The 872,491-nt window shown below is 69.2% G+C and carries 965 protein-coding genes, 11 tRNA genes, 1 other RNA gene and 4 pseudogenes (2 of these 981 only partly in view); 509 read left to right on the forward strand and 472 right to left on the reverse strand.

Features of this window, described 5'->3' with window-relative positions:
• The 21 genes from N0B31_RS02710 to N0B31_RS02810 form a co-directional block, all read left to right on the forward strand.
• Positions 1–158, forward strand: the 3' portion of a protein-coding gene (locus tag N0B31_RS02710) for a hypothetical protein (RefSeq protein WP_260594254.1). The gene continues 103 nt to the left of window position 1, outside the view; only the last 158 of its 261 coding nucleotides appear in the window; the start codon falls outside the window, past its left edge; its stop codon occupies positions 156–158.
• Positions 155–943 carry a hypothetical protein gene (locus N0B31_RS02715; protein ID WP_260594255.1) on the forward strand — a complete coding sequence of 263 codons (789 nt, stop codon included), beginning with the start codon at positions 155–157 and terminating at the stop codon, positions 941–943. Before N0B31_RS02710 ends, N0B31_RS02715 begins: the two co-directional genes overlap by 4 nt.
• Positions 940–1,524, forward strand: coding sequence for a hypothetical protein (locus N0B31_RS02720; RefSeq protein WP_260594256.1), 585 nt, complete (start codon positions 940–942; stop codon positions 1,522–1,524). The genes N0B31_RS02715 and N0B31_RS02720 overlap by 4 nt, the downstream gene beginning before the upstream one ends.
• Complete coding sequence (locus tag N0B31_RS02725) at positions 1,517–2,158, forward strand: hypothetical protein (RefSeq protein WP_260594257.1); 642 nt, start codon at positions 1,517–1,519, stop codon at positions 2,156–2,158. Before N0B31_RS02720 ends, N0B31_RS02725 begins: the two co-directional genes overlap by 8 nt.
• On the forward strand, positions 2,155–2,730 hold the full coding sequence (locus N0B31_RS02730) for a hypothetical protein (RefSeq protein ID WP_260594258.1): 576 nt from the start codon (positions 2,155–2,157) through the stop codon (positions 2,728–2,730). Before N0B31_RS02725 ends, N0B31_RS02730 begins: the two co-directional genes overlap by 4 nt.
• Positions 2,727–3,551 (forward strand): ATP-binding protein, encoded by an 825-nt coding sequence (locus N0B31_RS02735; RefSeq protein WP_260594259.1) that lies wholly within the window; start codon positions 2,727–2,729, stop codon positions 3,549–3,551. The genes N0B31_RS02730 and N0B31_RS02735 overlap by 4 nt, the downstream gene beginning before the upstream one ends.
• Before the next feature lies 1 nt (position 3,552).
• Positions 3,553–3,699 (forward strand): hypothetical protein, encoded by a 147-nt coding sequence (locus tag N0B31_RS02740; RefSeq protein ID WP_260594260.1) that lies wholly within the window; start codon positions 3,553–3,555, stop codon positions 3,697–3,699.
• 107 nt (positions 3,700–3,806) lie between these two features.
• Positions 3,807–4,094 carry a hypothetical protein gene (locus N0B31_RS02745; protein WP_260594261.1) on the forward strand — a complete coding sequence of 96 codons (288 nt, stop codon included), beginning with the start codon at positions 3,807–3,809 and terminating at the stop codon, positions 4,092–4,094.
• A 2-nt stretch (positions 4,095–4,096) separates the two neighbouring features.
• Complete coding sequence (locus tag N0B31_RS02750; protein WP_260594262.1) at positions 4,097–4,627, forward strand: hypothetical protein; 531 nt, start codon at positions 4,097–4,099, stop codon at positions 4,625–4,627.
• The gene (locus N0B31_RS02755) at positions 4,628–5,353 is read left to right on the forward strand and encodes a hypothetical protein (protein ID WP_260594263.1); all 726 of its coding nucleotides are present in this window, start codon (positions 4,628–4,630) and stop codon (positions 5,351–5,353) included.
• Positions 5,354–5,364: 11 nt separating this feature from the next.
• Positions 5,365–5,640, forward strand: a complete 276-nt coding sequence (locus N0B31_RS02760; RefSeq protein ID WP_260594264.1) for a hypothetical protein — start codon at positions 5,365–5,367, stop codon at positions 5,638–5,640.
• Positions 5,641–5,745: 105 nt separating this feature from the next.
• Positions 5,746–6,129 (forward strand): hypothetical protein, encoded by a 384-nt coding sequence (locus tag N0B31_RS02765; RefSeq protein ID WP_260594265.1) that lies wholly within the window; start codon positions 5,746–5,748, stop codon positions 6,127–6,129.
• Positions 6,119–6,508, forward strand: coding sequence for a hypothetical protein (locus N0B31_RS02770; protein WP_260594266.1), 390 nt, complete (start codon positions 6,119–6,121; stop codon positions 6,506–6,508). The genes N0B31_RS02765 and N0B31_RS02770 overlap by 11 nt, the downstream gene beginning before the upstream one ends.
• 68 nt (positions 6,509–6,576) lie before the next feature.
• Positions 6,577–6,807, forward strand: coding sequence for a hypothetical protein (locus N0B31_RS02775; protein ID WP_260594267.1), 231 nt, complete (start codon positions 6,577–6,579; stop codon positions 6,805–6,807).
• 1 nt (position 6,808) lies between these two features.
• Positions 6,809–7,729: a hypothetical protein gene (locus N0B31_RS02780; RefSeq protein WP_260594268.1), complete on the forward strand. Its 921-nt coding sequence runs from the start codon at positions 6,809–6,811 to the stop codon at positions 7,727–7,729.
• An 81-nt stretch (positions 7,730–7,810) separates the two neighbouring features.
• Complete coding sequence (locus N0B31_RS02785) at positions 7,811–8,092, forward strand: hypothetical protein (RefSeq protein WP_260594269.1); 282 nt, start codon at positions 7,811–7,813, stop codon at positions 8,090–8,092.
• A 39-nt stretch (positions 8,093–8,131) separates the two neighbouring features.
• A complete protein-coding gene (locus N0B31_RS02790; RefSeq protein WP_260594270.1) occupies positions 8,132–8,257 on the forward strand; it encodes a hypothetical protein in 126 nt (41 codons plus the stop codon).
• Entirely contained in the window at positions 8,257–8,871 is a 615-nt protein-coding gene (locus N0B31_RS02795) for a hypothetical protein (protein WP_260594271.1), read from the forward strand. The genes N0B31_RS02790 and N0B31_RS02795 overlap by 1 nt, the downstream gene beginning before the upstream one ends.
• The gene (locus N0B31_RS02800) at positions 8,871–9,347 is read left to right on the forward strand and encodes a hypothetical protein (RefSeq protein ID WP_260594272.1); all 477 of its coding nucleotides are present in this window, start codon (positions 8,871–8,873) and stop codon (positions 9,345–9,347) included. The genes N0B31_RS02795 and N0B31_RS02800 overlap by 1 nt, the downstream gene beginning before the upstream one ends.
• 2 nt (positions 9,348–9,349) lie before the next feature.
• Positions 9,350–9,610 (forward strand): hypothetical protein, encoded by a 261-nt coding sequence (locus N0B31_RS02805; RefSeq protein ID WP_260594273.1) that lies wholly within the window; start codon positions 9,350–9,352, stop codon positions 9,608–9,610.
• Positions 9,607–9,744 (forward strand): hypothetical protein, encoded by a 138-nt coding sequence (locus N0B31_RS02810; protein WP_260594274.1) that lies wholly within the window; start codon positions 9,607–9,609, stop codon positions 9,742–9,744. The genes N0B31_RS02805 and N0B31_RS02810 overlap by 4 nt, the downstream gene beginning before the upstream one ends.
• Positions 9,745–9,988: 244 nt before the next feature.
• On the opposite strand, the gene N0B31_RS02815 is transcribed toward N0B31_RS02810, so the two are convergent.
• The 6 genes from N0B31_RS02815 to N0B31_RS02840 all read right to left on the reverse strand — a co-directional run bounded on the left by N0B31_RS02815 (position 9,989) and on the right by N0B31_RS02840 (position 13,435).
• Positions 9,989–12,379 (reverse strand): helix-turn-helix transcriptional regulator, encoded by a 2,391-nt coding sequence (locus N0B31_RS02815; protein ID WP_260594275.1) that lies wholly within the window; start codon positions 12,377–12,379, stop codon positions 9,989–9,991.
• Entirely contained in the window at positions 12,372–12,776 is a 405-nt protein-coding gene (locus N0B31_RS02820) for a hypothetical protein (protein WP_260594276.1), read from the reverse strand. Before N0B31_RS02820 ends, N0B31_RS02815 begins: the two co-directional genes overlap by 8 nt.
• Positions 12,776–12,973 carry a hypothetical protein gene (locus N0B31_RS02825; protein ID WP_260594277.1) on the reverse strand — a complete coding sequence of 66 codons (198 nt, stop codon included), beginning with the start codon at positions 12,971–12,973 and terminating at the stop codon, positions 12,776–12,778. The genes N0B31_RS02820 and N0B31_RS02825 overlap by 1 nt, the downstream gene beginning before the upstream one ends.
• Positions 12,970–13,179, reverse strand: coding sequence for a hypothetical protein (locus tag N0B31_RS02830; RefSeq protein WP_260594278.1), 210 nt, complete (start codon positions 13,177–13,179; stop codon positions 12,970–12,972). The genes N0B31_RS02825 and N0B31_RS02830 overlap by 4 nt, the downstream gene beginning before the upstream one ends.
• Complete coding sequence (locus N0B31_RS02835) at positions 13,176–13,310, reverse strand: hypothetical protein (protein WP_260594279.1); 135 nt, start codon at positions 13,308–13,310, stop codon at positions 13,176–13,178. The genes N0B31_RS02830 and N0B31_RS02835 overlap by 4 nt, the downstream gene beginning before the upstream one ends.
• A 53-nt stretch (positions 13,311–13,363) precedes the next feature.
• Positions 13,364–13,435, reverse strand: a tRNA-Ala gene (locus tag N0B31_RS02840).
• A gap of 147 nt (positions 13,436–13,582) precedes the next feature.
• On the opposite strand from N0B31_RS02840, the gene N0B31_RS02845 reads away from it, so the two are divergent.
• From N0B31_RS02845 to N0B31_RS02865, 5 genes are all read left to right on the forward strand, one after another.
• Positions 13,583–13,867 carry a hypothetical protein gene (locus N0B31_RS02845; protein WP_260594280.1) on the forward strand — a complete coding sequence of 95 codons (285 nt, stop codon included), beginning with the start codon at positions 13,583–13,585 and terminating at the stop codon, positions 13,865–13,867.
• 166 nt (positions 13,868–14,033) lie between these two features.
• On the forward strand, positions 14,034–14,501 hold the full coding sequence (locus N0B31_RS02850) for a 30S ribosomal protein S15 (RefSeq protein ID WP_260594281.1): 468 nt from the start codon (positions 14,034–14,036) through the stop codon (positions 14,499–14,501).
• 6 nt (positions 14,502–14,507) lie between these two features.
• On the forward strand, positions 14,508–15,638 hold the full coding sequence (locus tag N0B31_RS02855) for a hypothetical protein (protein WP_260594282.1): 1,131 nt from the start codon (positions 14,508–14,510) through the stop codon (positions 15,636–15,638).
• Positions 15,635–15,943 (forward strand): KEOPS complex subunit Pcc1, encoded by a 309-nt coding sequence (locus tag N0B31_RS02860; protein ID WP_260594283.1) that lies wholly within the window; start codon positions 15,635–15,637, stop codon positions 15,941–15,943. The genes N0B31_RS02855 and N0B31_RS02860 overlap by 4 nt, the downstream gene beginning before the upstream one ends.
• Positions 15,936–16,580, forward strand: a complete 645-nt coding sequence (locus N0B31_RS02865; protein ID WP_260594284.1) for a 30S ribosomal protein S3ae — start codon at positions 15,936–15,938, stop codon at positions 16,578–16,580. Before N0B31_RS02860 ends, N0B31_RS02865 begins: the two co-directional genes overlap by 8 nt.
• A 64-nt stretch (positions 16,581–16,644) precedes the next feature.
• Here N0B31_RS02865 and N0B31_RS02870 read toward each other — a convergent pair whose 3' ends face one another.
• Positions 16,645–17,061 carry a cupredoxin domain-containing protein gene (locus N0B31_RS02870; RefSeq protein ID WP_260594285.1) on the reverse strand — a complete coding sequence of 139 codons (417 nt, stop codon included), beginning with the start codon at positions 17,059–17,061 and terminating at the stop codon, positions 16,645–16,647.
• A gap of 111 nt (positions 17,062–17,172) precedes the next feature.
• Between N0B31_RS02870 and N0B31_RS02875 the strand changes: the two genes are divergently transcribed.
• The 3 genes from N0B31_RS02875 to N0B31_RS02885 all read left to right on the forward strand — a co-directional run bounded on the left by N0B31_RS02875 (position 17,173) and on the right by N0B31_RS02885 (position 21,057).
• Positions 17,173–17,901, forward strand: coding sequence for a protein sorting system archaetidylserine synthase (locus tag N0B31_RS02875; RefSeq protein WP_260594287.1), 729 nt, complete (start codon positions 17,173–17,175; stop codon positions 17,899–17,901).
• A gap of 123 nt (positions 17,902–18,024) precedes the next feature.
• A complete protein-coding gene (locus N0B31_RS02880) occupies positions 18,025–19,347 on the forward strand; it encodes a HEAT repeat domain-containing protein (protein ID WP_260594288.1) in 1,323 nt (440 codons plus the stop codon).
• A gap of 69 nt (positions 19,348–19,416) precedes the next feature.
• On the forward strand, positions 19,417–21,057 hold the full coding sequence (locus N0B31_RS02885) for a phospholipase D-like domain-containing protein (protein WP_260594289.1): 1,641 nt from the start codon (positions 19,417–19,419) through the stop codon (positions 21,055–21,057).
• Positions 21,058–21,063: 6 nt separating this feature from the next.
• On the opposite strand, the gene N0B31_RS02890 is transcribed toward N0B31_RS02885, so the two are convergent.
• Both N0B31_RS02890 and N0B31_RS02895 read right to left on the reverse strand, forming a co-directional pair.
• Entirely contained in the window at positions 21,064–21,531 is a 468-nt protein-coding gene (locus N0B31_RS02890) for an FAD synthase family protein (protein WP_260594290.1), read from the reverse strand.
• Positions 21,528–22,019 carry a JAB/MPN domain protein-containing protein gene (locus tag N0B31_RS02895; protein ID WP_260594291.1) on the reverse strand — a complete coding sequence of 164 codons (492 nt, stop codon included), beginning with the start codon at positions 22,017–22,019 and terminating at the stop codon, positions 21,528–21,530. Before N0B31_RS02895 ends, N0B31_RS02890 begins: the two co-directional genes overlap by 4 nt.
• 218 nt (positions 22,020–22,237) lie before the next feature.
• On the opposite strand from N0B31_RS02895, the gene han reads away from it, so the two are divergent.
• Together han and N0B31_RS02905 are read left to right on the forward strand one after the other, a co-directional pair.
• Complete coding sequence (gene han, locus N0B31_RS02900; protein WP_260594292.1) at positions 22,238–24,151, forward strand: Hef-associated nuclease; 1,914 nt, start codon at positions 22,238–22,240, stop codon at positions 24,149–24,151.
• 92 nt (positions 24,152–24,243) lie between these two features.
• On the forward strand, positions 24,244–24,630 hold the full coding sequence (locus N0B31_RS02905) for a DUF7344 domain-containing protein (protein WP_260594293.1): 387 nt from the start codon (positions 24,244–24,246) through the stop codon (positions 24,628–24,630).
• 42 nt (positions 24,631–24,672) lie between these two features.
• On the opposite strand, the gene N0B31_RS02910 is transcribed toward N0B31_RS02905, so the two are convergent.
• Both N0B31_RS02910 and ribH read right to left on the reverse strand, forming a co-directional pair.
• Positions 24,673–25,845, reverse strand: coding sequence for a pyridoxal phosphate-dependent aminotransferase (locus tag N0B31_RS02910; RefSeq protein ID WP_260644040.1), 1,173 nt, complete (start codon positions 25,843–25,845; stop codon positions 24,673–24,675).
• A gap of 2 nt (positions 25,846–25,847) precedes the next feature.
• A complete protein-coding gene (gene ribH / locus N0B31_RS02915) occupies positions 25,848–26,258 on the reverse strand; it encodes a 6,7-dimethyl-8-ribityllumazine synthase (protein ID WP_260594294.1) in 411 nt (136 codons plus the stop codon).
• A gap of 314 nt (positions 26,259–26,572) precedes the next feature.
• On the opposite strand from ribH, the gene N0B31_RS02920 reads away from it, so the two are divergent.
• The 4 genes from N0B31_RS02920 (at position 26,573) to N0B31_RS02935 (ending at position 31,589) form a co-directional block, all read left to right on the forward strand.
• Positions 26,573–28,387, forward strand: a complete 1,815-nt coding sequence (locus N0B31_RS02920; protein ID WP_260594295.1) for a flippase activity-associated protein Agl23 — start codon at positions 26,573–26,575, stop codon at positions 28,385–28,387.
• Between the two features lie 65 nt (positions 28,388–28,452).
• Complete coding sequence (locus N0B31_RS02925) at positions 28,453–29,544, forward strand: hemolysin family protein (protein ID WP_260594296.1); 1,092 nt, start codon at positions 28,453–28,455, stop codon at positions 29,542–29,544.
• Positions 29,545–29,602: 58 nt separating this feature from the next.
• Positions 29,603–30,805: a 5-(carboxyamino)imidazole ribonucleotide synthase gene (locus tag N0B31_RS02930; protein WP_260594297.1), complete on the forward strand. Its 1,203-nt coding sequence runs from the start codon at positions 29,603–29,605 to the stop codon at positions 30,803–30,805.
• A 49-nt stretch (positions 30,806–30,854) separates the two neighbouring features.
• Positions 30,855–31,589, forward strand: a complete 735-nt coding sequence (locus N0B31_RS02935) for a hypothetical protein (protein WP_260594298.1) — start codon at positions 30,855–30,857, stop codon at positions 31,587–31,589.
• A 32-nt stretch (positions 31,590–31,621) separates the two neighbouring features.
• On the opposite strand, the gene N0B31_RS02940 is transcribed toward N0B31_RS02935, so the two are convergent.
• Positions 31,622–31,813 (reverse strand): hypothetical protein, encoded by a 192-nt coding sequence (locus tag N0B31_RS02940; protein WP_260594299.1) that lies wholly within the window; start codon positions 31,811–31,813, stop codon positions 31,622–31,624.
• An 82-nt stretch (positions 31,814–31,895) separates the two neighbouring features.
• Between N0B31_RS02940 and purE the strand changes: the two genes are divergently transcribed.
• The 7 genes from purE (at position 31,896) to N0B31_RS02975 (ending at position 38,074) form a co-directional block, all read left to right on the forward strand.
• The gene (gene purE, locus N0B31_RS02945; protein ID WP_260594300.1) at positions 31,896–32,513 is read left to right on the forward strand and encodes a 5-(carboxyamino)imidazole ribonucleotide mutase; all 618 of its coding nucleotides are present in this window, start codon (positions 31,896–31,898) and stop codon (positions 32,511–32,513) included.
• Between the two features lie 96 nt (positions 32,514–32,609).
• Positions 32,610–33,017 carry an NADH-quinone oxidoreductase subunit A gene (locus N0B31_RS02950; protein ID WP_260594301.1) on the forward strand — a complete coding sequence of 136 codons (408 nt, stop codon included), beginning with the start codon at positions 32,610–32,612 and terminating at the stop codon, positions 33,015–33,017.
• A 2-nt stretch (positions 33,018–33,019) separates the two neighbouring features.
• Positions 33,020–33,694: an NADH-quinone oxidoreductase subunit B gene (locus N0B31_RS02955; protein ID WP_260594302.1), complete on the forward strand. Its 675-nt coding sequence runs from the start codon at positions 33,020–33,022 to the stop codon at positions 33,692–33,694.
• Complete coding sequence (locus N0B31_RS02960) at positions 33,691–35,376, forward strand: NADH-quinone oxidoreductase subunit D (RefSeq protein ID WP_260594303.1); 1,686 nt, start codon at positions 33,691–33,693, stop codon at positions 35,374–35,376. Before N0B31_RS02955 ends, N0B31_RS02960 begins: the two co-directional genes overlap by 4 nt.
• Positions 35,376–36,458: a complex I subunit 1/NuoH family protein gene (locus N0B31_RS02965; protein WP_260594304.1), complete on the forward strand. Its 1,083-nt coding sequence runs from the start codon at positions 35,376–35,378 to the stop codon at positions 36,456–36,458. Before N0B31_RS02960 ends, N0B31_RS02965 begins: the two co-directional genes overlap by 1 nt.
• Positions 36,455–36,916, forward strand: a complete 462-nt coding sequence (locus N0B31_RS02970; protein ID WP_260594305.1) for a NuoI/complex I 23 kDa subunit family protein — start codon at positions 36,455–36,457, stop codon at positions 36,914–36,916. The genes N0B31_RS02965 and N0B31_RS02970 overlap by 4 nt, the downstream gene beginning before the upstream one ends.
• Before the next feature lie 228 nt (positions 36,917–37,144).
• Positions 37,145–38,074: a hypothetical protein gene (locus N0B31_RS02975; protein ID WP_260594306.1), complete on the forward strand. Its 930-nt coding sequence runs from the start codon at positions 37,145–37,147 to the stop codon at positions 38,072–38,074.
• On the opposite strand, the gene N0B31_RS02980 is transcribed toward N0B31_RS02975, so the two are convergent.
• Together N0B31_RS02980 and N0B31_RS02985 are read right to left on the reverse strand one after the other, a co-directional pair.
• Positions 38,068–39,003 (reverse strand): hypothetical protein, encoded by a 936-nt coding sequence (locus N0B31_RS02980; RefSeq protein WP_260594307.1) that lies wholly within the window; start codon positions 39,001–39,003, stop codon positions 38,068–38,070. The genes N0B31_RS02975 and N0B31_RS02980 overlap by 7 nt on opposite strands.
• Positions 39,000–39,488: a hypothetical protein gene (locus N0B31_RS02985; RefSeq protein WP_260594308.1), complete on the reverse strand. Its 489-nt coding sequence runs from the start codon at positions 39,486–39,488 to the stop codon at positions 39,000–39,002. Before N0B31_RS02985 ends, N0B31_RS02980 begins: the two co-directional genes overlap by 4 nt.
• A gap of 160 nt (positions 39,489–39,648) precedes the next feature.
• Here N0B31_RS02985 and N0B31_RS02990 point away from each other — a divergent pair, with 160 nt between their 5' ends.
• Genes N0B31_RS02990 through N0B31_RS03015 form a run of 6 tightly spaced genes read left to right on the forward strand, consistent with a single transcriptional unit; the run spans position 39,649 to position 45,685 of the window.
• On the forward strand, positions 39,649–39,921 hold the full coding sequence (locus tag N0B31_RS02990; RefSeq protein ID WP_260594309.1) for an NADH-quinone oxidoreductase subunit J: 273 nt from the start codon (positions 39,649–39,651) through the stop codon (positions 39,919–39,921).
• Positions 39,918–40,268 (forward strand): NADH-quinone oxidoreductase subunit J, encoded by a 351-nt coding sequence (locus N0B31_RS02995; RefSeq protein WP_260594310.1) that lies wholly within the window; start codon positions 39,918–39,920, stop codon positions 40,266–40,268. The genes N0B31_RS02990 and N0B31_RS02995 overlap by 4 nt, the downstream gene beginning before the upstream one ends.
• Positions 40,268–40,573: an NADH-quinone oxidoreductase subunit NuoK gene (gene nuoK / locus N0B31_RS03000; RefSeq protein ID WP_260594311.1), complete on the forward strand. Its 306-nt coding sequence runs from the start codon at positions 40,268–40,270 to the stop codon at positions 40,571–40,573. Before N0B31_RS02995 ends, nuoK begins: the two co-directional genes overlap by 1 nt.
• 3 nt (positions 40,574–40,576) lie before the next feature.
• On the forward strand, positions 40,577–42,625 hold the full coding sequence (gene nuoL / locus N0B31_RS03005) for an NADH-quinone oxidoreductase subunit L (protein WP_260594312.1): 2,049 nt from the start codon (positions 40,577–40,579) through the stop codon (positions 42,623–42,625).
• Positions 42,626–44,191, forward strand: a complete 1,566-nt coding sequence (locus tag N0B31_RS03010; protein ID WP_260594313.1) for a complex I subunit 4 family protein — start codon at positions 42,626–42,628, stop codon at positions 44,189–44,191.
• On the forward strand, positions 44,192–45,685 hold the full coding sequence (locus N0B31_RS03015; RefSeq protein WP_260594314.1) for an NADH-quinone oxidoreductase subunit N: 1,494 nt from the start codon (positions 44,192–44,194) through the stop codon (positions 45,683–45,685).
• A gap of 18 nt (positions 45,686–45,703) precedes the next feature.
• Here the strand turns inward: N0B31_RS03015 and N0B31_RS03020 are convergent, their stop codons facing one another.
• Complete coding sequence (locus N0B31_RS03020; RefSeq protein ID WP_260594315.1) at positions 45,704–46,780, reverse strand: hypothetical protein; 1,077 nt, start codon at positions 46,778–46,780, stop codon at positions 45,704–45,706.
• A gap of 113 nt (positions 46,781–46,893) precedes the next feature.
• Between N0B31_RS03020 and N0B31_RS03025 the strand changes: the two genes are divergently transcribed.
• Both N0B31_RS03025 and N0B31_RS03030 read left to right on the forward strand, forming a co-directional pair.
• Positions 46,894–48,390 carry a DHH family phosphoesterase gene (locus tag N0B31_RS03025; RefSeq protein ID WP_260594317.1) on the forward strand — a complete coding sequence of 499 codons (1,497 nt, stop codon included), beginning with the start codon at positions 46,894–46,896 and terminating at the stop codon, positions 48,388–48,390.
• Between the two features lie 79 nt (positions 48,391–48,469).
• Positions 48,470–49,285: a CBS pair associated ParBc domain-containing protein gene (locus N0B31_RS03030; protein ID WP_260594318.1), complete on the forward strand. Its 816-nt coding sequence runs from the start codon at positions 48,470–48,472 to the stop codon at positions 49,283–49,285.
• 15 nt (positions 49,286–49,300) lie between these two features.
• Here the strand turns inward: N0B31_RS03030 and N0B31_RS03035 are convergent, their stop codons facing one another.
• Positions 49,301–49,756, reverse strand: a complete 456-nt coding sequence (locus tag N0B31_RS03035; RefSeq protein WP_260594319.1) for a hypothetical protein — start codon at positions 49,754–49,756, stop codon at positions 49,301–49,303.
• A gap of 89 nt (positions 49,757–49,845) precedes the next feature.
• Here N0B31_RS03035 and N0B31_RS03040 point away from each other — a divergent pair, with 89 nt between their 5' ends.
• Positions 49,846–50,901, forward strand: coding sequence for an ABC transporter ATP-binding protein (locus N0B31_RS03040; RefSeq protein ID WP_260594321.1), 1,056 nt, complete (start codon positions 49,846–49,848; stop codon positions 50,899–50,901).
• The gene (locus N0B31_RS03045; protein ID WP_260594323.1) at positions 50,898–51,689 is read left to right on the forward strand and encodes an ABC transporter permease; all 792 of its coding nucleotides are present in this window, start codon (positions 50,898–50,900) and stop codon (positions 51,687–51,689) included. The genes N0B31_RS03040 and N0B31_RS03045 overlap by 4 nt, the downstream gene beginning before the upstream one ends.
• Positions 51,690–51,774: 85 nt before the next feature.
• Here N0B31_RS03045 and N0B31_RS03050 read toward each other — a convergent pair whose 3' ends face one another.
• The 5 genes from N0B31_RS03050 to N0B31_RS03070 all read right to left on the reverse strand — a co-directional run bounded on the left by N0B31_RS03050 (position 51,775) and on the right by N0B31_RS03070 (position 55,557).
• A complete protein-coding gene (locus N0B31_RS03050) occupies positions 51,775–51,957 on the reverse strand; it encodes a hypothetical protein (RefSeq protein ID WP_260594325.1) in 183 nt (60 codons plus the stop codon).
• Between the two features lie 4 nt (positions 51,958–51,961).
• A complete protein-coding gene (locus N0B31_RS03055) occupies positions 51,962–52,540 on the reverse strand; it encodes a prolipoprotein diacylglyceryl transferase (protein WP_260594326.1) in 579 nt (192 codons plus the stop codon).
• Positions 52,541–52,664: 124 nt separating this feature from the next.
• Positions 52,665–53,423, reverse strand: a complete 759-nt coding sequence (locus N0B31_RS03060) for a cytochrome b family protein (RefSeq protein ID WP_260594327.1) — start codon at positions 53,421–53,423, stop codon at positions 52,665–52,667.
• Between the two features lie 165 nt (positions 53,424–53,588).
• A complete protein-coding gene (locus N0B31_RS03065; RefSeq protein ID WP_260594329.1) occupies positions 53,589–54,212 on the reverse strand; it encodes a plastocyanin/azurin family copper-binding protein in 624 nt (207 codons plus the stop codon).
• Positions 54,213–54,273: 61 nt separating this feature from the next.
• Positions 54,274–55,557 carry an amidohydrolase gene (locus tag N0B31_RS03070; protein ID WP_260594331.1) on the reverse strand — a complete coding sequence of 428 codons (1,284 nt, stop codon included), beginning with the start codon at positions 55,555–55,557 and terminating at the stop codon, positions 54,274–54,276.
• 102 nt (positions 55,558–55,659) lie between these two features.
• On the opposite strand from N0B31_RS03070, the gene N0B31_RS03075 reads away from it, so the two are divergent.
• Positions 55,660–55,944, forward strand: coding sequence for an amphi-Trp domain-containing protein (locus N0B31_RS03075; RefSeq protein WP_260594332.1), 285 nt, complete (start codon positions 55,660–55,662; stop codon positions 55,942–55,944).
• Between the two features lie 4 nt (positions 55,945–55,948).
• Here the strand turns inward: N0B31_RS03075 and N0B31_RS03080 are convergent, their stop codons facing one another.
• The gene (locus tag N0B31_RS03080; protein WP_260594335.1) at positions 55,949–56,272 is read right to left on the reverse strand and encodes an uS10/mL48 family ribosomal protein; all 324 of its coding nucleotides are present in this window, start codon (positions 56,270–56,272) and stop codon (positions 55,949–55,951) included.
• Positions 56,273–56,372: 100 nt separating this feature from the next.
• Between N0B31_RS03080 and N0B31_RS03085 the strand changes: the two genes are divergently transcribed.
• Positions 56,373–56,831 carry a hypothetical protein gene (locus N0B31_RS03085; protein WP_260594336.1) on the forward strand — a complete coding sequence of 153 codons (459 nt, stop codon included), beginning with the start codon at positions 56,373–56,375 and terminating at the stop codon, positions 56,829–56,831.
• A gap of 9 nt (positions 56,832–56,840) precedes the next feature.
• Here N0B31_RS03085 and N0B31_RS03090 read toward each other — a convergent pair whose 3' ends face one another.
• Entirely contained in the window at positions 56,841–57,608 is a 768-nt protein-coding gene (locus N0B31_RS03090) for an enoyl-CoA hydratase/isomerase family protein (RefSeq protein ID WP_260594337.1), read from the reverse strand.
• An 89-nt stretch (positions 57,609–57,697) separates the two neighbouring features.
• Here N0B31_RS03090 and N0B31_RS03095 point away from each other — a divergent pair, with 89 nt between their 5' ends.
• The gene (locus N0B31_RS03095) at positions 57,698–58,198 is read left to right on the forward strand and encodes a DUF5797 family protein (RefSeq protein ID WP_260594339.1); all 501 of its coding nucleotides are present in this window, start codon (positions 57,698–57,700) and stop codon (positions 58,196–58,198) included.
• Between the two features lie 25 nt (positions 58,199–58,223).
• Here the strand turns inward: N0B31_RS03095 and N0B31_RS03100 are convergent, their stop codons facing one another.
• From N0B31_RS03100 to cyoE, 3 genes are all read right to left on the reverse strand, one after another.
• Complete coding sequence (locus N0B31_RS03100) at positions 58,224–58,454, reverse strand: SelT/SelW/SelH family protein (RefSeq protein WP_260594341.1); 231 nt, start codon at positions 58,452–58,454, stop codon at positions 58,224–58,226.
• Between the two features lie 42 nt (positions 58,455–58,496).
• Positions 58,497–59,192 (reverse strand): DUF7546 family protein, encoded by a 696-nt coding sequence (locus N0B31_RS03105; RefSeq protein WP_260594343.1) that lies wholly within the window; start codon positions 59,190–59,192, stop codon positions 58,497–58,499.
• Positions 59,193–59,283: 91 nt separating this feature from the next.
• A complete protein-coding gene (cyoE, locus tag N0B31_RS03110; protein ID WP_260594345.1) occupies positions 59,284–60,678 on the reverse strand; it encodes a heme o synthase in 1,395 nt (464 codons plus the stop codon).
• A 135-nt stretch (positions 60,679–60,813) separates the two neighbouring features.
• Between cyoE and coxB the strand changes: the two genes are divergently transcribed.
• From coxB to N0B31_RS03160, 10 genes are all read left to right on the forward strand, one after another.
• Positions 60,814–61,605, forward strand: a complete 792-nt coding sequence (coxB, locus tag N0B31_RS03115) for a cytochrome c oxidase subunit II (protein WP_260594347.1) — start codon at positions 60,814–60,816, stop codon at positions 61,603–61,605.
• Positions 61,606–61,733: 128 nt separating this feature from the next.
• On the forward strand, positions 61,734–62,588 hold the full coding sequence (locus tag N0B31_RS03120) for a cytochrome c oxidase subunit 3 (protein WP_260594349.1): 855 nt from the start codon (positions 61,734–61,736) through the stop codon (positions 62,586–62,588).
• A 75-nt stretch (positions 62,589–62,663) separates the two neighbouring features.
• Positions 62,664–64,052, forward strand: coding sequence for a hypothetical protein (locus N0B31_RS03125; protein WP_260594350.1), 1,389 nt, complete (start codon positions 62,664–62,666; stop codon positions 64,050–64,052).
• Positions 64,052–64,303 (forward strand): DUF7410 domain-containing protein, encoded by a 252-nt coding sequence (locus N0B31_RS03130; protein ID WP_260594352.1) that lies wholly within the window; start codon positions 64,052–64,054, stop codon positions 64,301–64,303. The genes N0B31_RS03125 and N0B31_RS03130 overlap by 1 nt, the downstream gene beginning before the upstream one ends.
• A gap of 62 nt (positions 64,304–64,365) precedes the next feature.
• The gene (locus tag N0B31_RS03135) at positions 64,366–65,232 is read left to right on the forward strand and encodes a hypothetical protein (RefSeq protein ID WP_260594353.1); all 867 of its coding nucleotides are present in this window, start codon (positions 64,366–64,368) and stop codon (positions 65,230–65,232) included.
• A gap of 57 nt (positions 65,233–65,289) precedes the next feature.
• Positions 65,290–65,712 carry a DUF7541 family protein gene (locus tag N0B31_RS03140; protein WP_260594354.1) on the forward strand — a complete coding sequence of 141 codons (423 nt, stop codon included), beginning with the start codon at positions 65,290–65,292 and terminating at the stop codon, positions 65,710–65,712.
• 64 nt (positions 65,713–65,776) lie between these two features.
• Positions 65,777–66,145: a DUF6684 family protein gene (locus tag N0B31_RS03145; protein ID WP_260594355.1), complete on the forward strand. Its 369-nt coding sequence runs from the start codon at positions 65,777–65,779 to the stop codon at positions 66,143–66,145.
• 161 nt (positions 66,146–66,306) lie between these two features.
• Complete coding sequence (ctaD, locus tag N0B31_RS03150; protein WP_260594356.1) at positions 66,307–68,130, forward strand: cytochrome c oxidase subunit I; 1,824 nt, start codon at positions 66,307–66,309, stop codon at positions 68,128–68,130.
• A gap of 260 nt (positions 68,131–68,390) precedes the next feature.
• On the forward strand, positions 68,391–68,687 hold the full coding sequence (locus N0B31_RS03155; RefSeq protein ID WP_260594358.1) for a DUF7520 family protein: 297 nt from the start codon (positions 68,391–68,393) through the stop codon (positions 68,685–68,687).
• A 95-nt stretch (positions 68,688–68,782) separates the two neighbouring features.
• Positions 68,783–69,208 carry a universal stress protein gene (locus tag N0B31_RS03160; RefSeq protein WP_260594360.1) on the forward strand — a complete coding sequence of 142 codons (426 nt, stop codon included), beginning with the start codon at positions 68,783–68,785 and terminating at the stop codon, positions 69,206–69,208.
• Positions 69,209–69,226: 18 nt separating this feature from the next.
• Here the strand turns inward: N0B31_RS03160 and N0B31_RS03165 are convergent, their stop codons facing one another.
• Positions 69,227–70,843, reverse strand: coding sequence for a class I adenylate-forming enzyme family protein (locus N0B31_RS03165; RefSeq protein ID WP_260594361.1), 1,617 nt, complete (start codon positions 70,841–70,843; stop codon positions 69,227–69,229).
• An 84-nt stretch (positions 70,844–70,927) separates the two neighbouring features.
• Between N0B31_RS03165 and N0B31_RS03170 the strand changes: the two genes are divergently transcribed.
• Positions 70,928–71,776, forward strand: a complete 849-nt coding sequence (locus N0B31_RS03170) for a DUF7537 family lipoprotein (RefSeq protein ID WP_260594363.1) — start codon at positions 70,928–70,930, stop codon at positions 71,774–71,776.
• Positions 71,777–71,842: 66 nt separating this feature from the next.
• On the opposite strand, the gene N0B31_RS03175 is transcribed toward N0B31_RS03170, so the two are convergent.
• The 9 genes from N0B31_RS03175 to N0B31_RS03215 form a co-directional block, all read right to left on the reverse strand.
• Entirely contained in the window at positions 71,843–72,553 is a 711-nt protein-coding gene (locus N0B31_RS03175) for a thioredoxin family protein (RefSeq protein WP_260594365.1), read from the reverse strand.
• Positions 72,550–73,293 carry an ABC transporter ATP-binding protein gene (locus N0B31_RS03180; RefSeq protein ID WP_260594367.1) on the reverse strand — a complete coding sequence of 248 codons (744 nt, stop codon included), beginning with the start codon at positions 73,291–73,293 and terminating at the stop codon, positions 72,550–72,552. Before N0B31_RS03180 ends, N0B31_RS03175 begins: the two co-directional genes overlap by 4 nt.
• Positions 73,290–74,147, reverse strand: coding sequence for an ABC transporter ATP-binding protein (locus N0B31_RS03185; protein WP_260594368.1), 858 nt, complete (start codon positions 74,145–74,147; stop codon positions 73,290–73,292). The genes N0B31_RS03180 and N0B31_RS03185 overlap by 4 nt, the downstream gene beginning before the upstream one ends.
• Positions 74,147–75,562, reverse strand: a complete 1,416-nt coding sequence (locus N0B31_RS03190) for a branched-chain amino acid ABC transporter permease (RefSeq protein ID WP_260594370.1) — start codon at positions 75,560–75,562, stop codon at positions 74,147–74,149. The genes N0B31_RS03185 and N0B31_RS03190 overlap by 1 nt, the downstream gene beginning before the upstream one ends.
• On the reverse strand, positions 75,559–76,509 hold the full coding sequence (locus tag N0B31_RS03195) for a branched-chain amino acid ABC transporter permease (RefSeq protein ID WP_260594371.1): 951 nt from the start codon (positions 76,507–76,509) through the stop codon (positions 75,559–75,561). The genes N0B31_RS03190 and N0B31_RS03195 overlap by 4 nt, the downstream gene beginning before the upstream one ends.
• Positions 76,510–76,629: 120 nt before the next feature.
• Positions 76,630–78,048 carry a substrate-binding protein gene (locus N0B31_RS03200; protein WP_260594372.1) on the reverse strand — a complete coding sequence of 473 codons (1,419 nt, stop codon included), beginning with the start codon at positions 78,046–78,048 and terminating at the stop codon, positions 76,630–76,632.
• Positions 78,049–78,292: 244 nt separating this feature from the next.
• Positions 78,293–80,284, reverse strand: coding sequence for an acetate--CoA ligase (gene acs, locus N0B31_RS03205; RefSeq protein WP_260594373.1), 1,992 nt, complete (start codon positions 80,282–80,284; stop codon positions 78,293–78,295).
• A 69-nt stretch (positions 80,285–80,353) separates the two neighbouring features.
• On the reverse strand, positions 80,354–82,408 hold the full coding sequence (locus tag N0B31_RS03210; protein ID WP_260594374.1) for a bacterio-opsin activator domain-containing protein: 2,055 nt from the start codon (positions 82,406–82,408) through the stop codon (positions 80,354–80,356).
• Positions 82,409–82,613: 205 nt separating this feature from the next.
• Entirely contained in the window at positions 82,614–84,518 is a 1,905-nt protein-coding gene (locus N0B31_RS03215; RefSeq protein WP_260594375.1) for an acetate--CoA ligase, read from the reverse strand.
• A gap of 105 nt (positions 84,519–84,623) precedes the next feature.
• Between N0B31_RS03215 and N0B31_RS03220 the strand changes: the two genes are divergently transcribed.
• Positions 84,624–85,544 (forward strand): ABC transporter ATP-binding protein, encoded by a 921-nt coding sequence (locus N0B31_RS03220; RefSeq protein WP_260594376.1) that lies wholly within the window; start codon positions 84,624–84,626, stop codon positions 85,542–85,544.
• Complete coding sequence (locus N0B31_RS03225) at positions 85,541–86,362, forward strand: ABC transporter permease subunit (protein ID WP_260594378.1); 822 nt, start codon at positions 85,541–85,543, stop codon at positions 86,360–86,362. Before N0B31_RS03220 ends, N0B31_RS03225 begins: the two co-directional genes overlap by 4 nt.
• A 20-nt stretch (positions 86,363–86,382) precedes the next feature.
• On the opposite strand, the gene N0B31_RS03230 is transcribed toward N0B31_RS03225, so the two are convergent.
• Complete coding sequence (locus N0B31_RS03230) at positions 86,383–88,083, reverse strand: acyl-CoA mutase large subunit family protein (protein ID WP_260594379.1); 1,701 nt, start codon at positions 88,081–88,083, stop codon at positions 86,383–86,385.
• Between the two features lie 92 nt (positions 88,084–88,175).
• Here N0B31_RS03230 and N0B31_RS03235 point away from each other — a divergent pair, with 92 nt between their 5' ends.
• Positions 88,176–88,619 carry a DUF6653 family protein gene (locus N0B31_RS03235; protein WP_260594380.1) on the forward strand — a complete coding sequence of 148 codons (444 nt, stop codon included), beginning with the start codon at positions 88,176–88,178 and terminating at the stop codon, positions 88,617–88,619.
• A 67-nt stretch (positions 88,620–88,686) separates the two neighbouring features.
• On the opposite strand, the gene N0B31_RS03240 is transcribed toward N0B31_RS03235, so the two are convergent.
• Positions 88,687–90,057: a geranylgeranyl reductase family protein gene (locus N0B31_RS03240; RefSeq protein WP_260594381.1), complete on the reverse strand. Its 1,371-nt coding sequence runs from the start codon at positions 90,055–90,057 to the stop codon at positions 88,687–88,689.
• Between the two features lie 105 nt (positions 90,058–90,162).
• On the opposite strand from N0B31_RS03240, the gene N0B31_RS03245 reads away from it, so the two are divergent.
• Positions 90,163–90,504, forward strand: a complete 342-nt coding sequence (locus N0B31_RS03245; RefSeq protein WP_260594383.1) for a 2Fe-2S iron-sulfur cluster-binding protein — start codon at positions 90,163–90,165, stop codon at positions 90,502–90,504.
• Between the two features lie 18 nt (positions 90,505–90,522).
• Here the strand turns inward: N0B31_RS03245 and N0B31_RS03250 are convergent, their stop codons facing one another.
• Together N0B31_RS03250 and N0B31_RS03255 are read right to left on the reverse strand one after the other, a co-directional pair.
• Entirely contained in the window at positions 90,523–91,026 is a 504-nt protein-coding gene (locus N0B31_RS03250; RefSeq protein ID WP_260594385.1) for a hypothetical protein, read from the reverse strand.
• A gap of 28 nt (positions 91,027–91,054) precedes the next feature.
• The gene (locus tag N0B31_RS03255; protein ID WP_260594387.1) at positions 91,055–91,594 is read right to left on the reverse strand and encodes a DUF7344 domain-containing protein; all 540 of its coding nucleotides are present in this window, start codon (positions 91,592–91,594) and stop codon (positions 91,055–91,057) included.
• A 289-nt stretch (positions 91,595–91,883) separates the two neighbouring features.
• Here N0B31_RS03255 and N0B31_RS03260 point away from each other — a divergent pair, with 289 nt between their 5' ends.
• From N0B31_RS03260 to N0B31_RS03280, 5 genes are all read left to right on the forward strand, one after another.
• Entirely contained in the window at positions 91,884–94,115 is a 2,232-nt protein-coding gene (locus N0B31_RS03260; RefSeq protein ID WP_260594388.1) for a hypothetical protein, read from the forward strand.
• 9 nt (positions 94,116–94,124) lie between these two features.
• Entirely contained in the window at positions 94,125–95,150 is a 1,026-nt protein-coding gene (locus tag N0B31_RS03265) for a hypothetical protein (RefSeq protein WP_260594390.1), read from the forward strand.
• A 184-nt stretch (positions 95,151–95,334) separates the two neighbouring features.
• Positions 95,335–96,159 (forward strand): rhomboid family protein, encoded by an 825-nt coding sequence (locus N0B31_RS03270; protein ID WP_260594392.1) that lies wholly within the window; start codon positions 95,335–95,337, stop codon positions 96,157–96,159.
• Positions 96,160–96,211: 52 nt separating this feature from the next.
• Positions 96,212–97,357: a S26 family signal peptidase gene (locus N0B31_RS03275; RefSeq protein ID WP_260594394.1), complete on the forward strand. Its 1,146-nt coding sequence runs from the start codon at positions 96,212–96,214 to the stop codon at positions 97,355–97,357.
• Positions 97,354–98,505, forward strand: a complete 1,152-nt coding sequence (locus tag N0B31_RS03280) for a DUF5305 domain-containing protein (protein WP_260594396.1) — start codon at positions 97,354–97,356, stop codon at positions 98,503–98,505. Before N0B31_RS03275 ends, N0B31_RS03280 begins: the two co-directional genes overlap by 4 nt.
• Positions 98,506–98,529: 24 nt before the next feature.
• Here N0B31_RS03280 and N0B31_RS03285 read toward each other — a convergent pair whose 3' ends face one another.
• From N0B31_RS03285 to N0B31_RS03305, 5 genes are all read right to left on the reverse strand, one after another.
• Entirely contained in the window at positions 98,530–99,981 is a 1,452-nt protein-coding gene (locus tag N0B31_RS03285; protein WP_260594397.1) for an amidase, read from the reverse strand.
• Positions 99,982–100,051: 70 nt separating this feature from the next.
• Positions 100,052–101,407 carry a protein kinase domain-containing protein gene (locus N0B31_RS03290; protein WP_260594399.1) on the reverse strand — a complete coding sequence of 452 codons (1,356 nt, stop codon included), beginning with the start codon at positions 101,405–101,407 and terminating at the stop codon, positions 100,052–100,054.
• A gap of 289 nt (positions 101,408–101,696) precedes the next feature.
• On the reverse strand, positions 101,697–102,767 hold the full coding sequence (locus N0B31_RS03295) for an NAD(P)/FAD-dependent oxidoreductase (RefSeq protein WP_260594400.1): 1,071 nt from the start codon (positions 102,765–102,767) through the stop codon (positions 101,697–101,699).
• An 80-nt stretch (positions 102,768–102,847) separates the two neighbouring features.
• Positions 102,848–103,177 (reverse strand): transcription factor S, encoded by a 330-nt coding sequence (locus tag N0B31_RS03300; RefSeq protein ID WP_260594401.1) that lies wholly within the window; start codon positions 103,175–103,177, stop codon positions 102,848–102,850.
• 76 nt (positions 103,178–103,253) lie between these two features.
• Entirely contained in the window at positions 103,254–103,481 is a 228-nt protein-coding gene (locus N0B31_RS03305) for a DUF5789 family protein (RefSeq protein ID WP_260594402.1), read from the reverse strand.
• 115 nt (positions 103,482–103,596) lie between these two features.
• Between N0B31_RS03305 and N0B31_RS03310 the strand changes: the two genes are divergently transcribed.
• Positions 103,597–104,628 (forward strand): hypothetical protein, encoded by a 1,032-nt coding sequence (locus N0B31_RS03310; protein WP_260594404.1) that lies wholly within the window; start codon positions 103,597–103,599, stop codon positions 104,626–104,628.
• On the opposite strand, the gene N0B31_RS03315 is transcribed toward N0B31_RS03310, so the two are convergent.
• Positions 104,623–105,120 carry a LabA-like NYN domain-containing protein gene (locus N0B31_RS03315; RefSeq protein WP_260594406.1) on the reverse strand — a complete coding sequence of 166 codons (498 nt, stop codon included), beginning with the start codon at positions 105,118–105,120 and terminating at the stop codon, positions 104,623–104,625. The genes N0B31_RS03310 and N0B31_RS03315 overlap by 6 nt on opposite strands.
• 151 nt (positions 105,121–105,271) lie before the next feature.
• Between N0B31_RS03315 and N0B31_RS03320 the strand changes: the two genes are divergently transcribed.
• From N0B31_RS03320 to N0B31_RS03365, 10 genes are all read left to right on the forward strand, one after another.
• Positions 105,272–105,613 carry a glutaredoxin family protein gene (locus N0B31_RS03320; RefSeq protein WP_260594408.1) on the forward strand — a complete coding sequence of 114 codons (342 nt, stop codon included), beginning with the start codon at positions 105,272–105,274 and terminating at the stop codon, positions 105,611–105,613.
• A 174-nt stretch (positions 105,614–105,787) separates the two neighbouring features.
• On the forward strand, positions 105,788–106,432 hold the full coding sequence (locus N0B31_RS03325) for a DUF7110 family protein (RefSeq protein WP_260594410.1): 645 nt from the start codon (positions 105,788–105,790) through the stop codon (positions 106,430–106,432).
• 157 nt (positions 106,433–106,589) lie between these two features.
• Positions 106,590–107,558, forward strand: coding sequence for a phosphoadenosine phosphosulfate reductase family protein (locus N0B31_RS03330; protein WP_368389214.1), 969 nt, complete (start codon positions 106,590–106,592; stop codon positions 107,556–107,558).
• Between the two features lie 204 nt (positions 107,559–107,762).
• Positions 107,763–108,116, forward strand: a complete 354-nt coding sequence (locus tag N0B31_RS03335) for a hypothetical protein (protein ID WP_260594412.1) — start codon at positions 107,763–107,765, stop codon at positions 108,114–108,116.
• Positions 108,117–108,164: 48 nt separating this feature from the next.
• The gene (locus tag N0B31_RS03340; RefSeq protein ID WP_260594413.1) at positions 108,165–109,121 is read left to right on the forward strand and encodes a phosphoadenosine phosphosulfate reductase family protein; all 957 of its coding nucleotides are present in this window, start codon (positions 108,165–108,167) and stop codon (positions 109,119–109,121) included.
• Positions 109,122–109,222: 101 nt separating this feature from the next.
• Positions 109,223–110,014, forward strand: a complete 792-nt coding sequence (locus N0B31_RS03345) for an aldo/keto reductase (RefSeq protein WP_260644042.1) — start codon at positions 109,223–109,225, stop codon at positions 110,012–110,014.
• A gap of 82 nt (positions 110,015–110,096) precedes the next feature.
• On the forward strand, positions 110,097–110,243 hold the full coding sequence (locus tag N0B31_RS03350; RefSeq protein ID WP_260594415.1) for a hypothetical protein: 147 nt from the start codon (positions 110,097–110,099) through the stop codon (positions 110,241–110,243).
• A 136-nt stretch (positions 110,244–110,379) separates the two neighbouring features.
• Positions 110,380–112,338 carry a 3-hydroxyacyl-CoA dehydrogenase/enoyl-CoA hydratase family protein gene (locus tag N0B31_RS03355; RefSeq protein ID WP_260594416.1) on the forward strand — a complete coding sequence of 653 codons (1,959 nt, stop codon included), beginning with the start codon at positions 110,380–110,382 and terminating at the stop codon, positions 112,336–112,338.
• On the forward strand, positions 112,335–112,784 hold the full coding sequence (locus N0B31_RS03360) for a PaaI family thioesterase (RefSeq protein ID WP_260594417.1): 450 nt from the start codon (positions 112,335–112,337) through the stop codon (positions 112,782–112,784). Before N0B31_RS03355 ends, N0B31_RS03360 begins: the two co-directional genes overlap by 4 nt.
• Positions 112,781–113,263: a MaoC/PaaZ C-terminal domain-containing protein gene (locus tag N0B31_RS03365; RefSeq protein ID WP_260594418.1), complete on the forward strand. Its 483-nt coding sequence runs from the start codon at positions 112,781–112,783 to the stop codon at positions 113,261–113,263. Before N0B31_RS03360 ends, N0B31_RS03365 begins: the two co-directional genes overlap by 4 nt.
• A gap of 13 nt (positions 113,264–113,276) precedes the next feature.
• Here the strand turns inward: N0B31_RS03365 and N0B31_RS03370 are convergent, their stop codons facing one another.
• The 4 genes from N0B31_RS03370 to N0B31_RS03385 all read right to left on the reverse strand — a co-directional run bounded on the left by N0B31_RS03370 (position 113,277) and on the right by N0B31_RS03385 (position 116,172).
• Positions 113,277–114,527, reverse strand: a complete 1,251-nt coding sequence (locus N0B31_RS03370; protein WP_260594420.1) for a digeranylgeranylglycerophospholipid reductase — start codon at positions 114,525–114,527, stop codon at positions 113,277–113,279.
• Positions 114,528–114,737: 210 nt separating this feature from the next.
• Positions 114,738–114,929 (reverse strand): DUF7333 family protein, encoded by a 192-nt coding sequence (locus tag N0B31_RS03375; RefSeq protein WP_260594422.1) that lies wholly within the window; start codon positions 114,927–114,929, stop codon positions 114,738–114,740.
• 59 nt (positions 114,930–114,988) lie between these two features.
• A complete protein-coding gene (locus N0B31_RS03380) occupies positions 114,989–115,777 on the reverse strand; it encodes a hypothetical protein (RefSeq protein WP_260594424.1) in 789 nt (262 codons plus the stop codon).
• Between the two features lie 197 nt (positions 115,778–115,974).
• Positions 115,975–116,172 (reverse strand): DUF5800 family protein, encoded by a 198-nt coding sequence (locus N0B31_RS03385; RefSeq protein ID WP_260594425.1) that lies wholly within the window; start codon positions 116,170–116,172, stop codon positions 115,975–115,977.
• A 115-nt stretch (positions 116,173–116,287) separates the two neighbouring features.
• Here N0B31_RS03385 and N0B31_RS03390 point away from each other — a divergent pair, with 115 nt between their 5' ends.
• The 3 genes from N0B31_RS03390 to N0B31_RS03400 all read left to right on the forward strand — a co-directional run bounded on the left by N0B31_RS03390 (position 116,288) and on the right by N0B31_RS03400 (position 118,806).
• Positions 116,288–116,986 carry a phosphoglycerol geranylgeranyltransferase gene (locus N0B31_RS03390; RefSeq protein ID WP_260594427.1) on the forward strand — a complete coding sequence of 233 codons (699 nt, stop codon included), beginning with the start codon at positions 116,288–116,290 and terminating at the stop codon, positions 116,984–116,986.
• 135 nt (positions 116,987–117,121) lie between these two features.
• Positions 117,122–117,769: a helix-turn-helix domain-containing protein gene (locus N0B31_RS03395; RefSeq protein WP_260594428.1), complete on the forward strand. Its 648-nt coding sequence runs from the start codon at positions 117,122–117,124 to the stop codon at positions 117,767–117,769.
• A 56-nt stretch (positions 117,770–117,825) separates the two neighbouring features.
• The gene (locus N0B31_RS03400) at positions 117,826–118,806 is read left to right on the forward strand and encodes a hypothetical protein (RefSeq protein WP_260594430.1); all 981 of its coding nucleotides are present in this window, start codon (positions 117,826–117,828) and stop codon (positions 118,804–118,806) included.
• A 42-nt stretch (positions 118,807–118,848) separates the two neighbouring features.
• Here N0B31_RS03400 and N0B31_RS03405 read toward each other — a convergent pair whose 3' ends face one another.
• The 7 genes from N0B31_RS03405 to N0B31_RS03435 form a co-directional block, all read right to left on the reverse strand.
• Positions 118,849–120,255, reverse strand: coding sequence for a class II fumarate hydratase (locus N0B31_RS03405; protein ID WP_260594431.1), 1,407 nt, complete (start codon positions 120,253–120,255; stop codon positions 118,849–118,851).
• Between the two features lie 47 nt (positions 120,256–120,302).
• Entirely contained in the window at positions 120,303–121,250 is a 948-nt protein-coding gene (locus N0B31_RS03410; protein WP_260594433.1) for an ROK family protein, read from the reverse strand.
• Positions 121,251–121,305: 55 nt separating this feature from the next.
• Entirely contained in the window at positions 121,306–123,042 is a 1,737-nt protein-coding gene (gene pyk, locus N0B31_RS03415; protein WP_260594435.1) for a pyruvate kinase, read from the reverse strand.
• Positions 123,043–123,105: 63 nt separating this feature from the next.
• Positions 123,106–123,366 carry a BolA family protein gene (locus tag N0B31_RS03420; protein WP_260594437.1) on the reverse strand — a complete coding sequence of 87 codons (261 nt, stop codon included), beginning with the start codon at positions 123,364–123,366 and terminating at the stop codon, positions 123,106–123,108.
• 67 nt (positions 123,367–123,433) lie between these two features.
• A complete protein-coding gene (fen, locus tag N0B31_RS03425; protein ID WP_260594439.1) occupies positions 123,434–124,417 on the reverse strand; it encodes a flap endonuclease-1 in 984 nt (327 codons plus the stop codon).
• Positions 124,418–124,481: 64 nt separating this feature from the next.
• Positions 124,482–125,402: a DUF7260 family protein gene (locus tag N0B31_RS03430; protein WP_260594440.1), complete on the reverse strand. Its 921-nt coding sequence runs from the start codon at positions 125,400–125,402 to the stop codon at positions 124,482–124,484.
• A 45-nt stretch (positions 125,403–125,447) separates the two neighbouring features.
• Positions 125,448–126,011, reverse strand: a complete 564-nt coding sequence (locus N0B31_RS03435; protein ID WP_260594441.1) for a GNAT family N-acetyltransferase — start codon at positions 126,009–126,011, stop codon at positions 125,448–125,450.
• Positions 126,012–126,078: 67 nt separating this feature from the next.
• Between N0B31_RS03435 and N0B31_RS03440 the strand changes: the two genes are divergently transcribed.
• Both N0B31_RS03440 and N0B31_RS03445 read left to right on the forward strand, forming a co-directional pair.
• A complete protein-coding gene (locus N0B31_RS03440) occupies positions 126,079–126,495 on the forward strand; it encodes a DUF3054 domain-containing protein (RefSeq protein WP_260594443.1) in 417 nt (138 codons plus the stop codon).
• A 142-nt stretch (positions 126,496–126,637) separates the two neighbouring features.
• A complete protein-coding gene (locus N0B31_RS03445) occupies positions 126,638–127,042 on the forward strand; it encodes a hypothetical protein (RefSeq protein ID WP_260594445.1) in 405 nt (134 codons plus the stop codon).
• On the opposite strand, the gene N0B31_RS03450 is transcribed toward N0B31_RS03445, so the two are convergent.
• On the reverse strand, positions 127,027–128,313 hold the full coding sequence (locus N0B31_RS03450; protein WP_260594446.1) for an MFS transporter: 1,287 nt from the start codon (positions 128,311–128,313) through the stop codon (positions 127,027–127,029). The two genes, N0B31_RS03445 and N0B31_RS03450, sit on opposite strands and share 16 nt — an antisense overlap.
• A 292-nt stretch (positions 128,314–128,605) precedes the next feature.
• Here N0B31_RS03450 and N0B31_RS03455 point away from each other — a divergent pair, with 292 nt between their 5' ends.
• A complete protein-coding gene (locus N0B31_RS03455; RefSeq protein WP_260594447.1) occupies positions 128,606–128,848 on the forward strand; it encodes a DUF8015 family protein in 243 nt (80 codons plus the stop codon).
• Between the two features lie 135 nt (positions 128,849–128,983).
• Positions 128,984–129,982, forward strand: a complete 999-nt coding sequence (locus N0B31_RS03460; protein WP_260594448.1) for an ornithine cyclodeaminase family protein — start codon at positions 128,984–128,986, stop codon at positions 129,980–129,982.
• On the opposite strand, the gene N0B31_RS03465 is transcribed toward N0B31_RS03460, so the two are convergent.
• From N0B31_RS03465 to N0B31_RS03485, 5 genes are all read right to left on the reverse strand, one after another.
• Entirely contained in the window at positions 129,983–130,270 is a 288-nt protein-coding gene (locus N0B31_RS03465) for a hypothetical protein (RefSeq protein WP_260594449.1), read from the reverse strand. It lies immediately after the preceding gene.
• Positions 130,271–130,384: 114 nt separating this feature from the next.
• The gene (locus N0B31_RS03470) at positions 130,385–131,416 is read right to left on the reverse strand and encodes a presenilin family intramembrane aspartyl protease PSH (RefSeq protein ID WP_260594450.1); all 1,032 of its coding nucleotides are present in this window, start codon (positions 131,414–131,416) and stop codon (positions 130,385–130,387) included.
• A 54-nt stretch (positions 131,417–131,470) separates the two neighbouring features.
• A complete protein-coding gene (locus tag N0B31_RS03475; protein WP_260644043.1) occupies positions 131,471–131,698 on the reverse strand; it encodes an H/ACA ribonucleoprotein complex subunit GAR1 in 228 nt (75 codons plus the stop codon).
• A gap of 5 nt (positions 131,699–131,703) precedes the next feature.
• Positions 131,704–131,982: a signal recognition particle subunit SRP19 gene (gene srp19, locus N0B31_RS03480; protein ID WP_260594451.1), complete on the reverse strand. Its 279-nt coding sequence runs from the start codon at positions 131,980–131,982 to the stop codon at positions 131,704–131,706.
• A gap of 55 nt (positions 131,983–132,037) precedes the next feature.
• Positions 132,038–132,592, reverse strand: a complete 555-nt coding sequence (locus tag N0B31_RS03485) for a tRNA (cytidine(56)-2'-O)-methyltransferase (protein ID WP_260594452.1) — start codon at positions 132,590–132,592, stop codon at positions 132,038–132,040.
• Positions 132,593–132,680: 88 nt separating this feature from the next.
• Here N0B31_RS03485 and N0B31_RS03490 point away from each other — a divergent pair, with 88 nt between their 5' ends.
• On the forward strand, positions 132,681–133,634 hold the full coding sequence (locus N0B31_RS03490; protein ID WP_368389215.1) for an NAD-dependent epimerase/dehydratase family protein: 954 nt from the start codon (positions 132,681–132,683) through the stop codon (positions 133,632–133,634).
• Between the two features lie 165 nt (positions 133,635–133,799).
• Here the strand turns inward: N0B31_RS03490 and N0B31_RS03495 are convergent, their stop codons facing one another.
• Both N0B31_RS03495 and N0B31_RS03500 read right to left on the reverse strand, forming a co-directional pair.
• The gene (locus N0B31_RS03495) at positions 133,800–134,129 is read right to left on the reverse strand and encodes a BsuPI-related putative proteinase inhibitor (protein WP_260594454.1); all 330 of its coding nucleotides are present in this window, start codon (positions 134,127–134,129) and stop codon (positions 133,800–133,802) included.
• 57 nt (positions 134,130–134,186) lie between these two features.
• Positions 134,187–135,332, reverse strand: coding sequence for a S8 family peptidase (locus N0B31_RS03500; protein WP_260594455.1), 1,146 nt, complete (start codon positions 135,330–135,332; stop codon positions 134,187–134,189).
• Positions 135,333–135,451: 119 nt separating this feature from the next.
• Here N0B31_RS03500 and N0B31_RS03505 point away from each other — a divergent pair, with 119 nt between their 5' ends.
• The 4 genes from N0B31_RS03505 to N0B31_RS03520 all read left to right on the forward strand — a co-directional run bounded on the left by N0B31_RS03505 (position 135,452) and on the right by N0B31_RS03520 (position 138,043).
• On the forward strand, positions 135,452–136,177 hold the full coding sequence (locus N0B31_RS03505; protein WP_260594456.1) for a DUF2797 domain-containing protein: 726 nt from the start codon (positions 135,452–135,454) through the stop codon (positions 136,175–136,177).
• Positions 136,178–136,239: 62 nt separating this feature from the next.
• Positions 136,240–137,256 (forward strand): DUF7490 domain-containing protein, encoded by a 1,017-nt coding sequence (locus N0B31_RS03510; RefSeq protein ID WP_260594457.1) that lies wholly within the window; start codon positions 136,240–136,242, stop codon positions 137,254–137,256.
• A complete protein-coding gene (locus N0B31_RS03515) occupies positions 137,253–137,537 on the forward strand; it encodes a DUF8060 family membrane protein (protein ID WP_260594458.1) in 285 nt (94 codons plus the stop codon). The genes N0B31_RS03510 and N0B31_RS03515 overlap by 4 nt, the downstream gene beginning before the upstream one ends.
• 77 nt (positions 137,538–137,614) lie before the next feature.
• A complete protein-coding gene (locus N0B31_RS03520; RefSeq protein WP_260594459.1) occupies positions 137,615–138,043 on the forward strand; it encodes a hypothetical protein in 429 nt (142 codons plus the stop codon).
• A 51-nt stretch (positions 138,044–138,094) separates the two neighbouring features.
• Here N0B31_RS03520 and N0B31_RS03525 read toward each other — a convergent pair whose 3' ends face one another.
• From N0B31_RS03525 to N0B31_RS03540, 4 genes are all read right to left on the reverse strand, one after another.
• Positions 138,095–139,195: a glycosyltransferase gene (locus N0B31_RS03525; protein ID WP_260594460.1), complete on the reverse strand. Its 1,101-nt coding sequence runs from the start codon at positions 139,193–139,195 to the stop codon at positions 138,095–138,097.
• A gap of 45 nt (positions 139,196–139,240) precedes the next feature.
• Positions 139,241–140,305 carry a glycosyltransferase family 4 protein gene (locus N0B31_RS03530; RefSeq protein WP_260594461.1) on the reverse strand — a complete coding sequence of 355 codons (1,065 nt, stop codon included), beginning with the start codon at positions 140,303–140,305 and terminating at the stop codon, positions 139,241–139,243.
• Between the two features lie 55 nt (positions 140,306–140,360).
• On the reverse strand, positions 140,361–141,341 hold the full coding sequence (locus N0B31_RS03535; RefSeq protein WP_260594462.1) for a tocopherol cyclase family protein: 981 nt from the start codon (positions 141,339–141,341) through the stop codon (positions 140,361–140,363).
• A gap of 60 nt (positions 141,342–141,401) precedes the next feature.
• A tRNA-Gln gene (locus N0B31_RS03540) sits at positions 141,402–141,506 on the reverse strand.
• Between the two features lie 303 nt (positions 141,507–141,809).
• Between N0B31_RS03540 and N0B31_RS03545 the strand changes: the two genes are divergently transcribed.
• The 6 genes from N0B31_RS03545 (at position 141,810) to N0B31_RS03570 (ending at position 148,528) form a co-directional block, all read left to right on the forward strand.
• Complete coding sequence (locus N0B31_RS03545; RefSeq protein ID WP_368389261.1) at positions 141,810–142,274, forward strand: DUF1269 domain-containing protein; 465 nt, start codon at positions 141,810–141,812, stop codon at positions 142,272–142,274.
• A gap of 87 nt (positions 142,275–142,361) precedes the next feature.
• The gene (locus N0B31_RS03550; protein WP_260594464.1) at positions 142,362–143,726 is read left to right on the forward strand and encodes a TIGR00341 family protein; all 1,365 of its coding nucleotides are present in this window, start codon (positions 142,362–142,364) and stop codon (positions 143,724–143,726) included.
• Between the two features lie 367 nt (positions 143,727–144,093).
• Complete coding sequence (locus tag N0B31_RS03555) at positions 144,094–145,215, forward strand: succinylglutamate desuccinylase/aspartoacylase family protein (protein WP_260594465.1); 1,122 nt, start codon at positions 144,094–144,096, stop codon at positions 145,213–145,215.
• Between the two features lie 12 nt (positions 145,216–145,227).
• Positions 145,228–146,640 (forward strand): DUF1254 domain-containing protein, encoded by a 1,413-nt coding sequence (locus tag N0B31_RS03560; protein ID WP_260594466.1) that lies wholly within the window; start codon positions 145,228–145,230, stop codon positions 146,638–146,640.
• Positions 146,641–146,646: 6 nt separating this feature from the next.
• On the forward strand, positions 146,647–147,528 hold the full coding sequence (locus tag N0B31_RS03565; protein WP_260594467.1) for a bile acid:sodium symporter family protein: 882 nt from the start codon (positions 146,647–146,649) through the stop codon (positions 147,526–147,528).
• Positions 147,529–147,598: 70 nt separating this feature from the next.
• The gene (locus N0B31_RS03570) at positions 147,599–148,528 is read left to right on the forward strand and encodes a bile acid:sodium symporter family protein (protein WP_260594468.1); all 930 of its coding nucleotides are present in this window, start codon (positions 147,599–147,601) and stop codon (positions 148,526–148,528) included.
• Between the two features lie 64 nt (positions 148,529–148,592).
• Here N0B31_RS03570 and N0B31_RS03575 read toward each other — a convergent pair whose 3' ends face one another.
• The 3 genes from N0B31_RS03575 to N0B31_RS03585 form a co-directional block, all read right to left on the reverse strand.
• Entirely contained in the window at positions 148,593–150,911 is a 2,319-nt protein-coding gene (locus N0B31_RS03575; RefSeq protein ID WP_260594469.1) for an arylsulfatase, read from the reverse strand.
• A gap of 406 nt (positions 150,912–151,317) precedes the next feature.
• Positions 151,318–151,767 (reverse strand): metal-dependent transcriptional regulator, encoded by a 450-nt coding sequence (locus N0B31_RS03580; protein ID WP_260594470.1) that lies wholly within the window; start codon positions 151,765–151,767, stop codon positions 151,318–151,320.
• A 28-nt stretch (positions 151,768–151,795) separates the two neighbouring features.
• Positions 151,796–152,278: a ferritin-like domain-containing protein gene (locus N0B31_RS03585; RefSeq protein ID WP_260594471.1), complete on the reverse strand. Its 483-nt coding sequence runs from the start codon at positions 152,276–152,278 to the stop codon at positions 151,796–151,798.
• A 139-nt stretch (positions 152,279–152,417) separates the two neighbouring features.
• Here N0B31_RS03585 and N0B31_RS03590 point away from each other — a divergent pair, with 139 nt between their 5' ends.
• A complete protein-coding gene (locus N0B31_RS03590; protein ID WP_260594472.1) occupies positions 152,418–153,410 on the forward strand; it encodes a DUF7972 family membrane protein in 993 nt (330 codons plus the stop codon).
• A 113-nt stretch (positions 153,411–153,523) separates the two neighbouring features.
• Here N0B31_RS03590 and sufD read toward each other — a convergent pair whose 3' ends face one another.
• The 7 genes from sufD to N0B31_RS03625 all read right to left on the reverse strand — a co-directional run bounded on the left by sufD (position 153,524) and on the right by N0B31_RS03625 (position 159,969).
• Positions 153,524–154,744 carry a Fe-S cluster assembly protein SufD gene (sufD, locus tag N0B31_RS03595; protein WP_260594473.1) on the reverse strand — a complete coding sequence of 407 codons (1,221 nt, stop codon included), beginning with the start codon at positions 154,742–154,744 and terminating at the stop codon, positions 153,524–153,526.
• Complete coding sequence (sufB, locus tag N0B31_RS03600; protein ID WP_260594474.1) at positions 154,745–156,175, reverse strand: Fe-S cluster assembly protein SufB; 1,431 nt, start codon at positions 156,173–156,175, stop codon at positions 154,745–154,747. It lies immediately after the preceding gene.
• A 37-nt stretch (positions 156,176–156,212) separates the two neighbouring features.
• A complete protein-coding gene (locus tag N0B31_RS03605; protein ID WP_260594475.1) occupies positions 156,213–157,127 on the reverse strand; it encodes an ABC transporter ATP-binding protein in 915 nt (304 codons plus the stop codon).
• 169 nt (positions 157,128–157,296) lie between these two features.
• Positions 157,297–157,587, reverse strand: a complete 291-nt coding sequence (locus N0B31_RS03610; protein WP_260594476.1) for a DUF7111 family protein — start codon at positions 157,585–157,587, stop codon at positions 157,297–157,299.
• 88 nt (positions 157,588–157,675) lie between these two features.
• Positions 157,676–158,074: a VOC family protein gene (locus tag N0B31_RS03615; RefSeq protein WP_260594477.1), complete on the reverse strand. Its 399-nt coding sequence runs from the start codon at positions 158,072–158,074 to the stop codon at positions 157,676–157,678.
• A gap of 74 nt (positions 158,075–158,148) precedes the next feature.
• Positions 158,149–158,775 carry a hypothetical protein gene (locus tag N0B31_RS03620; RefSeq protein WP_260594478.1) on the reverse strand — a complete coding sequence of 209 codons (627 nt, stop codon included), beginning with the start codon at positions 158,773–158,775 and terminating at the stop codon, positions 158,149–158,151.
• 51 nt (positions 158,776–158,826) lie between these two features.
• On the reverse strand, positions 158,827–159,969 hold the full coding sequence (locus tag N0B31_RS03625) for an acyl-CoA dehydrogenase (protein WP_260594479.1): 1,143 nt from the start codon (positions 159,967–159,969) through the stop codon (positions 158,827–158,829).
• A gap of 228 nt (positions 159,970–160,197) precedes the next feature.
• Between N0B31_RS03625 and N0B31_RS03630 the strand changes: the two genes are divergently transcribed.
• Positions 160,198–161,202, forward strand: coding sequence for a hypothetical protein (locus N0B31_RS03630; RefSeq protein WP_260594480.1), 1,005 nt, complete (start codon positions 160,198–160,200; stop codon positions 161,200–161,202).
• Here the strand turns inward: N0B31_RS03630 and N0B31_RS03635 are convergent.
• Both N0B31_RS03635 and N0B31_RS03640 read right to left on the reverse strand, forming a co-directional pair.
• Positions 161,199–162,059, reverse strand: a complete 861-nt coding sequence (locus tag N0B31_RS03635) for a 3-hydroxyacyl-CoA dehydrogenase family protein (protein WP_260594481.1) — start codon at positions 162,057–162,059, stop codon at positions 161,199–161,201. The two genes, N0B31_RS03630 and N0B31_RS03635, sit on opposite strands and share 4 nt — an antisense overlap.
• Positions 162,060–162,114: 55 nt before the next feature.
• Positions 162,115–163,065 carry an alpha/beta hydrolase gene (locus N0B31_RS03640; protein WP_260594482.1) on the reverse strand — a complete coding sequence of 317 codons (951 nt, stop codon included), beginning with the start codon at positions 163,063–163,065 and terminating at the stop codon, positions 162,115–162,117.
• Between the two features lie 97 nt (positions 163,066–163,162).
• Between N0B31_RS03640 and N0B31_RS03645 the strand changes: the two genes are divergently transcribed.
• The 3 genes from N0B31_RS03645 to N0B31_RS03655 all read left to right on the forward strand — a co-directional run bounded on the left by N0B31_RS03645 (position 163,163) and on the right by N0B31_RS03655 (position 166,643).
• On the forward strand, positions 163,163–163,957 hold the full coding sequence (locus tag N0B31_RS03645; protein WP_260594483.1) for a class I fructose-bisphosphate aldolase: 795 nt from the start codon (positions 163,163–163,165) through the stop codon (positions 163,955–163,957).
• Position 163,958: 1 nt separating this feature from the next.
• A complete protein-coding gene (locus N0B31_RS03650; RefSeq protein ID WP_260594484.1) occupies positions 163,959–164,828 on the forward strand; it encodes a class 1 fructose-bisphosphatase in 870 nt (289 codons plus the stop codon).
• A gap of 78 nt (positions 164,829–164,906) precedes the next feature.
• The gene (locus N0B31_RS03655) at positions 164,907–166,643 is read left to right on the forward strand and encodes an acyl-CoA carboxylase subunit beta (RefSeq protein WP_260594485.1); all 1,737 of its coding nucleotides are present in this window, start codon (positions 164,907–164,909) and stop codon (positions 166,641–166,643) included.
• A 117-nt stretch (positions 166,644–166,760) separates the two neighbouring features.
• Here N0B31_RS03655 and N0B31_RS03660 read toward each other — a convergent pair.
• The 4 genes and pseudogenes from N0B31_RS03660 to N0B31_RS03675 form a co-directional block, all read right to left on the reverse strand.
• A pseudogene (locus N0B31_RS03660) lies at positions 166,761–167,175 on the reverse strand (DoxX family membrane protein).
• A gap of 44 nt (positions 167,176–167,219) precedes the next feature.
• Positions 167,220–167,801 (reverse strand): PH domain-containing protein, encoded by a 582-nt coding sequence (locus tag N0B31_RS03665; RefSeq protein ID WP_260594487.1) that lies wholly within the window; start codon positions 167,799–167,801, stop codon positions 167,220–167,222.
• Positions 167,798–168,391 (reverse strand): PH domain-containing protein, encoded by a 594-nt coding sequence (locus N0B31_RS03670; RefSeq protein WP_260594488.1) that lies wholly within the window; start codon positions 168,389–168,391, stop codon positions 167,798–167,800. Before N0B31_RS03670 ends, N0B31_RS03665 begins: the two co-directional genes overlap by 4 nt.
• A gap of 81 nt (positions 168,392–168,472) precedes the next feature.
• Complete coding sequence (locus N0B31_RS03675; RefSeq protein ID WP_260594489.1) at positions 168,473–168,943, reverse strand: MaoC family dehydratase; 471 nt, start codon at positions 168,941–168,943, stop codon at positions 168,473–168,475.
• An 86-nt stretch (positions 168,944–169,029) separates the two neighbouring features.
• On the opposite strand from N0B31_RS03675, the gene N0B31_RS03680 reads away from it, so the two are divergent.
• Both N0B31_RS03680 and N0B31_RS03685 read left to right on the forward strand, forming a co-directional pair.
• The gene (locus tag N0B31_RS03680) at positions 169,030–169,890 is read left to right on the forward strand and encodes an HpcH/HpaI aldolase/citrate lyase family protein (protein ID WP_260594490.1); all 861 of its coding nucleotides are present in this window, start codon (positions 169,030–169,032) and stop codon (positions 169,888–169,890) included.
• A gap of 96 nt (positions 169,891–169,986) precedes the next feature.
• Positions 169,987–171,246 carry a Glu/Leu/Phe/Val family dehydrogenase gene (locus N0B31_RS03685; protein ID WP_260594491.1) on the forward strand — a complete coding sequence of 420 codons (1,260 nt, stop codon included), beginning with the start codon at positions 169,987–169,989 and terminating at the stop codon, positions 171,244–171,246.
• 246 nt (positions 171,247–171,492) lie between these two features.
• Here N0B31_RS03685 and N0B31_RS03690 read toward each other — a convergent pair whose 3' ends face one another.
• Complete coding sequence (locus N0B31_RS03690; protein ID WP_260594492.1) at positions 171,493–171,954, reverse strand: NUDIX hydrolase; 462 nt, start codon at positions 171,952–171,954, stop codon at positions 171,493–171,495.
• A 145-nt stretch (positions 171,955–172,099) separates the two neighbouring features.
• Here N0B31_RS03690 and mvaD point away from each other — a divergent pair, with 145 nt between their 5' ends.
• Together mvaD and N0B31_RS03700 are read left to right on the forward strand one after the other, a co-directional pair.
• Positions 172,100–173,077 (forward strand): phosphomevalonate decarboxylase MvaD, encoded by a 978-nt coding sequence (mvaD, locus tag N0B31_RS03695; RefSeq protein WP_260594493.1) that lies wholly within the window; start codon positions 172,100–172,102, stop codon positions 173,075–173,077.
• 72 nt (positions 173,078–173,149) lie between these two features.
• The gene (locus N0B31_RS03700; protein WP_260594494.1) at positions 173,150–173,914 is read left to right on the forward strand and encodes a CPBP family intramembrane glutamic endopeptidase; all 765 of its coding nucleotides are present in this window, start codon (positions 173,150–173,152) and stop codon (positions 173,912–173,914) included.
• A gap of 16 nt (positions 173,915–173,930) precedes the next feature.
• On the opposite strand, the gene mmsA is transcribed toward N0B31_RS03700, so the two are convergent.
• Positions 173,931–175,400, reverse strand: a complete 1,470-nt coding sequence (gene mmsA, locus N0B31_RS03705) for a CoA-acylating methylmalonate-semialdehyde dehydrogenase (RefSeq protein ID WP_368389262.1) — start codon at positions 175,398–175,400, stop codon at positions 173,931–173,933.
• An 82-nt stretch (positions 175,401–175,482) separates the two neighbouring features.
• Here mmsA and N0B31_RS03710 point away from each other — a divergent pair, with 82 nt between their 5' ends.
• Complete coding sequence (locus N0B31_RS03710; protein WP_260594496.1) at positions 175,483–176,646, forward strand: NAD(P)/FAD-dependent oxidoreductase; 1,164 nt, start codon at positions 175,483–175,485, stop codon at positions 176,644–176,646.
• Between the two features lie 6 nt (positions 176,647–176,652).
• Here the strand turns inward: N0B31_RS03710 and N0B31_RS03715 are convergent, their stop codons facing one another.
• The 5 genes from N0B31_RS03715 to msrA form a co-directional block, all read right to left on the reverse strand.
• Positions 176,653–176,889, reverse strand: coding sequence for a hypothetical protein (locus N0B31_RS03715; RefSeq protein WP_260594497.1), 237 nt, complete (start codon positions 176,887–176,889; stop codon positions 176,653–176,655).
• A gap of 60 nt (positions 176,890–176,949) precedes the next feature.
• Complete coding sequence (locus N0B31_RS03720; RefSeq protein ID WP_260594498.1) at positions 176,950–177,309, reverse strand: hypothetical protein; 360 nt, start codon at positions 177,307–177,309, stop codon at positions 176,950–176,952.
• 217 nt (positions 177,310–177,526) lie between these two features.
• Positions 177,527–178,327, reverse strand: coding sequence for a BtpA/SgcQ family protein (locus tag N0B31_RS03725; protein WP_260594499.1), 801 nt, complete (start codon positions 178,325–178,327; stop codon positions 177,527–177,529).
• Between the two features lie 116 nt (positions 178,328–178,443).
• Positions 178,444–179,307, reverse strand: a complete 864-nt coding sequence (locus N0B31_RS03730; RefSeq protein ID WP_380628442.1) for an SDR family oxidoreductase — start codon at positions 179,305–179,307, stop codon at positions 178,444–178,446.
• 54 nt (positions 179,308–179,361) lie between these two features.
• Positions 179,362–179,898 carry a peptide-methionine (S)-S-oxide reductase MsrA gene (gene msrA, locus N0B31_RS03735; RefSeq protein ID WP_260594501.1) on the reverse strand — a complete coding sequence of 179 codons (537 nt, stop codon included), beginning with the start codon at positions 179,896–179,898 and terminating at the stop codon, positions 179,362–179,364.
• A 169-nt stretch (positions 179,899–180,067) separates the two neighbouring features.
• Here msrA and N0B31_RS03740 point away from each other — a divergent pair, with 169 nt between their 5' ends.
• Together N0B31_RS03740 and N0B31_RS03745 are read left to right on the forward strand one after the other, a co-directional pair.
• The gene (locus N0B31_RS03740; RefSeq protein WP_260594502.1) at positions 180,068–180,991 is read left to right on the forward strand and encodes an NAD-dependent epimerase/dehydratase family protein; all 924 of its coding nucleotides are present in this window, start codon (positions 180,068–180,070) and stop codon (positions 180,989–180,991) included.
• A 184-nt stretch (positions 180,992–181,175) separates the two neighbouring features.
• The gene (locus N0B31_RS03745; RefSeq protein ID WP_260594503.1) at positions 181,176–181,820 is read left to right on the forward strand and encodes a DUF7344 domain-containing protein; all 645 of its coding nucleotides are present in this window, start codon (positions 181,176–181,178) and stop codon (positions 181,818–181,820) included.
• 160 nt (positions 181,821–181,980) lie between these two features.
• On the opposite strand, the gene N0B31_RS03750 is transcribed toward N0B31_RS03745, so the two are convergent.
• From N0B31_RS03750 to N0B31_RS03760, 3 genes are all read right to left on the reverse strand, one after another.
• Positions 181,981–183,138 carry a hypothetical protein gene (locus N0B31_RS03750; RefSeq protein WP_260594504.1) on the reverse strand — a complete coding sequence of 386 codons (1,158 nt, stop codon included), beginning with the start codon at positions 183,136–183,138 and terminating at the stop codon, positions 181,981–181,983.
• Positions 183,139–183,416: 278 nt separating this feature from the next.
• The gene (locus tag N0B31_RS03755; RefSeq protein WP_260644044.1) at positions 183,417–183,728 is read right to left on the reverse strand and encodes a PadR family transcriptional regulator; all 312 of its coding nucleotides are present in this window, start codon (positions 183,726–183,728) and stop codon (positions 183,417–183,419) included.
• A 245-nt stretch (positions 183,729–183,973) separates the two neighbouring features.
• Entirely contained in the window at positions 183,974–184,207 is a 234-nt protein-coding gene (locus tag N0B31_RS03760; protein ID WP_260594505.1) for a hypothetical protein, read from the reverse strand.
• A gap of 127 nt (positions 184,208–184,334) precedes the next feature.
• Between N0B31_RS03760 and N0B31_RS03765 the strand changes: the two genes are divergently transcribed.
• On the forward strand, positions 184,335–184,814 hold the full coding sequence (locus N0B31_RS03765) for a CopG family ribbon-helix-helix protein (RefSeq protein WP_260594506.1): 480 nt from the start codon (positions 184,335–184,337) through the stop codon (positions 184,812–184,814).
• A gap of 1 nt (position 184,815) precedes the next feature.
• Here the strand turns inward: N0B31_RS03765 and N0B31_RS03770 are convergent, their stop codons facing one another.
• Positions 184,816–185,388 (reverse strand): SprT-like domain-containing protein, encoded by a 573-nt coding sequence (locus tag N0B31_RS03770; protein ID WP_260594507.1) that lies wholly within the window; start codon positions 185,386–185,388, stop codon positions 184,816–184,818.
• Positions 185,389–185,484: 96 nt separating this feature from the next.
• Positions 185,485–185,559, reverse strand: a tRNA-Arg gene (locus N0B31_RS03775).
• Positions 185,560–185,650: 91 nt separating this feature from the next.
• On the opposite strand from N0B31_RS03775, the gene N0B31_RS03780 reads away from it, so the two are divergent.
• Genes N0B31_RS03780 through N0B31_RS03790 form a run of 3 tightly spaced genes read left to right on the forward strand, consistent with a single transcriptional unit; the run spans position 185,651 to position 188,255 of the window.
• Positions 185,651–186,028: a hypothetical protein gene (locus tag N0B31_RS03780; protein ID WP_260594508.1), complete on the forward strand. Its 378-nt coding sequence runs from the start codon at positions 185,651–185,653 to the stop codon at positions 186,026–186,028.
• The gene (locus N0B31_RS03785) at positions 186,025–186,543 is read left to right on the forward strand and encodes a hypothetical protein (RefSeq protein ID WP_260594509.1); all 519 of its coding nucleotides are present in this window, start codon (positions 186,025–186,027) and stop codon (positions 186,541–186,543) included. The genes N0B31_RS03780 and N0B31_RS03785 overlap by 4 nt, the downstream gene beginning before the upstream one ends.
• A 2-nt stretch (positions 186,544–186,545) precedes the next feature.
• Positions 186,546–188,255 carry a hypothetical protein gene (locus N0B31_RS03790; protein ID WP_260594510.1) on the forward strand — a complete coding sequence of 570 codons (1,710 nt, stop codon included), beginning with the start codon at positions 186,546–186,548 and terminating at the stop codon, positions 188,253–188,255.
• On the opposite strand, the gene N0B31_RS03795 is transcribed toward N0B31_RS03790, so the two are convergent.
• A complete protein-coding gene (locus N0B31_RS03795; protein ID WP_260594511.1) occupies positions 188,250–189,437 on the reverse strand; it encodes a geranylgeranylglyceryl/heptaprenylglyceryl phosphate synthase in 1,188 nt (395 codons plus the stop codon). The two genes, N0B31_RS03790 and N0B31_RS03795, sit on opposite strands and share 6 nt — an antisense overlap.
• 119 nt (positions 189,438–189,556) lie before the next feature.
• On the opposite strand from N0B31_RS03795, the gene N0B31_RS03800 reads away from it, so the two are divergent.
• The 3 genes from N0B31_RS03800 to N0B31_RS03810 all read left to right on the forward strand — a co-directional run bounded on the left by N0B31_RS03800 (position 189,557) and on the right by N0B31_RS03810 (position 192,324).
• Positions 189,557–190,675 carry a hypothetical protein gene (locus N0B31_RS03800; RefSeq protein WP_260594512.1) on the forward strand — a complete coding sequence of 373 codons (1,119 nt, stop codon included), beginning with the start codon at positions 189,557–189,559 and terminating at the stop codon, positions 190,673–190,675.
• 77 nt (positions 190,676–190,752) lie between these two features.
• Entirely contained in the window at positions 190,753–191,163 is a 411-nt protein-coding gene (locus tag N0B31_RS03805; protein WP_260594513.1) for a CoA-binding protein, read from the forward strand.
• 270 nt (positions 191,164–191,433) lie between these two features.
• On the forward strand, positions 191,434–192,324 hold the full coding sequence (locus N0B31_RS03810) for a GIDE domain-containing protein (protein WP_260594514.1): 891 nt from the start codon (positions 191,434–191,436) through the stop codon (positions 192,322–192,324).
• Here N0B31_RS03810 and N0B31_RS03815 read toward each other — a convergent pair whose 3' ends face one another.
• Positions 192,325–192,636 carry a DUF5798 family protein gene (locus tag N0B31_RS03815; RefSeq protein ID WP_260594515.1) on the reverse strand — a complete coding sequence of 104 codons (312 nt, stop codon included), beginning with the start codon at positions 192,634–192,636 and terminating at the stop codon, positions 192,325–192,327. It abuts the gene before it with no gap.
• A gap of 105 nt (positions 192,637–192,741) precedes the next feature.
• Here N0B31_RS03815 and N0B31_RS03820 point away from each other — a divergent pair, with 105 nt between their 5' ends.
• Positions 192,742–193,146, forward strand: coding sequence for a DUF7548 family protein (locus N0B31_RS03820; RefSeq protein ID WP_260594516.1), 405 nt, complete (start codon positions 192,742–192,744; stop codon positions 193,144–193,146).
• A gap of 86 nt (positions 193,147–193,232) precedes the next feature.
• An RNA gene (ffs, locus tag N0B31_RS03825) (signal recognition particle sRNA) lies at positions 193,233–193,543 on the forward strand.
• Between the two features lie 35 nt (positions 193,544–193,578).
• Here the strand turns inward: ffs and N0B31_RS03830 are convergent.
• From N0B31_RS03830 to N0B31_RS03845, 4 genes are all read right to left on the reverse strand, one after another.
• Entirely contained in the window at positions 193,579–193,887 is a 309-nt protein-coding gene (locus N0B31_RS03830) for a hypothetical protein (protein ID WP_260594517.1), read from the reverse strand.
• A 193-nt stretch (positions 193,888–194,080) separates the two neighbouring features.
• Positions 194,081–195,010, reverse strand: coding sequence for a mechanosensitive ion channel family protein (locus N0B31_RS03835; protein WP_260594518.1), 930 nt, complete (start codon positions 195,008–195,010; stop codon positions 194,081–194,083).
• The gene (locus N0B31_RS03840) at positions 195,007–195,255 is read right to left on the reverse strand and encodes a YhbY family RNA-binding protein (protein WP_260594519.1); all 249 of its coding nucleotides are present in this window, start codon (positions 195,253–195,255) and stop codon (positions 195,007–195,009) included. The genes N0B31_RS03835 and N0B31_RS03840 overlap by 4 nt, the downstream gene beginning before the upstream one ends.
• A gap of 64 nt (positions 195,256–195,319) precedes the next feature.
• Positions 195,320–195,601, reverse strand: a complete 282-nt coding sequence (locus N0B31_RS03845) for a ribonuclease P protein component 4 (RefSeq protein WP_260594520.1) — start codon at positions 195,599–195,601, stop codon at positions 195,320–195,322.
• Positions 195,602–195,712: 111 nt separating this feature from the next.
• On the opposite strand from N0B31_RS03845, the gene N0B31_RS03850 reads away from it, so the two are divergent.
• Positions 195,713–198,142 carry a DUF7527 domain-containing protein gene (locus N0B31_RS03850; RefSeq protein ID WP_260594521.1) on the forward strand — a complete coding sequence of 810 codons (2,430 nt, stop codon included), beginning with the start codon at positions 195,713–195,715 and terminating at the stop codon, positions 198,140–198,142.
• A 13-nt stretch (positions 198,143–198,155) separates the two neighbouring features.
• Here the strand turns inward: N0B31_RS03850 and N0B31_RS03855 are convergent, their stop codons facing one another.
• Positions 198,156–198,461, reverse strand: coding sequence for a hypothetical protein (locus N0B31_RS03855; RefSeq protein ID WP_260594522.1), 306 nt, complete (start codon positions 198,459–198,461; stop codon positions 198,156–198,158).
• A gap of 195 nt (positions 198,462–198,656) precedes the next feature.
• Between N0B31_RS03855 and N0B31_RS03860 the strand changes: the two genes are divergently transcribed.
• Genes N0B31_RS03860 through N0B31_RS03875 form a run of 4 tightly spaced genes read left to right on the forward strand, consistent with a single transcriptional unit; the run spans position 198,657 to position 201,391 of the window.
• Positions 198,657–200,030: an adenylosuccinate synthase gene (locus tag N0B31_RS03860; protein ID WP_260594523.1), complete on the forward strand. Its 1,374-nt coding sequence runs from the start codon at positions 198,657–198,659 to the stop codon at positions 200,028–200,030.
• Between the two features lie 47 nt (positions 200,031–200,077).
• Positions 200,078–200,524: an arsenic resistance N-acetyltransferase ArsN2 gene (arsN2, locus tag N0B31_RS03865; protein WP_260594524.1), complete on the forward strand. Its 447-nt coding sequence runs from the start codon at positions 200,078–200,080 to the stop codon at positions 200,522–200,524.
• Positions 200,525–200,569: 45 nt separating this feature from the next.
• Complete coding sequence (locus N0B31_RS03870) at positions 200,570–200,764, forward strand: methytransferase partner Trm112 (protein ID WP_260594525.1); 195 nt, start codon at positions 200,570–200,572, stop codon at positions 200,762–200,764.
• A gap of 57 nt (positions 200,765–200,821) precedes the next feature.
• The gene (locus N0B31_RS03875) at positions 200,822–201,391 is read left to right on the forward strand and encodes a DUF7524 family protein (RefSeq protein WP_260594526.1); all 570 of its coding nucleotides are present in this window, start codon (positions 200,822–200,824) and stop codon (positions 201,389–201,391) included.
• A gap of 57 nt (positions 201,392–201,448) precedes the next feature.
• Here N0B31_RS03875 and N0B31_RS03880 read toward each other — a convergent pair whose 3' ends face one another.
• The 4 genes from N0B31_RS03880 to N0B31_RS03895 form a co-directional block, all read right to left on the reverse strand.
• Positions 201,449–201,802 (reverse strand): DUF7344 domain-containing protein, encoded by a 354-nt coding sequence (locus tag N0B31_RS03880; protein WP_260594527.1) that lies wholly within the window; start codon positions 201,800–201,802, stop codon positions 201,449–201,451.
• Positions 201,803–201,903: 101 nt separating this feature from the next.
• Entirely contained in the window at positions 201,904–202,596 is a 693-nt protein-coding gene (locus tag N0B31_RS03885) for a nitroreductase family protein (RefSeq protein WP_260594528.1), read from the reverse strand.
• A gap of 115 nt (positions 202,597–202,711) precedes the next feature.
• Positions 202,712–203,152 carry a universal stress protein gene (locus tag N0B31_RS03890; RefSeq protein ID WP_260594529.1) on the reverse strand — a complete coding sequence of 147 codons (441 nt, stop codon included), beginning with the start codon at positions 203,150–203,152 and terminating at the stop codon, positions 202,712–202,714.
• Between the two features lie 64 nt (positions 203,153–203,216).
• Complete coding sequence (locus tag N0B31_RS03895) at positions 203,217–205,076, reverse strand: ATP-binding protein (RefSeq protein WP_260594530.1); 1,860 nt, start codon at positions 205,074–205,076, stop codon at positions 203,217–203,219.
• A gap of 127 nt (positions 205,077–205,203) precedes the next feature.
• Between N0B31_RS03895 and N0B31_RS03900 the strand changes: the two genes are divergently transcribed.
• Positions 205,204–205,551, forward strand: a complete 348-nt coding sequence (locus N0B31_RS03900) for a DUF7113 family protein (protein WP_260594531.1) — start codon at positions 205,204–205,206, stop codon at positions 205,549–205,551.
• A 117-nt stretch (positions 205,552–205,668) separates the two neighbouring features.
• On the opposite strand, the gene N0B31_RS03905 is transcribed toward N0B31_RS03900, so the two are convergent.
• On the reverse strand, positions 205,669–206,931 hold the full coding sequence (locus N0B31_RS03905; protein ID WP_260594532.1) for a DNA double-strand break repair nuclease NurA: 1,263 nt from the start codon (positions 206,929–206,931) through the stop codon (positions 205,669–205,671).
• Between the two features lie 140 nt (positions 206,932–207,071).
• On the opposite strand from N0B31_RS03905, the gene gpmI reads away from it, so the two are divergent.
• Positions 207,072–208,595, forward strand: coding sequence for a 2,3-bisphosphoglycerate-independent phosphoglycerate mutase (gene gpmI, locus N0B31_RS03910; protein ID WP_260594533.1), 1,524 nt, complete (start codon positions 207,072–207,074; stop codon positions 208,593–208,595).
• 9 nt (positions 208,596–208,604) lie between these two features.
• Here gpmI and N0B31_RS03915 read toward each other — a convergent pair whose 3' ends face one another.
• A complete protein-coding gene (locus N0B31_RS03915; protein ID WP_260594534.1) occupies positions 208,605–210,200 on the reverse strand; it encodes an amidohydrolase in 1,596 nt (531 codons plus the stop codon).
• A gap of 95 nt (positions 210,201–210,295) precedes the next feature.
• Here N0B31_RS03915 and hmgA point away from each other — a divergent pair, with 95 nt between their 5' ends.
• The gene (hmgA, locus tag N0B31_RS03920; protein ID WP_260594535.1) at positions 210,296–211,519 is read left to right on the forward strand and encodes a hydroxymethylglutaryl-CoA reductase (NADPH); all 1,224 of its coding nucleotides are present in this window, start codon (positions 210,296–210,298) and stop codon (positions 211,517–211,519) included.
• 42 nt (positions 211,520–211,561) lie between these two features.
• On the opposite strand, the gene N0B31_RS03925 is transcribed toward hmgA, so the two are convergent.
• From N0B31_RS03925 to N0B31_RS03940, 4 genes are all read right to left on the reverse strand, one after another.
• Positions 211,562–212,020: a hypothetical protein gene (locus tag N0B31_RS03925; RefSeq protein WP_260594536.1), complete on the reverse strand. Its 459-nt coding sequence runs from the start codon at positions 212,018–212,020 to the stop codon at positions 211,562–211,564.
• Positions 212,021–212,084: 64 nt separating this feature from the next.
• Positions 212,085–212,609 carry a DUF5817 domain-containing protein gene (locus N0B31_RS03930; RefSeq protein WP_260594537.1) on the reverse strand — a complete coding sequence of 175 codons (525 nt, stop codon included), beginning with the start codon at positions 212,607–212,609 and terminating at the stop codon, positions 212,085–212,087.
• A gap of 73 nt (positions 212,610–212,682) precedes the next feature.
• Positions 212,683–213,225, reverse strand: a complete 543-nt coding sequence (locus N0B31_RS03935; protein WP_368389227.1) for a hypothetical protein — start codon at positions 213,223–213,225, stop codon at positions 212,683–212,685.
• 183 nt (positions 213,226–213,408) lie between these two features.
• Positions 213,409–213,987 (reverse strand): DoxX family membrane protein, encoded by a 579-nt coding sequence (locus N0B31_RS03940; RefSeq protein ID WP_260594539.1) that lies wholly within the window; start codon positions 213,985–213,987, stop codon positions 213,409–213,411.
• A 141-nt stretch (positions 213,988–214,128) separates the two neighbouring features.
• Here N0B31_RS03940 and N0B31_RS03945 point away from each other — a divergent pair, with 141 nt between their 5' ends.
• The 8 genes from N0B31_RS03945 to N0B31_RS03980 all read left to right on the forward strand — a co-directional run bounded on the left by N0B31_RS03945 (position 214,129) and on the right by N0B31_RS03980 (position 221,089).
• On the forward strand, positions 214,129–214,470 hold the full coding sequence (locus N0B31_RS03945; protein WP_260594540.1) for a cupin domain-containing protein: 342 nt from the start codon (positions 214,129–214,131) through the stop codon (positions 214,468–214,470).
• On the forward strand, positions 214,471–215,364 hold the full coding sequence (locus N0B31_RS03950; protein ID WP_260594541.1) for a hypothetical protein: 894 nt from the start codon (positions 214,471–214,473) through the stop codon (positions 215,362–215,364).
• A gap of 1 nt (position 215,365) precedes the next feature.
• Positions 215,366–216,220, forward strand: coding sequence for a hypothetical protein (locus N0B31_RS03955; protein WP_260594542.1), 855 nt, complete (start codon positions 215,366–215,368; stop codon positions 216,218–216,220).
• 41 nt (positions 216,221–216,261) lie between these two features.
• On the forward strand, positions 216,262–217,176 hold the full coding sequence (locus N0B31_RS03960; RefSeq protein ID WP_260594543.1) for a hypothetical protein: 915 nt from the start codon (positions 216,262–216,264) through the stop codon (positions 217,174–217,176).
• 158 nt (positions 217,177–217,334) lie between these two features.
• Positions 217,335–218,621, forward strand: coding sequence for a tRNA (N(6)-L-threonylcarbamoyladenosine(37)-C(2))-methylthiotransferase (locus N0B31_RS03965; RefSeq protein ID WP_260594544.1), 1,287 nt, complete (start codon positions 217,335–217,337; stop codon positions 218,619–218,621).
• Between the two features lie 72 nt (positions 218,622–218,693).
• Positions 218,694–219,233, forward strand: coding sequence for a ferritin (locus N0B31_RS03970; RefSeq protein WP_260594545.1), 540 nt, complete (start codon positions 218,694–218,696; stop codon positions 219,231–219,233).
• 72 nt (positions 219,234–219,305) lie between these two features.
• On the forward strand, positions 219,306–220,235 hold the full coding sequence (locus N0B31_RS03975; RefSeq protein WP_260594546.1) for an acetamidase/formamidase family protein: 930 nt from the start codon (positions 219,306–219,308) through the stop codon (positions 220,233–220,235).
• Positions 220,236–220,276: 41 nt separating this feature from the next.
• Positions 220,277–221,089: a hypothetical protein gene (locus N0B31_RS03980; protein WP_260594547.1), complete on the forward strand. Its 813-nt coding sequence runs from the start codon at positions 220,277–220,279 to the stop codon at positions 221,087–221,089.
• Here N0B31_RS03980 and N0B31_RS03985 read toward each other — a convergent pair.
• From N0B31_RS03985 to N0B31_RS04010, 6 genes are all read right to left on the reverse strand, one after another.
• A complete protein-coding gene (locus tag N0B31_RS03985; protein WP_260594548.1) occupies positions 221,078–222,895 on the reverse strand; it encodes a site-2 protease family protein in 1,818 nt (605 codons plus the stop codon). The two genes, N0B31_RS03980 and N0B31_RS03985, sit on opposite strands and share 12 nt — an antisense overlap.
• Positions 222,896–222,920: 25 nt before the next feature.
• Positions 222,921–223,493, reverse strand: a complete 573-nt coding sequence (locus tag N0B31_RS03990) for a hypothetical protein (RefSeq protein ID WP_260594549.1) — start codon at positions 223,491–223,493, stop codon at positions 222,921–222,923.
• A 62-nt stretch (positions 223,494–223,555) separates the two neighbouring features.
• Complete coding sequence (locus N0B31_RS03995) at positions 223,556–224,467, reverse strand: diacylglycerol/lipid kinase family protein (RefSeq protein WP_260594550.1); 912 nt, start codon at positions 224,465–224,467, stop codon at positions 223,556–223,558.
• The gene (locus tag N0B31_RS04000) at positions 224,464–226,086 is read right to left on the reverse strand and encodes an MmgE/PrpD family protein (protein WP_260594551.1); all 1,623 of its coding nucleotides are present in this window, start codon (positions 226,084–226,086) and stop codon (positions 224,464–224,466) included. Before N0B31_RS04000 ends, N0B31_RS03995 begins: the two co-directional genes overlap by 4 nt.
• A 42-nt stretch (positions 226,087–226,128) precedes the next feature.
• Positions 226,129–227,226, reverse strand: coding sequence for an ATP-binding protein (locus N0B31_RS04005; RefSeq protein WP_260594552.1), 1,098 nt, complete (start codon positions 227,224–227,226; stop codon positions 226,129–226,131).
• 90 nt (positions 227,227–227,316) lie between these two features.
• Positions 227,317–228,009, reverse strand: coding sequence for an SOS response-associated peptidase (locus tag N0B31_RS04010; protein ID WP_260594553.1), 693 nt, complete (start codon positions 228,007–228,009; stop codon positions 227,317–227,319).
• A gap of 160 nt (positions 228,010–228,169) precedes the next feature.
• Between N0B31_RS04010 and N0B31_RS04015 the strand changes: the two genes are divergently transcribed.
• From N0B31_RS04015 to N0B31_RS04025, 3 genes are read left to right on the forward strand one after another with little or no spacing between them, the layout of a single operon-like run.
• Positions 228,170–229,540, forward strand: coding sequence for an isochorismate synthase (locus N0B31_RS04015; RefSeq protein WP_260594554.1), 1,371 nt, complete (start codon positions 228,170–228,172; stop codon positions 229,538–229,540).
• Positions 229,537–231,384, forward strand: coding sequence for a 2-succinyl-5-enolpyruvyl-6-hydroxy-3-cyclohexene-1-carboxylic-acid synthase (gene menD / locus N0B31_RS04020; RefSeq protein WP_260594555.1), 1,848 nt, complete (start codon positions 229,537–229,539; stop codon positions 231,382–231,384). The genes N0B31_RS04015 and menD overlap by 4 nt, the downstream gene beginning before the upstream one ends.
• A gap of 27 nt (positions 231,385–231,411) precedes the next feature.
• Complete coding sequence (locus N0B31_RS04025; RefSeq protein WP_260594556.1) at positions 231,412–231,657, forward strand: DUF8066 domain-containing protein; 246 nt, start codon at positions 231,412–231,414, stop codon at positions 231,655–231,657.
• Here N0B31_RS04025 and N0B31_RS04030 read toward each other — a convergent pair.
• Positions 231,654–232,514, reverse strand: a complete 861-nt coding sequence (locus N0B31_RS04030; protein ID WP_260594557.1) for a J domain-containing protein — start codon at positions 232,512–232,514, stop codon at positions 231,654–231,656. The two genes, N0B31_RS04025 and N0B31_RS04030, sit on opposite strands and share 4 nt — an antisense overlap.
• Before the next feature lie 145 nt (positions 232,515–232,659).
• Here N0B31_RS04030 and N0B31_RS04035 point away from each other — a divergent pair, with 145 nt between their 5' ends.
• The 3 genes from N0B31_RS04035 to N0B31_RS04045 all read left to right on the forward strand — a co-directional run bounded on the left by N0B31_RS04035 (position 232,660) and on the right by N0B31_RS04045 (position 235,493).
• A complete protein-coding gene (locus N0B31_RS04035) occupies positions 232,660–233,577 on the forward strand; it encodes a 1,4-dihydroxy-2-naphthoyl-CoA synthase (RefSeq protein ID WP_260594558.1) in 918 nt (305 codons plus the stop codon).
• Between the two features lie 273 nt (positions 233,578–233,850).
• Positions 233,851–234,546 carry an SDR family NAD(P)-dependent oxidoreductase gene (locus N0B31_RS04040; RefSeq protein ID WP_260594559.1) on the forward strand — a complete coding sequence of 232 codons (696 nt, stop codon included), beginning with the start codon at positions 233,851–233,853 and terminating at the stop codon, positions 234,544–234,546.
• A 77-nt stretch (positions 234,547–234,623) separates the two neighbouring features.
• Positions 234,624–235,493, forward strand: a complete 870-nt coding sequence (locus tag N0B31_RS04045; RefSeq protein WP_260594560.1) for a ZIP family metal transporter — start codon at positions 234,624–234,626, stop codon at positions 235,491–235,493.
• Here N0B31_RS04045 and N0B31_RS04050 read toward each other — a convergent pair.
• The 3 genes from N0B31_RS04050 to N0B31_RS04060 are packed head-to-tail and all read right to left on the reverse strand — an operon-like array spanning position 235,490 to position 236,408.
• Positions 235,490–235,654 carry a DUF8143 family protein gene (locus tag N0B31_RS04050; protein WP_260594561.1) on the reverse strand — a complete coding sequence of 55 codons (165 nt, stop codon included), beginning with the start codon at positions 235,652–235,654 and terminating at the stop codon, positions 235,490–235,492. The two genes, N0B31_RS04045 and N0B31_RS04050, sit on opposite strands and share 4 nt — an antisense overlap.
• Entirely contained in the window at positions 235,654–235,872 is a 219-nt protein-coding gene (locus N0B31_RS04055; protein WP_260594562.1) for a zinc ribbon domain-containing protein, read from the reverse strand. Before N0B31_RS04055 ends, N0B31_RS04050 begins: the two co-directional genes overlap by 1 nt.
• Positions 235,873–235,898: 26 nt before the next feature.
• A complete protein-coding gene (locus N0B31_RS04060) occupies positions 235,899–236,408 on the reverse strand; it encodes a GNAT family N-acetyltransferase (RefSeq protein WP_260594563.1) in 510 nt (169 codons plus the stop codon).
• Between the two features lie 102 nt (positions 236,409–236,510).
• Here N0B31_RS04060 and N0B31_RS04065 point away from each other — a divergent pair, with 102 nt between their 5' ends.
• Positions 236,511–237,050, forward strand: coding sequence for a hypothetical protein (locus tag N0B31_RS04065; RefSeq protein WP_260594564.1), 540 nt, complete (start codon positions 236,511–236,513; stop codon positions 237,048–237,050).
• 15 nt (positions 237,051–237,065) lie between these two features.
• Here N0B31_RS04065 and N0B31_RS04070 read toward each other — a convergent pair whose 3' ends face one another.
• The 3 genes from N0B31_RS04070 to N0B31_RS04080 are packed head-to-tail and all read right to left on the reverse strand — an operon-like array spanning position 237,066 to position 239,032.
• On the reverse strand, positions 237,066–237,830 hold the full coding sequence (locus N0B31_RS04070) for a Nif3-like dinuclear metal center hexameric protein (RefSeq protein WP_260594565.1): 765 nt from the start codon (positions 237,828–237,830) through the stop codon (positions 237,066–237,068).
• Positions 237,831–237,834: 4 nt separating this feature from the next.
• Positions 237,835–238,641 (reverse strand): agmatinase, encoded by an 807-nt coding sequence (gene speB / locus N0B31_RS04075; RefSeq protein ID WP_260594566.1) that lies wholly within the window; start codon positions 238,639–238,641, stop codon positions 237,835–237,837.
• A gap of 16 nt (positions 238,642–238,657) precedes the next feature.
• Positions 238,658–239,032, reverse strand: a complete 375-nt coding sequence (locus N0B31_RS04080) for a translation initiation factor IF-5A (protein WP_260594567.1) — start codon at positions 239,030–239,032, stop codon at positions 238,658–238,660.
• A 63-nt stretch (positions 239,033–239,095) separates the two neighbouring features.
• Here N0B31_RS04080 and N0B31_RS04085 point away from each other — a divergent pair, with 63 nt between their 5' ends.
• The 5 genes from N0B31_RS04085 (at position 239,096) to N0B31_RS04105 (ending at position 243,566) form a co-directional block, all read left to right on the forward strand.
• The gene (locus N0B31_RS04085; RefSeq protein WP_260594568.1) at positions 239,096–239,746 is read left to right on the forward strand and encodes a dienelactone hydrolase family protein; all 651 of its coding nucleotides are present in this window, start codon (positions 239,096–239,098) and stop codon (positions 239,744–239,746) included.
• Between the two features lie 150 nt (positions 239,747–239,896).
• Positions 239,897–241,558: a CTP synthase gene (pyrG, locus tag N0B31_RS04090; RefSeq protein WP_260594569.1), complete on the forward strand. Its 1,662-nt coding sequence runs from the start codon at positions 239,897–239,899 to the stop codon at positions 241,556–241,558.
• Positions 241,558–242,475 carry a glutamine-hydrolyzing GMP synthase gene (gene guaA / locus N0B31_RS04095; RefSeq protein WP_260594570.1) on the forward strand — a complete coding sequence of 306 codons (918 nt, stop codon included), beginning with the start codon at positions 241,558–241,560 and terminating at the stop codon, positions 242,473–242,475. Before pyrG ends, guaA begins: the two co-directional genes overlap by 1 nt.
• Positions 242,476–242,545: 70 nt before the next feature.
• Positions 242,546–242,866 (forward strand): DUF7126 family protein, encoded by a 321-nt coding sequence (locus N0B31_RS04100; protein ID WP_260594571.1) that lies wholly within the window; start codon positions 242,546–242,548, stop codon positions 242,864–242,866.
• A gap of 145 nt (positions 242,867–243,011) precedes the next feature.
• Positions 243,012–243,566 carry a fasciclin domain-containing protein gene (locus N0B31_RS04105; protein ID WP_260594572.1) on the forward strand — a complete coding sequence of 185 codons (555 nt, stop codon included), beginning with the start codon at positions 243,012–243,014 and terminating at the stop codon, positions 243,564–243,566.
• A 10-nt stretch (positions 243,567–243,576) separates the two neighbouring features.
• Here N0B31_RS04105 and N0B31_RS04110 read toward each other — a convergent pair whose 3' ends face one another.
• The 3 genes from N0B31_RS04110 to N0B31_RS04120 form a co-directional block, all read right to left on the reverse strand.
• Positions 243,577–244,281 (reverse strand): MBL fold metallo-hydrolase, encoded by a 705-nt coding sequence (locus N0B31_RS04110; protein ID WP_260594573.1) that lies wholly within the window; start codon positions 244,279–244,281, stop codon positions 243,577–243,579.
• Positions 244,282–244,344: 63 nt separating this feature from the next.
• Complete coding sequence (locus tag N0B31_RS04115) at positions 244,345–245,172, reverse strand: aldo/keto reductase (protein ID WP_380627046.1); 828 nt, start codon at positions 245,170–245,172, stop codon at positions 244,345–244,347.
• 47 nt (positions 245,173–245,219) lie between these two features.
• The gene (locus N0B31_RS04120) at positions 245,220–245,609 is read right to left on the reverse strand and encodes a DUF7975 family protein (protein WP_260594574.1); all 390 of its coding nucleotides are present in this window, start codon (positions 245,607–245,609) and stop codon (positions 245,220–245,222) included.
• 140 nt (positions 245,610–245,749) lie between these two features.
• Here N0B31_RS04120 and N0B31_RS04125 point away from each other — a divergent pair, with 140 nt between their 5' ends.
• The 6 genes from N0B31_RS04125 (at position 245,750) to N0B31_RS04150 (ending at position 251,636) form a co-directional block, all read left to right on the forward strand.
• Positions 245,750–246,325, forward strand: a complete 576-nt coding sequence (locus tag N0B31_RS04125) for a DUF2150 family protein (RefSeq protein ID WP_260594575.1) — start codon at positions 245,750–245,752, stop codon at positions 246,323–246,325.
• Between the two features lie 77 nt (positions 246,326–246,402).
• Positions 246,403–247,683 (forward strand): hypothetical protein, encoded by a 1,281-nt coding sequence (locus N0B31_RS04130; RefSeq protein ID WP_260594576.1) that lies wholly within the window; start codon positions 246,403–246,405, stop codon positions 247,681–247,683.
• Between the two features lie 14 nt (positions 247,684–247,697).
• Positions 247,698–248,639 (forward strand): hypothetical protein, encoded by a 942-nt coding sequence (locus N0B31_RS04135; protein WP_260594577.1) that lies wholly within the window; start codon positions 247,698–247,700, stop codon positions 248,637–248,639.
• An 81-nt stretch (positions 248,640–248,720) separates the two neighbouring features.
• Entirely contained in the window at positions 248,721–250,058 is a 1,338-nt protein-coding gene (gene hmgB, locus N0B31_RS04140; RefSeq protein ID WP_260594578.1) for a hydroxymethylglutaryl-CoA synthase, read from the forward strand.
• 140 nt (positions 250,059–250,198) lie between these two features.
• A complete protein-coding gene (locus N0B31_RS04145) occupies positions 250,199–250,798 on the forward strand; it encodes an NUDIX hydrolase (protein WP_260594579.1) in 600 nt (199 codons plus the stop codon).
• Between the two features lie 124 nt (positions 250,799–250,922).
• Positions 250,923–251,636, forward strand: a complete 714-nt coding sequence (locus tag N0B31_RS04150; protein WP_260594580.1) for an SDR family NAD(P)-dependent oxidoreductase — start codon at positions 250,923–250,925, stop codon at positions 251,634–251,636.
• 9 nt (positions 251,637–251,645) lie between these two features.
• On the opposite strand, the gene N0B31_RS04155 is transcribed toward N0B31_RS04150, so the two are convergent.
• Positions 251,646–251,858, reverse strand: a complete 213-nt coding sequence (locus tag N0B31_RS04155; RefSeq protein ID WP_260594581.1) for a hypothetical protein — start codon at positions 251,856–251,858, stop codon at positions 251,646–251,648.
• 277 nt (positions 251,859–252,135) lie between these two features.
• Between N0B31_RS04155 and N0B31_RS04160 the strand changes: the two genes are divergently transcribed.
• Together N0B31_RS04160 and N0B31_RS04165 are read left to right on the forward strand one after the other, a co-directional pair.
• Positions 252,136–252,312, forward strand: coding sequence for a DUF7317 family protein (locus N0B31_RS04160; RefSeq protein ID WP_260594582.1), 177 nt, complete (start codon positions 252,136–252,138; stop codon positions 252,310–252,312).
• Between the two features lie 179 nt (positions 252,313–252,491).
• Entirely contained in the window at positions 252,492–253,412 is a 921-nt protein-coding gene (locus tag N0B31_RS04165; RefSeq protein ID WP_260594583.1) for a hypothetical protein, read from the forward strand.
• Positions 253,413–253,451: 39 nt separating this feature from the next.
• Here the strand turns inward: N0B31_RS04165 and N0B31_RS04170 are convergent, their stop codons facing one another.
• The 3 genes from N0B31_RS04170 to N0B31_RS04180 all read right to left on the reverse strand — a co-directional run bounded on the left by N0B31_RS04170 (position 253,452) and on the right by N0B31_RS04180 (position 255,073).
• On the reverse strand, positions 253,452–253,565 hold the full coding sequence (locus N0B31_RS04170) for a rubrerythrin-like domain-containing protein (protein ID WP_260594584.1): 114 nt from the start codon (positions 253,563–253,565) through the stop codon (positions 253,452–253,454).
• Positions 253,566–253,669: 104 nt separating this feature from the next.
• Positions 253,670–253,990 carry a DUF7977 family protein gene (locus tag N0B31_RS04175; RefSeq protein WP_260594585.1) on the reverse strand — a complete coding sequence of 107 codons (321 nt, stop codon included), beginning with the start codon at positions 253,988–253,990 and terminating at the stop codon, positions 253,670–253,672.
• A gap of 18 nt (positions 253,991–254,008) precedes the next feature.
• The gene (locus N0B31_RS04180) at positions 254,009–255,073 is read right to left on the reverse strand and encodes a zinc-binding dehydrogenase (RefSeq protein WP_260594586.1); all 1,065 of its coding nucleotides are present in this window, start codon (positions 255,071–255,073) and stop codon (positions 254,009–254,011) included.
• A gap of 83 nt (positions 255,074–255,156) precedes the next feature.
• Between N0B31_RS04180 and N0B31_RS04185 the strand changes: the two genes are divergently transcribed.
• Entirely contained in the window at positions 255,157–255,753 is a 597-nt protein-coding gene (locus N0B31_RS04185) for a MogA/MoaB family molybdenum cofactor biosynthesis protein (protein ID WP_260594587.1), read from the forward strand.
• Positions 255,754–255,755: 2 nt separating this feature from the next.
• Here the strand turns inward: N0B31_RS04185 and rtcA are convergent, their stop codons facing one another.
• Positions 255,756–256,772 carry an RNA 3'-terminal phosphate cyclase gene (gene rtcA, locus N0B31_RS04190; protein WP_260594588.1) on the reverse strand — a complete coding sequence of 339 codons (1,017 nt, stop codon included), beginning with the start codon at positions 256,770–256,772 and terminating at the stop codon, positions 255,756–255,758.
• A 75-nt stretch (positions 256,773–256,847) separates the two neighbouring features.
• Here rtcA and N0B31_RS04195 point away from each other — a divergent pair, with 75 nt between their 5' ends.
• Positions 256,848–257,546: a 5-formyltetrahydrofolate cyclo-ligase gene (locus tag N0B31_RS04195; protein ID WP_260594589.1), complete on the forward strand. Its 699-nt coding sequence runs from the start codon at positions 256,848–256,850 to the stop codon at positions 257,544–257,546.
• 75 nt (positions 257,547–257,621) lie between these two features.
• Here the strand turns inward: N0B31_RS04195 and N0B31_RS04200 are convergent, their stop codons facing one another.
• The gene (locus N0B31_RS04200) at positions 257,622–257,954 is read right to left on the reverse strand and encodes a cupin domain-containing protein (RefSeq protein WP_260594590.1); all 333 of its coding nucleotides are present in this window, start codon (positions 257,952–257,954) and stop codon (positions 257,622–257,624) included.
• Between the two features lie 25 nt (positions 257,955–257,979).
• Complete coding sequence (locus N0B31_RS04205; RefSeq protein ID WP_260594591.1) at positions 257,980–258,768, reverse strand: HpcH/HpaI aldolase family protein; 789 nt, start codon at positions 258,766–258,768, stop codon at positions 257,980–257,982.
• A gap of 148 nt (positions 258,769–258,916) precedes the next feature.
• Between N0B31_RS04205 and N0B31_RS04210 the strand changes: the two genes are divergently transcribed.
• The 3 genes from N0B31_RS04210 to N0B31_RS04220 all read left to right on the forward strand — a co-directional run bounded on the left by N0B31_RS04210 (position 258,917) and on the right by N0B31_RS04220 (position 261,491).
• A complete protein-coding gene (locus tag N0B31_RS04210) occupies positions 258,917–260,056 on the forward strand; it encodes an acyl-CoA dehydrogenase family protein (RefSeq protein ID WP_260594592.1) in 1,140 nt (379 codons plus the stop codon).
• Complete coding sequence (locus tag N0B31_RS04215; RefSeq protein WP_260594593.1) at positions 260,053–260,910, forward strand: alpha/beta fold hydrolase; 858 nt, start codon at positions 260,053–260,055, stop codon at positions 260,908–260,910. Before N0B31_RS04210 ends, N0B31_RS04215 begins: the two co-directional genes overlap by 4 nt.
• A 62-nt stretch (positions 260,911–260,972) precedes the next feature.
• On the forward strand, positions 260,973–261,491 hold the full coding sequence (locus N0B31_RS04220; protein WP_260594594.1) for a MarR family transcriptional regulator: 519 nt from the start codon (positions 260,973–260,975) through the stop codon (positions 261,489–261,491).
• A gap of 22 nt (positions 261,492–261,513) precedes the next feature.
• On the opposite strand, the gene N0B31_RS04225 is transcribed toward N0B31_RS04220, so the two are convergent.
• Positions 261,514–262,443, reverse strand: a complete 930-nt coding sequence (locus N0B31_RS04225; protein WP_260594595.1) for an ArsA family ATPase — start codon at positions 262,441–262,443, stop codon at positions 261,514–261,516.
• Between the two features lie 77 nt (positions 262,444–262,520).
• Between N0B31_RS04225 and N0B31_RS04230 the strand changes: the two genes are divergently transcribed.
• Positions 262,521–263,273: a CPBP family intramembrane glutamic endopeptidase gene (locus N0B31_RS04230; RefSeq protein ID WP_260594596.1), complete on the forward strand. Its 753-nt coding sequence runs from the start codon at positions 262,521–262,523 to the stop codon at positions 263,271–263,273.
• A 77-nt stretch (positions 263,274–263,350) separates the two neighbouring features.
• Here the strand turns inward: N0B31_RS04230 and carB are convergent, their stop codons facing one another.
• From carB to N0B31_RS04285, 11 genes are all read right to left on the reverse strand, one after another.
• A complete protein-coding gene (gene carB / locus N0B31_RS04235; RefSeq protein ID WP_260594597.1) occupies positions 263,351–266,599 on the reverse strand; it encodes a carbamoyl-phosphate synthase large subunit in 3,249 nt (1,082 codons plus the stop codon).
• 109 nt (positions 266,600–266,708) lie between these two features.
• Positions 266,709–267,173 (reverse strand): DUF7529 family protein, encoded by a 465-nt coding sequence (locus tag N0B31_RS04240; RefSeq protein ID WP_260594598.1) that lies wholly within the window; start codon positions 267,171–267,173, stop codon positions 266,709–266,711.
• A gap of 46 nt (positions 267,174–267,219) precedes the next feature.
• Complete coding sequence (locus tag N0B31_RS04245; protein ID WP_260643955.1) at positions 267,220–268,251, reverse strand: ABC transporter ATP-binding protein; 1,032 nt, start codon at positions 268,249–268,251, stop codon at positions 267,220–267,222.
• Between the two features lie 74 nt (positions 268,252–268,325).
• Positions 268,326–269,543 carry an ABC transporter ATP-binding protein gene (locus N0B31_RS04250; RefSeq protein WP_260594599.1) on the reverse strand — a complete coding sequence of 406 codons (1,218 nt, stop codon included), beginning with the start codon at positions 269,541–269,543 and terminating at the stop codon, positions 268,326–268,328.
• A complete protein-coding gene (locus N0B31_RS04255) occupies positions 269,540–270,601 on the reverse strand; it encodes an ABC transporter permease (protein WP_260594600.1) in 1,062 nt (353 codons plus the stop codon). The genes N0B31_RS04250 and N0B31_RS04255 overlap by 4 nt, the downstream gene beginning before the upstream one ends.
• The gene (locus N0B31_RS04260; RefSeq protein ID WP_260594601.1) at positions 270,601–271,593 is read right to left on the reverse strand and encodes an ABC transporter permease; all 993 of its coding nucleotides are present in this window, start codon (positions 271,591–271,593) and stop codon (positions 270,601–270,603) included. Before N0B31_RS04260 ends, N0B31_RS04255 begins: the two co-directional genes overlap by 1 nt.
• Positions 271,594–271,625: 32 nt before the next feature.
• Positions 271,626–273,260, reverse strand: a complete 1,635-nt coding sequence (locus N0B31_RS04265) for an ABC transporter substrate-binding protein (RefSeq protein WP_260594602.1) — start codon at positions 273,258–273,260, stop codon at positions 271,626–271,628.
• A gap of 102 nt (positions 273,261–273,362) precedes the next feature.
• A complete protein-coding gene (locus N0B31_RS04270; RefSeq protein ID WP_260594603.1) occupies positions 273,363–273,596 on the reverse strand; it encodes a hypothetical protein in 234 nt (77 codons plus the stop codon).
• A 259-nt stretch (positions 273,597–273,855) separates the two neighbouring features.
• Positions 273,856–274,389, reverse strand: coding sequence for a DUF5815 family protein (locus N0B31_RS04275; protein ID WP_260594604.1), 534 nt, complete (start codon positions 274,387–274,389; stop codon positions 273,856–273,858).
• 118 nt (positions 274,390–274,507) lie between these two features.
• The gene (locus tag N0B31_RS04280) at positions 274,508–275,356 is read right to left on the reverse strand and encodes a DUF7847 domain-containing protein (protein ID WP_260594605.1); all 849 of its coding nucleotides are present in this window, start codon (positions 275,354–275,356) and stop codon (positions 274,508–274,510) included.
• A 44-nt stretch (positions 275,357–275,400) separates the two neighbouring features.
• Positions 275,401–275,817 (reverse strand): DUF7124 domain-containing protein, encoded by a 417-nt coding sequence (locus N0B31_RS04285; RefSeq protein WP_260594606.1) that lies wholly within the window; start codon positions 275,815–275,817, stop codon positions 275,401–275,403.
• Between the two features lie 261 nt (positions 275,818–276,078).
• Here N0B31_RS04285 and N0B31_RS04290 point away from each other — a divergent pair, with 261 nt between their 5' ends.
• Positions 276,079–276,645, forward strand: coding sequence for an HD domain-containing protein (locus N0B31_RS04290; protein WP_260594607.1), 567 nt, complete (start codon positions 276,079–276,081; stop codon positions 276,643–276,645).
• Between the two features lie 48 nt (positions 276,646–276,693).
• Positions 276,694–277,824 carry a carbon-nitrogen hydrolase family protein gene (locus N0B31_RS04295; protein ID WP_260594608.1) on the forward strand — a complete coding sequence of 377 codons (1,131 nt, stop codon included), beginning with the start codon at positions 276,694–276,696 and terminating at the stop codon, positions 277,822–277,824.
• Between the two features lie 9 nt (positions 277,825–277,833).
• On the opposite strand, the gene N0B31_RS04300 is transcribed toward N0B31_RS04295, so the two are convergent.
• On the reverse strand, positions 277,834–278,586 hold the full coding sequence (locus N0B31_RS04300; RefSeq protein ID WP_260594609.1) for a DUF7979 domain-containing protein: 753 nt from the start codon (positions 278,584–278,586) through the stop codon (positions 277,834–277,836).
• Positions 278,587–278,706: 120 nt separating this feature from the next.
• Between N0B31_RS04300 and tgtA the strand changes: the two genes are divergently transcribed.
• Positions 278,707–280,203 carry a tRNA guanosine(15) transglycosylase TgtA gene (gene tgtA, locus N0B31_RS04305; RefSeq protein WP_260594610.1) on the forward strand — a complete coding sequence of 499 codons (1,497 nt, stop codon included), beginning with the start codon at positions 278,707–278,709 and terminating at the stop codon, positions 280,201–280,203.
• Positions 280,204–280,237: 34 nt separating this feature from the next.
• Here the strand turns inward: tgtA and N0B31_RS04310 are convergent, their stop codons facing one another.
• Positions 280,238–281,215: a DUF6199 family natural product biosynthesis protein gene (locus tag N0B31_RS04310; RefSeq protein WP_260594611.1), complete on the reverse strand. Its 978-nt coding sequence runs from the start codon at positions 281,213–281,215 to the stop codon at positions 280,238–280,240.
• Positions 281,216–281,305: 90 nt separating this feature from the next.
• On the opposite strand from N0B31_RS04310, the gene arcS reads away from it, so the two are divergent.
• From arcS to N0B31_RS04325, 3 genes are all read left to right on the forward strand, one after another.
• On the forward strand, positions 281,306–283,063 hold the full coding sequence (gene arcS, locus N0B31_RS04315) for an archaeosine synthase subunit alpha (RefSeq protein WP_260594612.1): 1,758 nt from the start codon (positions 281,306–281,308) through the stop codon (positions 283,061–283,063).
• 57 nt (positions 283,064–283,120) lie between these two features.
• Entirely contained in the window at positions 283,121–283,510 is a 390-nt protein-coding gene (locus N0B31_RS04320; RefSeq protein ID WP_260594613.1) for a DUF7971 family protein, read from the forward strand.
• Positions 283,511–283,628: 118 nt separating this feature from the next.
• On the forward strand, positions 283,629–284,090 hold the full coding sequence (locus N0B31_RS04325; protein ID WP_260594614.1) for a hypothetical protein: 462 nt from the start codon (positions 283,629–283,631) through the stop codon (positions 284,088–284,090).
• 1 nt (position 284,091) lies between these two features.
• Here the strand turns inward: N0B31_RS04325 and N0B31_RS04330 are convergent, their stop codons facing one another.
• Positions 284,092–284,886, reverse strand: a complete 795-nt coding sequence (locus tag N0B31_RS04330; protein WP_260594615.1) for an N-acyl homoserine lactonase family protein — start codon at positions 284,884–284,886, stop codon at positions 284,092–284,094.
• A 9-nt stretch (positions 284,887–284,895) separates the two neighbouring features.
• Positions 284,896–286,110, reverse strand: coding sequence for a sensor histidine kinase (locus tag N0B31_RS04335; protein WP_260594616.1), 1,215 nt, complete (start codon positions 286,108–286,110; stop codon positions 284,896–284,898).
• A 186-nt stretch (positions 286,111–286,296) separates the two neighbouring features.
• Here N0B31_RS04335 and N0B31_RS04340 point away from each other — a divergent pair, with 186 nt between their 5' ends.
• Positions 286,297–286,911 (forward strand): hypothetical protein, encoded by a 615-nt coding sequence (locus N0B31_RS04340; RefSeq protein ID WP_260594617.1) that lies wholly within the window; start codon positions 286,297–286,299, stop codon positions 286,909–286,911.
• Between the two features lie 14 nt (positions 286,912–286,925).
• On the opposite strand, the gene N0B31_RS04345 is transcribed toward N0B31_RS04340, so the two are convergent.
• A complete protein-coding gene (locus N0B31_RS04345) occupies positions 286,926–287,339 on the reverse strand; it encodes an Lrp/AsnC family transcriptional regulator (protein WP_260594618.1) in 414 nt (137 codons plus the stop codon).
• Positions 287,340–287,444: 105 nt separating this feature from the next.
• Between N0B31_RS04345 and carA the strand changes: the two genes are divergently transcribed.
• Both carA and N0B31_RS04355 read left to right on the forward strand, forming a co-directional pair.
• Positions 287,445–288,527 (forward strand): glutamine-hydrolyzing carbamoyl-phosphate synthase small subunit, encoded by a 1,083-nt coding sequence (carA, locus tag N0B31_RS04350; protein ID WP_260594619.1) that lies wholly within the window; start codon positions 287,445–287,447, stop codon positions 288,525–288,527.
• A 68-nt stretch (positions 288,528–288,595) separates the two neighbouring features.
• Positions 288,596–288,883 carry a hypothetical protein gene (locus N0B31_RS04355; RefSeq protein ID WP_260594620.1) on the forward strand — a complete coding sequence of 96 codons (288 nt, stop codon included), beginning with the start codon at positions 288,596–288,598 and terminating at the stop codon, positions 288,881–288,883.
• Here N0B31_RS04355 and N0B31_RS04360 read toward each other — a convergent pair whose 3' ends face one another.
• On the reverse strand, positions 288,884–289,309 hold the full coding sequence (locus tag N0B31_RS04360) for a hypothetical protein (RefSeq protein WP_260594621.1): 426 nt from the start codon (positions 289,307–289,309) through the stop codon (positions 288,884–288,886).
• A gap of 47 nt (positions 289,310–289,356) precedes the next feature.
• Positions 289,357–290,319 carry a ribose 1,5-bisphosphate isomerase gene (locus tag N0B31_RS04365; protein WP_260594622.1) on the reverse strand — a complete coding sequence of 321 codons (963 nt, stop codon included), beginning with the start codon at positions 290,317–290,319 and terminating at the stop codon, positions 289,357–289,359.
• Positions 290,320–290,425: 106 nt separating this feature from the next.
• On the opposite strand from N0B31_RS04365, the gene deoC reads away from it, so the two are divergent.
• Complete coding sequence (deoC, locus tag N0B31_RS04370) at positions 290,426–291,070, forward strand: deoxyribose-phosphate aldolase (protein WP_260594623.1); 645 nt, start codon at positions 290,426–290,428, stop codon at positions 291,068–291,070.
• Positions 291,071–291,085: 15 nt separating this feature from the next.
• On the opposite strand, the gene N0B31_RS04375 is transcribed toward deoC, so the two are convergent.
• A complete protein-coding gene (locus N0B31_RS04375; protein WP_260594624.1) occupies positions 291,086–292,327 on the reverse strand; it encodes an outer membrane protein assembly factor BamB family protein in 1,242 nt (413 codons plus the stop codon).
• 90 nt (positions 292,328–292,417) lie between these two features.
• Here N0B31_RS04375 and N0B31_RS04380 point away from each other — a divergent pair, with 90 nt between their 5' ends.
• The 3 genes from N0B31_RS04380 (at position 292,418) to mce (ending at position 296,071) form a co-directional block, all read left to right on the forward strand.
• Entirely contained in the window at positions 292,418–293,470 is a 1,053-nt protein-coding gene (locus N0B31_RS04380) for a type IV pilin domain-containing protein (protein WP_260594625.1), read from the forward strand.
• A 94-nt stretch (positions 293,471–293,564) separates the two neighbouring features.
• Positions 293,565–295,244: an acyl-CoA mutase large subunit family protein gene (locus tag N0B31_RS04385; protein ID WP_260594626.1), complete on the forward strand. Its 1,680-nt coding sequence runs from the start codon at positions 293,565–293,567 to the stop codon at positions 295,242–295,244.
• A gap of 440 nt (positions 295,245–295,684) precedes the next feature.
• Entirely contained in the window at positions 295,685–296,071 is a 387-nt protein-coding gene (gene mce / locus N0B31_RS04390; RefSeq protein WP_260594627.1) for a methylmalonyl-CoA epimerase, read from the forward strand.
• On the opposite strand, the gene N0B31_RS04395 is transcribed toward mce, so the two are convergent.
• Together N0B31_RS04395 and N0B31_RS04400 are read right to left on the reverse strand one after the other, a co-directional pair.
• A complete protein-coding gene (locus tag N0B31_RS04395; protein ID WP_260594628.1) occupies positions 296,068–296,643 on the reverse strand; it encodes an NUDIX hydrolase in 576 nt (191 codons plus the stop codon). The genes mce and N0B31_RS04395 overlap by 4 nt on opposite strands.
• A gap of 164 nt (positions 296,644–296,807) precedes the next feature.
• Positions 296,808–297,716: a KaiC domain-containing protein gene (locus N0B31_RS04400; RefSeq protein ID WP_380628445.1), complete on the reverse strand. Its 909-nt coding sequence runs from the start codon at positions 297,714–297,716 to the stop codon at positions 296,808–296,810.
• Positions 297,717–297,760: 44 nt separating this feature from the next.
• Here N0B31_RS04400 and N0B31_RS04405 point away from each other — a divergent pair, with 44 nt between their 5' ends.
• A complete protein-coding gene (locus N0B31_RS04405) occupies positions 297,761–298,582 on the forward strand; it encodes an NAD(+)/NADH kinase (protein WP_260643956.1) in 822 nt (273 codons plus the stop codon).
• An 86-nt stretch (positions 298,583–298,668) separates the two neighbouring features.
• Positions 298,669–299,640 carry a GTP cyclohydrolase MptA gene (gene mptA / locus N0B31_RS04410; RefSeq protein WP_260594629.1) on the forward strand — a complete coding sequence of 324 codons (972 nt, stop codon included), beginning with the start codon at positions 298,669–298,671 and terminating at the stop codon, positions 299,638–299,640.
• Positions 299,641–299,830: 190 nt separating this feature from the next.
• Here the strand turns inward: mptA and N0B31_RS04415 are convergent, their stop codons facing one another.
• Complete coding sequence (locus N0B31_RS04415) at positions 299,831–300,097, reverse strand: HAH_0734 family protein (RefSeq protein WP_260594630.1); 267 nt, start codon at positions 300,095–300,097, stop codon at positions 299,831–299,833.
• A gap of 169 nt (positions 300,098–300,266) precedes the next feature.
• Between N0B31_RS04415 and N0B31_RS04420 the strand changes: the two genes are divergently transcribed.
• From N0B31_RS04420 to N0B31_RS04440, 5 genes are all read left to right on the forward strand, one after another.
• Positions 300,267–300,755 (forward strand): hypothetical protein, encoded by a 489-nt coding sequence (locus tag N0B31_RS04420; protein WP_260594631.1) that lies wholly within the window; start codon positions 300,267–300,269, stop codon positions 300,753–300,755.
• A 144-nt stretch (positions 300,756–300,899) separates the two neighbouring features.
• Positions 300,900–301,181 (forward strand): 50S ribosomal protein L44e, encoded by a 282-nt coding sequence (locus N0B31_RS04425; protein WP_260594632.1) that lies wholly within the window; start codon positions 300,900–300,902, stop codon positions 301,179–301,181.
• Positions 301,181–301,354, forward strand: a complete 174-nt coding sequence (locus N0B31_RS04430) for a 30S ribosomal protein S27e (protein ID WP_260594633.1) — start codon at positions 301,181–301,183, stop codon at positions 301,352–301,354. The genes N0B31_RS04425 and N0B31_RS04430 overlap by 1 nt, the downstream gene beginning before the upstream one ends.
• A 112-nt stretch (positions 301,355–301,466) precedes the next feature.
• Positions 301,467–302,267, forward strand: coding sequence for a translation initiation factor IF-2 subunit alpha (locus tag N0B31_RS04435; protein WP_260594634.1), 801 nt, complete (start codon positions 301,467–301,469; stop codon positions 302,265–302,267).
• A 3-nt stretch (positions 302,268–302,270) separates the two neighbouring features.
• A complete protein-coding gene (locus tag N0B31_RS04440) occupies positions 302,271–302,459 on the forward strand; it encodes an RNA-protein complex protein Nop10 (protein WP_260594635.1) in 189 nt (62 codons plus the stop codon).
• A gap of 46 nt (positions 302,460–302,505) precedes the next feature.
• On the opposite strand, the gene N0B31_RS04445 is transcribed toward N0B31_RS04440, so the two are convergent.
• Positions 302,506–303,060, reverse strand: a complete 555-nt coding sequence (locus N0B31_RS04445; protein ID WP_260594636.1) for a DUF4981 domain-containing protein — start codon at positions 303,058–303,060, stop codon at positions 302,506–302,508.
• Between the two features lie 120 nt (positions 303,061–303,180).
• On the opposite strand from N0B31_RS04445, the gene N0B31_RS04450 reads away from it, so the two are divergent.
• The 3 genes from N0B31_RS04450 (at position 303,181) to N0B31_RS04460 (ending at position 304,904) form a co-directional block, all read left to right on the forward strand.
• Complete coding sequence (locus N0B31_RS04450; protein ID WP_260594637.1) at positions 303,181–303,933, forward strand: proteasome assembly chaperone family protein; 753 nt, start codon at positions 303,181–303,183, stop codon at positions 303,931–303,933.
• 153 nt (positions 303,934–304,086) lie between these two features.
• Positions 304,087–304,692 carry a J domain-containing protein gene (locus N0B31_RS04455; RefSeq protein WP_260594638.1) on the forward strand — a complete coding sequence of 202 codons (606 nt, stop codon included), beginning with the start codon at positions 304,087–304,089 and terminating at the stop codon, positions 304,690–304,692.
• Positions 304,692–304,904: a hypothetical protein gene (locus tag N0B31_RS04460; RefSeq protein ID WP_260594639.1), complete on the forward strand. Its 213-nt coding sequence runs from the start codon at positions 304,692–304,694 to the stop codon at positions 304,902–304,904. The genes N0B31_RS04455 and N0B31_RS04460 overlap by 1 nt, the downstream gene beginning before the upstream one ends.
• A 70-nt stretch (positions 304,905–304,974) precedes the next feature.
• On the opposite strand, the gene N0B31_RS04465 is transcribed toward N0B31_RS04460, so the two are convergent.
• On the reverse strand, positions 304,975–305,748 hold the full coding sequence (locus tag N0B31_RS04465; protein ID WP_260594640.1) for a DUF7839 domain-containing protein: 774 nt from the start codon (positions 305,746–305,748) through the stop codon (positions 304,975–304,977).
• Between the two features lie 102 nt (positions 305,749–305,850).
• On the opposite strand from N0B31_RS04465, the gene N0B31_RS04470 reads away from it, so the two are divergent.
• Positions 305,851–306,549 (forward strand): metallophosphoesterase, encoded by a 699-nt coding sequence (locus N0B31_RS04470; RefSeq protein ID WP_260594641.1) that lies wholly within the window; start codon positions 305,851–305,853, stop codon positions 306,547–306,549.
• Between the two features lie 2 nt (positions 306,550–306,551).
• Here the strand turns inward: N0B31_RS04470 and N0B31_RS04475 are convergent, their stop codons facing one another.
• A complete protein-coding gene (locus tag N0B31_RS04475; RefSeq protein ID WP_260594642.1) occupies positions 306,552–307,844 on the reverse strand; it encodes an NAD(P)/FAD-dependent oxidoreductase in 1,293 nt (430 codons plus the stop codon).
• Between the two features lie 111 nt (positions 307,845–307,955).
• On the opposite strand from N0B31_RS04475, the gene N0B31_RS04480 reads away from it, so the two are divergent.
• Positions 307,956–309,146: a threonine synthase gene (locus tag N0B31_RS04480; protein WP_260594643.1), complete on the forward strand. Its 1,191-nt coding sequence runs from the start codon at positions 307,956–307,958 to the stop codon at positions 309,144–309,146.
• Between the two features lie 320 nt (positions 309,147–309,466).
• On the opposite strand, the gene N0B31_RS04485 is transcribed toward N0B31_RS04480, so the two are convergent.
• From N0B31_RS04485 to N0B31_RS04500, 4 genes are read right to left on the reverse strand one after another with little or no spacing between them, the layout of a single operon-like run.
• Complete coding sequence (locus N0B31_RS04485) at positions 309,467–311,728, reverse strand: amino acid permease (protein ID WP_260594644.1); 2,262 nt, start codon at positions 311,726–311,728, stop codon at positions 309,467–309,469.
• Positions 311,729–311,733: 5 nt separating this feature from the next.
• Positions 311,734–312,153, reverse strand: a complete 420-nt coding sequence (locus N0B31_RS04490) for a universal stress protein (protein WP_260594645.1) — start codon at positions 312,151–312,153, stop codon at positions 311,734–311,736.
• A 7-nt stretch (positions 312,154–312,160) separates the two neighbouring features.
• A complete protein-coding gene (locus tag N0B31_RS04495) occupies positions 312,161–312,310 on the reverse strand; it encodes a hypothetical protein (RefSeq protein ID WP_260594646.1) in 150 nt (49 codons plus the stop codon).
• Between the two features lie 8 nt (positions 312,311–312,318).
• Entirely contained in the window at positions 312,319–313,098 is a 780-nt protein-coding gene (locus N0B31_RS04500; protein WP_260594647.1) for an AsnC family transcriptional regulator, read from the reverse strand.
• 450 nt (positions 313,099–313,548) lie between these two features.
• On the opposite strand from N0B31_RS04500, the gene N0B31_RS04505 reads away from it, so the two are divergent.
• Complete coding sequence (locus tag N0B31_RS04505) at positions 313,549–315,795, forward strand: amino acid permease (RefSeq protein WP_260594648.1); 2,247 nt, start codon at positions 313,549–313,551, stop codon at positions 315,793–315,795.
• 213 nt (positions 315,796–316,008) lie between these two features.
• Complete coding sequence (locus N0B31_RS04510) at positions 316,009–316,293, forward strand: hypothetical protein (RefSeq protein WP_260594649.1); 285 nt, start codon at positions 316,009–316,011, stop codon at positions 316,291–316,293.
• A 78-nt stretch (positions 316,294–316,371) separates the two neighbouring features.
• On the opposite strand, the gene N0B31_RS04515 is transcribed toward N0B31_RS04510, so the two are convergent.
• Positions 316,372–317,367, reverse strand: a complete 996-nt coding sequence (locus N0B31_RS04515) for a phosphate uptake regulator PhoU (RefSeq protein WP_260594650.1) — start codon at positions 317,365–317,367, stop codon at positions 316,372–316,374.
• 419 nt (positions 317,368–317,786) lie between these two features.
• Here N0B31_RS04515 and phoU point away from each other — a divergent pair, with 419 nt between their 5' ends.
• On the forward strand, positions 317,787–318,461 hold the full coding sequence (gene phoU / locus N0B31_RS04520; protein ID WP_260594651.1) for a phosphate signaling complex protein PhoU: 675 nt from the start codon (positions 317,787–317,789) through the stop codon (positions 318,459–318,461).
• A 257-nt stretch (positions 318,462–318,718) separates the two neighbouring features.
• On the opposite strand, the gene N0B31_RS04525 is transcribed toward phoU, so the two are convergent.
• Positions 318,719–319,447, reverse strand: coding sequence for a GNAT family N-acetyltransferase (locus tag N0B31_RS04525; RefSeq protein ID WP_260594652.1), 729 nt, complete (start codon positions 319,445–319,447; stop codon positions 318,719–318,721).
• A 250-nt stretch (positions 319,448–319,697) separates the two neighbouring features.
• Positions 319,698–320,459, reverse strand: coding sequence for an alanyl-tRNA editing protein (locus tag N0B31_RS04530; RefSeq protein WP_260594653.1), 762 nt, complete (start codon positions 320,457–320,459; stop codon positions 319,698–319,700).
• Between the two features lie 193 nt (positions 320,460–320,652).
• Here N0B31_RS04530 and N0B31_RS04535 point away from each other — a divergent pair, with 193 nt between their 5' ends.
• Positions 320,653–321,348: an HD domain-containing protein gene (locus tag N0B31_RS04535; protein WP_260594654.1), complete on the forward strand. Its 696-nt coding sequence runs from the start codon at positions 320,653–320,655 to the stop codon at positions 321,346–321,348.
• A 7-nt stretch (positions 321,349–321,355) separates the two neighbouring features.
• Here the strand turns inward: N0B31_RS04535 and N0B31_RS04540 are convergent, their stop codons facing one another.
• Together N0B31_RS04540 and N0B31_RS04545 are read right to left on the reverse strand one after the other, a co-directional pair.
• Entirely contained in the window at positions 321,356–322,033 is a 678-nt protein-coding gene (locus N0B31_RS04540; RefSeq protein WP_260594655.1) for a LysE family translocator, read from the reverse strand.
• Positions 322,034–322,234: 201 nt separating this feature from the next.
• Complete coding sequence (locus tag N0B31_RS04545; protein ID WP_260594656.1) at positions 322,235–325,063, reverse strand: DNA-directed DNA polymerase; 2,829 nt, start codon at positions 325,061–325,063, stop codon at positions 322,235–322,237.
• A 160-nt stretch (positions 325,064–325,223) separates the two neighbouring features.
• Between N0B31_RS04545 and N0B31_RS04550 the strand changes: the two genes are divergently transcribed.
• The 3 genes from N0B31_RS04550 to N0B31_RS04560 all read left to right on the forward strand — a co-directional run bounded on the left by N0B31_RS04550 (position 325,224) and on the right by N0B31_RS04560 (position 326,249).
• Positions 325,224–325,382 (forward strand): DUF7331 family protein, encoded by a 159-nt coding sequence (locus tag N0B31_RS04550; RefSeq protein ID WP_260594657.1) that lies wholly within the window; start codon positions 325,224–325,226, stop codon positions 325,380–325,382.
• 63 nt (positions 325,383–325,445) lie between these two features.
• Positions 325,446–325,814, forward strand: coding sequence for a DUF7322 domain-containing protein (locus N0B31_RS04555; protein WP_260594658.1), 369 nt, complete (start codon positions 325,446–325,448; stop codon positions 325,812–325,814).
• Between the two features lie 3 nt (positions 325,815–325,817).
• Positions 325,818–326,249 (forward strand): DUF7346 family protein, encoded by a 432-nt coding sequence (locus tag N0B31_RS04560; RefSeq protein ID WP_260594659.1) that lies wholly within the window; start codon positions 325,818–325,820, stop codon positions 326,247–326,249.
• A gap of 15 nt (positions 326,250–326,264) precedes the next feature.
• Here the strand turns inward: N0B31_RS04560 and N0B31_RS04565 are convergent, their stop codons facing one another.
• The 4 genes from N0B31_RS04565 to N0B31_RS04580 form a co-directional block, all read right to left on the reverse strand.
• Positions 326,265–326,420, reverse strand: coding sequence for a hypothetical protein (locus tag N0B31_RS04565; RefSeq protein WP_260594660.1), 156 nt, complete (start codon positions 326,418–326,420; stop codon positions 326,265–326,267).
• A gap of 38 nt (positions 326,421–326,458) precedes the next feature.
• Positions 326,459–329,149, reverse strand: a complete 2,691-nt coding sequence (gene rad50, locus N0B31_RS04570) for a DNA double-strand break repair ATPase Rad50 (protein ID WP_260594661.1) — start codon at positions 329,147–329,149, stop codon at positions 326,459–326,461.
• Complete coding sequence (mre11, locus tag N0B31_RS04575) at positions 329,146–330,558, reverse strand: DNA double-strand break repair protein Mre11 (protein WP_260594662.1); 1,413 nt, start codon at positions 330,556–330,558, stop codon at positions 329,146–329,148. Before mre11 ends, rad50 begins: the two co-directional genes overlap by 4 nt.
• Positions 330,559–330,629: 71 nt before the next feature.
• Complete coding sequence (locus N0B31_RS04580) at positions 330,630–330,890, reverse strand: helix-turn-helix domain-containing protein (protein ID WP_260594663.1); 261 nt, start codon at positions 330,888–330,890, stop codon at positions 330,630–330,632.
• Between the two features lie 178 nt (positions 330,891–331,068).
• On the opposite strand from N0B31_RS04580, the gene pan1 reads away from it, so the two are divergent.
• Complete coding sequence (gene pan1 / locus N0B31_RS04585; RefSeq protein ID WP_260594664.1) at positions 331,069–332,286, forward strand: proteasome-activating nucleotidase Pan1; 1,218 nt, start codon at positions 331,069–331,071, stop codon at positions 332,284–332,286.
• Positions 332,287–332,316: 30 nt separating this feature from the next.
• On the opposite strand, the gene N0B31_RS04590 is transcribed toward pan1, so the two are convergent.
• Positions 332,317–333,918, reverse strand: coding sequence for a long-chain-fatty-acid--CoA ligase (locus N0B31_RS04590; RefSeq protein ID WP_260594665.1), 1,602 nt, complete (start codon positions 333,916–333,918; stop codon positions 332,317–332,319).
• Between the two features lie 136 nt (positions 333,919–334,054).
• On the opposite strand from N0B31_RS04590, the gene N0B31_RS04595 reads away from it, so the two are divergent.
• Positions 334,055–334,336 (forward strand): DNA-directed RNA polymerase subunit L, encoded by a 282-nt coding sequence (locus N0B31_RS04595; RefSeq protein WP_260594666.1) that lies wholly within the window; start codon positions 334,055–334,057, stop codon positions 334,334–334,336.
• An 18-nt stretch (positions 334,337–334,354) separates the two neighbouring features.
• Here the strand turns inward: N0B31_RS04595 and N0B31_RS04600 are convergent, their stop codons facing one another.
• From N0B31_RS04600 to hisF, 3 genes and pseudogenes are all read right to left on the reverse strand, one after another.
• Complete coding sequence (locus N0B31_RS04600; protein WP_260594667.1) at positions 334,355–334,612, reverse strand: hypothetical protein; 258 nt, start codon at positions 334,610–334,612, stop codon at positions 334,355–334,357.
• Positions 334,613–334,616: 4 nt separating this feature from the next.
• Positions 334,617–334,709, reverse strand: a pseudogene (locus tag N0B31_RS22720) (hypothetical protein); the annotation flags it as partial.
• A gap of 162 nt (positions 334,710–334,871) precedes the next feature.
• Positions 334,872–335,687, reverse strand: a complete 816-nt coding sequence (hisF, locus tag N0B31_RS04605) for an imidazole glycerol phosphate synthase subunit HisF (protein WP_260594668.1) — start codon at positions 335,685–335,687, stop codon at positions 334,872–334,874.
• Positions 335,688–335,792: 105 nt separating this feature from the next.
• On the opposite strand from hisF, the gene N0B31_RS04610 reads away from it, so the two are divergent.
• From N0B31_RS04610 to N0B31_RS04620, 3 genes are read left to right on the forward strand one after another with little or no spacing between them, the layout of a single operon-like run.
• Positions 335,793–336,272 (forward strand): nuclear transport factor 2 family protein, encoded by a 480-nt coding sequence (locus N0B31_RS04610; RefSeq protein ID WP_260594669.1) that lies wholly within the window; start codon positions 335,793–335,795, stop codon positions 336,270–336,272.
• 56 nt (positions 336,273–336,328) lie between these two features.
• The gene (locus N0B31_RS04615; RefSeq protein ID WP_260594670.1) at positions 336,329–336,499 is read left to right on the forward strand and encodes a DUF7550 family protein; all 171 of its coding nucleotides are present in this window, start codon (positions 336,329–336,331) and stop codon (positions 336,497–336,499) included.
• 40 nt (positions 336,500–336,539) lie between these two features.
• The gene (locus N0B31_RS04620; protein WP_260594671.1) at positions 336,540–337,511 is read left to right on the forward strand and encodes an ornithine cyclodeaminase family protein; all 972 of its coding nucleotides are present in this window, start codon (positions 336,540–336,542) and stop codon (positions 337,509–337,511) included.
• Here the strand turns inward: N0B31_RS04620 and N0B31_RS04625 are convergent.
• Both N0B31_RS04625 and purL read right to left on the reverse strand, forming a co-directional pair.
• The gene (locus tag N0B31_RS04625; protein ID WP_260594672.1) at positions 337,508–338,875 is read right to left on the reverse strand and encodes a hypothetical protein; all 1,368 of its coding nucleotides are present in this window, start codon (positions 338,873–338,875) and stop codon (positions 337,508–337,510) included. The two genes, N0B31_RS04620 and N0B31_RS04625, sit on opposite strands and share 4 nt — an antisense overlap.
• 43 nt (positions 338,876–338,918) lie before the next feature.
• A complete protein-coding gene (gene purL / locus N0B31_RS04630; RefSeq protein ID WP_260594673.1) occupies positions 338,919–341,087 on the reverse strand; it encodes a phosphoribosylformylglycinamidine synthase subunit PurL in 2,169 nt (722 codons plus the stop codon).
• Positions 341,088–341,190: 103 nt separating this feature from the next.
• On the opposite strand from purL, the gene N0B31_RS04635 reads away from it, so the two are divergent.
• Positions 341,191–341,874, forward strand: a complete 684-nt coding sequence (locus N0B31_RS04635; protein WP_260594674.1) for a PHP domain-containing protein — start codon at positions 341,191–341,193, stop codon at positions 341,872–341,874.
• A 1-nt stretch (position 341,875) separates the two neighbouring features.
• A complete protein-coding gene (locus N0B31_RS04640) occupies positions 341,876–343,078 on the forward strand; it encodes an asparagine synthase C-terminal domain-containing protein (protein WP_260594675.1) in 1,203 nt (400 codons plus the stop codon).
• Here N0B31_RS04640 and N0B31_RS04645 read toward each other — a convergent pair.
• The 3 genes from N0B31_RS04645 to N0B31_RS04655 are packed head-to-tail and all read right to left on the reverse strand — an operon-like array spanning position 343,070 to position 344,879.
• Positions 343,070–343,570 carry an NUDIX hydrolase gene (locus tag N0B31_RS04645; protein ID WP_260594676.1) on the reverse strand — a complete coding sequence of 167 codons (501 nt, stop codon included), beginning with the start codon at positions 343,568–343,570 and terminating at the stop codon, positions 343,070–343,072. The genes N0B31_RS04640 and N0B31_RS04645 overlap by 9 nt on opposite strands.
• A 37-nt stretch (positions 343,571–343,607) precedes the next feature.
• Complete coding sequence (locus N0B31_RS04650; RefSeq protein ID WP_260594677.1) at positions 343,608–343,856, reverse strand: hypothetical protein; 249 nt, start codon at positions 343,854–343,856, stop codon at positions 343,608–343,610.
• Between the two features lie 48 nt (positions 343,857–343,904).
• Positions 343,905–344,879 (reverse strand): transcription initiation factor IIB, encoded by a 975-nt coding sequence (locus N0B31_RS04655; RefSeq protein WP_260594678.1) that lies wholly within the window; start codon positions 344,877–344,879, stop codon positions 343,905–343,907.
• A gap of 194 nt (positions 344,880–345,073) precedes the next feature.
• Here N0B31_RS04655 and gatC point away from each other — a divergent pair, with 194 nt between their 5' ends.
• The 6 genes from gatC (at position 345,074) to N0B31_RS04685 (ending at position 349,579) form a co-directional block, all read left to right on the forward strand.
• On the forward strand, positions 345,074–345,349 hold the full coding sequence (gene gatC / locus N0B31_RS04660; protein ID WP_260594679.1) for an Asp-tRNA(Asn)/Glu-tRNA(Gln) amidotransferase subunit GatC: 276 nt from the start codon (positions 345,074–345,076) through the stop codon (positions 345,347–345,349).
• Positions 345,349–346,626, forward strand: coding sequence for an Asp-tRNA(Asn)/Glu-tRNA(Gln) amidotransferase subunit GatA (gene gatA, locus N0B31_RS04665; RefSeq protein WP_260594680.1), 1,278 nt, complete (start codon positions 345,349–345,351; stop codon positions 346,624–346,626). Before gatC ends, gatA begins: the two co-directional genes overlap by 1 nt.
• A 61-nt stretch (positions 346,627–346,687) precedes the next feature.
• Entirely contained in the window at positions 346,688–347,275 is a 588-nt protein-coding gene (locus N0B31_RS04670; protein ID WP_260594681.1) for a metallophosphoesterase family protein, read from the forward strand.
• 82 nt (positions 347,276–347,357) lie between these two features.
• Positions 347,358–347,642 (forward strand): hypothetical protein, encoded by a 285-nt coding sequence (locus N0B31_RS04675; RefSeq protein WP_260594682.1) that lies wholly within the window; start codon positions 347,358–347,360, stop codon positions 347,640–347,642.
• An 80-nt stretch (positions 347,643–347,722) separates the two neighbouring features.
• Positions 347,723–349,225 carry an FAD-binding domain-containing protein gene (locus N0B31_RS04680; RefSeq protein ID WP_260594683.1) on the forward strand — a complete coding sequence of 501 codons (1,503 nt, stop codon included), beginning with the start codon at positions 347,723–347,725 and terminating at the stop codon, positions 349,223–349,225.
• 48 nt (positions 349,226–349,273) lie between these two features.
• Entirely contained in the window at positions 349,274–349,579 is a 306-nt protein-coding gene (locus N0B31_RS04685; RefSeq protein WP_260594684.1) for a ubiquitin-like small modifier protein 1, read from the forward strand.
• Positions 349,580–349,686: 107 nt separating this feature from the next.
• Here N0B31_RS04685 and N0B31_RS04690 read toward each other — a convergent pair whose 3' ends face one another.
• The 3 genes from N0B31_RS04690 to N0B31_RS04700 are packed head-to-tail and all read right to left on the reverse strand — an operon-like array spanning position 349,687 to position 352,248.
• Positions 349,687–350,607 (reverse strand): GNAT family N-acetyltransferase, encoded by a 921-nt coding sequence (locus N0B31_RS04690; protein WP_260594685.1) that lies wholly within the window; start codon positions 350,605–350,607, stop codon positions 349,687–349,689.
• 2 nt (positions 350,608–350,609) lie between these two features.
• Positions 350,610–351,860, reverse strand: coding sequence for a Glu-tRNA(Gln) amidotransferase subunit GatD (gene gatD, locus N0B31_RS04695; RefSeq protein WP_260594686.1), 1,251 nt, complete (start codon positions 351,858–351,860; stop codon positions 350,610–350,612).
• A 49-nt stretch (positions 351,861–351,909) separates the two neighbouring features.
• Positions 351,910–352,248: an avidin-fold protein gene (locus N0B31_RS04700; protein ID WP_260594687.1), complete on the reverse strand. Its 339-nt coding sequence runs from the start codon at positions 352,246–352,248 to the stop codon at positions 351,910–351,912.
• A 120-nt stretch (positions 352,249–352,368) separates the two neighbouring features.
• Here N0B31_RS04700 and N0B31_RS04705 point away from each other — a divergent pair, with 120 nt between their 5' ends.
• A complete protein-coding gene (locus N0B31_RS04705) occupies positions 352,369–352,902 on the forward strand; it encodes a DUF8526 domain-containing protein (RefSeq protein ID WP_260594688.1) in 534 nt (177 codons plus the stop codon).
• Between the two features lies 1 nt (position 352,903).
• On the opposite strand, the gene N0B31_RS04710 is transcribed toward N0B31_RS04705, so the two are convergent.
• From N0B31_RS04710 to N0B31_RS04720, 3 genes are all read right to left on the reverse strand, one after another.
• Positions 352,904–353,575: an ArsR/SmtB family transcription factor gene (locus tag N0B31_RS04710; protein WP_260594689.1), complete on the reverse strand. Its 672-nt coding sequence runs from the start codon at positions 353,573–353,575 to the stop codon at positions 352,904–352,906.
• A 38-nt stretch (positions 353,576–353,613) separates the two neighbouring features.
• Positions 353,614–354,636 (reverse strand): DUF7096 domain-containing protein, encoded by a 1,023-nt coding sequence (locus N0B31_RS04715; protein WP_260594690.1) that lies wholly within the window; start codon positions 354,634–354,636, stop codon positions 353,614–353,616.
• A gap of 96 nt (positions 354,637–354,732) precedes the next feature.
• Positions 354,733–355,362 (reverse strand): DUF1405 domain-containing protein, encoded by a 630-nt coding sequence (locus N0B31_RS04720; RefSeq protein WP_260594691.1) that lies wholly within the window; start codon positions 355,360–355,362, stop codon positions 354,733–354,735.
• A 121-nt stretch (positions 355,363–355,483) separates the two neighbouring features.
• Between N0B31_RS04720 and N0B31_RS04725 the strand changes: the two genes are divergently transcribed.
• From N0B31_RS04725 to coaBC, 7 genes are all read left to right on the forward strand, one after another.
• Positions 355,484–355,837, forward strand: coding sequence for a DUF5802 family protein (locus N0B31_RS04725; RefSeq protein WP_260594692.1), 354 nt, complete (start codon positions 355,484–355,486; stop codon positions 355,835–355,837).
• 51 nt (positions 355,838–355,888) lie between these two features.
• Positions 355,889–356,770: a Vms1/Ankzf1 family peptidyl-tRNA hydrolase gene (locus N0B31_RS04730; RefSeq protein ID WP_260594693.1), complete on the forward strand. Its 882-nt coding sequence runs from the start codon at positions 355,889–355,891 to the stop codon at positions 356,768–356,770.
• Positions 356,771–356,847: 77 nt separating this feature from the next.
• The gene (locus N0B31_RS04735) at positions 356,848–357,885 is read left to right on the forward strand and encodes an N-acetyltransferase DgcN family protein (protein WP_260594694.1); all 1,038 of its coding nucleotides are present in this window, start codon (positions 356,848–356,850) and stop codon (positions 357,883–357,885) included.
• Complete coding sequence (locus tag N0B31_RS04740; RefSeq protein WP_260594695.1) at positions 357,882–358,937, forward strand: dipeptide epimerase; 1,056 nt, start codon at positions 357,882–357,884, stop codon at positions 358,935–358,937. The genes N0B31_RS04735 and N0B31_RS04740 overlap by 4 nt, the downstream gene beginning before the upstream one ends.
• Positions 358,938–358,961: 24 nt before the next feature.
• Complete coding sequence (locus N0B31_RS04745) at positions 358,962–359,417, forward strand: PaaI family thioesterase (RefSeq protein WP_260594696.1); 456 nt, start codon at positions 358,962–358,964, stop codon at positions 359,415–359,417.
• A gap of 43 nt (positions 359,418–359,460) precedes the next feature.
• Positions 359,461–360,231, forward strand: a complete 771-nt coding sequence (locus N0B31_RS04750) for an FAD-dependent oxidoreductase (RefSeq protein WP_260594697.1) — start codon at positions 359,461–359,463, stop codon at positions 360,229–360,231.
• Positions 360,232–360,306: 75 nt separating this feature from the next.
• Positions 360,307–361,467, forward strand: coding sequence for a bifunctional phosphopantothenoylcysteine decarboxylase/phosphopantothenate--cysteine ligase CoaBC (gene coaBC, locus N0B31_RS04755; RefSeq protein WP_260594698.1), 1,161 nt, complete (start codon positions 360,307–360,309; stop codon positions 361,465–361,467).
• A gap of 42 nt (positions 361,468–361,509) precedes the next feature.
• On the opposite strand, the gene N0B31_RS04760 is transcribed toward coaBC, so the two are convergent.
• A complete protein-coding gene (locus N0B31_RS04760) occupies positions 361,510–361,863 on the reverse strand; it encodes a DUF6713 family protein (RefSeq protein WP_260594699.1) in 354 nt (117 codons plus the stop codon).
• Between the two features lie 125 nt (positions 361,864–361,988).
• Complete coding sequence (locus N0B31_RS04765) at positions 361,989–362,660, reverse strand: helix-turn-helix domain-containing protein (protein WP_260643957.1); 672 nt, start codon at positions 362,658–362,660, stop codon at positions 361,989–361,991.
• Between the two features lie 135 nt (positions 362,661–362,795).
• Here N0B31_RS04765 and N0B31_RS04770 point away from each other — a divergent pair, with 135 nt between their 5' ends.
• The 3 genes from N0B31_RS04770 to N0B31_RS04780 are packed head-to-tail and all read left to right on the forward strand — an operon-like array spanning position 362,796 to position 364,727.
• A complete protein-coding gene (locus N0B31_RS04770; RefSeq protein ID WP_260594700.1) occupies positions 362,796–363,470 on the forward strand; it encodes a metal-dependent hydrolase in 675 nt (224 codons plus the stop codon).
• A complete protein-coding gene (locus N0B31_RS04775) occupies positions 363,470–364,234 on the forward strand; it encodes a metal-dependent hydrolase (RefSeq protein ID WP_260594701.1) in 765 nt (254 codons plus the stop codon). The genes N0B31_RS04770 and N0B31_RS04775 overlap by 1 nt, the downstream gene beginning before the upstream one ends.
• Positions 364,227–364,727: a GNAT family N-acetyltransferase gene (locus tag N0B31_RS04780; RefSeq protein WP_260594702.1), complete on the forward strand. Its 501-nt coding sequence runs from the start codon at positions 364,227–364,229 to the stop codon at positions 364,725–364,727. Before N0B31_RS04775 ends, N0B31_RS04780 begins: the two co-directional genes overlap by 8 nt.
• On the opposite strand, the gene N0B31_RS04785 is transcribed toward N0B31_RS04780, so the two are convergent.
• The 4 genes from N0B31_RS04785 to N0B31_RS04800 form a co-directional block, all read right to left on the reverse strand.
• Positions 364,722–365,303, reverse strand: coding sequence for a DUF7978 family protein (locus N0B31_RS04785; protein ID WP_260594703.1), 582 nt, complete (start codon positions 365,301–365,303; stop codon positions 364,722–364,724). The two genes, N0B31_RS04780 and N0B31_RS04785, sit on opposite strands and share 6 nt — an antisense overlap.
• A gap of 50 nt (positions 365,304–365,353) precedes the next feature.
• Entirely contained in the window at positions 365,354–366,259 is a 906-nt protein-coding gene (locus N0B31_RS04790; protein WP_260594704.1) for a hypothetical protein, read from the reverse strand.
• A gap of 62 nt (positions 366,260–366,321) precedes the next feature.
• Positions 366,322–366,918, reverse strand: a complete 597-nt coding sequence (locus N0B31_RS04795; protein WP_260594705.1) for a GNAT family N-acetyltransferase — start codon at positions 366,916–366,918, stop codon at positions 366,322–366,324.
• Between the two features lie 117 nt (positions 366,919–367,035).
• The gene (locus N0B31_RS04800) at positions 367,036–367,185 is read right to left on the reverse strand and encodes a hypothetical protein (protein ID WP_260594706.1); all 150 of its coding nucleotides are present in this window, start codon (positions 367,183–367,185) and stop codon (positions 367,036–367,038) included.
• Positions 367,186–367,491: 306 nt separating this feature from the next.
• Here N0B31_RS04800 and N0B31_RS04805 point away from each other — a divergent pair, with 306 nt between their 5' ends.
• Positions 367,492–368,979: a replication factor C large subunit gene (locus tag N0B31_RS04805; RefSeq protein WP_260594707.1), complete on the forward strand. Its 1,488-nt coding sequence runs from the start codon at positions 367,492–367,494 to the stop codon at positions 368,977–368,979.
• Positions 368,980–369,006: 27 nt separating this feature from the next.
• On the opposite strand, the gene N0B31_RS04810 is transcribed toward N0B31_RS04805, so the two are convergent.
• The 5 genes from N0B31_RS04810 to N0B31_RS04830 form a co-directional block, all read right to left on the reverse strand.
• Entirely contained in the window at positions 369,007–369,939 is a 933-nt protein-coding gene (locus N0B31_RS04810; protein ID WP_260643958.1) for an amino acid ABC transporter permease, read from the reverse strand.
• A 50-nt stretch (positions 369,940–369,989) separates the two neighbouring features.
• The gene (locus tag N0B31_RS04815; protein WP_303655784.1) at positions 369,990–370,832 is read right to left on the reverse strand and encodes an amino acid ABC transporter ATP-binding protein; all 843 of its coding nucleotides are present in this window, start codon (positions 370,830–370,832) and stop codon (positions 369,990–369,992) included.
• Positions 370,829–371,593 carry an amino acid ABC transporter permease gene (locus N0B31_RS04820; protein WP_260594708.1) on the reverse strand — a complete coding sequence of 255 codons (765 nt, stop codon included), beginning with the start codon at positions 371,591–371,593 and terminating at the stop codon, positions 370,829–370,831. The genes N0B31_RS04815 and N0B31_RS04820 overlap by 4 nt, the downstream gene beginning before the upstream one ends.
• A gap of 4 nt (positions 371,594–371,597) precedes the next feature.
• Positions 371,598–372,464, reverse strand: a complete 867-nt coding sequence (locus N0B31_RS04825) for a transporter substrate-binding domain-containing protein (RefSeq protein ID WP_260594709.1) — start codon at positions 372,462–372,464, stop codon at positions 371,598–371,600.
• 69 nt (positions 372,465–372,533) lie between these two features.
• Positions 372,534–373,310, reverse strand: a complete 777-nt coding sequence (locus N0B31_RS04830; protein ID WP_380628448.1) for a COX15/CtaA family protein — start codon at positions 373,308–373,310, stop codon at positions 372,534–372,536.
• A gap of 150 nt (positions 373,311–373,460) precedes the next feature.
• On the opposite strand from N0B31_RS04830, the gene N0B31_RS04835 reads away from it, so the two are divergent.
• Positions 373,461–375,713, forward strand: a complete 2,253-nt coding sequence (locus N0B31_RS04835) for an NADP-dependent malic enzyme (protein WP_260594711.1) — start codon at positions 373,461–373,463, stop codon at positions 375,711–375,713.
• Positions 375,714–375,935: 222 nt separating this feature from the next.
• Here N0B31_RS04835 and N0B31_RS04840 read toward each other — a convergent pair whose 3' ends face one another.
• From N0B31_RS04840 to N0B31_RS04850, 3 genes are all read right to left on the reverse strand, one after another.
• Positions 375,936–377,432, reverse strand: a complete 1,497-nt coding sequence (locus N0B31_RS04840) for a class I adenylate-forming enzyme family protein (protein ID WP_260594712.1) — start codon at positions 377,430–377,432, stop codon at positions 375,936–375,938.
• Positions 377,433–377,498: 66 nt separating this feature from the next.
• Positions 377,499–378,491: an o-succinylbenzoate synthase gene (gene menC, locus N0B31_RS04845; RefSeq protein WP_260594713.1), complete on the reverse strand. Its 993-nt coding sequence runs from the start codon at positions 378,489–378,491 to the stop codon at positions 377,499–377,501.
• Positions 378,488–379,441, reverse strand: coding sequence for a 1,4-dihydroxy-2-naphthoate polyprenyltransferase (locus N0B31_RS04850; RefSeq protein WP_260594714.1), 954 nt, complete (start codon positions 379,439–379,441; stop codon positions 378,488–378,490). The genes menC and N0B31_RS04850 overlap by 4 nt, the downstream gene beginning before the upstream one ends.
• 112 nt (positions 379,442–379,553) lie before the next feature.
• Between N0B31_RS04850 and N0B31_RS04855 the strand changes: the two genes are divergently transcribed.
• Together N0B31_RS04855 and lwrS are read left to right on the forward strand one after the other, a co-directional pair.
• Positions 379,554–379,832, forward strand: coding sequence for a 4a-hydroxytetrahydrobiopterin dehydratase (locus tag N0B31_RS04855; RefSeq protein WP_260594715.1), 279 nt, complete (start codon positions 379,554–379,556; stop codon positions 379,830–379,832).
• A 4-nt stretch (positions 379,833–379,836) separates the two neighbouring features.
• Positions 379,837–380,242, forward strand: a pseudogene (gene lwrS / locus N0B31_RS04860) (LWR-salt protein).
• A 73-nt stretch (positions 380,243–380,315) separates the two neighbouring features.
• Here the strand turns inward: lwrS and N0B31_RS04865 are convergent.
• Together N0B31_RS04865 and N0B31_RS04870 are read right to left on the reverse strand one after the other, a co-directional pair.
• Positions 380,316–381,053 carry a hypothetical protein gene (locus N0B31_RS04865; protein WP_260594716.1) on the reverse strand — a complete coding sequence of 246 codons (738 nt, stop codon included), beginning with the start codon at positions 381,051–381,053 and terminating at the stop codon, positions 380,316–380,318.
• Between the two features lie 89 nt (positions 381,054–381,142).
• Positions 381,143–383,131 carry an ester cyclase gene (locus tag N0B31_RS04870; RefSeq protein ID WP_260594717.1) on the reverse strand — a complete coding sequence of 663 codons (1,989 nt, stop codon included), beginning with the start codon at positions 383,129–383,131 and terminating at the stop codon, positions 381,143–381,145.
• A gap of 138 nt (positions 383,132–383,269) precedes the next feature.
• Here N0B31_RS04870 and N0B31_RS04875 point away from each other — a divergent pair, with 138 nt between their 5' ends.
• Positions 383,270–383,920 carry an HAD family hydrolase gene (locus N0B31_RS04875; RefSeq protein WP_260594718.1) on the forward strand — a complete coding sequence of 217 codons (651 nt, stop codon included), beginning with the start codon at positions 383,270–383,272 and terminating at the stop codon, positions 383,918–383,920.
• 15 nt (positions 383,921–383,935) lie between these two features.
• Here the strand turns inward: N0B31_RS04875 and N0B31_RS04880 are convergent, their stop codons facing one another.
• On the reverse strand, positions 383,936–384,352 hold the full coding sequence (locus N0B31_RS04880; protein WP_260594719.1) for a hypothetical protein: 417 nt from the start codon (positions 384,350–384,352) through the stop codon (positions 383,936–383,938).
• 125 nt (positions 384,353–384,477) lie between these two features.
• Here N0B31_RS04880 and pyrF point away from each other — a divergent pair, with 125 nt between their 5' ends.
• On the forward strand, positions 384,478–385,275 hold the full coding sequence (gene pyrF, locus N0B31_RS04885; protein WP_260594720.1) for an orotidine-5'-phosphate decarboxylase: 798 nt from the start codon (positions 384,478–384,480) through the stop codon (positions 385,273–385,275).
• Here pyrF and N0B31_RS04890 read toward each other — a convergent pair.
• A complete protein-coding gene (locus tag N0B31_RS04890) occupies positions 385,263–385,526 on the reverse strand; it encodes a hypothetical protein (protein ID WP_260594721.1) in 264 nt (87 codons plus the stop codon). The two genes, pyrF and N0B31_RS04890, sit on opposite strands and share 13 nt — an antisense overlap.
• A 13-nt stretch (positions 385,527–385,539) precedes the next feature.
• The gene (locus tag N0B31_RS04895) at positions 385,540–385,758 is read right to left on the reverse strand and encodes a hypothetical protein (RefSeq protein ID WP_260594722.1); all 219 of its coding nucleotides are present in this window, start codon (positions 385,756–385,758) and stop codon (positions 385,540–385,542) included.
• A gap of 177 nt (positions 385,759–385,935) precedes the next feature.
• Between N0B31_RS04895 and N0B31_RS04900 the strand changes: the two genes are divergently transcribed.
• Positions 385,936–386,493: a DnaJ domain-containing protein gene (locus N0B31_RS04900; RefSeq protein WP_260594723.1), complete on the forward strand. Its 558-nt coding sequence runs from the start codon at positions 385,936–385,938 to the stop codon at positions 386,491–386,493.
• Positions 386,494–386,511: 18 nt separating this feature from the next.
• On the opposite strand, the gene N0B31_RS04905 is transcribed toward N0B31_RS04900, so the two are convergent.
• A complete protein-coding gene (locus N0B31_RS04905) occupies positions 386,512–387,399 on the reverse strand; it encodes an MBL fold metallo-hydrolase (protein ID WP_260594724.1) in 888 nt (295 codons plus the stop codon).
• Between the two features lie 53 nt (positions 387,400–387,452).
• Here N0B31_RS04905 and N0B31_RS04910 point away from each other — a divergent pair, with 53 nt between their 5' ends.
• Genes N0B31_RS04910 through N0B31_RS04930 form a run of 5 tightly spaced genes read left to right on the forward strand, consistent with a single transcriptional unit; the run spans position 387,453 to position 393,270 of the window.
• Positions 387,453–388,166 carry an HAD-IIB family hydrolase gene (locus tag N0B31_RS04910; protein WP_260594725.1) on the forward strand — a complete coding sequence of 238 codons (714 nt, stop codon included), beginning with the start codon at positions 387,453–387,455 and terminating at the stop codon, positions 388,164–388,166.
• The gene (surE, locus tag N0B31_RS04915) at positions 388,163–388,930 is read left to right on the forward strand and encodes a 5'/3'-nucleotidase SurE (protein WP_260594726.1); all 768 of its coding nucleotides are present in this window, start codon (positions 388,163–388,165) and stop codon (positions 388,928–388,930) included. The genes N0B31_RS04910 and surE (N0B31_RS04915) overlap by 4 nt, the downstream gene beginning before the upstream one ends.
• Before the next feature lie 55 nt (positions 388,931–388,985).
• Positions 388,986–390,200: a molybdopterin molybdotransferase MoeA gene (locus N0B31_RS04920; protein WP_260594727.1), complete on the forward strand. Its 1,215-nt coding sequence runs from the start codon at positions 388,986–388,988 to the stop codon at positions 390,198–390,200.
• Between the two features lie 51 nt (positions 390,201–390,251).
• Positions 390,252–392,144 (forward strand): molybdopterin biosynthesis protein, encoded by a 1,893-nt coding sequence (locus tag N0B31_RS04925; RefSeq protein WP_260594728.1) that lies wholly within the window; start codon positions 390,252–390,254, stop codon positions 392,142–392,144.
• 49 nt (positions 392,145–392,193) lie between these two features.
• Entirely contained in the window at positions 392,194–393,270 is a 1,077-nt protein-coding gene (locus N0B31_RS04930) for a DHH family phosphoesterase (RefSeq protein WP_260594729.1), read from the forward strand.
• A 22-nt stretch (positions 393,271–393,292) separates the two neighbouring features.
• On the opposite strand, the gene N0B31_RS04935 is transcribed toward N0B31_RS04930, so the two are convergent.
• Positions 393,293–393,676, reverse strand: a complete 384-nt coding sequence (locus tag N0B31_RS04935; protein ID WP_260594730.1) for a DUF7993 family protein — start codon at positions 393,674–393,676, stop codon at positions 393,293–393,295.
• Complete coding sequence (locus tag N0B31_RS04940) at positions 393,676–394,116, reverse strand: DUF2240 family protein (RefSeq protein ID WP_260594731.1); 441 nt, start codon at positions 394,114–394,116, stop codon at positions 393,676–393,678. Before N0B31_RS04940 ends, N0B31_RS04935 begins: the two co-directional genes overlap by 1 nt.
• A gap of 95 nt (positions 394,117–394,211) precedes the next feature.
• On the opposite strand from N0B31_RS04940, the gene N0B31_RS04945 reads away from it, so the two are divergent.
• Positions 394,212–394,583, forward strand: coding sequence for a 30S ribosomal protein S8e (locus N0B31_RS04945; protein ID WP_260594732.1), 372 nt, complete (start codon positions 394,212–394,214; stop codon positions 394,581–394,583).
• A gap of 123 nt (positions 394,584–394,706) precedes the next feature.
• Here N0B31_RS04945 and N0B31_RS04950 read toward each other — a convergent pair whose 3' ends face one another.
• Together N0B31_RS04950 and N0B31_RS04955 are read right to left on the reverse strand one after the other, a co-directional pair.
• Entirely contained in the window at positions 394,707–397,016 is a 2,310-nt protein-coding gene (locus N0B31_RS04950) for a CARDB domain-containing protein (protein ID WP_260594733.1), read from the reverse strand.
• On the reverse strand, positions 397,013–397,936 hold the full coding sequence (locus N0B31_RS04955; RefSeq protein WP_260594734.1) for a right-handed parallel beta-helix repeat-containing protein: 924 nt from the start codon (positions 397,934–397,936) through the stop codon (positions 397,013–397,015). Before N0B31_RS04955 ends, N0B31_RS04950 begins: the two co-directional genes overlap by 4 nt.
• A gap of 127 nt (positions 397,937–398,063) precedes the next feature.
• On the opposite strand from N0B31_RS04955, the gene gatE reads away from it, so the two are divergent.
• On the forward strand, positions 398,064–399,944 hold the full coding sequence (gene gatE, locus N0B31_RS04960; RefSeq protein ID WP_260594735.1) for a Glu-tRNA(Gln) amidotransferase subunit GatE: 1,881 nt from the start codon (positions 398,064–398,066) through the stop codon (positions 399,942–399,944).
• Here gatE and N0B31_RS04965 read toward each other — a convergent pair.
• The 3 genes from N0B31_RS04965 to N0B31_RS04975 all read right to left on the reverse strand — a co-directional run bounded on the left by N0B31_RS04965 (position 399,941) and on the right by N0B31_RS04975 (position 402,193).
• Positions 399,941–400,399, reverse strand: coding sequence for a hypothetical protein (locus tag N0B31_RS04965; RefSeq protein WP_260594736.1), 459 nt, complete (start codon positions 400,397–400,399; stop codon positions 399,941–399,943). The two genes, gatE and N0B31_RS04965, sit on opposite strands and share 4 nt — an antisense overlap.
• The gene (locus N0B31_RS04970; RefSeq protein WP_260594737.1) at positions 400,399–401,670 is read right to left on the reverse strand and encodes a right-handed parallel beta-helix repeat-containing protein; all 1,272 of its coding nucleotides are present in this window, start codon (positions 401,668–401,670) and stop codon (positions 400,399–400,401) included. The genes N0B31_RS04965 and N0B31_RS04970 overlap by 1 nt, the downstream gene beginning before the upstream one ends.
• Positions 401,671–401,758: 88 nt before the next feature.
• Positions 401,759–402,193: a halocyanin domain-containing protein gene (locus N0B31_RS04975; RefSeq protein WP_260594738.1), complete on the reverse strand. Its 435-nt coding sequence runs from the start codon at positions 402,191–402,193 to the stop codon at positions 401,759–401,761.
• Positions 402,194–402,280: 87 nt separating this feature from the next.
• Between N0B31_RS04975 and N0B31_RS04980 the strand changes: the two genes are divergently transcribed.
• Positions 402,281–403,339 (forward strand): DUF7350 domain-containing protein, encoded by a 1,059-nt coding sequence (locus N0B31_RS04980; protein WP_260594739.1) that lies wholly within the window; start codon positions 402,281–402,283, stop codon positions 403,337–403,339.
• 1 nt (position 403,340) lies between these two features.
• Here N0B31_RS04980 and N0B31_RS04985 read toward each other — a convergent pair whose 3' ends face one another.
• From N0B31_RS04985 to N0B31_RS05000, 4 genes are all read right to left on the reverse strand, one after another.
• A complete protein-coding gene (locus N0B31_RS04985) occupies positions 403,341–404,087 on the reverse strand; it encodes an RNA methyltransferase (protein WP_260594740.1) in 747 nt (248 codons plus the stop codon).
• Positions 404,088–404,280: 193 nt separating this feature from the next.
• Positions 404,281–404,805 (reverse strand): DUF8114 family protein, encoded by a 525-nt coding sequence (locus N0B31_RS04990; protein WP_260594741.1) that lies wholly within the window; start codon positions 404,803–404,805, stop codon positions 404,281–404,283.
• Between the two features lie 65 nt (positions 404,806–404,870).
• Positions 404,871–405,752, reverse strand: coding sequence for a beta-keto acid cleavage family enzyme (locus N0B31_RS04995; RefSeq protein WP_260594742.1), 882 nt, complete (start codon positions 405,750–405,752; stop codon positions 404,871–404,873).
• A 61-nt stretch (positions 405,753–405,813) separates the two neighbouring features.
• On the reverse strand, positions 405,814–406,620 hold the full coding sequence (locus N0B31_RS05000; protein WP_260594743.1) for an enoyl-CoA hydratase/isomerase family protein: 807 nt from the start codon (positions 406,618–406,620) through the stop codon (positions 405,814–405,816).
• Positions 406,621–406,764: 144 nt separating this feature from the next.
• Here N0B31_RS05000 and N0B31_RS05005 point away from each other — a divergent pair, with 144 nt between their 5' ends.
• Positions 406,765–408,585 carry an acyl-CoA dehydrogenase family protein gene (locus N0B31_RS05005; RefSeq protein WP_260594744.1) on the forward strand — a complete coding sequence of 607 codons (1,821 nt, stop codon included), beginning with the start codon at positions 406,765–406,767 and terminating at the stop codon, positions 408,583–408,585.
• 162 nt (positions 408,586–408,747) lie between these two features.
• Here the strand turns inward: N0B31_RS05005 and map are convergent, their stop codons facing one another.
• On the reverse strand, positions 408,748–409,638 hold the full coding sequence (map, locus tag N0B31_RS05010; protein ID WP_260594745.1) for a type II methionyl aminopeptidase: 891 nt from the start codon (positions 409,636–409,638) through the stop codon (positions 408,748–408,750).
• A 194-nt stretch (positions 409,639–409,832) separates the two neighbouring features.
• On the opposite strand from map, the gene N0B31_RS05015 reads away from it, so the two are divergent.
• The gene (locus N0B31_RS05015) at positions 409,833–410,588 is read left to right on the forward strand and encodes a metallophosphoesterase family protein (protein ID WP_260594746.1); all 756 of its coding nucleotides are present in this window, start codon (positions 409,833–409,835) and stop codon (positions 410,586–410,588) included.
• 96 nt (positions 410,589–410,684) lie between these two features.
• On the forward strand, positions 410,685–412,844 hold the full coding sequence (gene ppk1 / locus N0B31_RS05020) for a polyphosphate kinase 1 (RefSeq protein ID WP_260643959.1): 2,160 nt from the start codon (positions 410,685–410,687) through the stop codon (positions 412,842–412,844).
• Between the two features lie 12 nt (positions 412,845–412,856).
• Here the strand turns inward: ppk1 and N0B31_RS05025 are convergent, their stop codons facing one another.
• Positions 412,857–413,735, reverse strand: coding sequence for an isoaspartyl peptidase/L-asparaginase (locus tag N0B31_RS05025; RefSeq protein ID WP_260594747.1), 879 nt, complete (start codon positions 413,733–413,735; stop codon positions 412,857–412,859).
• A gap of 179 nt (positions 413,736–413,914) precedes the next feature.
• On the opposite strand from N0B31_RS05025, the gene icd reads away from it, so the two are divergent.
• The 9 genes from icd (at position 413,915) to corA (ending at position 422,325) form a co-directional block, all read left to right on the forward strand.
• Positions 413,915–415,174, forward strand: a complete 1,260-nt coding sequence (gene icd / locus N0B31_RS05030) for an isocitrate dehydrogenase (NADP(+)) (RefSeq protein WP_260594748.1) — start codon at positions 413,915–413,917, stop codon at positions 415,172–415,174.
• Positions 415,175–415,281: 107 nt separating this feature from the next.
• Complete coding sequence (locus N0B31_RS05035) at positions 415,282–416,016, forward strand: proteasome assembly chaperone family protein (RefSeq protein WP_260594750.1); 735 nt, start codon at positions 415,282–415,284, stop codon at positions 416,014–416,016.
• Positions 416,017–416,275: 259 nt separating this feature from the next.
• Complete coding sequence (locus N0B31_RS05040) at positions 416,276–417,304, forward strand: lysylphosphatidylglycerol synthase domain-containing protein (protein WP_260594751.1); 1,029 nt, start codon at positions 416,276–416,278, stop codon at positions 417,302–417,304.
• 91 nt (positions 417,305–417,395) lie between these two features.
• Positions 417,396–418,256, forward strand: coding sequence for a response regulator (locus N0B31_RS05045; protein ID WP_260594752.1), 861 nt, complete (start codon positions 417,396–417,398; stop codon positions 418,254–418,256).
• Positions 418,257–418,364: 108 nt separating this feature from the next.
• A complete protein-coding gene (locus tag N0B31_RS05050) occupies positions 418,365–418,844 on the forward strand; it encodes a DUF7523 family protein (protein WP_260594753.1) in 480 nt (159 codons plus the stop codon).
• A gap of 71 nt (positions 418,845–418,915) precedes the next feature.
• Positions 418,916–420,397, forward strand: coding sequence for a cysteine--tRNA ligase (gene cysS / locus N0B31_RS05055; RefSeq protein ID WP_260594755.1), 1,482 nt, complete (start codon positions 418,916–418,918; stop codon positions 420,395–420,397).
• 79 nt (positions 420,398–420,476) lie between these two features.
• On the forward strand, positions 420,477–421,124 hold the full coding sequence (locus N0B31_RS05060; RefSeq protein ID WP_260594757.1) for a DUF6517 family protein: 648 nt from the start codon (positions 420,477–420,479) through the stop codon (positions 421,122–421,124).
• Positions 421,125–421,171: 47 nt separating this feature from the next.
• Positions 421,172–421,360, forward strand: a complete 189-nt coding sequence (locus N0B31_RS05065) for a hypothetical protein (protein WP_260594758.1) — start codon at positions 421,172–421,174, stop codon at positions 421,358–421,360.
• Positions 421,357–422,325: a magnesium/cobalt transporter CorA gene (gene corA / locus N0B31_RS05070; protein WP_260594759.1), complete on the forward strand. Its 969-nt coding sequence runs from the start codon at positions 421,357–421,359 to the stop codon at positions 422,323–422,325. Before N0B31_RS05065 ends, corA begins: the two co-directional genes overlap by 4 nt.
• Here the strand turns inward: corA and N0B31_RS05075 are convergent.
• From N0B31_RS05075 to N0B31_RS05100, 6 genes are all read right to left on the reverse strand, one after another.
• Entirely contained in the window at positions 422,322–423,554 is a 1,233-nt protein-coding gene (locus tag N0B31_RS05075; protein ID WP_260594760.1) for a tripartite tricarboxylate transporter permease, read from the reverse strand. The two genes, corA and N0B31_RS05075, sit on opposite strands and share 4 nt — an antisense overlap.
• A 116-nt stretch (positions 423,555–423,670) precedes the next feature.
• A complete protein-coding gene (rpl12p, locus tag N0B31_RS05080) occupies positions 423,671–424,015 on the reverse strand; it encodes a 50S ribosomal protein P1 (protein WP_260594761.1) in 345 nt (114 codons plus the stop codon).
• 6 nt (positions 424,016–424,021) lie between these two features.
• A complete protein-coding gene (locus tag N0B31_RS05085) occupies positions 424,022–425,092 on the reverse strand; it encodes a 50S ribosomal protein L10 (protein ID WP_260594762.1) in 1,071 nt (356 codons plus the stop codon).
• Positions 425,089–425,727, reverse strand: coding sequence for a 50S ribosomal protein L1 (locus N0B31_RS05090; protein ID WP_260594763.1), 639 nt, complete (start codon positions 425,725–425,727; stop codon positions 425,089–425,091). Before N0B31_RS05090 ends, N0B31_RS05085 begins: the two co-directional genes overlap by 4 nt.
• A gap of 143 nt (positions 425,728–425,870) precedes the next feature.
• Complete coding sequence (locus tag N0B31_RS05095; protein ID WP_260594764.1) at positions 425,871–426,542, reverse strand: TMEM165/GDT1 family protein; 672 nt, start codon at positions 426,540–426,542, stop codon at positions 425,871–425,873.
• A 195-nt stretch (positions 426,543–426,737) separates the two neighbouring features.
• A complete protein-coding gene (locus N0B31_RS05100; RefSeq protein WP_260594765.1) occupies positions 426,738–427,226 on the reverse strand; it encodes a 50S ribosomal protein L11 in 489 nt (162 codons plus the stop codon).
• Positions 427,227–427,455: 229 nt separating this feature from the next.
• Here N0B31_RS05100 and N0B31_RS05105 point away from each other — a divergent pair, with 229 nt between their 5' ends.
• On the forward strand, positions 427,456–428,091 hold the full coding sequence (locus tag N0B31_RS05105; RefSeq protein ID WP_260594766.1) for an METTL5 family protein: 636 nt from the start codon (positions 427,456–427,458) through the stop codon (positions 428,089–428,091).
• Between the two features lie 6 nt (positions 428,092–428,097).
• Here N0B31_RS05105 and N0B31_RS05110 read toward each other — a convergent pair whose 3' ends face one another.
• Both N0B31_RS05110 and N0B31_RS05115 read right to left on the reverse strand, forming a co-directional pair.
• Positions 428,098–429,771: a rhomboid family intramembrane serine protease gene (locus N0B31_RS05110; protein WP_260594768.1), complete on the reverse strand. Its 1,674-nt coding sequence runs from the start codon at positions 429,769–429,771 to the stop codon at positions 428,098–428,100.
• A gap of 56 nt (positions 429,772–429,827) precedes the next feature.
• Positions 429,828–430,838, reverse strand: a complete 1,011-nt coding sequence (locus tag N0B31_RS05115) for a quinone oxidoreductase family protein (RefSeq protein ID WP_260594769.1) — start codon at positions 430,836–430,838, stop codon at positions 429,828–429,830.
• Between the two features lie 75 nt (positions 430,839–430,913).
• Between N0B31_RS05115 and N0B31_RS05120 the strand changes: the two genes are divergently transcribed.
• Complete coding sequence (locus N0B31_RS05120) at positions 430,914–431,180, forward strand: hypothetical protein (RefSeq protein WP_260594770.1); 267 nt, start codon at positions 430,914–430,916, stop codon at positions 431,178–431,180.
• A gap of 17 nt (positions 431,181–431,197) precedes the next feature.
• Here N0B31_RS05120 and N0B31_RS05125 read toward each other — a convergent pair whose 3' ends face one another.
• Positions 431,198–432,280 carry a phosphotransferase family protein gene (locus tag N0B31_RS05125; RefSeq protein ID WP_260594771.1) on the reverse strand — a complete coding sequence of 361 codons (1,083 nt, stop codon included), beginning with the start codon at positions 432,278–432,280 and terminating at the stop codon, positions 431,198–431,200.
• A gap of 136 nt (positions 432,281–432,416) precedes the next feature.
• Here N0B31_RS05125 and N0B31_RS05130 point away from each other — a divergent pair, with 136 nt between their 5' ends.
• Positions 432,417–433,631, forward strand: a complete 1,215-nt coding sequence (locus N0B31_RS05130; RefSeq protein WP_260594772.1) for an acyl-CoA dehydrogenase family protein — start codon at positions 432,417–432,419, stop codon at positions 433,629–433,631.
• 118 nt (positions 433,632–433,749) lie between these two features.
• Here the strand turns inward: N0B31_RS05130 and N0B31_RS05135 are convergent, their stop codons facing one another.
• Complete coding sequence (locus tag N0B31_RS05135) at positions 433,750–434,172, reverse strand: CoA-binding protein (RefSeq protein ID WP_260594773.1); 423 nt, start codon at positions 434,170–434,172, stop codon at positions 433,750–433,752.
• A 57-nt stretch (positions 434,173–434,229) separates the two neighbouring features.
• Complete coding sequence (locus N0B31_RS05140) at positions 434,230–434,622, reverse strand: hypothetical protein (protein WP_260594774.1); 393 nt, start codon at positions 434,620–434,622, stop codon at positions 434,230–434,232.
• Between the two features lie 77 nt (positions 434,623–434,699).
• On the opposite strand from N0B31_RS05140, the gene N0B31_RS05145 reads away from it, so the two are divergent.
• From N0B31_RS05145 to N0B31_RS05155, 3 genes are all read left to right on the forward strand, one after another.
• Positions 434,700–435,551 (forward strand): MBL fold metallo-hydrolase, encoded by an 852-nt coding sequence (locus N0B31_RS05145; protein ID WP_260594775.1) that lies wholly within the window; start codon positions 434,700–434,702, stop codon positions 435,549–435,551.
• A gap of 103 nt (positions 435,552–435,654) precedes the next feature.
• Positions 435,655–436,944: a coiled-coil domain-containing protein gene (locus tag N0B31_RS05150; RefSeq protein ID WP_260594776.1), complete on the forward strand. Its 1,290-nt coding sequence runs from the start codon at positions 435,655–435,657 to the stop codon at positions 436,942–436,944.
• Positions 436,945–437,004: 60 nt separating this feature from the next.
• On the forward strand, positions 437,005–437,895 hold the full coding sequence (locus N0B31_RS05155; protein ID WP_260594777.1) for a phosphoribosyltransferase HisG-related protein: 891 nt from the start codon (positions 437,005–437,007) through the stop codon (positions 437,893–437,895).
• Between the two features lie 48 nt (positions 437,896–437,943).
• Here the strand turns inward: N0B31_RS05155 and N0B31_RS05160 are convergent, their stop codons facing one another.
• From N0B31_RS05160 to N0B31_RS05170, 3 genes are all read right to left on the reverse strand, one after another.
• The gene (locus N0B31_RS05160; protein ID WP_260594778.1) at positions 437,944–438,597 is read right to left on the reverse strand and encodes a helix-turn-helix domain-containing protein; all 654 of its coding nucleotides are present in this window, start codon (positions 438,595–438,597) and stop codon (positions 437,944–437,946) included.
• Positions 438,598–438,907: 310 nt separating this feature from the next.
• Positions 438,908–439,945: a tyrosine-type recombinase/integrase gene (locus tag N0B31_RS05165; protein WP_260594779.1), complete on the reverse strand. Its 1,038-nt coding sequence runs from the start codon at positions 439,943–439,945 to the stop codon at positions 438,908–438,910.
• Positions 439,942–440,370: a DUF5805 domain-containing protein gene (locus N0B31_RS05170; protein ID WP_260594780.1), complete on the reverse strand. Its 429-nt coding sequence runs from the start codon at positions 440,368–440,370 to the stop codon at positions 439,942–439,944. The genes N0B31_RS05165 and N0B31_RS05170 overlap by 4 nt, the downstream gene beginning before the upstream one ends.
• Positions 440,371–440,712: 342 nt before the next feature.
• Here N0B31_RS05170 and N0B31_RS05175 point away from each other — a divergent pair, with 342 nt between their 5' ends.
• Together N0B31_RS05175 and N0B31_RS05180 are read left to right on the forward strand one after the other, a co-directional pair.
• Positions 440,713–440,925 (forward strand): hypothetical protein, encoded by a 213-nt coding sequence (locus N0B31_RS05175; protein WP_260594782.1) that lies wholly within the window; start codon positions 440,713–440,715, stop codon positions 440,923–440,925.
• Between the two features lie 81 nt (positions 440,926–441,006).
• Positions 441,007–441,657, forward strand: coding sequence for a dolichyl-phosphate hexose transferase (locus N0B31_RS05180; protein WP_260643960.1), 651 nt, complete (start codon positions 441,007–441,009; stop codon positions 441,655–441,657).
• Positions 441,658–442,052: 395 nt separating this feature from the next.
• On the opposite strand, the gene N0B31_RS05185 is transcribed toward N0B31_RS05180, so the two are convergent.
• The 3 genes from N0B31_RS05185 to N0B31_RS05195 form a co-directional block, all read right to left on the reverse strand.
• On the reverse strand, positions 442,053–442,406 hold the full coding sequence (locus N0B31_RS05185) for a winged helix-turn-helix transcriptional regulator (RefSeq protein ID WP_260594783.1): 354 nt from the start codon (positions 442,404–442,406) through the stop codon (positions 442,053–442,055).
• 164 nt (positions 442,407–442,570) lie between these two features.
• Positions 442,571–443,335 (reverse strand): hypothetical protein, encoded by a 765-nt coding sequence (locus N0B31_RS05190; RefSeq protein WP_260594784.1) that lies wholly within the window; start codon positions 443,333–443,335, stop codon positions 442,571–442,573.
• A gap of 6 nt (positions 443,336–443,341) precedes the next feature.
• Complete coding sequence (locus tag N0B31_RS05195; RefSeq protein ID WP_260594786.1) at positions 443,342–444,190, reverse strand: hypothetical protein; 849 nt, start codon at positions 444,188–444,190, stop codon at positions 443,342–443,344.
• A gap of 107 nt (positions 444,191–444,297) precedes the next feature.
• Here N0B31_RS05195 and N0B31_RS05200 point away from each other — a divergent pair, with 107 nt between their 5' ends.
• Both N0B31_RS05200 and N0B31_RS05205 read left to right on the forward strand, forming a co-directional pair.
• Complete coding sequence (locus tag N0B31_RS05200) at positions 444,298–445,752, forward strand: hypothetical protein (protein ID WP_260594787.1); 1,455 nt, start codon at positions 444,298–444,300, stop codon at positions 445,750–445,752.
• Positions 445,752–447,179 (forward strand): argonaute/piwi family protein, encoded by a 1,428-nt coding sequence (locus tag N0B31_RS05205; protein WP_260594788.1) that lies wholly within the window; start codon positions 445,752–445,754, stop codon positions 447,177–447,179. The genes N0B31_RS05200 and N0B31_RS05205 overlap by 1 nt, the downstream gene beginning before the upstream one ends.
• A 15-nt stretch (positions 447,180–447,194) precedes the next feature.
• Here N0B31_RS05205 and N0B31_RS05210 read toward each other — a convergent pair whose 3' ends face one another.
• A complete protein-coding gene (locus N0B31_RS05210; RefSeq protein ID WP_260594790.1) occupies positions 447,195–447,920 on the reverse strand; it encodes a 3'-5' exonuclease family protein in 726 nt (241 codons plus the stop codon).
• A 127-nt stretch (positions 447,921–448,047) separates the two neighbouring features.
• On the opposite strand from N0B31_RS05210, the gene N0B31_RS05215 reads away from it, so the two are divergent.
• Positions 448,048–448,404 carry a DUF8216 family protein gene (locus N0B31_RS05215; RefSeq protein ID WP_260594791.1) on the forward strand — a complete coding sequence of 119 codons (357 nt, stop codon included), beginning with the start codon at positions 448,048–448,050 and terminating at the stop codon, positions 448,402–448,404.
• Between the two features lie 16 nt (positions 448,405–448,420).
• Here N0B31_RS05215 and N0B31_RS05220 read toward each other — a convergent pair whose 3' ends face one another.
• Positions 448,421–449,422: a Cdc6/Cdc18 family protein gene (locus N0B31_RS05220; RefSeq protein ID WP_260594792.1), complete on the reverse strand. Its 1,002-nt coding sequence runs from the start codon at positions 449,420–449,422 to the stop codon at positions 448,421–448,423.
• A gap of 204 nt (positions 449,423–449,626) precedes the next feature.
• Between N0B31_RS05220 and N0B31_RS05225 the strand changes: the two genes are divergently transcribed.
• The 4 genes from N0B31_RS05225 to N0B31_RS05240 are packed head-to-tail and all read left to right on the forward strand — an operon-like array spanning position 449,627 to position 456,327.
• Positions 449,627–452,356 carry a DUF6079 family protein gene (locus N0B31_RS05225; RefSeq protein ID WP_260594793.1) on the forward strand — a complete coding sequence of 910 codons (2,730 nt, stop codon included), beginning with the start codon at positions 449,627–449,629 and terminating at the stop codon, positions 452,354–452,356.
• Positions 452,349–453,281, forward strand: coding sequence for a hypothetical protein (locus N0B31_RS05230; RefSeq protein ID WP_260594794.1), 933 nt, complete (start codon positions 452,349–452,351; stop codon positions 453,279–453,281). Before N0B31_RS05225 ends, N0B31_RS05230 begins: the two co-directional genes overlap by 8 nt.
• Position 453,282: 1 nt before the next feature.
• Complete coding sequence (locus tag N0B31_RS05235; protein ID WP_260594795.1) at positions 453,283–455,928, forward strand: DUF1156 domain-containing protein; 2,646 nt, start codon at positions 453,283–453,285, stop codon at positions 455,926–455,928.
• 6 nt (positions 455,929–455,934) lie between these two features.
• Positions 455,935–456,327 carry a DUF8076 family protein gene (locus tag N0B31_RS05240; RefSeq protein WP_260594796.1) on the forward strand — a complete coding sequence of 131 codons (393 nt, stop codon included), beginning with the start codon at positions 455,935–455,937 and terminating at the stop codon, positions 456,325–456,327.
• A gap of 24 nt (positions 456,328–456,351) precedes the next feature.
• Here N0B31_RS05240 and N0B31_RS05245 read toward each other — a convergent pair whose 3' ends face one another.
• Complete coding sequence (locus N0B31_RS05245) at positions 456,352–456,783, reverse strand: winged helix-turn-helix transcriptional regulator (RefSeq protein ID WP_260594797.1); 432 nt, start codon at positions 456,781–456,783, stop codon at positions 456,352–456,354.
• A gap of 273 nt (positions 456,784–457,056) precedes the next feature.
• Here N0B31_RS05245 and N0B31_RS05250 point away from each other — a divergent pair, with 273 nt between their 5' ends.
• Positions 457,057–458,961, forward strand: coding sequence for a hypothetical protein (locus N0B31_RS05250; RefSeq protein WP_260594799.1), 1,905 nt, complete (start codon positions 457,057–457,059; stop codon positions 458,959–458,961).
• Between the two features lie 588 nt (positions 458,962–459,549).
• Here the strand turns inward: N0B31_RS05250 and N0B31_RS05255 are convergent.
• From N0B31_RS05255 to N0B31_RS05275, 5 genes are all read right to left on the reverse strand, one after another.
• Positions 459,550–461,742, reverse strand: coding sequence for a DUF7846 domain-containing protein (locus N0B31_RS05255; protein ID WP_260594801.1), 2,193 nt, complete (start codon positions 461,740–461,742; stop codon positions 459,550–459,552).
• A gap of 43 nt (positions 461,743–461,785) precedes the next feature.
• A complete protein-coding gene (locus N0B31_RS05260; RefSeq protein WP_260594803.1) occupies positions 461,786–463,042 on the reverse strand; it encodes an ABC transporter ATP-binding protein in 1,257 nt (418 codons plus the stop codon).
• A complete protein-coding gene (locus tag N0B31_RS05265; RefSeq protein WP_260594804.1) occupies positions 463,035–464,660 on the reverse strand; it encodes an ABC transporter permease in 1,626 nt (541 codons plus the stop codon). Before N0B31_RS05265 ends, N0B31_RS05260 begins: the two co-directional genes overlap by 8 nt.
• A 1-nt stretch (position 464,661) precedes the next feature.
• The gene (locus N0B31_RS05270; protein ID WP_260594806.1) at positions 464,662–465,837 is read right to left on the reverse strand and encodes an iron ABC transporter substrate-binding protein; all 1,176 of its coding nucleotides are present in this window, start codon (positions 465,835–465,837) and stop codon (positions 464,662–464,664) included.
• A gap of 103 nt (positions 465,838–465,940) precedes the next feature.
• A complete protein-coding gene (locus N0B31_RS05275; RefSeq protein WP_260594807.1) occupies positions 465,941–467,110 on the reverse strand; it encodes an alpha-1 4-glucan-protein synthase in 1,170 nt (389 codons plus the stop codon).
• Positions 467,111–467,441: 331 nt separating this feature from the next.
• On the opposite strand from N0B31_RS05275, the gene N0B31_RS05280 reads away from it, so the two are divergent.
• From N0B31_RS05280 to N0B31_RS05300, 5 genes are read left to right on the forward strand one after another with little or no spacing between them, the layout of a single operon-like run.
• Positions 467,442–468,185 carry a beta-ketoacyl-ACP reductase gene (locus N0B31_RS05280; protein ID WP_260594808.1) on the forward strand — a complete coding sequence of 248 codons (744 nt, stop codon included), beginning with the start codon at positions 467,442–467,444 and terminating at the stop codon, positions 468,183–468,185.
• A 1-nt stretch (position 468,186) separates the two neighbouring features.
• Positions 468,187–469,779 (forward strand): acyl-CoA carboxylase subunit beta, encoded by a 1,593-nt coding sequence (locus N0B31_RS05285; protein WP_260594809.1) that lies wholly within the window; start codon positions 468,187–468,189, stop codon positions 469,777–469,779.
• Positions 469,776–470,213, forward strand: a complete 438-nt coding sequence (locus N0B31_RS05290; RefSeq protein WP_260594810.1) for a DUF8022 family protein — start codon at positions 469,776–469,778, stop codon at positions 470,211–470,213. Before N0B31_RS05285 ends, N0B31_RS05290 begins: the two co-directional genes overlap by 4 nt.
• 42 nt (positions 470,214–470,255) lie before the next feature.
• Positions 470,256–471,410, forward strand: a complete 1,155-nt coding sequence (locus N0B31_RS05295) for a thiolase family protein (RefSeq protein ID WP_260594811.1) — start codon at positions 470,256–470,258, stop codon at positions 471,408–471,410.
• 1 nt (position 471,411) lies between these two features.
• Positions 471,412–471,786 carry an OB-fold domain-containing protein gene (locus N0B31_RS05300; protein WP_260594812.1) on the forward strand — a complete coding sequence of 125 codons (375 nt, stop codon included), beginning with the start codon at positions 471,412–471,414 and terminating at the stop codon, positions 471,784–471,786.
• A gap of 11 nt (positions 471,787–471,797) precedes the next feature.
• Here the strand turns inward: N0B31_RS05300 and N0B31_RS05305 are convergent, their stop codons facing one another.
• A complete protein-coding gene (locus N0B31_RS05305; RefSeq protein WP_260594813.1) occupies positions 471,798–472,562 on the reverse strand; it encodes a DUF7547 family protein in 765 nt (254 codons plus the stop codon).
• A 97-nt stretch (positions 472,563–472,659) separates the two neighbouring features.
• On the opposite strand from N0B31_RS05305, the gene N0B31_RS05310 reads away from it, so the two are divergent.
• The gene (locus tag N0B31_RS05310; RefSeq protein WP_260594814.1) at positions 472,660–473,358 is read left to right on the forward strand and encodes a DUF7504 family protein; all 699 of its coding nucleotides are present in this window, start codon (positions 472,660–472,662) and stop codon (positions 473,356–473,358) included.
• 55 nt (positions 473,359–473,413) lie between these two features.
• Complete coding sequence (locus tag N0B31_RS05315; RefSeq protein ID WP_260594815.1) at positions 473,414–473,578, forward strand: DUF7331 family protein; 165 nt, start codon at positions 473,414–473,416, stop codon at positions 473,576–473,578.
• A 123-nt stretch (positions 473,579–473,701) separates the two neighbouring features.
• Here N0B31_RS05315 and dpsA read toward each other — a convergent pair whose 3' ends face one another.
• The 4 genes from dpsA to N0B31_RS05335 all read right to left on the reverse strand — a co-directional run bounded on the left by dpsA (position 473,702) and on the right by N0B31_RS05335 (position 475,848).
• Complete coding sequence (gene dpsA, locus N0B31_RS05320; RefSeq protein WP_260594816.1) at positions 473,702–474,247, reverse strand: DNA starvation/stationary phase protection protein DpsA; 546 nt, start codon at positions 474,245–474,247, stop codon at positions 473,702–473,704.
• A 95-nt stretch (positions 474,248–474,342) separates the two neighbouring features.
• On the reverse strand, positions 474,343–474,480 hold the full coding sequence (locus tag N0B31_RS05325) for a hypothetical protein (RefSeq protein ID WP_260594817.1): 138 nt from the start codon (positions 474,478–474,480) through the stop codon (positions 474,343–474,345).
• Between the two features lie 26 nt (positions 474,481–474,506).
• The gene (locus N0B31_RS05330) at positions 474,507–475,160 is read right to left on the reverse strand and encodes an SOUL family heme-binding protein (RefSeq protein WP_260594818.1); all 654 of its coding nucleotides are present in this window, start codon (positions 475,158–475,160) and stop codon (positions 474,507–474,509) included.
• 118 nt (positions 475,161–475,278) lie between these two features.
• A complete protein-coding gene (locus N0B31_RS05335) occupies positions 475,279–475,848 on the reverse strand; it encodes a hypothetical protein (RefSeq protein ID WP_260594819.1) in 570 nt (189 codons plus the stop codon).
• Between the two features lie 99 nt (positions 475,849–475,947).
• Here N0B31_RS05335 and N0B31_RS05340 point away from each other — a divergent pair, with 99 nt between their 5' ends.
• A complete protein-coding gene (locus N0B31_RS05340) occupies positions 475,948–476,424 on the forward strand; it encodes a YbaK/EbsC family protein (protein ID WP_260594820.1) in 477 nt (158 codons plus the stop codon).
• Positions 476,425–476,452: 28 nt separating this feature from the next.
• Here N0B31_RS05340 and N0B31_RS05345 read toward each other — a convergent pair whose 3' ends face one another.
• On the reverse strand, positions 476,453–477,118 hold the full coding sequence (locus N0B31_RS05345; RefSeq protein ID WP_260594821.1) for a hypothetical protein: 666 nt from the start codon (positions 477,116–477,118) through the stop codon (positions 476,453–476,455).
• A gap of 81 nt (positions 477,119–477,199) precedes the next feature.
• Between N0B31_RS05345 and N0B31_RS05350 the strand changes: the two genes are divergently transcribed.
• The 3 genes from N0B31_RS05350 to N0B31_RS05360 all read left to right on the forward strand — a co-directional run bounded on the left by N0B31_RS05350 (position 477,200) and on the right by N0B31_RS05360 (position 481,398).
• Entirely contained in the window at positions 477,200–479,362 is a 2,163-nt protein-coding gene (locus N0B31_RS05350) for an acetate--CoA ligase family protein (protein WP_260594822.1), read from the forward strand.
• The gene (locus tag N0B31_RS05355) at positions 479,359–480,426 is read left to right on the forward strand and encodes a phosphotransacetylase family protein (protein ID WP_260594823.1); all 1,068 of its coding nucleotides are present in this window, start codon (positions 479,359–479,361) and stop codon (positions 480,424–480,426) included. Before N0B31_RS05350 ends, N0B31_RS05355 begins: the two co-directional genes overlap by 4 nt.
• Positions 480,427–480,555: 129 nt before the next feature.
• A complete protein-coding gene (locus N0B31_RS05360) occupies positions 480,556–481,398 on the forward strand; it encodes a class I SAM-dependent methyltransferase (RefSeq protein ID WP_260594824.1) in 843 nt (280 codons plus the stop codon).
• Positions 481,399–481,480: 82 nt separating this feature from the next.
• Here the strand turns inward: N0B31_RS05360 and N0B31_RS05365 are convergent, their stop codons facing one another.
• Positions 481,481–481,675: a hypothetical protein gene (locus N0B31_RS05365; RefSeq protein WP_260594825.1), complete on the reverse strand. Its 195-nt coding sequence runs from the start codon at positions 481,673–481,675 to the stop codon at positions 481,481–481,483.
• 226 nt (positions 481,676–481,901) lie between these two features.
• Between N0B31_RS05365 and N0B31_RS05370 the strand changes: the two genes are divergently transcribed.
• A complete protein-coding gene (locus N0B31_RS05370; RefSeq protein WP_260594826.1) occupies positions 481,902–483,245 on the forward strand; it encodes a S8 family serine peptidase in 1,344 nt (447 codons plus the stop codon).
• A 36-nt stretch (positions 483,246–483,281) separates the two neighbouring features.
• Here the strand turns inward: N0B31_RS05370 and trxA are convergent, their stop codons facing one another.
• Positions 483,282–483,677: a thioredoxin gene (gene trxA, locus N0B31_RS05375; protein WP_260594827.1), complete on the reverse strand. Its 396-nt coding sequence runs from the start codon at positions 483,675–483,677 to the stop codon at positions 483,282–483,284.
• Positions 483,678–483,947: 270 nt separating this feature from the next.
• On the opposite strand from trxA, the gene N0B31_RS05380 reads away from it, so the two are divergent.
• From N0B31_RS05380 to N0B31_RS05390, 3 genes are all read left to right on the forward strand, one after another.
• A complete protein-coding gene (locus N0B31_RS05380) occupies positions 483,948–484,733 on the forward strand; it encodes a helix-turn-helix transcriptional regulator (protein WP_260594828.1) in 786 nt (261 codons plus the stop codon).
• A 26-nt stretch (positions 484,734–484,759) separates the two neighbouring features.
• Positions 484,760–485,875, forward strand: a complete 1,116-nt coding sequence (locus tag N0B31_RS05385) for a pyridoxal phosphate-dependent aminotransferase (RefSeq protein ID WP_260594829.1) — start codon at positions 484,760–484,762, stop codon at positions 485,873–485,875.
• 199 nt (positions 485,876–486,074) lie between these two features.
• Entirely contained in the window at positions 486,075–486,359 is a 285-nt protein-coding gene (locus N0B31_RS05390) for a PRC-barrel domain-containing protein (RefSeq protein WP_260594830.1), read from the forward strand.
• A gap of 1 nt (position 486,360) precedes the next feature.
• Here N0B31_RS05390 and N0B31_RS05395 read toward each other — a convergent pair whose 3' ends face one another.
• Complete coding sequence (locus tag N0B31_RS05395) at positions 486,361–487,428, reverse strand: citrate/2-methylcitrate synthase (RefSeq protein ID WP_260594831.1); 1,068 nt, start codon at positions 487,426–487,428, stop codon at positions 486,361–486,363.
• 42 nt (positions 487,429–487,470) lie between these two features.
• The gene (locus N0B31_RS05400; RefSeq protein ID WP_260594832.1) at positions 487,471–488,922 is read right to left on the reverse strand and encodes a DHH family phosphoesterase; all 1,452 of its coding nucleotides are present in this window, start codon (positions 488,920–488,922) and stop codon (positions 487,471–487,473) included.
• Between the two features lie 123 nt (positions 488,923–489,045).
• Here N0B31_RS05400 and N0B31_RS05405 point away from each other — a divergent pair.
• The 3 genes from N0B31_RS05405 to N0B31_RS05415 all read left to right on the forward strand — a co-directional run bounded on the left by N0B31_RS05405 (position 489,046) and on the right by N0B31_RS05415 (position 489,692).
• Positions 489,046–489,119: transfer RNA gene (locus tag N0B31_RS05405), tRNA-Lys, on the forward strand.
• Between the two features lie 221 nt (positions 489,120–489,340).
• Positions 489,341–489,520 (forward strand): hypothetical protein, encoded by a 180-nt coding sequence (locus tag N0B31_RS05410; protein ID WP_260594833.1) that lies wholly within the window; start codon positions 489,341–489,343, stop codon positions 489,518–489,520.
• Positions 489,521–489,569: 49 nt separating this feature from the next.
• Complete coding sequence (locus N0B31_RS05415; RefSeq protein ID WP_260594834.1) at positions 489,570–489,692, forward strand: hypothetical protein; 123 nt, start codon at positions 489,570–489,572, stop codon at positions 489,690–489,692.
• Between the two features lie 12 nt (positions 489,693–489,704).
• Here N0B31_RS05415 and guaB read toward each other — a convergent pair whose 3' ends face one another.
• Complete coding sequence (gene guaB, locus N0B31_RS05420; RefSeq protein ID WP_260594835.1) at positions 489,705–491,186, reverse strand: IMP dehydrogenase; 1,482 nt, start codon at positions 491,184–491,186, stop codon at positions 489,705–489,707.
• A gap of 473 nt (positions 491,187–491,659) precedes the next feature.
• Between guaB and N0B31_RS05425 the strand changes: the two genes are divergently transcribed.
• Positions 491,660–492,583, forward strand: a complete 924-nt coding sequence (locus N0B31_RS05425) for a DUF5794 domain-containing protein (protein ID WP_260594836.1) — start codon at positions 491,660–491,662, stop codon at positions 492,581–492,583.
• 75 nt (positions 492,584–492,658) lie between these two features.
• A complete protein-coding gene (locus N0B31_RS05430) occupies positions 492,659–492,883 on the forward strand; it encodes a DUF5795 family protein (protein ID WP_260594837.1) in 225 nt (74 codons plus the stop codon).
• Positions 492,884–492,961: 78 nt separating this feature from the next.
• Here N0B31_RS05430 and N0B31_RS05435 read toward each other — a convergent pair whose 3' ends face one another.
• A complete protein-coding gene (locus N0B31_RS05435; protein ID WP_260594838.1) occupies positions 492,962–493,327 on the reverse strand; it encodes a 2Fe-2S iron-sulfur cluster-binding protein in 366 nt (121 codons plus the stop codon).
• A gap of 81 nt (positions 493,328–493,408) precedes the next feature.
• On the opposite strand from N0B31_RS05435, the gene N0B31_RS05440 reads away from it, so the two are divergent.
• A tRNA-Trp gene (locus N0B31_RS05440) sits at positions 493,409–493,587 on the forward strand.
• Between the two features lie 177 nt (positions 493,588–493,764).
• Here the strand turns inward: N0B31_RS05440 and N0B31_RS05445 are convergent.
• On the reverse strand, positions 493,765–494,658 hold the full coding sequence (locus N0B31_RS05445) for a mechanosensitive ion channel family protein (RefSeq protein WP_260594839.1): 894 nt from the start codon (positions 494,656–494,658) through the stop codon (positions 493,765–493,767).
• 187 nt (positions 494,659–494,845) lie between these two features.
• Here N0B31_RS05445 and N0B31_RS05450 point away from each other — a divergent pair, with 187 nt between their 5' ends.
• Positions 494,846–496,465, forward strand: coding sequence for an FAD-binding oxidoreductase (locus N0B31_RS05450; RefSeq protein WP_260594840.1), 1,620 nt, complete (start codon positions 494,846–494,848; stop codon positions 496,463–496,465).
• Here the strand turns inward: N0B31_RS05450 and N0B31_RS05455 are convergent.
• A complete protein-coding gene (locus N0B31_RS05455; protein ID WP_260594841.1) occupies positions 496,462–496,818 on the reverse strand; it encodes a DUF3179 domain-containing (seleno)protein in 357 nt (118 codons plus the stop codon). The two genes, N0B31_RS05450 and N0B31_RS05455, sit on opposite strands and share 4 nt — an antisense overlap.
• 102 nt (positions 496,819–496,920) lie before the next feature.
• On the opposite strand from N0B31_RS05455, the gene N0B31_RS05460 reads away from it, so the two are divergent.
• The 5 genes from N0B31_RS05460 to N0B31_RS05480 all read left to right on the forward strand — a co-directional run bounded on the left by N0B31_RS05460 (position 496,921) and on the right by N0B31_RS05480 (position 501,666).
• Positions 496,921–497,436: a hypothetical protein gene (locus N0B31_RS05460; protein WP_260594842.1), complete on the forward strand. Its 516-nt coding sequence runs from the start codon at positions 496,921–496,923 to the stop codon at positions 497,434–497,436.
• A gap of 64 nt (positions 497,437–497,500) precedes the next feature.
• A complete protein-coding gene (gene dinB / locus N0B31_RS05465; protein WP_260594843.1) occupies positions 497,501–498,772 on the forward strand; it encodes a DNA polymerase IV in 1,272 nt (423 codons plus the stop codon).
• 68 nt (positions 498,773–498,840) lie between these two features.
• Positions 498,841–499,182, forward strand: a complete 342-nt coding sequence (locus tag N0B31_RS05470) for a hypothetical protein (RefSeq protein ID WP_260594844.1) — start codon at positions 498,841–498,843, stop codon at positions 499,180–499,182.
• A 36-nt stretch (positions 499,183–499,218) separates the two neighbouring features.
• Positions 499,219–501,150 carry an ATP-binding protein gene (locus N0B31_RS05475; RefSeq protein WP_260594845.1) on the forward strand — a complete coding sequence of 644 codons (1,932 nt, stop codon included), beginning with the start codon at positions 499,219–499,221 and terminating at the stop codon, positions 501,148–501,150.
• A 42-nt stretch (positions 501,151–501,192) separates the two neighbouring features.
• Complete coding sequence (locus tag N0B31_RS05480; protein ID WP_260594846.1) at positions 501,193–501,666, forward strand: HPP family protein; 474 nt, start codon at positions 501,193–501,195, stop codon at positions 501,664–501,666.
• Between the two features lie 6 nt (positions 501,667–501,672).
• Here the strand turns inward: N0B31_RS05480 and tpiA are convergent, their stop codons facing one another.
• On the reverse strand, positions 501,673–502,317 hold the full coding sequence (tpiA, locus tag N0B31_RS05485; RefSeq protein ID WP_260594847.1) for a triose-phosphate isomerase: 645 nt from the start codon (positions 502,315–502,317) through the stop codon (positions 501,673–501,675).
• Positions 502,318–502,389: 72 nt separating this feature from the next.
• Complete coding sequence (locus N0B31_RS05490) at positions 502,390–502,617, reverse strand: hypothetical protein (RefSeq protein WP_260594848.1); 228 nt, start codon at positions 502,615–502,617, stop codon at positions 502,390–502,392.
• 96 nt (positions 502,618–502,713) lie between these two features.
• On the opposite strand from N0B31_RS05490, the gene N0B31_RS05495 reads away from it, so the two are divergent.
• Positions 502,714–502,884 (forward strand): hypothetical protein, encoded by a 171-nt coding sequence (locus N0B31_RS05495; protein ID WP_260594849.1) that lies wholly within the window; start codon positions 502,714–502,716, stop codon positions 502,882–502,884.
• A gap of 6 nt (positions 502,885–502,890) precedes the next feature.
• Here the strand turns inward: N0B31_RS05495 and N0B31_RS05500 are convergent, their stop codons facing one another.
• From N0B31_RS05500 to hisC, 5 genes are all read right to left on the reverse strand, one after another.
• Positions 502,891–503,124 (reverse strand): DUF7511 domain-containing protein, encoded by a 234-nt coding sequence (locus N0B31_RS05500; protein ID WP_260594850.1) that lies wholly within the window; start codon positions 503,122–503,124, stop codon positions 502,891–502,893.
• 103 nt (positions 503,125–503,227) lie between these two features.
• On the reverse strand, positions 503,228–503,767 hold the full coding sequence (locus N0B31_RS05505) for a multiprotein bridging factor aMBF1 (RefSeq protein WP_260594851.1): 540 nt from the start codon (positions 503,765–503,767) through the stop codon (positions 503,228–503,230).
• 61 nt (positions 503,768–503,828) lie between these two features.
• Positions 503,829–504,476, reverse strand: a complete 648-nt coding sequence (locus N0B31_RS05510) for a CDP-alcohol phosphatidyltransferase family protein (protein ID WP_260594852.1) — start codon at positions 504,474–504,476, stop codon at positions 503,829–503,831.
• A complete protein-coding gene (locus N0B31_RS05515) occupies positions 504,473–505,027 on the reverse strand; it encodes an adenylate kinase family protein (protein ID WP_260594853.1) in 555 nt (184 codons plus the stop codon). The genes N0B31_RS05510 and N0B31_RS05515 overlap by 4 nt, the downstream gene beginning before the upstream one ends.
• Positions 505,024–506,106, reverse strand: a complete 1,083-nt coding sequence (gene hisC / locus N0B31_RS05520; RefSeq protein WP_260594854.1) for a histidinol-phosphate transaminase — start codon at positions 506,104–506,106, stop codon at positions 505,024–505,026. Before hisC ends, N0B31_RS05515 begins: the two co-directional genes overlap by 4 nt.
• A 127-nt stretch (positions 506,107–506,233) precedes the next feature.
• On the opposite strand from hisC, the gene N0B31_RS05525 reads away from it, so the two are divergent.
• A complete protein-coding gene (locus N0B31_RS05525; protein ID WP_260594855.1) occupies positions 506,234–506,899 on the forward strand; it encodes a 2,5-diamino-6-(ribosylamino)-4(3H)-pyrimidinone 5'-phosphate reductase in 666 nt (221 codons plus the stop codon).
• On the opposite strand, the gene N0B31_RS05530 is transcribed toward N0B31_RS05525, so the two are convergent.
• The 4 genes from N0B31_RS05530 to N0B31_RS05545 form a co-directional block, all read right to left on the reverse strand.
• Positions 506,892–507,437, reverse strand: coding sequence for a hypothetical protein (locus N0B31_RS05530; protein WP_260594856.1), 546 nt, complete (start codon positions 507,435–507,437; stop codon positions 506,892–506,894). The two genes, N0B31_RS05525 and N0B31_RS05530, sit on opposite strands and share 8 nt — an antisense overlap.
• Positions 507,438–507,532: 95 nt before the next feature.
• Positions 507,533–507,817, reverse strand: a complete 285-nt coding sequence (locus N0B31_RS05535; RefSeq protein ID WP_260594857.1) for a DUF7545 family protein — start codon at positions 507,815–507,817, stop codon at positions 507,533–507,535.
• Positions 507,818–508,013: 196 nt separating this feature from the next.
• Entirely contained in the window at positions 508,014–509,105 is a 1,092-nt protein-coding gene (locus tag N0B31_RS05540; protein ID WP_260594858.1) for an NAD(P)/FAD-dependent oxidoreductase, read from the reverse strand.
• Positions 509,106–509,198: 93 nt separating this feature from the next.
• The gene (locus N0B31_RS05545) at positions 509,199–509,897 is read right to left on the reverse strand and encodes a hypothetical protein (RefSeq protein ID WP_260594859.1); all 699 of its coding nucleotides are present in this window, start codon (positions 509,895–509,897) and stop codon (positions 509,199–509,201) included.
• Positions 509,898–510,038: 141 nt separating this feature from the next.
• Here N0B31_RS05545 and N0B31_RS05550 point away from each other — a divergent pair, with 141 nt between their 5' ends.
• From N0B31_RS05550 to N0B31_RS05595, 10 genes are all read left to right on the forward strand, one after another.
• Positions 510,039–511,004, forward strand: a complete 966-nt coding sequence (locus tag N0B31_RS05550; RefSeq protein ID WP_260594860.1) for a ferritin family protein — start codon at positions 510,039–510,041, stop codon at positions 511,002–511,004.
• 49 nt (positions 511,005–511,053) lie between these two features.
• Positions 511,054–511,338, forward strand: a complete 285-nt coding sequence (locus tag N0B31_RS05555) for a DUF357 domain-containing protein (protein ID WP_260594861.1) — start codon at positions 511,054–511,056, stop codon at positions 511,336–511,338.
• Positions 511,335–511,796, forward strand: coding sequence for a GNAT family N-acetyltransferase (locus N0B31_RS05560; protein ID WP_260594862.1), 462 nt, complete (start codon positions 511,335–511,337; stop codon positions 511,794–511,796). Before N0B31_RS05555 ends, N0B31_RS05560 begins: the two co-directional genes overlap by 4 nt.
• Before the next feature lie 84 nt (positions 511,797–511,880).
• Entirely contained in the window at positions 511,881–512,408 is a 528-nt protein-coding gene (locus tag N0B31_RS05565) for a DUF7504 family protein (RefSeq protein ID WP_260594863.1), read from the forward strand.
• 31 nt (positions 512,409–512,439) lie between these two features.
• Positions 512,440–513,204: a fumarylacetoacetate hydrolase family protein gene (locus tag N0B31_RS05570; RefSeq protein WP_260594864.1), complete on the forward strand. Its 765-nt coding sequence runs from the start codon at positions 512,440–512,442 to the stop codon at positions 513,202–513,204.
• 60 nt (positions 513,205–513,264) lie between these two features.
• Complete coding sequence (locus N0B31_RS05575) at positions 513,265–513,678, forward strand: DUF1648 domain-containing protein (protein WP_260594865.1); 414 nt, start codon at positions 513,265–513,267, stop codon at positions 513,676–513,678.
• Between the two features lie 57 nt (positions 513,679–513,735).
• The gene (locus N0B31_RS05580; RefSeq protein WP_260594866.1) at positions 513,736–514,305 is read left to right on the forward strand and encodes a gluconate 2-dehydrogenase subunit 3 family protein; all 570 of its coding nucleotides are present in this window, start codon (positions 513,736–513,738) and stop codon (positions 514,303–514,305) included.
• Complete coding sequence (locus tag N0B31_RS05585; protein WP_260594867.1) at positions 514,302–515,966, forward strand: GMC family oxidoreductase; 1,665 nt, start codon at positions 514,302–514,304, stop codon at positions 515,964–515,966. Before N0B31_RS05580 ends, N0B31_RS05585 begins: the two co-directional genes overlap by 4 nt.
• 169 nt (positions 515,967–516,135) lie before the next feature.
• Positions 516,136–516,573, forward strand: a complete 438-nt coding sequence (locus tag N0B31_RS05590) for a hypothetical protein (RefSeq protein WP_260594868.1) — start codon at positions 516,136–516,138, stop codon at positions 516,571–516,573.
• A gap of 160 nt (positions 516,574–516,733) precedes the next feature.
• Positions 516,734–517,207, forward strand: coding sequence for a type IV pilin domain-containing protein (locus N0B31_RS05595; protein WP_260594869.1), 474 nt, complete (start codon positions 516,734–516,736; stop codon positions 517,205–517,207).
• Here N0B31_RS05595 and N0B31_RS05600 read toward each other — a convergent pair whose 3' ends face one another.
• The gene (locus N0B31_RS05600; RefSeq protein ID WP_260594870.1) at positions 517,208–518,530 is read right to left on the reverse strand and encodes a cytochrome P450; all 1,323 of its coding nucleotides are present in this window, start codon (positions 518,528–518,530) and stop codon (positions 517,208–517,210) included.
• 43 nt (positions 518,531–518,573) lie between these two features.
• Positions 518,574–519,062 (reverse strand): CopD family protein, encoded by a 489-nt coding sequence (locus N0B31_RS05605; protein ID WP_260594871.1) that lies wholly within the window; start codon positions 519,060–519,062, stop codon positions 518,574–518,576.
• A 113-nt stretch (positions 519,063–519,175) separates the two neighbouring features.
• On the opposite strand from N0B31_RS05605, the gene yqeC reads away from it, so the two are divergent.
• The 3 genes from yqeC (at position 519,176) to mobA (ending at position 520,907) form a co-directional block, all read left to right on the forward strand.
• The gene (gene yqeC, locus N0B31_RS05610; RefSeq protein ID WP_260594872.1) at positions 519,176–519,898 is read left to right on the forward strand and encodes a selenium cofactor biosynthesis protein YqeC; all 723 of its coding nucleotides are present in this window, start codon (positions 519,176–519,178) and stop codon (positions 519,896–519,898) included.
• Positions 519,895–520,179, forward strand: a complete 285-nt coding sequence (locus tag N0B31_RS05615) for a hypothetical protein (protein ID WP_260594873.1) — start codon at positions 519,895–519,897, stop codon at positions 520,177–520,179. The genes yqeC and N0B31_RS05615 overlap by 4 nt, the downstream gene beginning before the upstream one ends.
• A 95-nt stretch (positions 520,180–520,274) precedes the next feature.
• Positions 520,275–520,907 carry a molybdenum cofactor guanylyltransferase gene (gene mobA / locus N0B31_RS05620; RefSeq protein ID WP_260594874.1) on the forward strand — a complete coding sequence of 211 codons (633 nt, stop codon included), beginning with the start codon at positions 520,275–520,277 and terminating at the stop codon, positions 520,905–520,907.
• 61 nt (positions 520,908–520,968) lie between these two features.
• Here the strand turns inward: mobA and N0B31_RS05625 are convergent, their stop codons facing one another.
• Entirely contained in the window at positions 520,969–521,634 is a 666-nt protein-coding gene (locus N0B31_RS05625) for an O-methyltransferase (RefSeq protein WP_260594875.1), read from the reverse strand.
• Between the two features lie 227 nt (positions 521,635–521,861).
• On the opposite strand from N0B31_RS05625, the gene N0B31_RS05630 reads away from it, so the two are divergent.
• From N0B31_RS05630 to N0B31_RS05640, 3 genes are read left to right on the forward strand one after another with little or no spacing between them, the layout of a single operon-like run.
• The gene (locus N0B31_RS05630) at positions 521,862–523,145 is read left to right on the forward strand and encodes a Single-stranded DNA binding protein (protein ID WP_260594876.1); all 1,284 of its coding nucleotides are present in this window, start codon (positions 521,862–521,864) and stop codon (positions 523,143–523,145) included.
• Positions 523,142–524,638, forward strand: a complete 1,497-nt coding sequence (locus N0B31_RS05635) for an RPA family protein (protein WP_260594877.1) — start codon at positions 523,142–523,144, stop codon at positions 524,636–524,638. The genes N0B31_RS05630 and N0B31_RS05635 overlap by 4 nt, the downstream gene beginning before the upstream one ends.
• Position 524,639: 1 nt before the next feature.
• On the forward strand, positions 524,640–525,401 hold the full coding sequence (locus tag N0B31_RS05640; protein ID WP_260594878.1) for a metallophosphoesterase: 762 nt from the start codon (positions 524,640–524,642) through the stop codon (positions 525,399–525,401).
• Here the strand turns inward: N0B31_RS05640 and N0B31_RS05645 are convergent.
• Complete coding sequence (locus N0B31_RS05645; protein WP_260594879.1) at positions 525,398–525,664, reverse strand: hypothetical protein; 267 nt, start codon at positions 525,662–525,664, stop codon at positions 525,398–525,400. The two genes, N0B31_RS05640 and N0B31_RS05645, sit on opposite strands and share 4 nt — an antisense overlap.
• 99 nt (positions 525,665–525,763) lie before the next feature.
• Between N0B31_RS05645 and N0B31_RS05650 the strand changes: the two genes are divergently transcribed.
• Positions 525,764–528,661 carry a DEAD/DEAH box helicase gene (locus N0B31_RS05650; protein WP_260594880.1) on the forward strand — a complete coding sequence of 966 codons (2,898 nt, stop codon included), beginning with the start codon at positions 525,764–525,766 and terminating at the stop codon, positions 528,659–528,661.
• 105 nt (positions 528,662–528,766) lie between these two features.
• Here the strand turns inward: N0B31_RS05650 and N0B31_RS05655 are convergent, their stop codons facing one another.
• Positions 528,767–528,940: a hypothetical protein gene (locus tag N0B31_RS05655; RefSeq protein WP_260594881.1), complete on the reverse strand. Its 174-nt coding sequence runs from the start codon at positions 528,938–528,940 to the stop codon at positions 528,767–528,769.
• A 36-nt stretch (positions 528,941–528,976) separates the two neighbouring features.
• A complete protein-coding gene (locus N0B31_RS05660; RefSeq protein WP_260594882.1) occupies positions 528,977–530,164 on the reverse strand; it encodes an ABC transporter permease in 1,188 nt (395 codons plus the stop codon).
• A gap of 180 nt (positions 530,165–530,344) precedes the next feature.
• Here N0B31_RS05660 and N0B31_RS05665 point away from each other — a divergent pair, with 180 nt between their 5' ends.
• Complete coding sequence (locus N0B31_RS05665) at positions 530,345–531,283, forward strand: ABC transporter permease (RefSeq protein WP_260594883.1); 939 nt, start codon at positions 530,345–530,347, stop codon at positions 531,281–531,283.
• A gap of 26 nt (positions 531,284–531,309) precedes the next feature.
• On the opposite strand, the gene N0B31_RS05670 is transcribed toward N0B31_RS05665, so the two are convergent.
• Entirely contained in the window at positions 531,310–533,490 is a 2,181-nt protein-coding gene (locus N0B31_RS05670; RefSeq protein ID WP_260594884.1) for an AAA family ATPase, read from the reverse strand.
• Positions 533,491–533,642: 152 nt separating this feature from the next.
• Here N0B31_RS05670 and N0B31_RS05675 point away from each other — a divergent pair, with 152 nt between their 5' ends.
• The 15 genes from N0B31_RS05675 (at position 533,643) to N0B31_RS05745 (ending at position 550,478) form a co-directional block, all read left to right on the forward strand.
• Entirely contained in the window at positions 533,643–534,773 is a 1,131-nt protein-coding gene (locus N0B31_RS05675; RefSeq protein ID WP_260594885.1) for a hypothetical protein, read from the forward strand.
• On the forward strand, positions 534,770–535,837 hold the full coding sequence (locus N0B31_RS05680) for an ABC transporter permease (protein ID WP_260594886.1): 1,068 nt from the start codon (positions 534,770–534,772) through the stop codon (positions 535,835–535,837). The genes N0B31_RS05675 and N0B31_RS05680 overlap by 4 nt, the downstream gene beginning before the upstream one ends.
• Before the next feature lie 3 nt (positions 535,838–535,840).
• Positions 535,841–536,539 carry an ABC transporter ATP-binding protein gene (locus N0B31_RS05685; RefSeq protein ID WP_260594887.1) on the forward strand — a complete coding sequence of 233 codons (699 nt, stop codon included), beginning with the start codon at positions 535,841–535,843 and terminating at the stop codon, positions 536,537–536,539.
• A gap of 32 nt (positions 536,540–536,571) precedes the next feature.
• Positions 536,572–536,706 (forward strand): DUF7128 family protein, encoded by a 135-nt coding sequence (locus N0B31_RS05690; protein WP_260594888.1) that lies wholly within the window; start codon positions 536,572–536,574, stop codon positions 536,704–536,706.
• Positions 536,707–536,781: 75 nt separating this feature from the next.
• A complete protein-coding gene (locus tag N0B31_RS05695) occupies positions 536,782–538,206 on the forward strand; it encodes an FAD-dependent oxidoreductase (RefSeq protein ID WP_260594889.1) in 1,425 nt (474 codons plus the stop codon).
• A gap of 176 nt (positions 538,207–538,382) precedes the next feature.
• On the forward strand, positions 538,383–539,684 hold the full coding sequence (gene purD / locus N0B31_RS05700; RefSeq protein ID WP_260594890.1) for a phosphoribosylamine--glycine ligase: 1,302 nt from the start codon (positions 538,383–538,385) through the stop codon (positions 539,682–539,684).
• A 69-nt stretch (positions 539,685–539,753) separates the two neighbouring features.
• Positions 539,754–541,982 (forward strand): PAS domain S-box protein, encoded by a 2,229-nt coding sequence (locus N0B31_RS05705; protein ID WP_260594891.1) that lies wholly within the window; start codon positions 539,754–539,756, stop codon positions 541,980–541,982.
• A 58-nt stretch (positions 541,983–542,040) separates the two neighbouring features.
• Positions 542,041–543,960 (forward strand): DEAD/DEAH box helicase, encoded by a 1,920-nt coding sequence (locus tag N0B31_RS05710; RefSeq protein WP_380627170.1) that lies wholly within the window; start codon positions 542,041–542,043, stop codon positions 543,958–543,960.
• Positions 543,961–543,980: 20 nt separating this feature from the next.
• Positions 543,981–544,310: a 4Fe-4S dicluster domain-containing protein gene (locus N0B31_RS05715; RefSeq protein ID WP_260594892.1), complete on the forward strand. Its 330-nt coding sequence runs from the start codon at positions 543,981–543,983 to the stop codon at positions 544,308–544,310.
• Positions 544,311–544,444: 134 nt separating this feature from the next.
• Positions 544,445–545,296, forward strand: a complete 852-nt coding sequence (locus N0B31_RS05720) for an electron transfer flavoprotein subunit beta/FixA family protein (RefSeq protein ID WP_260594893.1) — start codon at positions 544,445–544,447, stop codon at positions 545,294–545,296.
• Positions 545,297–545,299: 3 nt separating this feature from the next.
• On the forward strand, positions 545,300–547,030 hold the full coding sequence (locus N0B31_RS05725; RefSeq protein ID WP_260594894.1) for an electron transfer flavoprotein subunit alpha/FixB family protein: 1,731 nt from the start codon (positions 545,300–545,302) through the stop codon (positions 547,028–547,030).
• Positions 547,023–548,684 carry an FAD-dependent monooxygenase gene (locus N0B31_RS05730; RefSeq protein ID WP_260594895.1) on the forward strand — a complete coding sequence of 554 codons (1,662 nt, stop codon included), beginning with the start codon at positions 547,023–547,025 and terminating at the stop codon, positions 548,682–548,684. The genes N0B31_RS05725 and N0B31_RS05730 overlap by 8 nt, the downstream gene beginning before the upstream one ends.
• Positions 548,681–549,037 (forward strand): DUF8055 family protein, encoded by a 357-nt coding sequence (locus N0B31_RS05735; protein ID WP_260594896.1) that lies wholly within the window; start codon positions 548,681–548,683, stop codon positions 549,035–549,037. The genes N0B31_RS05730 and N0B31_RS05735 overlap by 4 nt, the downstream gene beginning before the upstream one ends.
• Before the next feature lie 73 nt (positions 549,038–549,110).
• Entirely contained in the window at positions 549,111–549,842 is a 732-nt protein-coding gene (locus N0B31_RS05740) for a GNAT family N-acetyltransferase (protein WP_260594897.1), read from the forward strand.
• Between the two features lie 180 nt (positions 549,843–550,022).
• Positions 550,023–550,478, forward strand: coding sequence for a MaoC/PaaZ C-terminal domain-containing protein (locus N0B31_RS05745; RefSeq protein ID WP_260594898.1), 456 nt, complete (start codon positions 550,023–550,025; stop codon positions 550,476–550,478).
• Position 550,479: 1 nt separating this feature from the next.
• Here the strand turns inward: N0B31_RS05745 and N0B31_RS05750 are convergent, their stop codons facing one another.
• Genes N0B31_RS05750 through tmcA form a run of 3 tightly spaced genes read right to left on the reverse strand, consistent with a single transcriptional unit; the run spans position 550,480 to position 553,480 of the window.
• A complete protein-coding gene (locus N0B31_RS05750) occupies positions 550,480–550,635 on the reverse strand; it encodes a DUF8014 family protein (protein WP_260594899.1) in 156 nt (51 codons plus the stop codon).
• Between the two features lie 44 nt (positions 550,636–550,679).
• The gene (locus tag N0B31_RS05755; RefSeq protein WP_260594900.1) at positions 550,680–551,234 is read right to left on the reverse strand and encodes a DUF456 domain-containing protein; all 555 of its coding nucleotides are present in this window, start codon (positions 551,232–551,234) and stop codon (positions 550,680–550,682) included.
• On the reverse strand, positions 551,231–553,480 hold the full coding sequence (gene tmcA, locus N0B31_RS05760) for a tRNA(Met) cytidine acetyltransferase TmcA (protein WP_260594901.1): 2,250 nt from the start codon (positions 553,478–553,480) through the stop codon (positions 551,231–551,233). Before tmcA ends, N0B31_RS05755 begins: the two co-directional genes overlap by 4 nt.
• Positions 553,481–553,755: 275 nt before the next feature.
• On the opposite strand from tmcA, the gene rpl7ae reads away from it, so the two are divergent.
• From rpl7ae to N0B31_RS05815, 11 genes are all read left to right on the forward strand, one after another.
• The gene (gene rpl7ae / locus N0B31_RS05765) at positions 553,756–554,118 is read left to right on the forward strand and encodes a 50S ribosomal protein L7Ae (protein WP_260594902.1); all 363 of its coding nucleotides are present in this window, start codon (positions 553,756–553,758) and stop codon (positions 554,116–554,118) included.
• A gap of 1 nt (position 554,119) precedes the next feature.
• Positions 554,120–554,344: a 30S ribosomal protein S28e gene (locus tag N0B31_RS05770; RefSeq protein WP_260594903.1), complete on the forward strand. Its 225-nt coding sequence runs from the start codon at positions 554,120–554,122 to the stop codon at positions 554,342–554,344.
• Positions 554,344–554,757 (forward strand): 50S ribosomal protein L24e, encoded by a 414-nt coding sequence (locus tag N0B31_RS05775; protein ID WP_260594904.1) that lies wholly within the window; start codon positions 554,344–554,346, stop codon positions 554,755–554,757. Before N0B31_RS05770 ends, N0B31_RS05775 begins: the two co-directional genes overlap by 1 nt.
• Positions 554,754–555,233: a nucleoside-diphosphate kinase gene (ndk, locus tag N0B31_RS05780; protein ID WP_260594905.1), complete on the forward strand. Its 480-nt coding sequence runs from the start codon at positions 554,754–554,756 to the stop codon at positions 555,231–555,233. Before N0B31_RS05775 ends, ndk begins: the two co-directional genes overlap by 4 nt.
• Positions 555,234–555,388: 155 nt before the next feature.
• Positions 555,389–556,015 carry a YIP1 family protein gene (locus N0B31_RS05785; RefSeq protein WP_260594906.1) on the forward strand — a complete coding sequence of 209 codons (627 nt, stop codon included), beginning with the start codon at positions 555,389–555,391 and terminating at the stop codon, positions 556,013–556,015.
• Positions 556,016–557,263, forward strand: a complete 1,248-nt coding sequence (locus N0B31_RS05790; RefSeq protein ID WP_260594907.1) for a COG1361 family protein — start codon at positions 556,016–556,018, stop codon at positions 557,261–557,263.
• A gap of 3 nt (positions 557,264–557,266) precedes the next feature.
• Complete coding sequence (locus N0B31_RS05795) at positions 557,267–557,767, forward strand: hypothetical protein (protein WP_260594908.1); 501 nt, start codon at positions 557,267–557,269, stop codon at positions 557,765–557,767.
• Positions 557,754–558,413 (forward strand): ABC transporter ATP-binding protein, encoded by a 660-nt coding sequence (locus N0B31_RS05800; protein WP_260594909.1) that lies wholly within the window; start codon positions 557,754–557,756, stop codon positions 558,411–558,413. The genes N0B31_RS05795 and N0B31_RS05800 overlap by 14 nt, the downstream gene beginning before the upstream one ends.
• Entirely contained in the window at positions 558,410–559,552 is a 1,143-nt protein-coding gene (locus N0B31_RS05805; RefSeq protein ID WP_260594910.1) for an ABC transporter permease, read from the forward strand. The genes N0B31_RS05800 and N0B31_RS05805 overlap by 4 nt, the downstream gene beginning before the upstream one ends.
• The gene (locus N0B31_RS05810) at positions 559,553–559,792 is read left to right on the forward strand and encodes a hypothetical protein (RefSeq protein WP_260594911.1); all 240 of its coding nucleotides are present in this window, start codon (positions 559,553–559,555) and stop codon (positions 559,790–559,792) included.
• Between the two features lie 43 nt (positions 559,793–559,835).
• Positions 559,836–560,102 (forward strand): hypothetical protein, encoded by a 267-nt coding sequence (locus tag N0B31_RS05815; protein WP_260594912.1) that lies wholly within the window; start codon positions 559,836–559,838, stop codon positions 560,100–560,102.
• Between the two features lie 74 nt (positions 560,103–560,176).
• Here the strand turns inward: N0B31_RS05815 and N0B31_RS05820 are convergent, their stop codons facing one another.
• From N0B31_RS05820 to N0B31_RS05875, 12 genes are all read right to left on the reverse strand, one after another.
• Positions 560,177–561,274, reverse strand: a complete 1,098-nt coding sequence (locus tag N0B31_RS05820; RefSeq protein WP_260594913.1) for a methionine synthase — start codon at positions 561,272–561,274, stop codon at positions 560,177–560,179.
• Positions 561,271–562,263: a 5-methyltetrahydropteroyltriglutamate--homocysteine methyltransferase gene (locus N0B31_RS05825; RefSeq protein WP_260594914.1), complete on the reverse strand. Its 993-nt coding sequence runs from the start codon at positions 562,261–562,263 to the stop codon at positions 561,271–561,273. The genes N0B31_RS05820 and N0B31_RS05825 overlap by 4 nt, the downstream gene beginning before the upstream one ends.
• A 58-nt stretch (positions 562,264–562,321) precedes the next feature.
• Complete coding sequence (locus tag N0B31_RS05830) at positions 562,322–562,906, reverse strand: HemK2/MTQ2 family protein methyltransferase (protein WP_260594915.1); 585 nt, start codon at positions 562,904–562,906, stop codon at positions 562,322–562,324.
• Positions 562,903–564,102: a mechanosensitive ion channel family protein gene (locus tag N0B31_RS05835; RefSeq protein ID WP_260594916.1), complete on the reverse strand. Its 1,200-nt coding sequence runs from the start codon at positions 564,100–564,102 to the stop codon at positions 562,903–562,905. Before N0B31_RS05835 ends, N0B31_RS05830 begins: the two co-directional genes overlap by 4 nt.
• A complete protein-coding gene (locus N0B31_RS05840; RefSeq protein ID WP_260594917.1) occupies positions 564,099–564,953 on the reverse strand; it encodes a 16S ribosomal RNA methyltransferase A in 855 nt (284 codons plus the stop codon). The genes N0B31_RS05835 and N0B31_RS05840 overlap by 4 nt, the downstream gene beginning before the upstream one ends.
• 87 nt (positions 564,954–565,040) lie before the next feature.
• Positions 565,041–565,631, reverse strand: coding sequence for a DUF655 domain-containing protein (locus N0B31_RS05845; protein ID WP_260594918.1), 591 nt, complete (start codon positions 565,629–565,631; stop codon positions 565,041–565,043).
• 60 nt (positions 565,632–565,691) lie between these two features.
• Entirely contained in the window at positions 565,692–566,048 is a 357-nt protein-coding gene (locus N0B31_RS05850) for an RNA polymerase Rpb4 family protein (protein ID WP_260594919.1), read from the reverse strand.
• Positions 566,045–566,338, reverse strand: coding sequence for a 50S ribosomal protein L21e (locus tag N0B31_RS05855; protein WP_260594920.1), 294 nt, complete (start codon positions 566,336–566,338; stop codon positions 566,045–566,047). Before N0B31_RS05855 ends, N0B31_RS05850 begins: the two co-directional genes overlap by 4 nt.
• A 67-nt stretch (positions 566,339–566,405) precedes the next feature.
• Positions 566,406–566,948, reverse strand: coding sequence for a DoxX family protein (locus tag N0B31_RS05860; protein ID WP_260594921.1), 543 nt, complete (start codon positions 566,946–566,948; stop codon positions 566,406–566,408).
• A gap of 146 nt (positions 566,949–567,094) precedes the next feature.
• Positions 567,095–567,343, reverse strand: a complete 249-nt coding sequence (locus N0B31_RS05865; protein WP_260594922.1) for a DUF7331 family protein — start codon at positions 567,341–567,343, stop codon at positions 567,095–567,097.
• A 251-nt stretch (positions 567,344–567,594) separates the two neighbouring features.
• Entirely contained in the window at positions 567,595–567,861 is a 267-nt protein-coding gene (locus N0B31_RS05870; protein WP_260594923.1) for an elongation factor 1-beta, read from the reverse strand.
• Between the two features lie 2 nt (positions 567,862–567,863).
• Positions 567,864–568,043: an HVO_2753 family zinc finger protein gene (locus N0B31_RS05875; protein WP_260594924.1), complete on the reverse strand. Its 180-nt coding sequence runs from the start codon at positions 568,041–568,043 to the stop codon at positions 567,864–567,866.
• A 182-nt stretch (positions 568,044–568,225) separates the two neighbouring features.
• On the opposite strand from N0B31_RS05875, the gene N0B31_RS05880 reads away from it, so the two are divergent.
• The 4 genes from N0B31_RS05880 to N0B31_RS05895 all read left to right on the forward strand — a co-directional run bounded on the left by N0B31_RS05880 (position 568,226) and on the right by N0B31_RS05895 (position 573,124).
• Complete coding sequence (locus tag N0B31_RS05880; protein ID WP_260594925.1) at positions 568,226–568,672, forward strand: ester cyclase; 447 nt, start codon at positions 568,226–568,228, stop codon at positions 568,670–568,672.
• A gap of 60 nt (positions 568,673–568,732) precedes the next feature.
• The gene (locus N0B31_RS05885) at positions 568,733–570,766 is read left to right on the forward strand and encodes a hydantoinase/oxoprolinase family protein (protein ID WP_260594926.1); all 2,034 of its coding nucleotides are present in this window, start codon (positions 568,733–568,735) and stop codon (positions 570,764–570,766) included.
• Positions 570,763–572,484, forward strand: a complete 1,722-nt coding sequence (locus N0B31_RS05890) for a hydantoinase B/oxoprolinase family protein (protein WP_380627184.1) — start codon at positions 570,763–570,765, stop codon at positions 572,482–572,484. The genes N0B31_RS05885 and N0B31_RS05890 overlap by 4 nt, the downstream gene beginning before the upstream one ends.
• Positions 572,485–572,659: 175 nt before the next feature.
• Complete coding sequence (locus N0B31_RS05895; RefSeq protein WP_260594927.1) at positions 572,660–573,124, forward strand: MaoC/PaaZ C-terminal domain-containing protein; 465 nt, start codon at positions 572,660–572,662, stop codon at positions 573,122–573,124.
• On the opposite strand, the gene N0B31_RS05900 is transcribed toward N0B31_RS05895, so the two are convergent.
• Both N0B31_RS05900 and N0B31_RS05905 read right to left on the reverse strand, forming a co-directional pair.
• Positions 573,121–573,681, reverse strand: coding sequence for a type IV pilin domain-containing protein (locus N0B31_RS05900; RefSeq protein WP_260594928.1), 561 nt, complete (start codon positions 573,679–573,681; stop codon positions 573,121–573,123). The two genes, N0B31_RS05895 and N0B31_RS05900, sit on opposite strands and share 4 nt — an antisense overlap.
• A gap of 32 nt (positions 573,682–573,713) precedes the next feature.
• The gene (locus N0B31_RS05905) at positions 573,714–574,355 is read right to left on the reverse strand and encodes a helix-turn-helix domain-containing protein (protein ID WP_260594929.1); all 642 of its coding nucleotides are present in this window, start codon (positions 574,353–574,355) and stop codon (positions 573,714–573,716) included.
• A gap of 87 nt (positions 574,356–574,442) precedes the next feature.
• Here N0B31_RS05905 and paaA point away from each other — a divergent pair, with 87 nt between their 5' ends.
• The 12 genes from paaA (at position 574,443) to N0B31_RS05965 (ending at position 582,282) form a co-directional block, all read left to right on the forward strand.
• Positions 574,443–575,393: a 1,2-phenylacetyl-CoA epoxidase subunit PaaA gene (gene paaA / locus N0B31_RS05910; protein WP_260594930.1), complete on the forward strand. Its 951-nt coding sequence runs from the start codon at positions 574,443–574,445 to the stop codon at positions 575,391–575,393.
• A gap of 2 nt (positions 575,394–575,395) precedes the next feature.
• Positions 575,396–575,740 carry a phenylacetic acid degradation protein PaaB gene (locus N0B31_RS05915; protein ID WP_260594931.1) on the forward strand — a complete coding sequence of 115 codons (345 nt, stop codon included), beginning with the start codon at positions 575,396–575,398 and terminating at the stop codon, positions 575,738–575,740.
• A complete protein-coding gene (gene paaC / locus N0B31_RS05920; RefSeq protein ID WP_260594932.1) occupies positions 575,740–576,585 on the forward strand; it encodes a 1,2-phenylacetyl-CoA epoxidase subunit PaaC in 846 nt (281 codons plus the stop codon). The genes N0B31_RS05915 and paaC overlap by 1 nt, the downstream gene beginning before the upstream one ends.
• Positions 576,585–577,001: a 1,2-phenylacetyl-CoA epoxidase subunit PaaD gene (paaD, locus tag N0B31_RS05925; protein ID WP_260594933.1), complete on the forward strand. Its 417-nt coding sequence runs from the start codon at positions 576,585–576,587 to the stop codon at positions 576,999–577,001. The genes paaC and paaD overlap by 1 nt, the downstream gene beginning before the upstream one ends.
• Before the next feature lies 1 nt (position 577,002).
• Positions 577,003–577,173, forward strand: a complete 171-nt coding sequence (locus N0B31_RS05930) for a PaaD-like zinc ribbon domain-containing protein (RefSeq protein WP_260594934.1) — start codon at positions 577,003–577,005, stop codon at positions 577,171–577,173.
• A 59-nt stretch (positions 577,174–577,232) separates the two neighbouring features.
• Complete coding sequence (locus tag N0B31_RS05935) at positions 577,233–577,799, forward strand: hypothetical protein (RefSeq protein WP_260594935.1); 567 nt, start codon at positions 577,233–577,235, stop codon at positions 577,797–577,799.
• Between the two features lie 67 nt (positions 577,800–577,866).
• A complete protein-coding gene (locus N0B31_RS05940; RefSeq protein ID WP_260594936.1) occupies positions 577,867–578,367 on the forward strand; it encodes a GNAT family N-acetyltransferase in 501 nt (166 codons plus the stop codon).
• 51 nt (positions 578,368–578,418) lie between these two features.
• Positions 578,419–579,279 (forward strand): NOP5/NOP56 family protein, encoded by an 861-nt coding sequence (locus tag N0B31_RS05945; protein ID WP_260594937.1) that lies wholly within the window; start codon positions 578,419–578,421, stop codon positions 579,277–579,279.
• Entirely contained in the window at positions 579,272–579,907 is a 636-nt protein-coding gene (locus N0B31_RS05950; RefSeq protein WP_260594938.1) for a fibrillarin-like rRNA/tRNA 2'-O-methyltransferase, read from the forward strand. The genes N0B31_RS05945 and N0B31_RS05950 overlap by 8 nt, the downstream gene beginning before the upstream one ends.
• An 84-nt stretch (positions 579,908–579,991) precedes the next feature.
• Entirely contained in the window at positions 579,992–581,065 is a 1,074-nt protein-coding gene (locus N0B31_RS05955) for a glutamate--cysteine ligase (protein WP_260594939.1), read from the forward strand.
• A gap of 50 nt (positions 581,066–581,115) precedes the next feature.
• Complete coding sequence (locus tag N0B31_RS05960) at positions 581,116–581,643, forward strand: winged helix-turn-helix domain-containing protein (protein ID WP_260594940.1); 528 nt, start codon at positions 581,116–581,118, stop codon at positions 581,641–581,643.
• Positions 581,644–581,775: 132 nt separating this feature from the next.
• Complete coding sequence (locus N0B31_RS05965; RefSeq protein WP_260594941.1) at positions 581,776–582,282, forward strand: phosphopantetheine adenylyltransferase; 507 nt, start codon at positions 581,776–581,778, stop codon at positions 582,280–582,282.
• Positions 582,283–582,369: 87 nt separating this feature from the next.
• On the opposite strand, the gene N0B31_RS05970 is transcribed toward N0B31_RS05965, so the two are convergent.
• Positions 582,370–583,725 carry a ribonuclease J gene (locus N0B31_RS05970; protein ID WP_260594942.1) on the reverse strand — a complete coding sequence of 452 codons (1,356 nt, stop codon included), beginning with the start codon at positions 583,723–583,725 and terminating at the stop codon, positions 582,370–582,372.
• A gap of 346 nt (positions 583,726–584,071) precedes the next feature.
• On the opposite strand from N0B31_RS05970, the gene N0B31_RS05975 reads away from it, so the two are divergent.
• Entirely contained in the window at positions 584,072–585,523 is a 1,452-nt protein-coding gene (locus N0B31_RS05975; protein WP_368389219.1) for an NAD(P)/FAD-dependent oxidoreductase, read from the forward strand.
• A 230-nt stretch (positions 585,524–585,753) separates the two neighbouring features.
• Here N0B31_RS05975 and N0B31_RS05980 read toward each other — a convergent pair.
• Both N0B31_RS05980 and N0B31_RS05985 read right to left on the reverse strand, forming a co-directional pair.
• Positions 585,754–585,837: transfer RNA gene (locus N0B31_RS05980), tRNA-Leu, on the reverse strand.
• 40 nt (positions 585,838–585,877) lie between these two features.
• Positions 585,878–586,393: an MOSC domain-containing protein gene (locus tag N0B31_RS05985; RefSeq protein WP_260594943.1), complete on the reverse strand. Its 516-nt coding sequence runs from the start codon at positions 586,391–586,393 to the stop codon at positions 585,878–585,880.
• Between the two features lie 82 nt (positions 586,394–586,475).
• Here N0B31_RS05985 and N0B31_RS05990 point away from each other — a divergent pair, with 82 nt between their 5' ends.
• From N0B31_RS05990 to N0B31_RS06005, 4 genes are all read left to right on the forward strand, one after another.
• Positions 586,476–586,784: a transcription initiation factor IIB family protein gene (locus tag N0B31_RS05990; RefSeq protein WP_260594944.1), complete on the forward strand. Its 309-nt coding sequence runs from the start codon at positions 586,476–586,478 to the stop codon at positions 586,782–586,784.
• A 382-nt stretch (positions 586,785–587,166) separates the two neighbouring features.
• Entirely contained in the window at positions 587,167–588,210 is a 1,044-nt protein-coding gene (idsA3, locus tag N0B31_RS05995) for a geranylfarnesyl diphosphate synthase (RefSeq protein ID WP_260594945.1), read from the forward strand.
• 102 nt (positions 588,211–588,312) lie between these two features.
• Positions 588,313–588,495, forward strand: a complete 183-nt coding sequence (locus tag N0B31_RS06000; RefSeq protein ID WP_260594946.1) for a hypothetical protein — start codon at positions 588,313–588,315, stop codon at positions 588,493–588,495.
• Between the two features lie 63 nt (positions 588,496–588,558).
• On the forward strand, positions 588,559–589,194 hold the full coding sequence (locus N0B31_RS06005) for a DsbA family oxidoreductase (protein ID WP_260594947.1): 636 nt from the start codon (positions 588,559–588,561) through the stop codon (positions 589,192–589,194).
• Positions 589,195–589,200: 6 nt separating this feature from the next.
• Here the strand turns inward: N0B31_RS06005 and N0B31_RS06010 are convergent, their stop codons facing one another.
• The gene (locus N0B31_RS06010; RefSeq protein ID WP_260594948.1) at positions 589,201–589,323 is read right to left on the reverse strand and encodes a hypothetical protein; all 123 of its coding nucleotides are present in this window, start codon (positions 589,321–589,323) and stop codon (positions 589,201–589,203) included.
• Positions 589,324–589,413: 90 nt separating this feature from the next.
• Between N0B31_RS06010 and N0B31_RS06015 the strand changes: the two genes are divergently transcribed.
• Positions 589,414–591,123: a glutamate--tRNA ligase gene (locus N0B31_RS06015; RefSeq protein WP_260594949.1), complete on the forward strand. Its 1,710-nt coding sequence runs from the start codon at positions 589,414–589,416 to the stop codon at positions 591,121–591,123.
• A gap of 9 nt (positions 591,124–591,132) precedes the next feature.
• Here N0B31_RS06015 and N0B31_RS06020 read toward each other — a convergent pair whose 3' ends face one another.
• A complete protein-coding gene (locus N0B31_RS06020; protein WP_380627197.1) occupies positions 591,133–592,092 on the reverse strand; it encodes a type IV pilin domain-containing protein in 960 nt (319 codons plus the stop codon).
• A gap of 111 nt (positions 592,093–592,203) precedes the next feature.
• Positions 592,204–592,509, reverse strand: a complete 306-nt coding sequence (locus N0B31_RS06025; protein WP_260594951.1) for an antibiotic biosynthesis monooxygenase family protein — start codon at positions 592,507–592,509, stop codon at positions 592,204–592,206.
• Between the two features lie 76 nt (positions 592,510–592,585).
• On the opposite strand from N0B31_RS06025, the gene N0B31_RS06030 reads away from it, so the two are divergent.
• Positions 592,586–593,125 carry an acyltransferase gene (locus tag N0B31_RS06030; RefSeq protein ID WP_260594952.1) on the forward strand — a complete coding sequence of 180 codons (540 nt, stop codon included), beginning with the start codon at positions 592,586–592,588 and terminating at the stop codon, positions 593,123–593,125.
• 6 nt (positions 593,126–593,131) lie between these two features.
• Here the strand turns inward: N0B31_RS06030 and N0B31_RS06035 are convergent, their stop codons facing one another.
• A complete protein-coding gene (locus N0B31_RS06035; RefSeq protein ID WP_260594953.1) occupies positions 593,132–593,938 on the reverse strand; it encodes a mechanosensitive ion channel domain-containing protein in 807 nt (268 codons plus the stop codon).
• Between the two features lies 1 nt (position 593,939).
• Positions 593,940–594,749, reverse strand: a complete 810-nt coding sequence (gene dacZ / locus N0B31_RS06040; protein WP_260594954.1) for a diadenylate cyclase DacZ — start codon at positions 594,747–594,749, stop codon at positions 593,940–593,942.
• 154 nt (positions 594,750–594,903) lie between these two features.
• On the opposite strand from dacZ, the gene N0B31_RS06045 reads away from it, so the two are divergent.
• Positions 594,904–595,722 (forward strand): alpha/beta fold hydrolase, encoded by an 819-nt coding sequence (locus N0B31_RS06045; protein WP_260594955.1) that lies wholly within the window; start codon positions 594,904–594,906, stop codon positions 595,720–595,722.
• Positions 595,723–595,822: 100 nt separating this feature from the next.
• Positions 595,823–597,244, forward strand: a complete 1,422-nt coding sequence (locus N0B31_RS06050; RefSeq protein ID WP_260594956.1) for a carotenoid oxygenase family protein — start codon at positions 595,823–595,825, stop codon at positions 597,242–597,244.
• 29 nt (positions 597,245–597,273) lie between these two features.
• Here the strand turns inward: N0B31_RS06050 and N0B31_RS06055 are convergent, their stop codons facing one another.
• Both N0B31_RS06055 and N0B31_RS06060 read right to left on the reverse strand, forming a co-directional pair.
• Positions 597,274–598,098, reverse strand: a complete 825-nt coding sequence (locus N0B31_RS06055; protein ID WP_260594957.1) for an SDR family oxidoreductase — start codon at positions 598,096–598,098, stop codon at positions 597,274–597,276.
• Between the two features lie 98 nt (positions 598,099–598,196).
• Positions 598,197–599,723 (reverse strand): class I adenylate-forming enzyme family protein, encoded by a 1,527-nt coding sequence (locus tag N0B31_RS06060; protein ID WP_260594958.1) that lies wholly within the window; start codon positions 599,721–599,723, stop codon positions 598,197–598,199.
• 100 nt (positions 599,724–599,823) lie between these two features.
• Between N0B31_RS06060 and N0B31_RS06065 the strand changes: the two genes are divergently transcribed.
• A complete protein-coding gene (locus N0B31_RS06065; protein WP_260594959.1) occupies positions 599,824–600,951 on the forward strand; it encodes a sensor histidine kinase in 1,128 nt (375 codons plus the stop codon).
• 62 nt (positions 600,952–601,013) lie between these two features.
• Complete coding sequence (locus tag N0B31_RS06070) at positions 601,014–602,150, forward strand: acyl-CoA dehydrogenase family protein (RefSeq protein WP_260594960.1); 1,137 nt, start codon at positions 601,014–601,016, stop codon at positions 602,148–602,150.
• A gap of 28 nt (positions 602,151–602,178) precedes the next feature.
• Here the strand turns inward: N0B31_RS06070 and N0B31_RS06075 are convergent, their stop codons facing one another.
• Positions 602,179–603,075 (reverse strand): MBL fold metallo-hydrolase, encoded by an 897-nt coding sequence (locus N0B31_RS06075; RefSeq protein ID WP_260594961.1) that lies wholly within the window; start codon positions 603,073–603,075, stop codon positions 602,179–602,181.
• Between the two features lie 87 nt (positions 603,076–603,162).
• On the opposite strand from N0B31_RS06075, the gene N0B31_RS06080 reads away from it, so the two are divergent.
• On the forward strand, positions 603,163–604,707 hold the full coding sequence (locus N0B31_RS06080) for a class I adenylate-forming enzyme family protein (protein ID WP_260594962.1): 1,545 nt from the start codon (positions 603,163–603,165) through the stop codon (positions 604,705–604,707).
• 17 nt (positions 604,708–604,724) lie between these two features.
• Here N0B31_RS06080 and N0B31_RS06085 read toward each other — a convergent pair whose 3' ends face one another.
• Both N0B31_RS06085 and mvk read right to left on the reverse strand, forming a co-directional pair.
• Positions 604,725–605,456, reverse strand: coding sequence for an isopentenyl phosphate kinase (locus tag N0B31_RS06085; RefSeq protein ID WP_260594963.1), 732 nt, complete (start codon positions 605,454–605,456; stop codon positions 604,725–604,727).
• Entirely contained in the window at positions 605,453–606,439 is a 987-nt protein-coding gene (gene mvk, locus N0B31_RS06090) for a mevalonate kinase (RefSeq protein WP_260594964.1), read from the reverse strand. Before mvk ends, N0B31_RS06085 begins: the two co-directional genes overlap by 4 nt.
• Positions 606,440–606,547: 108 nt before the next feature.
• Here mvk and N0B31_RS06095 point away from each other — a divergent pair, with 108 nt between their 5' ends.
• The 3 genes from N0B31_RS06095 (at position 606,548) to N0B31_RS06105 (ending at position 608,120) form a co-directional block, all read left to right on the forward strand.
• The gene (locus tag N0B31_RS06095) at positions 606,548–607,084 is read left to right on the forward strand and encodes an NUDIX domain-containing protein (protein WP_260594965.1); all 537 of its coding nucleotides are present in this window, start codon (positions 606,548–606,550) and stop codon (positions 607,082–607,084) included.
• The gene (locus tag N0B31_RS06100) at positions 607,081–607,623 is read left to right on the forward strand and encodes an NUDIX domain-containing protein (RefSeq protein ID WP_260594966.1); all 543 of its coding nucleotides are present in this window, start codon (positions 607,081–607,083) and stop codon (positions 607,621–607,623) included. Before N0B31_RS06095 ends, N0B31_RS06100 begins: the two co-directional genes overlap by 4 nt.
• A 65-nt stretch (positions 607,624–607,688) precedes the next feature.
• Entirely contained in the window at positions 607,689–608,120 is a 432-nt protein-coding gene (locus tag N0B31_RS06105) for an NUDIX domain-containing protein (RefSeq protein WP_260594967.1), read from the forward strand.
• A gap of 152 nt (positions 608,121–608,272) precedes the next feature.
• Here the strand turns inward: N0B31_RS06105 and rpsB are convergent, their stop codons facing one another.
• The 15 genes from rpsB to N0B31_RS06180 form a co-directional block, all read right to left on the reverse strand.
• Complete coding sequence (gene rpsB / locus N0B31_RS06110; protein ID WP_260594968.1) at positions 608,273–609,064, reverse strand: 30S ribosomal protein S2; 792 nt, start codon at positions 609,062–609,064, stop codon at positions 608,273–608,275.
• Positions 609,061–610,263, reverse strand: a complete 1,203-nt coding sequence (gene eno / locus N0B31_RS06115; RefSeq protein WP_260594969.1) for a phosphopyruvate hydratase — start codon at positions 610,261–610,263, stop codon at positions 609,061–609,063. Before eno ends, rpsB begins: the two co-directional genes overlap by 4 nt.
• Positions 610,260–610,460 carry a DNA-directed RNA polymerase subunit K gene (locus tag N0B31_RS06120; RefSeq protein WP_260594970.1) on the reverse strand — a complete coding sequence of 67 codons (201 nt, stop codon included), beginning with the start codon at positions 610,458–610,460 and terminating at the stop codon, positions 610,260–610,262. Before N0B31_RS06120 ends, eno begins: the two co-directional genes overlap by 4 nt.
• A gap of 5 nt (positions 610,461–610,465) precedes the next feature.
• Complete coding sequence (locus tag N0B31_RS06125) at positions 610,466–610,660, reverse strand: DNA-directed RNA polymerase subunit N (RefSeq protein ID WP_260594971.1); 195 nt, start codon at positions 610,658–610,660, stop codon at positions 610,466–610,468.
• Positions 610,661–610,666: 6 nt separating this feature from the next.
• Positions 610,667–611,065: a 30S ribosomal protein S9 gene (locus N0B31_RS06130; RefSeq protein ID WP_260594972.1), complete on the reverse strand. Its 399-nt coding sequence runs from the start codon at positions 611,063–611,065 to the stop codon at positions 610,667–610,669.
• On the reverse strand, positions 611,059–611,496 hold the full coding sequence (locus tag N0B31_RS06135) for a 50S ribosomal protein L13 (RefSeq protein WP_260594973.1): 438 nt from the start codon (positions 611,494–611,496) through the stop codon (positions 611,059–611,061). Before N0B31_RS06135 ends, N0B31_RS06130 begins: the two co-directional genes overlap by 7 nt.
• Positions 611,493–611,846 carry a 50S ribosomal protein L18e gene (locus N0B31_RS06140; RefSeq protein ID WP_260594974.1) on the reverse strand — a complete coding sequence of 118 codons (354 nt, stop codon included), beginning with the start codon at positions 611,844–611,846 and terminating at the stop codon, positions 611,493–611,495. Before N0B31_RS06140 ends, N0B31_RS06135 begins: the two co-directional genes overlap by 4 nt.
• 180 nt (positions 611,847–612,026) lie before the next feature.
• A tRNA-Leu gene (locus tag N0B31_RS06145) sits at positions 612,027–612,111 on the reverse strand.
• 132 nt (positions 612,112–612,243) lie between these two features.
• A complete protein-coding gene (locus N0B31_RS06150) occupies positions 612,244–613,029 on the reverse strand; it encodes a DNA-directed RNA polymerase subunit D (RefSeq protein ID WP_260594975.1) in 786 nt (261 codons plus the stop codon).
• Between the two features lies 1 nt (position 613,030).
• On the reverse strand, positions 613,031–613,429 hold the full coding sequence (locus N0B31_RS06155) for a 30S ribosomal protein S11 (RefSeq protein WP_260594976.1): 399 nt from the start codon (positions 613,427–613,429) through the stop codon (positions 613,031–613,033).
• Complete coding sequence (locus N0B31_RS06160; RefSeq protein WP_260594977.1) at positions 613,426–613,950, reverse strand: 30S ribosomal protein S4; 525 nt, start codon at positions 613,948–613,950, stop codon at positions 613,426–613,428. Before N0B31_RS06160 ends, N0B31_RS06155 begins: the two co-directional genes overlap by 4 nt.
• Positions 613,951–614,466 carry a 30S ribosomal protein S13 gene (locus tag N0B31_RS06165; RefSeq protein WP_260594978.1) on the reverse strand — a complete coding sequence of 172 codons (516 nt, stop codon included), beginning with the start codon at positions 614,464–614,466 and terminating at the stop codon, positions 613,951–613,953.
• Between the two features lie 18 nt (positions 614,467–614,484).
• Positions 614,485–614,569, reverse strand: a tRNA-Ser gene (locus tag N0B31_RS06170).
• Between the two features lie 158 nt (positions 614,570–614,727).
• Positions 614,728–614,973, reverse strand: a complete 246-nt coding sequence (locus N0B31_RS06175; protein WP_260594979.1) for a DUF7976 family protein — start codon at positions 614,971–614,973, stop codon at positions 614,728–614,730.
• Positions 614,970–616,010 carry an Mrp/NBP35 family ATP-binding protein gene (locus N0B31_RS06180; protein WP_260594980.1) on the reverse strand — a complete coding sequence of 347 codons (1,041 nt, stop codon included), beginning with the start codon at positions 616,008–616,010 and terminating at the stop codon, positions 614,970–614,972. Before N0B31_RS06180 ends, N0B31_RS06175 begins: the two co-directional genes overlap by 4 nt.
• Positions 616,011–616,136: 126 nt before the next feature.
• On the opposite strand from N0B31_RS06180, the gene N0B31_RS06185 reads away from it, so the two are divergent.
• Both N0B31_RS06185 and psmA (N0B31_RS06190) read left to right on the forward strand, forming a co-directional pair.
• Positions 616,137–616,814, forward strand: coding sequence for an Ntn hydrolase family protein (locus N0B31_RS06185; protein WP_260594981.1), 678 nt, complete (start codon positions 616,137–616,139; stop codon positions 616,812–616,814).
• A complete protein-coding gene (gene psmA, locus N0B31_RS06190; protein WP_303655786.1) occupies positions 616,811–617,551 on the forward strand; it encodes an archaeal proteasome endopeptidase complex subunit alpha in 741 nt (246 codons plus the stop codon). The genes N0B31_RS06185 and psmA (N0B31_RS06190) overlap by 4 nt, the downstream gene beginning before the upstream one ends.
• Before the next feature lie 18 nt (positions 617,552–617,569).
• Here psmA (N0B31_RS06190) and N0B31_RS06195 read toward each other — a convergent pair whose 3' ends face one another.
• Positions 617,570–618,631, reverse strand: a complete 1,062-nt coding sequence (locus N0B31_RS06195; protein WP_260594983.1) for a winged helix-turn-helix domain-containing protein — start codon at positions 618,629–618,631, stop codon at positions 617,570–617,572.
• 143 nt (positions 618,632–618,774) lie between these two features.
• Here N0B31_RS06195 and moaA point away from each other — a divergent pair, with 143 nt between their 5' ends.
• Together moaA and N0B31_RS06205 are read left to right on the forward strand one after the other, a co-directional pair.
• A complete protein-coding gene (gene moaA, locus N0B31_RS06200; protein ID WP_260594984.1) occupies positions 618,775–619,770 on the forward strand; it encodes a GTP 3',8-cyclase MoaA in 996 nt (331 codons plus the stop codon).
• Positions 619,771–619,840: 70 nt separating this feature from the next.
• Complete coding sequence (locus N0B31_RS06205; protein ID WP_260594985.1) at positions 619,841–620,713, forward strand: CAP domain-containing protein; 873 nt, start codon at positions 619,841–619,843, stop codon at positions 620,711–620,713.
• A 13-nt stretch (positions 620,714–620,726) separates the two neighbouring features.
• Here the strand turns inward: N0B31_RS06205 and N0B31_RS06210 are convergent, their stop codons facing one another.
• The 3 genes from N0B31_RS06210 to N0B31_RS06220 form a co-directional block, all read right to left on the reverse strand.
• The gene (locus tag N0B31_RS06210) at positions 620,727–622,772 is read right to left on the reverse strand and encodes a PKD domain-containing protein (RefSeq protein WP_260594986.1); all 2,046 of its coding nucleotides are present in this window, start codon (positions 622,770–622,772) and stop codon (positions 620,727–620,729) included.
• 147 nt (positions 622,773–622,919) lie between these two features.
• Positions 622,920–623,489 carry a HalX domain-containing protein gene (locus tag N0B31_RS06215; RefSeq protein ID WP_260594987.1) on the reverse strand — a complete coding sequence of 190 codons (570 nt, stop codon included), beginning with the start codon at positions 623,487–623,489 and terminating at the stop codon, positions 622,920–622,922.
• A 76-nt stretch (positions 623,490–623,565) separates the two neighbouring features.
• Complete coding sequence (locus N0B31_RS06220) at positions 623,566–624,030, reverse strand: DUF7960 family protein (protein ID WP_260643963.1); 465 nt, start codon at positions 624,028–624,030, stop codon at positions 623,566–623,568.
• Between the two features lie 152 nt (positions 624,031–624,182).
• On the opposite strand from N0B31_RS06220, the gene N0B31_RS06225 reads away from it, so the two are divergent.
• Positions 624,183–625,220, forward strand: coding sequence for a tyrosine--tRNA ligase (locus N0B31_RS06225; protein ID WP_260594988.1), 1,038 nt, complete (start codon positions 624,183–624,185; stop codon positions 625,218–625,220).
• A 1-nt stretch (position 625,221) separates the two neighbouring features.
• Here N0B31_RS06225 and N0B31_RS06230 read toward each other — a convergent pair whose 3' ends face one another.
• Positions 625,222–625,587: a winged helix-turn-helix transcriptional regulator gene (locus N0B31_RS06230; protein WP_380627213.1), complete on the reverse strand. Its 366-nt coding sequence runs from the start codon at positions 625,585–625,587 to the stop codon at positions 625,222–625,224.
• Between the two features lie 136 nt (positions 625,588–625,723).
• Between N0B31_RS06230 and N0B31_RS06235 the strand changes: the two genes are divergently transcribed.
• Positions 625,724–626,167 carry a DoxX family protein gene (locus N0B31_RS06235; RefSeq protein ID WP_260594989.1) on the forward strand — a complete coding sequence of 148 codons (444 nt, stop codon included), beginning with the start codon at positions 625,724–625,726 and terminating at the stop codon, positions 626,165–626,167.
• Between the two features lie 183 nt (positions 626,168–626,350).
• Positions 626,351–626,590, forward strand: a complete 240-nt coding sequence (locus N0B31_RS06240) for an HVO_2901 family zinc finger protein (protein WP_260594990.1) — start codon at positions 626,351–626,353, stop codon at positions 626,588–626,590.
• A 62-nt stretch (positions 626,591–626,652) separates the two neighbouring features.
• Here N0B31_RS06240 and N0B31_RS06245 read toward each other — a convergent pair whose 3' ends face one another.
• Positions 626,653–627,054 carry an SRPBCC family protein gene (locus tag N0B31_RS06245; RefSeq protein ID WP_260594991.1) on the reverse strand — a complete coding sequence of 134 codons (402 nt, stop codon included), beginning with the start codon at positions 627,052–627,054 and terminating at the stop codon, positions 626,653–626,655.
• Positions 627,055–627,151: 97 nt separating this feature from the next.
• On the opposite strand from N0B31_RS06245, the gene N0B31_RS06250 reads away from it, so the two are divergent.
• From N0B31_RS06250 to N0B31_RS06265, 4 genes are read left to right on the forward strand one after another with little or no spacing between them, the layout of a single operon-like run.
• Positions 627,152–628,111: an ABC transporter ATP-binding protein gene (locus N0B31_RS06250; protein ID WP_260594992.1), complete on the forward strand. Its 960-nt coding sequence runs from the start codon at positions 627,152–627,154 to the stop codon at positions 628,109–628,111.
• Positions 628,108–629,943, forward strand: coding sequence for an ABC transporter permease (locus N0B31_RS06255; RefSeq protein ID WP_260594993.1), 1,836 nt, complete (start codon positions 628,108–628,110; stop codon positions 629,941–629,943). The genes N0B31_RS06250 and N0B31_RS06255 overlap by 4 nt, the downstream gene beginning before the upstream one ends.
• The gene (locus N0B31_RS06260) at positions 629,936–630,997 is read left to right on the forward strand and encodes an ABC transporter permease (RefSeq protein WP_260594994.1); all 1,062 of its coding nucleotides are present in this window, start codon (positions 629,936–629,938) and stop codon (positions 630,995–630,997) included. The genes N0B31_RS06255 and N0B31_RS06260 overlap by 8 nt, the downstream gene beginning before the upstream one ends.
• A 47-nt stretch (positions 630,998–631,044) precedes the next feature.
• Entirely contained in the window at positions 631,045–632,019 is a 975-nt protein-coding gene (locus N0B31_RS06265; RefSeq protein WP_260594995.1) for an aldo/keto reductase, read from the forward strand.
• Positions 632,020–632,053: 34 nt separating this feature from the next.
• Here the strand turns inward: N0B31_RS06265 and N0B31_RS06270 are convergent, their stop codons facing one another.
• Positions 632,054–633,160, reverse strand: a complete 1,107-nt coding sequence (locus N0B31_RS06270) for a PGF-CTERM sorting domain-containing protein (protein WP_260594996.1) — start codon at positions 633,158–633,160, stop codon at positions 632,054–632,056.
• 154 nt (positions 633,161–633,314) lie between these two features.
• Between N0B31_RS06270 and N0B31_RS06275 the strand changes: the two genes are divergently transcribed.
• Complete coding sequence (locus tag N0B31_RS06275) at positions 633,315–633,968, forward strand: helix-turn-helix domain-containing protein (RefSeq protein ID WP_260594997.1); 654 nt, start codon at positions 633,315–633,317, stop codon at positions 633,966–633,968.
• Between the two features lie 25 nt (positions 633,969–633,993).
• Here the strand turns inward: N0B31_RS06275 and N0B31_RS06280 are convergent, their stop codons facing one another.
• Both N0B31_RS06280 and N0B31_RS06285 read right to left on the reverse strand, forming a co-directional pair.
• Entirely contained in the window at positions 633,994–634,623 is a 630-nt protein-coding gene (locus N0B31_RS06280) for a hypothetical protein (RefSeq protein ID WP_260594998.1), read from the reverse strand.
• 78 nt (positions 634,624–634,701) lie between these two features.
• Entirely contained in the window at positions 634,702–635,607 is a 906-nt protein-coding gene (locus N0B31_RS06285) for a DUF4349 domain-containing protein (RefSeq protein WP_260594999.1), read from the reverse strand.
• 117 nt (positions 635,608–635,724) lie between these two features.
• Here N0B31_RS06285 and N0B31_RS06290 point away from each other — a divergent pair, with 117 nt between their 5' ends.
• The 3 genes from N0B31_RS06290 to N0B31_RS06300 all read left to right on the forward strand — a co-directional run bounded on the left by N0B31_RS06290 (position 635,725) and on the right by N0B31_RS06300 (position 638,695).
• On the forward strand, positions 635,725–636,465 hold the full coding sequence (locus N0B31_RS06290) for a YqjF family protein (RefSeq protein ID WP_260595000.1): 741 nt from the start codon (positions 635,725–635,727) through the stop codon (positions 636,463–636,465).
• A 215-nt stretch (positions 636,466–636,680) separates the two neighbouring features.
• Positions 636,681–637,166, forward strand: a complete 486-nt coding sequence (locus N0B31_RS06295) for a PH domain-containing protein (RefSeq protein ID WP_368389229.1) — start codon at positions 636,681–636,683, stop codon at positions 637,164–637,166.
• On the forward strand, positions 637,163–638,695 hold the full coding sequence (locus N0B31_RS06300; RefSeq protein ID WP_260595002.1) for a PH domain-containing protein: 1,533 nt from the start codon (positions 637,163–637,165) through the stop codon (positions 638,693–638,695). The genes N0B31_RS06295 and N0B31_RS06300 overlap by 4 nt, the downstream gene beginning before the upstream one ends.
• A 34-nt stretch (positions 638,696–638,729) precedes the next feature.
• Here the strand turns inward: N0B31_RS06300 and N0B31_RS06305 are convergent, their stop codons facing one another.
• Positions 638,730–639,761 carry a hypothetical protein gene (locus N0B31_RS06305; RefSeq protein WP_260595003.1) on the reverse strand — a complete coding sequence of 344 codons (1,032 nt, stop codon included), beginning with the start codon at positions 639,759–639,761 and terminating at the stop codon, positions 638,730–638,732.
• Between the two features lie 236 nt (positions 639,762–639,997).
• Positions 639,998–640,336, reverse strand: a complete 339-nt coding sequence (locus tag N0B31_RS06310) for a VOC family protein (RefSeq protein ID WP_260595004.1) — start codon at positions 640,334–640,336, stop codon at positions 639,998–640,000.
• Positions 640,337–640,457: 121 nt separating this feature from the next.
• Here N0B31_RS06310 and N0B31_RS06315 point away from each other — a divergent pair, with 121 nt between their 5' ends.
• Positions 640,458–640,910: a pyridoxamine 5'-phosphate oxidase family protein gene (locus N0B31_RS06315; RefSeq protein ID WP_260595005.1), complete on the forward strand. Its 453-nt coding sequence runs from the start codon at positions 640,458–640,460 to the stop codon at positions 640,908–640,910.
• Here N0B31_RS06315 and N0B31_RS06320 read toward each other — a convergent pair.
• Entirely contained in the window at positions 640,907–641,617 is a 711-nt protein-coding gene (locus N0B31_RS06320; RefSeq protein ID WP_260595006.1) for a cytochrome c biogenesis CcdA family protein, read from the reverse strand. The genes N0B31_RS06315 and N0B31_RS06320 overlap by 4 nt on opposite strands.
• Before the next feature lie 3 nt (positions 641,618–641,620).
• The gene (locus tag N0B31_RS06325) at positions 641,621–642,121 is read right to left on the reverse strand and encodes a TlpA family protein disulfide reductase (RefSeq protein WP_260595007.1); all 501 of its coding nucleotides are present in this window, start codon (positions 642,119–642,121) and stop codon (positions 641,621–641,623) included.
• Positions 642,122–642,223: 102 nt separating this feature from the next.
• On the opposite strand from N0B31_RS06325, the gene N0B31_RS06330 reads away from it, so the two are divergent.
• Together N0B31_RS06330 and N0B31_RS06335 are read left to right on the forward strand one after the other, a co-directional pair.
• On the forward strand, positions 642,224–643,477 hold the full coding sequence (locus N0B31_RS06330; RefSeq protein ID WP_260595008.1) for a DUF3179 domain-containing protein: 1,254 nt from the start codon (positions 642,224–642,226) through the stop codon (positions 643,475–643,477).
• A 55-nt stretch (positions 643,478–643,532) separates the two neighbouring features.
• A complete protein-coding gene (locus N0B31_RS06335; RefSeq protein WP_260595009.1) occupies positions 643,533–644,393 on the forward strand; it encodes a DUF7537 family lipoprotein in 861 nt (286 codons plus the stop codon).
• Between the two features lie 24 nt (positions 644,394–644,417).
• On the opposite strand, the gene N0B31_RS06340 is transcribed toward N0B31_RS06335, so the two are convergent.
• Complete coding sequence (locus N0B31_RS06340) at positions 644,418–646,097, reverse strand: potassium channel family protein (protein ID WP_260595011.1); 1,680 nt, start codon at positions 646,095–646,097, stop codon at positions 644,418–644,420.
• 86 nt (positions 646,098–646,183) lie between these two features.
• On the opposite strand from N0B31_RS06340, the gene N0B31_RS06345 reads away from it, so the two are divergent.
• The 5 genes from N0B31_RS06345 to N0B31_RS06365 all read left to right on the forward strand — a co-directional run bounded on the left by N0B31_RS06345 (position 646,184) and on the right by N0B31_RS06365 (position 651,829).
• Positions 646,184–646,453: a CDGSH iron-sulfur domain-containing protein gene (locus N0B31_RS06345; protein ID WP_260595012.1), complete on the forward strand. Its 270-nt coding sequence runs from the start codon at positions 646,184–646,186 to the stop codon at positions 646,451–646,453.
• Positions 646,454–646,504: 51 nt separating this feature from the next.
• Positions 646,505–649,063, forward strand: a complete 2,559-nt coding sequence (locus N0B31_RS06350; protein WP_260595013.1) for a penicillin acylase family protein — start codon at positions 646,505–646,507, stop codon at positions 649,061–649,063.
• On the forward strand, positions 649,060–649,401 hold the full coding sequence (locus tag N0B31_RS06355) for a hypothetical protein (RefSeq protein WP_260595014.1): 342 nt from the start codon (positions 649,060–649,062) through the stop codon (positions 649,399–649,401). The genes N0B31_RS06350 and N0B31_RS06355 overlap by 4 nt, the downstream gene beginning before the upstream one ends.
• A gap of 99 nt (positions 649,402–649,500) precedes the next feature.
• Entirely contained in the window at positions 649,501–651,357 is a 1,857-nt protein-coding gene (locus N0B31_RS06360) for a DUF262 domain-containing protein (RefSeq protein WP_260595015.1), read from the forward strand.
• 61 nt (positions 651,358–651,418) lie between these two features.
• The gene (locus N0B31_RS06365; RefSeq protein WP_260595016.1) at positions 651,419–651,829 is read left to right on the forward strand and encodes a hypothetical protein; all 411 of its coding nucleotides are present in this window, start codon (positions 651,419–651,421) and stop codon (positions 651,827–651,829) included.
• Positions 651,830–651,857: 28 nt separating this feature from the next.
• Here the strand turns inward: N0B31_RS06365 and N0B31_RS06370 are convergent, their stop codons facing one another.
• Both N0B31_RS06370 and N0B31_RS06375 read right to left on the reverse strand, forming a co-directional pair.
• Entirely contained in the window at positions 651,858–652,451 is a 594-nt protein-coding gene (locus N0B31_RS06370; RefSeq protein WP_260595017.1) for a DJ-1/PfpI family protein, read from the reverse strand.
• 98 nt (positions 652,452–652,549) lie between these two features.
• Complete coding sequence (locus tag N0B31_RS06375) at positions 652,550–653,341, reverse strand: HAD-IIA family hydrolase (RefSeq protein ID WP_260595018.1); 792 nt, start codon at positions 653,339–653,341, stop codon at positions 652,550–652,552.
• A gap of 306 nt (positions 653,342–653,647) precedes the next feature.
• Here N0B31_RS06375 and N0B31_RS06380 point away from each other — a divergent pair, with 306 nt between their 5' ends.
• The 3 genes from N0B31_RS06380 to N0B31_RS06390 all read left to right on the forward strand — a co-directional run bounded on the left by N0B31_RS06380 (position 653,648) and on the right by N0B31_RS06390 (position 655,981).
• Positions 653,648–653,806 (forward strand): hypothetical protein, encoded by a 159-nt coding sequence (locus N0B31_RS06380; RefSeq protein ID WP_260595019.1) that lies wholly within the window; start codon positions 653,648–653,650, stop codon positions 653,804–653,806.
• A gap of 96 nt (positions 653,807–653,902) precedes the next feature.
• Positions 653,903–655,150, forward strand: coding sequence for a type III ribulose-bisphosphate carboxylase (gene rbcL, locus N0B31_RS06385; protein ID WP_260595020.1), 1,248 nt, complete (start codon positions 653,903–653,905; stop codon positions 655,148–655,150).
• 42 nt (positions 655,151–655,192) lie between these two features.
• Positions 655,193–655,981, forward strand: coding sequence for a class I SAM-dependent methyltransferase (locus tag N0B31_RS06390; protein ID WP_260595021.1), 789 nt, complete (start codon positions 655,193–655,195; stop codon positions 655,979–655,981).
• Positions 655,982–656,035: 54 nt separating this feature from the next.
• Here N0B31_RS06390 and N0B31_RS06395 read toward each other — a convergent pair whose 3' ends face one another.
• On the reverse strand, positions 656,036–656,239 hold the full coding sequence (locus tag N0B31_RS06395) for a DUF7835 family putative zinc beta-ribbon protein (protein ID WP_260595022.1): 204 nt from the start codon (positions 656,237–656,239) through the stop codon (positions 656,036–656,038).
• Between the two features lie 281 nt (positions 656,240–656,520).
• On the opposite strand from N0B31_RS06395, the gene N0B31_RS06400 reads away from it, so the two are divergent.
• Both N0B31_RS06400 and N0B31_RS06405 read left to right on the forward strand, forming a co-directional pair.
• A complete protein-coding gene (locus N0B31_RS06400) occupies positions 656,521–657,057 on the forward strand; it encodes an HIT family protein (protein ID WP_260595023.1) in 537 nt (178 codons plus the stop codon).
• Positions 657,058–657,172: 115 nt separating this feature from the next.
• Entirely contained in the window at positions 657,173–658,117 is a 945-nt protein-coding gene (locus N0B31_RS06405) for a cation diffusion facilitator family transporter (protein WP_260595024.1), read from the forward strand.
• Positions 658,118–658,126: 9 nt separating this feature from the next.
• On the opposite strand, the gene N0B31_RS06410 is transcribed toward N0B31_RS06405, so the two are convergent.
• Entirely contained in the window at positions 658,127–658,450 is a 324-nt protein-coding gene (locus N0B31_RS06410; RefSeq protein WP_260595025.1) for a hypothetical protein, read from the reverse strand.
• A gap of 127 nt (positions 658,451–658,577) precedes the next feature.
• Here N0B31_RS06410 and N0B31_RS06415 point away from each other — a divergent pair, with 127 nt between their 5' ends.
• The 3 genes from N0B31_RS06415 to N0B31_RS06425 are packed head-to-tail and all read left to right on the forward strand — an operon-like array spanning position 658,578 to position 661,718.
• Positions 658,578–658,934 (forward strand): Hsp20/alpha crystallin family protein, encoded by a 357-nt coding sequence (locus tag N0B31_RS06415; protein ID WP_260595026.1) that lies wholly within the window; start codon positions 658,578–658,580, stop codon positions 658,932–658,934.
• Between the two features lie 11 nt (positions 658,935–658,945).
• Positions 658,946–660,607: an ABC1 kinase family protein gene (locus N0B31_RS06420; protein ID WP_260595027.1), complete on the forward strand. Its 1,662-nt coding sequence runs from the start codon at positions 658,946–658,948 to the stop codon at positions 660,605–660,607.
• 49 nt (positions 660,608–660,656) lie between these two features.
• Complete coding sequence (locus tag N0B31_RS06425) at positions 660,657–661,718, forward strand: aminotransferase class I/II-fold pyridoxal phosphate-dependent enzyme (protein ID WP_260595028.1); 1,062 nt, start codon at positions 660,657–660,659, stop codon at positions 661,716–661,718.
• Positions 661,719–661,748: 30 nt separating this feature from the next.
• Here the strand turns inward: N0B31_RS06425 and N0B31_RS06430 are convergent, their stop codons facing one another.
• From N0B31_RS06430 to N0B31_RS06455, 6 genes are all read right to left on the reverse strand, one after another.
• Positions 661,749–662,912 (reverse strand): PAS domain-containing sensor histidine kinase, encoded by a 1,164-nt coding sequence (locus N0B31_RS06430; protein WP_260595029.1) that lies wholly within the window; start codon positions 662,910–662,912, stop codon positions 661,749–661,751.
• Between the two features lie 120 nt (positions 662,913–663,032).
• Positions 663,033–663,872, reverse strand: coding sequence for a PspA/IM30 family protein (locus N0B31_RS06435; RefSeq protein ID WP_260595030.1), 840 nt, complete (start codon positions 663,870–663,872; stop codon positions 663,033–663,035).
• A gap of 81 nt (positions 663,873–663,953) precedes the next feature.
• Entirely contained in the window at positions 663,954–665,888 is a 1,935-nt protein-coding gene (gene thrS, locus N0B31_RS06440; protein ID WP_260595031.1) for a threonine--tRNA ligase, read from the reverse strand.
• 79 nt (positions 665,889–665,967) lie between these two features.
• Positions 665,968–666,597, reverse strand: coding sequence for an RAD55 family ATPase (locus N0B31_RS06445; protein ID WP_260595032.1), 630 nt, complete (start codon positions 666,595–666,597; stop codon positions 665,968–665,970).
• Between the two features lie 103 nt (positions 666,598–666,700).
• On the reverse strand, positions 666,701–667,171 hold the full coding sequence (locus N0B31_RS06450) for an HTH domain-containing protein (RefSeq protein ID WP_260595033.1): 471 nt from the start codon (positions 667,169–667,171) through the stop codon (positions 666,701–666,703).
• 108 nt (positions 667,172–667,279) lie between these two features.
• Positions 667,280–668,977 (reverse strand): class I adenylate-forming enzyme family protein, encoded by a 1,698-nt coding sequence (locus tag N0B31_RS06455; RefSeq protein ID WP_260595034.1) that lies wholly within the window; start codon positions 668,975–668,977, stop codon positions 667,280–667,282.
• A 124-nt stretch (positions 668,978–669,101) separates the two neighbouring features.
• On the opposite strand from N0B31_RS06455, the gene N0B31_RS06460 reads away from it, so the two are divergent.
• Positions 669,102–669,638: a type II toxin-antitoxin system RatA family toxin gene (locus tag N0B31_RS06460; protein ID WP_260595035.1), complete on the forward strand. Its 537-nt coding sequence runs from the start codon at positions 669,102–669,104 to the stop codon at positions 669,636–669,638.
• Positions 669,639–669,662: 24 nt separating this feature from the next.
• On the opposite strand, the gene N0B31_RS06465 is transcribed toward N0B31_RS06460, so the two are convergent.
• The 5 genes from N0B31_RS06465 to N0B31_RS06485 all read right to left on the reverse strand — a co-directional run bounded on the left by N0B31_RS06465 (position 669,663) and on the right by N0B31_RS06485 (position 672,861).
• Positions 669,663–670,226 (reverse strand): plastocyanin/azurin family copper-binding protein, encoded by a 564-nt coding sequence (locus N0B31_RS06465; protein ID WP_260595036.1) that lies wholly within the window; start codon positions 670,224–670,226, stop codon positions 669,663–669,665.
• A 60-nt stretch (positions 670,227–670,286) separates the two neighbouring features.
• Positions 670,287–671,333 carry a patatin-like phospholipase family protein gene (locus N0B31_RS06470; RefSeq protein WP_260595037.1) on the reverse strand — a complete coding sequence of 349 codons (1,047 nt, stop codon included), beginning with the start codon at positions 671,331–671,333 and terminating at the stop codon, positions 670,287–670,289.
• Positions 671,330–672,187 carry an SDR family oxidoreductase gene (locus N0B31_RS06475; RefSeq protein WP_260595038.1) on the reverse strand — a complete coding sequence of 286 codons (858 nt, stop codon included), beginning with the start codon at positions 672,185–672,187 and terminating at the stop codon, positions 671,330–671,332. Before N0B31_RS06475 ends, N0B31_RS06470 begins: the two co-directional genes overlap by 4 nt.
• 81 nt (positions 672,188–672,268) lie before the next feature.
• Positions 672,269–672,547, reverse strand: coding sequence for a UPF0058 family protein (locus N0B31_RS06480; protein ID WP_260595039.1), 279 nt, complete (start codon positions 672,545–672,547; stop codon positions 672,269–672,271).
• 101 nt (positions 672,548–672,648) lie between these two features.
• Complete coding sequence (locus tag N0B31_RS06485; RefSeq protein WP_260595040.1) at positions 672,649–672,861, reverse strand: ribbon-helix-helix domain-containing protein; 213 nt, start codon at positions 672,859–672,861, stop codon at positions 672,649–672,651.
• Positions 672,862–673,038: 177 nt separating this feature from the next.
• Here N0B31_RS06485 and N0B31_RS06490 point away from each other — a divergent pair, with 177 nt between their 5' ends.
• The gene (locus N0B31_RS06490) at positions 673,039–673,638 is read left to right on the forward strand and encodes a sulfite oxidase-like oxidoreductase (protein WP_260595042.1); all 600 of its coding nucleotides are present in this window, start codon (positions 673,039–673,041) and stop codon (positions 673,636–673,638) included.
• 21 nt (positions 673,639–673,659) lie between these two features.
• Here N0B31_RS06490 and N0B31_RS06495 read toward each other — a convergent pair whose 3' ends face one another.
• Together N0B31_RS06495 and N0B31_RS06500 are read right to left on the reverse strand one after the other, a co-directional pair.
• A complete protein-coding gene (locus tag N0B31_RS06495; protein ID WP_260595043.1) occupies positions 673,660–674,970 on the reverse strand; it encodes a phosphoribosylamine--glycine ligase in 1,311 nt (436 codons plus the stop codon).
• A 75-nt stretch (positions 674,971–675,045) separates the two neighbouring features.
• A pseudogene (locus tag N0B31_RS06500) lies at positions 675,046–675,699 on the reverse strand (phosphoribosylamine--glycine ligase); the annotation flags it as partial.
• Positions 675,700–675,852: 153 nt separating this feature from the next.
• Between N0B31_RS06500 and N0B31_RS06505 the strand changes: the two are divergent.
• A complete protein-coding gene (locus N0B31_RS06505) occupies positions 675,853–676,608 on the forward strand; it encodes a competence/damage-inducible protein A (RefSeq protein WP_260595047.1) in 756 nt (251 codons plus the stop codon).
• Positions 676,609–676,626: 18 nt separating this feature from the next.
• On the opposite strand, the gene N0B31_RS06510 is transcribed toward N0B31_RS06505, so the two are convergent.
• Positions 676,627–677,886, reverse strand: coding sequence for a site-2 protease family protein (locus tag N0B31_RS06510; RefSeq protein ID WP_260595048.1), 1,260 nt, complete (start codon positions 677,884–677,886; stop codon positions 676,627–676,629).
• 166 nt (positions 677,887–678,052) lie between these two features.
• On the opposite strand from N0B31_RS06510, the gene N0B31_RS06515 reads away from it, so the two are divergent.
• Positions 678,053–678,661 carry an MBL fold metallo-hydrolase gene (locus N0B31_RS06515; RefSeq protein WP_260595049.1) on the forward strand — a complete coding sequence of 203 codons (609 nt, stop codon included), beginning with the start codon at positions 678,053–678,055 and terminating at the stop codon, positions 678,659–678,661.
• Positions 678,662–678,748: 87 nt separating this feature from the next.
• Positions 678,749–681,406, forward strand: coding sequence for a PAS domain S-box protein (locus N0B31_RS06520; protein WP_260595050.1), 2,658 nt, complete (start codon positions 678,749–678,751; stop codon positions 681,404–681,406).
• 14 nt (positions 681,407–681,420) lie between these two features.
• Here N0B31_RS06520 and N0B31_RS06525 read toward each other — a convergent pair whose 3' ends face one another.
• Positions 681,421–681,570, reverse strand: a complete 150-nt coding sequence (locus N0B31_RS06525; protein WP_260595052.1) for a 50S ribosomal protein L40e — start codon at positions 681,568–681,570, stop codon at positions 681,421–681,423.
• Between the two features lie 91 nt (positions 681,571–681,661).
• On the opposite strand from N0B31_RS06525, the gene N0B31_RS06530 reads away from it, so the two are divergent.
• A complete protein-coding gene (locus N0B31_RS06530; protein ID WP_260595053.1) occupies positions 681,662–682,711 on the forward strand; it encodes an enolase-like domain-containing protein in 1,050 nt (349 codons plus the stop codon).
• Here N0B31_RS06530 and N0B31_RS06535 read toward each other — a convergent pair whose 3' ends face one another.
• On the reverse strand, positions 682,712–683,248 hold the full coding sequence (locus tag N0B31_RS06535) for a DUF367 family protein (RefSeq protein ID WP_260595055.1): 537 nt from the start codon (positions 683,246–683,248) through the stop codon (positions 682,712–682,714).
• Between the two features lie 87 nt (positions 683,249–683,335).
• Here N0B31_RS06535 and N0B31_RS06540 point away from each other — a divergent pair, with 87 nt between their 5' ends.
• Positions 683,336–683,662, forward strand: a complete 327-nt coding sequence (locus tag N0B31_RS06540; protein WP_260595057.1) for a nuclear transport factor 2 family protein — start codon at positions 683,336–683,338, stop codon at positions 683,660–683,662.
• 163 nt (positions 683,663–683,825) lie between these two features.
• Entirely contained in the window at positions 683,826–684,704 is an 879-nt protein-coding gene (locus N0B31_RS06545) for a universal stress protein (RefSeq protein WP_260595059.1), read from the forward strand.
• A 9-nt stretch (positions 684,705–684,713) separates the two neighbouring features.
• On the opposite strand, the gene serS is transcribed toward N0B31_RS06545, so the two are convergent.
• Positions 684,714–686,096 carry a serine--tRNA ligase gene (gene serS / locus N0B31_RS06550; RefSeq protein WP_260595060.1) on the reverse strand — a complete coding sequence of 461 codons (1,383 nt, stop codon included), beginning with the start codon at positions 686,094–686,096 and terminating at the stop codon, positions 684,714–684,716.
• A gap of 155 nt (positions 686,097–686,251) precedes the next feature.
• Here serS and N0B31_RS06555 point away from each other — a divergent pair, with 155 nt between their 5' ends.
• From N0B31_RS06555 to N0B31_RS06570, 4 genes are all read left to right on the forward strand, one after another.
• Complete coding sequence (locus tag N0B31_RS06555) at positions 686,252–687,130, forward strand: helix-turn-helix domain-containing protein (protein ID WP_260595061.1); 879 nt, start codon at positions 686,252–686,254, stop codon at positions 687,128–687,130.
• 60 nt (positions 687,131–687,190) lie between these two features.
• Complete coding sequence (locus N0B31_RS06560) at positions 687,191–688,099, forward strand: MBL fold metallo-hydrolase (RefSeq protein WP_260595062.1); 909 nt, start codon at positions 687,191–687,193, stop codon at positions 688,097–688,099.
• 93 nt (positions 688,100–688,192) lie between these two features.
• A complete protein-coding gene (locus tag N0B31_RS06565; protein WP_260595064.1) occupies positions 688,193–690,169 on the forward strand; it encodes a cation:proton antiporter domain-containing protein in 1,977 nt (658 codons plus the stop codon).
• Positions 690,170–690,247: 78 nt separating this feature from the next.
• Positions 690,248–691,945 carry an aldehyde ferredoxin oxidoreductase family protein gene (locus N0B31_RS06570; protein ID WP_260595065.1) on the forward strand — a complete coding sequence of 566 codons (1,698 nt, stop codon included), beginning with the start codon at positions 690,248–690,250 and terminating at the stop codon, positions 691,943–691,945.
• A gap of 46 nt (positions 691,946–691,991) precedes the next feature.
• Here N0B31_RS06570 and N0B31_RS06575 read toward each other — a convergent pair whose 3' ends face one another.
• From N0B31_RS06575 to N0B31_RS06595, 5 genes are all read right to left on the reverse strand, one after another.
• Positions 691,992–692,456, reverse strand: a complete 465-nt coding sequence (locus N0B31_RS06575) for a PaaI family thioesterase (RefSeq protein ID WP_260595066.1) — start codon at positions 692,454–692,456, stop codon at positions 691,992–691,994.
• Between the two features lie 53 nt (positions 692,457–692,509).
• Positions 692,510–692,965 carry an HTH domain-containing protein gene (locus N0B31_RS06580; RefSeq protein ID WP_260595067.1) on the reverse strand — a complete coding sequence of 152 codons (456 nt, stop codon included), beginning with the start codon at positions 692,963–692,965 and terminating at the stop codon, positions 692,510–692,512.
• A 182-nt stretch (positions 692,966–693,147) separates the two neighbouring features.
• A complete protein-coding gene (locus tag N0B31_RS06585; RefSeq protein ID WP_260595068.1) occupies positions 693,148–694,200 on the reverse strand; it encodes a BtrH N-terminal domain-containing protein in 1,053 nt (350 codons plus the stop codon).
• A gap of 54 nt (positions 694,201–694,254) precedes the next feature.
• Complete coding sequence (locus tag N0B31_RS06590; protein ID WP_260595069.1) at positions 694,255–695,394, reverse strand: thiolase family protein; 1,140 nt, start codon at positions 695,392–695,394, stop codon at positions 694,255–694,257.
• Between the two features lie 102 nt (positions 695,395–695,496).
• A complete protein-coding gene (locus N0B31_RS06595; RefSeq protein WP_260595070.1) occupies positions 695,497–695,799 on the reverse strand; it encodes a DUF7526 family protein in 303 nt (100 codons plus the stop codon).
• A 114-nt stretch (positions 695,800–695,913) separates the two neighbouring features.
• Between N0B31_RS06595 and N0B31_RS06600 the strand changes: the two genes are divergently transcribed.
• Positions 695,914–697,023: a pyridoxal-phosphate-dependent aminotransferase family protein gene (locus tag N0B31_RS06600; RefSeq protein ID WP_260595071.1), complete on the forward strand. Its 1,110-nt coding sequence runs from the start codon at positions 695,914–695,916 to the stop codon at positions 697,021–697,023.
• A gap of 19 nt (positions 697,024–697,042) precedes the next feature.
• Here N0B31_RS06600 and N0B31_RS06605 read toward each other — a convergent pair whose 3' ends face one another.
• From N0B31_RS06605 to N0B31_RS06615, 3 genes are all read right to left on the reverse strand, one after another.
• The gene (locus tag N0B31_RS06605; protein WP_260595072.1) at positions 697,043–697,411 is read right to left on the reverse strand and encodes a hypothetical protein; all 369 of its coding nucleotides are present in this window, start codon (positions 697,409–697,411) and stop codon (positions 697,043–697,045) included.
• Between the two features lie 170 nt (positions 697,412–697,581).
• Complete coding sequence (locus tag N0B31_RS06610) at positions 697,582–698,445, reverse strand: 2-oxoacid:ferredoxin oxidoreductase subunit beta (RefSeq protein ID WP_260595073.1); 864 nt, start codon at positions 698,443–698,445, stop codon at positions 697,582–697,584.
• Positions 698,442–700,214: a 2-oxoacid:acceptor oxidoreductase subunit alpha gene (locus N0B31_RS06615; RefSeq protein ID WP_260595074.1), complete on the reverse strand. Its 1,773-nt coding sequence runs from the start codon at positions 700,212–700,214 to the stop codon at positions 698,442–698,444. The genes N0B31_RS06610 and N0B31_RS06615 overlap by 4 nt, the downstream gene beginning before the upstream one ends.
• 166 nt (positions 700,215–700,380) lie before the next feature.
• Between N0B31_RS06615 and N0B31_RS06620 the strand changes: the two genes are divergently transcribed.
• Positions 700,381–701,034, forward strand: coding sequence for an FAD-dependent oxidoreductase (locus tag N0B31_RS06620; protein ID WP_260595075.1), 654 nt, complete (start codon positions 700,381–700,383; stop codon positions 701,032–701,034).
• A gap of 22 nt (positions 701,035–701,056) precedes the next feature.
• Here the strand turns inward: N0B31_RS06620 and N0B31_RS06625 are convergent, their stop codons facing one another.
• The 4 genes from N0B31_RS06625 to N0B31_RS06640 all read right to left on the reverse strand — a co-directional run bounded on the left by N0B31_RS06625 (position 701,057) and on the right by N0B31_RS06640 (position 705,566).
• Entirely contained in the window at positions 701,057–702,583 is a 1,527-nt protein-coding gene (locus tag N0B31_RS06625; protein ID WP_260595076.1) for a glutamate-cysteine ligase family protein, read from the reverse strand.
• Positions 702,584–702,650: 67 nt separating this feature from the next.
• Positions 702,651–703,733: a DR2241 family protein gene (locus N0B31_RS06630; RefSeq protein ID WP_260595077.1), complete on the reverse strand. Its 1,083-nt coding sequence runs from the start codon at positions 703,731–703,733 to the stop codon at positions 702,651–702,653.
• Positions 703,734–703,792: 59 nt separating this feature from the next.
• Positions 703,793–704,599 (reverse strand): tetratricopeptide repeat protein, encoded by an 807-nt coding sequence (locus tag N0B31_RS06635; RefSeq protein ID WP_260595078.1) that lies wholly within the window; start codon positions 704,597–704,599, stop codon positions 703,793–703,795.
• 85 nt (positions 704,600–704,684) lie between these two features.
• Positions 704,685–705,566 (reverse strand): CbiX/SirB N-terminal domain-containing protein, encoded by an 882-nt coding sequence (locus N0B31_RS06640; protein ID WP_260595079.1) that lies wholly within the window; start codon positions 705,564–705,566, stop codon positions 704,685–704,687.
• Positions 705,567–705,673: 107 nt separating this feature from the next.
• Between N0B31_RS06640 and lipP1 the strand changes: the two genes are divergently transcribed.
• Together lipP1 and N0B31_RS06650 are read left to right on the forward strand one after the other, a co-directional pair.
• A complete protein-coding gene (gene lipP1, locus N0B31_RS06645) occupies positions 705,674–706,666 on the forward strand; it encodes a LipP1 family hormone-sensitive lipase (protein WP_260595080.1) in 993 nt (330 codons plus the stop codon).
• Positions 706,667–706,760: 94 nt separating this feature from the next.
• A complete protein-coding gene (locus tag N0B31_RS06650) occupies positions 706,761–706,940 on the forward strand; it encodes a zf-TFIIB domain-containing protein (RefSeq protein ID WP_260595081.1) in 180 nt (59 codons plus the stop codon).
• 94 nt (positions 706,941–707,034) lie between these two features.
• Here the strand turns inward: N0B31_RS06650 and N0B31_RS06655 are convergent, their stop codons facing one another.
• From N0B31_RS06655 to dph2, 3 genes are all read right to left on the reverse strand, one after another.
• Positions 707,035–708,084 (reverse strand): cell division protein FtsA, encoded by a 1,050-nt coding sequence (locus N0B31_RS06655; RefSeq protein ID WP_260595082.1) that lies wholly within the window; start codon positions 708,082–708,084, stop codon positions 707,035–707,037.
• A gap of 126 nt (positions 708,085–708,210) precedes the next feature.
• Entirely contained in the window at positions 708,211–709,098 is an 888-nt protein-coding gene (locus tag N0B31_RS06660; protein ID WP_260595083.1) for a cell division protein CdpA domain-containing protein, read from the reverse strand.
• A 168-nt stretch (positions 709,099–709,266) separates the two neighbouring features.
• On the reverse strand, positions 709,267–710,319 hold the full coding sequence (dph2, locus tag N0B31_RS06665) for a diphthamide biosynthesis enzyme Dph2 (protein WP_260595084.1): 1,053 nt from the start codon (positions 710,317–710,319) through the stop codon (positions 709,267–709,269).
• Positions 710,320–710,625: 306 nt separating this feature from the next.
• Between dph2 and N0B31_RS06670 the strand changes: the two genes are divergently transcribed.
• From N0B31_RS06670 to N0B31_RS06685, 4 genes are all read left to right on the forward strand, one after another.
• On the forward strand, positions 710,626–711,030 hold the full coding sequence (locus N0B31_RS06670; RefSeq protein ID WP_260595085.1) for a YlbF/YmcA family competence regulator: 405 nt from the start codon (positions 710,626–710,628) through the stop codon (positions 711,028–711,030).
• Positions 711,031–711,286: 256 nt separating this feature from the next.
• Positions 711,287–711,763: a GNAT family N-acetyltransferase gene (locus tag N0B31_RS06675; protein ID WP_260595086.1), complete on the forward strand. Its 477-nt coding sequence runs from the start codon at positions 711,287–711,289 to the stop codon at positions 711,761–711,763.
• A 48-nt stretch (positions 711,764–711,811) separates the two neighbouring features.
• Positions 711,812–712,570: an SIR2 family NAD-dependent protein deacylase gene (locus N0B31_RS06680; protein ID WP_260595087.1), complete on the forward strand. Its 759-nt coding sequence runs from the start codon at positions 711,812–711,814 to the stop codon at positions 712,568–712,570.
• 60 nt (positions 712,571–712,630) lie between these two features.
• Positions 712,631–713,035 (forward strand): cupin domain-containing protein, encoded by a 405-nt coding sequence (locus N0B31_RS06685; protein ID WP_260595088.1) that lies wholly within the window; start codon positions 712,631–712,633, stop codon positions 713,033–713,035.
• Here N0B31_RS06685 and N0B31_RS06690 read toward each other — a convergent pair whose 3' ends face one another.
• A complete protein-coding gene (locus tag N0B31_RS06690; protein ID WP_260595089.1) occupies positions 713,036–713,314 on the reverse strand; it encodes a glutaredoxin family protein in 279 nt (92 codons plus the stop codon).
• Positions 713,315–713,415: 101 nt separating this feature from the next.
• Between N0B31_RS06690 and N0B31_RS06695 the strand changes: the two genes are divergently transcribed.
• A complete protein-coding gene (locus N0B31_RS06695; protein ID WP_260595090.1) occupies positions 713,416–713,892 on the forward strand; it encodes a redoxin domain-containing protein in 477 nt (158 codons plus the stop codon).
• Between the two features lies 1 nt (position 713,893).
• Here N0B31_RS06695 and N0B31_RS06700 read toward each other — a convergent pair whose 3' ends face one another.
• The 4 genes from N0B31_RS06700 to N0B31_RS06715 form a co-directional block, all read right to left on the reverse strand.
• Entirely contained in the window at positions 713,894–714,172 is a 279-nt protein-coding gene (locus N0B31_RS06700; RefSeq protein WP_260595091.1) for a hypothetical protein, read from the reverse strand.
• Between the two features lie 7 nt (positions 714,173–714,179).
• Positions 714,180–715,406, reverse strand: coding sequence for an acyl-CoA dehydrogenase family protein (locus N0B31_RS06705; RefSeq protein ID WP_260595092.1), 1,227 nt, complete (start codon positions 715,404–715,406; stop codon positions 714,180–714,182).
• 151 nt (positions 715,407–715,557) lie between these two features.
• Positions 715,558–715,989, reverse strand: a complete 432-nt coding sequence (locus N0B31_RS06710) for a universal stress protein (RefSeq protein ID WP_260595093.1) — start codon at positions 715,987–715,989, stop codon at positions 715,558–715,560.
• 54 nt (positions 715,990–716,043) lie between these two features.
• Entirely contained in the window at positions 716,044–717,681 is a 1,638-nt protein-coding gene (locus N0B31_RS06715) for a long-chain fatty acid--CoA ligase (RefSeq protein ID WP_368389230.1), read from the reverse strand.
• A gap of 249 nt (positions 717,682–717,930) precedes the next feature.
• Here N0B31_RS06715 and N0B31_RS06720 point away from each other — a divergent pair, with 249 nt between their 5' ends.
• Complete coding sequence (locus tag N0B31_RS06720; protein WP_260595095.1) at positions 717,931–719,103, forward strand: CaiB/BaiF CoA transferase family protein; 1,173 nt, start codon at positions 717,931–717,933, stop codon at positions 719,101–719,103.
• The gene (locus N0B31_RS06725) at positions 719,100–720,119 is read left to right on the forward strand and encodes an LLM class flavin-dependent oxidoreductase (RefSeq protein ID WP_260595096.1); all 1,020 of its coding nucleotides are present in this window, start codon (positions 719,100–719,102) and stop codon (positions 720,117–720,119) included. Before N0B31_RS06720 ends, N0B31_RS06725 begins: the two co-directional genes overlap by 4 nt.
• Before the next feature lie 2 nt (positions 720,120–720,121).
• Here N0B31_RS06725 and N0B31_RS06730 read toward each other — a convergent pair whose 3' ends face one another.
• The 4 genes from N0B31_RS06730 to N0B31_RS06745 form a co-directional block, all read right to left on the reverse strand.
• Positions 720,122–721,042 carry a DMT family transporter gene (locus N0B31_RS06730; protein WP_260595097.1) on the reverse strand — a complete coding sequence of 307 codons (921 nt, stop codon included), beginning with the start codon at positions 721,040–721,042 and terminating at the stop codon, positions 720,122–720,124.
• 50 nt (positions 721,043–721,092) lie between these two features.
• Entirely contained in the window at positions 721,093–721,875 is a 783-nt protein-coding gene (locus N0B31_RS06735; RefSeq protein ID WP_260595098.1) for an SDR family NAD(P)-dependent oxidoreductase, read from the reverse strand.
• A 91-nt stretch (positions 721,876–721,966) separates the two neighbouring features.
• A complete protein-coding gene (locus tag N0B31_RS06740; protein WP_260595099.1) occupies positions 721,967–722,665 on the reverse strand; it encodes an HAD family hydrolase in 699 nt (232 codons plus the stop codon).
• Positions 722,666–722,740: 75 nt separating this feature from the next.
• Positions 722,741–723,733 carry an MBL fold metallo-hydrolase gene (locus N0B31_RS06745; protein WP_260595100.1) on the reverse strand — a complete coding sequence of 331 codons (993 nt, stop codon included), beginning with the start codon at positions 723,731–723,733 and terminating at the stop codon, positions 722,741–722,743.
• Positions 723,734–723,917: 184 nt separating this feature from the next.
• On the opposite strand from N0B31_RS06745, the gene N0B31_RS06750 reads away from it, so the two are divergent.
• From N0B31_RS06750 to N0B31_RS06765, 4 genes are all read left to right on the forward strand, one after another.
• Entirely contained in the window at positions 723,918–724,703 is a 786-nt protein-coding gene (locus N0B31_RS06750; RefSeq protein WP_260595101.1) for an SDR family NAD(P)-dependent oxidoreductase, read from the forward strand.
• A gap of 3 nt (positions 724,704–724,706) precedes the next feature.
• Complete coding sequence (locus N0B31_RS06755; RefSeq protein ID WP_260595102.1) at positions 724,707–725,720, forward strand: TIGR04024 family LLM class F420-dependent oxidoreductase; 1,014 nt, start codon at positions 724,707–724,709, stop codon at positions 725,718–725,720.
• A gap of 84 nt (positions 725,721–725,804) precedes the next feature.
• Entirely contained in the window at positions 725,805–726,548 is a 744-nt protein-coding gene (locus N0B31_RS06760) for a response regulator (RefSeq protein ID WP_260595103.1), read from the forward strand.
• A gap of 58 nt (positions 726,549–726,606) precedes the next feature.
• Entirely contained in the window at positions 726,607–728,298 is a 1,692-nt protein-coding gene (locus tag N0B31_RS06765; RefSeq protein WP_260595104.1) for a thiamine pyrophosphate-binding protein, read from the forward strand.
• A 139-nt stretch (positions 728,299–728,437) separates the two neighbouring features.
• Here N0B31_RS06765 and N0B31_RS06770 read toward each other — a convergent pair whose 3' ends face one another.
• The 3 genes from N0B31_RS06770 to N0B31_RS06780 all read right to left on the reverse strand — a co-directional run bounded on the left by N0B31_RS06770 (position 728,438) and on the right by N0B31_RS06780 (position 730,585).
• A complete protein-coding gene (locus N0B31_RS06770; protein WP_260595105.1) occupies positions 728,438–728,713 on the reverse strand; it encodes a DUF7521 family protein in 276 nt (91 codons plus the stop codon).
• Positions 728,713–729,084, reverse strand: coding sequence for a winged helix-turn-helix domain-containing protein (locus tag N0B31_RS06775; RefSeq protein ID WP_260595106.1), 372 nt, complete (start codon positions 729,082–729,084; stop codon positions 728,713–728,715). The genes N0B31_RS06770 and N0B31_RS06775 overlap by 1 nt, the downstream gene beginning before the upstream one ends.
• Positions 729,085–729,157: 73 nt before the next feature.
• Positions 729,158–730,585, reverse strand: a complete 1,428-nt coding sequence (locus N0B31_RS06780; RefSeq protein ID WP_260595107.1) for an FAD-binding oxidoreductase — start codon at positions 730,583–730,585, stop codon at positions 729,158–729,160.
• 248 nt (positions 730,586–730,833) lie between these two features.
• On the opposite strand from N0B31_RS06780, the gene N0B31_RS06785 reads away from it, so the two are divergent.
• Positions 730,834–731,742, forward strand: a complete 909-nt coding sequence (locus N0B31_RS06785) for a plastocyanin/azurin family copper-binding protein (RefSeq protein WP_260595108.1) — start codon at positions 730,834–730,836, stop codon at positions 731,740–731,742.
• 31 nt (positions 731,743–731,773) lie between these two features.
• Here N0B31_RS06785 and N0B31_RS06790 read toward each other — a convergent pair whose 3' ends face one another.
• Complete coding sequence (locus N0B31_RS06790) at positions 731,774–732,154, reverse strand: DUF7522 family protein (RefSeq protein WP_260595109.1); 381 nt, start codon at positions 732,152–732,154, stop codon at positions 731,774–731,776.
• Between the two features lie 137 nt (positions 732,155–732,291).
• Between N0B31_RS06790 and N0B31_RS06795 the strand changes: the two genes are divergently transcribed.
• Positions 732,292–733,263, forward strand: coding sequence for a quinone oxidoreductase family protein (locus N0B31_RS06795; protein ID WP_260595110.1), 972 nt, complete (start codon positions 732,292–732,294; stop codon positions 733,261–733,263).
• A 9-nt stretch (positions 733,264–733,272) separates the two neighbouring features.
• On the opposite strand, the gene N0B31_RS06800 is transcribed toward N0B31_RS06795, so the two are convergent.
• From N0B31_RS06800 to N0B31_RS06830, 7 genes are all read right to left on the reverse strand, one after another.
• Positions 733,273–734,217 (reverse strand): MBL fold metallo-hydrolase, encoded by a 945-nt coding sequence (locus N0B31_RS06800; RefSeq protein WP_260595111.1) that lies wholly within the window; start codon positions 734,215–734,217, stop codon positions 733,273–733,275.
• Between the two features lie 17 nt (positions 734,218–734,234).
• A complete protein-coding gene (locus tag N0B31_RS06805) occupies positions 734,235–735,515 on the reverse strand; it encodes an MFS transporter (protein WP_260595112.1) in 1,281 nt (426 codons plus the stop codon).
• Positions 735,516–735,579: 64 nt separating this feature from the next.
• A complete protein-coding gene (locus N0B31_RS06810; RefSeq protein ID WP_260595113.1) occupies positions 735,580–736,266 on the reverse strand; it encodes a 6-hydroxymethylpterin diphosphokinase MptE-like protein in 687 nt (228 codons plus the stop codon).
• 148 nt (positions 736,267–736,414) lie between these two features.
• A complete protein-coding gene (locus N0B31_RS06815; protein ID WP_260595114.1) occupies positions 736,415–737,557 on the reverse strand; it encodes a dihydropteroate synthase in 1,143 nt (380 codons plus the stop codon).
• A 66-nt stretch (positions 737,558–737,623) separates the two neighbouring features.
• Positions 737,624–738,925, reverse strand: a complete 1,302-nt coding sequence (locus N0B31_RS06820) for an MFS transporter (protein WP_260595115.1) — start codon at positions 738,923–738,925, stop codon at positions 737,624–737,626.
• A gap of 110 nt (positions 738,926–739,035) precedes the next feature.
• The gene (locus tag N0B31_RS06825; RefSeq protein ID WP_260595116.1) at positions 739,036–739,440 is read right to left on the reverse strand and encodes an OsmC family protein; all 405 of its coding nucleotides are present in this window, start codon (positions 739,438–739,440) and stop codon (positions 739,036–739,038) included.
• A 77-nt stretch (positions 739,441–739,517) separates the two neighbouring features.
• Positions 739,518–740,255, reverse strand: coding sequence for a metal-dependent hydrolase (locus N0B31_RS06830; protein WP_260595117.1), 738 nt, complete (start codon positions 740,253–740,255; stop codon positions 739,518–739,520).
• Between the two features lie 131 nt (positions 740,256–740,386).
• Between N0B31_RS06830 and N0B31_RS06835 the strand changes: the two genes are divergently transcribed.
• The 5 genes from N0B31_RS06835 (at position 740,387) to N0B31_RS06855 (ending at position 743,364) form a co-directional block, all read left to right on the forward strand.
• Entirely contained in the window at positions 740,387–740,662 is a 276-nt protein-coding gene (locus tag N0B31_RS06835; protein ID WP_260595118.1) for an ArsR/SmtB family transcription factor, read from the forward strand.
• 67 nt (positions 740,663–740,729) lie between these two features.
• Positions 740,730–741,044 (forward strand): DUF8036 family membrane protein, encoded by a 315-nt coding sequence (locus N0B31_RS06840; protein WP_260595119.1) that lies wholly within the window; start codon positions 740,730–740,732, stop codon positions 741,042–741,044.
• 157 nt (positions 741,045–741,201) lie between these two features.
• The gene (locus tag N0B31_RS06845; protein WP_260595120.1) at positions 741,202–741,897 is read left to right on the forward strand and encodes a DUF7282 domain-containing protein; all 696 of its coding nucleotides are present in this window, start codon (positions 741,202–741,204) and stop codon (positions 741,895–741,897) included.
• Positions 741,898–742,144: 247 nt separating this feature from the next.
• Positions 742,145–743,128, forward strand: coding sequence for a transcription initiation factor IIB (locus N0B31_RS06850; protein WP_260595121.1), 984 nt, complete (start codon positions 742,145–742,147; stop codon positions 743,126–743,128).
• A 59-nt stretch (positions 743,129–743,187) separates the two neighbouring features.
• On the forward strand, positions 743,188–743,364 hold the full coding sequence (locus N0B31_RS06855; RefSeq protein WP_260595122.1) for a DUF7836 family putative zinc-binding protein: 177 nt from the start codon (positions 743,188–743,190) through the stop codon (positions 743,362–743,364).
• On the opposite strand, the gene N0B31_RS06860 is transcribed toward N0B31_RS06855, so the two are convergent.
• Positions 743,361–743,765, reverse strand: a complete 405-nt coding sequence (locus tag N0B31_RS06860) for a translation initiation factor IF-2 subunit beta (protein ID WP_260595123.1) — start codon at positions 743,763–743,765, stop codon at positions 743,361–743,363. The two genes, N0B31_RS06855 and N0B31_RS06860, sit on opposite strands and share 4 nt — an antisense overlap.
• Before the next feature lie 160 nt (positions 743,766–743,925).
• Here N0B31_RS06860 and N0B31_RS06865 point away from each other — a divergent pair, with 160 nt between their 5' ends.
• Complete coding sequence (locus N0B31_RS06865; RefSeq protein WP_260595124.1) at positions 743,926–744,165, forward strand: UPF0058 family protein; 240 nt, start codon at positions 743,926–743,928, stop codon at positions 744,163–744,165.
• Positions 744,166–744,212: 47 nt separating this feature from the next.
• On the opposite strand, the gene N0B31_RS06870 is transcribed toward N0B31_RS06865, so the two are convergent.
• Positions 744,213–744,728, reverse strand: a complete 516-nt coding sequence (locus N0B31_RS06870; RefSeq protein WP_260595125.1) for a DUF555 domain-containing protein — start codon at positions 744,726–744,728, stop codon at positions 744,213–744,215.
• 98 nt (positions 744,729–744,826) lie between these two features.
• On the opposite strand from N0B31_RS06870, the gene N0B31_RS06875 reads away from it, so the two are divergent.
• Together N0B31_RS06875 and N0B31_RS06880 are read left to right on the forward strand one after the other, a co-directional pair.
• Positions 744,827–745,744, forward strand: coding sequence for a DNA-3-methyladenine glycosylase family protein (locus tag N0B31_RS06875; protein ID WP_260595126.1), 918 nt, complete (start codon positions 744,827–744,829; stop codon positions 745,742–745,744).
• A gap of 2 nt (positions 745,745–745,746) precedes the next feature.
• The gene (locus tag N0B31_RS06880) at positions 745,747–745,905 is read left to right on the forward strand and encodes a hypothetical protein (RefSeq protein WP_260595127.1); all 159 of its coding nucleotides are present in this window, start codon (positions 745,747–745,749) and stop codon (positions 745,903–745,905) included.
• 12 nt (positions 745,906–745,917) lie between these two features.
• Here N0B31_RS06880 and N0B31_RS06885 read toward each other — a convergent pair whose 3' ends face one another.
• Positions 745,918–746,721 carry a hypothetical protein gene (locus N0B31_RS06885; protein ID WP_260595128.1) on the reverse strand — a complete coding sequence of 268 codons (804 nt, stop codon included), beginning with the start codon at positions 746,719–746,721 and terminating at the stop codon, positions 745,918–745,920.
• Positions 746,722–746,806: 85 nt separating this feature from the next.
• On the opposite strand from N0B31_RS06885, the gene N0B31_RS06890 reads away from it, so the two are divergent.
• The 3 genes from N0B31_RS06890 (at position 746,807) to moaC (ending at position 749,125) form a co-directional block, all read left to right on the forward strand.
• Positions 746,807–747,097 carry an acylphosphatase gene (locus N0B31_RS06890; RefSeq protein WP_260595129.1) on the forward strand — a complete coding sequence of 97 codons (291 nt, stop codon included), beginning with the start codon at positions 746,807–746,809 and terminating at the stop codon, positions 747,095–747,097.
• A 70-nt stretch (positions 747,098–747,167) separates the two neighbouring features.
• A complete protein-coding gene (locus N0B31_RS06895; protein WP_260595130.1) occupies positions 747,168–748,625 on the forward strand; it encodes an NAD(P)H-hydrate dehydratase in 1,458 nt (485 codons plus the stop codon).
• A complete protein-coding gene (gene moaC, locus N0B31_RS06900; protein ID WP_260595131.1) occupies positions 748,622–749,125 on the forward strand; it encodes a cyclic pyranopterin monophosphate synthase MoaC in 504 nt (167 codons plus the stop codon). Before N0B31_RS06895 ends, moaC begins: the two co-directional genes overlap by 4 nt.
• A gap of 7 nt (positions 749,126–749,132) precedes the next feature.
• Here the strand turns inward: moaC and hflX are convergent, their stop codons facing one another.
• Positions 749,133–750,437: a GTPase HflX gene (hflX, locus tag N0B31_RS06905; RefSeq protein ID WP_260595132.1), complete on the reverse strand. Its 1,305-nt coding sequence runs from the start codon at positions 750,435–750,437 to the stop codon at positions 749,133–749,135.
• 113 nt (positions 750,438–750,550) lie between these two features.
• Here hflX and N0B31_RS06910 point away from each other — a divergent pair, with 113 nt between their 5' ends.
• Positions 750,551–750,886 (forward strand): FUN14 domain-containing protein, encoded by a 336-nt coding sequence (locus N0B31_RS06910; protein ID WP_260595133.1) that lies wholly within the window; start codon positions 750,551–750,553, stop codon positions 750,884–750,886.
• Between the two features lie 149 nt (positions 750,887–751,035).
• Here the strand turns inward: N0B31_RS06910 and N0B31_RS06915 are convergent, their stop codons facing one another.
• The 5 genes from N0B31_RS06915 to N0B31_RS06935 form a co-directional block, all read right to left on the reverse strand.
• Positions 751,036–751,761, reverse strand: coding sequence for a ribosome assembly factor SBDS (locus tag N0B31_RS06915; protein WP_260595134.1), 726 nt, complete (start codon positions 751,759–751,761; stop codon positions 751,036–751,038).
• Between the two features lie 234 nt (positions 751,762–751,995).
• Positions 751,996–752,739: an archaeal proteasome endopeptidase complex subunit alpha gene (psmA, locus tag N0B31_RS06920; RefSeq protein ID WP_260595135.1), complete on the reverse strand. Its 744-nt coding sequence runs from the start codon at positions 752,737–752,739 to the stop codon at positions 751,996–751,998.
• Between the two features lie 2 nt (positions 752,740–752,741).
• Positions 752,742–753,227: an Rpp14/Pop5 family protein gene (locus tag N0B31_RS06925; protein ID WP_260595136.1), complete on the reverse strand. Its 486-nt coding sequence runs from the start codon at positions 753,225–753,227 to the stop codon at positions 752,742–752,744.
• 13 nt (positions 753,228–753,240) lie between these two features.
• Complete coding sequence (locus N0B31_RS06930) at positions 753,241–753,900, reverse strand: class I SAM-dependent methyltransferase (protein ID WP_260595137.1); 660 nt, start codon at positions 753,898–753,900, stop codon at positions 753,241–753,243.
• Positions 753,881–754,594, reverse strand: a complete 714-nt coding sequence (locus N0B31_RS06935) for an RNase P subunit p30 family protein (RefSeq protein WP_260595138.1) — start codon at positions 754,592–754,594, stop codon at positions 753,881–753,883. The genes N0B31_RS06930 and N0B31_RS06935 overlap by 20 nt, the downstream gene beginning before the upstream one ends.
• Before the next feature lie 77 nt (positions 754,595–754,671).
• Here N0B31_RS06935 and N0B31_RS06940 point away from each other — a divergent pair, with 77 nt between their 5' ends.
• Positions 754,672–755,520, forward strand: coding sequence for an SDR family NAD(P)-dependent oxidoreductase (locus N0B31_RS06940; protein WP_260595139.1), 849 nt, complete (start codon positions 754,672–754,674; stop codon positions 755,518–755,520).
• Positions 755,521–755,526: 6 nt separating this feature from the next.
• Here N0B31_RS06940 and N0B31_RS06945 read toward each other — a convergent pair whose 3' ends face one another.
• Positions 755,527–755,985, reverse strand: coding sequence for an RNA-binding protein (locus tag N0B31_RS06945; RefSeq protein ID WP_260595140.1), 459 nt, complete (start codon positions 755,983–755,985; stop codon positions 755,527–755,529).
• 6 nt (positions 755,986–755,991) lie between these two features.
• Positions 755,992–756,186: a DUF1918 domain-containing protein gene (locus N0B31_RS06950; RefSeq protein WP_260595141.1), complete on the reverse strand. Its 195-nt coding sequence runs from the start codon at positions 756,184–756,186 to the stop codon at positions 755,992–755,994.
• Positions 756,187–756,356: 170 nt separating this feature from the next.
• On the opposite strand from N0B31_RS06950, the gene N0B31_RS06955 reads away from it, so the two are divergent.
• On the forward strand, positions 756,357–756,923 hold the full coding sequence (locus N0B31_RS06955; RefSeq protein WP_260595142.1) for an NUDIX hydrolase: 567 nt from the start codon (positions 756,357–756,359) through the stop codon (positions 756,921–756,923).
• Positions 756,924–756,930: 7 nt separating this feature from the next.
• Here the strand turns inward: N0B31_RS06955 and N0B31_RS06960 are convergent, their stop codons facing one another.
• Positions 756,931–757,809 (reverse strand): beta-galactosidase, encoded by an 879-nt coding sequence (locus tag N0B31_RS06960; protein ID WP_260595143.1) that lies wholly within the window; start codon positions 757,807–757,809, stop codon positions 756,931–756,933.
• 241 nt (positions 757,810–758,050) lie between these two features.
• On the opposite strand from N0B31_RS06960, the gene N0B31_RS06965 reads away from it, so the two are divergent.
• Positions 758,051–758,419: a hypothetical protein gene (locus N0B31_RS06965; protein WP_260595144.1), complete on the forward strand. Its 369-nt coding sequence runs from the start codon at positions 758,051–758,053 to the stop codon at positions 758,417–758,419.
• 152 nt (positions 758,420–758,571) lie between these two features.
• On the opposite strand, the gene pyrI is transcribed toward N0B31_RS06965, so the two are convergent.
• The gene (gene pyrI, locus N0B31_RS06970; protein ID WP_260595145.1) at positions 758,572–759,039 is read right to left on the reverse strand and encodes an aspartate carbamoyltransferase regulatory subunit; all 468 of its coding nucleotides are present in this window, start codon (positions 759,037–759,039) and stop codon (positions 758,572–758,574) included.
• The gene (pyrB, locus tag N0B31_RS06975) at positions 759,036–759,944 is read right to left on the reverse strand and encodes an aspartate carbamoyltransferase (protein ID WP_260595146.1); all 909 of its coding nucleotides are present in this window, start codon (positions 759,942–759,944) and stop codon (positions 759,036–759,038) included. The genes pyrI and pyrB overlap by 4 nt, the downstream gene beginning before the upstream one ends.
• A 220-nt stretch (positions 759,945–760,164) precedes the next feature.
• Between pyrB and N0B31_RS06980 the strand changes: the two genes are divergently transcribed.
• On the forward strand, positions 760,165–760,791 hold the full coding sequence (locus N0B31_RS06980) for an RAD55 family ATPase (RefSeq protein WP_260595147.1): 627 nt from the start codon (positions 760,165–760,167) through the stop codon (positions 760,789–760,791).
• A gap of 649 nt (positions 760,792–761,440) precedes the next feature.
• Here N0B31_RS06980 and N0B31_RS06985 read toward each other — a convergent pair.
• Positions 761,441–762,421: an FKBP-type peptidyl-prolyl cis-trans isomerase gene (locus N0B31_RS06985; RefSeq protein WP_260595148.1), complete on the reverse strand. Its 981-nt coding sequence runs from the start codon at positions 762,419–762,421 to the stop codon at positions 761,441–761,443.
• 144 nt (positions 762,422–762,565) lie between these two features.
• Between N0B31_RS06985 and cyaB the strand changes: the two genes are divergently transcribed.
• The 4 genes from cyaB to N0B31_RS07005 are packed head-to-tail and all read left to right on the forward strand — an operon-like array spanning position 762,566 to position 765,799.
• Complete coding sequence (gene cyaB, locus N0B31_RS06990; protein WP_260595149.1) at positions 762,566–763,126, forward strand: class IV adenylate cyclase; 561 nt, start codon at positions 762,566–762,568, stop codon at positions 763,124–763,126.
• A 59-nt stretch (positions 763,127–763,185) separates the two neighbouring features.
• Positions 763,186–764,403, forward strand: a complete 1,218-nt coding sequence (locus N0B31_RS06995) for a methionine adenosyltransferase (protein WP_260595150.1) — start codon at positions 763,186–763,188, stop codon at positions 764,401–764,403.
• A 58-nt stretch (positions 764,404–764,461) separates the two neighbouring features.
• Positions 764,462–764,935 carry a DUF5804 family protein gene (locus N0B31_RS07000; protein WP_260595151.1) on the forward strand — a complete coding sequence of 158 codons (474 nt, stop codon included), beginning with the start codon at positions 764,462–764,464 and terminating at the stop codon, positions 764,933–764,935.
• A gap of 30 nt (positions 764,936–764,965) precedes the next feature.
• A complete protein-coding gene (locus tag N0B31_RS07005) occupies positions 764,966–765,799 on the forward strand; it encodes a hypothetical protein (RefSeq protein ID WP_260595152.1) in 834 nt (277 codons plus the stop codon).
• Here the strand turns inward: N0B31_RS07005 and N0B31_RS07010 are convergent.
• The gene (locus tag N0B31_RS07010; RefSeq protein ID WP_260595153.1) at positions 765,796–766,776 is read right to left on the reverse strand and encodes a PLP-dependent cysteine synthase family protein; all 981 of its coding nucleotides are present in this window, start codon (positions 766,774–766,776) and stop codon (positions 765,796–765,798) included. The genes N0B31_RS07005 and N0B31_RS07010 overlap by 4 nt on opposite strands.
• Positions 766,777–766,882: 106 nt before the next feature.
• On the opposite strand from N0B31_RS07010, the gene N0B31_RS07015 reads away from it, so the two are divergent.
• Both N0B31_RS07015 and N0B31_RS07020 read left to right on the forward strand, forming a co-directional pair.
• The gene (locus tag N0B31_RS07015; protein ID WP_260595154.1) at positions 766,883–767,308 is read left to right on the forward strand and encodes a DUF488 family protein, N3 subclade; all 426 of its coding nucleotides are present in this window, start codon (positions 766,883–766,885) and stop codon (positions 767,306–767,308) included.
• Positions 767,309–767,366: 58 nt separating this feature from the next.
• The gene (locus N0B31_RS07020) at positions 767,367–767,768 is read left to right on the forward strand and encodes a thioredoxin family protein (RefSeq protein ID WP_260595155.1); all 402 of its coding nucleotides are present in this window, start codon (positions 767,367–767,369) and stop codon (positions 767,766–767,768) included.
• Between the two features lie 119 nt (positions 767,769–767,887).
• On the opposite strand, the gene N0B31_RS07025 is transcribed toward N0B31_RS07020, so the two are convergent.
• Positions 767,888–770,035 carry a thioredoxin domain-containing protein gene (locus N0B31_RS07025; RefSeq protein ID WP_260595156.1) on the reverse strand — a complete coding sequence of 716 codons (2,148 nt, stop codon included), beginning with the start codon at positions 770,033–770,035 and terminating at the stop codon, positions 767,888–767,890.
• A gap of 121 nt (positions 770,036–770,156) precedes the next feature.
• On the opposite strand from N0B31_RS07025, the gene N0B31_RS07030 reads away from it, so the two are divergent.
• Positions 770,157–771,833, forward strand: a complete 1,677-nt coding sequence (locus tag N0B31_RS07030; protein ID WP_260595157.1) for an acetate--CoA ligase — start codon at positions 770,157–770,159, stop codon at positions 771,831–771,833.
• Positions 771,834–771,846: 13 nt separating this feature from the next.
• Here N0B31_RS07030 and N0B31_RS07035 read toward each other — a convergent pair whose 3' ends face one another.
• On the reverse strand, positions 771,847–772,095 hold the full coding sequence (locus tag N0B31_RS07035) for a DUF7508 domain-containing protein (protein ID WP_260595158.1): 249 nt from the start codon (positions 772,093–772,095) through the stop codon (positions 771,847–771,849).
• A gap of 1 nt (position 772,096) precedes the next feature.
• A complete protein-coding gene (locus tag N0B31_RS07040) occupies positions 772,097–772,567 on the reverse strand; it encodes a DUF5796 family protein (protein ID WP_260595159.1) in 471 nt (156 codons plus the stop codon).
• Positions 772,568–772,694: 127 nt separating this feature from the next.
• Here N0B31_RS07040 and N0B31_RS07045 point away from each other — a divergent pair, with 127 nt between their 5' ends.
• From N0B31_RS07045 to N0B31_RS07065, 5 genes are all read left to right on the forward strand, one after another.
• On the forward strand, positions 772,695–773,567 hold the full coding sequence (locus N0B31_RS07045) for a shikimate kinase (protein WP_260595160.1): 873 nt from the start codon (positions 772,695–772,697) through the stop codon (positions 773,565–773,567).
• Positions 773,525–773,845 carry a chorismate mutase gene (locus N0B31_RS07050; RefSeq protein ID WP_260595161.1) on the forward strand — a complete coding sequence of 107 codons (321 nt, stop codon included), beginning with the start codon at positions 773,525–773,527 and terminating at the stop codon, positions 773,843–773,845. The genes N0B31_RS07045 and N0B31_RS07050 overlap by 43 nt, the downstream gene beginning before the upstream one ends.
• A 153-nt stretch (positions 773,846–773,998) precedes the next feature.
• Entirely contained in the window at positions 773,999–774,247 is a 249-nt protein-coding gene (locus N0B31_RS07055; RefSeq protein ID WP_260595162.1) for a hypothetical protein, read from the forward strand.
• 216 nt (positions 774,248–774,463) lie between these two features.
• Positions 774,464–774,781 (forward strand): hypothetical protein, encoded by a 318-nt coding sequence (locus N0B31_RS07060; RefSeq protein ID WP_260595163.1) that lies wholly within the window; start codon positions 774,464–774,466, stop codon positions 774,779–774,781.
• A gap of 530 nt (positions 774,782–775,311) precedes the next feature.
• Positions 775,312–776,514, forward strand: a complete 1,203-nt coding sequence (locus tag N0B31_RS07065; protein ID WP_260595164.1) for a hypothetical protein — start codon at positions 775,312–775,314, stop codon at positions 776,512–776,514.
• Positions 776,515–776,695: 181 nt separating this feature from the next.
• On the opposite strand, the gene N0B31_RS07070 is transcribed toward N0B31_RS07065, so the two are convergent.
• The gene (locus N0B31_RS07070) at positions 776,696–777,436 is read right to left on the reverse strand and encodes a class I SAM-dependent methyltransferase (RefSeq protein ID WP_260595165.1); all 741 of its coding nucleotides are present in this window, start codon (positions 777,434–777,436) and stop codon (positions 776,696–776,698) included.
• Between the two features lie 241 nt (positions 777,437–777,677).
• On the opposite strand from N0B31_RS07070, the gene N0B31_RS07075 reads away from it, so the two are divergent.
• The 3 genes from N0B31_RS07075 to N0B31_RS07085 are packed head-to-tail and all read left to right on the forward strand — an operon-like array spanning position 777,678 to position 779,362.
• Positions 777,678–778,514 (forward strand): VOC family protein, encoded by an 837-nt coding sequence (locus N0B31_RS07075; protein ID WP_260595166.1) that lies wholly within the window; start codon positions 777,678–777,680, stop codon positions 778,512–778,514.
• Between the two features lie 60 nt (positions 778,515–778,574).
• Entirely contained in the window at positions 778,575–778,844 is a 270-nt protein-coding gene (locus N0B31_RS07080; protein ID WP_260595167.1) for a hypothetical protein, read from the forward strand.
• The gene (locus N0B31_RS07085) at positions 778,841–779,362 is read left to right on the forward strand and encodes a GNAT family N-acetyltransferase (RefSeq protein ID WP_260595168.1); all 522 of its coding nucleotides are present in this window, start codon (positions 778,841–778,843) and stop codon (positions 779,360–779,362) included. Before N0B31_RS07080 ends, N0B31_RS07085 begins: the two co-directional genes overlap by 4 nt.
• Here the strand turns inward: N0B31_RS07085 and N0B31_RS07090 are convergent.
• The 5 genes from N0B31_RS07090 to N0B31_RS07110 all read right to left on the reverse strand — a co-directional run bounded on the left by N0B31_RS07090 (position 779,359) and on the right by N0B31_RS07110 (position 784,190).
• On the reverse strand, positions 779,359–779,856 hold the full coding sequence (locus N0B31_RS07090; protein WP_260595169.1) for a hypothetical protein: 498 nt from the start codon (positions 779,854–779,856) through the stop codon (positions 779,359–779,361). The genes N0B31_RS07085 and N0B31_RS07090 overlap by 4 nt on opposite strands.
• A gap of 41 nt (positions 779,857–779,897) precedes the next feature.
• Complete coding sequence (gene surE, locus N0B31_RS07095) at positions 779,898–780,683, reverse strand: 5'/3'-nucleotidase SurE (protein ID WP_260595170.1); 786 nt, start codon at positions 780,681–780,683, stop codon at positions 779,898–779,900.
• A gap of 76 nt (positions 780,684–780,759) precedes the next feature.
• Positions 780,760–782,172 carry a small ribosomal subunit Rsm22 family protein gene (locus tag N0B31_RS07100; protein WP_260595171.1) on the reverse strand — a complete coding sequence of 471 codons (1,413 nt, stop codon included), beginning with the start codon at positions 782,170–782,172 and terminating at the stop codon, positions 780,760–780,762.
• Positions 782,169–782,942 carry a prephenate dehydrogenase/arogenate dehydrogenase family protein gene (locus N0B31_RS07105; RefSeq protein ID WP_260595172.1) on the reverse strand — a complete coding sequence of 258 codons (774 nt, stop codon included), beginning with the start codon at positions 782,940–782,942 and terminating at the stop codon, positions 782,169–782,171. Before N0B31_RS07105 ends, N0B31_RS07100 begins: the two co-directional genes overlap by 4 nt.
• Positions 782,943–783,014: 72 nt before the next feature.
• On the reverse strand, positions 783,015–784,190 hold the full coding sequence (locus N0B31_RS07110) for a M24 family metallopeptidase (protein ID WP_260595173.1): 1,176 nt from the start codon (positions 784,188–784,190) through the stop codon (positions 783,015–783,017).
• Positions 784,191–784,291: 101 nt separating this feature from the next.
• Here N0B31_RS07110 and aroA point away from each other — a divergent pair, with 101 nt between their 5' ends.
• The gene (gene aroA, locus N0B31_RS07115; protein ID WP_260595174.1) at positions 784,292–785,596 is read left to right on the forward strand and encodes a 3-phosphoshikimate 1-carboxyvinyltransferase; all 1,305 of its coding nucleotides are present in this window, start codon (positions 784,292–784,294) and stop codon (positions 785,594–785,596) included.
• Positions 785,597–785,826: 230 nt separating this feature from the next.
• A complete protein-coding gene (gene aroC / locus N0B31_RS07120; protein ID WP_260595175.1) occupies positions 785,827–787,056 on the forward strand; it encodes a chorismate synthase in 1,230 nt (409 codons plus the stop codon).
• 15 nt (positions 787,057–787,071) lie between these two features.
• On the opposite strand, the gene N0B31_RS07125 is transcribed toward aroC, so the two are convergent.
• The 4 genes from N0B31_RS07125 to N0B31_RS07140 all read right to left on the reverse strand — a co-directional run bounded on the left by N0B31_RS07125 (position 787,072) and on the right by N0B31_RS07140 (position 791,334).
• On the reverse strand, positions 787,072–788,625 hold the full coding sequence (locus tag N0B31_RS07125) for a hypothetical protein (RefSeq protein WP_260595176.1): 1,554 nt from the start codon (positions 788,623–788,625) through the stop codon (positions 787,072–787,074).
• 63 nt (positions 788,626–788,688) lie between these two features.
• Complete coding sequence (locus tag N0B31_RS07130) at positions 788,689–790,257, reverse strand: hypothetical protein (RefSeq protein ID WP_260595177.1); 1,569 nt, start codon at positions 790,255–790,257, stop codon at positions 788,689–788,691.
• A gap of 38 nt (positions 790,258–790,295) precedes the next feature.
• A complete protein-coding gene (locus N0B31_RS07135) occupies positions 790,296–790,904 on the reverse strand; it encodes a class I SAM-dependent methyltransferase (protein WP_260595178.1) in 609 nt (202 codons plus the stop codon).
• Positions 790,905–791,121: 217 nt separating this feature from the next.
• Positions 791,122–791,334, reverse strand: coding sequence for a hypothetical protein (locus N0B31_RS07140; protein WP_260595179.1), 213 nt, complete (start codon positions 791,332–791,334; stop codon positions 791,122–791,124).
• Between the two features lie 57 nt (positions 791,335–791,391).
• On the opposite strand from N0B31_RS07140, the gene N0B31_RS07145 reads away from it, so the two are divergent.
• Both N0B31_RS07145 and N0B31_RS07150 read left to right on the forward strand, forming a co-directional pair.
• Complete coding sequence (locus tag N0B31_RS07145; RefSeq protein ID WP_260595180.1) at positions 791,392–792,123, forward strand: hypothetical protein; 732 nt, start codon at positions 791,392–791,394, stop codon at positions 792,121–792,123.
• 46 nt (positions 792,124–792,169) lie between these two features.
• Positions 792,170–792,254 (forward strand) — tRNA-Ser (locus tag N0B31_RS07150).
• Positions 792,255–792,471: 217 nt separating this feature from the next.
• Here N0B31_RS07150 and N0B31_RS07155 read toward each other — a convergent pair.
• Positions 792,472–793,122: a helix-turn-helix domain-containing protein gene (locus N0B31_RS07155; RefSeq protein WP_260595181.1), complete on the reverse strand. Its 651-nt coding sequence runs from the start codon at positions 793,120–793,122 to the stop codon at positions 792,472–792,474.
• Between the two features lie 244 nt (positions 793,123–793,366).
• Between N0B31_RS07155 and N0B31_RS07160 the strand changes: the two genes are divergently transcribed.
• Positions 793,367–793,675: a DUF5785 family protein gene (locus N0B31_RS07160; RefSeq protein ID WP_260595182.1), complete on the forward strand. Its 309-nt coding sequence runs from the start codon at positions 793,367–793,369 to the stop codon at positions 793,673–793,675.
• A 45-nt stretch (positions 793,676–793,720) separates the two neighbouring features.
• Entirely contained in the window at positions 793,721–794,917 is a 1,197-nt protein-coding gene (locus N0B31_RS07165; RefSeq protein WP_260595183.1) for an alpha/beta hydrolase family protein, read from the forward strand.
• Between the two features lie 26 nt (positions 794,918–794,943).
• Here the strand turns inward: N0B31_RS07165 and udk are convergent, their stop codons facing one another.
• Complete coding sequence (gene udk / locus N0B31_RS07170; RefSeq protein ID WP_260595184.1) at positions 794,944–795,585, reverse strand: uridine kinase; 642 nt, start codon at positions 795,583–795,585, stop codon at positions 794,944–794,946.
• A 114-nt stretch (positions 795,586–795,699) separates the two neighbouring features.
• On the opposite strand from udk, the gene N0B31_RS07175 reads away from it, so the two are divergent.
• The 3 genes from N0B31_RS07175 (at position 795,700) to N0B31_RS07185 (ending at position 798,469) form a co-directional block, all read left to right on the forward strand.
• Positions 795,700–796,461, forward strand: coding sequence for a GTP cyclohydrolase III (locus N0B31_RS07175; RefSeq protein WP_260595185.1), 762 nt, complete (start codon positions 795,700–795,702; stop codon positions 796,459–796,461).
• 84 nt (positions 796,462–796,545) lie between these two features.
• Positions 796,546–797,124 carry a CBS domain-containing protein gene (locus N0B31_RS07180; protein ID WP_260595186.1) on the forward strand — a complete coding sequence of 193 codons (579 nt, stop codon included), beginning with the start codon at positions 796,546–796,548 and terminating at the stop codon, positions 797,122–797,124.
• A 115-nt stretch (positions 797,125–797,239) separates the two neighbouring features.
• Complete coding sequence (locus N0B31_RS07185; RefSeq protein WP_260595187.1) at positions 797,240–798,469, forward strand: ABC transporter substrate-binding protein; 1,230 nt, start codon at positions 797,240–797,242, stop codon at positions 798,467–798,469.
• A gap of 312 nt (positions 798,470–798,781) precedes the next feature.
• On the opposite strand, the gene N0B31_RS07190 is transcribed toward N0B31_RS07185, so the two are convergent.
• The 4 genes from N0B31_RS07190 to N0B31_RS07205 are packed head-to-tail and all read right to left on the reverse strand — an operon-like array spanning position 798,782 to position 802,926.
• Positions 798,782–799,537 (reverse strand): ABC transporter ATP-binding protein, encoded by a 756-nt coding sequence (locus N0B31_RS07190; RefSeq protein ID WP_260595188.1) that lies wholly within the window; start codon positions 799,535–799,537, stop codon positions 798,782–798,784.
• On the reverse strand, positions 799,534–800,421 hold the full coding sequence (locus N0B31_RS07195; RefSeq protein WP_260595189.1) for an ABC transporter ATP-binding protein: 888 nt from the start codon (positions 800,419–800,421) through the stop codon (positions 799,534–799,536). The genes N0B31_RS07190 and N0B31_RS07195 overlap by 4 nt, the downstream gene beginning before the upstream one ends.
• The gene (locus N0B31_RS07200; protein ID WP_260595190.1) at positions 800,414–801,733 is read right to left on the reverse strand and encodes a branched-chain amino acid ABC transporter permease; all 1,320 of its coding nucleotides are present in this window, start codon (positions 801,731–801,733) and stop codon (positions 800,414–800,416) included. Before N0B31_RS07200 ends, N0B31_RS07195 begins: the two co-directional genes overlap by 8 nt.
• A complete protein-coding gene (locus N0B31_RS07205) occupies positions 801,730–802,926 on the reverse strand; it encodes a branched-chain amino acid ABC transporter permease (protein ID WP_260595191.1) in 1,197 nt (398 codons plus the stop codon). The genes N0B31_RS07200 and N0B31_RS07205 overlap by 4 nt, the downstream gene beginning before the upstream one ends.
• 178 nt (positions 802,927–803,104) lie before the next feature.
• Between N0B31_RS07205 and N0B31_RS07210 the strand changes: the two genes are divergently transcribed.
• Together N0B31_RS07210 and N0B31_RS07215 are read left to right on the forward strand one after the other, a co-directional pair.
• Positions 803,105–804,292 (forward strand): phosphoglycerate kinase, encoded by a 1,188-nt coding sequence (locus N0B31_RS07210; protein WP_260595192.1) that lies wholly within the window; start codon positions 803,105–803,107, stop codon positions 804,290–804,292.
• Positions 804,289–804,738: a GNAT family N-acetyltransferase gene (locus N0B31_RS07215; RefSeq protein WP_260595193.1), complete on the forward strand. Its 450-nt coding sequence runs from the start codon at positions 804,289–804,291 to the stop codon at positions 804,736–804,738. Before N0B31_RS07210 ends, N0B31_RS07215 begins: the two co-directional genes overlap by 4 nt.
• A gap of 3 nt (positions 804,739–804,741) precedes the next feature.
• Here the strand turns inward: N0B31_RS07215 and N0B31_RS07220 are convergent, their stop codons facing one another.
• Genes N0B31_RS07220 through N0B31_RS07235 form a run of 4 tightly spaced genes read right to left on the reverse strand, consistent with a single transcriptional unit; the run spans position 804,742 to position 808,140 of the window.
• Positions 804,742–805,296, reverse strand: a complete 555-nt coding sequence (locus N0B31_RS07220; RefSeq protein WP_260595194.1) for a hypothetical protein — start codon at positions 805,294–805,296, stop codon at positions 804,742–804,744.
• Complete coding sequence (locus N0B31_RS07225; protein WP_260595195.1) at positions 805,289–806,503, reverse strand: DUF5305 family protein; 1,215 nt, start codon at positions 806,501–806,503, stop codon at positions 805,289–805,291. The genes N0B31_RS07220 and N0B31_RS07225 overlap by 8 nt, the downstream gene beginning before the upstream one ends.
• Before the next feature lie 40 nt (positions 806,504–806,543).
• The gene (locus N0B31_RS07230) at positions 806,544–807,539 is read right to left on the reverse strand and encodes a signal peptidase I (RefSeq protein ID WP_260595196.1); all 996 of its coding nucleotides are present in this window, start codon (positions 807,537–807,539) and stop codon (positions 806,544–806,546) included.
• Positions 807,540–807,558: 19 nt separating this feature from the next.
• Positions 807,559–808,140 carry a hypothetical protein gene (locus N0B31_RS07235; RefSeq protein WP_260595197.1) on the reverse strand — a complete coding sequence of 194 codons (582 nt, stop codon included), beginning with the start codon at positions 808,138–808,140 and terminating at the stop codon, positions 807,559–807,561.
• Positions 808,141–808,288: 148 nt separating this feature from the next.
• On the opposite strand from N0B31_RS07235, the gene N0B31_RS07240 reads away from it, so the two are divergent.
• The 3 genes from N0B31_RS07240 to N0B31_RS07250 all read left to right on the forward strand — a co-directional run bounded on the left by N0B31_RS07240 (position 808,289) and on the right by N0B31_RS07250 (position 810,731).
• A tRNA-Thr gene (locus N0B31_RS07240) sits at positions 808,289–808,362 on the forward strand.
• A 177-nt stretch (positions 808,363–808,539) separates the two neighbouring features.
• Positions 808,540–809,979: an APC family permease gene (locus N0B31_RS07245; protein WP_260595198.1), complete on the forward strand. Its 1,440-nt coding sequence runs from the start codon at positions 808,540–808,542 to the stop codon at positions 809,977–809,979.
• Positions 809,979–810,731: a universal stress protein gene (locus N0B31_RS07250; protein WP_260595199.1), complete on the forward strand. Its 753-nt coding sequence runs from the start codon at positions 809,979–809,981 to the stop codon at positions 810,729–810,731. Before N0B31_RS07245 ends, N0B31_RS07250 begins: the two co-directional genes overlap by 1 nt.
• A 218-nt stretch (positions 810,732–810,949) precedes the next feature.
• Here the strand turns inward: N0B31_RS07250 and N0B31_RS07255 are convergent, their stop codons facing one another.
• On the reverse strand, positions 810,950–813,343 hold the full coding sequence (locus N0B31_RS07255; protein ID WP_260595200.1) for a DEAD/DEAH box helicase: 2,394 nt from the start codon (positions 813,341–813,343) through the stop codon (positions 810,950–810,952).
• Positions 813,344–813,346: 3 nt separating this feature from the next.
• The gene (locus N0B31_RS07260; RefSeq protein WP_260595201.1) at positions 813,347–813,574 is read right to left on the reverse strand and encodes a UPF0058 family protein; all 228 of its coding nucleotides are present in this window, start codon (positions 813,572–813,574) and stop codon (positions 813,347–813,349) included.
• 119 nt (positions 813,575–813,693) lie between these two features.
• On the opposite strand from N0B31_RS07260, the gene N0B31_RS07265 reads away from it, so the two are divergent.
• Together N0B31_RS07265 and N0B31_RS07270 are read left to right on the forward strand one after the other, a co-directional pair.
• On the forward strand, positions 813,694–814,497 hold the full coding sequence (locus N0B31_RS07265) for a hypothetical protein (RefSeq protein WP_260595202.1): 804 nt from the start codon (positions 813,694–813,696) through the stop codon (positions 814,495–814,497).
• The gene (locus tag N0B31_RS07270; protein ID WP_260595203.1) at positions 814,494–814,772 is read left to right on the forward strand and encodes a hypothetical protein; all 279 of its coding nucleotides are present in this window, start codon (positions 814,494–814,496) and stop codon (positions 814,770–814,772) included. The genes N0B31_RS07265 and N0B31_RS07270 overlap by 4 nt, the downstream gene beginning before the upstream one ends.
• A 1-nt stretch (position 814,773) precedes the next feature.
• Here the strand turns inward: N0B31_RS07270 and N0B31_RS07275 are convergent, their stop codons facing one another.
• Entirely contained in the window at positions 814,774–815,217 is a 444-nt protein-coding gene (locus N0B31_RS07275; RefSeq protein WP_260595204.1) for a CBS domain-containing protein, read from the reverse strand.
• Between the two features lie 112 nt (positions 815,218–815,329).
• Here N0B31_RS07275 and N0B31_RS07280 point away from each other — a divergent pair, with 112 nt between their 5' ends.
• A complete protein-coding gene (locus N0B31_RS07280) occupies positions 815,330–815,734 on the forward strand; it encodes a DUF5658 family protein (RefSeq protein WP_260595205.1) in 405 nt (134 codons plus the stop codon).
• A gap of 168 nt (positions 815,735–815,902) precedes the next feature.
• Here N0B31_RS07280 and N0B31_RS07285 read toward each other — a convergent pair whose 3' ends face one another.
• The 3 genes from N0B31_RS07285 to glmU all read right to left on the reverse strand — a co-directional run bounded on the left by N0B31_RS07285 (position 815,903) and on the right by glmU (position 818,269).
• Complete coding sequence (locus tag N0B31_RS07285; protein WP_260595206.1) at positions 815,903–816,088, reverse strand: DUF7576 family protein; 186 nt, start codon at positions 816,086–816,088, stop codon at positions 815,903–815,905.
• Positions 816,089–816,154: 66 nt separating this feature from the next.
• A complete protein-coding gene (locus N0B31_RS07290) occupies positions 816,155–817,018 on the reverse strand; it encodes an SDR family oxidoreductase (RefSeq protein ID WP_260595207.1) in 864 nt (287 codons plus the stop codon).
• Positions 817,019–817,084: 66 nt separating this feature from the next.
• Complete coding sequence (gene glmU / locus N0B31_RS07295; RefSeq protein ID WP_260595208.1) at positions 817,085–818,269, reverse strand: bifunctional sugar-1-phosphate nucleotidylyltransferase/acetyltransferase; 1,185 nt, start codon at positions 818,267–818,269, stop codon at positions 817,085–817,087.
• Positions 818,270–818,476: 207 nt separating this feature from the next.
• Here glmU and N0B31_RS07300 point away from each other — a divergent pair, with 207 nt between their 5' ends.
• Entirely contained in the window at positions 818,477–818,674 is a 198-nt protein-coding gene (locus tag N0B31_RS07300) for a XapX domain-containing protein (RefSeq protein WP_260595209.1), read from the forward strand.
• Between the two features lie 192 nt (positions 818,675–818,866).
• Here N0B31_RS07300 and N0B31_RS07305 read toward each other — a convergent pair whose 3' ends face one another.
• The 5 genes from N0B31_RS07305 to N0B31_RS07325 all read right to left on the reverse strand — a co-directional run bounded on the left by N0B31_RS07305 (position 818,867) and on the right by N0B31_RS07325 (position 823,578).
• Positions 818,867–820,696, reverse strand: coding sequence for an FAD-binding protein (locus N0B31_RS07305; protein WP_260595210.1), 1,830 nt, complete (start codon positions 820,694–820,696; stop codon positions 818,867–818,869).
• Between the two features lie 72 nt (positions 820,697–820,768).
• Entirely contained in the window at positions 820,769–821,665 is an 897-nt protein-coding gene (locus N0B31_RS07310) for a succinate dehydrogenase/fumarate reductase iron-sulfur subunit (protein WP_260595211.1), read from the reverse strand.
• Entirely contained in the window at positions 821,662–822,027 is a 366-nt protein-coding gene (locus N0B31_RS07315) for a succinate dehydrogenase/fumarate reductase transmembrane subunit (protein ID WP_260595212.1), read from the reverse strand. Before N0B31_RS07315 ends, N0B31_RS07310 begins: the two co-directional genes overlap by 4 nt.
• 1 nt (position 822,028) lies before the next feature.
• On the reverse strand, positions 822,029–822,421 hold the full coding sequence (gene sdhC, locus N0B31_RS07320; RefSeq protein ID WP_260595213.1) for a succinate dehydrogenase, cytochrome b556 subunit: 393 nt from the start codon (positions 822,419–822,421) through the stop codon (positions 822,029–822,031).
• Between the two features lie 131 nt (positions 822,422–822,552).
• On the reverse strand, positions 822,553–823,578 hold the full coding sequence (locus N0B31_RS07325) for a succinylglutamate desuccinylase/aspartoacylase family protein (protein ID WP_260595214.1): 1,026 nt from the start codon (positions 823,576–823,578) through the stop codon (positions 822,553–822,555).
• A 125-nt stretch (positions 823,579–823,703) separates the two neighbouring features.
• On the opposite strand from N0B31_RS07325, the gene N0B31_RS07330 reads away from it, so the two are divergent.
• Positions 823,704–825,053 (forward strand): RimK family alpha-L-glutamate ligase, encoded by a 1,350-nt coding sequence (locus tag N0B31_RS07330; RefSeq protein ID WP_260595215.1) that lies wholly within the window; start codon positions 823,704–823,706, stop codon positions 825,051–825,053.
• 16 nt (positions 825,054–825,069) lie between these two features.
• Here N0B31_RS07330 and N0B31_RS07335 read toward each other — a convergent pair whose 3' ends face one another.
• Entirely contained in the window at positions 825,070–826,377 is a 1,308-nt protein-coding gene (locus N0B31_RS07335; protein WP_260595216.1) for a DUF2238 domain-containing protein, read from the reverse strand.
• Positions 826,378–826,481: 104 nt separating this feature from the next.
• Between N0B31_RS07335 and N0B31_RS07340 the strand changes: the two genes are divergently transcribed.
• Both N0B31_RS07340 and N0B31_RS07345 read left to right on the forward strand, forming a co-directional pair.
• On the forward strand, positions 826,482–827,093 hold the full coding sequence (locus N0B31_RS07340) for a metal-dependent hydrolase (protein ID WP_260595217.1): 612 nt from the start codon (positions 826,482–826,484) through the stop codon (positions 827,091–827,093).
• On the forward strand, positions 827,090–827,677 hold the full coding sequence (locus tag N0B31_RS07345) for a DNA-3-methyladenine glycosylase family protein (protein WP_260595218.1): 588 nt from the start codon (positions 827,090–827,092) through the stop codon (positions 827,675–827,677). The genes N0B31_RS07340 and N0B31_RS07345 overlap by 4 nt, the downstream gene beginning before the upstream one ends.
• Here N0B31_RS07345 and N0B31_RS07350 read toward each other — a convergent pair.
• The 7 genes from N0B31_RS07350 to N0B31_RS07380 form a co-directional block, all read right to left on the reverse strand.
• Entirely contained in the window at positions 827,674–828,564 is an 891-nt protein-coding gene (locus N0B31_RS07350) for a pyridoxamine 5'-phosphate oxidase family protein (protein WP_260595219.1), read from the reverse strand. The two genes, N0B31_RS07345 and N0B31_RS07350, sit on opposite strands and share 4 nt — an antisense overlap.
• 142 nt (positions 828,565–828,706) lie before the next feature.
• Positions 828,707–829,315, reverse strand: coding sequence for a serine O-acetyltransferase (gene cysE / locus N0B31_RS07355; protein ID WP_260595220.1), 609 nt, complete (start codon positions 829,313–829,315; stop codon positions 828,707–828,709).
• A gap of 245 nt (positions 829,316–829,560) precedes the next feature.
• The gene (locus N0B31_RS07360) at positions 829,561–831,408 is read right to left on the reverse strand and encodes an acetyl-CoA carboxylase biotin carboxylase subunit (RefSeq protein ID WP_260595221.1); all 1,848 of its coding nucleotides are present in this window, start codon (positions 831,406–831,408) and stop codon (positions 829,561–829,563) included.
• 109 nt (positions 831,409–831,517) lie between these two features.
• Complete coding sequence (locus N0B31_RS07365; RefSeq protein ID WP_260595222.1) at positions 831,518–831,781, reverse strand: DUF8022 family protein; 264 nt, start codon at positions 831,779–831,781, stop codon at positions 831,518–831,520.
• Positions 831,781–833,325, reverse strand: a complete 1,545-nt coding sequence (locus N0B31_RS07370; protein WP_368389231.1) for an acyl-CoA carboxylase subunit beta — start codon at positions 833,323–833,325, stop codon at positions 831,781–831,783. Before N0B31_RS07370 ends, N0B31_RS07365 begins: the two co-directional genes overlap by 1 nt.
• A gap of 81 nt (positions 833,326–833,406) precedes the next feature.
• Positions 833,407–834,246 (reverse strand): response regulator, encoded by an 840-nt coding sequence (locus tag N0B31_RS07375; RefSeq protein ID WP_260595224.1) that lies wholly within the window; start codon positions 834,244–834,246, stop codon positions 833,407–833,409.
• 269 nt (positions 834,247–834,515) lie between these two features.
• Positions 834,516–835,475 carry an NADPH:quinone reductase gene (locus tag N0B31_RS07380; RefSeq protein ID WP_260595225.1) on the reverse strand — a complete coding sequence of 320 codons (960 nt, stop codon included), beginning with the start codon at positions 835,473–835,475 and terminating at the stop codon, positions 834,516–834,518.
• 131 nt (positions 835,476–835,606) lie between these two features.
• Here N0B31_RS07380 and panB point away from each other — a divergent pair, with 131 nt between their 5' ends.
• From panB to sucD, 3 genes are all read left to right on the forward strand, one after another.
• A complete protein-coding gene (panB, locus tag N0B31_RS07385; protein WP_260595226.1) occupies positions 835,607–836,437 on the forward strand; it encodes a 3-methyl-2-oxobutanoate hydroxymethyltransferase in 831 nt (276 codons plus the stop codon).
• A 157-nt stretch (positions 836,438–836,594) separates the two neighbouring features.
• Positions 836,595–837,743 carry an ADP-forming succinate--CoA ligase subunit beta gene (sucC, locus tag N0B31_RS07390; RefSeq protein WP_260595227.1) on the forward strand — a complete coding sequence of 383 codons (1,149 nt, stop codon included), beginning with the start codon at positions 836,595–836,597 and terminating at the stop codon, positions 837,741–837,743.
• The gene (gene sucD / locus N0B31_RS07395; protein ID WP_260595228.1) at positions 837,740–838,609 is read left to right on the forward strand and encodes a succinate--CoA ligase subunit alpha; all 870 of its coding nucleotides are present in this window, start codon (positions 837,740–837,742) and stop codon (positions 838,607–838,609) included. Before sucC ends, sucD begins: the two co-directional genes overlap by 4 nt.
• Positions 838,610–838,647: 38 nt before the next feature.
• On the opposite strand, the gene N0B31_RS07400 is transcribed toward sucD, so the two are convergent.
• The 3 genes from N0B31_RS07400 to N0B31_RS07410 all read right to left on the reverse strand — a co-directional run bounded on the left by N0B31_RS07400 (position 838,648) and on the right by N0B31_RS07410 (position 841,993).
• The gene (locus N0B31_RS07400) at positions 838,648–839,202 is read right to left on the reverse strand and encodes a hypothetical protein (RefSeq protein ID WP_260595229.1); all 555 of its coding nucleotides are present in this window, start codon (positions 839,200–839,202) and stop codon (positions 838,648–838,650) included.
• A gap of 25 nt (positions 839,203–839,227) precedes the next feature.
• Positions 839,228–840,862, reverse strand: coding sequence for a lipopolysaccharide biosynthesis protein (locus N0B31_RS07405; RefSeq protein WP_260595230.1), 1,635 nt, complete (start codon positions 840,860–840,862; stop codon positions 839,228–839,230).
• A gap of 63 nt (positions 840,863–840,925) precedes the next feature.
• The gene (locus tag N0B31_RS07410; protein WP_465270154.1) at positions 840,926–841,993 is read right to left on the reverse strand and encodes a DUF7972 family membrane protein; all 1,068 of its coding nucleotides are present in this window, start codon (positions 841,991–841,993) and stop codon (positions 840,926–840,928) included.
• Between the two features lie 43 nt (positions 841,994–842,036).
• Here N0B31_RS07410 and N0B31_RS07415 point away from each other — a divergent pair, with 43 nt between their 5' ends.
• Positions 842,037–842,363 (forward strand): hypothetical protein, encoded by a 327-nt coding sequence (locus tag N0B31_RS07415; RefSeq protein ID WP_260595232.1) that lies wholly within the window; start codon positions 842,037–842,039, stop codon positions 842,361–842,363.
• A gap of 73 nt (positions 842,364–842,436) precedes the next feature.
• A complete protein-coding gene (locus N0B31_RS07420) occupies positions 842,437–843,231 on the forward strand; it encodes an SDR family NAD(P)-dependent oxidoreductase (RefSeq protein WP_260595233.1) in 795 nt (264 codons plus the stop codon).
• 163 nt (positions 843,232–843,394) lie between these two features.
• On the opposite strand, the gene N0B31_RS07425 is transcribed toward N0B31_RS07420, so the two are convergent.
• Positions 843,395–844,363, reverse strand: a complete 969-nt coding sequence (locus N0B31_RS07425; protein ID WP_260595234.1) for a hypothetical protein — start codon at positions 844,361–844,363, stop codon at positions 843,395–843,397.
• A gap of 140 nt (positions 844,364–844,503) precedes the next feature.
• Here N0B31_RS07425 and N0B31_RS07430 point away from each other — a divergent pair, with 140 nt between their 5' ends.
• Complete coding sequence (locus N0B31_RS07430) at positions 844,504–845,820, forward strand: cytochrome P450 (RefSeq protein WP_260595235.1); 1,317 nt, start codon at positions 844,504–844,506, stop codon at positions 845,818–845,820.
• A 4-nt stretch (positions 845,821–845,824) separates the two neighbouring features.
• Here the strand turns inward: N0B31_RS07430 and N0B31_RS07435 are convergent, their stop codons facing one another.
• Positions 845,825–846,754: a DUF1028 domain-containing protein gene (locus N0B31_RS07435; protein ID WP_260595236.1), complete on the reverse strand. Its 930-nt coding sequence runs from the start codon at positions 846,752–846,754 to the stop codon at positions 845,825–845,827.
• Positions 846,755–846,793: 39 nt separating this feature from the next.
• On the reverse strand, positions 846,794–847,351 hold the full coding sequence (locus N0B31_RS07440) for a DUF7528 family protein (RefSeq protein ID WP_260595237.1): 558 nt from the start codon (positions 847,349–847,351) through the stop codon (positions 846,794–846,796).
• Positions 847,352–847,499: 148 nt separating this feature from the next.
• Here N0B31_RS07440 and N0B31_RS07445 point away from each other — a divergent pair, with 148 nt between their 5' ends.
• Together N0B31_RS07445 and N0B31_RS07450 are read left to right on the forward strand one after the other, a co-directional pair.
• Entirely contained in the window at positions 847,500–848,213 is a 714-nt protein-coding gene (locus N0B31_RS07445) for a DUF7117 family protein (protein ID WP_260595238.1), read from the forward strand.
• A 204-nt stretch (positions 848,214–848,417) separates the two neighbouring features.
• Positions 848,418–848,645, forward strand: coding sequence for a DUF7385 family protein (locus tag N0B31_RS07450; protein WP_260595239.1), 228 nt, complete (start codon positions 848,418–848,420; stop codon positions 848,643–848,645).
• On the opposite strand, the gene N0B31_RS07455 is transcribed toward N0B31_RS07450, so the two are convergent.
• The 4 genes from N0B31_RS07455 to N0B31_RS07470 are packed head-to-tail and all read right to left on the reverse strand — an operon-like array spanning position 848,632 to position 851,161.
• Positions 848,632–849,144 (reverse strand): NUDIX hydrolase, encoded by a 513-nt coding sequence (locus N0B31_RS07455; protein WP_303655785.1) that lies wholly within the window; start codon positions 849,142–849,144, stop codon positions 848,632–848,634. The genes N0B31_RS07450 and N0B31_RS07455 overlap by 14 nt on opposite strands.
• Entirely contained in the window at positions 849,141–849,620 is a 480-nt protein-coding gene (locus N0B31_RS07460) for an NUDIX hydrolase (RefSeq protein WP_260595240.1), read from the reverse strand. The genes N0B31_RS07455 and N0B31_RS07460 overlap by 4 nt, the downstream gene beginning before the upstream one ends.
• 27 nt (positions 849,621–849,647) lie before the next feature.
• The gene (locus N0B31_RS07465) at positions 849,648–850,523 is read right to left on the reverse strand and encodes a tetrahydrofolate dehydrogenase/cyclohydrolase catalytic domain-containing protein (protein ID WP_260595241.1); all 876 of its coding nucleotides are present in this window, start codon (positions 850,521–850,523) and stop codon (positions 849,648–849,650) included.
• 59 nt (positions 850,524–850,582) lie between these two features.
• On the reverse strand, positions 850,583–851,161 hold the full coding sequence (locus N0B31_RS07470) for a hypothetical protein (protein ID WP_260595242.1): 579 nt from the start codon (positions 851,159–851,161) through the stop codon (positions 850,583–850,585).
• Positions 851,162–851,278: 117 nt separating this feature from the next.
• On the opposite strand from N0B31_RS07470, the gene N0B31_RS07475 reads away from it, so the two are divergent.
• Positions 851,279–851,647 carry a hypothetical protein gene (locus N0B31_RS07475; protein ID WP_260595243.1) on the forward strand — a complete coding sequence of 123 codons (369 nt, stop codon included), beginning with the start codon at positions 851,279–851,281 and terminating at the stop codon, positions 851,645–851,647.
• Positions 851,648–851,669: 22 nt separating this feature from the next.
• Here the strand turns inward: N0B31_RS07475 and glyA are convergent, their stop codons facing one another.
• Positions 851,670–852,935: a serine hydroxymethyltransferase gene (gene glyA, locus N0B31_RS07480; RefSeq protein WP_260595244.1), complete on the reverse strand. Its 1,266-nt coding sequence runs from the start codon at positions 852,933–852,935 to the stop codon at positions 851,670–851,672.
• A 137-nt stretch (positions 852,936–853,072) separates the two neighbouring features.
• Here glyA and N0B31_RS07485 point away from each other — a divergent pair, with 137 nt between their 5' ends.
• The 4 genes from N0B31_RS07485 (at position 853,073) to N0B31_RS07500 (ending at position 859,261) form a co-directional block, all read left to right on the forward strand.
• A complete protein-coding gene (locus tag N0B31_RS07485) occupies positions 853,073–855,067 on the forward strand; it encodes a hypothetical protein (RefSeq protein WP_260595245.1) in 1,995 nt (664 codons plus the stop codon).
• A 249-nt stretch (positions 855,068–855,316) separates the two neighbouring features.
• Positions 855,317–856,132 carry a transcriptional regulator TbsP gene (gene tbsP / locus N0B31_RS07490; RefSeq protein ID WP_260595246.1) on the forward strand — a complete coding sequence of 272 codons (816 nt, stop codon included), beginning with the start codon at positions 855,317–855,319 and terminating at the stop codon, positions 856,130–856,132.
• 138 nt (positions 856,133–856,270) lie between these two features.
• Positions 856,271–858,004, forward strand: coding sequence for a YcaO-like family protein (locus tag N0B31_RS07495; protein ID WP_260595247.1), 1,734 nt, complete (start codon positions 856,271–856,273; stop codon positions 858,002–858,004).
• 93 nt (positions 858,005–858,097) lie between these two features.
• On the forward strand, positions 858,098–859,261 hold the full coding sequence (locus N0B31_RS07500) for a DUF63 family protein (RefSeq protein ID WP_260595248.1): 1,164 nt from the start codon (positions 858,098–858,100) through the stop codon (positions 859,259–859,261).
• A gap of 81 nt (positions 859,262–859,342) precedes the next feature.
• Here N0B31_RS07500 and N0B31_RS07505 read toward each other — a convergent pair whose 3' ends face one another.
• The gene (locus N0B31_RS07505; RefSeq protein WP_260595249.1) at positions 859,343–860,143 is read right to left on the reverse strand and encodes an inositol monophosphatase family protein; all 801 of its coding nucleotides are present in this window, start codon (positions 860,141–860,143) and stop codon (positions 859,343–859,345) included.
• Between the two features lie 113 nt (positions 860,144–860,256).
• On the opposite strand from N0B31_RS07505, the gene N0B31_RS07510 reads away from it, so the two are divergent.
• Positions 860,257–860,523 (forward strand): DUF8072 family protein, encoded by a 267-nt coding sequence (locus N0B31_RS07510; RefSeq protein WP_260595250.1) that lies wholly within the window; start codon positions 860,257–860,259, stop codon positions 860,521–860,523.
• A gap of 230 nt (positions 860,524–860,753) precedes the next feature.
• Here N0B31_RS07510 and N0B31_RS07515 read toward each other — a convergent pair.
• Positions 860,754–860,837: transfer RNA gene (locus tag N0B31_RS07515), tRNA-Leu, on the reverse strand.
• Between the two features lie 89 nt (positions 860,838–860,926).
• On the opposite strand from N0B31_RS07515, the gene N0B31_RS07520 reads away from it, so the two are divergent.
• Positions 860,927–861,244: a DUF7501 family protein gene (locus tag N0B31_RS07520; protein WP_260595251.1), complete on the forward strand. Its 318-nt coding sequence runs from the start codon at positions 860,927–860,929 to the stop codon at positions 861,242–861,244.
• A 52-nt stretch (positions 861,245–861,296) separates the two neighbouring features.
• Positions 861,297–861,731, forward strand: coding sequence for a hypothetical protein (locus N0B31_RS07525; RefSeq protein WP_260595252.1), 435 nt, complete (start codon positions 861,297–861,299; stop codon positions 861,729–861,731).
• 48 nt (positions 861,732–861,779) lie between these two features.
• Here the strand turns inward: N0B31_RS07525 and N0B31_RS07530 are convergent, their stop codons facing one another.
• Complete coding sequence (locus tag N0B31_RS07530; RefSeq protein WP_260595253.1) at positions 861,780–862,469, reverse strand: DUF4013 domain-containing protein; 690 nt, start codon at positions 862,467–862,469, stop codon at positions 861,780–861,782.
• Between the two features lie 103 nt (positions 862,470–862,572).
• Here N0B31_RS07530 and N0B31_RS07535 point away from each other — a divergent pair, with 103 nt between their 5' ends.
• A complete protein-coding gene (locus N0B31_RS07535; protein WP_260595254.1) occupies positions 862,573–863,088 on the forward strand; it encodes a DUF309 domain-containing protein in 516 nt (171 codons plus the stop codon).
• 59 nt (positions 863,089–863,147) lie between these two features.
• A complete protein-coding gene (locus N0B31_RS07540) occupies positions 863,148–863,930 on the forward strand; it encodes an enoyl-CoA hydratase/isomerase family protein (protein ID WP_260595255.1) in 783 nt (260 codons plus the stop codon).
• A 144-nt stretch (positions 863,931–864,074) separates the two neighbouring features.
• Here N0B31_RS07540 and N0B31_RS07545 read toward each other — a convergent pair whose 3' ends face one another.
• Positions 864,075–864,401 carry a ribbon-helix-helix protein gene (locus N0B31_RS07545; protein ID WP_260595256.1) on the reverse strand — a complete coding sequence of 109 codons (327 nt, stop codon included), beginning with the start codon at positions 864,399–864,401 and terminating at the stop codon, positions 864,075–864,077.
• A 105-nt stretch (positions 864,402–864,506) separates the two neighbouring features.
• On the opposite strand from N0B31_RS07545, the gene N0B31_RS07550 reads away from it, so the two are divergent.
• The 8 genes from N0B31_RS07550 (at position 864,507) to N0B31_RS07585 (ending at position 870,632) form a co-directional block, all read left to right on the forward strand.
• Positions 864,507–865,442 (forward strand): hypothetical protein, encoded by a 936-nt coding sequence (locus tag N0B31_RS07550; protein ID WP_260595257.1) that lies wholly within the window; start codon positions 864,507–864,509, stop codon positions 865,440–865,442.
• A gap of 85 nt (positions 865,443–865,527) precedes the next feature.
• A complete protein-coding gene (locus N0B31_RS07555; protein ID WP_260595258.1) occupies positions 865,528–866,472 on the forward strand; it encodes an HhH-GPD family protein in 945 nt (314 codons plus the stop codon).
• Positions 866,469–866,654 carry a hypothetical protein gene (locus tag N0B31_RS07560; RefSeq protein ID WP_260595259.1) on the forward strand — a complete coding sequence of 62 codons (186 nt, stop codon included), beginning with the start codon at positions 866,469–866,471 and terminating at the stop codon, positions 866,652–866,654. Before N0B31_RS07555 ends, N0B31_RS07560 begins: the two co-directional genes overlap by 4 nt.
• A gap of 60 nt (positions 866,655–866,714) precedes the next feature.
• Complete coding sequence (locus N0B31_RS07565; RefSeq protein ID WP_260595260.1) at positions 866,715–867,290, forward strand: NADPH-dependent FMN reductase; 576 nt, start codon at positions 866,715–866,717, stop codon at positions 867,288–867,290.
• Between the two features lie 145 nt (positions 867,291–867,435).
• On the forward strand, positions 867,436–868,020 hold the full coding sequence (locus N0B31_RS07570; protein WP_260595261.1) for a thymidine kinase: 585 nt from the start codon (positions 867,436–867,438) through the stop codon (positions 868,018–868,020).
• Between the two features lie 43 nt (positions 868,021–868,063).
• Positions 868,064–868,393: a hypothetical protein gene (locus tag N0B31_RS07575; protein ID WP_260595262.1), complete on the forward strand. Its 330-nt coding sequence runs from the start codon at positions 868,064–868,066 to the stop codon at positions 868,391–868,393.
• Between the two features lie 27 nt (positions 868,394–868,420).
• Positions 868,421–869,074, forward strand: coding sequence for a YIP1 family protein (locus N0B31_RS07580; RefSeq protein WP_260595263.1), 654 nt, complete (start codon positions 868,421–868,423; stop codon positions 869,072–869,074).
• Positions 869,075–869,129: 55 nt separating this feature from the next.
• Positions 869,130–870,632 (forward strand): RtcB family protein, encoded by a 1,503-nt coding sequence (locus tag N0B31_RS07585; protein ID WP_260595264.1) that lies wholly within the window; start codon positions 869,130–869,132, stop codon positions 870,630–870,632.
• Between the two features lie 132 nt (positions 870,633–870,764).
• Here N0B31_RS07585 and N0B31_RS22670 read toward each other — a convergent pair whose 3' ends face one another.
• A complete protein-coding gene (locus N0B31_RS22670) occupies positions 870,765–870,923 on the reverse strand; it encodes a DUF7563 family protein (RefSeq protein ID WP_438271176.1) in 159 nt (52 codons plus the stop codon).
• Between the two features lie 69 nt (positions 870,924–870,992).
• Positions 870,993–871,328, reverse strand: coding sequence for a DUF7969 family protein (locus N0B31_RS07590; RefSeq protein WP_260595265.1), 336 nt, complete (start codon positions 871,326–871,328; stop codon positions 870,993–870,995).
• 132 nt (positions 871,329–871,460) lie between these two features.
• On the opposite strand from N0B31_RS07590, the gene N0B31_RS07595 reads away from it, so the two are divergent.
• Positions 871,461–872,315, forward strand: a complete 855-nt coding sequence (locus N0B31_RS07595) for an eIF2B alpha/beta/delta subunit family protein (RefSeq protein ID WP_260595266.1) — start codon at positions 871,461–871,463, stop codon at positions 872,313–872,315.
• A 1-nt stretch (position 872,316) separates the two neighbouring features.
• On the opposite strand, the gene N0B31_RS07600 is transcribed toward N0B31_RS07595, so the two are convergent.
• Positions 872,317–872,491: the end of an HAD family hydrolase gene (locus tag N0B31_RS07600; protein ID WP_260595267.1), read on the reverse strand. The gene runs 476 nt beyond the window's last position; 175 of the gene's 651 nt are visible here — the last part of the coding sequence; its start codon lies off the right edge, out of view; the stop codon is at positions 872,317–872,319.

An 872,491-nucleotide genomic window follows, 5' to 3' on the forward strand; every position in this document is an offset into this window, starting at 1 on the left:
GCTGCTGGTGGACGTTCGACGTCGGGGACTACGACGACCTGGACGGGGCCCTCGCCCGTCGACGGGCGGACGGTGACCCCTTCGGGCCGGGGACGCGGGCACTCGTCGTCTGCGCGCCGACGCTCTCCCGGCAGGCCGACGGGGGTGCCGGCGCGTGACGACGGAGATCGAGTTCGGCCGTCGGGACGTAGCCGAGTCCATCCGCGAGGACCACCCCGAAGCGCTCGCCGAGGGTGACGACCGGCGGCTCAAGACGGTCACCTTCGCGGACGATGCCCCCGAGCGGGTCGTCCAGGAGGCCCGGCAGAGCGCCGCGCAGGACCGTGGCGACCAGCAGAGTGTGAAGGAACAGGCCAGCCTCACGGCCGAGGAGAAGCGCCGACTCGACTTCTCGAAGGACGGGTCGAGCGTCCTCAAGGCCCAGTGGGTGAAGGGGACCCTCCGCGCTGCGGGGGTGAAGGACTGGACTGCCTACTACGACCCGGAACTCACCGTCGACGAGCACGCCGGCCGTGCCGAGGAGTGGAAGGCCGACCAGCGTGGGAGCGAACGCCTCGACGCCGAGGAGGACGAGGACGTCACCGCCGCCCGCATGGCGCGACAGGCCGAGCGTGGGCAGTCCCAGCAGTGCAACCACGCCCGCGACGAGTGTCGCTACGGCGACTCCGAAGCCTGCGAGTTCCTCGGCGAAGCGTGCGGGCTCCCCGAGGAGGAGATCGAGGCGATCATGGACGCCGACGCAGCGGCCCAACCGGACACCGACCTCTCCGGTCGGCAGCTGGGAGCGCTCGACCGACTGTGGACGTCGTATCGGACCGGGCTCGCGCGGGCCCGTGAGGCGGCAGCGGGTATCAACGAGATACGCGGGCAGGTGGACCAGGACCCGCTCGCGTTCGAACAGCTGGGCGGTGCGACCATCACGAAGGAGGACCTCGAAGTATGACCGACAACGAGCTACCGTGCCGTATCGACACCTGTGGGTTCGAGGGATCCAGCCCCGCCTCGCTCCGGTCGCACGTGACCGGGAAGACCGACGAGGACCATCGCGAGGCCGCCGAGGACCAGGCGTGGACCGAGTGGTATCCCGAGGCGTTCGGGCTCGACGAACCTCCCGAACCCCCCACCGAAGGGGGGTCGGACCCCACCGACGAGGGGTCCGAGGGAGGGGGTTCGACCCCCGAGGAGGGGGACGACGAGTACGCCGCCCAGTACGAACCTCCCACCGAAGGGGGCGAATCGGGGGACGGCGATGGGGACGGAGACCCTCACGACGACCCCGCTGGAGGGGGGTCCGATGGGGGTAGCGACGAGGGTTCGTCAGGGTCCAGTGGGGGTTGGTCCGACCTTCTCTGGATAGTCGTTCCGCTCGGTGCCCTCGTGGCCCTCCTCGCTGGGGGGTCCAACAGGGGGTCGAGCGAGGGTGGCGGTGGGGAGTCGACCCCCACACCGGAGCCCTCGGAATCAGGTGACGTGACGGACGACGACACCGCTACGGCATCGACGGGGGTGCCCACCTTTGAGTGACCCTGAGGACGCCGACGACGAACCTCTCGACGACCCCTCTGAAGCGGGGGTCGATGGGGGTTCGTCGAGGGACGAACGCCCGGAGATCGAGGACGACGAGCGGGCCGAGATAGACCTGAGTGGGGTCGACCCCGCCGACATCGAGGCCGCCGTCTCCGGACCTACCGACGAACCCCCCTCGGATGGGGGCGAACCGGGGGACGGCGATGGGGACGACGAACCTCCCGAAGACCCCTCTGAAGGGGGGTCGGACACCCCCTATTCGGGGGTCGAGGGTGGGGGTTCGACGGGGGCTGACGGGTCTTCGAAGACGTCGACGTGGGGCGACCAGTACGTCTCGCTCCTCGCGGTGTTGCTCGGCGCCGTCGTCGACGAGCACGGAGAGGGTGACCCGGCCGAGGTCCGCGCCGAGGTCGAGTCCCTCGCGACCCAGCCACCCATCCGGCTGAACGAGGACGTCGACCGGCTCGTCGCGGAGATGGGTGGGACCGAGGACCTCCCACCAGGGCAGGCCATCGCGGTCGGGTCCGGTGTGGTCGCGGTGTCGGTCCTCGCGAAGGACTCGGCCGTGCTCGGGTCGGCCCTCGAGAGCATCCGTGACGGTGCCGGCCCCGCTGGAGGTGGTGACCTGTGAGTCTCGGCCTCGACCGGCTCCAGGAGCTCCGGCAGATCGCGCAGAACCCACGGCAGTCCGAGCACCTCCGGGAGGCGGCGGGCGTCATCGCTCACATCGAGGCCGAGCAGCGCCGGACCGCTCGCGAACTCCACGACGTCCTCGACGTCCCCGGCGAGGCGCCGGCACTCATCGACGAGGACGCGCGGGTCGACCAGCTCTGTGACCTCCTCTCGGCACGAGTGTCGGGGAACCTCCAGTCGTACTGGCTGGAGCACCACGTCCCCGACCACGTCAGCGAGGCCGACGACGCCGAGACCGTCCGCTACGTCGGGATGGACGCCGCCGAGTGGAACGCGACGTGTCGAGAGTGGGCCGAGAACTACCGCGAGCAAGGGGTCGACGGGGGCACGACGGAGATCGCTGACGCGCACATCCGGCGGACGTGGGACGTGCCCCTCGAGGAGTTCGAGGAGCTGGTGGTGAACGTCACGCCCCAGCGGGTCCTGCAGGAGGGCGCAACCGGGCCCTCCCAGCGGACGCAGGAGGCGTACGAACGGGCCGTCGACCACGCGGCCGGTGAGAGCGAGTGAACCTCGGGATGTTCGCGGGCTCGGGGTGGGGCAAGTCGTTCGGAGCGAGTGCGCTCGCCGAGCGGAACACGAGCAAGTACGACGGCGTCGTCGTCCTGGACTACAAGGACGAGTACCGGGGACTCTGCTCGAAGGAGCACGGGCCGGCGCCGTTCGTCCACTGGCAGGCCGGCAAGGTCGAGCGTGAGCTCTGGACCGACGACCAGTATCGCGACCTTCTCGAGAACGGGCACGTCGTGGTGGCTCGGAACTCGCGGCATTTGGACAACGAAGGGTGGAGGGAGGTCGTCGCGAACATCGTTCGGGTTGGGCGTCGACAGATGCGCGACCATCGCCTCCTGTTCCTAATCGACGAAGCCCACCGGGTCGCCCCGCAGTCGGGGAGCTATCCAGAGGTGATCGGCGGGCTCGCGACGACCGGGCGTGGTGAGCAGAAGTCGGCGGCGTGGGTGTCTCAGCGGCCGGCCTCGGTCGACAAGGACGTGTTCGGGAACTTCGATGCCCGGTTCTTCGGCGGGTTCAAAGACAAGAACGACCTGAACGCCATCGACGCCATCACCGAGTACCCCAAGGAGGTCCACCAGCCCGGTGGGTCGCGGGTCCCGTCGCTGCCGGAGGAACTCCACGCCCCGGATGCGGGCGCGGTGAGCGTCCGGAAGTGGTCGAAGGAACTGCCCGACGGGTCGAAGGTGACGACGAACAGCGAGTGGATCTACTCCGACGACGACGGGGAGCTCGCCCGGCTCCAGTCTGCCGAAGACTGGAACCCGAAGTGCGACCACGTCGGCGCCTCCGGGGTCGGTATCGACGTAGGACTCTGAGATGAGCGAGACACACGTGACCCTCTACGGCGACGCGGCGAGCGAGTTCGACGACCTGGCCGAGCGCCTCGAGGAGGAACTCGGGATCGAGACGAACGCGGGCGTAGTCCGATACCTCCTCAGACAGGAAGGGCCACGTCATCGGTAGCCCGCGGGACCCGCGTGGTCCCCGCGGTCGCCGCGTCTCGCGCCGTCTTCCCAACTCTCAGTTTGTCGGTTCTTCAACCGGAGCGACCCGCTACGACCCGATGTAGCATGGAGTTTGGAGATGCCTTCGGTAAACTCGCAGACGAACAGTTCCTCATGGACGCCGGCGCGGCGCTCGGCGGCTACATGAGCGCGAACCTCGCCCAGCAGTACGGTCCCAACGTGGCGATGGGCTACACGGTGCCGCCCGAGGTGTACGACGCCGGTGTCGTGGTCGGCGCCGAGCTCGCGCTCTCGGGCCGGATGAAGCGCCACGTCCAGGTCGGCGGCGGCGTCGCCCTCGGTGAGGACCTCGCCCGGCGGACGGGTGTGCTGGCCCGCATCGGAGGTAACTGAGCATGGCGAACGAGACCAACCTCTTCATCAACAACGGTGCGACCGGTGAGGCGGTCGAGAAGCTCACGAACACCCCCTCGGCTCCGGGCGCGACGCCCATCGTGAAGATCTCTCCCTCGCGAGGGCTGTTCCTCCGTATCGCCAACCAGGTGGCGAAGGGGAGCAACGTCGGCGTCCCGGTCTACATGGACCTGTACGACTCGAACGGCGACCCGATTCCGCCGAACTCGGCGGTGTTCTTCGCCCTCGAGGTGCAGGGGATGGAGCAACCGGTGAAGGTCAGCGCGAAGAAGTCCAACCTCTCGTTCTACGTCGCGAACGACATCACGACCCAGCGCGACGAGGACAACATCGACAACGCGAAGATCGTCCTCCAGCGCCCGGAGACGTCCGCGACGGACGAGCCGATCCAGGCGATCAACGTCCGGGACATCGACGCGATGTACTTCCAGCTCGAGGCGAGCGCCGCCGTCGACTGGTCCCAGTCCGAGTGGCAGGTCGACAACCAGGCCGTTCGACAGGGTGAGCGGTAGATGTTCAGCAACGGTGTGCGCCGGCGTCTGAGTGACCTCGGGCGCCGGCGAGACGAACTCAGCCCCGACGACTTCGAGACGGCGGTGAACTCGCAGGGGAAGGACTCGGTCGTCGCGACGCTCCAGGCCGACGCCGTGCTCGCGCTGATGAGTGGCCGGGCTCACCCGCTGAAGCTCGCCGTGCCGGCCTACGAGTCGTTCACGACCGACGGGACGGCCGACAACACGGAGACGTTCACCCTCACCCACGACATCGTCGACTCGCCCGACACGCTCGACGCGGTCGTGTGGCTCGACGGGACCTACTACGGTACGCCGGACAGCATCGACTACTCGACCGGCGACATCGACGTGACCGACTCGGGGACGAACTCCACTGTTCACGTCTACTACGTCTCGGGGAAGGCCGCCACGCTGAACCTCCGGAAGGTGGCGGCCGACGGGAACACTCGCGAGGACCTCTTCACGGTGAACCCGGCGCTGGTCCACCAGACGAACCAGGCCGAACAGCCCGAGTTCCTCACGCTCGACGAGTCGCAGGCCCAGCCGTTCGTCGCGGCGGACATGAGCCTCGAGGTCGTCGTCAACGCCCCCTACACCGTCCGGTACACGGACCCGGACGGCGACGGGACCGAGCCGACGAACGCGCTACTGTCCATCCCGGTTCAGCGTGGCGAGGGTGTCATCGACGGGCTCGCCCCCGAGATCAAGGCGCACATGCGGTGAGGTGACCTATGATGACCGCTGAGTACCGTGGACCGTTCGAGATGGTGGGTGCATCATCGGCAGCATCGACCTCAACGCTGGCGTCGTCGATGACGACGACTGCTACACCAGCACCGACGATGGGCGGACAGCTTGGCACGACTGTCAACGTCGAGTCGGTCCCACAGTCGCCCGTTGACGCGTTCTTCGAGCAGACTAGCTGGAAACGCGAGGACGTCGAGTTAGTGTTGAATGGCCTCTCGGTCGTTGCAGTGTTGGTCGCGACTTACTGGAAGGTGAGTTCCTGATGTCCGACCGAAAGACTACAATTGAGATCGAGATCGAGGACGTCACCGAAGAAGAAGAGCGAACGCTCCGCGAGCGCGCCGGAATGGACGGACAAGGAGGCCACAATGGTTGACGTCGTCCCGTCGCCGGAACCAGATGCCCGGCCGTTCAACGAGCCCGCGAGCGTGACGCTTGACCCTGGCCAGAAAGCGACGGTCAGGTTCACACCAGAACAGCGGGTGACGGAGTTCACGCTTCCAATCCTCGCCATCTCAAAGGCCCGAAACACGCTGTACCAGGCTCGTATCGACGACACGATTCGGTTCGGACCGGCGCCAGCGCCGCCGACTGACATCGACGATATGGGAGTGACGTTCCTCCCGGCACTCTCGTTCAGTCAGTCGCTGGAGGTGGAGATTACGCGAGTCTCGGCTGCTGCCGGAACTCAGACGTACTTCATTCAGCCGGTCGGCTGGGAACCTACTGGAGGTGAATCCAATGGCGCTTGATACTGCCACAGAGGTTGAGCAGCTCAAACGCGTTCAGGATTCCGAGGGAACCGTCACGGCTCCAGCAAACGAGGACCTGCAGCAGGCGATACGTGACCGGCTCTCGAATGCTGACGGCATCTTCGCCGACGCGGTCGACCCGACGACGGACGCGGCGGGCGAGGACCTGCCGAGCAACAGCGTGAAGGACGGCTGTGAGGTGGCCATCGTCGCGGACCCGAATAACGCCGGCCCGATCTACTTCGGGCCGCAGGGCGGCGTTGTGGTGCCGCTCCCGGCTGGTGGAGCGACCACCCAGCGAGTGAAGGATACGAACAGTATCCGGGTGCGGGCGTCGCAGGCTGGCGACACCGTTTACGTGGTCGGGGAGGTGGCCTGATGGCGGGATACGCTGCTGGCGGCCGCGGACCGAGTGGAGTGCGTGGCCCTGATGGCGGTCTCGGTCGGATGCCCGACCACGAGGGTGACGCCGAACCCACCGCCCCCGCGTTCGCAGCGGTGTGGCTCGACACGTCGGGCGACACGCCGGTTTTGAAGGTCTACGACGGGCAGGACTGGCACGCCGAACCCACCGAGGCGACGCTCCCGTTCGGGCTCCGGGCTCGGAAGGAGAACCCCGGCCGCGGCCGTGGTCGAGGTCGCGGCAACGGTCGCGGCGCCGGCAAGGGGGTGAAGTGAGATGGCGGGCTACGCCTCTCCGGGCGGCGGTGGGTTCGACTACGTCCAGCCGGGTGAGCCGAACAACCCGCAACTCGGCGATCTCTGGTTCGACACGGACGCCGGGAGCGACGGGAGCGGCGAGGCGAAGGTGTTCGACTCGACCGGCTGGGTGGTGACGGGCTACGCCTCGCACACTGACCTGATGGACATCGGGGCGGATGACCACCACTCGCCGGTGACGGTGAGCGACCCACTCACGGAGAACGGCACGCAGGGGCTCGGGCTCTCTATCGGTGATGGGGTGACGCTCTCGGGTGGGGCACTCGTGGCGGCGCTCTCGACCGGCCTCACTATCGACGGTGGCGGGAACGTTCGAGTGGCGCCGGAGGGCATCACGAACGCACTCATCGCGGCCGACGCGGTCGGATCGAGCCAGATACAGGCGGGTGCTGTCCGCCACGGGACCGAAGCAGACACGCCGAGCGACGCTCACCACTCTCGATACACGGACGGCGAGGCGAGCAACGCGGCGCCGGTGCAGTCGGTGGACGGGCAGACTGGTGACGTAGACACCGGGCCGTCGTTCCGGTATGTCACCGGCCAGCGAAGCGCCGACTGGTGGGACGGGAGCGACGGGACGAACGCCTACATCGGGAGCAACGACACCGTCACCAACGAAGTGACACATCCCTTCTACGGGGCCACCGGTTTCAGACTCGAACTCGACCCATCCTCATCCGTTGACGTGGCCGACTTGGAGGTGTTGGACGCTGACGGTAGCATCGTCTACACCTTCGACTCGGCCGAACTGTCCAACGCGGTGGGTGGGTCGACAGAGGTGACGCTTGGCTCTCCGGTGTCGTTCAAGGGGTTCCGGGCGGGCACGAACAGTTCCACAACGCTATACGTGACTTCACTCGCCCCGAGAGAGCCGCTCTAACTACGGCCCGGAGGGGCCGGCAACCCTCCGATACCAACCAATGACAGAGAACACGACGCTGGCGGTCAGGAGCCGCTTGGAATGATAGACAAGGAGTTCCCCCACGACACCGAGCCGGACGGGGACGTGAGCCTGCCGCACCACTTCTGGATAGGGGTGGCGGCGGCGGTGTTCTCGTTCTGGTCGGTGTGGCCGGCCTATCCGGCGGTCGGCGCAGTCGGGACACTGGTGGGCCTGCTCGTGGCGCTCGACGACGCTGTCGAGCACGCGTTCGGGGTGGCGACACCGATCGACCAGCTGTGGAATCGGTGGCTCCGCGACATGGTCGTTGGACTCGACGAGCGAATCCGAAGAGGCGAATAAAAGTACGGCCTGCCGAGGCCGGCAACTCGGCACTGAACCATGAACAACGGAAAATCCGCGCTCGGCGGGGTCGGACTGGTGGCGCTGCTGGCCGCCTCGGGCTCTGCCGGCGCAACGACAGAGGCACAGGTCGGCGGCCAGCCCGCCGTGAAGGTGATCGACTGATGGCCCAGCTCAACTGGAATCTAGGCGGTGGTGGGTCATCCTCTTCCGACGACGGAGGCGGGAGTACGAGCTCCGACAGCGGGAGTACGGTCAGCTGGGACGACTATGGTGACGGGCTCGCTGACTCGGGCGGGTCGAGCACCGACGCGTACACGGATGACCCGCGAACGAATGCCGACAACTGGGATGGCGATTCGGACGACGGTGGAAGCGACGACAGCGTGACGTTCGAAGACCTCGGCTACGGCGAGACCTCTGGTATCGACAATGGGGGTTCGAGCAGCGGGTCGGATAGCGGTAGCAGTTCGTCATACAGCCAGTACAACGACGCGCGTCAGGACCCGGACAACTGGGACGGTGACCCGTCGACGGGCGACAACGATGGCATCGACGATGAGGACGGTGACGTTCAGGAGCAGGCCAGCGCGTGGGACGAGTTGAACGTCTCGGCAAACGAGGGGACAGGCGGAGCGACACAAGACGGGTCCACGCCGGGCGAGAGCGCCCAGCCGTTCTTCGTCCCCATCGCACCCGATACAGGATCGATGTCGCCGGGACTGCTCGTGGGGGCTGGCCTCCTCGGGGCCCTCCTACTCAGCGGGGGCGGTGGCTGATGGGTATCGCGAGCAGTATCGAGGAAGACCTCGAGGCGAACGGCATCGATCCGGCCGACGCGGGGTACCAGGAGTTCGATGACGGCGACACCTGGGACGGGTCCAACGACTGGTGGAGCGGGCTCGTCGAGACCGCACAGAACCCCATCGACAGGGCGACAAACCCTTACGACACGGTAGCTGGTGCCGCCGACGCTGCAGCCCTTGGCTTCGATGAGGGGTTCGGCGGGCTCTACTCCCTCGTAGATGATGAGTCCGGCAACACCGCCGGCTCGGGCCAGTCGGAGATGTGGACGCCAACGGAGGGGAACGTCGACCAGACGGTCGAGGATTTCCAGAACGCGGCCGAGGCGGCTACGCCGGGGTGGCTCGACTGGACGCTGAACAATCAAGAGTTCGTCGTCGGCCTGCTGCTCGTGCTAGCGTTCGCGGCGGCGACGAACGGCACTGTCGACGTCGGCGGGGTGACCGGCTGACGATGGTCCTCGCGTTTGTCGACGTGGGGTGGCTCGGCTCGCCCGTCGATGTCGGGACGTTCGTCGTCGTGGTGACGATGTTCGTCTACGAGCTCCGACCGCGGACGCGGAAACTCGCGGCGGCGGTGGTCGCACTCGCGCGTGAACACCTGCGCGTCGACGCGGACCGGCTCCAGGACGAACTCGATGTCGACGAGTCCGAGGTGAAGGCGGTCCGTGCGACCATCGTTCGCGACGGCCGGGAGGACGGTGGTGGGTCGTGATCGAGTACGGATGGCTGCTCGAGCAGCGGGTACCGTGGTGGGCGTTCCTGCTCGCCCTGCTCACACGACCGTCGCAGTGGTCGACGACGGTGTGGTCGGTCGTCGAGGACCGGATGGGTGGTCAGAGTGAGTGACCTCCACGATCTCCCTCGCGGTGCTCGCGAACGCCCAGCCCTCCCCGGTCCGCACGGAGCGCAGCTGAAGGTGATGCGGATGGCTGGCGACATCACGTTGGTCGACCCGTCGAACTCCTCGGCGTGGATTACCGCCGACCCCGACGACATCGTCGAAGTCGGTACGAAGAGCGGCTTACCTGTCGTCGACGAGTGACGAAGCCGGGGCTGTCGGACCGCCGCGTGACCGACCGTTTTCTCGCTGCTACTCCTCGGCCGGTGGTGGATTAGCAGCACCTCGCCAGTCCCAGACGGACCCCGCCGACCCACTCTGAGCCTCTGGCGTGTCGTCGACGGTAGCGTGGACGATGTTGGGGTCTAGAATCGAGACGGCGTAGGTATAGGGTCCTCCTACGACATCCGGCGCGGGGTGAGGGTCGCGGTCGTGTTTGAGGTCGTAGTCGACCGTGCTGTCCGGGATGGTCTCATCGGCAGCGTAGAGCGTCGCTCCGTAGCGTCCTTCGCCCTCGTATAGGTCGATGAGGTTCTCCTCGGCGAGTCGCTTCAACGTCCGCGTGGCGTGGCGCTTCGAAACACCACTCGCGTCGGCGAGCTCTTGTGCCGATACCTTCTCCGAGCTCGCACGGAGCTCCTCGAGGACGGCCCGCTGTTTGTCGGTCGCGAGCCACGACACGCCGGGGACTTGGACGTCCGCGAAACCGGGAGGAATCGCGTCGGTCCTCACGAACACCGTGGCGCTGGACTCCGGGTCCTCCGGACGCCTAGCGTACCGTCCGGCCGCCTGCGCGGTGTGGCTCTCTCGAACGGACGCGAGGACGGCCTGCGCCGTCTCGGCGTCTTCGCCGACGAAGCCGCGGCCGCGGGCCCGCTTGTGACCGACGCCGTCGCAGGACGAGCAGCCCTCGCCGTCACACGAATCGCAGGGGGTCTCAGACCGTTCGACGGTGGCGTCACAGTCGAGTTCGGCGACCAGATCGAGAACGTACCCGTCGCCGGGGTCCAGACAACCGAGCACGAGGCCGATGGACTCGTCGGCGAAGTCGTTTCGGCTCTTCTCCTCGCCGTAGTGCATCGTCTCGGGGTCGTCGACGCCAACGTCCTCGAGAAGCGACCCGACGCGCTGCTCGACGGACATCGTGGTGATGGCCGTCGCGAGCCCGGCGCCGTACTTGGCGCGGAGATGTTCGACGAGCGCGCCGGTGCCACGCTCGTCGAAGTAGCGACCGGAGGCGAGCGGGCGAGTGGCGTCGCCCACCTGGACGACACGGAGCCCGCGCTCATAGCGGCGCCAGAGCCGCCGCTCGTCGGGGGCGAGGACCTGCTTCGGCTGGATGTACGGCAGGGTATTCGCCTGCCAGACGGGCCTCGCAGGGTGAGCGTCGAGCCCGAGCAGGCTCCGTGCGAGCGAGAAGTCGGGCGTCACTCGGACGGTGCGAACGTCGTTCTGTTCGTCGAGGACGACGGTCAGCCACTCGCGGTTCCAGCTGTCGTCGTCGACGGCGCCGGCGTCGAGGCGTGGGGGCTCGATAGGTGTCTTACCGACACGCCGGCCGTTGGCCCGCTGCTCCGCGTTGAAAATGGCCCGCGTTAGCCCCGGCGCGAGCGTGTGAGCGTGGTTGGCTTCGAAGTACCACTCCCGCTCGGGCTCCTCCGCGAGGAGCTCCTGGAGGCGGTCACGTTCGGCGGCCGCGTCGCCGCGGTAGTCCTCATGTCGCGAGAGACCGATGAAGGACTCCCAGCTGGTCACGGGCGCGTCGATCTCCTGCAGGTAGCTCGCGACGATGTTCCGAACCTCGCCCGTGGTGAGGTCTTCACAATAGTCGGGGCGCTCGTCGATGACGACGTTCGTCCCCATCCGCATCGAGGGTACGTGCGCGAACTGATGAGTGCCGATGACGAGCGGGTGGTCGCCTTCGCGAAGGTCTTCCCATTGCTGGATGGCGGGGCAAACGCCCTCCTCCTCGCAGGGGAGGGCGCCGGACTGGTCCATGTGTTCCTCGAGGTAGCGGTGGACGGCAGAGAACGCGAGTCCACGCCCATCGCACATCGCGCTGATCCAGTGGGACGCGGCCTGCCCGTTGATCGTGATGGGGTCGTGGTCGAGGTCCGCGCAGCCCTCGTCCTCGTCGGGCGGGTCAAAGTCGCCCGCAGCGACCGGGCACGCTTCGTGCCTACTCTGGAGGACGATATGCTCACCACCATACTCGCGGGCGGCCTCAGCCGCCTCGTCTCTCGCGTCGCGTGTGGCCGAGAGGTGGACGACCGGCTTCCCGCCGGTGATGTCGTCCCGTGCGCCCCAGCGGGTTCGAGCGATAGTGCCGCTCTTGCCGAGGGCGGTGGGTGCGTCGACGACACGGTCGTCTTCGTTGCGCATCACCGTCGCGATGGTGTCGAAGAGATGGTCGCGAGCGACGTCGGTGGACGGCCATGAGAGTCCCCGCTTCCGGGCGGCGCGCCGACGCTCCTCGGGGTCGAGAGCATCCAGCTGCCCGAGCGGGAGTGTACTGGACGGCTGGAGGTCGGTCCGTTCGTCGTCGTCGCTAGGGGTGTCCTCGAGTTCGTGCCGCTGACTCTGGATGGACGTCTCGGCCGGGTCGTTGGTGTAGTCGATGAACGTGTCCCGCCCATCAGACATCGTCTCTCACCTCGCGAATGACCCGCAGTATGGGGTCGGGGACGTCGTCGATGCGGACGGGGATCCACGCCTTCGGGGTGTCCTCGAGCCGCGCCGGAACACCGACGTAGTCGGTCCATCCAGCGGCGCCGGCGTCGTCGACGACATGGACGAACCAGAGCTGGTTGCTGTGGTTGGGGCAGTTCCAGCCGCGCGAGCGGAGGGTGTCGGTGCCCTTCGCGAAGGCGCTGCGGACGCTGTCGGGGACGAGCCGGTCGACTGGCAGGTCGACCACTGCGGTACCTTGCCCTATGAGTGGGAACCCGCAGATGGGACAGCACTCGTCGTCGGTGACCGTCCGGATGGCCGGCGGAAGGGTGGTGGACGTCGACGTCGAGGATGCGTCTGCGCGCGACATCAGGGTCCCTCCGAACCGGACTTGCGGCAGTCGGCGCAGACGATACCCTCGCCGGACGTGATGCCGCCACACTCCGGGCAGTCGGCCCACTCGGGGTCGGCACCGTACCGAGCAGCCTCCTCGGCGCGCTCCATCCGGGCGCACTCCCGACAGAGCCCGCGTCGCGGGGTGTGACCGCCGCAGGCGTCGCAGGTCACAGGCTCACCCCCTCTGCGAGCGCGTGGTTGTGGCGACCGCCAGCGAGGGCGGCGGCGACGTGAACGGTGGTCGCCGGGCCGTCAGCGATGGCCGTGGCGGCCCGCCAACGGCGCTCGAAGTCGGCGTCCCAGCCGTGGCGTGAGCGCATCAGCGACCACCAGAGGTCGTCGAGGCGTTCGTGAAGAGAGCGGACGCCGAGGTTCACGGCGAACACCTCCCATCGTCGAGGGCCTCGCAGCGCTGCTCGTCTTCCTCGATTTCGACGCCACAGTAGTCACAGACCGGATTTTCGAGGTCTTCGACGTCGAGGCGCAGCCGGCGCTGTGCCTCAGACATAAACATCACCCCAAAACCGCAAGAAGGCGGCCGCTATGGGGGTTTTATATCGATGGACTCGCCGGGATTTGAACCCGGGGCCTCTCCCATGCCAAGGGAGTGATCTACCGCTGATCTACGAGCCCGTACCTCCACGGTAGCCGAGGTTCGTGAATAAACCTACCGGAACGTGAACGGCCACGCACACCGGTACCGTGACACGGTTTCACTTTCGCTCCACTAGGCCCGCCTACTTGCCGTGGACGCTCGTATGGAGCCCCGAGGTCCCACCCATGAGCACCAGACGGGACACCACCACCGACGGCGACGGACGACTGCACGAGGGCCAGCGCGTACGGGCTCGTTACCGTGGCGGGGCTGTCGAGGGCGAGGTTCTCGAAGTTCGACGGGCCGGCGATGCCACGCGCGTCGTCCTCGACGTCGACGGCGAGGCGGAACTCGACACGGACGCGAGCCGCGTCGAGCCGGTCGGGCCGCGCTGCCCCCGGTGTGAGGCGTCGCTCCCGCGGCGGCGGGCCTACCGCTGCGGGGCGTGTGGCGCGGACCTGGTCCAGTAGCGTCGAAGAGAAAGCCATTAGTGCGCGCTCCGGTTCGGTACCGGTGGGAAGAGCACGGCCGCAAATCTGACTCGTCGTCTTTCTGGCGACTTGGGATTGCGGAAGTGCGACTACGCATACCGGCACGTGCCGGTCCGCCAGCGGTCTGTGCCTTCCAACCAGCACTATGGCACGAATGCACACCCGCCGTCGGGGCTCGTCCGGTTCGGACCGCCCCGTGGCAGACGAACCGCCGGAGTGGAGCGACGTCGACAGCGAGGACATCGAGGCCCGCGTCGTCGAACTGGCAGAGCAGGGGCACGACCCGTCCCAGATCGGGATGAAACTGCGTGACGAGGGCGTGAAGGGCACGCCCGTCCCGAACGTCAAACTGGCGACCGGGAAGAAGGTCACCGCGATCCTCGAGGACAACGACGCCAAGCCCGACCTGCCGGAGGACCTCCGGAACCTGATGGAGCGGGCCATCCGCCTGCGCCGTCACATGGAGGAGAACAACAACGACGCGCAGAACAAGCGCGCGCTCCAGAACACGGAGTCGAAGATCCGACGCCTCGTCTCGTACTACCGCGGCGACGAACTCGACGAGGAGTTCACCTACTCCTTCGACGTGGCCGTCGACCTGCTCGAAGGCTGATCGTCGATGTCCGCCGCCGACCGTCCAGCGTCCGCCCCCGCCGCCAGCGACGTGGCCGCGGCGTGCCGCGAGGCCGGCCTCGTCCGCCTCGTGGGTACCGCCGACGGCGACGCCCTCGCCGCGGTGGGCGTCCTCGCCCGTGCCCTGCGCGCGGTCGACGTTCCCTTCCAGGCGAGCGTCGCGCCCGTCCCGGACCCGGGCGAGACCGACGCGGACCTGACGGTGACGGTCGGGACGGACAGCGGCGACCTGTCGTTCACGGCAGTCACGACGAGCGCACCCGCCTACGCCGCGGCCCGCGAACTCGCCGGTGCGGACGCCGACCCCGTGTTGGCGCTGGCCGGCGTGGTCGCCTCGGGCGCGGTACCGGGCGAGACCGGCGGTGATCTGCTCGACGCGGCGAGTCTCGACCGACGACCCGGACTCGGGATTCCAGTCGCAGACCCGGCCGACGGACTGGCGCACTCGACGCTCGTCCACCTGCCCACCTCGGGCGACGTGGACGAGACACGGGTGACGCTGACCGACGCGGTCGGCACGCTCGAGGACCCGGACGAGACGACCCACCGCAGACTGGCCTCGTTCCTCGCGCTGACGGCAGTGCGTGGGACGCCGGTGCGGACGGCCGACGTGGTCGAACGCGCGCTCCACCCCTACGTGGGCGAGGCGTGTCCGTTCGCGACGCTCGCTGGCTTCGCGGACGTCCTCGACGCTGTCGCTCGGGAGCGCCCCGGCACCGGCGTCGCGCTGGCGCTGGGCCACGACGCCCGCGAGGCGGCGCTCTCGGCGTGGCGCGGGCACGGGACGCTCGCCCACGCGACGCTCGAGTCGGCCGACACGGGCCGGTACGACGGCCTGTTCGTCGTCCGCGCGGACGACGAGACGCCGCTCGGGACGGTTGCGCGGCTGGCGCGCGACTTCCGCTCGCCCGAACCGGCCGTCCTCGTCGTCGACGAGACGCGGGGCGCGGCCGCGCTCGCCGGTGCTCCCGGCGTGTGCGAGTCGCTCGACCGCGCGTGCTCGGCGCTCGGCCCGGACGGAGCCGTCGTCGGCCGGGGTGGCCTCGCACACGCCCGCTTCGACGCCGACACCGTCTCGACGACCGACCTCGTGACCGCGGTCAGGGAGGCAGTATGACCGGGGCCGACGCCGACGAGCGGTCGGAGCGACCGGAGCGAGCGACCCGCCGGGCGACGCTGCGGACGACGCACGCCGACGCGACGGCCGTCGCCCGCGCGCTCGCACCGGACAACACCGCCGAGATGCACACCCGCGTCGAGGGTTCCACCGTCGTGACGACGGTGGCACGCGAGACGACCGGTGGACTGCGCTCGACCGTCGACGACTACGTGACGAACATGCAGGTGGCCGACGAACTCCACACGGACGCACAGACCGAAGAACGTACACACACCGACACCAACACAGACACCAATGAGTGAACGAAGCGTCTCCAAGCGAAAGCAGGAGAAGCGGTGGTACACCGTGCTCGCCCCGGAGCAGTTCGACCGGGCCGAACTCGGCACGACCCCCGCAGACGACCCCGAACAGCTCTACGACCGAACCATCGAGACCACGCTCGGCGAACTGAACAACGACGCCGGCGAGAACAACACGAAGCTCACGTTCCGCATCGTGGACGTCGGCTCGGACTCCGCGTACACGGAGTTCGTCCGCCACGAACTCACACGGGACTACCAGCGCTCGCTCGTCCGCCGCGGCTCCTCGAAGATCGCCGCCTACGAGACGGTCCGGACGACGGACGACTACCGCGTCCAGCTCCAGCCCGTCGCGTTCACGACGAAGAAGGCCGACCACTCCCAGGAGCGCGCCATCCGCCGGCTCATGATCGACATGGTCCGCGAGGCCGCCGAGGAACGCACCTTCGAGGAGCTCGTCGCGAGCGTCGTCGAGGGACGGCTCTCCTCGGCCATCTACGCCGAGGCGAAGGAGATCTACCCGCTGCGCCGCGCGGAGATCATGAAGACGACCCTCGAGGCCAGCCCCGAGGAGATCGAGGCCGAGGAAGAGGCCAGCGTCGCCGTCGACACCGAGGACGTCGCTGTCGACGAGGAGTAACCGAACCCCGATCTCGTTTCTTCACCCGCCGCCGAGCGACTGCGCTCTCCCGGGTCGCGTGCTACTACTCGGTGACGACGACGGTCCCGACCATCCCGGCGCGCTCGTGTGGGATACAGAAGTAGGGGTGTTCACCGGGCGTCTCGAACGTGTACGACCAGGACTCACCGGGCGGGACGTTCCCCCACGGGTCGGCGCTGGCGAACGCACTCCGGGCGGCCTGCTCGCTCTCGAAGCCACCCGAGGCCCAGTAGGTCGCTCGCTCGGGGAGCGCCTCCTCGTAGGCGGTGATGGAGTGCCCGCGCGACCCGTTGTTCACCCACGTCAGGGTGTCGCCGACGGCGACCTCGACGCGCTGTGGGATGTACGCGTTCTTCGCCATCTCGACGTCGCCCTGGGTGCCGCCCCCGGCGAGCGAGCACCCGGCCAGGGAGGCCAGTGCGCCCGTCCCGATCGCCGCGAGGAACGCCCGTCGTTGCATGGTCGGGCGTAGGGGTCGACCGGGTATAGGCGGCGTGGTTCGAGTGTCGAACCCCGTAGAACCGGCACCCGAAACGAACGTACTAAGAAACGGCCTGCCGACGGGACGGCCATGCGTGTCAGTCCACGGTTTGTCGGCCGCCTCGGGGTGGCCGACGCGATAACCGTGGCGAACGCCGCGCTCGGGTTCGTGGCGGCGGCCGTCGCCACCGTGCACCCGACGATCGCGGCTCGCCTCATCCTGTTGGCCGCCATCGCCGACGGTCTCGACGGCGTCGTCGCCCGCAAGCGCGGGGGGACCCCCGCCGGCGAGTACCTCGACTCGCTCGCGGACGTGGCCTCGTTCGCCGTCGCGCCCGCCGTGTTCGTCTTCGCGCTCGCTCGCGGGGAGTTCGTCGCGGGCGGTGCCCTCGCCGACGCCTCCGTCCTCCTCGCGCTCGCGGTGCCCGCGGCGTTCGTCGCGATGGCCGTCGTCCGACTCGGCCTCTACACCGCGTACGACCTCGGCGATTCGTACACGGAGGGCGTCCAGACGACGCTCGCGGCGACGCTGCTCGCGACCCTCCACCTCGCCGACGTCGCGGGGCTCGTCGGCGTGAGCGAGGGCGTGCTCCTCCTCGCGGTGGCCGGCCTCTCGGTCTACCTGATGGTCGCGCCGATCACCTACCCGGAGCTGTTCGCGCGCGACGCGCTCCTCCTCGGGGGGTTACAGGCGCTCGCACTGCTGTTCCCGGCGTTCGCGGGGCGGGTGTTCCCGCGTGCCCTCCTCCTGTTCGCGCTGGCGTACCTCGTGCTCGCGCCCCGGTTCTACTGGCGCTCCACGGGGTCTGCGGACCCGTAATCCTCGCGGCTCGCGTGTCGGTCGCTCGCGCACCCTGCCGCTCGCCTAGTGCGAGGCCTCCCGCTGGTCGACCTCGCGGCTGAGACCGCAATCCCTTTGCCCCGACCTGCCGCACTCGGGGACATGAGCAACGGGGACGACGAGGACGCTCCCGACGATGCCGACGCGCCGGACGAGTCCACCGACGAGGTGGCCGTCGACGTCGACCGGGAGGAACTGGACGAGCGACTCGACGCCGCGAGCGAGGCCATCGAGGCCGCCGAGACCGAGGCAGACCTCGACGAGGTCGAGTCGGACATCGACGCCATCGCGGCCGACCTCGAAGCGGCCAGCCTCCCCGAACCGGAGGACGAGGACGAGGAGGACCCGACCGAGGCCGTCGAGGCCCGACTCGAGGCGGTCCGCGAGGAACTCGAGGAAGCGCGCGGTCCCTACGCAGAGGACGTGGTCGCGGACATCGAGTCCGCGCAGGAGACCATCGAGAGCGGCGAGTGGACCGAGCAGGGCGAGGACGAGGTCGCCGAGGCCGTCGACGCGTTCCTCGAGTCGGTCGCAGAGCCGCTCGACGCCGAGTACGACGTGGGTGCCGGGCTCGACGAGCACGTCGAGGTCCTGGGCGTGGTCGCGGAGGACGTCTCCGAAGCCGGGCTCGACGCCGACGAGGACGCCGACACCATCGCCGACCTCCTCGACGCGACGGACGCCCTCGAGACCGGCCTCGACGAGGCACAGGAGTGGGAGGACCTCACGGTGGTCCAGCAGATGCGCGCGAACGGGTTCTACGACCGGCTGAACTCGCGCAACCGGAAGGACTACCCGCCGGAGCTGTCGGTCGTCCGCATCGCCGAGAAGGAGAACGACCCCGAGCGGGTCCTGATGGCGATGGACCGCTTGACGTCGAAGTTCATGCAGGAGAACTGTCTCGAGGCGCTCAAGCGGATGGGCTCCCCGGAGGCCTACGACGACCTGATGGCGAAGGTCCAGAAGCGTGACTTCGACGCCATCGAGGCCATCGGCAAGATCGGGCCGGAGGCCGACGAGGCGACCGAGACGCTCCACGACTACATCGACGGGGAGGCGAACCCGCCGCTCCAGAAGGTCGTCCTCCGCGCGCTCGGCGAACTCGGGAACGAGGAGTCCACACAGCCGGTCGCCGACCGCCTCGTCGCGGAGGACCCGGAGGTCCGGTCGCAGGCAGCCCGTGCGCTCGGTCGCATCGGAGACACGCGCGCCATCGACCCGCTCGCCGACGTGCTGGCCGACGACGAGAACGACTCGGTCCGCGCGGCCGCGGCGTGGGGGCTGAACGCCATCGGTACCGAACGCGCCCTCGAGGCGGCCGCCGAGTACGCCGACGACCGCTCGTACATCGTCCAGACCGAGGCCGAGGCCGCCCACGAGGCGCTCGGCGACGACGGCGAGCCGGAACCCGAAGCCGCGGCCTGAAACGGCACGGCCGAGTCCGACTGACCCCCCGGCCGAACCTTCTTGTCGGATAGCGGGACCAGACGTCCCGTGTCGTCTCCCACGCCGACGCCCGTCGTAGCGCTCGCGTTCGCCGGACTCCTCGCTCTCGGAGCCGTGGCACCGGCCGTCGCTCTCGGACCGACCGAGCGGATCGACGACGGGCCGCGCATCACGGCTGCCTACCCCGACCCACTCGCCGATGCCGACGTCGGCGAGTTCGTCGTCGTCAGTCACGCGCGCAACACCACCCTCTCCGACGGCGAGGGGTCGGTTCGCGTCCCCGCCGACGGCACGGTCGCCCTCTCGGCCGCGCCGAACCGGACGCGGAACCTGACCGACCACCGGGTCGTGGGCGTGGACCTGCCGAGTCTCGCGAACGGTGGCGAGGTGCTGACGCTCACGCGCGACGGCGAGCGCCTCGCCCGCGTCGAGTACGACACCGCGAGGGAGGGGTCGGTCCGTCGCTGGCGGTACGACGGGGACGGTCGGGACGGGTGGGTGCCGCTCGGACGGACGGACCGCCCGGTCGTCGACACCGAGGGCGGGTCGGCGACGGCGTTCGTCCTCCCCGACGCACCTGGCCCGCCCGTCGAGACGCTGCGACGGGCCGACGAGCGCGTCCTGCTCGCCGGGTACACGTTCGCCTCCGAGCGGGCGACGCGGGCGCTCCTCGAGGCCCACCGTCGTGGTGTGGCCGTCCGCGTCCTGCTCGACGGGGGGCCGGTCGGCGGCATCTCGCGGCGGTCGGCCCGACTGCTGGACCGGTTGGCCGCCGCGGGCGTGGAGGTGCGGGTCCTCGCGGGACGGGCAACGCGCTACCGGTTCCACCACGCCAAGTACGCCGTGGTGGACGACCGCGCGCTCGTCCTGACCGAGAACTGGAAGCCCGCCGGGACCGGCGGGAACGGGTCTCGCGGCTGGGGGGTCCGACTGCGTGACCCCGAGGCGGCGGCCGCGCTGGCGGCGACGTTCCGGGCGGACGCCGGGTGGCGCGCGGCGGTGCCGTGGCACGAGTTCCGCGCGGGCCGGTACTTCGACCACCGTCCGCCGGCCAACGGTACGTTCCCGTCTCGTGTCGCCCCCACGACGGTCTCGGTGTCGGGGGCGAGCGTCCTCGTCGCACCGGAGAACGCCGGCGACGCCGTCGTCTCCCGACTCGACGCGGCCGAGGAGTCGGTCCGGGTCCTGCAGGTGTCGGTCGACGGTCCCGACCAGCGATTCCTCCGGGCGGCGGTTCGGGCCGCAGGGCGCGGCGTCGAGGTTCGGCTCCTGCTCTCGGGAGCCTGGTACGTGCGCGAGGAGAACCGTGCGCTGGCCGACCGGCTGAACACGCGCGCCGACCGGGAGGACCTGCCGCTCACGGTGCGACTGGCACGCCCCGCCGGCCGGTTCGAGAAGGTCCACGCGAAGGGCGCCGTCGTCGACGACACGGTCCTGCTCGGGTCGCTGAACTGGAACCCGACGTCGGCCCGCGAGAACCGCGAGGTGGTCGTCGCGCTGGAGAGTGCGGGGGCCGCCCGCTACTTCGCTGGGGTGTTCGACGAGGACTGGGCCGCGGCGGGAGCCCCCCGCGACACGGGACCGGCACAACGGTTCCCGGTCGGACTGCTGGGTGCCGTCGCCGTCGGGGCGCTCGTGGCGCTCCTCGTGGCGAGTCGGCTGGAGTTCGGCGGTGGGCGGGGGTTCTGAACCGGGCTACGGACAGCGCGTCTCGCAGATGCGGTCGACGATACGACCCGTCGAGAGGAGTTCGTCGTCGCGGACGGTCTCGCGCGGTGAGGCGCGCCGGACGTCACACTCCAGTCCGCGGGCCGCGAGCGCGCCGGCCACGTCCTCCTCGTCGTGGTACTGGTCGTGTCCGAGGACGATACAGTCGGGGTCGATGCGTTCGATGGGGACGAAGAAGTCCTCGAGGTGGCCGAGGTGGGCCTCGTCGACGGGGTCCAGTGCCGCGACCATCTCCCGGCGCTGTTCGTCCGAGAGCACGGGTGGCTCCTTGTGGGTCACGTTGGCCGCGCGTGCGAGGATGACGTGGAGTTCCTCGCCCATCGACTTGGCCTCGTGGAGGTAGTGGACGTGGCCGGGGTGGAGGATGTCGAAGGTGCCCTGGGCGACGACCCGACCGTAGGCCGGCCCGCCGTCACGGTCCTCGTCCCCGCTCATCGTCTCTCCTCGTCCAGTTCCGCGTCGATGTCCGCCTGCGAGAAGTCGAAGAACGCCTCGTCGCGCACGTCCACGTCGAGGACGGGCAGGTCGACCGGTTCGCCGTCGCGGTCGAACGCCTGCCACGAGTCGCGGGTGTAGGGGTAGCCGACGATGATGTGGACCTGTCCCTTGCCGAAGGTCATCAGGTCGGCGTCGCTCGGGCGGAGGACGCCGTTCGGGTGCGAGTGGACGGAGCCGGCGGCGCGCACGTCGTTGGGGATCATGTTGGTGTCGACGGTCGCACTGACGGGGTTGGACTCCGTCCCGGGGATGACGAGGACGTCGGTGAGGACGGTACCGTCCCGGTCGAGACCGAGTTTGCGGGCGTCCTCGCCACGGAGGAAGCCCATGTACTCGTCGGGGTGGGCGTCCTCGCTCGCCTCGATGGCGAACTCGAGGGCGTCGGCGGCGATACCGATGACACCCGACGACCGGAACAGGCGCATATCTGAAGGTCGGCCGGCCGCCAACTAAGCGTTCCGTTCGGTCGCTAGTGGTGGCTCGTGGACCCTCACTCGCTTCGGCTGCCGAGGCACAGACGTGCTCGCGGGTCGCTGCGCTCCCCGCTCGCCGGTCCGAGGAATCTCACTCGCCTCGCTCGTTCGGTTCCTCGTCCTCGCTCCGAGTGACAACGCTTAAACTCGGAGATGCCCGCTATCGGGTAATGACGCACTCTTCCGACGCCGGCGGCGCCGGCGAGACGGTCCCTGACCGGGGGACCACTGTCTACGACCTCGCTCCCGGTTGCACCTTGGAGGACGTGTCGGCCGGAAATCACTACCACGCGACCGTCAACGGTGTCGTCGAGTACGGTGTCTTCGTCGACCTCTCGGCGAGCCTCTCCGGGCTCGTCCACGTCTCGGAACTCGACGGGACCTACGACGTCGGCGACGAACTAATCGTGGAACTGCTCGAGGTCCGCGAGAACGGCGACCTCTCGTTCGCCGAACGGGACCTGGACGACTACGTGACCGAGTCCGTGGACGCCGGCGGCGACGTCGACGTGGCCGACCTCCGGGACTCCGTGGGACGGACCGTCACCATCGAGGGCCGTGTCGTGCAGGTCAAGCAGACCGGCGGACCGACCATCTTCCACGTCGCCGACGGCACCGGTATCGTCCCGGGCGCGGCGTTCGAGGAGGCCGGCGTCCGTGCGCACCCCGAGGTCGGCCGCGAGGACGTCGTCCGCGTCGTGGGCGAGGTCGAGACCCGCGACGGCGCACTCCAGCTGGAGGTCGAGTCCCTCTCGCGCCTCCGTGGTGAGGCCGAGGCCGAGGTGACCGACCGACTGGAGGCCCGGCTGGAAGAGCGGGCCGAACCCGCCGAGGTCGACCCGCTCGTGGAGTGGGAGGCGTTCGAGAAACTCCGCCCCGGGCTGGAGGCCATCGCCAGCCGGCTCCGCCGTGCGGTGCTCGGCGGCCGCCCCATCCGGATGCGACACCACGCGGACGGCGACGGGATGTGCGCCTCCATCCCGCTGCAGGCGGCACTCGAGAACTTCGTCGCCTCGGTCCACGAGGACCCCGACGCGCCGCGACACCTGCTGAAGCGGCTCCCCTCGAAGGCGCCGTTCTACGAGATGGAGGACGTGACGCGCGACCTGAACTTCGCGCTGGAGGACGAGGAGCGCCACGGCCAGCGCCTCCCGCTCCTCCTGATGCTCGACAACGGCTCGACGGAGGAGGACACGCCGGCGTACCGCGCGGTCAAGCAGTACGACATCCCGGTCCTCGTCGTCGACCACCACCACCCCGACCCGGACGCGGTGGCGCCGCTCGTCGAGGAGCACGTCAACCCCTACCTCCACGACGAGGACTACCGCATCACGACGGGGATGATGTGTGTCGAACTCGCGCGGCTCATCGACCCCGACCTGACCGAGGACCTGCGGCACATCCCGGCCGTCGCGGGCCTCTCGGACCGCTCGCGCGCCGAGACGATGGACGAGTTCCTCGCGCTGGCCGACGAGGCCGGCTACTCCGAGGACGACCTCGAACGGGTCGGCGAGGCGCTCGACTACGCCGCACACTTCCTCCGGTACAACGACGGCCGCTCGTTCATCAACGACGTGCTGAACGTGGCGTGCGACGACGAGGAGCGCCACCGCGAACTCGTCGAGTTCCTCTCCTCGCGTGCCGAGCGCGACGTACAGCGACAACTCGGCGACGCGATGCCCCACGTCGAACACGAGGACCTGCCCAACGGCGCGCACCTCTACCGCCTCGACGTGGACGAGCACGCCCACCGGTTCACCTACCCGGCGCCCGGTAAGACGACCGGTCGGATCCACGACGAGAAGGTGCTGGAGACGGGGGACCCGGTCATCACCATCGGCTACGGGCCGGACTTCGCGGTGCTCCGTTCCGACGGCGTCCGCCTCGACATCCCGCAGATGGTGACGGAACTCTCCGAGGAACTGCCCGGCGCCGGCGTCTCTGGTGGGGGGCACCTCGTCGTCGGCTCCATCAAGTTCGTCTCCGGCACCCGCGAGACGGTGCTGGACGCGCTGGTGGAGAAGATGGGCGAGGCGGAACTCGACGAGGAGCTCCGTTCGACGCTCGTCCGGGACGACGACTGAACGGCGCCTTCGTGTTGGTTTTCTAACTGGATTCTCGTCCGGCTTTACGATTCAGGCTAGCCGTTTAGCCGGGAGGAGCCCGAGGAGGCCTCATGGTCGAGCACAACGAGAGCGGCCGCCCCGCCGAGGCGAGTGCCGACGTCCACGCCCTGCGCTGTGGCCGGGCGGTGATGGAACTGTCGCTCGACGCGGTGTTCACCGTCCTCGCCACTCGACGCCGACGGGTCCTCCTCCGAGTGCTGGCCGACGCCGACGCCTGCAGTATCGACGACCTCGTCGAGTGGGTGACGACCCGCGAGCGACAGCTCGGTGACGGCGACCCCGACCGCGAGGTGGTGCGCGCCGAACTCGAGCGGGTGCACCTCCCGATGCTCGCGGACCACCGCATCGTCGACTACGACGAGCGCGGGGGCGACGTCCGGTACTACGGCCACCCGGTGGTGGAGGAGTACCTCCAGCACGCGGCGGGCTTCGAGTGAGAGCTGGGTACGGACCGCGTGGGAGAGCGCGGGGACCGTCCCTCAGAACAGGTCCGCGTCGACGAGCCGCTCGACGGCCTCGCGGAGCCGCTCCTCGCTCGCGGCGTAGGAGATACGGGCGTGCCCCGGCGCGTTGAACGCGCTCCCCGGCACCGTGGCTACGTGGGCCTCCTCGATGGCGGCCTCGCACCACGCGTGGTCGTCGTCGGGGTCGCTGCCGGCCCTCGAGCCGTCGACGGGGAGCATCATGTAGAACGCGCCGTCGGGGACGGCGACGTCGACGCCCGCCTCGTCGAGGCGGTCGACGAGCATCTCGCGGCGCTCGTCGAACGCGTCACGCATCTCCGTGACCGCGTCGTCGGTGTTCGTGAGCGCCTCCACGCCCGCGTGCTGCACGAAGTTCACTGCGCAGGTCACCGAGTGGCTGTGGAGTTTGCTGGCCTGCTCGACGATGGGCTTCGGTGCGGCGAAGTAGCCCAGGCGCCACCCGGTCATCGAGTAGGCCTTCGAGAAGCCGTTGAGCGTGACCGTCCGGTCACCCATCCCGTCGAGGCTCCCGAGCGAGGTGGCCTCGACGCCGTAGGTGATCTCCTTGTATATCTCGTCGGAGATGACGGTGACGTCGTGTTCGACGGCGAGGTCACGGACGCCCTCCAGCGCGGCGTCGGAGAAGACGGCACCCGTCGGGTTCGACGGGGAGTTGACGACGAGGAGCTCCGTGTCGTCGGAGACCGTCTCGGCGAGGTCGTCGAGTGCGGGCTCCAGCTGGAAGTCGTGGGGCGCGAGGTCCACGCGCGAGAGCGAGCCGCCCGCGAGCTTCGCCATCGCCTCGTAGCTGACCCACGCGGGGTCGAGCAGGACGACCTCGTCCCCGTCGTCGATGAGCGTCTGGAACACCTCGTAGAGTGCCTGTTTGCCGCCGGGCGTGACGATGATCTCGTCGGTGCCGTAGTCGAGGCCGTCGGCCGCGAGCTTCTCGCTGATGGCCTCGCGGAGCGCGGGGATGCCGTTCGAGGACGTGTAGCCCGTGTGCCCGGCGTCCATCGCGGCCTTCCCGGCCTCGACGACGTTCTCCGGAGTGGGGAAGTCAGGTTCTCCCACCGAGAGGTCCACCACGTCCACCCCGTCGGCCTCCAGTTCCCCGGCGAGGTTGGAGATGGCGATGGTCGCGGACGGTTCTACTCTGCCGACGCGTGCTGCGAAGTCGAATTCCATTGTCATGCGAGTGCCTCCACCATGTCGATGGCGCTGTCTACCGCTTCCGCCCCCTTGTCGGTTCGCTCTACCGCTTCGGCCGCGGACTGCCCCGGCCCGGTGATGCCGAGCGTGACGGGGGTGTCCCGGTCGAGCGAGACCCGACTGATCTGCTGGGCCGCGGCGTGCCCGATTGCCTGGTCGTGGTCCGTGTCGCCGGTGATTATCGCACCGAGCACCGCGACGGCCTGCACGTCCTCGCGCCGTGCGAGGCGGTCGGCCGCGAGCGGCGTCTCGTAGACCCCCGGCACCTCGATGGTGTCGACGATCTCGGCGTCGCGTGCGGCGGCCGCCTCGCGGGCGGCGTCGGCCATCCGATGCGTGACCGGCGCCTCCTTGTTGTACTGGGAGACGACGAGTCCGAGTCTGACCATGTGCCACGGGTCGAAAGCAGGGGTGAAAGTCGTGCCGTTTCCTGCAGTCCGCTCGTGGCTCGTCGGCGACCGTGCCAGCGTGGCCGACGGCACGGAACCGCCCGACACGGCTCCGGTCAGCTGTGCTGCTGGTTCGGACAGGTCCCTCGACCTGTCAGCTCTCGTACTGCTCGGCGAGAACCACGACCTCTCGGGTCTCCGAACGGTCGCGGGTTCCCGAGCCGTGCGAGGGGTTCGCTCGCCGGCTGTCGGGGGTTCTACCCCCGGTCCCAACCAGAAACGTTCTAACCCCGGCGACCACCAACAGGGACCAGATGGCCGCCCGAACCGACGACAGCGACTACCTCCACTCGCTCTCGGTCCTCGACCGCGTACCCTACCTCGGCGACGCGGACGACGCCACCCGCGGTGTCGTCCTCACCGTCGTCGCCGGACTCCTCCTCCGACTGGTCGCGCTGGGTGCGCGCCCGGCCCACTTCGACGAGGGACGGGTCGCGTACTTCACCGAGTACTTCGTGCGCACCGGTGCGTTCGAGTACCGCTCCATCATCCACGGCCCGTTCATCCAGCACGTCAACGCCGCGCTGTTCCCCGTCCTCGGTCCCACGGACTTCGCGTCACGGCTCGTCGTCGCCCTCGTCGGCGCGGCCCTCCCCGCCACCGCCCTCCTCCTGCGACACCGCCTGCGCGACACGGAGACCGTCGCGCTCGCGCTGTTCCTCGCACTCAACCCCGTCCTGCTCTACTACTCGCGGTTCTCGCGGTCGTCCATCCTCGTCGCCGGGTTCATGTTCGGCGCGTTCGCGCTGTTCGTCTACGCCTACGACACCCGCGACGTGCGCCCGTTCTACCTCGGGACGCTCCTGGTGGGCTTCGGCTTCGCCTCGAAGGAGAACGCCATCCTCTACGTGCTCTGTTGGCTCGGCGCCGGTGCGCTCGTCGCCGACCGCGCGCTGTTCGGCCCCCGCGACTACGACGGGGGGAGCGACCGCGTCCGGGCGCTCTACGCCCGAACACGTGACCGGGGCGACGGCGAGACGGTCGTCCGCGTGGCCTCGCACGCCATCCTCGCGAGCGTCCTGCTCCTCGTCGTCGTCCTGTTCTTCTACGCCCCCCGTGGGGCCGGGTCGCCGGTCGAGGTGGGCGGCCAGCCCGTCGGCCTGTACGGCCTGCTCTCGAATCCCGGTGCGTTCGGGGGGGTGCTGGACGCCACCATCGGCGACATCGAGAAGATCGCCTACTGGTTCGAGCAGTCGGGGAGCGAGGGCGGCGAGGCGCTGACCGTCAGTGGACTCGTCGACAAGTTCGTCAACTTCGGCGGGCAGACCCTCGAGACGTACGCCTACTACGCGGCCGCGCTCGGGACGTTCGGCGTCCTCGGGTTCCTGTACGAGCGGTACGGCGCCGCGCGCCCCCGGCCGTTCGTGATGTTCGCGTCCTACTGGGCGTTCGCGTCGGCCATCGGCTATCCCATCGGGACGGACATCTACGGCGCGTGGATCACGGTGAACGTCCTCGTCCCGCTCGCCATCCCGGCTGCGGTGACGCTGGCCGCACTCTACCGCGTCGGCTGGGAGTCGTTCGCCGACGACGACCGGGTCTCGGTCGGTCTGGTCGCCGTCCTCTTCCTGCTGGTCGGCGGGCAACTGGCCGTCGCCACTGCCAACGGCGTCTACCTGAACGACGACACGGCCGACGGGATGGTCCAGTACGCCCAGCCGAGCGACTCGATGCGGCAGGCGACCGAGGCGATGCGCGAGGCCGAGCGGAGCGGCGCCGACCCCGCCGTGCTCGTCTACGGTGACCTCTACGTCGACAACGAGGACGACTTCGTCGGGCTCGGGAACGACGACATCAGGGTCCCGCTGCACCCACAGTGTATGAAGTTCTTCCCGTCGCTCTCGCTCCCGTGGTACCACTACAAGGACGACATCGGTACGGTGTGTGCGAGCAACAGCACACAGTTCGACGAGGCCTACGCCGGTGAACCACCGGTCGTCCTCGCGCCCGTCGTCCACGAGTCGTTCCTCGACGAGCGACTCGAGGGCTACGAGAAGTCGACGTTCTACCTCCGGACCGCCGCGGGCGACCGGAAGGAGACACTACTGTACGTCCGGGCCGAGGAGTGACCCTGTCGGGGACGAGACAACAGTTTCTAACGTCGCCGGCGACTCACACCGAGCACTGATAGCCGATGAACGCAGTCGAGATCGGGCTCCGCCTGACCGCCGGCGTACTGCTCATCCTCGCCAACGGCTTCTTCGTCGCCATCGAGTTCGCGTTGACGCGTGCGCGCCAGTTCACGGAGGAGGAGTTCGTGGACGGCGACGCTCGACTCGAGCGAGCCTGGGAGATGACCCAGGACCTCGAACTCTACCTGACGACCTGTCAGGTCGGCATCACCGCGTCGAGTATCGCGGTCGGTATCGTCGCGGAACCCGCACTGGCGGCGCTGTTCGAACCGCTGTTCGGCGGCACGCCGCTGGCGACCATCGGGGCCGGCGCGCTCATCGCGTACTTCATCATCAACCTCGTCCACCTGACCCACGGCGAGCAGACCCCCACGTACCTCGGGGTCGAGCGCTCGCGGTGGGTCTGTCGCTACGGAGCCGCGCCGCTCTACTACTTCTACGTGATCATCTCGCCCATCATCACGCTGGGTGACTGGGTGGCGAAAGGGACCCTTCGCCTGTTCGGCGTCGAGATGACCGGCGCGTGGCTCGAGGCCGAGGAGGACGCCATCGAGTCGCGCGCCCAGCTCCGCAACCGCGTCAGTTCGCTGCTCGAGCGCGGTGAACTCTCCGGGGAGCGGCACGACGAGGTGCTGGCCGCGCTGGAGGCCGGGACGACCGAGGTCCGCGAGGTGATGGTGGCCGAGGAGGACGTGGTCGCGCTCTCGACGGCCGTGTCGGTCGAGGAGAACCTCGAACGGATGTCCGGCACACCCCACACCCGATTTCCACTCGTCGGCGACGACGCCGACGACTTCGTCGGTATCGTCTACGTCCCGAGCGTGGTCGAGCACGTCGACGCCCTGAAAGACGGCGAGCTGTCGTTCGCCGACATCGCGGCCCCGCCGATGACCATCTCGGCGAACACCTCCATCAGCGACGCCATCGACCAGTTCCAGGCCGAGAGTCAGGAACTCGCGCTGGTGCTCTCGGAGGGTGAGGTGGTCGGTCTGCTCACGGCCACCGACGCGCTGGAGGCCGTCGTGGGCGACCTGGAGGACCCGCTCGACGGGTCGTCCGGAGCGGGGACCGACGCCGGGGCCACCCCCTCCTGACCGACGCGCCCCGTCGAGAAACGAAACCGATAGGCCGGCCCGCACGGACGCCCCGCCTATGGAACTCACGTCGCCCGGTCCGACCCTCGGCGTGGTCGGAGGCGGGCAACTCGGCCGGATGCTCGGCGAGGCGGCCGGACCGCTCGGCGTCGAACTCGTCGTCTCCGACCCGACTCCCGACTGCCCCGCGAGTCCCGTCGTCCGCGACCAGGTCGTCGGCGCGTTCGACGACTACGAGACGCTCCGCGAACTCGCCGAGCGCGCGGACGTGCTGACCTACGAGATCGAACTCGCGGACCCGGACACGCTCGCGCGGGTGAGCGAGGAGACGGGGACACCGGTCCACCCGGACCCGGACACCCTGCGGACGATACAGGACAAACTCCGACAGAACGAGTCCTACGCCGCGGCGGGGATCCCCACCCCGGAGTTCCGTCGCGTCGACGACGTCGCGGACCTCCGTGCCGCGGGCGAGGAGCTCGGCTGGCCGGTGATGCTGAAGGCCCGCGAAGGCGGGTACGACGGGCGCGGGAACCTCCCCTGCGAGGGCCCCGAGGACGCCGACGCCGCGCTCGCCGAGGTCGGCGGGGAGAACGCCGTGGCCGAGGCGATGGTCCCGTTCGAGCGTGAACTCGCGGTCATCGGCTGCCGCGGCCCGGACGGTATCGACACGTTCCCCGTGACCGAGACCGTCCACCGGGAGGAGATACTCCGTGAGAGCGTCTCGCCGGCGCGGACCGACGAGGCGACGCTGGAACGCGCCGAGGAGGTGGCGCGTGAGGTACTGGGGACGCTCGACGGTCGGGGCGTCTACGGCATCGAACTGTTCGAGTGCGCGTCGCCACGCGACGCGGATGCGAGCATTGAGCGGAGCGACCCGCGAGCGGGTGACATCCTCGTCAACGAGGTCGCCCCCCGCCCACACAACTCCGGCCACTGGACCATCGAGGGGTGTGACGTCTCGCAGTTCGAACAGCACGTCCGCGCGGTGGTCGGCCTGCCGCTCGGGAGCACGCGCCGACGCGCGCCCACGGTGTCGGCGAACATCCTCGGGGACGTGGACGAGACACGCCCCGCACGACTCGCCGGGGCGGACGAGGCGCTCTCGGTCCCGCGGCTGGCGATGCACTGGTACGGCAAGCGCGACGTGCGGCCGCTGCGGAAGATGGGCCACGTCACGTTGTCCGGCGAGGGAGACGAGGACGTGGACGAACTACTCGACGCGGTGCGCACGGTCCGCGACGGTCTGACGTTCCGCTGAGTCCCGGCGAGCGACAAGATTCTTGCCGGGCGACCTGCACCTCCCCACGATGGCGCCCTCCACCCGCCGCCTGCTGCTGGTCCTCCTCGTCTCCGTCGCCCTGTTCGCGAACCCGGTGTGGCTGTTCCCGAACGAAGGCGAGACGCGCTACACGTACGAGCGGAGCGAACTCGTCCCGCAGGGCGACGACGTCGAGTACGACCCGGTCGTCGACCCGAATCACGGTGGCTACTCCAACGACCTCTCGGGGGTCGGTTGCGAGTCGGTGTTCGGACAGCGGACAGACCGTGACCTGAGCGAGCGGGTCTGCGCGTTCGAACAGTCCGTCGCCGACGACGGCCCCGTGACCGTCGCCGGGTACGACAGAGTCGGTATCCGTGTCGGCTACGTCGAACTCGACGACGGCTACTACCATCGGACGCTCGGCGGGGGGAACGGGACGGCCACGCTGACACTCGAACCCCTCCCGGCCGAGCAGGTACTGGCGAACGTGAGCGGTGACGGCGTCTCGGATGTGGCGGCAGACCGGGTCCAGCGCTCTCGTGTGGCTCTGCGGGCCGTGGTGTCCGGTGAACCGGTCGAGAGCCCCCAGAACCCGAGCGACGTGGCTGTCGGACAGGTCTACGCGCTCGGCGGCGACTACTACGCTGCGTTCGTCACCGGAAGCGAGTCCATCGGGTCGCCCGTCCCCGACCCGGTGCGACTGCTCGCGTCGTTCGTCGGCTTCGTCGGTGGGCTGAGCGCGCTCCTGCTCGGCCTCGCGAGGCTCCCCGTCGAGGAGTAGCGAGAGCACGGTGTCGACCGACCGCGGCCGACTCAGTCGGCCGACGAGTCCGGCGTCGCGTCCGGCAACAGGCGGTAGAGTCCCGTGGCGAAGACGAGTGTCAGGACGGTGCCGACGACGACGGGCACGAACCCGGTCGGGTCCGGACCGAGCGAGAGTCCGAGGCCGAACGCGGTCGGGAGCGCGACGAGCACGGCGAGGACGGCTCTGAGTGGAGGGCGCACGGAGCGGACTGGCGCGGGGACGGACAAAATCCTGGCGAACCGGACCACAACCACGATTACCTCCCCGCTCGCGCCCCCTCGTATGAGCGACGCCGTGCAGTCTCTGGTCGACGACCTGCGTGCCGAAGCCGAGCGCGACCGCCCGACCGAGGAGACCCCCGAGGTCGGTATCGTGATGGGGTCGGACTCGGACCTGCCCGTGATGGACGGGGCGTACGACGCCCTGACCGAACTCGGGTTCGAGGAGGTCACCGACGACGACGACCCGCCCGAGGCGCGATTCACGTTCGAGACCTACGTCGTGAGCGCGCATCGCACGCCCAACCTGATGTACGCCTACGCGGAGACCGCTCGGGAACGGGGCCTCGACGTGCTCATCGCCGGCGCCGGGGGCAAGAGCGCGGACCTGCCGAACATGACGGCGAGCATCGCGTACCCGCTGCCCGTCATCGGGGTCCCGGTCCAGGAGAAGAGCGTCTCGTCGGTCATCGGGATGCCGACGGGCGCGCCGCTGGTGGCGGTGGACGCGGGCAAGTCGTTCAACGCCGCGCTGTCCGCCGTGCAGGTGCTCGCCCGCGCGCACCCAGAACTGGAGACGCGGCTGGAAGCGTACCACGAGGCCCTGCAGGACGGCGTCGGGACGGTCTCCCGGGAACTCCACGAGCGTGGCACCGCGACGTTCCGAGCCTCGCGGAAGTGACCGTCTGTCGGGAGCGGACCGGTTCCGCGAAACCGCGCGCACGCGGCGTTATCAACTCTTATGTACGGGTGCTACTAACGTCGCTACGATAGAGCCGTGAGCAATCCATGGATCGCTATCGGTGCGCTCGCGCTGGTGGGACTCCTCGTACCCCTCGTCATGGTGGGTGCGTCGAGTCTCCTCCGCCCGAGTGTTCCGGAGCAAGGTAAACGCGCCGTCTACGAGTCCGGCGAAGTCCCGACGGGCAACACGCGCATCCGCTTCAACATCCAGTACTACATGGTGGCGCTGTTGTTCGTCATCTTCGACATCGAGACCGTCCTCATCTTCCCGTGGACGGTCATCTACCGGGACGCCGTGTCCTCGGCCGGCATCGTGCCGGTACTGGTACCGATGCTCGTGTTCATCGGCGTCCTCGTCGTCGGTCTGGCGTGGGCGTGGCGTAACGGCGCCGTCCGCTGGGTCAAGAGCCCGCGGGCGGACCGCAGAGAGACCGCAGAGTAACAATGAGTTCCGAAGACATACAGACGACGCAGGAAGCCCGCATGGGCGAGGGCGTCGACAACCGATTCAACTCGAAACTGCGTGAGGCGTTCGGCTCCTCGCCGTTCATCCTCACGAAGTTCGACAAGTTCATGAACTGGGTGCGGGGCTCCTCGATGTTCATGCTGCAGTTCGGCATCGCCTGCTGCAGCATCGAGATGATGCACACCTACGCGGTCAAGCACGACCTCGACCGCTTCGGTGCCGGTGTCCCCCGCGCGTCGCCGCGCCAGGCGGACGTCATCATCGTTCCGGGGACCATCGTCTCGAAGTTCGCCCCGCGGATGAAGCGCGTCTACGACCAGATGCCCGAGCCGAAGTTCGTCGTCGGGATGGGCTCCTGTACCATCTCCGGTGGCCCCTTCCAGGAGGGCTACAACGTCATCAAGGGTGCCGAGGAGGTCATCCCGGTGGACATCCACGTCCCCGGCTGCCCGCCCCGCCCCGAGGCGCTGGTCTACGGCATCGCGAAACTCCAGGAACGTATCGCCAACGGCGAGACGTCGCCGGTCACGGTCAAGCCGTACGAACTCGAGCAGTTCGGTGACCTCGACCGCGACGAACTCGTCCAGCACCTCGCCAGCGAGATCGACGAGGAGGACCTCGTCATGCGCTACAACTGGGCCGATTCGCCATGAGTCTGGAACGACCAGAGCGACCCGACAGCGGCGACCTCGTCGGCGTGACGGAGGACGGCATCGACTACGAGGCGCTCGAGGAACTGCTCGGCGACCTCGTCATCGGTCGCGAGAGCCACGTCAACGCGGAGGCGTTCGTCGTCCGACCGGACGAGGTCGCCACCGCGCTCGGCACGCTCCGGAACGAGGCGGGCTTCGACCACCTCTCCTGTGTCACCGCACAGGAGTACGAGGACCGCTTCGAGTCCATCTACCACCTCCGGAAGTTCGACGAGCCGACCCACGAGGTCGGTCTCGTCGTGCCGACCGCGAAGGACGACCCGCGCAGCCAGTCCGGCAACTCGGTGTTCCGCACCGCCGACTGGCACGAGCGCGAGGCCTACGACCTCGTCGGCATCCAGTACGACGACCACCCGGACCTCCGGCGCATCCTGTTGCCGGAGACGTGGCAGGGCCACCCGCTCGGGCTGGATTACAACCCCGAGAAGCCCCAGATCGTCACGCTCCGCGAGCACGCGAACCCGCTGGAGGAGGACCACCGTTCGGGCGAGAACAGCGACACGATGTTCGTCAACATCGGGCCGCACCACCCCGCCACGCACGGTGTTCTGCACCTGAAGACGACGCTCGACGGCGAGCAGGTCGCGGACGTGGAACCGGACATCGGCTACCTCCACCGCTGTGAGGAGCAGATGTGCCAGCAGTCGACGTACCGTCACCAGATCATGCCGTACCCGGACCGCTGGGACTACATCTCGGCCGGCATCCTCAACGAGTGGGCGTACGCCCGCGCCGCCGAGGACATGGCCGACATCGAGGTCCCGGAGTACGCGCAGGTCATCCGGACGATGTCCGCCGAACTCTGCCGCATCGCGGCGCACCTGCTCGCGGTCGGCACGTTCGCGCTCGACGTCTACGGCGACTTCACGGCCATCTTCATGTACTCCACCCGGGACCGCGAGGTCGTCCAGAACATCCTCGAGGACCTCACGGGTCAGCGGCTGATGTTCAACTACCTCCGTCTCGGTGGCGTGGCGTGGGACCTCCCCGAGCCCCGCGAGGAGTTCTTCGAGAAGACGCGCGACTTCCTCGACGAGCTCCCCGGTCGGCTGGAGGAGTACCACGACATGATCACCTCGAACGAGATCTTCCAGATGCGGTGTGTCAACACCGGCGTCCTCTCGCCCGAGAAGGCCAAGTCGTACGGCGCGACCGGACCGGTCGCCCGTGGCTCGGGCATCGACTACGACCTCCGCCGCGACGACCCGTACGGGTACTACGACGAACTCGACTGGGACGTCGTCACAGAGGACGGCTGTGACAACTACAGCCGGGTCCTCGTCCGGATGCGCGAGGTCGAGGAGAGCGCGAAGATCATCGAGCAGTGCGTGAACCTGCTCGAGGACTGGCCCGAGGAGGAGCGGACCATCCAGGCCAACGTCCCGCGCACCCTCAAGCCCGACCCGGACACCGAGATCTACCGGGCGGTCGAGGCCGCGAAGGGTGAACTCGGCATCTACATGCGCTCGGACGGCACGGACAAGCCGGCGCGGTTCAAGATCCGGTCGCCGTGCTTCTCGAACCTGCAGACGCTCCCGGAGATGTCCGAGGGTGAATACGTGCCCGACCTCATCGCCTCGCTCGGCAGCCTCGACATCGTGCTCGGGGAGGTGGACCGGTGATGCCGGTCGACCCCGTGGTCGCACAGACCACCGTCGACACGCTCGGGAGCCTGCTCGGACTGGGCGAACTCAGCCCGCTCGAGGACTTCCTGCTCTCGTTCGTCGTGGCCGGTGGAATCGTCACGTTCCTGCTCACGCTCGTGGCGGTCTCCGGCATCTGGGGCAAGCGGAAGATCACGGCGGCGTTCACCGACCGCATCGCGGTCAACCGCATCGGACCGTTCGGCCTCCTCATCATCGTGGCCGACGCGGTGCGACTCCTCTCGAAGGAGCTCATCGTCCCCGAGGGCGTCGACCGTCCCGCGTGGGACATCGCCCCGTTCGTGATGGTGTCGAGCGCGCTGCTCGGCTTCGCCGTCATCCCGATGGGGAGCGGCATCCAGCTGGCCGACCCCGAGGTGGGACTGGCCTACGTCTTCGCGGTGGCGTCCATCGCGTCCGTCGGGCTCGTCATGGCCGGCTACTCCTCGAACAACAAGTACTCGCTGCTCGGCGGCCTGCGCGCCGTCGCACAGAACCTCGCCTACGAGATTCCGCTCATCCTCACGGCTGCGTCGGTAGTCATCTTCGCCGGCACGCTCCAGATGAGCGGCATCGTCGAGGCGCAGAACGTGGCGCTCGTCGACCTCGGCGGTTTCGGCATCAAGTCCTGGTACGCGTTCGTGAACCCGTTCGCGTTCCTGCTGTTCATGGCGGCGAACCTCGCTGAGGTCGGCCGGAACCCGTTCGACATCCCGGAGGCACCGACCGAGATCGTCGCCGGGTGGCAGACCGAGTACTCCTCGGTCTACTTCGTGCTGGCGTACCTCTCCGAGTTCATCCACATCTTCCTCGGCGGGGCCATCATCACGACCATCTTCCTCGGCGGCCCGACGAGTCCCATCGTCGGCCTCGAGATCCTGCCCGGCTTCGTCTGGTTCGTCATCAAGATCCTGGCGGTGTACCTGTTCACCCAGTGGATGCGCTCGGCCATCCCGCGTGTCCGCATCGACCAGCTCATCGAGATCGGCTGGAAGGGGATGCTGGTGCTCTCGTTCGCGAACCTCGTGCTCACGGCGGTCATCGTGGGGCTGATAGTATGATCGGACTACTCAAATCGATGGCAACGACGATGAAACACGCGCTCGACGGGAACACGTTCACCGTGGAGTACCCGGAGACGGCCCCCGAGGTCAGTCCCCGGTTCCGCGGTGTCCACAAGTTCTCCCAGGAGCGCTGCATCTGGTGTCGCCAGTGCGAGAACGTCTGTCCGAACGACACCATCCAGATCGTCACGGACGACCAGCGCAACGGCGAGCAGTACAACCTCCACATCGGCCAGTGTATCTACTGCCGGCTGTGCGAGGAGGTCTGCCCCGTCGACGCCATCCTGCTCACGCAGAACTTCGAGTTCACGGCGGACACCAAGGACGAGTTCGCCTACAACATGGAGCAGCTGAAGAACGTCCCCTGGTACAAGGACATCGACCCGCTCGCCTCCCGCGAGCCCGACCGCGGTGCGTGGATCGGGGAGGGTGAGGGGGAAGTGGACTACCAGTAGACGACCAAACTTTTCTCGTCGGGTTCGCGCGAAGCGCGAACCGCTCTCTGCTCGCGGGCGCGCAGCGCCCGCTCGCATGGTACGTGGTGGCTCCGCCACCACGCTCCTCGAAAACCTTGGATTCAGAACGCGCGGCTCGCTGGCGCTCGCCGCGGGTAGCTACACTCGACTGCCCCAGCACCGCTACCGCACCGGAGATTTATCAAGGAGAGCGCAGCATCCGAGAGTATGCCCCTCCGTGTTGCCCTCCGCCTCCTGGACGACCGGTACGACGGCCAGCCAGCCGTGTGGCTCGTCGGCCTCGCGTTCGGTCTCGTCCTCGGCGCGGGCTACGCCCTGCTGTTCGTCGTCGACTCGCCCGTCACGAACGCCGTCGGCTACGCCGCGTTCGTCCTGCTCGTCGCTCCACTGTTCGGCGCGGCGCTCTGGCCGTACGCGCGGGGTGAGCCGCCCGGATCGCTCCGGACCCTCGTGCGCGACTCGCTCCAGCGGTACCCCCGCCTGCTCGGTGCCCGCGTGGCCTACACGCTCCTGTTGCTCGCGGCCGCCCTCGCGCTCGTGTCGCTCGCAGGCGTGCTGGCGACGCTCGCGTCCGCCGGGAACTACCTGCTCGGCGGCGGCGCGACGACGCTGGGTGAGCGCGCGGCGACGGGGACGGCCGCCCTCGTCGCTGCCGCGCTGGTACTTGTCGGTCTGAGCGTCGCTCGTGTGCTGTTCGGTTTCCTCGACGCGGCCGCGCTCGAGCGAGGGACCATCCGCGGGGTGCTGGACGAGGCACTCTCGGCGGTCCTGCGCGCACCGGGTCGCGTCGTGGCCGCCACGGCTGGCCTCGCCGTCTACCGCGTCGGGGTCCCGCTCGTCTTCTACTTCTTCGTCGCCACGAACGTCGACACGTACCGGTTCGTCGAGCGAGCGTTCCAGAGTCCACGGCTGGCCATCGTCCCGCCCGACGCCCCGTCGTACGCCTCGGCGCCCGACCCATCACTCGCCCCCGAACTGCTGGCCGGCCTCGTGCTCGTCGACGTGCTGGTCACGACGGCCGTCTGGCCGGTGGCGCTCGGGTACCACTTCACGCTGTTCGAGACGATCCGGGCCCACCGTGCCGAGGACGACAGAGAGACGGCGTCGGCGCCGTCGACGGCGCCCGAGGCTCAGTAGTGCAGGAGGTCAGCGAGCAACTGCTGCAGCGTCGGTGACGCGCCTGCGGGCTGGCGTACCTCCGCGGTGCCGTACTGGTCCACGCGCGTCTCCACCTCGTACTCGACGGTCTCCTGCCCGAAGGTCTCGCCCGCCTCACGCGGGGGCACGTCGTAGCGGAGGACGCGCCGTTCGCGGATGGTCCGGAGCCGGCCCGTCTCCGCGTCGACGGTGACGCTGATGCGACTGCCGTCGAGCAGTTCGGCGCCGAACGGTATGGGCCGCGTCTCGAAGTGCTGGTCGGCCTCGTCGATGACGTAGGTGCGGGTGCCGTTCGACCGGTCGGCGACCCGCCACGAGGCGTCGTGGGGGACGAACACGTCGCCGTAGAGTTCGCGGACGTTCTCGCGCGCTACGTCCGCGGCCCGGTTCGGGTCGACGAACCGCGGCGGAGCGTTCGAGTCGGGTCCGTACACCGTCGCGTTCGCGTCCGCACCGACCCCCACCTCGCTGACGAAACCCCCGTCCGTGTGGTATATCACGGTCCGTCCCGGCCGTTCGAGGATGCCTGCGTGGAGGAACGCCCCGAACGAGTGGAACTGCGTCGAGCGGTTCACGGGGTCGCTCCTGCCCGGCGTCGCGTAGGTGTCGTAGACCGCGAGGTGCTGTTTCTCGGAGAACTCACGCAGGTGCGTGTACTCGGCGTGGAGGTCGCGGTCACCCGTGTCGTCGACGACGTACACGCGCGTGACGAGGCGGTGGTCGAGGACGTTCAGCAGACGCCCGGACTGCTGGACCACCTCGCGCGGCGGCTGGTCCGTGTCGACGGTGGTCTCCCCCGCCGGATACGGGGCCCCGACGTCGGCGATGCGGACGCCCGCGGTGATACCACCGAGCGCGAGGCAGACGAGCAGGACGGCGACGACCTGCCGCGAGGTTGGGCGGTTCATCCGTCCTCCGTCGCCGTCCCGTCGGCCGTCGGCCGAGGTGTCGGGGTGGGTGTGGGCTGCTCCTCGGCCCGGTAGACGTCGAGCGAGACGGAGTTCTCGCCGTCGGGGCCGGTCCAGACGACCCGGACGTCGCCACGGGACGGGGCGGGGACGCGGATCTCGTCGCCGACGCCGACCGGGAACGACTGGGTGGCCCCCCCGTCGTCGGAGTCGTCCGCTCGGACGTCGGTCCCGGCCCAGAGGCGCGAGTTCGCGCGCTCGTCTCGCGGGTCGACTCTGACCACGAGGGCGCCGGTGTTCTCGGCGGTGAACTCGTTACCGGCGGCGTGTCGAACGCGGTAGGCCGAGTCCCCGGGGAGATACTCGTACTCGGCTCGGAGCTGTGGTTCGTTGGCGTTCGCGCCGGGAGTCCGTGGACTGCCACGGAGGGGTAGACAGCCGGCGAGGGCTGCGGACCCGGCGGCGAGGAGGGCGCGACGGTCCATGCGGTGGACACCCTCCGGTTCGTGAAAGTCCTGTGGGTCGATACGTGCGCTGGGACGGTGTGGACGGGCCCACGACGGGGAGAGTGAGGCTGTTTTCGGCCGCCCGCACGCACGCGGGAAACAGCAAGCTTGAAACCGATTCTCCGTAAGGTGGTACGTAATGGCTCTACTGGAGACACTGACGTTCGCGCTGTTCGCGCTGGTGACGGCCGGCAGCAGCCTGGGCGTCGTGTTGGTCCGGGACGTCTGGCACGCGGCCCTGTTGTTGGGCGTGGCGCTGACCAGCGTCGCCGTCCACTACGTGATGCTCCGCGCGGAGTTCCTCGCGGCGATGCAGATACTGGTGTACGTGGGTGGGGTACTCATCCTCATCACGTTCGCCGTGATGCTCGTCCGTGAGCAGGGCCCCGAGACGGAGGTGACCCGCGCGTGACGACGCGCCCCCGACTCGAACGGAACAAGCGACAGGCCGTCGGCCTGCTCGCGTTTGTCCTGTTCGGCGTCCTCTCGGCGGTGTTCCTCGCCGCCGAGTTCGGAACCCCGGCCGGCTTCCCCGGCGAGGGTTCCATCACCGCCTCCATCGGGTACGCGATGTTCAACCTCGCAGGCGGCGCGTTCGACGCCGAGGGGTTCCTCATCGTCTTCCTGGTCATCGCGCTGGTACTGGACGCGGCGCTCGACGCCGCTGTGATGCTCGGCAGCCGCGAGACGGAGGAGGGAGGGTTCCTCCCCCTGACCGACGGCGGCAAGGACGACGAACGGAAGGGGGGTGACCGCTGATGGCGGTCCCGACCGAGTACTACCTCGTCCTCTCGGCGGCCGTGTTCTGTATCGGCCTGTTCGGCATCCTCACGCGACGGAACGCGCTGATGTTCCTGATGAGCGTGGAGCTGATGTTGAACGCCGCGAACATCAACCTCGTCGCGTTCTCGTTCATGCACGGGAACCTCACGGGACAGGTGTTCAGCCTGTTCACGATGGCGCTGGCGGCGGCCGAGGTGGCCGTCGGCATCGGCATCATCCTCGTGCTCTACCGCAACTTCGAGGACGTCGACGTGACCAAGGCGACGACTCTGAGGTGGTAAACTATGGCAGAAGGAATCTTCGCGTTCGTCCCGGCTATCGCCGCGTTGCCGTTCGTCTCGTTCCTGCTCGCGCTCGTCGCGGGCAAGTACCTCCCCAAGCGCGGTGCCATCGCCGGCATCGCGGCGATGACGGGGTCACTCATCATCTCGGTGCTCGCACTCCTCTCGGTGGCCGGTATCATCGGTGAACCGGGCATCAGTCAGGAGGTGCTCTACCAGTGGACGATCGGACAGGGGACGTTCGACCTCCACTTCGGCATCCTCGTCGACCAGCTCTCGGCGCTGATGCTGGTCATCGTCTCGCTCGTCTCGCTGCTGGTCCACGTGTTCTCTCTGGGCTACATGAACGACGAGGGCGAGACCGGCCTCCCGCGGTACTACGCCGAACTCGGCTTCTTCTCGGGGTCGATGCTGGCGTTCGTGATGGCCGACAACCTCCTGATGGCGTTCATGTTCTTCGAACTCGTCGGGCTGGCGTCGTACCTGCTCATCGGCTTCTGGTTCCGCGGGCCGTCGCCGCCGTCGGCCGCGAAGAAGGCGTTCCTCGTCACCCGCTTCGGTGACTACTTCTTCCTCATCGGCGTGATCGCCGTCTTCGCCACGTTCGGCACCGCCGGGTTCGCCGGCAGCGAGGGGTTCCCCCACCTCGCCGAACAGGCGCTGAACGGCGAGCACTCGGTGACCACGTTCTTCGGCCTCGGTGAACAGGCGTGGTTCACCGTCGTGGGCCTGCTCGTCCTCGGTGGCGTGATGGGCAAGTCCGCGCAGTTCCCGTTCCACACGTGGCTCCCGGACGCGATGGAGGGTCCGACCCCCGTCTCGGCGCTCATCCACGCCGCGACGATGGTCGCCGCCGGCGTCTACCTCGTCGCCCGGATGTACGGCTTCTACGCGGTCTCCCCGACGGCACTCGCCGTCATCGCGTTCGTGGGTGGGTTCACCGCCCTGTTCGCGGCGACGATGGGCGTCGTCAAGGAGGAGATCAAGCAGGTGCTCGCGTACTCCACCATCAGCCAGTACGGCTACATCATGCTCGCGCTGGGGACGGGTGGCTACATCGCGGGCGTCTTCCACCTCACCACGCACGCCATCTTCAAGGCACTCCTGTTCCTCGGGGCTGGCTCGGTCATCATCGCGATGCACCACAACGAGGACATGTGGGACATGGGTGGGCTGAAGGACAAGATGCCGGTGACCTACTACGCGTTCCTCTCCGGGTCGCTGGCGCTCGCGGGCATCATCCCGTTCTCCGGCTTCTGGTCGAAGGACGAGGTGCTGTTCGAGGCGCTCATCCACGGCCTCGGCAGCCCGCTCCTGCTCGGCGCGTGGGCGATGGGCCTGCTCGCTGTCTTCTTCACCGGCTTCTACACCTTCCGGATGGTGCTGCTCACCTTCCACGGTGAACCCCGGTCGGACACCGCGCGTGACCCGCACGGCGTCCGCTGGAACGTGAAGGGGCCGCTCGCGGTGCTCGGGACCCTCGCCGCGGTCGTCGGCGTCATCAACCTCGTGCCCGTCGAGAAGTTGACGGGGGCGAACATCGACTTCCTGCACGACTTCCTGAACGCGGACTCGGCGAACGCGGCGTTCGTCGGCTTCCACCACTACGAGGTCCTGCTGGAGGAACAGGCCGGCATCGCACCGTCCTACATCGGTGGGGAGATAACCACGCTGCTCGCGTCGGCCGCGCTCTCGCTCGGTCTGGCGCTCGCGGGTGCGGGCCTCGCGTTCGCGCTCTACCGCGGTCCCGAGCCCGAGCGTCACACGGAGAAACTCGGTTCGGTCAGAGACTTGCTCTTCAACAACTACTACCAGGACGAGTATCAGGTCTGGCTGGCACAGGACGTCGGCGTGGGCATCGCCCGCGTCGCCGACCGGTTCGACCAGGGGGTCGTCGACGGGGCGGTGAACTTCGTCTCCTCCGTCTCCCTGTTCTCCGGTGACCGCCTGCGGCGCATCCAGACCGGCATCGTGTCCAACTACGCGGCCCTCGTCACCCTGGGGCTCGTACTGCTGCTGGTGGCGTTCGGCGTCACCGGGGGGTGGTTCTAGATGCTGATCGAACTGCTGCTGGCGCTCTGCCTGCTCGGGGCGGGGGTCGTCTTCTTCCTCCCCGACCGGTTCGCGCCGAAGGCGTCGCTCGGCATCTCGCTCGCGCCGCTCGCCGTCTCGCTGTACATGTACGCCGTCTACGACGGCACGGGCAACGCGCTCATCGACGGCTCTGGCTCCATCGCCTTCGAGTCGATGGCCGAGTGGATCGCCGTCGGCCCCTACGCGCTGAACTGGCACGTCGGGCTCGACGGCGTCTCGATGCCACTCGTCCTGCTCTCGACGGTGCTGGTCCCGCTGGCCATCCTCGCCTCGTGGACCCCCATCGACGACCGCGAGAGCCAGTTCTACGGGCTCGTCCTCTTCATGGAGGCGGCCCTCATCGGTGTGTTCGCCGCGCTGGACTTCTTCGTCTGGTTCGTCTTCTGGGAGGGCGTCCTCATCCCGATGTACTTCCTCATCGGCGTCTGGGGCGGCCCGCGCCGGAAGTACGCGGCGATCAAGTTCTTCGTCTACACGAACGTCGCGTCGCTGGTGATGTTCATCGGGTTCTTCGGGCTCGTGTTCGGGCTGGGTGACAGCATCACGACGCTCGACATGCCGGCCATCGCCGGGGCGCTCCGCGCGGGCGAACTCGCCGCGCTCGGGCCCATCGGGCCGGAGCTGCTGGCGGTGCTCGCGTTCTTCGCGATGTTCGTCGGCTTCGGCGTGAAGGTGCCCATCGTCCCGTTCCACACGTGGCTGCCGGACGCTCACGTCGAAGCCCCGACGCCTATCTCCGTGCTGCTGGCGGGGGTACTCCTGAAGATGGGGACGTACGCGCTGCTCCGGTTCAACTTCACGATGCTGCCCGGCGTCGCCCAGGACTACGCGGTGGTCATCGCCGCGGTCGCCGTGATCTCGGTCATCTACGGCGCGATGCTCGCGCTGGCACAGCAGGACCTCAAGCGCATCGTCGCGTACTCCTCCGTCTCGTCGATGGGGTACGTCATCCTCGGACTGGTCGCGTACACCACGTACGGCTTCGGTGGCGCCACGTTCCAGATGGTCGCCCACGGCCTCATCTCGGGGCTGATGTTCGCCTGCGTCGGCGTCATCTACAACGTCACGCACACGCGCATGGTCGGGGACATGTCCGGACTCGCGGATCGGATGCCCATCACGACCGGCGCGTTCGTCGCGGGGGCGTTCGGCTACGCCGGACTCCCGCTGATGGCCGGGTTCGCCGCGGAGTTCTTCATCTTCGTCGGCGCGTTCCAGTCGACCGTCATCCCGAACGACGGGATGGCTATCATGACGGGAGTGGCGATGTTCGGCATCGTCATCGTGGCGGGCTACCTGCTCTGGGCGATGCAGCGGACGCTGTTCGGCCCGTTCAGTTACGACGGTGACTACGAGATCCGCGAGGCAGCGCGCCACGACGTGGTGCCGCTGCTGACGCTCATCGTGCTCATCGTCGCGCTGGGCACGTTCCCGAACGACATCTTCTTCGACATGATTCAGGATGCGATCAACCCCGTCATCGACATGGGTGGCGTGGTGCTGGACTACGGAGGTGGTGCATAGATGGCGATAACCCCCGACTGGGCCGCGATGGCGCCGGTGCTGGTGCTCGCCGTGTTCGCGCTGCTGCTGTTCGTCGTGGACAGCATCGACCCGGACTCGACGAACAACCCGCTGCTGGCGGGTATCGCGGCGCTCGGGAGTGGGACGGCGATGATCGTCGCCCTCGTCTACCTCCTGAGCGGGGTCGGCCAGACGGACGGTGCCATCTCGCTGTACGGCGGACAGCTCGTCGTCGACGGGATGTCGCTCCTGTTCATCGTCATCTTCACGAGCGTCGCCACGCTCGTCCACGTCGGCTCCATCGACTACCTCGCGGACCTGGAGTACCAGGCCGAGTACTACATGCTCGTCACCCTGGCCACCCTGGGGATGAGCCTGATGGCGACCGCGGGGTCGCTCGCGACGGTGTTCGTCTCGCTCGAACTCGCCTCGCTCCCGTCCTACGCACTCGTGGCGTTCCTCAAGAACAACCGCGGGAGCGTCGAGGCCGGCCTGAAGTACTTCCTCATCGGTGCGCTCGCGTCGGCCATCTTCGCCTACGGCATCTCGCTGGTGTACGGCGTGGCGGGTGCGCTGAACCTCGAGGCCATCGCCACCGCCGTGGCCGGCACGGAACTGGTCGGCATCCTCGGCGTCGGCATCCTCATGATCACGATGGGGTTCGCGTTCAAGACGGCCAGCGTCCCGGTTCACTTCTGGGCGCCGGAGGCCTACGAGGGTGCGCCCGCACCCATCAGCGCGTTCATCTCGTCGGCCTCGAAGGCCGCCGGGTTCGTCGTGCTCTACCGCGTGTTCGTCGTCGCGTTCCCCATCTCGGCGGTCGCGTCGGCCATCGACTGGGTCCTGCTGTTCCAGGTGCTGGCAATCGTGACGATGACTGTCGGGAACTTCGCCGCGGCCACGCAGGAGAACGTGAAGCGGATGCTGGCGTACTCCTCCATCGGCCAGGCCGGCTACGTCCTCATCGGCGTGGCCGCCCTGACCGGCGTGGGTGACCAGTCACTCGCGTTCGGCGCCGGGATGCTCCACATGCTCGTCTACGGCTTCATGAACACGGGCGCGTTCCTGTTCATCGCCATGGGCGAGTACTGGGGGCTCGGCCGCCGGTTCGAGGACTACAATGGCCTCGCGAAGAAGGCGCCCGTCGCCTGCGTCGCGATGACCGTGTTCATGTTCTCGCTCGCGGGCCTGCCCATCGGCGGCGGGTTCCTCTCGAAGTACTTCCTGCTGCTCGGGACGGTCAGCGCGGGGGTCTGGTGGCTCGGCGCGGTGCTGGCCATCAACAGCGCCCTGTCGCTGTTCTACTACAGCCGCGTGGTGAAGGCGATGTGGATCGAGGAGCCGAACGGCAATCTCGAAGCCATCGACCGGCGTGGATACCCCTCGGGCCTCTACGCCGCCGTGATCGTCGCGGGCGTCGTCACCGTCCTCCTGCTGCCCGCCATCGGGCTCTTCTCGGGGACGGCGTTCGACGCTGCCGCCGCGCTGCTGTAACCCGGCCGACCAACCTTCTCACAGTCCGCTCGCACCCGTCAGCACCGCGTCCGCGCCGAACGCCCCCAGCAGCGCGATGGCGGGGAGCGGGTAGAGCCAGTAGGTGACGAACGGGCGGACCACGAGCGGCAGACTCGATGCCACCAGCAGCGCGACCAGGAGGTGTGGGGTCCCCCAGGCAGTCAGTGGTCGGTCGCGCATCGCGACGATGGCGCGACCCAGTCCCCACAGCGAGAGCGCGAGCACCACCCACAGCTGGAGGTGCATCCGGAGCGTGTAGCGCCACCACGTCCCCGTCGAGACGAAGACGGAGGGGCCGTACGAGAGGAGGTACGGGGCCGCGGACCCGACCGTCGCACGGACCGCCCCGATGAGCGACGGCCAGCCCCACACCGTGAGGACGGCGCCGTAGACGAGCGTGGTGACCAGTGCGCCGGTGACGAGGAACCGGCCGAGCCACCGTCGCGACCGACCGGCCTCGACGTAGCCGTCGTACGCGACCACGGGGAGAGCGAAGACGGCGTGTTGCGAGCAGAGCACTGCGCAAGCGACGCCGACCCCACGGCTGGTCGGCGACCGGGTGGCGAGCGCGAACAGGGTGCCCGCGACCGCGAGCGACCGGACGTTGACGACGGTGCCGTCCACGAGCGGGAGGGCGAGGAGGAAGAGGAGTGCCGCCAGCGCTCCCGTCCGGGAGTGCCCACGGACGGCGGCAGCCTGCCAGAGGAACGCCGCGGCGAGTCCGTTGGCGAGCGCCACGAGCAGGACGAGCGCGAGGACGTACTCGCCGGTGAGGTACGCGCCGACGTTGAGCAGTTCGAACAGCGGCGGCTTGTTGTCGACCGCGACGCCGGTGTAGAGCGGCGTCCCGGACGCGACGGCGGCGGCGAGGTCGGACCAGACCAGTCGCAGGTCGGGGTGGAGCGACACCTCGCCGGTCGAGAGGCGTGCGAGCCGACGCAGGCCGCCGAACAGGCCCGCGGCGAGCAACAGTGCGAGGAACGCGGTGTGGGTGGGGAGGGCGTCGGGGAAGCGCCGCCGGACCGGGCGTGGCACCGGGGCACTCTGCCCGGTGGGGCTGTCGGAGGGGACCATCGACGACGATTCGACGGGTGGGCCCCTCTCGGTTCGGGAGAGTGAGACGGCTCTTTAACCCTCCTCGTGGTGACGACGGTGGGTTTTAGACGCGGAGGCCGCTACGTCGGGGCATGACGACCCGGTTGTTCCTCGGCTGTGGCGCGTTCGGGCGCCGTCTCGTCGAAGGCCTCGAGGAGCGACCGGGCAGTCTGCTGGTCCTGACCGACGAGGACAGCCGGGTGACGTCGCTCCGTGAGGACGGGATCCACGCGGAGGCGATGGCCGTCGAAGACCCCGAGGCCGTCCGTGCTCGGGCCGGCGAGGTGGACACCGTCGTCGTGGCCGGCGACGACCCGGAGCGCAACCGTCGCCTGGCGGCCGTCGCCAGCGAGGCGTACCCCGACGCCTTCGTACTCGGCTACGTGGGCGACCACGCGGCACCAGCGGACCGTGCGGCGCTCGACGGACTCGTCGACCGGACGGTGGACCTCGGGAAATCGGTGTCAGACTCGCTGGCGGGGAGTATCGACGAGTCGGGCTACCGGACCCGTCGGCTCCAGCGTGTCCTGCGGCGACTCGACGGGCCGCTCGCCGTCGTCACGCACGACAACCCGGACCCAGACGCCATCGCCTCGGCGGTGGCGCTCGAACGCCTCGCCGAACGGGCCGGCGTCGAGAGCGAGGTGTGTTACTACGGGGCCATCAGCCACCAGGAGAACCGCGCGTTCGTGAACCTGCTCGACTTCCGGCTGACGAACCTCGACCCGGACGCCGACCTCTCGCGGTTCGGGTCGGTCGCGCTCGTCGACCACTCGCGGCCCGGCGTCAACGACGGCCTCCCGCCGGAGACGGACGTGGCGCTCGTCCTCGACCACCACCCGCCGCGCGAGCCCGTCGAGGCGCGGTTCGTCGACCTGCGCTCGAACGTCGGGGCTACCTCGACGCTGCTGACGGACTACCTCCGACGGCTGGAACTCGAACCGAACGAGGAACTCGCCACGGGCCTGCTGTTCGGCATCCGCGTCGACACGAACGACTTCGCCCGCGAGGTGTGTGTCGAGGACTTCGAGGCGGCGTCGTACCTGCTCGAGTTCGCCAACGTCGACACGCTGGCGAAGGTGGAGAGTCCCTCGATGTCACCCGAGACGCTCGACACCATCGGGTCGGCCATCGACAACCGCGTCGTGGAGGCGGACGTGCTGGTCTCCTGCGTGGGGTCGGCGCCGGACCGCGACGCGCTCGCGCAGGCCGCCGACAAGCTACTCGACCTGGAGGACGTGACCACCACGTTCGTCTTCGGCTACACCGACGAGATGGTGTACGCTTCCGCGCGCGCCCGCGGGACGGACATCGACCTCGGGGAGACGCTCCGCGAGGCGTTCGACCAGGTGGGGAGCGCCGGCGGTCACGCGGACATGGCGGGCGCGCAACTCCCCATCGGGATGCTGGTCGACCCGGAGGACGAGGAGCCGTTCGAGGCGGTCCGCGAGGTGGTCGCAGAGCGGTTCTTCGAGACACTGGAGCTCCGCCCGACACGGCGCTCGCCGGACGCGTTCGACGACGGGCGCTACGCGGGCCCCGAGAGCGGCCCCAGACCGGAAGGCCACCTCGGGACCGACGGGAGGTAGTCCGCGGCCGGTCGGCACCGGGCCTCTCGTGACGACGCCGACGCGGGGTTTTTGTCCACGGCTCTCCGACGCTCACTCGATGGACCGTGACGCGAAGCCGCGAGTCAGGGACTACATGACCCGGGACGTCCAGACCGTCTCGGGCGACGACAACGTCGCGGACGTCGCGCTCCGTATCGCCGAATCGGACGGCCACGGGGGGTTCCCGGTCACGAACGGACGCAAGGTCGAGGGGTTCGTCTCGGCTCGCGACCTCCTGCTGGCCGACGACAACGACCCGATATTCAAGGTCATGACCCGCGACCTCGTGGTGGCTCACCCCGAGATGCGCATCAACGACGCCGCGCGCGTCATCCTCCGGTCGGGCATCCAGAAGCTCCCCGTGGTCGACGACGCGGGCAACCTCGTCGGCATCATCTCGAACGCCGACGTCATCCGCTCGCAGATCGAGCGGGCCACCCCGGAGAAGGTGGGGAAACTGAAACAGACCCTCCAGAACATCCACGGTGTCGGCGCGCGCGAGGAACGGCGTACCGTCCGGCTCGACCAACTCACCCCGACACAGACGAAGGTCTACTCGGACGAGTTGGAGGGGCGCACGTACGAACTGGAGAACGGGCTGGCCGAACCCCTCGTCGTCATCGACAACCCGCGCTCGCGCGGGGGGAAGAGTCACCTCCTGCTCGCCGACGGCCACCACCGCGTGAAGGCGGCTCAGCGCCTCGGCATCGAGGAGATGGACGCCTACGTCATCGTCCTCGACGAACCGGTCGACCTCGGGATGGCCGAGACGGCACGCAAGGAGAACCTGGAGACCATCTCGGACATCGAGGAGGTCGACTACGCCCACCACCCGCTCGTGGAGACGACCAAGCGACTGCAGGACCGCGAGTAACGCCCGGTCGGCCCCTCAGTCGACGACCACACCCGCCCTCGCGGCCGCTCGTTCTGCCGCCCCCGCCGTCTCGTAGAGCCGGGTCATCCGCTCGAAGAACAGTGCCATGCCGAAGAGCATCCAGAGTGTCAGGAGCGCCGTCCGCACGGGCCGTCGCGCCAGCGCCGCCCGGAGCGTGAGGAACGGGACCGGTGCGAAGCAGGCGACCAGCAGGAGGCCGACCGGCGAGTTCCCGCCCCGTGCCAGCAGGACCCGCTCGCCGAGGACGACCCGCGTCCCCCACGCGCCGTCGTCGGCCGGTGGGTCGGCCAGCAGCGGTCCCACGCCGACGAGGGCGAGCACCGAACACAGCACGCGCGGGTCGCGCCGGTAGACGGCGAGGACGAGCGTCACGTAGGCTGCGGGGTAGGCGTAGACCGTCGCGGGTGTCGCGTGCCCGGCCCACAGGCGCGTCGTGTCGAGCGTGACCACGAGCGCGAGACGGCCCCCGACCGCATGAGCGTTCGCCCCACGCCTCTCCCACCGGCAACCTTTCACACGCACCGCCCGACTGTACGACAGTGAACGCGAACGGGCAGGTCCCCGCCGCGGTCGACGCGGCCGCCACCTCGGCGCCCGCACTGGTCGTCCGGGACCTCGAGAAACGCTACGGACGCGGTGACGGTGCGGTGACGGCACTCGACGGCGTCTCGTTCGAGGTGGCTCGCGGGTCGGTCGTCGGACTGCTCGGGCCGAACGGGGCCGGCAAGACGACGGCGCTGAAGTCCGCGCTCGGCCTCCTCCTCCCGGACGCCGGTACGGTCTCGGTGATGGGTGTCGACGTCGCCAGCGACCCGAAGCGGGCCTACCGACACGTCGGCGCGATGCTCGAGGGCGCACGCAACGTCTACTGGCGGCTCACTCCCCGCGAGAACCTGCGCTTCTTCGCCTCGCTGCAGGGGCTCCCGCAGACCGAGGCTCGAGCAGCCTACCACGACCAGCTGCTGGAGACGGTGGACCTCGCGGACCGCGCCGGTGACTCGCTCAACGACTTCTCACAGGGGATGAAACAGAAGGTGGCGCTCGCCTGCACGCTGGCACGCGAGACGCCCGTCGTCTTCCTCGACGAACCGACGCTCGGCCTCGACGTCGAGGCGACGCGGAACCTCCGCGAGCGAGTGCGCGCGCTCGCCGACGAGGAGGGCCGCACGGTGGTCCTCTCCAGTCACGACATGGACGTGGTCCAGGCGGTCTGCGACCGCGTCGTCATCATGAACGAGGGGCGCGTCGTCGCGGACGACGAGGTGGACTCCCTGGTGGGGCTGTTCCGCACCCGCGAGTACGCCGTCACCGTCGACGGATCGGCCGACACGGTCCGAGCCGCGCTCGACGGGGCGTTCGAGCCGACGGCGTTCCGGGAGCTAGCCGAGCGGACGGCGTTCGAGGTGACGGTCCCGGACGATCGGTTCTACGACCTGACCGACGCGCTCCGGGGGGCCGGCCTGCAGGTGTCGTCGATGTCGGCCGTCGAACCGGACCTCGAGGAGGCGTTCCTCAGGCTGACCGAGCGCGGCGGCGAGACGCCGCGCACGGCCGAGCGAGTCGCCCCCACGCCGGGGCCGGAGGGCGAGCGATGAGCGTCCGGACGAGCGTGGCCGAGACGGTGGTCCTCGCCCGCGCCGTCGCGTACAAGTCGCTCATCCTGCGGGTCCGCTACGCGTTCAACACGCTGACGAGTCTCCTGACCCTCTACATCTTCTTCGCGCTCCTGTTCTTCGGGGGACGCGCCATCGCGCCGCAGGCCATCGACGACTCGCTGACCGGTATCATCGTCGGCTTCTTCCTCATCCTGACCGCGACGGTGGCGTACGCCGACCTCTCGTGGGAGCTCATCCGCGAGGCCCAGTGGGGGACCCTCGAACAGCTCTACATGTCGCCGCTCGGGTTCGGCCGCGTCGTCACCGTCAAGACGGCCGTAAACCTGCTGTTCGCGTTCGGCTTCGGCGGCGTCCTGCTGGGCGCGATGCTGGTGACGACCGGCGAACGACTGGTCCTGGACCCGCTCGTGGTCGTCCCCGTCGGGCTCCTCTCGGTCTGTACGGCCGTCGGCGTCGGCTACGTGCTCGGTGGGCTGGCGCTCGTGTTCAAGCGCATCGAGAACGTGTTCCAGATCGTCCAGTTCTCCTTCCTCGGCCTCGTCGCCGCGCCCGTGGACCAGTTCCCGCTACTCAAACTCCTGCCGCTCGCGCTCGGTGCCGACCTCCTGCGTGAGGGCATGGGACAGGGGACCCCGCTCTGGGGCCTGCCGACGGGCGACCTCGCCCTGCTGGTCGGCACGGCGGCGGGGTACCTGGTCGTCGGCTACGCGCTGTTCGGACTGCTGAGTCGGAAGGCGCGAGCGGACGGGAAACTCGGGAAGTACTAGCCGCGTCTCGCAGTTCGCTCCGGCGGAGCAAGCTCCACCGACGGTCGAAACGTCGCAGGAAGTCGGCCACAGAGTCGTCGCCTCGTCACCGCATCGTCGCGAGGTCGAACACCGCGTCCGCGTCGACGGCGACGAACGCCGTCATCGCGAGGTCGTCCGACGGCTCGTAGAAGACGACGCCCGACCCACCGGACGGGTGCTCGATGACGGTACGCTCCAGCGGCCGTCGCTCGTCGTCGCGCCGAGCAGGGGTGGAGGTCGTCGTCATCGCCTCACACCTCCGTGGTCGGCGTGGCCGTCGCGGTCTCGGTCGAGTCGCCGTCCTCATCGGTCTCCGGTTCCTCCGTCTCCGGTTCGTCGGTGCTGGTCGCCTCCGCGTCCGCGCCGTCGTCCGGCGTCACGTCGCTGACCGCGGTACCAAAGTCGTCCAGTTCACCGTCGAGGAAGGAGACGATTCGCTGGTTGATCTCGGAGACGTGGGCCGGCACCTGCTCGGGGAGGTCGGCCGGCGGCCCTCGTCGCTCCTGTGCGTCAGCGGCCCCGACGGGGGCCGCCTCGCTACGCGGCGTCTCGGCGTCCGAGGCGTCGCGGGGGTCTGCCATCGCTTCGCTGTCGTCGGCCGCGTCGGACTCGTCGACCGCGCGGGCCTCGACCTCGTCACGGCTCATCCCGTCGTCGCGTGCGTCCGTGGTGTTCGCGTCGACGTCCCCGTCGTCTGTCGGTGCGTCCGCCGCGTTCGAGCCCGCGTCGTCGGGCACGTTTCCGTTACCCGGCGTCGCGGCGACCGCGCCGACCCCGGTCGTCACGACCAGGACGGCCAGCAAGGCCGCGCTGAGCTTGGTCACGTTCATCGCGTCTCGACGTGGCGGATGCGTCCCACTCGAAGGGGTGAATGCGTTCGGTCGGATTCAGGCGTTCGAACGCTTCGAACGGCCGACGAACGGTTTGAACGGACGAGAACGTGGGGTGGCAGCCTCAGCGCGGCGGCCGCAGGCGGTAGTACCGCCGGTTCAGCTCGAACATGTATCCCTCGCGCATCGTCCGGAGGACGGCGTACGTTATGAATCCCGCCACGAACGGCAGGAGGAACGTCAGGTCGAACAGGAGCCGGATGGGTATCGGCACCAGGTTCTGGACGGAGAGGACGCTGATGGTGAGGGCGAACACCACGCCGCCGACACCCACCGCGGCCCAGAACGGTTCCTCGACGGGCCGTCGAGCCGACCCCTTGTTGAGGAAGGGGACGATGGCGATGAAGCCGACGACGACGAGGTTCGCCAGCACCCCGTACGTCCGGTCGGCCAGCAGTTTCTCCCCGCCCAGCAGGGCGAGGTCGGGGTTGAGCGGCCCGAGCTTCAGCAGGCCGAACGACCAGTAGAGGTACCAGTCCGGCAGGATGATTGCCGGGGTCTGCGCGGGGTTCGCGGGCGCCCCGATGTGGGGCGGGAGCGCCGCCGACAGGAGGATGATCATCCCCACAAAGAAGCTCGTGATGGCGAAGTTCCGGACCATCTCGTGGGGCCACGCCGGGAACGCGAGCACGTCGCGTTCGACGTAGTCGGACTCGTTCCTGAGGACCTGGTCCTCGTAGCGCGCCCGCTCGAAGTACTCGTAGGTCAGCCGTGCCAGTCCCTGTGTACGAGCCTTGCGGTCACGCCACGACGGCAGCTCGTCGTCGGGAGGGACCACCGACGGCAGGCCGCCGTCGGGCTCGACGCTCGACTCGGTTCCCATCTCTGTGCCGTCCGGTTACGTGCCCTGCCAACATATACCGTTCGATGAACGGGGTGTAGCGAGGCTCTCTCATGGTTTTGGGACCGACGAGGGGGAAACACGGGGGACGGTAGTACGCGCAGTCGCCGACCAGACACGCCGAGTCCGTGGTCGGGTCCCGCTCGGTCACTCCTCCTCGACGTCGTAGTCGCCGCCGTACTTCATGAAGAAGTACGCGAGCCCGAGGGTGGAGAGCATCGCCGTCAACACGGCGATGGTGAGCGTGCGCGCGCTGTCGGGGACCTCCGGGAGCGAGGGGCCCGGTTCCGGGGTCGGTTCGACGGGGGCGCCCTCCTCCACGGTGATGGACGCGACCATCCCCGCGGACTCGTGGGGGATGCAGAAGTAGTCGTACTGACCGACGACCTCGAATGTGTGTTCGTACGTCTCGCCACCGGCGACATCGCCGCTGTCGGGGTCGCCCGCCGAGTACGACGACCGGGCCGCGCTCTCCTCGGCGAAGCCACCGCTGGCGAAGAACTCGGCCTCCTCGGGGATGTCGTCCTCGTAGGCCGTCACGGAGTGGCCGATGCTCCCAACGTTGTCCCAGACGATGGTGGTCCCCGGCGGGATGGTCGCCGCCGCGGGGTCGAACACCAGCGCGTCGGTCATGTCGATGGTCCGGGTCGCCTGTCCACGTGCCTCTCCAGCCCCGACGGCCGTGCCCGTGCCAGCCGCGGCACCGGCTCCAACCGCCCCTGCCACGCCGCGCATCAACCCACGTCGACTCGTGACTGCCGTCTCCTCCATGAGCGGTCCGAGGGACGCCTGCCGACAAAAGCGTTCGCCCGCCCTGTGCCAGTTCCGTGGCTCAGGCTCGCTCGCTCAACCGCAGTATCGTCCCGGTCAGCGTGTCGACGCCGACCTCGAGTGAGTCCTCGTCGACGTCGAACGTCGCCGTGTGGTGCCCACCGGGGTGGTCCGTGCCGATGCCGACGTAGGTCGCCGCCCCCCCGTTGTCCTGCACGTACTGCATCAGGTAGGTGGCGTCCTCGCTCCCGCCGAGGTCGCCACGCCGCCGGACGCTGTCGACGCCACGGACCCCACCGGCGACCTCGGCGACCACGTCGACCAGTTCCTCGTCGCTGGTGGCCGACGGCGCCTCGCCGACCACCTCCCACGACGCCTCGCAGCCGTGCGACGTCGCGGCCCCCTCCAGCACGGACTCCGCCCGTTCGAGGACGTAGTCGCGGAGTTCGGTCGTCTCGCCACGCGCCTCCATCTCGATGAACGCGTGTTCCGGGACGATGTTGCTCGCCGTCCCGCCGCCCACGCGCCCCGCGTTGATCCGCGTCGCCCCGTCCAGGTGCCGCGGGATGCCGTAGAGGTTCTGCACGGCCGTCGCCATCGCCTGGACCGCGTTGTACCCCTCCTCCGGGTGTTTGCCGGCATGCGCGGGGTGGCCGTCGAAGTCGACACGTAACTGCGTCACCGCGAGGAACCCGTCCATGCCGGCGACGACCTCCCCGCTCGGGAAGTCGAGGCCGACGTGGGCCGCCAGGAGGTAGTCGACGTCGTCGAGGTGGCCCGACTCGGCCATCGCGCGGCCCCCTCCCACGACCTCCTCGGCCGGCTGGAAGAACACCTTCAGCGTTCCGGAGAACCCGCTCTCCTTCACGGCCTCGACGACGCCGAGACCGAACGTGGCGTGCGCGTCGTGGCCGCAGGCGTGCATCTGCCCCTCGTGCTCCGAGCGGAACCCCTCGCCCGCGGGGGCGTGGTCACCCTCCTCGGCCTCGCGCTGTGGCAGGCCGTCGATGTCCACCCGCAGCGCGACGGTCGGCCCCTCGCCGCGTTCGAGGACCGCGAGACAGCCGGTGTAGCCGCCACGCATCGCCTCCAGCAGTTCGGGGTCGGCACCCGCATTGCGCGCGCGGTCCCACGCGACGTCTAGCTCCTCGCCGGCCGGGACGCTCATCCGCAGGTCCGGGTCCATCGCCTCACGGCCGACGTACAGGTGGTCGACGCCCACCTCGCGGAGTTCCTCGACGATACGGGCCGTGGTCCAGAACTCGGTCCACGCCGTCTCTGGCTTTCGGTGCAGTTCGCGACGGAACGCGACGAGTCGGTCGCGTCGGGACGCCTGCTGGCTCATGGGTGCGCAACGGGCGGCGCGGTGATAGAACTGGCGCGTTCACGCGCGGTCCCGGCCGGGGTCACCGACCATCTTATCCCGGTCGGCCGGATACCGGGAGATATGCCCGAAGAGACACTGTTCGAGTCCGAGGCCGACCAGCGCCGTGCCGACGTGGCCGCCTACTTCCGTGCGTTCGCGGAGAAACTGGAGTCCGGGGGCGACGTGACGCTCAGCGCCGCCGGCGAGTCGATCACCGTCACCGTCCCGGACACCGTCGAGTTCGAGGTGGAGGTCGAACGCGAGGGGAAGGAGGGGAAGCCGGGCGAACTCAGCATCGAGTTCGAACTGGAGTGGGACGAGGACGCGGTCGGGGCGGGCGGCGACGGGTCGCTCCGTATCGAGTGAGTCCTCAGCCGGCGTTCTGGACGCGCTCGACGTCCGCCTCGAGGTGGATCCCGTTCGGGTACTCGTCGCCGGCTACCGACCGAGCGAACTCGTCGTGGCCCACGATGGCGATGGTCCGGACGTACACCGTGTAGTGCCACGGGTCGAACGCGTCGGCCTCGTCGTCCAGGCGTTTCTGCATCGGGACGCGGCGCTCCTGCAGGGGTTCGGGGTTCGGCCCACGCATCTCTACCCCCTTCCGGCTCGCACGCTGCTTGATGTCCGTGACGACGCGCTCGAGACTCTCGCGGTCGCCGGACTGGAGTGTGAGTCGGGTGACGAACGGCATTACCGGGAGATACCCGTGCGCGGCCAAAAGCCCACCCCTTCGTCCGCGGACTCGTCACGTGGCCGACGCGACTAACTCCCTGCGTCGCCCACCACGGACGATGCCCTCCCTCGACCAGCGGGTCCCGCTCCGGGACACGCCCCGACACTGGCAGTCGATGCTGGCGCTCGAACTCCTGGCCGTCGGCGCACTCGTCGTCTCGATGCTCGTCACGCTCGCGACTCCAGAGAGCCGGGCCGCCGCGCCGGGCCGCATCTACGAGTCACTCCTCGTGACGGTCGTGTTCGGCCTGCCTGCACTCGCCGCGCTGGCGACGGGTGCACTCGACGGTGGCCTCCTCCGTGCACTCGGCCTCGCGGTGCTCCCGTCGCTCGCGTGGACCGTGACGGTGCCCGCCGGGTACGCGCTTCGGCGGGCGCTCGGCTACGGCCTCCCGATTCCGGACTCGCCGCTGTGGGCCATCGCGGGGACGTTCCTCGCCTTCGGCCTCGTCGGCGGGGTGGTCGGCTTCCTCGTCGGGCGCGTTGGCCTCCTCCTGTGGCGTCGACGGGGAGCCTGACGCCGCCCGCTACTGGAACTCCGCGTCCCGCTTCTCGAGGAACGCCTGCATCCCCTCTCGCTGGTCGGGCGTGCCGAACAGCCCCGACCACGCGCGCCGTTCGAACGCCAGCCCCGAGTCGAGGTCGCCCTCGTGGACCCGGTTGAGCGCCTCCTTCGCCGTCCGCATCGCGAACGCGGGCATCGCGGCTATCTCCTCGGCCAGCTCCGTCGCGCGAGCGAGCGCCTCCCCCTCGGGGACGACCTCGCCGACGAGGCCGATGTCCTGGGCCTTCTCGGCGCCGACCCGCTCACCGAGGAACACCATCCGTCGGGCGTGCTCGTCACCGACGATACGCGAGAGGCGCTGGGTCCCGCCCCAGCCGGGGACGATACCGAGCGTTATCTCGGTCTGGCCCACGAGCGCGTTCTCGGCTGCGACGCGGATGTCGGCCGCGAGCGCGAGTTCACAGCCACCGCCGAAGGCGTAGCCGTTCACCGCGGCGACGACGGGCGCCGGGAACGCCTCGACGGCGTCCATCACGTCGTGCCCGAGTTCCGCGTAGGCCTGTGCCGCCTCGGTGTCGAGGTCCTGCATGTGGGCGATGTCGGCGCCCGCGACGAACGCCTTCTCGCCGGCGCCCGTCAGCACGAGCGCGCGGGCGCGGTCGGCCGCCTCCGCGAGCGCGTCGCCGATGCCCTCGAGGGTCTCGACGTTCAGCGCGTTCATCGCGTCCGGTCGGTCGACCGTCAGTGTCGCCACGTCGCCGTCCCAGTCCAGTCGTACGGTATCGGACATATCCGGTCACTCGAAGGGGGAGGTGATAACGGCTGTCACGCGCGCCCGCCTCCACAACGGAAAATACCCCCCGGCACCTCGGGCCAGATATGGAACTCTCCGAGGAGGCGAAATCGCGGCTCGCCGACGTCGTCACCCTCCAGCCGACCAAGAACGCGGAATTGCAGGAGCGCTGGGGGATGGAGAGCGGCAGCGAGGTCCACCGGTACCTCGAGAACGAACTGAAGGAGTACTACTATCGCGACGAGAACAGCCTCATCCGGGCCACGGCTGAGGCGGCCGAACTGGTCGACGTCGAACCCGGCATCGAGGACGACGGTGAGGGCGGGGCCCCGAGCGTCCTTCGCGTCCCCGACCTCCAGTACCACGTCCTCGCCGTGGTGCCCGACAGTGGCGAGGACTCCATCAGCGTCGTCGCCACGCTCCAGCGACTCCGCGAGGAGACAGACCTCGACCCCGAGGTCGACGACGTCCGCGCGGCGCTACGGAGTCTCGCGAACAAGGGCGCACTCGAGACGGTCAAGCGGACCGTGCCGACCTACCGGCTGGCCGTCGCGCGTGACTCGCTCACCGTCGAACTGGCCGCCTGAGTCGCCCGAGCCGCTCGAACTGCCCTCAGAGCCGCGCGCGGAGGGCCCGCGCCAGTTCGTCCGGGTCGTAGTCACCGTCCTCGTGTTTGTCGTAGAGCGTCTCACCGTCGGCCTCGACCCGGAACACGCCGTGGTCGCCCGTCACGAGCGCGACGCGGTCGAGGTCCTCGCCGAACGTCTCCAGAAAGTGCCGCTGGAGGACGACCGCCCGGTCGAGGAAGCCACACGGCACGCAGTACTCTATCTCGACGTCCATACCGGGACGAGCCGCGCCACGAGCGTAAAGCCGGCGCTCGCGTCAGTCCAGCCGCGCCGTCAGCGCCCGCAGGTCGGCCACGGTCGGGCGCCAGACCAGCAACCCGACGGTGAGGACGAAGACGGCCGTCGAGAGGAGGTACGACTGGGCGTACGCGGCCGTCGCCACGGCGCCGGCGCCGCCGACGAACCCGGAGAGCACGCCCGCGACGACCGGGAGGGTGCAGGAGACACAGGAGAACAGTCCCAGCAGTCCCCCGAGTGCGCCCCCGGTGGCGTCGAGCACCGTCGCGTAGACGAGGTACGCCAGCGCGAGGTAGCCGACCATCTTGAACGGGAGGAGGGCGAACTGGAACAGTTCGCCGCCGTAGATGAGGGCGGGCGCCCACCCCGGTGGGAGCGCGGTGAACTCGAACCGGAGACCGACCGGGACACCGCCCGAGACGCCGTACAGCCCGCCGACGTAGCCCAGCAAGAGGAAGTAGCCCGCACCGAGCACGCGTGCGGCCCACAGTCGGAGCCCACTCGCGTCGGGGAGCCGGGTCCGCCAGACGGCCCAGAGTCCGACGTTGATCCAGACGAACGGGTAGACGTAGAACAGCGGCCGGGTTATCGTCGGCTGGACGACGGCGAGGTAGGCGAACACGACGAGCAGTTCGAGGTTGACCAGCGCCGCGCCGTAGAGGAGGGTCTCGCGGCGCAGCGGGAGGCCGTCCAGCCGTCGCTGGATGGTACTCATTCGTCCCCTAGTTGGTGGTGCGGGCGCTTGAAACTCGCGAAAGCGGGGGCCGCTCCACGACGGTGTCCCGGCACGGCCCGACGACGTCCGCTCAGAACAGGAGGACGTCGACGACGATGGCGACCAGCAGCGTCCCGAGGTAGGCGTTCGAGGCGTGGAACGCGCGGAACGCCGCCCGTTCGGTCTGCTCCCAGTGGAGGCGGACGACGGTCCAGAGGAAGACGGCGCCGAAGACCACGGTCGTCGCGGCGTAGAGCCAGCCGAGCCCGGTCATCGCGGCGAGGGCGGCGGCGCCGACGAGCGTCGCGCCGAGGTAGTAGAGGATGTGCTTGCGGGTCACCGTCTCGCCGCGGACGACGGGCATCATCGGGAACCCGCCCTTCTCGTAGTCGTCCTTGTACGCCAGCGCGAGGTTGTAGAAGTGCGCGGGCGTCCAGAGGAACACGACGCCGGCGAGCGCGACGCCGGCGAGGCCCACCTCACCGGTGACGGCCACCCAGCCGATGAGCGCGGGGAGTGCGCCGGCGGCTCCGCCGATGACCGTGTTCTGGACGGTGTTGGGCTTCAGGAGCAGGGTGTAGACGACGGAGTAGAACACGATGGCGGTCAGCCCGAGGACCGCGGCGAGCAGGTTGACCTGCCAGAACGCGACCAGCGAGAGTGCCGCGAGTGTCAGGCCGAACACGAGTGCGTTCGGCACCGGCACCTCGTGGGTGGCCAGCGGTCGGTCGCTCGTGCGGTCCATCTTCCGGTCTACGTCGCGCTCGAGGACGTGGTTGAACGTGCCGCTCGCCCCGATGGCGAGGACACCGCCGCCGAGCGTGTAGAGGACCGTCCGCAGCCCGAGTCCGTCCGCGCCGGCGGCCAGCACCATCCCGGCTGATGCGACGAGCGCGAGCAGCCACATCAGCCGTGGCTTGGTGAGCTGGAAGTACGCCCAGAGGGTGGCGCGCGCCCGCTCGCCCAACGAGTCGTAGGTCGGCGTCGGGGCTGGCGGCACCTCGCTGGGCAGGTCGGGTTCGGGGACGCTCACCGGCGACTCGTTCACGTCTCCCGTCTCGCGCTCCAGTTGCCACGCGAGCGCCAGCAGGAGCGAGCCGAAGATGGCGACCGCGAGGAGGAGGTGGCCGCCGGAGAGCAGCGCCGGTGCACCGGTCAGGGCGACGAACGCGCCGAACAGGACCTGCATCGGGTAGAGCGCGACGGCCACGAGGAGCGCCCCCCCGACGCGACGTGGGGTGTCCGCACGGTAGCCGAGGACGGCCGTCGCGACGACGAGGACGCCGACGACGGCGGCGACGACACGGTGGCCAGCCGCCACGAGGAACGCCGGGGTGAGCGCCGCCCCCTCGCCGGGGGCACAGAGGGGCCACCCGCCGCAGGCGGCCGCGGCGTCGGCCAGTGCAGCCGTGGCCCCCACGACGAGCAGCGCGTAGACACCAACCGCGGTGGCTGCGAGCGACCGGGTGAAGCGGGTGGTGGACATTCGAGCGACTCTTGGGAACCACGCTACTTAGAGGCCGCGTTTCGACCGACGGGACGCCACCGCCGCCGGTCCCCGAACCCGGCCGCCCACGTCGCTTTCGGCAACTACTTAGGACACAATTCCTAACGCGGAACCATGAGACACCGGCGCGCTGCACTACGGGCGCTCCTCGGGGTCGGGCTCCTCGCGCTCCTCGCCGAGCCCGTCGCCGCACAGACGTCCATCAACTCGGAGCTCATCTCGGGCCTGAACCTCGACCTGCTGTACGTCGCCATCCCCATCACCATCCTGGTAGAGGGTATCCTCATCTACACGGTCATCCGGTACCGGGCAGACAAGGTCGACGAGGCGAAACCCACGCAGGAGAACCGCCGTCTCGAGATCACGTGGACCGTCGCAACCGCCGTCATCCTGCTGTTCGTCGGCTTCGCCGCCTACCAGGTGCTCGGCGTCGCCGCCGTCGGCGGCGTGACCGCTTCCACCAATCCGAACGCTCAGCCGGCCGCCGTCACCGAGGACTTCGACGGCGCCATCGGCCCGAACCCCGAGGAGACGAACGCCGTCCAGATCGACGTCGTCGCCGCGAAGTACTTCTGGGAGTACAACTACGAGACGGAGAACGGCACGGTCTCCGGGACCTCGACCGCGGGTGAGGCGTTGAAGATCCCCACCGACCGCCCGGTCTACCTCCACATCACGTCGACCGACTGGCTCCACGCGTTCCACGTCCCCGACCTCGGGCTGAAGCAGGACGCGTTCCCCGGCCAGTACAACACCATCAAGACCGTCGCCTATGAGGAGGGCTCCTACCAGCTCTACTGTGCGGAGTACTGTGGTGTCGGTCACTCCGGGATGCTCGGACAGGTCGATGTGGTCTCCTCCGAGGAGTACGAGGAGTACCTCGACTCGAAGCAGTCCGAGGAGTGAACTGACGCTCCGGCGGTCTCGACCACTCTCGCTTCTCGCGTTCGTCCCCGTCCGACAGCGACGCTTCTTGCCGCGATCCCCGCCCGCGAGTAGGAGGGTTTTTGCCCGCCGACTCGTAACCGCGGACCATGAGTCACGAATCGGAAGAGGGTGGCCACGCCCACCACCTCCCGGCGGTCGAGGACTGGCCCCGTGGGTTCGGTGAGGCATCATGGTGGCCGTTCATCACCGCCATCGGCGCCTCGGTCATCTACGTCGGCATCGGGCTGTTCGTCCTCGCGCAGGGTGAGAACCCGTTCGTCCCGGAGATATACGGTCCCGCGGCGGCCGTCGCGGGCGTCGCCGTGTTCCTGATCGGCCTCTACGGCTGGGTCTACCACGCCTTCGTGAAGGCCTACTGGGACGGTGCCGGCCACGGGAGCGGCCTGAAGTTCGCGATGCTCCTGTTCCTCGGGAGTGAGATAGCCACCTTCGGTGCCGGGTTCGTCTACTACTTCTTCATCCGCGCGGACGCGTGGACGAATCTCCCCGAACTCGTCGTCTCGGGCAACATCTTCGGCAACCTCGTCATCGCCAACACCATCCTGCTCATCATCTCGAGCGTGACGCTGCACTACTCGCACGTCGCGCTCATCCGCGGTGACCGCCAGCGCTTCGTGGGCCTGCTCGGCGTGACGCTCCTGCTGGGCATCGTCTTCCTCGGCGGGCAGGTGTACGAGTACTACGAGTTCATCGTGCACGAGGGCTTCACCATCACCGAGGGTGCCTACGCCTCGGCGTTCTACGGCCTGACCGGCCTCCACGGCCTCCACGTCTCGCTCGGGGCAGTGCTCCTGCTCATCGTCTTCATCCGGAGCCTGTACGGGCAGTACTCCCCCGAGCGCCACACCTCCGTCTCGACGGTGTCGATGTACTGGCACTTCGTCGACGTCGTCTGGGTGTTCCTCGTCGTCGTCCTGTACGTCGGGGCCGTCCTCGGCTGAACGGTTCGACCCGCACCCGCACCGCACGGCCGTCGTTCGCAAGATACAGTTCCTCGCCGGCACTACTCCAGCCAGATGCGTTCCCGTCCCCGCACTCGCACCGTCGTGCTCCTCGTCTCGCTCGTGGGAGCCGTGGCACTCTCGGGGACAGCGCTGGCGCACGGCGGGAGTCTGCGCTCGTCCCCCGCCCGCTCGCTGTCCATCCCACTCTGGCTCTTCCTCGCGACTGGCGGCGGCGTCGTCGGCGCCTCCTTCCTGCTGGCCTCGTTCGTCACCGACCGGGCGTTCATCCGCTCCGTGGAGGAGTACCGGCGGTCGGTGAGCCTCTCCGAGACCGTGGTCCGCGGACTCGTAGTGGTCGGCCGTGCGGTGGGCGTCCTCGGCCTCGTCGCCGTCGTCGGCGTCGGCCTGTTCGGCCCGCGCGAACCGCTGGCGAACCTCGCCGTGCTCGTCGTCTGGGTGGCGTGGTGGGCCGGGTTCACGATGACGACCTACACGCTCGGGAACACGTGGCCGGTCCTGAACCCGTGGCGGACCATCGCCTCGGTGCTCCCGTCGCTCGACCGGCCCTATCCCGAGCGGGTCGGGGCGTGGCCCGCCGTCGCCGGCCTGCTGGGACTCATCTGGCTGGAGGTGGTGAGTCCGCTCGCCGACGCCCCACGACTGCTGGCCGGCGTGGTCGTCGCCTACACCGTCGTCACGCTGGCGGGCGCCGTCTACCTCGGGACCGACCGCTACTTCGAGCGCGTCGACCCCGTCTCACGTGTGTTCCGCTACTACGGCGCGGTGGCGCCGCTCTACCGGGACGACGACGGTCGACTCCGGTTCCGCATCCCCGGAACGGGCCTCGAGAGCGAGACGCTCGTCGACTCCCGCTCGGAGGTGGCGTTCGTCGTCGCGTTGCTCTGGGTGACGAGCTACGACGGCCTCGTGGCGACGCCGCCGTGGGGAGACGTACTCCGGCCGCTCGTGGGGCTCGGGGCCCCCGCGGCCCTGCTCTACCCGCTCGCGCTCGTGGCCGGGTTCGCCCTGTTCCTCGTCCTGTTCCGGGTGGCGGTCCGACGGGGCCGAGAGTCGGCCGAGTCGTACCTCGACGTCGACCTGCTGGCGCGCCGGTTCGCCCCCTCGCTCCTGGCCATCGCCGCCGGCTACCACCTCGCGCACTACCTCGGGTACTTCGTCGAACTCCTCCCGACGCTGCTCGGGGTGCTGACGGCCCCGCTCTCCCCCCCGGCGCCGCGGGCCATCGTCCTCCCGGTGTGGTTCGACGGGTTCGAACTCGCGTTCGTCCTGCTCGGCCACCTCGTCGCCATCTGGGTGGCCCACGCCGTCGCGTACGACCTGTTCCCCTCGCGGATGCAGGCCATCCGCAGCCAGTACGCGCTCACCGCCGTGATGGTGTTCTACACGATGACCTCGCTCTGGATCGTCTCCCGACCGTACGCGGCCCCACCGTTCGTCTGATGACGGGGGAGGAGCCGAGCGCCGACCGGGTCGAGTGTCCGTACTGCGAGGCGGCGTTCGCCCGCGAGCGACACCGCGACCTGCACGTCGGACAGGCCCACGACGAGGCGCTGACTCACGCCGAACGGGAGGCCTACGAGGCCGCCGAGGACGCCGAGCGCGAGGACCTCAGGCTGTTCCGGCTGAAGGCGCTGGCGGCGCTCGTGCTCGTCTACTTCGGCTTCCTCATCCTGTACGCGTTCTCGCTGTAGCGAGGCCCACGCCTTGGCACCCGCCAAGCAACGGGGAAACCCGCTGGGAACCGTGACTGTCCATGACAGGGCGTGGACTGCTCGTCGTGGTGGCGTTGCTCGTCGTGACCAGTGGCTGTGTCGGGCTCGGCGGTGGCGGTGACGCCCCGGCCGCGACCCCGTCGGCCAGTGCCTCGGGTGGCTCGGGCGGTTCGGGTGGCTCGTCCGGGAGTGGCTCCGGTAGTCCCGGTGGCTCGTCCGGCGGTGGCTCCGACGGGGGGCGCGGCGGCGACCCGGTGGCCGGCTTCCAGCCAGTCGACGACTTCGACGACGTGCAGACCGAGGCCCAGATGGCGGACTACATCGACCGCTCGCCGTTCCCCGTCTTCCGCCCCGGCGAGTACTTCGTCTACGAGGGGACCAACGGGTTCCAGTCCGAGGACGACACGGGGATCCCGGTCCGGATGGAGATTCAGAGCGTCGAGGGTGGCGAGTGGCTGGACGCGGACCTCGAGGTGACGCTCACGCGGGGCGAGGAGACGGAAACCTACAGTTCGGCGGACGGGTCCATCGGTCGCATCCTCCTGAGCCCGGAGCTGGCGCTCACGCAGAACGGTCGAGGGTGGATCTGGCTCTACCGGTACAACGTGGTGACGAACGTCGACCCGCGCATCTCCGAACTCTCCGTGGGCGACACGTGGCGCTACGAGAGCCCCGACCGGGAGTCCGACGAGCCACCGAGCGGGTTCACCTTCGAGGTGACCGAGCAGCGCCAGTACGCCGGGCAGTCCTGCTTCGTGGTCGACACCTACCGCTTCGAGGGCGAGGAGTCGACGCTGTTCTCGAACACCTGTGTCGCCACGGACGTCGGGATGCCGCTGTACTACGTCGTGTACCAGGACGACGGGGAGGTGCTCCTCGAGATGGAGCTGGTCGAGTACCGGCGCTGACCGGCCCTCCCTGTCCGGGACCGACGCGCCTTTGAGCGCGTGACCCTACACGCGGGTATGGAGCAGCGTGCGGACACCGACACCGGGGGCGGCGTCGAGACGCCCAAGAAGATGAGTCCGTGGCCCCTGTTCGTCGCCGTCGGCCTCGCCGTGGCCGAGGTGGGTATCGTCATGGAAGGGTTGTACCCCGTGGCCGTCGCCGGCCTGTTGCTGTTCGTCGGGAGCGTGGCCGGCATCGTCCACGAGGCCGGCTACGTCGCGCGGCCGTGGAAACTGCTCGGGGCGCTCGGGGCACTCCTCGTCCTCGCGGGCGTGGGCGTGCTCTACTCACAGGTGGGTACGGACCTACTGAGCGCACTCGCGAGCGACAGCGTGGTCGTGGTGCGTGGCTACGCCATCCTCGGCGCGGGTGTCATCGCCGTCTTCGGCGGCTTCGCCGGCCGTTTCGTCGTCGACGCGGACCCGAGCGTCCCGGAGTGACCAGCCCCCCCAGCGTCGTCCGCAAACAGTAACGTCTTACTTCCCCTCTCCAAACGGTCCGGTAATGCCACAAGAGTCCCGCACCTTCGACCGCGAGACGCTCCTCGACCTGACGGTCAACGCCATCCCGCTCGGCATCATGTTGTTCTTCGTCGTCCTCTTCCTCGTCGTCAACCCGTTCGGGACGGACCTCGCCGCGCAGGCTATCCAGATGACCATCGTCATCGTGACGTTCGTCGCGCTGTTCATCCTCACCTACGTCTCCGGGAAGGCCATCTCGGAGTCCGAGAAGGAACTGGAGGCGATGCAGGGACTGGAGGCCGTCTCGGAGAGTGTCGGGGCCGAGGAGGTCGAGGCCGCCGAGGAGACCGAGGCCGAGGCGGACGACGAGGTCGAGGAGGCTGAGGCGGGCGCCGAGGAGACCGAAGAGTAGTCCGTTCCTCGACCGCCGCTCGTCGCTGAACAGCGCACCTGCGGCCGCCCCCTCGGCTGGCGGCGGCCGGTGCTCATTCTTGCCGCTTTCTCGCCCCAGAGGAATCGGCCACCCGCACGGCGTTCGCAACCTTTCTAACCCCTCAGTCCTCACCGTGGTGTATGGCAGGAGAGCAGCTAGCGTTGACTGTCCTCATGGGGGTTCTACTGGTGGGCATCGTCGCCCTGGTGAGCCGCTACGGGGACCTGCGCTCGTACACGCCCCTCGCTGGTGGCGCCGGTTACGGCGGCGAGACCAGCCACGGGCACTCGGAGAAGCCAGCCGGTCTCATCCGCTGGTTCACCACAGTCGACCACAAGGACATCGGCATCCTGTACGGCCTCTACGGCACCATCGCCTTCCTCTGGGGCGGTGCCGCCGTCATGCTGATGCGTGTGGAACTGGCCGCACCGGGGTTCGACGTCATGCAGGCGCAGTTCTACAACAGCCTGCTCACGTCCCACGGCATCACGATGCTGTTCCTGTTCGGGACGCCCATCATCGCGGCGTTCTCGAACTACTTCGTCCCGCTCCTCATCGGCGCGGACGACATGGCGTTCCCGCGCATCAACGCCATCGCGTTCTGGCTGCTGCCCCCGGCGGCAGTCCTCATCTGGGCCGGGTTCTTCACCGCGCCCCTGACGGGCAACGAGATCGCGCCCGCCCAGACGAGCTGGACGATGTACACACCGCTGTCGGCCGAGCAGGTCAACCCCGGCGTCGACCTGATGCTGCTGGGTCTACACCTGTCCGGTGTCTCGGCGACGATGGGTGCGATCAACTTCATCGCGACCATCTTCACCGAGCGCTCGGAGAAGGTCAACTGGGCCAACCTCGACATCTTCAGCTGGACCATCCTCACCCAGAGCGCGCTCATCCTGTTCGCGTTCCCGCTGCTCGGGAGCGCGCTGGTGATGCTGCTGCTCGACCGGAACTTCGGGACGGCGTTCTTCGCCGTCGACGGTGGTTCGCCCATCCTCTGGCAGCACCTGTTCTGGTTCTTCGGCCACCCCGAGGTCTACATCCTCGTGTTGCCGCCGATGGGGCTGGTGTCGTGGATCCTCCCCAAGTTCGCGGGCCGCAAGCTCTTCGGCTTCAAGTTCGTCGTCTACTCCACGCTGGCCATCGGCGTCCTCTCGTTCGGTGTCTGGGCGCACCACATGTTCAGCACGGGCATCGACCCGCGCATCCGTGCGAGCTTCATGGCCGTCTCGTTGGCCATCGCGATACCATCCGCAGTCAAGACGTTCAACTGGATCACGACGCTCTGGAACGGGAAGATCCGACTGACCGCCCCGATGCTGTTCTGTATCGGGTTCATCAGTAACTTCGTCATCGGTGGCATCACCGGCGTGTTCCTCGCGGCCATCCCGGTGGACCTCGTGCTCCACGACACCTACTACGTCGTCGGGCACTTCCACTACGTCGTGATGGGGATGATCGCCTTCGCCGGCTTCGGTGCCATCTACTACTGGTACCCCATCGTCACCGGCAAGATGTACCAGCGGACGCTGGCGAAGTGGCACTTCTGGCTCTCGATGGTCGGGACGAACATCACGTTCTTCGCGTTCCTCCTGCTGGGCTACCTCGGGATGCCCCGGCGCTACGCGACGTACAACTTCGACGCCGCTATCGCGCCGCTGGCCGAGGTCACGAGCCTCCACCAGATCGCGACCGTGGGCGCGTTCATCCTCATGATCGGCCAGCTCATCTGGCTCTGGAACCTCGTCTCCTCGTACTACGAGGGGCCGACGGTCGAGGACGGCGACCCGTGGAACCTCAAGGAAGACGGCATGTTCGGCCGCGAGTTCCAGTGGTTCGAGGCACAGCTCGCCCGCGCTGACGGTGGCGAGGTCGAGGACGAGGAACTCGTCACCGACGGCGGCCGCATCGTGAACGAGAACCTCACCGCTGCGGTCCGCCGCGTCGCTGACGACGACGAGTAACCCGCCCACCGTTCGCTGTTCTCCACTCGCTTCGCCTCCTGCAGAGCGCCAGCGCTCCCGACGAGACGACCGTACGAACGAGACCGCTCGGGGACGCTACGCTCGCCCTCAGACCGACGTCAGGACGAGGACGATTCCGGTCACGAACATCATGATGGCTACCCCGCCGAGGACGCCGACGAGCAGGTCCTTCTCCTCCATACCCCGTGTTGGTGGAGCGAGGTCAAAAGGCTAATCCTCGGCGGCTCCGTAGTCGTGATGTGAGCGATTCGACCAGTACGGAGGAGGGGTTCACGGGCGTGGACGAGCCGACTGTCGGCCTGTCGGGCCGCCGGCTCGTGGCCACGCTCTACGTTATCGTGGTCGGCATCGCGACGTTCACGGGGTTCGTCCTCGGGGTCATCGGCCCCCGCGACCTCGACCCGCAACTGTTCGGCTTCGTCGACATGCCGCCGACGCCGCTCGGGATGGCGGCCTACGGGGGCATCACGCTGGCGACGGTGCTCGGTGTCCTCCTCGTCGGCGTGATGTTCGTCTCGAGTCGGTACGTCGACTGATCCTCCACGGACGGGCTGTGTATTGCGTGAGACGTAGACACACGTAGCGGCTCGCCCGTCGAATTGCCGATTCCGTCGGGTGAATCACAAGACGGATGACCGACGCTCTCGAATCTGAGACCATGTACCACGTGGTGATGGGGGTCGCCCCGGAGGACGACACGCTCGGGGAGAAACTCGAGGCGGTGCTGGACCTCCCCGGTGAGGTGCGCGTGAGCGTCGTCCACGTCACCGACGACCCGGACGACATCGAGTCCGTCCCGAGCGTCGCCCGGGCGCTCGACACGCTGGGGACGGCAGGGGTGGACGCGAGGGCGGTCACACGGCCCGGCGACCCGCCACGGGCCGTCCTCGACGTGGCCACCGAGGAAGACGCCGACTGCATCTGTGTCGGTGCCCGGCGCCGGACGCCGGCCGGGAAACGGGGGCTCAGGCCGGGTGCGCAGCGCATCGTCGTCACCGCGGACCAGCCGGTCCTCGTCGTCGGTGACCTGCCGGAGAACGAGACGCCGCGATCGTAGGCCGTCGCCGGTCGACGACTATCCCTGGCCGATCATCCGCTCTTCCTCGTCCCACTCGCGCTTGCGGAGCTCGTACTTCTGGACCTTCCCCGTGGCCGTCGTGGGGAGCTCCTTCACGAACTCGACGCGCCGCACGCGCTTGTAGGAGGCCAGTTCCTCCCGCGTGAACTGCTTGAGTTCCTCCTCCGTGACGCCGGGGTTCTCCGGGTCGCCGTTCGCCGGGACGACGAACGCCTTGACCGTCTCGCCGTACTTGTCCGAGGGGGCGGGGATGACCGCCGCGGCACCGACCGCCGGGTGGTCGTACAGCGCGTCCTCCACCTCGATGGAGGAGATGTTCTCCCCGCCGGAGATGATGAGGTCCTTCTTGCGGTCCTGGATGGAGATCATCCCGTTCTCGTTCATCGTGGCGAGGTCACCGGTGTGGAACCAGCCCTCGATACGGTCGTTGAACGCCTCGTGGGTCTCCTCGGGCTTGTTCCAGTACTTCTCCATCACCTGGTTGCCACGGACGACCACCTCGCCGATGTGCTTGTCGTCGCGTGGCACCTGCTCGCCGTCCTCGTCGACCACGCGGATCTCGGTCCCGAGGTAGGCCATCCCCTGCCGCTTCTTGACGTCGAAGCGAGCGGCGTCGTCGTCGTCGAACAGGCGACGAGCGTTGCTGGTGGTGATGAGCGGCCCCGTCTCGGTCAGCCCGTAGACGTGGATCATGTACCAGCCGAACTCGTCCTCGATGGTGCGGATGGTGGCCTCCGGCGGGGCCGACCCCGCCGTGGCGACGCGGACGTCGGCCGCACCCTCCGTGACGACGTCCTCGTTGGCCCCGTGGTACTCGAGGAGCATGTTCAGCACCGTCGGCGCGGCACACATGTACGAGACGTCCTCGTCCCGGACCGTCTCGAATATCCACCCGGCGTCGATACCGCGGGTGCAGACGTGTTTCGCGGCGTTGCCGGTGATGGCGAAGATGTGGCCCCAGCCGTTGGCGTGGAACATCGGCAGCGTCCAGAGGTAGACGTCGTCGTCCGAGATGTCCTGGTGGCTGGAGATGAGGTACGCGTGGATGGTCTCGGTCCGGTGGGTCCGACAGACCCCCTTCGGGTCGCCCGTGGTGCCCGAGGTGTAGTTGATGGTACAGATCTCGTCCTCGGACATCTCGGGGCGGTCGTAGTCCCCGTCGGCCGCTTCGACGAGGTCGTCGAACGACTGCCAGTCGCCGTCCACCTTCTCCGTGTCGTTCGTGATGAAGGTCTCCGTCGGCACCTCGTCGCGTATCTCCTCGATCTTGTCGGCGTAGTCCCAGTCGGCGTAGATGGCGTCCACCCCGGCGTCGTTCAGGATGTACGTGTAGTCCTTCGGCGTCAGCCGGTAGTTGAGCGGGGTGTGGACGCCGCCAGCCTGGAAGATACCGTACGCGGCCTCGAGGTGGTAGTGTGTGTTCGGGTCCAGGACCGCGACTCGGTCACCCTTCTCGATCCCGTGGTCCTGCAGCACCTCGGAGAACGCGTCCGAGCGTGCGCCCAGCTCCGCGTAACTGTACCGTTCACCGGTCGTTGCGACGACCGCCTCGGCCTCGGGGTAGTTGTCCCGCGCCCGGTCCAGGAACTCGGTCACCAGGAGTGGTTTTCGCATGACTGTCCCTAGCCACCGGTCCCCAAATAATAAAACCGGCCTCTAGGGGGTACGCGTATATCGGCGGCCGCCGACCACCCACCCATGGGACGCGTGTCGGTAGCCGCCCTCGCACTCTGTCTGCTCCTCTCCGGGTGCAGCACGCTGTCGCCGAACCCCGAGCCACGGCCGGGGACGACGACGGCCACGCCCGCCCCCGTCCCGACGGCCGGACCGGACGGCACCCTCGCGCCCGGCCTGACCCGCGAGGGGGTGGTCGACGCCCGGACGCTCGCGGTGGCCCACGTCGCCAGACTCGCCGACCGGTCCTACACCCTGACCGCGACACGCACCACGCGGTACCCGAACGGGACGCTCCGGGAGCGACTCGAGTTGAACCTCTCGCTCGGCGCCGACCGGTCGTACCTCGCGCACGCCGAGACGGCCGGCCCGCGCGCACCGGTGTTCCTCGGGCGGCCCCCCGCGTCGGCGGCGTTCTGGTCCAACGGCTCGGTGTACACCCGACGGCTGACCCACGCCGGGAGCACCACCTACACCACGTTCCAGCCGACGAACGGGGCCGGGACGTGGCAGTACTGGGCCCGAACCGTCCCGTTCGGCGGCCGAGGCGGGAACCCTCGCGAGTTCCTCACCCGAACGTTCACCGCCATCCCCACCCGGACCACCGGCCGTGCCGTCGACAGTGGACCGACCACCTACACCGTCGTCGGGACGCGCGCCACAGCACCCATCGAACTCGGCGTCGAGGACCCACGCGAGGTCGACCTCCGTGCGGAGGTGACCGCCGACGGACTCGTCCGCTCGCTGACGCTCACCTACGTCGGCACCGTGGACGGCCGAACCGTCGAGGTGACCCGCCGGCTCCGCTACGACCGGGTCGGCGCGACGGACGTGACCCGTCCGCCGTGGGTGGACCGGGCGCTCTCGGAGTAGCGGGGAGCGGAGGAAGACAGTCGGCCACGGGGTGTGGCCGAGCGAGTCGGTCGGTCGGGCCGACGCTCAGTTCGTCGCCGCTTCGCCGAACGCCGAGGTGAACAGTTCCTCGAGTTGTTCGGGCGTGCGCCGCCCGCTCACCGCGTCGAGGAGTGCTCCGTCGGCGAAGGTGAGCGTGGCGGGCGCGGCGTCCACGTCGAACGCGCGCCGGAAGTCGCTCACCGACTCGCCGTCGACGCCGGCCACCGCGACGCCGTTGGGGACGGCCGAGAGGATGGCGTCGAGGTCGTCCTTCATCCGGTCGCACGGCTCGCAGTGGAGTCTCCAGACGAAGACGACGGCGTCCTCGTTCGCCTCGAGGAACGCCTCGTAGTCCTCGTCGTCGACCTCGGGCATCGCCTCTGGCACCGGTGAGGTGGCGGAGACGCCCGCCACCAGCGTGGCGAGGTGCAGCAGTTCGTCGCGCGACACCTCCACGTCGGGCGCCTGACGCTTGAAGTAGCCTCGCAGCGAGAGGAACGCCACCAGCTCCGCGCGCGTGATGCCGAGCTCAGTGGCCGTCTCGGCGGCCTCCTCGTCGCTCATGTCGAACAGGTCGGCGAGCGTCCCGTGGAACACCTCGTCGCTCGCGTCGCCGTAGGTGTCGTGGTAGACGCCACGCTCGGCGTCGTAGGCCTCGCTCGCCGCGAGGCGGTCGGGGTCGTCGCGCTCCTCGACCAGCACGCCGCAGTCGAGGAGGAACTCGTACCGTTGTGCTGTGGTCCGTTCCTCGTTCATACGCCTAGGTACCGCTGTCTCGTCTCCTCGTCTTCTCGCAGGTCCTCCGAGTGGCCCTCGTAGACGATGCTCCCCTGGTCGACGATGTAACACCGCTCGGCGATCTTGATGGCCGCCGCGGCGTTCTGCTCGACGAGCAGGACCGTGGTGCCCTCCTCGCTGATGCGCCGGATGGCGTCCTCCACGTCCTCGATGATCTTCGGCGCGAGTCCCTCGTAGGGTTCGTCGAGCATCAGCAGTTTCGGGTTCTGTCGGAGCGCCCGTGCGATGGCGAGCATCTGCTGTTCACCACCCGAGAGCGTGCCTGCCATCTGGTTCTGCCGTTCGTCCAGCCGCGGGAACGCGTCGTACATCTCCTGCAGGGGACGAGCCTCGTTCACCTGTCCCAGCGCGCGGCCGACGAGGTTCGAACGGTTGCGCGACACCTCCGCGAGGTGGAGGTTCTCCTCCACGGTGAGGTTCGGGAAGATGCGCCGTTCCTCCGGGACGAGGCCGATGCCGGACATCGAGACGTCCTCTGTCGGGCGGCCGGCGATGGTCTTACCCTCGAACCGTATCTCGCCGTCGCGGACGTCCGGCGGCGCCGCCCCCGCGATGGAGCGCAGCGTCGTGGTCTTGCCCGCGCCGTTCCGACCCAGCAGGGCGCAGACCTCGCCGTCGGCGATCTCCATCGAGAGGTCCCTGAGGATGTGACTCTGGCCGTAGTAGGCGTCGATGGAGTCGACCTCCAGCAGGCTCACAGTTCGACACCTCCGAGGTACGCCTCCTGGACGTCGGTGTTGTCCTGTACCTCCTCCGGGGTGCCGTCGGCGATGATGGCCCCGCGATTGAGGACGGCGATGCTGTCGGCGATGCGGAAGATGATCTCCATGTCGTGTTCGACGAGGACGATGGTCAGGCCGAGTTCCTCCTGCAGCCGCTCGACGAGGTCGACCGTCGACTGCGTCTCCTCGGGGCTCATCCCGGCGGTCGGCTCGTCCATGAACAGCAGGTCCGGCTCCGAGGCGAGGGCGATGGCGATCTCCAGCCGGCGCTTGTCGCCGTACGGGAGGCTGCCGGCCTCCACGTCGTCCGAGCCGTGTAGTTCGACGGCCTCCAGCATCTCCGTGGCCGTCTCGTCCACCTCCGTGAACGAGTCACGCTTCCGGAGGAAGTTGAGCTGGAACGAGCCGTGCTCGTTCGCCAGCGCCGCCATCTGGACGTTCTCGCGGGCGGTCATCCCTGGGAAGATGGAGGCGGTCTGGAACGACTTGCTGATGCCCTTCTGGACCACCTCGTGCGGCTCGGAGCCCGTGATGCCGTACTCCTTGCGGAGTTGCTCGATGCGCTGTCGTTGCTGCTGGTCACGTTCGTCGTCGGGGACCTCGCGGATCTCGTGGAGGTCCGCGGCGTCCTCGTCGGACAGGTCGTAGTAGACGTGCCCCTCGGTCGGTTCGAGGAGGCCGGTGACGAGGTTGATGGTCGTCGACTTGCCGGCGCCGTTCGGGCCGATGATGGCCTTCGTCTCGCCGCGTTCGACCGTCAGGTCGACGTCGTCGACGGCCGTCAGCCCGGAGAAGCGCTTCGTGAGCCCTTCCATCTCGAGGAGCCCCATCAGCTCCCACCTCCGACACCGACGAGCGAGAGCATCCCACGGACCCGGCTCGTTACCCCACGACCGACACCGCGGAGCCATGTGGCGATGCCGCGCCCGACACCGCGGAGCCAGTCGGTGAACGCGCCCGGCGCCTCACTCGGGTTCCGGACCGCCCAGACGAGCGACTCCACCGCGCGAACCAGGAACTTCTTCAGGTCCACCAGTGCGCCGTAGGCACCGCGTGGGAACACCCACACGATGAAGACGAAGACGGCGCCCAGGATGAGCCGCCAGAGCGACCCGATCTCGCCGATCACGGGTATCGTCGCCCCCGAGATGACGTTCGCGATGTACTCGAAGATGAACGCCCCGAACACCGGGCCGATGAGCGACCCCGTACCGCCGAGGACGGTCATGATGACGAAGTCCCCCGACTGGATCCAGTAGAGTGCCGTCGCCGGGTGGATGAACGACTCGTGCATCACGAACAGCGCCCCGCCCATACCGGCGAACGCGCCACTGATGATGAAGGCCATCAACTTGTAGCGGAACACGTTCAGGCCGACGAACTCGACGCGCTGCTCGTTCTCTCCGAGCGCCTCGAAGATGAGGCCGTACGGGGAGTTGACGATGCGGTTCGCGACGGTCAGCGCGAGCAGGAACAGCACCGCGACGAACACGTACTCGATGGGGACGTAGTCGAGCGAGACGAGGAACGGAATCTCGAAGTTCCCGATCACGGGCAGGTAGAGCGCGCCGAACTGGGAGACCGGTTCGCCGAAGTCGACCATCCCGAGCAGGCTCCCGACGTTCACGTCGCTGAACCCGTTGTCACCGTTGGTGATGCCCGACCCCGGCCCGAGAGCGAAGAAGTAGAGCATCTGCCCGAACGTCAGGGTCAACACCGCGAAGTAGACGCCGGACCGCCGGATGGACATGAACCCGATGGGCCACGCCAGCAGCGTCGCCAGCGCCGTCCCGAACACCAGCATCGCGATGGGCGAGGTGATGCCGGGCATCGTCGCCGAGAAGCCGGCGAAGGATATCTCGGCCGTCGAGGAGAGCAGCGCGGCGCTGTAGGCGGCGGTGCCGAAGAACGCCGCGTGCCCGAACGAGAGCAACTCCGTGTACCCCAGCAGGAGGTTGAAGCCGATGACGATGATGCCGTAGATGAGCACGAGCGACGCGAGGCCCTCGTACCCGCCGATACCGGGGTCACCCAGCGACTCGTTGAGCATCCCCATCCCCTCGATGAGGAGGTACGGGAAGACGACGAGGAACAGCGCACTCCCGATGACGACGGAGAACTCGTTCTCACGGAGCGAGCGGTAGGCCTCGCCGATGGGGCCGCCGATCGACCCCGAACCGGAGTCGGCGTCGTCGACGACCGTCCCGCCGTCCGTCTCCACCGGCGTGTCGCCGTCCCGGCTCATTCGCCCACCTCCGCGCTCCCGAACAGGCCCTCGGGGCGGAACAGGAGGACGCCCGCGGCCACCGCGTAGAGGACGATCTGTGCCCACTGCGAGGCGAGCACCGTCATCGCCGCGATGGTGATGCCGAGGACGAAGCCGCCGAAGATGGCGCCCACGACGCTCCCCGCGCCCCCGACGACGAGGACGAGGAACGCCGGAATCAGCGCCTGTTCCGTCCCTATCTGGGGACTGACCGTCTGGAACGAGACGCCGATGAGGCCCGCGAACGCGGCGAGTGCTGCCCCCATGGCGAACACGAGGCTGTACGAGCGGTTGATCTTGATGCCGAGCAGACGGACCATCTCGGAGTCCTGTGTGCCGGCCTGCACCACCAGCCCGAAGTCCGTCTTCTCGATGACGAGGTAGGTCAGGCCGATGACCACCAGCGCGATGAGGACGATGTAGAGTCGCCACTGCGGGTAGTTACCGACGATAGGCAGTTCGATGGGTCCGCCGACGCTGATGCCGAGCACCTGTTCCGGCGTCGCGGGCTGGAACGTGCTCCCGCCCATCAGGAACTTGACAACCTCCTGAACGATGAGCGCCAGGCCGAAGGTGACCAACAACTGGTCCGTCTCCGGGCGGTCGTAGAACGGTTCGGCGACGTAGCGCTCCATCAGGAGCCCGACGACGAAGCCGAAGATGGGGACGAGCACCATCGCCGCCGCGAAGCCCAGTCCCAGTCCCACGGTGGTCACGCCGATGCTCTCCAGATAGCCTGTCGAGAGTGTCGTCTCCCGGATGACGTACATCCCTGCGTAGCCGCCGATGAGGTAGAGCGCCCCGTGGGCGAGGTTGAGGAACTTCATCGTCCCCAGGATGATGGTCAGTCCGATACCGAGCAGGGCGAAGATGGCCCCCTGCTGCAGGCCGTTGAGGACGACTTCCACTGCCGTCTCTAGTACCATCGCGCGACCACCTCCAGAGTGAATCCCGCGCGCGTTCGAGTCGTATGTCGTAAGTGTATCATAGGTTCGTAGTTGGTGTCTGCGCCCGGCAAAGAACGGGGTGCGGGCCGAACGGTGCGTCTACTCGTCGCCGTACTCGCCCAGCTCACACTCGGCGGCCGGTCCCTCGTCCGGACCGTAGCCGAGGTCGTCGCGCGGTGTCTGGTTGACCACGTTCAGCAGGTCGAACTCGGAGTCACGGTCGCCCGGGGCCTTCCCCTGCACGACCAGCACGTCACGGAACGCCTGGTGGTCCGAGCCACGCATCAGCTCGCCACCCAGCCCGGCGTTGTCGAACTCGTAGTCCTCCATCTCGCGGATGACCTCCGGCGGGTAGAACGTCCCCGCACGCTCGACCGCCGCCGCGTACTGCATCGTCTGGGTGTACGCCAGCCGGGCCGCGTAGGACGGCGGCTGGTCGTACTCCTCCTGGAACGACTCGACGAAGCTCTGCGTGTACTCCTCGTCGAGCTTCCAGTTCCAGTCGGCCGTCCCGAAGATGCCCTCGATGGAGTCGCTCGCCGCCTGCGCCATCAGGCGGTTGTACAGCGGGACGATGATCTCGAGACGCTCGTCCAGCCCAGCCTCGATGGCCTGCGGGAGCGAGTTCGCCGCGTCCAGCCCGTAGTGGTTCAGCACCAGCACGTCGGCGTCGTCCGGGACGTCCGACAGGTACGAGGAGTAGTCCGACGTCCCGAGCGGCGTCGGGACGGAGTCGATCTGACTCCAGCCCGCCACGTCGGTGAAGAACTGCTCCATCGACGCCTGCTGGGTCTGGCCCCAGGTGTAGTCGGCGTACAGCTGGTAGAAGTTCAGGTCCTCGCCGTAGGCGTCACGAACCACGGGGGCGAGCGCCTGTCCGGTCATGTACGCGTTGAACATCTCACGGAACGAGTACCGGACACACGCGCTGCCGGTGGTGTCGTTCGAGTGCGTGAGACAGCACTGGAACTGGACCTTCTCCTCCTGACATAGCTCCTGGACTGCGATGGCCACACCGGAGGAGGACCCTCCGGTGATCATGATGGCGTCGTCACGGCTGATCATCCGCGAGGCGGACTGGCGAGCCGTGTCGGGGTCCGTCGCGGTGTCACCGTTCACCGACTCGACGGTCTTCCCGAGCACGCCGTCGCCCGAGAGGTCGTCCCACTGGTCGACCCAGCCGCCACCGTTGTTCAGGTGCTGCTTCGCGAGGTCGTAGCCCCGAAGCTCGTCCTCGCCCTCCTGGGAGTACGACCCCGATTGCGGGACGTTGAACCCGAAGGTGACCGTGTCTCCCTCGACGGGGAAGTTGCCGAGCGACGGGTACTCGGTCGAGCCCCCGTCGTCGCCGCCACCGCCGTTGCCGTCGTCGTCGCCGCCACCGCCGTTGCCATCGTCACCGCCCCCGCCGTCGTTCTGTCCGCCCTGGGTACATCCCGCCAGTCCGGCGAGACCGACGGCCCCCGCGGCCGCCGAACCCTTCACCACATCGCGCCGTGTAGGTCGACTGTCTTCCATAGCGACACCCGTTGCCATGGCATATCCCAACATAAATGCCCTCCCTAAAGATTACAACCCGTTCTACGACGGCTCCCTCGGCACCCCGTCCTGACGGCGGCTGGAGGTGGTCGGGGGCGGTGACAGGGTCGAAAGTGGTGTCGCGGGGGCGCGCGGCGCCCGCCGTCAGTCTGCGCGGTGCCGACTCAGTCGGCCACGCGGTGCCGACTCAGTCGACGAGGATGGTGAGTCTCGGCGTCCTCCGTCAGTCGCCGTGGATCTGCTCGCGAATCTGCTCGGGCACGGAGGGGTCCCGCAGCGTCGTCGTGTCCCCGAGTTCCTCGCCGTTGGATATCTCCTCGAGCAGGCGGCGCATGATCTTCCCCGAGCGCGTCTTCGGGAGTTCGTCGACGAAGATGACGTTCGCGGGCCGCGCGAACTTCCCGATCTCCTCCTCGACGGCGCCGACGATGTCCGCCTTCACGGCGTCGCTCCGCTCGACACCCTCGCGGAGGATGACGTAGACGTCCGGCACCTCGCCCTTCTCGGCATCCTTGCGGGGCGCGACGGCCGCCTCCGCGACAGCCTCCACCTCGCTCACGGCGGACTCGAGTTCCATCGTCCCGAGGCGGTGTCCGGCGACGTTCATCACGTCGTCGAGCCGCCCGAGGATGCGCCAGTAGCCGTCCTGGGCCTGGACGGCACCGTCGCCGGCCTTGTAGTTCCAGTCGGTCCAGTCGTCCGAGTCGGTGTCGGAGAAGTCCTCCCAGTACGTGGAGATGAACCGCTCGTCGTTGCCGTACACCGTCTGGAGCATCGACGGCCACGGCCGCTCGATGATGAGGTTCCCCGCCTGCCCGCTGGCCTCGGGGAGCTTCTCGCCCTGGTCGTCGACGAGCGCGGGCTTGATGCCGGGGGCGGGCTTGCCGGCGCTACCGGGCTTCATGTCGTCCAGCGCGGGCAGGTTCGTGATGAGGTGGCCCCCGGTCTCGGTCTGCCACCAGGTGTCGACGATGACGGCGTCCTCGTCCCCGATGTGCTTGTAGTACCAGAGCCACGCCTCCGGCTGGATGGGTTCGCCCACCGTCGTCATGTGCCGGAAGTCGAAGTCGTAGCTCTCGGGGTACTCCTCGCCCCACTTCATGAACATCCGCACCGCGGTGGGGGAGGTGTGGAAGATGTCCACGTCGTACTTCTCGGCGATCTCCCAGATGCGGCCCTTGTGCGGGTGGTCCGGCGTGTCCTCGTACATCACCGAGGTGGTACCGAGCGCGAGCGGGCCGTAGACGATGTAGGAGTGCCCCGTGATCCAGCCGATGTCCGCGGCACACCAGTATGTGTCCTCGGGCTTGATGTCGAGCACGTTCTTCGACGTCGCGGCCGCGTACGCGAGGTAGCCACCGGTCCGGTGCTGGCACCCCTTCGGCTTGCCCGTGGTCCCCGAGGTGTACATCAGGAACAGCGGGTCCTCGGCGTCGCGCGAGACTGGTTCGACCGTCTCGAGGGCGTGCTCCTCCAGCAGCGAGTCGACCTCGACGTAGTCGTCGTCGACGTCGGCCTTCGCTTCGTCGTGCCGGTTCCACTGGAGGACCGTCGGGTCGCGGTCGGTCTGTTTCAGCGCGTCGTCGGTCTTCTCGATGTGTTCGAGGAAGTCGCCGCGGCGGTAGTAGCCGTCGATGGTGACGATGTAGTCGGACTGCGCCGAGTCGACGCGCTCGGCGAGCGCCTGCGCGGAGAACCCGGCGAAGACGACCGAATGGGGCGCACCGATGCGGGCACACGCGAGCATCGTGATGGGCAGCGCGGGCACCATCGGGAGGTGGACGGTGACCACGTCGTCCTCCTCGACACCCTGCGCGCGGAGTGCGGCGGCCATCTCGTTGACCCGGCGGTAGAGGTCCTGATAGGTGATGTTCTCCTGCTCACCGTCGGTCCCCTCCCAGAGCAGCGCCGTCTGGTTCTTGCGCTCCTCCAGGTGCCGGTCGACGCAGTTGTACGACGCGTTGAGCTTACCACCGACGAACCACTCGAAGAACGGCGGGTTCGAGCCGTCGAACGTCTGGTCCCACGACTCGTCCCAGTCGAGCAGTTCGGCGTAGCGCTCGAATCCGTCGGGGAACTCGTCCAGCTCGTCGTGGATGGCCGGGTCCGTCGCGTTGGCCTGACCGACGAACTTCGTGGGTGGCCGGAAGTACTCCTGTTCCCTGAGCCGTGCCTCGATGGTGGCAGACGCCTCGGGATCCTCTGAGTCGGACATGACGTATCAGCTACGGTCCATCTGGCTAATGAAGGGGGGGTCTAACTAATGTAACCACCTCGCACGGTCTCACTCCGCGTCGTCGAAGAACGTGGCCAGCAGTTTCCGCTGTCCGCGACGGAGGTGGTTGTGGAGCGTGGGCGAGGAGACGCCGATGGAGTCCGCGAGGTCCTCGGCCGTCGACCCACGAGGCCAGTCGAAGTAGCCCGCGTGGTACGCCGCCTGCAACACGGAGCGCTGGCGGTCCGTGAGCTTGCCGTCGAGCGAGCGCTGGAACTCCGTCGGCGTCCGCACCGAGGGTTCCGCCTCACGCTTGGCGACGAGATTTGCCGACGGCGACCCGTCGGCGACGTGTTCCGCGATGGCTCGGACGTCGGCGCAGGGGGCCACCTCGCAACGCATCCGGGCGTGTCCGTCCTCCGCGACGAGTTCGCGGACGTTCGCGCCGTACTCGACGACGTTCCCGGCGAGCGACGCCTCGTCGACCGTCACCTCGAGGACGCTCTCCTCGCGGTGGTCGGCCACCAGCCGCGCCCCGGCCGCCGCCTCGCGGGTGAACGCCAGCACCTCGTCCGGCGGTGCCCCGCTGACGGTGACGTAGAACAACAGCGAGTCCTCGTCCAGCGGGACGAGCCCGGCGACGGTGAACGAGCAGTCGAGTTCGGCAGACCCGGCGACGAACAGCGAGTCGTGGTCGTCGGATCGGAACTCGAGCTCGAGCAGTTCGTCCGCCAGCAACAGGCGTTTCCACTCGACGGCCGCGACGGCGCTCGACACCCGGCCGCCGAGGTTCTCGAGGGCGGCCCGCTCGGCCGGCGAGGGGGAGACGGGCGTCCCGACGACGAGCACCCCCGTCGAGCCGCCCTCGTGGTGCAGGGGCACCCGGACGAGCCAGCACCGACTCTCGCCGTCCCGGTCGACCGCCGAACACCGAACCGCGTCCGGGACTGCCGGCGCGTCGGCGTCGGTCGTTTCGGGGTGGTGGCGGAGCCGCTGGGCCGCCTCCGTCCCGATTCCGCTCGACGCGACCAGTTCTCCAGGGCCGTCGGTTTCGGAACGGCTCACCCACGCGAACTCGATGGGTCCGGCCGCCGCGAGCGTCTCACACGTCACGCGGAAGATGGCCGACTCCGTCGAGACGTCGTCCAGCGCCTCGTGGACTCCCGCGGCCGCATCCTGGACCGCGCGCAACCGGGCCAGTTCGGCGCCGTCGCCCGTACTCGTCTCCGGGTGCACCGTCAGCAGGAAGCCGTCACTCGCGCCGTCTCGCTCCGCGAGTGCCGTGAGCGTCAGGCGACCGGCGGTCGACTCCGTCTCCTCGCCGACCGTCGCCTCGCCGACCCACGTCTCGCTGGCGAGTGCCGTCTCCCAGAGGTCGGCCCACGTCGCGTCCGCCGGCCAGACGAGCCGCCGGACGTCGAGCCCGGTGGACTCTCGGTCGCCCACGAGTGCCTCGAACCGGGGATTGGCGTGCACCACGGCCCCCCCGCCGTCCAGCAACGCGACCGGGTGTTCGAGGCGGTCGAACGCGGCACGGAAGCGGTCGTCGCCGCCCTCCGTGGCACGCGCGAACGCCGCCGCGACGGCCGCACCGTCGGGGTCGCCGTCGGGTGCGAGCGCGTCGAGTCGACGCCACCCACCGACGGCCATCACCACGGCGGGGTCGACGCCGCGTTCCAGCAGCCACCGGCCGTATCGCCGGCGCAGGTCCGCGCTGGAGACCGATCGCAGGCACTCGTCGCCCGCGTCGGCCGCGCTGTCGGCCACCTCGCCGACGAGCATCTGGAGGCGTCGCGGGGTCACGTCGAACAGGGGCTCCGACTCGTCGACGCCGTTGCTGGCCGCGTAGCGCGAGAGTTCACGCTCCAGGTCCGGCGGGAGGTAGGCCGTCCGGACGGTGTCGCCCGACTCGTCGCGGACCGTCAGCAGGTAGTGGACCCGTCCCTCGGCGATTCGAGCGGTGACATCGGCGGGCATGAGACTACTCATCTCGGCGGGGCGCAACCCCGCCTCACCCGCGAGGCGGACCACCAACCGCTCCCGGTAGGTTCGGGTCGCGCGGAGGAGTCGGCTGTACCGGCCCTCGAGCGGCGACCGGCCGACGTCCGACTCCGTCTCCGACATGCTTCGGGCCTTACTGGTGAGACGAAATAAAACCACCGTGTACTGCCGCCGACACGTTCAGGGGGGTCCGAGACACCTGCTCGGCGATGGCAGGTCCGTCCCCTCGCCGGTTCGAGCTCTCGACTCTGGGTCACAGCAGGGCAGAGACGCCGACCCGACGGGGCTACTCGCACGAACGGTTTCGCCGTCCAACGGCGACGCGAAATCAGTCGCCGTCGCCCGACACCGTCTCCAGTTCCCCGACGGCCTCCGGGTTGCGCAGCGCACTCGTGTCGCCGTAGGACTCGCCGTCGGCGACGGCCGACAGCAGCCGCCGCATGATCTTGCCCGAGTGAGTCTTGGGGAGGTCCGGGGCGACGACGATGCGCGCGAACTGGGTGTCCTCGCCCAGTCGCTCCGCGACGTGGTGGTCGATGCGCTCTGTGAGCGCCGCGTCACCCTCCACACCGCGCTCGGTGCAGACGTAGACCACGGCACGACCACCCTCCTGGTGGGACTCGACGACGGCCGCCTCGGCGACTCCCTCGACCTCGAGGACGACGCGTTCGATGGTCGCCGGACCGTAGTCGGTGTCGCCGACGGTGACGGTGTCGTCCTCGCGTCCGAGGAAGGTGACGTACCCCTCGTGGTCGAGGATGGCCCGGTCGCTCGTGACGTACGCCCAGTCCTCGCCCTCGGCGGCGGCCGCCTCGGTCAGCCCGCGGTGCATCCCCGGCCAGGGTGCCGTCACCGCGAGGTGGCCGGGTTCCCCGCGCGCCACGGACTCGCCGCCCGCGTCGACCACGTCGACCTCGACGCCGGGGATGGCGGGCCCGGCACTCCCCGGTTTCGCCCGGTCGACGCCCGGGAGCGTCGAGACGAGGATACCCCCGGTCTCGGTCTGCCACCACGTATCCACGACGGCACACTCCTCACCGCCGACCGACTCGTAGTACCACTCCCACGCGCGGGCGTCCATCGGCTCGCCGACCGAGCCGAGCAACCGGAGCGACGAGAGGTCGTGTGCCGACGGGTGTTCCGCGCCGTGTTTCATGAACGAGCGGACGGCCGTCGAGGCGGTGTAGAACACGTCGACGCGGTTGCGGTCGACGAGCTCCCACACCCGGTCGCGCTCCGGGTCGTCCGGCGCGCCCTCGTAGAGCATCGTGGTCGCGCCGAGCGCGAGCGGGCCGTAGACGATGTAGGAGTGCCCCGTGATCCACGCCACGTCCGCGGCACACCAGTAGGTGTCACGCGGCTCGATGTCCAGGACGGCGTGGCTCGTCCACGCTACGTGCGAGAGGTACCCTCCAGTCGTGTGCGTGACACGGTCGGGCTCGCCGGTCGTCCCCGAGGTGTAGGTGACGAACAGCGGGTCCTCGGCGGCGCGTTCGACCGGGTCGACCCGGTCGCCAGCGTGGGCGTCGACGAGGTCCTCGTAGTCGTGCTGCCCCTCGGAGAGGTACGGGTCGTCGAGCCGCGGCACCACCACTGTCTCGACGGGGTGCTCGACGCTGGTACGGGCGTTGTCGGCCTTGTTCTTCTGGTTGACCGCGCTCCCGCGCCGGTAGTAGCCGTCGCAGGTGACGAGGTAGCCCGAACCCGTCCGTTCCAGTCGCGCGCGGAGTTCGTCGGCCGAGTAGCCCGCGAAGACGACGTTGTGGAGGGCACCCAGTCGCGCGCAGGCGAGCATCGTGATGGGTAGCTCCGGGATACCGGGCATGAACAGCGTCACGACGTCGTCCTCGCCGACGCCGAGGCCACGGAGCGCCGCAGCTGCCGCGTTCACCTCGTTGTAGAGGTCGAGGTAGGTGTAGACCCGCGTCTCGCCGTCGGCCCCCTCCCACCGGATGGCGACGGAGTTCTTCCGCTCGGCGAGGTGGCGGTCGACGCAGTTGTACGCGGCGTTCAGCTGGCCGCCAGCGAACCACGTCAGCGACTCCGCCTCCCTGTCCAGCACCGTCTCGTGGGGGCTCGACCACTCGAGGAGGTCGGCCGCCCGTCGCCACGCCTCGTGGCCCTCGCGTTCGAAGGCCTCCCTGACCTCGCTGGTCACGTTCGCCGTCTCGACGAACGAGGCCGGGGGCTCGACACGTCGTGGTCGCTCGCGGCCGTCGGTCCTCCCTGTCACGCCTCCCGATTCGGAAATCTGTCCGATAAAAGTTCTGTCAAACCACGGCTTCGAACCGGCCGGCGAGGACAAGACCTATGCTCCGACTCGACGGGCGTCCGACACGTGCCCTCCCAGCCAGCCATCAGCGTCGACTCGCTCACCAAACGGTTCGGCGACGTCCACGCCGTCGACGACCTCTCGTTCGAGGTCGAACGCGGCGAGGTGTTCGGTTTCCTCGGTCCCAACGGCGCCGGCAAGTCGACGACCATCAACTGCCTGCTCGACTTCACGCGCCCCACGAGCGGCTCGGTCTCCCTGTTCGGGCTCGACGCGGTCGGCGACAGCGTCGCGGTCCGCGAACGAACCGGGTCGCTCCTCGAAGGATACGGCGTCTACCCGTCGCTGACCGCGCGCGAACACGTCGAACACGCGGTCGCCGTCCGCGATGCGAGCGACGACCCGGACGAACTGCTCGAACGGGTCGGCCTCTTGGCTGCGGCCGACCGCCGGGCCGGCGACTTCTCGAAGGGGATGTCCCAGCGCCTCGCCATCGCCGTCGCCCTCGTCGACGCCCCCGACCTGCTGATACTCGACGAACCCTCGACCGGGCTCGACCCGAACGGCGCGCGCCGTCTCCAGACCATCGTCCACGAGGAGGCCGACCGCGGCGCGACCGTGTTCTTCTCCTCGCACATCCTCGAACAGGTCGAGGCCGTCGCCGACCGCGTCGGCATCCTGCTGGACGGCCGCCTCGCCACCGTCGGCGACGTGGACGACCTGCGCCGGGAACTCGGCGCCGGCACTACCCTCCGAGTCCGGGTCTCGGACGTCCCGGACGGGCTGCTGGTGGACCTGCGCTCCACACCGGGGGTGACCGACGCCGTCCGCGAGGATGGCCACCTCGAGGTGGCGTGCGAGGACGGCCGGACGAAACTCGACGTGCTCTCGCGCGTCGACGCGGCGGGTGTCTACGAGGACTTCGGACTGCGCGAGGCGTCGCTCGGTGACGTCTTCTCGGCCTACACGGAGGCGGGTGACGCGTGACCTGGAGCGACGTGGTCCGCCGGGACATGCGGAGCGCCTACCGGTCGCGAGCGGCCCCCACGGTGGCGGTGTTGCTCCTCCTGGCGAGCGTCGGCGTCGCCGTCGGCATCGTCGTCATCTCGGCGACGCGACCCGACAACTCAGCGGGGAGCGTGGTGCTCGGGTCCGTCCTCTCGTTCGTCGTCCCCGTCGTCGCCCTCGTCGGTACCTACGGCGCCATCGTCGGCGAACGAACCACGGGGAGCGTGCGGTTCCTCCTCGGCCTCCCGAACTCACGCGCCGACGCCTACCTCGGGAAGTACGTCGCCCGGTCGCTGGTGGTGCTGGTCCCGCTGCTCGTGGGGACGCTCGCCGCCGCGGCCGTCGTCGCGTTCGGCTACCGTGACGGGTCGTTCCTCGACACGATGGTCCTCGGACTCGCAGGCATCCCCTTCGCGCTGGTGTTCGTCGGGGTCGGACTGACCTGCTCGGCCATCGCGGACTCGGACACCCGTGCGGTGGCCGCGGCCATCGGCGCGTTCATCCTGTTCCGTGTCGGCTGGCCCGCCCTCCAGTTCGTCCTGCTCTCCCGACTTGACGACCAGTACCCGCGCCCGGAGTGGTACTTCGAACTCGGGCGGATCAACCCCATCAACGCCTACGTCGCGGTGACGGCGGCTCCGACGAACGTGGAGTTCCACCCGCTGTTGACACGCCCCGGGCCGAACGTGGACAGCGTCGTCGTCGAACCGTGGTTCGGCGCGGCGGTCCTCCTGGGGTGGGCGCTGCTCGCGCCGGTCGGTGGCTACCTCTACTGGCGACAGCGTGACGTGCTCTAGAAGGGGGCCGCAGGACCGACTCAGGCCAGTCCGATGCGCTCCTGGTACGCGCCGTGGTGTTCCTGGAACACCTGCATGATCTCGCCCATCGTGGCGTAGGCCTTCACCGCGTCGATGATGGCCGGCATCACGTTCTCGTCGCGCTCGATGGCCTCGTCGAGCGCGCCGAGCGTCCGCTCGACCTCGTCGTCGTCGCGCTCCTCCTTGACCGCCTCCAGCCGGGCGAGCTGTTTCTCGGAGATCTCGTCGTCCACCTTCAGGATCTCGGGGGAGGTGTCCTCGTCACTCACGTACCTGTTGACCCCCACCATCACCTCCTCCTCGCTGTCGACGCGCTTCTGGTACTCGTAGGAGGCCTCCTGGATTTCGCGGTGGAAGTAGCCCTCCTCGATACCGGCGAGGACGCCGTCGCGGACCGACCCGTCGCCGAGTTCGCGTATCTCCTCGATGTACGCCAGGATCTCGGCCTCCATCTCGAACGTGAGCTTCTCGATGGCGAAACTGCCCGCCATCGGGTCGACGATGTCCGCGACGCCGGACTCCTCGGCGATGATCTGCTGGGTCCGGAGCGCCACCCGGACCGCGTCCTCGCTCGGCAGTGCGAGTGCCTCGTCGTAGCTGTTGGTGTGGAGCGACTGGGTCCCGCCGAGGACGCCAGCGAGTGCCTGCAGGGTCACCCGGATGATGTTGTTCAGCGGCTGCTGGGCGGTGAGCGACTGGCCAGCGGTCTGGGTGTGGAACTTCAGGCGCCGGGCGGCGTCGGCCTCCGCGTCGTACCACTCCTTCGTCTTCTCGGCCCAGATGCGCCGGGCGGCACGGAACTTCGCCACCTCCTCGAAGACGGAGTTGTGCGAGTTGAAGAAGAACGACAGGAGGGGGGCCACCTCGTTCGCGTCGAGTCCACGCTCCATCGCGTCCTCGAGGTAGGCGAAGCCGTCCGCGAGCGTGAACGCGGCCTCCTGTGCCGCGGTGCTACCGGCCTCGCGGATGTGGTAGCCCGAGACCGAGATGGGGTAGAACTTCGGGGTGTTCTCCACGGCGAACTCCACGGTGTCGGTCACCACGTCCAGCGAGGGTTCGGGCGGGATGACCCACTCCTTCTGCGCGATGAACTCCTTCAGCATGTCGTTCTGGAGGGTGCCGCGGATCTCCTCGCGGGGGACGCCCTGCTGGTCGGCCAGCGCGATGTACATCGCGTAGATGACGGCCGCGCTCGGGTTGATTGTGAACGACGTGCTCACCTCGCCGACGTCGATGCCGTCGAACAGCACCTCCATGTCACGGAGCGTGTCCACGGCCACGCCCTCCTTGCCGACCTCGCCCTCGCTCATCGGGTGGTCCGAGTCGATTCCCATCAGCGAGGGCATGTCGAACGCCGTCGAGAGACCGGTCTGCCCCTCGTCGACGAGGTAGTGGAACCGCTCGTTCGTCTCCTCGGCGGTGCCGAAGCCGGCGAACTGCCGCATCGTCCACGTCCGGCCGCGGTACATCGTCGGGTACGCGCCCCGCGTGAACGGCGGCTCACCGGGCATCCCGAGATCCTCGCTGTAGTCGAGGTCGGCGATGTCGTCGGGTGTGTAGACGCGGTCCACCTCGTGGTTCGAGACGGTGGCGAACCGCTCCTTGCGCTCGCCGTGCGCGTCGAGGACCGGGCCGAGGGTCTCCTCCTCCCACTCCTCGCGCTCGGCCCGTATCTCTGTCAGGTCGTCCTCGTCGAACATGCGCGGCACTTCGGAGACCTCGCGTATCAAGTTTAGTGTGCGGGCCGGCAGTACCGGACACGCTTTTGCCACGCCGCGCCACCACTCCCGCTGTGTCAGACCGCTCCCTCCTCCCCGGATCCGTCTGGAACCGCCACGCCAACCCCAAGAGCGGGTGGTCGCGACTGCTCACGACGCCCGTCCTGATGGCGGCCATCTACCTGCGCAAGCCGCGTCTCCTCCTCGCCACGCTCGCGTTCCTCGTCGTCAACCCCGTCCTGTTCCCCGAACCGACCGAGGACCAGCAGGACGAGTTCATGTACCGCGTCGTGCGCGCCGAGGAGGCGTGGACCGACTCCGGCCGTCCGCTGTTCGGGCTCGAGTACCCGCAACTGCTGAACGGGCTGAACGTCTTCGCTTCCGTCTACGCCCTCTACGCCGCCCTCACCCGCGACCCGAAGGGCACCGTCGTCGGCACCGCGGCCACGATGGTGCTGAAGCTCTGGTTCGTCGGGGAACTGGTCCGGTGGTACGACGGACAGCAGGACACGGCGTGACGACTGGAGACCGCAGGCTACGCATGGCGATGCGAAGCGGCGCCGAGAGCGGTTCGAGAAGCGGGCCCTAGTACTTGGGCTCCGCGCCCAGCGTGCCGTACACCTCGTCCATCAGCGTGTCACGCTGCGCGCGCCACGTGTCGAACCCGGCTGGCGTGGACGGGTACGTCTCGTAGTGTGCGAGCAGTTCGTCGGCCTTCTGCTTGGCCTTGTAGAGGTCGAACATCGTCCCCCAGTGGCCGCGGGACTTCCAGAGCGTCTTGAGCGCGAGCAGCGGGCCAATACCCGTCGACCCGGAGTAGAGCGCCTCGGAGAGCTGCTCGCCGGGGAGTGCCGCGAGCATGCTCATCAAGTCGTCGAGGTCGTACGCCGTCGAGAAGATGTTGTAGACGTCGAGGGCGGCGTACCGCCCGCCGAAGTGCTCCATCACGCGCTCGTTGTAGTTCCAGAGGCGGTCCTCCGAGTAGTCCTCCTCGGCGAGCGCCTCGAGGACCTGCTCGGCCGCGTAGGTCGCGGAGTACGCGGCGCCGGCGATGCCCCCGCCCGTGGTGGGGTTGACGTGGGCGGCGGCGTCACCGGCGGCGATGAACCCGGGCGCCGTGGCCGAGTCGTACGGGCGGCGGGTCGGGAGCGACGCGCCCAGTTTGTCCTTCACCGTGGCATTCTTGAACTCGGGCCGCTGGCGGACGTCGCGCTTGAGCGCCTCGACGAGCTTCATCGGCTCCTCGTTCATCTGGAAGCCGAGGCCGACGTTGATCTCCGTGGGCGTGCGCGGGAAGTACCAGAGGTAGCCCGCCGCACGCTCGGTCGGCTTGAACACGAGCGCGTCGTGGTAGTCGACCGGCTCGTCCACCGTGAGGACCTCGCGGTACGCGGAGGAGAACTGCGAGAACCGGACGTTGGTGTCGAACGTGGCGTGCGAGAGGTCGACCTTGTCCTGCAGGAGTGAGAGCGCACCGGTCCCGTCGATGACGAAGTCGGTCTCGTAGGTGACCGGGTCGCCCTTCTGCATGGCCTTCAGCCCGGTCACGCGGCCGTCGTCGTCCTGCACGACGTCGTTGACGACGGTATCGTAGTGGAACTCGGCGCCCCTCTTCTTCGCGCCCTCGATGATGAGTCGGCCGTACTTGTAGCGGTCGATGACGCCGAGTTCGCCCGGTACGGGGATGTCGAGGACGGCGTCCTCGGAGGGGATCTCGAAGCGGCCGTGGTCGACCACCGAGTTCGTGATGGCCGGCTCCAGTTGCGACTTCGGGATGGTTTCGGGGAAGTTATCCGCCCCCTTCAGGGCGTCACCGCAGGCGATGTGGCCCGCCTCGTCCTCGTCCTTCCGTTCGACGACGACGACGTCTACCCCCTCGTCGGCCAGTTTCGCGCTGGCGTAACAGCCGACCGTCCCGGCGCCCACGACGGCGACGTCGGGCGTGTAGGTGGTCATTGGTCACTCTCGTGACCCGACCGGCAAAACTCTTTATAGCCGAGTAGCCGCCGGGTGGCGACGGACTCTGACAAGAGTTTTGTGCGGGTTCGACCAAGCGCGAACATGACCGACTACGAGGTGGAGTTCGTCGGGACGGGCGAGACAATCACCGTCTCCGACAAGCAGACCATCCTCAGCCGCTGCATCGAGGAGGGCATCGCGCAGGAGTACTCCTGCCGGGTGGGGATGTGTCTGGCGTGCTCGGCGGAGATCGTCGAGGGCGAGGTCGAACAGGCGGTCGCCGTCGCGCGCGGACTGACCGAGGAGGAGGCCGAGCGCTACGCGCTGACGTGCATGGCACGACCCGCCTCGGATCTGAAACTGGACCGGGGGAAGTATCCGCCGAGCATCGAGGACGACGCGGCAGACGGCCCCGAGGCCGGTGCGGCGTTCGACGACGACTGAATCGGAGCCGCGTCTCCTCTACGTCGTGCTGGACGACGGACAGTCGACTTCGACGCCAGAGACCTCCTCGCTCGTCTCGATAGAGACGCCCTCGCCGCTCCCCACGATGTCGAAGGTCACGGTGGTCGTCCCGTCGCTCTGCACGTCGTTCGAGCCCGAACAGTAGAGGCCGACGGACTCCGTCGACCCAGTCCCGAGGCTCGTCGGATGCGTGACGGAGAGGTCACTCCTATCGACGTTCGTGTCGCCGACGCTGTCGATGGTGACCCCCAGCGTGTCGAGCGGACTCTCGAACGTGTTCGTGAGCTTCAGCACGGTCACGGCGTCGTCCTCGGTCGCCCCGTTCGCTACCGTGCCCGTCCCCACGTCGTCGATAGAGAGCAGCGCGCTGTCGTCGCTGGCGGTCCCGATGTCGACGGCCCTGTCGGCGGCCAGCGAGGTCACCCCGTAGGTCGCAGAAGCCAGGAGCAGTACACCGACGGCTGCGAGCACCAGGCCCGCACGGCGTTGGAGGTCCTTCATCGGATGGTGGAGGTAGCTGTCGACCGCATCACTCTTCGAGTTCCGGCGGCAGCGCGTCGGTTCCGAGACGACGCTCTCGGTCGGTCAGGAGGTGGGCGAGGGCCGAGAACGCGAACGCGAGGACGACGATGGCCGCCCACCCGAGGCCGGAGACGAGGCCCTCGGTCGCCCCCGTCAGCCAGACGCCCGCGAGGAGCGCGCTCGAGACGGCGGTCAGCCCGAGGTAGTACTCGCTCCACGGGATGTCGTCACCGTCGACCACGTCGACGTACACCTCGAGTTCGTCCGCGCGCTCGCCGAGTTCCACGACGCCGTCCTCGAACTGGACGACGTCCGCGTCGTCGAGCTTCGGGAGGTGCGTCTGCTGGAGCGACGTGTACACGCGCTTTCGCTCGGCTGACGTGATCTCGGCCACCGACTTGCCGTTCTCCCACGCGGCCACCTGCTCGGCCAGGTCGCCGAGCGGGACCGCATCCTCCACCCGCTTGCAGTGATGCCACGTGTACCGCCGTCTGTGGTTGCTCAACAACTCGAACGTCCGACTCGGATCCGACTGACTCGTTCCCACTGACTGAATCCCCCTACTGAGTCACATGATAATTCAGGCGTTGAAGAGTGTTACGCATACGACAAGAGGGGGGATTTCAATGGCCTCTCATCGCCGGTTGAACCACCGGTTAAACGGCGACCCAGGCACCTTCAGGCGGTGCCATCCGTTCTTCTGTCGCCCCAATACAAAGTCCGTATAGTGGGATGGTCGCACCAAGTGTCCACCGGAACCACGGCCGACCGACCGGGCAGTCGGGCGGGGTGTGGCGGGGCACGTTCAACCAACCATGAAATTCAACCGACGCAACGTGCTGATCGGTCTCGGTAGTATCGCGGCGGGCGCCGGCACCCTCGCGGGGACGGGCGCGTTCACGAGTGTGACGGCGACGCGTGACGCGGTCGTCAACGTGGCTGGCGACGCGGGCGCGCTGCTCTCCATTCAGGCTGCGGACAGCCCGAACGGGGACGCGTACGTCTCGACCAACTCCAACGGCGAGGTCGGCCTTGACCTCTCGACGGACAGCGGGTCCGGCGTGAACCCCAATGCCGTCACGCAGATTGACGAGGTCCTGCGCGTGATGAACCAGGGAACCCAGCCCGTCGGGTTCTACGTGGAGGACACGGACGGTAATGGTTCGAACTCCGACGTGGTCACGTTTGAGGCGAATGGAGACTCTGTCGAGGGGAGCGGCAACGCCGTCGTGCTTGAGGTTGGTGAGTCGCTCGTCCTCGATATCGAGGTCGATACCGAAGGGGAGCCAGACCTGAGTGACACGCAGATTCTGTCAACCGTGACGTTCTATGCGGACTATGCGCAGTCGCAGACTGCACCCGGTCAGGACGGCGTGCTTTACGTCTCCAAGACAGCTGACGACGCCGACTTCCGCTCGATTGCGGCTGCGGCGAACGCAGTCTCCACGGGTGAGACTATTCTGGTCGACGACCAGACCTTCGAAGAGAACGTTCTGGTAGATGTGGACCGCGTCGCCTTCCGCCCGGCTTCTGATAGTGCCTCGCCGACGCTCGTCGGCGGTATTGCCTTCGGACCAAATACGCGGGGACACACGGTGACCGGCTTCACGTTTGATATCACCGACCCCTCGACCGGCGTAGACGAACCGAGCTCCCTCGGCGGAGCGTCTGCATTCCGACCTAACGGTGCCGCTATCAACATCGGTCATGCGAGCGACGTGATTGTCACGGCAAACACCGTACTCGGGGCTGGGAAATCGAACACCGATGGTTCGACGGCCATCTCGTTCGACGACACTACGTCGAGCTTCGACCTCGGTGTGGGCGCTACTGTCGCTAACAACGAGTTCGTCGACCTTTACAGCGGCTCCTGGGCAGGTGGTGACCAGATTACCTTCGAAGGGAACACGTTCCGCAACTGCGGTGCCGCCATCGGCGGCACGGAAGGGGGTTCAGTCGAGGTCGTTCGCAATATCTTTGACGCGTGTGGTCTCGAAGGTGTGTTCGGAGCCGTTGACGCTGGCGGCGCAGCCGGTTCGATGACTGTCAGCCAGAACGACTTCCTCTCCAACTGCAAAAACGCGGTCAATAACTACAGTGGCGACGTACTCGATGCCCGCAACAACTTCTACGGGGATGCCAGCGGTCCGGATAGTGACCCGGTAATCACTGATGCTGACTCCTCAGTCAAGGCTAATGGTGACGGCGTGAGCATCGGTGATGTTGCCGCTGGCCCGATTAATTTCGCACCCTTCCGGAATGAGCGTGTGTTCCCAGCAACTGTTCGTGTCGGATCATCCTCAGAGGCAGACTATGCCTCGATAGGGGAAGCGCTCGACAACGTGCTAGCAGGTGCGACAATCTTGGTTGAGGATGGCACGTATTCTTACTCTACCAACGTTACGGTCGGCGTGTACGGCGTGACAATCAAAGCGGCATCTGGAGCATCTCCGACGCTTGATCTGACCGCAGGCAGTACCTTTGAGCTGATGGAGGCAGTAACCGTCAGTGGATTCACGGTGGAAGGTACCCGTAGTGGTCAGGGCTTTGATGGAAGTTCTGGTAACCTTGCCTTCTCGATCCAGGGTGACGACGTGACCGTTGAAGACAACTCCATTAGCGGATTCTACGGAGGAGTTCAATCCCTATCGAACACGGTCCGTGCGACCGTGAAGGCCAACACGATCGACAACACCGGATTCGCCATCGCTGTGCAGGGAGACTCTTCATACTCGAATAGCAATTTCAGCGGTGATACCATCGTCGGGAATACAGTGACGGCTGCTGAGCTCCAAGGCATCGCCGCTACGTATACCGGTGAGACAGAGATTCGGAACAACGATGTTGAAATTGACTCTACTGGACTTTCGGACGCCCAGTCATTCGACAACAACCGTGGAATAGAGATATCAGGTGCCGATGTCGTGGTGACCGGTAACGTCGTAGACAGCATTCAGTCACGTGATGCTGACTTCTTCCTGGCCGGGGACGCAACGAACAGGGTCTCTGATTTGAAAGCCGACAACACGATCGAGGACAGCACCGCCAATATTGTTGACAATCGCTAAGATTCGGTAATGCAAACCCGAACGCTCCACGTCGCCGCCTTGGTCGCCCTCGTCCTAGCCGCGGCCATCGGCACCGGAGCGTTCACCCCGGACCCCGTCGCGGACGGCGTCACCGTCGAGCCCGCGCCGGGGCCAAACGGGGAGTACGCGAGCATCTCGGAGTCGGGCGAGCTCCGCATCGCCATCACGGACCAGGGGGTCAGCCCGGACGCCACGACCTACATAGACGACGTGTTCGTGGTCACGAACGGTCGCGAAACGACCACTCGGTTCCACGTCGAGGACGGCGCCGAGGAGGTGCGGTTCTACGACTCGGCCGACCGCGAGTTCGTCTCGAGTGCGGAGGACCGCGCCACGCTCGGCCCGGGCGAAGAGCTCTCTGTCGGGATGGTCGTCGACGCCACCGACGTCGCCAGCGAGACCATCGTCCTCGAGCAGATCACCATCGTCTCGGGCATCCAGACACCGGCCCCGACCGAGCCGTCCGGACCGCCACCGACGGAGGTGCCACCGACCGCCCCGCCGACTCAAGGGGGCAACGGCGGTGGCGGTGGCGGTGGCGGCGGTGGCGGCGGTGGCGGCGGTGGCGGTGGAGGCGGTGGTGGCCTCCCGCCCGCGCCGCCCGTGGTGACGACGCCGACGGCGACGCCGGTGCCCACACCGTCGACGACACCGACGGTGACTCCGAGCGCGACGCCGACGGCCACGCCCACCACGACGGTCCCGCCGACGGACCCGGTGACGGCCACACCCACGCCCTCGCCGACGCCGACCCCGACGGCCACGCCGACGCCGACCCCGACGGCCACGCCGGAGGTCGCGACGGCGACGCCGGACGAGCGGACCCCGACCGGCACCGTCGAGCCGCCGACGGCGACGCCCGACGACGGACCCGGCGGGCCGCCGGACGACCGCACGCCGCAGGGGCCGCCGACGGCGTTCGGCTTCCCGCTGGAGCTCGTGGCGGCCACCGGCGGGGCGGTGGTGCTCGGCGGTGGTGCGGTGTACCTCTACCGTGCGGGCTACCTCGGCTGACTCGGGGGGCTGACCCCTCCGGGTCGTCGAGTCGCGTGCCGGCACCCGAGGCACGGCGTCGCCCGCGAGAGTGCTGGAGGTCGATACCTGCCCACGACAGTCTGACGAGGGCCGGCGCAGCCCGGTTCTCGCCACTGAGAATCGGCGCGGTACCGTTTTCGCCGGGGTCTCCGAACGCCGGGACATGGCGACGTCTTCCGAGCGACCGAACCGATTCGGGACGGGGGACTCGGTGCCGGTCGGTCCGCTCGCCACCGTTGCCGTCCCGCTCGCGTTGCTCTGGGTCCACTCGCTGCCGGTCGGAACGCGCCAGTCGCTGGCGCTCGCGTTCGGCGACCCCACGCTCTCGACACTGTTCACGGCACACTTCGTCCACCTCTCGGCCGGGCACCTGCTCTCCAACCTGATAATCTACGGGCTGGTCGTCCCGATGGCGTACCTGCTGGCCCGTCGGACGGACGACCTGCGGGCGTTCCGCCGGGGGTTCCTCACCGTCCTCCTCGTCTTCCCGCCGGCGCTCTCGGGCCTGAGCGTCGCGCTCGGGCGTCCGGCGCTCGGCTACGGGTTCTCCGGGCTGAACATGGCGCTGTTCGGACTTCTGACGATGTTCCTCGGCCGGTTCCTCGCGCGACGACTCGGCGTGGGCGTCGACCGGCGGGGCCTCGTCCTGTTCGGTGCCGGTATCGTCCTCGTGGTGCTCCAGTCGCTGCCGACGACGGCCGTCTCGCTCTCGGTCGCGGGCGCGGCGGCCTGTCTCTCCCTGGCGTCCGTCGTGAGTCGGCACCGCCGTCGCTCCGCCGAGGGGCCGACGCTCGGGTCCCGGTCGGGTCGGGGCGGCGACGCAGAACTGGCGGCCGTCGCGGGGGTGCTGTTCTGTGTCCTGCCGGTCGTGGCGTTCTCCCAGCCCACGAGCGTGAGCGCAGGTCTGGGGCTGTACGTCCACTTCCTCGGGTACGCGCTCGCGTTCACGGTGCTCTACGCCGCGGACGCCGCGGGACTCCTCGCGTAACGTCACCTACTTGTCCATCCGCACGAACGTTCGCCCGTTCAGGTGGGACGACGTGAGTGAGCGCTGGTCCGTGGGGGGTCTCGTACAGTCGGCAGCCGTGCTCGTCGTCCTCGTCGTCGTGGCCGGCAGTCTGCTCGGCCAGCCGTTGCTCCTCAGTTACGTCGAGACGGGGAGCATGGCGCCGACGATGGAACCGGGCGACGGGTTCGTCGCACTCCCGCCGGCGCTGGCCGGCGACGTCGGACCGGACGACGTGGTGGTCTACGAGGCCAAGCAGTTGAACGGCGGCGGCCTCACCACGCACCGCGTCGTCGAGGAGACGACCAATGGCTACGTCACCCGGGGCGACGCGAACCCGTTCACCGACCAGGACGGGAGCGAACCGCCCGTCACCGACGGCCAGATACGTGCCGTCGCGCTGCAGGTCGGCGGGAGCGTCGTGACCGTCCCTGCGCTGGGGACGCTCGCGACAGGTCTCCAGGGCGCGTTCGGCGGCCTCCAGCGCACGCTCTCGGGACTCGTCGGCACGGACGTCCCGACCACTGCCGTCGGGCTGTTGCTCCTCGGCGGTGGCGTCGCGCTCTACGGACTCGACGACGGGACGGGCCGCGAGCGCCCGACCCGCGATCGCGGAGCCGGCGGCACGGACGCGCGGGTCCTCGTCCTCGTCCTGACGCTCGTCGTCGTCGTCCCGCTCACGGGGTCGATGGTACTCCCCGGTGGCCCACAGGACCTCGGCATCGTCAGCGCGGAGAGCGACTCGCCTGCCGGCCACGTCGTCGAGGCGGGGACGACCGAGGAGCGGACCTACCAACTGTCGAACGCGGGGCTGCTCCCGACCGTCGTCTACCTCGAACCGGCCAGCGAGGGGCTGGTGGTGTCGCCGGAACGGACCGTCCTCGACGGGGCCGCCGAGCGGGACGCCACGCTCGCCGTCTCGGCACCGCCGGAGACGGGCTACTACGTCCGCAGTCTCGTCGAGCACCGGTACGTCGCCGTCCTGCCACTCGCTGTCCTCGATTCCCTCTACCGCGTCCACCCGTGGGCCCCCATCGTCGCCATCGATGCCGTCGTCGGTGGCGGTTTCTACCTGCTCGGGACGGTCCTCGTCGGCGGGGGCTCGGTCCGCCTCCGCCGTCGCTCGCGCGGCGCCGCTCGTGATTCGTGGCTTGGGACTGTCCGGAGGCGGTTGGGATGAGCGGGCGTGAGAGCGTCCGCCTGCGACGGGCCGTCGGTGACCGCTTCGGCGCGCTCGTGGGACTCCTGCTCGTCCTCGCACTCGTCGGCGGTGCGTTCACCTACACGACCCACGTCGAACCCGGGACGCACGTCGAGGAACGGACCGTCTCCTCGTGGGAGTCCACCGCCGGTTACGCCCACTCCGCGACGGTCACCAGCGAGAACGGCGTGTTCGGCGTGGGGCGGACCCTCTCGGACCGGGCGCTCTACTTCGACGCCATCACGCCGACGCTCGACGGAGAACTCCGGTACGGCTACGAGGCCACCGGCGAGGGCGAACTCACCGTCCGTTCCTCGAGCACCCTCGTCGTCCGGGCGGTCGGCGAGCGCGACGACCGGGAGGTGGTCTACTGGCGCGTGAGCGAGCCGCTCGGTCGCCCGTCGTCGTCGACCATCGCCCCGGGCGAGACATTCACCGCCCCGTTCGGCACGAACGTGAGCGCGCTCAAGGAGCGAGTCGCCCGTATCGAGACGGAGCTCGGAGGCTCGCCCGGCACGCCGGAGGCCAGTGTCCTGACCCGTGTCCGGGTCAGCGGGACGGTCAACGGCGAACAGGTGAGTCGCTCGCGCGAGTTCACGATGACGCTCACCCTCGACGAGGGGGGGACCTACCGGGTACTCGGTGACGAGGAGATCACGCGCACCACCAACAGCACGGAGCGCGTCGTGGTCCGAGACGAGTACGGGCCTCTCCGCCGCGCGGGGGCACCGGCGCTGCTCGCACTCTCTCTGCTCGGGCTGGTCGGCCTCGTCGCGGCGCGCTCCACTGATCGGCTCGAGGTCACCGAGGCCGAACGCTCGCGTTCGGCGTTCGAGCGCGCTCGCGAGGAGTTCGACGAGTGGATCACTCCGGCAGACGTCGACCCCCCGACGGACCCCGTCCGGGTCCACACACTCGAGGGACTCGTCGACCTCGCCATCGACACGGGCGAGCGCGTCCTCGAGGCTCCCGAGCGTGAACGGTACTACGTGTTCGGCCAACAGGACTACGTCTACGAGGCGCCCGCACCGTTCGCCGACGGCGAACCGGGGGCCGCCGAGTCGACCACCGACACCGACGACGAGGGGGACGGAGGCGACGATACCCCTGTCGAGGACGCGTCCTGACCGCGACGTTCCTCGTGCACCGACCTACGATTCGACCCGTGGGTACGCCCCTGCCCACGGGTTCTCCCGCTCGAACAGCGCCGCGACGTCGAGCAGGCGCGACTCCGAGTAGCGTGGCCCGACCAGCTGCATCCCCACGGGCAGCCCGTCGACCAGTCCGGCCGGCACGTTGACGACGGGGTGGCCGGTCATGTTGAACACCCACGAGAGCATCCAGTCCATCGGGAGGCCGGAGACGTTCTGGCCGTCTATCTCGGTCGGGAACGGTTCGTCGTGCGAGAGCGTCGGCGTGGCGAGCGTGGGACAGACGAGCGCGTCGTACCCCGAGAGCGCCGACTCGACGGCGTCGTACAGCGCCGTGCGGACCTCGTCAGTCTCGCGGTACGTCGTCGCGTCGTAGCCACGACCCATGGCGAGCGTCTGGACGAAGGTGTCCGAGACGTCGTCGGCGTCGTCGCCCGTGAAGTCGAGGCCGTGTTCGTGCTGGACGGCGTCCGCGACGACGGCGAAGTGGACGGTGGCGGCGACGCCGTAGGCGTAGGTCAGGTCGCCACGGTCCGGCCCGTCGAGTTCGGCGGGGTCGACCGTCGCACCCGCGTCCTCGACGGTGCCGAGCGCGTCCGCGACGACCTCGCGGACGGCCTCGTCGACGGCGAACGTCTCCAGCGTCGGCGAGTGGGCCAGTCGGAGTCCCTCGGGGTCGGCCGGCGAGACGTCGTCGTAGCGGTCGGGCTTCGGGACGCTGAACGGGTCGCGGTCGTCACGGCCAGCCATCACCTCGAGCAGGAGACCGAGGTCCTCGACCCAGCGGGCCATCGGGCCCAGCACGCCGAACGGGGTGTGGGAGCCGAACGCATTGGGTCGCGCCTCGCGCGGGATCAGCCCGTGGGTGGGCTTGACCGAGGCGACCCCGCAACACGAGGCCGGCGTCCGCAACGACCCGCCGACGTCCGACCCCGTGGCGAGAGGGACGAGGCCCTCTCCGAGCGCGGCCGCCGACCCGCCCGAGGAGCCCCCCGCGTTGCGCTCGGGGTCGAACGGCGTGCCGGTCGGCCCCTGCAGTTCGTTGTACGTCCGCGGGGTGTGTCCGAGTTCGGGCGTGTTCGTCGTCCCGACGACGATGGCGCCGGCGTCCTCGAGTCGCTGCACGGCGACGCTCGTCTCCGCGGCGACGTTGTCCTCGAGGGCGGCGATGCCGGCCGTGTTGGGGACGCCCGCCTTCGTGTACGAGAGGTCCTTGATGGCGACCGGGACCCCGTGGAGCGCCCCGAGGTCCTCGCCCGCGTCGACGGCGCGCTCGGCGGCGGCGGCCCGCTCACGCGCCGCCTCGTGCAGCACGTTCACGAACGCGTTGGTACGGTCGTTCAGTGCCTCGATGCGGTCGAGGCTGGCCTCGACGAGGTCGACCGGCGACACGTCGCCGGCCCGTACCGCGGTCGCGAGGTCCGTCGCACTCCGGTGGAGGTCGATGGGCATGTCCGGGCCGACTCGTGGCTGACTGATAACTGTTGGCGCACCGGTGGGTGCCTCGGCCGCACAGCACCGCTCAGCGCGTCGAGAACGCGTCCGGTGGCCCGCAGGCCGGCGCGTCGGACCAGTGGGCCTTCATCGCCGAGCGGGTGTTGTAGACCGTCGAGCCACAGCCCGGACAGGGGACGCGCCAGCCGCGCTTGGGGTACGAGAGCCACGGGTAGGACCCGTCTCCCGAGGCGACGGGGACGCCGTTGACGGCGGTCACCGACTCGGAGGCGAGGGCGGCCCAGAGTGGGTGGTCAGAGCGGTCCTCGCGCCGGTGCTCGGGTGCCTCGGCGATGGCGCGCTCGGTCCGCTGGACGACGATGGCCCAGTCGTCGGCCGAACAGGTCGCCCGGTCGGGCACCGTCTCACTCGGGCCGTCACACCGGTCGGCGTCGCGCCAGTGGTCGCGGAACGACTCGAACGTGTTCGTCACCGAGCGCCCGCAGGCCGGGCAGGGGGCGGTCCACTCCGCCCGGTCGCCGTCGAACAGCGGGAAGGCGACGGGACTCTGCTCGCGCCCACCGCCGGAGACGTGTTCGGACTCGAGCAGCGCGGCGAGCTGGCTCCGGAACGCGGCCACCGAGTCGTAGCGGTCGACGGGACGCTTCGCGAGCGCCGGTCCCAGCAGTTCGTCCACGCTGTCCGGCAGCGACGGCCTGACCGTGCTCGGGGGGATCGGTCTGGACTCGACCACGTCGCGTCGGGCGGTCGGGCCCTCGAACGGTGCCTCGCCGGTCAGGAGTTCGTAGAGCGTCACGCCGAGCCCGTGGACGTCGACGAGCGGTCCCGCCGGGTCGTATCGCTCCGGCGCGACCTGTTCGGGGGCGCGGTACGGCGTCGCCGTGCCGTCGGCCGCGAGCGGCCCCGCGATACCGAGGCCGCCCAGCCGCGGGAACCCCCACTCGGCGGTCGGCTGGTGGTGGACCCACGCGGGTGAGAGCGCGCCGTGGACCGTGCCGTGCTCGTGGGCGTACACCAGCGCGTCGGCGAGACAGACCCCGACCCAGAGCGCCTCGGCGAGGGGCAGTGCCTCACGGTCGGCGTAGGACCCGCCGGCGGGGGTGGCGACCCACGGCCGTGGCTGTTTCCCAGACGCCACGATGGGGAGGACGTGGTCGTGGTCGTCGACCGCGCGCCAGCGGTCCACGGCGGCGACGAACTCGCGGGCCGGGACGGTGCTGCGGCGGTCGAGTTCCGCGAGGCGGACGGGGACGCCTTCGAGCGTCACTGCCGTGGCCGTGAGCCGGCCGGGCCAGGGCGCTGCGGCCGATTCGTCGGCCTCGTCCGCGCGCTCGAAGTCGGTATACGCCGCCCGCTGTGTGGGGACCGTCGGGCAGACTTCCGGACCCGGCGCGGCGGCGATGTCCATCGGACCACCTGTCATCACCTCGCTCTTGGGCGCGATACGGTTTAGCCTCTCGGAGTGGCGTGGACGAGGGACCAGCGTCGAGAGACACGGTGCGGTCGCGGTGCGGTCACTCCCGGAACGCTCACCCGGCCCGAGCAGAGCGGGACCTTCGGTCCCGCCGGCAGACGGCGGCTGCGCCGCCGTCGACGAAGCGAGGGCCGCCGTTTGAATCGAACGTCTTCGAGGTAGCGTGGTGGCGGAGCCACCACGTACCATGCGAGCGGCTTGCGCCGCAGGCGCGAACCCGACGAGGAACGTTTCGTGGTCAGTCGTCGGCGGTCGCCGTCTCGTCCTCGCTCTCCTCGGCGTCGGCCCGCGGCCCGCCGGCGTGGCCCTCGTGGTGGACCGCGATGTCCTGCAGGCGCTCCGAGACGGCCGGGACGTCGTCGGCCGACAGGCCGCCCCGGGCCTCGATGTCCTCGAGGCTCATCGGGAACGTGCGGGCGTCGTAGTGGATGCCGATGCCGGCTTTCGCGCCCATCCCGAGCGCGACCGGAATCTGGTTGTGGCCGGGGACCACGTCGCCGACGGCGAACACGTTTTCCACACTCGTCCGGCCGTGGTCGTCGACGGCGATGGTGCCGTCGTCGTTGACGTCGGCGCCGAGCGAGGCCGCGAGGTCGGTGTTGTAGTTCGAGCCGTACATCGGGAACCCACCCTTGTACTCGCGGCGGGTGCCGTCCTCGAAGACGAAGGCCTCGAGCCAGCCGTCGTCGTCCTTCTCCATCGACTCGATCTCCTCCTCGACGATGTCGACCGGGTGCGCCCGGAGTTGTTCGTCGGTCTCGTCGCTCCACGTCGGCTCGTCGCCCCGCAGGAGGAGGTCGACCTCCGGCGTGAAGTTGAGCATGATCATGGCGACGTGGGCGGCGGCCTCGCCGTGGCCCATCACGTACACCGACTCGTCGACGAACATGTAGGCGTCGCAGTGGAGACAGTAGTGGAGTCCCTTGCCCGTGCGCGGGAGCGGCGGGTCCGGCCGGGCGTCGGAGAAGCCGGTGGCGAAGACGACGAACTCCGAGACCACCTCGACGTTGCCGGCAGTGAGGTGGAACCGGCCGTCGTCGAGGCGCTCCACCTCGGTCACGAAGTCCTGGTGGTAGTCGGCCCCGTAGGACTGCACCTGTTCGACGCCGGTGGCGAGGAACTCGTTGCCCGAGATGTCCTCCGTCACGCCGACGACGTTGTGCGTGTCGAGCATCATCGCGGCTCGACCCCCGCCGCGGTTGATGACCGCGGTGTCGTGGCCGAGTCGTGTCGTGTACAGCGCCGCCGTCAATCCGGCGGGTCCGCCACCGACGACCGTCACCTCGTACTCCTTCGGCTGGTCACTCATCGACCCACGGTAGGAACGGGACCCCTATCAAAGGCGGGTAAGGTTGACGTAACCCACGGGCTGGCTCCGCGTCCCGGCGTCTAGTGGTCGTCTTCGCGCCAGTTCTTCCCGCACTTGACGCAGGTGAAGAAGCGCGTCTCGGACTCGTCGGCCGACCGGAGCTGTTTCATCTGGTAACGCGCCCGGTCGGAGTCACAGTCGGGGTTCGGGCAGACGACCTCCGTGGTCGGACCGATCTCGGCGTCGTCCACCTCGGACATGTCCACGACGCCACCGTCGCTCTGCCCCTCGGTGGTCGTCATGGCCTCCTCCTTCGCGGCGTCGCGTAGCTTCTCGAACCCGCACGAACGGCAGACCCAGTGGTCGCCCTCCGTGTGCATCATCGAACCGCACTCGTCACAGAACTCCATGGTGGCCCCCTTGTGGAGCGGCGTTTCTAAACGCACCGTTTCCACGCCGGCCTGCTCGTCGCGCTCCCGCCGTGACTCACTCCTCGTCCGGCGGGACGTAACTGTGTATCTCCTCGCGGAGTTCCTCCCGGTCGTCGAACGATTCGGCGCCGACCATCGACACGAGTTCCCCGAGATCCGTCTCGCCACCCCCACGCTGGACGGCGACGCCGTCCAGGGCCGCGGCTGCCTCCTCGCGGCTGAGGGGGTAGTCGAGCCCCTCGAGAACCTCCTCTACGTCCGCGATTCCGACCTCGCTCGCCATGTCTTCTGGCTTGCCGCCGATGTATAAATCTCTGTGGGTCGTTATCACGATGCGTAAGCGCCGTCCCCGACTCGTCACCCGAAGGGTCTTACACGCCGACGCGATACCCGTGGCTGTGCCCTCACGTCGGTCGGTGCTGGGGTGTTGTGGCCTGCTCGGTACCGCCACGCTCGCCGGATGTGCCGACCTCTCCGACGTCACACGTGGCCCGCCGCCGTACAGTCGGTGGGTGTACGACCCGACCGAGCGGTTCGGCGCCGAGCGGGTGGGGTACGCCTCGCTCGACGTCGAGCGGTTCGCGGCGGCCCGCGACGGCCTCCCGGAGTCGGTGACCGGCCTCCTCGACCGGTTCGACCGGCAGGTGGGGAGCGTCGACCTCGGCGACCTCACCCGGCTGACCGCGGTGGGCTTCGGGTCCCTCGAGGCCGGGCGGGCGGGATTGACCCTCGTGGCCGAGGGGTCGTTCGACCCCGGCGCGCTGCGCGAGGAGTACCGGATGCGGCGCGACGACGAGTGGACACGCCTCGACCCCCGGGGCGACCACGACTGCTGGGCGTACGAGGCGCCGTTCCTCGCGTCCCTCCCGGAGTACCGCGGACCGGACCAGGAGCGCGCCCCCTCGGTGACGGCGGGGGTGGCACTCGCCGAGGAGAGCGTCGTCGTCGGCGCGACGCTCGCGACGGACCTCCGGGGCCGCGCCGCGATGTACGCGGCCCTCGACGCGGCGGCGGACCCCGCCGCACGCTACGTGACTGTCGACCGACCAGCCCGCGACGTGAGCGACACGCTCGAGGACGAGCCGTTCGTCCTCGGGGTGAACGAGGCTGTCGTCGAGGCGCTGGCCGCCGAGGTGCCGGCGGACCAGCCACTCCTCCGGGAGGTGCTCGACGGCCTGCGGGCCATCGGCCTCGGGACGCGCGCGGGCGAGGAGCCGTCCACGACGCTGGCGCTGGTGTACGACCCGGGTGAGTTCGCGTCGCTGGACACCGTCCGCACGGTGGTCGAGGAGGTCGCCGACGGCGACGACGTCGGCGACGACGGTGCGCGGGTCAGCGTGGGCCTCGCACAGGGGGGTCGCGTGGTCGTCGTCAGCGCGGCCATCGGGCCGTCTGACCTACTGGCCGGGCTCGACGGCGTCGACCTATAACAGGTACCGGTCCTCGTTCTCGCTCATGTCGACGAAGGAGTCGGCAGCCTCGCGGAGTTCCTCGGCGGTGGAGGAGCCGAAGCCGAACACCTCGACGCGGACGCCTTCGTGGCGCAGGTGCGAACAGAGCCGCGAGAAGTCGCCGTCGCCCGAGCAGAGGACGAGCGCGTCGACGTGGGTGGCGAGCGTGACGGCGTCCAGCGAGATACCGACGTCCCAGTCGGCCTTCTTCGAGCCGTCGCCGAACGTCTTGATGTCCTTGATCTTCGCCTCGAAGCCGATGTCGCGGAGGGCGTCGAAGAAGTCCTCCTCGTTGGGTGAGTCCGCACGGATGACGTACGCGATGGCCCGGACGAGTTCGCGGTCCTGGACGGCCGAGTCGAGGAGCGCGGTGTAGTCGACGTTCCGCGAGTAGAGGCTGTGAGCGGTGTGATAGAGGTTCTGCGAGTCGGCCAGCACGGCGACGCGCTGGGTCGGGTGGATGGGGGGCACTTACCGGGAGTCGTTCGGTATCGGGCAAAGATGTTTGCATGCGAGGTCGGGAGGCTGGCGCGGGACGGTGGGGTCAGGCACCCCCGCAGACCCCACTCGAGCCGGTCCGACAGGCACAATCCATAAGCGCGCCCGAGACTACCGACCTATCATGACGTTCGACCCCAACCAGAGCCTCCCGCAGGAGGAGGTCGACGACATCGTCGACGAGGCCATCGAATCGAACGACGTGGTGCTGTTCATGAAGGGGACGCCGATGATGCCGCAGTGTGGCTACTCGGACCGGGCGCTGCGCCTGCTACAGGAGTACCGCGAGGAGTTCGAGACGGTCGACGTACTCCAGTCGCTGGACGAGTTCCGCGTCGCTCTGGAGCGCCACTCCGGGTGGACGACCACTCCCCAGACGTTCGTGAACGGGGAGTTCGTGGGGGGGAGTGATATCCTGATGGAACTTCACGAGCGCGACGAGCTCGCGACGACGCTCGAGGCGTAGCGGAGACGCCCGGAGACGGCCGTCACGGGGGCGAGAGACGGTACCCGGTGGGACCGCCCCGTGGTGTGTCATCTCTTCACGTCCCTAAGGGTAGGTGATATATGTGAGGAACCCCTAGAATCGATGAGCACCCGCAGTCAGGGAGGTGCCTCGAACCCCTGGGACAGGGAAACTATGACAAGCCGCGTATTCAGACTCCACTCGACACTTGAACTGCTACTGGAAGACGTACACGAGTACTTCGAGGACCCAGACCTGCCGGTAGACATCGCCGACGTAGAGATAACCCGACGGAACAATACCCTCATCGTCAGCGCTGTCGCCGCCGAAGACAACATCTCGAAGTACACCCCGACGGCCCAGCTGAAGGCCAGCGTCACCGAGAACCGCGTGTACGAACACGACGACGGCACCTGGCACGAGGAGCCGCCGGAGACCGAACCCGGGTTCGGAGGAGGCTCCAGCTCCTCGGGCTCCGGCTCCGGGTCCGGCCCCCAGTGGGGGGCGTTCGGTGAACAGGAAGAGGAAGAGGAGCCCCCGAACTCCAAACTCGTCGAGTACGCCTGCTTCAAGGGCGACCGCGAGACCGTCCTGCAGAACACCGCGCTCCAGTACCCGATGTTCGAGGTCCTCTGTGGCCTCGCGAAGACGGCCGACAAGGGGTCGCTGACCGCCATCGCGGCGGTCGACGACGAACTGAAGGCCGTCCGCATCGTGGACGGCGAGGAGCGCACGGCCCAGATCAAGGTCGTCGAGGACCCGACCGAGAAGGACAACTGTACGGTCAACTGGCGGGACAACAAGTTCATCTCCAGCTGAGCTCCACCGCTTCTTTCGACCAGCACCTCCCAGAGGAGTCCCGCTTCGCGCGTGCGCCCGCACGCGAATGCGCGCACTCTACCCCCGCCTCAGGACGCCCAGGGACCGGGATAGAGGGAAAGACACTTACACCTCCTAATTAGATATAATTACGAAGATGAGCGAGTTTCCCGACTACCTCGACGTCGACTACACCGACGGTGAGGGTGAGTCCGCGGCGGACTACCCGAGCGTCGAACACAAGATCGAGAAGGCCATCGAGGTCACCAAGACGGGCCTCGAGCAGTACGAGAACCCCGCCATCATGTGGACGGGTGGGAAGGACTCCACCCTGACGCTGTACTTCGTGAAGGAGGTCGCCGAGCGGTTCGACCTCGACCTGCCGCCCGCGGTGTTCATCGACCACTACCAGCACTTCGACGAACTCCTCGACTTCGTCGACCACTGGGCCGAGGAGTGGGACCTCGACGTGGTGTTCGCCCGCAACGAGGACGTGGGCGAGTACGTCGAGGCCAACGACCTCACGCCGGGTGACGACATCCCCATCGAGGACCTCTCCGAGCACAACCAGCACCACGTCCGGAACATCCTCGAGTACGAGGAGGACAGTTTCCCGTTCCTGCTCGACACCTACGTCGGGAACCACCTGCTGAAGACGGTGGCGCTGAACAACACGCTGGAGAGCCACGACATCGACGGCATCATCTCGGGCATCCGCTGGGACGAGCAGGAGGCCCGCGCCGACGAGACGTTCTTCAGCCCGCGTCACGACCCGGACATCTACCCCCCGCACGACCGCGTCCAGCCCATCCTGCAGTTCGACGAGGCCGACGTCTGGGAGGCGTTCTGGTACTTCGTGGTCCCGGAGACCGTCGAGGCGTACCCGGACGAGGGCTACGTCCCGCAGGACTACGACGACCTGCCGAACGGCCTGACCCACGAGGACATCCCGGTCTCGCCGAAGTACTTCGAGGGGTTCCGCTCGCTCGGGAGCGAGATCTCCACCGAGAAGTCCGAGCAGAAGCCGGCGTGGCTGCAGGACCTCGAGAACACGACCGAGCGCGCGGGCCGTGCGCAGGACAAGGAGGACCTGATGGAGCGCCTTCGGGACCTCGGCTACATGTGAGGACAGGCGAAACCACCTCCGCCCCACGTTCCACTTTCTTCGGCCGACGTGCGTGTTGCAGCGGCAGCCAGCAGACGCGCGAGTCACGGTACGTGCTGAACTGCACAGCGACAGCCCACGCGTCTCCCTTGCCGACTCGTCTCGGGACGACTCCTCGTCGCCGGGTCACTCGCCATCTCCGTCGTCGTCTTCACACGACCGGACGTGGTCGACGGGCCGAATCCCATCGTCGTGGGCTACGCCTCGTGCATGCTGGCCGCACTCGGGGGCGCGCGGCTGGGCGCCGCACCGCGCCGCTGGCTCGGCCACGACGGCCGGTCGGCACGGGTCGGGGCAGACCTCGCACGCGTGGCACTCGTCGCGGGCGTCACGCAGGGGACGGGGTGGCTCCTCGACCCCGACCTCTTCGGAGCCGGTGTCCTGCGGCCCTTCGTCTGGTTCGTGCTGGTCCCCGGTGTCACCGTCGTCGCCCTCCGTGAAGCGGGGCGGTTGCTCGTGCGAGGACTCCGCCGGTTCGGCGGGGGGCAGGGCGATACTGCAGCCCCGGCGCACGACTGAGCGAGCGCCAACCGCACCGAGTTGTCCCCGGCCCACCTTCTCGGGTCCATGAGTACCCACCGTCCCTTCCCCGAGTACGTCACCGTCGACTACGGCCTCGGGCGTGGCGAGTCCGCCGCCGACTACCCGGCCCTCGAAGCCAAGCTCGAACGCGGTGTCGAAGTCGTCCGCAGGGCCCTCTCGCAGTACGAGCGCCCGGCGGTGATGTGGACCGGTGGGAAGGACTCCTCGCTCGTCCTCTACCTCGTCCAGCAGGTGTGCGCGGAGGACGACCACGAGGTGCCGCCGGTCGTGTTCATCGACCACCACCAGCACTTCCCAGAGGTGCTCGCGTTCGTCGAGCGGTGGGCCGACCGCTGGCCCCTCGACCTCGTCTACGCGCGGAACGCCGACCCCGCGTTCGACCAGTACGAACCGGGTGACGACATCCCCGTCGCGGAACTGACTGCGCGCAACCAGCGCGAACTCGCCCGCACCGAGTTCGAGGGCGACACCTTCCGCTTCACCGCGGACTCGCTCGGCGGGAACCACCTCCTCAAGACCGTCGCGCTGAACGACGCCATCACCGAGCACGAGTTCGACGGCATCTTCTCCGGCGTCCGGTGGGACGAACAGGAGGCCCGCGCGAACGAGACGTTCTTCTCGCCACGCCACGACACCGAGAAGTACCCACCGCACGACCGGGTCCATCCCATCCTCCAGTTCGACGAGCGGGCGCTCTGGGACGCGATGTGGGGGTTCGTCGTCCCCGACGCCGTCGAGGGGTGGCCCGAGGGCCACATCCCCGAGTCGGCCGAGGACCTCGCCGGCTTCTCGGCCGAGGACCTCCCCGTCTCCCCGAAGTACTTCGAGGGGTTCCGCTCGCTCGGGACCGAGGCGGGCTCGGCGAAGTCCAGCGACGCCCCCGCGTGGCTGCAGGACCTCGAGGGAACCACGGAGCGAGAGGGGCGGGCACAGGACAAGGAGGGGCTGATGGAGCGACTCCGTGACCTCGGCTACATGTAGTGCCGGCCGCGTGAGCCTGTTCCAAAACCGCTTTTCCGTTGGCCACCGTTGGTCGATTCGACATGAGTCAGCAGGAGCACCTGACGCCGGAGACGAAGGGGATGCCGATGCTCGGACTGGGCACGTGGCAGAACAAGGACCTCGACCAGTGTGCGGACTCCGTGGAGGCGGCCCTGGACTTGGGCTACCGTCACGTCGACACCGCACAGATCTACCGCAACGAGAAGGGTGTCGGCGAGGGCATCGCCGCGGCCGACGTGGACCGCGAGGACGTCTTCCTCGCGACGAAGGTCTGGATCGACCAGCTCGCTCCCGAGGACGTGAAACGCTCCACCGACGAGAGCCTCGAGAAGCTCGGCACGGAGTACCTCGACCTGCTGTACGTCCACTGGCCGGCGAAGGCGTACGACCCCGAGGGGACGATGGCGGCGTTCTCCGACCTCGTCGACGACGGGAAGATAGAGCGGATCGGCGTCTCGAACTTCGAGCCCCACCACGTCGACGAGGCCGCCGAGGTCCTCGGCGAGTACCCGTTCGCCAACCAGGTCGAGATCCACCCCCTGCTCCAGCAGGAGGAACTCCGGGCCCACGCCGAGGAGCACGACTACGAACTCGTGGCGTACTCCCCGCTCGCCCGCGGGAAGGTGTTCGACGTGCCCGAGGTCGTGGACGTCGCGGAGAAACACGATGTGAGCCCCGCACAGGTCTCGCTGGCGTGGCTCCGTGCGAAGGACATCACGGCCATCCCGAAGGCCACGAGCACCGACCACATCGAGGACAACTTCGGGTCGCTCTCGCTCGACCTCGACGAGGAGGACGTGGCGGCCATCGACGCCATCGAGACGACCGACCGGCGCGTCAACCCGGACTTCGGGCCCGACGCCTGGAACTGAGCGGACGAACAGGCTCTGTGCGGGCGAGCAGGGTCCGGTCGGAGACGGAACGCCTAAGCCGGTACCCGCGTCAAAGGTTGGCATGAGCGTCTCCGAGTTCCGCGAGAAGTTGACGAGCGACTCCTTCGTGACCGCCGCCGGCACCGTCGCCTCCTACACCGTCATCCTCGTCCTGATGTTCGTCGTCCTGTTCGTCCTGCCGTACCTACTGTTCGCGTTCGTCCTGTAACGCGGTCGACGCCGTCCCGCCCGCCGGCCGACCACTCCGACTGAGTTTACCACCGTTCACCGAAACCGCCTCCGAGGCTAACACCGGTAACCGACCCCGGTGGACTTATGCGGGTTCCCCTGTCACCCTGTGCCGTATGAGCCTGGACGACATCGACCGCGTCACCGTTCTCGGCGCGGGCAACATGGGACACGGTATCACGGAGGTCGTCGCCATCGCCGGCTACGAGGTCACGATGCGCGACATCGAACAGGATCTGGTCGACGACGGTTACGAGTCCATCCAGTGGTCGCTGGAGAAACTCTCCGAGAAGGGACTGATCGACGAGGACCCCGAGGACGTGATGTCGCGCGTCTCCACGGAGGTCGACCTCGAGACCGCCGTCGAGGACGCCGACCTCGTCATCGAGGCGGCGCCCGAGCAGATGAGCCTCAAGAAGGACATCTTCGGCGACCTCGACGAGTTCACCCACGAGGACTGCATCCTCGCGTCGAACACCTCCTCGCTCTCCATCACGGAGATCGCGACCGCCACCTCGCGCCCCGAGAAGGTCTGCGGGATGCACTTCTTCAACCCGCCGGTGAAGATGGACCTCGTCGAGGTCATCTACGGCGAGGAGACCAGCGACGAGACGGCCGAGACCGTCTACGAGTTCACCGAGGCCATCGGCAAGACGCCCATCTACGTCCGCAAGGACGTGAACGGCTTCGTCGTCAACTCCGTCCTCGGCCCGTTCGGCGACGAGGCGGGCTGGATCGTCAGCGCCGGCGAGGCGACCATCCGAGAGGTGGACGCCACGATGGTCCACGAGCGCGGCTACCCGATGGGACCGTTCGAACTCGGTGACCTGACCGGCATCGACATCGGCTACCACGTCCGCAAGGAGGCCGGCAAGGACGTCCCACCCATCGTCGAGGAGAAGGTGGAGGCAGAGGAACTCGGTCAGAAGACCGGGAAGGGCTACTACGATTACGAGGACGGCGACGGCGCCGACTACGGTCCCGACGACGTCTCCGGGGAGTTCGACTGGCTCCGCATCGAGGCTCGCATCATCAACGAGGCGGCGAAACTCATCGGGAACGACGTCGCCACCCCGGAGGCCATCGACACGGGCCTCCGACTCGGTGCCGGCTTCCCCGAGGGGCCGTGCCGCCGTGCGGACAAGCTCGGCCTCGACACCGTCCTCGAGAAGTTGCAGGAGCAGCACGAGGCGACGGGCGAGGAGCGCTACGAGCCGGCCGACTATCTCGTCGACCTCGTCGAGGCGGGCAAGACCGGCGAGGATGCCGGCGAGGGGTTCTACGAGTACGGCGGCGACGACGGCGAGCGCGACTACCAGACGCTCAACACCACCCTCACCGAGGACGGCCTGCTCGAGATCGAGCTCGACCGGCCGGAGCGGCTGAACGCGCTCAACGCCGACCTGATGGACGAGATCGTCCACGTCCTCGACCACGCCGACATGGACGCGGTCCGGGCGGTCTCGTTCGAGGGGACGGGCGACCGGGCGTTCTGTGCCGGCGCGGACATCACCGGTTTCGCCGGCATGGACCCCGCCGACGTGGACGTGACCCCTGTGTTCCAGACGGTCAACGACTTCCCTCGTCCCACGCTCGCGAAGATCCAGGGGTTCTGTCTGGGTGGTGGGCTGGAGCTGGCGCTCGCCTGCGACCTGCGCATCGCCACCGAGGACTCGGAGTTCGGCTTCCCCGAGATCAACCTCGGGCTCATCCCCGGGGGCGGCGGTACCCAGCGAGCGATGCGGATGCTGACCGAGGCCCGCGCGAAGGAGCTCGTCTTCCGCGGCGAGCACATCTCGGCCGAGCGTGCCGAGAACTGGGGCCTCGTCAACCGCTGTGTCACCGACGAGGAGTTCGAGGACACGGTCGACGAATTCCTCGAGGACCTCGTCCACGGCGCGCCCATCGCGCTGCGCAAGGCCAAGGAGGTCATGAACGAGGGCCGCGACCAGGACATCGGCGCCGGCCTCGTGATGGAGAGTCAGGCGTTCGGGCTGCTGCTGACGACCGACGACATGATGGAGGGGGCCAGCGCGTTCATGGAGAAGCGCGACCCCGAGTTCGAGGGCAAATGAGCGAGTCCGAGAGCGTCCCCGAGCGGAACGTGGCGATGCTCCGCGAGACGCTCCACGACCACGGGCTGTTCGAGTGGCTCGACGTGTCCATCGAGGAACTCTCGGCGGGCCGTGCGGTGCTGCGGGTGCCGTTCGACGAGAAGTTCGCCAACCTCGCCAGCGGGACGATGCACGGCGGCGTGACCGCGACGGTCGTCGACACCGCCTCGGGGTTCGCGCTCCGCTCCACGCTGGCCGACCCGAGCGACGCCAACCTCACGACGACGGACCTCAACGTCCGGTACGTCCGGCCGGTCCGCTCGGACCTCACCGTCGAGGCCGAGGTGGTCCGCTCGGGGACGACGATGGGCGTCACGGAGTGTGAGGCCACCGTCGAGCACGAGGGTGAGACGAAGGTGGCCGCGACCGGCGGCACGACCTACCGCCTGTTCCGGGGTGAGGCATGAGCGACGACGAGTGGACGCTCGATGACCCGGACAGCGAGGCCTCGGTCTTCTACGACATCGAGGAGGGGGAGACGGACGTCACGGGCGGCCGCACCCTCACCGAGGCGGACGTGATGAACTTCGCCGGCGTCTCGGGTGACTTCAACCACCTGCACACCGACGCCGAGCGGATGGAGGACTCGATGTTCGGCGAGCGCATCGTCCACGGGACGCTCGTCCTCTCGGCGGCGACGGGCCTGCTCTGGCAGCACCGCTCGCCTGAGGAACGGGCCTCCGTGGTGGCGTTCTACGGGATGGACGAACTCCGCTTCCGCGCGCCGGCCTACATCGGCGACACCATCCACCTGGAGACCACCGTCACGGAGAAGACGGAGAAACCGGACGGCCCCGGTTCGGGGACGGTCCGCTACGACGTGGAGATCAAGAACCAGTCCGACGTGACGGTCATCTCCTGCGAGATGCTGTCGCTCCTTCGCTGAGCCGGCCCCCGGCTCAGCGGATGTTCCACGAGTCGTCCGAGAGCCTGTGCTTCGCGAACTGGGTCAGCAGTCCGATGTCGTCGAGGTGGACGAGTCTCGAGATGGCACGCAGGCTCCCGGCGTTGGCCTTCGACAGGGTGTCGTCGTCGAGTCGCTTCAGGTCGCGCATCAGGCGGTCGTAGCGCTCGTTGGAGGTGAAGTAGAGCAGTTCCGTCATCAGCAGCCGCGGGACGGCCTTCGGCGCGACGTCGTCGTGCCAGAGGTCGTTGTAGAGGTCGATGTACTCCTGTGAGGTGTCGCGGTCGCGGTGGGTGAGACAGGCGTCGATGGTGATGGCTGCGGCCCGTCCGGACTCCATCCCCACGTGGATCCCCTCGCCCCAGAGCGGGTCGATGGTCGGGACGGTGTCGCCGACGGCGATGAAGTTGTCCGTCGTCATCGTCCCCGGCGGCTGGATGTGCGCGGAGCCCCGGTGGGTCTTGCCCGGCAGTCGCTCGGCGTTCTCGAAGCGTGGGTCGGTCTCGAGCCAGTGTTCGAGGTAGCCGTCGACGGTCCGTTCTTGCCCGGCGTACTGCTTGTACGCCTCGTTCTGGATGAAACAGACGCCGACCTTGGCGGTGTCCTCGCCGGTGTGGAAGATCCACGAGTAGCCACCGGGGGCGTACTCGTGGTCGAGTCGGAGCATCATCCCGTCGGTGAGGTCGGCGTAGTCCGGGTGGTCCAGCTGGACGCCCTCGAACTCGTGTTCGATGCCGATGGCCTGGTGGTCACGCTCGAGGTCAGTGACGCCGAGCTGCTTCGCGAGCGGGGCTGCCGGGCCTGTTGCGTCGACCACCACCTCGGCGCGGACCTCGCTGTCTCCGTCGTACTTGACCCCGACCACCTCGCCGCCCTCCATCACCGGCTGTGAGACGCGGCTGTCGAAGCGCACCTCGGCGCCCTTCTCGCGGGCGTCGTCGACGAGGAAGCGCTTGAACTCGGCGAATTCGAGGACAGCACCGGGATGGCGGCGGACGAACTGCTCGTTGGGCGACTCGAGGACGACGTTGTCGGTGAAGTGCATGACCACGTCGTCGGGGACGTTGAACGAGGCGAGCATGGTGGGGAACGTACCGCCGGTGGACTTGTTGCTCGCACGTGGGAATCCGTCCTCGGCCTCTGTCTCGAGGAGGAGGACGTCGTAGCCGCGGCTGGCAGCGTCGCGGGCACACTGCGCCCCGGCGGGACCGGCCCCGGCGACGACCACGTCGTAGTGGTCTGTCACGGGGGACACCCCAGCTCCGTACGGGTTCCGGTACGTCCCGTGTCGGCCTCTGGTCCGAGAGAGACGGCACGGCTCCCGACCGACGTGCCGGTCGCGAGACGCTCGTCCGTTTCCGCTGGCATGTCAGCAAAGTCGCGCGGACGATATTAAAAAACACCCCTTCGTGGGGCCGGTTCCCCCGGACTCGCCTGCGGAACGGCCGTCTCCGTGTCAGTTCGTCGCGCGGTACTCGCCGTAACGCATCCCGAGGAACAGACACACCCCACCGAAGACGAGGACGCTCGGCAGGACCATCATCAGCACTGTACTCGTGGCCATCACGCTCGACCCGACGAGGCCGCCGACGCCGACGACGACCAGGAGGAGGAAGATGCCTAACGTGGTGTTGCGGTCGAACTCCATGGGCTACGTAGGACCGTCCGGAAGAAGGGCGTGTCGTTCCCGGAAGTCGCTCGGGCCGTTCAGGCGTCGCCGGTCTCCGTCCCGCTACCGCCGGACGACTCGTCGTCGCCCTTCGGACGCGCGAGGTCGGCCAGCGAGACGAGCAGGCCGAGCACCCAGCCGAGCGGCACCGCGATGCCGAACCAGAGCAGGACGTACCCCAGCCCCTCGAGTTCGAAGCGCTGGCGGAAGAACTGCTCGACGCCCAGGGACCGCGCAACCGTGTTGAGCAACACCTCGGCGATGGTGACACTACGGGGGAAGATGAGCGTCCCGAGCATCTCGGAGAACAGCGCGGCGACGACGGGCGGGAGGAACAGCGCCGTCATCCCTGCAGGGTAGGCGACGAGCACCGTGCTCGCCCGGCCGCCGCGGGTGGCGCTGGTCACGGCGACGATGCTCGACAGCACCGCGACGATGCTGGCCGCCGCCACGGCGTAGAACCCTCGCGGGTCGAACTGGACGCGGGCGAGTGCCGTCAGGGCGCCCCAGAGCACGACGAAGCCGAGGACGACGCCGACGAGGCCGAGACGGGTCGCCGCCGAGTCGAACCGGCGGGCGTAGAACCGCGTCGCCAGTCCGACCAGCATCAGCGGGTAGAGTACCGCCACGACGAGCGCGCCGAGGGCACCCCAGACCCGGTACTTGACCTTGTCCGCGGAGGTGCGTGGCTTCCACTTGCCAAGGACGGAGTGTTGCTTGCCGCGCTGGCGGGGGAACACCAGTTCCATCCACGTCTCGTGGAGTCGGACCACGTCCACCCGGATCCCGTCGAGGACGCCGTCGCGCTCCCGTGCCTCGGTCGCCATCTACCGAGGGGTGATTCCCGTGCCACGTCAACCTTCCGGCCTTCACGGTCACCGTCGGACGGTTCGCGCCCTACGGCCGCGCCAGGCGGGCGACCCACTCGAGACGGAGCCCCTCGCCGAGGTGGAATCGTGCGGCGCGCATACCGCAGGCCCGCACCGGTTCGCGAAGAAGATTCGGCCGCGTGTGAGCGGTCCCTTCAGGCGAGGATGTCGGCGATACGCTTGGGCTCGCCCGTCAGGGAGGGCTCCTCCTCGACGATCTTGAGCACCTCGTGGTCGGTCACGTCGAAGTAGGACTTGCCGATGGCCTCCTCGACGAGGTCACGTTCGAGACGGAACTCCGTCCCCTCGTAGACCACCTCGACCCCGTCCTCGTCGAACGAGAGTAACGTCATGGCTCGACGTAGGCCACTCGCCGGTAAAAGGATGTGCGTTCGCCGTCGCGCGGTGTCGGGTGCGTGCGCTCGATAAAGACGAAGCCGTTTTGTCGACCCCTGCGGTCGGTGTGGTATGCACCCGTGGGCGGAGTGGAACCACGTCGTCAAACTGGACCCGGACAAGACGCTCGTCGACGGCGAGAGCTTCGAGGCCGTCGCGTCCTCCGGGACGGACGCCATCGCCATCGGTGGGACGACGGGGATGACCGAGGAGAAGATGGCCCGCGTCGTCGAGGCCTGTGGACGGTACGACGTGCCCGTCTACATCGAACCGAGCCACCTCGGAGCGGTCTACCACTCCGAGGCACACGACGGCTACCTCGTCCCCGTCGTGTTCAACGCCGGCGACCCCACGTGGATAACGGGCGCGCACAAGGAGTGGGCTAGACTCGACGGGGAGATCGACTGGTCGCGCACCTACCCCGAGGCGTACGTCGTCCTCAACGAGGACTCCTCGGTGGCCGAGTACACGCAGGCGAACTGCAACCTCGACCCCGACGAGGTGGCGGCCTACGCGACCGTCGCCGAGCGGATGTTCGCCCAGCCCATCCTCTACGTGGAGTACTCTGGTACCCTCGGCGACCCAGCCGTCGTCGAGGCGGCCGCCGACGCCGTCGAGTCGGCCAGCGTCTTCTACGGCGGCGGCATCCACGACTACGACTCCGCTCACACCATGGCAGCGTACGCGGACGTGGTCGTGGTGGGCGATCTCGTCCACGACGAGGGGGTCGAGGCGCTCCGCGAGACGGTCCGCGGCGCCAACGAGGCCTGAACGATCGGTCTAGGCAGAGACCTGTCCTTCCGCCAAGATTATTTAGTGCTGAAGAGGTACGTCTGGCAGAGTGCGAGCGACAAGCGAGCGACTGGACGGGTCCCCCGTCGGACGTGGTCGGGGGAGTGAGCGACCGTGAGTGTCATCGCCGACTTCAGCACGGGGATGGAGGGCCTGGTCCTCGAACAGGCGCTCCAGCGGGTCGACGCCCGACTCGAGGTCGAGCAGGCGTACGCGACCGACCCGGACCACCCCATCCTGTTCTTCTGGGCGACGTGTGACGACCCGGACGCGCTGGAGGCGGCGATGGACGAGGACCCGACGGTGACCAACGTCCACCGCCTGAGCGAGGTCGATGGGCGACGGCTCTATCGGGTCAGGCTGACCGAGGCGGTCGAGACGATTCTCTACACGGTCTGGGTCGAACTTGGCGGCGAGGGTGTCGAGGCGGAGTTCCGCGACGGCCGCTGGTACTCCAAAATACGGTTCCCGGACCGTGGCGCTCTCCGCGAGTACGAGGCGTACGTCACGGCGAACGACCTGCACTTCGAACTGCACCGGGTCTACGACGCCAGCGAGGACGTCACCGGCGAGGACCCGCCGGACGGGCTCACCGAGAGCCAGCGCGAGACGCTGTTGCTCGCCTACGAGCGGGGCTTCTTCGACATCCCCCGGCGAGCGACCGCCGCCGAACTCGCGGAGGAACTCGGCGTCTCACGACAGGCGGTCTCCGAGCGATTGCGCCGGGCCTACGCCACCCTCGTCGAGGAACACGTCGTCTGAGTGGGCCCACTGTCGACGCACGCACTGCTTTTGTCGCTCGGTAGCGAACCGCGAGCGTGCGTGCCGTGCTCCTCGCGCTCTGTCTCGTCCTCGCCGGCTGTGGTGGAGCGCTGGCGCCGGCCGACCCGGACACGCCGTCACCGACGGTGACGCCCGTCGAGGTACCTGCCGACGCACCCTCGGACGCACCCGCTGCACTCCGGGAGGGACTGGACGTGCGAGCGCTCGCACGGGGGCACGCGGCGGCGCTCGCCGGCCGTCCCTACCGCTGGCGGGTCTTCGTCGACCGGCCGACCGGGGAGGTGGCATCCGGGCGCCGGGTCGTCGACGCCCTGACAGTGAGCGTGGCCGGTCCCACCCGGTACCGGAGTCAGCGCTCGGAGACCGTCCTCCAGTCGGGCGTCGGCGTTCGCATCACCCGCACGGAGACGTACGCCGACGGGGAGACGGCCTACACGCGCGTCCGCAACCGCCGCCTCGACACGGTCCGGTACGAGGCTCGCCGGGTCGCCGTCTGCGCGGGCGGCGAGGGACCACCGCTCGACGCGGCCGAGTCAGTCATCGTCCGGTACCTCGCGGTGCGGAACGCGTCCGTCACGTTCGAGTCGACCCGGACCGGCCCGCGGTACCGAATCGTCGATCACGAGGCGACCCACCCGTCGCTGTCGGGCGTCCGGAACTACCGCGTGGAGGCGCTGGTCACCCCGGAGGGCGTCGTCCGCGAGGTGGAGGCGACCTACGACCCCGAGACGCAGCACGGGACGGCGACGGTCACGGCCGGGTTCGCGTACGCCGGCGTGGACACGACGACGGTGACGCCACCGCGCTGGGCCCCGCAGGCGCAGGCGGTGACGGCGGGACTCGACCTCCCGGCGACGGTGCCGGTGGGTACGCCGACGGAGACGCCGACCCACGGCGCCGGCGAGACGGACGTACGCGGCACCGGGACACCGATACCGGCCCTGGACTGTGGCGGCCTCGACTGCGAGACGTTCCCCGGCGGCGAGGCGGTGGGACAGGGACGGTGTGCGGGGTGACGGCGCCGCCACAGGCCGCGCGGTCTATCGGGCCAGTGGCCCCTAGTCGTCTCCGAGGATACCGGGTTCCGTCATCTTCGCCGGGTCGAGCACCTCGGCGGCCTCCTCCTCGGTGAGGTAGCCCTCGGCGACGACGACCTCCATCACGGTCTTGCCCTCGTCGAGCGCCTGCTTCGCCACCTTCGCGGCCTTGTCGTAGCCGATGCTCGGATTGAGGGCGGTGGCGAGCGCCATCGACTGCTCGACCTGCGTCGTGCAGGTCTCGCGGTCGGCCTCCAGTTTCGCGACGAACTTCTCGGCGAACACCTCACTGGCGTTGGTCAGGAGGCGTGCGCTCTCGAGGAAGTTGTGCGCGAGCACGGGCTTGTAGAGGTTCAGGTCGATCTGCCCCTCGGCCGCGCCGGCGGCGACGGCGGCGTCGTTCCCCACGACCTGCTTGTGGACCTGGTTGACGGCCTCGGCGACGACCGGGTTGATCTTGCCGGGCATGATGGACGACCCCGGCTGGTTCTCCGGCTGTTCGAGCTCGCCCAGTCCGTTGCGGGGGCCGCTGGCGAGCAGGCGGAGGTCGTTGGCGATCTTGTTCAGGCTCCCGGCGACGGTCCGGAGCGCCCCGTGTGCCTCGCCCATCGCGTCGTGGGCGGCCTGCGCCTCGAAGTGGTTGTCGGCCTCGCGGAACGCGAGCCCCGTCTCCTCGGCGATGTACTCCGCGGCCTTGGCCGGGAACTCGGGGTGCGTGTTCAGTCCCGTCCCGACCGCCGTGCCGCCGAGGGCGAGTTCGCCGAGGTGGTCGCGCGTGTTCGCGACGCGCACGATACCCTTCTCGACCTGCGTCCGGTAGCCACCGAACTCCTGCCCGAGACGGACCGGCGTGGCGTCCTGCAGGTGTGTGCGGCCGGTCTTGACGACGTCGTCGAACTCCGCCTCCTTCGCGGCCAGCGCGCCGGCGAGTGTCTCCAGCGCCGGGACGAGGTCACGCTCGACGGCCTCGAGCGCCGCGACGTGCATCGCGGTCGGGACGACGTCGTTGCTCGACTGCCCGAAGTTCACGTGGTCGTTCGGGTGGATCTCGCGGGTCCCCATCTCCGCCCCGAATAGCTCCGTGGCACGGTTGGCGATGACCTCGTTGGCGTTCATGTTCGAGGAGGTGCCCGAGCCGGTCTGGAACACGTCGACCGGGAACTGGTCGTCGTGTTCGCCGGCGATGACCTCGTCGGCGGCCTGCACGATGGCCGCTGCCTTCTCCTCGGGGAGCAGGTCGAGGTCGAGGTTCGCCCGCGCCGCGGACTTCTTGACGATGCCGAGCGCCCGGACGAACCGACGGCCGAACGTGATGCCCGAGATGGGGAAGTTCTCGACCGCGCGCTGGGTCTGTGCGCCCCAGTACGCGTCGGCCGGCACCTGCATCTCACCGAGACTGTCCCGCTCCGTCCGGTAGTCCTCGCTCATGCGCGAAGCGACACCACGCGCCACGTAAAATCCTCCGGAACCGACCGCTACCGCGTCTCGTCGGAGCCCGGCAACACCAGCGCGAGCGCGCCCCTGACCACCACGTCCTCGCCGAGCGTGGTCACGCGGACGGTCGGCGGCGCCGTCGCCAGCAGGTCCGGCAGGCGCTCGCGGACCGGGTCGACCACCCGCTCGCTGTTCTCCAGCGCGACCGCCCCACCGAGAGAGACGACCTCCGGCGCGAACGCGTGGACGAGCGTCGCCACCCCGTGCGTGTTCCACCGCACGAGTCGGTCGACGACGGCCTCGCCGAGCGGGTCCCCGCGTTCGTCGGCGGCGAACACGCCCGCCGCGTCCAGCGAGTCGAGGTCGAGGTCGGTGTCGAGGCCCTCGGTCGCGTGGAGGTGCCGGGCGTAGGTCGGGATGTTCTCGCCGCCGGCGTATGCCTCCCAGTGGCCGGCGCCGCCGCACCCGCAGGTGAGCGTCCCCTCGCTGTCGACGACGACGTGGCCCATCTCGGCTGCGTTGCCCTGCCACCCCGAGAGGACGTTCCCGTCGACGCAGGCACCCGCGCCGACGCCCGAGGAGAGCGTGAGGTAGACCGTGTTCTCGGGGGCGTCGGTGAACCGGCGCTCGCCGACGACGCCGGCGACGGCGTCGTTGCGGAGTCGGACCTCGGCCCCGGTCGCCTCGACGAGCGGGTCGACCAGTTCGAACCGGTCGGCCGGGAGGTTCGGCGGGCCGACCACGGCGCCGGCGTCGGTGTCGAGCGGCCCGAGCGTCCCGACGCCCACCGCGGTGAGCGCGTGGGGGTCGAGGGCCGCGTCATCGCACGCCTCGCGGAGCGTCCAGACGATGGCCTCGGTGATGGTGGGACCGTCGGCCTGCGGGGTGCGCCGTCGTGCCCGACCGACGAGCGACCCGCTGGCGTCGGCCACCACGGCCCGCGTGTTCGTCGCGCCGACGTCGATGCCGGCGTAGCGTGCGTCGGTCACGCTCTCCGTCGCGCGGCGCGGGGCGGAATAGCTGTCGGTGTCGGGGCGCGTCGCCTCACGCGCCCGTCGCGTCGTCGTACACCACGCCCCGGTCGCCGTCGACGACGACGCGGGTCCCTGCCTCGGCGGCCGAGAGGTCCGCACCGGCGACCATCGGCACGCCGAGTTCGCGGGCGACGACGGCCGGATAGCTCGTCGTCGCCGGACTCGCGTGGACGATACCGGCCACCGACGAGAGGTCACCCTCGAACTCCCCGTCGAACGAGGCGTCCAGTCTGAGCACGGCGCCCGCGGGGGCCGCCGACAGGTCGCCGTCGCCGGGGACGGGGAACAGCGGCCCCGTCGTCCGACCCCCTGCCACGGCCCGGCCCGTGGCGAGCACCGCCGCCGCGCGGTGGACCTTCAGCGTGTTCGTCGCGTCCGGGCCGTCCGGGCCCGCCACCATCCCAGAGAGGACCACGAGCGTCTCGCCGTGGGCCACGGCCCCACTGTCGACGGCGGCCGTCGTCGCCGTGCGGACCACGTCGTCGACGCTCGTGGAGTCGAGGTCGGCACGCCGTGGCTGGACGCCCCACGTCAGCGCGAGTCGGCACGCCACCCGTTCGGTCGACGTCACGACGACCACGGGTACCGCGGGTCGGTACTTCGCTACCTTCCCTGCGGTGTACCCCGACTCGGAGACGGTGACGACGGCGCTGGCGTCCACGTCACGCGCCAGGTAGCGGGCCGACCGGGCCAGCGCGTCCGTCTGTGTGTCGGCCGCGGCCGGGACGCGCTGTTCGCGGAGCTCCGCGTACTCGTCGCTCGCCTCGACGTCACGCACGATGTCGGTCATCACCTCGACGACACGGGCCGGGTGGTCACCGACGGCGGTCTCCGCCGAGAGCATCACCGCGTCGGTGCCGTCGAGGACGGCGTTGGCCACGTCGCTCGCCTCCGCGCGGGTCGGGCGCCGGGCGTGGACCATCGAGTCCAGCATCTCCGTCGCCGTGATGACCGGGACGCCCGCCTCCCGGCACCGGCGGACCAGCCGCTTCTGGATGAGCGGCACCTGTTCGAGCGGGCACTCCACCCCGAGGTCGCCGCGAGCGACCATCACCCCGTCGGCGGCGGCGACGATGCTCTCGGCGTTCTCCACGGCGTCGGCACGCTCCACCTTCGCGATCACCGGCACGTCGCTCCCGTGGTCCTCCAGCACCGCGTCGACGGCGTAGACGTCCTCGCCGTCGCGGACGAAACTCGCCGCGACGAAGTCGAGGTCCAGTTCCGCCGCGAGCGCCAGTTCCTCGCGGTCGGCATCCGTCACCGAGTCCAGTCCGAGGTCCACGCCGGGGACGTTGACGCCGGACCGCGACTCGAGCGTCCCGCCGGAGTCGACCCGCACGGTGACGGTCTCGCCGTTGACGCCCTCGACGGTCGTCTCGATACGGCCGTCGTCGAGCAGGACCCGGTCGCCACGGCACACGGCCGCCAGCGACGACGAGACGCCCACGCTGTCGGCCGAGGCGTCGTCGCCGGGGACGAGGTCGACGTGGCTCCCGGCAGCGAGGTCGACCGGGTCGGCGTCCGCGGTCCGGACCTCCGGCCCCTGCAGGTCCAGCAGGACCGCGACGTGTCGGCCCGCCTCGCGGGCGACCGACCGGACCGTCTCGACGGTCTCGCGCCGCTCGGCGGTGGTCCCGTGACTCGCGTTGAGCCGTGCCACGTCCATCCCGGCCGCGATCAGGTCACCGACGGTCCTCGGGTCGCGAGAGGCCGGACCGAGCGTACAGACGATCTTCGCGTTGCGCACACCCTCCCCTCACCGCGTGGGGTGGTAGTCTTTTCTCGGTGGGCGCGCCAGTCGGGCGGCGACCTACTCGCCGTCGGCGTGTTCCTCGTACTCTGCCGGCGTGTACGTCTTCAGTTCCAGCGCGTGGACGTCCGTGGTCATGTGCTCGCCGAGCGCGTCGTAGACGGTCTGGTGTTGCTGGACGAGCGAGAGTCCCTCGAACGTGTCGCTGACGACGGTGGCCGCGAGGTGGTCGTCGTCGTGGCTCCCGCGGGCCCGCGTGACCGTGGCTTCGGCACCGTCGAGGTGCTCCTCGATGAGTCGCTCGACTTCCTCGGGGGTCATGCCCGACCGGAGGAACCGCTCCGTCAAGAACGTGGCCACTCTCGACGGTGGGGGTCCGGCCTCGCCGTCAGGTCCACCTGTCGAGGCCGGTCTGCGTCACCGCCTCCTCGATGCGGTCGAACCCGGAGGCGACCTCGTCCTCGGCCACCTCCCACTCCTCGCAGACGTACGCGCGGGCCGCCGCGAGGTCGGGGGCGATGTCCGTGTCGAACTCGTACTCGTCGGTCACGTCGGGGTTCAAGAACAGGTCTCGGATGCGGTCGGCCCCCTCGACGTGCTCGCCGCGGGCCTCCAGCGCCCCCCAGAGGTCGCCGTGTTCGCGGACCAGTTTCACCGCCGTCTTCGGCCCGACGCCCGATATCCCCTCGTTGAAATCCGTCCCCATCAGGATGCCCACGTCCACCAGTTGCTCCCACGTGAGGTCGTGGTCCGCCAGCGTCTTCTCGAAGTCCATCAACTCCGGGTCCCCGCTGGACGTGAGTTGTCGGAGCGTCAGGGGCGCACCGAGCAGGAGCGCGTCGTAGTCCTCCGTGCCGACGTAGTCGACGGCGCCACGGCGGGCCATGTGTGCGGCCTGCGCCTCGCCCTCGGCGGGGGCTTCGATCACCGGGACGTCGAGCCGTTCGAGCAGGCCGCGCGAGGTCTCCTGGATGACGTCCGTGAGTCGCTGGGTGCGTGACTCGAGGGTGGCGATCTCGGCGGCGTCGGCTCCGGACTCCCGTGCCTCGTCGAGCTGGTCCTCGTAGCGCTCGCGCTGTTCGCGCCGCTCTGCCACCTCCGCGTCCTTCAGGCTCGTCGTACCGCCGTCGAAGACGAACACCGGGGTGATGTCGTGTTCGAGGAACTTCCGGAGCCCCGTGACGATGCCGACGAGGTTGGCCACCTCCTCGCCGTCGCTCGTGGTGTAGGCGCTCGTGCGGGTGAACTTCACCGTCGTCGTCAGGTATCGGTAGAGCCAGTTGTGCGCGTCCACGGCGACGACGCTGCCCGAGAGGTCGTCGAACGGGACGGCCTCGATGTGTGCGAGTTGGCGGAGGTCCGAGTTACCCATCGGTGGTCGTTGGCGACCGACGCGCAAGAAACCATCCGTCCGGGGACGGCGGGCCCGCCGCCGGTCAGACCCGGCGCGACATCGCCGTCGCCGTCCGGTCCTGTGCCGCGTGGACGGCGTCCAGCAACTGCGTCGACTCCGCCAGCACCGGGTGGGTGTACGGCTGGCTGTCGTAGAGGTACTCGTGGAGCGCGACCGGGCCACCCATCCGTGGGGCGACCCCGTAGCCGCGGTGGATGTCGCCCTGATTCTCGTCGACGACGCGCTCGAGTGTGGTCTCGGCGGCGTCGAGTCGGTCCCAGCGCCGTCGGAGCGTCTCGTAGGACTCGCTCAGGGTCGGGCCCTCCGTCTCGTCCAGCAGGTCCTCCACCTCGCGCAGGGTGCTGGCGGCCTCCCGGAGCGTGACGCTCTCGGAGTCGAGCGCCCGACACAGGCGTGCCCGCCGCTCGCTCGCCTCCGTCGCCCCCTCGAGCAGCGTCTGGCGCAGTGCGGGACTGAACGTCTGACCCCCCTCGAGGGCGTCGGCGACGCCGTCGCCGAACTCGGCGCCGAGGTTCGTCGGCAGCGACTCGTCGTACTCCGCCTCGTAGTGGTCGACGGCCATCACAGTCTCGCGGTAGGCGTCTCGTACGGTGTCGAGCCTGTCGTCGGGTGGCCTCGAACGCGTCAGCGTCCCGCCGCCCAGCAGTTGGCCGCCGTCGGGGAGGCTGGTGGGTGTCGCGTCGACGGACTCCACCCGGCGCCGGAACCGCTCGAACGCGTCCCGCTCGGCGGCCGCACGCGAGTGCTCCTCGCGGACCACCGCCCGCGCTTCGGGGACGAACGACAGCGCCGCGAGCGCGAAACAGACGAGCGCGAGTACGCCGACGGCGAGGAACGCCTGCGCCAGGACCGCCTCCGAGACACAGCCCACTGGGGTACACCACCCGTGGTTGACGGCGGGCTCCGTCGAGACCAGCGTGCCGACAGGGAACCAAGGAATCATGTTAAGCGGTGCCACGCGCTCCGGGGTCAATAGTGTGACGCCTCACTACGCGTCAGACACTCTCGAATCGTGTGGTTTCGGGACGCCCTGTCGGCCGTCGACGAACTCCCGCTCGGCCGCCGAGAGGTCGCGCGCGGCGTACCTGTCGAGGCCCTCGCGGTAGCGGGCCAGCGACCGGCCGTCGGGTGCGGGGTACTCGAGGACGAGTTCGGCGAGCCCCGTCTCCCGCCCGGTGAACCCGAACCCGGCCTTGTAGAGCGCCTCGTAGGCGTACGGGTTGTTGACCGCGATGCGGAGCGTCTCGTAGCCGCGGTCGGTCGCCCGGTCACGGACGAACGCGCAGAGCCGCGACCCCAGTCCCTCGCCGCGTCGGTCGGCCCGTACCGAGACGTAGCGGAGCCAGAGCGCGCCGTCGGTCCGGTCCTCGCTGAACGACACGACGGCGAGGATGCCCTCGGTGTAGCCCTCCCTCGGGTCCCGCACCGTCACCGGACCGTCGGCGACGACGGCCTTCCCGGACGGGAGGACGAACTTCCCGGCGTAGGCGAACTGCTCGTGGTCCAGCCGCAGCCGGGGACCGGGCGGCCAGCCGAGGAGACGACAGTCCATACTCCCCGTTCGCTCCCGCGCACCTAAAATCGGGCCAGTCAAGTCCGCCGGCGAGCGACCACCGGGTATGTCGGAACCCATCGTCGTGGGCAACCGCCTCGAACTGTCACAGACGACGGCGATACTGGCGGTCGGCGACGTCGTCGCCATCCTCGCGTTCGTCGTCGCCGGGATGCTGCAACACGGGGGCGACCCCGCGAACCTCGTCGAACTGCTCGACACCGCCCTCCCGTTCCTCATCGGGTGGCTCCCGGCCGCGTTCTTCATGGGTCTCTACGCACCCGCGGTGCTCCGGAACACCCGAGAGACGGCGCTCCGGACGGTAGTGGCCTGGATCGTCGCCGACCTCATCGGACAGGGGCTTCGTGCCACCCCCATCTTCGGCGGTGGGTTCGACGTGGCGTTCCTGGTCGTCTCGCTGGTCGTCGGTGGGCTGTTGCTGGTGATCTGGCGAGCCGGTATCGCGCAGCGGACGATCCTGTAGGCCGGTGGATTCTCGTCTTCGATATCTCACGTTCGCTCGTGAACCGCCGTGCCCTCCTCGCACTGCTCGGTCGAGCGCCGTCGCCGGGTGTTCAGGCGTGTCGGGACTGGTCGGCCCGGAGCGTCACGCCGGCCTCACGTAGGTGACGGTCCGGAACCGCGCCACGGTCGCACGTCCGGTCGACCTCGACCTGGCTGCCGGCGACTCGTTCGAGCACGAGTGGCGTGTCGAACTCGACGCCCGAAGCGGTGACTACCGTGACGACTACTCCACGCGACTAGCCTGCGTGTGGCGCCATCCGGTCGGACCCTACTCGCTCCGCGTGACCTACGACGGCGTCGACGGGTGGACCACGCTGTCCCTCGACGAGGTGGTCCGCGAGAACGAGGTGGTCGGCGTCACCGCCCCGCCGGCGAGGCCGAGTGGGACGAACTCGGCCCTGGGGTTCGGTTCAGCAGGACGGTACCCCCGGTCGACGACTGCCGAACGTCGGAGGACGAACCCGGGTCTCCAGGGTGGCCCGGAACGGACTCAGCGCCTCTTGTAGAGCACCACACCCAGCAGTGACGCCGCCGCACCGAACCCCGCGAGCACGAGGAACAGCGCCGTCTCGTTCGCGTAGGTGAGGACGCCCCCGGCGACGGTCCCGCCGAGCGCGCCGATGCCGAACACGCCGAGGTAGGTGTAGCCGTACGAGAGCCCCCGGGCCTCGGGCGGCGTGGACTCGGCGATGGTCGCCTGGTAGAACGGCTGGACCATGAACAGGAAGAACCCGAGCAGCGCGCCGATGACGAGCAGGCCCACGAGGCCGCTGGTGGCGACGGGGAGGAAGACGAGCGCGAGGACGGCGAGCGTCCCGTAGCCCCCGACGAGGCCGAGCGAGACAGGGATGCGGTCGGTGAGCTTCCCACCGACGTACTGTCCGAGGACGCCGACCATGAGCAGACCGGAGTAGAAGTACTGGTCGGGCTGGAGTTCGCGCGGGTAGCCCGCGACCTGGATGGGCTGGAGCTGGTCGAACGAGGAGAGGAGGTCCGGCAGGAAGGTGAGGACACCGCGGTAGTAGAGGCCGGAGAACATCGCCACCCCGAACGCGAAGACGAACAGCGAGGCGAACATCGTCCGCGAGTCGGCGAGGAACTGCGAGAGCGAGGTGATGGAGCCGTCGGCCTTGGCGGACTTGCCGGCGTCCGCGTCCTCCGTCCCCCCGTCGGCCGCCGCGACAGCCGCCGTCTCGTCCACGCTGATGCGGGAGGCGGCGAGCGCCCCGACGAGCGCCGGGACGCCGAGGACGGCCACGACCACGCGCCAGTCACCGGTGAGGAACAGGAGGATGGCGGTGAACAGCGGGCCGAGTGCGATGCCGAGGTTGCCGGCCATCCCGTGGTAGGCGAACGCCGAGCCACGCTCGTCGACGCCCTTCGAGATGAGCGCGAGGCCGGAGGGGTGGTAGACGCTGGCCGCGACGCCCCAGACGAGAAGGGCGAACGCGACGCCGAGCAGGTTCGGCGAGAGCGCGAGGCCGACGAACGAGACGCCCATCCCGACGAGACAGGCGACGATGAGGCGTTTCGACCCGTAGGCGTCCGCGAGCACACCGCCGGGGAGCGCCCCGAGGCCGAACGGCGCGTAGCCCGCGGTGAGTACCGCACCGAGGACGAACGCGGTCGTCTCGAACGACCCCACGAGCGGGACGCTCACCGTCGGGAACTCGGTCGCCCAGACGAGCAACAGCAAGGGGAGCGAGAGTTCGTAGGTGTGGACCATCGCGTGTGCCAGCATCACCAGCCCCGTGATGGCCCGGTCGTTCCGATTCACACCCGGATTCCGGAGGCGAGCGGTTTGAGTACGTCGGTCCAGCACTCCCACTCCATCCCGTGTCGACTGTTCACAACACTCTCTCACGTCGGTGGTAGGACGATTTTTGGCTTCAGCAACCGTTGCCGAATCTGGCCGCTGTCGTGCGATTTCTGTCTATTGTAGTTCTCTGTAACTTATGCAGATGCAATCGAAGGGTTATCTGTTAGCGACGTATGTGTACTCAGTCTACTACCTGCAATCTATGGGGAAACTTTAAGTCAGATACCCTCATAGTTTGTAACAGGTTACTATGAACTACTATGACCTCGTTCTCGGCCTGATTCCGTTCGGACTCGCTTCCATCGCGTCGACGCTGGTCGTCTCCGGCGTCGCCGTGACCGGTGCCGTCGCCATCGCGTCGGTGTTCGCCGCCGGTCTCATCGGCCACGCGATGTTCGTCCGGGCGCCCGTCGACCCGGCACCCGAGCCCGTCGCCGAGGGGCCGGCCCCGGCCCCCGCCACGGCCGACGGCGCCGTCCCGCAGGCCGACTGAACGCGGTCACGGTCTCCCCGTCTCTCTCTCCCGTCCCCGCGCTGTCTCTCCTCCACCGTTCTCCACCACGCCGCCCAGCCGAGGCGTCGCCCGACGGCCCGCAGACCTTTGACCAGCCCCGGCGAACGACCGGGTATGACCGACGTGCGTTTCCTCACCAGCGACGAGATCAGCGGCCTCGCCACGCCCGCCGAGTACGTGGACGCGGTCCGCGAGGGGTACCGTGACCGCGGGAACGGCGCGCCCGCCGAGCCGCGGACGAAACTCGTGAACGCCGACCCGCCGGGGATGCTCACCGGCTACATGGCCGTCCTCCCCTCGCTCGGGGTGATGGGAGGGTACACGTACAGCGCCGGGTTCGGCGACGTCGACGCACACTTCTTCCTGCAGTTGTTCGACAGCGAGTCGGGCCAGCCGCTCGCACTCCTCGACGGAGCCTCGCTCAACCCCTTCAAGACGGGCGCGGCGGGGGCGGTCGGGGTGGACACGCTCGCCCGGCCGGACGCCTCGACGCTCGCACTCGTCGGCAGCGGGGCGCAGGCGGCCGGTCAGCTCCGGGGGGTGAGCGAGGTCAGGGACCTCGAGACGGTGAACGTCTACTCGCCGACCAAGGAGAACCGCGAGGCGTTCGCGGCGGAGTTCAACGACGAACTCGACGCGGCCGTCGCCGCCGTGTCCTCCTCGGACGCGGCCGTCGAGGGTGCCGACATCGTCGTGACGGCGACGAACGCGAGCGAGCCGGTGTTCGACGGCGACCTGCTGGAACCCGGTGCCCACGTCACCGCGATGGGGCAGTACGACGAGGGGAAACGCGAACTCGACACGACGACCATCGAGCGGGCGACGTACGTCCCGGACCTCCGGGCACGGGCGTTCGAGGACGCCGGGGCGTTCCTCTACGCCCTCGAAGCGGGTGTCGTCGACGAGGACCACGTCCACGCCGAACTCGGCGAGGTGGTCGCCGGCGTCGAGTCGGGCCGTGAATCCGCCGAGGACGTCACCGTCTTCGACTCGGGCGGGACGGGCATCGAGACGGTGGCCGCGGCGAAGATGCTCTACGAGAAGGCCGTGGACGCGGGACTGGGACAGACCATCTCGCTCTCGCCGGCGAGCGAGGCGCTCACGGGCCGGTAGTCAGTCGCGGCACTCCGACATCGGCCGGCCACCGTCCGTCGCGGTGGTCCGCTCCTCGGGGCTCACGACGACGGGCAGGCGGAGTCGTACGCGGACGACCCCACCGTCGCCGGCCGCCCGGACGACGAGCGCCGGGACGACGACGATCAGCAGGGGAAGGGCGACGACGACGGTGACGACACCGAGCACGGCGGGGGCCGACAGCAGCCCACTGGTCAGCCACAGGGCGACGATGGCGACGACAGCGGCTTCCGCGAACGCGATGGGAGAGAGGGTACGGGTGGTCATGGTGGCTCTGCGGGGCGGGTGCCCCACGTCCAGTCACAGGGCCGGTCCGGGGATAAGTGTAATCTGGAATATACTTCTGTAGGTCTTCCTACTGAAATCCGTTTCAGTGCCCGTTCAGAGGTACGGTCCCAGTCCGAGCGCCTGCACGAGCGAGACGCCCGCCGCGAGCGACCCGAGCAGGTAGCCACCGATGGCTCCGCCGTTGAGCAGGGGGAGACCGGCGTGCGCCTGCCCCTTCGCCACCTGGTACATCAGGACGACGAGTCCCAGCAGCGTCCCGACCATCGCCGTGAGCGCCGGGAGCGTGAGTGCGAGGCCAGAGACGAGGTAGTCGACGCCACCGGGGGCGAAGAAGCCCGCGGAGGCGACGAGGACGGCGGGCATGACCGCGTCGCCGAGTCCGATGAAGAAGGCGTCCCGGTCCAGTGGGTCGGGCGCCTCGGCGGGTTCGGGACCACCGTCGGGGTCGCTCTCGGTGGCCGTTGCGGCCTCACCGCCGTCAGCCGCGGCAGTGTCCGCTCCCTGCCTGCCCTCGGCGTCCCCATCGCTCTCGAGGAACGAGTACGAGAGCGTGAGCGGGACGACCAGCACCACGGGGAGTTTGAGGTCCATCACGCCGGAAGCCAGCGTGAGCATGTGTTCGGTGCCGTAGACGCTGATGGCGTCGTAGACGGCCAGCACCGTGAGCAGGATGACCGCCGGGAGGACGCCGAAACTGATACCGAACAGCGCGGCGGCCCCGATACCCATCACGATGCCCGCGCCGTCGATGACGTACCACTCGGGGTAGAACAGGAGTCCGGCGGCGAGCGCGAGCGACGGCACCACCGCGAGGACGTTCACCCCCGCCAGCGTCACGAGTGGCGGGACGAGCACGCTGAAGACGTAGAACGCGAGGTAGGTTGCGGAGACGGTGACGAGCAGGCGGATGAGGCCGTCGACGCCGAACCTGAACGCCGCGAGCATCACCGCGGTGGCGACGAGGATGGCGCCGACGTAGACGAAGGAGTTGGTCGGGTCCGAGGGGTCCTCGGTGGCCTGTAGCCCGGCGCTGTCGAACGGGGCGACCAGCGCGAGCGCGCCCAGCTGGACGGTGGCGAAGATGGCGACGATGGCGACCACGGCGAGGAGGGCCCGACGGTCCATGCAGGGTCGAGGAGTGGGCGGGGTTTGGGGTTTGTGTTCTCCGCGCTGTGTCACTCAGCGGGCGTAGAGCTTCGTCCCGAGCAGTCCCGCGAGCGGCACGTCGGGCGCCGTCGACACCGCGAGGTACGGGCGGGAGACGGGGCCGAACACGTCGACCACGCGGCCCACCGTGTCCAGTGACTCGTCGACCACCTGCGCGCCGATGTCGACGTGGTCCTCGCCCGGACAGCGGACGATGGCGAGCCCCTGCGCGGTCCGGACGACCTCGCCCGCGCGCTGCATCGCCATCAGCCTCGGAGGATACCGATGTACGCGGCGACGGCCTGCAGGAGGTCGGCCTTCCCGGCGTCGTCGGCGTTCTGCACCAGCACGCGACCGCGTGGCTCGTACTCGCGGGAGTAGGTCACGTCACGTTCGATGACGGCGTCGTACCCGACCTGCTGGACGGCCTTCGCGATCTCCTCCACCCCGGGGTCCTCCACCGCGAGGTCCAGCGGCACCCGTCGCCCGTCGTTCCGCGAGAGCGCCGCGTCGAAGTAGGCGGGGTAGATGACGTTCTCGACCATACCCGAACTCGTCCGGGGTGCCGGAAGGCCCTTTCGGCCTGCCGTCGGTCCTCGTTCACTCCTCGCCGTCGAGGTCCTCGACCGGCACCACCCGCTTCCCCGTCTCCATCGGGAGGACGCGGCTCTCCCCGCCCTCCCACTCGCGGTCGAGTTCCCGGCCGTCGAACAGGTGGTCGAGGAAGACGGCGAGTCCCGCCACCTCGGAGTGCGGCTGGTTCGTCACGCCGACGTTGTAGTCCGCGGCGTCGTAGACGTCGAACGGCACCTTCTGCGACCCGACGACGACGAGGACCGGGTCGGCCCGGTGGGCCGCTCGGATCTCCTCCTCCACGTCCTGCACCCGTTCGCCGTACATCGTCAGGTGGACGACGACGCCCGACCAGTCCCGCAGGAGGGGCCGCCACGAGTCGGAGAGTTCCACCTCGAACGGGCCGCCGAAGCGGGCGGTGATGTCCTCAATGGTACCCTTCGACTTCGAGGCGTTCCCGGCGATGACGACGCGGTCCGCACCGAGTGCCCGCGCGGTCAGGCCGACGTGGGTGGTCATCCGGTTGTCCCGCCCCGGTCGGTGACCGAGACGGAGCACGCACACCTCCGGGGAGCCTTGCATGTCCTGTCTCTCTCGCGTGGGCGTGGAAAAGCGGCGCGGTGTCGGTGCGTCACGGGACCAGAACGCACTTGCCACGCGGAGACGCCGATTGGGCATGGAACTCTCCGACGCGACGGTCCTCGTCACCGGCGGCGCGGGGTTCGTGGGTTCGCACCTCGTCGACCACCTCCTCCCCGACAACGAGGTCCGCGTGGTGGACGACCTGCACAACGCCCGGCGCGAGTGGGTCCCCGACGGTGCCGACCTGTACGAGGGGGACGTGACCGACCCCGCGGTGCTGGACGAGGCGCTGACCGAGGACGTGGACGTGGTCTTCCACTTCGCGGCGGACAAGTCCGCGGCCCGCGACGACATCGAGCAGTTCCGCGGTAACAACGCGCTGACCGAGGCCGTCGTCGCACGGATGGACGAGGTGGGCGTGACGGACGTCGCGTTCACGTCCTCGTCGGTGGTCTACGGCGAGGCTCCTCGTCCGACCCCGGAGGACTACGCGCCGCTCGAACCCATCTCCATCTACGGCGCCTCGAAACTGGCCGAGGAGTCGCTGCTCTCGGTCTACGCGCACAGCCACGGGTTCCGGGTCTGGAACTTCCGGTTCGCGAACATCGTCGGCCCGCGACTGCAGAAGGGCGCCGTGGTCCCGGACTTCATCGAGAAACTCCGTACCGACCCGGAGACGCTGGAGATCCTCGGGGACGGCCGGCAGGAGAAGTCCTACATGCACGTCGAGGAGTGCGTCGAGGCGATGTGTCACGTCGTCGAACACGCCGACGCACCGGTGAACACGTACAACCTCGGCACCCGGACGACCACCTCGGTGACCACCATCGCCGACATCGTGAGCGACGAGCTGGGCCTCTCGCCCGACTACGAGTTCACCGGTGGTGACCGTGGCTGGACGGGCGACGTCCCCCGGATGCGGCTCTCCATCGAGAAACTGAGCGCGCTGGGGTACGAACCGGAGCAGTCCAGCGACGACGCGGTCCGTCAGTGCGTGCGCGAACTCCTCGACGAGGGTGTGTTCGACGCGAGTGAGGACTGAGAAGAGGCTGGAGACTGCGGTAGCGCGGTGCGGACTGCGGTACACCGGCGTACCCACCCGCGCCGGAGGGGGCGAAGCCCCCGATGGCGCGCCCTTTTGGATCCAAAGTTTTGCCGCGAGTCCGGCGCGGCTCTGCCGCGCCGCACGAGCGTGGAAACGTTTGGTCTAGACCGAGAAGGGCGTCCGCGACCCCACGTCCTGGTCCACCGCCCGTAACTCCGCCTCGGCGGTGTAGTCGCCGGGGGTCGGGTCGGGCCACGACTCCGTGAACGTCGCCGCCTGACCCGGCTGCAGGTCGGAGTACTGGAGGGCCTGCATGAACATCCGGCCGTCCGACCAGCGCCACACCTCCTCGCCGTCGTCGGTGTAGACGGCGAAGTCCGCCCGGCCGGAGTCACGGAAGGTGAGCTCGACGGTCTCGCCGGAAGCGTTCACGACGTTGAATCGGAGCCGCACCTCCGCGCCGACGGTCACCTCCAGCGAACTCTCGAGCATACCCACCGTTGGCTGTCCTCGTACAAATGTCTACGTCGGACGAGGGGGTCGGGGGCGCTACCGGTCGTCGCGCGAGTCGACGCCGAGCGCGGCCGCCACGTCGAGCAGCCCGGCGCCGGACTCGTCGCGTCCGAGGCCGACGTCCTCCGCGGTCGCCTGCAGCCGTTGGCGTGCCTCGTCGTTGGTCAGGCCGCGCGCCAGCAACTGTGCGGCGGCTCCGGAGACGTGTGGGCACGCCATGGAGGTGCCCGAGCGCGTCGTGCAGGCCCCGCCCACGTCGGTCGAGTAGACGCCATCGCCGGGGGCGGCGAGGTCGACGCCCCGGCCGGCCGACGAGAACGACGCGAGCGAGTCGTCGCGCCGGGTCGCGCTCACCGCCACCGTCTCGTCGTACCACGCGGGGGCGTCGAGACAGCCGGTGCAGGGGCCACCGTTCCCCGCCGCGGCGACGAGGAGGACGCCCCGGTCGTGGGCGTAGGCACAGTCCTCCCGGAGCGTGGTCGTGTCGCCGCCGCCGAGGCTGAGCGAGGCCACGTCGACGCCCGCGTCGCCGGCGTACTGGACGGCCGCAGCGATGTCCGAGGTGAGCCCGACGCCCACCGCGTTCAGCGTCTTGTAGGCGTGGAGTTCCACGTCGGGCGCGACGCCGACGACGCCCGCGTCGTCGTCACGCGCGCCGACGATACCCGCGCAGTGCGTGCCGTGACCGTTGTCGTCCTGTCCACCGGGGACGCCCGTCACGCCGCCGACGAACGCCCGACTCGCTAGCGCGTTCACCGGGAGGTCGGGGTGCGCGAGGTCGATCCCCGTATCCACGACGACGACCGTCGCGTCGGCCCCCGTCGCGCCCCGTGCGTGGGCCACCTCGGCGTCCACCCGGTCGACGCCCCACGGGAGCGTCTGCGCCGTCGCCGTCAACTCCACGTCCGGTTCGACGAAGCGCACCCCGGAGCGGCCGGCCAGCTCCGCGGCGACGGCCGTCGGGGTCCGGAGCGTGACAACGTCGAACGCGAACTCGCGGACCACGTCGCCCGCCCGCCGGAGTCGTGTGAGCACCGACCGGTCGGAGTACCCGACGTTCACCTGCACCGTCTCGGTGGCGTCTCCCGTCACCTCGGCCTCGGCGGCACCGGTGACTCCGGCCCCCAGTAGACCGGCCCCCAGGGCACCCAGCACCCGTCGACGACTGGCGTTCGGCGGCATCGGTCCACGAGACCTACGTCGGTACGTAAGGGATTCTGACAACACCGTCCAATCCGCCGGGGCGACGGGGACGGGGGACGAACGGCACCCCTATAGGCCGCTGGGGGCTAGTGAGTGGCGTGCAGGTCGTCGGCTACGAACCGTCGCCCGATGCGGCCGTCGTCCTGGCCGACGGGGGGCGACTCGAACGGGTCGGGCTCGCCCCGGGGACGACGCTCGCGTACACGCTGGGCGAGCGCCACTGCGCGGGGACGGTCCAGGGCGAGCACCACGTCGCCTGCGAGCGGTCGACGGCGCCCTACTGTTCGGTCCACGAGCGCCCGCACTACGACCCGGCGACCTCCGACGAGGAACACGCCGTCTACCTCGCCGCGTTCGCGCCCCACCTGTTCAAGGTGGGTATCACGAAGACCCGACGGCTGGAGACCCGTCTCCGCGAGCAGGGGGCCGACCGGGGTGCGCACGTCTACACCGTCACGGACGGCGAGGTGGCCCTGCAGGTGGAGGACGACGTCTACGCGGACCCACGACTGACCCAGTGGGTGCAGGTGAGTCAGAAGGTGCCGGGCCTCCACCGAACCGTCGACGAACGTGCGTGGACGGCGCTCCTCGACGACTTCACCGTCCACGAGTCGTTCGGGTTCGACTACGGGCTCTCGCTGACCGACCAGCCCGTGCCAGAGACGCTCCTCACCGGGACCGTCAGCGGCGTGCAGGGTCGCGTGCTCGTCCTCGAGCGGGCCGGCACCGTCTACGCGGTCGACCTGCGTGACCTCCTCGGCTACGAACTCACCGACGGGGAGGAGGACCGGGAGTTGCAGTCGAGTCTCGGGGCGTGGGGCTGAGTCGGTCCTCGCCGACCTATCGCCACACAAGACATTTACCCGGAGTGGGGGAACCGCCGTCCATGCGTCCCGAGCGTTACCTCGCGGGGGGCGCGGCCGTCGTCGTGGCGGTCGCCGTCCTCCTCGCGGGACTGGTCCCCGGTATCGTCGCGACGCCCGAGGAGGACGTCCGGCCCTCCAGAGTGGGTGTCGTGGAGACGACGGTCGCGGCCGGCGAGATGGGCGGGTCGACGGCCACCCTCCAGGTCGACTCCCGCCTCTACCACCGCGGCGGCCCGGCCGAGAACCTCACCGTCCACTACCGGGCGGTCGACCTCGACACCGGCCTCGTCGCCACGACAGAGGTGGTCGACGTGGGCACCGTCGAGGACGAGCGGGAGGTGTCAGTCCCGGCGAACGTCACCGTCGAGCGACAAGGTGGCTACCGCCTCACCACCATCGTCTACGAGGACGGCCGCCGCGTGATGGAGGAGTCGACGGAGGTGCGTGGCGTCGGCACCCTCCGGCCCGACTACGCCACGGCCGACATCCAGTTCGAGTCGTTCGACGGCGCTGCCGCCGAGTTCCCCGCGGTGGAGTACCGCATCGCGAGTGTCGACGAGACCCGCAACCGGACGACGCTGAACGTCTCCGCGTACCTCACGAACGAGGGCGACGACCTCGAGGGTGACGTCCGACTGGTCGTGCAGGCGCGGCAGGTCGACTCGAACATCGTCGCCGACCGAGCGACGACGCAGGTGGCCGAGATCAGGCCCGGTCGGACAGCCACCCCGAGCGTCTCGCTGACGGTCCCCAGCCGCTACAACTACTACCTCGACGCGACGCTCTGGCGCGACGGGGTCGTGGTCGGCACCGCCCGTGCCCCGGCGAGTCTGGACCCCACCGAGACGGTGCCGACGAACACGACGACACGCGACTCGGGGCTCCGGGTCGGTGACTTCGACGACGACGGCTCCCGGCCAACGGAGCGACCTCGGCGGACCGCCACCGCGAGCGGTGGGCAGCCCGGCTTCGGACCGCTGCTCGCGCTGGTGGCGCTCGGCGGTGGGCTCCTGCTGACCCGGAGGTGGTCGGCGTGACCGACGGCGAGGCGGCGGCCACCAGCGCCGAGTCGCCTACCGACGACGCTGTGGGCGGTCTCGACACCGACCGGGCCACCAAGCTCCTCGTCTGGGCCGGCGTCGTCCTGCTCGGTCTGACGGCCGCGGTGGCGCTCGCGGGCTTCTACAACGGCGTCACCGGCACCATCCGAGTGTGGGTCTCTGACCCCTACCAGCCCGTGTTCCGCGCGGTGTTCAACCTCGCGCTGTTGCTCGCCGCGCTCGGGGGAATCGGTCTGCTGGTCCGTCGGGCCGACTGACAGGTCCGGTCCCGGGGCCGGTCCCGACCCGGTTCCGTTCCCGTGGCTTTTTCCACCGTGACCCCGAATCCCGTCTCATGGCAGACGACGAACCCGAAGACGCTGGCGCAGAAGGCGACGAGAGTGAGGAGTCGGGCGAGGAGAAGTCGTTCCGCGAGCGCGTCGAGGAGATCCGACAGCAGCGCGCGGAGGAGCGAGAAGAGGGCGAGGCGCCCGAGGACCCCCGCGAACGCATGGAGGAGATGATGGGCGGCGGTCCGGGCGGACCCGGTATGGGCGGCGGTGGCCCGGGCGGCATGGGTGGCGGCGGCAACCCGTTCGCGCAGATGATGGGCGGCATGATGGGCGGCGGCCCCGGCGCGGCGCTCGGTGGCTCCCCCGAGGGCCGCGGTGAGGGGAGCAGCAAGGCCGACGAGGAACTCGTCCGCGAGGTCCGCAAGGTCCGCGACGAGCTGCACGACATCCGTCGCGAGATGGAGCGCATCGCGGAAGCGCTCGAGGACTGAGCGGTCGCTCCACCCACGGTTTCTCTGCTGGCGCCGGCCGGCGAGCCGCGGCTACAGGACGTCGTCGTAGACCTCGGCGAGCCGGTCGACGGCGTGTTCGACGCTCATCTCCTCCCGTCGGTCGAGACACCGCTCGCGGAGTCCCTCCCCGTCCCGGAGCACGCGCTCGATGCCGTCGCGGAAGCCACGGGTGTCGCCGGGCTGGAAGTGGTAGCCCGTCTCGCCGTCGTCGACGGTGTCGGAGAGGGCACCGCTGTCGACGCCGACGACCGGTGTGCCACACGCGTTCGCCTCCAGTGCCACCAGGCCCTGCGTCTCGACGGGACTGGGGAACGCGAACGCCGAGAGCGCGGAGTAGAACGCCGGGAGCTCCTCCCTGTCGAGGAAGCCGAGGAAGCGCACGTCGGCGTCCACGTCGGCCGCGCGCTCCTCCAGCGTGTCGCGGGCGGGGCCGTCACCGCCGAAGACGACGGTGGCGTCGATGCCGTCCACCGCCTCCAGGATGGCCCCGAGGTCCTTCTCGAAGCCGTGACGGCCGGTGTAGCCCACGAGCGGCCCGTCGGGGAGGCCGTGACGCTCGCGGAAGCCGTTGGTCTCGACGGGACGGAAGAACTCCACGTCGACGCCGTTCGGCACCACTTGGACCGGCGCGTCGACGCCGGACTCGCGCAGGTGCTCGCGGGCGGGGGCCGAGGGGACGACCACGGCGTCAACCCGGTTCATGTACCACGTCTCGTAGGCGAGCGCGGTCCGCTCGAGCGACGAGGCGACGCGGCTGGAGGTGAGGTAGTCGACGTACTCGGCGGTCGGCGTGTGGTACGACGCCACGAGGGGCGTGTCCTCGCGCCACGAGAGGTAGCGTCCGGTGAGACCCATCAGGAACGGCGTGTGGGCGTGGACGAGGTCGGCGTCTTTCGCGGGGTCGGGCACGCCTGGAATCCCGACGCGGAAGCCGTCGTAGAACGGGAAGTCGAACCCGCGCACCGGGTACTCGCCGGGAGCCGGGTCGTACGCGGGGGACGCCGGGTAGACCACGTCCATCCGACCGCCACGCTCGGCCCAGCGCTCGCGCCACGTGCGCACCGTGTAGGTGACGCCGTTGACCGTCGGGAGGTAGGTGTCGGTGAACGCGGCGACGGTCGGGAGGCTCATCTGCCGGTGGTTCCACGGTTCGCCGCTAAGGGGTTTCGACTTCGGTCAGGCGACTGGGTCGCCCGCCACGACGTCCTCGTACGCCGTCACGAGCTCCTCGCCCAGCCGGTCCAGCGAGTGCTTGGCGGCCGTCTCCCTCGCGTTCTCACCGAGTCGCTCGCGGAGGTCGGGGTCCGCGGCGAGTCGTTCGAGTGCCTCGCGGTACTCCTCGTGGGTCGAACACAGCAGGCAGTCCTCGCCGTCGGTGTAGTACTCGCGGAAGACGGGGAGGTCCGAGAGGACGACGGCCTTCCCGCAGGCCATCGCCTCCAGCACGGCGATACCCTGATTCTCGTCCTTCGTCGGGAACAGGTAGACGTCGCCCGCCCCGAACCCGCCGCGGATGTCGTCGACCCACCCCGTGAACGTCACGTTCTCGGGGGGGTTCTGGGTCCACTTTCGGACCGTCGGCGAGGCCTGCGGTCCCTCGTCGTAGTGGCCGAACCACGCGAACGCGTGGTCGGTCTCCTGGGCGAGTTCGCAGAAGCGCGTCAGTCCCTTGCGTTCGAAGACGTTGCCGACGGCGAAGACGACCATCCCGTCGAGGTCGTAGCGGTCGCGGTACGCCTCGCGGAGTTCTTCGTGGCCCTCGAGCCGTCCGGCGTCGACCCCGTTCGAGACGGGACGGATGGGCGCGTCGACCGGGTAGGACTCGAGGTTCGACTTCGTGTACTCGGAGGGGCACAGCACGAGGTCGGCCTGCGAGTAGAACCACCGCAGGTACGGTTCGAGCACGGGTGCCACCTCGGAGGAGAACCGGAACGACTCGCCGAAGTCCTCGGCCGTGACGTGGCTGTGGAGGACGAGCGGTACGTCGTTGCGCTTCGCGTGCCGGGCGACGGCCACCGACCCCGGCCCGATGACGTTGCAGTGAGCCACGTCGTAGGCCTCGAAGAACGGGTCCCCGACGGCCCGTCGGAGCGCCGCATCCGGGAGGGTCCCGCCGTTCCACGGCGAGGTCAGCAGGTCCACCTCGGTGTCGGCGAGCGCCTTGCGCTGGTGCATCGTCGCCGTCCCGATCCCCGACCGTTCCAGTCGGTCGGCCAGTTCGAGGTAGTTCAGCACGCGCATTCGTCACCCGATGCGATTCGGGGGCCGGCTATAGCCCTGTTGGCTCGCGCCTGCCTCAGTCCCACGCGGGGCGGTACTCCCCCGAGATGGGTGGCTCGCTCCCCACCCACTCGGCCCGGCCGGCGGGTGACTCCACGGTCACGGGCCCCTCGTCCGCCACCTCGTAGGTCAGCGTCACGTCCGACACCGAGCAGTGGGCGTTGTACCGCAACGTCTCGTCCGGCGCGCAGTAGGCGACCGGCTGCCAGTGCGCCGGGTCCGCACGCACCGTCGCGGTCAGCTCGACGCCCTCACCGCTCGCGCGGAACCGCCAGTGGCCCACGTCGTCGCGCAGGGTTCGGTTGTTCCGCAGCACGTGCACGAGTCGGTTGAGCGGGTAGACCTCGTCACCACGGCGGAACAGGACCGAGAGCGTCCCGTCGAGGTCCAGCGCCTCCAGCGACAGGGCGGGGTCCTCGAACCCGTTGCACTGCACCCAGCGCCACCGCTCGGGTGGGTAGGTCCCGACGGTGTGGCCCTGGTGCCCCGGCGCCTCGTCGAACGCGACGGTGTGGTCGCCGACCGTGACGGTGCCGGAGGTCAGCACCGACTCGTTCCGCGACCAGTGGCTCCCGGCGTCGACGAGTGCCCCGAGCAGTGCCGTCAGCGTCTGGCTCCGCAACGGTGTGAAGACGTACTCGTCCGGGTCGTGTTCGAGGTCCCACGACACCCCCTCCTCCGGGAGTGCCCCCCACGCGGACGAGGACGTGAGTTCGCCGCCCGTGTCCGCGTCGCCGACCTCGAGCGCGAACGGGTCGTCCCGTCGGTGGACGACGCCGAGGGGGAACGAGCGGGAGACGAACCTCGAGTTCTCGCCGTCGGTCAGGGCGGCCCACACGCGTCCCTCGCGTCGGCCCCCGGCCGTCGAGAGCAGCGTGTAGCGGTACCAGAACGCCCGCGAGCCGTCTCGCGGGCCGACGAGCCCGTACCACACCTCCCGGCCGCGCTCCCCCGTCGCCAGCGGCCAGTCCAGCACCGGCGCGTTCGGGTCACTCATGTCAGTAGCGGTGTCGGTAGCGGTGATAAGCGTTGGTGCGGCGGCGAGGGGGAGACTCAGTAGCTCCGAGCGGATTCGAACCGCTGTCATGGGCTGTCTTCCGGCACTACCCGTGAGTACGTCCCGTCCAAAGGCCCATATGATTGGCCACTACACCACGGAGCTTCGTCACCGGATACTGGCCCGGCGTACAATAGCGTTACTTTCGAACACCAGAATCGGGTCGCCCGAACGGGTCCGGGTCGTCGACGTGGAGCGTCGGTGCGGACTCCCACCGCTACGGCCGTCGGTAGGAATATCATACCACAGACAGTCCGGAGTCTGCGACGAACGGTGTGTTCCGCCCACGCCGGGGGGCCCAGCGCGGTATGCCAGCTCCTACCGGGCGGCAGGAGATGTATTACAAAGCCGGCAGCGAGACATTCCGCGGCCCGTATGAGTTCACTTGTGGTACTCGCGTTCGACGACATGGACGGTGCGGAGTCGATGCGCGAACGGATGTACGACTTCCAGCGGCGAGAGCTGATCACACTCGAGGACGCGGCGGTCGTCGTCCGCAAACCGAACGGGCACACGAAGGTCAAGCAGGCCCACAGCCTCGTGGGGTCCGGTGCCCTCGGCGGGGCGTTCTGGGGGACGCTCATCGGCCTGCTGTTCATGGCGCCGTGGCTGGGACTCGTCACTGGCGCGGCGGCCGGTGCGCTCGCCGGGAAACTGGGCGACATCGGTATCGACGACTCGTTCATCGAGCAGGTCAGCGAGACCGTCCAGCCAGGGGAGTCGGCGCTGTTCCTGCTGAGCCGCGACGCACAGCTCGAGCGCATCCGGGAGGAACTCTCGGACGTGGAGTTCGAGATAATCGAGACGAACCTCTCGCCGGACGACGAGACGCAACTGCGCGAGACGTTCGCGGCCGAGGAAGTGGCCGGCTGATGGCGACAGGGGGGTCGCTCGACGGAGTCAGCGTCGGGGAATCGACGAGGCGGGCTGGCCTCGTGAACGACCACTACTCGAACTAGCATGCGACTGATACAGGTCCTCATCCCGGAGGGGACGCGCGAGACGGTCCTCGAGGCACTCGACGAGGAGGGTATCGACTACGCCGTGTTCGACGAGGTCGGTCGCGGTGACTTCGAGGCCATGGTCCAGTTCCCGGTTCCACCCAGCGGGGTCGAGACGGTGATGGACCGACTGACCGACGCGGGGGTCCGGGAGGACGCCTACACCGTCGTGTTGCCGACGGAGACGGTGGTCTCCCAGCGGCTCTCCGCTCTGGTCGAACGGTTCCCAGGACTCCGTATCTCCCGGGAGGAGCTGTACGCTCGGGCGCAGGACCTCGCGCCGGCGAACTCGACGTTCTTCGCGTTCATCCTCCTGAGCACGATCATCGCGACGACTGGGCTGTTGCTGGACTCGGCGGCGACCATCATCGGCGCGATGGTCGTGGCCCCGCTGATGGGGCCGGCCATCTCGGCCAGCGTCGGGACCATCCTCGACGACGTGAACATGACCCGACGGGGCGTCCTCCTCCAGGTGACCGGTCTCCTCGCCGCCATCCTCACCGGGGCCGTCATGGGCTGGCTCCTCCAGCAGACCATCCTCATCCCGCCCGAACTCGACATCCGGACCATCCCGCAGGTCGCCGAGCGGACGAGTCCGAACTTCCTGTCGCTGTTCCTCGCGCTCGGGTCCGGCATCGCCGGCAGCCTGAGCATCATGCGGGGCTCCGGGTCGACGCTGGTCGGCGTGGCCATCGCGGTGGCCCTCATCCCCCCGGCGGCGACCTCCGGCCTCGGCATCGCGTTCGGACTGTGGGGTGTCGCTCTCGCGGCTGCCGTCCTCGTCCTCGTGAACCTGCTCGCCATCAACCTCTCCGCGCTCCTCCTCTTCTGGGTCGCGGGGTTCAAGCCGCTCGAAGCGGGCAAGTTCGAGGGTGTCAGGGCCTCGGTGTTCTCTCGCGTCGTCGTCATCGCCATCGGCATCGCCGTGCTCTCCATCGCCCTCGGAGCGGTCACGTGGACGACCTTCCAGACGCAGTCACTCGAGCGGCAGGTGCAGGTCGACATGGAACAGCGGTTCGCGGAGGCGGACATCGAGGGGGTCGAACTCGTCTCGGTGACGGTCGACTACGAGCCAGCCGACATGCTCGTCGGGGAGCAACCGCAGGTGAACGTGCTCGTCGGCATCCCGAGGGACCTCGATGCCCCACCCGACCTCGCGCAGCGGTGGGACGACGAACTGACCGAGACGCTGGGGCGGGACGTCGTCGTCAGGGTGGGGTTCGTCGAGGCACAGGTCTCGGAGAGCGAACCCCGGGACCCGCCGCTCGGATGGCCGAACCTCGCTGGTGGGGACCGGGCCCACGTCCACCCGACGGCCGCGTGACCGGTTCCGCCATCGACCGAGGGTAGGGTCCCCGTGGCGACGCTCTCGCCCTGACCCGACTCGACCCGTCCCTCGGGGGGCGTACCGGTCCGGCCCCCGGGACGAACGTCGGCTCCGAGGTGCTCCGACCGCGAGTGACAGTTCGAGTACCTGTTCTGTCTCACGATACGGACAGAACGACACCGAGGACCGTTATACAGTTCCTGTACGCAGTTATCAGGATACTTACTAATAGCGCCGGGGCGCTCGGGTCTGCCGTGGACGCTCCGTTACAGGGCACCTTCTGTGGACGACTCCGGTCGCTCCCGGCGAGTCGGCCGTCCACGTCGGCGCCCGGAGCGTCCGTCGCGGCTCAGGAGGACACGAGATGAGTTCCATACACGACACGCCACGGCCGTTCCGTTACGACGCGGAGGTCGACCCCGGCGAGGTTCGGCACATCCAGTACGAAGTGGGTGAGACGTACCTCGGCCGTCCGGTCGAGCTCCCGGTGACCATCATCAACGGCGAACACGCCGGCCCCCGGCTGTGCCTCTCGGCGGCCATCCACGGCGACGAGGTCAACGGCGTCAAGGTGCTCCAGGAGGTCGCCGACCGGTACGACCCGGCCGACCTCCACGGTACCATCGTCTGCCTGCACGTCGTGAACGTGCCCGGCTACATCGCCCAGCAGCGCTACCTCCCCATCTACGACCAGGACCTCAACCGGTCGTTCCCGGGGACTGAGGGCGGCTCGACCGCCTCGCGGATGGCCCGGGTCATCTGGGACCGGTTCGTCAGCAAGTGCGACATTGGGCTGGACTTCCACACCTCGACACGCAACCGGATGACCGTCTTCCACGGCCGGGCGGACATGGAGGACGAGGGCATCCAGCGACTCGTCGAGGCGGCGGGCATCCCGCTCGTCATGTCCGGCCAGGGGAGTTCCGGGATGCTCCGTCGGGTGGCGACGGAGAACGGCACGCCAATCGTCACCGTCGAGATGGGCGAGGCGAACCGCTTCCAGCCGATGCTCATTGACCTCGGCGTGCAGGCCGTCGAGAACGTGCTGGCGGCCTACGAGATGTACCCCGAGGCGACACCACGGCGACCCGAGTTCCAGAAGGTCCTCACGAGCGACGACCAGAAGAAGTGGATCCGGGCCGACCACGGCGGGCTCGTGGAGATGAAGTGGGGACCGCTGCCCATCGTCGACGAGGGCGAGACCATCTGCGTCGTCTCCGACCACTTCAGGACCGAGGAGCACGTGGTCACCGCCCCGTTCGACGGCTTCCTCGCCGGTATCCTGGCGAACCCCCGGGTCCTCCCGGGACACCCGCTCGTCCACCTCGTCGAGATAACCGAGGAGGACCGCGAGCACGTGCGCCGCTCCTACGAACAGGTCGGCTTCGCCAGACACGGCACCTTCCACTGGATGGGGAAGATGGGCGAGCAGTTGGCCGAACCGCTCCTCGAAGACGGACCGGACGAGCACGCGGACGACGACTGACACACCCAACCCATGGCAACTGCTATCGACCCCAAGATCGAATCGCTCGCCGAAGACGCGTACCTGTACGGCCTCCAACAGGTCATCTTCTACGAGACACGCTACAATTACACCCAGAAGGAGGACAGCGACGTCTACGTCGGTATCAACCGGTGGGACCGGCCCAACGACGGCCAGCCGATAACGGCCGACTTCGAGGAGATCGTCACACCGAACGCGACCACGCTCTACGCGATGGCGTTCCTCGACCTCCAGGAGGAGCCGGTCGTCGTCGAGATGCCCGAGGTCACGGACCGGTACTTCTCGCTCCAGATGATGGACCAGTACGGGCAGTACTTCCACTTCGCTGGTAACCAGTTCGACGGCACCGACGCCCGGTCGTACCTTATACTGCCGGACAGGTACGAGGGGCTGGTTCCGGGCGAGTTCCCCACGACCGACGTCGTCGACGCACCGACGAAGACCGTCTTCGCCATCGTCCGCTACGCGCTCCACGATCCGACCGACGACGCCGAAGTCGCCCACGTCAACGACCTCCAGGAGCGGTCGACCATCACCCCGCTGGGCGAGTGGCTCGAGAACGACCACGCGGGCGTGCCACAGGCGGAACGGTCGGTCGTCCCAGGGGACTACGCGACGGTCCCGCGGATGGACGACCTCACGACCCGGCAGGTCGAGAAACAGACCGCGGAGGACTTCTTCACCCTCCTCGACCTCGTCCTGAACGACCCGAGCATGTCGCTCGTCGACGATTCGCTGGCGGAGCGAGAGATGCTCGACCGGCTGGCAGCGGTCGGCATCGGGCCGGGGATGGACTTCGAGTGGTCGGCACTCGACGGCCCCACGCAAGAGGCGTTGACCACCGGGGTCCAGAACGGCTTCGAGACGGTCAAGCGGACGGGCCGAGAGCGGCTCCAGGAGGTGAACGGCTGGATGTCGTTCGGAGCCGTTCGACGGGGGGCCTTCCGGACCGACTGGCTGACCCGCGCGGTCCTCGCCGACTTCGGCTGGGGCGGGCCGGACTGGATCGGCTCGCACACCGCGTTCTGGGGTTTCACCGACGCGAACGGCGACCCGCTGGACGGGTCGAAGCGCTACACCATCACGTTCGACCTGGACGACCTCCCGCCAGCGACCCAGTTCTGGTCGATACCCATCTACGACGAGCAGGGCTACTTCGTCGACAACGAACTCGACCGCTACAGCGTCAACTCGTTCATGCTCGACGAGGGGAGGCTCCACGTCGACGGCGGCGAACTCGTCGTCTACGTCCAGCACGAGAGACCGAGCGACCCCGATGCGGCGGAGAACTGGCTCCCGGCGCCCGAAGAGGGCTTCCGCTTCACGGCCCGGTTCTACGGCCCGCGCTGGTCGCTGATCGACGGGTCGTACGAGATGCCCCCGGTGGTCCCCGAGGCGGAGTGACCGACGATGGCCGTCGTCCTGGAATCGCTCGCGACGCTGTCGGTGCTCGTGTTCGTCGTCACCAGCATGCTGGCGATGGGGCTCAGCCTCACCGTCGGCCAGATACTCGACCCGCTCGGTGACCTGCGGCTCGTGGCGAAGGCGCTGGTCGCCAACTTCGTCCTCGTCCCCATCGTCGCGTACCTGATACTCCTCATGATTCCACTCACGGAGGCACAGTCGGTCGGGCTGATACTGCTGGCGACGGCCGCGGGCGCACCGTTCCTCCCGAAACTCGTTGAGGTGGCGAAGGCCGACGTGGCCTTCGGCGTCGGCCTGATGGTGCTCCTGATGGTGGTGACGGTCGCGTACGTCCCCATCGTGCTCCCGTTCCTCCTGCCCGGCGTGCAGGTGAACCCACTGGAGATCGCCAGTTCGCTCGTCGTCCTGATGCTCCTGCCGCTGGCCGCCGGCCTGTTCGTGAACGCCCGCTACGGCGACACGGCCGAGCGCCTCCAGCCGACCGTGAACCAGGTGTCCACCACCGCGCTCGTGTTTCTGGTGGTGCTGATGCTGGTCCTCAACTTCGAGACGCTACTCAGCGTCGTCGGGACCGGGGTCCTCGTCGCGTTCGCGATACTCATCGCCGTCTCGCTCGCCGTGGGCTGGCTGCTGGGTGGACCGGCGGCGGAGACCAGGCCGGTACTCGGACTCGGCACGGCACAGCGGAACGTCGCCGCCGCGCTCGTGGTCGGGGCGGCGAACTTCGACGACCCGAACGTCGTCGTGATGCTCGTCGTCGGGGCGACGCTGATGGGCCTGCTCATCGTCCTCGCGGGCGAACTGGGACGACGCACCGGGCGACAGCAGCCGTTGCCAATCACAGAGGAGGCGACCTATGAGGACTGACCCGGCCACCGTTCCCCCCGTCACGGTCGGTCGGTGTCGTCACCGGACTCGCATCGGAGGGTGAGCGGTCGTGCTGTCGGCCCTCGGTCCAGTCGTCGACGCGCTGTTCCTCGTGCTGGGCCGTCTCCAGGGGCTCCTCGTCGTGATCTCCATCGTGTGCATCATGGCCGCGATGGGGACCCAGTTGACCCGCGGCGACGTCCTTCGAACCATCCGGGAGTACGCCCTCGTCACGCGCTGGCTGGTCGCGAACCTGCTCGCGGTCCCCCTGTTCGCGCTCGTCCTCGGCGTCGTGTTCGGCCTCCCAGAACCCATCCTCGTCGGCCTGTTGCTCGTCGCCGTCGCGCCCGGTGCGCCGTTCATCCCGCAGCTCGTCGCGATGACCGGCGCGAACTCCCACGAGGCGACCCGGCTGACCGCCGCCCTCACCATCGTCGCCACGATGACCGTGCCGCTGTTGGTCGCGTTCACGCTGGCGCTGCTCGACGTCGATACCCGCTTCGCACCCTGGCGGTTCCTCCTCCCGCTGCTGGTGGTACTCGTGGTCCCGCTGTTCGTCGGTGGGTACCTTCGAGACCGGAGGCCGGCGTTCGCATCGGCACTCGCTCCCCGACTCACGGCACTCTCCAACCTGACGCTGCTCGCGGCGCTCGTCGTCGTGCCGCTCTTGGACCCCGGAGCGACGCTCCGCGTGTTCGCCACGCTGCTCGGGACGGGGGCGCTGCTCGTGATGGCGGTGTTCGTGCTGCTGACGATCCTCGTCGGGTGGGTCGTGGGCGGGCCGACTCGCCAGAACCGACGGATACTCGCACTCGGGACGGCGGGGCGGAACGTCAACGTCGCGCTGTTCATCGCGACGGGTGCGTTCCCCGCCTCGGAGGCGGACGCCAGCATCGTCGCGTTCGCCGTGGTCATGCTGGTCGTGTCACTGCTCGTCGTCTGGTTCTGGCGGCGGAGCCCACTCGCCGAGCGCGTCGGACCGACCGCCGAGCAAGGATGAGCGGGTCGGGACAGTGTGGCCCCGCCCCGGAACCGTCAGCGGGCCACGGCGAGGGCCACCGTCCTCACTCTCTCGCCATGATACGGTCCAGTTCGGCCTCCTCGTGGACGAACGGCTCACCGCTGACGTCCACCGTGACGCGCGCGATATCGCCCGTGAACGCGAACGGCGTCTGCTCGCGGTAGACATCGGTGACGGCGTTCACGCTGTCCTTCCCACAGCTCAACCCGGCGGTGAGGCCGGTCGTGATGGGGGTCGTGACGGGCACCTCGCCTTCGCCGACCTGCCGGTCGTCGTAGAACAACCGGACGGTCCCGGGGACGCCCTTGCCGGTCGAGAGATCCGGTTCACCGGTCGCCTCGAACTCCATGCGGACCGACACGTCGCCCTCCGGAAGCGGCTCGTCGGCGACCACCTCGTACTCGTCGACGCCGACGTAGTTGTGGACGTACACGAGGCGGTTGTCCGTCACGTACAGACTGTAGCCGCCCGACCGGCTCCCGTGCGCGAGCAGGGCGCCTTCCGCACCACCGACCGGAATCGTCAGGTCGGCGGTGATGCTGTGGTCGCGGTTGAACACCTTGACCGCGGCGTTCTCGGGGATGTATTGGCCGCCGGGGTGGTAGACGTACTGCTCGCGCGGTTTCCCGGGTTGGGGGCGGGCCTCGGCGAAGCGCTGGACGCTGCGGCCGTCGAGCGGCAGCACGTCGTGCTTGCCGGCTTCGGTCCACCAGAGCTGGGCGAGTTCGAGCACCTTCTCCGGGTGTTCGCTCGCCACGTCGTTCGCCTCCGCGAAGTCCTCCTCGACGTGGTAGAGCTCCCAGCCCGAGTCCTCTATGGTGGTCGCCGAGAGGGCCTCGGTGGTCATCGGCTCGCCGAACGGCCACGGGCGGACGGCGCGCCAGCCGTCGTGGTAGATCGCTCGGGTGCCGAGCATCTCGAAGTACTGGGTGACGTGCTGTTCGGGGGCGTCGGGTTCGTCGAAGGTGTAGGCGAAACTCGTCCCCTCGATGGGCGACTGAGAGTAGCCCTTGACCTCCTCCGGCGGGTCGATGCCGACCGCCTCGTAGATGGTCGGGGCGACGTCGATGGCGTGGACGAACTGCTCGCGCACCTCGCCACGGGCGTCGATTCCCTCGGGCCACGAGACGACGAGCGGGTCGCTCGCGCCGCCGCGGTAGGTCTCTCGCTTCCAGCGACGGAACGGCGTGTTCCCGGCCCACGTCCACCCCCACGGGTAGTGGTTGAAGTACTCGGGGCCGCCGAGGTCGTCCATCGCTTCGAGGTTCTCCTCGAGGTCCTCGGGGACGTTGTTGAAGAAGCGGTTCTCGTCGACGGAGCCGGTCGGGCCGCCCTCTGCGCTGGCACCGTTGTCCGAGACCAGCATCACGAGCGTGTTGTCCAGTTCGCCGAGTTCCTCGAGGTAGTCGAGTACCTTCCCGATCTGCGCGTCGGCGTGTTCGAGGAACCCGGCGAACACCTCCATCATCCGACTGTAGAGGCGCTGTTCGTCCTCGGAGAGCGAGTCCCAGCGCTGGACGTCCTCGTTCTGCGGCGAGAGTTCGGTGTCCTCGGGGACGACGCCGGCCTTCTTCTGCTGTTCGAGGATCTGCTCGCGAGCCTGGTCCCAGCCCATGTCGAACTCGCCCTCGTACTTCTCGATGTACTCCTCGGGGACCTGGTGGGGGGCGTGACAGGCGCCCGGACAGAAGTACGTGAAGAAGGGTTTGTCGGGGTCGACCTGCTTGGCGTCGCCGATGAACTCGATGGCGCGCTGGGCGAGGTCCTCCGTGAGGTGGTAGCCCTCCTCCGGTCGTGCTGGGGGCTCGGTCTGGTGATTGTCGTGGATCAGCGCCGGCGTGTACTGGTCGGTGTCGCCGCCGAGGAAGCCGTAGAACCGCTCGTAGCCGCGGTTGAGCGGCCACTGGTCGTAGGGGCCGGCGGCGCTCGTCGATTCGGCGGGGGTGAGGTGCCACTTGCCGAGCGCGTAGGTGCTGTAGCCCTCTTCGACGAGGGCCTCCGAGACCATCCCGTTCTCGTGGGGGATGTGCCCGTTGTAGCCGGGGAAGCCCGTTGAAACCTCGGTGATGGCGGCCATCCCGTTCGAGTGGTGGTTCCGGCCGGTCATCAGGCACGAGCGCGTCGGCGAGCAGAGCGCCGTCGTGTGGAAGTTGTTGTACCGCAGCCCGTTCTCGGCGAGGCGGTCGATGTTCGGCGTGTCGATGAGGCCGCCGTAACAGCCCAGCTGGCCGAAGCCGACGTCGTCGAGGGTAATCAGCAGGACGTTCGGGGCGTCCTCGGGGGCGCGAGTCTCCTCGGGCCACCACGGTTCCGATTCGTCGTACGTACGGCCGATGTGGCCGTGAAATTCTCGTTCTGGCATACGTCTATGTCACGGCGCGTTCGGCCGAGCCGAGTCGGCCCCGCTCGGCACCGAACCGCTCGGACCGAGTCTCGAGGCTCCCCGGCGTCGAGCAGGCGTCAGCGCCGACAGCATGCCTTGGCGACAGCCGATTATAGTTATGAAACGCCGATGAGATGTAAGGGGACTCCTACTCTCGAGAGAAGCTCGAATCCTGGCGACACTGTGGGTGTAATCCGCACGCTGAAACACATAGCAGACTGAATCGGGGCCATCCGCTCACGGGGAGGAGTCGACTCGAGGCACACAGCCAGTAATGTAATATTACGATTACTTGGGCCGTCCTGTCGTCGACCCGTCTTCCCCCGGTCGCCGCTCGACGCCGTCGGGACGGGCGGGGGCGACCGGACGGTGACCGGGTCTCGGTTCAGTCGGCCGGTTCGCTCACCTCCAGCCCGAGGTCCTCACAGAGCAGCGAGCAGACGTCCGCCTCGGCGTCGAAGCAGTCCGGGCAGTTCGGCGACCGGTCGATGATGGTGTCCAGTCGCTCGCCGACCCGCTCGTCGATGACGCTCTCGAGCTGGCGGGCCTCCATCCGGAAGTCGTCCTCGACCTCCAGCACCTCGACGAGGAACCGCTCGATGATGCAGTAGGTCTCCAGCGCCGAGCGGGCCATCCGGATGCCGTCGTCGGTCAGCGAGACGCCCTTGTACTTCTCGTGGTCGGCGAGACCGCGCTCCTCGAGCTTCCCGATCATCTCGTTCGCACTCGCGGGTGAGACGCCGAGCCGGTCGGCCACCTTCCCGGTCGAGGCGGGGCCGTCCTCCTGTCGCTGGACGAGGTAAATCGCCTTCAGGTACTGGTTCTGCGTGTTCACGCCGACCACCTGTCGCTGTCGTTCGTGTTCATTCGCGTGCCTCCATCAGTTTCGTGACTCGTTCGACGCCGTCGGCCTCGTCCTCGCGGATACCCCGGAGCACCTCGAGCAGGTGCTCGCGGTCCACGCCGAACCTGACGTCGGAGCTCTCGATGGCTCCGATGAGGTCGTCGTAGAACTTGTAGGCCGTCTCCTCGTTGGCGAGCTGGTCGTACAGCACCCCGTCGGTGTTCGTGTCGGGCTCGTAGCGTGCGGCCACCAGCTGCTCGATCTCCTCGTAGGCGACCGGGTCGGCGTCGAGTTCGTCGACCAGTCGTTCCAGCTGGGCTCGGTGCCCGGCCGACTCCTCGGCGGCCTCCTTCAGCAGTTCGATGGTCGGCTCGTCCAGCTCGTCGTCCAGTCGCTCGTGGTGCTGGTGGGCGCGGGCCTCGACCACCTCCTCCAGCACCATCCCGATCTGGAGGAGCCGTGCGAGCTGGTGGTCCGACGCGACGGGGTACGAGAGGCTCACGCGCTCACCTCGCGGCCTCTCGCCGTCCGGTCGTCGGGCGGTGCGACACTCATGTCCACGGCTGGGGTTCGCGGCGACTTAAGGGGTTCCCTTGGCCGGGTCGCCACGACTTTTTCAGCCGTGCCCGAGAAGGCCCGGTATGTCCGAGGAACCGGCCGACGAGATGCGCGAGCGCTCACAGCGCAGCAGCGCCGCGCTCTACCTCCTGCTCGACGCGGACCGTCGACTGCTCGCGGCCGCCATCCTCGGGTTCGTCTTCGCCGGCGTCGTCGTGTGCTCGCTCGGCTTCCCGGACGCGGCCGCGGCGCTCCGGACCGGCGACCCGCTCGAGACGTCGTTCCAGGCGTTCATCGGGGCCACCGTCACCGGCGTCACTATCGTCCTCACGCTGAACCAGCTCGTCCTCTCGCAGGAGCTCGGTGCGGTCGGCGACCAGCGCGAACGGATGGAGGGCGCGATGGCGTTCCGCGACGACGTGCGCGACCTGCTGGGTGAGACCCCGCCCGCCGAACCCTCCGCCTTCCTCCGAGCGATGGTCGACGCCACGGCCGACCGAGCACGGGCGGTCCGGGACACGGTGACGGACCCGAGCGACGAACTGGCGCGACTGCTCGACTCGACGGAGGAGAACGCCGACACCGTGACCGACCGGCTGGAAGGTACGACATTCGGCGAGTTCGACGTGGTCCGGACCGCGCTCGACTTCAACTACTCGTGGAAGCTCTACACCGCCCGCCGGCAACTCGACGAGGGGGACTGCGACGACGAGACGACCGACGCACTCGAGTCACTCGCCGACGCCCTCTCGCTGTTCGGTCCCGCCCGCGAGCACTTCAAGACGCTCTACTTCCAGTCCGAACTCATCGACCTCTCGCGGACGGTCCTCTACGCCGCCATCCCGTCACTCGTCATCACCGTCTCCGTGCTGCTGTTCGTCGACATCGGCGACTACACCGGGACGCTGCTCGGCGTCGACCAAGGTGTCCTGCTGGTGGCTGCCGCGTCCGCCGTCGCGGTCGCTCCCTTCGCCGTCCTGCTGTCGTACGTCCTCCGTATCGCCACGGTGACTGGGCGGACGCTCTCCATCGGGCCGTTCATCCTCCGGGAGACGGACCGCGACACCGACCAGTAGGCGGGGTGAGAACGGGAGCACCGCGGTGGGTGCCTGAATCGGTGCGTGCCGGGCCGTTCAGACCGTCCGCGAGGCGAGATGTCGGTGGACACGTCCACCGAGGCTCGCGCCACTCACGCGGTGCGGGACGCGAGACGCGCGCGGATGACCTCCAGCAGGTCCTCGCGCAGCTCCTCGACCTCGATCTCGTCGAGCACGGGGACGTAGAACCCCTCGACGAGCATGTTCTTCGCCAGCTGCTCGGGGACGCCGCGGGACTTCATGTAGAACAGCTCCTGCTGGTCCACCTGCCCCACGGTCGCCGAGTGGCTCGCTTCCGTGTCGTGGTTGTTGATGATGAGCTTCGGGGAGGCGTCGGCCTCGCTCTCGTCACTCAGCATCAGCGTGTTCTCGCGCTGGTACGACGAGGTGTCCCAGGCCTCGCGGCCGACGTTCTGGACACCTTCGTAGACCGAGCGCGAGTCGTCGTCGATGACGCCGCGGGTGACGAGGTCCGCGGTCGTGTGTTCGCCCTCGTGCCAGACGCGCGAGTCGATGTCGAAGTGCTGGTCGTCGTGGCCGTAGAACGCCCCGACGATCTTCGTCTCCGAGGAGTCGCCCTCCAGCTCCACCTCGACGCTCGTCTTCGTCAGCCGGGAGCCGACGTTCGCGTCGACGATGTTGCAGGTGCCGTAGGTGTCGGTTACGCCGCGCTTGAGCTGGTAGTTGTACGTCTCCTGGTCGAGGTCCTGCATCGACCCGTACTGGACGTACGCGTTCTCACCCGTGGCGATCTCCGTGATGCCGGAGTAGTAGCGCGCGCCGTCGACCTCGTCGCCGGTCTGCTGGCGCTCCAGGATGGTGACCGAGGAGGACTCCTCGGCGACCACGAGCGTGTAGTTGAACAGCGACCGGGAGTTCATCGTCGTCCGCACCTTCACGTCCTCGGCGTTCACGCCCTCCGGGACGTAGATGACCGTCCCCGACGTGAACAGCGCCGTCGAGAGTGCCGTGAGGTAGTTCGTCTGCGGGTCGACGACGTTCCCGAACGCGGACTCGACGAGTTCGGGGTGCGCGTCGACGGCCTCCGCGAACGGGAGCACCTCGACGCCCGAGGGACCGACCTGGTCCTTCTCGTCGGACTGCGTGAGCGGGTCGACAAACGACTCGAAGTCTAGGTCCGCGAGGTCCGTCCACTTGCGCCCCGGCGTCTTGATGACCGCCGGGAACGCGAGGTCGTCGAGCGCCTCGAGGGCGTCCAGCCGCTGCTGGAGCAGCCACTCGGGCTCGTCGCGCCCCTCGCTGATCTCTCGTACCGTCCCTTCGGACAGGACGGACTGGAGTCCCGTGCTCATCTATCCGAGCGAGCCCTCCATCTCGAGTTCGATGAGGCGGTTGAGTTCGACCGCGTACTCGATGGGCAGTTCCTCCGTGATGGGCTCGATGAACCCGGCGACGATCATCTGCTTGGCGTCGTCGTCGTCCAGTCCGCGAGACTGGAGGTAGAAGACGTCCTCGTCGCCGATCTTGCCGACGGTCGCCTCGTGGGCCACGTCCACCTTCGACTCCTGGATCTCCATGTAGGGCATGGTGTCCGAGGTGGACTCGTTGTCGAACATCAGCGCGTCACACTCGACCGACGTGCTGGAGTTCTCCGCCCCGTTGGCGATGTGGACGAGGCCACGGTAGTTCGTGCGGCCGCCGTCCTTCGAGATGGACTTGGACTCGATGGTCGACTTCGTGTTCGGCGCGTTGTGGTAGACCTTCGCGCCGGTGTCGATGTTCTGGCCCTCGCCCGCGAACGCGATGGTGATGTGATTGTCCGTCGCCCCCGGGCCCTTCAGGATGGACGCCGGGTAGAGCATCGTGGCCTTCGAGCCCATGCTGCCCGAGACCCACTCCATCGTGCCGTCCTTCTCGACGATGGCGCGCTTGGTGTTCAGGTTGTAGGTGTTCTTCGACCAGTTCTGCACCGTGGAGTACTGGACGTGGGCACCCTCCTTGACGAACACCTCGACGCCCCCGCTGTGGAGGTTGAAGTGGCTGTACTTCGGGGCCGAACAGCCCTCGATGTAGTGGACCTCGCTGTTCTCCTCGGCGATGATGAGCGTGTGCTCGAACTGGCCCATCCCCTCGGAGTTCATCCGGAAGTACGCCTGGATGGGCATCTCGACGGTCACGTCCTCGGGGACGTAGACGAACGAGCCGCCCGACCAGATGGCACCGTGGAGCGCGGCGAACTTGTTGTCGCTCGGCGGGACGCACTTCGTCATGAAGTACTCCTGGACGATGTCGGGGTGCTCACGCACAGCCTTGTCCATGTCCATGAAGATGACGCCCTTCTCCTCCCACTGCTCCTGCATGTTCTGGTAGACGATCTCCGACTCGTACTGGGCGCCGACGCCCGAGAGCGCGTTGCGCTCGGCTTCCGGGATGCCCAGTTTGTCGAACGTGTCACGGATCTCGTCCGGGAGGTCCTCCCACTTCTCCGCGCCGCCACGGGTCTCGATGTCCGGGCGGATGTACGGGACGATCTCGTCGATGTCGACCTCTGAGAGGTCCGGCTGGCCGGGCCAGTCTGTCGGCATCGGCATCTGCTGGAACTGCTTCAGCGCGCGCAGGCGACGCTGGAGCATCCACTCGGGTTCGTCCTTGTCCTCCGAGATGACGCGGATGGTCTCCTCGGTGAGGCCCTTCTCGGACTTGAAGGCGGACTTCTCCTCCTTCTTGAACTCGAAGCGAGCCTCGGTGTCGGTCTCTTTGAGGTGGTCTTGATCTGAACTCATGATTTCGTGTTGGTGTGGTGTGTGGGTGTGTGGACGTTCACGCGGTCTCGTACACTTCCTCGCGGACCCAGTCGTACCCCTTGTCCTCGAGGTCCTCGGCGAGCGAGGCGTCGCCGGACTTGGCGACCTTGCCGTCGAGCATCACGTGGACGTGGTCGGGTTCGACGTAGTCGAGGATGCGCTGGTAGTGGGTGATCTGGAGGATGCCGGTCCCCTGCTCGTCGCGCAGTGCGTTGATGCCCTGCGAGACGTCCTGCAGGCGGTCGATGTCCAGCCCGGAGTCGATCTCGTCGAGCACCGCGATGCTCGGTTCGAGGATGGCGGCCTGGAGCACCTCGTTCTGCTTCTTCTCGCCACCGGAGAAGCCGGCGTTCAGGTAGCGGTGGGCGAACTTTTCGTCCATGTCCAGCTGCGCCATCTTCTCCTGGAGGAGCTGCTGGAACTCCGCGACGCCGACCTCGCCGTCGTCGGGGTTGCCCTCCATCGGGGAGGTGTCGTAGCCGACCTCCTCTTCTTCCTCGTCGTCGGTCTCGTCGTCGTCCTCGAAGAGCTCCTCGCGTTCCTCGAGCTTGGCGTTGAGCGCCGTGCGGAGGAAGTTGACCATCGTGACTCCCTCGATCTCCGCGGGGTACTGGAAACCCAGGAAGATGCCGAGCGCCGCGCGCTCGTTGGGCTCGAGGTCCAGCAGGTTCCACGTACGCTTGTCCTCGGGGATCTCGAAGTCGTCGCCGAAGTCACCCTCTTCCAGGTGGAGGAGTACCTCGCCGTCGGTCACTTCGTAGGCGGGGTGTCCGGCGATGATCTTCGCCATCGTGGACTTGCCAGACCCGTTCGGGCCCATCAGCGCGTGAATCTCACCGGACTTCACCTCGAGGTCGACGCCACGGAGGATGGTCTCGCCACCCTCCTCGGCGACTTCCGCGTGGAGGTTCTTGATTTCGAGCGTTGCCATGGTGTTAGGTCAGCCGAAACCTAGGGCGAAGAGGGGTTAATGGTTTCGGGTTCGTCCGTTCTGCTTCGTTCCTCGGAAAGAAATTTTGGCCCTGCGAGAACGAGACACGGGAGTGCCACCAAGCAGCCGGGAGTCGTGACACCCACAACACGCGTCAGCCCCCCTGCGGTTACATCCCCATGTCGCGTGCCGCCTCGGGGATGGGGAGGTCGGTGACGCCGACACCGAGCAGCTCCGCCGCGTGGTCGAGCGCCATGTCGAACCCGTAGTACCGCTCCAGCTCGTCGTCGTCGGCGGTCGGTCGCACCTTCAGCATCGCGTACCCCTCGAGGTTCTGGGCGACGGCGGCGGTCCGGCCGTCGCGGTCGAACTCCAGCAGTCGCTCCTCGGCGGTCTCCCGGTAGCGGGCGGTGATGCCGTCGGCCGCCGCCGTCGTCTCGGCCTCGTCGGACTCACTCATGCCACGGGGTAGGGCCGGGGGGTACCCCAACCCATCGGTTCCGGCGGGTCGGACCGCCTGTCCCGGCCGGGGCGCCCCCGCCGCGCCGTCAGGCCGCTTCCATCAGGTCGTGGACGTTGCCGTACGGGTCCTCGAAGGTTATCTCGGTTCCCCAGGGGTTCTCCATCGGTTCGCCGTGGAACGTCACCCCGGCGTCCAGCAGCCGTTCGTACTCGGCGTCGAAGTCGTCCGTCTGGAAGACGAGGTTGACGTGGCCGCCCACCTGCGACCCGACCCGCTCGCGCTTTGCCTCGTTGTCGGCCTCGACGAGTGCTAGCTGCGGGAACTCCTCGCCCGGCGGCGAGACGGTGAGCCACCGGCCGGCCTCCCCCTCCATCTCGAACTCGTCGTCGTCGCGGACGACGAGGCCGAGCGTCTCCGTGTAGAATTCGAGCGCCTCGTCCTGGTCCTCGACGAGTATCGTCACGTGTGTGATGTCGGTCAACATCTCGTCCGGAGGGAGGACTCGGCAGGAGATGAACGCGAGCCAGCCGAGCGGAGTGAAAGTGGAACTGCGGGGTCTCACTCGGCCGTGTCGGCCCACAGGGCCGCCCGGTAGTACCGGCCGTCCAAGCGGGCCGGGGCGGTCACGGTGTCGTCGTTGAGGTAGTAGACCTGTCTGCCAGAGCCGGACTGCCGGGCGACGGCCTCGACCACCGGCTCGTAGGCGTCGGCTCTCTCGTCGCGGGTACACCACTCGACCTCCTCGTCGGTAGCACGAGCGACGAGATCTCGGGCCGTCTCGGTGTCGGCCGCGGCGTCGAGGTCCGCGCTGGCTGCCACGCGGGCCGCGTCGGCACCGACGAGTCGCTCGGCCGTGTACTCGGTTTCCGGCCCGTCTTCTTCGTAGTGGACGCGGTAGTGGTCGGCCGTCTCCTGCGACCAGACGACCGTCCGCGTCCCGAGGCGCTCGGCCAGGTCGTCGTCGGCGCGGACCGGGCCGTCGAGGGCGTCCTCGACGACGTCCGCGAACTGCTGGGCGCGGACCACGCCCAGCTGGAGCGCCTCGTCCTCGGTGATGGGTGTCAGTGCGAGCGCGAGCTCGACCCCGCGACAGCCGAACAGGTAGCTCGTGGCGGAGTTACAGCCGGCGAGACCGACGCTGGCACTCGTCGCTGCGCACGCGGAGAGGAGGGCTCTGCGCTTCACGACCGAACTGCCGGCGGCCGGGGTAAGTGTCTTCTGCGTGTCGGGACCGATTCAGTTCAGCAGGTCGTTCGCGATGGTGTTGCGCAGGACCTCGCTAGTCCCCTCGTAGATCTCGTTGAGCTTCGCGTCTCGGTAGAACCGCTCGGCCGGGAAGTCCTTCGTGTAGCCGTAGCCACCGTGGATCTGGATGCCCTCGTTGGCCACCTCGCGGGAGACCTCGCTGGCGTAGAGCTTCGCCTGTGCGGCCTCCTTGATGAACTTCTCGCCGCGGATCTTCTTGTCGGCGGCGTCGTGCATCAGCAGGCGCGCGGCACGGGTCTTCGTGTCCATGTCCGCGAGCTTGTGCTGGATGGCCTGGAAGTTCGAGATGGGCTGGTCGAACTGCTCGCGCTGCTGGCTGTACTCCGTGGCGGCGTCGAGCGCGGCCTGCGCGATGCCGACCGAACGGGCGGCGATGGTGATGCGGCCGCCGTTGAGCGTCTTGAGCGCCTGGACGAAGCCGTCACCCTCCTCGCCCAGCAAGCGGTCCTCGGGGACGTAGAGGTCGTCGAAGCGGAGTTCAGCGGTGGGACAGCCCTTGTCGCCGAGCTTGTCCTCCGTGCCCTCGACGATGAAGCCGTCGTCCTCCTCGGGGCGCACGACGAACGTCGAGATGCCCTTGTTGCCCGCGTCGGGGTCGGTCTTGGCGAAGACAGTGACCGTGTCGGCAACCGAGCCGTTCGAGATCCAGAGCTTGCCGCCGTTGATGTAGTAGCCGTCGCCGTTCTTCTCGGCCGTCGTCTCCATCGCCGGGACGTCCGAGCCGGCACCCGGCTCCGAGAGCGCGAACGCGCCGATGTCCTCACCCTGCGCCAGGGGGGTGAGGTACTCCTCCTTCTGCTCGTGGCTGCCGAACTCGTAGACCATGTTGCCGGCCAGCGAGATGTGCGCGGCGACGATGGTGCCGAGGCCGCCGGAGCCACGGGAGATCTCCTCCAGCGCCATCGGGTAGGCGTGGTAGTCGAGGTCCGCACCACCGTACTCCTCCGGGAACGGCATCCCCATCAGGCCGAGTTCACCGAGTTCCTCCACGAGGTCCCACGGGAACTCGTCGTCGTGGTCGATCTCCGAGGCCACGGGGACGACCTCCTCGTCCACGAACTCGGCGACCATCTCCTTGATCTGCTTCTGCTCGGCCGTGAGGCTGAAGTCCATACCTCAGCCTTCGGCTGTTTTCACTTGACTGTTGCGAGCGAGCGACCCGACACGGCGGGCCACGCCCGCAGTGTCCCGGCGAACGGCAGCAGGAACCGCCACGAGACCCGGTCCAGGACGGTTCATTATAAGTGAACGCCCCTTCGAACGACCGACACAGTGGGGGAACACGAGTACGGTGGCGACCGGCTCTGGGTGAGTCGACTTCCCGAACGAGTGGCAGGCGGTGTGGCCCCGCCGTGGCTCCTGGCGCTGGTGGGGTACAGCGTCCTGCCGGTGGGCATCACGGTGACGCTGTGGGCGACGGCGCCGTCGCCGTGGTCGTCGACGCTCTGGGTCGCGATGGGGTTCGGCCTCCTCTTCAACGTCGTCGCCTCGGTGCTGGTGTGGTACTACGACACGACGGTCCTCCCGGGGTTCTTCGACGAGGTGCGGGAACTGGTCGTCGAGGAATCGATGGCGGACGTCGAGCGACTCGCGGCGCGGCACCAGCGGTTCTTCGCGCGCCGGTGGGCGTACACGGCCGTCCCGTGGACCGTCCTGATACTGACCACCGCGGTGCTGGCGACAGACTTCCAGCGCGCGCTGGGTGTCGCGGGCGCCGGGGACCCCGTCTACCCCATCTACCTCGCGTACTACCTCTGGGGGGGCCTCCTCACGGGCGTCGGGTTCCACGGGATGCTGACGACCGTCCGGTGCATCCGCGAGTTCACCGACGCCGTCGACCTCCGGATCGACCCCTTGCATCCCGACGGTCTCGGCGGACTGGGCGCCTTCGGCTTCCTCGCCATCCGGACCACGCTGCTGACGTCGCTCGGCGCCCTCCTGCTCCCGATGGGGTTCGAGATGGCGGCCGGCCAGCGGCTCGAATGGCTCGTCGGGTCGGCCATCCTCCTGTACACTGTCTTCATCGCCGGGACGTTCGCCTACCCGACCTTCCGGGTCCACAAGGTAGCCGACCGGCTCCGAGAGGCAGAACTGAACCGGTTACGAGCGGAGATACGGGGGCTCCCCGGCCAGCTATCCGCCGCCGGCGACGGAGACACCGCGGCGGTCGACAACCGCGAGCTGGCCGTCCAGCTCGAGATTCAGCGACTCCGACGGGAGTACAGGGAGTACGCCGACGTCAAGCTCTACCCGATGTCCGTCTCCATCCTCGCGCAACTGGTCGGCTCGGTGCTCCTCCCACTGTTCTTCCTCCTGCTCGACCTCGCGCTGTCGCGGGTCCTCTAGTCGTACTCGTAGAACCCGCGCCCCGTCTTCTTCCCGAGGTCCCCCGCCTCCACCTTCCGCTTGAGCAGGTAGGCCGGCGTGTAGCGGTCGCCGAGCTCCTCGTGGAGCGTCTTCGTCGCGTGGAGACAGACGTCGAGGCCGATGTGGTCCGCGAGCTGGAGCGGGCCCATCGGGACGTTCGTCCCCAGCGTCATCCCGCGGTCGATGTCCTCCTTGGTGGCGACACCCTCGTCGTACGCGCGGACCCCCTCGTTGATCCACGGCATCAGGATGCGGTTCGTGACGAACCCCGGCTTGTCGTCGGACTCCCACGTCTCCTTGCCGAGGTCCTCGGCGAACTCGTGTGAGAGGTTCGCCACGGCCGGGTCGGTCCGCTCGCCGACGACGATCTCCACGCCCTTCATGATGGGGACCGGGTTCATGAAGTGGAGGCCGACGACCAGTTCGGGTCGCTCGGTCGCGGCCGCGATGGTCGTGATGGAGAGCGTCGAGGTGTTCGTCGCGAGCACCACGTCTGACTCGCACACCTCGTCCAGGTCCGCGAAGATGTCCCGCTTGACGTCCATCTCCTCGACGGCCGCCTCGACCACGAGGTCGGCGGCCGCGAGGTCCTCGAGGTCGGTGGTGCCGGAGATGCGCGCTCGCACGGCGTCGGCGTCGTCCTCGGACAGCTCGTCCTTGCGGACGAACTGCGCGAGCGAGTCGTCGATGGCGTCCATCCCGCGGTCGACGAACGACTGCTCGATGTCGCGCATCACCACCTCGTAGCCCTGCTGTGCGGCGACCTGTGCGATGCCGTTGCCCATCGTGCCGGCGCCGACGACGCCGACCGTCTCGATGTCTGAGAGTCCTCGCATGTCCGAGGGTGTGACGCCCCCGGGCCTAAGCCTACCGACCAGTCCAGCCGGCAGGTCAGCGCCCGTCGTGGAACGAGGCCACCGCGCGGAACAGTTCATCGTGGCGCTTCTCGAGCGGCAGGAAGTGGGTCCCCCCCGCCACCTCGTGGTAGCCACGGGCCGCGGGGAGCGCGTCGTAGAGCCCGAGTGCGTCCTCCCGCGTGGCGGTGGGGTCGAACGACCCGCGGACGACGAACGACGGGACGGTCACCCGAGACGGGTCGTAGGGTCGCTCGTCGACGGCCGCCGCGAGGTCCACGAGGACGCCGTTCGGCGCCCGCACGGTCGGGACGTTCGCGGGGACGGACTGCCCCGACTCGTGGAGCGCGTCCCAGAAGTGCTCGAACGCGGCCGGGTCCCGGTAGGTGAACGGCTCGACGTGCCCGGGGAACTGGGCCGTCCATCGGTCGAGCGCGTCCTGTCTCGTCACCTCGCGTGCGGGGGCGGGCGGGTCGCCGAGGTCGAACCCCTCGACGAGCGACGGCGCCGGCCGGAACACCGGCGCGAACGCCGTGAACGAGGCGGCGCGCGTACTCGTCTCCGCCAGCAGGTGGCCACAGACGACCGTCCCCCACGAGTAGCCGACGAGGTGGACTCGTGACTCCGGGATGGCCGCCACCGCGGCGGCCACGTCGTCGGCCACCGTCGCGGCCCGGCAGGGTGGGGTCACGTCGCCCGCGTCGGCGTCCACCGCCACCGGCGCTTCACTGGCACCGTACCCGCGCAGGTCGACGGCGTAGGCCGCCCGCCCGCGCGCCGCGGTGTCGGCCAGCCACGAGAACGCCGGGTCGGGGTCGAACACGGCTCGGCCGGGGTAGGTCGCGCCGTGGACGAACAGCACCGCATCGTCCGGGTCCGTCTCGCCGCCCCCCGCCTCGCGGGCCCAGAGCCGTAGTCGCGTCCCGTCCGGTGCCGGCACGTCGCGGGCCACCGTCTCCGTAGCACCCGCCTCCTCGCTCGCGTCCATACCCACCGTGCGACCGAGGGGAGGTAGTGTGTTACGGGACCGTTTCGGCGTTTAGGGTCGGTAGAACTTAGTCGCCGTCAGACGCACCCCCGCCCGTATGATTCCCATCGACGACACCCCGCTGTGCCGGGACGGCAAGGTGCTCATCCTCGCGTACGACCACGGGTTGGAACACGGCCCGGTCGACTTCGACGAGGTGCCTGAGAGCGCGGACCCGGAGCGGACGTTCGAGGCGGCGACCCACCCCGCGGTCACCTCCATCGCGGTCCAGAAGGGTATCGCGGAGGCCTACTACCCCTCCTACGAGGACGACCTCGACCTCCTGATGAAGCTCAACGGCACGTCGAACCTCTGGATGGGCGAGCCGGACTCGGCCGTCAACTGCACGGTCGAACAGGCCTACGACATCGGCGCGTCGTCGGTCGGTTTTACCCTCTACGGTGGCTCGAACAACGAGATCGAGATGGCCGAGGAGTTCGCCACCGCGCAGAAGGACGCCCGCGACTACGAACTCCCGGTCGTCATGTGGTCCTACCCGCGCGGTCAGGGGCTCAAGAACGACACCGCGCCGGGCACCATCGCCTACGCGGCCCGGCTCGCGCTCGAACTCGGCGCGGACGTGGCGAAGGTGAAGTTCCCCGGTAGTCAGTCGGCGATGGAGCAGGCGGTGCGGATGGCCGGCCCGACGAAGGTGGTCATGTCCGGTGGCTCGAAGACGAGCGACCGCGCGTTCCTCGAGGACGTGAAGGAGACCATCGACGCCGGCGGCAAGGGGCTCGCCGTGGGCCGGAACGTCTGGCAGCGCGAGGACCCGACGCGCATCCTCGACGCGCTCGAACAGGTCATCTTCGAGGAGGCGAGCGTCGACGAGGCGCTCGCGGCGGCCGAGTGAGATGACCGTCGAGCGCATCGTCCGGACCGTCGCCGAGACGAGTCTGGAGGTCCGCGAGGGGCTGGCCGGTCGACGCGGCTACGAGGACGAGGAGAACCCGTCAGGCGAGAAGCAGCTCGCGGCGGACCTCTGGGCGGACGAGTTGTTCGAGGAACGACTGCTCGACATCGAGTCCGTCGCCGCCTACGCAAGCGAGGAGCGCTCGGGCGTGGTGGAGGCCGAGCGCACCTCCAACGGCGACGGCCGCTACCACGTCGCCGTGGACCCGCTCGACGGCTCCTCGAACCTCCGGACGAACAACGCGATGGGCGTCCTGCTCGGCGTCTACGACTCGCCACTCCCCGCGCGCGGTCGTGACCTCGTCGCCAGCGCGTACGTCCTGTTCGGCCCGCTGACGACGATGGTCGTCGCCGTCGACGGATCGGTCACCGAGTACGTCCTCGAACGCGACGGCAAGAGCGTGGAGATGCGCACCGTCACGGAGGAGCTCACGCTCCCCGACGAGCCGACGGTGTACGGCTTCGGCGGCCGGGTCCCGGACTGGCCCGCCGGCTTCGAGAACTACGCTCGTGAGATAGAGACCGAGCTCAAACTCCGCTACGGCGGCGCGATGATCGCCGACGTGAACCAGGTGCTCACCTACGGCGGCGTGTTCGCGTACCCCGGGCTGGAGTCGCGCCCCGAGGGGAAACTCCGCCTCCAGTTCGAGGGGAATCCCGTCGCACACATAGTCGAGACGGCTGGCGGGCGCTCCTCGGACGGCGAGCGGTCCCTGCTGGACGTGACGCCCGAGCGCATCCACCAGCGCGTGCCCGTCCACGTCGGCAACACCAGACTGATCGACCGTCTGGAAGCGACGCTCGGCAACTGAGCCGGGCGGAACCTCCCGACGCGCCGTCCCTGCCCCACTCATAGAAAACGGTTTACCGGCAACGCTTGACCCCTCGGTATGCGAATCCGTATCGACGGCGACGCCAGCGTCGAGGAGGCGTCGGCCATCGCGGAGGCCCTCGCCACGCAGGCGGGCCGGGACGTGAAGGTGTACATCGGCGACGCGGAGGAACCCGCGGCGGTGGAGGAGGCGGAACTGGAACTCCCGCTCTCTGACGACCTCGGGCCGACCGACCGGGAGGCCACCCTGCGCGAGGAGATCGACGACATCCTCCGAGGCGGCCCGGAGAAGTACGTCGAGCGACTCCCCGAGCAGAACAAACTGTTCGTCCGCGACCGCCTCGAGTTGTGGTTCGGCGAGGACGGCCTCAGGTTCGAGGACGGCAAGTTCGCCAACTTCGACGCGTGGCACGAGGACGCTCCCGATTCGGCCCCCGACGACCGACTCCCCGCCGACGGGATGATCACCGGCGCGGCGACGTTCGAGGGCCGCGACGTCCACTTCATGGCCAACGACTTCTCCGTGAAGGCCGGGTCGATGGCCAAGCGGGGCACCGAGAAGTTCCTGCGGATGCAACAGCGCGCCCTGAAGTCGGGCAAGCCAGTGCTCTACCTGATGGACTCCTCGGGCGGCCGCATCGACAAGCAGACCGAGTTCTTCGCCAACCGCGAGGGTATCGGGAAGTACTACTACAACCACTCGATGCTCTCGGGGCGGGTGCCGCAGGTCTGTGTCCTCTACGGCCCCTGTATCGCGGGGGCAGCCTACACCCCCGTCTTCGCGGACTTCACCATCATGGTCCGGGACATGAGCGCGATGGCCATCGCCTCTCCAAGGATGGTTGAGATGGTCACGGGCGAGCAGATCGACATGCAGGACCTCGGCGGGCCGGACATGCACGCTCGCGAGTCGGGGAGTGCCGACCTCGTAGCCGACGACGAGGAGCACGCCCGCGAACTCGTCGCGGACCTGATGACGTACCTCCCGGACAACGCCGACGAGAAGCCGCCGCGCTCGGACCCGAAGCCGCCAACGCGCTCGCCGGAGGGTATCGACTCGGTCGTCCCGCAGGAGCCGAACCGTGGCTACGACATGCGCGACCTGATCGAGCGCGTGGTCGACCACGACTCGATGTTCGAACTCCAGCCCGAGTACGGCAAGGAGATACTCACCCTGTTCGCCCGTATCGACGGCCGCCCCGTCGGTATCATCGCCAACCAGCCCGACGAGCGGGCCGGCGCCATCTTCCCCGACAGCGCGGAGAAGGCCGCCCAGTTCGCGTGGAAGTGTGACGCGTTCGACGTCCCACTGCTCTACCTCTGTGACACGCCCGGCTTCATGGCCGGCTCGCAGGTCGAGAAGGAGGCCATCCTGGAGAAGGGGAAGAAGATGATCTACGCCACGAGCGAGGCCACCGTCCCGAAACAGTGCGTCGTCGTCCGCAAGGCGTACGGCGCCGGTATCTACGCGATGTCCGGGCCGGCCTACGACCCGGACTCGACCATCGCACTCCCGTCCGGTGAGATCGGTATCATGGGTCCCGAAGCGGCCATCAACGCCGTCTACGCGAACAAGCTCGCCGCGGTCGACGACCCCGAGGAACGCGCGGAGATGGAACAGCGCCTCCGCGAGGAGTACCGCGAGGACATCGACGTCAAACGGATGGCGAGCGAGGTGGTCATCGACGAGATCGTGCCACCCTCGGAACTGCGCGACGAGCTGAACAACCGCTTCACGTTCTACGAGGGCGTGGAGAAACAGCGGCCGAGCAAGAAGCACGGCACGATCCTCTGAGACCAAACTGTTCCGCTCGGGTCGGCTTCGCCGACCGCTCGCGCAGAACTTTGGATCCAAAAAAAGCGGCCCTCGCTCCGCTCGGGCCTGGGCGGTCCGCTGACCAGACCGCACCTTCTACCGCCGCACCGCCTCCACGAACACCGCCCACGCGAGCATCGCGAGGCCGACGTCGCGGGCTTAGCACGTCCCCGAACTGGCCGGTCGTGACCCAGACGACGGTGAGGTAGCCGATGGTGGCCGTCAGCGACGCCGCGGCCACGAGGGACGCGAACGCCGTGTAGCGGTCGACGAGGAGCGCGAGGCCGAACGCGAGTTCGAGCCAGCCGTTGAGCAGCATGAAGTCGACGGGCGAGAGCAGGATGAACGGCTCCAGCCACGGGACGACATAGAGCGCCCACGCGGCCGGGTCGAGCAGTTTGTGGACGCCAGCGACGAGCACCATCGCGCCGAGGCCGACGCGTGCGATGGTGGCGGCGTCCGGGACCCGCGCCACCGCCGGGCGAGTGACACGACGGAGTCGCTGTTCCATGCGTGGTGTACGGAGGAGTCGCGCAAGAAGCGTCCGGTCGGGACTCAGGTCCGCAGGCGTCCAACGTGAGTGTCGACGACCCGACGGAGTGCCCGCACCTCGTCGAGGACGGCCTCCCACTGCTCGACCGTGCCCGGGACGGGGTCGGCCGCGAGCGCGACGCGCCGGTCCACCAGTGCCCGGACCTCGCGGGGGTCCTCGATGCGGACGAACTGGACCGCGGCCTCACCCCCTGCTGACTCGAACGAGGCCGTCCCGTACCCGAAGATGCCGCCGGTCACGCTCTGGCTGTAAGCCGAGTTCTGCACTCGGTCGAGCCCCATCCGGCGGACCCGTCGGGAGAGGATGCCCGACCGGGCGTAGAGCGCCCGGTCGCTGACCGCGTAGGTGGTCCGGCGGACGTCGAGGACGCCGTAGACCGGCGTCAGGACACCGGCGAGGACGAGCAACGCGCCCACCGCGCGGCCGACCGACCCGACGTCTTGGACACCGCCGAGCATCGCGCCGCCGGTGACGACGAGCGCGAAGCCGCCGACAAACGCCGGAATCGCCGCCGACAGCCGTGGGCTGCCGCTCCAGAGCAGCTCCTCGCTCGCCTCCAGCAGGAGGTCCTCGGTGTCGCTCACGGTTCGTCCTCGGCAGGTGGCCCCGTCTCGGTCGACTCACCCTCCACGGCGGCGCGGATGGCCCGGAGTTCGGTCACGATGTCGTCGAGGACGGCCGCCTTGTCCCGGTCTGTCCCCTCACCAGTGTCCCGTCCCGAGCGGATGCGCTCGTTGATGCGCCGCTGGAGCGCCTGCGGGTCCTCGACGTTGGCGAAACTCATCTCGATGCCGGTGCCGCCCGCGGTGCTCACGTCGACGGTGCCGTAGCCGAACTGGGCCCCGAAGAACGACTGGCGGTAGGAGGTGTCCTGCACCTTGTCGAACTCGATGCGCTGGACGTTCCGCGAGAGGATGCCCGTCTTCCGGTAGAGCGCTGTGGTCGTCACGACGTAGTTCGTGTTCTTGTACGAGAGGTAGGAGCCGACGAGGATGGGGATGCCCACCAGCACGAACGCGAGGGGGATGCCGACGACGAACGCGGGGACGAGCGAGAGCTCGTGGGGCGTATCAGCCCACACGACCTCCTCGTCCTCGTCGAGGGTGAGCCAGTCGAACGACGCGGGGTCGGTCTCGTCGACGGCACCGCCGACCGTCTCCGTGGAGGGTGTCATGTTCGACTCCTCAGCGCCGGGCGGCAAAACCCTTCCCCGCGTCGGCCGCCCTCCACCCACCAGACGAGCCACAGCCGCGTGTCACGCGTCGCGTTTGAGTGAGAGCGCGGTCCGGTCGAACTCACAGACGAGCGTCTCGTCGGTCTCGCCGTCACCGCGGTTCACGGCGAACGCCTCGACGTGCATCGTCACGATGCCGCGTTCCCCGTCGCTCGTCTCGCGTTTATCGGTCACCGTCGACTGCGCCCGGATGGTGTCGCCGTGGAACGTCGGGTTCGGATGTTCTACCTCGTCGTACGAGAGGTTGGCGACGATGGTGCCGTCGGTGGTGTCCGGGATGGTGAGCCCGACCGCGAGCGCCATCGTGTAGAGCCCGTTGACGAGTCGCTCGCCGAACTGCGTCTCGCTGGCGAACTCCGCGTCGAGGTGCAACGGCTGCTGGTTCATGGTCGTGTCGCAGAACGTCTGGTTGTCCGACTCGCTGACCGTCCGGCGCTTCTCGTGTTCGATGGTCTCGCCGACCTCGAACTCCTCGTAGTAGAGCCCAGTCACGCCCGTCGGGTCGACGGAGGGCGAGAAAAGCGTACCGGGGACTCGAGCGACAGAACACCCAAGTCTCGTGCGGGCGAGGCGAACCCATGGCACGACGAAGCCTGCTGTTCTCCCCCGCGGACCGCCCGGAACTCCTGCGCAAGGGACCCGACTCCGGTGCCGACGTGGTCTGTTCCGACCTCGAGGACGCTGTCGCCCCCGAGCGCAAGCCGGCGGCCCGCGAGGGGCTGGTCGACCTGCTCTCCGACCCGTCGTTCGACCCCGACTGCGAGGTCTGCGTCCGCATCAACAGTGACCGGGAGTCGGCCGAGGCCGACCTCGAAGCCCTGCTCGGCGCCGACGCCGACCTCCGCCTGGACTCGCTGATGGTCCCGAAGGCCGAGTCCGCCGCGGCGATCGAGGCGCTCGCCGAGGCAATCGCCCGCTGGGACGTCGACCTGCCACTCCTCGCCATCTGCGAGTCCGCCGCCGGCGTCCTGCACGCCGAGGAGATAGCCGCCGCCGACCCGGTCGACTGCCTCCTGTTCGGCGCGGAGGACCTCTCGGCCGACGTCGGCGCGACGCGGACGCGCGAGGGGACCGAGGTGCTCTACGCCCGTGAGAAGGTCGTCACCGCCGCCGCAGCCGCCGGTGTGGACGCCATCGACACGCTCGTCACCGACTTCGAGGCCACCGATCACCTCCGCGAGGACACCCGGTTCGGCCTCCAGCTGGGCTACGACGGGAAGATGTGCATCCACCCCGCGCAGGTGTCCGTCGTCAACGAGGCCTTCACGCCCGACGCCGAACGGGTCGCGTGGGCCCGCCGCGTCCTCGAGGCGAACGCCGAGGCCGAAGCCGAGGGTCGGGGCGTGTTCCAGGTCGACGGGGAGATGATAGACGCCCCCCTGGTCGCACAAGCCGAACGGGTTCGTGAGCGGGCGGCGGCGGCGGGGGTCTGGGACTGACGGGCGTCGGGCCGCCGTGGCATTAATATTCCTTTAATTCTGCGATATGATATGTAGTCCGTCACCCTTAAGCGGCGAGTCCGCGAGGGGTGGGCTATGACAGACGAAGCGAACCCCTTCGAGTCCCTGCAGGAGCAACTCGACGACGCTGCGGCGTACGTCGACGTATCCCCGGACGTGCTGGAGCGACTGAAGAACCCCGAACGCGTGCTCGAGACCAACCTCTCCATCGAGATGGACGACGGGAACCTCCGGACGTTCCGCGCCTTCCGCTCGCAGTTCAACGGCGACCGCGGCCCGTACAAGGGCGGTATCCGCTATCACCCCGGTGTCACCCGTGACGAGGTGAAGGCGCTCTCGGGATGGATGGTCTACAAGTGCGCCGTCGTAGACATCCCCTACGGCGGTGGCAAGGGCGGTATCGCCGTCGACCCCCGCGAGCTCTCCGACGGCGAACTGGAGCGACTCACTCGCGCGTTCGCGAAGGAACTCCGACCCATCATCGGCGAGGACAAGGACATCCCCGCCCCCGACGTGAACACCGGCCAGCGCGAGATGAACTGGATCAAGGACACCTACGAGAAGCTCGAGAACACCACCGCCCCCGGCGTCATCACCGGGAAGGCGCTCGAGTCGGGCGGCAGCGAGGGCCGCGTCGAGGCCACGGGCCGCTCGACGATGCTCACCGCCCGCGAGGCGTTCGACTACCTCGGCAAGCGCATCGAGGGAGCCAGCGTCGCCGTCCAGGGCTACGGCAACGCCGGCAGCGTCGCCGCCCGCCTGCTCGAGTCACAGCTCGGTGCGAACGTCGTCGCCGTGTCGGACTCCTCGGGAGCCATCTACCACCCCGGTGGGCTGGACGCCGCCGCCGTCCGCAGTTACAAGGACGAGACCGGCTCCGTAACCGGCTACAGCGGCGCGAAGAGGGAACTCACGAACGAGGAACTGCTCACGCTCGACGTGGACCTCCTCATCCCCGCGGCGCTGGAGAACGCCATCGACGGCGAACTCGCCCGTGACGTGCAGGCCGACATCGTCGTCGAGGCCGCCAACGGGCCACTCACCCCCGACGCCGACGACGTGCTGACCGAACGCGACGTGCAGGTCTTCCCCGACATCCTCGCCAACGCCGGCGGCGTCACCGTCTCGTACTTCGAGTGGGTCCAGAACCGACAGCGGTTCTACTGGCCCGAGTCCCGCGTGAACGAGGAACTCGAGCGGCACATCGTCGACGCGTTCGACGGCCTCGTCCGGGCCTACGAGAACCACAACCTGCCGAACTTCCGGATGGCCGCGTACGTGGTGGCGATAGAGCGGGTGGTGAAGGCGTACCGGGAGGGCGGGACCTGGCCCTGAACGTTTTTCAGCTCGGGTTCGCGCCGGAGACGGGAACCGCTCGCGCAAAACCGTCCCCAGAAATCGAAGATTTCTGATGGACCGTCCCCGGAACGGCGGAACCGTTCCGGTGTGCATGGAAGACTCTTCGCGTCTTCCATACTGCAGGAGAGCTCCGCTCTCCCGAACATTCACGAAGGAGGCGCTCCTCGCTCCGCTCGGCGCGGGTGGGTGTGCTGACCGCACCGCTCCGCACCGCCGCTGCGCTCAGTTCTGGTCGTTCACCACGTCCGCTAGCACGCCCACCACCTGCGGGAGCGTCTCTGCCGGTGGTGTCGCCGGGTCCACCCAGTCGTACCCCGTCACGCCCTCCCGGCCGTTCGGCGTGGGCTCGTCTAGCAGCCACGTCTCGTAGATGGTGTAGGTGGAGACGACGCCCGGCTTCGACCGGTGGGCGTACTGGAAGCTCCCCCACGCGTCGGCGACGACGGAGTCACAGCCGAGTTCCTCGACGAGTTCACGCTGGAGTCCGCCGCGCAACGACTCGCTCGGCTCGACACCACCGCCGGGGAGCGTCCAGAACGGGGAGCCGTCGGCGTGGCGCTCCCGGACGAGCAGGACCCGGTCGCCGGTGCGGACGAGGGCTTTCGCCCCGCGCCGTTGCCCGGCGGAGACCGGTCCCGCCCCGGGACCGACGAACCCCTGTGGAGTGAACGACCTGTCAGCCATACCTTGCACGTACTGCGTACCCGATAGTAAGTAGACACCGGGTAATCGGTGCCGAAGCCTCGTTAACACCACCTTACGGACGCCCTCCCCGGTTGGCGCGTCGGGACCCGAACCCCTTAAGCGACTCACGCACGCCTCCTCGGCCATGAAGGCCACCGCTCGCGCCCACCCCATCCAGGGACTCGTCAAGTACCACGGGATGCGTGACGAGGAACTCCGACTGCCGTACCACGACTCCATCAGCCTCTGTACCGCGCCGTCCGCCTCGACCACCACCGTCGAGTTCGGCGCGGTGGACGAGGACGTCGTCGTCATCGACGGCGAGACGGTCGACGGCCGGGGCCTCGAGCGCGTCCTCCACGTCGTCGACCACGTCCGCGACCTCGCGGGCATCGACGACGCCGTCAGGTTCGAGAGCGAGTCGAACTTCCCGACCAACATCGGCTTCGGCTCCTCGTCCTCCGGGTTCGCCGCGGCCGCCGTCGCCGCCTGCGAGGCCGCCGGCCTCGACCTGACCCACGAGGAGATGTCGGCCATCGCCCGCCGTGGCTCCTCCTCGGCCGCCCGTGCCGTGACGGGCGCGTTCTCCCACCTCCGGACCGGGCTCAACGACGAGGACTGTCGCTCCGAGCGCATCCCCGTCCCCGACGAGTTCGAGGAGGACCTCCGCATCGTCGCCTGCGAGATCCCCGCGTTCAAACACACCGAGGAGGCCCACAAGGAGGCCGCGGAGAGCCACATGTTCGAGGCACGGCTGGCACACATCCACGGCCAGATCGCCGAGATGCGCGACGGCCTCCGCCGTGCGGACTTCGACGACGTGTACGGGCTCGCCGAGGAGGACTCGCTCTCGCTGGCCGCGACGACGATGACCGGCCCCGCCGCGTGGGTCTACTGGAAGCCCGAGACGCTGGAGGTGTTCGAGACGGTCCGCGAACTCCGCCGCGAGGCGGACGTCCCGGTCTACTTCTCCGTCGACACCGGCGCGAGCGTCTACCTCAACACCACGCGCGACGCCGTCGACGAGGTCCAGGCGGCCATCGAGGACCTCGGCATCGAGACGCGCGTCTGGAGATTGGGCGGCCCGGCCCGCGTCCTCGACGAGTCCGAGGCACTGTTCTGAGGTGCAGCGCTCGTTCGAGCGCACGCCAAGTGAGCCGCCATAGCCGCACGTGACGTAGATGTCGCCACTATCGTGAGTTCCGTCTCAGACACCCGATACGGCCCCGAACTGCCCGGTGACGACGCGGGACGGGCCCGGACCGGCCGCGGCCGCGTCCGCGCCCTCTTCGTGGCCGTCCTCCTGACCGCCGTCGGTCTCGGCGCCGGTACCCTGCTGGGTGCCGTCCCGGTGGTCGTCGAGGTGGTCCGTTCCGGTACCGCAGAGTTCGGCGTGGGCCTCCTCGTGACCAGCCTCGTGTTCACGATGCTCGGCTACGCGCTCGTGGGCGGGCTGTACGCCCGCCGCTACCTCCGTGTCGAGGTCCGCGTCCCGACGAGACGTGACCTCCTCTGGACCGTCGCGGGCCTGTTCGGCACGCTCGCTGCCATCACCATCCTCGGGCTCGCCGCGTTCAGCCTCGGCCTGCAGGGCGCCCCGAACAGCGTCGGCGTCGCCGGACAGGAGGCACCCGTCTTCCTCCTCGCCGTCGCCGTCCTCTCCATCCTGCTCGTCGGTCCCGCCGAGGAACTCCTCTTCCGCGGGGCCATCCAGGGACGACTCCGCGAGTCGTTCGGCCCGGTCGGCGCCATCCTCGGCGCGAGCATCCTGTTCGGGAGCATCCACCTCGTCGCCGTCGTCGGGACGCTCGGCGAGTCGCTGGTCTCCGTCGGCCTCATCACCGTCGTCTCGCTCGTGCTGGGGTACGTCTACGAGCGCACCCGGAACGTCGTCGTCCCCGCGCTCGTCCACGGGTTCTACAACGCGACGTTGCTGACACTGTCGTACCTCGCGCTCTGAGGTCGGCAGCGCCGACTCAGGCGTCCGGCCAGCGTTCGATGTACACCGTCTGGTCCGTGTAGAACCGCACCGCGTCGTCGGCCTGCGCGTGCAGGTCACCGAAGAACGACGCCTTCTCGCCGCCGAAGTGGAAGAACGCCATCGGGGCCGCGGTGCCCGCGTTGACCGCGAGGTTGCCGGCGTCGGCCTCTCGTCGGAACCGCTGGGCCTCCCCACCGCGGCCGGTGAACAGACTGGCGGCGTTGCCGAACTCGCTCCCGTTCAGCACCGAGAGCGCCTCGTCCATCCCCGACACCGACGTGAGGGCCACGACGGGGCCGAACACCTCCTCGCGGGCCACCCGCATCGCGGGGTCCACGTCGGCGAGGACGGTCGGACCCATGTAGACGCCGTCCTCGTGGCCCGACACCACCACGTCTCGCCCGTCGACGAGCAGGCGGGCGCCCGCGTCGACGCTCTCCTCGACGAACCCCTCGACCCGCTCGCGGTGTTCCTCCGTGATGAGTGCGCCCACGTCCGGGTCGTCCGGACCGTACCCCACCGTCTGGGCCTCGGCCGCCGCTGCCACCTGCTCGCAGAAGTCGTCGTAGACGTCCTCGAAGACGCAGATCACGTCGTTGGCGAGACATCGCTCGCCCGCGCAGGCACAGGCCGAGGAGACGGTCTGCTCCGCGGCGAACGCGAGGTCGGCGGAGTCGCTCACGAGGACGTGGTTCTTCGCGCCGCCCTGTGCCTGTACGCGTTTCCCCGTCGCGGCGGCACGCTCGTAGACGTGTTCGGCCACGGGCGTCGACCCGACGAACGAGACGCCCGCGACACCCGGGTGGTCGAGGATGGCGTTCACGGTGTCCGCCTGGCCGTTGACGAGGTTCACCACGCCGTCGGGGATGCCGGCCTCCTCACAGAGTTCGACGATGCGCCGCGGCGTGTGCGGGTCGCGCTCGCTCGGCTTCAACAGGAGTGCGTTCCCCGTCGCCACCGCGTGGGGCAGGAACCAGAGGGGGATCATCCCGGGGAAGTTGAACGGCGTGATGGCGGCGAACACGCCCAGCGGCTGGCGGATGCCGCTCTCGTCGATGCCGGGCGCCGCCCGCTCGACGATGCCGGAGCCCTGCTTCAGGAGGGTCGGCATCCCACACGCGACCTCGACGTTCTCGATTCCCCGGCGGAGTTCGCCCTTCGCCTCGGAGAACGTCTTGCCGTGCTCCGTCGCGAGCAACGTCGCCAGTTCGTCCTGGTGGTCCTCCAGCAGCGCCTTCAGCCGGAACAGCGGCTGGACGCGCTCCTCGACCGGCCGGCGCGACCACTCCGCGTACGCCTCTGTCGCGGCCGCGACCGCGGCGTCCACGTCCGCCTCGGTGCTGACCGTCACCGCACCCATCGATTCGCCGGAGCCGGGGTCTGTCACGGGTATCGGGTCGCCTGCGCCCGTCGTCCACTCGCCTCCGACGAAGTTCCGAACCGTCCCGGACCGGAGTTCCTCCATTGCCATGTCGCGGCGTATCACGCCACCCGTATAAGTACTCCCGAGTCGGCAGTCTCAAACGCTCGACGGCCCAAGTTCGAGTATGCGCGTCGTCGTCCTCGGAGCCGGATACGCCGGTCTGACCGCCGCTCGCCGTCTCGAACGTTCCCTCCCCGACGCGGAGGTGGTCGTCGTCGACCAGTCGCCGGACCACCTCGTCCAGCACGAGCTCCACCGGGTCGTCCGCCGCCCGTCGCTGGCCGAGGAGATCACCGTCCCACTGGACGCCGTCCTCGCGCGGGCCGAGGTGCGGCAGGCCCGGGTAGCGGAGGTCGACGCCGACGCCGGTATGGTGGAACTCGACGACGGGACGCTCGAGTACGACTACGGCGTCTTCGCGCTGGGGGCGCAGACGGCGTACTACGACCTCCCCGGCCTCGAGGAGCACGCCGTCCCCCTGAAGCGGCTCGAACACGCCCGCGAGATCCGCGACCAGTTCCTGTCGGGGGACGGTCGGCAGGGCGAGACCGGCCGGTCCGACGGCGACCGGCACGCCGTCGTCGGTGGCGCGGGGCTCTCAGGCGTGCAGGTGGCTGGCGAACTCGCCGCGCTGGCCGAGGAGGAGGGGCTGGACGCGACGGTGACGCTCGTCGAGCAGTTCGACGAGGTGGCGCCGAACTTCGACGCCGCGTTCCAGACGGCCGTCCGCGAGGAACTGGAGGCGCGAGACGTGCAGGTCCGGACCGGCGTGGCCGTCGAGCGCGCCACCGAAGACACCGTCGAGCTCGCGGACGGGACCGACCTGCCCTTCGACACGTTCGTCTGGGCCGGCGGCCTGCGTGGTTCGGACCCGGCCCCGGACCGACCCGTCGTCCGCGCGGACCTGCGACTCGGTGAGCGCACGTTCGGCGTGGGTGACGCCGTCCGTGTCGTCGACGCGGACGGCGAGGCGGTGCCGGCGAGCGCGGCCGCGGCCATCAGGTCGGCGCCGGTGGCGGCGACCAACGTGACGCGACTGGCACGCCACGAGGCGAGCGGGGCCGGTGGCTTCCCGCCACGACTGGACCGTTACGACACGAACGTACCGGGGTGGGTCGTCAGCGTCGGCGACGGCGCCGTCGCGCAGGTGGGGCCGACCATCCTCCGGGGACAGGCCGCCCGTGCGGCAAAGGCCACCGTCGGCGCCGGATACCTCGGGTCGCTCGGGGCGGTCTCGAACGCCTCGGACCTCGTCCGCGAGGAACTCGGTCTCGGCGCGGACGACTGAGTCGACTCAGTCGCCGGCCTCGTCTGATTCGTCGGTCGAGACGTCGTCGGGTTCGGTGCTCTTCATCGCGACGACGAGTGCGACAGTGCCGAGCGCGAGGAGCCCACCGAGTAGCGCCAGTTCGAGGACGGTGCCGTCGGCGCCCCCACCGCCGTCGTGGAGGCCGCTCGCGGCGACGACCACCACGAGGACGAGCAGGAGGACGTTCGTGACCGACCGGCGCGTGAGGAGTGGCGGGGACATCTCGGTCGGGAACGCGGCGGCCGCGGGGAAGTCGGTTCAGGCCCGCGGTTCCGGCGCCGGTCAGACGCCCGGGACGCCCGTCGCCTCGAACGAGGTCACGCCGACCGTCGCGAGGAGGTACAGGACGACGAGGACGGCCACCCACGCGACCAGCGCGATACCGCCGGCCGCCAGCCACCCGACGCCGTACCGTAAGCGGATGACGAGCAGGTAGGCGAGGAGCACCAGCACCGGCCCGAGCAGTGGGATACCACCGACGACGGTGTTGACGACGGCCCAGACGATGGCGCCCAGCGCCGCCGTGACGACGGCGTGGCCGTAGTCCTTCGACGACGCGATGACCATCGCACCGACGTGGATGCCGAGGCCACCGATGAGGAGGCTGGCGACGAAGACGACGACGTTGTCGAGGACTGCCATGGCGCCGACACTCGGCCCGCCACACTCAAACTACCGGCCATGTGTGAACCTACTGTTATGTGTGCCTCGTTCACAGGTGTCGTATGGGTCTGGAAGCCTCCGTCTACGGCGCAGCGGCGTTGACGATACTCGGCCTCCTGATCGGTGGGTGGCTGCTGGCGCGTTCGGCCCGCTGGCGGTTCTGAGCGCGGCGCGAGCGAACCGGCCGTGACCGGGGTCAGCTATCGCGCGCGGCGGCCACCAGCGACGCGACGCGCTCCGGGTCGACGGGGGCCGTCGTCTCCCCGCCCTCCTTGAGCGCGGTCCCGACGATGGCGCCGTCGGCGGTCTCGAGGGTCGTCCCCACCGTCTCGGCCGTGACACCGCTCCCGACGAGCAGGGGGACGCCGAGGTCTCCGGTCACCGTCGCGACCCGTTCGAGGTCACTCGCGGCCGTCACCTCGCCCGTCCCGGGCCCGGAGACGACGACGCCGTCCGCCAGTCCGCGCTCGACGGCCTCCCGTGCCTCGCGCGCGACGGCCTCCGCGCCCTCCCCACCCGCACCGAGCGGTACCGAGTGTTTCACCCCCACGTCGGCGAACACAGACACGTCGGCGTCGAGCGTCTCGCGCAGGCGCATCGTCTCGTGGGCCCGGCCCTCGATGACCCCCTGATCGGTGACGCGCGCGCCGACGTGGACGTTGACGCGGACGAACGTGGCACCCGTCGCGGCGGCCACGGCCAGCGCAGACTGCACGTCGTTGCGGAGCACGTTCACCCCGACGGGGCACTCGACGGTGCGCGTGACGGCGTCGACGAGGTGGGTCGTCGAGGCCACGACGTGACGGGGAACCCGGTCCGGGTAGAACGGGGCGTCCCCGAAGTTCTCGACGAGGACGGCGTCGACGCCGCCCGCCTCCAGCGCCCGCGCGTCGGCGAGCGCCCGCTCACGAACCGCCGTCAGCGACCCCTCGTGGCCCGGTGCGCCGGGGAGCGCCGGCAGGTGGACCATCCCGACGATGGTGTTCTCGAAGTTCATACCGTTCCGTATCGTGGGGGCCACAAGAACCCGAGGACCTCCCGTCTCGGTGCGCTCGCCTCGGTGACGGAGAGGGCGTGTCCCTCGATGCGGTTCGGCGGGCGGTCCGCGGTCGGTCAGGCGTAGGTGTGTTTCATGCCGCCGTCCCAGAGCAAGTCACCGCCGTTGAGGTGGCGGGCGTGTTCGGAGAAGCCGAATACGAAGAGATTCCCCACCTCGATGGGCTCTAGCAGCTCCTTCAGCCGGGTGTGTCCCAGCGAGACGTTTCGGACGACCTCCTCGACGCTCGTCCCGCGGCGGGCGGCGGTTTCGGGGAGCTGTTTCGCCACGAGTGCGGTCTTGACCCAGCCCGTCGAGACGGAGAACGAGCGTATCCGGCCCGCGCCCTCGGCTGCGACGGAGGCCGTCAGCCCCCGGAGGCCGAACTTCGCGGTGTTGTACGCCACCTTCCCGCCGGTGACGATGTGACCGTGGACCGAGCACATGTTCCCGACGACGCCCCCGCCCGCGGCCTCGAAGTGGGGCCAGGCGTGTTTCGTCAACAGGAGCGGTGCCCGGAGCATCACGCCGTGGATGTGGTCCCACTGCTCGGTGGGATACTCGCGGATGTCGTCGATGTGCTGGAGCCCCGCGACGTTGGCGAGGTAACGGAGTTCGCCCGCCTCTCCCGCCCGCTCTACGGCCGCCGCACAGTCGGATTCGGAGAGGAGGTCGCCCTCGAACGGGACGATGCGCCCCTCGGCGTCGAGCGCCTCGGCACGCTCACGGACGGACTCGACGCCCTCGGTGTCGAGGTCCATCCCCACGACGCTCAGCCCGTTCGCCGCCAGCGCGAGGGCGGTGGCCCACCCGATGCCGCTGGCCGCGCCGGTCACGAGCGCGACGGTCTCCGGCTCGAAGTTCGGATCCGTGGGTCGGAGGATGTCCTCTACCCTCACTTCCGACGGCCCGTAGCGATCCATCACCTCTTCGACGGTCATGTCTGCCATGGCGGCGATTACCCTGCCGGGTGAGAAATATCCGTAGGGCGAGACTCAGGCCTCGTGCGGGACGACCTTGTCCGCGAACTTCTCGCGCACCTTCTCCAGTTTCGGGGGGATCTGGACCGCGCAGTAGGGCTGGTTCGGGTTCTTCTCGTAGTAGTCCTGGTGGTACTCCTCGGCGCGGTAGAACGTCTCCAGCGGCGCGATCTCGGTGACGATGCCGTCGTACGCCTCGCCCTCCAGTTCCTCGACGAGCGCCTCGGCCGTCGCGCGCTGCTCGTCGTCGTGGTAGAAGATGGCCGAGCGGTACTGACTCCCGACGTCCGGTCCCTGTCGGTCCTTCGTCGTCGGGTCGTGGAGCGCGAAGAACACTTCGAGCAGTTCGCGGTAGGAGATCGTCTCCGGGTCGTACGTGACCTGCACGACCTCTGCGTGCCCGGTGGTCCCGTTGCAGACCTGCTCGTAGGTCGGGTCCTCGACGTGGCCGCCGGCGTAGCCCGACACCACGCGCTCGACGCCGCGCAGTTCCTGCATCGGCGCCTCGATACACCAGAAACAGCCACCGCCGACCGTCGCCTGTGCTGCCATACGCCGTGTAGGGTACGAACGGACTAATGTCGTTCGACCGTGGGTTGGAACGTTCGTAGCGGCGAACCGGCCGTTAATCGCCACCTAATGCGCCCGACATCACCTGTTCGCGGGGGACAGTCCGTTACATCGGCTATAACCAAACCGTCAGGTCGCATCGGTGAGAGCTATGGGACAACCCACACTCTCGGGTCGAAACGTGCTCGTCACGGGGGGAGCCGGGTTCATCGGAAGCCACCTCGTCCGCGCACTGGTCCCCGAGAACGAGGTCAGGGTCCTCGACGACTGTTCGACCGGCGACCCGAGTCGGCTCCCCGACCGGGTGACGTTCGTCGAGGGAGACGTCCGTGACTCGGCGGCGCTCGCCCGCGCCGGCGAGGGCGTCGACCTGATCTACCACCTCGCGGCCAACGTGAGCGTGGAGCGCTCGGTTCGAGAGCCCGTCTGGAGCAACTCGGTCAACGTCGGTGGGACGCTGGCCGTCCTCGAGTTCGCGCGCGAGCAGGGTGCGCGCGTCGTGTTCGCCTCCAGCGCGGCCGTCTACGGTGACCCCGCGGCCCTCCCCGTCGCCGAGGCCGACCCGATGGACCCGCTCTCGCCCTACGGTATCGAGAAGTCCGCCGGTGACGGCTACGTCCGTCGGTACGCGGACCTCTACGACGTGGACGGGGTGGTGCTCCGCTTCTTCAACGTGTTCGGGCCGGGCCAGTCGAGCGAGTACGCCGGCGTCATCACCGCGTTCGTCGAGAACGCGGCCGCCGGACAGCCCCTGACGGTCCACGGCGACGGCCAGCAGACGCGCGACTTCGTCCACGTCGACGACGTGGTCCGGGCCTGTCTGCTCGCGGCCACCACGGACCACGTCGGCGAGGCGTTCAACGTCGGGTCCGGCCGAGCGGTGTCGGTCAACGAACTCGCCGAGACGGTCCTGGAGGCGGCGGGCTCGTCGGCCGGCGTCGTCCACACCGACCCACGGCCGGGCGACATCGACCACAGCCGTGCCGACATCGCGAAGGCGCGAGACCTGCTCGGCTACGAGCCGACGGTGGCGCTGGCCGACGGTATCCGACCACTCCTGGGGGTGCCGCAGTGACACGACGCCCGTGCGATTTAGTGTCCGCGGCGCCGAGATTTTCTCAGAGGGTGCGACATTCCCCCATACGTTATATTCTTCGACCGCATCTGTGTGTTAGCGACCCTGTACCGTCTTCCGAACGCCTGCGACTCGCAGTCGGCCCCCGGAGTCGCGGGGGAGGACTCCCGCGAGGTGACGCCACATGACACAACCCGAACCCCAGCAACAAGACGTGCCAGCCCCGGACGTCGACAGCGACGAGCTCTCGTTGAGTACCACCTTCGAGTTGCTGAAGAACAGACGTCGGCGTGAGACCATCTCGTACCTGCTCGAGCACGACGGGACGAGTACCCTGAGTGACCTCGCGGAACACATCGCCGCGCTCGAGAACGGTATCGAGGTGGTCGAACTCTCCTCGGACCAGCGAAAGCGGGTCTACATCGGGCTCTACCAGTGTCACCTCCCCAAACTCGACAAGGCGGGAGTGATCGACTTCGACAAGAACCGCGGGACCGTCGTCCTGCGCGAGACGGTGGCCGACCAGCTCGTCCCGTACCTCCAGCCCGAGTGCCGGACGGCGAGCGAACCGGCCACGCCGGCCGCGCCAGAGCCGGCCGCCGCGCCGACAGACGACCTCCGGCTGACGGGGGTCGTCGCCGCGGGTATCGGCCTGCTCGCCCTCCTCGCGCTCCTGCCCCTCCTCGGCACCGGTGTGGTCGGCCCCGCCGCAGTGGGACTCCTCGCGGGCGTCGGCCTCGTCGGTGGCGTCCGTGCGTTCCGCGCACGGGTCGACGTGGCGGCCCTCCTCGACCGGCCCGAGCGCGAGACCGAGACGCAGGCGGACTGAGGGCGTCCTCACCGCAGTCTGGGGGCAGTCGGGGCGGCGGGACGGTCCGCGGACGGGGAACGCTTATCGTTGTCAACTGGTAACTAGAGGCGCCCGCCGGCCGACCAGTTCGTGTGCCAAGAACGTGTCGTGCGCCCGGCGGGCTTCTTCGGTCGACCGCTCACTCGAAGGCGAGCGTCGCGGCTCCCTCGCCCTCGAGGGTGAGGCGGCTGACGCCGCCGTCGAACCGGTGGTGGACGGACTCGTCGGTCACGCCCGCGGTCTCGGAGACCCGCGTGCCGCCTCCGAGCGTCGGGTCCGCGTCCTCGTGGAGTCGGCCCTCGGTGCGCAGCGTGTACTCCACGTCGCCGGCGACGAGGAAGTCGTTGCGGGGTGCCGAGAGTGCCGCCGGCGAGACGAGGACGCGCTCCTGGAACAGGCGGGCACTCCCGGCCTCGGTCTCGAACTGGTCGAAGTGGCCGCTGGTCACCCAACCGTCCGCCGCGCTGGTCCGGCCTTCGATGGTGTGGTCGGCGGCGACGGCACCGCCCCCCACCTGCCCGACGGGGGCGTCGGCGTCGAGTCGGTAGTCGACGGGGTCGCCGTGGCGTGACTCGACGCGGACGACGTCGCCGTCCGTCGCGGGGAGCCTGGTGGGCGAGACCGGCCGGCCGTCGACGCGCACGTCGGCGGGACCGGTGAGCGAGAAGGCGGTCACCTCACCCGTGAAGCGGTACTGGTCGATCTCGTCGCGCAGCGACCCCTCGGCCGTCGGGCCGGAGACGTTCGCCGCCGGCGTGTGCGACGGGCCGGAGGCGTCCGGGCAGATGCGCCCCGAGACGGTCACCTCGTAGGAGGCGACGGCGCCGCGGCCGACCACGGAGAGGGTCCTGATACCCCCGCGTCGGTAGCGGTCGATCGACGGCTCGTCGTGTGTGGTCTCGTCGCCACGGTCCGTGACGCCCACGTCCGCGACGGTGACGCTCCCGTCGACGTCGAGTCCCCACTCCACCGGTCTGGACCGCTCGGTCACGAACGTGAACCCGTCGAACAGGAGGTCGCGGCTACCGGTGACCGTGAGGGGCGTCGGGAGCGCCTCTTCGGCGACGAGCAGTCGAACCGCCTCGCGGTCCTCGCCCGTGCCGACCCACGCGTGTCGCTCGACGTCCGCCAGCGTGTGTGGTCGCGCGAGGAGGTACTCGCCGGGTGGGAACTCGATGCGGGTGCCGGTTTCGGTCGCCGCCGCGAGGGCGTCGTCCACGGGGTCGGCGCCGGTCGGGTCGAGACCGAGGTCCGAGACGGCACAGCGGACCCGGTCGTACGTCGGGTCGCTATGCATCCATCCCTCCGGTCCGGCCGTTCTCGCGGGTCCGGACCGCGTTCCAGGCCGTCACGGAGACGACCCGTTCGTGTGCCATGTGGTCTGCCATGCAGGCCAACCGAGGAACGGTCCTTGATTAAACGTTTGCTGGATTATTCGCTCAGGATATCGTGAGTTTCTGTTTCGTTCGGGTGAGACAGACCCGAACCTTACGTGGCAGCCTCGGCCTCGCGTCCCGGTGCCCGCTAGCGGATTCTGGCCGACCGGACGGCCCGTCGGCCCTACCGGCCCGCCCCTCACTCCGGTGGGGTGTCGCCCTCCAGGGACTCCTGCCCCTCTGGGAGTCGTCTGTTCTCCCACGCGCGGCGGTCTCGGAGTGCCTCCCAGCCGGCTTCCGAGAGACTGTAGTAGTTCGTCCGACGGTCGACCTGTCCCTTCCTGATCAGCCCCTCGGTGACGAGGGCGTCGAGGTTCGGGTAGAGCCGCCCGCGGGTTATCTCCTGCCCGGTGTCGGCTTCGAGCTCTTCCATGATGGCGCGCCCAGACGCGTGGTCCATCCCCGAGACGACGTAGAGGAGGTCGCGCTGGAACCCGGTGAGGCTGAACAGTCTCATACTCCGACCTCTATACCCCCGAGACTATCGTTAACACCCCGATAAACCCGGTTATAAGCCTGCTACGAGCCTGATGACTCCGTTCCAGACGCCCCCAGCCCGAGCGGCCGGTCCGGGGGCGGTCCAGTCCGCACCCCGTGGTCGTCGGTCAGTCCGGATGCCGGTCTCTGCTCTCCGGTCTCGGGTCGTCTCGTCGGTCTGCCAGCGGTCGCGCACTCCGGTGTGCGTGCAGGCGGCTCTCAGCGTGCGTCTTCGAGGTCGAGGAGGAGACACGCGGGGACCGCGAGCCACTGTGCCTTCAGTTCGCTGTCGTCGGCGTCCGCCGGATAGATGTAACAGAGCCCCTCGCCCACGTCGTTCCACTCGATAGCGTTCGCCAGCTCGTGTGGTCGGTGTGATCCGTGCCCCAGCGCGGAGACCCCGCTCCCGTCCTCGGCGGACTCGTGTGACGGCCGGTCGGGGGTGCCACTCATGTGATATAAATACGGGGGGCCAACGACTTCGTTATATCTGGTGTAACCCCGAGACGACGTTCGATTGGGTGGGTCATTCACGATCGGATACCTGAAGTTTAATAATGGTGCGCGTTCGAGTTATTACATGGTCGTGGTGAGCGTCTCGATGCCAGAATCCCTCCTCGAGCGGATAGACGAGTTTGCGGACGAACACGGCTACACGGGCCGTTCGGAGGTCGTCCGCGAGGCCAGCCGGAACCTCCTCGGCGAGTTCCAGGACAAGCAACTCGAAGGTCGTGAGTTGATGGGTATCGTGACAGTCTTGTTCGATTACGACACGACCAACGTGGAGGAGCGGATGATGCAACTCCGCCACGAACACGAGTCCCTGGTCGCCTCGAACTTCCACTCGCACGTCGGGGGGCACCGCTGTATGGAACTGTTCGTCCTGGAGGGGTCACTCGAGGACATCTCCGTGTTCGTCGGCAAGATCCGGGCGACGCAGGGGACTCTAAACATCGATTACTCCGTCATCCCGGTCGACGACTTCGGTGTCCCCGGCAGCGACGACGGGGACAGTGCTCGGGGACATCCCGACGGCGAGCACGGTCACGGCGAGGACTGACTCAGCCGTCGAGGTCGCGTTCCTCCACCGCGAGCGGCGCCGAACAGCACCCCGACCGATAGCGTTCGGGCCGTCGAACTGGCTTCGAGCGGCGGTGGCGACGCGCGGTCACGTCTCCACACTCCCGACAGTGGAGCAGGTACCGGGCGGGCGTGAACGGCTCGCAGTGACGCGGGGCGTCGAGGTCGGCCGCTCGCTCGCGGAACGCGGGCCCGTGGTCGGCCGTGCCGAACCGCTGGACCTGTTCGACGTGGACGAGTTCGTGTCGCAGGACCGCGGCCGTCGACTCGACGCCGTGTGTCTCGTGTGCCGCCCACGTCAGTCGTACCGTACAGCGCCGGTGTCGCTCGGGTGTCTCGGTCCAGTCGACCGGGACCCCCACCTCGGCGCCAGGCGGCGGTGTGGACAGCACGGCCCCCGCGCGCCGCTTGGCCCGTTTCGAGACGTCCCACTCGACGAGGGAGAGGTCGACCGAGAGGTCGCAGGCGTCGACGACCCGCGCTGCGTAGGATTCGGCCCACGACAGGAGTTGGTCGGGCGTGGTCGGGTCGGCGTCGACTGGCAGCGTGGGCACGGTACCTCGGTCCGCCGCTGGCGAATTGAGTCTTCGGGGTCGGCACGACGTCCCGTGGATACGTTTCACTCTGGTCGACCTGTGACGCACGAGAAGCGAGCCCTGAGGGATTTGAACCCCCGGCAACTTGGTCCGAAGCCAAGCACTCTGTCCAGGCTGAGCTAAGGGCCCTCGTCTCCCGATATGCGCAAGGGTCGTTTAAATTCCGCGGTTCGGTGGCCCCCCGAAGGATTAAGTACGACTCACCGACAGGTCATCCCGTATGCAGTCGGGGACGGGAGACGTGTGTCGGGTTGTGGTGGGCAGCCTCGTCGTCGCCGCTGGCCTCGGACTGGTCGGGGTCTCGGCGTTCGACGGTGGTATCGGACCGACGCTGGTGGGCTTCTTCGTGTTCTTCGCCGGCTACACGATCTCGCAGGGCGGCCACGCCAGCGGTGGACGGTCGCTCCCGGAACCGTCGGCGACGCTCGCCGGCCGGTTCAGCCTCGTGGGTGTCGGTGGTTTGGCCGCGGCGTTCGGCGTGACGACGTTCGCAGACACCATCGTGGACGCGAGCGCCGCTCGGGCGGCGCTCGCCGGCATCTCGTGCATCGGTGGCTACATGTTCACGCACCTGGGGATCAACGGGAACTTGCTATGACCGACGAGGTGTCGTGGTACGGCTCGCCCGCCCGTGTGGTGTGGTTCACGGGAGGGATGGGGCTGTGTTCGGTGTCGCTCTCGAGCGGCTTCATCTGGGTCTGCGGCGCTCCCTGTGTGACCGACCCGGTGGTCTGGACGGCAGGGCGACGCGTGCCGCTGGCGTTCCTCGCCGCCTTCCTCGCGTGGTGGGGGTACCTGCTGGCCCACCGTGCCGTCACGGGGCGATTCGTCGACAGCGCGAGCCACGGGGCTGGCGAGGGAGCCACCGAAGTGGGTCCGCCGTCGACCGAGTCGCCCGTCGCCCGCACTCGTGCGGCGCTGCGTGGGATGACCCCGCCGACGCGCACCCGGCAAGCGGGGATGCTGTTCGGGCTGGCGGCGCTCGTCGGGGGTATCGTCGTCGGGTTCGTCTACATCCGACAGGGGAACCACCTGCTGACCAACGTTGGGGGTGCGCTGTTCCTCGGCGGGTACGTGCTCGCCCACCAGGCCGAGACGGGGAAACCACTCTGACGATGCCGGGGACGTCGACGACCGAAGACGAGGGGTCGACTGGGGCTGACGGTACGAGTGACGACCACGAGTCCCCCGCGGACGTGTGGGCACGGGGGGACCGGCCGAACCGTAACCACAAGGCGGACGCCGGCGTGGTACCGTTCGACGACCTCCACTTCCACCGCTACTGTGACCTCGTGCCGGTCCGGCTGACCGAGGAGGCACGGACCGACGACGCGGGGTTCTGGGGTCGACTCAGCTCGCTCCCCGACGGCGTGGAGTTCTTCCCGACACCCGACGGGGTAGACGAGGCCGACCGGACCATCCACTACCTGCCGAGTCGTGACAGGAGGGAACCCGAGACGACGGAAGAGGAGCGGGAGGCCGAGCGCCTCCCGCTGACTGGCCTCGTCCGGACGGCGCTGCAGTACACACCGCTGATGGTGACGTGTATCGCGCTCCTGTTCGTCGTGAGCGCCGAACTGGTCCCCCACGTGCAGGGGTTGAGCGTCTACCTCTCGTCGCTCCCGCTCGTCCTCGTCCCCGCGGGGGCGGGTGGGGCGGTGCTCTGGGGCCTCCTCGCGTACCTCGTCGTCGGTGCGGGACTGGTCGAAGGGCGCGAACTCGCGAAGGCCGTGGCCGTCTACGGGCTCGCGGCCGTACTGGCGCTGGGGACGGCCGCCTCGATCTTCTTCGTGCTCACTGCCGAGGACCCCCGGACCCTCGAACCGAACATCGTCTACACGTCGGGGTACCTCATGCTCATACTCGTCGGGGGGGTACTCACCTACGACGCGATGCTGCGGACGGAGCACCTGTTCGAGCACCTCGGCGACAAACTCGTCGTCGAGGGGCCGGACGAGACGGCGTACCCCGCCTACCGTCGGAAGGTGGCGGACCAACTGTCCCACCGGACCACGTTCCCCGGCGGCTACGAGGTGCCGACCTACCTCCTGTTCGCGCCGCTGCTCGTCGCGCAGTTCGCGGCCGTCTGGGCGCTCGCCGGCGACGGCCCGCAGAACCTCTCCTTCTCGGTGACGTTCGGCGTGAACGTCCTGCTGGACCTCGTGCTCGCGGTCATCTACTTCCAGCTGTTCGTCCTCATCAAGTCCTTCCACGACCTCGTCACCGGGACGGTGACACTGTACCGCGACGAGGAGGGCTACCACCACGAGCAGAGCGACGCCGGCGACCGGACCGCCGAGGAGGTGGACCTGCTCTCGTATCGCCCGTTCCACCCCGACGGACGGGGTGGCTTCCGCGACTTCGGGAAGTTCGCCACCCGGGTGAACGTCCTGCTCATCCTCGGTGGTCTCTACGTCACCTACCGTCTCTACGTCCAGGGTGCGCGTGACCTCCCGGCCGCCGAGGTGGCGCTCGACACCGCACTGAGCCTCGACGTGTTCGTGTGGGTGGTCAGTTACGTGGGGCCCGTCGTCGTCCTCATCGTCGTCGCGTTCGCGTGGCTCTACTACTCGTTCTGGACGCTCCACGTCAAGATGGCACACGAACGCGAGCGGGCGTACGTGCAGTGGACGCGCCGCCGGCGCGACGACGAGTCCGACGACCTGCCGCGGGACACGCCCCTCGGCGCCGTGGAGGACGCGGCCGACTGGCAGGAGCGTCGCGCCCCGGCCCCGGTGTGGCCCGTCGACAGCCGACTCCTGGCGTCGCTCGTCTCCTCGAGTCTCGCCCCCCTCCTCCTCGCGCTCCCCCAGTTCCTCCTATAGACCGAGGTGGCCGAACGCGTCGTCGGCCGCCGCCTCCCCGTCGACGGTCCGTTCCAGTTCCTTCGCGAGTCGGCGGGCGGCCGACGAGTCGAGTACTCCGTCGTAGGTCCCGGCGACAACCTCCACGTCGCCCGTCTCCAGCGCCCGTGAGATCTCGACGCCGAGGACGAGGTACTCCTTCGCGACGCGTTCGGGCTCCCGCACCCCGCAGGTGTCGAGGTAGCGCACGGGCGCCCCTTCGGGGTCGAACCGCTCGTCGACGAAGGCCTCGACGTCGGCACGGCCCGCGTCGGCGTCGAGTCCCTCGCGGGCGGCCTCGCGGAGTTCGAGTTCCGCTTCGGCCACGTCGTGGAACACGTCGCCGACGACGACGGCGTCCGCGCCGGCCTCGCGCACCCGTTCGACCCGGTCGAACGAGTCGAGGCCGCCCCCGTACCACACCCGCGACCAGTTCGTGTTGGCGTCTATGGCCTCAAGTTCCGCCGCCGCGTCCGCACCACCGAACGTCCCCGAGTACTCCAGATATATCAGGTCGGACTCGAGGTGCATCTCGGCGGCCAGCGCGCGACGCCCCGCCTCGTCGGCCTCGAGGACGTCCTCCGGGTCGACCCCGCCCTCGCGCGCGGCGGCCGAGTCCGGGTTCTGGATGATGTAGGCCTCGAAGACGGCGTCGGCCAGCAGCCACCCGGTGGCGAACTCGGCCAGCCTGTCCCGGAGGAAGCCGGGAAGCCACGGGAGTTTCTCGCGGATCTCGCTGGGCGCCAGCTCGTCGCGGATGTACTCGGCACCGGCACCCAGCGTCCCGATGAGGGCCTCGCTGTCGCCGTTGAGCACCTCTGGGACCGCGAGGAAGTGACAGGCGTCGCGCGTCGCGTCGGTGACGTGGCGCGGGCCGGACGGCTCGTGGATGGCCGGGACGGGGCCGTACTCCAGCAGTCGGAACGTCTCCTCGGTGTTCTCGCCCGTCACGTCGGCCGACCCACCGACGGAGACGGCGCTCGTGTGGCCGAGATAGAACGGGTACGCCAGCGGCAGGCGCTTGGCCTCCTCGGGGTCGACCTTCGTCACGTGGGTCCACGCGGCCGGCACGCGGTTCGTGTCCACCGGGAGGAACGCCCGGACGCCGAGACGCGCGGTCTCCACCGCACGCCCGACACGGACCGCGAACTCGTCGGCGTTCATCGACCGAACGAGCGGCGGTCACGCTCATAAACGTCCCGAAGCGGAAACGGCAGGTGCCCGGACGCCCGGTCCCGCTGGCGATAGCAACCCCTTTGGACGTGGCGTGGGCACTCCCGCCGATGCTCCGCCTCCGTGACCGCCTCTCCCGGCGGGTGCCGCCACTGGCCCGCGCGTTCGGCCGCTACGTCTCACAGCACAGGGACCCGTACCTCCTCGCCGTCCTCGCCCTCCGAGAGTCCGTCGACGATACGGTCGACAGCGTCACCGCCGACCTGTTCGCCGAGGTGGAGCGTGCGCTCGAACACGAACTGGAGGCCGGTGACCTCGAACTGGTGGATGGTGCCGACGCGGTCCGCTTCGACTACGACACGCGGCTCGTCCTCCCCGCGATGCTGACGCTCGGCCGGGTCCGCGAACTCGCAGGCGACGTGCCCTACCTCCGGCAGGTCCGGCGCGTCGACACCGACCTCGCCCGCGAGGGCGAGCGCGTCACCTACGAGATCATCCGGGCGTTACTGGACGGCGACATGCGCGACGCCATCAACGACGACGAGTACGAGGACTTCGAGACGACGGTCCGACCCCGCGCACGGGCGGCCGAGGTGGCTCAGGCCACCCTCGAGGAGGGCGTGGAGTCGTGGCTCGCTGCCCCCGAGACGCCCGACGGTGTCGCCAGCGCCTACCGCCACGCCGTCTCGCTCTCGGAGGGCCACCAGGACACCGACGAGGCGTTCCGGGACCTGCTCGAACGGCACGCGAACGCCGAGGGCGACGAGCGCGGGCGCCTCGCCGACGAGATCGAAGCTCGCTACAAGTACGCCCCGCCACAGGAGTCGTCGCCGCTGTTCGAGGAGGAGCAGTACGTCCCGTACTTCACCACCCAGTACGAGCGCGTGGGCATCCTCTACGAGGACATGCTGAAGATGTACGAGGCGGCACTCGGGGTGGAGCTGGGCGAGTCGTTCTGCCGCGCCATCGTGCTGATGGTCGTCGCCGCACAGATCGGCCTCGACGACATCGACGACTTCCCGGAGGACCGCGGCGAGCAACTCACCCCCGTCACGGCCGAACTCGCGCTGAAGGGGACGGCGGGACTGGACGACGTGGGGCGGCTGGTCGACCGCTACCTCGACGCCGCGGCCGCGGCGGCCGAGACACACCTCACCGGGATGGCCATCGCGTACATCCGCGAGGAGGCACACGACCGGCTGGCGGCCCTGCGCGCCGAGCTGGACTGACGTCGGGTCCACCGGGCTCTCACGCTCCGCGCACACCCTCACCGTTCTTATATCCAGAGCGTCCCCTATCTGGTGACATGCCCGTCCACGCGGTCGACCAGTTGCGCGAGATACTCGAGTACGACACCATCGCCGTCGTCGGCGCCTCGACCACGCCGGGGAAGGCCGCCCACGGCGTCCCGCAGTACCTCATCGACCACGGCTACACCGTGATCCCCGTCAACCCCTTCGCCGACGAGGTGTTCGGCCTGGAGGCGTACGACTCGCTGGAGGACGTCGAGACGGAGATAGACGTGGTGGACGTGTTCCGCCCCAGCGAGGAGACCGGTCCAATCGTCGACGCGGCCATCGAGCGCGACGACGTGGCGGCCGTCTGGCTCCAGCTCGGTATCCGCAACGACGAGGCCGGCGAGCGGGCGGAGGCGGCCGGCAAACTGTTCGTCCAGGACAAGTGCATCAAGGTCGAACACCAGCGGCTGATGGGCTGAGCGTCCCCGAGTTCAGAGGCGTGTCCGCTGGATTCGCGTCCGGACCCTCCGTCGCCACCTGTATCGAGACGTCCTCACCGAGCGGCCGCCGTACGGCGTCTGTCTCTCCGTGACCGGTGGGACGTCTCGCGCCGGGTCGGGCCAGCGTTCGGGCGACCACCGGTACCGGGCCACGCCGTCGGCGCCGAGGAGAAACACGACCGGCGGGCGGGAGGCCCGGCCCGTCACCACGGGGGCAACACTGAGGGGGGTGGGCCGACCAGTCGGCCTGTGCAGGACTCGTACGGCGTCGTCCTCTTCGTCGCGTTCGCGCTCGTGTTCGTCCCGACGTTACTCGGGGTACTGGCGACGGACGACAGCGCACGGGACCGCCTCGCCTCCCACGGCACCTCCGTGGGCGAGGTGGCTGTGGCCGTGGTCGCCGTTACGGTACTCCTGGCGGGATTGCTCTGGGTGGGCAGCCCCGAGGACGGCGGTGGCTTCGCGTCGCCTGCCGTGGGCCTCTACCTCTCCGCCGTTGGGCTAGTGGTCGCGCTCGGCTACGCGCGACGGCTCTCGTGGCTGGTCCGAGCCGACCGCACCGCGACGGGTGGCGTGGGGGCCGGCCGCGTCGCCGTCACGGGCACCGTCGAGTGTGTGGACCCGTCGGAGACGCCGTTCTTCGAGCGACCGGCGGCAGCGTGGTCGTGGGCGGTGGCGGTGAAGAACCGCCACGGGACGAACTACGAGGGACGGCGCGCGTGGGCCGTCGAACGCACCGGCGTGGGCGGCGTCCCGTTCACGCTGGACGACGGCTCTGGGCCGGTCCGGGTGGACCCGACCGAGGCACGCCTCGAACTCGCCGACGAGCGAACCGAGGACCGCTCGCCGGGCGACGTCCCCGGCCGTGCCGGGACGGTGACGGACCTCGGCATGGGGGGTGAGCGGTTCCGGTTCACGGAGCGCGTGCTCCGCCCTGGCTCGAGGGCGACGGTGGTCGGACGCCTCACCGACGGTGCGTTCGGCGCGAGCGACGAGTCACTCCTCGTCGCCAGCGGTACCGCCTCGGGGCTTCGGCGGCGCCTCGCCGCGCTCGCGGCCGCCCTGGGGGGTGCGTCGCTGGTCGGTGGGTGGCTCTGTCTCCGACTCCTCGTGACGACGCTCGGTGTCTCGCTCCCCTGATTACTGCTCGCCGCCGTCCGTCTCCGCCTCCTCGACGATCGCCTCCTCCGCGTCGGGAACGGGTTCGGCCTCCTCGATGGCCGCCTCGGCGTAGAGCTGGTCGACGTCGATACCCTCCTTCTCCGCGAGCGCCTCCAGCAGGACGGCCTGTCGGTCCACGCGGTGTTCCATCGCGTCGACCCGCGTCCGCGTCTCGGCGACGTCGTCGCGCATCGCGTTGACCTGTGCGCGGACCTCGTTCAGCCGCTCGTAGAGTTTCTCCGCGGTGTCGGCCACCTGCTGAATCTTCTTCGTAGCGCTTCCGAGTCCCATACCTCCCCCGAGCGCCCCCGCGTAGGTGACTGTTGTGGCTCGCACGCCACGGAACACGCCGACTGGGTCCGTCGGGTTCAAGGACTGGCCGGGCGCACTCCGAGTATGGACCCCGTGGAACGCCCGCCGACGGTGGGTATCGTCGCGTGTCTGCTCGTGCTGGCGACGCTGGCGTGGCCCTACCTCTCGGAACCCGTCGCGGCCGTGTCGGCGTACTACGCCACCGCGGCCATCACGCCGCTGGCCGCCGGGCTCCTCGCACTCGTCGCCGTCATCGTCTTCGCCGCCGGTCGGCAGGGCCGCTCGGACCCCGAACTGGTCGCCGGGGCCGGCCTCGTCTTCGGGCTGTTCATCGCCGGTATCGGCCTCTCGTTCGCGTTCTCCGCGCGCATCGACGTCATCGGCGGGTCGAGCGCGTTGCTCTCGTACCAGCGCTGGGTACTGGCCGGCGCGGCCCTGCTGGTGCCGCTGACGTCGGTGTGGTACGCGCGGGTGCTGCGACTGTTCTGACGTGGCGGGCATCGTCCGTCCGTGCGGGAGAACCACGCGGCGACGGCGGTGTCGAAAAGCCCATAAGTGCCACCGGACTACCATCGGACCGGACTAGGCCGGGCAGTTAGGCCACTGCTCTCCCGCCCAAACGGTCTTCAAGGGGGCCGACCACCGAGGGCGTCCGAGCCGACCGGTTCGGGCCCCGCGAGCGGACGTCGAAGCCTCGTCCCACGAGGGCAGCGGTCCGTGCTCTGCCATCTGCAGGGATGGTACGACGCGGTTGACCGCGGGAAATCCACCAGGCGCGGAAGCGAGCAGTGGTACCGTGGACACCTGTCGCCCGTGGGGTCGCGGGGTGGAGGAAGCGAGCGGGATTCCCCGTGCCGGAACGCTCGGGCAATCTCGACGTCCACCATTCATCCAGTCATCGACCGCCGAGCGGCGCGTCGGTCAGTACCAGCCGTGCCCGAGTGCGCCCGTTCGGACGGCGTCGTCCGTGTCGTTCGCGTCCGCTTCACCGCTCGAGTCCTCGACTCCGGCGTCGTCGCTCCCCCCGCCAGTGGCTCCGTCACCTCCGCCGTCGTCCGGCCCGCGGGCGAGGTGTGCGAGCGTGCCACCGAACAGGCCGAGGCTGCCGATGCCCAGGCCGAGCGCTGCGATTCCCTCCACCCCGTAGCCACCCATCGTGTCGATACCGCTCGCGATGGCGTACGCGACGACGAGGAGGCCGAACCGGTACGTGTTGCGTGCGAGGACCATACCGGGATGGGAGTGTGGGGGAGTGAAAAGCCACCGACAATGCGGGCGACTGGAGATGGAGTGCGGGCGGTGCTGTGCGGTCCAGTGCTCTCACCCGCTACGAGCGCCGCAGACGCGAGTGGCGCAGTCGTGGTTCAGTTTCCGTGACGAGGGGTGCCCGCTCCGCGGGCACCCGAGGAAGGAGAACTGGTGGCTAGTCGTCGTCGGCTCTGACCCCGACCAGTTCGGCCGGCGCGGCGATGGAGACGTCGCCCGAGAGGTCCCGCTGCGGGAAGGGGATCTCGATGCCCTCGGCGTCGAACCGCTGTTTCACGTTCTTGACGTACTCCGCGCGGGTGCGGACCCAGTCGGCCCGCGAGGGGTTGGCGATCCAGATGCGCGACTGGAGGCCGACGTAGGAGTCGGCGAGTTCGGTCAGGCGCACGCTGGGTGCCGGGTCGTCGAGTATCTCGTCGTGCTGCTCCGCCTCCTCCACGATGATGTCCGTGGCCGTGTCGATATCGTCGTCGTAGCCGATGCCGAAGACGAACTTCAGCCGGAGCTTGTCCTTCGCGACGGGGTTCTTGATGACGCCGTCGGTGAGCTGGCTGTTCGGGACGGTGAGCAGTTCGTTGTCGAACGTCCGCACGCGGGAGACGCGCAGGGAGATGTCCTCGACGATGCCGGCGTTGCCGTCCCACTCGATCCAGTCGCCGATGCGGAACGGTTTGTCGGTGTAGATGAACACGCCCGCGACGAAGTTCTTGAGGACGTCCTGCATCGCGAAGCCGATGGCGAGGGTGGCCGCGGCGGCGACGGTGGCGAGCGACTGGAGGAAGTTCCCGAAGCCGGCGAGGCCGAACGCCGCGGAGATGGCGACGAAGACCACGATGATGCTGACGATGCGTCGGAGCGGGCGCCGGGCGTGTTCGTCGAGGTCACGACGTTCGAGGACTCGATCGAAGAGCGGGGAGATCAGCGCCTTCCCGGCCGCGTAGATGACGACGAACGCGACGAGGAAGACCACGGCGGCGGCGATGGCGTCGGCGATGCCCGGAGGTACCCCGATGCCGTTCAGGAACTCCGCGACGGTGTCCACCAGCGTGATGGCGTTCTGTAACGGGACGGGCGTGGGCGGGTTCATCGCGTGAACACCGCCGTGTGACCGCGGGTCTGGAACACCTCCGCGCCGGCGAGGTCGGCCAGCCGCTCGGCCAGTTCCTCGCTGGTGGTCCCGCCCCGGGCCGAGCGGAGGAACTTCACCTTCACCATCTCCCGGTCACCCAGCTGTGTCCGCAGTTCGTCGGCCACCGCGTCGACGCCGGCCTTTCCGACCCGTAGCGTGGCGTCCATGTCGTGGGCGCGACGACGGCGTTCCTGCTCGTTCATGTGGCGAGGGGTTCGGGCGGGCCCCCTTTCAACGTTTAGACTTCCACGGTGCGTTCGCCGCCTCTCACTCCGTATCATAGGGGTAGCGCGTCTGCGAGCCACAGTCACACGTCACGACGACGTGGCCCGACCGGGTCCGGACGCGGGCGTTACGGCCGGGACGGAGGTAGACGTCACACCGGTCGCAGGTGAACCGGTCGAACTGCCGTGGCAGCGACAGGCGGTTGCGCTCTGCTACCCGTCGCGCTCGACGGACGTACGACCGCGAGCGGTCGTCCTCCCCCTCGGTGGCCGCTCGCCGGGCCAGTTCGTGCAACCGCTCGATGCGCTCGGCCGCGATACTCACGCCGCGACGTTCCGGGCGGGTGGTCAAATGGGTTCCCACTCGCTCCCCGCAGTCGTGTCTCCTGCCGAGGCCGCCGGAAACTATTTTCCGTCGCCCCCGCCACCTCGTGGCATGAACACCCGTACGGTCGCGGACGTCGAATCCTGGGAGCGCCGCCCCGCCGGCGGTGACCTCGGGTCCGTCGTCGACCGAGGGTTCTCGGGCGCCCTCAAGGCCGGCGACAGTTACGCGTTCGTCGTCGCCGGCCGTCCGGTCGGCGTCTTTGACTACCGCGAGGACCCAGCCGGCGACCCGACCGTCACATCGACCGACGTGGACGCGGTCGCGACCCCCGAGGAGGCCTTCGTCGCCCCGCACGACGCGCTCCCCCTGCTGTACGCGATGCAGGCGACCGGGGGAGAGACCCGCGGTCGCTACTACAGCAACGACACCCCGCTAGCCGAGGTGGACCGCACCCTCAAGGACGGTGGGTTCACCGGCTACGTCGAACTCTCGGAGAACGTGCTCTCGGGCGACTACTACCTCGTCTATCATGGCGGCACCCGCCGTGCGGTGGCGTTCGTGGGCCAGTCACGGCGGCTGAAGACCGACGACGAGGCGTTCGACCTCGCGTGCGACGAAGTCGGCATCTACACCGTGGAACGTGCCTCGCTCCCGAGGCTCTCGTTCCCGGACGACGTGGCGTCGTCCAGTGCCGCCGCCGCGGGAGCGGGCGGGGTCGGCGCCGGGGCCGCCGCGGGTGCGGTGGGCGCGACCGACACTGACGACACCTCGGCTGCCGACGACACCTCGGCTGCCGACGACACCTCGGCCGCGACCGACACGCCGGCACCTGGCGAAGCCGCTATCGACGCCGACCCGACCGAGGTCACCGCAGAGGAGTCGACGCCCGACGAGCCGACGCCAGAGGCCGCCGGGGCGTCGACCGCCGAGTCGTCCGCCACGAGCGGCACGAGCGACATCGACATCGACATCACGCCACGGAGTCGCCGGCAGGCTGAAGAAGCGGAGGCGGCGGCCGACGAGACACGGACGGCGTCGGCCGCGGCTGAGAGCGCCGATCGCCCCGCGTCCGACACGACGGCCGAGGGCGGTCCCGCCGAGGGGGGCCGGACCGACACGACGGACGACGCCGACCTGAACATCCCCGACGACGCCCCCGTCAGGGCGTCCGCGGGGGCGGAGGAGACGGACACCGCCGACCCGGACGACGGCGAGGCCGCCAGTGCCTCCGGCGACGTTGCCGAAGAGGTGAACGACGACGCTGCGCCGACGGCGCCGGACACGGCGACGGCGGCGGCGGACAGCGAGGCGGACCCCGCCGACGCCGCGCCGGCCATCGTCCGCGTGGCCGAGTCCGACGACTCCTCCGAGGAGACCGAGGGTGAGGCCAGTCAGGAGGACGTGGCGGCGGCGACAGCCGCCGTCGACGTCGAGGAGGAGCGGGCGTCCGGGGCGGACGAAGCGGCCGACACCCCCGACGGGGATTCGGTCGACCCGGACCACGTCGTCCCGTCGGTCGACCCCGACCGGACCGCCTCACCGCAGGCGGACCCCACCGAGAACGGCTCGGGCGCGGCCGACACCTCGGTGGCGAACGCCGACGCCTCCGGGACCGCCGAGGCGACGGACGAGACGGTCGAACGCTCCGTCGACACGGTCATCGACGGGGACACCGTGGCCGGTCTGCGGTCGGAGCTGGCGGCCCGGGAGTCCACCGTCGAGGACCTCCGCGAGCGACTCGCTGCGGTGGAGACGGAGAACGAGGACCTCCGCGAGCAGGTCGCGGCGCTCGAACGACGTCTGGAGGCGGCCGGCGCGGCCCCCGACTCGGCCAGCGAGACCCTCTCGCCGGCCGAGGCGCTGGCTGGGACGAGCCTCTTCGTCCGGTACCGGTCGAAACGCGACCCGACGCTCGACGACGTCCTCGATGGTGCAGACCCCGACGCGGTGGCCGAGAACCTCAGACTCGAACACCACACGCAGTTCGACGCCGCGGCGGTCTCCGTCGACGGCCGGGCGTTCGACCCGTTCCTCACCTCGACGCAGGGGTACGCCTTCGTCGAGTGGCTGGTGACGGCGCTGCCGTACGAGATCCGCGATACGGGGAACGCCGACTCGCTGGGGGCGCTCTACGAGTCGCTGCCGGGACTCGACCGCATCGAGTTCGACGGCGAGGTGGACGCGGGTGAGGCGACAGTCACGTTCGACCTCGTCGGGCGCGACCGGATGGGCCAGCCGCTGTTCGTGGCGAACCTCGAGGACGTCCGGAACCCCACCGACGAGCACACGCTGGGGACGCTGGTCAACGACGCGACGGCCGTCGCCGAGCGACACGAGACGCTTGCGGGGTCGTTCGGCGTCACCAGCGCCTACTTCGAGCCGGCGGCGCTCGAGACGGCAAACGAGGCCACCAGCGGGAGTCTCCTCTCACGGAGCAAGCGAAAGTCGTTCGTGAAACTCTCGCGGAACCAGGGGTTCCACCTCTGTCTCGTCGAGGACAGAGACGAGTCGTTCTATCTCTCGGTACCCGAGCTCTGAACGGGCGGTCGCGTCAGCCCTCGATCTCCGGGACGTCGTCGATCTTCATGCCGTCGAGTTTCTCGACGATCTCGTCGAGTTTGCCGTCGAGGTCGCCGACGAACTCGGCGGTGTCCTCGGTGGTGATGGCACCCTGGCTGGACGGTTCGATGAGGTTCTCCTCCTCGAGGACGCGCAGGGAGTAGCGCACCTTGTGGTGTGGGTAGCCGGTCTCGTTCGACATCTTGACGATACCGATAGGCTCGTTCTCGATGACCATCCGCAGAACCTGGAGGTGACGTTCGAGCATATCGACCTCTTTCTCAAGTCGGTCTATCATGGCACTTGTTAACTCGTGTTAGCGTGGTTTAAAAGTTGTCCTCTGTCAGACGCCGAAACCGGCGCCCCCCCGCGATGATGGTGGTGCTACGCCCGTGGTCCGTGGTAACTGTTCCGACGTGACGCGGTTTCGCCCATCCGTCCGAGGTGGACCAATCCGAAATCGGTTTAGGACGGCCCTCGAAACCTCGGCCCGATGACCGTAACCATCGTCGGTTCCCAGCTGGGCGACGAGGGCAAAGGCGGGATCGTCGACGTGTTCGGCGAGGCCGCCGATGTCGTCGTCCGGTACCAGGGTGGGGACAACGCCGGCCACACCGTGGTCCACGGCGACGAGGAGTACGCCCTCTCGCTCGTCCCCTCCGGCATCGTCCGGGGGAAGACGGGCGTCCTCGGCAACGGCTGCGTCGTGAACCCCGCCACCCTCTTCGACGAACTCGACACGCTACAGGAGCGTGGCCTCGACCCGGACGTCCGGGTCGCAGAGCGTGCCCACGCCATCCTGCCCTACCATCGCGTCCTCGACGGTCTCGAGGAGGAGGCCAAGGGTGACGACCTCGCCGCCGGCACCACCGGCCGCGGCATCGGTCCCACCTACGAGGACAAGGTCGGCCGCCGCGGCGTCCGCATCGGCGACCTGCTCGACCCCGAGACCCTGCGCACGCGACTCGAGTACGCCGTCCCGCAGAAGCGACGGCTCGTCGAGTCGTTCGGCTTCGACCCGGACGCCGGCCGCTACGACGACGCCTTCGACCTCGAGGCGCTCTACGAGGAGTACCGTGCCTACGGCGAGCGACTGGCAGAGGAGGGGATGCCGGTCAACTGCGGCGCGTTCCTCGCCGAGCGACGCGACGCGGGCGACCGCATCATGTTCGAGGGCGCGCAGGGCACCCTGCTCGACATCGACCACGGCTCGTACCCGTACGTCACCTCCTCGAACCCGTCCGCCGGCGGCGCCGCGGTCGGCTCCGGCCTCGGTCCGACGGTCGTGGGTCAGGGCGAGGTCGTCGGCATCGTGAAGGCCTACACCTCGCGCGTCGGGACCGGTCCGCTCCCCACCGAACTCGGCTTCGTCGAGGGGCAGACCCCCAGCGACGGCGGGGACACCTCCGCAGAGGCGGAGGAGCTCGCGACGTACATCCGGGACGCGGGTGGCGAGTACGGTACCGTCACCGGCCGGCCGCGCCGGGTCGGGTGGCTCGACCTCCCGATGCTCCGGCACGCCGCACGTGCCAACGGGTTCACCGGCCTCGCCGTGAACCACGTCGACACCCTCGCGGGCCTCGACGAGGTGCAGGTCGGGCACTCCTACACGCTCGACGGGGAGGAGACGCCCACGATGCCGGCGACCACCGAGCAGTGGGCGCGGTGCGAGGCGAACTACCGGACCTTCGAGGGCTGGCCGGAGGCCGACTGGGCCGCCGTCGCCGCCGAGGGGTACGAGGCGCTCCCGGAGAACGCCCGCACCTACCTCGAGTACCTCGAGGCCGAACTCGACGCGCCCGTCTACTGTGTCGGCGTCGGCCCCGGCCGCGACGAGACGGTCGTCGTCGAGTCGCCCTGGGCGTAGACGCTCTCACCCCCGCACTTTTCGAGCTGGCCACCGACACGGCGAGCGTGACGCTCGAACTCGTCCCCGCCGACGGCCCGGCGCGCACGACGCTCCTCGGGTTCCTCCGCGAGGCCGACCTGCCGACCACCGGGGTCCGGGACGGGCCCGGACGCTTCTATCTCGCCGTCGCGGACGACGAGGCCATCGCGGGTGGCGGCGTCGAACCGTACGGTGACGCCGCACTGCTCCGGTCGGTCGTCGTCCGCCCCGATCGACGGGGCGAGGGTGTCGGCGCGACACTCGTCACCCGCCTCCTGGACGTGGCAGGGGCGACGGGCGCCGGGTCGGTCTGGCTCCTGACCGAGACGGCCGAGTCGTTCTTCGCCGGTCTGGGCTTCGAGACGGTCCCCCGCGAGGCGGCGCCAGCGGCGGTCCGCGACAGCCCGGAGTTCGCCACGGTCTGCGACGAGCACGCCGCCTGCATGACCCGCGCACTCGGTGGGAACGTCTGACGCCCACCCGGCACGTTTTTGACTCGGACGGGCGTCGACTGGGATATGAAGGAGTCCTTGCTGGACATCATCTGCTGTCCGCTCGACAAGCACGACCTCGAACTCGAGGCCATCCACCGCGAGGACGACGAGGTGATGGAGGGACGGCTGATCTGTACGGAGTGTGGCGAGGAGTATCCCATCGAGGACGGCATTCCGAACCTCCTCCCGCCAGACATGCGCGAGGAGGCTTCGGCGTAGACACGGGCACTCACCCACCCGAACCATTTTTGAGCGGTCCGAGCGACCCCGTGTGACATGGACACCCTCGCCGCGGACGTGAACCGGACGGGCATCCAGACCCTCTCGGTCCCGGACGCGTTCGAGACGGACGGGTCGTTCACCGTCGAACTCCGTAACCACGGTGAGGCGACCCACGTCCACCTGCACCTCGACGACGCTCTCTCCTCGGTCGCTGAGCTCGATGCGGGGAACCACTACGTCGAGGCCGACGCCACCCGCCCCGTTCGGGTCTCGGTCCGCGACGGTGACCGTGAGGAGACGGTCCGGGGGAAACTGAAGGTCGTCACCGCCTACGGGTCGAACACCCACTGGGTCGACGTGACGCTCACCCCGACCAGGAAACAACCCGTGGAGGTGGACCCCGAACTCTCGAAGCCGCAGGCCAAGCCGGCCTCGGCCGGCGACGGCGGCACCCCGCTCGACCGGTCGGCACTCCTCTCGGCACTCCCGGCGGTCGTCCTGAGCGCGGTCGCCGTCGTGTTCGCGCTGGCGGCCGTCCTCGGCCCCGGCGGGACGGACGCGGTGCTGGCGGTGCTCGCCGTCGTCGCCGGCGCGCTCGCCGCGGGCTACATCGCCTTCCAGTGAGCTCCCCGTCAGCCGTCACCTGACGGCGACGGGCCGCCCGTTCGCCCGTCGCGTCGGTCAGTTGCTCCGCACGTCCCCGAGGTAGCCGCAGGCGGCCTCTGCCGCCTCCAGCAATCCCTCCAGGTTCCGACCGGGGGCGTACTGGTCGCCGCCCTCTCGGACGATCACGCCACTCGAGTCGAGTTGCGGGAGGTGGACCGACTCGAGGTCGCGCTGGATGGACTCTCGCGTCCCGCCGTCGACACGCTCGGGCGGGATGCGCTGTTCGCGCGCGGCCAGCATCGTGCTCAGTGCGCCGGTACTCAACGGGTGGTCGGCCTCGCCCACGGCCGCCGCGACCGCCCACCGCCGCTCCTCGCTCAACAACGAGAACGCCGTCGTCACCGACAGGTCCGCACGGCTGTCGGTCACACTGCCTCCAGTCGTCGTGGGTCGCAACTCGCTCGCATGGCTGGGGGTCAGGAATCCCCACGTATAAATCCGGTGGCTGGACCGACCCCTCCGCTCTCTGGTCAGTCGTCCGCTTCGACGGCGCCAGCGGCGTGGTCTCCCTCGTCGGCGGTCCCGTCGCCCGCCGCGAACGTCTCGTGGTGGACGATCTCTGCCACCGACCGACGGCTCTTCCGCTCGTTCTCGATGTCCGCGGTCCCCTCGGCGGGGTAGCCGAGCGTGACCAGCATGACGGGTTCGTACCCCGCCGGTGCGTCGACGACGTCGAGGACGCCCTCGGGATCGAACCCCTCCATCGGACAGGAGCCGACGCCGAGGTCCCACGCGGCGTACATCAGCGTCATCGCCGCGAGCGAGGTGGACCGCGTCGTCCAGAGCCGGTTCTCGGCGTCCGGCTGGTCGCCCATCCCCTCGACCTGTCCGAGCAGGTCGTCGCGGACCGCCTCACTGGGGAGGTACCCCTTGTCGAGCCAGTCGTCGAACACGCGCTCTGCGTGGGCGGCCGGGTCCGTGTTCCCGAGGACGACGACGGCCGCAGCTGCCTCTTCGACGTGCTCCTGCCCGTACGCGGCCTCGGCCAGCGCCGCCCTGTTCTCGGGTGCCTGCAGGACGACGAACTCCCACGGCTGGAGGTTGTAGCCAGAGGGCGTGAACCTGACACGGTCGAATATCTCCGCCAGCGTCTCCTCGGCTATCGGTTCGTCGCTGTACTCGTGGACCGAGCGGCGGCTCCGGATGAGTTCGTCGGCTTCCATCGACTGACGATTCGCGCGGGGAGGTCATCACCCCGTCCGTGCCGGAACCGACCACCGATTCCAGTGTGGTGTCGTCCCGCAGCCGTCACCGGGTTACGCGGGGGCCACCGACGTGTCAACGGACGACCGTCACCGGGACGGGTGAGCGCCGGACCACCACCTCGGCGACGCTCCCGAGCAACACGCGAGCGACACCACTGCGACCGTGGCTCCCGATGACGATGGCGTCGACGGCCGGGCCGTCCTCGATACTCTCGGGGTACTCGACGATGACACGCGAGGGCTGGCCGACCGCCGTCTCTTCGCGCAACTCGATGTCGGTCCCGGCGACCCGCTCCCGTACCGTCTCGAACAGTTCCTCGGCGGCCGCCTCCTCGGCCTTGAACCACTCCTCCGAGGAGGTGGGGATGCCGACGCTCGCGCCGTAGGTGGCACGGGCCGGGTCGATGACGTGCAGCACCGTCACGGTGGCGTCCGGCTCCGTCTCGACGACGTGGTCGAGGGCGTCCCACGAGGGATCGGAGCCGTCCAGCGGGACGAGGAGATGTCGGGACATGCCTCCCGCTATCACGCAGGGGGACAAAACGCTGGTGGCGTCGGTCGGCACCCCACGAGCGTCGCTACTCGCGGCCGTGCCGGGTCAGACAGGTCGACAACCCCATGATCTCGACCGGTTCGGAGTTGTCCGGCGAGTAGACAACCATCTGCCCCTTCTCCATGTAGGGGACCTTCCCCTCGAGGTTGCTGGGGATGTTCACGGCCTTGATGGCGTCCTCGTCCCCGAGGTTGAGGACGACGGTGGTGTTCACCTGCTTGAACACGGGGTCTGCCACGTCCTGCGGGTCCTGCGTGACGAGGAACAGGCCGAGTCGCTCCTTGCGGCCCTGCTTGGCTGCCTCGGAGAACTTCCCGATGACCTTCCGGGCCTGCACGCTGTCGGCGTCGGTGAGGAAGTTGTGCGCCTCGTCCATCCCGAGGACGACGGGCGTCTCCTTGATACGGTCGTAGCGCGGGTCGTTCGACAGTTTCTCGTCGACGAGCAGGGAGGCCACCGCGAGCACCACCGTCGTCGTCTTCCGGGAGTCGTTGACGTGGTAGGTGGGCACGACGGTCAGCCCTCCGGGACGGACGAACTCGTCGACCATCTCGGTGATGGGCCGGGCGTCCGTGTCGAACACGTCGCCGAAACCGTACGTCCGGCGCTTCACGGCGTCGAACGTGGCCTCGTGTATCTGGCCGGACTCGTGGAGTTCCTCGCGGAGCGTCGGGTCGTCGAGGAACGAGCGGAACTGTCCGTAGGTCCCCGCGTTCCCGTGTTTCGAGAAGAACCGCTTCAGGAGTTGCTGGAGTGCGGGGTACTGGTTGTCGTTGAGTCCGCCGGCGGCGACCAGCCACGGGCGCGAGCGGACCATCGAGAACGGGAGCGTGAACGCCACCTGCTCGGCTCGGTGGTGGTCGGCCGCGTAGGTGGCGTCACCGACCTTCGGGACGAACGCGACGGTGTCGGCCACACCGCCGTGGGCCACGCCCTCGCGCTCGCACTGGCGGGCGAACTCGTCGGTCATCGCCGGGTTGTCGTCGTGCATCTGGGCGTACTCGTCCTGCGGGTCGAACATCACGACGGCCGGCCGGACCGAGCGGTCCTCGACCGGGTAGGTCCGGTCCGCCGCGAGGTACTGTCGGAGGACGTTCTTCGCGCCGTGGGTCTTGCCCGACCCCGTGCCCCCCGCGACGAGCGTGTGCCGGAAGACGAGCGGGTCGCCAGAGTCGTAGTCGTCCTTCAGGCGGTAGTCGATGGTCGGCGGCGAGGCGGCGGTCCGGACCTTCTCGCCCCCGACGGCGAGGTGGCCGAGGAAGACGCCGTCGTCGGGTATCTTCAGACCGGTCTTTATCTCGGCCGGGTCGGTGGCCTGCCCCACCACCGTCTCCGGTTTGGGGACGCGGTCGGCCATCCGGCGTCTCATCTCGCCGCCGTCGTCGTAGAGGACCGCGAGCGGCTCGAGCGACGCCATGAACTTGTAGTCCTGCTCGTCCACGCCGTCGCTCCGCATCGCGCGGCGGGCGTGGATCTCCGTGGCGTCGTCGGACTGGAACTCCTGTGCGTACTCCAGCGCGACGATTCGACAGAACAGTTTCTCGCCGTCGGGGTAGGAGGCGACGAGGTACGAGCCGATGCGCACGAGCGCCCGGTTGCCGACGGTGATGTAGGCGCGCAGGCGGGTGTCCTGCGGGTCCTCGCTGACGACGAGTCCCTCGGCGGCCGAGAGCGTGCCGATGCCGGTGTCGCTCCCGACGGGCGAGACGTCCACCGGCTCGAACGGTTCGTCTGCCTCAGCGTCGGCCTCACCGTTCGCGTCGGCACGGTCGACACCGGCAGTCGAGTCGGTCGCCTCGGCACCCTGCCCGGTCGGTTCGGCGTCCGGAGGGTCGTCCGCGCCGCCGTCGCCGTCGAAGTCCTCGAAGTCGCCGAGGTCGGTCATACGAGAGCCTCCCGCCCCTTCGGCAAAAGGGGTTCGCCGCGGACCGGAACTGATGGCGGTCCACCGGCGGGCGGGTCGACCACCGCACTGCACGCTCCTTATCCGGTGGGACCGCGTAGAAATGTGCATGATGCTCATCCGCGGTCACGCCGGTGGGACGGCGCTGACGGGGACGCTGTACGAACGTGGCGAGGAGCCACCGGCGTTCAAGGGGGCGCCCGACGAGGGCGCGCCGTACGTCTGGGTCTGCGACGCCTTCTACGAGGTCGAGAGCGGCGGCCAGCCCCAGACCATCGGCGACCGCGAACTCAACGTGGCGTTCGAGACGCCGATGCCCCGTGGGTTCGACACCCGCGACGCTGCCGTCGAGGCGGCCAAGGAACACCTTCGCACCCAGTTCGCCCGCGTGGGCGTCGCGGAGAGCGAGGTGGAGATAGAGGTCATCAAACGAGAACCGGGCGTGGAACAGGGGTAAAGCGTCGCGACGTGCCGGTGCACTCACCCGCCGCGAGCGGAGCGAGCGGCGCGTTTTGATACTAAAGTTGTGCCGGAGCGGTTCGCGAGCGGAGCGAGCGAACCCGACGCGAAAAGTTCAGAGGTCGAAGCCGGCACCCACGCCCCACCGCTCGTCGTCGTACGTCGTGTCCATGTCGGCGTCGAGCGCGTCCTCCAGCGCCCGCCGGAGCGCCACCGTCTCCTTCCGCGATATCGAGGCCAGCGAGTCGGCCTTCGCCACCGCCGCGGGCGGCCCGCGGGCCGTCGCCACGTCCTTCAGCACCTGCATCGTCAGCTCCTCGCGCCGGTCCTCGTCCTCGGTGAACGCGCGCGGTGCCTCGACCCGGTAGACAGTGTCGGTCCGGGGGTCGTACACCATGCAGAAGGTGACCTCGTACCGCTCGGGTTCGAAAGCGAGCGTGAGGTCGTACCGCCCCTCGGCCATCGCCCGGTCGGCCGGGCCGCGGGAGACGAACCAGTTGGTGAACGTCAGGGCGTCCTCGTGGCGTTCGTAGTGGCCCTCGGCGTCCCACGCCCCGCGTTCGAGCACCTGCGAGAAGAACGCGGCATCGTTGACCCACGGCGCCGACCCCTGCTTCTCGCGGATGGTGCGCGTGACCAGCCCCGTCATCGGCGTCTTGACGAACCCGAGGACGGGCACGTCACGGCGCATGAACGACTCGACGAGCTGGACGTACTCGCCGATGACCTCGCGGGGGGTCCGCTCGCCAGCCAGCAGGTCGGCGAGTTCGCGGTTGCGGTTCTCCCACGTCAGCAGCCCCTTCGGGTAGATGGGGCCGTCCATCACGAGCAGGTCGTCGACGAGTTCGGCCTGCCCGCGGGCGTGTTCGACCTCCGCGAGGTAGAGGGCGAGTTCGTGGACCACGGGCGTGACCGAGCGGTCCGCGCGGGGGACGTGCAACACGCGACTCTTGACGTAGCCCTCGTCGTCCACCTGCCAGTCCTGGCCGAAGTGGACCGTCGCCTCGTTGGAGTGGACGGCCTTCACGATGGTCCGACAGCGGTGCAGGTCGAGGTCCGAGGGGACGGCCGACATCGCGGCGACGGCCACGTCGACCGTGAGGCCGTTCTTGAACGTCGTCGGGTTGATGGTGCCCGAGTCGAGCCCGTGCTGGGTGGGGAAGTAGTCCTCGCCGAGGGCGGCGTCCTCGACGTCCACCTTCCGGCGGCGCAACTCACCCATCGGCTCCAGCAGGGTCCGTCCGTCCGCGACGAGCGGGTCGAGGAACTCCTCCCAGACCACCTCCGCGAACTCCCGGTGCTCGCGTTCGTCCACCTCGTGACTGATGCTCCCGGCCAGTCGGGTGATGGCCTTGAAGTGCACCGGGTCCAGCGTCATGTCCGCGACTGACTCGCCGTCGGGCAAAAACCCTCGGAGTGCGCGGCGCGACTGGTCCGGCCGGGCCGGCTCCGGTCGGCCAGGAGCGACCGACCCCCGATACCGAAACCGTGTTACGCTCACCGGGACTCCCCCGGGACATGAGAGCGGCGCTCGTGATACTCGACGGGTGGGGCATCGGCTCCGGTGAGGCGACGGGCGACCACCGTGACGCCGTGACGACGGCCGAGACTCCCGCGTTCGACGGCTACACGGAGGAGGGCGCCTTCGGCACCCTCCGCACCGACGGGCGGAACGTCGGCCTCCCCGAGGGCCAGTTCGGCAACAGCGAGGTCGGACACCTCAACATCGGGGCCGGCCGCGTCGTCGTCCAGGACTCCACGCGGGTGAGCGACGCCGTCGCGGAGGGCACCCTCGGCGAGAACGACGCCATCGCGAGTGCGTTCGACCACGCCGACGCGAACGACGGCCGTGTCCACCTCCTGGGCCTCGTCAGCGACGGCGGCGTCCACTCCTCGCAGGAACACCTCCACGCCCTGCTCCGGGCCGCCGCGGCGCGCGACACCGACGCCGTCACCCACGCGTTCACCGACGGCCGGGACACCGCGCCGAAGTCGGGCGCGGGTTACCTCGCGGACCTCCAGTCCGTCGTCGAGGACGCCGGCACCGGCCACGTCGCCTCCGTCACCGGCCGGTACTACGCGATGGACCGGGACGAGAACTGGGAGCGCACGAAGCGGGCCTACGACGCCATCGTCAACCGCGAGGCCCCACACGAGGCCTCCGACCCTGTCACCGCCTGCGAGCGCTCCTACGAGCGCGGCGACACGGACGAGTTCGTCGAACCCACGCTCGTCGCGGGCGGTCCGGCGCTCGCGGCTGGGGACGCGGTCGTCCTCTTCAACTTCCGCGCCGACCGGGCGCGCCAGCTCACCCGGATGCTCGCCGACCTGCGCCCGGAGTGGGCGTTCGACACCACGCCCCCGGAGACGCGACTGGTCACGATGACCGAGTACGACGCCACCTTCGGCCTCCCGGTCGCGTTCGAGCCGAACCAGCCAGAACAGGTCCTCGGCGAGGTGGTCTCGGCGGCGGGCCTCACCCAGCTCCGCGTCGCCGAGACCGAGAAGTACGCCCACGTCACCTACTTCCTCAACGGCGGCCGCGAGGTCGAGTTCGACGGCGAACTGCGCGAGATCGTCCCCTCGCCGGACGTGCCCACCTACGACCTGCAGCCGGAGATGGCGGCGCCGGCGGTGACCGACCAGACGGTCGACCTCGTGGGGCTCGAGGACCCCGACCTGCTCGTGTTGAACTACGCGAACCCGGACATGGTGGGCCATACGGGCGCGTTCGACGCCGCGGTCGCGGCCTGCGAGGCCGTCGACGACTGTCTCTCGCGACTCGTCCCGGCGCTGCGGGACGCCGGTGCGCACGTCCTCCTCACTGCGGACCACGGCAACGCCGACGATATGGGTAGCGTGTCGGACCCGCACACGGCCCACACGACCAACCCGGTCCCGTTCGTCCACCTGCCGCCCGAGGGCGCCAGTGACCGGTCGGTCCGCGACGGCGGCGTCCTCGCCGACGTGGCCCCGACCCTCCTCGAGCTGATGGGACTGGGCCAGCCGGCCGAGATGACCGGCACCTCGCTGCTCGACTGACCCGCGAGTTCAGGCTCGGTAGACGACGCGGCCGTCGACCACAGTCCGCCAGACCTCGACGTCGCCGATCGCCTCGTCGGCCACCGACCACGGCGACTCCTCCAGCACTACGAGGTCCGCGAGGGTACCCGCCTCGACGGTCCCCATCCGTCCCTCGTCGAAGCCCGCGTAGGCGGCGCCGCGGGTGTAGGCGGCGAGCGACTCGGTGACCGAGAGGCGCTGGCCGGCCGCCGGTGCGGTCACGGCCTGCCCCACCCCGTAGAGCGGCCCGAGCGGCATGCTGTCGCTCCCGAACGCGAGGGGGACGCCCGCCTCGGCGAGTGCGCCCAGCGGGTTCGTGCCGCTCGTGCGCCGCGCACCGAGTCGTGACTCGTACAGCCCGCCCTCGCGCGCCCACCGGTGGAAGTTCGGCTGGACGCTGGCGACGACGTCGCTCTCCGCGAACTCCCGAACGTGTGCCTCGTCGAGTATCTCCGCGTGTTCGACCCTGTGGCGGGCTTCGTCCGGTGCCGCCGTGTCGCGGTAGGCGGCGAGCGTCTCGCGGACGGCCACGTCGCCGATGGCGTGGGCGGTGAACTGGAACCCGGCCTCCTCGGCCCGGTCGACCCACTCGCGGAGTTCCTCGGGGGTGACGACCCACTCGCCGTGCCCGTCCTCGTCGCCCTCCTCCTCGGCGTCGGCGTAGGGTTTCGACACCTTCGCCGTCCGCCCACCGATGGAGCCGTCGGTGAACGTCTTGATGGCGCCCGTGCGGACGAACTCGCTCCCGGCGTTCGTCACCAGCCCAGCCTCGCTGACGGCGTCGAGGTGGTCGGTCCAGTAGTTGATGCGGACTCGCAGGACGAGCGAACCCGCCGTGTCGAGTTCGCGGTAGACACGCGCGACGTGTCCACCGCGGACCATGTCGTGGACGGCCGTCACCCCGAGCTCGTGGGCGTGGTCGCGTGCCGCCACGACGCGACGGCGGGTCGTCGCCACGTCCGGTGCGATGGCCTCGTTCAGCACCTCGACGGCGCTCTCGGTCAACACGCCGGTCGGGCGGCCGTCCTCGGTCTGGACGTTCGGGTGGTCGGCCGAGAGTCCGAGGATGTCCAGCGCGATGCCGTTGACCGACGCGGTGTGGAGGTCCTCGCGGAAGGCGACCACCGGGCGCGTCTCGCTGACCTCGTCGAGTTCCTCCCGGCGCAGGTACGCCGTCTCGCCCCACTCGGACTCGTCGTAGCCGTACCCCTGCACCCACCCATCGCTCTCGCGGGCCTCGACCCTGAGTCGGGCGACGGCGTCGGCCCGCGAGTCCGCGCCGCCGAGGTCGGCGTGGACTAGTCGACGACCCACCACCTCCATGTGCGTGTGGGCGTCGACGAACCCGGGCAGGAGGACCCGCCCGCCGCAGTCGACGACGGTGGTGCCCGCCCCTTCGAGGAACTCGACCTCGTAGGCCGTCCCGACGCGGACGATACGGCCGTCCCGCACGGCGACGGCGCCGTCCTCGAACACCCCGTCGTGTGCCTCGGCGTCCGCGACGAGGCCAGCGTGTCCGTCCGGTGGCGCCGCGAGCGTGTGCACTTCCGCGTTCGTGAGGACCAGGTCGGCGGGTCGCGTCATGGAGAGAGGGCCGGCGCCGGCTGGCAAAATGGTTGTGGGGCCCGGTGCGAGACGGTGACGGAACTGATTAGGCACGAGGGGCCGCAGGGCGGGGTATGACCGATACGGACGCCGACGCGGCCGAACTCGCCGAGCGAGTCCGCGACGGCGACCTGCGACTGCACGAACTGGAAGCACACGCGGACGCCGACACGGCCGCGGCGGCCCGTCGTCGCCTGCTCGAGACGGAGACGGGCGCCGACCTCTCGACGAGTGGGGCGTACGCGTTCGACGCCGCGGTGGCCGACTCGGCCATCGAGAACATGGTCGGCGCCACGCAGGTTCCCCTCGGAATCGTCGGCCCCATCGAGGTTGACGGGGGCGCCGTGACGGACACGAAGTGGCTCCCGCTCGCCACGACCGAGGGGGCGCTCCTCGCCTCGGTCAACCGAGGCGTCTCGGCGACGCGGAAGGCCGGCGGTGCGACGGCGCGCGTCCTGAAGTCGAAGATGACCCGCGCGCCCGTGTTCAAGGTCCGCGACGTGGCCGAGGCCGGCGAGGTCGTCTCGTGGGTCCGCGAGAACGAGGCCCACCTCCGCGAGGCGGCCGAGTCGACCACGAGCCACGGCGAGCTCCTCGAGGTCACCCCGTACGTCGTCGGTGACAACGTCTTCCTGCGGTTCGGCTACGACACGAAGGACGCGATGGGGATGAACATGGCCACCATCGCCACGCAGGAGGCCTGCGAGGTGGTCGAAGCCGAGACGCCCGCCGACCTCGTCGCGCTCTCGGGGAACCTCTGTACCGACAAGAAGCCCGCCGCCATCAACGCCGTCGAGGGGCGGGGGCGGACCGTCTCGGCGGACGTGGAGATCCCACGCGAGGTGGTCGAGTCGGTGTTCAAGACCACGCCCGAGGCGATGGCCGAGGCGAACACGCGGAAGAACCTCGTCGGGAGTGCGAAGGCGGGGTCGCTCGGATTCAACGCGCAGGCCGCGAACGTGGTCGCCGCGGCGTTCCTCGCGCTCGGACAGGACATCGCGCAGGTGGTCGAGGGGAGCAACGCTATCACGACGATGGACGTGCGTGACGGGTCGCTCTACGCGAGCGTCACCCTCGCCTCACTCGAGGTCGGGACCGTCGGGGGCGGCACCAAGCTCCCGACGCAGGCCGAGGCGCTCGACGTGGTCGGGGTCCGCGGCGGCGGCGACCCGGCCGGGTCGAACGCCGACGCGCTCGCCGAGGTCATCGCGGTGGCGGCGCTCGGCGGCGAACTCTCGCTCGTCGGGGCGCTCTCGGCGTCGCACCTCGCGAGCGCCCACGAGGAACTGGGCCGGTAGCGAGTCGACGGTCGTTCTGCCCGGTCCGCACCACACCCCCCGTTAGACGAGATTCCGCGACTGCGCCGCGAGCGCCAGCATCCCGCCCACGACGACCAGCACGCCCGCGAGCAACAGCGTCCCCGACCCCACGGCGAGCCCCAGCAAGAACGCGCCGAACCCGACCCCGGCGACGCCGTGGGCCAGCCCCACGAGCCGCTCGCCGCGGGAGAGGAACACCGCCGCGCCGAGGTTCAGCCCGACGACGAGGCTGAGCGCCGAGAGGCCGACCATCCGGACCTCGAGACCGCCGACGGCGACGGGGTCGACGACCGGCTCGACGAGGAAGAACAGGCCCGCGAGGCCGACGAAGGTGCCGACGACGAGGGGGCCGGCGTCGAGGTCACGGAGCGTCACCTCCTCCGATCCGAGGTCGGGGCCGGCACTCGCCCGTGGGTCCGGGTCGTCGCCCGTCACGGTGCGGGCCTCGAGCCGCCGTGTCCGTTCGTCCGCTCCATACACACGGTTGGGGCCAGGTCTTCAAAGGAGTCCCGCCCGCGGCAGCCCGGATGCTGCCACACGCCGGTCAGAGCAGTCGGTAGCGGCCCCCGGACTCGCTGACCTCGCCAGCCCGCGAGAGCTTCTGCAGCGCGCGGTCGACGTACTCGGCGGGGACTCCCGCGTCGGTGGCGTACTCGCGGACCTCCGCCGCCGTGGGTCGGTCCTGTTCCCGGAGGGCGTCGAGCACCACCTCGCGACGGGAGCGCGAGCGATTCTGTCCACGCTCCGCACGTTCGCCCGCGGCGGCCACCTCCGAGGTGTCGACGCCGCTCGCCTCGAGGTACTCGTCCTCGTCGACACCCGCGCGCTCCGCCTCGCGGCCGAGTGTCTCGAAGTCATCGAGGTCCTCCAGCGAGTCGGCGTGGCCGCTCCGGGTCGCGAAGAGTCGGGAGCGAGCCTCGCGGGCCTCGGTGGCGTCGGGCGTCTCGTGGAACTTCTTCAACTTCCCGAAGCGGTGGCGCTTCTCACAGCGCGGACAGGAGGTCGAGTCGGGCCGTCCCTCCACCACCCAGAGGGCGTCACAGTTGCTGCAGCCGACGACCGCGTACATGGCCACGGCTACCGCTCACTGGCAGTTGAACCTGTGGATGACACGGCGGCCGAGAGGAGTGTCACGGCTGGAGTCAGCCCAGGAGGAGCTTCAGCCACCGGTTGTTCTTCACGAACTCCAGTTGCTCCAGATAGGCGTCGACGCCGAGGATGCGACCGGCTCCCATCGCACCGAGACCGAACAGCAGGAACGCGTAGACGAGGTGGTCGTCGACGACCCACCCGTGCGCGACGGGGAGACCCTGCAGGAGGCCACCCGTCAGACTGGCGAGCCAGAAGAACAGCATCATCACGGCACCCCAGAACGCGTTCCAGCGCACGGCGGCCCCGCTGATGAGGCCGAGCCCGGTGAGGGTCAGCCCCCACATGACGAGCATGTCGATGGTCGCGCTCCCGGCCATGCTGGCGAAGAACCCAGCCAGCGGGTTCCCCTCCGGGATGGCGTTGGCGAGATAGCCGGCGGCGGTCCAGTTGTCGCTGGCGTCCGCGTTCAGGTAGGTGACGAGCTTGGTCAGCCCGCCCTGCAACAGGACCCAGCCCATCGTCACCCGCATGAACACCATCGCGTACCCGACCCAGTGCTCGGAGTACTCGAACGACACCTGTCGTCCGAACATCTCCGCTTCCATCCGTGTGGTACCTGTCGACATGGTAAGAGGCAATCGTTGCCTGCATGACTTAGAAGTACCCCCGAGTCGGACTGTACGCCGATCCGGACTCACCGACGGCGTCGCTACGATGGTCGAGCCGTCGAAGAAGCCGCCGAGAGAACCGGGAGAGGAAGACGCTCGGCCGACTGCTCAGCCGAGGAGGTACCGGAGCGCCGGAATCCGCTCGACGAAGTCCATCTTCTCGAGGTAGGCGTCGACGCCGAGGATGCGGCCGGCACCCATCGCACCGAGGCCGAACAGCAGGATGGCGTAGATGAGGTGGTCGTCGACGACCCAGCCGTGGGCCACCGGCAGGCCCTGCAGGAGGCCGCCCGTCAGGCTCGCGAGCCAGAAGAACAGCATCATGACTGCTCCCCAGAACGCGTTCCAGCGCACGGCGGCCCCGATGATGAGACCGAAGCCGGTGAGGGTCAGGCCCCACATGACGAGCATGTCGATGATCGGGCTTCCGGCGAACGCCCCCCAGAGGCCCATCAGGGGGTTCCCCTCGGGGATAGCGTGCATGAGGAAGCCGGAGGCGGTCCAGTTGTCGCTGGCGTCCGCGTTCAGGTAGGTGACGAGCTTGGTCAGGCCACCCTGGAGGAGGACCCAACCCATCGTCACCCGCATGAACACCATCGCGTAACCGATCCAGTGCTCGGAGTACTCGAACGATACATCACGGCCCAGCATCTCGGTCTGCAGCAGTTGACGGTTTTTCGTTGCCATAACGAGTGAGAGATGGCAGAGAAGACCGATATACGGGGGGAGTGAGTCCCACGAGGTGGGAAAGTCTTCGGAGAGAGCCGATCTGAGGGTGGTCCGTGGTCACGGGGGTACGGTTTTGCCGACGGGCGCCGTGGTGTCGTCATGGAACGCGTTCCGCTCGCGGAGAGCGACACGGTCGAGGCCGTCCCGGACGTCCACCTCGCGCAGCTGGCCGCCGGCGAGAGGATGAGCGTCCAGCACTTCCGTATCGACCCCGGTGCCACCGTGCCGGAGCACAGCCACCACCACGAGCAGGCGGGGTTCGTCTACCGTGGCGAACTCACGTTCTCCCTCGCCGACGGTGAGGAGGTGGTGGTCGGTGCGGGTGACGCCTACGACATCGCAGGCGAGGAGGTCCACGGCGCCGAGAACCGCGGCGAGGAGCCCGTCGAGGGGGTCGACATCTTCTCGCCGCCGCGACCGGACCCGGACTGGGCCGAGTGAATGTCGGACCGGCGTGTGCCCCTCGCGCTGGCGACGGTCGTCTGTCTGCTCGTGGCCGGGTGTAGCGGGTTCGCACCGGCCGCCTCGCCCGAGCCGACGTCGCCGACGGCGACGCCCGTGGAGGTACCACGGGCGCCCGACCTCGACGGCGGACGATTGCTGGCCGCCGGCGTGAGCGCGAACGGCGTCTTCGACCCCGAGGCGCTCGCGAGCGCCCACCGCGACCGGCTGGCCACGACGACCTACCACCTCGTCCGGAACCGTACGGTTCGCTACGCGAACGACTCCCGGGCCGCTCTCCGGCCGCGTGAGTCGCTCGACTTCGTCCACGAGGAGAGCGTGGTCGTCCCCGCGGCGGACGCCTACACGTTCACCAAACTGGAGACCTCGCGCCGGGCGTGGACGGCCGCCGCATCCTACGCCCGTGTCGACGTCTGGTTCCACGAACCCGTGGTCCGCAACCGGTTCGTCGACGCCGGCGGCACCGCACGCTACTGGGGGTTCGACGACGAACGGTCCGGCGGGCCACTGGCCGACCCGTCGAGTCACCGTCTCGTCGCGGCCGACCTCGCCGCTGTCGAGACCCGCGTCACCGGCCAGGAGACGGTCGACGACGTGACCCGGTTCCGACTCCGGGGGTCGTCCCGCGCGGACGCTGCGAACCTCTCCACCCCGCCGCTGGCGCGGGACCCCCGGAACGTGACGTTCGTCGGGGTTGTCGACGAACGGGGGCTCGTCGTCTCGTACACGCTGGCCTACGACGCGACGTTCGCCGCCGACGGGTCGCGACTCCGGGTTCGACAGACCCACCGGTTGCGACAGGTCGGCGACGTCGACACCGCCCGACCGTCGTGGCTGCCCGCCGCCAACGAGAGCGTCGTCGGGAGTCGTTGAGATGGCCGTTCGACCCCTCCTCTTCGTGGTCTGCCTGCTCCTGGCGGGGTGTGGGTCGGTCACGGACGGTCCCGGGGGCGCCGACGGCGGCGGGGCCGAAGCGACGCCGACGGTCACGCCGGCCCCGCTCCCCTCCGAGACCCCGTCCGAGGCCACCCCGACGCCGCCAGCGGGGTCGCCCGTGGCCGTCGCGTCACTGCGCGACCTGCCCACAACGCACGCCGCCGCGCTCTCGAACCGCTCGTTCACCGCCGTAGAGCGCCGCGTCGTCCTCGAGGGGGGCGGTGCGCTGTACGACGTCACGACGCGCCTCCGCGTGGACGGCGGGCGCTACCGCTACGAACGCACCCGCATCGCCGACCCCTCCTATCCGGGACCCCAGGGCATCGACACGCTCTCGCTCTACCACGCCGGGAATCGGACCGCGTTCCGCGACGAGGACGACGGCGGCGTCCGCTACGGCGTCGTCGACGGGCCCTTCCGATTCGGGCCGGACGGAGACCAGACTGGACAGGCGTTCCTGGCCGACCTCCTCCCCGCGTTCGGGACGTGGACGGCCGCGCCGGTCGGCGACGCGACGCTGCTGCGCGGGTCTACCCTCGTCGACCCCGAGGCGCTCGAGGTGGACCGCCGGCTCGGGGCCGCAGACGTCGCCTCGGTTCGGATACGTGTCTCCCCGACCGGTCGGGTCTCGTCGCTCGACCTGACGTACGAGGCAACGCTGAACGGGCGGCGCGTCACCGTCCGCGTCGAGCGACGGTACACGGCCGTCGGGTCCACGACCGTCCCCGAACCGCCGTGGCTCGGGCGTGCACTGGGGACCGAGACGCCGAGCGCGTCGATGGTGCGACCGTGAACCGAGCGTCGCGCGGCCCCGGAGTGGGAGCTCTCGCCCTCGTGGTCCTCGTGCTCCTGGCTGGCTGTGGCGGTGGCGTCGACGCAGGGGGTCCGGAGGGGGCAGACGGGACCCGGTCGACCTCCACGGCCACGCTGACGCCCGTCCCCGTCCCCACGGAGACGCCGGACCGGACGGCGACGGCGACTGCCACGCCGATGCCGACCCGGTCCCCGTCGACCCCCGGTGGTGCCCTCGTGGTCCCCGGCCTGACCGCCGGTGGGGTCGCCGACCCGTTCAGGTTCGCCGACGGCCACCGCGATGCCATCGGCGACGGCCCGTACCGCGTCCGGACCAACGTCACGCTCGTCGACGCTGACGGGACGACACTCTACGTCCAGCGGACCCGTCTCCACGTGGGGGCCGACGGCGAGCGCTACGTCTACACCAGTCGGACCGGCACGGACGAGTCGTACCCGGTCACGGCGTTCGCGTCACGGCTCGACCTCTGGTACGACGGTGCGGTGGCGACGTTCCGCATCGAGCGGCCCGACGGCGTGGAGTACGAACGTGTCCCCGCGACCGGGACCGGACCCGTGACGGACCTCACGGGTCACGACAGACTCGTCGGGCTCGTCTCGAACGCTGACCTCCGACTCGTCGGCCGGGGGGTCGACGGGGACTACCGCGTCGCCGGCCAACAGTTCGCCACGCTGTCGGTACTGCGGGTCCCGCCGTTCCTCGCCGCGCCGCGGAACGCCACCCTCTCGATGGTCGTCGCCGAGGACGGCCTCGTCAGGGGCCACCGACTCACCTACACGACGACCTACGAGGGCCAGCGGGTACGGGTGGTTCGCGAGCGAACGTTCGAGCGGGCGGGACCGGTGGCCGAACCGGCGTGGGTCCGGGAGGCGGTGAACGCGAGCCGGCAGTCGCCGACGGAGAGCGAGTCACGGCGGGTGGTGCGGGGACGGTAGGGTGAGCGTCGCCCCGTGTCGCCCACGGGCGCCGCACCTCGCGGCGACCGGACCTCGTCGGCCGCTCCCGCTCGATCCGCCGTGGTACGCGCTCACTCCGTTCGCTCGGAACACGCATCCGTCACCCTCTTGCCCTCCCACCCCGCACTCGAACACAGATGGCCCGGTACCACATCGAGACGTACGGGTGTACCTCCAACCGGGGTGAGAGCCGGGAGATAGAGCGCCGCCTGCGCGACGCCGGCCACCACCGGACACCGCTCGAGGAGGCGGACGTCGCCATCCTCAACACCTGTACCGTCGTCGAGAAAACGGAGCGCAACATGCTCCGACGGGCCGAGGAACTCGAAGCGGAGGTCGCGGACCTCTACGTCACGGGCTGCATGGCGCTGGCGCAGGGCGACGAGTTCGCCGACGCCGGCGTCGACGCGCAGGTCATGGGCTGGGACGAGGTGCCCGAGGCCGTCACCAACGGCGAGTGCCCGACCACGACGCCCGACGCCGAACCCATCCTCGACGGCGTCGTCGGCATCCTCCCCATCGCTCGCGGCTGCATGAGCAACTGCTCGTACTGCATCACGAAGTTCGCCACCGGACGCATCGACTCCCCGCCCGTCGAGGAGAACGTCCGCAAGGCCGAGGCGCTCGTCCACGCCGGCGCGAAGGAGATCCGCGTCACCGGGCAGGACACCGGTGTCTACGGCTGGGACACGGGCGACCGGAAGCTCCCCGAACTGCTCGACCGCATCTGCGACATCGACGGGGAGTTCCGCGTCCGCGTGGGGATGGCGAATCCCGGCGGCGTCCACGGCATCCGCGAGGAACTGGCCGACGTCTTCGCCCGGAACGAGAAGCTCTACGACTTCATCCACCTGCCCGTGCAGTCCGGGAGCGACGAGGTGCTCGAAACGATGCGTCGCCAGCACCGCGTCGACAAGTTCCGCGACATCGTCGAGACGTTCGACGAGCGACTGGACCACTGGACGCTCTCGACGGACTTCATCGTCGGGTTCCCCACCGAGACGGACGCGGATCACCAGCAGTCGATGGACCTCCTCGCCGAGGTGCGCCCGGAGAAGGTGAACGTCACGCGCTTCTCGAAGCGTCCCGGCACCGACGCCGCCGACATGAAGGGTCTCGGCGGGACGCTGAAGAAGGAGCGCTCGAAGGCGATGAGCGAACTCAAGCGCGAGGTCGTGAGCGAGGTCCACCGCGAGATGGTCGGTTCCCGGCGAGAGGTGCTGGTCGTGGAGCAGGGGCACGGGGACAGCGTGAAGTGCCGCGACTCGGCCTACCGTCAGGTGATCGTGCAGGACGCGAGCGAGCACGGCGTCGAACCGGGCGACTTCCTGACGGTGGAGGTCACGGGCGCCCAGCCGATGTACTGCTTCGGCGAACCGGTCGACTCGCTCGCCGAGCGAGAGCCTGCTCCGGCGGACGACTGAGCGTCCGGTGTCGTCGAGGCTGGCAGCCCGACCCAAATAGTGATAGCCCAGCCGAACGTACCGGGACGGGTCATGCTCAAAGAGCCCATCGAGGCCGCGCTGAACGACCAGATCAACGCCGAACTCTCCTCGGAGTACGTGTACCTCTCCATGGCGGCCTACTTCGAGGACAGCGGCGTCCCCGGGTTCGCATCGTGGATGCGGGCGCAGGCAGCGGAGGAGCACGCCCACGCGATGCGGCTCTACGACTACGTCCACGAGCGGGACGGGCGGGTGACGCTCGACGCTATCGACGCCCCGCAGCGTGAGTGGGCGAGCCCGAAGGCCGCCTTCCAGGACGCCTACGAGCACGAAGTGAAGATATCGGGGATGATCGACGACCTCGTCGCCCTCGCCCGTGAGGAGAACGACAACGCGACCGAGAACATGCTCCAGTGGTTCGTCGCAGAGCAGGTCGAGGAGGAGGCCACGGCACGCGACATCCTCGACAAACTCGAACTCGTGGGCCAGGACGGACCGGGCCTGCTGATGGTCAGTCAGGAACTCGGCCAGCGCGGCAGCGGCGGTGGGGCCGGCGACGACGGTGGGCCCGACGCCGAGTCGATGGAGTAGGCGGCCGCAGCAGTCGAACCGTCCGCCATGCCCGGTGGACTCACTTTTGTCTTCGCCCCGTGAGGGGCCGGTATGCCGACACCAGACCACCATCTCTCGCACGAGGATGCCCTCCACCACGACTGGGACCCGACCCGCGACCCCGCACTCACCGTCTCGCCGGGCGAGGTGGTCCGCTTCGACTGTCTGGACGCCAGTGGGGGCCGCCTCTCGCCCGGCACCGGCGTCGAGGAACTCCGGAACGCGGAGTTCCTGGGTCACCCACTCACCGGTCCGGTCGCCGTCGAGGGTGCCGAACCGGGTGACGGGCTCGTGGTGGAACTCCTCTCGGTCGAGACGGGCGACTGGGGCGTGACCTACACCTATCCGGGCGACGACGGCGGGTCCGGTCTCCTGCCCGACACCGCGCCCGACGGCGTGGTCCACCACTGGGACCTCACGGGGGACACCGCCGAGTTCCGCGGCTGCGAGATACCGCTCGCGCCGTTCCCCGGGAACCTCGGGCTCGCGCCCGCTGACGGCCCCTCCTCCACCGTCCCGCCGCGGAACGTCGGCGGGAACCTCGACGTCCGCCACCTCGTCGCCGGGTCCCGGCTCCACCTCCCCGTGGCGGTCGCTGGCGGCCGGTTCTCCATCGGCGACGGCCACGGCGCACAGGGCGACGGCGAGGTCTGTATCACCGCCATCGAGTGCCCGACGACGGTGGACGTGCGGTTCGAGGTCGTGGACGACGCCCCCGAGGTGCCGTGGTTCGAGACGCCCGGCGGAGGGCAGGACTGGCGCGAGGGCCCCGCGCTCTGCACGACCGGCATCGGCCCGGACCTCCACGCGGGTGCGGAGCAGGCGCTCTCGGGGATGCTCGACAGGCTGGAGGAACGTGGGTTCGACCGGCCGGACGCCTACGTGCTCTGCTCGGTCGCCTGCGACCTGCAGGTGAGTCAGGTCGTGAACGCGCCGAACTGGACGGTGACGGCCCGACTGCCCGAGCGGGTGTTGCCGTAGCGGGAGAAGACACTTACCGGCATGCGGACAGGTACTGGTCGATGCCCTCCAGACGTTCGGTGCTGTCGACCTGCGGTCTCGCGCTCGCCGGTCTCGGTGGCTGTGTGGAGGGACCGACCGGCGGCGCCGAGTCTGATACGGTCTCACCTACACCGCCGCCGACTGCCACCGATTCGCCGGTCGACGTGTCCACGCCTCGCGTCCGAGACGCCGTCGTCGGCCACGACTCACCGGATTCGATGACCGCTCGCGACCCCGAGGGGTGGTTCGTCCTCGCGTCGGTCCGTGCGAACGAGTCGGACGACCAGCCACAGCGCGCCGGGGCGTTCTCCCTCGCCCTCGACGACCGGCCGGTCTCGGCGGTCGACCCCCGGACGCTGACGCGCTACCGCGTCGACGGGTTCGGCACCCCGTACCGGCGCGACGACCCCGACGGCTGGGTCGCGTTCGAGGTGTCCGCCGAGGCCGGTGTCTCGACGGCCGAGGTCCGAGTCGGACCCCACCGCTGGCCGCTTCCGGACAGCGTGGTCTCGCGGCTGAACGAGCCGACGCCGAGGTGGTCGCTCGACGTATCCTTCCCCGACCGTCTCGTCACCGGCGAGCGCTTCGAGGTGACGGTCACCGCCCGGAACACCAGCACCGTCCCCGGAACGTTCTGCGGTGCGCTGAACGTCGCCGAACTCCGGTACGCGTACTACCCCTACCCGTTCGCCGAATCCGCTGCCCCGGACGAGACGGCGACGGTCACGCACAGCGACTCGGTGCCCGAGGGTGCGACACACCCGTCGTTCTACCTCCGCACGCAGGCCGGGAGCGAGTCGCGCTCGTACGAGGTACGGGACTCAGAGCAGTAGCGAGACGGCCAATATCACCACGAGCACACCCAGCATCGCCATGGTCAGGCCGATAGCGACCCACTCCGCCCGCTCGGCTGGGTCGGGCCACCCCTGTCGCTCGCCGAGCGCCGCGACGCCCGACCGGACCAGCCGCCCACCGTCGAGCGGGTAGGCGGGGATGCAGTTGAACGCCGCGAGCTGGATCTGGAGCCACGCCGACCAGAACAGCGCGTTGGCGAGGACGAACGCGCCGTCGCCGAGCGGTGCGAGCACCCCCGAGACGACGAACGCCTCGCGTGCCGTGCCGACGAACCCGGCGAACCCGAACGGGGCGAGACCCACCACGCCCGCGAGCGGCAGGAGGAGGAACGCGAACCCGCGCTGGAGGGGGCCGTCGGCCGCCCCCGGCAGGCCCGCCCCCCTGAGCGCGCCGTGATAGGTGTCTGCTGGGTACGGTTCGACCCCGAAGTCGGTCAGGACGAGTCCCGAGACGCCGGGTTCGGGGAAGATACCGAGTATCGGGTCGGACTCACCGCTCGCTTCCGAGGGCTCCCTTCGGTCGCCCTCCCCACCGAGCGTCAGCTCGAACGTGTCGAGGTCGCCCTCCTCGAACGCCTCGACGGTGACCGTCTCACCGGGCTGGCGGTCGGCGAGCGCCCGCCCGAGGTCCGCACGGTCCAGCACGCGCTCGCCGGCGACGCGGACGAGGACGACTCGCCCGTCCGGCGCGGCACCCGCCTCGTCGAGTGGGCCGTCGGGCGCGACTCGACCCGCCAGCCCCGGCTTCAGTGCGTAGCCGCCCGGACTGCCGTCGGGCGCCTCGAGGGTCAGTTCCGCTCGGCGGTCGTCCGCGAGCGCCTCGCGGAACGCCGCCACCGTCGAGACGTTCCGGCCGTCGACGGCGAGGATACGGACGCCCGGTTCGAGGTCGCTCGCCTCGCTCGTCGCGACGACCGTGACGCTCCGCTCGACGGTGACTGCCGGGGCGTCGCGCCGTCCGACGCGGACGGTCCCGGAGGCGTTCGCCAGCGCCGCGTGCAGCGAGTCGTCGTCTCCGACTGCCCGTCCACCGAGGCTCGTCAGCACGTCGCCGCGCTCGAGGCCGGCGTCGGCTGCCGGAGAGTCGGCGAACACGCCACCGACAGCGACACCCGCGACGGGCGCGACGCTCCCGAGCACCACGAGGAGTGCGAGGAAGCAGACGCCGGCACCGACGAGGTTCGCCGCGGGGCCGGCGGCGTAGAGCCGCGCCCAGCCGAGGCGGTGGCCGCGCTCGTGGTCACTGTCGGCCTCGTCACCGCCGTCCAGACCTGCCGGCAGGACGTACGCGCCGGCGGGGACTACCGCGAGGAGGAACAGGCCGACGGACTCCACCTCGATGTCGCCGGCACGCGCGAGGACGCCGTGGGCGCCCTCGTGGACCACCAGGCCGAGCAGGACGCCGAACAGGAGTTCCGGCGCTGCCGCCAGCGGCAGGAACGGGTTGACGCCGGGGACGACCAGCACGCTCCCCGGTGACTCGATGGGGCTGCTGGCGGGGTCGAGGACGGCCGCGACGCCCGCGAGGACGACGCCGACGGCGGCGAGGACGACCAGTCCAGCGACGATGGCGAGACCGGCCGTCCCGAGGAGCCGCCAGAGCCAGCGGGGTCGAGCGACCCGGTCGAGCAGCGTCCGCCCGCGGGTCGAGGAGAGCGTGAGGAACGGGCCGGTGGCCGAGACGCCGGGAGGGAGGCGCTCGCTCCGATCGAGGAGTTCGGCGACGACACCGAACACGAGGAGGCCGAGGAGGACCGCAACCGCCGGCGAGTCGTGGAGGGACACGACTCACCGCGCGGTGCGGTGCCCCTTAGCCCTCCCGCTCGGTCCCGCGCTCCGTCGAGGGGTCGCTGTCGGCACGGACGGCGGGGAGCCCCTCGTCGGACCACGCCACGTCGCCCGAGAGTCGGACCCCGCCGTCGGGTTCGCGTATCTCCGCGCGCCCCCTCGCCCCGCAGGCACAGCGGTACTCGACCCACGCGGCGTCGGTCCGGCCGGGCTCCTCGATGGCGGAGCCGGTGGCGGCCTCGACGGGCTCGTCGCAGGCGGCACACCGGAGCGTGCCGACGCGTTCGGCGTCCACCCACAGCGCCACCGCCGCGTGGACCATCCACTCCCACGACCAGAACCGCGTGTTCCCGAGGACGTGCCAGTCGAGCACCCAGTCCAGCCAGCGGTCGAACGCCCACACGTCCTCCACGCCGGCGTGCTCGAGGAACGAATCGAAGTCCGGGAAGTCGGTGTGTTCACGGACGAAGGTCTCGGTGAACAGTGCGTCGACGACGCCGTCGGGGTCGTCGAGCAGTTCCGTGTCCGCCTCGAGGAGCGCCCGCTCCAGCGTCTCCGCGTCCGGGCCGTCTCGGTCGTCCCGTCGCCCCTGCACGACCCGGGATTGTGGTCCGTGGCGCTTGAGTCCGGCGGTCCCCGCAGTCCAGCCAGAGCGCGTCAGAACCCGGCCGGGTACGCGAACCGGAGCGCACCCGGGACCACGGCGAGGTGGGCCTCGCACACGGGGTCGTCGACGACGGTACCGTCCACCTCGACCGGGAGCCCCGACGGCGACGAGAGGTCGAACGCCGGCGAACGGTGGTAGTGGACGGCGGGGTGCTCGACCTGGCGACCGGCGGGGCCGGCCCGCGTGATGGCGAGGACGTCCCGGAGGTCCGTGGCCTCGACGACCAGCGCGTGGAGGTCGCCGTCTGCCGGCCGTGACCCGGGGAGGAGGTCGAAGCGCGAGCCACGGTACCGCCCGCCGCCGACGGCGACGAGGTGGGCCGGCCCCTCGAACAGCGGCTCCTCGTCCGCTTCGAGCCGGACCTCGACCGGGTCCTCGCGGAGCACTGAGCGGCCCATCCCGAGCAGGTACGCGAGGGGGCCGGGGAGCCACCCGAACGCCTCGCTGGCCTCGACCGCGGCGCGGAACAGCCCCCCGGTGAACCCGAGCAGGAAGTAGCCCGTCTCGCCGTCGGCCTTGTACCGGCCGGCGTCGACGGGTCGGACCTCGAAAGCGCGACCGACTCGGCGCGCGACGGCCCGCCAGTCGTGCTCGCCGTAGCAGTGCCGGTAGAGCGAGTTCCCCCGACCGCCGGGGACGACGTACAGTGGCGGCGGCTCGCGCCCCTCGGCGAGGTACGCGCTCGCCACCTCGCGGACGGTGCCGTCGCCACCGACGACGGCGAGGAGTTCCCGGTCGGCGAACGACCGGCCCGCGTCGTCAGCCTCCCCCGGCCCGGAGAGCACCGTCGCGTCGACACGCCACCCGTCACCGAGCGCGGCACGGAGCGTCTCCAGCATCGTAACCCCACGCCCGTCGCCGGAGACGGGGTTGACGACGGCGCCCGCGCGCCGCTCCGTCACCGGTGTGGCACCTCGGGCGCGGCGGCCGTGCCGCGGGAGACGAGGGCGGCCACCTCCTCGAGTGACACCGGCCCATCGGGGTCACGGAGCGCCTCGACCGCGGGCCGCACGGGGGCGTCGGCCCCGGCGAGTTCCACGAGCGCCCCCTCGCACTTGCGGCGGGCGACGGCACGCGTCTCCGAGAGCGGCCGCCCCGCGAACCCCATCGGGTGTGGGCACTCGGCGGTGACGGACTGCCCGTCGCTGAGGTGGACCGTCACTCGGGCGCCGAGGCGTTTCTCCGCGGCCGAGAGGTCCGTCGGGAGTGGGCGCTTGCGGACGAACCGGAGCAGCGTGGGCAGGTTCGCCACCGTCGCCCCCCCGCCGACGGTCTTCGCGGAGTACGGGAGGACGAGCGGGCCGACCCGACGGAGCATCGCCCCGAGCGGCACCTCCGACCGGAGGGCGTCCGTCGTGAACTCGGCGTCGTGTTCCAGTTCGACCCGGTCGGCGAGCTCCCAGACGTCGCGCTTCCCACGGCGAGCGTCGGCGAACTGCCGGGGCGTGTGCTCCCCGTCGAGGAGGGCGACGGCGACGTTGTACGGCACCGAGAAGTTGAGCGCCGCGAGCGTCGAGTCCGGGCCCCGGACGTACCGACTCGCACGTTCGTCGACCTGCGTGGTGAACAGTGACGTCTCGACGGTGACGTGGCTGACGGGGACGGTCCCGTCGAACCGCCGGTCGAGTTCGCGCCGGGCGTCGAGGGCGGCCTCGACGGGTGCCGAGACGTACGCACAGCCGGGGTGCGCCTTCACCGTCACCGCACGGGTGTGCCAGCGTCCCTCGACCGGGCCGAACCGGTCACCCGCCTCGCGCTCCGGAAGGCCCCCGAGGAACTCCGGGAGCGGGTAGTCCGCGAACGAGTCGAGGAAGCCACCCTCGGCCGTCACCACCTCGCGGTTCCCGGCGAGCCCCTCGCGGGCCGCACCGACGGCGTTCAGCCCCGCGAGGACGGGCTCGGCTGCGGTCAGTACCTTCGCGTCGGAGCCGAGGAACCCCGCGTCGAGCGGCCACGGTGGCTGCGAGAGGGCGATGGCCATCGCGTCGGCGAGCGTATCGGCGTCGTCGCCCTCGACCACGGCCCGACCGACGGCCGCACAGAGCGCGTGGACGTACGCCGTCTGCTGGCCGCGGAAGGGACCGACGGCGGCGGCACTGGCGACGCGGGCGGCCACCTCGTTGGCGGCGACGTGGGCGAGGACCGCTCGACGCCAGTCGGCCCCGGCCACCTCGGCGTACGCGAGGGGGACGAACACGGCCGAGTGACCGGTGTGCCCGCCGAGGACGGTGTCGTCGAAGTCGAGTGCCATCCCGAGCGCGGCGTGGCCGTACGCGGCGGCACGAGGTGCGACGCGGCCGCCACCGAGGAGCGTCGCCTCCCCCGCGGTGTCGAACTCGGCCCGGACGGTTCGGTGGATGCGCTCACCGACCGGGAGCGAACAGGTCCACGCGGCGGCACCGATCGCGCTCAGCCGCTGCGCGCCCGCGGCCCGCCGCACGTCGGGCGGCAGGTCGTGGAAGTGCAGGCCCGTGGCCCATCGAGCGGCCGTCTCGAGGAAGGGTGCATTCTTCTCCGTCATACCGGGAGGAGACCGTCGAGCGTCGAAAACGTGTCGGCGGGGTTACGCCCGGGGCAGGTGAAGTTCGACGGCGGTCGACTCGCCCGGGATCACCTCGAGTCGGCCGCCGGACCGCGAGAGCAGGAGTTCGGCCATGTAGATGTCGACACCCTGGTGGAGGCTGGCGGCGTACCGTTCGCTCCCGCCGGCGTCGGCGTCGGTGTCGTCGGCCACACCGGACGAGAGACGCCGACCCCACCCCGAAGCCCCCCCACCGTCTGCCGCCGTCGACGACCCTCCCTCGTCGTCCCGAACCCTGACGACGACGTCTTCGGGGGTGACGTGGGCCCCGACGACCACGCCGTCGCTCACCCCCGCGCGCTCGAGCACCACCGTCTCGACGGCCTCGGTGAGCGTCTCGTCACCGAGCACCGACAGGTCGGGCACGGGTTCCTCGACGGCGACGTTCGCGGTCCCGTACACGCCCTGCGCCCGCCCCACCGACTCCTCGACGATGGTCCGGAGCCGACGCGGCTTCGGCTCGGGTTGCTCGTTGATGCGGTCCGTGAGCTCGCTCACCCGTTCGACGAGGCCCACCACCTCGTCACCGCGCCGGCGGATGGTCCGGAGTTCGTGGCCCGGCTCCTCGGTGCGGCGTTCGAGTTCCTCGGCGCTGGCGAGGATGATGTTCATCCCGTTGAGGAGGTGGTGTCTGAGCATCCGGTTGAGCACGTCGAGTCGCTCGCGTTCGGCCTCGAGCCGCGCCCGCTGGCGCTGGGAGAGCACGTCGTACAGCCCGATGCCGAGTCCGGCGAGCGCCCCGCCGACCACCGTCTCGGCGACGAGCAGCTCCCCCCGGAGGAGTTCGTACTCTCCGGCCAAGGCGACGACGATCATGGCCGCGAAGCCGCCGACGGTGAGGCTCCCGGCGAGACTCCAGCCGGCGATACGCCGGAACTCGGGGGCGGTCAGGTCGCTCCGGAACGCGAGCCAGAGCCCCGAGACGACGAGTGCGAGGACGAGGCCGATCGGCAACAGCCCCCCGAACACCAGGGCGAAGGGTGAGGGAGTCGGCCCGAGCCCACCGATAGCGACCACGAGCACGACGGCTCCCGCCGTGAGGTAGCCCACCGCACTCCCGAGTCGGAGACCCTCACGCATTGTGGACTCTCGGCGGTACCGGAACTTAAAGGGCGAGTCCCTTTCGGCAGTAGAACCGACCGAAGGCAGACCATCGCGGTCGCCTGCGGCTCAGGGCTCCACCGGCTCGACGAGCGCCGGGGAGTCGTTCGACGGGTCGTTCACCAGTCGCGAGACGGGGTAGGCCCGCATCCGATCGGCGGGGTACGGGTCGAGCAGGTCTCGGGGGTCGTCCTCGGTCAGCCAGCGCTCCTCCTCGTCGGGGGCGAGCACCACGGCCATCCGGTGGTGGAGGTCGGCCACCACCTCGTTCGGCTCCGTCGTCAGTATCGTGAACGTCTCGAGCGGGTCGACGGAGCGGTCCGGCCCGTCACCCCCGAAGTCCCCGAGGCCAGTCTGTTTCTGCGGAGGCGTCCAGCGCTCCCAGAGCCCCGCCATCGCGAACGGTTCGTCGCCCTCGAGTGCGACCCGGTAGGGTCGCTTGCCGTCCTCCGTCGACACCCACTCGTAGAAGCCGTCGGCCGGTACCAGACAGCGCCGGGCGCGGTAGGCCTCGCGGAACGCGGGCTTCTCGTGGACGGTCTCGCTCCGTGCGTTGATAAGGCCCCCCGAGTCGTCGTCGCTCCACGAGGGGACGAGCCCCCACGTCAGGTGGCTCAGGCGGTCGGGGGCCTCGGCCGTGACGACCGGGAGCGACTGACCGGGCGCGGCGTTGTACCGCTGGGGGAACGTCTCCGGGACGACGACGCCGAACCGGTCGGCCAGCTCGGCCGGCGGGGTGAACAGGCTGTATCGGCCGCACATACCACGACCGAGGGGGGCGATGGGGAAGAACCCATCCCCGACGGCCCGCGTGCGGCTGGTCGGTCAGCGTCGTGGCGGCGCCCCACCGGCCGGGACCTTCCGTCCTCGGTGAACCACCGGGATAGTTACCATCAAAACGCTGGAGTCCGAACTACGGGTGATGGAACCACTCCGCGGCGAGGAGGCCGCCTCACGCACGTCGGCCCGTGGGCCGGTCGTGAGCCGAGCCGTCGAACTCTCGTCGGCGCCGCCGGCCCGCGCGGTGCTCGGCGGGGCCGAGGCGCCGCGGCTGTACTGGGCCGCCCCAGCCGAAGCGACGGTGGTGGGGGGCGGCGCCGCCACGACGGTCACCGCCACGGGTGACGACCGGTTCGAGTCGGTCCGTGCGGCCGCGGACGACCTGTTCGCCACTGGCGACGTCCACGCGGGGACGCTCGCCGCTCGTCCCCGCCTGTTCGGGGGGTTCGCCTTCCACGACGACCACGCTGGCGCGCCCCCGTGGGTCGGCTTCCCGGCCGCGGGGTTCGTCCTGCCCGAGACGCAGGTGACCTACACCGACGACGCGGCGTGGCTCACCGTGAACGCCGCTGGACCGGACGCCGACGCCGAGACGGTCGAACGCCGCGTCGAGGAGGAACGCGAGCGACTCGCCGACCTGCCGGACCCCGGCCCGATCGGCCCACCACCCGGCGTCACGAGTCGGGAGCGAACCACCTCACGCGAGGCGTGGCGCGAGTCCGTGACCGCCGCGACCTCGCGCATCCACGCGGGCGAACTCCGGAAGGTGGTGCTCGCACAGGCGCTCCGGACGGACCTCGACTCGCCGGTCTCCGTCCCGGACGTGCTGGCCCGGCTCGGCGAGACGTACCCAGACTGCTATCGCTTCCTCGTCGAGCCCACGGCCGGCGACGGAGAGACGGACACGGCGGGCGGGTTCCTCGGTGCGACGCCCGAGCGACTCGTCGCGCTCCGGGGGCGGACCGTGGAGACGGGCGCGCTCGCGGGGACGACGGGCCGGGGCGACACCCCCGAGGAGGACGAGTGGCTCGCACGCGAACTGATGGACGACGAGAAGAACCGCCACGAACACGAACTCGTCGCGGACGCCATCCGCGAGCAACTCGACCCGTTCGCGGCGAGCGTCGCGGCCGGTGAACGACGCGTTCGACGTCTGGCGACCGTCCAGCACCTCGAGACGCCCATCACGGCAGAGCTGGAGCGTGACGAACACGTCCTGACGCTGGTGAAGGCGCTCCACCCGACGCCCGCGGTGGGCGGCCTGCCGCCGGACCGGGCGCTGGAGACCATCCGGGAGACCGAGCGGTTCGACCGGGGCTGGTACGCCGCCCCTGTCGGGTGGTTCGACGCCGCCGGGTACGGCTCGTTCGCGGTGGCGCTCCGGTCGGCCGTCGTCAGGGACGCCACGGCCACCCTCTTCGCGGGCGTCGGTATCGTCGGTGACTCGGACCCGGACCGCGAGTGGGACGAGGTGGACCTGAAGTACCGTCCGATGCTGGACGAACTGGAATGAGCGGTGAGCGTCGCCCGCCGGTAGCGGACTCCGCCGACTGGCCCGATGCGGTGGCCGACTCGCCGAACGAGAGCACGCTCTGGGGACGCGTCGTCGTCGACGAACTCTACCGCGCTGGCGTCGACGCGGCCTGTCTCGCACCCGGTTCGCGCTCGACGCCGCTGACGATGGCGTTCGCCGACCACCCGGGCGTCCGCGTCTTCTCGCACCTCGACGAGCGCTCGGCGGCGTTCTTCGCGCTCGGCCGGGCGAAGCGGACGGGGCGACCGACCCCCGTCGTCACCACCTCCGGGACGGCGACGGCCAACCTCCACCCCGCGGTGATCGAGGCGAACCAGGCACGCGTCCCGATGCTGCTGCTGACGGCCGACCGGCCGCGCGAACTCCAGCACTCCGGGGCGAACCAGACCGTCGACCAGGAGAAGCTCTACGGCGACGCCGTCCGACACTACCGGAGCCTCCCCGACCCGGCGTTCGACGGCCGGAAACTCCGTGCGGTCCGGACGGCCGTCTCGCGCGCGGTCCACACCGCGAGCGACGGCGCGAACCCCGGACCGGTCCACCTGAACTGTCCGTTCCGCAAGCCGCTGGAGCCGACGCCGACGGACCCGCCCGAGGGGTGGGCCGAGGCGTCGCCGCTCGGGGCGCGTGGCCGTCCGGACGGGACCCCGTTCGTGGCCGTCACCGAGGGGCGGACGGAACTCGCGTCGGCCGACCGCGCGCGCCTCGTCGAGGCCGTCGAGGGGGCCGACGCGGGGGTCCTCGTCTGCGGGCCGGCCGACGCGCCGACCCCTTCCCGCGACGCGATGCGGGGGCTCGCGCTCTCGACCGGGTTCCCGGTGCTCGCCGACCCGCTCTCGGGGCTACGCTGGGGCCAACACGTCGACGCCGACGGGGTGACGGTCTGCGGGGGCTACGACGCGTATCTCGGGGCGCTCGAGACGTACCCGGACGTCGTGCTGCGGTTCGGCGCCTCGCCCACCTCGAAGCCCCTGCGACGGTACCTCGCCGAGGCGGGCCGTCGTGGCGCCCGGCAGTTCGTCGTCGACCCGGCTGGCGGGTGGCGTGAGGCGGCGTTCACCGCGACGGACCTCGTCGTGGCCGCACCGACGCCGCTGGCCGCGGCACTCTCGGGTCGCGTCGAGCGCGAGGCTGGTGGGTTCGAGGTGCGGCTCGCGGACCTGGAGACGGCCTACTGGGACCGGGTGGCCGACGAGTCGCGGTTCCTCGAGGGCGACGTGCTCGGCGACGTGGCGGCGCTCGCTCCCGACCCGTCGACGGTGTTCGTCTCGAACTCGATGCCGGTCCGTGACCTCGACCGATTCGGCCGGCCGCACGACGCCGACCTGACCGTCCTCGGGAACCGCGGGGCGTCGGGCATCGACGGCATCGCGTCGACGGGGCTGGGCGCCGGGAGCGCGAGCGAGGGGCCGCTCGTCCTCGTCACCGGCGATCTCGCGTACTACCACGACTCGAACGGGCTCCTCGCCGTCGCACGGAGCGGCGTCGACGCCACCGTCGTCCTCGTGAACAACGACGGCGGCGGCATCTTCCACCTCCTCCCGGTCGAGTCGTTCGACCCGCCGTTCACCGAACAGTTCACCACCCCGCACGGGCTGGACTTCGAGCCGACCGCCGACCTCTACGGACTCGAGTTCGCCCGCACCGACGACCGTGAGACCTTCCGCGACCTGTTCGCCGAGAGCGTCGCCACCGACGGAACGCAGGTGATAGAGGTCGTCTTCGACGGGGAGGCGAGCCACCGGGGGCGGGAGACGCTCCAGCAGTCGGTCCACGAGTGGGTCCGGAGTCGTGACGGCCGCGACGCCGGCCACAACGACTAACCCGGGCGTCCGAGTAGCCGGCTGCGTATGTCCACCGCCCTCCGTGTCCTCCCCAGCGAACTGCTGTACACGCTCGCTGCCCTCGCCGTCGTCCTCGTCGTGAGCTTCGTCTTCGGGTTCACGAACGTCTTCGGTGCGCTCTCGGCAGCCGTCTCCATCGCCATCTCGCTCGTCGTCCTCTGGCTGTTCTGGCGACTGGTGACGGCGACGGAGCGGATCGCCCGGGCCACCGAGTCGCTCGCGGACGACTCGCTCGCCGGGCACGAGGACTAGAGCGTCGCGCCGCCGACGAGCGCGCTCACGCAGAGTGCGAGCGGCACCGCCGTGAGTAGGAACGCGAGCGCGCCCGAGAGCGACAGCACGCCCAGCCCGGCGACCGAGAGCGCCACCGGCAGGAGCGCCAGCCACCCCCCGAAGACGGGGATGCCGAGCTCCGGCTTCAGCACGAGGTAGGCGACGACGAACAGGGTGCAGACGCCGACGATGGCGTTGACCGGCAGCGGGAACCACGGTGCGACGGTGCTCCCGAGGAAGACGGGGTAGGCGACGAAGACGGCGAGCGCGAGCGGCCCGCTCGCGGGCGTCAGCCGGGACTGCCACGCCTCCAGCAGCGCCGTGGTGAGCCGGACCCACCGGGCGGCGCCCCGCTGTACCGTCCCGTAGTCCTCGGCACGGTCCCGGTCGGTCCGCGTCCGCTCGCTCGCCGTGGTCGCCCCGTAGCCGGGGCGGCCGTGTCGCGTCCATCGGGTACCACGGGTCTCACTGGCCCGCGTGGTTCCCCCGGCATCGGTGGCACTCGCCGCGGTGGCGCCCGGCGCTGTCCCCGTCTCGTTCCGCGCTCGGGCCCCCGGCGCGGTAGAGTCCGGTTCCCGGCCGTCGTCGGCGTCGACCCGTTCGGCCGCGAGGTAGCCCTCGTGGCCCAGTCGGTCGTACCGGCGGCGCTCCGCGGGGTCTCCGAGCACCTCGTGGGCACGCTTGACACGGCGGAACCGGTCGGCCGCGTCGGCGCCCTCGGCCACGTCGGGGTGCGTCTCCTTCACCCGTTCGCGGTAGGCCTCCCGGATGGCGTCGGCGCTGGCGGTCCGCTCCAGCCCCAGCACGCCGTAGAAGTCCCCACCCTCGTCTGCCATCGCCGGGGGTGAGTTCCGTCGGTGCAAAACGCTTGGCCTTCGGTCGCTCGACACAACGGGCTGGCGTCGCGCGACAGTAGCCACCCGCGGAGTGATCACCTCCGCCGCCGAGAACGCTTTTGTCGCCGCCGGGCGTCGCTCAGGCATGGTATCCGAACTGTTCGACCCGGACCGCTGGGAGGCGGTCGACGCGTTCGACTTCCGCGACCTGACCTACCACCGCGCGACCGACGTGGGTGCCGTCCGAATCGCCTTCGACCGGCCCGAGGTCCGCAACGCCTTCCGGCCCGAGACGGTCGACGAACTCTACGTCGCGCTCGACCACGCGAAGCGACAGACGGACGTGGGGTGTGTCCTCCTCACCGGCAACGGCCCCTCGCCCAAGGACGGCGGGTGGGCGTTCTGTTCCGGCGGCGACCAGCGCGTTCGTGGCGACGCGGGCTACGAGTACGAGGACAGCGCGGAGCCGAGCGAGGACGAGACCGAACGAGAGAAGCGTGCCCGACAGGCCCCGCGACTCCACATCCTCGAGGTCCAGCGGCTCATCCGGACCATCCCGAAGCCCGTCGTCTGCGTCGCGCCCGGCTGGGCCGTCGGCGGCGGTCACTCGCTCCACGTCGTCTGCGACATGACGCTCGCGAGCGAGGAGCACGCGAAGTTCCTCCAGACGGACCCCGACGTCGCCAGCTACGACGCCGGCTACGGGAGCGCCTACCTCGCCCGGCAGATCGGTCAGAAGAAGGCCCGCGAGGTGTTCTTCCTCGGTAAGACCTACTCCGCCGATGAGGCCGTCGAGATGGGGATGGCCAACGAGGCCGTCCCCCACGAGGAACTGGAGACAGTCGCACTCGACTGGGCCGAGCGCATCACGTCCAAGTCACCGATGGCCATCCGGATGCTCAAGTACGCGTTCAACGCCGTCGACGACGGGATGATGGGCCAGCAGGTGTTCGCGGGCGAGGCGACCCGACTCGGCTACATGACCGACGAGGCGAAGGAGGGCAGAGACGCGTTCGTGGAGGGGCGGGAGCCGGAGTTCCAGCGGTTCCCCTGGCACTACTAGGCGACCAACCTTTTCTCGTCGGGTGCGCCTTCGGCGCGAAGCGCTCTCTGCTCGCGGGCGCTGCGCGCCCGCTCGCATGGTGCGTGGTGGCGGAGCCACCACGCTACTCGAAAACTCTGGATGCAGAAGGCGGCGCTCGCTCCGCTCGCGCCGGGTGAGCGCTGTGGACGTTCCAGCACCGCCCCGCTCTGCCCCGCACCGCTACCGCCCAGCACCACCCTCCAGACTGGCCGCTTGGGAAACACGGATACGGCGTCCGGGACTCCTCACCCTATGGACAAGACGGTAGCCATCACCGGAGCGAGCCGAGGACTGGGCGCGGCCGTCGCCCGCGCGTTCGGCGCCGAGGGCGCACACCTCGTCCTCTCCGCCCGCGACACCGATGCGCTGGACATGGTCGCCGCGGACGTGTTGGAGGCCGGCGGGAGCGTCTCGACGGTACGAGCCGACGTGCGCGACGAGTTCGACGTCGAGCGGTTCTGCGAGGAGGCCGCCCGAGAGAGCGACGGGGGTATCGACGTCCTCGTCGCGAACGCCGGGGTCTACCACGGCGACGTGGGGCAGACCCGCCTCGCCGACGAGTCCTACAGCGCGTTCGACGACCACCTCCGCACCAACGTCCGGGGCGTCTACGCGACGATCCGGGAGGCCGTCCCCCACCTCGCCCCCGAGGCTCGCGTCCTCGTCCCGTCCGGACAGATCGCCCGTGAGGCCAAGTCGGGCCTCGGCTCCTACGCCGTCTCCAAGGCGGGGGCCGAGGCGCTCGTCCGGCAGTTCGCCGCCGAACTCGAGCAGGCGGTCGGCGTCGTCGACCCCGGTCAGGTGTCGACCGACCTCACCGGCAACGGGCCGGGCCGTGCCCCCGCGGACGTGGCCGGGATGTTCGTCTGGGCCGCGACGGCGGCCGATGCCGAGGAACTCGACGGCGGGGTCCTCGACCTGCGGGCGTGGAAGTCGGCGACACGCTGAGTGCGCACGACGGGTTTCGTGACCCGCACAATCGGTCGAGCAGAGGGCTTATTAACGAGAGAACTCGAGTTGTGAACATGGAGGTCGAGACCGAGCGGGAGGCCACGACGTCGCCGGCGTTCGGCAGGCCGTCGCTGGTCGGTGCCGGGTCCGTCGTGGTGCTCGTGGCGCTGACCGCGGTGGGCTACGCCGTGGGCCTGTGGAAGGTGCTGGTCATCGCGTGGGTCGCGTTCGTCGCGATGGCGGGGTTCGCCCCCTTCGGGGCCCGCGCCGCCGGGACGAACGACGCCCGCCGACTCGTCTGGGGCTACGGGCTCGCTGCAGGGGCGATGGTCACCTCGGCCGCGGTGTTCCTGCTCCCGCAAGCCATCGGACTGGACACCCGCATCGGCGGTTTCGGCGTCGCCGCCGGACTGCTCGTCGGGTACGGCTCACACACGCTGGGGCACCGCCTCGCACACCTCGAGACGCCGTTCGACAAGACGACCGTCGAGATCAGCGCCCACGCGCTCTCCGCAGGACTCATCATCGGGCTGGTCTACGCCGCGATGCCGGGACTGGGACTACTGCTCGGCCTGGCCATCGTCTCGCACAAGGGGCCGGCGGGCTACGCGGCGGCGCGCCGGCTCGCTGGTCGGGGGAAGTCCCCCGCCGTGTTGCTCTTCCCGGCCGCCGGCGTCGGCCTGACGGCCATCCCGATCGCGTTCCTCACACCACCGAGTACCGCCGCCGTCAACGCGGCCATCTTCGGGTTCGCCGCGGGCGTCTTCCTCCACGTCGCGATGGACTTCCTCCCGCGATGCGAGCAGGGGAGCGAGGTGGGCGAGGTTGCGGCGCTCTCCGACGACGCGCACGCACTGCTCGACCGACTCCGGACCCACGCCGTCCTCAGCACGTCGCTAGGGGCAGCCGCCGTCTTCGTCGCGTGGCTCGCCGTCGGCGCTTAACCACGCTCGTCGGTGTCACGGCGAGCGGCGCGCTCTGCGTCCTCGCGCCGCATCTCCTCGCGCTCGTCGTGTTCGGACCGTACCAGCGCGTACAGCGCGAGTGGTGCGGCCAGCGCGAACAGGAGGACGACGAGGACGAACGCCGCCTCGACGGCGGCCATCAGCCGAGGAACACGTCCACGATGTCGTTCGACCCCGGCGTGCTGTCCCGGTAGAGTTCCGAGTACCCGCAGTTCGTACAGGAGACGACCTTGAACGTGTTCGTCTGGATGTCGAAGAACTTCGAGAGGCCGTCGCCGGTGGTCGAGATCTTGCCCACGTCGGTGCCGTCGTGACCGCACTTCGGACAGCCGCGCTCGTCGCTCGTGTTGGGGACCATACCCGCGGGTTCCCGAGCGCCGCGTATCAGTCTTGTGGGCCGAGCGACAGCTCGTAGACGTACTCCCGGTGTTCGACGCCGTCCGTCTCCCCCGCCCGTTCGTCCACCCGCTCGAAGCCGTACGACTCGTAGAACGAGACGCCCACCGGGTTCTCCGCGAGGACGACGAGTCGGAGGCGCTCGGCCCGCACGGGCAGTCGGCCGCGGAGGTGGTCGACGAGGCGGCCACCCACCCCCTCGCCCCACCGGCCGGGGTGGACGTAGAGGCGTCCGAGGTGGTAGGTGCCCCGTTCGCCAGGCTCCGGGCCCGCGTCGGCGACGCCCACGACGGCACCCGCGTCCGTCGCCACGAGGAACGCCCGTTCCTCGGCCACCGCAGCCCCGCGGAGCGACTCGACGCCCCACCACTGGTCGACGACACGGTCGACCCGGTCCGGGCCGAACACGTCGTCGTAGGCGGCGTGCCACGCGGCACGGCCGAGTGCGTGTATCGCCTCCGCGTCGTCGGGGTCGGCTGGACGGACGGTGACGTTCACGTCCCGCGTGACGGACCCCACACCGTTGGTTCTTTCGTGGAGAGTCGACCGCGCGTTCGAGACGCCACGAGACAGTTGCCGGTCCCCTACCCACTCGAGCCCGTGCGACGCCGCGACCTCCTCTGTACCGGTGCGCTCGCCCTCCCTGTCGGACTGGCTGGCTGTCTGGGTGAATCCGTCCCGGTCACGGACGACGTGTCGATGGCCGACCCGCTCGCCACCGACGAGCACCCGGCCAAGTTGCGTGTCGAGACGACGACCACCACCGTGACCGACTACGTCCTCGGGGAACGACCGGCCGTACAGGGTCCCCACGTCACCAGCCAGGACGGCGCGCTCTACCTGATGCCGGTCCACGACGGGAAACCCACGGACCTCGTCGAGCCGGGGTGCTGGGCGCTCACCGAGCACGTCGCCGTCACCACCGAGTACGGCACCGTCGAGGGGCCCGCGGGTGAGTCCATCGCGAGTGAGTCGTTCCCCTACGGCCACGTGGATGCCGAGAGCGACTGTCTGGCGGCGGGCGACCACCGCGTCGGCGTCGGCGGCCGGGCCGCCGAGGACCCGCCCGGTCTCCCCGGGAACGACGACGACGCCACCGAGTTCTCGTGGGGCTTCACGCTGAACGTCCAGGACGGCTGATTCGACCGCGACGACTCAGAGTCCCGTCGGGTGCTCGATGTACGTCGTCTCGAGGCCCTCGTCCCACCCCGTCACCACGTCCTGCAGCGCTCTGACGCCGAACGTCTCGGTGGCGTAGTGGCCGGCGAGGAAGACGTGGATGCCGGCCTCGCGGGCCTCGTGGTACGCCGGCTGTTTCCCCTCGCCGGTGACGAGCGCGTCGACGCCGAGTTCGCGGGCCTCGTCCAGCCAGTCGGTGCCGGCGCCGGTGAGGACGGCCACGTCCTCGATACGGTCCGGGCCGAACTCGAGGACCTGCACACCGTCGTTCTCGAGGGGCTCAAGTCGCTCGGTCAGCGAGTCGACGGTGTGCGGCTCGTCCGCCCGGGCCCGGACCCCGACGGTGGCCGGGCCATCGCGACCGAACCCGTCGACCACCTCCAGTTCGAGGAACTCGGCGAGTCGGGCGGCGTTGCCGAGTTCGCGGTGGGCGTCGAGCGGCAGGTGGACCGCGTACAACGCGAGGTCGTTCGCCAGCAGCGCGTCGAGCCGGTCGTACTCCTTGCCGGTGACGCGGTCGATGCCGCCCCACGAGATGCCGTGGTGGACGACGAGCACGTCCGCGTCGCGGGCGGCGGCCTCCTCGAACGTGAGTTCCACGCCGTCGACGGCGAACGCGGCCGTCGACACGTCGGCATCCTCCGGGCCGACCTGCAGGCCGTTGACGGCGTAGTCGAGGCCGTCCAGTTCCTCGACGTCCAGCAGCTCGTCCAGTCGGTCGGCGAAGGTAGCGAGTTCCATACCCTCACCGACTGGCGGCGTGGTGATAAACGAACTCCCGGAGGAGTTTGCCCGCCAGCGACGCGGCCTGACCGTCGTCCCGGTCGTTGACCTCGACGACGTCGAACGCCGTGGCTCGCGGGGCGACGGCCCGGACCACGTCACGCATCTCGCGGGGGGTGAGGCCGAACGGCTCCATCGTCCCCGTCCCCGGGGCGAAGCCGGGGTCAGCGCCGTCGATGTCGACCGAGAGGTACACCTCGCGGTCCGAGTCGAAGTCGGGGGCCCACGCTGCCACGTCCTCGGGTGCGACGACGGTCACGTCGGCCTCGCTGGCGCGCTCCCACTCCTCGGGCGACCCGGTGCGCGCGCCGAGGACGATGGCCTCGTCGGCCACCTCGAGCGCGTGGCGGGTCGCGGTGGCGTGAGAGAGGGGGTTCCCGTCGTACTCTGCCCGGAGGTCGAGGTGGGCGTCGAGACAGACGAACACGTCGGGGTCCGCCGCGCGCACGCCGGCGACCGAGACGGTGTGCTCGCCGCCGACGAGGAGCGGGACGGTCCCCGCGGCGTGGAGGTCCGAGAGCGTCCCCTCGAGGAAAGTGAGGTACTCCTCGGCGTCGTCCCACGCGCGCTCGTCGCCGGCGTCGTGGACCGCGAGCTCGGTGAAGAACTGGTCGGTGTGGTGGTCGTAGTCGTCGAAGGTGTGGGCGAACCGGCGGACGCGCTCCGGCCCGAAGCGGGTGCCGGGCTGGAACGTCGTCGAGACGTCGAGCGGCGCCCCGAGGACTGCGTAGTCGGCGGTCTCTCGGTCGGCTATCGCCCCGGGAAACATGGTGGGTAGTGCCCGTTCAGACGATCTTCCGCTGGCTCTCGTACTCGAGGAACTCAATCTCGTCGTCCGACGAGGGGCTGAGGTCGTCCGGGACGCGCATCGTGAACGTCTCGTAGGTCTCGAGGTCCATCACCTGCATCTCGCCGCCGGAGGTCGAGAGGACCTGCCCCTGCTTCCGGGTGATGATGGGGACCCAGACCTTCGCGTCGACCGGCTGGGTGAAGTTGCGTTTCTGGTTGTCGAAGACGCCCGTCCCCTCGACACGAGCCTTCGCGCTGCCGTGCTTGCCCGGCTTCGAGGTGGAGTAGGAGGTGATCTTCGAGGGCACGTCGTTTATCATGACGTAGTTGCCCTCCTGGAGTTCACGAACCTCGGTCTGCTCTCTCGCCATACCCGGCCTTCCGGCCATGTGGGTATAAACGGTACGGAACGGCGACGGTGCCCTACACGCGCGATGGGGGCGTTCAAGCGGGTGGGGGGCGAACCGCCGACCGTGTCCGAGACCGTCCTCGTCCCCGGCGCCCGCGACGTGCGGGCCACGGTTGACTCGCCCGACGCCGACGCCTGCGTCGTCGCCTGCCCGCCACACCCGCAGATGGGCGGCACGCGTACCGACCGCCGACTCCGTGCCGTCGCCGATGCCCTCGCACCCGGCGTGGCCTGTCTCCGCTTCGACTACGGCCCGTGGACGGAGGGCCACGGGGAGGTGACCGACTGCCGGAACGCACTCGCGTGGGCGCGGGAGGCGTACGGCGATGAGAGCGGCGAGCGGGTGGGGCTGTTCGGCTACTCGTTCGGTGCCGGCGTGGCGCTGGTCGCCGCGGCCCGTGAGTCCGCCGACGGGACGTGCCCGGCGGCCGTCTCCGTCCTCGCCCCGCCGGACCGACTGAACGACCTCGACGCAGTGGGGGCTGTCCCCGATATCGCGTGCGACCTGCAGGTGCTGTACGGCGAGCGCGACACGACGGTCGATTCGGGGCCGGTCGTCGAGGCGGCCCACGAGCACGGTGCCGAGGTGACGGCGCTCCCGGCGGACCACCACTTCGTCGGCCAGGACCGGAAGGTGGGCGAGGCCGCCGCGGCGTTCCTCCGCGACCGGCTCTGAGCAGACCGCAGGCCGGTCTCCCCCCCGGCGTCCGCCAGCCCCCCGTCGGGCCGTTGTAGAACCGATTACAGGACCGGCCGGTGGGTGCGAGCGCGGCGCAAACGACCCCCGCTCCGAAACGGTTTAGTCCGAAGTCCGCACACGGTCAGTATGCCGACAGAGGGTGTCGCGGAGTACGACCCGACACTGGGGAACAAGTTCGTTTTCGTCACCGGCGGCGTCATGTCGGGCCTGGGAAAGGGCATCACGGCCGCGAGCACCGGCCGGCTGCTCGCCAACGCAGGCTTCGACGTGACCGCCGTCAAGATCGACCCGTACCTGAACGTGGACGCCGGGACCATGAACCCGTACCAGCACGGTGAGGTCTACGTGCTGAAAGACGGGGGCGAGGTCGACCTCGACCTCGGGAACTACGAACGGTTCCTCGATGTGGACATGACGTTCGACCACAACGTCACCACCGGGAAGGTCTACAAGGAGGTCATCGAGAACGAACGGGCCGGTGACTATCTCGGGAAGACCGTCCAGATCATCCCGCACATCACCGACGACATCAAGCGGCGCATCCGGGAGGCCGCCGAGGGTTCCGACGTCTGTCTCATCGAGGTCGGCGGCACCGTGGGCGACATCGAGGGGATGCCGTACCTCGAGGCACTGCGCCAGTTCGCCCACGAGGAAGACGAGGAGGACATCCTGTTCGTCCACGTCACGCTCGTCCCGTACTCGAAGAACGGTGAACAGAAGACCAAGCCGACCCAGCACTCCGTGAAGGAACTTCGCTCCATCGGCCTCCAGCCGGACGTCCTCGTCGGCCGTTCGGAGGACCGCCTCGACCCCGAGACGCGAGAGAAGATCGCCCTGTTCTGCGACGTGCCGACCGACGCCGTGTTCTCGAACCCGGACGTCGAGGACATCTACCACGTCCCGCTGATGGTCGAGGAGGAGGGCCTCGACGAGTACGTGATGGAGCGGCTGAACCTCGCCGCCGACGCGCTGCCCCACAGCGAGCGGGACAACCGCTGGCGGGACATCGTCACGCAGGAACAGACCGGCGAGGTGGACGTGGCACTCGTCGGGAAGTACGCGCTGGAGGACGCCTACATGTCCATCCACGAGGCGCTGAAACACGCCGGCTTCGAGCGCAACGTCAACGTGAACGTCCTCTGGGTCGACGCCGACGAGATGAACGCGGCCCACGAGGACCGACTCGAGCGCGCCGAGGCCATCGTCGTCCCCGGCGGGTTCGGGGCCCGCGGCACCGACGGGAAGGTAGATGCCATCAACTACGCCCGCGAGCACAGCGTCCCCTTCCTCGGACTCTGTCTCGGCTTCCAGATGGCCGTCATCGAGTACGCCCGGAACGTCCTCGGACTGGAGGGGGCGAACAGCGCCGAGATGGACCCGGACACACCCCACCCGGTCATCGACATCCTCCCCGAACAGTACGAGGTGGAGGACATGGGTGGGACGATGCGTCTGGGTGCCCACGAGACGGACATCTCGCCGGGTACCATCGCCCACTCGCTCTACGGTGCCGACTCCTGCACGGAGCGACACCGCCACCGCTACGAGGTGAATCCGGAGTACATCGAGCGACTGGAGGACGCCGGCCTCGTCTTCTCCGGGAAGGCGAACAACCGGATGGAGATACTGGAACTCCCGGCCGACGAGCACCCGTACTTCGTCGGGACGCAGTTCCACCCCGAGTTCCGCTCGCGGCCGGGCCGCGCGAGTCCGCCGTTCGTCGGCCTGCTCGACGCCGCCATGACCGAACAACGTGAGGCTGCCGCGGACGAGGAGGTGACGCTCTGATGGTCGACGCCGAGGCGTTCGTCGAGGAGAAGGTCACCGAGATACGCGAGGCCGTCGGCGACGGACACGCCATCATCGCGCTCTCCGGCGGGGTGGACTCGTCCACCGCCGCCGCGCTCGCCTACGAGGCGCTCGGCGAGGAACTCACACCCGTCTACGTCGACACCGGCCTGATGCGCAAGGGCGAGACCGAGGAGATCCGCGAGACGTTCGACTACATGGAGTCGCTCCGCATCGTCGACGCGCGCGAACGGTTCCTCGACGAACTCGCCGGGATCACCGACCCCGAGGAGAAGCGTCACGCCATCGGCGAGCAGTTCATCCGCGAGTTCGAGACGGTCGCCCGCGAGGAGGACGCGGACTACCTCGTCCAGGGGACCATCTACCCGGACCGCATCGAGAGCGAGGGGACCATCAAGTCCCACCACAACGTCGGCGGCCTCCCGGAGGTCGTGGACTTCGAGGGTATCGTCGAGCCGATGCGCGACCTCTACAAGGACGAGGTGCGCGAGGTGGCCCGCCACCTCGGCCTCGAGTCCGTCATCTCCGAGCGGATGCCGTTCCCCGGTCCCGGCCTCGCGGTGCGTATCGTGGGCGAGGTGACCGAGGAGAAGGTCGAGGTCGTCCGCGAGGCGACCCACGTCGTCGAGGACGAACTCGAGGAACACGACCCGTGGCAGGCGTTCGCCGCGGTCCTCGGGAAGGCGACGGGCGTGAAGGGTGACAACCGGGTCCACGGCTGGGTCGTCGCCGTCCGTTCGGTCGAGTCGCGCGACGGGATGACCGCCCGGGCACAGGAACTCCCGTGGGACGTCCTCCAGCGCATCCAGTCACGCATCACCGGCACGAGCGAGAACGTCTCGCGTGTCGTCTACGACGTGACCCACAAACCGCCCGCGACCATCGAGTACGAATGAGTCGGCGCTCGTGTCCGTCGCGTGATACAGGCGTGGCCCCGATTTATGTGGGTGGGGTGGGGAGTCTCCGATGACCATGGCAGTAGTTGCCGGTCCGGACGAGGACGGTCTGGGGGACGCACTCGAAGTCGGCGGGGCGACGGTGAACCGCGCGGGGGGGACGGCGGCACGCCCGCAACTCGAGGAGGCCGGCATCGTCGACGCGGACCTGTTCGTGTTGACGGACGCGCGCCTCGCCACCTCGATCCCGGTGGCGAAAGACCTCAACCCGGACGTCAGGGTGGTGGTCTACGCCCGGGACACGGTGCCCGAGTTCGCTCGGGGGCAGGCGGGCCACATCGTCGACCCGCGGTTGCTGGACGCGGAGACGGTGGCCGAGGAGTTGCTCTAAGCCGACGCGCCTGGCTCGCTTCGCACTCCCCGTCGATATCGGATCGGGACACGTCCCGGGTAGACTCTCTCGGATTCGGGATATTCGGAGACTCTGCTGGCACGTGACAATCTGTATCTAAATACTCTCGATACGAATACTTGCCGTGCAATCACGACGTACGTTCTTGCAGACTGTCGGTGTTGTGGGCGCAGTTGGTACCCTCGGTGTGGGTGTCACGGCAGCACGACCGCCGCGCGATGGTGACACCATCGTCGACGTGGCCATCGCAGCGAACACGGAGGGTCCGTTCGCCGGCGAGCTCGACACGCTCATCGCGGCCGTACTCGCGGCCGAACTGGACGGCCCCCTGAGTGGGAACCGCCAGCTGACGGTCTTCGCGCCGACGGACGACACCTTCGCTGCGGTGGGGCTCACGGTCGACCAGGACGGTGTTCTCCAGGTGGCCCCGGCGACAGCGGATCTGCTCGCCGACGCGGGGCTCACGCTCGCGGACGTCCTCCTCTACCACGTGCTCCCCGGCCGACGTAAGGCACAGTCCATCCTGCCGGTGTCGGGCGTGCCGACGCTGTTCGGGGCTCGTGTCGAGGTGGACGGAACGACCCTCAACGACGGGCAGGCGAGCATCATCGCCACCGACATCCCAGCCTCGAACGGTATCGTCCACGTCATCGAGGGCGACAGCGTCCTCCTGCCGTAACGGGAACGACCTACTCCTCGATTCTCTCTCCCAACTCCGCCAGCCGAACGGCCCCTGCACGGACGAACGGGGTCCCGTGGCCCATGGCCAGTATCTCGACGGCGGGTTCGCGCTCGGCCAGTTCGTGGATGCTCTCGGTGACGGCCTCCGTGTCGTACGAGAGCGCCCACGGCGACGGCGAGAGCTCGCCGTGGTTCTCCATGACGAGGTCCCCGACGAACGCGACGTTCCGGACCTCGGAGACGTACGCGGTGTGCCCCGGCGTGTGACCGGGGGTGTGGTAGGCGGTGAACGACCCGATCTCGGCCTCGTCGGCGACGAGTTCGGGGTCGGCGTTCGGCTGTGTCGTCACCGGGCCGAGGAGCCGCTGGAACAGCCCCTTGTGGTGGAACGCGGGCGGTTTCTCGCGGCCCATCAGGAACCCGGCGTCGCCGGCACCGACGTAGCAGGTGGCCCCGGAACTCTCGAGCAGGCTGGCCAGTCCCCCGACGTGGTCGACGTCGTAGTGGGTCACGAGGATGCGTTCGAGGTCGGCGACCTCGTGCCCCGTCTCCCGGATCGCCGCGCGGATGCGGCCGCCGTCGCGCGGCGTGCCCGTGTCGACGAGCGTCAGGTCACCGTCGTCGTCGACGAGGTAGGCGTTCACCCTGGTCCACCGGCTCGGGCCGGCACCACAGGGTATCTGCCAGACACCGTCACCGAGTTCCGTAATCATGAGGGTGGGTAGGCCACGCCCTGTCAAGATACTGTCGCAACTCCGGGTGGGTCCGTCCCCCGTTCAGACGCCCAACCGCGACCGGACGGCGCCCGTCAGCGCACGGACCTTCGAGGGTCGTCGGATGCGCTCCATCTCGTCGTCCGTCAACTCGAAGTCGAACACGTCGCGGTTGGCGGCGATGTGCGTCCGGGAGGTGGCCTTCGGGATGACGCTGACGTTGGGGTGCTGGAGACACCAGCGGATGGCCACCTGCGCGGCGGACTTCCCGTAGCGGTCGCCCACCTCGGCGAGGACGTCGTCGTCGAGCACGCCGCCGTGGCCGAGCGGCGAGTAGGCCGTCAGCAGCAGGTCGTGTATCTCGCAGTAGTCGAGGAGTTCACGCTGGTCCCAGTAGGGGTTGAACTGCACCTGGTTCGTCAGGAGCTCGTGGTCGGCGGCCTCGCGGGCGGCGTGGAGGCGGTCCACGTCGAAGTTCGAGACGCCGATGTGGCGAACCTTCCCGTCGTCGACGAGCGTGTCCATCGCTCGGAGCGTCTCGGCCACGGGCACCCGCTGCATCGGGTTGTGTATCAACAGGAGGTCGACGTAGGAGGTGCCGAGTTTCGCCAGCGACTCCTCCGTCGAGCGGCGCACCGCGTCGTGGTCGCGGTTGCCGTTGCCGAGCTTCGTGGTGAGGAACACGTCCTCGCGGTCGACCTCGCTCGCCGCGAGCGCGTCGCCGACCTCGCGTTCGTTGCCGTAGGCCTGCGCGGTGTCGAGGTGTCGGTACCCGAGTTCGAGGGCCTCGCGCACCGCGCGCTCGCAGGACTCGCTCGTGAGCCGCCACGTTCCGAGGCCGAGCGCCGGGACGTCGACGCCCTGTACGGTCACGTCGGGGATGCCGGTCATGCCGGTCCTACGGCCGGCGGGCAAAAAGCGGTGACGCAACCGGCGTCTCAGACGCGGACCACGCGGAGTTCGTAGCCGTCACCGAGGCCGTGGACCTCGCGGAAGGTGGCGTCGACGAACTCCGCGGCGTGTTTCGCGTCGGCGATGACCGAGACGTACACGACGCCGGCGTCGGCCTTGCGCGTCTCCGGCTGCTTGAGTTTGAAGACGGGGAACGACCCGAGGAGCTCGTCGAGGCGCTCGCGGGCCGCGTCGTCGAGCTCGAGACGGAGCACCCGGTCGGTGTACTCGACGACGGGAGCGGCCGAGTCCCCGTCGGCGGCGACAGGGTGGCCCTCGAACCTGACGCCGTCGCTGCTGCGCGCGCGGTGGGCGGTCACGGCGTCGACGGCCAGTCCCAGCCGGTCGGCCGGGTCGGTCGCTTCGAACCGGGTCACGGCGTCCGAGAGGTGGCCGGTCCTCAAAAACCCTCGCGAAGTGGGGGCGAGCGGCGGGATGCGAGTCCTTGGCCTGCCACCGAGACACGCGCTCGGGCCGAGGGAAAAGGCATATCCCCGTGCCACGGTACCTGCCGAGCATGAGCGAATCCGGGGCGTACTACACCGAGGAACGCTGGAACAACTGGCTCGACAGGCTCCGCGAGGAGGACGTCGACCCGGAGGACGAGGACGCCGCGCGACTGTTCTTCAACCTGATGGACGACGCGGCCATCGCGGTAGCGAAGGTGCTGACCGAGCTCGAGGAGGGTGAACTCGACGCCGAGGCCGCCCAGTCGGAACTCGAGCGTATCCGCGAGATCGTGATGACCGAGGTCGAGTTCGACGACGAGGAGAAACTCGTCTTCGTCGACACGATCCAGACGTCGCTCCTCTCCGTGTTCTACGCCGCCGAGGAGTACGTCGCCGCCGGCCCCGCCGAGGAGGGGACACCGGAGGAGTACGTCGAAGCCGCCGCCGACGCCGAGGCCGAGGAGGACGTCGACGCCGCGCTGATGTACTGCGTACAGGCCGGTACCCTCATCATCGACGGCGAGGAGTTCGACACCCGGCTGGCCGAGGAGATAGAGTACGGGTACGTCGCGAACTTCGTCGACGGGCTGACCTCCCTGCAGGAGGCGCTCGCCGACCCCGAACTCGTCGAAGAGGAGGACTGACGTCGCCAGCGTCCCGACCGATTTCACGTCCGACACGTCCGTACTGTTTTTACCGGCCTGCCCTGTAGGTTGAGTGAATGAGGGGCTGGAGCGACGAGCGCGGGCAAGCGATCCAGGTGGGAGCGATCATCCTGTTCGGGTTCCTCGTCGTCGCGTTCGCGGGTTACCAGGCAGTCTCGGTGCCGAGTCAGAACCAGAACGTGGAGTTCCAGCACTCGATGGCGGTCACGGACCAGATGCAGGAGTTCCGTGCGGACACCATCGAAGCGGCGAGTACGGGAGCGACCCGGTCACAGGCGTTCAAACTCGGCACCTCGTATCCGGCACGACTGTTCGCCGTGAACCCCCCGCCAGCGAGTGGTCGGCTCGCGACGACGACGTTCGGTGGCGGGGAGTACGTCCTCGACGCGCCGGGGGCGAGCCTGGAGGACATTTGTGGGTTGAGTACGGGCTCCGGGAACAGCGTGGGTTCGCAGGCGCTTGTGTACGAACCGGACTACAACGAGTACACGCAGGCACCGAACGTGGTCTACGAGAACACGGTCACCTATCGAGAGTTCCCGGGCAAGGTACGACTGGACTCAGGGCAGACGATTATCGACGGAAGCACCCTGACGTTCGTGCCTCTGACTGGGGATGTGAGTGAGTCGGCGAGCGCGACTCGAACAGTGGACATCTTCCCGGGTCCCGCTGGAGTCGAGAACATATCTCCTACCAGTTCATTCCAACTTCGTATTCCGACGGCTCTAACCGCGGATGATTGGCGGACACTACTGTCAGACGAGTTCACTCCTGATGGAAACGTCCAGAGCGTTACCTCGTCAGGAGGGGACGTAGTCGTCACGCTGAGTGGGGGCGAGTATACCGTACTATGCCCCGTGAATGGGCTTGGTAAAACCCCAGCAAACGAACCTTCGCAAGAACTGAACAGAGGGGGAGATGGGGGCTCCAGTTTGAACCCTGGTGATGCGGGTGATGTTCGTCTGGATAGTATCGAACGTAGTGATGATGACAAGGACAATATTGTACTTACGTTCGAAAATACGGGGGATGACGTGAGATTGACCGAGGGACGTTTCAATTTCTACTTCTCTAGCAACCAGAATGGTCCGGAACAGCTAGATGTACTCAACACGACAGCTCCAGAAGTGTTGATGGCAGAGCTTCAAATCAGGGGTGAAACAAAAGATTCGTCTCCGGAGCAGATTTTCTCCGGCGGAGGAAGCAACACTAAGTTGACAATCAGTTTCGATACTTCCGGAAATGCCAAAGTGCAAAAGAAAGACTATTTCGTCGTCCTACTTCGCTTCTCGGACGGTCAAGAATCTCTCTACTTCGTCGATATACCACAGAACTGAGACCACAACAATCTATGAGTGTCGGCTCACAAAGCGGCACAAACTCCCGCGCCCAGACCTCCACCCTCGGCGTCCTCTTCGCCGTCCTCCTCGTCCTCGTCTCGGTCACGGCCGTCTCCGTCGCGGCGCTCGGTACGCTCGACACCGAGGACTCGACGTTCGTCGGCGTGAGCGTCGAGGTGACGACCGACGCCGTCGTCGTCTCCGGGGAGGGAGGAGAGTCGGTGCCCACGAGCGACCTCACGTTGATCGTGGACCGCGACACGACCCAGCGGTACGGCTTCGAGACGCTGACGGCCAACGAACGGTTCGGCCCCGGGGACAGGGTGCGACTGGAGCTCTCACCGCTCGAGTCGTTCGGCGACCTCCTCGGGGTCCGTGTCGTCCACGAGCCGAGCCAGCGGTCACTGTTCACCGACCGGCTGGTGGTCCGGCGGGCGACCCCGGTGCCGGTCGGGGCGGGGCGGCCGGTCGGGGCAGCCTCGGTCACACCGACGAGCACACGGACACCAGTGGGGACGGACTCGCCAGCAGCGACCTCGACTCCCACGGCGACCCCGACGGCCACCGCGACCCTGACAGCGACCGTCACCACGACCCCCATCCCGACACCCACGCCGACGGCGACACCGACACCGACCGAGACGCCGACGCCCCAGGTGCCCACCATCGAGTCGGTGTCGACGGACGCCTACAAGAGCAAGAACACGGACCTCGTCTCCGCGACGGCGAGCCTCTCGGGCGTCGATGGCGACGAGCGGGTCGTCTTCGAACTGCGAGATAGCGAGGGGACGCTGCTCGACGGGGCCACCGACGAAGGGTCGGGCGACGGACGTGTCGCTGCGCTCCTCGGCGCCTCGCGTGGGGACAGGGACAAGCGCTACAGCCTCGTGGTGACGGTGTACGAGGGGGAACGGGTGGTCGACTCCGTGACCGTCGCGCTCGACGCCCCGTGAGCGTCCTCCACACGCATGATTTCGACGACTGTCGATACGAGCGTCGACAACCACTTGTACCGGGACGCGATATCTGCTTGCATGACAGACGTCGGAATCGACGCCATCGAGATACACGCGGGGAAACTCAAACTCGACCTGCCGGGGACGTTCGCGCCGGCGAAGGGCGAGGACCCGGAGAAGTACACGAAGGGGCTGGGGCTCCACGCCTCGTCGCTCCCGGACGTCTACGAGGACATCGTGACGATGGGTGCCAACGCGGCGAGGAAACTGATGGACCGCAAGGGCCTGGAGCCGGCGGACATCGGCCGCATCGACGTGGCGACCGAGAGTGCGTTCGACAACTCCAAACCCGTCTCGACGTACATCGCGGGCTGTCTGGAACAGGTGTACGAGGGTGACTTCCGGCACGCGAACAAGGGCGAGCGGAAGTTCGCCTGCGTCGCGGGGACGCAGGCCATCGACGACGCGTACAACTGGATTCGCGCGGGGCGCAACCGTGGCCGCGCGGCGCTCGTCGTCGCCACCGACACCGCCCTGTACGCCCGCGGCGACGCCGGCGAGGCCACGCAGGGTGCCGGTGCGGTGGCGATGCTCATCGACGAGGACCCGAGTCTGGTCTCGCTCTCGACCGAGCAGGGCTACGGGAGTATGGACGAGACGGACTTCCTCAAGCCGAACCAGCAGTTCCCGAGCGTCGACGGCAAGCGCTCGGTGCAGGTGTACCTCGCCCGCATGCGCGAGGCGCTGACCGACTACGAGAGCGTGGCGACGGACACCCACCCGGACGACTTCGTGATGGTGCCGTTCCACACCCCGTTCCCCGGTATGGTCCGGAAGGCCGCGTTGCTCGGGTACCGACACATGATCCGTGACACGGAGATCGAGGAGGCGCTCGCGGACGAGATCGGGCGTCAACCCCGCCCCGAGGCGTTCGAGGACGACGAGTCGTACCTCGACGCCATCGCCGAGTACACGGACAAACTGAAGGGGACCGACCGGTACCGTGAGTGGTACGCCCGGTCCATCGACCCGACGCTCGAACTCGCCCGGCACGTCGGGAACTGGTACACCGGGTCGGTCCACGTCGCCCGCGCCTCCGGCCTGAAACACGCGCTGGAGAACGACCTCGACATCACCGGGAAGCAGCTCCTCGTCGCCTCCTACGGCTCGGGTGCGCAGGCGGAGGTCCACTCCGAGACGGTCCAGCCCGACTGGGAGGAGGAGATCGCCGGTCTCGACATCGACGACCAGCTCGCGGCACGCCGCGACATCACGTTCGAGGAGTACGAGACGGTCCACGACGTGCACAACCACGACGAGGAGACGGACGTCGACCCGTTCACCTCGCCCGAGGCGGAGTTCGTCTTCGACGGCTGGGGCCGCATGGGCGAGCGCCAGTACCGCTACGTGGAGTAATCGGGCTCGACGCGGTGCGCGCCACGTCGACGACCGTCCCGGTGGCCCCGACCGTGGCTGGTGAGCCGCCCACGTTCTGCCGAACTCGACCGTCCCGCAGAGTCGAAGCTACCTTAACGACCGTGGGTGTCTCCGATGGTATGAGCACGGACACGGACCTCGACCCGGCGACGGGTAGCGAGGCGTCGGCGGAGACGACGGAGCACGAGAACGCGGCGCAGCAGGTGGTCGCCGTCGACTCCGAGGACAACGAGCAGGAGGTCGTGAACCGCCTCAAGGCGCACACCGGTGACGGCATCCGCCACCGCGCCTTCACGGTCCTCGTCTTCGACCGTGACGACAACGTCCTCCTGGCTCAGCGCTCGCCTGACAAGCGGCTCTGGGACACCCACTGGGACGGCACCGTCGCCTCCCACCCCGACCCCGGACAGAGCCAGGAGGAGGCGACCCGAGAGCGACTCGAGGAGGAACTCGGTGTCACGCCCGACCAGTACGACGACCTGCGTATCACGGACAAGTTCGAGTACAAGCGCTACTACCTCGACGAGGGGCTCGAGTGGGAGGTCTGTGCGGTGCTGAAGTGTACGCTCTCGGACCGGACGCTCGACCCCGACCCGGCCGAGGTCGGCGGCTGGATGTGGGTTCCCTACGAGCACCTCTGGAACAACCAGCGGCTCTACCGGCAACTCAGACTCTGTCCGTGGTTCGAGATGGCGATGCGGCGCGACCTGACCGAGTAACCACGCCCGACCCGTGGACACGCTCACGGGGCCTGTCGGGTCAGCGCCGGCCGCGGCGGCGGTGGCCGTCTCGCGGCCGGCCGAGTGAGTACGGCTTTTGCGTCACCGGCACCTCCTGCCGACCGTGACAGACACGGACCTCGACCCGGAGCTCCACGAGACACTCGACGGACAGGTGGCCCTCGTCACCGGTGCCAACCGCGGTATCGGCGCCGAGATCGCCCGACGACTGGTCGACCACGGCGCGACGGTGTACGCCGGCACGCGCTCAGGGTCGAACGAGACACCCGAGGGGACCGAACGGGTCCTCCTCGACGTGACACAGGAGGGTGAGATCGAGGACGTGGTCGACGGCATCTTCTCCGAGGTCGGCCGGCTCGACGTCCTCGTCAACAACGCCGGTGTGTTACACTCGGGTAACGACCTCGTGGCGGAGCCGACCCGCGAGATAGACCGGACACTCGCGACGAACCTTCGCGGCCCGATGCTGACCTGCAAGCACGCGGTCCCGTTGCTCCTCCAGCACGAGGGCGGCAGGGTCGTGAACGTCTCCTCCGGGATGGGGGCGCTGGGCGAGGCCCAGAGCGGCGGGACGCCGAGCTACCGCGTCTCGAAGACCGGCCTGAACGGCCTCACGGCGTACCTCGACGGCGAGTACGGCGGCGAGGGGCTAATCGCCAACAGCGTCTGTCCGGGGTGGGTCCGGACCGACATGGGCGGGGAGAACGCGAGTCGGAGCGTTGAGGCTGGCGCCGAGACACCGGTGTGGCTGGCCCGGTTCGCCCCCGGCGCTCCGAGCGGGAGGTTCTGGCGGGACAAGCAGGCGCTCGACTGGTAGGCGCCCGAATCAGACGCTCCCGCGCGACGTGCCGACGAGGAGGACGCCGACGACGAGGATGGTGACACCGATGGCCCCGAGGATGATCTCGAGTGCCATCGACTCGATGGGAGCGAACGCCATCGCGCCGATGAGCGCCATGCCGATGAGCATCCCCCCCGTGCCGAGTCGGGTCTTCTGTGTCGGGTCGAGTTCCTTGGCCGCGGCGACCGCCTGTGACATACTAGTCGCTTCGCCCGACGGGATATGAACGCCACGCTATCGCGCCGCCACAGGCGTGTTGACAACCATCACACTGCGCGCGAGGGTCGATGCGCTGCCAGTCACGCCGTCTCGGCTCCCGGCAGGCCGAACCTCTCGGCCACTTGTGGACGGATGGCGGGTCTAGAGCGGTTATACGTATTATAACTCACGCGTTTCCACACAAAACCTTGCGTTAGTGGTCTATTATTCTCGCAAGGTTTAAACTACGGCAACACAACGCCGTAGACGTTACCAGATGACCACCGACGCACTGCGGACGGCTATCGTGCTGTACACCAGCGGGACCATCGACGACGCGGCGGCGGCGCGGTACCTCGGTCTCTCCCCGGAGCGGTGGGCGACCTATCGCCGGACGCACGGGCTCACGGCTCCCGGTCGTGACACGACCCGCGAAGACCCGATGGCCGTCTGAGAACCGTCCACGAACTGTTCTGCACAGTTCAGGAGACAGTTAATGCGTGGGTAGTTATCGACGTATACGACAGTCCTCCGGCTATGACACGAGAGTCGGAAACTCCTGTCGACGGTCGGTCTACGGCGCCATCCCGACGGTCCGTCCTCCGGGCCATCGGTGTCGGCGGTGGTGTCGCCATGCTCGGCGGTGTGGCCTCGGCCAGGCCCGGCGAAGGCCGTGGTCGGGGTCGTGGCCGCCCGGACGAGCGTCAGTCCGAGGACGGCCCCGGCGGGTCGAACGGCGCCGACCCGAAGGCGGCCTGTGGGGAGTGCTCCGAGGGCTACTACTACGAGAAGATAGACGGCGCGCCGGAGAAGGGCGACGAGTACACGCTGGAATCCGGCGCCACCATCATCATCACCGACGTCGAGAAGAACGACGACGGTGAGGTCGTCTGTATCAAGTTCGACTCCGACGGCATCGTCGAGAAGCTCTGCATCAAGGGTGGCCCGGAGACGAAGGTGTACGACGACGTCACGCTCGCTGACTACGACGAGAGGTGGTTCTGTGCGCCGGACAACCCGAACTCGGGGAAGAAGTACGAGATTAGCAACGTCGCCTACTGCAACTCGCCCGCCGTGATGTTCCAGGCCGACCTCGTGGTCGGACCGGCCATCTGCCAGTTCGACGAGTCCGAGGGCGTGACCTACAACGCTCAGAACCGCATCCTCAACTCGACGACGTTCGCGTTGCCGGCGGCCGTCGCCAGCGAGACCGTCGGCGTCTCCTGCGCCGGCGGGAGCGGAACCTCCGTGTCGGAGTTCGAGGACAAGGACCAGTGCTTCAGCCCCGACTGGGCGTTCTTCGACGCCGAATCCGACGGGAAGGTGTCGGTCCGGTGGCAGGGGACCGTCGACTGTGACGAGACGCTGCCGCTGACGCTGGCCGTCTACCGACTGCCCGCGTCGGGCGAGATCTACCCGCTCGACGACCAGACGCTCGTGGCCTGCGCGTCCATCGGCGTGGACGCGTCGACCAGCAGCGTCAGCATCGGCGACGGGGACTCCTCGAACGACCTGTACCTGTACGTCACCGACGGCTGCTCGAACACGGTCTGAACGAACGAGAGATCGGCTCGGGCCCACCCGGCCCGCTGGTCACTCGCGACGGACGGCGATGTTGAGGACGACTCCGTCACACTTGGAGCAGACCCCCTGCGCGACGGTCGACAGGTAGCGGGTGCCACACTCGGTGCACTCGTAGTAGTACATGTGCTACCAGACGACACGGACCGAGATGAGCGTGTCGAATCGTGTGGGCGAGAACGACGTTCACGCGCCTCAGACCGTCGTGAACGACAGTTCAGCGGCCGGACTCAGGGCCGGGTCGTCGCCCACACCGCCAGCGCCCCCAGCAACAGCGCCGGGAGCAGCGGCAGGACGAGGAAGGCGTCCCGGTAGCCCAGTCCGATTGTCGTCAGCAGTCCCTGCGCTCGCGGGAGGAAGAAGATGGTCATCGGGATGACGCCGAACGCGAGGAACAGCATCCCGACGAGCACCCACCCACGAGCGCCGAACTCGCGGTCCTCACCGCGGGGCTTCGGTCGTTCGCCGTGCCGGTCGTCCGGGTCGGCGGTCTCCTCCTCGTCGAGTGCCCCCGGTTCGGACCGGAACGTGTCGTCGCTCTCCTCGGCCATTGGCGGCCCTACGTCCGCTCAGTTGTTGTACGCTTCGTGTTCCTCGCCGTACTCGTCGTCCGGGACGACGACCACGGTCCCGAAGCCCTCGCGGTCCTCGAGCATCTCGTGGGCGCGAGCCGTCTCGGACATCGGGAGCACCGCACGGATGCGCGACTCGAACGTGCCGTCCCACACCTTCGCGAGGACGTCGTCCATCTCGCCCTCGGTGCCCATCGTGGAGCCGTAGATCTCGAGCTGCTTCCAGAAGACGCGCGTGAGGTTCGTCTCGGCCATCGGGCCGGAGGTGGCACCGCAGGTGACGATGCGCCCGCCCTTCGCGGCCGTCTTGATGGAGTCGCCCCACGTCGCCTGCCCGACGTGGTCGACGACGACGTCCACGCCACGCCCGTCAGTCTCGCTCAGGATCCAGTCCGCGAAGTCCTCCTGCTCGTAGTCGAGGACGTGGTCCGCGCCGAGTTCCTCCGCGTACTCCAGTTTCTCCTCGCTGGAGCCGGTGGCGTACACCTCGGCACCACTGTTGACAGCGATCTGGAGCGCCGCGTGGCCGACCCCGCCCGACGCCCCGAGGACGAGGACGGAGTCGGACTGGTCCACCTCCGCGCGCGTGACGAGCATCCGCCACGCCGTCTGGAACACGAGCGGTGCGCTCGCGGCCGTCACGAAGTCCACGTGTTCCGGGACGGGGACGAGGTTCTCCTCCGGGACGGCCGCGAACTCCGAGTGCACGCCGCCCATGTGCTCGCCGATGAGGGCGAAAGACTCGCAGAGCGAGGTATCGCCGTCGCGGCAGAACTCACACTCCCCGCAGAACGTGGCCGGCGAGACGGCGACGTGGTCGCCGGGTTCGAACCGGGTCACGTCCTCGCCCACCTCGCTGACGACGCCCGCCGCGTCGCTCCCCGGGATGTGGGGGAACTCACCCGGCGAGGGCATCCCCTTGCGCGTCCAGACGTCGAGGTGGTTCAGGCCGCCCGCCTTCACCTCGACGAGGACCTCGTCGCGACCGAACTCCGGGTCCGGCAGGTCTCCGTACTCCAGTACGTCTGTGTCGCCGTGCTCCTCGTAGTAGACGGCCTTCATATGCCGGGTCGTTGATTGGGCACCCCAAAGGTTTGCCGGTGCCGGCGAGTGTGATTTTTCCCGCTGCCGGTCGAACGCGAGGTATGACCGAGCACTCCCACGGCAGTGACGACGGCCACGAGCACGACCACGACGGCCACGAGCACAACCACCACCACCACGACGTCTCGACGCTGGGGGTGGCTGTCGTCACCGTCTCCTCCACCCGGTCGCTGGACGACGACCCGGCCGGCGACGCCATCGTCGCCGCCTTCGAGGCCGAGGGCCACGAGGCGGTCACCCGCGAGATGCTCCGTGACTCCTACGACGGCATCCAGGAGTCCGTGGAGGCGCTCTCCCGACGTGAGGACGTGGACTGCGTGGTCACCACGGGAGGGACGGGCGTGACGCCGGACGACGTCACCGTCGAGGCCGCGCGCGACATCTTCGGGAAACGCCTGCCGGGGTTCGGCGAACTGTTCCGTCGGCTCTCCTACGACGAGGTGGGTACCCGCGTGGTCGGGACACGCGCCACCGCCGGCCTCGTCGAGGGGACGCCCGTCTTCTGCCTGCCGGGGAGCGAGAACGCGGCCCGCCTCGGCGCCGAGGAGATCGTCGTCCACGAGGCACCGCACCTCGCCGGCCTCGCCACCCGCGACGAGGACGACGAGGACGACGGGCACGACCACTCTCACGACTGACCCTACGCCGACCCGAGGCCGCCGGCAGAGCGCAGGACTGCCGTCCCGTCCTCGCGTCGCTCGACGTGGAGGTCACCGCCGAACGCCCGGACCACCTCGGCGTTCGAGGCGACGTGGTCGGTCACCCGCGGCACCGCGACGGCCCCACCGCAGACGGCGAGCGGGACCATCACCTGGTCGGCGGTGTGGGCGTCGACGGCCGCGGTGCCGTCGCGGAAGGACTCGAACGCCTCGAGTACCGCTTCGGCGACGGCTTCGGAGGACCTCCCTGGCTCGCCGAGCGCGTCGAAGCCGGCGACGGCGTCCGTGAAGGTGGCGCGCAGACAACAGGCCGCCCCCGTCGAGTCCGCCGGCCGGTAGACGGCACGCCGGTCGAGGCCGGGGTGGGACTCTAGAACTCGGTCGGCCATCCGGTCGGCGACGGCGGCCTGCTCCAGGTCGTCGCTCGCGTAGGCGTAGACGGTCCCGCCCTCGAACGCCCCGCGGTCGGTGAGCGTGGCGTCGGCGGGCGACGACGGCGAGAGGTGGAGTGTCGCCTCGCCGCCACCCACCGGGTAGAAGCCGAGGCGAGCCACCTCGTCGCGGTAGCGCACGCCGAACCGAGAGACGACTCGGCGTTTCACCTCGGCGTGGTGCGCCATCGTCGGCGCCCACCGCACGTCCGTCCCGCCGACGACGGTGACCGAGAGCGGCTCGGAGAGGGCGTAGGCGACGGGCAGGAGGGCGTCGAACACGAGCGGGACACTGCCGGCGGTACCCACTTCGACGCGCACGTCCTCCCCGCCCACGGCCCCCGGTTCGAAGGTGACTGTCTCGCTCCCGCGTGCGCCACCCTCCACCTCGGCGTCGCAGACCCGCGCGACGGCCCAGAGCGCTGCCGCGTGCTGTGACTTCAGCCCCGGCTCCGGCCGTGACCCCCTGACGTTCCGCATCCGGAACGCCTCGCCCGTGAGCGCCGAGAGGGCGAGGGCCGTCCGCAGGAGTTGGCCGCCACCCTCGCTCCCGTCCAGTTCGAGCACGGCCGAACGTGAGGCCGGTCGGACGAGAACCCTGCGGTGCGGCCGATTCTTGTACCGCCGCGCCGACCCCGAGGTGTGAAAGAGACCATCCGACAGCGGGTGTGGGACGCCCTCGAGGCGTCCGGTGAGGCTCGCTTCCCCTTCCCACCTCACGGCCGCATCCCGAACTTCGCGGGGGCGCGGGCGGCGACGGAGCGACTCACCGAGACCCCCGAGTGGGAGGCAGCCGACGCGCTGAAGACGAACCCCGACTCCCCGCAACGCCCCCTCCGCCAGCGGGCGCTCGAGGACGGGAAGACCGTCTACATGGCGGTCCCACGGCTCGCCGACGAGCGGCCGTTCCTCGAACTCGACCCGGCCCGCATCGACGACCCGAGCGCCGCCGTCACGCTCTCCGGGTCAGAGGAGTACGGCGTGCAGGTCGGCCCGGACGCCGTCACGGTCGACCTCGTCGTCTCCGGCAGCGTGGCGGTCCGCGAGGACGGCGCCCGCATCGGGAAGGGCGAGGGCTTCTCCGACCTCGAGTGGGGTATCCTTTGGGACCTCGGTCTCGTCGACGCGGAGACGCCGGTGGCGACGACTGTCCACGAGCTGCAGGTCGTCGACGACGAGTGGGCGCCGGACGCCCACGACGTGCCGATGGACCTCGTGGTGACGCCGGAGCGGACGGTTCGGACGGGAGCCGAGGGGAAGCCCGAGGGCGTGGACTGGGTGGCGTTGCCGGCCGAGCGGCTCGAAGCGATGCCGGTGTTACGCGAGTTGGCGCCGGAGTAGTCGGTCTCCGGTGCCGGCCGTGGGCTGGCTCGCGGTTCCACCGCTCGCAATCAGGTGACGCTCGCTACGCTCGCGTCACCCGCTCCCGGGCATCGGTGCCAGCGACGCCGTGAACACCACCACGTCCTCGGTGTCGTTGCGCGCGCCGTGCGGGACGCCGCGTTCGTGGAACACCACGCCCGGCGCCTGCACGCGCTCTTCCTCCTCGCCCTGCAGCACCGTCACGGTCCCCTCGAGGACGTGGAACACGTTCGAGGAGTCGCCGTGTTCGTGGGCGTCCAGCAGCGCCCCGGGGCCGAGTGCGAACGCCTTGACGAGGACGTCGTCGTTCACGACGAGTTCGGCGGTCTGTACCTCCCCCTCCTCGGGGGTCAGCGCGGCCGCGTCACCGTAACGGTCGAGTGACATACCCGACCCGAGGACGCGCCGGGGCTTAGTTCCCGCCCCGGCCGGGGCCGTCGTACGCCGAGACCCACCCCTCGACGGCCGCGGTCAGGGCGCCGGTCGTGGAACCGAGGTTCAGCAACTGGTAGCCGGCGTCGGCCTTCGAGTTCACGTCGTCCATGCCGAAGCCGAGCCCGCCGACGGGGACGTTCGCGTCGAGCGCGGCCTCCAGCACCCGGTCCTCGGCCGCTGCCACGTCCGGGTGCGTCAGTTCGCCGGGGTGGCCCACCGAGACCGAGAGGTCGAGCGGACCGACGAAGACGAACCCGAGTTCCGGCACGTCGAGGATGGCCTCGAGGTCCGCGACGGCCGCGCGGTTCTCGATGGTCACGCCGACCATGGCCTCGCGATCCTCGCGGTCGACGTAGCCCTCGCGCTGCCCCCAGCGACGCGCTCGTGGCGACGCCAACCCACGCTCGCCGGGGTCTCCCTCGATGGTGAACCGGCTCGCACGGACCGCACGCTGGACCTCCGTGGCACTCTCGACGCGCGAGAGGAACACGTTCCGGACGCCGGTGTCGAGCACCTTGCGGACGAGCGCGGGGTCGGCCGTGGGGACGCGAACGAGCAGTTCCGTCCCCGAGCGCTCGGCGGCACGGGCGAACCCCTCGACCGCCTGCGCGTCCCACGGACTCGGCCCGCCGTGCTCGAGGTCCAGCCAGACGAAGTCCACTCCGAGTTCGCCGCAGAGTTCGACCACGGCGGGGCTGTACGTGTTGTCGAGGACGCCGAGTGCGACGTCGCCGGCCTCCAGACGAGCGCGCAGCGTGTCTGACATGGGTGGCGTGTCGGCCCGTGGAGACTTGGCGGTTCTGTCGCCCGACGCCAGCGTGGTAATATACGGGAACCGGCAGGGACCGGTCGTTCGGTTAACAACGTTCGGTCTATCCCCCAAATGTTCTTGTCGTGGAAACCCAAGCGGGGGTATGTCGTTCCAGACTGGTGCGGAGCACGAGGCGATTCGCAAGGCCGTCCGCGAGTTCGGCGAGGAGGAACTGCGTCCGGTCGCGCGCGAACACGACGAGAAGGGGAAGTACCCCGAGGACCTGCGCCGGCAGGCCGCGGAGCTCGACTTCGTCGCCCCCCACATCCCCGCGGAGTACGGCGGCGCGGGGATGAACATGCTGGGGCGGGTCATCGTGACGGAGGAACTCTGGCGCGCGGACCCCGGTCTCGGGAGCGCCATCGGCAGTGCCGGCTTCGGCTCCTCGATGATCGCGGAGTACGGCGACGAGTGGATGAAAGAGGAGTGGCTGACCCGCATCGCCGCCGGCGAGTCGGCCTCCTCGACCTGCATCTCCGAGCCGGCCCACGGCTCGAACGTGGCCGGGATGGAGACGACCGCCGAGAAGGACGGTGACGAGTACGTCATCGACGGCAACAAGATGTGGATCACGAACGGCACCGTCGCCGACGTGGCCGTCGTGATGGCCAAGACCGACCCCGGCGCCGGCCACCGCGGCATCAGCGCGTTCCTCGTCCCCACGGAACTCGACGGCTGGGAGGCGACGAAGATCGACAACAAGCTCGGCATCCGCGCGAGCGACCTCGCCGAGATACAACTCAACGGGGTGCGCGTGCCCGAGGAGAACGTCATCGGCACGGAGAACAAGGGGTTCTACCAGCTGATGGACTTCTTCGCCTCCGGCCGGACCGGTGTCGCCGCACAGGCCGTCGGGGCCGCGCAGGGGGCGCTCGACGTGGCGCTCGACTACGCCGACGAGCGCGAGCAGTTCGACCAGAAGATCGGCGAGTTCCAGGCCATCCGCCACAAGCTCGCCGACATGGCGACCGACACCGAGGCTGCCCGCTCGCTGACCTACCGTGCCGCGGGCGCCGTCGAGGCTGGCAAGGACGACAAGGCCGTCAAGCTCGCGTCCATGGCGAAGTACTTCGCCAGCGAGACGAGCGTCGACGTGGCCGACGAGTCCATCCAGGTCCACGGTGGCTCGGGGTACGTCTCCGACTACCCGGCCGAGCGGTTCTACCGCGACGCCCGCATCACGAAGATCTACGAGGGGACCTCGGAGATCCAGAAGAACATCATCGCCGACCGGCTGTTATGAGCCGTTCGGCAGTCGACCCCGTGGACCACGAGACGTGGTCGGCCGCACAGGAGGAGACGGAGGTCCGCGTCGACGGCCACGACCTGACCGTCGCCTACCGCGACGCGGGGCCCGAGGACGGCAAGCCGCTCGTCTTCCTCCACGGCATCCCGACGTGGTCGTACCTCTGGCGTCGCGTCGCGCCCGCCTTCGAGGACGAACGCCGGGTCGTCGTCCCCGACATGCTCGGCTACGGCAACTCGCAGGGTGGCGACGGCTTCGACCGCTCCATCCGCGCACAGGAGCACATGCTGCAGGCGCTCGTGGAGGACCTCGAACTCGGCGTCGTGGACCTCGTGGCCCACGACATCGGCGGCGGTGTCGCGCTCCGCTACACCGCTCACCACCCGGACCGCGTCGAGGACCTCGTCTGCTCGAACGCGGTCTGCTACGACTCGTGGCCGGTCGAGTTCGTCAACGGCCTTGGCCTGCCGGAGACGGCCGCGATGGAACCCGACGAACTGGAGCCCAAACTCGACTTCGCCTTCGGCGACGGGCTGGTCACGGACGACCCCGACCCCGCGTTCGTCGCGGGGATGAAGGCTCCGTGGATGCGCGAGGACGGCCCGCTGAACCTCTCGCGTGCAGCCGTGGCGACCAACACCAACCACACGACGGAGATCCCGTACGAGCACATCGACTCTCGCGTACTCTGTCTCTGGGGTGAGGACGACGTGATGCAGCCGCTCGCGTGGGGCGAACGGCTGGCCGACGACCTCGACGGGACGGTCGAGACGGTGTCCCCGGCGTACCACTGGGTCGTCGAGGACCAGCCCGACGCCTACGTCGACGCGCTCGCGTCGTTCCTGGTGTAGCCCATGCCGACCCCCACGATTCGACCGAAAGCGACTAGACCGGTCCCCGTGAGGTGCCGCGCATGACCGACGAGGCGCCCGACTGGAAGTTCAAGGAGCGGGACGTGCTGGTGCTACGGGAGCTCTCTCGTGACCCTCAGCTGTCCTCACGAGACCTCGCGCGCATCCTCGACGAGAAGTACGACATCCAGGTCTCGCACGTCACGGTCAGCGAGTCCATCCGCGGGATGCGCCAGCAGGGCGTCTTCCGCGAGGCCGTCATCCCCAACGAGGAGTACTTCCTGTTCGCCCTGTTCGAGTTCAAGTTCGACACGAGCAACTTCGCCGAGGGGTGGCGCCCGGCGATGGAGTACATCCGCGACTCGCCGAACACGCTGTTCTACTTCCTCTCGGACGGCGAGTACCAGTGGAAGTCGGTGATGATGTTCCCGGACCGGACCCGGGAGTCACAGTGGATCCACGACTGCTACAAGGAACAAGGCCACGTCATCGCGAACATCCGCAACAGCGTGGTCCACAACGTGCTGAAGTTCCGGACCGACCCGCGGCTCCTCGACAGCCTCGCCGAGCGAGACGAGTAGCCACGCGTCGGCCCCTCGACCGTCAGTCCCACTCGCGGAGCAGCGACTCCCCCACCGCCTCCAGCGCCTCGACACCCGACGGCTCGTCCATCTCCGGCACCTCCGTCACGGGCAGGTCGAACGTCTCGCGGACCGTCGTCAGTCGCTCGCGGTGGCGGTCACGCTGGCGGACACACCGGTCGCAGTCCTCGTTCACGTCGACGAGGACGCCGTTGGCGACGAGGTCCGACACCTCCACCTGCGCCTCGCCCAGCCGCGAGACCAGCCGCTCGGTCTCGGAGAGCACCAGCGCCTCGGGCCGGAACACGACACGGAAGGTCGTCAGGTCGGGGTCGCGTAACACCTCGGTCACCCGCTCCATCCGCGCCTGCAGGTCGGCGAACGCCTCGTCGGCCTCGTCCTCGCCGCGGAACGCGAACGGGCCGAGCACCACCGTCTTGACGCGGTCGGCGGTCTTCTTGGCCTTCGACCGGATGCCAGCGGCCGTCTCGACGGCGGAGCCGACCGTCTCCGGCAGGTCGAGCAGGCGGAGGGTGTGGCCGGTCGGGGCCGTGTCGAAGACGATGCGCTCCCAGTCGTCCATGTAGAGGCCGAACAGGTCGAGCGCCGCCACCTCGTCGGCGCCCGGCATCTTCGAGCCGAAGAGGTTGTCGAGGCTGTCGTCGCCCACGCGCATCCCGAGCGCCCGCATGTCCGAGGCCAGCGCCTCGCCCATCATCCGGTACGTGTCGGCCCGTACCGAGGGGTCGATCTCGACGGCGTGGAGGTCCGGGGCCACCTCCACGGGCTCGCTCGTCAGGTCCGTCTCCAGAGCGTCACCGAGCGAGTGGGCCGGGTCCGTCGAGAGCACCAGCGTCTCCTCGCCGTGGGCGGCCCGCGCGGCGGCGTACCCGGCGGCACAGGTGGTCTTGCCGACCCCGCCCTTGCCGCCGAACATCGTGTACTCGGACACGACTCCCCGTGGGGGCGCGTCCCGCATGAATCCACCTGCCGAGGTAGGTATTTGCCATCGCCGCCACTACACGGTGTATGGAACTCCCCGCCGCCCTCTGGGAGGGCCCCGGCAAGGTCGCGTTCACGCTCGTCCTCGCGGTGGTGCTCGCCGGCCTCGGTCTCGGTATCGGCTCCGGACTCGTCCGCGCCGCCGCGTTCGGTCTCCGCGAGGCCGGCGTCGCCATCACCCCTGCCCGTGCCATCCTGCTCTCGACCGTCCTCCTCCAGGGGGTGGCGTTCGGTGGTGTCTCGCTCGTCTACCTCCGTGTCCGGAACCTCTCGGTCCGCGAGTGGGTCGGCGTCTCCATCCCGGACCTCCGCGGGTGGCTCACGGTCGTCTCCGGGTGGATACTCGCGTTCCTCGGCGCGATGACGATGGTGTTCGTCGTCGTCCTCACGGGACTGGACCCGGCGGCCAACCAGACGAGCCAACTCGGGACGGCCGACCCGCTCGTGTTCGCGCTACTCGTCCCAATCTCCTTCCTCCTCATCGGCCCCGGCGAGGAACTGCTGTTTCGAGGCGTCATCCAGAACGCGATGGTCGAGAACCTCGGCCGGGTGCCCGGCATCCTGCTGGCCACGCTCCTGTTCGCCGCCGCGCACGTCTTCTCGCTCACCGGGCCGCTGACCGGCCGAGCGACGACCGTGTTCCTGCTGATGGTGCCGGGGCTGGTGCTCGCGGTCACCTACGACTACACGAAGAACATCGTCGTCCCCTCGCTGGTCCACGGGGCCTACAACGCCACGCTGTTCGCGCTGGCGTTCTTCGGGACCGTATTCGGGGGCTGACTCCGGCAGCGACGCTGCCGGGTGAGGCAGAGGCAAGCCGGAACGTCGGTCGACGGCGGGTCGCGCGCGCTCAGGGACTACTCCTCGGGGACGCCCCAGTTCCGGCGCTCGGTGGGGCGCTCGCCCAGCGCCATCACGTCGAGCGGCTCGTCCTCCGTCTCGATGGCCTCCAGTGCCGCGCGGGCCGACGGGACGGTCGAGAAGTAGGTGACGACCTCCTCGACGGCGACCTCCAGCACGTCGCGGTCACGCGAGAGGATGAAGTCGATCTCGCCACGCTGGACGGCGTCGGCCGGGTCGTCCCAGTCCTCGGGGGTCGTCACGTCGAAGTGGCGCTCGGCGACCTCGAGGATGCTGTCGAGGTTCTCGTCGGACTGCGAGAGGCCGCGCAGGCTCTCGAGGTCCACGAGCGCGGTGCCCTCCGTGGGGATGGGTTTGCCGACGGAGTCCTGCGACTTGAGGTAGGCCTTGCCGAACGAGCGGGCCGTCCCCATCACCTCGCCGGTGGACTTCATCTCCGGGCCGAGACGCGGGTCCGAGCCCGGCAGGCGGTCGAACGGGAGGACGACCTCCTTCACCGAGACGTGCTCGGGAATCTGCTCGTGGGCCTTGAGCTCCGAGAGCGAGGCGCCGGCCATCACCTTCGCCGCGAGCTTGGCGATTGGGACACCCGTCGCCTTCGAGACGAACGGCACCGTGCGCGAGGAGCGCGGGTTCGCCTCCAGGACGTACACCTCTCCCTCGCGGACGGCGAGCTGGACGTTCAGCAGGCCGACGGTGTCCAGTGCGCGGGCGATGTCCAGTGTGACCTCGCGGACGCGCTCGAGCGTCTCCTGCGAGAGCGACCGCGGGGGGATCATGCAGGCCGAGTCGCCGGAGTGGACCCCGGCCGTCTCGACGTGCTCCATGACGCCGCCGATGAGGACGTCCTCGCCGTCGGCGACCGCGTCAACGTCCAGCTCCACGGCGTCGGCGAGGAAGTCGTCGACGAGGATGGGTTTGTCCGGCGAGACGCGCACCGCCTCCTCGATGTACTCCTTCAGCTCCTCGTCGGAGAACACCACGTCCATCGCGCGCCCGCCGAGGACGTACGAGGGGCGGACGAGGACGGGGTAGCCGATGTCGTTGGCGAGGTCGAGCGCCTCGGCCTCGCTGGTCGCGGTGCCACCCTCGGGCTGCGCGATGCCGAGGTCGTCCATCAGGCGGTTGAACCGGTCGCGGTCCTCTGCGAGGTCCATCGCGTCGACCGAGGTACCGAGCACCGAGCAGTCGAGGTCACGGCGCTCCAGTTCCCGTTCGAGCGGTTCGCCGATGTTGACGGAGGTCTGGCCGCCGAACTGGACCATCACGCCGTCTGCGTTCGTCGTCTCGATGACGTCGGCCACCTCCTCGGCCGTGATGGGTTCGAAGAACAGGCCGTCGGAGGTGTCGTAGTCCGTCGAGACGGTCTCGGGGTTGTTGTTGACGACGTGGGCGTCGATACCCTGCTCGCGCAGGGCGCGCACGGCGTGGACCGCGCAGTAGTCGAACTCGACGCCCTGCCCGATGCGGATGGGACCGCCGCCGACCACGACGACGCTGTCGACGTCCTCGTCGACGCGCACCTCGTTGCGAGCGATATCCGAGAGGGGGTCGCGGGCTGAGTAGTAGTACGGCGTCGTGGCCTCGAACTCGCCGGCGCAGGTGTCGACCTGCTTGAACCGACGGGCGGTCGACTGCTCCTCGACGTCGGTGACGGGGCCGCCCGCCGGGTCACCGATGCTCGCCACCTGCGCGACGGTCGCGTCGCCCGCGGCGAGCGCGGCGACTTGGTGGTCCGTGTAGCCGAGGTCGGTCGCCTGCGCGAAGTTGCCCTCCTGTGCCGCGGCGGCGCCCTCGGCGACGTTGGCGAACCGCTCGACGTACCACTCGTGGATGTCGGTGAGTTCGACCACGCGGTCGACCGTGTAGCCCCGGTCGAACGCCTCGAACATCGCGTACGGCCGGTCGGGCGAGGGGTTGACGAGCAGGTCGTCCAGCCCCGAGTTCGACAGCTCGCCCCAGTCGACGGCCGGGTCGTACTCGCTCGACCGGAGGGCCTTCAGCAGCGACTCCTCGAACGTCCGACCGATGGCCATCGCCTCGCCCGTGGACTTCATGGCCGTCCCGAGGGTGAAGTCCACGTCGGTGAACTTGTCCTTCGGCCAGCGCGGGACCTTCGTCACGACGTAGTCGATTGCCGGCTCGAACGCCGCCGTGGTCTCGCCGGTGATCTCGTTCTGGATCTCGTGGAGGCGCTTGCCGAGTGCGACCTTCGCCGTCACGCGGGCGATGGGGTAGCCGGTCGCCTTCGAGGCGAGCGCCGAGGAACGGGAGACGCGCGGGTTCACCTCGACGACGCGGTACTCCCCACCGGGCGTGCCGTCGTCCCGCCACGCGTGCTGGATGTTACAGCCGCCCTGGATGCCGAGTTCGCGGATGACCTTCAGCGCCGAGTCCCGCATCTCCTGGTGGCCCTCGTCCGGGATGACCTGCGAGGGCGTGACGACCGTGGACTCCCCCGTGTGGATGCCCATCGGGTCGATGTTCTCCATGTTGCAGATGATGATGCAGGAGTCGTCCGCGTCGCGCATCACCTCGTACTCCAGTTCGACCCACCCGGAGATGGACTCGGTGATGAGCACCTCGGAGTTGCGCGAGAGGCGCAGGCCCTTCCGGACGCGCTCGACGAGTTCCTCCATCTCCTCCACGACGCCCGACCCGCTCCCGCCGAGCGTGTAGGTCGTCCGGGAGATGACGGGGAGGCCACCGACCTCCTCGACGGCGTCCTCGACCTTCTGCCGGAAGCTCTCCTCGTCGAAGTCCGTCACGGACTCACCCTCGTCGAGCGAGATGGTGGTCGAGGCCGGGACGGGTTCGCCGATCTTCTCCATCCGCTGGCGGAACAGGTCGCGGTCCTCCGTCGCGTAGATGGTGTCCAGCGGCGTCCCCATGATGTCCACGTCGAACTCGTCGAGGACGCCCTCCTCGGCGAGCTCGGCGGTGACGTTGAGGCCGGTCTGGCCGCCCAGACCGGCGATGACGCCGTCCGGGCGCTCCTTCTCGATGATCTCCGCGATGGCCTCGACGGTGATTGGCTCGACGTACACCTTGTCGGCCATCTCCGGGTCCGTCATTATGGTCGCGGGGTTCGAGTTGACGAGGACGACTCGGGCGCCCTCCTCTTGCAGCGCCCGGCACGCCTGTGCGCCGGAGTAGTCGAACTCCGCTGCCTGTCCGATCTGAATCGGGCCGCTCCCGATCAGGAGGATGGTACGGTCCTCGGTCGAGAGGTCCTCGTCGGTCATTACTCGGGCCGAGTCAGCACATCGTAATAAGCCCGACGAAACGCTACGAGATTCGTAAGCGAATTTCGAATATCGAATCGAGCAATCGTTACCGCTGCAGACCGTCCCGTCACCCTCCGTCGGGGAAGAAGAGCGTCGCCTCCTCGTGTTCCACGACGAACGAGGTCTGGTCGAGGGTCCGCAACCGCGTCGCGAGATGGCCTACCGACTCAGCCGCCGCCTGCAGGTCCGGAAGCGCAGCGTGGCGGTAGTACAGCGGGACGACCGCAACCCGCTCGCGCGAGGTGTCCTCCAGTGCGACGGCCGTGAACACCACGCCAGCCGCCGAGCCGACGAACACTTGGTAGCTGTCGACGCCGTCCTCAAGCAGGTCGGTCAGTTCACGGAACTGGTCGTCGGGGACCAGTACGTCGAAGCCCGGGAGGTCCCGGTCGACAGTGACACCTCCCGTATCGAGTTCGAGGGCTGTCCAGCCTCGTTCGCGGTACTCGTCGGCCGTTGCACCCACGTCTGCCACCAGTGCGTCCCAGTGCTCGACCGCACCGCTGAGAGGGTGGCCGCCAGAGACGTCCATCTCGTGAGTGGGAGCGACGCACACGCAAAAGCGTTGTCCGTTCCGGTCAGTCGTCCTGCCCGGTGGGCGCCACCCCTTCCAGTGGCTCGCTCTCCCAGTAGGGGTGGTCCTCGTCCACCCTGAAGCACGCCGCGCGCTGCCCGCCTCCCACGTCGTAGTCGCCTGGGTCCTCCTGCCGGCAGGCCTCCCGGGCGTAGGGACACCGCGTGTGGAACCGACAGCCTGCGGGTGGGTCGCGCGGCGAGGGGACGTCCCCTTCGAGCGCGTCGACCCGGCGGCCGTACTCCTCGGTCGAGGCCCGCGGGACGCTCTCCAGCAACGCCTGTGTGTAGGGGTGCTGTGGGTCCTCGAAGATGTCGTCGACAGGCCCCGTCTCGACGATGCGCCCGAGGTACATCACCGCCACGCGGTCGGAGATGTGCCGGACGACCGAGAGGTCGTGCGCGATGAACAGGTAGGTCAGCCCGAACTCCGTCTGGAGGTCCTCCAGCAGGTTCAGGACCTGTGCTTGGACGCTGACGTCCAGCGCCGAGACCGGTTCGTCGAGGACGACGAACTCCGGCTCGAGCGCAAGCGCCCGCGCGATACCGACACGCTGTCGCTGGCCGCCGCTGAACTCGTGTGGGTAGCGGTCGACCTGTGCTGCCGACAGTCCCACCCGCTCGAGGAGGTCCTTCGCACGCTGGCGTCGCTCGGCGCGACCGGCGATTCCGTGGATGTCCAGCGGTTCGGTGATGATGTCGCCGACGGTCATTCGGGGGTCGAGGCTGGAGAACGGGTCCTGGAAGACGACCTGTGCCCGCCGCCGGAACTGTCGGAGTTCGGCGTCGCTCATCGCCAGCAGGTCCTCACCGTCGAACGTGACGGTGCCGTCAGTGGCATCGCGGAGTCGAAGTACCGTCTCGCCGGTTGTGGACTTCCCACAGCCCGACTCGCCGACCAGGCCGAGGGTCTCTCCCTCCTCGACGTGGAACGAGACGCCGTCGACGGCCTTTACGCTAACCGGGTCGCGGCCGAGGGCCCGGTCGATGAGCGTGTCCCGCTCGAAGTAGTACTTCCGGAGGTTCTCGACCTCCAGTAGCGCTCGGTCCTCTGGTCCGCCGCTCCCGTTGCCCGCCTCGTCGGTGCCGAACTCGAACCCATCCTCCTCGCTCACTCCGACTCACCTCCGTCCCCGAAACGGTCCGAGGAGAGTGCGTCTGCCGGGTCGTAGTTACGCTCGGCGAGCACGCAACGGGTGCGGTGTTCCGGGCCGTCACCCACGTCGAACTCGGGGGGTTTCTCCAGACAGTCGACCATCGCCTTCGGACACCGGTCGGCGAAGTAACAGCGGTCACCCATCTCCGAGTCCAGCAGCCCCGGCACGTTCCCCTCGATGGGCTGGAGCCGCGGGCGCGGGTCCTGTAGGTCCGGGATGGAGCCCAGTAGCCCCTGCGTGTAGGGGTGGGTAGGGTTGTCGAACACGTCGGCGAGGCTCCCCCGCTCGACCACCTCGCCAGCGTACATCACGCAGACCCGATCGCACATCCGGGCGACGACGCCGAGGTCGTGGGTGATGAGCACGATGCTCATCCCGCGGTCGTCCTGGATTTCACGCAGCAGTTCGAGAATCTGTGCTTGGATGGTCACGTCTAGCGCTGTCGTCGGCTCGTCGGCGATGAGCAGGTCCGGTTCACCCGCGAGCGCCTGCGCTATCATCGCGCGCTGGAGCATCCCACCGGAGAACTGGTGTGGGTACTCTTCGGCCCGCTCCGCGGGGTCCGGGATACCGACCTGCGAGAGGAGGTCTATCGCACGATCCATGCTCTCCTCGTCGACGTAACTCCGCCCCGGGACCAGTCCGTCGACGATGTAGTTCACCAGGCCGTACCCCTGTGTCCGCGACCGCGTCGATCGCGGGTTCGACCGCGCCCGACGCTGGACCTCCACCGCTTCGGCGATCTGTTCGCCGACGGTGATAGAGGGGTTGAAACTGCTCATCGGGTCCTGGAAGATGGTGCTGAACGCCGGCCCACGGAGCGCGCGCCGGACCCCCTTCGGGACGGTCCGGAGGTCGACGTGGTCGCCGTCGATGCCCACGTCCGGGTCGTCGCCGAACTCCGCTGCGAGGTCCGGATTACGGTACCACACCTCGCCGTCGGTGACCCGACCGGGACTCTCGATTAGGTCGATGACCGAGAGCGCGGTCACGGACTTGCCGGAGCCTGACTCGCCCACGATGCCGAGTATCTCGTTGTCGCGGACGTCGAAGGAGACCCCCTCGACCGCGTTCACCTGCCCCTCTTCAGTGAAGAACCGGGTCTTCAGATTACGTACCCTGAGCAGATCGGTGTCGCCCACGGTCCGCTGAACAGTGGTCTCGCGGCTCACGCGCCACCTCCCTCGCCCTCGATACCGGGGTCGAGGGCGTCGCGCAGCCAGTCACCGAGCAGATTGATGCCGACGACCGAGAGCACGATGGCGAGACCGGGCATCGTGGCGATCCACCACTGGCCGGAGGTGATGTAGTCACGCCCCTGCGAGATGTCGAACCCCCACGAGAGGGTGGTCCCGGAGAACCCCAGGAAGGAGAGCGCACTCTCCAACAGGATGATGGCGGCTATCTGTATCGTGCCGAGGACGAGTATCGGAGTGATGGCGTTCGGAAGCACGTGTGAGCGGATGATGCGCCCGTTCTTGGCCCCGAGCGCGCGGGCGGCCTTGACGTACTCTTGTTCACGCAACGAGAGCGCCTCGCCGCGCGCGACGCGGGCGAACCAGACCCAGTTCACCAGCCCCACGACGATGATCACGGTCCCCGGCAGGGTGAACGTCTCCGGCATCTCACTCGCGAACCCGACTGCGACGAACGGATCCGGTATCGGGACGGCCGCACGGCCCCAGAGCCCGATGAGGGCGATGGCGAGGACGAGGGACGGGAACGCGAGACTGATGTCGGCGACTCGCATCAGTGCGTCGTCGGTCTTGCCGCGGTGGTACCCGGCGAGCAGCCCGACGGGGACGCCGACGAACGCCGCCAACAACGTCCCGAGGACGCCGACCAGCAACGAGGTTCGCGCCCCGTAGATGACCCGCGAGAGCATGTCACGACCGAGCGCGTCCGTTCCGAGTGGGTAGCTGGCGTTCGCCGAGATGGTCCGCGTCTCGTTGACCAATCGTATCTCACCGTCCACGAACTCCGACGTCGTCGTGTTCGTGGTCTTCGAGAATCCCATCGGCGGGAGTTCGGACTGGTTGAGCCGCTGGGTGGTCGGGTTGTGTGGCGCCACGAACGGCGCGAACACCGCGACGAGGATGATGCCGACGACCAGCACCAGCCCCAGCTTGGCCAGCCCGCTCCGGCGGAACTCGCGTTTGAGGTTCCGCTTGACGCGCGGAGAGATGGAGAGTGCGGACCGGAGTGCGCCGAGTAACCTGTCGAGCACCATCAGTCGTACACCACCTGCGGGTTGACGTAGGCGTAGACGGCGTCGACGAGGATGTTCACGACGACGAACCCGGCCCCGATGACGATCAGACTGCCCTGCAACGCCGGCCAGTCACGGAGGTTGATACTGTCGATGACGAGGGTCCCAAGACCCGGCCACGCGAACACGGCTTCCGTGATGACCGCCCCGCCGATGAGGGTCCCCAGCTGGAGCCCGAGGACGGTGACGACGGGGATGAGCGTGTTCCGGAGCGCGTGCTTGTACCGGACCAGCGTCTCGGGGAGCCCCTTCGCACGAGCCGCACGCACGTAGGACTGGCCGAGCTGGTCCAGCATGCCCGACCGGGTGAGCCGGGTGATGAGCGCCGTGAAGTACGTCCCCAGTGTTATGGCCGGGAGTGTGATGAACGTCAGCCACGCGACGAGCGTGTCGAGGAACGGATCTCCCGTCCAGATGGCCGTGACCACGTCGCCGACGTTCACGCCGCGACCGCTCGTCCGGAAGATGTCGAGTTCCACCGAGAACACGAGCACGAGCATGATACCGAGCCAGAAGTTCGGCGTCGAGATGCCCCCCAGCGAGAAGAGCGTCGCGCCGTAGTCGACCGGCTCGTTCCGCCGGGTCGCACTGAGGACCCCTAGCGGGATGGAGATGACGATGGCGACCACCGTGGCGGCCACCGCCAGTTCGAGCGTGGCGGGGAGCTTCGAGAACACCAGCGTGGCGGCCTCCTGCCCCTTGATGTACGAGAACCCCATATCCCCGCGGAGCAGGTCGCCGACGTACTGGACGTACTGGACGTACAGTGGTTGGTCGAGACCGAGCTCCCGAGCGATGGCTCGCCGGGTCTCCTGCGAGGCGTCCAGCGGCGCGATGGCGTTGATGGGGCTCCCGGGAGTGACGAACCGGAGTCCGAACACCACAGTGATTACTCCCCACACGACCAGCACACCCTGTAGGACCCGCTTGAGCAGGAACCTACCGAGTGCCATCCTCACCTCCGACGGGGATGCATATCACGGTGTTATCTGAGCGTGGCGGTGTACGGGTCGATGATCTCATCGTTCCGCGGCTGCCAGTCGATGCGGTTGGAGACGCCGTAGACGCTGAACTGCTGGTGCAGGAACACCCAGGGTGCGAGGTCGTGGATGAACGCGTTCGCCTCCTGCAGTATCGCGGAGCGCTCGTCCGGGTCGGCCGTGCTCTGTGCATCCGCCATGTACTGGTCCACCTGGTCGTTCTCGAGGATGGTCAGCGCCCCGTCTGTCGCCAGCAGCGGGATGATGGTCTGTGCGGCGTCGAACTCGCCGTTACCCCAGCCGAGCAGGTTGAACGCCGGCTTGTCTTCGATGTTCCCGGTCGTCAGGTCCTGGACCAGCGAGGAGAATTCGCGCTGCTGGAGTTCACAGGAGACGTTCGAGAGCTGGTCGATCTGGTCGGCACAGGCCTGTGCGATCTCGACGTCCTTCAGGTACCGGCCGATGGGCGTCTGGAGCGTGATCTCGGCGCCGGCGAAGCCGGAATCCTCGACCAACTGCTCGGCCTGTTCGGGGTCGTACGGGTACGGTTCGATGTCGGGGTTGTGCCCGACGAACGGTTCCAGCGTCGGCTGGCCAGTGGGGGCACCGAACCCGTCCAAGACGTTCTCGATGATGCTGTTCAGGTCGACGGCGTAGTTCATCGCCTGACGGAACTCCTGGGACGTGAACGGCTCGACGTCGTAGCGCATCTGCAGGAAGATGATGCGCGTACTCGGGACCGGGGCGATACGTGCCGAGTCCGAGTTCTGGACCCTGCTGATCTCCTGGGGCGGCACGTTGACCGTGATGTCGCTCTCGCCCTGCAGGATACGGTTGACACGCGTGCTCGACTCGCTGGCCGCGTTCCACGTTAGCGTGCCGACGGGGGCCGCCCCGCGCCAGTGGTCCTCGAACCGCTCGAAGACGACCTCGTTGCCCGAGTCGTAGCTCGCGGCCGTGAACGGACCCGTCCCGTTCGTGTTCCGGTTGATGAAGTCGGTCCCGTTCTCCTCGACCCACGACTGCTGCATGACCTGCCCGTTGGTCGCGAACAGCTGGAATACGATGGGGTTGAGGCCGTCGAAGTTGACGGTCACCTCGCCGTCGCCTGGAACGACCTCACTGACCGCGCCGAGGTCGTTCTTCTGGGCGCTCGCGATGCCGACGTCGTCGAAGACGATCCGTCGGATGCTGTAGGCAACGTCCTCGGCTGTGAGCGGGTCACCGTTGTGGAAGGTGACACCCTCACGGAGCGTGAACCTGACAGTGCCCGGCTCGACGCGCTCCCACTCGCTCGCGATCCCCTCGACGATTCCACCCTGCTTGTCCCGGTCCAGGAGCCCGTCGTAGGCCTGGCTGACGATGTTGTCCGTCGGCGTCTCCGCGTGGTCCTGCGGGTCGAGGCCGGAGTCCATCTGCCCTGCCGTGACCGTCATGTCGAACGTCTCGACCTCCTCGCCGTCGCCACTCTCGGTGTCGGTCTCGGTCGGGGTCGGCTCGGGTGTGGAGTCGTCGCCCGGTTCCGGGGTCGGCTCGGGAGTCTGGTCGCCGTTGCCCGCACAGCCGGCGAGCGCTACGACCGCTCCGGCGCTACCGGTCGCCTTCAGGAACGTCCGTCGGTCCACGTCTTCGCGTGACATACCTCGTATTCACTAGTTCACTCCTATTAAATAGCGAGGGTGCGCTCCGGTCGTTTCGACTCCCTGGTGGATGGAACATCCTCCTCGAGGGCCGTCCCCCGGTCAGTTGAGTTCTGGGACGCGATACCGGTAGGGCTGGCCCTGGATGACCTCGACCTCGCCCGCCTGCGCTCGACGACCGAGGACCGTGGCCACGCGGTGCGGACTCTCGAAGGCGCTCCCCTGCCCGTGTTCCTCGAGCAGGTCGAGTATCTCGCGGGCGGTCAGGGGCTCGTCTGGTTCCGCGTCCGAGAGCACCGACCTGATGCGCTCGAACTCGCCCCGGCGTATGCGCATGTGTATGCACAACACCCCGAATGTCATAGAACCCCGTCAGACAGGCGTCCGACGGCGGTTCGGGCAGAATCGAGGGACGGCGGACCGACGGACACACTCACAGATGTCGGACGGATGTGTCTGGCCGTGGGTGACGCGCCGGGGCGAGCGGCGCGGCGTCGACACCCCGACTCCATAGTGATGGATAGTAGTACTTTCGGTTCGTGGGAAGTATCCACACGGCGCCGGTGTTCGGGTGAGGACCGGTCGAATCGCCCGGCTACACCGCCCGGTCGAACTCGTCCTCGAAGTCCCGCTCCGCGCGGTAGGCCTCGACGAACTCGCTCACGTCGAACTGGAGCATCTGCTCTTCGAACTGTGCCGCGACACTGCCGTCCTCGGCGTGGCTGATGGCGTGTTCCATCAGTTCGACGAGCAACTCGACGACGACCTCGTGGAGCCGCCGGGAGTCGAAGTCTGTCATCCAGACCAGCGTGTAGCCGACGGAGCCGTCCTCGCTCAGGTCGACGCTGGCCACGGCCTCGGGGAACTCCTCCAGCACCATCCCCATCACGTGGACGGTGCCGAACTCGTCCCAGTCGTCGCTGGTGTCGACCGTGACGCGGAGCACGTCGACGATGGACTCGGGGACCCACCGCGAGAGCGGGTGGACGTCCATCACGACAGCGTGTCGCTCCCCGCAGGCGCACTCGTAGTCCCGCAGGCCCATGTCGAGGTCGTGGACGGCGACGGTCCGTCCGCAGGGGAGGTCCAGTTCGGCCGTCTCCCCACCGGGGACGCGCGGTTCTGCCATACCCCCCGTTCGGGGGCCAGCGATTAAAAGGGGGCGATACGTGAGGTGTCGACCATCGGAGGCACCTCGGAGCCAGACGGTGGGCGACACGAGCCGTGGCGTGGTGCCTACGCCCGTCTTAGGGCTCCGGGATGTCGTCCGGGCCGAGCGCACCCACCTCGTCGTCTGCCGGCTCCGCCGCCGTGTGCGTCCGCAGTTGCTGGTAAGCGTTCGTCGTGGCGGCGATACCGAACAGCGCCACGATCGGGCCGACGAGGAGACCGATGGCCGTCCCGACGAGTGTGGGACCGCCGACGGCGGTCACGACGAGGCTGGGGAGGAGCCCGACGATGGCGACGACGACGAGGACGGCCACGAGGCCGAACAGCGTGATGCGGTTCCCCTTCGTCAGCTCGTAGGACTCGGCCAGCGCGTCCACGAAGTTCCTGTCGCGGAGGGCGATCTCCTGTCGCAGGAAGAGGAAGACGACGTAGAGGAACACGCCGGGCAGGACGAACAGGGCGAGGCCGATGGTGACGAGGACGGCGAGGACGACACCCCCCACGAACCCGTTGAGCGTCACCGAGACCAGCCGGTCCGCGGCGTCGGCCGGGAGGGCGTCGGTCGTGTCGCTCGCGAACGCCCGGATGGCGACCATCGTGGCCGCCTCGGCCACGAGGGCGAAGAGGAAGACCACCGCCACCGCGGCGATGGCGGGCACGTCCACCGCGAGCGGCGAGGCCGCCCGCTGTGTCCGGAGTTGCTCGCGGAGCGTCTCGAGTTGTTCGGGGGTGAACGCGCCGTCGGCACCGGTTCCCGCAGTCTCGGCGGCGCGGACGAGCGACTCGAACGCCGCGACGCTGAGCGACTGCTGGGCGACGGTACTGACCGCACCGACCAGCAGGAAGACGACGAACAGCAGCAGCCCGTTGCGTGTCGTGAGCCGCGAGAACCCCTCCTCGACGGCCCGTCCGATATCCAGCGTCATGCCGGAACGCCTCCCGGCGCGGACTTAATGGGTTCGGCCCGGCGTCAGGGCCAGTCGTCGCGCTCCTCGCCGCCCTCGCGCTCGGTGACCGTCTCCGGGTCGCCGAGTTCCCACTCGGCGGCCTCGGCGGCCTGTTCGATGCCGAGGTACTCCCAGCCCACCTCGTCGGCGATGTCGGCGTCCTCGTCGCCCGCGCCGATGAAGACGTGGCGGTCGGTGTCGAACTGCCGCTTGACGTTCTCCAGCGACTCCACCTTGCCCCGTGGCCCGGAGAAGAAGTCCTGCCGGATGCGGTTCTTCCGCGTGAAGTTCGTGACGACGTAGGTGGGCTTGTCACTCACGACGCCGACGTACTCCGACCACGAGCGTGCGTCCGAGAAGACCTCGTCCGGCCGCCGCAGTCGCTTGAGCGATTCCAGCTCGAACGCGAGGGTCATGTCCGAGGAGCCGCCACCTTGCATACCCGTTGGTGGGGTCGGCACCCGGCAAAACGCTTCGGATGCGAGGTGCCGACCGCAGGGAGGCACCTCGTCGTCGTGAGCGGGAGCGCGCCAGCGAGCGACACGCGAACTGCGTGGAGCGGATGCAGTGAGTAGACACGCCGAATCGCGCGATACGCGGGCTTCACGACCATCTGACCCGTGGAGACACTGCGACCGTCCGACCACGGTCACACGGCACCGCCCCACCGAACTAAGCCCACCCCGGCCTCAGGCATCGACATGGACCACGAGACCGTCCGTGAGGTGTTCCCCGAGGCCGACGAGATCGGCGACCCGGCGCTACGTGAGGGCGTCCTCGCGGCGTGGGCGGGCGCCTGTGAGGACGCCGGCGTGGAGACGGCAGAGTCGCTCCGGGCGCTCCCGTGGCTCCCCCCGGTACAGCGGGCCCTCGGCGTCCCCGCAGACGCCGAGCGACTCGTCCCCCACGTCCGGGACGTGACCGCCGGGGCGGTGTCGCTCGCCGGGGCGCTGGTCGCCCGCCGCGAGACGGCCGTCGACACGGACCTGCTGGTCGCTGGCGCGCTCGTCCACGACGTGTCGAAACTCGTGGAGTTCGACGGGATGGACGCCACGCGCACCTACGACCTGCTGGGCCACCCGTACTGGGGGGTCCACGTCGTCGCTCGCGCCGGCCTGCCGGTCGAACTCGCACACGTCGTCCTCTCGCACACCTCGCGGACGGACGTCGACCCAGCCTTCCTCGAAGCCGAACTGGTCCGGCGAGCGGACGAGGCGGCGGCGAACGCCATCCGCCTCGCGTACGTCGACGACCTCCGCGAGGCCTGAGTCGGGGGCGACGGTACACTCTTGTCGTGTGGTATCGCATCGCGTGACATGCCCGCCGAGTCGTTCACCCTCGCGGCCGCACAGGTCCAGCCGGTCTACCACGACAAGGAAGCGACGCTGGAGAAGGCCTGCCGGTACGTCGAACGGGCCGCGAGCGAGGGGGTCGACCTCCTCGCGTTCCCCGAGACGTTCGTCCCCGGCTACCCCTACTGGCGGCGCGCGGTCTCCATCCCGCGCTGGACGGAACTGATGGTCGACCTCCAGAAGGAGAGTCTCACGCTCGACGACCCGGCGCTCGACCCACTGCGAGAGACCATCGCCGAGGCGAACGTCCACGTCTGTCTGGGCGCGACCGAACGCTCCGGGCGACGGGGGAGCGAGACGCTCTACAACTCGATGTTCTGGTTCGACCGGGACGGCCGACTCGTCCGGGTCCACCGGAAGCTCATGCCGACACACGGCGAACGGACCATCTGGGGCCGTGGCGACCCGTCGACGCTCGCGGTCCACGACAGCGACCTCGGGACCCTCGGCGGCCTCGTCTGCTACGAGAACCACATGACGCTCCCCAAGGCCGCGCTCTGCGCGATGGGCGAGGAGATACACACCGCCGTCTGGCCGGGCTACTGGACGCAGGACGGGCACCCGGGCGCGAAGTCCCGGGCCGAGGACGCCGCCGCCAGCGACACCTGCGACATCTACCCCGCGGTCCGACAGTACGCGTTCGAGACCCAGTCGTTCGTCCTGTCGAGTTCGCTCTACCTCGGAGACATGAACCCGCCCGGGTTCGAGGACGGCGAACTCGGGTACGACCTCGCGGCCGGCGGGAGCATGCTCGTCAACCCCGCCGGCGTGGTGAAGGCCGGACCGGTGTTGAACGAGGAGGCGCTCCTGACCGCCGAGTTCGAGCGCGACGAGCGGCGTGCGGTGAAGGCCTACTTCGACGCGATGGGCCACTACACGCGCTGGGACGCCGTCAACCTCGAGGTGAACGACGCCACCTACGAACCCGTTCACGACCACCACGGCGGAGGAGCGGGGGACGCGCGGCGCGTCCGCAGGGTCGGGGACAGCCTCGGTCCCTCGCGGCCGGAGCCCGCCGACCTCGAGGCCATCGCCGAGGAACACGACCTCCCCTACGAGGCGGTCGAGGCCGTGGCCGAGAGCCTGGCCGACTGACCACGCGTCTCAGACACCGCCAGTGGGCTCGGTCCCCCGGCGAGCGACGACCCACCGGTAGACCCGGTGCGTGCCGGCGGCGACGATGGCGAGCCACGTCGCCGCGAGGACGGCCACGCCCACCCAGAACGCCCCGACGACGCGGTACATCTCGAGGTACGGGGCGACCAGCGAGAGGGCAGCGACGACGGCGCCGAAGGCGGTGACGCCGGCCACGTACCGGTCGCTCTCGGCGGCGTAGGCTGCCCGTGCGACCAGGATGCCCAGCGGGATCACCGTCGGCCACGCGAGGAACAGGAGGTTCGAGAACCCGAACAGCGTGGCGTGGTTGATGGTGCCCGTCCGGAAGAGGTAGCGCTCGCCGCCCTTCTCGACGAACTGGAGGGCCTCGTCGGGCCGGAGTCTCGTGCCGTACTCGAACTCCGGCGGGAGGTCCGACTGCGCGTAGCCGTCACAGACGAGGACGAACCCCCGGCAGACGGTGGGTTCGAACACGCCGTCCGGCTCGGCGAGCGCCCGGTCGAACAGGTCCTGCGCGGCGGGAGAGAGCTCCTCGTACCGGTATATCTCGATGTCGGGGTCCGCGGCGTACTCGTCGTAGGTCGCCGAGGACTCGGTGACGATAGCGTGGTCGTACGACGGGTCACCGCGGGTCGTCTCGTACGGCGACGCGAGCGTCCCCGGGTACGCCGCGAGGCCGAGGAGGACGACAGCGACGACGAGCCCCGCGATACGCAGCCGGCGGGCGTCGGGGGAGGGCACGGTCGTCGGTGATTCTGTAGCGGGCTACAAGTGCTTTCTCCACGACACGTCGTCCGCCGTCGGCCGTGGCGGCCCGGAACGGAACCCACAAGCCCGCGCCCCGGAAAACGCCAGCAACGAATGGCACGCGAGATATTCGAGGTGCGCGACTGGGACGGCGCGGCCCGACTGGGCGAGTTGACCGTCCCCAGGGCGGGGGTCACGGTGGAGACGCCGGCGCTCCTGCCGGTGGTCAACCCCCACAAGCAGACGGTCCCGCCGGCCCGCCTCCAGTCGGAGTTCGGCGCCGAGATACTCATCACGAACGGCTACATCCTCTACGGGAGCGACGAGTTCCGCGAAGAGGCCCTCGACGTGGGCCTGCACGACCTCTACGAGTTCGACGGGGCCATCATGACCGACTCTGGGTCGTTCCAGCTGGCCGAGTACGGCGAGATCAGCGTCGACACCGAGGAGATACTGCGGTTCCAGCACGACATCGGGAGCGACATCGGGACGCCCGTCGACATCCCCACCCCACCGGACGTGAGCCGCGAACGGGCCGAGTCCGAACTCGCGGAGACCGAGCGCGCCCTCGCCGAGGCCGAGACCGTCGACGTGGGTGAGATGCTCGTCAACGCGCCGGTGCAGGGGTCGACTCACCCGGCGCTCCGGACGGCGGCAGCCGAACACGCCTACGCCACCGACCTCGACGTGTTCCCCATCGGTGCGGTCGTGCCGCTGCTGAACGCGTACCGGTACGACGACGTGGTCGACGTCGTCGCCGCCGCCAAGCGGGGCCTCGGTGCCGACGCGCCCGTCCACCTGTTCGGTGCCGGCCACCCCATGATGTTCGCGCTCGCGGTGGCGATGGGGTGTGACCTGTTCGACTCCGCCGCCTACGCGCTCTACGCCCGCGACGACCGCTACCTCACGGTCCGGGGGACCGAACTCCTCGCTGACCTCGATTACCTCCCGTGCTCGTGTCCCGTCTGTGCGGCCTCCACGCCCGAGGGCCTCCGCAGCGAGGACGACGACGAGCGGACGCGACTGCTCGCCGAGCACAACCTCCACGTCACCTTCGAGGAGCTCCGCCGCGTGAAACAGGCCATCAGGTCGGGGTCGCTGCTCGAACTCGTCGAGACGCGCGTCCGGGGGCACCCCACGCTGGTCGACGGGTTCCGGGCGATGCTGGCGCACGCCGAGACGCTCGAAGCGACCGACCCGGTCTCGAAGGGCGCGTTCTTCCACCTCTCGGCCGAGTCCGCCGACCGACCGGAGGTGCTCCGGCACCAGGAGCGACTCGAGCGTCTCACCGTGGCGGGTGACACCTGCCTGCTGACGACGGGGTCGGGCAACTCCGACGACCACGACACCACGTGGCGCGTGGTCCCCCCGTTCGGGCCGTTCCCGCGGGCGCTCTCGGAGTCGTACCCGCTCACAGCGGAGGTGCCGGAACGCCTCTCTCGCGAGGCGTACGAACGGGCGGCCGACGGCGTCGCCCGACTGGTCGAGACGAACCCGGACGTGACGTTCACGTTCGCGCATCACCAGTGGCCCGCGTCGGCCGTCGAGCGCGTGCCCGATGGTGTCGAGGTCCAGCGGTACGGGGACGGGACGGACCCGCGGGACCACTGAGTCGGCCACCGCCGTGCGTCGGGTGACGCGTGACTCACGCGAGGTAGGTACTCGCGCCGAGGACGACCGTCGCTCCACCCACCACGAGGAGTCCACTGATGCGGTGGAGCGCGACGTACCAGTCCTCGGGTTCGACCGCGTCCCGATTGCGGAATCCGATCAGTTCGAACGTCTTCTGGAACTGGATGTACCCACGTGGCACGACGAGCAGCGGGACGCCGATCAGTGCGAGGAGGAGGACCGCCAGCGGGACGACCTCCTCCGAGCCGGTGGGGAGGTCGGGTCCCCCGAGGAAGGCCAGCAGTCCGAACGCGAACAGTGGCGAGGCGGCGACCACACCGCCGGTGGTGGAGCCGGTCTCCGCGACGAGCGCGCCGACGAGGACGTAGACGGCCCACGCGAGACCGACGAGCGAGATGCCGACGAGGAGGGGTTCGGCGGTGCCGAGGACGAACTCGCCCGCGCTCTCGCGCACCGCGTCAGGTGTCGCCGGGTACGAGCGGCTCGGCGCCAGCAGGGCGACGGCCGCCGCCCGGACGGGCCAGAGCAGGCCGACCGGGAGGAACGCCCACCCGGCGCGACCGAGTATCGTCGTGAACGACTCGGCTCCGGAGAGGAGGTAGCCCGCGCCACCGACCGAGAGCCAGACGAGGCCGAGCGCGAACGGGGCGCCCAGCGCCGCCGAGAACAGCCGCTGCTGGGCCGCGCCACCGAGGGAGACGTCGACGGTGTCCGGCAGGGTACACTCGCTCGGCGTGTACCAGTCCATGTCGTCGGGCCAGCCCGTCGGCTCGGTACACTCCCGGGTCGACGGCTTCTCCGGGTTGTCGACGGTCGCGGTACCGGACACCACCTCACCGAGGACGAGGGCAGTGCCGGCGAGCGACGCGGCGACGAGGAGCCCGGCGAGGCAGACGACGAGGAGGCCGTCCAACCCGTCGGGCGGGTCGTCCTCGAACGCCGTCCGTGGCCGGACCAGCGGTCGGAGGAGACGGCTGGTGTCGGGGACCATACACGAGGGGCGTGAGGCCGCGGATGAATCTCTTTCGGCCCGCCCACCGTGAAAGGCAAGAGTGTTCCCCCGCCGTCGCCGAACCCGACCATGACCGACCACTTCGAGGTCCACGACCGGGACGGGGCGGCCCGCCTCGGCGAGTTGCGACTCGCCGACCCGCTCCGCACACCGGCACTCGTGGACGAGGTGCTGCGCGACGCGGGGTCGCTCTGGGCTGCCGAACGCGAGGTACCCGAGGGCGACGACGCCCACCTGAGCGTCCTCCCGCACCGCGCCGCCCCGACCGGCACCGACCAGCGAGTCGCCGAGGCCTTCGCGCCCGAGCCGCCCGACGTCGACTACCCCGCCGCGGCCGTCGTCACCGCCGACACCGCCGCCGATCTCGGCGTCGACGCGTACCTCCTCTCCGGTGGACCGGGCCTCGTCGACCACGCCGAAGCGTTCGTCGGCAGCGTGATCCGCACGCGAGCGGCCATCCCCGGCGACACCGCGCTCTACCTCGCCGGCTGTGCCACGCCCGCGAACGTCGCCACGCTCGTCTACGCGGGCGTCGACCTCGTGGACTCGGACTTCGCGCACGTCCGTGGCACCGAGGGCTTCTACCTCACGAGCGACGGCGAGTACTTCCTCGAGGACCTCGACGAGCTCCCCTGTGCCTGCACCGCCTGCCAGCAGGGGCGCGACTCGTTCGGCCCGGAGGACTGTGCGGAACACAACGTGAACGCCCTCCGAGCCGAGCTCGCCACCGTCCGCCAGCGCATCCGCCGCGGGCGGCTCCGTGACTACGTCGAGGGGCAGGCCCGTCACGAGGCGTTCGGGACGAGCGTGTTCCGACGGCTGGACCGCCAGTACGCCTACAGCGAGGAACGGACGCCCGTCTACCGGCGGAACTCGATGCTCGCCGCGAGCGAGGACTCCCTCCGCCGCGTCGAGATACAGCGGTTCGCCGACCGCGTCACCTCGCGCTACGTCCCGCGGTTCGACGACCGGCCGCTCGTCCTCGTGCCCTGTTCGGCCCGTAAACCCTACAGCGAGTCCCAGTCGCACGGCCAGTACCACGACGCCGTCCGCTGGCGCGCGCACATGGTCTCGATGACCTCGCCCATCGGGGTGGTCCCGCAGGAACTCGAACTGACCTACCCGGCTCAGCACTACGACTCGGTCGTCACCGGCGACTGGTCCGCCACCGAGATCGAGTTCGTGACGGACGTGCTCGTGCGCTACCTCCAACGGGCCGACTACCCCGAGGTGATAGCGCACGTCCCACCGGAGGGCTACCGCGAGATATGCGAGCGTGCCGAGGCGCGACTGGACGGGACCGAGTTCACCTACACCGTCGCGGACCACCCGACGACGAGCGACTCGCTGGCGAACCTCGCGAACGCGCTCGGGGGGAACGACCGCTACCCCAAACGCGAACGCGAACACAACACCGTCCGGGCCATCGCGGACTTCTTCCTCGGCGACGGCGCGGGCGAGGAGTTGTTCTCCGAGGACCTCCGCACCGACGGACGCTACCCGAAGCTCCGCGCCCACGAGGGTGGCGAGCACCTCGCCACACTCGTCCCGCAGTACGGGTCGCTCTCGTTCACGCTCGCCGGCGCACGCCACTGGCTGAAGTCGGACGCACCCACCAAGCGCGTGGAGATCGACGCGTTCGTCCCGAAGGGGAGCGTCCTCGCGCCGGGTATCGTGGACGCTGACGACGACGTACGCGTGGGTGACGAGGTGGTCGTGGAGGGCCCGAAGGCGTTCGCCGTCGGCCGCGCGCAGATGCCGGGGCGGGAGATGGCGGAGTCGACACGGGGCGTGGCGGTCGAAGTCCGGCACAGCGAGGAGCGGTAATCGGGGCGGCGTTCCGCGACGACCATCTCTTTGTACCGCGCGCCGCTACCACGGGCCATGGAACCCATCGAACTGACGATTCCGGAGCACGTCCTCGACCTGCTCCCGCAGGACGGACAGAACGCCGCGATGGACATGGAGAAGGCCGTCGAGGGGTACGAACGCCACCTCAACCGGTCGCTGGGGGCGAACGAGGACGCCGAGAAGGCCGCCGACGTCCTCGACGTCGTCGAACACATGGAGTCCCGGATGGAGACGTACGACACCTTCGTCCCCGAACTCCGCGCGTGGGGCCAGTCGCCCGCCTACGCCATCGCGTGGCGGAACCTCCACGGTGAACTCATCTCCCAGATATACCAGCACGATGTGGGCGCGTTGCTGGACCGCGAGCGCAACTACCGCATCGCCGACGACGGCATCCGACTGAAGGACCTGAAGGACGACTGAACGGGCCGCCGGTCGGCCAGAGCGTCTACTGTCACCGTGTGGCAAACGTTCTTGTAGGTGATTCCCCGCAGGTGCCACACCGCGGGAACTAACACGCTCGGACCAGTGGGGTACCACGATGCCCTCCAGACGTGCGGTGTTGACAGCAGTCACGGCGGTCGGGACGACCGGACTCGCCGGGTGTGGTGCCCTGAGTGGTGAGGCGAGCAGCGATGGCGGCGGTCGGTCCTGCGAGTCGAGCGCGGAGGCCCGCGACGAGTCGAGCGACCTGATACAGCAGGCCAGCGCCTCACCCGGCGAGAACGTCGTGTTCCGTACAGTCCTGAACCGGGAGAGCGAGGCGTTCGAGCGGTTCGACAGCCTCACGCTGCGGACCACGACGGGCGACGCGTACCTGATTCCCCGCGAGGAGGGGACGGACCCCGACGCCCCCGCAAGGCGCGTCTACGAGCAGGCGCTCGGTGCGTTCCCCCAGAACGGCCGCATCGAGGTGGTCGCGAACGCCGAGGACGGGGAGACGCTCGACGCACTCACCGTCGAGTTCACCTGCCAGCGACGGACGCCCGTACCGGGTGAGTGAGTCAGAGCGTCGGCCCCAGTTCCTCCATCTGTGCGGCGTCGTGGCCGAAGACAACCGTCGCGTCGTGACGCCGCTCCAGTTCCCGACACAGCGACCGCGACTCGTGCCAGTCACGTGTGCTCCAGAGCAGGCTGGCACCCATCGAGGCGCCCTGCTCGTAGTTGGGTGCGGCGTAGGCCTGGTCGCCGACGACGAGGAGCGTCTCTCTGCCCCGCTCGCACTGCACACCGAGGAGGCCCGGCGAGTGGCCCGGCAGGTGGACCAGTTCCAGCCCCTCGAACAGCGTGTGACGGTGTCGGTCCACGACCCGCCAGTTCAGGTCGCGGTCGAAGTCCCGTTCGAGGTAGGCCTCGTCACCGTCCGGCGCGTCGGTCTTGGCGGAGTAGTAGGCGTACTCCAGCTCGTCCCGGTGGACGTAGACCGGGACGTCTGTCCCCTCGAAGGCGTAGAGACCGCCGGCGTGGTCGAGGTGGAGGTGTGACTGCACGACCGCGTCGATGTCCTCGACCGAGTACCCCGCGTCGGCGAGGTCGTCCTCGATGGGGCGGGCGTCCTCGTGGGTGAACGCGTCGTAGAGCTCGTCAGGCCACCAGTCCGCGCAGTCGGGGTCGGAGCCGGTGTCCCAGAGCACGGTCCCCTCGGGGTGGTCGAACACGAGGTTGTAGACGACGCCGTCCCCGCGGACGAGGTCCGGGTTCGGGTCACTCGCCGTCGCGGTCCGGAAACCGTCGAGGACGAGGTTCGTGTCGGCGGTGATGGTCCCACGGTCGACGACGTGGACCTGATAGTCGGGCATACCCTCGTCTCACGACCCGGTGGCTTGGCCCTGTGGGTCGACGGTGGTCCGGGCGGCGGTCGGTTCGTCCGGTTCGGTCGGCCCACCCTCACCCGTCGCACCTGCCGCCCGCGGGATGGTGACGACGAACTCGGTCCCGGTCTCGTCGGTCCGTTCCAGCCGGAGGTCGCCACCGTAGCGCTGGACGAGGTCCCGCGAGAGCGAGAGTCCGAACCCGTGGTCCCCACCGGTCGGGTAGCTGAACAACTGCTCCTCATCCTCGGGGTCGATACCGTCGCCGTCGTCGAGCACGCTCACATCGGCGTGGTCCGGACCCACGACCGCCGTCACCTCGAGCGTCACCGGCGGGTCGTTGTGGCGGATGCCGTTCTCCATCAGGTTCGTGAACACCCGACCGAGCAGGTCGTTCCCGACCACCTGCACGTCGTCGGGGACGTCAGTCCGGACCGCACCGACCTCGAACCCCGCGACCACGCTCTCGACCTCTCCATCGATCAGGGCTGCCAGGTCGACCGAGCCAGGGTCGACGTCCGTGGGGTCCTGTAGCAGCGTCCGGACCTGCTGGATGAAGACGGCCACCTCGTCGCTCCGGTCGTGGATGGTCCGGAGCCGACGGGTCGCGGTCGGGTCGTCGACGTCCTCGATGAGGATGCCCGCGGTTCCCCGGACGATGGCGATGCCGTTGAGCACCTCGTGGCGGAGCAGGTGGTTCAGGTACTCCATCCGCTCGCGCTCGTGCTTGCGACGTTCGGCCGTGAGCTCCGTCCGCGCCCGTTCCCGGCCCACGTGGTTCGCCCTGACCTCCATCGCGCCGATGAGCAGGCCAGCGGCACTCCCGAACCCGGACGACATCTGGATGACGAGGAACCGCTCGCCGGGGTCGAACCGGGTGCCGATGACGAACATCGTCGCGGTCACGAGCACGGCGAACACGACGGCCGCCCCCGCCGTCCAGCGGAGCAACCGGGGGAGTAGGTCCTCGTCGTACCGCGTCAGGCTCACCCACGCGGTGCCGCTGTAGAGCACGACGAGGGGGATGCCGAGGAGTGCAGCCTCCAGGAACCCCTTCACCCCCAGCATCGTCCCGGCCCGGTGGACCTCCGTGAAGTAGTAGAGGTAGAGCACCGAGAACACGGCGGCGAAGAGGGCCATCCCGTACTTCGCGCGTCGTCGGGGCGTCCCGCTGTCCGTCTGTCCCACGTCGCGGAGTGTCGCGTACTCCACGGGGTATTCGTTGCTATGTTATCTCCAGAACGCTATGTAGCTCTGGAGAACTCACCCGTGTCGTCCGACTGATAGTGCTCTCGAATGCACTATATCTCACTCGGTAGTCGAATGAGTGCACGGTCGTACGAATACGGAACGAGTCACGACGAAGCTTCATTACGCTCCAGCCGGGGACTCCAGACGATGGACGACACAGGTGGGGGGCGGTCGGTGGATAGACCGGGTGGGGACGAGTGGGGCAGGGAAGGACTCGCCTCGCCACGGCTACTGGTGACGCTGTTCGCCGTCGCGTCGATAACATTCTTCGTCGCCTCGGCGGTGACGGAGCAGGTGCCCGAGTTCGCTACCGACGTGGACCTGAAGGCGTTCTTCCTGATCTACCTGCTGGTGGCGCTCGTGCCGTACGGCCTCGCGACGCTCTCGGCGGGTATCGGGATGGCCGTCGGTGAGGGCGCCTACGACATCATCGAGGGGTACGAACTCGACGACCCGTTCGGGTTCGTCGGCTACGTGCTCGGTATCGTCACGTTCGGGTGGGTCCTCCACGTCGCCGGCGACCCGACCGACCGCCGCTGGCAGGTCGCCGCCGCCGTCGCCGGGGCGGGGGTGCAGGCCACCTTCGAGGGCGTCGCGTTCTTCGTTCTCAGCGACGCGGGCCTCCCGGTGGCGCTGTTCAGCATCCTCGGGAACACCGTGACTCACGGGGTGGTGCTCGGTGCGGTCCCGCTCGTGCTGCTGTTGCCGGTCGTTGCCGAGCCCATCGCGCAGGCCATCGGCGTCGAACGAGCGAGCGCCTGAGTCGCCCGAGCGGCTCAGCCGAGTTTCTCCGCGAGGATGAGTCGGGTCTTCGTCGAGACCACCTCGTCCAGCTCGCGGGCGCGGGTGATGAGTTCGTTCAGCGTCCCCGTGTCGGTGGTGTCGACGACGACGACGATGTCCTCCTCGCCCGAGACCTGCCAGACGAAGTCGACCTGGTCCCAGTCGGCGATGGCCTCGGAGATGGCGGTGGTGTCGACGTCGACCGCGACGCCGACCTCGATCATCGCCTTGACGTTCCCGGTCCGGGTCGCCACGGTGAACCGCTCGATGACGCCGTCCTCGACCAGTCGCTCGACGCGGTTGCGGACGGTCCCCTCGCTGGTGCCGACCCGGCCGGCGATCTCCGTGTAGGGCGTCCGCGAGTCACGCCGGAGGATGGCGAGTATCTCGTGGTCGAGGCTATCCATCGGTCTCTGTGGGCCGTTCCAGGTGGTCGCACTTGACGATTACGAATTTCGTAATCTCGCTTCGAAGGGAACGGTTAATGTGGGGTTGTGCATACGATATGCGTAATGAGCGAGAACAGCGAGACGGCCTACCTCGCCATCGAGGGAGGCCGCGTCGTGGAGGCGCGCAGCCGCGCACCGGGACGTACCCGCGGCGAACTGGTGTTCACGACCGCCTACACGGGCTACGAGGAGTCACTGACGGACCCGAGTTACGAGGAGCAGGTGCTCACCTTCTCGTACCCTCTCATCGGGAACTACGGTGTCCGCGAGGAGCGCTTCGAGTCCGACCGGGTCCATCCCCGCGGTGTCGTCGCGCGTGAACTCACCGACGACGTGGCCGAGTGGCTCGAGAGCGAGGGCGTCCCCGCCGTCGACCACCTCGACACGCGTGACCTCGTCACGGGCATCCGCGACGAGGGTGCGATGAAGTGTGGCATCTCCGCCGGTCCCGACGCCTCCGAGGAGGCCGCGCTGGAGGAACTCGAGAACTGCATCGGCATGAGCGACCACACGGACATCGGCTCGCAGGTGTCCATCGCCGAGCGGACGACCTACAACGCAGACGGCGACGGCCCGCGCGTCGCGCTCGTCGACTGCGGCGCGAAAGGCTCCATCGTCGACTCGCTCGTGGAACGCGACGCCGTCGTCGACGTGCTCCCCTACGACGCCACCATCGCGGACGTCGAACACGTCGACCCCGACGTCCTGTTCGTCTCGAACGGTCCCGGCGACCCGGAGAACTTCACGGCCGCCGAGGCGCTCGTCGAGGAGTACGTCGGCGAACTCCCGCTCGCGGGTATCTGCCTCGGCCAGCAGGTCGTCGCCAACGCCCTCGGCGGCGGCACGGAGAAGATGGCGTTCGGCCACCGCGGCGTCAACCAGCCCGTCCGTGACCTCCGCTCGGGCCGCGTCGTGATGACCACGCAGAACCACGGGTACACCGTCGCCGACCCCGGCCCACTCGAGGTGACGCAGGTGAACGTCAACGACGACACGCCCGAGGGTCTGGAGTCGGACGAACTGGAGGTCATCACCCGCCAGTACCACCCCGAGGCCAACCCCGGCCCGCACGACTCGCTGGACTTCTTCGACGACGTGCTCGCGCTCGCCGGCCACGAGAAGCCGGAGACGACCCCCTCGGCGTAACGGGCCCGGTCGCGGAGACCGGCCTGTCGCCAGACGATCCATATACCACGACGCTGCACCGAGTACCGATGGCTCTCGTCCCCTCGCTCCTGACCATCGGTGCGTCCGACCTCGGCGCCGGCCTCCTGTTCCGTGCCGTGGGACGACTGCCCCAGTCCCCCGAGACGCCGCCCGACGAACTGGTCCCGGTCTGGGAGCGACACGCGACCACCCTGGTGGGACTCCCGCTGCTCGTCCTCGGGCTCTCGTCCATCACTCCCGGACCGCTGGCCGTCCCCGGATACGGGGGCGTGGCGCTGTTCCTCGGCATCGTCGTGCTGCCGTGTCCCAACTACACCCCCGCCAGCGTGGGGTAGTCAGTCCCCGCCGCTCTCCTCCTCCCCCTTCTCCTTCCCCCCACCGATCCGCCGGCCGATGTTCTGGAAGAACAGCGCGAACGGCGGGAAGACGACGTTCACGACGCCCAGCAACACGAGCAGCACCCCGGTGAACAGCCAGTCCGTCTCGTTCGTGAAGATGGGGTAGACCCAGACGATGAGCCCGCTCGTTATGAATCCGAGCGACAGCCCCGTCTCCAGCCCCTCGGTGTACTCGAAGACGAGGACGGCGATGCCGAGGAAGCCCAGTCCGCCCACGAGCACCTCGTACGGGTCGGGGAGCACCTGCGCGGCGGCGACGACGATGAGTCCGCTCACCGCAGTACTCACCCCGAGCCGACGGAGCTGGCGCTTCTGTCGCTCGTCGCCCTCTGTCTCCCCGTCGGTCCCCGCGTCGTCTGCCATACCTGTTCCAGCCGCGGCGAGGGATTAGCCCTTCCGCTCGGCCACGGTCAGGGGACGCCGTCGCCCGGTTCCTGCCACGGCGCCTCCACGGCGTCGCCGAACAGTTCGCGCATCAGCGTGACGATGCTCTCGGGCGGGAACTGCCCGCGTTCGGTGACGATGGCGTCGATGTGCCGCGGCGGGGTCACGTCGAACGCCGGGTTCAGCACGTCCACGTCTCCGAGTTCCGCACGCGTCTCGTCGTCTATCACCTCGGCCTCGTCGCGGTGCTCGATCTCCACCGCGGCCCCGGTCAGCGTGTCCGGGTGGATCTTGATGGTCCCGGCGGCAACCACGATGGGGACGCCCCGGTCGCGTGCGGAGACGGCGAGCCCCGCCGTGCCGATCTTGTTGATGACGCTCCCGTCGGCGGCGATGGAGTCCGCCCCGACGAGGACGTGATCGCACTCGTCGAGGTACCGGTGGGCCGCGTTGTCGACGACGAGCGTGACGGGGACACCCATCTCCCGGAGTTCCTTCGCGGTGATGTGGCCCTGCTGACGGGGCCGCGTCTCCTTGACGTACGCCTCGACGTGCTTGCCCTGCTCGACGGCGGCCTCGACACACGCCAGCGCGTCCGTCGAGTGGCAGTGGGTCATCACCACGTCGCCGTCGCGGAGGCGACCGGCGCCGATGCGGCCGAGGCGGTCCTGAGCGCGGTCGAGGTCGTAGCGGAACGTCTCCGCACAGTCGACGACCGAATCACGGAGCGTCGTCACGTCCTCGCCCTGCATCCCGCGGAGGACGTAGCGAAGCGCGTTCGGGAGCGAGACGGCCGTGGGGCGGGTCTCGCGGAGCCGACGGGCGGCCGCACGCATCCCGGCTCGGAACTCGGCGGGGTCCGCCGCCTCGCCCTCGCGGGCCTGCGTGGCCAGTGCCGCCGCGGCCGCGTCCGCGATGGCCGCGGCCCCACGCGTCTCCATCGTCGCGATGGACTCGGCCGTGCGCTCCACGTCGGGGTGAACGTCCATGCTGGCCGTTGCCCCCCGACGGGCAAAAGCCCCGCCCCGTCCCGGCCCACTCCGACACGGACCGCGGACGGCCAACCTTCTTGTCCTCCTCCACCACAACCCCGGCATGGAACTCACACGCGAGGAACTCGCACCCTACATCGACCACACCGTCCTCGGGCCGGAGACGACGCCCGCGGACGTCGAGCGCCGCTGCGAGGAGGCCCACGAGTACGGCACGAACGTCTGTGTCCCCCCGTGCTACCTCGAGGTCCCGGACCGTGAGGCGTGGGACCTGACCGTCGCCACCGTCGTCGGCTTCCCGCACGGCCAGCACGCCCCCGCCGTCAAGCGTGCGGAGGCCGAGCGCGCCTGGGAGGACGGTGCCGACGAACTGGACGTCGTGATGAACGTGGGTCGCCTCAAGGCCGGCGAGGACGACGCGGTCCGGGAGGAACTCGCCGAACTGGTCGCCGCCGTGCCGCTGCCCGTGAAGGTCATCATCGAGACGGCGCTCCTGACCGACGCGGAGAAACACCGGGCCTGCGAGGCCGCCCGCGACGCGGACGCCGCGATGGTCAAGACCTCGACCGGCTTCGCCGACGGTGGCGCGACGGTAGCGGACGTGGAACTGATGAGCGAGTACCTCCCGGTGAAGGCGTCGGGTGGAGTGGGGAGCTACGAGGAGGCGATGGCGATGCTGGAGGCCGGCGCGGAGCGCATCGGCGCGTCCTCCGGGGTGGCCATCCTGGATGGCGCGCCAGCGGAGTAGCCCCACCGCACGCGGTCAGGCCGGGTCGAGCGCGAGGAGTCGCGAGGGACCGTCCGACGACTCGACGGCGGCGAACAGCGCACCGTCCGCGACGGCGATCCCGGCCGGCGATCCCTCGACACCGTGGCGGAACCGCCTCGCCTCGAGTCGAGTCCCGCCGACGCCGACCCCGCCACCGAGTTTGTAGCCGTCGACCGCGCCGCTCCGCCCGACGTAGAGCGTGTCGCCCGCCGCGACCGGACCGCAGGTGAAGTCCACGTCGTTCCCGACATCGACAGTCCACGCCGTCTTCCCCTCGTGGGTATCGAGCGCGTCGAGCGTGGCGAGGTTCGCCCCGTACACTCGCCCGTCGACGGCACAGAGCCCCTCCTGCAGGGTGCCGGACCGTGCGTTGGACCAGTCGGTCCGCCCGGCGTGGGCACCCCCCCGGAGCCTGACGGTGGGACCGCCGAACGTGCTGACGTAGGCGTCACCACCCCGGTCGATGGCCATCGAGAGCACCTTCCCCCCGAGTTTCCGCCGCCACAGACCACGGGGACTGCCGCCGTCGTCGTACATCGCGTACACCTCGCCGGCGGACGTCCCGACGTACGCTCGCTGGCCGAGCCCCCTGTCCGGGGCGTGGAGCGTGGTCACCTCCCCGAACAGGTCGTAGGTCCACTCGCTGTCCCCCTCGTCGTCGAGGAGCGTCAGTCGTCCACGCCGGTCGCCGACGAAGACGTAGGGGACGCTTCCGTCTTCGACCGGGAGCGGCGGCGCCGAGACCGGTCCCACGTCCGCGCGCCACTGGACGCTCCCGTCCTCGACCGAGAGCGCGGCCAGTCCTCGCGCCTCGCGGAAGGTGGCGAACACGGTCCCGTCGCGGACCGCGGGCGAGTGGAACCACGGCTGTCCTTCGACCTCCGGGGTGTAGCGCCACACCTCGTCGCCGCTCTCGGTGTCGTACGCGACCAGCGGACCCGCGGTGGGCAGGAGGACGAGCCCCTCGGCCACGACCGGTCGGTCCGTGATCCACGGGACCTCCGTCGCCCACCGCTGGCTCGTCCCGGACCGTGGGGCGAGGGCGTCCGGTGCGTAGGAGCGACCGGCGGGACCGTTGCCACGCTCCGGCCAGTCGGTCGAGTCGTCGGTGCCGGGTGCGGGGCCGGAGCCACCGACGCCGAGGCCGAGACAGCCAGCGCTCGCGCTCGCGGCCGTCAGGCCGGCGACGCCAGCCAGTAACTCGCGCCTGCGGATGGAGGGTCGTTTCGGGGACATACGCCCGATTCCACGCCTGTCGGGAGAAAGCCTTTGGGAGGGTCAAATCGCCCCCGTACTCTTTTGTCGGGACCTGTCGAACGCCGGGACGTGCCTTCCAGACGAACGTTCCTCGCCGGCGTCACGGTCGGCGTGACCGGCCTCGCCGCCCCGGCGACCGCCCGCCCAGCCCTCGACCGCTCCGCCGCCACGACCGAACTCGACGTGCTCGGCGCCGTCGACACCGTCGCGGCGGTGAGCGAGCGCGTGACCGGGCACCTCGACCTCGCGGCGGTCGAGGCGCTCCGTGACGTCGACCTCGAATCGCTCGACCGCCGGACCGCCGCCGACCTCGACCGGCGTCTCGCGCCGGTCCTCGGTCGCGGACCGGGGCGCGTCGCGGGTCTACGGACGCTCGCGGGTGCCCTCGACGCCGAGGCCGTCGCCGCCCGCCTCGCCACCGGTGTCGCCAGCGAGGGGACACGCCTCCTCGCGGACCTCGGCCCGACCACGGTGTCCACTCCCGACACGTCGTTCGACGCGGACGCCGTCACGGCCGTCTCAGTCACCGAGGGCGAACTCGGCGCCGTCGAGTCGTTCGCCCTCGGCGTGGACGTGGACGGTTCGTTCTGGGCGCGCGTGGACGGTGACGGCGTCTCGGTCGCCGACGCGCGCGGCGTCCTCCGTGCGGTCGGTCTCCCCGCGTCCGTCGTCGACGGCCTGCCGCCAGTCGCCCGCGCCGAGTACGTGGAGTTCCACGGCTCTTTCGAGCGCACCGACGGCGAACAGCCGTTCGTCGTCGCGCTCCTGCTCGTCCTGCTGGCGGCCGTCGTCGGGACGTTCGTGCTCGGTATCGAGGGGGGCGGGGGCGGTGCCCCTCGTGTCCCACAGGTCGCCTTCGAGTACGAGTACGACTCGGGCGGCCCGGTCACCATCGTCCACACGGGCGGCGACCACGTGCCGTCCAGCGAACTGCTCGTCGAGTACACCACGGAGGGGCGGCGACGTGGCGAACGGTGGGCCGACGAGGACGGCGTGGTGCAGGCGGGCGACGACCACACCACCGTCCGCGCACCCGACCCGGGCACGGACCTCCGGGTCGTCTGGGAGAGCCCCGACGGCAGCACGAGCGCGACGCTGGGGCTGTTCAGGGTCCCCGAGTAGGCGAGGGGACACGCGGTCGCCCCTCCGTCGGGTTCTCCCTCCGGTCGGACCCTCGCTACCAACATTCAAGCGCCCCGCCGCGGTAGCCCGGAGCATGTTCGACGAAGACGACCTCGACGCCATCCGCGAGTCCGAGGAGCGGTGGACCGAGGAGACCTACGGCCCGACCGTCGAGCGGTTCGGGGAGCGAAAGGAGACGTTCACGACCGACACCGGAGGGCAGGAGGTAGAACCGCTCTACACCCCGGCCGACGTGGCCGACCTCGACTACGGGGAGGACCTCGGTAACCCCGCCGAGGAACCGTACACGCGCGGCGTCTACTCCACGATGTACCGCGGCCGGCTCTGGACGATGCGCCAGTACGCCGGGATGGGGACCGCGACGGAGACGAACGAACGGTTCCACTACCTGCTGGACGAGGGCCAGACCGGGCTCTCGATGGCGTTCGACCTCCCCACCCAGATGGGCTACGACTCCGACGCCACGATGGCCGAAGGCGAGGTCGGGAAGTCGGGCGTCGCCATCGACTCGCTGGACGACTTCGAGACGGTGTTCGAAGGGATACCGCTGGACGAGGTCAGCACCTCGATGACCATCAACGCCCCCGCGAGCGTCCTGCTGGCGATGTACATCGCCGTCGGTGACCGACAGGGCGTCCCCCGCGAGGAACTCCGTGGGACCATCCAGAACGACATCCTGAAGGAGTACATCGCCCGGAACACCTACATCTTCCCGCCGGAGCCGTCGATGCGGCTCATCACGGACATCTTCGAGTTCTGCGCCGCGGAGACGCCCAACTTCAACACCATCTCCATCTCGGGGTACCACATCCGCGAGGCAGGGTCCACGGCCGCACAGGAGATCGCGTTCACGCTCGGCGACGGCATCGAGTACGTCGAGGCCGCCATCGAGGCCGGGCAGGACGTCGACGAGTTCGCCCCCCAGCTGTCGTTCTTCTTCAACGCACACAACAACATCCTCGAGGAGGCGGCGAAGTTCCGAGCGGCCCGGCGGATGTGGGCCAGCATCATGGAGGAGCGCTTCGGCGCCGAACAGCCCGGCTCCAAGCAACTCAAGTTCCACACACAGACCGGTGGCTCTACCCTCACCGCCCAGCAGATCGAGAACAACGTGGTCCGCGTGGCGTACCAGGCGCTCGCCGCCGTCCTCGGCGGCACTCAGTCGCTCCACACCAACGGGAAGGACGAGGCGCTGTCGCTCCCCACCGAGCAGTCGGTACGGACCGCCCTGCGCACGCAGCAGATACTCGCCCACGAGTCCGGCGCGGCCGACACCATCGACCCGCTCGCCGGGAGCTACTACGTCGAGTCGCTCACGGACGAACTCGAGGCCGAGGCCCGCGAGATACTCGACGAGGTGGCCGAGCGCGGCGGGATGCGCGAGGCCGTGGAGTCCGGGTGGGTCCAGCGACAGATCCAGGACACCGCGTTCGACCGCCAGCAGGAGATCGAGACCGGCGAGCGCATCATCGTCGGCGTCAACGAGTTCCAGGTCGAGGACGACGAGAAGGCCGAGGACATCGAGGAGGTCAGCGAGGCGGACGCCCGCCGGCAGCGCGAGTCGGTCGCACAGGTCCGCGAGGAACGCGACGAGCCGGCGGTCGACGCGGCGCTCGACGACCTCCACGCCGCCTGTGAGGGCGGCGAGAACGTGATGCCACACATCGTCCGTGCGGTGAAGGCGTACGCGACCGTCGGCGAGATCTGCGACACGATGCGCGATTCGTTCGGCGAGTACCGAACCGGAGTCTGACCCGCGTTTCGAGACGCGAGTCCGGCCACGGGTTCATATCTCGGAGCCACCTCCTATCGACTCGATGAACCACCCCCGTCCGTCGCTGACCCCCGAACACGTCGAACGCGAACTCGACTTCGCCGCCACGGCGCTCGACCGGAGCGACTACACGGCCACCCTCGAACACCTCACCAACGCCCGTTCGTACCTGAACCGGGTCCCAGCCCCCGGTGCGAGCGAGTACGCCTTCGTCGCGTTCGCCGCCTCCGACGAGCGACTCGACACCGCGCGCGAGACGGTCGAGCAGGGTCGTGCGGGTGCCCGACAGGACCTCGACGCGGCCCTCCGGTCCCTGCGGTCGGCGACGATACAGGTCGACGACAGGTCGACGGCGCCGGCTCCTGAGACCGGACCGCCACGACCCACGGAGTTTAGACACACCACGCCGACCAGCCGGTATGCAGTTCGACCACGCCGGCATCGCGACCGACGACGCCGACCAGCTCGCCGACCTGTACGGGACACTGTTCGACGCCCCGGTCGCCCACAAGGAGGTGATGGACGACGGACTCCGCGTCGTCTTCCTCGACCTCGGTGACGGCTACTTCGAGTTACTCGAACCGACAGACGGTGGGACCGTCGCTCGCTACCTCGACCGGAACGGGCCGGGCATCCACCACCTCGCGGTCGCCACCGAGGACATCGAGGCCGCGCTGGAGACGGCCCGTGACGCCGGCGTCTCGCTCATCGACGAACAACCGCGGCCCGGTGCCTGGGGACACGAGGTGGCGTTCCTCCATCCGAAGGACACCGGCGGTGTGTTGCTGGAGTTCGTCCAGCACTAGTCCCACGCGTCCCACGTCCAGGGGTGGTCCGCGACGGCCCAGTGCCACCGACTCGGCACCTCCCGGAACCACGCCGCACCGTCCAGTTCGGACTCCTGAACGTCGATGCTCCCGCCGGTCTCGTGGGCGGTGAAGTACACCCAGAGCGTGTGTGCGACGTCGTCACCACCCGACTCGGCCCGGAACGTCGCGCGTCGCACGCGCCGGCAACCGACCACCGAACACTCGACGCCGGTCTCCTCGCTGACCTCGCGTTCCGCCGCCGCCTCGTACGTCTCGCCCTCCTCCCGCCCGCCCCCTGCCGGTCCCCACCCGTCGACGCCGCGACCCATCGCCAGCAGGACGCGAGGGTACGACTCGTCCAGCTCGGGCATCGACTCCGAGAGCGGTCTCGGCTCCTCGCGGACGACCCACGCGTAGCCGCCGCCGGTGTAGCCGTCTGCGGCGTGCGTGAGGAATTCCGCGAACTCGTCCTCCTCGAGGGTGACGTCCTCGTGTTCGAGTACGGGGTCGTACTCGGCTTCGAGCTGCTCGAGACGCCGCTCGACTTCGGTGCGGTTGTAGTGGGTCACGGGCGAGGAGAGCAGTGGGTGGCCGAGCAAAGCAGTTGCGGTCGGCGGTGCGGAGGCGGTACGAGCGCACCCACCCGCTGCGAGCGGAGCGAGCGGCGCCTTTCTTATGAACGTTTTTCTGCGAGCGGTTCGCGCCCGCGGCGCGAACCCGAGCGGAAAACAGTTCAGAAGATGTTCGCCTGCTGGTAGACCGAGATGCCGTCGCCCGTGATCTCGTACGGCTTGGTCTCCCGCGAGTGGTTCGCGTTGCGGATCTTCTGTATCTCGACGGCGAGCCGGGTCTCACGGAACTCGGAGCGGACGTACTGGAGGATGAACACGCCGTCGGTGAGGTACTCGATGATGCCGTGTCGGGAGGCGTAGGGGTTGCCCTCCTTCGCCTCGCTGGTGAGCATCGTGGTCACGCCGGCCTCCTTGAGCGACTTCGTGAAGTCGAAGATCTCCGTGCGCCGCTCGGCCTGGTTCTCGTACATCATCTCGAGCAGCGAGACGGAGTCCAGGACGAGTCGGTCGGCGCCGAACTCGCCGACGAGCCGTGGGAGGTCTCCACGGATGGAGGCGAGGGAGTTGGCCATCTCCACGGGGTCGAGGTCGACGATGGCGAGGTCCTCGTTCTCGACGTGTTCCTCGAACCCCCAGCCCTTCTCGTCGGCGGCCTCGACGACGGCGTCGTAACTCTCCTCCAGCGTGATGTAGACGCCCCGCTCGCCGTTCTCGAGCCCTTCACGGAGGAACTGGAGGCCGAAGGTGGTCTTGCCGGTACCGGCGGCGCCGACGACGACGAGCAGCGAGCGTTCGGGGACGCCCCCCTGGACCATCTCGTCGAGCCCCTCGATACCGACGTCGACGCGGGGGATCTCGGAGTCGAACTCCTCCTCGAACTCGGTGCCACCCTCGCTCCCACCGGCGGCGTCGAACGCGGCGGCGAAGTCCTCTTCCCCGTCGTCGAGGGGGACTTCGGAGTCGACACCGTCCTCGAACCAGTCGTCCGAACCGTCGCTCACGTGGTCACCCCCCGAGTGTCGTTCATGGGCTGTCGTGGAGGTGCCCGTAGTTAGAGTTTGCGCGTCGATTGCCCGGCTTTTTGTGTACCGGCGCCCAAGAGCGGCCGATGAGCGTGCGTGTCGGCGTCGTCGCCCAGCGGTCGAACGCCAGAGCGGCCGAACTGGCGGCCGAGATCCGCCGGGAGTGCGACGCTACCGTCGTCCTCGACGAGGAGGCCGCGGCGTCACTCGACCTCCCGGACGCCGGCGTCGACGTCGCCGAGATGGCCGACTGTGACCTCGTGGTGAGCATCGGCGGGGACGGGACCTTCCTCTACGCCGCCCGCGGCGCTGGGGGGGCTCCAGTCATGGGTGTCAACCTCGGCGAGGTCGGGTTCCTGAACGCCGTCCCGCCCGGAGAGGCCATCGAGACGCTACGCGAGGAGGTGGCGCACATCCGTGAGAACGGCGGCCCGCGTCTCAGCGAGATGCCGAAGGTACTGGCCGAGGGTGACGGGTGGGCGCTCCCGCCGGCGCTCAACGAGGTCGCCGTGATGGGCTCGCAGCGCGGCCGGAACAAGGGCGTGGGCATCGAGGTACGCGTGGACGGGTCGCTCTACGGCGGGACACACGCCGACGGCGTCCTCGTCTGCACCCCCACCGGCTCGACGGCGTACAACCTGAGCGAGGGGGGACCGCTCGTCCACCCCGCAGTCGGCGGATTCACCATCACGGAGATGGTGGCCGACGACCCGATGCCCCCGCTCGTGGTGGACCTCGACAGCGAGGTGACCGTCCGGGTGGAGGAGGCGGAGTCGGCCGTGGTGGTCGCAGACGGCCGCACCGTCCAGGAGGTGCGTCCACCGACGCAGGTGACCCTGACGCGGGCGGCGGACCCCGTCCGGGTGGCCGGCCCACCCCTGGATTTCTTCGCAGCCCTCGGCAAACTTGACTGAAGGGGCCTCCATTCGGGCGATTCGACACTCCCGTACTGTCTCCGGTTTGGCAAGCGTTATTCGGCGGGGACCCGTCTTGTTGACCGATGAGTCAGCAACTGCCGGACGTACAGGCGTCCAGTCCGGACGTCACCGTCGGGCTGAACCGCGTCGGCGTGACCGGCGTGGAGAAACTCGTGAAACTGGACCGGCCGGACCGCCGGCCCATCGTCCTGATGGCCGAGTTCGAGGTGTACGTCGATCTCCCGTCGTGGCGCAAGGGCATCGACATGTCCCGGAACATGGAGGTCGTCGACGAGATACTGGAGGAGGCGCTGTCCGAACCGCAGTTCCGCGTCGAGGACCTCTGTGGTGACGTGGCCGAGCGACTGCTGGAGAAACACGACTACACCTCCCGCGCGGAGGTGCGGATGGAGGCGGAGTACATCGTCCGCGAGGAGGCGCCGGAGTCCGGCAAGCCCACGCAGTTCACCGCCGACATCATCGCGTCGGCGACGGCGAACGGCGGCGGGACCCACGAGGAGATCGGCGCTCGCGTCGTCGGCATGACGGTCTGTCCGTGCTCGCAGGGGATGAGCGAGTCCCGCGCGCGGGACGTGCTGGCCGAGCTGAACGTCGACCAGGAGACGGTCGACGAGTTCCTCGACCAGGTCCCACAGCCGGGGCACTCCCAGCGCGGCCACGCGACGCTCTCCATCCGGTCGAAGGGGTCACCGGACGTGAACCTCCACGACGTCATCGAGGTGGCGCGTGACTCGATGTCCGCGCGCATCTACAACGTCGCCAAGCGTCCCGACGAGGACCACATGACGTTCCACTCTCACGACAACGCGAAGTTCGTCGAGGACTGCGTCCGCTCGATGGCCGAGGGGGTCCTCGAGAACTTCGGGCACCTCCCGGACGACGCCGTCGTCACGATGAAACAGAGCAACGACGAGTCCATCCACCAGCACAACGCGCACGCGGAGCGCGTGGCCGAGATGGGGAACCTCCGCGCCGAACTGAACGGCGGCGAGGGCGCCGACATCGGCAAGGCGAACGGGCACCGGGACGACTGACACCGGCGTGTCGCGCGCGACTCTCGAACCGGAGCGCACCTCCCGTCCCCAGAACGTTTCTTTCGGCGGTCTCGGACTGCGGAGGTGGACCGAGCCGAGGTGACCGTCCGTGGAGACGGGGCTGTCGACCTGCCGAGCGCGCGACTGAGAGCTAGAAGCGTCGAGCAGTGACGAGTGACGGCGGCCGCGCTCAGATGTTGAGCGTACCGCCCTTCTGGACGACAGTGACCGCGTCGGCCTCCGCCTTCTCCACGTCGAGGTGCATCGAGATGTACTCGCGCCGCTCGTAGGTCTCGCGTTCGTCCTCCTCGCCGACCGTACACCAGAGCTGGACCCGGTCGGGGCCGTGCCAGTCGCCCTGCCGCTTGACGCTGAAACAGACCAGTTCCTCTCCGCCGACCTCTATCACGGCGTCCTTTCGGATGCCGGGGTCCCCGTTGATGACGAGGTGGTGCATACCGGCGTTTCGGCAATAGGGTGGTTAAGCGTGTCGAAGGAGGGGACGGGTGCCTCGTCGGCCCTGCTCCCGGCCGTCGGTGGCCACACGTGGCCAGTACGTGTCTCCTCCCGGGACCGTCCGGACTCCCAGAAAAGCAGACATATCGCGGAACGACCAACAGTGACCCATGAGTCCGGAACTCGCCCACCCGCGAGCGGTGGCCCTCGTGCGCACACTGCTCCTCGTCGTCGGTGTCGTCGTCACCGGCGTGGTCCTCGCAGTCACCACGTGGGTCCTGATGCTCGTGACACTGCTCGGGGGGCTGGCGTCAGTCCTGTCGAGTGACCCGGTCGTCGGGCCGGTGCTGGGACTGCTCGCGTTCACACTCCTGACCGCCGGCCTCGTCGTCGGGGTCGTCGTGACCGGCGTGCGTCGGGGTCGCGACTGGGTGGTGCGGCGCGACGAGGTGCCGACGCCAGTCGAGGTCGTGAAGCACCGCTACGTCGCCGGCGAACTCGACGAACCGGGACTGGAGCGGGAACTCGAGGCGGTCCTCGACGACCGCCGGGCGCCGACCGACCAGCCACGCGTGGTCCGGGTCGCCCGACGCGTCCGGCACGTGGGGCGGGTGGGTGGTGGCCGGAGCCGCGAACTCGACGTCGAGGCTCGGCGCTGAGCCGCAGTCCGGGGCGCACGACACCGTCGTCGGCGTCGACGTCGTGCTCGCGGCGGTCCGCAGCGGACACCGCTCACGTGGGTGGCTCCCGGCCTCCAAACCGAACCCGTTTTAGGCCACCGTGCGATAACTCGGGGTAAGACCATGGAGATGCCACGCCGGTTCAACACGTACTGCCCGCACTGCGACGGGCACCGGGAGATAGAGGTCGAGAAAGTCCGACGCGGCCGTTCCTCGGGGACGAAGTGGGACGAGCGGCGCACGCGACGCGCCAAGTCGGTCATCGGGAACGCGGGTCGCTTCTCGAAGGTGCCCGGTGGCGACAAGCCGACGAAGAAGACGAACCTGAAGTACCGCTGCTCGGACTGTGGGAAGGCCCACCTCCGGAAGGGATGGCGCGCGGGCAAACTGGAGTTCCAGGAGTAATGGCTGGGAGCTTCTACCGGGTCAAGTGCCCGGACTGCGAGAACGAACAGACCATCTTCGGCCGCGCCTCGACGGAGGTCGCGTGCGCGGTCTGCGGCCACACGCTCGCCCGCCCGACGGGTGGCGAGGCCGACATCGAGGGCGAGGTCGTCGACGTCGTCGCGGCCCGGTAACCGACGCCGCGGATCTTCTCCTGCCGACACGGCCGCCGAGCGACGCGTGTCGCGTGGGCCGGCCGGCGCGGGTCACGACGTTTTTAACCGGCGAGGTCCCACTCACTCCCATATGAAGTTCAGCGGCTATCCCGACCCCGGTGACCTCGTCGTGGGCGAAGTCGACGAGATCGAGGACTTCGGCGTCTTCGTCGACCTCGAGGAGTACGAGAACAAGCGCGGCCTCGTCCACGTCAGCGAGGTCGCCAGCGGGTGGATCAAGAACCTGCGCGACCACGTCAACACCGGCCAGATTGTCGTCTGCAAGGTGCTCGACGTCGACGAGTCCTCCGAGCAGATCGACCTCTCCATCAAGGACGTCAACGACCACCAGCGCTCGGACCGCATCCAGGAGTGGAAGGCCGAGCAGAAGGCCGAGAAGTGGATGGAACTGGCCTTCGGCGAGGACCTGACCGACGAGAAGTACGCCGAGGTGGCGAACGCCTTCCTCGACGGGTTCGGCACCCTCTACGACGGGTTCGAGCAGGCGGCCATCCACGGCCCGGAGGCGTTCGCGAGCACCGACCTCTCGGACGAGGACGTCGAGACCATCGTCGAGACGGCCCGCGAGAACGTCTCCGTGCCGTACGTCAAGGTGACGGGCTACGTCGACCTGCGCGCGCCCGGACCGGAGGGGGTCGAGGACATCCGCGACGCCCTGGAGGCGGCCGAGGGCAACGGCGAGGTGCCCGACGAGGTGGAACTCGACGTGACCTACGTCGGCGCGCCCGAGTACCGCGTCCGCGTGCAGGCGCCCAATTACAAGACCGCCGAGTCGGAACTGGAACACTCGGTCGCACGTGCCCGCGAGGCCATCGAAGCGGTCGGCGGGAGCGCCGACTTCCACCGCGAGCGCCGGAGCGACGACGAGTAACGCGTGACCACCTCGGACATCCGGGTCTGTGCGGACTGGCGCGCCCACCACGACCGGCCGGTCTACACGCTGGGCGATACCTGCCCGGCGTGTGGCGGCGACGCCGTCCAGAGTTCCCCGGCGCGATACAACCCCGAGGACCCGTACGGGGAGTACCGGCGGCGGGCGAAGCGACGGGCGGGCCGGGACTGAGCCGACCCAGCCACGCACGACGCACCGGTGACGGCCGGTGTTCCCTTCATTCCCGCCTCGACGCCACGCTCTCGACTACGTACTCGGCGCTCCGAAGCTGCTCGGCCCGGTCGCGGGAGTCGCGGTCCCCGGTGAAGCCAGCCACCGTGTCCCAGTCCTCCGGTGCCGGGATGAGACAGAACGCGACCGAGGGGGCGTCCCCACCCGCCCCGATGTACGACCCGTCACCCGGTGGGTCGGCGTCGCCCTGGTCCAGCAGTCGTCCCATCGTCTCGACGGCCGAGTAGCCGAGGACGGCGACCGGGTGGCCGGCTTCGAGCCACGACACCACCTCGTCGGGGGGTGCAGTGGTGTCACTGGCGAGTAGGGTCACCGTGGCCTCCCCCGGGCTGCCCACGAGCGTCACACCCGGCGGTAACTCGAGGTCGAACTCCGGGCCGACGTGGAGTGGCTCCTCGTGGAGATGCGGGTAGGGGACGGGCGTCTCGGTCGGGGTGTCGGTGGGCGTCCCGAGGAGGTCGGCGTCGGCGCTACACCCGGCGAGGCCGAGGCTGGAGACGAGCGCGGCGGTGCTGGAGAGCAGTCGGCGGCGGGACGGCACGGCGTCCAGTACTGGAGCGCCGTACAAGTGTCTTCTCGCCACCAGCACCGCACCGCGTGTCACGGTCGTGGCTTCGCCCGACCGAACCTGACTTGTGACGCCGGCGACTCGACACGGGGTATGGACGAGTTCGACATCGAGGTCCACGCCGACCCCGAGCTGGACGACCCGGTGCTGGTGGAGGGGTTACCTGGCGTGGGCCACGTCGGGAAACTGGCGGCCGAACACCTGCTGGAGGAGTTCGACGGCGAACTGGTGCGACGGGTCTACTCCGAGCACTTCCCGCCACAGGTGACCGTCGACGACGACGGCGTCACGACGCTCGCCTGCGCCGAGTTCCACCACGTGGAGGCGGGCGGGCGCGACCTGCTCGTCCTCAGCGGCGACCACCAGGCCGGTGACGGCGTGGGCCACTACCGGCTGACGGAGTGCTTCCTCGACGTGGCCGGGTCGTTCGGCGTCGAGCGCGCGTTCGCGCTGGGTGGTGTGCCGACTGGCGAACTCATCGAGGAGTACGCCGTCCTCGGGGCGGCCACCGACGCCGCGAACGTCGAGACGCTCGGCGAGGCGGGTGTCGAGTTCCGCGAGGACGAACCCGCCGGCGGCATCGTCGGCGTCTCCGGCCTCCTGCTCGGCCTCGGCGAGCGCCGGGACCTCCCGGTCGCCTGCCTGATGGGCGAGACCTCGGGCTACCTCGTCGACCCCAAGTCCGCACGCGCCGTCCTCGAGGTACTGCAGGAGCTGCTCGGGTTCGACGTGGACTACGCGACGCTGGAAGAGCGCGCCGAGGAGATGGAGGAGGTCGTGAAGAAGATCCAGGAGATGGAGCAGGGTCCGACGCCGACCGACGAGGACCTGCGCTACATCGGCTAGCGACCGAGCAACACGCCCGTCGCGGTCCCCGTTCGGCGGGGCGCGAGGGTGACCGATGGGGCCGGCGTCACCCCCGAGTATCCGCGGGCCCACCGGTCACGACCGTCCGGCCGCTGGCGACGGATTCTTGAACTCCGCTGTCCAATTGACGGTGTGCTCACGGAGGCGCTGACTGGACTGCCCGGCTGGCTGACGTGGGGGTTCGGCATCGGTATCGCCCTGAGCCTCGGCGCTGCCTGCCTGTTCTACGTGGGCGACCGGCTCTTCCCCTCGGTCCAGACCGGTGGGGCGTCACACTCCGGGGACGCCCGCCGCGTGACCGAGATCCGCCAGTACCTCGACGCCATCGGCGAGCGGTACGCCGAGGGCATCCCCATCGAGGGCCACACGGTCGAGTTCTACCTCCCGGAGCGGGACGTGGCCATCACGTTCGACGCGCGGGCGTTCTACGCCCTCGAGCGGTCCGCGACCCACGCAGTCCTCGTCGAACACGAGATGCCGGGGATGTCGCTGGGCTCCCGACTCCCGTTCGAGACACCAGAGGTGGAGTTCGAGACGCCAGCCGAGCCGGACGAGCGAGACACCGTCGAGGGGGCGTACGCAGTCCTCGGGCTCCCGTCGGGTGCCAGCGAGGGGGAGGTCCGGCGTGCGTACCGCGAGAAGGTGAAGGAGGTCCACCCGGACCACGGGGGGTCACACGCCGAGTTCAAGCAGGTCCAGGAGGCCTACGCCGCCGCGAGCGGCCGGGGTGAGGCCTGATGGCGCGCGTCCCCATCACCGAGACCGTCCTCGACCAGCTCCGGGACGTCATCGCCGCGGAGAGCATCCAGGACCCCATCGCACGCTACGACGTGCAGGCCGTGGCTTTCGACCGGGAACACGACGAACTCGTGGAGTTCATCGCGAGCGCAGACGCCTCGACCTACTTCGAAGCCGTCTCGAAGGTCACGGACGTCAGCACGCGTTCCTGAGTCGGCGACACGCTCCCGGAGGTCGACCCAGTGTCCGAGCGAGCGCAGCCGGCGAGAACCGTGTGGGGACTCAGAGGTCGTCGACTTCGTACGCCAGCCCCGCGTCCCTGAGCGCGTCCGTCACCCGTCCCGCCGCGTCGGTCGTCGTCACCACGACGACGTCCACGCCGCGACCCGCGGCGTCGGCCGCGACGGCACCCGCCGCGAACTGGACGTCGACGTCGACACCGGACTCCCGACAGACGACGACGGCCTCCACACCGGCGGTGGCCACGAGTCCAGCCCGTTCTGCCGCCGCGGCGAGGCGGTCACTCGCGGGGGTGACGCCGGTCCGGACCGGCGGGACCTGGAACACGGTGACGTCGCCGGCCTCCATCTCGATGACGCCCTCGAACCCGGTGACGCCGACCACGTCGCCGGCCTCGGCGGCGGTCGTGGCGACGCCCGTGGCGGGACCGGTCGTGCCGGGCGTGGCGTGGAGGAGGCCCTCCTCGACGGAGAGGCTCACGGCCTCGCCCTCGGCGACGGGGGCGGCGGCGATGGCGGCGTCCTCCTGCATCGACCCGAGGACGTCCTCGGTGACGTGGTCGGCGAAGCGGCGCACGTCCGCGGCCTGCTGGAACAGCCAGTCGACGCCCTGTTTCGTCACCCGGTAGCGCGAGCGGGCCTCCTTGTCGACGTACCCCTCCTCGACGAGTTCGCGGATGTACTCGCTGACCGCCTGCGAGGTGACCCCGACGGCGTCGGCTATCTCGGTCTGGTTGACCGCCGGCTGCCGGTCCGCGATCTCGACGAGCACCCGGAACTTCGTCGCGGACCGCTTCCTGTCGAGGACCTCGACCATTGGCGACACCGACGTGGGGGAGCGGCTTAAATCGGGCGTCCGAGCCCTCCCGTCGTGAGTCGTCCCGACACCGATTTCCGGCCCCGCCGAGTACGGAGGGCCGTGTCGCTCACCGACTCGCTAGCGTTCGACGACCGGGCCGTCTACCTCCCCGGGGAGTCGACGCTGGTCTGTGCGGACCTCCACCTGGGGCGCGCGGCCGCCTCCGACGTGCAGAGCGACCTCGGCGAGCACGACGACCTGACCGCCAGGTTCGGCCGCCTCGTAGAGCGGTTCGACCCCGAGGAGGTGGTCGTCGCGGGCGACCTGCTCCACTCGTTCGCCTCGCTCCCACGGGGGGTGACCGAGACGCTCCAGCGACTCGAGCGGAGCGCCCGCGAGGCGGGCGCTCGCATGGTCGTCACCCCCGGCAACCACGACACGATGCTCTCGGGGCTCTGGAACGGGCCGTCGGAGACCGAGTACCGGGTGGGCGAGTGGGTTGTGTGTCACGGCCACGAGGCACCCGAACTCGACGCCGAGCGCTACCTCGTCGGGCACGACCACCCGACGCTGGAGGTCGAGGGCCAGCGTCACCCCTGTTACCTCTACGGGGAGGACATCTACCGGGGCAGCGACGTGCTGATGCTCCCGTGTTTCACGCGACTGGCGGCCGGCGTCGTCGTCAATCGCATGCGAGCCGCGGAGTTCCAGTCGCCGCTCGTGACGGACACCGACCTGCTCCGGCCGCTGGTGCGTGACGAGGGGGCCGGCGAGACGCTGCCGTTCCCGCCGCTCGGGGAGTTCCGCCGACTGCTATAGCCTCAGATGCCGAGGTCGACCAGCGCGACCTCGGCGGCGTTCCGCCCGGAGTAGAGCGCGCCGTGGATGGACGACCAGCGCGTGTAGTCACCGGCGAGGTAGACCTGTCCGCCCGGTGCGCCGAGGTCGGGTAGCGAGTCCCGGAACCCCGGCGGCTGGGCGAACTGCGCGAACTCGACACGGTCGGTGTGGAGCAACTCTAGCGCGTCGAACCGGTGTTCGGGGTACCACGACCGGAGGGCCGCGTCCACCTCCGCGGCGAGGTCGCCGTCGGTCTCCCGGAACAGTTCGGCCTCGGAACGGCCACGCCCGTCGGTGCGACCCACGAACGTCGCCGAGAGCAACTGGCGGTCGTCGGGGGCGTACTCGGGCGCGACGGTCGACATCGGTGCCACGGTGTTGGGCCCCTCGTCCTCGGCGTTCAGGAGGATGCGGTCGCCCGTGTCGAGTCGCCGGTGGCGGGCGACGGCGAAGTGCTGGGTGATGCACCCGCGCGTCTCCGTGGGGGTCTCGACGCCCGTCAGCCGTCCAGCCTCCTTCGGGTCCGTGGCGACGACGACCGCTCGGGGCGAGAACGTCTCGTTCGCGGTCTCGACGGTCGGCCCGTCGCCGTCGAGCGACTCCACGGTCGCGCCCGTCTCGATGGTGGCGCCCGCGGCTCGCGCACTCTCGGCCAACTGCTTCGGGATGGCACCCATCCCGTCGGCGGGGACCGCGATGTCTCCCTCGGTGAGCATCCGGAACGTGTACTCGAAGACGGCGGAGGAGGACCCGAGCGCACGGTCCAGCGTGATGCCGCCGTAGAACGGCTCGGCGAAGTTCTCGACGAACTTCCGCGAGAACCCGTGGTCGTCGAGATACTGCCGGATTGAGGTGTCGGGCGCGCCGAAGATGTCGTCCTCGTCCCGGCCGGAGACGCGCTGTCGGAGCAGCAGCAGGCGGAGCTTGTCGAGGAGCGAGACGTCGCCGTTCAACAGGCTCGTGAGCAACATCCCCGGCCGCTTGAGCGGGTCGACGAACGTGGAGCGACTGCCGGGGCGGGCGATGGTCGCGCCGGGCGAGAAGTACCGCAGGTCGAGCGCGTCGAGGTCCAGTTCGCCCCGGACGGCCGGGTACTCCGCGAACAGGACCTGGAACCCTCGGTCGAACGTGTACCCGTCCTGGTGGTGGCTCCGGACCCGGCCGCCGACCTCGTCGTTCTCCTCGAGGACCAGCACGTCGGCGCCTGCCTGTGCCATCCGACGGGCGGCGACGAGTCCCGCGAGCCCGGCCCCGACGACTACGACCTCTGTCATTGGTCTCCGTTGAACGTTCGGTGAGAAAACGCTACCGAGAGACGCAAGCCCTGCTCCGGTCCGTCGTGCCCCGAACGACGGTTCTTAGTCCGCCCCGCCCGGAGTTCCGCTATGGAGACGACAGCGGCGTTCATCGGCCTCTCGTGTGTCGACTGCGACGCCTCGTTCGACGCGAGCGAGGCCACCCACCGGTGTCCCGACTGTGGCGGCATCCTCGACCCGACGTACGACTACGACGCCGTCGACGTGACCCGCGAGGAACTCGCCTCGCGCCGCGGCGGTCAGTTCCGCTTCGAGGAACTCCTCCCGTTCGGCCGCGACGTGGCCGTCACGATGTACGAGGGCGACACCCCGCTCGTCCCCGCGCCTCGACTCGCCGAGGAACTCGGCGTCGCCGAGGTCTACGTCAAGGACGAGGGGCGAAACCCCACCGGGTCGTTCAAGGACCGGGGGCAGGCCCTCGCCGTCACCGCCGCCGTCCAGCACGGCGCCGAGGACGTGGCGCTCGCCTCGGCCGGGAACGCGGGGCAGGCCGCGGCCGCCTACGCCGCCCGTGCTGGCCTCGACTCGCACGTCTTCCTCCCCTCTCGCGCCTCGTTCGTCAACAAGGCCATGGTCAACGTCCACGGCGGCGAGATGAAGATCGTCGAGGGGCGCATCGACGACGCGGGCGAGGCCTACGAGGCTGCGATGGACGACAACCCGGCGTGGTACTCGCTCCAGACGTTCGTCACCCCGTACCGCCACGAGGGCAAGAAGACGATGTACTACGAGATCGCCGAGCAACTCGACTGGGAGACGCCGGACCACGTCGTCTACCCGACCGGCGGTGGTGTCGGACTCGTGGGGATGTACAAGGCCGCCCGCGAGTTCGCGGACCTCGGGTTCACCGAGGGGACGCCCGCGTTCTGGGCCGCGCAGGCCGAGGGCTGTGCCCCCATCGCGAAGGCGTTCGAGGAAGGCAGGGACGTCCACGAGGCGTGGGAGGTGCCCGACACCATCTGTGGCGGCATCGAGATCCCCGACCCCGGCGCGAGTCCGTGGATACTCGAGGCCCTCCGGGAGTCCGACGGCGGTGCCGTCGCCACCAGCGACGAGGAGATAATGTCCTCCACCGTGACCGTCGCACAGAACGAGGGGCTGGAGATGGGCGTCACCTGCTCCGCCGCCGCCTCGGGCGCGTGGCAACTCGCCCAAGAGGACCGGTTCGACGAGGACGACACGGTCGTCCTGCTGAACACCGCGACGGGGAACAAGGACGCCGACGTCGCGCGGAGCCACCTGATGAGCAAGGGGCTCTGAGGACCGCGTTCCCCTCTTCGGGTGCGCTCCCTGCCCTCGCGGACGCGAACTTCGTGGCAGCACGGTCTTCGTGGAGGTACTCGCGGCCAGCGGGCGGCAGGAACCGAAGACGGCTCTGTCGGAGCCTCCCACGGCGATGCATACGTCGTGCTGCGGACAGAGGGCGTCTCCAGCACGAGTAGTGAGCGTGTCGGTCTAGGGACTGGTCGAGTCGACCCCATGATTGGACTCTGGTAGGCGTCGTAGTCCGGCGTAGATGGTCGAGGAACGTGTTCTCGGTACCAACGGGTCTGGGACAGTCCGACCTCGCTCCCGGTATCTCAGTCACCAAACAGTCGCTCGAACACGCCCCGCTCGCGAGCGCGCTCGGCCATCACTACCGAGCAGTCGATGTCGTCGACCACGTCCAGTACGACCGCGCCCCGAGCGAGCCGCGAGAGGAGCCCTCGCTCCGTCGCTCCGACGAGCACCATCGTGTGGTCGGCCGCAGCCCGCTCGATGGCCGCCTCGACGTCACCCGTCTCGACCCGGAGTGTGGCGTCCGAGAGGTCGTGCGAGTCGGCCCACTGCTCGAGGAACGTCTCGCCCGCACGTTGCTCGTCCGCGACGTGGAGTAGCGTCACCTCGGCGTCGTGCCCCGCCTGGAGCAACTGAGCGAGCTCCGCCGAGAGGTCGGAGTCGGGGCCGCCGGCGGTCGGCACGAGCAGTCGATCGGGGTCGAACCCACGGCCTCTCAACACCACGACGTCACATGGCAGGTCGTTGGCGAGGTCGTCGAACGCGCTCTCGGCTCGGCCCGGTGACCCGTGCACATCCTCGCCCCAGCCCATCACCACGAGGTCGGCCTCGTGGTCGCGAGCCGCGTCGAACACCGCCTCGAAGCGTCGGTGTGAGAAGATTGTGTGGGTCTCGACCTCGACGCCGAACGTCTGTCCGTCCTGCACGGCGGCGTCGAGCGTCTCGTGATAGGCCTCGTCGAACGCCTCGGCGTGATCGGCAGCGTACTGGAGGGCGGTCTGTGCTGGCGCGGTGACGACGTGTACGGCGTCGACGGTACCGCCACGCTGTCTGGCGATGGCGCTCGCGAACGAGACGAGGTCTCGCTCGCTGTCCGGGTTCGACAGGGGCACCATCACCCGGTAGGCGCTCTCGTCGGGCTGGACGGTCTCGGCGGCCGAGACCGCCGCCGCCGGCATCTCGTCCGAACGAGAGAGGACGTACTGACTCAGGACGCCGGTCTTCTCGGCTTGCCCGCGGGCGTAGAGGAGGTACCACGCGAGTCCGCCGACCACGAACACCAGCGAGAGCGCGATCTCGACCCTGTCCATGAACCCGATGAGCCCGAACGACGTGACCGCACCGACGATGGGGACGACGGGGTAGAGTGGTACCTCGAACTCCGGCTGGTAGTCCGGGGTGTCGGCCTCACGCATCACGACGAGGGCGACGTTGAGCAGCCCGTACACGATGAGGTGGAGGACGCTCCCGGCCTTGGCGAGCACCTCCACGTCACCGATGCCGATGAACAGCAGGATGAGCCCGCCGGTGACGGCGATGCTCCGGTAAGGGGTGGCGAAGTTCGGGTGGATGGCGTTGAGTCTGTCCGAGACGAGCCTGTCGCGCCCCATCGCGAAGTTGATGCGCGAGGAGGCGAGGATGGAGGCGTTCGCCGAGGACGCGGTCGCCAGCAGGCCGGCGAAGGTCAACAGCCCCACCCCGACTGCCGCGAGACCCACGGTCCCGAAGACGATCTCGGCGACGTCGAGGACGGGCGTCGTGGTGACCTCCGGGACGAGCTGGTGCCAGTCGACGACCCCCATCAGCACCACCATGATGAGGGCGTACATGACGGTGACGACGAGGACGCTCCCGACGACCGCGAGCGGGAGGTTCCGGCCGGGGTTCTTCAGCTCCTCGGCGACGGTGGTAATCTTCGCGAAGCCGAGGAACGAGACGAACACGAGCCCGGTCGCGGGCAGCACGGCCGCGGCGCCGCCCGTCTCCGCGGGGAAGAACGGTCGTAGCGTCGCCACGTCCGCCCGGAGGAACCCGAGGACGGAGAAGACCGTGAGGATGCCCACGAGGAGGGTCACGATGACCACCTGCACGCTCCCGGTCTCCTTCGCGCCGACGTAGTTGACGCCGACGAACGCCAGCCCGGCCAGCAGCGCACCGACCTGATACTCCGAGAGCCCGAAGCCGCCGACCGCGACGGCCGGCAGCGGCAGGAACGTCGCGAGGTACTCTCCGAACCCGAGCGTGTAGAACGCCGACGCGAACGCCAGCCCCATCCAGTTCCCCCACCCGGCGACGGAGCCGAACAGCGGGCCGAGCGCGTGGTTGACGTAGTAGTAGCTCCCACCGGCCTTCGGCATCGCCGTCCCGAGTTCCGAGGCCGATAACGCGGTGAACAGTGAGATGACGCCCCCGACGACGAACGAGAGCGCGACTGCCGGCCCGGCCGCAGCCGCGGCCTGCCCCGGCAACACGAAGATGCCGGCACCGATCATCGTGCCGACCCCGATGGTCAGCGCCGAGAGCAGGCCGAGGTCCTTCGCCAGCTCTTCGTCGTTCGCAGTCATGCTCCCTACGCCTCCGAATCGGGGTCGGGGAGCGACACGACCGGACGGTTGGCCTGCGTAACGAGGGTGAGCGACCGGTCGCCGGCCAGGAACTGGACGATGCGCGGCCCACCTCGAGGACGGAACGCGATGGCGTCTACGTCCAGTCGGTCACCCGCCTCGACGATGCTCTCTACCACGTCCCGCCGATAGTCGGTCGCCAGTTCCGCGTCGGGGAACCGCTCCCGAAACGCCTCGAGGGACTCGGCAGCGAGCGTCTCAGACTGTTCTACGGGGGTCTTGTCCGGGACGCCGCCGCCCTTCTCGATGACGTGGAAGACGGTCACCCGGCCGGGCTGGTACGGTACGAGCGCCGCAGCGGTGGCCCGCGCGTCGTCCGGGTCAGCCACCGGGACGAGCACGTGGCCGTCGATGACGTCGGTCATGTCGGGTTCAGGTGAGTCGGTAGGTCGCGACCTCCTCGGCACCGCACTCCCCGCACTCGGACTGGTCCTCCGCAACTGTCGTGCCGCAGTTCCGACACTCGCGGAGGACGCGTTCGGCACCGAGGACGCGCCGGAGCAGGATATCGAGGGTCGACATCGGCTTCCCTAGTGAGTGCTCTCGGAGGCTGTTTCGTCAGCCCGGAAGATCGCGAGGGCGTCGGTGTCCTCACCTCGTGAGAGGACGGTCACGATGTCGTCGGGCTGGACGACCGTGTCGCCGTGTGGAGTCAACTCCTCGTCGCCGCGTTCGATGGCGATGACGAGTGTGTCCTGGTCGAGGATGCCCTGCCGAGCGGCGGCCTCCAGCGTGCGCCCCGCGATGGGGGCGTTCGGCTGGACGGTCACCTCGACGACGCTCGCGTCGCCGGTGAGGCTGATGAAGTCGTTCGCCTCGGGCGCCTCGCCCCGGTCGTCGGGGTCGTACGGACTGAACGGAGCGAACAGCTCCTCTTCGACGAGGTCCTCGTCCTCGATGTGGATGCCGATGTCGCTGAGTCGACGGGCGATGCGCCGGAGGTCGTCCGTACTCCCCCCGACCGCGAGGACGTGGAGGTTGCGCCGGCCGGTCATCAAGGTCCGGACGTTGATTACCCCGGGGATGGCCCGGGCCTCGTGAGCGAGCGCCTCGCGCTCGGTGACCGGGACGTCACAGAGATAGAGGTTGGTGAGTTTGCCGTCGGCCAGTTCGAAGTCCACCTGCGCGGTGTAACCGCGGACGATGCCCGCGTCTTCGAGCTTGTGGATCCGGTTGCGGACGGTGGCGCCGGAGACGCCGGCTCGTTCGGCGAGCGCACTGGCCGATGCGTTGCGAGCGTCCTGCATGAGCGTATGGAGTATCCGTCGGTCGAGTTCGTCGAGCCGGTGGTCGCTACGTGGATATGGCATGGGGAGTGGGGTGAGTTCGATATCGCAAATCTAGTTGGACACGTACTACCATAATACTTGCCGCGAGTAGTTCAGATTCTGAAAACGAAGCCACTGCTTCGTACCTCAGCGTCCGCCCCCAACGGCGGTTCGTTCGCATACCCGCTACAGAGGCCCCTGAAACGGGCACATCGGCGACGTAGTTCGACGGCGGTTCACGGACGGTGGGGACTCGACGAGATGCATCTCTCCGCGAGTGCGACCTCTTCTATCACGGATTGAAAGAATCAGGCCACTCAAAATTCGATTTCGAAAATTATGACGGCATATTTATCTACTCGCGTGACCGAGGCGTCTCATGGAAGCGAAACCGGTCCGGGAGGAGGTACGCTGTAGCCGAACCTCCGGGACCCGACCGTCGGGGTCGACGGCTGCGAGGGGTGTCCGAGTCGTTCGCACGGGGGCGAGCTGATGGCCGACGAGGAGCTGGCCAAGGACCTCGGGTTGCTCTCGGCGCTCACCATCGGGATCGGGACGATGATCGGTGCGGGTATCTTCGTCCTCCCCGGCGTCGCTGCGAGTACCGCCGGTCCGATCGTGGTCGTCTCGTTCATCGTGGGTGGGGCGATCGCCCTGGTGAACGCGCTGTCGGTCTCCGAACTCGGGACGGCGATGCCGAAGGCCGGTGGCGGCTACTACTACGTCAACCGCGCGCTCGGCCCGCTGTTCGGCTCCATCGCCGGTCTCGGCGACTGGGTCGGTCTGGCGTTCGCCTCCGCGTTCTACAGCATCGGCTTCGGCCAGTACCTCGCCACGCTGGTCCCGATACCGGGCGTCCTCTTCCTCAACGAGGTACAGGTGGGGGCACTCGTCGCCGGCGCCGTCTTCGTCGGCGTCAACTACGTCGGCGCCAAGGAGACGGGCGGCGTCCAGACGGTCATCGTGACCCTGCTGTTGGCCATCCTCACCCTGTTCGCGATACAGGGCTGGCTCTCGTTCGACTTCGGGACGCTGCTCGGCGACGGTGGCCTGGCACCGCTCGGCTACGGCGCCATCCTCCCGGGGACGGCGCTGGTGTTCGTCTCGTTCCTCGGCTACGCGAAGATCGCGACCGTCGCCGAGGAGCTGAAGAACCCCGGCCGGAACCTCCCGCTCGCGGTCGTCGGGAGCGTCCTCGTCGTCACCGTCATGTACGCGGTGCTGGTGAGCATCATGCTGGGCGTGGTGCCGTGGCCCGAGTTGAGTCAGTCCGCGCCGCTGACGCAGGCCACGCAGCTCGCGTTCCCCGGCGGGTTCGCCGGCATCGCGGTCTCCGTCGTCACGCTCGGGGCGTTGCTCGCCACGGCGTCGTCGGCCAACGCCTCCATCCTCGCGTCGGCCCGCATCAACTTCGCGATGGGCCGTGACCGCATCGTCACCAACTGGCTGAACGAGATCCACCCCTCGTTTGCGACGCCGTACCGCTCCATCCTCGTCACGGGCGCCATCATCGTCGTGTTCATCGCGGCGCTCGGGACTCGCATCGAGGTGCTGGCGAAGGCCGCGAGCGTGCTCCACCTCGTCGTCTACGCGCTGATGAACGCTGCGTTGATCGTCTTCCGCGAGACCGACCCGGAGTACGACCCGGCGTTCCGCGTCCCGCTGTACCCCTTCACCCCGATACTGGGTATCGGGCTGTCGCTGGGCCTGCTCGCGTTCGTCGGCCAACAGGAACTGCTCCTATCGACGGTGTTCGTCGTCGTCGCGGTGGTGTGGTACTTCGTGTACGCTCGCGGCCACGCGACCCGGCAGGGGCTGCTCGGGCGGTACGTCCTCGACCGCAGCGACGACCTCCCGCCGCCCGTCGTCGGTGCGGCGGCGACCGTCGCCCCGAACGGGGCCGGACAGTCGGACGCGCCGACGACGATGGTCGCGCTGTCGAACCCGCGAACCGAGCGGGCGCTGGTGTCGCTCGGCGCCGCCCTCGCGAGACACGACGGCGGACGGGTGCTCGCGACCCACGTCGTCCAGATACCCGACCAGACGTCTCTGGAGGCGGCGGCCGAGCAGCGTGACCGTATCTCGCGGATCTCGGAGAGCCTGCTGGCCGACGCGCAGGCCGACGCCGAACGACTGGGCGTCCCCATCGAGACCCGGACGATCCTCTCTCATCAGGGGCTCGCGGAGGTGTTCGACGCGGCTCGTGACCACGGCGTCGACCGGCTCGTGATGGGACACGGCGGGACGAGACTGGCCGGCGGTCGGGTCGAGAGTCGCCTCGAGGAGTTGACGCACGACCTCCCCTGTGACGTGCTCGTCCTCGACGAGCGGGGGTTCGACCCGACGGAGGTGCTCGTGCCGACCGCCGGTGGTCACTCCTCGGAGCTGTCCGCCGAGGTGGCACGGGCGCTCCGGGAGACGGTCGACGCCTCGGTGACGGTGCTTCACGTCGCCGACGACGCCGAGGACGGGCGTGCGTTCCTCGAGTCGTGGGTCGCCGACCACGGACTGTCGGACGCGGAGTTACTGGTCGAGACCGGCGACGTGGAGGCAGCCATCGGCGACGCCGCGACCGACCGCACGCTCGTCATCGTCGGGGCCACGGAGCGGGGCCTCCTCTCACGGATCGTCGGCAGGTCCCTGCGGCTGTCCGTGCTCGAGGACCTCGACTCGGGTGTCCTGTTGGCCGAGCGACCACACGAGCGGTCGCTCCGGGAGCGGCTGTTCGCCCGGCGGTAGGACGGGGTCGCCCGTCCCCGACCACGGTTCGGCCACGCTCGGTTGGCCGTCGTCACAGGCCGTTCCGAGTCCCCCGTCGACCGATGGGCTGATCTCGAGGTGCTGAGCGCCTGTTCAGCGACGGACGACGATTACATCCGGTCCGCGTCTCCTGAACTGTCCCGTCCCGACTGAGTAGGAAGCTTGAGGGGGGCGACAGGAGAGTCGGGAGTCATGAGTCCGACCGTCCACGAGATTCGGAACGCGATTCGAGTGGCGACCGGTCGCTTCGAACGGGAGTTCGAGGCGTCGTTCACGAAGGAGGAGCTACAGGCGATCTGCGAGGCACTCGAGGTCGAGGTCGACGAGACGGGGCGGCCGTCGACGACGGGGATGCGACGACTCGTCCGGGTGCAGGTCGGCCTCGCGGAGTCGCGGGAGGCGGCTGGCGACTCCACGTTCCGGAAGGCCGACCTCCGAGCCATCGCCGATGAGATAGGGGCGTCGCCCGAGCCGTAGTCGCCAGTCGCCCGATCGGCTCGTCTGCCGTGATTCCCGACCCGAACACCGACGGCGCGCCCCCGACCGCAACGAACGTCAGGGCTTGGGGGCTGCCTTCTGCAGCGCGGTCTCCGCGATGTTGCCCCCGTAGTCCGCGCTCCGGGTGAGCGAGTCGACAACGAGGCCGAGCAGTTGTGCCTGTTGCGGGTCGAGGTCACGGATGGTGGCGTCGACCTCGCGGGCGTGTTCGTCGACCATCGTGACGTTCTCGCGTGCGTCGTTGGCGAGGCGGGTGGCCGTCTCGGACTCGTCCTCGAGCAGGGCGTCCATCGCCATGTCGATGGTCTCGATGGCCTCCTCGTAGAGCTCCTCGAGCGCCGTCGCGGCCCCCTCGGGGACCTCCCCGAGGTCGCGCGAGTGGTTGGCGATCTTCGTGGCGTGGTCGGCCACCCGCTCCAGTTGCCGGGCCGATGAGTGATAGTCGAAGCACGTCTCGCGGTCCAGACCGATCTCGGCGGCCGCACGGGGGTCGCGGAGGACCGACCGGAAGACACGCGAGACCATCGCCCAGAGTCGGTCCACGTCATCGTCGCGCTGGACCACGTCCATCGCGAGGTCGTCGTCGTTCTCCACGAGGGCAGTCACGGCGTCGCCGAGCATCGTGGTCGCCACCAGCCGCATCCGGGTGATGGCGTTGTGCATCGAGAGCTCCGAGGAGTCCAGCAAGTCCTGCAACTGGACCCGCTCGGAGGTCTCGCCGATGACCTCGAGCCCCACGAGGCCCTGCGCAGCCCGGCGGATGTTCCGGCGCTGGGCGGCGGTCACGCGCGCGGTCTCCAGCGTGATGATGTCGAACCCGGAGACGTACATCGTGATGACGGCACGGGTCAGTTGTTCGCCCTCGAGCCCCGTGATGTCGAGTGTGCCTTCGGACTTCTCCTCCTCGCGGCGCGGCGTGAGCAACAGGGCGTCGTCTTCGGGGTGGAACTCGACGACGCTCCCGCCGCTCACGCCGTTGTCCGTCGCCCACGTCTTCGGGAGCGAGACGGTGTACGTCGACCCACCGGTGACCTGGACCTTACGCGTCTCCATACGTTACGGGTCAGGAACGACGCGACATAAATCAATCCATGTTCTATATACGGAGAGTCGAAACGATGTATCTCGGCCAACAATCACGCTCGACCACGATTACTCCCCGAGAACATCGGGGAAACCGAGGCTTCGACCTTCGACTACAGAGTCCTCTCTTGGGGCTCGAAATCTCGGTGTCGAACTGCTATCGGCGCATCTCGTGACCGGGGTTCACAAGTGGGGCTGTGGAGTACTCGTAGGTACTGGGGGGAACCTAGCACTATATAGTTCTCTAGCGAAGTAATATCGGTGCGCGTGACGGGGGGTGTTCGGCGATATCGACGCGATATGGCGGCAACATTTGGTGGTATCATCCCGCCACGATGCGTCCACGTGTGGACCAGTTATGGTGTCGCAGCCAGTGGGCTGTCGTAAGGATGGCTCGCGAACGATTCGCCGCGGCGCTCGACCGACTCCGCGACACCCTCGTCGAGATGGGCCGGCTGGTCGTCGACCGGCTGGACGACGCCGCTGCAGCCCTCGAACACGAGGACGCCGCCCGTGCTCGACGTGTCGTCGAGGGTGACGTCGAGGTCAACCAACTGTACCGCGAGGTGGAGTCCCAGTGCATCGACCTGTTCGCCCTCCAGCAACCCGTCGCGAGCGACCTGCGACGGGTCGCCTCGACGTTCAAGATCTCGACGGACCTCGAGCGGGTGGGTGACCTCGCGGTGAACCTCGCTCAGTACTCGCGGGAACTGAACCGGGACCTCTACGCCGAGGTCGCCCTCTCGGACATCGTCGACGCGGCTCGTCGGATGGTGGCGGACGCCGTCGAACTCTACGCCGAGGACGGCGACGAGTGGCGCTGTCACGAACTGGCGGACCGGGACACGGAACTCGACGCGATGTGTGCGCACGCGGGCCGGGTGGTCACCCTCGCACTCCTCGACCACCAGGCGTCGGCCGACGACGCCGCCGAACGACTCGTCGAGGACGTCTCGACGCTCCTGCTGACGGTCCGTGACCTCGAACGCGTCGGCGACCACGCGGTGAACGTCGCCGCACGGACGCTGTACGTGACGGAGGGGGACGACTCGCTACTCGAATAGAACCTCTTTGCGCGGCGGGTCCGCGCCTGCGGCGCGAACCGCTTGCGCAAACACGTTCACGAGAAAGGCGGCGCTCCCTTCGTTCGCGGATGCTAGCCCAGCCGCAGACTCGCGTCTCGTGGGCTATCGAACACTGGAGTCCTTGCTCCGAATCGGGCAGCGTTCTGCTGTCAGCGTACGCCGAGCGCCCCTCTTTCACGGACGTTTTACGAGGAGCGGTGCGCGAGCGAAGCGAGCGCACCCGACGAGACAACGGTTCAGAGGTAGGCAGCGTCCCACCGCGTCGGCCGCCGCTGGTTCCCGCAGGTGTCACACTCCATCCGGCCCATCGTGTCCATGGAGGTGACGAGGCTCTCGCAGTTCGAACAGAAGAAGCCCCAGCGCTCGGCCCGGTCCTCGTCGCTGTAGACGACTTGGAACTCCCCCTTCGACCCACGGTCCGTGTCCCGGTGGTCGACGAACAGCTCCTGTCCGTCCGGGCCGGTGACGGGGAGGAGTTCCTCCTCCGCGGTCGGTTCGGCATAGATGTTCTCGATGTACTCCTCGCCGTCGATGTCGACGCGGCCCTCGCCGGCCTTCTCCAGCCCGTGGTGCTCGTAGAAGTCGTTGCCCTGTGCGTTGTCCGCGAGGACGCGGCCGCGGACGCTCTCTGCCCCCATCTCGGACAGCGCCGTGACCGTCTCCTCGTAGAGCTCGTCGCCGATCCCCTCGCCACGGTACATCGGGTCCACGTGGAGCCAGAGGATGTCGCCCCGGTCGTTCACGACGGCGCTCTCCGAGAAGGCGACCACCTCGTCGTCGCGCTCCACGACGAGGAGGAGTAACTCCTCGTCCTCGAGCTTCTCCGCGAACGCCTCCTCGCCGTACCAGTTCGCCACCGCACCCTCGATGGCGGAGGGACTCAGCGAGTACGACGCCTCCATCGACCGCTCGGCGACACCATGGACGGCACCCGCATCTCGGGCAGTAGCTTCACGGACCTGCATAACAGGTTGAACTACCGGAGACGGTATAAAACCATACGCGGCGTCCGCTCGATCGGACGTGTATCCACTCGGTGACGACATGGCTACTATTTCCCACCAGTTCTGGTCCGCCCCGGCGACGAACGTGCAGGGAGCCGCAACACCACGGACCCGCCGCCTGCCAGCCCCCCGGAGACGGCCGCCTCGCCCGCCGAGAGGCGGATGGAGGCCCCCACGGTGAACAACCCACCGCGTGTCCTCCAATCGACGGTCACTCGAGTTCGAAGTGGAGTCGCTCGCGGTCGCTCCCGCCCGTCTCGCGTCCCGTGACGCTGACCGTACCCACGGCCGCCGTGTCGGTGACGTGCGTGCCCGCACAGGCCGTCCGGTCGTACACGTCGCCCTCGCCCGGTCCGTCGACCTGCCCGCGCGGCTCCTCCCCGGGCGCGCCCACCTCGACGATCCGAAGCTCGGTGATGCTGTCGGGCAGGAGGTCGATACGGGTCCGGTCGGTGTCGAGTCGCGCCTCGGCCGCCTCGCGGCCCATCGTGTACCAGCGGACCGGCCTGCCGTCGTCGACGAGGTCGTTCATCCGGGCCTCGATGGTCGCCAGGTCGTCCTCGTCGAACCGTCCGTGTTCCACGTCGATGCGGGCGCGGTCGGCGTAGAGCTGGTTCCCGCGAGTCGGGGCGTCGTACGCCGCGAGGAGGAGCGCCGAGAGGAGGTGCTGGGCCGTGTGGTACCGCATGTGGGCCTCGCGGCGTTCCCAGTCGAGGTCGCCAGTCACCCTCGTACCCCCGGGGGGTGCCTCCCCGTCGAGTTCGTGGTAGATGGTGTCGCGCTTCTGGACGTTCGTGACGTTCCACGTCTCTCCCGCTGCGGTGAGTGTGCCGTGGTCGGCGGGCTGGCCACCCCCCTCGGGGTAGAACTGGGTCCGGTCGAGGACCACCCGTGGCGGGTCCGAGAGCGACCGCTCGACGGTCGCCTCGAAGCGGCGCACCGACGAATCCTCGAGATACGACTGCTCGGTCATGGCTCCACCGAGGGGTGCCCCGCACTTCAACGACCCGTCGCTGGTCCCGCCGTGGTGGCGGCCACGGAGCGGGCGAGACAGCCCGCGCGCCCTCGGGTAGGTGTGTCTACCATAACCCTAAAGAGTCGTCTTGGCCACCATTAAAGTAAGATGACTAACGCGAACGCAACTGCGGTCTCTCGGAGGTGGGCTGATGGGCGTCGAGATCCGTGAGTCACCCGTCTCGGACGAGGAGTTCGAGGCGATGAAGCGGTTCGTCCACGACTACCTCGAGGCGAGCGTCGAGAACGAGGAGGAGGGTGGCCGGATGCGCTGGTACCCGTGGCACTCCGCCGAGTACCGGTTCAACCACATCCTCAACGTCACGGAGCTCGCGACCCACATCGCCCGGGAGGAGGGGGCGAACGTCGACATCACCCGTGTGGCCGCGCTGTTCCACGACATCTCCAAGCTAGAGGCCGACCAAGACGTCCACGCCGAGGAGGGCGCCCGCATCGCCCGCGAGTACCTGGAGACCCACGGCGACTACCCGGAGTCGTTCGTCGACCATGTGTGTGCGGCGGTCCGCGACCACTCCTTCCAGGGTGACCTCGCGGACGTGTCGCTCGAGGCCCGCTGTCTGATGGAGGCCGACCTGCTCGACAAGGTGGGCGCCAACGGCACCACGCTGATGCTCCTCCGGATGGGCTACGAGGCCCGGACCCACATGGACGCCAACGAGATGGTCGGTCGCGTCCTCGAACGCGGCGAGGACGCCGTCTCGCGGGTCGTCTCGGACACGGCAGAGACGCTAGCCCACCAGCGCCTGAAACGCGTCCGGTGGTTCAAGGAGTGGCTGGAGGGTGAGGTCGCGGAGATGGAGGTCGGCGCCGACTCCGACCCGCTCTGAGGCCGGGTCAGACCGCCGTGAGCGTGGTCGCCGCGTCGTAGAGGAAGAACACCCCGAAGCCGACGAGCAGCGCTGCACTCAGGTACGCGACGACGGGCGCCAGTCGGTCGACCCGTCGCCGGGCCGCGACGAGCGCCGCCGGGAACCCGGTTATCCAGATGCCGATACCGCCGAACAGACCGACGAGCAGCGCCGGCGTCCCCGTCTCGACGACGAGCAACCCCGCCACGGAGGCACCGACGGCCTCCGCCAGCAGGTCGATGCGGCCCGCCTCGAGCAAACCGACGCCCACCGTCAGCCAGAACAGTATCTGGTACGGATTCGTCAGCGCGAGGACGAACGCCTTACGGAACCCCTTCGACTCCCCCTCTGGTGTCCCCTCCGCCGTGAACGTCTCCGTGGCCTCGGTGGCGGCTCCGTAGGCGAAGTAGAGCATCAGCACGCCGCCGACGCCGACCATCGCGGCTCGAAGCAGGGGTAACTGCTCGACGAACGCGACGACACCCAGCAGCGCGAGGACGAAGAACGCGAAGTCGGCCGTCGCCGCCCCGAGGCCTGCCTTGAACCCGGCGTCCCACCCTCGCAAGACGGACTCCTCGGCGATGATGGCGTTCATGGGTCCGGGCGGAGCCGCGAGCGCGAGGCCGAACACCGTCCCCGCGAGGAGCGTCGTCAGCGTACTCATCTACAGCGGCTACCGGGTGGGTGGGCAAAGGGCTTGCGTGGTGAGAGTTGGTGACACGATCGTGGTGGCGTGCGGGTCACGGTCCGGAGGCGGTGCTGATGCGGACGAGCGTAGCTACCCGCTGCGAGGTGCGAAGCGCCGAGCAGCGCCTTTTTCACCCATGTTGTTGCGCGAGCGAACCCGAGCGCAAGAAGATGGGTCCTACATGAAGGACCCGAGCCCCGTCTGCTCCTGTCCGCTCTTGACCTCCTCCCACGACACGTCCAGCGCCTCCAGGATTCGCTCGATGGGGCCTCGCAGCGTCCGGTCGAGCATCTTGTCCCAGTCCACCTCGAACTCCTCGGGGATCTGGTCGGCGAACTCGAAGCAGATGACGTCCTGTTCGCGCTTGAACTCGCCGTAGAGCGCGTCCTCGGCGGGGTCGAGACCGAGTTCCGACTCGACGCGCTGGAAGAAGTCGTCGTGGACGCGCTCGAGGTAGAGCCGTTTCGGTTTCGAGCCACGGCCGAAGTTGGTGCCGAGGAGCTCGTTCGCGTACTTCGCGCCCCGGACCTGCGCGGTGTCCGTGTCGTAGTCGTCGAGTCGCTTGCCGATGCCGCCCGGGATGCCGATGCGTTCGAGGTCCACGTTCCCCCGCTGGAACTCCTCGATGACGTCGTGGACGTACGTCTTCACCTCGTCCAGGTCCGTGCCGGTCACGACCATCTCGATGACCTCCTTCTGGACCTCCTTGGTGATGGGCGCGATGTCCGAGCGCTTGTACTCGAACCCGGTGATGTCGATGTCGTCGACGTCCTTGCCCTCCTTCCAGACGATGTGTCCGGCGTAGCGTTTCTTCTTGCCCGCTTGGAAGAACCGCCGGTAGAGCTTCTCGAACTCGATCTGGAAGCGGTGCTCCTCGGCGTTCATGCTCGCCGCGAGGTCGGCGTAGGAGGCGTTGATGTTCTCCTCGAGTTGGAACGACTGCTCGATAGCTTCTGACACCGAGAGTTCTTGTCCGAATTCTATCATGACGCTGTCGGTGTCACCATACGCCACCTCGTGGCCCAGTTCCTGCACGCTCTGCTCGGTGAACGAGATGACCTCTCGACCCGTCGCCGTCACCGCGGCGCCCATGTCCTTGTCGTAGAGGCGGAACCGGTCCCAGCCGAGCACGCCGTACAGCGAGTTCATGATGACCTTCACGGCGGCCTGCTGGCTGTCGTAGGTCGCGTACGCCTCGCTCCCGGGCTCGTGCTCGTCCCGGAGCGCCTTCTTGTTCTCGCGCTCTTCCAGCAGGTTGGTGACCATCTCGCGGATGATGCCGTCCGGTTCCTTCCGGAAGTGCATCCCGTTGGGTGCGACGTAGGTGTCGCCGTCGTAGGCGTCGGGGTCGTCGACGTACGTCTCGGGCGAGAGGTTCAGCGTCACCATGCACATCGGGTACAGCGACTTGAGGTCGAGCACGGAGACGTTCTCGCGGACGCCCGTGATGGGGTCGAAGACGGCCCCGCCCTCGTAGTCCTCGCTCTCGACGGCCCCCTTCGACGGGAGCGCGAAGTCGCCGTGGACCTCGTGGAGGATGTAGAGGTCCACCGCGTCGCCGGGTGTGGTCGCGTCCTCGAGCTTGCAGCCCACGAACGAGGCCACCTCCTCCCAGAAGGGGATGACCTCCTGCCGACGGTCGATCTCGACACACAGCTCCACGTCACGGAGGTTGTACTCCAGCAGGCGCTCGGGGTCCTGCTCCCACAGGTCGCCGATGTCGCCCGTGTAGCGTTCCTTGCCGACGCCGAGTTCGGTCTCGCCGACCGCGTCCAGCCGGTAGGACTCCAGTTCGGTGAACTGTCGGCGCTTGTAGGCGTAGAGCAGGTCGAACACCACGCGCCCTTTCACGTTCGGGCCACCCCACCCGGAGTCCCACACCTCGTCCACGCGAGACAGGTGGTCGGACTGGAGCACGTCCGAATCGACCGCGCCGTCGTCGACCAGTCGGTCGATGCGGTCGATGAGGTACGGCATGTCGAAGTCCTCGAAGTTCCAGCCCGTCAGTACGTCGGGGTCCGTCTCCCGGAGGTACTCGACGAAGGCGTGGAGCATCTCGCCCTCGTCGTCGAACGCCTCGACGCGGACGTCGAGCTCGTCCTCGCCGATGGGGTCGTACCCGGAGAGGTCGTCCGGTCCCGCCACGCCGTCGGGTGCGGTGTAGAGCCAGACGACGTACTCGTCGTCGTAGGAGTCGTGCGAGGTGAGACAGACGATGGGCTCCTCGCCGTCCTCGGGGAACCCCGAGCGGTCGTCCACCTCGATGTCGAACGTGTTCACGCGGGGGCTGACCTGCAGGTCGACGGGCGCGATCTCGGTGTGGTGGACCCGGAGCGCCTCCCCGGAGCCCTCGCGAGCCGGCACCGAGACCCCGCTGTTGATGTCCTTGTCGATGAGCAGGCGGTTCGGGAAGAGGATGTCCGCCTCGTAGTGGTCGAACTGGTCGCGGAGCTGGCCCACGTCTCGCGGGGTCTGACCGAACACCTTCACCAGGTCCTCGTCACGGATGGAGCGGTGGACGACGAGTTCGTCGTCGGCGTGTTCCTCGTCGACCAGGTGACCGTCGGCGCGGAGGTCGCCGTAGGTCTCGACGCCGGTCAGTCGGGCCTCCTCCACGATGCGCGAGTCGGTGAGGTCGTCGGTCGTCACGGGGCCGTCGGTGTCCCCGTGGCCGAGGTCCGCCAGCGGCGTGTAGAAGTACGGCCGGAAGCCGTAGACGCGAGCGTGGACGGGTTCTGGAGTGCCGTCCTCGGCCTCCTCGCGACCGAAGACGTGGAGGACCGGGAACTCGTCGTCCCCGTACCCCTCGACGGTGTAGTCGACCTGCGTGACCGAGAACTCGACACGTTCGTCGGTCGGGGGGAACCGCTCCTCGTCGATGTCGACGAGTTCCGCGTGCTGCCCCCCGTTGCCGGCGACGTGTTCGGCCTCGCCCTCGGGCCGCTCGTCGCCTGCGCCGAAGTCCCCGAACGTGGATTGGGCTTCAGAGTCGCCCCCGTCTGTCATGGAATCGGCTTGGGAGCGACGGCTAAAAACCCCGGTGGTCCGGGCGCAGCCACGGGCGTGCACCGGTGGCTCGCGTCACCATTCACCCCGACGCCCTCCGGCACTTCGCGGATTGACTCGGCCCGAAAGGATATACCGTGTCATGCTGTACCAGAGTGCGATGCCAGACACCACCCCTTCGGACGTCGCATCGGACCCGTCGAGCGAGCAGACGGTCGAGTTCTACGAGACCGAGGAGGGTGTGGTCCTCTACGACGCCGACAACCCACTCGGCTGGATACAGTCCCGCTCGGCGCTGGCGGTCGACGCGATGCGCTGAGCAGTCACCGACGACGCGCCGCTCCCCGAACGGTTTTTGACCACGCCACCCCTCCCAGGAGACGTGAGTCCCTTCGAGGAGGACGAGGACGCCTGGCCGGACGAGCCCAAGGAGTTCGACCCCAATAGTCTGGGCCCCGACATCCCGAAGGCACCCGCTGCCCCGAACCTCGCCGACCGTGACGCCCCCCGCGACGTGGCCAACGCGTTCTGGGCAGCCGTCATCTTCGCGAACGTCGGGTTGCTCGGCGTCTCGCTCGGCCCGATGCTCTGGTACTTCGAGGGGATGGCCCAGTTGGGCGGGGGCATCTTCCTCGTCGGCGTCGTCGCGCTCGGGATGACCTACCGCCGGTACTACGCCTTCATGAACCGCGAGAAGCCCGAGGACGTGGACCACGAGACGGACCGCGAGGACGCCCCCGGTGGCGACTGAGCCGTGCAGGTACTCGAAGACGGCGAGGGGACCCGGTACGTCCTCCTCAAGCGATCCGGCGAAAGTTCGCTCGTTAGAGACGTCGAGACGGGTGAGTCGAGGTACCTCCCGAACGAGGAACTCTCCCAGGTCGAGGGTGCGTCCCCGCTCGAGACGGCCGCGACCGCCGTCCCCGAACCCGCCCGACGGGTCCTCCGTGCGACCCACACCGACCCGGCCCTCGGCCTCCTCCTCGAACTCGACGCTCGTGGCCCCACGCCGGTCCGGGCGCTGCTGGACTACGAGATGTGCGAGTCGGACCTCCACGGCACGCTCGCGGAGTTCCGTGCGGCCGGACTCGTCGAGGAGGCGACCGTCTACGGCGAGCGCGGCTACGCCGTCACGGAGACGGCTCGCGCGGGACTGGCGGTCCTGCGCGGCGACGCGCCGGAGTGACTGCGGCGCGGGTCGTCAGCGCCCCTCGAACTGGAGCTCCCGCTCGGGGTCCTCGGCGACGACCCACCAGTGGACGTCGGCCTTCGGGTGTCGGCGCTCGACGTGGTCCTCCAGCTCGGTCGATTCGTCGAAGTCCTTCCCGCAGAGGTTGCATCGGTGGTGGTGCGCCATGTGTCAACGCATGCGACCGAACGTCATGTCACTGACGGTCAGTCGTCTCCCGTCAACTCCGCGAGTGCCGCCGCGTCGATAGCGCCGCCCTCGTGACCCACGGACGAGCGGTTCGTCGTCGTGTCCTTCTCGACGGTGACGAGGTCGTCGGCCGCCCCGACCAGTTCCTCGTCGTGGCTGACGACGAGAATCTGCTCCACGCCGAACCCGCGCATCGTCTCGACCAGCTCGACGAGCTTCGAGACGTGCCCCGAGTCGAGGAACACGGTCGGCTCGTCGAGGATGAGCGGCGGCATCGGCGTCTCCCCCTCGATGCCCTCGGCCAGCAGGCGGTAGATGGCACACCGCAGCGCGAGGTTGAAGATGGCCCGCTCGCCCCCGGACAACTGTTCTGGGTCCAGCGGCTCCCCGTCCTTCTGGAAGACGGTGAGGTCGTACTCGCCGTCGAGTTCGATGCGGGCGTACGAGTCGTTCTGGTAGAGCAGTTCGAACGTCTCGTTCAGCAGGCTCTCCAGCCGGCGGACGTTCCGCTGGCGTAACTCGGCCCGCAGGTCGGCGTACATCTCCTGCAGTTCGTAGGCCTCGTCGTAGAGCGACTGGAGGCGGTCGACGGTGGCTGACACCTCCTCGTGGCGCTGGTGGAGCGACTCCAGCGTCTCGATGTCGTTGCGGACCCCACCGATGGCATCGCGCAGGTCGATCTCGCGCTCGTGGAGGTCCTCCAGCCGGGCGTCGATCTTCTCGAGGTACTGCTCGGCCCGCTCCTTCTCTCCCCGTGCGTGCTCGACCTGGTCCTCGTCGAACTCGTCGGCCAACTCCCGTCTCTCGGCACGCTTCTCGGCCAGGCGCTCGCGCCGGAGGTCGTTCTGCTCCGTCAGGTTCGCCCGCTGCTCGCGCAATCGCGCGACGGCGTCCTCGTGCTCGGTGATTGCCTCGTTCAGGTCGACCACCCGGTCCAGCCGTTCGAGAGCCTCGTCGACGGTCGACTTCTCGGTGTTCAGGTCGCCGATGGCCGTCTTGACGGTCGCCACCTCCTCGCGTGCCTCGGCCGCCGCCTCGCGCGCTTCCGCTGCCTCGGCCTCGAGGTCGTCGGCCTCCTCACGCAACCGCTCGACGGCCGCCGCCCGCTCCTCGAAGTTGCCCGCCTGTTCGTCCACCAGCGTCCGGAGGTTCTCGAGGTTCGACTCCCGCTGGTCGAGGTCGGCCGCCCGCTCGACCCACTCCTCCGCCCGGCGCAGTCGTTCCTCGAGTTCCGTCACGCGTTCGCGTGCCGCCTCGAGTTCGGCCTCCAGGTCGGCGACGGCCTCGCGGTCGTCGTCGAGCGTCTCCACGTGGGGGGAGTCCTCGACGGGCTGGCCACACTCCGGACACTTGCCCTCCTCGCGGAGTCGTTCGGTCTCCGCGACGGCCTCGCGCTTCGCCGTCAGGGTCGCCTCGAGTTCGGCCACTCGCTCGCGGGCGTCGGTCAGGTCGCTGGCGACGGACTCGCGGTGGTCCTCCACGCCGTCACGGTCGACCGGCGCCTCGTCGAACGCCTCCCGGTTCGTGGCGACCGTCTCCTCGAGCGCCGAGAGCTTCTCGCGACGCTCGCTAAGCTGTTCCCGGTCGCTCTCCAGGTCTCGTTCCCGCTCGTCGGCCTCCTCGCGCTTCGACTGGGCTTCCGCCGTGTGTTCCTCCGCACGTTCCGCGGCTCGCTCCGCGGTCGACGCGTGCTCCTGTTTCTCCAGCAGGCGCTCCTGTATCGACTCTCTGACCTCCTCCAGCCGGCTCTCCAGCTCCTCGCGGCGGGCCTCGAGGGCCGCCGACTCGGGACGGTCCAGCTCCGTCTCCGCCAGCACCGACGCGCGCTCCGAACGGCGCTCCTCGGCCGTCTCGCGGTGCTCGGATATCTCGTCGGCCTTCCGCTCGCGCTCCGCCTCGCGCTTCTCGATGGCCGCCTCGAGGTCCGCGATCTCGGACTCCAGTTCCTCGATGTCGGCCTGTGCCTCGCGGTACTCCTCCAGTACGGTCTCGGCCTGCTGGCGTGTCTCCGCCGCTGGTTCCCGCTTGGTCTCCAGTTGCGCGACCTCGTTCTCGACCTCCTTCAGCTCCGACTCGAGCCCGTTCAGTCGCTGGTACAGCTCCTCGTCCTCCTTCTCGGTGATCTGTGACTCCAGTTCCGAGAGCGCACCCCGCTTGTCGTCCCGGACGTGTTTCACCCCGAGGCGAGCGTTCTTCGCCCGCTCGCGGTACGTCTCCAGTTTCCCCAGTTGCAGGAGGTCGTCGATCATGTCCTGCCGGTCGCCCGGCGAGGCGTTGATGAGCTTGTTGACCTCGCCCTGGCGGACGTACGCGCAGTTGACGAACGCCTCGGAGTCCATCCGGAGGAGCTCCGTCACCCGTGCTCGCACGTCGGTGGCGCCGTCCACCGTCTCGTCTGGCCCTTCCAGCACGCAGGTCGTCGTCTGGGCGCTGTCACCGCGGACCCGGATCTCGCGTTCGACGTGGTAGTCGCGGCCGGCGTGGCTGAACCAGAGCTCGATGCGGGCGTCCTCGGCACCGATGGTGACCACGTCGTCCAGCGTCTTGTCGAGCGCCCGGTGGCCGTAGAGCGCGAAGAAACACGCCTCCAGCAGCGAGGACTTGCCCGACCCGTTCGGGCCGTGGATGACGGTGACCCCCGGTTCGAGCACGAGGTCGGCGTCCGCGTAGCACTTGAAGTGCTCCAGTCTGACCCGGTCGAACCTCACGCGAAGTCACCCCAGTCGGTCTGCCCGTCGTCGGCCGCTCCCGTGGACTCCTCGCCATCGTCGGCGTCCGGTGGGGAACCGGCATCGGCCGTCCCGCCGCCGTCCGTCTCCGTGGCCGCCGCGGCGGGGTCCGGCTCCGGTTCCGGCTCGCCGGCGTCTCCGCCCTCGCCGTCGGCCGCGTCGTCGCCGGCCTCCTCTGCGTCCGCGGCCATCCGCTCGGCCGCCGTGCTCGCGTCGGGACCGCCGCCCGTCTCCGTCGCTGTCTCCGGTGCCGGGTCGAACGCGCCATCGGCCTCACCGTCGCCGTCGAGGAGTGCCTCGACACGGGATTCGACCGTCTCCGCGACCGTCGAGTCGGCCACCTTGCTCGCCCGGACCACCTCGTCCAGTTCGCGCGCGGCGGGCGACAGCCCCATCTCGCGGACCCGCTCGCGCACCGCCTCGTCCGGGTCGGCGAACGACACCTCGACACCGCCCGCGTCGTCGAACTCACGCCGGTCCGTGACGCGGACGACCAGCGCGCCCGCCTCTCGGACCTGCTCTTCGACCTGTGCGGGGGCGACAGGCTCGCCCTCGCCATCGATGGAGACGATGGTGACGGCGTCGGTCAGGTCGTACTCGGCGACGCGCTCGCGGACCCGGTCGACCCCCTCGCCCTCGGAGAGGTCGACGTCGACGAACCGGAACTCGCGGGTGGGGAGCCCGCGGCGGGTGATGGTCACCTCGCCGCCCTCGCCGCCCGCTGCGTCGAACGTGACGATGTTGTACCCACGGTCCTCGCGTTCGTCGGCGCTCGCGCGTTCGGTCGACCCGCAGTAGGTGAGCCAGGTCCCGTCCTCGGCCCGCTTGACGCCGGGCTTGTGGTTGTCGCCGAGCAACATCGCGTCGAGGTCGACGGTCGACTCGGCCAGCACCTCCTCGGCGTCCCAGTCGCCGTAGTCGAACGGCTGGAACAGGCCGTGGGTGACGAGTGCGGCGAACGAGGCGTCGTGGTCGGTGAAGCGGTACTCGAGGTCCGGACGCTTGCTCTTGGGGACGTAGTCGAGACCGTAGAATGCCGTGTCGCCGACCACGACCGGGTCGTCGCCGAGGCGCGTGGCCAGTCCCAGCGAGGCGAACAGGTCGAGCCACTGGGCGTCGCGCTTGACCTCGTGGTTGCCGACGACGGCGAGGAAGGGGATGCCGGCGTCGTCGAGGTCGCGGAGGACCGAGAGTGTCCCGAGGATGTCGACGAGTTCCGGGCGGCGGTCGTGGAAGAGGTCGCCGGCGTGGACGACGGCGTCCACGTCGTCCTCGATGGCGTCGTCGACCACGGCCCCGAACGCGTCGAGGAAGTCCTGTCGTCGCTCGGGGGAGTGGTACTGCTGGTAGCCGAGGTGGGTGTCCCCCGTGTGGATTACCCGCGTCATCTGTCGAAGACTGTGCCGTCACCGACCAAAGGGGTTGTGCGACCGGAGCGGAACTGAACGCGGGCGTGACCTCACTCGCCGGCCAGCGTGTAGACCCGCTTTCGCGCGTCCGTGAACGCCACCCGCGAGTGGACGACGCCGGCGTCCTCCAGTCGCGAGAGCGCGTACCGGACCGTCCGGGCCGGCAGGAGCGTCTCGTCAGCGAGGCCGGTCTGCGTGAGCTGCCCCTCGTGTTCCAGCGCCTTCGCCACCAGTTTCGCGCTCGGGGGCAGGTCGCTGACCGCCCCCCAGTCGACCCGTTCGCCCGTCCGTTCGGGCCTGCTCGTGCTCATCGTGCCCGTCGGTTCGTGATTCGATTGGATAATAGTTTCTATTTATATTATTACTGCAGAGTATCAACTCCCCGAAGCGACCTCGGCCGGCGTCCCACCGGCGTCCGCCGATTTCGGGCGTGCGAGCGGCTGACGCTACCCGAAACCTCTTAACACGTCAAGGCCCTACGGAGTGGCAATGACAGAGTCTGTTGATGACGTCGATATGCCGTACGACGAGGACGCGTCACAACAGGATAAGGTGGAAGCCTTAGAGGAGCGCCTCGAAATCCTGGAGTCGCAGAACGAGGAGATGCGCGACAAGCTCCTCGACGCCAACGCCGAGAACAACAAGTACCAGCAGAAGTTGGAACGGCTCACCCACGAGAACAAGAAGCTCAAGCAGTCCCCGCTGTTCGTCGCCACCGTCCAGGAGATCACGGACGAGGGCGTCGTCATCAAGCAGCACGGGAACAACCAGGAGGCGCTCACCGAGGTCACCGACGAGATGCGCCAGAACCTCGCGCCCGACGACCGGGTCGCAGTCAACAACTCTCTCTCCATCGTCAAGATCCTCGACGACGAGACGGACGTCCGGGCCCGCGTGATGCAGGTCGAGAAGAAACCGGAGGTCTCCTACGCGGACATCGGTGGCATCGACGAGCAGATGGAGGAGGTCCGCGAGACCGTCGAGATGCCGCTCAAGTCCCCCGAGATGTTCGACCAGGTCGGCATCGACCCGCCGAGCGGTGTGCTTCTCTACGGCCCACCGGGCACGGGCAAGACGATGCTGGCCAAGGCCGTCGCCAACCAGACCGACGCCACCTTCATCAAGATGGCCGGCTCCGAACTCGTCCACAAGTTCATCGGTGAGGGCGCGAAGCTCGTCCGTGACCTGTTCGAACTCGCGCGCCAGCACGAACCGGCCGTCATCTTCATCGACGAGATCGACGCCATCGCCTCGAAACGCACCGAGTCAAAGACGAGCGGCGACGCCGAGGTCCAGCGGACGATGATGCAGCTCCTCTCGGAGATGGACGGCTTCGAGGACCGCGGCCAGATCTCCATCATCGCCGCGACGAACCGCTTCGACATGCTCGACCCCGCCATCCTCCGGCCGGGTCGCTTCGACCGCCTCATCGAGGTCCCCAAGCCCGACGAGGACGGGCGCGAGATCATCTTCCGCATCCACACGCGGAACATGAACGTCTCCGACGACGTCTCGTTCGAGGAACTCGCCGAGGAGGCAGACGAGGCCTCCGGTGCGGACATCAAGGCAATCTGCACGGAGGCCGGGATGTTCGCCATCCGCGACGACCGCACCGAGGTCCGGATGGAGGACTTCCGCGCGGCGTGGGAGAAAATCAAGCAGGCCGAGAGCGAGGAGGACGACGAGGTCTCGAAGACGTTCGCCTGAGTCGGTGGTCGGTCGGTCCCCGTCGCCCGTTCAGTCCTCCGCCACCGCCGTCCCCTCCGGGTCCACCTCGTCGCTCCGGAGACGGAACTTCTGCACCTTCCCGCTCGGGTTCTTCGGCAGTTCCTCCACGAAGTAGTAGGCCCGCGGGCGCTTGAAGTCGGCCAGCCGGTCCGTCTCCAGCATGTACGCATCCAGCGTCTCTGCGTCCGCCTCGCCGACGATGTAAGCGACGACGCGCTCGCCCCACTGGTCGTCCGGTTCGCCGACCACCGCGGCCTCCACCACCTCGTCGTGGGCGAACAGCACGTCCTCCACCTCGCTCGGGTAGACGTTCTCCCCGCCGGAGATGATCATGTCGTCCTTCCGGTCGACGACGAACAGGTAGCCGTCCTCGTCCTGGTAGCCGAGGTCACCCGTGTAGTACCAGGTCCGCCCGCCCTGCTCCCGGAGCGACTCGGCGGTGGCCTCTGGTCGGTTCCAGTACTCGCGCATCGTACACGGCCCCGAGATCAGTATCTCGCCGACCTCGCCCTGCTCGACGGTGGCGTCGGGGGCGGCGTCCGGTTCGACGACGCGGATGGAGTGGTTGAGCGCGGCCGTCCCCGCAGAGCCCTGCTTCGAGCGCTGCTCGTCTGGGGACTGGAACGTCCCACACGGGCCGATCTCGGTCATCCCGTAGGCCTGCACGTAGTCCTCACAGAGGTGCTCCATGCAGAGGTCGAGCACGCGCTCCGGCATCGGCGCGGCCCCGTAGAGCCCCAGCCGGAGCGAGGAGACGTCGTGGTCCGTCTCGGCCGCGGTCCGGGCGATGGCGTTCCACGCCGTCGGCGCGGCGAACATCAGGGACACGTCGTGTTCCTCGACGGCCGACAGCGTGGCGACCGGGTCGAACTCGTGTTGAATCACGTTCGTCGCGCCGCGGTGGACCCGCGGGAAGAGGTTGGCGTGGAGCTCCGCGCAGTGGTAGAGCGGCAGGATGGAGAGCCCCACGTCCTCCGCACGGACGTTCATCTCCGCGATGCAGAGGAGGCTGTGTTCGACCATGTCGCGGTGCTCGTGGACCACGCCCTTCGGCCGGCCGGTCGTGCCCGAGGTGTAGATGAACGCGTAGGCGTCGTCCTCGGCGACGGTCACGGCGGGCCGGGCGCTGGACCCGGCTTCGAGGAGGCCGTAGAACTCGTGGGCGTACTCGGGAGTATCGGGGTCGTTCCCCTCGTCGCCGGGGGCTGGGACCCAGAGGTACTCCGAGACGGTCTCGAGGTCAGGTCGCGCGCCCTCGACGGCCTCGCGGGTGGCATCCTCGAAGACCACGACCTCGGCGCCGGCGTCGTTCACGATGAACTCCACCTCGCCGGCCGGGAGGCGGTAGTTGAGCGGGTTGAAGACGGCGCCGAGCTTCGCGCAGGCGTAGACCGTGAGCACCATCTCCGAGCCGTTGTGCAGCATCGTCGAGACCCGGTCGCCCTTCTCCACGCCCAGGTCGGCGAGCGCGTTCGCCAGTCGATTCACCCGTTCGTCGAACTCGCGGTAGGTCCAGCGCTGGTCACGCCGTGGGTAGACGACCGCCTCCCGGTCCGGGTAGCGGTCGACGGTCTGCTCCAGCGTGTCGGCTATCGTGGTTCCCGTTCGCATGGCTCATCGTACCGTCGGGCAAGGCCGCCATAAGCCTGGGGGCGGGCCGGTCGGACGGTGGCCGCACCGGCGAGGTTCGGGAGCGGGACGGACACCGGTTCGCAAGGTTGATACGGCCGATTCCAGTATCCCGTGTATGGACCTACGCGTCATCGCGAACCGCGAGAACGAACTCTCCATCGAGATCGCGGGCGAGGACCACACCTTCATGAACGTGCTGAAGGGCGCGCTCCTCGAGACGGAGGGGGTCGCGGCCGCGACGTACGACATGAACCCCGAACAGTCCGGTGGCCAGACCGACCCCATCCTGACGATCAAGACCGAGGGCGGGGCGAAGCCGCTCGACGCCCTCGAGGCCGCCGCGAAGAACGTCAAGGACAAGACCGTCTCGTTCCGCGAGGCGTTCGAGGCGGCCTGAGCACGCGCTCTTCTCTCTCTACGCGCCCACCCAGAACGAGCCGTGCGCCTCGCACCAGAACCACGACTCGTGGAGGCGGGGCGCGTCGTGACCGCAATCGGGGCAGTCGACGGTATCGGCCTCCGCTCGCGTGCTCGCCTCCATCGCACCGTACACCTCGCGCCACCCGCCGGAGGGTGAGTCACGCTCGCGGGGCATCGGTCCCTCCGCGGCCGTCACACTCCGGACAGCCGTGGCGAAGTCGTGGGTCGGTTCGCTCGCGGCCGCACCGCTCACACCGGAAGTAGTAGTGGTCGAGGCGGCCGTACTGGTCGGTGGCGGCGTGCGGACCCGAGACGTGTGGGCCCGGCCGCTCGCGTGCTGAGGCTCTCATGATCGGTGAGTCGGGTGTGTCCTGCCTGACTCGTGGCGAGCGTCCTAGCCGACCGACGGGCAAAAGGCAGCGCCTACCTCGGTGGAACTGAAATATGGTGAGCGTTCTGTCGTGGCCGCGCGGGCCGTAGCCGTCGTCTCGAGACAGTTCCGCGTCGGGGCCTCAGAGGCGGACAGGCACGTCGTGTTCGGCGAGGTACTCCTTGACCTCGCGGATGGAGTACTCGCCGAAGTGGAAGATGGACGCAGCGAGGCCGGCGTCCGCGCCCGCCTCGGTGAACACCTCGTACATGTGTTCCGGGCTCCCGGCGCCAGAGGAGGCGATGACGGGCGTGGAGACGGTGTCACAGACCGCCTTCGTCAGGGGGATGTCGTAGCCATCCTTCGTGCCGTCGGCGTCGATGGAGTTGACGAACAGTTCGCCCGCGCCCCGTGCCTCGCTCTCCTCGGCCCACGAGACGACGTCGACGCCCGTCCCCTCGCGGCCGCCCTTCTTGGTGCACTCGAACCAGACGCTCTCGCCGTCCACGGAGACGTAGTGCTCGCCCTGCTCGTCGTAGCGCCGGCGCGCGTCGACGCTGATGACGATACACTGGCTGCCGAACGCCTCGGCACCCTCGGTGATGAGTTCCGGTCGCTCCAGTGCGCCCGTCGTGATGGACACCTTGTCCGCCCCGGCCCGGAGCGTCTCCTTGATGTCGTCCTTCGTGCGGATGCCCCCGCCGACGGTGAGGGGGATGAACACCTCGTCGGCCACCTCGTTGACGACGTGGAGCATCGTCTCGCGGCCCTCCGCGCTCGCGGTGATGTCGAGGAAGACGAACTCGTCGGCGCCCGCCTCATTGTACTTCTTCGCCATCTCCACCGGGTCACCCGTGTACTCGAGGTCGGTGAAGTTGACGCCGGTGTAGACGGCGGGGTTCCCGTCGTCGTCGAGGTCGACGTCGATACAGGGGATGATCCGCTTGGTGAGCGTCATTCGATACCCGCAGTTGCGACGGCCCGCGTTTGACGGTTTCGGAGAACTGGCGCAGGACAACCGAGAGTTCACCACTACCGAGACTGTAGGTGAATCCAGATACTCATGGCGACCAGAATACACGGCTGGGAACGGGAGTCCACCGACCCGGTCCTCGTTCGGCGGTTCGTGCGGAGCCTGTTCGAGGGTGATGCCGACGGCGCAACCGCGCTGGTGAGCGAGCGCTGCGTGTTCCACGGGTCCTGGGTCGACGAGGGCGACGACGGCGAGGCGGCCGTGGACACGGCGCTGGAGCTGGTCGGCTCGGCCGACGTGGAGCTCGAGACCGTCGAGACCACGGACACCGAGGGGCTCATCTCGGCTACCGTGACGACGAGCGGCCACGGCGGTCCCCCGGTGTCACCCGATCCGGAGGCCACCGCGCTGACCGACGCCGACGCGGAGGTGCCGCCGTTCGCGACCTGTCGTGTCGAGGACGACCGCATCGTCGAGGTCTGGCTCGACGTAGCCCAACTCGGCGACGGGACGAGCGGGCCACTCGGGGCGCTCCTCGGCCGGGTCTCGGCCTGGCTCCACGCCGACTGACCGGGCCCGGGTCGCGTTCCGATAGTACGAAGTTGTGGCACCGTGCAGTGGGTACCATGGCAGACCACGCTGACGACGGCGGACACTCGGACCACCACGAGCACGACGAAGGTCGCTCGACGGCCCCGCAGAGCGCGTACACCGGCCGCGACGTGGCCGTCGGCTGGGTCGTCGCCCTCGTCGGCCTCCTCGTCACGTTCGGCATCCCCATCGCACTGACCATCTGAGCGAGCGACCGTTTTTCTCCCCTGGGGTCGGACGGCCCCCATGCGAGTCATCTCGGACGAGGACGTGGCAGCGGTGCTGTCACTCCCGGAACTGCTGGACGTCTGCGAGCGAGCGCTGCTGGCAGACGGCCGCGGCGAGACGGTGCGCCCGGACCGACCCCACTACCCCCTCGGTGCCGGACTGGACGGCCCAGAACCGCTCGGGACGGGACTGACGATGCCGGCCTACGTCGAGGGGGAGCCCTACGCGGCGACGAAACTGGCGACGGTCCACCCCGACAACCCCTCGCACGGTCTCCCCACCGTCCGGGCACACCTCTCGCTCGTCGACGCGCGGACCGGCGAGCCGGTCGCCCTGCTCTCCGCCGAGCGCCTGACGAACGCCCGCACGGGCTGTATCGGTGGACTGGCGACGCGCGAACTGGCAGTCGACGGCCCGCTCACGGTCGGCGTCCTCGGCGCCGGCGCGCAGGCCCGCTGGCAGACCCGCGCCATCGCCGCCGCACGCGAGGTGGAGGCCGTCCGCCTCTACTCGCCGAGCCACTCGCGCGAGCGGTGCGCCGCGGACCTCCGGGAGCGCGGTCTCGACGCCTCGGCCGTCGACACGCCGCGTACAGCCGTCGAGGGGGCCGACGTGGTCGTCACAGCGACGACGAGCCACGACCCCGTCTTCCCCGCCGACGCGCTCTCGCCCGGGACGCTGGTCGTCGCCGTCGGCGCGTACACGAGCGAGATGCAGGAACTCGACCCGGCGGTGTTCGACCGCGCGGCACGCGTCTTCGCGGACGTGCCGGAGGAGGTGGCCGAGGTCGGTGACCTCCGGGGGACCGGCCTCGACGTGGGCGACCTCGTCCCGCTCTCGTCGGCCCTCGCCGGCGAGGCGGGCCGGGAGACGGACGAGGAGATACTGGTCGCAGAGAGCGTGGGGACGGCCGTCCTCGACGCGGCGGGTGGGGCCCACCTCTACGGGCGAGCGGTCGAGGCAGGACTCGGGAGCGAGGTGTCGCTCTAGTCCACGCGGACGGTCACGGTGGCGTTCGACTCGTCGGGGGCGGGACCGACGCTCGTCGAGGCGTCGACGAAGCCCGCGGGCCCGACCCTGACGACGACGGTTCGAGGGGTCGGTCGGTCGAGCGCGTACGTCCACTCGCCCCGCCAGCGGTCGGGCTCGACCCGCTCGACTCGCGCGCCGGCCCACGCCCGGAAGGCCTCGGCGAAGGCCGTCGCGTTCTCGGCGTCGTCCCACCGGGTCACCAGCGCGTGGCCACGGGCCCCGGACGGGTCGGCGAACGAGATTCGAGTGTCGTTGCCCCAGCCGTCGGCCGCGCGGGCGGCCCGCGTCTGGTCGAGTTCGCTCGCCAGCGACGACCGGAGGAACAGTTCGCCGACACGGGTCCGCGGCGGCGCGAGCGTCCGGTTCCACTCGCCCGGTCCGTCCGCGACCCGGACGTCGAGGGAGACGAGCGCGTCACCGCGACCGGGGTGGAGGACGGCCTCCGTCGTCCGTGGCATCGAGCGGTAGACGCGGTTCAGGCGGGCCGGCGAGTCGACACTCGCGTTCACGTAGGCGTAGCCGAAGCGGTAGGGGGCGAACGCGTAGCGCGAGAGACCCGTCGCGTTCCGGTGGCTGGCGGCGACCCCTGCGGCCGGACTGCGCCCCTCGGTCTGGTAGGTCCGCCAGTAGCGTTCCTGGACGTAGGTGGCCGCCCCCTCGACGACGGCCCGTTCGGCCGCCGACTCGTCGATTGACCCGCCGAACACGAGGCCGAGCGTGCTCACCACGCGCTCGCGGAACTGGACGACGTGGACGTACTCGTGGGCGAGGACGTGTTCGACGTAGACGGCGTCGCCGGTCACGCGCTCGTTCACGTACACCGTACTCGGGTCGGAGACGAACGCCGCGACGGTGCCGTTCCCTCCGGTCCGGGTCAACCCGAACATCCGGTAGAACTCCGGTGGGTCGCTCGTGCCGGCGGGCACCTCGAGTATCTGGACGACGCGCGGGCCGGGGGACTCCGTCTCCAGTAACGCGGCCGTCCGTTCGTACACCAGCGTCGTGTTCACCGGCAGGCTGCCGCCACGGACCTCGATGCGACCGGTCCGTTCCGGCGGACCGAGGACCGGGTCGAGGACGTCCTCGCTCCCGTTCGTGGTGGGAGCCGTGGTCGTCGTGGCCGTCCGGGGCGAGGGTGTGGGGGTGGCCATCGGCGTCGACGTGGCGGTCGGCGTCTGCGGTGTGGCCGTCGAGCTGTCCGGTGGAGTCGTCGTCCCCACGGTCGGTGACGGCGACGGCTCGGCGTACTCGGGCTGGTACCCGACGCCGCCACAGCCGGCGAGGACCACACAGAGCGTCAGGAGGAGGGCGGGGGTGCGCACGACGGCGCTACGCCGCCGCCGCTAATGACAGTTCGGGAAGGGGTCAGTCCATCTCGCGGTCGACGACGGCCCGGAGGTCGACGACGTGCTCGTGTTCGAGGACGATGGTCTCGTCGCCGGCCTCCACCGCGAGCGAACCCGAGCGGTCCGTCGTCCCGACGTGTGCGACGGGCGCGACGCCGTCGAACGCCTCGCGGACGGCGTCGGGGTCCGTGGTCTCGATCACGGCGCGGCCCACGGCCTCGTTGAACAGCACGCGGTGCAGGTCGTCGGCAGCGAGGTCGACGCTCGCCCCGGTCGCGGGTGTCACCATCTCGGCGAGTGCGACGGCGAGGCCGCCGTGGCTCACGTCGTGTGCGGCCCGGACCGATTCGTGGTCGGCCACCTCAGCCAGCGCCGCGACGAAGGCCGGTGCGGTGTCGGCCACGGCGGGGAAGGCGTCCTCCCCGCCGAACTGGGCGAGGTACTCACTCCCGCCGAGGCCGACGCTCTCGCCGGCGAGTGCGCGGTCGCCGACGACGAGGAGGTCGCCCTCCCCGGTGAACGCGCCGGGAGGGGCGTCGAACCCGGAGCGGGTTCCGACCATCGCCAGCGTCGGCGTAGGCGGGATGGGCCCGGTCACGGAGTCGTTGTAGAGCGAGACGTTCCCGCCGACGACTGGCACCGAGAGGGCCGTACACGCGTCGGCGAGTCCCGAGACGATGTCGGAGAAGCCGCCGTACACGTCCGGTTTCTCGGGGTTGCCGCCGTTCAGGCAGTCGACGGCGGCGAGCGGGGTCGCGCCCTTCGCCGCGAGGTTGGTCGCGTTCTCCACGGCGCAGGCTCGGGCACCCTCGTAGGGGTTCGCCGTCGTCCAGTTGGGGTCCGCGCCGGCGGAGATGGCGAGGCCGAGGCCCTCGCCGTCCGCGCCGACGGCCTCCCGGATGGCCATCACGGCCGCGTCGTCGCCGGGCCGGTTCGCCGTCCGGAGCCCGACCTCGTGGTCGTACTGCCGGTAGACCCAGCGTTTCGACGCGGTGTTCGGCGCGCCGACGACGGCCTCGAACGCCTCCCGGAGGTCCGCGTCGGGGAGGGCCGTCTCCGGTTCGGGCTGGGGTTCGGTCGCGAGGTCGTTCAGCGGCGCCCCGTCCGCGAGGTACTCGGCGGGCACGTCGACGACCGTCTCGCCCTCGAACGTGCAGACGTAGTTCCCCTCGGTGACCTCGCCGATGTCGGAGAAGCCGAGGTCGTACTTCTCGGCCACCTCGCGGACCGCGTCGACGTTCTCCGGCCGGACCTCGTAGCACATCCGCTCCTGTGACTCGGCCAGTAGGATCTCCAGCGCGACCATGTTCGGTTCGCGCTGGTGGACGCGGTCCAGTTCGATGCGAGCGCCCTTCCCGCCCTTCGCGATCATCTCGGAGGAGGCTCCTCCGAGGCCCGCCGCGCCGAGGTCACGGGCGCTCTCGACGAGCCGCCGGTCGACGAGTTCCTCGCTCGCCTCGATGAGGAGCTTCTCGGCGTAGGGGTCGCCGACCTGTACCGCGGGTCGGTCCTCCGTCTCGGCGTCCTCGGCGAGGTCCTCACTCGCGAAGGAGGCCCCGCCGAGGCCGTCGCGTCCGGTCGCGTTCCCGACGAGCACGAGGCGGTTGCCCACCGCCTGTGCCTCGGCCGTGACGAGGCGGTCGGTGTCCGTGACGAGGCCCACACACGAGACGTTGACGAGCGGGTTCCCCTCGTAGTCGTCGTGGAACGCGACGCTCCCGCCGACCGTGGGGACGCCGATGCAGTTGCCGTAGTGACTGATGCCCTCGACGACGCCCTCGAAGAGGTAGCGCGAGTGCTCGCGGTCGAACGCGCCGAAGTAGAGCGAGTCCGTGAGGGCGATGGGGTAGGCGCCCATCGAGAGCGTGTCGCGGACGATGCCGCCGACGCCCGTCGCCGCGCCGTCGAACGGGTCGACGTACGACGGGTGGTTGTGGCTCTCGATACCCATCGTGATGTAGACGTCCTCGGCGTCGTCGGCCGTGGGGAGCGCGACGACGGCCGCGTCGTCGCCGGGACCGACGACGACCTGGTCGCCCTCGCTGTCGAACCGGGAGAGGAGCATCCGCGAGGAGCGGTAGGCGCAGTGTTCACTCCAGAGGTTCTCGAACAGCGCTTCCTCGGCGGGCGTGGGGTCGCGGCCCAGTTCGTCGACCACGAGGGCGTGGTCCGACGGGGTGAGGCTCATTGGGCGTGGGTGCGGGAGAGCCGGTGAAAGCGCTTTCCATCAGCCGACGCCCGCGTCGCGGCGGACCGCACCGCTTTTCTTCCACACTCTCTTCCGGACGGTCGTGCTTTCGGTCGAGCTCCACTGTCACTCCGCGCTCTCGTACGACGCACACGACCCCGTCGAACTCCTGCTGGAGCAGGCGGCGGGCGTGGGGCTCGACGCCATCGCCGTCACCGACCACGACGAGATCGACGCGTCGCTCCGGGCGGCGGAACTCGCCCGGAACTACGACCTCGTCGGCATCCCCGGCATCGAGGTCTCGTCGGCCGCCGGCCACGTCCTCGGTCTCGGCGTGCGTGAGGCCATCCCGCCGGGACGCACGTTCGTGGAGACGGTCGACCGCATCCGCGGGCAGGGTGGCATCGCGGTCGTCCCGCACCCGTTCCAGACCTCCAGACACGGCGTCGCGCCCCACGTCACCGAGACGGAACTCGCCTCGGCCGACGCCATCGAGGTCTACAACTCCCGGCTCCTCACGGGGCTGGCGAACCGCTGGGCCGAGTCGTTCGCCGTCGACCACGGCCTGCCGATGACCGCCGGGAGCGACGCGCACATCTCCGAGATGGTCGGACAGGCCGTCACGATGGTCGACACGGACGACCGCGACCCGTGGGCCATCCTCGACGCCGTCCGCGAGGGGAAGACGGAGGTACTGGGCAAGCGGACGCCGTGGCGCATCTCGCTCAAGCAGTTCGGGGGCGGCATCCGCCGTCGCATCGTCAGCGGCGTCCGCCACGCCATCTGAGATGACGTGGCACGTCCACGGCAACCGGCAGGCCGCCGAACGCGGCGCCGCCGACCGGGACCCACTCGTCGGCACAGACGTCGTCTTCCAGCCCTGCCGGGGCTACGCCTACGCCGTGGACCGGGAGGGAGGGACGGCCATCGGCCGTGACGTGCTCGGGCGCTACCCTATCTACTACGACCGGGAGCGGTCGGACCGCTGGGCGTTCGACCCGACGGAACTCGACGCCCCGGAACTCCTTCCCGCCGGGACGATGCGCGTCTTGCCGAACGACCCGGACCACGAGGCCGCCCCGGAGGCGGAACGCCTCTTCGACCTGCCCCGGGGCAGCCCGGACCACGACGACCCCTCGGCGGTCAGCCTGCTCCTCCACCGACGACTGAATGGAGCGTTCGCCGACGTGGAACGCGAGGCGCGACGGGAGGACCACCGCGTCGCCGTGGCCTTCTCGGGCGGCGTGGATTCGGCCGTCGTCGCGGCCGGCCTGCGCGAGGAACGCCGCCGGCAGGCCGCGGACGACGCTGCCCCCGAGCCGAGTTGCTACGTCGTCGGCTTCCCCGACAGTCAGGACGTGGCCGTCGCCCGCGAGACGGCCGCGGCGCTCGACCTGCACCTCCGCGTGGTGGAACTGACCCACGCGACACTCGAGCGGGCGGTGCCAGAGGTGGCCCGCGCCATCGGTCGGACCAACCCGATGGACGTGAGCATCGCCCTGCCGCTCTACCTCGCCGGCGAACGCGCCGCGGCCGAGGGCTACACGCACCTCGCCGTCGGGCAGGGCGCGGACGAACTGTTCGGCGGGTATCAGAAGGTGGTGGACCCCGCGGGCGACCACCGCGTCGAGGCGGAGACGGTCCGCGGGGCACGCCGCGAGACGATGCTGTCGCTCCCCGAGCAGTTGCCGCGGGACGTGCTGGCGCTCCGCGCGGCTGGCGTCGAGCCGGTCGCCCCGTTCCTGGACGACCGCGTCGTCGACCTCGGGCTCCACCTCGCCCCCGAGTGCATCGTCGAGGGCGACCGCCGGAAGGTGGCGCTGCGCGAGGCGGCGCACCACCGACTCCCCGAGGCGGTCGCCGAACGCGACAAGAAGGCGGTCCAGTACGGGTCGAACGTCTCGCGGGAACTCGACCGACTGGCCCGGCGGGCCGGATTCAAGCGCCGGATGGACGACCACGTCGGGCAGTACGTGCGGTCGCTACTCTGAGTCGGCCGGGTCCTCCGCCGCGTCGACCGTCTCGATGGCCCGCAGGCCCGCCTCGACCACGTCGTCCGCGAGTTCGTCCGCCCGCTCGCGCAGGTCGGCCGGCGTGAACCACTCCCACGACTCGGGGTGGGCTTCGTCGTGCCCGTCGGGGTCGATGTCGCGTGACTCGGCGTGGCCGTAGAAGACGAAGTCGACGTGCTGGTGACTCACCCGGCCGTCCGGGTGGACGTCGATGTCCTCCAGCAGGAAGTGCTGTGGCTGCGGGAGCGAACTCGCGGTCTCCGAGTCGAGGTCGCCCGTCTCGGTGACGAGTTCCACGTCGAGTCCCGTCTCCTCGCGGGCCTCGCGGAGCGCGGCCTCGTGGGGGAGTTCGTCGCGGTCGACGTGGCCGCCGGGCGGGAGCCACATCTCGAGTCGCTCGTGCTCGTGCAGGCAGGTGGCGCCGTCGCTCACGACGTAGACGGTGGCGACGAAGTGGCGGGTGGTCTCCATACCGACCCTGCGAGTGCGGGTGGTTTCGGGGTTGTGGTTACGCGCGGAGGTCGGCGAGACTGACGTGCCCCTCGCGCATCGCGACGCGCATCTTCTCGTCCCCGGAGAGTTCGTCCCAGTCCTCCGGACGCTCGTCCTCGGGCACCCGGTCGGCCAGCGCGAGCAACGCCTCCCGGATGAAGTGGCTCCACGCCCCGCACTCCTCGCAGGTACGGACGAGCGTGGGCACGGCGTAGGTCCGCTCCGTGACCGCGCCGCACTCCGCACAGACGTATCGTTCGCTCACGGTCGGAGTTCGTCAGCCGGGGGTTTCAACGTTGGTATAGGACGAGCCTCAGGCCGCGATGCCGCTCTCGGCCTCCAGCAGTTCGTGGTAGCGGTTCCGGATGGTGACCTCGCTGATGTTGGCCACGTCGCTGACCTCGTTCTGCGTGACCTTCTCGTTCGTCAGGAGCGAGGCGGCGTACACCGCGGCGGCGGCGAGGCCGACCGGGGACTTCCCGGAGTGGATTCCCTCGCGCTTGGCCGACTGGAGGAGCTGGCGCGCGCGGCGCTCTGCCTCGTCGGAGAGCCCGAGTTCGCTGGCGAACCGCGGGACGTAGCTCTCGGGGTCCGCCGGCTCGATCTCCAGTTTGAGCTCGCGGACGACGTAGCGGTAGGTGCGGGCGACCTCGTCCTTCTCGACGCGCGAGACGGCCGTGATCTCGTCGAGCGAGCGCGGCGTGCCGGCCTGCCGGGCGGCAGCGTAGAGCGACGACGTGGCGACGCCCTCGATGGAGCGCCCCGGCAGGAGGTTCTCGGAGAGGGCACGTCGGTAGATGACCGACGCGGTCTCGCGGACGTTCTCGGGCAGGCCGAGCGCCGAGGCCATCCGGTCGATCTCGCCGAGCGCCTGCTTGAGGTTGCGCTCCTTGGAGTCGCGGGTGCGGAACCGCTCGTTCCACGTCCGGAGTCGCTGCATCTTCTGGCGCTGGCGGGAGTTCAGGGAGTTGCCGTAGGCGTCCTTGTCCTGCCAGCCGATGTTCGTCGACAGCCCCTTGTCGTGCATCATGTTCGTGGTTGGGGCGCCGACGCGGGACTTCTGGTCCTTCTCGGCCGAGTCGAAGGCGCGCCACTCGGGGCCGTGGTCGATCTCGTCCTCCTCGACGACGAGACCACACTCGGTACAGACCGTCTCGCCGTGTTCGGTGTCCTGTGCGAGGTTGCCGCTGCACTCGGGACAGGTGAGTTCGTCGGTCGGCTCTTCTCGCTCGGGCTGTTCCTCCTCGTCGCGTTCGCGCTGGAAGCGTCTGACGTTGGTGTCCGACATTGGTGGGAGTGGGTGAGAGGGCTCTGGTAGGGTGAGAACGGCGGCGTCTCTCTCGTCTATTAGTTCTCGCTGGAGCAACTTAAATGCTGGGACTCCGGACGGCCGCCTTCGTCGGGTTCCAGCCCCATCGCCGGGTTGTCGCCCCCGGACACGCTTCCGAAATCCTCAATGCCGGGCCGCGTTCGGGTACGGGTATGGATAGACGCGTCGACGACGAGGAGGTCCGTCACGTCGCTTCGCTGGCGCGGGTCGACCTCGACGACGAGGAGGTCGCCCTGTTCGCCGAGCAGTTCGCGGACATCCTCGACTACTTCGACGCCCTCGACGAGGTGCCCGAAGTGGAGAGCGAGGCCGAACTGGACAACGTGATGCGCCCCGACGAGGTCCGCGAGGGGCTCACGCAGGAGGAGGCGCTACAGAACGCACCCGAGACCGAGGACGGGTTCTTCAAGGGCCCGAAGGTGGGATGATGGTGGCCGAGGACCTCAACGCCTTCGTCACCCGCGAGGAGCTCGAGCCGACTGGCGACGGGCCCCTCTCCGGACGCACGGTCGCGGTCAAGGACAACATCTCGACCGAGGGAGTCCGCACGACCTGCGGGTCGAACATGCTCGCGCACTACGTCCCGCCGTACGACGCGACGGTCGTCGAGCGCCTCAAGGCGGCCGGTGCGACCATCGTCGGCAAGACGAACATGGACGAGTTCGGGATGGGCACCACCACCGAGACGTCCGCGTTCGGCCCGACGCAGAACCCCGCCGCGCCCGGTCGGGTCCCCGGTGGCTCCTCGGGTGGGAGCGCGGCCGCCGTCGCCGCCGGCGAGGCCGACCTCGCGCTCGGCACCGACACGGGTGGTTCCATCCGCTGTCCGGCCGCGTTCTGTGGCGTCGTCGGCATCAAGCCCACCTACGGTCTCGTCTCGCGCTACGGGCTGGTCGCGTACGCCAACAGCCTCGAACAGATCGGTCCCATCGCGCCGACCGTCGAGGAGGCGGCCGAACTGCTCGAGGTCGTGAGCGGCCCCGACGAACGGGACGGCACCACCCGTGAACCGGCGGACGGCACCGACTACGCGAGCGCCGCCGACGGCGACGTGGACGGACTCACCGTCGGCGTCCCGACCGAACTGCTCGATGGGGCCGACGAGGGCATCGTCGAGACGTTCTGGGACGCGCTGGACGACCTCGAGGCGCAGGGGGCCGAGTACACCGAGGTCTCCCTGCCCAGCGTCGAGACGGCCGTCCAGGCCTACTACGTCATCGCGATGAGCGAGGCGTCCTCGAACCTCGCGCGGTTCGACGGCGTGCGCTACGGGCAGAGCGGCGGCTACGACGGCAACTGGAACGAGACGTTCGCCCGCTCCCGCGAGGAGGGGTTCGGCGCGGAGGTCAAGCGCCGTATCCTGCTCGGGACCTACGCGCTCTCGGCCGGCTACCACGACAAGTACTACGCCAAGGCACAGGACGCCCGGGCGTGGGTCAAGCGGGACTTCGACGAGACGTTCGCCGACGTGGACGTCGTCGCCTCCCCGACGATGCCCGTCCCACCGTTCGAACTCGGTGAGAGCCTCGACGACCCGCTGCAGATGTACCTCGCGGACGCCAACACGGTGCCCGTGAACCTCGCGAACCTCCCCGCCATCTCCGTCCCGGCGGGCGAGGCCGACGGCCTCCCGGTCGGCCTCCAGTTCGTCGCCCCGGCGTTCGGGGAGCGGACGCTCGTCCGCGCCGGGTCCGCGCTGGCCTGAGAGCCCGTCTCACCCCCGCGGAACGTTCTTGTCGGCGACCCCCCGACGTGGAGGTCCAGCCGTGACCCGCTACGTCGTCTCCGATCACCACTTCACCCACGACAACATCATCCGCTACTGCGACCGCCCCTTCACGTCGGTCGGCGAGATGCACGACGTGATGCTCTCGCGGTTCCACGAGAGGGTCTCGCCGGGCGACACACTGCTCCACCTCGGGGACGTGGCGATGGCGATGAACGACGGGACCGTGACGACCGAGTGGCTCGGTCGGCTCTCCGACGACGCCGTCCTCGTCCGCGGCAACCACGACGCCGGGCTCGACCCCGAGGACGTGCCGTTCCCGGTCGTCCGGTCGTGCGTCGTCGCGGTCGGCGACCGGCGGTTCTACTGCACCCACCGTCCGGCGGACGCGCCCGACGGGTGGGACGGCTGGGTCCTCCACGGCCACCACCACGACAACCACCCCGAGGCGTTCCCGCTGGTCCACCTTGCCGCCCGCCGAATCAACGTCAGCGTGGAGCTGCTGGACTACAGACCGCTCGCACTCCCCGTCCTGTCCCGCCTGCTCGACGCGTGCGAGGCCCTGGACCACGGCCCGGTCCGTAACCACGAGGTCGCTGCCGAACTCCTGGAGCGGTACGACGGCTGAGCCGCACGGCGAGAAGCTCGGGGCGGCGGTCGGTATCGCGGAGGGGGCAAAAATTGATGCTTTCTCGCGCCCGAGTAGTATCATGGTGGTCGCTAACGATGCACACGGGCACACCGACACCGACCCACCCGGGGCCGGCGTCGCCACGCACGTCGGCTGTAGCGTCGCCGGCGCGCTCGTCACCATCGGTTTCGTCGGTGTCGTGGGCGCCGGCACTGTGTTCGCCGCGCTCTCGGCGCTCGAGTACCTCTCGACGACCCTGTTCGTCTGGCTGGTGCTGGTCTGGTGGGTCGTCTGGTGGCTGGCCGCCGAGCTCGTCGTCGGCCGGGTCCGTGGTCGTCGCGCCGGACGGACGAACACTACCTGAGGACGCTCCACGCCGGCCCCGCCGGCACCGACACCGCCGGTGCCCGAACGCCTTTGCGAGCGGCCGCCCTCCTCGTCGTCGTGACCGACATCGCCGTGTGGCACCGCGCGGACCTCCGTCCCACCGACAACGCGGCGCTGGCGGCCGCCGCGCACGACGGCCACCCCGCCCCGCTGTTCTGCTTCGACTCGCAGTTCTACGGCACGGACGGCCTGGCCTGCGACGCCCGACTCCGGTTCCTCCACGAGTCGCTGACCGACCTCCGAGAGCGCTACCGCGCCATCGGGTCCGACCTCGCGCTCGTCCACGCCGACCCCCGCGAGCGAATCCCGGCGCTCCTCGCCGACGGGTACGAGGTGTACGTGAACGCGGACGTGACCGCCCGTTACGGACGTGACCGCGACGCGGACCTGCTCTCCCGCGACGGCGTCTCGGCCTTCGGTGAGGACGGCATCGTCCGGAACGCGGCCGACCCACGGGACGGCTGGGACGACCAGTGCGAGGCCTACTTCGAGGCGGACCCGCACCCGGTCCCGGAGTCGCTGTCGGCGAATCCCCTCGACAGCGAGGTGACCATCGAGGACGTGGAACGCCGGTACGACGTGGTCCCCGAGAAACGCGACGTGCCGACAGGTGGTCGGACCGAGGCCGAGCGGCGACTGGGCGAGTTCGTCGACCGGATCCGTGCGTACCCGCGGGTCGTCTCGCCCCCCGCTGCGGCCGAACGAAACGGTTCGCGCCTCTCCGCCTACCTGAAGTTCGGCTGTCTGTCCACGCGGGAAGTCTACCGACGGGTCCAGCGCGCCCCGGAGTGCCGTGGCCGCGAACTGTTCGTCTCGCGACTCTACTGGAACCGCCACTACCACCAGAAACTGCAGGACTGGGCCGGGTGGGCGGACCGGGCGGTGAACCCCGTCTTCCACGGCCTCTACCGGAGCGAACACGACTCCGAACTCCTGGCCGCATGGAAGGAAGGCCGGACCGGTTTCCCGATGGTCGACGCCTCCATGCGGGCGCTCGTCGAGACGGGATTCCTGAACTTCCGGATGCGGGCGATGTGCGCCTCGTTCCTCACCTACGTCCTCCGGGAGCCGTGGACGCTCGGTGCGGACTTCTTCTACTACCACCTCGTGGACGCCGCGATGGGTATCAACCACACCCAGTGGCAGTCACAGGCGGGGGTCGTCGGCGTCCACTCCGTCCGCGTGTACGACCCCGCGAAGCAGGGCCGGGAATACGACCCCGACGGCGAGTTCGTCCGCGAGTACGTCCCCGAACTGGCCGCGCTGCCGGACGAACACCTCCCGCGACCCGAGAAGGCCCCGCTCGCGGTGCTCGAGGAGGCAGGCGTCGAACTCGGCGCGGACTACCCGTATCCGGTCGTCGACTACGAGCGACGGGCGGCCGCGGCCCGCGAGCGATTCGCCCGCCTCGACGACCGCGCTACGGAGGCGATCCGGACCGACCGGGCGGTGTGGCGCCGCGCCTCGCTCTCGACGGAGCGGCGCGAGCGACTGCGCGACGACGAGGCCGACGCCGGTGGCGAGACCGGGAGCGGACAGGCCAGTCTCGACGAGTTCTGAAGGTGCACGACCGGGAGGCCTAAGCCGCTGCCGTGCCCCACTGCAGCCATGACCACGTGGCGACTGTTCGCAAACCTCGCCGAGGCCGCCGACACCCGAGAGGTGCAGGTGCCGGCCGGTCCCGGTGACACGTTCCGCGACGCGCTCGACCAGTTGCTCGAGGCCCACCCCGACCTCGCCGACCTGATACTCGACGAGGACGGCGACATCCACGACCACATCCGCGTCCTGCGCAACGACAGCAACCCGTTTGTCAGCGACGACGGGTTCGAGACCGTCCTCGAGGAGGGCGACGAACTGGCGCTGTTCCCGCCCGTCAGCGGCGGCTGCCTCGCCTCGGCCTCGGACGAGTAGACGACGGGCGCCGAGGCCGGACGGACAGCAGTGCCCCGCGGTGCCGAGCGCAGCGGCTGGGTCCATCCTTCCCGACTGCACGGGGGAGGGACGAGCGTCCGGGCCGTCTACCGCCGGCCACTCAGGTCCTTCTCCAGCACGAAGTCCGGTTCGTCGGAGAACCCTCCCCGGCCGTACGCCGCGTCGGAGACGTACCGGACCGTCTCCGGGATGAGCACGCGCGTCCGGTCGGCGCCGACGCTCGCCGCGTCCCGCGCGATGGCCGCGAACAGCGCCTTGGCGGCCGCGAGGTCCGACCAGACGCCGACGCCGTACTCCGCCCAGCGTTCGGCCTCCCCCTCGTCGTTCTCCCGTTCGTAGTCCCGGACCCGGAACGTCGTCGCCCGGACCCGCTCGTCCATGTCGTCGACGAGCGAGACGACCGCCGTCTCCTCGGCGGCCCGTTCCAGTTTCTCGAGGGTCAACTCCGAGAGCGCCCACGACTCGCCCGTGTCGAGGGCGAGCCCCCGGAGTTCGTCGCTGGCCGGCGACCGGCGGTAGCAGGTCCACGCCGTCGTCGGGTCGCGGTCCACCACGAGGTCCGCTTCCGCCCGCGCGTCCGGGTCCGGGGTGGGGTGTGCCCACCGGAACTCAGTGCAGGGGTCGAACCCGACCGACCGGGACTGGCCGAGGCCGGCGGCGTTCCACGAGAACACCATGTTCCGACAGACGCTCGCGCCACGCTCGGCGGCCCAGTCGAACAGCGCGTACGTCAACTGCGGGCTGACCTTCTGCCCGCGGTACGCCGGGTTCACGCGCATCGCCTGCGCCCACGCCTCGTGGTCCGAGACGAGGACACCCTGACAGATGCCCGCGAGCACCCCCTCCTCGTCCGGGTCGAGGACGAACGTCCGCTGGTCGTCCCCCTCCGACTCCATCCACGAGTCGTACACGCGGGGGATGTAGTCGCCGCCGCGGTCGGGCCAGGTGTTCTCCGTGAAGGCGACGACCGCCTCGCGGTCCTCGGGGGTCGCCTGTCGGACCTCCATCGTCACAGCCAGGGCGTCGACCGGTCCTGTATCTCGCCGGCCAGCGAGGTGCGGACCGTCTCGCGCACCGCGGCGTCGTCGACGTTCGCCAGCGTCCACATCAGTTTCACCACCATCGTCTCGGGCAGGGTGTCCTCGCCCTCGACGACGCCGGCGTCGAGGAGGTCGCGACCCGTGTCGTAGACGCGGTCACAGACACGTCCCTCGAGACACTGGCTGGTCATCACGACGGTGGTGCCGTCCTCGACCATCTCCCCCAGCCGCTCGACGAGGTCCGTGTGGACGTGGCCCAGCCCGGTCCCTTCGACGACGAGGCCGGCCTTCCCCTCGTAGACGTCGAGGACGGCCGGGTCCATCCCCGGCACGAACTTCAGCAGTTCCACCTCGCGCTCGAGGTCCGGCGCGACCTCGAGTTCGACGGCGCCACGCTCGGTGTACTCGCGGCGGAACGTGACCTCGCCGGTCTCGTAGTCCACCTCACCGAGCGGCTTCGCGCCGACCGTCTCGAAGGCGTCGCGCCGCGAGGTGTGGTTCTTCCGGACGCGGGTGCCGCGGTGCAGCGCACACGCGTCGTCGGACTCCGAGGCGTGCATGCAGACCATCACCTCGGCGGCGTCGGCCTTCGCGGCCTCGACCGCACAGACGGCGTTCATCACGTTGTCCGAGGAGGGCCGGTCGGCCGAGCGTTGACTCCCCGTGAACACGATGGGCACCGGCGTCTCCAGCATGAACGAGAGCGCGCTGGCGGTGTACTGCATCGTGTCCGTGCCGTGCATCACGACGACGCCGTCGGCGCCCGCTTCGATCTCCTCGCGTACCGCCTCGGCGAGATCTGTCCAGATGTCGGGGTCCATGTTCTCCGAGAGGATGTTGGCGACGACGCGCCCCCGGTAGTTCGCCCGGCCGGCGAGGTCAGGCACCGCCCGGAGGACGTCCTCGGCGTCGAACTGTGCCGTGACGGCGCCCGTGCGGTAGTCGACGGTCGAGGCGATGGTCCCGCCGGTAGAGATGAGCGAGACGGTCGGCAGGTCGTCGTCGAAGGCGACTTCGGAGGTGCCGCCGACGTTCTGGGCCCGTTCGACGTCGCGGACGCCGGACTCGAGTATCTCGACGTCGGCGTCCGCGCGGTCCACGCCGACGTTGTAGCCGCCGTCCAACTTCACGACGAGGTGGTCGGCCGTCGTCGACGGTAAGAGGACGCCCTCGTAGGTCGTCCCGCTCCGTTCGACACGGACCCGGTCTCCCGCGTTCATGGACGAGGCTTCCCCGGCACCGGACTTGAAAGCACCTATGGTCGGGCGACTACGCCGACTCGACCTCGTCGAGGACGGGCGATGTGTCGCTGCCCCGTGAGTCGAACGCCGCCTCCTCCCGGATACGGACGCGGCCGTCGTCGTGCCGTTCGAGACGGTTCAGCGAGTACCCCTCCTCCCGGCGGCCGTCGCTCCGGATCTGGAGGTAGCGGATCCGGAGGTCGGCGCCGTCTCTGACGCCGGCGAGGACCCCCACCACCACCGGCCCACCACGGTACGTCGCCCACACGAGGCCGTCGTCCTCGCGGAACTCGAAACGGACTGCTCCGCTCCCCGCTCGTCCCCCCGCGGGGCGGAACGTCCGCCCGTCCAGTGATTGCCTGCGCATACACCACCAGCGAGCGGGGGCGTGGTATGTCTTGTGTTGCCACTGGGACAGTTCGGCCCACGGGACGCCTCCGGCCGTCCCGGGAAAAGACCGATGTACTCGCGGCCCCTCCCGATGTTCGTGAGCGACACGGACGAACTGCTCCGGGAGGTCGAACGGCAGACGGACTCTGACATCCGGAGCGACGACGGTGGCAGCGAGCGTCACGCCGGGAGCGACGCCTCGGCCGCGTCGACCCAGCAGGAATCAGAGGCCGCCACAACGTCGGGGGGAATCCGGTCGCGACTCCCCGATCGGCCGTCGGTTCCGACGCTCCTCACGCCGCGTGGCCTGCTGCTCTCGGTAGTCCTGACCGTCGTCGGCTTCCTGCTCGGGGGGTTCGTCCCGCTGGTGGGTGGCGTCACGGGCCTGCTCGGTATCGGCGTCGCGGGCTTCGTGCTCGGCCTCGTCGGGAAGGGGCGCTACCTCGAACTCGCGCTCTCGGGGGCCGCGACGGGCGCCGTCGCGTTCTTCCTCGACAGACTCGTCCTGTCCGTGGTCGCGGACTTCGCCCTCCCGCTGACGCTGGTGGGCGGTACCGCGGGGCTGGTGGCCGCGGTGCTCGGCCTCTACTTCGGTCGTGACCTGCGAGACGGGCTGACCCGGAGCGTCTGAGTCACTCCTCGCGGAGCGACCAGCGGTCACCGTCCGACTCGACGACGCCGTGGCGCGCGAGCGTCTCGAGTGCCTCCTCGACCATCTCGGGCGAGGCGTCCACCCGGTGCGAGAGCTTCGGCACCGTCTCGGCGCCGTTCGCCATCGCGGCCAGCACCTCCGCGTAGAACCGGCCGTCGAGACTCCCGTGGCCGTCGAACGACTCGGAGAGACGGTCCATCACGTCCGTGATGCGGCCCTGCACCCAGCGCTGGGCCATCGAGAGTTCGTTCTCCAGCCCCTCGAGCCGGTCGAGCTCGCCCGCGAGGGCGTGGGCGTCGCTGGGGTCGTCCTCGAGTGAGCTCGAGACGTCGAGCGAGAGGTAGCGACATCGGCCGAAATCGAGCCCGCGGGAGGCCGGATACGCGGACTTCGTCCCGAACCCGTACGGCGTGACGTTCACCTCGAGCCTGAGGTTCCGGGCGATGGAGAAGTACTTGCGACGCTGGCTGTCGACCCGCGACTCGACGAGCCCCGCGTCCTCCAGTTTACGCAGGTGGTCGATGACCGCCTTGGGACTCACGCCGAGGTACTCGCTGATCTCCGTGACGTAACAGGGCTTCCGCGCCAGCAACCGCAGGATACGTCTGCGGTTCTCGTTCCCCAGGAGGTCGAGCAGCGCGGCTGAGTCCATCGGCCACGGGTACGGTCCCGAGAGGAAAAAGGGTGACTCTACTCGGTCGACGCCGTCTCGGCGTCGTCACCGCCGTCCTCCGTGTCCTCACCGCCATCCTCGGTGGCGGTGTCGGTCGGCGTGGCCGTCGGTTCGGCGGTCTCGGTGTCAGCGTCGCTCGCGTCGGACTGGCCGCGCTTGGGCGGGTCGCCCTGCGGGTCACGCTCGTCTGCGGCCGGTCGGTCCGAACTGCCGTCGCCCGTGGACGGCGGGCCCGCGTCGCCGGAGCGACCGGGGTCGTCGCCCTCGGGGACCGCCGTCTCGTCGACGGCCTCCGTCTCGTTCTCGACGTCGACGCCGTCTTCGCGGTCCGGCCCTCGGTCACGGTCCGGCCCACGGTCACGGTCCGGCCCACGGTCGCTCGGCGGGCCGTGTTCGTCGTCCCGGTCGACCAGTCCACGGGCGAGTTCCGACACCTCGGGCCCGGTCAGGTTCCGCGCTTCGGTCCGGAGTTCGTCGAGCGCCGTCCCGTCGAGGCTGACGTTGGCCCGCCGAGCGACGTCCTCGGTCTGCGAGATGGAGGCGTTCAGGCTCTCCGATTGCTCGGCGAGTCGGGCCGCCTCCGCTCGCTCCCTGACGGTCACGTTCTCGCCGCCGAGGAGGTCGGCGCGCTCCTCGCGGAGTTCGGCGATACGCCGGTCGATCTGTGCGGCCCGCTGGCTGACGAGTCGGGCCCGCTCGGAGGCGTTCGACCGTTCGAATCTGGCCTCGAAGAGCCCGTCTTCCACCTCGTTCTCGGCGTCCGCGGCGCTGGTCTGCATGAACGAGGAGACGACCGCCCCGAACGTGGGCGGCTCGCTCGTCGCGTTCGTCTCGTTGGCCCCGCTGGTGGCGTTCGTCGAGTCCTCGGCCGTCGTGGTCGGTGCTGGCGTCTGCGTGGTGGTCGTGTTCCCGTCCCCCTCCTGCATCGCCGGCACCGCCGCGTCCCCCGACGCGACCGGCGCGGCGACGGCGCCGACGGCACCAGTGGCGACGACGAGCAGGGCCGCCACCAGTACCGTCAGCATCGTGAGTCGATTCATCTCTATCCAGAACTATCCCTTCTCCCACCTAAAACACGGTACTCCGTTCGTTCGGTTCACGTCTCGTCGTGACGAACGCAGACCGTCCAATAGCGTTCAAGCGGCTGTCTCGTCGGCTCGTTCGAACACGACGGCCGCGAGGCCGACGGTGAGGAACGTGAGCGCGAACGTGGCCACCGCGAGCGCCGGCCCGGCCTCGTAGCGCAGCGGCGGGTGGAGCCCGAAGCCGTAGTCGACCACGTCGTTCACCAGCGAGATGACCAGCGCGAACGCGAGCGCCCCACGGGTGGTGTGTGAGTAGTGCGGGACGAGCAGCGCGAGGCCGACGAATCCGAGGTGACTCAGCATCACGCCCCAGTAGCCGTAGAGGTCCGGGAAGTACGCCGAGAAGCCGAGGTTGAGCGCCACGGCCGTCCACAGTCCGAACTTCACGAGCCAGACGAACGCGAGCGTGTGGAGGTAGACCAGCGGCGTGTTGCTCGGGGCACCCTCCAGTCGGCGCCCGAGGTTCGGCAGGAGCGTCAGGAACGACGCCGTGACGAGTGCCGTCGCGACGGGCGAGTCCGCGAACAGCGGCCAGAGGAACGTCGACACCGACGCGAGGCCACGGTCGACGTAGAACCGGAAGCCGACGAGGGTCAGCGCCGTCGTCAACACGAGGAGGAGGACCAGCGTGGCCGTCCCCTCGAGGTACTCGCGGGCCACGCGCTCGGGCAGGGGGTTCACGCCAGCCACGTCGGGACGGACCCGCAAAGTCGTGTCGCCACGACGCCGACGGGGTTCTCGTCCCCGAGAAACGCGGGACAAGACTCATATACTCGTATGTTCTGTGTCAACAGGTAACACGATGTTCGAACCGTTCTCCGGGGCGTACTACCTCGGACGACTCTACCTGGAACCGCACGACGCCGAGCGCGTCGTGATGCAGCGCGCCCAGCACGAACGGGTGAACGAACAGCTCTACGGCGGCGAGGACGCGGCCATCCGCCGCCTCGACCACCCACTGGTGATGAAGGTGGGGAACGCCCACCTGTCGGTCCACGGGGCGGACGACGTGCCCGAGCGGACGCTCGGCTTCCCGCCGGGGCTGCTCGAACGCCTCGACGTCGACGCCCCCACGCTGAGCGAGGTGCTCCTCGCCAAGGCCGAACGGGCCGAGCAGTTGCTCTCCCTCGGCGGCACCGACACCGCGGCGGTCTGACCGCACGACCGGAGCAGGGGACTTTACTCCCCTCCCGGCGTCGGCCCGGTCATGCTGGACCGCCTGCTCGGTCGGGAGCCACTCAAGGAGCGAATCGCGGACCTCGAGGAGGACCTCCACCACACCGAGCGCGAGCTGGAGGCGGAACGCGACCGACGGAAGGCGGCCGTCACCGACCGACAGCGGGCCGACGAACGGGTGAACCGACTGGAGGACCGGGTGGCGGAGCTGGAGGACCGGGTGACCGACGCCGACGAGGGGGCCGACCTCTCGTTCCGGCACGAGGAGTCGCTCCGCGGTGGCCGGCTCGACGCCGTCCTCGGCCGGCTCGAGTCCGTCGAGAGTGACCCTGAGGGCCTCCTCAGCGCCTACGTCGACGGTGAGGTTCCCGACCACGTCGTCGAGACGCTCGGCGACCGGACGCCACTCGTCAGGCGAGCCGAACCGTGTCTCGTCTACGCGGACGACGCCGGCCTGCTGGCCGTGGCGCTCGACCCACCCGTCGCCCCCGAGCCGTTCCTCGACTGGGCCGACACGTTCCGGGTCGAACGGTCGTGGTTCGAGCCGCGCGGTCGGCACGCCGTCGGCCTCGTCCGTGCCGACCTGTTCGCCCTCGGGGTGTACGAGGACGGCGAGCGTGTCTCGTTCGAGGGATTCACCTCGGACGTGATGGGCGAGCACTCGAAGGGGGGCTTCTCGCAGGCCCGGTTCGAGCGCATCCGCGACGGGCAGATCGACGACCACCTCGACCGGTGTCGTGAAGCGCTCGCGGCGGTCGACGCACCGCGCTATCTCACCGGCGAGCGAGTCGTCCTCACGGAGTTCACCGACCTCGCGGCCGTCACGCGCCCCGTCGACGCCACGGGGAAGCCCGAACCCGCGCTCGAGGACGCCGTCCACGAGTTCTGGACAGCACGGCTGGCCGGGCTGTAGCGACCCGGTCAGGACGGCTCCGCTGGCCGGGCTCTGAGCCGGCACAGAACTAAGCGCCCCCCCCGAGTCCACCCGGTATGACCGAGACCACCGACCGGCGGCGCGTCCTCGTCCTCGCCCACGAGGGGTTCCCGGACCGGGCGAAGACGGCCGTCGGTCTGCTGCGCTACGGCCCGCACGAGGTGGTCGGGGTCCTCGACCGCGAGATCGCCGAGTCGAGCCCCGACGCCCGCGTGAGCGACTACCTCGACGACGTGCCCGACGCCCCCATCCTCGGCCGGGCGGACGAGGCCGACGCGTTCGACACGCTCGTCGTCGGCGTCGCCCCGATCGGCGGCGGATTCGACCGCTCGTGGCGTCCGGACGTCCGGCGGGCCATCGAGTCCGGCGCGGACGTGTGGGCCGGCCTCCACTACCTCCTGAACGAGGACGAGGAGTTCGCACGGCTCGCGGCGGAACACGACGTCGACCTCTGGGACGTGCGCGAGCCACCGGCCGACCTGACCGTCTCGGACGGGGAAGCCGGCGACGTGGACGCGACCGTCGTCCTGACCGTGGGGTCGGACTGCTCGACGGGGAAGATGACGACGACGATGGAGCTCTACGAGGCGGCCCGCGACCGCGGCTGGGACGCCGGGTTCGTCCCCACCGGCCAGACCGGCGTGATGGTCGCCGGCGACGGAATCGTCGTCGACCGCACGATATCGGACTTCACCGCCGGCGCCACCGAACGCGGCGTCCTCGCTGCGGCCGACCACGACTACGTCTTCGTGGAGGGGCAGGGCGCCATCACGCACCCGGCGTACTCCGGCGTGACGTGTGGCATCCTCCACGGTGCGATGCCGGACGCGATGGTGCTCTGTCACGAGGCCGGCCGTGAGGCCGTCCATGGCTACGAGTCGTTCCCGCTCGCGGCTCCGGAGACGCTCGTCTCGCTCTACGAGGACCTCGCCAGACCCGTCCACGAGGGCCGAGTCGTCGCGGGAGCGTTGAACACTCACCACCTCGACGAGGCGGCGGCCCACGACGCCGTCGAGGGCTTCGCCGACTCCGCGGGCGTCCCGACCACGGACCCGGTGCGGTTCGGCGTCGGGGAGGTGCTCGACGCACTATGAGGCTCGAGACCGACGTCGAGCGTGTGCGGCTCGAGACCGCCGAACCGTTCGGCATCTCACGCGGCACGACCACGGGGACGCAGAACGTCGTCGTCCGCATCGGGGACGGCGAGCACGTCGGACTCGGGGCGGCCGCGCCCTCGACGCGCTACGGCGAGACGGCGGCGACGGTGGAGACGGTCCTGCCCGACCTCCTCGCCGTCGTGGAGGACGTGGCCGACCCGCACGCTATCGACGCGGTCCACGCGGGCATGGACCGGGTCGTCCGTCGCAACCCCGCGGCGAAGGCAGCCGTCGACGTCGCGCTCCACGACCTCGCGGCCAAGCGCGTCGGCCTCCCGCTCTACCGCCACCTCGGACTCGGGACCGACGGGGTGACCTCCTCGTACACCGTCTCGCTGGCCGACGCGGAGACGATGGCCGACCGGGCGCGCGCGGCCACCGACGCCGGTTACGAGGTGCTGAAGGTGAAACTCGGCGCGGGAGACGGCGCCGACCGGGACCGGTTCGACGCCGTCCGGGCCGCCGCCCCTGGGGCGACCGTCCGCGTCGACGCCAACGAGGCGTGGACCCCCAAGCAGGCCGTCCGGAACGCCGCGTGGCTGGCCGACGGCGACGTGGAGTTCCTCGAACAGCCGGTGCCCGCGTCGGACCCGGAGGGGCTGCGGCAGGTCTACGAGCACGCGCCGCTCCCCGTCGCCGTCGACGAGTCCTGTGAGGTGGCGAGCGACGTGCCGCAGGTCGCCGACCGGGCGGACGTGGTCGTGGTGAAACTGATGAAGTGCGGCGGTGTCAGACCCGCTCTGGAGGCCATCCACGCGGCCCGCGCCCACGGCCTCGAGGTGATGCTCGGCTGTATGCTGGAGACGAACGCTGCCATCGCCGCCGGTGCACACCTCGTCCCGCTGCTCGACTACGCCGACCTCGACGGCTCACTGCTCCTCGCGAGCGACCCGTACGACGGCGTGCCGATGCCGAACGGGACCCTCGAACCGACCACCTTCGACCGGCCGGGGACCGGCGCGCGCCCGGCGACGAACGGTGACGGCTAAGTCGCGGGCCGCGTTCGGGCTGCCGTGAGCGACACAGACACCGACAGCGACACAGAGCACTTCCGGCGACTCGAACGGATGTTCCACGACGCGCCCTGCAACCAGGCGTACGAGCACGTCGACCTGACCGTCGGCCGCGGGGAGGCGGAACTCGTCCTCCGGGCGGAGGAGTCGATGCACCACCCCGGCGGCGGCGTCCACGGGACGTACTACTTCAAACTCCTCGACGACGCCGCGTTCTTCGCGGCCAACTCGCTGGTCGAGGACGTGTTCGTCCTGACGACGGAGTTCAACCTCTACCTCGAACGGCCCGTCTCGACCGGCGACATGGTCGCACACGGCGAGGTGGTCAACGACAACCCCCGCCAACTGCTCGCGGAGGCCGTCGTCCACGACGCCGACGGGAACGAGATCGCACGCGGCACCGGGTCGTTCAGTCGGTCGTCGGTCGAACTCGACGAGTCCATCGGGTACCGCTGAGCGAACCGACAACCCGAGGTGGGTCGGGGGCCTCGGGGGCAGCATGAACGACGTGACCGACGCGACGGACGCGTTCGACACCACGGTCTGTATCGTCGGAGCGGGGGTCTCCGGCCTCACCTGCGGGACGTTCACGGCTCGCGCGGGGCTAGAGACGCTCCTCGTCGACGGCGGGGAGTCCATCCTCCGGCGGAACGCCCACCTCGAGAACGTCCCCGGCTTCCCCGCCGGGGTGAACGCGCGGACGTTCCTCGACGGGAGCCGCGAGGCGGCTGCGGACGCTGGCTGTCGGTTCGTGGAAGGGCGAGCCGTCGCCACCACCGAGCACGAGGAGGGGTTCACGCTCGAACTGGACGACGGCCGCACGGTCGAGACCCGATTCCTCGTCGCGGCCTCGTGGGCCGACGCCGCCTATCTCCCCGACGCCGTGGAGACGGACCAGCGGGGGAGCAAGACGTACGTCACCGCCGACGAGTACGGCCGAACGTCCCTCGAGGGTGTCTTCGCCGCTGGACGACTGGCCGGCAAGCCCCACCAGACCGTCGTGGCGGCCGGCCACGGCGCGGAGGTGGGCCTCTCCGTCGTCGAGGCGAGCGAGGTGCCGTTCTACCACGACTGGGTCGTGCCCGAGGGGTACTTCACCGACCGCGACCGCCCGGAGCCGCCGGGCTGTGAGGAGATTCCCGCCGAGGAGTGGTCCGAGCGCGAGCGCGTGGCCCGCGAGCGGATGCGTGCCTTGCTCGCGGAACCACACCCGGACGACCCGACGCCACACCCGTCGCTGGCGGCGTCGGACGGGACCGACGAGCGGTAGCCGGTCGCCGAACGCGGCCGGACCCCGACGACCGACGGCGGACGGTTTTTGTCCGGGGGCGACGGAGCGGTTCCTATGCTAGAGGGCGTCAACGTCGCACTCGGGGTCAGTGGCTCCATCGCCGCCGTGAAGACGGTGGAGTTGGCCCACGAACTCAGACGACAGGGGGCCGAGGTCCGCGCCGTGATGACGGGGGCGGCGCAGGGTATCGTCCACCCGTGGTCACTGGAGTTCGCCACCGAGAACGACGTGGTCACAGAGATAACGGGGCGGGTCGAACACGTCGAACTCTGCGGGCGCGAGGGGTGGGCCGACGTGCTCCTCCTCGCTCCGGCGACGGCCAACACGGCCGGCAAGATAGCGGGCGCCGTGGACGACACCCCCGTCACCACCTGCGCGACGGTGGCCATCGGCGCCGGGATGCCCGTCGTGGTGGCGCCCGCGATGCACGAACCGATGTACGACCACCCCGGTGTCCTCGACGCGCTCGACACGCTGGAGTCGTGGGGCGTCTCGATGGTCGACCCGCGGATCGAGGAGGGGAAGGCGAAGATAGCCACGGAGGCCGATATCGTCCGCGAGGTGGCCCGCGCGGCGACGCCCGACACCCTCGCCGGCAGGCGCGTCGTCGTCACCTCCGGCGGGACGAGCGAACCCATCGACCCGGTCCGGGTCATCGCGAACCGCGCCTCGGGCCGGACGGGGCGGGCGGTGGCCGCTGCCTGCTACGTCGCCGGTGCGGAAGTCGTCCTCGTCCACGACGGCCCCGAGATGCCCTACGCGACAACGGAACAGGTGGAGACGGCCGCCGAGATGCTCGCGGCCGTGGAGGACCACGCACCCGACGCGCACGCCCTCGTCTCGGCCGCCGCCGTCTCGGACTACACCGTGGAGGCCAGCGACGAGAAGGTGCGTTCGGGACGAGACCTCACCCTCGACCTCCAGCCGACGCCGAAACTGGTCGACACGGTCCGGGAGGCCCACCCCGATCTCGCCATCGTCGGGTTCAAGGCTGAGACCAGTGGGGACGACGAGGCGATGGTCCAGCACGCACGCGACCTGCTCGAGCGCGTGGGGATGGCGTTCGTCGTCGCCAACGACGCGAGCGTGATGGGCCGGGACGACACCCGCGTCCTCGTCGTCCGCGAGGCCGAGCTCCGGGAGTTCGAGGGGTCGAAGACGGCGCTCGGGACGCTCGTCGCGGCGGAGCTGGCGAGCGAACTCGGCGGCGAGTGAGGCTCGGGGCCCGCCACATCCACGACGGTATCCTCGACGGGGTCACAGCACGAGGAGGAGGTGGAGTGCCCCGAGCGACGAGCCACCGAGGATCCAGACCCACGAGAACCGACTCTCGAACTGGAGCAGGGGGTGTTCACGGAGCCCGACGTGTAACAGCCCGTGGACGATGGCGAACGCGTCGAAGCCGACCTGGAACGGGAGCGACGCCACGTACCACAGGATGAGGACGACCAGCGGGACGTGGAGCGTGGTGAACAGTCGATAGCCGAGTTCGTCACTCACCGGCACGGGGGCGACGAAGAACCGCCACTCCCGCTGACGGACCGCGTCGAGTTCGTGGACGAACAGGAACGAGACCACGGTCAGGAACAGAGCCTGGGTGACGGCAGTCATACGACGACCCCGTGGAGTGGAGACTTAGGGGTTTGGCGGGCACGGGCGGCGTTCACCACCGTGTGCGGCCCTCCGTTCGGGTCGCTCCCGGAACCCACGTACCGGAGCACCCCGGCGGAGCGTGCTCAGGGGAGCGCACGCAACCGCTCCAGCATCTCCTCCAGGTCGAGGTCCGTCACCGCGAGCGAGAAACCGTCGGCCCGCGCGAGGCGCGGGGCGTGCTCCCAGAGCGACTCCGGCGTCATCCCGTGGAGGAGGACGGCACTCGGCGTGGGCGTGACGACGCGCATCGCCACCAGCGGCGACTCGCCGCGCGTGACACGAGTGAACACGAGCGCCCGGTTCGTCGACTGGCCGTAGAGGCGGTAGAACTCCTCGCTGGAGAGGCGCGTGATGGCCTCGATAGAGTCGATGACCGTGTGACCGGCGACCGTCGTCGCCTTCCCCTCGGCGACCTCGGTGGCGTCGACGGCGTCGTAGAACCGCGAGAGCGGGATGGTCGCCGGGTACTCCCGCAGGTCGTGGACGATGTCCGAGTCGAAGCCCGCGGAGAGCACGCGCCCGAACTGCCGCACGTGGTGGCCACCACGGCGCTCGTCGATGGTCAGCAGGGCCTCGACGAGACGGCGGACGACGCCGATACCCGGTGAGGTCCGTCGGCCGGCCTCGTAGTCCGAGACGACGGAGGGCGAGACGTCGAGTTCGGCCGCGAGGTCGGTCTGGGAGACCTCGAACTCCGTGCGCCACTTGCGGAGCGTGGCACCGGGGTCGGCGGAGAGGGTGACCTCTCCGGCCATCTTCTCGGCGAGTTCGCGGCGTGGGTCCGACACGGGCGTCGAGAGCGGTCTGCAGGCGATAAGCCTCACGGTCGTTGTCCCCCACCGGTGCATCCCGGGGAGAGGTTTATCACCGCCGACTCCACATCTCCGCCGATGCCACCGACGCTGGTCCACGCGGCGCTCGGGGCGATGCTCGGCGCGGCGCTCCTCGAGGACGCGTACAGCCGCCGAGCGCTCGGTGTCGTCGCCCTCGCCGCCGCCCTCCCGGACCTCGACGCCCCACTCTCCCTCCTCGTCCCCGGGCTGCACGGCGCGGCGCTCCACACTCTCTTGCTCCCGCTGGGGCTCGCAGCGCTGCTCTACTGGGACGCCCGGCGCGCCCGGCCGTGGCTGATCGCACGGTTCGGCCCGACCGCGCTCCACGTCGCCGCCGTCGCGCTGCTCGCGTGGGCCGTCGCCGGCACCGGCCTCGACCTGCTCAACCTCGCCGCGGCCAACCCCGTCTGGCCGCTCGACTCGATGTTCTACTCCGTGACCGGGAAACTGGAGTACACGACGGCGCAGGGCGTCGTCCAGACGTTCTACAACTACTCCCCGCAGGGGATGTACACGCACTACGTCGGACAGCGTGGCGCTCCCCCGAAGTTCTGCAACCCGAACGCGTGGAATCCGACGTGCACGGCGACGCCACCGGCGGGCGTCGAACGCATCCTCCCCGCCATCCAGGGTGGCTGGCAGGTGCTGCTGCTCGGAGCGGGCGTGGTCGTCGTCGTCGCCCGTGACCGTCTCGCCCGGCGTGCGCTCGACACGGACGGGGTGGACCGCTGATGCCATCGAGCGTCGTCCACGTGGGGTTCGCGCTCCTCCTCGCCGCGGGCCTGCTGGGGTCGGCCTACGACCGGCGGGCACTCGCTGTCGTCGCCGGCGCCGTGGTGTTCGCCGACCTCGACGTGTTCACCTCGCTCGTCGTGGAGGGCTCACACCGCGCGATGTTCCACACGCTGCTCGTCCCCCTGTTCGTCGGGACGTACCTCTACGCCGACACCCACTGGCGGGAGTCGTCACTCGTCCGGGCGCGCGTCGGGGACCGCGGCGTACGGGTCGCGTGGGTCGCCATCGCCGCCTTCTGCCTGTCGGCCGTCGGTCTCGACCTGTTCACGGCGGCTGGAGTCAACCCGTTCTACCCCCTGTTCGACCAGTTCTACGCGTTCAACGGTCAGGTGACGTGGTCGTCCGTGGACGGACTGACGCAGACGTTCGTGCAGGTGGGCCAGCAGTCGCCCGACTCCACGGCGGGTGGCGGGGCCGGGAGAACGACGGTGGACGTGGGACAGAAGGGGACCTCGCAGGAGTACCGCGTCGGGAGCGGCATCGACCCGTCGCGTGGCCCCGAACCCGCGAACGTCGAACGGGTGTTTCCCGTCGTCTACAACGGCTGGCAGACGTTCCTCACGCTGACGGGGCTCCTCGTGACGACCGTGAAACTCCGTGGCCTCCCGGCGTGGACGGCCGCGCGGACAGGCCGTGGGCAGGGCGAGGTTCCAAGTACCGAGCCGTCCGAGACGGGTGACGTGGAGGCCACCGATGACTGACAGTGTCGTGCGGGCGTACGACCCGAAGACGGACGCGGAGGCGCTCTGGGAGTTGAAACGCCGCTTCGAGCGTGAACTCGGGGCTGGAGGCGGGCCGGAGAAGTCCGCGACGTACGACGCGAAGCTCGACGCCGACTACCGCGAGCGCTACCTGGCGTGGGTGGCACGGTGCGTCGCCGACGAGGAGTGCCTGTTCGTGGCCGAGGCCCGCGGCGATGGGGCGGGACTCGACGGGTACGTGTTCATGCTCCCGGAACGGCTCGCGATGGTCTGGGACGCCGCCGTCGTCAACGAGGTGTACGTCTGTGCGAGTCGACGGGGGAGTGGCCTCGCAGATGCGCTCTTCGAGCGGGGGCTGGCCCACGCCCGCCAGCAGTCACTCCCGCTGGACCGGGTGGTGCTGGACGTGGACCGCGAGAACAGCCGTGCCCGCGCGTTCTACGCCAGACACGGCTTCGAACACTGGGGCGAGATGGTCGCCCGCGACCTATAGCTGCGGCGACGACGATTCGGCGGACGACCCTCCCGTGAGCGAGGCGACGACGGCGCCGACGGCACCGAAGACGACGGGGTAGACCACACCAGCCAGCAGCACACCCGTCACGAGGTCCGGGGTCACGTTCTCCGTGGCGAACAGGAAGACGCCGACCACCGACAACAGGCCGTAGCCGAGGACGACGGTGACCCCGCTCAGGGCGGCGTCGGCCGTGTCGAGGTCCGATGCACCCACGTACCGGCCGACGGCGAGGCCGGCGACGAGGAGCAAGAGCGGCGGGACGACGTAGAGCAGCGGCGTGAAGCCGTTCTCACCGCCGATGGCGTTGGTCGCGCCGCCACCGAAGAACCCGAGGTCGACGACAGTGTTCACGAAGTGCGCGTTGAAGAACACCCAGCCGACGGCCTGCCAGACGCCGATCTCGGCCGCCTCCAGCACGCGTCCGAACAGGGAGTTCTGGATGTCGCCGCTGGCGACGAGGTAGGTACACAGGTACGACAGTACCCACGCCGCGACCCCCGCGGCGGCACCGACGCCGACTGGCAACTCTCGGTCTCCGACTGAGACAGACATCGTGTCTCGTCCCTCGAGCGGCGACGGAAAGAAAGTTCTGGCCGAACCCGTCAGTCCGCGTCGCGTCGGTCGGGGTCGGTCTCCGCAACGATGGTCTCGACCCGGTCCTCGTAGGCGGCCTCCCACTCGCGGTAGACCCCGTAGGAGGGTTCCCGGTCGCGGAAGTCGCCCTCGAGGTCGGCGAGCGAGTCGGGGTCTGGCGCGAACTCGGGGTCACGGCCCCGGACCGCGTCGAGTGCGCGGGCCAGCGCGGGTCTGTCGTCGCCGTCGGGGACCTCGTGGGCGACGATGCCGACGCTCCAGCGGACCAGCATCGCGAACATCAGCACGTTGGCGAGGAGGTAGACGAACGCCGGCGTGAGGGGGTCGTACCCCTGCAGCGTGACGAGACCGAGGAGCGTCGTTCCGACGACCTCGCGGACGTAGAGCCACAGGCCGAGCGCCCCCAGCACGAGGAAGAACCCGAGGTAGCCCAGCAACTGCGCCCGTCGGTGGGTCTGGTGGACCGCCGGCGTGTTCCCGGTCCGGAGCCAGAGTTCCCAGGTGAGGTACGGTCCCTCGAGTTCGCGGTTGATCTTGCTCTCGAGGAACGAGAGGAAGTCCCCGGCCCGCATCATCCGGCTCTGCTCGGTGAGCCAGAGAGAGGTGGAGACGATGACGATGGGCGGGATGGAGGCGACGATGAGCTGTGTCACCAGTGGGTCGCCGTCCGAGAGCGCGGGGAGGACGCCGCTGAACTGCAACCCGTAGACGATGCCCACGACCACCGCGCCGCCGAGGATGATCTGGTTCTGGAAGTCGATGCTCTGGGAGATCTCCTCGCGGAGGGTCCGGTAGAGGTCCATCATCACCTCGACGCGCTCGTCCATCTCGAACGTCGACGCGCCGTTGGCTGACGGGTGGCCCCCCCAGTGCCCGCTCCCCACTCGTCCCGCCTCCGTCTCGTCCCCACTCATCGACAGGAACACACACCGCCCACGTCATAAACCCGACTACTACGGCCGGATTCCGAGTCCCGTCACGCCTCTCCCTCCCGCTCCTCGGCGGTGACGGTGAATCGATAGACGTCGGCCGGGCCGTCGGGGTACCGTTCGTGGTTCCGCAGGACCCCCTCCTCGCGCCCGCCCGCTCGCTCCACGTACTCCGAGATTGCCCGGTAAGAGTTCTCGTTGCCCACGGCACAGGTCACGGCCACGCACTCGAGGTCCAGCCGTTCGAACGCCACCCCCATCAGCGCGTGGGCGCGTTCACCGGAGTACCCGCGACCCCAGAACGGCTGCCGGAGCCACGTCCCGAGCGTCGCCACCGAGCGGTCCCAGTCGACGCCGAAGCCCCCGAGACCGGCGAACTCGCCCGCACCGTCCTCACCCGCCCGCGGGTAGAGGGCGTACTGGACACCCTCGCCCGTGGCGAACTGCTCGGCACAGGCGTCGAGGAACTCGCGGGTCTCGTTTGGGTGGCGGTGGGGGTCCCACGTCAGGAACTCGGTCACCCGGTCGATGCTCGGGGCACCCTCACGGACGTGTTCGTACAGGTCGAGCGGGTCCAGCGTCTCCCCGGTCAGCGCACGGAGGTGCAGGCGGTCGGTCTCGAGCTCGGCGGGGAACAGCGACATGCTCGCACCCAGACGGGGGGCCGTCAAAACGGTTGGCCGGGCGTGTCACGGCGTTCCGTGCCGTGCCGACGCGACCGCTCGGCGGTGGAGTACGGACGGCGAACAGTGGACAGCAGGTCAGCGGCGGCCGGAGGAGAGCGAGGTGGCGACGTCGAGGACGAGGCCGAGCGGGACGACCAGCGTCTCCGCAGCAGTCGTTACGTTCGGCCGGGGTCGTCGACTCCGGCGGCGGGATTCGGCGTCGTCCTCACGTTCCGTGTGCGGCATGGTCTCAATGATGACACACCAGTACTTAAACTATGTGTCGGATTCACGTAGGGGGACGCACGTACTGGTACAAGAACCCCCGATATGTGTATTATATATACTCGAGCACACAGTTTATATCCATAATATCGTCGGGATTCTAGGTGGGGCTGCGGTACCGTCGGCCGTTCGTCGAGAACGGCAGGTCGGCGCTCGCCGGACCCTCCGTCTGACGCACGTCGTGCGGTAGCCGGTGCGGTCGCGTCGCGACCACGGGCAGCCCCTCGGAAGAAGTAGGTATAACCGTGGGCCAGCGCTAGCCCGTGTATGACCGACTGGACGGAGACGTACCGTCCGACCACGCTGTCGGACCTCCGGGGCAACGACAAGGCCCGCGAGAGCCTCCACTCGTGGGCCCGCTCGTGGGGCGACCACCGCGAGGCCGCCGTCATCCACGGCTCGCCGGGGGTCGGCAAGACGAGTGCGGCCCACGCGCTTGCCAACGACATGGGGTGGGACGTGATGGAACTGAACGCCAGCGACTCGCGGACCCGCGACCAGATCGAGAAGGTCGCCGGTGGCGCCGCGATGAACCGCTCGCTGACGGGCACGGGTCGACAGCTCGTGATACTGGACGAGGCGGACAACCTCCACCAGCACAAGGACCGCGGCGGCGCCCGCGCGATGACGGACCTCGTGAAGTCGGCGAACCAGCCCATCGTCCTCATCGCCAACGACTACTACGACATGAGCCGGGGGCTGCGGAACGCCTGCCGCGAGATCGAGTTCCGGGACGTCTCGGCCCGCTCCATCCTCCCCGCCCTGCGAGACATCTGCCGGCGCGAGGGGGTGCAGTACGACGACGAGGCGCTCGAGCGTATCGCCGAACGCAACTCGGGCGACCTGCGCGGCGCCATCAACGACCTGCAGGCGGTCGCGGAGGGCCGGGACCACCTCACCGTCGCGGACATCTCCACCGGGAGCCGCGACCGGTCGGTCGGCATCTTCGAGTTCCTCGACGGCGTGTTGAAAGAGGAGGGCGCGCAGGAAGCGCTCCAGTTGGCGTACGACGCCGAGGAGAACCCCGAGGACCTCCTGCAGTGGGTCGAGGACAAGGTGCCGATGGTGTACGAGGGCCAGGAACTCGCCGACGCGTACGAGTTCATCTCGAACGCCGACCGCTGGCAGGGTCGCGTCCGGGCGACGCAGAACTACTCCTACTGGCGCTACATCTCCGACAACGTCGCCGCGGGCGTCGCCAGCGTCCGGCGCTCCACGCGCGGCGGGTGGACCCGCTACGGCGGGTACCCCTACCGCTCCTCGCGCGACGCGACCCGCGACCACGTCGCCCAGCAGATCGCCGAGGCCGAGGGCGTCAGCATCGCCACGGCTCGCCGCGAGTACCTCCCGTTCCTCGCCTCGATGGTCGAGTACTGCAAGCCCCGCGAACTCGCCGTCGCCATCGCCGCCCGCTACGAACTCGACGCCGAGCACCTCGCGTACGTCTCCGGGTCCGGCAAGGACACGAACAAGGTTCAGGAGATAATCGAGGACGCCGAACGCCTCCGCGAGGAGCAGGCCGTCGAGCACTCCGGCGGCGCGTTCGCCCCGGGCGAGCGTGAACTCGACGACGACGCCGTCGAGGTGGAGATAACGGACGACGGTGGGGAGGCGGACGCGGACGCCGAGGACGACGGACAGGCGACGCTGTTCGACTCGGACGATGGGGCGGCCGACGACGACGCGGTGGCAGCCAACGACGCGGAGGACTCAGAGGAGGACGACCAGCAGTCGGGGCTCTCGGACTTCATGTGAGCGCCGGGAGAGCGGGTCGGGTCGCGCCTAGCGCGCTCGACCCGTCCCCAGCCCCGGGATGGACGTGCGTTCCTCGACGACGCCCATCACGAGCGACGCCGACAACACCATCGCGAGGTAGAACAGCGCCGCGACGGAGTATATCTCGACGTAGCGGTACGTGTCGCCGCCGATGTCCCGCGCGTAGAAGAACAGCTCGCCGACGGTGATGAAGCTCGCCAGCGAGGAGTACTTGATGAGGTAGACGAGTTCGTTCGACCACCCCGGGATGGCGAACCGGAGCCCCTGCGGCAGGACGACGTGCCGGATGCCGCCCAGTTTCGAGAGCCCGATGGACCGCGCGGCGGTGAGTTGCCCGGAGTCGACGGACAACAGCGCCGACCGGATGTACTCGGACTGGTAGGCTGCGGAGTTGATGGTGAAGCCGATGAACGCGACCCAGACGGCCGTCCCAGGTATCCACCCCGTCCCGACGCCGGGGACCTCGCGGACGTACTGCGTCAGCGAGAGGCCGAAGTAGAGGACGAACAGCTGCGCGAGCAGCGGCGTCCCGCGGATGAGTTCGGTGAAGCTCAGCGACACCCACCGCGTCGCCCGGTTCCCGTAGACGCGGGCGACGCTCAGGGGCACCGCCAGCACCAGTCCGGCGAGGATGGAGACGACGGTGAGGACGACGGTGAGCCACGCCCCCGCCGCCAGTTGTGGGAGCGCCTCGACACCGAACGCGAGGAAGTCGAACCCGCCAGCGAACCAGTCGAGGACACCGTCGAGCGGCGCTGGTGCGGCGGCGTTCCGGAGTGCCTCGCCGGCCGTGACGAACTGCTCGCTCGGGAAGAACGACTCCCGGGCGCTCACGTTCGTCCCGGGGACGACGACCCAGTCGTAGACCCAGCGGACGCCGAGCCACGCCCAGAACGGGACGAGTACGGCCAGCAGGCGGGCGCGGCCGCCGAACTCCAGACTGACACCGCGACTCTCCGCCGCGGACTCCGCGGGGGCGGACTCCGTGCTCACGGTCCTTCCCCTCGCCTCGTTTCACTCGGCTCACCATCGTCGGACTCCCGACGGCCGTCCGACGAGGATCGCGGTCCTGCGGACCGCTCACCCTCGTCGTGCAGGCCGGTCAGCCGCTCCAGGAACTGCGCGGTCCGTTCCTCCTCCGGTGCGTCGAACAGCTGGTCCGGGAGCCCGCGCTCGACCACCTTCCCGCCGTCGAGGAACGAGAGCGTGGAGGCGACCTCGCGGGCGAAGCCCATCTCGTGGGTGACGCAGAGCATCGTCATGCCCTCGTCGGCGAGGTCGCGCATCACGGTCAGGACCTCCCCGATGAGCTCCGGGTCCAGCGCCGACGTGGGCTCGTCGAACAGCATCAGTTCGGGGTCCATCGCCAGCGCGCGGGCGATACCGACGCGCTGTTTCTGCCCGCCAGAGAGTTCGCCGGGGTAGGAGTCGGCCTGGTCGGCGAGTCCCACCCGTTCGAGGTGGGCCATCGCGTCCTCACGTGCCGCCGCCTTCTCCATCCCCCGGACCTCCCTGAGCCCGAGCGTGACGTTCCCCAGCGCGGTCCGGTGGGCGAACAGGTTGAAGTCCTGGAACACCATCCCGACACGCCGGCGCAGGTCGTTCTCGTCCATCGCGTAGGCGTCCTCACCGTCGAGGTAGATGTGGCCAGAGTCGATCTCTGTTAGCCGGTTCACGCATCGCAACATGGTCGACTTCCCGCTCCCGGACGGCCCGATGACGACCTCGACGTCGCCGCGGTCCATCCCGAAGTCGATGCCCCGGAGCACTCTCTCGTCCCCGTAGGACTTGTGGACGTCCTCGAACCGGAGGAGGTCGGTGTCGGCGCTCATCGCGACCCCTCCCCGGGGATGGTGAACCGCTCACCGAGGGCGTCGAGCCCCCGGTTGGTGACGAACGTGAGGACGAAGTAGACGGCAGAGACGGCGAGGATGACCTCGAACACGGCCGTCGACTCCTGGACGAAGAGGTTGAACCCGGTCGTCAGCAGCTCCGCGAGACCGATGAAGAAGGCCACGCTCGTGTCCTTCAGGACGATGGTGTACTCGTTCTGGAAGCCCGGAATCGAGCGCCGGAGCGCCTGTGGCACCACGACGTGCCGGATGGCACCGAGCTTCGAGAGGCCGACCGAGCGGGCGGCCTCCATCTGGCCCTCTCCGACGCTCTGGATGGCGCCGCGGAAGATCTGTGCCTGGTAGGCGGCCGACCGTAACCCGAGCCCCAGCGTCGCCGCGAAGAACGCGTCCAGTCCGAACTCCGTCCCGAGCACCGACACCCGTCCCCCGGGCAGCGGGATTGGGAGGACGAAGAACGTGAACGCGAAGATGACGACGATGGGCGTCCCTCGGAGGAGGACACCCACGTTCCGGACGAGGTCCGCGAGTCGCCCCTTCCCGTACACCTCGACGATACCCGCCGGGAGGCCCGCGAGGACGCCGACCGCGACGCTCGTCAGCGTGAGCAGGATGGTGATGGCGGTGCCCGCGAGCAGGAACTCCCGGTTGCGCCAGACGAACTCCCAGTCGGACTGCTGGAGCGGGACGAGCAGGTCAGCGAACGCGGGCACCGCCGGACTCAGCACGAGCGACTCCATCGGTCTACTCGCTACCGAACCACTCGTTGCGGAGTTCCTCGTAGGTGCCGTTGTCCCGGACCGCGGCGAGACCGTCGTTGATGGCCTGCTGGCGTGCACTGTCGTTCTGGCGGACGCCGAATCCGTAGCGCTCGCCCGTCTCGTAGACGAATGCGACCGTCACGTCGCGCTGGTCGGCGAACGTCGCCCCGACCGGCTGGTCGAGGACGATGGCGTCGATGTTGCCGTTCTCGAGGTCCTGCACCGCGAGCGTGTAGTTGCCGTAGACCCGCTTGTTCGACTCCTGGAGCTTGCCCTCCTCGATGAGCTGGGTGTCGACGACACCCTCGCCGGTGGTCCCCTCCTGGACGCCGACCATCCGACCAGAGAGGTCGTCGAGCGACTCCGGCACGAAGTCGCCACCCTCCAGCACGATGACGGACTGGTCGGCCGAGTAGTACGGGTCCGAGAAGTCGATGACCTGGTCGCGCTCGTCCGTGATGGTCATCGCCGCGGCGATGGCGTCGATGCGCTCGTCACGCAGCGCGGGAATGAGCGCGTCGAACTCGAACTCGCGCCACCCGCCGAACTCGTACTCCGTCTCCGCGACGATGGCCTCGAACAGTTCGACGTCGAACCCGGTCAGTTCGCCGTCCTCCTTGATCTCGAACGGGGGGAACCCGGGCGCCGTGCCTGCGACGATCTGCGGGGCCGGGGTCTCGGTCGGCGTGGCGGTGTCGGTGTCGCCACCGTCGCCGTTCCCGTCACCGTTCCCGTCACCGTCTCCCCCGCCATTGCCGCCGTCACTCGTGCACCCGGCCAGCGTCGCGGTCACGCCCGCGGCGCCGACTGCCTTCAGGTACGACCGCCGGTCGATGTCTCTGGATACCATACACCTCAGTACAAAAAGGGCGCGTTAGTAGTTTACCCTCCAGCCCGGAACCCCGGACGACCGTCTGGTTCAGTCGTCGCTCGGCGCTCTGCCGGACCGCACGACGGCCGGCCCCGAGCCTCGACGGACGGCCACGAGCGCCACGACCACGGCCACGAACGCGAGCACAGCGCCCGCGAGCATCAGCAGTTCGCCGGTCCCGCCGTAGGCCTGCCGTCCGACGACCAGCTCGGCGAACAGCAGCGCGGCGGCCCCACCTGCCAGCGACCGGACCCGTCCTGTCGAGGTGAGTGTGGTCGCCACGAGCGCGGCGTAGGCCGTCATCCCGACGGCGTAGAACCCGACCTGCACGAGCTCGCTGTAGACGAAGACGAGGCGAGGCGAGAGGGCGACGTAGACCGGGAACAGCACCGCGACGAGCAGGAGTGCGGTCTCGCGGCGCGAACGGAGGTCGACCACGGGGTCCCACGCCCACGTCGCCGCCGCGAACAGGAGCGTCAGGATGGTGAACGCCGTGACGAAGTGCGCGAGCAGGATGAGCAGTTCGTACTGCGTGACCGTGAGCGCCCCGAGGACGATCTGGGAGGGGAGGACGAGCGTCGCCCCGGCCAGCGCGTAGCGCACCTTCCGGTCGACGCCCTGCCGGAACGCCCGTATCGTCGTCCCGAGGACGACGAACCCGGTCACCATCGCCCAGAGGCGGTGGAACCACTCGACGAACGAGGGCCAGTTCGCCGGGAAGAGGCCGAACACCGCGCCGTCGCAGAGCGGCCACCGGCCCGCACAGGTCAGCCCCGCGCCGTCCGCGGCGGTGTAGACGCCGAGGAGGACGAGGACGAACGTCAGGCCAGCCGAGAGCCCGGCCAGTCGGCGTGTCAGTCGGTCCATACCCGCCCTCGGGACTGCGACGACAAATGTCGTTCGTTCGCGGAGACGGACCGGCGACCCGACCACGGTACAGCATACCTTTTTGATGGTTCGCACCGCCGTCGAGGCATGGGACTCGACGAGGACTCTCTCGACTATCACCGGCAGGAACCGCCGGGCAAACTGGAGATCTCGACAACGAAACCGACCAACACGCAGCGTGACCTCTCGCTCGCGTACTCGCCGGGCGTCGCCGCGCCGTGCCGCGAGATCCGCGACGATCCGGACGAGGCCTACTCCTACACCGCGAAGGGGAACATGGTGGGCGTCGTCTCGAACGGCACCGCCGTCCTCGGCCTCGGTGACATCGGCGCGCAGGCGTCCAAGCCCGTCATGGAGGGCAAGGGCGTCCTGTTCAAGCGCTTCGCCGACATCGACGTGTTCGACATCGAACTCGATCAGGACGACCCGGACGAGTTCATCCGGTCCGTAGCGGCGATGGAACCCACGTTCGGTGGCGTCAACCTCGAGGACATCAAGGCGCCGGAGTGCTTCCAGATCGAGGAGGAGCTCCGCGAGCAGATGGACATCCCCGTCTTCCACGACGACCAGCACGGGACCGCCATCATCTCCGGTGCCGCGCTGCTCAACGCCTGCGAGATAACGGGCAAGGACATCTCCGAACTCGACATCGTCTTCTCCGGGGCCGGCGCGAGCGCCCTCGCCACGGCCCGATTCTACGTCTCGCTCGGCGCGGACCGCGAACGCATCACGATGTGTGACTCCTCGGGCATCATCACGCAGGAACGTGCCGATGCGGGCGAGGTGAACGAGTACAAGCGCGAGTTCGCCACGGCCCGCGAGGGGGGCGACCTCGCGGACGCGATGACGGACGCCGACGTGTTCGTCGGCCTCTCTATCGGTGGACTCGTCGACGAGGCGATGGTCCAGTCGATGGCCGATGACCCCATCATCTTCGCGATGGCGAACCCCGACCCGGAAATCCCGTACCCGGACGCGAAGGCCGCCCGCGACGACACCGTCATCATGGCCACGGGGCGCTCGGACTACCCGAACCAGGTCAACAACGTCCTCGGGTTCCCGTTCATCTTCCGTGGGGCGCTGGACGTGCGTGCCACCGAGATCAACGAGGAGATGAAACGCGCCGCGGCGCAGGCGCTCGCCGACCTCGCCCGGCAGGACGTGCCCGACGCCGTCGTCAAGGCCTACGGCGACCAGCCGCTCCAGTTCGGCCCGGAGTACCTCATCCCCAAGCCGCTCGACCCGCGGGTCCTGTTCGAGGTGGCGCCCGCCGTCGCACAGGCCGCCGTCGACAGCGGCTGTGCCCGGAAGGAACTCGACGTGGAGCAGTACGTCGAGCGCCTCGAAGCGCGCCTCGGGAAGTCCCGCGAGATGATGCGGGTCGTCCTGAACAAGGCGAAGTCACAGCCCAAGCGCGTCGTCCTCGCCGAGGGCGACGACGAGAAGATGATCCGCGCGGCCTACCAGCTCGTCGAGCAGGGGATCGCCGAACCCGTCCTCATCGGCGACCGCGAGGAGATCTGGGAGACGAGTCAGGACCTCGGGCTCGACTTCGACCCCGAGGTCGTCGACCCCGAGGAGGGGAACCTCGACGCCTACGCCGAGCGGCTCTACGAACTCCGCCAGCGCAAGGGCGTGACCCGCCGCGAGGCCGACGAACTCGTCCAGGAGGGCAACTACCTCGGCAGCACGATGGTGGAGATGGGCGACGCCGACGCGATGCTCACCGGCCTGATGCACCACTACCCGTCGGCACTCCGCCCGCCGCTCCAGGTCATCGGCACCGAGGAGGACGTGGACTACGCCGCCGGTGTCTACATGCTGACGTTCAAGAACCAGGTCGTCTTCTGCGCGGACACCACGGTCAACCAGGCACCCGACGAGGAGGTGCTCTCCGAGGTGGCCAAGCAGACGGCCAAGCTCGCCCGGCGGTTCAACGTCGAACCCCGCGTGGCGATGCTCTCGTACTCGGACTTCGGGAGCGTGAACAACCCCGGCACGGCGAAGCCCCGCGACGCCGCCGAGATGCTCCGGGAGGACCCCGAGGTGGACTTCCCGGTCGACGGCGAGATGCAGGCCGACACGGCCGTCGTCGAGGAGATGCTCACCGGCGACTACAGTTTCAACGAACTCGAGGAACCCGCGAACGTCCTCGTGTTCCCCAACCTCGAAGCGGGGAACATCGCCTACAAACTGCTCCAGCGCCTCGGCGGCGCGGAGGCCATCGGCCCGATGCTCGTCGGGATGGACAAGCCCGTCCACGTCCTGCAGCGCGGCGACGAGGTGAAGGACATCGTGAATCTGGCGGGCGTGGCGGTGGTGGACGCGCAGGACGACTGACCTCTCTTTACTCCTCGGGCTTCCTCGCTCGCTGCGCTCGCTTCGGGGAGCCACTCGTCGCAAAAACGCGGAGAAAAACTGCGCCCCTCGCTACGCTCGGGGCGGGTGGTGAGCGGTCCGCAGGACCGCGAGTCTCGGCAGGCGAGTGATAACGAGTCTACCGGTGGACCTCGCTCGCTGACGCTCGCTCGGACAGGGGCGGCGACCGCACCGCACGCGTTTTCACTCGTGCGCCGGCGCGGCCTCCAGCAGTTCCCGCGCAGCCTCCCGGTCCACCGTCCCCGACGCCGTCCGCGGGAGTTCGTCGGTGAACACGACCGTCTTCGGCTTCTTGAACCCGGCCAGACGGCCGTCGAGGAACTCGAGGAGTTCGTCCTCCGCCACGTCGCCGACGACGAGCGCGGCGACCCGCTCGCCCCACTCCTCGTCCGGCAGGCCGAGGACGGCCGCGTCCGAGACCATCGGGTGGTTCCGGAGGACGTCGAGCACGTCGCCGGGGTCGACGTTCTCGCCGCCCGTGACGATGCGGTCGTCCGCCCGGTTGAGGACGAACAGGCGACCGTTCTCGTCGCGGTAGCCCACGTCGCCCGTCCGGAACCCGTGGGTGCAGAACGACTCACGGGTCGAGGCCACGTCGCCGTAGTACCCCGCGGTGACGGTCGGACCGGAGACGACGATCTCGCCCGTCTCGTCCGTCCCGACCGGCCGGTGGTCCTCGTCGACGATGGTCACGTCGGTGAACACGAGCGGGTTCCCGACCGTCCCGACTGCCTCGCGGGCCTCCCGCGGGGTCGCGGTGGCGATCTGCGAGGAGGTCTCGGTCATGCCGTAGGTGGGCGCGACGGGCACGTCGCGTTCGAGACAGTCCCGGAGGAGCGTGCGCGGCGCCTTGGCCCCGCCGAGGAGGACGAACCGGAACGAGTCGGGGAAGGGGTCGTCGTCGTACGTGTCGAGGATACGTCGCAGCATCGTCGGGACGAGCGAGGTACAGGTCGCCCCGGTCCGGTGCATCGCCTCGACGGTCCGTTCGGGGTCGAACCCACCCCCCGACCCCTCGACGACGACACTCGTCCCGTAGAGTACCGACCGATACACCGGTGCCAGCCCGCCCATGTGGTACATCGGGAGTGGGTCGTACCACCGGTCCTCGGGGAGGACGCCGAGGCGGAAGGCCGAGGCGCCGGCGCTGACCGCGAGGTTCGTCGCGGTGAGCGCGACGGCCTTCGGCGTCCCCGTCGTCCCCGAGGTGAACAGCATCACCTGTACGTCGTTGGGCGTCAACGCCGGGAGGTCGTAGGTCTCCGGCGAGACGCCGAGGAGGTCCCGGGTCCCGGCGTCTTCGTCGAGCGAGACGACGGGGACCTCGTTCGACTCCGCCGCGGGGACCGCCCGCTCGGCCGCCTCGGCGTCCGTCACGAGCGTGGAGAGGTCCGCACGGTCGACCCGTTCGGTGAGTTCGGCGACCGTCAGTCGCGCGTTCAGGGGGACGAGGACCGCACCCACCCGCATCGTCGCGTGGACGAGGTCGACGAACGACGGCCCGGTCTCGCAGACGACGCCGACGTGGTCGTCGACACCCACGCCCAGCCCGGCCAGCCGCCCCGCGACCTCCTCGACACGCTCGTCGAGGGCCGCGTACGTCGTGGTCGTGCCGTCGACACCGTGGACCGCGGGCGCGGTCGGTGTCGCGTCTGCACGATGGGCCAGCCAATCCCGCATACCGTCGCACTTGGGGAGAGGGGGACTATTGAACTTTCGACGTGCGCGCCGGGGAGGACCGGTCGTTCAACACACCCCGGGGTGGGTCGGGACCGCGACGGCGCCCTCCGCCACCGGGACGGGGTCGGGGTCGAGGAGGTCCGTCGCCAGCAGGGCGCCCGTCCCGAGCCCGCAGGCGGGGACCGAGGGGAGCGACGCCGCGAGGTGGACCGCCGCGGCGCGGGCGTAGGCCCCGTCGATGGTCGTCGTGACGACGGTGTCGACGCCAGCCTCGTGCGCCCGGCGTGCGACGGTCCGGGCCGCGACGGGGCCGCCGAGCGTCATCGGCTTCAGCACCACCGTGTCCGCGGCGTCGGCCGCGAGGACGGCGTCGAGGCCGTGCGCCGCGAGGCTCTCGTCCAGCGCGATGCCCACGCCCGCCCCTCGGAGTGCCGCGTGTCCCGAGAGGTCGGCGGCGGACAGCGGCTGTTCGAGGTACGCGAGGTCGAGGTCGGCCGCCCACTCGACGACGTCTGCGGCCGTCTCGCGGTCCCACGCCTCGTTGGCGTCGGCCCGGAGTTCCACGGCCGGGCAGGCGTCCCGGACCGCCGCGAGTCGCTCCCGGTCGCGGGACTGCTCGCCGACGCCGACCTTGATCTTCACCGCGGGGAACCCCGCCTCGACGGCCTCCCGGGCCGCCGCTGCTGTCTGCGCCGGCGTGTCGTCACCGACGGTGGCGTTCACGGGGACGCTCGCTGCGGGGGCGTCCTCGCCGAGCCACGCGGCCAGCGACTCGCCGTTCGACCGCGCCTCGCAGCCCGCGACGGCCATCTCGACGGCGTGTCTCGCGGCAGGGTGGTCGCCCATCTCGTCGAGCGCGGAGACGGGGTCCGCGACGGCCTCGAGTGCCGCCCGACACTCCTCGAGCGACTCGGTCCACCCCGGCAGGGGGGTCGCCTCGCCGACGGCCGTCTCCCCGGCGTGCTCGACGTGGACGAGGAACCCCTCTCGTGCCTCGATGGGGCCGTTGGCGGTGCTCAGCGGCCGTGTCAGCGACAGCGAGAACGGCTCGACCCTCATAGGAGCGCCGGGAGCGCGAGCCCCAGCGCGAACAGCACCGAGTGCGCGAACAGGAGCTTGCCCGTCGTCTCGAGCGCCGGGTTCAGCGCGGCCCCCTCGGTGCGGCTCAGGACGGTCCGGGAGAGCGAGACGGCCAGCGGGAGCGTCAGGAGCGGCAGGAGCGTCGCGAGCGAGTAGCCCGTCAGCGCGAAGACGACCGGGACGACGTAGGCCGTCCCGACCATCAGCAGGAACTCGGCCCGGGCGCCGCGGTAGCCGAGCATGACAGCGAGGGTGCGTTTCCCCGTCGCAGCGTCGGTCTCCCGGTCGCGGATGTTGTTCACGACGAGGATGGCCGTCGAGAGGCCGGCGGCGGGGAGCGACGCGACGATCGCCGCGAGCGGGACGGTGTCCGGCGGAATCCAGAGGGGGAACGCGCTCCCCGCCGCGGCGGCCTGCACGTAGTAGGTCCCGGCGACGGCGACGACGCCGAAGTAGATGAACACGAACAGGTCGCCCAGTCCCCGGTAGCCGTAGGGGTACGGCCCACCCGTGTAGAGCACGCCAGCGGCCACCCCGGAGAGCCCGACGACGACGATGGGGAGTCCACCGACGTAGACGAGGTAGACTCCGACGAGGACGGCGAGCGCGTAGGTGAGCCACATCGCGCGCTTGACCCGCTCGGCGTCGATGATGCCTCCCGCGGTGACGCGGGTGAACCCCTCGCGGTCCTCGGTGTCGGCGCCCTTGACGGCGTCGTAGTAGTCGTTCGCGAAGTTGGTCCCGACCTGCAGGAGGAGTGCCCCGACCAGCGCGAACAGGGCGGGCAGCGGGGCGAAGACGCCCGCGCCGACCGCGAGACCGGCCCCGACGACGACGGGGGCGGCCCCGGCCGGGAGGGTCTGTGGTCGGGCGGCCATCAGCCACGCCTCGGTTCGCGTGACGTCCGCCGCGGCCGGCTCGTTCGACATTACTCCCACTTGGGCGGCGCGTGATTTAGCGACTGTGGTCCCGGTGGCCACAGTGGCCTCCGTGGCTCCTGTCGCACCCACACTTATGCTCGCGTCGCACCAACGACCTGTCATGGCAGACCTGCTCTCCGAGGCCGAGATCGAGGCACAGAAACCCGCCGACTGGACGGTCGAGGGCGACGAACTCGTCCGGACCTACGAGTTCGACTCCTACCTCGAGGGCGTCGGCTTCGCCGCGGGGGCCGGCGGCCTCGCCGAGGAGGCGTTCCACCACCCCGAGCTCACCATCGGGTGGCGCGAGGTGGAGGTCCGGCTCACGACCCACGACGCCGGCGGCATCACCGAGAATGACACGGACCTCGCCGCCCGGTTCGACGAGCTCGCCGACTGAGCCGATGTCCGAGACCGACCACGGGGCACCGAGCGCCGAGTACCTCTTCCGGATACGGTTCAGGGTCGAGTCAGCCGACCCGGACGTCGCGCTCTCGCCGGACCGCTTCGAGTCGGTGCTGTCGAGACGGGCGGCCACGCCGGGCGAGGACGGCTGGCTCTTCTTCCGAGACAACCTCTGGCGCGGCGAAGGGGGGCGACGAGAGGTACCTCCGGGAACTGGCAGAGGACTCGCTCGGCGTCCCCGTCGAGTCCGTCGACTTCCGGGAGTTGCGGACCGACCCCGAGTACCTCGACGCGCTCCGAGCGGCCGTCGCCGACGACCTCTCGCTGTTCAAAGCGGACTCTGTCGACGAAGTGCTGAAGAAGTACCTCGGGTCGAGTATCCACGTGCGGCGCGGCCGGGAGTGACGGCGACCGGCCGCGCGCGACCGGGAACGACCGGTCGTTCACCGGCACCCTCCAACCGTGCCACCACGGCGGGTCATCGGGACTGTGGGATCCGCTCGGCACCGGCGACCCGGTCCGCTCCCGCGGTGTCACCAAGCGAGCCGAGCCGTCGGAAGTGGACAGCCGCGAGCACGGTCGCCACCGGGAACGTGAGTGCCCAGACCCCGAGCGATAGGAAGCTCACCGCCTCGGCCGCGGGCACGTGTCCCGCGGCGCCGAGGACCACCACGCCCACGAGGCTCGCGGCCCCGTTGAGGACGAACAGCCGCCGAACCCAGACGGCCAGTCGCCCGCCGCCGAAGGCGAAGCCACCGAACAGCATCGCGATGCCCATCAGACCGTAACCGACGCCCTCGAGCGTGCCCGTGAGGCTGTGTGGACTCCCGACGACGAACAGGTCGAGCCCCTCCGTGGCCCCCGCGGCTATCGCCTGTGGGACGAACGTCGCCAGCACGAAGTAGTTCGCACCGAGGATAGCGCCGTAGGCCGTCGCGAAGCCGAACCCGAGGAGACTCCACACGCGTCGGCCCCTCGGCGTCGAGACGTGGACCGCCACCCAGAACGGCGCGAAGGTCAGCGCGAGGAGCAGCGGGGGGACCACCCACGCCAGATACGGACCAGGCTCGAAGGCGGCCGCGTACGCATCGATGCCGTTCCACGCCCCCAGTCCACTGATCCACGGGACGAACGCGAGCACGAACCAGACGGCCCACGTCGCGAGCAGGGCCCCCGTCACTGCTCCCACTATCGTCTCTGGTCTCTCGGAGTTCATGTCGACAGGTGCGACGAGGTATTGGTTAAACAGGCGACATGAATCTCGCCGGCTGAGAACGGCCGCGGCGTGGAGCGGGGAGCGACAGGTCAGACCACCTCCCCCGGTGCGTCCCAGGCCACCTCCGCCGAGGCGGTCACGCCGAGCTGGTGCAACAGCCGGATGGTGTCCTCGACGACGCCCGTCTCCACGATGCGGCCGTCGTCGACGTGGTGGACGACCATCCGGGCGACGTCTACCGTCTCGCCGGTCGGCTCGACGTCGAGGAACCGGCCGTCGTGAGTCCCCCGGAGTCGCTGGCGGAGGAAGACCTTGTCACCCTCCGAGACGGTTTCCTCCACGGTGAGCCGCAGGTCGGGGAACCCCTCGCGGTAGCGTTGGACGAACTTCCAGTAGGCGTCGCGCCCGCGCAGCTCGCGGGCGCTGTCGAGGTAGAGGACGCTGTCGGCAGCGAGGACGCGGTCGAGTGCGTCGCGGTCGCCACGGTTCCACACCGCCTCGGTCAGCCGGTCCACGATGTCGCGGTTCTCGGTCGGTGCCGAGAGCTGTGTCACCACCGGCGTGGCCGCCACCCGGGCGGTCGTCGAGAGCCGCTCGGTCACGTCCGCGACACCGACCTGTCGGAGCAGCCCCCACCCCTCGTAGAGCGTCCACATCGTCGTTATCTTGCCATCGTCGAGGTGCAGCATCGACATCCCCGAGAGCGACACCGGGCGGTCGCTCGGCTCGGTACCGAGGAACGGCCCCGTGTTGGTTCCGGTGGCCCGCCAGCGAATCGCCACCCGGTCGGGCTCCGCCGCCGTCTCCTCGATCCGGAACGAGAGATCGGGTATCGCCTCGCGCATGGTCCGTGTGAACGACACGTACTCCGCGAGCCCGTACGGCGTCACCTCGGCCTCGGACTCGCCGGCCAGGAATCGGCGAACCTCGACGAGATTGGAGGGCGAGTGGACCGTCAGCGACGGGGCCACCAGTCCGTCCCAGTCGGCCTCGCCCTCGTTCCAGACCTCCCGGACCGCCCGCTGGACGGTGCGACGGTCCCGCTCGACAGCGAGGAACCGACCAGCCTGTTCGCGGCCGTGGTCCCACAGCTGGTCGAGGAACTCGTGCGACCGGTCCAGTTTCGTGGCGTAGTCGAGTGACCGGTCCGGCGAGACCATCGACTCGTCCAGCTCGACGGTCTTGACGGCTATCGGACGGAACGCACCGACCGTCTCGCCCGCGGCCGCCGCCTCGTTCAGCAGGCGGACGAACTCGAGCTCCTGGTTGATGGAGAGGTTACCGCCGAGCTCGTTGCGGCGGTCGAGTATCTCCTCCGTGCGCCGAGGGACCCGGTCCTCGCGCTGGGGGTTGATCTGGACGACCCAGAGCTCGTCCGGCCGCTCCAACCGACCGGGCGTAGCCCTGAACAGCTCGCCCAGCGGCGGGTTCTGCGAGAAGAGCCCGTCCCAGTAGTACCGGACTGTGCCGTCGGGTTCGGTGACCGGCGCGGCCTCGAAGAGGTTCGGGACGGCCGTCGACGCGAGCACCGCGTCGTGGGTCACGTCCCGCTCCGTGAACGTCCTGAACGTGCCACGCTGGACGTCGACGGCACCGACGTCGAGCCGCGGTGGCGGCGAGTCGGGGTCGACCCCGTCGACGAGGTCGGCGAGGTCGGCGGCCGGCACCGCCCGTTCGAGCGTCCGACGCATGGTCCCCCGACCGAGTTCCGAGGCTGGCGTGTCGTAGGGACTCACCGACGGCATCGGCACGCCCATCCCTTGCGTTCGGGCGAGGCCCACCCCCAGCGCGTTGACGAACCGTTCCGGCGGCGAGTCCACGGCGATGTCGTCCCAGACCTGTCGGAGCAGCCGCCGAGCCTCCACCCGACCCTCGGAACCGGACTCGCTGGCGAGTGCGTACCACGCGGTGAACGCACAGATGGCGCCGCCCGAGGTGCCGCTGAGTCCGACCACGTCGAACGCCACGTCGGTCTCCTCCAGCAGTCGGTCGAGCACGCCGGCGGTGAAGGCGGTGTGGCTCCCCCCGCCCTGACAGGCGACGGCGACTCGCGGCGGTCGAGACTCTCCACTGGACATGCCGGGACGGGGGTGCAGCGCGCGTATCAAGATAACTCAGGGGCCGGAGACGGTCACGGACCCGGTAGATTCTCGCGAACGGCGAGCCGGCGTGGGCGAGAAAGTTCTTATCCGGTGAGCCGCTACGGTTCGGTTCCGATGGTGCACCGCGACTACGACTACTGGGTCCTCGACCTCGACGGGACCCTCATCGACGTGGAGCCGGACTACGTCCACGAGGTGGTCGGTCGCGTGGGCGACCGCCTCGGCCACGGCTTCACAGACGAGCAGGCCGAGCGGGTCTGGCACTCCCTCGGCGGTGACCCGAACGCCGCGCTCGAGTCGTGGGGGCTCGACCCGCAGCGGTTCTGGGAGATCTTCCACGAGGAGGAGGACCCGGAGGCACGCGCCGACGCCACCTTCCTCTACGACGACGCGGCCCGATTCGCCGAGGTGGACCGCCCCCTCGCGCTCGTGACACACTGCCAGGAGTACCTCACGGACCCGGTCCTCGACGGACTCGACATCCGCGACTGGTTCGACACTGTCGTCTGCTGTACGGACGAGACGGGATGGAAACCCGACCCGACCCCCGTGGAGCTGGCCCTCGCACGCATCGACGCCCGCACGGAGGGTGAGGGAATCCTCGCGGGCGACGGCCCGCACGACGTGGGCGCGGCGTGGAACGCCGGCCTCGACGCGGTCCACGTCGAGCGCCACGGCCACCACCGACGCGGGATGTGCGTCCTCGGTGACCACCGCGTCTCCTCGTTCGACGAACTCTGGAGTGGGGACACCGCGGCCGACTGACGGGGCCGGCGGCGTTCAGACCGCGCTGACGAGCGCCTCGCCGACCCGCCAGCAGACCACGGCGACGACCACGGGCAGGACGAGCACCGCGACGAGTCCGGGGACGGCGACGCCGAGGAGCACGTCGACGGTGACCAGCACCACCACGCCGACGAGCACGGAGCCCCCCAGCAGGTAGCCGACGACCCGGAGGACGGTGCGCTGGGCACCACTGAACACGGGGTCGTCGTCGCCGGTGAGCGCGAGCCCCAGGACGGCGAGGAACACGCCGGCGAGGACGCCGAGGCCGAGGAAGAGGACGGCGAACCCGCCGGGGATGTCACGCCCGGCGGGTGGCGGTGGTGGGAGCGTCGCGAGGCTCCGCACGGAACCGACGACGAGGAGGACGCCGACGGCGACGAGGAGCCAGCGGAGGGCATCACGGATGCGCACGTCCCCGCTCGTGGACCTGCCGGCATAAGCCTTCCAGCCGTGGGGACGGCGCTCGGACAGGCCCTGCCGCCGGCGCCGCGCCGAGGATGGGAACGCTTGTAATCGCCCGCTCTGACCCCCCTTCGATGAGCTTCTTCGACACGCTCGCGGCCCGTATCGACTCCGCCGACAGCGTCGTCTCCGTCGGCCTCGACCCGGACCCCGCGAAACTCCCGGACCACCTCGCGGACCACGACCTGCCGCGGTGGGCGTTCAACCGTCGCATCATCGACGCCACGCACGAGCACGCGGCCTGCTACAAGCCGAACGTGGCGTTCTACGAGGACAGCGACGGCTGGCGCGCACTCCGCGAGACCGTCGCCTACGCCCACGGCAAGGACGTCCCCGTCCTCCTCGACGCCAAGCGCGCCGACATCGGGAACACGGCCCGGCAGTACGCGAATCTGCTGGACCACGCCGACGCCATCACCGTGAACCCCTATCTCGGTCGGGACTCGCTGGAGCCGTTCCTCGCCCGGGAGGACAAGGGGATAATCGTCCTCTGTCGCACCTCGAACCCGGGCGGCAAGGACTTCCAGAACCTCACGGTCGGCAACGACAAGAAGCTCTACGAGTACGTCGCCCAGCGCTGCTCGGAGTGGAACGAGCGCGGGAACGTCGGTCTCGTCGTGGGGGCGACGGCGCCGGAGGAGCTCGAACGGGTGCGTGAACTCGTCCCGGACCTCCCGTTCCTCGTCCCCGGCGTGGGTGCGCAGGGCGGTGACGCCGAGGCGGCAGTCGAGTACGGCCTGAACGCCGACGGCGTCGGCCTCGTCAACTCCTCGCGCGGCATCATCTTCGCCGGCGAGGGCGAGAACTTCGAGGCCGCGGCGCGCCAGTCGGCCAGGCGACTGAAGGACCGACTGAACCGCTACCGGGACTGAGTCTCGCTCGGGCCGTCCCCCTGACGGTCCGTACCGACGAACCGGCCGATCGCGAGTCCCCCGCCCGTCGCGAGGAGGCCGTACCAGAAGGCGTACCGCTGGCCCGTCTCTCCCCAGACCACCTCGAAGAGGCTCTCCGTCGGACCGATGCGGCCGCCCGAGGCCAGCGCCATCGTCAGGAGTCCCGTCGTCGACAGGACGAGTGCCACACCGGCGACCACCTTCCGTCGGAATGCGTCCGTGGCGCTCACGCGACGCGCACCCTCAGAACCGGTACTCTCCGACGCCGTCCGGGTGGTCTCGCTCGTCCCGGTCGCCGCCACGCTCGTGGGCCTCCCGGTGACCGTACACCTCGGCGTAGCAGGCCGTGCAGTACCCCGTCTCCTCGTCCACGTGCTTCGCGCAGACCAGTTTGCCGCAGCGCTCGCAACCGCCGACCACCTCCCGTCGCTCACACACCTCGCAGAGGCCGGAGACACTCATGAGTCGTGCTAACGCGCGAGTGGGTTTGAACCCTCGCCTCGGTCGGGGAGCTCGTTCGACCACGCTGCTCGCGTGTCGGTCGTTCCTCCCTCCCGCTCACTGGTCCGTGGTCTCGCTTCGCTCGACCACGCTGCCGCCGCCGAGACGCTTACTTCGGGGGAGGCCCAACGGGGAGACGTGAAGAACCAGCGCCTGGTGCTCGCGTTGGCCGCCGTCTTCGCCGGCATGACCGTCCTGATGGTCGTGCTGGCGGCGGCGTTCCGCGACCCCGTCCCGCTGTTCGTCGCCGCGCTGTTCGGTGCGGCGACGTACTTCTTCTGGTACCACGCGACGGGGCGCATCGCCAGCGGCATCTACGAGCGGGTGGAGCGACAGGCCCGCACGAACGCCAACGGCGGGTCACCCGGCGGCCGCGGCGGATTCGGCGCCGGCCCGCGCGAGGACTGGGAAGCGCCGGGCGGCGACGACCGGTGGGAACGCGTGCGACAGCAGGCCCGCCAGCAACGCCGCCGTGCGCGGGCCGACGCACAGGGCCGCCGTCGCGCCCCCTCGACCACCAGCGGGCCCTCCCGCTCGCAGGCACGACAGGTGCTCGGCGTCTCCGCGGACGCCGACCAGGCGACGGTGAAGAAGGCCTACCGCGAGCGGGTGAAGGAGGCACACCCCGACACCGAGACCGGGAGCGAGGAGGAGTTCAAGCGCGTCAACAAGGCCTACGAGCGACTCAGCGAGTAGCCCTGGGCACCCCGCTCGTCAGTCGTCGTCGCGCTCGCGGAGGTAGTTCAGGACGCCTGCGACGTCGCGCTGGACGGTGGGTGACTGCCACTCCGCCCCCGTCACCGCCAGTATCTCGGAGACGCTCGGGCGCTCCGCCCTGTGCTCGTCGACGAACGCGACCCACTCGGGGAGCATCGCCTCGTAGTGGTCGAGCTCCGCGACGGCCTCGTCGGGTGCGCCCGGCCCGTAGTGGCCGTAGAGGTTGCGAGCCGGCTCCAGCGCACGGAGGCGCCGCACCGTCTCGAGATTCGCCTCGAGGTCGAACGACGGTGGGGGCGTCGTCGGGCGCATCTCGCCCTGCTGGTACATCCCGGCGGCGTCGATGGAGAACAGCCCGCCGGTGGTCTCGTCGAACGCCGCGAAGTGGTGTGGGGCGTGGCCCGGCGCGTCGACGAAACGCAGCGTGTGGTCGCCCACGTCGAGGCGCTCGCCGTCCTCGACGACGACCGCGCGGTCCTCGGGGACGAGGTCGGGGTCGCCGTAGGCGTCCTCGGTCCCCATCGCGCGGTCGACGCTCCGCTTGAGCGCCGCGAGTCGGTCGGCGTCCGTGACGTAGTCGTACCCCTCGGGGTGCAGGTAGAACGTCGCGTTCGGGAACTCGCGGGCGAACTCGCCGGCGCCACCAGCGTGGTCGAGGTGGACGTGCGTGACGAGGACGTGCCGGACCTCGTCGCGGTCGATACCGAGGTGATCGACCGCCGCGTAGGTCTGCGAGGTGGTGTTCGCCGCGCCCGTGTCGACCACGACCGGCTCCGCGCTGTCGAGGACGTACTGCGAGAGCGCGCCCTCGAACCCGTACAGCAGGGTGTCGACGGTGTACGTGTCCGCGAGGCCCTCGACGGGCACCGCGGGCGTGTCTGTCATACGAGACGCTAGGCGACCGCAGGGCTTGATACTACGGGCCTCCGAGTCCGGCTGTGACCGACCTGCCGCCGCTTGCCGTCGACATCGACGGCACCCTGACCGACGCCGAGCGTCGACTGGACCCGCGGGTGTTCCCGGTGCTCCGCGAGTGGGCCGCCGAAGCGCCCGTCGTCGTCGCCACCGGGAAGGCGCTCCCCTACCCGGTCGGCCTGTGTGAGTTCCTCGCCATCCCGATCAACGTCGTCGCGGAGAACGGCGGCGCCGTCTACGTGGCGAGCGCCGACGAACTCCGCTTCACCGGCGACCGGGCGGCCGCCGAACGCGTCGCCGAGGACTACGCCGAGGCGGGCCACTCGCTGGGGTGGGGGACCGTCGACTTCGTCAACCGCTGGCGCGAGACGGAACTCGCCGTCGCGCTGGAGCAGCCCGAGTCGCCGCTCCGCGAGGCCGCCGACCGCCACGGGATGCGCGTCATCGACACCGGGTTCGCCTACCACGTGACCAGTCCCGAGGTGAACAAGGCCCGTGGACTGGAGGCCGCCGCGGACGCGCTGGACCGCTCCCCGGCCGAGTTCGTCGCCGTCGGTGACTCCGAGAACGACGCCGAACTGTTCGAGGTGGTCGGCGAGAGCTACGCCGTGGCCAACGCCGACGAGACGGCGCTCGCCGCGGCCCACCACGTGACCGACGCGGGCTACGGCGACGGCTTCCTCGAAGCGACCGACCGGGTCCGGGCCGAGTTCGCGGCGGGGGGCGACAGCGCGTGACCGACCCTCGAATCCTCCTGACGAACGACGACGGCATCGACGCACCCGGACTGCTGGCGACCCGCGACGCACTCGCCGACTACGACGTGACCGTCGTCGCCCCCACAGTGGCCCACGACGGGGCGTCGCGCTCCGACACCCGCGGGTTCGGCGTCTCGGAACACGACCTCGGCTACGTCGTCGACGGCACACCAGTCGACGCCGTCCACTTCGCCCGGACCGTCCTCGAACCCGCGTTCGACCTCGTCGTCTCGGGCTGTGACGCCGGCCCGAACCTCGGTGCCCACCGGCTCGGGCGCTCGGGGACCGTCGGCGCGGCCATCGAAGCCGCCCACCTCGGCGTACCGGCGGTGGCGTGCTCGCTCTACGACCCCGCGGTGGGGAGCCGCGAGTTCGAGCGGGCCGACTTCGAACCAGTCGGGCCGACCCTCCGGTTCCTCGTCGAGACCGTCGCTGCCGGCGGCCTGCCCGCGGCGTGTGACTACCTGAACGTGAACGTCCCCGCGACCGAGGACGCCCCACTCCGTGCCACCGAACCCGTCCACGACTTCGACGTGGAGATCGAGCGGCACGCCGACGGCTACCACGCCCGCGACCGGTTCTACGACCCGCTGGCCGAGGGCGCCGTCTCCGACCCCGTGGGCACCGACCGCCGGGCCGCGGCCGACGGCGAGGTGTCGGTGTCGCCACTGACGGTCCGGCAGTCGACGCCGGCACTCGAGGCACTCGAGGAACTGCTCGCCGGGCACGGCGGCGGAGCGTAGGGGCGCGGCCGCTGGGACCCACCCATTTTACCCCCGTCCCGCCGAAGCGGACGGTATGACAGACGTCTCCGAGAGCGGCTTCAAGGAGGTGACTCGTGTGGCCGAGGCCCGCGAGCGCCTGCTGGAGGCCGTCTCACCCCACGGTCGAACCGACCGGGTCCCGCTCCGGGTGGCCGACGGCCGCGTCCTCGCCGAGTCCGTCGTCGCCGACCGGAACGTCCCGCACTACGCCCGTGCCGCGATGGACGGCTGGGCCGTCCGCGCCGCGGACACGTTCGGCGCGGGTGACCGGTCGCCGGCGGTCCTCCGCGAGTCCGAGGGGCGCGTCGGGCCGGACGAGGCCGTCCGGGTCCACACCGGGAGCGAAGTTCCGGACGGTGCCGACGCCGTCGTCATGGTCGAGGACACCGAGCGGTTCGGTGACGAGGTCGAGGTGTTCGACGCCGTCGCTGGCGGCGAGAACGTCGCCCCCGCGGGCGAGGATGTGGAGGCCGGCCAACCACTCTACGAGGTGGGTCACCGGCTCCGACCCTCCGACCTCGGCCTCCTGAAGGCCGTCGGCATCACCCGAGTCGAGGTGTACGAACAGCCGACGGTCGGCGTGGTCCCCACCGGCGAGGAGCTCGTCGAACACGACCCCGAACCGGGTGAGGTGATCGAGACGAACGGCCTGACCGTCTCGCGCTACGTCCGTCGCTGGGGTGGGCGCGCGGAGTACCGGAACGTGGTGACGGACGACGAGTCGGCACTCCGTGCGGCCATCGAGCGCGACCTGACGAAGGACGTCGTCGTCACCACCGGCGGTTCCTCGGTCGGCGAGCGCGACCTGATACCCGAGGTGGTCGCGGACCTCGGCGAGGTGCTGGTCCACGGGGTCGCGCTGAAACCCGGCCACCCCTGTGCACTCGGCGTCGTGCGCGACACGCCGGTCGTGATGTTGCCGGGCTATCCGGTCGCCTGCATCGTCAACGCCGTCCAGTTCCTGCGGCCCCTCCTGAAACACCTCGAGGGGGGGACACTCCCACCCCACCCCACGCGGCCCGCGACGCTGACGAGGAAGGTGGCGAGCGAACCGGGCGTCCGGACGTTCGCCCGCGTCCGTCTCGAGGCGGGCGACGGCGAGGTGCTGGCGACGCCGACGCGTGCCTCCGGGTCTGGCGTCCTCTCGAGCGTCGCGCTGGCCGACGGCTGGGTCGTCGTCCCCGAGGGGCTGGAGGGGTACGACGAGGGGGCGGAGGTGGCGGTGGAGGACTGGGAGTACGCGCCCTGACCGGCGTCCGTCGCGGCACCCTTCTTGTGGCCCCCGGCCGAACGCTCCCCCATGCCCGACCGCAAGCAGTTCCGTGACCTCGCGCCGCCCGAGCGGGCCCACGAGGCCATCGGCTCGCTCTCGCTCTCGCCAGCCCCCGAGACGGTACCGCTCGAGGACGCCGCCGGTCGCGTCCTCGCCGACCGCGTGGACGCCACGCTCGACGTGCCGGGCTTCGACCGCGCGAGCGTCGACGGGTACGCCCTGCGCGCCGCGGACACGTTCGGCGCGGACGAGGCCGACCCGGCCCGGCTCGAACTCGTCGGTGAGGTCCACGCCGGCACCGAACCCGACGTCGAGGTGGCCGAGGGCGAGTGTGCAGAGATATCGACCGGCGCCGTCGTGCCGCCGGGCGCCGACGCCGTCGTCATGGTCGAGCGAACCGACCGGGACGACGACGCGGTCCTCGTCCGCACGTCGCTCGCGCCCGGCGACCGCATCATGTTCGCGGGGGCGGACATCGCCGGCGGCGAACGCGCGCTCGGTCCCGGGACGGAACTGACGGCCCGCGAGATCGGCCTGCTCTCGGCGCTCGGCGTGGACGAGGTGCCCGTGCGTGGCCGGCCGACGGTCGGTATCGTCTCGACGGGCGACGAACTCGTCCGCCCCGGCCAGCCGCTCGACGCCGACCGCGGCGAGATATACGACGTGAACAGTTACGCCGTCGCGGCCGGCGTCCGCGAGGCGGGTGGCGAGCCGCGACTCTACGAGCACGCTGGCGACGACTACGACGCGATGGAGGCCGTGCTCCGCGAGGCCGCCGCCGAGTGTGACCTCGTGCTCTCCTCGGGGTCCACCTCCGCCTCGGCCGTCGACGTCATCTACCGGGTCATCGAGGACAGCGGCGAACTCCTCCTCCACGGTGTCGCCGTGAAGCCGGGGAAGCCGATGCTCGTCGGTCGACTCGCCGAGTCCGCGTACGTGGGCCTCCCCGGCTACCCCGTCTCGGCACTGACCATCTTCCGGACGTTCGTGGCGCCGGCCATCCGTGAGGCGGCGGGGCTGCCCGAACCGCGGACCGCCACCGTGGAGGGGCGGATGGCCGTCTCGGAGCGCTACGCCGAGGGACGGCTCCGACTGATGCCCGTCGGACTGGTGGCGGACGGGGACGGCGAGACGCTCGTCTACCCCGTCGACAAGGGGAGCGGCGCGACCACGTCGCTCGTCGAGGCCGACGGCGTCGTCGAGGTGCCTGCCGACACCGAGCGACTGGACGAGGGTGAGACGGTGACCGTGCAGTCGTTCTCACCGAACGTCCGCACGCCGACCGTCTACGGCGTCGGCGAGGACGACCCCGCTCTCTCGCGTCTGCTCGACCGCGTCGAGCGGCCACGGTACCTCGCGCTCGGGTCGCGGGAGGGCCTGCGCCGCCTGCGTAACGGCGTCCCCGACGTCGCGGTGACGAGCGCGCCCGGCGACCCCGGTTTCGACGCCGACGAACTCGGCGCGTGGAACCGCGAGTGGGGGCTGGTCGTCCCCGCGGGGAACCCGGACGGTGTCTCGGGGCTGGGCGACCTGGTCGACAGCGAACTGCGGTTCGTCAACCGGACCTCGAACGCCGGCCTGCGGACGACGCTCGGGAACGCGCTCGCCGACCTCGCCGCGGAGCGGGATGTGGACCGACACGACCTCGTCTCGGCCATCGAGGGGTTCGACGCCGGCGTCCGCGCCCACGAGTCGCCGGCCCGGCGGGTCAGTGCCGGGAAGGCGGACGTGGGCCTCGGCCTGCGCGCGACGGCCGACTCGCTCGGGATGGGGTTCGTGCCCTGCGGCACGGAACGGGTCCGCCTGCTCGGGAACCCGGACCGGGTGGCGAAACCGGGCGTCAGGGCGCTGGCCGAGGCTGTGGCCAGTGGAGACGACGTCTTCGACGCGCTGGCAGGCTACGACGCCGACCGCGACTGAGGGAGTTCGCCGGGGGAAACGGCTTGTACCGTCGGTACAGAGGTGGGCTATGGCCGACCTCGACGTGGGGGTGGACACGCCGACTGGTCCAGACCCCCAGCGGCTGTGGGACCTGCTGTCCGAGGCGGACGAGATCACCATCGTCTGTCACAACAACCCCGACCCGGACTGTCTGGCCAGCGCGCTGGCACTCGGGCGTATCGCCGCCGCGGCCGGCATCGACGAGCGTCGCATCCTCTACTCGGGGAGCATCTCTCACCAGCAGAACCGGGCGTTCGTCAACCTACTGGAGGTGGAGTTGCTGGAGTTCGACGCCGAGAAGGTCACCGACCGGCCCGAGGACTCACTCCTCGCCTTCGTCGACCACTCCGTACCGGGCGTGAACAACGAGGTACCCGAGGGGACGCTGGTCGACGTCGTCGTCGACCACCACCCCGCCGAGAACGTGCAGGGGCGGTACGTCGACCACCGCGAAGGGATCGGCGCCAGCGCGACCATCCTCACCGAGTACCTGCGGGCGCTCGACGTCGAGACGGACGGCGCCCTCGCCACGGCCCTCCTGTTCGCCATCCGGCGCGAGACGCTCGGGTTCCTCCGTGGAGCGACGACGGCGGAGTACCTCGCCGGCGCGTTCCTCCACCCCACCGCGGACCGTGATCTCCTGCGGCGGCTCTCCTCGCCGGCCGTCAGCGGCGCCACCGTCGACGCCATCGCGGACGCCATCAGCAACCGCGAGGTTCGGGGGGCGGTGCTCATCTCGCACGTCGGTCGGACACGCGAGCGCGACGCGCTCCCACAGGCGGCCGACTACCTCGCCACGCTGGAGGGTATCGAGACGGCCATCGTCTTCGGCATCATCGACGACGCCATCCAGATCAGCGGCCGCTCGACGGACGCCCGGACCAACATCGGCCAGGTGCTCCACGACGCATTCGAGGGCGTGGGGAGCGCCGGCGGACACCGAGAGATGGCGGGCGGTGAGATACCGCTCGGCATCTTCGCCGGCGAACCCGACGACGACCATCTCGTCCGGATGGTCGAACGCGTCGTGACGAACCGGCTGGTCGACGCGCTCAACCTCTCCGACGTCGACCACGACTGGCCCGACGAGGAGGAAGAGGACTGAAGCGCGTGGCCGTGGGTGCCCGTCAGTCGGCCGCCGCGCAGAGCACCGCGAGGACGCGCTTCGCCTCGACGCCCCGCTCGACGAACACCACCGTCCGCGGCGGCTCCGTCGCCTTCGGCCTGACGCGGAGCCCGGCCTCGCGTGCCGCGTCGACGGCCGCGTCCACCCCCAGTCGGAACTCGACGCGCGCCCGGTCGTCGTGGACGAACACGTCCGCGAGTCGCTCGCTCGCCTCGCCGTCGAGCGCGACGTCGACACCGTACGCGAACTCGCCGAACTCGCTCCCCTCGACGTCGTGGACGTCGACGACGGCACAACGTCCGAGCGCACCACGTTCGTGGCCCCGGACCTCGCTCGCGAGGAGCTGGGCGATCCGCCGGCCGTCCCGCACCTCGTCGACGACCATCAGAGGTCACCGAGCGCCCGCTCGGCGAGGTCGTCCACGTCGACGCCACGCCGACGGGCGTAGAGCACCCCCGCGGCCTCGATACTCACGCCGAGGTCGGCCTGCAGGCGGTTCATCGCCGCCACTGCCTCCTGTTTCTCGACGCCGGTCCCCGTGACGGCGTCGAGGACCCGCTGGAACGTCGAGCGCTGCTGGAGTACCGACTCGTCGGGCTGGAACTCCTCGGGCATCGACACCTCGCGTGGGTCGAACGTGGCGACGAGGTCGCCGTCGTCGCGGTCGACGAGCCCCTCGCTGACGGCGATGTCGACGAGGCGCTTCGCCTGGTCCGGCGTGAACCAGTCGCGCTTGAGCGAGAGGTCGACGACGAACTCGTTCTCCCCGACGCGCTCCCCGCCGGTGCGGCGGAACGGGGCCGCGACGGTGACCCGGAGGCTCATACCGGCCGGTCGGCGTGCCCGGGCAAGAATCGGTCGGTACCGGACCCGAACGCCGAGTCGAACGATTCAAGGCCGTGACCGTCCCCTTCGTATCCATGAAGAGCCACGGACGCTCCGGCAAGAAGCGAACCGGCGGTCGACGGCGTAACGTCCACAAGAAAAAGAAACACGAACTCGGCGACTCCCCCACCGAGACCCGCGTCGAGGACCGCAAACTGAAGGTCGTCGAGACGCGCGGCGGCAACACGAAGGTCCGTGCCCTCCGCACGGACGTCGCGAGCGTTGCCGACGGCGACGAGGTCGTCCAGGCCACCATCGAGAACGTCGCCGAGAACGGCGCGAACCCGAACTACGCCCGCCGGAACATCATCACCCGCGGCGCCATCATCGAGACGTCCGCCGGCACGGCGCGCGTCACCTCCCGTCCCGGTCAGGACGGACAGGTCAACGCCGTCCTCGTCGAGTAACGCCGGTCTGTCGTCCACTTCCTCTCGAGACCGTGAGCCGCCAGCGACGGCGCTCGCCGTGTGTGCACGGGGACGAGCGCACGGACGGAGGAACTTCCCCAACGGAACGACGGACGGTGCCGGTCAGTCCTGCAGGACGAGGTAGGCACCACCACCGATGGCGACGACCGCTCCGGCCAGTCCCACCGCCGATGTCGGGCCCTCACCGAGCCCCGCGGGCGCCAGCGGCGTGCCGCCCACCGACTGCTCGCCGCGCTCGGGCCCGGCCGTCCCGGTCGGCGTCCCGGTGTCCGACACCGAGGGCTCCGGTCGCTCGGACCCTGCCGGCGTGGCGGTGGCCACCGGAGTCGTCGTCTCGCCCGGCTCGCCCCCGCCACCGCCGTCGTGGTCGCTGTCCGCCGCCGGGGTGGACGTGGCCGTCGGTGTCGCGCTGGCGCTGGGCGTCGCCGTCGCGCCGGGTGTCGGCGTCCCGTCGGCGTCGGTGCCGTCACCCGCGCTCTCGTCCGCCGCCGTCACGGTCAGGGTCCCTGCCACCACGTCGTCGGTCCGTACCTCGTAGGTCCCGGCGTCGACGAAGGTACGCTCGAACTCGATGGTCTCGCGCTCCCCGGGGTCGAGCGTGACGAACCGGCTCTGGACGAACCGCTCGCCGACGTAGAGTTTCACCTCGTGTTCGCCACGGGCGTCGCCCTCGTTCTCGACGGTCACCGTCACCCCGACCGTCTCACCGACCGCCATCTCGCTCCGGTTCAGAGCGCTGTCGACGACCGTGATGTCGGCACTCCCATCGCCGCCGCTCGCTGGGGCACTGCCGCCACCGCCCCTGCTCCCGGTGTCCCCACCGTCGCCGGTCGGGGTGGGCGTGGGCGCGGGGGTCTCGCCCGTGTCACCCTCGTCGCCCCCCGGCGTGGGGGTCGCCGTCTCGGTCGGCGTGGGGGTGGGCGTCGACGTCGGTGTCGGCGTAGGCGTCGGGGTCCCACTCCCGCCGGAATCGCCGTCCTGCGATTCCAGCACTACGAACTGACTGAACGAGGATACGTCGGCCGTGACGCTGTTCGCGTCCGGGTCGACACCCTCGAAGTAGGTCCACTCGCCGTCGAACTTTCCGAGGACCAGCGCCGACTCGCCGCCGACGGTGGCCTCGTCGTACCCGAGTGTCACCGTCGCCCGGGCCTCGTCGCTCGTGGCCGAGACGTTCACCGAGGACCCGACGGCGTCGTACCCCTCCTCGGCCGGCTCCGGGTCGTCGACGGGCGACAGCGTCACGTCGCGGGCGCCGGTCAGCGTCACTGCAGTCCCACCCACGTCGACGGGGCCGATGTCGGCGACGGTGCCGTCGACGAGAGCCACCTGCTCCCCGCGGTTGTCCCGCGCCGTGGTGTCGGTCAGTGTCGCGCCGTCGACGTTCGAGAGGAGGACACCGACGCCGTCGACGGCCTCGCTGGCACCGAAGCCGAAGAGTGGTTCACCACCGATGGACTCGCGGCCGTTCGCCTCTACGGTCACCCCGCGGAGCGTCAGGTCGGTGGAGTCGTTCGCGGCGACGCCGACGTTCACGTTCCCGGAGGCGTTCACGTCCGCAACGGTCGCGCCATCGACGCCGAACAGGGCGACCCCGCGAGCGAACCCCCCCACCTCGAGCCCGCGGACGGTGACGTTGGTGCCCGCGTCGTCTGGGTCGACGAGGACGCCGGTGCCGGTGTCGTCCCCGGCCAGTCCGTGCCCGTGGCCGAGGAGCCGCACGTCGCCGCTCGTGACCGTGAGACACGTCCCCGAGACGCCAGTGAGGTTCGCGTCGATGACGTACTCGCCGGGCGCGTCGATGGTGGTACACTCGACGATGGCTCCCTCGAGGTCACCGAGTGGCCCGAACACGTCGCCGCCCGCGACGTCCGCGGCCGGGTCGGTGAGGTTCGCCGAGACGGTGTTCGCGTCCGGGTCGGCGGTCGACTCGAACGTGGTCCAGTCGCCATCGGCGTGGCGCGAGACGCGCAGTGTCGGCTGGACGACCGACGAGGCGTCAGACTCGGTGTAGGAGACGACGACGTCGAGGTAGCCGCCGCCGGTCGTACCGCCGAGCCCGCCACCCCCACCAGCGGTGGTCGTCGCGTCGAAGAACGCACCGACGGTCCGCTCGCCCGCCGGCCGGTCACCCTCCGGCACGGGTGCCGGACCGACGGCGACGTCAGTCCCCGTGAACTCCAGCGTCGCGCTCTCGAGGACGAGGTCCGTCGCCGTCACGGCACCGGGGTCGTTCGAGAGGTGGGCCGCCCACGCGCCGTTGTCGGTGGCCTCGACGCCGTTCAGCGCGGCGTCCGACCCACCGCTGACGCCCACTCCGTGCCGGTCGTTGGAGGTCACGACGGCCTCGGAGACGGTCGGTCGGGTCGCGTCGGTGAGGTTGACACCGTCGCGGTTCTCGCGTGCGGTCACCGTCGCCACCGTCGTGCGCAGCGTCCCGTCGACGCGGACGCCGTCCCCCCGTTGGCCCGGGCGGTGACCTGCCGCACCTCGAAGCCGGCGGCCTCGTCCCCGCCGACGACGTGGACGCCGTGAGTGGTGCTCCCCGTGACGGTGACCCCCTCGACGACGGTACCCGGCGCGCTGGTGGAGACACCCACGCCGTCGCCGTCGACGTTCGGGTCCGCCCCCGTGGCGCTCACGGTCGTCCCGTCGACGTGCGGCCCGCTGCCGCCGGTCACTCGCACGCCGAACTGGCCCGAGTCCGCGATGGTGCCGCCGCGGACGACGCTGCCCCCGCCGTCGCTGTCGATGCGGATGCCGGCCGTCCCGTGGCTCCGGACGGTGAGGTCCGCGAGGAGGGTGTCGCTCGCGCCCGTCGTGTAGACGCCCGTGTCGCCGTTCTGCGTCACCGTCGAGTCCTCGAGCGTGGCGTCGCTCGTGCCGAACATCGCGACGCCGACCTCGCCGTTCCGGGTCGCGGTGAGCCGCTGTCCGGTGAAGCCGTCACCCCGGACGCGCAGGCCCTGTTCCCAGCCGTGGAGGGTGAGGTCCGTGACGGTCACGTCGTCGGCGCCGGGTTCGACGACGAGACCGTAACTCGGCGAGTCCTCGTCGACACCGTCGACGGTGTGGCCCGCGCCGTCGATGGTGACGCCGGCGGCGGTGACGGTGAGACACGACGCCGCGTTGCCCACGGTGAGGTCGCCCCCGAGTTCGTAGCTCCCGGCCTCGTCTATCGTCCCACACTGCGTTATCGTCCTCCCGTCCACGCTCGTGTCCGCGGCTGCCGCCGGCGCGACGGCGACCGACACCCCTCCCAGGAGGGCCACGATGAGCGCGAGGGAGAGCCAGAGCGTCGCGACGGCGCCCCTGGTGCCTCGTCTCGTCATGACGCGATAGCTGACGTACCCTACAAAAGGGGTTCTGACAACCCCGTCGAATCGTCCGGCAACATCGCCCGGTTCGACGGGGTGGAGACGGTGCGTTTTTTGCCCCCGCACGTCGCACCTCGGAGCAATGAGTACCCCCGACGCCGCCGGCCTCCCGGAGTACGACTACCGGGACCTGGGTCTCGTCGCCGGCCTCGAGATCCACCAGCAACTCGATACGGCGACCAAACTGTTCTGTGACTGCCCGACCGAGCGCCGAGACCCCGAGGTGTCCGTCCGGTCGTTCACTCGCTACCTCCACCCGACCCGGTCGGAACTCGGCGAACTCGACGACGCGGCCGTCGAGGAGTCGCGCGTCGACCGCGAGTTCGAGTACCTCGCGTTCGACTCCACCTGTCTGGTCGAGGAGGACGACGAACCGCCCCACCGACTCGACGCTGAGGCGCTCTCGGTCACGCTGGAGATCGCCCAACTGCTGGACATGGACGTGGTCGACCAGGCGAACGTGATGCGCAAGATCGTCGTCGACGGCTCGAACACCTCCGGCTTCCAGCGCTCGACGCTCGTCGCCACCGATGGGCAGATACAGACGAGCGACGGTCCGGTCGGCGTCACCGACATGCTGCTCGAGGAGGAGTCGGCCGCCCGCATCGAGGAGCACGAGGACGGGGTCACCTACGGACTCGACCGACTGGGCATCCCGCTCGTCGAGATCGGCACCGCGCCGGACATCAACACGCCCGAGCAGGCCCGCGAGGCCGCAGAGCGCATCGGGATGCTGCTGCGGTCGACGGGGCACGTCAAGCGTGGACTGGGGACCATCCGGCAGGACGTGAACGTCTCCATCGCCGACGGCGCCCGCATCGAGATGAAGGGCGTCCAGTCGCTGGAGGACATCGAGGCGCTCGTGGCGTTCGAGGCCCACCGGCAGGTCCGTCTCGTCGAGATAGCCGAGGAACTGGCCGACCGGGACGCCGAGGTGGGCGAACCGCAGGACGTCACGGAGGTGTTCGCGGACACCGACTCCGGGGTCATCGCCGGGGCGAGCAGGGTCACGGCCGTCCCGCTCTACGGCTTCGAGGGGCTGGTCGGTGCCGAGATACAGCCCGACCGCCGGCTCGGCACCGAGTTCTCGGACCACGCCAAGCGCAACGGGGCGGGCGGCATCTTCCACACGGACGAGCTCCCAGCCTACGGGGTGACCGAGGCGGAGGTCGCGGCGCTGGCGGAGGCCGTCGGCGCGGGCGAGGGTGACGCCGTGGCCCTCGTCGCGGCGAGCCACGAGGTGGCCGAGCAGGCCATCGACGCCGTCGCCGAGCGGGCGAAGACAGCCCTCGACGGGGTCCCCGAGGAGACCCGCGGCGCGAACGACGACGGCACCTCCCGGTACCTCCGGCCGCTCCCCGGCGCAGCGCGGATGTACCCCGAGACGGACGTCCCGCCGGTCGAGCCCGACCCGACGGAGGTCGAACGTCCGGAACTCCTCACCGAGAAGATCGTGCGATACCAGGAGGAGTACGGTCTCGACGCCGGCCTCGCCGAGCAGGTGGCGTACGGACGCCGGATGACACTGTTCGAGCGAGCGGTCGACTCGGGCGTGGACGCGACGCTCGCTGCCGGCACGCTGGAGTCCACCACCACCGAACTCCGGCGCGACGACGTGCCCGTCGAGAACCTCGCGGACGACCACTACCTCGCGGTGCTCGAACTCGTCACCGGCGGCGAGCTCGCGAAGGAGGGCGTCGGCGAGGTGCTGACGGTCCTCGCCGAGGACCCGTCCCTCTCCGCCGAGGAAGCGGTCGAGGCGGCCGGCCTCGCTGGCGTCGAAGAGAGCGAGGTCCGCGAGGCCGTCGCCGAGGTCGTCGAGCGCAACGCCGAGCAGGTCGAGGAACAGGGGATGGGCGCGTTCTCCGCCCTGATGGGCGAGGCGATGGGTGCGCTCCGCGGGAAGGCGGACGGCGAGGTCGTCAGTGAGGCGCTCCGCGAGGAGATCGGCAAGCGGAGTTAGACGCCCAGCCGTGCCCGTATCCGCGGCAGGAACGGCCCGGTACCGAGCCGGTAGGCGACGAGTGCCGGCACCGCCGCGAGGGCGAAGAACACGACGAAGAGGACGAGGTCGGCGACCGAGAGGACGTGTGGCCACAGGGACCCCACGCCGGCTCGGCCCGACTCGACGAGGAACGCGAGTTCGTACAGGAACGGCGTGAACGCGAGCAGAACTGCGAGCGCGTAGAGCCCACCGGCGACGACGGTACGTCGGTCGGGCTGGTCGTAGAGCGCGTACCCCGACGCGAGGGCCGCGACGGCGAAGCCGAGGAACCGGCCGCCGAAGTCGGCGACCATCCACGACGTGTAGAGACCGAGGAGCGCCGCGAACCCGACGACGAGGCCGGTCGTCAACGCGTCGTGCGTGTGGTCGAAGACCGGGAACACGCGGTCGGCGAGGGAGTCACGGGTCGCCATCAGGTGTCACCTCCTCGCTGGACGGCCTCGCGTGGCGGCGCCGTCTCCGCGTCCGGCATCGACTCGAGTTCGTCGAACGGCGGTTCGGGCGCAGTCCGCCAGTCGCCGCGGGGGGCCTGCCCCTCGTCGAGCTGCGTGAACTGCTCGAACAGGACGGCCGTGACCCACGGGTCCCCACCGACGAGTCGGGTCCCACCGTTCAGACCGGCCGGCCGAGACGTCTCGGCGTCGTTGTCCCGGAAGACGTTCCCGCCGTCCTGCGGCGCGCCGACGGCGAGGTCCGCACGCCCGGAGTCCGTCACCGTGTTGCCCGAGAACGTGTTACCCCGCGGTGGGTAGAGGTTCTCGTCGACCATCGGGACGGCGGCCACGCCGAAGTTGAGGTGGTCGCGGACCGTGTTGTTCCGCACCTCGTTGTTGATGCCGCCGGCGACGAGGATGCCGGTCCCGAACGCGGCGTAGCCGAACGCCTCGTCGGGCGCGTCGGCGTTGTTGTTCGACTCGACGAGGTTGTTCTCGATGCGGGCGGCGTCCTGCGGCGGGTCGGCCTCGCTGTCGAGTGAGTTCGGGACGACACCGCCCATGTTGTGCCGCCACACCGAGTCCGCGACCGTGAGGTAGCCGCCGGCGTTCGTCCCCGAGTAGCCAATGGCGTTGTGCTCCGAGCGGACGTTCTCGATGCGGGCGTGACAGGGCTTGCACTGGCCGATGTAGAACCCGGAGTCCGTGTGCCCCGAGGCGTAGCAGTGGGCGTACTTCCCGTGCTGGGAGTCGATGTTGTAGATGCCGTACACCTGATTGTTGTAGGCGGTGAGGTACTCCCCGCGCCACCCGGACACCGACGACCAGAAGAAGCCGTTGCGCCGGTAGTGACGCGCGGTCATGTTCTCCAGGACGACGTCGTCGCTGGTGACAGTGACCCCGTCCTGTCGCTCGAACTCCCCGTCCAGTATCACCTCGTTTCGGTCGGTGCCGCGGATGGTGAGTCGGGGCGTGTCGAGGACGCGGACGTTCTCGCGGTAGACACCCGGCCCGACGAGGACGAGGTCCTCCGGGGCGGCTGCCTCCACGGCCGCCTGGATGGTGTCGTACTGCTCGGGCACCCGGTGGACGGTGTAGTCCTCGTACGCGCGGGGTGGGTCCCGGGGCGGCTGGGCAGCGGGGTACGCTTGCCCCCCGTCACGGGACTGGCCAGCGACGACCGCCCCACCCGCACCTACGAGTCCGGCCGCACCGACCGCCCTGAGCACGTCGCGCCGGCGGAACGTCACGACGACACCCCCGTGTGAAACGTGGACATGGTAGTCGCGGGAAGGTTCGTCGCCTCGCTGATAAGTGTAGCCCCCCCAGATAGACGTACTACTCCGGGACGGCCCGGACACCGCCCTTCATCCCGAGCGACCGGTGTGGTTCGCAGAAGTAGCGGTACAGGCCCACCTCCTCGAACGTGTACTCGAAGGTGGTGCCGGCCTCCTGCTGGAGTTCGCTCTCGAAGGCTCCGCCCTCGTCGACGACGTTGTGGAGGCCGCCCCGGCCGGTCCACTCCCACGTCACGGTCGTCCCGACGGTCACGCGGATGGCGGGGGGTTCGAACGCCAGTCCGTCTTCACCACCGACGGAGACGCTCACCGCCGTCTCGCCGGTCAGGTCGGTCTCCCCCTCGTAGTTACCCACGCCGTCGAACCAGTCACCGTAGGGGTCGTCCGGACTCTCCCCACCGCCGCCATCGCCGCCCCCGAGACACCCGGTCAGCGGGAGCGTCCCCGCGAGGGCGAGGTACGTACGTCGTCGCATACACCCACGTGGGCGAGGGTCGGTGTTAGGCGTTGCACCTTCGATGGACGCCACAACGGGTAAGCCGTCGGACACCACTCTGTCGGTATGCGACGGCGGACACTGCTCCGAGTCGCGGGTCTCGGCGGCGCGGTGGGCGTCCTCGGTACCGCCGGGTGTCTCGACAGAGGCGGGGCGGGCGACCGCGGCCCCGGGACGCCCCCGCCCCCGCTCGAGGACCCGCCCACCGCCGTCTACCGCCCGTCGAATGTCTCTGGCACGCGACTGGTCGGGGTCGCCGACGACGGTCCGTTCCGGTTCGGGCTCCTCTACTCGCTCCCGAGCCGGTTCTGGGAACTCGTCGGCCAGACGGGCTACCGCCGTGACCCCACGCCCGAGGACAGCATCCACCTGATGGCGACGGTCTGGGACCCCGATTCGGGTGTCGTCCTCCCCGAGGTCGGGCTGACGACGGAGGTCAGACGCGACGGCGACCTCGTCACCGAGGAGGCGGTGTACGCGATGCTGTCGCAACGGCTCGGGTTCCACTACGGCGACAACTTCGCGCTCCCCGGCGACGGCGAGTACACCGTTCGGCTCCGGGTCGGTGGCCTTCAAATCCGGCGGACCGGGGCGTTCGCCGACCGGTTCGCCGACCCAGCGACCGTGGAGGTACCGCTCCAGTTCGAGGCCGCCGACCGGGCAGGGCTCGAACGCCGGCCGGTCACGGACGCCGGACGCCCCGGTGCCGTCGAACCATCGCCAGTCGTCGACGTGCCGAACGCCGTCGCACGGTCCCCGTCGGCGCTCCCCGGCACCCACCGGGGGCAGGTCCGCACGGGCGATGCGGTGCTGGACGTGCTGTCACTCGACGGGGAGGCGGCGGCGCAGTTCGAGGCCGAGACCTACCTCGCGGTGGTGGTACGAACCCCGTACAACGGGATGGTGTTGCCCGCGATGGGGCTCCGGGTGACGCTCGACGGTGCCGAACACCGGCTGCTCCGGACCGTCGACCCCGATCTCGGGTACCACTACGGCGTGGCCGTCGACGACCTCCGACCGGGGGCTCGACTCACCCTCACCACGACGACACCGCCGCAGGTGGCGCGTCACGAGGGGTACGAGACCGCGTTCGTGGAGATGCCGCCCGTCTCGCTCACGCTGTAGTCTACGGTCTGTCCTCCTCGTCGACGAGCCGTTCGGGGTGTTCGAGGAGCCCCGACGCCCGGCGGAAGAGTCCGCGGACCGTGCTCGTCTCGCGTCCGGTTGGGTGGGCCCGCCCGAGGAGGCGTCGCCAGAGTCGCATCGTCTTCTCGCGTTTCTCGACGGGGTGGTTGACGTTCGCGAGGAACCGTTCCAGCTCCTCGTAGAGCCCCTCGAGCTCCGGCTCGCTGGCGCGCTCGATGGCGTCCGGGAGTTGCGTCTCCGCGACAGTCACGTCTCGGAGCTCGTACAGGACGATGGTCGCGGCCTGCCCGAGGTTGAGGACGGGATAGTCGGCGCTGGCCGGGATGGAACAGACCTCGTCGAGTCGGGCGAGTTCGTCGTTGGTCAGCCCCACGCGCTCGCGCCCGAAGACGACGCAGGTGTCGGTCTCCACCGCTCGCAACGAGTCGGCCAGTTCGACGGGCGTGACGAACGGGTATCGGACGTGCCGGCGCTCGTCCTCGTTCGTCACGGCTGTGCAGCCGACAGTGTGGAAGTTCTCGACGAGGTAGTCGAACCCGACCTCGCGGGCGTTCGGCAGGACGTCCTCGCGGGCGTGCCCGGCGAAGCCGTACGCCTCGCCGTCGGGGTCCAGTTCGGGGGGGTCGACGAGGTAGAGGTCAGAGAGGCCGAAGTTCTTCATCGCGCGGGCGATGGTGCCGACGTTGCCGGGGGTCTCGGCGTCGACGACGGCGACGGCGATGCTCATAGGCCAGCTACCCGTCGGGTGGGCAAAAGCGGCGCGGACCACAGGCGCGCCGTGCTGGACTCACACGGGTGGCGAACAGCCGGTACGTGTCGTCTCCCACCGGGAGTACCGGACTCCCGCCTCGACCCGGGTGGGACGGTGCTCACCGCACGAGCGGTCTGGTCCCGGCTTCCGTGATGAACGTTCGCCGCGGTCAGATGTCGAGGTCACTGAAGTCCGCGCCGAGCGCGTCGAGTTCCTCGTCGTCCATCTTCTCGAGTTCCTCCTCCAGCGTCGGCATCTCGACGTCCGGGTCCGGTTGCGGAACCGAGTCGGGGTCCGTGTCGACGTGCTCGACGCCGCCGTAGCCCTCCGGCGCTCGGCCGCCGTCGGCGAACCACTCGTGGAACGCGTCCTGGAACTCGTCAGTCCCGCGGTACTCGCTCCCGCCGGCCTCACGGAACCAGTAGAGGAAGTCACGCTCGTGCTGGTTACAGAGGACCACCTCTCCGAGCGGCTCCCCGTAGACGACACGGGCGACCTTGCACCGCTCGATGTTCTCGTCGCCGTGGACGAGCCAGCAGGCGTCACAGGGGTTGCCGGCGACGACGGTCAGTCGGACGAGCCGTTCCCGCGTCTCGTCGGACATCTCGTGGACGGGGCGCATCTCGCCGTCCTCGTCGAACACCTCGTCCTCGTCGAAGCGCCAGCCACGGAGCGCGATGGAGACCTTGCCCATACCCGCCCTACCGGTTCGGGGGCTAAAAGCGGCGCGTCACGGCGCCGTGAGGCGACCCGCACCGGTCAGCGCTCGATACCCATCATCTCGGCCGCCTCGTCCGGCGTCGCCGGTTCGCGCCCGACGTTCCGGCTCATCTCGGCGGCCTTCGCCACGAGTTCGGGGTTCGTCGACATCTCCCCGTTCGGGAGGTAGAAGTTGTCCTCGAGACCGACGCGGACGTTCCCGCCCATCGCCAGCGCCGCCGAGACCAGTTGCCACTGGTCACGCGAGATGCCGATGACCTGCCACGTCGCGTCGTCCGGTAACTGCCGGACCTGGTGGGCGAGGTTCTCCACCGTCGGTGGGATGCCGCCGAGTACGCCCATCACGAGCGAGAAGTCGATGGGTGCCTCGAGTTCGCCGTTCTGCACGAAGGGCCGGATGTTCCCGACGTGACCGGTGTCGAAGCACTCCAGTTCCGGCTTGACGCCGTTCTCCCGCATCGTCGTCAGGAACTCCCGGATCTCGTTGAACGGGTTCTCGAACACCATGTCGAAGACGAAGTCGTCGCGCGACTCGCTGTACTTCGCGTAGTTCATCGACCCCATGTTCAGCGCCGCGATGTCCGGCTGGACCTCGCGGATGTACTCCAGTCGCGTCTCGACGGGTTCGTGCAGCGCGCCCGTCGAGAAGTTGATGAGGATGTCCGTTCGGTCGCGCACCTCGTCGGAGATGCGCTGGTAGACGTCCGTGTCGAACGTCGGACTCCCGTTCTCGGTGCGGGCGTGAATGTGCGCGATGGCGGCCCCCTTCTCGCGGGCGGCGGCCGCATCCTCGGCTATCTCCTCGGGCGTGTACGGGATGGCCTCGCACTGGTCGCGGGTCGTGAGCGCGCCCGTGAGCGCGGCGCTGATGACGGTCTTCTCCGGGTGGTTCCCCTTGATGGACTCCTGGTCTATCGGCATGGTGGTGTGTCGTGGTGTCGTGTCTCTGGTGGCTGGTCGGCGAACGATGCTCTGCGGGCGGTCAGCGGCCCTTCCACTCCGGGTCCTCGCCGGTCAGGAAGGCGTTGATACCCTCCTCGGTGTCCTCAGACATGGCGATGAGCGCGATTATCTCGCGCATGTACGAGAGCGCCTCGTCGAACCCCATGTCGCGCTGCGTGTAGAACGCCTCCTTCCCCATCTCGATCATCACGGGCGAGGAGGAGGCGAGGTCGTCGACCAGCGTGTCGAGTTCGTCCTCGAACGCATCGTCGGCGACCACGTCGGTGGTGAACCCGATCTCCTGTGCTTTCTGCGCGGGGATGTGCTCGCCCGTGAACAGCAACCGGAGGCCCTGCTTCTCGTTCACCGTGCGCATGATGGGGACGAGCGCCTGTGCGGGGAACAGCCCGATGTCGACCTCGGGCGTGCCGAAGGTGGCGGACGCGGTGGCGAGGACGAGGTCACACGAGGCAGCGAGTCCCATCCCGCCCGCGAGGCAGTAGCCCTCGACGGCGGCGACGACGAGGGCGCCCGTCTCCGTCATCTGCTCCATCAGGTCGGCGAGCCCGGAGAACCCCGCGCGGTAGGCCTGCGCACCCTGTCCGAAGGAGGAGGCCATCGACTTCAGGTCACCGCCGGCACAGAAGTTCCCGCCCGCGCCGCGGACGACCACCACGCGCACGTCGGACTCGTCCGCGTGGTCGAGGACCGCCCCGAGCCCGTCGAGGACGTTGTCGTTGAGCGCGTTGCGCTGGTCGGGCCGGTCGATGCTGGCCCGGAGGACGAGGCCGTCGTCCGAGACCTCCACGGCGAGGTCCTCGTTCGAGAGTTCGTGGGTGTCCGCCATGGGTGTGAGTGATTGGCACTCCGAAAGAGCGTTTCGGAATCGGTGAAACGATAAACTCGTTCAATCTTTTACACCGCGGGTGGCGTGGTCCCACCGCCTCGGACCGAACCGACGATTTATGTCCGTCGTTTGCAACCACCCCGTATGGACGACGGCCCCATCGACTACGGCCAGTACGAGCGGGGGAGCGACTGCAACTACTGGGACCTCGACGGCACCCTTCGCTTCGAGGCCGAACGGCTCTACCCGGACGACGAGTTCGAGTGGGCCGAACCGGTCCTCCGCGACTGGGGGGAGGCCATCGGCCACCGTCTCGCCGCGGCCGCCGCCGAGGCCGACCGGACCGGGATGGAACTGCGCACCTACGACCGGGACGGCGAGGTGGCCAACGAGGTGAAGTACCCCGCCGAGATCGAGGAACTGGAGTGGACCGCCTACGAGGAGTTCGGGCTGACCCACGACGCGTTCCACGCCCCGCCGGGCCGCGACGAACCGCTCGGCCTCCAGCACACCCTGACGATGCAGACGTTCCTCTCGTTCGTCGGCGCGGGGTTCGTCTGCCCGGCTTCCATGACCACGGGCGCCGCCATCGTCCTCGACAAGTACGACGACGGCTCCCTGCAGGCGTACCTCGACGGCCTCACCGCGCGCAACCACGAGGACCACATCGAGGGTGCGATGTTCCTCACGGAGAAGCAGGGCGGGAGCGACGTGGGCGCCAACGAGGTGCGCGCGGAACCGCAAGACGACGGCACCTACGAACTCTACGGCGAGAAGTGGTTCTGCTCGAACATCGACGCACAGGGCGCACTCGCGCTCGCTCGCACCCCGGACGCCCCGGAGGGGACGAAGGGGCTCTCGCTGTTCCTCGTCCCGCGCGTGAAGCCGGACGGGGAAATCAACGATTCCCTGTTCCGCCGTCTGAAGGACAAACTCGGGACCCTCAACGTCCCAACGGGGGAGATAGAGTTCCGGGGCGCCGAGGCGTACCTCGTCGGGGAGGAGGGGGCCGGCTTCAAGTACATGGCCGAGATGATGAACTTCGAGCGCCTGACGAACGCCACCGGCGCCGTGGGCATAATGGGACGGGCGCTGCTGGAGTCGAAGGTCCGGGCCGCCAACCGCGAGGCCTTCGGGAACCCCATCCAGGAGTACCCGCTGATGCAGCGCGACCTCGTGGAGATGACGGTCGATTACGAGGCGGCCGCGGCGTTCACGTTCGCTGCCACCCGGTTCTACGACCAGTACACCCGCGAGGAGGGCGAGGCCGCCGCGAGCGACGTCTCCGACGAGGCGGCGTTCAGACTGATGCGCCTGCTCGTCCCCGTCGCGAAGTACAAGACCGCCCGGATGTCCGTCGACACCGCCTCCTACGCGATGGAGGTGCTCGGCGGCAACGGCTACGTCAACGGCTGGGCCACCGAGCAACTGTTCCGTGACGCGCAGGTCCTCCCCATCTGGGAGGGCACCTCGAACATCCTCTCGCTCGACGTCCTCCGGGTGCTGAACCGCGAGGCCGCACACGAGGCACTCATCCCGTGGGTCTCGGACCTGCTCGAGGTCGAGCACCCCTACCTCCAGTCCGTCGCCGCGGACGTGCAGGACCGCTTCACGCAACTGCAGGAGGCCCTGCTCACCCTCGCCACCGAGGACGAGGACTACGCGCAGTACCACGCCAAGCGCCTCGCGGACCTCCTGTTCGACGTGGTCTCCGCGGCCGTCCTCGTCGACGAGGCGCAGGACGCTCTCGACGCGGCCGACGACGCCCGGAAGGCCGTCGTGGCCCGGTCGTTCGTCGACTCCCGCTTCGGCGACGACTACGCCTACGGCGTGAAGTCCGGCGACCGCTCTGGTATGGAGGAGTTCGACGTGGTGGCCCGGTACGCCCGGAAGGACCCGGCGGACCTCGACGTGGCGGACGGCGAGGAGAGCGAGGAGACGGCGCCAGCCACGGACGACGACTGACAACCACTTTCTACACCTCCTTCGGCGCTCGCGGAGCGAGCGCCTCGGTCGGGCAAAAGCGAAGGCGTACGCTGGCCCGAGATTCCCGTGGGGGCAGGCGTTGGTTCTGCTGTCGCAGGGGAGTGCCGTCCCTTCTCTACAGAGAACTGAAGGCGAAGAGCCCTACCGCGAACGCGTCGTTATGTCGCACCCGTCCTCGGTCACGATGATGGTGTGTTCCTTCTGGCTCACGAACTTCCCGTCGGCCTCCTTCAGGACGGGGTAGCCGTGGACGATGTTCTTCTGCTTGAGGCGGCGCAGCGCCATCTCCGCGCGCGGAGTGTCGAGCCACCGGGTGGCGAACGGGAGCGTCTTGAACTCCTCGACGATGGTCTCGAGGGCCTGCCGGGAGGCCCGGTCGCGGACCGACGCCTCGCGCTCGAGCGAGTAGATCTGCTCGTCGCTCCCCTCGTGTACCTTCCCGCCGCCGTCCGTGGCGAACGGCTCGATGGCGACCACGTCGCCGACCTCCAGTTCGACCCCCTGCGAGACGGCGCGGTTGGGGATGTTCGGCGAGGTGTGTTGCTCCCAGTGGCCGAGTCCGTGGCCGGTGAGATTGACGACGGGGTTGTAGCCGTAGCCGTCGATGACGTCCTCCACCTCGGCGCCGATGTCGCCAGTCTGGACGCCGGGTTCGACCACCTCGAGGGCCGCTTCGAGGGCCTGCTCGGCCGCCTCGACGAGCTCCGTCTGGCCGGTGAAATCAACCGTGACGGCGGTGTCCGCCAGCCACCCGTCGATGTGGACGCCGATGTCGAGTTTCACCATCTGCTCGCCGACGGTGCGCTCGTCGCCGGGAGCGGCCGCGCCGTGGGCCGCTTCCTCGTCGACACTCACGTTCACCGGAAACGCCGGGGTCCCGCCGAGTTCGCGGATGCGGTCCTCCGCCCACTCCGATATCTCGAGGTAGCCGGTCCCCACCTCGAGTCGTTCTGCGGCCTCGTCGCGCACCTGGGCCAGGATACGCCCGGCCTCGCGGTGCTTCTCGTACTTGGCGTCGTCCAGCGCGCTCATTGGGCCGGGGTTCGCCCCTCCCGGTCAAAGGGGTTGCGTCTGTCACTCCGCCCCTCGCGCACGCCGCGGTCGTCCCGGGGCGCGAGCGGAGCGACGCCCGAACTCGCGACTATCGAGACCCTGAGCGTGGTATATAGTGTCGAACGTAGAGGTCCTAGAAATCGCTTAACGTGACCACGGCGTCGGAGCAGCCAATGCAGACGGAGGTATCCGTCCGGGAGGCCGACTCGAAGGCGACGGCAGAACACGGCAGACTCGCCGACTCCGACCTGTCGCCCGAGGTTGCACCGCTGCACCACCGTGTCGACGCCGACGCGTGGGACGACATCTTCCTCGTCGGCGACGTCCACGGGTGCATCACCGAACTCGAGACGCTCCTCGCCGAACTCGAACCGACCGACGACGACCTCGTGGTCTTCGTCGGCGACCTCGTCCGGAAGGGGCCCGACTCCGCCGCGGTGGTCGAGCGCGTCCGCGAGGCCCAGAACTTCCGCACCGTCCGGGGCAACAACGAGCAGAAGTTCGTCGACGGGACGAAACACCGCCCCGAACTCGAGCCTCATCAGGAGTGGTTCGAGGCGCTCCCCGCGGCCATCTCGTTCGACGATGTCCTCGTCACCCACGGCGGGGTGGATCCGCGACGACCGCTCTCCGAGCACGGCCTCTACGACCTGCTCGAGACCCGCGCGGTCCCGCCGGAGAACGGCTACGACGGCCCGTTCTGGTTCGAGATCCACGAGGCACGCCCCCGCGTCTTCTTCGGCCACACGGTCCTCGACGCGCCCGTCGTCACCGACGGTGCCGTCGGGCTCGACACGGGCTGTGTCTACGGTGGGGAACTGACCGCCTACGACTACCGGGCCGACGACCTCGTCAGCGTCCCGGCCGAGCAGACCTATCGGGACCGCGCCCAGCGCAAGATTCTCGACCTCCCGGCGATTCAGGCCTGAGTAGTGACCGACCAGGAGGAGACCACGGCACCGGACGAGCCACCGGCCGACGACGTCATCAGCGACGGCTCGCTGGCCGACGGCCGCGCCCGGTACCTGCAGTGCGAACCGCACCCAGAGAGCGGTGCCACCGTCGACCTCTCGGACCCGTCGCTCTACCTCAACCGCGAGCTCTCCGAACTCGCGTTCCACCAGCGGGTGCTCTTCGAGGCCCTCGACGACCGGAACCCCCTGTTGGAGCGGGTGAAGTTCCTCGCCATCCTGACGAACAACCTCGACGAGTTCTTCATGAAGCGTATCGGTGGGCTGAAACAGCAGATCGAGGCCGAGGTGAGCGAACTCTCGCCCGACGGCCGGACGCCGCGAGAGCAGTGGGCGGCCTCGCTCGAGACCTGCCGCGAGATGTTCGAGACCCAGTCGGCCTGCTACCACGACGCGGTCCACGGACTGTTGGGGGAGGCAGGTATCGACATTCTCGGGCACGAGGACCTGACCGACCGGGAACGGGCGTCGTTGCGGTCGTACTTCGAGACGGACGTGCTCCCCACGCTGACGCCGCTCACGTTCGACCCGGCGCACCCGTTCCCGTTCATCTCGAACCTCTCGCTCTCGCTCGGGGTCCGGACCCGGCGCGAGGGTGAGGTGCCGAAGTTCTCCCGCGTCAAGATCCCGGAGAACCGCCCCCGGCTCGTGCGCATCCGCGAGGAGTGGACGGACCGAGCCGACGGCCGCGAGCGGTACGTCCCCCTCGAGCGCGTCGTCGCTGCGAACCTCGACCTGCTGTTCCCCAACGTCGAGGTGCTCGACCACACCACGTTCCGTGTCACGCGGAACGCCGAGGTGCGCCGGAACGAGGACGTCGCCGAGGGGCTCATCGAGATGATCGAGGGCGTCCTCCGCGAGCGCCGGTTCGCGACCGTCGTCAGACTCGAGGTGGAGGCCGGCACGCCCGAACCGGTCCGTGACCTCCTGCGCGAGCAACTGGACGTGGACGAGCGGGAGGTGTTCGAGCGGCCCGCCCCGCTGGACTTCCGTGACCTGATGCGCCTGGTCGAACTCGACCGCCCGGACCTGAAACTGCGGGAGTGGCGGCCACGGCTCCACCCCCGCCTCCAGCCGAATGGCGATGACGACGACGAGGAGCGTGGCCTGTTCGAGGAGGTCCGCCGGGGGGACGTGCTCGTCCACCACCCGTACCACTCGTTCGAGGGGACCGTCCAGCACTTCTTCGAGGCGGCCGCCCACGACGAGGACGTCCTCGCCATCAAGGCGACCATCTACCGGACCGCACACGACTCGCAGGTCATCGAGTCGCTCATCGAGGCGGCCCGCAACGGCAAGCAGGTGGCGGTGATGGTCGAGTTGAAGGCCCGCTTCGACGAGGAGAACAACCTCCGGTGGGTCCGCCGTCTGGAGGAGGAGGGCATCCACGTCGCCTACGGGACCATCGGGCTGAAGACCCACACCAAGACGGCGCTCGTCGTCCGCGACGAACCCGACGGCGTCCAGCTCTACTCCCACGTCGGCACTGGCAACTACCACTCCCAGACCGCCAAGACGTACACCGACCTCGGACTGCTGACCGCGGACGAGGACGTCGGGCAGGACCTCACCCGTCTGTTCAACTTCTTCACCGGCCACTCGATGCACGAGGAGTACCGCGACCTGCTGGTGGCCCCGGGCAACATGCGCGAGCGGTTCACGGCCCTCGTCCGGCGCGAGGCCGAGCACGCCGCCGCCGGCCGGGAGGCACGCATCGTCGCGAAGATGAACTCGCTCGAGGACCCCGCGATGGTGGCCGAACTCTACCGTGCCTCGATGGCCGGCGTCGACGTCGACCTCGTCGTCCGTGGCATCTGTCGGCTCCGCCCCGGGCTGGAGGGTGTGAGCGAGAACGTCACCGTCCGGTCGGTCGTCGGGCGGTTCCTCGAACACTCCCGCATCTTCCGGTTCCACGACGACGGCGACCCGGCGTACTTCATCGGGAGCGCCGACTGGATGACCCGGAACCTGGACCGCCGGGTGGAGGCCGTCGTCCCCGTCGAGGACCCCACCCTGCGTGGGGAACTGGACGTCGTCCTCGAGACGCTGCTGGCCGACAACCGCAAGGCGTGGGAGATGGACGCCGACGGCAACTACGAGCAGGTCAGACCGGGCGACGACCCGGTCGTGAACACCCACGAGGTGCTGATGTCGCGGGCCGAGCGCCACGCGCTCGCCGGCGACCGGAGCGGCTTCCCGCACCTCGAACGGTAGGCCGAGCCACGCTCAGTCGTCGCTGGCGACGGCCGTCTGCATCGCCTCGCTGTTGTACGCGCTCCCGTGGGCGCCGTCGTTGCTCATCACGATGACGCCGGCGTCGCTCCCGGTGAGGTCCTCGAACTCCTCGATGGCGAGGGTGGCGGCGTCCTGCGGATCCCGGCCCCGTTCGAGGTGGTCGACGGCCCGACGGGCCAGCGTGACGCGGGCGATGTCCTCGCCGGCCCCCGTCGCGCTCGCGCCACCCAGCCGGGCGCAGTAGAACCCCGACCCGACCTGCGGCACGTCGCCGACCCGCCCCGCGAGCGCACACCAGCGACCGCCCGTGGACGTGGCGGCAGCCAGTCGGTCACCGTCTCGAGCGACGGCGCCGACGGTGTCGTGGCCCCAGCGACCGTCGCCATCTCCGCCGAAGCGCTCGTGCACGAACTCGAGGTGCTCGCGGGTGTCGAAGGACTGGGGGGCGTCCGCCTCGGCCCACCGTTCGCGCGAGGCGTCGCTCCAGAGGTCCACGTCGGTCTCCACGTCGAACGCCTCGGCGAGGTCGACGGCGTGGACCCCCGAGACGAGGACGTGTGGGGTCTCCTCCTTCACGACCCGCGCCACGTCGACAGCGTGTTCGACGCCGGGCATCGCGCTGGCCGCGCCCACCTGCCGGTCGTCGGTCATCAGGCCGGCGTCGGTCCGGACGACGCCGTCGGACTGGACCGCCCCGCCAGTCCCGGCGTTGAACCTCGGGTCGGCCTCCAGCACCCGGACGGCGGCGACGACGGCGTCGGTCACGCGCTCGGTCGCGGCCCCCGCCGCAGCCGCCTCGTCGAGCACGCCCTGTCTCTCCTCGGGCTCGTCGACGGGGCCACCGGCCCCGCCGTGGACGATGAGTTGCACGGCCGCTACCACTCGACCCGCCCGTTTGAACGCTCCCCTCTGTCCACGGCTCTCACGGTGCTCGGTACAAGAACGCACCGTTGATGACCGGCCGAACGGGGAGTAACCCTCACGGTCGTTCGTGCAACTCTTGCCGAGAGAGCGGAATCCCTTTGACGGAGACGGCTGAATCCGACGATATGGCTTACCAGCAGGTCGAAGTTCCCGAGGCTGGCGAGAAGATCGAGGTGACGGACGACGACGAACTCGTCGTCCCGGACGAGCCCATCATCCCCATCATCCACGGAGACGGCATCGGGACCGACGTAGGACCCGCGGCCCAGACCGTCCTCGAAGCCGCCGCGCAGGCGACGGGTCGTGACATCCACTGGATGCGCGTCTACGCCGGCGAGTCGGCTCGCGAGCGCTACGACGGCGAGAACCTCCCCGAGGACACGCTGGCGGCGATGCGTGAGTTCAAGGTCGGCATCAAGGGCCCGCTCACGACGCCCGTCGGCGCCGGCTTCCGGTCGCTCAACGTCGCGCTCCGCAAGAAGCTCGACCTCTACACGAACGTCCGCCCCACCTACCACATCGAGGGCGTCCCCTCGCCCGTGAAGGCCCCGGAGAAGATGGACATGGTCTCCTTCCGGGAGAACACGGAGGACGTCTACGCCGGCATCGAGTGGGAGGCCGGTACCGAGGACGTGGAGAAGGTCAAGGCGTTCGTCGAGGACGAGATGGGCTTCGACTCCACCATCCACGACGGCCCGGTCGGCATCGGCATCAAGCCCATCACCGAGTTCGGGACCAAACGGCTCGTCCGCAAGGCCATCGACTACGCGCTGGAACACGACCGCGACTCCGTGACGCTGGTCCACAAGGGGAACATCATGAAGTTCACCGAGGGCGCGTTCCGTGACTGGGGCTACGAGGTCGCCGAGGAGGAGTACGGCGACGAGGTCATCACCGAGGACACGCTCTGGAACGAGCGCGACGGTGAGGCTCCCGACGACGCCGTGGTCGTCAACGACCGCATCGCCGACAACATGCTCCAGCAGATCCTGACCCGTACGGACCAGTACGACATCCTCGCCCTGCCGAACCTCAACGGCGACTACCTCTCCGACGCCTGTGGCGCCCAGATCGGTGGCCTCGGCATCGCCCCCGGCGCCAACATCGGCGACGGACGCTTCCTCGCCGAGCCGGTCCACGGCTCTGCGCCGAAGTACGCCGGACAGGACAAGGTCAACCCCTCGGCGCTCATCCTCTCGGGCCGCATCATGCTCGAACACATGGGGTGGAACGACGCGGCCGACCTCGTCCGCGACGCCATCGAGGAGACCATCCGCTCGAAGAAGGTCACCTACGATATCCACCGACAGATCGAGGGTGGCGAGAAACTCGCGACCAGCGAGTTCGCCGAGGAGATCGTCGAGAACATCCACTCGCTCGCCTGACGGCTCCCACCTCGAACACCGGTTCTCGCTTCTCCCGACACGGCCGCTGGGGAGTGTACCTGCCCACGCCCCTGCCCTTCATTACTCGCGCCCGTCTCTGCCGGGGTATGGCGCACGTCAATACGGTCCGCGAATTCGACCTCGACAGCCCCTGGCTCGTGGAGGGGCTGCCGGGCGCGGGGCTGGTCGGCAAGATCGCCTGCGACCACCTCGTCGAACAGTTCGAGATGGAGTACGTCGCCGGTATCCACTGCTCCGGGCTCCCGAAGGTGGCGGTCTACCGCGGCGAGGACTCGACGGTCCGGCCCCCGGTCCGCATCTACGCCGACGAGACCCGCGACCTGCTGGTCCTCCAGAGCGACATCCCCGTCTCGCCGTCCTCTGCCGGCGACTTCTCCGGGTGCATCACGAACTTCGTCCTCGAACACGACGCGACCCCCATCTACATCTCGGGGCTGGACGAGGAGCGCACCGGCGTTCCGGAGGTGTACGGCGTGGGCGTCGGCAGGGGGACGGACCTCGTCGCCGAGGCGGGCATCGTCCCGCCGCGTGAGGGCGGCCTCGTCTCGGGGCCCACCGGCGCTCTACTGGCCACCGCCGAGGAACGCGACGTCGACGCGGTGGGTCTCGTCGCCCAGACGGACGCGAAGTTCCCCGACCCCGAGGCCTCCCGAGCGGTCCTGCGCGGTGGCGTCGCCCCGCTCACCGGCGTCGAGGTGGAGACGGACTCGCTCGTCGAGCACGCCGAGGAGATACGGAAGGCCCGCGAGCAACTGGCCGAACGGTTGCAGAACGCGGACGACGAGAGCAGTCGGGCGCAGCCGATACGTGGCTTCCAGTGAACGTGCTCGCGGGCGGGGTCGCGTCTTCGGCACGAACCGCTCCCGCGAGCACGTCCGCAGCGGTCGGAGACTTCTGAACAGCTGGTAGAGCGACGCGCTACCGAACGTTCACGAGATGGGCGCTGCTCCACGCTCCGCGCTTCGAATCCGGGGAGTAGCCCCACCGCGCCCCGACCGGTCCACGGTTCTGGAGCCCGTGGGCGTTCGTCGCTCACCGCAGGCCAGAGTCCTCATATGAGCTCGACTCCCACCCCGAGGTGTGCGACGACTCGTCCGGTTCCTCGCGGGGGTGGCGCTCGGTGCGCTCGGCCTCGCCGTCTACCTCTACACCGTCGGCGTCGGCGCCGTCCTCGACCGGGCGGCCGCGGTGACGGCCACGGCGCTCGTGCTCGTCGTCCTCCTCGTCGTCCTCGAGGGCGTCGCCGACGGTATCGGCGTCTGGGCCTCGGTCCGGCCACTGAACGGTGGCCTGTCGGTGCCGCAGTCCGTCCAGTTCGCACTCGCCGGCGACTTCTTCGACATCCTGAGCCCCGCAGGTCCGGTGAGTTCCGAACCCATCATGGCCCAGTTCGTCGGCGCGACCACCGAGACGAGTTACTCGGAGGCGCTCGGCGTGCGGAGCGTCGCGAAGTACGTCAAGTCCGGCGCACAGCTGGTGCTCTCCGCGCTCCTCGGCCTCGCCGTCCTCACTGGGCGTGCGGACACCCGGTCGCTGCTCTACGTGCTCGGGGGGGCGCTACTGACCGTCGTCGCCGTGGGAATCGGTCTCGTCCTGTTCCGGACGGCACTCTCGAAGGGAGTGGTACGCGCAGCCACGCCCGTGGTCTCGCGGGTGTCGGCGCTCTACCGGGACGAGCCACACGACCGAGCAGCGGTCCAGGACGCCGTCGACCGATTCCGTGCACGGGTCGGTGAGTTCCGAACCAGACCGGGACTCCTCGCGCTCGTCGCGCTCGGTGGCCTCCTCGAACAACTGCTGACGGCGACGGCGCTCTGGGTCGCACTGGACGGCACCGGCCAGACCGCCGCGCTGCTCCCCATCGTCGTGCTGGTCCCGCTCCCGCAGGCCGCGAGCGTGGTCCCAATCCCGGCGAGTCTCGGAGCCTACGACCTCCTCCTGAGCGGCGCACTCGCCGTCGTGGCCGGCGTCGCCGTCGTCCCCGCGACGGCGGCCGTCCTCCTCGTCCGCACCGCGTCGATCCCCTTCGGCGTGGGGGTCGGCGGCGTCTGTGCGGCGTTCATGCGCGGGTGGCGTCCCGGGACCGGCCCGACGGTGGATGCGGACTGAACCGGCGGGAATCCTGCCGGTCGGACCGGTACTCTCTCCACCGGATACACGCCGCAACCGTTATTCACTCCAGTGACCACGGACTGTTAGCATGGCAGAACCCCCCGTCCACGTCCTCCACGTCGACGACGACGGGACGTTCGGACGGTTGGTGGCCGCATCACTCGAACGCGAGGCCGGCCAGTTCGACGTGGTGACGGTGAACGGTTCCGACAAGGCGCTAGCGCGGCTGGACGCGGGCGACGTCGACTGCGTCGTGTCCGACTACGATATGCCGGGGACGGACGGTCTCGAACTCCTCGAGGTGGTCCGAGCGCGGTACGGCCAGATGCCGTTCGTCCTGTTCACGGGGAAGGGAAGCGAGGAGATCGCGAGCGCCGCCATCTCCGCTGGCGTCGACGAGTACATCCAGAAGTCGGCCGGAACGGAGCAGTTCGCGCTGCTCGCGAACCGCGTGCTGACCGTCGTCGAGCGCGACCGGGCGAGACGCGAACGCGAACGCCTGCAGAGTGACCTTCGTAACGAGCGTGAACACTTCCAGATGGCGCTCAGGGACTCTCCAGTCGTCGCCTTCCGGCAGGACGCGGCCCTCCGGTACACGTGGCTCGGCAACCCCCATCCCGACTTCGGTGGGGAGTCCATCCTCGGGATGTCCGACGAGGACCTGCTCGAACCGGCGGCCGCCGAGGCCGTCACCGCGCCAAAGCGAGCGGCCCTCGAGTCCGGACAGCGAGTCAGACGACGCGTGTCCTACCGCCTGCCGAGCGGACCGGTGGTGTACGACCTGACGGTCGACCCTGTCCACGACGACGATGGGGCCATCGTGGGCATCGCGTGCGTGGCGGTGGAACTGGATACCAGCGATGCCACCGAGGCGGACCGCGGACGCGAGGCCTCGACTGTCGAGCGGAGTGGCGACCAGCCGGACCCCCGGTCCGAGTCACACGGGTGAATGCCCACCTGCACGCCCGTCCGGCACCCGTCGGCCGGCAGCCGGGCAGTCGCACCCCTCGGGGCCGGTTCCCGTCCGTTTATCAGGACCCGACGCGGGGAGTCACCAATGACTGTCGCCGCCGACACCCGCCGTGCCGTCCGGGCGAACCCGTTCGTCCGTGACGCGCTCAGAGCCGGCATCTGCAACTACACCGCCGCGGCGCGCTTCCTCGGCGTCGGCGAGGAGGAGGCCGTCGCCGCCGCACTCCGTCGCTACGCCGAGGACCTCGCCGACTACGAACCACCGACACCGGCGGGCCGGGTCCGGGTGAACATGCAGTCTGGACTCGGCCCCACCGACGACCCCGACGCTGCCCTCGTCCGCGTCGCCGACACGATGCTGGCGCCGGGCGGGGGCGACCTGACCGGCATCACCGCGACCGGCGACGGGGTCGACCCGGTGACGCTCGCCCACGTCGTCGCTCGCCTCGACGCCGAGGGAGTCGCCGTGGGCGCTGCGGGGGCGACCGACGGGGTCCTCGTGGTCGCGGTGAACCGACGGGACGGACCGGACGCACTGCGCGACGTCGAGGACGCGGTGCAGTAGGCAGCCGTGCCGGCGTCTCCATCTCGCACGGTTCCGAACAGTTGAAACACCGACCCGCACAAGCCTCCGGTATGTCGCTGCGCGTGACGAACACCCGGACGGGCGAGCGTGAACCCTTCGAACCGCAGGACCCCGACGAGGTACTCCTCTACTACTGCGGCCTGACGGTCTCGGACCACGCCCACCTCGGCCACGCGCGGTCGTGGGTCCACGTCGACGTGATGCACCGGTGGCTCGAACACTCTGGCTACACGGTCCGACACGTCGAGAACGTCACAGACGTGAACGAGAAGATCGTCGCCCGCATCGGCGAGGTGGGTGACACGGAGCGCGAGGTGGCCGCCCACTACCTCGCCTCGGTCGTCGAGGACATGCGCGGGCTGAACCTGAAGCGCGCCGAGGTCTACCCCCGCGTCACCGAGCACGTCCCCGAGATAATCGACCTCGTCGAGACGCTCGTGGAGAAGGGGTACGCCTACGAGTCGAACGGGTCGGTGTACTTCGACGTGACCTCGTTCGACCGGTACGGTGAACTGTCGAACCAGTCCGTCGAGGAGCTGGAGGCGCAGGGGGAGGCCGACGAGCGCGCGGAGAAGCGCCACCCGCAGGACTTCGCCCTCTGGAAGGCCGACGGCGTCTCGAGGACGGCCGTCGAGGAACACCGGAAGTCGGACGCGCCCGACCTCGACGACGAGGCGTACCCGACCGGCGAGACCTGGGACTCACCGTGGGGCGAGGGCCGGCCGGGGTGGCACGTCGAGTGCTCGGCGATGAGCATGACGCACCTCGACTCGACCATCGACATCCACGTCGGCGGGCAGGACCTCGTGTTCCCCCACCACGAGAACGAGGTGGCCCAGAGCGAGGCGGCCACCGGCGAGACGTTCGCCCGCTACTGGCTCCACACCGCGCTGCTGGAGACCGAGGGCGAGAAGATGTCCTCCTCGCTGGGCAACTTCTTCACCGTCTCCAACGCGCTGCGGGAACTCGGGGTGAACGTCCTCCGGTCGTTCTTCCTCGCGGGGGGCTACAACACCCGCCAGACCTACTCGGAGACGACCATCTCGGAGGCCGAGGAGCGCTGGGAGCGCCTCGAGCGTGGATACGACCGCGCCGTCGCGGCGCTCGACTCCGTCGACGCCCACACCAAGGTGACCGACGACGACCTCCGGACAGCCGTGGAGACCACCCGCGAGGCGTTCGCGGCTGCGATGGACGACGACTTCAACACGCGTGGCGCCCTGACCGCGCTCCTCGAACTCGGCGCCGCGGTGAACCGCCACGTCGACGCGAACGACACGTACGACTACCGCGGCCTGAAAGCCGCCGTCGACGCCTACGAGGAACTCGGCGAGGGCGTCCTCGGGTTCTCGTTCGCGGGCGAGGCCGAGGGCGAGGTGCTGGTCGGCGACCTCGTCGAACTCGTCCTCTCGCTACGCGAGGACGCACGCGAGGCCGGCGAGTACGAGCGTGCCGACGCGCTCCGCGACGACCTCGAGGCCCTCGGTATCGAGGTGCAGGACACGGACGACGGGCCGACGTTCCGGCTCTGAGCCGGGTATCTCCGGCGATTTATTTCCTGTCCTCGGCCAGAGGACTTTTCGGGTGAGCGGGGAAACCTCGAACCGACACATGAGACGGCAGCTAGCGGTCGCCCTCCTGATCGTGCTGGTGGTATCGAGCGGCTGCATCGGGTTCCTCACGGGCCAGAGTGCGCTCACGTTCGCTGCCGACGACGTGAGCGTCTCCGAGCAGGCGCGCAGCGACACCGGCTACGAGCAGGCCAGAGACGACACGCAGGTCATCAACCGGACGTTCCGCGCGGGTGGGCAGACGCGCAACGTCACCGTGACGAACCACGTCGCCGAGTACCAGCGGTCGGTGAGCCTCCTCGGGAACTCCCAGCCGCTCGCCCGGATGACGGTCATCTCCTCGCCAGCGGTGGCGGTGGCCGGCCAGACGTTCAACCCCCTCGGCGAGCTCTCGAACCGCGAACTCGCCCAGCGCCTCCAGCAGCAGTACGAGACCGTCCAGAACGTCCAGTTCGAGGGCGACCGTACCCGGACGGTGCTCGGTGAGAATGTCACCGTCTCGAGGTTCTCGGCCGAGGCGACCACCGTGGCCGGCCAGAACGTCGACGTCTACGTCCACGTCACGAAGACGAAGGACGGTGACGACTTCGTCGTCGGCGTCGCCGTCTATCCGCAGGGTCTCGACGGCGAACAGCAGACCGTGGACACGCTGTTCGCTGGCATCGAGCACGAGACGGGCGAGTCGTAGCGGTACCCCCGCGGAACCGTTTTGTCCCCGCCGGTCGGCCGGCCCGTATGAACGGGCCGCTGGTCGTAGGACTCTCGTTGACCGTCCTGAGTAGCGCCGGCTACGCCGTCGGCGTCCTCGCACCGTACCCCGGCCGGGCGTTCAGCCTGACCGGGCTGATGGTGGGCCTCGCCCTGCTCTCCGTGGGTGGTGGGCGTGAACTGATGGCCCGAGATTCGGGGCGGCTGTCGCGATGATACGGGCCACCGTCTACAGCGCCGCAGGCGGCGTGGAGACGTACGACGACCTCCTCGGGGCCCGCGAGGCCGACGGGACGACGTGGGTGCGCGTGACCGACGCCGACCGGGACGAACTGGACCGCGCCGCGGAGGCGTTCGACATCCACCCCCTCGTCGTCGAGGACGTTGTCAACGACGTGCGGCCCAAGACCGAACCGTTCGGCGGGTACACGTTCTGTCTCGTGAAGGACGCCGAACTGCGACGTGGGGAGCAGACCTTCGACGAGGAGGTAGACGCGAACCCGGTCGGGGTCTGCATCGGGCGGGACTGGGTGGTCACGCTCGCCACCGAACGCGTCGTGGCCGTCGACCGGATCTGGGACGCCGTCGAGCGCGGTGACGAACGGCTCCTCCAGCGCGGCCCCGACTTCACCGCCTACCGCGTCCTCGACGTCGTCGTCGACGAGTACTTCGACGTCCTCGACGGCGTGGAGACGAACATCGAGCGCATCGAGGACGCGGTGCTGGAGTCGACCGGCATCGAGACGCTGGAGGCCATCAACACGGTCCGCCGCGACCTGCTGGCATTCCGGAAGCTCGCGTGGCCGACCCGCGAGGCCCTCTCGGTGCTCGCTCGAGGTGACGTCGACCAGGTCGCCGCCGAGACGGAGAAGTACTACCGCGACGTGTACGAGGACCTCGTCCAGGTGGTCGACCTCGTCGAGACGTACCGGGACCTCGCCCGTGGGGCACGGGACATCTACCTCAACACCGTCTCGCAGTCCACCAACGAGGTGATGAAGGTACTCACGGTCATCGCCACGCTGTTCCTGCCGCTCACGTTCGTCGCGGGCGTCTACGGGATGAACTTCGAGCGGATGCCCGAGCTCGGCTGGCAGAACGGGTACTACGCCGTGATGCTGGGGATGGCGCTGCTGGCGGTCGTGATGCTCGCGTACTTCCGACGGCAGCGCTACCTCTAGCCGAGCGCGAGCGGCACGAGGAGCACCCCCATCAGGTGCGCGCGCCTGACGCCGAGGCGGATCGGGACGAGACCGACGAGCGTCGCCACGACGAACAGGACGAGGCCCACCCCGCCAGCGAACGCTCCCGACAGCACCGCGAGCAGTCCGAGCACGGCGAGCGAGAGCCACCGCGGGTCCACCCGGCCCACCCGGTCGAGATAGCGGTCCCCCACCGAGAGGACGAGGAGGAAGCCGGCGACGGAGGCGAGCGCCACGCTGCCGAGGAGCAGGGGGAGGTCGAGCGGCGCCCCCGTCGCCTCGAACGCGACCAGCACGCCGGTCCGGGGGGAGCCGAGCGCCACGAGGGCGAACAGGGCGAACACGCTGTTGCTGGTGTTGACGCCGCTCGTGGTGACGAGGAAGCCCCGAGCGCCGTAGCGGCCGGGGGTGGCCGAGAGCGCCGCCGTCGCGGCGATGGCGGAGGAGACGCCGGGGAGGTAGCCGACGATAGCGCCAGCGAGCGACCCGGTGGCACCGAGTCCCGCGAGCGTCCGGCGCTCCAGCTCGATGCTGGTGCCTCCCTGTCGCGGCACGCCCGTGCCCCGCATCGCGTCGAGGAGGACGGGTGCGCCGAACAGTCCCGCGAACAGCGGCGCGAGGACGCTCCCCGGCAGTGGGGCGTCGGGCGAGAGCGGGAGCGCGACCTGCCCGAGTGCACCGCTGAGTGCCACCGCGACGACCCCGCCGAGCGCCCCCCGCACACCGCCCTCCGTCACGAGGAGGAAGCCGACGACGGCAGCCAGCACCAGCGGGAGGTTCGCCCGGACCGTCGGCCACGACGCGACCATCACCTCGGTGACGGGGACGGCGAGTGGGACGGCGAGGAGCACGGCGCTGGCACTCCCGAACGCCGAGAGCCTGAGCGCCTCCCGCCCCCGCCCTTCGAGGACGAGTCGGTGGCCGGGGAGCGCGCTCGCCGCCATCGCGGGGTCCGGCACACCCAGCGCCAGCGTCGGGACCACGTCGAGGAACGTGTGGGTCACGCCGGCGGCGACGATGGCGGCCCCGACGAGTCGTGGGGGACCAGGGAGTGCGGGTGCGACCGCCGCCAGCAACAACGCGACGTTGTTCGCGTGTAGACCGGGCACCAGCCCGGAACAGGTGCCGAGGGCGACACCGGCGAGGACGAACGCGAGCGTCGCGAGCGTCCCTTCCGGCGCGAGCGCGAGACGGATGGGGGGCCACACTGGGCCGAGATGGTCCCGTCCCGGTACATGAAGCTACGGTGCCGGCGCCGCCGCTGGCGGGCGAGCGTCGAAAGAACGTGTGGTCGTGGATCGCGTCGGGAACGAGTTCGGCCGCGTCAGCCGAAGAGGTTGCCGAGGCCCTCGCCACCGGCGTCGTCGTCCTCTTCCTCGTCTTCCTCCTCGGCCTCCGCTTCGGCCTCGTCGCCACCTTCGTCGGCGGACTCGTCGGCGGACTCGTCGTCTCCACCGGCGGAACCGCCCGCGGCCCCACCAGCGGCGGGGACGGCGGCGGCCGTCTCGAGGGCCTCCTCGATGTCGACGTCCTCGAGGGCAGCCACGAGGGCCTTGACGCGGGACTGCTCGACGTCGACGCCAGCGGCGTCGAGGACGGCAGTGATGTTGTCTTCGTTCAGTTCGTCACCGGACTCGTGCAGCAGCAGTGCAGCGTAAACGTATTCCATTGTAGTTCACCCGAACATGGCGCCGAGAGCGTCACCGTCACCGTCTTCGTCGTCGTCCTCGTCGTCGTCGGACGCGTCGGCGTCGGCCTCCTCGGCAGGTTGGTCGTCAGTCTCTTCTTCCGTTTCGGTCGCCTCAGTCTCCGATTCCTCGGAGTCGGGCTCCGTCGCCGGGGCCACGTCGCCGCGGAGTTCCTCGGGCAGGGCCTCCTCGTCGTCGATGTGGGCCGCGAGCGAGCGGAGCTGGGCGTCCGCCTTCGACAGCAGGTCGTCCACGAAGTCGGGGGACTCGATGGCCGCGTAGACGCCGAGGCTCTTGGCCTCGCCGGACGCCTTCGCGAGCATCGACCCGACCGTACGAGCGGTCGGGTACCCGGCGTTGATCGAGAGGTTCCGGCCGGCCGACGCCGCGCTCTGGATGTCAGCGCGGTACTGGTCGATGTCCAGTTCGAGTTCCTCGGGTTCGAACAGGACACCGTCGGCGTAGACGCCGCGCAGGTCCAGCCCGACCTCCTTGGGCTCGATACCGAGCTCGTTGAGGACGTTCGCCAGCTGCTGCGACACCTCCTCGCCGGCCGAGAGGACCGTGGAGTCCTCCATGACCTTGATGGAGCCGCCGTCGATGCGGGCGTTCGCACCGACCTGCTGGAGTTCGCCCACGAACGGACCGGGGTCGACCCCGGTGTCACCCTCGGGGATGACGATGTCGTTGGGCGCCACCTCGCCGGCGTTGATGGGCGCGGGCGTCTTCGACGCCTCCAGTTGCTTGAACAGGCCGAACGGGTTCTCGTCGGTACCGACCAGACCGACCTGCCCGGTGACGTACTCCGTCAGCTGTTCGAGACCGTCGTCGACCTCCTCGAGGGCACGGACCAGCAGCGTGTTGCGCGAGACGCGCAGTTCGGCGCTGCCGTAGAGGTCCGCGCGCATCGACTGGAGCTGGCGCGACGGGATCCCCGCGATGTTGACGACGCCGACGGACTCGTAGGACTCGAGCGTCGCCACGAGGTCGTCGACCTCCTCCTGTTTCCACTGCGGGATGGTCTCGGTCTTGCGTTCCTCGGCGGACTCCGCGCTCATGTGGGCACCTCCACGGACGGCCCCATCGTCGTCTTGACGTAGATGCCGTCGATGTTGAGCGGCCCCTTCTCGAGGTTCGCCTCCAGCCGACGGACGATGACGCCGATGTTCGAGGCGATGTCCTCGGCCGTCATGTCCTCCGCACCCACGCGGGTGTGGAACGTCCGCCGGTCACGGGAGCGGAGCTGGACCGTGTTCTTCATCCGGTCGACGGTCTCGACGACGTCGTCGTCCGGCTGCAGGGGGGTCGGCATCTTCCCTCGGGGACCGAGCACGGTACCCAGGTAGCGACCGATGTCCTGCATCATGTTCGCCTCGGCGACGAAGAAATCCGTCTCGTCTGCGAGGTCCTTCGCGGCGTCGGTGTCGTCACCGAGCTCCTCCAGTTCGTCCGGAGAGAGCACGTCGTCGGCGACGTCCTCGGCGCGCAGGGCGGTCTCGCCCGTGGCGAACACGACGATACGTGTTTCTTGACCCGTCCCGCTCGGGAGGACGATAGACTCGTCCACACGATTGTTGGGGTCGTTGAGGTCTAAGTCGCGCAGGTTGATCGCGAGGTCCACCGTCTCACGGAAGTTCCGCTGGGGTGCATCCTCGAGTGCGCGAGTGACTGCTTCTTCTATCGAATCTGCCATCTTTCACCTCCGTAGTCGTAGCCGTCAGGCTACTACGGTGTGAAACAGGCTACGCCTGTCTCGTCAGGAACGATGGGCATTGGAGGTTTAAAGCCGTCGAAGCGTGCTGCCCCGCGTGAGTCCGTGACGCGCGGTCTCGCCGCTCAGACGGGGGTCACGCTCACGCCGAACCAGTAGCCAGCCGCCACGTCCGCCGCGAACAGGAGGAACAGCACGGCAGCCCCGTAGAGGACGTACCGCCGCTGGTCGGGACTCAGCCGGTGTGCCCCGCGGTTGAACGCGAACGCGGTCAGCAGGCTCACGGGGATGATGGCGAGCATCTCGCCCAGCCAGATGGCGGGGTGTGCGCCGTACTGGACAGCGAGTCCGATGGTGACCACCTGCGTCTTGTCGCCGAACTCCCCGAACGCGCTCGCCGAGAAGGCGGGCACGAACCCCTCGAACCGGTCGGGGAGGCGAGCGTCGAGCCGCGCGACGAGTCCCGCACTCGAGCTCGCGGTGCCGCCGTCGCTGAGCAGTTGCTCGCTCTCGCCGTCGAGCGTCCGGGCCGAGTTCGCCAGGAGGACGGCGAACACGACGAACAGCACACCGGTGATGGCGTCGAGGTAGACGGCCGGGAGTGCCCCCTTCACCGCCTCGCCGAACGCCACCTCCAGCGCCGTCCAGCCGCCGAACGCCACCCCGGCACCGGCGACGACCGTCCCGGGCCGGTACTTCGTCGAGAGCCCTGCGATGATCATCTGGACCTTCTCGCCCGGCAACACGAGCAACTGGAGCGTCGCGGCCGCCACCAGTATCTCGAGGAACGACGCCATCAGCGATCACCGCCTGAGCGCGTTGTAGGTCCGGTCACACGCACGGATTAGTCTCGTCTAAACCGAGGTGACTCTCCCAGAAAAGCCTGTGGAACCCGGCACAGTGCAGGTGCTACCGGTGCAGTCGGGCGGAGGAGGGACGAGGACGGTCCGTGCTGAGCGTCGAGACGAAGCCGTTCGTCGGTCGCGCCGTCGCTACGCTTCCGGCGCTTCCGCAAAGACCTCGTCGTACTCACCAGCGTCGATCTTCTCCTTGAATTCGCGTGGGTTCTCGCCCTCGATGGTGACACCGAGCGACGTGCAGGTCCCGACGACCTCCTTCGCGGCCCCCTTCAGGTCGTAGGCCAGCAGGTCGGGGAGCTTCTGCTCGGCGATCTTCTTGATCTGCTCGACGCTCGCGTCGGCGACGAAGTCCTCCTGCGGGACGCCGCTGCCCGTCTCGAAACCGAGTTCGTCCTTGACGAGTGCCGCGGTCGGCGGGACACCCACGTCGATGGTGAACGACCCGTCGTCCTCGTACTCGACCGTGACGGGCACCTCGGTGCCGTCGAACGCGGCGGTCTGCTCGTTGATCTCGCTCACGACTGCCTGCACGTCTACCGGCGTCGGACCCAGCTCGGGACCCAGCGGCGGCCCCGGGTTGGCCTGCCCGCCGGGGACGAGCACTTCGATAGTTCCAGCCATGCAGGAGGAAACCGGCGGGACAGTTTTAAGGATTGTTTATTCGGACGGCTCCCAGTCCCGTGAGGTGGTGACACGTCATGCCCACTCGACCACGCCCCGGCGGCACGTAGATTACTCAGAGATATGCGCAAACCTATTAGTATGCTCGGCGAGTATGCGCGGCTACGATGAGCACCACCGACACAGCCGGGGGTGAGACTCGATGTCGACGGACCGGCGAGGGCCTGCCGTGACCGAGACGCGCCGCCGCCTCGCGCAGGAACTCGGCGTCGTGGTCGGCTTCGAGGAGCCACGTGCCGGGCTCGAACAGTACCACACGCCCGCGGAGCTCGCGGCCCACATCGTCCACGTCGCCGACCTGCAGGGGGACGTGGAGGGGCGGACCGTCGTCGACCTCGGGAGCGGGACGGGGATGCTCTCGCTCGGTGCTGCCCTCCGCGGCCCGGACCTGGTGGTGGGCGTCGAACTCGACCCCGCCGCCCTCGCGACGGCCCGAGAGAACGAACGCCGGGTCGGGACCCGGACCGACGTGGAGTGGGTCCGCGCCGACGCCACGGACCCGCCGCTGCGACGACGCGAGAGGACGACGGTCCTGATGAACCCCCCGTTCGGCGCCCAGCGCGGGAACGAACACGCCGACCGGGCGTTCCTCGCGACGGCGGCGCGACTCGCGGACGTCTCGTACTCCGTCCACAACGCCGGGAGCCGCGAGTTCGTGGAGGCGTTCGCGGCCGACGAGGGCGGCGAGGTTACCCACGCCTTCCGGGCCGAGTTGGAGCTACCCCACCAGTTCGAGTTCCACAGCGAGGCCGAACGCGTCCTCGACGCCGAGGTGTTCCGCATCGAGTGGAGCCACGACGCCTGAGCCGGCTCAGCGGTAGGTCTCGCGGTTCGCCACCCGGACCCGGGTCCCGCCGTCGATCACGAACAGTCGCCCGGCGTCGTTCTCGACGAGGATGCCACCGACGTTCACCGCGGTGGCGTTGGCCGGGATGGGGGCCGTCCCGAGCGTCTCGTTACCCCGCGTGACGGCCACGCCGAAGCCACCGTTCGCCGGGAACAGCGTGACGTTCCGCCCGCCGATGGTCGGTTCGGCGCGGACGGGGGCCGACTGGTACGCCGTCACGTACTCGCCACCGACGGGCTTGAGACGGACGCGGTAGGCGCTCGCGTTGCCCACCGCCGACCACCCGGTCCGGTTCGCCCTGACCGTCTCGCGCCACCCGACACCGCCGAGTCTCACGTAGCGATCGCCGCCGAACGCCAGTGACCGCTTGCCGAACGCCGTCCACCAGATGTTGCGCTGTTCGCTGACCACGATGACGCCGCTCGTCCGCACGTCCGTGTCGAGTCCCGGCACGTCGATACCGCCGACGAGTCGGTCCTGGACGTTCTCGGCGTAGTAGACCTCGTAGTCGCGCACCTCGACGGCGGGCCGGTCGGCGAGGCCGTCGCCGGTCCCGAGCGCGAGGAGGTTGTACGGCACCGCGACCACCGAGAGCGCCACCAGCACGGCGAGCGTCAGCCCCAGGGCCGCCTCGTGGCTCTGGAGGTCGATGCGCGCGACGAGCGTGCGAGGTCGGGCCGTCGCCGCCGCCGTCACCAGCCCCGCCATCACCAACAGCAGGGCGAGCCCACCGGCCCGGTAGAGTTCGAACCGGCCGTTGCCGAGGAAGCCGTAGACGGCCCACAGCCCGCGGTCGACGCCGAAGGCGACGGTGGCGACGAACAGCGAGAGCGGGTCCGGGAACGCCTCGCGCCGACGGACGAGCGCGACGCCGAGGACCACCCCGATGAACAGGCCGAGCGCGTGGCCCTGGATAGCCACCTCCGCCCACCACGGCGAGGAGAACGAGGGGCCGGTGGCCGACTGGATTGTCGGCCGGTTGAACGCGCGGTAGGCGAGGTCGACCGCCCCGCCGCCGAGGACGACCACGAGCGTCAGGACGGGGAGCTGGACGAGCGCGAACCCCGCGTACGCGAAGACGACACCCGAGAACCCGACGACCGGCCCGAGCGAGAAGAGGCCGGCGAGTATCCCGACGACGACGGTCGCGCCGACGAACGCACCGATACGAGCACCGGGGTGGGTGCCGAGCGACGAGAAGGCGGCCGACCCGCGCTCGCGGGGGAAGTGCCCCCAGGCGTACTCAGCCACCGTCCCGAAGACGAGCGTCCCCAGCAGGTTCCCCGTGAGGTGCGTGGCCCCACCGTGGGCGAACCCCGCGGTCAGGACCCCCAGCGGGTAGTAGTACGACCACGCGCGGAACGGGATGACGACCGGCGAGCGCCAGTGGTCCACCCCACCCTGGACGAACAGGTAGAACGACAGCACGCCGACCACTACGAGGAGCGTCCCCCACGGGACGCCGAGGACGAACCGGCGTCGCAGCGTCAGCCCCCACTTCCCCCGGGGGTCGGCCAGTCGGCGCACGACCACGAACGCGACGACCAGCGAGGCCAGCAGTCCCAGTTGCCACCACGGGAGCGAGGCGACCACCCCCCACCACGGGGCCGAGACGAGCGGGAACGACGGCAGGTGCACGTTCGGGGCCTAGGCGGGGTTGGATTTAGCGTTGTGCCCCACGAGGCCGACCGTCCTCACGGCGTGACGACGAGTTTCCCCACCACGTCGCGGTCGACCATGTCGCGGAACGCGGCGCCCGTCTCCGCCAGTGGGTAGGTCCGATCGACGACCGGCGAGAGGTCGCCGTCGGCGACGAACCCGACGAGTCGCTCCAGCTCGGGCTGGGTCCCCATCGTCGACCCGTGGACCGACTGGTGGCCGAGGAAGAACGGCGCGGCCTGGATGGTCAGGTCCGGGCCGGCCGTCCGACCACACACGACCTGCACGCCGCCACGACCCATCGCCGCCATCGCCACCTGCCCGTACTCTCCGGCGAGGTGGTTGAGCGTCGCGTCCGGGCGACCGACGTCCTTCACCGCCGCCAGCATCTCGTTGGGGTCGGCCGTCTCGACGAGGTGGTCACAGCCCAGCTCCTCGATCGCCGCGAGCTTCTCCGCCGAGGTCGAGGTCCCGATGGAGCGTGCACCGACGAGGTCGAGCAACTGCACGCAGGCGACGCCGACGCCGCCGGTCGCACCGGGCACGAACACGAGGTCACCCGCGGTCACGCCGGCCCGTCGCATCATGTGCCACGCGGTGAGGTAGGCCGTCGGGAGCGCCGCCGCCTCGACGAACCCGACCGCGTCGGGGAGGGGGATCAGCCGGTCGCCGTCGACGAGTGCCCGCTCCGCCAGCCCGCCGTGGTAGAGCGAGAACGCAGCACACCGGTTCTCCGGCCCCTCGCGACAGAACTCGCAGGTCCCGCAGGTCTCGTTCGGACAGAGCAGGACGCGGTCGCCCTCGCTCACCGCGGTGTCCGGTCCCGCCTCGCGGACGGTGCCGGCCACGTCCAGCCCCGAGACGAACGGCAGCGCGTCGCCGCTCACCATCGCGGAGTCGCCCTGCAGTATCCAGAGGTCGTGACGGTTGATGGAGCACGCCGCGACGTCGACGACGGCCTCCCCCTCGCCCGGCGTGGGATTCGGTCGGTCGAGCAGTTCCACGCCGTCCGGTCCGGTCAGTTCCGCGAACGCGGCTACCTGCATGGCTGCGGAGTCGCCCGGTGCGGCGATAACCGTTGGGGACACCGGGGTTTTGCGGCCCCCACCCCTACCCGGCGCGTGGTCAACGCCTACACGCTCCTGACGGCACTGGCGACGCTCGTCGTGGGGTACATGGGGGTCCGCCAGCTACGCGACCCGGAGTGGGCAGCGCAACAGAGCGCCTCGTTCAGCGCCGACCGCCGGGGGGAGGCGGTCGACCCGGACGAGGTTGCGCCGAAGGACGACGCCGTCGCTCGGGCACGGACGGGCGCGAAGGTGATGCTCGGTGTCGCGGCGTTCTTCGGGTTGTTGACGCTGCTGCAGGTGATCGGGACGGTGGGGTGAGGACCGGAACCCGCCGCTCAGAGCGGTTCCTCGCCCTCGATGATGCGCATCGCGCGCTCGGCCAGCGCCGGCACGCCGTCTTCCATCTTCGGGTACATCGGGTCGTCCGAGTTCCCCTCGAGGTACCGCCGGAAGAACATCTCGCCGAGGCCGGCCAGTTTGTAGACGGCGAGTGTCCGGTAGAACCGGTCGTTCTCGAACTCGAAGCCCGTCAGGTCCTCGTACCGGGCGACCAGTTCCGTCCGGGTCGGGTAGTCCTCGTGGGTCATGAACGTCCGCATCAGCGTGTCGGTCCCCGTCGGCGGCACGGGGTCCTTCTCGTCCCACCAGTACGAGAGCATCCAGCCGAGGTCGGTGAACGGGTCGCCGAGCGTCGACATCTCCCAGTCGAAGATGGCGACGATCTCGGGCTCGTCCGCGGGGCCGAACATCACGTTGTCGAGCTTGTAGTCGCCGTGGACGAGCGTCGCCGGCGGGTCCTCCGGGACGTTGTCCTGGAGCCACTCCATCACCTCGTACAGTTCGGGCACCTCGCGCTCCTCGTTCGTGACCGAGAAGGCCCACATCAACTGCTCGGACCAGCGCCGCACCTGCCGCTCGGTGAACCCCGGCGGGTAGCCGAAGTCACCGACCTCGAGGCCGACCGCCTCGTAGTCGACGGCGTGGATCTCCGCGAGCGTGTCGACCAGTTCCTCCCCTATCTTCTTGCGCGCGTGTGCGTTCTGGAACCGGTCCGGCTCACCACGCCTGAGCACGTCACCGTCGACGCGCTCCATCACGTAGAAGTCCGACCCCATCACGTCCTGATCGTCGCTGGCGAGGACGGTGGGTGGGACCCGCACCTCCGTGTCCTGCAGCGCGTCCATGACGCGGAACTCGCGCAACACGTCGTGGGCGGTGTCGGCCGTCTCGCCCGGCGGGGGCCGACGGACGACGAGTTCCTTCTCGCCCCAGGTGACGAACAGCGTCTCGTTCGAGTGTCCCTCGGCGTGACGGCGGACCTCGTACTCCTCGGCTGGGCCGAGCTCGGCCTCCAGGTACTCCCGGAGTCTGTCGACGTTCACGAGCCGTCGGAAGTACTCCTCGCTGGTGTCGGTCATCGGGCCGACACCCCGTGGCTAGCTAACATTGTAAGCAGGGATACCCCCGCCCCCCACGAATAGTTGGGGGTACGTGTCACACCGAGGACTAGTCTACGGACGCAGTCTTTACAATGGTACGAACTGAGCCGTTGGTATGGAGTATCACGACTCCCCCGAGGCACGGGAACTGGCCGAGAGGGCGCGCGCGTTCATGGACGAGGTCGTCATCCCCACCGAGCGGGACCTGCTGGCCGGTGGGCCGTTCACGGAGGACCTCGTGGACGAACTGCGCGCTGAGGCACGCGAACGGGACGTCTACTGTCCGCAGATCGACGAGGAACACGGCGGCATGGGCCACGAGTTCGCCGACGTGCTCCCGCTGTTCGAGGAGGCCGGCCGTTCGCTGCTGGGCGCGACGGCGATGCGCGTCGACGCCCCCGACGAGGGGAACATGCACACCATCGAACTGGTCGGCACCGAGGCCCAGAAGGAGGAGTACCTCGAACCGCTCGTCGCGGGCGAGATCCGCTCTGGCTTCTCGATGACCGAACCCCGCGATGGCGCCGGCTCGGACCCGAAGATGATGAGGACCACCGCCACGAAGGACGGCGACGAGTGGGTCATCGACGGCCACAAGTGGTGGACCACGCAGGGTGACGAGGCCGACTTCTTCATCGTCATGGCCCGCACCGACGTGGACGCGCACCCGTACGAGGGGACCTCACTGTTCCTGGTCGACGCTGACGCCGACGGTGTCGAGATTGTCGAACCCACGCCGCACCTCGGACAGTCGATGATCCCCGAGAGCCACGCCGAGATCCGTTACGACGGCGTCCGCGTCTCGGAGGACGCGCTCCTCGGCACCGAGAACATGGGCTTCGTCCACGCCCAGCAGCGACTCGGGCCGGCCCGACTGACCCACTGCATGCGCTTCACGGGGATGGCCACGCGCGCGCTCACCATCGCCAAGACCTACATGGACGACCGCGAGGCGTTCGACTCGACGCTCGCGGAGAAGCAGGCCCAGCGCTACGCCATCGCGGACATGGAGACCCGCCTCCACGCGGTCCGGACGATGGTCCGCCACGCCGCCCGCCAGATATCCGCGGGCGAGGAGGCTCGCATCCCCGTCTCCATGTCGAAGGTGTTCGCCGCGAACACCACGCAGGAGGCCGTGGACCTCTCCATCCAGTGCTGTGGTGGTCCCGGGATGTCCCGGAAGCTCCCGCTCGCGGACTTCTACGACGCGGTCCGCGCGTTCCGCATCGTCGACGGAGCCGACGAGGTCCACAAGCGTGTCATCGCGCGTGACGCGTTCGACGAAGCGAACGTTCGGCCCGAGGAACTGGCGAACCTGCCCACCTTCTAGCGACCATCTTCTACCCCTCGGGGTCGCTCGGGCAACGACGTGGGTGAAGAAGGCGCTGCTCACGCCTGCGGCGCTCACAGCGGGTGGGTGTGCTGGCGATGCAGCATCGCCACCGTTCTCAGTCCATCGGGCTCCGGACCAGCATCCCGTGTTCGACCTTCATGCAGCGGTCTTGGACGAACTCGAGGCCGGCGGCTTTGGCCCTTCGTGCGCCTTCGTCGTTCCTGATGCCCTGCTGGAGCCAGATGACCCGAACGTCGTCACGAGCGAGCGCTTGCTCGACTATCGCCGGTACCTCCTCGGCCGGGCGGAACACCTGCACCACGTCGACCGGCCCGGGCACGTCGGCGAGTGAGTCGTACGTGCGCTCCCCGAGTATCTCGTCGGCGTTCGGGTTCACCGGCGTCAGTTCGTAGCCGTGGCGCTGGAGGTACGCAGGCACGATGTGTGCGGCCTTGTCGTAGTCCGTCGACGCCCCGACGACGGCGATCCGGTCGTAGTCGAGTATCCGGCGGAGCCCTTCGGGGTCCACGATCGGCATGGGTGGCGTACGTAACACCGACGTTTCAGCCTACCGTCGCCCAGTTCGATATCGCACTCACTCGTGTATCCGTTCGCCCGCGAGCGCCGCGACGGGGTTCTCACGTCCCGCGAGCACACACGCGAGCAGCCCGAGGTAGGCGACGAGCCCCCACCAGCAGGCCGCCACGGTCCACGGACCGTACCGTCTCGCGAGTGCAGAGCCGCCCACGAGGAGGCCGAGGAGACTGCCGAACTGCACCTCGCGGCGCTCCCACACGTCCCGTGTCCGCTCGGGATACCGGAGCATCGCGGCCTCGAGCGCGACGGCACCCACCACACCGACGAGGGCCACACCGGGGGAGCGGAGCGTCGCTGTCTCGCCGCGTCGACGCAGGAACCCACCGAGTCCGGCGAGCGCGACGAGCGCGAGCACTCCGTCGCGGAGTAGCCCACGGGTTCGCGCGTCCATACCCCTGCTCTGCACGCCCGAACCGAGAACCCTCCGGAGACGGAACACTCAATCCCCGCCCGCGTGGACGCCCGCACATGGAGACGATACACTCGGACTGGGGCGACTGGCTCCCGCGCGAGGTGGCCGACGCCGAACCCGACGGCCTCGACGTCTGGTACCTCGGGTGCAACGGCTTCTTCCTGAAGGCCAGCGACGGGACCACCTTGCTGATAGACCCCTACCTCGGGACGGGCGACCCGCCGCGCACCGTCCGGATGGTTCCGGTGCCGTTCCACCCCGGGGACGTCGAGGGCGTCGACGCGATACTGGCGACCCACGAACACACGGACCACGTCCACGGTCCCTCGCAGGCACCCGTCCTCGAGGGCACGGATGCCAACTTCTTCGCCCCCGACGACTCCGTCGAGAAGGCCCGCGAGGACGAGCGCTGGACCGACGAGTGGGACGTGGAGGATGACCAGCTCCACGTCGTCGCCGAGGGCGACCGCATCGACGTGGGCTCGCTCAGTGTCCACGTCGAACCGGCCCACGACCCCGACGCGAGCCACCCCGTGTCGTACGTCGTCGAACACGAGTCGGGGACGTTCTTCCACGGCGGTGACGCGCGCCCGAGCGAGGCGTTCGCCGACATCGGCGAGCGGTACGACATCGACCTCGGGGTTCTCGCGTTCGGCTCCAGCGGGATGATACCGGACAAGGAGACGCGTGAGCCCACGTTCACGCAGTGGTACTCGGACCCGAACATGGTCGCCGAGGCGGCGAACCAGCTCGCGCTAGACCGGCTGCTGCCGAGCCACTGGGACATCTGGAAGGGGCTGACCGCCGACCCGCGGTCGGTCCGCGACCACTGTCGGTCGTTCGCTCACCCGCGGACGGTGGTGGTGGCCGAGATCGGCGACCGTGTCTCGGTCGGCACCCCACGCTGAGGTGCGGTCGAGCCACCACGGGCACCCCCCACGGCGTGCAGGGGTGGGTCTCAGACGTGTGTCCGCCGCATACATTTATTTGCGAAAGGAATGATTGGCACACATGAGCAATGCCGACCCAGCGGAGGTGAACGTGGAGGTCGAACGCGACGGGGTGTCCGTCGAGAAGTCGTTCGAACCGGACGACTTCCCCGTCCCCGCCATCGCGTTCGTCGTCCGTTCGGAGCGAGACGTCGCCGTGAAGGTGCGACTGTCCGACGAGGTTCCGGACGACATCGAGGCGGAGGATATCGGGTTCCACCCAAAGTACGGCGCCGACTTCTGGGACAACGCGGACGGGAAACTGGTGTTCGAGCGCGAGTTCGAACCCGGTGAGGAGTACACCACGGTCTACGGACTGCGAGCGAAGGACACCGAGGCCGTCGAGCGGTTCCTCGGCGAGCCCGAACTCGAGGAGGTCTCGCCCGGTCTGGACGAAGAACCCGAGGACGCCGGCGAGGTGGTCAGCAACGTCATGAACGAGAGCGACAGCGAGGCCTCCGACGACGACCTGGAGGCGGCCATCGCCGCCGCGGACGCCGAGGAGGGCGGTGCCGACGACCTCGAGTCGGCCATCGCCGCGGCCGAGGCGGGCGACAGTGCCCCGGCTGTCTCGACCGACGACACGGCGACGGCCGACCCCTCGTCGGACCCCGTCTCCGTCGAGGTCGAGGACGTGACCGCGACGCTCGCCGAGGAGATGCGCGACGGGTCGGTCTCCGACGGTGACATCGAGACCCTGCGTGACGCCCTCGGCGTCGGTGAGGGGAGCGGGAGCGTGGAGGCCCGCATCAGTCACCTGCAGACGGAGATCAGCGACCTGCAGGCCTACACGGCGGCGCTCGAGGAGTTCCTCGACGAGAACGGCGAGGCACAGACGCTGCTGGCGGAACTCCAGGAGACGGTCGCCGAGTTCGACGGGCGCATCCAGAACCTCCGGGACGACGTGGAGACGGTCGCGGCGGCCACGGACTCTATCGACGAGATGGAGAGCGAGCTGTCTGACCTGGGCTCTCGCGTCCAGTCGCTCGACGACCGACTCGAGAACGTCTCGCAGAACGTGACCGAGGTGGAGTCCAGCGTCAACAGCCTCACGAGCGAGTTCGACGGCCTCCGCAACGAGGTCGACGCGGTCTCCCGGGAGGTCGACGAGGTGCGCGACGAGATGCCCGAGGAGGACATCGAGGAGATGGACCAGCACCTCGAGAGTCTGGACGAGCGCATCGACGGGCTGGAGTCCGAACTCGACCGGATGGAGGACCTGGAGGCGGAACTGGACGACCTCGCCCAGATGCGCGAGCGGATGGCCAGCGTCTTCGGCGGTGCCGCGGGGCCGGGTGACGACGAGGAGTAACGCCAGTTCGTCGCCGTCGAACCGGGCCGGTTTTGACCCAGCCGTCCGTCCGGGGAACCAATGAATCGGGTCTCGGTCGCCGTCCCCCGGAAGGGCCGACCGCTCGAGGCGGTACTCGAGCGGGTCGCGGCCCGCGGTGGGGACACCGACCTCGCCGATGAGGTCATCTCGACGCTCCAGTACGAGAAGGCACTCACCAAGGGGAACCAGTCCGACGAGCGTGGCGTCTACGACCGGCTCGCCGCCTACTCCGACACCGACGGCGGCCCCGAGTACACCTTGCTGCGCGACGACCGCGAGGGGTTCCCCCGTCGGGTCGTCTTCGACGCCTGCACGTTCGTCGTCGACGGCTACGAGGTCCAGCTCGTCGGCCGCGAGGAGCCGTTCCGCGCGCTCCGGAAACACGAGTTCGCACTCGGCTTCGACAGCGCCGACCTCGTCCTCGAGGAGGTGGTCGGCCTCGAACCAGAGCCGCTCGGGTCGCTCTCGGAGGTGAACGACCGTATCGACCCGCGGGACACGGACGTGCGTGTGGTGGGTGGGCTGGGCGACACGGTCCACCACACGCTGCTCGCGGACACGGAGGCGGTTGGTGCCTCCACCCCGCTCGACCGGGCGTTCGTCGACGACTACGAGGGGCCGTTCTGCATCTCGCCGCGGTACGAGCGACTCGTCGAGGCGGTCCTCGGCACCGACGCCGTCGAGGGGCTGGAGTTCGTCTACCCAGAGGACGGCGCCGAGGAGGAGGCCGCCATCGCGGCCGTGGGTGCTGGCGCGTACCTGACTGTCACCGGCGGCACCGCGCGAGACCACGGGCTGGTCGTGGGTGAGCGACTGTTCCCGAGCGAGACCGTGCTCCTGGAGAACGTCGGGGAGGTAGACGAGGAGGCCCGTTCGCTGGCGCGTCACCTCGTCGCCGGCGTCGAGACGGAACTGACCGTCGAGGCCTGAGCAGGGAGTCCGGACCGCCGCTCGACTCTCGGTATCGCCGTCTCGGGTCTACGGACAGATGGTGTGGAGCACCGTCCCCTCTATCTTGCGCAGGTGCTCACCGACCGTCGTGGCGGTGCAGTCGAGTTCGTTCGCGAGGTCCTCGTAGGTGGACTCGCGTGGTTCCTCGTAGTACCCCATCTCGATGGCGATCTCGAGGATCTCCTGCTGGCGTGGGGTGAGTTCGGTGAACAGCCGCTCCAGTTGTGGCTGGTACTCGCCGGTCCGCTCGACGTTCGCCCGGACGCCGCCCGGAATCTCGGGAATTGCGTCGCGGATGTCCCCCTCCTCGCCGACGATGGTCACCTCGACCGCGCCGTCGCGCCTGAACACCATCGGGTAGTCGATGACGATCCCGTACCGCTGGGGGATGTGCAGGAGCCCGGCGACGATGTCGCTCGGGTCGACGTGAGCGAACATCAGGGCGTTCTCCCCCGTCTCCGAGAGTTGCCAGGCGATGGCGTGGTCGAAGTGCGCGTCGGCCATCTCCCGGAGGCGCTCCGTGTCTCCCGCGTACTCGGAGAGGACCACCGCGCTCCCGTCGTCGAGGAGGTTCATCTGGTGGATGGCCTCCTCGCGGACGTTCGGTTCGTCGGTCAGTACCTCGTCGAAGCGGTGGAACCAGCCCCGCTCGGGCCGGATGGTGAGGTCGACGTAGCGCATATGTGAGGCTCTCCCCGCACCGCACCTATCGTTTCTCCCGTGCGACTCCGGGGGTTTAGATGCCGCACGGGGCCCGGCGTCGCGTTCGCGAGTGGCGAGACCAGCGACGGGGACGACAGGGTCGGCCTGCCGGACTCGGCCAGATGGACGCCTGCGGGCCTCTCCCGGCCACTGCCGGAGAGTCTGCGTCGCAGAGACGACATCGCCGACAATCGAGATTCTGTATAGCAAGATGCGGTTTATGCGTCGCGTGTGAGGCCACACGCTCGGCCCCCAAGTAACAACCTTTCTACAGTATTGGCCGGTCTCGCTACAACACGGCGTACACGTTCGCCTCGTACACCGACCTGACCCGGTCCCCCCAGTTGTGGGTGTAGGTGTCGATGACGTCGCTGGCGACGTCCCCACGGAGGTACTTGACGACCCCTCTGTCTCCCGTTCGGTCCCGGAGGTGCGTCGTGAAGAAGTGCCGGAAGTAGTGTGGCGTGACGTTCTCGGCGGCGTCTCCGCCCTCGCGGTGCCACCCACGGGCCTCGGCGTGCCCCCTGACCACGTTCCGGACCATCTTCGGTGTCAGTCGCTCGCCCCAGCGGTCGCGGGTGCTGAGGAACAGTGGGTCGGCTGGGGACCGCGTGTCCGGTCTGACAGCGAGCCAGCCCCTGAGCGCCGATCTGAGTTCGGCGTCGACGGGGATCACCGTGTCGCGCTTGCGCTTGTTCGAGGCCGTGCGCTCCTCCCCGTTGTAGGCGTGTCCTCGGGACGGTTCACTCGCCACGTAGAGCGTATCCGGGCGGTTCTCGACCGCTGCGCGGGGACGAGCCTCGAACGCGGCGTTCACCTCGGGGTCCTCGAGGTGCAGGTCGCGGAGGTCGAGGTTGCAGAGTTCACCGACACGCATCCCGGTCTTCAGCAGGGTAACGACGAGCGCCCGGTCCAGCGGGTGGCGGATGTCGGCCACGAACGCCCGCATCGTCGGGACGTCGACCTCCCGGCGAGCGGGGTCCGTGTCGATGGATTCGTCCATCTCCTCCATCACGAGCGCCATGGGGTTACCGTCGAACGCCTCCACCTGCGTCATGTAGGCGTAGAACCGGTGGAGGTAGGAGGCGTACGTCGCGACGGTGGAGGGCGCGTGGTCGCCACGCAGGGAGTGTACCCAGGCCATGCAGTCGCGTTGCCCGGCCGTCCGGAAGTCCACGCCACGGGTCCCGAGGAACCGCTCACAGCGGCGGAGCACCCGCTCGTAGGCGTCGCGGGTCCGCTGGGTCTTCCCGTGGTAGGTGATGTCCTGGAGGAAGTACGCCACTGGGTCCTCGGCCGAGTCCGGGGTGCCCCCCTCGACGCTCATTCGTCCACCACGTAGCCACCCGCCCGGCCGCTGTACTTCACGCGGTTGGCCGACTGGAGGGAGTCCAGTGCGTCCTCGAGTCGCTCCTCGAAGTCACCGGCGAGTCCCTCGACGAGCTGGTCCCAGTCGAGTGGTCCCTCCGACTGGAGCAGTTCGACGACCCCCGTCTCGAGGCCGTCACCCCCTGGGGTCGCGTCCGGAGAACCGCCTTCGACGGGCTTACTGGGGGTGGCCTGCCCCGATTCGACGCGTTCGAAGCCGCTCCGGCCCGATTGGACCATCGTGCGCACGAACTCGCTCAGGCTCATCCCGAGCTCGTCGGCCTGGTCGCGCCACAGGTCTCGCTGGTATGCCGGGACGTAGGTGCGTACCCCGACTCGCTCGTTCGGGTCGTCGGTACCGCCCGACCCACTCGACTCGCTCATGATTCCAGGGTCGGACCCGTGTCACTTCAATCTGTGTCAGACGCGACGATAAGTGAGTTTATCTTCCCAGGCGGCGCTGGAGTTTGATGTGTTATCTCGTTTTGTGGAGCCAAGATTCTTCTAAGTAGTGTCATACGAGACGATATACTCTGGTTGCAGGGTGGCAGTGATTGACACGCCAGGACCCTCGAACGCGCCCCGGCAACTCTTGTTATAGCATGAACGTTTATGATAGTAGCGCACGTCGGTGGGAGTAAGAGATGCTCGCTGTAGGCGTACACCACTGATTCTCCCCCTGCCCACAGCAACGTATCCGAGCACCCTGCGACCCACCAGACACAGATGACACGCACCACCGACACAGAGACCCGTACCCGACCGACCGACGACATCGACCCGATGGTCCCCATCATGCCCGGGCGCGACATCCGCACGGACGGCGGTCGAATCACGCGCCCCGAACGCGTCCCCAGGCGCCCGCCGGAGACGGAGTACACGACCGAGTACGGCCGCGGGGCCGAGGAGATCGCCCCGATGGTCGAGGACCTGCGCTGACTTTTCGGCAGACCTAAACCCTCGTACGACCCCGCTCTACTCGTGAGCGAAGCGTACACGTTCGACGACGTGAGCGTCGTCATGGGGACGTACAACGAGGAAGCCGCCATCGCCACCGTACTCTCGGACATCGACCAGGTCACCGACGGGCGTGCGGAGGTGGTGTGCGTCGACGGCAGCGACGACAGGACGCCCGACATCGCGCGTGAGCACGGCGCCATCGTCGTCGAGCAGGAGCCGCAGGGCTACGGTGTCGCGGTCCGTGAGGCACTCCTCACGGCCTCTCGGCCCGTCATCGTCACCACGGACTGCGACGACACCTACCCGATGGAGGCACTGCCGCGGTTCCTCGAGCTGATCAACGAGGGCTACGACGTCGTCAGCGGGGACCGGCTCTATCACGGTGCCGAGGCGATGCCTCTGTTCAACCGGCTCGGGAATCAGGGGTTCGCCCTCCTCGCCTCTCTGCTGATGGGCGAACGCGTCCACGACACCACCACGGGGATGCGGGCCTACCGGCGCGAGGTGATCCGCGAGAACCGTTTCACCCAGAACACCGGGCTCTCCGCGGAACTGCTGATTCGCCCGCTGATGCGGGGCTACAGGGTCCGTGAGGAGCCCATCGAGTACGCCGAACGACTCGGCGAGACCAAACTCGACCCCATCCAGGGCGGGTGGGAGATCGGCGCCAGCATCGTGAAGGTCTGTCTCGAAGAGCAGTTCCGTCGCTGAAGTATCACATTTGTTTTTACTATCGTCCGGCACGCCCGTCTCGCGTCGGACTCGTAAACTGCATGTTGATATATCGAATCCGGGCGCCTCTCGATGTCACAGTTTCGGAAAGTAGTGGCCTACCAATCGCTTGTTTTCGGCTCTCACCGCCTCGAACTCTCTTTCTCATCCCGATTCACCGCAATCTATACAGAATATGATACTTGTGGAATGGATGCGGGATCGACTTCCAAAAGTCTAAACATAGTGGTAGGTACGGCGAAATAATCATGTCACTCTTGATTGGTCGGTTCGTGCGGAGACGCGGCCGCGGACTACTTCAGATGCGAACCACAGTTAACTTTGATTGAAAGTCAGGTCTACTCTTTGGTTGGTTTCCTGTGTATGGCCACCGGTCAGTCGTCGTATCGCTCTACGAGGAGTTCCTGAATGTCGTCCACGTGGCTTAGGAGTCGCCGTGCCTCTTGGGATGCCTCCACGGCACCGTAACGCTCCATCGCATCGAAGACCTGCTGCCCATCCTTATCGAGTCGGTAGAGTTTGCGGTCTCCTTCCTCGTCGATGACCCGGTCAAGTTCCCACGCCTCGAGTCGGATTCCCTCCTCCAGTCGCTTGGAGAGCGTGCTGGTGCTGATTCGGAGGCTCTCCTCAAGATCGGTGAACCGCCGTGGCTTCGTACCGAGGTCAGCGACGATGTGTAGCGTTCCCTCTGCCCGAAGGAACTCCCGCCACGCCTCGCGCTCGTCCATCTCTGCGAGTCTGATGGTGCGGCCCCCAGAAGTCGGTTGCGTAGCTCAATCGAGTGGGGATACTACCGATTCATCACGGGTAACAGCACAGTCTTCTCGGCGATTTTCGGCGGTTCAGCCTCTTTCCCTAATCTGAACAGTACTATCTGATCGACTCCTTAGATTCAATCTCCACTCGGCAAGTCCGGTTCGGCGAACTCGTCCTTGATGTACACCACCGGTAGCCCCAATACGGTATCTATCCGACCGCGATTCTCATACATATGCGACTTGTCCGCGGTGACCAGCTTCTCGATGAGATTCCGATTACGCTGGTGCGCCGCATCGCAGAGAATCATCTTGTCCCGGTACCCGTTGACGAACCCGAGTCGCCTGTTGCGTTCTCCTTCACTCCACGAGTTAGACGGGCCCCAAGTGACCCGATTCTGAAGCCGGTCTCGGGTCTCCAAGGCGTCGTGCATAATGGTGTCGCACAGCACATCTATCGCCCTGCGCGCTACCTTCTGAGTTACCGTTTGGCCACCAATCTCGCGTTGAAGGAACTCCCTGATGTTGGGTCTGATGATGTCCCGAATCAGTCGTTGGGGGTACACCTCCTCCTCAATACCGGTCACTGACACGAACTCGTCCACGAGTGTCTCTATATCCAACTCCTCGTCGCCGTAGCTCCGGAGCTTGATGTCCAAATTGGTTTGCGTGACTCGAATGTTGGAGAACTTCTCACCGAACAATCCCTCGCAACTTCCCCAGCTCACCTCCGTCGATTCAAGCGAGTTATTCGAGGTTCTATTGCAGTACTCGTAGATTACTGCCCGACTCGTGTAGAGCGAGTTGTCTGTCTCAAAGAGTCGTTCGGCCTCATCGCGCCAGAGATCGTGAAGGAATGTAACCCCAACGAGCGGCGCGGTGTCGAGAAAGTACCGTGTCATAGAGATCTACCCGAGCACCTCAAAGTCGACATGAGGGAGAACGAGCGCATCGGCAGCTCTCCGCGTGGTCTGGTCGTCCCGGGCGTTCGCCTTCGCCTTCTCACGTTCCCAGTCCCTCAGCTGGCTCCGGAGCTGTTCCTTTGCGTCCTCTATGCTGGTGAGGTTAAGCTCCTGTTCGATGCGCTCTCGCGTCAGTCCGTCGTTCTCTCGCACCGCCAGTTCCAGGCAGAAAAGCCGCCAGAACACCTTGGAGTACTTTTTGGCTTGCGCCGGTTCGTACCTACTGGAGTCCAGCTCGGTGCTCATCAGCCGGTACCAGATGTGAAGGTCATCCTCATACGTCGGGAACGATTCGGTCGGGAAGCTCTCGACGATTTCGAAGACCGTCTCACGCGTCGCCCCGACGTTCCTGTCAAACGAGAGTGTCATCTGTTCCGAGTCCGCCGTCTCTAACTGCTTGTCTATACTTCGGTAGTGTCGCTGAACCGCGTAAGGCGCATCGTCGTACATCCGGTCAGTCAGGCCCTCCAAACCAAGGTCGTAATAGCGTTCGAGCGTGCGACGAACCGCCCGTCGTGCCCGCCGAACAGTCCCATCTGGCCGGTCAATATCATCCACCGTGATGTCGCAATGTACCTCGGCGTCGTCCAGTTCTCCCCCGGTGTGGAGATCAGTGCCGGTCGTCGCGGCCATCGTCCCATACATATACCAGAACGTCGGGATGTCAACCGTGATTCGCTCACTTTCAAGCTCGTCCTTTGCGAAGTAGAGCAGCTTGTGGAGGGCCTTTTTCGGGAGAGAGACTTCGGAGTCGTACTCGTCGAGCAGTAGGGCGGCCACCTCGTCCGTACTCATTTCACCGTACATCAACTGGTCAACCAGTCGTACGATTCGAGGGTATATTTGTGTAGGGGCCGGGGGGAAACATTCTCCACGATGTGGCACGCATTGCCGGCGAGCGGATGCCGATCTACAACCACGAGGGCGGGAGCGAGGCAAGCGGGGACAAAGGCGAGAAGTATAAACAGGCGATTGAGGAGTATCTTCGCGCTCGTGGGTTCAGCATCGAGCGTCGTTCGAACCACCACAGCACCACCGAAGACTTGGCCGCTGTCGGTGTGGGTGACGATTTCCTCTACTTTGGTGGTGAGAAGGTTGGGGACGCGGTGAAAGAGTTCTGGCGGGTAGAGGCCAAGGCGACCAAGCTGTCGCGGCTGGACGATGACTTCCTAACCGAGCTGGCGCGCGTCTTCATCGACTACTGTGAGGAAGACGGTCAGTTCGCGTACCACATCTTCGCCTCTTATCTCCAGGCCTTCGAAAAGTGGGAACGAATTTTCGACCCTCGAAAGAACACGCCGGAACACATCGAGGACTACTTCGAGACGATGGGGGAGAATCAGAAGCTGAACGAGGCCGAGCTAACCGCCTTCAACCAGCTCGATCTTGAGGACTTCGAACGATTCCTAGGCGACGTGTTCGTCCATCGAGCGACGTGGAATCGGCTCGGACAGATGGCCGAAGACGAGCGGGGCGTCGATCGAGAAAAGTGGGACTTTTACACCCGCGAGAACGCGCCGGTTCATGAGAGGGAGACACTCGTCGCCAACTTCCTCCGAATTAGTGGGTTTCCAGAGTCAATCTACATCGGTCGGAACCTAGCCGACCATCCTGAGGACATCTTCGTTGACAACCCTCGTCATCTCCCAATTTGGGTTGAGGAAGGGTCGTTCTACAGTCTGCTTCCGCCCTCCGAGATGTCGCAATCACTCATTCAGTTCGTAGAAGAGGACTCAGTCCGGAGCCGACCTTTCCTTGAGTGGCTAAACGTCGAAGAGGAGGCGCCTCGTCTCGCGAAGCGGCTGTTCAACCGTGCGGTTCGAGAACGAGCGGTTACGCGGTACGAGGGTTGTAAGCTGGTGCGTCACCGGTACGAGAACCGCCTACTTTTCGAACACGAGACGGAGGGCTCCGATGCCGGGGATGGCGATATGAACAAGACGAAAATTGAGGGATGGGACGTGGCAATGGACTGGAGCGGCTACGCCGCCCACCGCTATGCTAATCCAGTTGTCAAGCGATACGATGACCAGTTCTACGTGTTCATCGACACTGGGTGGATGTTTTCCCGCTCCGGAAGAGGTGCCAGTATCATCGACGGAGACCTGGCGAGCGAACTCCACAACGACCTCCAGAGTGCCGGGCACGGAAATCCCAACAACCTGAAGGCCCAGTTCCGCCAGTGGCGGGCCTACCTATGGATGGACGGCTCCGATCGAGAAGGACTATCGCCACCCGGAGACGACCCACAAGAGCTGGAGTTCGACGCGGTGGAAAGCCTACGAATCGGGAAGCGTCCCCCGAAGAACACCGAAGAGCGGGAACATCTGATGCAACGAGGTGTTGATGATTACTGATGCCCGAATTTGATGTGGACTTCCTCACCGAGCCCGACCTCGTGTTCGACGGCGGTCAGAGTGCGAAGGATCCGCGCGCCGGACTCCTGAAGTACGGCCCCTGTCCGCCGCGCGACGGTTCGGAACACGAAATCGTCCGGATCGGTTTAATCGGTGATAGCTGGTCGATTTCAGCGATGCGCGGCCTTTTGGAGGATATGCGCTATGGGATACTCCCGAACGGGAGCGACCGCGAGCGGTGGAACCAACCGTTCCCCGGCCTCGGCCCGAACTCCGAACTCCGGATGTCGTTCGACCAGCGGCAGATGTGGCGGGGGAGAATCGAGGAAGACGACCTTGACGCGCTGACCGGCGTCAGAGGCGAGTCTAAGCGTGTTGAGCAGGCAATCAACTACGTCAAGTTCCAGATGGAAAACATCTGTTCCCAGACGCCGAACCCAGACGTGGTCATTGTCAGCATCCCCGAAACCCTCGCAGAGTTGCTGACTGAGGGTAAGAAAGCGGATACTATTCGGACGACGGACACCGATTTCAGAAGCCGAATCAAGCTACTTGGGATGCTCAACGACACCCCAACGCAGTTGATCGGCCCCAAGACCCTCCGCGGTGAGGACGTCCAACCAAAGCGCGAGGTGGCATGGAACCTCGCGGTCGGGCTCCTCTACAAGGCACGTCGAGGGCGGCCGTGGAAGCTCACGGAGCTAAAGTCGAACACCTGCTACGCCGGCATCTCGTTTTATGACGAGCGTGGGACAGACCCCGACACAAGGGCCTCAATCGCGCAGGTGTTCATGGAAACCGGGGAGAACTTCGTCATTCGGGGCGACCCGGTCGCCGACATAGCCAGCGATAAGAACACCGGTCGCACCCACCTTTCGACCGAGGATGCGGAGAGACTGATTGAGACTATCTTGGAGCGGTACGGCGAGCGACGTGAGGAGCGCCCCGACCGATTGGTGATCCACAAATCCTCCAACTTCTGGGAAGAGGAGACTGCTGGTTTCATCTCCGGTTCAGAAGGGGTGAGGCGTCGTGACTTTATCACAATCCGCGAGCACCATCCGATTCGGCTGTTCAGCAATACACAGTACCCACCCCTTCGCGGAACGGTCGCTCTCCCGCCGGGACGGGAGGAGTACTACCTCTACACGAAGGGGTTTGTGCCGGAAATCTCGGCGTACAACGATTCCGGTACTCCCAACCCCATTGTCGTCCGACCCCACGGAGAGGTGAACGACACCTCGTACCGAGAGATATGCGAGGAGATACTTGCTTTCTCAAAGCTTGACTGGAACAGTTCAGATTTCTGTAAGAAGCTCCCCGTCACCGTTGGCATCGCGGACGCAGTGAGCGACATTCTCGCGGAGCCTATGGCGCAGGAGCTACCGGACGGCGCGTTCCCGTACCACTATTACTACTATATGTGAGAGTCTCAGGCGGAGTTAGAGCCGTTTCTCGGTGATGTCCTTAGCAGGGACAAAGACGCGGACGAGTTCGCCCAGCTCCCACGTCCGGTGGACGTCGGCGAGGTTGTGGAGGCACACCTGGAGCAGGTCGCCCGTGCGGTAGTGATGGGCGGCGCTACCGGAACTCTCGAACGGGTCGTACGCCCGCGACGCGTACCATGGATGGCCCTCCACATCCAACAGCCCCGCCGGGTCGGGCGCGTCCTCGAACAGCAGCTCGTGGGCGCCGGTGAGCGTGTTCGCGTCCGCACTCGCGCCGTACGCCGTGTGGGTGGTGTTCAGGCGCTTCTTCACCGGGTCGTACAGATCCGAGGACATCACGCCGTCGAGCACCCAGTCCACGCCCCGTCTGAAGCAGCGGGTACGAACGAACGGGAGGTCGAAGCCACCCTTCCATGAGTCTGCGTTGTAGGCGACGAGTCGGTCGTAGTCGCGTTCGAACCGCTCGAACAGCTCCTCGCCCATCGCCCGCAACAACTCCGTCTCGTCGTCGCACACTCGGACGCGCACGTCCGCCCCGCTCGCGTCATCGAGGCCGTCCGTGAGCAACCGCTCGTCCACGGAGTGTGGGCCGGCGTTTACGAGTAGGGTGGCGTGTCCGCCGCGATACCAGAACCCGCAGACGGTGATCTCACCCCGCCAGCCGAAGCCGGTCGTCTCGATGTCCCACGCCACGTGGCCGCGGTCTGTCCAGTCTCGCATCTCCTCGGACGAGACGAACGCTGACGGGATAGGCGAAACCGGGTCGTTGCCGGGACTGCCGGGTTCAGCGCCTTCCTCCCGGGCGGAGAAAGATTTACTCAGTCACGACAACGTACCAACAGACGACATGGCCGCCCCGACGCTGATAGATGGCATCAAGCGAGCCCTCGTGCTCCTCGCACTCCCGTCAGCGGGGGTTCTCGCACTCGTTGGCGGCGTTGACGTCATCTACGGGGGTGAGGTCGCCGGGCAAGCCTACCTCGGGGCAATTGCGGTGATTCTCGGGGGAGTCTACCTGGCGGCGAAGTACTGGAACATCCGCTACACCGTGGGCTTCGTCGGTGCTGGCGTCGTGGCCGTGGTGGGTGCTCCGAGCTTCGTCTCCAACTTGATTCCCGAGACGTACGCCAACGCGGGGACGCTTCTCGTACTGTTGTTCGTCGTGTTGGTGGGGATGCGCCTCCTCGACAAGATGGAGGGCTGACCCGGCTCTCGGCGTACTACTCAACCGTGGAGTAACGTCGCGCCTTCCCCTCGCCCTCTGCGGTGACGAGGTTGTACCGACGCATCTTCCGGAGGTAGTTGCGGAGCGTGCGCTCTGCCCGCGGCTCGTCCACCGCCTCGCGGTACGCCTCGTAGAGCGCGTCCGGGCGGACGCCGTCCCGCTCGGTGATGAGGTCGTACACCACGCGCTGGTGCGGGGTGAGCTTCTCGAGGCTCTGCTGGCGGATCTTGGACTTCGCTTCCGGGGCGGCCTCGCGGAGCATCGCGTCGGTGATGCGGGCCGCTCCCTCCCGGTCGGCGGCCTCGGCGGCCGCACGGAGCGTACCGATGGCCACGCGTGCGTCGCCGGCGGCCGCGTCCGCGACCCACCTGAGCTGTTCGTTCGTGATGGCATCCTCTCGGAGACCCCACCGCACGCGGTCTTCGAGGATGGCAACCAGCTCGTCCACGCCGTAGCGATCGAACCGGATGTGGTGGGCGGTCTTGAGGCGGCTGGCAACGCGCTCCTCGAGCGGCGCGTACAGTGCCTCCTCGGCGTTGGCGATCAGGACGACGGAGAGCCCGCGCGTGCGGTGGAGGTCGTACAGGACGCCCTTCTCCTCCAGTTGGTCGACCTCGTCGAGGATGGCAACGTACGGCGTGTCTAGGTTCTCCCGCAGGCGGTCAAGCAGGGAGTCGCGGGGCGTGGACTGGCGGTGGACGTCGTACGCCTCGCCGATGCCCTCTAGGAGGCGGTAGAGCGTCTTGTACCGGGTGTAGGCGTCCCAGCAGTTGACGTACTGGACGGTGGCGTCGGTCTCCCGCTGGAGGCGGTCGCCGACGTGCCGCGCGATACAGGTCTTCCCGGTGCCGGACGGGCCGGTGAGCAGGGCGGGATCGGCGTGGCGACCGTCGAGGAGCGGGTCAAGCGAGCTGGTGAGCGCGTCCACCTCACCCTCTCGGTGCCGCACGTCTCCGGGCACGAACGCGGGCTCCAACGGCCGGGGGTCGACAATCATACGCGTCGGGCCCGGCAGCGACCGTATTAGTTGTGAGGGGGTGACATCCGGGTTTCCGATACGATTCGCGACGCTCCAAATCGGTTCTCCGGCAGAGGACAATTCGTTGCGTGGTTATATTATCTCCCCAGCAATTAATCCGCCAACGCCATTGGGTTCAGCCAACCGGCCCTCGGAGGCGAATCTCCGTAGAATGCCACAACCATGACAAGCAGGGTAATCAGCGATTACGTCACGCCAAGCGACGAGATCCTCGTCGACGGAGAGATCACCACGCGCGATCTCCTCGACGAGGTCGACCTCTACAACCTCTATGACGACGGCGACGTCCCCGAGAAGGATGCCGACCGCATCCTCGGTATCACCTACCCGACGCGGACGCTCCGCACGGTCATCGAGCGCACCACCGAGAAGCTCGCGCCCGCCGACCCACTCGACGACGGAGCGCACGTCATCGCCGGCGGGTACGGCACCGGGAAGAGCCACGTCGGCCTCGTTCTCTACCATCTCCTGAACGATCCGGAGCGGGGCCGCGAGTGGCTTGCCGCGAACGACATCGACGCTCCGCTCCCGGACGAGAGCCGCGTGGCCGCCCTCCAGATGCTCAACCTCGACCGCCCAACAGGCGAGACCTACGAGCAGCTATGGCGACCCATCTACCGTGAACTCGGCATCGAGGATGAGCTCGACGGCACGGGCGAGGTGCCCTCTGCGTCCGACATCCGCGACGCTCTCGATGACACCCCGACGCTCCTGTTCATCGACGAGATCGAGCGATGGCTCAACGCCAGTGTCCGCCGGGAGTTCTGGGACGACAACCTCGCGTTCCTCCAGAACCTGATGGAGGCGGCGGGGCGGAAGGATACGCCACTCGTCACGTTCGTCTCCCTGCTGTATGACGATGCTGAGGTACAGGAGGTCGCCGAGCGGACGAACCCGTTCATCCACAACCTGACCGCCAGGCGCGAGGAGAAGATCCAGTTCATCACGCACCGACTCGTCGGGTCTAGAGACGACCCGAAGGGAATTGAGAGGGTCGTCAGCGACTACGTTGAGGCCTACCGGGGAAGCGAACTCGTGGACATCGACGACTATCAGGGGCTCTCCGACCGCATCGATCGCTACTATCCGTTCCACCCTGACACGCTCGACCTGTTGATGCGGAAGTTCACCAACGCACGGTCGAGTGACGCCCGGAGCCTGCTGGACTTCCTCACCCGCGTGTTTGCCGACAACTACGATGCGGTCGACCTGATCCTGACCGGTGACGTCGATGTCAACCGACACATCGACCGACTCTCCGCTCTCGATGGTGAGCTGCTCCCGTCGAAGTACGGCGACGATCGGGAACGCCTCCAGAACGATGACGGCTCCTTCGATCCGCACGTCGAGGGGCTGCTGAACACCGTGCTGCTCCACAGCCTCACCGCCGCCGGTGAGGAGGGGGCCAACCGGCACCAGATGATCATGGGTGGCCTCCGTCCGGGCATCAACAGCCACGAGATCATCCAGACGTTCACCAACGAGGTGGCAGGTTACGCGTGGCACATCCACCGCCTCAACGGCGAGTTCTCCTTCGACGTGGACGAGAACCCGGCCGCTCGCATCGAGAAGAAAGCCGAGGACGTCCACCGGAAGGAGGCCGTCCACCGTATCGAGAACCTCGTACTGGAGGAGCTGTTCGGCGGCCGTGAGAACGTCCACGTCTGGGGGCCGATCAACACCGAGCAGCAGATCGACGACAACAGGTCGTTCAAGATTCTGGTGCGGCTCGACTACCAGCGTACCTACGGGAAGGACTTCGCCGAGTTCGTCGATGGTCGTGAGTTCCCGAACACGATGGTCGTGGTCGCGCCGGACGCGGACGTCCAGTCCAACACGGGCATCATCAAGATGGCCAAGAACGTCGTGGCCGGCGAACAGCTCCGCGACGACGGTGGCGACGTTCCTGACGGGTTCGACGACATCCACCAGCAGAACCACGACAACCTCAGGGAGCGCGTGCGCGACAAGTTCGGCAACGTCCACATCAGCACCGAGCGTAAGGGGGAGGTGCGACTCGTACCCTCCACGCTCTCGGCACGCGACGGAGAGGACTTCTACGAGGCGACCGTCCGCACCGTCACGCCCGACGAGAGCGACATCAGCAAGGCGGTCAGGGAGATTCTCGCCGACCGGGCAGAGAGCGGACTCGAGTACCGGTACCTCCTGAACGACTTCTACCGCGATGTGGGCACACCCACGCTGGTGGACAAGGAGACCTTCGAGACGACGATCAAGGATCTCTGTGCCGACGGCGTCATCAGCGTCGGCGGCACCATCGACTCGCGGCCATCCAGCATCGGCAGCAACTCGACGGTCATCCACGGTGACTTCGTCGCCGCGACTCCGACCGACACCGACGATACGGACGAGTTCGGCGGAGCCGACACGCGGGACGCGCCCGAAACCCCGACTGGGGGCAAGGTAGAGGATGAGGGCATGGCAGAGTCCGACGGTGGTTCGACCACCACGCTCGGTGGTACGGAGGTCACCGACGGGCCGGCCGACTCGACTGATGGCCCCGAGGTCAAGACGGGTGACGGGTCGGCTACGGAGGAGCCATCAACGGTGACGTTCCCCGCGATGCCCCCGCTGAAAGCGGACAACAAATTCTCCCTCGTCGACAAGCTGGAGCGAAGGATGGGAGCCGACTGGGAGGTACACCATCTGACGCTCAAAATCGAAGCGTCGCTTTCGGACGATGACCTGGGGGAAATCGGTCTCGCGGGCTACTCGGAGCTGGCCGACCGAACAGAGGTGGACGAGGAGCTAACGATGGACGCCAGCGACGCCCCGCTCTCGAAGCGACGCGTTTTGGACATCGTAGAGGACGTCAGCGTCCCACGGGTCGCCACCCTCTCTATCCGCCTAGAGGTGATGAAACATGAGTAGGGGCCTCTACGGTATCGACGAGGTGCGTCACCTCGTCAACGACGACCCGTTCGACGCCCTGTTCGAGTGCCTGCGTCGCATCTGGGACGCGGATGATGCCTTCGAGGCCAAGCAGGTCGCTGACCGGGAGTACCGGACGCGGCTCCTCGAACGAGAGATTTCACGGCAGTACCCCGATCTGTACGACGACTTGGTCGATCGAGTGGGCGACCATCCGCTGATGGAGCTGACCGACGGCTGCGGCATCATCATGGACGGCATGAGCCTCCGCGAGGGGTTCCGCTTGGCCGCCGACCTCGCCGAGGAACGGGACTGGACGGTGGAGTACGACTGGGCGGCCTGTGAGGGCCTGCCCACGGAGACGAAGTTCATCGCCCAGCCGTGGTTCAACGCGAACGGCGGCAAGCAGGCCAGCATGAAACACGACCATGTGGCCTACATCGGTGAACCGGAGGTGCCGCCGCTTCCGGGCACCTCGCCGGAGTACGTCTGGTCGCGCTTCCCCGACAAGCGACTCCACAACTCGCAGGAGGGCCAGTACACCCTGACGGAGCTCGTCGAGGTGTACGACGAGGCAAAGGAGTTGGTGATCGACATCATCGAGGAGAGCGTCCACGACCGGTTCTTGGTGTCGAGCGACCACGGCTACGTGAATTTCAGCGGCAACAACCCCTACCGTCTCGCCGAGGAAGACGAAGCGATTCTGAAGGAGAAGTTCAGTGGCCGTTACCGAGAGGTGGAACACAGCGGTCTGCTGCGGAAGCTGGAGCGAGATGGCATCATCCACCGCGCCGGCGGCCACTACCTGATTCGAGGCCACCACAGCTGGACGAAGCGTGGTGCGACCTCGCGCATTGATCACGGGGGACTGACCCTCGTAGAGACGATGACTCCCCTACTGACGGTCGATACGACCGGTGACTGATATGGAGACCTGGAACAAACTACCCCTCGAACTCATCGACGAACTGGCGGAGAAAGAGACCTACCGACGCGACATCTACCGGCCCATCTACTCGCTCCACAAGTGGTGGGCACGCCGTCCGGGCTCCACGTTCCGATGCCTCGGCCTCGCCGCACTCAGCGACGACAGTGTCACCAAGGACGACATTCTTCGAGAGGTGCCTCAGACGGGCACACATGAGGGGCTGTACCTCAATCCAAGCAAAGACAGAATCGACAACGATGCAGTAGTTCTTGATCCGTTCGCTGGTGGCGGTACAAGTCTAGTTGAGTTGAATCGACTCGGTGCGGATGTCATCGGGTACGAGCTGAATCCTGTGGCATGGTGGATTCAAAAGAAGTCGATGGATGAAGTCAATATTGAGGTTCTGAGGTCTGAGTTCGACCGTATAATCCAAGAAACGAGAGAAGAAGTTGCCAACCTCTATACGACGACCAATCCGCAGACCGGTGAAGAGTGCGAAGTACTCTACTACTTCCAGTCTCAGAAAATTCCGTGCTTGACCTGTGATGAAGAGGTTCAACTCTTCCCGCGTTACCAGCTAGCAAAAACAAAGGCGACCCGACCTGGAGCCCTATATTGTCCTAACGAAGAGTGTGACGACCGGGTTATTGAGCTACGTGACAGAAAAAAGGGTCTTGATGCCGGTGACGAGGTGACCGTCGAGGACGGACAGCCAGTCGAGGTAACTGAAGATGGAAACGAGGTTTGTCCCAGTTGCGGGCACGAGTTCGATCCAAACGACGGTAATGCCGGATACGGGAAGTACACATGTTCTAACGGGCACAAGCACGACATCAAGGAAACCCTCCAGCGCCGAGATCGGGCACCTCAGTTCGAGAGATTCGCCCTCCAGTACGTCGATGCTCGCGGGGAAAAGAAGATAAAACAGTTCGACGAGAGCGATGCTGAGTCTGTCAAAGCTGCCCGAGAGCGACTTGAGGATGCCCGAGCAGACCTGCCTATCCCCTCACAAGAGATACCAGAAGGTATGGCGATGACGACTGGCGCGTTGCTAAACTACAACTACACGAGGTTCAGCGAACTATTTACCGACCGACACCTTCTGACCTTTGGGCTTTTGTTCAGGAAGGCGTGGGCAGTCCGCAGTAACCAGTTTGAGGAAGCCGATGCGCAGAACATCGCTGAGTTTCTCGTCACAGCCATCTCGAACTGCTTAGAGCGGAACAGCAAACTCTCCATGTGGGACTACGGCGATCAGAAGGGGTTCAATGTGTTCAAGCGACACGCATTCATCCCACGTGTCCAACCTGTTGAGTCGAATCCACTTAACCACGAAGGAACCGTCGCCTCCCTCCAGAACTTCTTTGATAAGGTCGAACGAGCTAAGCGATACTGTGAAAGACCGTTCGAGAAGGTCAAGAACCGCCAAAGCGGCTCGGTTGAGCAGTTCTATATCAACTCGGAATCGGTTAGCGAGTCCCGAGTCGCTGGGCTAAACTGCCAAACAGCAGAACAGCTGTCGGAGTCTGATGAGTCAGTTGATTACGTCATCACGGATCCACCGTATTATGATAATGTCCAGTACTCGAAGCTCTCGGACTACTTCTATGTCTGGCTCCGTGAGTGCCTTCAGGATGAGTACGAACAGTTCGAGCCTGAACTAGTTCCGAAGGCCAGAGAAATCGTCTCCAACCGGAAGTCGGGGAAAGATGAGGAGTTCTTCGTCGAATCTCTGACCAACGTCTTCGAGGAGTCACATCGTGTCCTGAAGCAGGACGGCGAACTGCTGTTCACCTACCACCACAACGAGAACGAGGCGTGGTCAGTCATTCTCGAGGCGCTGATCAAGAGTGGTTTCACCGTTACTGGAGCCTATCCCGTCCAGTCGGAGATGCCGAACAGCCCCCACATCAAGGATCTCGACAACGCTGAGTACGACATCCTCGTCTTCGCCAACAAAGACGAGGCTGACGAGGAAATCACCCTCTCTGAGTTGCGCAACGAACTCTACTTCGAGGTCGAGGATCTCATCGAAGAGGAGCGTGAGCGTCACGAGAACCTCTCCACGGCCGATCTCGGCGTCATCCTCCGCGGGAAGTGTATGTACCACTACTCCAAGCACTACCCCGAGGTGTACGCTGACGGCGAGCAGGTCGGTGTCAAACAGGCACTCGACACCGTCGACAGCGTCATCGAGCAGGTCGTCGAAACCTCTGTCGACCTCCCCTCCAGCATCGATCCGCTGTCGAGGTCGTTCGCGTGGCTGGTCGACCGCCAACCTGTTGAGTTCAACGACCTGAACAAGCACCTGATGGCGAAGGGGCTGAGCATGGAGGATCTCACCGACGAGGCGCTGGTGACGGGAGAGAAGCCGGAGAAGCGAGCGCAGACAGTCGAGGAGCGGCTGGAACTCATCGAGAAGAAACTCGGTGGATCGAACAACGCCCCCGACCAAGGCGATGACCTGCTCGCCATCGACAAGGTACAGTACCTCGCGCATCTGTATCGCACAGAGCAGAACACCCTTGAGTACCAGAAAGCCTGGAAGACGCACGACCTCGTGGAGTTGGCAAAGTTCATCGCCGATGCTACCGGAAATGAAGTCTACGAAAATGCGTTGGAAGCCAACGCGTTAGGGTGGTAATTGGATATGACACTTCGACCTGTCTACAACGTCGTGACAGAGCCCGAGGAGGACGACCTCCCCGAGTACACGGCGCTCGCGTTCTTCCGAGCGTGTGCGGCCGACGAGGAGCTGCCGACCCGACTGACGGTCACCGATCTTGACCAGTTCCTCTATCGCGCAGTCACGGACGAGCGGACGGCGGTCATTTCCGAGCTCCACCACGTCCTGCGACAGACCGATTCTATCCGGCCCCACTCGGTGGTACAGTTCGTGGTCGACGGCCGGTTGTTCGACGAGGAGATCGTCCGGTTGGGCGTGCCGACCGGGCGAGACAGCTACGAGGACGTCGCCATCGACGAGTTGTTCGTGGCTCCGCTCGAGCGTGAGGGCGCGACCCACTACGTGGCTCGGAAGTAGCGGAGCGCAGGTGGCTCCCTCGCTCTATGGGCCCGTGTACCGCCGGAGATGTTCCCGAAGGTCGTCCTGTACCGGCTGCTTCAGGTCGCCCTCGTTCTCCGCCACCCACGTCACCAGTTCATTCACTCCCTCGTCGAACTGTTGCCGTAGCATCTTGATCGTGCGATGCCGTTCCGTCAGTCCGGAGTGGTCGAGGTAGAGCCGAACCCCTGCGCCGGTCTCGGTCAGTTGGTACGCGTGGGAGGTTCCACGGCCCTGAATTTCCTGGCGCTCGTACAGTCCAAGCTCCTCGCCCTCCTGGAGACGGGTTGAGACCGTCGAACGGCTGACCGACACTCCCTCCACTAAGCGGTTGAACTGGCTGCCGTCGGGGTTGATCTCACAGAGCAGTTCGACCGCCCCCTTGGCCCCCAGATGAGCCGAGAGGGTCACGTCCGTGCCATCGTCACCACTCATACGACCAATAGTACACTCTAAACCATACTAATACTTGGGGTTAATTGGTGGTGGGCGGGGTTCACGTTAATCGACACGCGTTTACGCGTTCGAACAGTCGGCTAGAGTCGATTGGGGATGTCACCAGCATCCCGGCAAACGAGGCATCTAGACTCCGCCAGTTTAGTCCAAACTGTACCATCAACAGGTAACATGTCGCTCACGAACGCGATGGACGCGGTGACATCGGCCCCGAGGAGACACCGGGCCGTCACACTCCTGAACCTCCCGTAGATGCCTCTCGACGAGCCCCTCCAACACGCGGTGACAAATGCGCGGTCACAGGCGGAGGAGCTCTTCCTCGAGCGGGGCAACCTCACATACGTTATCGGGAAGCTCGTCCTGCCGATTCATCTGCTTGAGGACGACCACGACCACAAGACCAGCAACCCGTATGATTTCGAGGGGATGCTCAAGCTCCGTCTCTACCGGCTTACGACCGATATGAGCCAGGAGGCACTCTCTGATCGGCTTGACAGCTGGCCCTACCTCCAGCAGCGGTTCGGCTTGGATGGTGCCCCGGCGCAGGAGACGATTTCCTACACGGAGCGAAACCGATTCGGGCTGACCACCCGCCGCTTCCTGCGAAAAGTGGCCGAGGTGCTTGCCGAGTTGGCCGAGGAGCACGACGCGACCTACAGCCCCGACGAGTCCCCGGACACCGATCCGTCACCCGAAGAGATTGAAGCCAGTAGCGAGCCGATTCACCACTACGTTGATCGGCACGCCACGGATGTCATCAGGGGGGCACAGAACGAGGTGTGGCCGGAGCTCAACACGGGACGTGCCGAAAACATCAAACATGAAGACGAGAGGGTGTGGGAGCATCAGACCGCGATGAGCCTCGTTGATCGGGCCGGCACGCACTCCGCATTCCGCACCTTCAACAAGTTCCGGTGGGATGCCCTCCACCACGACTCCCACCTCTACGCGGTACAGAAGCTCGGCATCCCCGACGATTACGCCTACGACCCCTCCGAGTACCCCGGCGCCGAACTCCCCACTCCCAGCTGGCAGGAGGTCACTACCGCCATCCAAAACCAGTTCAACCCCGCCATTGACCGGTTGATGGCCAACATCGCACCGACGAGGCTCTTCACCGAGCCGGTGGTGGCCGCCATCGACTCGACGCACGATCCGTTCAATGTGTCCCCCTACAAGAGTGAGGAGGACGTTGAGCCGGGCGACGACCGGGTTGTTGTGGACGAGCAGACTGGAGCCACGAGGGTGCCCAAGGACGACTACCCCGAGATGGTGAACGGCGGCGAGGGCAAAAACACGTACCAGTACGAGTATGCGACCCTCACGGTCGTCGGCCGGAACGCACCGATCGTGTTGGCGGTCGAGCCGATCCGACACCACTCGACGTGGGAGGGGGAGGACGGTGAGTCTGTCAGCTGGGCCGAGGTGGTTGACCGCCTCCTCACGCAGGCCCGGAAGCACGTCGACATCGACCTCGTGATGGCCGACCGCGCGTTCGAGGGACACGCCGTCGGTCACGTCATCGACCAGTACCACGACCTGAACTACCTGATTCCAAAGAAGAAGAACGCGACCGTCGGCGGGGAGAACGTCGGCGACAAGCTGAGCGACGTGAAGGAGGACATGGAGCTCCGGAGCCGCGTCGAGCGCGACGCGTCCCTACACCTACGATCGGACACTCCGTACGTGGACGTGGCGAGCGACCCGACCGTTGGCGAGGACAGGTACAGCCACGATTCGAGCTTTCTGTACGTCCCGGCGGAGGACGAGGAGTGGGCCATCGACGAGGACAACGAGTATGCCGTCTTCGTGACGAACATCGACGACGTCTCCCCGATGGAGGCCATCGGCCTCTCGGATGAATATTCCAAGCGTTGGGATATAGAAATCAACTACAAGATGGTGAAGCCGTTGCTGCCGTCGATTCGGTCGACGGACTTCCGGATGCGGTTCTTCGCGTTCGCGTACAGCCTGCTGATGTACAATCTATGGCGGATGGTGGATCACGCGATGAAGACGCTGGCGTCGGAGGTGTACGAGGAGTACGGTCGGGGGCCGCACGAGAAGCGACTGGATCCGCTGTTGACGCAGGCGGATCTTCATATGACGTCGTTGGTGCTGATGATGATGCCGGATGGGCTTGACCCGCCGTTCTGAGGGCGGCGATTTGGTAATTCTCCTGACTGGTTAGGGGCTGGTATGTTCGGTGTGCTTGGTTTGCGGCCCTGATTTCTCAGACTTAGTATGATTAGGTCGTTGGGGCGGGGAGCCAGCCTCGGCTGACCCCGAACTCGTCGGTTCACCCCCGAAGATCGAGCAACTCGCTTGGTAACCACCCCTACTTTCCGAAACTGTGCGATGTTCGACACGCGACACCAGACAGTCGAGAGCAGGCGCCAGCACCCCGTTACCGGGAGTTCGGCCTCATGGGTCGCCACCACCTGACCGTCTGCGGCGACCGTGACACCGCTCGAGCCGCGGTCACACCTCGGCGGCCCACGACTGTCCACCGCCGAGTTCGGTGGGCCGCGACCACGTGCCGTCCCAGTGTAGCCCTCGCAGCGGCGGACAGCGTCGTCGCCAACATCTCGCCGGGGAGATTCGGTTCGCGTCGCTCGAGAGATCGAACGTTCCGGGCAGACTCCTGGTGGTAGCGCCGGCCGTCCCCAGTTCGACGGTGGCCTACCGGCCCGTCGCGTGGGCGACGCCACGCTGGCCACGACCGAGTCCGTCGTCGTCGTCACCTCACCGCGTCGGCACGGAGGCGCTCGTGGCGTTCCCCTCGCCCGACGTCGTCAGGGCGCGCACGCTGACGCCATCGAGGTACTCCCCGCCGGCGTCACCGAGGTAGGTCGCCTCCGTCCCGCAGTCCGGAGTGAGGCGACAGACCCGCGTCTCCGGTGGCCACACGAGCGCGACGCCGTCGGTCGTCTCCCGGACCGTGGCCTCCTGTCGGTACGTGACCGTCGCCCCACCCTCCTGGACGAACGTCACCGCGAGGGACACCTCGGCGGCGCCGTCGTACCCGACCCGACCGTCACCGCGTGGGACGAAGCCATCGCCGGTGACCCGGGCCGCACCCGGCTGGACCGACCACGGGACGGTGAGGTTCCCCGTGGGGTCGGCGGTGACGTCGTAGACGGCCGCCCGGTCGCCGACCTCGAGCCGGACGCTCGACGGCTCACCCACCACCCCGACCGTCGTCCGGATCGCGTGGCTCGACCCCTGCTGGACCTGCAATCGCTGTATCGACGCGACCACGTCGGGACGGGGGTCGGGCGTCCACGGCCCGCGGTAGGTGTAGCGGTACAGGTCGCGATCCGGGTGAGCGTCGAGGACGGCGAAGTCCTCGTCGGGACCCCGGTCCAGCGCGTAGACGACGGGACCACGCAGGTCGCCGTCGTTCTGGAGCGACTGGAACGGGTGGCCGAGCCAGTCGCCGTACGGGTTCGGGACGAACACCAGCGCATCCTCGAAGGCCGGGTCCGAGCCGAACGGGCCACGTTCCCAGTCACCCCCGGCACGGCTCTGGAAGGGCGCGTAGGCCTGCTCGTAACGGTCCGTGTACGTCGCGTGCCGTTCGACCGGGTCGTCGAGCGCGCCCACCGTGGTGACGCCGGCGACGGCGAGGCCGGCGACGAGCAGCACACCGAGGGCCACGCGCGTGTCGCGCGTGGAGAGGTCTCCCTCCTCGGCCGCCTCTCGGAGCCGGCGCCACGAGACGACCAGGCCGGCGGCCGTGAACGCCGAGAACGGCAACAGCAGGTCGAAGTGGTAGAACGGACCCAGCACGGCGATCAGCCCGTCGTTCGGGTCCGGGAGATCGGCCAGCACGTTCAGGTTCCCCCAGAACAGCACGTTCCCGGCCGTGACCGTCACGGCCACGGCGGCGAACGTGACCCGCAGTGTCTCGTCGTACGCGTTGTAGACTCGGTCGGCGCGCCGCGCGACCGCACGTGGGCCTACCACGTCGGCGAGCGGGCCGACGGTGAGCACGAGTCCGAGCAGGGCCACGACCGGCCCGACCGGTGGCGCGAACGCCCACCTCGTGAGGTACGCGAACACGACGCGTCCGTTCGCCTCGAGTGCGAGGGCCGGCGTGTAAACCCTATCGTACGATAGGATTCGTCGCTCGCCGAACCCGAGCCCGTCGAGTGGTGCGAACGCCTGGTACGGGAAGACGAACGGGTCGCCCGTCGTCAGCGAGTTGTAGTAGAGTGCGGTGGCGACGCCGGCGAGGCCCAGCACCGCGAGCAGCGCGTTCCGACCGAACGACCGGACGAGGACGTCGTACTTCTCCTCCAACGCCGCGTCCAGCAGCGCGTACATCGCGTGCAGGACGAACGGAAGCGCGAACAGCACCGCCGTGTACGGGCGCGAGAAGAACGCGAGCCCCAGCGCGACGCCGGCGAACGCGGCGTACCCGAGGCTGTCTCTCCGCACAGAGCGGACGTACCCCAGCGCGAACGCGAGGTTGAACATCGTCGTCGTCGCGTAGGGGAGGAACGTCGCGGACTGGACGACGAAGAGGGGTGTGGCCGCGGCCACGCCGCCGGCGACGACGCCGACCCGACGGTCGAACGCCTCGGCCGTCAGCAGCCCGACGAGGAAGACGTTCGCGAACGCGACGAACGCCAGCGCGAGGCGAGCCTCGCCGAGGGCCATCGCGAGCGCGAACACGCCGGGCGGGACCGGGGCGTACTTCGGGTAGAGGCGCGCGCCGTCCTCAACGAAGAACCACCAGCGGAACGCCTCGGGTACCTCGCTGGCGAACCAGAGTCGACCGTCGAGGAGGAGGCGGGCCTGCTGGAGGTAGACCCCCTCGTCGTGGTTGAGCGAGTGGTACGGCAGGAGTTCGACACTCGTGTAGAGCGCGAGCGCCGCGGAGACGAGAGCGATGGCGCCGAGGGCGACCGTCTCTCTCGGTGGCCGTCTCATCGACGGGACTGTAACGCCCGACGGTATCGTTCCATCGGTCGGCTCACGAGCCCGAACGGTCGACTCGGCCCCCGTCCGCCATCCGACGCTTCCCGCGGGGGAACCACGCGAGGTCGTGGTCGGCGGCGAGGCGGACGTGGACGGGCGAGTCGAGCGGCACCTCGTCGGCGTGGTTGTGCATCACGCCAATGGTGTCGCCCGAGTCCAGTTCGACGCGGTAGAGGACGGTCGGGCCGAGGTAGCGTCGGTGGACGACGGTCCCGTTCGGCTCGCCCTCACCCTCCCGGCTGCAGGCCACGTCGTCGGGCCGGACGAGGACGTCGATGTCCGAGCCGTCGTACTCCGCGGTCAGCCCGTGTACCCGGTCGAGCGAGACCGTCCCGAGCCCCGTCCGCACCAGGCCTCCCTCCACCGTGCCCGCGAGGAACGAGGCGTGTCCGAGGAAGGAGGCGACGAACCGCGACTCCGGCTGCTGGAACACCTGCTCGGGGCGTCCCACCTGTTCCAGTCGGCCGTCGTACATCACGGCCACGCGGTCGGAGATGCTCATCGCCTCCTCCTGGTCATGGGTGACGGAGACGGCGGTGACGCCGGCCTCCTTCAGGATACGCCTGACCTCCTCGCGCATCTCGACCCGGAGGTCGACGTCCAGGTTCGAGAACGGCTCGTCGAGCAGGAGGAGGTCGGGTTCGGGCGCCAGCGACCGGGCGAGTGCCACCCGCTGCTGTTGGCCCCCGCTCAGTTCGTCGGGGTACTTCTCGCCGTGTTCGGTCAGCCCGACGAGTTCGAGCAGGTCCTCGACGCGCTGGTCACGCTCCGGGTGGTCCTCGATACCGAACGCGACGTTCTCTCGCGCGGTGAGGTGCGGGAACAGCGCGAACTCCTGGAAGACGACACCGACGTCACGCTCCTCGGCCGGGGCGAACCGGCTCCCGTCCGCGACCACCTCGTCCTGCAGGCTGATGGTCCCCTCGGATGGCTCCTCGAGACCGGCGACGAGCCGGAGTGTCGTCGTCTTCCCACAGCCCGAGGGACCGAGCAGGGTGAGCAGCTCACCCTCGCGTACCGAGAGCGACAGATCGTCGATGACCGTCGTCCCGCCGTAGCGTTTGGTCACCGCGTTGAGTTCGAGGACCGTGTCGGCGTCCGGGTCACGCTGGGGGCGGCCGTACCGGAGCTGGTCGGCCACCCCGTCACGTTCGGCCTCGCGTTCGAGTGTCTCACTGCCCGCGCGCCGGTCACGCCGGTCACTCCCGCTCGACTGGACCGAGGGCTCGCTCTGTTCGCCCTCGCTACTCATCCTGGTCACCTCCGCCGAGTTCGTACTTCTCTGTGGCGAGGATGACGAGCATCGACAGCGCGGAGACGAACAGCAGGACGAACGCGGGGAAGGCGGCCTGTCCGTAGTAGCCCGACTGCTGGACCGACCAGATGTAGGTGACGAGCGTCTTGAACTCCGGCGGGCGAAGGAGGAGCGTCGCCGGGAGTTCCTTCATCGTCGTGAGGAAGACGAGTGCCGCCCCGCCGAGGACGCCGGGGAGGACGAGCGGGAAGGTGACCCGTCGGAACGCCTCGCGCGGCGTGTGCCCGAGGGTGCGTGCGGCCTCCGGCAGCGTGTTCGAGACGCCGAGGAACGCCGCGCGCGACGACCCGAGCGCCTGAGGGAGGAATCGAACCACGTAGGCGAATATCAGCAGGGGCAGGAGTATGAGTCCTTCGCGATACAGGTTGCCACCGTAGCGCGCCCCGAAGAACACGAGTGCGAGTCCCATCACCACGCCGGGGACGGCGTAGCCGACGTAGGACGCACGTTCGAGCAACCAGGGCAGCGGGTGGTCGCTCCGCGTCGAGAGGTAGGCGATGGGGAGGGCGGCGAGCGCGCAGACCAGCGCCGCGGCCGCCGCGACGGCGACCGAGTTCAGCGCGTAGGTCGGCTGGAACGCGAGCGAGGGGGTCGCGCTGCCGCGGACGAGCCAGAGTGCGAGGATACCGAGCGGGACGACGAGGGCGAGCGACGCCACCGCCAGACAGGCGGCGACCGCGGGCCACCGCCAGCGACCCAGTCGGACCGTCGTGCCACGGCCGGTCCGGTCGGACTCGACGCCGCTCCCACGGACCCGCGACTCGACGGCGAGGATGACGAACGTCACGACGACCAGCTGCAGCGAGAGCAGGGAGGCGAGGTCACGCCCGCCACCGAGCACGTCGTTGTACTCGACGAAGATGACCCGCGTGAACGCGTCGAACCGCATGATGGCAGGCGTCCCGAAGTCGGAGAGGGTGTAGAGCGCGACCAGCAACGCCCCGGCCGCCACCGCGGGCCTGATCTGTGGGACGGTGACCCGTTTGAACGCCTGCCACTTCGTGTGTCTCAGGGTCCGGGCCGCGTCCACGAGCCGCGTGTCCATCGACTGGAGGCTCGCCCGCGTGGTGATGTAGACGTACGGGTACGTGTAGAGGGTCAGGACGAGCACGGTCCCGCCGAGGCCGTAGATGGAGGGGAGTTGCTCGACGCCGAACGGGGCGAGTAGGTCCTGGAGCTGCCCACGGGGGCCGAACGCCGAGACGAACGCGAACGCGCCGATGTAACTGGGGACGACGAGCGGCATCGCCAGCAGGACGGTGAACGCCCGCCGTGCCGGGAGGTCGGTCCGGACCGTCAGGTACGCGGTGGGGACACCGAGGAGGATGGAGGCGGTGGTGACCCCCACGACCAGCAGGGCGCTGTTGAGGAACACCTGGACGGTGGTGGGACGGGTGAGCAGCCGGAGCCAGTCCGAGGCGTCGAGCGCGCTGGCGAGGACCCAGAGCAGTGGCGAGAGCACGACCGCCGCGATGGCCGCCGAGAGGAGCGTCAGCCCGACCGGTAGCTCCTCGTCGCCCCCTCGCAGCGCGGCGAGTCGGCTCCGGGTCGACATCCTACACCGAGATACCGACGTCGCGGAGCAGTTCGATGGTCGGTCCGAGGTCGGCGAGTTGTGAGAGGTCGAGGTCGCTCGGCGGGTTCAGTTCGTCGATGGTCGGCAGGTCGCCGACCGGTTCGACCCCCGGGATGAGGGGGTACTCGAACGTCGTCGTGGCGAAGTACTCCTGCGCCTCGGCCGAGAGCAGGTGTCGGACGAAGTTCGCCGCCATGTCCGTGTCGTCGGCCGTGTCGACGACTGCCGCGCCAGCCACGTTGAAGATGGCACCGGCGTCGTTCTCCGTGAACGCCGTGGCCAGCGGGGCGTTCGGCCGCCCGTCGAGCACGCGCTGGATGTAGTAGTGGTTCGTGAACCCGGCGGAGATCTCGCCGTCGGCGATGGCCTGCGAGATGGCGAACTCGTCGCTGTACGACTGCACCCCGAGGTCGAGCATCCCCTGGAGCCAGTCACGGGTCGCCGATTCGCCGTTCAGCACGCGCATCGCGGTGACGAACGCCTGGAACGACCCGTAGGAGGGCGCCCACCCCAGCTCGTTCTGGAACTGCGACTGCTCGGGGAAGGCGAAGATGTCGTCGGGGATGTCCGACTCGGAGAACGTCTCGGTGTTGTACGGGACCGTCCGGGCGCGGCCGGAGGTGCCCACCCAGCGACCCTGCGGGTCCTCGAACTCGTCGCGGACCAGGTCGAGGACCTCGTCCGGGAGCGTGGTCGCTCGGCCCTGCCCGGCGAGGGCACCCAGCGCGCCCGCGTTGACCGAGTAGAACACGTCGGCGGGGGAGTTGTTCCCCTCCGTGAGGATCTGGTTCACGAGGTCCGTCGAGCCGTCGTAGCGGACCCGCAGGGTCAGGTCCGGGTAGAGGTCCTCGATGTACGAGACGAGCGAGCCGACGAGCGCCTCGCCGCGGCCGGAGTAGACGTCGATGGTGCCAGAGAGGTCGGGCATGTCCGCCATCGGCGTACCGCCCGGGGCGCCACGGCCCTCGCGGCCGGAGCCGATCTGTCCCGGTCCGGGCTCGTCCGGGGTGTCCGAGTCGCCCTCCGTCGGCGTCGAGTCCTCGCCCGGCGTCGGCGTGTTCGAGCCCGTGCTACAGCCCGCCAGCGCCGAGATGCCGGCAACGCCGGAGAGCGCGAGCACCCGGCGACGGGTTGTCGGCTTCACGTCCTCGTTCATGTTCGATTTAGGCTCTCCTAAATCACTTGAACCTAGCGGTCGGCCGCCGGTACGCGACTCGTCGTCACGCGCCGTCCCGTCCGGGCGCTCGTGGTCGGGCGCCTCAGTCATCGTCGGCCCTCGCCGTCGCAGGGGTCGCACGCGGTGCGTCGAGCGCCGCGAGACAGTCCAGCCAGTCGCGCATGTGCTCGCCGACGAAGTTGAGGAACCCGCCGTTGTTCCACTCGTCGAACTCGCCGTCGGCCAGCGCGTCGGCCATCGCCGCGAACGCCTCGCGGTAGGAGTCGGCCCCGTCGCCCACCTCGTCGACGACCTTCCAGACGTGCTCGTTGAGTTCGAGCGCCGGCACCTCGTTGTTCAGGTCGTCGAACGTCGAGCGGGGCGCCTTGTTGTGCTCGCAGAGCGGCGTCCCCGTGAGGATCTGGTCGCCGAGCAGGTCGGCAGCGCGTTTGAGGAAGACACCCGACCAGATGTCGTCGAAGCGGCCCACGTCCCACTCGTTGTCGTCCATCGGCAACTGGTAGAACGCCGGGACCACCTCGCGGCGGAACGCGAGGTTCATCGAACAGACCGTGAGGTACTGGCCCGGTTCGGCGACGAAGTCCTCGTCGAAGTCCGCGCGGGTCGTCCGGGTGGCGGCCTGTCCGCGCAGGTCGCCGTCCATCAGGATGCGGACCGCGTCGAGGTCCGGGACGTTCGTCCAGAGGCCCTGCGAGGCGACTACGTCGCCCGCGGCGAGCGTCGTGGTGCCGATCTCCACCGTCTCGTCCATCGCGGCGTACGGATAGCCACGGGGGTAGAGGCCGTGCTCCTCGAAGTTCTCGAAGAGGACGTTGACCCAGTTCTCGTCGGAGCGCACAGCAGTCACCTCGCCCGAACGGTCGAGGTTCGTGTAGTGCCCCCCGAAGAAGTCCGTGTCGTGCGGGAGGGTGTCGTCGTCGATGAAGAAGCCGTAGTCGAACTGCTCGTTGGCCCAGAGGTAGAGGAGGCCGAAGCTCGTCTCGGCGTGGCTCGCCGCCGGGATCACGTGGTCGTACTCGTCGACGTCCTGTTCGCGGTACCAGTCGGCCCGGTCGCTCGCGTCGAAGACCCGGCCGGCCACGTCGAGGTCGGCGAGCATCTCGCGCATCCGCTCGGTGTCACAGAAGTCCTCTGTCACGAGACAGAAGAAGAGGCGGTCGGCGTGTCCGTGTTCGCGGGCGTTGGCGACGTACTCGCGGACGCACTCGTACTCTCGGATGGTCGGGACCACCACGCAGGTGTCCGGTTGCATTGGCTCCTAGTGTTTAGGCCGTCCTAAAGTAGTTGTCGAAGTTTAGGCCGTCCTAAACAGCCGGAGGGAACTAGCGTTCGGGCGACACTTCCGCACCCGACGAACATTGTTATTAATATCCATACGTGCAGGTCTTTCGCACGTTCGTGCAGCACAGGGGGGCGTGAGGTGTCGTAACACCCACCTTCGGCACGAGTCCTTATATCGAACTCAGAAAATAAAAAATGTTTAAGGGGTGCGCTTATGGGCTTCAATGAACCGTTTTTTGACGACGGGTGCGCGCGACACGAGCGACGCACGACACCGGACGGTCGGACCCGTCGAGACCACCATGAAACTGCAAGACAAGACCTGTGTTGTGACGGGCGGTTCGAGAGGCATCGGACGCGCTATCGCCGAGGACCTCGGCGAAGAGGGCGCCAACGTCGTCGTCAACTACCGCTCCTCCGAGCGCGAGGCGTACGACGTCGCCGAAGCTATCGACGAGGGGCCGGGGAGTGCCGTCCCGGTCCAGGCCGACGTCTCGAACATGGACGAGGTCCGCGCGATGTACGACGTCGTCGACGACGTCTACGGCGGGGCCGACGTCCTCGTCAACAACGCGGGGATGACCCGTGACGGGAAGTTCGAGAGCATGACCCGCGAGGACTGGGAGCAGGTGATGGAGGTGAACCTCGGCGGGGTGTTCAACTGCACCAAGACGTTCTTCGACGACATCTGCGAGGCGGACGGCGGACGCCTCGTCAACATCTCCTCCGTGGTGGGCCAGCAGGGCAACTACGGGCAGGCCAACTACGCGACGACGAAGTCCGGCCTGTTCGGGTTCACCCGCACCATCGCGCTGGAGATGGCGAGTTCCGGGTCGACGGCCAACTGCGTGGCGCCGGGGTTCGTCAAGACGGACATGCTGGAGACGGTGCCCGACCGGGTGAAGGAGAAGATCCTCGACCGCATCCCCCTGAGCCGCTTCGCGACGACGGACGACGTGGCCGGCATCGTCCGGTTCGTCGCCGGGCCGGACTCCTCGTACATGACCGGCCAGATCCTCGCCGTCAACGGGGGGATGGAGTGGTGAGATGAGCGACCAGGCTCCAGAGCCGACGGAACCGGTGGGGACGGGGGACGGCGAGACGGTCGACCCCCTCGCGGAGCTCGAGGCGCGGCGGGCACAGGCCCGAGCAGGTGGTGGTCCGGAACGCGTGGCGGCACAGCACGAACGCGGCAAGATGACCGCGCGCGAGCGTATCGACTACTTGCTGGACGACGGGACGTTCCGGGAGATAGATACCTTCGTCGAGCACCGCTCGCAGCACCCGGACGTGTCCGACCGGACCTACCCTGGGGACGCCGTGGTGACCGGCTACGGTGACGTCGAGGGGCGGAAGGTGGTGGTCTTCGCCCACGACTTCACCGTCCTCGGTGGGTCGGTCGGCGAGGTGGTCGGCCAGAAGGTCTCGAAGGCGCTCGACCACGCCGTCGAGAAGGGCGTCCCGATAATCGGGCTGAACGACTCGGCGGGCGCCCGCATCCAGGAGGGGGTCGATTCGCTCGTCGGGTTCGCGAAGATATTCAAGCGCAACACCGACGCCTCCGGGCTCGTCCCGCAGATCTCCTGTATCATGGGCCCGTGTGCGGGCGGTGCGACGTACTCGCCCGCACTCACCGACTTCACCTTCATGGTGGAGGGGACCTCCCACGCGTTCCTGACCGGCCCGGACGTGGTGGAGACGGTGACTGGCGAACGAGTCTCGATGGCGGAACTCGGTGGGGCGCACGCCCACACCAGCAAGTCCGGCTTCGCGCACGCGGTCTACCCCGACGAAGAGGCGACCCTCGACGCCGTCCGGCACCTCCTCTCGTACCTGCCGCTGAACGAGGTGGAGGACCCGCCACACCTCGACCCGTGGGACGACCCGGACCGCGACTGCGAGTTCGACATGGTCCCGCAGGACCCGAAGAAGCCCTACGACGCCACCGAGGTGGTGGAGGAACTGGTCGACGAGGGCTCGTTCTTCGAGGTCCACGGCTCGTTCGCGCGGAACGTGGTCGTCGGCTTCGGTCGGCTCGACGGCCGCTCGGTGGGCGTCGTGGCGAACCAGCCACGGGTCAACGCCGGCACCCTCGACATCGAGGCCTCGCAGAAGGCCGCCCGGTTCGTCCGGACGTGCGACTCGTTCAACGTCCCCATCGTGACGCTCGTGGACGTACCGGGGTTCATGCCCGGCACCGCACAGGAGCACGACGGCGTCATCCGGCACGGCGCGAAGCTCATCTACGCCTACGCGGAGGCGTCGGTCCCCCTGCTCACGGTGGTGACGCGCAAGGCGTACGGCGGCGCGTACATCGTGATGGGATCGAAGGAACTCGGCGCCGACGTGAACTACGCGTGGCCCGGCGCGGAGATGGCCGTCCTCGGGCCTCGTGGGGCGGTCAACATCCTCCACCGCGAGGAGATCCAGTCGGCCACCGACCCCGAGGCCCGTCGCCAGGAGCTGATGGACGAGTACCGCGCGGAGTTCGCGAACCCGTACGGCCCGGCCAGACGGGGACACGTCGACGACGTGATCGACCCCGCCGAGACACGACGCCGGCTGATAGACGACCTCGAACTGCTCGAGCGAAAGCGCGTCCAGCCCATCGAGAAGACCCACGGCAACGTCCCACTATGACACCCGACGCGAGACCCACGGAACGGCGGCCCGAGACGGAGATGGATGCGGAGACCGAGCACGAGTCCGGAAGGGCCCGGCAGACGGCGGAGTACGCGGACCTCCACCCGGACGTCCGAGCGGTGATGCGGGCGACGGAGGCCTTGCCGGTCCACGACGATGGCGAGGTACCGGTCATCGAGCTCCCGACGGAGACGGGGTCGGTGCGGGCGAGCATCCCGGCCCACGCCAGCGATCGTGAGGCCGCGGTCATCGCCGTCGCCATCACCGCCCACCTCCGTGACGAGGCGGTGGCGGCCGCGGATGGGCCGTCGCTGGCCGGCCGGTGGCAGCTCTGTCACCGTGCTGGCGACGCCGTCGGTCGGTCGCTGCGGCGCGCCCCGTCGGTCGGGGACGCGTGGAAGGTGGCGGGCCGCGTCCGCGCCCGGCGGTAGCGCGACCCGAACAGTTACCCACCGTCGATGTGAGGGGCCGCTATGACCGACGTGGCAGTCATCGGTGCCTCGATGACGCAGTTCGGCAACCGCGAGGGCGAGTGGATACGAGACCTGCTCGCCGAGGCGGGACAGGCGTGTCTCGCCGACGCGACCGTCTCGCCCGACGACGTTGAACACCTCTACGTCTCGAACATGGCGAGCGGCGAGTTCGAGGGGCAGACGGGCGTGATGAACGCGCTCGCTCACGACATGGGCGTGCTCCCCGCGTACGCACAGCGGGTGGATCAGACCTCCGCCTCCGGCGGGGCGGGCATCTACGCCGCGTGGCAGTCCATCGCCAGCGGGGCGAGCGACCTGACGCTGCTCGTCGGCGGCGAGAAGATGACCCACAAGACGACCGGCGAGGCGACGGACGTCATCGCCTCCATCACCCACCCCGCCGAGTACAAACACGGGCTGACGCTCCCGTCGTTCGCGGGGCTGACCGCCCGACACTACCTCGAGAAGTTCGACGCCCCGCGCGAGGCGCTCGCTCGCGTGGCGGTGAAGAACCACGAGAACGGGACGCGCAACCCGCACGCCCAGTTCCGCAAGACGGTGGACATGGAGACGGTGCTGGACTCGCCGATGGTCGCAGACCCGCTGCGACTCTACGACTTCTGTCCCATCACCGACGGCTCGGCGGCGATGCTGTTCTGCCCCGAGGAGCTCGCCCGCGAGTACACGGACGAGTACGCCACCGTCGCGGGCGTCGCGGGCGCGACCGACACCCACGTCGTCCACGAGCGTGCGGACCCGACGCACATGGGTGCCGTCGCGGAGTCCGGCCGCGAGGCGTTCGAGATGGCCGATGCCGACCCCGAGGACGTGGACGTGGCCGAACTCCACGACATGTTCACCATCCTCGAACTCCTGCAGATGGAGGCGCTTGGCTTCGCCGAACAGGGTGAGGCCTGGAAGCGCGTCGAGGCGGGCGAGACGGCGATAGACGGTGACCTCCCCATCAACACCTCCGGCGGCCTGAAGTCGAAGGGCCACCCTCTCGGCGCCAGCGGCGTCGCACAGGGGGTCGAGATATACGAGCAACTCGTCGGCGAGGCTGGCGACAGACAGGTCGACGCCGAACTCGGGCTCGCCTGCAACGTGGGTGGGTTCGGGAACTGTGTGACGACCACGCTCATGGAGGTGGCCTGAGATGAGCGACGAGTCCAGCATGGACGCGGCGCGCTACGCCGACGGCTCGATCACCTACCCGGTCCACCCGGTCGGTCCGGACGGGAGCGAACCGGTCGAGATGGTCGACCTGAGCGCGTTCACCGCCGAGGTGGTGACGTGGACCACGTCGCACGCCACGCCGCCCGGCGTCCGCCAGCCGAACACGCTCGCCATCGTCGAGTTCGACGTCGAGGGGACCCCGGTCCGGGCCATCGGTCAGACGACCACCGACGAGGTCACGACGGGCGACACCGTCCAGCCGGTCTACGTCGAGGAACTCCGTGACCCCGCGGCAGGGATGAAGGAGCCCGAGAGCCAGGACTGGGACGGCTTCCGGTTCGAGCCGGTCGAGTAACGGCCGGTCGATCAGTCCTCGGAGTCGTCTTCGCCGGCTCCGTCGTCGCGCTCGGCCGACTCTCCACCCGGTCGCCACGCTGCCGAGCGCTCGCGTTCGTCGGCCACCGCCTCCCGTATCGACTCGAGTTCCGCGTCGACGTCGACTGCCGGGCCGTCGTCCGTGGTCGGCGGGTCGACGTCCTCGGCCTCCGGCGTCGGTTCGGACTCGGCGCGGACCGGAATCTCGTGGGCACCGTCGCGGTCGGCCCGGTCGGTGCGGCGGCGGTCGTGACGGTCCCGCCGGTCGGTCTCCGCCCGACGACGCGCGGCGCTCTCGTCCGGCGCCCCGGTCCGGAGGCGTGCGTCCACCTCGTCGCGGAGACTGCGGGCCTCGGCCAACAGGTCACGGGCCTCCCCCGCCGGGGGTTCGCCCTCGAGCGCGGTCGTCAACTCGGAGAGGGCGGCGTCGACCCGGTCGAGCGTGGCACGACCGGCCGACTCCACGCGGCGGGCGGCGTCGCTCGTCGTCTCCCGGCGGGTCGAGTCGATTGGTCGGCCGTCGACGAGTCGGAGCGTCGCCCGGAGGAGTTCGAGCGCGCGGATGGACGCCTCGAGGACCGATATCAGCGTCGGGATGGTGTAGGACTCGGTGAACCGCAGCAGTTCCCGCGGGCCGGCCGGTGCGGGCGGTCCCCCGCGGTCCCGCTCGACCGTCACCTGCAGTTCGTCGAGGGTGTCGCGCAACTCCTCGACCAGCGTCGCGAGGTCCGGGTCCGAACGGTCTCGACTGCTCATGTGTCACCGTTGGTCACCCAAGGACTAAACGGTGGTCGGTCAGGGAACCGATGGCGCCCCACAATATTTAACCGCCGGCGCAGTACGAATCTAGTAGATGGAGCCCGGCGGGCGGACCTCCGAGACCGCGACGTTCGCGCAGGCGCTAGCCTCGCTCAAACGACGTGGCAGCAGCCTCCTGCTCGTCGGCCCCGCCTACGAGGAGGCCCACCTCCCCGCGTCCCGTCGTCTCCTCGGATCCGCGGAAGAGGCGACGGAACGCGCGCGACTCCTCGTCGTCACGGACGGGGTGGCGTCGGCCGGCAGCCGCCTCGCCGGTGTCGCGAGCGAGACGGTCCGGACCCTCACCTACGAGGCACCGACACGCGGGGGCGCAGCGGCAGCCGTCGGGACGGACGACGCAGGCGTGGGCGCCGGGGGGCTAGCCGCCGAGGCACCGCCGCCAGACCTCGCATCGCTCTGTCGCCGAATCGACGAGGCCATCGACGAGGTGGAGGCCGAACGCGGGCAGCTGGCGCCGGCCGAACTGCGCGTCTGTTTCGACTCGCTCGTCCCACTCCTCGAGCAGTACGAGGAGCGCGAGGTGTTCACCTTCCTCCACGCGCTGACCGCCGCGACGCGGGAGGTCGGCGCGATGGCGCACTACCACCTCCCGGTGCCGGCCGACGACCCACTGGTCGGGACGCTGGCACCGCTGTTCGACGCCGTCATCGAACTCCGGTCGACCCCCGATGGCGCCCAGCAGCGCTGGCGACTCACCGACGAGGACGTCGTCACCGAGTGGCTCCCGGTCTGAGTGGGTTCTAGGCGGACCGAAACCTTTTACCGATTAGGGCAGCCTAAAACAGTCGATGAGTGCACCCGCGTCGTCGGACCCCGCGCCGGACGAGGAACCACCGGAACGGCACCGGCGTATCTCCGCGTACAGTTCTCGCCCCGACCGGACCGTCTTCACGGAGTCTGGCAACCCGGACGGGTGGATCGCCACCGACGCCACCGTCGACGTCGAACCGTAGTCCCGGTCCGTCTCGGCTCTCGGTCGGCCTCGACGCCTCGTGCGAGCGCCCGCACCATCGGCGTTGTCGCTCTCCGCGTAGCGTGCGAAAGAAGGCTCGGTAGGTGTCGTCGGGGCTCCGGTCTCAGTTCGTCGCGCTCTCGACGACCAGCGAGTCGTCGTCGAGGTAGTGCTCGAAGTGGTGGGCGTGTTCCTCCAGGTCCTCGAGCGCCTCGCGGTAGACCTCGCCGGTCGTGTAGTCGCCGAAGTCCTCGACCATCCCGATGTGCTGGCGGACGGCCTCGATCATGTCGCCGAACATCTGCAGGTCGTGCTCCAGCGAGGTGCGCACGTCGTAGACGTCCGCGTCCTCGGGGGAGACGGTGGCGTGTTCCTCGTAGGTCGCGCCACCGCTGAGCGGGACGCCACCGAGGGCCTGCGCACGCTCGGCGAACTCGTCTGCGGCCTCCTCGAGGTCCGCGGCCACCTCACCGAGGTAGACGTGCAGGTCGCGGAACTCGGCACCCTCCACGTTCCAGTGGTGCTTCTTGATCTGGTGGTACGCGACGTAGGTGTCCGCGAGGTCCGTGTTCAGCGCGTCGACGACCTGTTCGGCCTTCTCCGTGTCCATGCGGAGGCTGTTCTCCTCGACGGTGCCGGCCTGCTGACGGACTTCCTTCTGGGTGCTCATCTCGGCTACACGTACTCACGCGAGCGTCATAAACCTTGGTTCTGTGAGAAAATTTCTTTGGCGAACCGAAAATAGATATTCGCTCATCGGGATGTTCACCCCTCCGGGATGGCGACTATCCCACGGGCGAGTGTGACGTCGACGACCCGCTCGTCGGCGGCGAAGCCGGTCAGGTCGTGCTCGGGAAACACGGCGACGTCCGTCCGGGCGGGCGGCGAGGTCGAACGAGTCACGGCGGCGGGGTGAGGGAGGGGGCGAATCAGGCCCGACCCGGGCCGTCGGGGTGCACCGTCACGGCCACCTCGTTGCGCCGGAGGAACGGGAGCACCCACGGGGCGTCGTAGCGCAACAGCGAGGGGTCGTCGACCGGCGTGTAGCCGGCCGCGTCGACGGTGCGCTCGAGTCGTCTGGTCTGCCTGGCGACGCGCCGGTCCGTCGCCCACCAGGTGAACCGCCGGACCGCGACCACCCGCTCCGGGATGGCGACGAGGTGGACGCCCTCCTCCGTGGGTTCGGGCGCGCGCTCGTAGTCGTAGTCCGTCGGCAGGTAGAACGACATCCGGACGCCACTCGCACCCGCCGCCTCGCTCGTCCGGACGGGGGTCGTCATCGCGACCTCGCGTCCCTCGGCACGTACCAGCGTCTCCACCGGGGCCGTCATCGAGACGTCAGTCCGTTCGTGGTTCGCCCCCGAGATGTAGCGGAACAGGCGGCCGAACGCCCGTGCGTCGTTCGCCGCCTCCGTCTCGACGGCCACCGACGACGGGTACTGGCGCATCTCGACCCCGTCGAGCCGTTCGAGGACCGTGTAGGGGACCTGCTCGGTCGTGCGTCGCTGCCGGAGGCTCCAGAACGCCGCCCCGCCGACGAGGAGTCCGAGGCCACCGAGCGCCGCGAGCGTGCTCCGTCGCATACCCGCTGGAGGCGCCCGAACACCTTAACTCGGCGTTCGCCCACGGCGATGGTCCGTCGCTCGTCCTCGGTCCCAAGCGGCGAGGCCGCTCGTCCGGTCACCCCGTCGGGCCGTGTCGCTACTCGTCGGAACCACCGCTGTCACCACCGTCGCCGGGGTAGGGTCCACTCTGGGCCACCTGCTCGCCGCCGTGTTCGACCACCACGTCGAACGGGCCAGGCCCCTCGTAGGAGACGACCGCCCGGTAGGACACGTCGACGATACACTCCGCACAGGCACGGCCCTCGTTCTCGGGGGGGACGTACGACTCGACGGCGACGTCGAGGCTGTCGTCGGTGGCCGTCGCCGAGACGAGGCGGGCGCTGTGGCAGGTGTCGTTGCCGGCGACCACGCCCTCGACGGTGACGCGACCCGTGCGCTCGCCGGTGGACTCGTGCGAGACCGTGGCCGACTCGGCGGCCGTCCCGCACTCGACGCCGAGGACCTCGAACTGGCGGTCGGTCACGGCGAGTGCGACCGGTTCCGGCGTCGTCGTCCGTGTCGGGCTCGCGCTGGGACTGTCCGTCGCCGTGGGCGTCTCGGAGGGGGTGGGCGAGTCCGTGGGTCGGCCGCCGGGACCGCTTCCAGTACAGCCGGCGAGTCCAGCGGTACCGGCGGCGACGAGGCCGAGGAGGTCTCTGCGTCGCATACGCCGCCCGAGTGCGGGGACGGGTAAGGGCTTTCCTCAGGCTCAACCGCGCGTTTGAGTCCCGGCACGGCTATGGCGATGGCCCGAAACAGCTCGGCCATGCACCCACGCGCCGAGTCGTTCGTCGCCGCCGCCCGCGACAGCCACGGGTTCGACCCGCACGTCGAGGAGTTCGACGCCGGGACCCGCACTGCGGCCGACGCGGCCGACGCCATCGGCTGTCGTGTCGCCCAGATCGCGAGCAGTCTCGTCTTCGACGCCGACGGCAACCTCGTGGTGGTCGTCACCTCCGGCGCCAACCGGGTCGACGAGGACAGGCTGGCGGCCGTCCTCGAGGCCGACAGCGTGGAGATGGCCGACGCCGACCGGGTCAAGACCGCCCTCGGGTGGACCATCGGCGGGGTCCCACCCATCTGTCACGGGTCGGACGTGCCCATCTACGTCGACGAGACGCTCCTCGAGTTCGAGACGGTGTGGGCCGCCGCCGGGACGCCGGAGGCGGTGTTCCCCGTCACGCCCGCGGAGCTGCTCGAACTAACCGACGGGAACCCCGTCGTGGTCGCGGGTCGGGACTGACCGGCAGGGCCCTCGACACCACCGGGGCTCAGACCCCACCCATGAGCGCCCCGGCGCCGATGACCGCGAGGACGCCCGCGGCGAGGAACTGTGCGCCGGCGTGGAGACGGGTACCATAGCCCTCGAGAGCGCCGAACAGCGTGCCGGCGACGGCGCCGACGACGGTCATGGCGAGGAGGATGCCGACGGCGTACGCGAGGACGGCGAGGAGCACGCCACCGAGCGTCGCCGTCGGCAGGAGCGCGGTGACGAGCGCGAGCATCGAGAGCGGAGGCGAGAGCGTGAACAGGGCGCCGGCGACTCCGAGGCCGAGGTACTCCCGGACGCCGCGTCGCCCGCCGTCGGTGGCGGTCAGGCCGAGTCGGGCGTGGACGTGCGTGTGGGACCCGTGGCCGCGGAGCCGCCGGGCGCCGGCCACCGCGGTGAGTGCGGCCACCGCGAGCAGGACGACGCCGAGGACGAGGCCGCCGAAGCGGTCGAAGGCTGCGGTGGCGGGGAGTCGCGAGAGGACGACCGACCCGAGGAGCACCCACCCGAGGACGAGGACGACGTGACCGGTGGCGAAACAGCCGCCGACGAGGGCGGCGCGACGGCGGCTGGCGTCCGAGGCGAGCGCGGCGATCCCGGCGACGTGATCGGGTTCGACGGCGTGTGTCAGTCCGAGCAACGCGGCGGCGACGAGCAACGAATCCATACCGGGCGCTCTCGGAGGGGGTGCAAAGTGGTTCCGTCCGACGCCCACCTTTATCGCCCACGACGCTCTCTCCTCGGACGAATGTCGGACCTGTCGAGACTGTTCGCGCCCGAACGGATCGCCGTGGTCGGAGCCACCGACCGTGAGGGTTCGGTAGGGCGCGCGGTGATGACGAATCTGCTGTCTGAGTTCGACGGGGAGGTGGTCCCCGTCAACCCGACCTACGAGACCCTCTTCGACGTGCCCTGTCTGGACGCGGTGGCGGACGCCGACGCGGACCTCGTGGTGGTCGTGGTCCCGCCGAAGCTCGCCGTCGAGGTGGTGCGCGAGGCCGGCGAGAGCGGCGTTCGTGCCGTCGTGGTCATCACCGCCGGGTTCGGCGAGGCCGGTGGAGAGGGGGTCGCCCGCGAGCGCGAACTCGCCGCGGTGGCCGACGAGTACGACATCGACCTCGTCGGGCCGAACTCGCTGGGCGTGCTCTCCACGCGGAGCGGCCTGAACGCCACGTTCGGGCCCCGTGGCGCGCTCCCCGGCGACGTGTCGTTCATGAGCCAGTCGGGGGCGTTCGTCACCGCCGTCCTCGACTGGGCCGCCGAGCGCGAACTCGGCTTCGTCGACATCGTCTCGCTGGGCAACGAGGCCGTCCTCGACGAGTCGGCCTTCGTCGAGTTCTGGGGCGAGGACCCCGAGACGGACGTGGTACTGGGGTACCTCGAGGGCATCGAGGACGGCGAGCGGTTCGTCCGTGTCGCACGCGAGGTGACCCGCGAGACGCCCGTGGTGCTCGTCAAGTCCGGTCGGACCGAGGCCGGCGCACACGCCGCCGCCTCCCACACCGGGTCCATCGCCGGGAGCGAGGCGGCCTACGAGGCCGGCCTCGAGAAGGCGGGCGTCCTCCGGGCCGAGAGCGTCGAGGAACTGTTCGACTACGCGAGCGTTCTCGCGGGCCAACCACTCCCGGAGGCGGACGGGGTGGCCGTCGTAACGAACGCGGGCGGGCCGGGCGTGATGGCGACCGATGCCGTCGGCGACTCGGGCCTCGACCTCGCCTCGTTCTCGGGCGAGACGATGGACGCGCTCCGCGAGCGCCTCCCCGACAACGCGAACGTCTACAACCCCATCGACGTCATCGGCGACGCGCCCGTCGAGCGGTTCGCGGACGCGCTGGACGTCGCCCTCGCCGACCCGAACGTCGGGGCGGCCGTCGTGATGTCCTGTCCGACCCAGACCCTCTCGTTCGACGACCTCGCGGAGGCGGTGGTCGACCTGCGCGCGAAACACGGGGTGCCCGTCGCCGCGTGTCTGATGGGCGGGGCGAGCACGGAGACGGCCGAGCAGACGCTCGCCGAGGCGGGCATCCCGAGTTACTTCGACCCCGCGCGCGCTGTGCGTGCGCTCGACGCCCTCCGCTCGTACCGCGAGGTGCGGGACGCAGAGCGGGCCGAACCCGAGCGGTTCGACGTGGACCGAGAGCGGGCCCGCGAGGTGCTGTCGCGCGCGGCCGACCGAGGTGAGAGCCGACTCGGCGTCGAGGCGATGGGGCTCCTGGAGGCGTACGGCATCCCCATCCCCGAGGGGGAGGTGGTGGACTCGCCGGCGGCGGCCGAGCGGCGGGCCGCAGAGCTCGGCGGTGACGTGGTGATGAAGATCGTCAGCCCCGACATCCTCCACAAGACGGACATCGGCGGCGTGGAGGTGGGAGTGCCCCTCGAGGACGTGCGCGACACCTACGAGGACCTCGTCTCTCGCGCCCGGCGCTACCAGCCAGACGCGACGCTGCTGGGTGTGCAGGTGCAGGAACTGCTCGACACCGACGCGGGCGTCGAGACCATCGTCGGGACGAACCGGGACCCCCAGTTCGGACCGCTCGTGCTGTTCGGTCTCGGTGGCGTGTTCGTCGAGGTGATGGAGGACACCACGGTCCGGCTCGCGCCGGTCACGGGCGCGGAGGCCCGCGAGATGATAGACGAGATACGCGCGGCCCCGCTGTTGCGCGGGGCGCGAGGTCGGGAGCCGGTGGACGAGGCGAGCGTCGTCGACACCGTCCAGCGGCTCTCACAGCTGGTGACGGACTTCCCCGCCATCCTCGAACTGGACGTGAACCCGCTGGTGGTCACGCCCGACGGGGCGACGGCGGTGGACGTGCGGCTCACCATCGACCCGGACGAACTGGAGACGGCGGACGAACCGGCGGCGGAACCCGAGACGGCGTCGGACACGGCGACTCACGGAGGCGAACGATGACGAACCCGATACTGGTCACTTCGACGGCGGAGAGCACAGGCAAGACGGCGGTGGCGCTGGCGCTGGCGCTGGCCGCGAAGGAGGACGGCGAGTCCGTCGGCTACATGAAGCCGAAGGGGACACGGCTCCAGTCCTCGGTCGGCAAGACGCTCGACAGCGACCCGATGCTGGCGCGCGAACTGCTGGAACTGGACGACGAGATGCACGAACTCGAGCCGGTCGTCTACTCGCCCACGTTCGTCCAGGAGGTGGTCCGTGGCCGCGAGGACGCCGAGGCCCTGCGGGAGACGGTCCACGAAGCGTTCGAGTCGCTCGCGGCCGACCACGACCGGATGGTCGTGGAGGGTGGCGGCCTGACGACGGGGGCGGCCGTCGACCTGACCGACGCCGACATCGCGACGCTGCTCGACGCCCGCGTGGTACTCGTGGCTCCCTACACCGAGGCGCGGGACGTGGACGCCGTCCTCGACGCGGCCGCCCGGTTCGGCGACCGCCTGGGTGGCGTCCTGTTCAACGCCGTCAGCGACGCGGCGTACGACGACCTGACGACGGACGTGGTGCCGTTCCTCGAGTCACGCGGCGTCCGGACGTTCGGGACGCTCCCGCGGGTGCAGGAACTCGCGGGCGTCACCGTCGGCGAACTGGCGAGCGAACTCGGGGCGACGACGCTCACGGACGCCGCGCCGACCGACGGGTTCGTCGAGCGGTTCGTCGTCGGGGCGATGGGGGCCGACGAGGCGCTCTCGCAGTTCCGCCGGACCCGCGACGCCGTCCTCGTGACCGGTGGCGACCGCTCGGAGATACAAGCCGCGGCGCTCGACGCCCCCGGCATCGAGGCCATCCTGCTCACCGGGGGGTTCCGCCCGCCGGCCGCGGTGCTCGGCCGGGCCGAGGAGGCCGGTGTCCCCGTCCTGCTGGTCCAGACGGACACGACGACGGCCATCGAGCGCATCGAGGACGTGGTCCGGGCGGGGCGCTCGCGCAACGAGAGCACCGTCCGCCGGATGGGCGAGCTCCTGCGGACCTACGGCGACGTAGACGCGATGCTGGGGCTGAGCGAGTAGCGCCCCGCCAACCGACGGACGGAACCGCCGCGACGCGCGACGTGACCGGCAGCCTGCTCCACCCCCACGTCATGGCATCTCGTCACAGACCAACGCTTACCCACGCCGACGCCGCTGGGTCCGAACGTGATGGCCGACCCGGACGACTCCGTCGACCACGCCGACTACCTCGACCACCTCGACCTGCCCGAGGGCTGCCCGACTCTCGGGACCGACGACGCGATGGGGCGGATGGTCTGGGACTACTGGCGTGGCGAGTACGACGGGAGCGGCGTCTACCGGGACCCGATGGGCCGCCCCCGCGACGCCCACCCGGAGTGGTACTTCGGGGGCGCGTTCGACGGGCCGGTTCCCGAGACGCGGCGGGCGATGGACCTCGCGGCGGAGGCGGCGACGGAGACCGGTGCTCCAGTGTTCGACCTCGGCTGTGGGCCGGGACAGGACGCGCGCCGGTTCCAGAGCGAGGGGACGCCCGTCGTCGCCGGCGACCCTTCGCTGGGGTCGGTCCGCGTCGCGAGAGAGGCGGGCGTCGACCGGGTGCTCACCGCGGACCTGAACGCGCCGCCGCTGACGGCCGACAGCGTCGGGTGCGTCTACGCCTCGGGCACCCAGCTCGGGACGGCCGGCGGTGGCACCGTCGGGGGACTCAGACGTGTCCTCGGTGAGTTCGACCGGCTCGTCGCGCCGGACGGCCGGGTCGTCGCCGACCTGAAAGACCCACAGGAACACCGCGAGGAGGCCGCCGCGGCCCCGAACGCGTTCGACGACACCGTGGCGTTCGACCCGGCGGCCGGGATGGGCCTGCGACTGATGCGGACCGAGTACCGGGACGCCGTCGGGCGGTGGATACCCCTGCTGTTGCTCACCCCCGAGGCCGCCACGAGGGCAGTCGAACCGACGCCGTGGGACCTCGTCGACACGGTCGACGGTGATGGCTCGCGGTACTACCTCCACCTCGAACGCCGTGGGTAGGAGTCACGCGCGGGCGGCCAGGTCCACAGGGTTATAGCCGGGCACGGCGAACTTCTGCGTGGAGCCACAGCGCTCCGTAGTGTCACGCGCGGGGGACACACGCCCCCCGCACCGTGGTTCGAACCGGCGGTCGCAGACTGATTCTCGACTCGCTCGTCGCAGAGCGCCGCGCTCGTCGGTCACTCGCCGCGTCCAGCGGGTCCCACACCTCGCCCGTGATGGTCCCCATCGCGACCGTCACGGTGACGAGGCCGACCACGTCTCGGTCCTCGGTCATGAGTACGAGTTCCTGGCGTTCGGCCTGGAACTGGTCGACGAAGTCGGAGACGGCCGTGTCGCTGCCGCCCCTGCGCAGCCGGGTCGGTCCCGCCCGTTCCAAACTCGAACGCCCTGACGACAGAATCGAACACCGCGGCGAGTCCAGAGTCCGCGACGACACTACATGCGCCGTATTATAGTCAGCAAATAACAAGGATTAAGCGTGCTGAACAGAAGGTCAGCGTATGTCACGAGACAACAGTGACCGAACACTCGCCCGCCGAACGCTCCTCCGTGGTGCGGGTGCAATCGGCGCTACGCTCGTCTGTACCGGACTTGCGTCCGCGTCGAGCGGTGACGCACAGTATCTCGTCTCCACGAGTAACGCGAAAGCCCGACAACGCATCGAGCGCGCCGGGTTCACAGTCCGCCACGTGCTCGCCGAGGGATCGGTGGCAGTCGTCACGGGTCCGGCGGGTGCGACGGACGAGCTACGTGGTATCGGCTCCGTCTCTGCAGTCACTCGAGACGTCACGGTGGAGCTCTCACCTCCAGAGGTCGATGCCGACGCGTCGTCGACACCAGGTGAGGACGCCGCCCTACGAGACCTCCAGTGGGATAAGGACCTGATTCGCGCCTCTGAAGCCCACGAGGTCGCGACGGGCGACGGGAGTCGCATCGCCATCGTGGACACGGGTATCGACCTCGACCACCCCGACCTCGGGAACGTGAACGAGGACCTCGGGGCGGCGTTCGTCGCAAACGACGACGTACCGGAGATCGGTCCCGGCGACTCCGGCTACCACGGAACTCACTGTGCGGGCATCGCGGCCGCCACCGGCGAGGTCGGCGTCGTCGGCGTGGCCCCCGAGGCCGAACTCGTCCCGATACGCGTGTTTCCCGCGGACGGTGGGGCGACCTTCGGTGACATCCTCAAGGGTATCGACTACGCGGCCGAGATCGGAGCCGACGTGGCGAACTTCAGCCTCGGTATCCCCGGCGTCCAGCAGCCGGGTGCTGACCTCAACAAATTGAAGGCGAACGTACAGCGGGTCTTCCAGAGCGCGGTCCGGCGTGGGACCGTCATCACCGGGTCGGCTGGAAACGACTCGGGCAACCTCCAGCAGGGAGGCGGGTTCACGCTGCCCAACAGCGTCCCCGCGGTCATCACGATCAGCGCGACGTCGCCTGCCGACACGCTCTCGTTCTACTCGAACTACGGCACCAGCGACATCGACGTGGCGGCGCCCGGCGGCTGGTACGAGACTATCCCACGCACGCTCGGAGAGACGGGCGAACCGGACGACATCCCCTACCCGTTCAACGGTGTACTCTCGACGTGGCCGACTACGCTTGACTCATCGGTGGAGCTTCCCGGCTACGACTTCATCTCGGGCACCTCGATGGCGGCCCCACAGGTCGCGGGCCTCGTCGGGCTGGTCAGGAGTCTCGACGCCGACCTGAACGCGAATCAGGTCGAGAGTGTCGTCGAGCGCGGTGCCGACCTCACCGACGGGAAGAGTGGGTACCAGTTCGGCGCCGGTCGTGTCGACGCGAAGGAGACGCTGAGTCTGGTCGACGATACCTGAGAACGATGTAACACCACGGAAGGTCCGCTCCCGGACTCAGGCCGCCGCCTCGATAGCCGAGACGTAGGTCCCCTTGTCCTGCACGCCGACCCACCGCTGGACCGGCTCGCCGTTCGCGAACAGGTAGACCGTGGGCACGCCCTGGACCTGGTACTGCTGGGCGACCGACCGGAGTTGGTCGATGTCCACCTTCGCGACGGTGGCGTCGGTGTCGGCCGCGATCTCCTCCACGATGGGGGCGAGCATCTTGCAGGGACCACACCACTCCGCGTGGAAGTCGACCAGCGTCACCCCGTCGCCCACGAGTTCCTGGAGGTGGTCGGGACTCTCGACGTGGACGGGTTCGGCGGGCGAGGCCGCACGTTCGCTCAGCTCGGCAGCCTTCTGCTCGCGGATGGCGTCTAGTTCCTCGTCACGTTCGGTGTCGCTCATGCCCGGTCGTACGTCCGTCGCGTATAAAGGCGCAGGGTGTTGTGTTCGGCACGGTGCACAGCCGCGGCTCGGGGGTCGAGAACGGCGGTGGTCCGGGCAGGCCACCGCCCGAAAGTTGCCGGTTGTCAGAGGCACCCGGCACCCCATAGACGCCGGTGTCGCTATTCAGTTCATGGCCGAATAACCACGTCGAAGCCCGAACCTTACTACTTAAATCGTACGCTAATTTATATAGGTGCGTCAACATCGTCTACCAGACGAGGCTCCACCGTGCCAGAAGACACCCGTGACGAGACGCTCGAGACGGTCGCCCGCCGCGAAGCACTCCTCCGGGCGTTGGACGACGAGCCGCTGCAGAAGCGGCCGCTCGCGGCGCGTGTCCAGTCGGCGCGTTCCACGGTCGACCGTGGCGTGCGGGAACTGGCTCGAGCGGGACTCGTGGAGCCGACACCCGAGGGGGTGTCCCGAACGGCGCTGGGGGACCAGCTCCTCGCCGAGTACGACCGATACGCTCGGCGTTCGGACGCCATCCTCGAGGCCCGGCCGGTCCTCGAGGCACTGCCCGAGGAGACCACGGTGCCGACGGCGTTGCTCCTCGGCGCACGGGTGTTCGGGCCGAACCAGACGGACCCGTACGCGCCTCTCGAGGACGGGATGCGGACCATCGCGTCGGCCGACCACGTCCGGTCGGTGGTGAACACGGCGCTGGCGCGCTACGCCGACCTGTTCGAGGACGGTCTGCTGCCGGCGGCGGGCCGTGCGGAACTCTGTCTCCCGGCGCGGGCGATTCGTGGGTTGCTCGAGGACCGGCCGGCGTGGTTCCCCCGCGCCGTCGACCGCTCCGACGTCGAACTCGTCGAGTCCCCCACTGAGCCACCGTTCACCGCCGCCGTGGTGGAGACGGGAGCCCGACGACTCGTGGTACTGGGCGTCTTCGACGACCGTGGCGTGGGCAGGGGGCTGGTCAACGACACCCCGGAGGCCGTGGCGTGGGCCGAGTCGTACCTCGACCGGTGGTGGGACGAGGCCACGGTCGTCTCGTCAGCGGAACGTTGAACTGAGATGGCCCGAGACACCCGAGCGTGTTCCCCCGTATCGACTACGTCGACTGGGTGCTCCCGCGCATCGACGCGACGGAGCACGACCTCGGCTCCTCGGATCTCCACCCCGAGGGTCCGACCGACTCCGACCACGTGGTGCCCCCGCGACTCGTGGACCGTGAGACCCCCGACCGGACCCTTCGGTCGCTCGTCGCCGACGAGTACGACGTCCCATCAGAACAGGTCCTCGTGACCGCCGGCACCTCGTCCGCGAACCTGCTGGCGGCGGCCACAGCCCTGCGCCGCCGGGGTGGCGACCACGACGCGGACCGGCCGGGCTCGGTCCTCGTCGAGAAGCCGGGGTACGAACCCCACGCGGCGACTCCACGGGGGCTGGGTGCGAACGTCGACCGGTTCCTCCGGACGGCCGAGACCGGCTACGACCTCGAGCCGAGTCGCATCGAGGCTGCCACACGCCCGGACACGCTGCTCGTCACCGTCTCAAACCGGCACAATCCGAGCGGCCGCCGGGTGAGCCGGGAGCGGCTCGCCGAGTGTGCCGAGGTGGCACGCGAGCAGGACGCCTACCTTCTCGTCGACGAGGTGTACGCCCCCTACGGCCGTCGTGCGGTCCACAGTGAGGGTCACGCGTTCGGGGCGCCGACCGCCGCCGGGGTCGAAGGGGCGGTCGCGACGGGGTCGCTGACGAAGTTCTTCGGCTTCGGCAGTCTCCGTATCGGCTGGCTCGTCGCCGACGAGTCGTTCGTGGAACACGCCCGCGAGGTGTCGGTCCACCTCTCGGACGTGGCCCGCCCCTCGCGGTTGCTCGGCCGGCGGGCGCTCGACGCGAAGACGGAGTTCGGCGCGGCCGGCCGGGACCGGTGTGCCCGCAACGCGGACCTGCTGGCGTCGTTCCTCGCGGACCACGAGCACCTGACCGGCGAGGTGTTCGAGGGGTGCCCGTTCGGCTTCGTCGAGTCCGAGCGCGAGGGCGTGGACGGCGACGCTCTGAGCGAGGCGGCCGAGGCGGCCGGCGTCCTCGTCGTTCCCGGACGGTTCTTCGGGGTTCCGAGCGGTGTCAGGGTCGCGCTCGGCCGCCCCACGGATGAGGTCTCCGCCTCGCTGGAGGCGTTCGGGGAGGCCGTCGCCGACCTCTGACGTCGGGCTCGCTCCGCTCCCAACCGCCCGCCACCCGTCGCGCTCGGCCTCGCAGTTCACGGGTCGCTGGCGCTCCCCGTTCACCTCGACGAGGCGTCGAACAAAGTGAGACGCCTCGCCGCTCGCAACCACGTGGCCTCGCTACGCTCGGCCACGCAGGTGGCCACTTTTAAGACCGGGCCGCTCCACCGCTCCTCGCATGGAAGGCGAGATGCAGGAGATCACGAACCTCGTGGGGCGCGAGGTCTACTCGAACAACGGCGTGTTCGTCGGCGAGGTCGAGGACATCCAACTCGACCTCGACCGCGAGTCGGTCACGGGGCTGGCACTCACGGAACTCAACTACGACCTGTTCCACGACAAGGCCGCGGGGTCACGCGGCGTCATCATCCCCTACCGGTGGGTCCGCTCGGTCGGCGACATCGTCCTCGTCAACGACATCGTCGAGCGCATGCGCGAACCCGAGGAGGAAGAGGAGGTCTGACTCAGCGCTCGTCGTCGGGCACGTACCGACGGCCCTCCGCGCCGACGTAGCGGGCGCGTGGCCGAACGATGCGGTTGTTCTCCAGTTGTTCGAGGGCGTGAGCGGTCCAGCCGCCGACTCGACCGACGGCGAACGTGGCGGTGAACAGTTCACGCGGGATGCCGATACCGGCGTGCAGGACGGCCGTGTAGAACTCCACGTTCGTGTCGAGCCTGTGGTCGGGTTTGCGTTCCCGGAGCACGTCGCGGGCGACGGACTCGAACTCGGTGGCGCTCTCGAAGAAGCCGGCGTCGTCTTCCGCGTAGAACGCCTCCGCGGCCGTCGACAGCACGGCCGCGCGGGGGTCGCGGACCCGATAGACACGGTGCCCGAACCCCATCAGTCGCTCGCCGGCGTCCAGCCGGTCGTGGACCCAGCCCTCCGGGTCGCCCGACTCGTGGACCTCCTCCAGCATGTCGAGGACCGGTCCGGGGGCTCCACCGTGGAGCGGCCCCTTCAGGGCCCCGATGGCGCCAGTGACGCCCGAGAGCACGTCCGACTCCGTCGAGACGATGGCGCGTGCGGTGAACGTCGAGGCGTTGAAGCCGTGGTCGACGACAGCGTTCAGGTACGTCTCGATCCCGCGGACCGCTCGCTCGGCGGGGGCCTCGCCGGTCAGCATCCGCAGGTAGTCGGCCGCGTGCCGAAGGTCCGGGTTCGGCGCGAGCGGTTCCTCGTTCTCGTGGTACCGCCAGTAGGCGGCCGCGGCAGTGGGGACGACGGCGGCGGCGCGGAGCGCGTCGGCCGCCGGGTCACCGGGTTCGTAGTCGACGTGGGCGGCCCCCACGGCGGCACGGAGCGCGTCCATCGCGTCACCGCCGGCTTCGGCCGTCGCGCGGACCGCAGCGAGTGCCTCGGCTGGGAGCGTGCGGTTCGCGGCGAGGGACGCGCGGAGCGACTCGCGCTCGTCGGGCGTGGGGAGGCGGTCCTCGTAGAGGAGGAACAGCGTCTCCTCGATCGTGGCCTGCGTGGCGAGTTCGGCGACCACACCCTCGAGTCCGGGTCGGTACTCGTCGTCTGTGTCTGTCACGAGTCTACTCGGGTCGGTCCCGGCATAGACGTGTTGGCAGCCCTAGCTGCCGTTCGACGACTCGCCGCCGCTCTCGACGCCCATCGCCTCGAACAACTTCGAGCGGACTGCCTCCTCGGTCAGGTCGAGCAGGACGTCGCGGTTGCCGTCGGTCCCCACGATTCCGGTGAAGATGCCGAGCGGGATCTCGACGGTGGCGTCGGTGGAGTGGCCGACCACCTCGCCGATCGACCCGAAGGCGTCCTGGAGCACGTTGCCGATGTTCATCCGGATGTCCTTCGAGCGGGCGGCGAGGTGGATGGTGTCGTCCGCGATAGCGAACACGGCGGTCGTGGTGATGCCCTCGAGGTTCAGGAGTTGCTGGGCGGCCTGCGAGAGGGCGTCCTGGTCGCGGACGAACCCGGCGTTGGTGACGAGGTGCGACCCCTTCACGTTCCGGTTGCGGATGGCCTCCGCGAGCACCTCGAGCGTCTCGGGCGAGAGCGACGGTGACTCGACCTGCTCGAGCGTGTCGTGGTTGGCGAACGGGTAGAGGTACGCCGCGGCCGTGAGGTCGGCGGGCGTGGTGTCGCGCTTGAAGTCGAGCGTCTCCGCGCGGATGCCGTAGAGCAACGCCGTGGCCACCTCCTCGGTCAGGTTCAGGTCGAACTCCTGGATGTACTTGGTGAGGATGGTCGATGTAGACGAGACGTTCGGACGGACGTCGGTGAACCGGGCGTCGAGGTCCAGCTCGGGCTCGAAGTGGTCGATGACGACGTCGGGGTGCCGGTCGAGCGTGTACTCGGAGGCCTTCGCGTAGTCGACCAGCGCGATGGTGTCGTACACCTCCAGGTTGGCGTCCTCGACGGTCGAGAGTTCGATGCCCAGGAGGTTGACGAACGCGCGGTTCTCCTGATGACCGATCTCGCCCTCGTAGAGGATGTCGGCCTCCACGCCGAGCGACTCCGCGATGGCACCGAGTGCGGCCGCGGCGGCGATAGAGTCCGGGTCGGGCGAGCGGTGGGCCACGATGGCGAGCCGTTCGCCCTCAGCGAGGACGTCGGCCAACTGTTCGGCCTTGTACTCGAGTTCGCCTGTCTCCAGCGCCCGGAGTGCGGAGTCGGCGATGACCGCCGAGGGGTTGATGACCACGTCGACGCCGAGTTCCGTGAGCTCGTCCGCGGTGACCGGGTCCGACGCGCGGACCACGATGAACTGCTCGCCACCTCGCTCGCGGATGTTCTCGACGGCGGCCTTGTTTGCCTCGACGTCGGAGGACATGATGAGGATGACGTCGCGGTCGGCCACGGCCTCGGCCACCTCCACGTCGGAGATGTCGGCGGTGCGGGCGTCGAGGTCCTGGTCGCGGAGGGCTTCGACCCGGCCGTCGTCCCGGTCGAGGATGAGGACGTCCTTCCCCTCGTTCTCCAGCTCTTCCGCGACGGCGTGTCCGACGCTGCCACACCCCAGGATGGCGTAGGTGGACATCGACGCCATGGAGATGGCGCTGCTCATGTTGTCCTGATTGCGTCGGGAAGCTACAAAAACCCCGTTCCTCGCGGGTGGTGCGTCGAACCAACGCACGGAACGGCCGAAACGGAACCTATTTGGGTGGAACCACGGTAGGTAGAGTCGCCAGGGCTGGTAGCTCAGTTAGGCAGAGCGTCTGGCTCTTAACCAGACGGTCGGGGGTTCAAATCCCTCCTAGCCCGCTTCTACGTCGGCCGCGTCCACAGCTGCGCGACCTGTTGGAGTTCGAACCGTTCACCGAACGCGGAGAGTCGTCACCGTGCGACGTTCTCGGATTGCTGTCACATGGACGACGTTATGGCGTGTCTCCGGTGCGGATTCGCCACTCTCGCCGTACAGACTGTTAACGTTGCGTGAGTGTCTGGAGCAGAACAAACATATCATAGTGATTATATGTGGCCGGATGGTCGACCTCGGTATGGACCCGGTTTGTCAGAACTGTTCCCGGTACGGGCCGGTCGTGCGATGTGAGGTCGAGTTCGAGCGACTCGCGGGACACCTGAAGACGGTACGGATGTCGCTCTGTGACGTCTGTGCGGAGTCGATACGGTCCGAGGAGTGGGTCCGGCAGTTACGGAACTGACCCCCGACGCCCCAGCGTTCTTGTGGGCTCGTTCCGAACGGACCCACGTATGTCGTTCGAGAGCTACGACTGTGCGAACTGTGGCGAGTCGTTCAGCGCGTATCCGGACGCGAACGCGACAGACGGCCCCTACTGCTCCCCGAGGTGCGAGCGCGAGGGAGAGGGACTGTAGGGGCGACTGGGACTACTCCTTCGGGCTGTAGTTCGGCGCTTCGTCCGTAATCATCACGTCGTGGGGGTGGCCCTCCGTCTGTCCGGCCGCGGAGACGCGGACGAACTCGGCGCGCTCCTTGAACTCGTGGATGGTGGCTGCGCCGACGTAGCCCATGCCGGACTGCATCCCACCGACGAGCTGGTGGAGTTCGGATGCCAGCGACCCCTTGTACGGGGTGGCCGCCTCGACACCCTCGGGGACGAACTCCTCGTCCTCGCTCTCCTCCTTGAGGTAGCGGTCACCACCACCGGACTGCATCGCGCCGACGGACCCCATGCCGCGGTACTGCTTGTACTTCTTGCCGTTCATCGTGATGACGCGCCCCGGCGCCTCGTCGGTGCCGGCGAAGTACGACCCGAGCATCACGGCGTCGGCGCCCGCGGCGATGGCCTTGATGGCGTCGCCTGAGTACCGGATGCCCCCGTCGGCGATGACCGGGACGTCCTCGAGGGCCGCCACGTCCGCGACCTCCGAGACCGCGGTTATCTGGGGCATCCCGGCGCCCGTGACGACGCGCGTGGTACAGATGGACCCCGGCCCGATGCCGACCTTGATGCCGTCGGCGAAGTCGAGGACGGCCTCGGCGGCCTCGCGGGTACCGACGTTGCCGACGACCACGTCGGCCTCGACCTCTGCGGCGATCTCGCGGGCCGAGTCGATGACGTTCCGGTTGTGTGCGTGGGCACAGTCGATGAACAGCACGTCCGCGCCCGCCTCGTCGGCCGCGGTGGCGCGGTCCGTCTCGAACGGTCCCACGGCGACACCGGCCCGGAGCGACCCGGACTCGTCGCGGGCGGCGTCGTCGTACTCGCGGCGTGCGAGGATGCCCTGCATCGTGACCAGCCCGACGAGTCGGTCGCCGTCGTCCACGATGGGGACACGCTCGATCTTGTGCTCGTACATGAGCTCCAGCGCCTCGCGCGCCGAGACGGACTCCGTGGCCGTGATGACCTCGCTGGTCATGGCCTCGCTCACCTCGTCGCGGTCGCTGACCTCGAGGTACGGCCGGATGTCGGTGGCCGAGATGATGCCGAGGACGGTGCCGTCCTCGTCCACGACGGGGGCACCGCTGACGCCCTCGCGGCCCATCATCTCGTCGACGTCGCGGACGGTCTGCTCGGGCGAGGCCGTCACGACGTCGCGGATGATGAGTTCGTCCGCGCGCTTCACGCGCTCGACCTGTCGGGCCGTCTCCTCGACGTCCATGTTCCGGTGGAGCACGCCGATGCCCCCCTCGCGCGCCATCGCGATGGCCATGTCGGCCTCGGTGACGGTGTCCATCGCCGCGGTCAGGACGGGGACGTTCAGGGTGACGTTGGTCGAGACGCGGGTCGCGGTGTCGGCGTCGTCTGGTTCGACGCGGCTCTCCTTGGGTCTGAGCAACACGTCGTCGAACGTCAGGGCCTCCGGTACCTCGAGTTTCCGCGAGAACGGACGGGAGTCCTTCGCCATGTAAGCCGTGCGGAAGGGGCGGGCAAAAGCGTTGTGTGACCGCCACGGGTGCGCGAGAGAGCGACACACGCGCGAACTGGCCACGGCTCGCCCCCTCCGAGGCCGCTGGAGTCCCCGACCCAGTACACGAGTGGACACACATCCACATCGTCACCCGAAAGCCGGAGGTACCCCATGGGAACCTCACCTCCGTGGTGTATTCGACGCGTGTGGACGCGTTTCACACAACGCTTATCACCGAGTCAACGTTTCCTACACACATGGACTCCCACAGTCCCACCGAGCGTATCGCCGGGGAACCGTCCCTCGCTGGCGACCAGAACGACAGCTTCGGGTGGGAGACATTTAAACAGGAGTCCAACGCGCCCACAACCCGGTTCCGCACGTTCGAGGCCCCCAAGGCCAGCGACTGCGGGGACGGTCGTTATCGCGGCGCACACTGCCCACGCCAGGGGTACGGCCAACGTCTCTAGATGAGCGTCTCGCGCCACCCGATAGCGCTGAAAATCGAGAACACCGTCGGCGACGGCACGAAGCTCCTCGCCACGGTGATGGGCCTCCCCCTGCTGGACGGCATCTTCCCCGCCCTGTTACTGGCGGGTGCGATGGACACCTCGCTGGGGATCGTCCAGACGGGTCTGCTCATCTTCGGCGGCAGCGCCACCCTCGCGGTGGTGCTCGCGGAGATGGAGGGCACCCGCCGTGAACAGATACAGAGCGTCCTCGCCGTGGGCGTCCTCATCATCGTTGTGGCGGCGCTGGAGGCGGCTGTCGCACCGACCGTCGAGTCGTTCATCAACCTCGACACCTTCACGCGGTTCGCGGCACTCGTCATCCTCGCCGTCGCGGCGAAGACGGCGAGCGCGACCATCGGCGAGTACCTGCCCAGTCCCGGGGCCATCATCGCGCTGGGACTGGTGGCGAGTGCGAACCCCGCGAGCTTCGAACTCGAGTTCGTCTCTGAGCCGATGCTCGTCGTCCACGGTGTCGCCGCCGCGAGTGTCGGTGTGGCCTTCGCGCTGTCCGTGGCCGTCATGGGCCCGTGGCTCCGCGGGGCCGTCGACATCGACCGCTTCCGCTTCGGCAGCGCGGTCGCCCTGGGCGTCCTCCCGTTCTCGCTGCTCGGGCCGCCGGCGCTCCAGAACGCCCCCATCGCCCTCGTGGTGCTGGTGGTCACGTCGCTGCTGGCGTTCGACCCCAGCGGTCAGGGTGACCCCCGCCCGGCCGAGTCGGCCACCGGACCCGTCGCCGACGGCGGCGGGCAGCGTTCCGGGCCGTCGGAGTCGGCGTCGGAACCCGCCGCCGTCGACGCTGGCCCGACCGCATCGGGCGACTCGGACGACGACGAACGCGGCTCGCCGAGCATCTCCGACAGCGACCGCGCGCCCTGGCTCTGAGCGGGGCGACGGTCGCGGGGCCCCACCGCTCCCGCGACCGGCAACCCTTTTCCTCGCGCCCCCCGGGTGTCCCGTATGGCAGAGAACCGCGTCGTGGAGGGGCGGATGGTGACGCCCGTGACGCTCGCCGAACTCATCGAGGGGGACCGTCCGATGGACGCCGAGGACATCACCGACGCCGACCGTGAGTGCCCGGAGTGTGGCGGCAACGTCCTCGAGGTCGGGTACATGCCGAGCGTGACCGAGTTCGTCACCGGCTACAAGTGTCAGGGCTGCGAGTGGGCCGAGACCGACCGCTGAGCCGCGTCCACGGCCCCGTGTGAGCCACCCACCCGACGGCCGGGCGAGTGCTCGGCGTCCCGTGGGTACCCCGGACCCTCAGGGCTGCTCTCCGGTCGTGTCTGACGGCCGGGGGCGGAGCTGTCCCCACAGCACCTTCTCGACGAGGTCGACCGTCAGTGGGCCGTCGACGTGCACCTGACAGGAGAGCCGGGGGTAGCCCCACTCCTCGGCCGCGGCGTCGTGCCAGTGGGTCGGCTCGGGCGGGCCGTCCGGCCCGTCGAGGCGTACCCCGCAGGTCCCGCAGAGTCCGTTCCCGCCGCAGTTGGCCAGGCGCGAGAGCGTGCCGTACACCTCGAACCCGTGGTCCAGGAGGACCCGGCGGAGGTTCGACCCACGGGTGACCGAGAGCGTCGTCTCGTACGTCCCGGTCCGGACCGTCACCGGGACGGTGTCCTCGTCCATGCCCGACCGTAGGGTGGCGAGTGGCATAGAGGGTTGCCGAACCGAAATCCCTTTACAGCGGTTGGGCATATCCGAGAGTGCGGGGACGTGGCCAAGCCAGGCATGGCGACTGACTCCAGAGGCCACGCGCCCGGGACGACACTCCAGACTGATATACCGAGCGGCCGACTGATCATCGGACCGCGTTGACGACCCTCTGGAGGACCGAGGCGCACACCGGAGATATCAGTCGATCGGGGGTTCAAATCCCTCCGTCCCCATGACGTAACTCACCGAGCGACAGTCTCGTGAGCGTAGCCAACGAGGCGTCGTCGGACCGGATTCCAGCAGGAGCGGGGTGCGTTCGGCTGTCGGCAGCGGGTTCGAACCGGTGAGTAGCTCGCTACGACCCAGCGGCAGCCCTCCCGCATCGGTCTTCGGCTCCGGACGGGTCGCGCTCACCTCGAGACGGGGCTCGTCCCCTCCACCCCGTCGATGTCGAGCGTCCCCGAGAGCCGGACCGGGCTCGGGTCCGGTCCGATGCCCGCCTGGGCGAGCCGGTGGGCGACGGCGGTGATGTACTCCGAGCGGAGCCGGTTGTAGTGCGAACGAGACGGGTCGGTCAACCAGATGCGTGCGTTCAGCTCGACGTACCCGTCGCCGAGGTCGCTGATCCTGACGCTCGGCTCGGGGTCGGAGAGTACGTCCGGAAGCGCTCGTGCCTCGGTGAGGACGATGTCGGTCGCCTGGTCGATCTGCCCGTATCCGACCCTGAACCGACTGCTGATTCGCATCCGATCGAAGGCCACGGGGTTGGTGATGGCCGTGTTCGCGAGAAGCGAGTTCGGCACCGCGACGAGCTCGTTGTCGAACGTCCGAACGCGTGTCACCCGGAGGTCGATACGCTCGACCCGACCCCGGCTGTCCTCCCACTCGATCCAGTCCCCGACCTCGAACAGTTTCTCGTTGATGATGTAGAGGCCCGAGAGCAGGTTGGCGAAGAGTTCGTTCGCTGCGAGACCGACGGCGATCGCGGCCGCGCCGACCACCACCGAGAACGCCGTCACGATGGACCCGAACCCGGCTAACGCGAACGCCAGACCGAACGCGACGACGCCGCTGCTGATCTGTCCCAGGAGACGTGCGAGACTGACGATCGAGGAGTCGACACCCCGACGGTCCATCATCCGGGTGAGTGGTCGCACGACCCCGAAGCGGACGAGCGCGTAGACCACCAGCAGCGTGAGGACGAACACGACGAGGCTCCGCAGTATCGGGCCCTCCTGTGGCTGGAACAACTCGACCAGCTCCTCCGGCGAGATGGCCTGTAGTACCGTTGTCAGGTGAGGCATCACGGCCACCTGAGGGGACGTGGGCTAATGAGTGGTGTCGGGTGTCTCGACTGTCCCCGACGCGCCATCGTCGACGACCACGCCGGCCCCGTTCCGCACAGCCCCACCGGTGAGTCACGGGAGCACCGAGGGCATCCGCACGCCAGCGGGGCCGAACCGTTATGCCGGCACCAGTGAACCCATACGTATGACCGACGACACGAACCGGCCCGTCTCCTTCTGGGCGTGGGGGTGGGAGGACCGCCTCCCGACCGACGAGGACCGGCGGGAACTCAGGACCCAGATAGAGGGGCTGCTCGGGTTCCCGGAACGCCCGTTGCTGGACCTCCCCGGACTCGAGGACGTCGAACTGCCGGCCCCGCGAATCGAGGGGCCCGACCACGCCACCACCAGCCAGTCCCGACGCGCTCGCGCCCAGCACACCTACGGGAAGGCGTACCGTGACCTCGTCCGAGGGTTCCACGGCGACTACGCGAACGCACCGGACGTGGTCGCCCGCCCGGAGAACGAGTCAGAGGTGGCGGACCTGCTCGCGTGGGCAACCGAGGCGAACGTCGCCGTCGTCCCCTTCGGCGGCGGCACCAGCGTGGTCGGTGGCGTGGAGTGCGAGGGCGACGGCTACGCCGGGGTGTGTTCGCTGGACGTGCGGGAGATGGACCGCGTGCTGGAGGTCGACGAGCACTCCCGGGCGGCCCGCATCCAGGCCGGAGCGAGGGGGCCGGAGATACGCGAGCAGCTGGCCGAGCACGGCCTGCAACTCAGACACTACCCGCAGTCCTACGAGTTCTCGACGCTCGGCGGGTGGATCGCGACACGGGCGGGCGGGCACTTCGCCACCCGCTACACGCACATCGACGACTTCGTAGAGAGCGTCCGTGCGGTCACGCCGAGCGGGACGCTGGAGACGCGACGACTCCCCGCGTCCGGTGCGGGGCCGGACCCGAACCGGTTCCTGCTCGGTAGCGAGGGAGCCTTCGGCGTGATCACGGAAGCGTGGGTGCGGGTCCAACCACGGCCGCCGTATCGCTCCCGAGCCACGGTCCGGTTCGACGACTACTGGGACGGCGTGGCGGCGACGCGGGAGATCGTGCAGGCGCGACTCTATCCCGCGAACTGCCGGCTTCTGGACGCGAACGAGGCGATGCTGAACGAGCTGGCGTTCGACGGGTCCAGCCTCCTCGTGCTGGGGTTCGAGTCCACCGACCACCCCGTCGAGGACGAGATGGCCCGGGCACTCGAACTGGCCGACGAGCACGGTGGCACCTGTCCGGACGGACCCACGCACCGGGACCTGAACGCCGAGGCCGCGTCCGGGGAGGGCGACCGCGACTCCTCGACGGAGGGCAAGTGGCGGAACGCGTTCTTCGAGGGCCCCTACCGCTACAACGCGCTCGTGTCGATGGGCGTCCTCGTCGACACGTTCGAGACGGCGGTGACGTGGGACCAGTTCCCGGCACTGCACGAGGCCGTACAGGAGCGCGTCGGGGCCGCGATGGACGAGGTGTGTGGCACGGGCTTCCTCTCCTGTCGGTTCACCCACGTCTACGAGGACGGCCCGGCACCGTACTACACGCTCCTCGCGCCCGCCGAGGTGGGTCGAGAACTGGAGCAGTGGCGCGAGGTGAAACGAGCGGCCTCGGACACGCTCGAGGAGTTCGGGGCGACCATCACCCACCATCACGCCGTCGGGCGGGTTCACCGCGAACATTACCACCGCGAGGTCCCCGACGGGTACCTCGACGCCGTGCGTTCGATGAAGCGGACGCTCGACCCGGCGGGCGTGATGAACCCCGGTGCCCTGCTCTAGGTCCGGCGTTCGCGTCCCCAGACGCGCGTCTCGGGGTGGAACGCGAGCCACGCGAAGAAGAACATCGGCGGCGAGCGGTTGGCCTGCACGAGCCGCGTCCCCTCGTGCGGTCCGTCCAGCGCCCGGCCGCTCCCGATAGCCCACCGTGACCCACCCGCGCGGGGGACACTCGCGTCGCCCTCGGCGCGGGTGAACGAGAGCGTCTCGCCGTCGACCCGCCGGTCGTAGGCGACGGCACTCCCGGCGTGGTCGTCGACGCCCGCTCCCGACTCCGGCGTGTAGTCGACGACGCACCCCGCGATGAGCCCGGCCGCGCCCACCGTGAGCCCACCGAGTAGTTGGCGACGGCGCACACGTCGTCTGGCTTCCGGCCGGACAAAAGCCTGCGTCGGGTGGGTGACGGTCGTGCATCGCCCGACGCCAACGTTCAGGGTGTCGCCCGCCGAACGACCGGTATGAGTTCGCTCGTCGCGGTGGTCCACGTCGGCGCCGCCCCACCCATCGGTGGCGGGATGCGTCCCACCGCGGTCGCCCACTGGTACGAGGGCGGCGTGGGCCGACTCCTCGCGTACGAGGTGGCGGCGGACGGGTCGCTCGAGCGCGTCCCCGGGGCCTACGCCCCCGACCTCGACGAGGACCCCTCCTATCCGGTGACCGACCTGCTCCTCGCCGTGGCGCGCGAGCACTCCGCCGTCGCCCAGCGCCTCGACACGCTCGACACCAAGGCACGCGCCAACTACGACGCCGGCTTCCGTGAGAAGGTGTTCGACACGCAGGTCGCGTGGGGGTCGGACGGCTACGGCCGGCACTTCGAGGCCCGCTCGCAACTGGAGAGCCACCGCTACGAGGGGCGCGTGGCGGTGGGCGTCGACCCGGACGCGCCCACGGCCGTCTCGCGGGCGCTGGCAGCGAACCTCGAACGGCTCGACGCGCCGACGGTCGCCTACGAACGGCCGACCCCCGAGGGGTGAGCCGACACACCACTTTCACTCCGGACTCGGTGCGTTCTTTGGCGTCGGCCGAGTACCGGGTGGCGTGAACCGCGGGCCGCGACTCCCCGGTGTCGAGGACGAGGGGGAGCCTCGCGTGGTCGTCCACGTCGACATGGACTGCTTCTACGCCGCCTGCGAGCGCCTGAAGGACCCCGACCTAGTGGGGGAGCCCCTCGTCGTCGGGATGGGGTACGACCACGGGGAGACACACGGGGCCGTCGCCACCGCGTCCTACGAGGCTCGCGAGTACGGTGTCGAGAGCGCGATGCCCATCTCGCAGGCACTGGAGGCGCTCCCCCGCCGGGCCGAACTCGACGAGGGCGACCCCCCCGAGGGGACCGGCCACTACCGCCCGGTCGACATGGACTACTACCAGGAGGTCGGGGCGCAGGTGAAGGCCATCCTCCACGAGAGCGCGGAGACGGTCCGCGAGGTGAGCATCGACGAGGCGTACCTGGACGTCTCGGACGTCGGCTGGCGAGCGGGTACTGCGGAGGCGTTCGGCGAGGAGCTCAAGGCCCGCATCCGCGAGGAGGTCGGCGTCACCGCGAGCGTCGGCATCGCGCCGAACATGAGTGCCGCGAAGGTCGCCAGCGACTTCGACAAGCCCGACGGACTCGTCGTCGTCCGGCCGGGCGAGGTGGCCGCGTTCTTCGCCCCGCTCGACGTCGAGGAACTCCACGGCGTCGGCCCGGTCACGGCCCGCGAGTTACGCGAGGCGGGTATCGAGACGGCCGGCGACGTGGCCGACGCGGACCCGCGGGCGCTGGCCGACCGGTTCGGTGAGCGTGGCCGGGCACTGCACCGGCGTGCGAACGGCCGGGACGACCGCGCTGTCGAACCGCAGGGCGACCCGAAGTCCGTCTCCAGCGAGTCGGCGTTCGTCGAGGCGACGGCCGACCCGGCGACGAAACGTGAGAAGGTCCGTGACCTCGCCGCCGAGGTGGCCGAACGCGCCGCCGCGAAGGGGGCGCTCTACCGGACCATCGGCATCAAGGTGGTCGAACCGCCGTTCGCGACGAACACGCGGGCGAAATCGCTCCCGGGGCCGGTCGACGACCCGGCGCTCGTCGAGGAGGTGGCGCTGGACCTCCTGACGGAGTTCGAGACGACGACCGCACGGAAGCTCGGGGTCCGGGTCTCGAACCTCGAGTTCGGCGAGAACGAGCAGTCACGACTGGGGTCGTACGCCGACGCGGGGGATGAGTCGGCCGTCGACACCGAGGGGACCGACGGCGAGCGAACGGACCGGCGACGGCGTCGCTCGGACCGCCCGAGCCGCGGGCAGACCACGTTCGGCGACTTCGACGAGTGACCGAGGGGGTGGCGCGGCGAGCGACCACCGGCCGAGGGATTCTTGCCCACGGCCGTCCGTTCGTGGCTGTGAACCGACTCCCGGCCGCCGGCGAGGACGCGTGGCACCTCGCGAGACACGCTCACGTCATCGTCCACGAGACCGCCGACGGCAACGAATTCCTCACCGTCTACGACTGTGGCGCCGCCCAGAAGCCCCCGTCGGCGCAGGTCATCGGCAACCTCGTCCGGGTGCGTGCGGCACACGAGACGGTCCGTCAGCCGACCGGGTACATCGTGAAGATGCGGGAGCCGTCGGTACTGGTGCGCGAGGACGATGACCACTGGCTCGTCCGGGCGGCCGGTGACCACGGCGACAGCGACGGGCGCGGGCAGGAACCGGACGCCGACGGACGGAAGACGGACGTCTGACGGAGGTTTACGTCCGGCCACCGCCACCCGCCTGACATGAGCGACACCGAGGAAGAGATCACCGTCGGCGCGGTGAGCGAGGGTGGGGAGGGCCGGGTCGACCTGCCGGTCGTCGAACTGCTCACCGGTCGAGGGTTCGTCACCGGCAAGTCGGGGTCCGGGAAGTCGAACACGGCGAGCGTGGTGGCCGAGAAACTGCTGGACCGCGGCCTCTCCCTGCTCATCGTCGACATCGACGGCGAGTACTACGGGCTGAAGGAGGAGTACGAGATCCTCCACGTCGGGGCCGACGACGAGTGTGACATCCAGGTCTCACCGGAGCACGCCGGAAAGATCGCCGAACTCGCGCTCGAACAACACGTCCCCATCATCCTCGACGTCTCGTCGTTCCTCGACGAGCGCGAGGCGAAGGAGTTGCTGACCGAGGTGGCCCGGCAGCTGTTCGCCAAGGAGAAGAAGAAGAAGCAACCCTTCCTGCTCGTCGTCGAGGAGATACACGAGTGGCTGCCGGAAGGTGGCGGCCTCGACGAGTGTGGCCGGATGCTCATCAAGGTGGCAAAGCGCGGCCGGAAACACGGCCTCGGGATGTGTGGGATCTCACAGCGCCCCGCCGACGTGAAGAAGGACTTCATCACGCAGTGTGACTGGCTCGTCTGGCACCGGCTGACGTGGGGCAACGACACGAAGGTCGTCCAGCGCATCCTCGGCAGCGACTACGCCGACTGGGTCGAGGACCTGAACGACGGCGAGGGGTTCCTGATGACCGACTGGGACGAGGAGGTCAGACAGGTCCAGTTCCAGCGCAAACGCACCTTCGACGCGGGCGCGACGCCCGGCCTCGACGACTTCGAGCGCCCCGAACTCAAGTCCGTCTCCGGCGACCTCGTCTCGGACCTCGAGGAGATAACCGAGGAGAAGCAGGCCCGGAAGAACCAGCTCCGCGAGATGGAGCGGAAACTGAAGGACAAGGAGCTCCGCATCGAGGAACTGGAGGCGGAACTCGCCGAGGCGCGTGACCTCTCGAACATGGCCGAGCAGTTCGCCCGCGCGATGATGGCCCACGCGACGGGCCGGGCGTTCCGTGAGGACGTCACCGGCTACCAGGCCCACCTCGAGGAGGAACGCTGGAGCGGTGAGGGCGAGCCGCCCGCGTCGGTGGTGGAGTCCCGCGACGAGGAGCGAGCGGAGGCGCCGCCGGACGAGGAGGCCCGCCCGTGGCCAGAGGCCGACGGGTCGATGTCGACCGAGCGCGTCGCGACCGGGCCCTCGGACTCGTGGGACGCCATCCCGTCGCCCGACGGGACCGAGGACGGTGCGTCCGACCACACCCAGGCCGACCCGGCGCCCAGCGCCCCCGACACCACGGGGGACGACGACACCCCCGACGGCATCATCGTCCCCGGCGACGAGTCCACCGACGCTGCCGAGGAGGACGATGGTCACGACGCGGGATCCGAGGACGCCGGTTCCTCGACCGAGGAGGCGATGGGCGACGACTGGGACACGGGCTGGGAAGCCGGGCCCACCGAGGGGTTCGTCCCCGCGTCCGATTCCGACACCGAACCGGCCGCGACCGACGACGCGGGCGAGAGCGCCGACGACTGGGGCGACGAGGAGCCGTACGAGCGGCCGGTGGTCGCGTCGCTCCGGGAGCGCATCGCCGAGATGCACCCGGTCACCCGCGGGATGCTGGCGTTCTACCGCGACCGCGAGGTGGCCTCGCCGCTCGACGCGCACGTCGCCGCGGGCGGAGACGGTGACCGGCCCACGGCGTACGGTCGTAACCGCGAACTCCGCGAGGCGGGCGTCATCGCCCACGCCGGGCGCGGTCGGTACGGCTACGCCCTCCCGTCGCTGCTCGACGAGGCCCACGACGGTCGCCTGTCGGACGAGGCGCTCGCGGCCGCCGTCGAACGCGTCGAGGAGACGTTCCGCGAACGGGCCGACGCTCCCTGGCCGAACGCCTGAAGAGTTCGCCACCGTTTTGCGCCGGTCGGTCGAGAATCGCCCGTGAGCGTCCGCCCCGCCGTCCGTGACGGACTCGCGGCCGGCCTGTTGCTCGCCGTCACGGCCGGCCTCGCCGTGCTGACCGGACAGCCGCTGGTGTTCCCCAGTCTCGGCCCGACTGCCTACGTCCTCGCACGGACGCCGACGGCCGGTACCACTCGCCGGGTGGTGGGCGGCCACGCCATCGGCGTCGCCGCTGGCGTCCTCGCGTACCGACTGCTCGCCCCCGGACTCGTGGTCACCGGATCGCTCCCGCCGCTCGGTGAGGCCACGCTCCGTCTCGGTGCGGCAGCGGTGCTCTCGGTTGGACTGACTGCAGCGGGGATGGTCGCGGCCGACGCGGAGCACGCGCCGGCGTGCGCCACGACGCTCATCTGCGCACTCGGACTCCTGCGGACGCCACTGGAGGCAGGCGGGATTCTCGTCTCAGTCGTCGTCTTGCTCGGGAGCTATCGTCTGCTGACGCGCTTCGTGTGACACCGCTCAGAGTCCCGCGACGAGGTCCGCGAGCGCCGCCCGCGGGTCGTCGGCCTTCGCCACCCCGGAGGCGAGGAGGACACCCTCGGAGCCGAGTTCGCGGGCGGCCAGCAGGTCGTCGCCGGTCGAGATGCCGGCTCCGCAGAGGACCGGGACGTCGGGAGCGACGGCGGCGGCCGCCTCGACCGCCCCCTCGACGATTCCGGGGTCTGCCGTCGAGACAGGTGTACCGGTCCCGATGAGTTCCGGCGGTTCGACCGCGACCGCGTCGGGTTCAAGCGCCGTCGCGGCGCCGACCTGCCGGGGGTTGTTGGCGCAGACGACCGTCTCGAGGCCCGCACGCTCGGCCGCGCGGAGCGACGCGTCGATGTCGGCGAGTCGCAGGCGGTTCTCCGAGTGGTTCAGGAGCGTCCCGGTCGCGCCCGCGTCGGCCGCCGCCTCGGCGAGCGTGCTGCCGGTGTGGCTGCCGTGCTCGACTGGCGAGACGTGCTGGGCCCACGTCTCCACGCCGATCTCGGCGACGCGGTCGAGGTGGGCGGCCTGCGGTGCGACGGCGATGCGGACGCCCGTCTCGGTGGCCACGTCGTCGGCCGCCGTCGCCACCGCGACGGGGTCACAGGGGTACGCCTTCAGGTTGACGAGGACGAACATACCGGGTCCGCACCCCGGTTGGGCAAAAATCTGCCTCTCCGGGGCGGACGGTCCGGCCGCAGCACCCCGGACTCAGGCCGCGCCGCGGAGGACGAGCAGGACGACGAGCATCAGCCCAGGGAACGCGACGGCGGCGAGCAACACCCAGTTCGCGTCGACGGCGGAGGCGGGTTCCCGGAACACGTCCCCGAACGCGCCGAGGACGGCTGGCTCCAGCATCACGGCCGCGACGAGCAGGAGCAGAACGACGATACCGACGAAGAATGCGGCGCGGAGGGGGACGGCCCGTCGTCGGGGCATGGCCGGCACTCACTCCGCGAGGGGCTTGAAAGTTCGCCCCACCGCGGCCGGTTCCCGGAGCGTCAGGGCCTTGTCCGTCGAGTCGAACCGGCGTGCATGGAAGGCCGACGGGTCACGGTGACGGTGGACGGGGAGACGCGGACGGGGTCGGTGACGGCCGTCGAGTATACCCGCCTCGCGGGGAGTCCGGTCGCGGTGGTCGAACTCGACGAACCGCTGGCCGACGGCCGCGCGGCACTCGCCGTCGGTGTGGACGAACTGGACTGAGGCCGGTCAGCGCATCTCGTCAACGTCGAGGAAGGCGTCGTCGTCGGCGGTGAACCACGTGGACATCCGTTCGACGCTGGAGAGCCCCGGCGGGTAGACCGTCCGCCTGTCGGGGCCGTCCGTGTAGGCCACCACCGCCGAGACGAGTCCGGGTGGTGTCTCGGCCGATTCGAGGCCGCGCTCGTCACCTGTCCCGACACCGCTGGTGCGGTCGCCCGCAGAGCCACGGTTCGCCGACATGTATCGGACCGGGGGCGGGCACTCGGCATAAACGCTACTAGGTCCGGTCGGGAGAGATATAGAGGCGGTCGGAACTATCGAGACGACAGGTGGCGTGTTCCGATCAGTCCTTGCGCTTCACGACGTCGCCGAGGGTGGTCCCACCCGAGGCGGAGCCGCTCGACCACTCGTCCGTGTCGTCGCTCGCGGCTCCCTCGACCAGCGAGATGTCGAGTTCCCTCTCGAGTTTCCGCTGGACGCTGTCGCTCGGGAGCACGTCACCCCGCTCCAGTTTGCGGATGAGACTCGCCTTCTCGTTCAGTTGCCTGGCGAGGTCCTCCTGACTCAGCCCGCGCGACTCGCGGGCCTGCCGGATGCGCGTGTCGTAGTCCTGCGCCACCTCGTCCATCTGGTCGAACATGTCCCGACGGCGGCGCTGACCCCCACCGCCACCGCCCGACCCGGACGAGGACTGCGAGGAGCCCGAACTCGAACTCGAGCCGGACGAGGAGGTGGAGTACTTCGTCGAGGTAGAGGAGGAGGACTGCTGGCGGACCTCCGTGCCGAACTCCGCACACTCGGCGCAGACGTCCAGCTCGGCACCCTCGATCTTGACCGTCTTGGGCTGACCGGTCTCGGTGCCGCACATCTCACACTGAACCATAGGTCGGGCTATGGCAGGCCGACGCATAAAAGGCACGCCGGCGGTGTCGACTCGGCAGGACTCACGAGAGCGCCCGTAGCGAGTGGTAGAACCGTTGCATGGCGGTGAGGTGCCCCACGATGGCGAAGAAGACGAGGAGCCACCCGACGACCGAGAGTGGGAGCGGCCCCAGCTCCCCCGGCAGGAACGGTGCCACGGCCGTCGCGAGGACGACGAGCGCGAGGCGGTCGGCCCGGCCCACGAGGCCGCCGTACACCCGATCGAGGCCGACGGCCTGCGCCTGCGTGCCGAGGTAGGAGGTCATCAGGACGCCCGTGACCGCCGCGAGGCCGAGCGCGTACCGCTCGATGCCGGCCGCGAGCCCGGCGACCACGACGATGTCGGCGTAGCGGTCGAGGACGTGGTCGAGCAGGTCGCCGGCGGGTGAGGCCACGTCGAGGCGTCGGGCCAGCTGTCCGTCGACGAGGTCCAGCACGCCGTTGAGGAACACGAGCGCCGACCCGACGAGGTACCACTCCGCGCCGCCGGGGAGGAGGACGCCGTCGACGGCGAGCGAGCCACCCGCGAGGAAGAACGCGACGCCCGCGCCCACGGCCAGCAGGAACGCGACGATGCTGACCCCGTCGGGGGTGAGCCCCACCCGTGCCGCGGCGCCGACGAGTGGGTCGAGCACCCGGTTGGCGACGTTCCGGTAGCGGTCGAGCGTCACAGCAACCACTCCGTGAAGTCGACGGTGCCGGCCGACGGCTCCCGGTCGCCCGCGAGGACCGCTCGGACGTCGGCGGCCACCGCGTCCGGGTCGCGCCCGGTGGTGTCCACCTCGTAGACCGCGTCGGCGCCGTGCTGCTCGACGGCCTCCGCGAGCACCACGTCGAGCGCCTCGGCCTCGGCGTTCTCCTCGGCCGAGCGCGAGACCATCTCGGGGGTCTTCGGTGGGTCGTGACTGGCCGCGTCCTCGCGGGTCCGCAGTCGTTCGACCAGTTCGGCCGGGTGACACCGGAGCACGACGACCTGGTCGGCGTCGAACAGGTGCGCAAGGTGTGACTCGACGACGACTGGCCCCGCCTCGGCCCCGAGTTCCTCGTCCAGGTAGTCGGCGACGGCGTCGACGTCGACGACCAGCGTCCCGCGCTCCTCGTCGGTTCGCTCCGTGAGGCCACGTTCGCGGACCACGTCGTTGAGGTGGACGACGGTCGCGTCGAGTCTGTCGGCGACCGTCGTCTTGCCCGTCCCCGGCGTGCCAGTGAGTGCGACCCTCATCGCTCGACGGTCGCCACGACCTCGTTCAGTACCTCGACGGCACGGCGGGTCTCCTCCTTCGTGCCGGTGGTGATGCGGATGCACTCGGGGAGGCCGAACGAGGCACAGTCGCGAACGATGACGCCACGCTCCTGTGCCGCGCGTTGGATAGCCGCGCCGTCACCGACCTCGGCGAGGACGTAGTTGCCGGCCGACTCCCACGTCTTCGCCGCGAGGTTCTCGTACAGGTACTCGCGGGCCCACGCGGCGGTCTCGACGGATCGTTCGACGAACGCCTCGTCGTCGAGGGCGGCCGAGGCCGCCGCCAGCGCCAGCGTGTTCACCGCGAACGGGGTGTTGACGTAGTCGTAGGCGTCCGCCCACGCCTCGGGCGCGAGGATGTACCCGACGCGCAGGCCGGCGAGGCCGTAGGACTTCGAGAACGTGCGGAGCACCCCGACGTCGTCGCGCCCGTCCATCAGCGAGACAGCCGACGGCTGGTCGGTGTAGGCGCCGTACGCCTCGTCGACGAGGACGAAGGTGTCGTCGTCGACGCCGTCCGCCACCTCGAGGATGGCGTCGTGCCCCATCTCGCTCCCCGTCGGCGAGTGCGGCGTGATGAGGTAGACGATGCGCTCGCCGTCGTAGGCGTCGAGGACGTTCGCGGGTCTCTGGGCGAACTCCTCGGACTTGTGGAGGGGGTAGGTGTTCACCCGGCCGTGGTGGTAGCGGACGGACATCCCGTAGTAGGCGAAGCCGGGGTCGGGGACGAGCACCTCGTCGCCCGGTTCCAGCAGGGCACGAGAGAGGTAGTCGAGGGCGCCGTCGCCGCCGTTGGCGAGCCACACCTGGTCGGCGGTGAGGCCCCAGCGCGCGGCGAGTTTCTCGCGGAGGTCGGCGTGGGCCGCCTTCGGGTAGGTGTTGACCCCGTCCACGGCCGCCCGGGCGGCCTCGGCGGCCTTGGGGGAGGGGCCGAGCGGGTTCTCGTTCGAGGAGAGCTTGACGAGGTCGTCTGGGTCCATCCCGACCTCGCGGGCCACCTCCTCGATACCGCGCCCGGCGGCGTATGGCGTGTGCGCAGAGAGGTCCCGTGGTCGCATACCCGAGGCCAGTCGCGGGCGCGTCTTAAGCGTGCTCACACGGCCTCGTGTGCGGCCGAGCGACACGCGCGAGCATCGTCGCCTGCGGGGCACAACGCCGATAGTCCCCGGCCACCGAGGAGGCGGTGTGTACGTCCACGTCAACGCGGCCACGAGCGCCGACGGGAAGTTATCGACACGCGAGCGTCGGCAGGTCCGCATCTCCGGCGACGAGGACTTCGCCCGCGTCGACCGGCTCCGCGCCGAGTACGACGGCGTCCTCGTCGGCGTGGGGACCGTCGTCGCCGACGACCCCTCGCTGGTCCGGCACGACGAGGCCCACCGCGTCGCGGAGCGCGGGCCGGACCCCACGCCACCCGCCCGAGTCGTGGCCGACACCCGCCTCCGGACGCCAGCCGACGCGGCCATCCTGGAGGGCGACCCGGTGACCTACCTGCTGCACGGGGAGACGGCGAGTGCGGAGCGGCGCGAGACGCTCTCCGCTGCGGGTGCGACGCTCGTCCCCGCCGGCAGTGGGAACGACCGCGTCGAGTTCCCGGCCGCCTTCGACGCCCTCGAGACCCACGGCGTCGAGTCGCTGCTCGTCGAGGGCGGCGGCGAGGTCATCTTCTCGCTGTTCGAGCACGACCTCGTCGACCGCCTGTCCGTGTTCGTCGGCGGGACGGTCATCGGCGGCCGGCAGGCCCCGACGCTGGTCGACGGCCGTGGGTTCGTCGACGGGTTCCCGGAGCTCGAACTGGAGGGCGTCGAGCGACTGGACGAGGGCGTCGTCCTCACGTGGGCGGTCAGATAGGGACGGAATCGGTGCAACTGGTCCCGCCGCCACCACCGCCGCGTGCGTCGTCGACGTACCGCTCGACGGACTGGAGGCCACGCCGGCAGGATATCGCCTTCACCCGGACGACGGTACCGTCCGCCCGCGTCCACTCGACGACGACGAGGTCACCTGGGGCCCACGCGCTCAGGTTCGTGCTGGCGGACTCACTCGGGGCGAGCGAGACGTTCCAGTGGTCGGTCGCGGGGCCGTCGACGGTGAACGCCGTGACGTTCTCGGGGACGAAGTAGGCGGCCCGTGGGTCGTCGGCCGTCCGACCGGGGGCGACGGTGGTCCGTTCGACGGACCCGTTCGCGTACCGGAGTTCGATGGGCACGTCTCGCCACGGGGTGTCCGTGTGGACGACGGTGACCGAGACGCGGTACTCGCCGGTGCCCCGGTTCTCGACCGTCATCGACGGTGAGCCGAGGCCGAGGAAGCCGGCGCCGCCGAGACAGCCGGCGAGCGAGAGCATCGCCACAGCTGCCAGCGTGGGCAGGAGGCGTGTGGAGGGCACGTCCGGCACTCGGACCGGCTTCGAACATCAAGCCTCGCCTTCCGGGTCGAGGCGTGGCGGCCGCTCGGGGTGGGTGAGAACGTTCGAGAACGAGGTCAGTGCTGGTGACCCGTGACCTCGCCGTAGGTCGCGCCGAAGCGGTCCTCGAAGAGGTCCATCGTGACCGCCTCGATGGCCTCGAGTTCGTCGCCGACGTCGCCCTCACTGTGGTGGACGGTCATGTGGACGCGCTGGGCACAGCCGAACATCGCGAGGTCACCGACGACCTCCGCGGGCGTCTCGTCGCCCTCGGCCAGCATCTCCAGCAGTCCGCGCGAGAGTGTGACCTCGTCCGTGCCTTCGTCGCTCTCGATGGTGAGCGTCACCGTGTCGTCTGCCATACCTGGTCGTCGGCAGCGGGCCGTATCACTCTGTTGGGTGCGGGACGGATGGCCGCGGACGTTGCTGGCAGTGTCCGAGCGAGCGTGAGCGAGCGAGGTTCACCCGGCGCGAACGTAGTGAGCGCCGCATTTCTCCCCACGTTTTTGCGACGAGTGGTGCGCGCGGAGCGCGCACCCGAGGAGTAGAAGGTGGTGGTTAGTCGTCGGTCGTCGTCGCCGCCTCGGTGGGTTCTTCGTCCGCGGATTCCTCCTCGGAAGCCGCGCCCTTCCGCGCCCGGTCGAGTTCGTCGAGGTAGTCGTCGGCGTCGAGCGCGGCCTGCACACCCATCCCGCCGGCGGTGGCGGCCTGCTGGTAGTGGAAGTCCACCACGTCGCCGGCGCCGAAGATTCCCTCGACGCCGGTGGCGGTCTGGTTACCGCCGCGGCCGCCCTGTGTGATCAGGTAGCCTTCGTCGTCCAGTTCGACGCCCGTCTCTGCGAGATAGTCGGTGTTCGGCGTGTGGCCGATGGCGAGGAACACCGCCCCGACGTCCATGTCGTAGGTGCGGGTATCGGGGTCGTCGACTTTCTCGCTCGGGTACCCCTCGGCGTTCTCCGCGAGCGTGACGTGGTCGACCCCGTCTGCCTCCGAGCCGTGAATCTCCAGCAGCTCCGTGTTGCGGAGGACCTCTATCTCGCCGTCCTCCGCCTTCTCCATGACCCGGTCGATCCAGTAGTCCTCGGCGCGGAACTCCTCCCGTCGGTGAGCGATGTAGACCGTGTCCGCGAACTTCGTGAGGAAGTGGGCCTCCTCCATCGCGGCGTCGCCGCCGCCGACGACGAGCATGTCCTCGCCGCGGAAGAACGCGCCGTCACAGGTCGCACAGGTGGAGACGCCGAAGCCCATCAGGTTCTCCTCGCCGGGGACACCCAGCGTCCGGGCGGAGGCACCCGAGGCGGCGATGAAGGCGTCGGCCGTGTAGACCGTACCGTCGCGGAGTTCGACGCGGAAGGTGCGGTCGGCGCCCTCCCCCTCGGCGGTGACGTCGACGACGACGCCGTGTTTCGTCTCGGCACCGAACTGCTGGGCCTGCTCCTTCATCCGGTTAATGAGGTCCGGCCCGCTGATCCCCTCGGGGAAGCCGGGGTAGTTGGCCACGTCGGTGGTGAGCGTGAGCTGGCCGCCTGGTTCGACCCCCTCGAGCACGAGGGGCTCGTTGTTCGACCGACCGGCGTAGATGGCGGCGCTCAGTCCAGCGATACCTGTCCCGGCGACGATGAGGCGTCGATGTTCCGGCTCGTCTGTCATGGGTGAGAGTAGTGGAGCCCGGAGTTAAACGCTTGTGCTGTGCGGGGCGAAACCGCGTGAGGCGGAGGTAACCGGACGGTACGGGGAGTGTGCTCAGTCCCCGACGGCCGAGGAGAGCGCGCCGACGACGTAGCCCCCGTTCTCGAGGAAGTACCGCGGGGCACGTCGCCGTGCGGTGGCGAGGGCCGTCTCGAGCGCGGCCGAGGCGTCCGCGTGGACCCCCTCGCCGTGGCCGACGAGGATACGCTCGGGATGCAGCCCGGAGAGCGCCCGCCGTGGCGGCACCAGCCGACGGACGAACGAGACGGCCAGCCGCTCGTCGCCGACGGTCTGCGTGGGGGAGGTCGCGAGCGCCTCCATCACGACGAGCGTCTCGCCGTCCCAGAGCGCCGCGTCGCTCCAGACCGCGTCGTCGTACAGTTCGAGTAGTCGGTACTCGCTGTCGCCGAGCGTCCCGAAGAACCCCTGGACGGGGGCGTCACACGACCCCTCGAGCCCGTCGAAGAACGACGGGCCGTGGACGGGGACGTCGTACCGCTGCGCGAAGGTGTCGGCGTCGCGGCTGTGGTACGACGAGAGGACGACGACGCCAGCCACCTCACCGTACTCGCTGACGAGGTCGTCGACGCCGTCGGCGTCGACCGGGTCGACGAGCCAGACCCCTTCGTCCGTGGCCAGCGCGTGACTCGTCCGTCGCATCCCCTCGTCGGGGTGGGCGATCCAGCCGACACCCCCCTCCCAGCGGTCGACCATCGCGGGCGAGGTGCCGGGTCCACGTCGTTTCGCAGGCATACCGTGCACGTCGGGCGACGCCGAGATAAAGACCGCCCGAAGCGGCCGAACCTGCGACAGACCGGCCTGACGACGGTGACGACTTAAACGCCCGTCCGCGGACGCCGACAGGGTAAAGTGACGTACGACGTATGCGGACGCATGTCACGCTACGCCGATGCGGGACGTTCGCTCCGACTGGACCCGGACTCGTTCGCCGGGGGGTACTTCCGGAACGCCGTCTACCGACACTGGGACCCCTACGAGGACATCCCGCAGGAACTGCTCGAACAGGACCTCGAGAACATGAAGGCGGCCGAGATGACCTTCGAGGAGTTCGAGGGGTTCCGCGCCGCCATCGCCAAGTTCGGCGCCGGCGAGGAGGCCGTCACGGAGGACCTCGCCCCGCTGATGCTCACGCTCGAGGACATCAACGACCAGATGTTCGTCTCCTCGCAGATCTACGAGGAGGCCAAGCACACCCAGTTCTTCGACCGCTACTGGCGCGACGTCATCGACCCGGCCGCGGAGGCCAAGGGGTTCGAGGTGACGCGACCGACCGACGAGCGCTACTTCAACCAGGACTACGAGGCGCTGTTCGACAAGACGGAGGCCGCGATGCACCGACTGCTGGAAGACGGCGGTGACACGCCGGAGAACCGCGTCCGCGCGTTCTGTCACTACCACCTCGCCGTGGAGTCCGTGCTGGCGCAGACGGCCTACTGGGGCCTGCAGGCGTCGTTCTCCGAGACCGGGCCGGAGAACTGGAACCTCGAGGAGGGCGAGGAGCAGCTGGTACTCGACGGCCTCATCGAGGGCATCACGCGCATCCGCTCGGACGAGGGGCGCCACGTCGGCTTCGGGATGCACAAGGTTCGGGAACTGGTGCAGGAGGGTGGCGTGGACGGCGCCATCGTCCAGGAGACACTGAACGAACTGCTCCCGCACATCGCCGGGACGGTCCAGACGGAGTTCGACACCGGCCAGGACCAGACGCCACTCATCGAGTACGCGAGCGAGAAGCTCTCGAAGCGCATCGAGATCATCACGGAGCGCGAGGCGGAGGTACCGCCCGTCGAGGAACTCGTCCAGATAGAGGGGCTGGACGAGGAGCAGGTCGCCGACTGAGTCGGGGGCCGTCCGAAGGGCTTACCCGCCGACGCGGGGAGGGTGAGGTATGACCGCGGACCTCGAAGAGAAGACCGACCGGTACGAGCGCCTGCTGAGCGAGGCGCTCGCGGCCGCCGAGGTGGCCGTCCCCGAGACGACGCCGCTGGGCCAGGCGGCCGCCGAGTACGAGGAGATGGCCCGGTCGTACCTCGAGGACGGTCGGCACTTCCGCGACGAGGACGACCCGGTGAACGCGCTCGCCTCGTTCTCGTACGGGCACGCGTGGCTCGACGCCGGGGCACGACTGGGTATCTTCGACGTGCCCGACGAGGGGCACCTGTTCACCGTATGAGCGTCGACGTACGCGTCGTCGAGACGGACGCCGAACTCAACGCGTGTATCGACCTCCGGCGCTCGGTGTTCGTCGAGGAACAGGACGTCCCCGAGGACCGGGAACTCGACGGCCTCGACGGCGAGGCCACCCACCTGCTCGCGTGGGACGGCTACCCCGTCGGCACCGCCCGGATCCGTGACTACGGGGCCGACGACGATGGACGCCGGGTAGCGAAGGTAGAGCGGGTCGCCGTCGAGGCGTCGCGCCGGGGCGAGGGTATCGGTCGCGACCTGATGGCCCACGCCGAGGCGTTCGCCACCGACGAGGGGTACGACCGGGTCCGTCTCGACGCGCAGGTACCGGTCGTAGCGTTCTACGAGCGGCTCGGTTACACGGGGACGAGCGAGGAGTTCGAGGACGCCGGCATCCCCCACCGGACGATGGAGAAGGCGCTCGGTGGTGACCGAGCGGTTTAATCGGTGGTTCGAGGTGAGTTCAGCCGGCGCCCCGGTCGTCGAACGTGTCATTAACTTAGTAGGTCCGGTGTTTGCACCGAACCGATGACCGTCTCCCCCACTCGAGCCTACCTCTCGACCGCGCCGGTGGCACCAGAGCGGGTCAGCACGCTGGCGCGGGCGTCCGGGCTCGGGCCGGTCGTGGCCGTGCTGACGCGGAGCCGCCCGGCCGACTGGGTCAGCTCGTGGCCGGCGGCCGACGACCCGATGGTGGTCGACCTGAGTGGGAACAGCGGGTCGTCGTTGCGGCTCCCCTGCGACGAGCCATCGGTCGTCGCCGGGCTCGCGCGGACGGACCTGACCGGGGTGAGTATGGTCCTCACCTCGCTGCTGGAGGCCCACGGTCCGGCGGTGTTCTACTTCGAGTCGCTGACGGGACTCTGCCGCGATGCGGGCCGCGCTCGAACCACCCGGTTCGTCAGGGAGACGGTCCACCGCGTCTGCAGGGCCGGGGGGACCGTGGTGGCCGACGTGGACCCGAGCGGACACCGCGAGCGGGAACTGCGGGACCTCTCGGCCCCGTTCGACCGCGTCGTGGGGGGCCCCCCGGCGATCGGGACGGCGGAGCCGTAACGGCCTTGGCCCGGCCGTCCGGACGGCCCGCATGCACCACGTCAGGTTCCGTGACGACACCGGCACTGTCCGTACCGGCGAGTACGCACCAGCCGACGAGGAGATCGTCTCGCACCCGAGTGACGCCGCCGTCGCGCTCGAACCCGAGCAGTTCGACCCGGCCGAGGTCGAGTTCCTCCCACCCTGCGAGCCGACGAAGGTGGTCTGTGTCGGTCTGAACTACGCCGACCACGCCGCCGAGCAGGGCAAGGAGGTCCCCGACCGCCCGCTCCTGTTCCTGAAACCGCCGAACACGCTGGCCGCCCACGGCGAGACGGTCACGCTCCTGCCGGACAAGGAGCGCATCGACCACGAGGCCGAACTCGCCGTCGTCGTCGGTGAGCGGGCCAAGGGGCTCGACGAGTCCGAGGCGATGGAGTACGTCGCGGGGTTCACCTGTCTCAACGACCTCTCGAACCGGGACGACCAGCGCCGCGAGCAGAACTGGGTCCGCGGGAAGGCGTTCGACGACTCGTGTCCACTCGGCCCCGTCGTGGCGACCCCCGACGAGGTGCCGGCGGACGCTGCCGTCCGCTGCCGGCTGAACGGCGAGACCGTCCAGGACTCCTCGCGCGACGAGTTCATCTTCTCGGTGCCCGAACTCCTCGCGGAGATAACCCAGTACCTCACGCTCGAACCCGGCGACGTCGTCTCGACGGGCACGCCGGCCGGCGTGGGCCCCGTCTCGGACGGCGACACGGTCGAGGTGGAGGTCGAGGGTGTCGGAACGCTCAGGACCCACGTCGAGATCCCCTGACTCCCGGCCAGCCCCGGTTCCACGGCGGCGATTGAAGTGTCGGCAGACCCTATCGCCGTCGTGGTCCCGACTCGAACGACGGACGCCACGGCTGTCGCGCTCCTCGCGCTCTCGGCGCTCGCCGGACTGGCCCTCTGGCCGTCGCTCCCGAGCGAGATGGCCATCCACTTCGGCGCCTCGGGCACCCCGGACAACGTCGTCGACAAGCCGCTCGGCGTCCTGCTGGCGCCGGCCATCGGCGTCGCCGCGCTCGTGTTCGTCCGCGTTGCCGCTCGCGTCGACCCGGCCGCCGACCAGCGGGTCCTCGACCTGAGCGTCCTGTTCCTCGGCGCGACCATCGCCTCCGTCCAGTCGTTCGTCCTCGCGTGGAACCTCGGGGTGCGCGTGAGTCCGGCCGTCGTCGTGGGGCCGGTCCTCCTCGGCGCCGGCGTCCTCACCGTCTACGCGTTCTACCGCGAGGGCTGCCTCGGCTGACCGAGCGCCACGGCAGGTCGAAACGCCTAACTTTAGGTCTACCTAATCCTCGGACAGATGCGACTGAGCCGTCGGGACGCGCTCGCGGCCCTCACGGGTGCTGGAATCGTGAGTGGGGGGGCGGCGGCCACACTCGCCCGCGACCAATCGCCGGACGCGAACCCGGACCGGGTTCCGGAGTTGGACGCGGACACGGTGCTCGACGAGGAGACGCTCGCGACGCTCGTGGCCGCCGCCGAGGTGGTGTTCCCGAGCGACGTGTCCGGTATCACGGCGTTCGTCTACCCCTACGTGACCGGGAAGGCGGGCGAGCGGCCGGCGTTCCGGGACGGCGTCGACGCCGCGACGACGACGCTCGAGACGTACGCCGACCTCTGGCGAGACGCGTCGTTCACGGCCCTCGGCCCCGCTGGTCGCGACGGCCTACTCCGCGAGATGGGCGTCCACACCGCCGACCCCGTGCCAGACGGTACCCACCCCGAGCGGGTCCGGTTCTACGTGGTGAACGAACTGCTCTACGCGCTCTACGCCTCACCGACGGGTGGTGACCTGGTCGGTATCGAGAACCCACAGGGCCACCCCGGTGGGACGGTGAGTTACACGCAGGGTCCGGGTGGGCGCCGGTGAGTGCGACCGACCGGACCCCCTCGGCCGAGGCGGACGTCTGCGTGGTGGGTGCGGGGCCGGCGGGGGCGCTCGTAGCCCGCGAACTCGCTCGCGAGGGGCACGAGGTGGTCGTCCTCGAGGCCGGCCCGCGGTTCGAGGACGCCGACCGCGAGGCCCGGATGGAACGGACCATCCGCCCGGCCTACGCCCCGGACTCCGTGTGGAAGATGGGCGGGCCGCGCGACGCGTATCGCTCCACTGGTGACCGGCACTACCCCCTGAACGCCGCCCGCGTGAAGGGCGTCGGTGGCTCCACGCTCCACTGGCAGGGGATGGTGATGCGACTGCACGAGTCGGACTTCCGGCGGGCGAGCGAGTCGGGCTACGGGGTCGACTGGCCGCTGTCGTACGAGGACCTCCGGCCCTACTACGCTCGGGCCGAGCGGGCGCTGGGGGTCGCGGGCGCCAGCGACAATCCGTTCGCGCCGCCGCGCGAGGAGCCCCACCCGCTCCCCGCGTTCGAGCCCTCCTACTCGGACGCCCTCTTCGCCGAGGCGTGCGAGCGAGTGGGCGTGACGACCCACTCGGTTCCGAACGCCCGGAACTCCGAACCGTACGACGGGCGCTCGCCCTGCGTGGGCTACGGCACCTGCAAGCCGGTCTGTCCCTCCGGCGCGAAGTACGACGCCAGCCACACCGTCCGGCAGGCCGAGGCACTCGGCGTCGAGGTGATAGACCGGGCGCCGGTCCAGCGACTGGAGACGGGGAGTGACCCCGGGCGAGTCGAGGCCGCCGTCTACGCAACCCCCGACGGGACGGAACACCGACAGACCGCACGGGAGTTCGTCCTCGCGGCCGGCGGGGTCGAGATCCCGCGGCTCCTCTTGCTCTCGGCGTCGCCGGACCACCCCGACGGCCTCGCCAACCGCTCCGGCGCGGTCGGGCGGTACTTCCACGACCACCTGTTCGCCGGGATGGGCGGGACGCTCGACCGACGGACCCGGCAGAACCACGTCGGCTTCCTCACCAGCGAGTCACACGCCTTCTACGACGAGCCCGGCCGGTCGACGACGGGGACCGCCGGCGGCGTCCCCGCGAGTGACGCCGCCCTCTCGGCGTTCAAACTGGAGTTCCTCAACTACGCCGGGCCGTCACCCGTCGAGATGGCGCTCTCGGCCGACGACTGGGGTGACTCGCTGCTCGCGTCGCTCCGGGGGGCCTACGGCACCCACGTCGGGATGGGGGGGCTGGTCGAACAGCCGCCTCGCGCGGCGAACCGCATCGCGCTCGACCGCTCGACGACGGACGACCACGGCAACCCCGTGCCGGACGTGCAGTGGTCGCTCGACGGCCGGACCAGGCGGACGCTCGAACGCGTCAACGAGGTGCAGGCGGTCGTCCTCGAGGAACTCGGCGTCGACGTCGACTGGCGCGTCGGCCCCGAGAACACCGGCCCGGCCTTCCATCACATGGGGACGACGCGGATGGGGACCGACCCCGACGAGAGCGTCGTCCGGCCGGACCTCCGCACCCACGACGTCGGGAACCTGCGCGTCGCCTCCTCCGCAGTCTTCCCCACGGGCGGGGCGACGAACCCCACGCTCACCATCGCCGCGCTCGCGCTGAAGTGTGCCGACCACGTCGCCGCGGCGCTCGAACCATCCGCCAGCGCCACCGGGTAAGCGGCCCCCTAACGTCGGAAACGGTCTGGTCCTTATATGCCGTCTGACAGCCAACCTTCACCTCGACCAACAGGACCGGCCGCCGCGTCGGTCCCGGTCGGGGAGCGTGATGCCACTCGGAGACCAACCACGGAGCGCGAGAGGGGTCGCCACAGCCGTGAGTGTGCTGATGGCCGTCGCCATCACCGTCGTGTTCACGTCCATCGTCGGCGTCTGGGCGCTGGGGCTCGGCGAACCCGTCGACTCACGGACGGTCGGGCCGAGCGCCGAACCGGACCTGCCCGACGCCTCGTTCTCGTTCACCTACCACCCCGACGACGGGGATGGGTTGCGGGTACGGTCCACCGGCGGCGACGCACTCCCGGCCGAGCAACTCGCTCTGGTCGTCAGGGACACGGAGGACGCCGACGGCCGGTACGCCTTCACCGACTCGCTCGGGGCGGAGCGTGGTCCCTTCGAGACGCAACAGCAGGTCCGACTGGACGCGTCGGCGGTGGGCGCCGACGGCGAGCTGGCTCTCGACGCGGCCACGGTCCGCGTGGTCTGGACGAGTCCGGACGGAAGCCGCTCGGCGACGCTCGCCATCTGGGTCGGCCCGGACGCCTGAGCGTCGAGACGCGGTCGGGTGACCCTTTCCTCCGGCTGGCCGTTTCGAGAAAGTAGTCGCCACGGCAGTTTATATGGCCCAGCACACAACTTCCGGGCGTTCACGTACGAGGTGTCCCGGCGGCACGCCGGGACAGCTGGGTGGGCGTGGAGGAAGACAGATGCAACTCAAACGACTGTTCACGGCTGAAGATGCCGTCTCGCCGGTCATCGGGGTCATCCTGATGGTCGCAATCACCGTCATCCTCGCGGCGGTCATCGGGACGTTCGTACTGGGGTTGGGGAACGGGCTGGACAACGACGCGCCGCAGATGTCGTTCACTTTCCAATACAACGATGGGACGGATGACTCACTTGATGTGACGTTCGAGGCCGGGAATCCGGTGGACGCCGAGCGACTGTCGCTCGTCGTCAACGGTGCGAGTGCTGACAACGGACGATTTGAATTCACCAGCACAGAGTTAGGGGCCTCTCCCGGGCAGTTCGGCGCCGGGTCCTCAGTGACGCTCGGGCCTAGTGGTGGGAGCCTCGACCTCTCCTCCGCCACCGTCAAGGTCGTCTGGGAGAGTCAGAACACCAACCCCGACGCCCAACGCACCGCGACCGTCGCCGTCTGGACCGGGCCGAGCGCTTAATCAGCGTTCCCGCACCGTCAGCTCCACGTCCGTCCCGGGCTGGAGCGTGACGGCGAACGACAGCGGCAGTTCACCGGGTGGGTCCTCGAACCGGACGCGACGGCAGAGTGTCGCCAGCGCGGCCGTCAGCTCGAGGCGGGCGAAGCGCATCCCGATGCAGTGGCGCGGGCCGCCGCCGAACGGGAAGTAGGCGTACTCGTGGCCGTGCGGGTCCTCGTCGCCGAGCCACCGCTCCGGGCGGAACTCGTCGGGGGCGTCCCACCACCGCGGGTCGCGCTGGACGATGCGCTGTGGGAGGACGAGCGTATCCCCCGGGTTCAGGGCGTAGCCCCGGAGCCTCACCTCACGGGTGGGTTCGCGGAGCACCATGTAGACCGGCGGGAACAGGCGCAGGCTCTCCTCTATGACGGCGCTCGTGTACGCCAGCGCCGGGAACTCGTCGACGGTCGGCTCGCCGTCGACGGACGCCGTGAGTTCCTCGTGGACCCGCGCCTGCACCTCGGGGTGGTCGGCGAGGAGGTAGCAGGTGTAGGTGAGCGCGAGCGACGTGGTCTCGTGGCCGGCGAAGAGGAACGTGACCAGCTGGTCGGCGAGTTCGCGGGCCGTCAGGTCGCCGTCGTCACGGGCCCGGACGAAGAAGGTGAGGAGGTCGGGCGGTGGGTCCGGGTCGGCGCGGCGAGCGGCGACGAGGTCCGCGACAGTGGCCTCGAAGGTGTCGAGCTGTGACCGGAAGCGGCGGTCCTGCGGGGTGGGGACCCAGTTCGGGAGGAACGTGACGAGGCTGGTCGCGTCGAGTCGTTCGTTGATGGCGTCGGCCGTCTCGCGGACGACGCGTGCCGTCTCGGGGTCCTCGTCCACGTCGACGCCGAACAGGGTGCGGGCGAGTACGGCGAGCGTGAGTGCCTTGCTCTCCTCGTCGAGGCGCACGCGCTGGCCGTCGACCCAGTCCTCGGCGAGCGAACGGGCGCCCTCGACGGCGAAACTCGCGTACTCCTCGACGCGCTCGCGGTAGAACGCGGGCTGTGAGAGCGTGCGCTGGCGGCGCCACTGCTCCCCCTCGGTGAAGAACAGCCCCTCGCTCCCGAAGGAGCCGCTGGTCTCGCGGACGGCACTCGCCTTGCGGAAGTCGTCGCGGTCGTCGACGAGGATGCGCTTCACGTCCTCGGGGTGGGTGACGTAGTGGAACGACCGCCCCGCGAGGTCGACCCGGACCACGTCGCCGAGGCGGTCGACGTGCTCGGCGTGGAAGCCGGCGGGGTCCCGGAGGTACTGGACGGTGTTGCCCAGCACGGGGTGTCCGGGGGGCGTCGGCGGGGATGCCATACGCGTCGTTACGGCCGGGCGGACAAGAGTACGGCGACGGGCGTCAGGCGATACCGTACATCGCGAGCAGGCCGGCGTCGACCAGCAGGAGGACGGCGAGGACGGCCGCGGCCTGGTAGAACGGCTGGGCGTCACGCGCGGGGGTGCGGACCTTGTCGGCGTCGAGGCCGTCGCGCATCTTCGAGCCGCCGACCTCGAGGAGACCGACCATCACGAGCCACAGGCCGAGCATCGCGAGGACGAGGTAGCCGGGGAGCGACCCGAGGAGCACATCGAACGTGTAGTAGGCGCCGGCGAGGTGGCCGCCGGTGAGGAACAGGAGGACGGCGCTGACCCGCGTGAGCGTGGTGAGCCGGGAGGAGATACGCGAGAGCGGCTCGGGACGGATATCGCCCGAGACCCCGTTCGGGAGGACCGCGAGCGCGAAGAGGATGACTGCCCCGGTCCAGAGGCCGGCGAAGACGACGTGGACCGTCTGCATCGTGGCGTCGAGGATCGGATTCGTCTGCAACAGCAGCTCGGGGAGTACCATACGGCTTCCCGCGGGGGGCTGGCACCTGAAACTCCCGGTCGCGGCACCGCACGTCCCGTGGGTGGAGCCGCCGACGCCGTGGGGTTCTTGCCGCTCCTCCTCGCACCGCCGACATGGACCTCGTCGACGCCCTCGACGCACGTGGCCTCGTCTGCACGGTCGGTGCGGGCGGGAAGAAGACCACCTGCTACACGCTCGCGGCGCGGCACGACCGGGCCGTCGTGACCGCCACCGTCCGAATCCCCGTCTTCGACGACCGTGTCGCACGCGTCGCGGTGACCGACGACCCGGTCCGCGCCGTCGACGGGAACGCCGACTGGCCGCTCGGACTCGTGCCGGAGCGGCACGACGAGGTGCGCTACGCCGGCTACGAGACCGGGGCCGTGGACCGGCTCGCGGCCGCCACCGACTGCGACGCCGTGCTCGTGAAGGCCGACGGCGCACGCAACCGGCTGTTCAAGGCGCCCGGTGACCACGAACCACAGATCCCGGCCGCCACGGACACCGTGCTCCCCATCGCGAGTGCTCGCGTCGTCGGCGAACCGCTGACCGAGGAGTTCGTCCACCGACCGGAGCGGGTCGCCGCCATCGCCGGGCTCGACGTCGGCGACGAGCTCCGCCCCGAACACGTCGCCCGCGTCCTCGCCAGCACCGACGGTGGGCTGAAGCGCGTCCCCGACGGTGCCACCGCCATCCCCGTGGTGAACATGTGTGACGACGAGGTACTGACCGAGCGAGCACGTGTCGTCGCCGAGCGCGTCCACGAACTGGCCGACGTGCCGCGGGTCGCCCTCAGCCGGATGGATCTCGGGCAGGTGGTCGACGTCGTCGAGTGAGCGGACGGCGGTGGACGACTGGCCGTTCGTCACCGAGCCACACCCCCGCCGAGCACTACGCCGAGTGGGACGGGAGCGACGTGACGGTGGACGGTGAGACGTACACGGTCGAGTCGCGGACGGATCTCGAGGACCCCGTCGAGCTGGTGGCGAGCTACCGAAAGCGGGTCAGAAAGGACGGCGAGACGCTAGCCGAGGTGGAGACACCCCTCGCGCTCGTCCCGAGACGACAGTTCGAACTCCTGTTCGAGGTGGTGGGCTTCTCGGAGTGGTCGTTCTAGGGTGGGTTCGACCGCGCGCCACTCGAGTCCTCGGCACAGGAACTGGTCGCGCTCGCCCGGAAGTAGTTTGCCCGCGGGGGCCGCACGTCCGGGCGATGCCGACTGGCGTGATACTCGCTGGTGGCTTCTCCACGCGGTTCGACGGCGGCGACAAGGCCGTCGCCGAACTCGCCGGGAAGCCGATGGTGCGCCGGGTCGCCGACCGCCTCGCGCCGGTCGTCTCGACACTCGTCGTGAACTGTCGGGGCGAGCAACGCGAGAGTATCGCCACGGCGCTGGAGCGCTACCCCCACGAGGTCCGGTTCGCCGTCGACCCGGAGCCCGACGCGGGACCGATGGCGGGCATCCGGACCGGACTCAGGGCGGTGACCGACGAGTACGCCGTCGTCGTGGCCTGCGACATGCCGTTCGTCGACCGGGCATTCGTCGAGTCCCTGTTCGACCGGGCGGCCGGCCACGACGCCGCCGTCCCCGAGGTCGACGGCTGGTACCAGACGACGCAGGCCGTCTACCGGGCAGCGCCGATGGCCGACGCGTGTGACCGTGCCCTCGAGCGTGGCGACTCGAAGATCCTCGCGCCGCTCGATGAACTGGACTGGGTGGTCGTCGACCACGAGACGCTGGCCGAGCGGGGGTGGCTCGAGACGTTCGAGAACGTGAACACGCGGGCGGAGTTACGCGAGGCCGCCCGCAGCGTAGCCTCGGACCGACGGAACGGGGAGCGATAGTGAGCCGCGAGGCCGAGCGGCGCCCACCCACGGAGTGAGCAATCGGCGCAGGACAGAGCGGTCAGCGCACCCGTGGGGCGACGAGGAGACCCTCGTCGACCGGCAGGAGGTACGGCTCGAACTCCGGGTCGGCGTCCACCCGTCGCAGGAACCCCGCGACGGCCTCCGTACGAGGGGTCGGGGCCGGCTCGCCGTCGAGCGTCGCGACGAGGCCGGCGGGGGTCAGGACGTCCCCGTAGACGGCGACGTTGTCGGCGAGGAGCGCCCCGCCCGGCGCGACGAGTTCGCGGACCGCCTCGAAGCCACGGCCGTAGTCGGCGGTGTCGTGATCGAGGACGACGAGGTCGAACGTCCCGGGGAGGTCTGCGGCGAGTTCGATGGCGTCCCCGTGGCCGTAGACGGCGTGGTCGGTGAGGCCACCGCGCTCGAAGTACTCGCGGGCCGCACGGAGGCGCTCGGTGTCGCGGTCGGTGAGGACCACGAACCCGTCCTCGGGGAGCGCGCGAGCCATCCAGTACGCCGAGTAGCCGAACCCGGAGCCGAGTTCGAGGATCGAGCGGGCACCGGAGAGGCGGACACAGAGCGCGAGCGTCCGACCAACCGCCGGGCCGACGGTGGGGAACGACTCGCGGGCAGCGCGGGCTTCCATGTCGTGGACGACGTCGTCGACGGGCGGACCGAAGCGTTCGAGCAGCCGCCCGACGGCGTCGTCGTGGAGAGGTGGCACGGTCCGGCGTGGGTGGCGTGGTGGCTTGAGCGTTCCCGCGGGGGTTCGTTCGTCACTCACTCCGCTCGTGCGGTCCACGCCTGCCCCTGCTCGCAACTCCGCGGGCTCCCGTGGTCGCTCACGCAGCTCACGGGTCGCGTGCGCTCCCCGTTCGCTCTCTCGAGGTCTCACTCCGTTCGACCTCGTGGCGGGCACACTTTTAAACGGCCACGCCCAAGCCGCGGACGATGAGTCTCGAAGACCGCGCCGAGGAACTCGCCTCCGACCTCGGGCAAGACAAAGAGGAGGTCGAGCAGGCACTGGAGAACCTCGTCCAGTACAGCGTGCCGCTGGACGAGGCCGTCCAGAGCGTCCGCCGGAAGTACGGCGGTGACTCCGGTGGCGGCGGCGAACCGACGCGGACGGACATCGGCGACGTGACGACGGAGACGTCCGGGAACGTCACCGTCGACGCCCGTGTCCTCACCGTCGGCGAACGCTCCATCTACTACAACGACGAACTGCAGGTCATCCGCGAGGGCGAACTCGGGGACGAGACCGGGAAGATACAGTTCACCGACTGGCACGGGTTCGACCTCTCGCCGGGCGACTCGATCACCGCCGGGAACTGCTCGGTCAGGGAGTTCCAGGGTAAACCACAGTTGAGCATCGGGGAATCGACGACCATCGGCTTCCGCGACGAGACGGTCGAGACCCCGTACCGCGTCGGGGGTGACCGCACGCTGGCCGAACTGGAGACCGGCGACGGCGCCATCAACGTCGAGGTGCAGGTCGTCGAGGTGGAGACCCGGCAGGTGTCGGGTCGGGGCGACGAACCCAAGCCCATCCTCTCGGGCGTCGTCGCGGACGGGTCGGGGCGGCTCCCGTTCACCGACTGGGAGCCGGCCGACCACGCCGGCATCGAGCAGGGAGCGTCCATCCGCATCGAGAACGCCCACGTCAAGGAGTTCCGCGGCGTGCCGCAGGTCACCCTCACGGAGCACTCGCGCGTCGAGGCACTCGACACGGCCGTCGAGGTGGCCGAGGAAGCCCCGCGGATGACCGTCTCCGAAGCGGTCGACAGCGGCGGCGTGTTCGACGTCGAGGTCACCGGGTCACTGCTCGGGGTCCGCGACGGCTCCGGCCTCATCCAGCGCTGTCCGGAGTGCAACCGCATCATCCAGAAGGGGCAGTGTCGCTCACACGGGCAGGTCGACGGCTACTACGACCTGCGGGTGAAGGCCATCCTCGACGACGGGACGAGCGCGCTGACGGTCGTCCTCGACGACGAACTCACCGAGCGCGTCTACGGCGGCGACGTGGAGGACGCGCAGGCACACGCCCAGGACGCGATGGACACGGAGGTCGTGGCCGAGCGGATCGCCGACAACCTCGTCGGCAAGGAGTACCGCGTCCGCGGTGACCTCTCCGTGGACGACTACGGCGCGAACCTCGACGCCACCGAGTTCGAGGAACTCGAGGAGGACCCGACCGAACAGGCTCGGGCCTTCCTCACGGAGGTGGACGCATGAGTGCAGACGGCGGCCCGGGCAACCGCGAGGTCGCCTACCGCGTCTTCGCTGCGGAGTTCGAGGACGCCACCGTCTCGTTCAAGGAGAGCGACGAGGAGCGTGCCCCGAACTACGTCATCTCGCCCACCGGTGGTCGTCTGAACCGACTGTTCAGCGTGGGCGTCTTCACCGAGAAGGCAGAGGTCGGCGGCGGACAGATGCGCGCCCGCATCAACGACCTGACCGGCACCCTCGTCACCTACGCCGGGCAGTACCAGCCCGGCCCGCTGGCGTTCCTCGAGAACGCCGACCCGCCTGCGTTCCTCGCGCTGACGGGGAAGGCACGGACCTTCGAACCGGACGACGGCGACCGTATCTACTCCTCGGTCCGGCCCGAGTCGGTCAACGAGGTGGACGCCGCGACGCGCGACCGCTGGGTGGTCCGGACCGCCGAGCAGACGGTCGACCGCGTCGGGTCGATGGCCGCCGCGCGGCTGTCGAACCTCCGTGGTGAAGCGCTCCGCGAGGCGCTGGTGGATGCCGGTCTCACAGAGAGCCTCGCGGCCGGCACCGCCATCGCCGTCGAGGAGTACGCGCCGACCAGTGAGTACCTGCAGGCTCTTCGGACCCGCGCCGTGCAGGCCGCCGAGGTCGTCGCCGGCGACCGCGACGAGGTCGAGCGAGTCGATCTCCGACCGACGGAGGGCGACGACGACCGCGCCGTGCTGGCCGAGCTGGCGACCGTCGACCTGCCGGAGGGGGAGGCCACGCCGACACCCGAGCCGGAGTCGGAACCAGAGGCCGAAGCCGAACCCGAGCCATCGACCGAACCCATCGCGGCCGACACCGCCGGCGGCGGGTCGGCCGTCTCGGAGCCGGAACCGGAGACCGAGACCGGATCGAGCACGGAGCCCGTGGTCGAAGCCGGAGCTGAATCAGAAGCCGCGGCGGAACCGGACCCCGAGCCGGAGCCCGAACCAGAGGTCGAACGGTCGGTCGAGCCCGAACCGGAGACCGACGCCGAGCCGGAACCGGAGCCAGCAGCCGACTCCGAGCCTGCCGAGGCCGACGCGGCCGTCGACGACGACGAGTTCGAGGAGTTCGAGCCGGGCGAGTTCGACCTCGACGAGGAGGAACGCGAGGAGGTCGAGGAGCAGTTCGGGACCGACTTCGAGACGGCCTCGGAGTTCGATCCCGACGAGGAGTCGGTCGAACCGGAGACCGACGCCGAGCCAGAACCGGAACCCGAGCCGGAGCCGGAGCCGACCGAGGCCGAGCCGGAGGAGACCGAGACAGCAGTCGCGGAATCAGCTGGCGACGCCGACCCCGGCGACGTGGTGGTCGACGTCATCCGCGAACTCGACGGCGGCGACGGCGCCGAACGCGACGCCGTCGTGGAGGCGCTGTCCGAACGGACGGGCGCGGACGCCGAGGCGGCCGACGAGGCCATCTCGGACGCGCTGATGAACGGCGAGTGCTACGAGCCGGACGACGGGATGCTCAAGGCTATCTGACGTGCCCGTCGAACCCCTGCCGGGGGAACCGGCGGCCATCGCGGACTGCGGGGCCGAACGCCTCCTCGTCGTCGCCGACTTCCACGCGGGCCTGGAGGTGGCGCTGCGGCGCGAGGGTGTCGAGTTACGCTCGCGGGCGACCGACCGCCGCGAGCAGGTGCGCTCGCTGTTGCGGGCGTCGGGCGCCGACGGCGTGCTCTTCCTCGGTGACCTCGCGAACGCCATCGGGACACCGGGAGAGGAGGAGACTCGCGAGTTGCGGGAGCTCCTGACCGCGCTGACCCGGCGGGTCCCCGTGACGGTGACGAAGGGGAACCACGACGGCGACATCGAGACGGTGGTCGAGGCGGTGAGCGAGCGCCACCCGGTCCGCGTCGTCGACGGCCCCGGCCTCCGCATCGGGTCGGTCGGATTCGCCCACGGCCACACCTGGCCCGCCCGCGAGGTACTCGACGCCGAGACGGTCTGCGTGGCCCACGAACACCCGGTCGTCAGGCTGGAGGACGAGGTAGGTGGCGCGCGGATGGAGCGGGTGTGGCTTCGGGGGCGCCTGGATCCCGAGGCGTTCGCCGACCGGTACGACGAGCCCCCCACGGTGACGCCGGACCTCGTCGTCTGTCCCGGGTTCAACGACCTCTCCGGCGGGACGTGGGTGAACGTCGAGGGCCAGTCGTTCCTCTCGCCGTTCCTGCCCGATGGGCTGGCCGACGGGGAGGCGTACCTGCTCGACGGGACGCGACTCGGCGACTACCGCCGGGTCTAGAGGAACGCGACGAGCGTCGTGCCCACGAGCAAGAGGAACGCGACGAGGACCATCCCGAATCGGAGGTCGAACGACTCGGGCGCACCGCGTTCCTCGCCGCTTCCCAGCGCGTACGCACCGCCGACGGCGACGATACCGCCGACCAGCAGGGAGAGCGCCCCGGCGAGGCTGACCCGGCCCGCGAGGAGCGCGGGCACCTCGCCCAGCGCGAGGAGGACGCCACAGCCGGTGAACAGGAGCCAGTAGGCGCGTTGGTAGTTCACACCCGCTCGACGGTGCCGGGGCTGAAAGCCCTTCCCCAGTCGAGCGTCGCGACGGCCGGGAGCGGTGTCCTCAAGAGTCTCGCACCCCACGTCCGGGTGATGAGTGACGGCGACGTCGCGGCCGGGATGGACGCGTTCTCGCGGCTCTCCCAGCCCGTGCGCGATGCGCTCTCGGAACGGGGGTTCACGACGCCCACCGAGCCACAGCGACGGGCGCTCCCCCCGCTGACCCGTGGACAGGACGCGCTGGTCATCGCGCCCACCGGCTCCGGGAAGACGGAGACGGCGATGTTGCCCGTGCTGTCGGCGATATCCGAACGCGAGCCGACACACGGCTTCCAGGCGCTCTACGTCACGCCGCTACGGGCGCTGAACCGCGACATGCGTGAGCGACTGGAGTGGTGGGGCGAGACGCTCGACATCGAGGTCGACGTGCGACACGGCGACACCACGGACTACCAGCGCCAGAAGCAGTCGAACGACCCGCCGGATGTGCTCGTGACGACGCCGGAGACGCTGCAGGCGATGTTCACCGGCGAGAAGTTACGACGCGCGCTGGCGGACGTGGAACACGTCGTCGTCGACGAGGTCCACGAACTCGCCGCCGCAAAGCGGGGCGCGCAGTTGGCTATCGGCCTCGAGCACCTCCGCGAGTACGCGGGGTCGTTCCAGCGCATCGGGCTCTCGGCCACGGTCGGTGACCCCGGCGAGGTGGGGAAGTTCCTCACCGCCGGCGGCCCCTGCGAGGTCGTCGAGGTGGACGTGGGCAGCGACGTGGACGTGCGCGTCGTCGAACCGGAAGTCACCGCCGAGGACGAACGCGCCGCCGGCCAGCTCCTGACCGACGCGACGGTGGCGAGTCACGTCCGGAAGATCGACGAACTCGTGCGGACCCACGAGTCCGTCCTCGTCTTCGTCAACACCCGCCAGACCGCCGAGGGGCTCGGTTCACGACTGAAGGAACTCGGCACGGACATCGGCATCCACCACGGGAGCCTCTCGAAGGAGGCCCGTATCGACGTCGAGGACCGGTTCAAGTCGGGAGAACTCTCGGCGCTGATGTGCACCTCCTCGATGGAGCTCGGCATCGACGTGGGGCGTATCGACCACGTCGTCCAGTACCAGTCGCCCCGCGAGGTGGCTCGCCTGCTCCAGCGCGTCGGCCGAGCGGGCCACCGGCGCGACGAGACCTCCTCGGGTACCATCATCACCACGCGTCCGGACGACACGTTCGAAGCCTGCGTCATCGCCGCACTGGCCGAGGCCGGCGACGTCGAACCCGCGGACATGCACCTCGGGAGTCTGGACACCGTGGCGAACCAGATCTGCGGGTTGCTGATGGGGATGGGCGAACTCAGCGCGATGGAGGCCTACGAGATCGTCACGCGGGCATACCCGTTCCGCCACGTCACCGAGCAGCAGTTCCGCGAGGTCGTTCGGGAACTCTCCTCCAACCGATGTCTCTGGCTGGAGGAGGACGCCGACCGCATCGAGAAGTCCCGCGGGACGTGGCAGTACTTCTACAGCAACCTCTCGATGATACCCGACGAGGCGAACTACGAGGTGAAGGACGTCGCCTCGGGGCGCACCGTCGGGACGCTGGCCGAACGGTTCGTCGTCAACTTCGCGATGCCCGGCGAGGTGTTCATCCAGGGCGGCGAGATGTGGCGCATCAACAACGTCGACGAGGAGGAGGAGGAGGTCAACGTCGCGCCCGTCGAGGACCCCGGCGGCGAGGTGCCGTCGTGGGTCGGCCAGGAGATTCCCGTGCCGTACGACGTGGCACAGGGCGTGGGGCGACTGCGCGGGGACGCGATGGCCAGACTGGGCGAGGGGACCCGACCGGAGGGAGCGTCTCCGAACGAGCGAGCGGAGAGCGCGGGCGACCCCCGGACCGGCGAGAGCGTCGATACGGTGGCGCGCTGGCTCACGAGCGAGTACCCGACCGACGGCCACACCGCGGCCTCTGCGCTCTCGCAACTGGAGCGCCACGAGGGGCCGGTCCCCGACGCCGACACCATCCTCGTCGAGTTCTACGGCCGCGAGGTCGTCGTGAACGCCTGTCTCGGGCACAAGGCCAACGAGACGCTCGGCCGGCTGCTCTCTGCACTCCTCGGCCAGCAGACCGGTGCCAGCGTCGGGATGGAGGTCGACCCCTACCGCATCGAACTGGAACTCCCGCGGGGGGCCAGCGGGAACGACGTGGTCCGCCTGCTCCGCGAGACCGACCCCGCACACGTCGAGGGGCTCATCGAACTCTCGCTGAAGAACGCCGACGCGCTGAAGTTCAAACTCGCGCAGGTCGCCACGAAGTTCGGCGCGCTGAAGGACACGAACAGGCCCGGCCCGCGCCGGTTCGGGAAGAACCGCCTGCTCGAGGCGCTGCGCGACACGCCCATCTACGACGAGGCGGTGCGCGAGGTGCTCCACGAGGACCTCGACGTCGACCGGGGGAGCGACGTCCTCCGTCGGATCCAGTCGGGCGACCTCGAACTCGTCCGGCGCAACGAGCGGACCGCCATCGGCCTCGACGGGCGCTCCTCGGGGCAGGAACTCCTCAGCCCGGAGAACGCCGACCAGTCGGTCATCGACACGGTCCGCGAGCGACTCCACGAGGACCGGGTGTTGCTCGCGTGTCTCCACTGCAAGGAGTGGGACCGGACCCAGCAGGTGAAACGGGTGGCCGAACAGCCGGAGTGTCCGAAGTGTGGCTCGACGCAGGTGGCGGCGCTCAACCCGTGGGCCGACGAGGTGGTGCAAGCCGTGCGGGCGAGCGAGAAGGACGAGGAACAGGAGAAGATGACCGAGCGTGCCTACCGGTCCGCGTCGCTCGTCCAGAGCCACGGCAAGCAGGCGGTGCTCGCACTCGCCGCGCGTGGCGTCGGCCCGCACAACGCCGCACAGATCATCAACAAACTCCGGGAGGACGAGGACCTGTTCTACCGCGATATCCTGACGAAAGAGCGGCAGTACGCGCGGACGAAGTCCTTCTGGTAGAACCAACCTTTCCCGCTCGGGTGCGCCTCCGGCGCACCGCTCGCGCAAAACTTTGGATCCAAAAACGCCGTTCGCTTCGCTCGCGCGGATGCCAGGGGTATCCGGTCACTCCTCCTCGTCGAACTCCGCCTGCATCTCCTCGATGAGTTCGCGGGCTTCCGCGAGTGCCTCCTTGCCCTCACCGACGGTCATCTCACCACGTTCGACGGCGCGGATTATCTCTTCGACGCGGGCGATTCGCTCCGCCGTCGTTGCCTCGTCGACGTCGTTCTCGGTCACGCCCGCTCTTCGACGGCCCCGGTGAAAGGCCTGTGCTCACGAGTCGCGGGGGTCGAGCGCCCCCCGCAGGGCGTCGCCGAAGAGGTTGAACGCGACGGCCGTCAGCGCCAGCGCGAGCGCGGCCTCCGTCGCCACCCACGGGACCTGTGTGAAGTCGAACTCGGTCGTCCCGAGGCGGACCAGTTGCCCGAGCGACTTCGAGTAACGCTCGCCAAGCCCAAGGTAGCCCAGACTCGCCTCCGCGAGCAACAGCGTCGGGACCTGTATCGTGACCGCGGTGAGGACCGTGTTCGAGACGTTCGGGAGGAGGTGGTCGCGGACGACGCGGAGCCGACCCGCGCCGGCCGCCCGTGCGGCCCGGACGTACGACTCGCGCTTGCGCTGTCGCACCTCGCTCCGGACGACGCGGGCGATGCCACCCCACGACAGCAGACCGAACACGAGGACGACGAGGAACAGCGACCGCCGCAGGAGGTAGACGGCGACGAGGTAGACGAGGATGGCGGGCACGGTCTGCTGGATGTCGACGTAGCGCATCAGCAGGTCGTCGACGGTCCCACCGAGGTAGCCCGCGAGCGTCCCCACCGTGACGGCGATGGGGACCATCAGCATCGAGGCGACGAGCGCCATCAGGAGGCTCACCTGTAACCCCTGGACGAGCCGGTGGAGCATGCTCCGCCCGAGGTTGTCGGTGCCGAGCGGGTACTGCCACGAGCCGTGACAGAGCGACCCGTCGACGCTCGTCCGGCCGACGCACTCGAGGACGGTGGTCGACTCGACCGTCGTGTAGACCGGGGGCTGGAACTCGACAGCCGGGTCGATGGTCGGGTCCCCGAGGAGCGCCGGTCCGAGCGCCCCGCCCACCACGAACACCACGAGGTACGCGAACGAGGCCAGCGCGAGCGGGTCGCCACGGAGGTCACGCCACGCGCGCCGGGCCAGCGCGGGGGTCCGCACGAGCGGCAGGACCACGACGACGGCGAACACGAGGACGGACAGCGCGACCAGCCAGTCGAACCCCGTCGGGTCGAGGCGGACTCTGAACCCGAAGATGGCCTCGTTCACCAGTTTCTCCCCCGGCGGGACGAACGCGTAGTGGTAGCCGAACAGCGTGAGGAGTGCGACGAACGGCAGGACCAGCGCCGACCCGGTGGGGAGGCGCGGTCCGTCGGCCCGCACCTCGGCCCAGTCGACGGTCTCGAGCGACGCCTCCTCGCGGCTCATCGGCTCCGGCGGCGGCGAGGCGGTCGCGCTGCGACGGGGCGGTACATGGGCCCAGCGTCACGGAGGTGAGTAGAAAGGGCTCCGGTCGGTGAAAAACCGACTTGCGTAAACGGTATCTGAGGGGTCGTCCTCGTGGTGGACGATTCGGATGGTTCGAGGAACCGCGCCTGGGTGGTCCGCGTGTCGGTGAGCCTCCCGTGGCTCGGCCGCCGACTCGCCCTCTCCCTGTTCGCCGCCTATCTCGTCGTCTCCGTGGCGTTCGGCTTCGTCGCCCTCACGCCCGACCCGAACGAGGGAGCCGTCGCCTACGAGGTCGCTCGGCAGACCGGCGGGAACGACACGGCCGTCGCGGCGGCCCTGGCCGACTACCGAGAGGCGCGGGACCGTGACGAACCCGTCGTCGACCGGTACCTCGCGTACCTCGAGAACACGGCGACGCTCCAGTGGGGGGTGTCGTTCAGTCGCGGGCGACCCGTCTCGGCTGTCGTCGCCGACGCGCTCCCCGTGACCGGCCGGTACGTTGCCCTCGCCCTGGTGTTCTCCACGGTCGGAGGGCTGGCGCTGGGCGTCTACGGCGCGTTCGGCGCGGGGTCGCTCGGCGACCGGACCCTCTCGGTCCTCGTCTACGGACTGTTCGGCCTCGCGAACTTCTACGTCGTCGCGGTCCCGCCGTTCGACACGCTCACCGAGGGGTCGACGATGCGCACGGTACTCGGGCCGGCGTTGTTGCTCTCGACGACGCTGCTCGCCGGCCAGCTCCGGTACGCGAGAGCGACGTCGCTCGAGTACCTCGAGCGCGACTTCGTGAAACTCGTCCGGGCGACGGGTGGCGGGACGCTCCGTGTCGCACGGCACGTCGCACGCAACGTCGTGGTCCCGCTCCTCTCGTTGTTCTTCTCGGAACTGTTCGCCGTCCTCGTGCTGGAGGCGTTCGTCATCGAGGCGGTGTTCGGGCTGCCGGGACTGGCGTCGGTGACCCTCGACGCGGTGAACGCGCGGGACCTGCCGCTCGTCGTCGGCGTGACGGTGGCCGTCGCGTTCGCCGGCATCTCCGCGAACTTCCTGCAGGACCTCGCGCACCGACTGCTGGACCCGCGAGCGGGCGACGAGGTGGCCTGAGCGGGCGTGCGGGCTGGCCGTCCGCGTCAGTCGACCTTCGACCGCTCCACGGCCTCGCGAGCGGCCGCGAAGTGGTCGGCACCGACGACGATCTCGTCGGCACGCTCGTTGGCCTCGGCTGGGCCGACCTCGCGTGCGAACTCGCGGATGGCGCGCATCGACGCCTCGCGGACGAGCGCCTCGAGTTCGGCCCCCGAGTAGCCCGCCGTCTCGGCCGCCAGCGACGCCACGGAGACGTCCTCGGCGAACGGCTTGCCCGCGCCGTGGACCTCGAGGATGGCGCGCCGAGCGGCCTCGTCCGGGAGGGGCACCTCGACGTGTGACTCCAGCCGTCCGGGGCGCAACAGCGCCGGGTCCAGCACCTCGCGCCGGTTCGTCGCCGCCAGCACCACCACGTTCGGGTTGTCCTCCAGCCCGTCCATCTCGGTGAGCAGTTGCGAGACGACTCGCTCGGTCACCTCGTGACCCTCGCCGCGACGCCCGGCGATGGCGTCGATCTCGTCGAGGAAGACGATGCTCGGGGCGGCCTGACGTGCCCGGTCGAACACCTTCCGGACGGCCTTCTCGCTCTCGCCGACGTAGCGGTCGAGCACCTCCGGCCCGTTGACGTGGATGAAGTTCACCTCGCTCTCACCGGCGAGCGCACGGGCGAGCAGGGTCTTGCCCGTCCCGGGAGGCCCGTAGAGCAGGACGCCCGAGGGCGGGTCGGTCCGCGTCACGTCGAACAGGCGGTGGTACTGGAGCGGCCACATCACCGCCTCGGTGAGCGTCTGCTTGGCCTCGTCCAGCCCCCCCACGTCGGCGAAGGTCGCCTCGGGCGCCTCGGCGACGTACTCACGCATCGCGGAGGGCTCGACGCTCTTGAGCGCCCCCTCGAAGTCGGCGGCCGTGACCTCGCGCGTCTCGCGGTACTCGCGCTCGCGGATGGCGTTCATGCCGGCCTCCTTCGCGAGCGACTGGAGGTCGGCGCCGACGAAGCCGTGGGTCCGGGCGGTGAGGGCGTCGAGGTCGACGTCCTCGGCCAGCGTCATCCCCCGGGTGTGGACGTCGAGGATCTCGCGTCGCCCGTCGGCGGAGGGCGCACCGATCTCTATCTCGCGGTCGAAGCGCCCGCCGCGTCGCAGGGCGGGGTCGAGCGTGTCGACGCGATTCGTCGCGCCGATGACGATGACCTGCCCACGCTCCTCGAGCCCGTCGAGGAGGGTGAGCAACTGCGCGACGAGACGGTTCTCCATGTCGGCGTCCTCGTCGCGAGAGCCGGCGATGGAGTCTATCTCGTCGATGAAGATGATGGCGGGCTGGTTCTCGGTGGCCTCCTCGAACTTCTCGCGGAGGCGTTCCTCGCTGTCGCCCTTGTACTTCGAGACGATCTCGGGGCCGTTCACGACGACGAAGTGGGCCGCCACCTCGTTGGCGACGGCGCGGGCGATGAGCGTCTTGCCCGTCCCCGGCGGGCCATGGAGGAGGACGCCCTTCGGCGGCTCGACGCCGAACTGCTGGAACAGTTCCGGCTCGGAGAGCGGGAGTTCGATCATCTCCCGGACGAGTTCGAGCTCCTCGTCCAGCCCGCCGATGTCCTCGTAGGTGACGCCGTACGCGCCGGTGGCGCGCCCGGGCTCCTCGGGGGACTGGCTCGGCGACTCGGCCCCGGCACCGGTCTCGGGTTCGGGCGTGTCGACGCGCGAGGTCCCCGTCCGCGACGGCCGGACGCGTTTGCCGTCGTCGGTCTTCCCCACCAGCGTCACGTCGGTCCGGTCGGTCACCCGGACGGTGCCGTCGGGGCTCGTGGCGGTCACCGTCGCCCTGACGCCGAGTCGCTCCAGCCGGACGGTCTCGCCGGCTCGGAGCGGGCGGTCCAGCAGGTCCTCGGCCACCATCTCCCGGAGGTCGTCGTCGGTCAGGGTGGCGGGTACCTCGACCCGGACGTCGGAGGCGTCGGCCACGGCCACCTGCCGGACCGTCACCGAGTCCCCGATGGTGACCCCTGCGTTCGCGCGGGTGTCGGCGTCGACTCGCAGTTCTCCCTCGGGACCGCTCCCCGGCCACACCTTCGCCACCGTCGCCCGGTCCCCCTCGATGACGACGGTGTCGCCGCTGAGGACCCCGAGGGCCTTGCGTGCCCCTTCCGGGAGGCGGGCCACCCCCCGGCCGGCGTCGCGCTTCTCGGCCCCCCGGACCGTCAGGGTCACCGAGCGTGAATCGTCCATACCCCCGGTTGGGAGCCCCGCCGCATTACGCTTTCCCGGAGTGCGTGGGGACGGCGTGGAGGGGTTCCGACCACCGGACGGCGACACCTCTAAACCGCCGCCACGTGTCCGGCCCGAGTGTGCACCCCGCCCCCTGCCCTCGCTGGTCCCGTGTGAGCAGCGAGGGACGAGCGGGCCCTCGTGCCGACGGGGGCGTAGCCAGCGTAGACGCCGGGTCGCCCGTCCTCGTCGTCGGCGCCATCGCGCTCCTCCTCGCCGCCGTCGGTGGTGCGGCCCTCCTCTCGCTCCCCGACGACGAGACGACGACCGAATCACGCGAACCGCTCGACGGCGTCCCGAGCGAGGTGGACTACGTCGGGTACGTCGACACCGACACCTACCGCTCCGACGCTGACGCCGCTCACGCCACCGACCGCGCCCTGCGGTTCCAGTCGCTCGTCCAGTTCTACGACGGCCCGCCGTTCCGCGAGTCGTTCGCCCTCGGCGTCCGCGAGTCGGCGCTCGACACGACGGCCGTCCGCGAGGTGACGTACTTCGGCCGACACGACTCCGGCTACGAGGCCCGCATCGTCGTCGGGAACTGGACCGCGGCGGACCTCGCGGCGGCCGTCGAGGCCGACGCGAACGTCACGCTCGAGCGGAGCGACCTGAACGGGACGACGCTCTACCGGGGCGGCGGGCTCGCCGTCGCCCGTCTCGGGAACGACTCCGCGAACACCGTCCTCGCCGTCGGCAACGAGACGGCCGTCCGGGACGCACTGGAGGTCACGACGGGGGAGGCCGAGACCGACGGTGTCGCCGGTCCCCTCCGGAGCGAGTTCGAGGAGCGCGAGGGGTACGTCCGGTTCGCCTATCGGTTCCGCCCGTTCCGCGTCCCAGAGTACCCGTTCGTGGGTGGGGCCGTCGAGTCGGTGGAGTACGTCTCGAGCGAGTACGTCCTGAACCGTTCCACGACGGCCGCGGCGGGCACGGCGACACCATCCGCCGACCCCCCCAACGTCAGCGTCGCCATCGACATCACGACGGCCGACGCCGAGTCCGCCCGGTCGGTCCGGACCATCATGAACGCGGGCGTGACGTTCTACCGTGTGGAGTCTCGGAACGAGACGCTGCGCGACGAACTGGCGACGGTCGACGTCCCCGAGGCAGAGGGACGGAGCGTGACGTTGCGTTACGAGTCCTCGCCCCGGATGCTCCGGGTGCTGGTACGGGGGCTCTTCCGCTACCAGCCCGAACCGTCCGGCCGTCTCGTCGTCGACACGCGGGCGGAGGTGCGCCCGTGAGCCTCCGGACGGTCCTGAAGAAGGAACTTCTCTGGAGTCGTCACCGGATCGTCGCGCTCCTGTTCGTCCTGGTGCTCCTCCCCGGTGCGTTCGCCGGGTCGTCCGTCTTCTTCCAGTCCGTGCTCCCGCGAGACGCCCCCGTCGCCGTCGTCGGGAGCGACGACGTGACCGAGGACGACCGGGCCGTGCTCGAGGCGTCGCTGGACCTGTTCTCGAAGCCGCGCGCCTACGACTCCCGCGAGGCCGCGTTCCGGGCGCTCGAACGCGAGTCCGTCTACGCCGTCGTCGACATCCCCCCCGGCATCGCCGACCCGGACGTCGAACGGGTGAACGTGACCGTGACCATCGACGGCGACACCGTCCCGTATCGCGAACCCAGCGGGGCGCTGGTGACCGTCGTGAGTCGGTCGCTGAACGCGAACCTCGAGAAACGGGTGCACGTCCAGCGCGAGGTCAGGGGGGCGGAACGCAAGCTCTCGTCGTACCTCGTGCCGACGTTCCTGCTGATGCTCGTCTCGACGCTGGCGCTCGCGTACCTGCCGTACAACCTCGCCCGCGAGGAGGCCGTGGTCGACCGCCTGCGCGTGGAGACGTCGCTCTCGACGGTACTGGTGGGGAAACTGCTCTTCTTCGCGGGCCTGCTGGCAGTGCCGATACTGGTGTTCGCGGCCGCGGCCGCCGGGCTCGGCTACGACCTGAACGTGTTCGCTCCCGGCGCGCTGTTCGCGTACCTCGTGACGTTCCTCACGCTCGGCGCCGTGGCCACGTCGGTCACCTTCGCCAGTCGGTTCTCGACGACGGGGCGGCTGGCGAACGTGCTGGTCCTGTTCTTCGTGTTCGGGTTCTCGGGACTCGTCTACCCCGCGGGGTTCTTCTCACCCATCCGTCGGGAGGTCATCCGCCGGGTGCCGACCCACTACGCGGCCGTCCTCGCCCGTCGGACGACGTTCGAGGCCGTCCCCACGGCGGCGTTCGTCGAGTGGATCGCGGGGCTCGCCGTCGTCTGTCTCCTCTCGTTCGTGCCGATGGTCGTCGCGGTGCGGTACTACGAACGGAGGGCCTGAGCCGTGGTCGACGACGCCACGCCGGCCCCCATCGAACTCCGTGCGGTTCGCAAGCGCTACGGCCGACTGGTGGCCGTCGACGGCGTCGACCTGACCGTGGAACCGGGGACGTTCCACTGTCTCGTCGGGCCGAACGGCTCGGGCAAGACCACGCTGTTGCGGATGCTGCTCGGCCTGACCGAACCGAGCGCCGGCGAGGTCAGCGTGCCCGACGTGTCGCTCGGGACGGCGTTCCAGCGCCCCTCGCACTACGAGGACCTGACCGTCGCGGAGAACCTCGAGGTGTTCGGCGCGCTCAGCGGGGCCGACCCGGACTGGAGCGACGCGGTGCTGGAACGGTTGGGCCTCGACGTCGTGAGCGGCCGCATCGCCGGCGACCTGTCGGGCGGGTACAGCCGGAAGTTGGACCTCGCGCTGGCGCTCTGCAAGGAGCCGGCGTACCTCCTGCTCGACGAGCCGCTCGGCGACCTGGACGACGTGACCAAGCGCCGACTCGTCGAGTTCCTCGGCGAGTACCGCGACGCGGGCCACGGCGTCGTCGTCTCGACGCACAACCTCGAGCAGTTCGCCGACCACGTCGACCGCCTGACGCTGGTCCACGAGGGGCGCGTGCTCTACGACGAACCGCGCGAATCGTTCCCAGCCCGGGACCTACAGACGTTCTACGTCGAGCGCGTCCTGTCGGCGGTCGAGTCGGAGTAACGCATTTGTCGTCACGCCACAGTGTACCACACATGGTCGCCGTCACCGAGCGCGAGGAGGTCCGCTGGTACGAGTGCGAGAAGTGTGGCCTCCTGTTCGACGTGAAGGAGGACGCCGAGCAACACGAGGCCAACTGCGACGCCGAGGAGCCGAGCTACATCCAGTGAGGCCGGTTTCCGCCGCGTCGGTGGCGGTGTGCACACCCGGCGACGATTGATATCCCCACCCGACGACCGACCGGTATGACCGACACCTTCGTCGTCGTCGGGGGCGACGCCGCCGGGATGAGCGCCGCGAGCAAGGCCAAGCGTGACCACCCCGACCTCGAGGTCGTCGTCTTCGAGAAGGGGGAGTGGGTCTCCTACGGCGCCTGCGGGATGCCGTACTACGTCGAGGGAACCGTCGCGGACCTCGACGAGTTGATCTCGCTCACGCCGGAGGAGATAATCGAGGACCGGGACATCGACCTCCGGCGGTTCCACGAGGTCGTCGCCGTCGACACCGTGGCCCGGACTGTGACGGTCCGGAACGAGGACGGGACGTTCGAACAGGGGTACGACCACCTGCTGCTGGCGACGGGCGCAGCCCCGACGACACCGCCGGTCGAGGGGGTCGACCTCGACTGCGTGTTCACGCTGAGTTCACTCGACGACGCCGAGGGCATCCGCGAGGCGCTGGAGGCCGAGGAGGTGACCGAGGACCTCGTCGGGTCGAGTGAGGGTGCGGTGGTCCAGTTCATCCGGGACCGGGACCCGAAGCGCGTCGCCGTCGTCGGCGGCGGGTACATCGGCCTCGAGATGGCCGACGTGCTACGGACGCGTGGCTGCTCGGTCCACCTGTTCCAGCGGTCCGACCACGTGCTCTCGCACTACGACGAGGACGTGGCGACGGTCGTCGAGGAGCATCTCCGGGAACACGGCGTGACGCTCCACCTCGGGTCGGCCGTCGAGGGGATCGAGGGCGACGCTGCCGGCGACGCCGAGGCCGTCGTGGCCGAGGACGGCCGGACCGAGGTGGACATGGTCGTCCTCGGGACGGGGGTCAGGCCCCGGACCGCCCTGGCCGAGGAGGCAGGTATCGACCTCGGGCCGACGGGGGCCATCGCCACGGACGAGTACCGCGAGACGTCCGCGCCGGACGTCTACGCCGCGGGCGACTGTGCGGAGGCCGTCAACGTCGTCACTGGCGAAGTCGACTACGTGCCGCTGGCCCTGACGGCGAACCGGCACGGCCGCGCCGTCGGGCAGACCGTGGCCGGGACCCCGACGCTGGCCGGCGGCGTCGCCCGGACGGCCATCTCGATGGTGGTCGAGATGGAAGTCGCACGGACCGGTATCACCGACGAGGACGAGGCGCGCGAGTACGGCTTCGACCCCGTCTCGCGGACCGTGACCACGAAGTCACGGTCGGGCTACTATCCGGGGTCCGAACCGATCACGGTCCACATGACGGCCTGCCGGCGGACCGGGCGGTTGCTGGGGGCGTCCATCGCCGGGACTGACAGAGCGGGCAAGCGGATCGACACCGTGGCCGCCGCGCTCCACGAGGAGGCGACGGTGGCGGAACTGGAGCGGTACGACCTCGCCTACGCACCGCCGTTCTCGCCGGTGTGGGACCCCGTACTCACCGCGGCGAAGGTGCTCAACAGCGCCGTCGAGGGGGAGTAGGGCGAACAGGCGGTCGGTTGGCTCCGGAGGGAGCCACGCGGTACCGGGACGGGTGACCGCACACCCGCTGGACCGTCCCGGTCGGTGGTCAGCGCACGGCGGGCCTGCTGCGGCCTCCGGTTTGAACCCTCGGCCGGAACGGAACCGTTAGGTGCGACCCGACGGCTCTCTCGTGCATGAGCGAGACCGTACTCCTCGTGGGCGGTGGCGGCCGTGAACACGCCATCGCGCACGCCGTCGCGGACAGCGCCGACGCCACGCTCTACGCGTGTGCGTCGAACACGAACCCCGGTATCCGGAGACTCGCCGCTGGGTACGAGAACGTCGACGAGACGGACCCCGAGGCCATCGTCGCGTACGCCGAGTCCGTCGACGCCAGCCTCGCGGTCATCGGTCCGGAGAGCGCCCTGCAGGCCGGTGTCGCCGATGCCCTCGACGAGGCCGGCGTCTACGCCTTCGGCCCGCAGTCCGAGGAGGCCCGCATCGAGACGGACAAGCAGTTCCAGCGGGAGTTCATGGAGGCCGAGGACATCCCCGGCTGTCCCGGGTTCGAGGCGTTCGAGTCGGCGGACGACGCCGCGGCCTACATCGAGTCCATCGACCACGACGTGGCGGTCAAGCCACGCGGTCTGACCGGCGGCAAGGGGGTCCGCGTCACCGGCGACCAGGTCACTCACGAGGAAGCCATCGAGTACGTCCGGGAGTCCGGCCACGAGGAGTGGGTCGTCGAGGAGCGACTCGTTGGTGAGGAGTTCACCGTCCAGGCGTTCGTCGCGAACGGATCGGTCCGCGTCTCCCCCGCCGTGCAGGACCACAAGCGCGCCTACGAGGGTGACGAGGGACCGAACACGGGCGGGATGGGGTCGTACTCCGACGCCCGGTTCGAGCTGCCGTTCATGAGCGGCGAGGAGTACGACGCCGCCGTCGAGGTCGTCGAGGCCACCGTCGAGGCGCTGGACGGCTACAAGGGCATCCTCTACGGGCAGTTCATGCTCACGAGCGAGGGACCGAAGGTGGTGGAGTTCAACGCCCGCTTCGGCGACCCGGAGGCGATGAACACGCTGCCGGTGCTGGAGTCGGACTTCGTCTCGCTGCTCTCGGCGGCCCGTGACGGCGAACCGCTCCCGGAGCTCACGTTCGCCGCCCAGGCCACCGTCTGCAAGTACGCCGTCCCCGAGGGGTACCCGACCGACCCCGTCGCGGGCGCCGAGGTGAAGATCGACGAGGCCGGTGCGGAAGCGGTCGGCGCGCGCCTGTTCTACGCCAGCGTCGACGCCCGCGAGGACGGTATCTTCACGACCACCTCGCGGTCGTTCGCCGTCGTGGGCGTGGCCGACAGCATCCGCGAGGCAGAGGAACTCGCCGAGGCGGCGCTCGCCGAGGCCGGCGAGGAGGGGCTACGGGTCCGACACGACATCGGCACCGCCGACCTGCTCCAGCGGCGCGTCGACCACATGCGCGAACTCCGGTCGGACTGAGTTCACGCATTCGTTACATTCTGTTGAAACTTCCGAAACCTTCTTTACGAGCCTCAATCGTGAGGTACTATGGTAGGGTCCTGCGGTCAGTCCGGGACCGTCCTCTGCGTCGACGACGACGAGCACACGCTGTTGCTGCTCGCGGAACACCTGGACGAGGTCGGGCTGGACCCGGTGACGACGAGCGACCCCGAGGAGGCCGTCGAGCGGGCCCGTGAGCCGGACGTCGAGTGCGTCGTCTCCGACTACGCGATGCCGGAGTGGTCGGGGATGGACCTGCTGGAGGCGGTGCGGCAGTACCGGCCGAACGTCCCGTTCGTGCTGTTCACCGGTCACGGGAGCGAGTCGCTGGCCAGCGAGGCGCTGGGGGCAGGCGCCACCGACTACGTCCTGAAGGATGGCGAGAACGCGTACGTGCAGTTGCGCGAACGTGTCGGGCGGGTCGTGGGCGAGGCTCGGGCCGAGCGGACCCGCCGACGCTACACGAAACTGCTCGCCGAGTCCGAGGAGGTCGTGGTCGTGCTCTCACCGGACGGTGTCATCGAGGACGTGAGCGACAGTGTAGAGCGGGTGCTCGGCTACCGTGCCGACACCGTCACGGACACGCACTTCGAGTCGTACGTCCACCCCGACGACGTGGAGAGCGTCCGTGAGCGTCTCGAGCGACTCCTGACCGACGGTGGGGTGTCCGAGCGACTCGAGTTCCGAGTGCGACACGCCGGTGACCGATGGATCACGGTCGAGACGTGGGCGAAGGACCTCGTCGACGACCCCGACGTGGATGGGGTCGTCACCTACCTCCGGGACGTGACCGAACGCGCGGACCGCGAAGCGTGGGTCCGGGCGCTCGTCGAGAACTCCATGGACGTCACCAGCGTCGTCGACCCGGACGGCACCGTGCAGTACACCGGTGGCTCGAGCGTGTCCGTGCTGGGTTACGAGTCGGACGAACTGGTGGGTCGACGGGTCCAGGACTTCGTCCACGAGGACGACCTCGGCCGGCTCGAGTCGGTCGTCAAGCTCGTCGGCTCGCCGGGGACCGTCGCCGGGCCGGAGACCTACCGGTTCCGCGGTCCGGACGGCGAGTGGCGGTGGGTCGAGTCCGTCGTCAGCAACCCCGAGACGGACGCCGTCGACGGACTCGTCGCCAACACCCGTGACGTCGGTGATCGGGTCGAGCGCGAACGCGCCCTCCGGCGCGTCGAGAGCATCGTCGAGTCGATGCACGACGCGGCCTGGACCGTCGACGAAGACCTGCGGATCACCTACGCCAACCGGCGACTCAGAGAGCGGATGGGGGTGTCCATCGAAGACATCGTCGGAAGGCAGGTCGACGACCCCGACCTGATGATAGCGAGCGAGGGTCAGATGGACCGGTACGAGTCGATGCTGCGGGCGGTCGTCGACGGTGAGGCCGGGAGCCGCCGGGAGCAGTTCACCATCAGCCTCCCACGGGGCGACCGGGAGATAGAGATCCAGGCGAGCGCCATCAGTGGCGCCGACTCGCGGGACGCGGGCCCCGCACCGCTTCGCGTGGGCGGGGCCGTCTGCGTCTCGCGTGACGTGACCGACCGGGTCGAGACCGAGCGGCGTCTGGAGCGCCAGAACGAACGCCTCGAGCTCCTCAACCACATCGTCCGGCACGACATCCACAACGACATGACAATCATCAGCGGGTGGCTCTCGCTGTTGCGCGAGGACGTGGACCCCGAGGTGGCCGAACGGTTCGAGGACGTCGTCCGTGCGAGCGAGCACGTCATGGAACTGCTCCAGGGGGTCGGCGAAGCCCTCTCGGTGGTCGGGACCGACAGCGAACTCTCCGTGAAACCCACGCCGCTGGCCGCGGCGCTCCAGAGCGAGATAGGTCGCGTCCGGGACGTCCATCCCGAGGCCACCGTCGACGTCCGCGGGGAGGTGCCCACGGTCGACGTGCTCGCCAACGAGATGCTCGCGTCGGTGTTCCGCAACCTCCTCGTGAACGCCGTCACCCACGCCCGGACCGACGAGCCGACGGTCGTCGTCGACACGGCGGTGACCGACGAGACCGCCACCGTCACCGTCACCGACGAGGGGCCGGGACTCTCCGAGGCGCTGACCGAGGCGCTGAACGACCCGGACCAGTTGGTGGCCGAGGCCAGCGGCGTCGGCGTGGGGCTGTACCTCGTCGAGACGCTCGTGACGGCCTACGACGGGGACATCGAGGTCCGCGAGCGGGACGAGGGCGAGGGGACGGTGTTCCGGGTCTCCTTCCGGCGTGCGGACGCGCCCGAGGCCGAGGGGGAGACCGGGGACGAGTGACGGCCAGCCTCGGCACGCACACGAGCGCCTTTTGCCGACCCGGTCCGTAGCAGGGACAGTGACAGAGGACGACCCCGGACCGGCAGCCGACGGGACCCCAGAGGGGGCGACCACGCCGGAGGAGACAGACGAGACACCCGACATCCCCGTCGACCGGTTCTACGACCTCCTGGAGGGGAAGGCCAGGCCGCTCGTCACGGCCAGCGAGGTGGCCCGCGAACTGGACTGTACGCAGGTCGAGGCGTTCGACGCGCTCATCGGTCTGGCGAAGGAGGGGCACCTCGAATCGCTGGACGTCGAGGCCGACCCGACCGTCTGGTTCCCGGCCGACTGGAAGGACACGCAGGACCGCGAGCGAGTGGTAGTGTTCCCCAAGCGCCGGGAGGTGGTCGTCGACCGGCCCTCACAGTTCACCCGGGCGCAGCTGTCCGGGTTCGCCCACCTCGTCGACACCAACCGCGAGTCGGGCTACCTCTACCGGATTCGCGAGGCGGACGTCTGGCAGGCGCCACACGACTCGTTCGAGGCGCTGCAGCGCTCGATGCGGCAGGCGCTCGGGCAGCGCGCCGAGGCGCTGGAGGAGTGGGTCCAGAACCAGTGGGAACGCGCCCGGAAGTTCCGGCTCTACACGCACGAGGACGGCTACGTCGTCCTCGAGGCACAGTCGCCGGACCTGCTCGGGAACGTCGCCGAGCAGAAACTGGAGTCGGGCGTCCTCCGCGCCCGTATCTCGGACACGGAGGCGTGGGTGGCCGAGTCGAAGACGGCGGAGTTGAAGCGCGCACTCTACCGGGCGGGCTACCCGGTCCGCGACGAGCGACACCTCGACGAGGGCGACGCGCTGGACGTCGACCTCTCGCTCTCGTTGCGACCGTACCAGACGGACTGGGTCCGCCGGTTCGTCGACACTGGGAGCGGGGTGCTCGTGGGGCCGCCGGGGAGCGGGAAGACGGTCGCCGCGATGGGCGTGATGGAAGCCGTCGGCGGCGAGACGCTCGTGCTGGTGCCGGGGCGCGAACTCGCCGAGCAGTGGCGCGAGCAGTTGCTCGCGAACACGTCGCTGACCGACGAGCAGATCGGCCTCTACCACGGCGGCGAGAAGCAGGTCCGACCGGTGACGATAGCCACCTACCAGACGGCGGGGATGGACCGCCACCGGATGCTGTTCGACGAGCGTCGGTGGGGACTCATCGTCTACGACGAGGTCCACCACATCCCGAGTCCGATCCACCGGCGGAGCGCGGAGTTACAGACCAAGCACCGCCTCGGGCTGTCGGCGACCCCCGTGCGCGAGGACGATCTCGAACGCGAGATATTCACGCTGGTCGGCCCGCCCATCGGCACCGACTGGGAGGCGCTGTTCGACGCGGGCTACGTCGCGGAGCCGGAGATAGAGATTCGCCTGCTGCCGTGGGCCAGCGAGATGCACCAGAACGAGTACGGGAGCGCGGAGCGCCACGAGCGACGGCAGGTAGCCGCCGCGAACCCGGCGAAGGAGGCCGAGATACGGGAGATACTCCGCTCGCATCCGGGGGCGAAGGCGCTGATATTCGTCGAGTACATCGAGCAGGGCGACCGACTCGCCGAGGCCCTGAACGTCCCGTTCGTCTCGGGAGAGACCCCACACGCCCGGCGTCGGCAGTTGTTCCGCGAGTTCAAGAGCGGGCCGCGGGACGCCCTCATCGTCTCGCGCGTGGGTGACGAGGGGATCGACCTCCCGAACGCGGAGGTGGCCATCGCCGCCTCGGGGCTGGGCGGCTCGCGCCGGCAGGGGTCCCAGCGTGCGGGCCGGACGATGCGGCCGGTCGGCCGGGCGAGGATGTACGTGCTGGCGACGCTCGGTACCGAGGAGGAGGACTTCGCGCGCCAGCGGACGCGCCACCTCGCTGGCAAGGGCGTCCAGGTCCGCGAGCGCGAGAGTGTCGCCTACGCGGAGGGGACCCCGGGACGGGACGGGGGCGACAGCAACTATAAGTGAGACCGTTGTCAAACCCTCCCATGGCAATCGACCCGCAGTTCGAGGACAACCGCGAAGTCGTCGACGAGCACGAGGGGCACAAGGTCTGGGGCCCGGTCGACGAACCGGAGCAACTCGGCATCCACGGGACCCACGTCGCCGTGGACTTCGACATCTGTCTCGCCGACGGCGCGTGTCTCGAGGACTGCCCGGTCGACGTGTTCGAGTGGACCGACACGCCGGGCCACCCGGAGAGCGAGATCAAGGCCGACCCGGTGAACGAGGCCCAGTGCATCGACTGTATGCTGTGCGTCGACGTCTGCCCGGTCGACGCCATCGACGTCGACCCCGGTCGGACCGACCGGGTCTGAGACGGGCGGCCGTCACTCTCGGCCCGGCAGGGGTGTGGTGGAGACCCACGAGCGACAGCTACACGCGTGAGAGTGTGGGGCGGCGGACGAACTATTATAAGGTTTGGGAACCGGCGACACGTTGAGAGGTACCAATGCACAGCGTCGTACTCACGAAGGGAGTACCCGACTTCCGCGAAGGACAGGTGTCCTTCGACGAGAACGGGCATCTCGAACGTGGCAAGACACCGACGGTGATGAACCCGAACGACAAGCACGCCCTGCGTGCCGCCCTCCAGACCAAGGTGCGCCACGGGGGGCGGGTCAGCCTGGTGAGCATGGGCCCACCGGGGTACAAGGAGATCCTGCAGGAGGGGATGCGTGACGTGTACGCGGACGACTGCTATCTCGTCTCCGACCGCGAGTTCGCGGCGGCGGACACGTGGGCCACCTCCATCACGCTCGCGACGGCACTCGACCACTTCGAGGAGACGCCGGACATCGTCTTCGCGGGGTTCAAGACGGCCGACGGGGAGACGGGCCACACCGGCCCCCAGACCTGCTGGTGCATGGACTGGCCAATCGTGACCCACGTCGTCGCGATGGACGTGGACACCGAGGCGGGCACGCTCCGCGCGAAACGACTCGTCGAGGGCGACGTGAAGGAGATAGAGACGGTCGAGACGTCGCTCCCGGCGTTCGTCGTCGCGGACCCGGAGTTCGCTCCGTCCTACCGGACCGCCGGCGAGCGACTCACCCTGAAGGACCTCCGCGCGGAGACGAGAGCACGCGCCGAGAACTACGAGGACACGCTCACGATGTGGGACCACGAGGAACTGAACCTCGACCCGGACTACGTCGGTCTGGACGGGTCGCCCACCATCGTCTCGTCCGTCGACCCCATCCCGAAGGCCCCGGCCGAGCGCGAGGCGACGATGATCGACGCGGACGACGAGGCGGGGATGAGTGAAGTGCTGGAGACGCTCGCGCCACACGCGGCAGACTGACCGATGACACTAGACCCAACCGAACACACGATACCGGAACTCGGACCGAAGATCAAGGACATCGACGACGTCTCCGAGCTCGAGGAGATACTCCAGAAGGAACACCGCGGCGAGAACCGCCAGGGTGCCATCGCGCTCATCCAGAGTCGCATCGACAAGTTCTCCGAGGACGAGGCGGACGACGGCGACGGCGAGGTCGAGCTCGCCGGGATGTCGGTGGCGGACGTCGGCAACGCCGTCCGGGACATCGACGAGGTGGCCGACCTCGAGGCCCTCCTCGAACAGGAGGAGGCCGGCGAGAACCGCGACAGCGTGAAACGGCTCATCGAGAGCCGCATCGACTCCGTCCAGGGGAGCGACGAGGAGGAAGCGGAGGACGCCGGCGAGGTCGAGGCCCAGAGTCCCGAGGAGAAGTACCCCGAACTGGACCACCCGACGGCCGACAAGAAGCACGTCCGAGCGCTCGACGGCGGTGACTACCAGGACATGTGGGTCTACTGCGAGACCCAGCAGGGCGAACTCATCGACGTGTCCAAGGAGATGCTCGGGAAGGCCCGCGAGCTGATGGACACGTACAACGACGACTACGACACCGAGGAGAAGGTGGTCGCCGTCGTCATCGGGGAGGACGTGGAGGAGCTCGCCGAGGAGACCATCGCGTACGGCGCGGACGTGGCCGTCTACGCCGACGACCCCGCGCTCTCGCGGTTCCGACTCAAGCCGTTCACCGAGGTGTTCTGCGACATGGCGCGCGGCGCGGGGCACGAGTTCGGCCGTGAGGACCGGCCCGACGAGGAGTGGCACGACTACGACGAACCGCGCTACACCGTGTTCCCGGCGACGAACAACGGCCGTGACCTCTCGGCGACGGTACAGGCCGAACTCGACTCGGGGCTGGCGAGCGACTGCTCGGACCTCTACATCACGGAGTCGATGATATCGAACCCGGCGAAGACCGGCAAGCCGGGCGAGAAGGTGGAGTTCCAGCGCGTCTTCCACATGAAGCGCCCGGACTTCTCCGGCTTCGAGTACTCGACCATCCTCTGTCTGGACAAGCCCGACCGGGAGTTCCACCCGCAGGGGGCGTCGGTCATCCCCGGGAGCTTCCCGCTGTCGGACCCGGACCCGGAGCGCGAGGGCGAGGTCGTCCACCACGAACTGCCGCTCGAGGAGTCGTGGCTCGACGTCGAGGTCACCGAGTACGACCAGCTCGACGGTGGCGTCGACCTGACCGGACGCGAGGTCATCGTCGCACTCGGCCGCGGTATCGGGAGCGACCCGACGAAGGGTATCGAACTCGGACTGGACCTCGTCGACGCGTTCGAGGACGCCGACCTCGGCCTCTCGCGAGGGGTCATCACGGCCTCCTACGAGTTCGACGGGCACGTCGCGAAGTACGTCACAGAGGAGCGCCAGATAGGCGAGTCCGGTCAGGTGGTCGAACCCCCCATCTACATCGCCGTCGGCATCTCCGGTGCCGTCCAGCACAAGGTCGGGATGGACGAGTCCGACACCATCATCGCCATCAACACGGACACGGACGCGGACATCGTCGACTTCTCGGACTACTTCATCGAGGGCGACCTGTTCGAGGTGCTCCCGATGCTGACCGAGGCGATAGAGAGCGGGCAGATGGACATCAAGGCCGTGGCCGACGGAGGTGAGCGAATCGGGGATTCGCGAGCCACGTCTGGACCCGCAGGGTCCGACGGAGGTGAGCCGACCGATGACTGACGACTACGAGCACTACGAGGCCATCGTCGTCGGTGCGGGGCCCGGCGGGGCGGCCGCCGCGGCCCGACTCGCTGACGCCGGCGTCGAGACGCTCGTCCTCGAGCGTGGCGTCGACGCCGGCTCGAAGAACGTCTCCGGCGGCGTCATCTACGCCGAGGAGTCCGCACCGTACACCATCGACGGGCTGTTCCCGGGCTTCCGCGACGAGGCCACCGAGCGGCCCATCACGACGAACTACATACACAACGTGGCCGGCGACCGGGTCAAGACGTTCGACATCTCGGACCTGCACCACCACGACACCGAGTGGGCGGACGCCGTGTTGCGCCGGAAGATGGACTCGTGGCTCGCCGAGCAGGTCCACGAGCGCGCCCGCGAGACGGGCGGTGGGCTCCTGACGGAGGTGCGGGTCAACGGCCTCCTGCGCGAGGGCGGCGAGATAACCGGGGTCACCTGTGACGACGTCGAGCCCATCCGTGGCGACGTCATCATCGCCGCCGACGGCGTCAACTCGGAACTCGCACGGGACGCGGGGCTGATGGACTGGGACGAACCGGAGGAGTGGTTCCAAGGCGTGAAGGCCGTCGTCGACATGCCCCGCGACGCCGTGGAGGACCGCTTCGACATCGGCCCGAACGAGGGCGAGGCCCACCTGTTCTCTGGCGACCTCTACGACGGTGTCCGCGGCGGCGGGTTCCTCTACACGAACCGTGACACGCTCTCCATCGGGAACGTGTTCCACCTCGACAGCATCGTCGAGGAGGAGGCGGAGGTCACCGACCTGCTCGACGGCCTGCTGACCCACCCGCTGCTGGGCCAGTGGCTCGACGAGGAGTACACCGAGGTGGAGTACTCGGCGAAACTGGTGCCGGACTCGAAGAAGGTGGCACACCCCGAACCGCACTCGGGGCGACTCCTGCTGGTCGGTGACGCGGCCGGCCAGATGCAGGCACAGGGCCCCATCATCAAGGGGATGAACCACGCCGTGAGCGCGGGTGCGCTGGCGGCCGAGGCGTACGTCGAGGCGAAGGGGCGCGGCGACGCGACGAAGGCCGGCGTGCAGTACCAGCGCAAACTGGAGAGCGAGGGCGTGATGGGCAAACTCCGCCCGCCAGCCTACGAGGCCACGCGCGGGCTGACGGAGAACGAGTCGATGACGACCATCGTCGACACGGTGGTCGAGTCGCCCGTCGGCCGGTTCGCGCTGCGGTCGCTCGAGGGGACCGTCGAGCGCCTGTTCAACTCCCCGACGGTGATGAAACTCCTGCCGGACACGAAGACCGGCTACGTGACCGTCCCGACCGTCCTCGCGGAGGAACTGGGCGAGCGCGTGACGACCGAGAACCACGTCGAGCCCCCGTCGCTGGCCGACCGCATCGGCGAACTCACCTACGACGTGGGCGAGCCACACATCGAGGTGCTCGACCGGTCGTGGGAGGCCAGCGGGGCCGCGGTCACCGCCTGCCCGGTCAGTTCACTCGACTACGGTGGTGGCTGCTACCGCGCCGAGGAGGTGAAGACGAACGGCAGCACGGAGCGGGTCGTCAGCCTCGACACGCAACCCTGCGTCGAGTGCGGGACGTGTGCCGTCGTCGCCGATACGAAGTGGACACACCCCAGCGGCGGGAAGGGCGTCGCCTACGACGAGGGATGAGCGAGTACGCCGGTCGTATCGACGACCTCGCCCAGCGGGCCAGCGAGGCACGGGAGTCGTTCGACCCACCAGACGACCCGCCTGACGAGGAACGGGCGCTGTCGTACCTCCGGGAGGGGTTCGGCCCCACCGTGAGCGTCTACCTCGAGGCACGGACCGGCGGCAGGCTGACCCGGTTCGACGGCGAGGAGTTCGACCGGCTCCAGCGCGCGATGAACGACTGGCTCGCCCTGTACGCCCGGTGTTACGGGGTGAGTTACGACCCCGAGTACACGGTGCGGACGGCGGCCGAACTCGTGGTCGACACCCACGACGTGCGGGACACGGCGGCGGTGCTGACCCACGTCCCGTAACCGTCGAGTCGGGGACTTTCGCTGGCTAGAGTCGGCAACAATTGTTAAGTACCGGCGTGTGGTAACGCGCCTCATGCAGTTCACCGACGACCTGGAGTTCGGTCACGAGGGGCGCAACGAGGTCTACGAGTACGTCGAGCAGCAGGGGACGGTGGACTACGAGGCGGCCCGCAAGGCGCTGGGGATGGGCGAGAGCGAGTTCGGGTCGTACGTGACGGTACTCAAGCGCGATGGCGTCCTCGAACAGGAGGCGGACGAACTCCGGGTGAAGTTCGACGACGCCGGCCCGGAGTACCACGAGGTCGACGGGATGGAGTTCCTCATCCGGCAGGCGACACAGGACGACCTGCCGGCAGTGGTGGAGACCATCCACCGGGCGCTCGACGACGAGACGTACATCGTGGGGACGACGCTGGCCGACGAGGTTGACCGCGACGAGGTGCTGCTCCGGCACAACGAGCTCTCCTCGCGCGTCGTGTTCGTCGCCACGGTGAACGGGGAGGTGGCCGGGTGGGTCCACCTCGAACACCCGGAGACCCCCGCGCTCGCCCACACCGCCGAACTCACGCTCGGGGTCGTCAAGGACCACCGGGGCAAGGGCATCGGTCGGAAACTGCTGGCCCGTGGCTCGCACTGTGCTCGCGACCTCGGGACGGAGAAGCTCTACAACTCCGTCCCCACCACCAACGAGGGAGCCATCGCGTTCCTCGAGTCCGAGGGGTGGGAGACCGAGGCGATCCGCGAGGACCACTACAAGATCGACGGGGCGTACGTGGACGAGGTGATGATGGCCTACCGTCCATAGCCCAACCTGTTTCGCTCGGGGCCGCTGCGCGGACCGCTCACGGCGGCTGGGCGCGCGACCCGACCGCGACCGCACCGCATCGACGTCCAATCTGTCGTATCGGCGTCCCCCACTGCCACGGTTCGTGCTCTGTCAGGTGGTGCGAACACCTCACATGCCGCTCTCCGACACCGGAGTGCCATGCCCGACGACCGACGCTACTTCGAGGACCTGACCGTGGGCGAGACGCACGACTGTGGGAGTATCGAGGTCACGCGCGAGGAGATGCTCGACTTCGCCGAGCGCTACGACCCACAGCCCATCCACGTCGACCCGGCGGCCGCCAGCGAGTCGATGTTCGGTGGCCTCGTCGCGAGCGGGTGGCTCACCTGTGCGCTGAGCGCCCGGTTGCTCGTACAGGGCTACATGAACGACACCGCGTCGCTCGGTGGCCGAGGGATGGACGACGTGCGCTGGCACGCCCCCGTCTACCCCGACACGACGCTGTCCGTGACGGTCGAACTGGTCGAGAAACACGCGGGCGAGAACCCCGCCTTCGGCCACACGCGGGTGACCGTGACGACGACAGGCGGCGAGGGCGAGACGGTGCTCACGATGGACGGCCTCGGCATCGTCGCCAAGCGCGACGGCCGGTGACTCAGGGGAACTCCCCGTCCTCCAGCGGCTCGGCCACGACGCCGTCCTGCGTGGCCGGGCCTCTCGCGTGGGCCGCACAGACCGCTCGGTCCTCCGCCCACGGGATGTGGAGTCTGACGGCGGCGGTCCGGTCGCACCCGTCCTCGGCACACTGCATACGCGCTCTTCGGCGGGGCGGGGACTCGGCCTTTTCGCCCCGGTTCAGACGGCGACGGCGAGGAGGAGCCCGACGAGGACCGTCGCCGTCAGCAGGGCCTGCATCACCGCCGAGGCGAGGACGCCGACCGTGGCGACGGCGGCGACGCGTGCGCTCGCCTCCAGGTCCTCGCTCTCGCGCAACTCCAGCAGGAACACCGTCCCGGCGATACCGAGCAGGAGGCCAACGGGGCCGGCGACGAACACGAGCGGGAGCCCGACGGCGGCGGCGACGGCCGTCGTCTTGAGCGACGCGCCGCCGGCACGGGCCGTGAGCGCACCGCCGAAGAAGTCCACGACGAGCGCGGTCAGCCCGACGCCGACGAGCAGGACGAGCACGAACGGGCCGGGGTCGGTGTACCCCGTCGACCACCAGTACAGCCCGACACCGACGAGCGAGAGTCCCGCGCCGGGCAACAGCGGGACGACGCTCCCCACCACCCCGAGCACGCAGAGCGCGACGGCGAGCAGGAGTGCCGTCTCGAAGCCGAACAGTTCGGCGGGGAGTCCGGGGACCGACCGGACTGCGAGCGGGAGTCCCACCCCGACGAGCGGCGTCATCGGTAGCGCGCCGCCTCCTCGGCGGCCACGTCGGTCCCGTAGCGGTCCACCAGCGGTCGGTAGGCGTCACCCAGCGACCGCATCGTCGCCCGCTTCGACACGTACGAGAGGTCGTCGGCGACCCACTCCCAGTCCCGGGCCTGCAGCACCTTCCTGACGAGCAACCGCTCCGCGCTGGCGTCGAGCGCGTCCACGCCGTCGACCAGCGCGCGAGTGGCGAGCCCGCGGAACGGGCGGGGGGCGGCGTCGTACATCCCCGGTCCGTAGGCGGCGCTGGCGACGAGGCGCCACTCGCGTGCGGTCAGGTCCAGCGGGACCGGGGCGTCCGTCGCGGCGAGCACGCCGCGGACGACGTCCGGGTCGGCCCCGTCGAGGGCGTCGGCGAGCACAGACGGGAGCCGCCGGGCGAGGAACGTCGCCGAGCGGTCGTGGAGTTCGCGCCCGGCGTCGGTGAGCGGCCGCACCATCAGTGCGCTGTGCTCGCCCGAGCGGTCGTTCCGGGTGGTCGAGAGGTGGACCGAGCGGAAGCCGTTCCGCTCCCAGAACCGGAGGAGGTCCGGGGTCGCGCCGTAGCCGACGCCGAGGTAGTCGACCGGGTCGGGCCACGGGCCGCCAGCCCGCAGCTCGGCGACGACCTCGTCCAGCAGCCGCGAGCCGAGGCCCCGGGAGCGGACGGCGTGGTGCGTGGCGATGCGGAGGACACGGACCCCGACGGGTTCGCCGGCGTCCTCGTCCCGGAGTTGCGAGGTCAGCAGGTCCGGGAGCATGTTCCCGCGGACGCGTTCGCCCTCGTACATCCGTCGGCGACGGTCGGCCGAGAGCCCGCCCTCGCGCGCCAGCAGCGCCACGGCGACGACGTGTCCGTCGTGCAGGAGGGCCCGGACGGCGACGTTGGGCGCGTCGAGGAGTCGGGCGAGGTCGTCCGGTTCGGTGCGGTAGTGCGCGAGGACCAGCAGGCCGAACGCCTCGCGCAGGCGGTTCTCGTCCGCCAGCAGCGCCTCGGCGTCGAGCGTGCGGTACTCGCAGGCATCGGGGGCGGCGTCGGTGACCAGCTGGTCGGCCGGCGGCCCGGCGTCGAGCAGGAGCGCCCGGAACGCCCACACCTCCACGGGGTCGCCGGCGGCGTACCGGATGGGTTCGGTCATCGTCACGTCGGTCACCTCGCGTCCCGCGTCGGCCAGTCGGTCGCGGAACCGGACGTCGAAGCCGCGGCCGGTCCCCTCGTAGCCGTGGACGGTGGTGGCGTAGGCGACCGGTGGCCCGGCGAGGAACGCCGCGAGGGTGTCGACAGGGAGCGCCGCGGCCTCGTCGACGACGACGGCGTCGAACTCGCCGACGCGGTGGGTCGCCTCGGGCGGGTCGAGGAACCGCAGTTCGCCCCCCGTGGTCGAGACGACGCGCCGTCCGTCAGCGCCGTCGAGCGACCCGAGCGACTCGAGGAGTTCCTCGGCCCGCGCGAGCACCTCCCGCGCGTTCCGCGACCCGGGGGCGGTGACGAGGACGCGTCGGCCCTCGGCGACCAGCGCACCGGCGGCGAGGCCGGCGGCGCTCGATTTCCCCCGTCCCCGGTCCGCCGAGAGGACGACCACCCCCGCGTCGTGGAGCGACTCCAGCGCCGCGACGGCGGCCCGCTGGTCGTCGGTCAGGCAGGCGTCGTAGGCCGCCTCGGGGAAGGTTCGGTCCCCACGAGTCCCGTCGCCGCCGTCGTCGACCCACCGGACGCGCAGCGCTGGGTGGGTCAGCCCGTCGCGTTCGAGGGTCCCCGAGTCGGCGTCGTAGATGGCGACCCCGGGGTGGGCACGGAGCGTATCCACGAGGCGGCGTCGGAAGTGCCCCGTGACCGCGTCGGCCGTGAACGGTGGCGCGGCGAGCGAGTCCGCGAGGCCGTCCGGTGCGGTGGGCCACGCGTCGAGCGGCGGGGTGAGCAACACGAGGAGTCCACCGCCGTCGACGGCACCCACGGCGCGGCCGATGGCGTTCGGTCGGGTCTGGTCGTGACAGTCGAGGACCACCGTGGTCCGCGTGGTGCCGAGGAGGGACGTGGACTCGTCGAGCGAGAGCTCCTCGGCGGCACAGATCCGGCGGTCGGCGACGACCGTCCGGTCGCCCATCGGCACGTCGGCGGCGTCGAGGGCACGTTCCGCGGCGTCGGCGGTCGCCTCGCGACTGCCGGCGAGGACGAGGAGCCGTCGCTCGTTCGTGGCGAGGGCTTCCTCGCGGAGGGCACGGACGGCGTCGGCTAACACACCATCTCTTGGGCGGGGACGGGGCAAGACCCCTTCGCCAGCGACGGACCGCCGTGGCGAGCGAGGGCGTGTGCCGCCGTGACAGTCGCGAGACCGTTCAAAAGCGTTTTTATGCCCCGATTCGGTAACTGAGGGTACAGCCTGCGCGGGGCTGTGATGCTCCTAGCCTCTCAGGATTCCGCGCCGCACCGGGCGGCGCGAGGACGGGACCCGGACTCGGGGACTGTCCGACAGGCGGGGGAGCGCGAGCCCACGCGCGGGAGGTGAACACCACAATGTCAGTATACGTAGATTTCGACGTCCCGGCCGAACTCGAGGAGGACGCGCTCGAGGCCCTCGAGGTCGCCCGAGACACAGGTAGCGTACGAAAGGGGACCAACGAGACGACGAAGGCCGTCGAGCGCGGCAACGCGGCGCTCGTCTTCGTCGCCGAGGACGTCTCCCCGGAAGAAGTCGTGATGCACCTGCCGGATCTCTGTGCCGAGAAGGAGATCCCGTACCTCTTCGTCGGCACGCAGGACGACGTCGGCCACGCGGCCGGCCTCGAGGTCGGCAGTGCGGCAGCCGCCATCGTCGACGCTGGCGAGGCCGCCAGCGACGTGGACGACATCGCGGCGAAGCTCGAGGAACTCCGGTAAGATGTCCGCGGAAGAGGGAGGCTCCGATTCCACGCCCGCCGAGGTCATCGAGATCGTCGGCAAGACCGGGATGCACGGCGAGGCCATGCAGGTCAAGTGCCGCATCCAGGAGGGCTCGAATCAGGGCCGCATCATCGCGCGAAACGTCATGGGTCCGGTCCGCGTGGGCGACGTCATCCAGCTCCGCGAGACCGCCCGCGAAGCCGACGCCATCGGTGGTCGATAATGGTCCAAAAGCGAACCTGTGACTACACCGGCGAGGACATCGAGCCCGGCACGGGCATCATGTACGTCGCCAACGACGGCACCATCCTCCACTTCGTCGACTCGAAGGCGGAGAAGAACTACCTGATGGGCCGCGAGGCCCGCGACCTGGAGTGGACCAGCGCCGGCCGCGCCAACAAGGGTCCCGCACAGGAGCAGGTCGAGGCCGAACCCGAGCCCGAACCGGTCGAGGAGACCGAGACGGAGGAGGAAGCGGCCGAGGGCGCCGCGCCCGACCTCGAAGCGGTCGAGGAGGACGCCGAGGAAGTGCAGGACGACGCCGAGGCGGTCGACGCGGACGTCGACGAGGGCGCTGAGTCCGAGGAAGCCGAAGCCGAGACCGAGACCGACGACGAGGAGGACGACGAGGAATGAGCCACCACGACGAGCGCACCTTCGTGATGGTCAAGCCCGACGGCGTCCAGCGCGGCCTCATCGGGGACATCGTCTCCCGCTTCGAGGACCGCGGCCTGAAGATGGTCGGCGGGAAGTTCATGCAGATCGACGAGGAGCTCGCCCACGAGCACTACGGCGAGCACGAGGGCAAGCCGTTCTTCGACGGTCTCGTCGAGTTCATCACCTCCGGACCCGTCTTCGCGATGGTCTGGGAGGGTGCCGACGCGACCCGCCAGGTCCGCAAGATGATGGGCGAGACCGACCCCGCCGAGTCCCCGCCGGGTACCATCCGCGGCGACTACGGACTCGACCTCGGTCAGAACGTCATCCACGGCTCGGACCACGAGGACGAGGGTGCGAACGAGCGTGAGATCGCGCTGTTCTTCGACGAGGCGGAACTCGTCGACTGGGAGCTGGACTCCGCGGCGTGGGTCTACGAAGACGAGGACCACTGAACGAGCGAGCGTCGGCTGGCCCTCGGGCCGCCACGCTCGTCACCGCGATTCACTCCCGACCGTCAGCCCTCGAGCGACGGCTCCGGAACCCGGACGGGGTCCGGGTTCCCCCTCGCTCAACGTAGTTTGAAGTGTTCAGCGGGCGACCGACACGTGTGATAGCCCTCCTCACGAATCCAGATGCCTTCTTCGAAGCGCGACACGAGTCACCGTCCCTCCTCGGCCCGGCACTCGTCGTGACGCTGGTCGGTCTCGCCGGCGTCGTCGGGAGTTACCCCATCCTCCAGGCGACGCTCACGGCACTCCCTGCCGAGGCCGGCGCGTTCGTCACCGCCATCCAGGTGTTCGGTGCCGTCTTCGCCCTCGTGGCCACGTACGTGATCTGGCTCCTGTACGCGGTGGCGTTCCACGTCGTCGGATCGGTGGCGTTCGACGCGAGCGGCGAGTTCCGGACCACCCTGACGCTCGTCGGCTGGGGGTTCGTCCCGGCCGTCTTCGGTGCCATCGTCGGCGCGGGGGCCAACTTCGTCGTCTTCTCCGGCGTCAGGTTCCCGCAGGACCCGCAGGCCGTCCAGTCGTTCGTCCAGCAACTCCAGTCGCGCCCCGAGTTCCTCGTCTCGGGACTGGTCGGTATCGTCTTCCTGCTCTGGAGTGCGTTCCTCTGGACGTTCGCGGTGCGACACGCCGAGTCCCTCGGCCTGCGGGAGGCCGGGTTGACCGTCGCCGGGCCGGTGGCGCTGGCCCTGGTACTCAGACTGAACGGCATCTTCGGGGTGGTCTGAGTGGGGCGTGGCTTCTCCGTCGTACTCGCGCTCGTCGTCCTCTGCTCGGCGTTCGCGGGGGTCGGGTTCGTCGCCGGCACGACGCCGCTGAACGCCGCGGTCACGAACGTCACGGTCACGCCGGACCCCGCGGTGCCGGGCGAGCGGCTCGTCGCCGAGGTGACCATCGAGAACTTCGCGTCGAGCAGCGAGGCCTACCGCATCGACGCCGTCGCCATCCGGAACGCGGGCGGCCGGCTCGACGAGCTCTCCCGGGTCGAGGACCCCGGTGTCATCTCGCCGGGCGGGTCGCTCACCGTCCCGTTCGGGCTACGGTTCCGCGACCCCGGCGAGAAGACGTTCCGGGTCGTCGTCTACGGCGAGGGCCAGCAGACCGAGGACGACCTCCAGCTGACCTACCCGCTACGCGTGTCCGTGACCGACGCGACACCGAAGGTGGAGGTGGACCTCCGTCGGCCGGTGGCCGGTGTGACCACGAACGCGACCGTGACGCTGGCGAACGGCGTCGACCGCGAGCTTCGGAACGTGGAGGTGCGGCTCGACGGTGACGTGACCGTGGAGCGGCCGCGGCGCGTCCGGTCGACACTCGCCGCCGGGGAGACCACCACGTTCGGGTTCGAGGTGACCCCCGAGACGGCGGGCGAGACCGACCTCGACGCGACGGTCGAGTACACGCTGGCCGGGGGACCGACCCGGACCGTGAACGCGTCCACGACCGTCACGACCCGCGAACTCGACGACCGGGTCCGCCTCCGTGGGAACGTCTCGGGTGGGCAGGTGCTCGTGACGGCGACCAACCTCGGGAACGTGGCCGTCGAGAAGCTCGTCCTCGACGCCAGTGGCGACGGGGCTTCGGTCGGCGAGCGAGTGGTGTCGACGCTGGCCACCGGCGAGTCCCGCACGGTCGCGCTCCCGGTCGAGTCGCTCGACGCGCCAGACGGGGTGGCCACGGTCTCCGTCGCCGGGACCTACGAGGTGGCGGACCAGCCACGGGAGGTCGACGGCGACACTGTCGTGCTCCGCCGGGCGGTGGCGCTGAACGCGACTGCCGCCGACGGCGGTGTCTCCGTCCAGGTCTCGAACCTCGGGTCCGTCTCGGTCGAACGCGTGGTTGTCCGCGGGTCCGCGCCGGACGCGATGGTCGGGCAGGCCGTCGTCCCCACGCTGGCCCCCGGCGGATCCGCGACGGTGACGCTCCCCGTGAGCGGCCTCCGCCGTTCGGCCGACGTGTCGGTCACTGGTCGATAGGAGGTGGGGACGACAGCCGCGAGCGCGACCGGAGACGAGGTCCGGCTCGAACGGGTCCCCGGTCGCGTCGAACTGACTGGCGTGGACGTCGGGACGGAGGACGGGACGACGACCATCTCCGGGTCGGTGAGCAACGTCGGACTGGCGGACGTCGACGCCGTCGTCGTCCGTGTCGTCGCCAGCGAGGGGGTCACGCCGGTCGCCCCGAACCGCGAGTACTTCGTCGGCACCGTCCCGGCGAGCGACTTCGTCTCGTTCGACGTCACCGCCCGTCTCGACCCGAACACCACGAGCGTCCCGCTGAACGTGAGCTACGTGGCCGACGGCGACCGTCAGAGCCAGACGGTGGCAGTCCCCATCGACGCCCCACTCACGCCCGACCCCTCGGGTGGCGGTGGAGGGACCGGGGGACTCCTGCTGCCGGCGCTCGGTGGGCTCCTCGTCGTGGTGGTCGTGGCCGCCTTCGTCCTCGTCGCCTGGAGGAATCGCCGTGCCGGTGATTGAGGCCCGTGGCGTCACCAAGCGCTACGAGTCACGCAGCGAGACGGTGGAAGCGCTGGCCGACGTCGACCTCGCCATCGAACCGGGGGAGTTCGTCGCCGTCATGGGCCCCTCCGGCAGCGGGAAGTCCACGCTGTTGAACGTCCTCGGTCTGCTCGACGTACCGACGGAGGGTGACGTCTACCTCGACGGCGAGCCGACCGTCCGGCTGTCCGACCGGGAGCGGACCCGTGCACGCAAGCGGACCATCGGCTTCGTGTTCCAGAACTTCTACCTCATCCCGACGCTGACCGCGCTGGAGAACGTGGAGGTGCCGCGGTTGCTCGACCGCGACCCGCGGATGGAGGAGCGGGCGGCCGACCTGCTCCGGCGCGTGGGGCTCGGCGACCGCCTCAACTACCGGCCCGACGAACTCTCGGGGGGGCAGCGCCAGCGCGTGGCCATCGCCCGCGCACTGGTGAACGACCCGCGGCTCGTGCTGGCCGACGAGCCGACGGGGAACCTCGACCGCGAGACGGGCCGGAGCGTCCTCACGCAGTTCGAGGACGTCTGTGAGCAGGGCGTCGCCGTCGTCGCGGTGACCCACGACGACCAGGTGATCGACTACACGGACCGCGTGGTGAACATCGTCGACGGACGGATACAGTGAACCCGATATACCGCCGGTTCCCGACGTTGCTCATCGCGCGGCGGAACCTCGCGCGCACGAAGGCCCGGTCGGCGCTCGCGATGCTCGGCATCGTCATCGGCGTGCTCGCCATCGCCTCGCTGGGCGTCTTCGGTGCCACCCTCTCGCAGTCCGTGGCGGGGTCGCTCGGCGACATTGGCAACCAGATCGTCGTCTCGCCGGCCAGCGAGGGGCCCGGCGAGGCCACCCCGCTGACCGACCGCGAGGTGCGCGAGATAGAGCGCGTGAGCGGCGACGCCCAGGTCGTCCCGGTCCGACAGAACGTCTCGCGTGTCTCGTTCAGGGGTGAACAGACAGTGGCGACGCTCTACGGGATGCCGGACCCGGCGGCAGCCTACGAAGTCGAGCGCGGACGCATCCCGTCTCCGTTGCGGAGCGGTGCGCTCGTCGGAGCGAACCTCGCAGACGACCTCGAGGTGGACGTCGGGGACTCCCTGACCGTCGGCAACCGGACCGTCCGGGTGCTCGCCGTCCTCGAACCGGCCGCGGGATTCTCGCCGGTCGACCCAGGGTCCGCCGTCGTGCTGCCGGTCCGCGACGTGGGCGGCACAGGGTTCACCTCGGTCGTCGTGGACGCGGAGTCCGGCGAGGCGGCCAACGAGACGGCCGTGGCCATCCGGGCGGCGCTCAACGAACGTGAGGAGCGGGTGAGCATCTTCGAACTCGGTCAGATCGTCGAACAGGTCGGGAGCGTGTTCGAGGCGGTGAACCTCTTCCTCGTCGGCATCGGCTCCATCTCGCTCGTGGTCGCCGGCGTGAGCATCCTGAACGTGATGCTGATGAGCACCATCGAGCGCCGCGGCGAGATCGGCGTCCTCCGCGCGGTGGGCTACCAGCGCCGCGACGTGCTGAAGATCATGCTCTCGGAGGCGCTCCTGCTGGGCCTCGTCGGCGGGGCCGTGGGTGCGGTGCTGAGCCTCGGCGGGGGCCTCCTCATCGCCCAGCTCATCCTCGGTGACGCGGCGAGCGCGCTCACCCCGACCAACGGACTCTACATCCTCGCGGCGCTCGGGTTCGCCATCGTCACGAGCGTCCTGAGCGGCCTCTACCCGGCCTACAAGGCGGCCAACGAGGAGCCGGTCGAGGCACTCCGGGGCTGAGTGGCAGGACCCCACGAGCGCCTGCCCCGGAGCTACGAGTTCCCAAACTCGATGAGCGAGATACTGAACGCGCTCCTCGCCACCGACCTCGAACTCGAGTTCGTCCACGAGCACCCGTGGTCGGAGTTCCGCCAACCGAGTGGGATGGAGGTCGACGACGAGGGGCGGTGGTGGCTCCCCGGACTCGACCACGACCTGCCGTTCCTGTTCTCGATACGGACACGCGAGCCCAGCGCGTGAGAACCGCCAGAGGGCTCTTCCGTCGCGAACCCAAACGTCCGCTATGCTCTGTAGAGCACTCGCAGTGGTGAGCGGGACGTTCGGAGCGCTGTTCCCCGGTCGGGTCGTCGAGACGACGAAGCAGGCGTTCCTCGGGGCGGCCTACGAGAACCCGGAGGATCTCCGCGCGAAGGAGTGGTACGTCTACGCGGTCCGTCTGCAGTCGGCGCTGGTGGCAGTCGCCGGCCTGCTCGCCATCGTCCTCGGGGTGTTCGGCGGCGGCGAAGACGATGCCGAGCCCGAGGACGCCGGCGAACCGGTGGCCTCCTGACCGGAAGGTACCGGTCGGCCTCCCCTGCGTCGCGTCTGCGTCGCAGGGGGAGCGCAGAGAGGCGGAATCGACGGTCAGTCGTCGGCGGGTGCCGCGCTGTTCCCGCTCTTCTCACCCGCGTACCCGACCGTGATCTCGCCCGCATCGAGTTCCTCCTCGATCTGTCGGGCAGCCTTGACCATGTTCTCCATCTTGCCGTACGCGATGTCACGGGGGAGGAGCTTCAGCCCGCAGTCCGGAGAGACGGTGAGGCGCTCCGGCGGGACCACCTCGAACCCCTTCTTGATGTTCTCCTTGATGACCTCGACCGGTTCGACCTCGGCCGTGTGGGCGTCGACGACGCCGAGCGCGAGGTCCTTCGTGAACTCCTCCTCGGTGAAGACGGGGAGCTGGTCGTAGTCACCGTTGGCGAGTTCGAGGTCGAACTCGTGGACTGGGAACTCGAGCATCTCCGGGTAGATGCGCGAGTAATCGCCGTAACAGACGTGGAGGCCGAGGCGAACGTCGTCGTCGACGTCGTCGGCGATGCGCTCCAGACACTCGCCCACGATGGCGTGGTCGTCTGGCGTCGTCGCGAGCGCGGGCTCGTCGATCTGGATGTACTGGCACCCGGCCTCGACGAGCTTGTCGATCTCCTCGTTGACGAGGTCGGCCAGCGCGTAGGCCAACTCCTCCTCGGAGTCGTACGCCTCGTTGAACGACCAGTTCGCCAGCGTGTACGGCCCCGTGATGGGGACCTTCACCGGACGGGTCGCGGCGTCGGCGGTGAACTCGAACTCCTCGACGAGCCACTGCTCGTCGTACGCCACCTCACCGACGACCGACGGCTTGTCGAAGTAGTTGTGGCCCCAGACCTTGACCGGGCCGTTGAACTCGTAGCCGTCGATGCGGTGGGCGAAGTACTCGACCATCTCGTTGCGCCGCATCTCGCCGTCGACCACGACGTCGAGACCCGCACGCTCGTGCTCGTCCGTGATGACGCGACAGGCGTCGTCCTCGGCCTCGTGCAGGTGTTCGTCGGTGAACGAGTCGCGTTCCTCGTGGAGCTCCTTCGCACGGTTGAGCCACTTGGGTTTGGGGTACGAGCCGACCACGGTCGTCAACAGGAAGTGGTCGGTCGAGTGGTCGTCCGGGCGGAACTGCTCGCGGGTGTCGATAGCGTTGTAGCTCATGCTTCCAGCACCTCCTCGGTGGCCGCGGCCAGCGCGTCGAGCTTGGCCTCGGCCTTGTTCGTCGGCAGGTAGAACAGTTCGGTGTTCGCGGTGGCGTAGACGGTGTCGAACGACTGTGCGGGCACCTGGTCCTCGACCCACGCGATGCGCTCGCTGATCTCCGCCGGCGTCTCGACGAGCGTGTTCTGGCCGTCGACGACACCCATCGCGATGTCGTCTTTCGTGCCGTACTCCTGCAGGTTGTACACCGTGGTCTCGTGGTCGCTCACGAGGTCGAAGCCGATGGCGTCCACGTCGGCGTCCATCAGGTGCGCGTAGGGCTTCTCGGGGATGGCCCCGAAGTAGGTGTGGACGACGACGTCCGAGTCCACGGCGGCGGCGACCCGGTCGATGGCCTCGCTCGCGGCCTCGTCCAGCCCGTCACCGGGTGCGTTCTCGACGAGCGACGGCTCCAGCAGGAACAGTGTCTCGTGCTCGGGGAGCGCGTCGGCCTCCGCCGCGAGGAACTCGGCGATGCCCGCGAGGAACGACTCCTCGTCGCCGTAGTGCTCGTCGGTCGCGAGGTCCGAGAGCGAGTACGGACCGGGCAGGACGGCCTGGAGGTCGCTCGCATCGACGTCGACGGCCTCGAGTTCGGCGGCCACGTCGCCGTCGAACGTCAGGTCGCCCGTGACGACCGGCTCGCGGTAGAAGTTGTTGTTGTCGTAGTACCGGACGATGCCGCGGGTCTCGACGTTCTCGTGGACGGCCAGCGGGTGGGCGAGCATATCGTCCCAGCGGGCCTGTCCCTCGACGATTCGGTCGAGCCCCGCCTCGGCCTGCCGGTCGACGAGTTCGGCGCGGACGCGGTCGTACGTGCTGGCGATCTCCTCGCCCTCGTCGCCGGAGACGAGGTCGGACTTCTGGTGGCCCTTCAGGTCCGAGAGGTCCTCCTTCGCCCAATCAGGCAGGGGGAACAGTCCCGGAGTCGTGGCTACGACGTCCCTCATTGGTGGCGCTTGGGAATGACGCCGTATAATAATTCCTACATCGGCGTATGTTTCGCAGTTATTCCGGTGTGAGTTCGAGGACCACGAGTCGCTCGAACGGGAACGACTCCTCGGCCACGCGCTCCGTGGCGAGTCCGTTCGTGGCGGCCCGCGCCGCCACCGCCTCCAGTCCCGTGAGCGAGGAGACCAGCAGGAGCACCCGGCCCTCCGGCGCGAGGACCCGACCCACGGCGTCGAGGAACGGGTCGACCACCCGTCGCCCGTCCTCGCCGCCCGAGAGGGCCGTCTCCATCCAGTCGTCGCCCTCCACCTCCGGCGGGGTGGGAAGGTACGGCGGATTGAACAGCACCCAGTCGAACGCGCCGTCGCGGAACCCGGAGACGAGGTCCGTCCGGACCACCGGAACGCCGGCGTCGCGCGCTCGCCGGCACGCGTGGGGATTCACGTCGCAGCCGTACACCGACGCCCCCGTCTCGGCGGCGACTGTAGCGGCCACGTAGCCCGACCCCGTGCCCACGTCGAGGGCCACGTCGCCCGACCCGAGGCGCTCGCTCGCGGTCTGGGCCAGCAGTCGCGAGTCCTCGGCCGGGTCGTACACCGGGGAGTCGAGGCCGCGACGGGCCGCGAGGTCCTCCTTCGTCACGAGTCCTCGGCCTCGTCGCGGTCTTCCTCGTCCGGGCCACCATCGGCAGCGGCCTGGTGCGGTTCGGGTGACTCGCTCTCCTCGCCGGCGTCGTCGGCCTGTACCTCGCGGGCGGGAGCGACCTGCAACCCGTCTGTCTCGGGCCGCCCCGAGAGTTCGCGCTGCGGATAGGGTATCTTCACCCCCTCCCGCTCGAACGCACGCTTCACGGACTCCACTACCGCGTTCTGCGCCTGCCACTTCCGCTGTATCGTCGGGTCGTCGATCCAGAATCGGAGCGTGAGGACCACCGCGCTCCCGCCGAACTGGTCCATCACGACGTCCGGGCGAGGAGTGTCCACGACCGCATCACACTCGGTCATCGCCGCTTCGGCGATCTGTGCGGCCTCGGCTACGTCGACGTCGTAGTCGATACCCACGTCCACCGTGAGCCGCAACTGGTCGGTGCGCGAGCGGTTGACGATCTCGTCGTTGGCCACGTTCTCGTTCGGGACGAGGACGTGCTCGTTGTCGAAGGTGCGTATCTCGGTGTTGAACACGCTCACGTCCGTCACCGTCCCCTCCTCCTCGCCGACGACGACCCAGTCACCGATCTCGAACGGGCGGGCTAACAGGAGGACGAACCCCGCCAGCACCGACCCGAGCGTCTGGCGCGCGGCCAGGCCGACGACGACCCCGAAGGCACCCGCGCCGAGGAGCAGGTCTGCGGGTCTGGTCCCCCAGAGCGCGACGACGAACAGGAAGGCGGGGAGGAAGACGAGGAACTGGACGACGTGGTGGCCGATCTCCTTCTGGTGGGTGGTGATGGTGTCCCGCTCGGACTCGCGTTTGATGACGCGCTTCGTGACGCGGGTGAACGTGAACGCCGCGCCGAACACGAGCAACGAGATCATCAGTTTGACACCCGCCTCCGCCGGGTTGCCGGGGACGACGGCGTCGAACGCCGTACTCACGGTGTCGCCGAGTCGCCAGACCTCCGTCAGGACGACGGCCGCGGCCGTCCCGAACGCCGTGACCACCACAGACTGGATAGCCTCCACGAGCGCCTCGTCGTCCACGAGCGCCTTCAGCCGGCTCCCGAGGCGGTAGACGCCGTAGCTGCCGAGCAGGAACGCGGCGAGCACCACGGTGGTGGTGACGACGCGCGGGTCGCCCCCCGTCCCGAGTGACCCGACCTGCTCGACGGCCGGACTCACGCCGCGCCCACCTCACGGGCGAGCACGGCGAGTTCGGCGAACTCCGCCGGCGTCACCTTCCCCGCGCGCTTGCGCAGGAGGTCCTCGTCGGCCGCCTCGACCAGTGCCTCGGGGTCCGCGAGCCCGGAGATGTGCGCCGTGTTGCGGATAGCGTTACGCATCGTCTTGCGACGCTGTGTGAAACAGGCGGTCACGAGGTCCATGAACGCGTCCTCGTCGGGCACCTCGTACTCCGGGTCGCGGGGGGTACACCGGACCACGGCGCTCTGGACCGCCGGAGCGGGGTCGAACGCCTCCTTCGGGACCGGCTCGACCACCTCGACGTCGGCGTAGTGGCCCGCGGTCACCGAGAGCCGGCCGTACGCGTCGGTGCCCGGTGCGGCCGCCATCCGCTCGGCGAACTCCTTCTGGAACATCAGCACGAGCGGGCGTTTCGTCGGCAGCAGCCGGAAGGCGATCTCCGAGGAGACGCCGTACGGGAGGTTCGAGACAGACGCGGAGAACTCGGGGAGGTCGACGTCGAGTGCGTCACCCTCGACGACGGTGAGCCGGCCGGCGGCCACCTCGTCGGCGAACTCCGCGCGGAGGAACCCCGCGAGCGTCGGGTCTCGTTCCACCACGGTCACGCGGTCGGCCGCGGCGAGGAGGCGGTCGGTCAGCGCGCCGGTCCCGCCACCGACCTCGAGGAGGTGTGAGCGGTCGGTCCCCTCGGGGAGGTACTCGACCAGTCGGTCGAGGACCCGGTCGTCGACGAGGAAGTGCTGGTCCCGGTCCGGGTCACCTCGCACGCCCGCCCGACGGACGAGGGCGTCCGGGTCCCGGCGGCCGGTCGGTCCACGCTGGTCGCTCATCTGGTTGCCACTCCGTACTCGGTGCCCGGTGAAAAGGGTCACTCATCGTGTGGGCCACGAGAGGACAGTAGGTGGGCCGGTCGGCGTTCAGCCCTCCCGCGCGAATATCCGGTACTTCAGGTCCTCCTCCCTGAGTTCCTCCATGATCCGCTCGACGAGCACCTCCTTCGGGCGGTGGAGGCCGGAGATGCGCTCGTCAAGGTCCTCGAACGACTCGAAGGGGCCGCGCTTTCGCTCGTCCAGGATGTCGTTGCGGAGTTTCTTCCCGATACCGGGGAGGAGGTTCAGCGCGTGCAGGCGCGTGGTGATGGCCTGCGCCTCGTTGAAGAAGTCGACGAACCGCCGCTCGTCCTCCTCGACCACCTCCTCCACGGCGTACTGGAGTTCGGACCGCGCGGCGCCCGAGAGGTCGTCGAAGTCGACGTTACGACTCCGACGGACCGCCTCGTCGGCGGGATCGAACGCCACACGGTCACCGATAGTAACCTTCACGTCCGGGTCGAGCACCAGCTCCAGGAGGCGGAACGGCTCGACACCCAGCGCGTACGCGATGGGATCGTTGTCGAACCGGGCGCGGCCCTCCTGCGGGCGGCCGTTCGGGAGCACGTCCAGGACCACGGCGATGGCCGGGGCCTCGGCTCCCGACTCCATCTCGGCGTCGGAGTTCGCGTCGCTCATGTCATACGGATATGGTGAGCGAACGTTAAAAACACGCGGGGCGGTCCCCGGTCGGGGGACTCAGGCGTACTTCGCGACGACGTTCAGAATCTCGTCGAGTTCGTCGCCGTCGAGCGAGTAGCGGGACTGCGAGAACACCGAGCGGACCTCGTCGCGGTCGCGGGGGAGGAGGTCGGCGATCTTGTGGGCGGTCGCCTCGTTCACCTTCTCCAGTTCCTCGAGTTCCTCGACCAGCGCACGGGCGTCGTCACCGCTCATCGCGGAGAACCGGTTGACGTGCTCGATGGCGCGCGCCAGTTCGTAGCGCATCTCACGCTCCTCGTCGAGGGCGCGCTCGGTCTCGATGTCGGCGAGCAGTTCCTTCGCCTCCGCGACGGTGAGGTACTGCTCGTCGACGATCTCCTTGAATATCGTCATGCCTGCTGACGGTTGAGGTGGGCGGGGGCGACGACGACGACCTTCTTCTTGCCGCCGTCGTTGATCTCGACCTGGAAGCAGCGCCCCTGCTTGCCCTTGACGGTGCCCGTGTGGCCCGTGAAGCGGGCGTGCGGTCGGCCCTTCGGGACGCTGGGGTCTATCTTGACGTGGACGCGCTCGCCCTCCTCGTACTCCTGGATGGCTCGCTGCGGCGGGGAGGTGCCGCGCTCTCGGGGCTTGTTCTTCAGTTTGTTGCGGGTGCCGTGCAGGGGTCCGTTGGAACTCGGCATAGTCGTGACCCACTGTTGTCCACTCGCGATTATAAAAGGTGCGAAACGCCGCGTCGCCCGCGCTGGGTCAGCCGAGCAGGTAGCGTGCGCCGGGCAGGTCAGCCAGTCGGGTCCGCTCGAGGACCGCGTCGACGCCCAGTATCCGCCCCGCGCCGAGCGCCCCGAGCCCGAACAGTAGGAGCGCGTAGACCACGTGGTCGTCCACCACCAGTGAGTGGGCGAGCGGCAGGCTGGCGGCCCAGTAGTTGAGCATCATCACCGCGCCCCCGAGGCCCGCGAGGCGGACGAACGCCCCGAGCATCAGGGCCGCGCCCACCAGCGTGAGGCCGACGGCGTTCAGCACCGCCAGGGTCCCCGCGTAGGGCTGGAGCATGGCGAAGTAGCCCGCGAACGGGTTGGCTGCCGTGCCCGCCGCGCCGGCGACCATCCCAGCTGTCGCCTCACGGAACCCCTGCAGGCCCATCAGGTGGTTCACACCGGGGTAGAGCAGCGCCCAGCCAATCACCAGACGCAGGGCGAGCATCGCGTAGCCGGTCGCGGTCCGGTCGTAACGGACGGCCATCTCCCGGCCGAACAGTTCCGTCTCGAACTCCGTTTCACTCGTCGCCATCGGCGTTCACCTCGGCCGAGAGTAGGGGCGTGATGCACAAAGAGGCGGCCAGTGGTTCCGACCGCCGCGGAATGAGGGAGAACTTTGAAGTCGCCGAACTCGCCCCGGAGAAGTATCCGTGGCTCCCGAGAGCCGTGGGACGGCCCTCAGCGGTGCTCCACGAGGTCGACCGTGGTGTCGCTCTGCACCCACGCCCCCTCGACGTCCGCGTCGTAGACGACGTACTGTCCTTCGGAAGGGGAGAGGGACTCGACCGACGCCTCCCAGGCCGGCTCCGAGGGCTCCGGGTACCGGTCACCCTCGACCAGTTGGCGGGCCTCCGCCTCCGGGAGGCCGTTCATCGCCGCCTCGAACGCCCACACCGCGAGCGGGTCCTCGGCGTCGGTCGTCCTCATCGGCCCCCTCCGGGGCAGCGGCGGTCCCCCCCACGTCCGTGTCGGGTCCCTCGGTGCATCGTCACGTCTCGTTCGCAGAGACCGTTCCACCTGATAAATCCCCGACCACGGTCTCAGATACTGAACCGTCCGAATTCACATAATGCGCCGGGCATACCCGGGGCTCGCCGTGGGCGCGCCGACGCGAGCGTCCAGGACGGACGCGCCGCTATCCGGTTCGTGACGGACGAGAATCGAGTCGGGAGACCGACTCAGATACGGCCGACCTGTTCGACCTTCACGGACTCGACGCCCTCGACCTCGGCGAACGCCTCCTCGACGGCGTCACTCCCGCCGGCGTCGTCGGGGACGATGACGGTGGGCAGCAAGGCGACGAGGCCGAAGGCCACGTCGTCGCGGTCGGTCCGGGAGATCTTCGCGCCCTCCGGCAGGGCGTTCTCCAGTCGCTCCTGGAGTTCGTCCAGGTCGATGTCCGGGCTCTGCGGCATGACCTTGAGCTGCGCGGCGACCTTCCCCATCGTTACGGCCCCGTGAATCCGCAGTCGTCACACTCGTAGAGGTTGCTCTGCTTGCGGCAGGTCGAACATCGGAAGATCAGGTTCCCGCAGTCCGGGCACTTGAACCGGGCAGCGTTCGTCCCGGAGATGTTGATACCACACGAGACGCACTGGCGCGTCGCGTGCTGCTGGCTCTCGCTCATACCTCCCGTGAGTCACGTCGCGACTTTAAGCCTTCTCAAACGGCCGGAGGGGCGAACCGTCCCGCCCGCGAGTGTCGGGCGAAACGACAGTGGACGCTACGCGCTCGAAACCAGGCGTGCCTCTAATGTGCACCTGTTCGAAGATCGGGCAGTACCCACGGCGCACCGTGGGCGCCCCAACGATGGTCAGGACCGACGCGGAGGACTGTGAGGCACTGTTCGAACGGGAGGTCGCCGAGCTCTGGAACGGCGACGGGGTGGACGTGGTAGACGAGTTGTACGCCCCGGAGTTCGTCGCCAGTCCGACGCCGGACGACGACTGGCCGGCAGTGTCGACCGACCGCTCGTCACTGAAGGCCGCCCACAGGGAGTGGAACGACGCGTTCGCGGCACTCGAGACCGAGGTCGACGGCCTCGTCGTCGACGGCCACACCGTCCACGCCCAGTGGCGACGGACCGGCCGCCACGAAGGGACGTTCCGGGGCATCGCGCCCACGGGGAACGACATCGCCGTCTCGGGGTACTCCTACCGACGTGAGCGCGGCGGCCAGTTCGTCGAGGCGACCGACCAGACGGAGATGCCCACGCTGTTGTCACAACTGGGCGTCGAGGCCGACCTCGAGCACTGACCACCGCCACCCAGGGCTCGGCAGGGGAAGCTTCAGGCCGGGGCCCGCCGTCGGGTGGGTATGCACGGAGCGGACACCGACCGGCGGCGACCCAGACTGGGGGTGGACGTCGGCGGGACGTTCACCGACCTCGTCGCGGTGGTCGACGGCCGACTCGCGGTCGAGAAGGTCGCGTCCACGCCGGACGCCCCAGAACGAGGGGTCCTCGACGCGGTTCGGAGCGGCAGCCTCGACCCAGCGACGGTCGGCTTCTTCGCGCACGGGACCACCGTCGCCACCAACGCCGTCCTCGAGGGCGAGTGGGCCGACACGGCGCTCGTCACGACCGCGGGCTTCCGCGATGCGCTCGAGATCGGTCGACAGGACCGGCCCTCGCTGTACGATCTCCACGCCGAGAAGCCACGGCCGGTCGTGGAGCGTGACCGGCGCTTCGAGGTCCGCGAACGCCTCGACGAGCGCGGCGAGGTGCTCGAACCGCTCGACGAGTCGAGTCTCGACAGTGTGGTCGAATCGGTCCGGGAGGCGGGCGTCGACAGCGTCGCGGTCTCGCTCCTGTTCGCGTACGAGAACCCTGCCCACGAGGAACGGGTCGCCGCGCGCCTGCGCGAGACGCTCGACCCCCCGCCTTCGGTATCGCGCTCCAGTGCCGTCCTGCCGGAGGTCCGTGAGTACGAGCGGACGCTCGTCACCTGCCTGAACGCCGCGCTCCGGCCCGTCGTCGACACCTACGTCGGCGCACTCGACCGGTCGCTCGAGGACGCCGGGCTGGGAACCTCGCTCCGGCTGATGGGGTCGAACGCGGGGCTGATGTCGGCGACAGCCGCACGCGAACGTCCGGTGCAGACCCTGCTCTCGGGGCCCGCGGCGGGCGTCCGGGGTGCCACCCACGTCGCCGGACGTGCGGGGTTCGACGACCTCCTGACGATGGACATGGGCGGTACCTCGTGCGACGTCTCGCTGGTACGCGAGGGGGATCCGGCCGTCTCGACGGCCGTCGAGGTGGGTGACTACCCGGTGGGCGTCCCGATGGTGGACGTCCACACCGTCGGCGCCGGGGGCGGGAGTATCGCGCACGTCGACGCGGGCGGTGCCCTGCGGGTCGGGCCGTCCTCGGCCGGGGCGGACCCCGGGCCGGTCTGCTACGGCCGCGGGGGGACCGAACCCACCGTGACGGACGCGAACTTCGTCCTCGGGCGCATCGACCCCGAGGCCTTTCTCGGTGACGTGGGCGGGGCGGAGAAGGCGGCCCAGGACGCCGTGGCCGACCTCGCGGCCGAGATGGGGACGGCCACGCGCGACGCCGCCGCGGGCGTCCTCGACGTCGCGAACGCGAACATGGCGCGGGCGCTCCGCGTCGTCTCGGTCGAGCGGGGCCACGACCCGCGCGAGTTCACGCTCGTCGCGTTCGGCGGGGCTGGACCGCTCCACGCGTGTGCGCTCGCCGCCGAAGTCGGTGTCCCCCGTGTCCTCGTACCGCGTGCGGCCGGCGTGCTCTCGGCGCTCGGCCTGCTCGTCTCGGACCTCACGTACGACGAGTCCGTCTCGCGGGTCCGCCCGTTCGAGACGGTAGCCACCGAGACGGTGACCGAGACGCTGGCCGACCTCGAGCGGCGGGGCCGTGCCCGACTCGACGAGACGGACGTCGACGAGGTGCGCGTCGAACGGTCCCTCGACGTGCGCTACCGCGGGCAGTCGTTCGACCTGTCCATCCCGGTCGACGCCGATGGTCCCGACCTCGACGCGCTGGCCGACCGCTTCCACGACGCCCACGAGCGGCGGTATGGGAGCGCCTCGCCCGGCGAACCGCTCGAACTCGTCACGGTTCGGGTGCGCGTCAGGGGCGTCGTGGGCCCGCCGGAACTGACCGTCCCCGACCGGACCGGGACCGTCGCCGACGCGAGACGCGAGACGCGGTCGGTCTGGTTCGACGGCGAGATGTCGACCCCCGTCTACGAACGGGCGGCGCTGCCCACCGGCGCACGGGTCGACGGCCCGGCCGTCGTCGAGGGGAGCGAGTCGACCCTCGTCGTCCGGCCCGACGACGCCGTCTCCGTCGACGCCGACGGGAACCTCCTCGTGGAGGTGGAGCCGTGACCGACGCCCCCGACGGGGTCGACCCGGTCACCCTCGAGGTGGTCAGGAACGCCGCCGAGTCCGTCGCCGACGAGATGAACGCCACCCTCGTCCGGACGGCCTACTCACCGAACGTCAAGGAGCGACGCGACTGCTCCTGTGCCCTGTTCGACGCCGCGGGGCGGATGGTCGCGCAGGCGGAGAACATCCCGGTCCACCTCGGGGCGATGCCGTTCTCCGTCACCGCCGCGCTGGAGCGGTTCCCACCCGCGGCGCTCGAACCCGGCGACGCCGTCCTGCTGAACGACCCCTTCGCCGGCGGCGCCCACCTGCCGGACCTCACGCTCGTGACGCCGGTGTTCGCCGACAGCGACGACCCCGTCGCGTTCGTCGCCAACCGGGCGCACCACGCCGACGTGGGCGGTGCTCGGGCGGGTGGTGTCGCGGCCGACTCCACCGAGATATTCCAGGAGGGCCTGCGCATCCCGCCCGTGAAACTGTTCGGCGGCGGCGAACCGAACGAGGCCGTCTTCGACCTCCTGCTGGCGAACGTGCGGACGCCCGAGGAGCGCCGCGGCGACCTGCGCGCCCAGCGGGCGGCCAACGAGACGGGACGCCGACGCTACCAGTCGCTCGTGGAGCGGCACGGTCGCGACCATCTCGCGACGGTCCTCGACGCCCTGCAGGACTACAGCGAGCGCCGGATGCGGGCGGCGCTCGCGGACGTCCCGGACGGTAGCTACCGCTTCGCGGACGTGCTCGACGACGACGGCCGCGGTACCGAGGACCTGCCCGTCGTGGCCACCGTCACCGTCGAGGGCGAGGCGGTCACCGTCGACTTCGAGGGGACGGCCCCGCAGACGGCAGGCCCGGTCAACGCCGTTCGAGCGGTGACCGTCTCGGCGACGTACTACGCCGTCCGGTGTGTGACCGACCCGGAGATCCCACCGAACGCCGGCTGTTACCGGCCGGTGACGGTCCAGACACCGGCCGGGAGCATCGTGGACCCGGAGCCACCGGCGGCCGTGGTGGCGGGCAACCTCGAGACCTCACAGCGCGTGACGGACGCGGTGCTGGGTGCGTTCGCCGAGGCCGACCCGACGCGGGCCGTCGCCGCCGGACAGGGGACGATGAACAGCGTCACCTTCGGTGGGACGGACCCCCGAACGGACGGGCCGTTCACCTTCTACGAGACGCAGGGCGGGGGCTTCGGCGGCCGTGCGGGTGCCGACGGGATGGACGGCGTCCACGTCCACATGTCGAACACGCTGAACACGCCTGTCGAGGTGCTGGAGACGGCCTACCCACTCCGGGTGCGACGGTACCAGCTCCGCGAGGACACCGGCGGGGCGGGCGAGTTCCGCGGTGGACTGGGTCTCAGGCGCGACGTGGAGGTGACGACGGAGGCCGAGTTCTCGCTCGTCGCCGACCGACATCGGCACGCCCCGTACGGCGTCCGGGGTGGCGAACCGGGCGCTCGGGGGGGAGCCTACCGGCTCTCGGACGCGGACGAGTCCGACGAGACGGCGACACAGCTCCCGGGGAAGACGACGGGGGCGCTCTCGCCGGGCGAGGTGCTCTCCATCCGGACGCCCGGTGGAGGTGGCTACGGCGACCCCGCAGCCCGTGACCCGGCAGCCGTCGCTCGGGACCTGCGACTCGAGAAGGTGTCGGGCGACCACGCCCGCGAGGCCTACGGCTACGACCCGGACGACGGGACCGGCGAGGAGCGCGACTGACCCGCGCGGCCGTCGCCGCCACGCTGGCGAACAGGTGGGGCACCGCTCGCGGGTCGGTCGCCCCACGCACCCGCGGTCCCGACCCGGCAGGACTCAGCGCACGGGCCATCTGCTCCCGGGATCGTATTTGAACGTCGGGGCAGGGAGTTATCGGCCCCCCGGTCCACGGGCCGGTATGCCATACAGTTACGAACCGCAGTACTACGAGGACCTGACGGAGGGCGAACGGTTCGAGTCGGCTGGCCGGACGGTCACGGAGACGGATATCGGGATGCACTCGGCACTCACTGGCGACTGGACGGAGGTCCACACCAATGCCGAGTACGCCGCCGGGACACGGTTCGGCGAGCGCATCGGGCACGGGCCGCTGACGTTCTCCTTAGCGACGGGACTGTTCGCCCGGTGCGGGGTGATGGAGCGAACCGTCGTGGCGTTCCTCGGCGTCGACGACCTCCACTTCCCGCGTCCGGTCCACATCGGGGACACCGTCTCGGCGACGTTCGAGGTGACCGGCCGCCGCGAGTCCGCGAGCCGTGATGGGGCCGGCATCGTCGACTTCGATACCAGCGTGACGAACGACGACGACGAACCCGTCCTCGAGATGACGATGCGGTTCATGTTCTCGAAGCGCGAGGCCTAGCGCGCGACGAGCGTCTCCGCCGCGAAGACGGTCCCCGAGGGGGTGTGGACGAACAGTACCTCGACACGGTCCCCCGAGTCGAGTTCGACGTCACCACTCGTGATGCGGAATCCCACGGTGTCTCCAGCCGACCACCGACCGTCCGTGTCCGGGGTGTCGGTGGAGATGGGGCCCACCGTCTCACCGTATCGCTCGTCGAAGAAGTCGGGCCCGTCGACGTTCGCGGCCGTCAGTCTGTCCGCGGCGACGGGGAAGCCGACCAGCCGTGAGCGGGTGTCGGCGCTCGGAACGACGACGACGATAGAGAGGTGCTCGACGGCGACGGGCTCGCCGCCCTCGTGGGTGATACGGACCTCCTGTTCCTGCCCACCGCCGAGAGCGTAGGCAGCCAGCGGTTCGGCCTCGGTCCGGACCATCGGTCCCCGCTCGGGGACGCCGTCTGTGAGCCCCAGCGCGAACGCACCGAGGGTCGACGCGAGGACGACGGCGACACCGACCAGCAGGACGACCCCCACCACGGGCGTCACGGCACGCTGGTCGCTCGCTGTCGGTAGCATACGCCGGATTCCCGCCCCTTCGCACAAGAACCTCAGCCGTCGTCGAACAGGTGGCCGAAGAAGGTGGCCTGCGCGCGCCGGAGTCGTTCGAGGAAGGCGGACTTCGAGATGCCGAGTTCGTCGGCCACGTCACGGGCCGTCACCTCCCGCGGGACCGAGAAGTAGCCCAGCCGGAACGCCGCCTCCACCGCCTCGGACTGGCGTGGCGTCACGTCCCAGCGCTGGGCGACGGGGGTGTCCTCGTGGGCACGGAGCGACGAGATACGCTCCAGCGAGACGCCGACCGTCTCGCCGGCGGCCGCGAGCACCTGGTCGAGCACGTCCTGTCCGACCACCGCGCCCACGAAACGCTCCGTCCCGTCGCGGAGGTGGATGGAGTCGACGAGGAACCCCACGTCCACGAGACTGTGGACCACGCACGCCTCCTTCGCGAGACATCGGTAGTTCCACCGGCCGTCGGCGGCCGTCCGGTGGAGGTAGCGGATGCGGTCGTCCTCGTCGAGGTACTCGCCCACGGCCTCGCTCGGGCTGGAGAAGTGGAGCAGCGCGTTCCCGTCCCGCCGCAGGAGGGGTGGCTGGGCGTCGACGCTCGTCCCCACCTCTCGGGTGGCGTCGGCCAGCGGGCAGTCGTCGTCGGTGACCCGGAACTCGACGACGAGGCACTCCGCTATCATGCACGTGCACAGGGACCACACCTACTTGAAACCGCGCTATGGACGGGTCAACCCGTATGAGAGTCCGTCACAGAGATGCGCGGAGAGATGCCACCCCTCGACATCGAGACGGTCAAGGAACGGGCGGGCCCCCGCGAGTTCGGGCCGGGCGACGACATGCCCGAGGAGTACCGCAAGGCCGCGACCCGGATGATCCAGTTCCACGCGAACTCGGAGATCATGGGCGCGTACATCGAGCGGCCGTTCATCCGACAGGCTCCGTCGCTGGAGCGGAAGTTGGCGGTGAGCGCGCAGGTGCAGGACGAGATCGGTCACGGGCAACTGCTCTACCGCGCCGCCGAGAACCTCGGCGTGAAGACCCGCGAGCAGATGCTGGACGAACTCGCCAGCGGCGAGGGGAAGTTCCTCAACTGCTTCCACTACCCGCTCTCGCACTGGTACGAGCTGCCGATGATAATGTTCTTCGTCGACGGAGCGGCGATGCGTCGGCAGGCGACCCTCAAGCGCACCTCGTGGGAGCCGTACGCGCACGCCATCGACAAGATCTGCTTCGAGGAGGGGTTCCACATCAAGCACGGCGAGGACATCCTCCGCGAGATCGCCAGCGGCTCGAACCACGACCGAGAACTCCTGCAGGAGGCGTTCGAGAGGTGGTGGCCGCGCATCCTCCAGTTCTTCGGGCCGACGAACGACCAGTCGGTCCACGGTGGGTTCGCGATGGACGTGGGGCTGAAGACGATGACCAACGACGACCTCCGGACGGCGTTCCTCAACGCCTACCTCCCGAAGGCCGAGAAGTACGGCCTCGAGATTCCGGACACGCCGCACGTCGAGTACGACTCTGAGGCCGACCGCTACGAGGTGGCCGAGGAGGACCTCGACTGGGACGAGTTCGGCGAGGTCGCACGCAACGAGTACCCCACCGGCGCCGAGCAGATCGCGCGTCGACGGCGGCGGCAGGAGGCCGTCGAGTGGGTCCGTGAAGCGATTCTGGACGACTCGCCCGGCGTTGGGACCACCAGCGCCGCGGCCGACTGACCATGCGCTGGGAAGTGTTCAGACAGGAGAAGAAGAAGGACTACCACGTCCACGTGGGCGACGTCCACGCGCCGAACGCCGAACTGGCGAAGCAGTACGCGCAGGTGATGCACGCCCGCCGGAAGCCGGCCAACTCGCTCTGGGTCGTCCCGAAGGACGCCATCGAGACGGTGGAGGCCGACGACCACGACGTAGCGATGGGCGGCCTCACCCAGCGCGAGTACCGCTGGGCGACCAACTACAACACCGGCGAGATGGCCGCGGAGATCGAGGAGTCAGAGGCCGAACAGGTCGAGGCCGAGCGCGAGCGCAAGAAGGCCGCCGGGCAGGGCGGGGGCGACGACTGATGCCCGAGATTCTCGACCCCGCGTCGCTCTCGGACGCCGACCGGGCGGCCGTCGTCGCCGAACTGGAGTCGCTGGCCGACGACGAGTTCGTCGTCGCCGAGCGCTACATCGACTGGCAGGTCCGCGGCCCCACCCTCGAGGCCGACCTCGCCGTCGCCAACATCGCACAGGACGAGTACGGCCACGCGCGACTCTGGTACGACCTGCTCGAGGACTTCGGGCGCACCGAGGCCGAACTCATCTGGGAGCGTCCGCGCGAGGAGTTCCGTCACACCACGATGGCCGAACTCGCCTACGAGGTCGGAGACTGGGCCGACTGCGTGCTCCGTGGGTACCTCTACGACCACTTCGAGCGGCTCCGGCTCGAGGCGCTCCAGGAGACGACCTACCCGCGCATCGCGGACCGGGTCGGCAAGGTGGTCGGGGAGGAGCACTACCACCGTGACCACGCCGAGAACTGGCTGGAGCGACTGGCCGACGGGCCGGCGAGTGCGACTGAGAGCGAGGCCCAGCGCCGGCTCCAGGCAGCGCTCGAGCGCCTCTACCCTCACGCGCTGACGATGTTCGAACCCACCGAACACGAGTCGCGTATCGTGGCGTCCGGCGTCCGGCCGGTGTCGCTGGCCGAACTCCGCGAGGACTGGCTGGCCGTGACGACGCCCTTCCTCGAGGGACTCGGACTGTCCGTGCCGGAGCCACGCCTCCCCGAGTCGGGTGTCCGTGGCCGCGACGGCACCCACTCCGGCGACTGGGACCGGCTGTACGACGAGTTCACGTACACCTACGAGATGCTCGGGCGCGAGCCGGCGAAGTTGATGACCGACCCCGACGAGGTGGACGTCTGATGGCCAGCGGCGAGTTCGACGACGACCCGCGCTACTGCGGGTACACGACCTACGAGTTCGGCGAGGTCGACCCCGACGGCTTGCCCGCGACGGGCGAGGGTGCGACGGGCGTCGAGCGCCGCGTCTGGGACGCGCTCTACGAGGTTGAGGACCCGGAGATGCCCGTCTCCGTCGTCGACCTCGGACTGATCTACGGCGTCGACGTGACCGACGGTCACGCGAGCGTCCGGATGACGCTCACGTACACGGGCTGTCCCGCCCGCGACATGCTCCTCGGCGACGTGGAGAGCGCGGCGGCGAGTGCCGAGGGAGTCGAGTCGTCCGCGGTCGAACTCGTCTGGTCGCCGGAGTGGAGTCTCGACCTCGTCACCGAGGCCGGGAAGACGGCCCTCCGCGAGTTCGGGGTGAGTATCTGAGATGCGCGGCCTCCGTCCCGACCCGTCGACCGACGTGGCGGCCGACGGCCCCGCGGCCTGCCCGTACTGCGGCGGCGAGAACACCGAGCGGGAACACCCACGGGGGCCGTCGCGGTGTCGGTCCATCCACTTCTGTCTCGACTGCGAGGAGCCGTTCGAGGCGATGACGTAGGTACAGCGGCGGTTTGACACTCCTGAAGACACTTTACAGCGGCCCCGTTCGACGTGGGTATGCGACGTGCCCTCCCGCTCGTTGCGCTGGCATCGCTCCTCGTCCTCCCCGGCTGTCTCTCGGCCGCCGGTCCGGGGAGTCCGACGCCCGAGACGCCGGACCGGACCGACACGCCGTCGCCGTACCCCACGCCGACGGGCGCGTGTGACGCGGTGGACCAGCAGACCGTGGACCCGTACCGTGACGACGTGGAACCGAGCGACCTGCCGTCGCGGCCGACGAACCTGACCGCCGAGTCCGTCGAGGCCTACGTCGCGTCGTTCGAGGAGGCGTACGCGCGGAACGGAGCCCTCTCGGACGCCTCGACGCAGGTGAACACGCTGGTGACCGTCGAGAACGTCACCGAGCGGGACGGGACCTGGGTCGTCGACCTCGTCTCGCGGACGAACACGTGGGCGCAGGGCACCGCGTCCGGCACCGCGACCGCGACGGTCGTCCACGGCGACGGTGCGAGCATCCACGTCCGCTATCACCTGTCCAGCGAGGGACTCTACCGGCAGGAACTGGGCTACGACGAGACGCCCCAGTCCGGCCAGTTCGGCCGCCCGGTGACCTGTCTCGGCTGAGCGGCGAGCCACCGGGGTGGGCACGTGCCGTGCAAACAGTTAACGCGTTGAGGGCGTACCCGGAGATATGAGAGTCGACACGGCGACACGCGACGACGTCGAGGCCATCCGGGACGTCGCACGGGCGTCGTGGGAGCACGACTACCCGGACATCCTGAGCAGCGAGTCGTTGCAGGCGGGCGTCGACGAGTGGTACTCGACCGACAGCATCCGTGACTCCGTCGACTGGCCGCGGGCGTCGGTGCTCGTGGCCCGAGTCGACGGCACGGTGGTCGGCTTCGTCCACGCCGTCTTCGACACCGACCGGGACGAGGGGAACGTCCTCCGTCTGTACGTCGAACCCGAGTACCGGGACGCGGGGGTGGGCCGGGCACTGCTGGAGGCGGTCCGCGACGAACTGTTCGACCGGGGGGCCGAGCGACTCCGGGCGATGGTGCTCGCGGCCAACGACCCCGGCAACGCGTTCTACGAGCACCTCGGCTTCGAACTCGACGGCGAGAGCGAGGTGGGGGTCGGTGGCGAGACCTACACGGAGCACACGTACGTGCTCGAACCGGACACCGAGTGAGCCATCCCGGACACCGGGAGGCCTATGTGAGCCAGTCCGCAACCGGGAGGCATGGACGAAGACGTGCCCTCGGGACGGGGGTGGTTCGAGGGCCTCGAACGCGGTGACGAGGCGGGACTCGCCGCGTCGGTCAGGGACGGCTCCGCCGAGATGCCCGCCGATTGGCCGGCGCTGGCCGTCGAGCGCGGGTTCGCCGACACCGAGGCGGCGTACTACGACACCCTCCACGAGACCGCGCTCGCGGCGACGCGGGCGGCCGTCCGGGAGGCGGAACGGGCCGGTGACCGGCAACTGGTCCACGCCGTCCGGGCGATGGACGACTGCAGCCGAACGGCCAACGAGCTCGCAGAGCGGGTCGAGGAGTGGGCCGGGAGCCTGCTGGACGAGTCGGGGACCGGGGTCGAGTTCGCCCGCGAGGTGGCAGAGAGCGGCGAGGTACCGGCCACGCTCCGGACGCTCGCCCAGCGGGTCGTCGACCTCGACGAGCAGGCGGCCCGCCTCCGGACGGACATCGAGCGGACCGCGCCAGACGTGGCGCCGAACCTCGCCGCGATGGCGGGGCCGGTCCTCGCCGCCCGACTCGTCTCGCTCGCAGGGGGCCTCGAGTCGCTGGCGAAGAAGCCCTCCGGGACCCTCCAGGTCCTGGGCGCTGAGGAGGCGCTGTTCGCCCACCTCCGAGGTCGAGCGCCGTCGCCGAAACACGGCGTCATCTACACCCACGACGCGGTGCGGAACACGCACCCGGACGACCGGGGGTCGGCATCGCGGGCGCTGGCGGGCAAACTCACCATCGCCGCTCGCGTCGACCACTACTCCGGCGAGCGCAAGCCCGAACTCGACGAGGAACTGCGCGAGCGTATCGCCGCCATCCGGGCACGGAAGCGTGGAGCCGAGGAGGACGGAGATGAGTGACCCAGCGCTCCCCGAGGGTGTCGAGCGACACGCGTTCGACAGTCGGGAGCGACTCGCCACCCGCGGCCCACCCGTGTACGGCGAACCGACCGACGGCGAGTGGCGGGCGTGGGACCCCTCGCGCTCGAAACTCGGCGCGATGCTCGAACTCGGGATGGACACCGGCCTCGCGGGCGGCGAGACGGTGCTCTACCTCGGTGCGGCCTCGGGGACGACCGTCTCGCACGTCGCGGACTGCTGTGGGCCGACCTACGCCGTCGAGTTCGCCGCCCGGCCCGCCCGCGACCTGCTCTCGGTGGCCGAGCCTCGTGGGAACCTCTTCCCCCTGCTGAAGGACGCCCGTCGACCAGCCACCTACGCGCACGTCGTCGAACCCGTCGACGTCGTCGTGCAGGACGTGGCCACGCGCGGGCAGGCCGACGTGGCGGTCCGGAACGCCCGGTTCCTGCCCGAAGGTGGGCGACTCCTGCTCGCCGTGAAGGCCCGGAGCGAGGACGTCACCGCCGACCCCGACGACGTGTTCGACGAGGTGACCGAGACGCTGTCTGCGGCCTACGAGGTGCTCGAGTCCCGTCGGCTGGACCGGTTCCACGACGACCACCTCGGGGTCGTCGCCCGGCGACGCTGACTGGCGGTCGACGACGAGGCGCGGTCGTGTGTCCCGAGCGGCCGAGGGGAACGTTTTAATCGACTCCAATCGCACCACGGCGGTATGGAGGAACTCGGGTCGGCCGAGGCGTTCGACCGCATGGGGAGCCTCGGTATCGAGGAGGAGTTCTACGTCGTCGACGCCGAGGGGCGGCCCACCTCGGGTACCGACGAACTCGTCTACGGCTCGGACCCGCCCGAGATCCTGGAGGGACGGCTCGACCACGAACTGTTCAAGTGCATCGTAGAGACCCAGACGCCCACGCTCGACGGCGTCTCGGCGGTCCGCGGTGCAGTCGCCGAGGTCAGGGAAGCCCTCGTCGACCACGCCGAGGCACACGGGTTCGGCATCGCCGCGGCCGGCCTGCACCCGGACGCGAACTGGCGTGAACTCGAACACGCCGAGAAACCGCGCTACCGCGCGCAACTCGACCGCATCCAGTATCCACAGCACCGGAACACGACCGCGGGCCTGCACGTCCACGTCGGCGTGGACGACGCCGACAAGGCGACGTGGGTCGCCAACGGACTCCGCTGGTACTGTCCGGTGATACTCGCGCTGTCGGCGAACTCGCCGTACTGGTGTGGGTTCGACACCGGTCTCGCGTCGGCCCGCGCGAAGGTGTTCGAGAACCTGCCGAACACGGGCATCCCGACCCGGTTCGCGGACTTCGAGGCGTATGCCGACCACGAGCGCCGGATGGTCGAGACGGGGTCGGTGGAGGACCGCGGGGAGCTCTGGTACGACGTGCGCCCCCACTCCGGCCACGGTACCGTGGAGGTCCGGTCACCCGACGCACAGGCCGACCCCGAGGTCGTCCACGCGTTCGTCGAGTTCGTCCACGCACTGGTGGTCGACCTCGCCGAGCGCTACGAGGACGGCGAGACTCTCGAGTGCCCCCGGCGCGAGATACTCGACGAGAACAAGTGGCGCGCCATCCGTCACGGCCATGAGGCCTCGTTCGTCCGCCGCGACGGCTCCGACACCGTCCCGCTGGGTGACGTGGTCGAGCGCGAGGCCGACCGCCTCGGCGTGGACGGCATCCGACGCGTGTTCGAGCGTGGCAGCGGTGCGACACGTCAGCGGGCACTGGCGGGCGACGGGGGCGGCGCGTTGCGCGATTCGCTGCGCCTGTAGACACAACATTCATACAGGGGAATTCCTTGTGTCCGACAGAGACGGACACGATGTCTACGGACGACCTACACGAGGACGACGACGAGGGTGACCAGCCGGCGATACCGGAGCGGCTCGAAGAGGAGGCTGGCACCGCGGTGTCGGGGTTCGACGACGGACTCGTCGACCTCCTGTCGTGGGTGCTGGACACGGAGACGCGTGCCCGCATCTACGTGGAACTCCGCGAGAGCCCGTGGTCGACGAGCGACGAGATCGCCGACGGGACGGGGCTCTACCCGAGTACCGTCCGCGAGGCGCTCGCCGCTCTCCACGAGGAGGCCATCGTCGAGCGTCGCAAGCGTCAGGCGCCCGGCGCCGGCAACAACCCCTACGAGTACACGGCCATCGCGCCGTCCGACCTCGTGGGGACCATCGTCGAGGAGGTGCAGTCCGAGTTGAACACGGTGTTCAACCTCGATACCTACCTCGGCGGCGAGGAGCCGACCGAGGACCCCGTCCACATCACGGTTCAGTCGGAGGGAGACACCGAGGCAGCGGGGAAGGCGGACGGAGCGGAGAGCGCAGAGAGCGACGACTAGTCGAAGAGCGCTCCTCGCGCATTCGGCGCTCGGAGCGGGTGCGCGTCCTGTCACTGTCGCACTACGACGGCACCGCACGCCCACCCGACAGCACCCGAAGCGCCTAAGCGAGAGGCCCCCGTCGCCCGTGCTATGCAGGTGGTTCTTGGGGGGACGTTCGACCCTGTTCACGACGGCCACCGGAAACTGTTCAGCCACGCGTTCGAACTGGGCGACCTCACGGTGGGGTTGACGAGCGACGAGCTGGCGCCGAGGACCCGAAACGTCGAGCGATACGTCCGCCCGTTCGACGAACGCAAGGTCGACCTCGAGGCCGAACTGGCGAAGCTCGCGGCCGAGCACGACCGCGAGTTCGAGGTCCGCGAACTCACGGACCCGATGGGTATCGCGACGGAACCGGGATTCGACGTGCTCATCGTCTCGCCGGAGACCACCGACGGCGGCGAGAAGGTGAACGAGATCCGCGCGGAGAAGGGCCTCCCCCCGCTCGAACTCGAGGTCGTCGACCACGTCTACGCCGAGGACGGCGAGAAGATATCGAGCACCCGCATCGTCAACGGCGAGATCGACGAGCACGGGAACCTGACACCCGACCGCGAGGGGCGCGAGGCGGTACGACAGTCGGAGACGGACGGGTAAGCGAGCGTCGTCGGGACGGTCGCGAGCGTCGGCACTGTTCGTGTGGCGTTCGAAGAAGGGTCGAGGAGCGACGCGGTCGCGGGTCGCCTACTCGTCGACCAGCGTGATGATGTTGCCGTTGTTCGAGACGTGCAGGTCACGCCCGAGGTCGTAGCCCTCGTGGGCCGCGAGGTCCGCGTACGGCGCGAACCCCTTCATGTCCTGGTGGGCCGGGATGAGGTGCTTGGGCTGGAGTGCCTTGAGCATCGTGTAGTGACCCTCGCTGTTGAGGTGGCCGGAGACGTGGATGTCGTCGTAGATGCGGGCACCCTGCATCCGCAGGAGCGTCTCGGACTGGTAGCGCTGCCCCTCGTTCGTCGGCTCCGGGATGACGCGAGCCGAGAATATGACCTTGTCACCCTCGTCCAGCTCGTAGGGCGTCTCGCCGCGGCCCATCCGGGTGAGCATCGCGCGCGGCTCACCCTGGTGACCGGTGACGATGGGGAGGTAGTCGCCCTTCCCCTCGTTCATGATTCGCTTGAACGTCCGGTCGACGGACTTCCGGTGGCCGTACATCCCGAGGTCCGACGGGAGGTCGACGAAGCCGAGTCGCTCGGCGGTGCCGGAGTACTTCTCCATCGAGCGCCCGAGCAGGACCGGCTGGCGGCCGATGTCCTGCGCGAACTCGACGAGCGACTTGACACGCGCGATGTGTGAGGAGAACGTCGTGGCGACGATGCCGCCGTCGTAGTCCTCGACACTCGTCATCACGTCCTGGAGGTGACGTCGGGCGACGGACTCGGAGGGCGTGCGGCCCTTCTTGCCCGCGTTCGTACAGTCCTCGATGTAAGCCAGCACCCCGGCGCCCTCGCGGCCGATCTCGCGGAAGCGCTTCATGTCGATGGGGTCGCCCAGCACCGGCGTGTGGTCCATACGCTTGTCGAGGCCGTAGACGATTGCCCCCTCGGGCGTGTGGACGACCGGGTTGATGGCGTCGATGATGGAGTGGGTGACGTTGACGAACTCGAGCTGGACGTTGCCCGAGTCGCCGATGTCGATGGTCTCGCCGGCCTCCATCTTGACGAGGTCGTTGTTGACCCCGAACTTCTCCTCGGACTGGATCTGCTGCTTGACGAGTTCGATGGTGAACGGCGTCGCCACGATGGGCGCGTTGTAGCGGTGGGCCAGTTTCGAGATGGCGCCGATGTGGTCGAGGTGGCCGTGCGTGGGCACGATGGCCTGCACGTCGCCCTCGATGTCGGACATGACGCGGTCGTCCGGGATGGCCCCCATGTCGATGAGGTCCAGCGAGTGCATCCGTTCGGTCTCGACGTTGTCGTGGATGAGGACCTTCGACAGGTTCAGGCCCATGTCGAAGATGACCACGTCGTCGCCCGCACGGACGGCAGTCATCTGCCGTCCGACCTCTTCGTAGCCGCCGATTGTCGCGATTTCGATTTCCATGGTTGGAGTCCGAGTCCGGGGCCGCCGGGGGGACCCGACACTCGCGGGCGACCGGCGTGTCACGAACACTCGCGGGTGGCGAGGGTGGTGTGTGGTGGTCCCGTCGTGGGACCGCCACGGGGTCGGTGGTCGGATGCCGCGAGGCCCCAGAGAGCCCGCACGGCCCGTCTCCCGCCGACGTCGCCGGTCGCCCGCGTCGAGTCCAGGGCGACCGATTGCTCGGTTACTCGTCCGTTTGCAGTGGGGACGTATATGTCTGGTGGGTCCACCCGGGGAGGGCGAGCCACGGCCTGTCACGCGGGCGACGAAACCGGAAACTAAGGGACACCCGACACGTACCCCCGGTATGCGAATCGCCGTCTTCGGTGCGGGCTACGCCGGACTCACCGTCGCCCGCCGACTCCAGCGCCGACTCCCGCCCGGCGCGCAGTTGCTCGTCGTCGACGAATCGTCCGACCACCTCGTCCGCCACGAACTCCACCGCGTCGTCCGGCGCCCGGACCTCGCCGAAGCCATCACCGTCCCACTCGAGGAGGTGCTCCCAGAGGCGAAACTCGTCCGTGGCCGCGTGAGCGAGGTGGACCCCGAACGAGGCCGCGCCGTGCTCGTGGACGAGGCCGGAGCGGAGCGTGCGCTGACCTACGACCTCGCCGCCGTCTGCCTCGGGAGCGAGACGGAGTTCCACGGCCTCTCCGGCGTCGAGGAACACGCCACGCCGCTGGAGGGACTCCGCGACGCGCGGGCCATCCGCGATGCGGCTCTCGACGCTGCCGGCGGACACGCCGTGGTCGGTGGGGGCGGCCTGACGGGCGTGCAGGTGGCCGGCGAACTCGCCGAGCTCTCGCGAGCGAAGGGACTCGGCCTCGACGTGACGCTCGTCGAGCGGAACGACCGGGTCGCGCCGGGGTTCGGCCGCACGTTCGCGCGGGCCATCGAGCGCGAACTCCGCGCACGGGACGTGACGGTGCTGACCGGTGCCAGCGTCGAGTCGGCCGACGCAGAGACGGTCAGGGTGGCCGGCGAGTCCCGCCCGTACGACGTGTTCGTCTGGGCGGGCGGCATCCACGGCTCAGCGGCGTTCGGCGGCGATCGACGGCCGGTCGGGGCGGACCTCCGGGTCGGCCGTGGGACGTTCGTCGTCGGCGACGCCGGGGTCGTGACAGACGAGCGGGACCGGACCGCCCCGGCGAGCGCCCAGACCGCCATCCAGCAGGCACGTGTCGCCGCCGAGAACATCACGCGAGTCGCGAAGGCCACCGGTACGGCCGACCCGGCGTTCGTCGCCGAGGACACTGACCTCGACGGGTACCGCCACGAGTCGCCGGGCTGGGTCGTGAGCGTCGGTGACGGCGCGGTCGCACAGGTCGGGCCGGTCGTCCTGAGCGGCGACCCTGCCCGCGCCGCCAAGGCGGTCATCGGCGCGGGTCACCTCGGCTCCGTCGGGGCCATCGAGTCGGCGGCCGACGTCGTCGCCGAGGAACTGGGCTGGCCCACGAGCGAGGCCGTCGAGGGCGTGGCGCTCCTCTCCGAGACACTGGACCTCGACCGACTGACCGAGACTACGGACCCCGCCTCACCCAGTGAGGTGGAGTACCCGCTCGCGCTCACCGGCGTCGCGCTGGCCGAGGCCTTCGGCACCCCTGACGTCGACCTCACCCTCGCCACCCGGCTGGCCGACCGGCAGTACCCCGGCAGTCCCGCACGGCTGTTCGACCAGACGGTGCTGAAGCCCGCCGAGTCGGTGCTCGAGCTGGCGACGTTCGGGGTGCTGGGTGGGCGGCCGGACGAGGAGGAGTGAGAGCGAGGTGAGTGTGTGGGACCGGATTCGAACCGTGCCGAGAATCGCTCCGCTCGTCTCGTCGGGATCGAACCCGCCCGTCAGCGCAGCCGCTGCTCACTTCGTTCGCAGTAGGATGCGTGGGACCGGATTTGAACCACGGTCGGACGTGCTCGCTCCGGTGTGCGCGCCCTCCCTGGTCCAGAATCCGCCCGTCAGCGCTTCCACTGCTCACTTCGTTCGCGGCAGGATGCGTGGGACCGGATTTGAACCGGCGGACTCCTACGAGACAGCGTCCTAAGCGCTGCGCCGTTTCCTGGCTTGGCTACCCACGCGCACCCCGAACTACCCCCGACCACCCCAAAAGAACGTCGCTTATCGCCCGACCCGGTCACGGATCGCGGCCACCAACCCCTCCCCGTCGAACGCCGTCGACTCGAGCACCTCAACCGGGTCACCCTCGCCGACCGCTCCACCCTCTATCACCCTCGCACACACCCCGCCACGACCCTGCTTCAACGCGCGCATCACACCCGACTCTTCGGCCACCCGTTCGACGTGCACGCAGGGCGGCCGCGGCCGCGTGCCCTCGAACACCGCGTCACCGACCCGGAACCGCGCGTCCAGCAGGTCATCGTGGACGTCGACCCCCTCCGTGACGAGGTTCCGGCGGTGCCGACCGTCGGTCAGGTCGATGTCGTAGCGCTCGCGTATCTCCGCCAGCGCCTCGCACTCGACGAACGTCACCTCGCACACGTCGAACGGGGAGTAGTACCCCTGCCCGGTCTGGTAGCGGTCACCCGCGAGGCCGCCCTCGACGGCGTGGATGGAATCCGTCCGCTGCATCGGTTCGCCGCCCGCCTCGGCGAACCAGATCTCGACGAGTCGCATACACCGACTTCGCTCGCTGGCGCGATAAGCGCTCCCCGCTCCCGGGGACGGAGTTAAGACGGCCGCTCCGTTACGGACCTCCGTGTACCGAGCGAGCGACGAGGTGGAACACGAGGCGTGGCTGGCACGGCTGAACGAGGCGGCCGACCGGCTCGAACTCGACGCCTCGGCCCGCTCACGCGCCGCCGACCTGTTCCTCTCGACACTCCCAGAGGCCGAGCGCTCGAAGCGAGCGGCGATGGCGACGGCGCTCTACGTCGCCGCACTCGTCGAGGGGGACCGCCGCTCGCAGACGGCGGTGGCCGAGGCGGCCGACGTCTCCCGGCTGACGGTCCAGAGCCGCTGGAAGACGCTGATGGCGGAGGCGGGGCTGGAACCGCCGTCGTGGTAGGTAGCGCGTCAGCGCGACGGCGACGACGCCAGTGCCGGCGAGCGCGAGCAGGACGCCGACGCCCGCGAACACGTCGGTACTGACGTCAGGGACGGCGACCGGCAACAGGAGGAACAGCTCGCCGAGCGGTGTCATCTGGAGACCGGCGAACGACTGACGGAGCGGGGGTCGGTCTGTCACCTCTCGACTGACGGACCTGTTGGCAAGTGCGTTTCGTCCGACGGCTCGTCCGATGACCGTCGTGCGCTGGCGAGCTCTCTGTTCTGGGGGCGCGCCCACGCAACTCGCGGGTCGCTCTGCTCCCGGCTCGCTACCCGTGGCCTCCTTGCGGTCGCCCACGCAACCCACGCCCCTTTTTACAGTCGGCGACCAGCCACCACCAATGACCGAGGACTCCCCGACCACTCTCGACGCCGCACTCCGGGCACGGCGTGAGCGGGTGAACGAGGCCATCGACGAACAGCTCCCCGTCCAGCGCCCCGAACGACTCTACGAGGCGTCGCGCTACCTGCTCGAGGCCGGCGGCAAGCGCCTGCGACCGACCATCCTCCTCCTGACCGCCGAGGCCGTCACGGGAACTGCGCCGATGGACGCCGACTACCGCTCGTTCCCCGACGTCGACGGCACACCGGTCGACGTGCTCTCGGCCGCGGTGAGCATCGAGGTCATCCAGTCGTTCACGCTCATCCACGACGACATCATGGACGACGACGACCTGCGCCGCGGGGTCCCGGCCGTCCACCGCGAGTACGACCTCGAGACGGCTATCCTCGCCGGTGACACGCTCTACAGCAAGGCGTTCGAGTACATGCTCCAGACGGGCGCGCCCGCCGAGCGGTCGGTGCGCGCGCTCGACGAACTCGCCACGACCTGCACCCACATCTGCGAGGGGCAGGCGTTCGACGTCGACTTCGAGACCCGTGGCGACGTCGCCGTCGACGAGTACCTCGAGATGGTCGAGCTCAAGACTGCGGTGCTCTACGCCGCAGCGGCCTCCATCCCCGCCGTCCTCCTCGGTGCGGACGACGAGACGGTCGACTCGCTCCGGCGCTACGGCCGCTCCGTCGGCCAGGCGTTCCAGATACAGGACGACCTGCTCGACCTGACGACGCCCTCGGACGAACTCGGCAAGACCCGTGGTTCGGACCTCGTGGAGAACAAACAGACGCTCATCACCCTCCACGCTCGGGAACACGGGGTCGACGTGGACTCGCTGGTCCCCACGGACGACGTCGAGGCCGTCGAGGAGTCGACCATCGAGGCCGCCGTGGCCGAACTGGAGACAGCCGGCAGCATCGACTACGCCCGCGAGGCCGCCGTGGACCTCGTCGAACAGGGGAAGGCCGAACTCCAGGTCCTCGAGTCCGGGCATGCACGGAGCCTCCTCGAGGACATCGCGGACTACCTCGTCGAGCGCACGTACTAGTGGACACGCGTGCAGTATGCACTCGTTAAGCACGTTCTCGACTGCATAACCGTGCGGATTACCACCTCTATACTGAAACCCGTAGCCCGGGAGGAGAGGGGTATGCACGACTACGCCGAGATGCGCCGCGGCATCCACGAGTTGATGACCGGCTTCGACCCCGTCCCCGAGGCGCGCACGACGGCGGACTTCGGCTGGAGCGAGGCCGAGCGCCTCGCCGCGGCCGAACGGCTCGGTCTCGACGACCACCAGCGACTCGTCCACACCCCCCGACAGTCCTCCTGAGTCGTCCCGCCTGTGGCGCACGGGAGAGGTAGACCTAACGGTCACGAGTGCGTCTTATGGGGCGTGAGCGAGAACGACCCCGGCGACCGTATCCGCGTCTACTCGGACTACGTCTGTCCGTTCTGTTACCTCGGTCGCGCCGCCCTCAACCAGTACCAGGAGCGCCGTGACGAGCCGCTGACCATCGACTGGCGGCCGTTCGACCTGCGGAGCCACAAGCGCCGGCCCGACGGTACCATCGACACGAGCGTCGACGACGGCAAGGACGAGGCGTACTTCGAGCAGGCCAAGGAGAACGTGCGGAAGCTTCAGGAGCGCTACGGCGTGGAGATGGAACTGGACCTCTCTCGCGACATCGACTCCTTCGACGCGCAGGTGGTCTCCTACCACGTCCGGGAACTGTACGACTACGCGACGTGGCTGGCGTTCGACGAGGCCGTGTTCGAGGCGCTGTGGACGGACGGCCGCGACATCGGCGACGAGGCCGTCCTCGTCGAGTTGGCCGAGGCGGCTGGCGTCGACGCAGCGGAGGTCCGGTCCGCACTCGACGACGAGACGCTCGACGCGGAACTCCGCGAGCGATTCGCCGAGGCCCAGCGACAGGGCGTCAGCGGCGTCCCGACGTTCGTCTACGGCGAGCACGGCGCCCGTGGTGCGGTCCCCCCGGAACACCTCGAACGGCTGGTCGAGGGCGTCTGAACCGACTCAGAGCCCCAGCGACCCCACGACGACGAACGTCACCGCGACGACGAGACCGACGAACGCCGCCAGCAGCGCTTTCTGTAGTGTCTGTGCCGCCCGCGTGTCACCGCTCCCCAGCCCCCACATGAGCGACACGTGTTGCCCGGACTACAAGAGTGACCCGACTCGCGACGCCGATTCCACGGGGGTTTTGACCCGCGGCCCTGACGGGTCGGTATGGACGACGCAGTACGCGAGCAGGCCGAACGGGAGGCCGAGGTGGCCGCCCTGTTCAACGCGCTCAAACACGGTTCCGACGCACAGGTCGGGGCCGTGATGGGGCCGCTGATGGGCGAGAATCCCGCGTTCCGCGAGTACGGCGACCAGATCGCGGGTGTCATCGCGCCCGTCGTGAACCGCGTGAACGAACTCGACGAGGCCGAGAAACGCGAGCGACTCGCCGAACTCGACCCCGAGGCCGTCGCAGACCTCGAGGCCGAGCCCGACGACGAGCACCCGCTCCCGGACCTCCCGAACGTCGAGGAGTACGACGAGGTCCGGATGCGCCTCGCGCCGAACCCGAACGGGCCGTGGCACCTCGGCAACGCCCGGATGCCGGCCGTCATCGGGACGTACAAACAGCGCTACGACGGCTGGATGCTCTGCCGGTTCGACGACACCGACCCGGAGACCAAGCGCCCGGACCTCGACGCCTACGACGCCATCCTCGACGCCATCGGCTACCTCGGCTTCGAGCCCGACGAGGTGGTCCGTGCGAGCGACCGGATGGAACACTACTACGACCGCGCTCGGGAGCTGATAGACCTCGATGGGGCCTACACCTGCTCCTGCGAGGCCGAGACGTTCCGCTCGCTGAAGGCCGACGCCGAGGCCTGTCCCCACCGCGACAAGGACACCGAGACCGTCCTCGAGGAGTTCGAGGCGATGGTCGACGGCGAGTACCGTTCCGGCGAGATGGTGCTCCGGGTCCGCACCGACATCGAGCACAAGAACCCCGCGCTGCGTGACTGGGTGGCGTTCCGGATGGTCGACACGCCGCATCCGCGCGAGGCGGCCAGTGAGTACCGCGCGTGGCCGATGCTCGACTTCCAGTCCGGTATCGACGACCACGCGTTCGACGTCAGCCACATCATCCGCGGCATCGACCTGCAGGACTCGGCGAAGCGCCAGCGCTTCGTCTACGACTACTTCGGCTGGGAGTACCCCGAGGTGGTCCACTGGGGGAAGATACAGATCGACGAGTACGACGTGAAGATGTCCACCTCGACGATCAAGGAGCTCGTCGAGAGCGGCGAACTCGACGGCTGGGACGACCCGCGTGCGCCCACGCTCGCCTCCGTGAAGCGCCGCGGCATCCGCGGGCAGGCCGTCGTCGACGCCATCGTCGAACTCGGCACCTCCACGAGCGACGTGGACCTCGCGATGTCGAACGTCTACGCGCACAACCGCGAACTCGTGGACGACGACACCGACCGCGCGTTCCTCGTCCGTGACAGCGTCTCGGTGCCCGTCTCGGGCGGTCCGGACGCCGGCCACCCGCCGGTCCACCCAGACCACGAGGACCGGGGGACCCGCGACATCCCCGTCGAGGGCGAGGTGCTCGTCGAGGAGGGCGACCTCCCGGCCGAGGGCGAGCGCATCTGGCTCAAGGGCTACGGCCCGGTCCGCTACGACGGCGAGACGTTCGAGTTCACCGACGAGAGTATCGACGTGGTCCGCGAGGAGGGCGTCGACGTGGTCCACTGGGTCGGCAGCGAGTCGGTGTCCGTCCGGATGCGGACCATCGACGGCGACGTGACCGGGCAGGCCGAACCCGGCCTCGCCGACTACGACGTCGACGAGCTGGTGCAGTTCGAGCGGGTGGGGTTCGTCCGTATCGACGCACACGACGAGGACGAGACGGTCGTCTACTACGCCCACCCGTAGTCGGTCGGCTCAGGTCCCGTCGGCGTCCTTCCCGCTGGGCGCGTAGCTCGCGTCGTCGGTCACGATGACCTTGTCGAAGGGGGTGCCGTCCTCACGCATCCAGACGCTGACCGTGTGGACGCCGGGGGAACCGACGTCCACCTTCACGCGTTGGCCACCCGCTTCGCTGGTCCACTTCCAGCCGGAGCCACCGACCGTCATGCCGAGGCCACGGTCGCTGGCGAGGGTACCTTCGAGGCCCGCGTGGACCGAGTCGTCGTCTCCGTTCGGCCCCTGCATCCGCACCCAGATGTAGTAGGTGCCGGCCGACTCGAAGTCGACCAGATAGTCCAGCCGCGGGCCGTTCGGGTCGAGGTACCCATTGTCGTTCCCGGCTGTCGGCTCGGCGACGAGGTACGTCCCGCTGCTCGCGCCGCTCTGCCGGCTCGAGTCCGTCCCCTCCTCCCACGTGTGGGCCTCGCCACCCACCGTACGGGGTTGTTGCACCACGTCGAACGACTCCGCCTCGAACGCGACGGCACCGTCTTCCACTCGGAACACGCGTTCGCCACCCGAGAGTACGAACTCCGTGAGGACGAAGGACCGGTCCTCACCCTCGGGCGTCCAGACGACGCGGAACTCCTCGTTGCCGTCTGCGGCCGGGAACGTCACGATGTCCCCTGCTTCGACGGGACCCGATGTCGGCCACGACCCGTACGAGACGGCGCCGTCCGGGTCGACTCCGTCGATAGCGAGTCGCTCACCGTCGACGCCGTCCGAGTTCTCGACGGTGATGGTGACGCCTTCGCCCTCCTCGTACTGCTCCGAGAACGTCACCGTCGGCGCCGGCTCCCCCGTCAGGTCCGTCAGGTCGAAGGCGTACACAGCGACGATAGACCCTAGTACGACTGCTACGGCCACCATCAGTATCACCCCGATGACCGGCGACACCCCCCGTCTGTCCGCGTCAGCAGACTGCCCCGCGTTCATGACACTCGTACGGTCGGACGGCAACCGCTGATAAAGTGCTGCTGTCTGCTTCCAGCTCCGAGGCGACTCCACCCCCTCGTGGTCGTCTCGGGGACCGACCCGTGGCACGTGTCACTCCTCGCCGTCCAGCCCGCCGTCCCCGTACTCCGTCAGCACTTCGGCGATGGTCACCTCGAACCCCCCGTACCACTCCTCGTAGCGAGCCTTCGCCTCGCGGTGGACCGGGTGCTCGCGGAACCGCTGGAGTCCCTCGGCCGTCTCCCAGCGGTAGGCGACGAGCGTGCGGTCACCGCGGTGCCACACGTCACGTCCCGCGTAGGCCGGGTTCGACTCGGCGGCTTCCTGCACCCGATCGTTCAGCGCCCGCCACTCGTCGTCGACGCGCTCCTGCACGAACTCGAACGTGACGAGGTACACGTCCCCTGCTGAGTCGCAGGCCGGCAAGTAGGTTCGCCTCGGACAGCACTAAGTCACCCTCCGTCGAAGCCCGCACGTGAGCGACACCGACGCGGCAGGGGAGGGGCCCGGAAGTGAGCGACCGTCCCGTTACGAGCGACTGGAGCGCATCGCCACGCCCGGCCCCCGGAACTCGCTGTGGTCGTGGACCGACCACAGGTCCGTCCCCCGCGTCGTGTTCAACTACCTGTTCGTGCTCCTCGCCCGACTCGCGCCCTCGCTGACGGTGAAGAACTGGGCGCTCCGGCGCCTCGGTGTCACCGTCGGCGAGGGCGTCTCGTGGGGGCTCGAGGCGACCCCGGACGTGTTCTGGCCCGAGCGCGTCACCCTCGGTGCGGACTGCATCGTCGGCTACGACGCGACCCTCCTCTGTCACGAGTTCCTGCAGGACGAGTTACGACTGGGCGACGTGCGGGTCGGCGACCGGGCGATGATCGGCGCGGGCGCCATCGTCCTCCCCGGCGTCGACATCGGCGACGACGCGCAGGTGGCGGCGAACTCGCTCGTGGCCGACGACGTGCCGCCCGGTGTGACAGTGGCTGGCGTGCCCGCCGAACCAGTCGGACGAGAGGAGTGAGGCCCGCTACTCGCCCCGGACCCGGACGATACCCTGCTGGAAGACGTGCCGGTTCGGCACGACGTGTTCCTCGCCGTCGCTCTCGATGCGCGTGACGAACACGTCGATCTCCTGGACGATGCCGCGCCGACCGTCGATTCCCACCTCGTCGCCGATGGTGTAGGGTTCGGTCAGCAGGAGGTACACCCCCGCCGCGGCCGAGGAGAGCATGTCCTTGAACGCCAGCCCGCCGAGGAAGAACACGCCGAACGAGTAGGCCGCCAGCAGGACGAGGAGGGCGGCCACCATCACGCCGAGCTGGGCGAGCGCGACGAGGAAGGCGACGTAGAATACGGAGTACTTCACGAGCGTCGGCACGAGCGTCACCTCGGGGAGCTTCACCGAGCGGAGCCGCTCGCTGGTCGCGAGTTCGGCCTTGTCGCCGAGGATGAGACCGACGATGACGACGAGCGCCGCGATGAACAGGTTCGGGAGGTAATCCACCAGCTGCGTGACGAACAGCTCCACGGTGAGCACACCCACCAGCCGGAGGGCGAGGACGACACCCACGGCGATGACGAACAGCCCCGAGAGCTTCGAGACGAGCCCGACAGTGGAGAAGCCGACTCGCTGGACCGTCCGCTCGAACGGCGTCCCCTCTACCACCTCCGGGACGCCGATGCGTTCCATCACCTCACGAAGCAGTCGCGTCACGCCGTAGCCGAGGAGGAGCGCTGTGACGAGCACCAGCACGGCGAGAAACAGGTCGAACTGTTCGGTCAGCAATCGCGTCAGTGCACGGAGCACGTCGCGGACCGTCACCTGTGCCAGCATCTCAGTAGTCCTCGGGGTCGAGTTCGAGTATCAGTTCGCCGCCCTGGAACGCCCGGACGAGCCCGTCGGACTCGGAAAGGACGATGGCGACGGCGTTCGTGTCACGGGTGATGGCGCCCGCGGCCATGTGCCGCGCGCCCAGCCCCTTCGGGATGTCGACGCCCTCCGCGCTCGGTTCGAGGTAGCGGTACGCGCTGACGATCTTGCCCGAGTCGCTGATGACGAAGGCGCCGTCCAGCCGCGAGAACTCCTTCAGCATCACGTTCACGATGGGGTCGCCGACGTGGACGTGGGACTTCTCGAACGGGTTGTACGAGAGCGGCCGGGACTTGTTCATCACCTTGCCGGCGTCGCCCACGACGAACAGGGCGCCGACCTGCTTGCCCTTCTGGCCCTTCTTCCCGAGTTCGATGGTGACCTCCAGCACGTCCCGGATGACGCCGGGTTCCGCACGGGAGTTGACGAACAGGTCGTAGACGCCGGAGCGCTCGAAGCCCGACGTCCGGACGCGGGTGACGGTGTCGATGTCGTCGCCGAACAGTTTGGCCGCGCAGGCCAGCTGCTGGTCGTCGTCGACGAACTCCCGCTGGATGGCGCCCTCGATGCCGAAACGGATGCGCTCGCGGAGGTCCGGGAAATCGACCGGGAGTTCCACGAACCGCTCGGCGTCGACGGTGTTCTCGGGCGCGACCACCACGACCGGTAGTTCCGCCTCGGCGAACCGGTCGTAGGTCGACCCGCTCGGCGAGAACAACAGGAGGGCGTCGACACCCTCGACGACTGACCCGAGCAGGTCGTGCAACTCGCTCATTACTATCTCCACTCCACCGACAATAAAGAGAGTTGTGGGCCGTCTTGCGCGTGTCCTCCGACTGTCAGCCCTCGGAGTGACGGGCGCGCGCACTCCCGCGCCGCCGTCCACGTCCGGCACTACAGTTAAGCCCCCACGCTCGAAGGCGAGAGACATGTCGACAGAAGACGAAGATCGGGCCACCGAGGCGTACCGGAGTCGAGCGGACGTGTACAGCACCGAGCGCGGCGAGGGGCCGGCCGTCGTGTTCGCCCACGGCACCCTGATGGACCGGACGATGTTCGACCCGCAACTGGCGGCCTTCGACGACGAGTACCGCTGTGTCGCCTACGACCTGCGGGCTCGCACGGACCAGTACGACACCGAGTACGACCTCTACGATCTCGCCGACGACGCCGTCGCCCTGCTGGACGCGAAGGGCATCGACTCCTGCGTGTTCGTGGGGATGTCGATGGGCGGGTTCACGGCGCTACGGCTGGCCGACCGCTACCCAGAACGGGTCGACGGCCTCGTCCTCGTCGACTCCGACGCCGTCACCCACGAGGAGTCCGACCGCGAGCAGTACGGTCAGATGGTCGAAGCGACCCGGGAGCACGGCCGCCCCTCGCAGAACCTCGTCGCCATCGTCGAGCACATCCTGTTCGGCGCGACGACCAACGAGACGAACCAGGACCTGGTGAAACGCTGGAGCGACCGCTGGCGGAGCTACCCCGGCGAGGCCGTCTACAACGAGGTCCACTCGTGGCTGGAGCGACCGGACTTCACGGACGCCTGCGCGGACATCGACGTCCCGGTCCTCGCCATCCACGGCGAGGAGGACACCTCCATCGACATGGAGAAGGCCGAGGCGACGGTGGCTGCGCTCCCGGACGCCCGACTGGAGCCGATTCCCGAGGCCGGCCACTCCTCGAATCTGGAGAACCCCGAGGCGGCGAACGCCGCCATCCGCGAGTTCCTGACCGACCTCTACTGACCGACGGCCAGAGAGCGGCGGACAGCCCCCAGGCATCGAGACGGACGGCACGGATACCCGGTGTCTCCAGCCTTATCCGGACGCCCGCCGTGGATGCGGTATGGCGACGGACCACGCGGGGACTAGACTCGGCTTCCACTCGATCGACGAGGAACTCGACACGGAACTCGCCGTCGAGGGCGAGGTGCCCGGGTGGCTCTCGGGGGCGCTGATACGCAACGGCCCCGGCTCGTTCGACCTCGCGGACGGCGCTGTCGGCCACTGGTTCGACGGCCTCGCGATGCTCCGGAAGTTCACGTTCGAGGACGGACGTGTCAGGTACCGCAACCGCTTCCTCCGAACGGAAGCCTACGCCGACGCAGAGCGTGGCGAGTACCGCGGCGGCTTCGGCACGGACGGGTCACTGTCGCGTCTGGAGAAGGCCGCCGCGCTCCTCACGCCGCCCTCGCCGACGGACAACACCAACATCGACGTCTGGCGCTTCGGCGGCGAGTACGCCGCGCTCACGGAGACCGAGCACCTGACGCTGTTCGACCCCGAGACGCTGGAGACGACGGGGCTGACGACGTACCTCGGTGAGCCGTACGGCCAGCACGTCACCGGACACCCGCACCACGACGACGAACGGGGTGTCACCGTCGGGCTCTCCACCTACTTCGGCCGCCAGCCGGAGTACCGACTCTGGCGCCAGCACGACGGCCGGTGGTCACGCGAGTCCCTCGCCACCCTCCCCGCCGACGAGCCGGCGTACCTCCACAGTTTCGCGCTGACCGACCGCTACGCCGTCGTCGTGGAGTTCCCGCTCGTCGTCTCGCCGCTGCGACTGCTACGCCCCTCGAACGAGGCGTTCATCAAGCGCTTCGACTGGGATCCGGAGCGCGGCACCCGATACCGCGTGGTCGACCGCGAGACGGGCGTCGAGGTGGCCAGCCCCGTCGGGGAGTCCTTCTTCTGCTTCCACCACGTCAACACCTACGACGACGGCGAGGAACTCGTCCTCGACATGGTCACGTTCCCGGACGCCGCGGCCATCACGGAACTCTACTTCGACGGCGTGGGCGGGCCCTCCTCGTGGGAACTGGAGGGCGGCCGCCTGACGCGGGCACGTTTGGACCCGCGAGCGGGCACCGTCGAGACACACGAGGTCCACGGGGGCCACCTCGGCCTGCCGCGCGTCTCGCCCGCGGTGACCGCCAGCGAGTACCGCTACGCCTACGCGCAGGGTGACCCCGGACAGCCCGTCACGGGGCTCCCAGAGTCCGTGCTGAAGGTGGACGTGGAGACGGGCGAGGACCAGTGGTACGACGCGGGGGGCTACACCTCCGAGGCCGTGTTCGTCCCGCGCCCCGACGGGGACCGCGAGGACGACGGCGTGGTACTCGCGGTGGTGCTGGACGCCGACACCGAGCGCTCGGAACTCCACGTCGTCGACGGGGCGTCGATGACGCGACTCGCGGTGGCGCCGCTCCCGCACGCCCTGCCGCTCGACTTCCACGGCCAGTTCCTCCCCGAGGTGCGGTAGCCCGGCGCGGTGCCGGCCGTCGAGACCGGTCAGAACGGGACGTTCGGCAGGAGGTGCCCGCCGTCTGCCGAGTAGTACGCGCCGGTGACGTAGTTGGCCGCCGGCGAGGCGAGGAACACCGCCAGCGGCACACAGTCCGCCGGCTGCCCGAACCGGTCTGCGTGTATCTCCTCCAGCAGCATCTCGGGGAGCTCGCCACCGACCGCGCCGGCGATACCCTCCGTCTCGATGATGCCGGGGGCGATGGTGTTCGCGCGGATGCCGAACTTGGCCCACTCGGCACCGAGCGTCTGCATCAGGTTGTGGACGCCCGCCTTCCCCGCGCCGGAGTGGGCGTGGTACGGGGCGCCATTGACGCTGTTCGTCGCGCCCATCGAGATGATTGACCCGCCCTCGCCGTGTTCGATCATCCGCTCGCCGACGGCCATCGAACAGTAGGCGGTGCCGTCGAGGATGGTGCCGACGACCGAGCGCCAGCCGTTCGCCGAGAGACTCTCCGTCGGCGTGACGAAGTTCGCACCCGCGTTGTTGACGAGGACGGTGATGTCGCCGAGTTCGTCCGTCACCGTCTCGACCATCTCCTCCACGCGGTCCATCTCCCGGACGTCGACGGTGGTCGCGCAGGCCGACTGGCCCGTCGCCTCGATGCGCTCGGCGACCGGTTCGAGGTGGTCCATGTTCCGCGAGGCGATGGCCACGTCGGCACCGAGTTCGGCGTACGCGACGGCGATCTCCTCGCCGATGCCGGTGCCGCCGCCGGTTATCAGCGCCACCTCGCCGTCCAGCAGGTCGTCCGCGAACAACGCCGTCGCCGGCGGGGTCGCCGGCCAGTGTTCCGTCCCTTCCCGAGCCATGCTCACCCGGACCGCACCGGCCGGTAAATAACCACGGCCCCGGATGCGCGGGCGGGGGACGTGTTCGGTCCCGTCGCAGGTCCGCCGCCGGGACAGGGTCAGTCGTACCGCTCGCGCAGGGCCACCTTGTCTATCTTCTGCGTCGAGGTCTTCGGGAGGGCGTCGACGACCCGGAACTCCCGTGGGATCTTGTAGTCCGTGATGGTCCCGCGGAGACCCGCCGCCACCTCGTCGCCGGTCACGTCGCCGACGAGGAACGCGACGACCCGCTCGCCGAGGCGGTCGTCGGGGACGCCGACCACGGCGGTCTCCTCGACGCCATCGACGCCGTAGATGGCATCTTCCACCTCGCGGGGGTAGACGTTCTCCCCACCGGAGATGATCATGTCGTCGATGCGGTCCTCCACGAACAGCATCCCGTCAGCGTCCATCCGGCCGATGTCGCCCGAGCGGAGCCACGTCCACGTCTCCGCGTCGCGGTCCGCCGGGGCCGGGCGTTCGACCAGCGCCTCCGCGTTCTTCTCGGGCATCCGGTAGTAGCCCGGCGTGATGGTGTCGCCGTGCCACATGAGTTCGCCCTTCTCGTCGATCCCGACCTCCTCGCGGGTCTCGGGGTCCTCGATACGCACGTCGACGACCTCGAGTGCCGGCGGGCCGATACTGCCCGCCTTGTAGACGTCCTGTCCCGGGCGGTTGATGGCCGCGAGCGGCGTCGTCTCGGTCATCCCGTACCCCTCCAGCAGTTCGACCCCGAGCAGCTCCTCGGCGGCCTCGATACGTTCTCTGGGCATGGGCGACCCGCCGACACCGACGGTCTCCAGCGCGGAGAGGTCGTATCCCTCCACGCCCGTGTTCAGCACGTCGATGAGCATCGTCGGGATGAGGAAGACGTAGGTCACCTCGCGGTCGGCGATGGTCGACAGCGCGGTGTCCACGTCCCACGTCGGCAGGAAGTGGTTCTCCGCGCCGGCGACGACGAACGGCGTCGTGGTCACGTTCAGGCCCGAGACGTGGAAACAGGGACAGACCGTGAGCGTGGTCTCGCGGCTCGTCCACCCCATCGCGTTGACGAGGCCGTGGGCGTTCGCCGAGAGGTTCCCGTGCGTGTGTTTCACGCCCTTCGGCCGGCCCGTGGTGCCGGAGGTGTAGACCAGTTCGGCCAGTTCGTCGTTCTTGCGCGGGTGGACCTCGTGTGGCCCGGCGTGCTCGGCGACGAGCGACGAGAACGAGTGGCCGCGGTCCCCACCCGCGACGACGAGGTGCTCGAGGGCGTCCGTCTCGAACGACGCTGCGTGCTCCTCGAACTGGCCGACGGTCACCAGCATCCTCGCACCGGCGTCGTCGAGCACGTACTCCACCTCCGGCCCCTCGAAGCGCATGTTCACCGGGAACGGGATGGCCCCCCGCTTCATCGCGCCGAAGTACGCCGTCACGAACGCGGTGGAGTTCGGGAGGTAGAGCGCGACCCGGTCGCCCGCGTCGACGCCGAGGTCGACCAGCGCGTTCGCGAACGCGTCGGTTTCGGCCGCGAACTCCTCGTAGGTGAGGTCACGGTTCGGGTCGGTCACTGCGAGGTCGGTCGGTGCCTCCGCCGCCGCCCCGTCGAGGTAGTTGGCGAAGTTCATACTCCTCGGGGCGTGTCCGGACCGCTTAGTGTTTGGGGAGCGACAGCATCCCACATGGTGGCGACGCTAGAACTATGCTCGTTCCCACCTCGAGGAGTGTATGAACGGCGTGCGGACGCTCGGGAACGGCAGGTGGACCGACCTCCTGCGAGCGAGGGGCCTCTACGCCCTGGCGCTGGTGCTGGTCGTCGGGGGAGTCGCCGCGACGCCGCACCACTTCCGGAACGAACCGCCGGTGATCGTCCTCTTCTACGCGTTCGTGGACGTCTGCCTCCCGCTCGGAGTGATGGCGGCGACGGCGTACGTCTCGCAGTCGGACTTCGAACGTCCTGAGCTCCGGACGGTGACCGCGTGGGCGACAGCGACGGTCGTCGCGTGCTGGGCCCTCTACGCGTGGTCGCGCTCGGCGGACCTGGTGGCCGGGGAGTTCACCGGTACCCTCCTTGCGGACATGTTCCTCTACGGCAACCTCGGGGCCGTGCTGGGGCTCATCGCGGGGGCCAACCGTGCCCGGGCGGCACAGAACGCTCGCCTGCTCCACCGGACCGCCGCACAGCAGGACGCCCTCGAGTTCATCAACCACCTCCTGCGACACAACGTCCTCAACGGCCTGCAGGTGGTCGAGGGGTACGGCGACCTCCTCGAGGACCACGTCGACGACGAGGGGGAACGCTACCTGACGGCTGTCCAGGACCGGACCGACCACATGGCGGAACTCGTCGGGAACGTGCGAGTCCTGATGCGGACGCTGGCCGACGGCGTCGACCGTGTCCCCGTGGACGTCTCGGCCACCCTCCACCACGAGGTCTCCGTCGCCGCGGCGGGCCACCCCGAGGCGACGTTCGAGTCCGACCTCCCGACCGGGTTGACGGTCCTCGCGGACTCGACGCTCGGGGCCGTCTTCGAGAACCTCCTGACGAACGCCGTCGTCCACAGCGACCGGGACCACCCGCGAGTCGACGTCTCGGCGGTCCGAGAGGGAGACGACGTGGTCGTCCGTATCGCCGACGACGGCCCGGGGATCCCCGAGTCGCTCCGCGAGGTATACCTCCGGGAGGGCGAGCAGAGCGCCACCTCCACGGGTGACGGGCTGGGCCTCTACCTCGCGTCGACGCTCGTGACGGCCTACGGCGGCGTGTTCACCATCGACACGAACGATCCGCGGGGCGCCATCGCCGAACTCAGGCTCCCCCACGTCGAGGCGAGCGACGCAGTCGTCGGGATGTAAACGCGAGACGCTCCGTCCGCGGTTCCGAAACCCACTTGTGGGGCGTTCACACACACCACCCCATGGTCGACTTCGGGTTCTCCGAGGCAGAGCGTGCCGTCAGACAGACCGCCCGCGAGTTCGCCGAGCGCGAGATCGCGCCGGTGGCGGACTACCACGAGCGGACCGGGGAGTGGCCACGCGAGGTTTGGGAGAAGGCCGTCGACGTGGGCCTCGTCGGCGGGACCATCCCGGAGGAGTACGGCGGTGCCGGCCTCTCGCAGGTGGAGACCTGCCTGTTCATGGAGGAGATCTGCCGTGTCGACGCGGGGATGCTCGCCGCCATCGGCACGGAGTTCGGCACGCGGATGATACGCGAGTACGGCTCCGAGGAACAGAAAGCGCGCATCCTCCGGGGCGTCGCAGAGGGTGAACTCGTCGGTGCGCTGGGGAACACGGAACCGAACCACGGGTCGAACGCGGCCGGTATCGAGACGACCGCCGAGAAGGACGGCGACGAGTACGTGATAGACGGCACGAAGACGTTCATCACGCACGGCACCATCGCGGACTACGTGCTGACGATGTGCCGCACCGGCGAGGCGGGCCACGGCGGTATCTCGGCGATAATCGTCGAGACGGACCGCGACGGGTTCGAGGTGGAGAGCGAGATACACAAGCTCGGCTGGAACGCGAGCGAGACGGCGCAGCTCCGCTACGACGGCGTCCGCGTGCCCGAGGAGAACCTCGTGGGCTACGAGAACGCCGGGTTCTACCAGCTCATGGAGTTCTTCGAGGAGGAGCGGGTCGGTATCGCCGCGCAGGCACTTGGCATCGCACAGGGCTGTCTGGAGGAGACCGTCGAGTACGTGAGCCAGCGCGAGCAGTTCGACCGCGAGTTGCGGCAGTTCCAGGCGGTCCAGCACACGGTGGCGGACATGGCGACGAAGGTCGAACTCGCCCGTCGGCTCGTCTACGACGCGGCCCAGCGCGTCGACGACGGTGAGAAGCCGACGAAACTGGCGAGCATGGCGAAACTCTACGCCAGCGAGATCGCCGAGGAGGTCGCGAGCGACGCCATCCAGCTCCACGGCGGCAACGGCTACACCACCGACTACCCCGTCCAGCGTCACTACAGGCACACGAAGATCTACCAGATCGGCGAGGGCGCCAGCGAGATACAGCGCAACATCATCGCGAAGGAACTGCTCGACCTCTGACTCTCCACGCCACCTCCCCGACGACCGCTCACTCGACGTGGATGCCGTCGTCCGCCACCCGCACGGTACACTCGCCGCGGCGCTCCAGATACCGGAGGTACTCGTACATCGTCAGCGTGACGTAGCCCACTCTGAAGTCGTCGATACCGAGTTCCTCGACGACGAACTCACGGACGAGGAACGGACCGTCCGCCCGGTGGGTGAGCAATCGGTCGACGGTCCGCTCGACGTCGGCGAGCGCACGCTCGATGCGCGCGTCGGGGTCGTCCATCGCCGGGCCGTGCATCGGGACGAGCACGTCGGGGTCCAGCGCCCGCACGCGACGCAGGCTCTCGACGTACGCACCCACGTCACCGAGCAGGGGCCCGTACTGGAACCGACCGCTGGGGTCGACGAGGTCACCGGAGAACAGCGTCCCGCTCGGTTCGTGGTGGAACGCGAGGTGTGGGTCCGCGTGCCCCGGCGTCGAGACGACGGTCAGCGACTCGCCGCCGAGTTCCACCGTGTCCCCGTCCGTCAGTTCCCGGGTCACCTCGATGCGCTCCTCGGCGTACGACTCGATGGGGAAGTAGCGGTCCCACTGGGAGTCGGTCGCGCCGAAGCCAGCGAGCAGTCGCGTCATCTCCTCGCGAGCCCGACGGAGGTAGTCGGTGTAGCCGTACAGGAGGTCGACGGCCCCGGCCGGCACGAGGTGTGGCAGCTCGGCGAGCGCGTCGACGGTCTGACTCCCGCCGACGTGGTCGATGTGGGGGTGCGTGTGGAGGACCCGTTCGACGCCCGCGAGGGGACCGTCCTCGACTGCCTCGCGCACGGCGTCACGCGAGACGGGTGCGACGTGGCCGGTGTCGACGAGCGTGTCGCCGACGCGGAGGACGTTCACCTCACCCCACTCCGGCTGCTGGAACTCGAACCGTTCGTACTGCATCCGGTTCGGCGCTCGGCCCGGCCGGTCATGAGACTTGCCATCGGGGAACACAGTTATGAGGACGCTCCGGTACGACACTACCGAGTCATGAACCTCTACGAACAGTTCGTCGCGGAGGCCCGTGCCCACCCGGACCGGGTGGCCATCACCGACCCCGACGGGGAGGACCTGCGCTACGCGACGCTGGACCGACAGGCCCGTGCTGTCCACGACTACCTCGCCGGGCGGACGGAACCGGGCGACCGCGTCGCCCTCTTCATGATGGACAACCCCACGTTCGTCGCGAGCGCCCTCGGCGCGTGGCGAGCGGGGTGTGTCCTCACGCTCGTGAACTACCGCTTCGGCGTGGAGGAGGTGGCCTTCGTGCTCGACGACATCCGGCCCGAGGTGGTCCTGACCGACACGGTGTTCGAGGGGAGTGCCCGCGAGGCGAGCGCGGACGTCGGGAGCGTCGAGTCGGTGGTCGTCGCGCACACGGACTCGTTCCTCACCGAGGCGTTCGGTGACCCGGACGACGCCCCGGACCCGGTCGTCCGGTTCGACGGCGACCCGGCCATCGTGATGCACACCTCGGGGACGACGGGGATGCCGAAGGGCGTCGTCCAGAGCCACCGGAACGTGGCCGCACAGGTCGAAGCGGGCGTGAGCGTCTTCGGCGTCACGAGCGAGGACGTGGGCATCGCGTCGGTGCCGCTGTTCCACGTCGGCGGCTTCCACGGCCTCACGCTGATGGGGCTGACCACGGGAGGGACCATCTGCGTGCAACCGGCGTGGGACGCCGAGCAGTGGGCACGACTCGTCGAGGAGACGGGCGCGACCCTCTCGGGGCTCGTCCCGGCGATGATGGTGGACGCGCTGAACACGGAGGCGGCGCGGGAGTACGACACCTCGTCGCTCCGCCTGCACTTCTACGGGGGGTCGCCGACCCCCGAACCTGTCGTCGAGGGGTTCCAGGATACGTTCGGCGTCGAGCGGATGCTCGACTACTACGGCCAGACCGAGGTGTGCGGGCTGGCGGTGACGTACCCGCCCGGCGAGGAGCGCGTGCCGGGCGCGATGGGTCGGACGCTCCCCTGTCTGGCGGGGCGCGTCGTCGACATCGCCACGGGCGAGGAGCTCCCGCCCGGCGAGGAGGGCGAGCTCCTCCTCCGCGGCGACAGCGTGATGCAGGGATACTGGGAGCGCCCAGACCGCAACGACGAGACGTTCAGCGAGGCCGAGGACGGCGGGCCGCGCTGGCTCCACACCGACGACGTGGTGGTCCGGGGGGAGGACGGGCTGCTCCGGTACGTCGACCGGGTGGACGACATCATCCACTCGGGCGGGGAGAAGGTGGCACCCGCGACCGTGGAGAACGTCCTCCAGGAACTCGACGCCGTGGAGTCGGTGGCCGTCTTCGGGACGCCCGACGACAGACTCGGTGAGACGGTGACCGCCGCCATCGTCCGTGCGGACGAGTCGTTGACCGAGGCCGACGTCGAGGCGCACTGCGACTCGAGCGGGGCGCTGGCCGGCTACGAGAAGCCACGCCGGATCGTCTTCGTCGACGAGTTCCCCCGGACCGGGTCGCAGAAGATCGACAAGGTAGCGCTCTCCGAACGCGTCCTCGACGAACTCGAGGTGAGCGACTGAGGCGACGCGACGGGCGCTCAGTCGATGACCGTCCCGGTGTCCGCTCCGTCGAGGAATCCGGCGAGGCCGTCGAGGTCGAACACCTGCGCAGGGGCGTCGAGCGCCAGCAACTCGCGGACCTTCGCCGCCATCCCGCCGGTCACGTCGGTGGCCTCGCTGCCGCCGAGGTAGTCGGCAACGTCCTCGAACCGCTCGATGCGGGGGACGACCGTGCCCTCGTCGTCGAGCACGCCCGGTACGTCCGAACAGAGACCGACGCGGTCGGCGTCGAGCGACCCGGCGAGCGAGACGACCAGTTCGTCGCCCGAGAGGATGGTCGCCCCGCGGCCCGCGTGGACGACCACGTCGCCGTGGAGGACCGGGACGAACCCCTCGTCCAGCATCGCCCGTACGGAGTCGGCCGGGAGGTGGAGCGTCCCGTCCGCGTCACGCCACGCGAGCGAGAACGGGTGGACGGGGACGGCCGGGACGCCCGCGCGCTGGAGCGCCGCGACGACGGCGTCGTTCAGCCGCTTCATCGCCCCGTGGATGTCGGTGACGCCGACGGCCTCGTGGGTCCCCTCGGTGGTCGAGACACCGTGCTCGCTCGCGTGGTGGTGGCCGAAACTCCCGCCGCCGTGGACGACGACGAGGTCGCCGGGGCCGTCCGCGAGCGCGGCCGCCGCGCGCTCGAGGTTCGTCTCGTCGACCGTCTCGGGTTCGTCCTTCCGGGTGACGACCGACCCGCCCAGTTTCAGGACGGTGGTCACTCGGCGCGCACCCCCTCGGTGTCGAGTTCGGCACGGAACGCCTCCTCGCAGCCGGGCGTGTAGTCGAGCGCCGTCTTCGCACCGTCCGTCTCGTCGAGGGCGACGATACAGCCGCCGCCACCCGCGCCGGTGAGCTTCGCGCCGAGCGCGCCCCCCTCGCGGGCCGCCCACACCATCGTGTCCAGCGAGCGCGAGGAGACCCCCAGCGCCGAGAGGAGGCCGTGGTCGAAGTCCATCAACCGGCCGAGTTCCTCGAGGTCGCCGGCCCGCAGGGCGGCCTCGCCCTCGCGAACGAGGTCACCGATGGCGGAGACTGTGTCGGCCGCGAAGCCGTACTCCTCGCGGAGCGCCCGGACGCCGGCGACGAGTTCGCCCGTGTCGCCCGCGCCCCCGTCGTAGCCGACGACGAACGGGAGGGTCGGCACGTCCGCGATGCGCCGGGTGTCGTCGCCCTGCACCCGGACGGCGCCGCCCACCGCACAGCAGAACGTGTCGGCGCGGGAGGCCTGCCCGTCCTGCACCTCGTGTTCGACGCGGTAGGCCCGGTCGGCCACCTCCTCGGCCGGCAACGAGACGCCGAGTTCGCGCGTCGCGGCGTCGATGGCCGCACAGACGACGGCGGCCGACGAGCCGAGACCAGCACCCAGCGGGATCTCCGAGGAGACGGTCACGTCGAACCCGGCGTCCGGCCGGTCGGCGGCGTCGCGGGCTTGTTCGATGGCGCCGTCGACGTAGCCCATCGCCGCCTCCACCAGCGGCGTCGGGACGTCCACGTCCGGCCGGTCCGGCCCGTCGGCACCCCAGGTGACGGTGAAGCCGTCGAGGGTGAGGTCAGCCGCCTCGACGCTCAGGCGACCGTCGTCGCGTTCCTCGACGGTCACGCTCGCGCGGCGCTCGATGGCACAGGGGACCGCGGGTTCGCCGTAGACCACGGCGTGTTCCCCGAACAGGTAGACCTTGCCGGGGGCGGATGACGTCGTCATGCCCGGTACTCGGCGGGGGCCGACCAAAAAGCCGGTCGAAGTGCGAGGCACGCGCCCGGTCGGCTCCGTCCCACCGAACCTAAGCCGGGGGCGCCCCTACGTTCGACCATGTCTGTCGCCGACCGCTCCCGTGCGCGGGTGGACGAGACGCTGGCCGACCTCCGCGAGCGCTACGGCGAGTTCGACGTGGTCGAGGAGACCGGGACCATCGCCCGCGCCCGCTACAGCGAGGCCGTCAACCGCTTCGAGGGCGAGGGCGTCGTCGGCGGGGCGGGTGCGTGGGTCACCGACCCTCGCGACCGGGTGTTGCTGGTCCGACCGAAGGACGCCGACGCGTGGGTCGACCCCGGCGACGCACAGCGGGCGGGCGAGACGCTCGAGGAGACGGCGGAGCGGGCCGTCGAGGAACAGACCGGGCTCGACGTGGCGCTCACCGGCATCCTCAGGGTCGAGGTGTTCGAGTACACCGTCGAGGACCGGGACTGGCCCCCGGTCCACGCCATCAACGTCACCTTCCGCGGCGAGAGCGAGGGCTACCCGAACACGGGCGACGATATCGGAGCCGCCGACTGGTGGCGCGGGTCGCCCAACCGCGTCGGCTACGAGGCGATGAACGAGTTCCCGTTCCCGGCGACGGAGTCGTGACGGGCGAACGAGACACGAGACGGGCGAGCCGAGAGACGTGGCGCGCCCTCGCCGACCTCGTGAGCGAGGAGGGGGAACTGGAGGTGGTCCACCGCCGCTGGGAGTGCTCACCGGACGTCCGTGACCGGCTGGTCGAGAACCTCGACAGCGTCGGCATCCTCGGCGGGGCAGGGGCGCTCGTCCGCCGCCAGTCTCCGGAGGGCGACCGGCCGGAGACGCTGCTCGTCGGCTACGGCGACGGCGAGGGGTGGTCGGACCCCGGCGCGAACCTCGAACCCGGCGAGTCGTTCCACGAGTGTGCCGAACGCGCGGTCGAGGCCGCCACTGGCCTCCGGGTCACCGTCAGCGGCGTCCTCCAATCTCACGTCCTCTACGCGGACGACTGGACCGACCGCGATCCGGTCCCACACCCGTTCGTGCTGTTCGAGGCGCTCTACGGCGAGGGGACCGCCGAGCCGCGAGGCTCCGCCGAGGCGGTCGAGTGGTTCCTCGACCCGCCGGCGGAGTTGCGATACGAGGAGTTACGCGACGTGGTCTGACGCACCAGCCCCCACCAGCCCTGCCGGACGGGAACCTCAAGTGACCGGCCCGAGAGACCCGACCCATGGACCCGTCGTTCGACGTCGAGCGCCTCCGGGCGAACCCGTCGGTCCTGACCCGCGCCGAGGAGTCCGTCGAGGACCCGGAGGCGTTCAGCTACTGGGACTCACTCGCCGGGATGGTCGCCGTCGGGGTGACGAACCGCGACGGTGCGGTCCTCTTGATGGACGGCCCACACGGCTGGCGATTGCCGTACGGCCCGGTCGAACCTACCGAAGAGTGGCCCGCGGTCGCGAGACGCATCGCCCGTGCCGTGACCGGGGTCGGGCCCGAACCGAGCGCGGTCGACCGCGTCTCGAGACACACCCACCGACACGCCGACACGGGCCGGGAGACCGTCACCCACGACGTGGTCGTCCGCGCCGGTCCCGTCGAGGGGACGCCAATCGCCGCGACGCCGACGTTCGGACCGTGGGACGACCTGACCGTCGACTAGCACGATTCGGTTCCCGCGGACGCCTACCACGCGGACGAGGACGCGGTCGCGGACGTCCGCCGGACGCTGGACCGGGCCTGAGCGACCCACCGATTCACGCCGCTACGCACGGCTCCCGGAGGCGTCGAAACTGAGCAGAAAGGCTCGCGCGCTCAGAGGTCGGTCTCGAAGTCCTCGAGGGCGTACGCCGGTTCGGCGCCACGCCGGTCGAGCGTCTCGTTGGCCAGCAGCCAGTAGACCACCGAGAGGGCCTTACGCCCCTTGTTGTTCGTCGGGACGACGAGGTCCACGTTCGAGGTGGTGTTGTTCGAGTCGCACATCGCCACGACGGGGATACCGACCGTGATGGCCTCCTTGACGGCCTGACTGTCACCGATGGGGTCGGTGACGACCACGACGTCCGGCTCGATGTAGCCGTCGTACTTCGGGTTGGTCAGCGTGCCCGGGATGAAGCGGCCGGTACGGGCACGGGCGCCCACGGCGTCGGCGAACTTCTCGGCCGGGAACCGACCGTACTGGCGGCTAGACGCGACGAGGATCTGCTCGGGCGCGTAGTTCGAGAGGAACGACGCGGCCGTGCGGATGCGGTCGTCGGTCTGGCTCACGTCCAGCACGTACAGACCGTCGGTGCGGACACGGTGGATGAACCGCTCCATGTCCTTGGTCTTCTGCTGCGTACCGATGTGGACACCCGCGGCGAGGTAGTCCTCGACGGGGATGAGGAGGTCCGCCTCGTCGTCGGGCATGACGTCCTCGTCCAGCACGGCCGGCTGTTCTTCCTCCTCCGCCTCCGCCTCGGCCTCCGTGGCCTCGGGTTCGGCGGCGTCCTCGGCGTCGACCTCCTCGGTCTCGGCCGGCGGTTCTGCGTCGGTGGGCTCCTCCTCGGCGGCGGCCTCCTCTTCGGCCACGGCCTCGGCGTCGAGCCCCTCTTCGTTGTCGCTCATGCGTTCTCCTCGATTCTGATGAGTTCGTTCAGTTTGGCGGTTCGCTCGCCACCGACGGCGCCCGTCTTGATGAACGGGGCGGCCGTCGCCACGGCGAGGTGTGCGATGGTGGTGTCCTCCGTCTCTCCCGACCGGTGGGAGATGACGGCGTCGTAGCCGTTGTCCCGAGCGAGTTCGACCGCGTCGAACGCGTCCGAGAGCGTCCCGATCTGGTTCGGCTTGACGAGGATGCTGTTGCCGGCCCCCTCGTCGATGCCACGCTGGAGTCGCTCGACGTTGGTGACGAACAGGTCGTCACCGCAGACGAGGGTGCGGTCGCCCACCCGATCGGTCAGGTCGGCGAACCCCTCGAAGTCGTCCTCCTCCAGCGGGTCCTCCACGTAGACGAGGTCGTGGTCGTCCACGAGGCCGGCGACGTAGTCGACCTGCTCTTCGGAGGTGCGGGTCGTGTCGCTGTACTCGTAGACGCCCGACTCGGCGTCCCACATCTCGGACGCGGCCACGTCGAGCCCCATCCGGATCTCGAAGCCGACCTCGTCCTCGGCTCGGTCGATGGCCTCGGCCACGATGGCGAACGCCTCCGCGTCGGAGACGCTCGGTGCCCACGCACCCTCGTCGCCCTTGCCGGCGGGCAGATCCCGTTCGGCGAGGACGTCGTGGACCGCACCGTGGACCGCCGCGTTGGCGAAGACGGCCTCCGTGACGGAGGGCGCGCCCACGGGCGCAGCGAGGAACTCCTGGATGTCGGTCGCGTCGGCGGCGTGCTCGCCACCACCCACGACGTTGCCCAGCGGCGTCGGGTACTCGTCACCCCGGAAGGCGCCGCCGAGGTGCTGGTAGAGCGGCGCGCCGAGCACGTCGCTGGCGGCCTTCGCCGCGGCCATGCTGATGGCGACGGCGCTGTTCGCGCCGATCTCCGAGAAGTTCTCGGTCCCGTCGGCGGCCCGGAGCGCGGCGTCGACGCCACGCTGGTCGCCCGCGTACACCTGCCCCTCGAGTCGAGGGACGGCGAGTTCGCGGGCCTTGGCGATGGCCTCCTCGGCCGGTCGCTCGATGGCCTCGTACTCACCGGTCGACGCCCCGGAGGGCGCCGCGGCACGGCCGAAGCCGCCGGACTCGGTCGTGACCTCGGCCTCGACCGTGGGGTTGCCACGGGAGTCGAGGACGCGACGGAGTCGAACGTCGGTGACGAGCGTCACGACTCACCACCCGCCGAACGGACCGACCCCTTCCGACGGACGGTGAACGGCAGCACACCGGCGTCGTACTCCTCGGCCGCGATGAGGATGGGTTCGACCTGTTCGGTCTCGACCAGCACGGGAGCACCGAACGACACCTGCAGCGCTCGCGCCCCGATGATGCGTGCCTTCTCGTACCGATTGTGTTGCTGTTCCATCGTGCTCACTGGTAGGGGGCGACGATGTCGACCAGGTCCTTGTGCGAGATGAGCATCCGCCGGCAACAGTGCCGGTCGACGCCCAGGTCGTCCAGTACCTCGGCCGCGTTCTCACCGTCCTCCTGGGTCCGAGTCTTGAACTCCTCCCAGTGTTCACCGACGACGTTGCCGCACGTGAAACAGCGGACGGGTACCATCATGATGGATCACCGGTAGGACTTCTGGTAGCGGGCCCGAGCGCCGGGGCCGCCCCACTTCTTGCTCTCGGACTGCCGGACGTCGTTGACCAGCAGCGAGCGGTCGAACGTCATGAACGCGTCGCGGAGTTCCGCGTCGTTCGTGTGCTCGACCAGTCCGCGGGCGATGGCCGTCCGGGCGGCGTCGGCCTGCCCGGAGAACCCACCGCCCTGGACGGTGATGTCCACGTCCACGCTCTCGCGGAGCTCGTCCGGCGCGATGCGGAACGGCTCCAGCATCTTCAGTCGCGCCAGCTCCGGCTCGACGAGCTCCACGGGCTTGCCGTCCAGTCGGACGCGCCCCTGGCCCTCGCGCACCGTGGCGCGGGCGATAGCGGTCTTCTTCTTGCCTGAGGTGTTGGTTACCATGTGACGTTGGCCCCGAGTTGTTCGCTGATCTCGCCCAGCGAGACGAACTTGATGTTCGAGAGTCGGTCGAGCGAGGTCTCGTCGAGCACCTCGCCGTCCTCGTCGTACGGGTTCCCCACGTAGACGCGGACGTTCTCGAACGCCTCACGCCCACGCGTGGTCTTGTACGGAATCATCCCGCGCACCGCACGCTTGAAGATGCCGTCCGGCCGCTTCGGGTAGTACGGCCCACGGTCCGAGCCGACCCGGACGCGGTCGCGGTAGACGCTCATCACGTCGTCGCGGCCGCCGGTGATGACGGCACGCTCGGCGTTGATGATGGCGACGCGCTCGCCCTCCATCGCCTTCTCGGCGACCTGCGAGGCGACGCGTCCGAGGATGCAGTCGCGGGCGTCGACAACGACGTCCGCGTCGAACTCTGCCATGCTCATCGGAGGACCCTCACGTTCGAGCCTTCGGGATTCTGTTCGAGTGCCTGTTCCAGACTGATCGCCTCACCGACGGCGTCCACCTTGGTGCGGGCGGTGCCGGAGAAGTTCACGGCCGCGACGGTGACCTCCTTCCGGAGCGCACCGCTGCCGAGCACCTTGCCCGGCACGACGACCGTCTCGTCCTCGCGGGCGTACCGTTCGATACGCCCGAGGTTGACCTCTGCGTGGGTCCGCCGCGGCTTCTCCAGCCGGCCGGCGATGTCGCCCCACACGTCGCCGCCCCCGTTGCGGGCGGTCGCCTTCAGCTCGGCGATGAGGTCGGCGAGACGCGGGTTGGTCTTGCTACTCATTGCTTAGTGTTGGTGTCGAGAGAGTCGGAGTGAGAGCGGAAGCCGTCGGCTCGTCCGGAAGGACGAGTCGAAGAACGCAGGGAGCAGGATCCGAACCGCCGCGAGACGCGCCGCGCCTCACGAGGATCGAACCTGCCCGTGTGCAGTTTCGCAACTCGCCCGTTCGGTCGAGTTGCAAAATGCAGGGAGCAGGATTCGAACCTGCGGACCCCTATGGGACAGCGCCCTGAACGCTGCGCCGTTGACCTGACTTGGCTATCCCTGCTCGCACTCCGTCGTACAGTTCGCCCCGTTTTACCCCTTTCGGTACGGCCGTTCAGAACCGGACCGGCGGCGGCAGTGCTCGCGGACCGCGAGCGACCGTCGACTGTGGGTGTTCGGGGGGACATTGCGATTCCTAGAGTTGGACTGCTTCTTCGAGTTCGTCGGCGCGGTCGTGGATCGACTTCACGGCCTCGAGGACGAGGTCCTCGACGGACATCGAGCCGTCCGTCTCCACGCTGAAGACGAAGGCGTTGGGCACGTCGTGGACCTCGACTTCCTTGCCGGGGTAACGCTTCGTGAGGTCGTGGTCGAACGTCTCCGTCGGGACGACGTCGCCGTCTGCGGCGTCGTACTCGTCCGCGACGTGTTCGGCCTCGTGCTCCTCGATGACCCCGCGCAGGATGTTGGGTTCCTGCTCGCCGTACTCCGGCGCGTCGCCGACGACCTCCACACGCTGGAGGTGTCGGTAGCCGACGGCCACGCCGCCCTGGTGTTTGGCGTGGTCCTTCCCCCGACCCAGGACGGCCTCGGCCTCGAACTCGAGGCGCTGGCCCTCCTTCAGGTCGATGATGGGGATGTTCCGGTCGGCCGGCTCCACGAGGGGTTCGGCCGACTGGATGTCACCCGAGTACGCCGTGTCCGGACCGGTCACGTCGAGCGCGAGGGTGACCGAGTCACCCTCCTCGAACTCGCCGGGCGGCGTCGTCAGCGGCACCAGACCGAGGCGGAGTGCGATCTGCTCGTCGAACATCACCGACGAGTTCTCGATCATCCGCACGGTGTCGATGGACATCGTCGGCACGTCGGCCACGATGGCCCGCCGGATGCCGTTGGCGAACGCTGGCGTGATGCCGCGGGCGACGAACCGCGCCTCCCGGTCGCCGCGGTCGATGAACTCCACCTCGAACTCGTCGCTCATCTCAGAACCCCTTGTTCTTCGGTGCGCGCGTCCCGTCGTGCGGGATGGGTGTGACGTCCTCGATGCGACCGATCTCGATACCGGCACGGGCGAGCGCACGGATGGTCGCCTGCGCACCGGGACCGGGGTTCTTCTGCTGGTTGCCACCGGGGCCGCGCACGCGGACGTGCACGCCCTCGATGCCGGCGGCCTTGATCTCCTCCGCGACGACCTCGGCCATCTGCATGGCGGCGTACGGCGACGCCTCGTCGCGGTTCTGCTTCACCACGGTCCCACCCGAGGACTTCACGATGGTCTCCGCGCCCGTGAGGTCCGTGACGGTGAGGATGGTGTTGTTGAACGACGCGTAGATGTGGGCGACGCCCCAGCGGTCCTGCTTCCCGCCTTCCTCGGCGCTCATTCCTGACCACCCGCGCGTTCGGGGTGCAGGTCGTCCGCCAGCGGACTGTTCTCGTCGAACGCGATGAAGTCCTCCTGTGCGGTCGGGACCTTGTACGACGGCGTGGTGACACGCGCGCCCTCGACCGTGATGTGGCCGTGCCCGATGAACTGTCGGGCCTGCTGGGGCGTGTGTGCGAGCCCCTGCCGGTACGCGACCGTCTGGAGTCGCCGTTCGAGGATGTCCGTGGTGTCCAGCCCGAGGACGGCGTCGAGTCCGTCGTCCTCGCCCAGGATACCGAGTCGGACGAGGCGAGCGAGGAACTGCTCTCGCTCGCGTCGGGTCAGTTCCTCCTCACCGACCTGCCCGAGCAGCCGACGCGCCTCGCGCCGGTAGCCGCGCAGTTCGGACTGCGAACGCCAGAGTTCCTCCTTGTTCTTCAGACCGTAGCGCCCGAGGAGGTCGGCCTCCTCGCTGATGCGCTGGCCCTGGAACGGGTGGTTCGGCGTCTCGTAGAACTTGGTGTTGCTTCCGAGTGGCATTTACTCGCCCTCCGCCTCTTCGGCGGCCTGCTCTTCCTTGATCGCCTGTACGTTGACCCCGATGGTACCCTCGGTACGACCCGTGGACTTCGTGCGCTGCCCGCGGACCTTCGCACCGCGCTTGTGACGGACCCCCTTGTAGGAGTCGATCATCTTCATGCGGTTGATGTCCCGGCGGCGGGTCATGTCCAGTTCGTTACCGATCTCGTGGGTGGTCTCACCAGTGAAGAACGCTCGCTGGTGGTTCGTCATCCACTCGGGCACCTCGTCTGCGTACCCCTCGACGAGTTCGACCACGCGGTCGATCTGCTCCTCGTCGAGTTTGCCGAACACGGCACGGCGGTCGACCTCCGCGCGCTCCGCGATGATGCGGGCGGCGCGGTGGCCGATGCCGTTCATGTCGGTCAGGGAACGCTCGACGCTCTTGGTGCCGTCGAGGTCTGTCTGGCCGATTCGGACGAAGTAACGGATGTCCTCCGCTTCCTCCTCCGGTTCTTCCGGTTCTTCTGCACTCATGTCTTGTTGATGTGTTAGCGTCGTGGCAGGGATTTGAACCCTGGAGGCTGTACGCCACTGAGTTAGCAACCCAGCGCCTTGGGCCATGCTTGGCTACCACGACCTGCTTGCCGTTATCGTCGCCCTCTCGGACTCGGGACACTGCGCCCCTACACGCATCTTCGCGTACGACAGAACCCGGTGCCGACACTTAAACACACCGAAACGGTGGGTGGTGTGTCGCGGCGTGACGAACCACGCAGCCCCGTCGTTGGGGGAGACTCAGTCTCGGTTCCGCTCGCGCGCCAGCGTCCCGCGTTGTTTGACGTTCACGATGTGCCGTGTCGCCCGGTAGATGTCCTCCGGTGTCGTCTCCTCGGCCTCGTCGTAGAGGTCCGACAGCCGGTAGACGATGGCCGCGAGCTGCTCGGACTCCGAGGTGTCCCCACGCACCTCCCCGGCCACCTCCCGGAGCAGCGCCACCTTCTCGCGGTCGGGCGCGAGCGGGTCGGCGTCGTCGTCGCTCATCGGTTCGAGCGGGCGACCCGGTTGCGGTGGACGATACCCTGCATGTCCGCGGTCTCGCCGACGAACTCGCGGAACTTCTCGGCAGTCTCGCCGTCGTCCAGGACGGCGGGCTTGCCGTCGTCACCTCCTTCGCGCACGCGAGGGTCCAGCGGCAGGTCGCCGAGGAACGGCATGTCGGCCTCCTCCGCGAACGCCTCGCCCCCGCCCTTCCCGAAGATGTCGTGTTCGTTCCCGCAGTCGGGGCAGACGAACCCGGACATGTTCTCGACGACGCCGAGCACGGGCGTCTCGAACTTCCCGAACATCCGCATGGCCTTGCGCGCGTCGTCGACGGCGACCTCCTGTGGCGTCGTGACGACCACGGCACCCGAGACGGGCACCGACTGGAGCATCGAGAGTTGTGCGTCCCCGGTCCCCGGTGGCAGGTCGACGATCATGTAGTCGAGCGTCCCCCACTCGACCACCTCCCACAGCTGGGTGATGTACTTGTCCACCATCGGACCGCGCCAGATGACGGGGGAGTCCTCGCCGGTGAGGAAGTCGATGGACATCACCTTCATCCCGTACTTCACCGGTGGGATCATCGTCTCGTTCTCTGTGACCCGTGGCCCCTCGTCGGCTCCGAGCATCCGCGGGACGTTCGGGCCGTAGATGTCGGCGTCGAAGAGGCCGACACGGGCGCCACGGTCCGCGAGCCCGGCCGCGAGGTTCACCGAGACGGTCGACTTCCCGACGCCACCTTTGCCGGAGGCGACGGCGACGATGTTCTTCACGGTGGGGAGCACGCTCTCGTCGGCGTCCCCACGGTCCACGCTCGCGCTCAGGTCCACCTCGAGCCCCGAGTCGACGAGCGCCTCGCGGACCCGGCCGGCGATGGCCGTCTCCGTCGGTGAGTACGGCGCACCCAGCGCGAGGTCCACGCTGACCGTCCCGTCCTCGACGGTCACGCTGTTCACGAGTCCGAGCGAGACGATGTCGTCCCCGAGGTCCGGGTCCTCGACGCCCGAGAGTGCGTCGCGTACGGCGGCTTCGTCCATACACCGTCTTGGCCACGTGCGGTCGAAAAGGGTTGTGACCCGTCACAGCCCCACAGGTGACGCGGGCGCCATCTGCTAAGGAATCCTTTAGCGAGGGTATAACCGGCACCGTCCACTACGGGGGGTATGGTCGGAACTCAAGACCCGACGCGGTACGAACTCGGGACGCCGCCCAGGTTGGACAAGGAGCTCTCCGGGGACGCCCAGACGTACGACACCGGGACGACGACCGTCGGTATCCGGACCGACGAGGGCGTCGTGCTCGGGACCGACCGCCGGGCCAGCCTCGGCGGTCGCTTCGTCGCGAACAAGGACGTGGTGAAGGTCGAGCAGGTCCACCCCACGGCCGCCGTCACCATCTCCGGGAGCGTCGGCGGCGCGCAGGCGTACACCCGACAGCTCCGGGCCGAGGCCAGCCTCTACGAGAATCGTCGAGGTGAGGCGATGAACATGCAGGGCCTCTCGACGCTCGCGGGGAACCTGCTCCGGGGGCTCCCGGTCGGCATCGTCCTCGGCGGCGTCGACGAGGAGGGGTCGCACCTCTACCAGGTCGACGGCGCCGGCGGCGTCCTCGTCGAGGACCAGTACACCGCGACCGGCTCGGGGATGCAGATCGCGACCGGTACCCTCGAGGACCGGTTCGACCCCGAGGGGGGCATCGAGGACGCGCAACTCGCTGCGGGCGACGCCATCGCCGCCGCCAGCGAGCGTGACACCGCCTCGGGCAACGGCTTCGTCCTCGCCGTCGTCACCGAGGATGGTGTCGAGGTCGACGCCTACAAGTCCACGGAGGAGGTCCGATAATGCAGAACTCACAGCAGCAGGCCTACGACCGCGGTATCACCATCTTCTCGCCGGACGGCCGGCTCTATCAGGTCGAGTACGCACGCGAGGCAGTGAAGCGCGGGTCGCCGAGCGTCGGCGTCCGGACCCACGATGGCGTCGTGCTCCTCGCCGGCGGCCGCGTGCGCTCGTCACTGCAGGTGCCCGACAGCGTCGAGAAGATCCACAAGATCGACGACCACATCGGCATCGCGAGCGCGGGCCACGCTGCCGACGCCCGCCAGCTCGTCGACTTCGCCCGCCGGCAGGCACAGGTCGAACGCCTCCGCTACGAACAGCCGGTCACCGTCGAGAGTCTCACGAAGGAGATAACCGACAACATCCAGCAGTACACGCAGACCGGTGGCGCACGGCCGTTCGGTGTGGCGCTCCTCGTCGGCGGCGTCGACGAGAACGGCACACCGCGACTGTTCGAGACGGACCCCTCGGGGACCCCCTACGAGTGGCAGGCGGTCGCCATCGGGGCCGACAGCGAGGCCATCCAGAAGCGGCTCGAGGAGGAGTACGACGAGGCTCTCTCGCTCGACGAGGGGCTCGACCTCGCGCTGCGGGCGATGGCGGCCGAGAACGGCGGCACCGGCACGCTCGACCCCGTCGGGATGAGCGCGGCCCGCATCGACGCCGAGACGGGAGCCTACGAGGCGCTGACGCGGGAGGAACTGGCCTCGCGCATCGAGGAACTCGGCCTCCTCGGCTGAGGACCCCCACGGACCGAGTCAGGCTGCCGCCGAGTCCGAGTCGGTCCGACGCTCCGGCTCCGTCTCCACGCTTTCTTCTGTCTCTCCCGGCGTCTCCACGGCGGCCTCGTCCAGCGACCCCTCGGAGACGGCACGCGCGAGCGGCCGGCGTGACTCGTGGCCGACCGTGAGGTCGCGGCCGACGAACAGCGAGAGCAGTTCGTCCTCGAGTTCGAGCGTCACCCTCACCGCGAGCGGGTCGGTCGAGACGACACGCTCGGCCCACTCCGGCCCGACGTTCCAGATGGGGCGCTCGTCGAGGGCGACGCCGTGGTCGTGGGCGAACGCCACCACGGCCGGGTGGTCGAGGAGGGCCACGGTGACTGGACACCGTAGCGCGTACCCGCAGGTCCCACAGTCGAGCGAGGCACGCGCGAGCGGCAGTGCGTCGCTCGCCCCCGACTCGTCGGGTCGCACGTCGTCGGTCTCACCGTCCCCGACGAGTTCGACAGTTGCCGAGACCGCGCCACCACACTCCGGACAGTTCCCGTCGCGCATCAGCGAGATACGGTTCCTGTGGTGGGTATCGAACGCCCGCGGGAGCGACGCCTCGTCGTGGCTCCGGAACCCGCCCGGCGGGAACGGGAGCGAGAGTACGTCGCGAGCGCACGCCCCACAGGTGACCGTGGTGAGGTTGTCCCGGACCCGGAGTTCGAGGGCCTCCTCCGTACAGAACGGACACGGGTCCGCGAGCGCCACGGGGTCGCGGTCCACGCTCTCGGTGTAGGTGCCCGCCGCCACCCCACGGGCCACCTGCAACCCCGCGTAGGTCAGCGAGTAGGTGTCCGGGTCGTCCCCCTCGCCCACCGTCTTGGTGAGGTAGTGGCCGACGAGTTGCCGGAGGTGGTATGCGAACCCCGCCGTCGTCGTCTCGTCGCTGGCCTCGTAGAGTTCGGTGAACGTCCGCGCGGTCGGCGTCACGTGGCCACCGTCGGTGTCGAACAGCGCACGGAGCACGCCCACGCGTGTCTCGTTCGCCAGCAGTTTGAACGCCTCGCTGGCCGCGTCCGTGCCGGCGTAACCGTCCGTGTCGTCGTTCACCTCCACCCGTAGTGGGTTCGTCCGGTTAAGTTCCCCGCCCGAGGTGGATATCGGCGGCGCCACCTCGCGAACGTAACCCCAGACGGTTACGTGACACCCCGTACCACCACCGCGCTTAAGCGGGGTGGAGCGAACCACCAGGTATGCTCGAAGACGAGTTCGGACGTGGGTTACGGGGCGTCCGAATCTCCCTCACGGACCGCTGTAACTTCGACTGCGTCTACTGTCACAACGAGGGGCTGGGTGACACGCGCGGACCGCTGGAACCGCAGGACGACGAGATGAGCGCCGACGACGTCGTCAGGTTCCTCGAGGTCTGCGAGGAGTTCGGCGTCGAGAAGGCGAAGTTCACCGGCGGCGAGCCGATGCTCCGTGAGGACCTGGAGGAGATCATCGAGCGTACACCGGACTCCATCGAGACGTCGCTCACGACCAACGGCACCTTCCTCCCCGGCCGCGCCGAGGGGCTCGTCGAGGCGGGCCTCTCGCGGGTCAACGTCTCGCAGGACGCTCTCGACCCCGAAGCCTTCCGCGAGGTGACGAAGTCCAACGGCTACGACGACGTCATCGAGGGCGTGCTCGCCGCCGTCGACGCGGGGCTCACCCCTGTGAAACTGAACATGGTCGTCTTCGAGCACACCGCGGGCTACGTCCCCGAGATGGTCGAGCACGTCGCCGAGAACGACGGCCTCCAGCTCCAGCTCATCGAGTACATGCCCGAACTCGCGGGGCGCCCCGAGTGGGCCGTCGAGATCGACCGCGTCCACGGCTGGCTCGAGGAGCAGGCCGACCGCGTCGAACGCCGTGAGATGCACGGCCGACGCCGGTACTACGTCGGCGAGGACGAACACGGCGAGGGCGGCGGGATGGTCGAGGTCGTCGACCCCGTCGGCAATCCCGACTTCTGTGCGAACTGCGAGCGCGTCCGCGTGACCCACCAGGGGTTCCTGAAGGGCTGTCTCAACCGCAACGACGACCTCCGGCCCATGGGCAAGATGACGAAGCCCGAGATCCGCGAGGCGCTCCGTGCGACTGTCGCGAACCGGGTCCCCTACTACGGCGAGTACATGGTCCGGGACGGGGACGGCGGCTGGAAGGTCAACGAGAAGTACCTCGGGACGCCGCTGGCCAGCGACTGACCCACCGTCGAACTTTTGTTTCACCCATTCCCAACCGGGAACGAGTGCCCACTGTGGCGCGTGACCCACCGTGCAGGACGACACCGCCCCGACCCGTGGCCGCAGCGACAGCGGCCGCTCCACGCTGCTCACGTTCGTCGTCGCCCTACTCGCGCTCGCCGTCGTCGTCGCCGGCTTCCAGTTCCTCCCGGCACGGTCGGGGACGCCCGCTTACGCCGAGGGGGTCACCCCGACCGCCGAACCGACACCGTATCTCGAACCGGTCCCGAACCCGCCGGACCCACCGCTGACGAACACCTCGAAACTGACCGCCGAAGAGGTGCGCTACGTGGAGGACTGGCTGTTCTACTACGTGAACCAGGAACGGATTCGGCGTGGCATCGACCCGCTCGTTCGACACGATGGGCTGGACTTGATCGCCCGGAATCGGTCGTACAGTATGGGTTTGCGCGACAATGTTACGCATTTCTCACAAACGGGCGAACATTCGCTTGATGTAGAGTTCAGGAAGACCAGATTCGATAGCTGTCACTACTACGGAGAGAATATTGGGGCAACAAGATACGGGCCAAATCTATCTGAACAGCGATTCCCCAAAACAGTTCTCCAGATACCCAAAGAGGCTGTAAGGGGGTTTATGTACTCAACGCCGCACAGAGAAGCGATCTTAGAGAAGGATTTTGAGGAGGTCGGGATTGGGGCGTACGCGGAGCATAATTGGACGTATATTTCGATAGTCTTCTGTAACAGCGGTGACCAAAATGGGTCTGATTACTACGACCGTCATGTAGAGCCAGCGATTCGTCATCCAGAATGGTTGCCAAAAGAGACCCGGGAGGTCATCCTCTACGACTACGACCCCGATGGGTCAGAGAGTGTTGAACCACCGGCGTGGCTCGACTACACAAAGACGTTGACACCGATCCCGAACGGAACTGGATAGGCCTCCGATCCTATCAGAAACAGATCTCGAAGCCTAACGTAGTTTCAGAACAGGACTCGTCTGAATTGTCAGTCTGGGTCGACTCTTCCTCAGCGCTATCCGAAGACTCGGAAGCACTCGACTCTTCCTGACCAGAATCTGATTCGCTACCGAGGTTTGAGAACGCTTCCGTGATGCTGTCGATGGTGTCCGAGACGACATCAGTCGCCGAATCGTCGGAATCCTCGTTGTCGTTCTCTTCACTCGAGCTATCCTGACCAGTGACCGAGTCAACTGTATCTGAAAGACCACCGAACGCCTCTTTCAGCGCTCCACTTATGCTTTCACCACCGTCAGACGTGTCGCGCGATGACGAGGAACCTCCGTAAGACTCGCTAGATTTCAAGTCTCTAATCTTCTCTGTGTCGGGCTCGACAGAGGGAGCAGACGGATCGCCGTAGCGTTCCTGCCAATCTTGGAGATCAACACGTCCATCCCCCGTCAGGTCGGTGGCAACTGACTTGTCGTTCTTGCTGTACGTACTGTAGCCGGATTCCACCTCCGACGAATTGACGATGGAGACGACAGTCTCGTTCTGGGGGCTGCTTGTGTTAGCCCTGTTCGTATTCTCCTCTTGGGTCTGGTTCGCGGGGACCGGCACGTCCTCAGCCATAGCCGATCCGGGTCGGATGGTATCGTCGTCGGGTCTCGCAACTTGATACCAATCGACGTCCCAACCGGGGTGACTGTGAGGGCCGATGAAATCGTCTGGCCCCTCGTTCGGGTCTCGGTCGTAGATTAGTTCACCAGTAGCCTTGTTCCAGCATCGTATCGGTTGGTCAGATACACCCGAGCCATAATCGTAGAAAGTACAGTCCGCTGTTCTGGGACCAGATTCCTTTTTGTAAGTTTTCGATACTGACCGGCTTGAGCTTATCACGATCGAATCCGTCGCCGACTCTCCATCGTCGTCGACGGCAGTCACCTCCACCCGCTTCGACCCGTTGCCAGTCGGAACCCTCACGGACCGGACGGTGTCGGTATCCCGAACCGACGCCACTGGGGACCCGCCGCTCCAGGAGACCGTCGTCACTGAGCCGTCCGGGTCGCTCAACTCCTCTAGCGACAAGACGATAGCCTCGCCGGGGTCCACGTCACCGGGGTCGGCGATACTGACCTTCGGCGGCGCGTTCCGCTCGACGTACACGGTCTTCTCGGCGAGGAACGTCTCCTCGCCGTCGGTGGCCGTGACGACGACGTCGTGCTCGCCCGGTGAGAACGAACGGTCGACGGACCGGCTCAGCTCACCGGCCTGCCAGCGGAACGAGACGTCCCCACCGAACCCGTCCGTGACGGCGGTGTACGTCCCCGTCTCACCTTCGTCGAGAGACGCTGGTCCAGAGATGCGGAGCGAACGGTCGCAGCTCTCGGCCGAGTCGGGGTCGGTACAGGCCGGCGGGTCGATACACGTCGGGCCGAGGGTCTCCGCGCAATCGGGCCCGGGAGGGGCGTAGGGGCGAGCGGTCGGAGCCTCGACTGCCGTCGACACCGTGGCTGTCGGGCCCGTCGGCGTCGCCGCCGGTGCGGCCGCGGGTGCGGAAGTGTCGGGACTCGGTTCCGATGTCGTCGGTGGACGCGGGGGGGGAGTGTCCGAAGACGGTGTCGTCGTTCGCGTGGGACCCGCGGTGGGCGAGGTGGTCGGTGTCGCCGGTCGCTCCACGAGCACGTAGAGTGTGTCACTGGCCTGATTCCCGTCGTCGTCGGTCACCGTCACGGTGACCTCGTACCGGCCGGGCTGCGTGACGGTGAGTCGTGTCCGTCCACGGTTCGGCGGTGCTGGGACTGTCGTCCGACCGTCGGGCGTCTCGACCGCCCAGCGATAGTCGACGAGTCGGCCATCGGGGTCACGCGAGCCCGTCGCGTCCAGTGTCACCGTCGCGCCGACCGTGACTCGCTGGTCGAGCCCCGCGTCCGCGAGCGGTGCCTCTCCGTCGGTCGACTGCGCCACCACGCCCGCTGGCAGGACGGCTGCCGACAGCGTGGCCACTGTGAGGGCGAATGCGAGCATTATTCTTCCCATTCGTGTTCGGAATTAACCGAAACATCGCTCTTAAACCTAGTGCCGCAGATCGAGGGCTTGCTACGCGGTGGGGTACGAATCCGGGTCGGGAGTGGTGGTGAGAGAGGTGGGGGGAGCAGCGCCGCGGGCTCGGACGTCCGGCACAACTCAGGGGTCGGCTTCCGCCGCGACGGCGAAGCGGTCGACGGCCCCGATATCGTCGTCCACGTCGTCCAGTTCGGCACGCAGCCGGGAGAGACGGTCGCGAAGGACCCGCACCTCCGAGGCGTCCGTGTCGGAGTCGGCCTCCGCGCAGGCGACACGGCGGGCGAGGTCGAAACACCGCCGGAGACGCGCGTCGTACTCGGCCCGGCCGAGCAGGCGTTCCACGGCCGCGACCAGTCGCTCGTCGGCCACGGGGTCTGAGAGACACTCGTCGACCCGGTCCGGGAGTCGCTCGACGGCCGGCGTCTCGGCGTCGAACGGGACGACGAGCGCGACGCGGGCGTGTGTCCCCTCGAGTCTGTCGTGGAGTTCGCCAGGCGAGACGCGGGGGGTGTCCCGCGAGAGCACCACGGCCCGCACGTCGGTCTCGGTCAGGTCCGGCACGTCACCCGGTTTGCTGACCGTCAGGACGCGAAATCCGTGGTCCGCGAGCGTGCGCTCGTAGGCGGTTCGCATCGACTCGTCGTGGTGGCAGACGAGCACCCCGCCGTCGACACCGTCGGCGTCGCTCACTACACCGGGATGGGCGACGATGGTGGATAAATCCACGTCAGACACCGCGCTCCGGTCGTTTCGTCGAGGCCGAGACTCAGGCTTCGACGCCGGGTTCCCCGTCGACGGCGTCGAGTTCCTCCATCGCCCAGCGGACGACCCGCGCCTCGACCAGCGCGCGCTCGGAGTGGAGCGAGTCGGCGTCGCCGTACTCCCGGACGACGCGGTCGGCATCCGCGAGCATCTCGCGCTCGAGCGGCCGCTGGTTCGGTTCGTCGCGAGTGTCGTTCAGCAGCGCCTCGAAGTCCTCGCGGAGCACGAACGAGGCGCGGGCCACGTTACAGCGCGGGAGCGGGGTCATCCCCGTCTCGAGGACGAGGTCACGAACCACCTCCCAGTCGGACTCGCAGAAGTGGATGGAGACCTCCCCCTCGATGTCGCGCCACGCGATGGGGCCGGAGTTCTTGAGCAACTGGACGGCCCGCGGCGGGATGTCGATACGGGCCGCGGTGTCCGGGTCGTCGCAGAGACAGCACGGTTGCTCCGTCTTACCCGTGTACATCGCTCGCAGGTAGGGTGGCGAGCGGTATGGGTCCTGCGTAAGCGGCACCCGACGCACCTCCTCGGGTGCCACTCGCCCACCGCGTGTGGCTCCGTGTCACTCCCTCGCGGCCACCCGAACGATTTATCGGCGGCCTACAGGAACTCAGGGGCATGGATACGGCCGAGCGGACGCGTCTCGTCTCGCGGTTCACGGAAGAGGTGATCACCGAGGAGGAGCTCGAAGCCCTGTTCGAGCGGTCGGACCCGCCGACGGCGTACATCGGGTACGCCCCGACCGGCGAGATGCACATCGGACACTTCACCACGATGCGCAAGCTCGCCGACTTCCTCGACGCCGGCGTCGAGGTGACGGTCCTCGTCGCGGACCTGCACGCCCACTTGGACGACGAGAAGTCGCCGTTCGCCCTGCTCGACGCGCGCTCGGCCTACTACGAGACGGCCATCGAGGGGATGATCGAGGCGGCCGGCGGCGACCCGGAGCGGGTGTCGTTCGTCCGCGGCACGGAGTACCAGCTGGAGCAGCCGTACACGCTCGAGCTCTACCGGATGATGGCCGAGACGACCATCTCGCGCACGCAGCGGGCGGGCAGCGAGGTCGTCCGCGAGTCCGACAACCCCAAGCTCGGCGGGCTGACCTACACGCTGATGCAGAGTCTCGACGTCGGCGCGCTCGAGGCCGACATCGCCTACGGCGGCATCGACCAGCGCGGCATCTACATGCTCTCGCGCGAGATCCTCCCGGACTACGGCTACGAGAAGCCCGTCTGCGTGTTCGCCCCTCTGCTCTCCGGACTGACCGGCGGGAAGATGTCGGCCTCCGAGGAGTCCTCGAAGATCAACCTCACCGACGACGACGAGACGGTCGCCGAGAAGATACAGGCGGCCTACTGCCCGCAGGGCGAGGTCGAGGACAACGGCGTGCTCGAGTACCTGCAGTACCTCGTCTTCCCGGTGTTCGACGTCCGTGACGAATCGCTCGTCGTCGAGCGTCCCGAGGAGTACGGCGGCGACCTCGTCTACGAGAGCTACGCGGAACTCGAAGCCGACTACGTCTCGGGCGAACTCCACCCGGCCGACCTGAAGCCGGCGGCCGCCGCGGCCATCTCGACGGTCGTCGAGCCCGTTCGCGACCGCCTGCTCGGGGAGCCGGACCTGCTCGCCGAGGCGTACCCGGAGAAGTACGACTGACTCAGGCGTCCGTGTCGAGCCAGCTGTCGGCCCAGTTCTCGATCTCGCTGAACACCGGACAGAGCGCCTCGCCCTTCTCTGTCAGGCTGTAGTAGGTCGCCACGGGCGCGTCCTCCTCGAGACGCCGGTGGACGAGCGCCGACTCCTGCAGGTCGTCGAGGACGCGTGAGAGCGTGCGAGAACTAGCGTCCGTCGACCGCTTGAGTTCGTTGAACCGCTTCTCGCCCTCCGTCAGGTCGTGGAGGACGACGAGCCGCCACTTCGAGCCGATCTGTTCCATCGACTCTACGACCGGGCAGGGGCTACTCGCGTTGCGCTCCACGTCGGCCGACACGTCCTCGCTCGAGGGAGTGGGCTGGGATGACATCGGTGTTACGTGGTATCCGGTACGTCCGGGAATCGGTATATAGGTTCGCTTTCGTACCAGGTAACGCGATGAAACCAGTATCCGAATCCGAACTCGATACCGACGTGCGACCCCCTGTCACCGGCGAGGTGACGGCGTGAGCTACCTCCTCCAGTCCGGCCTCTTCGCCTCGGCCGGTGCGGACGAGGTGTTCCTGCTCGCTCGGGTCTTCTTCGGCGGCGTCGTGGCGTTCATGGGGCTCAACCACTTCACGAACCTCGACGACATGGCAGGCTACGCGGGGATGAAGGGGGTCCCGGCACCCGAGTTCTCCGTCGTCGCCAGCGGACTGATGCTCGTGCTCGGCGGTCTGAGCGTCCTCACGGGAGCGTTCGTCGTCCTCGGGGCGGGCGCACTCGCCGTCTTCCTCCTCGTCTCGGCGCTGACGATGCACGACTTCTGGACCGTCGAGGACCCACAACAGCAACAGACGGAGCTGACCCAGTTCCTGAAGAACGTCACCATGGCCGGTGCGGCCCTCGTGTTCCTCGCGCTCGCCGGCGCGCCGTGGGGCTACGCGCTCGACGTGGGCGTCCTCTGAGCGGCCGCGTTCCGTTCACGGGTATCGATTCGCGGGGCGACGACACCGGCGACGACGGCCCTGTCTGCCGGCGGGACGCCGCTCGGCACGCGCAGAGCAGACAGGTGACCGACAGTCGGGTATAAATATCCCCCGTATGGAAAGGGGCATCTAGATAAGGGCGGCTGAGCAATCGCCCCCTGTATGACGCACACGTGTAGGAACTGCAAACGGACGTTCACGTCCGAACTGCGCTACGAACTCCACCAGGACAAGTGCTCTGACGAGACCCTCGTATGCAGCCAGTGCGGCGGGAAGTTCAGCGAACGACGCGCCACACGAGACGGCTGGCACTATCGGTGTCCGAACGACGAGTGCGAGGGCGAGGGCCTCGGCGAGGACCTCCGTGCCGTCGGCGACTTCACCGTCGCCCCGACCCGGTAACCCCGTACCGCTCACCGACCACCACCGCCCGACAGGGGGGTTCCTGCACGTCTTCCGTTCGCTCACGCTTTGCTCAGTGCTAGCAGTTCTATCCGTTCCAGCGCCCGTCGACAGACCGCCGCGTACGGCGCGGCCAGCGGCGGCACCTCGAACGCCGCCCGGCAGGCGTCCGGTCCCACCGCCTCGACACGATGCCCAGTCGCCGGCACGCCTGCCACCGACCACGTCCAGCGGTAGTCCGTACACCCCGTCACCTCGAAGGGGACCCACCCCAGTGGCGTCCGGACTCGCCCCGTGGTTCCCCGCTCGACGAGACGCACGTCGCAGTCGACGGCCTCGACCGACGGTCCCCACTCGGGCCAGCACCGGGTGTCTCGGAAGATGGCCCACACACGCTCACGCGGGGCGTCGACGTGCCGCGAGACGAGCAGCCGTCGGCCGTCGGGAGTCCGTTCCAGTCGCACGGGACGAGGTACGCTTCGGGCAGTGATGGCCCTTCGGTTCAGCCCCGACCCGACGCGAACGTTTAGGGGAGCCCCCCGCATCGGTGGGCCCAATCGGATGATCGAGGTAGCCGAGCTACGCAAGGAGTACGGCGGCTTCGTCGCCGTCGAGGGGAGCACGTTCTCGGTGGCACCCGGCGAGGTGTTCGGCATCATCGGCCCGAACGGGGCCGGCAAGACGACGACGCTGAAGATGCTCGCCGGCCTCGTCGAACCGACCGCCGGCGAGGCTACGGTCGCCGACCTCGACGCCGGCGACCCCGCCATGCGTCAGCGGCTCGGATTCCTCCCCGAGGAGTCACCGCTCTACGAGGAGATGACGCCACTCTCGTACCTCCGGTTCTTCGCCGACCTCTACGGGGTCGACCGCGACACGGCCGACGAGCGCATCGAGCGGACGCTCGACCGGCTCGACCTCGTCCACCGCGACCGGGCACTCGGGGACGTCTCGAAGGGGATGAAGCGGAAGGTCGCCATCGCCCGCTCGCTCGTCAACGACCCGGACGTGCTCATCTACGACGAACCAGCCTCCGGGCTGGACCCGCTGACCACGAACTACATCATCGATTTCACGCGCGACCTCGCGGACCGGGGCAAGACCGTCGTCTTCTCGGCACACAACCTCTACCACGTCGAGTCGGTCTGTGACCGCATCGCCATCATGAACGAGGGGACCGTCGCCGCCCAGGGGACGGTCCCGGACCTGCGCGAGCGCTACGGCGAGACCGAGTACCACGTCTACACGACCAGGCGGGTCGACGGGGCGGACCCGCGCGAGGACGGCGACGGGTTCGTCACCGTCGTCGACTCGATGGACGCCGTCGACGCCGTGCGCGAACAGGTCCGCAAGCGCGGTGGGTCGGTGCTGGACCTCCGGACCGTCGAACCGTCGCTCGAACGGGTCTTCCTCGACCTCGCCGAGCGCGAGAGTGCGACGCCGGCGCCCTCTGCACGCGCCACCGCGAGCGAACCAGTCGCCACCACCGACACCGATGGCCCCACGCAGGGCACCGAATGAAGCCGCCGCTCCGACCCCGGATCGTCGCTCGTATCGCCCGCTGGGAGGTGCTGAAGGGGGCCGGCACGGTCGACCGGAGGTCCGTCGCCGTCCTCGTGGTCGCCCTGCTCGCCGTCGTACCTGTCGGCGTCCTCGCCGCCAGCGGCGGAGTCGCGCTCGACGAGGGTATCTACCGCGTCGGCATCGAGCCCTCCAGCCCGTACTACGAGGTGGCCGAGGCGGACCCGACGTTCCGCGTCGCCGGGACCGGTGCGGGTGCCCTCGCGGGCGGCCTCCACCCCGACGAGGGGTACGACCTCGTCGTCGAGGGCCGTCGCATCACGCTCGCCAGCGACGACGACGGCTTCACCGCGAAGTCGCGGGCAGCACTCGCGGCGCTCCGCGAGTCCGTCGGGTCGTTCAACGACGCCCGGATGCGACTCGAGGGGAACCGAACTGCGGCCGCGCCCGTGACCGTCACGCTCCGGTACACCGAACGCGAACGCGTCCGCGAGGTCGTCGCCCGGCGGGCCGGCGACGGTGTGGGGGACGACGCCAGCGGCGGGGGCCGTGGTGGCTCTGGCGACGGTCCGCACGGCGGGCCCACCTCCGACGACGCTGACGCGAGCAGGGGGGACCCGTCGAGTGATGGCGGCTTCGGCGCACCCAGCCTCGGCGACGACCTGTTCGGTACCGGCACGTCGACGGGCGCGCCGTCGGACATCGCTCCACCGTTCCCGTTCCAGTCGCTCGTCCTCGCGTTCGCGTTCGTCGTCCCGCTGAACTTCGTCGTCCAGGCGTACTCCTCCTCGATACTCCGTGAACGCATCAAGCGCCGTGGCGAGTTGCTCCTCGTGGCACCCGTCGCGCCCCGCGAGATCGTCGCCGGCAAGACGCTCCCGTACTTCCTCGGGGCACTCGCCATCGCCACCGGTATCACCCTCGTCGTCGGTGGCGGCCCACTCTCCGTCCTCGCCGTCGTCCCGCTCGCGCTCCTGTTCCTCGGTGCCTCGTTCGTCGGTGCGATGTTCGCCCGGTCGTTCAAGGAGCTCACCTTCGTCACCGTCTCGGTGTCCGTGTTCCTGACGACGTTCGCGTTCGTCCCCGCCATCTTCACCGACATCGACAGTGTGGCCCTCATCTCCCCGCTCACGCTCGTGGTGCGGGACCTGACGGGCGCCCCGGTCTCGGCCGGCGACGTGGCCTTCGCCACCCTGCCGACGACACTCGCGGCCCTCGTCCTGTTCGCGCTCGGGACTGGCGTCTACCGCGAGGAGGATATGTTCACCCAGCGCCCCGTCCACCTGAAGGCGCTCGACGCGCTGGCGGGACGCATCAGCCGGCCGCGTTCGCTGGTGCTCGTGACGGCGCTGCTCGTCCCGTTCGTGTTCGTGGCCGAACTGCTCGCCGTCGCCGTTCTCTACCCGGCGCCGCGCGGCCTCGCCGTCCCACTCGTCCTCGTCGCGGTCGCCGTCGTCGAGGAGTTCGCCAAGTCCGCGCCTGTCCTCGCCGGGTTCGTGAACGCCCGTTACTCGCGGGACTACCGGACCGCGCTCGTCGCGGGTGCGGCCTCGGGCCTCGGCTTCTTCCTCGCCGAGAAGTTCACCCTCGTCGCCCAGCTGGTCGGTCTGCCGAACCAGGACGTCGGGAGCGCAGCCATCGGCGTCGGGCCTGGCGTCTCGCCACTCGTGCTCGTCGCGCTCTTGGTCGCGCCGCTCGCGCTCCACGTCGTCACCGCCGCCATCTCGGCGCTCGGCGCCGCGAGGGACACGGAGTGGTGGCTCGTCGGCGTGGGGACGGCCGTCCTCGTCCACGTCGCCTACAACCTCACGGTGGTGACCCAACTTGTCTGACCGCCCCCTCCGCTCGCGGTTGACGGTCTCGAAGCGCGATCTCTCGGCGCTCTCGCGGGAGAAGACCATCGTCCTCGCGTTGCTCATCCAGCTGTTCGTCGCCGCCTTCTCCTCGTTCCTCGTCGTCGGACTCACGTCGCTCTACGCGCCGGGGTCGGTCGAGGGGGGCGACGTGACGGTCGCCGTCGTCGGCGACGCGAGCGACGAGTTCGTCGACGCCGCGGCCGAGGTCGAGGGCCTCGTCGTCGCCGAGTACGACAGCCTCGACACCGCGACGGGCGCCTTCGAGGTGGACCAGGCACAGGCGGTGGTCGAAGCGCGAACCGAGGACGACCGCATCCGGGTCACGGTGACGGCGCCCGCCTCCAGCCTGCGGAAGACCGTCGTGGTCGTCCGCCTCCGTGAGGCGCTGGAGGCGCTCGAACGGACCGAACGCGTCGAACGCTCGGCCAACCTCGAGCACGAACTCGTCCCCCTGCCGCCGGAGGTCGACGCCAGCCCCTACCTCGGGTTCTCCTACACCGTCCTCGTCCCGCTCTTGCTGTTCCTCCCCGTGTTCATCTCGGGGTCGGTCGCGGTCGACTCGGTGACCGAGGAGGTCGAGCGGGGCACCCTCGAACTCCTCCGGGTGGCGCCGCTCTCGCTCACGGAGATCGTCGAGGGGAAGGGCCTCGCCGCGGCCGGCCTCGCCCCCGCACAGGCCGCGCTCTGGGTCACGATGCTCTCGCTCAACGGTATCCCCGTCTCGAACGTCGTCGGCGTCCTCCTGTTCGTCGCGGCGCTGTCCGTCATCGTCGTCGGTGGCGGCGTGGGGGTGGCGCTCGCCGTGCCCGACCGCCAGCGTGCGCAGTTGCTCTACTCGCTGGGCGTCCTCGGGGCGTTCGCGGCCGCGGCGTTCCTCCCCGAACCGCCCGCGACCACCGCGGCCCGCCTCGCCATCGACTCGCCTGCCGCGACGACACTCCCGTCGGTGGCGGGCTACGCCGTCGTCGCCGTCCTCGTCGTCGTGGGTCTCCGTCTGTTCGTCCGACGGGTCGACCCCGAGTCCCTCTGATTCCCTCCGGGAGCGGGATTTTTGTCGGGCGCCCACGACGCTCGGCCATGGAGTACACCACCCTCGGTGACACCGGCGTGACCGTCTCGAAGCTCTGTCTCGGCTGCATGTCGTTCGGTGACCCGGACTGGCGCGAGTGGGTCCAGGAGGAGTCGTTCGGCCACGACCTCGTCGAGCGCGCCATCGACCTCGGCATCAACTTCTTCGACACCGCGAACATGTACTCTCGCGGCGAGTCCGAGCGCATCCTGGGCGACGCGCTGGAGGGGTACAAGGACGAGAGCGTCGTCGCCACCAAGGTGTTCTTCCAGATGGACGACGACGACCCGAACTCCGGCGGCCTGTCGCGCAAGACCATCGAGACGCAGCTGGACGCCTCGCGCGAGCGCCTCGGGATGGACACCATCGACCTCTACCAGACCCACCGCTGGGACTACTCCACCCCCATCGACGAGACGATGCGCGCGCTCTCGGACGCGGTGCGCCGCGAGAAGGTCCGGTACCTCGGTGGCTCCTCGATGTGGGCTCACCAGTTCTCGGAGGCGCTCCACACCAGCGACGACCTCGGGCTCGAGCGGTTCGCCACGATGCAGAACCACTACAACCTCGCCTACCGCGAGGAGGAACGCGAGATGCTCCCGCTCTGCGAGAAGGAGGGCATCGGCGTGCTCCCGTGGTCCCCGCTCGCCCGCGGGTTCCTCACCCGCCCACACGAGGAGTACCTGACGACCACGCGCGCCGAGACGGACGACCACGCGCAGGCCCACCCCTACGCCGACAACGGGGGACGGGAGGTCAACGAGCGCGTGCAGGAACTCGCCGCCGAGGAGGACGCCTCGATGGCACAGATCGCGCTCGCGTGGCTCCTCCACAAGGAGTGGGTCGACGCACCCATCGTCGGCACGTCCAGCATCGAGCACCTCGAGGAAGCGGTGGCCGCACTCGACATCGAGTTGAGCGACTCGGACATCGAGTACCTGGAGGAGCCCTACGAGCCGGTGCCGGTCTCGGGCCACCGGTAGCGCCGCCAGCCCCCCGAGTCACTCCTCATCCCGCTCACTCTCGCCGCGCGAACAGGAGTGCGCCGGCCAGCAGCCCCACGAGCGTCGCCACCGCCCCGAACCCCGGACCGGCCGAGGCCGTGGGCGTCCGCTCGTTCAGGGCCGCCCAGCCATCCCTGGTCGTCGACACGGGTGTGACCGTCTCCGTCGCCCCCACCGCCGGGGCGGCCGTGTCCGCCGCCGTCGCACTCGCCGGCGCGGGCGTCGTCGCACTGCTGGGACTCGTCGGTGTCGGCGTGGGGTCTGGTGTCGGCGTGGGGTCTGGTGTCGGCGTGGGGTCTGGTGTCGGCGTGGGGTCTGGTGTCGGCGTGGGGTCTGGTGTCGGCGTGGACGTGGGCGTCGGCGAGGGGAACGGCGTTCCCTGTTCGGGCGGCGTGCGGGTCGGGGTGGGTTCGACGGTCGCCGCCGGGGTGGGGGTCGGCGTCGGACTCACCGTCGGGGCCGGCGTGGGCGTCGGCGTGTCGGCCGACGGCGGCGGCCCGAGCCTCTCGACGGCCTCCTCCCGGTCCGCACAGTCACAGACCGCGAACCAGTGTGAGGTGGTCGTCTCCTCGACGTAGGTCCTGTCGGGCTTCGTCCCCGCGAGCGATGCCTCGATCTGGTACCACCCCGGCTCCGACGGGTTGTCGAAGCAGTTCGTCGTGAGCGAGACGAACTCGTCGCCGGCGTCCAGGTTCGTGGACCTCCCGAACGCGTCACCCTCGTCGTAGAAGTCGGCCCTGAACACGTCCTCGTCGATGGTGGTCGACTTCACGTACTGGGTGAGCGACTCGTCGGTCGCGGTCCCATCGGCGTCGTTCCCCCGGTCGATGCCGAACACCTCGGAGTTCGACGGCCCACACCCGGTGAACCCCCCCTCGTCCCAGCGAGCGACGATGTAGTCGAGGGAGGCGATGTCGATGGGCGAGACGGAGAACTGCTCGTAGGTAGCGTCCTCGAGTCCCGGCTGGCGGTCCACGGGGACGACCTCGAAGTCGGCCCGTACGCCGTGGGGGGAGCCGCTGGCGCCACCCGCGAGGAGGGTCGTCGAAACGACGACGGACACGAGGAAGAGGACCGCGAGCGAGGGTGCGAGCGTTCGAGCGGTCGACTGACGGGACATGCTGCTCGGCCGAGAGACGACGAGTGTGGGCCTATGCTTGTTGCCGACGATTGAAGGGAGTACTAAACCCCCCATAGGTCGGGAGAAGCGCTGCTGACGGCCGTCGAAACGACTGGACGGTAGTTATATGCCAGCGTGGCCGTTTGTCTCCGCTATGCGGCACGTGACGTTCGTCGTTGTTCCGAAAGAGGGTGGGTTACACCCCGCTGCCGACGCCCTGGAGGCGCACCCGTCTATCTCCCGTGACACCATCCTCCACCTGAACCTGCTCAACGACGGCACCGCGGTGGCGCTGGACCACCACCGTGGCGACCCGGAGGTACTGCGCGGGATACTGGCCGACTGCCCCGACATCATCCGCTACGACGTGACGGAGGGCGAGGACGGACTGGAGGCGTACATCCACTTCCACCCCAACGAGGCGGCGGCGGCGCTCCTCTGGCTGACCAACGAGTTCGAACTCATCGTCGAGACCCCCATCGAACCCGCCGACGAGTCCGGCGCCATCCGCGTCGGCATCATCGGAGCCGACGACGTCGTCCAGCGTGCCATCGACTACGTCCCGGACAACGTCAGGCTGGAACTCGAACGCCTGTCGGACTACGAACCCGGCTCGAAGGAGCTGATGGCGATGCTCACCGACCGACAGCGAGAGATCCTCGCCACGGCCGTCGAGGTGGGGTACTACGACGTGCCACGTCGCGCCACCCACCAGAACATCGCGGACGCGCTCGACCTCTCGACGACGACGGTCGGCGAGCACCTCCGGAAGATCGAAGCGAAACTCCTCTCGGACATCGTCAAGTAGCCAGGCCGACCGCCGCGACGCCTCCTCACTCCGCCAGTCGACTGCCGACGTACCCCGTCACCGCGCCCACGAGACCCGTCGGGATGCCCACCTCCACCAGCGTCGGCCGCAGGTCCGCGACGGCGAACGGGCCGGACGAGGACGACGACCCGGCCGCCGCGTCCGACGCCGCCGCCGGCGCGTACTGCGAGAGGACGCCGAACGTGAGGAACAGCGCGAGCGCCGCCAGCACGTAGAACCCGAGCGTCGAGGAGACGCCGGAGAGGCCCGCCACGAGTACCCCCCGGTCGGGGTACGACCGCCCGACCGACAGCCCCGCGACGGCGGCCAGCACCGGCCCCAGCAGCATCGTGTTCACGACGGCCAGGACGAGGACGATCCCGACCAGCGTGTTGTCGAGCGGGTTCGCTCCAGGGTCGACGAACGTCTCGATGAGGAAACCGATGGTGAAGTTGGCCGCGAGACCGTAGCCCACACCGACCACGGCGAACGTCGCCAACACCCACCCGGCGGTCCGGAGCGACGGTCTCGAGGCCCCCGCGGCGACCGATTCGTCGTCCGTGACGGTCCCCCCTGCACCCGTTCGCACCCCCCCGCCACCGTCGGCTCTGGTCCGCTCGGGGCCGACCTCGCCGACAGGCTCGTCCGTGCTCATGGCCGTCCACACCGGACCCGAGCGCCTAACGCTGGTGCCGTCTCACGACGGCCGGTTTTGCCCCGCTCGCGGGCCGACTCAGCGGAACCGGTAGACGAACGCCCCGAGTCCCGCGACCGGGAGTCCGAACGCCAGCACGTAGGGGAGTGCGTACGCGAGGGCGACCGCGATTGACTGGAACGCGACGACGACGCCGTTCACCGAGGACGTGAACGCCGAGAGGAGTCCGGTCTCGTGGAACCCCGGCTTCGGTTCGGGAGTGACATCCGGCCGGGGCTCGTGGAGGGTCACCGTCACCGTCGAGAGTGCGACCCGGTTGCGGAGCGACTCGCGCTTGGCCTCGAGCCGCTCGACCTCGCCCTGCACCTCCGAGAGCCGTTCCTCGACGGCGAGCACCTCCTCGGTGTCGCTCGCGTTCTCGTAGAGCGCGCGGAGTCGCTCACGCTGGGCTTCGAGGTTGTCGATGCGAGCGTTCAGGTCCACCAGCTGGTCGGTCACGTCCTGTCGGTCCGAGGTGGCCGACTCGACCGTCCCCACGCCGCGTGCGCCCGCGTACACGTCCGAGAAGTTCCCGCTGGGCACCCGGAGGACGAGCCGACCGCGCGTCCACGTCTCGTTGCCGCGGCGTTCGACCTCCCGGTTGGACGTGGCGACGAAGCCGCCGCGCGATTCGACCAGTTCGCGGAGGGACTCGCTAGCGTTCTCGAAGGAGTCGACCTCGGCCGAGACGGTGGCGGTCCGGATGATGGCGCGGTCCGCTCGGACCTGTCCGGAGGTGCCCGTCGCGTCGTCGGAACTCGAGGCGGCGGCCGCCGTCGCCTCGGGTTCGGCCTCGGGGGCACCCCCGCCGTCACCGCTGCCGCGGGAGAGTGACGTGTCCCCGCCGTCGCCACTATTGTCGCTCAGACCGGCCCCGCTACACCCCGCGAGGAGGACGAGCACCACGGTCGCGACCACCGCCAGTCGTCGGCTACGCGTTGGCATGACTGGAGGATGGACAGACGCACGAAAGGCTACGTCGGAAGCTCAAACGCCCGTTTTACTCTAGCCACGACCGTCCGGCACCGTCAGACCGAAACCCTCGCGCACCGTAGGTGAACCATGGCCAGCACCGACGCGGTCGGCGAGCGACGGTCGGGCCCGACGCCGCTCCTCGAGATGACGTGGGAGGACCTGCTGTTCGCCCACTGGTCGGTCGACCCGGCCGTGGTCGCCCGACGGCTCCCCGCGGGCTACGAGGTGGACACCTTCGACGACGAAGCGTACCTCGGCGTCGTCCCGTTCGTGATGCGGAACGTCCGCCCGGCGTTCCTCCCCTCGCTCCCCGGTCCGTTCGACCGGACGTTCGGGGAGTTGAACCTCCGCACCTACGTCCGGGGGCCCGACGGCACGCCCGGCGTCTACTTCTTCAACCTCGACGCCGACGACCTGCTCTCGGTCGGCGTCGCCCGGTCGCTGTTCCGCCTCCCGTACTACCGGGCCGAGATGGACGTGGACCCGAGCGGTGGGTCCGTCACCTTCCGGAGCGAGCGGACCCACCGGAACGTGCCAGCCTGTCGGTTCGAGGCGACGTACGGCCCCGACGGCGACCCGTTCACCCCCGAGGAGGCGACGCTCCCGCACTTCCTCACCGAGCGCTACCGGTTCTACACCGTGGACGACGGCGGCCGGACGTACTACGGCGACATCGGCCACGAGCCGTGGACTCTCGTGCCGGCGACGGCCGACATCCGCCGGAACGACCTGTTCACCGCCAACGGGTTCGAGCGGCCTGACGGCGATCCGTCCCTCCTCTACGCCCGCCGCATCGACGTGACCGCCGGTCGGGTCCACCGGGTGTAGTCGAATGCCGGAACTATTTGTCGGTGGCCGGTGGAGTGCGGACGATGAGTGACGGTGACGGTTCGAGCGACGCCGAGACGGCCACCCGGTCGGCGCGGGCCGAGGAGTCACCGGCGTCGGGGGGGACCGACGCGGTCAGCGAGGAACCGGCCGCAGACGAGGCCGGCACACCCGAGACCCGAGGCGCCGAGGCGTCGGCGCCCGCTCCCACGGAGATAGACGTCGGCGACCTCGTCGGCCCGGAGCGCCGGCTGGACCCGAAGGTGCGGTACGTCTGGGTGCTACAGGCCGCCATCTCCTCGCTGATATTCGGCGTGATGGTCGGACTCCCGGCGTTCCTCGTCTTCGAGCGGCCGTTCGTCGGCCCCGCCGTCTTCTTCCTCGTGTTCACCGTCGGCGCGACGCTCGCCGTGTTCCGGTACCGCCGGTGGAGTTACCAGGTTCGCGAGGACTCGCTGTTCCTCGACCGCGGGGTCGTCACACAGACCAGGACGGTCGTCCCGTACGTCCGCATCCAGCACGTCGACGCCTCACGCGGACCGGTCGAGCGAGCGTTCGGACTCGCCACGGCCGTCGTCTACACGGCCGGCTCTCGCGGGGCCGACGTCTCCATCCCCGGGCTCACGCCCGAGCGGGCCGACGACCTGCAGGACCGCCTGAAGCGACTCGCCATCGCCGCCGAGGGCGAGGACGCCGTATGAGCCAGCGCCTCGCCCCCCTCTCGGTCGGCTACCGGGCCATGGAGACGGCCGCCCGACTCGGCTGGATCCTCATCTTCGTCACCTTCGGTTCCTCGCAGGTGCTGGAGGCGTGGCAGACCGGCCTGCTCGTCGTCGGGGGACTCCTCGCGGCCGGCCTCTATCAGGTCGTCTACTGGCAGCGCTTCGAGTACGAACTCACCGCCGACACGTTCGACATCCGCTCGGGCGTGTTCTCCCGTCGGACCCGCGAGATCCCCCTGCGCAGGGTCCAGAACGTCGACCTGCAACGCAACGTCGTCCAGCGGGCGCTCGGGCTGACGGAGGTGCGGCTGGAGACGGCTGGCGGGTCGGACACCGAGGCACAGCTCCGGTTCGTCACGGAGACCGAAGCCGAGCAGCTCCGCGCCGAGATATCGCGGCTCAAGCGGGGCGCCGCGGAGACGCCAGCCGGTGAACCCGCCACCGAACCCGAGGCGGAACTCCTGTTCGCCGTCACCCCCCGTGAGCTGTTCGTGCTCGGTATCGTCAGCGTCGACCTGCGACTGCTCTCGCTGGTCACCGTCGTCCTGCCCATCCTCGTCCCGTCGGTGGGCGCCGGGATGGGGCCGGTGCAGGACCCGCTGGTCGCGTTCGCGCTGAGTGCGCCCATGGCTGCCGCCGTCATCATCGTCGTCGCCGCGCTGATATCGGGGCTCTACTCCGTCACGAACTACTGGGGGTTCGAACTCCGTCGGGCAGAGGACGAACTCCGGTACGACCGTGGCCTGTTCCAGCGGTTCTCGGGGACCATCCCGCTGGCGAAGGTGCAGGCCCTCTCGCTCACCGAGAACGCCCTCGCGCGGCGGCTGGGCTACGCCTCGCTCTCCGTGGAGACGGCGGGCTACGGTCCCGGCGACGCCTCCGGCTCACAGTCGGCGGTCCCCATCGCCGAACGCGACCGTGTCGTCTCGCTGGCCCGGTCGGTCGAGCCGTTCGGACCGGTGGAGTTCGAGCGGCCGCCGAAGCGGGCCCGGCTCCGGTACGTCGTCCGGTACACCGTCGTCGCCCTGTTCGTCGTCGCGGCCGCGTACGCCGCCAACCGGTTCACCGGGTTCACGTTCGCGTGGTACGTCGCGTTCGCGCTGCTCCCGCTCGCCCCCGTCGGTGCCCACCTGAAGTGGCGGAACCTCGGTTACGCCCTGCTGGAGGACCACTTCGTCGCCCGCGGCGGCTTCTGGTCGCGAGAGACGCGCATCGTGCCGTACTACCGCGTCCAGACGGTCATCGAGTCGGCGACGGTGTTCCAGCGGCGACGCGACCTCGCGACCCTCGTCGTCGACACCGCGGGGAGCGGTGGCCTGACGGGGAGCGACGCCCGGGCACTCGACATCGACGCCGACCGGGCGGCCGAACTCCGGGACGTCGTCGAGGAGCGCCTCCAGCGCGCGCTGGACGACGCGCGTGCCGAACGTCGTCGCCGACGGCTGGTGGAGCTGCAGCGGACCGAGACGGGCGGGTTCGGCGGGGACGTCTCCCCCACCGACGACTGACAGTGACCCGGTCGGTCGCTCGTGACGTGCCGCTTCAGGAGACTCCGCCACCGAGGATGCCGTCCCCGGACGACGTGGCCTCCTCGTTGGCGGCGGTGAGCGTGAGTTGCGTCGTCGCCACCATCACCGCCGGGTGGGTGCCGGCGATCCGCTCCAGACCGGCGTACCCGACGTTCTGCTCGGGCCACGCGGTCGGACTCGTCGCCTCCTCGTAGGTCGGGAGCCCGTCGGTCCCGTTCATCGCTAGCGGGGAGTTCGACGCCGAGGTTCGCAGCGAGACGGTGAACCGGAGCCCGATGTACCGGGTGGCGTTCGTCCCGTCGGCCTCGTTGTCGAGCAGGGACGTGTCGCCGGCGGACCCGTACGAGCCGTTGAGCAGGTTCCCGCCGCCGCTGATACTGAACCCGCTGAGGTAGTCGCCGGGGGTCTCGCCGATGTCGGAGTCGCTCCCCGGTAGCCCAGCGTAATCGGGCCGTGAGTCCGTGTCCGAGAACAGGACGATGGGCGGGATCTCGCTCGCGGGCGGCTCGCTCTTGAAGTAGTCGTCAGTCCGGCTGGTCCGTTCCGAGGCACGGCTGAACAGCGGGAACCGGCCGCCACCCTCCGGGAACACGCCCGAGGTACCCTCGTTGGTGAGCTTCTCGGGGTAGAACTCGTCGTTGTCGAGGAAGGGCGTCTCGCGGAACACCGGGACGTAGCTGTCCTGTAGCAGGGGATAGGTCCCGTAGTCGTTACCGAGCGTCTGGTAGATGTCGTCTCGGAGCGCGTCTATCTCGCTCTCCCACGCGGGGAGCACGACCCCACCAGGGCCCTGTTCGAGTCGTGCCTCCACGAGGATGCGGGCGCGTTCCACCACCTCGTCGAACCCGTTCCACTGGATTCGCAGCCGCGGCTTCACGAACACCTCGGTGATGTTCCCGTCGTCGTTGGTGACGGTGCCGATGTTCTGGCTCTGTACGTTGAGCGTCGAGCCGGCCTGCGCCGCCCCGAGGCCAGTCGCCCCGAGGCCGAGCGCGCCGACGACGCCCAGACCGCCGACCGTCTTGAGGTAGGTTCGTCGTTCCATGGTTGTCCGAGCCGACGGGGCGAACGAGACGGCGACCGAAGCCTCCCAACCCCCCGAGGGCTCCATCCGTCGCTGAGGAGTGTACTGCGATAGTTACAGACTCGTTGAACTGTCAGTCTGGCTGCCCAAACTTTCACAGACGACGACGAAAGTCGAAGGGGGTCGCTGGCGTACGGAAGCTTGCCTGTAACGACGCTAAGAGTGTACTAACCACGTGACGTACCCGCCGTCGGGACCTACTCGAAACACTGGAACTCCACGACCCGCCCCTCTGGGTCGTCGGCGAAGAACTGGTAGATACCGTAGGTCTCGTTGAGGTGGGGCGTCTCGCGGGCGGCCGCGGCGAGGCGCTCGTGAGCCGCGTCGACGCCGCCACGGTCGGGGACGACGAACGTGAGGATGCCGTCGGTCTCCGGGTCGGCCCGGTCGCAGAAGCCGAAGTGGAAACCGTCGTACTCGAGGATGGTGCAGTCCGGTTGCTCGCGCCAGACCGTCGCGCCCACGCGCTTCGTGTAGAAGTCGACGACCGCGTCGAGTGCGCCGGTCCGGAAGAAGACGATGCCTCCTTCGTCCATGTCGGTCGGTGCGTGGCCCCCGGCAAAGCGGTTGGGGTCTCGCCGCCGGGAGCCCCGACCGGCGAGGCAGTTCGTCGCACGCCCACGGCTGGTTGAAGTCGCGTCGGCTGGTACTCAGTGTATGGACTCCATACGATACGTCGAGACCATCGGGATGACCGACGAGGAGGCGATGACTCGCCTCGAGGAGACCCCGTCGGGCGTCCTCGCCCTCGCGAAGTCCGACCGGGCGTACGCCATCCCCATCTCACACACGGTCCAGGCCGGGCGGCTCTACCTCCGGCTCACCGACGAGGGGGACAGCGAGAAACTGGAGTTCCTGGAGCAGACCAGTGAAGCCACGTTCGTCTGCTACGGCGAGGAGGGGAACGCCTCGTGGAGCGTCGTCGTCCGGGGCGACCTCGAGGAGGTGGGCACGGACAAGACGGGCGAGAACCCGTTCGAGCCCATCCGCGTGTTCGGCGACGACGTCTCCGAACTGACCGTCCGGGTGTTCGCGTTCCGCGACCCCGCGCTGACGGCCCGGCGGACCGTCGGCGAGCAGCCGTGGGAGGTGGTCCTCCCGCGCGACTAGAGCAGTCGCAGGACGCCGAGGTAGTCGAAGTCGAAGACGAACAGGTAGAGCTGCGTCACACCGGCGAGCGCTAGCAGCGCGCCCGCGACACGCGAGACGCGGCCGGTGTTGCGCTGCAGGACGTGGAGCAACCCCTCCCGGCCCAGCGCCGACAGCAGCGTCACGGCGACCATCAGCACCGACATCCCGAGAGCGTAGGCGCCGAGCGTGACCGCGGCCCCGACCGGACCGTTGCCGAGCGCGAACAGGGCGAGTCCGACGAACACCGGCGCGGTGCAGCCGGCGGCGGCGACGCCGTAGACCACGCCGAACAGGAGGTAGCCGGTGGCCGACCGGCGGCGCTCGGGGAGCGGCAGGTGGAAGGCGCTGGTGTCGACCCGGCCGCTCGCCATCGCGACGCCGAGGACGACCAGCAGCCCCCCCACGAACACCTCGAGGAGGGCGATGTCGGCGAGCGCGCTCGCCCCGAGCGACGCGACGATTGCGGCGAGGACCCCGTAGACGATGAAGAACCCCAGCGAGGCCAGTAGCCCCACCGCGGCGGCCCGGCGGACCCGACCGGTCGTGGGCGTCCCGTCCGATTCGCCGTCACCTCGCCCGAGGTAGAACGCCACGTAGCCCGGCAGGAGCGGGAACGCACACGGCGCGAAGAACGTCGCTACCCCGGCGGAGAACGCGAGTCCAATCCGGAGCGAGTCCACCTCCATCACTCACCCGCCCGCGCCAGCCTCGCGGAGTCGTTCGACGATGCGCTCGGCACGCGCGAGGCCGACGTGACGCCACACCTCGGCGCCCGAGGCGTCGAAGACGAGCAGGGTCGGCATCGCGGTGACGCCGAAGCGGTCGTTGGTCCGCAGTTCGGTGTCCGTCGCCACCGGCCAGGTTCCATCGTACTCGACCCAGAACGAGCGGATAGCCGCCTCGTCAGCCTCGTTGGTGATGGAGAGCATGTGGAGGTCCGGGAACCGCTCGCGGACGGCACGGAGTTCCGCCATCTGTGGCTTGCAGGGCGCACACCACGTCGCCCAGTAGTCGAGCAGGGTCACCTCGTCCGGGAGGACGGCCACGGGGCCACCCGGTGACCCCGCCACGTCGAGAGACTGGAGCGTCTCACCCTCCGGCGCGGCGTCCGAACTGCCACCCAGACACCCGGCGAGCGTGGCCAGCCCGGCCACCACCCCCGCCCGTACGAACGACCGCCGCGTGTGCATGGTTCGACTACTGCTCGAGCTGTGTATAGCCGCACGGCGATTGTGAGCAGTAGACACACGACCCCGTCGCACCTTATCGTTCGCGACGGCGAATACGTCCCCATGAGACGGCGACGCTATCTCGGCGTCCTCGGGGCTGGCGGGCTGGCCGGGCTGGCCGGATGTCTCGACGGGCTGACCGGCGGTGGGCCGGGCGACGGGAACACCCCCAGCGAGTCGGCCACCGACGGGGGCGACACCGCCACCGCAGCCGGCAGGGACGGCGACACGGCTGGCGAGCGGACGCTGGTGAACGGCGTCAGGGTGCCGGTCCCCGACTCGGAGCTCCGCCGTGGGGCGGGCATCGACGCCATCCCCGCCATCACGGACCCCCTGTTCGCGGCGGACTGGGACGGACTCGAGATGGACGCCCGCAGTCGTACGGGCATCGAGTACACCTCCCGACCGGCGCTCGTGGACGACGACCGGGTCCTCGTCGTCGAGCGAGACGCCGTCTCCGGGACGCTCGGGACCGACGAACCGACCGGGCTGGCGTCCGCCCGTGCCTACCCGCTCCGGGTGCTCAACTGGCACGAGATCGTCAACGACGACTACGGCGGCCCGTTGCTCGTCACCTACTGCCCGCTCTGTGCGAGCGGCGTCACCGCCGTTCGTCGGGTGAACGAGAGCCGCGCGGTGTTCGGCGTCTCCGGCCTGCTCTACCGGAACGCGCTGGTGATGTACGACCGGCAGACGCGGTCGCTCTGGTCGCAGATCGCCGCCGCGGCCATCCAGGGCGTCCAGACGGGGGACACGCTCACCCTCGTCCCGTCGACGCTCACGACGTGGGGCGAGTTCCGCGCGACCCACCCCGACGGTGAGGTGCTGTTGCCCCCGCCCGAGTCGAACACGGTCACCGGACGTGACCAGACGCGGAACTACGACGAGAACCCGTACGCCGCCTACGAGAACACCCGGCGCATCGGCCTCGGCGGCGAGTTCGACGACGACCGACTCCACCCCAAGACGATGGTCGTCGGCGTCGCACACGACGGAGTGGCCCGCGCGTATCCCCTCCAGCCGGTGCAGGACGCGGGCGTGGTGAACGACACCGTCGGCGACCTGCCCGTCGTCGTCGCCGCCACCGCCGAGGGGACGCTCGTCGCGTACGAGCGGACCGTCGACGGCGAGCCGCTGACGTTCGAGCGCGAGGGCGCCTTCCTCGTCGGTGGCGGGTCGCGGTGGCGCGTGGTCGGTGGCCGGGCCGTCGACGGCCCCCACGAGGGACGGCGGCTCGCGCAGGCCAACGAGGTGTCGCCGGAGTTCTTCTTCGCGTGGCTCGACTTCCACCCCGAAACCGAGGTGTACGGCCTCTGATGAACGGCTTCGGCGGCTGAGGGGTTCGCGGGATCTTTTGTCAGGTGGGACGTTCGTGAACGAACGAACATGGACAGACGTCTCGCCGCACTCGTGCTGGCAGCCCTGCTGTCGCTCTCGGGGGTGTTCGTTCCTCGGCGCCGCCCCGCTCGGCCCCGGAACACCCACACCGGACGCCGCGCCGGGAGGGACCGCCACCCAGACGCCGACCGACGGGGACACGGAGAGCGCGACCGCGACGCCGACGGCCGTGCCGCTCCCGGCCGGCTACGGCCCCTCCGGCGCGGCGAACCTCGGTGTGGCGCTCGACCGACACCAGACGACGCTCGTCGACAGCGGGTCGTTCACGGTCAGGTACCAGGCGACCCTGCTGACGGACCCGGGTCGGTCGTCGCTCTCGGCGGTCCGGTCGACGAACGTGCGTCGGGAGCGCGGCTACGAGGCCACGAACGTCTCGAACGGTCCCGTCCGTGAGCGGTTCGTGACGAACGGGACCGCCTACGTCCGGACCGGCCCGGTCGACGGCGAGGCCTCCTACGACACCGCCGCCGACGCCGGCTACGACCCCCGTGCGTACACGGCGGCGGACCTCGTCCGGCCAGCACTGGAGAACGTGACGTACAAGAACGCCGAACGCATCGAGCGCGGGAACCGGACGTTCTTCCGCTACCGGGCCAGCGAGGTCCGGAACCTCCAGTCCCTGCTCGGGAGCGGCGTCGACCCCGCGAACGTCACCGCGTTCGACGCGGGCCTCGTCGTCGCGGCAGACGGGTCGGTCCAGCGGGTCGTCTACCAGGCCACGGTGGACCGTGGCGCCGAGCAGTTCACCGTCCAGGTCCGCGTCGACCTGGTCCAGCAGGGTGGGGTCGTCCTCGACGAACCGCGGTGGCTCGACGAGGCGAAGCGGTCCGCCTGAGGGGGCTCTCGCCACGCTACGCTCTCACTCCCCGACGAACGACGAGAAACGGCTCATGTCCTCGTCGGTGCCCGCGACGACGAGCGCGTCGCCCTCCTCGATGCGGAAGTCCGGGCCGACGTCCGTGAGCGTCTCGCCGTCGCGCTCGACGGCCAACACGGTCACACCGGTCTCTGCACGCACGTCCGCCTGCGCGAGCGTGGTACCGGCGAGACGGCCACAGCTGATACGGACGAGCTCCACCTGCTGGTCGAACGAGATGACGTCCTCGTCGAGAATCGAGGAGGCGAGCATCCGGCCGGCGACGGTCGCCAGCGCGAGGACGTAGTCCGCCCCCGCCTGGTAGAGTTTCCGCACGGTCTCGGTCGCGTCGGCACGGGCGATGACCTCGATCTCGGGCGCGAGTTCGCGCAGCACGAGCGTGGCGAACACTGCGTCGGTGTCGTCGCTCACCGCGAGGATGACGGTCGACGCCTCGGCCACGTTCGCCTTCCGGAGCGTCTCCGCCTCGGTGATGTCGCCCACCACGTCGACGCCCGGCCGTTCGCGCCGGTCGACGACGATCGTCTCGCGCTCCTCGACCTCGTGGGCGACGGTCGTCCCTACCTCCCCGAACCCGGCGACGATGACGTGCCCGGAGCCGAACTGGCGGCGCTCGGAGAGGGTCACGTCCTTCACCTTCGACAGTTGGGCCTCGCTGCCCGCGACGACGAGGATGGTCTGGTCGTCGATGTGGGCCTGCGGCGGGGGTGGGGAGGCGAACTCGCCGCGGAACCACGCGCCCACGATGTTGGCACCCGTCTGCTCGCGGATGCCGGAATCGGCGACGGTCCGACCGACGATGTCGCTGCCGGCCTGGACCGGCAGCTCGACGATGTCGAAGTCCTCGTCGATCTCGATGGCGCCGTCGAGCCGCGGCGTGATACCGGCGGTCACCTTCTTCGCGAGGCTCTCCCCGATGAGCTGGCGGGGGCTGAGCACCTCGTCAGCGCCCGCGTAGCGGTGGTAGACCTCCATCTCGGGCTCCTCGACGAACGTGATTATCTCGACGTCCTCGGCACTCCGTGCGGCCAGCGCGATGGAGGCGTTGACCTCCTCGTCCACGTCCGCGACCACCGCACGGGCCGCGTCGAGCCCTGCACCCTGCAGGTCCTCGGTGAGTTCGGGGTCGCCGTGGACCACGTTCAGGTCCGTCTCGACGTAGAGTTCGTTGGCGAGTTCGCGGTCCGGTTCGACGATCACGTAGGGCCGGGTACGCGACGTGAGTTCGTCGACGAGTGCCTGTCCGCGTGACGTGTAGCCGGCGATGACGACGTGGTCCGAGAGCCCCTCCACCGAGGTGGGGGCGGTCTGGGAGATGCGCTCTTCGACCCACGGCGCGAGGAAGACGGGGAGCGCGAGGAAGACCAGCGCCACCCCAGTGAGCTGCATCAGGGCTCCGTAGTACCGCAGTTGCCAGGTGGTCCAGAGGTTCGCGTCCTCACCGTAGCCCGTCGTGGTGAACGACTCGATGACGACGAGGAACGCGGCAGAGAACTCCCGGTCGATGCCCTCGAGGGCATCCATCAGGAACTGATAGATGAGCGTGTACGCGAGTGTGACTACCACGAGCATCAGCAGGTACCCGAGGACGCGGTCACGGCGGCTCGTCCGCCGCGCCGCGTCCCGGCGCCCCCGCCCGGTCAGTAGCGCCACCCATTCCATACCGGACCCGACTGCAGGCCCGCGCATAACGGTTTGGACAGCGGTGGCGCCCGAAGGCTCAAGCCCGTGGCCCGGTCCTCTCCGGTATGCGAGAGGTGACCCACGAGGCGACGGGGCCCCGGTACCTGACCGAGGACGACATCGACGACGAGAAGGGTGACATCGCGGTCTGTCAGTGCGGCCTCTCGGGGGACCGCCCGTTCTGCGACGGCTCGCACCGCGCCACGGAGGACGAGGCCCCGGACACGCGGTACAAGTACGACGACGACCGCCCGGGCGAGCGGCGAGTGGTCGAGGGGTTCGTCTTCGGGTCGGAGCCGGAGGACGCGGAGCGAGGCGAGCGACCGAGGGACTGACCGTCCGTTCGGTGCGAACACTTATTCGCCGTCCGGCGGTCGGTCGCAGGTATGCGAGACGACTTCATCCACGCGGCGGTGACCGTCGCGTGTGCGGCCCTCCTCGTCCTGAGCGCTGTCTTCGCCGGGGGCTTCCTCTCGCTCGCCGCACCCGTCAGCGGCGAGGCGTGGGGCCCGGCGTACGGCGCCAACGACGGCTCCGTGGCCGACACGGTGGCCCGGACCGCCACCGGAGCCAAACGCGTCGAGAACCCGTACGGCACCGCGACGGTCCGGTACGACGAGGACGGAGTGCCCCACATCACCGCCTCGAACGAGCGGGCGATGGCGTTCGCCGTCGGCTACGTCCACGCCCGTGACCGACTGTTCCAGATGGACCTCCAGCGACGGCTGATGGCCGGAAACCTCTCGGCCGCCTTCGGCGCGCAGGCGGTGGAGTCCGACCGCTTCCACCGCAAGATGGGGTTCGAGGACGCTGCCGAGGCCTCGTGGGAGACCATCCAGGGCACCGAGTCAGGCGAGAGCGTCGCCGCCTACACCGAGGGCGTCAACCGCTACATGGACGCCCAGCCGCTGCCACTCGAGTTCCGGCTGAACGACTACGAGCCGACGCGCTGGGACGAGGTGGACACCCTGCTGGTCGGGAAACTCATCGCGTGGCAGTTGACCGGTGACTTCCGTGACGTCCAGCAACAGACCGTCGAACAGCGACTCCCGGAGGCCGCCGACCTCTACCCGCAGCAACTCGACCACGACTCTGCCATCGTCGACCGGGCGGTGGGCGGGGAGGTCGTCGCGGGCGAGACGGCCTCGATGCCCACCGACGCCGAGCGAGCCTCGCTTGAGGCACCGGGCGACGGTGGGCGCGCGGTCGGCGACATGCGCGCACTCTACGAGTCGCTCGCACCCTACCAGACCGAACCCGGCATCGGGTCGAACTCGTGGGTCGTCTCCGGCGAGCACACCGACAGCGGCACCCCCATCGTGGCGAACGACCCGCACCTCGGGCTGACGGTACCGCCGGTCTGGTACGAGCAACACCTCGTCGTCGAGGACGGGGGCGAGCGCTCGCTCGACGTGCGTGGTGTCGCGTTCCCCGGCCTCCCGGTCGTCGTCATCGGCCAGAACCGGGACGTGGCGTGGGGGTTCACCAACGTCGGCGCGGACCAGACCGACCTCTACAGCTACGTCCGGCCGAGCGAGGACACCTACCTGTACGAGGGCGAGGAGCGGGAGATAGAACGGACCACGGAGACCATCCCCGTCAAGGACGGCGAGGACGTCGAGGTGACCATCGAGCGGACCGTCCACGGCCCGCTCCTCGAGCGCGAGGGCGAGGAGGTCGCCGTCTCGTGGCTCGGTCTCGCCGGCACCCGCGAGGCACAGGGTATCCGCGGCCTGAACCACGCCGAGGACATCGACGACGTGGAGGCCGCGGTCCGGCTGATGGACACGCCCACGCAGAACATCGTCGCGGCCGACCGCGACGGCGGGACGTACTTCCGCATCACCGGGCGCTACCCCATCCGGACCGTCGACGGCGAGACGGTGCCCGGCAACCGGGTGTTCAACGGCTCCGCTGGCCACGGCGAGTGGCAGGGCTGGGAGCCCTATGGGCAGGTCGACTGGGACGGCCCCGGCTTCCACGACTACGAGGAGGTGCCACACGTCCGCGACCCCGAGTACCTCGCGACGGCGAACCAGCGGACCATGGACGACCCGCCGTTCTACATCTCGTACTCGCCGGGCTACGCGGACCCCTACCGGGGGGCACGCATCTACGACCGTCTCGACGCCCGCGTCGAGAGCGACGACCCCGTCACCCGCGAGTTCATGCAGCAGGTCCAGCGCGACGTGCGTTCGGCCGCCGCCCAGGAGTTCAAGCCGATCATCCTGAACGCGACCGACGCGATGGAGCCGGAGACGCGGGCGGCGGCAGCGCTCGAACTGGAGGACTTCCGCGGCCGGATGCGGCAGGGCTCCGAGGACGCGCTGCTCTACGCGCTGTTCCGCGACCACTACCGCAACGCGACGTTCTACGACGAGTACCACCCCGCCGGCCTCGACGAGAGCTACTACCCGAAGTACTCCACGCTCGCGGGCCTCCCGGCAGACTCGGAGTGGTTCGACGACGAGCGCACGCCCGAGACGGAGACGCGGGCCGACATCGTCGCCCGCGCGATGCGCCTCGCCGTCGAGGAGCGCGAGGAGCGCGGTCTGGAGACGTACGCCGACTACAACGTGGTCGACCTGAACCACCCGTTCCCCGTCGAGGCGCTCGACTACCCCGAGGCACCCACGGACGGCTCGCTGTTCACCGTCTCGAACTTCCGCGTCAACCGCGGGACGCAAGCCGGAAGTTCGTGGCGGATGGTCGCCACCTTCGGCTCGCCTTCGGTCGGTATCATCCCCGGCGGGCAGTCGGCCAACTACTTCTCGCCACACTACGCCGACCAGCTGGACGAGTGGCGCGAGGGCGAGTACCGCGAGTTCACGTTCGAGGTGGAGGGGACCCGTGAGATCGTCTTCGTCGAGGGAGGTGAGTCGCTCGCAGAGCGACGAGTCACGTCGGACGAGCGAGGCGGGTCCGACGGAGGTGCAGGCGAGTGAGTCTCCTGACTCCCGCGGCACTGACCGATCTGCGCGAGGGTGACCGCGCCGACCTCGTGCTGGCCGGCGCGTTCCTCGTCGGCGTCGTGCTCGGCTCGGTCCACTGGGTGGGCCTCGTCGCTGGTGGCGCGCTCGTCGGCCTCGCGGCCCCGACACTGCGCCGGGCGTTCCTGTCGGGGCTCTACCTCGGCGGGACCGTCCTCCTGCTGTTCGCGCTCTGGCTCCTGCTCGTCGGGACGTTCGGCAAGTGGGCCGCGATGGGGCAGCTGACCCTGCTGTCGGTGGGTGCCTCGCTCCTGCTCCCGCCGCTCGGTGCGGGGATTCGCGGCCTCGTCTGACCGGTCGAGGCTGGCCCACCGAATCGCCGTGCCGTCTCGACTCCAATCTGACCGCAGTAGGTAGGGCTATGCGGGCGGTGTTCGACGTGCCCGCACGGTATGCGTGACTCCATCGCCAGCTACCTGAGCGAACTCAACGACGCCACGTTCCTCCCCGGTCTGCAGCGCGAGTTCGTCTGGTCGCCCGCACAGATCGAGGGGTTGTTCGACTCGCTGATACGGGACTACCCCGTCGGCCTCGTCATCACGTGGAACATCCGGCGGACCGAACGCGACCACGTCGCCTACGAGTTCATCCGCGACTACGTCGCCGGCGACGGGGCCGTCCCCGACGCGGTGTACGACGCCGGCTTCCAGCGGTACAACGAACCCGCCGACGCCGGTCGGTTCGACACCCTCGTCATCGACGGCCAGCAGCGACTCAACTCCGTGCTCGTCGGCCTGACCGGTAGCATCGCCCAGTACGTCGGGGGACGTGGACGCTCCCGGTCGGACGTGGCGAACTGGGAGCGACAGGTGCTCTGTGTCGACCTGTTCGGCCACCCCGACTACGACGAGCCATCGCTGGCCGGCGACTACACGTTCCGGTTCCGGCGCGCCGAGGGGTTCGGGAAGACCGACCGGTTCGGCTACGATGACGAGGACGGCACCCACCGGTTCTGGCACCCGCTGTCGGCGGTGGTGGACGAGAACGGCCGTATCGGGAGTGTCCGGAGTCTGCGCCGGGACGTGCGAGCCACCGTCGAGGACGCGTCGGTCGACGCCGACGAGGCGACTCGGGAGGAACTCCGGGACGTGGCCGTCGGCGTGGTGAACGACGTCGTCGACCGGGTGCTCGAACACCCCCTGCCCTCACACGAGGTTAGCCACGAGACCGAACACATCCGCGAGATATTCCAGCGCATCAACACGCAGGGCTCGGACCCGAAGCCGTACCAGTTGCTGCTCTCGAACCTGATGAGTTACTGGCCGTACCTCGAGGAGTCGGCTGGTCCACTGAACCCGAGGGCACGCATCGAGGAGTGGATAGAACGTTTCCAGCGCGAGTACCCCGGCTTCCAGCGGCAGACGACTCGACGGCTGTTCGTGCGGTACTCGTGTTACCTGCTGGGGCGTGACCTCGGTGGCGTCCGCAGCGTCGGGGAGTTCGAGCGCGCGGACTTCGACCGACTGCACGCGCTCTGGCGGGCCGAGGGTGACGACGACGACCCCTACGGCACGTTCGTCGGGAGTCTCGACAGGGCGTTCCAGACGCTCACGCAGGTGGGGTTGACGGGCGAGACGGTCGACAGTGGGGCCTACGTCGCCCTGCTGGCGAAGTTCTACTACGAACAGGACGGGGTCGTGGACGCGCCGAACCGGAACGCGGTCTTCCACTTATTCGCCCGACTGTTGTTGCTACGGGACTCGCACGGGACGCTCCGGCGGACGAAGGCCCGGGAGATGCTCGCCGCGCTCGAGCGCACGGACGAGTCGTTCGACACCTTCCCGGGCGAGTGGCTGTTCGAGTCCCTGAACGTCCAGCCGGCACCTGAGGACGTCCGTCGCGCCGTGAGTGAGGCCAGGGGCGCAGGAGCCGGGGAGGAGTTCGCCGACGCCGACGTCGCGGCCGTCCTCGGCCTGCTGGACGAGGCATACGCCGACGGCGACGTGGGCGAGATGGTCGTCGACCGTGTCTACCCACGGTCGATGGCACCAGCCGACGGCGTCGACCGGCTCGGCAACCTCCAGCTGGTCGAGGCGGAGACGGCCGCCGCGAGGACCGAGCCCGCCCCGGACGAGTGGCTCGGGACGCTCACCGACAACGAGCGGGTCCGAATCGAGGCTGGCAACCACTACCCCGAGGTCACCCCCGAACCGGACGCGTTCGAGGCGTTCGTCAAGGCCCGCGAGGAGGCCATCGTCGGCCACCTCGTCGACGAACTCGTGCTCGGCGACGCGGCGGCCACCGAGTAGCCCGCCACCGTGGCGGGCGGGGAGCGAAGGGTTCGATACTGCGGCAGACCTCTCACACGGTATGCAGGTCGCCACAGACAGCGAGCGCGAGCGAATCGCGCTGGGCCACGAGGTGGACTGGTCCCACACGAGCGTGGTGAAGTTCGAGCGACTCCCGGTCGCCGACGCGCGCACCCTGCTCGACGAGGGGTACGTCGACCCACAGGCGAGGGTCGGTGACTCGCCCACGATGGTGGAGATACTCGCGTTCTGTGAACGCTGGAGCGCCGAGTCACCCCAGACCGACGGCGAGACGAGTCTGCACGGGCGGGTCGTCGCCCCCGAGGACCCGGAGACTGGCGTCTACTTTGAGGGGGTCAGATACACCGGGCCGACCTCGGCCGAGTTCGTCCGGGCGTTCGCCGACACGTTCGCGACGGCCCAGTCGTTCATGCTGGAGAAAGACCTCCACGCGCGATGCTGGTTCCGGTAGGCGCTCGAAAAGCGTGACGTCGGGTGACTCAGTCGTCCGCCGCGGCCGGGGCTGCCCCGTGCTGTATCTCCGTACCGAGCACGTCGAGGAACTGCGCGATCCACTCGGGGTGGTCGGGCCACGCCTGTGCCGTGACGAGGTTGCCGTCGGTGACGACGCCGTCGACCCACGAGCACCCGGCGGCCTCCACCTCGGCACGGCAGGCGGGATACGCGCTCCCGGTCCGGCCCTCGAGGACGCCCGCGGCCGCGAGTATCTGCGGGCCGTGACAGATGGCCGCGACCGGCTTCTCGTGCTCGAAGAAGTGCCGGACCGTCTCGAGGACCTCGTCGTAGGTCCGGAGGTACTCGGGGGCTCGCCCGCCGGGTACCACGAGGCCGTCGTAGTCGGCGGGGGCCACCTCGCTCATCGTCGCGTTCAGTTCGAAGTCGTGTCCCCGGGTCTCGAGGTAGGTCTGGTCGCCACGGAAGTCGTGGACGGCCGTCTTGACCGTGTCTCCGGTCTCCTTCTCGGGGCAGACGGCGTGTACCTCGTGGCCGACCGCCTGCAGGGCCTGGAACGGCACCATGATCTCGTAGTCCTCCACGAAGTCACCGGCCAGTAGCAGCAGTTTCGCTGTCATTGGATTCCCTCGTGCCGCGTGGCACGCGTCACCGTACGACGCGGGGCGTCTCGGTTCTTTCGGTCGACTGTCACGCGAGCGAGAGCGACGACTGCGCCCTACGAGCCACCCACGTCGAGGACGCGGTCCACCTCGGCCAGCGAGTCGAGCACGTGGTCGGGGGTCACCGCGCTCCGTTCGACGTCCACGTCCGTCGCCACGCCCGTCCGGACGAGCACCTTCGTCATGCCCGCCGCCTCCCCGAGGGCTAGGTCCGTGTTCAGGCGGTCGCCGACGACGAGACACTCCTCGAGGGGCACGCCGAGCGCCTCGCGGGCCATCGCGACGGCCTCGGCCGAGGGCTTGCCGAGGACCCGGTCCGGTTCGCGTTCGAGGACGCCGGCGACGGCGTTCGTGATGGCGCCGGAGCCGGGGACCATCCGGTCGCCCGAGGCGGGGACGAGCCGGTCGGGGTCCGTCCCGAGGAACGTCGCCCCGTCCTTGCCGGCCCGGTAGGCGTCGGTCAACTGCCGGTAGTCGAAGGTCTCTGTCCACGAGGTGACCAGCACCTCCGCCGCATCGGTGTCGTCGGTCAGCGGCAGGTCGGCCGCCCGCAGTTGCTCGCGCAGGCCGGGCGCCCCGACGAGGTACGTCCGGTCGTCGGCGTGGTGTTCGCGGAGGTACTCGGTGGTCACGGTGCCCGCGGACAGCACCTCCTCGACCGTTGCCTCGACCCCCATCCCGGCCAGCCGTTCCACGTAGTCGACCCGCGTCTTCGTCGGGTTGTTCGAGAAGAACAGGACGTTCAGGCCCCGGTCACGCAGCCGTTCGATGGCCGCGGGCGCGCCCTCGATGGCCGACCCGCCGCGGTAGACGGTTCCGTCCAGGTCGAGGACGACACCACGGTACATGGTGGTGATTGGTCGGGGGCGAACGGGAAGGTTGCGGTTCCGGTGATGGGGTCGAGGGCGCTCTCGGTCGCTCTGGACAGCGTCACCGAAGGCTCCCGTTCGTCCGAGACGCGTCGCTTGAGCCGCCGACAGGGCGGTCTGGAGGCGTCGCTACCCGGCTCCTCATCGCTGGCGCAGAGGCGTGCCAGCCCGCAGACATCTCTGGATGGGCGGCGCTGACTCGCTCGCACCCGAGTGGCCCGTGTGACAGCTACCCACGTTAACGTCTGACATAGGTTTATATACTGGCCGCCCACGGTGTGTGGTATGCTACGACAAGACACGCCGTACGTGTACGGCGACGAGGTACCGGGCGTCGCGCTCTCCGAGGAGGCGAGCGGCGAGAGCGAGCGGGTCATCGTGGACGGCGCGGTGATGTCGTACCGGTCCTACCGGCGGCGTGGGGACGGTGTGGCGGGCGACTGACCCCGCCTCGTGGCTCGGACTCTCGGAGCGACCGAACCCACCGAGCCCCTGCCCCGCCGCCAACACCTTTGAGGGGGGCCGTCGTACTCCGTCGGCATGGGTATCGCGTACGAGGACTTCCTCGACGAGTCGTACGAACCGGCCGCGGACGACCTGGTCTGTGAGTTCCACATCCAGCCCGGACAGGGCTTGACGATGGGCGAGGCCGCCGCGCGCGTCGCCAGCGAATCTTCCAACGGGACGTGGGCGGCGCTCTCGCCCGAGTCCGACGTCCGGAGCTACTCCGCCCACGCGTTCGACGTGGCCGAGGACGGTTCCGTCCGGGTGGCGTACCCGGCCGCCCTGTTCGAGGCCGGCAGCATGCCCCAGATCCTCTCCTGCATCGCCGGGAACATCATGGGGATGAAGGCCGTCGACACCATCCGACTCGCCGACTGCGAGTGGCCCGAGGCGCTCACGAAGGGGTTCCCCGGCCCGCAGTACGGGTCGGCCGTGCTCACGGAGATACTGGAGGCCGAGGACCGACCCGCGCTCGCGACCGTCCCGAAGCCGAAGGTGGGACTCTCGACGGAGGAGCACGCACAGATCGGCTACGACGCGTGGGTCGGCGGCGTCGACCTCCTGAAGGACGACGAGAACCTCACCGACCAGAACTTCAACCCGTTCGAGGAGCGGGTGACCCAGTCGCTGGAGATGCGTGACCGGGCCGAGAGCGAGACGGGCGAGAAGAAGGACTACCTCGTCAACGTCACGGCCGAGACGGACGAGATGGTCCGTCGGGCGGAGTACGTGGCCGACCACGGCGGCCGGTTCGTGATGGTCGACGTGGTCACCGCCGGGTGGGCAGCAGTCCAGACCGTCCGACGCCGCACGGAGGACCTCGACGTCGCCATCCACGCCCACCGGGCGATGCACGCGGCGTTCGATCGGCTGCCACAGCACGGCGTCTCGATGCGGGTCCTCGCGCAGGTGTCGCGGCTCTGTGGCGTCGACCACCTCCACACCGGGACCGCCGGGTTCGGCAAACTCGAGAACGAGGACACGGTCGGCATCAACGAGTGGCTCCGGTCGGACCTGCACGGCCTCCGGGACGTGGTGCCGGTCACCTCCGGCGGCCTCCATCCCGGCATCGTCGACAGCGTCCTCGACGCCACGGGCGACCGGGTCATCGTCCAGGCGGGTGGCGGCATCCACGGCCACCCGGACGGCACCGAGGCCGGCGCCCGGGCGCTCCGGGCGGCAGTCGAGGCCTACGGCGAGGGCGTGAGCCTCGAGACGAAGGCGGAGACGTCACCGGCGCTCGCCGTCGCGCTCGAGAAGTGGGGCCGCGACTCCCCGCGGTAGACCGACGGGTACTTGCGCGCCGGGGCGTTCGTCCCCGTTCCCGTGTCCCCCGACGACGACCCCGCGACCCGGTTCAGCGGCACCGAACGCTACTACGCCGAGCACCGGCCGGGCTACGGTGAGGCCGCCGTCGAGTACGTCGTCGACCGGTTCGGCGTCGACGGCGACGCCACCGTCCTCGACCTCGGGTGTGGCGCCGGGCAACTCACACTCCCGCTCGCGGCCCACGCCGGCCGGGTGCTCGGGATTGACCCGAACCCCGAGATGCTCGCGGCGGGGCGCGAGCGTGCGGCGGCCGCTGGCGTCGAGACCGTCGAGTGGGTCGAAGGCTCGGACGCGGACATCGACGCGGGACTCGGGCCACTGCGGCTGAGGACCATCGGCCGCGCGTTCCACTGGATGGACCGCGACCGGACGCTCGACACCCTTCGTCGGCTCACGGACCCCGACGGGGGCGTCGCGCTGTTCGGCGACCGCGAGGCGCTCCACCGCGGGCGGGGCGAGTGGTGGGTGGTGGCACACGAGACGGTGAGCGAGTACCTCCAGGACCTGCCGGAGCGCGAGACGGGTGAGGTCGAGTACGAGGAGCCCCACGCGGCGGTGCTCGAACGGAACGGCTACCGCGACGTGACGGAACGCGAGTTCGAGGTCGAACGCGAGTGGACCGTCGACGGCGTGATCGGCTACGTGTTCTCCCTCTCGTTCGCCTCGCGCGCGACGTTCGGCGACGACGCCGAAGCGTTCGAAGCGGGACTCCGCGACCGACTCCTGGCGCTCGACCCCCCGTTCGCGGAGGAGGTCAGCGTGGGCGTCGTCTCGGGTCGAGTGTAGCGGCGCTCCGCGGCGCGCGACGTGAACGAGTTCGGGTGGCAGAAACGGGCAGACTCAGGCGTTGTTCATCCGAATGGCGTCCTCCGTCCCACACGCTCGACAGGTCGCGACGCGGTACGGCTCGCGGGAGAAGGCCGCGTTCTCCCGTTTCTCGGACTCGGTTCGGATCTCGATGGCGACGGCGTGCGGGGTCGGTCGGCCGCACTCCGCACACTCCTCTTCGACGTCGCCGTCGACCGCGGTCGGCTCGACTGTCATCACCCGCTCGTACTCGGGAGCAGGACATAAACCAGGACCTCCGTTGCGAACGTTTTCAGACGATTTTGCGGTGAAATCGGAGGCATTGAACCGTCTCGAACCGTTCTGTGGGAGACGCGGGGCGAACGGTAGCAGGACCGTTCAGCGGCGTCGACGGGCCTGAACGGCCGACAGATACTTGTACGATTGTCGGACCTGCGGCCCGACGGCAGGGGTGAGGAGACCGACCCCGAAGCCGACACTCGACACACGCACTAAGTGTCGGGGTGCGTAGGGGGAGCATGGACCAGCTGTTCGCGCCGTGGCGCATCGAGTGGGTCGAACGTGACGACCGGAACGAGAGCATCGACGGCTGTCCCTTCTGTGTCCTGCCGGAGCGCGAAGACGCCCGCGAGTCCCGGGTCGTCGCCGCGAACGACCGGGCGTTCGTCCTGCTGAACAACTACCCGTACAACCCCGGCCACGTGATGGTCATCCCGAACACGCACACTGGGGACTACCGCGACCTGGACGAGCGGACGCTGGTGGCACACGCCAGGCTGAAACAGCGGACGTTCGACGCGCTCGACGACGCGCTCTCCCCCGCCGGGTTCAACGCGGGCCTGAACCTCGGGAGCGCCGCGGGCGGGTCCATCGGTGAGCACCTCCACACCCACGTCGTCCCGCGGTGGGCTGGTGACACCAACTTCATGCCCGTCCTCTCTGACACGAAGGTCATCGTCGAGGCGGTGGACGCGACGTTCGAACGGCTGCACGAGGCGTTCGCCGCACAGCCCGGCGCGAGCGGCGGCCCGACCGAGACGGTCCGGTTCGACTGAACGACGTTGCGTCCCGACGAACGCGCCGATTAGAGGTGGCGAAACACCCGATTAGATGCCCGAGCGGACCGCTGACGCCCGAAGGGCATTTGTCGGGGGCTCGCCAACGTCCGGCGTGGACCGACGGACCGCGCTCCGGCGAGTGGGACTCCTCGTGCTGGGTGCCAACCTCGTCCTGGTGCTCGCGAAGGCCGCCGTCTACGGGCTGACCGGGAGCCTCGCCGTCGGGTCCGAGGCCGTCAACAGTCTCGCGGACACGGTGTACAGTCTCGTCGTCCTGGGCGGCCTCTACCTGACCACGCAACCGCCTGACTTCGAGCACCCGCACGGTCACGAGCGCATCGAACCGTTCGTCTCGCTGTTCGTCGCGCTGGGCGTGTTCGCCGCGGGTGGACTCGTCCTCTGGCAGGCCGGCCGGAGCGTCCTCTCGGGAGACGTCGCGGTCGGGGCCGGCGGCCCCGCCGTGGGCGTCCTCGTCTTCGCCGCGCTCGTCAAGTACGGGCTGTTCCGCTACGTCCTGCGGATCGCCGGCGAGTACCACTCCCCGGCGCTGCGGGCGACGGCGCTGGACAACCGCAACGACATCCTCACCGCCGGCGCGGCGCTGGTGGGCGTCCTCGGTGCGGCCGCGGGCTTCCCGCTGCTGGACCCGCTTGCCGCCGGGGTCGTCGCGTTCGGCATCCTCTACACCGGTTACGACATCGTCCGTGACAACGTGGGCTACCTCGTCGGCTCCGCCCCGCCGGAGGACCTCCGGGCCGAGATCGTGCGGCGCGCGCTCTCGCACCCCGAGGTGCGGGGCGCCCACGACGTCGTGGCACACTACGTCGGCCCCGAGGTGGACGTCTCGCTCCACATCGAGGTCGAGGGGGAACGGACGCTGCTGGAGGCCCACGACATCGAGACGGCGGTGGTCGAGTCCATCCGCGAACTCCCCGGTATCGACGACGTGTTCGTCCACGTCGACCCGCGCGAGGCCGGGGAGTGGAAGCCGGACCACGAGGTCGACCGACTCGCCGGCGACGGAGCGGGTGAGTCGGGGTCGGCGGAGTCCCGCTGATGCGACCGCTCAGCGGGTGACGAGGACCGTCGACTCCAGCAGACTCAGTATCGGCTCCTCACCCTCTGTCGGGTCGACCGTGACGACGGCCGAGGCCCCCCCGCCGTCGAGGTGACACTCCACGGTGACCCGGCCGTCGTGATCGGGGAGGGGGACGGTGGCCGTCTCGCCAGCCGCCACGCGGACGAGGTGGGCGGTCGGACGCCCGTCGCCCCCGTCGACGAGGACCGTGGCGGTGCGGGTGTCGGAGCCGGGGTTGACGAGGCGGAGCGGCGGGGGATGGCGGGGCGCCGGTCGGGAGGCCGTCTCGCGGCGGTGGACGGGGAGGGGCATCTGGTGGTACTCTTGTCACTGTACGGGTAAGTGTTTTCTCCCCTCGACAGCGGCTACCACGCGCCTCGGGCGGAGAGAGACGGCCGGATTCGGGGCCTTTTTCGACGTGGCTGTCGTAGGGACGTCAATGTCAGCGCTTCGCGATGCCCTGCGCGACCTGCCCGACGCGGTGTTCGCGGACCTCCTCGAGTCGGAGGAGGCCTACCTCGTCGTCCTCGACCTCCCCGGCGTGAGCGCGGACACGCTCGACGTGACCGTGGACCGTGGTCGCCTCCGCATCGAGGCCCGACGCGAGAAGTCCCTCCCCAGCGAGTACCGGTACCTCACGGAGGATCGCTCGCTGTTCCTCGACGCCGAACTCCCCCTGCCCCCGGACGCCACCGGCGACGGCGCCGAGGCCACGATGCGCAAGGGAGTGCTCGAACTCCACCTCCCGAAGTCCCGTGGTGACGCCGGAACGCACGTCGAAGTGACGGACGCGTAGAGGGACACCGAGTGGCACTCCTCCGCGCGTACCGACGGTTCTTCGTCGTCGCCTACCAGTTCCTGCCGCTGTTGCTCGCCTACGCGAGGGACCGCAAGCGGTTCCTCTTCTTCGGCAGCGGCCGCACCGTCGACTCGGCGACCCGTCGGCGTCGGGCACAGAGACTCCTCGAGTCGATGCTCACGCTCGGCCCGACGTTCATCAAACTCGGGCAACTGCTCTCGACGCGCCCGGACGTCCTCCCCCCGGAGTACGTCGAGGAGTTCGAGCAGTTACAGGACAACGTCCCGCCCGCCGAGTGGTCGCAGGCGAAGCAGGTCCTCGAGGAGGACCTCGGCCCCATCGACGAGCGGTTCGCCGAGTTCGACACCGAGGCCATCTCCGGTGCCTCGCTCGGGCAGGTCTACACCGCGAAGGTCGACGGCCAGCCAGTCGCCGTCAAGATCCGTCGCCCCGGTATCGAGGAGCTCGTCAGCGCCGACCTCCGGGTCATCCGCTTCTCCATCCCCATCCTGATGCGGTTCGTCGACGAGGCCCGGTCGTTCTCGCTGGAGACGCTGGCCGACGAGTTCGAGAAGACCATCACCGAGGAGATGGACTACGCCCGCGAGCGCGAGATGCTCGAGGGCGTTCGGGGGAACTTCGTCGACGAGCCGAAGATACGCATCCCACGGTCGGTGCCGAGTCACTCCTCCGGGCGCGTCCTCACGATGGAGTACGTCCCTGGCACCAAGATATCGGAGCTGGACGACCTCGACGAACTCGGCGTCGACCGGCACGAACTCGCCGAGCGGCTCCAGCGGTCGTACCTCCAGATGCTCATCGTCGACGGCGTCTTCCACGCCGACCCCCACCCCGGCAACCTCGCGGTACAGGACGACGGGACCATCGTCTTCTACGACTTCGGGATGTCCGGCCGGGTCGACTCGTTCATCCAGGAGAAGATCGTCGACTTCTACGCCGCCGTCGCCGCGCAGGACATCGACCGCATCCTCGATACGCTCATCGAGATGGGGACGCTCTCGCCGACGGCCGACCGCGAGTTGATGAGCGACATCATGGAACTCGCCATCCAGGACGCCCGCGGCGACGACATCGAGCAGTACCGGGTGAACCAGATCGTGAACCAGGTCGAGGACACCATCTACGAGTTCCCGCTGCGCCTGCCGCCGAACCTCGCGCTCGTCCTCCGGGTCGCCACCGTGGTCGAGGGCGTCTGCGTGACCCTCGACCCCGACTTCGACTTCATCGCCGTCGCCACGGCGTACCTCCGTGAGAACGGCTTCCTCGAGGACTCCGCCCGGCAGTTCGTCGAGGACCGCGCCCGCGAGGCACGCCAGTCCGTCGAGTCCGTCTTCCGCACGCCACCGAAACTGGAGACCGCACTCGACAAGGTCAACCGCGACAACCTCGCCGTCGAGGCGACGCTCGTCGACGACCGCAACGTCTTCGACCGCCTCGCCAAGCGCCTCATCCTCGGGCTGTTGCTGACCGGGACCGTCCTCTCGACAGCCATCCTCTACGCGTTCTCGGCCCCGACCGCGGCCATCGTGCCCGGCGTCGGTACCGTCGTCGTCGCTGTCCTGTTGCTCCTCTCGTTCCGCAGCCGCCGGGGCATCCGCGCGACGCCGCAGTTCACCCGACAGAGCATGCGTGAACGGCGGGAGGACTGACTCGCCGCTCGGTGGGCAGGCCTATCGTCCGCCGGGCCGGGTTGTCGGTATGGACGTCGCCCCCTTCGAACTCGAGCGGTTCTTCGCCGAACACGAACACGGCAACCTGATGCTCGCCGAGTCGGGTATCCGCCCGCTCCCGGCGAGTGAGTTCGACCTCGACCCCGGCGAACTCGGCTACACCATCCCGACCGCCGGTGACCCCGACCTCCGCGCCCGCGTCGCAGAGCGCTACGACCGGCCCGCCGCGGAGGTGCTGTTCACCTGCGGGACGCAGGAGGCGAACTTCCTCGTGTTCGCCTCCCTGCTGGAGCCGTCCGACCACGTCGTCGTCGTGACCCCGACCTACCAGTCGCTGTACGCGCTTCCCGAGGCGCTCGCGGACGTGACCCGCGTCGAACTCTCCGGCCCCGACTGGTCGCTGGACCCCGACCGGGTCGCCGAGGCGATGCGACCGGAGACGGCACTGGTCGTCATCAACAACCCGAACAACCCGACCGGCCGGTACCACGACGCGGATACGGTCAGGGCCGTCTACGAGACGGCGGCCGACCACGGTGCCTACCTGCTGGGCGACGAGGTGTACCGACTGCTCGCGGCCGACCCGCTCCCACCGGTGGCGTCGCTCGGCGAGTACGGCGTCAGCACGACCGGCCTCTCCAAGGCGTTCGGCCTCGCCGGCCTCAGGTTCGGCTGGGTCGCCGGCGACGCCGACCTCGTCGCGGGCGCCGCGCGGTGGAAGGACTACACCACCATCGCGCCCCCGAAGGTGAGCCAGCACGTCGCCCGGCAGGTGTTCGACCGGGAGGCGGTGCTGCTCGAACGCAACCGCGAGCACGCCGCCGAGAACCGCGCCCTGTTGCGCTCCTTCCTCGACGAGCACGACTGCTCGTGGTACGAAGGGGTCGGCGTCAACGCCTTCCCCGAAGTCCCAGCTGGCTTCGAGTCGGGGCTGGAATTCTGCGAGGCGCTCGTCGAGGCCGAAGGCGTGGTGCTCGCACCGGGTGGCGCGTTCGGCCACCCCGACCGGTTCCGCGTCGGCTTCGGCGGCCCGACCGACGAGCTGGTGGCCGGACTGGACCGTCTGGGGCGGTTCCTCGACGGTCGCTGACCGTCGCACCACGGGTCCGTGGTCGCCGGCTCAGTCGGGGGCCGTCGGGTCCCTGACCTGCACCTCGAACCGCGCCCCACCCGACGGGCCCGCGACCGCCGCGACGTCCCAGCCGTGTGCCTCCACGATGTCCTCGACGATGGCGAGGCCGAACCCGGTCCCGCCATCGCCCGTGGTGTAGCCCGACTCGAACACCTCGTCCCGGATCTCCTCGGGGATGCCGGGGCCGTCGTCCTCGACGTAGAACCCGACGCACTCGCCGTCCGCCTCGAGCGTCCCGACGGTGACCGCCACCCTCGGGGTGGCGCTCCCCCTGGTATCGTCCCCGATGGGGACGCGGGAGGTGGTCCCGTGCTCGACGGCGTCCTGCCGGGCCTGCGAGGCAGGCCTCCTGGAGCCGTGCTCCACGGCGTTCCGGAAGAGGTTCTCGAACAGTTCGCGGAGACGACGCGGGTCGGCCTCGAACGTGGCGTCACCCGTGACGTGGAGTTCGCTCTCGCCCGTCTCGACGCTCGCCCAGCCCTGTCGGGCGACGGTGGCGAGTTCGACGAGTTCCGGCTCGCCGACGGCACGGCCGGCCCGCGCCAGCGTCAGCAGGTCCTCGATGAGGTCGTACATCCGCTTGTGGGCTCTCGCCACCTGCTCGAGGTCGTCGTTGTCCACCTCGAGTCGTGCCAGCGAGAGGTAGCCCTCGGCCACCGTGAGCGGGTTGCGCAGGTCGTGGCTGACGACGCTCGCGAACTCCTCGAGGCGCTCGTTCTGCCGCTCGAGTTCCTGACGTGCCCGGCGCTCGGAGATGTCACGCCCGGTCGCGACGGCGCCGGCGACACCGCCGCTGTCGTCCAGCACCGCACCGACGAACTCGTAGGGGACCGGCTGCCCGGCGGCGTCGACGAGCACCGTCTCGATGACGGACTGGTCCTGCTCCCCTTCGAAGAGGTTCCGGACCCACTTCTCGACCCGGGTGCGTTCGTCTTCGACGACGAGTTCACCGGGGTCGAGCGAGGCGAGTTCCGCGTCGTCGTAGCCCGTCGCCGTCGTGGCGTGCTGGTTCCACCAGACCAGCCGTCCGGTCGGGTCGAAGACGAACACCGTCTCCGGCACCGCGTCGAGGACCCGTTCACCGAACATGCGGGCACCTAGCGACCGCTCCGGCGAGGCCTCCTGTAGGCGGTGTTCGTCTTCTTCGTTCACGTCTACTCACCCAACCACCGCGAGTCTCGTCGAACATTTGCAACCGCACCGAGATATACGTACCGCACCGGAGTGACAGTTGTCACGCCGGGACTGTCGTTCCCGCGGTCCGGTGCGCGACTACTGCTCTTCCTCGCTCAGTTCCTCGAGTTCGGCCTCGACCGCCTCCTCGTCCACGTCGGCCGGTTCGGCCTCCGTGTCCGTGTCGGCGTCCACGGTCTCGACCTCGCTGTCGGCCTCGCGCTCGGTCGGCGCCGGCGACTCCTTGCCCATCTCGGCACGGAGCGTGTCCAGTTCGGCCTCCACCTCGCTGTTCGAGCGCATCTCGCGGAGTTCGCGGTCCAGTTCGTCCTCGCCGCTCAGCGCCTGGTCGAACGCGCCCGTGTCGGCGAGTTCGTCCATCGCCTCGGCGCGCGCCTCCATCTCCTCGGTCCGCTCGCGCGACCGCTCGATGGCGCGCGCGGTGTCCTCCATCTCGTCGCCGACACCGGAGAGCGCCTCGGAGACACGCGTCGACGCCTCGGCCGCCTCGTAGCGGGCCTTCATCGTCTCCTTCTCCGTGCGGAACCGCTCGATGCGGTCCTGCAGCTCGTTCTTCTTCTCGACGAGGGTGTCCTGCGTCTCCTGCAGGTCGGCGATCTGGACCTCCAGTTCCTCGATCTGGGCCATCTTCTGCTGTTTCTTCTCGAGGGCCTGCCGGGCGAGGTCCTCGCGGTCGTGGCGCACGGCCTCGCGAGCCTGCTCGTTGTGTTTCTCGACGTTCTCCTCGAGCCGTCGGCGCTGTATCTCGAGGCGCTTCTTCTGCGTCGTGAGGTCCGCGATACCCTTCTTCACGTCCTGTAGCTCGTCACGCATCTTCTCGTAACTGTAGTCGAGCGTCTCCGACGGGTCCTCGGCCCGGTTGAGGAGGGCGTTCAGTTTCGACCGGATGACGTACGACGCCCGAGAGAGGATTCCCATAGCCGGGGTAGGTGTCGGCGCCGTATAAAGTCTGACCGCTCGGGCCGGCCGGGACGGGCTCCCGAAGACCCACGGGGCGTCTCAGTCCGCGAGGAAGTCCGGTGCGACCCGCTTCTCGTCGCGCTCTGCCTCGAGGTGGTCGTAGAACGTCTCCGGGTCGACGTCCTTCGTCTCGCGTTCCTGCCGGTCCCGCACGGAGACCGTGCCGGCCTCCTGCTCGTTGTCGCCGACGATGAGCATGTACGGCAGGCGGTCCTCGTGGGCGCCGCGGATCTTCCGGCCGACCGTCTGGTCGCGGTCCTCGACCGTCGCGCGGACCCCCCGTTCCTGCAGCGCGTTCTTCACCCGGTGGGCGTAGCCGAGGTTCTCGTCGCTCACGGGGAGGACGCGGACCTGCTCGGGCGCGAGCCAGAGCGGGAACTTCCCGTCGAAGTGCTCGATGACGACGCCCATGAACCGCTCGAACGAGCCGAGCAGTGCACGGTGGATCATCACCGGTCGGTGCTCCTCGTTGTCCTCGCCCGTGTAGGTCAGGTCGAGGCGCTCGGGGATGTTGAAGTCGAGCTGGACCGTGCCGACCGTCCACTCGCGGCCGAGCGCGTCGACGGCGTTGATGCCGATCTTCGGGCCGTAGAACGCGGCCTCGCCGTGGTCCGTCTCGTAGTCCAGTCCCTCCGAGTCGAGCGCCTCACGGAGCGCGTCGGTCGCCTGCGCCCAGATCTCGTCGGAGCCGACGGCGTTGTCGCCCTGCGTCTCGAGGACGTACTTCACGTCGAGGTCCACGTCGCCGTAGATCTCCTCGATGACGCGGAGCGCGTCGACGATCTCCCCGCGGATCTGGTCCGGGCGGACGAACGCGTGGCCGTCGTCCTGCGTGAACCCGCGGACCCGCAGCATCCCGGAGAGTTCGCCGGACTGCTCGTTGCGGTAGCAGGTGCCGAACTCGGAGAACCGGATGGGCAGGTCGCGGTAGGAGTGTTTCTGCCGGTCGAAGATGTACGCGTGGTTCGCGCAGTTCATCGGCTTCAGGCCGTACTCGGTGTCGTCCTGCTCCCAGTTGAACATCTCACCCTGCGCGGTGAAGTTCTCGTAGTGTCCCGTCGGCTTCCAGAGCTCGGCCTTGTTGAGCTCCGGCGTCCAGACCTCCTCGTAGCCGAGTTCCGTGTTCTTCCCGCGGATGTACTCCTCCAGTTCCCGCCGGATGGTCATCCCGTTGGGGTGGAAGTGGACACAGCCGGGTGAGTGCTCGGGGACCGAGAACAGATCCATCTCCCGGCCGATCTTGCGGTGGTCGCGCTTCTTGGCCTCCTCGCGCCGCTCGAGGTACTCCTCGAGGTCCTTCTCGGTGGGGAACGCCGTCCCGTGGACGCGCGTCAGCGTGTCGTTCTCCTCGTCGCCGCGCCAGTACGCGGCGGAGATGTCGAGGAGTTTGAACCCGCCGACCTCGCCCGTGCTGTCGACGTGGGGGCCCTGACAGAGGTCCTCCCAGCCGTCCTGCTTGTAGAACGTGACCGTCTCCTCACCGGCCGCCTCCGTCTCCAGGATCTCGCGCTTGTACTCGTTGTCGGCGTACGACTCGAACGCGTCCTCGCGCGAGCGCTCCTCGCGGACGATGTCGTAGTCCGCCTCGACGATGTCGCGCATCTCGGCCTCGATGGCCTCGAGGTCCGACTCGTCGAGGTCCACGTCCGTCACGTCGTAGTAGAACCCGTCGTCCGTCGGGGGGCCGATGGTGAGCTTCGCCTCGGGGTGGAGTCGCTGGAGTGCCTGTGCGAAGACGTGGGCCGCCGAGTGCCGGAGGACCCGGAGGTACTCGTCGGACTGGTCGGTGACGATGACGAGATTGGCGTCCTCGTGCAGTGGCGTGTTGCGGTCGACCAGTTCGCCGTCGACCACGCCGGCGACCGTGTCCTTCCCGAGTCCGGGTCCGATCTCGTAGGCCACGTCCTCCACCGTCGACCCCGCCTCGACCGAGAGGACGGAGCCGTCGGGCAACGTGATAGCGACCTCGCTCATACTCGCAGGGAGTCGGGTGTCGGGGATAAGTGTGTTGAGACGGGGGGAACACCGCACACGGACCGGCGCCCGCCGGCGGTCAGGCGATGTTCTTCGAGGCGTCGACGACGGCTTTCTGCCCGAGGTCGAGTTTGATGACCTCGTCGATGGCCCGGCGCGACCGGTACTTCGGGACCGTGAGGCGCGTCTCGATGCCTTTCGACTCCACCACCACGTCCAGCTCCCACACGACGTCCGCCATCGTGAGCGTCGTCTCTCGCCGGTCCGGTACCGTCTCCTGTTCGGTGCAGTAGAGCAGCGCGATACAGCCGGTGTCGAGGAGGTAGTCCTTCAGCCCGTTCAGCAGGTCGACGTACTGCCCGGTGCTCGTGTTCGCCTCCACGGGCGTCATCGGGTCGACGATGACGTGCCGTTCACCGGTCATGTTGCCGATGGCCTCCTTGATACGTCTGGCGGGCCGGTCCACGCCGACGTGTGCCACCTCCACGTCCCCCCAGAGCAGTTCGTCCAGTTCCTCCTCGACCGCCCTGGTGCTCCGGTACGTGCTCAGGTAGAGCCACGACCGGTCCTCCATGAACTCGTAGAACAGCGGGTTCACCTGACTCGCGGGCGAGGCGACGAGACTCGTCAGACTCCCCGGTCGCAGCCCACCGTCCAGGTGTCGGTCCAGCATCCTGATTCCCGTCGAGACTCGGTCCACGTGTGTCACCTACCGACAGACATGCGTCAGACACGTATCAATCTTCGTGAGTTTCTTCTCGTTCTGAAGATGCCCGTGAGACCGTCGCCTGCACGGGGGAAACGCCCACCCATCAGGGCCGGATGTCGGCCGCTCTCGGCCCCATCTCTGGAGACTCCAGTAGCTCACCCACGACCTCGCGGACGCCGCGGTGTCTCCCGCCGTCGAGGTGGGGTGCCACCCAGACGATCTCGCCGTCCCGCGAGGCGACGACCAGCGGCGACGGGAGCCTGAGCGCCGTGCGCGGGCGACCCACGAGCGTGTCCGTCTCGACCTGCTCGAAGCCGGGGAGGTCGACACCTCGCTCGGTCGCCCACCGCCGGATCTCGGCCACCTGCTCACGGAGGGCTTCGGCGGCGGGCATCCCCGCAATCGGCGACGTCAGTGGGAGCGCATCCCCCCAGACCCGCACCTCGAGGGAGACCTGCTCGTCGTCCGCGAGGTGGTCGAGCCACACTGCGACGTCCTCGTGGGCGGGGGCCGCGGTTCTGGGTTCCAGCGAGCGCACGAAGAGGTCGAACTCGTACCGGGTGTCCGGGGTCATACCCGGGGTGTATCTATCGCTGGATTTGAACGTTGCTCCGAACGGTACGGACCACTCCCGACCGCTACAGAGCCGACCCGAGCGAGCGATGGGGCCGACGATCCCGACTCAGAGCGTCTCGCTCGGCGAGAGCGGCCCGTCCAGTCGCTCGGCCGCCGCCGCCTCCAGTTTGTACCGCTGGACCTTCTGCGTGCCCGACCGCGGCAGTTCGTCGACGACGAAGACGCGCCGGGGGTGGGCGTAGGTCGGCACCCGTTCGAGTGCGAACCTCCGGACCGCCTCCTCGCTCACGGACTCGGGGTCGACGCCCGGTTCGAGGACCACGAACGCGACCGGCGCCTCGCCTTTCACCTCGTGCGGGACGGCGACGACGGCGGCCGCCTGCACTTCCGGGTGGTCGAACAGGGCGTTCTCCACCTCGGCTGGGTAGACGTTCTCCCCGCCGACGATGAGCATGTCGTCGACCCGGTCGACCATCCAGAGGAACCGGTCCTCGTCGACGCGAGCGATGTCGCCGGTGTAGAACCACTCGGCTTCACGTCGGGGCTCGTCGCTCGGTTCGTCCCGGCCGAACACCTCGGCGTTCTTCTCCGGCAGGCCGTCGTATCCCGCGAACACCTGCGGGCCGCGAACGGCCATCTCCCCCGTGACGGCCTCCTCGTCGTCGAAGTCGAGTTCATCACTGATGTCGACGGCCGCGGTGGGGTCGAGCAGGTGCTCGCTCACCCGCACCTCGCGGGTGGCCGGGTCGACGAGCCGGATCTCCATGTCGGGCACCGGCTGGCCGATACATCCAGCGGCGGTGTGGACGCCGTAGGCGCTCCCCGTCGTCCCCGCGGGCGTAGTCTCGGTCATCCCCCACCCCTCCACGAGCGGCGTGTCGAACACCGACTCGATGCGCCGACGGGTGTCGTCGGCGAGCGGTGCCGCGCCACACCCGACCGACTCGATGGACGAGAGGTCGTACGCGTCGGGGTCCGACTCGTACTCCTGCACCATCTCGACGAAGATAGCGGGGATGCCCGCGAACGAGGTCACCTCGTACTCCGTGATGGCCGACAGCAGCGACTGGGCGACCGGGAGCGTCTTCAGGACCACCGTCGCGCCGTTGTAGAGGTTCGTCAGCATCACCGTCGAGAGCCCGTACATGTGGAACAGCGGCAGGACGAGCAACGTCACGTCGTCCTCTGGGTCGAACCCCGACCGGGAGGTGTAGGACTGTGCCGTCGCCAGCAGGTTCCGGTGGGTCGTGAGCACGCCCTTCGGGTCACCGGTCGTCCCCGACGTGTAACACTGGAGCGCCACGTCCTCGAACCCACGTTCTGGCCGGTCGAACTCGGGGCTCGCCCCGTCGACCAGCTCGTCGTAATCGAGCAGTTCATCGCCGTCAGCCTCACCACCGCCCGGGATCCACGTCTCCGGCGCGTGCGGGGCGAGGTCCGTCACGACGCTCGGGAACACCGCGGAAGCCACGAGCACCGACACGTCCGCGTCGCCGAGGATGTACGTCAGTCGGTCCACGTCCATCCTGTGGTTCAGCGGGACGGCGACGGCTCCGGCCTTCAGCGCGCCGAAGAACGTCTCCGGGAACTGTAGCGAGTTCTCGACGTACAGCGCGACCCGGTCGCCCGGCCCGACCCCGCGGTCGGTCAGCGCGTTCGCCACCCGGTTCGACCGCGACTCGAGTTCCCTGTAGCTGTACTCCTCGCCCCGGTACTCGAAGGCGAGTTTCTCGCCGTAGCGTGTGGCCCCCATCGACGGGACGTCACCGACGTGTCGGAGCGGCGCCTGCTCGTGGTACTTCATGTGTCAACAACCCACACTACGTGGCGTATAACTCTTCGCCCGTCGTTCGATGGTCCGCACACGCTCGAGCGGGACGGCCCACGGCGCCGGAACCGTTAGGTGTCGGTCGGGCCAATCGGAGGGCGTGAGCGACGCCGTCGAGGTCAGCACCGTCGTGTACATCTCTCCCGAGGAGGCCTACGATTTCATCGTTGACTTCCCGCGATACGCCCGGTACTCGAAGTACCTGAGCCGGGTGACACAGAACGGCGACGGGCACCCCGGCACGGAGTACGACCTCCACTTCGAGTGGTGGAAGCTCTCGTACACCGCCCGGTCACGGGTCACTGACACCGAGCCGCCACGCCGCCTCGACTGGCAGATCATCAAGGACCTCGACGCTGCTGGCCAGTGGCACATCGAGCCCCTCCCCGACTCGGAGGTGCCGGCGGACCGTGAGCACGCCGTCCGGGTCCGCCTCGACATCGACTTCCACCCGCAGTCGGCGAACACCGACGCCCTCGAACTCCCCCGGTTCGTGAACCTGAGCTGGGTCGTCGAGAAGGTGAAACCGCTCGTGCAGGAGGAGGCCGAACGGGTCGTCAGGCGCATCGTCGCCGACCTGGAGGGGGAGACGCGCGACGTGGACCTGGAGATACACAAGACGCCGGACCGGGTCTGAGCCGCGTGGGGGGTTCCCCCTCGCTCACTCGTCGACTTCGTAGTCGCCGCCGAAGCGCATGAAGAAGTACGCGAGCCCCAGCGTCGAGAACATCCCGACCATCGTCGCGACGCCGAGCGTCTTCGCCGAGTCCGGGATGGCCGGCGGACCGCCGCCGCCACCGCCGCTGGACGCGCTCGGGTCCTCGCCGGACTCGTTCACCGTGATGGAGCCGACCATCCCCGAGGTCTGGTGCGGGGCACAGTAGTACTCGTACGTACCCGTCGTCTCGAACGTGTAGGAGTACTCGTGGCCCGTGTCGTACGTGTCGCCCGGGCCACCCTCGGTGCCCTCCCAGCCGGCCCCCTCGGGCTGGCTGTCGACGACGATGTTGTGGAGGTCCGACTCCCACACGAAGTTCACCGTCGTGCCCGGCGTGATGAACAGCTCTGCCGGTTCGAACACCAGTTCGCCGCCGGGGCCGACGACGACCTCCTGGCTCGACTGTGCTGCCGCCGTCCCGGACGTCGCCGCCACGCCCGCGGCCGCCGCCGTCCCAGACGCCGCCTTGAGGAACCCACGCCGGCTCACGGTATCGTCCGCGCTCATGGATTGGACTTACCGCTACCCCGTACTGAATCCATTGATTCCGTCCCGCCGTCCCGGGACTCAGTGACGCCGCTCGGTTCGGGGGTAGTCGTCCGTGGGAGCGGTCCCGTCCGGCGACGCCGGGTACGCCTGCAGGAACCGCTCGGCCGCCCGCTCGCCGCGTTCCAGTAACCCCTCCAGGAACTCGGGCCGCCGGTCCAGTTTCGTCGACGGGCCGAAGTGCTCGTCCAGTTCGATGCGGCGGATATCCGTCTCGACGAACTCGTCCGCGGGCAGGTGGCCCGCGCGGACCCACTCGTTGACCCAGCGGACGAACCGCAGCTCCTGGTTCAGCGAGAGGTTCCCGGAGAGTTCGTTGCGGCGGTCGGCGATGGCCGCCGGCGTCCGCGGAATCGCGGCGTCGTTCTGTGGGTTGATCTGGACGACCCACACCTCCTCCGGCTTGCGATCGGCCGGTACCGTCAGGAGGTCGAGGACCGGTGGGTTCTGGCTGAAGAGGCCGTCCCAGTGGCCGTGCCCGTCGATCTCGACCGCCGGGAACAGTTCGGGGATGGCCGCCGACGCGAGCACCGCGTCCTCGGTGACGTCCTCGTTGTGGAACGTCTCGAAGACGCCGCCCTCCACGTCGACGGTCCCGACGACGAGTTCGGGGTCCGTGTGCGTACAGTGGGCAGGGACGTCGTCGAAGTCGACGAACGACTCCAGGATGCGCCCGATGCGTCGCTGGCCGAGGTACGACGCGGGGACCGTGTACGGACTGGGCTGTGGTGTCGGGACGCCCATGTCGCGGGCCATCGACCCCCAGACGCCGAGCGCGCTGGCCCACGCGTCGACGGGGTCGTCGGCAGCCAGTTCGGCCCAGAGGTCGCCGAGTCGCTCGACGGCCGTCGCGGGACCCTCCGTCACGAGCGCGTACCACGCGACGACGGCGTTGAACGCGCCCCCGGAGGTGCCGGAGATGCCGACGAGTTCGAACCGCTCCTCGTCCCACTCGTGGAACAGGCCCCGGAGGACGCCCGCGGTGAACGCGGTGTGACTCCCACCGCCCTGACACGCGATGGCCACGCGAGTCGGCCGGTCGTCCCCAGCCGCCCCGTCCGCGCTCACTCGTATGTCCCCGTGTAGCCGCCGTCCCAGAGCATGTCCGCTCCGTTCAGGTGCCGCGAGTGCGAGGAGAACCCGAAGGTGAACAGGTTCGCCACCTCGGCGGGCGTCATCAGTTCCTTCAGGCGGGCCTGCCCGAGGAACCGCTCCTCGACGACCGCCTCGGGAGTCATGTCGAGCTCCTCGGCGGTGTCCTGTATCTGGTTGGCCATCAGCGGCGTCAGCACGTAGCCGACCGAGACGGAGAACCCGCGGAGGTCACCCTCGCCCTCGGCCGCGATGGCGTTGGTCAGCCCACGGAGCGCGAACTTGGCGGTGATGTAGGCCGCCTTCGCGGAGGTGGCGTAGTGGCCGTGGATGGACGCCATGTTGCCGATGGCGCCGCGGCCGTCGCCCTCGCGGATGTGCGGCATCGCGTGTTTCGTGAGGAGGAACGGCGCGCGGACCATCACGTCCTGCAGGAGGTCCCACTTCTCGGTCGGGAACTGGTCGATGGGGTCGATGTGCTGGAGCCCGGCGATGTTCGCGACGTAGCGCAACTGCCCGAGGTCCGCGGCCGCCTCGGCGATGCCCGCCACGGCGTCGTCGTCGGTCAGGTTCGCGTCGACGGTCTCGACTCGCCCCGGCGCGCCGATGTCCTCGGCGAGGTCGGCCGTCTCCGCGAGCCCCTCCTCGTCCATGTCCGTCGAGACGACGGTGACGCCGTTCGTCGCGAGGCCGAGCGTCGTCGCTCGACCGATGCCCGACGCCCCGCCGGTGACGATAGCGACGTCGTCACTGGTGAGCCACGGGTCGTCGAGGACGAGGAAGTCGTCGGCACTCGGTTCCGGTGCGGTGAGGTCGTCGTCGCCTGCCATGTGAGGAGCCACGACGGGTCCGCCGTTATACCTTGGCCCCGCGGGTGTGGTGGGCGCGCCGGCGTGGGCCTCGCTCGACCGCTACAGTTTCCGCTCTGCGTCCTCGGCGAGTTCCTCCATCCGCTTGCCGATGCGGCCCGCGTCGGAGAACTCGTCGTCGCTCATCACCGAGGCGAGTGCGTTCCCGAGGACGAACACGGCGTGCTTGTGCTCGGACTTGGACTTGTGGACGTCGTCGGGCGAGACGTCGAGCTGGTCGTACGGGTCGAAGAGGCTGCCGTCGACGTCCTCCATCCCACGGAAGGTCTCCATGATGGCGACCATGTGTTCGTGGAGTTCGAGGAGTTCCTCCTTGTGCATGGCGTGCGGTACTGTTCGGCCGAACAAAACGGTTGCGCGTGATTCGGTCGCACTCCGCGGCGGAGGGGACGGTCAGCAGGTGGTCCGCGGGTGGTCGGGAGTCAGAAGACGTACTCGTCGTCGTGGCCCATCATGCCGTCGTCCTCGAAGCCCGGTTCCTCGTCCTCTATCGGGCCGCTGGTCTTGTACGCGCGGATCCCGGTCGAGAGGAGGTCCTCGATGGCCTCCTCCCGGTTGACGAACTCGCCATCCTCGACGAGTTTCGCGATCTGCATCTCGAGGTGCTCCGGGACGGTTAGCTCTACCTTGGGCATCGGAACTGGCAGAAAATTCGCCGGGGGGGCATTTAACTCTGGCGGGCGAAGTTTCGTATTCGACAATCGAACCCCGCGCTCCGAAAAACTCGACTCTCGCTCGGGAAGAATGATTTCACGTCGTCACAAACGCGGCCGAGTCGTAACACGTAGGCCCCGGCCGTCCCGATGCCGGGTATGAGCGACCTGCGCGACGTGACCGACCTCTACGAGGAGTTCGGCGACGAGCGGCTCCCACCCGGACAGACCGAGACCACGGGCTTCCCCGTGCTCTCGAAGGGGGCGACCCCGAAGTTCGACCGCGAGGACTGGACGTTCGACGTGTGGGGCGCCGTCGACGAGCGCCTCGCGCTCTCCTACGACGAGTTCCGTGACCTGCCGAGCGAGACCCAGTTACAGGACTTCCACTGCGTGACCGGGTGGTCGCGCTTCGACAACGAGTTCACCGGCGTGACGTTCCCCACGCTGGCCGAGGTGGCGGGCGTCACCGACGACGCCGTCCACGTCATGTTCCACTCGCTGGACGGCTACACCACCGACCTCCCGCTCGCCGCGTGCATGCGCGAGGAGACGATGCTCGCGTGGGGCCACGACGGCGAGGACCTCTCGGCCGACCACGGCGGCCCCCTCCGTGTCGTGACGCCCCACCGGTACGCCTACAAGGGGGCGAAGTGGGTGGAGGGCGTCGAGTTCCTCACCGAACCCGAGCGGGGGTACTGGGAGAAACGGGGGTACTCGGTCAGCGCGAACCCGTGGGCGGAGGAGCGCTACGCCTGAGTCGGACCGTCTGCCACCCGATCACGGCCCGAGGTAGCCCCACGCCAGCAGGCGGTCGCCGTCGCCCTGGATCCAGCGCTCCCCGATGTCGTCACGGTAGTAGAGGTTGGGGACGACGATGTCCTTGATGCGGCCGTAGGCCTGTCGGCGAGCGTTCTGCATCGTGTCTCCTTTCCCAGTGACGACCAGCGGCATGCCGCTCTCACCAGCAACTCGCCACTGTCCATCGATCTTCTTCGTGTCCTCCAAGTGGATTCCGTCTCGGCTCTCGGTCTGGAAGACGACCGCGGCGTTACGGGAGTTCTCGTCGTACGTCTTCTCGTCGTCGAACGGGAAGGGTGGGAGGACAACGCGTACACCGATCTGGTACCCGTTGTGAACCTCTAATTCAGGGTCGTTTCCGTGGGCTAGGTCGTAGAAGAACTGCCCGGTCGAGGATTCGAGCGACTCCTCCTGGAGTGCGATGGTCGGATAGCCGAATCGTGGGGTGAACTCTAACGGGTAGATGCCAGTCTCGTTGACGATACAGTTGATGTCGATACTCCCGACGTAGCCCTCCTCGGCGAGCCAATCTTCGAGCTTCCCGAACGTCTCCTCGAACAGTTTGTTCCGGCCGCCCCAGAACATCGACGTACCCATTTCACCGGTTGAGGGGCCGATGTTTCCTGGGAACAATTTCTTATGCTCAAAATTAAAATTGACCTGGTCAATGAACTGCTCACCGTTGAAGAACCCGCAGATGGCGATCTCCACGCCCTCGACTTTCCGCTGGAGCTGGAAGCCCTTCATGCGGTGGCCCCACGCTTTCTTGTACGCACGAAGGACGTCTACCACGTCGCTGCCATCGTCCTCATTTCCGACGTAGAGGAGTCGCTTGACGTTCTGAACTTCTCCAAGCGGTTTGATCACGTACGGTGCGGGATTCTCTTGGACGTGCTGGATGCCGGCGTCGAAATCCTCGAAGACGTGGTGCTCGATAGTGTTGACTCCGTGCTCTTCGAGGATCTCCATCGCATAACCGCGATCTTCTTCGAGTTGATCAGTGTTCGGCGTGCCACCAACGACTGCTTTCCCTTGCTCGCGGAGTTCTTGGGCGAGCGCGCCAGTGCCGACGTCTGAGCCGACCCAGATGTCGTCGAAGATGATGACATCGGCCCACTCGACCTCCGCGCGCCAGTCGTCTGTCTTCGGGACGAACCCGTTGCCGATTTCTTTGTCCGATTCGGCCTCGATGTAGTACTTCACGTCGTGGCCTTCTTGATGGACTTGCCAGGCGAGGTCGGTGATCAGTGCGGCGTCGGCCGAGACGAACAGGAAGTGTTTGGTTTCCATTGGATTTATCTAGGCAGCGACCGTTTGTCTTTCTGTGCGAGTTTTCTGAGAGCAAATGAATGATAAATCCCACATTTTGTGCTCGAAGTTGAAGTTGATGGGTTCGACGAACCCGTCGCCGTCGAAGAACCCACAGATGGCCACCTCGACACCCTCGACGCGGCGCTGGAGCTGGAACCCCTTCATCCGGTGGCCCCACGCCTTCTCGTAGGCCCGGAGCACGTCGACCACGTCGCTCCCGTCGGCCTCACGCCCGACGTAGAGCAGTCGCTTGACGTTCTGCACCTCGCCCAGCGGCTTGATGACGTAGGGCGCGGGGTTCCGCTGGACGTGCTCGATGGCGTCGTCGAACGACGAGAACTCCCGGTGGGGGAGGAGTTCGACCCCGTGGTCGGCGAGAACCTCCATCGCGTACCCCCGGTCGTCCTCTAGTCGGTCCGTGTTCGGGGTGCCGCCGACGACGGCGTGCCCCTCGGCGCGGAGTCGCTGGGCGATGTCGCCGGTGCCGACGTCGTCGCCCACCCAGATGTCGTCGAAGACGACCACGTCCGCCCAGTCGAGTTCGGCCTTCCAGTCGTCGGTCTTGGGGACGAACCCGTCGGCTATCTCGCGGTCTGACTCGGCCGCGACGTAGTAACGCACGTCGTGGCCCTCGCGGTGGATCTGCCACGCGAGGTCACCGACGAGGGCCGCGTCGAGCGAACAGAAGAGGAAGTTCGCGGGTTCCATAGTGCCCCGTCGGCGGGCGGCCGCGTAAGTCTCCCGGCCCCGAGAGTCACCGTCGGGCCGGCCGCGGCCCCGTCGGACGAGGGAGCCGAGCCGCCCCGTGGCCGAGCTACCGCGGTCGGAGGCGCTTTAGGCCGCCCGGCCGTCGCTCCACCCATGCAGGCAGCCATCGTCACCGTCGGCGACGAACTCCTCGCCGGTGACACCGAGAACACGAACGCGACGTGGCTCTGCCGTGAGCTCACGGCGCGCGGCGTGTCGGTCCAGCGCGTCCTCACGGTCCCCGACGGGGTGGACACCATCGCCGACGCCGTCCGCGAGTACGCGGCCGCCTTCGACGCCGTCCTCCTCACGGGCGGCCTCGGCGGGACGCCAGACGACGTGACGATGGACGGGGTGGCCGCGGCGTTCGACCGACCGCTCGGCGTCGACGACCTGGCGAAGGCGGACCTCGAACGCACGCTCGCGGCCATCGCCGACGACTACCCGGACCTCTCGGTGGACGTGGAGGCCGAGGCGTCCATCCCCGAGGGTGCACGCCCGCTCGTCAACTCCGCGGGCCTCTCGCCGGGCTGCGTCGTCGAGACGGAGACGACGGCCGTCTACGTCCTCCCCGGCATCCCCGGCGAGATGCGGGCGATGTTCGAGAGCGTGGCCGAGGAGTTCGACGGCGACGTGCAGTCCCGGACCCTCTACACTGACGAACCGGAGGCCGCGCTCATCGAGCGACTGGACGACGTGCGCCACCAGTTCGGCGTGCAGGTGGGCTGTTACCCCGACCGGGCGGTCCAGCACAACCGCCTGAAACTCCGGAGCGACGACGGGGCGACGCTGGAGGAGGCGTTCGCGTGGCTCGGCGAGCACGTGCGGACAGTCGACCCCCCGACAGAGGAGGAAGGGGAGACGGGCTGAGCCGTTCGGGACGGGCGGCTAGTTCCCGAACCGGGTGTCCGGGTCGCGCTCCGGGTCCGGGCCGTCGCGGTCCGACCCGCTCGGTCGGCCGGTGTTCGGCCGGTCCAGTGAGCCCGACGAACGGATGATGTCGAGCGCGGTCATCAGGTCGGTCCGCGAGAGGAGGCCGGTGAACGTCGCCTCGTCGGCGGGCCGGAAGGGGTCCGGGTCGCTCATCACGACGAGACGGCCCACGCCGTTGGTCTGCATCCGCTCGATGGCCTCCATCGCCCCCGTCGATGGCGTGACGGTGACGAGGTCGGTGCTCATCACGTCGTCGACGCGGTAGGCGTCGCGTTCGACCTGTGGGACCGACTGGGCGTCCTCGAGCGTGACGAGGCCGACCACGCGACCGTTCTCCAGCACCGGGTAGCCGGTGTGGCGCTCGCGGAACATCCGCTCGACGAGGTCGGCCACGCTCGTCTCGGGCGTGACGGAGCTGACCTGCTCGGCCGGCGTCATCAGCTCCCCGACGACGACCCCGTCCAGCGCCGCGCGCATCGTCGTCTGCTGGGCCTCGGAGGAGGCACCGATGTAGATGAAGAAGGCGATGGCGACGAGGAACAGGCCGCCGCCGCCGAACAGGCCGAACAGGCCCAGCAGGATGGCGAACACCTGGCCCACCCGGGCGGCCGTCTGGGTCGCCTGCGCGTACGGTCGGGTGCGCGCGAGGAGTGCGCGGAGCACCCGTCCGCCGTCCATCGGGAACCCCGGCAGGAGGTTGAACCCCGCCAGCGCGACGTTCATCAGCGCGAGGTAGCCGACGAGGAACTTCACCGCGGCGACGGCCGTGGCGCCGTCCGGGGGCAGGAACTGGAACCCGACCCACGCGCCGACACCGAGCAGGACGCTGACGGCGGGGCCGGCGAGCGCGACGTACAGCTCCTGCTTCCAGTCCTCGGGCATCGCCGAGAGCTGGGCGACGCCCCCGAACAGCCAGAGTCGGATGGACTCGATCTCGATGCCGTAGCGTCGCGCGACCAGCGAGTGGCCGAGTTCGTGCAGGACGACGCCGACGAACAGGCCGACGGCGGCGAGCGTCCCCATCCCGAACGCGAGGACGGGCGTGCCCGTGAGCGCGCTCGCGGCGATGTTCGCGCCCAGCAGCTCGTTCAGTATCTCGGTCCACCGGCCGACCTGCACGCCGATGACGTAGGCGAACAGGGGGAGGACCAGCAGGAACGTCAGGTCGAGCTCGATGGGGATACCGAAGAGCCGACCGACGCGGAAACTCTTCATGGAGGTAGGTAGTCGGTCGGCGCCCTTAAGCGGGGGGCACCGAGACCGGACCGAGACTGGACCGAGACCGAACCCCCATTCGACCGGAACCGTGTCACCCGAGTGTCCGACGCTCGGCAGCCGATACGTCGGGGCTATATATACGCACTCGGACACTGTAGCTGGTATGGATATCGTCAACGTCACCGCCGACGCGGAGACGTTCACCTGTAACGCGTTCCTCGCCCTCGGGGAACGAGCCGTGCTGGTCGACGCCGGCGCGATGGAGGGCGTGGTGGACGCGGTTCGGGAGCACACGGAGACACTCGACGGGGTGGTGTTGACCCACCAGCACGGCGACCACGTCGCGCAACTGGACGCCGTCGTCGAGGCGTTCGACCCCACCGTCCACGCCTACAGCGAACACCCACACCGGACCCACGAGATAGAGGACGGGGGGACCGTCGAGGTCGGGGACGAGCTGTTCGAGGCCGTCTACACGCCCGGCCACGCCGCCGACCACGTCTCGTTCGTCTCGGAGACGACGCTGTTCTCCGGGGACGTGGTCGTCCACGACGACGGCGCGTTCGAGTACGGCTCGTTCGGCCGGACCGACATGCCCGGCCAGTCGCGCGAGCGACTCATCGAGTCCATCCGGTCGCTGCTCGACCGCCTCCCCGTCGGCGTCGAACACCTCTACGCCGGGCACGGCGACGAGTTCCACGGCGACGTGCGCGACGTGGTCGAGACGGCCCTCGAACGCGCCGAGCGACGGGAGCCGAAGTACCCCGAGTGAGCCCGTGCCGGGGACCTGTCCGTGGCCCGGTCGGGACACGCCGACGACCTCGGACTCGAGTGCCCGTTGCGGGAGGTGGTCCACCCCGTGAGCGACGGTGCTCCCCCGGTGGTGTTCGCCCTCGGTCGGACCGACCCGCTCCGTGGCGAGGGCGTGAAGCTTCGGCCGTTCACGGACCTCGTGGCCCTCGGCGCCGCAGTAGACGAAGCGCGCCCGGCCGCCGTCGTCCTCGAACACGACCCTGACGGGCCCGACGGCCTCGCCGCCCTCGGAGCGCTCGGTGAGCGTCACCCCGCGGTGCCGACGCTCCTCTGGACGGAGACGCCGGACGGGACGGTGGCGGCCGCGGCCACGCGACGGGGTGTGACCGAGTACGCCTCGGCTGCCGCCGACTCGCTCCCCGACCGGGTCCGTGCGGTGGCCACGGACACCCAGCTGGGCGGTGGTGCCGCGGTGGTCGCCGGGGACGACCGGAACGACGCGCCCGATGGTGCCGACATCGCGACCGACGGAGCCGACGCAGTCTCCCCCGGGGCGCCCACGTCTGTCGGCGACCCGCCCCACCTGCTCGAACGCATCGACGACGGCTTCGTCGCCATCGACGAGGAGTGGCGCTTCACCCACGTCGACGAGCGCGCCGAGACGATGCTGGGGGAAGCGGCCGACGGGCTGGTCGGCCGGGACGCCCGCGAGTTCCTCCCGGAGCACCTCCACGAGCCGTTCGCCCGTGCGATGCGGACCGGAGAGGCAGTGACCCTCGAGGGGTGGTTCGACTCGCTCGACGCCAGGCTGCTCGTGAGCATCTCCCCCGACGGGGACGGCCTGCACGTCTACGCCCGGGACACGAGCGAGGAGCGTCGGTACCGACGGGCGCTCTCGACGCTGCTGGAGCGGACGAGCGACCTGATGGTGGCCGAGACGGAGACGGAGGTGGCCCGTACCACCGTCGACGCCGCGGCCGAGATAATCGGGTTCGAGCTGAACGGGGTCAGACGATACGACCCGACGACGGGTGCGCTGGAACTGCTCTGTGCCACCGAGGAGGCGAGGTCGCACATCGCCCCACCCGAGTCGGTCGCCACCGGCGAGGGTCTCCAGGGCAAGGCGTTCGCCACGGGTGAGACCATCGTCGTCGACGACCCCGGGGGCGACGCCGAGGGGCGCTACGACGGCGTCCGGGCCGCCGCGACGGTCCCGCTTGGTGAGTACGGGACGCTGACCGTCGGGTCGCGCGACGTGGGCGGCGTCGACGGCGTCGACCGTGACCTCCTCGAGTTGCTGGGGTTGAGCGCGGAGGCCGCGTTGCTCCGGGCCGAGCGCGAGGCGTCGCTCCGCGAGTACCGTGCCGTCCACGAGACCGTCGACCAGATGGTGTACACGCTGGACGAGACGGGCCACATCTCGTTGCTGACCGCGCCGATGGCGGAGCGGTTCGGCTACCGCCGCGAGGAACTCGTCGGCGAACACATCCGGGAGATACTGCCGCCGGGGGACGTCGATCGGGGCCGCGAACTGATAGCAGAGCTGCTCTCCGAGCCGCCCGGTGACAGTCGGACCTACGAGACACGCGTCTACCCGAACGAGGGCGACCCGTTCCCCGTCGAAGTCGATATCACGCTGTTCCGGCGTGACGGGGAGTTCCGCGGGTCCGTGGGCGTCGTCCGGGACGTCTCCGAACTCCACCGAGCACGCGCGGAACTGGCCGACGAGCGCGACCGCTTCGCCTACCTGTTCGAGCAGTTGCCGGACGCGGTGGTCGAGGCGGAGCTCGTCGACGGCGAACCCGTCGTCAGCGCGGTCAACGAGGCCTTCGAGCGCGTGTTCGGGTTCGAGGCCGAGACCGTGGTCGGTGAACTGCTCAACGAGTTCGTCGTCCCCTCGAGCGAGGCCGGGAACGCGGAGCGTATCGACGAGCGATCACGGCGGGGCGAGGTCGTCCGCGAGGAGGTCCGCCGGCAGACCGCGACGGGTACCCGGGAGTTCCTGTGCACCGGCGTCCCGTTCGACACCGAGGGCGAGCGGACCCGCGGGTTCGCCATCTACACGGATATCACCGAACAGCGCGACCGCGAGCGTCGCCTGCAGGTCCTCTACCGCGTCCTCAGACACAACCTCCGTAACGACATGAACGTCATCAGCGGGAACGCCGCGGACCTCCACGAGGCGCTCGCGGACAGCCAGCCACGGCTGGCGGCCCTCGCCGATACCATCTACGAGCGGGCGACGCAGGTGGCCGACATCTCGCACAAGGCCGGCGACATCCAGCGGGCGATGGACACGGACTCGGTCCCCTACGGCGTCGAACTCGACCGCGTCGTCAGACAGGCCGTAGACCGGGTGGGACGACACCACCCGTCGGCGGACGTCCGCGTCGACGTCCCGGCCATCCCGGTGGAGAGCACCGGCGGTCTCGTCAGGGCCGTCGAGAACCTCGTCGAGAACGGTGTCGTCCACGCCGGCGACACCGACCCGACCGTCAGGGTCACCGTCGACACGGACGCCCCGGAGGGGTTCGTCGACCTCCGGGTCGCCGACGACGGACCGGGCATCCCCGCGCGCGAGAAGGCCGTCCTCGTCGACGACGACGACATCACCCAGCTCCGTCACTCGCGGGGATTGGGGCTCTGGACGGTCCGATGGGTCGTGGAGGCGAGTGGCGGGGAGCTGTGGTTCGACGAACGCGAAACGGGTGCGATGGTGGTGATACGGCTCCGACGTGCCGGCGTGTCGGCCGACGAGGAGTAGCGGGGCGGGTCGGGTTACGTCGCGCGACGCTCTTTCGCCTTGGGTCGGAGCTTCGCGTAGCCGCACTTCCGGCACCGCTCGGCGCGTTTCGGGTTCCGGGCGTTGCACTTCATGCAGATCATCTTGTCGAGGATGCGGGCTTCCGCCTCTTCGAAACTAGCCATACCCGAGGCGTGGCCTGCGCCTCGGTTAAGCGTTGCGAGTGGCTCCGACCCACCCCCACCCGAATAAATACCCTCGCACCGTCCGTGGACCATGGACCACAGCGAGACGGGCTACGACGCGGTCACTGCCCTCCCACTCGTCGTCGAGGGGTACGACCTGGAGCATCACGAGCGGTCGCCCAGCGCCGACTTCACCCGCCGGACCACCGTCTTCGCACTCCACGGCGACGGTGAGACCGGCCGTGGCGAGGACGTGGCGTACGAACCCGAGGACCACGAGGCGCTGGCGGCGGCGGACCCGTTCGACCTCTCGTTCGACGGGACGTTCGGCGAGTTCTCGGCCCGACTCGACCGCACCGACCTGTTCGAGGACCCGCCTGCCCGCGAGACGAACCGGGCGTACCGACGCTGGGCGCTCGAGAGTGCCGCACTCGACCTCGCGCTTCGGCAGGCAGAGACCAACCTCGGCACCGTGCTGGGTCGCGCGTACCGGCCGGTCCGGTTCGTCGTCTCCACCCGCGTCGACTCGATGGACCGCATCGACACCCTGCTGGACGTGGACCCCGACGCGGAGTTCAAGCTCGACCCCGAACCCGACTGGGACGACGAGCTGTTCGACTCGCTGGCGGCGCTCGATCGGGTCCGCGTGGTGGACCTGAAGGGGTTCTACGAGGGCACCAGCGTCGACGTCCCGGCAGACCCCGACCTCTACGAGCGCACGCTGGAGACGTTCCCCGACGCGGTCGTCGAGGACGCCTACTTCACCGAGGAGACGACACCCCTGCTCGAACCCGAGGCCGACCGCCTCTCGTTCGACTATCCGGTCCACGACGTCGAGAGCGTCGAGGCCCTGCCCGTCGAGGTTCGGTGGCTGAACGTCAAGCCCTCCCGCTTCGGGACTGTCGAGTCGTTGCTCGAGACCATCGCGTGGGCCGAGGCACGCGACGTGCGTATGTACGGCGGCGGCCAGTACGAACTGAGCGTCGGACGCGACCAGATACAGGCGCTCGCCTCCCTGTTCTACGCCGACGGGCCGAACGACGTGGCACCGCGAGACTACAACGAGCAGCGGCCTCCGCGGACGCTCCCCCGGAGTCCGCTGAAGCCGGGCGGCAGGCCCACGGGACTCGGCCTGGAGTGACTACGCCCCATCGCTGGCGTCCTCGCCGTCCGCACCGTCCGCCCCGGCGTCGAGATACTCCTGCTGGATGGCGACCACCTCGGCCGAGTCGTCGGCCGCGGCGTACCGCCCGAGGGGTTCGGCGTTGAGTTCGAGGAAGGTGTGACCCCAGCGGAACTTCGAGAGGACCGTCTCGGCCTGCTCGCGCTCGCCGAGGATGCAGAGCGCGCCGGCGAACGCCTCGACGGTGTTCAACTGGAACGGCGTCCCGTAGTTGACGGGGTTGGCCGCCACGAGGAACGGGAGCGCCCGGTGAGGCCCCGAGAGACGGAACGCCTCCTCCTCGGCCGTCTCCCACGAGCAGTCGAGCGCGACGAGCGCGTCGGCCTCGGTCCGGTCGGCGGGCGAGAGCGCCTGCTCGGCGTACGGGTCGAGGACGATACCACGCGGCGTGGCGCGCGCCGAGCGGTGGAGGGTGACGAGGTCGAACTTCGCGAGGCGACGAGCCGTGCACTTCTTCGGGTCGTCGTCGCCCTCGTACCGGACGTGCAGGTCCACGGGGTCGCTCGGTCGGCGTCGCGGTTAAGCGGCGTGGTCGTCCACGCGACCCACGTTTGAAACGGGTCGGCCACCAAGGGTCGGGCGATGGAGCCAACGGACATCGCTCGCGACTACTACCGCCACGTCGACGCCGGCGCGTACGACGCACTCGCGGCCCTCCTCGGCGACTCGTTCGTCCACGTCCGGCCGGACCGGACCATCGAGGGGGCCGACGAGTTCGTCCGGTTCATGCGCGACGACCGCCCGCTGACCGACACCGAACACGAGGTCGAGACCGTGTACGAGGCCGACGGCCGGGTCGCCGTCGAGGGGCGCCTCGTCCGCGCCACGGGGGCCCGCATGTTCGACTTCGTCGACACCTTCGACGTGACGGACGGCCGCATCACCCGGATCCGGACGTACACCGACTGACCGGCCCGTCGTCGCCCCGCCACTGCGGAAGCAGACAGCCATCGTCCCCGAGACTCCAGTGTGACGACTGCCGAAGGGCGAGGCGCACCCGACGCCCGTATCCCCCACCACACGGTGGGAACGACCGACCCCTCTTTTGTAGCCCGCACGCCACGTCTCGATCATGTTCGATACGATACTCTTCCCCACGGACGGCGACGACGAGGCAGACCGGGTCTTCGAGTTCGTCCTCGACGTAGCCGAGGCGCACGGGACGACGGTCCACGTCCTCAACGTCGCGGACACGAACGTGACGAGTCACGCCGACACGAGCACCGGGACGGTCGACATCCTCGTCGACGAGGGGGACCGCATCGTCGGTGAGGCCGCCACCCGCGCCCGGAAGCGCGGTGTCGACGTGGTCGAGGCCGTCGTGCAAGGTGTCCCGCACTCCACGATCACGGAGTACGCCGAGGACAAGGACGTGGACGCGGTGGTGATGCCGACCCACGGGCGTGGCCTCGTCGGGCGCTTCCTCGTCGGGAGCGTGGCAGAGAAGGTGGTCCGGACCGCCGACGTCCCGGTCCTGACGGTTCGCCCGGAGGCGACGCTCTCGGTGCCGTTCGGGGAGGTTCTCGTCGCCACGGACGGGAGCGAGTGTGCTGCGGCCGCGGTCGAACGCGCGGCGGCACTCGCTGCGGCGGACGGCGCCACCCTCCACGTCGTCTCTGTGGTCGAACTCGCCACCTACGGCCCCGACGCCCACGCCAGCCTCAACATCTCCACGTTCGAGGACCGGGCGCAGGACGCGGTCGACGCCGCCCGAGAGACCGCCGAGGCGCTCGGCGTCGACGTCGTCACCCACGTCGAGTACGGCGGCGTCCACGCCAAGCTCCTGCGGGTGGCGGAGGACACCGAGGCCGACATCGTCGTCCTCGGGACCCACGGCCGGACCGGGTTCGACCGCTACCTCCTCGGGAGCGTCGCGGAGAAGACGGTGCGGACCTCGCCAGCGCCAGTGCTGACGGTGCGCGAGGACGAGGGCGAAGCCGAGGGAGCGTGACGAACCGGATCAGTCCTTCTTTCCGGCACCGACGGCCGACTCGCCCACCGGCTCGTGCCCCTCGATGGCCTCCTGGCCGCCCATGTACGGCTGGAGCGGTTCGGGCACGTCGACGGTGCCGTCCTCGTTCTGGTAGTACTCGAGGATGGCGACCATCACGCGTGGCAGGGCGAGGCCCGACCCGTTGAGCGTGTGCAGGTACTCCGCGCTCTCGTGGCGCTCCGGGCGGTACTGGATGCCCGCACGGCGAGCCTGGAAGTCCTCGAAGTTCGACACCGACGAGACCTCGAGCCAGCGGCCACCCTCCTCCGGGCCGTCCTCCATGTCGTCGCCGGGGGCCCACACCTCGACGTCGTACTTCTTCGACTGGGTGAACCCCATGTCGCCGGTACACATGTCGAGCACCCGGTACGGGAGTTCCAGACGGTCGAGCACCTCGCAGGCCTCCTCCAGCAACCCTTCGAGTCGGTCGTAACTCTCGCCCGGCCGGACGAAGTTGACGAGTTCGACCTTGTTGAACTGGTGGACACGGACGATGCCGCGCGTCTCGGTGCCGTGTTCGCCGGCCTCGCGCCGGAAGTTCGGCGAGAACGCCTGGTGCTTGAGCGGCAGGTCGTCGTCCAGCAGTATCTCGTCGCGGTACATGTTCGTGACCGAGACCTCCGCCGTGGGACAGAGCCACAGGTCGTCGTCGTCGTACGGCGCTTCGTTGGTGTCGCCCACGCGGTAGGCGTCGTCGACGAACTTCGGGAACTGGCCGGTCCCCCGCATCGACGCCGAGTTGACCGGCACCGGCGGGTAGATGTCGCTGTAGCCCTGCTCGCGGTGGACCGCGAGCATGAACTGCACGAGGGCGTGTTCGAGGCGCGCGCCCTCCCCCTTCAGGAAGTAGAAGCCGCCACCGGTCACCTTCGCGCCGCGCTCGAAGTCGAGGATGTCGAGTTCCTCACCCAGGTCGTAGTGCGGGACCACGTCCTCGGGCAGGTCGCGCAGGTCGTCGAACCCCCTCCGGTACCGGGTCTCGTTGTCTGTCTCGTCCTCTCCGACCGGGACCGACTCGTGGGGGACGTTCGGTATCTCGAGGAGGAGCGCCTCCAACTCGGCCTCCAGCTCCTCGGCGCGCTCCTCGACGCGCTCGATGTCGGCCTTCAGTTCCTGCGACTCGTCGATAGCCTGCTGGGCCTCCTCCTCCTCCCCCTCCTGTTTGAGCTGGCCGATCTGCGAGGAGACCTCGTTGCGCTGGCGGCGCAGGTCGTCACCCTCCGCCTTGAGTTCGCGCCACTCCTCGTCGACGGCGAGGAGGTGGTCGAGGTCCACGTCCGTCACCCCCTTCGCGTCCATCGCCTCGCGCACCGTTTCCGGGTTCTCGCGTACGAACTGCCGTGAGAGCATTTTCCGGCGCTACTCTCCTCGCCCGCAAAGGAATGTCGGTCGCGTGTGGCATCGTGCCGTCCACACCTGAACACCCGGCGTGAACCGGCGTTGACGGCCTGTCGGGCCGCGAGGACACCAGAAACGGGAAGTGTGGGACTGACCTTCGCCCACCAATGATAGCCCAGTATCTCGAGCGCCTGTTCACCTGGGAGAGTCTCGAGAACACCGAACGTGGGGTGGAGTTCGAACTCAAGAATCGGCTGACTGACGCGACGTTCAACGGCATCACCGCGGCACGCCTCGACGGCGAGTCGATCGACCTCTCGGCGGTCTCGCTGGAACTCCCCGAGGGCACGCATCGACCCGTCGAGGAGATAACCCGGACCGACCCGCTCGTGTTCGACCTCGCCGACACCGCACAGGTCGTCCTCGACGTCGATCGCCTCCGGCTGGGCACCCACGAACTCGAGGTCGGGATGGACGTCGACGGCTTCGGCGCCGTCTCGTTCGACGTGACCGACGACGTGACCGAGGCAGACCTGCTCGACGTGGACCCCGCCGACTACACGGTGGCGGCGTTGCGCGACCTCGTGGCCGGCGTGACCGAACCCGTGGAACTGGAGCGCCTGCTCGAGCGTGAGCGCGACGGGAAGGACCGCGAGACCGGGACGGCGGCCATAGAGTCGCGGCTGGACGCGGTCGAACCGACTGCCCCCGCCGCGCTCGCCGGGACGGACGAGGGCGACCACGGCCGCGAGCGGGACGCCCTCCTCGGTGGGACGCTCGCGGACCTCGTGACCGGCGTCCTCGAGTCACCGGTGCGGGCCACCGTCTACACGGCCCTGCAGACCTGTGGCGAGGCGAGCGCGGCCGACGTGGCCGAGCGTACCTTGCTGACGGAGTCGGCGGTCGAGGGGACGCTCGAGGACCTCGTGCTCGACGGCGTCGTCGAGCGAGGGGACGCCGGCTACCGTGCGAAGCCCCCGCTCTCGGTCCTCCGCTCGCGGAGTCGCGGCGCACTCGGCGTGTTCGGCCTCGGCCTCGGGAACTGAGCGGCGACACGGGAACCGCCCGGGCGTGGGTTTTTCTCTCCCCGCCGACGACCGAGGGGTATGGCGACTGGAGACGTCCGCGAGGTCGGGCACGGCACCACCGACCTCTACTACGTCGACACGGGGATGTTCGACATCGAGGAGTACACCTCGGTCTACCTGGTCGACGCCGAGCGCCCCGCGGTGATAGACACGGGCATCGGGACCGACACGGACCTGCTACTCGACGCGCTCGCGTCGGTCGGCGTCGCTCCCGAGGACCTCGAGGTCGTCCTCCCGACCCACGTCCACCTCGACCACGCGGGTGGGGCGGGCCACCTCGCCGAGGCGTGTCCGAACGCGGACGTGGTCGTCCACGAGAACGGCGCGCGCCACCTCGTCGACCCCTCGCGGCTCTGGGAGGGGACGAGACACGCCGTCGGCGACCAGATCCGCCACTACGCCGAGCCGGCGCCGGTCCCGGCCGACCGTGTCGTCCAGGTCCGTGACGGGTCGGCCGTCGACCTCGGCGACCGCGAACTCCGGGTCCACGACGCACCCGGCCACGCGCCGCACCAGGCGGTCGTCGAGGACCCGTCGAACGACTGCGTGTTCACGGCCGACGCGGCCGGCATCTACGTCCCCGCGCACGACGAGGTGTACCCGACGACGCCGCCGCCGAACTTCGACTTCGAGCAGGCGCTCGCGGACACCCGGATGCTCTCGCGGCTCGACCCCGACGTGCTCTGTTACTCCCACTTCGGCCCCGTGCGGACCGCGGACCGACTGGCTGAACACCTCGACGTGCTGATCGAGTGGGTCGAGGGCGTGGCGGCGGCACGCGAGGAACTCGGCGACGACGAGGCCGTCGTCGACCGGATGGTCGCCGCGACGGACCTCACGGACGCGTGGGGAGCCGACCGCGGCGGGGCGGTCGCCGAGATGGACACGCGGGGCGTGCTGCGCTACCTCGACACGCGGGAGACGTAGCCACAGAGGTGCCACGGTGGTGGATTCGACCGGGAGGGTATCGGACGGTTTTATGTCCCGGCCGTCGAACGCCCGGTCGATGGAGGTGTCTCAATGGTAGCCGCCGGTAACGAGTTCCTGATACCTATCGTGGCGGCTATCATCGGTCTCGGAGTAGGGGCGCAGATACTCTCAGACCGCTTCGAGATACCGAGTATCATCTTCCTCATCGGCGCGGGAATGGCACTGGGGCCGGAAGGGCTGGGTGTCGTCACACGGAACTCGTTCGGCAGCGCCCTGCCGGCCATCGTCGGGCTCTCGGTGGCCATCATCGTCTTCGAGGGCGCGTTCCACCTCCGGCTCGACAAGCTCAGGGAGGCACCCAGCGAGACGACCAGACTGGTCACGCTCGGCGCGGCGGTGGCCCTGCTCGGGACGGCGGCCGCGGTCCGGTTCTTCCTCGGCGCCGAGTGGGTGTTCGCCTTCCTCATCGGTGCGCTGCTCGTCGCCACGGGGCCGACGGTCATCACGCCCATCCTCGAGGTGGTCCCGGTCCGTGACCGCGTCGAGGCGGCGATGGAGACGGAGGGTATCGTGAACGACGTCACCGCGGCCATCATCGCGGTCGTCATCTTCGAGATACTGACGGTGAGCGAGGCCGGCCCGACCGGGTTCCTCCGGCTGTTCGTCGAGCGTCTCGGCATCGGGATGCTCGTCGGGGTCGTCGTCGCCCTCGTCGTGTGGTACCTGCTGCGGTACGTGGACCTCTCGCCGGGGAACGCACCCCAGAACGCGCGGCTCCTCGTGCTGGCCGGTGCGCTCGTGGCCTACGGTGCCGCCGACTTCGTGGCCGCCGAGGCCGGCGTGGCGGCCGTCGCCGTCGCCGGCATGATACTCGGCAACCTCGACGTCCCCTACGAGGAGGACATCTCGGCGTTCAAGGGAGACATCACCCTGCTGGTACTCTCGTTCGTGTTCATCGCGCTCGCGGCGCTCATCGAGTTCGACGCCCTCCTCGCGCTCGGGGTTGGCGGCGTCGCTGTCGTCGTCGCCGTCGCGCTGGTCATCCGGCCGGCGCTCGTCTTCCTGTCGACGGTCGGTGACCGGTTCACCCGCGCCGAGAAACTGTTCATGAGCTTCGTCGGGCCACGCGGTATCATCCCGGCGTCGGTCGCGACGCTGTTCGCCGTCGAACTCCAGAACGAGGCGGCGGCACTCCAGGCGGAGGCGGCGGAGGTGGCCGGGGGGTCGGCCACCGCACAGACGGTCTGTACGGCACCGACGGGGGAGGCAGCGGCGATCTGTGCGCAGGCGGCCGAGCTGACCGCCGGCTCCGAGCTGCTCGTGGGCACAGTCTTCCTCGTCATCTTGGCCACGGTCGTGTTCGAGGGCGGCCTGGCACGGAAGATCGCGGAGTTCCTCGACGTCATACCAATGCGTGTACTCGTCATCGGAGGCGGGCAGGTGGGTCGCGAACTCGCCGACCGTCTCGAAGACCGTGGAGAGAACGTCGTCATCATCGAGGTGGACGAGGAGATGGTCGAGGTGACCCGCAACGAGGGGCACACCGTCCACATCGGCGACGGCACCGACACCGACGTGCTGCAGTCGGCCGGTGCCGGCAACGCCTCCATCCTCGTCGCCGCCACCGGTGACGACGACGTGAACCTCCTCGTGGCACAGCTCGCGAACTCAAAGTTCGACATCGAGACGGTCATCGCTCGGGCGAACAACCCGGACAACGTCGAGGCGTTCGAGGACCTGGGGGTCCGGACCATCTCCTCGGCCCTGGCCACCGCGCAGGCCATGGACAACGCCATCGAGCGGCCGGCGCTCGCCCGCTGGACGGGTGAACTCGGCCGCTCCGGCGACGTCCAGGAGGTCGAGGTGACCAGCGAGGAACTGGTCGGGCGCACGGTCCGGGAGATCGGGCCGGAACTCCCGTCGTCGGTCCTCATCGCGCTGGTCGCCCGCGGCGACGACGTGAAGGTCCCCGACGCGGAGTTCACCCTGCAGGAGGGCGACCGCATCACCCTCATCGGCGACCGCGAGGGCGTCCGCAGCGCGATGAAGTTCTGTAACCCGGAGTGAGCGGAACCACGTGACGGCGGCGGGGGGCCTCGCGTGCGTGGCAATCAGTTTATGTCGGGGGCATCCCACCCTGGTATCATGCTCCACACCGAGGGCCCACTGCTGAGTATCGACGTCGGGACCCGCGAGACGGCCGAGGAGGACGTCTCCGACGTCCTCGAATCGTTCATCGGTGGTCGCGGCGTCGGGACGAAGTTGGCGCACGACCGTATCCCGTTCGACGCCGACCCGTTCGGCCCGGAGAACCGCCTCTTCTTCGCCACCGGCCCGCTACAGGCCTCGCGGATGTCGTTCACCGGCCGGATGAGTGCGACGGCGCTCTCACCGCTCACGAACGGCCTGCTCTCCTCGAACGCCGGCGGCTTCATGTCCCGACCGTTCGCGGCCACCGGGTACTCCGTGGTCGAGGTGACCGGCGCGAGCGACGAACTCGTCGGCGTCCACGTCACCGACGAGGGCGTCGAGTTCGTCGAGTGCCCGGAACTCGAACAGCGTGGGGTCGACGACACCATCGAGTACCTGCAGGACGAACACGACATCGACGACACGCAGGCGGCCATCGTCGGGCCGGCGGGCGAGAACCGGGTCCGGTTCGCCAGCATCATCACGAGCGAGCACCGGGCGTTCGGCCGTGGTGGGCTGGGTGCGGTCCTCGGCGCGAAGAACGTCAAGTACCTGACCTTCGACGGGGACTCGGCACCGGAGATCGATATCGACGCCGAGGTGTCCTCGACGGTCCACAAGGAGGCCGCCGAGTCCGGCAGTCCGATGAAGGACGCCGGCACGGTGTCGGTCTCCTCCTACGCCAACGCGGTCGGGGCGCTCCCGACCAAGTACTTCTCGGAACTCTCGTACGACAAGGTGGACGACATCGGCGGCCCGGCGGTCGTCGAGCACAAGTACAAGAAGGCGACCTGCTCGCAGTGTGCGTTCGCGTGCAAACTCCCGACGAAGGACGAGGAGAGCGGCTTCACCACCGAGGGCCCGGAGTACGAGACGGTGATGTCGTTCGGGTCGAACCTGCTGGAGGACGACTTCGTCGCCCTGATGAAGTCCAACGACATGTGTGACGACCTCGGGATGGACACCATCTCCTGTGGCGACGTCATCGGCGCGTACATCGCCAGCGAGGACGAGGGCTGGGGCGACTCCGAGCTGGTCCACGAACTCGTCGAGAAGATCGCCTACCGCGAGGGCATCGGCGACACGCTCGCCGAGGGCGTCGCGCGCTGTCACGAGGAGCTGGGCGTCGAGAACTGGTCGATGAAGGGGATGGAGTTCTCGGCACACGACGGCCGCACCCTCAACGGGCAGGGCCTCGCGTTCGCCACCTCGAACCGCGGCGCGGACCACATGTACGCCGAGATGTACCAGCTCGAGTACCCGCTCGTGGCGCCGAAGAAGGCCCTCGACAAGGAGGGGGTCGCCGGGAAGGCAGACCGCCTCGTCGAGCAGGAGAACAAGAACGCCGTCCACGACGCCGGTGTCCTCTGCAAGTTCTCCACCTCGAACATGAGCGAGGAGCGCTACGAGGCGCTGCTGGACGCCGACTGGGAGGACCTGCTCGCGGTCGGCGGGCGCATCGTCGAACTGGAGCGGCACTTCAACAACGCGCGGGGGATGGACCGCGCCGACGACGAGGCGCTCCCGTACGACCTGGAGGGACTCGCCGATGAGCTGTCGAACTACTACGAACTCCGTGGCTGGAACGACGACGGCACCGTGCCCGACGCCCGCGTGGGCGGGGGGTCCGACGCGGCCCCGGCCGACGACTGAGCGGCCAACGTGGCCCGTCCGCTCGCGCACTCGCTCTCTCGCCGCCTCACTCGGCGCGCTCCGACCCGTCGAGGCCCGCCTCCGACCGGTCGACGCCGGTCGTCCACGGCGTCTCGTCGTCACCGCCGCCCGTCTTGTAGACGCCGCGCGCCTCCGCGATGTGGGTGTCCGTCTCGTCCGTGACGACGACGTCGACGGTGGCGACGCTGTTGCCGTTCCGGACCACGTCCGCCTCGGCGTGGAGCTCCTCGCCGGTCGCCGGGGTGAGGTAGTCTATCCGCATGTCGATCGTCGGCGTGATTCGTCCGTTGGCGGAGACGGCCGCGGCACCGCCGACGGTGTCGGCCAGCGAGTACGCCACGCCACCGTGGGCGATCATCCCCTGTGGGTTCGAGGAGTGCCAGTCCTCGAGGGACAGGTGGCCGCGCGCGTGGCCGTCCGCCGCTTCGGCGATCTCGATGCCGAGTTCGCGGGCGAACGGTATCCACTCGAACACCTCTGTCGGGTCCATGTGCGGCGTAGAGCAGGGGGTGAGAAATGTACTGCGGCCGCGGCCCGGAGACGCTACTCCGAGACGGGGGCGACGACGCGCTTCTGCTCGTCCGCGAGGAGTCCCTCGATGCGGTCGAGGACGTCGACGAGGTCGCCGTCCACGCGGGCCGGTGCGACGAACGCCAGGCGTCCGTCGTGGAACTCGGAGAGACAGAGCGTAGGGAACCGCACGCGGGTGTACTGCTGGTCGGTGAACCGGCACTCGACCTGCTCCTGCTCGAAGTACGGGGCGACGCTGGCGTCGACCTCGCTCGCCCAGTCCCGGATGTCGGCGACGCGACTCGCCATCTCCCGACCGACGGGTGTCGACGCGGCCGCCGACGTCGGCGTGAACGTCTCCCCCGTGACGAACACGTCGTACTCGTGGAGGGTACCTTGTTCGACGGCACGGTCGAGGCCCTCGACGGCGCGGTCGAGGAGCGGCTGTGCGTCCTCAGATATCGAGCGCACCCCGAGCTCGACGGTCAAATGGGGCTCGTCGGCGGGGCGTCCTTCGGCGACACTCTTGCTGGCGGCGGGGCCGAACTGGGGAGATGGAGTGGGGCTGGTCGGCATGCGAATCTCGTTCGATGGATGACCACTCTGCGTTATCAACCTGAGGTAGCCTCCGGTTATCGGGGTAGGGTCGGCAATCTCCACAGACGGGAGTTTCAGGGCCGTTGAAGGGTACTCAGGGTCTCCCGGTAGAAGCGTTCTTCTCTGTCCGCGAGCGATGAGAGCAGGTTGCTCGACTTGGAGAGGTAGCCCGGCAGGTCGAACACCTCCGGGGTCTCGCTGGCCTCCGAGAGCAGGTCGGCGACCCGGTGCCACACCCCCTCGATGTCGTACATCTCGTCCGCGAACCCGACGAGGCCCACCTCGGCGCCCACCTCGTCCAGGAACCCGGTGTAGAGCGTGCGGAAACAGGCCCCGCCGGTCCCCCGTCGTTCGATGTTCTGGTAGGCGAACCGGACGGTCCAGTGCGGGTCAGCGAGCGCCGTCCAGTCGGCGATGTCCTGTGCGAGCGCGCGGATGCCGGGCACCCCGTGGGCTCCCCACTCCGGGACCGACCGCGTGGCGTCCTCGGGGTCCAGCATGTAGGTGGCCGTCTCGCGGATGGCGTCGTGGGCTGCCGCGTCCCGGTCGACCGTCGGGTCGCCTTCCACGAAGAGGTACCGGTTCGAGAGCGGGATGGCCGCCTTCGACGACATCGCCGCCGCCAGCGAGGAGAGGGGGAGGCGCTGGACGTCCTCGAACTCCGAATCCGCACAGTAGACGATTCCTCGTCCCGCGTCCGGGTCGGCGTTCGTCACCTCCCGGCCCGGCACCGTCTCGTCGTAGCCCACGAGCAACAGCGAGTGGGGTGCGAAGTGCGTGTCCGTGTCGTAGTAGTCGAGGTGGTAGATGTCGGTGAACACCATCACCGGGTCGCCGCCGTCGAGCGCGGCCTTCATCGCGGCCCACGTCTCGGCCCAGTCGGCCCCCTCGGTGTGCGTGTGGGGGATGCCGAGGTTCTCGAAGAACGCGGCTTCGAGCCAGAGTGGCCGGCCGAAGAAGGTGCGTTCGGGCGGGTCCTCGGTGGCGAAGAAGGTGAACCCCAGTCCCGAGGCCAACCCGAAGCAGGTGGGTTCGTCGTGGCCCCAGCCGTAGAAGTTCGAGAGGTTCCGGAGCGAGGTGGACCCGCAGTGCTCGCCCGGGGCGTGGTCGTACGCGGAGAGTCGCATACTCGAGGGTGGGCGGCAGGTGCGAAAGAAGGTTCGGTGTCGGGGGTCGCTCCGTCAGTTCGGGAGCGTGAACTCGATGGCCGCACCCTGCCCGAAGCCGACACACTCCGTGGCGAGGCCACGCTGCGCGTCGCGCTTGATCATCTCGTGGATGAGCGTCACGGGCAGGCGAGCACCGGTCGCACCCAGCGGGTGGCCCAGGGCGATGGCGCCGCCGTTCACGTTGTAGATGTCGTCGTCGAAGCCGAGTTCCTGCTGGCAGTAGAGACACTGCGAGGCGAACGCCTCGTTGAGTTCGACGAGGTCGTAGTCGTCCGCGGTGGTGCCCGAGCGCTCGAACAGTTCCTCACACGCCGGGATGGGACCGATGCCCATGACCTCGGGCTCGACGCCGGCGACGGCGTTGTTGCCGACCTCCGCGAGGACGTCGAGGTCGTGCTCCTCGGCGAACCCGCGCGAGGTGAGCATCAGCGCGGCCGCGCCGTCCGTGATCTGCGAGGCGTTGCCGGGCGTGACGGTGCCGTCGGCCTTGAAGACGGTCGGGAGGCCGGCGAGCTTCTCCGCGGTCGTGCCGGGGCGGATGCCCTGGTCCTCGGTGACGACCTCCTCGCCGTTGTCGACGGGGACGATCTCGTCGTCGAAGCGGCCCTCCTCGGTGGCAGCGGCGGCGCGCTGCTGCGAGCGGGCGGCGAACTCGTCCTGTGCCTCGCGCGAGACGTCGTAGCGCTCGGCGACCTCCTCGGCGGTCATCCCCATCTGGAGCGCCGCGAGGTTGTAGTCCTCGTTCATCCGGGGGTGCATCTCCGTGTTGGCGCCCATCTTCACGCGGGACATGTTCTCGACGCCGCCCGCGATGAGGCAGTCACGCTGGCCCGCACGGATGGCGTCGGCGGCCGAGATGACGGCCTGTGCCGACGAGGCACACCAGCGGTTGATGGTCGTCGCCGGAACCGACTCACCGAGGTCCGACAGCAGCGAGATGATGCGGGCCATGTTGTTGCCCTGCTCGCTGCGCTGCTGCGCACAGCCCCACATCAGGTCGTCCACGTCCTCGCTGTCGACACCCGTCTCCGCCAGGATGTCGTCGATGACGGCCGCCGAGAGGTCCTCGCTCCGCACGTCCGCGAACACGCCGTCCTCCTTGCCGAAGGGCGTCCGCTTCGCCGAGACCACGACTGGGTCGTTGTCGCTCATACACCGGAGCGTCGGACTCCCCCATGATAAACACTGCAGAATCAGGCGAGTGTGCCGCCCCCGTTCACCGGGCGCGGAGCCGTCGTCCGGTGGCGTCGGCTGTCAGTTGCCGACCGTCTCGAGCGCCGTCGCCTCGTAGACGCCGCCGATGTCCGTCTCGCGGACCGTCGCGGTCACCTCGCTCCCCTCGGCGGCCGCGTCGTCGCTCACGAGCGTGATGGCCTCGATGGGCCGACGGGTGAGGAACGACGTCACCCGCTCGAACCACGAGGGAGAACCACCCTTCCGGCAGACGAGGACGTATCGCGACTCCGCCAGCGTCCGCAGTTCGGCGTCCAGTTCGTACTCGTCGAGTTCCGCGGGGTCGACCACGTGGACGACCTCGCCGCGGAGCGTCTCGGCCATGTGGACGCGACGCCCCGAGCGCGGATGTGTCTTTCCGGTCGACCGTGTCACCGACCCTGTCGCGACCACAAGTACCTTGCCGGACCCCCGCCGTCACTCACGTACTCAGCTACCATGGAGAAATCGGAGTACACGGACGACTACCCGGAGAAGCGGCTCTACCTCCCCGGCCCGACGGAGGTGCGCGAGGACGTCATCGAGGCGATGGCCCAGCCGATGTTCGGTCACCGGATGGACCGGATGACCGACCTCTACACGACCATCGTCGAGGACACCAAGGAGTTCCTCGGGACCACGAACGACGTCGTCGTGCTCTCGGCGTCGGGGACGGAGTTCTGGGAGGCCACGACGCTCAACCTCGTCGACGAGCACATGGCCGTCGGCACGTGCGGCAGTTTCAGCGAACGGCAGGCCAACGTCGCCGAACGGCTCGGCAAGGACGTCGACCGGCTGGCGTACGACTGGGGCGAGGCGGTCAAGCCCGAGGACGTTCGCGAGTTCCTGGAGGAGAGCGAGAAGACCTACGACGCGTTCGGCACCGTGATGAACGAGACGTCGACCGGCGTCCGCAACCCCATCGAAGAGATCGGCGAGGTGCTGCAGGACTTCCCGGACACCTACTTCGTCGTCGACGCCATCTCCTGTCTCGGCGGCGACGAGATAGACATCGAGGCCGCGGGCATCGACGCCATCTTCACGTCCACGCAGAAGGCGTTCGCCATGCCGCCGGGCCTCGCCGTCTGCGCGGTGAGCGACGACGCCTACGAGCGCGAACTCGAGAAGGACAGCGCCTCGTGGTACGGCGGGTTCCAGCGCACCATCGACTACTACGAGCGCAAGGGACAGACCCACTCCACGCCGGCCATCCCCATCATGCTCGCCTACCGCAAGCAGATGAAGCACATGCTGGAGGAGGGCCACACGGCCCGCGACCAGCGCCACCGGGAGATGGCCGAGTACACCCGCGAGTGGGCACGCGAGCACTTCGACGTGTTCCCCGAGGCAGGCTACGAGTCACAGACGGTGACCTGCGTCGAGAACACGCGTGGCATCGACGTGGCCGCCACGATAGACGAGGTCAGCGAGAAGTACGACTTCGTGTTCTCGAACGGCTACGGCTCGCAGCTCGGCGAGAAGACGTTCCGCATCGGGCACATGGGTGAGCACGACCTCGAGAGTATCGAGGAACTCACGGACGCCATCGAGGACGTCGCCGGGTTGTAACCGCTGTCAGCTATCCCCGTCAGCACGGCGCGACCGTATCGCCTCGGACTCGGTCGGTCCCGGCCCCCGACACTCGGTAGGTCGCCTCCGAGTACGTGTCACCGACTAACTCCCCATCTTCCGTCTCCTCCACGACGTAGTAGGGGACTCTGACATCGACGAGGATCCCACCCACTTCGGCCCCGACCACGGACGACTCGGGAGCGACGACCGGGGCAACGCCGATACCGTAGTCGCTGAGGCAGTGGGCACTGGCCAACTGCGCGTCGAGATAGGCTTCCTCCGCGGCGAATGCGCGATTCTCGCTCGCCTCTACGGCGGAAAAGCCCACGCCGAGAAGCAGGAGCGAGAGGACCAGGCCGACTGCCAGTTCTCGTCTGGAGGGCATCTAACAGGGAGTACCGAAAACGGCGGTGAATACTTCGGGTCGCTGTGCTGTCGCGGTGACCACCAGCACACTCACCCGCTGCGAGGGCCGAAGGCCCGAGCAGCGCCTTTTTCATCGACGTTTTTGCGCGAGCGGTCGGCCGAAGGCCGACCCGAGCGGAAAATGGTCGTTTAGTAGAACTCTCTGACCAGGTCCATCATGTCCTCGGGCGGCTCGTCGCCGATGTCGTTCATCGGCCCCTCGATGCCCTCGCGCTGCTCGAAGCCGACGGAGGAGTCGTCCTGGTAGATGACGCCCTGGTACTCCTTGTCGCGGTCCATGATCTTGTCCTTCGCGGCGTCGTAGTCGCTCGGGTCGTGGTCCTCCTCGCCGAGGTCCACGAGCGAGTCGCGGAAGTAGTCGTACGTGTCGACGTCGTTGAACGTGACACACGGCGAGAACACGTTGACGAAGCCGAAGCCGTCGTGCTCGATGGCCTTCTGGACGATCTCCGCGTGACGCTGCGCGTCGGAGGAGAACGACTGGGCGATGAACGTGCCGCCGGCGGCGAGCGCGAGCGCGAGCGGGTTGACCGGCTGCTGGTTCGTCCCGTCCGGGCTCGTCGAGGTCTCGAAGTCCTCGCGGCTGGTCGGCGAGAACTGCCCCTTCGTCAGCCCGTAGATGCGGTTGTCCATGACGACGTAGGTCATGTCGACGTTCCGGCGGACGGCGTGGACGAAGTGGCCAGCACCGATGGAGTAGCCGTCGCCGTCACCGCCGGCGACCATCACTTCCAGTTCGGGGTTGGCCATCTTCACGCCCGTGCCGACCGGGAGCGCGCGACCGTGGACGCCGTGGAGCGCGTAGCTGTGCATGTACGTCCCGATCTTGCCAGAGCAACCGATACCCGCGACGACGAACGTGTTGTCGGGGTCGTTGCCCGTCTCGGCGAGGGCCTTCATCATGCCGTTCATCGTCCCGAAGTCGCCACAACCGGGACACCACGTGGGCTGTGCGTCGGACTTGAAATCCGTGAATCGAACGTTTGAGCTCATTCTGCTTCCACCTCCTCGGCCGCCGCCTGACCGAGTTCTTCCTTGATTCGCTGTGCGAGTTCGTCCGCCTTGAACCGCACGCCTGTGTACTTGTTGATACGTTTCACGCGCTGGAGCGTGTCGTGCTCGAGCACGTCCGCCCACTGACCGGTGGCGTTACACTCGACGACGATGACGTCGTCGGCCTGCTCGAACGCCTCGTTCAGGTCCGCCCGCGGGAAGATGTAGGGCGTCGAGAGGAACCGGATGGAGATGTCGTCCTCCTCGAGGAAGTCCATCGCCTCGCGGATGGCGCCCTCGTTCGAACCCCACGAGACGACGAGCGTGTCGGCGTCCGGGTCGCCGAACTCACGCGGCGACCAGTCCTCGCGCTCCCGGGCGGTCTGGACCTTGCGCTCGCGTTTCTCGACCTGTTCGACGCGGACCTCCGTGTCCTCGGTCCGACGACCGAGTTCGTCGTGTTCGAGGCCGGTCGTCATGTGGGCGCCGCCCTCGACGCCGGGGAAGGTGCGTGGCGAGATGCCGTCCTCGGTCGCGGCGTGCGGGGTGAACTGACCCTGGTCGTTGGTGTTGTCCTCGATGCCCCCGGCGTCGACGACGTTGCCGCGGTCGATCTCGACCTCGCTCATGTCGAACGTGTCGGGCGAGAACGTCTGCTCGGAGACGGCGAGCGCGAGGTCCGAGACCAGATAGACCGGGGTCTGGTACTTCTCGGCCATGTTGAACGCCTCGACGGTCTTCCAGAAGCACTCCGAGACCGTCGTGGGGGCGATGACGAACCGCGGTATCTCGCCGTGGCCACCGTAGAGCGTCATGTTCAGGTCGCCCTGTTCCTGCTTCGTCGGCATCCCCGTGGAGGGGCCGGAGCGCATCACGTCACAGATGACCAGCGGCGTCTCCGTCTGGGCGATGAGGCCGAACGTCTCGCTCATCAGGTCGATACCCGGCCCGGAGGTGGCGGTCATCGAACGGGCGCCGGCGCGCGCGGCACCGAGCGCCATGTTGATGGCCGAGAGTTCGTCCTCGGCCTGGACGACCTTCCCACCGTAGCGGTCGATGCGGCCGACGAGGTACTGCATCACGTCCGTCGCGGGCGTGATGGGGTACCCGGCGTAGAACCGACAGCCGGCGGCGAGCGCGCCCATCCCGATGGCCTCGTCGCCGTTGAGGAGGACGTAGTCCTCGTCGGTCGTCTCCATGTTGTAGTCCGTGTCGAGGTCGTACTCCTCGCGGACGTACTCGGCGCCGAGTCGGGCGGCCTTCTTGTTCGTGTCGACGATGGAACTCCCCTTGTCGCCGAAGCGCTTCTGGAGCGCCTCGTCGAGGTTCTCGATGGGGAAGTCGCCGACCTCACACGCCGCGCCGAGCGCGACGATGTTGCGGACGATGGCGCCGCCGGCCTCCTCGGCCAGCCCCTTCAGGGGCACGTCGAGGCCGATCATCCCCTCGGGGGCCTCGAAGTCGCTCATCATCGTGCGCTCGCCGTCGTAGATGATGACCGACCCTTCGTGGAGTTCGTCCATGTTCTCGTCGACGGTGCGCTGGGTCAGGGCGATGAGGATGTCGAGCCGGTCGACGACACTCTCCACCCGGTCCACGGACGTGCGAATCTTGTAGGCGGTGTACCCACCTCGAATGCGGGACGCGAAGTCCTTCGAGGTGAAGACGTGACGCCCGGCCCGCGAGAGCGCCTGGGCGAATATCTTCCCGGTGGAGTCGATGCCGTCGCCGGCTTCGCCACCGATGGCCCAGTTCAGGTCCTCTGGCATACTGCTTCGGCGTTCCTCGCGCCGCACGTTAAGCCTTCTGAATATTGCCACCACAACCGGCAACGGGGACCGCGTTTACCCACCGTCCGGGCGGTCTCACGCGAGGTGTCGGACGGTCCCGTGACCGAAACGAAACACCGTTGGGCAGGGGCCGTCCAGACCACGTATGGACCAGACTGCCGTTCGAGTGGCCGCGGTGCGTGACTGTGGCCCCGACGCCGTCGCCATCGAGTTCGAGACGCCGGCGGGGTTCGACGCCCGCCCCGGCCAGTTCGTGAAACTGACCGCCACCCTCGAGGGCGAGGACGTCTCCCGGTTCTACACCATCTCCTCGCCGGACGTCGACGACACCTTCGAGACCACCGTCGGGTACGACCCCGACGAGGGCGGCCCGTTCAGCGAGTACCTGCTGGCCATCGAGGCCGGCGACGAGGTGACGCTGGCCGGCCCGTTCGGCAACGACTACTACGAGGACGAACCCCGCGTCGTCGTCCTCGCCGGCGGCCCCGGCATCGGCCCGGCGGTCGGCATCGCCGAGCGCGCCATCGCCGACGGGGGCGAGGCAGCTGTGGTCTACGTCGACGACCAGCCGCTCCACGAGGACCGACTCGCCACGCTCGCCGAGCACGGTGCGACGGTGGAGACGTACGGGCAGGACGACGAGGATGCGTTCGGCACGGCCGTCCAGGACGTGCTCACCGGGGGCGAGGGCGAGCAGGTGTTCGTCTACGGCTTCGCCGACTTCCTCGAGCGTGCCGAGGCCGCCATCGAGGCCGCGGGTGGGGAGTACGACGAGGCGAAGGCCGAGAACTTCGGCTGAACGGCACCTGCCGCGGGCGACGTCACTCTGCGGCGACCCCTACATCCGGCCATTCCGAGAAACACCCGTCGAAGAACGTCTCACGCTGCCGGGCGAGGTACTCCCGCTGGGCCGCGTGTATCGCCTCGGTGATGGACGCTCCCGCCTCGAGTCGGGCCGCGACCTGTGACCGCTTCCACGCCGCCGGCGTTCGCCGTCGTCGCGCCCGGTCACGCAACGGCTCGACCCACTCGGCCGCTCGGTCCTCGGAGAGCCCACACTCGACGAGGCCGGCGGTGGCCGTCTCGAGGAGGTCGTCGAGACACTCGGCGACGTCGGTCGTCGTCTCCCCCTCGGCGGTGATGTAGGTGACGTCGCCGTCCATGCCCTCCCGTGCGGCCGCGTAGAAGTTCTCTCTCGCCTGTTCCCACGGGAGGTCGGCGACCGGGTGGTCGGTCGACGGGAAGCCGGTCATCGCGCCCGCGAAGGCGGCGAGGAACGCCGTGGTGTCGCGGAGCGTCGGCTGCCCGGGGAGCGGACGGAACTCGATACGGGCGTTCGCGGCGGCCTTCGACGACCCGTCGAAGACGGGTCGGACCCACCGCCAGAAACTCCCGTGTTTGTGGCGGAAGTGGACGAACTCGTCGTCGAACCGTTCACCAGCCGTGATGGCGGCCGGCACGAGCACGCGGTCCTCGACGATACGGTCGACCGCGTCGCGTGGCCGGTCGACGTCGGCCGGGAACCGCACCTTCGCGGGGCCGTCGGACGGGTTCATCATGTCCTCGTACACGGGGATGCGGTTCTCCATCCAGCCGTCCTGGAGCACGGTCCGCGGGTCCGGGTCGTCGTACAGGTCCGGCGGGAACAACGGAGAGTTCACCCCGAGTGCCAGCATCGGCCCGGCGATGCGGAGGGCGTAGCCGAAGTACCGGGGGAGGTCGGCCGCCCGCTGGAGCTGGAAGTGCGGTTGGATGGACGTGGTGAGGCTCACGGGGCCCGGGTTGTCGGCCTCGAGGGTCACCCCGGGGACGTCGATGTGCCCACCGATCCTCCGCGCGCTGCTGGCGAACCCGTGGTACCGGACCGCGTTGCTCACGTTGATGGCCAGGACGAGTCCCTCCTCGTGGGTCGCCTCCAGCAGGTACGACCGGGTCGAGTGGTCGGTCGGGCCGATGGTCCACATCCCGTCGCTCACGAGCCTGATGCCGTGGTCGGCGGTCCACTCCTCGGTCGCCGTGAGCTTCGCCTCCAGCTCCTTCGCCATCGCGTCGAGGCCGGCCTCGTTGCACGGCTGGACGCTACTCGTGAGTTCGGTGTTGTGGAGCCCCAGTTCCTTCTCGAACCCCAGGAACTGCAGCAGCGACCGGTGGACGCGCCGGATGCTGCCGTCCGTCTCGTCCACGGCGTAGAACTCGTACTCGAGGCCGACGGTCGTCTGTGGGTTGTCGAAGGTCCCCGCCTCGAGGTGTTCGATCACGAAGTCTCCCTCGGCTCGCACCTGTGCCTCGAACTCGTCGAACGATATCTCACGGGACGCCATCAGCCGGTCAACCGGATTGTCAGTCATTGACAAGGTTGATGGCCGTTCGAGCTAATAACTCATCCCCCCGGTCTCGACCCCGACAGCGGCTCGCTCACTCGTCGTCGCGGGCTGTCGGCGTCCCGCTCAGGTTGCCCGCGTCGTCGAACCGCTTCGCCCGGAGGAAACGTGCCCGGTAGCGGTTGGCCGGGTCCTTCACGTCGGCCTCGCGTATCTGTTCGGTCTCGCCGTCGGCGACGGCTTCGACGATCCGTTCGACCTGTTCCTTCTCGCTCGGGGTGAGGTCGAACTCGTAGGTCCGCGTGGATTCACCCTCGAGCCGGGTCCACTTGCGGGCCGCGGTGACGACGAGCGAACAGGGTTCCCGGCAGGGGAACTCGCCGTCGCCCCCGTCGACGTCGAGGGGCGTGTCCTCGTCGTACTGCCACTCCCGGCGCTTGAGACACTGCGAGTCGTCACAGCAGGCCTCGGCGACCCAGTTCACGTGTTCGTACCCCTCGTTGCGGTCCCACGTCTTGACCACGCCGTAGATGCCGGACTGCCGCTGCATCGTCGGGTGCCAGTGCGAGATGTCGAGGTCACCCTGCCGTTCGAGGTACCAGTTCTCGACCGTGGCGGGGTAGATCTGCTCGACGGTCGCGGTCAGGTCGTTCGGCGCGAGGTCCACGAACGCCCACCCCGTCGGGAGCGAGGGAGCCGTCTTGAGCGGGCGGTACCGGCCACGGTCGTCGTACTTCACCAGCGAGCGAGCGTCGAGCGGGTCCGTGTAGGTGTCGAGGTCGGCGACCGGTTCGTCCACGTCCGCCTCGTGGCGCACCTCGTAGGTCCGGTCGCCGTCCTCAAGCGTGACCGACACGCGGAGTTGCCCCCAGGCGCGGGCGACCCCCTCGCGGAGCGCCTCGTATCGCTCGGGCACGGCGTGGTCGTCCGCTCCCTCCACCCACCGGAGGAAGGCGGTGCGAGCCTCGCTCCGCGGACGCGAGAACGTGTACCAGTTGTCGACGTGCTCGGGGTGGTCGCGGGCGGCGGCCGCGAGTCCGTCCGCGTCGAGTCCCGTACGCTCGTCCGCCGCGACGGCGAACTCGTAGCCGGCGTCCGTCTCGGCGACCCGGAGACCGTCGTACTCGATGCCGTCGGCCGCGGCCTCGCGGAGGGCCGCGAGCGTCGTCTCGTCCATACCGGACCGACTCGGCGCGCGCCGATAAACCCGGGCGCTTCGGCAGGCCGTGCCCCCTGTCAGGCGCCCAGACGCTCCGAGTCGCGGCCGGCCGCCTCCGTGGTCGGTGCCTCGCGCTCGGGCGCCGACGGGTCGCTCGTCGGCACCTCGAACAGGTCCGCCGGCACTGGCTCGCGTAGCCCGGCGAGCCCCTCCCGTGCCCGCTCGAGTTCGGCGTCCACGTCGGCCCGTCGCAGGCCGAGCGCCCGTGCTCGCTCCAGCGCCTCCACGGCGAACTCCCACAGCCCCCGCTCGTCGTAGTAGAACCCGAGGTCGTACCACGCCTCCGGGAGTCGCGGGTCGAGTTCGACCGCGCGCTCGGCGTGGGCGAGCGGCCGCGACGAATCGCCGGACTCCCACAGCGCGTACGCGAGGTTCAGTTCGGCGACGGCGGCGAGGTCCGGGAACCGGCTCTCACTCTCGTCGCGACCCCCACCGTCGATGCGCAGCGCCTCGCGTGCGGCCCCGGCGGCCTCGTCGTACTCCCCGAGCTGCGCGTGGGCGACCCCCCGATTCGTCCACGCCTCCATCGCCTCGCGGGAGTCCTCGGTGGCGAACCACGCGACCCGGCCGAAGGTGTCCGCGGCCTGTTCGTACTCCTCGATGGCGAGGTACGACAGGCCCACGTCGAGGAGCGCCTCGAGGTCGACCGCATCGGGGCGGTAGTGCGCCGGGTCCAGCAGGTCGGCCAGCGCGTGGGCGTCGGTCGGGTCGACCTGGAACGGGTCGTCCACGCCGACCTCGAACGAGAAGCCGGTGTAGGGGTCACCGAAGCCACTGCCCTCGGAGAATCGGTGGCGGCGTCGCTCGGGGCCGTCGTGGGTCATGGGTTCAGGAGGCGCCCGGGTGAGAAGACGGTAGCGGTGAGGGGCCGGGACTCAGTCGTCGCCGATTGTCAGGACGGCGACCACCTCAGTCGTCGCTCGGCGTCGCCACGCGGGTCCGCTCGCGGACCCGTTCGATGGCGTCACCCACCTCCGCGCCGGCGTCGGCCGCGCGTTCGAGGACCACGTCGGCCATCAGGTCCTCCGTGCCGACCGCACCCGCGTACCAGATGCGGACGCCCTCGACCTCGGCGGGTACGTCGTAGCCCGTCCGGTAGTCGTCGGTGAGCCCCATGTCCTCGGGGATGTCCTCCTGCGTGTGGAAGCCGTCGGCGACGAACAGCGGGACGACGACCACGTCGGGCGTGGAGAACAGGTCGGCCACGTCGTCGACCTCCGGGTCCTCGTCCATGAACACGGCCATCACCTCGTCGAACCGGTCACGCTCGGCGATGCGGTCGGCGTGGTACTGGATGGCCTTCGCGCTGTTCTCGTTGCGCTCGGTGCCGTGGCCGACGACGGCGAGGCCGAATCCCTCGCCGACGTCCGGGTCGCCGGTGACGGTCTCGGCCCGACGGACGACGACGTCGGTCATCGCGTCGTGGGTCCCGACCGGCCCGCAGTAGTGGACCCGCTGGCCGGTGTCGGCCGCCCGGAGCGTGGTGTGCGTGGCCGAGGTGCCGTCCGACCCCCACTGCTCGACGTCCCACGCCTCCAGCCGGAGTTCACGGGGGATGACCTGCTCCGTGAAGTACCCCTCCGAGATGAACAGCGGCACCACGTACACCTCCTCGCTCTCGACGGTCCGGAGCACCTCCCGGAACGACGGCTCCTCCTTCCAGAACGCCGTCTTCACCTCGTCGAACACGCCCGTCTCGCGGATGGTGTCGGCGTGTCGGTAGGTCGGCGTCGACGACTCCGGGTTCAGGTGCGACCCGTGGGCCACGACGACGAGTGCCTGCGAACTCATGGGTGAACGCACGGCCGTCGCGCTATTATGACCTTCGGGCGCCGCCGCTGGTCGGTGGGCCACGGCCCGACCACAGGACTAAGCCACGTGTCACCGAACCACGGAACATGCCGGACGACGCCGAACTCGACCCGCAGGCGGCGACGATGCTGGAGGCCATCGAGGCCATCGGGCTGCCGCCGAGTTACGCCACCTCGCCCGCGACGGCCCGCCAGCGACTCGAGGACTTCTTCGGCGGCGGCGACCCGGAGCCGGTGGCCGCCACGACGGACTACGAGATACCGGGTCCGGCGGGGGGTATCCCGGTTCGCCAGTACAGCCCCGGTGGCGCAGGCCCGCACCCGCTGGTGGTGTTCTACCACGGGGGCGGCTGGACCGCCGGGAGCCTCGACACCCACGACAACGTCTGTCGGGGGCTGGTGAATCGCGCCGACTGCGTCGTCCTCTCGGTCGACTACCGACTCGCGCCGGAACACCCGTTCCCGGCCGCCTTCGAGGACTGTTACGCCGCCGCGGAGTGGGCCGCCGAGTACGCCGACACCGTGGACTGCGACCCCGAACGCATCGCCGTCGCCGGTGACTCCGCCGGCGGGAACCTCGCCGCGGCCGTCTCGCTCCGTGCCCGCGACGAACGGCGCGGCGTCGGCTTCCGCGACGAGTCGGGCGACGCACCGGAGATCGTCCACCAGGCGCTGATATACCCGGCGGTGAACTCGCCGGCCGGCCCCACGTTCGGGAGTTACGAGGAGAACGCCGCGGGCTACTTCCTCGAACGCGCGTCGGTGGAGTACTACTACGGTAACTACGTGGCCGACCCGGCCGACGCGCGGAATGCCTACCTCGCCCCGCTCCTGGCGGACGACCTCTCGGACCTGCCGCCCGCCTCGGTGCTGACGGCCGGGTTCGACCCGCTCCGCGACGAGGGGCGAGCCTACGTCGAGCGGCTCCGGGACGCCGACGTCGCGGTGACCCACGAGGAGTTCGCCGGGCAGATCCACGCCTTCGTCAGCATGACGGACGAACTCGACGCGGCCGCGGACGGCCTCGACTTCGTGGGCGAGGAGTTGCGCGCCGCGTTCGGCACGGGACCTACCGAGTGAGGTGTGGGTCGCGGGGCGGCGTCCGACCCCCCGGACACGACTACGGCGAGCGAATCTCCCCAAGAGGTATCTACCTGTGCGACGAGCGTCAGACATGGACTGTCCTCGGTGTGGCGGGAGGCTCGAACGCTACTCCCTCGGGGAGCGCGAGACGGACGCCTGTTCGGAGTGCGGGTTCCTCGACGTGCCCGCGGACCACCGCTACCAGTTGCCGGACCGGGAGTCGTGGGACGAGGCGATGAAGCGGCACGCGGACGCAGACGGCGAGCGGTAGGGGGCCGCGTAGTTCTTGGGCAGCTCGGGCGACGAGCCGTGCCACCGCTCGGCACGCAACGGTGGAAGAAGTGTGGTGGTCGGTCGACGGTCGCTCAGTCGTCGCTCTCGGCTTCCGCTTCGCCGGCTTCGGCCCCCGCTTCGGCCTCCGCGCCGTCGTCGTAGCCGCCGTCCTCGGTTCGGGCGGCCACCAGCGCACCGCTGGCGACGGAGTACATCGGCGCACGGGCCCGGCGCACGTCGCTGATGCTGAACGGGACGTTGGACTCGTTCAGGCGGTCCTGGAACAGTTTCTCGAACCCCTTCGGGGACGAGGTGCCGCCGGTGACGACGACGGGGACGTCGAGCCCTTCCTCGACGTCCTCCTCGTTGACCTCCGCGATGATGTTCTCGATGACGTAGTCGAGCAGGTTGTCGTAGTAGATGCTGAGCGCACCCTCGACGCCGCCGACGTCCGTCTTGAAGTCGAGGCGGAAGTCGTCCTCCTTGATGGAGGTGACCTTGTCGACCTTCTGGCCCGTCGCGCGGGCGGTCTGCTCGTCGATCCAGTCCCCACCGCGGGCGATGGAGAACGTCATGACCGGCACCGCGTAGTACGAGAGACAGACGTTGGTCATCCCCGCGCCGAACGAGACGCCAAGCCCCGTGAAGTCGTGGTCGGCCAGCTCCGAGTAGATGACCGCCATCCCCTCGTTGATGGGTTCCGGGTCGTACCCCATGTCACCGAGCAGGCTCTCCAGCGTCTTCTGGTGGTAGAGCGTGTTCAGGTCCGAGTCGATGGGGTCCGCCGGCGTCGAGAAGAACAACCGCTCGCGCGGGTGCTCGGGCTCGCCGGCCACCTGTTCGAGGATGAGCTTGATCATCGGGATGGCGCTCTTCTCGTCCGAGGAGAGGATCCCGTGGCTCATCGGCCGCCGCGTCTCCTGCTTGAAGATGTTGGCGAAGTTGAGTGCGTCGTCACCGACGACGTACACCGAGTCGTCCTTGCGGATGTGGAGTACCTGACTGCGCGAGAGCATCTGCTCCGCCATGTCCGAGTACTCGATCTCCACGAAGGAGTTGCGTTGCTGTGTGAACACCGTGTCCGAGCCGTCCTGTCGTGCCGAGACGATGTTCATCGTCCCGACGTCGATTCCCCGAGCCATTGCGAATCGTGGGTTCGCGTCAGACGTAATAACCTTGTTGTCGGTATCTAAAATTAATCGCAATACTGCTCAGTATCTAGTCGTAGCTGTCCGATGCCCACCGTACCCCTCCGGACGGACGCCGAGTCAGCGGTCGAGCAGTCCCCGAACCCGGTCACGGAGCCGTTCGAGCGGGCCGCGCTCGGCGCGAGCCTGTTCGGCGGCCTCGCGCTTTCGCTTGAGGTCCGCGAGTTTCGCCGTGGCGTCGTCCGTGCTCCCGCCGCGGTCGGTCCGGTCCACGTCGCCCTTCATCCCCTTGAGACCGGCCACGGCGTCCTCGACGCCGTTGCCCGAGGACCGGACCGTCGTGGCCTGCACCTCGCCGAAGTTGGACGACTGGATCCCCTCCTCGTCGGTGGCGAACGTCAGTCGTTGCTCGCGGGTCTCCGGGACGCCACCCCACGTCAGGTCGGAGGCGGCGGTGGCCTCGTCGATGTCGGCCCGGACCTGCTCGTCGGTCACCTCCGGTCCGGTCTCCGCGGCCGCGGCGTCGCCGCCCGGCCCGCCGCTGGCCCGTTCGACGTGGTAGCTGACCAGTGCCGTCCCCGACGCCGCGACGACGCTCACGAGGCCGACGGCGTAGATGGCCACGCCGATGCCAGAGTAGTCTGGCCCCACATCGAGGTTCCAGTCGTGGGGGTACGCCCAGACGAACAGGCCGATGGCCCCGAGCGTGACGAGGGTGCCGGCCGCGCCGACGTAGAGCGCCCGCCGGTCGACCGGCAGGAGGACCACCACGCCGAGGAGCAGTGTCGGCAGCCCGAACGCCCCGACGGCGAAGGCAACCTCCTTCATCCAGAACGCCTCGCCGGCGACCAGTGCCCCCTCTGCGAGGAACAGGAGCAGTCCACCGAGCCCCATCGCGAGGCCGGCGAAGAACGCGCCGAAGCCCGCGTAGATGTCGACGGCGCGGTCGGGTTCGCCCACGTATTCAGTGTACCAGGCCACGACCGGGTCGGGGGCGTCGGCAGCCATTGCACGGAGATTCGATTCGGCCCTGATAACTATTCGGGACGTTCTCACGTCGAAACAAGGGAGTATCACCCTGTATAATTTGGGTGTCGGGGGGAGCGCTCCGGAGAGATGGGGAGTGAGAGAGAGCGTGTCCGACCGCTCGAGGGGGCGAGGGCAGGGGAGCGGCGCTTACCAGGTGCCGTGGAACGTGTCGAACGAGAGCGAGTCAAGCGGTCGCTCACCGATGGCGATCTCGTACTCGCCCGGCGTGAGCATCGGCTGCTTGAACTGCGGACCGTCGTCGGTCGTGATGCGTGGACACCCGGTGTTGACGTATGCGTCCATCCCGAAGTTCGTCAGCCGGTCCGGTGTGACCTCGTCCATCGTGATGAGGTAGGCGTTCTCGTTGTTCTGCACGATCTCCTGAGCCACGTCCCAGCGACCCTGCCCGATCTTCGTGCAGAAGACGACGCCGAACGTCTCGGCGTCCATCGCGCGGTGGACCGCGCCGTACCGCTGTTTCAGGAACTTCTCGGTGTCCGCCACGGTGACGACGTTGTTCACCGGGTCGGCGATCACCACCTTCTTCTCGGGGTGCTCCATCGCGAGGCCGAGCGGGTGGAACTTCCCACCGCCCACGTAGAGCACCTGGTCGGCGTCGACATCGGCGCTCGCGTAGTTACAGCCAAGCACCTGCCCCTCGTGGGTGAGGCGCTCGTCGCCACGGCGCGTGTGGACCGTGTAGCCCCGCTCCTCCAGCCACGCTCGCATCTCGTCGAACTTGTTCATGTGCTGGGCCGTCGTCACGAGGCCCACGTCCGGGTCCTCGTCCGGGTCGGCGAGTTCGGCCAGCGACTCCTCCATGATGGGTTCGACCTCGACGTTCGAGAACAGCGGGACGTAGAGTATCTTCTCCGACTCCTTCATCGGCGAGTGGCCGAAGTGGACGAACACGTCCGTCCGGCGCATCATGTACGTGTCGAGGTCGCAGGCGCCGTAACACGGCTGCCCCGAGATCATCACCTGCACGTCCTCCGGGAGGAGTTCGCGCAGGTCGTCGGCCACCGCCGGGCCGCGGCGTTTCAGCCCCTCCGGGAACTGGAGACCGACCGTGCTCGCGTCGCGTTCCTCCACCGCCTCGACGATACGGTCGAGTTCGTAGTCCCACGTCCGGTCGTGCTTCAGCGCCATCCCGGTCTTCGTGAGGTCGCCCTCGGTCCGGGCGTCGGCGTCCTGGCTCATTACCCGTGATATCGACTCGGCGCGTAAAACCTGCGTGGTACGACCCGTGTCCCTGAACCGGGGCGCACGGCCCCGTCCACGCGACCGTGGTGACCACGTGGCGGATGACGATACCGCGGGTCGGCGACCCACGAGGTACGACACTGGTCCCGATATCCCTCGTGCTCCCCGTCGTGTCGGTGGTGCTCTGCGCGGTCGGGTCGCCCGCGTGCTCCGCGGCCGACCGTGCGAGAGCACGAGTGCAGTCGCTACCCGGTCGCCGCCGCCTTCGGCAAGCCTAAAGGCGACCGCACCCAAGGCGTGGATATGAGCACCGAGACCACGTCGGACGACGCCGAACCGGACGCGGCCGTTCGCGCGACGACGCTCGCCAGCGACCTCGGGGACGCCATCTCGGAACTGGACTCCTACCAGCGGTTCGCGGAGAAGAAGGCCGCCGTCGAGGGGAACGAGGAGGCCCAGGAGAAGATCCGCGAGTTCGAGCAGATCCGCGAGGAGTTCATGCTCGCCCGCCAGACCGGCGACGCGACCAACGAGGACCTCCGGCGGCTCCAGGAGACCCAGCAGGAACTGAACGAGATGCCCATCATGAGCGAGTACCAGCAGGCCAAGAGCCAGCTCGAACTCGAACTGCAGGAGCTGAACCAGATGATCTCCGCGCCGCTGGCCGTCGACTTCGGTGAGAAGGCGGGCGGCTGTTGTCAAGACTAGCCACCTCTTCTTACTCCTCGGGCCTCCTCGCGCTCGCTCCGCGAGCGCTGCGGGAGCCGCTCGTCGCAACGACGCGGAGACCAACTGCGCCACTCGCGCCGCCGGCGCTCGTTGCGGTGAGCGGACCGCGGGTCCGCGAACCTCGGTAGACGAGCCGAGCGAGTCTGCCGGCGGGTGGGTGACGGAGCCGCGACCGCACCGCCACCACGCCGCACGCTACCCCAACGCCTTTCTCCGGGCCGTCGTCCGATTCCACATGCGAATCCGCCGCCTCTCCGAGACCGACCTCTCGGCGTTCGTCGACGAACTCTACCTCCCGTTCGCCCGTGAGATGGCCGCACTGGACGACTACAACGCCCTCGCCGACGAGGAGCGTGTCCGCGAGTCGAACGTCGCGTATCGGCGCGACCAGCTCTCGAAGCGCGACACCCGCATCTGGGTGGCCGAGACCGAGGACGGGACGCTCGCGGGGTACGCCTGCGCGTCGGTGACGGAGGCGCCGCCCATCTTCGCCCGTGGCGCGACCCTCTCCGTCTCGGAACTGTACGTCGTCCCCGAGCACCGCAGCGCGGGGGTGGCAGACGACCTGCTGGACCGGGCGAGTGCGTGGGGCGACGAGCGCGACTGCGAGCGCCTCGGACTGTCGGTGAACGCCGAGAACGAGCGGGCGCGGGCGTTCTACGAACGCCACGGGCTGACGGTCCGACGCCTGAAACTGGACCGGCCACTCTGACGCCACCCGGGGCGCGTCACTTTTGTCTGTCCGGTGGCTGGGCGGGGTATGGACGAGCGGGAACTCCGGTTCGCGGCGGACGCGATTCGCGACGCGGGGACAGTGGTGGCGTTGACGGGCGCCGGTGTCTCCACCGCCTCGGGCATCCCCGACTTCCGGAGCGAGGGCGGCATCTGGGACCGGTACGACCCGATGGACTTCCACGTCTCGCGCTTCGAGGCCGACCCCGAGGGATTCTGGACCGAGCGGGTCGCGATGGTCGAGGAGGTGTACGGCGCCGACGTCGAGCCGAACCCGGCCCACGAGGCGCTCGCGGGCCTCGAACGTGACGGCCACCTCGACGCGCTCATCACGCAGAACGTCGACGGCCTCCACCAGCGCGCCGGCCACGAGGAGGTCGTCGAGATACACGGCAACGGCGACCGCGTCGTCTGTCGTGACTGTCGGAGTCGATACGACGCCACGCCGTTCTACGACACCGTCCGAGAGTCCGGCGAGACGCCGCGCTGTCCGGAGTGCGACGGCGTCCTCAAACCCGACGTGGTGCTGTTCGGTGAGTCACTCCCCGAGCACGCCGTCTTCCAGTCGCACTCGCTGGCCGAGCGCGCCGACCTGTTCCTCGTCGTCGGGTCGTCGCTGACCGTCGAACCCGCCGCGTCGCTCCCCCGGCGCGCGGCCGACACCGGCGCCACGCTCGCGGTCGTCAACCTCGAGGACACCGGCCTGACCGGTCGAGCGGCCTACGACTTCCGGGCCGACGTGACCGACGTCCTGCCACGACTGCACGGACGAGTGGTCGAGGACTGACGGCGGCCAAACCGCCACCCCGTAACGCTCTTGACGGGTGGGCGTGAGTCACCGTCTGCCATGGTCGACTACAAGGTCGTACATCTGGACGACGTGCCGGTGACGGACCTCTCCGAGATCGAAGCGGTGCCCCCGAACCTCGACATCAGACCGGTCGGCGACTCGCTCGGGCTCTCGAAGATGCGCTGTACCGTCTGGTACTTCGAGCCCGGCGAGGAGATACAGTACCACGCCCACAGCGAACAGGAGGAGCTCTACTTCGTCCTCGAAGGGGAGTTCTCGCTCAAGCTCGGGAAGTCGGGCGAGGAGGAGTACGTCGAGGCCGACGAGGGGACCTTCTGGGTCGCCGAGCCGAAGGTCGGACACGGCCACCGCTACGTCGGCGACGACCGTGGCGTCGTCCTCTCGGTCGGCGCGCCGCCGGTCGAGGACCCCGGTCTCGACCCGCACTCGCTGGACGAGTAGTCAGAACGACGGCTCGGCGGTCCCCGGTTCGACGTCCTCCCCGCCGTAGGTGGCCCGGAGGTGTTCCATGATGCGAGCCGACTGGTGCATCGTGACCCCGAGTTCGTCGTCGACGAGGACCGGAACCTGCCGCTGTCCGGACACCTTCTTCACCTCGTTGCGCTTCGAGTGGAGTCCCTCGACCCAGACCGAGTCGTACTCCAGTCCGTGGTCGTCCAGTTCGTCGACGACGAACTCGCAGAACGGACAGCCCTCAAGTCGGTAGAGCGTGAGCGTCATGGGCTGGATTGGGGTGGCTGCGGCATAAGGGTTCACCGTGGCGCCCCTGAGCCGCCACCGCGACCCGACACCTTTTGGGGACCACACCCGACCACCGAGCCATGATACCGCAGGTCGGTGACGACGCCCCCGAGTTCCGAGCGCTGCACTGCGACGGCGAGGCGTTCCGCCCCCGCGCGCTCGCCGACTCCCTCGGCGAGCGCGGTGGCGTCCTGATATTCGGTGGTTTCGTCTTCAGCGCCATCGCGCTCAACTGGTGGACCCGCTACGAGAAGTACGGCTGGCACGAGTTCGACGAGGTGCCGGTCTACGGCGTCTACCGCGACGGGCCCTACGCCGTCAACGAGTTCCTGCGCCAGCGGTCGGTCCCGTTCGAGTTCTTCGCCGACGTGGACGGCGAGGTGGCCGAGGCGTTCGACCTGCTCGTCGAGCGCGACGGGATGGCCGGTGTCCACACCGCCCGACGCGCCGTGTTCGTCCTCGACGCGGACGGCACGGTGGTCGACGCGTGGGACACCGACGAGTGGATCCACCCCGTCCCGACCCGCGAGTTGCAGGAGAGCATCGAGTCGCTCTGACTCACCGGAGGCGCTCCCACAGCGGGCGTGTCAACCGCGTCACCCGGACCGAGCGCTCGCCGTTCTCGTAGGTCGAGAGCGGTGGCGCTCGGTCCCCGTACCGTGCGGTCTCGATGCGCTGGCGGTCACCCTCGAAGCCGAGCGAGGTGGCCGGGGCGTACGTCACCACGTCGAGCACCGCGGTCGCGTCCCAGTCGGTCGCCTCGCACGCGTCCCGAATCGGCCCCGAGAGCGGCCTGCCGGGGCGTTCGAGCCGAACGGTCCCACGGCCCTCGGCCATCGCCAGCTCAGAAGACGCCGAGCTGCTTGGCGATGGTGTTCAGCTGGATCTCGTCGGTCCCCTCCACGATGCGGAGGACGCGGGCCATCTCGAGGTCGGCCATGTAGGGGTTGTCCTCGCTGAGGCCGTTGCCCCCGTGGACCTGCACGGTGTCGTCGGCGATCTCCCAGAGCGTGTTCGTACAGAGGTACTTCACGATGGACGACTCCATGATGGCCTGCTCGCCCTGGTCCATCTCCCACGCGAGGCGGAGTCCGGCGGCGTTCGCGGCGTACTGCTTCGCCTTCCCCTCCGCGATCTTGTGCGAGACGCCCTGGAACTTCCCGATGGGGCGGCCGAACGCCTCGCGGTCGTTGGCGTACTGGGCCGCTCGGTCGAGCAGGAACTCGGCGTGGCCCATCGCGCGGGCACCGATCTCCAGCCGGCCCAGCGAGAGGAACTCCATCGCGTCGTAGAACGCGCCGTCCTCGGTGCCGAGCAGGCGGTCCTCGGGGACCCGCACGTCGTCGAGGTGCACCTCCGCCTGCGAGCCCTCGAAGCCGACGGCGTTGTTCATCGAGCCGATCTCGTACTCGTCGGCCTCGACGATGAAACACGAGATGCCGCCGTACCGGCCCATCTCCTCCTGTGGCGAGGTACGCGCGAAGATCTGGAGGAAGTCGGCGTAGGGGGCGTTCGTGATCCACTGTTTCGTCCCGTTCAGGACCCACTCGTCGCCGTCCTTCTCGGCCGTCGTGGACATGTTCGGCGAGTCCGACCCGACGCCGGGTTCGGTCTGGCCGAAGCCGGTCGACTGCTGCCCGCGGACGACGGGGTAGAGGTACTCCTCGCGCTGGTCTCCCTCGGCCTGCGCGAGCAGGGGTTTCGGGCCCTCCGGCCCTGCGAGCACGTGCTCGGTGAGGCCGGGACCGTTCGTCGCGACGTGCTTGATGGCCCGGTACCACGTCACGTTCGAGACGCCCTCGCCACCGTCCTCCTCGGAGAGGTTCATCGCGTAGAAGCCGGCCTCGGCCGACCGTCGTCGGACCTCTTGGATGGCCTCGCGGACCTCGGGGACGTAGCGGCCGTCGTCCTCGTGTCGCTTGCGCTTGTTCGTGTACGTGTCACCGAGGTCGTCCTCGATGGGCTGGACCTCCTGGTCGACGAAGTCGTCTAGACTCTGGAGGATGAGTCGCGTCTCCTCGTCCGTGTCGAAACTGACGCCGCCCTGCGGGGCGGCCTCCTGTGTCGCCATGACAGCACATCTGTCTACGCCTCCTTGAACCCTGTGAGTCACCCACTCACGCCCGTTTACGGGAGTTGATTCGTGCCGCATCGGGGCGTGGAGACTCGTCCCGCGCGCCCGCCGGCGGCACCGTCGGCGGACGGCTCTCGGTAGCCGACCGTCAGCGGACGACCGTCACCGGGACGGGCGCACGGCGGACGATGGTCTCCGCGACGCTCCCGAGGAGGACCCGTTCGATACCACTGCGCCCGTGGCTGCCGATGTAGACGTGGTCGACGTCGTGCTCGTCGATGTAGTCGAGGATACTCCGGGTGTCCTCCCCGACGACGGTGGCGGTGGCGACGTCCCGGTCGTGTTCGGCCGCGATGTCGTGGGCCTCGTCGAGCAACTTCTCGGCGTGGGCCTCGGCGGCCTCGTACCAGTCCTCCCAGGCGTTCGCCGTCCCGAATCCACCGGGGCCGAGATCGCTCGAGCGGAAGTCGACGACGTGGAGCACCGTCACCTCGGCGTCCGGGAGGTCGGTCAGCGCCCGCTCCAGTGCGTGTCGAGACCCCTCCGAGTAGTCCATCGGGACCAGGACGTGCGTGCTCATGACGAATGGATGAACGGAGAGCGTCTTGGACCTGTCGGCTGTGTACGCCCGGCGTCAGGACTCCTCGCCCGGACCGAGCGTCAGGTCGGCGTAGGACTCCCGCAGCGAGAGCTTGTCGAACTTCCCCGTCGAGGTCCGAGGGATGGACTCGACGAACTCGTAGCGGTCGGGGAGCCACCACGAGGGGAACCGTTCGCCGAGGTGCTCCCGCAGGTCGTCGACCGACGCCTCGTGGCCCTCGCGCAGGACCACGCAGGCCATCGGCCGCTCCTGCCACTTCTCGTGGTCGACGCCGATGACCGTCGCCTCCGCCACCGCCTCGTGGGCCATCAGTTCGTTCTCCAGGTCGACGCTCGATATCCACTCCCCGCCGGACTTGATGACGTCCTTTGTCCGGTCGACGATGTCGACGTACCCCTGTTCGTCCATCGTGGCGATGTCGCCCGTCCGGAGCCAGCGGCCCCCGGCCTCGTCGGTGGCGAACGACTCCCGGTTGGCGTCCGGTCGGTGGTGGTACTCGTCGACGACCCACGGACCGCGGACCTGTAGTTCGCCGTAGGCCTCGCCGTCGCGGTCGACCGGGTCGCCGTCGTCGTCGAGGATGCGCGTCTCGATGCCGGGGACCGGCATCCCCGCTTTCGACTGGTAGGCGTAGCGCGTCTCCGGGTCGGCGTCCGCCAGTTCCTTCCGGAGCACCGAGAGCGTCCCGAGCGGACTCGTCTCGGTCATCCCCCAGCCCTGCAGGATGGGCGCGTCGAACTCCTCGTCGTACCGGCGGATGAGCGACTCGGGCGGGGCGCTCCCGCCGACTGTGAGCCGGTCCACGTTCGAGATGTCCGTCCCCGGGTGCTCGTCGAGGTAGTTCGCCATCTCCAGCCAGATGGTGGGCACCGCGGCGGACATCGTCACCGTCTCGCCGTCGATGAGTTCAGCCACGGACGCTGGGTCGGTGTGGACCCCCGGCAGGACCTGTTTCGCGCCCACGAACGTCGCCGCGTACGGGATGCCCCAGCCGTTGGCGTGGAACATCGGCACCACCGGGAGGACGGTGTCGGCCTCGCTCACCGCGTTCGAGTCCACGTGGCCCGACATCATGCTGTGGAGGTAGACCCCACGGTGCGAGTACGCGACGCCCTTCGGCTTGCCCGTCGTCCCCGAGGTGTAGCACATCCCGCACTCGTCGTCCTCGGAGATCTCGGGGAAGGTGTAGTCCGTGGACTGCTCGGCCAGCAGGTCCTCGTAGGCGACGACCGAGTCGAGGGTGGTATCCGGCACAGCGTCGGCGAGGACGACGTACTGCTCGACGGTCTCCAGCGCGTCGGCGTTGCGCTCGACCACGTCGAGGAACGCGGGCGCCACGAACAGCACCCGGTCCTCGGCGTCGTTCACGATGTACCGGAAGTGCTCGTCGGGGAGCCGCGGGTTGCACATGTGCGTCGAGCGGCCGGTACAGGGTGGTCCGAAGTAGAGTTCGAGGTGCCGGTAGTCGTTCGGCGCGACGGTCGCGACCCGATCTCCACGGTCGACCCCGAGGTCGTCGAGCGCGCCCGCGAGGCGTCGGACCCGGTCGTCGAGGTCGGCGTACGTGTAGCGGTGGAGGTCCCCGCCCGGCGTCTTGGTCACCACCTCTCGGTCCGGGAAGAGGTCCACGGCCCGCGCGAGCAGTCGGTCGAGCGTCAACTGGACGTCCATCATGGCAACCGGACGGTTGTCACGCGCTGCCATGATAGTTTCCCCCGTCCGAGCGACGGCCGGAACCCCATCCGGGGAGCCTCACACGGACGGCCGTGGGCGTGGGCGGACTCGGCCGTCATGCGGGACGGCGCCCCCGAGATACGGCGGGTGGGCCTACGTTGAGTCGGCGCGCGGGACGATACCGCGGACCGCGTGACGACCTGCCGCATCGCCCACTTTCAAGTCCCGCCACTGAAACCCCGAGGTATGCAACTGGACGACGTGCGCGTGCTGGACCTGACCCGACTCCTGCCGGGGCCGTACGCGACCCAACTACTGGCCGACGCGGGTGCGGACGTGGTGAAGGTGGAGGACACCAGCGCGGGCGACTACGCCCGACACATGCCGCCCTACACCGACGAGGGCGTGGGTGCCGTGTTCGACGCCGTCAACCGGGGGAAGCGCTCGGTCTGTCTCGACCTCAAGGCCGAATCGGCGCGCGAGGCGTTCTACGAACTCGTCGCGGACGCCGACGTGGTCATCGAGCAGTTCCGGCCGGGCGTCGTCGACCGGCTCGGCGTCGACTACGACACCCTGCGCGAGCACAACCCCGACCTCGTCTACTGCTCGCTGTCGGGCTACGGGCAGAACGGGCCGCTCGCGGACAAGGCGGGTCACGACCTGAACTACGTCGGCCTCGCGGGGATGCTGGACCTCTCTCGCGAGGGCGAGGCCGCGAAGCCGTCGCCACTCGGCTACCAGGTGGGCGACATGGCCGGCGGCCTGTTCGCCGCGTTCGCCGTCGTCTCGGCCCTCCTCTCGCGCGAACTCGGCGGGAGCGGCGGCGAGTACCTCGACTGCTCGCTGACCGACCCCGTCCTCTCGTTCTCGCAGACGGCCGCTGCGGAGGTGTTCGCCGGCGGCGACCCGCGCCCCGGCGAGACGCCGCTCACGGGTGGCTACCCGTGGTACGACGTCTACGAGTGCGCCGACGGCGGCTACGTCACCATCGGGGCGCTCGAACCGCAGTTCTGGCAGGGCTTCTGCGAGGCCGTCGACCGCGAGGACCTCGTCGGCTACCACATGACCGACGACGAGGCCGAACTCGCGGCGCTCCGCGAGGAACTGGAGAGCCTGTTCGCCGAGCGGACCCGCGACGAGTGGGTCGATGCGCTCGTCGACGAGGAGGCGGCGGTCGACGGCGTCTACACCCCGCGAGAGACGTTCTCGCACCCGCAGGTCGAGGCCCGCGGCATCGTCGAGCGTCCCGACGACGCCCCGCCACGCGTCGGGTTCCCCGCCCGCGGGAGCGACATCGACCACGAGACACCCGCCGACCCCGCTCCCGGTCAGGGCGCCCACACCGACGAGGTGTTCCGCGAGGCGGGCCTGTCCGACGAGCGCATCGCGGCGCTCCGCGAGGACGAGGTGGCCCGATGAGCGACGAGACGGACGGGGACGGGTTCGGACGTGCGCTCCTCCTCCCGCAGCTCGGGAGCGACCCGACCGAGACGGCGGTCCGTGCCGAGGAACTGGGCTACGAGTCGGTGTGGCTCGGCGAACTCTGGATGCAGGCCTCGCCCGTCAAACTGACCGAGATCGCCGTGGAGACGGAGCGGGTGACGCTCGGCAGCGCCATCCTCAACGTGTTCTCCCGGACGCCGGCCGTGCTGGCGATGACGGCAGCGACGCTCGACCGCGTCTCCGACGGTCGGTTCGTCCTCGGCGTGGGGACCTCCACGAGGAAGGCCGTCGAGGACCTCCACGGCGTCGCGTGGGACGACCCCAACCCCGTCAGGCGCGCCCACGAGAGCATCGAGGTGACGAAGGCGTACCTCGGGACGAGCGGCCGCGTGACCTACGACGGCGAGGTGTTCGAAGTGACGGACTTCCCGGCGCTCGGCGCGGACGTCCCCGTCTACCACGCCGCGCTCGGGGCGGCGAACCGGCGGGTCGTCGGTCGGCTCTGTGACGGCTGGATACCGCACAACGTCCCCTTCCCCGACCTCCCCGAGTCGTTCGAGTACGTCGCCGAGCACGCCCGCGAGGCCGGCCGGAACCCGGACGACATCGTCGTGGCACCGTACGTCCCGAGCGCCGTCGCCGACGACCCGGCCGACGCGCGCGACGAGATCAGAGGGCACGTCGCCTACTACGTGGGCAACGGCGAGGGATACGAGCGGGCCGTCGCCCAGCGGTTCCCCGACGAGGCCGACGAGGTGGCCGCGCGCTGGCGCGGGGACGGCGTCGAGCGTGACCGTGACGCCGCGGCGGCCGCCGTCACCGACGAGATGGTCGAGGCGCTCGGGGTCGCCGGCACGCCGGACCAGGCCCGCGAGCAGTTCGCGGCCATCGAGTCGATGGACGTCATCGACCGGCCGATGGTGTCGGTCCCGCAGAACGCCTCGCCCGCGCTCGCCGAGCGGACGATGGAGGCGCTGGCACCCGGTTCGTAGGGTCAGTCGCCCGGCTGTGGCGTTCGGGCCCCGCGCACGAGGTCGGCGACCGCGCGGCGCTTCAGCAGGAGGAAGCCGACGAAGACGACGGCGAACCCGACGACCGTGAGCAGGTCGATGGACTCCTGCAGGAGGAAGACGCCCGCGAGGGTGGCAACCACGGGGACGAGGTACGCGACGAGCGAGGTCTCCAGCGCGCCCCGGACCTCGAGCAGGGTGTAGTAGATGAAGAAGGCGAGCGCGGTGGCGAAGACGCCGAGGTAGGCGACGGCGGCCCACGCCAGCGGGACGCCGGGGAGCGCGAGCGGTTCACCCACCGCGAGACTCACCCCGTGCAGGACGACGGCCCCGACGGCCATCGACCACCCCGAGAGCGCCGCCCGGTCGAGCGTCGGGGCCGCCCGCTGGACCAGCACGCCACCGAGTGCGACGCTCACCACCTGCGCGAGGATGAGGAGTTTGCCCGCCGTGGCCCCGCCGAGGAGGTTGGTCGGGTCGGGACGGACGACGAGTGTGACGCCGACGAACCCGAGCAGGATGCCGACCGCACCGACCGCCGAGATGCGCTCCTCCGGCAGGATGGCGAGCGCCCACAGCGTCGTGGCGATGGGGACGAGACTCTGCATCACCGCAGCGACCCCGGAGGCGACGGTCTGCTGGCCGACGAACAGGAGCGCGTTGCCCGCGACGAGGAACACCCCGCCAGCGACGACGGCGACGAGGTCGTCGCGGGCCGAGGGGCGCCACTCCGTCGTCCGGGTGACGGCGAGCGCGACCAGCAGGACGGCCGCGACGTCGTAGCGGAACGCCGCGAACAGCACCGGCTCGAGCGTCTCGAGACCGACGCTGATGGCGGGGAACGAGAGGCCCCAGAGCGTCGCGAGGAGGGCGAACAGGCCAACGGCGGCGTACCGCTGTTTCACGGGTGGAGGTCGGCCCCTCGTCGTTTATCCCTCCCGGTTCGTCCGTCGATTCAGAAACTGAACAGGTCGATGCCGCCGGTGACGCCGACGACCTGTCCCGTGATGTAGGAGGCCTGCTCCGAGCAGAGGAACGCGATGAGGTTCGAGACGTCCGCCTCCGTGCCGAGCTTCCGCATCGGCGTCGCCTTGGCGATACGGGCGAAGTGCTCGTCCATCTGTTCGAGCTGGTCGATGGGCATGTCCGCGAGTGCCCCGACGACGATGCTCGGTGCGATGACGTTCGAGGTGATGCCGCTCTGGGCGCCTTCCAGCGCGAGGGTCTTGCCGAAGCCGATGAGCGCGGCCTTCGTCGCCGAGTAGGAGGCCTGTCCGAAGCCACCCTGCCAGCCGGCCATCGAGGACATGTTGACGATGCGGCCCCACTCGCGCTCTTTCATCCGCGGGAACACCTCCTTCGTGATGTTGTAGGTGCCCGTGAGGTTGATGTCCATGTCCCGGTCCCAGATCTCGTCGTCGAAGTTCTCGAGGCGGTCGCGCGCGTCGACCATCCCGGCGTTGTTGACGAGGATGTCGATGCCACCCGTCTCCTCCTCGAGGGCGGCGACCGTGTCGCTCACCTGCTCGCGGTCCGTGAGGTCACACTCGACGGCGTGGGCGGTGCCGGCGTAGTCGCCGTCGTTTATTTCGTCGGCCACGTTCTCGGCGGCCTCGTGATTGACGTCGAGGACGACGACCTCCGTGCCCTCCTGTGCCAGTACGCGGCAGTCCTCGCTCCCGATTCGGCCGGCGCCACCGGTGACGATGGCGGTCTTGTCTGCGAGTCCGAAGTCCATTACGGGCGACCAATCTGCAGCCTCTGCGATAAGAGTTCGGCCACAGATGCGAGGCGGGACCACACCGCACGGCGCTGCGGTCGGGTGGTGCCTACCGCTCGACGCCGACGATTTCGAGCAACGCCAGCAGGTCGTCTATCTCGTGCGCGGCCGCCGGTCCCCTGGCACCGTCGCCGTAGGCCACCGGCGTCAGGCCCGCCTCGGCGGCCCCCTCGACGTCGTGGCGGTACCGGTCCCCGATCATCAGCGTGCGGTCCGGGTCGACGCCGTTCGCGCGGGCCTTCCCGATGGCGTCCTCGAACATCCGCTGGTCGGGCTTGGTGTAGCCGACGTCCTCGCTCGTCGTGACGGCGTCGAACGCGTCCGCGACCCCGAAGGTGGAGAGCATCGAGTCGGCCTCGCGGGTGTCGATGTCCGAGACGATGCCGAGGTGGACGCCGGCCTCGTCGAGCGCCCGGATGGTCTCGACGGCGTTCGGCTCCGGTCGCATCGACGCCTCGCTCGTCCGGCGGAAGGTGCGCATCCACGCCTCCTCGTCCGGAGGGTCCTCGAAGAGGGCGTCCGTCGCCTTCCGGTAGCCCTCGAGGGCCGTGACGTACTCGGTGCCGTCGCGCGACCTGAAGTGGTCGCCGAGCGCCGACTTCCACGTCTCCAGCGCCGCCTCCGGGTCGAGGTCGTACGCCGCGGCCAGTTCCCCGACGAACGCGGCGTACCCCTCCCGGATGGACTTCAGTTCGACGATGACGCCGCCGATGTCCCAGCAGACGGCGTCGTACTCGTACTCGGTCACAGGTGGAGTGTCGTGGGGCGGGCCAAGAGGGTATCGGCTGCAGCGCCGGACGGGACGACGCGACAGGCGGGCCGCTCAGGCCGGGTCGTAGTAGCGCACGCCGTCCTCGACGGTGACGGTGGCGCGGCCCACCCGTTCGAGGTGGGCGAGCGCGCTGAACGCCTCGGGCAGGATGTAGCGCACCGGCCGCTCCCCGGCGATGGAGACGGCGACACCGGGGACGGTACGGACGCCGTCGGCGAGCGCGTCGGCGACCCCCTCCAGTCGACGGTCCAGGCTCCCGCGGTCACGCTCGAGGACCCGCTGGAACTCGTCGTGGACGGCGCCGTGGCCGGGGTAGACGCGGTCGACATCGAGGTCGGCGAGTCGGTCGAGGGCGTCGTAGAAGGCCTCGAACGCCTCGAACACCCCGTCGTCGAGGCCGTCGTGGATGGCGACGCCGCGGAACGGCTCCATCGCCATGTCGCCGGCGAGGAGCGCGTTCTCGCCGCCGAGTTCGAGTTCGTAGCAGAGGAGGTCGGCCTGGTGACCGGGCGCGTGGACCGCGCGCAGGTCGTGCTCGCCGAGGGTGAACCGCTCGCCGTCGGTGACCCAGTGGTCCACCCGGTCGGCGGGCAGGAGGTGGCTGTCGCGGCGGAGCGACTTGGTGGCCATCTCGACCGCGTCCGCCAGCTGGTCGCCGGTGAGCCCGGCGCTCCGGGCGTTCTCGCGGACTCGATCGCCGAGCGTGTCGACGTCCCGGCCGAACCGCTCCTCGACGCCGGCAGGCGCGTGCACGGTGGGGTCTGCGGCCTCGAGGACGGTGGGGACCTGACCGACGTGGTCGACGTGCGGGTGCGTGACGAGGAGGTGTTCGACGTCGGCCGGTTCGAGCCCCACGGCGGCCAGTCCGTCGCGGAGGGTGCCCTCCCGGTCGTGGTCGCTCTCGTCGTCGGTGGGCATCCCCGCGTCGACGAGCACGGGTTCCGACCCGCCGAGGACGTAGCAGGCGACGTGGCCCGGCGGCCAGTCGACCTCGAACTCGATGCGGTGGGCGCCTGCGACGCTCTGCGTCCGACTCTCACTCATCCGTTGGAAGGAGCCACGCCCCGGGTATAACGCTTGGTTTTCGCGCAGAGACCGGTCCCCCGACCCGGTTTTGGCATGAAGGGGGCGGTCCAAGACGGACGTACCTTTATTTACAGTAGGTGTCTATCGCCGGGGCGTAGTTAACGATGGAAACGACAGCCACACACACGCACGGTGAGCGGGCATGGTAGACGTGAGCGACACCTTCTCGGTCGAGGGCAAGTCGGTCGTCATCACGGGGTCCTCGCAGGGTATCGGCCGGGTGACCGCCGAACAGTTCGCCCAGCAGGGCGCGAACGTCGTGGTCTCCTCGCGATCGCAGGAGAAGATCGACGAGGTCGTCGCCGGCATCGAGGAGGCCGACGCGCCGGGGCGGGCCATCGCCGTCGAGTGCGACGTGCGGGAACGCGAGAGCGTCGAGAACCTCGTCGACACGACCGTCGAGGAGTTCGGCCGCATCGACTCGATGGTGAACAACGCGGGCGCGTCGTTCATGGCGGGCTTCGACGACATCTCGGAGAACGGCTGGAAGACCATCGTCGACATCAACCTCCACGGCACCTTCCACGGCGCGCAGGTCGCGGGCCAGCAGATGCAGGAGCAGGGCGACGGCGGGACCATCGTCAACTTCGCGAGCGTCGCGGGGACGATGGGTTCGCGCTACATGAGCCACTACGGGGCGGCGAAGGCGGCCGTGGTGAACCTCACGGCGTCGCTGTCGGCGGAGTACGCGAACCAAGACATCCGCGTGAACTGCATCGCGCCCGGGCTGGTCGGGACGCCCGGCGTCGCCTCGCAGATGGGCATCGACCCCTCCGACGTGGACCGCAGGGACGTGGCGAAGGAGATGGGGCTGCCCGAGGAGATCGCCGACATGGTCCAGTTCCTCGCGAGCGAGGCCTCGTCGTACATCGTCGGAGAGACCATCACGGCACAGGGAGTCCCGCCACTCGAGGACTCCGACCTCTGACCCATGACCGACCGTGACGTCTTCCTGCCGGTCGCCGCACAGCCGAGCGTGGACGCGCTCGTCGAACAGGCCCAGCGAGCCGAAGAACTCGGGTACGACCGGGCGTGGCTCCCCGAGTCCTGGGGCCGGAACGCCGCCGTCACCCTGACGGCCGTCGCCGAGAACACCGAGGAGATCGGCATCGGCACGTCCATCATGCCGGTCTACTCGCGTTCGCCCGCCCTCGTCGGGATGACGGCCGCCTCGCTGCAGGAGGTGAGCGACGGCCGGTTCCGCCTCGGCGTCGGTCCCTCCGGACCCATCGTCATCGAGAACTGGCACGGGATGGAGTTCGGGAACCCACTCAAGCGGACCCGCGAGACCATCGACATCGTGAAGCAGGTGCTCACCGGCGAGGAGGTGACCTACGACGGCGAGTACTTCGAACTGGACGGGTTCCGTCTGCGGCAGGAGGCCCCCGACCCCGCACCGCGCATCGACGCGGCCGCGATGGGGCCGAAGGCCGTCGAACTCGCCGGACGGTTCGCCGACGGGTGGCACGCGCTGATGCTCACGCGCGACGGGCTGGACGAGCGCTTCGATGACCTGCACCGCGGGGCCGAGATGGCCGGCAAGGACCCCGAGGACGTGCGGACGACGCTCTCACTCACCTGCTGTGCGCTCGAGGACGGCACGGAGGCGCGCGAACTCGTCCGACAGCACGTGGCGTTCTACATCGGCGGGATGGGCACCTACTACCGCGACAACCTCGCACGACAGGGCCACGAGGAGGTGGCACACACCGTCTACGACGAGTGGAACGGTGGTGACCGCGAGGAGGCGCTGGCGGCCATCGACGACGACCTGCTCGACTCCATCGCGGTCGGAGGGACGCCCGACGAGGCCCGGGACCTGCTCGCCGAGTTCGCCGACCTCGACCACGTCGACAGCCTCTCCATCTCGTTCCCGCGGGGAGCGAGCGTGGCGCAGATACTGGAGACGATGGAGGCGCTCGCGCCGTCGGCGACCGCCGAGTGAGGACGGCGATACTCTCGATTTCGAGACCTTGAGGGACTCTCGCGGCCACTCAGGCTTTATACCGTACCACGCCTCTGCTGTCGTATGACGAAGTTCGGCCCCATCAGGGTGCTGGTGGTCGACGACGACCCGGACGTCGCCGGCGTCATCGCCGAGTACCTCACTCGCGAGTCCGACCGGTTCGAGGTGGAGACGGTCACCGACCCCGCAGCGGCGGTGACGACGGCCCGAGATGCCCGGCCGGACTGCGTGGTGAGCGACTACGACATGCCGGGGATGGACGGGCTGGAACTGATGGAGCAACTCCGTAACTGGGCTCCCGAACTCCCGTTCATCCTGTTCACCGGCAAGGACACGGAGACGGTGGGGCCGCTCGCGCTGGAGCGTGGCGTGAGCCGCTACCTGGAGAAGGGCCGAGGCGGGACGGCCCACTTCGCCCTGCTGGCGAGCGACATCACCAGTACGGTGGAGACGGTGGAGACGTCGACTCGGCTCCGGCGGCAGGTCGAGGCGACGGACTCGGCGCCGGAGGGCATCTGTATCGTCGACGGCGACGGCGAGATCGAGTACGTGAACGACCAGTTCCTCGAGATGCACGGTTACGACCGGGAGACGCTCGTGGGCCGGTCCTGGGAGATCCTCCACCCCGACGAGGAGGTGGCGCGGGTCTACCGTGAGGTGCTCCCGACGCTGGCCGCGGCCGGGCACTGGATCGGGGAGGCCACCGGCAAGACCAGCGCCGGCGAGACGTTCGAACAGACCGAGTCCATCCACGACCTGCCGAGCGGTGGGTTCGTCATCTTCGCCACTCACGGCCAGATGGCGTAGGGCCCGGGATGTCGAGCGACGGGGGGAAGTATAAGCCGTAGCCGTCGGTGCATCGGCTATGAGCGAGCAGGAGTACACCGGCGCGGAGTTGTTCGTCGACGCACTCGAGGAGTACGGCGTCACCCACGTCTTCGGGAACCCCGGCACGACCGAACTCCCGGTGATGGACGCGCTCTCCCGGAGCGACCTGGAGTACGTCCTCGGGTTGCAGGAGGACATCGCGGTCGGGGCGGCGGCGGGCTACGCCCAGACCCGCCGCTACCACGCGAACCACGACGAGAGCGTCCAGCCGGTCGGCGTGGTGAACCTCCACGTCACCCCCGGCCTCGCCCACGGCGTCGGGAACATCTACGGCGCGATGATGTCCGGCGCGCCGCTGGTCGTCACCGCCGGCAACCACGAACTCGACTTCCGCCACGAGGAGCCCATCCTGACCGGCGACCTCGAGGCGATGGTCGACCAGTTCTGCAAGTACTCGGCGGAGGTCACGAGTGTCGACGCGCTCCCGATGATACTCCGGCGTGCGTTCCGGACCGCGCTCACGCCCCCGACCGGGCCAGTGTTCCTCGCCCTCCCTGTGGACGTGATGCTGGAGGCGACGGGTGCGGACCCCGAACCGCTCGGCCCCATCCCGGACGCCGGCGCCGGCGACCCGGACCAGATAGACGCCGCCGCGGACTACCTCGTCGAAGCGGACCAGCCGGTTCTCGTCCTCGGCGACCAGGTGGCCCGTGCCGACGCCGTCGACGCCGCCGTCGAACTCGCGGAGGCGACGGGGGCCCGGGTGCACGGTGAGATACTCTCCTCGGAGGTGAACTTCCCCACCGACCACGAGCAGTGGATCTCCTTCATCGGGGTCAGCGAGGGTATCGCGTCGATGCTGATGAACACGGACACGCTGGCGTTCGTCGGCACGTCCACGAACACCACTCTGCTCCGCCACGAGAACCCCATCGTCCCCGAGGACGCCACGCAGGTCCACGTCTCGAACGACGCGTGGGAGGTGGCCAAGAACACCCCCGCAGACGCCGCCGTCGTCGGTGACCCCGGCCGGGTGATGTCGGCCATCGCCGAACGGGTCCGCGAGCGGCTCGACGAGGAGGAACGTGAGTCGCGCCTCCAGTACGTCGAGACGATGAAGGGGTCGCTCCAGTCGACGATGCAACAGATGGGCGAGGACGAGAAACCCGAGGGCGAGACCCGCGCCTCGAAGGCCGAACTGGTCGACGCGATGACCGAGGTGGCCCCGGAGGCGGTAATCGTCGACGAGGGCGTCACGGCGAAGTTCGCGCTCCAGACCCGGTTCCCGCTCGCGCCCGAACACTGGGTTGCGAACAAGGGTGGCGGCCTCGGCTACGGCCTCCCCGCGGCCGTCGGCGCGGCCATCGCCGAGGCCGAGACCGACGCACCGCGAACGGTCGTCGGCTACGTCGGCGACGGGTCGTACCTCTACTACCCCAACTCGATGTACACCGCCGCGCGCCACGACCTCGACATGGTCGTCGTCGTCCCGGACAACCGCAACTACCGCATCCTGAAGAACAACACCGTCGACCTGATGGGCGGCACCCACGAGGACTACGAGTTCGTCGGGATGGACTTCGAGCCGGCGGTGAACATCCCGAAGAACGCCGAGAGCCACGGCGCGCGCGGTCGGCTCGTGGAGACGCCTGACGAGATCGTCCCCGCACTGGAAGAGGCACTGGCGGAGGACGGCCCGGAGGTGCTGGACGTGTTGATACACGACTAAACTATTGCCGTCGGGTTCGCGCCTCCGGCGCGAACCACTCCAGTAAGACGTTAGATCCACAAGCGCCTCGCTCGGCGGGTGGGAGAGGGGGCCGCGACCGCACCAGACGGCCGCGCGCCGCCGGGTTCTCGTGCGGGGCTCAGTCCCGCGCGTACAGCGAGTAGGCGATGACCCCGAACCCGGTGGCCGTCAGCGCCGACTCGACGACGAGTGCCGTCTGGGTGTCGAAGGCCGAGACGAGGTCGACCACGCCCGCGAGCAGACTCCCGAGGGTGACGATGGCGAACCCGAGCGCGAGCAATCCGAGCGGTCGCGCGTGGGTCCGTCGGTACGCACGGAACGCGAAGAACGTCACCAGCCCACCGAACAGGAGTGTCGTCGTCTTCAGCGCTGTGACGACGAGCGGGTGGACCATCAGGTCTCCTCCCGGACCTGACTCCACAGGTCCGCCAGTCGCTCACTCGGCTCCTCCTGTGCCCGTTCGACCTCGGCGCGGAACCGCTCGAACCCGCCGTGGGCGATGCGGATGGCGTCGAAGTCCGTCCGGTACGTGGTGGTGTGTTTGCCGTCGGTACGGAGCATGGTCTGTTCGTCGACCAGACCGGCCTCGGAGAGGCGGTCGAGTTTGCGGTAGACGGTTGAGTTGGGGATGCCGGTCAGGTCCGCGAGTTCCTGTGCCGAGCGGTGCTGGTCCGCCGCGAGGAGCAACTGCCGCGACCCCTCGTCGTCGAGCACCGAGAGCACCAGGTCGACGTCTGCGGTCCCGTCGGAGGCGCTAGATGACATAGTGCGGAGCGATTTCGGGCGGCAGTTCGGCAGGCCGACGTAAAAACAGGCCGGTCGAACGGGGCCGGGACGCTCAGTCGTCGTCCGGTGTCAGGCGGACCCGGCCACCCTCCTCGATGGTCTCCGGGAACACCTTCCCGGGGTTGAGGATGTCCTTGGGGTCAAACGCCCGCTTGACCCGTCGCATCATCTCGACGCCGGCCGCGCCGTGTTCGAGTTCGAGGTACTGGCGCTTGCCCATCCCGATGCCGTGTTCGCCCGTCGCGGTGCCGCCGAGTTCGATGGCTCGCTTCACGACGGCGTCGTACACCTCCTCGCCGGCCGCGAGCATCGCCTCGTCGTCCGGGTCGACCATCACGGAGTAGTGGACGTTGCCGTCGCCGGCGTGCCCGAACGTCGGGACGAGGATGTCGTGTTCGGCACCGAGCTCCTTCGCGTAGCGGATTATCTCCGGGTACTTCGAGATGGGGACGGTGATGTCGCCGGGGTGGAGCGGCTTCAGGTCCGGGTCGTAGCTCTGGAGCGCGAACGCCAGTTCCGAGCGCGCCCGCCAGAGCTCCCCCATCGACTCCTCGTCGGCCATCTCGAACCGCTCGACGTCGTGGCTCTCGAAGATGGACTCGCAGAATGCGATCTCCTCCTCGATGCCGTGGTTCGCGTGGAACTCGAGGAAGATCATCGGGGCGTCCGGGAGGCCGGTGTCGAGGTAGGCGTTCGCCATCTCCGCGGCCACGTCGTCGACGAGTTCGATCTTCGCGACGTCCACCCCGGAGCGGACCGCGTCGAACACCGCGTTCGTGGCGTCGACAAGCGTCGAGAAGACGGCTCGCCCCCCGCGGATCTGCTCGGGCAGGCCCTCCAGCCGGAGCGTGGCCCGCGTGACGACGCCGAGGGTCCCCTCGCTCCCCACGAGGAGGTCCTTGAGGTTGTAGCCCGCGCTGGTCTTGACGGCCTTCGACCCGCAGGTCAGCACCTCGCCCTCGGCGGTGACGACCTCGAGTTCGAGCACCCAGTCGGCCACCTCGCCGTACTTCACCGTCTTCTGCCCGGAGGCGTCGTTGACGATCATCCCGCCGATGGTCGAGAGGTTCGCGGAGGAGGGCATCGGCGGGAAGAACATCCCGTGGGAGGCGACCGTCTCGTCTATCACGTTACCCATCACGCCCGGTTCGACGTCGATCTGGAAGTCGTCCGGCCGAACCTCGAGCACGTCGTTCATCCGCGTGAGGTCCATCGAGATCCCCGCGAACTTCGGGACGGCGTTACCCTCGAGCGAGGTGCCGGCGGCGTAGGGCGTGACGGGAACCTCGCGTTCGTTGGCGGCCGCGAGGACCGTCGCCACGTCGTCGGTCGATTCGGGCCAGACGACGGCGTCGGGCGTGACGCCGGTGCCGGCCTCCTGTGCACCCCAGTCGGCCGCGTGGCTCTCCCGGTCCGCGTCCCCGAACGACACCTGCGCCGCGGCGAGCAGGTCCTCGAGGAACGAACAGTCGTACGACATGGGTGTAGGGCAAGGCCCGCTCGGCATAAACCTATCCGCGTCGCTAGACGGCTCCGGGACGGCCCGGTCGACGGTTCGCCGCCGAGACGGTCCTCGTGAGTGCTGGCCCGTCCGGTAGGGGCCGTCTACGTCCGCCACGTCAGGTTCCTCTCGCCCCGTCGAATCCGGCATCGGGAGTGTCGACCAGCCGAGATAAACCACCGTATATGACAAATAACCAAACATTTGCACCCCCATCATCCCGTGGGATGCGAGGGAACGACTCGGGCGAACGGTTCCGTTCGCCACGACGCGACGTACTGCGCGCGGTGGGTGCCGGCGGGGCGCTGGCGGCGGTCGGTGGCGTCCGACTGGCGCAGGAGGACGACGAGACCGGCGACGGCACGGACGAGGGGACGGAGACCGATGGCACCCCGGACCCGGAGCGTGCCGGGACCGTCCACGACGTGCTCATGCTGGTGGGGCCGTCGACGAACGAGGCGCGACCCGCGGACTTCTACTACGAGCCGACGGGCCTCCAGGTCCAGCCCGGGGACGTGGTGCGGCTGGTGGCGGCGACACCGGACCACAACCTCACGTCGTACCACCCAGCGTTCGGGATGCAGCGGCGGATGCCGGTCGGCGTGGGACCCGTGGCGACGCCCATCCTCGGCTGGCGCCCCGACAGCATCGCCGGAGACGCCGTGGAGCCACCGGGTGGCCCGGAGGGCGAGCCGACACCCACGGCCACGGGCACGTCCACGCCGGACGGCACGGCGACCCCCGGCGCAGACGGCGATGGCGCTGGGGGACCGTCCGAGCCGGTCCCCGACACGTACCTCGTCGAGTTCGTCGAGCCGGGCGTCTACGACTTCCTGTGCTCGCCACACGAGACGTTCGGGATGGCGATGCGCGTGGTCGTCGGCGACGTCACCGAGGCACCGTTCGAGACGAGCGACCCGACGGCACTCCCGGAACCGAGGGCCGGTCCCGTGGGGCTGGCTCGCGGCGTCCTGACGGATCCGGAACTCGAACCCGCCGCTATCGTGGCGGCGGGGCGCGTGTCGTTCGCCGACCTCGCGGTGAACAGCGGGGGAGACGGGGAGAACGGTGGGACGGAGGCCCCGTCGCCGGGCGCGGAGACGGAAACCGAGACGGGAACGGAGAGCGGGGGCTGACACGGGCCGTCCCCGCACCCACACCGTGTTGTCAGGCGTACTCCCGAAGGACGCCCTTTATCGCCGCCGCGAGTTCCTCGAACCGGGTCCGAGCGAGCGAGTCCGTCGTGACGAACACGCCGTGGTTGCCCACGATGACCCGCGTCAGGTAGCCGTGGTCGAACACCCGGATGGTGAAACGGTAGTCGCCCAGCTCGCTCGCCCCGTAGTCCCACTGCGACCGGAACCCGAGCCGTTCGGTCTCGGCGAACCCGGTCAGGTCCGCTTCGGGGTCGAGGTCGGACCGGAGATACAGCTGGTCCACCGTCTCTTCCGTGAAGTGTGTCAAGCTCCGGAGTTCGTCACCGACCACCGTCCGGGCCGTCCGGACCAGTTCCTCTCGTACCTCTTCTCGGAGTGCAGTCGTCGCCATGGTACCACATGGCACCTTTCGCGTATGAACCGTGCCAGTCGTTCTCACCCGGTGGGACCCTCACGAACCCGTGAGTGACCGAGGGCGACCCGCCTGTAAGCGTGGGTTTTTCAGTCCCGCACGAGACGTGCCGCCGTATGAAAGCCGTACGCGTCACGGAGTTCAGCGACAGCACGGACGCCATGGAGGTCGTGGACGTCGAGAAGCCCGAACCCGGACCGGGCGAGGTCCGCATCGAGGTGGAGGCGGCGGGCATCAACTTCGCCGACATCATGCAGCGCCGTGGGCACTACACCGGCGGGCCGGAGCCGCCGTACGTCGCCGGCCTCGAGGTCGCGGGCGTCGTCGACGCCGTCGGCGAGGGCGTCGGTCGCTCCGAGGGCCAGCGCGTCGTCTCGATGGTCGGCATCGGCGGCTACGCCGAGTACGCGATCGGCGACGCGACGACGCTGCTCGACGTGCCGGAGGGGATGAGCTTCGAGGAGGCCGCCGGCTTCCCCGTCCAGTTCCTCACCGCGCACAACTGTCTCCACGAGTGGGGCGGCCTCGAGGAGGGCGAGGACGTCCTGATCCACGCCGCCGCCGGCGGGGTCGGCACCGCCGCCGTCCAGATCGCCAGCGAGGCCGGCGCCCGCGTGTTCGGCACCGCCAGCTCTCAGGAGAAGCTCGACAAGGCCGTCGAGCTGGGTTGTGACGTCCCCATCAACTACGTGGAGGAGGACTTCGTCGAGCGGGTGAACGCGGAGACCGACTACGGCCTCGACCTCGTCCTCGACGGCATCGGGGGGGACACCACCGAGCGCTCGCTGGACGCCCTGAAGGAGTTCGGCCGGATGGTCTCCTTCGGTGCGGCCGCGGGTCGGCCGGGCCGCCCGCCGACGGACAAGCTACTGTTCGGGAACAAGTCCGTCATCGGCTACCACCTCGGGAAGGCCGCTCAACGAAAGCCGATGAAGGTGATGAGCGCGGCGCAGGAGCTCTCGGAGATGCTCGCCGAGGGGACCCTCGAGGTGCAGGTCGGCCACACGTTCGACCTCGGGGCGGCCGCCGAGGCCCACGAGTTCATCGAGGACCGGCAGTCGAAGGGGAAGGTCGTCCTCGTCCCGTAACCCGGCCGCCTACTCGGCCGGTTCGTAGTACCGCACCCCGTCCTCGACCCGGAACACCGCCCGCCCGCGGTCGGTCAGGTGGCCCAGTGCCCCCACGGTCTCGAACAGCGTGTAGTCGAACCGCGCCTCGGTTCGGGTCTCCTCGACGTCCAGACACGTCGCCGGTGCCAACTCCGCGAGCGTATCGCTCACCTCGTTCACGAGGTCGTCGAGGTCCGCGACGGACTGCGCCACCACGCCCTCGAAGTCGTCGAAGACGGGGCCGTGTCCCGGATAGACGGTCTCGAACTCGCGGCCACGGAGTCGGCGGTAGCCCTCGTAGAACTCCGAGATGGCGTCGAAGACGCCGTCGTCGAGGCCGACGTTGAGCGCCGCGGCGCGGAACGGTTCGATGACCTGGTCGCCGGCGAACAACCACTTCTCGGCGGCGAAACAGGCGTGGTCGCGCTGGTGGCCGGGCGTGTGGACCACCTCGAACTCCCACTCACCCGCCTCGAACACCTGGCCGGGTTCGAGCGCGACGTCGACGCAGGCCGGCGGGAAGCACTCGCGGTTGCGCTCCACCGAGTCGACGGCCTGCTCGACGTACTTCGAGACGTCGTCGTCGCTCAGGCCCGCCGCACGTGCGTTGCGCTCGACCCGTTCGGAGAGCCGCGCGGTGTCCATGCGGAGCCGTTCCTGCACGGAGCGCGGCGTGTAGACCGTCGGGTCGGCCGTCTCGACGATGCGCTCGACGAGGCCGTCGTGGTCGGTGTGCGGGTGCGTGACGAGCAGGTGGTCGAGGTCCTCGACCGCGAGGTCGGCCTCGGCGAGGCCGTCGGTCAGTTCACCCCAGCCGTGGTCACCGGGCGCGCCGGCGTCGACGAGGACCGTCTCCTCGCCGGCCAGCAGGTACGCGGCGACGTGCCAGGGGGGCCAGTCCGTCTCGAACTCGATGCGGTGTATCTCGGTCATGGTTCGTGGTGCGGTGGCTATCGCAGGAGGGTCGCGTTGACGAGCAGGAGACAGGCGACGGCGACGGCGGCACAGGCGAGGTAGGTGGTCTCGTAGCCGACGGCGGTGACCGCGGGGAACGCCACGAGCGGTCCGACGGAGAGCCCCACGTCACCGAACACGTTGTAGACCCCGCCGAACTTCCCCTCGGTCCCGGCGGGCGAGCGGTCGCCGAGCGCCGCCAGGAGCACCGGGCCGGCCCCGCCGACGCCAGCGCCGACCAGCAGGACACCGCCGAACATCCCGACGAGGCTGGGGACGGAGGCGAGGGTGGCGAAGCCGGCGCCGAGGACGCCGAACGCGGGGAGCGTGGCGAGTTCGCGCCGGTCCAGTCGGTCGGAGACGCGGCCGGCGACGACGGTCGCCGCCGAGGACGCGAGGACACCGGCACCCATCACGAGGCCGGTGACGCCCGCCGCCCCCAGGGCGTCGAACTCGAGGCCGAGGACGGCCGCGTACTTCACCGCCGTCGTCAGGAGGACGCCCCCGAACAGGAGGCGGATGGCGCCGTTCGCGACGCCGATGGGGAGGACGCCCGGGACGGACCGGACGAGCGCGGGCAGCCGTCGGAGCGGCGTCCGGCCGGTGCCGGAGGGTGTCACGTCGGGGAGGACGAACAGACCGACGACGCCGGCGGACATCGCGAGCGTCCCGGCCGTGAGGAAGGCCGTCTGGATGTCGAAGAGGTCCGCGAGGACCCCACCCATCACGAGTCCCGTCGGGAACCCGAGCGACTGCCCGGCACGCATGTAGCCCGTCCACCGACCCCGGTCCTCGCGCTCCGTGACGTGCGTGATGACGGCGAACGCCCCGACGAAGACGAACGCACTCCCGATACCCCAGAACGCCCGTGCGAGGACGAACACCAGCCCGGGTGCGGAGACGCTCCCGACGACGGGGTAGGCCCCGAGGCCGATGGGGGGCGTCTGGAGCCCGACGACGTACCCGAAGGGGGCGAGTCCCTGCACGAACAGTCCCGCGATCATCGGCTTGCGGGCGCCGACGCTGTCGATGACGCCCCCGGCGGGCGTGTTCATCAGGAGGCGTGCGATGCGGTTCGCGGCGAGGATGACGCCGAGCATCACTGCCGAGATACCGAGCACGCGGTCCAGCAGCGGGAGGGTCGGGAACGCGACACCGGTGGCGACGCCACCGAGGAAGACGCCCGCCGTCACCGCGATGGCGACGGTCCGGACGTCGTAGCCGGCGTCGCCGCTGGCCGTCCCGTCCTCCGTCGTGCCCTCGCCGTGGCCTCCCATCCGTGCCGGAGCGTCGGCGCCTCCCGTTTTTACCGTGTCGGAGCACGGCGAACCTCGCCGCGACCTACCCGTCGAGCCACGGCAGGACGATGCCGTCGCGTCGGCCGTCGAGGACCGCGAACCGTTCGCCGCGCCGGTGTTCGAGCCACCGGAGCAGGCGCTCGGCCCACGCGAGCTTCCGGGCCTTCGCCGGGTCGACGGTCAGGTCGTCGAAGTCCCAGCCGGGGAAGACGAGGCGCTCGGCGCCGAACTGGTCGGCGAGGAACGCACCCCGGTCGCCGTCGGTGAAACCGCCGAAGTTCTCGACCGGACCACGAGGTTCGGCCTGCGTCGTCCCCAACGTGTGTGCGAGGTCGAACGTCGGGACGACCGCCCGAACGGCCTCGCGGTTGTCGCCGTGAGCGTGGGCCGCCACGGGGACCCCCTCGTCGGTGAGTCGGCGGGCAGTCTCGGGGTTCTTGTCGAGGTCGGTCACCATCACGTCCACCGAGAGGCCGGCGTCGAGACAGGCGTCGGCGGCGACGCTGGCGGCCACGACGCTGTCGGCTTCGCGGACGGCGTCGAGTTCGTCGTCGAGCGTCGGCGCCCCGCCGGCGACGGCCACCGTCTCACCGGTGAAGTCGAGCCGCGAGTGGTCGAACGGGCGGACGATGGCCGCGAGTTCGTCGCGGGCCGCCTCGTCGCCGCCGGCGTCGTACCCGAAGTCGTCGAGGATGGCGTCGTAGGCCGGGCGCCAGGTGGAGAAGCGCATCGCTAGAGGGCTTGAAACGGGCCGGAAGGCCACCAAGTACCCCTACCCGGTGTGTCCTTCCGGCTTCCAGCCGACGGTTGTCCCGGATTCGGTATAAGTTTTCCCGTCACGAAGGCCGTAACCGTCCGACGAACGGCAGACGCGGAGGTCACAGCGCCGACCGGACGGCGAGGAGTGCGTCGCGGAGGCTGGCCGAGCCGTGGTCACGGGTCACCTCGTCGGCGGCCGCCTCGAGCGCCGCGGGCGTGCCGTAGAGCAGGCCCCCGCTCCCGTCCGCCGCGGGGGCGAACCCGGCGGCCGGGCCGAGGACCGGGCCGAGCACCTCGTCGTCGCCGGCTTCGAGCCCCGTCAACTCGAACGTACGGACGACGGCCCGGTCGGCGTGGGCGCCGTCGGCACCGAGTCGGTCGAGGTGACGCCCCACCTCGCGCGGCGTCGTCACGTCGAGTTCCTCGACACCGGCCTCGCCGTCCGCGAACCGGCCGGGCGTGAACGCGTCGCCGACGATAGCGGCGTCACGCGTCTCGGCCACGTCGTGGGTCCGGACGACGTGGGCGCCGCGCTCGATGGCCATCGCCGTCGCCGCCAGGGAGACGGGCAGCGCCCCCTCGGTGTCGCGGCCGGCGAGGTCACGGAGGAAGTTCTTGCGGTTGATGGAGACGAGGATGGGCCGACCGTAGCCCCGGAACTCCCGGAGGCGGCGGAACGTCTCGCGGTCGTCCTCCAACGTCTTCGCCTCGGACCAGCCACCGAACGCGGGGTCCACGATGGTCTTGTCCGTGAGACCGTTCAGCGCGAGGGCGTCGTAGATATCGTCGGGCTTCTCGACGGCGCCGGGCCGTTCGAGGTCCGGCGGCGAGGCCATCTTCGCGACCGCCACGTCTCGCTCCTCGCACACCCGCGGCATCTCCGGGTCCGCGAACCCGCAGATGTCGTTGACCATGTCGAAGCCGTTGTCGAGGGCGGCCTCGGCGACCTCGTGGTAGCGGGTCTCGATGGAGAAGACGGCGTCTCCCGAGACGGACTCGATGGTGTCGATGGCTGTCTGGAGGCGGTCGAGCTCTCCCTCGGCCGAGAGCACCTCGAACTTCTTGTTCGCCGACTCCAGCCCCACGTCGACGATGTCGGCCCCCTCGCCGACGAGCCGCTCGTCGACGTACTCGGCGGCCTCGCCGTGGTCGTCGAAGACGCTCGGCTTGTACGGTGACTCCTTCGAGACGTTGAGGACGCCCATGATGCGGGTGGGGTAGTCGTCCCCGATTCCCAGACCGGCGGCGTCGACGTTGCGCATACCTAGAGGACGGCCATGAGCCGGAAGAACGTGCGGGTCCCGGCAGGGGGAACAGGTCGCGCCGGCTCAGTCGGCTCGGCCGTCCGTCCCCGCGGTCCCGGCCGGCGACGGCACCGGCGTGTCGTCGTCGAGACGGAGCCGGTAGGTGCACGGGAGCACGACGACGAGCGGCAGGGCGACGAGCAGGGCCGACTCGAACAGGCCGGTCGACTCGAGGACGGTCGCACCCACGATCGGCCCCACCGTCCCTCCGAGCATCCCGAGCGAGAGCAGGACGCCGGACATCGTCCCCGCGCGGGCCGGACCGATGTCCCGGAGGTGGCCCGGCAGGAGGTAGATCATCGCCAGCATCCCGCCGCCGAAGTAGCCGGCGACGACCATCCCCGCGAGGAAGGTCGGGAGCGACCCGGCCAGTCCGGTGAGGACGATGCCGCTCGCCAGCCCCGTCGCGGAGAGGTAGAACACGCCAGACTGCCCGATCCGGCCGGCGAGCAGGGGGAGCGAGAGCGCGCCGAACGTGGCCACGAACAGCGGCGTCCCGAGGAACACCTCGCTCACGGCGAACGGCTGGGCATCGGCGTACTCGGGCAGCACGCCGAGCGAGCCGAGGATGGCCCAGAACGCGACGGCGGTGAGCGCCACCGCCGGCAGGGTCGAACGGGCACCGAACACCCCCTTCAGCGCGTCGCGGGCCGACTCGCCCTCGTGGAGCAGGGTGGCCATCTCGTCGTGGGCGTACTCGGGCGTCTCGTGGCGCGACGGCGACCGCACGAGCAGGAGCCACGCGACGCCCAGCCCGGCGGTCAGCACGCCGTAGGCGAGGAACACCCGCTCCCACGAGCCGAGCGCGACGAGGAGCGCCCCGGCAGAGAGCGACCCCGCCAGCCCCGACCCGACGGTGTTGCCCGCGATGGTCACGCCCTGCGCGAGGCCGAGCTCCTCGGCGGCGAACCACTCCGTGACGATCTTGACGAGGTTCGGGTTGACCAGCGACATCCCGACCCCCGCGAGGACGCTCGTGGCGAGGAGGCCGACGAGGTCGGGGAAGAGGCCGCGCGCCGCCGTGGCGACGCCCGTCAGGACCGCACCGACCCCGACGACGTAGCGGAGCGCGAAGCGGTCGCCGAGCAGGCCGCCCGGGAGCTGGAACAGCAGGAGCGTGAAGTTGATGGCCGCGAACACGAGGACGACCGTGCTGGCCGTGGTCCCCACGTCGTTGGCTAGGACGGCCTTCAGGGGCGGGATGGCCTGCCAGACGAGGCCGATAGCCGTCCCGTGGACGAGGAACACCATCGCCAGCACCAGCCACCGGTAGCCGTCCGGCGTCGTCCCGCCGGGCCCTGCCGTCCGGGCGGCTGGCTGCGCCATACTGCGTGAGGTTGACACACGGACCTAAGCGTTCTGCCGGGAGCTACCGGGGAACGAGACGGGAGGAGGTGTCAGCCGGGGGTCGGTCGGTACGTCCGGGCGAGTGCCGCTCAGAACGCGTCCGGGACGACGTCGATGTCGGCGTGGGTGCCCTCGTGGACGGCGGCGTGGACGTGGCAGATCTCCTCGCCGAGTTCGATCAGTGCCTCGACCTGTTCGTCGTCGAGTTCGTCCTCGACGTGGACGGTGAACGCGACGGAGCCGTCGACGATGTCGTCGTCCTCGTCGAGGTCCGCGCTGGCCTCGGTCTCGATGCGGCCGAGGTCGAGGTCGTGTTCGCGGGCGGCGCCGGCGCGGAACGCGAAGGTGTAACAGGAGGCGTAGTCAGCCAGCAGTACCTCGGTCGGCATCGGTCCCTCGGCACCGGTGGCGTCGATGCTGAGTTCGAAGTCGCCGACGCGGCTGGAGGCGTAGTACTTCTCCTCGTTGACCGTGTGAGATTCGATGTCTGCCATTGCAGGCGTACCGTCTCGCGCCACGATAAAAAAGGTAGCAGGGTCGGTGACGGACGTCGGTCCGCGACGGTCGCCGGTCAGTACGCGTCGCCGTCGAGCGTGTACGACTCGTCGCCCTCGAGGACGACGACCTCGGCGTCGCTCCCGGTGGCCTTCGTCTCCCTGACGAAGTCGTCCGTGTCCACCTCGATGGGTGGGAACGTGTCGTAGTGCATCGGGAACGCGACGTCCACGTCCAGCCAGTCGACGGCGATGGCGGCCTGCACCGGACCCATCGTGAAGTGGTCGCCGATGGGCAGCGCGGCGGCGTCGGGCTCGAGGTACGGCCCGATGACCTCGCGCATCTCGACCATCAGGCTGGTGTCACCGGCGTGGTAGAACGTCGTGGCGTCGGGGTCGGACTCCTGCGTGGGCTTCTTGTCCGAGACGACGAACCCACCCGGCGGGCCGCCGGAGAACTCGTAGCCCGTCATGATGCCGTTGGTGTGGTCGGCCCGGACCATCGTGACGAAGGCGTCGCCACACTCGACGGTGCCGCCGTAGTTCATCCCGCCGGCCGGGATGGTGTTCTCGAACCCCATGTTCTCGGTGACGTACCCGGAGAGCTCGGGGGTGGTGACGAGCGTCGCGTCCGAGAACTCGCCGGCGTGAGCGATGTGGTCCTCGTGGCCGTGGGTCAGGAGGACGTAGTCCACCGGCCCCACGTCCGAGGGCTCCACGCTCGTGTGGGGGTTGCCGAAGAACGGGTCGATGAGCAGCGTCGTGTCGCCGACTTCCACGTGCCAGGTGGAGTGGCCGTGCCAGGTCAGTTCCATGAGCGTTCGGCGCTTCGACACGACGGAACTTAGCCGTTGTCGCACAGGAAGTCAGGTGTGACAGTTCCGGAGCCGACGGTGTCGTACCCGTCCGACGTGCTTACGTATCGGGGGTGAGACGGCAGGCGTAGATGGAGGCGGCCCTCTGGTACGTGTTGACGGGGACGCGCGGAGGGAAGAACCGTGCGCGCATCCTCCGGGCGCTCGACGAGCGACCGCGAAACGCGAACCAGCTGGCCGAGGACCTCGACCTCGACTACAAGACCATCCGCCACCACTTGGACGTCCTCGCCGAGAACGACGTCGTCCGTGATTCCGGGGACGACTACGGCGCCGTCTACCTCCCGACCCAGCGGGTCAGACAGCACTGGGACACCGTCGAGCAGATACTCGAGAACGCGCTCTGAGGCGACGGACGAGTATGGGGGAATTTGGGAAAGCGTATATGACCGATACGACTCAACTCCGTAACGAATGAGTTCGGTCCTCGTCGACGCCGTGCGGGTCCTGACGCTACTCAACGCCGCCGTCCTCCTCGGGCTGGCGTACGTCTGGGGACGCAACTGGCTCGACCTGCGCTCGAAACACTCGCTGGGGCTCCTCCTGTTCGCCGTCCTCCTCCTCGGCGAGAACCTACTCGGGGCGTACCTGTTCGTGCTCGACCCGACCATCTCTGCGTGGGTCGCCGACCCCGACCTCGTCCCGCCACCCGCACAGGTCGCGATGGCCGCCTTCCGGGCGCTCGAGTTCGGCGCCCTCGCGTTCCTCACCTGGATAACCTGGGACTGACCACCGCCCCGCTCGACTCGTCCCTCTCGCTCCCCTGTCGCACTCGCCGACCAGCCGAGGCTCACCTCTCGTTACGGGCCGGTGTCGGGATGAAGTTGGGTGGGAGCGGGGCGGCAGTTCGGAGAATCGGTTTGTGCCGAGTCTCGAACCGAGCCGTGTGCACAGGACACTGACCGTCGCACTCTTCGCACTCCTCTTGGCGTTCGCGCCGATGGCGGACGTGGCAGGTGCCACGACCCCGACGCCGGCCGAGACGGCCGTCGACTCCGTAGCCGTCGCCGACGCGGCGACGACGGAGACCGCCTCGCTCGCCCACCCGGCGAACGTCACCATCACGAACCAGTCCCCCGGCGGGACCACCGTCGTCGACGAGGTGTACGTAGCAGACGGCGGCTTCGTCATCGTCCGCGACGCGACGCTCGAGGAGGGCGGCGAGGACGTCCTCGCCAGCGTGCGTGGCTCGACCCCGTACCTGACCGCGGGCGTCCACGAGAACGTCACCGTGACGCTCCCCCAACCCATCGACGACGACTCCACGCTCGTCGCGATGCCCCACCGGGACACCGACGGCGACCGCGTCTACGACTTCGTCGCCTCGAACGGGCAGGCCGACGGCCCCTACGTGAACGCCCCCGCCGACTCGACGGCGGGTTCCATCGTGGTCGCCGCCGCCGAGGTCACCGTCGAACTGGGCGACACGGAGGTGGACAGTCCGACGGCCACCGAGACGATGGCCGACGAAGACCCGGACCCGTCGACGCCCGACGGCTCCAGCGGTGACGGTGCCGGCTTCGGCCTCGTGGCCGCGCTGCTCGCCGTCGTCGCGCTGGCGCTGCTGGCCCGACGGTACTGAGTCGACAGCACCACAGCGGTTAAGTAGCCCCATCCGAGATTCATCTCGATGACCCACCTCTTGGCGTGGTGAGCAGTGTCACACTAGAACGGCGTCGAGACGCCCCTCACGGTTGTTCACGGTCGTTCGGGAGAGGCACCCCCCGGCGAAACGTTTAAATACTTTACGCACTTACAACTGGTAAGGAGCTCTCCCCGGATTCTTTCGGTCAACGCGACCTCGCAGGGACGGCTCTCTCACACCCACCATGAGCGACACCACGATACGAACGTACACCGAGGAAGGGGTATCGGAGACCGAGACGGAGCGGCCCACCGTCGACGAGTCCGAACAGGAGCACCTCTGTCCGGAGTGTGGCGGCCGACTGGCCAGCGACACCGAGCACGGCGAGACGGTCTGCACCGAGTGTGGACTGGTCGTCGAGGAGGACGAGATCGACCGCGGCCCCGAGTGGCGGGCGTTCAACCCCGGCGAGAAGGACCAGAAGTCCCGCGTCGGCGCCCCGACCACGAACATGATGCACGACAAGGGGCTGTCGACGAACATCGGCTGGCAGGACAAGGACGCCTACGGCAACTCCCTGAACTCCCGCCAGCGCCAGAAGATGCAGCGGCTCCGCACCTGGAACGAGCGGTTCCGCACCCGCGACTCCAAGGAGCGCAACCTCAAGCAGGCGCTCGGCGAAATCGACCGGATGTCGAGCGCGCTGGGGCTCCCGGAGAACGTCCGCGAGACCGCGTCGGTCATCTACCGGCGTGCGCTCGCCGACGACCTCCTGCCGGGGCGCTCCATCGAGGGAGTCGCCACGGCAGCGGTGTACGCCGCCGCCCGGCAGGCCGGCGTCCCCCGCTCGCTCGACGAGGTGGAGATGGTCTCCCGCGTCGACAAGATGGAGCTCACGCGCACGTACCGGTACGTCATCCGGGAGCTCGGGCTGGAGGTCAAGCCCGCGGACCCGGAGAGCTACATCCCTCGGTTCGCCAGCGACCTCGAACTCACCGAGGAGGCAGAGCGCCGCGCCCGCGACCTCGTCCGGTCGGCCCGCGAGGCGGGCATCCTCTCGGGCAAGTCGCCGGTCGGCATCGCCGCCGCCGCCATCTACGCGGCCGCCCTGCTCACCAACCAGAAGGTGACCCAGAGCCAGGTCAGCGACGTGGCCAACATCAGCGAGGTCACCATCCGCAACCGGTACAAGGAGCTGCTCGAGGCGGCTGACGTCCCGACGGCGTAGGCCCGCCACGGGTGTGAGTGTGCCAACCTTTTTCACCCTCTCGTGCGTCCCCGGAACCCATGGAGGAGACGTACGTCAGATTACTGTGTCCGGAGTGCGGTAAACACTGGGAGAAGTCCCCGAGCGACCTCCCGGACCCAGCCCGTACGTTCCACTGTCCGGGCTGTCACGCCTCCAGACGGCTCTCGGAGTTCGCCCGGACCGAACACGACCTGCGGACGATGAAGGAGTTCTAGTTCCCGGTCGCCGACCGGGCACCACAGGCGCTGCACTGGCGTACCTCGGTGCCGTGTTCCTTCTCGAGCGTGGTGTCGGGCAGTCCGCACTCCGGGCAGAGCACGTACGCCTCGGCGTACTCCTGGAGCGCCGTCCCGAGCCGAGCGGCGCGGAACTCGCCGGTCAGCCGCAGGCGGCCCCTGTCGTCGATGGACGCGCTGGTCCCGAGTTCGGTCTGGACGTAGCGCATCACGTGGTCGCGGTCCCGGTCGAGTCGGTCCACCACGGCCGGGAAGTTCTCGAAGACCGTGACGTTCCCCTCCTGTCGCACGTCCGGGTCCGGGAGCTGGAACCGCTCGCCGCTCCCCGCGACGTCGGGCGTGTTCTCCATGGCCCGTTCGAGGCTGTCGTCGTAGTCCATGGTCGGCGGTCCGGTCCCGGTCCACTAAAACCCTTCCGGGGGTGACAGTCTCGAACGCCGAGAATCGTGGTAACGGCCCTCACAGGCCCCCTCGCGCCGCCCCCTGTTAACGTGGCTCAGAGTAATACTATAAGCGAGGGACCGTTACGGGAGTTCGACTATGAAGAAGCAGGAGCTCATCCATCTTCACGGCCTGCTTGCGGAGGTACACGGCCACTACGAGAAGTCGATTGGAACGGAACTGGAACACGACGAGTACGAGGCGCTCGGGGTCCGCCCGACATCGATCCACAAGTCGAAGACCGACCACAAGGCGGCTGTTTTTGCACTCGCAGACGGCCTGACTAGCGAGATGCAGGCAGCGGAGACCGAGCGGAAGGTCCCCGCCTCCGCCGACTGAACGAACGACCACGACGGTTCTGCGGCTCGCTACCCGACCAGCCCCCGCTATCGGTCCTCGAGCAGTTCCTCGAACTCCGGCAGGACACCCTCGTCTCCGTCACCGTCTGTCGACTCCTCGCCCGCGCGTTCGTCCGCATCGACGGCCGCGCCCGTGTCCGCACCCGTTCCGGACTCTCCCTGCTCCGTGGGGGATTGCGGTTCCGGCGGCTCGTCGTCGGTCTCCTCGTCGACCGGCGAGACCTCCAGCACCTTGAGCGGGATGTCGTCGAGTCGCTGGCCGACCTCCTTGCGCGTGATGCGCGAGGCGTGACGCTCACCCTCGACGTTGAAGACGGTCATCTCGAGCTCCAGCGCGACCAGCGCCTCGTCCGCGGCGACGAACGCGGGGGGCAGCGACTCGTCACAGTCCGGGCACGCCCGGGTGCCCATCTCGATCTCCACGTAGTTCAGGTCCGGGTTGAGCATCTCGCCGGTCTTCGAGATGGCGATGCGGACCGCCTCGTCCGTGTTCCCGACGTCGTAGACCGGAACCGCCGCCTCGACGACCACTCGACAATCCATATTGTGAACATATGGCACGCCAGCGACAAGAGTGTTCGGCCGGCGCACGCCGACGCGGAGACGAAAGGTGAAAGCGCACCCCACCCGGAGGTCGGGGTATGCACGAGGGGCACGTCCCCGGCGCGGAGATTCCGGGGGGGTTCGACCTGCAAGCGACCGTCGAGAGCGGCCAGACGTACCTCTGGGACCGCGCGGACGACGCGATGTACGAGGACGGACTCGCGTGGGGTGGTGACCACTGGTACCACACCGTCCTGCCGGCGACGGAGACGGCGACGAACGAACCGGAACTCCTGCGCACTCGCTGGGACGGTGAACGACTCCACTGGACCTCGACGACGCCCGAGGCGCCCGACCACCTCGAACGGCTCCTCCGACTGGACGACGACCTCGACGCCATCGTCGAGGCGACGCCGAGACTCCCGCTCCTCGACCGGGCGTTCGAGCGCTACCGCGGGATGCGTCTCGTGCGCGACCCCTCCTTCGGCTCGCTGATATCGTTCATCTGCTCGGCCCAGATGCGGGTCGAACGCATCCACGGGATGCAGATGCGCCTCGCACGCGAGTACGGGGACCGCGTGACCGTCGACGGCCGGACCTACCACGCCTTCCCGACGCCCGAACAGCTGGCCGCCGCCACCGAAGCGGACCTCCGCGACCTGTCGCTCGGCTACCGCGCGCCGTACGTGAAACGCACCGCCGAGATGGTGGCCGACGGCGAGGCCCACCCGGACGAGGCCATCGGCCTCCCCTACGAGGAGGCCCGCGAGTCCCTCACGCGGTTCGTCGGCGTCGGGGACAAGGTGGCCGACTGCGTCCTGCTGTTCGCACTCGACTTCCTCGAGGCCGTCCCCCTCGACACGTGGATCCAGACCGCCATCGCGGAGTACTACCCGGACTGCGAGAAGGGGAACTACGCGGCCACCTCGCGGGCCATCCGGGACCGCTTCGGCGGCGAGTACGCCGGCTACGCGCAGACCTACGTCTTCTTCTACCTCCGGACGGGAGGTGAGTGACGATGGACCGAACCGTCCTCGTCGACGGCGGCCTCGCCGCCGCGTTCGTCGCACTGGCCGCCTACTTCTACACGCTGGACGACCCGCTCATCGCCGGGGTCTGGGTGGTCGTCGCCGCGGCGTTCGCGGCTCGCGCGGCCGGTCTCCTCCCGCAGATGTGACCCGAACCAGCGTCACCCCTGCCAGCGCCGGACGCGCTCGGCGGCCGCCGAGCGGAACGCTCGCCGGTCGGCCTCGTCGACCACGGCGGGTGTCTCGCGGAACACCGCGTCCAGCACCCGGTCGAACAGCGCCTCGAACCCCGGGTCGTCACCCTGGAGCACCGACGCGACGCGGACGATACGCGCCTCGGTGACGTACTCGGCGACCAGCGTCTCCGGGTCACGCCGGTCCGTCGCCACCGGTGCCTCCGGGTCGAACTCGGGGTGGTACCGGACGGCGCGGGTCCCGTTCTTGTCCCGGACGAGGATACCGGCCGGCGGGCCGTCGTACCACGCCGATGCGGGCGTGTCGTACCGGTCCGGGTAGAAGTGTCGCGCGGGGAGTTCTCGCTCGAACGCGTGTGGCGTCGCGAGGCCGAGCCGGTCGTAGACGCGCACCGCGGCGTCCGGCGAGAGCCACCGGTCCACGGCCGCGTCGTGGACCTCGACGCCCACCACGGCCGGCAGACGCTCCCAGTCGTACGGCAGGTGCCGGTGGACGGTAGCGTCGCAGACGAAGGTGTAGGCAGTCGGGTCGTCGGCCGCCTCGAATAACGCGCCGAGGTCGAACCCCTCCCGCACCGCTCGGACCGACGCCCGGTAGCGCGGCGGGGCGTCGCCGTCGAAGCGCCGGTGTCCGTCGGCGAAGACGAGTCGGCCGTCCTCGACGGCGAACCGGAGCGGGTCGGCGTCCAGCAGTTCCACGATCCAGACGTTGCCCGTGAACGCCTCGCGGCCCACCTCCTCCAGCGTCGGCAGCGTGGGAACTGGCTCCACTGCCGCTGCTGGGACGGCCGGAGGGATGTACCTTCGGGCGCGCCCACCCGCCGGCTTTTGACGCTGGCGGCCCACACAGCCACCCATGAGCGAGGACGCGAGCGACCGGCGGCGGGTCCACGCCTTCGTCAGCGGGCGCGTACAGGGTGTCACCTACCGGGCGAGCACGCGTGAGGCGGCCCGCGAACGCGGCGTCGACGGCTGGGTCCGTAACCTCGAGGACGGGCGCGTGGAGGCCGTGTTCGAGGGCGACCCCGAGGCCGTCGAGTCGATGGTCGCGTGGTGTCACGACGGTCCGAGGCGCGCACGGGTAGCCGACGTGGGGACGGAGGACGAGCCACCGGAAGGGCTCACCGGGTTCGAGATCAGGTACTGAAGCGGGGTCGGCGGAAGCACCGCCCTCGCCCGCCCGCAATCTTAACGCCGGGGGCGTCGAACCCCCGGCCATGATTACGGCAGACGAGATGGCCGTGGTGGACGCCAACGCCGCCGCGCTCGGTGTCCCGCGCAAGCAGTTGATGGAGTCCTCCGGGAACGCCGTCGCCCGCGCCGTCCGCGACCACGTCGACCCCGGTGCCACGGTAGCGGTGGTCTGTGGCCGCGGTAACAACGGCGGGGACGCGATGGTCGCCGCCCGCTTCCTCGACGAGTACGACGTGACCGTCTCGCTGCTGGGCCGGGCCGAGACCATCACCACCCGTATCGCGCGCGAGAACTGGGACGCCCTCCGCGAGGCCGAGTACGACACCCGCGAGGTGCGTGACTCGGCCGACCTCGACCTCGGGACCCCGGCTCTGGTCGTCGACGCGATGCTCGGGACGGGCGTGACCGGTGAGCTCCGCGAACCCGAGCGGAGCGCCGCACTCGCGACGAACGACGCCGACGCGCCCGTGCTCTCCGTCGACGTGCCCTCGGGCGTCGACGCCGACACGGGCGAGGCCGCCGGTCCGGCCGTCGACGCCGACCACGTCGTCACGTTCCACGACGACAAGCCCGGACTCTCGCACCTGGACTGCGAGGTGACCGTCGCCGACATCGGCATCCCCGAGGCGGCCGAGCGGTTCGTCGGGAACGGCGATCTCCTGCGCGTGGAACGCGACCCGCACAGCCACAAGGGCGTCAACGGCGAGGTGCTCGTCGTCGGGGGCGGCCCGTACACCGGTGCGCCGGCGCTCTCGGCGCAGGCGGCGCTGCGGGCGGGTGCGGACCTCGTCCGCGTCGCCTGCCCTGAGGGCGTCGCCCGCGAGGTCCAGGGGTACAGCGAGAACCTCATCCTGCGGCCGTTCGCCGGCGACCACCTCGTCTCGGGACACGTCCCCCGACTCCTCGCGGCGGCCGAGGGCCACGACACCGTCGTGTTCGGGCCGGGACTCGGCGACCACGAGGAGACGCTGGCGGCGGTGGAGACGTTCCTCGAGTCGTACGAGGGGACGGCCGTCGTCGATGCCGACGCGCTGCAGGTCGTCCCCGAGGTGGACACCGAGGCGACGCTGGTCTGTACGCCACACCAGGGCGAACTCCGGAAGATGGGCGGTGAGACGAGCGACGACTGGCAGGAGCGCGCCGGACTGGTCGAGTCGTTCGCGGCCGACCTCGGGCACTCGCTCCTCGTGAAGGGCGTCTACGACGTGGTGAGCGACGGCGAGCGGACCCGCGTCTCGCGGACCGGCAACGCGGCGATGACCGTCGGCGGGACCGGCGACGTCCTCGCGGGCGTCACGGCCGCGCTCGCGTCCGTCCTCCACCCGCACGACGCGGCCTGCGTGGCCGCCTACGCCAACGGCCGCGCCGGTGACCTCGTCGTCGCCGGCGAGGCGGGCGACCCCCCACGCGGGAACGGCCTGCTGGCGACGGACCTCGTGGACGCGATGCCCGTGGCGCTGGAACCGGAGGGAGTCGAATGAGCGGTGGAGACGAGACGACTGGCGACGACGACCTGACCCACGTCGACGAGTCCGGCGACGTGCAGATGGTCGACGTGGGTGCCAAGCCCGACACCGAGCGCCGGGCCGTCGCCGAGGGGACCATCCACCTCTCGGCGTCGACCGTCGCGGCCATCCGCGAGAACGAGGTGTCGAAGGGCGACGTGCTCGCCACGGCCCGCATCGGCGCGGTGCAGGCGGTCAAACACACGTGGGAGACCATCCCGATGTGTCACCAGATACCCGTGACGAACGTCGACACCGAGTTCGAGGTGGACGACGAGAGCGTGACGCTCCGCGTGACGGTGGGGACGACCGGCAAGACCGGGTGCGAGATGGAGGCGCTGGAGGGCGTGACGACTGGGCTGAACACGGTCTGGGACATGGTGAAGGCGGCCGAGAAGGACGCGGACGGACAGTACCCCGGCACACACATCGACGGCGTGCGGGTGGTGACGAAGGAAAAGCGGGCGCTGGAGTAGACTCGAATCAGGCCGGCTGGGCCAGTTCGCCCGCCTTCGCTCGCGCCCGCTCGACGACGGCCGGCCGGGCCTCGAACTCCAGCACCACCTGCTCGCCGTAGTCCACTTCCTCCACGCGGGCGTGGTCGTGGACCCACGAGACGAAACTCATCGTGTCGTCGGTCATCGGCACCACGAGGCGCTCGTGTTCGTAGGGCGGGAGTTCGGTGTCGATACGGGCTTTCAGGCTCTCGACGTTGAGGTCCTCCATCCCGCTGACGGCGACGGGGTTGGGCGCGAGCGTCGAGAGCGCACGGCGCTTCTCGGCCAGCTCCGCCTCGTCCACCTTGTCGACCTTGTTCAGCACGGTGACGATGGGCGCCTCGTTGCGCTCGTAGAGCGTGTCGTGCGAGGTGACGAGTTTCTCGTGTATCTCGTCGATGGGGTCGGAGACGTCCACCACGAGGAGGACGAGGTCCGCCCGGTACACCTCCGAGAGCGTGGACTTGAACGACTCGACCAGCCAGTGCGGGAGGTTCGAGACGAACCCGACCGTGTCGGTGAGCAGGACGTTCCGCGAGTCCATGTCCATCCGGCGGGTCGTCGTCCCGAGCGTGGTGAACAGGCGGTCCTCGCTCTCGGCGGTGGTGTCGAGGTCGGGGTGGCGGTCCTCGTTCTCGTCGACGTCGAGGTCGCGGGCGAGACGGCGCAACAGCGTCGACTTGCCCGCGTTGGTGTAGCCCGCCAGCGCCACGAGGTCGAACCCGGACTCGCGGCGCTGTTCGCGCCGGTGTTCGTCCGTCTCCTCGATGGTCTCCAGTTCGTCACGGATGCGCGAGATGCGCTTCTTGATGTCCTGCTCGCGGGACTCGTCGTACTCGCCCAGCCCCATGAATCCGGGGCGCTCGTCGCGCTTGGCGAGCGAGGTCTTGGCCTCGACGCGCGGCAGTTCGTAGCGCAGCGTTGCGAGCTCGACCTGTAACTGCGCTTTCTTCGTCCGGGCGCGCTGACCGAATATCTCGAGGATGAGGCGGAACCGGTCCAGCACCTGGACGTGGTCCGGGAGTTCGGTCCCGAGGTTGAACGTCTGGTAGGGGCCGAGGCTGTTGTCGAACAGGACCGTGTCGGCCTCCAGGGCCTCGACGACCTGCGCGAGCTCCGCGACCTTCCCCTCGCCGATGCAGTAGGCCGGGTCCTCCTTGCGGGTCTGCGTCACCTGCGAGACCACGTCGTATCCGGCCGCTCGCGCGAGGTCGCGGAACTCTCCCGTGTCGGCCTCCCCCGAGTCGACACGCTTGACGACTACCGCCGTACCACTGTGTGCGCCGGTCACTCACGCGGGGGTAGGAGATTGTCGTACTTAACTTGGGGTGGCCACCATCACCCCAGTGAGACACTTTCCGAATCGACACAAGCTACTTAAAGAAAGGCGGGGTACCACTGCCCATGGCTGGGCCCTTCGGCATCGACTTCACACAGTTGGGTATCGACCTCGGCGGCGGGGCTCTCATCGGTGGCATCATCGGCTTCGCGGCGAAGAAGCTCGCGAAGGTGATCGCCGTCATCATCGGACTGGAGCTGGCGCTGTTCAAGTTCCTCGAGTCCCGTGGTATCCTCAGCGTCGACTGGGAGGCGCTGAGCGCGGGGTTCCTCCAGGCCGGCAACGCGGCGACCAACGCCGCCACGGGTAACCCCCCTAGCTGGGTGATGACTATCCTCGAGACCCTCTCCATCTCGGCGGGGTTCGCCGGCGGCTTCCTCGTCGGTTTCAAGCGCGGATAACGGCGTCTTGCGGAGCGTAACTGTCGTGGCGCGGTTCTACGGTCTGCTCTATCACCCGCGGCGGAGGGGCCGCAGGCCCCGATGCCGCGCTGGTTTGAATCTGAAGTTTTGCGCGGACCGCGAGCGAAACGAGCGGTCCGTGCAAGAGTTTAGCGGGTGTTGAGGTCGTCCTCGTCCTTCACTACCCGCGTGTCCGCCTCCCCGCTCGACACCTCGTTCGCGAGGTCGAAGAAGTCGTTCTGGAGCCCCGCCGGGAACCGGACGACACCGACCCACGAGCCGTCGTTCTGCCACTCCTCGCGCTCGAGGTCACCGAACTGTCGGATACGGGCCTGGCCGCTCCCGGCGAACTCGGCCGGCAGTCGGACCGCCATCACCACCTCGTCGAACCGGATGGGGATGACCGGGCGGAGCGCGTCGAGCGCGTCGTCGATCTGGTTCTCGACCGGCTCCATCGGGTCGACCTTGAACCCCGCCTCCTCCAGCGCGCGTTCGATGCGCTCGGGCGGGTGCGGGGCGTCGTCCATCTGTGGGTTGACCGCGTTCCGGGTGATCTTGGTGATGAGTTGTCTGCGCTTTTGCTCCTGCATCTCCCGGCGCTGGTCGGCCGTGATCTGGATCTCGCCGCGCTCGATGACCTCGGGGATGATGGCCATCGGGTCCGTGGTGCCGAACACCTCCTCGAGCGCGGACTCGGCGGGCCGGTCGCCACGAGAGGCGTCCTCGAACACGTCCTCGGCGGCGATGACATCCTCGAGTTCACCCTCGAACTCGCCACGCTTGATGGCGAGTGCGGCGTCCGGGTCGACGAGGACCTCGAAGCGTTCGCCGTGGGATTCCAGGCGGGCTGTGACCGCTTCGTCCAATGAAATCATGTCACTTGGTAGGCGCCCGGTGTGGTAAAAGGTGTTTCCCGAACGGGAGCCCGCCGGCGCAGGGGCCCGCGGGCGTGGCGAACCGCGACGAGAAGCAGGGGGCGGTCGATTCCCGACGAAGCCGCCTCGGAGGGGCAGGTCGTTCTGACTGGCGTCGACGACGGTGTCGGTGCCGCCGAACTCGTCGGTCGCGTCGCTGGGCGGTGAGGAGAGAGAAGAGACGGTCGAGTCGGCCTACTCCTCGTCGGACGGGAGCAGTTCGTGTTCCGCGAGGTGCTCCTCGACGGTGGCGTCGTCGAGGCTGGCGAAGGTCTCCGTCTCGGCGTCGACGGTGGCGACACCGATACCCTCCGGCGAGAGGTGGCCGTCGTTCACCGACGCCAGCGCCGAGAGCGCGAGGCCGACGCCCGCATCGAGGTCCATCTGCTCGTCGTAGTGCTCCTCGAGGTAGTCCTCGATCTCGCCGCGGTCGGCACCGACCGCGAGCGCCTTCCACTCGTAGGGGGTGCCCGAGGGGTCCGTCTCGTAGAGGCGGGGCTCGCCGTCCTCGATGCCGCCGATGATGAGCGCGACACCGAACGGGCGGGCGCCGCCGACCTGCGTGTACTGCTGGATGTGGTCGGTGACGGCCTTGGTGAGCGTCTCGACGCCGATGGGTTCGCCGTAGCGCAGCTGGTTGACCTGCGACTGGCGGCGGGCGAAGTCGATGAGCTGGCGGGCGTCGGCGACGTGGCCCGCGCTGGCGATACCGATGTGGTCGTCGGCCTTGTGGATCTTCTCGACGGAGGTACGCTCCATCAGGGGCGAGCGGATGCGCTTGTCGACGGCGAGGACGACGCCGTCCGCGGTCCGCACGCCGATGGACGCGGTGCCCCGTTTCACTGCTTCGCGCGCGTACTCGACCTGGTAGAGGCGACCGTCCGGGGAGAAGATGGTGATCCCCCGGTCGTAGGCCTGCTGTTGGGATTGTCCCTGCATAGTTATCGGGTGTGGATATCGAGGTTCGTCGCGCCCACGAACCCGTCGCCGACGCGCACGTCGACTCGCTCGGCACGACAGACGGCGCGGCGGTCGGCGTCCGCGAACGCGACCGTTCTCTCGCCGGAAACTCCTCCCGGACGACTCAAATACTTTTCCTCACAGCCCCGTACCGTCCCGCTCACACCCCGGACGACGGGCCGTATCGGCGTCCCCTCCACGGTCGACAGGGTGGCCACCGCGGCACGGGCACGGGCCACCTCGCCGCGCCGACAGCGGACCACCGCCGTCCCCTCCGGACCCTCCCGTCGCACGGAGAGGACCGACAGGCCGACCTCGGCGCTCCCGGCGTCGCCGAGCAGCGAACGACCCGCCGCCCAGAGCGCCTCCTGGAACTCCCGACGGCCGAACACGGCGTCCGGCCTCGTCTCGAACCCCACGGCGAGGTAGCGATAGCGCGGCCGCAGGTGCTTGGGCAGGTGTCTCATCGACGAGCCACCGTCAGTCCTCGACCATCCCGACGGGTTCGTCGGCCATCGCCGTCGACTCAACCTCCTCCTCGGGACGCTCGGCGACGAGCACCCCGACCTGCTCGTGGACCATCTCCACGGCCGTCAGCGAGAACCCCGCGTCCGTCAGCGCGTCGGCGAGGTAGCCAACCGTCGAGGGGTCGTCGACCTCCGGCGAGTAGAACGGCTCCTCGGGGTCCGGCGCCCCGAAGAACATCACGTCGCCGAGGACGAACTTCCGGGGGCCGAGCGAGGCGACGACCTCGATCGCCTCGCGCTTCTCCTCGTCCGAGAGATGGTGCATCGCGAAGTTCGACACCACGATGTCGACCGGACCGTCGTAGTTCGGTTCGCGGAACGTCCCCTTCCCGAACTCGACGTTCTCGAACCCCTGCTCGCGGGCCTTCTGTCGTGCCTGCTCCATCATCCCCTCGCTGATGTCGCGGCCGACCACGCGGCCCGCGGCGGGGGCGAGCGCCAGCGCGATGGCGCCCGTCCCCGTCCCGAGGTCCAGCACCGTGTCGTCGGGGAGCGGGGCCGCGTGCTCGACCACCAGCGAGACGCAAGCGCGGTACTCCTCGGTGTTGCCCTCGTCGTACTCGCCGGCGATCTCGTCGAACCGCGCGGCGTGTTCATCGATGGTCTTCTTCATACCTCCCACGTCGTACCCCCGGCTCTATGAACGAATCGCCCACGCGGTCACGGTTGCGCGCGGCGAGGCGACCCCACTCCCGCAGGCCATCACGCACCCACTCGGGGTCGAAGCCGAACGTGGCCGGCACGGCGGCGAGGTCACGAGGGTGTCGCCAGTCGAGGTGCGACTCGACGCCGGCGGTGACGACGTAGGGCGCGTCGTACTGCGTCACCATGTCGTGGAGTTTCCGCAGCCGCTGGATGGCCCGGACGCGGGTCCCGCCCGTCTCCCGGAAGACCGGGCCGAGGTCGAACTCGAGTCGGACACCGTTCTCGCGGGCCGCCCGCGCGAGGACGTGGTTCACGTCGCCGTCACCACGCATCGGGTGGGCCAGCACGTCCACCTCGACCGTCTCGACGGCGAGGCGGTTCAGGCTCGGAGACTGCCCGTGGACGCAGACGAGGGTGTACTCGTCGCGGAAGCGCTTGACGAGGCTGGCGGCCTGCGACCGGTCGTCGGTCCGGACCTCGACGGCGTCGACGACGTCCACGTCGTACTCGTCGCGGACTGCCTCGGCGTCGTACTCGGCGGGGGCGTCGCCGTGGTTCCTGACGACGACGCCGTCGTAACCGAGTTCCGACGCGGTCAGGGCGTGACGGGCGACGGTCGCGGCGTGCTCGCCGTCGGGGTGCGCGTGGACGCCCTCGTACATACCCGAACCCACGCCGCGGGCGACAAAGGCGTTGCGAGGCGCGCGAGGGTTATCCCGCTCCGACGCCCCGTGCGGGTATGGATGGCACCTCACCCGACGTGGACCTCTCGGACACCGTGGCCCTCGTCAGCGGTGCGAGCCGTGGGGTGGGCCGCGGCATCGCCCACGAACTCGGCGCGGCGGGCGCGACGGTGTACGTCACCGGCCGGTCGACGGGCGAGGACCGGACCGACGGGCTCCCCGGTACCGTAGATGGCACCGCCGCGCTCGTCACCGACGCCGGCGGCGAGGGCGTCGCCGTCGTCTGTGACCACACCGACGACGCGGCCGTCACGGCGCTGTTCGAACGCCTCGGCGCGGAGCGAGGGAGACTCGACCTGCTCGTGAACAACGTGTGGGGCGGCTACGAGGGCTACGACGACACCTTCGACGCGCCGTTCTGGGAGCAGCCACGCGAGCGGTTCGACGCGATGTTCGACGCGGGGGTCCGGGCCGCGTACGTCGCCAGCCAGCAGGCCGCACCGCTCCTGTTCGAGTCCGACCGGGCGCTCCTCGTGAACGTCTCCGCGGGTGACGGTGCACGCTACCGCGGCCAGGTCGCCTACGACACGGCCAAGACGGCTGTCGACCGGATGGCGAAGGGGATGGCTCACGAACTCCGCGAGCCCGGCGTCGCGGCGCTGGTGGTCTACCCCGGGTTTACCCGCACGGAGCGCGTGCTGGCAGCGACTGGCGGCGAGCGACCCGACGGCTCGGAGTCCACGCGCTACGTCGGCCGAGCGGTCGCTTCGCTCGCGGGCGACGCGAGTATTCTGGAGCGGACTGGTGGCATCTACCGAACCGGAGCACTCGCACGCGAGTACGGATTCACCGACGTGGACGGCAGCCGACCGGCGCCGTTCGACCTCGACACGCCACGGCTCTGAGCCGGGTCAGGGCTCGCGGAGGCTCTGGAGCGTCTCGCGGGCGTTCTCGATCGCCGTCTCGCGCTTGGCGGGGTAGGCCTCCACCTTCGCCCGGAAGGTGAGGCCCTCGCCGAGACGCACGTCGCCGCGGAAGGCCACCTGCTTGTCCAGTTGGACGTAGAACGCGCAGTTGTCGTCGACGCGACTCTCGACCTCGTCGAGGAGGCGGTCGAAGTCCTCGGCCTCGGCGAGTCGCGAGAGGGCATAGCGCACCTCGTCGGCCCGTTCGAGGCGGGCCGAGAGCACGAGGATGCGGTCGCCGTGGAACCCCTCGCTGGTCTCGCGTTCGAGCGGTATCGGGTCCCGCGGGTCGTCGTCGCCGCGCGCGGGCAGGAACGTCCGGAGCGCCTGCTCGACGCGCTTCTCGTCCTCCGTGGCGTAGCAGAACGCCCGCAGGTCGACGTAGTGGAACGGGACCCCCGACACGGTCGCTTACTCCTCGTCTTCTTGCTCGGCCGCCTCGATGGCGTCCTCGGAGATGCCGGCCTCCTGCCCCTCGTCGAACTGGATGATGTAGGTGGCGTCGCCGAACATCGTCTCGCTCACCTGGGTCACCTCGCCGGTCTGACCGTCGAACTCGCTGTGCTCGTCGTGCAGGACGACCGTGTCGCCTTTCTCGAATGCCATACCTCGGCTACCCGACGATTCACGAAAAACGCGTTGGTTCGGCCCCGGCGAAGTGCCCCCTCCGAAGGCTTCTTGGGGGCGACATCCCAACGCCGAGCCATGCAACTCCTACGCGTCTCCCTCTGCGGCCCTGCCGGTCGGTCATCACCGCTCCGTGCGCACCCGGACCGATGACGGCTGTCGACGACCTCTGGTACCTCGCCGACACGGCCAGCCAGCAGGCCGCGCAGGCGTACCACCGGCTCAGCGAGCGCCACGAGGAGTACCTCGAGACGAGCCACGACGAGCGGGTCTCGCGTCGCCGTTTTCGCACCCTCGCCCGTCGTATCGACCGGTTTGGGGCCCCGTACGGTGCTCACACGCTCGTCCACCGGCCCGGCGAGGTCCTCCTCTGTCGCCACGAGGGGGTCGACCTCTGGGTCCTCCCCGGTGGTGGGGTCGACGCGGGAGAGACGTTCCACGAGACGGCCCGCCGCGAGCTCGCGGAGGAGGCCGGCGTCGACGTGCGCTACGACGGGTTGGGGCTCCTCTCCCGCGTCGAGGTCCGCTGTCCCGGCCACCGGACGTGGGGTGTCCTCCCGGTCTACGCGGCGCGGGCGGAGAGCCACGACCCGACGGTGAACGACCCCGACGGGGAGATAACGGCCGCCCGGTGGTTCCCGTTCGACGACCTGCCGGACGACACGCGCGACCGGAGCGACCTGCGCGCCTGGTTCGAACGGTTCGGCCGCGAGTGAGTCCGGCTCAGTACGAGACGCCCTCGCGGCTCTCCGCATCGCGTCGTCGGAGCGCGGCCCGCGCGTTCGAGGCGTCGTAGCCGAACAGGACCCGATTCCCGTAGGCCTCGGCGACCTCGACGGCGTGGAGCAGGTCGTCGATGTCGACCTCCACGGCGTAGAGCTCGACGGAGAACGGCACGTCCAGCGCACTGAGTCGGTCCTCGAACGCCGAGGCGATGATCTCGAGCCAGTAGGTCGTCCCGTAGTGGGTGTCGTACAGCGGCACAACGAACTCGTCGACGTACTCCGCGAGCGCCTCGACGTCGATGCCGGCCCGTTCGTAGAGGTGACCCTCGTAGGGGTCCGGGTAGAGCGTGAGGTAGGTGCGGCCCGGGATCCGGTCGGCGGCCTCGGCGACGAACTCGGTGATGACCGAGGCACGCCACTCGTAGCGGTCCTCGACGCCACTCTCCTCGGGCGCGGGACCACCGGCCTCGTGACGCTCCTCGAGCCACCCCTCGAACTCGCGGTTACAGCGGTCACAGTAGCAGTACTCGGGGCGGGGGAACCCCACGTCGTCGAGGCGCACGTCCTCGTTCTCGGCGACGCAGTCCTCGACGATCTCGAGCAGGCCCTCCCGGTAGCCCTCGTGGGTCGGGCAGATGTACGCCCAGTCGAAGTAGGTCCGGTCGCGAGTCGCCTTCTGGCCGTCGGGGTTCACCGGGACGAGGTCGGGGTTCTCGTTGGCGGCGGCGTTGTCGCCGAAACAGGAGACCATGTTCACCGCGTTCGAGAGCGGGTCCCGCGGTCGGCCGGCGACGTCCTTCACCTCGAAGAAGGCGGCGTCGAACTCGGCCCACTCCGTCTCCTCGGCGTTCCGCGTGACGACACCGTACTCGGTCATAGCGGTGGCTACGGCGGCGACCGCGTAAGGCGTTCCGGATGGTTGACGAAGCGCGCCGTGGCCGCGAGGCGGCCTACCGGCGCGTGAAGAGGACGAGGACGATTGCGAGCAGTGCGACGACCACGAGTGCCTTCTTTGACATACGTTCCAGTCCTCGGCGGCATCGCTCAAAGCCGTTGTGGGGGAGGGGCTGGTGGCCGCACGGGACGGCGTTTAGGTCCCTCCGGCCCGTAGTGGACGCGTGAGCCACGTCGGCACGGCCGCGCTCGGGGCAGCGGGAGCGGGTGCGCTGTTCGCAGCGCTGGTCGGAGCCGTAGCGCTGGCGAACCGGCGACTCGCGGACCCCTCCGACCTCGACACGCGCGGGGCCGTGGTGGTCGCCGGCGGGGGCCTCCTCTCCGGTGCACTGTTCGCACTGCTCGGAGCGGAGCGGGTGGGCGCGTGGTTGGGCCTGCCCCAGCTCCTCGCCGTCGTGGTGGCGGTGGCCGGGACGGCACTCCTCGCCGGCGTCGGGACGGTGCTCCTCTGGCCGCTCGCCTACCGCTACCTCCGCTGGGCACGGACCCCGTCGGTACTCAGGGAGGAACGCGAGGAAGGGTTCGACCCCTGAACTGGCGGACAGGCGACGGCGACCGGGCCGCTCCGGGGAGCGGACGTGTGACGGGGCCGTCGCGCCACCGCTGGACCGTCACACGCACCGTGCGTGGCACGCGCGGTCTGGTCGCGTCCTCGTAGAAGAACGTTCGGCCGCTCGTCGCGCCCTCAGACGTCGATGCGCTCGGGGAGGTCCTCGCGGATGATGGTGTCGCAGTAGACACACCGGACCGCGTCGTCGAGCACCTCGAAGCGCGACTCGACCGGTTCGCCCTGCGTGGAGATGCAGTTCGCGTTCGGGCACGAGAGCACGCCCGAGACGAACGTCGGTCGGGTGACCCGCGCCTTCTCGACCACCTCGTAGTCGCGGACGATGTTGATGCTCGCCGCCGGAGCGATGAGCGAGAGCACGTCGACCTCGTCCTGACTCAGCTCGCGGCCCTCCACCTTCACGATGTCCTTGCGCCCGAGTCGGTCGGACGGGACGTTCATCCCGACGCTGACCTCCTCACCCCCCGACCCGTCGATACCGAGGATGGCGAGGACGTTCAGCGCCTGCCCCGCGGTGATGTGGTCGATTACGGTACCGTCACGGATCTTCGAGACGCGGAGTTCGCGCTCGGGGTTGTCGCTCATTCGCCACCACCTCCGAGCATCGCGTCGAGCAGTGCCATCCGCACGGGCACCCCGTTGTGTGCCTGCTCGAAGTACGTGGCGTGTGTCGTCTCGTCGACGTCGGCGGCGATCTCGTCGACGCGCGGGAGCGGGTGCATGACGGTGAGGTCGTCCTTCGCCGCCTCGAGGGTCGCGGCGTCGATGCGGTACTGACCGGCGACCTGCCGGTACTCGTTCTCGTCGGGGAACCGCTCGCGCTGGATGCGTGTGACGTAGAGCACGTCGAGTTCCGGCAGGACCTCCTCGAGCCCCGTGTGTTCGCGGACCTGCGCCCCGGTCTCGTGGAGGTCGTAGCGGACCCCCCGCGGGAGCCTGAGGCTCTCGGGGCTGATGAAGTGCTGCCGGGTGTCGAAGTTCGTGAGCGCGGCCGCCAGCGAGTGGACCGTCCGACCGTACTTCAGGTCACCCATGATACCGATGGTGAGGTCGTCCAGCCCCGCATTCTCCCGGATGGTGTAGAGGTCGAGCAACGTCTGGGTCGGGTGCTGTCCGGCCCCGTCACCCGCGTTGATGATGGGCACGTCGACGAACTCGCTGGCGAGCTTGGCCGCACCCTCACTCGGGTGCCGGAGCACGATGGCGTCCGTGTACCCAGCGACGACACGGACCGTGTCGGCCAGCGACTCGCCCTTCTTGACCGACGATGACTCGACCGACCCCATGTCGACGGTGTCGCCACCGAGGCGCTTCATCGCCGTGTCGAACGACATCTTCGTCCGGGTGCTTGGCTCGAAGAAGAGGAGGCCGAGCAGGTGGTCCTCGTGGCCACCGCCTCCGTCCTCGGCGAACGACGCGGCCCGGTCGAGGACCCCCTCGATGTCCTGCCGGGTGAGTTGTTTCGCGCTGATGAGGTGGTCGTGCCGCATTACCCAGTGCCGTGTCCCCGGAGATATTCAATCCCCCGAAGCCCGCGACGACCACGCCGATGTCGGGGAGGCGAATCCACCGTCGCCTCGGCTCCCTCGGAGTCCGCCTCGTAGCTGCGTCAGGGGTCGACTCGACGTTCCTGGTGTCTCGGTCCAGACTTTATTCTACACCAGATAGCGCCAGAACGTTTATCCTCCCGAAAGCCAGAGTGTACACGAGATGCCCGACCGGCTCCGAACTGGGATCGAGGTGCTCGACCGGAAGCTCGACGGTGGGATTCCGGCCGGTAGCATCGTCGCTCTCACGGCGGAGCCGGCGAGTCAGGCCGAACTGTTCCTCTACGAACTCACGGCCACCCGCGGGACGCTGTACCTGTCGCTCGACCGTACCGGCGACGCCGTCACCCACTCCATCCGCGAGGCCGAGACACGGACCGGCGACCCGACGGTGCGCGACGTGGCCGGCGAGGCCCCGCTCGACAGCGCCACCAAACTCGTCGGGGCGCTCCCCGAACGCTCGAACCTCATCGTCGACCCGCTGGACGTCCTCGAACGGCAGGAGCCGGCCCGGTTCCGGAACTTCATGAACGAACTCCAGAACCACATCTACAACACGGGGAGTCTCGCGCTCCTTCACTGTCTCGACGGTCGGCACGTCCCCGAACTTCGGGACACCACCGAGCACATGGCGGACATCGTCTTCCAGCTCGAGACCCGGATCAAGGGCGACCAGATCGAGAACCGCCTCGCCATCCCGAAGTTCCGGGGCGGCATCGCGCTCAACGAGGTCATCAAACTGGAGCTGAGCGAAGAGGTGGCCATCGACACGAGCCGCGACATCGCCTAGACCACCACTTTTTACTCGTCGGGTTCACGCCTGCGGCGCGAACCGCTCCTCGTAAAAACTGGACTAAAACTGCGCCGCTCGCTTCGCTCGCGGCGGGTGAGCACACTGGACCGATACCACACCGCGAACGCACGGCACCTGCCACTATCGTGCTCTCCTGCGAGTCTCCAGGAGCGAATGGTCGATACCGTTCGAGTGCGTAGGTCGAACTGATGGGCGAGTGCGCACTCTGTCGTCGTTACGGTCCGGACCTCCCGACTACGCGCCACCACCTGCTTCCCGAGCACAGGTAGACCTCCCCCGTCGTCGACCTCTGCCCGCCGTGTCACGACACGGTCCACGCGCTGTTCACGAACGACGAACTCGTCGAGAGCTACTACACCGTCGAAGACCTGCGGTCGGCCGACCGGCTGGAGGACTACCTCGAGTGGATCTGGGGGACGAAGAAGACGAGCATCGACGTGGCGACGAGCAACCACGTCAGGGGGGAGCGGGGCTACTGATCGAGATATCTTCTGCTGTTGCTGTGCGGTCGTGGCTAGCACACCTACCCGCCGCGAGCGCAAGCGAGCGGCGCAGTTTTTCCCCACGTTTTTGCGAGGAGCGGTGCGCGAGCGCAGCGAGTGCACCCGACGAGTAAAAAGTGGGTTTACAGGTCCTCTGCGATCTCGTCCGCGTCGATGTCGGCCTCTTCGAGCGCCTCCTCGATGTCGGCCTCACCGCCGCCGCCCATGCCGCCCATCATGCCACCCATGCCGCCCATCATCCCGCCGCCGTCGAGGACCTCCTCCACGACGATGCGGTCGATGTCGGTCTTGTCGATGATCTCCTGGGCGATCTGCTGCTTCTGGAACATCCACTGCTGGTTCATCGAGAGCTGCGGGGTCGCCTCGACGTAGAGAGTCCGCTTCTCGACGGTCTCGGTGACCGTCTCGGGTTCGGCGTCCTCGTCGTCCTCGTCGGGCTGCTCGACGCTGGTCTCCTCGACCTCGTCGTCCTGGATGCGCATCTCGAGGTCCATGTCGAGGAACATGTTGAGCAGGCCCTCGGCCCGCTCGAGCTGGTCGTCGACGACCTCGACGACCTCGAAGTCGTACTCGATGTCCTCGCCGGCCAGCGGGTGGTTGAAGTCGACGCGAGCGCGGCCGCCGATGATGGTCTCCAGCGTCCCCTGCCGGCCGTCGATCTGGATGCGGGCGCCGGGGTACCGGTCGTCCTCTTCGATCTTGTTGGCCGCGACGGTCTCGACCTGACTCTCGTCGTACTCGCCGAACGCCTCGGCGGCGGGGATGCTGACCGACCCGCTCTCGCCGGCCTCCTTGCCGATGACGGCCTCCTCGACGGACTCGAAGAGGTGTCCCGAGCCGAGCACGATGACGCGGGGCTCGAACGTCCCCTGGTCACCGACGCCCTCTTCCTCGGCCACGTCGGGGTCTGTCGTGTCGACGAGCTGGCCGCCCTCGACGGTGCGTGCGGTGTAGGCCAGTCGGATGAAGTCACCCTCCTGCAGGCCCGTGGACTCCTCCTCGGCCTCCGTCTCCGTCGCTTCGGTCTCGGCCTCGGTCTCCTCGACCTCCTCCTCGACGTCCTCGGTTGCTTCCTCTTCGACTTCCTCGGATGAGTCGCTCATACACCGGAATCACGTGTCCGACCCTTAACAATCACGTTTCTCGCCGCCCGGAGCGTGTGCTCTGTGTGAGCGACCACAGTGCCCCAGAGCACGCGGTCGGGCCCGGAGCGGGGGTGTTTTCCGACCACCGCACGAGCGGCCGGTATGTACGAGGTGGAACTGAAGGTCGCCGCCGACCACGAGACGGTCCGCGAGCGGCTGGCCTCGCTGGGTGCCGACCGGCGCCGACACGTCGTCCAGACGGACACGTACTACGACGCGCCACACCGCGACTTCGCCGAGACGGACGAGGCACTCCGGGTCAGGCGCGAGCGTGAGGACGGAAGCGACGGGGAGAACGAGGAGAGGGACGCGACGGTGAAACTGACCTACAAGGGGCCACTCGTGGAGGCGGCGTCGAAGACCCGCGAGGAACACGAGACGGTCGTCGCCGACGCGGCGGCGCTGGAGGGGATACTCGACGGCGTGGGCTTCACGCCCGCGTTCACCGTCGAGAAGGACCGCACCTTCTACCGCTACGCGGGGTACACCGTGACGCTGGACGACGTGACCGACCTCGGCGAGTTCGTCGAGGTGGAGACGGAGGCCGAGGCCATCGAAGAAGCACGCGAGGGCGCCATCGACGTCCTCCGTGACCTCGGGCTCGACCCGGACGAGCAGATACGCACGTCCTACCTCGGACTGCTGCTGGATACGCCCGAGTAATCATATCCGGCGCAAAAGTTTCCGTAAGTTATAGGCCGTGTGCCGGGGTAGGCGGGGTAATGAGCGAACGGAACATCCGCGTCGAGCCGGTCACCGGCGACGCGGTCGAGGACCAGGAGGTCGAGATCGTCGAGCGCAAGGGGCTCGGCCACCCGGACTCCATCTGCGACGGGATCGCCGAACACGTCTCGCAGGCACTCGCGAACGCCTACCTCGAGACGGTGGGCAAGGTGCTGCACTTCAACACCGACGAGACACAGCTCGTCGCCGGGAACTCCGCGCCGGCCTACGGGGGCGGCGACGTCGTGGACCCCATCTACATCCTCGTCGTCGGCCGGGCGACGAAGTACTACGCCTGCGAGGAGACGGGTGAGGAGTACATCATCCCCGCCGAGAGTATCGCGCTCCGGGCCGCCCGCGAGTACCTCGCGGAGAACTTCGAGGACCTCGACCTCGAGACCGACGTCATCGTCGACGTGAAACTCGGTGAAGGATCCGGTGATCTCCAGAACGTCTTCGGCGAGGACGGGGCGGAGGTGCCGATGGCCAACGACACCTCGTTCGGCGTCGGTCACGCCCCGCTCAGCGAGACCGAACAGATCGTCTACAACACGGAGCGGCGCCTCGTCGAGGAGTTCGACGGCGACTACCTCGGCACCGACATCAAGGTGATGGGCAAGCGCGAGGGCGACCAGATCGACGTGACCGTCGCGGCCGCGATGGTCGACGAACACCTCACCGACATCGACGCGTATCAGGCCGCCGTGGCCGAGGTGGAGGCCTTCGTCGCCGACCTCGCCACGAGCTACACCGACCGCGAGGTCGAGGTCTACGTCAACACCGCCGACAACATCGAGAAGGAGGCGGTCTACCTGACCACGACCGGCACGTCGGCCGAACAGGGTGACGACGGCTCGGTCGGTCGGGGGAACCGCGCGAACGGCCTCATCACGCCGAACCGCTCGATGTCGATGGAGGCCACCTCCGGTAAGAACCCCGTCAACCACATCGGGAAGATATACAACCTCCTTTCGACGCGCATCGCAGCGGCTGTCTACGACGAGGTGGACGGCGTCCGCGAGGTCCGCATCCGCCTGCTCAGTCAGATCGGCCAACCCATCGACAACCCCCACGTCGCCGACGCGTCGCTCGTCACCGAGGACGGCGTCGAGGTGGGCGACGTGGAGGCCGAGGTCGCCGCCATCGTCGACCGCGAACTCGCCGACGTGACCAGCGTGACCGAGGACGTCATCGACGGGAAGCTACCGACCTTCTGAGTCCCGACCCGGTCTCGCACCCGAAACCCCTTTTCCTGCCCCCCGTCTCCTTCGGCGCATGACGCGGGTCTGTCTCGTCGGGAGCGAGGACGTGAACCTCCGGTACGAACTGGTCTCCCGCGAGACGGCCCGGGACGCGCTGGCCACCTACGAGTTGCGCGAACCGTACGCGAACACGGTCGCGCTGGAGACCATCTCGCTCGGTTCTGCGGTCGCTCTGCTCAACGACCTGAACTGGTACCTCGTCCGGTTCGTCGACCACGCGTGGGTGCGCGAACCGTCCGTGAGCGAGGACGAGTGGCTCTCGCGGTCGCTCGCGGCGGCCATCCGCGACGACGAGGTCGACCGCGAGGAGTCTGGCCGCCACCTCGGCGTCTTCGGCGTGATAGAGGAAGAGGGCGAGCGCCGTCTCACCGAACCGATGTACGTCGCCCGCACCGGCCCGGAGCTCCCGAAGTACGACCTGTTCGAGGTCGACGACACCGTCGTCGTCCGCGTGACGGAGGACGAGTTCGGCGGCGAGCGCCGGTAGACCTTTCGGGCGGGCGGTCGAGCGCCGGGCATGGTCCAGTTTCGAGCCCTCCTCTCCAGCGCGAGCCGTCGTCTCGACCGACTGCTCCTCCTCGCCGTGGTCCCGTTCCTCGCGGCCATCGCTTCGCCGGGGAACTTCGAACGTATCGCGGCGGACACCTCGACGATACGGCTCGGCGTCTCGTTCGGGTTCCCGAGCGCCGTCGCCACCGCCTGGGACTTCGTCAGCCTCCCGAACCCCGGCACCGGGTTCAGTGTCTACACGGCCGGGGGCGACCCCCTGCAGGGAGGCGTGATGATACTCGGCGGTGCGGTGCTGACGGGCGTCCTCGCCGCCGCGTACCTCGGTGCGCTCCGTCGCGACCTCCTCCGAGCGGGTGGCGGCGTGAGCGACGGACTCCAGCACGTGCTCCCGCTCGTGGCGTTCGAACTGCTCGTGGGCCTCTTCGGACTCACGCTGGTCGTGCTCGCACTCGTGAATCTCGTCCTCGTCGTCCCTGCCCTCATCGTCGGCCTCTACCTCGCCTACCGGTTCTACCCGACGCCGTACCTCGTGGTCCTCGAAGACCGCTCGCTCGTGGACGCGTTCCGACGGAGCTACGGGCTCTCGGCGCGCGGTGGGCAATACACGAACTTCTTCGGGAAGTACCTCTTCGCCGTCGCCGCCGTCTCACTGGTGGCGACTCCGCTGTTCACGACGAGTGTCTTCGCTGCAGTCCTCGGCACGGCCGTCCTCGCGCCCATCTGTGTGCTCTTCAACGCCGCGACGATGCTGTTCCTCGTCGACCTGATCCGCTCGGACGCCAAGGGGACGGACCTGCCGGGGGGCTGGGACCCGGACGTAGCCGTCCGGATGGCGGCCTAGTCGTCGAACATCCCGGTCGACATGTAGCGCTCGCCGGAGTCCCAGTAGACGGTGAGGACGAGCGGGCAGTCCTCGGGGATCGGCTCGGGGGGCGCCGTCCCGTCACCGAGGATGGCCGTCTCGTTGTTCGGGCCGGGAGATGCCACCTCGGGGTCGGCGAGTCGCTCGGCGACCCGGCGGGCCGCGAGGTTCGACGCGCCCGACGACTGTCCGACGAGGATGCCCTCCTCGCGGGCGAGCCGGCGGCACTCGGCCTCCGCCTCCTCGACGTTCACCGTCTCGACCGAGGTGAGCAGGTCGGTGTCGAGGTTCGGTGAGACAAACCCCGGTCCCATCCCCTGGAAGTCGTCCCCACCCGTCTCGCCGCCCGAGAGGACGGCGTCGTTCTCGGGCTCGACTGCCACGATCTCGCAGTCGGGGAACGCCTCGCGGAGGCGCCGCCCGATTCCGGTGATGGTCCCCCCGGTGCCGACCCCGCAGACGAGCGCGTCGACGGTGTGGTCCCCGACCTGTTCGAGTATCTCCGCGCCGGTCGTGTGGTAGTGTGCGTCCGGGTTCGACGGGTTCTCGAACTGGCGCAGCTGGACGGCCCCTCGCTCACGCTCGATCTCGTCGGCACGGTCCTTCGCGTCGGAGATGGTGCCGGAGACGAGTTCCACGTCCGCGCCGTAGGCACGCATGATGTCGCGTCGCTCGGGTGACTTCGAGTCCGGCATGACGATGGTGGCGTCGTACCCCTTGGCGGCGGCGACCATCGCGATCCCGATGCCCGTGTTGCCGGACGTGGGTTCGACGATGGTGTCGCCGGGCGTGAGCTCGCCGTCGCGTTCGGCGGCCTCGACCATCGCCACGGCGGGACGGTCCTTCGCGGACCCGCCAGGGTTCTTCGACTCCACCTTCGCGGCGACGACGCTCCCCGGCGGCGACTCTACCTGCACCAGCGGCGACCCCACGGTGCCGAGGATTCCACGTTCCATGCCCCGCCGTTCGAGACTCTGCCCTTTACACGTGCCGGACGGCGGCAATCCGTACCGCCCACGCACGCCCCCAGCGCTTACCACCGGTGACCACCGAGCGTCACCGATGACCGGGACAGTCACCGAGACGTACGCCGCCGCGGTCGGCAACGGGCTCGTCGACGTGGGCGAGGCCACGCTCGTCGGCGTGGTCCGCCAGCCACCGCGCTGGTTCCACGGCGTCGTCGACGAGAACCACCGCGAGCTCGGGCCGCCTGCCGCCCTGCTCGAGGCGGTGCAGGAGCGCCGCGAGACGCTGAAGGCTGGCGGGATGTGTGACGAAGGAGCCCACAACGCCGCGTGGGAGGAGGTCGAGTTCGAACGGCGGTACCGCATGTACCTCGAGGGTGATGGGGGCGCAGAGGCCGCGCTCGCGGCCCTCGCGAACCGAGTCCGTGGTGGCGAGTCGGTGGCCCTCGTCTGTTTCGAGGGGCCGAACAAGGCCTGTCACCGGCGTCTCCTCGCCGAGCGGTTGCACGAGCGACTCGCGTGACCGGCACGAATCGACCGGACCGGGAGTCTCAAGCGGTACGAGACCATCCGCCTCGGTAATGAGCGAATCCAGCGACACCGGCGAACTGGAGACGATGCGACCGAACCCCGTCTGGACGGCGGACGCCTACGAGGACGCACTCGCGTCGTGGCGCGACGTGGCCGACGTGGCGACGGTGAAGGTGTGGGGCGGCGACTGGTGCAAGGACTGCCGGAGCCAGCTCCCGGACTTCGGTGCGGGACTCGAGGCCGCCGGCATCCCCCGCGAGCGCGTCGAGCACTACCCCGTCGAGAAGGCCGACGACGGCTCGAAGATCGGCCCCGGCGTCGAGGAGTACGGCATCGAGTTCATCCCCACCGTCGTGGTCGAGATCGACGGCGAGGAGGTGGCCCGCTTCGTCGAGGCGGCCGACCGCCCCATCCTCGTCTACCTCGCGGACGAACTGGAAGCGCGGGACTGAGGTTCAAGTAGGAGGGCAGGACCAGACCGCGCGTGACCTGAGATGGGTCGCGTACCGGTCTGGGTGGGACCGTGGTGCGCCGGTACGCACGAACGGCCCCACGCACCGCCTGTTCGCTTCTACGGCGCCAGCTCTTCGGCCCACGACAGCACCTCGTCCACGTCGTGGACCGGCGGTGAACACGTGAACGAGCGACAGGTGTAGCACGTCGGGTCCCCGTCGCGGGCCTCACGACCGGCCCAGATGGGCGGGGCCGTCTCGAGCCCGAGCGTCTCCAGCCACGGCGCCAGCCCCTCGTCGGTCGGCGGTCGGACCGAGAGCAGACGGCCGGGGAGGTACTCACGGGCGAGTCGCTCCCGCCACGCCTCCGGGAGGGACTCGGCCGCGACCGTGAGTTCGAGCGCCCCACGGTCCCGGTCGTCGAGCGCCAACAGGAGCGTCGCCTTCGAGACCGAGCCGCGGCCGACGGTCCCGGCGTGGGTGTCGAGGACAGCGTCTGCCACCTCGCCGAACTCCTCGTCGGGGAGGAAGTGTTCGAGGTCGAGCAGCAGCGACGCCGCGACGCCCGTACTCGACGGCGTTGAGGAGTCGTCGGTCTCCTGCGGACGGGCGACGAGCGACTCGCCGCTCCGCGGGGTGAAGTAGAGCGTCCGCTCGTCGGCGTCCCAGAACTCCTCGACCACCACACGGGCGAGGTCGGCGGCGAACGCGAGGTGCGACACGTCGCCCGTCGCCTGATAGCAGTCGAGCGCCCCGCGACCGAGGGCGGCGTAGTCCTCGAGATAGCCGGGGACCTTCCGATCGCCGTCCATCCAGCGGCGGTAGAGTCGCCCCTCGTCGGCGTCCCAGTGGTGCTCGCGGCAGAACTCGAGGGCCGCCGTGGCGGTCTCGGCCAGCGCCGCATCGAGGACGAGCGCCCCCTCGGCGAACGCCGAGATCATCAGGCCGTTCCAGCCCGCGAGCACCTTCTCGTCGCGGGGCGGGCGGGGCCGGGTCTCGCGTGCGTCGAGCGCTTCGGCACGGAGCCGGGTGAGTCGCTCCTCGACCGCTGCCACGTCGAGAGTACTGTTGGCCGCCAGTTCTTCTGGACTCGCCGCGAGCGTCAGCACCGTCTGCCCGTCCTCGAAGTTGCCGGCGTCGGTGACCCCGTAGCGCTCGCGGAACAGCGCGCCGTCCGTCGGGTCATCGAACACCGTGGCGACGTCCTCGGGCGTCCAGACCCAGAAGGCACCCTCCTCGCGTTCGCCCGTCTCGGGGTCCTCGCTCTGGGCGTCGAGCGTGGCGAAGAACCCGCCTTCGGGGTGCGTGAGTTCGCGCTCCACGAACGCGAACGTCTCCTCGGCGACGGTGGCGTAGCGGTCGTCGCCGAGCGCCTGCCAGCCGGCGAGGTAGGCACGCGCGAGCCCGGCCTGGTCGTAGAGCATCTTCTCGAAGTGCGGGACGGTCCACGAGCGGTCGGTCGCGTAGCGGTGGAACCCACCGCCGAGCTGGTCGTACATCCCACCGTTGGCCATCCCGTCGAGCGTCTCGCGGACCACCTCGCGGTAGGCGTCCCGGTCGGTCCGGTCGGCCGCCCGCAGGAGCACGTGCAGGCGACCCGGACTCGGGAACTTCGGTCCGGACCGGCCGAAGCCACCGTACTCGCGGTCGGCGATGCGGAGTGCCGCGCTCGCGGCCGCTTCGACCGGATCCTCCTCGGCCTCGCTGGCGTCGGCGGCGTCCGGCGCCCCCTCGAGGTCGTCACGGACCGCCGCAGTCCACTGGTCGGCCCGGTCCTCCAGCTCCTCGCGTTCCTCGGGGTCCGTCCACGCGGCGACGACGTCCCGACACAGTTGCTCGAACCCGGGCATCCCCTGCCGTGGCTCCGGTGGGAAGTACGTCCCCACGTAGAACGGGCGACCGTCGGGCGTGAGGAACACGGAGAGGGGCCAGCCGCCGTTCCCACGGACGAGCTGGCAGGTCTTCATGTAGACGCTGTCGACGTCCGGTCGCTCCTCGCGGTCGACCTTGACCGGGACGAAGTGCTCGTTCAGCACCCGTGCCACGCTCGGGTCGGCGAACGACTCCTCCTCCATGACGTGACACCAGTGACACGATGAGTAGCCGATGGAGAGGAAGATGGGGCGGTCGGTGGCCTCGGCGGCCGCGAGCGCCGTCTCGTCCCACGGCTGCCAGTTGACGGGGTTGTCCGCGTGTTGCTGGAGGTACGGCGAGGCCTCCTCGGCGAGGCGGTTCCGCCGGAGCGCCTCGGGTACGTCGTCGCTCATACCCGCCCCTTCGTGGGGGAGACGGATGAACGTCCCCGTCCCGGCCGGGGGCCGAGGTGCTGGCGGCCGGGGGAGCGTCCGTCGTGGGGATTTATCCACCCGTGTCGCGCTACCGGAGGACATGGTCGACACCCCGCGGCTCGTCACCTACCACTTCTACGAGCGCGAGTGGGACTCCTACGACGAACTCCTCGACTGGTTCGAGTGGGAGGTCCCAGACCGGTTCAACGCGGCCGCCTACTGCTGTGACCGGTGGGCCGACGAGACACCCGACGCGGTGGCCATCCGCTCCGAGGACGAGGCCGGGAGCGACGAGGCGTTGACCTACGCCGAACTCGACGGGCGTGCTCGCCGACTCGCCGGCTTCCTCCGCGAGCAGGGCGTCTCCCGCGGTGACCGGGTCGGGGTCAACTGCCCTCAGCGCCCCGAGACGGTCCTCGCACACCTCGCGTGCTGGAAACTGGGGGCCACCTCGGTCCCGCTCTCGACGCTGTTCGGCCCCGACGGGCTGGAGTACCGGCTGGCCGACGCCGGCGCCGTCGCCTGCGTCGTCGACGCGAGCAACGTCGCGAACTACCGGGAGGCCCGCGAGGGTGTCGACGGGCTCGACACGACTGTCGTCGTCGGGGGCGACACCGAGGGCGAGGAGGTGTCGTTCGCCGACGCGCTGGAGGCCGCGGACGGCGACGTGGCGACCGTCGACACCCTCGCCGAGGACGAGTCCATCCTCATCTACACCTCCGGGACGACCGGCGACCCGAAGGGCGTCCGGCACGCGCACAGGCTGATACTCGGGAACCTCCCCCTGTTCCTCACGTCCTTCTGCAACGTCGACCTGCGCGATGACGACGTGTTCTGGACGCCCGCGGAGTGGGCGTGGGTCGCCTCGCTGTTCGACGTGGTGTTCCCGTCGCTCTACTACGGCCGCGAACTGGTCGCCTCCCGCTCGCCGGGGAAGTTCGACCCGGAACGCGCCTTCGAGGTGGTCGAACGCCACGGCGTCACCCGGTACTTCGCGCCGCCGACCGCCCTCAGGATGATGATGCAGGTCGAGGGGGAGTACGGGGTGTCCAGCGTCCGGACCGTCGCTTCGGGCGGCGAGTCACTCGGCCAGAGCATCGTCGACTGGGCAGCCGATGTCTTCGACGGCGCGGCCGTCCACGAGGGGTACGGCCAGACGGAGGCGAACATGCTCGTCGGCGACTGCACCGCACTCACCCCGTTCGTCGAGGGCTACATCGGTCGGCGGGCGCCCGGCCACGAGGTCGACATCGTCGACCCCGAGACCGCCGAGGCGACCGTCCCCATCGGCGAGACGGGCGAGATCGCCGTCCGGTACGAGGGGAACCCCGTCTGCTTCCTCGAGTACTGGAACGAGCCCGAGAAGACCGACCGGAAGGTGCGGGACGGCTGGCTCCTCACGGAGGACCTCGGCCGGGTGAACGAGGACGGCTACCTCACCTTCGTCGGGCGAACCGACGACGTCATCATCAGTTCCGGCTACCGCATCGGCCCCGAGGAGGTGGAGGACTCTGTCGCCACCCACGAGGCCGCCGCGGACGCCGCCGTCATCGGCGTCCCGGACGACGAGCGCGGCCAGATACCGAAGGCGTTCGTCGTCCTCGGCGTGGGCCACGAGCCGAGCGACGCGCTGACGGAGTCGATACAGCAACACGTCCGCGACCGGCTGGCGAAGTACGAGTACCCGCGAGCGGTCGAGTACGTCGACGAACTCCCGAAGACGACGACCGGGAAGGTCAGGCGGGCGTCGCTCCGGGACCGCGAAGGGCTCGACTGAGGCGACCCCCGCCTCAGTCCCGGAGTCGGTCGCGGTGTTCCTCGAGCAGTCGCTCGGCGTGCGCGGGGTTCTGGGCCACCTGCCAGCGGACCTTCGGGGCGTCCCGGTAGGCGAGTGCCTCCTTCAGTTCGTCGCGGAGGGGGCCGGCCTCCACGGCGACGACGGTCCCGTCCTCGTCGCCGAGTTCGTAGATGCCGTAGCGGTCGGGGACCGAACCGATGGTCCGGCGTGCGAGCGGCTCCCAGCGCTTCGAGAGCGGCACCTCAGGCCTCCGTCTCGGTCTCGGGGTCGTCCGCGTCGCCCTCGGGCGCGACGATCTCGTACGACTGTTCGCCCATCTCGTCCTCGACGAAGACGAAGACACGCCCGCGGGCGGCCTCGGGGTCGGCGGTGACCTCGACGCGGTAGCCGCTGTTGGTCGCCTCCACGCCGGGGAAGATGCTCTCGGTCACGTTCCGGTCGACGATGACCCGCCCGACGCCGGAGTCCCGCAGGATGTCGTCGTGGGTCTTGCGGTCGTTGACGTAGACGACGACGCCCTCCTCCTCGGTGGGATCGGTGACGAGCACGTGGACGTCCTTCCCCGGCCCCGAGACGACGGACCCCTCGGCCTTCTGTGGGACCCCGTGGTAGAAGACGCTCCGGCCGTCCGTGTACTCCACCGCCACGCCGTCGGCGTCGAGTTCGATGGAGAGCGTGTCCGGTGCGATGTCGTTCCGGAGGTTATCGCTCATACCCCCGCGTTGGCCGTCTCGGGGGAAAAGCACCGCGCTCCGGCGCGGCACCGTCCCAGTGGCCGACCCGGCGGGCGGGGCTTGCGTCGACCGGCACCACCAAGTACACTCGCCGCTCCCTGCCGGTATGCAGGGCCAGGCCGAGGCACCCGCCGCCGGCACGGTGTTGAACGCGCTCGCCAACGGCTTCGGGAGCGCGTTCGCCATCGACGCCTACACGACGGCGACGGTGACGCTCACCACCGACGGCGACGGGTACACCGGCGAGGTGGCCGAGGCCCCGGACGCCGACACGACGCTCGTCGAGCGGTGCGTGGCACTCGTCGTCTCCGAGTTCGGCACCGACGAGATGACGGGCGGGCACGTCCGCACCGAGAGCGAGGTGCCGATGGCCGGCGGGCTGAAGTCCTCGTCGGCGGCGGCCAACGCGACCGTCCTGGCGACACTCGACGCACTCGGCGTCCCGGTGGGTGCCGGAGGTGCACTCGACCGGGTCGACGCGTGCCGCCTCGGCGTGCGGGCAGCCCGCGACGCGGGCGTCACCGTGACCGGCGCGTTCGACGACGCCTCGGCCTCGATGCTCGGGGGCGTGACGGTGACGGACAACTCGGCGGACGAACTGCTCGCCCGCGACGAGGTGGACTGGGACGTGCTCGTCTACACGCCCGACGAGCGGGCGTTCTCCGCGGACGCCGACGTCTCGCGGTGCGAGCGAATCGCCCCCGTCGCCGACGAGGTGCGCGAGATGGCGCTCGACGGGCGCTACGGCCGGGCGATGACGGTCAACGGTTTCGCGTTCTGCGCGGCGCTCGGCTTCCCGGCGGAGCCGATGGTCGAGGCGCTGCCCGACGTGGCGGGCGTCTCGCTGTCCGGTACGGGGCCGTCGTTCACGGCGGTCGGCGAGCGCGACGTGCTGGAGCGGGTGCGGGCGGACTGGGCGGAACGAGAGGGACACACATGGCTCACGACGACACAGACAGAGGGGGCACGGACGACATGACACTGGAAGAGTTGTCGCTGGACGAACTCCGCGACGAGATACGCAACATCGACCGCGAGATCGTCGAACTCATCGCGCAACGGACCTACGTGGCCGAGTCCATCGCCGCGGTCAAGCGCGAGGAGGGCATCCCGACCACGGACGAGTCACAGGAGCAGGCCGTGATGGACCGCGCGGGCGAGAACGCCCAGCGCTTCGACGTGGACGACAACCTCGTGAAGGCCATCTTCCGGCTGCTCATCGAGTTGAACAAGGTCGAGCAGCGCGAGAGTAGGTAGCATACACCATACGTTGGCTGCGAGAGAAGAGCGACCACCCTCACGAGCAGCCGTATTCTTAACTCGGTTTCCCGTGACGTTCGTAGTACGTTCCCAGAGTCTCTCAGTACCGAACGTCTCCGCCACGAGCGGCTCTGTCACGAGAACGTAGACGTGTTCGGATTCTATCGTATCTGTTCGACGGAAGACGGAATCCACGAGATAATCGAATACATGCCGTGGTCGCCGCACGAGACGGTGAACGAGACGAAGACGTTCATCGACGAGACCGAGCGTAAGTGGGACGCCCGAGAGAGCCTGAAATACATCATTCGCCCGAAGGACGGTGAGGAGGGTTCGGGGGAGTTCGCCGGGGGAACCGGCCTCAAACTCGATTGGCGTCGCCGCACTGGAACGCAGTGAATCTGGCTCTGTAAACCGTTCTGGGGACGGGGGTATAACGGCGGGAGTGCCCTCGCCCTCATCGACCTCACGTTAGACCGACTCGACCTCCTCCTCGATTCGCACACCCTGGTCGTCCCAGCGCAGGCCGTCGACGAACTCACCGAGACCACGTCCTACAACGACACTTCGGGTGAAGCGGCACAGGCCGTTCTCGACCGTCGCTCCTCGTTCGAGGTGCAGTCCGTCGAACTGGACGAGACGGTCCCACTGGACGACGGTGAGAACGCGGCGGTCACACTAGCGAACGAGGTAGAGCCCGTGCAACTGCTCTGTGACGAGCTCAATCGGCTCGCGCTCGTCCGCGCCTCGCTGGCCGAGACTCGTCTCGTGACGGCTCCGATTGTGCTCACCGCGCTGGTTCGAGACGACGCGACCTCACCCGACGCTGCCGAGGCGTCCTTGACCGAGACGAGTGACGCGCGTAGCTGGTCCTCGAACTCCTACGTCAAGCGGGTGAAGTATACGCTTCGGCAGCAACGTGATGATGGATAGTAACGGGCCGTTCCGCTGGCTCTGTCGGGAACTGCAGTGGCACATAACGGTCGCGAACTGACTCCAGAGGAGTGTTCTGGCGCGGCAATCAAGCTTCCCACCAGTATCCGACAACGAGAACGGGTCTCTGTGTGACAACCAGTTGTTTCCTGCCTGCCAGCGGTAGGTGACTCGCACCGGCTTACAGGTATCGAGAGCGACGCTGGTGTACTCGTCGGATGGAAAATCCACATCAACTGGAGAAGGACCACTTCCGACCGTATCTTTATATGTGTGACACGTAACAGTTTTTTACAACCTGGGGGAGGGGGTGATTCGACCGCTCTGATTCGGTCCCGAGGCCCCCCGAACGGCTGCGGTCGACAGACGAAGCCCAATGTCGTCGGCTGCTCCCGTCAGCACCCAGAATATGGTTCCCACGTGCGCGAGCGGGAATCGAGCACGTCGGGAGACGAGTGATCAGGAATGAATCCACCAACTGACGACGGGAGGGGCGAGGACGCCCCCCTGACCGACTGGCGAGCAGTGAGATGACACGTAGCTGCTGGATGCACGGCCTCGTTTTGCTGACGCTCGTCGCTCTCGCCGTGTTCGGCGCGACCACGGCCGGCAGTGTGGGCGCGACGACCCACATGCTCGACGGCGGTGACGTGGGGTCGTCGCCCGCGGCCGCCACGAGCAGCCACCCGGTCGCCAGGTGTTCGGTCTCGGATGCGAGCGTCCAGACCGGTGAATCGGTGACGCTCGACGCCTCGGCATCGGAGAATACCGACGACTACCAGTACGACAAGTTCGGTGGCAGTTCGTTCGGTGAATTCACCACCCAGAGTTCACGCACGGTCTCGTACGCCGAACCGGGGACCTACGACCCGCGGGTGAAAGTGTGGTCCTACAGCGGTGGCGAGGACAGCGACATCGCGACCTGTGGCACGGTCACCGTGAGCGACCAAACACCCACGCCCACACCGACACCGACGGCCACTCCAACTCCGGGACCGACTGCAGTCGCTCGATGTGCGGTGTCGGACACGAGCGTCCAGACCGGTGAATCGGTGACGGTCGACGCCTCGGCATCGGAGAACGCCGACGACTACCGGTACGACAAGTTCGGTGGCAGTTCGTTCGGTGAATTCACCACCCAGAGTTCGCGGACGGTCTCGTACGCCGAGCCGGGGACCTACGACCCGCGGGTGAAAGTGTGGTCCTACAGCGGTGGCGAGGACAGCGACATCGCGACCTGCGCCACGGTCACCGTGAGTGACCCGACACCGACGCCAACGCCGACGGTCACGGCCACCCCGACACCGACGCCAATGCCGACGGCCACCCCCACCCCGACACCGACGCCAATGCCGACGGCCACCCCCACCCCGACACCGACGCCAATGCCGACGGTCACCCCCACCCCGACACCGACGCCAATGCCGACGGTCACCCCCACCCCGACACCGACGCCAATGCCGACGGTCACCCCCACCCCGACACCAACGCCAATGCCGACGGTCACCCCCACCCCGACACCAACGCCAATGCCGACGGTCACCCCCACCCCGACACCAACGCCAATGCCGACGGTCACCCCCACCCCGACACCAACGCCAACGCCGAGACTTGATTCCATTTCAGATCCGACGGTACCCACGACGGGGAACGACGGTCCTGGATTCGGAGCTCTGGAGCTCTACCTGGCACTCGTCCTGATGACATTGGTCGCGATTCGGAGGAGAACCTGAGAGACCCGTACAAGGCTGAGGTCCGTCCATCTGCCAGTAGTAGAAGAAGACAGCGTACCACCTTCCGTTCGATTCGGTCGGTCGGAACGCCTACTGTGCTGCACTCGCGCCGTGTATGCAGCAGTGCCTTCGGCAACTCCTCGACTTTTATCAGGATCGGGCTGACCGATTCGAGGCCGTGTCAACGGACACGTGGCGAAGCGCGGACGACGAGTGCCTGCGGCGTCCGGAGAGCGGCGGTGTATCGCTCGGGATTTACATCCTCGTATGCCTCCATGGGCGTTGGTTCGCTGAACTCGTCGAGTGTGAATCCAGTTTCCAAGAAGGGCCGGACGATCGCCGACATCGGTCGGTAGTACGACGGAAGCTCCGCAACTCCCCAGTCGGCGACCTTTTCGATTCGATTGGCGTATCTCTCGATATTCCAGTGCTCGCGCTGGTACGCCGGGTGAATCGTGGCGACGGCGAGCGATCCGTCACCTCGGAGCACGCGACGAAACGACTCAAACACCGGCCGCCACTCGGCGATGTGGCTCAACACGAGGTTCGCGACGACGACGTGGAACGCGTCGTCCTCGAAGGGAAGCCCTTCCGAAATGTCGCCGACCTCGAACTGGCCGTCCGGGTGCCGGTCGCGGGCCCGTTCGATCGCCTCCGCACTGACGTCTAGGCCGGTAACAGTCGCGCCACGTTGCCGGTAGAACTCGACGTGGTCCCCCCGACCACATCCCGCGATAAGTACGTCAGTATCGTGGACGTCGGGGAGGCACTCGCGCAATCCGGGCCAAGAGTAGTAGGACTGGAAGTGGCTGTCACCCCACGGACTCACCGATAGCGGCAAATCCTCGACAGCCGCGCTAGCGAGTTCATCGTATCCATCGTCCACAGAGGGGATCACACCGTCGGAACCGTCCTCTGCCATTGCTGCGCGTCTTCTGGTCGTGTTGTGAAATACTTTCTACTCACCGCTGACGTTGCGACGAGAGTGGGCATGGCCGGATAAGAGATCGTGATGACCGATTCGCGCCCTCTATTCAGCACGCACGCTGAGTCTCGTAGCAATCTGAAGGATTCGATGGAGCCGTTGATGATGGTGTTATAGTCGAAACCGGAAGCGAGTGTCAGCATTGATCCACTTTCCCGCCGTGCTCCCGGACGACACGATGACTCCCACGCTCCCCCCGGCGTCCCGAGTCGGTCGAACGGCGCTCACCGTCGCCGACCTCGGCACCCAGACCGACTTCTACCGCGACGTGGTCGGTCTCGCGGTACTGGAACGTTCGAGCGAGTGGGCCGTCCTCGGTGCCGACGACGTCGAACTGCTCGTCCTCGAGTCGGCCCCCGACGCGGGCGAGCGGCACTCGAGGGCCGCCGGCCTCTACCACAACGCGTTCCGCGTCCCCACGCGAGCGGCGCTCGGAGACGCGCTCGGCCGAATCCGCGGCCACTGGCAGTTGAGTGGGGCCTCCGACCACCTCGTCAGCGAGGCGCTCTACCTGACCGACCCGGAGGGGAACGGGGTCGAGATGTACCGGGACCGCTCCCGCACCGAGTGGCCCGACGCCCCCGAGGGGCAGGTACGGATGGCGACGGACCCGCTGGACCTCGAGTCGCTGGCGGCCGACGCCGCCGGCGAGGGCGCCGCGCCCGCCGGTACGGACGTGGGCCACGTCCACCTCGAGGTGGCCGACCTCGCCACGTTCCGGTCGTTCTGGGTCGACACCGTCGGCTTCCGAGAGACGACCACCTACCCCGGCGCGTCGTTCGTCGCCGCCGGGGACTACCACCACCACCTCGCGGGCAACGTCTGGCACGACCGCTCGGGGGAGGCGGGTGGCCGGGGACTGTCGTGGTTCGAGGTCGTGGTCCCGGGGGCCGACGCGCTGGCGGCCCTCCGTGACCGAGTGGCCGCGACCGACGCGGCGGTCACCTCGACCGACACCGGGTTCGAGACGGCCGACCACGACGGCATCCGGGTCCGGTTCCGTGTCGAGGCCTGACCCACCGACTCGGTAGCGCGGCACAGCAACGCTGGGAGGAATCGGTCGAGCCGGGCCAGTGTGCTCGACGTGACCGCGGAACCGGTCGAACGCACTCGCGTGGTCGACGGCGTGGCCGTCCCCGGGACCGAGTTCGACTCGGGCGTCGGGGGGGAGGGGTGGGAGGGCACCCCGCCGGCGAACGACACGGACGTGAACGTCGACTACGTCCCAGACCACCACTCGAAGCGGTGCCGAGCGGGACGCGGCCTCCACCACGACGGTGTGACGACGACCCCGCCACGCACCACCCCGAGATACTTGTCGTCCGGCGCGAAGGTCCGACCGTGAACGTCAGGTCCGCCCGTCCGGAGGACGCCGCACGCGTAGCCACCGTCTCGCGGACCTCCTGCGAGGCGGTCTACGAGGGGATGCTGGCCGACGAGGCGCTCCTCGAGGCGGTCCGTGACCCCGCGTTCCCGGCCGAACTCCGGACGTGGCTGGAGCGGCTGCCGCTGCCGGGGGTCGCCTACCTCCTCGCTGAACGCGACGACGAGGTGGTCGGCTTCGCGCAGTACCTCTGGTCACCCGCGAACACCGAGCCGTTCGTCGGCGAGGACGAGGCGCTACTCCACTCGCTCTACGCCCACCCAGACCACTGGGGGACGGGAGTGGGGACGGTGCTGGTCGACGCCGGCCGCGAGCGACTCCCCGACGACCGCCGCACGCTCCGGCTCGGCGTCCTGAAGCCAAACGAGGTTGGCGTCGGCTTCTACGAGTCCTACGGGTTCGAGCGGACCGGCGAGGCCGTCGTGGAGACGATGGGCGGCGCGTACGACTGCTGGGTCTACTCCCTCGGACTCGACTAGGGGACCCGGACCGCACGCGCGCTGCTCGGGAGGTAGAGCAGGTCGACCGACGTCCCGAGCGAGAGGTCGTTGAACGCGCCGCGACCGACCCTCGGGGTGCTACAGCGGGCGTTCGGACACCGGTGGCCGACGTGGTAGGTCAGGTTCTCGAACTCGGCTGCGAGGTCGCGGTGGAGCGTGTCGGGCACGCGGTACGGGTCGTCGACGCTGGACCCGCCCTCGAGTCTGCCCTCGGCGGCTTCGTGGACCTGCGGCTCGTCCGGCCCGTCGTCGTCGAGTTCGTGGTAGAAGAGGCTCACCGAGTAGCGCCGGCCGTCCTCGCGTGTCTCGATGGCACCCACGTTGCGGACGACCACCTCGCCGTGCTTCGCGGCCGCCTTGGAGGCGGCGTAGGTAGCGACGGCCCCGCCGACCACGAGGCCACCGGCGGTGCCACGTCTCAGGAGCGCGCGTCTCGTGACCTGCGGTCGCTGCGGTGGAGGGCTGTCGGGCATCGTCCGAACTCCCGCTCCCGCCCTGAAGTGTCTGTCGGCAGTCAGTCGGCGATGTCGGGGTACGTCTGGGCGAGCGCGTCGAGTGCCTCGTGGCGCTCCGTGGTGTGTGGGGCCGTGAGTGGCGAGACGCTGACGGTCCCGTCGACCACAGCGTAGCGGTCGGTCCCCTCGGGGTCCGCGATGTCGCCGGTCGCCATCCGCTCCCAGATGTGGTCGACGATGCGGACGCCATCCTCGGTCCGCTCGGCGTCGATGTCGTAGACGTGTGAGGGACGGGTGATCTCCATCGGAGCGTGGCCCTCCTCGGGTGGGAGCGGCGCGTTCACGTTCAGGTAGTCGGCACGCTCGAAGACCCCGGCGCCGAACGCGTGGTTGACGAGGTACTTGGCGGCACGGGCGGCCTCGCCGTACTCCTCGATGCCGGGGTCGAACGACTGGTAGTGGCCCTCGGTGCCGGGGAAGTAGAGCGAGACGGCCATCGCGGGGATGCCGAAGAAGGCGGCCTCGACGGCGGCCGAGACGGTCCCCGAGCGTCCGAGGACGTAGTGCCCGAGGTTGGCTCCCCGGTTACAGCCGGCGACGACGAGGTCCGGGTCCAGCGAGAGGGCACCCACGCCGGCGACGACGCAGTCCGTGGGGGTCCCGGTCACGGAGTATCCGAGTTCGTGTTTCTCGAGCGTGACCGTACTCGACATCTGTCGCCCCACGGCACTCTGGTCCTCGGCAGGCGCGACGGCGGTCACCTCGGCCAGTTCCGAGAGCGAATCGTACAGCGCCCGCAGGCCGGTGGCGTCGATGCCGTCGTCGTTCGTCAGCAGGATATCCATACCGCAGGTGCGGCCGACGGGCGCAAAAACCCCACCGCTCGTCGGGGGTCCACCGAGGGCAGGGGGTGGTGACCGCTCAGCCCACCTGGTCGACGATGGTCTCGCCGTCGACGACGACGTTGTAGGACTCCTCGTCGTCGTTCCAGAGCACGAGCGCGTTCTCGAACGCGAGCGGGTCGCCGTAGTCGGCGTGGACGAGCGCGTCGTTCAGCGCCGACCGGCGGGTCAGGACGGCGTAGTGGTCGACCGACTCAGAGCCGTCGCTCATCTTGAACAGCGGGTTCCCACCCTCCGAGAGGTCGTGGCTGAGTTTCAGCGCGAGGAAGTCGACCCGCTGGGTGACGTTGTCCTCCGAGTCGGCCAGTTTCGCGTGGCGGGCGTGGCTGGGCCGGGCGTCGACGGCCGTCCGTCCGTCGCGGCGGAGCGTGGCGTAGGCGTACTGGACGTCGACGTTGACGAACTCGCCCTCGCCGCCGGCCGGCCGGTCGAGTTCACGCTGGAACCCCGGCACCGCAAGATCCGGCTTCACTTCGAACGACCAGCCACGGTCGGTCGGACGGTCGTTCGGCCACAGCCGGACGGTGGGGGCGTACACCGAGAGCGGCCCGTCGTCGGCGAGCGCGCGCTCCACCTGCCGCATCCCGATGGCCGTGTTGCGGTCCGCCGGTGCGAGCAGGAGCAGGGAGCCGTCGGGCGCGAGCGACTCGGCGTACCGACGGGCGACGGGTTCGGGGTCGACGAGTTCCGAGAGCACGTTCGCGAACAGGACGAGGTCGAACCCCTCGCCGTCCGGAAGGACGCTCGCCGGGTCGAACGCCTCGGCCGTCTCGCGGTGGACGATCGGCCGGAATCCGGGGCGGTGGTCCCCGAGAAGCCGCTCGAACACGTCGGCCGCGTCGTCGCTCGGTTCGACCGCGTGGTACTCGACGAGCGTCTCCTCGCCGAGCAGGTCGTGGACGCCCAGTGCCGGGCCACCGACACCCGCGCCGACCTCGAGGACCCGGAGACGCCGAGGGAGGAGGCCGTCGGCCGCGAGGTCGGCCAGTGGGTACTGGACGGCCGCGTAGTAGTCGGGCAGGTGGTAGAGCGCGTACGCGAGCGCGGTGTCGCGGTCGTAGGCCACGTCACGCCCGCCGAAGTAGGCCTCCTTCGTCCGCCGGAGCCGCTCGCGGAGGGTTCCACCGGACTCGCCGTCCGCCCAGCCGGCGCCGTACGTCTCGACCAGCAGGTCCTCGAGCCGCCGGGCGTGGGCCTCGGGGAACGACTCGACGCCGTGGAACGTGACCGACGCGGGGCCGTCCTCGACGGGGGCGAACGTACCGTCCTCGCGTTCGCGCATCCCGAGGTCGAACGCGGCCTCGCGCAGCGTCTGTCTGACCACCGCCGGGTGGGGTGCGGTGGAGACGTACTCGTGTATCTCCTCGGGGTCGACGGGCCGGACGTTCCGCAGGTACCGTGCGTTGTCGAGTATCTCGTCGCGCTCGCTCATCCACCCTCACCCACGTCCGTGTCCGGCGCGTCGGGGGCCCGCCCGGCCTCCGCGTAGAGGTCGTCGAACGCCTCGGGGTCCTCGGCGGCCTCGGCGACGCGGCGGGCGGCCTCGGCGACGGCGTCCGCGCCGGGGAACGAGGACTGTATCTCGGCGTACACGCGTGGGGTGTTCTCGGTCACCTGGTCGACGAGGTCCGAGAGGGGGCCCGACAGCGGGGTGTGGAACTCCTCGCGCACCTCCTCACGGGCCAGCGCGTAGGCGAAGACGGCCGCGTGGGCGCGGGCCTGCACCGTCGACATCGCCCGGTCGTGCTCCTCGGGGGTGGTGTCGAAGACGTGGTTGCCGCGAGCCGCGATGGCCTCGCGGACGGCGTGCAGCGCCGACCCGTCCTCGTCAGCGACCCACGCGACGTTGCCGGGTTCGTTCGCCGGCGCGAACAGCGGGTGGAGACTGGCGCGCTCGCAGTCGGGCGCGGCTGTCCGCATCGCCTCCACGGGCCCACGCATCACGCCCGAGACGTCCAGCACCGCCCGGTCCGCACGAGGGGCGTTGCGCTCGATGGCCGACTCGACGACGGAGATGGGGACCGCGAGACAGACCACGTCGAACCGTTCCTCACCGTCCAGGAGCGCGGTCCGGCCCCCGACCGCCTCCGCGGCGTCCGCAGCGACTCCGACGTCGGTGTCGGCGAAGGCGACGTCCTGGTCGGCGAGACACTCGCCGAACCACCGCCCCATCGTGCCGGCACCGACGACCAGCGTATCCATACCGAGAGATGCCCACGCGGGCACGAAAGGGTTGTCGGGTTCGGTCCGTGCCGGGGCAGGTCGTCCGCGACTTCAGACGACCAGCGACCGCTCGTAGCGGGTCAGGTTCTCGTAGCCGTCCTCGCGGACGACGACGATGTCCTCGATCCGAACCCCACCGACCTCGGGGTCGTAGAGGCCCGGTTCGACGGTGACGACCATCCCTGCCTCCAGTTCGTTCTCCTGTGTGGAGAGCCGCGGGTACTCGTGGATGTCGAGCCCGACGCCGTGGCCGGTGGAGTGGATGAACCCGGTCTCCGTCGACTCGTCCGCCCGGAGCGTCGGGAGGCCCGCGTCCTCGTACACGTCGCAGGCAGCGCCGTGGACGACGCTCCCGTCGGCGCCCGCCTCGAGCTCGGCGAGGGCCGCGTCGAGCGCCTCCTCGGTCAGGTCGTACCACTCGGTGATGGTGTCGCTGGGTTCACCGACGCAGAACGTCCGGGTCATGTCGGCGTAGTAGCCGGTGGCCTTCGAGCGCGGGAAGATGTCGACGATGACGGCCTCGTTCTCGTAGATAGGGCCGTGGCCACGCTCGTGCGGGTCGGCCGCCTGCGACCCGCAGGCGACGATGGTCTCGTCGAGCGCACACCCCTCGCGGAGGAGCGTCACCTCGATCTCCTGCTGGATGCGCTCGCTGGTCAGCACCTCGTCGTCGAGGTGGAGGACGCCGTCGACGTCCGGATCGGCCTCTCGGAGCATCCGTTCGGCGGTCGCCATCGCCTTCTCGTTGGCCTCCTGTGCCGCCCGGACGTTGTCGACCTCCGCCTCGGTCTTCACCGCGCGGACCCGCTCCACCACGTCGTCGTGGTCGGCGGTCACGGCCACGTCGAGGGACCGGAGGCCGTCGGCGAGGCCGAGCGGGAACCGCGACGGCGTGGCGACGCTGTCGACGCCCTTGTCGGCGAGCCACTCGGCGACGACGCGGTGGCCGCCCTCGGTCGGGCCGTACTCCGCTACTTTCGCCCGCCGGTCGTAGTCCGTGGGGCGTTCCGCGCTCCCGCGGGCGTCCTTCTTGGCGCGGCCGTACTCCAGCCCCGAGACGAGGAGGTGGGCCTCCCCGTCGGCCGTGTAGAGCGTCGTGTACGGGTCGGGAGCGGAGAATCCGGAGAGATACCGCTGCGTGGCGTCCTCGGCGGAGGCGTTCACGAGGTAGCCGTCGACGCCCGCGTCGGCGAGGTAGCCGTCGAGTCTGGAGAGGTCGGGATCCATACCCGGAGTGGGGTCGGGGAGTCCAAATGCCTACCGGGCTGGCGGGACCCGTGGAATGTCGCGGTCGGTAGGCTTTCGGCCCACGGCGGGGTGGGTCGCGTATGGACGCACACGTCACGCGGTCGCGGGTCGGGGGGACCACGCGGGCACCGCCGTCGAAGAGTTACACGCACCGGGCCATCCTCGCCGCCGGGTACGCCGACGGCGCGCTCGTCCGGAGCCCGCTCGACAGCGCGGACACGCGAGCGACGATGCGGGCGGTGGAAGCGTACGGCGGCTCGGTCGAACGGCGTGAGGCCGACGGGTCGCTGGCCCTCGACGTCGATGGGTTCGACGGCCTCCCCGAGGTGCCGGACGACGTCCTCGACTGCGCGAACTCCGGGACCACGATGCGGCTCACGACGGCGACGGCGGCGCTGGCCGACGGCCTCACCGTGCTCACCGGTGACGCGTCGCTCCGCTCACGGCCGCAGGGGCCACTCCTCGACGCCGTCGAGTCGCTCGGGGGGCGAGCGGAGTCGACCCGCGGGAACGGGCAGGCACCGCTCGTCGTCGGTGGTCCGGTGGTCGGTGGCCACGTCGAGATACCCGGCGACGTCTCCTCGCAGTTCGTCACGGCGTTGCTGATGGCTGGCGCCGTCACCGAGGCGGGCATCGAGATACGGCTGGAGACGGAACTGAAGTCCGCGCCGTACGTCGACATCACCGTCGAGGTGCTGGACGCGTTCGGCGTCGAGGCGACGGGGACCGACGCGGGGTTCGAGGTGGCCGGCGGCCAGTCCTACGGTCCCGCCGGCGGCGAGTACGCGGTCCCCGGCGACTTCTCGTCGATGTCCTACCTCCTCGCGGCGGGGGCGCTCGCGGCAGACGACGACGCCCCCGTCGTCGTCGAGGGTGCACACCCCTCCGCGCAGGGAGACAGCGCCATCGTCGACGTCCTGGAGCGGATGGGTGGGGCCATCGACTGGGACCGCGACGCCGGCGAGATCACCGTCGAGCGCTCGTCGCTATCCGGTGTCGAGGTCGGCGTCGCCGACACCCCGGACCTGCTCCCGACCATCGCTGGGCTCGGGGCGGCCGCCGACGGTACGACCCGCATCACGGACTGCGAGCACGTCCGGTACAAGGAGACCGACCGCGTGAGCGCGATGGCCGAGGAGTTGACGAAGATGGGCGCGAGCGTCGAGGAGGAGCGAGACGAACTCCTCGTTCACGGCGGGGAGACGGACCTCGTCGGGGCGCGCGTCGACGGGCGCGCGGACCACCGCATCGTGATGGCCCTGACTGTGGCGGGGCTGGTCGCCGAGGGCGAGACGGTCGTCGAGGGGGCCGAGCACGTCGACGTCTCGTTCCCCGACTTCTTCCAGACGATGGCGTCGCTGGGGGCGTCGGTGACGACGGAGTAGGAGGTGGCGAGCAGGCGGCGCACGCGGTACCGAACGTCGCGAGGTACCGCAGACTGGCGAGCGGCTGAGCCGCGAGTACTCACGGGGCGGTCGTCGCACTCCCGCCTCGGCGCCCCGTGGCCGTCGGTCAGGTCACGGGGGGCGCTGGTCCCGCCATCCGACTTGAACCCTCGGGCGACGCCTTGCACCGAACGCACCACCTAAATGCCGCGGCACCTCACCCTCACCCAATGAACGGTAACGAGTTCGGTCGGCTCTTCCGGCTGACCACCTACGGCGAGAGCCACGGTGAGGCGATGGGGTGTACCGTCTCCGGTGTGCCCGCGGGCGTGGAACTCTCGGAGGCGGCCATCCAGCGTGAACTGGACCGGCGCAAGCCCGGCCAGTCGATGATCACCACCTCCCGCGGGGAACCGGACGAGGTGACCATCAACTCCGGCGTGCAGGACGGCTACACCACCGGCACACCCGTCGGGATGGTCATCCAGAACAAGGACGCCCGCTCGGGCAAGTACGAGCCGTTCGTCACGGCTCCCCGCCCCTCGCACGGTGACTACACCTACTCCGCGAAGTTCGGGACGCGCAACTGGGGTGGCGGTGGCCGCTCGTCCGCCCGCGAGACGGTGAACTGGGTGGCGGCTGGCGCCATCGCCAAGCAGGTCCTCGAGCAGAGCGAGTACGACGTACAGGTCAAGGCCCACGTCAACCGCATCGGCGACATTGAGGCGCCCGAGGTGACGTTCGAGGAGATGCTCGAACACACCGAGGAGAACGAGGTGCGCTGTGCACACCCCGAGACGGCCGAGGAGATGCGCGAGGCCATCGACCAGTACCAGACGGAGGGCGACTCCATCGGCGGGTCCATCTACTTCGAGTGTCGCGGGGTCCCGCGTGGCCTCGGCGCACCGCGCTTCGACTCGTTCCCAGCCCGGCTCGGCCAGGCGATGTTCGCCATCCCGGCCACCTCGGCGTTCGAGTTCGGCGCCGGGAAGGACGTCGTCTCGATGCGCGGTATCGATCGCAACGAGGACTGGACCTTCGACGAGGGCGACCGCCCCGACGTCGTGAGCGAGGAGGGCGACCCGGTCCCCGTGGGCAACGACCACGGCGGCCTGCAGGGCGGCATCACGACCGGCGAACCCATCTACGGCGAGGCGACGTGGCACGCGCCCACCTCCATCCCGAAGGAACAGGAGACGGTCGACTGGGAGACGGGCGAGCGCAAGAGGATACAGGTCGTCGGGCGGCACGACCCCGTCCTGCCGCCCCGAGCCGTCCCGGTCGTCGAGGCGATGCTCTACTGCACCATCCTCGACTTCATGCTCCTGAGCGGTCGCATCAACCCGGACCGACTGGACGGCCGCGTCGGCGAGTACGACACCGACTACCACCCCAGCTCCCCCCAGAACGACCCGGAGGACGCCGCGACGAAGGCCGAGACCGTCGAGGACGACGACTGACGACGCGACGACCGACTACTGGTCGAACGTCGCCGTCGCGACGAATCCCCGCGTCTCCGTCTCACCGAACAGCGTGAAGAGCTGTGAGGCCGGCGTGTACCCCTCGGCACCGGCGGCCCTGGAGACCGTGTTCCGGTCAGTGCGGAGGACGACCCGGTCGACGCCATCCTCGAAGAACGCGAGCGTGTTCCGGAGGCCGCGGTTCCGCGCGCGGAGCACCTGTTCGGGGAGGATTCGCTTCGGCGGTGTGTCGTCGCGACGCTCGACCGTCAGTGTCGCCCGTTCCACCTCGGGACGACGCGGCCAGTCGACGTGGACCGTGGCGCCGTCGCGTTCGACCGAGAGGTCGGCGTCTGGCGTAGGCCGTATCTCGACCGGCGGAGCGTCGACCTCGAGGAGTGCCGCGAAGTGCCCGATGTCGACCGGGGCGTCCTCGTCGGTGCTGTACATCGACTCGAACGCGTAGGTGCCGCCGCCGAGGTTGCCCACGGAGATCGCGTCGCAAGAGACCGGGTCGCCGTGGAACGCCCGGAGGTGGTACTCGCGCTCGCCGCCGGGGGGAATCATCCGCAGGACGGCCGTGTGCGCCCACGGTTCGAGGTAGAACCACTCGCCGTCGACGCGCTTGTAGAGGTTCCACGAGTTGCCCGAGAGGTTCCCGTGCGTGTGGTTGGTGAGCGTCAGGTCGACGGCCCCGGGGAGCGACAGCCGCTGGGTGCTCGGTTCGAGGTACGCGGGCGTCTCCGGTGTCGCCTGGAAGTACCAGTCCGTCTCCTCCGAGCGCGGAAGTGACGGCATCGCGATGTCGAGGGTGTCGCGCGGGGGGGCCGGACCCGGCTGGTCGGTGTCCCACACTGTGACCGCGAGGTTCGTGTCGCCGGTTCGGAACTCGTAGGTCCCCGTGGGGCGCCCCTCGTCCACGCCCTCCGGGCGGCCGACGAGGTACCACTCGGCCTCGACGGTCTCGTCGGGGTTCAGGCGGAGCGTCTCCGGTCCCCACGTGTCGGAGATGGGTTCGGCGAGGCGCCACGTCCCGTCGTCTGCCAGCTCCACCTCGGGGACGGTGTCGGCCACCTCGCCCGTCTCCGTCGGCACGAACACGAGGTTCGAGCGGTAGGTCAGGTCGCGCTCGTAGTCGCGGATGCCGCCCGTCCGGTTCGTCTGCCCGAACGGCGGCGTCTCGCGCAGGCGGAACGTGTTCGACCAGTCCGCGGTGTTCGTGAGCGACCCCGCCACCGTCGACGGCGAGTCGGCCGTGGCGGTGCTGGTGAAGCCGAGTCGGACGCGAGCGTCGTCGTCCGAGTGGTAGCCAGCGGGGGCGAGCGCGTAGGTCCGTGAGAGGGTCTGCAGGTCGACGACACTCGCCAGCGACCAGCCATCGTCGTCGCCGTCGTCACGCTCGTCGCCGTCGTCTCCGTCGGGGTCCTCGGTGGGCGTCTTCGTCCCGACTGGGGCGGGAGTCACCGTCGGCGTCTCGGGGTCCTCGGTGCCGGTGCCGAAGCGGGTCGAACATCCGGCGAGCAGTGAGCCGCCGGCGACCAGCGACGCGAGGAGGGCACGTCTGTCCATATCGGGTGCTCAGCCGGGACGTGTAAGTGTCTTGAGGAGGGTCAAGCGGCAGTTTGAGTGGTCTCACTCGACCGGCGTCGGTGTCGTGTCGGGTGGTCGCTCGAGGTCCGGCGTCGCCAGCCGGTAGGTGGTTCCCTCGAAGGCCACGGTGACTGCGTCCTCGCGCGACTGGACACCGAGCGCGGCCGCGGTGCGACGGACGACGTGGTCGGCGGTCCGGAGGACGGCCCGGTCGTAGCGGTCGAGTTCGCGGAGCGGGGCGAGCGTGTTCCGGACCCCGCGCACGCGCATGATCTGCTCGGGGAGGAGGCGACGGTCGGCTGTCGCGTCGGGGGCGACGGCGAGCGTGACACGGTGGTCCTGTCCCGGTACCGCCTCGCCAGAACGACCGACGACCGTCGCCCCGTCCACGTCGAACGTCACCTCGTCGGTCGGCTGGAGCGTCACCTCGGGGCCGTCGAGACGGACTCGGGCGGCGTACCCGGTGGCGCCCGTCCCGGCGTCCAGCGCCACGACGGCGGCGTACTGTCCGGGGCCGACGAACGGTTCGGTCACGTCGCGCGTGGGGTCGGTGATGGCGCCCGCGTGGTGGAAGCCGACGACGCCGGCGGCGTAGTCGCCGGGCGCCACCCCACGCCGGGGAGCGAACCCGTGGCGGCCGTCGAGTCCGAGTCGGTGCCACCGGCCGTCGACCCGCTTGTAGAGCCGCCACTCGAGGGAGCCCCGGTACGGCTCGGCGGTGTGGTTCTTCAGGGTGAAGACGGTTCGCTGCGGGGTCGCCACGCGCTCGCTCAGTGGTTCGAGGAAGACACCCGAGTCCGTCGCGTGGTACCAGACGGTCCGCTCGAGGCCGGGGAGTCCCGGCGTCGGCGCCCCGGTGTCGGTCGACAGCTCCTGCGGGCCGGGGGCGTCCGTCTCCCAGACCGTCACGCCGAACCTGCCGGCGCGGCCGGTGGGTCTCGCGAGCTCTCCCTCGGCGAACGGGGCGCCGACGTGGTCGAACACGTACCGGCCGACGGCGAGCGGGCGGCGACGCGTCGGGTGCCCGACGAGCACGTACTCGCCTGTCAGGGTCTCGTCGGGGCCGAGTCGGACCGAGCCCGCGACGAAGTCCTCGATGGCCGAGTCGAGGACCCAGAGTCCCGAGTCGGTCCGTTCGACGGGTGCGACGGTGTCGACGAACTCGTTCGGCTCGGTCGGGACGAGAACCAGGCGAGAGTCGGCGCCGATGGCCGCCTCCCCGCCAGCCACCACCGGCGTCTCGGGCAGCTGGAACGTCTGTGGCGACGCCGTCTCGTTGCGGAGGGTGGCCCGGACCGTCGCCGGGCCGTCGGCGTCGGGGGCGGACGTGAAGACGGCTCTGACCGACCCCCCGGCAGGGACGTAGGCCCGCGTCTCCGTGAAGGCGTACGTCCGGTCGGTGGCGGACGAGGTGACGAGACTCGACGGTGGCACGGCCTCGGGGACCGGGTCGAGCGACGGCGACGCCGATTCGGTCGGCGTAACGGGGGCGGGGCTCAGCGTCTCGGTCGGGGCCGACCGGTCTGGGGACCCCGAGAGGAACGAACACCCGGCGAGGGCCGTCGTCGCGCCGCCGAGGGTGGCGAGGAGGGCTCGACGACTCTGCTCCATACGGGCGCTTCAGCCCACTTGGGCAAGTGTCTGGTGGCTCACAGGCGTCGCGCGACGACGGCGTAGAACGGGTCGCTCTGGGGTGTCTCGTGCACGACACGGACGGGACCGAACGCACCCGTCGCGTCGAGGTACGACCGGATCAGGTCGGCCCGTCCCTCCATCTCCCGGTTCAGCCACGCCGCGACGGCCTTCTGGAAGAACATCCGGTTCGAGAACGAGACGACGACCACGCCGTCCGGTCGCAACACTCGGGCCAGCTCCGCGAACACTCGCCCGGGGTACTGGAGGTACTGGACGGACACAGCGCAGACGACGGCGTCGAACGACCCGTCCTCGAACGGAAGCGACTGGTCCTCGTTCAGGTTCCGGACGAACCACTCGTCGTAGCGCTCGTTCGCCGCGAGTTCCTCCCGGTTGAGGCCGTGGCCGACCACCGCCAACTCGAAGTCGGGCAGGTGGCTCACCCACGACCCCATCAGGTCGAGCACTCGGTCACCGGGCTGGAGTTCGGTGGCGTAGAGGTCTGTCAGCCGCTCGCGGAAGCCGTCGTCGACGTGCTGGACGTATCGCGGCTGGTCGTAGAACGACCCGTCGTCGCCGTCGTCGATCTTCCGGCGCTCGCTGTCGGAGAGCACCTCGGTCATCGGGAGTGGGTAGGGGGCCGAGGAGGATGACGGTTCGGTAGCCGGCGATGCAGGAGTAGTTGCTGACGTGGTGCTGTGGCGGAGCGGTTGCGGATGCGGGCCTGTACCGTGCGGTCCAGCGCACCCACCCACCGCGAGCGTCAGCGAGCGGCGCTTTTTGAATCCAAAGTTTTGCGCGAGCGGTCGGCGAAGCCGACCCGAGCGGAAAAGTTTGGTCTCACCAATAGCCGCCACTCGCCAGCCACTCACGCGACCGCAGCCCCAGCACCGTGGCGGCGACGACGGCGACGACGACGAGCGCGACGACGACGATGGACGCCAGCGACCGGTAGCCGAGGATGGGACCGGTGACGAGCGAGACGAGCGAGCCGACGACGAAGGCGACGGCGACGAGCGTCGCCAGCGCCCCGAGGGGACGTGCGAGGTCCATACTGGCGACTCCCGGCCGAATCACATAACCCATACGGTAGCCCGGCGTACGGCAGCTATGACCGAGATCGCCGTGCTGGCCGACCCGCCACATCCGGGGGTCCTTCCCGAACTGGTCGAGACCGCACCCCTCTCCAGCGAGGAGGTACAGCACCTCTACACCGCGATGCTGCGGGACGTCTGCCGCGCCGCCGAGGACTCGGGAGGCGACCTGCTGGTGAACTACCGTCCGACCGACGCGGTGCCGGGCGTCGAGGACAGCGAGGCCGCCCTCCGAGAGGCACTGGACGGCGTCGTCGACGAGGCCCGTTACGAGGTGCAGGTCGGCGAGACGTTCGCGGGTCGGGTCGGGAACACCGTCACGCACCTGCTCGACCGGGAGGGGGTGGCGAGCGCGGCGGCGCTGGAGCCGACGGCGGCACTCCTCACGCGGCAGGTCGTCGACGAGGCGGCGATGAAACTCCGGTCGCGAGAGGTAGTGCTGGGGCCGGCCGCCGACGGCCGGGTCTACTACGCGGCGTTCACGGCCCCCGTCGACTTCGAGGCGGCCTACACCGCGCCCGCCGTCTCGACGCTCACCGACCGAGCGCTGGACGCCGGACTGGACGTGGACTTCCTGCGGACGCTCCCGGTGGTCGAGACGGGGACGGACCTCGCCGCAACGCTGGTCGCCGTGGACGCACGGGGGCGTGCGGGCCGGAGCGTCCCGATGTACCTCGTGGACGCCGTCGACGACCTCGGGTTGACGACGGCCGTGGACGAGGACGGGACGCCCACGCTGGTCCGGTAGGGCGACCGCAACCGATTTGGGCCGGGGCGGCGGAGTTCGTCGTGTTGGTGGGATGGCAGAGCGGCCCATTGCGCCGGTCTTGAAAACCGGTCCCCTCACGGGGTTCCTGGGTTCGAATCCCAGTCCCACCGTGAACCCAGCCCCGACAGCAGCAGGTGTGGACGGTGACTGGGCTCGAATCGGGGAAGGCGCGCGCAGCGAAGCGAGCACGTCCGACCGTGGTTCGAATCCCGGTCCCATCGTAGTGCTCCCGCAGAGTCGGTCGCGGCAGGGGCCGCGACCACACTCGTCGCTCGTAGGGGGTGGACAACGGGGAAAGCAAGGTCGGGACGGAAGGAGAACGGTGCGTCACTGGACGAGTCCGCTGACGACGCGGGACTCGGCCTTGCGAAGGTGCTCGTCGACGGTCGAGGGGGCACACCCGAGGCAGTTGGCGATGTCCTTGTGAGTGGCCCGTCGGGGGACGTCGTAGTAGCCCTCCTCGACAGCCGTCTCGAACACCTCGAGCTGGCGGTCGGTGAGCGGCGAGAGGAGGTCCTCGCCGCCGGGGACGTACGGGCCGGCGTTGTCGACGGTGAAGTGGAGTTCCTTCGGGAGCGTGCCCAGCGCCTCGCGCAGGTTGCCGTGGGTGCCGACGAGCGTGGCGCGCAGACCGTCCTCGGTGAACACGAGCGGGGTGTCGATGATGAGCGCGTTCTGGTGGGCGATACCGAGCAGGGCGCTCCCCTCCTCGGCCGAACAGGTCTGGATGAACGCGTGGAACCCACCCTCCTCGACGTCGACGACCTCGTGGTCCGTGATGTGCTCGTGCGCGGTCAGCGCCTCGTCGAACGCCTCGCGGTCGCCCTCCATCCGGTAGAGGAGTACCGTGGTGCCGTCGTTGCGGGCGTCGACGTGGAGCAATTCCTCGCGGGTGGCGGCAGCGTGGTCCGCGATGAACTCGTCGACGGGGTGGATGGCGCGTTCGGTCGGCGTCAGCGTGAGTTTCAGGTACTGCATCTTGTATCCCCGGTGCGTCCCGGTTACCAGCACCGAGGGGGATGTGCGTAAAATAGAAATTGACAGAACCGTCCAAAAGTCAGGTAGCGGCCCCCTATCGGCTGTTTACGAGATGCAATCGAAACTCGAGCACGTCCTGTCGTGGTTTAGTCCCCCGGCAGGCGCCGGTTCGGACGACGGTCGCGCGAGAGCGTGCCACGGGTGTAACGGAACGCCTTTGGGTCGGCCACTCGCACGCTGGTGTATGACCGACTGGCCGCACGACCCCGACGGTGAGGAGGGGAGCGAGGGCATGCGCAAGTACGGGATGGCCATCCTGGCGAAGAAACTCGACGAGGAGGAGGACTTCCCGCTGAAGGCCGCCGACTACGTCGAGAACTACGGCGACCATCCCGTCCGCCTGAACTACGAGACGGTCGTCTCTGTCGCGGACATCTTCGAGTACGTCGATGAAGACGAGTTCGACGAGATGGTCGAGTTCCACAAGGCGATGGGCCGGGCGATGCGCCGCGGTGGCATCTGGGACGTGATGCCCGAGGACATCCCGAAGTAACCCCGGCGAACACACACTTTTGCTGTCCGTCGTCGAGAGACCGCCATGCGCGTCCAGTTCGACGGCCGGGCGTTCGACTACCAGACGCTCCGTGCGCTCGCGTACACGACCTACGGCGGAGCCGAACCCGGCGAGGTGTTCGTCACCACGGCGCGAATCTCCGGGGGTGACACCGAGGCGTGGCACACCGAGTGGCGGACCACCGCCGAACGCGTCGAGCGGTCGGCCTCGCGCGCGGCCGACGCCGGCCACGACCGGACCGCCCGCGGCGCCTTCCTCCGCGCACACACCTACTACCGGACGGCCGAGTTCTTCCTCGCGAGGGACGACCCACGACGGCGGCCGGCGTACGAACGTTCGCGTGAGTGCTTCCGCGCGGCGCTCGATCGACTCGACACGCCCGTCGAGCGCCTCGACGTCCCGTACGAGGACACCGAACTCCCCGGCTACCTGTTCCGGCCGGCGGCCCCGGGCGACCCGGACGGCCCGCAGCCGACGGTGGTCTGTCTCGGGGGCTTCGACTCGCTGGCAGAGGAACTCTACTTCCTCTGTGGCGTCCCCGAAGCACTGGCACGCGGCTACGCCATCGTCCTGTTCGAGGGACCGGGACAGGGCGCCCCGCTCCGCGAGGAGGGACGCACCGCGCGCCCGGACTGGGAGCACGTCGTCGGTCCCGTCCTCGACCACCTCGAGGGTCGGCGGGGCATCGACACCGGGCGACTCGGGCTCGTCGGTGTGAGTTTCGGGGGCTACTACGCGCCCCGCGCGGCCGCCTTCGACGACCGTATCGGGGCCGTCGTCGCGTTCGACCACATGCACGACCTCTGGCGGGCCTCGGCGGCCGAGAGCCCACTCCTCGCGCGGCTGTTCGCCCGACTGCCGGACGCGGTGGTCGACGCGGCGGCGGCGCTGGGCGAGCGGACGAGCGTCGAGTCGCGGTGGCTGATGGAGAACTCCCGGTGGGTGTTCGGCGTCGAGACGGCGGCGGAACTCCAGCGGACCCTCCGGACGTACTCACTGACCGACGTGGCCGACCGCATCGAGTGTCCGACGCTCGTCCTCGCGGGCGAGGACGACCACTTCGTCCCGCTCTCGCTGGCCTCGGAGTTCGAGTCGCTCGTGAGCGGCCCGACCACGCTCCGCGTCTTCACCACGGAGGAGGGCGCCGGTGAACACTGCCAGCTGGGGAACCTCGCGCTCGCGCACGGGGAACTGTACGACTGGCTGGACGGGGTCCTCTAAACGACTGGCTGAACGGGGGCCTGCAGTCACTCGGAGAACGGCTCGGGGGGTTCGCCCTCCTCGACGACGCCCAGCACCCGGTCGCGGAGGAGGTCCACGGCCCGGTCGTTCGCGCCCTCGGGGATGATGAGGTCTGCCTCCTTCTTGGTCGGGCGGACGAACCGTTCGTGCATCGGTTTGACCGTCGAGAGGTACTGGTCCATGACGCCCTCGAGGTCGCGTCCGCGGTCGACCACGTCGCGGCGGATGCGCCGGAGGATGCGCACGTCCGCGTCCGTCTCGACGTAGAGTTTGAGGTCCAGCATCTCCGCGACGACGTCGTCGTGGAGTGCGAGGATACCTTCGACGACCAGGACGTCCCCGGGGTCGACCGTGACCCGCTCCTCCTCGCGGTTGTGGACCGTGAAGTCGTACTGGGGCATCTCGACGGTGCGGCCCTCGCAGAGTGCGCTCACCTGTTCGCGCACGAGCGGCCAGTCGAACGCGTCCGGGTGGTCGTAGTTCACCTCGCGGCGCTCCTCGAGGGGTTGCCCCGATCGGTCGCGGTAGTAGTTGTCGAGGGGGACGAGCGTCACCGAGTCGACGCCCGTGGTGAGTTCCCGGGCGACGGTGGTCTTGCCCGCGCCGGTGCCGCCGGCGATGGCCATCACGAAGGAGGGGACGGGCATCGACGGAGACTGGGTGGGGTCCCACTTGAACTGTCCGAACCGTCCCCGTCCCACCACCCCGTCACAGAACTGAGAACGATAACGCCCTTAACGGACAGCCCCGAATCGCCAGCCGTGACGAACACGCAGGTGACCCTCGTCCAGATAGACAACTACGGGCCGTGGACGGTCACGCCCGAACCGCGCCGCGAGGTGGACCTCCAGACGCTCCAGTCGCGGCTCTACGCCGACCTCTCGCAGCTCGTGGGGAACCGCGAGGGGTACGTCTTCTTCACCCGCTTCGACAACATGATCGCGGTGACGAACGGGCTGGACACGGCCGCCCACTCGCTCATCCAGGAGTCGGTCCGGAACCGCTACCCGGTCACGGTCTCGTTCGGCATCGGCGTCCACGAGTCGCCAGCCGTCGCACTCGGACAGGCCACCGACCACCTGCAGGACGCGGGCAGCGCACAGGATTCGGGCCGCACGGAGATCCTCCGCGGGGAGCCGCTCCCCGAGTCCGCACGCACCGAGGAGGACGTCTCACTCGCGCACTTCGACGTGAACGACGCCACGGGGAAGTACACCGACCAGCTCAACGAGTTCGACACGTTCATCCACATCGAGCAGGGGTACGCCGAGCTGATGCGGTACATGCGTCGGGCACACGACGCGCTCTCGTTCTTCGTCGGCGGCGACAACGTCATCGCCGTCTGTCCGGACATCACGGCCGAGGAGTACGCGGACGCCTGCGAACACGTCCGCGAGGCCGTCGGCGTCGACCTGAAGGTCGGTGTCGGCACAGCCCGGACCGCACAGGACGCCGGCATGGCCGCGAAGCACGCGCTGGAGCGCTGTCGCCGCGAGGGGACTGCCGTCGAGTTCGACCGCTGAGAGACGCGAATCGTGAGATACGTTCGCACGACCCATAAGGCTGCCGCAGGTAACTTTTAGCCCGGCAGTGACAATGTATCGCACATGAACGCAGACGTCACCGTGCGAGACGTGATGAGCCACGAGTTCGTCGGGGTGAGCGAGTCGGACGACGTGCGCTCGACGGCCGCCCTGATGCTCGCCGAGGACGTCGACTGTGTCGTCGTCCTCCGGGGACGCGAGCCGGTGGGGTTGCTCACCGAGCGCGAGGTGCTGTCGGTCATCGCCGACGGGGACTCCCCCGCGGAGACCACGGTGGGGTCGGTGATGCGGGAGGCAGCCGAGTCCATCGAGCCGACCGCCGGACTGGCCGCCGCGCTCGACATCATGGCGACGGCCGACGAGCGCCGACTGCTCGTGGACGACGGCGAACTCCGTGGGTTGCTCACGGAACACGACCTGCTGGCCGCGACGGCGCTGGAGCGCTACGAAGAGCCGGAGGGGGCGGCACGGGTGGCGCTCAACGGGTCGGAACCGCCGTACGAGACGGCGACGTTCGACGAGACGGCGGAGCCGGACCTGGCCATCTCCGACCAGAGCATCTGTCAGGAGTGTGGCGCACTCGCGCGTGACCTGGCCGAGGTGGACGGCCAGATGCTCTGTGCGGACTGCCGTGACGTCTGACGGGGGCAGATACGCCGAGCGTCGCGAAAGACCGGCCCTGAACGGCCAACGACCCCTCTCCGAGCGCACGCGTCGGGTCAGGTTTATGAGTGACGGGGGTTAACGCCAGTTTGGTATGCCAAGAAAACTCACCCGCCGCGACGCGCTGAAGGGCGCTGCTGCGGCTGGGACGGTGGGGCTGGCGGGTTGTCTCGACAGTATCACGGGCGGTGGCGGTGGGAGCCGAACTATCCAGCAGGGTATCCTCATGCCGGAGACGGGTGACCTGGCTTCGGTCGGTACCCCCATCCGCGACGGGGCGACGCTCCCGATCAAGCAGCTGCAGGACGCCGACACCGGCTTCAGTTACGACTTCCAGGTCGGTGACACGCAGACGAACCCGCAGGCCGGTATCTCCGCCGCGGAGAACCTCGTCAACGCGGGCTACCCCGCCATCACGGGGCCGGCCTCGTCCGGTGTGAACCTGCAGGTGACCCAGCAGGTGCTCATCCCGAACCAGGTCGTCGGCTGCTCGCCGTCCTCGACCTCGCCCTCGGTGACGACGCTGGACGACGACGACTACGTGTTCCGCACGCCGCCGAGCGACGCCCTGCAGGGGCGCGTCATCGCACAGGTCGGTGCCGAGAACCTCGGCGCCTCCACGGCGTCCACGCTGTTCGTCAACAACGACTACGGGCAGGCACTCTCCGACGCCTTCACCGAGGCCTTCGGCGGTGAGGTCCAGGAGGCCGTCGCGTTCGAGAAGGAGCAGAACTCCTACACCTCGCGGCTGGAGTCGGCACTCGCCGGCAGCCCCGACATGCTGGTCATCATCGGCTACCCGGCCTCGGGTATCCAGATGTTCCGCGACTACTACGCGGACTTCGACACCGGCACGGACATCGTCGTGACGGACGGCCTGAAGGACCCGACGCTCCCCGGCGAGGTCGGCAACAACATGGAGAACGTCATCGGCACGGCCCCGACCGCGGCGGGCCCGGGGCAGGAGTTCTTCAACAGTTCCTACCAGGAGGAGTACGGCGAGGAACCCGGCGTGTTCACGTCGCAGGCGTTCGACGCCACCGCGGTCTGTGTGCTCGCGAACATCGCGGGCGGCGAGAACAGCGGGACGGCCGTGCGCGACAACATGCGCACCGTCGCCAACCCCGAGGGCGAGGAGTTCGGCCCGGAGACGCTGGCCGACGCCGTCGAGGCGGTCGCCGCGGGCGACGACATCAACTACGCCGGCGCCTCCTCGTCCGTCAACTTCGACGAGAACGGGGACATGGAGTCGGTCACCTACGAGATCTTCGGGTTCACGTCCGACGGCGTGGAGACCCAGGAGACCATCCAGTTCGGCGGCTGAACTGGGGACCGACACTCGAACACCCGATTTCTTTCGCGCGCTCGATAGGGGAGCGGTGCGTGTGTCCACTGGCCACCGCCCCCACGAACGGCGAGCCGTGTCGGCTCGACAGTCTCGTGAGTGAAGCGAACGAGACCTCGTCGGAGCTTGCTAAGACGGCGGGGGCGACCGCCCGCTCGCTGGGCGGGACAGTTGGACCGTGAGTCGCGCGCCGCTCGGCGGCAGAGACCACCCAGCCGTGAACCCGCCGCTCACAGTCGTGTGTAGAAGAACCGAGGAGAGACCGGAGACCGAATCGCTCGTTCAGGCCCTCTAGCCGCCGAGGAAATCCTGTCGGACCTGCTCGTCGGCCAGCAGCGCGTCCCCGCTGTCGACGTAGCGGTTCTGCCCGTCGACGAGGACGTAACCGCGGTCACACCGGCGAAGCGCCTCCTTGGCGTTCTGCTCGACCATCAGGACGGCCGTGCCGGCGTCGTTGATGCGGTCGATGCGGTCGAACATCTCGTCGACGAGGTCCGGCGCGAGGCCGGCAGAGGGTTCGTCGAGCATCAGCAGGTCCGGGTCGAGCATCAGGGCCCGGCCCATCGCCAGCATCTGTCGCTGGCCACCCGAGAGCGTGCCGGCCTTCTGGCCCGAGCGCTCCCTGAGGATGGGGAACCGTTCGTACGTCCGTTCGAGAGCCTCGTCCGGGAACTCGTCGAGGATGTAGGCACCCATCTCGAGGTTCTCCTCGACGGTCAGCCCCGCGAACACGTTCTCGTTCTGGGGGACGTAGCCCAAGCCGTAGTGGATGATGTCCTCGGGGTCCTTCCCGGCGATGCTCTCGCCGCCGAAGTCGATGTGGCCGGCCATGTAGTTCGTCAGGCCGAAGATGGACTTCATCACGGTCGACTTGCCGGCCCCGTTCGGACCGACGATGGTGACGTACTCCTCCTCGGAGACGAACAGGTCGACGTCGGTGAGAATCTGCAGGTCGCCGTAGCCCGCGTCGAGCGACCGGACCGAGAGCAGCGCCTCCGCGGCCGTCTCGGCGTCGTACTCGGTCCCGGCGCGTGCGCCCTGACTCATATGTCCTCACCCAGGTAGGCCTCGATGACCTGTTCGTTGTTCCGGATGTCCTCGGGGGCGCCCTCGGCGAGGACCGTCCCCTGGTGCATGACGATGACGTGTTCGCAGTTGTTCATGATGACGTCCATGTCGTGTTCCACGAGGAGGAAGGTGTAGCCCTCCTCGCGGAGTTCGTGGATGCGTTCGAGTAGCTTCTCCTCCAGCGTCGGGTTGACACCGGCGAGCGGTTCGTCGAGCAGGACCATCTCCGGGTCGGTCATCAGCGCGCGGGCCATCTCCAGCAGTTTCCGCTGGCCACCGGAGAGGTTCCCCGCGTACTCGCCCGCGAGGTGGTCGATCTCGAAGAACTCCAGCATCTCCCAGACCCGCTCGCGGAGCTCCGTCTCCTGTTCGACCACGTCGTCGCGCAGTCCAGGGAGCACGGACCGGACCATCGACTCGCCCAGCTGTCCGCGGGGGGCGAGCATCAGGTTCTCGAGGACGGTCATCTCCTCGAGTTCGCGGGCGATCTGGAAGGTCCGCACGAGGCCACGGTTGGCGATCTGGTGCGGTTCCAGGCCGGTGATGTCCTCGTCCTTGAAGTAGACGTTCCCGCTCGTCGGCGTGTGGACGCCGGTGATACAGTTGAACGTCGTGGACTTGCCGGCCCCGTTCGGGCCGATGAGCCCCGTGAGCGACCCCTCCTCGACCGAGAAGGTGGTGTCGTCGACGGCCGTGATGCCGCCGAACGTCTTGCGGAGGTTCTGCACCCGCAGCGGCAGGGACCGTGGGGTGGTCTTGGCGGCCTCCTCGACCTCCGAGTCGGCCTCCTCCGGTTCGACGTCCGGGACCTCGGCGTCCTCCGGGATGTTGGCGTCGGCCGGACTGGTGCTACTGTCACTCATCGCGCTCACCTCCTTCGCCGCCGTCGGCCACAGTGGCACCGGACCCCGGCGGCTTCGACGAGCGTTCGAGGAGGTTCACCGCAGCGGCGTCCTCCTTGCGGTGACCGAGGAGACCGTCCGGCCGGTTGTGCATGAGGTAGACGAGCAACACCCCGATGAGGACGAAGCGGAGCGACGAGATGTTCTGCAGCGTGTAGGCGACGAACTCGTCCAGCCCCGCGAGCGCGCCGAGGAAGTCCCCCGGCGCGCTCCCGCTGGAACCGAAGTTCTGACTGAGGAACTGCGGCAGGTAGAACAGCAGCGAGGAGAACACCATCCCCCCCAGCAGGGCGCCGGTGTTCGACCCGGCGCCGCCGATGATGAGCGCAATGAAGATGAAGAACGTGATGTTCGGCCGGAACGAGAGGTCGTTGACGAACCCCGAGCGACCGATCCAGAGGTAGCCCGCCAGCCCCATCAGCGCACAGCCGACGGCGAACACCTTCAGTTTGAACACGCGCGTGTCCTTGCCGAGCGAGGAGGCGACGAGTTCGTCCTCGCGGATGGCCTTCAGCACCCGCCCGAACGGGGAGTTCCCGATGCGGACGAGCAGCCAGTAGAACGCCGCCGCGAACAGGATGAGTACCACGAGGTAGACGAGGCCGCTCATGACCGGCTTAGCGATGCCGAGCGCCTGTCCGACGTCGACGAGCGCCTCGCCGCCGGGCACGTTGTCGAGCACCCAGCCGCCGAGACTCCCCGGTGCCGGGTAGCTGATGCCCCGACCACCGCCGGTACCGAGCGTGACACCGAAGATGGTGAACTCGGCGAGCGTGCCGGACTTCACCGCGAGGCGGATGATCTCCGAGAGCGCCACCGTGACGATGGCGAGGTAGTCCGCGCGCAGGCGCAGCGCCGGCAGCGCGGTCAGCAGGCCGACGAGTGCGGCCGCGAACATCCCGCCGAGGATGGCGATGGGGATGGGCAGGCCGAGCCCCGCGCCGGGCGAGGCCTCGGGCGGGGCCGAGAGGATGGCCGTGGTGTAGGTACCGACGGCCATGAAGCCGGCCACGCCGATGTTGAACAGGCCCGTGTACCCCCAGTGGAGGTTCAGCGCGAGGACGAGCATCCCGTAGCCCGCCGCGAACACGGTCGCCGCCCGGAGCGTGTTGACGATGCCGCCCAAGCCGAAGCCGGCGACGAGACTGAACACGATGAGCAGGAGGTAGATACCACCCATCGTGCCCGCGATCATCCGGGCGTCGTTGCCCCCGAAGACGTCGACGAGCAGGTTCCGGACCCGGTCGGTCAGCCCAGCACTCTGCGCGCTCATGCGGTGGTCACCCCCCCGAACAGCCCCTCGGGACGGACGAGCAGGACGATGATGAGGGCGGCGAACGCCGCCGCCTTCGTCAGGCCGCTCGGCAGCCAGATGATGGCCATCGAGTCGACGAGACCGATGATGACGCCACCGGCCATCGCGCCGTAGATGGAGCCGATACCACCGAGGATGACCGCCGCGAAGACGAACAGCAGCAGAATCCAGCCGAACGAGAACGACATCGTCCCGCTCTCGAGGACGATGAGGAAGCCGGCGATGCCGGTGAGCGCCCCGCCGAGAATCCACGTCAGCCGGATGACGCGCTCGGTCGGGATACCGGTGACACGAGCGAGCGGCTTGTTGTCAGCCATCGCACGCATCGCCTTCCCGAGCTTCGAGCGCTGCAGGAAGAAGTGCATCCCGAGCATCAGTCCCGCCGCGGTGAGCGCGAGCGCCAGCCCGTGGAACGTGAGGCTGACGAGCACCTGACTCCCGGCGCTCGCGAACGGCAGGTCCACGAAGAACGGCAGGTCCGCCACCGAGGCGAGGTCACCGATGCGCTGGTCGGCGCCGATGACCCCGAACCCGGAGACCCCGTTCACGCTGAGGAACGCCACCTTGGGGACCGGCGCGGTGATACCCTTCACACCGGTGCCGTAGACGAACGCGAGGAGGTACCGGAGTGCCAGCGCCACCCCGATGGAGGCGATGAGCAGTGAGATGCCCCCCGACTCGCGCATCGGCCGGTAGACGATACGGTCGAGGAGGAGCGAGAGGACGACGGCCCCGGCCCCCGCCGCCAGCGCGCCGACGACGATGACGCCGAACGCGTTGGCGATGGAGAGCCCGGGGTCGGCCGTCAGCAGGAAGAGGCTCCCGACCCCCGCGGTGCCGAACCCCCCGACGACGTATGCGATCGACCAGCCGGTGAACGCGCCGACGGTGATGGTGTCGCCGTGCGCGAAGTTCGCGAAGTTGAGGATACTGTACGTCATCGACAGCCCGATGCCGGCGAGCCCGTAGGCGAGTCCGATGACCACCCCCTCCAGTACGACGCTCGCGATGAACTGGAAGGTGAGTCCCCCACCGAGGAACTGGCGGACCACGTCCACGAGCAGGACGAGGGCGAGGAGGCTCACCAGGAGCACATCGAGACGGTCGCCCACGAGTGAGCGGCCGCGTGAAAGTTGTTCAGCTACACCCATGACTGTGGTTCACGCGCTCAGTCCGGACCCACGGATAAATAAACCTGCGTTCGTGCGCTTCGGATTTCGGACACGTTGGACGGTGTGAGCCGACGAATCCGCGCCCTGTCGGCCCATCGATACGACGTGGCCAGCCAACAGGGAAACCTCTTTGCTCCGTCCCCCTGCAGGCTCGAACATGATACGGACGCTGTCGGACCTCGACGCCTCGGGCGCGGCCGTCGGGGTACGCGTGGACATCAACAGTCCACTAGGTGACGGCGGACTTGCCGACGACGCACGCATCCGCGCCCACCTCGACACGCTCTCGGAACTGCTCGAACGGGACGCCCGTGTCGCCATCCTCGCCCACCAGGGCCGACCGGGCGGTGACGACTTCGCCGATCTCTCGGCCCACGCCGAACGGCTCGACGAACTCCTCGACGGGTCGGTTGGCTACTGCGACGCCACGTTCTCCGCGGACGCCCGTGCGGAGGTCCGGGCGCTCGCCCTCGGCGAGGCCGTCGTCCTCGAGAACACGCGGTTCTACTCCGAGGAGTACATGGAGTTCGACCCGGCCGACGCCGCCGACACCTTCCTCGTCCGACGGCTCGCGCCCGTCTTCGACGCCTACGTCAACGACGCGTTCGCCGCCGCCCACCGCTCGCAACCGTCGCTCGTCGGGTTCCCGGCCCGCCTCCCCGCCTACGCCGGTCGGGTGATGGAGCGTGAACTCGACGTCCTGGGGAACGTCTCCGAGTCCCCCACCCCCCGCGTCTACCTGCTCGGCGGCGCGAAGGTAGACGACTCGCTCACTGTCGCCCGGAGCGTCCTCGAACGCGGGCTCGCGGACGACATCCTCGCCGCCGGGATCGTCGGCAACGCCTTCCTCCTCGCCTCCGGCGTCCGCCTCGGTGCCGCCAGCGCCGCCGTCGTCAACGAACGCTCCTCCGAGGCCGTCCAGCAGGCCGGCGAACTGCTCGACGACTTCGGCGCGCGAATCCACCTGCCCCGCGACGTTGCCGTCGAGCGCGGCGGCGAACGTGTCGAACTCGACGTCGACGACCTCCCGACGACGGAGGCCGCGATGGACGTCGGCGCCAAGACGGTGAGCCACTTCGCCGAACTGCTGGAGGAGGCCGGGACCGCGGTGCTGAACGGGCCGGCGGGCGTGTTCGAGGACGAGAACTTCGCGTTCGGCACGCGCGAACTCTACGAGTCGGCGACCCGTGCCGAGCACAGCATCGTCGGCGGTGGTGACACCGCGGCCGCGCTCCGCCGCCTCGGCATCGAGGGGTTCAGCCACGTCTCGACGGGCGGTGGCGCCTGCCTCAGCATGCTGACCGGTGACACTCTCCCGGCCGTCGACGCGCTCGACCAGCAGTGATCGAACGGGGCCGGACGACCGACGCGGACGTCCTCGCGGACCTCTGGGTCGACCTCGCCACCGACCAGCTCGCCCACGGCTCACACCTCCTGCCGGCCGAGAACCGCGAGAACATCCGCGAATCGCTCCTCCGCCACGCCGTCGCCGGGACGCTGTTCGTCGCCGGCGAGGGCGACGCCATCGTCGGGTTCGTCACCTGCTCGGTGGAGACGGGCGGATACGAGCAGGACGAACGACGGGGGATGGTCGAGAACCTCTACGTCGTCCCCGAGCGCCGCGACGACGGGATCGGGACGGCCCTGCTGGAGCGCGCGGAGGCGGCGCTGCGAGAACGTGGCTGTACGGTCGTGGCGCTCGACGTGATGGCGACGAACGAGGACGCACGGCGGTTCTACGAGCGACACGGGTACGACCCGCATCGGGTGGAGTTGGAGAAGGAGTTGTAGTCTTCAGGAACAGCCCGCAGCGTTTCCGCCACTTTTCTCACAAGCCGGGTTATCACCGCTTCCCGGTCCCTTACCATCCGGTGGACCCTGTCCTGCCACGATGTCCACGGTCGGTGTCTTCTCCCAGTCGAAATCGGGGCTCTGGACAGTCATGTCGTACGGGCGGTCGCCCTTGGCGGCGTTGTTCGTGACGTTCACTCGTATCTCCACCGTGGACGAACCGTCGACCGTCGTACGGAGAGTTTCATCACTGCTGGTCGTCGTAACCGTCTGCTCGGGACCGGGACTAAACGACCAGTCTGTCCCGGAGATCCGGACCTCGAGTTCGACGCTGTTTCCGGTCGGATTCGTCACTTCCGTCAAAAGAGCGTCGTTGCTCCCCTTGCGTATCTCTCCTGTCTTGTCTAGACTCACGATTCCATCCGCATCGTCCACCACGTCCAGTCCGGCCTGCCTGTCGGCCGTGAACGACAGCGACCCGGCCGAGGACACGACGGACACCGACAGCACGACCGCCAGTATCACCAGCGGAATCCGGAGTCGGCCGAGACTACGCACCGTCCTCACCCCCGTCTTCCTCCCCGAAGTCGAACCCGAACGTGAAGTCCTCGCCGTCGTCGGACGTGGTGGAGACGGACACCGATTCGCTCAACTCGGCGGAGCGACGCTGGAACGCCTCGTCCTCCGGGACCTCCGTCTTGAATCCGAAGGCGCTCGCGAGCGTGTCCTGGGGGTCCCAGGTGCTCCCTGGGCCGCGACAGTAGTACGTGACGTCCCCGTCGAGGTAGGCGACGATGTCGGTGGTGTCGCAGTGGACCAGTCCACCCCGGTTGTTCATCGACATCTTCACCAGTTCTGGCACGTCGTCGATGGGAATCGTCTCCTCTGACTCGTGGTTGACGAGCGACCCGGCCGAGATCCACTCGCTGTACCGTCTGAGGGTCCGTTCCCACTCCCCGACCGTCGTCCGTTCGATACTGGTCCCGAGCACGGAGTCACGGTCGCGGAGCCAGAGGAACGTGCCGCCGAGTGCCAGCAGAGCCACCCCGGCACCGTACCGGAGCCACGGCACCGGCCCCATCCGTTCGGTCGTGACCGTCCGTGTCGTCGCGAAGGTCTGCGTCGGCGTCGGCTCCTCGGCACCCAGCGAGAACAGCGACCCACCGGCCAGTTCGAGCGGGATGCGCCGGACTCGGGTCCGAGACTCACCGGTGACCGGGTCCTCGAACTCGACCGTCGCGACAAGCGCCATCTGGATGTCGCTCCGACCACCGAGTTCCGAGCGCAACCGGTCGCGTCGGTCGACGAGTGCGCTCGCGTTCAGTGTGCCCGCCGTCTCGACGGCAGCCCCCTCGTCGAAGGTGGTACGGTCGAGGGGCGTGCGTCGGTTCCAGAACACCTCTTCGTCTCGGAGTGCGCGCGTTTCGAGCCAGAGTCGCTGTTCGGCGGCCGAGACGCGCTGGTCGAAGCGGGTCTGGACGGCCACGGACACCTCGGGCGACGCCCGGACGACGTACGTCGACTCGTTTCGGAGTCGCGTCCCCTCGTCGTAGAGGTCGCTCTCGCCGGTCACCGTCGCCGTCGTGGCGTACGTCGTCGTCGCCGACACGGTCGGGACCTCCTGGCGCTGGGTCACCTCCTCCATCGGGTCCGAGAGGTGGGTGTAGCCGGTCACGCCCGTGACCGCCACCCCGAGCAACAGGAACGCCACGCCGAGGTGGAGCGCGACCGGCCTGAGACGGCTCAGGAGCGACCAGACGTCCATCAGCGTCTCACCTCACTCGACGGCAGTGTTCGTTCACGGCTCATCGTGCGTCACTCCGTGCGTTGATTATCCAGGATATCGGGACCTCGACCGGCAGGAGGAACCGTGAGAGCAGGTAGATGGGGACCGTCACGGCCGCGACCGACGCGGTGATGGCGGCCATCGGATGCAAGTCGTACAGCGCGGCGGCCACCGGCCGCGGCAGCGTCGTCGGGACGTTGTCGGTCTGGAGTCCGACCGCGTGGGGACCGGTCGACTGCAGCGGCCCCACCCTGAGCGTCACCGTCGTCACCGTGCTGTCGGTGCTCGCCCCGGCCACCGCGGCGCCCGTCGCGTCGACGAACCGGTAGCTGTACGCCGGGCGGACCGCCTCCAGCGTGACCTCCCGTTCGACGACGCGCTCCACCGGGACGAGTGGCCCCTCGGCGCTCTCGGCCTCGGTCGCGGTGTAGACCACCTCGTTCGAGGCACCGACGGCGACGACACCGACGACACCGCCGATGGTTCCCAGGAGGAAGATGACCGCGAGCGCCTGCCCGTACGTGACGTGCGGGACGCGCGTGGGCGAGGGGCGTCCGGACGCCACCGCGTCGTAGCCGAGTGCCAGCAACACGAGGCCAAGCAACGGCACCCGGACGTCCGAACTCAATCGAGCGAGGCCCCCCGCGGCCGGAACGACGAGTGGGTTCCCACCGACCGACGGGACGACACCCACGACGTTCTCGCTCGTGACGGGTGGGGCACCCGCCGCCTGGTCCGTGCTCGGGTTCGCGTCGCCACGGGTCACGTACGCGCCACTGGCCGTCGTCCCGACGACCCGGTGCGTGACGAGTCGCGTCCCGTCGTCGGTCTGCTGTCGGAAGGTGACGATGTCCCCCACCTCCAACTCGCCGTCGACGAGGACGAACGCGTCGCCGGTGGTGAGTGTCGGGTTCATGCTGTCGGAGGTGACGGTGCCGACGGTGACGCCGAAGTAGGTAGTCGCCGCTATCGCCGCGGCGAGTAGCGCTAATACCAGGAGCGTCGATCGAACCAATATCTTGCCAGGCCCCGAGTTACGAACTAGGGTTTAGCGTTATCGTGAGGTCGCCGGTGAGGTCTTCCGTGCTGGAGAGGCCATTCGTGTCGACACGTAGCGCGACGGAGAACAGCGTCGAGTTCGCAATCCCAGTCAAACTCAGTGTACCGGTTTCCGTGACCGTGTACTCGTTGGAGCCGTCCGATATCTTGAATTGAACGTTGGCATCGGCATCCCCACCATCTGTTCCAGTCAGATTATAGCTGATGTCGATATCCTGATTATCGGTAGCATTGTGCTGGAAGGTGAACGCTGGCGTGCTCGTTGGGTCGCTAAACGTCCCCACATCCAGTTGAGAGCCTACATTGACACCCGCCGCTTTATTACTATCGATCGCATTCCCGATAGCGATATCCAACTCGTCGTTGGTGTTGGTCGAGACGATGTTGCTGGTTCCTGGGCTGAGAGTCAGAAATGCGCTCGCACTCCCGTCACCCTCAACACCAATTGATGCCTCACGCGTCAGCGTGAAACTGTTGTACGCCGCCGCGGTCAGCCCGGACGGGACGAGCACTGCACCACTGGCACCGAGGCCGTACAGGAGCTTTCTTCGTCGCATGAACCTCTCTACACCGAGAAATCACATATAACTCAGTCAGACACTTCACGTTCTGAAAACACCCTAACATATTGCGGCGCTCTAGCACGGTCTGGCCGTGCCGGAAGCGATAGGCCTTAGCCACACCCTCTGCTACCACCGAATGCGCGCCAAGGGAGCTTGGGCGGTTCAAGTGCTCGACTTGTAATCGAGAATTCGTGGGTTCGAATCCCACCCTTGGCTTGCGAGGGTCGAGCGCCAGCGAGACCCTCGATGTCACGAACGGCGAGCGGAGCGAGCCGTGAGTCTGCTGCGAGCGCTAGCGAGCAGAGAGCCACGCGTGGGATTCGAAGCCCACCATCTAGCGACCCACCCACACACTTTTGCCCACGGTCTGAAACCCACACGACAGGACCAACCATGGGAGCGACGCAGGAGACGGCGGCCGGGGAGGGGACGAACCGTGCCGGCGAGTCACCGGAGGTCGAGAGCCAGCCGACGACGGTCACCGAGGAGACGTCCGTCACCGAGGAGGGGACGGAACTGGAGCGGTCCATCGGCCTCGTCGGGGGCCTCTCCATCGGCGTGGGGACGATGATCGGCGCCGGGATCTTCGTGTTTCCGGGGCTGGCGGCCGGCCGGGCCGGACCCGCCGCGGCGGGGTCGTTCGCCATCGGCGCCGTGGTGGCGCTGCTGGTCGCGCTCCCGACCTCGGAGTTGGCGACGGCGATGCCGAAGTCGGGCGGGGGGTACTACTTCGTCTCGCGGGCGCTCGGCGCACTACCGGGAGCGGTGGTGGGGCTGAGCATCTGGCTGGGGCTGGTGTTCGCGACGGCGTTCTACCTCGTCGGGTTCGGCAACTACGCGGCGGCGGTCTTGGCCGAGGCGGGGGTGTCGGTCGGCGCTTCGGGCGTCGTCGTCCCGCTGGCGCTCGTCTCGGCCGTGTTGCTCACCGCGCTGAACCTCGTGGGGACGGAGAACGCCGCGCGCCTCCAGAACTACGTCGTCGGCCTGCTGTTGACCATCCTCGTGTTCTTCCTCGGGTACGGCGGACTGGACGCGCTGGGCGTGTTCGGCCGCACGAGGGTGCCCGAGCAGTTCCTCCCGTTCGGACCGATGCCGATGTTCACCACCGCGGCGCTCGTGTTCACCTCGTACCTCGGGTTCGCACAGGTGGCGACCGTCGCGGGCGACATCAAGCAGCCGGGACGGAACCTCCCGCTGGCGATGGTGGGGTCGGTGCTCCTCGTCGGCGTGCTGTACGTCTCGACCATCTTCGTCGCCACCAGCGCGTTCGCGGCGTCGACGCTCTCCGGGTTCGGCGAGACGGCCATCGTCGAGGTGGCCCGCGCGTTCGGCGGCGGCTCCGGCGCCATCGCCATCCTCGTCGCGGGGTTGCTGGCGACGCTGTCGAGCGCGAACGCTTCCGTCCTCGCCACGTCGCGGGCGCTGTTCGCGGTCAGCAAGGACGCCGTCGTCCCACGCCGCGCCAGTCGGATGAACCTCCGATACGGGACGCCGCACGTCGCGCTCGTGCTGGGCGCGGGGCCGGTGCTGGTGCTGGTGTCGCTGAACCGCGTGGAGGTGCTGGCGGAGGTGGCCTCGTTCCTCCACCTCGTGATGTACGGACTGATGTGCGTGGCGCTGATCGTGATGCGGCGCGACGAACCGGAGTGGTACGACCCGGCGTTCCGGGTCCCCGCCTACCCGGTGGTGGCAGGTCTCGGTGCCGTGGCGAGCTTCGGCCTGCTCGCGTTCATGCAGTTGACCTCGCAGGTGGTCGGCGTCGTGGTGATGCTCGCGGCGGCCGGGTGGTACCGCTACTACGCGAACGACGTCTCGCTGAAGGGGGTGATCTGATGGCCAACGGCCCAGAGGGTGACCTCTCCATCCGCGAACCGCCGAAGGTGCTCGTCCCCGTGCGGGTCCTGGAGGGGCAGACACTCCCGGCGTCGCTGGTCGAGTTCCTCGCGCCGGCGGACGTGGTGGTGCTCGGCTACCACGTCCTGCCCGAACAGACGCCGACCGAGCAGGCGAGCATGCAGTACGAGGAGCGCGCGCAGTCCGCCGTCGAGGACATCGTCACCGAGTTCCGGGAGGCCGGGCGCGAGCCCGAGACGCGCGTCGTCTTCACCCACGACCGGGACCAGACGGTCGACCGGGTCGCCGCGGAGGTGGACGCCACGGCCGTGCTGTTGCCGAACCCGACCGGTGAGATAACGGACGTGCTGGTGGCTCTGCGTGGCGTCGTCGACACCGGCCGGCTCGCGGACCTCGTCGCGACGCTCCTCCACGGTGGCGAGGGGCGGGTGACGCTGTGGGGGCTCGACACCGGCGGGTCGTTCGAGGCCGACGCGGCCGTCGAACACGCCCGTGACACGCTGGAGCGCCGTGGACTCGGGGCCGACCGTATCACGGGCGAGACGACGCAGACCGAACAGCCCGTCGTGGACATCGTCGGCCGCTCGGCCGCGTTCGACGTGGTTGTGATGGGCGAGGGTGGCGAGGGGCTCCTCTCGGTCCTGCTGGGTGAGGACGCCGAGCGGGTCGCAGAGGGCGCCGTCGCGCCGGTGCTGGTCGTCCGCCCACGACCGGACCCGACGGCGGAGTGACGCCTCTCGGGCGGCAGCGGACACCCGAGCGATGGGGCGTACGCTCGGGAGGTTGGAGATGCCGGCGCAACTGGTGCATCAGGCTTGGAATTGATTACCCCGTTCCGCCGGCAACAGGAAACGAGTCGGTGTCCGTTAAAGCTCTTTTGTCATCGGGTCGGTTGGTACTGGCCCTCACGGTGACAGAAAACGGGTTTCCGCGTCGACAGGAACGGTCGTCAGTCGAGGAGCCCATCCAGCAACTGGACCGCGAGTCGCTCGTCGAGCGGGTCGTTCGCGTTCCCACAGTGGGGTGACTGGACGCAGGCCGGGCACCCCGATTCGCAGGGGCACTCGCGTATCATCTCGCGGGTCGTCTCCATCAGGGCCTCGACGTCCTCGTAGCCCGACCGGGCGAGGCCGACGCCGCCGGGGTAGCCGTCGTAGATGAATATCGTCGGGACGCCGGTGTGTGGGTGCATCGGCGTGGACAGCCCGCCCACGTCGCGCCGGTCGCAGAGCACCGTCGTCGGAAACATCGCTATCATCCCGTGTTCGGCGGCGTGGATGCCGCCGTCGAAGTCCCCGCTGGCTGCCACGCTGTCGCGCTCGCCGTCGTCGTGCGCGCTCTCACGCATCGCCGACTCCACGTCGGCCGGGACGGTGAAGTAGAGGCCGCGGGTCCGCAGGCTCGTCTCGGGGACGTCGAGTTCCTCCTCGCCGATGGTCTGGCCGGTGCGGGCGTCCTTGCGCTCGAATCCGGTTATCTGCTTGCGCATCGTCACCTCGGCGAACCGGACCGGCACGTCGTCGCGGGTCGCCAGCCGCTTGCCCGTCAGGTCCCGTTCGACGGTGATGGTCTTGTCGTGGAGCGTCCTGGTGTAGTAGTCCGCCCACGTCGGCTCGAGTTCGGCGACCCGCTGGTCGAGGTTCAGGTCGCGTACCTCGTACTTGCGGCCCTGGTGGTGGTAGACGGCCCCGCGGTGGGCGTCGCGCAGGGCGTCCTCGAACGGGAGTTCGGCGACCACCTCGTCGCGTCGCGTGTCGAGCAGGCGGATCGAGCGGTCGTCGATGGTCCGGAGGTGCACGTCCTGCTGTGGGGCGCCGTCCGTCGTCCACCGGGTGCCGTCGGCCGTGGAGCGCCGCTGGAGGTCACCGGTCGACTCCAGGTGGCTCACGAGGTCGGGGAACGACTCCCCGAACCACCGCTCGTCGTCGGTCGAGAGCCAGTTCTCGCTGGCCGCCGAGCGCACGTGGCCGGGCGCGAGCTGGTCGTTCTCCGGGTTCGTCACCGCCCGTTCGGGGTCGCCCTCGAAGAACGCGTCCGGGTGGCGCATGAAGTACTGGTCCAGCTGGTCCTCGCCGCCGACGAGGACGACGAGCGCTGGGTCCGTGCCACGGCCGGCGCGTCCGGCCTGCTGGAACGCGCTCATCCGCGTGCCGGGGTAGCCGTCCAGTATCACGCAGTCCAGCCCGCCGATGTCGACGCCGAGTTCGAGGGCGTTCGTCGACCACACCCCACGCGTCTCGCCCGACTTCAGCCCTGCCTCGATCTCCGCACGCCGCTCGTCCGTCAGCGCCGCCTGATACGCCCCGACGCCCCGTGCGGCCTCGTGAGCGCCGCGTTTGCGGAGTTCGTCGGCGCTGTCCGTGGCGTAGCGTTCGGCGGTCTGGCGCGACCGGCAGAACACGACCGTCTGGTAGCCACGTTCGACGAGGTCCACGAACAGGCGCTTCGACTCCGTGTGCGAGGAGCGACGCCGACCCGTCCCCTCGTTCCCCTCGTGTTCCGGCGGGTTCCAGAACAGCCAGTGACGCGGCCCGGTCGCGGAGGTGTCCGTCTCCACCGAGACGAACGACTCGGCGGGCTGGGCGGTGACCGTCGCGGCGTGTTCGACCGGATTCCGGATCGTGGCCGAGCAGCAGACGTACTCGGGGGCGGCCCCGAACCGCTCGGCGACGCGGCCGAGGCGACGCAGCACGAGCGAGACGTGCGACCCGAACACGCCGCGGTAGGCGTGGACCTCGTCGACCACCACGGTCGAGAGCCGCTCGAAGAACCAGTCCCAGAGCCGGTGGGCGTGGGGCAGGATGCCGTAGTGCAGCATGTCCGGAGTCACGAGCAGCACGGTGGGCTGGCGCTCTCGGATGGCGGCCTTCTCCGAGCGACTCTGTCGGCCCGTGTACTGCGCGACCTGCACGCCCGACCCGAAGCCGAGCGCGTCGGCGAGGCCGGAGAGCGTCTCCTCCTGATCGTTGACGAGCGCGACCTGCGGGGCGACGTAGAGCGCCGTCCCGAGAGTGCTCCCGTCGTCGGCACGCTCGGCTGCCGCCGGGTCGTGCGCGGTCGCACCCATCGCCCGCTCGAAGGCAGGGACGGTGTACGCGAGGCTCTTGCCGCTGGCGGTGGGGGTCGAGAGGACGACGTTCCGCCCCGCCCGGACCGCCTCGACCGCCCGGTGCTGGTGCGCGTAGAGCCGGTCGATACCGCGGTCGGCGAGCGCCGACGCCAGCCGTGACTCGAGGGGTATCTCGTCCCCGAACGCGGCCGCTCGCCCGGCTACGATCTCGTGTGTCTGGAGCTGGTCGTCGAAGTAGGGTCGGTCACGCAGCCACTCGACGGTCTCGTCCACGCCTCAGTCCGCACGCAGGCGGGGCGGCACGCCACCCATCTCCTCGGCCATCGCACCCGCGAGAGCGAACACCGCCGCCTCGTGTTCGGGCTTGCCGCGGTGGATGGAAGTCGGCTTGACGTCCATCGCGTCGTACTCGGGGGCGGGGATGGGCTGGCCCGTGGCCTGCTCGTAGAACTCGCGTAGCTCCGCGAGGAGCCCGTGAACGTAGACGAGTTCCTGTTTTCTCATGTGGTATCAGTAGTGTCCCCACGCTCATATGCGTGTCTCAAGGGGTAATCGAGACGGTCGACGACTCGAGATTCGACCGGCACGAAACCCTTTTTTTCCGTGGCTGCAGTCGTTAGACCATGCCACTCGCCGACCCGACGCCGTTACACCTGCTCGCGTCGCTCGGCACCGCCGCGTTCGTCCTCGTGCTGCTCGTCGTGCTCCGGCCCCCGGTGACGCGGGCGACGCCCGTCGCGTTCACACCGTGGGCGTGTGTCGCGGCGTTCACCCACTACCTCGCGCTGGAGGGCATCTACCCACCGACCGTCGAGCCCCTGTTCGGCGGCACGCTGGTCGGGCCGACGGTGTTCGCGCTCGCCGGGGGGCTCTGGCTCCTGTTCCGTGGCCTCGCCGTCGTCCGCGACCGTGAGGAACGCGGCGTCTACCTCGCCGCGTCCGGTGCCGGCGTCGCGCTCGGACTGGGCGTGGTCACCGTCTCGACGCTCTCGTTCCAGCGAGGTGATGCGTTCGTCCTCGTCGGCGTCCCCACGCTGGCCCTGGTGCTCTCCGGCGTGGGCTACCTGAGTCTCGGGCTGGTCGACCCGCCGGGGTTCGCTCGCGCCAGACTCGCCGGTTACCTCGTCGCCTTCGCCCAGACGTTCGACGGGGTCGCCAGCGCCCTCCTCGTCGACGGGCTCGGACGCGAGGTGACCCGGCCGAGCGTCGAGGTCGCCTTCGCCATCGCCGGGACCGTCGGGAGCCCCGAACTGCTCGGCGTGGGCTGGCTGCTCGTCGTCCCCCGACTCGTCCTCTCGCTCGTCGCCGTGGCCGCGCTCACCCGCGGGAGCGTCGAGACGGAGGTGTACCGCGTGCTGGCGCTGGCGGTGCTCGTCGCCGCGGGTGTCGCCCCCGGAGTGACCGCGATACTGGAGGCGACAGGATGACCGGGGACGACTCCCCGTACGAGCGGGCGGTGAGCCGGAGTGGGTCGAAGGTAGACCGGGGACCCGACGCGTTCGGCGTCTCCATCGCCATCGGCGTGGGCGTGGTCGTCGGCCTCGCGCTCGGGCTGCCCGCACTCCCGTCGGGGACGGTGGCCGTCGGCGGGTTCGACGTCGACGCGGTGGGCGCCGTGCTGCTCGCCTCCGTGCTGTCCGTCCTCGTCGTCCCGCTCGGGACGTACGTGCTCTACCAGCTGTTCTTCTTCGCCGACCGGTAGCTCACTCGAACTCGCCCTTGCTCATGTCCGGTTCGGGCTGGGCGGTCATCCCCACCTGGTAGCGCGGCAGGTACAGCGCGAGGTCGGTGGTGGTGATGATGCCGACGGCGCGGCCCTCCTCGGCGACGGGTAGTTTCTTCACGCCGTTGTGACCCATCCGCTCGCCCGCGACGCGGACCGTCTCGTCCGGACCGATGGTGACCACGGGGTCGGTCATCAGTTCGGCCACGGTCGTCTCGGCGGGGTCGCGGGCGTCCGCGACGCTCTCGACGACGTCCGACTCCGTGACGATGCCCTCGATGCGGTCCTCACCCACGATCAGCGACCCGATACCTGCCGCCGCGAGCGTCCGTGCCGCCTCGGCGACGGTCGTCTCCGCCGCCACCGTCTGGACGGGTGTCGTCATGACCTCGCTGACCGGCGTGTCTATCTCCTCGTCTGACATGGGAGGATGGTAGAGCGGCCCGCGCATAAGCGGGGGACCAGCCGGCATATCTCGCCGGTCCCTTGGCTGAGGGCGACGATACGCTTTTTCTGTGACGATGCCACGAACGGGTATGGCACCGACACCCACGCCCCGGTACCGGGGACCCATCGGTCCGGATCGCATCATGGAGTACTGGAGCTGGGTGGCGTGGGCGCTGTTCCTGCTGGTGACGGTGGATATGCTGACGACGCTGTTCGCCGCGAGTGTCCTCGGCACGGCCGCGGAGGCGAACCCGCTGATGCGCTGGGCGCTCGAACGTGGACTGGGGACGCTGCTGGTCCTGAACCTCGCCGCCGTCGTGTCCGTCGTCGCGTTCTTCTACGCACTCGTCCAGATGCTCGAACGGACCCCGGAGCGCTACCAGTCCGAGTTCTCGCTCGTCGTCGAGGTGTGGCTCGGTCTGTTGCTGTTCGCGGGACTCGCCGTGTTCGCGAACAACCTCAGCGCCATCTTCCTCGGCCAGTCGCTGCTCTGAACTCCCCGTGTGAACGATTCACAGAGTTTAGTACCGTCGAGCGCGTAGTGTAGCTGGCGTGCACGGCGGTACCGACTGTCACCTTGGGTAGGGAGAGAGCACGGTTCCTGTCTGGCACGCCCTCTGCGGTTCTCTCAGAACTCGTGGCCGTGGCGCTAGACTCGGGTCTCAGCGACCGTCCCAGTCGGCGCGACAGTCTTCGTCACAGAAGTGCGCGCTCTGGACGTGGTCGTCCTCGACCCACGTCAGCACCCTGTGGCTGGGGCTGTGTACGATCGGTCGGTCGCAGGCCGAACACCTCGGCGCGTCGGCCTCGGTGACGTCCTCACCGAGGTCCGAAGTCGGGTCTACCATTACAGAACAGTGGCGCAGCGGCCCACTTAGCCCCTCCCGTTCGTGGGCTATCTTGCCGGCCGGTCCCTACTCGCTCCGGCGGTACTCGGGGTCGAACATCTGGACCGACATCGGGGCCGGGTCCCCCTCGGTGAGGTTGTACTCCGAGAAGTCGGTGACGCCGTTCTCCCGCAGGAAGTCCTCGTCGAGCACCGCGTTCCCGGTGAACTCGGCGGGGTCGCGCGACAGCATCTCGAGGACGGTGTCGGACAGGATCTCCGGGTGGCGCCAGTCGTCCTCCGTACCCAGGCCGAAGTAACGCGTCGCGCGAGTGTCGATGGCCGTCACGGGCCAGAACGTGTTACAGCCCACGTCCCACGCCGCGAGTTCGTCGGCCAGCGAGAGCGTGATGAACGACATCCCGAGCTTCGTCCAGGCGTAGGGGGCGTGCCCCGGAGCGCGGTCCACCTTCACCGGCGGCGCGTTCGTCAGGAGCCACGCGTCGTCGACCTCCTTCAGGTGGTCGAGGAACGTGTACGAGGTGATGTAGGTGCCTCGCACGTTCACGTCGGTCAGCAGGTCGAACCGGTTCGGTGGGAGGTCCTCGACGTTCACCGGCTGGATGGCCGAGGCGTTGTTGACGACGATGTTCACCTCGCCGAAGTGGTCGACGGCCTCCTCGAACGCCGCCTCGACGCTCTCGTCCTCGCGGAGGTTCAGTTCGATGGGGAGTGCGTCGACGCCGAGTGCCTCGGCCTCGCGGGCGGTCTGCTCGATGGTCCCCTCGAGGTCACGCTCCTCGCCGTAGTCGTTCTCCTCGCTGGTCTTGCCGGTCGAGACGATGTTACAGCCCTGCTCGGCCAGCGCCAACGCGAGGTGCTTGCCGATGCCGCGGGTGGTCCCCGTGATGAACGCCGTGCTCCCGGAGAGGTCGGGTTTCTCGAGACTCATGCGCCCGAGGTTCGGTGCCCCCCGTCATAAGACCGACCATACCGGGAATACCTCCACCGTGACCCGTCAGCGGTCGCGAGAGACACGCTCGCCCGGGAGGACGCGCGCACCGGCTGAGAGGACGACACCGGGGTCGAGGCTCGCGTTCACGCCCGTCTTCGCATCCGGGCCGGCGACGAGGCCCATCTTCCGGCGGCCCGTCGAGACCCGGTCGCCCTTCACCGTCATCTTCACGGCCGCGCCGTCGTGACGCAGGTTGGCGATCTGGGTCCCGGCCCCGAGGTTCACGCCTGGCCCGAGCACCGAGTCCCCGAGGTAGGTCAGGTGGGGGACGTTCGACCCCGCCATCACGACGCTGTTCTTCACCTCGACGCCGTGGCCGACGTGGACGTCCTCGGCCAGCAGGGTCGCCCCCCGGAGGTAGGCGTTCGGGCCGACGTCTGCACCCGCCCGGATCAGCGCCGGTCCCTCGACGACGACGCCCGGTTCGACGGTGGCACCCTCCTCGACGACCACGTCGCCGCGCAGGTCGGCGTCGCCCTTCACCGCACCGTCGACCCGTCGCTCCAGTTCGCCCAGTTTCCACTCGTTGGCCTCGAGGAGTTCCCACGGCCTGCCCACCCCCATCCACCGCTCGACGGGGACGGCGCTGACCTCGCGCTCCGCGACCAGCCGCTCGACCACGTCGGTGATCTCGTACTCGCCACGTTCGGACTTCTCGACCTCGCCGACCCACTCGCGGGCCTCGGCGGGAAAGTGGTACGCCCCGACGTTGACGCGGTCGCTGGGCGGGTCAGCGGGCTTCTCGACCACGTCCACGACCCGGTCGCCCTCGAGCGAGAAGACACCGTAGGGCCGCGGGTCGTCGACCTGGTACGCGCCGAGCGAGGGGCAGGTGTCGAACAGCGCCTCGATGCTCCCCTGGTCGTAGAGGTCGTCACCGTTCATGACGACGAAGTCGCCGTCGAGGTACCCGGTGGCGGCGTCGACGGCGTGGGCGGTGCCGAGTTGCTCCTCCTGGACGGCGTACTCGACGGGGACCCCGCGGTACTCGCTCCCGAAGTACTCGCGGACGGCGTCGGCCTCGTAGCCCACGACGAAGACGAGTTCGTCGGCCCCTGCGTCGACGGCCCCGTCGACGGTGTGGGCCACGAGCGGCCGGTCGGCCACGGGGAGCATCGGCTTCGGTACCGTCTCGGTCAGTGGCCGCATCCGGGTCCCCTCGCCGGCCGCGAGCACGACTGCTTGCATACACCATCCGGTCACGGCGGGCAGGGATATCGCTACCGGCTATCGATCGCGAACAGGCGGTCGACCGCTCCATCGGACGCTGACCGCGCTCCCGCGAGACGCCCGACGGCCGCTCTCAGCGCACGCGCCGTCTGGTCCCGGCACGGGATTTGAACCTTCGCGACGTCCCGGTCCGTTTTTGCCTCCGCACTGCACACTCCCGTCGGCATGAGCAACGTCGTCACCGTCCTCGCGTTCCTGACCGGCCTCCTCACGGGCGCGCTGTTCGCCTACCTCGAGATCCCCATCCCGGCCCCGCCGAGCATCGCCGGCGTCCTCGGTATCGTCGGCATCTACGCCGGCTTCAAACTCGTCGAGTGGTCGGGGCGGAGTTTCGACCTGCTCGGGGCGCTGGGGCTGGGCTGAGCGGGGCTGTAGCTGTGGTGTAAAGGTCCAGAACGCTCACCCGCTTCGAGCGCCGCAGGCGCGAGAAGCGCCTTTTTCATGAACGTTTTTCGAGCAACGAGGCGGCTCCGCCGCCTCGTGCCGTGCGAGCGGGCGCTGCGCGCCCGCGAGCAGAGAGCGGTGCGCCGCAGGCGCACCCGACGACAAAAAGGGTCAGTAGGAACGGACCTTCGGCTCGTACGTCTTCTCCTCCCCCTCGAGGATGACCGGCTTGTAGTAGAGCTTCGGCTGGCCATCGTTCCACGAGATCATCGTGTGCTTGAGCCACGTCTCGTCCTTGCGCTCCTGGTGGGCCTCCCGCCAGTGGGCGCCGCGGAACTCGTCGCGGGCCAGCGCGCCGAGCGTGATGGTCTCCGCGATGTCGATGAGGTTCCGCGTCTCGATAGTGTGGATGAGGTCCGTGTTGTAGGTGCGCGAGGGGTCACTGACGGCGACGTCCTGGTACTCCTCGCGGCACTCGCGGATGATCTCCAGCGCCTTCTTCAGGTTCTGCTCGCGCCGGAACACGTTGACGTTCTCCGTCATCGCCTTCTGGAGCTTCTGGCGGACCTCCGCGTGGTTCCGGCCGTCGTTCTCCAGCATCTCGGTCATCCGGGTGCGCTCGCGCTCGACGGCGCTCTCGACGACCGCGCCGGGGTCGACCATCGCGCCGTCGGCGGCCACGTCCTCGTCCGGGCTGTCGAGGGCACCGGGCGAGACGGGCGTGTCGAGCCCCGTCTCGTCCTCTGTGCCGGCGCTCGGGCCGGTCGGAATCTGCGCCTCGCCGAGGTCACGCCCCGCGGCGTGGTAGCCCGCGCGGGCGCCGAAGACGATGAGCTCCGGCAGCGCGTTGCCGCCCAGCCGGTTCGAGCCGTGGACACTCACGCAGGCACACTCACCAGCGGCGTAGAGCCCCGAGATGCAGGTCTCCCCGTTCTCGTTCGTCTCGATGCCGCCCATGTGGTAGTGCTGACCGGGCTTGACCGGCATCGGCTCCTCGAGCGGGTTGACCCCCTCGAAGTCCTCCGCGAGGTGGATTATGTTCTCCAGGCGGTCGACGATGCGCTCGTCGCCGAGGTGGCGCATGTCGAGGTAGACGTACTCGTCCTCGATGCCGCGGCCCTCGTTGACCTCGGTGAGTTCGGCACGGGAGACGACGTCGCGCGAGGCGAGTTCGCCGGCGTTGTTCGCGTAGCCGTACTCGAACATGAACCGCTCGCCCTCCTTGTTGTAGAGGATACCCCCCTCGCCACGGACCCCCTCGGAGATGAGGACCCCCGTGGACGGGAGCGTGGTCGGGTGGAACTGGACGAACTCCATGTCCTCGACCGGCGCGCCGGCGCGGTAGGCCATCGCCGGGCCGTCACCGGTGTTGGCGACGGCGTTCGTCGTGTGGTCGTAGACCTGACCGTCGCCACCCGTGGCGAGGACGACGCCGTTGCGGGCGTGGAAGCCGACCACGTCGCCGCTACGGATGTCGTAGGCGACGACGCCGTGGCACTCGCGGTCCTCGGGGTCGTCGTGGTCCGTGACGGCGAGCTGGGAGACGTAGAACTCGTCGTAGACCTTGATACCCCGCTTGACGACCTGCTCGTACATCGTGTGGAGCAGGTGGTGACCGGTCTCGGCACCGGCGTAGGTCGTCCGCGGGAACGAGAGGCCGCCGAACGGGCGCTGGCTGACGCGCCCGTCGTCCTCTCGGGAGAACGGCATCCCCCAGTGTTCGAGCTGGATGACCTCCTCTGGCGAGGTGCTACAGAGTGTCTCGATGGCGGGGGCGTCGCCGAGGTAGTCCGACCCCTTCATCGTGTCGTACGCGTGGTCCGTCCAGTCGTCGCCGTCACGGAGCGCGGCGTTGATGCCGCCCTCCGCCGCGCCCGTGTGGCTTCGGACCGGGTGGAGTTTCGTGACGAGGGCCACGTCCGCACCCTCCTCGTGTGCTGCGATGGCCGCTCTGAGACCGGCGCCGCCGGCGCCGACCACTATGACGTCGTGTTCGTGCATTCTATCGTTGTCTCGTGTTAGGATTTGTGTTACTTGAGGCTGTCTTTCGGGGAGGCTATCGGGGGTCGTCGCTCACCAGAACTTCAGGTTGCTCTTGACCGCCTCGCGCTTGAGCTCCTGTATGTGTTCGGTCAGCGGGATGTCCTTCGGACAGACCTCCGTACAGGAGAACTGGGTCTGGCACCGCCAGACGCCGTGTTCCTGCTCGATTATCTCGAGGCGACGCTGCTTCTGGGCCTCGCCCTCGCGCTCGTCCATCGCGAACCGGTAGGCCTTGTTGATGGCCGCCGGCCCGAGGTACTCGTTGTCCCCCGCCGCGATGTTACACGAGGACATGCACGCGCTACACCAGATGCAGCGCGTGGACATCTTGATCTTCTCGCGGTTCTCGCGGGTCTGGCGCTGCTCCTCCAGTTCGCCCTTCGGGTACTCGTCGGTCTGGAAGTACGGCTCGACCGCCTCCATCTGGTCGTAGAAGTGCTGCATGTCGACGACCAGGTCCTTCACGACGTCCGAGTGGGGCAGCGGCTCGATGGTGACGGTGCCCGGCGGCCCCTCGCTGTCGTCGAGGTCGGCGAGCTGTGTCTTGCAGCCCAGTCGCTGGCGTCCGTTGACGAACAGCGCGTCCGAGCCACAGACGGCCTGTCGGCAGGAGTGCCGGAACGTGAGCGAGGAGTCGTAGTGGTCGCGCGCGTACATCAGCGCGTCCAGCACGGTCATCCCCTTGTGGAACGGGACGGTGAACGTATCGAACCGGGGTTCCTTCTTGCCGGCGACCTCCGGGTCGTAACGGAAGACCTTCAGTTTCACCGTGGTCTCGGCGTCGCGGACCTCCTGCTCGGCCTTCTCCTCCATGAAGCCGTAGTCGACCTGCGCGGCCCGCGCCGCGCCGACGGCTTCGGTCTGTTCGACGGCCTCCTCGACCGTCTCCTGTTCCTCCTGTTCCTGTTCGGTGACTTGCGTGCTCATAGTATCCCTGCCATGGCGAGTGCGACGCGGATGCCCTGTGCGACGAGGACGACCCCACCCAGCGCGAGACCGTACTTCACGACGGTCTTCGGTGCGCCCGAGATGCCCTGGTTCACGAGGGCGTTGTAGACCCCGTTGACTCCGTGGAACGTGGCCGTCACGAGGAACAGTACCATCGTGAGGAAGTAGCCGGCCTGCTGCATCCGGAGGTTCGTCCCCATGAACGTGATGTCCGCGGCGTGGTTCACGAAGTGCAGCAGCATGAAGTGGAACGCCAGCACCACGACGAGGAACGCCGCGGTGAGTCGCTGGAGCAGCCAGCGGGTCCCCTTCGGCTCGAACGAGGAGTAGTAGTCCGCCATCTCAGAACACCCCCTCGAGGAACGTCGGCACGCTCGCGACCACGATGGCCGCGGTGAGGACGAGCGACGCGTAGAACGAACGGTCCTGCGATTCCAGCCCGATACCGAGGTCCACGAAGAGGAGACGGAGTCCGTTCAGGATGTGGAACACCGCCACCGCCAACAGCCCCACCTCCAGGAACCGGACCACGACGAGTTCCTCCAGTCCCTGGAGAGTGTTGGTGTAGGTGGCCCCATCGACGGTCGCCGTGCTCAGCACGGCGATGTGCGTGAACAGGTAGCCGATGAGCACCCAGCCGCTGAACTTGTGGAGTACCCACGCCCACATGCCGGCGGAGAACTCCTTCCAGCGGCCGAAGTCCTCGATGAGACCCCGGTCGTACGATTGGCTCATTACGTTGGAGTGTGCGGAGCACACACAAATAGAAGTTACTAAAGCCACGGCCACGACGGCCGGCGCTTACCGGGAGTTCCGGGGCCGGTCCTGACCCCTCCGCCGGGCACGCAGGCTCCTCCTCGTCCCGCTCAGGGCCGGTCGTCGGCCGCCTGCTCGTGTTCCAGCGCCCGCCGGGTCCGAACGTCCAGTTTCACGAGGTGACACATCGGGTTCCCCGGATACACGAGTGGGTTCTCGAGGGTCCCCACCAGCAACCCGGTGAAGGGTGCCTCCACCACGTCCGAGTCCGTCTTGAACGGGTTCGTGATGGTACAGATGCGGTCACCCTCGTACACGAGCGACCCCACGTCGTGGTGCATCTCGACGAGCCCACCCACGTCCGCCCGGAGCCACGTCTTCTCGTCCCAGCCCCCGATGACGGTCCGCCACCCCGGCCACTGGACGGACTCCGCGGGACGGACGCCGAACTCGGCGAACACCGAGAGCACGCCGGAGAGTGCCTCGTCGATGAGGTCACGCTGGAACCGGTGGGCCTCGCCCATCTCGATGGTGATGGTCGGCGTCCCGGCGTTCGAGGCTTCCTGCCGGAGCGTCCCCTCCGGCCCCTCGCCCGCGATGATGACGTTCGACGCGAACGCGTTGGCCACCCGCGCGACGGGTTCGTCCTCCATGTCGGCCCGCACGTGGAGCATGTTCGTCCGGCCCCGCGTGGAGGTGTGGAAGTCCAGCCCGATGTCACACGGGGCGATGAAGTTCCGGAAGACGCGGGCGGCGATGCGTTTCGCGCTCGTCGACGTCTCGTCGCCGGGGAACGAGCGGTTCAGGTCCCGGTCGTAGATGGGGAGGTAGCGTTGCTGGGCGATGAAGCCGGGGACGTTCAGCACCGGGAGACAGACGAGAGTGCCGTGGAGGTCCGAGTGGTCCCACTCGTGGGCCACCTCGCGGACGACCTCGATGCCGTTGAGTTCGTCGCCGTGGGCCGCGGCCGAGAGGAAGATGGTGGGGCCCGGATGCTCGCCGTTGACGATGGTGACGGGGATCTTGATCGGGTCGCCGAGGTACGTCTCGCTGACCCCGTAGCGGATGTTCTGGGTCTCGCCGGGGTCGACCCGGCCACCGTCGTACGTGAACGCGTCGCCGGGAGTGTCGGTCATGCCCCCACCCAGACGGTGGGGGCATAAAAGCGTGCAGAAGCGGGTGGAGGCCCGCGTGAGTCAGCCCCTCACAGACCCGTTCGGTCCATCGTCAGCGTTTTGCCCCCGCTATCCCCACGCCTGTTATGAACGACCCGGTCACTGTCGGGGTGTTGAGTCTCCACGTCTCGAAGGAATCGAAGGCCATCCTGAACGCGGTGGACGACCTCGGCCACGACACGGCGTGGCTGCGCTCGGAGAACACCGTCGTCGAGATACAGGACGGCGAGGTGACGCTCGAACCAGACGTCGACATCATCGTCAACCGGCTGTTGCTCTCGAAGGAGGAGCAGCCGGCCGAGGCGCTGGGGCTGGCGACGATGCTCGACCGCCTGCGGCCGATGTTGAACCACCCGACGGAGACCATGACCGCGATGCACAAGTTCGCGTCCGCGACGGCGCTCGCCGAGGCCGGCGTCCCCGTCCCCGACGCCCTGCTCGCGCTCTCGAAGGACCTGTTGAACGACCGCCTCGACGAGTACGGCGAGGAGGTCGTCTACAAGACCGCCATCGGGACCCACGGCGGCGGGACCTGGAAGATCGACGCCGACGGGCAGGTGAACCCGATGGTCGGCTCCCGGCAGGCGTTCCTCCAGCGATACCTCGAACACGACGCCGAGCGCCACTCAGACCTCCGGGTCTACACGGTGGGCGGACGCGTCGTCGGCGCGATGAACCGCTACGCCCCGGAGGGCGAGTGGCGGACGAACGTCGCCCTCGGCGGCGACGTGGAGGACGCGACGGAGAACCTCTCGCGGGAGGTCCGCGACATGGCGACGCGCGCGGCCGACGTCGTCGGGCTGGACTACGCGGGCGTCGACATCATCGAGGGGGAGGACGGCTACTACGTCCTCGAGGTGAACCCCACGGCCGGGTTCAAGGGACTGTTCCAGGCGACCGGGCGCTCGCCCGCCCCGCACATCGCCCAGCTCGCCATCGAGCAGGCCGGCGGCGAGGTGGCCGAGGAGAAGGTGTACGAGCTGTCGGCGTCGCTCGACGACTCCACGCCCGCCTGTACGCCCCGTACGGCCAGCGACACGCCGACCGAGCCGGTCGTCGTGGGCTACATCGAGGAGGTGGTCGTCGCCGGGACGAAGGGCCAGCGGACTATCAAGGCCAAGTCCGACACGGGGGCGACCCGGACCTCCATCGACGCGCGGCTCGCCGCCGAAATCGGGACCGGCCCCATCAAGGACATCGTGAAGATCAAGTCGGGGAGCCTGAAGTCCGGCCGCTCGCGGCCCGTCGTCGACCTCGTGGTCGGCATCGGCGGCACGCAGCACACCGTCACCGCGAGCGTCGAGGACCGCTCGCACATGGACTACCCCATCCTGCTCGGCCGCGACATCCTCCAGCACTACCACGTCGACGTGCGCCGGCGCGCGGAGGACGGGACCCAGCGGCCGCTGGAAGAGGCGGCCGAGGAAGAGGAGTAGACGGCCGGCGGTCGGGTCAGGACCCGCCCGACCCGCCGGGGCCGGCGCGCTCGCGAGGGACGGGCGCCCGGGCCGCCCGGCGGCGGAACCCCCACTCGAACGCGAGGCCAGCCAGCAGGCCCGCCGCGGTGGAGTAGACGAATCCCCACATCAACGCCTCCTCGACGACGAGTTCGGGCCCGGCACCCAGCAGGAACGACGTCCCCAGCCACAGGTCCGACGCCCACCGGACCAGCGCCCACAGCCCCTCGGCCGCCATCGTCGTGACGACGACGAACCCCACGGCGAACCGGGGGCTCATCTGGACGCTCGTGAACAACTGGAGTTCGACGGCGACCACGAGCGCCACGGCGGCCACGGCGACGTGGGTGGCGAACTCCGAGAGCGGGCCGGGACCCGCGAACTCGTAGACGACACCGGGGACGGCGACGAGGACGAGCAGCCACCACGGCAGCATCACACGCGAGGAACGGTAGACGGCCGGCGGCAACACCGCGAGGACGACGACGGCGGCCGTGAACGTCCCGCGCAGCGCCGACCCGGAGAGGAGTTCGACCACGACCAGCCCGACCAGCAGGACGACGAGGCCCCACGCGAGCTGTGCGTTCTGGCGCGTGTCGCGGACCACGGTGGCGAGGCTGACGAGGCCGGCAGCCTCCTCCCGCGATCCCTCGCGCAGCGCCTCGAACCGCTGTTCGCGGTAGTCCTCCAGCCGCTCTCTGAACGTCTCTGCCACCTCGTCGTACACACCGGTCCCGAACAGCGCGGCGACCAGCCCGCCCACGAGGTCGAACAGGAGGTCCGCGAGCGTGTCCTCCACGCCGTACTGGATGAGGACGGGGGCCATCCCGAGCGCCCGGGCGAGGACGCGCAGCGAGAACTCGAGCACCTCCCAGAGCACCCCGAGCGCGAGCGTCACGGTGAGGACGAGGACGAAGAGGAACCGTGGTGTGAGCCTGACGGCGTCGCTGTACTCGTCGATGGCCTTCACCGCGGCGTAGCCGACACCAGCGACGATACTCGCCGAGAGCGTGTGCGTGAGGTGGTCGAACCACCAGAGCCCGTCGTAGAGGCCGACCATCCCGAGCGAGTGGAGGAAGACGGCGGCAGTGATGAACGCGACCAGCCACGGACTCGCGGAGATGCGGTAGTCGCGTTCGAGCATCGCGGGCAAGAACGTCACCCCGAGCGCTAGCACCCCGTTGACGACGATAGAGGGGTTGCGGACCCACACCCCGAACAGGAGGATGACGACGATGGCTCCCTGGAGCAGCCGGGTGGTCGCTCTGCCGTACCGGTCCGGGAGCGTGGGGAGCCGCGGCATATCGGAAGGAGGCGGCGAGACGGTATAAGTCTCCGTCACCGCCACGAGGTCAGTCAACGATTCGCACGTAACGGGGAAATAGTGCAGTACCATACTGTGGGTCGATGATGGCAACGACGCACGCGCTGGCCGGCCTCGCAGTCGCCAGCGTGACCCTCCTCGTCGCTCCGGACCAGGCGCCGGTGGCGATGGCGGCGGCCGCGTTCGGGGGGCTGTTCCCCGACCTCGACCTCTACGCCGGGCACCGTCGGACCCTCCACTACCCCGTCTACTACCCACTGGCCGCGGCCGGGGCGTTCGCCTCGCTGGCGGTCGTCGGCACCGTCGCCACGCTCGCGCTGGCGTGGTTCCTGCTCGGTGCCGCCCTCCACTCCGTGATGGACGCGTTCGGCGGCGGCCTCGAACTCCGGCCGTGGGAGGGGACCTCCGACCGCGCGGTGTACGACCACTTCAACGAACGGTGGCTGGCACCGCGCCGCTGGATCCGCTACGACGGTGCCCCGGAGGACGTGTTGCTCGCCGGCACCCTCGCGGTCCCGGCGGTCGTCGCGGGGCCCGCGCCGCTCGACGGCATCGCGCTCGGACTGGTCGTCGTCTCGATGGGGTGGGCGCTCGCCCGAAAGTCCGTGGCGACGGCCGCCGAGCGGCTCGTCCCCCTCCTGCCGCCGCGGCTGGTCTCGCACCTCCCCGAGCGGTTCACGGAGGGGACCGCGTGACCGACGGTCCGACCGACCCCGTCGAACGGCTCCGGGCCGACCCGCACCTCGGCCCGGTGGTCGAGGCGCACGGTCCCGTGACGGTCGAACCGGCCGCGGACCCGTTCGCCCGGTTCGTCGTCGCTATCGTGAACCAGCAGCTCTCGACGCAGTCGGCCGCAGCCATCCGCGAGCGACTGTTCGACCGCTTCGAGGTCACCCCCCGGACGATACTCGGGGCCGACGAGTCGGCCCTCCGCGAGGTCGGGCTGTCGAGTCAGAAGGTCCGGTACGTCCGGAACGTCGCCGAAGCCTACGAGTCGGGGAAGGTCGACCCCGCTCGCTACGCCTCGTTCACGGACGAGGAGGTGGTCGACGACCTGACCGACATCGTCGGCGTCGGCGACTGGACCGCCCGCATCTTCCTGATGTTCGTCCTCGGACGAGAGGACGTGTTCCCAGTCGGTGACCTCGGCATCCGCAAGGCGATGGCCGCGCTGTTCGAACTGGACCAGTCCGACCGCGCCGCGATGGTCGAGACCGCCGAGCGCTGGGCGCCACACCGCACCTACGCCTCGCTCTACCTCTGGCGCTCCGTGGACTAGAAGAACCACCCGGTGAGTCCGGACTCGCCGAAGTACTCGCGGGTCCGACGCTTGCCCTCCACCACCGACCGCAGCACGTCGAGCCGGGTCTCCCGGCGCATCGAGAAGTGGCTGCCGGCGCGGAGTCGCACGCGGTCGCCAGACACGCCGACGACGCGACCCCTGACCACGCGCTGTCCGAGCTGTCGCACGTCAGGGGTGTGCCAGTGGAGGAGGAGACAGGCCGGGTCGCCCTCACTCGCCGGGACGGGCGCGACCGGGTCGAGGGTCGCCACGTCCCCGGGGACCTCGAACCCTCGGAGTGGGACCGGCGTGGGGCCGTCGCGCCCGCAGACCCCGAGCACCGCCCGGTCGTGTTTGCCGGCCTCTGTCGCCCCGAGTTCGACCACGGGCCACGCCGGGACCGCGGGGGCCGTGGGGGCAGGCGTTACCTCCTCGACACCGGTGGGGTCGATGCGGACCACGACGCGGAGGAGGTACCAGTCCATCAACAGGCGGCCGAGGCGGGACTCGAGGACGCCGTTCTCCGTGAACGCCCGGCGTTTCTCCCCGTCCGGTTCGTCGGCGATGAGGCCGGCGACGTACTCGGCGTTCGCACGAACGTCCGCGTCGTCCACCGTCGCCGTCCCCCGAACGAGCAGCGACGGGCCGCCCGACCCACCGTGCAGCAGGAGCGCCACGGCCGGGTTCTCGCGGACGTGCTCGACCTTCCCGGCGTACGCCGGCGGCGAGGTGACCACCACGCACTCGCGTCCCTCGTCGTAGAAGGGTGTCAGCGGGTAGACGACCGGCCGTCCCTCGCTGGCGGCGGCGAACTCGGCCGTCACCGAGCGGTGGACGGCCTGCCGGAGTCGGTCGTGGTCCACCGACGGCGGCGTCAGTACCACCGGTGGACACCTCGTGCGTCGCGCATCCGGTGTCAGAGGCCGCGTCTCACACCTAAATCTTCGGGTCGTGTGCACACACTACACGACGGGTGGAGTGGGGTGGGGTGGGTACCTTCCGGCCTCGCCGCTTGACCACCGCCCGTCAGTGCACCCTGGCGGTACCGTCGGAGAGGTGGCCTTCTCGCTCCTCGTCCTCCTCGCCGCCCGCTTCCGAGTCGGGCCGCTCGTCGACGCGACTGGCGGGGTTCCCGACCACCGTCGCGCCGGCCGGGACGTCCCTCGTGACGACGGCGCCGGCACCGACCGTCGCGCCCTCACCGACGGTGATGGGGCCCAGTAGGGTCGCGTTGGCCCCCACGGTCACGCCGTCGCCGAGCGTCGGGTGGCGCTTCTCGCGTGCCATCGAGGTGCCACCGAGGGTGACACCGTGGTAGAGTACCACGTCGTCGCCCACCTCGGCAGTCTCACCGACGACGACGCCCATCCCGTGGTCGACGAACAGCCGGCGGCCGATCTCGGCCGCCGGGTGTATCTCGACCCCGGTGAGGAACCGGGCGACCTGCGAGAGGGCGCGGGCGGCCAGCGGGTGGCCACGCCGGGCGATGGCGTGGGTCACCCGGTAGAACCAGACGGCGTGGAGGCCGGCGTAGAGCAGTACCTCCGCGGTCGAGCGGGCGGCCGGGTCGTTCTCCTTGGCGGTGCGGACGTCCTCGTGGACGGTTCGGCGGATTCGGTGTAGCGTGTCGAGCATGGGTGCTGTCGTGTCGAGTGGGTGTCGTGGGACGGGACCGCGCGTGCCCTGCAGGCGTGGCGGGAGTCGGCGGGCGAACGTGGAGAATCAGGCCTGTCGCCGACAGCGACAGCGAGGGCCAGCGCGAGCGGTCGGCTGCGGAACGGGGCGACCACGGCGGGCCGTCGCGGCCACGCTGGCGTGGGTCATAACGAGAGTCAAGCGCTGCGGAGGGAAAAAGTGTCGGTTGGAGACCTTGGCCTAGCTCACTCGAAGACGATGAGCACGTCGCCCTGGTTCACCGACTGGCCCTCCTCGACGGCCACCTGTTTGACCGTGCCGCCGTGCTCGGCGATGACGTCGTTCTCCATCTTCATCGCCTCCAGCACGCAGACCACGTCGCCGGCCTCGACGGTGTCGCCCTCGTCGACGTTCACCTCGAGGATGGTCCCCTGCATCTCGGCGTCGATGGAGTCGCCCTCGACGGTCGTCGTCCCGCCGCCGGACCCCCCGCCACCGCCGGAGCCACCACCACGCGAGGGGCGCGGACCGCTCCCGCCACCACCGCCACCGCGAGCGGCCACCGCGGAGGCACGCTCCTCCAGGTTGACCTGGAACCGCTTGCCGTTGACCTCGACGGTGAACTCGCGCTCGACCGTCTCCTCGTCGTCGGCCGAGGGCGTGGAGTCGGCCGGCCCCCACTTCTCCTGCGCCTCGGTCAGCCGCTCCTGTTCCATCGACTCGTCGAGGTACTTCGTCGTGTGCTCGCCGGCGAGGAACGGGTCGTCCTCGAGCATCATCCGGTGGAACGGGACGATGGTGACGATACCCTCGATATCGTACTCCGCGAGCGCACGCTTCGACCGGGCGATACACTCCTCACGGGACCCACCGTGGACGACGAGCTTCGCCACCATCGAGTCGTAGTCGGTGACGAGGTCGTCGCCCTGCCGGAGCGCGTCGTCCATCCGCACGCCGGGGCCGCCCGGCGGGTCGTACGTCTCCAGTTTGCCGCCTTGCGAGGGGGCGAACTCCTTGGCCGCGTTCTCCGCGTTGATGCGGAACTCCATCGCGTGGCCGTCGATCTCCACGTCGTCCTGCGAGAAGTCGATCTCCTCGCCGGCAGCGATGCGAATCTGCCACTTCACGATGTCGATGCCCGTGATCTCCTCGGTGACGCAGTGTTCGACCTGGATGCGTGTGTTCACCTCGAGGAAGTAGAAGTTCGCGTTCTCGTCGAGGAGTTCGCCGGACGCGCCGTCGCGGTCCTCCTCCTCGACGAGGAACTCGAACGTGCCGGCGTTGACGTAGCCCGCTGCGTCCGCACCGCGGCGGGCGGCCTCGCCGATCTTCTCCCGGAGCTCGTCGGTCAGCGCCGGGGACGGTCCCTCCTCGATGACCTTCTGGTGGCGGCGCTGGAGCGAGCAGTCACGCTCGCCGAGGTGCCGGACGTTGCCGTGGCCGTCGGCGACGATCTGGACCTCGATGTGCCGCGGGTTCTCGAGGTAGCGTTCGAGGTAGACGTTGTCGTTGTCGAAGTACGCCTCGCCCTCGCGCTTGGCCGTCTGGAGTTGCTCCTCGGCCTCCTCGGGGCCCTCGACGACCTTCATCCCGCGGCCACCGCCGCCGCCCTCGGCCTTGATGGCGATGGGGTAGCCGTACTCCTCGCCGAACTCGTGGACCTCCTCGACGGTCTCGCAGGGGTCGGTCGTGCCGGGGACGATGGGGACGTCGGCCGCGGTCATCGTCTTGCGGGCCTTCGTCTTCTCGCCGAGCTGCTCCATCGAGTCCGAACTCGGGCCGACCCACGTGACGCCCTCGGTCGCCTCGACCTTCGCGGCGAACTCGGCGTTCTCCGCGAGGAAGCCGTAGCCGGGGTGGATGGCGTCGGCGCCCGCCTTCTCCGCGGCCTCGATGACGGCCTCGTGGTCGAGGTAGGAGTCGGCCGCGCGCGCCGGCCCGATGTTGTACGCCTCGTCCGCGTAGCGGACGTGCCCGGAGTGTTTGTCCGCCTCGCTGTACACCGCGACGGTCCCGACCCCGAGGTCCTCGCAGGCCCGCATGACGCGAACCGCGATCTCACCTCGGTTGGCGACGAGTACCTTGTCGAACATTCCTTGACCCGTCCCTCTCCCGTCGCCCACGTCACTATTTCGGTTCACAGAGTCACAACACGTTGGAAGTTGTGAACCGCCGTCGGCCAGGAGGTTGACGCGGCCGCCCTCACCGCATCCGCGTCGTCCGTCCCGCTGCGGTCCAGGCGTCCTCGGGCGCGGACGTCGGGACCCGTGCCTCCCGTCGCTGGAGCGCCGAGACGCGACCGGCGAACGACCACCGTCGGGGGTTCCACGGCTCCTGGGCCGACTCCTCGGTGTCTGCGGCCGCCTCCAGCGCCGCGAGGTGGGCGTTCACCACCGCGGCGATGGCGACGGCCTCGTCCTCGCTGGCGTCGTCCGGGACGTCGAACTCGTACTCGTCGTCGCTCATCACAGCGGGATGTTACCGTGTTTCCGCGAGGGGTTCTCCTTGCGCTTCGAGCGCAGCACGTCGAGGTCGCGGATGAGACGACGGCGCGTGTCCTTCGGCTCGATGACGTCGTCGACGAACCCCCGCTCGGCCGCCGTGTACGGGTTCGCGAACGTCTCGCGGTACTCGTCGATGAGGTCGTCGCGCAGTGAGTCGGGGTCGTCGGCGTCGGCGAGTTCGTCGCGGTAGAGGACGTTCACCGCGCCCTGTGGCCCCATCACGGCGATCTCGGCCGTGGGCCACGCGTAGTTCACGTCCGCCTCGAGGTGTTTCGAGGCCATGACGTCGTACGCGCCGCCGTACGCCTTGCGCGTGATGACGGTCATCAGCGGGACCGTCGCCTCGCTGTAGGCGTACAGGAGTTTCGCGCCGTGCTTGATGATGCCGCCGTGCTCCTGGTCGGTGCCGGGCATGAACCCCGGCACGTCCACGAACGTCAGGATGGGGATGTTGAACGCGTCGCAGAAGCGGACGAACCGCGAGCCCTTGAGCGAGGCGTCGATGTCCAGCGTCCCGGCGTTCACGCGGGGCTGGTTCGCCACGACGCCGACCGCGTGCCCGTCGAGACGCGCGAACCCCGTGACGATGTTGCGGGCGTACGCCTCGGCCACCTCGAAGAACGACTGCTCGTCGACCACGTCGCCGATGACGTCGGTGATGTCGTACGGCTTCTGGGGCTGGTCGGGCACGACGTCCTCGGCGGCCGTACACTCCCGTTCCGGGTCGTCCCACGGCTCCACGCTCGGCGGGTCCTCCACGTTGTTCTGCGGGAGGTACGAGAGCAGGTGCCGGATGTCGTCGAGCGCCTGTTCCTCGGCCGCCGCCGAGAAGTGCGCGACGCCCGACTCGCCGGTGTGGGTCCCCGCGCCGCCGAGTTCCTCGAACCCCACCTCCTCGCCCGTGACCGTCTCGATGACGTCCGGCCCGGTGATGAACATGTGGCTGGTCTCCTGGACCATGAAGATGAAGTCCGTGATGGCGGGGGAGTAGACCGCACCGCCTGCACACGGGCCCATGATGGCCGATATCTGGGGGACGACGCCGCTTGCCTTCTGGTTGCGGTGGAAGATCTCGGCGTAGCCCGCGAGCGAGTCGATACCCTCCTGGATGCGGGCACCCGCCGAGTCGTTCAGTCCGATGATGGGCGCACCCGTCTCGATGGCTCGGTCCATCATCTTGGTCACCTTCTCCGCGAACACCTCGCCGAGCGACCCGCCGAAGACGGTGAAGTCGTGGGCGAAGACGAAGACGGTACGGCCGTCCACCTCGCCGTAGCCGGTGACGACGCCGTCGCCGGGCACCTTCTTCTCGTCCATGTCGAAGTTGGTCGAGCGGTGTTCCCGGAGCGTGTCGAACTCCTCGAACGTGCCGTCGTCGACGAAGTAGTCGACACGCTCGCGAGCGGTCATCTTGCCCTTCTCGTGCTGCGCCTCGATACGGGCCTCGCCGCCGCCCTTCTCGGCTTCGGCCTTCCGCTCGCGTAACTCGTCGATGCGGTCTTCCATCGTCACGGCGACCACCGTGTGATACTCATTGCCCGGCAATCGACGGGCCGGTGAAAAAGAGTTACCGAACGAGGCGGAACACTACCGGAACCGCGGCGGCCGGGAGAGTTTCTCCTTCAGCGTCCGGAACTTCGACTCGGCCACCTCGACCTGTTCCTGCGCCTCGGAGAGTTCCTCCTCGAAGGCGGCCTCGTCGGTCAGGTCCTCGAGGAACACGGAGAGACCGTCCTCCGACGGGTAGGCGCGGAGTTCGAGCCAGCGGTCCAGTTCGGGGATGTTGCAGTCGACCGACTGTGGCTTGCGGTCGTTCATCGCGCTGCGGATGGCGCCCTCGACGGCCTCGTCCCGGCCGAGCAACTCCCAGATGGTCACGTCCGCGCCGTAGTCGAACTCACCGTCGACCAAGAGGGTCTCGGCGGCCCGGTTCAGGTAGGTGACCTGCCAGTCCGTGTCGACGGCGATGTACCCCTCGCCGATGCGGTCGTAGATGCTCTGGACGCGCTCCTCGGCGCGCTGGGCGGCCTGTTCGGCCTGGTGTTTGGTCACGAGGTTCGAGACGCGGTTGCCGAGGACGACGTACTGCTGCGAGCCGACGCCCTTCTGTAGGTAGTCGGTGACCCCGAGGCGGAACGCCTCGCTCGCGACCTCCTCGCTCCCGCGGCCGGTGAAGAAGATGACCGGCACCTTCGGGTGGTCCTCACGGACGGCCTCGAGGAACTCCAGGCCGTCCATGTCGTCCATCTGGTAGTCCGTGACGATGCAGTCGGCTCCGTCGAGGTGGCTCAGGGCCTCCTCGGCGTCGAGGAAGCCGACCACCTCCATCTCCGGGTGTTCACGCTCGAGTGAGCGCTTGGTCACGTCGAGAACGGCCTCGTCGTCGTCGATGTGGACCACTCTGACGACGTTACGATCGGAGTCCATAGATGCGGAACACTCCCGACAGGTATAAATGTTGTTTCGGATATGGGAGTCGTTCACCCCCCGGAACCGCCGTATCTCGGGCGTTCTCCGGGCCGTTCTCCAGACGATGCGGGTTTGGTATCTGACAACCACCTCGACTGAGCGTCACTTTCGGCAGCAGGGGGAGCCAGCCAGAGCCGCGACTCCCCTCGGGACGGGGGTTCGGTACCGCCCGCGACGGGGCGGACGAGTCGTGGCCGGCGACGTCCCCGAACGCGGACGGGTGTCCGTCACTCGCCCGGTATCACGACCAGTTTGCCGAGGAACGACTCCTCGAGGACCGCACGGTGGGCGTCGGGCGTCTCCGCCAGCGGGTAGGTCCGGGCCACCTCCGGGACGACACGACCGGCCGCGAGGAGCGTCCCCAGCCGGGCGAGGACGGCCCCCGTGTCCGGCGTGTTGAACATCGACATCACCTGGAATCGGAGGTCCTTGAACTTCCCCGGCCCCATCGGGACGGGGGCGGTCGGCCCGGTGTTCCCGATGGCGACCACCCGGCCCCGCTCGGCCGCAACCTCGAAGTCGAGTTCGGCGTACTCGTTCGCGAACGTGTCGAGTATCACGTCCGGGGCCCCGGCCGCCGTGATGGCCTCGGCGAGGTCGGCCCGCGTGTAGTCGAGCACCGTGTCGGCCCCGAGCGCCCGGAGCGTGTCGTGGTACGGAGGCGAGGCCGTGGTCGTCACCTCCGCGCCCGTGGCGGCCGCGAGCTGGACGGCGACGTGTCCGACGCCACCGCTCCCGGAGTGGATCAGCACGGACTCGGCCGGTTCGAGCTCGGCGTGGTGGACGAGCGCCTGCCACGCCGTGACCCCGACGAGCCCCAGCGCCGCGCCCTCCTCGAACGAGCAGCCGACGGGCAGGACGGCCGCGTGGTCGCTCGGCACCCGGACGTACTCGGCGCAGGTCCCCTGGTTCCAGTTGCCCAGCCCGGTGGCGAACACCCGGTCACCCACCTCGAACCCCTCGACGCCGGGACCGACCGTCTCGACGACGCCGGCGGCGTCGGACCCCGGCGTCCACGGCAACTCCGGCACCGGGTACTCCCCCTCGCGGAAGTAGGTGTCGACGGGGTTGACACCGGCGGCTTCGACCCGGACCAGCAGGTCCCCGTGGCCCGGCTTCGGGCGGTCGACCTCCTCGACGGACAGTACCTCGGGACCTCCGTGCTCCGCGTAGCGGACGGCGCGCATACCCTCCTCTCACCCGGTGGAGCCTTCGCCCTTTCCCCGGCCCGGCAGCCGGACTCGACGGAACGGCGACGAGCCGCGGGGACCCGGCGCCGGCCCGGTGGGCTTTTGTCCCGCGCCGCTCCACCCCCGATATGTCGCGGAACACGCTCCGGACCATCCGAAAGCGGTACGAGGACGACGAACCGCTGACGATGCTGACCGCCTACGACGCACCCATCGCCCGTCTCGTGGACCGCGGCGGCGTCGACATGATCCTCGTCGGCGACAGCGCTGGCCACAACCACCTCGGCTACGAGGACACGATGCCCGTCACGATGGACGAGGCCGTCTCGAACACGGCGGCCGTCGTCCGCGGCACCGAGAACGCCTTCGTCATCGGCGACATGCCGTTCGGTTCCTACGGCGCCTCGATGGAGCAGTCCGTCGAGAACGCCAGCCGCTTCATGAAGGAGGCCGGTGCCGACGCCGTGAAACTGGAGACCGCGCCCGGTGGAGAGACCACCATCGAACTCATCGAGCGGTTCACCGAACTCGGCATCCCGGTCCAGGGCCACCTCGGGCTGACGCCACAGCACATGAACCAGCTGGGCGGTGCGGTCGTGCAGGGGCGCGAGGGGCCGGACTCGGAGTACGCGGACCTCCTCGTGGAGACCGCCCAGCGGCTGGAGGAGGCCGGCGTGTTCACGCTCGTCATCGAGGCGACGACCGAGGCCGTCGCCAAGCGCGTGAGCGAGAGCGTCGACGTCCCCACCATCGGCATCGGCGCCGGCCGCTACACCGACGGGCAGGTGCTCGTCGTCAACGACGTGCTCGGCCTCGGGGGCGAGGGGTACAGTCTCGCGAAGGAGTACGTCAACCTCGACGAGATCATCGAGGACGCCATCTCGGAGTTCGTAGGGGACGTGCGCGAGGGGCGGTTCCCGACGGCGGCGAACGCGTACGAGCCGATGGACGCGGAGTAGTCGGTCGGGCCGACTGTCGCCGGGGAACGGGGCCAGAGTGGGCGACCTCGGTCCCGAAAACCGCTGGAACGTTGTCTTTCCGTGATTCGACAGAGCCGGCCCGATGCGCCGGAACCGGCGGGATTTATGCCCGAACCGTCAGACCCCACGAACGGCAATGAAACTCCACGAGTACCAGGCGAAGGGAGTCTTCGCCGACGCGGGGGTCCCGACGCCGAAGTCGGCGCTCGCCTCGACGGTCGACGAGGCCGTCGACGCGGCCGACGAGGTCGGCTACCCCTGTGCGGTGAAGGCGCAGGTACAGGTCGGTGGCCGTGGGAAGGCCGGCGGTATCGAACTCGTCGACGACGAGGACGAACTCCGCGAGGCCGCCGAGCGCATCATCGGCATGGACCTCAAGGGCCTGCACGTCGACCGCGTCCTCGTCGAGGAGGCCGTCGACTTCGTCGACGAACTCTACGTCGGCGTGACGATGGACCGCGGCGAGGGCAAGCCGGTCGTCATGGTCTCGACCGAGGGTGGCGTCGACATCGAGCAGGTGGCCGAGGAGAACCCCGAGGCCATCGCTCGCGAACACGTCGATCCGGCGTTCGGCCTGCACCCGTATCAGGCCCGCCGCGCCGTCTTCTCGGCTGGCGTCGACCGTGACGTGGCCACGGACGTGGCGCGCGTGCTGACCACGCTCTACAGCCTGTGGGACGACAAGGACGGCACGGACGCCGAGATCAACCCGCTGATGATCACGAGCGACCGCGAGGTGATCGCGGCCGACGCCGTCATGAACGTCGACGACGACGCGCTGTTCCGCCACCCCGACCTCCAGGAGATGGAGGAGGAGGGCGACGTCGGCGGCGACGAACTCGAGCAGAAGGCCGACGAGTACGGCTTCGACTACGTCCGACTCTCGGGCAACGTCGGCATCATCGGCAACGGCGCGGGCCTCGTGATGACGACGCTCGACCTCGTGGACTACTACGGCGGCTCGCCGGCGAACTTCCTCGACATCGGTGGCGGGGCGAAGGCCGAACGTGTGACGAACGCGCTCGACATGGTGTTCTCCGACGAGAACGTCGATTCGGTCGTCTTCAACATCTTCGGCGGCATCACCCGCGGCGACGAGGTGGCGAAGGGTATCAACGAGGCACTCGAGAGCTTCGACGAGATCCCCAAGCCCGTCGTCGTCCGTCTCGCGGGGACGAACGCCGAGGAGGGGATGGAGATTCTGAACACCGACCTCGTCACGGTGGAGGCCACGCTCGAGTCGGCCGTCCAGCGTGCGGTCGAGTACGCGGAGGAGGAAGCATGAGCATTCTAGTCGACGACGACACGCGCGTGGTGGTACAGGGCATCACCGGCGGTGAGGGGAAGTTCCACACCGGCCAGATGATGGAGTACGGCACGAACGTGGTCGCTGGCGCGGTGCCCGGCCGCGGCGGCCAGGAGGTCGAAGGTGTCCCCGTCTACGACACCGTCTCCGAAGCGGCGCGCGAGGAGGACGCCAACGCGAGCGTCATCTTCGTCCCGCCGGCGTTCGCCGGTGACGCGATGTTCGAGGCGCTCGACTCCCCGGTCGACCTCGCGGTCGCCATCACCGAGGGCGTCCCGCAGCAGGACATGGCGAAGGTCTACCGCCGCCTCGGCGAGACGGACACCTACCTCGTGGGGCCGAACTGCCCCGGCCTCATCACGCCGGGCGCGGCGAAGCTCGGCATCCTCCCGGGGAACATCTTCTCGGAGGGTGACGTCGGGCTCGTCTCCCGCTCGGGCACGCTGACCTACCAGGTGGTCGACTCGCTCACGAAGCGCGGCATCGGCCAGACCACCGCGGTCGGTATCGGTGGCGACCCCATCATCGGGACGGACTTCGTCGACGCGCTGGAACTGTTCGAGAACGACCCGGACACGAAGGCCGTCGTGATGTGCGGCGAGATCGGCGGCGAGGACGAGGAGGAGGCCGCCGACTACATCGCGGAGTACATGGACACCCCGGTCGCCGGATTCATCGCCGGCCGCACCGCCCCGCCGGGCAAGCGGATGGGCCACGCGGGCGCCATCGTCTCCGGCAGTGGAACCGGCACCGCCGAGTCGAAGATCGAGGCGCTCAACGACGCCGGCGTCCCCGTGGGCGACACGCCCGAAGAGGTCGCCGACGCCGTCGAGGAGTTCATCTAACGGCCCCCTGTCTCCCGTTCTCGCGTCTTCACCGACTGTCAGCGGCCGGTCCGTTCGTCGGGCGTCCCCCCGTCGCCGAGCCCCTCGCACCCGATGCCGAGTCCCGCACCGGCCTCCGACCACCGGACGTCGACGAGCGTCAGCGCGTCGTCCGGTCCGCAGTCGGCCGTCCCCCACGCCTGCACCCGGTCCTCGGTTCGGACGAGGAACAGGACAGTCGTTCCCGGTGCGGGGTCCTCAACCGGCCCGGACACGCTCGACCCGGGGGGAAGGGTGAACCGGCCCTCCTGGTCCGCGGCTGCCGGCCACCGGACCTCGGTGACGTCGTCGGGTCGGAACAGTCGCGCCCCGGCGGTCCCGGTCAGGTTGTCGACCACACGTGTCTCGCCGAGCGTCGTCACCTCCGTCACCGAGTCGACCGGCCCCTCGATCGTCCAGTAGGCCAGCGTGTACGTGGCGTTCCCCTCGTTGGCGAGGGTGACCTCGATGTCCGGGGGCGGCGTCGTGGTCGGTGTCGGCGTGGCGAACGGGCCGGCACAGCCGGCGAGGAGGAGACACGCGACGAGGGCGAGCGAGTGCGAGCGGGGAGTCACAGCGTCCACTCGACGGCGTCGGCAATCAAGACTGGGACGACAGCACCTCGCGGAGCGCCCGTCGGTAGCGCCCGGCGAGCGACCCGACGAGGCGCCGTTCCGCAGGTTCGAACCCCTGCACCCCGAGCGCCACTCCGTAGGCGCACAGCCCGAGGGCTGTCCCCAGGACTGCGGTGGCGGCACCCCCGCCGAGCGCCAGTCGCATCCCGAGCGCCACCCCGACGAACGGCACCGCGGCGAGGAGCGGCCGGACGTGGGCACGGGTGAACGGCTGGAGGCCCTCGGCCCGGTAGAGGACGAGTATCTCCAGCCCGTTGTTCAGGGTGAGCATCAGCAGGTAGCTGGCAACGAGGCCGGGGAGGCCGAACTCGATGGTCAGGGGGATGGAGACGACGGCGAGGATGACGGTGACCACGGTGTTGACCACGAGCAGGCCGCGCTGGTTGTCGGTCATCGTCAGGAGGATGCCGACGCTCCCGGCGGCACAGGCACCGAACTGGGCGATGACGAACCCGGGGAGCAGCCACGCGGCCTCGACGAACGCGGGACCGAACAGGGCCATCACCGAGCGCCGGTAGACGATGGCCGGCACCGCGAGGCCCGTCGTGGCGAGGAGGACGAGTCGGCTGGAGACGTGGTAGAGCCGCGAGAGGGCCTCGTGGTGCCCCTCGTCGTTGAGCGCGGCCGCGACGGGCGGGACGAACTGGTTGATGCCGACCAGCGGCAGTCGGACGAGGTGCCCGACGAGGACGCCGACGGCGAAGATGCCACCGGCGGTCCCGCTGAGGAAGAGGGCGAGGAGGGGATAGAACCCGAGTCGCTGCGCGGTGGTGGCGAACGAGGCGAGGAACAGCGGGGCGACGAACCGGACGTAGCGGCGCTGGAGCCCCCGTGCATCTGGCTCACGCAGTCGGGGGCGGAGTCCACGCCGGAGCCAGAGCCACACGGCACCGACCGTCCCGACGAGTGCGGAGACGACGACGACGCCGACGGCGACGACGAGCAGACGGTCGAACAGGAGGACGCCCGCGAGGCCGACACCGAGCTGTGCGAACGGGAACGCGACCCGTTGCAGGACGTTCAACGCGCCCACCTCCTCCAGCCCCCGGAGGATGGTGACGACGGCGAAGAGCCACACCACGCCGGGGAGACCGAGCGCGAACACCCGGAGGTAGCCGACGAACGTCGCGATGCCGGCGTCGGCGGTGACGCCCGGCGTCAGCGACGCGATGGCGGGGGCCGCGAGGTAGAGCGCCACGCCGAAGAGGGCGGCGACGCCGACCTGCAGGGCGGTGCCGAAGGTGGCGACGACGTCGCGCTCGGCGTCGGTCGCTGCCGACGGGAGGTAGCGGCTGATGCCGCCACGGACGCCCATCGAGAGGCTCAGGAGGACCGCCTGGAACCGGCGGGCGACGACGAACACGCCGTAGGCCGCCGCGCTGAACCCGTTGGTCAGCGTCGCGGTGAACGCCAGCGCGAGCCCCTGTTCGAGGAGGACGCTCGGCACCGAGACGACGGCACCGTGGGCGACCCGTTCGAGCGCGTCCGCGAGTCGTGCCTCTACGGGGTCCGTCTCGGGCACGGGCCCCTCCGGCACTGCCTCCTCGGGCACCTCGCAGGCGTCGACCCTACCGGTGGGTGGACTGGTGTCGGCGGCCACGCCCGAGGGCCGCGGCGTCGGCTCAAAAGTCTCGTGGTCCCCCGGCAGGCGTCCACACGCGACTCAGAGCCACTCGTCGGGGTCCCGGTCCCCGTCGAGGATGAACGGCCCGGCCGAGAGGGTGAGTCGGGAGACCGCCGCCACACGGAGGACGTAGGCGGTCAGGACCAGGAACGGCGCGAGACCGACGGTGTATCCCACCGCGCCGACGACCAGGACGGTCGGGACGCCGAGGACGGCCCCGCCGAGCAGTCGGACGTCGACGGCGAGGGCCGTCGCGCTCACGACGATGGCCGGCAGGGAGACGTAGATGAGGTCCGCCGAGAGGGTGGAGAACTCACGCTCGAAGTAGAGCGATTTGAAGTACTCGCGGGCGGCCGCGAAGAACTGGAGTGCGTCGGTCAGGTCGGAGACGGCACGCTCCAGTTCGTCGGAGAACCGCGCGGCGTGCCGTGACTGGACGCGGCGGACGGCGTAGAACTGGCCGGCGTAGTCGTACTCCAGCGCTGCGAGCAGCTGGTCGAAGGTGTCCGTCTCGTCGGCAGTGAGCGTCCGATCGACCCGTTCGACGTCGTCCGCCACGCGTTCGAGACACGCGTCAACCTCCGCCTGCAGGTCGCCCGCCGTCGCCTCGTCGAGCCCTGGGTGCGCCGGCCCGACCGTGTCCTCCAGCGCCTGTGCGTGACCCAGCACGGCCTGCGTGATGGCCCGGAGGAACGGTCCCGGACGGGCCGGCGACACCTCCCGGTCGAGGACGGCCTCGGTCTGCCGTCTGAACTCACGCGTCTCCTCGATGCGCTCGCGCTGTCGACCCAGCGGCGAGAGCTCCTGCGAGACGAACAGGGAGGCGACCGAGACGACGATGGAGACGAGCAGGGTGACACCCGCGAGCAGCGTGTTCAGCGGCGTCGAGACGGTCCCACGGTCGGGGACGAGCAACTCCGCTCCCGGTGGCAGGGCTGCCACCGCGCCCAGCGTGAGCGAGAGCACCGCGACCAGAGCGCCAGGACGACCACCCGCCGGTCGCCTGTGAGCAGGAACCAGCGCCACGGCCGGGGGCCGTCGGTATCCGTCGTCACGCTCACCGTCGGTCGGCTGTGAGATAAAACCGGGAGCAGCGGCGGGCGGCACGACCGCACACCCTTAAGTGTCGGGGCGATGAACTCCCGCCGTCATGAGCGACAACGGACTCGGCAAGAAGGTGCTGGTCGTCGGCGTCGTCATCGGGGTCCTCGCCATCGTCGTCCGCCGGTTGCGCAGCGGCGCGGCCGAAGACGAGGAGGAGGACGGCATCGACCGCATCGACACGGGCAACGAGCGCAACGAGGAGCCGGTCGACACTGGGCTGGACCGGGTCGACACGGCCGGCGACGACGAGGACGACGCCACCGTCCCGGTCGCGGCCGAGGGTCGGTTCGCCCACCTCGACCTGTTCGACTACGTCGCCATCCTCGCCGCCGCGGTGAAGGCCGCGAAGTCCGAGTACGAGTCCCGTAGCTGAACCAGCCTCCTCTCCTGCCGTCTGCCTCGCCGCCACCGAAAGTGTGAGGTGTGCGACCCCCGCGGGTTGTGCCATGCACGAGGCCGACTTCGGCGTCGATGGACAGTCTGTCGTGGTGACAGGTGCGAGTCAGGGTATCGGCCGCACCATCGCGGAGACGTTCGCCGCCGGCGGGGCGGACGTGGCTATCTGCTCGCGCAGTCAGGACCGTATCGACCCGGTCGCCGAGCAGATCGAGGCCGAGACCGACGCGCGCTGTCTCGCCGTCGAGTGTAACGTCCGCGAACGCGACGAGGTGGAGGCGTTCTTCGAGGCCGTGAACGATGAGTTCGGTGGCATCGACACGCTCGTCAACAACGCCGGCGGCGAGTTCGTCGCCGCGTTCGACGACATCTCGCCCAACGGCTGGAACGCCATCGTCGACCTGAACCTCGGCGGCACCTTCCACTGCACGCAGGTCGCCAGCCAGTACATGCGCGAGGACGGTGGTGGCGTCGTCGTGAACATGTCCAGTGTGAACGGGCAGCACGCCGCCCCCAACGAGTCGCACTACTCGGCCTCGAAGGCCGCCATCATCCGACTGACCGAGACGCTCAGCGTGGAGTACGCGAGCCACGGCATCCGGGTGGTCTGTGTCGCCCCCGGCCTCATCCAGACCCCCGGCGTGGCCGAGACGCTCGGCATCCAGTCCGAGGACATGCCGCCGCGAGAGGCCGTCGACCGCCGCATCGGCCACACCGAGGACATCGCCGACGTGGTCCAGTTCCTCGCCTCGCCCGCCGCCGCGTTCGTCAACGGCGAGACGTACACGGTGAAGGGTGTCCCGCGTGCCGGGAACTCGATGAGCGCGGACCTCGGCCTGCAGTAAGTCGCTCGGTACCACCCGTCTCTTCCTCCGGACACGCCGATAGGTGAGCGACGGCACCGCTCGAGTGGCACGTCGAGTACGGCAGGACGAGCCGAGGAGCGTCGAGACGAGGCACGGCGAAGCGACGGACGAGCACCAGGCCGAGCGGCCGACCGCAGTGTGATCACAGCCCGCCGATGATGCCGCCGTCGTCGTCACTCGAACTCCCGCCGAGGACCCCACCGATGATGCCGCCGTCGTTCGGCGTTGGCGTCGGCGTCGGCGTCGGCGACGCGGTCGGCGTGGGCGTGGGCGACGCAGTCGGCGTCGGCGATGGCGTCGGCGTGGGTGTCGGCGTCGGCGTCGGCGATGGCGTGGGCGTCGGCGATGGCGTGGGCGTCGGACTTGGTGTCGCCGTAGGTGTCGCGGTCGGCGTCGGTGAGGGCGTCGCCGTGGGTGTCGCGGTCGGCGTCGGTGAGGGCGTCGCCGTGGGTGTCGGTGACCGCGTCGCGGTCGGCGTCGGTGTGTCCGTGGCCGCTGGCACGGCGTTCGTCGGCTGCACCGCGATGGTGCCGGCCGTCGACGCGAGCGTCAGGGCGACCGCGACAGCGCTGGCCGCGAACAGGGCGAACGCGGCGAGCCGGACGGTCGAGCCCCCGGGCCCGCTCGGGAACCCGACCCCGGACCCGGTGCCGACCCCACCGCTCGGGTCGGGGGCGGGGCCGTCGTCGACGGCCGACTCGACGGTCGCTGCCTCGGCCGCCGGTGGGTCCCCGATGTCGAGCCACGACGCGAAGTCGAACCCACCGGTCTCGGACTTCCATGCCACCGACTCCCGCGGTCGGCGGCGGCTCGGGAGCGCGTCGGCCAGCGCCGCGGCGGCACCGACGACGACACTGAGAACGAGTCCCGAGAGGGAGCCGGAGCTGCTGGCCGAAGCGTCCCCACCGGTCTTCACGCGGGCACGGTCGAGTCTCACCTCGCCACGGGTGACGGACGCCTCCCCCTCGCTCGTCTCGCCAGCCGCCCTGTTCGTCGACTCGCTCCGCTCCGAGAGCCACTCGTCGAAGTCGAAGCCGTCGGGTCTGTACCCCCCGTCGGTGCGTGAATGGGGCTCACCACCGTCGTCCCCGGGTGTGCCGTCTCTCGTCATATGGAGTGCTCGGTTACCAGTTCGTCCTTCAGGACTGTCCTAAGTCCGTTGCCGTCTCTCTCCGGACTCTTTTAATACGAGAGCCGGAGCGGCTCGCCGTCTCGGCAAGCGTTTAGCGCGAGCGGGCCCAACAGACCGCTATGTCGGCAGACCCGCCCGGCCCGAAGGGGGTCCCCCTGCTCGGGAACACGGGCCAGTACGCCCGCGACCCGTTCCGGTTCATGACCGCCGTGGGTGAGGCCTACGGCGACCTTGCTCGCCTCGAACTGGCCGGCGAACCCACGTTCATGCTCACGAACCCGGCAGACATCGAGACGGTGCTCGTCGGGGACGGCGACTCGTTCGTCAAGCCGGAGTTCGGCGGCGACGACGCCGTCGAGAACCTCCTCGGGAACGGCCTGCTCACCAGCGAGGGCGAGTTCTGGCGTGACCAGCGCCGCCTCGCCGGGCAGGCGTTCGACCCGAACCGCATCTCGGACCTCGCGGGGATGATGGTCGAGCACACCGAGTCGATGGTCGAACGCTGGGAGCCGGGCGAACCCATCGACGTCCGCACGGAGCTCGCGAAGGTGACGGTCCGCATCATCGTGAACGCGATGTTCGGCACCGACGTCGACCGCGAGACGACCGAGCGGGTCCAGGCGGCGCTCGAACCGCTGGGCGAGCGGTTCGAACCCGACCCGCTACGGTTCCTCACGCCGAACTGGCTCCCGACGGCGGAGAACCGCTCGTTCGGCGAGTCGGTCCGGACGCTAGAGGGCGTCCTCGACGACATCGTCGCCGAGCGGCGCGCCGCAGGCTACGCGGAGGGCGACGACCTGCTCTCGGTGCTCTTGCGGGCACAGGACCGGGGCGAGCAGGCCGACAGCACCCTGCGCGACGAGATGATGACGATGCTGTTGGCGGGCCACGACACCACCGCGCTCACGCTCACCTACACCTACTACCTGCTCGGCAAGCACTCCGAGGCGAAGGCCCGACTCCACGAGGAGGTGGACGCGGTGGACGGCCGACCCACGGCCGCCGACGCGATGGGGTTCGAGTACACCTCGAACGTGCTGAACGAAGCGATGCGGCTCTACCCGCCGGTGTACGTGCTGTTCCGGTCACCGACCCGCGACGTGGAGTTCGGCGGCTACCACGTCCCTGAGGGCGCGTTCCTGATGCTCCCGCAGTGGGTCGTCCACCGGAGCGAACGGTACTGGGAGGACCCGCTGGCGTTCGACCCGGACCGCTGGGACCGGCGGGAGCGCCACCGCTTCGCATTCTTCCCGTTCGGCGGCGGCAAGCGCATCTGCATCGGAAAGCAGTTCTCGCTCCTCGAGTCGAAGCTCATCCTCGCGACGGTGGCGAGACACTACGACCTCGAACTGGTCGACGACGGTGAGTTGACGCTCCGGCCGACGCTGACGATGCACCCGGCCGACCCCGTCGAGGTCGTCCCGCGGCCTCGCTGAGCGCCTACGTCCGCTCCAGCCGCGACAGCCCGTTCCAGATGGCGTCGACCATCCGCTCCTCGCCCGTACCCTCCGCCGCGTCCCACCCACGGGCGAGGGCGTCCTCGAGGACGGGTAGCGAGTGGTTCTCGAAGTTGGCCATCCCGCGGAACGCCTCGAGGGCCTCGTGTTCGGTGTCACCGAACGCGCCGCTCGGCGTACCCTCGTAGAATCCCATCTCGGCGAGCGTCGCCAGCACCGCCTCGGCGGTCTCGCCCTCGAGCGAGCGCGTCTCCTCGGGTTCGGCCCGCTCCAGCAGGGTCACGTCGTATATCTTGAACACGCGCTCGAGTTCGTCGATGGGGTGCTCGTGGTCGTCGACGCGCACGTCGATCCAGCGGTCGTTGCCGCCGTCGTAGCCTCCCTCGGGCTTGGCGACGTACATCGCCGCGCTCTGCTCGCCGCGGGAGTCGCCACCGGCTTCGTTGCCGGCGTGGAGCGCCGCCAGCAGTCGCTCGGGCAGGCCGCCGGCGGTGGTCTCGAAGGCGTCGGCCATCGCCTCGAGCGTCTCGTGGTTCTCGAGGATGTTCCCCTGGACGGTGTAGTGCTCGCCCTGGAGGTCACCGGCCACGTCGAAACACTCCTCGCCGGTGAACGCGGCGACGGAGCCGTCGGCACCGACGACGCCGACCTGCCGGGAGGGAGCCTCGTCGTCGGCCTCGGTCAGCGCCTCGACGGTCTCGCTCGCGCTGTGACCCTCGCGCAACAGGTCCAGCCCGTTCGGGCCGTAGGCGACGTTGGCGAACGACTGCGTGGCGATGGCTCCCGCGTCGGCGCTCACGAAGGGGACGACGCTCCCGACGCTGACGAACTTCGACTGGACGGCGACGCCGACGGCGTCGTGGTCCGGGTCCCGGGCGACGATAGAGAACGTGCTGGGCCGTGGTGTCGGCATACGCCGATCGACGCACGGCGGCAGGAAAAGCGTTCCCGGCTACCCGTCTCTCACCTCCGGCGTGTCCGTGGGCGTCTGCCCTTTCCGTGCGGTCAGTGGTTGTTCGCTGACGAGTTCGCAGTCGAACGCCGGGTGCTCGGCGAGGTGACGCAGCACCATGTGCCGGCGGCCGCCGGTCAGCCCGGTCCGGCCGAGGTCGTCGGCCGTGAACTCGGCCGGCAGGCGCTCCCAGAGCCGCTCGAGCGCACGGACGGAGTCGAACACCTTCCGGTTGCCAGCCGAGTCCGCACGGCGTCGGGCGACGACGTAGGAACCGTCGGGCCGGTGTTCGCCAGCGGTGTGCAGGAACTCCTCACGACGGACGAGGGCGTCACCGAGTCGCTCGCGCAGGCGACGGGCCTCGGCGTGGCTCAGGACGTGTGTCTCCTCGCCGAGGCTGAGCAGGACCACCGTCCCGTCTGCTTCGGCGTCGACGGTGCCGGCGCGGCCGTCGGTGTCGGTACCGTGGCCGTCGCTCTCGGGCGGGGCGCCCTCGGCTGGTCGTGACTCACCGGAGAATTTCTCGACCGCCCGCGGTGGGCCGCGAGCACGATGCATCGTACGTGTCGCTGTCGGATGGCATCACCAACACGTAGCGCCGGGCGCGACGTGAACCCTGTGGTCGGACAGGTCGACCTGTACGACCCGGTCGGCCGGTGCGGCCCCGACCCACCGGGCTTTTGCCCGGCACCCTCCAAGCGTGGGTATGCGAATCCGGGGCGAGCGCGAGTGTCAGGACTGCGGGACCCGGTGGTCGTACTACGAGACGGCCAGCGTCGAGTGTCCCTCGTGCGGGAGCCTTCGGAGCGTCGGCGTCGAGGAAGAGCGGACGCTCCACACCGCCTCTCCGCGGGAGCTGGACCTCACCGACGTCCGGAACGACGTGGACCGGCGACCACTCCGTGAGGTGGCCGAGACGGCCGCGGACCGTTGCCGGGAGTACGTCCGCGGGTACGGCTGGATCGACGCCGGCGAACTCCGGCGACTGGACGACACCTACCTCGCCGCGCAGGAACTCGGCCACGTCGGTGGGCTGCTGGGGCGACGGCTGGAGGTGGACGAGGACGAGGAATTCTACCTCCTCTCGCTGCTGCGCGGGGCCGACCAGGACGAACGGCCGGCCGTCGACGAGGTGCCCGACTCCCTGCGTGCCGGGCGAGCGCTCGCCTACGCGGCGGCCGTCGACGCCTACCGGAGCGACCTCCGCTCGATTCTCGAGGAGCGGCCGGACCCGGCGGCCTCGCAGGTGCTCGGTCCGGTCGGCGAACACGTCAAGCGCATCCGGGCCATCGACGGGGAGGTCCCGCCCGAGGAACCCGAGACACTCGTCCGGGCGGTCCGTGGAGTGGCGGAGTACCTCCTGGCGGAGGACGAGGCGGCGCTGGCGGAGGCCGCAGACCGGCTGGACCGGCTCCGGTGAGTACGCACCGCACGCACCGCTGGTGTCGGCTGGGGGCGGACAGGCGGCACGGGCGGTCCCGGAGCGCGGTGCCGCACGACCGCGAGACGCTCCGGGCGAGGGTCACGTCACGGACGGGGGTGGTCCCGGCATCCGATTTGAACGCTCGGCTCCCAGGGCGAGCGCGACGATAGAACGATACCAGTGGGTGGCCAGCGCCCGTCAGTGACGCTCTTCGACGTCCACGATCACCGACACCGCCTGAAACTGCTGAAGGACGCCGGGCACACCACGGTCGTCGAGGACCGCGACGGGGTGCCCTGCCCGGTCTGTGGCGACCCGTTCCGCCGCGCGCTCCTGACCGAGCGGCCCGGTCGCTCGTTCGACGGGGTCGACGGCGGCTTCTGCGTGGGCCGGGACGCGGACCGACTCTACGTGTTCACCCACCCCTGAGCCGGACGAGCAGGTCGCGGTCCAGCGTGTCCGCGGGCAACTCCGTCACCCACGCGACGGCCTCGATCTCCTCGTCGACCAGTCCGGGGTCGTCCGTCGTCTGGGCGTCGACCGCGGTGGCCCGGTGGATGGCGAACCGGAACGAGCGCTCCTCGTCCGGGGCGCCCCCACGGCGGCGGATCACGTTCCGCACGACGGCGAGTCGCTCGCCCGGGTCGACGGCGACCCCGGTCTCCTCGTCGAGTTCGCGGACCAGCGCCTCCGCGTGTGTCTCGCCGGCTTCGACTTCGCCGCCCGGGAGGAGCCACCGCCCGTCCTGCTTCACGAGGAGGACCTCCCCGTCGCGTTCGACGAGGGCGCCGACACCCCAGTCGAGCCCCCCGTCGATGCGTTCGCGGGCGGCGACCCACTCCTCTTCCGCGGCGTAACTGACACGTTCGCGGCGGAACTCGCCGGCCTCGCGCCACGTCCGGACCTCGGTGGCGTCGTCCTCACTCACGACGGACGCACCCCCGCGACACGGAGCACTCGCTCGAACAGGGTGTCCGGGAGACCGTCGGTCCGTTCCGGAATCGAGTCGAACCACTTGGCGTCCCGTATCTCGTGCGGCGTCACGCCGAGGTCACGCGTTAACTCGGTGGTCTGTGCCGGCGCGTCGAACACCGTGAGGTGGCCGAGTGCCGCCGTCCCGTCGTGGACGAACCGTTGCTCGACGCGCGCGACGACACCGGCTACGTCCACGGAGAGCCCCGTCTCCTCGTCCACCTCGCGGACGGCCGCTTGGGCCAGCGACTCGCCGGCCTCCACCCCACCGCCGGGGAGGACCCAGCCGTCGCTCCAGGCGTTCTGCACGAGGACGAACCGCACCCCGTCGTGCACCACGGCCGTGACGTACCGGTCACGTCCCTCGGCGAGCGCCTCGCTGACGGTGGTCCAGCCGTCAGCGTCCACCGGTACCTCGTGTCCCGCGACCACGGGTGCTGACCGCATTGCGACCATCGTTCAGGGCAGGTCCACGTCGATACCGCTGCGCTGGCTCGCCGCCTTCACCGTGTTGTACAGCAGCATCGCGCGGGTCATCGGCCCGACGCCGCCGGGCACGGGCGTGATGGCGCTCGCCACCTCCTTCGCGGACTCGTACTCCACGTCGCCGACGGCCTCGCCGTCGACGCGGTTGTAGCCCACGTCGACGACCGTCACGCCCTCGGAGAGCATCGAGCCGTCCACCAGTTCGGGGACGCCCGCGGCGGCGACGACGATGTCGGCCTGCTTCGTCTTCGCGGCGAGGTCCTCGGTCCGCGAGTGACAGAGCGTCACCGTCGCGTTCCCGTCGTCGGCCTTCCGGGCGAGGAGGTTGGCCAGCGGCGTGCCGACGATGTTCGACCGGCCGACGACGACGGCGTCGGCCCCCTCCGTCTCCACGCCGGTGTGTTCGAGCAGTTTCTGGACACCGTGGGGCGTGCAGGGGCGGAACCGGGGGTCACCACGGACGAGGCGCCCGACGTTCTCGGGGTGGAACCCGTCCACGTCCTTCCCGGGGTCGATGCGACGGACGACCTCCTCGTAGTCGACGTGGTCCGCGACAGGGTGCTGGACGAGGATGCCGTCCACCTCGTCGTTCGCGTTCAGGTCGGAGACGGTGTCGTAGAGTTCGTTGGCGGGGGCGTCGACGTCCACCTCGACGTGGAACGACTGGATGCCGAGTTCCTCGCAGTCGCGCTGTTTCATCGAGACGTAGGTGGCACTGGCGCGGTCCTCGCTCATCAGCACCGTGGCGAGGCCCGGCTGGTGGCCCGCGTCGGTCAGCGTCTCGATGGCACCGCGCAGCGACTCGCGTACGTCCTCGGCGACGGCGTTGCCGTCGATGACCTCTGTCATTGTGTCAGAGGCGGACGCCGGGTGGCTTGAACGCCACGGAACCGCGGCCGGCACGGGAGTCAGGGACAGTCCTGGCTCCCGAAGGACCGGGCCTCCGGACCCTGCCGGACGAGTTCGACCGCCCCCGAACCGAGGTTCACCAGCGCCACCTGCCCGCCGTAGCCGTGTGTCTGGTCGTGGCCGCGGACGACCACGCAGGACACGCCGTCCGGAATCTCGTAGGTGTCGGAGCGAGTGAACTCGCGGGTGCCGTGGGGGTGGGTCAACTCGCGCCGGCCGAGACGGGTCCCGTCGAGTCGTTCGACCTGCCACCAGTTCGCGTAGCCCTGCTCGCCGTCGTCGTCGTGGTGGAGGGTGACGTCGAAGGTGACTGCAGCGCCCGAGCGGGAGAACTCGACGCTCGTGACGTTCGCCTCGCGCAGGTCCAGTTCACCCTCCGGCGACGGGTCGGCGGCGGTGCTGGGTGTGCCCGGCGTCGACTCCACTGTGGGCGTCGCCCCGTCGTCGACCGTGGCCGTCCCGGTGGGCGTGGCTGTCGGCGTCCCGGAGCCGTCGACACCGCCGCCGTCACCGGGGGCGGTACAGCCGGCGACCGCGATGGCGAGGCCGGCCAGGAGACCACGGCGAGTCGTGCGCATACCGACCCGTCGGCCCGGGAGCGCTTCGTTCCTTCGCGGACGTGCGCTCGGCGGGGACAGTCACGAGTCCGAGCGAGCGCCAAGGTGGAGTTATGGTATCTGGGGTGAACACGGGCCATGGCTCTCAGAGGCGTCCCACGGCTCGTCGGTGGACTGCTGTTCCAGTCGGCGACGAACGACGCGGAGCGACACTGGCGGGCCGTCACCCGGAACACGAAGCGGGTCCTCGGCCGACCGGTCAGGACGACGCTCTCGGCGGTGTTCGTGTTCGGGATGGCGTGTCTGCTCTACGTCGTCGCCTACCGAAACGAGGCGGCGCTCGCCGCGATGGACGCCACCGGCGGCGAGCTGACGTTCTCGCTGTTCCTCTCCCTGCTCCCCTCGCCGCTCCTGCTGGTGCCGGCGTTCGTCGCCTTCTGGATACTGACCGTGTTCGCGCTGATCAGTTCCGGCGTCGAACGCGACCTCGGACACCACTACCGCTGAGAAGTGGAACGTTCGGGCGGTTCTACAGGTCCTCGTAGAGCGGGTAGACCTCGCAGAGTTCGCTGACCTCGTCGCTCACCTCGGCGATGACGTCCTCGTCGTCGACGTTGTCCACGACGCGGTAGATGAGGTCGCCCACCTGTCGGATGGCGGCCTCGCCCATGCCGCGCGTGGTGAGCGCGGGGGTGCCGGCACGGATACCCGAGGGGTCGAACGGCGAGCGCGTCTCGGCCGGGACGGTGTTCGCGTTCAGGACGATACCGGCCTCGGCCAGCGCGTCCTCCGCCTCGCCGCCGGTGAGGTCCGGGTGGCTCTCGCGCAGGTCGACGAGGACGAGGTGGGTGTCGGTGCCCTCGGAGACCAGCGAGAGGCCGTGGCTCGCGAGCGTCTCGCCGAGCGTCTCGGCGTTGTCGACGACCTGCTGGGCGTAGGTCTCGAACTCCGGTTCGAGCGCCTCGGCGAAGCCGACGGCCTTGCCCGCGACGTTGTGCATCAGCGGACCGCCCTGCGCCCCGGGGAAGACGGCGCCGTCGATCTCACTCGCGTACTCCTCGTCGCACATGATGATGCCGCCGCGGCCCGCACGGATGGTCTTGTGTGTAGAGCCGGTGACGAAGTCGGCGACACCGACAGGCGACTGGTGGACACCTGCGGCGACGAGGCCGGTGATGTGCGCGATGTCGGCGAGGTGGTACGCGCCGACGGCGTCGGCGGCCGCCTGGACCCGCTCGAACTCGACCTCTCGCGGGTACGCGGAGAACCCGGAAACGATGATGTCTGGCTCGAACGCCTCGGCGTGTTCGTGGAGGCCATCGTAGTCGATGTAGCCGGTCTCGGCGTTCACCTCGTACTGCTCGACCTCGAACAGCTGGCCCGCGAAGTTCGCGGGGTGGCCGTGCGAGAGGTGGCCACCGTGGTTCAGGTCGAGCGAGAGAATCTTGTCGCCGGGGTCGAGCACCGCGAGGTAGACACCCATGTTCGCCTGCGTGCCGGAGTGGGGCTGGACGTTGACGTGCTCGGCGCCCCAGAGTTCCTTCGCGCGCTCGATGGCGAGTTCCTCGACCTCGTCGGCGTACTCACAGCCGGCGTAGTAGCGCTTCCCGGGGTAGCCCTCGGCGTACTTGTTCGTCAGCGTCGAGCCCTGCGCCTCGAGGACGGCGGGCGAGACGTGGTTCTCGCTGGCGATCATCGCGAGGGTGTCGCGCTGTCGGTTCAGTTCGCCCGTCAGGGCGTCGGCGACGGCGGCGTCCGCTTCGCGGACGCGTGAGTACGGTGAGTCGCTCGGCATGTCTCGGGGTGCGGGAGGGACGGGCAAGTAGCTTCCCGTCCGCGGCAAAGCGGACGGGGGCGTGAGAGCGGCTATCATAAATCACCCGCTGACGACGGCCGCAGGTATATGTGACAGGTACCGGTATCCTCACGCGAATGGTAGAGTGGGCCACGTCGTCGAAGGGCGTGCGCGTGTTCGGGCACGAGGGGTCGGTCGCGATCGAGGCGGACGACTGGCAGTCCGGACGGACCAGCGGTGCACTCCCGGAGCCGGTCGACGCCACCGTCAGCGGCTCGGCCAGTCGCCTCGCGCTCCCCGCCGTCGCCGACGTCCTCGGGCCCGACGGCCCACTCTCGCGCACCACGCCGACCCGCCTGCCGGAAGGAGAGTACCTCGTCCGCCTCGACACGCCCGTCGAGACGCTCCTCCGGTTCCGGGGACCCGCCCACCTCTCGACGGCCGGCGACCGCCTCGTGGTCGACTTCGACGGCCACGGTGACGTGACCGTCGGCATCCACGAGGAGGGACACCGCCCGCCGACGGTTCGCGTTCCAGCCACCCCCGCTGGCGTCGCAGCTGCCGTCACCACCGCAGGTCGGACCGCCGGCCCGACCGGCCCGGAACGGTCCCACCCGGCCGCGCGAGCGCACCCGCCGCTGGTCACCTTCGGCGACCCACACGTCCCCGCGTCCGTCCCGAGCGACCCCGTCTCGAACGTCGAGCTGTCGGTCCCGGCGGACTACGCCTCGCTGTTCGCCGCCGCCCCGTTGGCGTACTACCTCGGCGCCGAGGTGACCGTCGGTGCAGCGCGGCCCACGCTCCGACTCACCGGCACCGACACCGTCCGGTCGTTCCCCCGCGGGTCGGCGTTCGCCGACGCTGCCGCTCGACTCCTGCGCCGCGTGTTCTTCCTCGACTGCTACGCCCGCGAGACGCCGGGGGAGGAGCAGCTACGCCCACCGGGTGAACTCCCACTCGACCTCGACCGGTACGCGGACCGCTCGATGGCAGACCGGGTCGCGGCCGCGCTGGCGTTCCCCGAGGTCGACGCCGTCCTGCCCGAGTGGCACCTGACGACCTACGTCGAACCGACCGGGGAGCACGCCCGTGCGCTCCCGTACCTGCTGGACCGGTTGAGCCTCTGTCACCCGCCGTCGGCCTCCGACATGGACGGGCAGGCGCTCCTCGAACGGACCCTCGACGACTTCTACCGTGGCTACGCCGAGGGCCGGTTCCGGGCGGGCGGTGAGGTGGCGACGGCCGACCGGCTGGACCCGGACCTCCGGGACGGCCGGGTCCACGCGTGGCTGGCCGACGGCATCCCCGTCAGCGTCGCGAAGACCTCCACGCGGGCGTACGAGAACTGCCTGGACCACGGGGAGCGGCGCCCAGACCGCCTGCGCATCGACGTGGTGCTCAACGACACGGAGATGATGGAGGAACGCCCGGTGGCGGACATCTACCGTCGGCGGGCGGCCGACCTCCCGGTCGACGTGACGGTCCACGAGTCGCTCTCGCGGGCCGGCCTCGCCGACGTGTTCGAGTCCGAGACGGACCTCGTCCACTACGTGGGCCACTGCGAGGTGGCCGGCCTGCAGTGTACGGACGGGTCGCTCTCGACGGCCGGACTGGACGTGGGCGCCCGGACGTTCTTCCTCAACGCCTGCGGGTCGTTCCGCGAGGGGCTCTCGCTGGTCGAGGGGGGCGCGGGCGCGGGGGCCGTGACGCTGACGCGCGTCCTCAACGACCACGCGGCCACAGTGGGGACGACGTTCGCCCGTCTCCTCGTGAACGGGTTCGGCATCGAGCGGGCGCTCTCGCTGGCGCGTCGCCAGATACTGATGGGGCAGGACTACGCCGTCGTCGGCGACCCGACCTACTCGTTCGCCCCGGCACACGGTGAACCCGCCGTCGTCCACGTCGAGGGGGGGCCGGAGACGTTCGACGTGCGCTACGAGGTCGTGACTGCACGGACCGCGGGCCGGACCTACCGCGACCCGTTCGCCGGGTGTCGCCGCCTCCACGGCACGGACAGCGAGACGCAGCTCTCGGCCGACGGGCTCCGGGCCTTCCTGCGTGGCCGGGAACTCCCGGTGATGTACCGGGGAGACCTGCACTGGGCCCCGACGTTCGCCCACCGCTCCCGCTGAGCCGGACGCGCCCCGACGGCGCCCACGACGACTCACGCCGCGCGCCAAATCACCGGACGGAACGTTCTTGACCACGTGAGTGTCACACGAATTTAACCTCTGTCGAAGAAAGATTTAATAAGGAAAGCAGTCAGCGTTGGTTTATACCGAGAGGGCCGGCGTGGGACGGGGATTGATAAATGAACCCGGAATATTCGGAGGTATGGCCGCTAAGATTAAGTATCTCTGATACCACAGTTTGGTCACGAAATGGCATCCAATCTCCTGAAGCGGACGGTCGGCGACGTACTCCTCGAGACGCTCGAGGGGGCGGACGGCGACGTGTTCGTCGTCAACCCCGGAGAATCGCTCGGCGAACTCGTCTCGGTGATGGGCGACGTGGACTCCAGTACGGTCCGCCTGCTCGCCGCCGAGCGGACGCTGAAGGACACGATGGACGACTTCATCGTCGCGAGCAACGCGGCCGACCTCGTCGAGGACGACCGACTCGAGATCCGTTCGCACGAGGGAGACAGCAACACCCTCCTCGTGACGGGTGACTCCGTCGTCGCGGTCGTCGAGGCCGGTGACCACGTCGCCGGGCTGGTCACCGACGACGAGGCGTTCATCGAGGCGGCCTACGAGGCCTACGAGGAGCACTGGGAGGCGGCCGAACCGTTCGCGCTGCGCACCCCTGCCATCTCCCGCGTCCGCGAGACGCTGAACGAGGGCCTCGGCCCGGACGCCGTCGAGGACTTCGACTCGATGCTCGCCTCGATGGAGACGGCTCGCGGCGACGGCGAGGGCCTCGACGAGGTCACCGTCTCGCTGCTCGTCGCCGCCAAGAACCGGGAACTGCTCTACGACATCTCGAAGTGGGGCGAGGACGTCGGCATCGCGAGCAAGGCCACCTTCTCGCGCACCAAGACCAAACTCGAGGACCTCGGCCTCATCGACACGGAGAAGGTGCCCATCGACGTCGGGCGACCGCGCCTCCGGCTGATGCTCGGCGACGACCGACTCCGCGACGCCGACGCACCCGAACTCGCCAGCGTCGCCCAGTCGCTCCTCGCCGGCGCCTCCTGAACCACCCAGCCCGGACCCCGACCCGACGCCCGACCCCCTGCTGACGCGCGACTCCTGCCGACGCGCGACCCCCCGGACTTTTCCTCGTGGGCCGACTCTCCGAGCCATGCACACGGAGCGCCAGCGGTGGGGTGACCGATGGGGGTAGCGCTACTCGGTGACGGTCCGGCCGCGGCCGCCGTCGAAGCCGCACTCGCGGACGGGGACACGACGGCGACGCGAGTGACGGTCGACGACCTCGACGAGACGGTGCCCGACCTCGTCGTCGTGGTCGCACCGACCGGTTCGGACGCCGTCGGCTTGGCGAACGACGCGACGCGTGCGAACGGGATACCGCTCCTGACGGTCGAGCTCGGCGGCGTCGGTGGCCGCCCGGTGGCCGGCGTGGACGCGGCCGTCGCCGGCTTCGGACCCGAGACCGGCTGCTTCGACTGTCTCCGGACGCGTGTCCGGGCGCACGACCCCGAGACGGACGACGGGACGGTGGCCGCCCCGACCGCCCGTTTCGCCGGCGCACTCGCCGGCCGGGAGGCGGTGCGCCTGCTGGCCGGCGAGTCCGACCTCCTCGGCCACGTCGTCGAACTCCCACACGCTCGGCGGCGCTTCCTCCCCGTGCCGCGGTGTGGGTGTGGGCCCGACCCAGACCGGCACCTCCGCCGTGGCGGCGAGGGTCGGTCGCTGGACGCGGCCCTCGGGGCCGCCGAGGCCGCCGTCGACCCTCGCGTCGGCCTCGTCGCCTCGGTGGCGGAGGCCGAGTCGTTCCCGGTCCCCTACTACCTCGCGACGCTCGCGGCGACGCCGTTCTCGGACGCCGAGGTGCCGCGACACGCCGCCGGCGTCGCGGCCGACTGGAACCCCGCGTACATGAAGGCGCTCGGCGAGTCGCTGGAGCGCTACGCGGGCGCGGTCTACCGGACTCGCGAGTTCGAGCGCGGCCCGCCCGGCGCCGTGGCCGGGGCCGTCCCGCCCGCGGCGTTCGTCACGGCACCGTGGTTCCCCGACCCCGACCCGCGCGAGGACGTCCAGTGGGTCGACGGCGAACACCTCGCGAGCGGCGACCGGGTCCGCCTCCCGGCCGAGTTCGTGGTGTTCCCCCCTCCCGAAGCCCGCCACCGGCCGGCCATCACCACGGGACTGGGGCTCGGCAACTCCGGGACGGAAGCCCTGCTCTCGGGGCTCTACGAGGTGGTCGAACGGGACGCCGCGATGCTCGCGTGGTACTCGACGTACGACCCGCTGGGCCTCGCCGTCGAGGCCGAAGGGTACCGGGCGCTGGAACGTCGACTCCGCGCGGAGGACCTCGAGGCGACAGCGCTGTTGCTCACGCAGGACGTGGACGTGCCCGTCGTCGCCGTCTGTGTCCACCGCCCGCTCGACGACCCGACGGCCGGCGAGTGGCCCCGGTTCGCGGCGGGGATGGCCGCCTCGCTCGACCCGGCGGACGCCGCACTGGGTGCGCTCGAGGAGGCCGTCCAGAACCTCCTCGAACTCCGCGGGATGGGCCAGCAGCGAGCCGTGTCCGAGGAGGGCGCCATCGGCGTCTACGGCGACTTCCCCGAAGCCGCCCGCGAGTTCGTCGACCCGGCGACGACGGTGCCGGCGTCGACGGTCGGCCCCGAGACGGTGCCCGACGGCACGGCCGAACTCGAACTGCTCGTCGACCGCGTCGTCGACGCCGGCCTCTCGCCGTACGCGGCCCGGCTGACCACCCGAGACCTCGCGGAACTGGGGTTCGAGGCGGTCCGGGTGGTGGCGCCGACGGCCCAGCCGTTGTTCACGGGGGAGGCGTACTTCGGCGACCGTGCCGCGTCTGTGCCAGCGGCGCTCGGGTTCGAGGCCCGCCCGGACCGGGACCACCACCCGTTCCCCTGACCCCGCCGGGGGAGGCGAGGCGTCGAGGGCGGCCGTGTGTGGTGGGTGCCGGGTTCCGGAACCCTGAAACGCCCCGCCTCCCCCTATCGGGGTATGGCAGTCACCGAGCGTGCGGGGCAGAGCCCCGAGCGACTGTGGATCGGCACCGCCGTCGCCGCCACCGCTCTCCTCGCAGTCGGGTCGCTCGCCCTCCCCGAACTCGTCTGGGACCGCTTCCTCTGGCACTACTTCTGGGGCCCAGTGTTCGCCGACGCGAACAACGCCGCCTGCGCCGTGATGCGGACCGGTGGGCCGGAGCTCCTCGGCAGCCGTGCGGCCTGCGCCGCCGCCGTCGAGTCGGGCGCCATCGTCGCCGAACCCGGCTACACGCTGGTCAGCGAGGTGGGCTACGCCGCCGCGCTCCTGTTCTTCCTCCTGGGCGTGCTCTACCTCCTCCGGGCGCTCGGCGTGGGCCAGGACCGCGAACTGTTCTTCGCGCTCGTCCCGTTCATGTTCTTCGGGGGCGTCCTCCGCGTCGTCGAGGACGCCAACGACGCCGCGCTCGCCGCCGGCATCGACACCATCCTCTCGTACCCGGCGAACACGCTCATCATCAGCCCGGTCATCTACTTCACCGTCTTCTTCATCACCGTCGTGAGCCTCGTGGCCGCCGTCGAGGCCGACCGCCGGGGCTACATCGACGACTGGTCGCGCGCCCTGTTCGGCTTCGCCAGCGCCATCCTCCTCGTCACGGTGGCGTTCCTCCTCTGGTTCGTCCCGACACGACTCGCGGGCCCGCTGGCCGGTGCCGGTTTCTACCCGCAGATGTCGCTGCTCGTCCTCGGCTCATCGGTCGTCATCGCCTACGCCGTCTACCTCGGGGCCGACCGGTTCGCGCCCGTCATCAACGAGGGGACGGGCCGTATCGGCCTCGTCGTGATATTCGGCCACGCCGTCGACGGCGTCGCGAACGTGCTGGCCGCCGACTGGGTCGGGGCGCTCGGCATCCCCGTCGAGTACGGCGCGAAACACCCGGTCAACCGCTTCATCATCGAGACGACCCAGTCGCTCCAGCCCGAGTCCATCTCGGCCGTCGTCGGCACCTCGTGGCCGTTCCTCGTCGTCAAGCTCGTCGCCGCCACGCTCGTCGTCTACGTCTTCGACGAGCAGATATTCGAGGAGTCGCCGCGCTACGCCATCCTCCTGCTCGTCGCCATCCTCGCGGTCGGGTTGGGGCCGGGGACGAGGGACATGGTGAGAGCCACCTTCGGTATCTGACCAAACGTTTCCGCTCGCGGCGGGTGGATGTGCTGGCCTCTACAGCACCGCACCGCTGCGCCCCGTACCGCGACTGCACCCCTACCGGTCCACGTCCCGCCCCGCTTGCACCACCTTCAGCAACTCCTCGTGGACCGCGGGGTCACCGTTCGAGGCCACGATACCGACCGAGTCGTGGCGCCAGCGCTCGCCCTCGACGTCGGTCACCGTCCCGCCCGCCTGCCGGACGAGGTGGACCCCGGCGACGGTGTCCCACGGGTTCGTCGGGAGTTCCGTGAGGACACCGTCGACGGCACCGCTCGCGAGGAACGAGAGGGCGAGCTGGGCGGAGCCGAACCGGCGCAGGTCGCCGAACCGCTCGACGATCTCCCGGCAGACGGTGGCGTACGCCTCGCGCTCGTCGTAGTCCCACCAGAACGTCGGGACCACGGTGAGTGCGGCGGGGTCGGACTTCGTCGAGACCTCGAGCGTCGAGGCGTCGTTCAGCGTCACCGTCTCGGCGCCCGCGTACTCGTCGCCGAGGGCGGGCGCGACGTTCGCGGCGGCGACCGGCTCCCCGTCCTGGGCGGCGGCGACGCTGGTCGTCCACTGCCGCAGGCCACCGACGAAGTTGTTCGTGCCGTCGATGGGGTCCACGACCCACGCAGGCCCCTCGTCGGGGACGGCGCGGGGGAGGTCCGCCTCCTCGCCGACGACGGTGTCGTCGGGGAACGACTCGTGGATGCGCTCGACGACCGCCGCCTGCGCCTCGCGGTCGGCGCGCGTGACGACGTCCGTGGGTCCGGCTTTCGTCTCCACGTCGAACTCCGTACGGAAGGCGTCGGCCGCGACTTCGGCCCCGACACGGGCCGCGGCGCGGGCGACGGCGGCGCGTTCGCTCATACCGACGGACCGGCCGCCCCCGAGAAGTCACCACCGATTCGCCGGACCAAGCGGTTCCGACCCGCCCCTCCCGACCCGGAGCGCCTTTGTCCGCGCCGTCGCTTCGGGGGGACATGAACACGCTGGCCAAGCGAGTCCACAACATCACGCCGAAGCCGGTCCGCCTGACCCTCGACGACGGTTCGACCGTCGACCTCAGGATGCGCTCGGCCGAGTTCTTCCAGGAGGCCTTCCAGGCGGAGGGTGTCGACGACGACGACGTGACCTACCGCCTCGTCACGGACGGTGAGGACGATCCGCTGGTGGCCGGCCGAGAACGCGAGTCCGGCGGCTGGGAGTCCGTCGGAGAGGTGGTCGACGTGACACACGCCGAGGAGTGAGGCCGGTCGGTCGGTCGCACCGCTCGCCGGCGTGAGAGTTGCGAGGGAAGACCGCTCCGACGCGGGCTTCCGCACTGCGTGGGCCGGAGACCGACCCGGGCGAGCCACCGACGGTACGGCGGCCAGCAGTGCGAGGGAAGGGATTTGAACCACGGTCGCGCCAGAGGCGCTCCCTGATTCGAATCCGCTTCCGTCCGCACGTCGCCGCTCACGTTCGTTCGCGGCAGCAGTGCGAGGGAAGGGATTTGAACCCTTGGACCTCTACAGGAGCGGATCTTGAGTCCGCCGCCGTTTCCAGGCTTGGCTACCCTCGCACGCGGCCACGGCTACACCGGGGAGGGTAGTGAGTGTTGTGAACCACGTACCCCAGCGGGCTTAACAGGCCTCTCCGTGACGGTCGTGTATGGTCTCCGACACCACCCCCGACTACTGCCCATTCTGCGGTGCGCGACTCCGTGACGAGGGCGGCGCCTACGGTGCGCACCTCCACCGACACGACGACTGCCGGGAGCGCGCGGAGGCGTGGGCTACCCAGGAACGCGGCCCGGCGTCGCCGTGGACCGGTGACGGCGGGTCGGCGACGCTCCGTCTCGGCCTCGGGGCCGTGGTGGCCCTCGTGGTCCTCGCGTACGCCGTCCTCGTCATGGGCCAGTTGCTGGTCGGCCTGCTCGCCGCTGGCATCGTCCTCGGTGCGTTCTGGTACGGGCCGGCCCTCGTCTGAGTCCCTCGTCGCGAACCGGGGGCGTCAAGCGGCACCCCCCCGAACGGCCGGTATGGCACGCTCCCCACACCTCGTCACCGAGCGCGACGAACTCAAACTCGAAGTGGCCGTCGGGACCACCCGCCGGCGATTCGAGCTCTCCGACCGGGCCGAGAACCTCCTCCGCGACGAGGGGTACGGCCCCGCCGACGTCGTCCCGTTCGTCACCGCGAAGGCCCTCGTCCTCGCCGGGGGTGCGACGCTCCCCGAGAAGTCGGACGAGCGCGACACGGCGTGGGAACTCGGCGGTGCCGACGGCGGCCGGCAGGTCACGCGGACCGAGCGCGAGGTGCTCGCGGAGTACCTCCGCGGCGTGACCGTCCCCGACCGCTCGCTCGACGCCCTCAGAGAGCACGTCCGGAAACACGACCTGCCGGTCGACCCGACCGAGGTGACGGGCCGGGCGGAGAAGGTGGGTGGGCTGAGCGACATCGCGCGGAACCTCTAGCCGGAGGCAGCGGAATCTCGAGAACGCGACGAGAGTGTCGTCGGGCCGTCAGGCCGTGGCGCCGATAGGGCGCTCGCCGTCGGCCTCGTCGACCGCCCGGGAGTCGCGCACGCCGCGGGCGTAGAGGTACGCACCGACGAGGTTCACGTAGAAGCCGACGAACGCGACGACGACGGCGCCGAGGAGCGTGGTAGCGACGACGGCGCCGGTCAGGAAGCCCGCCAGGAGGCTGACCACGATGGCGAGGAGCCACGCGACGAGGTACGACCCGCTCGTGAGGACTGGCCAGAGCGCGCGTCGGTCGAACGCCGCGCCCATCCGGCCCGTGCGGGCGAGCGTCACCAGCCCGGCGGGGAGTGCGTACACCGCGAGGATGGTCACCGGGACGCTCAGCAGTGTGACGATGCCGGCGACGGCGACGAGCCACGTGGGGGGTGACTCCGTCAGGGGCAGCAACAGCGAGAGCGCCGCGACCGTCAGCAGGATGGCCGGGACGGCGACGTAGACGACAGCCACGGCGATGGCCTTCAGGCCGTCGACGAGCATCGCGCCCCAGTCGTCGAACGCGGGCAGGTGTTCGCCACCGGCGTCCACGTCGCGGAGGACGCGGAGGGTGTAGCCGCTCACGAGGACGGCGGGGATCACGAGGACACTCAGGAGCGTCAGGAGGCCGCCGATGGCGAGGGCTCGAAGGCCCGCACCCTCGTCGTAGGGATATCGCAACGCGTCTTCGAACATCCGGATTCGACACAGAGAGTCACGCCGAGCGTATCAATCCGCACTTGCCCGGTGGCAACGCCGGGCGACACCTTCAGGTGTCGAACGACCGAACTCACGGGCGATGGACGACCACACCCGTGACCCGAGCGTCGGCCCGCCACCCCTCGGCAGGGAGCCGACGGGGTGGCTCCCCGGCGAGACGTTCGGTGACGGCCCGGAGAACGGTCGCTGGGAGCACGCGACGCTCCGCCGGGCGACGGTCCACGGCGTCCGCCTCTACAACAGCGGCGAGTTCCACGCCTCACACGACTGCTTCGAGGACGAGTGGTACAACTACGGCCGCGGGTCCACGGAGTCGAAGTTCCTCCACGGGATGGTCCAGGTGGCCGCGGGTGCGTACAAGCACTTCGACTTCGAGGACGACGACGGGATGCGCTCGCTGTTCACCACCGCGCTGGAGTACTTCACGGGCGTCCCGCGTGACTTCTACGGCGTCGACCTGCTCGAAATCCGGACGAGGCTCTCGAACGCGCTGTCCGACCCCACGGTCCTCCACGGCTGGCAGATCACGCTCGACGGACACGTCTCGGAGGCGACGGACGCCGACTGGGCGTACGTCGAGGCGATGGAGCACTGAGGAGCGACAGGAGGGAGGCGGGGGTGAGGTTTTTTCGCGTCCGGGCGAGCGCGTCAGCCATGGCCGACTACGAGAACTTCGAGACGACGTTCGAGGACGGCGTGCTCCGGGCGGAGATGCACAGCACCTCGAAGATGAACGGGTTCAACGCGGTGATGGGCGACGAACTGCTCGACATCGCCATCAGACTCCACGAGGAACCGGTCCGGTGTTTCGTGCTCACTGGGTCGGACGGGGTGTTCAGCGCGGGCGGCGACGTCGGCGAATTCCTCACCGGGTCGTCCCCGTCGGCCTTCCGACGTGGTGCGTCCATCCTCCACGACGCGATGGTCCAGTTCCACCAGGCGGCGGTCCCCATCGTCACGGGCGTCAACGGGCTCGCGGTCGGCGCGGGGTTCAGCCTCGCCATCTTCGGCGACTACGTCCTCGTCAGCGAGGACGCGTACTTCGAGTTCGGCTACCCGAACCTCGGCGCGTCCTCCGACGGCGGGTCGACGTTCTACCTCCCGCGGCTCGTCGGTCTCCGCGAAGCCAAGCGCATCGCACTGCTGAACGAGCGCATCGACCCGGAAGAGGCGGTCGACATCGGCCTCGCCAGCGAGGCCGTCCCGGCCGGCGAGTTCGACGACCGACTGACCGAAGTCGCGCAGAAGGTCGCCGAGGGGCCGACGCTCGCGCTCGGCCGCACTCAGCGCCTGCTGACCGAGAGCACCACGAGCACCATCGAGCAGCAACTCGCACGCGAGACGGAGACGTTCGCCCGGACCGCGAGGAGCGAGGACTTCGCGGAGGGTGTCACCGCGTTCGTGGAACGGCGAGAGCCGGAGTTCGAGGGGCGATAGCAGGGCGGAAAGAGAGAGCGCGGTAGCGGAGCTGGAGAGACCAGCGCACCTACCCACTCCGAGCGCAGCGAGGAGCGCCTTTTTCACCCATGTTTTTACGCGAGAGGGTCGGCGAAGCCGACCCCGAGCCCAAAAAGATGGTCTCTAGAACTGGTATCGCCGCTCGTTCCCGTCCCGCTCCGGCCGCTGTACCCCGCCCGCCATCTCCTCGTAGGTCATCCCGCTGAGGAACTCGTCGTAGGTGCAGTCGAACCCCGACCGGAGGTGGAAGTCGAGGTTCCCGGTCTCCACCGAGCGCTGGAACAGTTCGTGGACGGCCCGGCGGACGAGTTCGTCGGCGTCCTCGGGTTCGTAGGCGGCGACGAGCATCGCCAGTTCGTTGCGTGTCTCGCGGTCGAGCGAGACGGCGGTCTCCTCGCCCAGGTCGGCGTAGACGTCCGTGACCGTCTCGCTCAGGTCGTCGAGGCTCATGGTCGAAGGAACACCGCGCGGGGCAAGTGGGTTTCGTCCCCGATACGTTCAGCCACCGTTTGAGTCTCGGGAAGGCACTTACCGCAGACGCCACCACAGTGGGACGTGAGCGACCACACGCGACGCGCCCTCCTCGGTGCGGCGGCGACCGGCGTCTCGGCCGGGCTCACGGGCTGTCTCGGCGGTATCGGGCCGGGCTTCGGTGGCAGCTGTACGAGTCGATACTATCTCGAACTTCGACAGCTCGAAGACGCAGGCCTCCGCGAGGCGGCACTCGCGGACGCCCCGCCCGAGCGCGAGGCACGCTGGGAGGAACTGCTGGAAACCGCCGCGGTGGAGGGCGAGGCGACCCTGGCGACCATCTACGGGTCGCCCGTCCGCGACGGGCAACTCGTCGCGGCAGGCGACGCGTACCACGAGACGGGCGTGACCGTCACGGAGACCGCCTCGGTGGAGGCACACGTCCTCGAACTGGAGTACGAGAAGGGCGTTGACGCACCCGCCGGTGCGACTGTCGTGGACTACGAAGCCCTGCCGGCCGTCGACCGGGCGGCGTTCGACGCGATGACCCGCGATTCGAAGGACGACCGCTTCGTCGCGGCTCAGAGCGTCTCCATCGGCGGGTTCGAGTACGTCTACCCGGACGACGCCGAGAGCGACTCCCGCTTCGTCGCCGACTCGCCCGTCTGGGTCCGGTACGAGGGCGAGGTGATGGAGGTGCGGGTCACCGGCACACAGCGGACCGAGCGGGAGACGTTCCGCGTCACGCTCGAACGGGTGGCCGACACGCCCGAGGCGTTCGCGGACTACCTGCGGGCCGAACACGTCGCCGACCTCTCGGGACTGAGCGAGGCCGAACGCGAGGTCGTCCGCCAGGCGACCGAGAGCGAGTACGACGAGTGCGAACCGCTCTCCGGGGGCTTCCAGGGCGTGGTCGACGAGTTCCGGGCACTCCCCGAGCGCTTCCGCCCCGACGGGAACCTCCTCGTCGAGTTCGAGGGAGAGACCTACGAGGCCGACCTCGTGAACGCTGTCGTCTGAGCCGCCCCGGTGCGACCGTCACGCCCAAGCGGTCGACGCGGGTAGAGTGGAGTATGAGCGAACGTCCGAGCGCGGAGTGGTGGCCGTGAGCGGTGAGGCGACAGGCGGCGACCCCGACGCAGACGCTGGCCCGCGAGTCCCCGACGACCTCGACGCCGTCCGGGAGGCCCTCGTCTCGTGGTACGAGGCCGACCACCGGTCGTACCCGTGGCGCGAGACGACCGACCCATACCCCATCCTCGTGAGCGAGGTGATGAGCCAGCAGACGCAACTCGACCGGGTGGTCGAGGCGTGGCACGACTTCCTCGACGAGTGGCCCACGGTGGAGGCACTGGCGGACGCCGACCGGGCCGGCGTGGTCGGCTTCTGGACCGACCACTCGCTGGGGTACAACAACCGCGCGAAGTACCTCCACGAGGCGGCCCGGCAGGTCGTGAGCGAACACGACGGCGAGTTCCCCCGGACACCCGACGGCCTGCAGGACCTGATGGGCGTGGGCCCCTACACCGCGAACGCGGTGGCCTCCTTCGCGTTCGACGACGGCGACGCCGTCGTGGACACCAACGTCGAGCGCGTGCTCTACCGCGCGTTCGACGTGCCGGACGACGACTCGACGTTCGAGCGCGTCGCCAACGAGGTGATGCCACCCGGCGAGTCCCGCGTCTGGAACAACGCCGTGATGGAACTCGGGGGAGTCGCCTGCGGCAAGAGTCCCCGCTGCGACGAGGCCGGGTGTCCGTGGCGCGAGTGGTGTCACGCCTACGGCACCGGCGACTTCACCGCCCCGGACGTGCCGACCCAGCCGAGTTTCGACGGGAGCAGGCGCCAGATGCGTGGCCGCGTCGTGAAGGCGCTCCGCGAGTACGAGGCACTCCCGCTCTCGAAACTCGGCCCGCGGGTCCGGGTCGACTACGGCGGCGAGTACGGCGAGGCCTGGCTGCACGGCCTCGTCTCCGACCTGGCCGACGACGGCCTCGTCGAGGTGGCCGACGGAGACGACGACGAACCGGTCGCGAGGCTCCGACGATGAGCGACGACGGCATCGACCCCCGGCCGCCCGTCATCGGGTTCCTGCTGGCGGCGCTGGGGGTCGTCGTGGCGGGCGTGTACGGCGGTAACTCCATCGGCGCGATGCTCCCGGTCGCGGTACTGTTCGGTGCGCTGTTCGCGTTCGGGATGCTGCTCTCGCAGTGGTTCGGCCGTCGCGACTGACCGGTTCGGCGGTGCGGACGAAACTGCCATCCCTTTAGTTCCCGCCCCCCTCTCGCGGGTATGAGCACGCACGTCGTGGCGCTGGTCGGGAGCCTCCGCGACCAGAGCTACACCCGTCTCGCCTCGCGCATCGCCCTCGACGCGGCGGCGGCGCACGGCGCGACGACGGACCTGATAGACCTCGGCGAACTCGATCTGCCCGTCTTCGACGCCGACGACCGGGAGGTGGGCGACGCGGCCGACCTGAAGGCTCGCGTCGCCGACGCCGACAGCGTCCTCCTCGCCACGCCCGTCTACCACGGGTCGTACTCTGGCGTCCTGAAGAACGCCCTCGACTACTGCGGGTTCGACGAGTTCGAGCACACCACCGTCGGGTTGCTCGCCGTCGCCGGCGGCGGGTTCCCCTCGCCCGCCCTCGACCACCTCCGCATCGTCGGCCGGTCGCTCAACGCGTGGGTCCTCCCGCACCAAGCCGCGCTCCCGCACGTCTACCGCCAGTTCGAGGACGGCGAGCTCGTCGACGAGGACCTGCGCGAGCGTGTCGAGAAGCTCGGTGTCCGCCTCGTCGAGTACGCACACATCGAACCGGACCCGCGGACCGTGGAGGCCAGAGAGAACGTGGGGGCCGACGACTAGCCACGAAACGCCGACTCGCGCTACGCGCTCGCCGCGGGTGTGGTGTCGGTGCTACCGCATCACACGAAACCGCCCGACAGCACGTCGATTTTCACTTTCACTCGCTGGTGTGGTTTGATGTACTATCGGTGGCTCCGAACGGGGCGTGCACGCCATCACGCAGAGCGGCTGGGTCGAGGTGGTCACCGGGTGTATGTTCTCCGGCAAGACCGAGGAGTTGTTGCGGCGGCTGCGGCGCGCGGAGATAGCCGGGCAGGACGTGGCCGCGTTCACGCCCGCCATCGACGACCGGTACGGCACGGCGACCATCGGGAGTCACGCCGGCCGGCGCATCGAGGCCACTGTCGTCGACACCGAGGACCCCCTGCCGGGGATGCGCGACCAGCTGAACGGCGAGGACGTGGTGGCGGTGGACGAGGCGAACTTCTTCGGTCCCGCCCTGCTCGACGCCTGCGAGACGCTCGCCGCGGAGGGCCGTCGTGTCGTCGTCTCGGGCACCGATCAGACGTTCCGCGGCGAACCGTTCCACCCGCTCCCCGCGCTGATAGCCACCGCCGAGTACGTCGAGAAACTGCAGGCCATCTGCACGCAGTGTGGCGAACCCGCCACACGGAACCAGCGGCTGGTCGACGGCGACCCCGCCCACGTCGACGACCCCACCGTCGTCGTCGGTGCCGACGAGGCCTACGAGGCACGCTGTCGGTCCTGCCACACCGTCCGCCGGGACTGAGCCGTGTCTGAACCGATTTCCCGTGTCCGGTAGGCCGACTCGTATGGTTCACGGGCGTGCCCCCACCCTCGGAACGGCTATCGACGTCGGAACGACGCTCGGAGTGGCACTCACCCTCCCGACGGCCCTCTCGTCGACGTTCCCCATCGACGTCCCCCTGCTCCCCGTCCTCGGTGGTCCGCTCCCGGTCGCGTTCCTCGCCGGCTACCACGGAGTCCCGGTGGCCGGGGGCGCGATACGGGTTCGCCGTCGGGCCTCTCCCGCTCACGGCCGTCTCCCTGCTCCGGTCTCTCCTGCTGGGATACGGCTACTGGCCGACGCCGTCGCCAGTGGCGTCCCAGGCTCGACGGGGACGGTCGTCTCGGAACCGTGAAAACGGAGCGGACCGTACGTCCTGCCAGTGACGACGTGGGTCGAGAACCCCCGAGGGGGACGTGACCGTGGACCGCGTGGCCTCGCCCGGGCGTGGGTCGAAGTGCTCGTCCGTCCCCGCCGTTTCTTCAGGAACGGCGTGGCGCCCGGCGACCAGGCGCCCGGCCTGACGTTCGCCGTCAGCGTCGCGCTGGTCTACCTCGTGACCCGGTTCGCGTTCACGCCAGCCAGCGTCCCGCTGGACGTGGGCCGGCCGCTCGTCTCGGCCGCCGTCTCCCTGCTCGTCGCTGGCATCATCGTCGCGCCCCTGACCCTCCACCTCGCGAGCGCCCTCCAGACGGTCATCCTCATCGCCACGGTGAAGGACCGCGCGGGGGTGAGCGAGACGGTCCAGGTGGTCGCGTACGCCACCGCGCCGTGCGTGCTCGCCGGCCTCCCGTTCCCGACGCTCCGTGTCGGCTGCGCCCTCTGGGGGTTCGCGCTCCTCGTCGTGGGGATGGCGACGGTCCACGATACCTCGCTCCCCCGGGCCGCACTCGCCGTCTTCGTGCCCGGCCTGTTCGTCTTCGGCTACGCGTTCGGCGGCGTGTTCGCACTCGAGACGGTGACCGGGCTCGAACTGGTCAGCACGGAACCACCGGTCGCACCCGCCGACATCGGTGTCGATCCCGGACCGTCCTGACGACGAGAGCGGCAACGTCGAAAGGTATTCCCCCGCCGACCGGCCACTCCGAGACATGACCGACACCTTCGACGCGGGCGAGTTCACGCTGCGGAAGGTCCGCGAACACGTCTGGGAGATCCCACAGGAGGGCGAGATGCGCGTCCCCGCGCGCATCCTCGCCAGCGAGGCGTTGCTCGAGGAGATCAGCGACGACAAGACGCTCCAGCAGTTGCGCAACACCACCCACCTCCCCGGCATCCACCGGCACGCGCTCTGCATGCCCGACGGCCACCAGGGCTACGGCTTCCCGGTCGGCGGCGTGGCGGGCATCGACGCCGAGAACGGCTGTATCAGCCCCGGAGCGGTTGGCTACGACATCAACTGCGGCGTCAGGATGATGAAGACGGACCTCACCTACGACGACGTCCGGGGCCACGAGGAGGAACTCGTCGAGGCGCTGTTCGAGGCCGTCCCCTCGGGGCTCGGCGGCGGCGGCATCGTGGAGGGAGGCAACGCCGTCGAGGAGGCGCTCGAACGCGGCGTCGACTGGGCACTGGAGGAGGGGTGGGCCGTCGAGTCCGACCTCACCCACTGCGAGGACGAGGGCCGCCGCCCGGATGCCGACCCGAGTGCCGTCTCGCAGAAGGCCAAGGACCGGGGCCGCAACCAGGTCGGGTCGCTCGGGTCCGGCAACCACTTCCTCGAGGTCCAGCGCGTGACCGACGTGTTCGACGGCGCCATCGGCGACGCCTACGGTCTCTCCGAGGACCAGATCGTCGTCCTCATCCACTGCGGGTCGCGTGGCCTCGGCCACCAGGTGTGCAACGACTACCTCCGGGAGATAGAGAAGACCCACGAGGGACTGCTCTCGCAGTTGCCGGACCGCGAGCTCGCGGCGGCACCCGCCGGCTCACAGCTGGCCGAGGAGTACTACGGCGCGATGTGTGCCTGCATCAACTTCGCGTGGGTGAACCGACAGCTCATCATGCACCGGACCCGGGAGGTGTTCGCGGACGTGTTCGACCGGCCGTGGGAGGAGATGGGGATGGACCTGCTCTACGACGTGGCACACAACATCGCCAAGAAGGAGGTCCACGAGGTGGGGGTCGACGCGGAGGGCCGGCCGGTGGCCGACGCCGACGCCGTCGACCGCGTGGAACGTGAGCTCTACGTCCACCGCAAGGGAGCCACCCGGGCGTTCCCCGCGGGCCGGCCGGAGGTGCCGGAGGCCTACCGGGACGTCGGCCAGCCGGTCATCATCCCCGGCTCGATGGGGGCCGGGTCGTACGTCCTCTGTGGCGGCACCGACTCGATGGACCTCACGTTCGGGTCGACGGCCCACGGCGCCGGTCGGCTGATGTCGCGCACGAAGGCGAAGCAGGAGTACTGGGGCGGCGACGTGCAGGACGACCTGCGCACGCAGGAGGTGTACGTCAAGGCCCAGTCCGGCGCGACCATCGCCGAGGAGGCGCCGGGCGTCTACAAGGACGTCGACGAGGTGGTCCGGGTGAGCGACGAACTCGGCATCGGCTCGAAGGTGGCCCGGACGTTCCCCGTCTGCAACATCAAGGGGTGAGCGAACGGGGTCGGCCACCTCGCCGGTGCCGGCGGACCGGACCCGTCGCTCCGGGAGTGAGTCCACGGAGAGTAACGTCGGGGGGCACCCCTGACGTCGTGCCGCAGGCCACCGACGGTGGCGTGCGTGTCGTTACTGCTGTCTCGGCGCGCGTGCTTCTCGCACCTCGGCACCGTCACGGAGTTTGTCCTCGCAGTGAGGGCACACCCGGACGGTATCCATCTCGGCGGGAGCGAACACACGGACGTACGCTTCGGTCACGTACGATTCGCAGTTGTTGCAACGCGGCACGAGTATCTCCTATCCGTCCCGACTCTTATATGTTGGGTTCCTGAAACTGCCCGCCGTAGTGAGGTTTTCCTAGCGACCGAACTCGAAACGCACCGCGTCGCCCAGCGCCACCTGCGGGTCCACCTCGCGGCCGTCCTCGTGTCTGACGAACGAGAGGTAGAACGGTTCGCCACACCCCTCGCCGCGCGTCTCACTGGCGCCACAGACGAGTTCGACGCCGTCGCCGGCGGCGCTGTAGGCGTCCTCCGCGTCGTCGCTCGTCGTCTCCGGGTCCACCTCGTAGGCCGGGACGTACGACCACCCCTCGACGGGGTGCGGGGTGACGCACTTGTCCGCGAGGTACGCCCCGCGCTCGAGTTCGACGACGGCCCCACACCGCGGACAGGTGTACGTGACGGTGACCATACCGTGAGGAGGTACTCGGCGGGCTAAACGGGCACGGAAGCGGCGGGCTGCGCGGTCGAACGGCCACCCGACACCCCTGCCCGGACCGGCGATTGGGGAAGGACTTTGCCGACGCCGGGCGAGTGTGCGGGCATGATAGACGAGACCGTCGAGGAGATCGCCGAACTGCAGACCCACAGTTCCTCCATCGTCGCCGTGAAGGCCGCCGAGGCGCTGGTCGAACTCCGCGGCCGGGAGTTCGCCACCGTCGAGGAGTTCGTCCGGTCGCTCGAACGCAACTCCAGCGCCTTGCGTCGCGCCCAGCCCTCCCACGCGTCGCTGTTCACGACCCAACAGGAGATCGTCCGGCGCGTGAGCGAGCCCGAACCCGAGAGCGTCGGGGAGGGCAAGGAGCGACTGGCCGAGGTGGTGACGGAGGTGACCGAGCGCGTCGAGACGGCGAAGAGCGAGGCCGCCGCGAACGGCGCCGAGCTGTTCCGCGACGGCACCACCGTCCTCACGCACGACTACTCCTCGACCGTGCTGGAGGCCATCGAGACGGCCGCACGCGCTGGCAAGCACCTCACCGTCTACGTCACCGAGGCCCGCCCGCGCTACCTCGGGCGCAAGACGGCCCGCACGCTCGCGGGTATCGACCGCGTGGAGGCGACGTTGCTCACGGACGCCGCGTGCGGGCACGTCCTCGACGAGTGTGACCGGGTCGTCGTCGGGATGGACTGCATCGTCGGCGAGACGTTCTACAACCGGGTGGGCACGTTCCCCATCGCCGCGACGGCGGCCGAGCTCGCCGTCCCGATGCACGTCGTCGGCGCCTCCTCGAAGGTCATCGAGTCCGGCGGCTTCCAGTTCGAGAACGAGTTCCGCTCGACCAGCGAGGTCATGCGCGAACCGGCCGAGGGGTTCGACGTCGTCAACCCCGCCTACGACGCCACCCCGACCCACCTCCTCGAGTCGGTCGTCACGGACGAGGAGACGCTGAAGTTCTGAGTCAGGCGTCCAGCCACGCCTCGACGGCCCGCTCGAGGTCCACCGGCCCCTCGGCAACCCGGTCGGCTGCCGACAGGGCCGCCACCTCGTTCGTCCCGTTCAGGTAGCCGACCGTCTCGTACCCGGCCGCCGCGGCGGCCCGCAGGCCGTTGGCCGAGTCCTCGACAGCGAGCGAC

Origin of the sequence: Salinirubellus salinus (assembly GCF_025231485.1) — an archaeon.
Taxonomy (GTDB): Archaea; Halobacteriota; Halobacteria; order Halobacteriales; family Haloarculaceae; genus Salinirubellus; species Salinirubellus salinus.

Bases quoted from the DNA above. Each gene is read 5' to 3' on its own strand.
- N0B31_RS02720 (WP_260594256.1), top strand. From the start codon at position 940: ATGACCGACAACGAGCTACCGTGCCGTATCGACACCTGTGGGTTCGAG.
- N0B31_RS02740 (WP_260594260.1), top strand. From the start codon at position 3,553: ATGAGCGAGACACACGTGACCCTCTACGGCGACGCGGCGAGCGAGTTC.
- N0B31_RS02745 (WP_260594261.1), top strand. From the start codon at position 3,807: ATGGAGTTTGGAGATGCCTTCGGTAAACTCGCAGACGAACAGTTCCTC.
- N0B31_RS02750 (WP_260594262.1), top strand. From the start codon at position 4,097: ATGGCGAACGAGACCAACCTCTTCATCAACAACGGTGCGACCGGTGAG.
- N0B31_RS02755 (WP_260594263.1), top strand. From the start codon at position 4,628: ATGTTCAGCAACGGTGTGCGCCGGCGTCTGAGTGACCTCGGGCGCCGG.
- N0B31_RS02760 (WP_260594264.1), top strand. From the start codon at position 5,365: ATGACCGCTGAGTACCGTGGACCGTTCGAGATGGTGGGTGCATCATCG.
- N0B31_RS02765 (WP_260594265.1), top strand. From the start codon at position 5,746: ATGGTTGACGTCGTCCCGTCGCCGGAACCAGATGCCCGGCCGTTCAAC.
- N0B31_RS02770 (WP_260594266.1), top strand. From the start codon at position 6,119: ATGGCGCTTGATACTGCCACAGAGGTTGAGCAGCTCAAACGCGTTCAG.
- N0B31_RS02775 (WP_260594267.1), top strand. From the start codon at position 6,577: ATGCCCGACCACGAGGGTGACGCCGAACCCACCGCCCCCGCGTTCGCA.
- N0B31_RS02780 (WP_260594268.1), top strand. From the start codon at position 6,809: ATGGCGGGCTACGCCTCTCCGGGCGGCGGTGGGTTCGACTACGTCCAG.
- N0B31_RS02785 (WP_260594269.1), top strand. From the start codon at position 7,811: ATGATAGACAAGGAGTTCCCCCACGACACCGAGCCGGACGGGGACGTG.
- N0B31_RS02790 (WP_260594270.1), top strand. From the start codon at position 8,132: ATGAACAACGGAAAATCCGCGCTCGGCGGGGTCGGACTGGTGGCGCTG.
- N0B31_RS02795 (WP_260594271.1), top strand. From the start codon at position 8,257: ATGGCCCAGCTCAACTGGAATCTAGGCGGTGGTGGGTCATCCTCTTCC.
- N0B31_RS02800 (WP_260594272.1), top strand. From the start codon at position 8,871: ATGGGTATCGCGAGCAGTATCGAGGAAGACCTCGAGGCGAACGGCATC.
- N0B31_RS02805 (WP_260594273.1), top strand. From the start codon at position 9,350: ATGGTCCTCGCGTTTGTCGACGTGGGGTGGCTCGGCTCGCCCGTCGAT.
- N0B31_RS02815 (WP_260594275.1), bottom strand. From the start codon at position 12,379: ATGTCTGATGGGCGGGACACGTTCATCGACTACACCAACGACCCGGCC.
- N0B31_RS02820 (WP_260594276.1), bottom strand. From the start codon at position 12,776: ATGTCGCGCGCAGACGCATCCTCGACGTCGACGTCCACCACCCTTCCG.
- N0B31_RS02835 (WP_260594279.1), bottom strand. From the start codon at position 13,310: ATGTCTGAGGCACAGCGCCGGCTGCGCCTCGACGTCGAAGACCTCGAA.
- N0B31_RS02845 (WP_260594280.1), top strand. From the start codon at position 13,583: ATGAGCACCAGACGGGACACCACCACCGACGGCGACGGACGACTGCAC.
- N0B31_RS02850 (WP_260594281.1), top strand. From the start codon at position 14,034: ATGGCACGAATGCACACCCGCCGTCGGGGCTCGTCCGGTTCGGACCGC.
- N0B31_RS02855 (WP_260594282.1), top strand. From the start codon at position 14,508: ATGTCCGCCGCCGACCGTCCAGCGTCCGCCCCCGCCGCCAGCGACGTG.
- N0B31_RS02860 (WP_260594283.1), top strand. From the start codon at position 15,635: ATGACCGGGGCCGACGCCGACGAGCGGTCGGAGCGACCGGAGCGAGCG.
- N0B31_RS02865 (WP_260594284.1), top strand. From the start codon at position 15,936: ATGAGTGAACGAAGCGTCTCCAAGCGAAAGCAGGAGAAGCGGTGGTAC.
- N0B31_RS02870 (WP_260594285.1), bottom strand. From the start codon at position 17,061: ATGCAACGACGGGCGTTCCTCGCGGCGATCGGGACGGGCGCACTGGCC.
- N0B31_RS02875 (WP_260594287.1), top strand. From the start codon at position 17,173: ATGCGTGTCAGTCCACGGTTTGTCGGCCGCCTCGGGGTGGCCGACGCG.
- N0B31_RS02880 (WP_260594288.1), top strand. From the start codon at position 18,025: ATGAGCAACGGGGACGACGAGGACGCTCCCGACGATGCCGACGCGCCG.
- N0B31_RS02890 (WP_260594290.1), bottom strand. From the start codon at position 21,531: ATGAGCGGGGACGAGGACCGTGACGGCGGGCCGGCCTACGGTCGGGTC.
- N0B31_RS02895 (WP_260594291.1), bottom strand. From the start codon at position 22,019: ATGCGCCTGTTCCGGTCGTCGGGTGTCATCGGTATCGCCGCCGACGCC.
- han (WP_260594292.1), top strand. From the start codon at position 22,238: ATGACGCACTCTTCCGACGCCGGCGGCGCCGGCGAGACGGTCCCTGAC.
- N0B31_RS02905 (WP_260594293.1), top strand. From the start codon at position 24,244: ATGGTCGAGCACAACGAGAGCGGCCGCCCCGCCGAGGCGAGTGCCGAC.
- N0B31_RS02910 (WP_260644040.1), bottom strand. From the start codon at position 25,845: ATGGAATTCGACTTCGCAGCACGCGTCGGCAGAGTAGAACCGTCCGCG.
- ribH (WP_260594294.1), bottom strand. From the start codon at position 26,258: ATGGTCAGACTCGGACTCGTCGTCTCCCAGTACAACAAGGAGGCGCCG.
- N0B31_RS02920 (WP_260594295.1), top strand. From the start codon at position 26,573: ATGGCCGCCCGAACCGACGACAGCGACTACCTCCACTCGCTCTCGGTC.
- N0B31_RS02925 (WP_260594296.1), top strand. From the start codon at position 28,453: ATGAACGCAGTCGAGATCGGGCTCCGCCTGACCGCCGGCGTACTGCTC.
- N0B31_RS02930 (WP_260594297.1), top strand. From the start codon at position 29,603: ATGGAACTCACGTCGCCCGGTCCGACCCTCGGCGTGGTCGGAGGCGGG.
- N0B31_RS02935 (WP_260594298.1), top strand. From the start codon at position 30,855: ATGGCGCCCTCCACCCGCCGCCTGCTGCTGGTCCTCCTCGTCTCCGTC.
- purE (WP_260594300.1), top strand. From the start codon at position 31,896: ATGAGCGACGCCGTGCAGTCTCTGGTCGACGACCTGCGTGCCGAAGCC.
- N0B31_RS02955 (WP_260594302.1), top strand. From the start codon at position 33,020: ATGAGTTCCGAAGACATACAGACGACGCAGGAAGCCCGCATGGGCGAG.
- N0B31_RS02960 (WP_260594303.1), top strand. From the start codon at position 33,691: ATGAGTCTGGAACGACCAGAGCGACCCGACAGCGGCGACCTCGTCGGC.
- N0B31_RS02965 (WP_260594304.1), top strand. From the start codon at position 35,376: ATGCCGGTCGACCCCGTGGTCGCACAGACCACCGTCGACACGCTCGGG.
- N0B31_RS02970 (WP_260594305.1), top strand. From the start codon at position 36,455: ATGATCGGACTACTCAAATCGATGGCAACGACGATGAAACACGCGCTC.
- N0B31_RS02975 (WP_260594306.1), top strand. From the start codon at position 37,145: ATGCCCCTCCGTGTTGCCCTCCGCCTCCTGGACGACCGGTACGACGGC.
- N0B31_RS02980 (WP_260594307.1), bottom strand. From the start codon at position 39,003: ATGAACCGCCCAACCTCGCGGCAGGTCGTCGCCGTCCTGCTCGTCTGC.
- N0B31_RS02985 (WP_260594308.1), bottom strand. From the start codon at position 39,488: ATGGACCGTCGCGCCCTCCTCGCCGCCGGGTCCGCAGCCCTCGCCGGC.
- N0B31_RS02990 (WP_260594309.1), top strand. From the start codon at position 39,649: ATGGCTCTACTGGAGACACTGACGTTCGCGCTGTTCGCGCTGGTGACG.
- nuoK (WP_260594311.1), top strand. From the start codon at position 40,268: ATGGCGGTCCCGACCGAGTACTACCTCGTCCTCTCGGCGGCCGTGTTC.
- nuoL (WP_260594312.1), top strand. From the start codon at position 40,577: ATGGCAGAAGGAATCTTCGCGTTCGTCCCGGCTATCGCCGCGTTGCCG.
- N0B31_RS03010 (WP_260594313.1), top strand. From the start codon at position 42,626: ATGCTGATCGAACTGCTGCTGGCGCTCTGCCTGCTCGGGGCGGGGGTC.
- N0B31_RS03015 (WP_260594314.1), top strand. From the start codon at position 44,192: ATGGCGATAACCCCCGACTGGGCCGCGATGGCGCCGGTGCTGGTGCTC.
- N0B31_RS03020 (WP_260594315.1), bottom strand. From the start codon at position 46,780: ATGGTCCCCTCCGACAGCCCCACCGGGCAGAGTGCCCCGGTGCCACGC.
- N0B31_RS03025 (WP_260594317.1), top strand. From the start codon at position 46,894: ATGACGACCCGGTTGTTCCTCGGCTGTGGCGCGTTCGGGCGCCGTCTC.
- N0B31_RS03030 (WP_260594318.1), top strand. From the start codon at position 48,470: ATGGACCGTGACGCGAAGCCGCGAGTCAGGGACTACATGACCCGGGAC.
- N0B31_RS03045 (WP_260594323.1), top strand. From the start codon at position 50,898: ATGAGCGTCCGGACGAGCGTGGCCGAGACGGTGGTCCTCGCCCGCGCC.
- N0B31_RS03050 (WP_260594325.1), bottom strand. From the start codon at position 51,957: ATGACGACGACCTCCACCCCTGCTCGGCGCGACGACGAGCGACGGCCG.
- N0B31_RS03055 (WP_260594326.1), bottom strand. From the start codon at position 52,540: ATGAACGTGACCAAGCTCAGCGCGGCCTTGCTGGCCGTCCTGGTCGTG.
- N0B31_RS03060 (WP_260594327.1), bottom strand. From the start codon at position 53,423: ATGGGAACCGAGTCGAGCGTCGAGCCCGACGGCGGCCTGCCGTCGGTG.
- N0B31_RS03065 (WP_260594329.1), bottom strand. From the start codon at position 54,212: ATGGAGGAGACGGCAGTCACGAGTCGACGTGGGTTGATGCGCGGCGTG.
- N0B31_RS03070 (WP_260594331.1), bottom strand. From the start codon at position 55,557: ATGAGCCAGCAGGCGTCCCGACGCGACCGACTCGTCGCGTTCCGTCGC.
- N0B31_RS03075 (WP_260594332.1), top strand. From the start codon at position 55,660: ATGCCCGAAGAGACACTGTTCGAGTCCGAGGCCGACCAGCGCCGTGCC.
- N0B31_RS03080 (WP_260594335.1), bottom strand. From the start codon at position 56,272: ATGCCGTTCGTCACCCGACTCACACTCCAGTCCGGCGACCGCGAGAGT.
- N0B31_RS03085 (WP_260594336.1), top strand. From the start codon at position 56,373: ATGCCCTCCCTCGACCAGCGGGTCCCGCTCCGGGACACGCCCCGACAC.
- N0B31_RS03090 (WP_260594337.1), bottom strand. From the start codon at position 57,608: ATGTCCGATACCGTACGACTGGACTGGGACGGCGACGTGGCGACACTG.
- N0B31_RS03095 (WP_260594339.1), top strand. From the start codon at position 57,698: ATGGAACTCTCCGAGGAGGCGAAATCGCGGCTCGCCGACGTCGTCACC.
- N0B31_RS03100 (WP_260594341.1), bottom strand. From the start codon at position 58,454: ATGGACGTCGAGATAGAGTACTGCGTGCCGTGTGGCTTCCTCGACCGG.
- N0B31_RS03105 (WP_260594343.1), bottom strand. From the start codon at position 59,192: ATGAGTACCATCCAGCGACGGCTGGACGGCCTCCCGCTGCGCCGCGAG.
- cyoE (WP_260594345.1), bottom strand. From the start codon at position 60,678: ATGTCCACCACCCGCTTCACCCGGTCGCTCGCAGCCACCGCGGTTGGT.
- coxB (WP_260594347.1), top strand. From the start codon at position 60,814: ATGAGACACCGGCGCGCTGCACTACGGGCGCTCCTCGGGGTCGGGCTC.
- N0B31_RS03120 (WP_260594349.1), top strand. From the start codon at position 61,734: ATGAGTCACGAATCGGAAGAGGGTGGCCACGCCCACCACCTCCCGGCG.
- N0B31_RS03125 (WP_260594350.1), top strand. From the start codon at position 62,664: ATGCGTTCCCGTCCCCGCACTCGCACCGTCGTGCTCCTCGTCTCGCTC.
- N0B31_RS03130 (WP_260594352.1), top strand. From the start codon at position 64,052: ATGACGGGGGAGGAGCCGAGCGCCGACCGGGTCGAGTGTCCGTACTGC.
- N0B31_RS03135 (WP_260594353.1), top strand. From the start codon at position 64,366: ATGACAGGGCGTGGACTGCTCGTCGTGGTGGCGTTGCTCGTCGTGACC.
- N0B31_RS03140 (WP_260594354.1), top strand. From the start codon at position 65,290: ATGGAGCAGCGTGCGGACACCGACACCGGGGGCGGCGTCGAGACGCCC.
- N0B31_RS03145 (WP_260594355.1), top strand. From the start codon at position 65,777: ATGCCACAAGAGTCCCGCACCTTCGACCGCGAGACGCTCCTCGACCTG.
- ctaD (WP_260594356.1), top strand. From the start codon at position 66,307: ATGGCAGGAGAGCAGCTAGCGTTGACTGTCCTCATGGGGGTTCTACTG.
- N0B31_RS03160 (WP_260594360.1), top strand. From the start codon at position 68,783: ATGACCGACGCTCTCGAATCTGAGACCATGTACCACGTGGTGATGGGG.
- N0B31_RS03165 (WP_260594361.1), bottom strand. From the start codon at position 70,843: ATGCGAAAACCACTCCTGGTGACCGAGTTCCTGGACCGGGCGCGGGAC.
- N0B31_RS03170 (WP_260594363.1), top strand. From the start codon at position 70,928: ATGGGACGCGTGTCGGTAGCCGCCCTCGCACTCTGTCTGCTCCTCTCC.
- N0B31_RS03175 (WP_260594365.1), bottom strand. From the start codon at position 72,553: ATGAACGAGGAACGGACCACAGCACAACGGTACGAGTTCCTCCTCGAC.
- N0B31_RS03185 (WP_260594368.1), bottom strand. From the start codon at position 74,147: ATGGGGCTCCTCGAGATGGAAGGGCTCACGAAGCGCTTCTCCGGGCTG.
- N0B31_RS03190 (WP_260594370.1), bottom strand. From the start codon at position 75,562: ATGAGCCGGGACGGCGACACGCCGGTGGAGACGGACGGCGGGACGGTC.
- N0B31_RS03195 (WP_260594371.1), bottom strand. From the start codon at position 76,509: ATGGTACTAGAGACGGCAGTGGAAGTCGTCCTCAACGGCCTGCAGCAG.
- N0B31_RS03200 (WP_260594372.1), bottom strand. From the start codon at position 78,048: ATGGAAGACAGTCGACCTACACGGCGCGATGTGGTGAAGGGTTCGGCG.
- acs (WP_260594373.1), bottom strand. From the start codon at position 80,284: ATGTCCGACTCAGAGGATCCCGAGGCGTCTGCCACCATCGAGGCACGG.
- N0B31_RS03210 (WP_260594374.1), bottom strand. From the start codon at position 82,408: ATGTCGGAGACGGAGTCGGACGTCGGCCGGTCGCCGCTCGAGGGCCGG.
- N0B31_RS03230 (WP_260594379.1), bottom strand. From the start codon at position 88,083: ATGTTCGACGAGGACGACCTGACAGAGATACGGGCCGAGCGCGAGGAG.
- N0B31_RS03240 (WP_260594381.1), bottom strand. From the start codon at position 90,057: ATGACCACCTACACGCCCGACGTCGCCGTCGTGGGCGCCGGGACGGTC.
- N0B31_RS03245 (WP_260594383.1), top strand. From the start codon at position 90,163: ATGACCGACTACGAGGTGGAGTTCGTCGGGACGGGCGAGACAATCACC.
- N0B31_RS03250 (WP_260594385.1), bottom strand. From the start codon at position 91,026: ATGAAGGACCTCCAACGCCGTGCGGGCCTGGTGCTCGCAGCCGTCGGT.
- N0B31_RS03265 (WP_260594390.1), top strand. From the start codon at position 94,125: ATGCAAACCCGAACGCTCCACGTCGCCGCCTTGGTCGCCCTCGTCCTA.
- N0B31_RS03270 (WP_260594392.1), top strand. From the start codon at position 95,335: ATGGCGACGTCTTCCGAGCGACCGAACCGATTCGGGACGGGGGACTCG.
- N0B31_RS03280 (WP_260594396.1), top strand. From the start codon at position 97,354: ATGAGCGGGCGTGAGAGCGTCCGCCTGCGACGGGCCGTCGGTGACCGC.
- N0B31_RS03285 (WP_260594397.1), bottom strand. From the start codon at position 99,981: ATGCCCATCGACCTCCACCGGAGTGCGACGGACCTCGCGACCGCGGTA.
- N0B31_RS03290 (WP_260594399.1), bottom strand. From the start codon at position 101,407: ATGACAGGTGGTCCGATGGACATCGCCGCCGCGCCGGGTCCGGAAGTC.
- N0B31_RS03295 (WP_260594400.1), bottom strand. From the start codon at position 102,767: ATGAGTGACCAGCCGAAGGAGTACGAGGTGACGGTCGTCGGTGGCGGA.
- N0B31_RS03300 (WP_260594401.1), bottom strand. From the start codon at position 103,177: ATGGAGTTCTGTGACGAGTGCGGTTCGATGATGCACACGGAGGGCGAC.
- N0B31_RS03305 (WP_260594402.1), bottom strand. From the start codon at position 103,481: ATGGCGAGCGAGGTCGGAATCGCGGACGTAGAGGAGGTTCTCGAGGGG.
- N0B31_RS03320 (WP_260594408.1), top strand. From the start codon at position 105,272: ATGACGTTCGACCCCAACCAGAGCCTCCCGCAGGAGGAGGTCGACGAC.
- N0B31_RS03325 (WP_260594410.1), top strand. From the start codon at position 105,788: ATGACAAGCCGCGTATTCAGACTCCACTCGACACTTGAACTGCTACTG.
- N0B31_RS03330 (WP_368389214.1), top strand. From the start codon at position 106,590: ATGAGCGAGTTTCCCGACTACCTCGACGTCGACTACACCGACGGTGAG.
- N0B31_RS03340 (WP_260594413.1), top strand. From the start codon at position 108,165: ATGAGTACCCACCGTCCCTTCCCCGAGTACGTCACCGTCGACTACGGC.
- N0B31_RS03345 (WP_260644042.1), top strand. From the start codon at position 109,223: ATGCCGATGCTCGGACTGGGCACGTGGCAGAACAAGGACCTCGACCAG.
- N0B31_RS03350 (WP_260594415.1), top strand. From the start codon at position 110,097: ATGAGCGTCTCCGAGTTCCGCGAGAAGTTGACGAGCGACTCCTTCGTG.
- N0B31_RS03355 (WP_260594416.1), top strand. From the start codon at position 110,380: ATGAGCCTGGACGACATCGACCGCGTCACCGTTCTCGGCGCGGGCAAC.
- N0B31_RS03360 (WP_260594417.1), top strand. From the start codon at position 112,335: ATGAGCGAGTCCGAGAGCGTCCCCGAGCGGAACGTGGCGATGCTCCGC.
- N0B31_RS03365 (WP_260594418.1), top strand. From the start codon at position 112,781: ATGAGCGACGACGAGTGGACGCTCGATGACCCGGACAGCGAGGCCTCG.
- N0B31_RS03375 (WP_260594422.1), bottom strand. From the start codon at position 114,929: ATGGAGTTCGACCGCAACACCACGTTAGGCATCTTCCTCCTCCTGGTC.
- N0B31_RS03380 (WP_260594424.1), bottom strand. From the start codon at position 115,777: ATGGCGACCGAGGCACGGGAGCGCGACGGCGTCCTCGACGGGATCCGG.
- N0B31_RS03385 (WP_260594425.1), bottom strand. From the start codon at position 116,172: ATGACGTTACTCTCGTTCGACGAGGACGGGGTCGAGGTGGTCTACGAG.
- N0B31_RS03390 (WP_260594427.1), top strand. From the start codon at position 116,288: ATGCACCCGTGGGCGGAGTGGAACCACGTCGTCAAACTGGACCCGGAC.
- N0B31_RS03405 (WP_260594431.1), bottom strand. From the start codon at position 120,255: ATGAGCGAGGACTACCGGACGGAGCGGGACAGTCTCGGTGAGATGCAG.
- N0B31_RS03420 (WP_260594437.1), bottom strand. From the start codon at position 123,366: ATGACCCCCGAGGAAGTCGAGCGACTCATCGAGGAGCACCTCGACGGT.
- fen (WP_260594439.1), bottom strand. From the start codon at position 124,417: ATGGGTAACTCGGACCTCCGCCAACTCGCACACATCGAGGCCGTCCCG.
- N0B31_RS03430 (WP_260594440.1), bottom strand. From the start codon at position 125,402: ATGATTCCTTGGTTCCCTGTCGGCACGCTGGTCTCGACGGAGCCCGCC.
- N0B31_RS03435 (WP_260594441.1), bottom strand. From the start codon at position 126,011: ATGGACTGTCGTCTCCTCGGCTGGCCGCCCGGTCCCCGGCTGCGGCTG.
- N0B31_RS03440 (WP_260594443.1), top strand. From the start codon at position 126,079: ATGTCGGAACCCATCGTCGTGGGCAACCGCCTCGAACTGTCACAGACG.
- N0B31_RS03455 (WP_260594447.1), top strand. From the start codon at position 128,606: ATGAACTACTATGACCTCGTTCTCGGCCTGATTCCGTTCGGACTCGCT.
- N0B31_RS03460 (WP_260594448.1), top strand. From the start codon at position 128,984: ATGACCGACGTGCGTTTCCTCACCAGCGACGAGATCAGCGGCCTCGCC.
- N0B31_RS03465 (WP_260594449.1), bottom strand. From the start codon at position 130,270: ATGACCACCCGTACCCTCTCTCCCATCGCGTTCGCGGAAGCCGCTGTC.
- N0B31_RS03470 (WP_260594450.1), bottom strand. From the start codon at position 131,416: ATGGACCGTCGGGCCCTCCTCGCCGTGGTCGCCATCGTCGCCATCTTC.
- N0B31_RS03475 (WP_260644043.1), bottom strand. From the start codon at position 131,698: ATGCAGCGCGCGGGCGAGGTCGTCCGGACCGCGCAGGGGCTCGCCATC.
- srp19 (WP_260594451.1), bottom strand. From the start codon at position 131,982: ATGGTCGAGAACGTCATCTACCCCGCCTACTTCGACGCGGCGCTCTCG.
- N0B31_RS03485 (WP_260594452.1), bottom strand. From the start codon at position 132,592: ATGCAAGGCTCCCCGGAGGTGTGCGTGCTCCGTCTCGGTCACCGACCG.
- N0B31_RS03495 (WP_260594454.1), bottom strand. From the start codon at position 134,129: ATGCTCGAGAGTTCGCTGGAGGTGACCGTCGGCGCGGAGGTGCGGCTC.
- N0B31_RS03500 (WP_260594455.1), bottom strand. From the start codon at position 135,332: ATGCCGCCGAACGCCAGTCGTCGACGGGTGCTGGGTGCCCTGGGGGCC.
- N0B31_RS03510 (WP_260594457.1), top strand. From the start codon at position 136,240: ATGCGTCCCGAGCGTTACCTCGCGGGGGGCGCGGCCGTCGTCGTGGCG.
- N0B31_RS03520 (WP_260594459.1), top strand. From the start codon at position 137,615: ATGGCAGACGACGAACCCGAAGACGCTGGCGCAGAAGGCGACGAGAGT.
- N0B31_RS03525 (WP_260594460.1), bottom strand. From the start codon at position 139,195: ATGAGCCTCCCGACCGTCGCCGCGTTCACCGACACCTACCTCCCGACG.
- N0B31_RS03530 (WP_260594461.1), bottom strand. From the start codon at position 140,305: ATGCGCGTGCTGAACTACCTCGAACTGGCCGACCGACTGGAACGGTCG.
- N0B31_RS03535 (WP_260594462.1), bottom strand. From the start codon at position 141,341: ATGAGTGACCCGAACGCGCCGGTGCTGGACTGGCCGCTGGCGACGGGG.
- N0B31_RS03545 (WP_368389261.1), top strand. From the start codon at position 141,810: ATGGACGGTGCGGAGTCGATGCGCGAACGGATGTACGACTTCCAGCGG.
- N0B31_RS03550 (WP_260594464.1), top strand. From the start codon at position 142,362: ATGCGACTGATACAGGTCCTCATCCCGGAGGGGACGCGCGAGACGGTC.
- N0B31_RS03555 (WP_260594465.1), top strand. From the start codon at position 144,094: ATGAGTTCCATACACGACACGCCACGGCCGTTCCGTTACGACGCGGAG.
- N0B31_RS03560 (WP_260594466.1), top strand. From the start codon at position 145,228: ATGGCAACTGCTATCGACCCCAAGATCGAATCGCTCGCCGAAGACGCG.
- N0B31_RS03565 (WP_260594467.1), top strand. From the start codon at position 146,647: ATGGCCGTCGTCCTGGAATCGCTCGCGACGCTGTCGGTGCTCGTGTTC.
- N0B31_RS03575 (WP_260594469.1), bottom strand. From the start codon at position 150,911: ATGCCAGAACGAGAATTTCACGGCCACATCGGCCGTACGTACGACGAA.
- N0B31_RS03590 (WP_260594472.1), top strand. From the start codon at position 152,418: ATGTCCGAGGAACCGGCCGACGAGATGCGCGAGCGCTCACAGCGCAGC.
- sufD (WP_260594473.1), bottom strand. From the start codon at position 154,744: ATGAGCACGGGACTCCAGTCCGTCCTGTCCGAAGGGACGGTACGAGAG.
- sufB (WP_260594474.1), bottom strand. From the start codon at position 156,175: ATGAGTTCAGATCAAGACCACCTCAAAGAGACCGACACCGAGGCTCGC.
- N0B31_RS03605 (WP_260594475.1), bottom strand. From the start codon at position 157,127: ATGGCAACGCTCGAAATCAAGAACCTCCACGCGGAAGTCGCCGAGGAG.
- N0B31_RS03610 (WP_260594476.1), bottom strand. From the start codon at position 157,587: ATGAGTGAGTCCGACGAGGCCGAGACGACGGCGGCGGCCGACGGCATC.
- N0B31_RS03615 (WP_260594477.1), bottom strand. From the start codon at position 158,074: ATGTTGACCGACATCACACACGTGACGATACTCGTCGAGGACCAGGAC.
- N0B31_RS03625 (WP_260594479.1), bottom strand. From the start codon at position 159,969: ATGGACTTCAGCCTCACGGCCGAGCAGAAGCAGATCAAGGAGATGGTC.
- N0B31_RS03635 (WP_260594481.1), bottom strand. From the start codon at position 162,059: ATGCGAGGACTCTCAGACATCGAGACGGTCGGCGTCGTCGGCGCCGGC.
- N0B31_RS03640 (WP_260594482.1), bottom strand. From the start codon at position 163,065: ATGGACGCGAGCGAGGAGGCGGGTGCTACGGAGACGGTGGCCCGCGAC.
- N0B31_RS03645 (WP_260594483.1), top strand. From the start codon at position 163,163: ATGATTCCCATCGACGACACCCCGCTGTGCCGGGACGGCAAGGTGCTC.
- N0B31_RS03650 (WP_260594484.1), top strand. From the start codon at position 163,959: ATGACCGTCGAGCGCATCGTCCGGACCGTCGCCGAGACGAGTCTGGAG.
- N0B31_RS03655 (WP_260594485.1), top strand. From the start codon at position 164,907: ATGCGAATCCGTATCGACGGCGACGCCAGCGTCGAGGAGGCGTCGGCC.
- N0B31_RS03670 (WP_260594488.1), bottom strand. From the start codon at position 168,391: ATGACACCCTCCACGGAGACGGTCGGCGGTGCCGTCGACGAGACCGAC.
- N0B31_RS03680 (WP_260594490.1), top strand. From the start codon at position 169,030: ATGGCACGACGAAGCCTGCTGTTCTCCCCCGCGGACCGCCCGGAACTC.
- N0B31_RS03685 (WP_260594491.1), top strand. From the start codon at position 169,987: ATGACAGACGAAGCGAACCCCTTCGAGTCCCTGCAGGAGCAACTCGAC.
- N0B31_RS03690 (WP_260594492.1), bottom strand. From the start codon at position 171,954: ATGGCTGACAGGTCGTTCACTCCACAGGGGTTCGTCGGTCCCGGGGCG.
- mvaD (WP_260594493.1), top strand. From the start codon at position 172,100: ATGAAGGCCACCGCTCGCGCCCACCCCATCCAGGGACTCGTCAAGTAC.
- mmsA (WP_368389262.1), bottom strand. From the start codon at position 175,400: ATGGAGGAACTCCGGTCCGGGACGGTTCGGAACTTCGTCGGAGGCGAG.
- N0B31_RS03710 (WP_260594496.1), top strand. From the start codon at position 175,483: ATGCGCGTCGTCGTCCTCGGAGCCGGATACGCCGGTCTGACCGCCGCT.
- N0B31_RS03715 (WP_260594497.1), bottom strand. From the start codon at position 176,889: ATGTCCCCGCCACTCCTCACGCGCCGGTCGGTCACGAACGTCCTCCTG.
- N0B31_RS03720 (WP_260594498.1), bottom strand. From the start codon at position 177,309: ATGGCAGTCCTCGACAACGTCGTCGTCTTCGTCGCCAGCCTCCTCATC.
- N0B31_RS03725 (WP_260594499.1), bottom strand. From the start codon at position 178,327: ATGAACTTCGAGAACACCATCGTCGGGATGGTCCACCTGCCGGCGCTC.
- N0B31_RS03730 (WP_380628442.1), bottom strand. From the start codon at position 179,307: ATGACCGTCGAAGAGGTGATGGATCGCTACGGGCCGTCGGAAGTGAGG.
- msrA (WP_260594501.1), bottom strand. From the start codon at position 179,898: ATGGCAGCACAGGCGACGGTCGGCGGTGGCTGTTTCTGGTGTATCGAG.
- N0B31_RS03740 (WP_260594502.1), top strand. From the start codon at position 180,068: ATGGGACAACCCACACTCTCGGGTCGAAACGTGCTCGTCACGGGGGGA.
- N0B31_RS03745 (WP_260594503.1), top strand. From the start codon at position 181,176: ATGACACAACCCGAACCCCAGCAACAAGACGTGCCAGCCCCGGACGTC.
- N0B31_RS03750 (WP_260594504.1), bottom strand. From the start codon at position 183,138: ATGCATAGCGACCCGACGTACGACCGGGTCCGCTGTGCCGTCTCGGAC.
- N0B31_RS03760 (WP_260594505.1), bottom strand. From the start codon at position 184,207: ATGAGTGGCACCCCCGACCGGCCGTCACACGAGTCCGCCGAGGACGGG.
- N0B31_RS03765 (WP_260594506.1), top strand. From the start codon at position 184,335: ATGGTCGTGGTGAGCGTCTCGATGCCAGAATCCCTCCTCGAGCGGATA.
- N0B31_RS03780 (WP_260594508.1), top strand. From the start codon at position 185,651: ATGCAGTCGGGGACGGGAGACGTGTGTCGGGTTGTGGTGGGCAGCCTC.
- N0B31_RS03785 (WP_260594509.1), top strand. From the start codon at position 186,025: ATGACCGACGAGGTGTCGTGGTACGGCTCGCCCGCCCGTGTGGTGTGG.
- N0B31_RS03790 (WP_260594510.1), top strand. From the start codon at position 186,546: ATGCCGGGGACGTCGACGACCGAAGACGAGGGGTCGACTGGGGCTGAC.
- N0B31_RS03795 (WP_260594511.1), bottom strand. From the start codon at position 189,437: ATGAACGCCGACGAGTTCGCGGTCCGTGTCGGGCGTGCGGTGGAGACC.
- N0B31_RS03800 (WP_260594512.1), top strand. From the start codon at position 189,557: ATGCTCCGCCTCCGTGACCGCCTCTCCCGGCGGGTGCCGCCACTGGCC.
- N0B31_RS03805 (WP_260594513.1), top strand. From the start codon at position 190,753: ATGCCCGTCCACGCGGTCGACCAGTTGCGCGAGATACTCGAGTACGAC.
- N0B31_RS03815 (WP_260594515.1), bottom strand. From the start codon at position 192,636: ATGGGACTCGGAAGCGCTACGAAGAAGATTCAGCAGGTGGCCGACACC.
- N0B31_RS03820 (WP_260594516.1), top strand. From the start codon at position 192,742: ATGGACCCCGTGGAACGCCCGCCGACGGTGGGTATCGTCGCGTGTCTG.
- N0B31_RS03830 (WP_260594517.1), bottom strand. From the start codon at position 193,887: ATGGTCCTCGCACGCAACACGTACCGGTTCGGCCTCCTCGTCGTCGCG.
- N0B31_RS03835 (WP_260594518.1), bottom strand. From the start codon at position 195,010: ATGAACCCGCCCACGCCCGTCCCGTTACAGAACGCCATCACGCTGGTG.
- N0B31_RS03840 (WP_260594519.1), bottom strand. From the start codon at position 195,255: ATGAACGAGCAGGAACGCCGTCGTCGCGCCCACGACATGGACGCCACG.
- N0B31_RS03850 (WP_260594521.1), top strand. From the start codon at position 195,713: ATGAACACCCGTACGGTCGCGGACGTCGAATCCTGGGAGCGCCGCCCC.
- N0B31_RS03855 (WP_260594522.1), bottom strand. From the start codon at position 198,461: ATGATAGACCGACTTGAGAAAGAGGTCGATATGCTCGAACGTCACCTC.
- N0B31_RS03860 (WP_260594523.1), top strand. From the start codon at position 198,657: ATGACCGTAACCATCGTCGGTTCCCAGCTGGGCGACGAGGGCAAAGGC.
- N0B31_RS03870 (WP_260594525.1), top strand. From the start codon at position 200,570: ATGAAGGAGTCCTTGCTGGACATCATCTGCTGTCCGCTCGACAAGCAC.
- N0B31_RS03875 (WP_260594526.1), top strand. From the start codon at position 200,822: ATGGACACCCTCGCCGCGGACGTGAACCGGACGGGCATCCAGACCCTC.
- N0B31_RS03885 (WP_260594528.1), bottom strand. From the start codon at position 202,596: ATGGAAGCCGACGAACTCATCCGGAGCCGCCGCTCGGTCCACGAGTAC.
- N0B31_RS03890 (WP_260594529.1), bottom strand. From the start codon at position 203,152: ATGTCCCGACATCTCCTCGTCCCGCTGGACGGCTCCGATCCCTCGTGG.
- N0B31_RS03895 (WP_260594530.1), bottom strand. From the start codon at position 205,076: ATGACCGACCTCGGCGACTTCGAGGACTTCGACGGCGACGGCGGCGCG.
- N0B31_RS03900 (WP_260594531.1), top strand. From the start codon at position 205,204: ATGATGCTCATCCGCGGTCACGCCGGTGGGACGGCGCTGACGGGGACG.
- N0B31_RS03905 (WP_260594532.1), bottom strand. From the start codon at position 206,931: ATGACGCTGGACCCGGTGCACTTCAAGGCCATCACCCGACTGGCCGGG.
- gpmI (WP_260594533.1), top strand. From the start codon at position 207,072: ATGAGAGCGGCGCTCGTGATACTCGACGGGTGGGGCATCGGCTCCGGT.
- N0B31_RS03915 (WP_260594534.1), bottom strand. From the start codon at position 210,200: ATGACGCGACCCGCCGACCTGGTCCTCACGAACGCGGAAGTGCACACG.
- hmgA (WP_260594535.1), top strand. From the start codon at position 210,296: ATGACCGATACGGACGCCGACGCGGCCGAACTCGCCGAGCGAGTCCGC.
- N0B31_RS03930 (WP_260594537.1), bottom strand. From the start codon at position 212,609: ATGTACGCGGTCGTCGGCTGCAGCAACTGTGACGCCCTCTGGGTGGTG.
- N0B31_RS03935 (WP_368389227.1), bottom strand. From the start codon at position 213,225: ATGTTCGGACGACAGGTGTCGTTCGAGTACTCCGAGCACTGGGTCGGG.
- N0B31_RS03940 (WP_260594539.1), bottom strand. From the start codon at position 213,987: ATGGCAACGAAAAACCGTCAACTGCTGCAGACCGAGATGCTGGGCCGT.
- N0B31_RS03945 (WP_260594540.1), top strand. From the start codon at position 214,129: ATGGAACGCGTTCCGCTCGCGGAGAGCGACACGGTCGAGGCCGTCCCG.
- N0B31_RS03950 (WP_260594541.1), top strand. From the start codon at position 214,471: ATGTCGGACCGGCGTGTGCCCCTCGCGCTGGCGACGGTCGTCTGTCTG.
- N0B31_RS03955 (WP_260594542.1), top strand. From the start codon at position 215,366: ATGGCCGTTCGACCCCTCCTCTTCGTGGTCTGCCTGCTCCTGGCGGGG.
- N0B31_RS03965 (WP_260594544.1), top strand. From the start codon at position 217,335: ATGGCCCGGTACCACATCGAGACGTACGGGTGTACCTCCAACCGGGGT.
- N0B31_RS03970 (WP_260594545.1), top strand. From the start codon at position 218,694: ATGCTCAAAGAGCCCATCGAGGCCGCGCTGAACGACCAGATCAACGCC.
- N0B31_RS03975 (WP_260594546.1), top strand. From the start codon at position 219,306: ATGCCGACACCAGACCACCATCTCTCGCACGAGGATGCCCTCCACCAC.
- N0B31_RS03980 (WP_260594547.1), top strand. From the start codon at position 220,277: ATGCCCTCCAGACGTTCGGTGCTGTCGACCTGCGGTCTCGCGCTCGCC.
- N0B31_RS04000 (WP_260594551.1), bottom strand. From the start codon at position 226,086: ATGACGGAGAAGAATGCACCCTTCCTCGAGACGGCCGCTCGATGGGCC.
- N0B31_RS04005 (WP_260594552.1), bottom strand. From the start codon at position 227,226: ATGCGTGAGGGTCTCCGACTCGGGAGTGCGGTGGGCTACCTCACGGCG.
- N0B31_RS04010 (WP_260594553.1), bottom strand. From the start codon at position 228,009: ATGTGCGGCCGATACAGCCTGTTCACCCCGCCGGCCGAGCTGGCCGAC.
- N0B31_RS04015 (WP_260594554.1), top strand. From the start codon at position 228,170: ATGGAACCACTCCGCGGCGAGGAGGCCGCCTCACGCACGTCGGCCCGT.
- menD (WP_260594555.1), top strand. From the start codon at position 229,537: ATGAGCGGTGAGCGTCGCCCGCCGGTAGCGGACTCCGCCGACTGGCCC.
- N0B31_RS04025 (WP_260594556.1), top strand. From the start codon at position 231,412: ATGTCCACCGCCCTCCGTGTCCTCCCCAGCGAACTGCTGTACACGCTC.
- N0B31_RS04030 (WP_260594557.1), bottom strand. From the start codon at position 232,514: ATGGCAGACGAGGGTGGGGACTTCTACGGCGTGCTGGGGCTGGAGCGG.
- N0B31_RS04035 (WP_260594558.1), top strand. From the start codon at position 232,660: ATGGTATCCGAACTGTTCGACCCGGACCGCTGGGAGGCGGTCGACGCG.
- N0B31_RS04040 (WP_260594559.1), top strand. From the start codon at position 233,851: ATGGACAAGACGGTAGCCATCACCGGAGCGAGCCGAGGACTGGGCGCG.
- N0B31_RS04045 (WP_260594560.1), top strand. From the start codon at position 234,624: ATGGAGGTCGAGACCGAGCGGGAGGCCACGACGTCGCCGGCGTTCGGC.
- N0B31_RS04050 (WP_260594561.1), bottom strand. From the start codon at position 235,654: ATGGCCGCCGTCGAGGCGGCGTTCGTCCTCGTCGTCCTCCTGTTCGCG.
- N0B31_RS04055 (WP_260594562.1), bottom strand. From the start codon at position 235,872: ATGGTCCCCAACACGAGCGACGAGCGCGGCTGTCCGAAGTGCGGTCAC.
- N0B31_RS04070 (WP_260594565.1), bottom strand. From the start codon at position 237,830: ATGGAACTCGCTACCTTCGCCGACCGACTGGACGAGCTGCTGGACGTC.
- speB (WP_260594566.1), bottom strand. From the start codon at position 238,641: ATGTTTCCCGGGGCGATAGCCGACCGAGAGACCGCCGACTACGCAGTC.
- N0B31_RS04080 (WP_260594567.1), bottom strand. From the start codon at position 239,032: ATGGCGAGAGAGCAGACCGAGGTTCGTGAACTCCAGGAGGGCAACTAC.
- N0B31_RS04085 (WP_260594568.1), top strand. From the start codon at position 239,096: ATGGGGGCGTTCAAGCGGGTGGGGGGCGAACCGCCGACCGTGTCCGAG.
- pyrG (WP_260594569.1), top strand. From the start codon at position 239,897: ATGCCGACAGAGGGTGTCGCGGAGTACGACCCGACACTGGGGAACAAG.
- guaA (WP_260594570.1), top strand. From the start codon at position 241,558: ATGGTCGACGCCGAGGCGTTCGTCGAGGAGAAGGTCACCGAGATACGC.
- N0B31_RS04100 (WP_260594571.1), top strand. From the start codon at position 242,546: ATGACCATGGCAGTAGTTGCCGGTCCGGACGAGGACGGTCTGGGGGAC.
- N0B31_RS04110 (WP_260594573.1), bottom strand. From the start codon at position 244,281: ATGATTACGGAACTCGGTGACGGTGTCTGGCAGATACCCTGTGGTGCC.
- N0B31_RS04115 (WP_380627046.1), bottom strand. From the start codon at position 245,172: ATGACCGGCATCCCCGACGTGACCGTACAGGGCGTCGACGTCCCGGCG.
- N0B31_RS04125 (WP_260594575.1), top strand. From the start codon at position 245,750: ATGAGCGAATCCGGGGCGTACTACACCGAGGAACGCTGGAACAACTGG.
- N0B31_RS04130 (WP_260594576.1), top strand. From the start codon at position 246,403: ATGAGGGGCTGGAGCGACGAGCGCGGGCAAGCGATCCAGGTGGGAGCG.
- N0B31_RS04135 (WP_260594577.1), top strand. From the start codon at position 247,698: ATGAGTGTCGGCTCACAAAGCGGCACAAACTCCCGCGCCCAGACCTCC.
- hmgB (WP_260594578.1), top strand. From the start codon at position 248,721: ATGACAGACGTCGGAATCGACGCCATCGAGATACACGCGGGGAAACTC.
- N0B31_RS04145 (WP_260594579.1), top strand. From the start codon at position 250,199: ATGAGCACGGACACGGACCTCGACCCGGCGACGGGTAGCGAGGCGTCG.
- N0B31_RS04155 (WP_260594581.1), bottom strand. From the start codon at position 251,858: ATGTCACAGGCGGTCGCCGCGGCCAAGGAACTCGACCCGACACAGAAG.
- N0B31_RS04160 (WP_260594582.1), top strand. From the start codon at position 252,136: ATGACCACCGACGCACTGCGGACGGCTATCGTGCTGTACACCAGCGGG.
- N0B31_RS04165 (WP_260594583.1), top strand. From the start codon at position 252,492: ATGCTCGGCGGTGTGGCCTCGGCCAGGCCCGGCGAAGGCCGTGGTCGG.
- N0B31_RS04170 (WP_260594584.1), bottom strand. From the start codon at position 253,565: ATGTACTACTACGAGTGCACCGAGTGTGGCACCCGCTACCTGTCGACC.
- N0B31_RS04175 (WP_260594585.1), bottom strand. From the start codon at position 253,990: ATGGCCGAGGAGAGCGACGACACGTTCCGGTCCGAACCGGGGGCACTC.
- N0B31_RS04180 (WP_260594586.1), bottom strand. From the start codon at position 255,073: ATGAAGGCCGTCTACTACGAGGAGCACGGCGACACAGACGTACTGGAG.
- N0B31_RS04185 (WP_260594587.1), top strand. From the start codon at position 255,157: ATGACCGAGCACTCCCACGGCAGTGACGACGGCCACGAGCACGACCAC.
- N0B31_RS04200 (WP_260594590.1), bottom strand. From the start codon at position 257,954: ATGTCACTCGACCGTTACGGTGACGCGGCCGCGCTGACCCCCGAGGAG.
- N0B31_RS04205 (WP_260594591.1), bottom strand. From the start codon at position 258,768: ATGTCAGACACGCTGCGCGCTCGTCTGGAGGCCGGCGACGTCGCACTC.
- N0B31_RS04210 (WP_260594592.1), top strand. From the start codon at position 258,917: ATGTCGTTCCAGACTGGTGCGGAGCACGAGGCGATTCGCAAGGCCGTC.
- N0B31_RS04215 (WP_260594593.1), top strand. From the start codon at position 260,053: ATGAGCCGTTCGGCAGTCGACCCCGTGGACCACGAGACGTGGTCGGCC.
- N0B31_RS04220 (WP_260594594.1), top strand. From the start codon at position 260,973: ATGACCGACGAGGCGCCCGACTGGAAGTTCAAGGAGCGGGACGTGCTG.
- N0B31_RS04230 (WP_260594596.1), top strand. From the start codon at position 262,521: ATGGAACTCCCCGCCGCCCTCTGGGAGGGCCCCGGCAAGGTCGCGTTC.
- carB (WP_260594597.1), bottom strand. From the start codon at position 266,599: ATGACCGACGAGGACCTCTCGACCGAGGACCGTACCATCCTCCTGATC.
- N0B31_RS04240 (WP_260594598.1), bottom strand. From the start codon at position 267,173: ATGGACGTCTCTGGCGGCCACCCTCTCAGCGGTGCGGTCGAGCACTGG.
- N0B31_RS04255 (WP_260594600.1), bottom strand. From the start codon at position 270,601: ATGGTGCTCGACAGGTTACTCGGCGCACTCCGGTCCGCACTCTCCATC.
- N0B31_RS04260 (WP_260594601.1), bottom strand. From the start codon at position 271,593: ATGGCACTCGGTAGGTTCCTGCTCAAGCGGGTCCTACAGGGTGTGCTG.
- N0B31_RS04265 (WP_260594602.1), bottom strand. From the start codon at position 273,260: ATGTCACGCGAAGACGTGGACCGACGGACGTTCCTGAAGGCGACCGGT.
- N0B31_RS04270 (WP_260594603.1), bottom strand. From the start codon at position 273,596: ATGCGCATACGCCGGGGCGAGTTCGAGCGCATCAGGTCGGTGCTCTCG.
- N0B31_RS04275 (WP_260594604.1), bottom strand. From the start codon at position 274,389: ATGGCAGAACCGCGCGTCCCCGGTGGGGAGACGGCCGAACTGGACCTC.
- N0B31_RS04280 (WP_260594605.1), bottom strand. From the start codon at position 275,356: ATGACGCTGGATATCGGACGGGCCGTCGAGGAGGGGTTCTCGCGGCTC.
- N0B31_RS04285 (WP_260594606.1), bottom strand. From the start codon at position 275,817: ATGCAAGGTGGCGGCTCCTCGGACATGACCCTCGCGTTCGAGCTGGAA.
- N0B31_RS04290 (WP_260594607.1), top strand. From the start codon at position 276,079: ATGGACCACGAGACCGTCCGTGAGGTGTTCCCCGAGGCCGACGAGATC.
- N0B31_RS04295 (WP_260594608.1), top strand. From the start codon at position 276,694: ATGCCCGCCGAGTCGTTCACCCTCGCGGCCGCACAGGTCCAGCCGGTC.
- tgtA (WP_260594610.1), top strand. From the start codon at position 278,707: ATGGCACGCGAGATATTCGAGGTGCGCGACTGGGACGGCGCGGCCCGA.
- N0B31_RS04310 (WP_260594611.1), bottom strand. From the start codon at position 281,215: ATGGTCCCCGACACCAGCCGTCTCCTCCGACCGCTGGTCCGGCCACGG.
- arcS (WP_260594612.1), top strand. From the start codon at position 281,306: ATGACCGACCACTTCGAGGTCCACGACCGGGACGGGGCGGCCCGCCTC.
- N0B31_RS04320 (WP_260594613.1), top strand. From the start codon at position 283,121: ATGGAACCCATCGAACTGACGATTCCGGAGCACGTCCTCGACCTGCTC.
- N0B31_RS04325 (WP_260594614.1), top strand. From the start codon at position 283,629: ATGCCCTCCAGACGTGCGGTGTTGACAGCAGTCACGGCGGTCGGGACG.
- N0B31_RS04330 (WP_260594615.1), bottom strand. From the start codon at position 284,886: ATGCCCGACTATCAGGTCCACGTCGTCGACCGTGGGACCATCACCGCC.
- N0B31_RS04340 (WP_260594617.1), top strand. From the start codon at position 286,297: ATGGACGACACAGGTGGGGGGCGGTCGGTGGATAGACCGGGTGGGGAC.
- N0B31_RS04345 (WP_260594618.1), bottom strand. From the start codon at position 287,339: ATGGATAGCCTCGACCACGAGATACTCGCCATCCTCCGGCGTGACTCG.
- carA (WP_260594619.1), top strand. From the start codon at position 287,445: ATGAGCGAGAACAGCGAGACGGCCTACCTCGCCATCGAGGGAGGCCGC.
- N0B31_RS04355 (WP_260594620.1), top strand. From the start codon at position 288,596: ATGGCTCTCGTCCCCTCGCTCCTGACCATCGGTGCGTCCGACCTCGGC.
- N0B31_RS04360 (WP_260594621.1), bottom strand. From the start codon at position 289,309: ATGGCAGACGACGCGGGGACCGACGGGGAGACAGAGGGCGACGAGCGA.
- N0B31_RS04365 (WP_260594622.1), bottom strand. From the start codon at position 290,319: ATGGACGTTCACCCCGACGTGGAGCGCACGGCCGAGTCCATCGCGACG.
- deoC (WP_260594623.1), top strand. From the start codon at position 290,426: ATGGAACTCACACGCGAGGAACTCGCACCCTACATCGACCACACCGTC.
- N0B31_RS04375 (WP_260594624.1), bottom strand. From the start codon at position 292,327: ATGTCCCCGAAACGACCCTCCATCCGCAGGCGCGAGTTACTGGCTGGC.
- N0B31_RS04385 (WP_260594626.1), top strand. From the start codon at position 293,565: ATGTTCGACGAAGACGACCTCGACGCCATCCGCGAGTCCGAGGAGCGG.
- mce (WP_260594627.1), top strand. From the start codon at position 295,685: ATGCAGTTCGACCACGCCGGCATCGCGACCGACGACGCCGACCAGCTC.
- mptA (WP_260594629.1), top strand. From the start codon at position 298,669: ATGAGTCAGCAACTGCCGGACGTACAGGCGTCCAGTCCGGACGTCACC.
- N0B31_RS04415 (WP_260594630.1), bottom strand. From the start codon at position 300,097: ATGCACCACCTCGTCATCAACGGGGACCCCGGCATCCGAAAGGACGCC.
- N0B31_RS04420 (WP_260594631.1), top strand. From the start codon at position 300,267: ATGAGTCCGGAACTCGCCCACCCGCGAGCGGTGGCCCTCGTGCGCACA.
- N0B31_RS04425 (WP_260594632.1), top strand. From the start codon at position 300,900: ATGGAGATGCCACGCCGGTTCAACACGTACTGCCCGCACTGCGACGGG.
- N0B31_RS04430 (WP_260594633.1), top strand. From the start codon at position 301,181: ATGGCTGGGAGCTTCTACCGGGTCAAGTGCCCGGACTGCGAGAACGAA.
- N0B31_RS04435 (WP_260594634.1), top strand. From the start codon at position 301,467: ATGAAGTTCAGCGGCTATCCCGACCCCGGTGACCTCGTCGTGGGCGAA.
- N0B31_RS04450 (WP_260594637.1), top strand. From the start codon at position 303,181: ATGGACGAGTTCGACATCGAGGTCCACGCCGACCCCGAGCTGGACGAC.
- N0B31_RS04460 (WP_260594639.1), top strand. From the start codon at position 304,692: ATGGCGCGCGTCCCCATCACCGAGACCGTCCTCGACCAGCTCCGGGAC.
- N0B31_RS04465 (WP_260594640.1), bottom strand. From the start codon at position 305,748: ATGGTCGAGGTCCTCGACAGGAAGCGGTCCGCGACGAAGTTCCGGGTG.
- N0B31_RS04475 (WP_260594642.1), bottom strand. From the start codon at position 307,844: ATGACAGAGGTCGTAGTCGTCGGGGCCGGGCTCGCGGGACTCGTCGCC.
- N0B31_RS04480 (WP_260594643.1), top strand. From the start codon at position 307,956: ATGGAGACGACAGCGGCGTTCATCGGCCTCTCGTGTGTCGACTGCGAC.
- N0B31_RS04485 (WP_260594644.1), bottom strand. From the start codon at position 311,728: ATGACTGCGAACGACGAAGAGCTGGCGAAGGACCTCGGCCTGCTCTCG.
- N0B31_RS04490 (WP_260594645.1), bottom strand. From the start codon at position 312,153: ATGACCGACGTCATCGACGGCCACGTGCTCGTCCCGGTGGCTGACCCG.
- N0B31_RS04495 (WP_260594646.1), bottom strand. From the start codon at position 312,310: ATGTCGACCCTCGATATCCTGCTCCGGCGCGTCCTCGGTGCCGAACGC.
- N0B31_RS04500 (WP_260594647.1), bottom strand. From the start codon at position 313,098: ATGCCATATCCACGTAGCGACCACCGGCTCGACGAACTCGACCGACGG.
- N0B31_RS04505 (WP_260594648.1), top strand. From the start codon at position 313,549: ATGGCCGACGAGGAGCTGGCCAAGGACCTCGGGTTGCTCTCGGCGCTC.
- N0B31_RS04510 (WP_260594649.1), top strand. From the start codon at position 316,009: ATGAGTCCGACCGTCCACGAGATTCGGAACGCGATTCGAGTGGCGACC.
- N0B31_RS04515 (WP_260594650.1), bottom strand. From the start codon at position 317,367: ATGGAGACGCGTAAGGTCCAGGTCACCGGTGGGTCGACGTACACCGTC.
- phoU (WP_260594651.1), top strand. From the start codon at position 317,787: ATGGCTCGCGAACGATTCGCCGCGGCGCTCGACCGACTCCGCGACACC.
- N0B31_RS04525 (WP_260594652.1), bottom strand. From the start codon at position 319,447: ATGCAGGTCCGTGAAGCTACTGCCCGAGATGCGGGTGCCGTCCATGGT.
- N0B31_RS04530 (WP_260594653.1), bottom strand. From the start codon at position 320,459: ATGACCGAGCAGTCGTATCTCGAGGATTCGTCGGTGCGCCGCTTCGAG.
- N0B31_RS04535 (WP_260594654.1), top strand. From the start codon at position 320,653: ATGGGCGTCGAGATCCGTGAGTCACCCGTCTCGGACGAGGAGTTCGAG.
- N0B31_RS04540 (WP_260594655.1), bottom strand. From the start codon at position 322,033: ATGAGTACGCTGACGACGCTCCTCGCGGGGACGGTGTTCGGCCTCGCG.
- N0B31_RS04545 (WP_260594656.1), bottom strand. From the start codon at position 325,063: ATGACAGACGGGGGCGACTCTGAAGCCCAATCCACGTTCGGGGACTTC.
- N0B31_RS04550 (WP_260594657.1), top strand. From the start codon at position 325,224: ATGCCAGACACCACCCCTTCGGACGTCGCATCGGACCCGTCGAGCGAG.
- N0B31_RS04565 (WP_260594660.1), bottom strand. From the start codon at position 326,420: ATGGCGCACCACCACCGATGCAACCTCTGCGGGAAGGACTTCGACGAA.
- mre11 (WP_260594662.1), bottom strand. From the start codon at position 330,558: ATGACGCGGGTAATCCACACGGGGGACACCCACCTCGGCTACCAGCAG.
- N0B31_RS04580 (WP_260594663.1), bottom strand. From the start codon at position 330,890: ATGAGCACGAGCAGGCCCGAACGGACGGGCGAACGGGTCGACTGGGGG.
- pan1 (WP_260594664.1), top strand. From the start codon at position 331,069: ATGACAGAGTCTGTTGATGACGTCGATATGCCGTACGACGAGGACGCG.
- N0B31_RS04590 (WP_260594665.1), bottom strand. From the start codon at position 333,918: ATGCGAACGGGAACCACGATAGCCGACACGCTGGAGCAGACCGTCGAC.
- N0B31_RS04595 (WP_260594666.1), top strand. From the start codon at position 334,055: ATGGACCTACGCGTCATCGCGAACCGCGAGAACGAACTCTCCATCGAG.
- hisF (WP_260594668.1), bottom strand. From the start codon at position 335,687: ATGACGCTCACCAAGCGGATCATCCCCTGTATCGACGTCGACCTCGAC.
- N0B31_RS04610 (WP_260594669.1), top strand. From the start codon at position 335,793: ATGGCGACCAGAATACACGGCTGGGAACGGGAGTCCACCGACCCGGTC.
- N0B31_RS04615 (WP_260594670.1), top strand. From the start codon at position 336,329: ATGGCAGACCACGCTGACGACGGCGGACACTCGGACCACCACGAGCAC.
- N0B31_RS04620 (WP_260594671.1), top strand. From the start codon at position 336,540: ATGCGAGTCATCTCGGACGAGGACGTGGCAGCGGTGCTGTCACTCCCG.
- purL (WP_260594673.1), bottom strand. From the start codon at position 341,087: ATGAGCCTCACCCCGTCGGACCACGCCCTCGTGGTCGACGAACTGGGC.
- N0B31_RS04640 (WP_260594675.1), top strand. From the start codon at position 341,876: ATGACGTGGCACGTCCACGGCAACCGGCAGGCCGCCGAACGCGGCGCC.
- N0B31_RS04645 (WP_260594676.1), bottom strand. From the start codon at position 343,570: ATGGAGACCACCCGCCACTTCGTCGCCACCGTCTACGTCGTGAGCGAC.
- N0B31_RS04655 (WP_260594678.1), bottom strand. From the start codon at position 344,879: ATGTCGGACACCAACGTCAGACGCTTCCAGCGCGAACGCGACGAGGAG.
- gatC (WP_260594679.1), top strand. From the start codon at position 345,074: ATGGATAGACGCGTCGACGACGAGGAGGTCCGTCACGTCGCTTCGCTG.
- gatA (WP_260594680.1), top strand. From the start codon at position 345,349: ATGGTGGCCGAGGACCTCAACGCCTTCGTCACCCGCGAGGAGCTCGAG.
- N0B31_RS04675 (WP_260594682.1), top strand. From the start codon at position 347,358: ATGGTGGTCGCTAACGATGCACACGGGCACACCGACACCGACCCACCC.
- N0B31_RS04685 (WP_260594684.1), top strand. From the start codon at position 349,274: ATGACCACGTGGCGACTGTTCGCAAACCTCGCCGAGGCCGCCGACACC.
- N0B31_RS04690 (WP_260594685.1), bottom strand. From the start codon at position 350,607: ATGGAGGTCCGACAGGCGACCCCCGAGGACCGCGAGGCGGTCGTCGCC.
- gatD (WP_260594686.1), bottom strand. From the start codon at position 351,860: ATGAACGCGGGAGACCGGGTCCGTGTCGAACGGAGCGGGACGACCTAC.
- N0B31_RS04700 (WP_260594687.1), bottom strand. From the start codon at position 352,248: ATGCGCAGGCAATCACTGGACGGGCGGACGTTCCGCCCCGCGGGGGGA.
- N0B31_RS04710 (WP_260594689.1), bottom strand. From the start codon at position 353,575: ATGGACTCAGCCGCGCTGCTCGACCTCCTGGGGAACGAGAACCGCAGA.
- N0B31_RS04715 (WP_260594690.1), bottom strand. From the start codon at position 354,636: ATGAATCGACTCACGATGCTGACGGTACTGGTGGCGGCCCTGCTCGTC.
- N0B31_RS04725 (WP_260594692.1), top strand. From the start codon at position 355,484: ATGTTCGAACCGTTCTCCGGGGCGTACTACCTCGGACGACTCTACCTG.
- N0B31_RS04730 (WP_260594693.1), top strand. From the start codon at position 355,889: ATGCTGGACCGCCTGCTCGGTCGGGAGCCACTCAAGGAGCGAATCGCG.
- N0B31_RS04735 (WP_260594694.1), top strand. From the start codon at position 356,848: ATGACCGAGACCACCGACCGGCGGCGCGTCCTCGTCCTCGCCCACGAG.
- N0B31_RS04740 (WP_260594695.1), top strand. From the start codon at position 357,882: ATGAGGCTCGAGACCGACGTCGAGCGTGTGCGGCTCGAGACCGCCGAA.
- N0B31_RS04750 (WP_260594697.1), top strand. From the start codon at position 359,461: ATGAACGACGTGACCGACGCGACGGACGCGTTCGACACCACGGTCTGT.
- coaBC (WP_260594698.1), top strand. From the start codon at position 360,307: ATGCTAGAGGGCGTCAACGTCGCACTCGGGGTCAGTGGCTCCATCGCC.
- N0B31_RS04760 (WP_260594699.1), bottom strand. From the start codon at position 361,863: ATGACTGCCGTCACCCAGGCTCTGTTCCTGACCGTGGTCTCGTTCCTG.
- N0B31_RS04765 (WP_260643957.1), bottom strand. From the start codon at position 362,660: ATGGCCGGAGAGGTCACCCTCTCCGCCGACCCCGGTGCCACGCTCCGC.
- N0B31_RS04770 (WP_260594700.1), top strand. From the start codon at position 362,796: ATGCCACCGACGCTGGTCCACGCGGCGCTCGGGGCGATGCTCGGCGCG.
- N0B31_RS04775 (WP_260594701.1), top strand. From the start codon at position 363,470: ATGCCATCGAGCGTCGTCCACGTGGGGTTCGCGCTCCTCCTCGCCGCG.
- N0B31_RS04780 (WP_260594702.1), top strand. From the start codon at position 364,227: ATGACTGACAGTGTCGTGCGGGCGTACGACCCGAAGACGGACGCGGAG.
- N0B31_RS04785 (WP_260594703.1), bottom strand. From the start codon at position 365,303: ATGTCTGTCTCAGTCGGAGACCGAGAGTTGCCAGTCGGCGTCGGTGCC.
- N0B31_RS04790 (WP_260594704.1), bottom strand. From the start codon at position 366,259: ATGAGTGGGGACGAGACGGAGGCGGGACGAGTGGGGAGCGGGCACTGG.
- N0B31_RS04795 (WP_260594705.1), bottom strand. From the start codon at position 366,918: ATGTCGCTGTTCCCCGCCGAGCTCGAGACCGACCGCCTGCACCTCCGT.
- N0B31_RS04800 (WP_260594706.1), bottom strand. From the start codon at position 367,185: ATGCCGCACACGGAACGTGAGGACGACGCCGAATCCCGCCGCCGGAGT.
- N0B31_RS04805 (WP_260594707.1), top strand. From the start codon at position 367,492: ATGACCGACTGGACGGAGACGTACCGTCCGACCACGCTGTCGGACCTC.
- N0B31_RS04815 (WP_303655784.1), bottom strand. From the start codon at position 370,832: ATGAGCGCCGACACCGACCTCCTCCGGTTCGAGGACGTCCACAAGTCC.
- N0B31_RS04820 (WP_260594708.1), bottom strand. From the start codon at position 371,593: ATGGAGTCGCTCGTGCTGAGTCCGGCGGTGCCCGCGTTCGCTGACCTG.
- N0B31_RS04825 (WP_260594709.1), bottom strand. From the start codon at position 372,464: ATGGTATCCAGAGACATCGACCGGCGGTCGTACCTGAAGGCAGTCGGC.
- N0B31_RS04835 (WP_260594711.1), top strand. From the start codon at position 373,461: ATGGGACTCGACGAGGACTCTCTCGACTATCACCGGCAGGAACCGCCG.
- N0B31_RS04840 (WP_260594712.1), bottom strand. From the start codon at position 377,432: ATGCGGGATTGGCTGGCCCATCGTGCAGACGCGACACCGACCGCGCCC.
- menC (WP_260594713.1), bottom strand. From the start codon at position 378,491: ATGAGGGTCGAGCCGTTCTCGCTGTCGCTGACACGGCCGCTGAGCACC.
- N0B31_RS04850 (WP_260594714.1), bottom strand. From the start codon at position 379,441: ATGTCGAACGAGCCGGCCGCGGCGGACGTCACGCGAACCGAGGCGTGG.
- N0B31_RS04855 (WP_260594715.1), top strand. From the start codon at position 379,554: ATGGCAGACCTGCTCTCCGAGGCCGAGATCGAGGCACAGAAACCCGCC.
- N0B31_RS04865 (WP_260594716.1), bottom strand. From the start codon at position 381,053: ATGAACTCCGAGAGACCAGAGACGATAGTGGGAGCAGTGACGGGGGCC.
- N0B31_RS04870 (WP_260594717.1), bottom strand. From the start codon at position 383,131: ATGTCCAGTGGAGAGTCTCGACCGCCGCGAGTCGCCGTCGCCTGTCAG.
- N0B31_RS04875 (WP_260594718.1), top strand. From the start codon at position 383,270: ATGGTGCACCGCGACTACGACTACTGGGTCCTCGACCTCGACGGGACC.
- pyrF (WP_260594720.1), top strand. From the start codon at position 384,478: ATGAGCTTCTTCGACACGCTCGCGGCCCGTATCGACTCCGCCGACAGC.
- N0B31_RS04895 (WP_260594722.1), bottom strand. From the start codon at position 385,758: ATGAGTGTCTCCGGCCTCTGCGAGGTGTGTGAGCGACGGGAGGTGGTC.
- N0B31_RS04905 (WP_260594724.1), bottom strand. From the start codon at position 387,399: ATGACAGACACGCCCGCGGTGCCCGTCGAGGGCCTCGCGGACACGTAC.
- N0B31_RS04920 (WP_260594727.1), top strand. From the start codon at position 388,986: ATGACAGACGTCTCCGAGAGCGGCTTCAAGGAGGTGACTCGTGTGGCC.
- N0B31_RS04925 (WP_260594728.1), top strand. From the start codon at position 390,252: ATGCCCGACCGCAAGCAGTTCCGTGACCTCGCGCCGCCCGAGCGGGCC.
- N0B31_RS04930 (WP_260594729.1), top strand. From the start codon at position 392,194: ATGGCCGACCTCGACGTGGGGGTGGACACGCCGACTGGTCCAGACCCC.
- N0B31_RS04935 (WP_260594730.1), bottom strand. From the start codon at position 393,676: ATGGTCGTCGACGAGGTGCGGGACGGCCGGCGGATCGCCCAGCTCCTC.
- N0B31_RS04940 (WP_260594731.1), bottom strand. From the start codon at position 394,116: ATGAGCCTCCGGGTCACCGTCGCGGCCCCGTTCCGCCGCACCGGCGGG.
- N0B31_RS04945 (WP_260594732.1), top strand. From the start codon at position 394,212: ATGAAGAGCCACGGACGCTCCGGCAAGAAGCGAACCGGCGGTCGACGG.
- N0B31_RS04955 (WP_260594734.1), bottom strand. From the start codon at position 397,936: ATGACGAGACGAGGCACCAGGGGCGCCGTCGCGACGCTCTGGCTCTCC.
- gatE (WP_260594735.1), top strand. From the start codon at position 398,064: ATGAGTACCCCCGACGCCGCCGGCCTCCCGGAGTACGACTACCGGGAC.
- N0B31_RS04965 (WP_260594736.1), bottom strand. From the start codon at position 400,399: ATGGCGACCCGTGACTCCCTCGCCGACCGCGTGTTCCCGGTCTTCGAC.
- N0B31_RS04975 (WP_260594738.1), bottom strand. From the start codon at position 402,193: ATGCGACGACGTACGTACCTCGCCCTCGCGGGGACGCTCCCGCTGACC.
- N0B31_RS04980 (WP_260594739.1), top strand. From the start codon at position 402,281: ATGCGACGGCGGACACTGCTCCGAGTCGCGGGTCTCGGCGGCGCGGTG.
- N0B31_RS04985 (WP_260594740.1), bottom strand. From the start codon at position 404,087: ATGAGCATCGCCGTCGCCGTCGTCGACGCCGAGACCCCCGGCAACGTC.
- N0B31_RS04990 (WP_260594741.1), bottom strand. From the start codon at position 404,805: ATGGGCAAGGTCTCCATCGCGCTCCGTGGCTGGCGCTTCGACGAGGAC.
- N0B31_RS04995 (WP_260594742.1), bottom strand. From the start codon at position 405,752: ATGCCGATAGACCAGGAGTCCATCAAGGGGAACCACCCGGAGAAGACC.
- N0B31_RS05000 (WP_260594743.1), bottom strand. From the start codon at position 406,620: ATGGCGGACACCCACGAACTCTCGAACGAGGACCTCGCCGTGGAGGTC.
- N0B31_RS05005 (WP_260594744.1), top strand. From the start codon at position 406,765: ATGGACGACGGCCCCATCGACTACGGCCAGTACGAGCGGGGGAGCGAC.
- map (WP_260594745.1), bottom strand. From the start codon at position 409,638: ATGAGCGCGCTGGACGACGCCAAGTACGAGAAGCACCGCGAGGCCGGG.
- N0B31_RS05015 (WP_260594746.1), top strand. From the start codon at position 409,833: ATGCAGACGGAGGTATCCGTCCGGGAGGCCGACTCGAAGGCGACGGCA.
- icd (WP_260594748.1), top strand. From the start codon at position 413,915: ATGGCTTACCAGCAGGTCGAAGTTCCCGAGGCTGGCGAGAAGATCGAG.
- N0B31_RS05035 (WP_260594750.1), top strand. From the start codon at position 415,282: ATGGCGCACGTCAATACGGTCCGCGAATTCGACCTCGACAGCCCCTGG.
- N0B31_RS05045 (WP_260594752.1), top strand. From the start codon at position 417,396: ATGGCAGAACCCCCCGTCCACGTCCTCCACGTCGACGACGACGGGACG.
- N0B31_RS05050 (WP_260594753.1), top strand. From the start codon at position 418,365: ATGACTGTCGCCGCCGACACCCGCCGTGCCGTCCGGGCGAACCCGTTC.
- cysS (WP_260594755.1), top strand. From the start codon at position 418,916: ATGTCGCTGCGCGTGACGAACACCCGGACGGGCGAGCGTGAACCCTTC.
- N0B31_RS05060 (WP_260594757.1), top strand. From the start codon at position 420,477: ATGAGACGGCAGCTAGCGGTCGCCCTCCTGATCGTGCTGGTGGTATCG.
- N0B31_RS05065 (WP_260594758.1), top strand. From the start codon at position 421,172: ATGAACGGGCCGCTGGTCGTAGGACTCTCGTTGACCGTCCTGAGTAGC.
- corA (WP_260594759.1), top strand. From the start codon at position 421,357: ATGATACGGGCCACCGTCTACAGCGCCGCAGGCGGCGTGGAGACGTAC.
- rpl12p (WP_260594761.1), bottom strand. From the start codon at position 424,015: ATGGAATACGTTTACGCTGCACTGCTGCTGCACGAGTCCGGTGACGAA.
- N0B31_RS05085 (WP_260594762.1), bottom strand. From the start codon at position 425,092: ATGAGCGCGGAGTCCGCCGAGGAACGCAAGACCGAGACCATCCCGCAG.
- N0B31_RS05090 (WP_260594763.1), bottom strand. From the start codon at position 425,727: ATGGCAGATTCGATAGAAGAAGCAGTCACTCGCGCACTCGAGGATGCA.
- N0B31_RS05095 (WP_260594764.1), bottom strand. From the start codon at position 426,542: ATGGCGTCGTTCCTCGAGATACTGGTGGCGGCCGCGACGCTCCAGTTG.
- N0B31_RS05100 (WP_260594765.1), bottom strand. From the start codon at position 427,226: ATGGCTGGAACTATCGAAGTGCTCGTCCCCGGCGGGCAGGCCAACCCG.
- N0B31_RS05115 (WP_260594769.1), bottom strand. From the start codon at position 430,838: ATGCAGGTAGCCGCGTTCGCGGAACTGACCGGACCGGACGGCGTGGAA.
- N0B31_RS05125 (WP_260594771.1), bottom strand. From the start codon at position 432,280: ATGACCGACACCAGCGAGGAGTACTTCCGACGGCTCGTGAACGTCGAC.
- N0B31_RS05130 (WP_260594772.1), top strand. From the start codon at position 432,417: ATGGAGTATCACGACTCCCCCGAGGCACGGGAACTGGCCGAGAGGGCG.
- N0B31_RS05135 (WP_260594773.1), bottom strand. From the start codon at position 434,172: ATGCCGATCGTGGACCCCGAAGGGCTCCGCCGGATACTCGACTACGAC.
- N0B31_RS05140 (WP_260594774.1), bottom strand. From the start codon at position 434,622: ATGGACGCGCGAACCCGTGGGCTACTCCGCGACGGAGTGCTCGCGCTC.
- N0B31_RS05145 (WP_260594775.1), top strand. From the start codon at position 434,700: ATGGAGACGATACACTCGGACTGGGGCGACTGGCTCCCGCGCGAGGTG.
- N0B31_RS05150 (WP_260594776.1), top strand. From the start codon at position 435,655: ATGAGCAATGCCGACCCAGCGGAGGTGAACGTGGAGGTCGAACGCGAC.
- N0B31_RS05155 (WP_260594777.1), top strand. From the start codon at position 437,005: ATGAATCGGGTCTCGGTCGCCGTCCCCCGGAAGGGCCGACCGCTCGAG.
- N0B31_RS05160 (WP_260594778.1), bottom strand. From the start codon at position 438,597: ATGCGCTACGTCGACCTCACCATCCGGCCCGAGCGGGGCTGGTTCCAC.
- N0B31_RS05165 (WP_260594779.1), bottom strand. From the start codon at position 439,945: ATGAGCGTCGAGGGGGGCACCCCGGACTCGGCCGAGGACCCAGTGGCG.
- N0B31_RS05170 (WP_260594780.1), bottom strand. From the start codon at position 440,370: ATGAGCGAGTCGAGTGGGTCGGGCGGTACCGACGACCCGAACGAGCGA.
- N0B31_RS05175 (WP_260594782.1), top strand. From the start codon at position 440,713: ATGACACGCACCACCGACACAGAGACCCGTACCCGACCGACCGACGAC.
- N0B31_RS05180 (WP_260643960.1), top strand. From the start codon at position 441,007: ATGGGGACGTACAACGAGGAAGCCGCCATCGCCACCGTACTCTCGGAC.
- N0B31_RS05185 (WP_260594783.1), bottom strand. From the start codon at position 442,406: ATGGACGAGCGCGAGGCGTGGCGGGAGTTCCTTCGGGCAGAGGGAACG.
- N0B31_RS05190 (WP_260594784.1), bottom strand. From the start codon at position 443,335: ATGACACGGTACTTTCTCGACACCGCGCCGCTCGTTGGGGTTACATTC.
- N0B31_RS05195 (WP_260594786.1), bottom strand. From the start codon at position 444,190: ATGAGTACGGACGAGGTGGCCGCCCTACTGCTCGACGAGTACGACTCC.
- N0B31_RS05200 (WP_260594787.1), top strand. From the start codon at position 444,298: ATGCCGATCTACAACCACGAGGGCGGGAGCGAGGCAAGCGGGGACAAA.
- N0B31_RS05205 (WP_260594788.1), top strand. From the start codon at position 445,752: ATGCCCGAATTTGATGTGGACTTCCTCACCGAGCCCGACCTCGTGTTC.
- N0B31_RS05210 (WP_260594790.1), bottom strand. From the start codon at position 447,920: ATGCGAGACTGGACAGACCGCGGCCACGTGGCGTGGGACATCGAGACG.
- N0B31_RS05215 (WP_260594791.1), top strand. From the start codon at position 448,048: ATGGCCGCCCCGACGCTGATAGATGGCATCAAGCGAGCCCTCGTGCTC.
- N0B31_RS05220 (WP_260594792.1), bottom strand. From the start codon at position 449,422: ATGATTGTCGACCCCCGGCCGTTGGAGCCCGCGTTCGTGCCCGGAGAC.
- N0B31_RS05225 (WP_260594793.1), top strand. From the start codon at position 449,627: ATGACAAGCAGGGTAATCAGCGATTACGTCACGCCAAGCGACGAGATC.
- N0B31_RS05230 (WP_260594794.1), top strand. From the start codon at position 452,349: ATGAGTAGGGGCCTCTACGGTATCGACGAGGTGCGTCACCTCGTCAAC.
- N0B31_RS05235 (WP_260594795.1), top strand. From the start codon at position 453,283: ATGGAGACCTGGAACAAACTACCCCTCGAACTCATCGACGAACTGGCG.
- N0B31_RS05240 (WP_260594796.1), top strand. From the start codon at position 455,935: ATGACACTTCGACCTGTCTACAACGTCGTGACAGAGCCCGAGGAGGAC.
- N0B31_RS05245 (WP_260594797.1), bottom strand. From the start codon at position 456,783: ATGAGTGGTGACGATGGCACGGACGTGACCCTCTCGGCTCATCTGGGG.
- N0B31_RS05250 (WP_260594799.1), top strand. From the start codon at position 457,057: ATGCCTCTCGACGAGCCCCTCCAACACGCGGTGACAAATGCGCGGTCA.
- N0B31_RS05255 (WP_260594801.1), bottom strand. From the start codon at position 461,742: ATGAGACGGCCACCGAGAGAGACGGTCGCCCTCGGCGCCATCGCTCTC.
- N0B31_RS05260 (WP_260594803.1), bottom strand. From the start codon at position 463,042: ATGAGTAGCGAGGGCGAACAGAGCGAGCCCTCGGTCCAGTCGAGCGGG.
- N0B31_RS05265 (WP_260594804.1), bottom strand. From the start codon at position 464,660: ATGTCGACCCGGAGCCGACTCGCCGCGCTGCGAGGGGGCGACGAGGAG.
- N0B31_RS05270 (WP_260594806.1), bottom strand. From the start codon at position 465,837: ATGAACGAGGACGTGAAGCCGACAACCCGTCGCCGGGTGCTCGCGCTC.
- N0B31_RS05275 (WP_260594807.1), bottom strand. From the start codon at position 467,110: ATGCAACCGGACACCTGCGTGGTGGTCCCGACCATCCGAGAGTACGAG.
- N0B31_RS05280 (WP_260594808.1), top strand. From the start codon at position 467,442: ATGAAACTGCAAGACAAGACCTGTGTTGTGACGGGCGGTTCGAGAGGC.
- N0B31_RS05285 (WP_260594809.1), top strand. From the start codon at position 468,187: ATGAGCGACCAGGCTCCAGAGCCGACGGAACCGGTGGGGACGGGGGAC.
- N0B31_RS05290 (WP_260594810.1), top strand. From the start codon at position 469,776: ATGACACCCGACGCGAGACCCACGGAACGGCGGCCCGAGACGGAGATG.
- N0B31_RS05295 (WP_260594811.1), top strand. From the start codon at position 470,256: ATGACCGACGTGGCAGTCATCGGTGCCTCGATGACGCAGTTCGGCAAC.
- N0B31_RS05300 (WP_260594812.1), top strand. From the start codon at position 471,412: ATGAGCGACGAGTCCAGCATGGACGCGGCGCGCTACGCCGACGGCTCG.
- N0B31_RS05305 (WP_260594813.1), bottom strand. From the start codon at position 472,562: ATGAGCAGTCGAGACCGTTCGGACCCGGACCTCGCGACGCTGGTCGAG.
- N0B31_RS05310 (WP_260594814.1), top strand. From the start codon at position 472,660: ATGGAGCCCGGCGGGCGGACCTCCGAGACCGCGACGTTCGCGCAGGCG.
- N0B31_RS05315 (WP_260594815.1), top strand. From the start codon at position 473,414: ATGAGTGCACCCGCGTCGTCGGACCCCGCGCCGGACGAGGAACCACCG.
- dpsA (WP_260594816.1), bottom strand. From the start codon at position 474,247: ATGAGCACCCAGAAGGAAGTCCGTCAGCAGGCCGGCACCGTCGAGGAG.
- N0B31_RS05330 (WP_260594818.1), bottom strand. From the start codon at position 475,160: ATGCGACGGAGCACGCTCGCGGCGCTCGGTGGCCTCGGACTCCTCGTC.
- N0B31_RS05335 (WP_260594819.1), bottom strand. From the start codon at position 475,848: ATGCGACGCAGAGACCTCCTCGGCCTCGTCGCCGCCGGTACCGCTGGA.
- N0B31_RS05340 (WP_260594820.1), top strand. From the start codon at position 475,948: ATGCACCCACGCGCCGAGTCGTTCGTCGCCGCCGCCCGCGACAGCCAC.
- N0B31_RS05345 (WP_260594821.1), bottom strand. From the start codon at position 477,118: ATGGATTCGTTGCTCGTCGCCGCCGCGTTGCTCGGACTGACACACGCC.
- N0B31_RS05350 (WP_260594822.1), top strand. From the start codon at position 477,200: ATGTCGGACCTGTCGAGACTGTTCGCGCCCGAACGGATCGCCGTGGTC.
- N0B31_RS05355 (WP_260594823.1), top strand. From the start codon at position 479,359: ATGACGAACCCGATACTGGTCACTTCGACGGCGGAGAGCACAGGCAAG.
- N0B31_RS05360 (WP_260594824.1), top strand. From the start codon at position 480,556: ATGGCCGACCCGGACGACTCCGTCGACCACGCCGACTACCTCGACCAC.
- N0B31_RS05365 (WP_260594825.1), bottom strand. From the start codon at position 481,675: ATGACCGAGGACCGAGACGTGGTCGGCCTCGTCACCGTGACGGTCGCG.
- N0B31_RS05370 (WP_260594826.1), top strand. From the start codon at position 481,902: ATGTCACGAGACAACAGTGACCGAACACTCGCCCGCCGAACGCTCCTC.
- trxA (WP_260594827.1), bottom strand. From the start codon at position 483,677: ATGAGCGACACCGAACGTGACGAGGAACTAGACGCCATCCGCGAGCAG.
- N0B31_RS05390 (WP_260594830.1), top strand. From the start codon at position 486,075: ATGGAAGGCGAGATGCAGGAGATCACGAACCTCGTGGGGCGCGAGGTC.
- N0B31_RS05400 (WP_260594832.1), bottom strand. From the start codon at position 488,922: ATGAGCAGCGCCATCTCCATGGCGTCGATGTCCACCTACGCCATCCTG.
- N0B31_RS05410 (WP_260594833.1), top strand. From the start codon at position 489,341: ATGGTCGACCTCGGTATGGACCCGGTTTGTCAGAACTGTTCCCGGTAC.
- N0B31_RS05415 (WP_260594834.1), top strand. From the start codon at position 489,570: ATGTCGTTCGAGAGCTACGACTGTGCGAACTGTGGCGAGTCGTTCAGC.
- guaB (WP_260594835.1), bottom strand. From the start codon at position 491,186: ATGGCGAAGGACTCCCGTCCGTTCTCGCGGAAACTCGAGGTACCGGAG.
- N0B31_RS05425 (WP_260594836.1), top strand. From the start codon at position 491,660: ATGAGCGTCTCGCGCCACCCGATAGCGCTGAAAATCGAGAACACCGTC.
- N0B31_RS05430 (WP_260594837.1), top strand. From the start codon at position 492,659: ATGGCAGAGAACCGCGTCGTGGAGGGGCGGATGGTGACGCCCGTGACG.
- N0B31_RS05435 (WP_260594838.1), bottom strand. From the start codon at position 493,327: ATGGACGAGGACACCGTCCCGGTGACGGTCCGGACCGGGACGTACGAG.
- N0B31_RS05445 (WP_260594839.1), bottom strand. From the start codon at position 494,658: ATGCCTCACCTGACAACGGTACTACAGGCCATCTCGCCGGAGGAGCTG.
- N0B31_RS05450 (WP_260594840.1), top strand. From the start codon at position 494,846: ATGACCGACGACACGAACCGGCCCGTCTCCTTCTGGGCGTGGGGGTGG.
- N0B31_RS05460 (WP_260594842.1), top strand. From the start codon at position 496,921: ATGAGTTCGCTCGTCGCGGTGGTCCACGTCGGCGCCGCCCCACCCATC.
- N0B31_RS05475 (WP_260594845.1), top strand. From the start codon at position 499,219: ATGAGCGACACCGAGGAAGAGATCACCGTCGGCGCGGTGAGCGAGGGT.
- tpiA (WP_260594847.1), bottom strand. From the start codon at position 502,317: ATGTTCGTCCTCGTCAACCTGAAGGCGTACCCCTGTGACCCCGTCGCG.
- N0B31_RS05490 (WP_260594848.1), bottom strand. From the start codon at position 502,617: ATGCCCCGACGACGGGCCGTCCCCCTCCGCGCCGCATTCTTCGTCGGT.
- N0B31_RS05495 (WP_260594849.1), top strand. From the start codon at position 502,714: ATGGAAGGCCGACGGGTCACGGTGACGGTGGACGGGGAGACGCGGACG.
- N0B31_RS05500 (WP_260594850.1), bottom strand. From the start codon at position 503,124: ATGTCGGCGAACCGTGGCTCTGCGGGCGACCGCACCAGCGGTGTCGGG.
- N0B31_RS05505 (WP_260594851.1), bottom strand. From the start codon at position 503,767: ATGGTTCAGTGTGAGATGTGCGGCACCGAGACCGGTCAGCCCAAGACG.
- N0B31_RS05515 (WP_260594853.1), bottom strand. From the start codon at position 505,027: ATGAGGGTCGCACTCACTGGCACGCCGGGGACGGGCAAGACGACGGTC.
- hisC (WP_260594854.1), bottom strand. From the start codon at position 506,106: ATGCGACCACGGGACCTCTCTGCGCACACGCCATACGCCGCCGGGCGC.
- N0B31_RS05535 (WP_260594857.1), bottom strand. From the start codon at position 507,817: ATGGCAGACGACACGGTGACGCTCACCATCGAGAGCGACGAAGGCACG.
- N0B31_RS05540 (WP_260594858.1), bottom strand. From the start codon at position 509,105: ATGACAGACGAGCCGGAACATCGACGCCTCATCGTCGCCGGGACAGGT.
- N0B31_RS05545 (WP_260594859.1), bottom strand. From the start codon at position 509,897: ATGCCTGCGAAACGACGTGGACCCGGCACCTCGCCCGCGATGGTCGAC.
- N0B31_RS05550 (WP_260594860.1), top strand. From the start codon at position 510,039: ATGTCACGCTACGCCGATGCGGGACGTTCGCTCCGACTGGACCCGGAC.
- N0B31_RS05555 (WP_260594861.1), top strand. From the start codon at position 511,054: ATGACCGCGGACCTCGAAGAGAAGACCGACCGGTACGAGCGCCTGCTG.
- N0B31_RS05560 (WP_260594862.1), top strand. From the start codon at position 511,335: ATGAGCGTCGACGTACGCGTCGTCGAGACGGACGCCGAACTCAACGCG.
- N0B31_RS05565 (WP_260594863.1), top strand. From the start codon at position 511,881: ATGACCGTCTCCCCCACTCGAGCCTACCTCTCGACCGCGCCGGTGGCA.
- N0B31_RS05570 (WP_260594864.1), top strand. From the start codon at position 512,440: ATGCACCACGTCAGGTTCCGTGACGACACCGGCACTGTCCGTACCGGC.
- N0B31_RS05580 (WP_260594866.1), top strand. From the start codon at position 513,736: ATGCGACTGAGCCGTCGGGACGCGCTCGCGGCCCTCACGGGTGCTGGA.
- N0B31_RS05590 (WP_260594868.1), top strand. From the start codon at position 516,136: ATGGCCGTCGCCATCACCGTCGTGTTCACGTCCATCGTCGGCGTCTGG.
- N0B31_RS05595 (WP_260594869.1), top strand. From the start codon at position 516,734: ATGCAACTCAAACGACTGTTCACGGCTGAAGATGCCGTCTCGCCGGTC.
- N0B31_RS05600 (WP_260594870.1), bottom strand. From the start codon at position 518,530: ATGGCATCCCCGCCGACGCCCCCCGGACACCCCGTGCTGGGCAACACC.
- N0B31_RS05605 (WP_260594871.1), bottom strand. From the start codon at position 519,062: ATGGTACTCCCCGAGCTGCTGTTGCAGACGAATCCGATCCTCGACGCC.
- yqeC (WP_260594872.1), top strand. From the start codon at position 519,176: ATGGACCTCGTCGACGCCCTCGACGCACGTGGCCTCGTCTGCACGGTC.
- mobA (WP_260594874.1), top strand. From the start codon at position 520,275: ATGCCGACTGGCGTGATACTCGCTGGTGGCTTCTCCACGCGGTTCGAC.
- N0B31_RS05630 (WP_260594876.1), top strand. From the start codon at position 521,862: ATGAGTCTCGAAGACCGCGCCGAGGAACTCGCCTCCGACCTCGGGCAA.
- N0B31_RS05635 (WP_260594877.1), top strand. From the start codon at position 523,142: ATGAGTGCAGACGGCGGCCCGGGCAACCGCGAGGTCGCCTACCGCGTC.
- N0B31_RS05650 (WP_260594880.1), top strand. From the start codon at position 525,764: ATGAGTGACGGCGACGTCGCGGCCGGGATGGACGCGTTCTCGCGGCTC.
- N0B31_RS05660 (WP_260594882.1), bottom strand. From the start codon at position 530,164: ATGAGCCGCGAGGAGGCGTCGCTCGAGACCGTCGACTGGGCCGAGGTG.
- N0B31_RS05670 (WP_260594884.1), bottom strand. From the start codon at position 533,490: ATGGACGATTCACGCTCGGTGACCCTGACGGTCCGGGGGGCCGAGAAG.
- N0B31_RS05690 (WP_260594888.1), top strand. From the start codon at position 536,572: ATGGTCGCCGTCACCGAGCGCGAGGAGGTCCGCTGGTACGAGTGCGAG.
- N0B31_RS05695 (WP_260594889.1), top strand. From the start codon at position 536,782: ATGACCGACACCTTCGTCGTCGTCGGGGGCGACGCCGCCGGGATGAGC.
- purD (WP_260594890.1), top strand. From the start codon at position 538,383: ATGAGCGAGACCGTACTCCTCGTGGGCGGTGGCGGCCGTGAACACGCC.
- N0B31_RS05705 (WP_260594891.1), top strand. From the start codon at position 539,754: ATGGTAGGGTCCTGCGGTCAGTCCGGGACCGTCCTCTGCGTCGACGAC.
- N0B31_RS05715 (WP_260594892.1), top strand. From the start codon at position 543,981: ATGGCAATCGACCCGCAGTTCGAGGACAACCGCGAAGTCGTCGACGAG.
- N0B31_RS05720 (WP_260594893.1), top strand. From the start codon at position 544,445: ATGCACAGCGTCGTACTCACGAAGGGAGTACCCGACTTCCGCGAAGGA.
- N0B31_RS05725 (WP_260594894.1), top strand. From the start codon at position 545,300: ATGACACTAGACCCAACCGAACACACGATACCGGAACTCGGACCGAAG.
- N0B31_RS05730 (WP_260594895.1), top strand. From the start codon at position 547,023: ATGACTGACGACTACGAGCACTACGAGGCCATCGTCGTCGGTGCGGGG.
- N0B31_RS05735 (WP_260594896.1), top strand. From the start codon at position 548,681: ATGAGCGAGTACGCCGGTCGTATCGACGACCTCGCCCAGCGGGCCAGC.
- N0B31_RS05740 (WP_260594897.1), top strand. From the start codon at position 549,111: ATGCAGTTCACCGACGACCTGGAGTTCGGTCACGAGGGGCGCAACGAG.
- N0B31_RS05745 (WP_260594898.1), top strand. From the start codon at position 550,023: ATGCCCGACGACCGACGCTACTTCGAGGACCTGACCGTGGGCGAGACG.
- N0B31_RS05750 (WP_260594899.1), bottom strand. From the start codon at position 550,635: ATGCAGTGTGCCGAGGACGGGTGCGACCGGACCGCCGCCGTCAGACTC.
- N0B31_RS05755 (WP_260594900.1), bottom strand. From the start codon at position 551,234: ATGACGCCGCTCGTCGGGGTGGGACTCCCGCTCGCAGTCCGGTCGGTC.
- rpl7ae (WP_260594902.1), top strand. From the start codon at position 553,756: ATGTCAGTATACGTAGATTTCGACGTCCCGGCCGAACTCGAGGAGGAC.
- N0B31_RS05770 (WP_260594903.1), top strand. From the start codon at position 554,120: ATGTCCGCGGAAGAGGGAGGCTCCGATTCCACGCCCGCCGAGGTCATC.
- N0B31_RS05775 (WP_260594904.1), top strand. From the start codon at position 554,344: ATGGTCCAAAAGCGAACCTGTGACTACACCGGCGAGGACATCGAGCCC.
- ndk (WP_260594905.1), top strand. From the start codon at position 554,754: ATGAGCCACCACGACGAGCGCACCTTCGTGATGGTCAAGCCCGACGGC.
- N0B31_RS05815 (WP_260594912.1), top strand. From the start codon at position 559,836: ATGCTCTGTAGAGCACTCGCAGTGGTGAGCGGGACGTTCGGAGCGCTG.
- N0B31_RS05820 (WP_260594913.1), bottom strand. From the start codon at position 561,274: ATGAGCTACAACGCTATCGACACCCGCGAGCAGTTCCGCCCGGACGAC.
- N0B31_RS05825 (WP_260594914.1), bottom strand. From the start codon at position 562,263: ATGAGGGACGTCGTAGCCACGACTCCGGGACTGTTCCCCCTGCCTGAT.
- N0B31_RS05840 (WP_260594917.1), bottom strand. From the start codon at position 564,953: ATGAGCGACCAGCGTGGACCGACCGGCCGCCGGGACCCGGACGCCCTC.
- N0B31_RS05845 (WP_260594918.1), bottom strand. From the start codon at position 565,631: ATGAGCGACGCGAACTCCGACGCCGAGATGGAGTCGGGAGCCGAGGCC.
- N0B31_RS05850 (WP_260594919.1), bottom strand. From the start codon at position 566,048: ATGACGATATTCAAGGAGATCGTCGACGAGCAGTACCTCACCGTCGCG.
- N0B31_RS05855 (WP_260594920.1), bottom strand. From the start codon at position 566,338: ATGCCGAGTTCCAACGGACCCCTGCACGGCACCCGCAACAAACTGAAG.
- N0B31_RS05860 (WP_260594921.1), bottom strand. From the start codon at position 566,948: ATGGCGACGAGTGAAACGGAGTTCGAGACGGAACTGTTCGGCCGGGAG.
- N0B31_RS05865 (WP_260594922.1), bottom strand. From the start codon at position 567,343: ATGAGGACGACCGACGCCGAGGACCCGCTCGCGGTGTGGGCGTTCGAG.
- N0B31_RS05870 (WP_260594923.1), bottom strand. From the start codon at position 567,861: ATGGGGAAGGTCGCCGCGCAGCTCAAGGTCATGCCGCAGAGCCCGGAC.
- N0B31_RS05875 (WP_260594924.1), bottom strand. From the start codon at position 568,043: ATGAGCGAGAGCCAGCAGCACGCGACGCGCCAGTGCGTCTCGTGTGGT.
- N0B31_RS05880 (WP_260594925.1), top strand. From the start codon at position 568,226: ATGGTCAGGACCGACGCGGAGGACTGTGAGGCACTGTTCGAACGGGAG.
- N0B31_RS05885 (WP_260594926.1), top strand. From the start codon at position 568,733: ATGCACGGAGCGGACACCGACCGGCGGCGACCCAGACTGGGGGTGGAC.
- N0B31_RS05895 (WP_260594927.1), top strand. From the start codon at position 572,660: ATGCCATACAGTTACGAACCGCAGTACTACGAGGACCTGACGGAGGGC.
- N0B31_RS05900 (WP_260594928.1), bottom strand. From the start codon at position 573,681: ATGCTACCGACAGCGAGCGACCAGCGTGCCGTGACGCCCGTGGTGGGG.
- N0B31_RS05905 (WP_260594929.1), bottom strand. From the start codon at position 574,355: ATGATAGCGGAGTGCCTCGTCGTCGAGTTCCGGGTCACCGACGACGAC.
- paaA (WP_260594930.1), top strand. From the start codon at position 574,443: ATGCCACCCCTCGACATCGAGACGGTCAAGGAACGGGCGGGCCCCCGC.
- N0B31_RS05915 (WP_260594931.1), top strand. From the start codon at position 575,396: ATGCGCTGGGAAGTGTTCAGACAGGAGAAGAAGAAGGACTACCACGTC.
- paaC (WP_260594932.1), top strand. From the start codon at position 575,740: ATGCCCGAGATTCTCGACCCCGCGTCGCTCTCGGACGCCGACCGGGCG.
- paaD (WP_260594933.1), top strand. From the start codon at position 576,585: ATGGCCAGCGGCGAGTTCGACGACGACCCGCGCTACTGCGGGTACACG.
- N0B31_RS05930 (WP_260594934.1), top strand. From the start codon at position 577,003: ATGCGCGGCCTCCGTCCCGACCCGTCGACCGACGTGGCGGCCGACGGC.
- N0B31_RS05935 (WP_260594935.1), top strand. From the start codon at position 577,233: ATGCGACGTGCCCTCCCGCTCGTTGCGCTGGCATCGCTCCTCGTCCTC.
- N0B31_RS05940 (WP_260594936.1), top strand. From the start codon at position 577,867: ATGAGAGTCGACACGGCGACACGCGACGACGTCGAGGCCATCCGGGAC.
- N0B31_RS05945 (WP_260594937.1), top strand. From the start codon at position 578,419: ATGGACGAAGACGTGCCCTCGGGACGGGGGTGGTTCGAGGGCCTCGAA.
- N0B31_RS05950 (WP_260594938.1), top strand. From the start codon at position 579,272: ATGAGTGACCCAGCGCTCCCCGAGGGTGTCGAGCGACACGCGTTCGAC.
- N0B31_RS05955 (WP_260594939.1), top strand. From the start codon at position 579,992: ATGGAGGAACTCGGGTCGGCCGAGGCGTTCGACCGCATGGGGAGCCTC.
- N0B31_RS05960 (WP_260594940.1), top strand. From the start codon at position 581,116: ATGTCTACGGACGACCTACACGAGGACGACGACGAGGGTGACCAGCCG.
- N0B31_RS05965 (WP_260594941.1), top strand. From the start codon at position 581,776: ATGCAGGTGGTTCTTGGGGGGACGTTCGACCCTGTTCACGACGGCCAC.
- N0B31_RS05970 (WP_260594942.1), bottom strand. From the start codon at position 583,725: ATGGAAATCGAAATCGCGACAATCGGCGGCTACGAAGAGGTCGGACGG.
- N0B31_RS05975 (WP_368389219.1), top strand. From the start codon at position 584,072: ATGCGAATCGCCGTCTTCGGTGCGGGCTACGCCGGACTCACCGTCGCC.
- N0B31_RS05985 (WP_260594943.1), bottom strand. From the start codon at position 586,393: ATGCGACTCGTCGAGATCTGGTTCGCCGAGGCGGGCGGCGAACCGATG.
- idsA3 (WP_260594945.1), top strand. From the start codon at position 587,167: ATGACCGAGGACTCCCCGACCACTCTCGACGCCGCACTCCGGGCACGG.
- N0B31_RS06000 (WP_260594946.1), top strand. From the start codon at position 588,313: ATGCACGACTACGCCGAGATGCGCCGCGGCATCCACGAGTTGATGACC.
- N0B31_RS06010 (WP_260594948.1), bottom strand. From the start codon at position 589,323: ATGTGGGGGCTGGGGAGCGGTGACACGCGGGCGGCACAGACACTACAG.
- N0B31_RS06015 (WP_260594949.1), top strand. From the start codon at position 589,414: ATGGACGACGCAGTACGCGAGCAGGCCGAACGGGAGGCCGAGGTGGCC.
- N0B31_RS06020 (WP_380627197.1), bottom strand. From the start codon at position 592,092: ATGAACGCGGGGCAGTCTGCTGACGCGGACAGACGGGGGGTGTCGCCG.
- N0B31_RS06035 (WP_260594953.1), bottom strand. From the start codon at position 593,938: ATGCTGGCACAGGTGACGGTCCGCGACGTGCTCCGTGCACTGACGCGA.
- dacZ (WP_260594954.1), bottom strand. From the start codon at position 594,749: ATGAGCGAGTTGCACGACCTGCTCGGGTCAGTCGTCGAGGGTGTCGAC.
- N0B31_RS06045 (WP_260594955.1), top strand. From the start codon at position 594,904: ATGTCGACAGAAGACGAAGATCGGGCCACCGAGGCGTACCGGAGTCGA.
- N0B31_RS06050 (WP_260594956.1), top strand. From the start codon at position 595,823: ATGGCGACGGACCACGCGGGGACTAGACTCGGCTTCCACTCGATCGAC.
- N0B31_RS06055 (WP_260594957.1), bottom strand. From the start codon at position 598,098: ATGGCTCGGGAAGGGACGGAACACTGGCCGGCGACCCCGCCGGCGACG.
- N0B31_RS06060 (WP_260594958.1), bottom strand. From the start codon at position 599,723: ATGAACTTCGCCAACTACCTCGACGGGGCGGCGGCGGAGGCACCGACC.
- N0B31_RS06065 (WP_260594959.1), top strand. From the start codon at position 599,824: ATGAACGGCGTGCGGACGCTCGGGAACGGCAGGTGGACCGACCTCCTG.
- N0B31_RS06070 (WP_260594960.1), top strand. From the start codon at position 601,014: ATGGTCGACTTCGGGTTCTCCGAGGCAGAGCGTGCCGTCAGACAGACC.
- N0B31_RS06075 (WP_260594961.1), bottom strand. From the start codon at position 603,075: ATGCAGTACGAACGGTTCGAGTTCCAGCAGCCGGAGTGGGGTGAGGTG.
- N0B31_RS06080 (WP_260594962.1), top strand. From the start codon at position 603,163: ATGAACCTCTACGAACAGTTCGTCGCGGAGGCCCGTGCCCACCCGGAC.
- mvk (WP_260594964.1), bottom strand. From the start codon at position 606,439: ATGACGACGTCATCCGCCCCCGGCAAGGTCTACCTGTTCGGGGAACAC.
- N0B31_RS06095 (WP_260594965.1), top strand. From the start codon at position 606,548: ATGTCTGTCGCCGACCGCTCCCGTGCGCGGGTGGACGAGACGCTGGCC.
- N0B31_RS06105 (WP_260594967.1), top strand. From the start codon at position 607,689: ATGGACCCGTCGTTCGACGTCGAGCGCCTCCGGGCGAACCCGTCGGTC.
- rpsB (WP_260594968.1), bottom strand. From the start codon at position 609,064: ATGAGCGACAACGAAGAGGGGCTCGACGCCGAGGCCGTGGCCGAAGAG.
- N0B31_RS06120 (WP_260594970.1), bottom strand. From the start codon at position 610,460: ATGGAACAGCAACACAATCGGTACGAGAAGGCACGCATCATCGGGGCG.
- N0B31_RS06125 (WP_260594971.1), bottom strand. From the start codon at position 610,660: ATGATGGTACCCGTCCGCTGTTTCACGTGCGGCAACGTCGTCGGTGAA.
- N0B31_RS06130 (WP_260594972.1), bottom strand. From the start codon at position 611,065: ATGGTAACCAACACCTCAGGCAAGAAGAAGACCGCTATCGCCCGCGCC.
- N0B31_RS06135 (WP_260594973.1), bottom strand. From the start codon at position 611,496: ATGAGCATGGCAGAGTTCGACGCGGACGTCGTTGTCGACGCCCGCGAC.
- N0B31_RS06140 (WP_260594974.1), bottom strand. From the start codon at position 611,846: ATGAGTAGCAAGACCAACCCGCGTCTCGCCGACCTCATCGCCGAGCTG.
- N0B31_RS06150 (WP_260594975.1), bottom strand. From the start codon at position 613,029: ATGAGCGACGAGTTCGAGGTGGAGTTCATCGACCGCGGCGACCGGGAG.
- N0B31_RS06155 (WP_260594976.1), bottom strand. From the start codon at position 613,429: ATGAGCGCCGAGGAAGGCGGGAAGCAGGACCGCTGGGGCGTCGCCCAC.
- N0B31_RS06160 (WP_260594977.1), bottom strand. From the start codon at position 613,950: ATGCCACTCGGAAGCAACACCAAGTTCTACGAGACGCCGAACCACCCG.
- N0B31_RS06165 (WP_260594978.1), bottom strand. From the start codon at position 614,466: ATGAGTGCAGAAGAACCGGAAGAACCGGAGGAGGAAGCGGAGGACATC.
- N0B31_RS06175 (WP_260594979.1), bottom strand. From the start codon at position 614,973: ATGAGCGACGACGACGCCGACCCGCTCGCGCCCGACCGCGAGAAGGTG.
- N0B31_RS06180 (WP_260594980.1), bottom strand. From the start codon at position 616,010: ATGGACGAAGCCGCCGTACGCGACGCACTCTCGGGCGTCGAGGACCCG.
- N0B31_RS06185 (WP_260594981.1), top strand. From the start codon at position 616,137: ATGGTCGGAACTCAAGACCCGACGCGGTACGAACTCGGGACGCCGCCC.
- moaA (WP_260594984.1), top strand. From the start codon at position 618,775: ATGCTCGAAGACGAGTTCGGACGTGGGTTACGGGGCGTCCGAATCTCC.
- N0B31_RS06210 (WP_260594986.1), bottom strand. From the start codon at position 622,772: ATGGGAAGAATAATGCTCGCATTCGCCCTCACAGTGGCCACGCTGTCG.
- N0B31_RS06220 (WP_260643963.1), bottom strand. From the start codon at position 624,030: ATGTACACGGGTAAGACGGAGCAACCGTGCTGTCTCTGCGACGACCCG.
- N0B31_RS06225 (WP_260594988.1), top strand. From the start codon at position 624,183: ATGGATACGGCCGAGCGGACGCGTCTCGTCTCGCGGTTCACGGAAGAG.
- N0B31_RS06230 (WP_380627213.1), bottom strand. From the start codon at position 625,587: ATGTCATCCCAGCCCACTCCCTCGAGCGAGGACGTGTCGGCCGACGTG.
- N0B31_RS06240 (WP_260594990.1), top strand. From the start codon at position 626,351: ATGACGCACACGTGTAGGAACTGCAAACGGACGTTCACGTCCGAACTG.
- N0B31_RS06250 (WP_260594992.1), top strand. From the start codon at position 627,152: ATGATCGAGGTAGCCGAGCTACGCAAGGAGTACGGCGGCTTCGTCGCC.
- N0B31_RS06255 (WP_260594993.1), top strand. From the start codon at position 628,108: ATGAAGCCGCCGCTCCGACCCCGGATCGTCGCTCGTATCGCCCGCTGG.
- N0B31_RS06265 (WP_260594995.1), top strand. From the start codon at position 631,045: ATGGAGTACACCACCCTCGGTGACACCGGCGTGACCGTCTCGAAGCTC.
- N0B31_RS06270 (WP_260594996.1), bottom strand. From the start codon at position 633,160: ATGTCCCGTCAGTCGACCGCTCGAACGCTCGCACCCTCGCTCGCGGTC.
- N0B31_RS06275 (WP_260594997.1), top strand. From the start codon at position 633,315: ATGCGGCACGTGACGTTCGTCGTTGTTCCGAAAGAGGGTGGGTTACAC.
- N0B31_RS06280 (WP_260594998.1), bottom strand. From the start codon at position 634,623: ATGAGCACGGACGAGCCTGTCGGCGAGGTCGGCCCCGAGCGGACCAGA.
- N0B31_RS06285 (WP_260594999.1), bottom strand. From the start codon at position 635,607: ATGCCAACGCGTAGCCGACGACTGGCGGTGGTCGCGACCGTGGTGCTC.
- N0B31_RS06290 (WP_260595000.1), top strand. From the start codon at position 635,725: ATGGCCAGCACCGACGCGGTCGGCGAGCGACGGTCGGGCCCGACGCCG.
- N0B31_RS06300 (WP_260595002.1), top strand. From the start codon at position 637,163: ATGAGCCAGCGCCTCGCCCCCCTCTCGGTCGGCTACCGGGCCATGGAG.
- N0B31_RS06305 (WP_260595003.1), bottom strand. From the start codon at position 639,761: ATGGAACGACGAACCTACCTCAAGACGGTCGGCGGTCTGGGCGTCGTC.
- N0B31_RS06310 (WP_260595004.1), bottom strand. From the start codon at position 640,336: ATGGACGAAGGAGGCATCGTCTTCTTCCGGACCGGCGCACTCGACGCG.
- N0B31_RS06315 (WP_260595005.1), top strand. From the start codon at position 640,458: ATGGACTCCATACGATACGTCGAGACCATCGGGATGACCGACGAGGAG.
- N0B31_RS06320 (WP_260595006.1), bottom strand. From the start codon at position 641,617: ATGGAGGTGGACTCGCTCCGGATTGGACTCGCGTTCTCCGCCGGGGTA.
- N0B31_RS06325 (WP_260595007.1), bottom strand. From the start codon at position 642,121: ATGCACACGCGGCGGTCGTTCGTACGGGCGGGGGTGGTGGCCGGGCTG.
- N0B31_RS06330 (WP_260595008.1), top strand. From the start codon at position 642,224: ATGAGACGGCGACGCTATCTCGGCGTCCTCGGGGCTGGCGGGCTGGCC.
- N0B31_RS06340 (WP_260595011.1), bottom strand. From the start codon at position 646,097: ATGGAATGGGTGGCGCTACTGACCGGGCGGGGGCGCCGGGACGCGGCG.
- N0B31_RS06345 (WP_260595012.1), top strand. From the start codon at position 646,184: ATGCGAGAGGTGACCCACGAGGCGACGGGGCCCCGGTACCTGACCGAG.
- N0B31_RS06350 (WP_260595013.1), top strand. From the start codon at position 646,505: ATGCGAGACGACTTCATCCACGCGGCGGTGACCGTCGCGTGTGCGGCC.
- N0B31_RS06360 (WP_260595015.1), top strand. From the start codon at position 649,501: ATGCGTGACTCCATCGCCAGCTACCTGAGCGAACTCAACGACGCCACG.
- N0B31_RS06365 (WP_260595016.1), top strand. From the start codon at position 651,419: ATGCAGGTCGCCACAGACAGCGAGCGCGAGCGAATCGCGCTGGGCCAC.
- N0B31_RS06370 (WP_260595017.1), bottom strand. From the start codon at position 652,451: ATGACAGCGAAACTGCTGCTACTGGCCGGTGACTTCGTGGAGGACTAC.
- N0B31_RS06375 (WP_260595018.1), bottom strand. From the start codon at position 653,341: ATGTACCGTGGTGTCGTCCTCGACCTGGACGGAACCGTCTACCGCGGC.
- N0B31_RS06380 (WP_260595019.1), top strand. From the start codon at position 653,648: ATGCTACGACAAGACACGCCGTACGTGTACGGCGACGAGGTACCGGGC.
- rbcL (WP_260595020.1), top strand. From the start codon at position 653,903: ATGGGTATCGCGTACGAGGACTTCCTCGACGAGTCGTACGAACCGGCC.
- N0B31_RS06395 (WP_260595022.1), bottom strand. From the start codon at position 656,239: ATGACAGTCGAGCCGACCGCGGTCGACGGCGACGTCGAAGAGGAGTGT.
- N0B31_RS06400 (WP_260595023.1), top strand. From the start codon at position 656,521: ATGGACCAGCTGTTCGCGCCGTGGCGCATCGAGTGGGTCGAACGTGAC.
- N0B31_RS06410 (WP_260595025.1), bottom strand. From the start codon at position 658,450: ATGCCCCTCCCCGTCCACCGCCGCGAGACGGCCTCCCGACCGGCGCCC.
- N0B31_RS06415 (WP_260595026.1), top strand. From the start codon at position 658,578: ATGTCAGCGCTTCGCGATGCCCTGCGCGACCTGCCCGACGCGGTGTTC.
- N0B31_RS06425 (WP_260595028.1), top strand. From the start codon at position 660,657: ATGGACGTCGCCCCCTTCGAACTCGAGCGGTTCTTCGCCGAACACGAA.
- N0B31_RS06435 (WP_260595030.1), bottom strand. From the start codon at position 663,872: ATGGGAATCCTCTCTCGGGCGTCGTACGTCATCCGGTCGAAACTGAAC.
- thrS (WP_260595031.1), bottom strand. From the start codon at position 665,888: ATGAGCGAGGTCGCTATCACGTTGCCCGACGGCTCCGTCCTCTCGGTC.
- N0B31_RS06450 (WP_260595033.1), bottom strand. From the start codon at position 667,171: ATGACCCCGGACACCCGGTACGAGTTCGACCTCTTCGTGCGCTCGCTG.
- N0B31_RS06455 (WP_260595034.1), bottom strand. From the start codon at position 668,977: ATGAAGTACCACGAGCAGGCGCCGCTCCGACACGTCGGTGACGTCCCG.
- N0B31_RS06465 (WP_260595036.1), bottom strand. From the start codon at position 670,226: ATGAGCGCGGACGATACCGTGAGCCGGCGTGGGTTCCTCAAGGCGGCG.
- N0B31_RS06475 (WP_260595038.1), bottom strand. From the start codon at position 672,187: ATGGCAGGCGACGACGACCTCACCGCACCGGAACCGAGTGCCGACGAC.
- N0B31_RS06480 (WP_260595039.1), bottom strand. From the start codon at position 672,547: ATGCACAAGGAGGAACTCCTCGAACTCCACGAACACATGGTCGCCATC.
- N0B31_RS06485 (WP_260595040.1), bottom strand. From the start codon at position 672,861: ATGCCCAAGGTAGAGCTAACCGTCCCGGAGCACCTCGAGATGCAGATC.
- N0B31_RS06490 (WP_260595042.1), top strand. From the start codon at position 673,039: ATGAGCGACCTGCGCGACGTGACCGACCTCTACGAGGAGTTCGGCGAC.
- N0B31_RS06495 (WP_260595043.1), bottom strand. From the start codon at position 674,970: ATGGAAACCAAACACTTCCTGTTCGTCTCGGCCGACGCCGCACTGATC.
- N0B31_RS06505 (WP_260595047.1), top strand. From the start codon at position 675,853: ATGCAGGCAGCCATCGTCACCGTCGGCGACGAACTCCTCGCCGGTGAC.
- N0B31_RS06510 (WP_260595048.1), bottom strand. From the start codon at position 677,886: ATGAAGAGTTTCCGCGTCGGTCGGCTCTTCGGTATCCCCATCGAGCTC.
- N0B31_RS06515 (WP_260595049.1), top strand. From the start codon at position 678,053: ATGGATATCGTCAACGTCACCGCCGACGCGGAGACGTTCACCTGTAAC.
- N0B31_RS06525 (WP_260595052.1), bottom strand. From the start codon at position 681,570: ATGGCTAGTTTCGAAGAGGCGGAAGCCCGCATCCTCGACAAGATGATC.
- N0B31_RS06530 (WP_260595053.1), top strand. From the start codon at position 681,662: ATGGACCACAGCGAGACGGGCTACGACGCGGTCACTGCCCTCCCACTC.
- N0B31_RS06540 (WP_260595057.1), top strand. From the start codon at position 683,336: ATGGAGCCAACGGACATCGCTCGCGACTACTACCGCCACGTCGACGCC.
- N0B31_RS06545 (WP_260595059.1), top strand. From the start codon at position 683,826: ATGTTCGATACGATACTCTTCCCCACGGACGGCGACGACGAGGCAGAC.
- serS (WP_260595060.1), bottom strand. From the start codon at position 686,096: ATGCTCTCACGGCAGTTCGTACGCGAGAACCCGGAAACGGTGCGCGAG.
- N0B31_RS06555 (WP_260595061.1), top strand. From the start codon at position 686,252: ATGATAGCCCAGTATCTCGAGCGCCTGTTCACCTGGGAGAGTCTCGAG.
- N0B31_RS06560 (WP_260595062.1), top strand. From the start codon at position 687,191: ATGGCGACTGGAGACGTCCGCGAGGTCGGGCACGGCACCACCGACCTC.
- N0B31_RS06565 (WP_260595064.1), top strand. From the start codon at position 688,193: ATGGTAGCCGCCGGTAACGAGTTCCTGATACCTATCGTGGCGGCTATC.
- N0B31_RS06570 (WP_260595065.1), top strand. From the start codon at position 690,248: ATGCTCCACACCGAGGGCCCACTGCTGAGTATCGACGTCGGGACCCGC.
- N0B31_RS06575 (WP_260595066.1), bottom strand. From the start codon at position 692,456: ATGGACCCGACAGAGGTGTTCGAGTGGATACCGTTCGCCCGCGAACTC.
- N0B31_RS06585 (WP_260595068.1), bottom strand. From the start codon at position 694,200: ATGCGACTCTCCGCGTACGACCACGCCCCGGGCGAGCACTGCGGGTCC.
- N0B31_RS06590 (WP_260595069.1), bottom strand. From the start codon at position 695,394: ATGAGCGACAACGACCCAGTCGTGGTCTCGGCGAAGCGGACGCCCTTC.
- N0B31_RS06595 (WP_260595070.1), bottom strand. From the start codon at position 695,799: ATGGCCGAGACGCTCCGCGGCGAGGTCGTCCACGTGGTCGACCCCGCG.
- N0B31_RS06600 (WP_260595071.1), top strand. From the start codon at position 695,914: ATGGAGAAATCGGAGTACACGGACGACTACCCGGAGAAGCGGCTCTAC.
- N0B31_RS06605 (WP_260595072.1), bottom strand. From the start codon at position 697,411: ATGCCCTCCAGACGAGAACTGGCAGTCGGCCTGGTCCTCTCGCTCCTG.
- N0B31_RS06610 (WP_260595073.1), bottom strand. From the start codon at position 698,445: ATGAGCTCAAACGTTCGATTCACGGATTTCAAGTCCGACGCACAGCCC.
- N0B31_RS06615 (WP_260595074.1), bottom strand. From the start codon at position 700,214: ATGCCAGAGGACCTGAACTGGGCCATCGGTGGCGAAGCCGGCGACGGC.
- N0B31_RS06620 (WP_260595075.1), top strand. From the start codon at position 700,381: ATGGACCAGACTGCCGTTCGAGTGGCCGCGGTGCGTGACTGTGGCCCC.
- N0B31_RS06625 (WP_260595076.1), bottom strand. From the start codon at position 702,583: ATGACTGACAATCCGGTTGACCGGCTGATGGCGTCCCGTGAGATATCG.
- N0B31_RS06630 (WP_260595077.1), bottom strand. From the start codon at position 703,733: ATGGACGAGACGACGCTCGCGGCCCTCCGCGAGGCCGCGGCCGACGGC.
- N0B31_RS06635 (WP_260595078.1), bottom strand. From the start codon at position 704,599: ATGACCCACGACGGCCCCGAGCGACGCCGCCACCGATTCTCCGAGGGC.
- N0B31_RS06640 (WP_260595079.1), bottom strand. From the start codon at position 705,566: ATGAGTTCGCAGGCACTCGTCGTCGTGGCCCACGGGTCGCACCTGAAC.
- lipP1 (WP_260595080.1), top strand. From the start codon at position 705,674: ATGCCGGACGACGCCGAACTCGACCCGCAGGCGGCGACGATGCTGGAG.
- N0B31_RS06650 (WP_260595081.1), top strand. From the start codon at position 706,761: ATGGACTGTCCTCGGTGTGGCGGGAGGCTCGAACGCTACTCCCTCGGG.
- N0B31_RS06655 (WP_260595082.1), bottom strand. From the start codon at position 708,084: ATGGCTCGGGGAATCGACGTCGGGACGATGAACATCGTCTCGGCACGA.
- N0B31_RS06660 (WP_260595083.1), bottom strand. From the start codon at position 709,098: ATGGCTGCCGACGCCCCCGACCCGGTCGTGGCCTGGTACACTGAATAC.
- dph2 (WP_260595084.1), bottom strand. From the start codon at position 710,319: ATGAGCCAGGACGCCGACGCCCGGACCGAGGGCGACCTCACGAAGACC.
- N0B31_RS06670 (WP_260595085.1), top strand. From the start codon at position 710,626: ATGAGCACCGAGACCACGTCGGACGACGCCGAACCGGACGCGGCCGTT.
- N0B31_RS06675 (WP_260595086.1), top strand. From the start codon at position 711,287: ATGCGAATCCGCCGCCTCTCCGAGACCGACCTCTCGGCGTTCGTCGAC.
- N0B31_RS06680 (WP_260595087.1), top strand. From the start codon at position 711,812: ATGGACGAGCGGGAACTCCGGTTCGCGGCGGACGCGATTCGCGACGCG.
- N0B31_RS06685 (WP_260595088.1), top strand. From the start codon at position 712,631: ATGGTCGACTACAAGGTCGTACATCTGGACGACGTGCCGGTGACGGAC.
- N0B31_RS06690 (WP_260595089.1), bottom strand. From the start codon at position 713,314: ATGACGCTCACGCTCTACCGACTTGAGGGCTGTCCGTTCTGCGAGTTC.
- N0B31_RS06695 (WP_260595090.1), top strand. From the start codon at position 713,416: ATGATACCGCAGGTCGGTGACGACGCCCCCGAGTTCCGAGCGCTGCAC.
- N0B31_RS06700 (WP_260595091.1), bottom strand. From the start codon at position 714,172: ATGGCCGAGGGCCGTGGGACCGTTCGGCTCGAACGCCCCGGCAGGCCG.
- N0B31_RS06705 (WP_260595092.1), bottom strand. From the start codon at position 715,406: ATGGCGACACAGGAGGCCGCCCCGCAGGGCGGCGTCAGTTTCGACACG.
- N0B31_RS06710 (WP_260595093.1), bottom strand. From the start codon at position 715,989: ATGAGCACGCACGTCCTGGTCCCGATGGACTACTCGGAGGGGTCTCGA.
- N0B31_RS06715 (WP_368389230.1), bottom strand. From the start codon at position 717,681: ATGGACGTCCAGTTGACGCTCGACCGACTGCTCGCGCGGGCCGTGGAC.
- N0B31_RS06720 (WP_260595095.1), top strand. From the start codon at position 717,931: ATGCAACTGGACGACGTGCGCGTGCTGGACCTGACCCGACTCCTGCCG.
- N0B31_RS06725 (WP_260595096.1), top strand. From the start codon at position 719,100: ATGAGCGACGAGACGGACGGGGACGGGTTCGGACGTGCGCTCCTCCTC.
- N0B31_RS06735 (WP_260595098.1), bottom strand. From the start codon at position 721,875: ATGGACTTCGGACTCGCAGACAAGACCGCCATCGTCACCGGTGGCGCC.
- N0B31_RS06745 (WP_260595100.1), bottom strand. From the start codon at position 723,733: ATGAGTGAGAGTCGGACGCAGAGCGTCGCAGGCGCCCACCGCATCGAG.
- N0B31_RS06750 (WP_260595101.1), top strand. From the start codon at position 723,918: ATGGTAGACGTGAGCGACACCTTCTCGGTCGAGGGCAAGTCGGTCGTC.
- N0B31_RS06755 (WP_260595102.1), top strand. From the start codon at position 724,707: ATGACCGACCGTGACGTCTTCCTGCCGGTCGCCGCACAGCCGAGCGTG.
- N0B31_RS06760 (WP_260595103.1), top strand. From the start codon at position 725,805: ATGACGAAGTTCGGCCCCATCAGGGTGCTGGTGGTCGACGACGACCCG.
- N0B31_RS06765 (WP_260595104.1), top strand. From the start codon at position 726,607: ATGAGCGAGCAGGAGTACACCGGCGCGGAGTTGTTCGTCGACGCACTC.
- N0B31_RS06770 (WP_260595105.1), bottom strand. From the start codon at position 728,713: ATGGTCCACCCGCTCGTCGTCACAGCGCTGAAGACGACGACACTCCTG.
- N0B31_RS06775 (WP_260595106.1), bottom strand. From the start codon at position 729,084: ATGTCATCTAGCGCCTCCGACGGGACCGCAGACGTCGACCTGGTGCTC.
- N0B31_RS06780 (WP_260595107.1), bottom strand. From the start codon at position 730,585: ATGTCGTACGACTGTTCGTTCCTCGAGGACCTGCTCGCCGCGGCGCAG.
- N0B31_RS06785 (WP_260595108.1), top strand. From the start codon at position 730,834: ATGCGAGGGAACGACTCGGGCGAACGGTTCCGTTCGCCACGACGCGAC.
- N0B31_RS06790 (WP_260595109.1), bottom strand. From the start codon at position 732,154: ATGGCGACGACTGCACTCCGAGAAGAGGTACGAGAGGAACTGGTCCGG.
- N0B31_RS06795 (WP_260595110.1), top strand. From the start codon at position 732,292: ATGAAAGCCGTACGCGTCACGGAGTTCAGCGACAGCACGGACGCCATG.
- N0B31_RS06800 (WP_260595111.1), bottom strand. From the start codon at position 734,217: ATGACCGAGATACACCGCATCGAGTTCGAGACGGACTGGCCCCCCTGG.
- N0B31_RS06805 (WP_260595112.1), bottom strand. From the start codon at position 735,515: ATGGGAGGCCACGGCGAGGGCACGACGGAGGACGGGACGGCCAGCGGC.
- N0B31_RS06810 (WP_260595113.1), bottom strand. From the start codon at position 736,266: ATGCGCTTCTCCACCTGGCGCCCGGCCTACGACGCCATCCTCGACGAC.
- N0B31_RS06815 (WP_260595114.1), bottom strand. From the start codon at position 737,557: ATGCGCAACGTCGACGCCGCCGGTCTGGGAATCGGGGACGACTACCCC.
- N0B31_RS06820 (WP_260595115.1), bottom strand. From the start codon at position 738,925: ATGGCGCAGCCAGCCGCCCGGACGGCAGGGCCCGGCGGGACGACGCCG.
- N0B31_RS06825 (WP_260595116.1), bottom strand. From the start codon at position 739,440: ATGGCAGACATCGAATCTCACACGGTCAACGAGGAGAAGTACTACGCC.
- N0B31_RS06830 (WP_260595117.1), bottom strand. From the start codon at position 740,255: ATGGAACTGACCTGGCACGGCCACTCCACCTGGCACGTGGAAGTCGGC.
- N0B31_RS06835 (WP_260595118.1), top strand. From the start codon at position 740,387: ATGGAGGCGGCCCTCTGGTACGTGTTGACGGGGACGCGCGGAGGGAAG.
- N0B31_RS06840 (WP_260595119.1), top strand. From the start codon at position 740,730: ATGAGTTCGGTCCTCGTCGACGCCGTGCGGGTCCTGACGCTACTCAAC.
- N0B31_RS06850 (WP_260595121.1), top strand. From the start codon at position 742,145: ATGAGCGACACCACGATACGAACGTACACCGAGGAAGGGGTATCGGAG.
- N0B31_RS06855 (WP_260595122.1), top strand. From the start codon at position 743,188: ATGGAGGAGACGTACGTCAGATTACTGTGTCCGGAGTGCGGTAAACAC.
- N0B31_RS06860 (WP_260595123.1), bottom strand. From the start codon at position 743,765: ATGGACTACGACGACAGCCTCGAACGGGCCATGGAGAACACGCCCGAC.
- N0B31_RS06865 (WP_260595124.1), top strand. From the start codon at position 743,926: ATGAAGAAGCAGGAGCTCATCCATCTTCACGGCCTGCTTGCGGAGGTA.
- N0B31_RS06870 (WP_260595125.1), bottom strand. From the start codon at position 744,728: ATGGATTGTCGAGTGGTCGTCGAGGCGGCGGTTCCGGTCTACGACGTC.
- N0B31_RS06875 (WP_260595126.1), top strand. From the start codon at position 744,827: ATGCACGAGGGGCACGTCCCCGGCGCGGAGATTCCGGGGGGGTTCGAC.
- N0B31_RS06880 (WP_260595127.1), top strand. From the start codon at position 745,747: ATGGACCGAACCGTCCTCGTCGACGGCGGCCTCGCCGCCGCGTTCGTC.
- N0B31_RS06890 (WP_260595129.1), top strand. From the start codon at position 746,807: ATGAGCGAGGACGCGAGCGACCGGCGGCGGGTCCACGCCTTCGTCAGC.
- N0B31_RS06895 (WP_260595130.1), top strand. From the start codon at position 747,168: ATGATTACGGCAGACGAGATGGCCGTGGTGGACGCCAACGCCGCCGCG.
- moaC (WP_260595131.1), top strand. From the start codon at position 748,622: ATGAGCGGTGGAGACGAGACGACTGGCGACGACGACCTGACCCACGTC.
- N0B31_RS06910 (WP_260595133.1), top strand. From the start codon at position 750,551: ATGGCTGGGCCCTTCGGCATCGACTTCACACAGTTGGGTATCGACCTC.
- N0B31_RS06915 (WP_260595134.1), bottom strand. From the start codon at position 751,761: ATGATTTCATTGGACGAAGCGGTCACAGCCCGCCTGGAATCCCACGGC.
- psmA (WP_260595135.1), bottom strand. From the start codon at position 752,739: ATGCAGGGACAATCCCAACAGCAGGCCTACGACCGGGGGATCACCATC.
- N0B31_RS06925 (WP_260595136.1), bottom strand. From the start codon at position 753,227: ATGAGACACCTGCCCAAGCACCTGCGGCCGCGCTATCGCTACCTCGCC.
- N0B31_RS06930 (WP_260595137.1), bottom strand. From the start codon at position 753,900: ATGAAGAAGACCATCGATGAACACGCCGCGCGGTTCGACGAGATCGCC.
- N0B31_RS06935 (WP_260595138.1), bottom strand. From the start codon at position 754,594: ATGTACGAGGGCGTCCACGCGCACCCCGACGGCGAGCACGCCGCGACC.
- N0B31_RS06940 (WP_260595139.1), top strand. From the start codon at position 754,672: ATGGATGGCACCTCACCCGACGTGGACCTCTCGGACACCGTGGCCCTC.
- N0B31_RS06950 (WP_260595141.1), bottom strand. From the start codon at position 756,186: ATGGCATTCGAGAAAGGCGACACGGTCGTCCTGCACGACGAGCACAGC.
- N0B31_RS06955 (WP_260595142.1), top strand. From the start codon at position 756,357: ATGACGGCTGTCGACGACCTCTGGTACCTCGCCGACACGGCCAGCCAG.
- N0B31_RS06960 (WP_260595143.1), bottom strand. From the start codon at position 757,809: ATGACCGAGTACGGTGTCGTCACGCGGAACGCCGAGGAGACGGAGTGG.
- pyrI (WP_260595145.1), bottom strand. From the start codon at position 759,039: ATGAGCGACAACCCCGAGCGCGAACTCCGCGTCTCGAAGATCCGTGAC.
- pyrB (WP_260595146.1), bottom strand. From the start codon at position 759,944: ATGCGGCACGACCACCTCATCAGCGCGAAACAACTCACCCGGCAGGAC.
- N0B31_RS06980 (WP_260595147.1), top strand. From the start codon at position 760,165: ATGCCCGACCGGCTCCGAACTGGGATCGAGGTGCTCGACCGGAAGCTC.
- N0B31_RS06985 (WP_260595148.1), bottom strand. From the start codon at position 762,421: ATGAGCGACTCATCCGAGGAAGTCGAAGAGGAAGCAACCGAGGACGTC.
- cyaB (WP_260595149.1), top strand. From the start codon at position 762,566: ATGTACGAGGTGGAACTGAAGGTCGCCGCCGACCACGAGACGGTCCGC.
- N0B31_RS06995 (WP_260595150.1), top strand. From the start codon at position 763,186: ATGAGCGAACGGAACATCCGCGTCGAGCCGGTCACCGGCGACGCGGTC.
- N0B31_RS07000 (WP_260595151.1), top strand. From the start codon at position 764,462: ATGACGCGGGTCTGTCTCGTCGGGAGCGAGGACGTGAACCTCCGGTAC.
- N0B31_RS07005 (WP_260595152.1), top strand. From the start codon at position 764,966: ATGGTCCAGTTTCGAGCCCTCCTCTCCAGCGCGAGCCGTCGTCTCGAC.
- N0B31_RS07010 (WP_260595153.1), bottom strand. From the start codon at position 766,776: ATGGAACGTGGAATCCTCGGCACCGTGGGGTCGCCGCTGGTGCAGGTA.
- N0B31_RS07015 (WP_260595154.1), top strand. From the start codon at position 766,883: ATGACCGGGACAGTCACCGAGACGTACGCCGCCGCGGTCGGCAACGGG.
- N0B31_RS07020 (WP_260595155.1), top strand. From the start codon at position 767,367: ATGAGCGAATCCAGCGACACCGGCGAACTGGAGACGATGCGACCGAAC.
- N0B31_RS07025 (WP_260595156.1), bottom strand. From the start codon at position 770,035: ATGAGCGACGACGTACCCGAGGCGCTCCGGCGGAACCGCCTCGCCGAG.
- N0B31_RS07030 (WP_260595157.1), top strand. From the start codon at position 770,157: ATGGTCGACACCCCGCGGCTCGTCACCTACCACTTCTACGAGCGCGAG.
- N0B31_RS07040 (WP_260595159.1), bottom strand. From the start codon at position 772,567: ATGAGCGATAACCTCCGGAACGACATCGCACCGGACACGCTCTCCATC.
- N0B31_RS07045 (WP_260595160.1), top strand. From the start codon at position 772,695: ATGCAGGGCCAGGCCGAGGCACCCGCCGCCGGCACGGTGTTGAACGCG.
- N0B31_RS07050 (WP_260595161.1), top strand. From the start codon at position 773,525: ATGGCTCACGACGACACAGACAGAGGGGGCACGGACGACATGACACTG.
- N0B31_RS07065 (WP_260595164.1), top strand. From the start codon at position 775,312: ATGACACGTAGCTGCTGGATGCACGGCCTCGTTTTGCTGACGCTCGTC.
- N0B31_RS07070 (WP_260595165.1), bottom strand. From the start codon at position 777,436: ATGGCAGAGGACGGTTCCGACGGTGTGATCCCCTCTGTGGACGATGGA.
- N0B31_RS07075 (WP_260595166.1), top strand. From the start codon at position 777,678: ATGACTCCCACGCTCCCCCCGGCGTCCCGAGTCGGTCGAACGGCGCTC.
- N0B31_RS07090 (WP_260595169.1), bottom strand. From the start codon at position 779,856: ATGCCCGACAGCCCTCCACCGCAGCGACCGCAGGTCACGAGACGCGCG.
- surE (WP_260595170.1), bottom strand. From the start codon at position 780,683: ATGGATATCCTGCTGACGAACGACGACGGCATCGACGCCACCGGCCTG.
- N0B31_RS07100 (WP_260595171.1), bottom strand. From the start codon at position 782,172: ATGAGCGAGCGCGACGAGATACTCGACAACGCACGGTACCTGCGGAAC.
- N0B31_RS07105 (WP_260595172.1), bottom strand. From the start codon at position 782,942: ATGGATACGCTGGTCGTCGGTGCCGGCACGATGGGGCGGTGGTTCGGC.
- N0B31_RS07110 (WP_260595173.1), bottom strand. From the start codon at position 784,190: ATGGATCCCGACCTCTCCAGACTCGACGGCTACCTCGCCGACGCGGGC.
- aroA (WP_260595174.1), top strand. From the start codon at position 784,292: ATGGACGCACACGTCACGCGGTCGCGGGTCGGGGGGACCACGCGGGCA.
- aroC (WP_260595175.1), top strand. From the start codon at position 785,827: ATGAACGGTAACGAGTTCGGTCGGCTCTTCCGGCTGACCACCTACGGC.
- N0B31_RS07125 (WP_260595176.1), bottom strand. From the start codon at position 788,625: ATGGACAGACGTGCCCTCCTCGCGTCGCTGGTCGCCGGCGGCTCACTG.
- N0B31_RS07130 (WP_260595177.1), bottom strand. From the start codon at position 790,257: ATGGAGCAGAGTCGTCGAGCCCTCCTCGCCACCCTCGGCGGCGCGACG.
- N0B31_RS07135 (WP_260595178.1), bottom strand. From the start codon at position 790,904: ATGACCGAGGTGCTCTCCGACAGCGAGCGCCGGAAGATCGACGACGGC.
- N0B31_RS07140 (WP_260595179.1), bottom strand. From the start codon at position 791,334: ATGGACCTCGCACGTCCCCTCGGGGCGCTGGCGACGCTCGTCGCCGTC.
- N0B31_RS07145 (WP_260595180.1), top strand. From the start codon at position 791,392: ATGACCGAGATCGCCGTGCTGGCCGACCCGCCACATCCGGGGGTCCTT.
- N0B31_RS07155 (WP_260595181.1), bottom strand. From the start codon at position 793,122: ATGCAGTACCTGAAACTCACGCTGACGCCGACCGAACGCGCCATCCAC.
- N0B31_RS07160 (WP_260595182.1), top strand. From the start codon at position 793,367: ATGACCGACTGGCCGCACGACCCCGACGGTGAGGAGGGGAGCGAGGGC.
- N0B31_RS07165 (WP_260595183.1), top strand. From the start codon at position 793,721: ATGCGCGTCCAGTTCGACGGCCGGGCGTTCGACTACCAGACGCTCCGT.
- udk (WP_260595184.1), bottom strand. From the start codon at position 795,585: ATGCCCGTCCCCTCCTTCGTGATGGCCATCGCCGGCGGCACCGGCGCG.
- N0B31_RS07180 (WP_260595186.1), top strand. From the start codon at position 796,546: ATGAACGCAGACGTCACCGTGCGAGACGTGATGAGCCACGAGTTCGTC.
- N0B31_RS07185 (WP_260595187.1), top strand. From the start codon at position 797,240: ATGCCAAGAAAACTCACCCGCCGCGACGCGCTGAAGGGCGCTGCTGCG.
- N0B31_RS07190 (WP_260595188.1), bottom strand. From the start codon at position 799,537: ATGAGTCAGGGCGCACGCGCCGGGACCGAGTACGACGCCGAGACGGCC.
- N0B31_RS07195 (WP_260595189.1), bottom strand. From the start codon at position 800,421: ATGAGTGACAGTAGCACCAGTCCGGCCGACGCCAACATCCCGGAGGAC.
- N0B31_RS07200 (WP_260595190.1), bottom strand. From the start codon at position 801,733: ATGAGCGCGCAGAGTGCTGGGCTGACCGACCGGGTCCGGAACCTGCTC.
- N0B31_RS07205 (WP_260595191.1), bottom strand. From the start codon at position 802,926: ATGGGTGTAGCTGAACAACTTTCACGCGGCCGCTCACTCGTGGGCGAC.
- N0B31_RS07210 (WP_260595192.1), top strand. From the start codon at position 803,105: ATGATACGGACGCTGTCGGACCTCGACGCCTCGGGCGCGGCCGTCGGG.
- N0B31_RS07225 (WP_260595195.1), bottom strand. From the start codon at position 806,503: ATGGACGTCTGGTCGCTCCTGAGCCGTCTCAGGCCGGTCGCGCTCCAC.
- N0B31_RS07235 (WP_260595197.1), bottom strand. From the start codon at position 808,140: ATGCGACGAAGAAAGCTCCTGTACGGCCTCGGTGCCAGTGGTGCAGTG.
- N0B31_RS07245 (WP_260595198.1), top strand. From the start codon at position 808,540: ATGGGAGCGACGCAGGAGACGGCGGCCGGGGAGGGGACGAACCGTGCC.
- N0B31_RS07250 (WP_260595199.1), top strand. From the start codon at position 809,979: ATGGCCAACGGCCCAGAGGGTGACCTCTCCATCCGCGAACCGCCGAAG.
- N0B31_RS07260 (WP_260595201.1), bottom strand. From the start codon at position 813,574: ATGAGAAAACAGGAACTCGTCTACGTTCACGGGCTCCTCGCGGAGCTA.
- N0B31_RS07265 (WP_260595202.1), top strand. From the start codon at position 813,694: ATGCCACTCGCCGACCCGACGCCGTTACACCTGCTCGCGTCGCTCGGC.
- N0B31_RS07270 (WP_260595203.1), top strand. From the start codon at position 814,494: ATGACCGGGGACGACTCCCCGTACGAGCGGGCGGTGAGCCGGAGTGGG.
- N0B31_RS07275 (WP_260595204.1), bottom strand. From the start codon at position 815,217: ATGTCAGACGAGGAGATAGACACGCCGGTCAGCGAGGTCATGACGACA.
- N0B31_RS07280 (WP_260595205.1), top strand. From the start codon at position 815,330: ATGGCACCGACACCCACGCCCCGGTACCGGGGACCCATCGGTCCGGAT.
- N0B31_RS07285 (WP_260595206.1), bottom strand. From the start codon at position 816,088: ATGGTAGACCCGACTTCGGACCTCGGTGAGGACGTCACCGAGGCCGAC.
- N0B31_RS07290 (WP_260595207.1), bottom strand. From the start codon at position 817,018: ATGAGTCTCGAGAAACCCGACCTCTCCGGGAGCACGGCGTTCATCACG.
- glmU (WP_260595208.1), bottom strand. From the start codon at position 818,269: ATGCAAGCAGTCGTGCTCGCGGCCGGCGAGGGGACCCGGATGCGGCCA.
- N0B31_RS07300 (WP_260595209.1), top strand. From the start codon at position 818,477: ATGAGCAACGTCGTCACCGTCCTCGCGTTCCTGACCGGCCTCCTCACG.
- N0B31_RS07305 (WP_260595210.1), bottom strand. From the start codon at position 820,696: ATGCACGAACACGACGTCATAGTGGTCGGCGCCGGCGGCGCCGGTCTC.
- N0B31_RS07310 (WP_260595211.1), bottom strand. From the start codon at position 821,665: ATGAGCACGCAAGTCACCGAACAGGAACAGGAGGAACAGGAGACGGTC.
- N0B31_RS07315 (WP_260595212.1), bottom strand. From the start codon at position 822,027: ATGGCGGACTACTACTCCTCGTTCGAGCCGAAGGGGACCCGCTGGCTG.
- sdhC (WP_260595213.1), bottom strand. From the start codon at position 822,421: ATGAGCCAATCGTACGACCGGGGTCTCATCGAGGACTTCGGCCGCTGG.
- N0B31_RS07325 (WP_260595214.1), bottom strand. From the start codon at position 823,578: ATGACCGACACTCCCGGCGACGCGTTCACGTACGACGGTGGCCGGGTC.
- N0B31_RS07330 (WP_260595215.1), top strand. From the start codon at position 823,704: ATGAACGACCCGGTCACTGTCGGGGTGTTGAGTCTCCACGTCTCGAAG.
- N0B31_RS07335 (WP_260595216.1), bottom strand. From the start codon at position 826,377: ATGCCGCGGCTCCCCACGCTCCCGGACCGGTACGGCAGAGCGACCACC.
- N0B31_RS07340 (WP_260595217.1), top strand. From the start codon at position 826,482: ATGATGGCAACGACGCACGCGCTGGCCGGCCTCGCAGTCGCCAGCGTG.
- cysE (WP_260595220.1), bottom strand. From the start codon at position 829,315: ATGCTCGACACGCTACACCGAATCCGCCGAACCGTCCACGAGGACGTC.
- N0B31_RS07360 (WP_260595221.1), bottom strand. From the start codon at position 831,408: ATGTTCGACAAGGTACTCGTCGCCAACCGAGGTGAGATCGCGGTTCGC.
- N0B31_RS07365 (WP_260595222.1), bottom strand. From the start codon at position 831,781: ATGAGCGACGACGAGTACGAGTTCGACGTCCCGGACGACGCCAGCGAG.
- N0B31_RS07370 (WP_368389231.1), bottom strand. From the start codon at position 833,325: ATGGAAGACCGCATCGACGAGTTACGCGAGCGGAAGGCCGAAGCCGAG.
- N0B31_RS07375 (WP_260595224.1), bottom strand. From the start codon at position 834,246: ATGGACTCCGATCGTAACGTCGTCAGAGTGGTCCACATCGACGACGAC.
- N0B31_RS07380 (WP_260595225.1), bottom strand. From the start codon at position 835,475: ATGCGCGCCGTCCGCTACGCGGAGCACGGAGGTCCCGAGGTACTGTCC.
- panB (WP_260595226.1), top strand. From the start codon at position 835,607: ATGTCGCGGAACACGCTCCGGACCATCCGAAAGCGGTACGAGGACGAC.
- sucC (WP_260595227.1), top strand. From the start codon at position 836,595: ATGAAACTCCACGAGTACCAGGCGAAGGGAGTCTTCGCCGACGCGGGG.
- sucD (WP_260595228.1), top strand. From the start codon at position 837,740: ATGAGCATTCTAGTCGACGACGACACGCGCGTGGTGGTACAGGGCATC.
- N0B31_RS07415 (WP_260595232.1), top strand. From the start codon at position 842,037: ATGAGCGACAACGGACTCGGCAAGAAGGTGCTGGTCGTCGGCGTCGTC.
- N0B31_RS07420 (WP_260595233.1), top strand. From the start codon at position 842,437: ATGCACGAGGCCGACTTCGGCGTCGATGGACAGTCTGTCGTGGTGACA.
- N0B31_RS07425 (WP_260595234.1), bottom strand. From the start codon at position 844,363: ATGACGAGAGACGGCACACCCGGGGACGACGGTGGTGAGCCCCATTCA.
- N0B31_RS07430 (WP_260595235.1), top strand. From the start codon at position 844,504: ATGTCGGCAGACCCGCCCGGCCCGAAGGGGGTCCCCCTGCTCGGGAAC.
- N0B31_RS07435 (WP_260595236.1), bottom strand. From the start codon at position 846,754: ATGCCGACACCACGGCCCAGCACGTTCTCTATCGTCGCCCGGGACCCG.
- N0B31_RS07440 (WP_260595237.1), bottom strand. From the start codon at position 847,351: ATGCATCGTGCTCGCGGCCCACCGCGGGCGGTCGAGAAATTCTCCGGT.
- N0B31_RS07445 (WP_260595238.1), top strand. From the start codon at position 847,500: ATGCGAATCCGGGGCGAGCGCGAGTGTCAGGACTGCGGGACCCGGTGG.
- N0B31_RS07465 (WP_260595241.1), bottom strand. From the start codon at position 850,523: ATGACAGAGGTCATCGACGGCAACGCCGTCGCCGAGGACGTACGCGAG.
- N0B31_RS07470 (WP_260595242.1), bottom strand. From the start codon at position 851,161: ATGCGCACGACTCGCCGTGGTCTCCTGGCCGGCCTCGCCATCGCGGTC.
- N0B31_RS07475 (WP_260595243.1), top strand. From the start codon at position 851,279: ATGGCTCTCAGAGGCGTCCCACGGCTCGTCGGTGGACTGCTGTTCCAG.
- glyA (WP_260595244.1), bottom strand. From the start codon at position 852,935: ATGCCGAGCGACTCACCGTACTCACGCGTCCGCGAAGCGGACGCCGCC.
- N0B31_RS07485 (WP_260595245.1), top strand. From the start codon at position 853,073: ATGGTAGAGTGGGCCACGTCGTCGAAGGGCGTGCGCGTGTTCGGGCAC.
- tbsP (WP_260595246.1), top strand. From the start codon at position 855,317: ATGGCATCCAATCTCCTGAAGCGGACGGTCGGCGACGTACTCCTCGAG.
- N0B31_RS07495 (WP_260595247.1), top strand. From the start codon at position 856,271: ATGGGGGTAGCGCTACTCGGTGACGGTCCGGCCGCGGCCGCCGTCGAA.
- N0B31_RS07500 (WP_260595248.1), top strand. From the start codon at position 858,098: ATGGCAGTCACCGAGCGTGCGGGGCAGAGCCCCGAGCGACTGTGGATC.
- N0B31_RS07505 (WP_260595249.1), bottom strand. From the start codon at position 860,143: ATGAGCGAACGCGCCGCCGTCGCCCGCGCCGCGGCCCGTGTCGGGGCC.
- N0B31_RS07510 (WP_260595250.1), top strand. From the start codon at position 860,257: ATGAACACGCTGGCCAAGCGAGTCCACAACATCACGCCGAAGCCGGTC.
- N0B31_RS07520 (WP_260595251.1), top strand. From the start codon at position 860,927: ATGGTCTCCGACACCACCCCCGACTACTGCCCATTCTGCGGTGCGCGA.
- N0B31_RS07525 (WP_260595252.1), top strand. From the start codon at position 861,297: ATGGCACGCTCCCCACACCTCGTCACCGAGCGCGACGAACTCAAACTC.
- N0B31_RS07530 (WP_260595253.1), bottom strand. From the start codon at position 862,469: ATGTTCGAAGACGCGTTGCGATATCCCTACGACGAGGGTGCGGGCCTT.
- N0B31_RS07535 (WP_260595254.1), top strand. From the start codon at position 862,573: ATGGACGACCACACCCGTGACCCGAGCGTCGGCCCGCCACCCCTCGGC.
- N0B31_RS07540 (WP_260595255.1), top strand. From the start codon at position 863,148: ATGGCCGACTACGAGAACTTCGAGACGACGTTCGAGGACGGCGTGCTC.
- N0B31_RS07545 (WP_260595256.1), bottom strand. From the start codon at position 864,401: ATGAGCCTCGACGACCTGAGCGAGACGGTCACGGACGTCTACGCCGAC.
- N0B31_RS07560 (WP_260595259.1), top strand. From the start codon at position 866,469: ATGAGCGACGACGGCATCGACCCCCGGCCGCCCGTCATCGGGTTCCTG.
- N0B31_RS07565 (WP_260595260.1), top strand. From the start codon at position 866,715: ATGAGCACGCACGTCGTGGCGCTGGTCGGGAGCCTCCGCGACCAGAGC.
- N0B31_RS07575 (WP_260595262.1), top strand. From the start codon at position 868,064: ATGGTTCACGGGCGTGCCCCCACCCTCGGAACGGCTATCGACGTCGGA.
- N0B31_RS07585 (WP_260595264.1), top strand. From the start codon at position 869,130: ATGACCGACACCTTCGACGCGGGCGAGTTCACGCTGCGGAAGGTCCGC.
- N0B31_RS07590 (WP_260595265.1), bottom strand. From the start codon at position 871,328: ATGGTCACCGTCACGTACACCTGTCCGCGGTGTGGGGCCGTCGTCGAA.
- N0B31_RS07595 (WP_260595266.1), top strand. From the start codon at position 871,461: ATGATAGACGAGACCGTCGAGGAGATCGCCGAACTGCAGACCCACAGT.